Here is a 734314-nt window from a genome sequence, read left to right on the forward strand (position 1 = left end):
GGCGCGGGCCGACATAGCGCGCCGCTGCGATCGCGGCGAGGAAGAGGCCCTCCCGGCTGCCATTGAGGACGAGAATCTCGCCCTTGGGGTCGAGCGCCCGCGGCAGCTTGAAGCGCGACGACATCCAGGCGCTTGCGGCCTGGCGGAACGGGTCGGTGCCCTGGTTCATCGGGTAACGCCCGAAATCGGCGATGTGCTTGGCCAGCACCGGGCCGACGAAATCGGGTACGGGATGCTGCGGTTCGCCGACCGCGAGCGAAATCAAGGGCTTGCCAGGCTGATGTGGCGCCAGCAGCTCGTTCAGCCGCACGAAGGGCGAGCGTTCGTTGTTGGAGCTTCCACCGGCCTGCGGCGCACGGGATGAAGCGGTCATGACCATTCTGGGCGCCAGTACTCTTGGAACAGCCGGTCGCAGCACGGCGCCGGCGGGAAGCGGTTCAGTTCACCATAGATAGGGCGAGGTTAAGACGCGATTAACCATCGGTCGGCAGGTGCGTCCAGAGCTGGAATATTGAGGCCGGATAACAACGGGATGCGGGCGTGTTCGGGGGCTGCGTCATGGCCGGGCTTGTCCCGGCCATCCACGCCTTTCGGGCAGCACTCAAGAACGTGGATGCCCAGGACAAGCCCGGCATGACGAGCTTGGCAAGCCTCCCGGCCTCAGCGCCCCGGCAGTTTCTCGAACGTCTTCATGCCCGCGGGGATCGCATGGAATTCCTGGATGTCGCAGGTGTAGATCGCCATCTGCGGATGGAACTGGGTGGGGTCGTCCAGCGTGCCGACCTTCACCACCACGGCGGGCAGGCCCGGAACCTTGGTCACCAGATGGGTGCCGCATTCGGCGCAGAACTCACGCGTGACGGCGCGCTCCAGGTCCTTGCGGGTGAACTGCTTGGGCTGTCCCTTGGTGTAGCTGAAGCCGGCCACCGGCATCGCGATGAAGGTGTTGGGCGCGCCGCCCGAGATGTACTGGCACTCGCGGCAATGACACTGGGCCTGCATCATCGGGTCGCCCTCGGCCTTGTAGCGCACTTCGCCGCAATAGCATCCGCCTTCCAAACGCATGACGACCTCCCGCTTGTTGTTTCTTATGGGCGACATTTCTGCGCCGCCGGTGCGGAATGGCAATCCCTTTCTTCGCTGCGAAATCAAAAAGAGCCGCGCAAAAAGAAAGGGGCTCCAGCTTGCGCTGGAGCCCCTCAACGGTCAGGGCATTGCCGGGTATGTGCCCGGACCGTAGTTGTGGACGCGGTCTCCGGGGAGACCGCGCCCGGGAGGAGTCTTACATGTTGTAGGCGCGCTCGGTGTGCTCGGTGATGTCGAGGCCTTCACGCTCGCTCTCGACATTGGTGCGCAGACCGACGATCACGTCGACGACCTTGTATAGGATCGCCGAACCGACGCCCGACCACACCAGCGTGGTGCCGACGCCCCAGATCTGGGACATCATCTGCGCCGCGAAGTCGTAGTCGGCGACCTTCGGCGGGATCGCGGTGTAGTCGATGATGCCGGCGCCGCCGAGGGCGGGGTTGACGAGAATGCCGGTGCCGAGGGCGCCGACGATGCCGCCGACGCAGTGCACGCCGAACACATCGAGGGAGTCGTCATAGCCGAGCGCGTTCTTCACGACGGTGCAGAAGAACAGGCAGACCACGCCGACGATGAGGCCGAGGACGATCGCGCCCATCACGCCGGAGAAGCCGGCGGCGGGGGTGACAGCCACGAGACCCGCGACAGCGCCGGAGATGACGCCGAGCACCGACGGATGGCCCTTGATGATCCACTCCGCGAACATCCACGACAGCGCGGCGGCCGCGGTGGCGACGAAGGAGTTGGTCATGGCAAGCGCTGCGCCACCGTTGGCTTCGAGGTTGGAGCCGGCGTTGAAGCCGAACCAGCCGACCCAGAGCAGCGAGGCGCCGATCATCGACATGGTCAGCGAGTGCGGAGCCATCAGCTCCTTGCCGTAACCGACGCGCTTGCCGATCAGGAGAGCGCCGACGAGGCCTGCGATGCCGGCGTTGATGTGCACCACGGTGCCGCCCGCGAAGTCGATCGCGCCCTTCTTGAAGATCCAGCCGGCGTCGGCGTTGATCTCGTCGAGCTTGGCCTGCGCCGCCGTCTTCGCCGCCGCGTCAGTCGCCGCGGCAAGAGCCTTGGCAGCGTCCTGGATCATGTCCGGGCCCGGCCAGTACCAGACCATGTGCGCGATCGGGAAGTAGATCAGCGTGACCCAGAGCGGGATGAACAGCGCGATCGCCGAGAACTTCATGCGCTCGGCGAAGGCGCCGACGATGAGGGCGGGCGTGATCGCCGCGAAGGTCATCTGGAAGCACATGTAGATGAGCTCCGAGATGTTGGCGTCGACCGAGAAGGTCGCGGCCTTCGAGTCGGTGGTGACGCCCATCATGAAGGCCTTGGAGAAGCCGCCGATGAAGTCGGAGCCGCCGGTGAAGGCCAGGCTGTAGCCGTATACGGCCCAGATCACGGTGACGACGCAGACGGTGTAGAACACCTGCATCAGGACGGAGAGCATGTTCTTGGAACGGACGAGACCGCCGTAGAACAGCGCGAGGCCGGGGATCGTCATCAACAGCACGAGCACTGTCGATGTCAGCATCCAGGCGTTGTCTCCCTTGTTGACCGTTGGCTCGGCGTAGGCTGCGGTCGCAGCGAACAGGCCGACTGCGAGAGCCGCCAATCCCGCGCCATAGGGACGCTTGAACGTCATATTATTCACTCCTGATTGGATAATGGTTGAGCGCGAAATCAAAGGGCCGCGGCATCGGCCTCGCCGGTGCGGATGCGCACCGCGTGGTCGAGGTTGATGACGAAGATCTTGCCGTCGCCGATCTGTCCGGTCTTGGCGGCGGACGTGATGGCGTCGATGGTCTTGTCGACCTGGTCGGAGGCGACAGCGACCTCGATCTTGATCTTGGGCAGGAAGCTCACGGCATATTCGGCACCGCGATAGATTTCCGTATGGCCCTTCTGGCGGCCATATCCCTTGACTTCCGTCACCGTGAGACCGTGAACGCCGATGGCGGTCAGGGCGTCACGGACTTCTTCCAGCTTGAATGGCTTGATAATCGCCATAACAATTTTCATGGGTCCTATCCCCGCTTGGGCCCGGTCCGGACATGGCCGGGCGTTCTCGACTGGTTCGCCACGAGGGAGAAGTTCACTACGCGGGCACAGCCGGACCCATAGAATCAAATGCCGTGCCAGATCGGGCGCGTTGCCTAATGGACTATGAAAGCGGGAGTTTTCGCGCTTGGCGGGTATTGCAGTGCGGTGCGCTATTCCGTCGCGCTCAAAACGTGGTCATTCCTGCTCAAAAGGAGTGCACGACAGGCTGCCGACACAATGTTGCTCATGTGTCGGGCAGCAAAAAGGTAATTACGTAGCGTCAGCGTTATTGCAGGGCTTCGCCGTGCTGCGAAATATCCAGCCCTTCGAGCTCGTGCTCACGGGATACGCGCAGCGGCACGAACAGGCCGACCAGCTTGAGCAGGACGAAGCTCACGCCGGCCGACCAGACGAAGGTGACGGCGATCCCGTACAACTGGATCAGCATCTGCTGCGGATGGCCCTCGAACAGGCCGGCGGTGCCGCCGATGGCGCTGGTTGCGAACACGCCGGCGAGCAGGGTCCCGGTCAGGCCGCCGATGCCGTGGACGCCGAACACGTCGAGCGAATCGTCATAGTTGAAGCGGTGCTTCAGCCAGGTGCAGGCCCAATAGCAGACCGCACCGGCGACGATGCCGATGACGATGCCGTGCCAGGGCGCCACGAAGCCGGAAGCCGGCGTGATGGTGCCAAGCCCGGCCACCGCGCCGGAGATCATGCCGAGCACGGAGGGCTTGCGCCGCGTCGACCATTCGATCGCGCCCCAGGTCAACGCGCCTGAGCAGGCCGCAAGATGCGTGGCGATGATCGCCATCACCGCGCGTGAATTGGCCGCGCCGGCCGAGCCGCCGTTGAAGCCGAACCAGCCGACCCACAGCAGGCCGGTGCCCATCACCGCGAGCGACAGATCGAACGGCGAGAGATTTTCGGAGCCGTAGCCTTGGCGACGCCCCATCACCTTCGCCGCAATGAGGCCGGAGGTGCCGGCCGACAGGTGCACCACGAGGCCGCCGGCGAAATCCAGCACGCCCATGCTGTTGAGAAAGCCGCCGCCCCACACCCAATGCGCCAGCGGAATGTAGACGAAGATGAACCAGGCCACGGAGAACAGGAGATAGGCGGAGAACCGCATCCGGTCGGCGACCGAGCCCGCGACCAGCGCCACCGTGATGATGGCAAACGTCATCTGGTACAGCATGAACAGCGCTTCGGGGATGGTCTTCGCCGCCGGATTGACGCTGTCCATGGTCATGCCGGCGAGAAACCAGCGGTCGAGCGTGCCGATCCACGGGCCATCGCCGACGAAGCACAGCGAATAGCCGAACGCGACCCAGAGGATGGAGATCAGCGCGACCGCGGCGAGGCTCTGCGCCATGGTGGCGAGCACGTTCTTCTTGCGCACCATGCCGGAATAGAACAGGGCGAGGCCCGGGATCGTCATCATCAGCACCAGCGCGGAGGCGACGATCATCCAGGCGGTATCGGCGGCGTTGATCTCACTTGTCGCGGCTTGCGCCGGCGCGGCCATGACCAACGCAATTCCGATCGGCGCAGCCATGGCAGCTGCGCGGCGCAACAATCCCGCCATATCGTTCCCCCCGGCATCAATTGGCGTCGCACAAGCTAGCGTCGTTGCTGGTGCGATCGAAAAATGAGTTTTTGTTAGAGCGCGTCGCTGTCGGTTTCGCCGGTGCGGATGCGCAGCGCGTGGTCGATCGGCGTGACGAAGATCTTGCCGTCGCCGATCTGCCCGGTGCGGGCGGAGGCCGTGATCACACCGACGGCCTTGTCGGCGATGTCGGAGGCCACCGCGATCTCGATGCGCAGCTTGGGCAGGAAGTTCACGACATATTCGGCGCCGCGATAGATCTCGGTATGGCCCTTCTGCCGGCCATAACCCTTCACCTCGGTCACAGTCATGCCGTGGACGCCGATCGCCGTCAGGGCCTGGCGGACCTCATCGAGCTTGAAGGGTTTGATGATCGCGACGACGAGTTTCATGGTCAGGCCTATTCCCCGGGATGCGCCGCGCCGTATGTCCCCGGCGCTGCGTCAATCTGGCATCTTTCCGGGCAAATGGCACAAAAAACTTGCAGATTGAAGCGCAAAAACGTTTGGCCAAGGGCGGTCATGTGAACGGCCGCCTCTGTACAGGGCAACCGTTCATCCTTCACAATGCATTTTTGGCATGGATACGGTGAACCCGGGCCGGCCGAGCGGTACATAAGTATTTTGAGGGGACGCTTCATGGCGAGTTGGTTCTACGCATCCGAGGGCAAGCAGCAGGGGCCCTTTCCGGAAGGGCAATTCCGCGACCTCGTTGCCCAGGGTGTGGTGCGCCCGGATACGCTGGTGTGGACCCAGGGCATGGCCGGCTGGCAAAAGGCCGCCGAAATCCCCGGCCTGGTCGGGGGCGGCGGCGCGCCGCCGATGATCCCGGCCGGCGGCCCGCCGATGATGGGCTCCCGTGGTTATGCTGGTGACGCCGGCGGCGGATCGCTGGCCGTCGATTTCGGCATCCTCGAGTTCACCTGGCGCACGCTCGTCTTCGTGATCGGCTCGTGCTTCATCATCCCGGTGCCGTGGCTGTTCGTCTGGTACCTGAACTGGATCGTGCCCTGCGTGAAGGTCCCCGGACGGCCGAATCTCAGCTTCACCGGCACTGCGATGACGCTGGTGCCATGGTTCTTCGGCTTCATCGTTCTGGCGATCGCGATCGGTTTCGTCGGCAGCCAGCTGCTGAGCAATCTGCTGTTCATCGTCCAGATCGTGCTCTACTGGCTGCTGGTCAAATGGATGATCGCCAACCTCGCCTCCAACGGGCAGCCGCTGGGCTTGAGCTTCACCGGCTCGGTCTGGGCCTATATCGGCTGGAATTTGCTGTTTGCGATTTCCATCATCACCATTATCGGCTGGGCCTGGGTCGCCGCAGCCCAGATGCGCTGGTTCTGCCGCAGCATCGAGGGCACGCGGCGCGAGATCGTGTTCAAGGGCTCCGGTCTCGACATCCTCTGGCGCGGCATCGTCGCTGCGATCCTGAGCAGCCTGATCATCCCGATTCCGTGGGTGTATCGCTGGATCATGAACTGGTTCGCGTCGCAGACCGAGCTCGCTCCGCGCGGGTCTCTTGGTGCATGAGCTTAAAGACCTCGAACGCGAGACCTCGCGTTCGAGGTGATCATCCCTTCCGCTCGCGCACGGAGCCTTCCTGCGCGACGGAGGCGACCAACGTGCCGTCGGGCTTGAAGATCGAGCCGCGGGTCAAGCCGCGGCCGCCGCGCGCATTCGGCGAATCCTGGGCGTAGAGCAGCCATTCGTCGGCGCGGAACGGGCGGTGAAACCACATGGCGTGATCGAGGCTCGCCGGCATCATGCGCTTGTCGAACAGCGTGCGGCCATAGCGCGCCATGATCGCATCCAGCAGCGAGAAGTCCGAGGCATAGGCGAGCGCGCACATGTGCAGCGCCGGGTCGTCAGGCAGCTTCGCGGCGGTCTTGATCCAGACATGGATGCGGCCGTCGTCGATCTTCTGGCCGAAATAGCGGCCGAGCTCGACCGGACGCAGCTCGATCGGCCGGTCCGATTCATAATAGCGGCGGATGAACTCCGGCATCTCCTTGAACATCGGCTGCTTCGCCACCTCCTCTGCCGTGAGCTTCTCCGGCGGCGGCACGTCGGGCATCTTGTCCTGGTGATCGAAGGCGCTTTCCTCCTCGGCATGGAACGAGACCATGATCGAGAAGATGGCGTTGCCGTGCTGGATCGCGGTGACCCGGCGGGTCGAATAGCTCTTGCCGTCGCGCAGACGTTCGACCTGGTAGATGATCGGGATCTGCGGATCGCCGGGCAGGATGAAATAGCAATGCAGCGAATGCGGCAGCCGCCCCTCGACGGTGCGGCAGGCCGCGACCATCGCCTGCCCGATCACCTGGCCGCCGAACACGCGCTGCCAGCTCGTCTTCGGGCTGTTGCCGCGGAACAGGTTCACCTCGAGCTGTTCGAGGTCGAGGATCGAAATGAGGTCGATCAGGCTCTTGGACATCGGGTGCTTTCAATTGTCTCGTCATTCCGGAACATCGCGCCAGCGATGAACCCGGAATCCCGAGCTGATAACCTCGATATTCCGGGCTCGCGCATTGCGCGCCCCGGAATGACGGGAACGAAGGGCTCGCCGCCCTTGTTTCACCGCACTGTTTCGCCCAGCTCAAGTCTGCTAGCAAGACCGAGAATTGACCGGGAATTTGGGTATGTCGGTACAGGGAAGCATTGTCATTGGCGGCGGCGCGTTTGCCGGCCTAGCGCTGGCCTTGGCGTTACGCCAGGGGCTCGGCCCCGAGATCCCCGTCATCGTCGCCGATCCCGCGCTCGCGACACGTCCCAGCCGCGACCCCCGCGCGACCGCGATCGTGGCCGCCTGCCGCCGCCTGTTCGAGGTGATCGGCGCCTGGGACGACGTCAGGGCCGAGGCGCAGCCGATCCTCGACATGGTCGTCACTGATTCCAAGCTGGAGGACGCTACCCGTCCGGTCTTCCTGAACTTCGCGGGCGACGTCGCGCCGGGCGAGCCCTTTGCGCATATGGTCGAGAACCGCCGCCTGATCGATGCGCTGACGGCGCGTGCGGAAGCCGAGGGCATTGATCTCCGTGCCACCACCGTGGCGTCCTACGACGCGCGGCCCGAAGGCATCGACGTGACGCTGGGCGACGGCAGCGTGATCGCCGCCAGTCTTCTGGTCGCCGCCGATGGCGCGCGGTCAAAGCTGCGCGAGCGCGCGGGCATCGCGACCCACGGCTGGGAGTACGACCAATCCGGCATCGTCGTCACGGTCGGCCACGAGCGCGATCATGAGGGCCGCGCCGAGGAGCATTTCCTGCCGGCTGGTCCCTTCGCGATCCTGCCGCTCTCGGGCAAGCGCTCCTCGCTGGTGTGGACCGAGCGCCGGGCCGAGGCCGCGCGCATCGTTGCGCTCAGCGATGATGAATTTCACGCCGAGCTCGAGCAGCGGTTTGGCCTGCATCTCGGCGAGGTCAAGGCGCTCGACAAGCCGCGCGCGTTTCCGCTGTCCTATTTCGTCGCGCGCTCCTTCATCGCCACCCGGCTCGCGCTGGTCGGCGATGCCGCCCATGTCATCCACCCCATTGCGGGCCAGGGCCTCAACATGGGCTTGAAGGATGTCGCAGCCTTGGCCGAAGTCGTCGTCGATGCCGCGCGGCTCGGCATGGATCTCGGCGGGACCGACGTGCTCGAGCGCTACCAGCGCTGGCGCCGCTTCGACACCATGGCGATGGGCGTTGCCACCAACTCGCTGAACTTCCTGTTTTCCAACCAGTCGACGCTGCTGCGCACCGTCCGCGACATCGGCCTCGGACTCGTCGACCGCGCCCCGCCGCTGAAGAACCTCTTCATCCGCCAGGCCGCCGGGCTCACGGGCGAGGTGCCACGGCTGTTGAAGGGCGAAGCGTTGTAGGATTTTCGTAGCCCGGATGGAGCGCAGCGTAATCCGGGGTCGCTGCACCGTCAGCGCAAGGATTCCCGGATTGCGCTGCGCTCCATCCGGGCTACGAGAAACTCAATCGATCTTCCGCGCCTCTTCCGGCAGCATGATCGGGATGCCGTCGCGGATCGGATAGGCGAGCTTGGCGCCGCGCGAGATCAGCTCCTGCTTGGCGGAATCGAACTCCAGCGGGCCCTTGGTCAGCGGGCAGACGAGAATCTCCAGCAATTTGGGATCGACGCTGGCTTCGGGACGTTCGGTGGGCGTATTCATTTTGGTCTCCGGCGTTCGGCTGCCTCTAGCACAGAAATTCGCCACCGCCCATCGCGGGCTCAAGCGGAGACCATCGTCAAGACCTCGTCGAGCATGGGCTGCAGCCGTGCCGCCGGCACCGGCGCGCCCGAAAGCGCGAAGCCGAGAAACGTCCAATAGAGAATCTGTGCGCGGGCCTGCGCCGTCGCCGCCCCGAGCCCGCGTTTCGTCAGCAGCCCTTCGATATAGTCGAGCCTGCGGCGGTCGATCGCGCGCACGGCACCCTGTGCCGCCGCATCGAAGGCCGCCCAGTTGCGCACCGCGCGTTCGAGATCGAGCCGCGCGCCGAACGTCCTGCGCAGCAGCGCCTTCAACGGCTCGTCGCCGGCGGCCTCGACGTCGGCGATGATCTGCTCCGCTGCAATCTCGCGCCAGCGCTTCAGCACGGCGGCGTGGAACGCGCCGAGATCGGCGAAATGCCAGTAGAAGCTGCCGCGCGACACCCCCATGGCCTTTGCCAGGGGATCGGCCTTGAGCGCGGTGAAGCCGCTGCTGGCGAGCGCCTTGAGGCCTGCCTTGATCCAGTCGTCGGCGGAAAGCTGGTCGGTCATGTCGGGTTCCCGGGATTTGACCATACACTAGTGTATTGACAGGACGCAGACCAGCGCCTATCTCTCCATACAGCACTGTATGGACGGAGGAGGCGAGGTCTGCCGATGCGTGATCTGCTGCTGCAATGTGCCGGCGTCGCGGGGATCGTGGTCGCCCTGATCCATGGCGTGCTGGGCGAAACCAAGGTGTTCGCCAGGGCGACCATCACCCCGGAAAGCCTGCGCATGCTGATCCGCCTGGTCTGGCAGGCCGGGACGGTCGCCTGGATCGGCGGCGGCGTGCTGCTGCTTGCGGCGCCGATGTTGGGATCGGACAGCGCACGGCACTGGATCGTTGCGACCATCGTCGCCGTCTACGGCTTTGCGGCCGTCGCCAACGCGTGGTGGTCGCGCGGACGCGGCTTCGGCTGGAAGGCTCTCGCGGCCGTGGTCGCGCTGGCGGTCGCCGGATATTGAGGCTGCCGGTCCGCGCCAAAGGAGTAGCACGATGACTGATCGCGTCCGTGTGACTGTCGTGGATGACGTGGCCCACGTCCGCCTGAACCGCCCGGACAAGATGAATGCGCTCGATCCAGCGATGTTCGCGGCGCTCATCGAAGCCGGCGCAGACCTGCGCGACAGCCCGGAGATTCGGGCCGTCGTGCTCTCCGGCGAGGGACGCGCATTCTGCGCGGGCCTCGACCTGGAGCGCCTTGTCGCGACGACGCGAGGCGAGCCGCTGCTTCCGCCCGTGGACCTCACGCAGCGAACCCACGGCGTCGCGAATTATGCCCAGCACCTCGTCTGGCTGTGGCGCGAGCTGCCGGTGCCCGTGATCGCAGCGGTGCACGGCATTGCCTTCGGCGGCGGATTCCAGCTCGCGCTCGGCGCCGACCTGCGCTACCTCGCGCCCGATACGAAGCTCGCGGTGATCGAGACGAAATGGGGTCTGGTGCCGGATATGTGCGGCACGCAATTGATGCGCCATCTCGCGCGCGAGGATATTGTGCGTGAGCTGACCTATACCGGGCGCGTTTTTTCGGCCGACGAAGCGGTTACCTACGGCTTTGCAACGCGGCTCGTCGATGATCCCGTGGCCGCCGCACTGGCAACGGCGCGTGAGATTGCTGGCCGCAGCCCTGATGCGATCCGTGCCGCCAAGCGGCTGCTCAAACTGTCCGCAACTTGCCAGGTGGCAACCGGTCTCGCCGCGGAGACTGCCGAACAGGCGGCGCTGCTCGGCTCCGTCAATCATGTCGAAGCGGTCAGGAGCAACCTCGAAGGCCGCACCCCACGATGGAGCCGCGCATGAGCATGCCGCACGGATTCGACCTGCCAGCGCTTGAGGCGGTCAACGCGTCCGCGGCGTTCAACCGCGCCGCGGGCTTCGACGTTGTTGCGGCCGGCAAGGGCGAGGCGACCATTCGCATGAATTGGCGCGACGAGCTCACCCAGTATTCCGGGCATCTCCACGCCGGCCTGATCGCGGCCCTGCTCGACACGGCCTGCGGGTTCGCCGCAGCAACGCTCGTGGGCGCGGTCACCGCATCGCATTTCTCGATGAGCTGCCTGAGGCCGGCCATCGGTCGTTCCTTCCTCGCCAAGGGAACGACGCTCCGCGCAGGGCGCAGGCAGGTGTTCGCCCGCGCCGAGCTGTTCGCGGCCGATGAGCAAGATGCGTTGACCCTCGTAGCGACAGGCGAGACCGTGCTCGTCCCCACTGGCGAGCCGTCGCGCAAGATCGACGGGAGTTGAATCATGGCGCTGACGCTCGTCACCGGAGGTACAGGGCACCTCGGTCGGGATATCGTCGATCGCCTGGTTCGCGACGGACGTCGCGTCCGGGTGTTTGCACGTTCTCCCGGCCTACGGACGGACGTCGAATGGGCCACAGGCGATCTCGCCACAGGCGCGGGGTTGCGGCACGCCCTGCATGACGTCGATACGGTGATCAATGCGGCGACCTATTCGCCGATCGCACGGCGCGGCGGCGTTCGTCCGATCGATTTCTTCCGATCGCCTTCCGCCGTGGACGTCGAGGGAACGGAGCGGCTGCTGTCGCTCTGCGGGCAAACCGAGGTGCAACACGTCCTGCATGTTTCGATCGTCGGGCTCGAGCAGGCAACCCTGCCCTACGCTCGGGTCAAGCTCGCCGGCGAACAGCTGGTGCGTGCCTCGGCTTTGTCCTGGTCCGTCGTTCGCGCGATGCCGTTCTATTACCTGCTCGACAAATTGCTCTCGAGCCTCGCTTGGCTCCCGGTATGGCCGGTGCCGACCACGCTGTTCAATCCTGTCGATACATCGGATGTCGCCGATCACGTCGTGACCTGCGCGTTCGACGGGAAGCGCGGCGTACGTGCGGAGATTGGTGGCCCCGAAGCTCTCGATCTCGTTGCCTTCGCCCGCCAATACCGGGATGCAAGGCAACTGCACCGGAAAATCCTGCCAATCGGCCTGTCCGAGGCGAAGGCGCGCGACATGGGCTTCGTCGTCAGCCAGGGTGTGCGCGGACGTCTCCGTTGGACGGACTGGCTGCAGCACAATTATCCGGGAATGCGAAGCGCGGCGTAACGCGGCTGGTGAGGCCGGCCGTTTATCCGGACCGTGAGGCGTAAGGCCGCACTGGTCGGCCGAATCCGCATTCTCCTCAGAGCGCGCTCACGTTTTCGTCCATGTTAGAACCAGTCTAAACTCAACAATAGAACTTATCTAAAGCGCGGCGTGCCCGTACCGGATTGACTTCATCATCCCCTTTGCTTCCTTCACTTCCGCTTCGCACCTCGCGTAGCGCGCACGACAGAGGAGGAGATGTTCGTGAAGGTCATTCGTGTTGTTGCCATTGCACTGACGGTCGGGATCGGCATGGGGTCGGCGGCCATGGCCGATGGTTTCAAGGACTGCACCAAGCTCGACAAGGCGTCGTGGAAGCCGGCCAGCGAGGCCGAAGCCAAGGCCAAGGCGCTCGGCTATGAAGTGCGCCGCTCCAAGATCGAAGGCTCGTGCTACGAGGTCTATGGCGTCAAGGAAGGCAAGCTTTACGAGCTGTTCTACAGCCCCGAAGATCTCAGCCTGAAGCACACGATCGCCAAGTAAATAGCCAAGCAAATAGCCAAGTAAATCGGCTGCGCGAATTGATCTGCGCAAAGCAGGGCTCGAGGATGGTCTTTGCTTGATTGAAGAAGCGATGCCAGAAGCGCGCGGGGCGTCCGACAGGACCCCCGCGGATCGAACCGCTTCGCGGACGGTCGCAGTCTGGGACCTCCCACTGCGCCTCTGGCACTGGGCTTTCGCGGCCTGCGTCCTGGCCGCGTGGTTCACGCCCACCGTCTATGATCGGCTGCACCGCATCGTCGGCTATACGGTGCTCGGCCTTCTCGCCTTCCGCTTCGTCTGGGGCTTCTGGGGAAGCCGCTATTCGCGCTTCCGCATGATCAGGGCCCGGCTCCGCGCCGCGCCGGGCTATCTCTGGAATCTGCGCCGCGGCATCACCGGCCGCTATATCGGACTCAATCCCGCCGGCACGTTGATGCTGGTGGCGCTGTTGGTCTCGCTCACCGTCTCGGCGGTCACCGGCGCGATGTCGGTCACCGTCACCTTCTTCGGCGTCTGGTGGGTCGAAGACACCCACCATTATTCATCGGACGCGGCCATCGTCCTGGTCGTGCTGCATGTGCTCGGCGTGCTGCTGATGGGGATTCTCCAGCGCGAGAATCTGATCCGCGCGATGATCACGGGACGCAAGCGCATTCGCAATCGCCTCTAGATATTCGTTGCCGATTGTTGCACGCCCTTCGCCCAGTTTGGGCGGGATTGCGACAGGAGGCATAGGAATGCCAGGCAAATTCGAATCGAATCCGAAGCATTAACGTGCCGGTAAGCATGCAACCGGACATTGCACGGGATTAACGCAAAGGACGCTTAGCCGGCCCACGATCGACCATATTGACGATGGAGCGGTACTAGATGTTCCGCATTTTCTCCTGTCTTACCGTTGAGCACGATTGGCGGCTGGTCCTGCTCGCTGGTCTGGTCTGCTTCGTCGCGAGCATCGTCGCGGTCAGTATTTTCCACCGTGCGATCGCGGCGCGCGCAAGAACGCGCCTGATCTGGATCGCGATCGCCGGCGCTGCGATCGGATACGGAATCTGGGCGACGCATTTCGTCGCCATGCTCGCCTACGAGCCCGGAGTCGCGACCGGCTACGGCATCGTGCTGACATCGCTTTCGCTGGCGACCGCAATGCTGCTGACGTCGGTGGGCTTCGGCGTTGCGGCCGGCGATTCCGGCCGGTGGCGCCCGGAGACAGGCGGCGTCATCATCGGTGGCGGCATTGCCAGCATGCACTATCTCGGCATGTGGGCCCTTGAAGTGCCGGGCCGCGTCGCGTGGTCGCTGGATCTCGTGCTGGTCTCGATCACACTCGGCGTGTGCTTCGGCTATGCCGCCCTGGCCGTCGCGATCAAGTATCGGCACTACCAGGGAACGCTCGCGGCGGCAGTCCTGCTGACGCTAGCCATCATCTCGCATCATTTCACTGCGATGGGTGCCGTGCACATCACGCCGGATCCGACGCGTGCGACGGGCGCCTTGTCGTTGTCCCCGGCCGTGCTCGCGCTTTCGATCGCCGGTGTCGCGCTGTCGGTGCTCGGCATGAGCCTGATCGGCGTGCTGGCCGACCGGCGCCTGGCAAGCAGAACCGCCAAGTTCGAGGGGATCATCAGCCAGCTCTCGGACGCCCGGCAGCAGCTCGAGGATTCGCAGCACGAATTGCGGGAGCAGACGCTGAGGCTGGATACGGCGATCAACCATATGGTCGAGGGCCTTTGCATGTTCGATGCCGCGAAGCGGCTCGTGATCTGCAACGAGCGTTACGCCAATTTGTACCGTCTGCCGCCGGAGCTGCTGCGCGCGGGAACGCCGCATAGCGATATCATCAGGCATCGCATCATCAGCGGCACACTCAAGGGCGATACCAGCGCCGCCGCCGCCGAGCAGCAAATCTCGAAGCTCGATGCCCTGCCCGTCAATGCGGTGTCGAGCCGGATCGACGAGTTCGCCGATGGCCGGTTGATCTGCGTGACACGGCAGCCGATGGCCGGCGGCGGCTGGGTGGCAACCCATCTCGATGTCACGGAGCAACGCCGGTCCGAAGCCAAGATCGCCTACATGGCGCAGCACGACGCGCTGACGGAATTGCCAAATCGCGTGCTGATGAGGGCGCGTTTGGACCAGGCCTCTGCCATCACGCGCAATGGAGACCTCCATCTGGCGGTCCTCATGCTCGATCTCGACCGCTTCAAGGAGGTCAACGACACGCTTGGACATCCGGCGGGCGATTTGCTGTTGCGCGCGGTGGCGACGCGCTTGCGCCAGTGCAGCAGGGAAACGACGTTGATCGCCCGGCTCGGCGGCGACGAGTTCGCCGTCGTGGACTACGTGACCAATCCGGCCGAAGAGGCGGCCACTCTCGCCGAGAGGATCAAGACGGCGCTCTGCGAACCCTTTGACCTCGGCGACCATCAAGTCACGGTGGGAGCCAGCATCGGGATCGCCATTGCGCCCCGCGATGGCGCCGATTCCGATGTCATTCTCAAGAGCGCCGATCTCGCCCTCTACGCGGCGAAGGCCGGCGGACGCGGCGCATTCCGTTTCTTCGAGCCGGAGCTGGACCAGCTCATCCACGTCCGGCGCAACCTGGAAAAAGATATGCGGAAAGCGCTGGCGCGGGGCGAATTCGAGCTCCATTACCAGCCGTTTGTGAGCGTGGAGAGCGGACGGATCTGCGGCTATGAGGCGTTGTTGCGGTGGCATCACCCCGAGCGCGGTCTGGTCCTTCCTGGCGAGTTCATTCCGCTCGCGGAGGAAACCGGCCTGATCCTGCCTATCGGCGAATGGGTCTTGAGGGCGGCCTGCACTGAAGCCGCCAACTGGCCTTCCGATCTCACGATCGCAATCAACCTGTCTCCCGCCCAGTTCAGGAGCAAGGAGCTCGTCTCCATCATCGTCGGCGCCCTCGCGGCCTCGGGGATTGCTCCGCAAAGGCTCGAGCTCGAGATCACCGAGACGGTCATCATGCATGACAGCGAAGCGGTGTTCGCAGCCCTCGAACAGTTGCGTGAGCTCGGCGTGCGCATTGCCCTCGACGATTTCGGCACGGGCTATTCGTCGCTCAGCTTCCTGCAGAAGTTTCCGTTCGACAAGGTCAAGATCGACCGCAGCTTCGTCAGCGAGCTCGCCAGCGAGGGCGAAGAGGCGCATCGGATCGCCCGCGCCGTGGTTGCATTCGCCGTCAGCCTCGGCAAGACGACGACCGCCGAGGGCGTCGAAACCCAGGAGCAGCTGGCCATTCTGCGCGAGGAGGGCTGTGCAGAGGCGCAGGGCTATTATTTCAGCCGGCCCATGCAGGCCTTAGGGATCGCGCAACCGGCGCAGCGGGAGGCCGAAGCGGCCATCTGCGCAGCCTGAGGCGCGATGCGATCAGGCTGAATCGCCGTCTCACTGCAGCGGCGGATCGCCGCTGGTACGCTTCTTGGCGAGGTCCATCTCGGTGACCGCGATCAGGATCTCGGCGCGGGTCTTCAGGTCGGGCGCCTCCAGCATGGCCTGCTTCTCCGCGGGGCCATAGGGTGACATCATCGCCAGCGCATTGACGAGCGCCTCGTTGGGCGCGCTCTCGACGCCCTCCCAGTCGACCTTGAGATTGTTGGCCTTCAGGAAGTCCGCCAGCACTGAAAGCAGCGCCTCGCGGTCGACCTCCTCCTCGCCCATGCGCGCGGTGAAGTCATCGGCGTAGGCGAAGAAATCCACCTTGCACTGCCGGTAGGCCGTGAGCACCTCGAGCTCCTCGACCACCTTGAAGCGCGAGACGCCGGTGAGCTCGAGGATGTAGCGGCCGTCGCCGGATTCGGCGAGCTGGGTGATGCGGCCGACGCAGCCGACCCGGAACAGGGTCGGTTTGTCGGAATCCTTCGGGGAGTGCGCGACGTCGGGCTGAATCATGCCGATCAGCCGATGGCCGTCGCGGAAGCTGTCGTCGACCATCGCAAGGTAGCGCGGCTCGAAGATGTTGAGCGGCATCTGGCCGCGGGGCAGCAGCAGCGCGCCCGGCAGCGGAAACACCGGAATGATCTCCGGGAGGTCGGCGGGCCCGCGATATTCGATGTTGATCGGCATCTGCCCGGTCCCCCTGGCCTTGCCAGCGCGCCTTACGAAAACAGGATCGTCGACAAACGCTTGCGTCCCTCGACGGTTGCATCATCCGTGCCGCCCCAGGCCTCGAAGAACTGCACCAGCTGCTTGCGGGCGCCGTCGTCGTTCCATTTGCGGTCGCGCCTGACGATCTCGAGCAGCTGCGCGGTGGCAGCCGTGCGGTCGCCTTTCGCGTTGAGCGCGGTCGCCAGGTCGAATCGGGCCTGATGATCGAGCGGGTTTGCGGCGACTTTCTGTTCCAGCTCCGCGACCGGCCCGAGCGATTGCGCCTGCTCGGCGAGATCGATCGTGGTCTGCACGGCCTTCACCGCGGGGTCGTTGCGCTTGGATTCCGGCACCATGGCCAGCGTCTGCTTGGCCTGCTCCATCGCGCCGGAGGTGGCGTAGCATTTTGCGAGGCCCGCGAGCGCGGCGATGTTGGTCGAATCGTACTGGAGCACCTCGGCATAGATCTGCGCGGCAGCCGCGGCATCGCCCTCCGCGAGGACGGCTTCGGCCTCCTGCAGGATTTCGGCGATATTCGGCTCGCCCGGCGCGGTCACGCCCTTGGTCAGCTTCTCGATGAAGGCGTTGAGCTGGCTCTCGGGCACCGCGCCCATGAAGCCGTCGGCCGGCTGGCCGTTGACGAAGGCGATCACGGCCGGGATCGACTGGATGCCCATCTGGCCCGGGATCGCGGGGTGCTGGTCGATGTTCATCTTGACCAGCTTGACCTTGCCCTTGGCCGCCCTGACCGCCTTTTCCAGCACGGGGGTGAGCTGCTTGCAGGGGCCGCACCACTCCGCCCAGAAGTCGATCAGCACCGGCTGGCGCTTCGATTCCTCGATGACGTCCTTCACGAAGGTCTGGGTGGTGGTGTCCTTGATCAGATCGGCGGCGGCCGGGTTTGCGGCTCCGTTACCCTGGTCGATGATCGTCACGGGATCCCCTCGTCTGATGTCCGGAATGGCGGCTCTTTAGCACGTCGCCGCTTCCTGTGCTTTGCTGTCGGCTCCTAAATTGGGCCGAATGGGCCGAATTTCAATCCACCGCGGCCGATTCGGCGGTTCCGGGACCTTTTCGGGCCGTTTGGCCGCAGGAGGGGCCCAAATAGCGCCCTCGAATGCCAATTGATGCCGCCGGTAGCTGTTGCATTCCCCTCCCGCTTTTGGCATACGACAGCCGTTGCCGGCGCGTCACGCGACCGACACAGGATGCGGGTGTAGCTCAGTGGTAGAGCACGACCTTGCCAAGGTCGGGGTCGAGGGTTCGAGCCCCTTCGCCCGCTCCAAATTTTCCCAGAGCATCCAGCCAAACCGTACGGAACCGTGGTTCTCCACGCGGCTGGCGGCTGTCTTGGGGGCGCAATGACAATCCTGGTCACCGGCAGCGCCGGCCATCTCGGTGAAGCCATCATCCGCACCCTGCGTGGGCGCGGCTCGCCTGTGCGCGGGATCGACCTGAAGCCCTCGCCGTTCACCGATGCCGTCGGCTCGATCGTCGATCCCGGCTTCGTGTGGGCCCAGATGGACGGCGTCTCCGCCCTGATCCACACCGCGACGCTGCACAAGCCGCATGTGGCGACCCACACCAAGCGGGATTTCGTCGACACCAACGTCACGGGCACGCTCAATCTGCTCGAGGCGGCGGCTTCGGCCGGTGTGAAGAGCTTCGTCTTCACCAGCACCACCAGCGCGTTCGGCTCGCAGCTTCGGCCCGAGGCCGGACTGGCTGCGGTCTGGGTCACCGAGGATCTGCCGCCGGTCCCGAAGAACATCTACGGCACCACCAAATTGATGGCGGAGACGCTGTGCGAGCTGTTCTTTCGCGAGCGCGGCCTGCCGGTGGTCGTGTTGCGGACCTCGCGCTTCTTTCCGGAGGACGACGATGATCCCGCGATGCGGTCGGCTTACGCGCTGGACAACGCGCAGGCCAATGAGCTGCTCTATCGCCGGCTGGATATCGCGGACGCGGTAAGCGCTCATCTGCTCGCCGTCGAGCGCGCGGCAAAGATCGGGTTTGGCCGTTACATCGTCTCGGCCACCAGTCCGTTCGAGCCGCGTCATCTCGCGGCACTGGCGCGCGATGCGGCTGGTGTCGTGCGTGAGCTCTATCCGGATTGCGCGGAGCTCTATGCGGCGCGGGGCTGGAACCTGTTCCGCGAGATCGACCGTGTCTATGTCAACGAACGCGCGCGTCGCGAGCTGGGCTGGCGGCCGGAGTACGATTTCGCGCATGTGCTGCGCAGCCTGCGCGAGGGCCGCGATTTTCGCAGTAGGCTGGCGCGCGAGATCGGCGCGAAAGGCTATCACGACATGGTGTTCGACGACGGACCCTACCCCGTCGCCGGGTAAGCACAGCGATTGCTCTTTTGCCCGACGAGTCAACTGCCTGCGGGGCTCGCCCCCGCGCGGCGCGAGCTGCGCCGTTCTACTGTGCATGGGGTTGTTTTCGCGTTTTTTGTTTTCCGGCTCTCGGCCTTGATTCCGCGTTGCAGCGAGAGCGCTGTCGTCACGCCGTTCGCTTGTTGACACTCCGTCTCAATTTTTATGCGGCGCAACTGCGGTGCGTGCGCCGCGCTTCTCAGCGCTCGCAGATGTGCTAACCTTTTTGCGTCTGTCGTCCCGACGGACCCAAAACTTCGCCTCTCGACTAGCAAAATAAAATAAATCGCAGCCCTGACGGCTGCCTTAGGGGAGTGACGCGATGACATCGGTGTTCCATCGATCCGTGTTGGCGCTTGCAGCCGTGGCCCTTCTTGCCGGGACCAGTGCTGCCAGCGCGCAAGACAAGAGCAAGCCACTCAAGAAATACGAATCCGGCACCAAGGAATTCTGGACCCATCCGCCGGATGACTGGTTCCTGGGCGACGAGACCGAGGCGCAGAAGGGCCTAGCGCCGCCGTCCGGCCCGCCGACCGGCGCTTCCGACGCCGAGCTCGCCAACATCATCAAGAAGGTCAAGCTGCCGCCGGGCTTCAAGATGGAGGTCTATGCCTCCGGTGTGCTGGCTGCGCGGCAAATGGCCTGGGGTGACAAGGGCACGCTGTTCGTCGGCTCGTTCGGCCTCGGCAACGTCTATGCCATCAAGGACAATGGCGGGAAGAAAGAGGTCAAGACCATCCTCAAGGGGCTGAACATGCCCACCGGCCTCGCCGTCAAGGACGGCGCGCTCTACGTCATCGCGGTCGACAAATTGATCCGCTACGACGACATCGAGAACAAGCTCGACAATCCCGGCGAGGGCAAGGTCGTCTATGACGACATGCCGTCCTACGCCGCGCATGGCTGGAAGTACATCGCGGTCGACAAAGAAGGTTGGTTCTACATTCCGTTCGGACCGCCCTTCAACATCGGCATCCCGCCGACCAGCGTCTCGCAGATCCGGCGCGTCGATCCCAAGACCGGCAACGCGGAGATCTATGCGCTCGGCGTGCGCAACTCGGTCGGCGGCGACGTCGATCCGCGCACCGGCAAGTACTGGTTCACCGAGAATGCCCGCGACTGGATCAGCGATGATCTGCCCTCAGACAAGCTGAACATGATCAACAAGATCGGCGAGCATTTCGGCTATCCCTACTGTCACCAGGGCAATCTGCCGGACGACAAGTTCGCGATGGGCCACAAGTGCTCCGAGTTCACGCCGCCCGTGCTGAATCTCGGCGCCCATGTCGCTCCGCTCGGCATGAAGTTCTACACCGGCGACCAGTTCCCCGCCGAGTACAAGAATAACATCCTGATCGCCGAGCACGGCTCCTGGAATCGACACAAATATCAGGGCGGCCGCATCATGCGCGTGATCGTCGGGCCTGATGGCAAGAACCCCAAGCAGGAGGTGTTCGCCTCCGGCTGGATCGAGGGTGACCAGGGTTATCTCGGTCGTCCTGACGACATCATCCTTGCCAAGGATGGATCGATCCTGGTTGCCGACGACTGGGCCGGCGCGATCTATCGCATCAGCTACAGCAAGAAGTAAGCGCGACTTTGCGAAGAGGCTGCGACCGGGTGACGGCCGCAGCCTCTTTCATGACAAGGTCTTTCACTGTCGTTCCGGACCGCGCGCCAGCGCAAGCCCGGAACCCATAACCCCGACTGGTGGTTATGGATTCTCGGATGCGCAATCGCGCATCGGAGCTCGTCCTCCGCACGCTCCGGAATGACGGGCTCGATAGATCGGAATCCTCATCATGCGCCGTCAGTTTTTGTCGTACGCTATCGGTGCGCTATTGCTCGCAGCGCCGGCCTTCATCCCGGCCCAGGCCGCCGATAATTCCGCGATCAAGGAGAAGGCCTCGGTCTGCTCCGGCTGTCACGGCGAGAACGGCATTTCGCAGACCGAGAACATCCCCTCGCTGGCCGGGCAGCCCGATCAATTCATCCAGTGGCAGCTGGTGTTCTTCCGCGCCGGCTCGCGCAAGAACGACCAGATGAAGCCGATCGTCGAGGAGATCACCAACGAGGACATCCGCAGCTTCGGCGCCTATTTTTCCCAGATGACGCCGCCGAAGGCAGCGGACGACGGCGATCCGGACCTGTCGAAGAAGGGCGCGCAAGTTGCCGCCGGCCGCCGCTGCGCCTCATGTCACACCGACAGCTTCGCCGGCACCAAGGCGGTCGCGCGGCTCGCGGGTCAACGCGAGGAATATCTGGTCAAGGCGCTGCATGACTACAAGGCGGGCCAGCGCGTCGGCGGCGGCGTCGCCGCGATGGCCGATGTCGCCTATCACATGAGCGACGAGGAAATCACCGCCGTCTCGCACTATCTCGCGCATCTGAAATAGTTGCCGCAAACGCCACACCAAATGTGTGGCCGGCCACTACTCCGCCCGCTGCTTTTCGTACGCCTTCAAATGCGTATACGCGATGCGCAGCTTCGGCACCGGCACCTTGGCGGCGTCGGCGCGCGCGATGAGGTCGCCGATGACGTGATCAGCTTCGACCGGCAGGCCGGCCTTGATGTCGCGGAACATCGAGGCGGTCATCGGCGATCCCTCCGCGGTGAGATTGCCTTTCACCCGTTCGAAGAACGGCCCGCCTGGCGGATAGCCCGACGCAGTGGCGATCGCACTGGTCTCGTCCAGCATGCCGAGCAGGAAATCCCGGCCGCCGGGCGCTGCGAGGATGTTGCCGACGGAGGTCCGCATCAGGCTGGTGGACGCTGCGAGCGAGGAGAGGAATACCCACTTCTCCCACATGTCCTGCATGATGTTCTGGCTGGCGGCGGCGCCGGTGATGCCGCTCTTGAAGGCTTCATCGATCGCCTTGACGCGATCCGACAGCTTGCCGTCGCGCTCGCCGTAACTGATCGCCTGCATCGGCTGGAGCTGCACCACCTCACGCTTCTCGTTCAAGGTTGCCGCGATGGCGCAGAGGCCGCCGAGCACGCGCTCCTTGCCGAACTTGCCGTCGAGGATGTCGAGATGGCGCATGCCGTTCAGCATCGGGATGATCGCGGTGTTCGGCCCGACGGCCGCGGCAAACGATGTGATGGCGTCGTCGAGATCGAACGCCTTGCAGCTCAGGAGCACGACGTCGAACTTGTCCTTGAGCGCGTCGGCCTGCACGGTCGGCGGATTCGCCAAGGTCACATCGCCATTGGGGCTCTTGATGACGAGCCCGGCGCTCGCGAGCTCGTTGGCCCGGCGCGGCCGGACCAGGAAGGTGACGTCGCGGCCGGCCTGCAACAGCCTGCCACCAAAATAGCCACCGATGGCGCCGGCGCCGACCACGAGGATACGCATGGGATGCTCCGTTCTTTTCTTGGCGAATAGCGAATAGGGAGTAGCGAATAGCAGGCGCGATTTCCACTCGCTATTCGCTACTTGCCATTCGCGCGCTTCACTTTCCCGACACCATCTCCTCGACCTCGCGGAGCTGCTCCTTGCCGAAGAACATCTCGTTGCCGACGAAGAAAGTCGGCGAGCCGAACGCGCCGCGAGCCACGGCTTCCTCGGTATTCTTGATCAGCTTGCCCTTCACGTCGGGCTCCTGCGCGCGGGCGAACAGCTTCTGGGCATCGAGCCCCGAGGCCTCCAGCGCCTTCGCGACGACTTCAGGATCGTCCATCTTCTTCGGCTCGCGCCACATGTGGTGGAAAGCGGCCTCGACGTATTTCTCGAACACGCCCTCCGCTTGCGCCGCGATCGCCATGCGCATCAGGTTCAGCGTGTTGACGGGAAAGTGCGGATTCCAGACATAGGGCTGAACCTTGAAGCGCTTGATGAAGCGCTCGGTCTCGACCTGCAGGAATTCACGCTTGTTCTTGACGCCGGCGAGCGTTTCGGCCGGCGACTTGTTGTTGGTCGACTTGAAGATGCCGCCGAGCAGGATCGGGACATATTCGAACTTGACGCCGATGCGCTGCTCGATCGCGGGAATCGCGAGATGACTGAGATAGGCGTTCGGGCTGCCGAAATCGAACAGGAATTGCGGCTCTTTGCGGGTCAAACTCATCTCCCTGACCTAACTTTTTGATCTGGCTTTGATCCATTGTGGCGCAGGGCGGTCCACAGGTCCACCGTTTAATGATGATCATAATACTCTGGGCATCAGACCAGGCGCCGGATTGCCCGCTTGCGCCACACCAGCAAGTAATAGCCCATCTGCAAAACAAGCATGGCGCAGAACACGATGGGATAAGCGGCCCATACGCCCTGAAGGCCGATGATGCGGCTCAGGACGATCGCAGCGGGCAGCTCGATCGCAACGATCGCGAAGATCGAGAGCAGCATCGGCGTCAGCGCGACGCCGGCCGCGCGCATCGCCCCGGAAAACACCGTGGCGAGGCCGAACGGCACCGAGCTCCACAAGGCGATGTCGAGCAGGCCCTTCGCCAGTTCGAGCACGGCGGCGTCGGTGATGAAAATGCCGAGGATGGCTCGCGGCGTGAGATAGATCAGTGTCACGAGCCCGCCGGTCAGGACGAAGTTGAAAGCGAGGCCGGTTCGCACGATGCCGTCGAGCCGGTCGCTATTGCCGCTGCCGACCGCCTGTGCGCCCAGGATCGAGACCGCGATCGAAATCGACATGGCCGTGAACTGCGTGTAGCCCATCACCTGGTTGACGGCGCCATAGGCTGCGGTGGCGTCCGATCCAAAACCGTTGACGAGGCCGAGCAGAACCAACTCCGCGATCGCCATCACGACCATGCCGACGGCGCTCGGCAATCCGATGCCGAGAATGTTGCCGAGCATGGCGCGGTTGAGTCGCAGCTGGCGCAGCAGGGCCGCGTCGGGCGCAAGCGCGTGCTTCTTCCGCCGCAGATGGGCGGCCAGTGCGATCAAGGTGAGCGCGTTCGCGATCGCCGCCGCCCAGGCCGGGCTGGTGATGCCGGCCGCCGGCAGTCCGAACGATCCGCGGATCAGCATCGGGGTCAGGATCAGGCCGATCGCCGTCGACAACGCCAGGGCCAGCAGCGGCGTGAGCGCATCGCCGACGCCGCGGATCATCGCCGTCATCAGCAGGAACACGAAGCCGAGCGGCAGGGTGAACAGCATGATCCGCGCATAGGCGCTGGCTGGAGCGAGAATGTCCGCGGGCGTGGCGAGCGCCATCATCAATTGACGGCTGAAGAGCCCGCCGATCAACGCCACCGAAACGGACAGCAGCAGGCCGATCGCAAGCGTGGTGCCGACAACGCTTCTGATCTTGTCGTGCTCGCGCGCGCCGAAGGCCTGACCGATCAAGACGGTTGCGCCGGTGCTGAGGCCCATGACGAAGGCGAACAGGAAGAACATCACGGGGAAGAACACCGAGACCGCCGCCAGCGCATCGACGCCGATCATCTGGCCGAGATAGACGTTGCTGACGGTGCCGAACAGCGATTGCAGCGCGTTGCTCAGCATCAGGGGTGCGAGGAAGCGCAGGAACGTCTTCCAGAGCGGCGTGGCGGCGGACATGGCTATGCCTTTCATCAGGGCGTGCGACGCCGTTGCCGCGCAAGGCGCGGCTCGGCCGTCGATGGGGTTGTGAAGAGCGGTGCGCGGCTTACGCGCGGTCGCTGTAGGCGAGCTTGACGATGTGGTCGCGGATGTCGGTCGGCCAGTCCGCGATCAGTGCGGTGAAGCGGCGCCGGTCATCTGCGAACAGCGCGCGCGAGGCTTCCTCGAACTGCGGCAGATTGCCGGCCATGGTCGACATGAAGTGATAGGCCGCATCGCGTGCCTGCCGCTCGCGATCCTTGTCGCCGCTCGCGCGCCTGGCTTCGTCGACCAGCTTGCGCAGCGCGACCGAGGCGCCGCCTGCTTGCGCGCCGAGCCACTCCCAGTGCCGCGGCAGCAGCGTCACCTCGCGCGCGACCACGCCGAGCTTCGGCCGGCCGCGGCCGCGCGGCTCGCTCGGTGGCGTGCTCTCCTCGACCGGAGGCGGGACAAGCTTGGCCAATCGCGCCAAGACCTCGCGATCGCCGCCGCGCAGATCGAAGTCGATCGGTCGGCCCGTGGCGTCCTCGAATATGATGATCGGCTCGTCCGGCCGGGCCGCCACCCGCTTGACGACCAGTGCGACCTCGCCGGCCGGCCCGGACACCAGGCGGCGCGGCCCCTGGAAGGCGGTGAAAATCTTCTGCATTGGAATCATTGCCATATTAACGATGTTATCCGTTTTAATATCCGGGTAAATTTGCGAGGTCAATATACCCGGGTGAAAATATCTGCCTGGACGGCTCGACATTGTGTTCCCAGGCTGGCACGAACAGCGCCGCCGACCGACCACGCCTAGCCACCACGCCTAAGCCTTGGGGACCTACCGATGCTGACCGTTCACCACCTCAACAATTCCCGCTCGCAGCGCGTGCTGTGGCTGCTCGAGGAGTTGGGCGTGCCTTACGAGATCGTGCGCTACCAGCGCCAGCCGGACATGCGCGCGCCGAAGGAGCTCCGCGCCATCCATCCGCTCGGCAAGTCGCCTGTCATCACCGACAACGGCAACACCGTCGCCGAATCAGGCGCGATCATCGAATATCTCATCGCGACCTACGGCAACGGCCGGCTGATCCCGCCGCCTGATACGCCGGAGCGGCTGCGCTTCACCTATTGGCTGCATTATGCCGAGGGCTCTGCGATGCAGCCGCTGTTGCTGAAGCTTTTGTTCACGCTGATGCCGAAGCGCGCGCCCGCGCTGCTTCGTCCGCTGGTGCGCAAGGTCTCGAACCAGGCGCTGACCACGCTGGTCAATCCGCAGCTCAAGCAGCACATGGATTACTGGGAAGGCGAGCTCGGCAAAAGCGAGTGGTTCGCCGGCAACGAGTTTACCGCAGCCGACATCCAGATGAGCTTTCCGCTGGAAGCGGCGCAAGCGCGCGGCGGGCTCGAGCAGGGTCATCCTAAGGCGATGGCCTTTTTGGAGCGCATCCACGCGCGGCCGGCCTATGCGCGTGCGCTGGAGAAGGGCGGGCCGTACCAGGTGGGACGATAGTCATAGGGCCGTCATTCCGGGGCGGTGCGCAGCACCGAACCCGGAATCTCGAGGTTCTCAGGTGCGCAATTGCGCACCACAGTTCACGCTTCGCGTGCCCCGGAACGACATCTCTCCGTTAATGCGCGTGCAGCACACGTCCGCGTGTCTCCGGCAGCGCAAAGGCGGCGATGAAGAACACCGCGTAGGCCGCCACCGCGAAGATCGCGATCGCATTCGCCAGCGATGTCGTCGCGGACAGGGCGCCGACGAGGAAGGGAAACAGCGCGCCGATGCCGCGGCCGAAATTGTAGCAGAAGCCCTGGCCAGAGCCGCGCAGCCGCGTTGGATAAAGCTCGGTCAGGAACGCACCGACGCCGGAGAAATAGCCCGAGGCGAAGAAGCCGAGCGGGAAACCGAGCACCCACAGGATCTCGTTGGTGAGCGGCATCTGCGTATAAAGCAGCACCACCCCGATGGCTCCGATCGAGAAGATCAGGAACAGATTGCGCCGCCCGATCCGGTCGGCGAGCCAGGCTCCCGTGAGATAGCCGATGAAGGAGCCGATGATCAGGGTCGACAGATAACCGGTCGAGCCGACGATCGACAGGTGCCGCTCCTTGGTCAGGAATTGCGGCACCCAGAAGGTGACGGCGTAGTAGCCGCCCTGGCAGCCCGTCGCCATCAGCGAGGCCAGGATCGTGGTCTTCAGGATCGGGCCGGAGAAGATCTCCCAGAGCGCAGGGCGATCGCCGCTCGCAGCCTGCCTGGCGCGGGCCTGCGCCGAGATCTCCGGCTCGGTGACCGAGCGGCGGATGTAGAACACCAGAAGGGCCGGCAGCGCGCCGATCACGAACATCCAGCGCCATGCCGTTTCCGGCGGCAAGACCGAGAACAGGATCGCCTGCGACAGCACCGCGAGGCCCCAGCCGACCGCCCAGCCAGACTGCACCGAGCCGACCGCGCGCCCACGATATTGCGGCCGGATCGCTTCACCCATGAGCACGGCACCCGCGGCCCACTCGCCGCCGAAGCCGAGGCCGAGCACGGCACGCGCGATCAGGAGCTGGTCGAAATTCTGCACGACCGCGCAGACCAGCGAGAAGAACGAGAACCAGATGATGGTGATCTGGAGCGTTCGCACCCGCCCGATATGGTCGGAGAGATAGCCGCCGAGCCAGCCGCCGATCGCGGACGCCAGCAGCGTCACCGTGCCGGCAAGGCCGGCCGAGGCGGCATCGACCTTCCACAGCGCGATGATGGTGCCGATCACCAGCGGATAGATCATGAAATCCATGCCGTCGAGCGCCCAGCCCGCCGCGCAGGCCCAGAACGTCCGGCGCTCCGGCGCGTTCATGTCGCGATAGAACGCGAGAAGGCTGGTGTCCTCGATCTCGGCGCGCTCGATGTTCTGGAGCGGATCGGTCGTGGTCATGGCGTTTCCCCGGCAGTTTTTTTGGCTGCCCTTTGGTAGCACGCGTGGCCGCGAGAGCTAGCGGGCCGGCGCTCCCGTGCCATGCAAACGGCGTGGCTAGTGCCCGGCCGCCTCTGCGCCCCGTGTGCGGGGGTCGGGTGCGCCGAGTGGCCCGTTCGGCGTCACGAGAATCGAATTCGCCGATGTCTGCCCCATCGGCTCGACGATCGTGTGGCCCATCGCCTTCAGCCCCTGCAACACGTCCTCGGGAAAGCCGCGCTCGACGCGCACTTCGTCGGGCAGCCATTGATGATGCAGCCGTGGCGCCGCGACGGCCGCCGCAACATCCATCCTGTAATCGAGCAGGTTGACGATCACCTGCAGCACGCTGGAAATGATGCGGCTGCCACCGGGCGAGCCCGTCACCAGCACCGGCTTGCCGTCCCGGAGAACGATGGTCGGCGACATCGATGAGAGTGGACGTTTGCCGGGGCCGGGCAGATTGGCCTCGAAGCCGACGAGGCCATAGGCGTTCGAGGCGCCGACCGCGGCGGTGAAGTCGTCGAGCTCGTTGTTGAGCAGCACGCCGGTGCCTTCGGCAACCAGGCCGACACCGTAGCTGAAGTTCAGCGTATACGTATTGCTGACCGCGTTGCCGCGGGAATCCACCACGGAGAAATGCGTGGTGTTGCTGCCCTCGCGCGGCGAGGGGGCCGCGGATGCAAGCTCTTTCGACGGTGTGGCGCGATCGGCAGAGATGCCGGAGCGCAGCTTGGCGGCGTAGTCCTTCGCGGTGAGCGTCTCGATCGGCGCGTTGACGAAGGCGGGATCGCCGAGATAGTGCGCGCGGTCCGCATAAGCGCGCTTCATCGCCTCGACCAGCAGATGCAGCGATGCCGGCGATCCCTGCTTCAAATCGGCAAGCTGGAAGCCTTCGAGAATGTTGAGGGTTTCCACCAATACGATGCCGCCGGACGAAGGCAGCGGCATCGAGACGATGTCATAGCCGCGATAGCTGCCGCGAACCGGCGCGCGGATCACGGCCTGATATGCTTTCAAATCGGCCGGCGTCATGATGCCGCCCGCATCAGCCACCGCCTTGGCGAGCTTTTCCGCAACCTCGCCCTCATAGAAGCCGCGTGGCCCCTGTGCGGCAACGGCCGAGAGCGTTTCGGCGAGATCGCCCTGCACCAGCCTGTCGCCTTCACGAAGCGGCGAGCCATCGGGCCGCGAGAAGATCTTGGCCGACGAAGGCCAGCGTGCCAGTCGCCGGTACCAGGTCGGCAGCGTATCGGCCATGTCGTCGCTGATCACGAAGCCGTCGCGCGCGAGCGCAATCGCAGGCTCGAGCAATTGCGCCAGCGTGAACTGGCCGGAGCCGTATTTTTCCAGTGCCAGGGAAAGACCGGCAATCGTGCCGGGCACGCCCACGCCGAGCGCGGAATCTCGTGACTTCGCCGTATCGGGCTTGCCGTCGGCGTCGAGGAATATCTGCGGTGTGGTCGCTGCCGGCGCCGTCTCACGATAGTCGATCGTGATGTCTTCATTGCGGTCAGCGGAATGGATCACCATGAAGCCGCCGCCGCCGATATTGCCGGCGCGCGGATAGGTCACGGCCATCGCAAAGCCGGTCGCGACCGCTGCGTCGACCGCATTGCCGCCACGCCGCAGGATCTCGGCGCCAACTTGCGCGGAGATCTTCTCCTGCGCGACCACCATGCCATGCTCGGCCGCAACGGCGCGCACGGCGTCGCGAGCGGGTGGGACGTAGCCCTGCCGTGCGTCCTGGGCGGCTGCGGGTGCAAGACCAAACGTCAGAACGGCTAGGAAGGCGAAAAACGTCCGCCGGGTCGAATATGACGACATGATCAAGTTTCCGCAGGGGCTTCGGACTGGTTCACACGCCTCGCTGCAATGCTATACGGTTTGCCCCAACAGAGGCAAAACTGTTCGTGATGAGGACTGCGTGATGACGACGATCGCCCCGGATGCGCGCATGGCCGATGCGCAGCGGACCTATCCGCCACGCGCCGCCGTCGTCAGCTGGATCTTCTTCGATTGGGCCGCGCAGCCCTATTTCACGTTGATCACGACCTTCGTGTTCGCGCCGTATTTCGCAACCAGCATTGCGCCGAATCCCGCCACAGGCCAATCGCTGTGGGGATTTGCGATGGCGGCTGCGGGACTTGCGATCGCGCTGCTGTCGCCGGTGCTGGGGGCGATCGCGGATGCTTCCGGCCGAAGGAAGCCGTGGATTGCGGGATTCGGCGCGGTGCTTGTGCTGGCATCGTGCACGCTATGGATCGGCAAGCCCGGTGATCCCTCGGTCATTCCGCCCCTGCTCACCGCGGTTGCGCTCGCCAGCGTCGGCGCGGAATTCGCCACCGTCTTCAACAATGCGATGATGCCGACGCTGGTGCCGCCGGAGCGGATCGGCCGGCTTTCCGGCACCGGCTGGGCGACCGGCTATATCGGCGGCATCGTCAGCCTGATCATCGTGCTCGGCCTGCTCGCCGCCAATCCCGAGACGGGCCGCACATTACTGGGCCTGACGCCGTTGTTCGGGCTCGATCCGGTCAGCCATCAGGGCGATCGCATCGTCGGACCGCTGACCGGGCTGTGGTTCGTGATCTTCGTGACGCCGCTGTTCCTGTTCACGCCGGATTACCCGGCGAAGCGCCCGCTGCGCGAAGCGCTGCACGAAGGTTTGGCGGCGCTGAAGAAATCGATCAAGAGCCTGCCGACGCAGAAGTCGCTCGCGGCATTCCTGCTCGCCAACATGATCTACACCGACGGCCTGGTGTCGCTGTTCGCCTTCGGCGGCATCTATGCGGCCGGCACGTTCGGCTGGCACACCATCCAGATCGGCACCTTCGGAATCATGCTCGCGATAACAGGCACATTCGGCGCATGGCTCGGCGGCAAGCTCGACGATCATCTCGGGCCGAAGCGCGTCATCGCCGGAAGCTTGCTGTTGCTGCTGCTGTCGGTGGCAGCGATCCTCCTCGTCGACAAGGATAGCGTGTTGTTCGTCAAGGTCGCGCCGCCGCAAGCAGGCGCCGCCATGTTCTCGAGCGCCGCGGAACGCGCCTATCTGGTGCTGGGCTGCCTCATCGGCGCGGCCGGTGGTCCACTGCAGGCGGCGTCACGCACGCTTCTGATCCGTCTCGCGCCGAGAGATCGCATCGCGCAATATTTCGGTCTGTTCGCGCTGACCGGGAAGGTGACGTCCTTCATCGGACCGTTGCTGATCGGCATGATCACCGCTGCGACGGCGAGCCAGAAGGCCGGCATGGCGGTGCTGGTGGTGTTCTTTGTCGCGGGATTGGGGCTGTTGATGCGGGTGCGGGAGTAGCACCCCATCGTCATTCCGGGGCATCGCGGAGCGATGAACCCGGAATCCAGAAGTTGTGGCGCGAGACTCTCAGGTGCGCAATTGCGCACCAGGGTTCACGCTGCGCGCGCCCCGGAATGACGGCGAACTCAGTGCCGGAAGTGCCGCGTCCCGGTGAACACCATGGCGATGCCGTGCTCGTCGGCGGCCTTGATCACCTCGTCGTCGCGCATCGAGCCGCCGGGCTGCACCACGGCGGTGGCGCCGGCTTCGATGCAGGCGAGCATGCCGTCGGCGAACGGGAAGAACGCATCCGAGGCCACCACCGAACCCTTGGTGAGCGGCTCGGGAAGCTTCAGCTCGTTCGCCGCGTCCTGCGCCTTGCGCGCCGCGATCCGCGCTGAGTCTACCCGGCTCATCTGGCCTGCGCCGATGCCGACGGTGGCGAGATCCTTGGCGTAGATGATTGTGTTGGACTTGACGTGTTTTGCCACCCGGAACGCGAATTTGAGGTCGCGCATTTCGGCCTCTGTCGGCGCACGCTTGGTCACAACCTTGAAGGTCATGTCGTCAACCACGGCGTTGTCGCGGCTCTGCACGAGCAGGCCGCCGGCAACCGTCTTGGCGGTGAGACTGGGCGCGCGCGGGTCGGGCAGGCTGCCGGCGAGCAAGAGGCGCAGGTTCTTCTTGCCGCCGATGATGGCGATCGCTTCCTCGGTGGCGTCGGGCGCGATGATCACCTCGGTGAAGATCTTGGTGATCTCGCGTGCGGTGTCGGCGTCGAGCGCGCGGTTCATCGCGATGATGCCGCCAAAGGCCGAGGTGGAATCGCAGGCCAGCGCCTTGCGATAGGCCTCGACGAGGTTCGCGCCTTCCGCGACGCCGCAGGGATTGGCGTGCTTGACGATGACGCAGGCCGCGGTGCGCTTGGTGTCGAACTCGCCGATGCATTCATAGGCGGCATCGGTATCGTTGATGTTGTTGTAGGAGAGCTCCTTGCCCTGGAGCTGCCGCGCGGTCGAGACGCCCGGGCGCTTTTCCGGCGTCGCGTAGAACGAAGCGGTCTGATGCGGGTTTTCGCCGTAGCGCAGCGACTGGATCAGCCTGCCGCCGAAGGCACGGAAGTCCGGCGCTTCGATCTCGAGTTGGCGGTTGAACCAGTTCGAGATCGCGGCGTCATAGGCGCCGGTGCGCGCATAGGCCTTTGCGGCAAGCCGCCGGCGCAGCTTCAGCGTGGTGGCGCCCTTGTTGGCGGCAAGCTCGTCGAGCACGGCCTTGTAGTCCTCGGCTTCCACCACGACGGCGACGTCGTCATGGTTCTTGGCGGCGGCGCGGATCATCGCGGGGCCGCCGATGTCGATATTCTCGATGCAATCCTCGAAGCCCGCGCCTTTGTCGACGGTCGCTTCGAACGGATAGAGATTGACGACGAGCAGATCGATCGGCGCGATGCCGTGCGCCTTCATCGCCTCCGCATGCTCCTTGTTGTCGCGGATCGCGAGCAGCCCGCCGTGGACCTTCGGATGCAGCGTCTTGACGCGACCGTCCATCATCTCGGGGAAGCCGGTGAGGTCGGAGACGTCCTTCACCGCGAGGCCGGCCGCGGCAATCGCTTTCGCAGTGCCGCCGGTCGAGACCAGCTCGACACCATGCGCGGCCAGCGCTTTGGCGAAATCGATCAGGCCGGTCTTGTCGGAGACGGAGAGCAGAGCGCGGGTGACGCGGCGGGGGTGGTCAGTCATGAGCAAGATCCTCTGTTCAGGGAGTGTCTATGCCCAGGCGCGCGGCAGATATGTGTCGCGCTTCCCGATGGTGCTCCATCCAAGGTCGCCAGTCGCGCGAGCGAGGGCTCGATAGCAGCTTTTGGCCGTTTTCACAACGACGAGATGGGCCAAATCGTGTGCGTTTACAGCGGCAGTTCCGGCTCCCGCCGCGCGTTACGGCGGGCATTGGTCACCGCCGGCGAGGCCGTGGAGCGCACGAAGCTCCAGCGGATCGAGGGCGCCTGGCGAGCATCCTGCCGGATCACGATCTGCGCGGTGCGGCGCGGGCCGTCATTGCCGGCCAGGAACACGCTGTCCTCGAGGTCGACCTTGTCGTCCAATGCTTCGAAGGTCCAGACGTCGCGGTTCGGCAGCACCAGCATGACGCCGCGGGCATCCGACAGCCGGCTCGCCTTCACGGCCGGATGCAGATGGAAGCGCAGCGCGAAATCGGCATCCGCGCCCTTGAAGCGTCCGCCCTGCGGCGGCGACAGCGTGTCCTCGCCGTCGATGCGCGCGCCGTCATTGGCGATCATCAGCACGCGGCGATGGATCGCGCCGAACTTGGAGAGATAGCCGTCATGCGAGGCCGTGAGCAGCGTGCCGTTCTGCACGATCTCGCGGTAGCTCTCGACCTCGACGGGCCCGCTGGTGACGGGCGAGCCGTGCAGCAGCCGCTTCATCGCCGACATCTCGACGAACTGACAGGACGAGGTGTCGTGATAGGTCAGCGTCGAATGCGCCGCCGTGCCGCGTGCGAACGGCCGCCAATTGTCGCGGCCCGTGGTCGGCATGCCGCAATTGGTGACGATGCGGCTGATGCCGGAGGACAGCTCGAACGACAGGCAGCCGGCATGGGCATCGTGACTGACGCCGGCCGGCGGCGGCGGCCCCGTGTCGATGATCACGGTGGTCTGGCCGGCGTCGAGGCGCTGGAAGCCGGTATGCGGCATGTTCGCCATCGGCGCGCCGTGGGTGTCGTCATAGGCGAGCAGCGTGGCGAGCAGATCCGAGGATGTCGCGCTCATGCCGTTGAACAGCGCGAAATTGCCGTCGCCGTGCCGGAAGAAGCGCAGCATCGGCATCATGCGGTCGATCGCGTTGAGCAGCGCCGGCGGCGGCGCGATATTGCGCGCGGCGAAGGTCTGCCGCAGCGGCAAGAGGTCGATCAGGAGCTCGATCAGCGCGCCGGGGTTGCGGGAGATGTGTCCGCCATCGGGCAGGATCTGCCGCTGCAATTCGTCCGACAGCTTTTTCGATGCGCTGCGGATGTGGCGCGCCTGGTTGGCAAGGCACAGCGCCGCATAGCACAGCGCGATCAACACCTGCAGCTTCGGCACCCCATCCGGAATGTCGACCATGGCGAAGCGCAGGAAGCGGATCTCGCGTGCGAGGGCGCGCAGGTAACGGCGGTAGAATTTGTTGTCGGTCTCGTTCAGCACCAGCGGCGCCTGCGACAGCAGCGAGATCACGCGCCTCGCCAGCACGTCGGCGCGGCGCGCGACGGGACGGCGCTTGTTGGCGGGATTGGCGATCCAGTCCTCGATCAGGGCGCGCGCATTCGCGCGTGTCAGCGCGGTGTCGGCGGCGCGCAGATGGCGCAGCCAGCCGAAGCCGAGCAGCGCGACCTCCCAGTCCTCCGACGGCGGCTCGAGATCGAAGATCGAGCGGCCGTGGCAATTGACGATCTTGCCGGCGAAGACGAAGCGGCCGGCATAGATTTCGGCGGCGCGGGTCGCATCCGCGGTGCGCAGATCGTGCGGCGCGATGATCAGGCGGTCGGTGCGGCCGGGCCAGACCCGCGACAGCGCAACGGAACCGCCGCTCGCGCGCGCGAGCATGTTCCGCGCGAAGCGGTTCATGACGAGCGTCGAGATACGTCTGCGTTGAGCGACCGACACGCCTTGCCTTGAAGGGGGAGAGGGATTCCGACGAATCCCTATTAATCCCAAAATCGGACGCCTGACACCACCTTGAACGTGTGCGAATCAGCGCCGTGGTCGCAAAATCCAGTGCAAAATCAGGATTTAACGAGCCGGGCCGCGAAAAATCCGTCGAGACCGCCGAGCTTGGGATCGGCGTTCGGCAGATGGCTGGGCAGGGTGCGCAGATCGCCCTCCGGCGTGAGGATTTCGTCCAGGCCCGCGACCTCCGACGCCGTGATCGGGACGCGGCGAAGCGCAGGCTCGGCCGCCAGCAGCGTTGCCACGGCCTGCTCGCCTTCTTCGGGTTCCAGCGAGCATGTGCAGTAGATCAGCGTCCCGCCCGGCTTGAGCAGCGACACCGATTTTCGCAGCAGTTTTTGCTGGAGCGCGGTCAGAGCGGCGATGTCGGATTCCTGCCGCAGCCAGGCCACGTCGGGATGGCGGCGGATCGTGCCGGTCGAGGTGCAGGGCGCATCGATCAGGATACCGTCGAAGCCCTCGGCTGGACCGGCCCATTCGACGGCGTCAGCGACGACGGTCTCGGCCTGGAGCGACAGCCGCGCCAGGTTTTCGCGCAGTCGCGCCACCCGGGCCGGCGAGCGGTCGATCGCCGTGACATGCGCGCCTGCCAGCGCCAGTTGCGCGGTCTTGCCGCCGGGGGCGGCGCAGAGATCCGCGATGGACTTGCCCTTGACGTCGCCGAACAGCCGGGCCGGCAGCGCGGCGGCGGCGTCCTGCACCCACCATTGTCCCTCGGTGAAGCCTGGCAGCATGGTCACCGCGCCGTGCAGCAGCATCCGCACCGTCCCGGTCGGCAGCGTCTCGCCGTGCAGGCGGCTCGCCCATTGCGCGGGATCCGACTTCACGGTGAGATCGAGCGAGGGCTCGTGGCCGAGCGCCAGCGCCATCTCGCGCGCGGTCGCCTCGCCATAATGCGCGCTCCAGCGCGCGAGCAACCACGGCGGAAGGTCGAGCGATTGCGTGGCGACCTCCTCGACCAGCGCCTTGCCCTCGCGCGCGCAGCGGCGCAGCACGGCGTTGACGAGGCCGGCATAGCGCGCGGCGCGCCGGTCGGATTGCACCAGGCGAACGGAGAGGTCGACGGCCGCGTGATCCGGCACGTCCATCCAGAGGATCTGCGCCGCACCGATCAGCAGCGCGCTCTGTGCGCGCGGCGCTTCGGAGGGAATGCCCTTGTCGAGCAGGCGCGACAGCACGTGGCCGAGCGTGCCGAGCCGGCGCAGCACGGTGGCGACCAGACGCCGCATCAGTGCGCGGTCGCGGTCGGCCAGCGTCTTCAGTCCGGGATGGGCGCCGCCGCCGTCGAGCTGATCGTCGAGCGTGCGGTGCTTGTGCAGCACGCCGTCGACGATGTCGGCGGCGATCCGACGTGCCGCAAGGCCTGGCACTTCGGACGGAGGGGCAAAACGTTGAGATGGCATGCGGAAGCAAGGTTCTGAGCGAGCGGCAGTTCCGCCGCAATGGGCGCATGCCTTGAGAAAGCGATCTCTGGCACGCGAATATGCCAAATGTAAGAATCACTTCCGGCTTTTTCAGCCCTCCGGGCCTGATTTCAGGAATGCGTTATTGCACGTCGCAATGGGGCGCGTCCTGCGCTAGAAGACCGGACGATGAGTGACCAGCCTCCCGTCCCCGATCGCAAGCAGCTGTCGCCGGCCGCCCAGCGCGCGCTGGCCGAAGCCGAGGCACGCCGGCAGGCTGCCGCCGCGGAGGCCAACGGCGAGGCCAAGGCGAAGGAGCTGCAGGGACCGAAGGGACCCGAGCCGACCCGCTACGGCGACTGGGAGCGGAAGGGCATCGCCTCCGACTTCTGAGCCGTTCCGACTTCTGAGCCGTTGCCGATCCCGCCGATCGTGTCTGCCTCCGGACGCTACAGATAGTGATTGTCGCGGAGGTAACGGATGATGCGATCGCAGGCCGCCTCGGTCGACAGCTCCGAGGTGTCGATGGTGATCTCCGGCGCTTGCGGCCTCTCATAGGGATCGTCGATGCCGGTGAACGCCGGTATCTCGCCTGCCCGTGCCTTGCGATAGAGTCCCTTGGGATCGCGGCGTTCGCATTCGGCGAGCGGGGTCGCGACGTGGATCTCGATGAATTCGCCCGCCTCGACCCGCTGGCGTGCCAGCTCGCGCTCGCGGCGGAACGGCGAGATCAACGCGACCAGCGCGATCATGCCGGCGTCGACGAACAGCGCGGCGATCTCCGCGGCGCGACGGACGTTCTCCGCCCTGTCCGCGCTGGAGAAGCCGAGATCGCGGTTGATGCCGTAGCGAAGGTTGTCGCCGTCGAGCAGCGCGGCGTGGCGGCCGAGCTCGGCAAGCCTGCGGTCGACGAGATCGGCGATCGTGGATTTGCCGGCACCGCTCAGCCCCGTGAACCAGAGCACGCAGGGCCGTTGCTGCTTCAGCCGCGCCCGCACCGATTTGTCCACGGCCAGCCGCTGCCAATGAATGTTGGTGGCGCGGCGGAGCGAAAGGTCGATCATTCCCGCGGCGGCCGTGCGGTGGCTGATCGGATCGATGAGAATGAAGCTGCCCATGTCGCGGTTGTCGCGATAGGCCTCGAACACCAATGGACGGTCGAGGTTGAGATGGGCGTAGCCGATCTCGTTGGCACCGAGCGTCTCGGCGCTTTCCTGCGCCATGGTGTCGATGGCGATGCGGTGCTTGAGCGTCGTGATCACCGCGCCGGTCGAGGCCGCGCCGCATTTCAGCAAATAGCGCCGGCCCGCGACCATGGCCTCGTCGTCGAACCAGACGAGATGGGCGGCCAACTGGTCCGAGACCTGCGGAGCGGCTCCCGCCGTCAGCACGTCGCCGCGGCTGACGTCGATCTCGTCGGCCAATGTGAGCGTGACCGATTCGCCCGCCGCCGCGCGCTCGCGCTCGCCGCCGGGCGTAAGGATATGCGCGACGCGCGTCTGACGGCCCGAGGGCTGCACCGCGATCGTCTCGCCGGTCGCAATCGTTCCGCTGGCGATCCGCCCGCAGAAGCCGCGGAATTCGGCGTTCGGCCGGTTGACCCATTGCACCGGCAGCCGGAACGGCTGCCGCGAGACCGCGCCGGAAACGTCAACCGATTCCAGATAGGCCGTGACGGTCGGGCCGCTGTACCAGGGCATCCGCGCGCTCGGCGCGACGATGTTGTCGCCGTCGGGCGCGACGATCGGAATGCACTGGACCTGCGAGATTCCGAGCTGTCCGGCCATGGTGAGGTATTCGGCGGTGATGGCCGCAAAGCGATCTCCGTCGAATCCGATCAGGTCCATCTTGTTCACGGCGAGCACGACGTGACGGATGCCCAGCAGCGACAGGATGTGGCTATGGCGCCGCGTCTGCGTGATCACGCCCTTGCGGGCGTCGACCAGCACCACGGCGAGCTCGGCGTTGGATGCACCGGTGGCCATATTGCGCGTGTACTGCGCATGGCCTGGCGTGTCGGCGACGATGAAGCGGCGCAGCTTGGTGGCAAAGAAGCGGTAGGCGACGTCGATGGTGATGCCCTGCTCGCGTTCGGCCTGCAAGCCGTCGACCAGCAGCGCGAAATCGAGATCGCCGCCGGTGGTGCCGACGGTCTTGCTCTCGGAGGCCAGCGCGTCGAGCTGATCGTCCAGCAGCGTCTTGGAATCGTAGAGCAGCCGGCCGACCAGCGTGCTCTTGCCGTCGTCGACGCTGCCGCAAGTGACGAAGCGCAGCGTCGGGCGGTCGTCCTGATCCAGCCGCGGCGCATCGGAGGCGGCGATCGTGGGGGCCTCGTGATAGGACATCAGAAATAGCCTTCCGCTTTCTTGCGCTCCATCGATGCCGGGCTGTCCCGGTCGATCATGCGTCCTTGCCGCTCGGAGGTGCGTGAGGCCGTCATCTCCCGCACGATCTCGGGCAGGGTTGCCGCCGTCGAGATCGTGGCACCGCTGAGCGGATAACAGCCCAGGGTCCGAAACCGGACCGAGCGCCATTGCGGCTGTTCGCCTGCAAGCAGCGGCATCCGTTCGTCGTCCACCATGATCAACGCGCCGTCGCGCTCGACCACCGGACGCGAGGCCGCCAGATAGAGCGGAACGATCCGGATGTCTTCGAGCAGGATGTAGTCCCAGACGTCGAGCTCGGTCCAGTTCGACAGCGGAAACACCCGCATGCTCTCGCCGGGCGCAAGCATCGTGTTGTACAGGCTCCACAGCTCGGGCCGCTGGTTCTTCGGATCCCAGCGATGCGCCGCGCTCCGGTGCGAGAACACGCGCTCCTTGGCGCGCGACTTCTCCTCGTCGCGCCGTGCACCCCCGATCGCGGCGTCGAAGCCGTGAAAGTCGAGCGCCTGCCGCAACGCCTGCGTCTTCATGACGTCGGTGTAGCGGGCCGAGCCGTGGGTGAAGGGGTCGATCCCCTCCCGCAATCCGTCGTTGTTGGTATGGACGATCAGATCGACGCCGAGCTCGCGCGCGCGGCGATCGCGGAACGCGATCATCTCGCGAAACTTCCAGGTCGTGTCGACGTGCAGCAGCGGAAACGGCGGCTTGCCGGGATGAAACGCCTTCATCGCCAGATGCAGCAGCACCGACGAGTCCTTGCCGATGGAATACAGCATGACCGGCTTGTGGAACTCCGCCGCTGTCTCCCGGAGGATATGGATGCTCTCCGCCTCCAGACGGCGGAGATGGCTGGCGGCGTGACGCTGCTCGCCGCCCGTTCTTTCAGCGAAGGCGGGTTCGGCGGTCGTGGGACACTCCAGCATGCTGATCACGCGGCCTCAGCGAACCAGTCGCCGAACAGGTCCGCGGAGATTGCGGCATTGAGGCCGAGATCGCGAACGCATGCCGCGACCGAGGCTCGATAGACGTCATTGACCCCGCAGCGCTCCAGAATTTCCAGCTGAGCTTCGCTCACCGAGGCGGTCGCGCGGCGCTGATAGCGATAGGCGCTGTCGGACGTGTGCAGATTGGGCACCTTGTAGATCGTCGCTTCGCTCGGAAAGATGACGCGTGCGTTGTTCGCTTGAACGTCCCCCGGTTCCCGCCATGACGTCACGGCATTCTCGGTGAAGCTACTCGAAAGGCCGAGGCGATCGAACAAGACGCGCACCGAGGATAGAGCCTCCTTGCTCACCTCGTAGACGTAGTGGGTGACGGGAACGCCCTGTTGCCGGGCGTAGTTTGCGACGCGGGCCGCGCTGAGTGCGGCGACGACGTAGTGCCGCAGCAACGAATCTGCGGGCGCGCGCGAGATCAGCTTCTCGAGCCATGACGCCAGCGAACTCGCAGGCTCGCGATCGAGCATGATGAGATGCAGGCGGTGCCGCGGGTAACCCGCGTCGATCAGGAGCTGCAACGGATTGAACAAGCTCTCGGCGAGCACGTAGGGCCCGATCGTTTCCTTGCTGAAGATGTGCGGCTCGTCGGACGCCGAGGGGATGACCCAGGGCGTCAGCGGACGGCCGACCAGCGCCTCGCGCAGGATCGCCTTCAGCGGTTGATAATATGAGGGCATGCCAGTCATCCCGAACAGATTGCTGAGAGCAGTCGATCCGACCCTGGCCTTGCCGCATGCGAAATAGAGCATCGGAAAGTCTTGCGCGGGGCGATGCTGGAAATGTCCGGCGAGGCAGTCCGTCACTTCGCGCATCAATGTCGCGAGGGTGACGGTTCTGGTCTGGAATTCGCCCACTGGCGACAACGGCATGGTGTCGAGGGAATGATGCTGCTGCCGAACAAGATCGGCCATTCGTTCGAGCGAATCGGCTGTTGCGTCGATGTTCATGTTGGGGGACCCACACGGCTGGGAGTTCCACGAGCAATTGCTCGTTGGTTCTTATCCAACCTACAGTTGCTGATGGTGCCTAACAATTCCGGGCAATCCCGGAGGCGCGATCTTATGCGACGAGCATCGGAGATATGTTGCCGCTTTGCGGATTCATGCCGCGCGCACCGTGTTGAGGAACTTCTCCACCTCGGTCTTCAACAGGGCGCTTTCGCTGGAGAGCGAACGCGCCGATGTCAACACCTGTCCCGACGCCGCGCCGGTGGCGCTCGCGCCGTGACTGACCTGGGCGATCTTGTCTGCGACTTCCACGGTTCCCTTGGCGGCCTCGCTGACGTTTCGCGCAATCTCGGCCGTGGCCGCACCCTGCTCCTCGATCGTCGCAGCAATGGTCGTCGAAATATCGGAGATGCGGGCGATGGTCGCGCCGATCTCCTTGATTGCGCCGACGGAGTCCTCCGTAGCCGACTGCATGCCGGCGATCTGCGCGCTGATTTCCTCGGTCGCTCGCGCCGTCTGCGCCGCAAGCGCTTTGACCTCGCTCGCCACGACTGCAAAGCCGCGGCCGGATTCGCCGGCGCGCGCCGCCTCGATCGTTGCGTTCAGCGCGAGGAGATTGGTCTGCTCGGCGATCGCCGTAATCAATTTGACGACGTCACCAATTCGGCCGGCCGCCTTGAGCAGTTCATTGATCCGGATATCGGTGCGCTCGGCCTGCTTGACCGCTTCGCCGGCGATGCGGCTGGAATCGTGGACCTGGCGGCTGATCTCGACGACCGACGTGCTCATTTCTTCGGCGGCCGACGCTACGGCTCCGACATTGGTCGACGCTTCCTCCGAAGCGGCCGCGACCATCCCGGAGAGCTGCTGAGTCTCTTCCGCGGTTCCCGACAGCGTGCCGGCGGCAGCCTCGAGCTGTTGGGAGGCTGCCGACACGGAGCCGATGATGCCACCCACGGCGGCTTCGAACACGCCGGCCAGCTTGGTCATTTCTTCCTTACGCTGAGCAGCGGCCGCAGCTTCCAGATTCTTCTGCTCGGCTTCCATCTGCTCGATGCGAATCAGATTTTCCTTGAAGGTCTGAGCCGCGCGAGCGTTGTCGCCGACTTCATCGCCTCGGCGCGTGTAGGGGATCTCGACCGCCTTGTTGCCGCTGGCGAGCTGGAGGAGCACGTCGCCGATACGCCGGATCGGCCGGGCGATGTTCAACACGGAGAACACTGCGGACCCGATCAACGTCAGAACGACGAATACGCCGACGATCAATGCGAAATTGGCGACGCGATCCAGTTCGGCTAGCATCTCGCCCTTGCGGCGCGCGGCGAATTCGTTGGCAACGCCAACCAGATCGTCGATACGTTTGCCGACTTCGAGCGCTGCCGGACGCATACGCTCGGCGAGAATGCTTGCCCTCGCCGCTTCGGCTGCAGTCCTGGCGCTGCCGGCGGCGCTGATGACGGTCTTTTGCGCGACGGCCAGTTCAATGCCACTGGCCAGATACGCATCGACAAATTTCTTGGTCTCACGATAGGCGTCCTGGGTGACCTTCCGGGTCGCCCGCTCCGTCGCGGCATCGATTTCCGCACCGGCTTCGCTTGCTCGTGCGCGGAGATTCTCCAGGAGCTTGTCGACCTCTCCGGCCGTCGCAGCGGAACCGATCTCGAGAGCTGCGAGCTGCGCCCGCGCCATCGCGGTCTGCGTCGCCTGGGCATTGCCCTTGTTGAGATAGTTGATCGTGACCAGGCGATTGGATTCAGCAATCGACCGGTTCCCAAGCATCTGGTTGGTCAGCATGCCGCAGACCAGCACGATGCTCACGCCCGTCACGATGCCGAGCTTCGTTCCAATGCGAAATCTGAAAGACCTCACCGCAATCTCCCTCGCGTTACCCGTAACACGTATTCGCAACCAATGATTGAGATTTGGGTAATATTCGCGGATCTCCAGTAGAACTACGGCCGACGTAGTGGAGACCGGAACTTTCTTGCAGAGGTTGTTGCTGGTTCCGGCCTGCTGCAGCCCCGCTTGTGAGTTCCCCGACTCAGTCTTAGCGTGAGTTGATGCGTTTCCCCGATCGTCCCAGTTCCCATCGGCCACAGTTCAGCGGTTCGCCGTTCGGTCGGCACTTCTCCGGATTGTTGCCGTGGATGTTCGTGGTGGGCATCGTGTTGGCCGTCGTGCTGACGTTCCGCCATGGAACGGACTGGCTTGTTCCGCGGAGCGATGGCGACCGCACCGGGGATGCCGAGATCGTTCTCCGGCAGGCGGGCCATCCCGATGTCCGCGAGCCCGTAGACGTCGTTCGCACCATCGACGGCGATACGTTTCTGGCGCGTGTTCGTCAGCGCGACGGCCGCGATCTCGTCGTGCGCGTCCGGCTGCGCGGCATTGATGCGCCCGAGTTGAAGGCGTCCTGCCAGGAGGAGCTGGACAAGGCGGAAGCAGCGGCCCGTGCGTTGCGCGATCTGCTTGGCCAGGGCGGTGTGACCATCACCAATCTCGGCCCCGACAAATACGGCCGCGTGCTCGCCGACGTCGCGACCCGGCGGACTGCAAATGTTTCGGCGGCGCTGCTCGCCGGCGGTTTTGCGCGAAGCTACAATGGCGGACATCGCGACGGCTGGTGCGCACGCGGCTGGCGCTTCTGGTAACAAAAAGGCCGCGTCCGGAGACGCGGTCCCTTGCTGTCGCGGCTGATCGCGGGATCAGCGCGTCACGATCACCGTCGTGCCGACGGAGACGCGGCCGTAGAGATCGGTGATGTCGTCGTTGAGCATGCGGATGCAGCCATAGGACACGAAGCCGCCGATCGAACCCGGCACGTTGGTGCCATGGATGGCATATTCGCCGCCGGCCAGTGTCATCGCCGCGACGCCCATCGGGTTGCGCGGCGAGCCGCCCGGAATCATGTCGGGAATGTTGGGCTTGTCACGCTTGACCTCGGCCGGCGGTGCCCAGGCTGGGTTGCGATACTTCCCGTCGATCTTCGTCGTACCGGCCCACTGCTTGCCGGCCTTGCCAACGCCGACCGGATAACGCACGGCTTGGCCGTTACCGACGATGAGATAGAGCCGTCGCTCGCTGGTTTTGACCACAATGGTGCCGGGCGAATAGTCAGCCAGATGCGTCCCCACCATTTCCGGCCGCGCCTCTGCTGCATTCGACATCAAGACGCCAGCCCCGATGGTGGCGGCCATCGCCACCGCAATCCTCATCGACATCGATCTCCCCCTTGCCCCAAAACGGATCGTCCAGAATGACGCAGAACCCGGCAATCGCCGCCGCGCCAAGTCCTTGTGAGGGACATTCTTAACCGCGCCCGTTAACCGGATGGTTTCCACGCGCGGCCACCGAAGGCCGGTCAGCAGGGGGAACAAAGGAAATGTTCGAAATAAAGTAAATGACCTGAAAACAACACTCGGCGGGAAAGATGCGGGCGCCGTGCGGCGCGCGCTGACAAGCGCGTGAGGATGTAACGGCTGTTGTTTTGGGGAGCACGTTGGAGGGTGATGCACTCTCGTGTCCCGGACGCGCTGCAGCGCCAAGGCGGTACTGCGCGGAGCCGGGACCCAGCAGGCCGCACGTTCCCTCGTCAGATGGGCCCCGGCTCAGCAGCGCACCGCCAAAGAGGCGCTGCGCTGCATCCGGGGCACGAGAGCCTGCCTTACGCCGGCCTGCGGTTCTGCCGGTTCTTGACGAGGTCGTCGACCACGGCGGGATCGGCCAGGGTCGAGGTGTCGCCAAGGCTGCCCGGCTCGTCCTCGGCGATCTTGCGGAGGATGCGGCGCATGATCTTGCCGGAGCGGGTCTTGGGCAGGCCCGGCGCGAACTGGATCTGGTCGGGCGAGGCGATCGGGCCGATCTCCTTGCGCACCCAGGTCACGAGCTCCTTGCGCAGATCCTCGGTCGGCTCGATGCCGGCCATCAGGGTGACATAGGCGTAGATGCCCTGGCCCTTGATGTCATGCGGGAAGCCGACCACCGCGGCCTCCGAGACCTTCTCATGTGCGACCAGCGCGCTCTCGACTTCCGCGGTGCCCATGCGATGGCCGGAGACGTTGATGACGTCATCGACGCGGCCGGTGATCCAGTAATAGCCGTCGGCGTCGCGTCGGCAGCCGTCGCCCGTAAAATACTTGCCCTTGTAGGTCGAGAAATAGGTCTGCTCGAAGCGGGCATGGTCGCCATAGACGGTGCGCATCTGGCCGGGCCAGGAGCGGGTGAGGCAGAGATTGCCCGACGTTTCGCCCTCCAGCACCTGGCCGTCGGCGTCGACGATCTCGGGGACCACGCCGAAGAACGGCTGCGTCGCCGAGCCCGGCTTCAGCTTGGTCGCGCCCGGCAGCGGCGTGATCAGGATGCCGCCGGTCTCGGTCTGCCACCAGGTGTCGACGATCGGGCAGCGGTCGTCGCCGACGACGCGGTGATACCACTCCCAGGCTTCCGGGTTGATCGGCTCGCCGACCGAGCCGAGCAGGCGGAGCGAGGCGCGCGAGGTCTTCTTCACCGGCTCGTCGCCCGACTGCATCAAGGCGCGGATCGCGGTCGGCGCGGTGTAGAAGATATTGACCTTGTGCTTGTCGATGACGTTCCAGAACCTGGAATTATCAGGGTAATTCGGCACGCCTTCGAACATCAGCGTGGTCGCGCCGTTCGCGAGCGGCCCGTACAAGATGTAGCTGTGACCGGTGACCCAGCCGACATCGGCGGTACACCAGTAGATGTCGCCATCGTGATAATCGAAGACGTATTGATGCGTCATCGAGGCGAACACGAGATAGCCGGCGGAGGTGTGCAGCACGCCCTTGGGCTGGCCGGTCGAGCCTGAGGTGTAGAGGATGAACAGCGGGTCCTCGGCGTGCATGTGCTCGACGGGGCATTCCGTCGTCACCATGGCCGCCGCCTCGTGATACCAGAGGTCGCGCGTCGGGTTCATGTCGACCTTGCCGCCGGTGCGCTTGACGACGACGACCCAGTCGACGCCGTCGGCCTTGGCCAGCGCCGCGTCGACATTGGCTTTCAGCGGCACCTTCTTGCCGCCGCGCAGGCCTTCGTCCGCGGTGATGATGACCTTGGATTTACAGTCATTGATGCGCTGGGCGAGTGAGTCCGGCGAGAAGCCCGCGAACACCACGGAGTGAACAGCGCCGATGCGTGCACAGGCGAGCATCGCATAGGCCGCTTCCGGAATCATCGGCAGGTAGATGGTGACGCGGTCACCCTTCTTGACGTTACGGGTGCGCAGGATGTTGGCCATCCGGCAGACCTCGTCGTGCAGCTCCTGATAGGTGATGTGCTTGGACTGCGAGGGATCGTCGCCTTCCCAGATGATCGCGGTCTGGTTGCCGCGCTTGGCGAGATGCCGGTCGATGCAATTGTAGGCGACGTTGAGGATGCCGTCCTCGAACCATTTGATCGAGATGTTGCCGGGCGCGAACGAGACGTTCTCGATTTTCGTGGGCGCGTGCATCCAGTCGATGCGCTTGGCCTGCTCCGCCCAGAAACCGTTGGGGTCCGAGATCGAGCGAGCGTACAACTCCTGGTACTTGGCCTGGTCGACCCAGGCGCGCTTCGCCCACTCCGCGGGGACGTCGTAGATCTTCTCGGACATGCTTTCCCTCCACATACGGCAGGCCGAACGCTAGCGACTGGCGAGCCGACTTGATCATTGACTGATTATGCGTCGGGCTAACCGGACCCGACAAGGAGCACAAGCTGGACCTTCGGCGGGCCGCCGACCATGCGGAGGATCAAGGCCACCTGCTGCGATTGTCGCAGATCTGAAACAGGCCCAGGGGCGGCTTTCACTGAGTTTACTCAGACCATGGAGCAAGCCCGCGCAGAGCCTCCATGCATCCCGGGAGGTATTTAGAAACCGTATGTCACTGATTCGGGACTCGCAATACGGTTCGGAACACCCTAAATGGCCAACCCGGGTCCAAAGAGACCCCTTGGAACAAAAATCAGAACAGCGGCATTGACCGGTAACAGACAGGGCTAAGGCATAAGACTATGATGGATCAGCAGAATCTCGGGACGATACGGCCCGCTTCAGCCGATCCTGCGGCCATTGCGCTGGCCAAAGCCCTCGGACAATGGCCGAAACCCACCGGTTTCAGGCGTCCCAGTCCCAAAAAGACCTACGACACCGCGCCCACGACGGTCGAGGCGCTCGCCAAGGAGCTTGGCCTGCGGCTCGGCGACCAGAATGAGCTGACCATCCGCCGCATCAAGCGCGGCAAGGGCTATTCCTTCGTCCGCCCCAACGGCGCACACATCCGCGACGCCCGCACCATCCGCCGGCTGCATTCCATGGCGGTGCCGCCGGCCTATCGCGAGGTGCGCTACTCGGCCGATCCGAGCTCGCATCTTCAGGCCGTGGGCCGGGATGCGGCGGGCCGGCTGCAATATCGCTATCACGCCGATTGGGAAAAGGTCCGCGAGCATCGCAAGGCGCATCGCCTGGAGAAGCTCGTCGGCGCGCTGCCAAAAATCCGGCGCAAGGTCTCGGCGTTCCTGTCGGGCGACGAGCCGACGCGTGAATTCGCGCTCTCGGCCGTGATCGAGCTGATCGCGCGCACCGCGATCCGCCCCGGCAACGAATCCTACGCTCGCCTCAACGGCACGCGCGGCGCGACCACGCTCTTGAAGTCGAACGTCACGCTGGAAGACGATTGCTTCGTGCTGACCTTCAAGGCGAAGGGCGGCAAGGCGGTGCGCAAGGAGTGCGACGCGGCCAAGCTGGTGCGCGCCATCGGCATCCTGCAGGGCGTCCCCGGCAAGCGCATGTTCCAGTATCGCGATGCCTACGGCATCGTGCGCGCGGTCAGCACCACGCAGGTGAACGCGTTCTTGCGCGAGATCGCCGGCATCAAGATCTCGCTGAAGGATTTTCGCACGCTGATGGCCTCGGCCGTCGTCGTGGAATCGCTGTCGCGGATCACGCCGGCGACCAGCCAGCGCGGCCGCAAGAAGCAGGTGCTCGACGCGATCCGCGCCGCCGCCGACAAGCTCTCGAACACGCCGGCGATCTGCCGCAAGAGCTATGTCCACGACACCATCGTCACCGCCTTCGAGGACGGCATCCTCGAACGTTTTGCGGCGACCATGAAGGGCCAGCGCTCGCAGGCAAGGCGCGAGCAGCTGCTGGCGCAGGTCGTCGCGACCGCGGCGGTGTAACGGGCCAAGGCAGTGCCGGAGGATGGGCAAAGCGCTGAGCGCCGTGCCCACCTCTCCAACCGCAGGATGGTGGGCGCGCGACGCTCTGCCGACCCTACAGAGCTACGACTTGGTCGAGACGCCGTTATCGGGACCAGCATCGCCGCCCGCGGCTGCGATCGTCAGCCGACCCAGATAATGCCCCCACCCCGTCGCGTGCGCAGCGGCCTGCGCTTCGCTCGGCAGGCCGCTATGGGTCATGCGCAGCAGCGTGCCGCCATCGCGTTCGATCAGGTCGATCTCGATCAGGCTGGAGCCCGGCGGCACTTCCTGGCCACCCTCCCAGCCGAACGTGTAGGCCAGACGGTGCACCGGAACGACCTCGCGGAAGGCGCCGCGGGCGACGCCGCCGCGCGGGCCGACGCCCCTCAGCAGATAGAGCCCGCCGGGATGCGGCTCCGTGGTCGCGTCGGATCCCATCCAGCTCAAGATCTTTTCGGGGTCGGTCAGGTAAGCGAAAACGGTCGCGCGTGGCGCTGCGATCTGGGTCTCGCGTCGCACGATGAACGGTTCAGTCATGGGCCATCATCCCTTCGCTGACATCAGGACATGGCGGCGCCCGGACGGCCCGTCAAGGATTGCCCGTGACAAACCCGGCCCGCCTTCGTCATGATCGGACCATGCAGCTCTCGCCGACGCTCGCCTGGCTCGTCGATGTCGCCTCGGATAGTGCCGGGGCCGACCGCCTGCTCGCGGAACTCGGCGCTCATCTGATGGCCGACGGCGTGCCGCTCGCGGCGGGCGCCCTGACGCTGGAAGTGCCGCATCCGCTGATCGCGAAGCGAACGTGGCTGTGGCGTGCCGACAGCGGCCAGGTGATCGAAGCGCTCGGCTTCGCGCCGGGCGGGCTCGCACCGGATCCGCCGAACGATGCCGGTCGCCGCTGGTTACGCGACATCGCGCGCGGCGAGGTGCACGAGGACGCCGTCGGACGGCCCGACGGCCCGCTGCTCGGCTGGATCGGGCCGCGGCCGTTCACCGCAGATGAAATCGGGCAATTGCGTCAGGCCGCGCGTTTTGCTGCAACGCCCCTCGCCGTGCTCGCCGCGCGCGCCACGTTGCGGGCGACGCTGGATGCCTATCTCGGCAAGCGCAGCGCCGAGCGGGTGCTGGCGGCACCCCTGCGGCGCGATCTCGGCGAGACCATTCAGGCCGCGCTGCTTTATGCGGATTTGCGCAATTTCACGACGTTGTCGGACACCTCACCGCCTGGAGAGGTCATCGCCGCGCTCGACGCCTGGTTCGATCGCATCGCCGGCGCCGTTCACGCTTTCGGCGGCGAGGTGCTGAAATTCATCGGCGACGGCGTGCTGGCGATCTTTCCTGTGGTCGAGGCGTCGCCGCGACGGGCCTGCGAGGCCGCTTTGCGTGCGGCAGCCGCCGCCGAGGCCGGGATGGCCTATCTCAACGCCGAGCGCGGCGCCGAGGGCCTGCCGCCGCTGGCATTCGGTGCCGCGCTGCATCTCGGTGAGATGCTCTGGGGCAATATCGGCGCGGCCAATCGGCTCGATTTCACCGCGATCGGTCCCGCCGTCAATCTTGCCAGCCGCCTCGAGGGATTGTGCAAGTCGTTGGGAAGGACCGTGCTGGTGTCGGGCGCGCTCGCCGCCGAGACGGACATGCCGCTGGTCGCGCTCGGATCGCATTCGCTGCGCGGCATCGCCGCGCCGTGCGAGGTGTTCGCTTTGCCGTGAGGTGAGAAACTACATCCCGCCCATCTTGCAGACGAGCTTCCACTCCTCCGCCGTCACCGGCTGCACCGAGAGGCGCGAATACTTCACCAGCGCCATGTCGGCGAGCTTCTTGTCGGCCTTGATCGCGGCCATCGTCACCGGAGTCTTCAAGGGTTTGTCGGCCTTGATGTCGACGCAGACGAATTTTTCGGTCTTGTCGGTCGGATCCGGATAGGCTTCCTTGATGATCTCCGCGATGCCGACGATCTCCTTGCCTTCGTTGGAATGATAGAAGAACGCCTTGTCGCCCTTCTTCATGGCGACGAGGTGCTGGCGCGCGGTGTAATTGCGCACGCCGGTCCAGGCCTCGCCCTTGGCGCCCTTCGCCACCTGCTGGTCCCAGGACCACACCGACGGTTCGGATTTCACCAGCCAGTACGCCATATCTATTCCTCAGACTTGAAGGGGCGTGTCAGCAGCCCCGAGATCGCGGCGTCGATCGTGCTCCGGCCGCTCAGGATCGACGCGACCGCTTCTGATACCGGCATCTCGATGTTTTGCGAAGCTGCGAGTTCGACCAGGACCGGCGCGGTGAATTCGCCCTCGGCAAGCTTGCCGGCGGGCGGCTGCTCACCGCGGCCGAGTGCGAGTCCGAGGGCGAAGTTGCGTGATTGCGGGCTCGAGCAGGTCAGAATGAGATCACCGAGGCCGGACAGGCCCGTCAGCGTCTCGCCGCGCGCGCCGAGCGCGCGACCGAGACGCGTCAGCTCGGCAAAGCCACGCGTGGTCAGCGCGGCCTGGGCGGAGGCGCCGAGCTTGCGCCCGACCGCGATCCCGACCGCAATCGCCAGCACGTTCTTGGCAGCGCCGCCGATCTCGACGCCCCGAATGTCGGTGGAGTGGTAAGGACGGAATGTCGGCGAGCCCAACGCTTGCACGAGCGCGCTCGCCAACGTCTCGTCGCCTGCCGCCAACGTCACCGCCGTCGGCAGACCGCGCGCGACGTCGTCGGCAAAGCTCGGGCCCGACAGGATCGCCGGCAGCGCGCTCGGCGCGGCTTCCGCGATCACGTCGGTCATGAATTTGTGGGTGCCGTGCTCGATGCCCTTGGCGCAGGCAATGACCGGTGTCGGTCGTACCAGATGCGACGCCAGCATGTTGACGGCGCCGCGGACATGCTGCGCCGGCGCTGCGATCAGCAGCATGTCCGCGCGCGACGCCTCGGCGAGATCGCTCGTGACAATGATCTCGGGCGGGATTCGGACGCCGGGCAGCCGCGGGTTGTCGCGCGTCGAGGCGATCCGCGCGGCATGTTCGGCATTACGTGCCCACAGCGTCACGGCGCGCCCCGCCCGCGCTGCCACGGTCGCCAGCGCCGTGCCCCAGGCACCCGCGCCGATCACCGCGACGGTTTTGAACGCAGACATTCTAATATCCCGCCCGCGTCTTGCCGTAGCCTGCCGGCGCCGTTGCGTTGGCATCGAGCAGCCAGCGCGCCCGCGGTTGCGCATCCATCGTATCGGTCATGCCGAGCGCGAGGCGCTCGGCGCCAGCCCAGGCGATCATCGCGCCGTTGTCGGTGCAGAGCGCGGGCGGCGGCATGATCAATTGTGTCCCGGCCTGCTTTGCGACGTCGTCGAGGGCGCCGCGGATCGCCTGATTGGCGGCGACGCCGCCGGCGGCGACGAGGGCGCGGGGCGCGCCGAACCGCTCGCGGAAGAGTTTTAGGCCGACACTCAGCCGGTCCGCCGTCGATTCCAGCACGGCAGCCTGGAAGCTCGCGCAGAGATCGCTGATGTCCTGCGGTGTGATCTCGGGAAGCCGGCTCGCCTCGGTGCGCACCGCCGTCTTCAATCCCGACAGCGAGAAATTGGCGTCGGGTCTGCCCTGCATCGGACGCGGAAGAGCGAAGCGAGCGGCGTCGCCGCTTGCGGCCGCGCGCTCGACCTGCGGGCCGCCGGGATAAGGCAGGCCCAGCATCTTCGCGACCTTGTCGAAGGCCTCGCCGATCGCGTCGTCGACGGTAGTGCCGAGCCGCACATATTGTCCGACGCCGGTGACCGCGACGATCTGGGTGTGGCCGCCGGAGGCGAGAAACAGGCAATAGGGAAATTCGATTGCATCGGTGAGGCGCGGCGTCAGCGCATGCGCCTCCAGATGGTTCACTGCGACAAGCGGCGTGTCGTGCACCATCGCGATCGCCTTCGCGGTGGTGAGTCCGACGATGACGCCGCCGATCAGGCCCGGCCCCGCGGCGGCCGCGACACCGCCGAGCTGGCCGAAGCCGATTCCGGCCTCGCGCATGGCGCGATCGACGATACCGTCGAGCAGGTCGACATGGGCACGGGCGGCGATCTCCGGCACCACGCCGCCGAAGCGGGCGTGCTCCTCGATCTGCGACCGCACGATATTGGATAGAATCTTGCCGCTGCCGTCGGACGCGCGCTCGATCACGGCCGCGGCGGTCTCGTCGCAGGTGGTTTCGATGCCGAGTACTAGCATTGGCGAATTGTTATCCAATTTGCGCCCTTGCGCTCATCCGTAAAGCAGAGTTCTGGTACGTCCGGTAGCATTCCGGGGCCGGATAGCGCAATCGGTCATGCGTCACCGCCAATTGGTTCGGGAACACCAGCGATGTCCATTCTCGTCACACGGCCGCATCCCGACAATGAAGCGACGGCTGAAAGTCTGCGCGCGCGCGGGCACGAGGTGCTGCTTGCGCCGGCGCTCAAGTTCGAGCCGGTCGCCTTTCATGACGAAGGTGAAGCTCCCTACGGTGCCATCCTCGTCACGTCGGCCAACGCGATCCGCGCCGTCGCGCCACAATTGCGGGACCTTGGTCTCCTGGAGCTGCCGCTGTTCGCGGTCGGCGAACATACGGCCGCTGCGGCGCGCGACGCCGGCTTTGTCCGGGTGATCGTCGCCGGTGGCGATGCCGCCTCCCTGCGCGACAAGGTGATGCAGAGCGCTCGCGACAAGGTGCTGAAGAAAAAGAGCACGCTGCTGTATCTCGCGGGCGCGGATCTGTCGCGCGACCTCGGCGGCGAGCTCGACGCGGAGGGCTTTTCCGTGGTCACGCAGACGACCTATCGCATGATTCCGGTCAAGCATCTGCCCCGCGCGGTCTGCGAAGGCTTTGCCGCTCACGGGGTCGAGGCGGTGCTGCACTACTCCCGCCGCAGCGCCCGGGCGTTCCTGGATGCGGCCCGGGACGAAGGCGTCGAAATCTCGGCGCTCGCCATACCACATTGCTGCTTGTCCGCGACGGTCGCGAGCGTGCTGCGCGACGCTGGCGCGTCACAGGTCCTGGTGGCGGAGACGCCGGATGAAAACGCCCTGTTTGGCACCTTGGAGCGTGCTTTGCGCACCCGTTTGGCGTAAGAGGTCGGGTCCGAATCCGACGCAATCTGATCTACCCAGGTATGGAAGTGTGAGGAACCGTCACGATGGCCGACGACAAGCCTGAAGACGCAGGATTGGCGCCCGACAGCGGTCGTGCCAAGCGCATTCCGCCCACCATTGATCTTGAAGCCACCGAAGTTTCGACCCAGCCGCAGGAGACGGCGGTCGAGCCGGAGGCCGCGCCGGCCCCGGAACAGGCTGCGCCCGAGCAGGCAAATTCCGACAAGGTTGACGCAGAGCCGGAGCCCATCGAAGCGCAGGCTCCCGTGTCGTCGGTTTCGCCCTGGGTCATTGCGCCGCTCTCCGGCGCTGTCGCAGCGACGGTGGTCATCGCGGTCGGCTGGATGCTGGGTTGGCCCGCCGTGCAGGCGCCGCCAACCGCGCCGCAAGTCACCACGGCGACGGTCGATGCGCTGAGCGGCCGTGTTGCGGCGGTCGAAGCCAGGGCCGGCAAGCCTGTCCCCGATCCGGCCATGGCGGCGCGGATCGACGCGCTTGAGAAGTCCGCAAACAGCTTGCGCAGTGACGTCGCCAATCTACGTACGCAGTTCGACAAGACCGCGAACGCGCTGAACGACACGAAGTCGACGCCCGCCACGGCCGCGCCCGATCTTGCCGCGCTCAACGAGCGCATCGCGCAGCTCGAGCGCGCCAGCAAGACGGAGCGGGCCGAGCTCGCGCAACAGGGCGAGAAGATCGCCGATGCAAAAGCCAGGGATGACAAGCCGCTGCGTTTCGTAGTGGCCGCGGCGCTGCTCGACGTCGCCGTTCGTCATGGCGATCCCTACCAGTCGCAGCTGTCCGCGGCGCGCACGCTCGCCGCCAAGCCTGACATGCTGAAGCCGCTCGACACGTTTGCATCGTCGGGCATCCCGACGCCGGTCGCGCTGAGCCGCGAGCTGCTCACCATCGTGCCGAAACTGTCGCCGCCGGCGGAAGCCCCGGCCGCGAGTGCCGGCATCGTCGAGCGCCTTCAGGCAGGCGCGTCAAAACTGGTCCGCATCGAACGCACCGACGGCGTGGGCAACGACCGTGGCGCGATCGTGGCACGCGTCACGGCGGCCGCGCTGCGCAATGATTTCGTGGAAGCGCGGCGCGAGCTCAAGACGCTGCCCGAGGCCGATCGCGCACCGGCGCAGGCCTGGCTCGACAAGGCCGATGCCCGCGACGCCGCGCTCGCCGCCTCACGCAAATTCGCCGACGATGCGATGGCGGATCTCGCCAAATCTGCTCAATAAAGGTTCGCGCAACAATCAGCGCGTATAGGGATCGTCATGCTTCGCATCGTCCTCTTCCTCGTCCTGATTGCGCTGGCGGCGGCCGGCGCGGCCTGGGTTGCCGACCAGCCCGGCGAAGTGGTCTTGACCTGGGGCCACTGGCGAGCCTCGCCAACCATTCCAGCGTTCGTGCTCCTTCTCGGCGTCTTTGCCGTTGCGATCGTCCTGTTTTGGAGCATCCTGACGACGATCTGGCGTATGCCGGGGCGTCTGCGGCGGCGCCGCCACGACAAGCGCCACGCGAAGGGCCGGCACGCCATCACGCACGGCCTGCTCGCGATCGGCCATGGCGACAGCGCGCTCGCCCGCCGTCACGCCGAGGCGGCGCGGCGGCACGCGCCGAACGATCCGCTTGCGCTGCTGCTCCACGCGCAGTCGGCGCAGCTCGAAGGCAATCGCGATGAGGCCCAGCGCGCCTTCCGCGCCATGGCCGAGCGCGAGGACACGCGCCTGCTCGGGCTGCGCGGCCTGTTCATCGAGGCGCAGCGTGCCGACGATGCGGTCGGCGCGGTGATGATCGCGGAGGAAGCGATCAAGCTGTCGCCGTCCTCGACCTGGGCCTCGCATGCGGTGCTCGGCTTCCGCTGCGCGCGCGGCGACTGGAGCGGCGCGCTCGCGATCCTCGATTCGAATTTGTCGGCAGGCCAGATCGACAAGCCGGCCTATCGCCGCCAGCGCGGCGTGCTGCTCACGGCGCGCGCGCTGGAATTGGAAACCATGGACCGCGACGTCGCGCGCGAGAGCGTGATGGAAGCGATCAAGCTCGCGCCGACCCTGGTGCCGGCCGCGGTGCTCGCCGCGAAATTCGAGAGCGAGGCGCATCAGGTGCGCCGCGCCATGAAGCTGGTCGAGGCCGCCTGGCTCGCCAATCCGCATCCCGATCTCGCCGATGCCTATGCCCATGTGAAGCTCGGCGATTCCGCGCGCCAGCGCCTGCAGCGGGTCGAGACGCTCGCGGCCAAGACGCCCGCCGACAAGTCAGGCCATGTCGAGGGCCAGCTCGCGATCGCGCGTGCCGCGATCGACGCCTCCGAATTTGCCCGCGCACGCGAGGTGCTGGCGCCCTACGTCAATGACCCGACCCAGCGCGTGGCGCTGCTGATGGCCGAGATCGAGCGCGCCGAACACGGCGATAGCGGCCGCGCCCGCGCCTGGACCTTGCGCGCGGTGCGCGCCCGTCACGATCCCGCCTGGACTGCGGACGGTTACGTCAGCGACCGCTGGCGCCCGGTCTCCCCGGTCACCGGCCGGCTCGATGCGTTCCAGTGGCAGACGCCGGTCGCCAGCCTGCCTTCGGACAAGGGCACCACGATCGAATCCTCGGCCTTCGAGGAAGCCATGCTGGCGGCCCCGCCGCCGAAGCGCGTGACGGTGGCTCCCAGCGAAAGCCCGGCGGAACCGGCAGCAGTCGAGCCCGAGCCAGCCCCCGTGCCGGCCGCCCAGGACAATTCGCCTCCGATTGCCAAAGAAGAGCCGGCCGCTGTGGCCGCCGCCGAACCGGTCCAGCCGGCTCCCGAGCCCGCCGAATCATCGCCGCCGGCGGCGACACCGGTGTTCCGGACCCGCGCCGATCTCGGCAAACCCGCGCCAGCGCCGATTCCCGCGGTCATCCCGATCGTCCGGGCCCCCGACGATCCCGGGATCGACGACGAGGGTCCGAGCGATGAATTTACGGAACAAATCGGCACGCCCAAGGCCCAGGCCGGCGGCTGGCGCGGATTCTGGTCCCGCTGGGGCGCGTGAGCCGCATTTCGAAGCCGGCTTGTCCTTGCCAATTCGGGCCATGCCCGATATCAGGAGCGCGCGTATCGGGGCCGGCATCGCCCGGGCCCGGCAGGGTTCGCCGCAATAGCTCAGTCGGTAGAGCACGTCATTCGTAATGACGGGGTCGGGGGTTCGAATCCCTCTTGCGGCACCAGCGCCTCGGTTCATCCCGATCCTCTCAAACCAGCGCCAGCGCTTTGCTCCTTGAGGCCGGCCCGCGCGTTGCGCTCCGCCCTCGTGTCACTACGATGCGTTGCGGACGGAAATGCGCGCAACGGGGCAAGTGGTGGGTACCGAGACGACGGCCAGGACGAATTGGAGCGCATGGCTGCGGATCTTCGGCTTCGTCAGTCTCGCCGCCGGCATCACCGCCATCGTCGCATCGAGATCGCTCGATGCCTCGCAGCTGCGCGGGCGGTTGTCCGTTCCTCCGCTTTATGACGACGTCTCCTATTTCCTGGATGCCATCAGGTGGATGAATGCGGTCGGTGACCGGAGCATCGCCGCAAGTAGCTGGACACTGCTTCACGACCACGCGCCGTTTTCGACGATGGTGGCGATCACGGGATTGGCGCTGTTTCCCGGCAGCTTCATCGGGCCTTATCTCGTCCACGCCGTATTGGTCTTTGCATTTCTGCTCGGGATCGTCTGGCTGGCGTGGCGGCGGCCGGTGCTCGAGATCGCGGCGTGCCTGATCGCGGTCGCTTGCGTCCCGGTGCTGTGGCACACGGTGACCGAGGCGCGACCGGATCTGCCGTCGGGTCTTGCCATTGGCCTTGCTGCCGGGGCGATCGTTCACCGCGGCGTGCTCGATCGGAGCGCACGTGCCCTGGCCGGTCTCGGCATTGCCTGCGCACTGGCCGTCAGCATCAAGCCGACCGCGTTCTTTGCCACGCTCGCTCTGCTCGGCAGTTCATTTGCGATCCGGCTGTTCGTCGATTGCCTGGAGGCGGGCGGATTGCGCATCTCGATCCGCAAGGCGCTCGCTGCGCTGCTGTGGTTCGTGCTGCCGCTGCTTGCGACAACGGCCCTCTTGATCGGGCCTGCACTGGTCGAGACCGTCACCTACATCCTTCACGTTTTCGTCGGTCAGCGCGACCTCTGGACGACAGGCGAAAGTTTCTCGGCCGGTTTGCTGCGCTTCTCGATCGGCGGCGAAGGTCAGTTCGGCCTGCATTACTGGTTCGCCATCGGGACGGGCCTGATGCTGCTGCGTCTGGTGCTGGCGGCCATCCGCGGACGCGCCGCGCTGCGCGACGCCGTCGTTCTGCTCGCGGCTGTGCTGATCGCCTATGCCATTCCATCCGTCGCGGCGATCAAGACCTATTATTTCGGCGCGATGTTTTATGGCGTGTTCATCGTCGCGATGGTGCTCAACGGCTGCGCCAGCATGGCGCTCATTGAAGAGCTGCTCATCCGCTTCGGCCTCCGCAACGACATCCGCCACTACCTTCTCACCGCCTGCCGCGTGCTGGCGCTCGCCTTTGTTCTTCAGCTCTTTGTCAGGCACGTCGTCATCGGTCAGATCAGCACGGCGACACCGCTCAGCGCGCAGCAGCAGGAGAGCATCCGCCTCGCGACCGGGCGGCTCTGGTCGCTGCTGCGCGAGATCAAGCCGCAAGCGCCCGGCCCGCTCTATGTCGGCTTCTCCAGCCCTTATCCGGTGACGTCGGCGGCCATCCAGCTCTACGCGGCGCAGGCAAAGATGAATCTCGTCGTACGCGACGAGCTGTATTTCCGGAGCGCGCAGGAAACGGGCGATGCGTTGTTGAAGTCGGAGATTCTCGTGCTCTCGAGCTCGATCCAGCACACGCTGGTCGGGCCGCGCGTCGGCGATGAGCTCATCGCCCGCATGGACGCGGAGAAGGGCGTTTGCCTGCTCGACAGCATGAGCTTTCCGGACGTGACTCTGCGGGTCTATCGGCGCGGGTGTTGAGCGCAGCCGGCGGGTTCGAAATTGTGCCGCGATTGTGTGAGGCCAATCACGTAACCCCACGCGCATCCCCCGTAATGTCCCGGTCACGCCAACACGGGGAGACTTTCTCATGCGCAAGATCATTCTGGTTGCCGCCATGGTCCTGACCGCCGCATCCGCCCAGGCGGACGGCTCCCGCAGCCTGTCGCTGTCAGCGTCAGGCGCTCAGGCACCGGCTCCGCTGACCACGCCGACGTCGGCGACTACGGCACAAGTGAGCGAGCCAGCGCCGGCCACCGAGGCGCCGAAATATTCCGACCGTCCGCCGGCCGTGTCGCTCTCCGCGCCGCCGGCCACCACGGTCGCACCTGCGGCGGCCGCGCCTGCCACCACCGCGGCGCCGGCCACGACGGCCAAGCCCGCCACCAGGAAGACCGCAAGGGCGGACAAGCCGAAGCCCAAGCGCAGCTGGACCGAGCGCCGCATCATCAGCGAGCTGCACCGCCACGGCATCTATTGGTAAGCCGCTCGCTCAAAGCAAATGGCCGGGCAAAAGCCCGGCCATGCGCATTCCCGCCTTGGTGGTCGCGTTTACTGCGAGACCGTCTGCACCACGCTCGAGATCGGACGCGTATTCGTGCTCGCGGTCGGCACCTTCATGTCCTTCATGATCGCTTCGTCATATTCCGGCAGCGTCTGCAGCGGCGTCTTGGCTTTCATCTGCACGACCTTGTAGCCGCCGGCCTTCAGCCGCGCGAGCAGCGTCGGCAGGGCGATGCCGGTGTTCTTCTGGAAATCGTGCATCAGAACGATGCCCTTGCCGAGCTTGTCCAGCCGCGTCATCACCGTCTCGACGATCTTCTCCGGCGTGGCGCCCTTGCGGAAGTCGAAGGAGTCCACGTCGGTCGAGAACATCGCGACGTTGCGGGTGCCGAAATAGCTCACGATCGCCGGATTATGCTGCAGCTGCGGGAAGCGGAAGAACGGCGCAGGGTTGGCACCGAGCGCGAATTTCACCGCGCTGATGCCCTTCTCGACCTCGTCCTTGGCCATCTGCTCGGTCATCTTCTTGCCGTTCAGATTGACGTGCGACCAGGTGTGCGTGCCGACCGTATGGCCCTGGGCCAGCACCTGGCGCAGGATTTCCGGATGATAGGTCGCGTGCTTGCCGACCGAGAAGAACAGGCCCTTGGTGCATTCATCCGCGAGCGCCTTCAGCACATTCGGCGTGTTCACGGGCCAGGGACCGTCGTCGAAGGTCAGCACGACTTCCTTCTCGGTGAGGAAGTCGAACTGCTTGAAATGATCGAAGCCGAAGCCGGGGCCGCCGGTGGTGTCGATCTCGACAACGCGGGAGACGCCCAGCGCATTCGGATTGGCGCAGGCCTGCTTCGGCTGCACCGGCATGACGGGAGCGGGCGCAGGCGCCTGGGCCATCGCCGCCGGCTTGGCCGCAACCGTCGCAGTGGTCTCGACGTCATCCCTGGCGGCGAGCTTCGCCGGCGCCGGCAACGGATCGGCGGCACGGGCGGCAATTGTCTTGGGAGCGCCCTGATCGGCGCGCGCGGAATAATAAAACCAACCGCCGGCGGCGATCACGACCGCCGCAACTACACTGGCCAGCATCAGGCCCAACGCATTACGCATCGCTACTCTTTCCAATTACGCAACCAAACCTGCGGAATTTCCCGCGCGACGAGCCATTAATGCGAAGTAACAGTTAACGTGACACCAACACGACGGCGGTTGTGGAGGAATTTCAGGGCGGTGCGCCAATGTGACTGAGATCACAGTCGGGGTGGGGCGCGTGACTGTCATCACAGTAGAAACTGTTTTGCTGGAGCATCGTAGTTCCCATCAACAACGGGCGCCGTTGCGACGGCGCCAATGGGAGCCTCAAATGACCAAGTCTTCTAACATCAAGTCTTCTGACACCAAGTCCTTCTCTGCCAATATCCGCGACACCAGCCTGGCTCTGGGCTTTGCCGCCATCGTCTCTCTGATCTCGACGACCTCGAGCTTCGCCTTCTCGGCCGAGGCGCAGCAGATGTGCACCGGCGATGCCTTCCGCCTGTGCTCGTCGGAAATCCCCAACATCCCGAAGATCACGGCGTGCATGATGAAGCATCGCTCGGACCTGAGCGCCGGCTGCCGCGCGGTGATGGACAAGGATCTCGCCAAGGGCGCCTCGCGCAAGGTCGCTGACGCCCAGGACAGTCAGTAACAGCGCACGACCACATCGTCGTGTGATCAGCTCCCTTCGCGATGTGCCCCGGCGTCAAGCCGGGGCCACGCGGCGGCGCAGCTCCTGCTCGCAATAAAGCGTTGCAGGTGTGGGATCATCGCACTAGCTTCCCCGCACGTCCTTCCGGGCAAGAGGCATTACGCGATGACCAGATTTCTTTTCGTTATTTCTCTGCTCCTGTGCGCATCGAGCGCCTCCGCCCAACAGCAGCCCGGCCATGATGCCTGCGCGCGCGATGTCTCGCGCTTCTGCCGTGCCGTGATGAACAATGGCGATGGCGCCGTGCTCGCCTGCCTGAAGCAGAACCGCACGAAGCTGAGCAAAGGCTGCGACAAGGTGCTGACCGAGCACGGGCAGTGATGCCATTCCGGGCTCGCGCCTGACGGCGCGCCCCGGAATGACGACGTCTACGTGCTGCTTCCCGCCGCGGTCGCGACCACCGGCAGCACCTCGGCGCTGGCGCGGTCCGGCGTGTCTTCCTTCCAGCGCACCGAACCGAACGGGCGCTCCAGCATGCGGCGGATCCGCACCGGCTCGGGGCCGATGTGAAAGGCGATCGCCTCCTGGTGCAGCGCGCGTTCGCTCTGGGTCGAGCGGTTGCGCTGGCGCAGATAGTCGAACCAGGTCGGGCAGTGGTAGCGCTCCGTCCACAATTCAGGATCGGCGATGTCGCGGGCGATCGACCAGCCATAGGCGCCGTTGCGCTGGCGGGAGAGCTGCACGTCCTGCATCACGTTGTGGAAGGCGCGCGCGTTGTCCTGCGCGACGCGATATTCGATCTCGACCACCAACGGGCCGCTGCGCCCGGTCAGGGACAGCTTCACCTCGGGGTCGGCGAGCACGTCGGCATCCTCGTTGCGGGCACCGACGCGCGGCATCGTCAGCCAAAGCCCGAGCAGCGGCGAGATCAGCATCAGGCCAGCCGCGGTCAGCAGCGCGACCTCGACACCGGCATAGTCGGTGAGATGGCCCCAGCCCCAGGCGCCGATGGCGATGCCGCCGGAAATCGAGGCCTGGAACGCCGCGAGCGAGCGGCCGGCGACCCAGCGCGGCGCCGAAAGCTGCACGCCGATATTGAACAGTGTAATCGCAGCCATCCAGACCGCGCCGGCCAGCACCAGCGCAGCCGCCGTCAGCACCGGCTCCGTACTGAGGGCGAGCGCAGCCATCGCGAACGCCATCGAGATGGTGCAGGCGCGGATCGCGGCCTCGCCGCTCATGCGCTTGCGCAATTCGTGGATGTTGAGCGCGCCGATCACGGCGCCCATGCCGAAGGCGCCGAGCATGATGCCGTAGGTCTGCGCGCCGCCATGCAGCAGGTCGCGCGCGACCAGCGGCATCAGCGCCATGATGGCGCCGCCGATCAGGCCCATCACCAGTGTGCGCAACAGCACGATCTTGATCGGCGGCGAATTGGTGATGTAGCGGAAGCCCGACACCATGGCCCGGTTGAGCTTTTCGCGCGGCAGCCGGGAGGGCTCGGTGCTGCGCCGCCAGAGCAGGAGCACCACCAGCAGCGGCAGATAAAGGATCGCGTTGCAGGCGAAGGCCGCGACAGCGCCGAGGGCGGCGACGATGACGCCGCCGACCGCGGGACCGAAGCTGCGCGCGATGTTGTAGCTGATGCCGTTCAGCGCGACGGCCGAAGGCAGCGCATCGGGCGGCACCTGCTCGCTGACCGAAGATTGCCATGCCGGGCCGAACAGCGCGTTGCCGCTGCCGACCACGAAGCAGAAGGCCAGCAGCAATTCGGGGCTGATCAGGTTGAGGCCGGCCAGCACGGTGAGCGCGCTTGCGCCGATCAAAGCAATCATCAACGAGACCAGCGTGACGATGCGCCGGTCATACATGTCGGCGATGGCGCCGGCCGGCATCGAGATCAGCATGATCGGCAGCATCAGGGCGGTCTGCACCAGCGCAACCTGGTCGGCCGATGCCGCCATCTGCGTCATCGCCCAGGCCGCGCCCACGCCCTGGATCAGCAGGCCGAGATTGGAGAGCAGGCTGGCGAGCCAGATGCGCCGGAACACGGTGTAGCGCAGCGGCGCGGTGATGCCGTCGGCGGCCATTTTCTGACGGTTTGGCTGCTCGGTCATATCCCCTTCCATATGGGCTGGCAGAACGGGTTTCGGGCGATTCCGGCAATTTCTTTGATGCCTGCGAAAGTCCTTCGCTGTCCAGTGGTTAGGCCGCTATAAGCGGTGCAAAGAGGCGGTTTGCCGGGGAGGAACAGATGAAGCTGTCACGACGGACGATCTTGCTGGGGGCTGGCAGCTTGCCCTTCGCAACTGCGAGCTTGCGGACCGGGGCATTCGCCCAGGCCGCGCCGGCTACGCCGGGCAATGAGGTGCCGCCGATCCTGTTCGTGCACGGCAATGGCGACTACGACGCGCTCTGGATGACCACGCTGTGGCGGATGGAATCCAACGGCGTCGCGCGCGATCGCATGATGGCGATCAATTTCACCGATCCCAATGCGCGTACCGACGACAAGGTCGAGCAGGCGAACCGCTCCTCAACCGAGGACCAGCGTCGCGAGCTCTCGGCTGCCATCGCCGAGCTGAAGCGCCGGACCGGCGCGGCGCGTGTCGCACTGGTCGGCAGCTCGCGCGGCGGCAATGCGATCCGCAACGTCATCAAGAACGGCGGTGCCGCCGATGTCAGCCACGCCGTTTTGTGCGGCACGCCCAATCACGGCGTGTTCGCAACCGACGATCAGCAGAACAACGAGTTCAACGGCCGCGGCCCATTTCTGCGCGGCCTGAACGAGGGCGAGAGCGAGGTGACGCCGGGCGTCGCCTTCCTGACGCTGCGCAGCGACGGCATGGACAAATATGCCCAGGCCGACGGCCGTTTCATCGGCAAGCCCGGCACGCCGACCGGCGTCACCAATGAAGGGCCGGAGCTGAAGGGCGCAACCAACCTCGTGCTTGGTGCGCTCGACCATCGCGAGGTGGCGTTCCACCCGAGGGCGTTCCGCGAGATCTACAAGTTCATTGCCGGCCGCGAGCCCGCGCGCATCGCGATCCTGCCGGAAGCCAATGTGAAGTTGAGCGGCTTGGTCACGGGTACGCCCGGCGGCGTGTCGACCAACCGTCCGGTCGCGGGTGCAACCGTCGATGTCTTCCGCGTCGATCCTGATACCGGTGAGCGCAAGGACGGCGCAGTGTACAGCGCGCAGACTGGCGCCGACGGCCGATGGGGCCCCGCGCCGGTCGATCCCTCCTGGTCGCTCGAATTCGTGCTGACGTCGCCTGGCGCGCCGATCACGCACATCTATCGCTCGCCGTTCCCGCGCTCCTCCGACGTCGTCCATTTGCGCGCCGCACGGCCGCTCGGGCCGGCCGACAAGGACGCCGGCGCGGTCGTCATCATGTCGCGGCCGCGCGGCTATTTCGGCCTGCCGCGGGACGTGGTTCTATTCGACGGAAAGCAGCCGGCCGACGTCAAGCCGGGCGTGCCGACGGATTCGGCGGCAACATTGCGGCTTGCGGCCGGCGAGGTTGGACGTAACATCGTGGCTCAATTCGGCGAAGAACGGATTGTGGCGCGGGCCTGGCCCGCTTCCGAGAACAGGATTGCGATTGCCGAGCTGACTTATTAGCTGTTGCCTGCGTCACATCAGCGGGAGAGAGCCATGAATATCGCCAGCGTGCGTCGGCCCATCATCCCTCCGGCTCCCCCGCGTGCGCCCGACGACATGTCGTTCTTCGGCCGGCTTGCCGTGATCCGGCAGAACATGATCGCGACCTGGGGACAGCGCGCCTATGAGGAAGACGTCATCAAGGGCCGCTTCTTCCTCCGCAACAGCTTCATCCTGAACCAACCGGACGCGATCCGGCATGTCCTGCTGACCAACTACGAGAACTATACGCGCACGCCGGCGGGCATTCGCATGCTGCGTCCCGTGCTGGGTGATGGCCTTCTGATCGCGGAAGGCCATTCCTGGACGTTCCAGCGCCGCACCCTCGCGCCGGCCTTCACGCCGCGCGCCACCGCCAATCTCGTTCCGCACATGACGGCGGTGCTCGACGAGACCATCGCCAAGCTGGATGCGCGCACGGGCGAAGACCTCGACCTGCGCGAGATCATGCAGCGCATGACGCTGGAGATCGCCGGGCGCACGATGTTCTCGTTCGGCATGGACCGGCATGGCGCGACCTTGCGCAATTTCATCATGGAATATGCCGCGCGGTTAGGGCGCCCGTATCTCCTCGACATGGTTCTGCCGGTGTCGTGGCCGAGCCCGATGGATCTTGCCCGCGCCCGTTTCCGCAAGCGCTGGACCGAGTTCGTCGCCATGCTGATCGCCGAGCGGCGCGCGGCCGGCAAAAAGGATGGCGCGCCGCCGCGGGACCTGTTCGATCTCATGGACGCGGCGCGTGATCCTGAAACCGGCAAGGGCTTTTCCGACGAGCAGCTCGTCGACGAGGTCGCGACCATGATCCTTGCGGGTCACGAGACCACGGCGACGGCGCTGTTCTGGGCGCTCTATCTGCTCGCGCTCGATCCGGACACGCAGGAGGAGATCGCCTCCGAAGCGCGCGGCGAGCATCTCGACAGCATCGCCGACATCGACCGGCAGAAATTCACCCGCGCGGTGATCGATGAGACCATGCGGCTCTATCCGCCGGCGTTCCTGGTCGCGCGTGCCGCGCGCGAGAAGGACAATGCGGCCGGAATAGAGATCGGCAAGGGCGACATCATCATGATCGCGCCCTGGCTGCTGCACCGGCACGAGAAGCTGTGGGATCAGCCGAACGCGTTCATTCCAAAGCGCTTCATGTCGGCGGAGGCGCCCGACCGCTTCGCTTATCTGCCGTTCGGCGCGGGTCCGCGCGTCTGCATCGGCGCACCGTTCGCGCAAGCCGAATCCGTGCTGGCGCTGGCCCGGCTGATCGGTGCGTTCCGTGTCGAACTCGCCGATCAGGCCGATCCCGTGATCCCGCTCGGCGTGGTCACGACCCAGCCGGACCATTCGCCCATGTTCCGCATCACGCGTCGGTGACGGGTCTCTCGTCTGGCCGATGGCGCGGTCCACCCTAGATAGAGTCTCGCCATGAGCGACATCCAGGCCCAGTTCTCAGTTCTGAAGCAGACCGCCGACGCGAAGGTGGTCGATGCGATCGTGCGCCTCATCGAGCATGGCGAGGATCACGAGCTCAACCGCGTCAATGTCCTCGATTTCTCGACGGCGCACGGTCTCGACGAAGAGCACGCGATCTCCGCCTTCCTGCATTCGGCGCGGCTCGGGCTGTTCGATCTCGGCTGGAACGTGCTGTGCCCGGGGTGCGGCGGCGTGCTCGGCGCGCATTCGACGCTGAAGGCGCTCAAGCCCGACGACTATCATTGCGCCCTCTGCGCCTGCGGCTACAAGGCCTCCGTCGACGACCAGGTCGAGGTCTCCTTCACGGTGAACCCGCGTGTCCGCCGAATCGCGGCCCATGACCCCGATACGCTTCCGGTCTGGGACTATTTCAAGCAGGTGTTCTGGAGCTCCGGCGTCGACTTCAACAAGGAATCCTTCGCGGCGCTGGCCAACGAGGTGACGCTGGATACGATGGAGCTGCCGGCGGGCGAGAAGGCGACCATGTCGCTGCAGCTGCCCAATGACTTCGTCATCATCTTCGAGCCGGTGACGCACGCCGCTCATTTCATCGACGTGCAGGGCGAGCCGACCAGGGACCGTCAGCAGCTCGCCATCATGTACAATAAGGTGCAGGCCCCGACCGGGACCACGACCATGCGGCCCGGTCCGCTGCGGCTGTCGCTGGAGAACCAGGCCGGCGTGCGCGTGCTGCCGTCGGTGTTCATCGCGGCCGAGGCGCTTCACCACCTCATCGGCAAGCGCAAGCCGTTCCTCACCGCCAAGCGGATGCTGTCGAACCAGACCTTCCGCGATGTTTTCAAGGCGGACAATCTCAGTCTCGATCAGCGGCTCCAGATCACCTCGCTGACCTTCCTGTTCACCGATCTGAAGGGCTCGACTGCGCTCTATGAGCGGGTCGGCGATCTCGCCGCCTTCGACCTCGTGCGCGCGCATTTTCATGCGCTGCTCGAGATCATCTCCTCCGAGAAGGGCGCGGTGGTGAAGACCATCGGCGATGCCGTGATGGCGACCTTCGTCAGACCCGAGCACGCCATCGTCGCAGGCTTGCGGATGCGCGCGGCCATGGACGAGCTCAACAAGCAGCGCGGCACCGACGATCTCATCGTCAAGATCGGCATCCATGAAGGCCCGTGCCTCGCGGTGATGCTCAACGAGCGGCAGGATTATTTCGGCCAGACCGTCAATATCGCCGCCCGCGTGCAGAGCCTGTCGACCGCGCAGGAGATCCACATCACCGGCCCGGTGCTGGACGCGCCCGCGGTTGCCGAGGTGCTGAAGCAGCGCGAGATCACGCCGATCCAGAAACAGGCGGCGCTGCGCGGCATCGCCGACAAGATGGTGGTGTACGAGATTCCTTGAGCTTTGGATCGTCATTCCGGATTCGCGCTTTACGCGCCCCGGAATGGCAGCGCCCATATTGCCGAAACGTAATCCGGCGCGCGGAACTGACGCACGTTGCGCCGGTTGAGTTTGCTGCTCATATAATGCTGGTAACAGCCGCGCTCCCCGCGGCGGCATCGATTTCGGTAGGACCTTATGCTCGACGGCCTGCGCCAATTCATCGCCGACATTGTCGCTCCCCACGACCAGAGCCGCAGCTTCGGCGACAGCGATTACCGGCTGGCGGCCACGGCGCTGCTGGTCCATGTGGTCTCGCTGGACGGCCAGCCGACGGCGGCCGAGCGGCGCAAGCTGCACAGCCTGATCGAAAGCCATTTTGGGCTCGATCACGGCACAGCGGATCGCCTGATCGCGGACGCCACCGAGGTCGAGGGCGAGGCGGTGGACCTCTATCACTTCACCAGTGTGATCATGCGCTCGCTCGACGAAGAGGGTCGCAAGCGCATCGTCCGGATGATGTGGGAGCTGGTCTATGCCGACGGCCAGGTCAGCGAGTTCGAGGACAACGTCGTCTGGCGCGCCTCCGATCTGCTCGGGATTTCCCAGCGCGACCGGATCGAATTGAAGCATTTCGTTGCGGAGCGCGTCGGCGGTCAGGTGAAGAATGGCGCCGTCGGCGGCTGACCCGTCCCGCACGGCGGATGGCCTGACCTGCGAACCACATGACGAAACTTTAATGTAATCGCCGGCCGTCCCCGTTCTGGCGGATTCGCCAGCAAATCCCTGTCCTTCCTGCTCCCCTGTCGCCCGCTCAAGCCGCCATTCCGCCAACGCCGCTTGCCTGTCGCGCACGGCTTATGCTCTCGTTCAGCCATTGCGGGGCCAAAGACTTCAATTCAAGAGACTTCGATCGTGATTGAGCGGGTAACGTTGATCACCGGTGCCTCGGCGGGCATAGGCACGGAGCTGGCGCGCGTATTTGCCGCCAACGGACATCGCCTGGCATTGACGGCGCGGCGGGCGGATCGATTGGAGGCGCTCGCGAGCGAACTCGTTGCCAAGGGCGGCAAGAAGCCGATCGTGATCGCCTGCGATCTCGAGGCCCCGGATGCCGGAGAGAAGATCGCTGCAAGGCTCGCCGCCGAAGGCGTCGAGCTCGATCACCTCGTCAACAATGCCGGCTTCGGCGTGTTCGGCGATGCCATCGAGCGCGATCGCGACGAGCAGATCGGGATCGTCGATGTCAACGTGCGGGCCCTGACGGATTTGTCGCTTCGCTTTGCCGATCAGCTCATCAGGAACAAGGGTGGTCTGCTCAATGTCGGGTCGGTCGCGGGCTTCCTGCCCGGCCCCGGCATGGCCGTCTATTATGCCTCCAAGGCCTACGTAATATCTTTCACCGAAGCGCTGCGGGCGGAGCTCGCGCCGCGCGGCGTTCGCGTCACCGTGCTTTGCCCGGGCCCCGTGCCCACCGAATTCCAGGCGCGCGCCGGTGTCGGGTCGCAGCACGATACGGCCCTTCTCAATGTGTCTGCAGCCGATGTCGCGCAGGAGGCCTATCGTGGCCTGATGGCCAATAAACGGGCAGTGCTGCCCGGTCTGGGCATCAAGATCGTGCCGTTTGCGCTGCGCTTCTTCCCGCGGGGCTTCATCCTGGCCGCCACCAGTCGGTTCCAGAGGCAGAGGCGCTGAGAGCCCCCGGTGTCCGTATTGGCCCGGAGCTTGCTTCCTCTTCGGTGTGTGCGCGAACTCACACGAAATTAACGATCGCTTAGTTATGCTGGCGGTCTGAACCAATAGCTTTCGCAAGGGCAATGTCGTTCCGGACGGACAGGTTTGGTGGCGCAGAGGTGGTGCCCTTCCCGCGAAGGGCGCCTGGCGCGGCTGCCTCTGATTCGGCGAGCGGCCTGCCGGTTCTCATTATCCTGCATCAGGAATCCTCGACCCCGGGCCGGGTCGGCAATGCGCTCCGCGCGCTGGGCCATCGCCTCGACATCCGCCGTCCCCGCTTCGGCGATCCCCTGCCCGAGACGCTCGACCAACATGCCGGCGCCGTGGTTTTCGGCGGTCCGATGAGCGCCAATGATTCCGACGACTACATTCGCCGCGAGATCGACTGGATCGAAATTCCGCTGCGCGAGCAGCGGCCGTTCCTCGGCATCTGCCTTGGAGCCCAGATGCTCGCGATGCAGCTCGGGGCGCGCGTCGCGCCGCATGCCGATGGGCTGACCCAGATCGGCTATTACCCGATCCGCCCCACAGCCGCGGGCCACGCGCTCTGCCCGGCCTGGCCGGCGCAGGTCTATCACTGGCATCGCGAGGGGTTCGAGCTGCCTGTCGGCGCCGAGCTGCTGGCGGAAGGCGATGATTTTCCGGTGCAGGCGTTCCGCGCCGGCAATGCCTTCGGCGTGCAGTTTCATCCCGATGTGACCTACGCAATGATGCATCGCTGGACCACGCGGGGCTATGACGGCTTCAGCGCGCCCGGTGCGCGGCAGCGGCATCATCATTTCGCGGATCGTGCAGTGTACGATGCCGCAGAGCGCGCCTGGCTCGATCATTTCATCGACGGCTGGCTGGCGCGCCGGCCCGTGCTGGCGCAAGCCGCCGAGTAACCCGCGCCTTGCCGCGAGTTCTTCGCGCAAGTCCTTGGCGCAGGTCCTTGGCGCAAGTCGCTGCCTCCATCCTTGATATGCTAGGCTCTCCGCCAACGCGCGCGCCCCAATGCGTGCCGGCGAACAAGGGAGAGCGCCATGGCCTACGAGCACATTCTCTACGACGTCAGCGACAAGATCGCGACCATCACGCTCAACCGCCCTGATCGCATGAACGCGTGGACGCCAACCATGGAGCGCGACGTGCGTCACGCGATGGAAGCGTCAAGCGCCGACGACAATGTTCGCGTCATCATCCTCACCGGCGCGGGCCGCGCGTTTTGCGCCGGCGCGGATATGGATGCTTTGAAGGGGCTCGACCCCGACGACGTCAGGCGTGCGTCGAACCTGCCGCCCTTCGACATGAACCGCCGGCCGGACTGGCAGACGCGCTATGGCTTCTATCCGTCGATCAAGAAGCCGGTCATCGCCATGCTCAATGGCGCTACCGCCGGCATCGGCCTCGTCCACGCGCTCTATTGCGACCTGCGCTTTGCCGCCGACAACACGGTGTTCACCACGGCCTTCGCGCGGCGCGGATTGATTGCCGAGCACGGTATCAGCTGGATGCTGCCGCGCATCGTTGGTCATGCCAACGCGATGGATCTGTTGCTCTCGGCGCGGCGCGTGTCGAGCGAGGAAGCCTTTCGGATCGGGCTGGTCAACCGGCTCTGCGCGCCCGACCAACTGCGCGAGGAGACCTACGCCTATGCCCGCGATCTCGCCGATTTCGTCTCGCCGAGTGCGATGGCCGTGATCAAGCGGCAGCTCTACGAGGTGCCGTTCCAGTCGCTGGCCGAGGCAACGATCGAAGCCAACCGCGAGATGATGGTGGCGCTGGCCGGCAGCGATTTCCGGGAGGGGGTGGCGAGCTTCATGGAGAAGCGGCCGCCGCGGTTTACGGGGAGGTAAGGGGAGATCGAGAGAGCCCGGCTTCGACCTGCGGGCTACGCCGCGGCAGCTTTCGCTACGAAAGGGCTTGCCGAGCCGAAGCAGGCGCAGCCTGCGAAGGCTGGTGGAGCCAGGCGGGATCGAACCGCCGACCTCGTCATTGCGAACGACGCGCTCTCCCAGCTGAGCTATGGCCCCTTTGCTGGCCGCTCTGGTAAACGCGGCCGACAACCGGGCGCCATTTAAGTCCCCGCCAAGGTCAAGTCAAGGACGGGTGTCACCCGGTTTTAGCCATTCGGGGTGCCGACTTCCCTTGTTTGGGCGGGGGGGAACCGATATCTAGCAAAAGGCGTCACTTCCGCCCGCAGCCAGTCTTCAAAAGCCGCAGTCTTCAAAAGCCAGAGCCCTGAAAAATCATGCGTGCCGTTCTCGACATCGTCATCATCGTGCTCGACCTCTACGTCTGGCTGCTGATCGCGTCTGCGATCCTGTCCTGGCTGATCGCTTTCAACGTCGTGAACACCCGCAACCAGTTCGTGTCGGCTGTGGCGGAGTTCCTGTACCGAATCACCGAGCCGGTGCTGGCGCCGATCCGCAATTTCCTGCCCAGCCTCGGCGGCCTCGACATCTCGCCGATCATCCTGATCCTGCTCATCATGTTCATCGAGCGGGTGATCCTGTACTACATCTACCCCAATGTAATCTGAGCGGGCTGGAGCGCCTTGGTCGCGAACGAAGCTCGCAAGCAAGCTCACAAGGAACCTTGGCGCTACGGGGCCTCCGGTATCAGCATCGCGCTGCGGGTGACGCCGCGCGGCGGTCGCGACGACATCGACGGGATCGAGCAGCTGGCCGACGGCCGCAGCGTGCTCAAGGTGCGGGTGCGCGCCATCGCCGATGGCGGCGAGGCCAACAAGGCCGTTCTGGTCCTGCTGGCGAAATCGCTTGGCGTGCCCAAGGCCAGCGTGAGGCTCCTGTCGGGAGCCACCTCGCGGCTGAAGCAGATCGCGGTCGACGGCGATCCGGTGCGGCTCGGCGAAGCCCTGCGCCAGCTCGTCCAGGCCAAATCGGCTGACGCCAAATCGACAGACTGAGGAACTGACATGACCGCCAAAATCATCGATGGGAAAGTCATCGCCGCGGAGCTTCGGGCGCGCGTCGCCGAGGAGGTCGCCCGGGTCAAGCGCGAGCACAATCTGGTGCCGGGTCTCGCCGTGGTCCTGGTCGGCAGCGACCCCGCCAGCGAGGTCTATGTCCGTTCCAAGCACACCCAGACCCAGGCCGCCGGCATGGCCTCGTTCGAGCACAAGCTGCCGGCCGACGTTTCGCAGGCAGATCTGCTGGCGCTGGTCGCAAAGCTCAATAGCGACCCGGCCGTGCATGGCATCCTGGTGCAGCTGCCGCTGCCGAAGGGGCTGAACACCGAAGCCGTCATCAACGCCATCGATCCCGCCAAGGATGTCGACGGTCTGCATCCGAACAATGCCGGCCGGCTCGCCGGCGGCTTCCAGGCGCTATCGCCCTGCACGCCGCTCGGCTGCATCATCCTGACCAAGAGCGTGCATGCCTCGCTGGAAGGCATGAACGCCATCGTCATCGGCCGCTCCAATCTGGTCGGTCGCCCGCTGGTGCAATTGCTGCTGAACGAGAACGCCACGGTGACGATCGCGCATTCGCGCTCGCGCGACCTGCCCGGCCTCGTGAAGCAGGCCGATCTCGTCTATGCCGCGGTCGGCAAGGCGGAGATGGTGCGCGGCGACTGGCTGAAGCCGGGTGCGACCGTGATCGATGTCGGCATCAATCGCATCCCCAAGGAAGACGGCAAGACGCGCCTTGTCGGCGACGTCGCCTATCAGGAAGCGCTCGGGGTTGCCGGCGCCATCACGCCGGTGCCGGGCGGCGTCGGTCAGATGACGGTGGCCTGCCTGCTGGTGAACACGCTGCGCGCGGCCTGCGCGATCGCCGGGCTGCCGAAGCCGGCGGTGTAGGCGAACTCTCGTGTCCCGGACGCGGCGCGGCATGCAATGACGCGTCGCAGAGCCGGGACCCAGTTTCGTTGCGCCATGTATTGGCATTGGGTCCCGGCTCTGCGCAGCAGCGTTTCACGCTGCGGCGCGTCCGGGAAACCAAGAACTCAGCCCTTCTTCTTCTTCTCGCGATCCATGCCTTCGAGGATCAGCTTGTGCGCTTCCTCGGGGCCGCCCCAGCGTAGGATCTTCACCCATTTGCCCTTCTCGAGATCCTTGTAGTGCTCGAAGAAGTGCTGGATCTGCTGCAGCGTGATGTCGGGCAGATCGGAGTACGACTTCACCTTGTCGTAGCGCTGCGTGAGCTTCGACGACGGCACCGCCAGAATCTTCTCGTCGCCGCCGGCTTCATCCTCCATGAACAGCACGCCGACCGGGCGCACGCTCATGACGGCGCCGGGAATGATGGCGCGGGTGTTGACGATCAGGACGTCGCAGGGGTCGCCGTCATCCGACAGGGTGTGCGGGATGAAGCCGTAGTTACCGGGGTAACGCATCGGCGTGTAGAGGAAGCGGTCGACCACCAGCGTGCCGGCCTCCTTGTCCATCTCGTATTTGATCGGTTCGCCGCCCACGGGGACTTCGATGAGGACGTTGACTTCGTGCGGTACGTTCTTCCCGATCGAGATCGCATCGATACGCATTCAAGGCTCCGTTGTTGCCGAGGTAAAATCGCGCCCGGCAGCCGATTTTGGCGCTGTCATACGCGGGCTTGGCCCGCTGATCCATCGCGTTTTTGTGAAATAATGAATCCGGAAATCACCGGCGCGAAGGCGAACGGTATCGACGGAAGGGGGACGGCTGCCGCTTAGGCTTTCAGCAGCTCAATTGGTCCAAATTTGGTTGGTCCAGATCTTAATTGGTCCAGGCGAAGGCGACCTTGTCGAGCGCCTTCGGCCCGAACCGCTCCGACGAGCGCGCCACCATACGGCCGCCCAACGCCCGGTAGAACTCGGTCGCCGGGTCGTTGTCCGAGAGCGCCCACACCACCATGCTCTTCAGCCCGCTCTGCATCAGGTCGCGGCGGGCGGAGGCGAACAGGCGGCGGCCGAAGCCGAGACCCTGGAATTCCGGACGCAGATAAAGCTCGTAGATCTCGCCGTCGAAATGCAGGCTGCGGGCGCGGTTGCGACCGTAATTGGCATAGCCCGCGATCTTGTCGCCGAACACGAGCACGCTGACGCGGCTGCCCTTGCGGATCGCGCTGTCCCACCATTGCGGGCCGCGGCGGTTGATGAGCTTTTCCAGCTCAGCGCCGGGAATGATGCCCTGATAGGCGGAACGCCAGGCTTCGTCATGAGTGGACGCCACCGCAGTTGCATCTGCAGCTTTGGCCGGCCGGACCTCGATCAGGGTTGTGCTCATGGACGCAATCAAACCAAGTCGCCGCGTCGGCGGCAAGACCTATCGTTAATTATCGGTTAACGTGTGGACTTTGTGCATCAGTATCTAAGCCATGTTGTGCCGAAAAAAGACAAGACGCCAACTGAAATGGCGCCGGCACGCCGTGCGTCGGTGCAAAACTCCAGCTGCGGCAATGAATGAGCGGCAATGGCGACGCAGAAATTCCGCCCATCCTGATTCGTTCCTACTAGTGTGACTGTCGCAATTCGCCTTCGCCCTCGGCCATTCATGCGGCTCCTCAACACCATCGCGCTCCTGCTTCTGCTGGCCACGCTGACTGCGCCGCCTCTGTGCGCTCAGGTCACGTTCGGCCCATCGGGCGAGGAGGGCGAACCGCTGCGCCGACAAGAGTGGCTGGTGCCGTCGCCGGATACCGACATTGCCGCGCATGCCCTGCTGTTTCGCCCCGCCGGCACAGGTCCGTTCCCGCTTGCGGTGATCGCGCACGCCTCGACGCAGAACGTCTTGCGTCGTGTGCAGATGCCGCAGCCGGAATACCGCTCGCTTGCAGCCTTCCTGGTCGCGCGCGGCTTTGCCGTGCTGGTGCCGGAGCGGCTCGGCCATGGCGCGACCGGCGGCCGCTATGTCGAGGACCAGGGCGGATGTGACGAGGCCGATTATGCGCGTTCGGGCCGTGCAACGGCCGAGCAAATCCGGCTCGCGCTGGAGCATTTGCGAAAGCAGGATTTCATTCGCAAGGAAGCCGCCATCGTGATCGGCCATTCCGCCGGCGGCTGGGGCGCGCTGGCGCTCGCCAATGCCGATCCGAAAACCATTTCCGCGATTGCCGTATTCGCGCCGGGGCGCGGCGGCCATGCCAATGACGAGGCGACCAAAATCTGCGCGCCGCACACGCTGCTTGCCGCTGCCGCGGAGTTCGGCAAGGCTGCGCGCGTCCCCGTCACTTGGCTCGTTGCGGCCAATGACAGCTATTTCTCGCCGTCATTTTCGAAGGCGCTGGCCGATGCGTTTCGCGGCAGCGGTGGCAAGGTCGATTTTCGCACCTTGCCCGCGGTCGGCGGCGAGGGGCATTGGCTGATCGAGAGCCAGGCCGGTGTCAAAGCCGCAGGCGACGCGCTCGCGCGCGTGCTGAACCCGTCGAAGCCCGTGGCGACCAAGAAGCCATGACGCTGTATTTCCTGGTAAAATATCTGCACGTGCTCGGCGCCATCGTCATCCTTGGCACCGGAAGCGGCATCGCCTTCTTCATGCTGATGGCGCATCGCACGAACGACGTGGCGTTCATTGCGCGCACGGCGTCGGTGGTGGTGGTCGCGGATACGATCTTCACGCTCTCCGCTGTGCTCTTGCAGCCGCTGACGGGCGGGCTGCTGATGATGCTCTCTGCGACGCCGATCACCGAGCAATGGCTGCTCGCCTCGCTCGCGCTCTACGTCGTCGCAGGCCTGTTCTGGATCCCCGTCGTGTTCATGCAGATCGAGATGCGCGATCTCGCGCGCCAGGCTGCCGATCAGCGCGCCGCCTTGCCGGAGCGCTACTTCATCCTGTTCCGCCGCTGGTTCGCATTCGGCTTCCCCGGCTTCGGCGCGACCATGCTGATCCTGTGGCTGATGATCGCAAAACCGTTTTGAGAGGCGCAATGAGTGAGCGAACCATTCTGGTGCTCGGTGCCTCCGGCCTGATCGGTCGCTTCGTCACCGATGATCTGCGCGCGCGGGGATTTCGTGTCGTCGGCCTTGCACGCAGCCTGTCGCCGGCGCAAAGGATGAGCGCGCGGGACATCGAGCTGCCGATCCTCGCGCTGGATGCCGCAGCTCTGGCGCGGCTCCTGCGCGAGCGTGAAGCCGACGTCGTCGTGAATTGCCTCGGCGTGCTCCAGGACGGACCTGGCAGCGATACGGGCGCCGTGCATCGCGATTTCGTCGCGCGGCTGCTGGCGGCGATCGGCGATAGCGGTCGCGCAATCCGGCTGGTGCACATCTCGATTCCGGGAACGGCGGAGGCCGACCGCACCGCCTTCGCGACGACCAAGCGCGAGGCCGAGCGCTTGATCGCCGCCTCCGGCATTCCACATGCTGTCCTGCGGCCCGGCTTCGTCGTGGCACCGTCAGCCTATGGCGGCAGCGCCATGCTTCGCGCGCTCGCCGCCTTTCCGCTCGATCTGCCGGCCAAGGAGATGGCAACGCCGTTCCAGCCTGTCGCGGTGGAGGATATTTCGGCCACCATCGCCTGGCTCGCCACGCGCGACATTGGCGATGCCGCCGTGACCGCGGTGAGCTGGGATCTCATGCAGGCTGAGCCTGTCGCGATGGCCGCCGTCATCGGGCAATTCCGCCGCGCGTTCGGCACATCCGGCTGGCTCCGCATCGCGATGCCGGCTTTCATGCTCGATCTCGGGGCCAAAATCGGCGATCTCGCCAACACTCTCGGCTGGATTCCGCCGATGCGCTCCACGGCCATCGCCGAGCTTCGCCGCGGCGTGACGGGCCATCCCGCCGCCTGGATCGCCGCGACCGGCATCACGCCAAAGACGCTGGTTGAGACGATCGGCCGCCATCCTGCCACCGTCCAGGACAAATGGTTCGCGCGCCTGTTCCTGGTCAAGGCGTTGATCTTCGCGAGCCTGGTCGCGTTCTGGCTCGTCTCCGGCTGCATCGCGCTGTTCGTGTCCTATCGCGCCGCCGCCGGCATCCTGACGGCGCACAATTTTCCACCGGCGCTGGTCGATCCCATCACCATCGGTACCAGCCTGATGGACATGAGCATCGGCGTGCTGATCGCCTTCCGCCGCACCGCGGCAATCGGGCTCGCCGCGGGTATCATCGCGTCGCTCGGCTATATGGTCGGCGCGGCGATCCTGACGCCAGATATCTGGATCGAACCGCTCGGTGCGCTGGTGAAGACGGGACCGGCGATCGTGCTGATGCTCGTCGCACTGCTGATGCTGGATAACCGGTAGCGTCTTCGAGCGAAGTGGAATTCCGGCTTCGCGTGAAGACAACGCGTCAAAAAGAGAGTCTGATGAGTAGATGGCCCGACGATGACGTGATCCTGTTCGACGGCGTCTGCATCTTCTGCTCGCGCTGGGTGCGGTTCGTGGCGAAGCGCGATACGGCGAGGCGGTTTCGCTTCACGCCGATCCAGTCGGATTATGGCGCCCGGCTCGCGCGCACCTTCGGCATCGATCCCCATGATCCCGATACCAACGCGGTCGTTCATGGCGGGGAGGTCTTCATGAAGTCCGATGCCGCGCTGACGGTGCTGTCGCAGCTTCCAGGCTGGAGCTGGGTGCGCGCGTTGTTCGCCGTGCCGAAGCCGCTGCGGGACGCCGTCTATAGCCTCGTGGCGCGCAATCGCTATCGCATTTTTGGGAAGTACGACGCGTGCTTCGTGCCGGATGCGGACTTGCGAGCGCGGGTGATCGAGTGACGCGACAGCGGCGCCACATGATTGGTGTCGTCCCGGCGTTCCCCAGGACGACATTGGCAGGGAGGCTAGCGCTTTCCGATTGCAGCCAGCACTTCCCCAGCAGCGCGCTCCCCGCTGTCCCTCGCCCCGTGCGCAGTCGTGAAGAACTCCGGCGAGGTCGCCTCGCCGGCAAAGAACAGCCGTCCATCCACCGGCGCTGCCAGCACCGCACGATCGCCGGCGTGGCCGGGCAGCGCGTGCGAATAGGAGCCGCGCGCGAAGGGGTCGTGCGCCCAGCGCGACTCGTACAGCGGCTTCAGCTTGCGCCTGATATCATTGCCGAGAAAGCCCGCGATCTCGCTGATCGCCTGCGCGGCGATGGCGCCTTCGCCGGAATCCTCCAGCGCGCGGGCAAAGCTGCCGCCGAAAAAGCCTTCGATGCAGGGCTGGCCGAACGGGCGGATGTGATAGGTGCCCATCTCGGTGCGCATGGTGGCGCCGCGCAAATTGCCGTCCTTCGGAAAAGCTTCAGCGCCCTCGAGCGCCAGCATCACCTTGTCGTCGACGCCGAGCGGCAGGCCGGCGGCAGCATTGACCTTGGACGGCAGCGGCGGTGAGAAGCGCATCGTCTCATCGGCGATCAGATTGGTCGGCACGGTGACGATCGCCTTGTCGGCGGTCAGCGTGCCCTGCGATGTTTCGATGCGGATGCGCCTATCGGAATGATCGATCAGGGTGACGTTGCAGCTCAACGCCACCGGGCAGGGCGCGCCGTAGGCCGACACAAGCGCGCCATAGCCGCGGCGGACGCGCCAGTTGAGGCCGGTGTCCTCGTAGGCGTCCCAATCCAGCGTCGACATGTCCTTGAGCTCGCAGCCGTTGATGTAGGTCGAGATCGCGTCGATCATGGGATTCCAGCGATTGCCCACGTCGAGGCTCATGCTCGCGGGCTCGTCCTTGCCTTTGTGCGCGGCCTGCCAGAGGCGCTCATAGAACGCGTCCATCGCGCGCATGAAATCGTCGCGCTCGACTTGCGGAAACGCGTTGCCATAGGCGCGCTCGCGCCACGGCGGCAGGTCCTTGTTGAGATCGAAACCGAGCTGCTGCGCGATGGGGACGAAGGAGTTCTTGTCTGCCGAATGCAGCCAGCCGCAGCCGACGTCGAAGGTGACCTCGGGCGAGGCCTGCACCGTCCAGGCCCGCCCACCGAGCCTGTCACGCGCCTCGAGCACCATCACCGAGAGGCCGGAGCCCGCTAGCGCATGCGCCGCGCCGAGGCCGGCGGCACCGGCGCCGATGATCGCGACGTCGACGGAGGAGGGAAGCGACATGGGTGGGCTCTAGCACGTTCGCTGGGTGTGCTGAAGCCGGACGGATATGCCGATCTCGTGTCCCGGACGCGGTGCGGCGTGTAACGCCGCTCCGCAGAGCCGGGACCCAAGGTGATGTGCAGGAGGGTAGAACGTCTGGGCCCCGGCTCGGCAGCGCACCGCTATCGCGCTGCGCCGCGTCCGGGGCACGAGAGAGAGGTGGCTTACGCCACCGCTTCCTTGGCCTTTTCCGCGCGCTTGCGCTCGTTCGGGTCGAGGTGCTTCTTGCGCAGGCGGATCGACTTCGGGGTGACCTCGACGAGCTCGTCGTCCTCGATATAGGCGAGCGCCTTTTCCAGCGTCATGCGGATCGGCGGGGTCAGGCGCACGGCTTCGTCCTTCGACGTCGTGCGGATGTTGGTGAGCTGCTTGCCCTTGAGCACGTTGATCTCGAGATCGTTGTCGCGGGTGTGCTCGCCGACGATCATGCCCTTGTAGACCTTCCAGCCCGGCTCGATCATCATCGGGCCGCGATCCTCCAGCTTGAACATGGCGTAAGCCACCGCTTCGCCCTGATCGTTGGAGATCAGCACGCCGTTGCGGCGGCCCTGGATCTCACCCTTGTACGGCGCATAGCCGTGGAACAGGCGGTTCATGATCGCGGTGCCGCGGGTGTCGGTGAGCAGTTCGCCCTGGTAGCCGATCAGGCCGCGGGTCGGCGCGTAGAACACCAGGCGCTGGCGGTTGCCGCCGGAGGGCTTCATCTCGATCAGCTCGGACTTGCGCTCGCTCATCTTCTGCACGACGACGCCGGAATGCTCCTCGTCGACGTCGATCACGACTTCCTCGATCGGCTCGAGGGCGCCGCCGGTGGCTTCGTCCTTCTGGTAGACGACGCGCGGACGCGACACCGAGAGCTCGAAGCCCTCGCGGCGCATGGTCTCGATCAGGATCGCGAGCTGCAATTCGCCGCGGCCCGAGACTTCCATCGCGTCCTTGTCCGCGGCTTCCACCACGCGCAGCGCGACATTGCCTTCGGCCTCGCGCAGCAGACGGTCGCGGATCATGCGGCTCGTCACCTTGTCGCCTTCGGTGCCGGCGAGCGGGGAGTTGTTGACGATGAACGACATCGAGACGGTCGGCGGATCGATCGGCTGTGCCGGCAGCGGCACCTCGACGGTCGGGTCGCAGAAGGTGTCGGCGACGGTGCCCTTGGTCAGGCCCGCGATGGCGACGATGTCGCCGGCTTCGGCTTCATCGAGCGGCGTGCGCTCGAGGCCGCGGAAGGCCAGGATCTTGGTGATGCGCCCGGACTCGACCAGCTTGCCCTCGGCGTTCAGCACCTTGACCTGCTGGTTCGGCTTGAGCACGCCGGATGAGATGCGGCCGGTGATGATGCGGCCGAGATAGGGGTTGGCTTCCAGAATGGTGCCGATCATCTTGAACGGACCCTCCTCAACCTTCGGCGGCGCGACGTGGCGCAGGATCAGGTCGAACAGCGGCTCCATGCCCTTGTCCTTCGGACCCTCCGGGCTGTCGGCCATCCAGCCCTGCTTGGCCGACCCGTAGAGGATCGGGAAGTCGAGCTGCTCCTCGCTGGCATCGAGTGCCGCGAACAGGTCGAACACCTCGTTGATGACTTCAGTCGGGCGCGCGTCGGGCCGGTCGACCTTGTTGATGACGACGATCGGCTTGAGGCCGACCTTGAGCGCCTTGGAGACCACGAACTTGGTCTGCGGCAGCGGGCCTTCGGCGGCGTCGACCAGCACCAGGGCGCCATCCACCATGTTCAGGATGCGCTCGACCTCGCCGCCGAAATCGGCGTGGCCGGGGGTGTCGACGATGTTGATGCGGGTGTCTTTCCACTGCACCGAGGCCGCCTTGGCCAGAATGGTGATGCCGCGCTCGCGCTCCAGATCGTTGGAGTCCATGGCGCGATCCGTCACCTTCTGGTTCTCGCGGAACGTGCCGGACTGCTGGAGGAGCTTGTCGACGAGGGTCGTCTTGCCGTGGTCGACGTGGGCGATGATGGCGACGTTACGAAGATTCATGGATGAGCTTCTTTGCGGTCGAACAATGGGTTAAGCGCGATCTCGCCGGTCAGACCGGGACCTCTTCTCGAAACAACGCTGGAAGACTGGAAACGGGGCGCTTTCCGCCCAAAAAGGAAGCCCGGCCATATCAGACCGGGCGCCTTACGCGTTGCGGCGCAATATATGCAAAAACGGCCAAAAAACAATGCGTTCTTTGGGCCTTGGTTGACTGAATTTTGTCCGGGAATCCCCGGGGGTTAGCCCCCGTTGCGGGCCGGCGGGGCCTTTCGGCCCACGATGGCCGCCCAGATCATGACGACGCCTCCGATGCCGATGACCAATCCCAAAAAGACCAGCGAGGCGATGTCGGAGGGGATCTGGCCACCCTCGACCACCGACATTCCGCCGAACAGGAGCGCGCAGAGTCCCGGCAGCAGCATGAAGATCCCGGCGATCGCCATCAGCGCGGTCAGGCAGCCGCTGCGCGGTTGCTGGATCTGTGGAGGCACTGCCGGTGGGGTGGGGCTGGAATCGCTCATGGTCTCTTTCTCGCTGCCCTGATCAACATCACGCCGGCAAAGGCCACCAGCATTGCAAGCACGAGGACGGGGATGAAGCGGGTGTCGAAGTGTGACGACTGGGTCTGGTCGAAGGCAAAGATCAGGGCGCAGATGCCGGGCAGCAGCAGGATCACCCCGCACATTACCATGAACGCGGTGACACATCCGCTCCGCGACGCTGGAGGTGAAGGCGTCTCGCTCAACGCGGCATCTCCTCACGCTGCCCGGCGTCCCGATAGGTCTCGCCGGCCAACTCGGCGCGGATGCCGTCGATCTTGCCATTGCGGTAGAACAAATTGTAGGTGTCGAACGGAATGATCGCCCCCTGCTCCGTCACGAAATGGATGCAGCTACGCTTGACGTTGCCGACGCAGAAATTGAAGTGGTCGAGGAACTGCACGATGGTGACGCGGAAGACGTTCTCGTAAGACAGCCCATCCGGCACCTGGAAGCTCGGCAGGCAGCACAAGAGTTCGCAGACGCGCTCGCTCGTGTTGAGCGGGCCCGACGACAGCGAGAACAGATCGACGAATTTTTCCCGCAGCACCGGGTATTTCTCCGGGCTTATCGTGTTGGGCATCACCGCGACGAGTTGCTCCTGCGGGATCAGCGAGGTCAACGGCAGCACCTTCTCGCCATTGCGCAGGCCATAGCCGATCGAGATGCTCTCGGGATTGCACGGCAGCGGGATCATGTCCTTGTCGCCGAACACGCCGGTTTCGATCACGCGCTTGCGGATCTCCGACAGCATGATGCGGTCGGTCTTCGCGTCGAAATCGTCGTTGCGGCCGGCGTCCTGCACCGGCTGCAGCGTAACGCCGCGCACGCATGTCCAGGTGAGCGCGTGGCGAACGATGTCGCCGATCTCGGCATCGTTGACGCCGCGCTTGATGGTCGCCACCAGCGTGGTCGATACGCCAAAATGCTCGAGATTTTCCAGCGCCTGCTGGCGGATCTTGCGCAAGTCCGCGCCGCGCAGATTGATGAGCGCGTCGCGCTGCAGCGAATCGAACTGGAGATAGACCTCAAGGCCACGCTTGTTCTCGGCCAGCCGCGCCACGAAATCCTTTTCGCGGGCGATGCGCAGGCCGTTGGTGTTGATCATGGCGTGGCGGATCGGGCGGGCGCGCACGGCGTCGAGGATCGCGAAGAAGTCCGGATGCAGCGTCGGCTCGCCGCCTGAGATCTGCACGAGATCGGGCTCGCCCTCGCTCGCGACCAGCGCGTCGAGCATTTTTTCGATCGTCGCGAGCGGGGTGAATTTCGTTCGCGCCGGCGAAGATTCCGCGAAGCAGACCGGGCAGGTGAGGTTGCAGTGCTCGGTGATCTCGATCAGCGCCAGGCAGGAATGCTGCTCGTGGTCGGGGCAGAGACCGCAATCATAGGGACAGCCGAACTCCGTGCGCTGCTGGAATTGCAGCGGCCGGTCGCCGGGCTTGATGAAGTCCTTGCACAGGCGCCAATAGGCTGCGTCCGTCGAGACCAGGGTCGACTGGACACCGTGCTCCCTGCAACGCTTTTCGTACCAGATCTCGTTGTCCAGGATCTGGATCTTGGTCGGCACCAGCTTCAGGCAGGTCTCGCAGAGAGATTGGGTCTGGCCCCAGAAAATATAGGGGCGCGATCTACGCAACGGCGCGTTCATGCAAGTAACTCATTCTGCAAGGGTCTCGCTTTGGGCGTCGTCGCCAGCATGACGCCGGCGTAGAGCAGGATGGACAGCGACAGCAGGTGAAACAGGGTGAGGGGGCCGATCAGCGCGCCGTAGGGCTTGAGGAATTCCCATAGAAAGCGTTGCGCTCCATAATAGGCGAGCGCCAGGTAGAAACCATTGGTGATTACAAACGCGTTCCGGTTCAAGACTGCCAGCACATAGATGAGGGCAAACACGGCCATGGCCGCGCTCTCGTAGAGTTGCACGGGATGACGCAGAACGCCGTCGCCGAAATCATGGCCCCAGGGCAGCGATGTTGGCGTGCCATAGGTGAAGTCGTCGAGGCCCGCGAAGTAGCAGCCGAGCCGGCCGATTGCGATGCCGACGGCCAGCGGCAGCGCAAACCGCGCGCCGGTGCGCAAGGCGATGCCGGCCGTCCATTTGTAGAGCTCGATCGCCACGATGCCGCCGGCAAGCGCGCCCTCGACCGAGCGCGCAATGCCGCTCTGGCCCGACAGCCAGAGATTGGCGGAGCCGAACAGATAGGCGCCGAGGCCGGCGCCGAACACCAGCGCGGCGACATACGGCAGCTGGAAGGATTGCGCTGGAAACTGCAGGCGTTGTCGCGACAGCCACCAGACGGCGGCGGCCGCCGCCAGCCACGCCAGGATGTCGAAGATAGTGTGCAGCAAAGCCCCGCTCATGCCGGGGATACTAGCGCAGGTTCAGGCGGTGCGGGATAGTGGGAAGAAGCCGCTACCCGGCCTCCCGCTCCTCGGTCGGGTAGACGCCGCGCAGCACCTCTTCGAAGTGCATCTTCACCGCGTCGTTGCACAGGCAGGCGCGAAGCCTCAGGCCGTCGCGGTTGAGGACCAGGATCGAGCCGCGCCGCGTGTCGAGAATCCGTTCTGCCTTGAACGACTGAAGCACGCGGCTGGCATAGGAGCGGCCAACGCCGAGCAGCGTCGCAAGCTGCTCGTGGGTCAGCGGCACGCTGCTCTCGTCGCCGGTCCGCTCCATCGCCGCCAAAATCCATTTGGCGGTGCGCTGCTCGATCGAATGGATCGCGTTGCAGGCGGTCGACTGGAAGATCTGGGCCAGCATGCAATCGGCATAGCGGGCGAAGATGTTGCGCAGCGACGCCGAGCGCAGCTTGGCCGCTTCCAGCTTGGCGACATGAATGCGCGCGAACGGCCCGCCGAATTTCACGCAGATCCGGGTATAGGCCGGCAGGTATCCCTCGCTGACGATGCCGCCCACCGCGCCCTCGCGGCCGACCAGGATGGTTTCGACGTCGCGGCCGTCCTCGTTGGGAACGAGAAAGGTTGCGAGCGCCGGTCCGCAGGGGAAGTGGACGACCTGGACGTCATCGCCGGGACTGTAGAGCAATTGATTGGCCGCGGCGGTCTCGACCGTCACATGCGGCGCAAGCAGGGCGTAGTCCGCCTGGCTCAAACGCCGCAACAAATTGTTGGCCGGCCGGCTCTCGGCCTCGATTGTCTTGCCGATACGCGCATCCATCGTGAACTCCCATCCTCCTCCCTACCCTAGCGAGTTCCGTCAAGGTCCTGTGTGCACAAGTGGACAGACTAGGAAACGGCGATGTGGTGGGTTTCGTTCCGGGAACCCTCCGATGCGCTGTGCGCAGGCATCGTGTCGCGGCTGTCCTGATCCAAAACCCCCGCACCAAGATCCGATCATGACACCCGTAGTTCCCGATGGCACAGGCTGGCCGGCTGACGTTCTGATTGTCGAAGACGACCCGATCATCGCGATCGATTTCGAGGACCGGCTGCTCGGCTTCGGCGTGACGAATGTGCGGACTGTCGGCTCGGTAACGCAGGCACTGACCGCCATTGCGGAGCGTGCGCCGGACTTCGCGCTGCTCGATGTCGAGCTGATCCGTGAGACAAGCTTTGCGGTCGCCGAGCGGCTGGTCGCGCTGAAGATCCCGTTCGTCTTCGTTACCGGCTACGGTGCCGAAGCGCGCATTCCGCCCGAATTCTCCGGCCAGGCCCGGCTGCAGAAGCCCTGTTCGAGCGACGCCCTGGAGGCGGCGCTGAAGCTGCGCGCCACCGAATAGAAGCGCTTTCCAGCGACGGAAGAGGCCTCCGGCGGTCAGCTCTGCTTCGGATCGAGCGTGGTCGACCACAGCGCGACATCGGCGCGGTCGCGCAGCGTTACCGTCATCTGGCCGGAGGCGCCGTCGATCTTGACGTGACCGAAGAACTGCATGCCGGCGGACGGCGGCAGGTTCTGGCTGTCCTTGCCCGGCGCCTTGACGAAGCGCACCTCGGGTCCAAAGGTGTTGTCGAGCGCGGCCGGACCGAATGTGCCGGCATGCAGCGGGCCCGAGACGAATTCCCAGAACGGCTCGAACTCCTGGAATTGCGCCTTGTTCGGATCGTAATAATGCGCGGCGGCGTAGTGCACGTCGGCGGTCAGCCAGACCGTGTTGCTGATCGGCGCCATCTTGATGAAGCGCAGGATGTCGGCGATCTCGAATTCGCGGCCGCGCACCGGACCGTCGCCTTGCGCGATGGCTTCCGAGCCGCCTTTCGGCGTGTCCGACACGACGAGGCTCAGCGGCATGTCGGAGGCGATCACCTTCCAGGTCGCGCGCGAATTGATGAGGCCGCGCTTCAGCCAGGTGATCTGCTCCGGCCCGAGGAAATAGCTGGCGGGGCCGTATTCCGTTTCCAGATTCGGGCCGTTCGCGCCGCGATAGCTGCGCTCGTCGAGCACGAACACGTCGAGATGCGGGCCGTAGGCAATCTGGCGATAGACCCGGCCGGGCTCGTTGATGCTCTCGCGCAACGGATACATCTCGTGGAAGGCGCGGCCCGCGCGCGCGGCGAGCAGCGGGATATTGCGTTCCTTGTAGGCCGCCGGCAGCTCCTTCGACAGTGACCAGTTGTTGGTCACCTCGTGGTCGTCCCACTGCACGAAGATCGGCACCTCGGCATTGAAGGCGCGAAGATTGCCGTCGGTGAGATTGTATTTGTGCGCGGCGCGGAACTCGTCCAGCGTTTCGGCAACCTTGGCCTTCTCGGGAATGGTGAGATTCTTCCAGATCTTGCCGTCGGCGAGCTTGACCTCGGATGCGATCGGGCCGTCGGCGTAGATGGTGTCGCCGGAATGCAGGAAGAAGTCCGGCCGGTGCTTGCGCATCGCCGAGAAGGTGAACATGCCGCCGTCGTCGGGGTTGATGCCCCAGCCCTGGCCCGCAACGTCGCCGCCCCACACGAAGCTGACGTCGCGGCGGTCGGCCGGCGCGGTACGGAAACGGCCGACGACCGCCTCGCCCTCGACCGCGCTGTGCGAGAGATCGCGGAAGCGGACGCGGTAAAAGATGTCCTGTCCGCCCGGCAGGTTCTCGATCAGCATCTTTGCGGTGAAGTCGCTCTCGGGGAGCGCCGTGATCGGCGGCAGCGCCCGGGCATTCTTGAAGGACTCGGTCGTTGCCACCTCGACCAGCATCTGCGCGGGCCGGTCGGTGCGTGCCCACACCACGCCGCCATCGACCGTGACGTCGCCCGACTGGACGCCGTGCGTCACCGCCGGCCGATCGGCCGCGCGCGACAGATAGGGCATCGCGATCGTGCCGAGCGCACCGGCGCCGGTGGCGAGGAAGCGGCGGCGGGAGAATTTGATGTGCATGGAGGAGGGCTCCAAATCCGAGCTTGCAGAAGAGGCAGTCATTCCGGGGCGTGCGTAGCGCGAGCTATGGAGCGCAATTGCGCACCTGAGAATCCAAGTCTCCTCGCGAATGCGGCGCGATGGACTCCGGGTCCGATGCTTCGCATCGCCCCGGAATGACACGAGGAGCTATATTGAGGCAATGTGACGCAGCGATTACGCGCGCGAGGGCTTACGCGTTGCCGGCGGCCCGGAACTGCGCGCCCGCGCGTTGCAGGTTCTGCGGTAGGCTGAACAGCACCGTCTTGCGGTCCGCGACAGCGGCGTGGAACTGATCCAGCGCGATGTTGAAGGCAGTGAGCGAGCCCTCCTCGATCGCGCCGTGATCGAAGCAGCGCAGCGTATCGCGCAGGATCTCGTCGGCCTCGGCCTGCATCTGGTCGAGCTCCTCGGTCGTCTCGCATTTGCGCGCGGTCGCGATCATGTCCAGCAGCCGTTCGCGCAGATGGCTGTTGTTGTCGCGCTCGTCCTTCTTCAGATAGCCGGCGAACCAGGCGCCGATCGAGCCCATGGCGGAGAGCGCCATCAGGCCCCACCAGATGTAATCGCTGTATTTGTCGAGGAAGGTCTTTTCCTCGCCGTCGACGAAGGCGGCCGCGCCGGGATGTACCGGGATCACCGCATCCTTGTCGGTATCGGGCGTTTCGATCTTCGCCGCGAGCGGGAATTCCGCCACCAATTGCTGGCGCACCGCGAAGAGCTGGCGTGTGAATGCCGCGATGGTGGTTTCGGACACGCCTTTGCGCGCCACGATGTGGTGCGAGAAGCTGACGGTCTTGACCTCGTCCTCGGGGCGGGCCGGCGAGCCACCATAGGTGCCGGCGGGAATCTCGGATGCTTCGTAGACCGGATGGTTCTGCGCGATCGCGTCCGCCGAATCGATCGCGATGAAGCTGGGCGCGCCGAAATCCTTGGTGGTGGCGGCGATCGCATCCGCCGTGATCTTGCTGTTGACCGGGCCCGCCGCGAGATAGACGTCAGCCTTCTGGCCCTTGATCGCCTCGGCAACTTCGTTGGCCGGGAATTGCACGATCTCGACCTTGGCGGGATCGACGCCGTATTGCTGCAGGATCACCTTGAGCAGATTGACGTTGGCCTGGGTGCGGCCGACCACGCCGACGCGGTGGCCGGCGAGCTGCGAGATCTTGGTGATCTTCGCGCCGCGCTTCTTGCCCTTGCCGGGCACCGACCACAGCACCACGACGTTCTTGCGCAGGGTCGCGACCGCTTGCGCGTTCTTGGGAACATCGACGTCGCCGCGCACGATGGCGAGATCGACCTTGCCTTCCGCGAGCGCATTTGCGCTGGCCGTGGCGCCGTCGGTCTGGATCGGCCGCAGCCGCACCTGGCTCTTGTTCTGCGTGAAGGCCTGCGTCAGCGCCTGCACGACCTTGACGTCATCGCTGTTGGCGGGACCGACCGCGATCCTCAGCGCAAAAGGCCGCATCGCGAAGTAATAGCCGCCGGCGAGCGCGCCGACGATCGCGAGCACGAATGCGAGAGTCACCAAGGCCGTCTTCCGCGCCGTGGATCGCGGCGAAGGCGGAGGGGGCGCTTCGGCCAGGTCCAATCCCCCGGTCATCGATCTCCCAAACAGGCGCTTGAGGCTCAGTTTCATCTTGGCCGGCGATTTACGCCCACAATTGTAGCAAATTTCTTGTCCGGCGGGGTTACATCTCCGTCATGGTTAGCGGATGCCGGAAATCCCCGTATGAACCCGGGCGTCAGCACCGTGTTAGGGTAAAGTTCCCCTGAAGAACGGAGATGACCATGGCAGAACGGCTCTCGGCGGAGGCGCGCAAGCAGGCTTTGGGTGGATTGCCCGGCTGGACCGAGGTTCAAGGCCGGGATGCCATCGCCAAGACCTTTATCTTCAAGGATTTCAACGAGGCGTTCGGCTTCATGACCCGCGCCGCGCTGGTCGCCGAGAAGATGGATCACCATCCCGAATGGCGTAACGTCTACAAGACGGTGGAGGTGGTGCTGTCGACCCACGACGCCGGCGGCGTCACGGCGCTCGACGTCACGCTGGCCAAGGCGATGAACGCGATCGCAGGCTGAGACCCTACCGGCGTCTTGCAGGGACCGGCCACATCCCCATCTTGTGATCAACCAGGATGCGGCGGTCCGCCGCTTCGGGGCTGAACGGGGAGTTTATCGAACATGGCTGCCGAACACAGTGTCGGTTTCGAGCCGGCCGATCGGCTCGCGGAAGATCGCGAGAGCGTGCGCCGCCGCTTCTGGCGCAAGCTGAAGCGTGGCGCCTCGCATCTGCCATTCGCCGAAGACCTGCTTGCGGCCTACTATTGCGCGTTCGACCGGCAGACGCCGCGCCACGTCCAGGCCTCGCTGCTAGGGGCGATCGCCTATTTCATCCTGCCGTTCGACTTCGTCGCCGACGTGATGCCGATCCTCGGCTTCGCCGACGACGCCGCCGTGCTCGCCACCGCCATCCGCATGGTCGCCGGCCACATCACGACCGAGCACCGCGAAGCCGCCCGTGCCGCGCTGAAGCGTGGGGTGGAGGAAGGGGACGCGGAAGCGGCGTAACAGCTGCCGTCTCGGCCACACCCACCATTGTCATTCCCCGCGAAGGCGGGGAATCCAGTACGCCGCGGCCCTTCGTGGCGATGGCGTCGCGACACTATTCGCCACGGCATGACCTCACGGATGCAAAATCACCTTGCCCATGGCCTGGCGTCCCGCAAGCACCTTCAGCGCGTCAGCGGTCTGGGCCAGCGGGAAGGTGCGGTCGACATGCGATGAGATCTTTCCTTCCGCCGTCCACTTCACGAGCTTCTCGAGATTGGCGCGGTTCTTCTCCGGATTCTGCCGGGTCCAGGCGCCCCAGAACACGCCGCGGATGTCGCAGCCCTTCAGCAACGCGAGATTGAGCGGCATCTTCGGAATGTCGCCGGCGGCAAAGCCGATCACGAGGAAGCGGCCTTCCCAGGCGATCGAGCGCAGCGCCTGTTCGGCATACGCACCACCCACGGGATCGAAGATGATGTCGACGCCCTTGCCGCCCGTGAGCTTGCGCAGGCCTTCCTTCAGGTCCTCCTTGGCGTAATTCAGCGTCAGCTCGGCGCCGTGCGCTTTGGCGAATTCGAGCTTCTCGTCCGACGAGGCGCAGGCGATCACCTTCAATCCCATCAGCTTGCCGAGCTCGCAGGCGGCAAGGCCGGTGCCACCGGCCGCGCCCAGCACTGCGAGCGTCTCACCCGGTTTCGGGCTGGCGCGATCTTCCAGCGCATGCAGCGCGGTGCCGTAGATGATGATGATGCCGGCGGCGCGGTCGTAATCGAGATTGTCGGGGATCTTCACGATCGAGGCCGCAGGCAGCGCGATCTTCTCGCGCGCGCCGTTGTGGCCGCAGGAGGCGACGACGCGATCGCCGACTTTCAGATCGCTCACACCAGCGCCGATGCTCTCGATCACGCCGGCAACTTCAGCGGCCGGCGAGAACGGAAACGGCGGCTTGATCTGATACTTGCCCTGGATCATCAGGATGTCGAAGAAATTCAGCGCCGCGGCTTTGATCGCGATCACGGCCTCGCCGGGACCCGCCACCGGATCCGGCACCTCGGCCATCACGAGATCGTCGGGCTGGCAATATTGCGAGCAAAGGATGGCTTTCATGGCGGCACCTGAAGCGTTTCGAGTGGAATTATAGTTGGGCCGTTTCTGCCGGATTTAGCCGCGGGCGACAATCCGGATTCTTTGTCTGCGGCGACGCACCGGCTTATCCTCGTCATTGCGAGCGCAGCGAAGCAATCCAGGCTATTTCCGCGGCACGGACTCTGGATTGCTTCCCGGCGCTCGCAATGACGGAAGAAGGATTCAAACGATGTTTGAAACGGGTCTGCTCAAGAACAAGCGCATCCTCGTCACCGGCGGTGGCTCGGGCCTCGGCGCCGCGATGGGACGCCGCTTCCTCGCGCTCGGCGCCGAGCTCGTGATCTGCGGCCGCAAGCGCGACCGGCTCGAGGCCACGGCAAGCGAGATGCGCGCGCAGACCAATGGCAAGGTCACCACCATCGCCTGCGACATCCGCGACGGCGTTGCCGTCGAGACCATGATGGACCAGATCTGGCGTGAGGCGCCGCTCGATATCCTCGTCAACAACGCTGCCGCCACGTTCATCGCACAGAGCGAGCATCTGTCGCTCCGTGCGGCCGACGCGATCCTGGCGCCCACGCTGCATGGTGCGATGTATTCCACGCTCGCGGCCGGCAGGCGCTGGATCGAGGACAAGCATGGCGGCGTCGTGCTCTCGATCCTCTCGACCTCGACCATCACCGGCCGCGCCTTCACCGTGCCGTCGGCGATGGCGAAGTCGGCGCTGCTGGCGATGACCAAAAGCCTTGCCGTGGAATGGGGGCCGAAGGGCATCCGCACCATCGCCATCGCGCCGGGTCCGTTCCCGACCGCGGGCGCGTCGGGGCAGCTCCGCCCCGAAGGCCGGGACGAAGGCTGGACCGCACGCAATCCGCTGGGCCGGACCGGAGAGCACGGCGAGCTTGCCGATCTCGCCAGCTTCCTGGTCTCGGATCGCGCCGGTTACATCAATGGCGAGATGGTCGTCATTGACGGTGGTGCACATTTGCGCAGTTCAGGCGCCGAGGATTTGCTTGGCTGGACCGAGGCGCAATGGGCCGCCCAGCGTGCCGCGCGATCCAAAGGTTGAGACCGCTAACTGCCTTCCCAAATTGAACTTTCCCCGCTATCCCTGCCGCGGGGACAAAGCGCGGCCGGGCCATCTTCCAGTCACAATATTGAGGGAACCACTCCAGCATGTGGCGGGTGCTGATTTTAGCTTTGATGACTGGTGTGATGGCCGGTGGAATCGCCGATTCCGCGCGGGCGCAGACGGCGCAACCGGCGTCCAAGAGCGCTGCACCGAAGGCGGCCGCGCCTGCTCCCACGACCGCAAAATCGGCTGCAAAGCCGGAGAGCAAGCCGGCAGCACCGCCCGCTTCAGTTGCAGGTGGCGCGGAGCCGACCCTGATCGGCCAGTTCGGCACCTGGGGCGCCTATTCGGCGACGCCCAATGGCAAGAAGGTCTGCTTCGCGCTGGCCAAGCCGTCCTCGTCGAAGACCAATCCGCCGAACCGGCCGCGCGATCCCGCCTATGCCTTCGTCTCGACCCGGCCGGCCGAGAAGGTGAACAACGAAGTCTCGGTGATGATCGGCTATGCGCTGAAGCCGGGCTCTGAATCCTCGGTCGAGGTCGGCGGCGCCGCCTTCGCCATGTATACGCAGGGTGACGGCCTCTGGATCAAGAACGCGGCCGAGGAGGAGCGGATGGTCGAGGCCATGCGCAAATCCGCCGACCTCGTCGTCAAGGGTGTCTCGGCCAAGGGCACCGAGACGACCGACACGTTCTCGCTGAAGGGCCTCGCCCAGGCGCTCGACAAGATCGCGCAGGATTGCAGGCGTTAAGCCTGCCGGCGGGAAGGTCGCAATCGGCGGTTCCGGTTGCTATATAGGGGCGGTTCCAGATTTTCTTCCGTCATTCCGGGATGGTCCGAAGGACCAAACCCGGAATCTTGAGGTTCTCAGGTGCGCAATTGCGCACCATAGTTCGATTCTTCGCATCGCCCCGGAACGACAACACAATCGGGCCTATTCAATGCAACCGACGACCGAGCCGCACAACGCAATCCTGGTGGAGAAGACTCCGCTCGAAACCTATGTGCCGCCGGCAAGGCCGTCGCTGATCGGCCTGTCGCGCACCGAGTTGGCCGATCGCCTGGGCGAGATCGGCGTCGCGGCGGCGCAGCGCAAGATGCGGGTGCAGCAGCTGTGGCACTGGCTCTATTTCCGCGGCGCCCAGAGCTTCGACGACATGACGTCGATCTCGAAGGGCATTCGCGCCGAGCTCGCGCAGCATTTCACGGTCGACCGTCCCGAGGTCGTCGCCGAGCAGATCTCCAACGACGGCACCCGCAAATGGCTGCTGCGTTTGCCGAGCGGCGACAATGTTCAGAAGGCGCATGAAGTCGAGTGCGTCTACATCCCCGAGACCGATCGCGGCACGCTGTGCGTCTCCTCGCAGGTCGGCTGCACGCTGAATTGCTCGTTCTGCCACACCGGCACGCAGCGCCTGGTGCGCAACCTCACGGCGGGCGAGATCGTCGGCCAGATCATGGTCGCGCGCGATCGCCTGAACGACTGGGCCGATCGCGAGGACGGCACGCGCCGCGTCACCAACATCGTGATGATGGGCATGGGCGAGCCGCTCTACAATTTCGACGCGGTGCGCGATGCGCTGCTGATCGTCGGCGACAACGAAGGCATCGGCATCTCCCGCCGCCGCATCACGCTGTCGACCTCGGGCGTGGTGCCGAACATCGTGCGCGCTGGCGAGGAGATCGGCGTCATGCTCGCGATCTCGCTGCATGCGGTGCGCGACGAGCTGCGCAACGAGCTGGTGCCGCTCAACCGCAAATATCCGATCAAGGAGCTGCTGCAGGCCTGCCGCGACTATCCCGGCGCCTCGAACGCGCGCCGTATCACCTTCGAATATGTGATGCTCAAGGGCGTCAACGATTCGCTCGACGATGCAAAACTGCTGGTGAAATTGCTCAAGGGCATTCACGCCAAGATCAATCTGATCCCGTTCAATCCCTGGCCCGGCACGGCCTATGAATGTTCGGACTGGGACCAGATCGAAAAATTCTCCGAATACATCTTCAACGCCGGCTATTCATCCCCGGTGCGCACCCCGCGCGGCCGCGACATCCTTGCGGCCTGCGGCCAGCTCAAGTCGGAGACCGAGAAGCTCTCGGCCAGGGAACGCCAGGCGCTGCGCGCCATGGCGATGACGGATTGATGATGGCGGCGACGCTCTCGCAATGACCGCAACGGTGGCTTTCGCGTCATGTCCCTGATCGGCCGCCTCGTCGTCATCTTCATCGGCTTTCTGGCCGCCTGCTTCGTCGGCGGCATGATCGTCGTCGTCGCCCTGTTGTTTCCGGAGTTCGCCGATCTCGGTGCCGGTCCCGTCGACCAGGGCACGATCGACGTTCTGCTCGGCTTCGGCTTCATCTTCGTCTCGGGCTTTGCACTGGTGCCGGCGATGGTGATCGTCGCAATCACCGAGGCGCTCTACATTCGCAGCGCGCTCGCTTACGCCGTCGGCGGCGGCCTCGTCGGGCTCGCCTGCTATCTCGGCCTCGTCCCGTTCCACTCCGATACATTTCAGTTCGAGGGCATCGTGCGGCGTCATCTGGAGATCATGACCGGCGCGGGCATCGTCGCCGGCGTGGTCTACTGGCTGATCGCCGGCCGCAACGCCGGTGCCTGGCGCATCCCGCCGCCCCCGCGCATGCCGCCTCCGCCGTTGCCGTCGAATTCAAGACCGGATGCGCCGTAGTTTACGCCGTCAATCCGGAATGACCGCTGTAAGGGTTTCCATCTCCGCCTCACTCCGCTAAACCGCGCGCCATGAACCGTACCGGACTCTTCATCGGCCTTTCGCTGTGGCTCGTGATCGGCGTCGTTTTCGGCCTCTATCCCGAGCTCGATCTCAAGCTCGCCTCGCTGTTCTTCGACCCCCAGACGAAAACCTTTCCGCTCAAGCTGAACGATTGGGCCGGCTTCGCGCGCGACGCTGCGATGTGGGTCGCCTGGGCCTTCGTGTTGCCGTCGCTGGTGGCGCTCGTGGTCAAGATGGTCAGGCCCGACCGGCCCTTGATGGTGTCGGGGCGCGCGATCGTGTTCCTGCTGGTCACGATCATCCTGTCGGCCGGCATTCTCACCAATCTCACCTTCAAGACCTATTGGGGCCGGCCGCGCCCGGTGGTGGTGACGCAGTTCGCCGGCGACCAGCAATTCGTGCCGTGGTGGGATCCGCGCGGCGGCTGCGCGCGCAATTGCTCGTTCTTCTCGGGCGAAGGTGCGACCGCGTTCTGGACGCTGGCGCCGGCCGCGCTGGCGCCGCCGGCCTGGCGGCCGCTCGCCTATGGCGCCGCCGTGATCTTTGGCGCCGTCACGAGCGGGCTGCGCATGGCCTTCGGCGGGCACTTCTTCACCGACGTCTCAATCGCCGGCCTCGTCACCTTCGTCGTGATCTGGTTTGCCTACGCGCTGATTTACCGCTGGCCGCGGACCCGGTTTTCCGACGCGGCGGTCGATGCCGCCCTGACCCGGCTGAACATGCCTGCCTACCGGCTCCGCCAGCGCCTGTTCGGCCGCAAGACGAGTGCCGAACCGTCCGTTTAGGCCATTAAATGGGTGCCGAGCCCCGCGAAATTTGTTATTCGCGCGGTCAATCCGTCCTCACATCAGCCCCTTGAGACCCGATTGGAAGCCCCATGACCACGATCCTGAAAAGCCTGCCCAAGGGTGAGAAAGTCGGCATCGCTTTTTCGGGCGGCCTCGACACCTCCGCGGCGCTGCTCTGGATGAAGCAAAAGGGTGCGCGCTGCTACGCCTACACCGCCAATCTCGGCCAGCCCGACGAGGCCGACTACAACGAGATCCCGCGCAAGGCGATGGAGTTCGGCGCCGAGAAGGCCCGGCTCGTCGATTGCCGCACGCAGCTCGTCCATGAAGGCATCGCCGCGATCCAGTCCGGCGCCTTCCATATCTCGACCGGCGGCATCACCTATTTCAACACCACACCGCTCGGCCGTGCCGTCACCGGCACGATGCTGGTCGCGGCGATGAAGGAAGACGGCGTCAACATCTGGGGCGACGGCTCAACCTTCAAGGGCAACGACATCGAGCGCTTCTACCGTTACGGCCTGCTCACCAATCCCGGCCTGAAGATCTACAAGCCCTGGCTCGACCAGCAGTTCATCGACGAGCTCGGCGGCCGCGCCGAGATGTCGGCGTTCATGACCGCGCAGGGCTTCGCCTACAAGATGAGCGCCGAGAGGGCCTATTCGACCGACAGCAATTTGCTCGGCGCCACCCACGAGGCCAAGGATCTCGAAAGCCTCGACAGCGGCATCAAGATCGTCAACCCGATCATGGGCGTGCCGTTCTGGCGCGACGATTGCGCCGTCAAGGCCGAGAAGGTCGTGGTGCGTTTCGAGGAAGGCCAGCCGGTCGCGTTGAACGGCCAGACCTTCGCCGATCCCGTCGCGCTGTTCCTCGAAGCCAACGCGATCGGCGGCCGTCATGGTCTCGGCATGAGCGACCAGATCGAGAACCGCATCATCGAGGCCAAGAGCCGCGGCATCTATGAGGCGCCCGGCATGGCGCTTCTGCACATCGCCTATGAACGCCTCGTCACCGGCATCCACAACGAGGACACCATCGAGCAGTACCGCATCAGCGGCATGCGCCTCGGGCGTCTGCTCTATCAGGGCCGCTGGTTCGACTCGCAGGCCCTGATGCTGCGCGAGACCGCGCAGCGCTGGGTCGCGCGCGCCGTCACCGGCGAGGTCACGCTGGAGCTGCGCCGCGGCAACGACTATTCGATCCTCAACACCGAGAGTCCGAACCTCACCTATGCGCCCGAGCGGCTCAGCATGGAGAAGGTCGAGGACGCCGCCTTCACGCCAGCCGACCGCATCGGCCAGCTCACCATGCGCAATCTCGACATCAACGATACCCGCGCCAAGCTGAAGCTCTACACCGATACCGGCCTGCTCTCGGGCAGCGAAGGCTCGCAGATCTTCCGGCTCGAGAACGACAAGGGCTGAGTTTCCGGGCTACGGCCTCCAAAGGCACAAACAAAAATGGCCGGGATCGCTCCCGGCCATTTTGCATTTGTGTGTGCCGTTACCGCGGCGGCGCGGTGCCGGGCGGGGGCGGCGGCAGCGAGGCCTGGCCGCCGTTGAGCAGCGGCGTGATGTTGCGGATCGTGACGCGACGGTTGATCGCGCTCGGCCCCTGCGTCTGCTCCTTCAGATACTGCTCGCCATAGCCCTGCGACGTCAGGTTCTCCGCGGGGACACCGAACTGCTGCGTGAGCAACTCGGCCGCGGCCTGCGCACGACGATCGGACAGCGAGAGATTGTCGACCTCGTTGCCGACCGCGTCGGTGTGTCCCTCGATCAGGAAGACCTCGCGCGGATTGCGCTGGATCGCCTGGTTGAGGCCGTCAGCGATCGTCTGCAGCCGGGCCGCCTGGTCCGGCGGGATGGTCCACGATCCCGTTTCGAAGACGATCGTGTTGACGTCGATGCTCGGCATCTGCATGCGAACATTCGGGCTGTACCGGATCTCGTCGAGCGAGTAGCGCCGATCGATCCGCTGCACAGGCGGTGCCACCATGGTCTGGTAGATGACATCAGGTGACGCTTCCTGGGCGTCGACGATGTAGCGATCGTAAGGAATGTTCACGACCGGCGGCGGCACGTCGACATAGAAGCCGCCGACTGCCCGTGGATCGCGGTAGGTGTTGTCGATGATGATGAGCTCGTGTCCACGGGGATCCCTGCGGATGCGCCGCATCAGCCGGCCGTCGGCGCCGACGACGGTGATGATTTCGCTGCCGTCAGGACGAACGACGACCGTGCGGGTTTCGCCGCCGACCGTGTCCGTGCGGATGTCGCGGGCGCCGTAACGGAAACGATAGAGGTCGTTGCCGCGGACATAGGCCTGCCCGCCCGGATCGCGGATGATGATGCGGTCCGGCTCGGTGTAGACGGTGCGACCGCCTTCGATGGTCTCGCGTCGCTGATTGTGCATGTCGGCGATGGTGGCGCCGATCACGGCACCGGCCACCACACCTGCACCGACCGCGAGCGGCGTGAGGTCACGCTGCGGCGGACGCGGGGCAGGCGGCAAGGGCGCTGCGACCGTCGGGGCGGCCCGGAAGGCCGGGGCAACCGTCGGCGGAGCGTATTGCGCCCTGTTCGGCGGCGGCGCTGCGGCCGCCGAGCCGGGGACGACACTCGGTGCTGCCGCTCCGGCGGGAGGTGCCGGCGGCCGGGGCGGGGCGCCAGCCTGCGGTGAGGCGGGCGGAGTTCCGGCGGCAGGCGGCGTTGCGCCCTGCTGGCCAGGCGCTGGCGTCGCGGTCGGAGCCGGTGTCGCGCCGGGCGCCGCACCTGGGCGTCCGGGCGGCGGTGTCGGCGTGCCAGCCGGAGCCGGCGTCGCTGTCGGAGCGGCCCCGGGAGCCGGAGCCCCTGCGGCCGGAGGCGCGCCGGGACGACCGGGCGGCGGTGTACCGGGACGGCCAGCCGGCGTTGCGCCGGGCGTACTGCCAGGTGTGCTGCCAGGAGCCGGCGTTGCGGTTGGCGCTGGTGTCGGTGCGGGTGTCGCGGCCGGAGCTGGCGCGCCGGGTCGTGCCGCCGGCGCGGCCGGTGACGGAGACGGCGTTGCCGTGGGCGCAGGGCGGCCCTGAGGAGTTGCCGCGGGAGGCGGAGCCGGGGGAGTCGGAGCGGGGCGCGCGCCGGGCGGTGGCGGCGTGTGGGGCTGTGCGGCGGGCGGCGGAGTGGGCGCGTGCTGCGGCGCCGCGGCGGGCGGCGGTGCCGGGCGTGCTGCCGGCGGTGCGGGAGGCGGCGTCGGGGCATGCTGCTGCGGGGCCGCAGCCGGGGGCGGTGACGGCGGCTTCGGCGCGGCAGGCGGCGGGGGTGGCGGCGGCGGGGCCGGGCGGGCCGCCGGTGGCGGCGGAGGCGGAGGTGGCGCGGCCGGGCGAGGCGGTGCGGCCGCCGGCGGCGGCGCAGCGGGCGGATGGGGAGGTGCAGCTGCGGGCGGCGGCGCGGCGGGGCGCGCGGGCGGGGCAGGCGGCGCGGCTGCTGGCGGCCCCTTCGGCGGCTGCTTCGGTTTTCCGTCAGGGCCCGTGTCTTGCGGCTGGGCCTGCGCGACCACGAGCGGCGGCGCACTTTGCGCTTGCGATGCGAAGCTTGCGAATTGCATCGCGGTCAGAGCCGTCGTCGCAAGCAGCACGAAACGAAGATTGGTCATGGTGGTGAACTTCCCCGGAAGGTTCTTTGACGAAGTGTTGGGATGAACAGCTACGCGTTAGGCCGGATTGTGGCGGGCGAAGCGATCGCGGCCCGATTTATTTCTGCATGGAAATCACGTCACTCCAGCGACGTTCATTGCGCATTCAGACGCTGGTTGCAATTGCCTCACATGTGACGAGGCATCTCATGCGCTATCCCGCGGCGGATTCGCATCCGTCGCGGGGTTGGGGGTGAGCGGCCCGTTCGGCCCGCGCGATGGAATCTCTTCAGGCACGTTGCCCGGGAGTTCATCGGGCCGCGGGGATTCACCGGGCTCGCGCACCGGCGGCGCGATTTCAGGCTGCGGATTGCCGGGCGGAATTCCCGGCGGCGGCTCGGTCGGCGTGCCCGGTGTCGAGGGTGGAATCTCGGGCGGCTCGATCGGCATCACATCGAGACCTTGCGGTTCTCACCGATGTCCGGGCGCGTGTTCGTCACCGCCGCAGCCGCCATCTTCACATAGGAGATCACCGTGCCCGGCGAATCCCAGAACTCGGCATCGTCGGGTGCGATCTTGAGCACGCGGATGTTGGGATCCTCCGCGCTGTCCCACCACGCCTTGGCTGGCGTCGAGAACAGCTCCTTGATCTTTGCACGGTCGTTGGAGACCACGGCCGTGCCGGTCAGCGAGACATATTTCTGGCTGCCGGAATCCGCGAACGACAAATTGATCGAGGGATTGCGGGCGATTTCCTCATCCTTGTGGCGCCGTGCGTCGGTCAGGAAGTAGATCGTGTTCGCGCCGCGATCGAGATGGGCGCTCATCGGCCGCGCACGGAGCTTGTCGCCGTCGCGCGTCACCAGCATCGCGAAGCCGATCTTCTTCATCAGCTCCCAGGCGCGATCGACGTCGCGGGCATTGTCGTTGGCCATATCGTACTCCTTGCTGCAAGCAACGATAACGGCCGCCGGGATTTGAGGTTCCGGAAGGAACCGGCTATCCCGGGGTGTGGCAGACCGCCTCGATGTTGTGGCCATCGGGGTCGAGCACGAAGGCGCCATAATAGTTCGGGTGATAATGCGGGCGGATGCCGGGCGGGCCGTTATCGCGTCCGCCGGCCGCGATCGCCGCCTCGTAGAACGCGTCGACGGTAGCGCGGTTGTCGGCGCGAATGGCGATATGCACCGGCTTGTTCATGGCGCCTTCGCCGCCGAACCAGAGATCCGGCTTGCCCTCAGTGCCGAAGCCTGCGGCCGCAGCGTGGCCCGTTTGCTCCGCCGTGACCTCCATGACCAGGCCGTAGCCGAGCGGCGCCAGCGCCTTGGCGTAGAACGCTTTCGCGCGCTCGTAGTCGGAGACGGAAAAGCCCAAATGGTCGATCATCGCCAGCTCCCTAGTTCGTACTTGCAAGCCGTGACAGGAACGTATTGCTTCGTGTCTTGCGCACGATCGTAAAGCCGCGCGCGACCATGTCGGCGATACAATCCTGCTGCCATTCGTTTTGCGAGAGGTGCTCGATGACCACCGCGCGCGGCCACAGCGAGGGCGGCGCGTCGCGGAAGAAGCCGATCAGCACGCGGTCCTCAAAACCTTCGACGTCGATCTTGAGCGAATCGATCTGGGTGACGCCGGCCTCGTCGAGGATGCGCGTCAGGCGCAGCGACGGCACCTTGATCGCGTCCGCGCCGGCCGTGCCGGTGACGACATGGGTGGCGCCGAGATTGCCGCCGCCGCTCTCGATCATCAGTTCGCCGTCGGTCTCACCGGCCGCGGCCTGCACCAGGCGCACCTGCGCAGCTTTCGATGCGGCGTGATTGAAGGACAGCCGCCCAAACGTCAGCGGATGCGGCTCGATCGCGACCACCTTGCCGGTGCTGCCGACCTGTCGCGCCATCACCAGCGCAAACGTGCCGACATTGGCGCCGACATCGACGAAGGTGCCGCCGGAAGGGGTGTGCTGGCGCAGGAAGTCGAGCTCGTCGAGATTGTAATCGGGATTGAACAATGCGCCGCGCTCGGTCGCGCTGCCCTGGTGATAGAGCCGGAAGGAGGCGCCCTGATATTGCACGTCGACGGGGCCGCTCCGCAGCAGGTTCACCAGCCGCGACATCCACGGACGGAACGCGCCGCGCTTCAGCGCCGATTGCGTCGCGAGGCGGATGATCGCGGCCTGCGCCGCGTTCGGCGCAAACGCGCCGAACGGCGCGGACGAAGGGGTCTTGTCGGTCGTCAAGCAGCAGATCCTCGTTGCAAGCGGCGCATGCATAGCCGGTTTTGCGGAGGACTCCAATCTTCACGAGAAGTTCGTAATCCGGATGAAGCGCAGCGAAATCCGGGACCTTTTCCGCTTGCGGCACGAGCCCCGGATTGCGCTTCGCTCCATCCGGGCTACGGCCTCACGCCGCCTTCTTCGGCGCCTTGCGCTGCCTCAGGAATCGCCCGAGCAGCCGGCGCTTGCCCTTGCGCGGGATCAGGTCGATGTCGCTGACCAGCTTGGCGCCGCCCTTTCGGCGCTCCAGCACGATCTTGCGGCTGTGGAAGGCCTCGAGCTCCACACGATGCGCCACGCTGACGATGGTCGCCTTCGGCAACTCGTCGGTGACCATCTTCATCATCTTGTCCTGGCTCTTCTCGTCGAGCGCCGAGGTCGCCTCGTCCAGCACGACGATGTCGGGGTTGTGCAGCAGGAGCCGCGCGAAGGCGAGGCGCTGCTTCTCGCCGCCCGACAGCGTCTGGTCCCAGGGGCCTTCCTCCTCGATCTTCTCCTTGAGATGATCGAGCCCGACCTTGTGCAGGGCCTCGCCGATCTCGTCGACGGTCCAATGGTCGGCCGCGCCGGGATAGGCGACCGCGCGGCGCAACGATCCCGAGGGCACGTAAGGCCGCTGCGGCAGCATGAACAGCCGCCGGTCGGGATGGAAATTCACGCCGCCACCGCCCCAGGGCCAGAGGCCGGCGATGGCGCGCACCAGCGTGCTCTTGCCGGTGCCGGATTCGCCGGCGACCAAGAGCCGCTCGCCCGGCTCGATCACCACTTCGGTCTCGCCGACCACCGCGGTGCCGTCGTCGAGCGTGACCGAGAGGTCGTGCAGCTCCAGCATGGCGTCGTTGTGCGTCTCGCCGCGCTTGATGCGGCCGAGACCGTCGCCCTGCTCGGCGCGCTCGAGGCCGTCGAGCGACATCATCAGCGAGGCGATGCGTCGTGCGCAGGCGTTCCAGTCGGCGAGCCGCGGATAATTGTCGACCAGCCACCCGAACGCGCTCTGCACGATGGTGAAGGCGGAGGCCGCCTGCATCACCTGCCCCAGCGTCATGCTGCCGTCGAGGAATTTTGGCGCGCAGAGCAAGAGGGGGACCACGGGCGCAACGAGGCTCGAGCCTTGCGACACCAGCGTGGTGCGCATGTGCTGACCCGCCAGCCGCGCCCATTGCCGGATCACATTGGTGAAGTTGCGGTCGATGCCGCCGCGCTCCTCCTCCTCGCCGCCGAGCAGCGCGATGCTCTCGCCGTTCTCGCGCACGCGCGTCAGCGTGTAGCGGAAGTCGGCTTCGGCCTGGTTCTTGTCCTCGGACACCTGCACGAAGCGGCGGCCGATCACCAGGATCGAGCCGGAAGCTAATCCCGCATAGAGCATCGCGGCGATGACGAGGAAGCCGGGAATGGTGATGCTCGTGCCGCCAAGCGTGACGGTGAGCGCGCCGCCGATGGTCCAGAGCACGACGATGAAGGTCGCGGCCGACAACAGCGCCGAGGTGACGCCGGCGAGGAAGTCGACCGGGGAATCGGTCGCGATGCGCAGATCTTCCGCGATCCGGTATTCGGGATTCTTATGGTCGCCGCTGACGAGATTGAGCTGGTAGTAGCGCCCGTTCTTGAGCCAACGCGTCAGCACGCTCGACGTCAGCCAGGCCCGCCAGCGCCGCTGGATGCCCATGCGCGCGAACACTTGCACGACGCCGAGCACAATGCTGCCGATCGCGAGCGGAAAGAACACCGCGGTGAGATGGAAGACGCTCGCGGCCTCGCGCTTCTCGATCGCGTCGAAGATCGCCCTGTTCCAGACATTGATGCCGTACTGGAAGCCGACGGTGAGGATGATCAGCACAACGAGGCCGATCGAGAACGGCCAGGCGAGGCGGTCGCCGCTGCGTCCCCAGAAGCCGCGCGCGCTGATCCAGAACCGCGTCAGCAGATAATCCTTGCGAACCTGCTCGGCCTCCTCGGGCGAGAGCTCCGGGTCGGGCTCGAGCAACTCCGGCGGCGGAGGGGCGACCTCGTCGCCGTTCTCGCCCTCGATTCCGACGATGGGCGACTTGGAATTGTCTTGACGCTTGGGGGCGGGCTTGGTCATGCGCGGACAACGCGAGGGAAATCAACCGGTTCCCTCGGGTTCCGCTGGGGTTCCTATTCGGCGGCGCCGTCCCGGACGCGCCGGATACGGGCTGCCCGATGCAGAACGCGGGACAATTCCTCGACGGAATAGGGCTTTTGCACCAGGTCGAAGCCGGCCACGCCCTCTTGTGACAGGGCTTGGCTGTAGCCCGTGGTCAGCACGATCGGCACGTCGATGCCGCGGTCGCGGATCGCCTGCGCCAGATCGAGCCCGGTCATGCCAGGCATCACCACGTCGGAGAACACGACGTCGAAGCGATCGGCGTCCATCACCAGCTCGGCGAGGGCATCCGTCGCATTGTCGACCAGCGTGATGCTGTAGCCGAGCTCGGTGAGGCCATCGGCGGCGAAATTGGCAAGCTCGATATTGTCCTCGACCACCAGCACCGACATGCCGCTGCCGGCCACCGCCGGCGCCGTGTTGGGCGCCTGCCGCTGCGGCAGCAGCTCCGGCGGCACGCGCGGCAGATAGAGCGAGAAGGTGCTGCCGTGTCCCACTTCGCTCGTGACCGTCACCTCGCCGCCGGATTGCCGGGCGAAGCCGAACACCTGGGACAGGCCAAGGCCGGTGCCGTGGCCGACCTGCTTGGTGGTGAAGAACGGCTCGAAGATGCGCCCCAACCGGGCGGCGGGAATGCCGATGCCGGTGTCGCTGACGGTCACGCTGACGAAGCCATGGTTTGCCGGGCTCTGGTTTCCCAGACTGTGGCCGCCCAAGGGCTGATTTCCCAAGCTCTGGCTAGCCGAGGCCCCGGCCAGCGCGTCCGGAACGGCCGACGCGGTCTCGACCTTGAAAGTGATCCTGCCCTTGCCCTGCATGGCGTCCCGCGCGTTGGTCGCCATGTTGATCAGCGCCGTCTCGAACTGGCCGGCATCGGCACGGACCAGGCAGGGCTCGGTGGGCAGCCGCATGGCGATCTCGATGGCCGGCCCCAGCAGGGGCGCGAGCATGTCGTGCAGCGACTGCATCCGTTCGCCGACGTCGAACACCTCCGGCTTCAGGGTCTGGCGCCGCGCAAAGGCGAGCAGTTGCGAGGTCAGCTTGGCCGCCCGGGCCACGGCGTCCGCGATGGCGGTGATGTAGCGCTGGCGCCGCTCCTCCGTCAGCTGCGGCCGGTTCAGCAGGTCGACCGAGGCGCGGATCACCGTCAGCAGATTGTTGAAGTCGTGCGCGACGCCGCCGGTGAGCTGCCCGAGCGCCTCGAGGCGCTGGCTATGCTTGAGCGCTTCCTCGGCTTCGCGCCGCTTGGCGGCTTCGGCCTGAAGGTGCTGGGTGCGTCGCAACGCCAGCGCCAGCAGCAGAAACAGCAGCGCGGTGGCGGGAATGCCGAACACCAGATGCTGGCCGATCGTGGCGAACCAGCGCGCGCGGATCGCCGAGGTCTCGAGCCCGGCGCTGACATAGATCGGGTATTCCGCGACGCGCCGGTAGCCGATGCGGCGCTCGATCCCGTCCGACGGCCAGGCGACGGTGATGAGGCCACGCTCGGGGCGCGCCGCGATTTCCCGGCCGACCGGCCCGGTCGGATCGAGCCTGATGTCTCGGTCAAGCCGCGGGAAATGCGTGAGCATGGCGCCGTCGGTGCGGCCCATCGCGAAGAAGCTGCCGGGATCCGATCCGATGCGAGCGTAGAAGCTCTCGAAATATTCCGGCAGGACCGAGGCCTGGATCACCCCGATGAAGCGGCCGTCGTCGGAGTCGCGGCGGCGGCTCACGCCGAAGAACCGCGCGCCCTGATAGGGCGGTCGTGGCGTCAGGGCGGTGCCGATGAACGTGCCGATGCTCTGGTCGATATGGGCGTAGAAATAGTCGCGGTCGGCAAAGCTCAGCTCCGGCGGCGGTGAGGCGAGGCTGTTGACCAGTGCCTTTCCGTCCGCATCGAAGATCCAGGCCGATTTGAGCTGCGGCAGCGAATCGCTCAGCCGCTTCAGCCGCCGGTGCAGTGCCGGCTCGCGCGCACGGATGGTGTCGTCGGAAAGGCCGCGGACCACCTCGTTGAGCTCGGCAAGGCTGCGGTCGATGGTCTCGAACACCTTGAGTGCGTGCTCATGCGCGACGTCGAGCGTGCGCTCGATCTCCCGGTCGGCGATCTCCCTGGTCGAGGTGTAGGAAATCGTGGCGGCGATTGCGAACAGCGCAACCGGCAGCGCCAGGGATGCCGCCATCATCCACTGCAACAGCCTTAGCGAGTTGCGTTGCGCCCTCTGCACAGTCGCTCCGTCCCTGACGCGAGATTAACTGAATCTCGCGTGAGGAAGGAAGCAGCTTGTGCGGGAACCGCAGGTTGTGAGACGAAAACTTGCGCGTGCGGCGGGCGGGAGAAAATTCTCCTCGAATTGGCCGCGATCCCGGAACGTCCCGGCCCGTTCGGCCGGAACGCGAAGCACGAAATACGTCTTTAGATCTGGCGCTCGACCATCTTGAGCTTGAGCTCGGCGATGGCTTCGGCCGGGTTGAGGCCCTTCGGACAGGCCTTGGCGCAGTTCATGATGGTGTGGCAGCGATAGAGCCGGAACGGATCCTCGAGATTGTCGAGCCGCTCGCCGGTCGCCTCGTCGCGGGAATCGGACACCCAGCGGTTGGCCTGAAGCAGCGCGGCGGGGCCGAGATAGCGTTCGCTGTTCCACCAATAGCTCGGGCACGAGGTCGAGCAGCAGGCGCACAGGATGCACTCGTAGAGGCCGTCGAGCTTCTCGCGGTCCTCATGGGTCTGGCGCCATTCCTTCTGCGGGGTCGGCGAGGTCGTCTTCAGCCACGGCTCGACGGATGCGTATTGCGCGTAGAAATTGGTGAGATCGGGAACGAGGTCCTTCACGACGGGCTGGTGCGGCAGCGGATTGACCTTCACCGCGCCGTCCTTGACGTCGTGCATCGAGCGGGTGCAGGCCAGCGTGTTCTGGCCGTCGATGTTCATGGCGCAGGAGCCGCAGACGCCTTCGCGGCAGGAGCGGCGGAAGGTCAGCGACGGGTCGATGTGGTTCTTGATCCAGATCAGGCCGTCCAGCACCATCGGGCCGCAATCATTGGTGTCGACGTAATAGGTGTCAACGCTCGGATTCTTGCCGTCGTCCGGATTCCAGCGATAGACCCGGAACTCGCGAACCTCTGTCGCGCCCGCGGGCTTCGGCCAGGTCTTGCCGCCTGAAATCTTGGAGTTCTTCGGAAGTGCGAATTCAACCATTTCGATAAGGCCTTCGCTGTTCGCTCAATACACGCGCGCCTTCGGCGGGATGTACTGCACGTCGTTGGTCATGGTGTAGTCGTGAACCGGGCGGTACTCGATCTTGACCTTGCCGGCATCGTCCAGCCAGGCCAGCGTGTGCTTCATCCAGTTCTTGTCGTCGCGTTCGGAGAAGTCCTCGCGGGCATGGGCGCCGCGGCTCTCGGTGCGGTTGGCGGCCGAATTCATCGTCACCACCGCCTGCGAGATCAAATTGTCGAATTCCAGCGTCTCGACGAGATCGGAATTCCACACCAGCGAACGATCCGACACGGCGATGTCGGTGATGCCGCTGTGGACCTTCGCGATCAGGTTCTGGCCTTCGCTCAGCACTTCGCCGGTGCGGAACACCGCGCAATTGCTCTGCATCACGTGCTGCATGCCTTCGCGCAGTTTTGCGGTCGGCGTGCCGCCGGAGGCGTAGCGGTAATGGTCGAGCCGGCCGAGCGCGAGCTCGGCCGAGTTCGCCGGCAGCTCCGGCTGCTTGGCGTTCGGCGTCAGCTTCTCGGCGAGGCGGAGCGCGGCGGCGCGGCCGAACACGACGAGGTCGATCAGCGAATTGGAGCCGAGGCGGTTGGCGCCGTGCACGGACACGCAGGCGGCTTCGCCGATCGCCATCAGGCCGGGGATGACGGCATTGTCGTCGCCGTCCTTTTTGGTCAGCACCTCGCCATGATAGTTCGTGGGGATGCCGCCCATGTTGTAGTGCACGGTCGGCACGATCGGGATCGGCTCGCGCGTCACGTCGACATTAGCGAAGATCTTTGCGGATTCGGAGATGCCCGGCAGCCGCTCGGCGAGCACCGCGGGATCGAGATGGTCGAGATGCAGGAAGATGTGGTCCTTCTTCTTGCCGACGCCGCGTCCTTCGCGGATCTCGATGGTCATCGCGCGCGAGACGACGTCGCGCGAGGCGAGGTCCTTGGCCGACGGCGCGTAGCGCTCCATGAAGCGCTCGCCTTCGGAGTTGACGAGATAGCCGCCTTCGCCGCGCGCGCCTTCGGTGACGAGGCAGCCCGAACCGTAGATGCCGGTCGGGTGGAACTGGACGAACTCCATGTCCTGCATCGGCAGGCCGGCGCGCAGCACCATGCCGCCGCCGTCACCGGTGCAGGTATGCGCCGAGGTGCAGGAGGCATAAGCGCGGCCGTAGCCGCCGGTCGCGAGAATCACGGTCTGGGCGCGGAAGCGGTGCAGCGTGCCGTCGTCGAGCTTGAGCGCGATGACGCCGCGGCAGGTGCCCTGGTCGTCCATGATCAGGTCGATGGCGAAGAACTCGATGAAGAACTCGGCCGCGTGGCGCAGCGACTGGCCGTACATCGTGTGCAGCATGGCGTGGCCAGTGCGGTCGGCGGCGGCGCAGGTGCGCTGCGCCTGGCCCTTGCCGAAATCCATGGTCATGCCGCCGAACGGGCGCTGATAGATCTTGCCGTCCTCGGTGCGCGAGAACGGCACGCCCCAATGCTCGAGCTCGTAGACCGCGTCGGGCGCGTTGCGCACCATGTATTCGATCGCGTCCTGGTCGCCGAGCCAGTCCGACCCCTTCACGGTGTCGTACATGTGCCAGCGCCAGTCGTCCTTGTGCATGTTGCCGAGCGAAGCGGAGATGCCGCCTTGCGCAGCGACCGTGTGCGAGCGGGTCGGGAACACCTTGGTGATGCAGGCCGTGCGCAGGCCCGCCTCGCTGCAGCCGACCACGGCGCGCAGGCCCGCGCCGCCGGCACCGACCACGACGACGTCGTAGGTGTGATCTTCGATCGGATAGGCTTTGCCGTTGGTGGCGGGAGCGCCGTTGCCCGAGCCATTCGTTGTATTGGCCATGGGTTACACTCCGGAGGACAGTTTCAGGATCGCGTAGGTCGAGGCGAGCGCGACGGCGACCGAGAAGAAATTGTTGAGCATGATCGAGACGAGCTTCAGCTTCTCGTTATGGACGTAGTCCTCGATCACGACCTGCATGCCGATCTTCATGTGCCAGGCGCTGGCGAAGATGAAGAGCAGCAGGATCACCGCGATCGGCAGCGAGCCGAGGATCTGCGCGGCGCCGGCCTGATTACGGCCGAGCAGCATCATGACGATCACGATCACCGGAATCATCAGCAGTGTCATGGCGACGGCCGTGATGCGCTGGCGCCAGAAATCGGAGGTGCCGGAATGTGCCGCGCCGAGATTGCGGACGCGGCCGAGCGGCGTGCGCATGCTGCGCTTGGGCGTGTCGGCTGAGCTCATCGGCCGCCTCCGATCGCATAGGCGATGATCCAGACCAGCACGGTCAGCGCGATGCCGCCGATCAGTGCGCCCCAGGTCAGCGCTTCCCGCTCATTGGCCTTGAAGCCGTAGCCGAGGTCCCAGACGAAATGCCGGATGCCGCTCAGCATGTGGTGCATCAGCGCCCAGGTGTAGCCGAACACGATCAGACGGCCGATGATGCTGCCGGTGAAGGCCTGGACATGGGAATAGGCGGCCGGGCCGGAGGCCGCTGCGATCAGCCACCAGGCCAGCAGCAGGGTGCCGACGTAAAGGGCGATGCCGGTGGCGCGATGGACGATGGACAGCGCCATCGTCAGCGTCCAGCGGTAGACTTGCATGTGTGGCGAGAGCGGTCGTTCGATCCGTGCGGTCATGGGCTTTGATGTTGTCTTGCGGCCCAGCAGGGGGCGCGCGGGGATCGGAAAGGTCGGCTCTATTTACGGAGTCGATTTGGCCCGCGCAATCACCAAATCGCCATAAATCGAACCGTCGTTCAGCCCTAGAGCCTTGATGATGCAAGCCCAATCAGGGCCTTGGTATACCAGCATGCCTGTCCGCCAATGAAGTTCCGAATATCAATTCATTTATTGTGAGGGCTGCGAGGTTCGTTGAAATTGCTATTGGAACGCATCTAAACGGACCATGCCGTCCAAACCGGCCGAGGGGGCCCGGCGGCGGCGTCCACCCCATGTGCGCGCGCCATTCTGCGTCCTCGAGGTGGCCGGTTCGATCCGGTCTTGGATATGCACGCCCTGCATTCCACCCCAGCCGGGAAGCCCGGCGTGTCGACCGCGGGAATCAGATCGCCTAATGCTCCGTACGCAGTTCTCGGAAGCGAGCCGCTGCGACCAGTCGCCGGGGCAGGTCAGGGGTGATTGCAGGACTCGATATCAAGGACATCGTCGAGCTCGCGCTGCTGTTGATCGCAACCGGCGCGCTCTCAGGGTTTCTGGCGGGCGTGTTCGGCATCGGCGGCGGCGCGATCCTGGTGCCGGTGTTCTACGAATGCTTCCGCATCGCCGGCGTACCGCTCGAAGTGCGCATGCCGCTCTGCATCGGCACCTCGCTCGCCGTGATCATTCCGACCTCGATCCGTTCGTTCCAGGCGCATTACAAGCGCGGCGCCGTCGACATGACGATCCTGCGCGCGTGGTGGCTGCCGATCGTGGCCGGCGTCGTCGCCGGCAGTGTGATCGCGCGCTACGCGCCGGAGCGGCTGTTCAAGATCGTGTTCGTCTGTGTCGCCTATTCGGCGGCAGCGCGTCTCATCTTCGCGCGCGAGGGCTGGCGGTTCGGCGAGGATCTGCCGAAGGGTCCCTTGATGCGCGCCTACGGCTTCTGCGTCGGCATTCTCTCGACGCTGATGGGCATCGGCGGCGGCCTGTTCTCGAATCTGTTGATGACGTTCTACGGCCGGCCGATTCATCAGGCGGTGGCGACCTCGTCGGCGCTCGCCGTGCTGATCTCGATCCCCGGCGCGCTCGGCTACATCTACGCCGGCTGGCCGGCGGCGGCGAACTATCCGGCCGTCGCCGCACTGCAAGTGCCGTTCGCGCTCGGCTATGTCTCGCTGATCGGCGCCGTACTGGTGATGCCGATGAGCCTCGTCACCGCGCCGCTCGGCGTGAGAGCCGCGCATGCGATGTCCAAGCGCACGCTGGAGGTGGCGTTCGGGTGTTATCTGTTTATCGTGGGCAGCCGGTTTGTACTGAGCTTGGTGGGCGGGCTGTAGCCGCCGCATACTCCGTCGTTGCGAGCGAAACGAAGCAATCCAGAAATCTCTGCACTGCGAAAGCCTAGATTGCTTCGTCGCAAGAGCCCCTCGCAATGACGGCGAGAGAGCGTGCCCCCTCACTTCTTCGCGTAAATATCCTTGTACGTCTCGCGCAGCACGTTCTTCTGCACCTTGCCCATCGTATTGCGCGGCAGCTCGTCGACGACGAAGACGCGCTTGGGCATCTTGAATTTCGCGAGCCGTCCGTCGAGGCCCTTGAGCACGGCCGCTTCGTCGATGCTCGCGCCGGGCTGGCGCACCAGCACCGCCGTGACGCCCTCGCCGAAATCGGCGTGCGGCACGCCGATCACGGCGGACTCGATCACGCCCGGCATGGCGTCGATCTCGCTCTCGATTTCCTTGGGGTAGACGTTGAAGCCGCCGGAGATCACGAGATCCTTGCCGCGGCCGAGGATGTGGACATAGCCCTTGGCGTCGATCTTGCCGAGATCGCCGGTGATGAAGAAGCCGTCGGGCCGGAATTCAGCCTTGGTCTTCTCCGGCATGCGCCAGTATCCCTTGAAGACGTTCGGCCCCTTCACCTCGATCATGCCGATCTCGTCGCGCGGCAATTCCTTGCCCGTCTCGGGCTCGGTCACGCGCACCGAGACGCCGGGAAGCGGGAAGCCGACCGCGCCGGGCACGCGCTCGCCGTCATAGGGGTTCGACGTGTTCATGTTGGTCTCGGTCATGCCGTAGCGCTCGAGCACCGCGTGGCCCGTGCGCGCCGACCATTCGCGATGCGTCTCGGCCAGCAGCGGCGCCGAGCCCGAGATGAACAGCCGCATGTGCTTCGTGGTGTCGTGCGACAGTGCGGGGTTCTGCAGCAGCCGCGTGTAGAAGGTCGGCACGCCCATCAGCACCGTGGCGCGCGCCATCAACTTGATGATGAGGTCCGGATCGAGTTTTGGCAGGAAGATCATCGACGCTCGCGAAAACAGCGTCACGTTGGTCGCCACGAACAGGCCGTGCGTGTGATAGATCGGCAGCGCGTGGATCAGGACGTCCTTGTCGGTGAAGCGCCAATAGCCGACCAGCGAGAGCGAGTTCGAGGCGAGATTGTCGTGGCTGAGCATCGCGCCCTTGGAACGGCCGGTGGTTCCCGAGGTGTAGAGGATTGCGGCGAGATCGTCGTTTTCGCGCGGCACCGTCGTAAACTCGCTGCTCGCCTTCTCGGCGGCATCCGTCAGCGAGCCCTTGCCGTCAGGCCCGAGCGTCTCGACCTTGGCCTTCACCTTGGCGGCGATCGGGGCGAGGCCTTCGGCCTTGGCGGGATCGCAGACCACCAGCGACGGCTCGGCGTCGCCGATGAAATAATCGAGCTCGTTCAGCGTATAGGCGGTGTTGAGCGGCAGGTAGACCGCGCCGGCCCTGACCGTGCCGAGATAGAGCACGATATTGGCAACCGATTTTTCGACTTGCACCGCGACGCGGTCGCCGGGCTTCACGCCGCGCGCGACCAGCACGTTCGCCATCTGCCCGGCCCGCGCGATCAGATCGCCATAGCTGATGCGAACCCCGTCCTGCGTCTCGATCGCGAGGCGGTTGGGATCGTCCAGGCCATCGAACAGGCGGGAAAACAGATTGGCGTTGGCTGCTGGGTTCATGCAAGAATTCCTCGACCGCAAGGCTGACAAGGCCGGTCAAACCGAGGGCTGGATTAGCAAAAACCGCCCCGATGAAGCAACGGAGACAGTTTGCATGACCAAAATTGGGAAACGCGTGGCCTGGGTCACGGGCGGCGGCAGCGGGATCGGGGAGGCCGGCGCGGAGGCATTGGCGGCCGACGGCTGGATGGTGGTGGTGTCGGGCCGGCGCCAGTCGGCCCTGGATACCGTGGTGGCGAAGATCATCAAGGCGGGCGGCGCCGCCGAGGCGCTCGCGCTTGATGTCTCCAACGCGACCGAGGCCCAGAAGGCTGCCGATCAGATCGTCGCCAGGCACGGCCGCATCGATCTGCTGGTCAACAATGCCGGCATCAATGTTCCCAAGCGCAGCTGGAAGGACATGGAGCTGGAGGGCTGGGACCAGCTGGTCCAGGTCAACCTTAACGGCGTGCTCTATTGCATGCGCGCGGTGCTGCCGACGATGCGCAAGCAGCAGGACGGCGCCATCATCAACGTCTCGTCCTGGGCCGGCCGCCACGTCTCGAAGATGCCGGGCCCGGCCTACACCACGACCAAGCATGCGGTGCTGGCGCTGACCCATTCCTTCAACATGGACGAGTGCGTCAACGGCCTGCGCGCCTGCTGCCTGATGCCTGGCGAGGTCGCGACGCCGATCCTGAAGCTGCGCCCGGTGGTGCCGAGCGAAGCGGAGCAGGCGAAGATGCTGCAACCGGAAGATCTCGGCCGCACCATCGCGTTCATCGCGAGCATGCCGGCCCGCGTCTGCATCAACGAGGTGTTGATCAGCCCGACGCATAATCGCGGATTCATCCAGACGCCGAACAACAGGGATTGAGCGAGCACTGTCTCAACGGGCACCCTACGGCACCGTCTGCTTGGCGTACCCCCACGGGCACGCCGCCCCAGAGTTTCACGCATCACAAAGAATTTTTCTCCGAAACCGCACGCCAAACCCTCCCGTAGTTCGGTCCAACGACGGCACTGCTGCATCGCCCCAAATTGTCGCAGTCGCCGTTGTTGCCCCAACCCAACACCGGCCATCGCCGGTCACAATCCAATCGGGAGACTCTCCATGTCGAAGCGCATTGCCTATCTCGCTGCCGCCGCCTTCAGCGCCCTGGCCATCACCGCGACCATCGTCGCGCCGGCGAGTGCCGAAGAAAAGACCGTCATGGTCGGCGGCGCCGCGATGTTCCCCTCGAAGAACATCGTGCAGAACGCGGTCAACTCGAAGGACCACACCACGCTGGTCGCGGCGGTGAAGGCGGCTGGCCTCGTGCCGACGCTGGAGGGCAAGGGCCCGTTCACGGTGTTCGCGCCCACCAACGCCGCCTTCGGCAAGCTGCCGGCCGGCACCGTCGACAATCTGGTCAAGCCCGAGAACAAGGCCACGCTGACCAAGATCCTCACCTACCATGTCGTGCCGGGCAAGCTCGAGGCTTCCGACCTCACCGAGGGCAAGAAGCTGAAGACCGCCGAGGGCGAGGAGCTGACGGTCAAGAAGATGGACGGCAAGGTCTGGATCGTCGATGCCAAGGGCGGCACCTCGATGGTCACGATCTCCAACGTCAACCAGTCCAACGGCGTGATCCATGTGGTCGACACCGTGCTGATGCCGGCCTCGTAACCCCGCGCGATCCTGTTTCATCCCCGAACAGGAATGGCTTCAGACCGCGAGCCGGGGATACCCGGCTCGCTTTTTTGTGACCACAATAGCCTGACGGCATCGATTCCATGGCTGGCAGGGCGTAACGAAAACGAACGACCCGGCGTATAATTCCCGACACGCGATCCTCCAGGACGGAACCATCATGGCGAGCCTCACAGTCACCGATGAGCAGGTCAGGGCCATCAAGGCCAAAGTGATCCAGCCAGCCTGGGTGCGGGTCATGCATTGGATCAACGCCCTTGCCATGATCCTGATGATCTTGTCGGGCTGGCAGATCTACAACGCCTCGCCGCTGTTCGGCTTCACCTTTCCGCGCGACTACACGCTGGGCGGCTGGCTCGGCGGCGGCCTGCTCTGGCATTTCGCCGCGATGTGGCTGTTGATGCTCAATGGCCTCGCCTATCTCGTCACCGGCTTTGCCACCGGCCGCTTCGCCAAGAAGCTGTTTCCAATCACCCCGTCAGGCGTGCTCCACGACGTCAGGGCTGCCCTGACCTTCAAGCTCGGCCATGACGATCTCACCGTCTATAATTACGTGCAGCGCCTGCTCTATGCCGGCATCATATTGGTCGGCGTGCTGATCGTGCTCACGGGCCTCGGCATGTGGAAGCCGGTGCAGCTCTATTACCTCGTTGCGCTGTTCGGCGACTACCCGACCGCGCGCTACATCCATTTCTTCTGCATGGCCGCGATCTGCGCCTTCCTCGTCGTTCACGTCCTGCTCGCGCTGCTGGTGCCGAAGAGCCTGCGCGCGATGATCATCGGTCGCTAAAGCGGAGCGGAGAACACAGCCATGGCAAAGCGTTCATTCTTGATCCCCGGCGTCGACAAGCGGCTCTTGATCAAGGACTCCATCAAGACCATGCCCGACGTCACCCGCCGCCGCTTCATCGCCGGCGGCGCCAGTCTCGGCGCCCTGACATTGCTCACCGGCTGCGACGTCGTCGATTCCTCCTCGGCCGAGGAGATGCTGAAGAGTGTTTCGAAATTCAACGACGCGGTGCAGGCTTTCATCTTCAATCCCGACGCGCTGGCGCCGACCTTCCCCGAGAGCGCGATCACCAAGCCGTTTCCGTTCAACGCCTATTACGATCTCGACGACGCGCCTGATGTCTCGGCCGCAGACTGGAAGCTCGAGGTCCGTGGCCTCGTCGACAACAAGAAGTCCTGGACGCTGGACGAACTCCACAAGCTGCCGCAGGTCACGCAGATCACCCGTCACATCTGCGTCGAAGGCTGGAGCGCGATCGGCAGCTGGACCGGCACGCCCCTGCGCGATTTCCTGAAACTGATCGGCGCGGACACGCGCGCGAAATATGTCTGGTTCCAATGCGCCGACAAGGAGGGCTACAATTCGCCCTTGGATATGCGCAGCGCGCTGCATCCGCAGACCCAGATGACGTTCAAATATGCGAACGAGATATTGCCGCGCGCCTACGGCTTCCCGATGAAGATCCGCGTGCCGACCAAGCTGGGCTTCAAGAACCCGAAATACGTGGTCTCGATGGAAGTCACCAACGACTACAAGGGCGGCTATTGGGAAGACCAGGGGTATAATTCGTTCAGCGGGAGCTGATCGCGCTACGGCACCGAGTTCTTCGGCCCCACTTTCCGCTGACACAGCGCCGCCACCGCACCCAGCGCCAGCAATGCCGCCGAGACGTTGAGCGCGTAGCTCAAGCTCCCCAGCGCATCCGTGATCGCGCCGACCACGATCGGGCCGAGCGTCTGGCCGACGCCGAACGAGATCGTCATCGCGGCGATCGCGGTCGGCCACACCTGCGGCGGATAGTTGAAGCGCACGAAGGCGGTGGTCGAGCCGACCACGGCGAAGAAGGCGACGCCGAACACCACGGCCGAGACCGCAAGCCATGCCGGCGAATGCCCGAGCATCGGCAGGGCCGCGCCCGCCGCGTTGGTTCCGAGGATGATGGCGGTGGCGAGCCCGCCGCGATCGAGCGCCAGCACGCCGCGCCAGGCCCAGGGCGTGACGAAGGCGGAGAGGCCAATGAGTCCCCAAAATCCCGCCTGCGCCGCGGCCCCGCCGCCGCCGTCGCGCACATAGGCGATCATGAAGGTCATGTAGGCGATGTAGCCGGCGCCGAACAGGAAGTAGGCGGCCAGATAAATCAGCACTGGCCAAATCGCGAACGAGCCGTGACCGCCTTCCGAGAAGCGGACATCGCTCTCGATGCGGATCAGGAACAGCGGGATCGTCATCGCGACCGAGAGCAGCGTCAGTGCCCACCAGACGATCCACCACGAGCCCGGCCCGAAATATTGCAGCGTGAACGGGGCGATCAGCCCCGAGGCGAGAATGCCGATGCCGGGCCCGGCGTAGAACAGGCTGAGCAGGAAATTGGCCCGCGTGGGCTGCGACTGCGCGATGGTGGCGGCGAGCGCCCCGCCGGCGACGAAGCCGGCCGCAGCGCCGAGACCGAGCACGAGGCGCGCCAGGCTCAGTGCGACGAAATTCCCCGATAGCGCGCACGTCGCGAGCGCGGCGACGCAGGCGAGGGTTCCGCCTCGGATGGCGGCCGCCCAGCCGACGCGCTGGATCAGGCGGGACGCCAAGAGCGCGCCGACGAGATAGCCGACGGCGTTGATGGTGTTCATGAATCCGGCCGCCGAGTAGGACCAGCCGAGGGTCTCTCGCATGTCGGGCAGCACCAGCGCATAGGCAAAGCGGCCGATGCCGAGCCCGACGGTGGCGGCCAGCGACAGCGTCAGGATCAGCCGCGCGGGATGCGCGTAGGGCGGGCGGTCAGGGGCGTGCAAGGGAATCTCCGGCCCTCGCAGTGTGGCAGGCCCCGTCCGCCTTGCACAGCCGCACCCCGGCAATGGTGTCTTGCCAAGCGCGCAACGCCGCTCTAGCACTCCGGCCGAATTCGACCTGAGAGGAACGACCATGGCGACCCACAAACTGCTGCTGCTTCCCGGCGACGGTATCGGCCCCGAGGTGATGGGCGAGGTGAAGCGGCTGATCGACTGGCTCAATTCGGCCGGGATCGCCAAGTTCGAGACCGATACCGGCCTCGTCGGCGGCTCCGCCTATGACGCACACAAGGTGTCGATCTCCGAGGGCGACATGGCCAAGGCGCTGGCCGCCGACGCCATCATCTTCGGCGCGGTCGGCGGCCCGAAATGGGATGCCGTTCCCTACGAGGTGCGCCCGGAAGCCGGCCTGCTCCGCCTGCGCAAGGATCTCGCGCTGTTCGCCAACCTCCGTCCCGCCGTGTGCTACCCGGCGCTGGCCGAGGCTTCGAGCCTGAAGCGCGAGGCGGTCGAGGGCCTCGACATCATGATCGTGCGCGAGCTCACCGGCGGCGTCTATTTCGGCGAGCCCAAGACCATCACCGATCTCGGCAATGGCCAGAAGCGCGCCATCGATACCCAGGTTTACGACACCTATGAGATCGAGCGCATCGGCCGCGTCGCCTTCGAGCTTGCCAGGAAGCGCAAGAACAAGGTGACGTCGATGGAGAAGCGCAACGTCATGAAGTCCGGCGTGCTCTGGAACGAGGTCATGACAGAGGTTCACAAGCGCGAATATCCCGACGTCACGCTCGAGCATCAGCTCGCCGATTCCGGCGGCATGATGCTGGTGAAATGGCCGAAGCAGTTCGACGTCATCGTCACCGACAATCTGTTCGGCGACATGCTGTCCGACATCGCGGCGATGCTGACCGGCTCGCTCGGCATGCTGCCCTCGGCCTCGCTCGGCGAGGTCGATGTCAAGACCAAGAAGCGCCGGGCGTTGTACGAGCCCGTGCACGGCTCGGCGCCTGACATCGCAGGCCAAGGCCTCGCCAATCCCATCGCGATGATCTCGTCCTTCGGCATGGCGCTGCGCTACTCCTTCGACATGGGCGATCTCGCCGACAAGGTCGACGCCGCGATCGCCGCGGTGCTGGCGAGCGGCCTGCGCACCGCCGACATCAAGTCGGAGGGGACGACCGCTGCCTCGACCACGCAGATGGGTGAAGCGATTTTGAAGGAATTGCAGAAGCTGCACGGGTAAGGCGGGAAGAATCGGAGCCCGGATGGAGCGAAGCGAAATCCGGGTTCTCACCCCGTAGACAGACCTTTCCGGATTGCGCTTCGCTCCATCCGGGCTACGGCCTCATTGGAGACCGCCTCATGGATTCAGCCCGCCCCAAGATCGCGGAAACCATCATCCATGACACGGTGCGCCGGCGCGAAGCGCAGATCGGGCGCCGCTGCGAAATTCTCGCCAACACCCGCATCGAATACGCCTCGCTCGGCGACTATTCCTATCTTGGCGAGAATTGCGACGTCGCCGATGCCGTGATCGGCAAGTTCACGGCCATCGCCAATTCGGTGCGGATCGGCGCGCCCAATCATCCGATGGGCCGCCCCTCGCAGCACCGCTTCACTTATGTCCCCGAATATTACGAGGCGTCGGCGAGCCGCGACCGCGACTTCTTCGCGGATCGTCGCGGCGATCGCGTCATCGTCGGCAACGATGTCTGGATCGGCCACGCCGCCATCCTGCTGCCGGGCGTGAACGTCGGCGACGGCGCGGTGATCGCGGCAGGCGCGGTCGTCAGCCGTGATGTCGCGCCCTACACGATCGTCGGCGGCGTGCCGGCACGCGCCATCCGCAAGCGCTTCGACGACGCGGTCGCCGAAAGCTTGCGCCGCATTGCCTGGTGGGACTGGCCGGACGAGCTCATCTTTGAACGTCTCGCCGATTTCCGCTCCGAGGCGATCGAGGAGTTCTGTCGGCGTTATGATCCTGCGGCGAATGCGTGAGGCGCAGGCAGCTCTCCAAACAAAAAAAGCCGGGCGCGAGCCCGGCCTTTTGATTCGGTCGTGACGTCCGCTCAGTACAGCGGGAAATTCTGCGGATAGCCGCCGACATCCTGCGGCGGCGAGAGCGGCTGGCGGTCGATCGGGCGATTGAGGTTCTCGCGGGCGAAGGACGGATAGCCCACGGCCGGCGGGAAGGCGTAGTCGCTGAACTTGCGGTCGCCCGGATTGACCTCGGTGCCGCCGTCGAGCCAGGAGCGCTTGCTGACATAGATGCGGGTGCGGCCCTGCTGATAGACGGCGTTGGGGCCGGCCGGGCCGTAATAGTGCCGGCCGCGCTCGTCATAGCGCTTGGTCTTGTTGTCGGCCGAAGCCGGCGTCGCCAGAACGGAGGACATGGCAATCACGGCGCCCGCAGCAAACAAGGTCGCCAATTTGGCAGAGAATTTCGAGCTCATCACGTCCCCTTCAGGCGGCGCACCGCCAGTCGATGTCACCCCATACTAGCCCGGCCGGGGTGAGCGCAACTAGGTCTATTGGGTCACACCAGCTCGAAAATAATCGCGCGCGCCGGCGAAAGTTGCATCAATACCAGCCACTTGAGCTTGGTGCGGCTAGAGCGCCCCGCGCAATTGCGCATTCGCGGCGCCGAGCAGCCAGTCCGGCGAGCCCTGGAGGTCGCAAGCCCGGCGTTTCAGCTCGGCGCGGGCGAACAGGTCCGCCAGCTTCGGCTCGTTGCCGGAGGTGAGCAGCGTCAGCCGGTTCAGCGTGCAGGCAACGGCCGCACGCTGGGCGGGCAGGGTGTCGCCCTGGCAGGAGAAGCCGGAGATCTGCAAGGCGGGCTCCTCGCTGCGCTTGAGGTAGCCGAGGCAGGCCGGCGTCCCCGTCGTGCCCATCGGCCGGAACAGCGCCACGGGGCCGAATTTGGTGTCGATCAGGCCGGCCTGCTCGAGCGGGGCCGCCGCGTTCAGACCCATCTGGACGGCGAGGTCCATGGTTGCCGGACGGCCCAAGTCGAATTCGCCGCCCTCCCGGTAAATCTCGAGCTCGGCCAGCACCTTGTCGGCTTCGCCGGTCCAGCGCATGACGTCCCTGCGACCGCCTGCGGGATGCCGAAGGATGGTGTAAGAGGCTGTTTTCTCTGACGAATCAAGCCGGCTAAGAGCGAAGGCCGGATGCGAACGGTCGGCCACGCTCCAGCCCTTCCCCGGCGCCGGCTCATCGCCGCGCAAATCGGGCAGCTGGCCGAGCGCCGCAAGGCCGAGGATGGCAAACAGCGCCAGCGTCCCCACATAGGCGAACAGCCGCGCCAGCGTGCCGACCACCTCGTCGGCGAAGGCTGCCAATGCCAGATGGAGACTGGTCCGGGTCGAGATTGCGGCCGTGCTGGCCTCAGGCGACTGCATCCACGGCCTTCCGGCATGGTCCCACGTTGTCTTGAGGCCGGTTCTCGCATAGAAGCGCTGCTCTTCCTGTTTAAGCGCGAGCTTCAGGAACGGGCTTTTTCATCGGAGAGTGAACGATGGGTTACAAAGTCGCAGTCGTCGGCGCGACCGGCAATGTCGGACGGGAAATGCTCAACATCCTGGATGAGCGCAAATTCCCCGCGGACGAGGTCGTGGCCCTCGCCTCTCGCCGCAGCATGGGCGTCGAGGTCTCCTATGGCGACCGCACCCTGAAGGTCAAAGCGCTCGAGCACTTTGATTTCTCCGATGTCGACATCTGCCTGATGTCGGCGGGCGGCTCGGTGTCGAAGGAATGGTCGCCGAAGATCGGCGCCGCCGGCGCGGTGGTGATCGACAATTCCTCGGCCTGGCGCATGGACCCGGACGTGCCGCTGATCGTGCCCGAGGTGAATGCGGCCGCGACCGAAGGCTTCAAGAAGAAGAACATCATCGCCAATCCGAACTGCTCGACCGCGCAGCTCGTGGTCGCGCTGAAGCCTTTGCACGACAAGGCGGTCATCAAGCGCGTCGTGGTCTCGACCTATCAATCGGTGTCGGGCGCCGGCAAGGATGCGATGGACGAATTGTTCTCGCAGACCAAGGCCGTCTACACCAACAGCGAGATCGTCAATAAGAAGTTTCCTGCGCGCATCGCCTTCAACGTCATCCCCCAGATCGACGTCTTCATGGAGGACGGCTACACCAAGGAAGAGTGGAAGATGATGGCGGAGACCAAGAAGATCCTTGATCCCAGGATCAAGCTCTCCGCCACCTGCGTGCGGGTGCCGGTGTTCGTCGGCCATTCCGAGGCGGTCAACATCGAGTTCGAGAATCCGATCAGCGCCGACGAAGCCCGCGATATCCTGCGCAAGGCGCCTGGCTGTCTCGTCATCGACAAGCAGGAGCCCGGCGGCTACGCCACGCCGTATGAGGCGGCCGGCGAAGACGCCACCTATATCAGCCGCATCCGCGAGGACGCGACGGTGGAGAACGGCCTCGCGCTGTGGTGCGTGTCGGACAATCTGCGCAAGGGCGCAGCCCTCAACGCGATCCAGATCGCCGAAGTCCTGATCAACCGCAAGCTGATCAGCGCGAAGAAGAAGGCGGCCTGACGCTGCCGTAGGGCGGATTAGCCCGCGGCTGCGCGAAGCGCAGTCCGCTTGGCGTAATCCGCCACTTCCCTTCGCGATACGAACGCCGGCGGATTACGCTTCGCTAATCCGCCCTACGAGAGTGGTGGCCTACGCCACGGCCCGCGCGTTCTTGAATTCCTTGCTCGTCTTGTCCAGCACGAACAGCGATCCCTCCGCGACGCCGAAATAGGCGCCGTGGGTCTGCATCTGGCCGCTCTCCACGGCCTTGCGCACGAACGGGAACGTCATCAGGTTTTCCAGGCTGCGGAACACCGCGGCCTTCTCGATGCGCTCGACGAACTGCGCCATGGTCTCGTGGTCGCGCTGCTCGACGACCTCGCCCGGCTTGATGAACATCTGCATCCATCTGCCGATGAAGTCGCCGGGCGTCAGCGGCTCGATCTTGTCGACGAAGGCGCGGATACCGCCGCATTGGGCGTGGCCGAGGATGACGATGTGCTTCACCTTCAGCACCGTCACCGCATATTCCAGCGCCGCCGAGACGCCGTGCGCGTTGCCGTCGGGCTGATACACCGGCACCAGATTGGCGATGTTGCGGACCACGAACAATTCGCCCGGGCCGACATCGAAGATCACCTCGGGCGAGACGCGGCTGTCGCAGCAGCCGATCACCATCACTTCCGGGAACTGTCCCTTCACCGACAGTTCGCGATAGCGGGTCTGCTCGGTCGGCAGCCGCTGGGTGGCGAAGGCCTGGTAGCCTTCCAGCAAATGCTTCGGGAATGTCATCATGGCCTATGCCTAATCATATACCGCTGGGGTGAACAAGCCTTTCGAATAGGCAGGCCAAGTGCTATCCGCTCCGCCAGGACGCCGCTAGGAAACCGCCAAGACAACCGCCAAGACAACCGGAAGGAACGCCCGCATGACCCGCCCGCGCCGCAGCCATCTGTTCATGCCAGGCTCCAATCCCCGCGCGCTGGAAAAGGCGCACAATCTGGCCGCCGACGGCCTCATCCTGGATCTCGAGGATTCCGTCGCCCCCGATGCCAAAGCGGCGGCGCGTGACGGCATCGCCGCCGCGATTGCAGCCAAAGGCTTTGGCAAGCGCGAGATTCTGATCCGGACCAACGGTCTCGACACGCCCTGGTGGGCTGATGACGTCGCGATGGCCGCCAAGGCCTCGCCCGACGGCATCCTGGTTCCGAAAGTTTCAAGCATCGAAGATCTCGACACCATCGGCCTGCGTCTCACCGAGCTCGGCGCGGCGCCGACGGTGAAGGTCTGGGCCATGATCGAGACCGCGCGGGCCGTGCTGCATGCGGAGGAGCTCGCCGAGGCCGGGCGCGATAAGTCGCGGCGGCTCGAAGGCTTCGTGTTCGGCCCCAACGACATCTCGCGCGAGACGCGGATCAGGATGCTGCCCGGCCGCGCCGCGATGATCCCGATGATCACCCATTGCATCCTGGCGAGCCGCGCTCATGGCCTCGAAATCCTCGACGGCCCCTACAGCGACATCGCCAACCCCGACGGCTTCGCCACCGAATGCGCGCAGGGCCGCGATCTCGGCTTCGACGGCAAGACGCTGATCCACCCCTCGCAGATCGACGCCTGCAACGCGATCTTCACGCCCCCGGCGGAGGAAGTCGCGCGCGCGCGAAAAATCATCGCAGCATTCGAGCTGCCGGAGAATGCGTCGCGCGGCGCGATCCGCCTCGATGGTGCAATGGTGGAGCGCCTGCACGCCGACATGGCCCGCCGCACGATCGCCATCGCGGATGCGATCGCGGCGATGGGGAAGGGCTGAAGGCCTATCGCGTCGCCGCGCCATTCGCGACCAGGCGCCGCTCACGCGCAGCGAGGCGCCGCTGTCGCGTGCCTGCGTCCCTTATTGCCGTCGTCGCGAATTCTTCAGCGTCTCGGATGGCAGCTCGCCGATGGCCTGACGATATTCGGATGCGAAGCGTCCGAGATTTCGAAAGCCGCATTTGAACGCCACGGCCAGCACGCTGGTCTGCGCATCAGGCCGTCGCAACAGCTCTGCCGCGCGATGAAGCCGGACGCGCCGCGCGAACTGGCCTGGTGATCCCCGTCCGGACTCGGCGAACTCCCGGAACACCGTCCGCAAGCTCACATTGGCGACCTCGGCGATCACCTGGAGATCGAGAGGTTCGTCCCAATGGGCCTCGATATAGGACTCCACGATGTCGACCACGGATCGGTTGGTTCTCGGCGCGGAGCGCTGCAGCCGATCGGAGAAATTGTGTCGATGCGCCAGGAGAATCCGGACCATCAGCGCCCGCTCGAGTTCGGCGATGGCGATGGGCGAGTAATCCTGCCCGAACCTTTCCAGCTCCTCGGCAAATCTGAAAACGTCATGGCGCATCTGCGTCATGACCGCCGGGTCGGCGTCGCCCGAGGCGAAACGCAAGGTCATGCCGCAATCGTCGCCGAGCAGGCTGTTCAACAGGCGCGAGATGGCCGGGACATCGATCCTCAGCACCAATTGGCGGTAGCCCGGTGCGAAGTCGAGATCGAGCCTGGCGTCTCCGGAGATGATCGGACTCCAGGCCTCGAGAGGCCGGCTATTCCCCTTGGTCCTGAAGCCCGCAGCTCCCTGGATGGAGAAGAACTGGCGGAGGATCTGCGATTCAGGAAATGACAGGGATGCCGCGCCGTCATAGGCGCAGAACGCGAGGCCGATGGAATTCAGGCGGGCAAAATTGGCCTGGATGCCGAATTCATGCCCCTGCTTGCCAAACCGATCGGCACCATACGCCGAGAACAGGCGATCGCGCGCGAACTCGCTGTCACGCGATCGAAGCAAGGGATAGCGGTCAAGGTATGAGACGGCGCCCAAATCAGTTCCCCGAACGCTCAAACTACCCAATCGGAATCCGAGCGCTACCAATTGGAGATTGCAGGGAATAGCTAGCGAGCGGAACGATCCGTTGCCAAGCGAAATGCGGCCACTTGCTCGCTCCTGCGACAAATTGCCGGAGATTTTGGTGCGACGAAGATCGCTTCGTTTCGCTCGCAGACCAGCCATGTGCGGGCTTCCGAGCTGCGCATTCGATGTCTGGCGATCGACGTTTTGCCGAATACCGATAACGAATTTAGCGTGAGCTTCGCAGTTCAGCACCAGCGACGCGGCCGAGGTGGTCGTGTGTCGCAGTCAGGTTAATCGGCCTGGCAAAATGCGGCCATTGTGTCTGCGATCGGACAAATACTCTGATAATTCGATTCAGATACCTGCTTCATTCGCACGGCTTGCCCGTCGAGCGACGCTCCAACCGAGCGCGCTCCGCGGCGAGACAATGCGTGCTGATGTCCGGTTCGCGCATGTGTTGCGGACGCAACGACAATTTCGGAGCAAAAAGAATGTTTGGTCGCAAGTCCCACGGCGATGCGCAGGCGCAGATTGATGCGGTCGGTCGCTCGCAGGCCATGATCGAGTTCACCATGGACGGTACGATCGTCACGGCGAACAAGAACTTCCTGACCGCGCTCGGTTATGGTCTCGATCAGATCCAGGGCAAGCACCATTCCATGTTCGTGCCGGTCGACCAACGTGAGGGCGCGGATTATCAGGCGTTCTGGGCGGCGCTGCGGCGTGGCGAATTCCAGGCGGGCGAATTCAAGCGCCTCGCCAATGGTGGCCATGAGATCTGGATCGAGGCGTCGTACAACCCGGTGCTCGATGGTGCCGGCAGGCCGGTCAAGGTGGTCAAGATCGCAACCGAGATCACGGCGAAGAAGCTGCGCAGCATGGCCGATGCGTCCAAGCTCGCCGCCATCAATCGGGCCCAAGCCGTGATCGAGTTCAAGCTCGACGGCACCGTCGTCACCGCCAACGAGAATTTCTGCAAGGCTCTCGGCTATTCGCTGGCCGAGATCGAGGGCAAGCACCACAGCCTGTTCATGCCGCAGGCAGACCGCGATAGCGCGGCCTATCGCGAGTTCTGGGAGAAGCTCAACCGCGGTGAGTACCAGGCCGGCGAGTTCAAGCGCATCGGCAAGGGCGGCCGCGAGGTGTGGATCTTGGCGAGCTATAACCCGGTGATGGACGACACTGGCAAGCCCTTCGGCGTCGTCAAGTTCGCAACCGACGTCACGGCGCAGAAGCTGCGGAACGCCGATCTCGCCGGTCAGATCGCGGCGATCGACAAGGCCCAGGCCGTGATCGAGTTCAACATGGACGGCACGATCATCACGGCGAATGCCAATTTCCTGGGCGCAGTCGGCTATTCCCTGGCCGAGATCAAGGGCCAGCATCACAGTATGTTCGTCGAGCCCAATGAGCGCGAGAGCGGGCCCTATCGCGAGTTCTGGGCCGCGCTGAATCGCGGCGAATACCAGGCGGCCGAATACAAGCGCATCGGCAAGGGCGGCAAGGAGATCTATATCCAGGCCTCCTACAATCCGATCCTCGACCTCAACGGCAAGCCGTTCAAGGTCGTGAAATACGCCACCGACACCACCAAGCAGGTGCTGGTCCGCATGGGCAACGAGCGCGTCCGCGCCATGATGGAATCGGTCGCAGCCGGTTCGGAAGAGCTCAACGCCTCGGTGCGGGAGATTTCCGAAGCCATGACCAAGTCGCGCGAAACTGCGGTCGGCGCGGTGGACCAGGTCTCTTCGGCCGACGCGCAGGCCCAGCGCCTCACCGACGCCGCGCAGGCGATGAGCGGGATCGTCGAGATGATCAACAACATCACCGGCCAGATCAACCTGCTCGCGCTCAACGCGACGATCGAATCGGCGCGTGCCGGTGAAGCCGGCCGCGGCTTTGCAGTGGTCGCCTCCGAAGTGAAGGGCCTCGCCAACCAGGCCAAGCAGGCGACCGACAAGATCGCCCAGGAAATCGGCAGCCTCAACCAGATCTCGGGTGATGTCGTCAGTGCCCTGAGTGCGATCAAGCAGGCGATCAACAATGTCAGCGAATACGTGACGTCGACCGCCGCGGCGATCGAGGAGCAGAGCACGGTGACGAATGAGATGTCGACCAGCATGCAGCGCGCTGCGGCCGAGGCCGCTGCGATGGCCGATCGGGCTTGATCAGGCGGCCTGATGCGTCCGCGCGCGTTCCGCTACGCAAATGGAGACAGACGTCTCCGGTCGGAAAATCCGTTGCGCCGCCTCAGCGCGGTGCGACGTCGGCGCGGTCGAGCGATTCCAGCGTCGAGGCATTGGCGCAATAGCCGCGATAATTCTCCGCGGCGGTGCCGTCGGCGAGATCGCGGTCGCATTGTCCCTTGTGATTGCACAGCGTGCAGACCCGCTCCATGTCGCGGAGCAGCAGCGGCTGCGCGCGGCCGAGCCCTTCGGCGCTGATGCCGAGCTGCTGCAGCATCATCGGCAGTTCGTCGGCGGAATGCCTGCCGTGACGGACCAGCTCTTCCAGATCGTCGGGCGCGATCCGCAAATCGCTCGCGATCCGGTCGAAATCGGCGCGGTCGAGCTGCCGCATCTCGTTCATCTCGCGGCGGTGCTTCAGCCAGCTCGCAAAGGACTCGATGAGGTCCTGGACGATCGGATATGGCCTGCTTGCGGTGCTCATGGAAAGCTCCCTTCGGACAGCGGAACTGGAGCGAATTAAGCACAATGATGCAGGGGCGCGTTGCGCTGGATCAAACTGGTATGAACCCCGAGGGAGGGCCAATCTCTCTGCGATCTCCGTGGAGCGGTGCAGTCATGAGCGCCAGTGCGTCAGGAGAACCCCGGCAATGGTCTCAGCCTTCTCGACGATCTGCCAATGGCCTGCATCCGCTTCGATGTGAACCTTGCACCTTTGCTTCTCGGCAAAGCGTTCTGCGACGGAGACGGAAACGTATGGGTCACGGCCGCCCCATACCACCAAGCCCCGTTTCGGGAGGTTGCGCAGGCGATCGACCCAGTCGCCTGCGAAGCGTAGACCGTTCGCGGAGCGATACAGCGCAAGGATCGCCCGACGCATGAGCGGGCTCCAAGCCGATGCCTCATGCTGCGCCAGCTCGGCCGGTACTCCGCCGCGGCGGAAGCCACGTTCCATCGTCGAACGTGAGGGCATCGCCATGATGACTTCGCCGACCACGGGCGTATTCCAAAGTCGAGCGAGCAGGTGGCCGCGATAGGCAGGATCGATCGCCGCACCGCAGATCGTCCATGAGCGGATCAAGTCGGGACGCAGCGATGCTGCCCGCAGCGTAAGCAGTGCTCCCCAATCGTGGCCGACCAAGTCGATCGGACCCTCGCTGTTGTATCGGCTTTCCAGGAATCCAACGAGCCACTGCGCATAGGCATCCTTGGTGCAGTCGAAGCCATCGGGCGCGGGCCCGCAGAAATTGGGCAAGCAGGGCGTGGTCACAGGTTGCCCTAGCTGGTCGATCAGCGGCTGCCAAATTGCGGGGGTATTCGGTACGCCGTGAAGGAAAATCCGATTGCTCATCGGTGGATCATATCCCTAGCCAAACCGCTCCGTCGCCCAGGCATACAGGCTGCCCGGGATCGGCTTTTCGCCGCCGCGGCCCTTCGGCGAGATGTGCAGGCCGATGATCTCGGGGCTGGTGACGAGGCCGAGATAGCTCGAGGGATCGAAGAACAATTTCGGCTCGGCGTGCACCGCGTAGAACGACTGCTTCGGCAGCGCGCGTCCCAGTTCGCCGGTGCGGCGCGCCAGCGCGGTCAGGGCTGCGGGTCCGTAGATCGCGACGCGAATGTCCGAGAGGCGGTTCGAGCCGCCACGCAGGCGGCGCATCATGAAGGTGACGCGATGGCGGATCGACAGCCAGTTCGGCGTCAGCTCCTCCTGCTCCATCAGCTCTTCGAAGGCGGCGACGATGCCGTGCGCGGGCGGCAGATAGATCACGGAATTGCCGAGCTGGCGCGGCCGTTCCCAGGCGAAATAGGGTTTTGCCGGATCGATCTCGACGGGCTTCAGGAGCAGCACGTCGGCATCGAGCCAGAGGCCGAGGCCCTTCGCCATCAGCTTCATGCGGAAGAAGTCGCTGAATTGCAGAATGGTCCAGTCGCGCCAGCTGCCATCGGGCTGCGGCGGCCGCAGCCGTTCTGAGAACGCATGCGGCAGGATCGCCTCGGCATCCGCGTTGGCGACGCCGGCGGGAAGGCCGGGAATGGTGTCGAAGCTGTAGACGGTGACCTTGTGGCCGGCCGCCAACTGCGAGCGCAGACAGGTCTGGCGCAGCGCGTCCATCGGGCCATGCCAGAAGGTGACGATCTCGGGGAGCATGCGGCGAAGCTATACGGGATAACCAAGGCAAAGAAAAAGCCCCGGCGCTGACGGCACCGGGGCTCGAAGCAAAGAGCGGTCTCAGGCCCAGGCGCGTTCGCGCTTGAGCTTGTCCTCGTAAGAGTCGATCGAGGCCTTCTTCTCCATCGTCAGGCCGATGTCGTCGAGGCCGTTGATCAGGCAATGCTTGCGGAACGGGTCGATCTCGAACTTGACCTTGCCGCCGTCGGGGCCGCGGATCTCCTGGTTCGGCAGGTCGATCGTCAGCGTCGCGTTGGCGCCGCGCTCGGCGTCGTCGAACAGCTTGTCGAGGTCTTCCTGGGAGACGCGGATCGGCAGGATGCCGTTCTTGAAGCAGTTGTTGTAGAAAATGTCGCCGAACGAGGTCGAGATCACGCAGCGGATGCCGAAGTCGAGCAGCGCCCAGGGCGCGTGCTCGCGGCTCGAGCCGCAGCCGAAATTGTCACCGGCGACCAGCACCTTCGCGTTGCGATAGGCGGGTTGGTTCAGCACGAAATCCGGGTTCTCGCTGCCGTCGTCCTTGTAGCGTTGCTCGGAGAACAGCCCCTTGCCAAGGCCGGTGCGCTTGATGGTCTTCAGGTACTGCTTCGGAATGATCATGTCGGTGTCGACATTGATGATCTTCAGCGGCGCCGCGACGCCTTCCAGCGTGGTGAACTTGTCCATCTTGGGCTTCCCGGTTTGTCTCAGGGGAGGGCTGTTTAGCCCGGTTGGCACACAAATCCTAGGCCGGAATCGGCAAACTTGGTCTGTCAGCCCTGAGGGGCCATCCGGTCAGGCGCAAAGCCGGTCGGCAGACCGTCGATGCTCTTCATGTTCTTCAGGCCCCAGTACTTTCGCAAATTGTCGAGGCCCTGCTTGGTCCAGTAGCGCACGAGGCTGCCACGCTCTTGCTTGTAGTCGAACAGTGGCACGCCCATGCCGCACGACGTCTGCACGAGATCGATCGAGAGCCGTATGATCTGACGTGCCCCTGCGACGTCCTCGAACCGAGGGGCGAGGTCGGCGTAATCAGGCGTGCCTCGCATGAGCGACCGGCCTTGGCCATAGAGGCGCAGGATCATCGGGGCGCCATCGAAGGCGCAAAACATGATGGTCAGCCGCTTGTCGTCAGAAGCCATCAGGTGCGCGCGGGTCTCGCTGCCGCTGCCAGTGACGTCGAGATAGGCGACATCATTGTCTCCGAGCACCCGGAACGAGGACAGGCCCTTGGGGGACACGTTGATGCGTCCCTTGGGCGGGGCGCTGGCAACGAAGAAGATCTTCTGCCCCTCGATGAAAGTCCTGTGCTCCGGCTCGATCCGCGTGAATTGCTTGCCCATGCCCGTGCGTCCTCTGCGCAGCGACGAAATAACGACGGAAAGCTAGCACGCGGCTAATACCAGTTTAAGAACCTACATTATGCTAGTATAATTACCACTATGAAAGGACAGGATCCAACCGCTCCGGCTCTCTCGCTCAGCGCGTTCTTGCGGGCGCTCCGGGAGCGCCAGTCACCGGCAGAATTCGGCCTCGCCGGTGGATCACGACGGCGCACGCCCGGACTTCGGCGAGAAGAGGTCGCGCAGCTCTGCGGATTGAGCGTCACTTGGTACACGTGGATCGAGCAGGGGCGTGACGTGTCCGTCTCCGCGGCGGCACTTTCGCGCCTCGCGCACGGATTGCGTCTGTCACGCGCCGAGCGCAGTTACCTGTTCGAGGTTGCGGGCAAGCGCGATCCCGAACGCCCCAGCACAAGGGATGATCCGCCTGAAGAAATCCTGGCCTGTGTCGATGCGATCGATGGACCGGCCTATGTCCTCGATCGCACATGGCGTGCGCGTCGCTGGAATGCACAAGCGTCCCTCCTGTTTGCAGGATGGCTCGATGCAGACGGCGAAAAGAATCTCCTGCGCTACATCTTTCTGAGGCCTGAGGCTCGAACCCTGATCCTCGACTGGACTTCCCGAGCGCGCCGCGTCGTTGCAGAGTTCCGTGCCGCGGTGACAGCCTACTCGGATGATCCCGAGATTCGCTGGCTGGTGGAGCAACTGAGACGAGAAAGTCCCGATTTCGAGCGCTGCTGGGACATGCAGGGGGTCTTGGCTCGCGAAGGCGGCGAGCGTGCGTTCAATCATCCGACCATGGGCTACCTGCACTATCAGCAGGTGTCGCTGTCTCTCGCGGGGTGGTCCGATTATCGACTGACGATGCTTCTCTCTGCGCCGCGCCTTGGTCAGTCCGCGTCCTGCTCCGCCTGAGCCTCGATCGCTTCCATGTCGTCGTCCGAAAGACCGAAATGGTGGCCGATCTCGTGGATCAGGACGTGGCGGACGATGTGGCCGAGGCTTTCGTCGTGCTCGGCCCGGTAATCCAGGATCGGCCGGCGGTAGAGCCAGACCATGTTGGGCAGCCGCGCCACGTCGCCCAGGCTCTGCTGCGGCAGGCCGACGCCCTGGAACAGGCCGAGCAAGTCGAACTCGCTCTCGCACTCCATCTCGTCCAGGACCTCCTCGGTCGGGAAGTCGTCGACGCGGATGATCACGCCCTCGCAGAGCTTGCGGAATTCCGCCGGCAGGCCTTCGAAGATCTCGTGCGCCGTCGCTTCCATCTCGGCCAGCGAGGGCGCTTTCAATTCCGTCCACATGGGCTTCTCATAGCGTGGGTTCCGCGGCGATGCATCCCGCTTTATAGATGCGGCGAGGTTGACGGGCGGCGCCAAAACGGGGAGCGTGGCCGCTCGACGAGACGTTTCAGGTGGGCGAAAAAATGCGAGCAAAAACAGCGCTGACGCTACTGTGCATGGGGTTGTTTTCGCAATTTTGCGTTGGCGCGGAGGCGCAGACGGCGGCCCCCGGCGTCAGGCTGGCCCAGGCCGCCTCACCGGACGACATCCCGCCGCCGCGCAAACGGCACCCGGCGCGCCTGCGCGTCACGCCCTATTACAGCCCTGACGGCGTCTATCCGCGCTACAATCCCGGTCCCAATGCGGTCCGCGAATGCAACGCGACCTATGTGCAGGAATTCCGGCCGAGCGGCACGGTGATCGTGCCGCGCGTGAGCTGCTACTGGCGCCCGGGTTAGGGCGGCGCGCGGCGTTGGAGCCCGGTGGGGTGATCATGGCGAGATGGTTTGCATGGGCCGTTGCCGTCGCGCTTGCCACCGGCCTGCCTTGCGCGTCAGCGGCGCATCGGGTGGCGATTCCGGAGGCCTCGGCCGGGATCGCGGTCTTCGATATGCGACGGCCCGCGCGAACCTACGTCGTGCCGCCCCTCGTGCGTCGTGATCCCCGCTACTACGCGCGGCCCGCGCACTACCGTCCCTATCCCTACGGCGTGCCTGCACCCTTCGTGTTCGGCTACGGCCCGTTCTGGTGACGCGCTAGCCGGCGGGCGCGAAACCCTTGACGAGCAGCACGGTGGCCTCAGCGCCTGCCTTGCGGTCGCGCGAGATCTCCTCGTAGTCGGGCGAGTTCGAGAAGGCGAGGAAGGCGGCCTCGTCGGGAAACGACATCATGACGAGCTTGTCGTGCGGCCAGGTTCCTTCGAGCACGCGCGGGCGCTCGTCGGCGGCGAGCAGCCGGCCATTGTACTTCCTGAACACATCGAAGAACCGCGCCTGGTAGCGGTCATAGGCCGCGCGGTCCGTCATCTTCAATTGTGCAATCGCGTAGACCGTCATCTCACGACTTCCTCCCATCGCGGCACAGCGCCGCAGCGCGCAGCCAGCTTCGTTCATTCATGGCGCGTTCACATCGCTGTCCGCACTTTAATCCCGGGAGCGACTGCAATTGAACAGGGATGACGCGGGCTAAGGAACGAGCATCGCAACTCCGCTGTCCAGATTCAGGGAGGATTTCCATGCTGAGGATAATGGGTCTCAGGGCAAGCCCGATGCGCCTGCTCGGGATTGCGGCCGCCGCGACGCTGATGCTGTCGGCCGGAACTGCGCGTCGGGCTGAAGCGCTGAACTTGATCAATCCGGCGACGTCACCCGCGACCAAGGCGGCGGGCGACGATCTCGTCACGCAGGTTCGCCATGGCGGCGGCGGACATGGCGGGGGCGGACATTTTCACGGTGGCGGTGGCTTTCGCGGTGGCGGCGGACATATCGGCGGCTTCCGCGGCGGTGGATTCCACGGCGCTCATATCGGCGGCATCCGCGCCGCGCCGGCTTTCCACGGCGGCGGCTATCGCTATGGCGGCGTTCACCGCTATGGCGGATTTCATCGCTACGGAATCTATCGGCCGCACTATGGTCACCGCCACTTCCACCGGCGCTATTATGTCGGCGGCTATTATCCCTACTACCACCATCCGCGCCGCTGCCGGATCATCTGGACCTATTACGGCCCCCGCCGCGTCTGCCGCTGGCATCGCTGGCACCATCCGTACCGCTACTATTGGTGATGTGAGCGAGGTGACGTCAGCTCGAGATTCCGGGTCCGCCTTTCGGGCGCCCCGGAATGACGTCGGGGTTGGACGGCCTACAGCCAATCCTTCAGCTTCCACGACGAAGCCTTCCATCGCATCAAATTCTCGAGCTTCCACTGCCTGAACATCGCGGGCGGCCAGCGGCTGAGCTTCGATGTTTCCTCGACCTCCGGCTTGGCGACGATGCGCAAGGGCGTCGCGCGCCGGCGGTGCTGGCGCGTGGCTTCGCTGATCAGGTCGACATATTCAGGCTTGTTGGCCATGGCGCGCGTCCTCGCGAAAACCTCGCGAGGACGACAGTGTCAGGCGATCGTTTAACGGCGGTTTGCCGCGATCGCTACAATTGCTGGGATCGGCTTAGCGCCAGTCCCTGACGTCGACGAAGTGACCGGCGATCGCCGCCGCCGCCGCCATCGCCGGCGACACCAGATGGGTGCGGCCCTTGAAACCCTGGCGGCCCTCGAAATTGCGGTTCGAGGTCGAGGCGCAGCGCTCTTCCGGGGCCAGCTTGTCGGGGTTCATCGCGAGGCACATCGAGCAGCCCGGCTCGCGCCATTCGAAGCCGGCCTTGATGAAGATCTTGTCGAGACCTTCAGCCTCGGCCTGCTCCTTCACGAGGCCCGAGCCCGGCACGACCATGGCATTGACGTTGGCCGAGACGGTCTTGCCTTCCGCGATCTTGGCGGCGGCGCGCAGATCCTCGATGCGGCCGTTGGTGCAGGAGCCGATGAAGATGCGGTCGACCTTGATGTCGGTGATCTTCGTTCCCGCGGTGAGGCCCATGTATTTCAGCGCGCGATGCTTGGAGATGCGCTTGGCCTCGTCCGCGATCTGATCAGGATCGGGCACGAATCCGGTCACCGAGATCACGTCCTCGGGGCTGGTGCCCCAGGTCACGATCGGCGGCAGCTTGGCCGCGTCGAGGCGCAGCTCGTTGTCGAAATGCGCACCGTCGTCGGAGCGCAGCTTCTCCCAGTAGCGCATGGCCGCATCCCAGTCCGCGCCCTTCGGGGCCTTGGGGCGGCCGCGCAGGAAGTCGAACGCCTTCTGGTCGGGCGCGACGAGGCCGGCGCGGGCGCCGCCTTCGATCGACATGTTGCAGACCGTCATGCGGCCTTCCATCGACAACGCACTGATCGCGTCGCCCGCGTATTCCAGCACATAGCCGGTGCCGCCGGCGGTGCCGATCTCGCCGATGATGGCCAGGATGATGTCCTTGCCCGTCACGCCGTCAGGCAATTTGCCGTCGACGGTGACGCGCATGTTCTTCGCCTTCTTCTGGATCAGCGTCTGCGTCGCCAGAACGTGCTCGACCTCGGAGGTGCCGATGCCGTGCGCGAGCGCGCCGAAGGCGCCATGCGTCGAGGTGTGGCTGTCACCGCAGACGATGGTGGTGCCGGGCAGCGTAAAGCCCTGCTCGGGGCCGATGACGTGGACGACGCCCTGGCGCTTGTCGAACTCGTTGTAATATTCGATGCCGAATTCCTTGGCGTTCTCGGCCAGCGCCTTGATCTGCTCGATGCTCTCCGGATCGGGATTCGGCTTGGTGCGATCGGTGGTCGGCACGTTGTGGTCGACGACGGCGAGCGTCTTCTCCGGCGCGTGAACCTTGCGCCCCGTCGCACGCAGGCCTTCGAACGCCTGGGGCGAGGTCACCTCGTGCACCAGGTGGCGGTCGATGTAGAGCAGGCAGGTGCCGTCGTCGGCTTCGTGCACCAGATGGTCGTTCCAGATCTTGTCGTACAATGTGGTGGGCTTGGACATGAGCTTAAGCTCCGAAGAATGTGTGAAGCGGGTAAGCGCGCATCGCGCGGGCAACAAAATCGTCAGCGCAGCCTGTTAGGCTGCGGGACTAAGCTCTGACGTTGCCGAGGTCGCGAAGCGGCCGAAGAACCGGCCAGGCAGCCGCGAGCGATCGTCGATGACGATGCGCTGGACGGGGGCGAGGCTGGTCGGATCTGGAAACATTCCAGGAATATATAGCAGGCCGAACTGGAATCGCGAGTGGTTTGAAGCGCACGGCTGACGCAACAAAAAAGCGCGGAGCCGAGCCCCGCGCTTTCGAAAACGTGCCTGGAGAAGCGAGGCTTACTCGTTGACGGCAGCCTTGGCGTGCTCGGTCTTCTCGACGATGCGGGCCGACTTGCCGCGCAGGTTGCGGAGATAATAGAGCTTGGCGCGACGCACCTTGCCGCGGCGCACCACCTTGATCGAGTCGATCATCGGCGACATCACCGGGAACACGCGCTCCACGCCTTCGCCGTAGGAGATCTTGCGCACGGTGAAGCTCTCGTTGAGGCCACCGCCGGAACGGCCGATGCAGACGCCTTCATAGGCCTGCACGCGGGTGCGGTCGCCTTCGACGACCTTCACGTTGACGATCACGGTGTCGCCGGGACCGAATTCCGGAATGTCCTTGCCGGCGGACAGCTTGTCGAATTGCTCTTGCTCGAGCTGCTTGATCAGGTTCATGGGTAAATCTCCATCGGCGCGCCCAGCCCTGGAAACGGGGGGCTGCGCAAAATTCGTCTATCCAGCCATTGCGGATTTGGCCGCTGCTATAAGGCAAGCCGGAGCGTTTGTCACCCGTCTGTCTTGTTTTTTGGCGTTTTTTGGCGACGGGCCCGATTCGCCGGCTTGGGCGGGATCCGGGCCCATAAATCGGGCCGCCGGGCCTCGGTGAGGGCCTCGGATCGCGCCCGCCGCCAGGCCGCCACCTTGGAATGGTCCCCGGAGGTCAGGATCTCAGGGATCGGGACCCCCTCGAACAGCTGCGGGCGGGTGTATTGGGGGTATTCCAGCAGGCCATCGGAGAAGCTTTCCTCGGTTCCCGAGGCCTCCTTGCCCATCACCCCCGGCAGCAGCCGCACGCAGGCGTCGATCAGGGCTAAGGCTGCGATTTCGCCCCCCGAGAGCACGTAATCCCCGATCGAGACCTCCTCCAGGCCCCGCTTGTCGATCACCCGCTGGTCGATCCCCTCAAACCGTCCGCAGACGATCAGGGGACCGGGGCCCCGGGCAAGCTCCGTCACCCGGGCCTGGGTCAATGGCCGACCGCGTGGGCTCATCAGCAGGCGCGGCCGTGCCGGTGCGATCTCGGCGGCGTCGATCGCAGCCGCCAGCACATCCGCCCGCAGCACCATGCCCGGTCCGCCGCCGGCGGGGGTGTCGTCGACGCTGCGGTGGCGGTCAGTGGCGGAGGCCCTGATGTCCCGCGCCTCGATCTGCCAGAGTCCCGCGGCCAGCGCCCGCCCGGCAAGGCTCACGCCGAGCGGTCCCGGAAACATCTCCGGAAACAGCGTCAGCACCGTCGCGCGCCAGGGGAAGGGATTGGTCATCGGATCTCGGTTCTCGTCGTCCCGGGGCGCGCGCAGCGCGAGCCCGGGACCCATGACCACCGCACGTCATTTTGCGATGATCGGAGCTATCAGCTTAGCCAAAAAACCACGGCCTGTGGTTATGGGTCCCCGCGTTCGCGGGGACGACTCGGGGCGGGATCGTTGTCGTCGTCCCGATCGCCCTCGATCTCCTGCGGCAGCGCGATCACCACGCGCCCGGCTTTGAGGTCGACCTCCGGCACCACCGCATTCGAGAACGGCAGCAGCATCGTCGGTCCCTTCGGCGGCGCGATTTCGATGATGTCGCCGGCGCCGAAATTATGGATCGCGAGCACGCGGCCGAGCGCATCGCCGCCCGTGGTGACGGCGGCGAGCCCGATCAGATCGGTGTGGTAATATTCGTCCTCGTCCGTCGCGGGCAGTTTTTCGCGCGCGACGTAGAGCTCGATGCCGTTGAGGCGCTCGGCCTCATCGCGGGTCGTGACGCCCTTGAACGTCGCGACCAGATGATCTTTGGCCTCGCGCGCCTGCGCGACTTCGAACTGGCGCCTGCCATCCTTGGACAGCAGGGGCCCGTAGCGGCGGACGGCAAACGGATCTTCCGTAAAAGTCCAAAGCTTGACCGCACCGCGCACACCATGCGCGGCGCCGATCCGCGCGACGCAGACCAGCGCCGACATGGTCTAGCCTTAGCCCTTGGCGGCGGCTTCGGCCTGCGCCTTGCGCTCCTTGCGCGGCACGGCCTTCTCGGGGTTGTTGCGCGCTTCGCGCTTCTTGACGCCGGCGGCATCGAGGAAGCGGGACACGCGGTCCGACGGCTGCGCGCCCTTGGCGAGCCAGGCCTTCACCTTGTCCATGTCGAGCTTCAGGCGGGTCTCGTTGTCCTTCGGCAGCAGCGGGTTGAAATAGCCAAGACGCTCGATGAAGCGGCCGTCGCGCGGAAAGCGCGAATCGGCGACGACGACGTGATAGACGGGACGCTTCTTGGTGCCTGCGCGGGCGAGGCGGATAACGACGGACATCTAGTTCTCCTTCAAAATACGGTTTGTTCGGTTGATCGGTATTTGCGCGCCGCGCGAGACCGTGCGGTCCCTCGCGACGAATTCCTCATTTCTTCTTGCCGGGGAAACCGCCGAGGCCCGGCAGCGTCGGCTTGCCGCTGAGGCCCGTTAGCCCCGGCAAATTCGGCAGGCCCGAGCGAAGACCGGGCGGCAGATCCTTCGGCAGGCTGGGCAGACCCTGGCCGCCGCCGCTCTGCATCTTTTCCTGCATCGCCTTCATCTCTTCGGGCGAGGGCATCTTCATGCCGCCGCCAAAGCCCATCGCCTGCGCGATGCCGGCGAGCGGGCCGCGCTTGCCCGAGCCCATGGCCTTCATCACGTCGGCCATGTTCCGGTGCATCTTGAGCAGCTTGTTGACCTGCTCGACGCTTTGGCCGGAGCCGGCGGCGATGCGCTTCTTGCGGCTGGCCTTGAGCAGGTCGGGATGACGGCGCTCGTCGCGCGTCATGGAATCGATCACCGCCACCTGGCGCTTCAGAATCTTGTCGTCGATGCCGGCGGCCGCGATCTGGTTCTTCATCTTGGCGATGCCGGGCATCATGCCCATCAGGCCGCTGATGCCGCCCATGTTCGCCATCTGCAACAGCTGCTCGCGCATGTCGTTGAGGTCGAACTGGCCCTTGCGCATCCGCTCGGCGGTGCGCGCGGCCTTCTCGGCGTCGATATTGGCGGCGGCGCGTTCGACCAGCGAGACCACGTCGCCCATGCCGAGGATGCGGCCGGCGATACGGTCGGGGTGGAAATCTTCCAGCGCGTCGGTCTTTTCGCCGGTGCCGATCAGCTTGATCGGCTTGCCGGTGACGGCACGCATCGACAGCGCGGCACCGCCGCGGCCGTCGCCGTCCACGCGCGTCAGCACGATGCCGGTGAGGCCGACGCGCTGATCGAAGGCGCGTGCGAGGTTCACGGCGTCCTGGCCGGTGAGGCTGTCCGCGACCAGCAGCACTTCGTGCGGATTGGCGGCGGCTTTGATCGCCGCCGCTTCCGCCATCATATCTTCGTCGAGCGTGGTGCGGCCGGCGGTGTCGAGCAGCACGATGTCGTAGCCGCCGAGCTTGCCGGCCTCCAGCGCGCGCTTGGCAATTTGCGGCGGCTGCTGTCCCGCCACGATCGGCAGGGTCGGAATGTCGAGATCGCGGCCGAGCACGGCCAGCTGCTCCATCGCCGCCGGACGATAGACGTCGAGCGAAGCCATCAGCACCTTGCGCTTGTCGCGCTGGACCAGGCGGCGGGCGAGCTTTGCGGTGGTGGTCGTCTTGCCCGAGCCCTGCAGGCCGACCATCATGATCGGCACCGGCGGCACGGAATTGACGTCGATGGTCTGGCTTTCGGCGCCGAGCGTGTTGATCAGCTCGTCATGGACGATCTTGACCACCATCTGGCCGGGGGTCACCGACTTGACGACGGTGGCGCCGATCGCCTGCTCGCGGACGCGCTCGGTGAAGCTGCGGACCACCTCGAGCGCAACGTCGGCCTCCAGCAGCGCGCGGCGCACCTCGCGCATCGCGGCGTCGACGTCCTTTTCGGTCAGCGCACCGCGCCCCGTCAGACGATCGAGAATTCCGCCAAGCCGTTCCGACAGATTGTCGAACAATGAAGTTGTCCTGTTGCTGTCCCCCGCCTTCGCGGGGGATGACCACTTCCTTGGCCAAACGATCTTCCAAACACCTTTGCGCCCGAGGGCGCACAGCGCTGTCGGGCGTTGACCTCCGGCCCCAAGGGCCGGTCGGCGGGTCGAAAAGAAAGCCTTTCCGAGAAAGTGGCGGGGTTAAACGCCGCTCTCGCCCAAAAGTCAAGGAAAGTTAGGGTGCCGGGGCGCCGCGGCCAGGCCAAGGTCCTGAAAAGAGAGCAATTTTGGCGGCCGGTTCCTTTTCGCGGGGGTCCGCCCATATAGAGGCGATGACCCGCCTCCGTTACCACCCTTGAAGTTCCCATGCCGATCACCCGCCGCCGCCTGTTCGGACTGCTTGCCGGGGCCGGCGCGGTGGTCGGCGTGCCCTCGCTCTGGATGTCCTACATGAAAACCTATGACGGCCCGGTCTCCGATCATTTCGACGGCCTGACCTTCTTCGATCCGGACGGCGCACCGCCAAAGTCGCTGCGCGAGGTGCTGCGCTGGCAGCTCGGCGGCAAGCGGAATCGCGCCGAATGGCCCGACTGGGCGCCCAGCCCCCATGCCGACACGCCGCCGGCGCGGGTCGACGGCGATCGGTTGCGGCTCTCCTTCGTCGGCCATGCCAGCTGGCTGGTCCAGACCGGCGGCCTCAACATCCTCATTGACCCGGTCTGGTCGGAGCGGGTCTCGCCGGTCAGCTTCGCCGGACCGAAGCGGCACAACGATCCCGGCATCGCGTTCGAGAAGCTGCCGAAGATCGACGTCGTGCTGGTCTCGCATGGCCATTACGACCATCTCGACATCGCGACGCTGTCACGGCTCACCAAGAATTTTGCCCCGCGCGTGGTCACCCCGCTTGGCAACGACGTGACGATGCGCAGCTGGGATTCCACGATCAAGGTGGAAGCCTTCGACTGGCACGACCGCGTCGAGCTCGGCGGCGGCATCGCCGTGCATCTGGTGCCGACGCGGCACTGGAGCGCGCGCGGCATGTTCGATCGCAACAAGGCGCTGTGGGCGAGCTTTGTCCTGGAGACGCCGGCCGGGAAGATCTATGTGGTCTGCGATTCCGGTTACGGCGATGGCCGGCATTTCCGCCGCGTCGCCGAGAAGCACGGCAGGCTGCGCCTCGCCATCCTTCCCATCGGCGCCTACGAGCCGCGCTGGTTCATGCGCGACCAGCACATGAATCCGGAAGACGCCGTGAAGGCGCTGGCCGATTGCGGCGCCGAGGCCGCGCTCGGGCACCATCACGGCACGTTCCAGCTGACGGATGAAGCGATCGACGCACCGGCGAAGGCCCTGGTGGAAGCGCTGGATGCCGCGAAGATTCCGCAGGAGCGGTTCGTGGCGATGAAGCCGGGGCAGGTGGTGGAGATCTAGGTCGTGTACCCATAAGCCCGGCGGCGGGATGCGACGAAAGCAATGTCCGCTTTGCTCGCATAGCGACAAGCTCATGCGGCTCTGCGCCATTGAACCAGAAAGCCCATGACGCAACCAAACACCATGGATTCGGTCGGAAGACCTTGATTGATGGATGGAGCCGGCCTGTGGGATTTTTGCTGAGAATTGTGCTTGCAGCCGCTATCGTGAGCCTTGCTCCTGCCGTCGTCCAGGCGAAGAACGCCGTCGCTTCTCCTGCCTTGCAGAAGGAATTCGATGGCTTCATCGAGAAGTTTCGCGCAGCGCTGAAAGCAAACGATTCCGCCGCCGTCGCCGCTATGACACGATTGCCGTTCATGAACGACAACGCCATTCGCGACGCCGCGCAATTTGGCGCCAAGACCTATCGGACCTCGTTCACGGCGAAAAATCGCGGGTGTATCCAGCGCGGCAAGGCCGTCTACGATCGCGATGACTACAAGAACGACAGTTACTTCGTCTTCTGCGGCGAGCTCATCTTCGTCTTTACCAAGACGCCGACGGGGTTCCTTTTTACTGATATCAGCGCGAATGATTGATCAGGCAGGTGGTGGAGATTTAGCTCGCTGCCTCCAAACATTGAGCTGTCGTCCCGGACAAGCGAAGCGCAGATCCGGGACCCATAACCACAGAGGATGTGTGGCGAAGTTTCGGAATTACCTGCGTCGCGTCATAACCACTCCCTGTGGTCATGGGTCCCCGCGTTCGCGGGGACGACACCGTTGATGTCGCGGCGATGTGTCACCTATTAGATGACGAGAGCTATTGCTCTTTCGCCTTGATCGCCCAGCTCACATTCACCGTCACCGACAGCGTCTCCTCGCCCGGCGCGACGGCGGCGCCTGCGGCCAGGGGAGCTGCGGCCATGCGGCCCTTGAACAGCGGCACAGGCGCGCCGCCCTCGGACACGCTGAGCGGTGCGCCCAGCGTCACTCCGGTTGCCTTGGCGTAGATCTCGGCCTTGCGGCGGGCGTCCGCCACCGCCTGCTCGCGCGCGTCGTCGAGCAGTTTCGAAGCCTGCGTCACCTCGAAGGAGATGTTGCCGATGTCGTTGGCGCCGGCGGCGACCAGCGTGTCGATGATGCCGGCGACCTTGGTCACGTCGCGGATCTTCACTGTGACGCGATTGCTGGCGCGGAAGCCGACCACCGGGGATGCGCCGGTGGATTTGTTCTGGCCGTATTGCGGCTGCAGCGACAGGCGCGAGGTCTGGTAATCCTTCTCGGCGATGCCGGCGCCCTTCAGCGCCAGCAGCACCTTGCCCATCGCGGCGTTGTTGGCGTCGGAGGCTTCCTTCGCCGACTTGGCGTCGTTGGCGACCCCGGCGTCGATCTGCGCGAGATCCGGCGCCGCGGACACGCTGGCTTCGCCGCTCACCGAAATGGCGGAGACGACATCGTCGGCGAGTGCGGACGTTGCCGGCAGGGCGACGGCAAGAACGGCGGCGAGGGAGGCAGCAAGGATGGCAGGCTTCTTCATGTCTCTCATTTCAGCGGCACGAAAACGTTGATCACGAGCTTGTCTTCAGCGGTCTTCAGGGGATCGGTCAGGTATTCCTCGATGAAGGTGTCCTTGGCTTCCAGCCTCTTGTCGTCGAGGTGATTGGTGATCGCCTCGTAGGTGTTGTCCATGTTGTCGTAGGAGCCGCGGTGGACGAATTTCAGCACCTTGCCCTCCGGCGATTTGCCGACGCTCATGTCCTTGGGCAAATTCTTGGGATCCTGCTCGACCGGGATCTCGGCCAGGAAGGTGAAGCCGGTATCGTCGGTCGAGGTGTAGACGATCATCGCGTTGCCGGCGTGCTTGATGCCCTGCTTGTCCAGGAGCGTGTTCAGCGCCTTGAAGGCGTCGATCAGCGTGTCGAAGGCCGAGTCCCAGTTCGCGGTGCCCTTGACCATCACGACCTTCTTGGCCTCGAGCGTGGTCTCGAGGCCGAACGGATCGGCGGTCTGCACCGGGGCGGGGGTTGCGGCGGCCGCCGGTGGCGGGGCCGTCGGGCTCGGTGAGGCGCTGGCTGCGGGCGAGGGCGACGCCGTCGGGCTCGGCGAAGCGCTGGCCGCAGGCGACGGCGCGGGGGAGGCCGATGGGGCCGGCGAGGGACTTGCCGAGGCGGCCGGCGCCGGGCTTGGCGTTGCCGGGCTCGGCGTCTGCGCCAGAACCTCAGGCAGGCCAAGCGACAAGGCCGCGACCGGGATCAGCGCGGCCAGAGCGAGACGACGAAACCTGAACATTTTATTCTCCCCAAGGCCTCGACTACTAAGGCCTCAACTGCCAAGGCCTTAACCACCAAGGCCTAAATCCGTCTTTGCGCCCGACCGCGCCCGGTTCGCGCGAACGCGCCGTTCTAACACGCGGGCGCCAAATTCGTCCCATGACAGATGCGTCATGGCAGATCTCCCGGCAGGTCTCTTGGCGGATCTCTTGCCAGACCTCTGGCGACCGCCGGCAAAACACTGGCCAAGCCGGCAAGGATCGCCATATAAGACAGGCGAAATTCGGGAATTTTCATGAGCGCGCTGGCCAATCACGCATTTGCCAAGATGAACGGCATCGGCAACGAGATCGTCGTTGTCGACATGCGCGATTCCGCAGGCCGGGTGACGCCCGACGACGCCCGCGCGGTGGCCTCCGCGAATGGCGGCGTGGCCTATGACCAACTCATGGTGCTGCAGAAGCCGCGGCTCGACGGCACCGAGGCCTTCATCAGCATCTACAACAATGACGGCTCGGAAGCCGGCGCCTGCGGCAACGGCATGCGCTGCGTGGTGCGGCGCATCTTCGAGAAGAACGGGCAGACCAATGCGACGTTCGAGACCGCGGCCGGCTTGCTCAATGCCTGGCAGGGTCCGGCGCCCGATCTCTACACCGTCGACATGGGCTTGCCGAAGTTCGGCTGGCAGGACATCCCGCTGGCGGAAGAGTTCCGCGACACCCGGTACATCGAATTGCAGATCGGGCCGATCGACAATCCGATCCTGCATTCGCCCTCCGTGGTGAGCATGGGCAATCCGCACGCGATCTTCTGGGTCGACGATGTCAACGCCTACGATCTCGGCCGCTTCGGTCCGCTGCTGGAAAACCACCCGATCTTCCCGGAGCGCGCCAACATCACGCTCGCTCATATCGTCGATCCCGAGCACATCACGATCCGCACCTGGGAGCGCGGTGCCGGCCTGACCAGGGCGTGCGGCTCGGCGGCTTGCGCCACGGCGGTCGCCGCGGCCCGCCTGAAGCGGGCCGAGCGCAATGTCGAGATCACGCTGCCCGGCGGCAAGCTAGGCATCGAATGGCGCGAGCGCGACGACCACGTGCTGATGACGGGCACGGCGACCTTCGAATATGAGGGCCGATTCGATCCGGCGCTGTTTGCGCCGGCCGCCTGATGGCCGTCGACATCGTCACGTTCGGCTGCCGCCTCAACGCCTTCGAGGCCGAGGTGATCCGCCGCGAAGCCGAAGCTGCGGGGCTCGAAGATACCATCGTCATCAACAGCTGCGCCGTCACCAACGAGGCGGTGGCGCAGGCGCGGCAATCGATCCGCAAATTGAAGCGTGAGCGCCCCTCGGCGCGAATCGTCGTCACCGGCTGCGCGGCGCAGACGCAAAGCGGCATGTTCGCTGACATGGCCGAGGTCGATCGCATCGTCGGCAATGACGACAAGATGCGCAGCAAAGCGTGGCACGAGACCCGCAGCGCCTTTGACCTTGGCGCCAGCGAAAAAATCGCCGTCAGCGACATCATGGCCGTGAAGGAGATGGCGCCGCATCTCATCGACGGCTATGCGAGCGGCCTGCCGCGCGTGTTCGTGCAGGTGCAGAACGGCTGCGATCATCGCTGCACCTTCTGCATCATTCCTTATGGCCGCGGCAATTCACGCTCGGTGCCGATGGGCGCGGTGGTCGAGCAAGTGCGCAATCTCGTCGAGCGCGGCCATGCCGAGATCGTGTTGACCGGTGTCGACCTCACCAGCTACGGCGCTGATCTGCCCGGGGCGCCCAGGCTCGGCATGCTGACGAAGCAGATCTTGCGGCATGTGCCGGAGCTGAAGCGCCTGCGCATCTCCTCGATCGATTCGATCGAGGCGGATGCCGATCTGCTCGATGCCATCGCCGATGATGCGCGGCTGATGCCCCATCTGCACCTGTCGCTGCAATCCGGCGACGACATGATCCTGAAACGCATGAAACGGCGGCATTCGCGACAGGATGCGATCGCATTCTGCGACCAGGTCCGCCGCCTGCGCCCCGACGTCGTCTTCGGTGCCGACATCATCGCGGGCTTCCCGACCGAGACGGACGAGATGTTTTTGCGATCGCTCGACCTCGTCGAGGCGTGCGGGCTGACATTCCTGCATGTCTTCCCCTATTCGCCACGCCCCGGCACGCCGGCTGCAAGGATGCCCCAGGTTGCGGGCGGTGCGATCAAAGAGCGTGCGCGACGGCTGCGTGCGGCAGGCGAGGCGGCGCTGCGGCGAAGGCTGCAAGCGGAGATCGGCGCGACGCGTGATGTGCTGATCGAGAGCGAGGGACAGGGGCGCACCGAGCACTATTTGCCGGTGGCGATTGCGGGCGAGCGTGTGGGCAGCGTCGTGCCGCTCGTGATTGCCGGCAGCGATGGCGAGCGGCTGACGGTGTGACTGCTCCCTTCTCCCCATGCGGGAGAAGGTGGCGCGAAGCGCCGGATGAGGGGTTGCTTCAGCGAATTCCTGCGCGAGAGGTCACCCGCTGATGGAAACCCCTCAGCCGTCTCGCCGCTATCGCGGCGAGCCACCTCTCCCACAAGGGGAGAGGGAAGAAACGCGAAGCGCCGCATTCACGTCAAACGGAAGCTACGACGCCCGCACCTGCCAGAACCGCAGCGTCCGCTTTGCATTCTCCTGCGTCATCCGCGCGTAGTGTCCCTGCGCCCGCGCGAGGTCCGCCGGCTTCATCGCGCCGGTCGCAAAACGGCATTCGAGCACGGCGGTGGTGGTTTCCCAGCTCAGCTGGGCGGCCTTGCACGGCACCAGGAGGCCGTCGTCGCGCAGGCTCTGCATCAGCGGACGAATGACTTCGACGGTCGATCCGGACAGCGCCGCCAGGGCGGCTGCGGTCTCTTCATAGCGCCGCTGCCTGGCGAAGCCGAGCAACGTGGCCTCATTGAGCTGGCCGGTGGCCTTGAGCATCGCAATCGCGCGTTTGGCGCCCTCGAAATCACGGACACCGGACATCTCGCGCTCGACGCCGACGGCGATGGCCGCGATCGCGCTCTGGATCTCCTCGAACAGATGGGGCGGCGCGCGCGACAACAGGCGGGCGCGCACGGCATCGGTCGCCGAGCGCAGCAATCCGCGGCGCAGCTCCGACGGCAGGTCGACGCGGACGCCGACGCTGACGGCAAGCTCGGGATCCGCCTCGGCCTGTCCGACCAGAAGCGCGAATCCATGTCCGGAGACGCGCGCGCCGGGATTGGCGGCGAGCCTGCGGCTGACGCTCGGATAGCGGCGCGCCAGCAGTGCGTCGGTGACGATCTCCTTCAGCCACCAGCGGCCGGCGATCGCGAGCAGATGCGGCTCGCCCTTGGCCGAGGCGATCTTCACCAGCTCGCCGTCGTCGAGGCGGGCGGATTCCTGCAGCACGGGACCGGCGATGCGGATCTCGTCATTGCTGGCGAGGCGGCGAATCACGGAGGGCGGCGCTTGAGTTACCGGCGCCAGTTGCGCGCTGATCTCGGCGAGCGCGATGCGAGCGCCCATGTCGGCAATCGCGCGCAGTTCGATGGTGCCGATCAGGCGATCGAGCACCTCGTCGAACAGCGCGATCTGCTCGTCGTCGAAACTGCCGGCGGAGGAGAGGAATAGGTCGGTGACGCGTCGGGCTGTCGCAAGGCCCTTTTCCGGCGAGCCCGCGCGAATTGCGGATTCGACCTCGTCGATGATCGATAGCCCGGCCGTGGACATGACGCGTTGCTCGTCCTGAGCGGTTACAGAAGCTTGTTCTAAGCAACCGTCATCATGAGGGACGAGGACTGAAGGTTTCGTAAACCATGGGCGGGAGCGGCGAGCGTCCGCAAGATGCAGCCGCGGCGTCGGTGCGCTCCCTCCCCCGCTTGCGGGAGAGGTGCACCTTGCGGCGCCTATTCCCCATTCCAGCCGCAGGCCCTGAGCTTCTCGTGCATATGCGGCGGCGCCGGCGCCACGACGCGGACCGGCTCCTTGTTCCGGGAGATCGGCACCACGATCTCGCGGGAATGCAAATGCAGCTTCGGCTCGCCGAAGCGCGGGCCGTTGCCGTAAATGTTATCGCCGAAGATCGGCCAGCCGGTCGCGGACGAATGTACCCGCAATTGATGGGTCCGCCCCGTGACCGGTTCCATGGCGAGCCAGGTGAAACCGTCGCCGCGGCCCATCACCTTCCAGTTCGTGATCGCCTTTTGCCCTTCCGGGTCCGGCTTCTGCCACCAGCCGCGCTCGGCATTGAGCCGGCCGAGCGGCATGTCGATGGTTCCTTCGTCTTCGGTGGGGCCGCCCTCGACCACGGTCCAGTAGGTCTTGCCGATCTTGCCGTGCTTGAAGAGCAGGCCGAGCGAGGCGGTCGCCTTGCGATGGCGGCCGAGCACGAGGCAGCCGGAGGTGTCCTTGTCCAGCCTATGGGCCAGCACCGGCGGCCGCGGCAGGCCGAAACGCAGCGCGTCGAAGGAATCCTCCAGATTGGCGCCGCCCTTGGGGCCGCGATGCACGGGAAGGCCGGCCGGCTTGTCGATGATCAGCATCAGGCCGTCGCGATGGAGCACGCGGGCCATGATCTCGTCGGCGGACAATTGGGGAACATCGAGCAATTGCAGGACTTTCGGTCAAGTCTTTCGTTTGGAAGCCGGAACGGCTAACACACCGCCACCATGAACGATACCACGTCAGATCCCCCCAAGCTGAGCTGGTGGCGCCGCCTGTCCAACGGGCTGAAGCGCACCTCGTCCTCGCTCGGGACCGCGGTCGCCGACCTCGTCACCAAACGCAAGCTGGACCGCGCCATGCTCGACGACATCGAGGACGTGCTGCTGCGCGCCGACCTCGGCACGTCAGTCGCGGTGCGGATCGCGGACGCCGTCGGCACCGGTCGCTACGACAAGGCGATCTCGGCCGACGAGGTCAAGGACGTCGTCGCGACCGAGGTCGAGAAGGTGCTGTCGCCGGTGGCAAAGCCGCTCGTGATCGACGCGGGGAAGAAGCCGTTCGTCATCCTCGTGGTCGGCGTCAACGGCTCCGGCAAGACCACCACGATCGGAAAGCTCTCGCAGAAATTCGCCTCCGAAGGCCGCAAGGTGATGCTGGCCGCCGGCGACACGTTTCGCGCGGCAGCGATCGAGCAGCTCAAGGTGTGGGGCGAGCGGACGAAGACGCCCGTCATCGCGGGGGCGCAAGGCTCGGATTCGGCGAGCCTCGCCTTCAACGCGCTCACCGCGGCGAAGGAGCAGGGCATCGACGTGCTCCTGATCGACACCGCCGGGCGTCTGCAAAACAAGGCCGAGCTGATGAACGAGCTCGAAAAGGTCGTGCGCGTCATCCGCAAGGTGGACGACACTGCGCCGCATGCCGTCCTGCTGGTGCTTGATGCTACCGTCGGCCAGAACGCGCTGTCGCAGGTCGAGGCGTTCCATCGCACCGCCGGGGTCACCGGCCTCGTGATGACCAAGCTCGACGGCACCGCGCGCGGCGGCATCCTGGTGGCGCTCGCGGAGAAATTCAAACTGCCGGTGCACTTCATCGGCGTCGGCGAAGGCGTCGACGATCTCGCGCCGTTCACCGCGCGCGACTTCGCCCGCGCCATCGCCGGAATCGAAAGCTAGAGATGGACAAGACCCAGCCGCATCCGCTGTTCAAGCTGGCGACCGAGCTCGGTCCGCTGCTCGTGTTCTTCTTCGTCAATGCGAAGTTCAATCTGTTCGCGGCGACCGGCGCCTTCATGGTCGCGATCGTGGCGGCGATGGCGGCGTCCTATGTGGTGACGCGCCATATCCCGATCATGGCGATCGTCACCGGCGTGATCGTGCTGGTGTTCGGCACGCTGACCCTGGTGCTGCACGACGAGACCTTCATCAAGCTCAAGCCGACCATCATCTACGGCCTGTTCGCCGCGATCCTCGGCGGCGGCCTGCTGTTCGGCCGCTCCTTCATCGCCGTGATGTTCGACCAGATGTTCAATCTGACGCCGCAGGGCTGGCGCATCCTGACCCTGCGCTGGGCGCTGTTCTTCGCCGGCATGGCCGTGCTGAACGAGATCATCTGGCGCACGCAAAGCACCGACTTCTGGGTGAACTTCAAGGTGTTCGGGGTCACCCCGCTGACCATGATCTTCGCCGTCGCCCAGATGCCGCTGACCAAGCGCTATCACCTCGAGCCGGTGTCACTGGAGGCCAGCGAGGCCGAAGCGGGGGACGTGAGCAAGGGGTAGCGGCCGGCTCCGGCCGGGGCCTCCACCACCCTCTATTCACGCTGACGTGCACTTCACGCGCGCAACTGACCGGATCGAGCCACGCGTCCGGCGGGTTCCTTCATCGCTCTGTAACCGCAAGCTGAGATTCTTCAGCTCCGGACCTTGTCCGAACGGTCGCAGGCGATAGCCTCTGGTCGTGAAGAGAGGGTGGCACGCCGGAGGGCCCGGTGATGGGTGCAAAACAGGACCAGACCGCTGAACACCTGATTCAGTACCTCCGGCAACTCGCTCCGCAGGTCCGGCGCCGCCTGCTTGCCGAACTGGAGCGGCTGCACCTCCTCGGCGAGGACATCCCGCATTCCGAGCCGTTGATCGCGGCGCTGCGTGCCGAGTTTCGCAACACGGGCCCGAACCACTACCGCGTCGGAAATCCCTCACGTTACTTCTTCGAGCCGCTCGAGCCGGTGCTGGTGGACAGCGCGCCGGAACGGGCCAATAGCGGACAGATCGCCCGTGGATCGCTCGCACCGATCTGGAGCCTTGTGACCGAGCAATTGCTGCGCAGTATGGCCGCCGACTACATCGCCAACGCGACGAAGGCCATCTCTGCCGACAAGCAGCCCGAGGCGCGGCAGATGGCCCAGGCGTTCCAGAAGAAGGTGCTGACCTCTCTCAACGGCCAGCTTGGGTCTGCCGAGGGCGCAGCCGGCATTCGCGACGGGCTGATGGCCTATACCAGCTCCCATGCGACGTTCGATGACCTCAAGAAGATGCTGCGCTGTCTCGACCTGCAGCGGGAGCTCGACGAGTTTGCCCGTGCGCTTGCGCCGAAGATTGCCCGGCTCGAGGGCGCCAGCCTCGACAAGGTCCTTGGCCTCCTCAGCACGCTCAAGTCCAGGCGCGCCGATGCCGTGCCGTTCGCGCTCACGATCGTCGCAAGGCGCCTGGAAAGTTCGTGGGAGCTGCTGTCGCTCGCGACCGCGACATCAGACGACCGGGCTGCGGCGCGGATCGCGGCGGGCCCCTTCGCGATCGCGGTTTCGATGGTGCTCGATCAGATCGAGCAGAAGCACCACCTCCTGCTCTTCGCGCTCAGGAACAATCGCCCGGTGCGGGCCAGGGAGATCGTGAGCGAGATCTACCGGATCGAGCAGGCGCTGCGAACGCAGATCGAGCTCAAGGGGTCCGGCTGGGCCCAGCGCCTCGATGAGCTGATGACGGATGTCCAAGCCGCCGTCGACGCGGAGGTCAGCAGCATTCCCGGCGATCACCGGCACCTGACGCACATTCTGGAATCGCCGCGGCTGCGCCCGGACGATTCCTTCGGCCACAAGGTCGGCCATATCTTCGAGAAGGGCTGGGATGTCGTCGCTGGCCTGCTCGCGGGCCACACGGACCCGACCCATCGTCGCGACAACGTGCCGTGAACTCACGCCCTCGGGCAGCTTGTCCGCGCCAGGTCAGCTTCCTGCCTTGAGCGCCTTCTCCAGCTCCGGCATCAGCACCGTCTTGAGGTTTTGCGCCGTGACCGGGCCGACCAGCTTGTAGACGATGGTGCCCTCGCGGCCGACGACGAAGGTTTCCGGCACGCCGTAGACGCCCCATTCGATCGAGGCGCGGCCGTTGGCGTCCACGCCGACGCGGCCGAACGGGTTGCCGTAGCGGCCGAGGAAGCGGCGCGCATTGTCGGCCGTGTCCTTGTAATTGATGCCGACCAGCTGGAAGCGCTTGTCTTTTGCCAGTTCGGTCAGGAGCGGTGCTTCGTCATGACACGGCACGCACCAGGACGCCCAGACATTGACGAGACTGACCTTGCCCTTGAACGCGGCGGGATCGAGCCCCGGCACGTGCGCGTTGTCGGTCTGCAGTCCCTCGAGTGGCGGCAGCACGGTCTGCGGCACCGGACGACCGATCAGCGCGGAGGGGATCCGCGAGATATCGCCGCTGCCGAGCCGGAACCAGAACAGCAGCGCGAGTCCGATGAAGGCGATCAGCGGCAGCACCATCAGGAAGGTGCGGCGCTGCGGCGGCGCGGAGGCAGGTTGATCGGTCATCGCAATTCCGTCGCGCTGCGGCCGGAACGGCGCGTGATGCCGCGCTCCTCCAGCTCGCGCAGGCGCTGCGTCTGGTTGCGATGGTCGAGCGCGATCCAGCCGATCAGGATCGCGACCACGAGGGCCGCGGCGGCATAGGACGTCACGATGAAGGAGGCATAGGGACCCAGCGACATGATCATGCGGCCCCGACTTCGTTCGACGCGTTTTGTCCGCGCGCGCCGGCACCGATCTCGCTCGAGAACGCGACACGGCTCGCCTGCATCATCTGCAGCGAGCGGACGCGGCGGCGCAGGATCTCGTTGCGCATCGCGGCCAGATGCAGCGTGACGAACAGCAGCGTGAAGGCGATCGCCATCACCAGCAGCGGAATCAGGAAGGATTTGTCGAGGGCCGATCCGCCCATGCGCATCACCGAGGCGGGCTGGTGCAGCGTGTTCCACCAGTCGACGGAGAATTTGATGATCGGCAAATTGATAGCGCCGACCAGGGTCAGCACCGCGGCGGCGCGGGCCGCGCGCGAGGGATCGTCGACCGCGCGCCACAGCGCCATCAGGCCGAGATACATCAAAAATAGAATCAGCACCGAGGTGAGCCGCGCGTCCCATTCCCAATAGGTGCCCCACATCGGCCGGCCCCACAGCGAGCCCGTGAGCAGCGCGAGGAAGGTGAAGGCGGCGCCGATCGGCGCGGCCGCCTTGGCGGCGACGTCGGCGAGCGGATGACGCCACACCAGCGTGCCCAGCGAGGCGATGCTCATCACGCCCCAGACGAACATCGACAGCCAGGCATTGGGCACGTGGATGAACATGATCTTCACCGTCGCGCCCTGCTGGTAGTCGTCGGGTGCGAGCGCGGCTTGATAGAGACCGATCGCGAGCAGGACGACGGTCGCGGCCGCAAGCCACGGCAGGACCCGCGCTGTCAGCGCGAGGAACCGCGTGGGGTTGGCGAGGTCGATCAGTGTCATGGTACCCTGATAATCGTCGATGGCCGCTCAGGCAATCAGCACGAAAGCGAGGGACGAAAGTTGATCGGGGTCAAGGTCGGCCGAGCCCATCCTAATCAAGTCCATGCCGCAGGCTCGCCGCGGCTGCGAAGGGACCGACCACGAGGCTGACCAGCGACAGCGCGCACAGGATCGAGAACGGCGCGCCGAAGGTCATCGGGCCGACGATCACGGCCTGCGAGGCCGCCACGCCGAAAATCAGCACGGGAATCGACAGCGGCAGCACCAGCACCGCCATCAGCAGCCCGCCGCGGTGCAGCGTCACCGCCAGCGCCGCGCCGATCATGCCGGTAAACGTCAGCGCCGGGGTACCCGCCAGAAGCGTCAGCGCCACCGCGCCGGTCGCGACCATGTCGAGGTTGAGCAGGAGGCCGAGCACGGGGGTTGCGACAATCAGCGGCAGGCCGGCGGCCAGCCAATGCGCCAGTGCCTTGGCGGCACAGGCGAGTTCCAGCGGCGTCCGGCTCATCGTGATCAGGTCGAGCGAGCCGTCCTCGTGGTCGGCCATGAACAGCCGGTCGAGGGTGAGCAGGCTCGCCAGCAGCGCTCCGAGCCAGAGGATGGCCGGCCCCAGCCGCGACAGCAGCGCCAGATCGGGCCCCACCGCGAACGGCATCAGCACCACCACGGTCAGGAAGAACAGCACCCCGATCAGCGCCCCGCCGCCGACGCGGAGCGCGATCCGGATGTCCCGGCGGATGATGGCGGACAGGGCGGTCATGAGGTGGCCCTTCTGGCGAAGCGGCCATGGGAGTCGGGCTGGCGCTGCGGGGACGGTGCGCTCCCTCCCCCGCCTGCGGGGGAGGGGTGGGGAGAGGGTATCTCGGCAACGAAGATTCCCCCTGAGGATAGAACCCTCACCCGGCGCCATGGCCGATGCAAAGCATCGGCGTTTTCTAGGGACGGCGGCCAGGGGCCGCCTATGCCGGCCTCTCCCGCAAGCAGGGAAGGCGAGGGGACGGAGCGGCCGCCACCTGGCCGCTCGGAAAGCTGAGGGTGGGGCCGCATCACGCCACACCCCCAATCCGCAGCTCCCGCGATTCAATCCCCAACGGCGCGTGGGTCGCCGCGACGATCATGCCGCCGCGCGACAGGTGCTCGCGCATCAGGCCGCCGAACATGTCCTGTCCCGCCACATCCAGCGCGTTGGTCGGCTCGTCCAGCAGCCAGACCGGGCGGCGGACAGTCAGCAGGCGCGCCAGCGACAGGCGGCGGCGCTGGCCGGCCGACAGGAAGCCGGCGGGCAGGTGGGTGGCGTGCGCGAGGCCGACGATGGCGAGGCTCTCGGCGAAGTCAAAACGCTCGCCGCCGAGAAATTCGGCCCAAAAGGTCAGATTTTCGGCCACGCTGAGCGCCGGCTTGAGGGCATCGCGATGGCCGAGATAGTGGCACTGCTCGGGCAGCGTCAGCTCGGGATCGCCGCCCGCCAGCGCGATCTTGCCATCCGCCGGCACGAGCAGGCCGGCGATCAGCCGCAGCAGCGAGGTCTTGCCCGATCCGTTGCGGCCGACGACTGCCACGGCCTCGCCGGAGACCGCGGCGAAATCGAGCCCGGCGAACACCTGGCGGCCGCCCCGCACGCAGGCGACCCCGTGTCCGAAGAGCTGCATCTCGCCTTGTTTCAGGTCACTCAAAGCCGGGCCTCAGGAAAACTTGGGGTAGCGCATGGGAATTTTTGGCTGGCGGTTGCTGCGGCACGATTGTGGCTGTGGCGGCGCGGTTAGAAAGCTTCTATAAGCCCGGAACTACTTGATGCAGCAACTCAACCTGCCCCCGCAAGCGGCCCAGCCTAGATGTGCTGACGGTGTTAAAATACCCTGCCGGGTATAACTAACAATTGGGATTTCCTACATGACCTCGCTCGACAGCTTCAAATGCAAAAAGACCCTCAAGGTCGGCGCCAAGACCTATGTCTATTACAGCCTGCCCACGGCCGAGAAGAATGGTCTGAAGGGAATTTCCAAACTTCCCTACTCGATGAAGGTCCTGCTCGAGAACCTGCTGCGCAACGAGGACGGCCGTTCGGTCAAGAAAGAGGACATCGTCGCCGTCTCGAAATGGCTGCGCAAGAAGTCGCTGGAGCATGAAATTGCGTTCCGCCCGGCGCGCGTGCTGATGCAGGACTTCACCGGCGTGCCCGCGGTGGTCGATCTCGCCGCGATGCGCAACGCGATGCAGAAGCTCGGCGGCGACGCCGAGAAGATCAATCCGCTGGTGCCGGTCGACCTCGTCATCGACCATTCCGTGATCGTGAACTTCTTCGGCGACAACAAGGCTTTCGGCAAGAACGTCACCGAAGAGTACAAGCAGAACCAGGAGCGCTACGAGTTCCTGAAGTGGGGCCAGAAGGCGTTCTCGAACTTCTCCGTCGTGCCGCCCGGCACCGGCATCTGCCACCAGGTCAATCTCGAATATCTCTCCCAGACGGTGTGGACCAAGAAGGAGAAGATGACGGTCGGCAAGAAGACCGGCACCTTCGAGGTCGCATACCCTGACTCGCTAGTCGGCACCGACTCCCACACCACCATGGTCAACGGTCTGGCCGTGCTCGGCTGGGGCGTCGGCGGCATCGAGGCGGAAGCCTGCATGCTCGGCCAGCCGCTGTCGATGCTGCTGCCCAACGTCGTCGGCTTCAAGCTGAAGGGCGCGATGAAGGAAGGCGTCACCGCGACCGATCTCGTGCTGACAGTCACGCAGATGCTGCGCAAGCTCGGCGTGGTCGGCAAGTTCGTCGAGTTCTTCGGCCCCGGTCTCGACAATCTCTCGGTCGCCGACAAGGCGACGATCGCCAACATGGCGCCCGAATATGGCGCGACCTGCGGCTTCTTCCCGGTCGATGCCGCCGCGATCGACTACCTCAAGACGTCGGGGCGCGCCGCGCCACGCGTCGCGCTGGTGCAGGCCTATGCCAAGGCGCAAGGGCTGTTCCGCACCGCCAAGTCGCCCGATCCGGTGTTCACGGAAACGCTGACGCTCGATCTCGCCGACGTCGTGCCGTCGATGGCCGGTCCGAAGCGCCCCGAAGGCCGCATCGCGCTGCCGTCGGTCGCCGAAGGCTTTTCGCTCGCGCTCGGCACCGAATACAAGAAGGCCGAGGAGCCCAACAAGCGCTTTGCCGTCGAGGGCAAGGATTTCGAGATCGGCCATGGCGACGTCGTGATCGCCGCCATCACCTCCTGCACCAACACCTCGAACCCGAGCGTCTTGATCGGCGCCGGCCTCTTGGCCCGTAACGCCGCCGCGAAGGGCTTGAAGGCAAAACCGTGGGTGAAGACCTCGCTCGCCCCGGGTAGCCAGGTCGTCGCGGGCTATCTCGCCGATTCCGGCTTGCAGAAGGATCTCGACAAGGTCGGCTTCAACCTGGTCGGCTTCGGCTGCACCACCTGCATCGGCAATTCCGGTCCGCTGCCCGAGGAGATCTCGAAGTCGATCAACGACAACGGCATCGTCGCCGCCGCCGTGCTCTCCGGCAACCGCAACTTCGAAGGCCGCGTCTCGCCCGACGTGCAGGCGAACTATCTCGCTTCGCCCCCGCTGGTCGTCGCCCACGCGCTCGCGGGCAGCGTTACCAAAAACCTTGCCGTCGAGCCGATCGGCGAGGGCAAGGACGGCAAGCCGGTGTACCTCAAGGACATCTGGCCCACGACGAAGGAAATCAACGCCTTCATGAAGAAGTTCGTGACCTCGACGATCTTCAAGAAGAAGTATGCCGACGTGTTCAAGGGCGACGCCAACTGGCGCAAGATCAAGACGGTCGAGAGCGAGACCTATCGCTGGAACATGTCTTCGACCTACGTGCAGAACCCGCCCTATTTCGACGGCATGAAGAAGGAGCCGGAGCCGGTCACCGACATCGTCGAGGCGCGCATCCTCGCCATGTTCGGCGACAAGATCACCACCGACCACATCTCGCCGGCCGGTTCGATCAAGCTCACCTCGCCCGCTGGCAAATATCTCAGCGAGCACCAGGTGCGTCCCGCCGACTTCAACCAGTACGGCACGCGCCGCGGCAACCATGAAGTGATGATGCGCGGCACCTTCGCCAACATCCGCATCAAGAACTTCATGTTGAAGGGCGCCGACGGCAACATCCCCGAAGGCGGTCTCACCAAGCACTGGCCCGACGGCGAGCAGATGTCGATCTACGACGCCGCGATGAAGTACCAGCAGGAGCAGGTGCCGCTGGTGGTGTTCGCCGGCGCCGAATACGGCAACGGCTCCTCGCGCGACTGGGCTGCCAAGGGCACGCGTCTGCTCGGCGTGCGCGCCGTGATCTGCCAGAGCTTCGAGCGCATCCATCGCTCCAACCTGGTCGGTATGGGCGTGCTGCCGCTGACCTTCGAGGAAGGCACCTCCTGGTCGTCGCTCGGCCTGAAGGGCGACGAGAAGGTCACGTTGCGCGGCCTGCAGGGCGACCTCAAGCCGCGTCAGAAGCTGACCGCCGAGATCGTCTCCGGCGACGGCTCGTTGCAGCGCGTTTCGCTGCTCTGCCGCATCGATACGCTGGACGAGCTCGACTACTACCGCAACGGCGGTATCCTGCACTACGTGCTGCGCAAGCTCGCGGCCTAAGCGCGGATTTGTGAACGGTGGCTCACTGCGAAGTGAGTAGAAGGTTAAATGAAGGCGGCCTATCACAAGGCCGCCTTTCATGCGTTTGCGGCACGTTCGGATGGGCCCGCGCGGCGGAAAACGGTCCTTGGGCGGTTATCTGGGCGGATGAAGTATCGTGCCCCGTAAGACTACGGTGACCATCAGGCGATAAGATCCCCCTCCACGAGTGACGGTGTGTGACGTTCGACATGACAACAATGACGGCTTCTCATCTGGTTTCACGTTGGTCCGGTGCCCTCTGGTCGAGTGCTCTCGGTCTTTGTGCCATCGTCGCCGTCGTCGTTCCCGCCTCTGCCGATCCCCGCGCCGTTGTCGAATTGTTTACCTCGCAAGGCTGCTCCTCCTGTCCGCCCGCCGATCAGATCATCGGCGATCTCTCCAAGGATCCGTCGATCATCGCGCTGAGCATGCCGATCGACTATTGGGACTATCTCGGCTGGAAGGACACGCTGGCGGATTCGCGCTTCTCTGCACGACAGCGTGCCTATTCGAAGATGCGCGGCGACCGCGAGGTCTACACCCCGCAGGTCGTGGTCAACGGCTCCACCCATGTCATCGGCAGCGACCGTACCAGCATCGAGAATGCGATCGGCAAGACCGACAAAGGTGTGGGCGTGATGAGCGTGCCGGTGACGATGTCGCTCGCGGGCAAGCAGATCAACGTCTCGGTGGCCGCGAGCAAAGAGCCGGCCGTCTCGCATGGCGAGGTTTGGATCTGCTCGATCGCCAAGTCGGTCCCGATCGCAATCACCCGCGGCGAGAATCGCGGGCAGCAGGTCACCTATCACAACGTGGTGCGCAACCTGCTCAAGGTCGGTGACTGGACCGGACGTTCGGAAAGCTGGACGGTGCCGATCGAGAATTTGACGCGCGACGGCGTCGACGGCGCGGTGGTCTACGTCCAGGACGGCAGCCGCGAGCGGCCGGGCCCGATGCTCGGCGCGGCGTACACGTCGCTGCATTGAAGTAAGCACAGCATCTCGGCAATTGTTGCTCGTCATTCCGGGCGCGCGAAGCGCGAGCTAGGGTGCGCAATTGCGCAACTGAGAATCCATCTATCTATGGACGAGCTGAGAAATGGATTCTCAGATGCGCAATTGCGCATCGTAGTTCGCGCCAAGAGGCGCGCCTCGGAATGACAGCGCGCCAGCAACATCCCGACACAAACAAAAAAGGACCAACTTGCGTTGGCCCTCCTTGTCGTGCGTACAGACCCGATCCTGTTCGACCCCGGGGGGCTGGGGGCTGAGGAATCCGGAACCAAAAGGACCGGGTCAACGCACATGAATCTTTTCGCAGTGCAGGGCGGCAGTCGCTAGGCGGAAAAGCGGCGAGACTATGATTCCTTCTAACGATCCCGTGACGGTTTGCCGCGACAGAGTTCCACCTTTGCGTGTGCCCGGCATCGCACCTGATTCGATCGGTTGAATGAAGGCGGGCGAGTTCCATCAAGAGCCTTGCAGCGAGGGACGGATGGCGCAATCATACCATTGTCATGCTCCGGTTCCGGGGACGGTTCGCGGACTGGGTTCAAGTCGTGCGATGAGGAGGCTCTCCATGAGTCTGATGTCGGAGGATGCCGATCCGAGCGAGCAGCGCGCGGCGGCGCGCCCCGCCGCTGCGAATGCGCAACAACTGAGCCGGGTGACGTTCAACCGGCTCGAGCTGCACCGCATTCTCAATCTCTACGGCCGCATGGTCGCCGACGGCGAGTGGCGCGATTACGCCATCGACTTCCTGAAGGACCGCGCGGTGTTCTCGGTCTATCGCCGTGCCTCGGAAGTGCCGATCTATCGCATCGAGAAGGATCCACGGCTGGCGCGCAAGCAGGGCATGTACAGCGTGATCTCGGCGACGGGCCTGATCCTGCGCCGCGGCCACGAGCTCGAGCGCGTGCTGCTGGTGATCGACCGGAAACTGGCGGTGGTGTAGCCACTGACCCCGTTGCCCGAATGGAGCGACGCGCAATCCGGGCCGTTGTAGCAGCGGATGGACCTGTCCCGGATTGCGCTTCGCTCCCTCCGGGCTACAAGAGCTTCCTACTTCCCCGGCACCGTGCTCGCGCCCTCGCCGAGGTCGCGCTGCATCATCACCGTGTCCAGCCAGCGGCCGAATTTCAGCCCGACATTGCGATGCGTGCCGATCATCTTGAAGCCGCCCTTGGTGTGCACGCCGATCGAGCCGGCATTGGCGGAATCGCCGATCACCGCGATCATCTGGCGAAAGCCGCGCGCCTCGCATTCGGCGACCAGCCGCTCCAGCAACGCTGAGCCGACGCCGCGGCGATGGAAGGCGGGATCGAGATAGATCGAGTTCTCGACCGTGAAGCGATAGGCCGGCCGCGGCCGGTAGGCGCCGGCATAGGCATAGCCGGCAACGCGGCCGTCGAGCATGGCGACGAAATAGGGATAGCCGCCATCGACAAGCGCGCGATAGCGGCGCGTCATCTCCGAGAGGTCGGGCGGCTCCAGCTCGAACGTGGCGGTGCCCTCGCGGACGGCCTGCTGGTAGATGGCGGTGATGGCGGGAAGGTCGGCCTCGGTTGTGGGCCGGATGTCTGCTGCGGTCATGGGGCGAAGATTAAAGCGTTCCCGGGACGGCTGGAAGAGGCGAACGGCCTTTCCACGTCGTCATTGCGAGCGAAGCGAAGCAATCCAGAAATGCATCTGCGGAGGGACTCTGGATTGCTTCGCGGACTTCGTAATGAAGGGAAAGGCATCTCTTGTAGCCCGGATGGAGCGCAGCGAAATCCGGGACAGGTATATCGGCTGATGCGACGTTCCCGGATTGCGCTGCGCTTCATCCGGGCTACGGGAACGGTGCTCCCGCCCAAACAAAAACCCCGGCCTTTCGGCCGGGGTTCGTGTCGTTCGCTCTGTCCGTCGCTTAGTCGCGCTGGCCGAGCAGCTGCAGCAGCAGCGTGAACAGGTTGATGAAGTTCAGGTACAGCGACAGGGCGCCGGTGATGGCCGCACGCTCTGCGATGTCACCGCCGGCCGAGGCATAGCCGTAGATGTAGTCGTTCTTCAGCCGCTGGGTGTCCCAGGCGGTGAGGCCCGCGAACACCAGCACGCCGACCACCGACACGATGAACTGCAGCATCGAGCTCGCCAGGAACAGGTTCACCAGGCTCGCGATGATGATGCCGATCAGGCCCATGAACAGGAACGAGCCCATGCCGGTCAGGTCACGCTTGGTGGTGTAGCCGTAGAGGCTCAGCGCACCGAAGGTCGCCGCGGTGATGAAGAACACCCGCACGATCGAGGTGTGGGTGAACACCAGGAAGATCGACGACAGCGAGATGCCCATCAGCGCCGCGAACACCCAGAACAGGATCTGGGCCGTCGAGGGCGCGAGACGGTTGATGCCCGCCGAGATCACGAACACCATGGCCAGCGGCGCGAGCATGAACAGCCATTTCAGCGGGCTGACGAACATCGCGTAGCCGAACGGCGTCAGGAACAGCTTGCCGACGCGGACGGATTCCGCCGTCGGAACGTCGGTCACGGCAGCCATGTAGACGCCGAGCGCGGCCAGGCCGGTGATGGCGAGGCCGATGCTCATGTAGTTGTAGATGCGCAGCATGTAGGCGCGCAGGCCGGCATCGACCGTCGCGGCGTCAACACGCCCGGCGGCCCTGCCGAAAGGAGAAGCGTAGTTACGGTCTAGGTCCGACATGGTCGAATTCCCGTTGGTTGGTCCGGTCCGGCACTGGGGTCGCCGTGCCGCCGGTTCGTCAAACTCTATCTCGGATACCGATGCCAACCGACTAAATTTTGGCTAACAATCGGGGCTCCGAACCCACTCGATATGTGGGAAACTAACACATTCGCTGCAACCTTCCACGCGCGGCTGAATGTCGCCCTTGGCGGCAATCCTGACGCGAACCTGACGAGCAGTCGTAGTTAATCGCGGGAATCGTGCGATTCCGCATCAATGCGGCCAGCCGCTACCATTTGTCACAAATTCCGCAACACCGTGGCGGGCTTTTTGTTCAATGCCAGCAGCGTGCCTGCGAGCCCGAGCCCGACCGTAACGACGAGCGCGGCCGCGACGACTCCGGCCGCGCTGCCGGCCTGCCAGACGAAGCTCAGCGTCATCAGCCGCGTCACGATCATCCAGGCAGCCAAGCTGCCGGAGATCACGCCGAACAATGCGGTGGCGAGCCCAATCAGGAGATATTCGAGCGCATAGGCGCTCAGCAGCCGCAGCCGCGTCGCGCCCAGCGTTTTCAGGATCACGGCATCGTAGACCCGGTGGCGATGGCCGGCGGCGAGAGCCCCGCCCAGCACCAGGATCGCCGAGATCAGGGTCACCGCGCTGGCGCCGCGAATCGCCAGCGCCAGATTGGTCACCACCGCGCCGACCGTCTGCATCACCTCGCGCACGCGCACGCTGGTCACCATCGGATAGGCGTCGGCCACCTGCTTGATGATCTTGCCGTCGCCTGCCGCATTTCCGCCCGGTTCCGTCAGCGTCGCGATATGGGTGTGCGGCGCGCCCTTGAAGGCGTTCGGCGAGAACACGAGGACGAAATTGATGCCGAGTCCCTGCCAGTCGATGCTGCGCAGATTGCCGATTTTGGCCGGGATGTCGCGGCCGAGCACGTTGACCACGATCTCGTCGCCCAGCTTGAGGCCGAGGCCGTCGGCGATCTTCTTCTCCATCGACACCAGCGTCGGGCCGGAATAGTCGGCGCTCCACCATTCGCCCTCGACCACCTTGGAGCCTTTCGGCAGCTCGCCGGTGTAGGTCAGGCCGCGGTCGCTCTGCAGCACCCATTCGGAATCGGTCGACGGCTTGAGCTCCTCGGCGCGCAGCCCGCGCGCGGCGACGATGCGTCCGCGCAGCATCGGCACGTCCTCGACCGTCGCGCCGGGCGCGATCTTGCGCAGGTAAAGGTCGAACTGCTCGGCCTGCGCGCTCGGGATGTCGATGAAGAAGAAGGATGGCGCCTGGTCGGGGAGGGCCGCGAGGAACTGCCGCCGCAGATTGCCGTCGATCTGGGTGATGGTGACGAGCACGGCGAGCCCGAGGCCCAGCGACAGCACGACCGAGGGCGTCAGGGCGCCCGGTCGGTGGATGTTGGCGATCGCAAGCCGCAGCATCGGCAGCCGCGTCCGCGGCAGCCGCCGCGCGATACCCATCAGCAGCGCGGCAATGCCGCGCAGCAGGGCGAACACGACGACCGAGGAGGCCACGAACACCGCGGCGATGCGCTTGTCGAAGGAGAGCCCGATGACAACCGCGATCAGCAGCGCGATCACCACGCCCATGAACACGAGATAGCCCGCGCGTGGCCGGTGCCATTCCGAGCTGATGGTGTCGCGGAACAGCGCGGCCACCGGCACGTCGTGGACGCGTCCGAGCGGCCACAGGCCGAAGGCCAGCGCCGTCAGGAGGCCGTAGATGAAGGACAGCGCGAGCTCGTCGGCATGCACGGCCGGCACCACCGGCAGCGGCAGCAGCTTGCCGAACAGGCCGACGATGGCGAATGGCATCGCCGCGCCGAGCGCAAGGCCGATCACCGAGCCGATCGCGGCGAGCAGGAGGACCTGTGCGAGATAGATGCCGAACACGTCGCGCCCGGTGGCGCCCACGGCCTTGAGGGCCGCGATCACTTCGAGCCGGCGGTCGATATGGCTCTTCACGGCATTGGCGACGCCGACGCCGCCGACCAGCAGCGCGGCAAGTCCGACCAGCGTCAGGAACTGCGTGAAGCGGTTGATGTTGCGCTCGAGCTGCGGCGAGGCGTTGGAGCGGCTGCGGATCTCCCAGCCGGCTTGCGGCGCGGCGCTGCGCGCATCCGCGATGAAGGTTTCGGTGGCGCGCTCGTTGTTGGCGACGTCGGGCAGCTTCACCCGGTAGACCCAGCGCACCAGGCTGCCGGGCTGGATCAGGCCGGTGGCGCGCAAGGCCTCCTGGCTGATCAGGAAGCGCGGGCCGAAGCCGATGCCGCCGGCGAGCTTGTCGGGCTCGGCTTCGACGGTGGAGCGGATCTGGAAGGTCGCCGAGCCGATGGTGACGCGGTCGCCTGTCTTCAGCGACAGCCGCGCCAGCAGCGTCGGATCGGCGGCCGCACCGAACGCGCCGTCGCGCTCCGCGAGCACGTCCGACATCGGCAATTGCGGTTTCAGCGTCAGCTGGCCCAGCATCGGATAGGTGTCGTCGACCGCCTTCATCTCGACCAGTGCGAGCTGGCCGTCGGCCGCGCGCGCCATGCCGCGCAAGGTGGCGGCGGTCGACACGGCGCCGCGCGAGCGCAGGAAAGCGACCTCGTCGGGTTTCGCTTCGCGCTGAAACAGCACGAAGGAGACGTCGCCGCCGAGCAGCGTGCGGCCCTCGCGGGCCAGGCCGTCGGACAGGCTCGCCGACACCGAGCCAACGCCGGCGATCGCCATCACGCCGAGCGCGATGCAGGCGATGAAGACGTAGAAGCCGCGCAGGCCGCCGCGTAATTCGCGCAGCGCATAACGCAGCGAGAGCGCGACGCCGCCCGGCTTCGCGAAGGGTTCGGCAGCCGCGCTCATGCCGGCGCCGACTGCGTGTCGATGCGGCCCGAGCGCAGGCGGATCACGCGGTCGCAGCGATGCGCGAGCGAGGAATCGTGCGTCACCAGCACCAGGGTCATGCCGCGCTCGGCGTGCTTGCTGAACAGGAGATCGACGATCTGTTTTCCGGTGGCCTCGTCGAGATTGCCGGTCGGCTCGTCGGCAACGAGGATCGCGGGATCGGGCACCAGCGCGCGGGCCAGCGCCACGCGCTGCTGCTCGCCGCCCGAGAGCTGTGTCGGATAATGATGCAGGCGGTCGCCGAGCCCGACCGATTGCAGCTCCTGCGCCGCGCGCTTTGCCGCGTCGGGATTGCCGGCAAGCTCGAGCGGCACCGCGACATTCTCGAGCGCGGTCATGGTCGGGATCAAATGAAAGGACTGGAAGACGATGCCGACCTGGCGTCCGCGGAAGCGCGCCAGCGCGTCCTCGTCGAGGGCATTGAAAGGCGTGCCATTCACCACCACCTCTCCGCTATCAGGACGCTCCAGCCCCGCCATCACCATCAGCAGCGTGGATTTGCCCGAGCCTGACGGGCCGATCAGGCCGATCGTCTCGCTACGGCCGACTCGCAAGCTGATATCCTTGAGAATGTGAACGCGTGCCGCGCCCGTGCCCAATGAGAGATTGACGTTGGAGATGGCGATGGTGTCCGCCGTAGTGACGGCGAGCGAAGAGGGATCGATGCGAGTGTCCATGGTCCGGTCATATGGCAACTCCGATAGCGCGGTCGAGAGGCGTTACGGATTGTTCATGCAGATAGCCGTGTTGATGCTCGCCTTCATGACAATAGCGAACCCGGCCTGGGCGGACGCGACAAAACCGGTCAAGCTCGTCGTTCTCGGCGATTCCCTGAGCGCCGGTCTCGGCCTTCCGGCCCAGGAGGCATTCCCCCAGAAGCTTCAAAAAGCCTTGCAGGCCAAAGGCATAGCAGTCGACATGACCAATGCCGGGGTGTCCGGCGACACCACCTCCGGCGGCCGTGACCGGCTCGACTGGTCGGTGCCTGACGGAACCGACGGCGTCATCGTCGAGCTCGGCGCCAACGATGCACTTCGCGGCATCGATCCCGATTTGACGCGCGCCGCGCTCACCGACATCATCCAGCGGCTCAAGACGCGCAAGATTCCGGTCATGCTCTGCGGCATGCTGGCGCCGCCGAACTACGGCGCCGATTATGCCGCGCGCTTCAATTCGATTTATCCGGATCTGGCGAAAAAATTCGACGTGCCCCTCTATCCTTTCTTTCTTGAAGGAGTTGCGGCCGACGCCAAGCTCAACCAGGCCGACGGCATTCATCCGACCGCTCAAGGCGTCGACATCATCGTGGGCAACATCATGCCCACCGTCGAGGCATTCCTTGGCACGATCGCTGAGCAACGACGTTGAAAAGCATGCAGCGTCTCCTTCATACCCAGGGTTTTCCCGGGGTCAGGCGTGCGATGCTTCGCAGAGTCACACAACTGCGATAGGAATCAGGGTACCGGTGATTCGTCGCCGGCTCTAATTTGGATATGATCCTGCTCGAAGGATCGTACCCAAGCATCGGGAGTGCGAAACGATGCCGCGTTTGTTCACAGGTCTGGAAATTCCGGCCGAGATCGGCCAGTCGCTTTCCAACTTGAGGGGTGGCCTTCCCGGCGCCCGCTGGATCGATCCCGAAAATTACCACGTCACATTACGCTTCATCGGTGACATCGACGGCGTCTCTGCCAACGAGATCGCCTCGATGCTGTTTCGCGTCGATCGCAAGCCATTCGAAGTGAAGGTGCAGGGCCTGACCAGCTTCGGCGGCCGCAAGCCCCGCGCTGTCGTTGCGACCATCGCGCCGAGCAAGCCGCTGATGGAGTTGCAGGCCGAGCTCGAACGCATGATGCAGCGGATCGGTCTCAACCCGGAGGGCCGCAAGTTCATCCCGCACGTCACGCTCGCCCGGCTGCACGACGCCACCGACCGCGACGTCGCCGACTATCTCTCGCTGCGCGGCTATTTCCCGAGCAAGGCATTCATGGCCGAGCGCTTCGTGCTGTTCTCCTCGCGCGCCTCCACTGGCGGCGGACCGTATGTGGTCGAGGACGCCTACGAGCTGTGTGAGTAGCGGTCGCGCAACTCTCGTGCCCCGGACGCTGCGCAGCGCAAAGCGGTCGCAGCAGAGCCGGGGCCCATCTCTCTAAGGGCAATGACGAAACAGTGGGTCCGGCTCTGCGCAGCAGCGTTGCACGCTGCAGCGCGTCCGGGACACGAAACCGCATACCCCGTCCACCAAATGACGGCTTGCAATTTCCCCCGGTCTCTGGCGGTAAAGGGCCATGCTCTCGACCCCCAGTTCCCCATTCAGCGAAGCCTATCAGGCCCAGATCGCGTCAGGCGCGATCGAGCCGGATGCCGCGCAGGCCGAGGTTGCCGAGGCCTATGCGGCGCTCGACCTGCGGCTCGCAAGCTACAAGCCTGTCCGCAAGCAGGGGCTGCTCAGCCGCCTGTTCAGCAGCGACAAGGACGAGGCGCCGCGCGGGCTCTACATCCATGGCGAGGTCGGCCGCGGCAAGACCATGCTGATGGACCTGTTCTTCCAGCACGCGACCGTCGAGCACAAGCGGCGCGCGCATTTCCACGAATTCATGGCCGACGTGCATGAGCGCATCTATGATTATCGCCAGAGCATCGCGCGCGGCGAGATCGCCGACGGCGACGTCATCGCGCTGACCGCGAATGCGATCTTCGAGGAGAGCTGGCTGCTCTGCTTCGACGAATTCCACGTCACCGACATCGCGGACGCGATGATCCTCGGACGTCTGTTCGCAAAATTGTTCGAGCTCGGCACCGTCGTGGTCGCGACCTCCAACGTCGCGCCTGACGATCTCTACAAGGGCGGCCTGAACCGCTCGCTGTTCCTGCCTTTCATCAAGCAGATCACCGACCATATGGACGTCGCGCGGCTCGATGCGCGCACCGATTTCCGGCTGGAGAAACTTCAGGGCGTGCCGATGTGGCTGACGCCGGCGGATGCCGATGCGGACGCCGCCCTCGACCGCGCCTGGAAGCGGATGTCGGGCGGCGCCACCTGCCGCTCGCGCGACATCTCGATCAAGGGCCGCATCCTGCACGTGCCGTGCTCGGCCCATGGCGTGGCGCGGTTCTCGTTCGCCGATCTCTGCGAGAAGCCGCTGGGGGCATCTGACTACCTCAGGCTGGCGCACGACTATCACACCATCCTGGTCGACCATATTCCAGTGATGGACCTCTCCCAGCGCAATGCCGCCAAGCGCTTCATCACGCTGATCGACGCGCTCTATGACAATGCGGTGAAGCTGATGGCCTCGGCCGACGCCAACCCGATCTCGCTCTACCTCGCCAACGAGGGCGTCGAGGCCATGGAGTTCAAGCGCACCGCCTCGCGCCTGATCGAGATGAGCTCGGAATCCTATCTGGCGCTGGCTCACGGCCGCAAGGATTCCACCGCCAGCGGCTCCACCAAGGGCCTGGTGGAGACTTAAGTCCTATTTGCCAGCGCTGTCATTCCGGGGCGTCGCGAAGCGAGGGGCCCGGAATCCATTGCTCAGCGCGCTCTGCCGACCGAGGGATTCCGGGCTCGCGACTTTCGTCGCGCCCCGGAATGACAGGGCTGCGTGCCCGCGGCCGCGCCAAGCCCGACAATTGGGCATTGGGCGACTTGAACGGGGGAGGCGAAAGGGATAACCACCCGTCTCAGTTTTCCCCTCCTTACGTGTCTAAAGGACAGGCTCACATGGCGCGCGACAAGATTGCTTTGATTGGCTCCGGTCAGATCGGCGGAACGCTGGCTCACCTCATCGGCTTGAAGGAGCTGGGCGACGTCGTGATGTTCGACATCGCCGAGGGCGTGCCGCAGGGCAAGGCGCTCGACATCGCGCAGTCCTCGCCGGTCGACGGCTTTGACGCGCATTACACCGGCGCCAACTCCTACGAGGCGCTCGACAATGCCAAGGTCTGCATCGTCACCGCCGGCGTGCCGCGCAAGCCCGGCATGAGCCGCGATGACCTGCTCTCCATCAACCTCAAGGTCATGGAGCAGGTCGGCGCCGGCATCAAGAAGTATGCGCCCGACGCGTTCGTCATCTGCATCACCAACCCGCTCGATGCGATGGTGTGGGCGCTGCAGAAGGCTTCCGGCCTGCCGCACAAGAAGGTCGTCGGCATGGCCGGCGTGCTGGATTCGGCGCGCTTCCGCTACTTCCTCGCCGACGAGTTCAACGTCTCGGTCGAGGACGTCACCGCCTTCGTGCTCGGCGGCCATGGCGACACCATGGTGCCGCTGGTGAAGTATTCCACCGTTGCCGGCATCCCGCTGCCCGACCTCGTCAAGATGGGCTGGACCTCGCAGGCGCGCCTCGACGAGATCGTCGACCGCACCCGCAACGGCGGCGCCGAGATCGTCAATTTGCTCAAGACCGGCTCGGCCTTCTACGCGCCCGCCGCCTCCGCGATCGCGATGGCCGAGAGCTATCTGCGTGACAAGAAGCGCGTGCTGCCCTCGGCTGCGTATCTCAACGGCGAATACGGCGTGAAGGACATGTATGTCGGCGTGCCCGTCGTGATCGGCTCCAAGGGCGTCGAGCGCGTCGTCGAGATCGAGCTCGCCGGCAAGGACCGCGAGGCCTTCGACAAGTCGGTCGGTGCCGTGCAGGGCCTGGTCGACGCCTGCAAGAAGATCGCCCCCGATCTTCTCGGCCGCTAAGCCCAGCAATTCCCGCCGAAGCCCGAAAACCGGTCTTCGGCGGTTTCATTTCCGGGGCCCGGTTGTCGGGACAGGCTCCGGGTCGGCAGTCCAGAGATCGATGTCAAAGAATCCGGGTTGCAGTTCCTGTGGTATATGGTATGCCAGCCACAAGACTGAGGTGGGCCCTAGAGGTCACCGCCCGCGGGTTCAGGGAGCGACCATATGAATATCCATGAATATCAGGCCAAAGCGTTGCTGGGTGAGTTCGGCGTGCCGATCTCCAAGGGCGTGCCGGTCCTCAAGGCCGCCGACGCCGAAGCCGCCGCCAAGGCGCTGCCCGGTCCGGTCTATGTAGTGAAGAGCCAGATCCATGCCGGCGGTCGCGGCAAGGGCAAGTTCAAGGAAGCCTCGGCCGGAGACAAGGGCGGCGTCCGCATCGCCAAGTCGGCCGCAGAGGTCTCCGAATTCGCCAAGCAGATGCTGGGCGCGACGCTGGTGACGATCCAGACCGGCCCCGCCGGCAAGCAGGTCAACCGCCTCTACATCGAGGACGGCTCGGACATCGACAAGGAATTCTATCTCTCGCTCCTGGTCGACCGCGAGACCTCGCGCGTCTCGTTCGTCGTCTCGACCGAAGGCGGCGTCAACATCGAGGACGTCGCGCACAACAATCCCGAGAAGATCGTCACCTTCTCCGTCGATCCCGCCACCGGCATCATGGGCCATCACGGCCGCACGGTCGCCAATGCGCTCAAGCTCTCCGGTGACCTCGCCAAGCAGGCCGAGAAGCTCACCGCGCAGCTGTTCACCGCCTTCGTCGCCAAGGACATGGCGATGCTGGAGATCAATCCGCTGGTCGTGACCAAGCAGGGCCAGCTCCGCGTGCTCGACGCCAAGGTGTCGTTCGACGACAACGCGCTGTTCCGTCACCCCGAGGTGCTCGCGCTGCGCGACGAGACCGAGGAAGACGCCAAGGAGATCGAGGCGTCCAAATACGACCTCAACTACGTCACGCTCGACGGCAACATCGGCTGCATGGTCAACGGCGCCGGTCTGGCCATGGCGACGATGGACATCATCAAGCTCTACGGCATGTCGCCCGCCAACTTCCTCGACGTCGGCGGCAGCGCCAGCAAGGAGAAGGTCGCAGCCGCGTTCAAGATCATCACCGCCGATCCCAACGTGAAGGGCATCCTGGTCAACATCTTCGGCGGCATCATGAAGTGCGACGTGATCGCCGAGGGCGTCACGGCGGCGGTTCGCGAAGTCGGCCTCAGCGTGCCCTTGGTGGTCCGCCTCGAAGGCACCAATGTCGAGCTCGGCAAGAAGATCATCCGTGAATCCGGACTGAACGTGGTGCCCGCCGACAATCTCGACGACGCCGCGCAGAAGATCGTGAAGGCCGTCAAGGGAGGCTAAGGCCATGGCCCAGGACCATCTCGCCGCATCATCTCCGCTTCCCGAGCATGCGCGCCTCGCCGCGTTCGCCGGCGAATGGGATGGCGAGGAGGTGGTCTTCCCGTCGCGCTGGACGGAGGGCGGGCCGGCGACATCGCGCACCGTCGCGCGCATGGACCTCAATGGGTTCTATCTGATCCAGGACAGTGTCCAGATGCGCGACGGCAAGCAGATCTTCGCCACGCACGGCCTCTTCACCTACGACCGCGACGACCGGACCTACAAGCTGTTCTGGTACGACTCGCTCGGCTACACGCCGCCCTCGCCCGCTTCCGGCGGGTGGGTCGGCCAGACCCTGACGCTGGTGCGCGGCTCGCTCCGCGGCAATGCGCGCCATGTCTACGAAATCATCGATGAGAATTCCTACTCGTTGAAGATCCAGTTCTCGCCGGATGCGGAAGGCTGGGCCGACGTGCTCACCGGCGTCTACCGCCGCATCCACTGACCCTCTCACTCCGTTAGTTTCGCGAAAGCAGACCTCATGTCCATCCTGATCGACAAGAACACCAAGGTCATCTGCCAGGGCTTCACCGGCAAGAACGGCACCTTCCATTCGGAGGCCGCGATTGCCTATGGGACCAAGATGGTCGGCGGCACCTCGCCGGGCAAAGGCGGCTCGACGCATCTGGGCCTGCCGGTGTTCGACACCGTGCGCGATGCGCGTGAGAAGACCGGCGCCGACGCGTCGGTGATCTACGTGCCGCCGCCGGGCGCGGCCGACGCGATCTGCGAAGCCATCGACGCCGAGATCCCGCTGATCGTCTGCATCACCGAAGGCATTCCTGTCATCGACATGGTGCGGGTCAAGCGCTCGCTGATCGGCTCCAAGTCGCGCCTGATCGGGCCGAACTGCCCGGGTGTCATGACCGCCGGCGAGTGCAAGATCGGCATCATGCCCGCCAACATCTTCAAGACCGGCTCGGTCGGCATCGTCTCCCGTTCGGGCACGCTGACCTATGAAGCCGTGTTCCAGACCTCCCAGGAAGGCCTCGGCCAGACCACCGCGGTCGGCATCGGCGGCGACCCGGTCAAGGGAACCGAGTTTATCGACGTCCTCGAAATGCTCCTGGCCGATCCCAAGACCGAATCGATCATCATGATCGGCGAGATCGGCGGTTCCGCCGAAGAGGACGCCGCCCAGTTCCTCAAGGACGAGGCCAAGCGCGGCCGCAAGAAGCCGATGGTCGGCTTCATCGCCGGCGTCACGGCCCCTCCCGGCCGCCGCATGGGCCATGCCGGCGCAATCATTTCGGGCGGCAAGGGCGACGCCGGTTCCAAGACCGAAGCGATGAAATCGGCAGGGATTACAGTGTCCCCGTCGCCCGCGCGCCTCGGCCACACGCTTGCCGAAAAGTTGAAAGGCTAATTCACTTCTTCGTACTTTTCCGGGCGAAGTTTCGCAGCAAATAGGGTAAAGGGTGCCTGTCGCGCCGAGCCTCTGCCGGGGAGCTCGGTGCCAGCGCCGTTTGTTATGCGCGAACCGAAATCGCCAGGAACTCAAGTATGTCTCGCCAGGACGCGAACGCAGCCTTTGCCCTGTCATCCTTTTTGCAGGGCACCAACGCCACCTACATCGACGAAATCTACGCCCGCTACCAGAAGGACCCCTCCTCGGTCGACGCCGAGTGGCAGGAGTTCTTCAAGAGCCTGAACGACGCGCCTGCTGACATCAGCAAGAACGCGGAAGGCCCGTCCTGGGAGCGCGACAACTGGCCGCTCACCCCGCAGGATGACCTGACCTCCGCGCTCGACGGCAATTGGGCGGAGGTCGAGAAGGCTGTCGGTGCCAAGATCGCCGCCAAGGCGCAGGCAAAGGGCGGTGACAAGGGCGGCGCCGGCCTCTCCTCTGGCGACCTGCTCCAGGCGACGCGCGACTCGGTCCGCGCCCTGATGCTGATCCGCTCCTACCGCATGCGCGGCCACTTCCACGCCAAGCTCGATCCGCTCGGCATCGAAGCCCAGCGCAACCGCGAAGAGCTCGACCCGCGCACCTACGGCTTCAGTGAAGCCGATTTCGACCGCAAGATCTTCCTCGATCACGTGCTCGGCCTCGAATACGGCACGCTGCGCGAGATCACCGCGATCTGCGAGCGTACCTACTGCCAGACGCTCGGCGTCGAGTTCATGCACATCAGCAACGCCGCGCAGAAGGCCTGGATCCAGGAGCGCATCGAGGGACCCGACAAGGAGATCTCGTTCACCCGCGAAGGCCGCCGGGCGATCCTGATGAAGCTGGTCGAAGCCGAAGGCTTCGAAAAATTCTGCGACACCAAGTTTACCGGCACCAAGCGCTTCGGCCTCGACGGCGGCGAAGCGCTGATCCCCGCGCTCGAGCAGATCATCAAGCGCGGCGGCAATCTCGGCGTGAAGGAAATCGTGCTGGGCATGCCGCATCGCGGCCGCCTCAACGTGCTGACGCAGGTGATGGGCAAGGCCCACCGCGCGCTGTTCCACGAGTTCAAGGGCGGCTCGGCCAACCCCGACGCAGTCGAAGGCTCGGGCGACGTGAAGTATCACCTCGGCGCCTCCTCGGACCGCGAGTTCGACGGCAACCGCATCCATCTGTCGCTGACGGCCAACCCCTCGCATCTCGAGATCGTCGATCCCGTCGTGCTCGGCAAGGTGCGCGCGAAGCAGGACCAGCACGGCGATCCGCCCGACATGCGTATCTCGGTGATGCCGCTCTTGATGCACGGCGACGCCGCGTTCGCCGGCCAGGGCGTGGTTGCCGAGTGCTTCGGCCTGTCGGACCTGAAGGGCTACCGTACCGGCGGCTCCGTGCACTTCATCGTCAACAACCAGATCGGCTTCACCACCTATCCGCGCTATTCGCGCTCCTCGCCCTATCCGTCGGACGTCGCGAAGATGATCGACGCGCCGATCTTCCATGTGAACGGCGATGATCCCGAAGCCGTGGTGTTCGCGGCCAAGGTCGCGACCGAATTCCGGCAGAAGTTCCACAAGCCGGTCGTCATCGACATGTGGTGCTATCGCCGCTACGGCCACAACGAGGGCGACGAGCCGGCCTTCACCCAGCCGGTGATGTACAAGCGGATCGCGGCCCATCCCTCGACGCTGACGCTCTACTCCAAGCGCCTGATCGCCGAAGGCGTGGTCACCGAGGGCGAGGTCGACAAGCTCAAGGCCGACTGGCGCGCCCGGCTCGATGCCGAGTTCGAGGCCGGCACCTCCTACAAGCCGAACAAGGCCGACTGGCTCGACGGCAAGTGGTCCGGATTCAAGATCGCCGATCAGGAAGAGGACGCCCGTCGCGGCGTCACCGGTGTCGACCTGCCCGTTCTCAAGGACATCGGCCGCAAGATCACCAAGGTGCCGGACGGTTTTCGCGTCCACCGCACCATCCAGCGCTTCCTCGACAATCGCGCGAAGGCGATCGATACCGGTGCCGGCATCGACTGGGCGACCGGCGAAGCGCTGGCGTTCTGCACGCTGCTGCAGGAAAACCACCATGTCCGTCTGTCCGGGCAGGATTCCGAGCGCGGCACCTTCTCGCAGCGCCATTCGGTCCTGATCGATCAGGAGACCGAGAACCGCTACACGCCGTTCAACCATCTCGGCAACGAGCAGGGCCATTACGAGGTCATCAACTCGCTGCTGTCGGAAGAAGCCGTGCTCGGCTTCGAATACGGCTATTCGCTCGCCGAGCCGAACACGCTGACGCTGTGGGAAGCGCAGTTCGGCGACTTCGCCAACGGTGCGCAGGTCGTGTTCGACCAGTTCATCTCCTCGGGCGAACGCAAATGGCTGCGCATGTCCGGCCTCGTCTGCCTCTTGCCGCACGGCTATGAGGGTCAGGGACCGGAGCACTCCTCGGCGCGCCTCGAGCGTTTCCTGCAGATGTGCGCGGAAGACAACATGCAGGTGGTCTACCCGACCACGCCGGCGAACTACTTCCATGCGCTGCGCCGCCAGCTGCACCGCGAGATCCGCAAGCCGCTGATCATGATGACGCCGAAGTCGCTGCTGCGTCACAAGCGGGCGGTGTCGCGCCTCGAAGAGCTGGCGAAGGGAACGACCTTCCACCGCATCCTCTATGATGACGCCCAGATGCTGCCGAACGAGGCGATCAAGCTCGTTCCGGACGAGAAGGTCCGCCGCATCGTGCTGTGCTCGGGCAAGGTCTATTACGACCTCTACGAGGAGCGCGAGAAGCGCGGCATCGACGACATCTATCTGATGCGCGTCGAGCAGCTCTATCCGGTGCCGCTGAAGGCGCTGGTGGCCGAGCTGTCGCGCTTCAAGAAGGCCGAAGTGGTGTGGTGCCAGGAAGAGCCCCGCAACATGGGTGCCTGGCACTTCATCGAGCCCTATCTGGAATGGGTGCTGAATCAGGTGAACGGCGCGAGCCGGCGTCCGCGTTATGTCGGCCGCGCCGCTTCCGCCGCGACCGCGACGGGTCTGATGTCCAAGCATCAGGCTCAGCTGAAGGCGTTCCTGGACGAAGCACTGAGCTGAACTTTTTGAACTGCGTCATGCCCCGCCTCGTGCGCAACGCGCGCGAGGCGGGGCACCCGGTACGCCGTGACTGCAAACGTCGCGGCTTGCTGGATGGCTTGCTTTTCGCGGGCCATTGACGACCGACCTATGACCGCATTGGCGATCCCTTAAGGAAAAGACCATGACTGAAATTCGTGTGCCGACGCTCGGCGAATCCGTCACCGAGGCCACCATCGGCCGCTGGTTCAAGAAGGCCGGCGATCCCGTCGCTGTCGACGAGCCCTTGGTGGAGCTCGAGACCGACAAGGTCACCATCGAAGTCCCCGCGCCCTCCGCCGGCACGCTGAGCGAGATCATCGCCGCTGATGGTGCGACCGTTGCGGTCGGCGCGCTGCTTGGCCAGATCACGGATGGTGCCGGTGCTGCGAAGCCTGCAGCGGCGCCCGCCAAGCCTGCCGCGGCTGCGGCGCCCGCCGCTGCCGCACCGGCTCCGGCCGCGAAGGCCGCGCCGGCCGATGCGCCGCTCGCCCCGTCAGTGCGCAAGCTCTCGGCCGAGAGCGGCGTCGACGCTTCCACCGTTCCGGGCTCCGGCAAGGACGGCCGCGTCACCAAGGGCGACATGCTGGCTGCGATCGAGCGCGCCGCCTCCGCGCCGACGCCGGTCAACCAGCCCGCTGCCGCCGTGCAGGTTCGTGCGCCGTCGCCGGCCGACGACGCCGCCCGCGAGGAGCGCGTCAAGATGACCCGGCTGCGCCAGACCATCGCGCGCCGCCTCAAGGACGTGCAGAACACCGCGGCCATGCTCACGACCTTCAACGAAGTCGACATGACCAACGTGATGGCGCTGCGCGCCCACTACAAGGATGCGTTCGAGAAGAAGCACGGCTCCAAGCTCGGCTTCATGGGCTTCTTCACCAAGGCCGTCGTGCAGGCACTGAAGGACATCCCGGCCGTCAACGCCGAGATCGACGGCACCGATTTGATCTACAAGAACTACTACCACATCGGCGTCGCCGTCGGCACCGACAAGGGCCTCGTCGTGCCCGTGGTGCGCGACTGCGACCACAAGTCGATCGCCGACATCGAGAAGGGCATCGCCGATTTCGGGCGCCGCGCCCGTGACGGCCAGCTCAAGATCGACGAGATGCAGGGCGGCACCTTCACCATCACCAATGGCGGCATCTACGGCTCGCTGATGTCGACCCCGATCCTGAACGCGCCGCAGTCCGGCATCCTCGGCATGCACAAGATCCAGGAGCGTCCGATGGTCGTCGGCGGCAAGATCGAGGTCCGCCCGATGATGTATCTGGCGCTGTCCTACGATCACCGCGTCATCGACGGCAAGGAAGCCGTCACCTTCCTGGTGCGCGTCAAGGAGAGCCTGGAAGATCCGGCGCGCCTGGTGCTCGATCTCTGATCCCTGATGCTTTGCGAGCGCCGTCGCTAGTCGCGACGGCGCGTGTCGAACCATGGAGGCGCGCGTGACCGATAAAGTCGTTGTCATCACCGGCGGCAGCCGCGGCATTGGGCGGGCGACTGCGCTTGCGGCGGCCGCGCGCGGCTACCGCGTCGTGGTCGGGTACGCCAGCAACAAGAAGGCCGCCGACGAGGTGGTCGCTACGATCGAGGCCAGCAACGGCAAGGCCGTTGCGGTGAAATGCGATGTCGCCGAGGAGCGCGACATCATCGACCTGTTCAAGGAGGCCGACAAGTTCGGCACGCTCGGGGCGCTCGTCAACAATGGCGGCATCGTCGGCACCAGCGGCGTGCGGGTCGACGAGATGTCGGCCGAGCGCATCCAGCGCGTGCTGGCGGTCAATGTCACCGGCTCCATCCTCTGCGCACGCGAAGCCGTCAAGCGCATGTCGACCAGGCACGGCGGCCAGGGCGGCGTGATCGTCAATCTGTCGTCGGTCGCCGCCAAGCTCGGCGCGCCCAACACCTATGTCGATTACGCCGCGTCCAAGGGCGCGATCGATTCCTTCACCACCGGGCTCGGCTATGAGGTCGCTGGCGAAGGCATTCGCGTCGCGGGCATTCGCCCCGGCCTGATCGACACCGAAATCCACGCCTCCGGCGGCGAGCCCGACCGGCACCATCGCCTGGCCCATATGGTGCCGATGAAGCGCGTCGGCACCGCCGACGAGATCGCCAACGCCATCATCTGGCTGATGTCGGACGAGGCCTCCTACATCACCGCAGCCACTCTCGATGTGTCCGGCGGACGCTGAGGCGCCGCGCGGACGCTGACGCATCCTCATCACGTTAAACTCACGGGACTTTCTCTCATGGCTACCTACGATCTCGTCGTCATCGGCACCGGACCTGGCGGTTATGTCTGCGCGGTGCGCGCCAGCCAGCTCGGCATGAAAGTCGCCGTGGTCGAAAAGAACGCCACCCTCGGAGGCACCTGCCTCAATGTCGGCTGCATGCCGTCGAAGGCGCTGCTGCACGCGTCGGAAATGTTCGAGGAAGCCGGCCACTCCTTCGCCAAGATGGGCGTCAGCGTTTCCGCGCCGAAGCTCGATCTGCCCGCGATGATGAACTTCAAGCAGCAGGGCATCGACGGCAACGTCAAGGGCGTCGAGTTCCTGATGAAGAAGAACAAGATCGACGTGCTCAAGGGCACCGGCAAGATCCTGGGCACCGGCAAGGTCGAAGTCTCCGCCGACGGCAAGTCGCAGGTGGTCGAGACCAAGAACATCGTGATCGCCACCGGCTCGGACATCGCGCGCCTCAAAGGCATCGAGATCGACGAGAAGCGCATCGTGTCCTCGACCGGCGCGCTGTCGCTGGACAAGGTCCCCGGCAAGCTCCTGATCGTCGGCGCCGGCGTGATCGGCCTCGAGCTCGGCTCGGTGTGGCACCGTCTCGGCGCCGAAGTCGTCGTCGTCGAATTCTTGGACCGCATCCTGCCCGGCATGGACGGCGAGATCGCCAAGCAATTCCAGCGCATCCTCGAGAAGCAGGGCTTTGCGTTCAAGCTCGGCGCCAAGGTCACCGGCGTCGACACCTCCGGCAAGTCGCTGAAGGCGACGATCGAGCCGGCCGCCGGCGGCGCCGCCGAGACGCTGGACGCCGATGTCGTGCTCGTCTGCATCGGCCGCGTGCCCTACACCGACGCGCTCGGGCTGAAGGAAGCCGGCGTCGCGCTCGACGCGCGCGGGCGGGTGCAGATCGATCCGCATTTCGCCACCAGCCTTAAGGGCGTCTATGCCATCGGCGACGTCGTCGCTGGGCCCATGCTGGCGCACAAGGCCGAGGATGAAGGCGTTGCGGTCGCCGAGATCATCGCCGGCCAGGCCGGCCACGTGAATTACGATGTGATTCCGGGCGTCGTGTATACCACGCCGGAAGTGTCCTCCGTCGGCAAGACCGAGGAGGAGCTGAAGCAGGCGGGCACCGCCTATACCGTCGGAAAGTTTCCGTTCACCGCCAACGGCCGCTCCAAGGTGAATCAGACCACTGACGGCTTCGTGAAGATTCTCGCAGATGCGAAGACCGATCGCGTGCTCGGCGTGCACATTATCGGCCGCGAGGCCGGCGAAATGATCCACGAGGCGGCCGTTCTCATGGAGTTTGGCGGCAGCGCGGAAGATCTCGCGCGCACCTGTCACGCCCATCCGACCCGGTCGGAGGCCATCAAGGAAGCCGCGCTTGCAGTCGGCAAGCGGGCCATCCATATGTAGCAAGCGCCCAGGGCCGAATCGGGCGGGAAACACATGTTGCGCCGCCTTCTTCAACCGGTCTGGGTCCTGCTTGCGATCGTCTTCCTGATCGAAGCCTGGCTGTGGGACCATCTCGAGCCGATCGTCGCGCGCGTTGTCGCGGCGATTCCGCTGGCGCGCTTCAAGCAGTGGCTGACGGAGCGCGTCGACGCGTTGTCGCCGGCGGCGACGCTGATCATCTTCGCCGTGCCGATCATCCCCTTGTTTCCGCTCAAGCTGATCGGCCTGTGGCTGCTCACCCACGAATATTGGATGACCGGCGTATCCACGTTCCTGTTCGCAAAACTGCTCGGCGTCGGCGTCACTGCCTTCGTGTTCGATGTCACGCGCGACAAGCTGTTGGAGATGCACTGGTTCGAGCGGATCTACGATCTCGTGCTGAAGATCCGCGCCAAGGCCGCCGAGCTGGTCGATCCCATCAAGCAGCGCATCCGCGAGCTGATCGCCGGCAACGGCGAAGGGTGGTCCGCCCGCACGCTGCGTCTGATCCAGCGCTTCAGGAAGAGCGTGCACCAGGCGCGGTGAGCGCCGTCACGTTGCCGGTTTCGTAGCCCGGATGGAGCGCAACACAATCCGGGACAGCCGTTCCCGCATTGCGCTACGCTCCATGCGGGCGACAAGCGTCCCTCAGCCCTCAATGCAGATGCAGCAGATGCGGCCACCACAGGCCGAGCGCGGTCATGAAGAGGCCGGCAATCGTCAGGATGCCGCTGACATAGGCCAGCGCGAACATGCCGGTGATGATGGTGGCCGAGGCCAGCACGATGCCGATCTGGAAGGCGGCCGAGGCCAACTCGAAATGATGGTATTTCGCGGTCGCCTCGTCGCGGTCGTGCTCGGCATGCTTGGCCTTCTCGGCGAGCTGCTCGGTGCCTTCGCCGGTCTCGGGCTCGGAGCGGTAGCGCTGCGCCGTCTTGGTCCAGTCCTCGACCTGCTTCTGCACGGCGGGCTTCTGCGCCTCGTCCGCGGCGGCGAGCGTGAGCTTGCCCTGTTCGGCCGCGGTCACCACCACGGTGCGGCGGATGCTCTTGGCCTGGAAGAACGCCCAGAGGTTGGCGGCCTCGACATTCTTGCTGATCGATTCGGTCTGGGCGCCCTTGCCGAGCGTCTCCGAGACCGCCAGGAACAGCGCCAGCACCGCGATCAGGAGCGCGATCTTCTTGTTGGAGCCGGACGCGTGTTCGGCGTGCTCGGCATGCTCCATGCTTTCGTGTGCGCTCATGATTCCCCTCCGCTTCGGTTCCGCAACGATTGACCGAACCGCGCGGCCTGCGCAAGAGGCACGCGCGTTGTGACGTCGGTGTGTCAGCAGCTCTCGTGTCCCGGCTCAGCAGCGCACCGCTAAGGAGCGCTGCGCTGCGTCCGGGGCACGAGAAATCGTGAGACTTCAGCGCCGCGGATGGGCGCTGGCATAGACTTCCAGCAGGCGCTCGGAATCGATGCCGGTATAGACCTGGGTGGTCGAGAGCGAGGAATGGCCGAGCAATTCCTGGATGGCGCGCAAATCGCCGCCGCGCGAGAGCAGGTGCGTGGCGAAGGAATGACGGAGCGCGTGCGGCGTGGCGCTGTCGGGCAGCCCAAGCGCGCCGCGCAGCCGCTCCATCGCGAGCTGGATGATGCGCGGGCTCAAGGGACCGCCGCGCGCGCCGACGAAGATCGGGCCCTCTGCCGGCAGCGGATAGGGGCACATCGAGACATATTCCTGAACGAGCTCGAGCACGTTCTGCAGCACCGGCACCATGCGGGTCTTGTTGCCCTTGCCGGTGACGATCAGCACGTCGCCTTCGCCGGGGCGCGGCACCTCGCGGCGCTTCAACCCCAAGGCCTCGGAGATGCGCAGGCCCGAGCCATACAGCAGCGCCATCACGGCGGCGTCGCGCGCGAGAATCCAGGTCTCGCGATCCTCGCCGGCGCGCTCGTCGGCATCGGCAAGACGTTTGGCGGAGGCCATCGGCAGCGGCTTCGGCAGGCTCTTGGCGACCTTCGGCGCACGGATCGCGGAGAGCGCGCCGACCTTGCCCTTGCCCTCGCGCTCCAAAAACCGTCCGAACGAGCGCAGGCCCGCCAACGCGCGCATCAGGCTGCGGCCGGCGATGTCGTCGGCCCGGCGCATCGCCATGAAGGCGCGCACGTCGGTTGCTTCCAGCGCGGCGAAACGTTTCAGCGTGACGCGCTCGCCCCAATGGGCGCAGAGGAAATCAAGGCATTGCCGCAGATCGCGGCCATAGGCTTCCAGCGTCTTCGGCGACAGCCGTCGCTCGGCGCCGAGATGCGACAGCCAGCGCGTCATCTCCTGCGCGATCGAGGGATCTGCGCTGGCGAGCTCGATTTGGGGTGCGGCGGCTTTGCTCATCGCTCTGGACGGATTGATTCCGCTCAGTATATCGCATCACACCCGTTTACTGTTCGCTAAGGCCGCCCCAGGGCGCTAGCCTTGGCGCTCCAGGTTCCGATTCTCCCTGCAAAGACCGTTGATGGACCATTCGTCGCGCAGCAACGCCGCCCCCACCAACGCGACCGGCATGGTCGACGTGCTGGTGCCGGTCGCGCTCGACCAGACCTATTCCTACAAGGTGCCGCGCGGGATGGAGCTGAAGGCGGGCGATCTCGTCGGCGTGCCGCTCGGGCCGCGCGAGGTGCTCGGCGTGGTCTGGGGCGAGAACGCCAATCCCGATCCGCGCCTGCACAACCGCCTCAAGGAGGTCAGCGAGAAGCTCGACATCCCGCCGCTCAAGCCCGAGCTGCGGTCCGTGGTCGACTGGGTCGCCAATTACACGCTGAGCCCACGCGGCATGGTGCTGCGCATGTGCCTGCGGATGGGCGAGAATCTCGGCCCCGAGCGGGTGCGTCCCGGCGTGCGCCTCACCGGCGATCCGCCGAAGAGGCTGACGCCGGCACGGGCGCGCCTGCTCGAGGTGCTGTCGGACCGGCTGCTGCACGGCAAGTCGGAAGCCGCCAAGGAAGCCGGCGTCTCCTCGGGCGTGATCGACGGCCTCGTCGACGAAGGCACGCTCACGGTCGAGCCGATGCCGCCGCCTGCGCCGCCACCTAGTCCCGATCCGGAGTTCGGCAGGCCGGATTTTTCGCCGCTGCAGCGGGCCGGCGTGGATGCGATGCGCGCGCTCGCGGCCAACGGCACCTTCCATGTCGCATTGCTCGACGGCGTCACCGGCTCGGGCAAGACCGAGGTCTATTTCGAGGCCGTCGCTGAAACCATCCGCCGCGGAAAACAATCGCTGATCCTGATGCCGGAGATCGCGCTCACCGGCCAGTTCCTCGATCGCTTCGCGCAGCGCTTTGGCGTGCGCCCGATCGAGTGGCACTCCGAGCTGACCCCGCGCACCCGTGCGCGCAATTGGGCGGCGATCTCCTCAGGTACCGCGCCGGTCGTGGTCGGCGCGCGCTCGGCGCTGTTTCTCCCTTACGCCAATCTCGGCCTGATCGTGGTCGATGAAGAGCACGACCAGGCCTACAAGCAGGACGAGGGCGTGCATTACCACGCCCGCGACATGGCGGTGGTGCGCGCGCATATCGCCAGGATTCCGGTCGTGCTGGCGTCGGCGACGCCGTCGGTCGAGTCCGAGGTCAATGCGCGCAAGAACCGCTATCAGCGCGTCGCGCTGCCCTCGCGCTTCGGCGGCCAGCACATGCCGCATATCGAGGCCATCGACATGCGCCGCGAGCCGCCCGCGCGCGGCCGCTTCATCTCGCCGCGGCTTGCCGGCGAGATCAGGACCGCGATTGAAAAGCGCGAGCAGGCGCTGCTGTTCCTCAATCGCCGCGGCTATGCGCCGCTGACGCTGTGCCGGGCTTGCGGCCATCGCTTCGCCTGCACCATCTGCGATGCCTGGCTGGTCGATCACCGTTTCCGCCAGCGCCTCGTCTGTCACCATTGCGGCTTCTCGATGCCGCGGCCGCCGACCTGTCCGCATTGCGCGGCGGAGGAATCGCTGGTCGCGGTCGGGCCCGGCGTCGAGCGCCTGCAGGAGGAGGCGGCCGCGTTGTTCCCGCAGGCCCGCACCATGGTGCTGTCGAGCGATCTCATCACCTCGATCGAGACGATGCGCTCCGAACTCGCCGAAATCGCGGAGGGTCGCGTCGACATCATTATCGGCACGCAGCTCGTCGCCAAGGGCCACAATTTTCCGCGGCTCAACCTCGTCGGCGTGGTCGATGCGGATCTCGGCCTCAGCAACGGCGATCCGCGCGCGGCGGAGCGCACCTGGCAATTGCTCAACCAGGTGATCGGCCGCGCCGGTCGCGAGCAGGGCCGCGGCGTCGGTTATCTGCAGACGCACCAGCCCGACCATCCCGTGATGAAGGCGCTGATCGCCTGCGACCGCGAGGCCTTCTACGATAGCGAGATCGACCTGCGCGAGAGGACGCTCTATCCGCCGTTCGGCCGGCTCGCGAGCCTGATCATCTCCGCCGGCGACCGCCCGAGCGCCGAAGGTCTCGGCCGCCGTCTCGTCGCGCTCGCGCCGCGCGACGAGCGCGTCGTGGTGCTCGGCCCTGCGGAAGCCCCGCTCGCCGTGATCAAGGGCCGCTACCGCTTCCGCATCCTGGTGAAATCGGCCCGCGGTTTCGACCTGTCGGACTATTTGCGCAACTGGCTCGCGGTGTGCCCGAAGCCGACGGGCAATCAGAAGCTCGAAGTCGACGTCGACCCGCAGAGCTTTTTGTAGAGGCCACTGTCATTCCGGGGCGCGCCGTAAGGCGCGAGCCCGGAATCCATAGGGCGGCAGTACCTGGGGTGAAATGGATTCCGGGCTCGAGCTACGCGCGCCCCGGAATGACGGCACGTAAAAAAGCCCGCGGTCCCCCAAGACCGCGGGCTTGTTTTATTCGCGCAGCAAACTGATGGAAAACTGCGCGATCACTGAGGCGCTAACGCGCCTTAGGAGACGACTTCCGCGGTGACGCGGCCGACGCCGGCGCCGGTGAGGCCGATGGCGCGGGCCGCACCCGTGGAGAGGTCGAGAACCCGGCCGCGAATGAACGGGCCGCGGTCGTTGATGGTGACGATGACGCTCGAGCCACGGTGGGTGACGCGCAGCTTGGTGCCGAACGGCAGCGAGCGGTGCGCCGCGGTCAGGGCGTTCTGATTGAAGCGCTGGCCCGAAGCGGTGCGGCTGCCGGACTCGTTGCCGTAATAGGAGGCCATGCCGGAGAAGCTGTGGCCGCCGCCCGAGGTCGGATTCATCGACGCGTTGGCGTTGCGCCAATCGGGGGTCGCGTTGGTATCGGTCTGGGCGTGGTGGCGGTGGTGATGATGCCGGTGATGCCGGGATTTGGCGGAAGCTTCGGTGGCAGTTCCACCGATGAGGAGAGTTGCGGCAACGAAAGCGATCGCCGTACGCGGCCGGGTTACAAAGCCCAGCGTCTTCAAAGACAGCATTTACTGGTCCCTAAGCTAGTATTGCCACATATGTGGCTAGTGGAGCCCCCATCAGTTTGTGAGCGGGTTCGCGTTTCGATTCCCAATGCGGCGTGAATTGGGCAGTAAATCCGTTCCGTGTCGCCATGAAACATCTTGTTACCGGCGCAGGATATTCAGCTCGCATCTCCAAATCTTCGTTTTTAACGATTTGTTAAGCAGGTTATTACTTAGAGATACTGTAAAACGAAGTTATCGCTTTCATTGTTTAGAATTGGGTAAGTATTCGGGGCGGGGAGCAACGGACGTCGGAATCACGCCTCAGCGATTCGTGTTCATGGCCGCTATGCGCTGGAGGCAGGAACCAACGGGGGGAGTTAAGGGCGACCAGGCTCAAACCATTCCGCGACACGGTAGCCCGTCACCCAAGTCCTTGATCCCTTCGTGATCGATCCTTGGATCAGGCAGTGTTCGATGTCTCGCAGCGTGCGACGAACTGGCGACAGAACCTCGTGCCTTTAATTTGGCGTCATGTTGCACCTGCGCGCCTGCTATGTTAGCAAAGCCGCGATTTTAACGAGCCCGGCACGTCCCGTGCTGGTCGAAAATCGAAGTCCCGCTTGAATTCCAAGGGCTTGGATCGCTAGGCGCCGCTTTGTGGCGACGGTTTTTCCCTTGCGAGTTTGACAGCAAAAAGAGCGCGTCTGTGGCTGCAGAAGATACGTCCGTTTCCGGTGTGTCCGGCCGTTATGCAACGGCATTGTTCGACCTGGCCCGCGACCAGAAAGTGGTCGACGAGGTCAAGGCCGACCTCGAGAAATTCGAGGGCTTGCTGAACGAAAGCGCCGATCTCACGCGCCTCGTTCGCAGCCCGGTGTTCGCGGCCGACGCCCAGTCCAGGGCCCTGTCGGCCGTGCTGGCCAAGGCCGGCATCGCCGGCATCTCCGCCAATTTCCTCAAAGTGCTGACCGCCAACCGCCGCCTGTTCGCGGTGACGGACGTCATCCGCGCCTACCGCGCCCTCGTCGCCAAGTTCAAGGGCGAGACGACGGCCGACGTCACGGTGGCGGAAGCGCTCTCTGACAAGAATCTCGACGCCCTCAAGGTTGCCCTGAAGTCGGTGACCGGCAAGGACGTCGCGCTGAACGTGAAAGTCGATCCCGCGATCATCGGTGGCCTCGTCGTCAAGCTGGGCAGCCGCATGGTCGATGGTTCGCTTCGCACCAAACTCAATTCGATCAAGCACGCGATGAAAGAGGCAGGCTGATGGACATCCGCGCCGCGGAAATTTCCGCGATCCTCAAGGACCAGATCAAGAATTTCGGCCAGGAAGCTGAAGTCTCCGAAGTCGGACAGGTGCTGTCCGTCGGCGACGGTATCGCTCGCGTCTACGGTCTGGACAACGTCCAGGCCGGTGAAATGGTCGAGTTCGAGAACGGCACCCGCGGCATGGCGCTGAACCTCGAAACCGACAACGTCGGCGTCGTTATTTTCGGTGCCGACCGCGAGATCAAGGAAGGCCAGACCGTCAAGCGCACCCGCGCCATCGTGGACGCGCCGGTCGGCAAGGGCCTGCTCGGTCGCGTTGTCGACGGTCTCGGCAATCCGATCGACGGCAAGGGTCCGATCCAGGCCGACAAGCGCATGCGCGTCGACGTCAAGGCGCCCGGCATCATTCCGCGCAAATCGGTGAACGAGCCGATGGCGACCGGCCTCAAGGCGATCGACGCCCTGATCCCGATCGGCCGCGGCCAGCGCGAGCTGATCATCGGCGACCGTCAGACCGGCAAGACCGCGATCGCGCTCGACACCATCCTGAACCAGAAGCCGCTCAACGCGCAGCCCGACGAGAACATCAAGCTGTACTGCGTCTACGTCGCGGTCGGCCAGAAGCGTTCGACCGTCGCCCAGTTCGTGAAGGTTCTGGAAGAGCAGGGCGCGCTCGAATATTCGATCGTCGTCGCCGCCACCGCATCCGATCCGGCGCCGATGCAGTACATCGCGCCGTTCACCGGTTGCACCATGGGCGAGTACTTCCGCGACAACGGCATGCACGCCGTCATCATCTATGACGATCTGTCCAAGCAGGCCGTCGCCTATCGCCAGATGTCGCTGCTGCTGCGCCGCCCGCCGGGCCGCGAAGCCTATCCCGGCGACGTGTTCTATCTGCACTCCCGCCTGCTCGAGCGCGCGGCGAAGCTGAACAAGGACCAGGGCTCCGGCTCGCTGACCGCTCTGCCGGTCATCGAAACCCAGGCCAACGACGTGTCGGCCTACATCCCGACCAACGTCATCTCGATCACCGACGGCCAGATCTTCCTGGAAACCGACCTGTTCTTCCAGGGCATCCGTCCCGCGGTGAACGTCGGTCTGTCGGTGTCGCGCGTCGGTTCGTCGGCGCAGACCAAGGCCACCAAGAAGGTCGCCGGCAAGATCAAGGGTGAGCTCGCGCAGTACCGCGAAATGGCGGCGTTCGCGCAGTTCGGCTCCGACCTCGACGCCTCGACCCAGCGCCTGCTGAACCGCGGTTCGCGCCTGACCGAGCTCTTGAAGCAGCCGCAGTTCTCGCCGCTGAAGATGGAAGAACAGGTCTGCGTGATCTGGGCCGGCACCAACGGCTATCTCGATCCGCTCCCGGTCAACAAGGTGCGCGCGTTTGAGGATGGCCTGTTGTCGCTGCTGCGCGGCAAGAACGCCGACATCCTCAATTCGATCCGCGACACCCGCGACCTCACCGACGACACCGCTGCCAAGCTGAAGTCGGTGGTCGAAGGTTTCGCGAAGAGCTTCGCGTAAGAAGAACGCCGTCATGGCCGGGCCAAAGCGCGAAGCGCGTCTTCGCAACTGAAGTCCCGGCCATCCACGTGTTACCGCGTGGCAGACGAGAACGTGGATGCCCGGGACGAGCCCGGGCATGACGACAGAGATAGGCTAGCGGCTTGATCCGAGGGATCGAACCGTCGGGGACGAAGAATGGCGTCACTTAAAGACATGCGCGTCCGCATCGCCTCCACCAAGGCGACGCAAAAGATCACCAAGGCCATGCAGATGGTCGCGGCCTCCAAGCTGCGCCGCGCGCAGACCGCGGCGGAAGCCGCGCGTCCCTACGCCGACAAGATGAGCGCGGTGATCTCCAACATCGCCAGCGCCGCGGCGGGCTCGCCCGGCGCGCCGGTTCTGCTGGCCGGCACCGGCAAGGACCAGGTTCACCTGCTGCTGGTCTGCACCGGCGAGCGCGGCCTGTCCGGCGCTTTCAACTCGTCGATCGTGCGTCTCGCCCGCGAGCGTGCCCAGGCGCTGATGGCGCAGGGCAAGGAAGTCAAATTCTTCTGCGTCGGGCGCAAGGGTTACGAGCAGCTCCGCCGCCTGTTCGACAAGCAGATCGTCGAGCACATGGACCTGCGCAGCGTCCGCCAGCTCGGCTTCGTCAATGCCGAGGAGATCGCCAAGAAGGTGCTGGCGCGGTTCGACAACGGCGAGTTCGACGTCTGCACGCTGTTCTATTCGCGCTTCCGCTCGGTGATCGCGCAGATCCCGACCGCCCAGCAGATCATTCCGCTGGTGGTCGAGACGGCCGCTGCCGCCAACACGACGTCTTACGAATACGAGCCGGAAGAGGACGAGATTCTCACCCGTCTTCTGCCGCGCAATCTCGCGGTCCAGATCTTCCGCGCGCTGCTCGAGAACAACGCCTCGTTCTACGGCGCGCAGATGAGCGCGATGGACAATGCGACGCGCAACGCCGGTGAGATGATCCGCAAGCAGACGCTGGTCTACAACCGCACGCGTCAGGCGCAGATCACCAAGGAACTGATCGAAATCATCTCGGGCGCCGAAGCCGTCTAAGGACGCGTCGGCACCCATTCAACCCATCATCCCGGTCGTTGACCGTGGTCTAGAAGTTCGGATCGAAGGAGACATTCAATGGCAGCCCAGGTCGGTCGCGTCACCCAGGTCATCGGCGCCGTCGTCGACGTGCAGTTCGAAGGCCACCTCCCGGCCATTCTCAATTCGCTCGAGACCAAGAACGGCGGCAACCGTCTGGTGCTCGAAGTCGCCCAGCATCTCGGCGAGTCCACGGTCCGCACCATCGCGATGGACACCACCGAAGGTCTGGTCCGCGGCCAGGAAGTGACCGACACCGGCGCTCCGATCCGCGTTCCCGTCGGTGAAGGCACGCTCGGCCGCATCATCAACGTCATCGGCGAGCCGATCGACGAAGCCGGCCCCGTCAAGACCGAAGGCCTGCGCGCCATCCACCAGGAAGCACCGACCTACACCGACCAGTCGACGGAAGCTGAAATTCTCGTCACCGGCATCAAGGTCGTCGACCTTCTTGCTCCGTATGCGAAGGGCGGCAAGATCGGCCTGTTCGGCGGCGCCGGCGTCGGCAAGACCGTGCTGATTCAGGAGCTGATCAACAACGTCGCGAAGGCGCACGGTGGTTACTCCGTGTTCGCCGGCGTCGGCGAGCGCACCCGCGAGGGCAACGACCTCTATCACGAGTTCATCGAATCCAAGGTCAACGCCGATCCGAAGAATCCGGATCCGAGCGTGAAGTCGAAGTGCGCGCTGGTGTTCGGCCAGATGAACGAGCCCCCGGGCGCCCGCGCCCGCGTCGCGCTCACCGGTCTGACCATCGCGGAAGACTTCCGCGACAAGGGCCAGGACGTGCTGTTCTTCGTCGACAACATCTTCCGCTTCACGCAGGCCGGCTCGGAAGTGTCGGCGCTGCTCGGCCGTATTCCTTCGGCGGTGGGTTATCAGCCGACGCTCGCCACCGATATGGGCGCGCTGCAGGAGCGCATCACCACCACCCAGAAGGGCTCGATCACCTCGGTGCAGGCCATCTACGTTCCGGCCGACGACTTGACCGACCCGGCGCCCGCGACCTCGTTCGCGCATCTTGACGCGACCACCACGCTGTCGCGCTCGATCGCCGAAAAGGGCATCTACCCGGCGGTGGACCCGCTCGACTCGACGTCGCGCATGCTTTCCCCGCTCGTCGTCGGCGAGGAGCACTACGCGGTCGCCCGTCAGGTCCAGCAGGTGCTGCAGCGTTACAAGGCGCTGCAGGACATCATCGCCATTCTCGGCATGGACGAGCTTTCGGAAGAGGACAAGCTGACCGTGGCCCGCGCCCGCAAGGTCGAGCGCTTCATGTCGCAGCCGTTCCACGTCGCCGAAATCTTCACGGGCTCGCCGGGCAAGTTCGTCGACCTCGCCGACACCATCAAGGGCTTCAAGGGCCTGGTGGAAGGCAAGTACGACCACCTGCCGGAAGCCGCCTTCTACATGGTCGGCACCATCGAAGAAGCCGTCGAGAAGGGCAAGAAGCTGGCGGCGGAAGCCGCCTAAGCTGGCGAATAGCGAATAGGGAGTGGCGAATAGCTGCTCCCTCTTTCAACCACTCGCCACTCACCATTCGCAGGTTTCTTATGGCCACCTTCCATTTCGATCTCGTCTCTCCGGAAAAGCTCGCCTTCTCGGGCGAGGTCGATCAGGTCGACATTCCCGGCGTCGAGGGTGATTTCGGCGTGCTGGCAGGGCATGCGCCGGTCGTGGCGGCGATCCGCCCGGGCATTCTCACCATCACCACCGGCGGCAAGCACGAGAAGATCATCGTGCTCGGCGGCCTCGCCGAAGTCTCCGAAAAGGGCCTGACCGTGCTCGCCGACGTCGCGACGTCGCTCGCCGAGCTCGACCGTGCGCAGTTCGCCGAGACCATCTCGGAGATGGAAGAGAACCTGAAGGAGCATGAAGGCGGCGAGCTCGATCACGCCATCGAGCGGCTCGACCATTACAAGAGCATTCAGCATCAGCTCAACGCGACGGCTATGCACTAAGCCCCGGGGCACTGCTCCGGGGCATTGGGCCTAGGATTCCTGAACAGGTTCAGCGCTCGTCACCGGCCGGTGGCGGGCGCTGAAACTTTGTTGCACCGCGCTTGCGATAGCGGCATTCTCCCCGGTGAATTTTGTTCCCGGGGCAGGGTGCAGATGAAACGCAAGATCGCAGCGATCTTCGCAGCCGATATTGCCGGTTACTCGCGGCTGGTCGCGGAAGACGAGGAGGAGACGTTGCGGCGTCTGGCCTCCTATCGCGAGGTCGTCGACGATTTCATCGCCAAGGCCAGCGGGCGCATCTTCAACACGGCGGGCGATGCCGTGCTCGCGGAATTCCCGAGCGCAGTCGATGCGGTGCGCTGCGCGATCGACATCCAGGAATCCCTGCGGACCCGCAACATGGCCTATCCGCCGAGCCGGCAGATGTCGTTCCGCATCGGCATCACCATCGGCGACGTGGTCGAGCGCGACGGCGATCTGTTGGGCGACGGCGTCAACATCGCGGCAAGGCTGGAGGGGCTCGCCGAGGTCGGCGGCATCTGCGTCTCCCGCGCGGTACACGAGCAGGTCGCCAACAAGCTGTCGGTGCAGTTCGCCGATATCGGCGCGCAGGAGGTGAAGAATATCCCGACGCCCGTTCACGCCTACATGGTGGCGATGCGGCGCGAGGACGGGACCTATGGCAAGCCGCAGCTGAAGAAGCCGGCCGCCAAGCTGGCCGCCGCTCCGGTGTGGATGTGGCCGCTGGTGGTCGCGGTGGTCTCGATCGTCGGCATCGGCGTCACAGGCTTTCTCTACAACACCAAGCTCAAGCAGGCGGCGAATGTCGTGGCGCCGCTAGCCGCGACGCCGAACGCAGCCTCCAGCACGGCGCCAACGGCAAGTGCCGTATCGCCGAGCCCGTCACCGACCCAGCTCGCCAAGGCGCCGATGGCCCCAATGGCATCGCCGAGCGTCAGCGCCGCGATGGCGCCGACGCCGTCGGCATCAGCGATGTCAGGCAAGTTCTCCGCCGATAGCGTGCCCTTCATCAACGAGCGCGTGCGCAGCTTCCTGGCAAGCGAATATGTCGCTTCCGGCGATCACAAGGCCTTCGCGCTCAATGTCGGCGGCTTCACCGGCTCGGCGCTGAACCAGGCAAGCGAGGAGGCCGCGCGCAACACCGCGCTCGAGCAGTGCCAAAAGCGCGCCGATGCCGCGCAATCGCCGCGGCGCTGCGAGCTCTACGCGGTCGGCGACACCGTCGTCTACGCGCACGGCAAGCCGCCGATGCCGCCGTCTCCCTACTTCCGGCATGATGCGATGACGGAGCGAGCCTTCGCGTCGAAGGATTTTCCGATCGTGCGCGAGCCGCAGAAAGTCCGGCTCGAGAACATCTTCGTGCCGGCGGCGAAATCCCGCTCGGTCGCGCTCGGTCCGGGCGGGCAATATTTCATGGTGCTCGGCGCCTCATCCGCCGAGGACGCGGCGCGACGCTCGCTGGAATCCTGCGGCGCGATCGCCGGCGTCGCCTGCCTCGTCGTTGCGGTCGACGACAATTTCGTCGTGCCGATCCCGACCCTGTTCAGGATCACCGGCTTCTTCAATGCCGCCTCCAACGCCTCGATCGTGGCCGATGCGCGCGACGAGGTGGTGCGCAAGCTCGGCGACGCCATGGGTTGGAATGCGGTCGCCGTCGGCACCGCCGGCCGGCCGGGCCTCGGCCTCAAAGCCGCCGCCGAGCAGGCCGCCGTCACCTCGGCCCTCGCCGACTGCGCCAAGCGCGACAGCGACTGCCACGTCATCGCCATCGGCCCATTCACGGTGGGCCCGATCAATTAGAAACTTCCGGTGAAATTTCTTCAACGATTCCAACCCCATTCTACTGTGCATGGGGTTGTTTTCGCGATTTCAGTTTCCGAACACCGCAAACTCCCGCGCCACTGCGAGGTAAACCTCGCGCCGGAACGGCACCACGACGTCCGCGACCCGGTCGAGGCGCTCCCAGCGCCAGGCGTCGAACTCGGCGGGCTGGCCGTTGCGCGGTGTCAGCGGGTCGATCTCGTCGTCCTTGCCGGTGAAGCGCAGCGCGAACCATTTTTGCCGCTGCCCGCGAAACTTCGCGAGGCGATGGGTCTGCGGGCCGTCGTAAGGCGGGAATTCGTAGGTGAGCCAGTCGGTCTCGCCGAGATAGTGGGCGCTGACGACGCTGGTCTCCTCCCAGAGCTCGCGCATCGCCGCATCGCGGAGGTTCTCGCCCTCGTCGACGCCGCCCTGCGGCATCTGCCAGTCGAGGCCGGGCAGGATGATCTCGGGGCCGTCGCCCTTGAAACGGTGGCCGATCAGCACGCGGCCCTCGGTGTTGAAGAGGGCGATGCCGACATTGGGACGGTAGGGTTTTTCAGGCGTCACTTGCAGGTCTTTCGCCGTCATCCGGGTTCGTGCTTCGCACGCCCCGGAATGACGATGCAAATCATTCCTCCGCCAGCGCGGAAAATTCCTGCACCACGCGCTCATAGACCGGGCGCTTGAACGGGATGATCAGCCCGGTCAGGTTCTTCATCGGCTCCCAGCGCCAGCTGACGAACTCGGCCTTGTGGCCGCCGCCGCCGGGCTTTTCGACGTTGATCTCGCTGTCCTTGCCGGTGAAGCGCACCGCGTACCATTTCTGGCGCTGGCCGCGGTAGCGGCCTTTCCAGGCGCGCCCGGCGACCGTGCGCGGAATGTCGTAGGTCAGCCAGTCCGGGACCTCGCCGAGCCGCTCGACCGAGCGCACGCTGGTCTCCTCATAGAGCTCGCGCTTGGCGGCCTCCCAGGTGTCCTCGCCGGGATCGACGCCGCCTTGCGGCATCTGCCAGACATGGGTGTCGTCGACATGTTCGATGCCGCCGGCACGGCGGCCGATGAACACCAGTCCCGCTGTGTTGATCAGCATCACGCCGACACAGGTCCGGTAGGGCAGATCCTCATAACGCGCCATTCCGCCAGACCTCTCGCATGCTGCCGGTACGGCTTAACCGGCCCCCCGCCAGGACCCGTGCCGTACCAATCCGTTGATTTAGCTGGATTTTGATTTCAGCATCGCGGTTGTCAATGGCACCAGAAGAATACCCCGGTCGCCCAATGTCTTGGTCCAGGCACTGATGCGGTCGATCGAGACGGGCAGGGCGGAGGCCGTGCCGACGGCGATGCCGCGCTCGCGGGCCGTCGATTCGAGCTTGTTCAGGGCGCGGTCGATCTCGGTCGCCGTCGGCACCACGTCGATCGCGAGGTCGCCCTTGCCGAACGGCATGGCCTGGTTCGCCGCCGCCTGGGCTGCGATGCTGCGGGGCGAGGAGCCGTCGTCGAAGAAGCCGAGGCCGCGCTTGGCTGCCTCGCGGATGATCGGTTGCATCGCCGGCTCGGTCGCGACGAAGCGCGCACCCATGAAGTTGGCGATGCCGGCATAGCCCTGCATCCGGCTGAGGTGCCAGTACAGGCGGTCCATGTTCTGGTCGGCGCTGAGCGAGGTCAGCAGCGTCTGCGGTCCCGGGTCGTTGTCGGGAAAGTCGTAGGGCTCCATCGGGATCTGCAGGAAGATCTCGTGGCGCTGCGCCCGGGCCCGTTCGGCGAGCTTGCCGGGATCGGCGCCGTAAGGCGTGAAGGCCAGCGTCACCGCGGCCGGCAGCTTCATGATGGCGTCGGTTGTCTTGGCGGCGCCGACGCCGAGACCGCCGATCACGATGGCGACCACCGGCATCTTGGCCGCCTTGGCGCGATCGGCCTCCGCCGCGTAGACGTTGAACGGCTTGAGGTCGCCGGCGACCATTGGAATCATGCCGTAGCGCGATTTCTCCAGCAGCTTCTGGTCAATCCCGGCCATCACCGCCGGCGGCGCCGAAGCTGCCGCTGCCTCGCTCTTGCCCGCGGCATCGCCGCCGATCACCACGTCGTGGCGCGCGCCGGTGGAGCCGTCGATCATGGTGACGGTCTTTTGCTCGCCCGGCGGCTTCGGCGTCTCCTTGGTCTCGTGCTTGCTCTCTTGCTTGCCGTCGCCGGCATGGCTCGAGGCCGCCGGCTTCTCATCCGCGGCCTTGTCCGCCGGCTTGATCGCGATCCGCGTCAGCGGCTCGCCGCCGAGCGGATCCTTGTTGAAGATGGCGAAGCCGGCAAAGGTGAGGAGGAACAGGCCGAGCAGCACGGCGATCAGCTGCATGGCCGAGAACGGCAGCCGCAGCCGGCGTTTCCGGCGCGGCTTGTCCTGTCCGAGCGGGGCGCTCAGATCATCGGCCGTTTCAGTCATGCGCGATCCCGAATCACTGCGACGGACGATACCACGCCGAGGTCAAGCGGCGGCAGGCCGGGATAGGCCGGGGATGCCACTGTTCAATGCGAGTTCCCAAGCAAAAAGGACGGCTCCAGGAGCCGCCCCTTGCGTTGGGATCGTGTGATTCCGACTTAGTTCGCCGCTTTCGGCTTGTCGGTCGTGGCCTTGTTGTCGCCGCTAGGCGTGGGCGCGGCCGAGGCGCTGTTCTTGATGCCGTGGAGCAGGTCGCCGGCGAGCTTGAGCGCCTTGTCGTCCTTGGCGTCCGGCGGGACGTAGGACTGCGAGCCGGTCTTCTCGTCGCCGTCGTTCTTGAGATGGCCGCGCAGCGAAGCCTCGCCCTTGGTGTCGGTGCGCGACTTCAGCTCGTCCGGCACGTCCTGCAGCACTTCGATGTCGGGCACGATGCCCTTGGCCTGGATCGACTTGCCCGACGGCGTGTAATAGCGCGCCGTGGTCAGACGCAGCGCGCCGTTGCCGCTTCCGAGCGGGATGATGGTCTGCACCGAGCCCTTGCCGAACGAGCGCGTGCCGACGATGGTCGCGCGCTTGTGGTCCTGCAGCGCGCCGGCGACGATCTCCGAGGCCGAGGCCGAGCCGCCATTGACCAGCACGATGACAGGCTTGCCCTTGGTGAGGTCGCCGGAATGCGCGGTGCGGCGCTGGGTCTCCTCGGCATTGCGGCCGCGGGTCGAGACGATCTCGCCCTTCTCCAGGAAGGAGTCGGAGACGGTGACGGCTTCCTCGAGCAGGCCGCCCGGATTGTTGCGGAGGTCGATGATGTAGCCCTTGAGCTTGTCGCCGATCTGGTTCGAGAGGTTGGCGACCTCACGCTTCAGGCCTTCGGTGGTCTGCTCGTTGAAGGTGGTGATGCGGATATAGGCGATATCGTCCTGCTCGACGCGCGCGCGCACCGAGCGGACGCGGATGTTGTCGCGCACCAGGGTGACGTCGATCGGATTGTCCTGGCCCTTGCGGATGATCTTCAGCTTGATCTTGGTGTTGACCGGGCCGCGCATCTTCTCGACCGCCTGGTTCAGGGTCAGGCCCTGCACCGCCTCGTCGTCGAGGTTGGTGATGATGTCGTTGGCCATGACGCCGGCGCGCGAGGCTGGCGTGTCGTCGATCGGCGAGACCACCTTGATGAGGCCGTCTTCCATCGTGACCTCGATGCCGAGGCCGCCGAACTCACCGCGCGTCTGCACCTGCATGTCGCGGAAGCTCTTGGCGTCCATATAGCTCGAATGCGGATCGAGACCGGTGAGCATGCCGCTGATGGCGGATTCGATCAGCTTGGTGTCGTCGGGCTTCTCGACATAGTCGGAGCGCACGCGCTCGAAGACGTCACCGAACAGGTTGAGCTGGCGATAGGTGTCCGCGGTGGCGGCTCGCGCGCTGGAGCCCATGAACACCGCGCGCGGCTGGGTCACGAACAGCGTCAGCGCCGCACCGGTGGCTGCGCTGAGGAGGATTACTGAAGTCTTGCGCATCATCCGCGAACCTTCTCGCCTTCATTTGCGGCCCACCATGGGCCTGGATCGATTGGAGTGCCGTCCTTACGGAACTCGACATACAGCACAGGTTGACTCGCGTTCGTCGCGAGAATGGAGGCGACTTGAGATGTCGACCCCATGGTCGCGACCGGCTCCCCCGTGAGCACAAACTGTCCGATGTTGACCGAAATGCGCTCCATCCCGGCGATCAGGACATGATACCCGCCCCCGGCGTTGAGGATCAAGAGTTGTCCATAGCTGCGGAACGGGCCGGAATAGACCACCCAGCCGTCACACGGGGTCGTGACCTGGGAGCCGGGCTTGGTCGCCAGCGAAATGCCCTTCTGGACCCCGCCGACACCGTCGGAACCGCCAAAATCCCTGATCTTGTTACCGTTAACCGGAAGCGGCAGGAGACCCTTGGCGGAGGCAAACGCGATTGCGGGGGTGGTGCGGGACCGATCCTTGAATGCGCCCGGGCCCGACTTGGCGCTGGCGGCTGCCAGCTTGGCTTCCTTGGCCTCGGCCTGCTTTGCGGCCTCGGCGGCTTTCTCGGCGGCCTTGGCGGCGCTTTGCAGATCCTGCTCCATCTTGGTGATGAGGCCCTGGAGATCGCCGACCTGCTTTGAAAGCATGATCGCGCGCGTGTTCTCGGCGTCGAGATCCTTTTCGCGCGCCGCCTGCTGGCGCTGCCGCTCCTCGACCAGGGCGGTGAGCCGGGTCTGGTCGCTGCGGACCTTGTCGCGGTCTGCGGCGAGCTGGTCGCGCTCGGTCGCGATGGTCTTGCGCAAGGCCACGAGCTCGCCGAGCTCGCCTGCGATCTTCTCGGCGCGGCCGCGCAATTCCGGCACGACGGCGCCGAGCAGCATCGCGGTGCGCAGCGATTGCAACGCGTCTTCGGGCCGCACCAGCAGCGCCGGCGGCGTACGCCGGCCGGCGCGCTGCAAGGCGGCCAGCACCTCGACGATGTCGGCGCGGCGCGAATCCAGCGACGCGCGCATCTGCTGCTCGCGGCCGTTCAGGCTTCGCAGCCGCGCTTCGGTGTCGTCGATCTTGCTCTCGACCCCGCGCACATTGGCGGCGGTGTCGATCAGCTGCTGGTTGAGCTGGGTGCGGTCCCTGCCGAGCGAGGTGATCTCGGCCTTCAGCTTGGCCTGCGCCTCTTCGGCGCTCTTCTGCCTGGCGCGGGCGGCTTCCAGCTCCTGCTCGCGCTGCTTGATGGCATCGGGCGAGACGGCCGCGGTCTGTGGCGCCGGCGTTGCCGTTTGAGCTTGCGCGAGGCTTGTGCTTGCTTGCGCGAGGCTTGCGCCGGCAACGCCAGTGATCAGCAGCAGGTTGAGGAGCGGCGCTCGCATCGTGTCGGCAAAGATGCTCGTTATGGCGCGCATCACGCGCGGTGATAGGGGTGGCCGGCCAGAATGGTGGCGGCCCGGTAAAGCTGTTCCAGAAGCATGACGCGGACCATTTGGTGCGGCCAGGTCGCAGAGCCGAACGCGATCGCGAGCTTGGCCTTACGGCGCAATTCGGGCGAAAGTCCGTCCGCCCCTCCGATCACGAAGATAGTATGTCCGGCACCTTCATCGCGCCAGCGGCCGAGATGCCGTGCGAATACGGTAGAATCGAGATTCTGGCCGCGCTCGTCGAGCGCCACCAGGATCGATTTTTCCGGAATATGGGCCGAGATCGCCGTGGCCTCCTCGGCCATCCGCGTCGCGGTGTCGCGCGCGCGGCTCTCGGGGATTTCGTGGACGACGAGCTCGCGGAATCCGAGCTTGCGACCGGCCTCGTCGAACCGCTCGAAATAGCGGTCGGCGAGCTCCCGTTCGGGGCCCTGCTTGAGCCGGCCCACCGCAATGACAGCCACACGCATGGATTCTTCGGAGCCGTGTTTCAAGACCGCGCGCAACGAGCGCGCGCACGACGCTAGCATGCGCGTCAGCCGATTCGAAATCGGCCCGATGAGCCTAGATCGCCTTCGCCGCCCCTGGGCCCTGCGTGTACAACCGCTCGAGATTGTAGAACTCGCGGACCTCGGGTCTGAACACGTGCACGATCACATCGCCGGAATCGATCAGCACCCAGTCGCAATTGGGCAAGCCCTCGACGTGGATGTTCTTGATGCCGTTTTCCTTGAGGCCCTTGGCGACGTTCTCCGCGATCGCGCCGACGTGCCGGTTCACCCGGCCGGTGGTGACGATCATGTAGTCGGAGTAGGCCGATTTGCCGCGAAGGTCGATGGTGACCGTCTCTTCCGCCTTCATGTCGTCGAGGCGGGAGAGGATCAGGCTCAGCGTCTTGTCGGCGTCGGGTTGCGCCTTCAAGGCCGCAGCTTTGGTCGGTGTTTTACGCGCCGGTTTTGCCTTGGGTAAAACAGACTTCGTTGAAGCTGACTTCGCTGAAGTTGACTTGGACAATACAGATGTGGTCAGGGACCATTCCTTTCACTGTATCGCGAACGCCGAATCCGGCGCCCACCGGTTACACTACATCATGTGGGGTTAAGGGTTTCAATATGCCAGAGAGGCGGAGACACCCCCGTCCGCACACTCTGTCTCACTTCGTACCTTTCCAGCTCCCGTCCGGGTTCCGCAGGCCCGTGGAGGACAGATTCAGCTTCAATCCGGTCAGGAACACCCAGGCCGGCGCCGGTTCATCCGCGAGCAGCGCTGCCTTGTTCTCGGGCAGGCGGTAACGCGCTAGGGCTTTGGCGGCAGGCGAGGCGAGGGCGCGAAAACTCTGCGGCGGACGGTCGATGACCGCCATCGGCACCTGGCCGGCGATGCGCCGCCAGTCCTGCCATCGATGGAATTGAGCGAGGTTGTCGGCGCCCATGATCCAGACAAAGCGCAAGTCCGAGAGGCGGCGGCGCAAGGTGTTGATCGTGTCGATAGTATAGCGGGTGCGAATGACGGATTCGAGACAGCTCACCTCGATCCGCGGGTCGTCGGCGACGTCGCGCGCCGCCTGCATGCGCTCGCCGAGCTCATACAGCGTGCCGTTCTCCTTCAACGGATTGCCTGGCGTCACCAGCCACCACACGCGATCGAGCTGAAGCCGCTTCAGCGCGAACTGGCTGATCGCGCGATGGGCCTGGTGCGGCGGATTGAACGAACCGCCGAGCAAGCCGATACGCATGCCCGACGTGTGGGCTGGTATGGCCTGCGCGAAGAAGCGTGGCGCGACGAAATTGTTGCTCAATGCCCCGCGCCTTGCGTCGGTTACGGCCGCGTCTGCCCGGTGCCGCGAACGCGATATTTGAAGCTCGTCAATTGCTCGGCGCCGACAGGGCCGCGGGCGTGGAAGCGGCCGGTGGCGATGCCGATCTCGGCGCCAAAGCCGAACTCGCCGCCATCGGCGAACTGCGTCGAGGCATTGTGCAGCACGATTGCGGAATCGACTTCGCTCAGGAATTTGTTCGCAGCCGCCTCATCCGCGCTCACGATCGCATCGGTGTGATGCGAGCCGTGGTTCTGGATGTGCGCGATCGCGCCGTCGACGCCGTCGACCACCTTCGCCGCGATGATCGCATCGAGATATTCGGTGTCCCAATCATCTTCGCTGGCAGGTTTTACGCGCGCGTCGGCCTTCTGCACGGCGTCGTCGCCGCGCACTTCGCAGCCCGCCTCGAGCAGCATCTCGACCAGCGGCTTGAGATTCTTGCCGGCAGCGGCGCGATCGACCAGCAGCGTCTCGGCTGCGCCGCAGACACCGGTGCGGCGCATTTTAGCGTTGAGCACGATCGACTTCGCCATGGCGAGGTCGGCGCTGGCATCGACATAGACGTGATTGACGCCTTCGAGATGCGCGAAGACGGGCACGCGCGCTTCCTGCTCGACGCGCGCGACGAGGCTTTTTCCTCCGCGAGGCACGATCACGTCGACCGCGCCGTTCAGCCCCGACAGCATCATGCCGACCGCCGCGCGGTCGCGCGTCGGCACCAGCGTGATCGCAGCTTCGGGCAGGCCGGCTTCGCGCAGGCCTTGCACCAGGCATTCATGGATCGCGCGGCACGAACGAAAGCTGTCGGAGCCGCCACGCAGGATCACGGCATTGCCCGACTTCAGGCACAGCACGCCGGCGTCCGCGGCGACGTTGGGCCGGCTCTCGAAGATCACGCCGACGACGCCGAGCGGCACGCGCACGCGTTCGATGGTCATGCCGTTCGGCCGCTGCCAGCTCTCGGTGACGATGCCGACGGGATCGGCGATACCGCGCACGATGCCGATGCCCTCGGCCATGCCCTCGATGCGCGCCGGGGTCAGCGTCAGGCGGTCGATGAAGGAGGAGGTGGCATTGCCGGAGGCGCGGGCCTCCGCGACGTCCTCGGCATTGGCGGCGAGAATGGCGGCCGCGTTGCCGCGGATCGCCCGCTCCATGGCCTCCAGCGCCCGGTTCTTCTGCTCCGGCGGCGCCAGCGCCAGCACGCGCGCGGCAGCGCGGGCACGGGTTCCGAGATCGGACATCAGCGCCTGAAGATCGGCAGTGCCGTCAACGGCTTTGAGGGGGGCGGCCATGGGAGTTTCAACCTTCTGCTAAGGCGGTGTCCTAGCACGGAAATCCCGGGCCTGCGAAGGGCGGGGCGGGTATGGCAGGGCCTCGGTTCGCCGCCGTTCGGCCAATGGCCGGGTTGTGCGCCGAATGCTCGATCGATCCTTGCGAACACCCAAAATATCAACAATTATCATTATTTGATATCGGAGCCCCCAATGGCCAGCAGCTACAGCATCGGCAAGCATTTCGAGGACCTGATCGATGGTCTGGTCGAGAGCGGGCGCTATGCCAGCGCGAGCGAGGTGATGCGCGAAGGTCTTCGCTTGATTGAGGAGCGCGAAGAACAGCGCAAGCTCAAGCTGCAAGCGCTGCGGGAGGAAATCCAGAAGGGCTTTGACAGCGGGCCGATGGAGGAGGTCGGCGACATGTTCGAGCGGATCAAGTCAGAGGGTCGGAAGCGTCTGGCGGCTAAAAATGCCAAAAAGACCACTTAAGAGTCCGCAGACAGAAGTCGACCTTATGGCGATCTGGGACTACATCGCCGCGGAAAGTGTGAGAGCGGCCGATACGCTGATCGATCGCATCGATGCAACATTCGATATGCTGGCAGAGTCGCCGTTTGCCGGCCGTGATCGCAGCGAATTGCGCGCCGAGTTACGTAGCTTTCCGGTCGGCAACTACCTGGTTTTCTACGTACCCACACCCGACGGTGTTGAGGTCGTCCGGGTCATGCATGGCCGGCAGGATATCGGCGCTGACGACATGCAATAGTTGGCGACCTGTCCGCTCTTACCCGCCCACCACCAGATCGTCGCGGTGGATCATCTCGGCGCGGCCGCTGATGCCGAGGATGGCCATCACGTCGGGGGAGGAGCGACCCTTGATCCGCTCGGCCTCGTCGGCATCGTAGGCGATCAAGCCGCGGCCGATCTCGCTGGTGTCGGGGCCGCGCACGATCACGGCATCGCCGCGGGCGAACTGGCCCTCGACCTTGATCACGCCGGCCGGCAGCAGGCTGGCACCGGCGCGCAGCGCCGTCACGGCGCCGGCATCGATGGTCAGCGTGCCTTTCGGCTCCAGCGTGCCCGCGATCCAGCGTTTGCGCGACGTGATGGGATTGGCGGGCGTCAGAAACCAGGTGCAGCGGCCGCCATCGGCGATCGCCTGCAGCGGATGCTCGATCTTGCCGGAGGCGATCAGCATATGGGTGCCGCCTGTCGTGGCGATCTTCGCGGCCTCGACCTTGGTGCGCATGCCGCCGCGCGACAGCTCGGATTCGGCGTCGCCAGCCACCGCCTCGATCTCCGAGGAGATGCTCTCGACCACCGGAATGAGCTTGGCGTTCGGATTGTTCTTCGGCGGCGCGTCGTAAAGCCCGTCGATGTCGGACAGCAGCACGAGCAGGTCGGCGCTCGCCATGGTGGCGACGCGCGCAGCGAGGCGATCGTTGTCGCCGTAGCGGATCTCGTTGGTCGCCACCGTGTCGTTCTCGTTGATCACGGGAATGGCGCGCCATTCCAGGAGCTTGCCGATGGTGGAGCGCGCGTTGAGATAGCGGCGGCGCTCCTCGGTGTCCTGCAAGGTCACCAGGATCTGGCCGGCGCCGATGCCGTGCGCCCCGAGCACCTCCGACCAAATCCGCGCCAGCGCGATCTGGCCGACTGCGGCGGCGGCCTGGCTCTCTTCCAGCTTCAGCGGGCCGCGCGGCAGCTTGAGGCGGCTGCGGCCGAGCGCGATCGAGCCGGAGGAGACGACGAGGACGTCGCGGCCTTCCTTGTGCAGCTTGGCCATGTCGTCGGCCAGCGCGGCGAGCCAGGACGCCCGCACCTCGCCCTTGTCGGAATCGACCAGCAGCGCTGAGCCGACCTTGACGACGATGCGGCGGAATTGACTGAGTTCGGGGCTGGCCATGTGTCTATGTGTACTAGGGCGCCTGGACGATCTGCTCTGCATTGGCGACGGCGGAGCGAGAAAGCGGCGCCGATGGGCCTGCTTTTGCAGCAGGACGATGGCCGGCGCAAGGCGGCAAGGATGGCGACGCATGATAAACGGCGAAGGTCGGCCTTGTCCGGGGCGCGGCTCTGGTTCTAATTGATGCCAACTAAAATGGGGTCAAAAGGGGAAGCGCATGGATCGCCGCGAATTCATGGCCGGATGTGTCGCTCTGCCGCTGCTGGCGCAGGCCGGCGACGTGCACGCGCAGGCCGGGCTGAGCAAGATCATCTTCCCGTTCGCCGCGGGGGCCGGCGGCGACACGCTGTGCCGCTTGATCGCGCAGGAGATGGCGCCGGCGCTGCAGCGGACCATCGTGGTCGAAAACCGCACCGGCGGCGACGGACTGATCGGCATCAAGGCGGTGAAGGGCGCAAGCCCCGACGGCAGCATGGTGCTGGTGACGACAGGCCCCACCATGTACCTGCTGCCGATGGTGGAGACGACGCCGAGCTTCGACACGGCGAAGGATTTCATGCCGGTGTCACTGCTGGCGCGGTTCGAATTCGCGCTGGTGATCAATGCGGCGGTCGAGGCCTCCGATTTCAGGAGCTTCGTGGCCTGGCTGAAGGCGCATCCGGACAAGACCTCGTTCGGCGTGCCGAGCAACGGCACCATTCCGCACTTCATGGGCTCCAAGCTCGAAAAGGACCTCGGCATCCCCCTGACCCGCGTGCCCTATCGCGGCAGCGCGCCGATCCTCAACGATCTCGTCGGCGGCCATATCTCATTCGGCATCGTGACATTGGCCGACGCGCTGCCGCAACATCGTGCCAAGGGTGTGAAGATCATCGCGGCCTCGAGCGCGGAACGTTCGCCGTTCGCGCCTGAAGTCCCGACGCTGAAGGAGAACGGCATCGATCTCGTCGCGGACGCCTGGTACGGCATGTGGCTTCCCGCCGGCAGTCCGCCGGAGTTTGCGAGCAAGCTCGGTGCGGCCGCGAGCGCGGCGCTGACAAAGCCCGAGGTGAGGGAGAAGCTGACGGCGATCGGGCTCATTCCGGTCGGCTCCACCCCGGACGGATTGACCAAGGAGCTCGCCGCCAACACCGCGTTGTGGCAGCCAATCGTCAAGGCGACGGGCTACAAGATCGAGAATTGAGTCTCCTGCGGCGCCACACACTCAGCCGTCATGGCCGGGCTTGACGAATGGAGAGGGCCTCGTTCCGCTCGCTCACATCTTTCCGCGCTGCGCGATGCCGTCCTTGATCGCGGCGAGTTCGTTCTCATCCCAGATGCCGATCAAAACGCCGTTCTTCACCTGGAGCTGGTTGTCGGCATAGGCCGCGATCTTCTCGTGCGGCGTGGTGATGTGGTCGTTCGGATGCAGCGCCCAGTCGAACAGCTCGGCCTGCAGCCGCGCGATGATCGCCGCACACTCCGGGTCGTCGCCGCGATCCAAAAACTCTTCCGGATCGGTTTCGAGGTCGTACAGCATCGGGCGGAAGCCGGAGGCGTGGATGTATTTCCAGCGGCCGTCGAACACCAGGAACAGGCGGCAGCGTTCGATCGGCTGGTTCAGCTTCAACCTGACGTCCTGCATGGCATAGTCGTATTCGGAGAACGCGACCTTGCGCCAGTCTGACGGCTTCTCGCCGCGCAGCAGCGGCAGCAGCGAGCGCCCCTCGAGGATGTGGCCGGGCACCTTGCCGCCGAAATAATCGACGAAGGTCGGCGCGAGATCGATGCCTTCCACCAGCGCGTCGCTGCGTGTGCCGCGCGTGGCGTCGGCTTCCCTGGAGGGATCGATGATGATCAGCGGGATCTTCGCCGACTGCTCGTGGAACAGGTCCTTCTCGCCCATCCAGTGATCGCCGAGATAATCGCCATGATCCGACGTGAACACGATCATGGTGGTATCCAGCAGGCCGCGCGCCTCCAGAAACTTCATCAGCACGCCCATCTGGTCGTCGATCTGGGTGATCAGGCCCATATAGGTCGGGATCACCTTCTCGCGGGCATCGTCGCGCGCCATGTTGCGGGAGTAGCGCATGTCCATATAGGCGCCGAACACCGGATGCGGATTTTGCCGCTCGCGCTCGGAGCGGATCACCGGAATCATGTCATCCGTCGAATACATGCTGGCATAGGGCTCCGGCGCGATATAGGGCCAGTGCGGCTTGATGTAGGACAGATGCAGGCACCACGGCTTGCCGTCGGTCTCGGCTTCGCTGATGAAGTCCATCGCGCGCCGCGTCATATAGGGCGTCTCGGAATGCTCCTCCGGCACGCGCGCGGCCTTGTCGGCATGCACCAGCAGCCAGCCGTTCTGCAAGCTGCCGTCCTCCGCCGCGCCCGAATTGGCCCAGTGCTCCCAGGGATTGCTGGCTTCAAAGCCGTGCTGACGCAGATACTCGTCATATTTCGGGCGCGGCCGCCCCGTGGGATGCAGGCCGTCGTCGCGCTCATAAGGCTCGAAGCCGCATTCGGCGACGTGCACGCCGATGATCGATTCCGGGGGAATGCCGAGCGCCTTCATGCCTTCGATATCAGGAGCCATGTGGGTCTTGCCGACCAGCACGTTGCGCACGCCGATCTTGTTGAGGTGATCGCCGAGCGTGGGTTCGCCGACACGCAGCGGCCAGCCGTTCCAGTGCGAGCCGTGCGAGCGCATGTAGCGGCCGGTGTAGAACGACATCCGCGAGGGCCCGCAGATCGGTGATTGCACATAGGCCTTGCTGAACAGCACGCCACGCTTGGCCATGGCGTCGATGTTCGGCGTCTTCAGCGTGGGATGGCCGGTACAGCCGAGATAGTCATAGCGAAGCTGGTCGCACATGATCCAGAGAACGTTCTTCGCGCGCGCCATGCGTCATCCCTGCCGTTTCTTGATTGTGTGATGCTGCGATATTGGAGGCGCGAAGACAAGACAGTGAGGTGCATGCCCCAGCCGCACGCACCGCTGTCGTGCCTGCGAACGCAGGGACCGATAACCCCAGGGAGTAGTTTGGCGAAGATTCGTAGTTCGGTACTGCGATTATCCGCAATCGAGAGATCACGCGGTATGGGTCCCTGCGTTCGCAGGGACGACAATGAGACTACGCCGACCACGGCTCCGCTTCGGCCGCGCTCTTCGCCTTGGCCGACACCGGAGCCTCGCCGATCACCTCGGCCAGCGCGCGCAACGCTTCCTTCACGCCCTGGCCTGTCACGCCGGAGATCAAGAGCGGCGTCTTCTTCGCAGCGCGCTTCAGCCGGTCCTTCTGCTTCTTGAGCTCGTCCGGCTCGACCGCGTCGATCTTGTTCAGCGCGACGATCTCGATCTTGTCGGTGAGCTGCCCGGCATAGGCGTCGAGCTCCGTGCGCACGGTCTTGTAGGCCTTGCCGGCATGCTCGCAGGTCGCATCGACCAGATGCAGCAGCACGCGGCAGCGCTCGACATGGCCGAGGAAGCGGTCGCCGAGGCCGGCGCCTTCATGCGCTCCCTCGATCAGGCCGGGAATGTCGGCCAGCACGAATTCGCGGCCGTCGGCATTCACGACGCCGAGCTGCGGATGCAGCGTGGTGAATGGATAGTCGGCGATCTTGGGCTTGGCCGCGCTGACCTTGGCGAGGAAGGTCGACTTGCCGGCATTGGGCAGACCAACGAGGCCGGCATCCGCAATCAATTTCAGCCGCAGCCAGATCCAGCGCTCTTCGCCCGGCTGGCCGGGATTGGCGTTGCGCGGCGCGCGGTTGGTCGACGACTTGAAATGTGCGTTGCCGAAGCCGCCATTGCCGCCCTCGGCCAGCACGAACTTTTCGCCGACCTTGGTGAAGTCGTGGATCAGCGTCTCGCGATCCTCGTCGAAGATCTGCGTGCCCATGGGCACCTTCAGCACGATGTTCTTGCCGTTGGCGCCGTGACGGTCCGAGCCCGAGCCGTTCTCGCCCTTCTGGGCCTTGAAGTGCTGCTGATAGCGGTAGTCGATCAGCGTGTTGAGGCCGTCGGCGACCTCGATGATGACATTGCCGCCGCGCCCGCCATTGCCGCCGGAGGGGCCGCCGAATTCGATGAACTTTTCGCGGCGGAACGCCACGCAGCCGTTCCCGCCGTCACCGGAGCGGATATAGACCTTTGCTTCGTCGAGGAATTTCATGGGCCATAGGTAGGCCAGCCGGCCCCCTGCGGCAACCCGGATGGACTCGCAAATCGGCCGAAATTCCGCGAATTGCGGCCCTTGCTTAACCCGCCGGTCGCTTCCGGATCAGGAATTTCTGCGTTCCCTCCAGCACCAGCTCCTTGCGCTGGTTGAACACGGTGCTGCGCAGCGTCACCGCGCCGGTCGTGCGGCCCGGCACCAGCTCGATGACCTCGAGCGCCGGATAGATCGTGTCGTCGGCGAACACCGGCTTGAGAAACCGGCTCGACTGCTCGAGGAAGCCGACCAGGGAGTCCTCGACCATGAACGGAAACAGGCCGGCGCCGGGCGCGGTGTGGATCAGGGTCTGGAAGCCGTGGGCGAGCAGATGCGGCATGCCGCGGCTGCGGCAATATTCCACGTCATAATGCACCGGATGGGTGTCGCCGCTCGCGGTCTGGAACGCCGCGAAGATCGCCGAGGTCTGGGTGCGGCTCGGCAGCACGAAGCGTTCGCCGACGACGAAATCCTCAAACCAGCGTTGCGTGGGGATCATGCGATGCCGGGTCGGGTCGAAATCGGTCATGTCAAAGCTCGTTTTGTCGATGTGGCGTTTATCGCTACTGCGATGCGAAGAGTGCGACAATCCGTTCAATTCAGCGTGGCGGGCTTGTCCGTATTGCTCATGGCATTACAACGGCGCCAATGCCCATCTTCAAGAACCTCTCCGCCTATGACGATCGCTCCGCGCGCCTCGCCGGCATTGCGCTCATGGTGCTGTCGATCTTCATGTTCTCGTTCGGCGACGCCATGGGCAAGTTCCTGGTCGGGACTTATTCGGTGGGGCAGCTGCTGTTCCTGCGCGCCTGCGCGGCGCTGCTGCTGCTGTCGCCGCTGATCTGGACGCAGCGTCACCAGTTCCTGCATCTGGAGCGGCCCCGCCTGCAGCTGTTTCGCGTCGTGCTGTCGACGCTGGAGGTTGCCGCCTTCTTCCTTGCGACCGTCTATCTGCCGCTCGCCGACGTCATCACCTATTATCTCGCCGGCCCGATCTTCGTCACCGCGATGTCGGCGATCTTTCTGGGCGAGAAGGTCGGCTGGCGGCGCTGGACCGCGATCCTGATCGGCTTCTGCGGTGTCCTGATCGCGCTGCGGCCCTCGGCCCAGACCGTCAGCCTGCCGGCGCTGATCGCGCTCGGCGGCAGCCTGTCGTTCGCGACCTTGATGCTGATCACGCGCAGCCTGCGCAAGACGCCTGATATCGTGATGGCGTCCTCGCAATTCATCGGCACGTTATCGCTCGGCGCCGTGTTGTCGGCGTTCAACTGGGTGCCGCCGACCCCAGGCAGCCTGGTGTTCTTCGCGCTGGCGGGGGTCGTCTCGGTGACGGCATTGTTCTGCGTCAACCGCTCGCTCAAGCTGGCGCCGGCCAGCGTCGTCGTGCCCTATCAATATTCGATGATCGTCTGGGCTGTGATCTTCGGCTTCGTCGTGTTCGGCGACGTGCCCTCGGTCGCCACGCTGATCGGCGCGGCGATCATCATCGGCGCCGGGTTCTACATCTATCTGCGCGAGAGGGATCTCGGGCGCGAGAGCGCCGAAGTGAATCCGCCGGCGTGATGCCCACCCTCCCCTGGACGGGGAGGGTAAGCGCCGCCCTGCCTATCTCATCCGCCGCGCGCTGCTCCAGCTCTTCAGCGAGGCCCACACGCCGCGGGACAGGCGGAAGCAGTCGACCGGCGTCGAGGAGCCCAGCGCCAGGAAGCGATGCAGCTGCACGCCGCTCCATTGGAAGCCGCACTTCTCCAGCACCTTGCGCGAGGCCGGGTTGGTGACGCGCGCGCCGGCATAGAGATGCTCGTCCTCGAATTCCTCGAAGAAGAAGTCGATCGCGCCGCGCGCGGCCTCGGTGGCAAAGCCCTGGCCCCAATGCTCGACGCCGAGCCAATAGCCGAGCTCGGCATTGCCGGGCGTGGAGCAGTCGATGCCGACCATGCCGACCGGATTGGTATCGTGCTCGATCAGGAACACGGTCTCAGCTCCGAGCGCGGCGGTGGCGCGGATGAATGCGACGGCGTCGTCCTGCGAATAGGGATGCGGCAGGCGGCGGGTGTTTTCCGCGACGCGGCGGTCGTTGGCGAGCCGGGCGATGGTCCTGACATCGGCAAGCGTCGGCCGCCGCAAGGTCAGCCGTTCGGTGGCGACGACGCCAGGTCTCGCCTCAGCCAAGGTCACGCTCGAGAAATCCTGCAACATGTCCGGCTCCGCTAGAAAGTCACTAAGTCAAAGTGAGCAAGTCAAAAGAAAAGGGGAGGCCGGTTTCCCGCCTCCCCCTGGAGCCTTCGATCTCTGTGATCTGGACTCCGCCGGTTCAGTCGGGACCGGCGGACTCCAATTTGATCCACCGTCTATTCAGCAGCCTCTGCGATCGGGAGTACCGATACGAAGGTGCGGCCGTTGGCTTTGGCCTGGAACGCAACACGACCCTCGATCTTGGCGAACAGAGTATGGTCCGTGCCCATGCCGACATTAAGGCCGGGGTGCCAGGTGGTGCCGCGCTGACGCGCAATGATGTTGCCGGGAGTGACGACCTCCCCGCCGAACGCCTTGATACCGAGGCGCTTGCCCTTGGAATCGCGTCCGTTACGCGATGAACCGCCTGCTTTTTTGTGAGCCATGGCTCGTCTCCGAAATCCTGCGTAGTTCTAGGTCAATTCCTTGACGGAATCATTTCAAAATTTCTCACGCATCAATTCGTGAATTGGCGTGATCGATTTCAGCTATTCGGCGGCTTCCGCTGCCGGCTCCTTCGCCACTTTTTCCTTCTTCGGACGCGGGCCCTTGGTGGGCTTGGCGCCGTCGGTCAGGATCTCGCTGATGCGCAAGACAGTGATCTCGTCGCGATAGCCGCGCTTGCGGCGCGAATTCTTGCGGCGGCGCTTCTTGAACGCGATGACCTTGGGGCCGCGCTTGTGGTCGAGCACCTCGACCGCAACGGAGGCGCCTGCCACCGTCGGAACGCCCAGCACCGGCGAGTCGCCGCCGACCACCAGAACTTCATTCAGCTGCACGATCGAGCCGACTTCGCCTTCGATCTTGCCTACTTCGAGAACATCATCCGGCACGACGCGGTATTGCTTGCCGCCGGTTTTGATGACTGCGAACATCGTTTTTTTCTCCGTGTTCAATCCCGGCCTCGCGACTGCTACGTCGGGGCCGGCTTTTTGTCAGTCGCTAAGGGTTTATACGAGTTTTGTGCGGGCAGGGTTTATCCCTTTGAAAACCACGCAAAAACAAGCGGCGCGAGAAACGCCCCGCGCCGGTTGTGGGACTTATAGCCGCGATCAGCCAAGAGTCAAGCAAGAGTCAAGGAAAAGCCGGCGAAAAGCGCCCGGATTTGAAGGATTTGGCTCTCTCGCGGCCCTCAGCCGAATCTCGATTTGGCTTTGCAACAAACCGGTTCCCGCGCCGTTAGTCAGGCCGGAACAGGTCAGCGGGCAAGGGCTCTTCAATGGCAACGGACGAACTGGTCAAGACGACGACGGGCATCGCCCATCACGGCGCCGAGCGGCTGCCGTCGGTGGACATCGACAGCTTCAACATCGAGATGAAGGACGAGGACGGCTTTCTCGGCGACCGCGCCAGCAAGGGCGCGTTCCGCGACATCCTCGACCGCTGGCGCAAGCCGCTGCGCAAGACCGGCGAGGACCCGTTCGGCAAGGAGCCGTCGGAGAACATCAGCAAGAAGACGCTGGATGCGATCCTGGTCGGTGACGACACCGAGGCCTCCGCGCTGGTGCACAGCGCCATCGAGGATTTCGCCCAGGAGCTCGCTTACGTCACCCGCCGCTTCCTGAAGACAAAAGCCTGGGCCAAGACCGAGCGCATCGTGGTCGGCGGCGGTTTCCGCGATTCCCGGCTCGGCGAGCTCGCGATCGCGCGCACCGAGATCATCCTCAAATCCGAGGACTTCAAGATCGACATGATGCCGATCCGCCATCACCCGGATGAAGCCGGCCTGATCGGCGCGCTGCATCTGGCGCCGTCCTGGATCTTCGAGGCCCATGACAGCATCCTCGCCGTCGACATCGGAGGTACGAATATCCGCTGCGGCCTCGTGGAAACGGCCTGGAAGAAGGCAAAAGACCTGTCGAAGGCCAAGGTGGTGAAATCCGAGCTGTGGCGTCATGCCGACGACGAGCCGACGCGCGAAGGCGCGGTGAAGCGGCTCACCAAGATGCTGAAGGGGCTGATCACGGAGGCCGAGAAGGACGGCTTCAAGCTCGCCCCCTTCATCGGCATCGCCTGTCCCGGCGTGATCAACGCGGACGGCTCGATCGAGAAGGGCGCGCAGAATCTGCCGGGCAATTGGGAGAGCAGCAAGTTCAACCTGCCGGCGAGCCTGCTCGAAGGCATTCCGCAAGTAGGCGAGCACGACACCGCGATCCTGATGCACAATGACGGCGTGGTGCAGGGCCTCTCCGAGGTGCCGTTCATGCAGGACGTCGATCGCTGGGGCGTGCTCACCATCGGCACCGGCCTCGGCAATGCCCGCTTCACCAACCGCCGCAAGGAGAACGGCAAGGACGCGGACAACGGCAAGAAAAAGGACAAGGACAGCAAGAAGGGCGACTAGCCGCTGCTTCTCCCTGGGTGCGATCGCCGCCACGGCGGAGGTCCACTCCCTCTCCCGCCTGCGGGAGAGGGCCGGGGAGAGGGTGCCTCCGCGTTGGGACCCCTCCGGACAGAAGCGCCCGCCGCGCCGTCGGCGCCATCGCCGAACCGTCCCCCCGAGTAACCTTGACCGGTTAGGTTAAGGACCGGATTGCGTTGCGGCGCGCCCGCCGCACGCTAGGGTCGAACCGTCGCTTCCACCTGGCCGGCGAAGCCGCCCTTCCCAGCCAGAATTTCAATGAGCGGCACCGGGACCGCCAGTGTTTACCGCGTCTGGCGGTCCCACCCCGTTTTCCCGAACATGCTTCGAATCCGGCCCCGCCCCACCGGCGCTGCGCCCTCCCCCGCTTGCGGGGGAGGGCCGGGGAGAGGGTCTCTCCGCGCTGGGATTGCCAATGGCATTTTGCACCCATTGGCCAAGATCGTCCGATGCTCCCTCGCAGTTCCTGCCCCCAAGGCAGAACCGTTGTCGCGCAAGGCGGCCTCCGATTCGCCCGACAAAACGCTCAACCCGGCAATCCGCACCGCCTTTCCGGAGCGCCCGTGCCGAAAAGCCCGGGCAGCGGGCGAAACAGGCAGCGGATTTTCCCCTTTCGCGCCTTGTCTGGCCCGCCATCCTCGCCTATTAACGCCCCCAACCACAGGGGCCCTGCCTCTACATGGCGCCTTCAGGAGAGGTGGCAGAGTGGTTGAATGCACCGCACTCGAAATGCGGCATAGGTGCAAGCCTATCGGGGGTTCGAATCCCTCCCTCTCCGCCAGCCCGAATTTCCAGTCAACGGTTCAAGTGCCAGATAGCGGCTCGACCCCTATGCCGCTTAAGTCTTGGATATTGACGGCGTCGAGGTAGCCGGCCTCGAGCACGGTCGGCGCATCGGGCAGCGCGGCCATCCGCGTAGCACCAGTGGTGCCGAGCACCTTGACCTTGCCGGAGTCGATCAGCGGCCTCAGCACGGTGAGGGAGTCGAAGGAGACGTCCAGGGATGCCCGACATCATGTCGGTCATCTGGCTCGCGCCCGACTTGTGGGGCACGGGGGTCAGCTTGATGCCGGCGGTCGATGAGTTGCCTTCGGCGATAACGCCGCGCGCATCGCTTCCCCAAGATTTGCCCGACGGGACAGCAAATCTGCTCCCCGTAACCCATTGATCTCACAGCCCCCGCCTACTGTGCATGGGGTTGTTTTCGCATTTTTTATTGTCCGGGGGCATAAGACCCCAGCCGCACCACCCGCTTGAACCCACTCCCCGCCCGCACCGACCCAGCAATGCCCCGCCATCAGGCGGCCCCGAGGTAATCCACCCCGATGTTCGAGAAGACCTACCGCGACCGCCTCAATGCCGATCTTGCGCGATGGGAGGCTGACGGCGTGATTGCGCCGGCGGCGGCAGCCTCAATCCGCCATGCGCTGCCGCCGCTGCCTGCGGCCATCAACATCGCAATGGTGGTCGGCATCGTCGGCGGGCTGTTGATCGCGGCCGCGTTCCTCGCCTTCGTCGCCGCGCACTGGACGGAGATCGCGCGGCTGCTGCGGTTTGCGATCCTCATCGCCGGCATGGTCGTGACCTCTGCCCTCGGGGCCTGGTTTGCTGCGCGGGGGCGCGATGTTCTCGCCGATCTCTGCGCCAGCATCGGTGCGATCATCTTCGGCGCGGGCATCGCGCTGGTCGGCCAGATGTATCATCTCGGCGACGACTTTGCCGGCGGCATGCTGCTGTGGTCGATCGGCGCGTTGGTCGCGGCGCTGCTAGCCGGCTCGCGCGGGGCGCTGGCGGTCGGCCTCGTCGCCGCCGGCATCTGGACCTGCATGCGGATCCAAGATTCGCCCGACATCCTGCATCTTCCGTATCTGGCGGTCTGGCTGATCGCAGCTAGCCTTGCGTTCGCGTGGAATTCCCGCGTCGCGGCCCACCTCGTCGCGCTCGCGGTGCTGCCGTGGTGGATCGCCACCTCGCTGCGCTTCGATTTCGACGGGCCGCAGCCGTCCTTCGTGCTCGCGAACGGCGCGGCCCTGCTGTTCGGCGCCGGGCTCGCGATCGCCGCCAGGCCCTCGCCGCGGGCGCTGCAGCTCGGGAGCGTGCTGTCGATCTACGGGGCGTTCTCGCTCGCCGCGGCCGCGGTCCTGGAGGTGACGACGGTCGACGACATCATCCGCTTCCGGACCGGCGCGGGATCCGCCCAGCCGCTGTGGGCGATCCTGTGCGGAGCGGCCGGCGTGGTCCTCGCCCTCGTTTCCGCCACGCTCACCAGGCGCAAAGGTGAGATCCTCGCAGCCTGCGCGATCGGGCTGGTCTTGCTCGCCGCGCCGCTCTGGCCGGTCTCGACAGGCGGCGAGCCGTGGCTCGCTTATGCCGCGCTGCTGTGCGCCATGCTGTGCCTCGTCGTCTCCGGCGTGCTCGATGACGTGCGGCCGCGCATCGTGGCCGGCTGGCTCGGCATTGCCGGCGTCATCGCGGGCATCATCTGGGCGGTGAAGGGCTCGCTGCTCGCCCGCTCTGCGTTCCTTGCGGCGGCCGGCATCGTCGCCGTCGTCTTCGCAACGGCGCTCAACCGCGCGCTGCCGAGGAGTGCACGATGAACCAGCTGGTCACATCCATGCCCGCGCTCTGGCAGCGTATCCCGAAGCCCGTGCTGTTCGGCGTCGCCGTGCTGCTGCAATGCTTGCTGCTGGTGCTGATGGTCGTCGACCGCGTGCAGATCCTGCGCGAAGGCACCGAGGTCACGCTGCAGACCCAGCCGGTCGATCCGCGCGATCTCTTGCGCGGCGATTATGTCGTGCTGCGCTACGACATCTCGCAGGTCGCGGCCGGCGCGCTCGCCGGCAAGCCGGCGGAGTCGCGCAACCCCGCCGTGTTCGTCAAGCTCGCGCCCAATGCCGAGGGCGTTTACGCCGCCGTTTCCGCGCATGCCGAGCCGGTGCCAGTCACCGCGCCCGAGGTGCTGATCCGCGGCCGCGTCAGCTATTCCTGCGGCTCGAACATCCGCACCTTTTGCGACAAGCTGACGATCAAATACGGTCTCGAAAGCTATTTCGTGCCGGAAGGCGAGGGCGGCAAGCTCGAGCAGGCCCGCAACCAGCAGAAGCTGCGCATCGTCGCCGCCGTGCTGCCCTCAGGCCGCGCCGCCATCAAGCGTCTGCTGCTCGACGGACAGCCGGTGTACGAGGAGCCGCTGTATTAGGTCGCCTCGTGCGCGCCGTGACAATGCTTGAAGCGCTTTCCTGAATTGCACGGGCAAGGATCGTTGCGTCGCAAGCCTGCAAACTCCCCCGACGTCTCGGCTTCCTCGGGCATCTTCGAGAGCGAAGCCGATGAGGCGTCCGAACCCGCGGTCGCCATTGCCGGGGTCGGTGCGTTTCGGCGGTTCAACAGCCACCCGACGAATAATGCGGTCACCACAAAACCGCCCAGCATCGCTATTCCCATCTTGGTGTCGTTAGCCTGCTTGCGGTCCCGCTCCTCGGACTCTCTGGCCGCCTGCTGGCGCTGCTCTTCTCGCTCCACATACCATTTTGCGGCGGCTTGAAGGGCCGTCGTCGGAACGGTCCAGCTCACCGATGTCTTTTCCGGCCGCGAGAGCATGACCGCCCGCGACAGCAAAGCCATCTGCGACGGCGAATTGCTTTCAGAGCTGACCCGGGTTGCCGTCACGCGCGATGCGAGTCCGAGCGACACTCCACCGCATACCGATGAGACCAGCGTCATCCGACGGTTGCCCTTGGTCTCCTCGATGGTTTCCCAACGCCCAAGGCCCGGAAGTGTGTCGGGCAATTCGACGTGATCGATCTGATGAGCGTCGATCAGCCGCGTGAGTTCATAGTGGTGGAGGCTCCGCTCCTTCAGCATGTGTGCGATCGCGAAATGCCGGTAGATATTGTACATGTCGCGCCAGATCGGCTCGGCCCGGATGGTCTCCTCCATGCGGGCGGTCCAGTCGCAGGCGAACTCCCTGGCGATGGGATCTTCGCTCCCGTTCTTGGCACCTGCATCCGCGTTGGCATCGGCGTCGCTGAGGATCACCTGGGCTGATTGCAGCGACGCGACTTGATAGTCGTGTGCATATTCGAACTTGCCGGGTTCGAACCAGAACCGGCGCCGGCTGCTCCAATCGCCCGTGGACGTGCCGGCCCGCAGCATCTGCCGCGATTGATTGAGCCGGCGCGCGAAGGTGCCGGGCAGGGGCGGATCGACCGGCAATTGCAGCGTGCCCTGCGAGACCTGCTTCATGCGATAATCGGCTTCGACCAGCACCTTGGTCACGCGGGAATGCCGGGGCAGGGCGTCAACGCGAACCGCTTGCGGCTGCTGGGAGCACGCACGCAGATATTGTTGCTTGGCGGCCGCGTCGCGTCCGGCAATCTGGTCGAGACTGGGCGCCTGGCTTCTGTCCGGGTCCAGCGAGATTCCCGGCTCGATGTTGCCGTACTTTCTGTCGGCCGACCGGATCGCGACGATGAGGTCGTCGAGATAAAGATCCGGCTGGCCCTTCTCGACAACGCCGCAGAGCAGGATGTCGTAATCGTCGTCCTGGCAGACGGTATCGATCCGGGTCAATCCGGTGAGCCGCTTCGACCCGCCCGCTTTCGCCCGCTTCAAGGCTTCGCGCAGCGAGACGGCGACCTCCGCCCTTATGTCCGTTTTCGAAACCGTGGCGGGAACGCTGCAGGTCTTGTCCGCCGCCATCGCAGCCAGGGGCTTTTGCAGGACTAACGCGCTCACTCCTGACGCCAGAAAACCGCGCCGATCGACAAGCACCCTGTGCATCATGGAGCTCTGTTTCCCCCGCTCGACAAATGTTGAGGTTAAGTATCCGGCTTCCTCAAATTGAGGACCTTGCGTCTGAGCTCGCTCAGGTCGCGTTCCGTCCCCGTCGGAGCCGCTCCGATGTGCACGCCGCCGACGGGCGCCGAGGCTGACGGATGAGCTGGGCCGCCGACGTTTGCCCCGGATGGCTTCGAACCGATTCCAGGTGAATTCGAGCTCGAGCCGGCTGGCTCGCGGGCGCCGCTGACGCCCGACTCTCTGGTCGGGAAGGAATGTCCGCTCGGGGAGGAATTTGGCTTCCTGGCACTGGGAGCCACGCGCCCGCCACCGTCACCTGACACGTCCGATTCAAGCGGCGTGCGCTGATTTCGCCAGCGCTGAAACTCCTGCAACTCGCGAGCGGCGGCGGCAGCGCTGTTCAGCCGCATCCTCTCCTCCTGGGGACTTTCGTAGTCCGGCCGGGTCGTGAGATTTTCTCTCAACGAGTTCTTGTGAATGCATTCTCCTTCATCGTAGCCGGTGCGCGCGACGTACTTCCCCTCTCTGTCGCAGTCCATGCATTTCTTATACAGGCCCTGCAATTCCACGGAGATGTAACTGCAATTCCATCCGGGGCCGAATTTCTTCTGCAGGGTCTCGGCCTGGGCCGGAAAATTGCAGAGTCCGAGAACGGCAATCGCCGCGGGAATGAAGGTGCGCATGAATGTCGTTCAACTAATGATGGGACCGGACCCGTGGCCGGCTAAAAATTTGCAGTTCGCAGCTTAAACCAGCGCAACTGTGCCGCAACCTCTTTCTGTCCAATTGGCGACTATCGGTCTTTCAGTTTGCTTAATTCCGTTTCCGCGGATCAGGCGCCATTGTTCCGGGCCTGCTTTTTCAACGCCCGCCGCAGCACGTCCCACACCAGGGGATCGTTCATCTGCGCCACGTTGAAGCGCATGAAGTGCGAGGCGGTCTGCGCCACGCTGAACACGTTGCCCGGCGCCAGCACCACATCGTCCTCGAGCGCCGCGCGCGCGAGTTGTGCGGCGTCCTGCCCGCCCGTGAGGCGGCACCACAGGAAGAAGCCGCCGCGCGGCATCAGCCAGGGTTCGATGCCGATCGCCCCAAGCTTTCGCGCGACGTCACGGCGGGTGCTCGCGAGCTTTTGCCGGAGCTCGTCCATGTGCTTGCGATAGCCGCCGCCGGCCAGCACTTTTGCGATGATGTCCGTCGCCACCGGGCTGGGACCGCCAAAGCTGGTTGCGACCTGGAGGTCGACGAGATGCTCGATCCAGTCGGCCCGCGCGGCGATGTAGCCCGAGCGGACCGAGGCCGACAGCGTCTTGGAAAAGCTGCCGATGCGGATCACGCGATTGAGTCCGTCGAGCGCGGCAAGCCGTGGCGAGCGCTCCGGCTCGAGGTCGCCGAAAATGTCGTCCTCGATGATGGTGAGGTCGTGCGCGGCGGCGGCCGTCAGCAGCCGGTGCGCCGTCTGAAGCGACAGCGTCGCGCCGGTCGGATTGTGCAGGGCCGAATTGGTGATGTAGAGCCTGGGACGCTCAGTGGCGAGGATCTGCTCGAAGCGCGCGATGTCCGGGCCCGTCGGCGTCATGGGCACGCTGACGATCCTGGCCTGATGCGCCCGCAGCAGCGCACGGAAATTGAAGTAGCAGGGATCGTCGACCAGCACCGTGTCGCTGGGCCGCAGCAGGAAGCGGCAGACGAGGTCGGTGGCTTGCGTCCCCGAGCCCGTCAGCATGAGCTGATCGACGGACGCATGAATCGCATCCTCGGCGAGGCGGGCGAGCAGCAGCCGCCGCAGCACAAGTCCGCCGCGCGTGCTGCCATAGTCGGTCAACAAATCCGCATCGGTCCGCGCCAGCGCACGGATCGCGCGGCGCAAGCCAGCCTCCGGCATCCAGCTCGCCGGCAGCCAGCCGCAGCCGGGCTTTGGCACGCCAGCTTCGGCATCGAGCGATTGCCGGGAGACCCAGAACGGATCGACCTCGCGGTCGCGCCGCGGCCCGGCTTCGGCAAGCGCAAGCGGCGGCATGATCGCCGGCGCAACATAGAAGCCCGAGCCGCGACGGGCGCGGATCAGGCCTTCGGCGGCGAGGCGGTCATAGGCTTCCACCACCGTGGAGGGCGAGACGTTCATCGCTGCGGCGAAGCTGCGGATCGACGGCAGTCGGTCGCCGGCACCGAGCGCGCGGCCCGCGACCTTGGCGCGGATCGCGCTCATCACATCGATGGTCCGCGTGCCGCCGCGTCCCCTGGTTTGCGCCTCGCTGTCCAAGTGTATGACCTTCCATACCCACACAGTTTTGCCGGATTGTACTGGATTGTCGCTGGTCTCGCCACCGCCGAGGGCCCAGTGTCGCGACACAGGAGAATGGGACGGCGATGCAATCTGCGGGCAGCGGCTGGGGCAATGGACTTCTCGGCGTCATCATCTTCAGCGGCTCCCTGCCGGCGACGCGCGTCGCGGTCGGCGGCTTCTCCGCGCTGTTCCTGACCTCGGTGCGCGCGGTCATCGCGGCGCTGATCGGTCTTGCCGTGCTCGGTCTGCTCCGTCAGGCGCGGCCGCAGCGCAAGGATCTCGTCTCGCTCACGATCGTCGCCGCCGGCGTCGTGGTCGGCTTTCCCCTGCTGACCGCGCTCGCGCTCCAGCACATCACCTCCGCGCATTCGATCGTCTTCATCGGCCTGTTGCCATTGTCGACGGCGGTTTTCGCCGTCGTGCGCGGCGGCGAGCGGCCGCAGCCGCTGTTCTGGCTGTTCGCCGGTCTCGGCAGTGCCACGGTGGCCGGCTTTGCCTTGTCCGGTGACGGATCGGCTTCGTTCACCGGCGATCTCCTGATGGTGGCGGCGATCGTGTTGTGCGGCCTCGGCTATGCCGAAGGTGCGGCGCTGTCGCGCCGGCTCGGCGGCTGGCAGGTGATCTCCTGGGCGCTGCTGCTTGCGCTACCGCTGATGCTGCCGGTCGCGCTTCTCACCTGGCCGTCCGCCTGGAGCGGCATCAGCGTGCCCGCCTGGATCGGGCTCGCTTATGTCTCGATCTTCAGCATGTTCGTCGGCTTTATCTTCTGGTACCGCGGCCTCGCGCTCGGCGGCATCGCGCGGGTCGGCCAGCTGCAACAGCTCCCGCCGTTCTTCGGCCTCGCGCTCGCGGGCCTTCTGCTGCACGAGCCCGTCGCCTGGAGCATGATCGCCGCGACCATGCTCGTGGTCGCCTGCGTCTTCTTCGCGCGGCGGTTTGCCTGACGGCAACGTCAGCTCTGTCGCCTGCCCGACTGAGCCTTTTCGATTCCGGGAATTCGCGCGATCTGCTCGGCGAGGAAATCGACCAGCAGCCGTACCCGTGCGACGCCGGAGCGCTCCGGTACGATCAGTAGGCTCAGCGGGACGGGAGGCGGCGAATAGTCCGCGAGCACGCGTTCGAGCTTGCCGGCCGCGAGAAGATCGTGGACGAGCCAGAGATGCGTGGGTCCGATCCCGCGGCCGGCCGCGAACGCCTCTCGCGCGGCAAGTCCGTGATCGACACGCAATCGCCCCGTGAACGGGACCTGATGGCGTCCGCCGCGGCGGCCTTGCAGCACGAGCACATCACTGCCGGCGACGTTGGACATTCTGATTCCCTCGTGGCTTGCGAGGTCCTGCGGACGCGCGGGCCTGCCGCACCTTGCCAGATAGTCGGGCGCGGCAACAAGCAGCCGCCGCGACTGCCCCAGGGATCTGAGCTTCATCGAGCTCTCGGCGAGCGGCCCCAGGCGGAGCGCGACATCGACACCTTCCCTCACGAGGTCGACCCGTTCGTCCGTCAGGTTGAGATCCACCGACACATCGGGATAGCGGTCCTGGAAAGCGAAGATGAGACGGCTGACATGGAGCACGCCGAACGCCGCGGTGCAGGATATCCGTATCGTTCCGGCGGGCGCGCCGCGGGCGCTGCGCGCCTCGTCGCCGGCGTGCTCAACCAGGCGCAGGATCTGCACGCAATCGGCATAATAGCGGCGCCCCTCCTCCGTCATCGTCACGCTGCGCGTGGTCCGCGTGAGCAGCGGCACGCCCACGGCCTGCTCCAGTTCCCGAATGTGCCGCGTCACGCTGGACTGGCCAACCCCGAGCTCGCGCGCGACGGCCGACAGGTTGCCCCGCTCGGCGACCCTCACGAAGCTGCGCATGCGCTCGAGGCTGACCTCCGATCTATCCATTATTCGGCATGATCCTATCCATTACCGTCATCTAGCGGATTGCAGGGGGCCGCGCTAGCTGCGGGACATCCTCAACGAATGGTGCCGATCATGAAGGTATTGATAGTTTTTGCGCATCCGGAGCAGCGTTCGCTCAACGGCTCGCTGCGGGATGTTGCGGTCCGAGAGCTCGAGGCGCAGGGCCACGACGTGCGAGTGTCGGACCTTTATGCGCAGGGCTGGACCTCGGCCATCGGCCGCGCCGACTTCCCGGCGCTGCCGACGGATGCGCGGCTTGCGCCCGCTGCTGCATCCAAGCAGGCTTTCGAAAGCGGCACGCTCACCCCCGACGTCAAGAGCGAGATCGAGAAGTTGCTATGGGCAGATACGCTCATTCTGCAATTCCCGCTGTGGTGGTTCAGCATGCCTGCGATCCTCAAGGGATGGGTCGATCGCGTGTTCGCCTATGGCTTCGCATATGGCGTCGGCGAGCACAGCGACAGACGGTGGGGCGATCGCTATGGCGAAGGCAAGCTGGCGGGGAAACGGGCGATGCTGATCGTGACGACCGGCGGTTGGCAGGAGCATTACTCGGCTCGCGGAATCAACGGGCCGATCGACGACCTGCTGTTTCCGATCCATCACGGCATTCTCTACTACCCGGGATACGATGTCCTTCCGCCGTTCGTCGTCTACAAGGCCGACAAGCTCGACGAAGCCGGTTTCGACGCGATGGCCGAACGTTTGCGGGAGAGGATCAGGACGCTTGCGACGGCCTCGCCCATTCCGTATCGGCGCCAAAACGGCGGCGACTACCTGATTCCAAGCATGCAGCTGCGCGCCGGGCTCGAGCCTCCCGCGGCGAGCGGCTTTGCGATCCACCTCGCGCCCGAGGCCAGCATCTCGCCGAGAGACTCGGCGAGAGAGGCGCGTGCTCACTTGCCGGTGGATGCCTGCGCCGCGAAAGCCTGAACGCGAAGATTGCAAGGGCAGGCCGGCGAAGGCGCGCGCGATCGACAAGTCTCGCGCGCCTTCAACGACGTGAGCCGCAGGCGAGCTTACTCCATCACCGTTTTCGTCAGCGTCGAACGGGCGAACTTCTTCAGCGGCATCGGCTTGCCGAACAGGAAGCCCTGCACGAGGTCGAAGCCGAGCTCGTTGGCCACGACGAGGTCGGCGCGGCTCTCGACGCCTTGCGCCACGCTGCGCGCGCCATAGCCCTGCGCGAGCTCGACGATGTGGCGGCAGACCGTGCGCTTGAGCCGGTCATTGCCGCTGCCGGTGACGAATTGACGGTCGGCCTTCAGCTTCACGAAGGGAATTCTGTCGAGCTCCATCAGCGCCGGCCAGTTGGCGCCGAGATTGTCGACCGACAGGCCGATATTGTGCAGGCCGACCTCGCGCGCGACCTCGGTCAGGAGATCGAGGTCGCGGATCGCCTCCTCGCTGTCGATCTCGACCGTCAACCCGCCGAAGGCCGGATGCGTCGGCACGCGGCGGCAGAGATCGCGCACCGCCTGCGGCTGCCTGAGATAGGAGGCGGGAAGGTTGATCGACAGATCGACCGGGCTTTGATGCTCCAGAAGATAGTGCCAGTCCTGCATGGCGCGATCGATCACGAACTCCGACAGGTCGCGCAAATGCGGATCGTGCGGCTCCGGAATGAAATAGGCCGGCGGCACGACGCCCCAGGTCGGATGCCGCATCCGCACCAGCGCTTCGGCGCCGCTGCGGACCAGCGTGCGCGCGTCGATCTTGGGCTGATACCAGAGCTCCAGCCAGCCGGCATGCAAGGCTTCGCCGACATGCACGGCCGGGCTCGGCGCCGGCTCGTCCGGCAGCAGCATCGCGACACGCTCGCGCAGCGTCTCCGCGGCAAAGGGCGTGGTCAGCGGCGGCAGCATGGCAAGGCCATATTCCTCGCCGACCTGCCGCACGGCCTTGACGATGATGGATTCGCGCGCGCCGACCGCCAAAACTTTCCCGGCGAAGGCTTCACGCACCAATATCTCCAGAAACCGTCCCGGCTCGATGCCGTCGGTGGCGACGCCGAGCAGGATCAGATCCGGCAATTCGGTGGCGAGCACGGTCTGCAGCTCGTCCGCGCTGGCGCATTCGCTGGTGACGAAGCCGAGATCCTCCAGCACTTCGCTGAGGAAGGCGCGCAAGTGACGCTTGCTGTCGGCCACGCAGGCGCGCGGGGTCACCTTTCGCCGTCCGAAGGTCACAGGCCTTCGTCCGACGAGCTCAACCATCCCATCGTTCATCGTATACCACTCCCGTTCCGTGACGGTTTCTTAAACGGCGAGCGTGGGTCCAAATAAGGTGAGCTTCACATCGTTGTTGAATTATTTGAGTAACGTTAAACCCTGCAACTCGAGCTAATTTTTCGACAGTCTGTTCGAAAAGAATTCGCATACCGGAGCACCACACGCGAACGACTGCCAGCGCATGCGAAATTCCTCTCGGGCGATGTCGGGTGCGTCCTGCTTGCTGACGGACGCAAGGCGAGCGCCGAGCGGTGTGCCCTTTCGATGCAGCGAGCGGACCACCGGAGGATTAATGTTGGCTATCTCACAGTGCGTCAAGCATCGAGCGTTCCCCCAGTTCGACTGTAACTCGCAATGTTGTTACTCTAGTTGAATAAGATGGCGAGGTGCAAGCAGTGGTTGTTGGGGTGCTAGGGGTGGGTCCTTCAAAACAGATATTTATCAAGTGCGGCTCGCGACCTCGATCCGGGGCAGGCGCCTTGCACACCTCCTATTGATGGAGCTGCGGATTTAGCTCGTTCAACCGAGCGACTAATCGGATTTGGTCGTCGGCACAGCATTGCCGCAGGGTATGCTTGTCCGCTCCGCTACGTTGGTGCCAGGGAGCCGCGTCGCCTTCGTGGACGTCCGTCAAGCCGTTTCCAGTGCGGACTTCTTTCCTGATTTTTTCTACGATGGAAGGATTACGAGTGCCACCGGTAATCAAGGGAGCTGCCTTCGCGCGATGCGGGCATGTTCCGTTTTCGCTCGCTGCGGTGCTGCGACAACGCGGCCGCGCGTGCCGCCGCGAATGTGAAACGCATCACACGCGTATTGCTGCACTTGCGCTATTGCTCCGCGTAGCCGGTGGTGGGCTGTCGAGGATTTGCGACAATGACGACGCGGCGGTTGATGTATTGGTGGTTCAGGGTCGTGATGTCAGGGCGATTTCTCGATCGCTTCCTGTGCCTGCCTCGCGCGCATTAAGCGCGACGTGCGATATCAGCTCTGTCCGATCAATTTGCGAAACGCTGCGGCGCCGTCCTGCATCGCGTCGCGCCCCTTCCAGGCCAGATAGGTCAGCTTGCCGCCGATCGTGTCGTGGCTGCGCAGCCGGCGCGAGCCGAGAATATGGCCGACATTGGACGGGAAGCGGCTGACCTCGGCGGACACCAGGGCCGCGATCGCGTCCATCAATTGTTGAAGGCGGATGCCCCATTCGCAATTCTCGATGCCGTCGATGCGCACCTTGAGCGCATATTCGGTGTCGTAGATCTCGGCGAGCAGATCGCGCGCGACCAGCACCCGGTTGTGCCGGAGCGCGACACGAAGCGCGAGGCGCTTGTCGTCGAGCCGGTCGAGCACCATGGGGATGACGCAGGCATAGGGCGTGGCGGCGACGTCAGCGGCGCTCTTGCTCGCGGCAGCCTTGGTGGCGAGGCGCGCCAATTGCCAGGACGTCGCGAGGCGCCGCGCCACCAGCGCCAGCGCGAAGGGCAGTGCTTCCGGATGGGCCTTCTTGAAGGCGTCGAGTTGCGCGGTGATCTGGGCAACCTGGCCGTCGCCGAACTTCGCGATCTTCTCGGGCAGTTTCTCGTTGAATTTCGGCAGCGCATTGCCGGCGCGCAGCACATGCAGCATCTTCTTGACGTCGTCGAAAGCGCTGCGTGAGGCCGTGTATTGCGCGAGCTTGCCGCGAGCGAATTCGGCGCTCTCCGCCGAAGCGAACGTGCTCTCGAGAACCTTGACGACCTTGGTCTGGAAGGTCGACGCGATCTTCAGGACTTCCTTCGGGTTGTTGGCGACGACCTGGTCGCCGATCGCCTTGATGTAGTCGCGTGCCATGGTCGGCAGCAGATCGCGGCAGATCCACTCCCAGATCGGCGTGAGGGTGTTGCGCGAGATCCGCCCCATGTTGGCGTGCTCGGGCGCGCCGTCGATCAGCAGCAGCTCGAGCGGCGCGAAGAAGTAGCGCGAAGGGCTGGTGGCGCGCGCCTGGGTCGATCCGTCCTTGCGAAATTCGGCGCGCAGTCGCGACTGGATCTCCGCCGAGCCCGGCATGTCGATGCCGCACAGCTCGAGCCGCTCGAGTTCGCTGAGCAGACAGCTGCGCGACAGCGGCGTCAGCCTCTGCAGGAATTCCGACAGCCGATCGATCTCGTTCATGGCACGCAATCTTTCGCAGCGTTTCCCGCGGGCGTGCGGGCCCAATGCGTGGAGGCATTTGCGCGCTCTCAACCCCAAGAGAAGCAAGTCGCCGTTAATTATTCCGTAAAAACCGGGGGGCGCCCTCGCGGCGAAGGCCGCGGTTAAGGAGTTTTCGCCTGTCTGCCTAAGAATTAGCCAGGAACTCGGCGGGAAACTCAACCTCTGCGCGGTCGAGGGCAACATGACTCAAGCACAAATTGTGCCGCCGCCGCTGTTTTAGCGCAAAACCGTCAAAATCACCGTAGTCTTACGGAGCAAAAAGTTAACCACAGAGCGCCCCGGGTTCCGCTAAATGAGTGACATGGGGTCACAGAATGATACGGCCACCGATTCGCGGCCGTCGGAATGGTACGAAAGCAGCGCTGCTCCAACTGAAGAGCTCGATTTCGTCCGCCTGAGCGCCGCCCGGGCCAAGGCGGCCGACGAAATGGCCGCGGCCATCGCCCGCGAGCTCAACGGCCCCTTGACCGCGCTGCTGCTCTACATGGGCGAGATCAAGCATCACAGCGATCAGCTCGCGCCTGTGACCGGCGACCGTGCCTATTTGCAGCGGGTGGTCGAGAATGCGCTGGCGCAGACCGAGCGCGTCTGCGGCCTGGTCAAGCAGCTTGCCGGCCCTGGCAAGGGCGGCTTGCCGATCCCGTCCAGCGTCGAGGACGCGGACACCAAGGCGATGCGCGCACAGCCCGCCCAGCGCGTGCCGAGCGCCGAGCTGCTCGGCCTGGCGGGCCAGAAGCGCCTGACCAAGCGCGAGCGCGAGGTGCTGAGGCTGATCAGCGAAGGTTACTCGAACAAGCAGGGCGCGCTTCGGATGCAGATCAGTCCGCGCACCTTCGAGAGCCATCGGGCCGAGGCGATGCGCAAGCTCGGTGCGCGCAACACCGCGGACCTCGTCCGTGCGGCGCTGCTGCATTCAATCGACTGAGGCTGGCGTGTTGCATTGCCGGCAGGCGGCGCCGGCAAGACCCGAGATCTCTCCCCGGAAGTCCGGAAAGCCCGATCGCGCTCAGAAATAGTCCTCGGCGAAGGGACGCGCGCGCGAGGCGGGGCGCAGCGGCTTGATCTCTTCCCTCGGCCCGTTCGGGATGATCGTGATGGTCCAGCGGGGAGGTATGGTCGATTCTTGCTCCAGCACCGAACGCACGAAGCCGGTCACCGTCGACTCGCCAGCCTTCACCGTCGCCATGCGGCCGTTGAACTGAGCGATGCGGAAGCGGCGAACCTCTTTCTGGTCCGCGGTCTCGTAGGTGAACATGGAAAACCCTCCTGGTTTTCCGGGACTATCGCCACCTATGATTAGCCATCTCTAAAAATCGCACGCCGTAGAAGTACGGCGGGAATGCACGCCCGAGTGGTTAGCGCGGCGGCTCCTGTGCGCGCGCGGCGGCATAGGCGGCATCCATCAGGTCCAGCAGGTCGCGGAATTCGACATCGCCGAGCCTGTCCGCGGTCTTCTCCAGCGCGAGCGCCAGCGCCGCGAGCCTGACATAGCCGAACGTTCCGGCCGCGCTCTTCAGCGAATGCGCTTCGCGCGCGATCCTGGCGTGGTGCTGGGCGAGCGAGAGCGTGCGGAAGAGCTGCAGGCGCGCGCAGGTCTCGCTCCAGAACACGTCGCGCACTTCACTCGCACCGTCCTCGCCGATCTCGCGCACCAGTGCTTCGTAGGCGCGCGGCTCGCGTGCGGGTTCGGCATCGAGCACTTGCTGCGCGGGCGCGATGGTGACGTCAAACATGGCCTTGCCTTGATCATTGGTCGTTGTCGCGCGGCACGTCCCGGCGCGAGGGCACCTCGCCGTGTCTACGACATTCGAATTTCAGTTCCGGTAGCGGGACATCAGGTGTTTGCAGGCCGGCATTAGCCGGCGGTTCACCATGCGGGCTGCGGTCAGCGCGCGCCGAGCAGCCGGTCGTACTGGGCCTTGACGGTGGCGTAGCACTCGCACGCCGTCTGGCGCAGGCCGTCGAGGTTGACGAGCTGGATGTGTCCGCGGCTGTAATGGATGAAATTGGCCTGCTGCAAGGTATTGGCCACCAGCGACACGCTGTTGCGCCGCGCCCCGATCATCTGCGCCATGGCCTCCTGGGTCAGCAGCAGGCGGCAGTCGCCCGACAGGTCGTGCGTGTGCAACAGGCAGCGCGACAGCCGCGACTCCACCGGATGGGCCGCGTTGCAGCCCGCGGTCTGCTGGACCTGGACGTAGACCGCCAGTCCGTGGCGCGTCAGCGAGGTGCGCAGGGTGCTGCTCTGATCGGCGGCGATCCGCAGCCGGTCGAGGTCCATCACCGACGCAAGGCCCGGCACCAGCACGATGGCGGTGCTCAACGCACATGCATCGCCCATGGTCGAGAGCGCCCCGAGCAGGCTGTCGCGGCCGATCATGGCGACCTGGACATGTTCGCCCTTGGCGAGTTTCACCACCAGCGAGATGACGCCGCGGTGGGGAAAATAAGCGCGCTTCAGCGTCTCGCCGGTCTCGACCAGCACCGCTTCATGGGGCAGATCGACTGTTCGCAGATGCGGGCGGATCAATTCGTAGTCGTCTGCCGGCAGTGCGGACAGGAAACCGTTGGACGAGCGCACCATCGTTTCCAAAGCTGCCTCCCGTTTCCCGCGTGCTCGTTTCGCGACACGCGACATCACGTCCTGCACGGGTAGGTTCCATCATGTTCTCGTCGGGATATATTGGCAATTGGGACAAGATGTCCGCCCCGGCGACCGTTCCCCGGATGCTGCATTCACGCCGGCACACGATAGAGGGCTGGAGTCATCCCCACGGCACGGCTCCCACCAGGCGCAGATGTTGGGCCTTTACCGCCGCATAGCAGTCGCAGGACGTCTTCTCCAATGCCCGCAGATCGAGGATTTCGATCTGGGCCCGGCTGTAATGGATGATGCCGGCGCGCTGCAGCGCGTGCGCGACCAGTGATACGGCATTGCGCCGTACGCCCATCATCTGCGCCAGCGCCTCCTGGGTCAGCGGCAGGACTTCACTGTCGGACAGGTCGCGTGCACGCAACAGCCAGCGTGCGAGCCGCGCTTCGACCGGGTGCAACGTATTGCAGAGCAGCGACTGCTGCGCATGCGCGAGCAACGACTGCTCGTGCCGGACTATCAGCTCGCGGAACGGCGCGCTTGCGGCGGCGACCGCGCGGCAAGCCGCTATTTCAAGGGTGGAAGCCGCGCCGGGGAACAGCACGGCCGCGTCCGTCGGCGCGATGCCGTCGGCAAGCGCCGCACCGCCGCCCACGACGCTGTCGCGGCCCAGCATCGCAACCTCGATCATCTGTCCCTCGGACAGGCCCACCGTGATCGAAACCGATCCGCCATGCGGAAAGTACACATATCTCAGCGCAGTCCCGGCTTCGCCCAAGACAGACTTCCTGACCATTTCGATCGTCGCGAGATGCGGACGCAGCAGATCGAAACCCGCCACGTCGAGCAATTGCAGGAGCTGATTGGGCGGGCGCCCGCTTGCGGTCATGCAGGTCAATCCGACGGGTTCGATCGACATCGGCGCGGCGTCCGTTCGTCGTTCAGTTGCACGGCGAATAAATACTATTGTAAAGGTTGTGGTGTCGTCCATATACCCGTTAGCGGGCAGACAGCCTGTTTCATTTGCGACGGAAATAAGAATGGCGCGCTGATTCGCTCGCGACGGTGCGCGTGTCCTGCAAGGGCATGCAGGAAAGAGCGGTAAGGGGGCCTTCATGAGCCGGAAGCATTGCACCCGTGCTGGCATCGGATGCCGGTCACCCGCCCCGTCTCGTCCGCCGGACGAGCGCTTACGATCATCCGGCATTGCCTTGAACCTTGGCGCCTGACGACCGCGAATTTTATCTCCGTCGTCTCCGTCTTGCTCGTTCCGCCAATGACGTTTGCGACCATCCCTCTCTTGATCGAAAGCAAAGGAGAACGGCGTGTCCCACGGTTCAATTATTGAATCGCCGAAACCGGAAGCTCATACGGGGACCGAAAGTCTACGCCATATTCTCGTTGTCGACGACGACCCGATGGTATGCATGGCCATCGATGTCTATCTTCAGCGCAACAATTTTCGAGTGACGATTGCCGAGGGAGGCGAAGCCGGCCTGCGTGCCCTCGAACATGAACAATTCGATCTGATGATCATCGATATCTTCATGCCGCACATGCGCGGGTTCGAATCGATCCGGATCTTCCACGAGCGTGCGCCGGTCGTTCCGTTGATCGCGATGTCCGGCTACGCTTTCGCCAACCTGAATTCGCCTGCACCGGATTTTCTCCGGATGGCGCTGGAGCTCGGTGCCGCACGCTGCCTGCGCAAGCCGTTCACGCCGCATGCGCTGCTCGCCGCCATCAACGATTGTCTGGCGGAGCGTCGTCCCGATGGCGGCATGACCTCGGCCGCGCGGTTGGGTTAGCGCGGCGCAGGCCGCCATGGTGACAGGGTAACCGTTCGTTTACCGCATGTGCGGACCTCGCAGGTCGCGGCGACCACGCGAAACAGGGGGCCCGGGTGCGCTCCCGATTGCGGACGGCTCGGGCCGACGTCCCGCAGGCCGTGCCTATCGCCCTTCATGGGCAGGGCTTTCCCGCGTGCGCCGTCTCACTGTTATCGGCCCGTTTACTGCGCGCCTCCAAGCTGCGGCGGCACGAAGCCGGGTTTGCCGAAAAGCGTTGCCGCACGCCGCCGAACCGCAAACTTCTCTTCAATATCCGTATTAGCACGGAGGATGAAATTAACGGGACTGTGAAAGGGGATGTCTAACGATCCAGAGGAGGGCTTCCGTCCGTGCCAGGGGTGGTTCAGGCGTCGAGGTCCCAGGGTTCAGGTCAGTAAGGCGTAGCTCATGGATGATCTGTTGCGGGAGTTTCTGACGGAGACCAGCGAGAGCCTGGACACCGTGGACAATCAATTGGTGAAGTTCGAGCAGGAGCCGAACAACGCCAAGATCCTGGATAACATCTTCCGCCTGGTCCACACCATCAAGGGCACGTGCGGCTTCCTCGGACTGCCCCGGCTCGAAGCGCTGGCGCATGCCGGCGAGACCTTGATGGGCAAATTCCGCGACGGCATGCCGGTGACGGGCCAGGCGGTGACGGTGATCCTGTCCTCGATCGACCGCATCAAGGAGATTTTGGCAGGCCTGGAGGCAACCGAGGCCGAGCCCGAGGGGAACGACCGCGACCTCATCGACAAGCTGGAAGCGATGGTCGAGCAGGGCATGGCCGCAATGGCGGCGGGTGCTGCTCCTGTCACCGAGGCCCCGCCGCTCGCGCCGGAGGCACCTGTTGCCGCTGCCGCGCCCGCCAAAGACCTGACCACGGGCACGCTGATCGACCAGACCCTGGAGCGTCCGTTGCGTCCGGGCGAAGTCTCGCTCGACGAGCTCGAGCGCGCCTTCCGCGAGACCGCGATCGAAGCGCCCGCGCCTGTTGCCAAGGTCGAGGCTGCACCGGCGCCGGCCGCTGAAGCCCCGGCTCCTGCGCCCGCTGCGAAGGAAGCGGCCAAGCCCGCCAAGGAGAAGGCCGCCCCGAAGAAGTCGATGGCCGACGAGGGCGCCTCCGAAGGCGACCGCATCGCCAACCAGTCGATCCGCGTCAACGTGGATACGCTGGAGCATTTGATGACCATGGTCTCCGAGCTGGTCCTGACCCGCAACCAGCTTCTGGAGATCTCCCGCCGCAACGAGGACACCGAGTTCAAGGTGCCGTTGCAGCGCCTGTCCAACGTCACCGCCGAGCTGCAGGAAGGCGTCATGAAGACGCGCATGCAGCCGATCGGCAATGCCTGGCAGAAGCTGCCGCGCATCGTTCGCGACCTCTCGAGCGAACTCGGCAAGCAGATCGAACTCGAGATGCACGGCGCCGACACCGAGCTCGACCGCCAGGTGCTCGACCTGATCAAGGACCCGCTCACCCACATGGTGCGCAACTCCGCCGATCATGGCCTGGAGACCCCCGCCGAGCGCCTCGCCAGCGGCAAGGGCGAGCAGGGCACCATCCGCCTGTCCGCCTATCACGAGGGCGGCCACATCATCATCTGCATCGCCGACAACGGCCGCGGCCTCAACACCGAGAAGATCAAGGCCAAGGCGATCTCCTCAGGTCTCGTCACCGAGGCCGAGCTCGAGAAGATGAGCGAAGCCCAGATCCACAAGTTCATCTTCGCGCCGGGCTTCTCGACCGCCGCCGCCATCACCTCGGTCTCCGGCCGCGGCGTCGGCATGGACGTGGTGCGCACCAATATCGACCAGATCGGCGGCACCATCGACATCAAGTCGGTAGCCGGCGAGGGCTCTTCCGTCACCATCAAGATCCCGCTGACGCTGGCCATCGTCTCGGCCCTGATCGTGGAAGCCGCCGGCGACCGCTTTGCGATCCCGCAGCTCTCGGTGGTCGAGCTGGTCCGTGCCCGCGCCAACTCCGAGCACCGCATCGAGCGCATCAAGGACACCGCGGTCCTTCGCCTGCGCAACAAGCTCTTGCCGCTGATCCACCTGAAGAAGCTCCTGAAGATCGACGACGGCGCGGCCTCCGATCCCGAGAACGGCTTCATCGTGGTCACCCAGGTCGGCAGCCAGACTTTCGGCATCGTGGTCGATGGTGTCTTCCATACGGAAGAGATCGTCGTGAAGCCGATGTCCACAAAACTGCGTCACATCGACATGTTCTCCGGCAACACCATCCTGGGCGATGGCGCTGTGATCATGATCATCGACCCCAACGGCATTGCCAAGGCGCTCGGCGCCGCCGGCTCCTCGGCCCATGACATGGGCGACGAGAACGGCGCGCACCACATCGGCTCGGGCGAGCAGACCACCTCGCTCCTCGTCTTCCGCGCTGGCTCGGCGCAGCCCAAGGCGGTCCCGCTCGGGCTCGTCACGCGCCTCGAAGAGCTGCCCGCCGACAAGATCGAGTTCTCGAACGGCCGCTACATGGTGCAGTACCGCGAGCAGCTGATGCCGCTCGTCGCCATGGACGGCGTCACCATCGCAAGCCAGGGCGCCCAGCCGATCCTGGTGTTCGCCGATGACGGCCGCTCCATGGGCCTCGTCGTCGACGAGATCATCGACATCGTCGAGGAGCGCCTCAACATCGAGGTCGGCGGCTCCTCCTCCGGCATTCTCGGCTCGGCCGTGATCAAGGGCCAGGCCACCGAGGTGATCGACGTCGGCCACTTCCTGCCCATGGCGTTCTCCGACTGGTTCACCCGCAAGGAGATGAAGCCGTCGCTGCACTCGCAGTCGGTGCTCTTGGTCGACGACAGCGCGTTCTTCCGCAACATGCTGGCTCCCGTCCTCAAGGCCGCCGGCTACCGCGTCCGCACCGCGCCGACCGCGCAGGAGGGCCTGGCTGCCCTGCGCGCGCAGAGCTTCGACGTGGTGCTGACCGACATCGAGATGCCCGACATGAACGGGTTCGAGTTCGCCGAGGTGATCCGCTCGGACAACAATCTCGGCTCGATGCCGATCATCGGCCTCTCCGCGCTGGTGTCGCCGGCGGCGATCGAGCGCGGCCGTCAGGCCGGCTTCCACGACTATGTCGCCAAGTTCGACCGTCCCGGTCTGATCGCGGCGCTGAAGGAGCAGACCGCGGGCGCCGCCGGCGCCTCCGAGCTGAGCCGGGCGGCGGCGTAACCAACGGGACCAGGAGATACGCTTATGGCCACCAACAAGACCCAGTCCGCCGAAGGCGCCATGGTCGAATACGTCACCGCGATGATCGGCGGCCAGCTGTTCGGCCTGCCGATCTCCCGCGTCCAGGACGTGTTCATGCCGGAGCGCGTCACCCGCGTGCCGCTGTCCTCGCGCGAGATCGCGGGCGTGCTGAACTTGCGCGGCCGCATCGTCACCGTGGTCGACATGCGCGCCCGTCTCGGCCTGCCGCAGCCCGAGGACGGCAAGGTGCCGATGGCGGTCGGCGTCGACCTGCGCGGCGAATCCTATGGCCTGCTGATCGACCAGATCGGCGAGGTGCTCCGCCTGCCCGAGGCCGGCATGGAAGAGAACCCCGTCAACCTCGATCCCCGCATGGCCAAGCTCGCCGGCGGCGTCCATCGCCTCGACGGTCAGCTCATGGTCGTCCTCGACGTCGATCGCGTCCTCGACCTCGAAACCAAAGTGCAAATGGCCGCGTGAGCCAACGAAACATCGGAGCCGGAGAACCAAAATGAAAACCTGCTTGGTGGTCGACGATTCCAGCGTGGTGCGCAAGATCGCGCGTCGCATCCTGGAGGGCCTGGAATTCCAAGTGACCGAGGCCGAGGACGGCTCGAAGGCGCTCGAAATCTGCCAGCGGCAGCTGCCGGATGCGGTGCTGCTCGACTGGAACATGCCCGTGATGGACGGTTTCGAGTTCATGGGCCATATGCGCCGCCTGCCCGGCGGCGACCAGCCCAAGGTGGTGTTCTGCACGACCGAGAACAATGTGGCTCATATCGCCCAGGCGCTCAGCGGCGGCGCCAACGAGTACATCATGAAGCCTTTCGACAAAGACATCATCGCCGACAAGTTTGCTGAGGTCGGCTTGCTCCCGGTCGGACAAGCCATGGTCTGAGTGAGTCTGGCCCGCGCATTTTGGCCAGAGTGTTCCAGTACAGCTTCGAAGAGGCTACCAGTGACCCCGACCGAGTATGAGTACCTGCGTAAGTTCCTGAAGGACAATTCCGGGCTCGACCTTTCCGCAGACAAGCAATATCTGATCGAAAGCCGGCTGCTGCCGCTCGCCCGCAAGGCGGGCCTCTCCGGCATTCCCGAGCTCGTGCAGAAGCTGCAAGGCGGCGCGCGTCAGCTGATCACCGACGTGGTCGAAGCCATGACCACCAACGAGACCTTCTTCTTCCGCGACAAGGTCCCGTTCGATCATTTCCGCGACACCATCATGCCGGAGGTCATCAAGGCACGTGCCACCAGGCGCAGCGTGCGCATCTGGTGCGCCGCCGGCTCGACCGGGCAGGAGCCCTATTCGCTGGCGATGTGCCTGAAGGAGATGGGTGCGGCCCTCACCGGCTGGCGCATCGAGATCATCGCGACCGATCTGTCGCAGGAGGTGCTGGAGAAGGCCAAGGCCGGAATCTACAGCCAGTTCGAGGTGCAGCGCGGTCTGCCGATCCAGATGCTGGTCAAATATTTCAAGCAAACCGGCGAGACCTGGCAGGTCAATCCCGAATTGCGGGCGATGATCCAGCATCGCCAGCTCAATTTGCTGCACGACTTCTCGCAGCTCGGCACGTTCGACGTCATCTTCTGCCGCAACGTGCTGATCTATTTCGACCAGGACACCAAGATCAACATCTTCAACCGGCTGGCGCGCCAGATCGAGCCCGACGGCTTCCTGGTGCTGGGCGCGGCCGAAACCGTGGTCGGCCTGACCGATACGTTCCGCCCGATTCCGGAGCGGCGCGGCCTCTACAAGCCGAACGATCCGCGCACTGCTGCCGCCAAGCCGGCTCTCGCCGGCGCGGCGCCGCGCCTGGCGGTCATGGCAGGACGGTAGACATGGCCGAGGATGGCAAGGGTACGGAACGCGTGACTTTCAGTCGTGGCTATGATGTCTGCATCATGGCCATCGACGGCACCTGGCGCCGCGACTGCAAGCTCAACGCGATCTCCGACACCGACGCCGTTCTCACGGTGGAAGGCTCGATCCAGGGGTTGAACCTGAAAGAGTTCTTCCTGCTGCTGTCGTCCACGGGACTTGCCTATCGCCGCTGCGAACTGGTCCGCGTCAACGGCGCCGAAATGGACATCCAGTTCCTGCGCGGCAAGAACAGGAAGAAGCGCGGAGCGGCCGGCGGCCACGACGCCGCGGCGTGATCCGCCCGCGTCCATAGCCGTCCTTCCGATCTCTTGCTTCACATTTTCTGAAGATATCAAAACGAATTCGCGAGCGCGGCTTTACGTGGCTTAAGCGCGAACATTGTATCCATTGGCGGTCTCAATCTCAGGATACGGAAATGCCCAGAAGTTCTCTTTCGCCCATCACGTCAAACCTGGCCGACGGCACTGAGCGGCGTCCGCTTCAGCTTCTGGTGGTCGACGACGACGCCACGCAGCGCAGCCTGATCACGGTCGCCGCCAAGCAGGCCGGACACGAGGTCACCGTGGCGCCGTCCGTGGCGGATGCGATCGAGAAGCTACGCGCCGCCCGCTTCGATTGCGTGACGCTGGATCTCGTGCTGGAGGACGGCGACGGCATCGACGTGCTGCGCGAGATGGCGGCTGCGAAGTTCGGCGGTGCCGTGATCGTCATCAGCGGCATGGACGGCAAGCGCCGCAGCGCCGCCCGCAGCTTCGCCCGGTCCGTCGGGATCGAGCTGCAGAGCCTGCCGAAACCGCTCGACCTTGCGGCCCTGCGCATCAGCCTCGCCAATCTCGGCAAGACCGCGATGGGCCTTCCCGCGATCCACACCTGGGGTGGTGTCGCCACCGACGCGATCGTGGAACGGCACCGCGCCTAGGGTTTGCGGAGCTGCCATGCGATGGCATGCGGCCGGCGCGCCGCGCCGATCGCGCGCTATCCCGGCGTGCCGGATTCCGACAGACATTGCAGGGCGTGGCCAAGGCCCGCCCGACAGGCGTTGAGGGCGGCGCTTGCCGTCGCATAGCGCGGCGTGACGTCGTCGAGCACGAAAATATCGGCGGAACCGGCCGGATCGCTGCCCGTTTCCAATACGCCGGCTTCCATCATGGCTGCGTCGATCAGGCGCATGCTGCTCTCGATCCGTGTGATCAGGGCGCGAAGATCGGCGGCGATCAACTGACGGCTGTCGGTTTCAGCCATCGCGACGAGCGGGGGTGTGCCGGCGAAATTTAGCATGGATATTCTCCGTACCCCGCAATTAGGCACCCTGCCGCTACTTGTGCGTTAAGTCCATGTCCCGTACAAATACGGGTGGGCCGAATCCGCGCCGAACGCCATAAACGGTTGGGGCGGACGCGAGTCCTTCATGCCAACCGGATGTGGCACATGGCCGAACAAAGCTCTCGCGGTGAAATCTTCGTAGTCGACGACGACCCTGCCGTTCGCGACACCCTGTCGATGGTGTTGAAGGCGGCGGGCTATGAGGTGATCTGTTTTGCGGACGGCGCAGCGCTGCTCTCCGTCGCGCGAAACCGTACGCCTGCTGCGATCCTGCTCGACGTGAACATTCCCGGAAAGTCGGGCCTCGACATTCTCAAGGAGCTGCAGGGCGAGGACTATCCGGCGCCGATCTTCATGATCTCCGGACAGGGCGACATCGCGATGGCGGTGGGCGCGATCAAGAGCGGCGCGCTCGACTTCATCGAGAAGCCGTTCCGCGGCAGCGAGATCGTCGGCCGGCTCGACGAGGCGATCGGCGCTTATGCACGCAGGCAGGCGGAGAGCGCTTCGCCGAAATTCGGCTCGCTGCATTTCCCCGGACGCGAGCCGCTGACGCGCAGGGAGCGCGAGGTGCTCGAGCAGTTTGCTTCCGGCGCGTCCAACAAGGAAGCCGGCCGCACGCTCGGCATCAGCCCGCGCACCATCGAGGATCACCGCGCCAACATCATGAAGAAGCTCGGCGCGCGCAACGCCGCCGATCTGATCCGCATCGTGATGACCGCGGCGCAGCGCGCGTCGTAGCGTTAGACGATGTAGAGAGAGATCGTGGGCACGGCGCAAGTGCGCCTCCACCCTATGAGAGCTCTGTCAGCGGCCTTGCGTAGCCCGGATGGAGCGCAGCGAAATCCGGGGCTCGCGTGTGCGGCAAGATGGCCCCGGATTGCGCTGCGCTCCATCCGGGCCACGCGTTTCAGGCGCCCAGCGCCTTGCGGATGATCCGCGCCAGATCCGATTTGCGATAAGGCTTGGCCAGCAGCATCACGCCGGAATCCAGCCGGCCGTGATGGATGATCGCATTCTCGGTATAGCCTGACGTGTAGACCACCCTGAGATCCGGGCGCGTCTTCAGGAGCTCGTCGGCGAGCTGCCGTCCGTTCATCTTGCCGGGCATGATGACGTCGGTGAACAGAAGGTCGAACGGCTTTCCGGCGGCGACGATCGCGAGCGCCTCTGCGGCGTTCGCGGCCTGCAAGGTGACGTAACCCAGTGAATGCAGCTGCGCCAGCACGTAGTCGCGCACCAGCCGGTCGTCCTCGACCACCAGGATCGTCTCGTGTCCGCCCTCGATCGTCGCCGGCGTCACGCCCTCGCCGGCCGCCGTCGGCGTCTTGCCGGGGGGCAGATACATCTTGATCGTGGTGCCGTGGCCTTCCTCGCTGTAGATCTTGATGTGGCCGGCGGACTGCTTGATGAAGCCGTAGACCATCGAAAGCCCGAGCCCAGTGCCCTTGCCCGGTCCCTTCGAGGTGAAGAAGGGGTCGAACACCCTGGTCAGGATGTTCGCAGGGATTCCGCTGCCGGTATCGCTCACGGCAATCAGCACGTAATGGCCGGGGCGGATGTCGTTGACGCTGGCATAGACCTCGTCGAGATAGGCGGCGCCGGTCTCCACGATCAGCTTGCCGCCGCCGGGCATGGCGTCGCGCGCGTTGAGCGCGAGGTTGAGGATCGCGGTGGTGAGCTGGTTGGGATCGACGATCGCGACGCAATTCTCGTCCTCGAACACCGATTCGATCTGGATCTGCTCGCCCAGCGTCGGCCGCAACAGCTTAGCGGTGTCGACGACCAGCGAGTTGATGTCGATCTCGCGCGGCTGGAGCGGCTGCTTGCGCGCGAAGGCGAGCAGGTGCTGGGTCAGGTCGGCGCCGCGCGCGGCCGCCTCGTCGATCATCTTGGTGATGGCCGCGAGCTCCGGCTCCTTCTCGACGGCCTCCGCGAGGATCTCGATCGTGCCGGTGATGACGGTGAGGATGTTGTTGAAATCGTGCGCCACGCCGCCGGTGAGCTGGCCGATCGCCTCCATCTTCTCGGCATGCCGGATGCGCTCGTCGGCCGCGATCTTGTCGGTGAGATCGCGATAGAACACGTTGAACAGCAGGCCCTCGCGGCGCTTCAGCGCGGTGACGCTGACCTCGGCCCTGAATTCCTTGCCGTCGCGGCGGCGGCACATCAGCTCGCGGCGGCGGTTCAGCGTCCTGCCGTCCTCGTTCTCCAGGAACTGCTTCAGGCCGGCCCTGACCCTGTCGCGTTCGCTCTCGGCGACGATGAGGTCGATCGTGCTCTTGCCGAGCACCTCGTCGCGTCGCCAGCCGAACAGCTGCTCGGCCTGCGAGTTCCAGTTCAGGATGCTGCTGGTCTCGTCGGTCTGGATGAAGGCGTCGAGCGAGGTCTCGACGATATTGCGGGCGAGCCGCTCGCTCTCGCGCAGCGATTCCTGCGCGAGCCGCGCTTCCGTCATGTCGCGCCCGACGAAGAAGAAGCGATGCGCCTGCTCGGACCAGCTGCCCAGCCACGACAGCCAGACCTCGTGCCCATTGCGGTGGAAGCAGCGCGTGTCGCCGAGCTTGGGGCGCTCGCCGCGCCGCAGCGCGCGCATGTCCTCGCGCGATTGCTCCAGATGATCGGGATGAATGAAGTCGGCGCCGCTGCGGCCGATCATCTGATCCGGCCGGTAGCCGAGAATGGTCTCGCTGCTCGGACTGATCTGCGCGATATGGCCCCGCGCATCCATGATCATGATGAGATCCTGCGAGGTCTCGAAGATCTGCCGGCGCTCCTCGATCTGCTGCTGCAGCTGCCGCTCGGCCCGCCGCGCCTCGGTGAGGCTGTGCGCGGTCCCGGAGGCGCCGATGATCTCGCCCGAAGGCCCCTTGATCGGCGACAGGCTGAGCGAAATCTCGACCGGCGTGCCGTCCTTGCGCAGGCGCACCGTCTCGAACCGCTCGATCGGCTCGCCCCGCGCGATCCGTGCCAGATAGTCTTTGCCATGGTTACGGCGGTCGGGCGGAACGATGATCGCGGTGGATTTCCCGATCGCCTCGCTCGCCGAATAGCCATAGAGGCGTTCGGCCGCGGGATTCCAGCCCGTGATGATGGCATCGAGCGATTGCATCACGATCGCGTCGTCGGAGGATTCGACGGCGGCGCTGAACAAATGCTCGCGCGCCGCATGATGGCTTCGCGCTTCCTCGGTGCGGCGATGCTCCTCGATCTCGCGCTCGAGCGCGGCCGTTTTCGCCCGCGTCTCCTCGACCATCCGGGCGAAGGCGCGTGCCAGCACACCGGTCTCGCCGCTGGCGTCGACGGGAATGTCGGCGTGACGGCCGCGGCCGATCGCCTCCACGGCCGCGGTCAGGCGACCGATCGGCCGCGTCAGCGAACGTGACAGGAGCACCGCAAGCGAAGCTGCCGCGAGCACGGCCAGCAAGCCGACCAGCAGGGACGTCTTTTGGATCGCTGCCGGGACCACGCCAAACACAGGCGCGGGAATCGTCTCGATGATCGCGACCCATTCCTTGCCAGCCAGCAGCGCAGGGGCGATGGCCGCGCCGCTTGGCTTGCCCGACCCATCGGTCATGAGCCGCGTAGATCCTTCCCGTGTGCCCGCCAGAGCCGCGAAATAGGGAAAGTCCTTGCGCCAATCGTCGGGACGGTCACGCAATGTGCCGAATTCGCGCGCGCGATCGGGGTGGACGAGATAGTCGCCGCGCGCGTTCACGAGGTAGATGTCTCCTCCCGAACTGGCGGTCGATCGGACCTGGTCGAGCGCCGGGCGCATGTCGACATTGGTGACGATGATGCCGAACGGCTTGCCGCCCGGCGCGAAGAGCGGCATCGCCGCCCGCAGGGTCGGAACGTGAGGGGCCGTGGTTCCCCCCTGCCGCGTGGCGAGCTCGACGGCCGAAATATAGATCTCGCCAGGCCCGAGTCGGATCGCCTCCTGGAAGTAGGCTCGATCGCCCTTGCGCTCGAGCTCACTGTCGGGGACGATCCGCGCGGCTCCGTTGGGGCCGGAGCGATCGACGCGAACCAGCTCGAGCTGATCGTTATCAACGCCGATGATTCGAAACTGCCCGTAGATGGGCTTCGCGTCGATCTCGGCCGCCAATCGTGTCGCGATGCGCTCGCGCCAGGTTTGCTCCGAGACACCGTCGATAGGATCAACTCCGCCGCCGATATGAGCACGGATCAGGCCCTGGATGGCCGCGGCGGCGTGATAGCCGATCAGATCGCCGCGCACGCCGGCGACGTAAGACTCAAGATTCGTCGCGAGCAGCCGTGACTGGGCTTCGACCCGCTCCAGCACCCGCGGAATGACGGCTTGGCTGATGTTGCGATAGCCCAGCCAGCCGACCGCGGCCACGGTGACCGCCACCAGCAGGATCATGGCGATGGCCAGCCGCGTGGCGAGCGTCATGGGGATGCTCGTAGCGGCATTTCCGGGATGATCGCGGCCGATCTGGCCTGAAGCCGTGGAGCCCTCGTTATCTGCGGCCGGAGCTGACATCGGACCCCTCCGGCTCGCCCGCCTTCAGGCAGCCATCGACCGCGGCGAGCAGCGCCGCGGGCCTGAATGGCTTCTGCAGGCTTGCCACCGCGCCGAGCTTGGTCGCCATCTTCAGGAAGTCCGGCTCCGCATAGGCATCCGGCGTGATCGAGCGGCCGGAAATGACGATGATCGGAATGGCCGGAGCCAGCGCCCGGATGTGACGCATCGTCTCCAGCCCATCCATGCCAGGCATGAAGATATCGAGAAACAGCAGATCGAACCGGCTCGCCTCGAACAGCGCAAGTCCCTTGCGGCCATCGCCGGCGACGGTGACGTGATGACCGGCCCTCTCCAGGAGCAGCCGGATCGTGAGTTGAACGGCCGGGTCGTCATCCACGATCAGGATGTTGGCCACGTCTAAATTCCTCCGTGCCGGACAGGACGTTCCTACCGGCCGCAAATCAAACCATCAAAGACGAAATTGTTGCGCGGATTCCGCCCAGCCTGCAAGCACTTCGCGAAGTGCGCGCGGCCGCTGGTCCGGTCTCGGCGGGATGCCGTCATTATGCATGGTTCCGTGCACATGGCGCCGCCGCACCTTATCCCAGCCGCAGGGCGGCAAGAACCATTTTCTCGCCGTAGTTGCACGGGAGCGAGATTTCACTGAGATGAAGGCGGCCGATCAAAGTCGGCGTCAGTTCCGAAGGAATGCGGCTCAATCGCGTGCAACGATGAAACGATGGCGCGGGCTCGTTCACCTCTCCCGTAAGCGGGAGAGGGAGTGCGCCTTTCCTCGTGGCCCTAGCCCCCGTCCCATCGCTCTAATCCGTCAGATATTCCGGATAATGGCTTCGGATCTTGTCGAGCTCGCTCAGCGTGCCCGACAGGTGCTTGCGCAGATGCTGCTGCGCGGCCTCGGGGTCGCCGGCCTCGATCGCACGGGTAATCAGCTTGTGGTGGCGGACGATGTTCTGGGCCTTGCCGGGTGAGGGCAGATGCAGCCTGCGCAGCCGGTCGATATGGCCGCTGCTTCTGCGCACCAGCGTCCACAGCTCCTGCTTGCCGGCTGCGGCATAAAGCTGCGCGTGAAAATCATTGTCGGCGGCGATGAAGCTCGCGAAATCGCCGGCCTTGGCGAATTGCTGCTGAAGCACGATCGCGTGGTCGAGGCGGAGGACCAGGGCCTGGTCGTGCTGCTCGGCGAGCAGCCGGACGATTTCGAGCTCGAGTGCCTGGCGCAGGAAGTGCGCCTGCTCGGCGCGGCCGACATCGACCCGGCTGACCACGGTCGCGTGCTGCGGAAACACGTCGACCAGCCCTTCCTCTTCCAGCCGCATCAGGGCATCGCGGATCGGCGTCGAGCTGACGCCGAACTGCGCGGCGAGATCGGTGCGCGACAGCGGCGCGCCCGGGGGGAGTTCGAGCGCGAGAATGGCGTTGCGCAGCCGCTCGAACACCTGCGGTGCGGCCTGCCGCGCCCGGTCCAGCCGCGGCCCGCGGCGGGCGGTCGCGCGGGGCGCGGGATGGGCGGTTTCCATGCGAAGGGCTCCGGCGGGCTTGCCTTTGATGCACTAATGCATTAGTGCATCAGCGAGGCCGCTCGTCAATGGCGCCCGGAGGAAACGAACAATTATGATCAAGCCCTTTCAGCGTGGCGTTGCCGCCATCGCCCTGATCGTCGCGACCGTGCTGGCGGCTTCGCCGGCGCGTGCGCAGCAGAAGTCCGAGATCGCGCTGTCGCGCCAGCCCGGCATCTTCTACATGCCGAGCCACATCATGGAGAAGCTGAAGCTGATCGAGAAGCACGCGGCTTCGCTCGGTGTCTCCGGCGTCACCACCAAATGGATCACTTTCTCCGGCGGCGGTGCGCAGACCGATGCGCTGCTCGCGGGCGGCGTCGACATCCTCAACACCGGCACCGGCAATCTGCTGCTGCTGTGGGACCGCACCCGCGGCGGCGTGAAGGGCATCGTCGCCACCTCGGCGCAGCCGATGACGCTGATCAGCCGCGACGCCAACATCAAGTCGATCAAGGACTTCGGCCCCAGCGACAAGATCGCGGTGCCGACGGTGAAGGTGTCCACGCAGGCGATCGTGCTGCAGATCGCGGCCGCTGAAGCCTTCGGCGCCGATCAATGGTCCAAGCTCGACGCCAACACCGTGCAGCTCGGCCATCCCGACGCCTATGCGGCGCTGTCCAATCCCAAGCACGAGGTGCACAACCACTTCTCGATCCCGCCCTTCACCTTCCTGGAGCTGAAGAACGTGCCGGGCGCGCATATCGTGCTGTCGTCGCCCGACGTGATGGGCGGCCCGCTCAGCCAGGCACAGTTCTTCACCACCACGAAGTTCGCCGACGCCAATCCGAAGATCATCCAGGCCGTGCGCGACGCCACCAAGGAAGCGCAGGACCTGATCCGCAGCGACACCAAACAGGCGGTCGAGATCTACAAGGAGATCACCGGGGACAAGACCTCGGTCGAGGAGCTGCTCGATCTTCTGAAAGAGCCCGGCATGATGGAGTGGAATCTCGAGCCGCAGGGCACGATGAAATTCGCGGCCCATCTGTTCAAGACCGGCACGCTGAAGAACCAGCCTAAGGCCTGGACGGACTATTATCTCCCCGTCGCGCACGATCTGAAGGGCAACTGATGGCGCTGCTCGACGTCAGTGGGGTGACGCTGCGCTACAAGACCTCGAGCGCCGTCGTCACCGCCACGGAGAGGGTGAGCTTTAAGGTCGACAAGTCCGACCGCTTCGTGCTGCTCGGTCCCTCCGGCTGCGGCAAGTCCACGCTGCTCAAGGCGGTCGGCGGCTACATGACGCCGAGCGAGGGCCGCATGACGATCAATGACCGCGAGATCCACGGTCCCGGCGCCGATCGCATGATGATCTTCCAGGAGTTCGACCAGCTGCTGCCCTGGAAGAGCGTGCTCGCCAACGTGATGTTCCCGCTGCTGACCGCGCGCAAGCTCTCGCGCAAGGATGCGGAAGCGAAGGCGCGAGCCTATATCGAGAAGGTCGGGTTGACCCGCGTGGTCGATGCCTATCCGCACACGCTGTCGGGCGGCATGAAGCAGCGCGTCGCGATCGCGCGCGGCATGGCGATGGAGCCCGATATCCTCCTGATGGACGAGCCGTTCGCCGCGCTCGACGCGCTGACGCGCCGGACCTGCCAGGACGAGCTGCTCCAGCTCTGGAGCGAGACCAAGTTCACGGTGCTGTTCGTGACCCATTCGATCGCGGAAGCGATCCGCATCGGCAATCGCATCCTCTTGCTGTCGCCGCATCCCGGCCGCGTCAAGGCCGAGGTGGTCGATGTCGACAAGGTCGGAAGCGAAGACGGCAGCGCCGGCCGGCTGGAGACGGAGATCCACGATCTCCTGTTCGCCGGCGAAGCCGCCGCGCATTGAGGAGCCTCTGATGGGCGAAGCCAAGATATTGCTGCGCGCAGAGCCGGCCGCCGCTTCGGCTGCCGGCGAGGTCGAGCGCAAGCTGAGCGTGCCTGAACTGCTCTGGAACGACGGCTTCGTCCGCAAGACCGTCATCATCCTGTTCCTGGCGGCGATCTGGGAAGCCTACGGCGTCGCTCTCGACAATCCGCTGTTGTTCCCGACGCTGCATGACACCGCGATCACGCTGTTCGACCGCGTCAAGGATGGCACCATTCCGATGCGGGCCTGGACGTCGCTGAAGGTGCTGTTCATGGGCTATTCGGCCGGCATCGTGCTGGCCGCGATCTTCACCATCCTCGCCATCTCCACCCGGATCGGCACCGATTTTCTCGAGACGGTGACCGCGATGTTCAACCCGCTGCCGGCGATCGCGCTGCTGCCGCTCGCCTTGATCTGGTTCGGCCTCGGCAATGGCAGCCTGGTCTTCGTGCTGATCCACTCCGTGCTGTGGCCGGTCGCGCTCAACACCCATTCCGGTTTCAAGAGCGTGTCCAACACGCTGCGCATGGTCGGGCGCAATTACGGCCTGCGCGGCTTGCCCTATGTCGCCAAAATTCTCATCCCAGCCGCCTTCGGCTCGATCCTCACCGGCCTCAAGATCGGCTGGGCCTTCGCCTGGCGCACGCTGATCGCGGCTGAGCTGGTGTTCGGCGTGTCCTCGGGCCAGGGCGGGCTCGGCTGGTTCATCTTCGAGAACCGCAACCTGCTCGACATACCCGCAGTGTTCGCGGGCCTCTTGACGGTGATCATCATCGGGCTCTTTGTCGAGAACCTGATCTTCCGCGCCATCGAGCGGAACACCGTGCAGAAATGGGGCACCCAATCATGACCAAGAAAAAAACACCCGACCAGCTCCGCAGCGCGCGCTGGTTCGCGCCCGACGATCTCCGCTCGTTCGGCCATCGCTCCCGCACCATGCAGATGGGCTACGCGCCCGAGGAGTGGAAGGATCGCCCCATCATCGCGATCCTCAACACCTGGTCGGACGCGCAGCCCTGCCACATGCACTTCAAGTCGCGCGTCGACGACGTCAAGCGCGGCATCCTGATGGCCGGCGGCCTCCCGCTGGAGCTGCCCGCGCTGTCGCTGTCGGAATCGCTGCTCAAGCCGACCACCATGCTCTATCGCAATCTGCTGGCGATGGACGCGGAGGAGCTGCTGCGGAGCCATCCGGTCGACGGCGTCGTGCTGATGGGCGGCTGCGACAAGACCACGCCGGCGCTGCTGCTGGGCGCGACCTCGATGAACATCCCGGCGATCTACCTGCCGGCAGGCCCCATGCTGCGCGGCAATTGGAAGGGTAAGACGCTCGGCTCTGGCTCGGACGGCTGGAAATATTGGGACGAGCGCCGCGCCGGAAAGATCTCCGACAAGGACTGGCTCGACATCGAGGCCGGCATCGCCCGCAGCTACGGCACCTGCATGACCATGGGCACCGCCTCGACCATGACCGCGATCGCGGAGGCGATCGGCATGACGCTGCCCGGCGCTTCCTCGATCCCAGCCGCCGATGCCAATCACATCCGCATGGCCAGTGAATGCGGCCGCCGCATCGTCGAGATGGTGTGGGAGGATCTGACGCCGAAGACGATCCAGACCCGAAAAGCCTTCGAGAACGCGATCGCGGTGGCGATGGCGATGGGCTGCTCGACCAACGCCATCATCCACCTGATCGCCCAGGCCCGCCGCGCCGGCCAGGACATCGGCCTCGACGATTTCGAGATCGCCAGCCGCAAGGTGCCCGTGATCGCCAACGTCCGTCCCAGCGGCGATGCCTATCTGATGGAGGACTTCTTCTACGCCGGCGGCCTGTCGGCGCTGATGGGCCAGATCAAGCCGCATCTGCATCTCGACTGCATCACCGTCACAGGCAGGACGGTGGCTGAGAACATCGAAGGCGCCGAGGTGCACAATGCCGACGTGATCCGCGGCGTCGACAATCCCATCTACAAGGAGGGTGCCCTCGCGGTGCTCAAGGGCAATCTCGCGCCCGATGGCTGCGTCATCAAGCCGAGCGCATGCGCGCCGCGCTTCCTCAAGCACACGGGACCAGCGCTGGTGTTCGACGATTATCCTTCGATGAAGAAGGCGGTCGACGATCCCAACCTCGACGTCACCGAAGATCACATCCTCATCCTGCGCAATGCCGGGCCGCAGGGCGGGCCGGGCATGCCGGAATGGGGCATGCTTCCGATTCCGACAAAGCTCGTGAAGCAGGGCGTGCGCGACATGGTGCGCATCTCCGATGCGCGCATGAGCGGGACCAGCTACGGCGCCTGCATCCTGCACGTCTCGCCGGAATCCTACATCGGCGGCCCGCTGGCGCTGGTGCAGAACGGCGACCGCATCACGCTCGACGTGGCCGCGCGCACCATCAATCTCGATGTCCCCGAAGCCGAGCTCGCAAAACGACGCGCCGCCTGGAAGCAGCCCGAGCGCCGCTTCGAACGCGGCTATGGCTGGATGTTCACAAAACACATCAAGCAGGCCAATGACGGCTGCGACTTCGACTTCCTCGAGACCGATTTCGGCGGGCCGATCGGCGAGCCTTCGATCTATTGATGACCCGTCATTCCGGGTTCGCGCTACGCGCGCCCCGGAATGACGACAGAGAGAGCGTAACAATGACAAGACTCAGCGAAGCCACCCGCATCAAGCTCAAAGCTGTCTCCACCGCGACCGTCGCCACCGCCTTGTTCAAGCGCGGCCTGCGCATCCAGATGATCCAGGACGTGCATCCGGTCGGCTCCGACCAGCCGACCATGGTCGGCGAAGCCTTCACGTTGCGCTACATGCCGGCGCGCGAAGACCTCAACACGATCGAGGTCTTCAAGGACCGCTCGCATCCGCAGCGCAAAGCGGTGGAAGATTGCCCGCCGGGCGCGGTGCTGGTGATGGACAGCCGCAAGGACGCGCGCGCGGCGTCCGCCGGCGCGATCCTGGTGACGCGCCTGATGAAGCGCGGCGTCGCCGGCGTCGTCACCGACGGCGGCTTTCGCGATTCCGCGGAGATCGCCAGGCTCGGCATTCCCGCCTATCACCACCGCCCGAGCGCGCCGACCAACCTGACGCTGCACCAGGCGATCGAGATCAACGTGCCCATCGGCTGCGGCGATGCGCCGGTGTTTCCGGGCGACGTCATCCTCGGCGATGCCGACGGCGTCATCGTCATCCCCGCGCATCTCGCGGACGAGATCGCCAACGAGACCTTCGAGATGACGGCGTTCGAGGATTTCGTCACGGAAGAGGTCGGCAAGGGCCGCGGCATCTTCGGTCTCTATCCCGCCACCGACCCGCAGACGCTCACCGATTTCGCGGAATGGCGGAAGAAGAACGGCCGGTAAGGCATAACGAAATCACGTCGAGAAACGGGCCGGCCGCATCAAGCGCCGGCCTTTTGACAAGCAGGGAGGATTTCCATGAACTTCACGCGACGTAACCTCATGGCCGGCGCTGGTGCGGTGGCCGCTTCCACGTTGCTCGCCCGCGCCGCCGGCGCGCAGTCGTTCCCGTTCACGCCGAACCAGCGCTATCCCGATCCCGCGGTCCAAATCCTCGATCCGAGCTTCGCCAAATACCGGCTCTATTCCTCGACGGTGGAGCAGGTCGCGACCGGCTTCCGCTGGGCCGAAGGCCCGGCCTATTTCCCCGAAGGCGGCTACCTGCTGTTCTCGGACATTCCCAACAACCGGATCATGAAGTTCGACGAGAAGACCGGGCAGACCAGCGTGTTCCGCGCCAACGCCAACTACGCCAACGGCAATGCGCGTGACCGCCAGGGCCGCCTCGTCACCTGCGAGCATTCCGTCACCCGCCGCATCACCCGCACCGAGAAGGACGGCAAGATCACCGTGCTCGCCGACAAGTTCGACGGCAAGCGCCTGAACGCGCCGAACGACATCGTGGTGAAGTCCGACGACAGCATCTGGTTCACCGATCCGCTGTTCGGCATCAACGGCGAGTGGGAAGGCAAGAAGGAGAAGGCCGAGCAGGCCACCACCAACGTCTACCGCATCGCCAAGGACGGCAAGATCAGCGCCGTGCTCACTGACCTCGTCAATCCCAACGGCCTCGCCTTCTCGCCGGACGAGAAGAAGCTCTACATCGTGGAGTGGAAGGGCACGCCGAACCGCAGCATCTGGAGCTACAATGTCGGCGACGACGGCGCGCTCAGCGGCAAGACCAAGCTGATCGACGCCGCCGACCAGGGCTCGCTCGACGGCTTTCGCGTCGACCGCGACGGCAATCTCTGGTGCGGCTGGGGCTCCAACGGCGCGCTGGCGTCCGAGCCGAGCGACATCGGCGGCCGCAAGGTGTTTCAGCTCAAGGCGAGGCCCGAGGACCTCGACGGCGTCATGGTGTTCAATCCGGACGGCAAGCCGCTCGCCTTCATCAAGCTGCCCGAACGCTGCGCCAATCTCTGCTTCGGCGGGCCGAAGAACAACCGGCTGTACATGGCGAGCAGCCACTCGGTGTATGCGCTGTATGTGGAAGCGCACGGGGCGGTGTGAGCCTTTTGCCTCTCCCCGCTTGCGGGGAGAGGCCGTAGCCCGGATGGAGCGAAGCGTAATCCGGGAGCAGTCTTCAGTTGCGCGGACCCCGGATTTCGCTGCGCTCCATCCGGGCTACAAGATTACGCCTCCGCCATCCCCGCCGCCCATAGCGCGAACGCATAGACGATCGCGACCTCGTCGAGCCGGTCGAACCGCCCCGAGGCGCCGCCATGGCCGGCGCCCATGTTGGTGCGCAGGAGAACCGGGCCGCCGCCGCTCATGGTGGCGCGCAGGCGGGCGATCCATTTGGCAGGCTCCCAATAGGTGACGCGCGGATCGGTCAAGCCGCCCATCGCCAGGATCGCCGGATACTCTTTCGCCGCGACATTGTCGTAGGGCGAGTAGGACAGGATGGTGCGAAAATCCTTCTCGCTCTCGATCGGGTTGCCCCATTCCGGCCATTCCGGCGGCGTCAGCGGCAGCGTGTCGTCGAGCATGGTGTTGAGCACGTCGACGAACGGCACCTCGGCAACGATGCCAGCGAACAATTCGCCGGCGCGGTTGGCGACCGCGCCCATCAGCATGCCGCCGGCCGAGCCGCCATGGCCGACGATACGCTTGGCGCTGGTGTATTTCGCTGAGATCAGCGCGCGCGCGCTGGCTGCGAAATCGTCGAACGAATTCGTCTTCTTCTCGCGCTTGCCGTCGAGATACCAGCCCCAGCCCTTGTCGGCCCCGCCGCGAATATGGGCGATGGCGTAGACGAAGCCGCGGTCGACCAGCGACAGGCGGTTGGCGTTGAACGAGGCCGGCATCGCCATGCCGTAGGAGCCGTAGCCGTAGAGCAGCAGCGGCGCCGTGCCGTCGAGCTTCAGCCCGCGGCGATGGAGGATCGACACCGGCACCTCGGCGCCGTCATGCGCCTTCGCCATGATGCGCGTGGTGACGTAGTCGGCCGCGTCGTGGCCCGAGGGAATCTCCTGGCGCTTGCGCAAGGTGCGCGTGCGCGTGACCATGTCGTAGTCATAGACCTCCGACGGTGTCGTCATCGACGAATAGGCGAAACGCAGATTCGTGGTTTCGAACTCGTAGGAGCCCATCGTGTCCAGCGAATAGGCGGCCTCGTCGAAGGCGATGGCGTGCTCCTCGTTCGACGTGAGATCGCGGATCACGATCGACGGCAGCGCGCTGGCGCGCTCCAGCCGCACCAGATGACCGGCATAGAGATCGAGGTCGAGGATGTAGATGCCGGGGCGATACGGGATCAGGTCGCGCCAGTTCTTGCGCTCGGGATGGGCAAGCGGCGCCGTGACGATCTTGAAGTCGATGGCATCATCCGCATTGGTCAGGATGAACAGTTCGTCGCCGCGGTCGGCGAGCGAATATTGCACGCCCTCTTCGCGCGCCGCGACGAGGCGCGGCGGCGCCTCGGGATTGGCGAGATCGATCAGCCGCTGCTCCGACGTCTCGTGGTCGCCGCCCGCGATTACGCAGAAGCGGCCGCTGGTGCTCTCGTGCAGATGGGTGAACCAGCCGGCATCCTGTTCCTCGTAGACCAGCGTATCGTCGGCCTGCTTGGTGCCGAGCCTGTGACGCCACACCTGCATCGGGCGGTGGTTGTCGTCGAGCTTCACGTAGAAGAACGATTTGGCATCCGCGGCCCAGACCACGCCGCCGTCGGTTTCCTCGACGAGGTCGTCAAAGTCCCTGCCGCTCGCCCAGTCGCGGACACGGATGGAGAAATATTCCGAGCCGTTGGTGTCCGCACTCCAGGCCTGCATCTTGTGATCCCAGGAGTGCCGGCTGCCGCCGAACTTGAAATATTTGTGGCCCTTGGCGAGCGCATCGCCGTCGAGCACGATCTCGCCCTCGCCCTCGCTGCCATCGCGCGGCATGCGGCCGAACAGCTCGTGCTGCCCGCCCTCGCGGAACCTGCGGAAATAGGCGAACGGCCCGTCCGGCGACGGCACGCTGGAATCGTCCTCCTTGATCCGCCCGCGCATCTCGCGCACCAGCGTCTTCTGCAAGCCCGCCGTATGGCCGAGCAGGCTCTCGGTGTAGACGTTCTCTTCGTCGAGATATTTGCGGATGTCAGGATCCAGCACGGTGGGATCGCGCAGCACCTCCTGCCATTTGTCGTCCTTCAACCAGGCATAGTCGTCGGTCACGGTGATCCCGTGCCGCGTGAAGGAATGCGGCCGGCGCGGGGCGACGGGGGGCTTCGAAGGTGTTTTGGCCTGGGTCACTCGGTCCTCATTTGTGTCCGACGTCGCTGCGCTTCACCTTGCCCCACTTGCGGGGAGCGGGCTCGCGCGTTCCCTTATATCGTCCCGATTCCACGAATTGCCAGCACGTCTGCTGGAGATCGCCGGGTTGTTGATCGCTCCCTTGTATGCTTTACGAACCAATATCCCCGCCGCCGGTCCAGCCTGATGCTGTTCAATTCCTACCCGTTCATCCTGCTGTTCCTGCCGATCGTGCTGGCCGGCTATTTCTGGCTCGGGCGGCGCAGCAATCTCGCGCCGGTGATCTGGCTGGCGCTGGCCTCGCTCGCCTTCTACGCGATTGGCAACTGGCAGTTCGTGGCCCTGTTGCTGCTGTCGATCGCGTTCAACTACGGCGTCGGTCATCTCCTGATCGTGGCGAAGCTAACGTCGTCGCAACGCAAGGCGGCGCTCGTGCTTGGCGTCGCCGGCGATCTCCTCGTGCTCGGCATCTTCAAATATGCCGGCTTCGTCACCGAGAACATCAACGCGCTGCTCGGCACGCATGCCGCGATCCACATCCTGCTGCCGGTCGGCATCTCCTTCTACACCTTCACGCAGATTGCGTTCCTGGTCGATGCCTATCGCGGCCAGGTCGCGGCCTATGCGCTGCCGCATTACGCGCTGTTCGTGACCTATTTCCCGCATCTGATCGCGGGGCCCATCCTGCACCACAAGGACATGATCCCGCAATTCGAGCGGGAGGAAACGAAGCATCCGGACGGCCATCTCATGCTGTGCGGCGTCATCATCTTCGCCATCGGCCTATTCAAGAAGACCTGCCTGGCCGACGGCATCCAGCCGCTGGTCGCGCTCGCCTTCGAGGCGCGCTCGCCGAGCTTCGACCAGGCCTGGCTGGGTGCGCTCGCCTACACCTTCCAGCTCTATTTCGATTTTTCCGGCTATTCCGACATGGCGATCGGGATTTCGCTGATGTTCGGCATCTTCCTGCCCGTGAATTTCAACTCGCCCTACAAGGCAACCAGCATCGTCGAGTTCTGGCGGCGCTGGCACATGACGCTGTCGCAATTCCTGCGCGACTATCTCTATATCGCGCTCGGCGGCAACCGCAGGGGACGCGTGCTGCGTTACGTCAATCTGCTGATCACGATGCTGCTCGGTGGGCTCTGGCACGGCGCGGCCTGGACGTTTGTCGTGTGGGGCGCGTTGCACGGCATGTATCTCTGCGTCAATCACGCCTTCAATGCCTTGGTGCCCAAAGCGCCGCCGCTGCTTGCACGCCCGTCTCGCATCGCGGGCGCTGCGCTCACATTCCTCGCCGTCGTGGTCGCCTGGGTGTTCTTCCGTGCCGCGACTGTGGAATGGGCGTTGCGCGTCCTTCGCGCCATGGCCGATCCCTCGAATATCGTGTTCGGCCGCGAGGAGATCGCGGCGCTGGTGATGGTCGCCATCTACGCCGCGCTGGTCTGGCTGGCGCCGAACACGCAGAGCATCATGGGATACGACCACGCGGGCCGCAGGGTCGGCGAAGCCTTGCGGGCAGGGCGGATGCGGCCGCTGTTCCTCTATGCGGCGTCGCTGGTGCTGGCGTTCGGGATCCTGGGGATCCAGAGCCACAGCGAATTCATCTATTTCCGGTTCTGATGCAGGGTGCGTTCACACAATTGAAGCGTCTCTTGCTCGCCGGCATCGCGTGCGTGCTGGGCGCGGCCTTGCTCACCTATGCCGTCGATCCCCTGCAACTGTTCCGCCCTTCGCGCCTGGCCTTCTATTCCGACGACACGCGGGTGCAGAATGCCGGGCTGATCCGCAGCCAGTCGTTCGACACCGCCTTCATGGGCACCTCGCTCGCGATCCATTTCCGCCAGAGCGACATCGATCGCGCGCTCGGCACCCGCTCGCTCAAGCTGGCGATGACCGGCTCCAATTCGCGCCAGCAGGGCTTCGTGCTGGAGCAGGCCATCGACCGTGGCGCCAAGCGCGTGATCTGGGCGATGGACGATTTTATCTTTGTCGATGCCGCCGACATCGAGACCGATCCTTATCTCTCCGTCGATCTCTATCGCGGGACGGCAAAGGGCATCGCGTCCTATCTGTTCAGCGCCGCGATGGCGAAGGAATCGCTGTTCGCGCTGCTGCGCTCGGTTCCGCCGCTGCAGGAGCCGCTGACGCGAGCGGCGCCCTATCTGCCCGTCAAGTTCGCGCTGGCCGACGTCGACGACATCTACGCGCTGCCGCGAGATTTCGACGTTGCGCGCGACTACAACGCGAAGAAGGCGCTTGCCGCCTTTGCCTATATCACCAGCCCGGTGCGCAGCCGCTTCCTCGGCGAAGGCTACAGTTACGAGGCCATGGTCCGGCATTTCGAACACGACGCCGTCGACTTGATCGCGCGCCACCCCGACGTGACCTTCGACATCTACTTGCCGCCCTATTCGATCCTGCAATTCGTCGCGATGCGCGAGGCGTCACCGGAGACGCTGAAGATCGTCACCGATCTCACCGCGCGCATCGCCGAGCGGCTGACGCAGCTTCCCAATGTTCGCCTGCACGACTTTCGGGCGATCAAGGCGGTGACTCACGATTTGGATAATTACAGCGACGTCATCCACCATTCGCCGAAGGTAGACGCGATGGTGCTGCAATGGCTGAGAAGCAGCGAATATCGCGTCGATCCGAACGCGCCGCTTGCGTCGCTGAATGAGCTTAAGAAGCAGGTGGAAGCGTATCGCGTCGAGCGCTGATCTTTCCCTCTCCCCTTGTGGGACAGGGTGGCTCGCCGCGGAGCGGCGAGACGGGTGAGGGGTCTCTATCCGCGCGAGAAAATCCCACGATGAGATTCGCGGAGATAACCCCTCATCCGGCGCTTCGCGCCACCTTCTCCCACAAGGGGAGAAGGAAGAAAGCGCCCTACGCCGGCACCTCGTCCCCGAGATACGACACCGCCGCTTCCAGCCCGCCCTTGCCGTGCGGGATCTTCAGCGCGTTCAAGGCGATCTCAACGACCCCGAGCGTGCCGAGCAGCATCGGTGCGTTGACGTGGCCCATATGCGCGATGCGGAAGGCCTGACCGGAGAGATCGCCGATGCCGGTGCCGAGCACGACGCCGCATTTGTCCTTGCAATAGCGTTGCAGCACGGCCGGATCATGCCCGTTGCTCATGGTCACCGTGGTCACGGTGTCGGAGCGCTCGCTGGCTTCGGCCACGTTGAAGCCGAGCACCTGGCCTTCCGACCATGCGGCAACGGCGCGGCGCGCGGCTTCGCCGAGCAGGCTGTGGCGGCGGAAGGCGTTCTCGAGGCCTTCCTCATGCAGCATGTCGATCGCCTTGCGCAAGGCGAACAACAGATGCACCGGCGCGGTGCCGGCATATTTGCGATAATTCTCGGTGCCCTCGCGCTCGCTCCAGCTCCAATAGGGCGTCGACATATTGGCCTTCTTGTGCACCTCGAGCGCGCGCGCATTGGCGGCGACGAAGCCGAGGCCGGGCGGCGTCATCAGGCCCTTCTGCGAGCCGGACATCGCGACGTCGATGCCCCATTTGTCCATCTCGAACGGCATGCAGCCGAGCGAGGCCACGGTGTCGACCATGTACAGCGCGGGGTGGCCGCTCGCCTTGATCGCCCTGCCGATCGCCTCGATGTCGTTCTGCACGCCCGAGGCAGTGTCGACCTGGACCACGACGACGGCCTTGATGGTGTGCTCCTTGTCGCGGCGCAGGCGCTCCTCGACCTCGTGCGGCCGCACCGCGCGGCGCCAGTCGCCCTTGAGCACCTCGACCTCGGCGCCCATCAGCGCCGCCGCATTGCCCCAGCCGATCGCGAAACGGCCGCTCTCCAGCACCAGCACCTTGTCGCCGCGCGACAGCACGTTGCTGAGCGCCGCCTCCCAGGCGCCGTGACCGTTGGCGATGTAGATGTAGGACTTGCCCTTGGTCGCAAACAGCTTCGAGATGTCGCCGAGCAGGCTCTCGGTCAGGTCGAGCATCTCCTTGGAGTAGATGTCGATCGCCGGACGATGCATCGCCCGCAACACCTCGTCGGGCATCGTGGTGGGCCCGGGGATGGCCAGAAATTCCCGGCCCGCGCGAACGGTCATTGCTGTCAGTCCTTATTGCCAGAGATACAGATTGGTGGGTTGCTGATTCACAGTCTTACGCGGGGCGAGGGCCTCGGAAAAGCGCACAAAACGCAGGGCTGGGTTATCGCTTCGTCTCGCGGCAGCCCGCGGCCTCCGCCTCCTCGACCGAGCAGAACCAGCGGGTGCCCTTGCTGATCTTCATCCTGATCTGGGTGTACCAGCGGCTGGTCGGCTGGTGAAAGATGCATTCGCCGGCGCTGTTGACGTTGCCCTTGATGGTGCAATCCGGGGAAGGCGCGACCGGCCCCGAGGCCGAGGCGAGCAGCACCGCATGCGCTCCGTCGGGCGGCTTGGTGGCGCCCAGGATGACGGTCTTCTTGTTGCGGACGCGCCAGTCCCAGGGCGCGATGAAGGCGCCCTGCCACATCCCGGCCTTTGCCTCGCGCGCGGCCTTTTCGTCGGCTTCGTAGTCGTGGGACATGCGGGTATAGGCCAGCGCCCAGCCGGCGCGCACCAGCCATTTCTGGATGTCCTCGCCGCCGACCTCGCAGCGCGCCACGGTGCGGCCACGCCGGTCGATCGAGCGGGTGTGACAGACCCAGCTCTTGCCCTCGGAAAATTTGGCGAGCTCGTCGCGCGCGGCGACGCCGCAGGTCCAGCGCTCGGTCTTGGTGTTGAGGCAGAGCTGGTCGAGTGCGGGCGCGTCGATGCCGCCGAGCCGGATCCGCGTGTTGCCGATCACCACGGCATCGCCAGCGCGGACTTTTGCCGTGCCGGTGATGTCGGCGGCCTCGGCCAGCGAGGGGAGCGCGAGGAGAGACAGCGCAATCAGGAATTTTCGCAACATGCCGGTCCGCGTGGGATGAACATCTCGATAAGCCGCGCAATTGTGGTCGGCTTTTGGCCGCCGGGCCAGCTTATGCCTGACAGATGGGCTTTCAACTTCCCGTCATCTTGCGACGGCCTCTCGGCTCGTGTCCCGGACGCGCTGCAACGCGTAACGTTGCTGTGCAGAGCCGGGATCCAGAGATTCACAGACGCATCTCGCAGAGGCATGGGCCCCGGCTCTGCAGCGCACCGCCGAAGAGGCGCTGCGCTGCGTCCGGGGCACGGATACAATGTGCCCTCACCCCCGCGCCATCGCCCGCTTCGCCACCGCCAATCCCATCAGCACGAAAGCCGACGTCACCTCCGGCCCGCCGACCAGGATCCGCGTCGGCGTCTTCATCTTGTTCCATTCATAGGCGCGGAACGGGCCGCGGCGGCCGCCTTCGCCAAGGCTCGCGACGATGACGTTCAGCGCCGGCGCAAAGGCGCGCGGGTCGGCGCCGAGATGTCCGAGCGCGATCAGCGCCAGTGCGGCGTCGAACACGTTCATCTCCGCGGCCATCAGCTCGCCCTTGACGTAGGACAGCACGCGGTGACGGATGAAGTCGAAATCTCCGGCGGGATCGATCGCGGCCTGCGCCGAAAGCGGCAGCGCTAGGAAAGCCGCATAGCAGCGGCCGAAATAGGCGCTGTAGAGTTCCGGCAGGTAATAGATGTGCGAGCGCGGATTGGCGAAGGCACCGCTCGCGGCTAGCCGCTTCTGGAAGCCGATGATGCGATGCACGGTGGCGAGCCGCGACGGTGTCTCCAAAACCTTCCAGCGCGCCAGGTTGCGGAAGCTCACCTCGAGAATGTCGAGATTGAGCGTCGGGTCGAGATCGTTTCCGTAGGGACGCTCGCCCTTGAGGTTGTCGATCCAGGTCGCGACCCCGCCCTCATAGTCGATATTGTCGTTGAGCGGCACGGTCACGCGCGGCGCGTTGACGCCGGCATGCACCTGATAGCCGGCATAGAAGTCGAGCAGCGGCTGGTCGATGATCGCATCGCGGCAGCCGGCCTGCGTCGCCGCCGAGATCGAGCAGGCCGTGGTGTCGCAATCCGGCACGTAGATGCCGAAGCCGAGATCCTGCTTGATCTGCGCGAAGTAGCGCGAGAACCGCGGATGCGGCGCGGGCGCGAGTGCCGTGACGACGTTGAAGCGCGCGCCGTCGATGCCCGCGACCTCCTCGCGGCTGATGTTGACGCAGAAATCCACCATGTCGGCGATGGCGCGCTCCGCTGCGACCTTATCGGCCGGCGAGGCCAGCCCGGTCTCGCCATAGCTCAGCAGCGCCTCGATGAAGAATGCGTCGTAATAGGCCGAGCGGTGCCGGATCTGCACCGGCTCCCACATCGGCTCGGCGATGCCGCGCCAGGGCGGGTTGACGACGGCCCGGGCTGGCGAACGCGCGATGAAGACGCGGGCGAGGTTGAACAGCAGCGAAGAATTCTTGTAGCCGCGGGCATTGAGGCCGGTGAGCGCCATGATCAGCTCGCGGCCGCGGAAGTCGGGATCGCCGATCAGATTGAAGGCGGCATAGGTCGGCAGAAAGCCGTGCTTGCGGTAGGAGCCGAGCAGATGCTGCGCGCAGTCGCGGATCACGCCGTCGATCTGCGCCGGCGGCGGGGCGGAGCCGGTGAACATCGCCGGCGGCGGCTTGGGGTGGTCGAGCGCGATGCTGTCGACGAGATCAGCGACCGGCTGGCCGACCGCCGCCCAGTCGGGTTCGGCCTCGTCGCGGGCGCGCGCCAGCGCCTGCCGCAGCGCAGCCAGCCTGGCCTCGTCGCGCAGCTCGGGCAGGCCGGCGCGCCGCAGCAGCACCCGCAGCGCGGGATTGCCGAGCGCGGTCTTGTAGAACTTGGCGAGATGCGGATCGCCGCTGGCCGGGCCTGACAGGATGGGATCGCAGACATCGTAAAGCGAGGGGCCGTCCTTCGGCGCCAGCAGCGCCCGGCAGGCGGCGCCGGCAAAATATTGAAAGCTCATGAAATACTCGGTCGCGGGGACTTCGGCAGGGTTAGGCCAGGGGCCGGCCGGCGCGCTCCCAGCCCCGCGCCACCCCCATGCAAGTCGTTGAAAAGGCTACCCGGATTCGCAGGAAATACAAATGTGACAGAGGTCACGGAAAAGCCGGCGGAAGGGCTGCATTTTGAGGCCCCGGATGATACGGGGAAACACGGAAATGCAGAAATCTGGAAAAGGAAATTATCTAGCGTCTTCAGAAGCTTAAATCAAATTTTGGGCAATCTATTGCCGGGGCCCCTATATCCGGTTAAAGGTTTGTTTGGTGCGGCGCCGCAAATTGCGCGCAATTCGGGGGCACATCCCCGGCCGATCCCTCAAACCTAAAGACGCTATCGCGCTACTCAAACAGTGTGCGCGCGCTTGGCTGGTCTTTGGCACAGGAACCGAACCGAGATGAACGTAAAGCAGCTCGACCTTTCCCGACGCACCATCGCGGTGGCCGCAGCCCTGATCGGCTCGGTCTCGCTGGTGATCGGCGCCCATGCTGCTCTCAACATGCGTGCGATCGATGCCGCCAAGGCCGTCTCGACCGACCAGATCACCGGCTCGATCGGCCAGTCCTCGCGCCTCGCCCTCGTCATCGGCAATGGACATTATCCCGACGCCAGCGCGCCGCTGACGCAGTCGATCAACGACGCCCGCGCGCTGTCCTCGTCCCTGCGCAAGAACGGTTTTGACGTCGACATGGTGGAAGACGCGACCCGGGACGACATGGTTCGTGCCGTGAGCCGCCTGAAGTCCCGGATCAAGCGCGACACTGTCGTCATGCTGTTCTTCGGCGGCTATGGCGTGCAGGCGGGACGCGAGAGCTACATGCTGCCGGTCGATGCCGCGATCTGGAAGGAAAGCGACGTGCGCCGCCAGGGCGTCTCGATCGACGGCGTGCTCGACATGATGAAGGAGCAGGGCGCCAAGGCCAAGCTCGTCGTCGTCGACGCCTCCCGCCGTAACCCCTACGAGCGCCGCTTCCGCTCCTACAGCCACGGTCTCGCGCCGATCAGCGCGTCCGACAATGCGCTGATCCTCTCCTCGGCCTCGCCCGGCAAGGTCGTGGACGACGGCAAGGGCGAGCACAGTGTGCTGGTCAGCGAGTTCCTCAACAACCTCAATTCCAAGGGCAGCGCCGAGGCCGTCTTCAACAAGACCCGCCTCGCCATCTCCCGCGCCAGCGAAGGCGATCAGGTCCCGACCGTCTCCTCCTCGCTGCTCGAAGACGTCCAATTCGGCGAAGCCGGCGGTTAGTTTCCTTAGATCTTGAGACGTCCCGTGCCCCGGACGCGGCGCATCATGTAGTGATGCGACGCTGAGCCGGGGCCCAGTTTTTTGGACGGTCGCATGCGGCGACATGGGTTCCGGCTCTGCGCAGCAGCGTTACACGCTGCAGCGCGTCCGGGACACGAGAGTTGTCGAGAGACTACTTCGCCGCTTCTGCGGCCATCACCGGGCGCACCGGATCGCCTTCACGCAGCAGCGCGCCGGCGCGGGCGACGACGACGTCGCCTTCGTTGAGGCCGTCGCGGATCTCGATATTGCCGCCCGACATCAGGCCGACCTCGACGCGCTTGGTCTCGACACGGTTGCGGCGGATCACCTGAACCACGGTGCCGGCCGAGGAATACTGCACTGATGTCAGCGGCACCGCGACGTTGCAGCTCTGTCCGGTCTTGATCAGCGCGCGGCCGCTCGCCTTCAGCAGCAGCCGCTTCTGCGAGGAAATGCCGATATAGACCATGCCCTGCTGGATGTTGGGCTCGACGGTCGGGCCGATGCGGCGCACCTTGCCCTCGATGTCGCCGGCACCCGCGATCCGCACCGTCGCCGGCTGGTTGACGGCGAGCTTGCGCACATCGGTGGTCGCCACGAGGCCGACGAGATCGTATTCGCTGCGCGCCACGATCGTGAACAGCGCCTCGCCCTTGGCCGAGGCGAAATTGCCGATCTGGGCGGTCGACGTCGCGATCACGCCCGCCACGGGTGCGGTGACCTGCAGCGTGCCGCCCTCGGGCAGCGCCAGCCGCGCCAGCACCTGGCCGGCGGTGGTGGTGTCGCCGGCTTCCGCCAGCACGTCCGTGACCTTCAGGCCCGGGCGCTCGGGCCGCACCGAGGTTTCCTCCCGCGCGATGATCGTGCCGGTGGCTTCGACGATGTCGGAGAAGCAGGATTTTGCGACCTTCAGCACCGTGACCGCCGGCCCCTTGGGCGCCTCGTCATCGGCGGCTCTGGCCGGAGATTGACCGAGGATCAGCACGCCGGCGACGGCCGCGGGACACAGGCTTCGAACAACGGCACGGGGCAAATGACGCATCGGAAATTCCACGGGTTCTATGCCTCCCATCGATAGCAGATGGCGGGGGCGCGGACTACGGCGGCGTGGCCCCGAAAGGGAGGCCGCGCCGACGCGGGCCATCTTGGCAAGTCTTTGATTAGTCGCGGGATTGGACAACAGGTTCGCTTCTTATGAGCGATGCGCTGCGAACCGACCTACTCCCAAAGTGCGGACTATCACGGTCTTCTCATCTGCCAGAGCCGCCTATATGGAACTAAGATGGGGTGGCGCGGCATCGCGGCCGCACGGCTCATGGTCGAGAGGCGGGATGCAACGGTTCGTTTGCGAGCAGAATATCGTTCATTTCGAGCGGCTGCTCAATGAAGCGGCCGACCCGACGGTGCAGAACACCGTGCGTGCGCTGCTGGCCTCGGCGAAGCGCCAATTGGCGTTGCTGAACTCGGCGGCGTCAGGAGCCGATACGACGCCGCTTGAACAGCGCCGGCGGCAGCATGGCGACGCCGAGTTGATCCGCAGGCAATTCCAGCCCGAATTCGAAGCGTCACCGCATCCCTATATGCTGCTGGACCCAGGGCCGGGCCTGTTGATCGTCGACGTCAACGACGCCTATGCGGCCGCGACCTTGACCGGCCGGGCCGACATCGTCGGCCGGTCGCTGTTCGAGATATTTCCTGACAATCCCGACGATCCGCTCGCCGATGGCGTCAGCAACCTCTACGGCAGCCTGAGGATCGTCGGTGAAACCGGGCAGGCGCATGCCATGGCGGTCCAGCGCTACGACATCCGCGATGCCGGCGGGAGCTTCGTCGAGCGCCATTGGCAGCCGATCAACTCGCCGATCCACGACACGGCGGGCCATCTGGTCTATCTGCTGCACCACGTCGAGGACGTGACGGCGCAAGTCACTGGGCGGCCCTAGAGCCTCTCAGCCGCGGCGATCGCCCGCCAGCTTGCCGCTGGCCCGCTCGATCAAATGCAGCCGCGTGCAGGCCGGACAGGATACCGACACATGCGTGCGGTCGGTCGGCTCGTCGCCGAGCCGATGCTGCACGTTCATGCCGGTCTGCGGGCATTTGAAGACGATCTGGCGGTCCATGACCGATGATATGACCGCAAGGCGCGCCTTCCGAAATTACGGATGTTTACGTAGGTCGGTCCGGCCCCCTCACGGCAGGGTCAGGAACTCCACCCAGTTCGGCTTCTTGCCGGTGGGGTAGGATTTCAGCTTGGCCAGCGCGCCGCTGCCCTGGTCGATCGCGTAGACCGTCATGCTGTCGGAGAGCTCGCCGACCGCGGCCAGGTAGCGGCCGGAGGGATCGACGTGGAAGCCGCGCGGCTGCTTCTCGGTCGGCACGCTGCCGATCGTGGTCAGCTTGCCGCTCGCTCCGTCCACCTTGTAGGCGGTGAGCGTGCTGGTGGTGCGCTCGGAGGCGTAGAGGAAGCGGCCGTCCGGGGTGATGTGGATGTCGGCGGCCCAGGGCTTTTTATCAGAAGCTTTGCCGTTAAAACCTTCCGGCAGCGCGGTGGTGCGCTGGATCTCGTCCCAGGCGCCGCTTTTGGCTTCATAGGTGAACGCGGCGACATCGCCGTTCAGCTCGTGCAGGAGATAGACGAACTTGCCATTGGGATGAAACACGAAGTGCCGCGGCCCCGATTTCTCCGGCACCTTGTGGGCCGGCGGGTCGCTCGGCGTCAGCGTGCCCGTGGTGGCATCGAACGCGAAGGCCAGCACCTGGTCGGAGCCGAGATTGGTCGCGAACACGAAGCGGTTGTCGGGCGAGGGCAGGAAGGCGTGCGCGTTCAGCCCTGTCGGGATCACCTGCTTCGGCTCGCCGGCGACGCCGTTCGCGTTCAATGGATTCAGCGCGACCTTGTTGCCGCCATAGGAGGCGCTGAACAGGAACTTGCCGCTGTGGTCGACGGCGATATTGGCCATGCTGTCGGGAAGCGGCCCGTTGCCGGCAGGGCTGAGCTGGCCCGTCTTGGGATCGATCGCAAAGCTCACCGCCTGATAGGGCTGCGAGCGGACGCCGGCAATCAGCACGCGGCGATCCGGCGTGATCGCGAGCGGCGTCGAGGAGCCGGGCTTGTCGACGCCCTTGAAGGCGGCGGTCTGCACCGCAATCATCTCGCCGCTCTCGGTCATCTTGAACACGCTGATGTCGTTGCTGTCGGCGTTGCCGACATAGGCGAAGGTCTCGGCCATGCCGGCTTGGACTCCAGAAATGAGAGTGAGGACAGCGAACAGGGTGGTGGCGATCGCAGCGCGTGGCGATGCGCTGCGTCGGGTCGGTCTCGACATGGGCTCCTCCTGAAAACCGCGGCGCGGCATTGTCGTTTTGCCGACGAGGATAGCGGGCGGCGCACCGCCGCACCAAATTCCAATGGGGATCGATCGATGCCGAAATCGCATCGGTCGCCGCCGGCGGCTACCGCACCGCCGCGGTGCGCGAGGGCAGATGCGGGCCGGACGGATGCGCGGGCGGTCCGAGCACGGTCCAGACGACGACCGCAACCAGCGCTGAGGTCAGGATGGTCCAGGCGATGAGCCGTTTCCGCATCTGGTCGAATCCGTCGCGTCGTGAAAGTCAGGGGCATTTCGATCGTGCACTGCAAACCGCGGCAATCCTATGATCTCGTTCACAGCCGAAATTGGCCGGCGCAATGCGAACCAAAGCCGCGCCCGCGCATTGAAGGCGCATGCCCCGCGAAAACGATCTCGAAGGTAAGCCCGACATGGGAGGCAAGCATGGCGGTCAGGCCGGCCTGCCCAAGTCGCCACCGCGCCCGCAGCAGGGCGAGCGCGATGAGGACGTCGTGGCAAAGCGCCACACCGACCAAACCGATCAGGCGCCGCCACCGACCAAATCCAAATAGCCCTTGCCGCGCGGTCGTGCCGCGCCCCGCGTCGGGAACGGCAGCACCGCGTTGCCGTTACCCCCGTCCCGCGGGCGGGTGAGATGAAGATGGAGGCTGGCTCGTGTTTTGGATCTATTGGGACACCGCCTGGTCGCTGATCATCAGCGGCATTTGGGTCGCCACCATCGTCAGCCATCCCGACGCCGAGTTCGTCGAAGTGCAGGCCGCCAGACGGCAGATGTGAGCCACCCCTGCTAGCGGCCTTCGGCGCGGTTCGGATTTTTCCAAGCAGCCGAGGGCGCAAGTGACATCAGCGCGGAGAGCCAGTGATCGGCCGTCGAGGCACAGCGGATCAAGATCGCTTGTCTGCCGTCGCCGATGCTAGGTCAGGCTCACGCCATAGCAGGCCGACATCAATCCAAGTTGCGGATATTGCCGGTCGATCGCCGCCACCTCTTTTCGCATCTGCGCGATGATCCAGTCCCGGATTTCGGCGGCGATGGGCCGCATGGGCCGGTTGCGGGGAGGCAGAAACTCGCAGAGGCGGCTCGTGGTGGCCAATATATTGGAGGCCGGCACCAGCGCGCCGGTCAGAAGCCAATGCGAGGTTACCGTCAGCCAGCCGAGAGCGATGCCCTGGCCTAGCAGGGCTGCCTGCACGACCACGGCATAATCGGTGAAGCTCAGCCCCTTGGCTGCGCCGCGGCGCCCGGTCAGAAACGATGCGTAATCCGCGGCCCAGTCGCCCGGCGTCTCGGCAAGACGGATGATGGTGTTGCCCTCGGCAGGATCGGTGTCCCCGAGATAGCCGGGACTGCACATCGGCAGCATGACCTCCTTCATCACCAGCGTGCCGCCGGAGGAGGGCTCGTCGCGATCGCGAAAGCGCATGCCGAGATCGACGTTCTCGACCGGCCCGCGCAACGCGCCGGAGATGAGTTGGAAGCGCAGGTCGACTTGCGGAAACTGCTTCTGCAGCTTGTCGATGCGCGGCATCAGCCAGTGCGTGGTGAAGGCGGAGGAGACCGACAGCGTCACCGTTTCGGTGCCCTTGCGCCGCCGCTCGATCTCGACGAGCCCGCTCTCGATGCTGCGGAAGCCTTCGAGCACGCGGTGATACAGCAATTCGCCTTCCTCGGTGAGCACGGCGCGGCCCGCCTTGCGATCGAACAGGCGCACGCCGAGATGCTCCTCGAACTGGCCGAGCATCCGGCTCACCGCCGGTTGCGTCACGTTCAATTCCGCCGCCGCTGCGGTGAAGCTGCCATTGCGCGCCGCTGCGTCGAAGACGAACAGGGCGTTGCTGGATGGCAGCATGCGGCGGAGCTCGGGCATAACGTCATGTTATGAGCGCGGTGAGAATTTGGCAATTGCCGAGTTTTCGCAAGTCTGGTGTCATCGACATGACGGCCCAAAGACAGCGGCTCAGAGCGACGACGTGGTGCAGCGCACGCTTCCGCCATGATCGCAGTGAGCACTCTGTCTATAAAGCAGGCTTATGGCGCGCAGCGAGGCACGCCAGCTCGGGACATGGCGAGGTCGATCTTGGACAAGCGAGCGGAAAGCGTCGAGATCAGGTCTGCCAGCAAGGCCTATGGCGCCGTTCGCGCCCTCGATGATGTTTCGCTCACTGTCGGCGCCGGTGAATTCGTCTCCCTGCTCGGCCCCTCCGGCTCCGGCAAGACCACGCTGCTCGGTATCCTGGGTGGATTCATTCTTCCAACGTCAGGCACGATTCTCTTCGGCGGCCGCGACGTCACCTACATGCCGCCGCACAAGCGCGACATCGGCGTGGTTTTCCAGAACTACGCGTTGTTCCCGCATATGAGTGTCGGCGAGAACGTCGCCTTTCCGTTGCGCGCGCGGCGCCTGCCGAAATCCTCATGGCCGGACAAGGTGCGTGCCGCGCTCGGCATGGTTGGCCTCGCCGGCTATGAGGAGCGCGGCATCGCGCAGCTCTCCGGCGGCCAACGCCAGCGCGTCGCGCTCGCACGCGCCATGATCTTCGAGCCGCGCCTGATCCTGATGGACGAGCCGCTCTCGGCCCTCGACAAGCAGCTCCGCGAATCCATGCAGATCGAGCTGCGCTCGCTGCACAGGCGCATCCAGGCCACCATCATCTACGTCACCCATGACCAGCGCGAGGCGCTGACCATGAGCGACCGCGTCGCCGTGATGAAGGACGGCCGGCTGGTCCAGATCGACGAGCCGGCGCGGCTGCACGATCATCCCGCGGATTCCTTCGTCGCCAGCTTCATCGGTGAAGCCACCATGCTGCCCGTTCGCCGCGTCGATGCCTCCAGCATCGCGCTCGGCAATGCTTTGCTGCGCAGCGCACGCGCCATTCCCGATGGCGATGCCTTGATGCTGGCCGTGCACAGCGAGAAGCTGTTGATCGACGACGGCGCGCAGGACGCTGCTTGCAATCGGCTGACCGGCACCGTCACCGACATCGTCTACCAGGGCGAAAGCCTTCGCATTTTCCTGGCGCTCGCCGACGGCATCGCGCTCAGCCTGCGCCAGCCGAGCTACCACCAGGCCTATCACCGTATCCCGCCGCTCGGCGGCAGCCTCACCGTCACGCTCCACCCCGAGGACACGATCGTCGTGCCCAGGGCGGGGGATTGAACCTCAGATTCATCCAAGCCGAGAGAAGAAACGACATGTCGACCCAAGCCGCGTTCAGCAACTTCAAGGTTCTCACTTTCGACGTCGTCGGCACTTTGATCGACTTCGAAACCGGCGTGCTCGCCGCCGTGCGCAAGATTTCGGGCAAGACGCCGGCCGAGCTCAGCGACGACGTGATCTTCGAATCCTACAAGCGCGGCCGCGACAAGCATTACGAGCGCTCCAGCGAGGTGATGTTCCATGTCTACCGCTATCTCGCGAAAGAGCTCGGGCTGCCCGCTGACGATGCGTCCTGCGACATGTTCCAGCTCGCCGTGCTGCGCTGGGGGCCGTTCCCGGATTCGGTCGAGGCGCTCAAGCGGCTGCGCACGAAATTCCGCCTGGTCGCGATGACCAATGCCGACCGCGTCGCGCTGTCCTGCTACGCCCATGCGCTCGGCAATCCGTTCGACGACACCGTCTGCGCCGACGACACCGGTGTGGCGAAACCGAACCCGGAATTCTTCGCCTACAACAAGGGCCGCCAGTCGGCCTTCGGCTACAAGCAGTCCGACATTCTGCACGTCGCGCAGAGCCAGTATCACGACATCGGGATCGCGCGGAAGCTCGGCTACAAGGTGTGCTGGATCGAACGCCGACAGGGCATCGCCGGCTTCGGCGGCACGCCGGCGGTGGAGGCGCTGACCAAGCCGGACTTCCATTACCCGACCCTGAAGGCGCTCGCCGACGCCGCAATCGGGCCAGTGGAGTAGATGGGCACGGCCATGACACAGGGTTGGCGCGCGCTGCCATCGGTCGATTCGCTGTGGGAAACCACGGCGAATCCGGCTCGCGCCTTTCCGGTGCTGTCGGGCGAGAGCCAGGCGGACGTGGTGATCATCGGCGCAGGCTACACCGGTCTGTCCGCGGCGCATCATGTCGCCAAGAGCGGCCTGTCGCCCGTCGTGTTGGAGGCGAACCGCCCCGGCTGGGGCGCGAGCGGACGCAACGGCGGCGTGATCACCGCAAAGTTTCGCCTCTCGTTCCGCGAGATCGACGCCGCACACGGCCGCGCCATGGCGCGGCGCATGTACGAAATCGCGCATGAAGCGACCGACATGGTCGAGGAACTGGTGTCGGAGCTCGGCATCGCCGGTGCGAACCTGACGCGCACCGGCCAGGTCAAGGCCGCACATAACGAGGCGACGCTCCGGGCCGCGATCGACGAGGCCAACTGGATGACGCGCGAGATGGGCTCGGCAGCGGTCCGCATCCTCGACAAAGACGGCGTGCGCGAGGAGACCGGCTCCGACGTCTTCGTCGGCGGCGTGCTCAATCCCGGCTCGGGCGGCATCCATCCGCTGAATTATCTGCGCGGTCTCGCCGATGGCTTGGCCGGCCGCGGGGTGCCGATCTTCCAGGAATCGCCTGTGGCCAAGCTCTATCGGGACAAGGACGGCATCGTCGCCGAGACGCCGCAAGGCGCGGTGCGCGCCAAACAGGCCATCATCGCGACCAACAGCTATTCGGATCTGACCGCCGCCACCGCGCACATGCAGCGCACGCTGATTCCATTCCGCAGCGCCATGGTCGCGACGGAAAGACTGCCGCGCAATCTCGCGGGAAAACTGATGCCGACCGGGCGCACCTACACCGAGACCAAGCGCATGATGCGCTGGTTCCGCATGGTCGACAACCGCGTGATCTTCGGTGGCCGCGGCGCCTTCGGCAAGCAGGACTCGCAGGCCGCCTTCGACGCCTTGCGCAAGGCGATGGTCGGCATCTTTCCCGATCTCGCCGACATTCCGCTCGCATACAAATGGTCCGGCCTCGTCGCGATGACGCTGGACTCGGTGCCGCATATCGGCCGGCTCGACGATCGCACGCTGGTCTCGATGGGCTACAACGGCGCCGGCGTTGCGATGTCGAGCCTGATGGGGCGCTATCTCGCGGCCCTCGTGCGCGGTGAGACGCCTGACGTCGGCCTGCTCGATGTCAGGCGCATGAAATCCATTCCGTTCTATCCGCTGCGCGAGCCCGCCGTGCGCATGGTCGCCGGCTGGTACCAGTTTCTCGATGCGATCGGCCGGTAAGCCAATTTTGGCGAAGGAGGAGGCGACGATGAACACCAAACGCAATTTCGAACTTGGCTGCACGCTGCTTGGCGTGCTCGCGCTCGGGGGCACCGCGGCTGATGCCGCCGAGCAGATCACCTTCGTCTCGCAGGGCGGCGCCTATCAGCAGGCGCAGACGGTGGCGATCCTCGATCCCTCCGCCAAGAAGCTCGGCATCACCATCAACCAGGACTCCATTCCCGACGCCTGGCCCGCGATCAAGACGCAGGTCGGCAGCGGCAAGCCGATCTGGGACGTGGTCGACACGCCGACCGGCAATTGCCTGCGTGGCGGCGAGCAGGGCCTGATCGAGAAGCTCGATTTCTCCAAGATTCCGAACGGTGCGGCGATGCCGGAAGCGTATCGCAGTCCCTATTCGGTGTCCTACGAGTTCTATTCCAGCGTGCTTGCCTTTAGCGAGAAGACCTTTCCGAAGGGTGCCCCGAACAGCTGGGCCGATTTCTGGGACGTGAAGAAATTCCCCGGACGCCGCGCGCTGCGCAACCACCCGTTCGCCACGCTCGAGGCCGCGCTGATGGCCGACGGCGTCGCGCCCGACAAGCTCTATCCGCTCGACGTCGACCGCGCCTTTAGGAAGCTGGAGGAGATCAAGCCGCACATCACGGTGTGGTGGACCTCGGGCGCGCAGTCGGCGCAGCTCCTCAACGACGGCGAGGTCGACATGGAGATGGCGTGGAACGGCCGCGTCAGCGCGGTCGCCAAGGAAGGCGCCAAGGTGTCGTTCACCTATAACCAGGGCATCCTGCAGAGCACCTCGCTGTGCATCCTCAAGGGGGCGCCGAACCTCGACACGGCGGTCAAGTTCCTCAACGAGGCCGTCGATCCCGTGCACCAGGCCAATCTGCCGCTCCAGATTGATTACGGCCCGGGCAATCCCAAGGCGTTCGAGACCAACGTGATCAAGCCCGAGCGTGCCGCGCAATTGCCGAGCGAGCCGGCGAATGCGGCGAAGCAGGCCTTGATGTCCTATGCCTGGTGGTCTTCGCCGGCCGGAGAGGCCGCCGAGAAGCGCTGGGCGTCGTTCATGCAGAAGTAGGCGGAGCCGGCGTTGACGACATCAGTGCAAGATCCATCCCTGAAGCATCAGCGCCGCGAGCACGGCCTGATGCTGGCATTGGTGTCGCCGGCGCTGCTGGTGATCCTGGCGCTGATCGTGCTGCCGGTCGGCTGGCTCGCCTGGCAGTCGGTCTACCATGACGGCTTCACGCTGGAGAACTATCGCCGCGTCTTCACCGAGGATGTGTACTGGCGCAGCTTTGCGCTGACCTTCGAGATCAGCCTCGCAGTCACCGTGATCGCGCTATTGCTCGGCTATCCCGTGGCCTATCTCGCCAATTCGTTGCCGAAAGGGTGGAGCATCCTCATCCTGTCGCTGGTCGTGCTTCCGTTCTGGACCAGCGTGCTGGTGCGCGCCTATGCCTGGCTGGCCTTGCTGCAGCGTACCGGCGTGATCAACCAGTTCCTGCGCTATCTCGATGTGATCTCGGAGCCGCTCGCGCTGGTCCACAATACGTTTGGCACGGTGGTCGCGACCGTGCATATCCTGCTGCCTTTCATGGTGCTGCCGCTCTATGCCGCCATGCAGAAGATCCCGAACGACCTGATGCAGGCCGGCGCCAGCCTGGGCGCGAGCCCGTCGCTCACCTTCTTCCGCGTGTTCCTGCCGCTGTCGCTGCCGGGCGTGCTCGCCGGCTGCACCATGGTGTTTGTGCTCTGCCTCGGCTTCTACATCACGCCTGAATTGCTCGGCGGCGGTCGCACCGTGATGGTGTCGATGCTCGTCAGCCGCAACGTCGAGCTCTACAACCAGTTCGGCGCGGCGAGCGCCGTCGCGGTGGTGCTGCTCGCGAGCGTGCTCGCGATCTTCTTCGTCGTCAGCCGCTTCATCTCGCTCGATCGCGTGTTGGGGCAGAAATGATGCGCGGCTCAACTGCACGGATTGTTCTGTACGTGGTCAGCGCGCTGGTGCTGGTCTATCTGATCCTGCCGGTTCTGATCATCGTGCCGATCTCGTTCTCCAGCGCACGCTTCCTGACCTTCCCGCCGCCGTCCTTCTCGCTGCGCTGGTACCAGCTTTATTTCTCCAATCCGGCCTGGATGCAGGCGACGCGGGTGACGCTGACGGTCGCACTGCTGACCGTCGCGATCGCGACCCCTTTCGGCGTCGCCGCCGCCTATGCCATCAGCCAGTCGAAGCTGCGGATCATGCGGCTGATCCACATGACGCTGCTGCTGCCGCTGGTGGTGCCCATCATCATCACCGCTGTCGGCATCTTCTTCGTGTACGCCAAGGTCGGCCTGGTCGCGACCATGCCCGGTCTCGTGCTCGCGAACGTGATGCTGGGCCTGCCCTATGTCGTCATCTCCGTCCTGGCCGGCCTGCAGAGCTTCGATCCCGCGCAGGAGATGGTGGCGCGCAGCCTCGGCATGAACCGCCTCCGCAGCTTCTTTGCGGTGACGCTGCCGCAGATCAAGTCCAGCGTGGTCGCTGGTGGCATTTTCGCGTTCATCTCGGCAATGGACGAGACCATCGTCGCGCTGTTCATCTCCGGCGGCCAATACCAGCCGCTGACCAAGCGCATGTTCACGGCGCTTCGGGACGAGATCGATCCCACAATTGCAGCGATATCGGCGCTGATGACGGCGGGCTCCTTCCTCCTCGTGCTGCTCGCGACCACAAGACAAGGGAAGAAGACGTAGAGCGAATGGCGACTTCAGGCTGAGGCGTCGAGGAGGGCGCCGTTCCCCGCGACCATTTCGCGGAGCGGGCGTCCCGCTGAAGAGGAGGCGTCGCTAAGCTGCCGCCGCCTGCGCCGCCAGCAGCAGCTTCAGCTTCGCCGCCGGCACCGCCGGGCTGAACAGCCAGCCCTGCATCTGGCTGCAGCCGAGCTGGCGCAGCACCTCGCGCTGGGCTTCGGTCTCGACGCCTTCGGCGGTCGTCGCCATGCGGCGGGCCGCGGCCATGTGCACCACGGCCTGCACGATCGGCGAGGAATCCTCGGACTGGCCGATGTCGCTGATGAAGCTGCGGTCGATCTTGATCTTGTCGAACGGGAAGCGGTGCAGATAGCTCAGCGACGAATAGCCGGTGCCGAAATCGTCGAGCGCGATGCGCACGCCGAGCTCGCGCAGCTGCTGCAGGATCGTCAGCGCCTCCTCGTCGTCGCGGATCAGCACGGTCTCGGTGATCTCGAGCTCGAGCCGTCCGGGCGCCAGCCCCGACTCCGCGAGCGCGGCTGCGACCTTGAGCGCCAGCGTCCGCGAGCGGAACTGCACCGGAGAGACGTTGACCGCGATGTGAATCTGGCCGGGCCATGAGGCTGCCTCGCGGCAGGCCTGCCTCAAGACCCATTCGCCGATCTCGCCGATCAGCCCGGTGTCTTCCGCCACGGGAATGAAGTCTGCCGGCGAGATCATGCCGCGCTCCGGATGGCGCCAGCGCAAGAGTGCCTCGCAGCCGGTGACGACGTTGGCCGCGAGATCGACCAGCGGCTGGTAGTGCACCTCGAACTCGCCGCGAACCAGCGCCTGGCGCAGATCGAGCTCGAGCTGACGGCGCAGCCGCGCCTTGGCGTCGTATTCGGGCGCGAAGATCCGGTAGGTGCGGCGCCCCTCCGACTTCGCCGCGTACATCGCCAGATCGGCGCGCTTGAGCAGATCGTCGAGATTGTCGCCATGGTCGGGCGCGATCGCGATGCCGATGCTGGCGTCGGTCGGAATGTCCTGGCCCTTGCAATCCACCGGCGCGCGCAACGCCGTGAGGATGTTCTCCGCCAGCGCCGTCAGCTCGGCAGGATCGCTCGTGCCGGCCTTGACGATGGCAAACTCGTCGCCCCCGAGCCGCGCGACGAGATCGTTGCCGGACACGCAGGCGCGCAGGCGGTTCGCGACCTGGCGGAGCAATTCGTCGCCGACCTCGTGTCCGAGCGAATCGTTGACGCCCTTGAACTCGTCGACGTCGATATAGAGGATGGCGAACGGCTTGCCCTCGCGGAGCTCGGCAACGCGCCGCTCCAGATGCCCGCGCATCAGCACGCGGTTCGGCAGATCGGTCAGCGCGTCGTAATGCGCCATATGGGCGATGCGCTCGTCGGCGCGGATGCGGTCGGTGACGTCCTCGTGGGTCGCGAGCCAGCCGCCGGCGGCGCCGGGCTGGTTCTTGATCTCGATCAGGCGGCCGTCGGCGGTTTCCACGATGGCGGTCTGGGTACGCCCGACATTGCTCAGGATGTCGTCGCAATAGGACGAGACATCGCCGTGGAACGATCCGGTGTCGTGACGATGCTGGATGACGTCGCGGAACGCGGCGCCGGGCTTCACCACGTCAGGGGACAAGCCGTACATCTCGATGTAGCGCCGGTTGCAGACGATCAGCCGCTCGTCCTGATCGAACATCAGGAGTCCTTGCGTCATCGTGTTCATCGCGGTGTCGAGCCGCTGCTTCTCGAGCGAGAGCCGGCCCGTCATCTGACGGAAGATCAGGAATAGCGTGAGCACCAAGAGGCCGATCGACGCCACGGCGACCGTGACGAAGAATTTCGTCTGCGTGCGCCAGGTCGCGAGCGTCGCGTCGAGCGACTTGGTCGCGACCACGACCAACGGCTCGCCGGCGAGCAGACGTGAGGCGACGATGCGGTCCTTGCCGTCGATCGGGCTTGCGAGCTGCATGGAGACGAAGGTGCGATCGAACACCGCCATCTGTTCCGGGCTGCCCTTGCGGAAGTTCTGCCCGATCATGGCATCGACACGCGGCATGCGCGCGAGCAACTGGCCGTTCTGGTGGTGCATGGCGATCGAGGATTCTTCGCCCAGCCCGGTCGAGGCGAAGAACGACTCGAGCTGCTCGGGCGCGATCGCGCGCGAGACCAGCCCGAGGAACTCGCCGTGCGGGCCTGAGACGCGCCGCGCGAACACGATCGCCGGCCCGGTGCCGAACCGGCCGGGCACGACCTCGATCTCTTCCTGCGAGGCGGGATCGTTCTTGAGGCGGTTGAAATACCCGCGGTCGGCGACCGAGATATCGGGGACCGGCCAGCGCCGCGACGAGTTGATCAGCATGCCCCGGGAATCGAATAGATTGGCACCGGCAACGTCGGACCAGCCGCTGGCTTTTGCACGCAGCAGCTCGTGCATGGCCAGCGTGCCCATCTCGCTGCGGAACACATCGACGGAGGCGATGCCGCGGCTCTCGAGCTCGGCGATGATGCTCTTCTGCAGCACCGCGAAATCCTCGAACTCGCGGTCGAAATGGCGGGCCAGCAGGCGCACTGAGCTTTCGAGGTGGTCACGGCCGCTCTCGATCGCGTTCTGCCGGAAGCGGTCGACGGTGAGCGCGGTGCCGACGGCCGTCGCGGCCATCAGCACGAAGCCGCCGGCGATCAACCATGTCAGCGGCGCCCCACGCCAACGGCGGAGCAACGCGCGTCCTCGCGCGGTCCATCGTATCGATGTGCCCATGCAGCCCTCCCGTGGGTTGCAAGATGCGGCAAAACCGACAAGACCCGGTTACCAGTAAGGGTTAGCCAAATGTAAATCGGAGCGGAATCAGGAGGTTGGCTTCCTGAGCAAAGCAACCGCAGATCGAGACCCCGCATGGTGCCGCGACGAAAGCGTGTTCCCTCCTTCGCGAGGGGAGGGAACGGAGAGAGCACCGTTGCGGCATCTACCGCTTGATCTCCCAGTTCAAGGCTTGTGCGTTGCTCTTGGCGAACATCCTGGGCACGTCGAAGGTCCCGGTCTTGAGGTCGTAGCGGCAGCGCCAATTGGCGAGGCCCTTCACCGCGACGTTCTTCGGATGATTGTCCATTTCGCCCGACAGCGAGATCAGGAGATAGCGGTTGTTGGGCCAGTCGACACCGAGCCAGCGATAGGCATCCTCGGTGCCCTTCATCAGATTGGCCGAGATGTGGTAGTCGAGCTTCATGTTCTTGGTGTCGGGCCGGCTGTGGAAATAGGCCCAGGCGAGGTCGCTGAGCGACTGCTTCGTCGCGTTGACGAAGGCGCCGTTCTCGACATGGTAGAGAAACAGATCCTGCGAGCCCGAGCCGGTCTTCTGCATCCGCACCAGCCATTGCGAGTCGCTGGTGAAGCGGAAGCCGGCGCCATAGCCTTGCTCGGGCTTCAGCTCCGTCATCTGGTTGCCGCGCCGTGCCCAGACCTGCCATTTGACCTCGAAGAGGTCTTCACTGTCCTTCATGTACTGCTCGAGCCTGGTGGCGCCGTCGGGCGAGGTGAAGGCGAGGTCGGCATTGTCGGTGAGGACGTACCCCGGCGGCGGACCGGAGGCGGCGAGCGCACGGGAGGCGGCGATCATCAGGACCAGCGTCAGCCCAAATGACAGAGTTGGCGCGGCACGGGAAAATACGGTCACGGCAAAATTCCCTTGAAGAAATGCCGCGAGTGCGGCCTTGATCATTGGACACCCGCACCGTGGCGCCGGTTCATCCCTGACAGCGCCGGGACGGCGCTATCATCCCATCGACCGTCTTGCTGCCGCGGCCAAATCGGCGCAATTTGCCGGTCCCGGTCGATTTGCCAATTAAGGTTTTTCCGATGATCACCGCATCCAAGGCCTTCATTGCTTTCTGCCTGCTCGCGCTGGTCGGCACGGTGCTGGTGATCGGCCCGACCGAGCTGCGCCGCCTGCTGCCTGACGGAAGCAAGACCGTGGTCGCCGCCAAGCCGGAGGCCAGGGTCGAACCCAGAGCCGAGGCCAAGGTCGACCTCAAGCCCGAGCCGAAATCGGAACAGCCCAAAGCGGACCAGCCCAAGCTGGCCGCCGTGACGCCGCCTGCACCTGAACCTGCGCCAGCGGCGGTCCCGGCGCCCGAGTCCAAGGCGCCTCTACTGGCCGAGACCCAAAAGCTCGCCACGGCGCTGCCCGATCTCGCGCCGGTCAAGCCGCCGCCGGCGGTCGCCGACACCAGCCCCCGTTTCGACGTCGCCCGCGTCGACGATCACGGCGAGGCGGCGGTGATCGCGGGCCAGGCCGCGCCGGGTGCCAAGGTCGAGCTGCTGCGCGACGGCAAGCCGCTCGACAGTGCGATTGCCGACGCCTCGGGCCAGTTCGTGATGACCCCGCCGCAGCTTCCCGCCGGGTCCTATGAGTTGACGCTGCGGGCCAAGGCGCCGGATGGCACGGTCACGCAGTCCGGCCGGACCATGCCGGTGACCATCGCCGAGGCGGCCCCGCCGCCCGCGCGCCCGGTGCCGGTTGCGAAGCAAGAGAACAGGCAAGAGCCGAAGCAGGCCGAGAAGGCCGATGACAAATCGGACGTCGTGGCCGCCCTGCCGTCGGCCTCGCCGCGTCTGGCGTCAGCTGCCCGGCCGAAACCGGCCGGCGCGCCGAAACCCAGGGTCATGGCGCGCGCGCCCGCGGCGACAACCGTGGCCTCGGCCTCGCCGGCCGACGCGCTTCACGCCGCACCGGCGGAGGCCGGCGGCAGCCGGGTGATCTCCCGTGGCGACAGCCTGTGGACGCTCAGCCGGCTCGCCTATGGCGACGGGGCCCGCTACGCCGTGATCTTCAACGCCAACCGCGACAAGATCCACAATCCCAATCTGATCTATCCCGGCCAGACCTTCGTGATGCCGCAAAAGGCGGAGTGAGCGAGCGTCCTTGCGTCGTTCGTGCAGGGCATTTGAGAACGCCCCCGCGACGCTTTGCCCTGCATCTCCCGGGGAACAATTGGTTCCCTCGCGCGTCATTTGCCTGCGGCGCAGTGCGCGCTTGGAGGAGGCCGAATTGGTCAGGTCGGCGGTCATGTCGGGACGCATGGGACTGGCGCTGACCGGCGCGACCCTCCTGATTGCGGCTGTGCTGCTGCCCGAGAGAGCCGAGGCCCAATTCGGTTTGCGCGGCGGTCCATTCGGCGTCGCGCGTTTCGCCGTCGGCCACGTGATCGGCATGTCGCGCCTGCGCCATTCCCGCATGGCGGTGCGGGGCGGCCGCTACCGCTCCGCTGCGCTGAGATCGCAAGATCCACGTCAAGACCCGCGCGGTGCCGAGCGCGGCCAGCTTGCCAACCCCTATGTTCTGCGCGCGGCGCTGACGGCGCAAGCCGCGCTTGCGGGCTGGCAGGGCGGCCGCCGCCCGCAAGGTTGGTGGCGTCATCCCGACGGCAGTTATGGATGGGTCGGGCCGGTGTTCTGGCCGTTCGCGCATGACGATCTCACCAATGCCGTGATCCTGGGCGATGCGACCAGCCTCTCGCTCTACGGCTATGGCGACATCTATGCCGCGATCTTCGCGCCCTATGCGGCGACCGAGCTCGCGGCCTACACCGCGCCGCAGGGCAAACGCGCGCGCCGGATTCCATCGGCGCAGAACGTCTGCGATGCCAGCGAACCCGGCGGCTTTCCGGTGGATCGCATCGCCGCGGCCGTAGCGCCGAACGAATTGCAACGCACCGCGCTCGACGAGCTCGTGACGGCCTGGAGCGAAGCCCGCGACGGCATCCGTGCCGCCTGCCCATCGCAAGTGCCCGAGACCGCGGCGGAGCGCCTCGGCTTGATGCGCGAGCGGCTCGAAGCCATGATCAAGGCCCTCGACGCGGTCGCGGCGCCGCTGTCGAAATTCACCGGCCTGCTCGACGACGATCAGAAGGCCCGGCTCAATGCCATCGCCGATCAGCGCCGCGCCGCGTTTGCGTCGATGCAGCGCAAGGATCCGAACAAGGGCGCGAACAAGGATCCGAGCAAGGATGCGCAGGCGGCCGCCGCCTGCAGCGCCGACGCCGATCCCCGCTATGACGAGAAGCTGCAGCGTCAATACGAGCAGCTGGTGCAGCAGCAATGGCCCGCGGGCGACATCGCTACCACGCTGCGCCTCGACGAGACCGCCCGCGCCCGCCTCGAGGTGCTGCAGGACACCACCCTGCGCACCATGGAAACGCTGAGCGCGTGCCCTGCGGAGGCAGCCGCAACGCCGCAGGCCCGTCTCACCGCCGCGAAAGCGCGGCTGCAGACGATGCTTGCGGCCGTGAACGCCGTCACCGATGCGCTCGATGATTTCGAGGCTGATCTGAGCGACGAGCAGAAGGCGGGGTTCGAGGCGATCGGGCCGAAGCGCGGGGCGTGATCAGCCGCACGCCCAGTCGAACTTCATGTCCTTGAAGTCGAGCTGCGCGTTGCCGCCGCCGAAATTGTAGCCGCCGAAATATTCCTCGAACTCGATGTAGAACGGGCTCATCTCCGGCACCTGCTGGCAGGGCCGCATGGTGCCGCCGAGATGGTCGCGGGCGTAATCCTTGGCCCAATCATGCAGGCGGTAGTTCTCGGTGGTCGGGACGCCGCCGGCAAAATAATAGTAGGACTGATAGTCGCTCGGCGGGTTGCGCGGGATATGCGGATCTTGTGGGGCCTTGCCGGCGTTGGGATCGGTCGCGCGCGGCATCAGGCCGATTGCGAGGGTCTCGGCCAGATCGGCACGCGGAGGGCGGGCGAACATCTTCTGCGCGAAGGGCGGAGCGGCCTCGAAGAAGGCGCAGGCGCCGCCGACATCGAGCCAGCGCGGCCGATCGGCCGTCGCCAGCGCAAGCGGCGCCGGCGGTGTCGCGAACGGGCCTTCGTATTCGGCTTTGGTCAGCAGCAGGGCGGCATATTCGTAGTCTAGAATGTCGGTCATGCGCGACAGGCGTGGATGCGAGGGCCGCGCCATGACCGCGTTCCGGACTTCAGGATCATCAGGCGCGCCGCCGTCATTGTGATCGGGCGGGGTGGCGAAGAACGACACTGCGATGATGTCCTCGCCATGCACGCGATAATCCTCCGGCAGCTTCAGCGTGAAGCCGTGCATCAGCGGATAGCCGGTGACGGGATCGAGCGGCCATTGCTCGCTCGAGATGCCCGGCGGCAACCCATAGACCCAGCCCTGGTCGCTTACCCGGTCAGCGGGCCGGTCCAGCATCTGCAGATCATAAGCACGCGAAGGCAAGGCAAACGCCACGGACCGTCTCCATCCAGGTTCGAGCCTCGCCGTTGAGGCGAGGGTTAGTCGCGGGGAAGGTGGATGTGGTTCGGAGGATGACGGGATGATGCAGCTCTGCCGATGTTTTGGCCGACGTGTCAAAGAGCCTTGCAATCCGGCGTCTGGGCAATCCCCTAACTCATTGATCTTGCAGACCCCGCCTACTGTGCATGGGGTTGTTTTTCGCATTTTGCTTGAGGCCGTAGCCCGGATGGAGCGACGCGCAATCCGGGACTGCTGTCGATTGTGGCACGCCCCCGGATTTCGCTTCGCTCCATCCGGGCTGCGATGCCGCTGCAGCCGCTATCCCCGCATCCGCACCGCCGCCGCATCCACCACGTTGTCCGCCTCCTCGTGCCAGCTCAGGATCTCCATCGCCAGCACGGGGTGGTTGAAGCCCTTGAGCTGGAGATCGTCGAGCGGCTGCGCTTCGACCCAGGGCTCGACCATGCCGTAGACGCGGCGGCTCACCACGATCTGGTTGGGCTTGGCCTCGCCGCACAGGCGCGAGGCGAGGTTGGTGACGCTGCCGATCGCGGCATATTCCAGCCGCTGCTCGAAGCCGACCTGGCCGAGCGTGGCATAGCCGAGCGCGATGCCGATGCCGAAGCCGAGGCTGTGTCCGCGGTTGCGCCAACGCTCGGTGAGGGGGCCGATGGTGTCGCGCATCTCCACCGCCATCTTCACGGCGCGCCTGGTGTGGTCCTCGAACTGGATCGGCGCGTTGAACAGGATCATCACGCCGTCGCCGGCATATTTGTCGAGCGTGCCCTCGTATTTGAAGATCAGCTCGCCGAGCGCGGCGTGATATTCGCGCAGCACGTTCATCGCCTCTTCCGGCTCGGTCGCCTCCGTGAACGCGGTGAAGCCGCGCAGATCGCAGAACACCACCGTCACTTCGCGGCGCTGGCTGGTGAGCAGTCCTTCGGGGCTGTCGGAGGAGGCGATCAGCTGCGCCACCTGCGGCGCCAGGAAGCGCTCGAGCTTGCGGATGCGCTCGATCTCGCCGAGCTGGGTCTGGACCCGCTCCTCCAGCGACTTGTTCCAGTCCTTGAGCTGCTCGGTCTGCCTCCGCAGCTGGTCGGCCTGGGCGCGCACGGTCTCGTTCGCCGCCCCGAGCTCGCGGCCCTTGTGATCGACCTCGGTGAACAGGCGCGCATTGCGCATCGCCAGCACGGCCTGGTTGGCGAAGGTGCGCATCAGGCCGATGATGCTAGGTGCGAACTCGCCGCCGGCGCGGCGCAGCACCACAAGCGAGCCGAGCGTGCCCTGCTGGTCGACCAGAGGCACCACAAGCACCGAGTGGAAGCCGGCCGCGAGCGCGACCTCGCGCAGCGGCTGCTCGGCGGCCTGTTCGAGATCGGCCAGCGCGATCGGCTCGCCGCTCCCAGCGGCATCGCTCAGGATGTTCTCGCCGTCGTCGATGGTGACATGCGCGCCGTCGGCGGATTTGTCGATGCCGCCGGCCTCGACCAGGTTGAAGCGGCGCCGCTCGGCATCGAAGCCGTAGATCAGCACGGCATCGGCATGGGTGATCTCGATCGCGCGCGCGGCGATCGTCGACAGCACGGCGTTGAGATCGAGCGAGGCGGCGAGCGCGCGGCCGACCTCCTCCAGCACCTTCAGTTCGTTGATGGACTGCGCGAGGTCGCGCGTGCGCTCCTCGACCTTGGTCTCCAGGTTCGAATAGGTCTCCTGGATCTGGCCGGCCATCCGGTTGAACTGACCGGCGAGGTCCTCCAGCTCGTCCGAGGTGTGCACGTCGATGCGGTGACTGAAATCGCCTTCACCGAGCAGTTGCGCACCGTCACGCAGCGCCGTGATCGGGATGATCATGCGGCGGGCGAGCAGCGTGCCGGCGAGGATCGCGACCATCAGGCCGATGCCGATCAGCAGCGCGATGCGCACCAGCTGGTCGCGGATCGGCATCAGGGCCTGCGTGGTCGGTTGCTCGAACAGCACGCTCCAGCCGAGCTTCGGCACGGTGCTCGCGGCGCTCATCACCGAGTGGCCGTTGAAGTCGGTGCCCGTGCTGTCGCCCTCGTGGCCGGGCGCGATCGCGGCCGCGACCTGCGGCAGCTTCGACAGATCCTTGCCGACCTCGGGGCCTTTCGACGACGTCGCCAGCACGCGGCCGCGCGGATCGACCACATAGGCAAAGGCGGCCTTGCCGACCTGCGCGTCGGACAGGAAGTCCGAGAGAAAGCCGAGATCGATCTCAGCCACGGTGACGCCGGCATTGAAGCCGGAATGCGCCACCGAGATCGACATCAACGGCGTGCCGCCGGCGAACCAGGCCGGCGCATAGCTGACGCCGCGGGCAACGGTCTCGGTAAAGCGGATGTCGCGGGAAAGGTCCGCGTTGCTGCCGGTCGTGGTCGACTGGCGCGAGACGCGCAGCACCTCGCGGCCTTCGCCGTTGAGCTGGAACAGCTGGTTGACGACCGAGACCTGGTGCAGCAGCGACGCATAGTCGGCGCGGCGCTTCTCGAGCGTGTCCTGGCTCGCCCGCGTCACCCAGCTGATCTGGCGATCGAGCTCGGAGATCGACTGCTCGATGCGCCGGGCGGCGCTCTGCGCCTTGTCCTCCAGGCCGTCGGTCAGCTGGGTCTTGGTGGCGCGGTAGGAGATCCAGGTCTCCATCGCACCGTTGACGGCGAGGACGAACACGACGAGGCCGACGAGGGAGACGACGTATTTGGCGAACAGGCCCCCGCGCAGAGATCGTGTCTTGTCGTTCGCTCCTGCCATCCCGATCCTCTCGCGCCGCCATCGACGCCGGCGCTACGGGCCGTAGGCCCTGCGGGGCCGTTCTATCACAATTTGGGCCAAAGGACCGCCGCGCGGCCGGGCCGACCGGCCGGATTGGTTACCCGCTGTGGACGCCGGGGGCAGACGGAAGGGGCTGAATTGTCGCAGCCTCATCCGTTCGGAGGAAGCCGGGGGCGGGCAGGCTGATGTAAGGGGATTGCCGTGGAGCCCAGCCCGCCCATCCGCCCATCACCGGTTAAAGAGTTGCCGCAGCACGTCGTTCATTGGCTGACTGTCCTGCTGCGCGACCGGCGGGTCGTCCATAGCGGGGGGCGCGGGCGAGGCCTGCGGCGCCGGTGTGGAGGGGGTCGCCGGCAGGCTGCGGCTGCGGCCACTGCCACTGCCTGGCGCGGCGCCGGTGCTGCTTCCCGCGCCACTCGACAAGCCCTGCTGAATCAAATTGCCGATCGCCGCCCCCAGCGGGCCGCCGAGCATATCATTCTGCCCCGGCTGCTGGGCCTGCGGATTGGCAGTGCCGGCCGCATTGCTGCCGCCCGGCACGGCGGCTCCGCCAAGACCAAGATTGCTACCGAGGCTGCCCAGGATGTTGCCGAGCCCGGCGCCGTCGGGGCCGAACAGGCCCTTGCCCATCTCGCGCAGCTTGGCATAGGCGGCGTCCGGATTGTCCAGCATGCCGGCCATATCGGGGTAGATCCGCGGCTGCGACCAGGAGCCCTGGATCATCACGGGAATGCCGAAGCCGACCGGTTCGTTGGCGCGGCCCTGGCCCTCGGTCGTCATCACCAGCTTCGGCTCGACGCGAAAACCCATCATCTTGGTGTCGAGCGCGATGGTGCCGGCGCCGGTGACGCGCACCAGCGGACCGATCAGGTTGAGATCGGTCGTGACCGCCTGACCCTTGTCGATGCGGAACGAGGCCGAGAGCTGCGACAGGTCCGTGCTCTGCTCTTGACTGGCGCTCTGGTTGTCTTGCCAGCCGGACAGCGTGCCCGATGTCAGCGAGCGGATCATCTGCGCGACATTGATGCCGCGGATGGCGCCGTCCTGGAAATTGACGAAGGCGGTGCCCTGCATGTTCGCCATCAGCGCGCGCTGGCTGGTGCCGGCGCTGCGCAGCGCGAGCTTGGCCTGCAGCTTGCCGTCGATGCGATCGAATTCGGCAAGGCCCTGCAGCAGCGGCAGCGCGCGCACGCCGACGAGGTCGGAGTGCATGGCAAAGCTCGGCGCGCCCGTGGTCGCATCCAGGATCACTTCACCCGAGACCTGGCCGCCATAGGCGCCGAGATTGGCGGTGCCGGCCTTCAGCACGCCGCCGGCGAGTTTGGCATCGAGCGCCAGCGGCGCGATGCGGGCATCGCCGATCACGGCCTCGTTCGCGGAGATCCTGATCTGGGCGTCGACATAATTGAGCCCGGACACATCGATCGGCGCATTGCTCCAGGGCTGCCCGGACGTCCCCTGCGGCGATTTCGCCAGCGGAACCGACAGCCGCTGGAAGTCGAGATCGACCTTCACCAGCGGCTTGCTCGCAATGTCGACCGACGCCCAGCCGTTGAAGGCGCCGTCGCCGAGCCTGCCATTCACGCCGTTGATCATCACGAGATCGCCGTTCAGCCGCATCTCGGCGTGGCCTGTGAGCTGGGACTTGAGCACATCGGGCATGTCGATGGCGAAATCCACCGGGATCGTCGGCCGGTCGGCCGGCGGCGCCGGCGTCGTCGCCTTGATGTCGAACTTGGTCGGGTGCTCGCCGACGCGCGCGGTGCCGGTGATGTTGACCTTGCGGTCGCGGCCCACGACCGCGTCGGCGTTGATGGCGCTGATGCGGCCCTCGACACGATCACGCATGCGCGCGAACGCGACTTCGCCGTCGGTGACCTTGACGCGGGCGATCGAGGCGCCGTTGGCATCGATCGCGAGCGGCTTCGACGCGCCTCCCGCATTCGGCAGGCGCTCACGCAGCAGCGGCTGGTAGAGCACGGGATGGGTGACGATGAGCTCGCTGATGTCGGGGCGGCCCGACCACACGCTGGAGAGCGACATGTCGGCCTGCACGCTGTCGATCGTCAGGCGCGTGATGCCGCTGCGATCCCGGGGGTCGGCAAGCGTGAGGTCGTTCAGGGTGACGTTCAGCGTCGGCCACAGGCTGATCTTCGTCGTGCCGTCGATCGACAGCCGATAGCCGGTCGCACTCTCGACGCGCGAGGCGATCGTCGAGCTCAGGAAGCCCGATGGGATCCCGATCACCAGCAGGAGCACGATCACGATGATGACGGCGGCCAAAGCCGCGCCGGCGAATTTCACTACTCTCATCTCGACTTTCCAGCGACGGACAATCGGCGTCGAATCCCGCGGATGACCGTCCTTTGCACCCGTCCTTTGCGCCGGAGTTTATCCCCGGACGGGAAGCGGCTCCAAGCGCGTAAAAATAGTCAGGGGGTGCTGCAAAGTTATGTGACTTATGACACACTTCCCCGGCGCGGTTTTACGCGATCCTGACGGTGATGATTTCAAGCGATTTGCCGAGACCACTGACAAGACACCTGACCTGGACGTTCACAAGGACATTGAAATGAGCAAGCAGGCCGAATTTGCGGTCATTCTGAAGATGAACGCGATGTTCGCGGATCTCGGTACAGACGAGCTCCAGCGGCTGTCGAATCTCTGCCACACCCAGCATCTGGGCAATGGCGAGGTGCTGTTCCAGAAGGGCGATCCCGGGGACGCGCTGTTCGGCGTGCGCCGCGGCCAGGTCCGCATCGAGACCGGCGCCTCCGACGGCAGCCGGCTCACGCTCAATTTCATGGGACCGGGCGACCTGTTCGGCGAAGTGGCGGTGCTCGACGGCCAGAATCGCACCGCGGATGCGACCGCGGGCGAGGCCAGCGAATTGTTCGTGCTGCGGCGCGAAGATTTTCTCGCCTTCCTCGAGCGTGAACCGAAGGTCGCGATCAAGATCATCGCACTGCTGTGCCAGCGCATCCGCTGGCAGAGCGAGCGCATGGAAGAATCCATGCTGCAGCCGCTGCCGGTGCGCCTGGCTCGACGGCTTTGCGCGCTCGCCGCCGATTTCGGCTCCGAGGTGCACATCTCGCAGGAACAGCTCGGCGTCTTCGTCGGCGCCGCCCGCGAGAGCGTCAACCGTCAGCTCCAGGCCTGGCGCAAGGAAGCGATCCTCGATCTCCAGCGCGGCCGGATATTGCTGAGGAACATGACCAAGCTGACGGCGATCGCGCGGAACGAGTAGGGCTTTAACCGCTCGCCTTCCTCCAGTGCACGAGCGTGGACTCTTGAATCCTATTCCGCCGCAGGATGCACGATGGTCTTCGGCGCCGGCCCCGCTTCTGCAGGGGCCGCTCCGGGATGCCCGGTGACCTCGGCGTCCTCGCTGTGCACGATCAGCCGCTTGGCGAAGCGCCAGATCAGGGCGCCGAAATCGTCCATCACCATGAACATCGCGGGCACGAACACCAGCGACAGGATGGTGGAGAAGATCAGGCCGCCGATCACCGCGAGCGCCATCGGTGAGCGGAACTCACCGCCGGCGCCGACCGCGAGCGCGCTCGGCATCATGCCTGCGGCCATCGCGATCGTGGTCATCACGATCGGGCGGGCGCGCTTCATGCCGGCGTCGATCATGGCCTCGTCGCGCGGCTTGCCGGCGTGAATGGCTTCGATCGCGAACTCCACCAGCATGATCGCGTTCTTGGTGACGATGCCCATCAGCATCAGGATGCCGATCCACACCGGCGTGGTGAGCTGCTTGCCGGTGAGGAGCAGAGCCGCGATGGCGCCGCCGATCGAGAGCGGCAGCGAGAACAGGATGGTGATCGGCTGCAGGAAGGTGCCGAACAGCAGCACCAGCACCGCGTAGACCATCATCAGGCCGGCCGTGATGGCAGTGGCGAAGCCGTCTGACAGCTCGTTCAAGCTCTCGGCGTCGCCGGAGGGTGAGACCTTCACGCCCTTTGGCCGGCTCTTCATCACTGGCAGGTCGTAGATCTTCTTGGTGGCGTCGCCGAGCGCGGCCGAGCCGACGAGATCGGCGGCGACCGTCGCCTGCCGCTCGCGGTCGTAGCGGTTGATGCTGGTCGGACCCTGGTCGAGCTTGACGTCGGCGATGACCGAGAGCGGCACGCCGCCCTTCTCGCCGTGCTCGCCGAGCGGCACGCGGAGCTGCTCCAGCGTCTTCAGATTGCCGCGGGCGGCGTCCTCGAGCTGCACGCGGATCGGCACCAGTCGGTCGCCGACGTCGAATTTGGCGAGCGCGGGTCCGACATCGCCGATGGTGGCGACGCGGATGGTCTGCGACAGGCTTTCGGTCGAGACACCGAGCCGCGCGGCGAGATCGGCGCGCGGTTCGACGCGCAGCTCGGGCCGCTCCAGCGTGGTTTCCGAGATCACGTTGGAGATGGTCGGAATCCGCTTCATCTGCGTCGCGAGCTCGCTCGCGAAATTGTTGACGATGTTGGCGTCGACGCCGGTCACGACCAGCGAGATGGCGCGCAGGCCGTTCTCGTCGAGGAACCAGAAGCGGATGTCGGGAATGTTCTCCAGTTCCTGGCTGATCGAGAACTCCAGCTCGCGCTGGGTGATGTCGCGGGCATCCTTGGGCGTGTAGTTGATGATCAGTGCGGCGCGCCGGACTTCCTGCGTACCCGGCGGGACGCGCCCGCCGTCGACGAAGATGCTCTTCACCTCGGGCCGTTTGCGCAGGCGCGCGACGATGTCCTCGGTGACCTTTTCGGTGTAGGCGAGCTGGGTACCCGGCGGCAATTCGAGGGCCATCAGCGAACGCGCGCTGTCCTGCGCCGGCAGGAAGCCCTGCGGCAGCAGCGTGATGCTCCAGATCGAGGCGGCAAACACGCCGAAACCGATCAGCACCGTGATGAAATAGTGTCGCACCGACCAGGCGACGATGCGGTGATAGGACCGCAGGATGCGCCCGGGCGGCGGCTCCTCGTGATGGCCATGCTTGAGGAAGTAGGCGGCCAGCACCGGCGTGACGAAGCGCGCGGCGAGCAGCGAGAAGAACACCTGCACCGAGACGGTGATGCCGAACTGCTTGAAGAACTGTCCGGCGATGCCCGACATGAAGCTCGCGGGCGCGAAGATCGCGATGATGGTCAGCGAGATCGCGATCACGGCGAGGCCGATCTCGTCGGCGGCCTCGAGCGCGGCGCGATAGGGCGATTTGCCCATGTTCATGTGCCGGACGATGTTCTCGATCTCGACGATGGCGTCGTCGACCAGGATACCCGTCGACAGCGTGATGGCGAGGAAGCTGACGAGGTTCAGCGAGAAGCCGAGCAGGTCCATCGCCCAGAATGCCGGGAAGATCGACAGCGGCAGCGAGATCGCGGCGATGATGGTGGCGCGCAGGTCCCGCAGGAACAAGAGCACGATGACGACGGCGAGGATGGCGCCCTCGAACAGGGTCGAGATCGCGGCGTGGTAATTGCCGTTGGTGTATTCGACCGAGGTGTCGATCACCTTGAGGTCGACGTCGGGATAGGCGGCCTTGAGCGCGTCGACGCGCTTCTGCACGGCCTCGGCCACCTTGACGTCGCTGGCGCCCTTGGAGCGCTTGATGCCGAGCGCGACGATCGGCTCGCCGTTGAAGCGGGCGAAGGTGCGGCGATCCGCGATGGTGTCGGTGACGGTGCCGAGATCGTCGAGCCGGACCTCGCCGCCGCCGAACAGCGGGATCATGGTGCCGGCGAGGTCGCTCAGCGTCTTGGCGCCCGCGAGCGTGCGGATCGCCTGGTCGTTCTTGCCGATCTCGGCGCGGCCGCCGGCGACGTCGACATTGGTGCCGCGCAGGCTCTGGCTGACATTGACCGCGGTCAGCCCCATCGCCTGCAGGCGATCAGGGTCGAGCGAGACGAGAATCTCGCGCTCGACACCGCCGATGCGCTCGACCTGCGCGACGCCGCGTACGCCCTGCAGCGCGCGCTTGACCACGTCGTCGACGAAATAGGAGAGCTGCTCCGGCGTCTTGCCGGGCGAGATCGCGGCGTAGGTGACGATCGGCAGGCCGATCACGTCGACGCGCTGGATCAGCGGCTCGGTGACGTTTTGCGGCAGGTTGGAGCGCACGCGCGTCACCGCGTCCTTGACGTCGTTCAGGGCGCGGTCGGTGTTGGTCTCCAGTGCGAACTGGATCGTGGTGACCGACACGCCGTCCGTGATCTGCGAGGTGATGTGCCGCACGCCCTCGACGCCGGAGACCGCGTCTTCGACCGTCTTGGTGACCTGGGATTCAAGCTCGGCTGGTGCCGCGCCGAATTGCGAGACCACGACCGAGATCACGGGAATGTCGGCCGACGGCAGCCGCGTCACCGCGAGCTTGGTGAAGGAGACCCAGCCGAGGATCAGGAGGATGATCGAGAAGACGACCGACGGCAGCGGATTGCGGATCGACCAAGCCGAGATATTGAGAGCCATCAGCGTACCCGCGTGCGATCGAGTTCATCGGCGAACATGGTCTTGATCTGGTCGCCGTCGTGGAGGGACGAACCGGCGTCGGCCACGACGATTTCGCCGACGTCGAGGCCTTCCAGAATTTCCGTTGCGCTGTCGGACGACAGTCCGACGCGCACCTTGCGCGTCTCGATCGTGTTGCCCTTGACGACCTGAATGGTGAGATGGTCGATCGCGGTCTTGGGGATCGAGACGCCGCAGCTTCGCTTGGCGTCGATCGAGGCGCGCGCGAACACGCCGACCTTCAGCGAGGGATTGTTGGTGACGCTGATGCGGACGCGGCCGAGCTGCGTGGCGCGGTCGATCTCGGGCGCGACCAGCCGGACCCGGCCGATCAGGTCGGGCGCGTCGTCGCGGCTGATGCGCACGGTGGCGCCGGAATTGAGCTTGGGCATGTGCACCGCCGGGACCTGGGCATCGAGCTCGATCTCGTTGTTGACGGCGATGCGGAACATCGGGCCGGCCTGCGGCGAGGCCGGCGCGCCGACGATGGTGCGGACTTCGGTGACGAGGCCCGGCGCAGGCGCCTTCAGCGAAATCGGACCTTGCGGGCCCGGTCGCTGCGGCTGGCCCGGGATCTGCGGCGGCGCGGTGAGGCGCGCCAGCTCCTGATTGTCGGCGACGATTGCGCCCTCGGTGACGAGGAGGTCGGTGACCTTGGAGCCTTCCTGGTCGGCGATGACCACGGCCTCGCGGCGCGGCACGAAGAAGCCGGTCACGCGCACGAGGTCGGAGAAGCAGGCATTGGTCGACTTCGTCACGATGACGAGCGCCTCGCTTTGCGTCTCCTTCGGCTCGGGGCGCTTGCGATGCTCGAACAGGTAATAGCCGACGCCGAGCGCGACCACGAACACCACGGTTCCGGCGGGCTTGAGATATTGGGAGAGATTCATCGCCGGATCATCCTGGCCGGGCTCACGGCCGTCCGCACGAGGCCCATGAAAAGCGTTTCCCTGAAACGAAGCGGCGTCCCGCAAGGCTGCGGGACGCGCGTTGGAAGCGAGACGTTACACCACATCACGACTTGTCACTGCAAAAGGATTACGTCGTGCTCACTTCGATGCGGTGGTCTTGTTTTCCATATTGACGACCTGCACGCGGCGGTTGGCCTCCGCCATCGGCTGGCTCGGGTCCTTCAGCTTGCTCTTGCCGTAGCCGACGGTGACGAGGTCGGTCGCGGAGATGCTGTACTTGTCGACGAGGTAGCGCTTGATCGCATCCGCGCGACGTTCCGACAGGTCCTGGTTGTAGGCTTCGCCGCCGGCGGCGTCGGTGTGGCCGGCAACCACGAAGGTCGAGCCCTTGAGGTCGGGGCTGGTCAGCGCGCGGCCGAGCGCCTGCACTGAAGGCATCGACTTGGCGCTGATATTGGCCGAGTTGTAGTCGAAGGTGATTTCGAGATCGATGTTCGGCTTGTCCTTGGCGACCGAGGCGATCTCCTCGCGCTCGGTCGACGACAGCGAACGCGTCGAGCGGCCGCGCACGGACTGGATCAGCTTGGTCTCCGCCGCGTTCGGTGCCGGGTCGGCCTGCGGGGCGATCGAGAGGCCGCGGGTCAGGGGCTTCTTCTGCGCCGGCGCCAGTGCGCGGACGATGTCGTCTTCGGTGACGTTCTTGCTGTTGCTTTCCTCGCCCGCATAGGCGGACGAGGCCTGCAGCGACAGGGCGGCGCCAAGAGTTGCAGCAAGAGTGATGACGGACAGGATCGCGGTAAGTCCCTTTGCAACCGATTTCATAACCAGTCCCTCCTGCGCGGCCAGTTCGCGCGGTTCGAAAATTTCAGCAATGAGCCCTCCTGAGAAGGCCGCCTGCGGCATCCGTTGGTTAGTCTTCCCTGGGCTACCAAGGGTTCGAGGCGAGGCCTGCCGCAATTCAAAAAAATACTAGCGCACTCCGTAGCTTGCGAATTCCTGAACGATGTTCGGATCCATCGCCTTGGCATTGGCGATATCGAGCGCCCCTTCCTGGGCGGAGCCGTTGCGCTGCTTGGCGAGGCCGCGTCCGTAGAGCGAGGAGGTCAGGCGCGGATTGATCTTCAGGGCCGCGTCGAAATCGGCGATGGCGTTCTTGACCGCGCCCGACTTGAGATTGACGAGCCCCCGGCTGTCCAGCGCATCGACGAAGTTCGGCCGCAACCGCAGCGCCTCGTTGCAATCCTTCAGCGCGCCCTGGAGATCGCCAACCACGGTGCGGGTCCAGCAGCGGTTGTTCAGCGCCTCGACATCCTTCGAATTGATCCGGAGGGTGTCGTCGAAATCCTTGATGGCGAGATTGTAGGCGCCCTTGCTGGCATAGACCTGGCCGCGCCGGTACAGCGCGTTCACGTCATCCGGATTGGTCGCAATCTTGGTGGTCAGGCTCTTGATCGTGGGATCGTCGGCCAGGGCCGCGGCACTCGGCCCGCTGTCCGTGCTCGGCGCCGGAGCGGTATCGATCGGTTTGACCGGCGGGGGCGGTGGCGGCGGGGGCAATGCAGCCTCGACCTGCGGCTTCGGCGTGGGGGCCGGCGGAGCTGGAGGTGCGGGGGCCGCGGCGGTGTCGGCCGGCTTCGGCGGCGGAGGCGGTGTCGGCGGGGCGGGCGGCGGGTTGTTGGCGACAACCGGCGGCGGAGCGGGCGGCGCAGGCGACGCGCTCGGTGCCGGACGCGATCCGCCGGCTCCCGGACTGAACGAGAAATCCTCGGCCAATGAAGAGGATATCCACGGCACCTGCTCCCCGCGCGACGCCCTGGTGACGCCCATCTTGGTGCGGTTCAGCGTCTCCTCGGCCATCAGGTCGGGAACGCGGATTTCCTTCAGCAGCTCCTGGACGAACAGGCTGTGATCGCCGCCGGCGTCCGAGACCACCGAGGCCAGCGCCGCCGAATACATCACCAGCGTGCCGTTCGGCGCGATGACCGGGGTCAGGCCGGCCGAGAAGCTGCGGAACCGGCGCTCGAACGGATTGCGCCGGGAGGCGTCAATCAGCGCGATCTTGACGCCGGCGCCGCGGGTGTTGAGTTCGCCGAGGACGGTCTCGAGGCTGAACCCGTCGCGGCGCACGTCGGATTCGGTCCAGATCTGCGCGTCGATCGGCAGCATGTAGCTCTGGCGCGCCGACTGGATGCCGAAGCCGCTGAAGAACACCAGCGCCACCGAACCCGGCTTGACCTTGGCGTAGAGCTTGTCGAAGGCGCGGCGCATGCCGTCGCCGGTCAGATTCTCGCCGATCTCGACCGCAAAGCCGTCGCGCTTGAGCTCGTCGGCGACGTCGCGCGCATCGTTGATCGGTTCCTTCAGCGGGGCATCCGCGTCCGGATATTTGGCATTGCCGATGACCAGCGCAAAACGGTCACCGGCCGCGAGCGAGGGGGCAGTCGGGACGAGCGAGACGAGCAAGGGCAGAAGAAAAAAGAAGCGAATTTTCATAATCAGCGCGGTCCAGCCAAAAAGGCGCCGTTCCAGCTTGCGCCGCGGCGACCTTAACTTACGCTTCAGGCATTATCAAACCAGGGACGGGGGGCGTCAACCGCTTGGAGATACGGCGTTATCGCGACGATTGACCGCAACGCAAGGGTGCGCCGCAAGGGAATAAAAGGGTTTGTCATGGGCTGTGCTCGACGCGATCCTGTTGGCAGCACGTTAGGGCAACCAAGCCGATGAAAATGTGAGGGGTCTCACATTGAAGGGGCGCCTGCCGTTGCGCCGCGCAAGGTTTGACCTTTGCTGCGGACAATGGCTTGCTGCGCAGCATCGTCCCGTAAAGACGCCCTCAGAAAAGCAAAGCAAGAACCATGGGAAACGCCTACGAGATCTACGCCCTGCGTTATGCGACCATGTCGCCGCGCACCCCCAGCATGAACTTCCTGGCGCCCGATCCGCATGACAGCGCGGCGCAGGACCTCGACTATTTCGTCTGGCTGATCCGCGGGGGCGGCCGCGACATCCTGGTCGACACCGGCTTCAATGCCGAGGAGGCGAGCGCGCGGGCGCGCAAGCTGACGCTCAATCCGGTCGATGCGCTGGAGCGCTTTGGCGTCGCGGCGTCAAACATCCGCGACGTCATCGTGACGCATCTGCATTACGACCATGCCGGCAATCTCGATCGCTTTGCGAATGCGCGCTTCCATCTGCAGGAGCGCGAGATGGCCTATGCGACGGGACGCTGCATGTGCAACGGCCTGCTGCGACATCCCTTCTCGGTCGAGCACGTCACGCAGATGGTGCGCCATGTCTATGGCGAGCGCGTCACTTTCTATTCGGGCGACGGCGAGGTCGCGCCCGGCGTCACCGTGCACCGTGTCGGCGGCCATTCCGACGGCCTGCAGGTGGTCAAGGTCGAAACCGCGCGCGGACCGGTGGTGCTGGCGTCCGATGCCGCGCATTACTACGCCAATCTGCAGCGCCGGAGCCCATTCCCGATCGTCTACAATGTCGGCGACATGGCGGTGGGTTGGGAGACGATCGAGCGCCTCGCCGGCCATCCGGATCGATTCATTCCCGGCCACGACCCGATCGTGACCGAGATCTATCCGCGGGCCAGCGACAAGGTCGATGCCTGGGCGCTGCACCTGCCGCCGTCGCGGTCGTTTGCGACATAGGAATTGTCATTCCGGGGCGCGCGTAGCGCGAACCCGGAATGACGAAAGAAGCTAATACGCCTGCTTCGCATCCGCCTCTTCGCTGGTCTGGATCAAATCGAGGCTCTGCTCGATCTTGCCGAGCAGCATCGACAGCTGTCTGCGCTCCTGCGCCGAGAGGCAGGCGAGGATCTCGTCCTCACGCCGCAGCAATTGCGGGAACAGCTTCTCGTAGAGCGCGCGGCCCTTCGTCGTCAGTTGCAGGCGGAATTCGCGGCGGTCGGCTTCGTTCTCGACCCGCTCGATCAGATCCTCATTGAGCAGCGTGGTCACCGCGCGGCTGATGGTGGATTTATGCGTGCGGGTGCATTGCGCGATGTACTGCGCGCTGCAGGCATCGTTGCGGAACCCGAGTGTGGCGATCACACGCCAGGCCGGGATGTCGAGGCCATGCCGTTCCTGATATTCGACCGAGAGCGCGGAACTGACTTCGGCTGCGAGCCGGTTGAGGCGAAACGGCACGAACTTGAACAGATCGAGCCGGGCCTTTCGCCGCCCTGAGGCCTCATCGGCCTCGCGCGCCTTCACTGCAATATCGCCAGATGTCCTCGCCAAGGAGAGCGCTCCGAATTCCAGTTGACGGCCGGCCGGCTCCGGTCCAAAATAGTTGCACGTGAGACTATCTAGCAGATCGCTGCTCTCCTGACCATAGCCGAGGTTCGCGTATGGCGCAGGCCAATCCGCATCAAGCCAAAGCCCAGTTCGGCTATCGCCGCCATCCCGACCAGGACCGCGACGGCCAAGGCACCGCCGAGCATCCGGTCGTCATTGTCGGCGCTGGCCCGGTCGGGCTGTCGCTGGCGATCGATCTCGCCCAGCGCGGCCAACGCGTCGTCCTTCTGGATGACGCCGACCGCATCGGCGAGGGCTCCCGCGCGATCTGCTTCTCGAAGCGGTCGCTGGATTATTGGGACCGGCTCGGCGTCGGTGACCGCATGGTCGCCAAGGGCGTGGTGTGGAGCGTCGGCCGCATCTTTCACGGCGACTCGCAGCTCTATCAGTTCAACCTGCTGCCCGAAGACGGCCACAAGCGGCCTGCCTTCATCAACCTCCAGCAATATTACGCCGAGGCCTATCTGGTCGATCGCGTCAGCGATCTTCCGGAGATCGACCTGCGCTGGCGCAACAAGGTGACGGCGCTGGAGCAGCGCAACGATTCGGTGGCGCTGACGATCGAAACGCCGGAGGGCGCCTATCGTCTGCACGCGCAATATGTCGTCGCCTGCGACGGCGCGCGGTCCTCGCTGCGGCAGATGGTCGGCGCCGAGTTCGCGGGACAGGTGTTCGAGGACCAGTTCCTGATCGCCGACGTCAAGATGACGGCGGAATTCCCGACCGAGCGCTGGTTCTGGTTCGATCCGCCGTTCCATGCCGGCCGCTCCGCGCTGCTGCACCGGCAGCCCGACGATGTCTGGCGCATTGACCTCCAGCTCAATCGTTACGCTGATCCCGTGGTCGAGAAGAAGCCTGAGAACGTGCGGCCGCGGATCGCGCGCATGCTCGGTCACGACAAGTTCGAGTTCGAATGGATCTCGCTCTATAAATTCCAGTGCCGGCGGATGGATCGCTTCATCCATGGCCGCGTGCTCTTCGCCGGAGATTCCGCGCATCAGGTTTCGCCGTTCGGTGCCCGCGGCGCCAATTCCGGGCTCGAGGACGCCGAAAATCTGTCCTGGAAGCTCGACCGTGTGCTGCGCGGCACCTCGCCGGCGCGCCTGCTCGAAAGCTACCATGCCGAGCGCAGCATGGCGGCTGACGAGAACATCCGCGAATCCACCCGTTCGACCGATTTCATGGCGCCGAACTCGCATCAGGAAGCGCGGCTGCGCAAGGCGGTGCTGTCGCTCGCCAAGGAGACCGAATTCGGCAAGCGCATGGTCAATGGCGGACGGCTGTCGGTGCCGTGCAGCTACGACTCGCAATTGTCGTCGCCGGATGCCGATGTGTGGGGCGGTGGGCCGCCTCCCGGCTGCTCCATGCTCGACGCGCCGGTTGCCGAGCAGACCTACCTCACGGATGCCTTCCGCAAGGGCGGAACGGATTTCACCTTGCTCTCGTTCAGCAATGGCAGAGCGATTGATGTGCCCGATGGCGTCAAGACCATTCGCATCGGCGGCGAAGGCGGGCTTGCCGATCCCTCGGGCCTTGTTGCAAAGCGCTATGACGCCGCGCCGGGCGCAGCCTATCTGCTCAGGCCCGACGGCTATGTCGCCGCGCGCTTCCGTCATCCGACACGCGAGGCGATTGCGGCGGCGTTGTCGCAGGCCCAAGGTCTGAATTGAGGTTTCGCATGCCGTTGTCCACCAGTTCCAACTTCGCGCGCCCCGACGATGCCTTCCGCGCCATCGTCGAAGCGCACCGCGGCCTCAGCGACGAGCAGAGCGCCGATTTCGATGCGGCGCTGGTGCTGATCCTTGCCAATCATATCGGCGAGATCGACGTGCTGCGCGAAGCGATCGGGCTCGCCAAGCGCCGCATGCTCGACGGCCAGCAGCAACAACAGCAGCAGCAATAACGCTGAGAACTCCAAGAACTCAAAGCAAAGCTCAAAGGACTGATGATGGCGAAGAACTTCGCATCCACCGGCGATCTCGCCGAAAAGAAGATCACCTTCTCCGAGATCGGCACCGATCTCTATGCTTTCACCGCCGAGGGCGATCCGAACACGGCTGTCATCGTCGGCGAGGACGGCTGCCTGGTGTTCGACGCGCAGGCGACGCCGGCGATGGCGAACAAGGTGATCGAGCGTGTTCGCGCCGTCACCGACAAACCGATCAAATATGTCGTGCTGTCGCATTATCACGCCGTCCGCGTGCTCGGGGCCTCCGCCTATCACGCGCAAGGCATCGTCGCCTCGCAGGAGACCTATCGGCTGATCGAGGAGCGCGGCAAGCAGGATTGGGATTCCGAATATGGCCGCTTCCCGCGCCTGTTCCAGGATGCGCAGAGCATCCCCGGCCTGACCTGGCCGACGCTGACCTTCGAAGGCGAGATGTCGATCTATCTCGGCAAGCGCGAGGTGCGGCTGATGCAGTTGGGGGCCGGCCACACCTCCGGCGACATCGTCGCCTGGGTGCCGGATGCCGAAGTCATGTTCTCCGGCGACCTCATCGAATATCACTCGGCCTGCTATTGCGGCGATGCGCATCTGCGCGAATGGCCGCTGACGCTGAACGAGATCCGCAATTTCAATCCCAAGGCGATCGCGCCGGGGCGCGGCGACGCGCTGAAGGGCACCGCGACGGTACGCGAGGCCATTGCGATGACGCGCGACTTCGTCACCTCGCTCTATGGCGCCGCCGAAATCTCGGTCGCCAAGGGCCGCAGCTTGAAGGAATCGATGGCGGCGACGCGTGAGGTGATGGATCCAAAGTTTTCCAGCTTCGCCATCTATGAGCACTGCCTGCCGTTCAACGTGTCGCGCGCCTATGACGAGGCCTCGGGGATCGACGATCCCGTGATCTGGACCGACAAGCGCGACCAGGAGATGTGGGCCGCCCTGCAAGGAGGAGGATAGCCATGAACATCAACACCTCGCCTGATCAGATCATCCGCAGCTCGGCCCAGGTGACGCCGGGCTACATGTCCGGCTTCGGCAACAGCTTCGAGACCGAGGCGCTGCCCGGCGCGCTGCCGATCGGGCGCAACTCGCCGCAGCGCTGCGCCTACGGGCTCTATGCCGAGCAGCTCTCCGGCTCACCCTTCACCGCGCCGCGCGGCACCAATGAGCGCTCCTGGCTCTACCGTATCCGCCCGTCGGTGAAACATTCCGGCCGCTTCGAGAAGATCGATGCCGGCCTGTGGCGCTCGGCGCCGTGCCATGAATATGATCTGCCGATCGCGCAGATGCGCTGGGATCCGACGCCGTTGCCGAAGGATGAGGTGACCTTCGTCCAGGGCGTGCAGACCATGACGACGGCGGGCGACGTCAACACGCAGGCCGGCATGGCCGCGCATGTCTATCTCATTACCAAATCGATGGTGGACCAGCACTTCTACAATGCCGACGGCGAGCTGATGTTCGTGCTGCAGCAGGGCAATCTTCGCCTCGTCACCGAGTTCGGCCGCATCGACGCCGAGCCCGGCGAGATCGTGGTGATCCCGCGCGGCGTCAAGTTCCGCGTCGAGATTCCGAGCGGGCCGGCGCGCGGCTATCTCTGCGAGAATTACGGCGGCGCCTTCACGCTGCCGGAGCGTGGGCCGATCGGCGCCAATTGCCTCGCCAATGCGCGCGACTTCCTCACGCCCGTCGCGCATTACGAGGACAAGGACACGCCGACCGAGCTCTACGTGAAATGGGGCGGCGCGCTGTTCAAGACGCAGCTGGCGCATTCGCCGATCGACGTGGTCGCCTGGCACGGCAATTACGCGCCGTACAAATACGATCTGCGCACTTTCTCCCCTGTCGGCGCGATCGGCTTCGACCATCCCGATCCCTCGATCTTCACGGTGCTGACCTCGCCCTCGGAGACCGCGGGCACCGCGAATATCGACTTCGTCATCTTCCCCGAGCGCTGGATGGTGGCCGACAACACCTTCCGTCCGCCCTGGTATCACATGAACATCATGAGCGAGTTCATGGGCCTGATCTACGGCGTCTATGATGCCAAGCCGCAAGGCTTCGTGCCCGGTGGCATGAGCCTGCACAATTGCATGCTGCCGCACGGCCCCGATCGCGACGCCTTCGAGCATGCCAGCAATGGCGAGCTGAAACCGGTGAAGCTGACGGGGACCATGGCCTTCATGTTCGAGACGCGATATCCGCAACGCGTCACCGCGCATGCGGCGAATGCCTCGACGCTGCAGGACGACTACGCGGATTGCTGGAAGGGCCTGGAGAAGAAGTTCGATCCGAGCAAGCCGTAGCTTTCCTCCCCTCTCCCCTTGTGGGAGAGGTTGGCTCGCCGCCTGGCGGCGAGACGGGTGAGGGGTTTCTCTCCGCGAGTGAACCTCTCACTTTTGAATACGCGGATAGAACCCCTCATCCGGCGCTTCGCGCCACCTTCTCCTGCAACGGGAGAAGGAAACAAAGAATCGGGCCAAACGTGACAACCCACCCCAACGACCCCAGCCTCCGCTCCTTCATCGAGGTCGATCCGTCCTCCGACTTCCCGATCCAGAACCTTCCCTATGGCGTGTTCTCGACCTCCGCCAATCCGACGCCGCGCGTCGGCGTCGCGATCGGAAACTACGTGCTCGATCTCTGGGAGCTCGAGCAGGATTCCCGGCTCGACGTCGGCCCGCTCGGCGTGTTCTCCGGAGGCTCGCTCAATCCCTTCATGGCGCTGGGACCGCAAGTCTGGGGCAAGACCCGAGAGCGGATCAGCGAATTGCTGCGTCACGATCATCCGGAGCTGCGCGACAATGAGGAGCTGCGCAAGCAGGCTCTGGTGCCGATGCGCGATGCCAAGCTCCACATGCCTTTCGCCGTCTCCGGTTACACCGACTTCTATTCCTCAAAGGAGCACGCCACCAATGTCGGCGTGATGTTCCGCGGCAAGGACAATGCGCTGCAGCCGAACTGGCTGCATATGCCGATCGCCTATAACGGCCGCGCCTCCACCGTCGTGGTGTCAGGCACCAAGGTGAAGCGCCCGCGCGGGCAGCTGAAGCCGCCGAATGTGGACGTGCCGAGCTTCGGTCCCTGCAAGCGGCTCGATTTCGAGCTGGAGATGGGCGTCGTGATCGGCCAGCCCTCGCCGATGGGCGGCATGCTCAGCGAGCAACAGGCCGAGGAGATGATCTTCGGCTTCGTGCTGCTCAACGACTGGAGCGCGCGCGACATCCAGCAATGGGAATATGTGCCGCTCGGCCCGTTCCTGGCCAAAGCGTTCGCGACCTCGATCAGCCCGTGGGTGGTGACGCGCGAGGCGCTGGAGCCGTTCCGGCTAAAGGGGCCGGCGCAGGAGCCGGTGCCGCTCGATTATCTCAAACAGGCAAAACCGCAGAACTACGATGTCGAGCTCGACGTTGCCTTGCGCGCCGCCGGCGCCAACGCGCCCGCCGGCATCAGCCGCACCAATTTCAAATACATGTACTGGTCCTCGGTGCAGCAGCTGATGCACCACGCCTCCTCGGGCTGCGCCATGAATGTCGGCGATCTCCTCGGCAGCGGCACCATCTCCGGCCCGGAGAAGAACCAGCGCGGCAGCCTGCTCGAGATCAGCTGGAACGGCACCGAGCCGGTCGAGCTCCCCGGCGGCGCCAAGCGCTCGTTCCTGGAAGACGGCGACAGCCTCGTCATGCGCGGCTGGTGCCAGGGCAACGGCTACCGCATCGGCTTCGGTGAGGTCGAGGGGACGATTCTGGCAGCGGAGTGAGTTGCCCGTCCTACGAGACCTATCGCTTCTCCGGCGGCACGTCCCGTATCCGCGCGCAATGCGTGGCGACATCCTCCACGCTGTACTTCAAATGCACGCGCTTGTCGGACGGTGCCTGCTTGCTCGTGCAGACGCCCGGTCGCCATTCCTGCATGGGCCGGATCGGACGTGGCGCAAAGCCGCCGCCGCAGTTCGGGCAGACGTTGGACAGTTTGGTCTCGACGCAGTCCGCGCAGAAGGTGCATTCGTAGGAGCAGATCCGCGCGTCCGTTGCGTTTGGCGGCAGGTCGCGGTCGCAATATTCGCAGTTCGGCCGAAGCTGGAGGGCCATGGCAAGTTCTCCCGGATCGACGGAGATCATTGCAGATCGCGCGCGCGGAGCGAATGACGTAGTTCCCTCGATTTCAGCCGGGCTCTGGCGATGACCCAGCGCCGCTAGCCGCCGGCCTTCCACGCCTTCGTCACCGCGCCGATCTCCGCGCCTTCCGGCTCGCGCACCGCCGACGGCGTGCGCGAGAACCGCGGCGCCGGTGCCGGCTGCTTCACGCCATGGCGCTCGACGAAGACGTTGCGGGCGACCATGTGCGGATGCTTTGTCGCCTCCGACATGGTCAGTACCGGAGCGAAGCAGATGTCGGTGCCTTCCATGATCTTGCACCAGTCCTCGCGTGTCTTGCTCTTGAACACCGCCTTGAGCTTCTCCTTCAGCGCCGGCCAGGCCTTGCGGTCCATCTGCGCGTCGAAATCGGCGTCCGTCAGGCCCGCGTGCTCGCGCAGCAGGGCGTAGAACTGCGGCTCGATCGAGCCGATCGAGACGAAATGGCCGCAGGCGCATTCATAGACGCCGTAGAAATGCGCGCCGCCATCCAGAAAATTCTGGTTGCGGCCTTCGGTCCAGCGGCCGAGCGTCGTCATGTCGAAGAAGAACGACATCAGCGATGCTGCACCGTCGCACATCGCGGCGTCGACGACCTGGCCCTTGCCGGACTTTTGCGCCTCCAGCAGCGCGGCGAGCACGCCGACGACGAGATAGAGCGCGCCGCCGCCGAAATCGCCGACCAGGTTGAGCGGCGGCACCGGCGCTTCCTTCGTGCCGATCGCGGCAAGCGCGCCGGTGATGGAGATGTAGTTGATGTCGTGGCCGGCGGCATTCGCCAGCGGGCCTTCCTGGCCCCAGCCGGTCATGCGGCCGTAGACCAGCTTGGGATTGCGCGCGAGAACGACATCAGGCCCGAGGCCGAGCCGTTCCATCACGCCGGGGCGAAAGCCTTCGACCAGTGCATCGGCACTCGCGAGCAGGTCGAGCACCTGCGCGATCGCCGCCTTGTCCTTGAGATCGAGCTCGATCACCTTGCGGCCGCGGCCCGCCACCGACTTCATGCTTTTCTTGGCGCCGACCCGGTCGAGCGTGACGACGTCGGCGCCCATGTCCGCCAGCATCATGCAGGCAAACGGGCCGGGTCCGATGCCGGCGAATTCGACGATGCGGAAGCCCGAGAGCGGGCCGGAGGCGCGGACGGACGAGGTGGGGGCTGATTTGTCGAGCACGTTGTTGTTTCCTCGGGTCGCGGGCGAATGCCGGTGATCCGGCAATCGTCTCCGACATTTCTTCTGTGGAGCGAGTTAATCGACCGATTAACTTTTCTCGCCTTCGCGCCGGCGAGGCAAGCGGTTTTCATGCCGCATGACCAAAATAAAACGGCGCGCACCGAAGTGCGCGCCGCGGAAAATTTGTGTCGAGACGCTGGCTGCGGGATCAGCCCGCAGCAGAAACCGCGCGCTGCGCCATCACCTTGATGAGATTGGCGCGGTACTCCGCCGTGCCGTGGATGTCGGCCAGCAATCCGTTCGCCGAAATGCTGACGCTATCGATCGCCGACGGTGACCAGTTCGATTTCAGCGCCGCTTCGATCGCTGGCACGCGCATCACGCCGCTCTGCGAGGCGCCTGTGGCGGCCACCCGAACCTCGCCCGACTTGGTCTGCGCGACGAACACCCCTGTCAGCGCGAAGCGTGAGGCCGGATGCCGCATCTTCTCGTAGCCCGCCTTCGCCGGCACCGGGAACGACACGGCCGTGATGATCTCGCCGTCTTCGAGCGCCGTCGAGAACAGGCCCTGGAAGAAATCCTCCGCCGCGATCGACCGCTTGTTGGTCTTCACGGTGGCGCCGAGCGCGAGCAGCGCGGCGGGGAAGTCCGCGGCCGGATCGTTGTTGGCGATCGAGCCGCCGATCGTGCCACGATAGCGCACGGCAGGGTCGCCCAGCACCGAAGTGAGATGGGCGATCGCAGGGATAGCCTTCTTCACATCGGCGTTCGTCATGATGTCGTAATAGGTCGTGGCGGCCTTGATGGTCAAAGTGTCGCCCGACAATTCGACGCCCTGCAGCTCCTTGATCTTGCCGAGGTCGATGACGTCGGAGGGGCTGGCGAGGCGCTGCTTCATCACAGGCAGCAGCGTCTGGCCGCCGGCGAGGAATTTTGCTTCGCTGCTCTTGCCGAACAGGCTGACGGCCTCGTCGACCGAGGAGGCGCGATGATAGGTGGTCTGGTACATCTTTGATGCTCCCTCTTAAGCCGCGTGGATCGTGCGCCACACCCGGTCAGGGGTCGCGGGCATTTCCAGATTGTTCTTGCCGATCGCATCCGTGATCGCGTTGATCACGGCCGCTGACGCCCCGATCGCGCCGGCCTCACCGCAACCCTTGATGCCCAGGGGATTGCCCGGGCACAGCGTCGTGGTGTGGGAGAGGTTGAAGGAGGGCACGTCGTCGGCGCGCGGCATGGCGTAGTCCATGAACGAGGCCGTGACCGGCTGGCCGCTGGCATCGTAGATCGCATGCTCGAGCAAGGCCTGCCCGATGCCTTGAACGAGGCCGCCATGGACCTGGCCCTCGACGATCATCGGGTTGATCAGCCGGCCGAAATCGTCGGCCGCGACGAAGTTGACGAAGGAGGTCTTGCCGGTGCCGGGATCGACCTCGAGCTCGCAGATATAGGTGCCGGCCGGGAAGGTGAAGTTGGTCGGGTCGTAGAAGGCGCTTTCCTTCAGGCCCGGCTCCATCCCGTCAGGCAGATTGTGCGCAGTGTAGGCGGCGAGCGCGACCATCGGCAGGGCAATCGCCTTGTCGGTGCCTGTCACCTTGAACTCGCCGTTCTCGATGACGATGTCGGCCTCGGAAGCTTCCAGCGCATGCGCTGCAATCTTCTTGGCCTTCGATTCCATCTTCTCCATCGCCTTCAGGATCGCGGTGAGGCCGACGGCCGCCGAGCGCGAGCCATAGGTGCCCATGCCAAACTGCACCTTGTCGGTGTCGCCATGGACGATCGAGACCTGGCTGATGGGAACGCCGAGGCGCTCGGCGACGAGCTGGCAGAACGTGGTCTCGTGACCCTGGCCGTGGCTGTGCGAGCCCGTGAGGATCTCGATGGTGCCGACCGGATTGACGCGCACCTCGGCCGATTCCCACAGGCCGACGCCAGCGCCCAGGCTGCCGACCGCCTTCGACGGCGCGATGCCGCAGGCCTCGATGTAGCAGGACACGCCGATGCCGCGCAGCTTGCCTTGCGACTTGGCTTGCGCCTTGCGCGCGGCAAATCCTGCGTAGTCGATCGCCTTCATCGCGGCATCGAGCGAGGCGTTGAAGTCGCCGGTGTCATAGGCCATGATCACGGGCGTCTGGTGCGGGAACTGGGTGATGAAGTTGGTCCGCCGCAGCTCGGCCGGATCGACCTTGAGCTGCCGCGCCGCCGTCTCCATGAGACGTTCGACCAGGTAGCTCGCCTCGGGACGGCCGGCGCCACGATAGGCATCGACCGGCGTGGTATTGGTGTAGACCCCGATCACCTCGGCATGGATCGCCGGGATGTTGTACTGGCCCGACAGCAGCGTCGCGTAGAGATAGGTCGGCACCGACGACGAGAACAGCGACATGTAGGCGCCGAAATTGGCGTAGGTCTTCACCTTGAAGCCGGTGATCTTGTTGTTGGCGTCGAACGCCATCTCGGCATGGGTCACATGGTCGCGGCCATGCGCGTCGGTGAGGAAGGCCTCGGTGCGGTCGCCGGTCCATTTCACGGGACGGCCGACCTTCTTGGAGGCCCACAGCGCCACCATCTCCTCGGGATAGATGAAGATCTTGGAGCCGAAGCCGCCGCCGACGTCAGGGGCGATCACCCGCAGCTTGTGCTCGGGTGCGATGTTGTAGAATGCCGACAGCACGAGGCGGGCGACGTGCGGGTTCTGCGACGTCGTATAGAGCGTGAAGTGCTCCTCCGCGGCGTCGTAATCGGCGATCGCCGCCCGCGGCTCCATCGCGTTGGGGGCGAGGCGGTTGTTGGTGACGTCGAGCTTGACCACATTGGCGGCCTTGGCGAAGGCGGCGTCGGTGGCGCCCTCGTCGCCGATCACCCAGTCATAAACCTGGTTGCCGGGCGCTTCGGGATGAAGCTGCGGTGCGCCCGACTTGATCGCGGCCTGGACGTCGGCGACAGCAGGGAGCTCTTCATAATCGACAACGACCGCTTCCGCGGCATCGCGCGCCTGATTCTTGCTCTCGGCGATCACGACCGCGACGGCCTGTCCGACGAAGCGCACCGTCTCCGGTGCCATCGCCGGCCAGGCGCCCATCTTCATCGGGCTGCCGTCCTTGGAGGTGATGGCCCAGCCGCAGATGAGATTGCCGACCTTGTCGTCGACGATCTGCTGTCCGGTGAGCACTGCGACCACGCCCGGCATCTTCAGCGCGGCGGACGAATCGATCTTCTTCACCTTGGCGTGGGCGTGCGGGCTGCGGATGAAATGGGCATGGGTCATGCCCGTCAGCTTGATGTCGTCGACGTAGCGGCCCTTGCCGGTGATGAAACGCTTGTCTTCCTTGCGCACGACGCGCGCGCCGATACCTTCAACACCCATGTCTGGTCCTCCCGACCGGAAAATTTATGGCTGCGCTTTCCTTCGAGAGCGGCAGCAGTGATTTTTTTCGAGGCGTGCCGCTTTACTCGGCCGCCTGCGAGACCTTCATGCGACCGGCTGCATCCAGCACGGCCTTGACGATGTTGTGGTAGCCGGTGCAGCGGCAGATATTGCCTTCCAGCTCGCTGCGGACGGTGGCCTCGTCGAGCTGGCCACCATGGCGCTGCACGATGTCGATCGCCGACATGATCATTCCCGGGGTGCAATAGCCGCACTGCAGGCCATGATTGTCGCGGAAGGCGGCCTGCATCGGGTGCAGCTCGTCGCCCTTGGCGATGCCTTCGATGGTGGTGATGCTGGCGCCGTCGGCCTGGCCCGCCAGCATGGTGCAGGATTTCACGGCGCGGCCGTCCAAATGCACCACGCAGGCGCCGCACTGGCTGGTGTCGCAGCCGACATGGGTCCCCGTGAGGTTGAGGTGATCGCGCAGCAGTTGGACCAGCACCGTGCGGTCCTCGACGTCGACAGCAACGGCCTTGCCGTTCACCGTCAGTTTGACTGTAGACACGTGACGTCCTCCCAAAGTGATTTTGATTGGTTCTAATTAGAGACAGCGCAACGGAACTTTGCAACTGGCATTTTGGTGACCTCGCGTCATGGAAAGGTCATCGTGGCGGCCGTCGCGCGTTGCGCGATTCGATCAAGCTGCTCCGGGCCGTCGCCAACATGGGGCGCAGCCGCAAGGGAAGGTCTGGAAAGTTCGGTGTCGCGCCTGCAGGCAACGTCGCAGCATCGACGCCGTGTATCGCCGCCGCTCGCGCGCGAGTTCAGCCCTGCCGCACGTTATTCTCCCCTTGGATGTCTTGTTCCTTGGGCTGAATAGGAGCACGCGCCCGCGGCTTTGTAATCGCGATCTTGGTAGTACGTGATTGAGAGCTAAGTCATTGATTTTGCTGCGGGCGGGCCGGAGCCGTTGCCGGCGCTCCCCCTCCTGCTTCCTTGGCGATCGATCGACGGCGGGTGCCGCCTCAGTCCGCGCTCAACGATCCCGAGATTCTGAAGTGCTGCATTCCCGGCTGCCAATCGCTCGAGATGGCCTCGCCCACGGCGATGACGGCAATTGTTTTGCTGAATGCCGGCCCGGTGAAGGCGACGTTCAGCGGCAAGGTGACGCTGAACGATATCGATGCGCCGAGCGGCTACCACATCGTTGGCGAGGGCGCCGCCGATTTTGCCACGGGCGGTGCGAAGGTCGCCTTCGCGGAAGAAACACGGGACGTCACCATCCTCCATGACGAAGCCGAGGCGCAGATCGGCAGCACGCTCGCACAGCTCGGCGCGCGATTGATCGGTTCGACGTCACGCAAACTTGCCGCGAACGTCTTCGAAAACTTTGCGGCGGTGGTAGCGCCATCATCGTGACCCCCGCGCGATTGCGGCACGATGCTGCCTGAATTCGATGACGCGTTTCGAGCTGTAAAACAAGGGCAAGACGCGAGGCAGGACAACGAGATGGACGACGAAACTCGCCAATGATTTGCACTACTACCTTCCGCCTATACTAAGCGCGAAACGTCGATGCTGTAATTTCGAACGATGGCTCGCAGACGAACTGCGCATCACGAGCGCAATGCGCTCAGGCGTCCAACGTGGCGTGCACAACAACATCGTGGAGGGAATACATGACCTTTGGAACGAAGGGATTCTTGGCTGGCATCTCGATGGTTGCGATGCTCGCCGCCGTGACATCAGGCGTTCGCGCCAACGACTCGCTGATCAAGGCGCAGTCCGACCAGAACCAGTGGGCCGTTGCCGGCCACGACTACGGCAATACGCGCTACAGCCCGCTCAAGCAGATCAACACGGAGAACGCCGGCAAGCTGACGCTGGCCTATTCGTTCTCGCTGGCATCGCTGCGCTCCAACGAATCCTCGCCGATCGTCGTCGGCAACACGCTGTACGTGTCGAGCTCGTGGGGCCCGAAATACGTTTACGCGCTCGATGCGGCGACCGGCGCGCGCAAGTGGACCTGGGAGCCGGAAATTCCCGAGGACGTGCTGCAATATGCCTGCTGCGACGTGAACAATCGCGGCGTTTCCTATGCGGATGGAAAGATCTTCGTCGGCCGTCTCGACGGCAAGCTGACGGCGCTCGATGCCGCGACCGGCAAGTCGCTGTGGACCACGAAGGTCGTCGACTACAAGCAGGGCTCGGTCATCACCTCGCCTCCGCTGGTCGTGCGCGACAAGGTCATCACCGGCTTCGGCGGCGGCGAGTATGGCGTGCGCGGCTCGCTGCAGGCCTTCGACATCAACACCGGCAAGCAGCTGTGGCAGACCTTCACGGTTCCCAGCCCGGACGAGCCCGGCGGCGACACCTGGAAGGGCGATTCCGCCCAGCACGGCGGCGGTGCGGCCTGGCTGGTCGGCTCCTACGATCCCAAGACCGACACCGTCTATTGGGGCACCAGCAATCCCGGTCCGTGGAACACCGGCGTCCGCTCCACCGGCGACGGCAATTTCGGCAAGCTGACCAACCTCTACACGGCGTCGACGCTCGCGCTCGATCCCAACACGGGCAAGATCAAGTGGCACATCCAGACCACGCCGGCCGATGCCTGGGACTATGACGGCGTCAACGAGGCCGTGCTCGCGGATCTGAAGATCGGCGGCAGCACCGTTCCGGCACTGATGAAGGCGGATCGCAACGGCTACTTCTTCGTCGCCAACCGTGAGACCGGCAAGGTGCTCTCGGCCGAGAAATACGTCTTCTCCAACTGGGCCAAGAAGTGGGACGTCGCCACGATGCGCGCGGTCGAGGATCCCGACAAGCGTCCCGGCCCGAACCATCCCGCCAAGGACATCTGCCCGAACCTGATCGGCGGCAAGAACTGGCAGCCGATGTCCTTCAATCCGCAGACCGGGCTCGTCTACATCCCCTCGAACAATGTCTGCATGGACTGGTCGGTCTCCGACGTCGCCTACAAGCGCGGCGTGTTCTATCTCGGCGCCGAATTCCCGACCAAGGAAGGTCCCGGCGGCTTCCTCGGCGAGCTCGTGGCCTGGGATCCGATCGCCCAGAAGAAGGTCTGGTCGATCAAGGAAGACCTGCCGTTCAACGGCGGCACGCTGACCACCGGCGGCGGCCTCGTATTCGCCGGCAACATTCATGGCGACTTCCGCGCCATCGATGCCAAGTCCGGCAAGGTGCTGTGGAGCAAGAATCTCGGCTCCGGCATCGGCGCAGGTCCGGTGACCTACAGTGTCGACGGCAAGCAATACGTCGCCATCGTCGTCGGCCGCACGGCAGCATTGCCCGCGTTCCTGGGCGAGGTTGGAAAGAAGATGACGGCCGCAGCCCCCGAGGGCGGTTCGCTCTTCGTGTTCTCCGTCCAGTGACCACTCGCGCGCGTATCCCGAAGGAGACGGGATACGCGCGCGCTTTTCTCGACATCGCGCGGCGACGGCACCAGTCAGATCCTGTGCCGCAACGCCTGGTCCATCAATTCCCAACTGCCGGAGATGAGGATGCGTCCGATCAATCCAGCTAACGGCAAGAGCCGACATCACACCATCGCGGGACGGCTCGCATGGCTCGCCGCGTCTGCGGTGATCGCATCGACCGCATTGGCACATGCCGACGACACAAAACCGTTCCGCCTGTGCGCCGATCCGACCAATCTGCCGTTCTCGAGCGATAATCCGTCGCAGCCCGGCTTCTATGTCGAGATCGGCCAGGCACTGGCGCAGGCGCTCGGCCAGCCCATCACTTACGACTGGTACAAATCCTATTTCGGCAAGCGCACCGTGCGGGTCACGTTGCTCGGCAAGCAATGCGACGCCATGATCGGCCTGCCGCGCTCCGAGGATTTCATGGGGCCCGCCGTCATCTTCTCCAATAGCTTCGCGAAGGAGGGCTATGCCCTGGTTGCCGCGAAGGGCCAGGCGATCGGCGGCGTGGACGACCTCAAAGGCAAGCGTGTCGCCGTCCAATACGCCAGCACGCCGCAAAACCTTCTCGCGACACGTGACGACGTCCAGAAGGTGACCGTGCTGTCGCCCGAGGAGGCCATGCAGGCGCTCGACCAGGGCAGGGCGGACGTCGCCTTCATCTGGGGGCCGGTCGCCGGCTGGCTGAACATGACGACCTACGGGGATCGCTATCAGATCCGGCTCACCGAAGGCGAAGGCCTGTCCTGGGATGCCGCGATCGGTTTTGCGAAGGGATCGACCGAGCTGCGCGACCGCGTCGACGCGATCCTGCCGACACTTCAGAAGACGATCGCGGATCTCGCCGTGAAATACGGCCTGCCGGCCGGACAGCCGGTCCGCTTCGGAACGGCCGAGGCCGTGCCGGCGGGGACCACGACCGGGACCGGTCCGGGGCCCGCTTTGGCGCAGGTCGCAAATGTGGTGGCGACCGAGGCCAAGGGCGATGCGACGGCACCGAATGCGGAGATCGCCGGTGCGGGCAAGGAGATCTTCAACGGAACCTGCGCGCATTGCCACGGCCCCGACGCCATTCAGAGCGAGCGGAAGATCGATCTGCGGCTGTTGCGTCACCGCTACGGGGACGACATGCGCGACACCTTCTGGAAGACCGTGCATGACGGGCGCCCCGCCAAGGGCATGCCGGCGTGGAAGGAGGTCTTCACCGACGCCCAGTTCGACAGCATCTATTCCTTCCTGATGACGGTCCAGGTCGAATCGAACGACTGAACGCCCTTGACCGCACGCGATCGGGAAGATGTGGTAGCATCCACCTTGCATCTTCCCGGCGCCGGACCGGTCCAGGAGGGTTGCGCTGCTGCCGCTCGCGCGGTGGATCCTTTGGAAGGCGCCATGGCCAGCTTCCTGATCATCGACGATCATCCGCTGTTTCGCGAAGCGCTGGGCAATGCCGTGCGGCTGGCCTTGCCCGAGGCCCGCATCCTGGAGGCGATGTCGATCGAGGACGCGCTGGACATCCTGTCGGCCGAGCAGGGGATCGACCTCGCTCTGCTCGACCTGTCGCTGCCGGATGCGACCGGCTTCTCCGGTTTCCTCCGCTTGCGCGAAACTCACCCGCGCCTGCCGGTTGCCATCGTCTCGAGCGAGGAGGACCAGCACGTGGTCCGCGAAGCGCTGGCGCTCGGCGCGGCCGGCTATCTGCCGAAGTCGACGTCGAAGCGCGAGCTGGCCCAGTCGATCGAGGGCGTGCTCTCCGGATCCGTCTCGGTGCCGCGGGATTTCGTGGCGACGCCGCAGCGGCGAAAAGCCGAGACCAGCAAGGCGCTCGAGGTCAAGCTGCGCGAGCTCACGCCGCAGCAAATTCGGGTCCTGGACCTGCTTCGGCGCGGCTATCCGAACCGGCAGATCGCACAGGAGCTGCAGCTCGCCGAATCCACGGTCAAGGCGCACATCACCGAGATCCTGCGCAAGCTCGGGCTGTTCAGCCGCAACAAGGCGATCATCGAGATCGGCAAGATGGAGCTGCCCGACCCCAGGAACCGGCCCTATGCGCGGGCCGATCGCGGCAGGCCGCAATGATCCGCCCCGCCATTGTTGACTTCGATCAAGCCGGCGCGCGCCGGCTGATACATTCTCAAAAGAGTTCGACATCCGGCAGATATTTGGAAATGGCTGACGCGTGATGCGATTTCTGATTGTCGAAGACCATCCGCTGTTCCGCGAGGCGCTCGAAGGCGCGCTGCAAATGGTGGCGCCCGAGGCCGAGATCCTGCAGGCGATGTCAGTCGACGGCGCGCTCGAGCAGCTGTCCGCGGGCGCCGAGCTCGATCTCCTCCTGCTCGATCTGTCGATGCCGGGCACGACCGGCCTCTCGGGCATCGTGCGCATCCGCAAGGCCTTCCCGAAGGTCCCCGTCGTCGTCGTGTCGGGACATCAGGATCCCAGAATCATCTCCGGCGCCTTGTCGCTCGGCGTCGCCGGTTACATCTTCAAATCCTCGTCCAAGCAGGAACTCGCCCAGTCGATCGGCGAGGCGCTGAAGGGGCTGGTCTGTCTTCCCGATGCCTATCGCGCCCTCCGGCCGCAGCGCGCCCCAGGTCCCGCTCATGATCTGCTGAAGCGGCTGCATGATCTGACACCGCAGCAATTGCGGGTCCTCGAAATGCTCAAGCGCGGCCTTCAGAACAAGCAGATCGCCTATGAGCTGAAGATTTCCGAGACCACCGTGAAGGTCCATGTCTCGGACATCCTGCGCAAGCTGAACGTCGTGAGCCGCACCAAGGCGATCGTCGAAATGTCCAGAATCGATTTTGCGACGCTGGCGAGCGACGGGGGTCGTGCCAAGCACGATCGTGCCCAACCGGATCAGCCGTGACGCGAATGTCTCCGGTCCTGTCGCGCCGATCGACGGCCGCTAGATCGGCAAGTAAGTCATGCCATTGGCGGGTTGTAATTTAGTACCGCTACTGTGCATGGGGTTGTTTTTCGATATTTGGTTGGGCCGCCCCGGCGCAGGGAGCTAGCTCAGCAGGAACGACAGCAGCGCGCGCATCTCGGCGGGCTTGACCGGCTTCTTCAACACTTCGAGGCCGGAGAGGCTCGCCTGCTTGGCAGCCTTCTCGGAATAGTCGGCGGTGATGATCATCGCGGGCACGTCGAGCTTCAGGTGCTCTCGGATGTCGACGATCGCCGACAATCCGCTTTTGCCGTGATCGAGATGAAGGTCGGCGATGACCGCGTCGGGAGCTCCGCCCAGTTCGCTGAGGCGCAGCAGCGCGTCCGCCGCCGATGGCGTGGTCGCGACGTCGCAGCCCCACCCTTCCAGCAGGGCGGCCATGGCTTCGGAGCCGGATGGATCGTTCTCGACCAGCAGGATCTTGGCGCCTTCGAGGCCGCCATATTGCCGTTCACTGAGCTTGGTCTCGTGCACCTCGTCGCTGACCTCGGCGAGATCGGCCGGCTCGAGCTCGAGGACGAACGTCGAGCCCTTGCCGACCTGCGACGACAGCCGCACCTCGTGTCCGAGCACGGTCGCGAAGCGGCGGACGATGGACAGACCAAGCCCGAACCCGGCCTGGTCGGTCGCACTGGCTTCACCGCGCTGGAATTCGCGAAAGATGGCCTCCTGTTGCGTCTGCGCAATTCCCGGTCCGGTATCGGAGACCTGGACGCAGATGCGGCCGTCTCGCCGCCTGCAACCCATCACGACGCCGCCGCTGCGGGTGTAGCGGATGGCATTGGCGAGCAGATTTTGCAGGATGCGCCGGAGCATCATCGCGTCCGACGACACCGCGAGCTGCGGGTTGCGGATGCGCAAGGACAGGCCCTGCCGCGCAGCGAGCGGCGCGAATTCGTTGCGAAGCTGCTCGAACAGCGGCGCCAGCGCGAGCGGACGCACGTCGGGTCTGAGCGCGCCGGCGTCGAGCTTGGCGATCTCCAGCAACGACCGTAACAGATCTTCCAGCGTCACCAGCGAGCGGTCGACCTGGTCGATCAGAAGGCCAGCCTGCTGTGCCTCCATCATCTCGGCTAGCGCCGAGAGCGTCAGCCGCGCCGCATTCAGCGGCTGCAGCAGATCGTGGGTGACGGAGATCAGGACGGACGATTTGAGCGAGCTTGCGGCCTCGGCCTGCTGCTTGGCGCGATACAGGCCCTCATTGGCGCGTTCGATCGAATGCAGCGCCTCGCGCAACTGGGTGGTCCGGTCCCGGACCTGGCGGTCGAGCGCGATGGCCGTCTCAAACAGCGAGAAGGCGTTGAGCTGCTGGTCCATCGAGCGCTCGACGCGGGACATCAGCGCGGCGTTGATCTTCCTCAGCTTCGCGGTTTCCCGCTGCAGCTGCTCGACCGTGTCTGGCTCCTGCAATAGCTCGGTCACGAGGGACGCCTGCCGATGGCGACGCCGGTGAACGTCTGGTTCACGTGCATCGATCCGAACTGCTCGCCATAGGTATGAAAACCGACGACGCGATTCTGGCGGTAGAGCTCGGACATGTCGCGGGCGAGCTGGTGCTGTTCGGCGTCGAGCCGGCGCAGCAGGCATTCGAAGCCGATATAGAGCGAGACCTCGCCGATCTGGTCGCGCGTTTCCGCAAAGGCCTCGCGCGTCGTGCCGACCAGGCTGCGCGATGTCGCGGCGGTCAGCACCATGCCTTCGTCGATCGCGCAGAAGAAGTGCAGCGACCCGTCGGGTTCGACGCGCTGGATCGACCGGGCGTAGTAGGAGCCGCCGACGCGGACCAGGACGGGATGCGAGGCGAACGAGAACGGGTCGAGCTTGGCATCCATGATCCCGACGACGCGGGAATATTCCTGCGCCGCGGGCTCGGCGTTCAGCTCCCTGACGGTTCGATTCTCGATGTCGGCCTCGGTGACAACCATCTTCTGAGGTCGCGGTTCGAAATTATCGCATTTGAAGACCCGGAACGGCAGCGACGTGCTCAAGAGGATCAGGAGGGCGGCGTTGGTGTGCGCCTTGCCGTCGAGAAATACAAAGGTCCGCTCGAAGCGCATGCCGTCGCCGGCAGATCCCCCGACGATGGGAATGTCGTCCAGCGAGGCATAGATCGCGGACATCACCGCTTCTTCCCGGCCGCACAGGCCGTCGATCAGGACCAGGCCGAACGAATTTCCGCGCTCGACCTCGGGGGACGCCCGCAGCAACTCCTGCCGGGCCTCGGCGCTGATCCTGCGGCCGTCCTCGACGTGAAAACCATCGAGATTGAGAATGGGCCGCACCACGGCCGCGAAATCGGTGCGACTGAAGGCGAGCGCGACGACGCTGTTCTCGTCCCAGCCGTCGGGCGCCAGCTCGCCGGCGGTGGTGCAACCGCAGACCGGGATCCCGTCAAATTGCCGGCTGATCTCCGCGATGAATTGGTGCGGATCGTAGCTCGGGGAGACGAAGAGCAGGAGCAGCGCCAGCTCATCGGATGGGAGCTGAGCGGCGAGGTCGGCAACGGCTTGCTCGACGCTCGCGGCCTTCGACTTCGCGACGGCAACGCCAGACGCACCGCCAAACCGAAAGTCGGTTTGCCCCACTCCGTTTCTCCCTCAAGGACCCGCTCGGTCTGATGCCGTGCCTGACAAGTGCCCAGAGAGTATGGCCTTTTTCGCCTGGTCGCAACATGGCGGCGAGAATCGCGGAACGTGCGTTCCGCGCGCCAGGCGGCCCTCGGTCACGAATTTACCGCCCCTTGACGATTGTGCCCTAATTTTCATCGCCGGTCCGGGAGGGGCTGCTCCCGGGCGGCGTTGCACGTGCAAGAACTGATCTTTGGGGGTGGGAATGTCCAGGCGTACCGCGTCGTCGTCTAAGCGCACACTGTTTCCCACCCTGAGGTTCCGCGCCAAGATCATCCTGGGCTTTGCGGTCGTGCTCGCCATCTCGGCGGTGAGCCTCGCCTTCGCCTATTTCGGCTTCGAGCGTGTGTCGGAAGGCGTAGGATCCTACCGTAGCAGCGTCTCGGAGGCCGATCTCGCCCGCAATATCGATCGCGAGCTGCTCGGCTATCGTTCGGCCGCGCGTTATTTCGTGGTGACCGGCAAGGAAGACGACGCCAAGGCGGCACTGGACGCCGAGGCCAGCCTGAAGAGCGCGATCGATCAGGCGATCCAGAATGCCAAGAAGCCGGCCCGGCTGGAGGGCCTCAACAAGCTGGCGAAGGAATTTTCCAATTTCTCGGCGACCTTCGCCAAGATCTTGCAGGCCAAGCGCGACAGCGCGCTGCTGGTCCAGAATCAGCTTCAGCGCAACGCCAATTTGCTGAAATACAAGCTCGACGACATCGGTAACAACGCCTCTGACTCCGAGGCGCAGGCCATCGAATTCGGCACCAAGCAGGTCAACGCCCAATTCCAGACCGCGAGCGGGGCCGCCAGCAACTTCATCCTCAACTCGGACCAGGCCGTCGGGGCAAGTGCGATGGCGCGTCTGAAATTCGTCGAGAACTCGCTCGGCGCAGTCTATTCCATGGACGATAAGATCGTCGCCGGCCTGAAAGAGGCCAAGGCGCTGCTCGGCGCCTATCGCGATGCGCTGGAAAAGCTGATCGCGAAAGCCAAATTGGTCGACGAGCTCGTCACCGAGATGAGCGGCTCGGCCGGTGCGATTCTGCAGGGCGCGACCGCCATGAAGGCGGATCTCGTCGCCGAACAGCAACGGCTGGACCAGGAGTCGGAAGCGACCATCGGACGGACCGAGCATCTGGTCCTGATCCTCGCCATCGGCGGTACGCTGCTCGGCGCGGTTCTCGCCTTCCTGCTCGGCACCGGCATCTCGCGCCCGATGATCGCGATGTGCAAGGCGATGCGCGAGCTCGCCTCGGGCAATTTCGACGTGGTGCTGCCGGGTCTCGGCCGCAAGGACGAGATCGGCGAGATGGCCGGCGCGGTCGAGGAGTTCAAGGTTCAGGCTGTCGCCAAAGCCGAGCGCGATGCCGCGGCCAGCGAAGTGCAGAACCGCGAGCAGGCCGCAAGCCGCCGTGCCGAGCTGATCCGCTTTGCCGACGATTTCGAGAGCGCGGTCGGCGCCATCGTGTCCAACGTCTCGGCCTCGGCCGTGCAGCTGGAATCGGCGGCCTCCACGCTGACCCGCACCGCCGAGACCACCCAGAGCCTGTCGAGCCAGGTCGCGGACGTCTCCGAGCAGGCCTCCTCCAACATGCAGTCGGTCGCCACCGCGACGGAAGAGCTGTCGGCTTCGGTCGAGGAGATCGGCCGCCAGGTCCGCGATTCCAGCCGAATTGCCGAGGCTGCCGTGGTGCAGGCCAAGGAGACCGACGGGCGCATCGGAAAACTCTCGCATGCGGCCCAGCAGATCGGCGAGGTCGTCAAGCTGATCACGGCGATTGCCGAGCAGACCAACCTGCTGGCGCTCAATGCCACCATCGAGGCGGCGCGCGCGGGTGAGGCCGGCCGCGGCTTTGCGGTGGTCGCGAGCGAAGTGAAATCGCTGGCGAGCCAAACCGCGAAGGCAACGGACGAGATTTCCTCGCACATCGCGGGCATGCAGGGCGCGACCGCCGAATCGGTTGCCGCGATCAAGGAGATCGGAGCGACCATCGGCCAGATCTCGTCGATCTCGACCTCGATCGCCAGTGCCGTCGAGCAGCAGGGCGCGGCGACGCAGGAGATCGCGCGCAGCGTCCAGACCGTGGCGCAGGGCACCCAGACCGCGGCCACCGATATCGGCCAGGTCAACCGCGGCGCCGCCGAGACCGGCTCGGCCTCGGAGGAGGTGCTGCACTCGGCCAAGACGCTGTCATCCGAAAGCACCCGTCTGCGCGCCGAGCTCGATCGCTTCATGGGGAATATCCGCGCGGCGTAAGGCGCTGCGCCTGAAGCCGCTTCCGCTTCATCACCGCTTGTCCGGGACGACAGCGGACCGAGGATCGCCACTTAAATTTGCGACGCTGCCAGGTGACGCACCTTAACAACTCCCCTGCGTCACCTAACCGCCAGCCAGGCGTCGCAAATTTACCACAGCTTATCCTTTGCCGATTACCGTGCGGACGAGTCGGAGAGCGGGCTGCTCTTTCGGCTGCGCCTGGTTTTCCGCGAATGGAATGGGGTGGGGGAATGTCGGTCAAGTCGAAGTCGAACCAATCGAAGCTGCCAACTTTGCGGTTTCGCGCAAAAATCATCCTCGGCTTCGTGGCGGTGCTGGCCATTCTGGCCGTGAGCATGGCCTTCGCCTATTTCGGCTTCGAGCGGATTGCCGGCGCCGTGGCCTCCTATCGCACCAGCGTGTCGGAAGCCGACCTCGCGCGGACGGTCGACCGCGAACTGATCGCCTATCAAGGACTGGCCCGAGCCTATACCCTGACGGGGGCGGCGGATGACGAGACCGCAGCCAAGGCTGCCGAGGAAAATCTGAAGAGTGCGATCGCCAAGTCGATGTCCGCCACGACCGGCGCCGCCCGACGCGAGGAGGTCGGCAAGCTCGAGGCCGAGTTCCAGCGCTTCACCAAGGTGTTCGGAGAAATCATCACGCTGACGCGTGAGAACAACAAGATCGCGGCCGATGAGCTCAACAGCGTCGGCAACAAGATTCGGTTCAAGTTCGACGATCTCGCCGATACGGCCGCGCTGGCGGGGCTGGCCTCAGTCCAGACCACGGCCAAGGACATCACCTCGCAATATCTGGCGGTCTCCACCTCGGTCAGCGCCTTCGTCGCCAAGCCGGAGCCGAAGACCGCCGATGGCGTGATCGCCCGCGTCAAATTCCTGGAGACCCTGCTGGTCTCGATCTATGCCAACGACCAGAAGATCACCGACCGCGTTACCGAGATCGGTAATCTGCTGAAGCAGTACCGTTCCTCCTTCACGAAGCTGTCGGAGAATGTGAAGATCATCGTCAAGCTGAACGGCGAGATGACCAAGACGGCGGCGGGCATCCTCAAGCTCTCCGGCGAGCTACGGTCGGAGCTGACCGCCGATCAGCAGCGCATCGAAGCGAGCGCGAATGCGACGATCGTGGATACCGAGCGGCTGATGGTGATGCTGGCGCTCGGCGGCCTCGCCATCGGCGCGGTGCTTGCCCTGATGCTCGGCAACGGCATCTCGCGCCCGATGATCGCGATGTGCAAGGCGATGCGCGAGCTGGCCTCGGGCAATTTCGACGTGGTGCTGCCGGGTCTCGGCCGCAAGGACGAGATCGGCGAGATGGCCGGTGCGGTCGAGGAGTTCAAGGTTCAAGCTGTCGCCAAAGCCGAGCGCGATGCCGCGGCCAGCGAAGTGCAGAACCGCGAGCAGGCCGCAAGCCGCCGTGCCGAGCTGATCCGCTTTGCCGATGATTTCGAGAGCGCGGTCGGCGCCATCGTGTCCAACGTCTCGGCCTCGGCCGTGCAGCTGGAATCGGCCGCGTCAACGCTGACCCGTACCGCCGAGACCACCCAGAGCCTGTCGAGCCAGGTCGCCGGCGTCTCCGAGCAGGCCTCCTCCAACATGCAGTCGGTCGCCACCGCGACGGAAGAGCTGTCGGCCTCGGTCGAGGAGATCGGCCGCCAGGTCCGCGATTCCAGCCGCATTGCGGAAGCTGCCGTAGTCCAGGCCAAGGAGACCGACGGTCGCATTGGAAAACTCTCGCATGCCGCGCAGCAGATCGGCGAGGTCGTCAAGCTGATCACGGCGATCGCCGAGCAGACCAACCTTCTGGCGCTCAATGCCACCATCGAGGCGGCGCGCGCGGGTGAAGCCGGCCGCGGTTTTGCGGTGGTCGCGAGCGAAGTGAAATCGCTGGCGAGCCAGACCGCGAAGGCGACGGACGAGATTTCCTCGCACATCGCGGGCATGCAGGGCGCCACCGCCGAATCGGTTGCCGCGATCAAGGAGATCGGAGCGACCATCGGCCAGATCTCGTCGATTTCGACCTCGATCGCCAGCGCTGTCGAGCAGCAGGGCGCGGCGACGCAGGAGATCGCGCGCAGCGTCCAGACCGTGGCGCAGGGCACCCAGACCGCGGCCACCGATATCGGCCAGGTCAATCGCGGTGCCGCCGAGACCGGCTCGGCCTCGGAGGAGGTGCTGCACTCGGCCAAGACGCTGTCATCCGAAAGCACCCGCCTGCGCGCAGAGCTCGATCGCTTCATGGGGAATATCCGCGCGGCGTAAGGCGCCGCGGCGTCATACTCCGCTGTCATCCCGGAGCTGCGCTGCACACCTGATAGCGCCGCGCGCTGCCAGGTGCTCCGCCTGTCCGGGACGACAGCGAAGTCAAGATCGCGCTCTGAGGGCCTTACCTCTCATCCTCACTCCCGCCCGAACGCCCGCTTCAGCTCGACCTTCGCCTTTTCTAGCCGCGTGCGCTGCGTTTTCGGCAAGGTCTTGCCGGCGCGGTTGATGTAGAAGGTCAGCATCGACAGCGCCGAACGATAGGCGCCGGTCTTGCGTCGTGAGCTGTGCTCGGCCGATCGCTTCAGTGACGTCGCGATCTTCTTCGGGCTGGTCAGCTTGAACACGCCCTGCTTGAGGTCGAGTGCGTCGCTCTCTTTGGTCACACGCTGCGACCAGCGCTTTGGCGCTGCGCGTTTGGCGCTCTTGCGCGTGGTCGTGCTGCGCCGCGTGCTTGTCTTCTTCCGGCGGCTGGATTTGCGGGTGCCGCTGTTTCGAGAATGTGTCGTCTTTCTGACATGAGCCATGCGTCAACTCCTTGCGGCTCCATCGGAAACGGGCGGTGCTGGCGGCCGTTCCTGCGGGAACCCGGCCTCGCCGCGGACGTTGTCGCAGGTGGCAGGCGGAATGCCGCACCCCAATGATCGGATCGACCCCGTTCACGTCCTGTGAATCGGGGCCGCTTCCAATGATCGAACGCAACAGCCCGATGGAATTGCAGCAAAGCCCAGCGCGGAACTATGCATCTGGGATCTCGGCGGCCGCGACCGACCGCATCGTCGAGACCAGTATTCCGGCGCGGCTCGACGCGCTGCCCTGGAGCGGCTTTCACACCCGCGTCGTGCTCGCGCTCGGCATCACCTGGATCCTTGACGGGCTCGAGGTGACGCTGGCCGGCGCGCTCTCCGGTGCGCTGAAGCAGAGCCCGTCGCTGCACTTCTCCAATCTCGATCTCGGCATTGCCAATTCCGCCTATCTCGCCGGCGCCGTGCTCGGTGCGCTCGGCTTCGGCTGGCTCACCGACCGCATCGGCCGCAAGAAGCTGTTCTTCATCACGCTGGCGCTCTACCTCTCGGCGACGGCCGCGACCGCTCTGTCGTGGGATGTCGCGAGCTACGCAGCGTTTCGTTTCCTCACCGGTGCCGGCATCGGCGGCGAATACACCGCGATCAACTCGACCATCCAGGAGCTGGTGCCGGCGCGCTATCGTGGCTGGACCGATCTCGTCATCAACGGCAGTTTCTGGATCGGCGCCGCGATGGGCGCGGTCGCGGCCATCGTGCTGCTCGATCCCGCCGTGATCGCGCCCGATCTCGGCTGGCGTCTCGCTTATTTGATCGGCGCCAGCATCGGTCTCGTCGTGCTGTTGATGCGAATGTGGATTCCGGAAAGTCCGCGCTGGCTGATGATCCATGGCCGTCCCGACCAGGCGCATGCGATCGTCGACGAGATCGAGCGTTCCGTGATCGGGCATGACCAGGATACGAGCGAGGCGCGCTTCACCAAGATGCGGCTGAAGATGCGCGATCACACGCCGATCCGCGAGGTCGTGCACACGCTGTTCTCGGCGTACCGCCAGCGCGCGCTGGTCGGCCTCGTGCTGATGAGCGCGCAGGCGTTCTTCTACAACGCGATCTTCTTCACCTTCGCGCTGGTGCTGACCGATTTCTACGGCATCCGCGCCGACCACGTCGGCTGGTACCTGCTGCCCTTTGCCGCCGGCAATTTCCTGGGACCCCTCTTGCTCGGCCGGCTGTTCGATACGCTGGGACGCCGCACCATGATCATGTTCACCTATGGCATGTCCGGCGTGCTCCTCGCGGTCTCGGGCTATCTGTTCTCCATCGGCGTGCTCTCTGCGCAGGGGCAGACCATCGCCTGGATGGTGATCTTCTTCTTTGCATCGCCGGCCGCCAGTGCGGCCTATCTCACCGTCAGCGAGACCTTTCCGCTCGAAGTTCGCGCGCTGGCGATCGCGGTGTTCTACGCGGTCGGCACCGGCATCGGCGGCGTGATCGGGCCGGCGCTGTTCGGTGCGCTGATCGACACGGGATCACGCACCAGCGTGTTCGCCGGCTATCTGCTGGGGGCAGTCCTGATGATCGCGGCCGCGATCGTGGCGTGGCGCTATGCCGTCTCGGCGGAGCGCAAATCGCTCGAACAAATCGCGCGACCGCTCGCCTTTATGGAGTAGACTGATGAAATCGGAACTTGCAGAAATGGCGTTGGACCAGAAGCCCACCACACGCGACGACGACACGCCGGAAACGGTGCCGGTGCCGCATGCGCTGGTGCCGCATCTCGACGAGACCGCAATTCTGCTCGACATCGACGGGACCCTGCTCGACCTGATGCCGACGCCGCGTGAGGTGTGGGTGCCGCCGGGCCTCTCGGACACGCTGAACCGGTTGACCGAGCTGACCTCCGGCGCGCTGGCGCTGGTCAGCGGCCGCTCGCTCAACGACATCGACCTGATCTTCGCGCCCGACGTGTTTCGCGCCGTCGCCGGCCACGGCGCCGAGATGCGGCTATCGGTCGACAATGAGGCCGATGCCGTGCACGCGCCGCCGCTGGACAAGGAGCTGAAGCGGCGGCTGGCGGCCATCGCCAAGCTTTCGCCCGGCATTCTGCTCGAGGACAAGGGCTATTCGCTGGCGCTGCATTACCGTCTCGCGCCGCATGCGGAGAAGGCCATCTACGAATCCGTCTCGGTGATCCGCGCCGATCTGCCCAACGCGCCGATCGAGGTGCTGCCCGGCAAGTTCGTCTGCGAGATCAAGCATTCCGGATTCACCAAGGCGACCGGCGTGCGCGAACTGATGAAGCGGGAGCCGTTCAAAGGGCGGCGTCCGATCTTCATCGGCGACGACGTCACCGACGAAACCGTTTTCGCGATCATGCCCGACATGAACGGGCTCGCCTTCTCGGTCGGACGTCGTGCCATGGGCGTGAATGGCCATTTCGACGCGCCGAACGACGTGCGTGCATTCCTCGCCCGCCTGCTTGATCCCAGGTGAAACGAGGGCAGCGCCCTCTCGCAGACATAATGTCGGTCGTCTCGGCGTCTTGGCGCGCCGCGCTATTTGGTGTGCAACACAATCGCACACACTGTCTTTGCAGCGGAATTTCCCGGGTTCCGCAAGCGAAACCAGTTCCAACGCGCACGCCCGATTTTGGTTTCAATTGGTTGAAACGATGATCAGGAACCATATTGATGAACGGCAGTTAAACGGGGTGGAATGAAACAGGAGGGGACGACCTGTGAACTTAGTCGTCGTTTCGAATCGCGTCGCGCGCGGTAAGCCTAATGAGCCCATGACGGGCGGCCTCGCGGCGGCCTTGTTGCCGGTGGTGGAACATTCGGGCGCGATCTGGGTGGGATCTTCGGGCCGGGTCCGGGACGGCCATCAAAAAGAACCTTTTGCCGAGATCGAAGCGCTCGGCACCGGCGCGATCGCGACGTTGGATCTGCCCGCGGCGCATTACGGCGGCTATTACGAGGGCTTTGCCAATTCCGCGCTGTGGCCGGCGCTGCATTCGCGCAGCGACCTGATCCGCGTCTCGCGCGAGGATTACGTCAGCTATCGCGAGGTCAACGCCTTCATGGCGCGCGCCTTGATGCGTTTCCGAAAAGCCAAGACCGCGTTCTGGGTGCAGGATTATCACTTCCTTGCGCTCGGTGCGGAGCTGCGCGATCTCGGCGTCGACGACCCGATCGGCTTCTTCCTGCATACGCCGTGGCCCGTCGCCGCGGTGATGCAGGGCGTGCCCAATCATCGCGAGCTGATCACGGCGATGCTGGCCTACGATCTGCTCGGCTTCCAGACCAATGAGGACTGCCAGAACTTCCTCGGTTATGCCGGCGGCGAGCTCGGTCTCACCGTCGAAGACGGCGTCGTGCTCTCGCAGCACGGCCGCACCCGTTGCGAGGTGTTTCCGATCGGCATCGATGCGGAGAAGTTCGCAGCTTACGCCGCAAAATCGGCCTCGCATCCCGACGTGTCTCGGCTGCGCCGCAGCCTCAATGGCGAACGGCTCGCGATCGGCGTGGACCGGCTCGACTATTCCAAGGGCTTGATCAACCGCATCAGCGCGTTCGACCGGCTCTGGACTGAGCAGCCGCAGTTTGCGCGCAGCATTTCGCTGCTCCAGATCGCCAACCCTTCGCGCGGCGCGATCGAGGCTTACGGCAATCTCCAGAACGACGTCGCGCGCCTCGTCACCGACGTCAACGGCCGGCACGGCGAGGTCGACTGGACGCCGATCCGCTATCTGAACAAGGGCTTCAGCCAGGCGGTGCTGGCGGGCCTCTATCGCACCGCGCAGGTCGGTGTGGTGACGCCGCTGCATGACGGCATGAACCTCGTCGCCAAGGAATATGTCGCTGCGCAAAACCCGGCCGACCCCGGCGTGCTGGTGCTGTCGAAGTTCGCGGGCGCTGCCAATGAGCTCGAGACTGCCTTGCTCGTCAATCCGCACGACATCGACGGCATGGCGCGCGCGATCGCGGTCGCGGCCGCGATGCCGCTCACCGAGCGCAAGATGCGCTGGGACGCGATGATGAAGAAGCTGCGCGGTCACACCATCCAGCAATGGTCGGCCGATTTCGTCGCCGAGCTGGAGAAGTGCCGGACCGAGAAGGCCGCCGTCGCCCCGCTCGCCGCGCAACCGCCGCAAGCGCTGCGCTGGCTGAAGTCGGCGATCTCGGGCGTAAGGCTGATCTGAGTTTTTCTCAGTCCTATCAACTCGTCATGGCCGGGCTTGACCCGGCCATCCACGTTTTGCCAATGGCGTACGAGAACGTGGATGCCCGGGACGAGCCCGGGCATGACCGCAAACAGCGAATAGCGCCCTCAATAACAATACGAGACCCCATCCAGGATCGCGCATTGCCGCTTGTTCGGCGCGTTGGGATCGTCCATCGGCACCATGCCCTTGCCCTGGCCGACGAACACGCCGGGGCCGACATGCACAGAGCTCTTGTTGCCGATGATCACGCTCGGATGCGGCGTCGAGCTCGATCGTGTGCCGTCCGGCCAGATGATGGCATCGCCCGACAGCACCCCGCGCCGGCCGTCGTTGCAGCTGACGTCGACGCCTTGCCGGGTGCAGACCTGGGCAGCAGCGGGGACCGCGAGGGCGGAGCCGAGGCCTGATGCCAAGCCAAGGGCGAGGATGGTCTTGCGGATGGTCATGGTATCCCCCGTAGGCGTGTTGGCCGCTCCTGCGTGAATCGTCGCGCCAAACCCGCCGCGGGTTCAGCCGGCAGGCCGATCGGTGGACCCGTTACATCAGATATTGTCTTGCAACTACAACAAGTTGCGGAAAATTCACCCGATTGAGCCGCGATCCCTTGCAAAATCGGCGGCGCCCCTTCAAGAGAGGGCGCTCCGGAGAGATGGCCGAGTGGCTTAAGGCGCACGCTTGGAAAGCGTGTGTGCGGGAAACCGTACCGTGGGTTCGAATCCCACTCTCTCCGCCACCCCATCAATATCATGTCGTACTTGCAGCTGTAGACAGGCCAGAAACTCGGCCGTTTTCCTGCATTTCGGCGGGCGGAGAACGCCCAGCAGTCATCCAACAAGGGCCTGAACGAAGCCGGAGAACCGAATTTTCTCCGAATCTTTGAACCCACAAAATTGGTCCAGTACGGCATTTCTCACAAAATCAATGGCTTGGCTCCGCAGCGGTTTGGATCCCTCTCGCTCAACCGATGAGAACGAAGGACTCCCGATTCTATGCCAATCGACTTCGGAATTTGCGGGTCCGATCGGCCTTTGCGTTCCGACGGGGCGGGTGCGCGTAGGGGCACTCAACCGGCCTAGTTAAAACAGCGTCTCGCGCTTAGCGGGACTCTGGTGGAATTAGAAGCGTCCCATTGAAACTTAGCAGCTTGGTGAAAGGACTCGTACCCTTAGCCCTCGAAGTAGAATTTCGATGCTCTATCCCGTTGAGCTACGCAGCGCGATTTTGGGGGGGGGGCGACTTACGGCGCCCAGGGCAAAAGTGGGTTTATGGCCTAGGCCCACCCAAATCGCGCGCCGACCGTGGCATCCGGTCGATCTTTCACGTACAAATTGTGAAATGGGAGGGAGTGATGGGCGAACACGATCCGGAGAAGCTTAAAGCTTTTTGGGAATACTGCGAAGCCTGGAAAGGGCTCGCTAAACTGCAGATGGCAGGCAATGCCGCGGGTCTCGCCTACTGTCTGACAGCTCTGAATTCCGCATCACCTCGATACAACACGGGGGCCTTCATTACTCTCTTCGGGATCGGGTTGCTGCTTGGGGCTTTGTTCTTTTTCATCATCACTATCGTCAAAGCAGGAATGACCACGGCGATCGTTGCGCGCGAGCCACCTGGGGGCGGATTCGCCGATAAGGCAAGTCACTTCTTCGGGCTCCTTGGTCTGTGGGGATCAAGTGCCGCCTTCGTCGCGGCGATCCTGCTTTTCATCTACCGATTTTCGATAACCTAATGAACCGGTGGGCACGGCCCCAAGGTAGGTGTCTGCTTCAGCCCGTATCTGTTCGGAGAGCCCGGAGCCGAGGCTCAAGCCATCAGGGTCCTTGGAGGCGGAAGTGGTAGCCAGACGATGGTTCGATGACGAGCCTGACTTGTCGCCCTGGCTGAAGGCGCTGGAGGACGTGCGCCGCAAGCCCACTCGGGAAGGGGTGGCGCTATACCCAAGTGCAGGTCCTCATTGTCGCCATCGACCAATACGCTGCAATCGCGAGTATTTCCTGAACAAGCCGGTTTCTATCTCAGGAGCTGCAAGGGCGAAGTACCGTGAAAACCTTCGGCCCCAAAAATTGCAGTGGCAAAAGGAAAGGAACATATTGACCTGCGTCTCCAGAAAGGAGCTTCTCGCAGGTCACCTAATACAAACTCCGAAAACTCGCTCAGCGCGCGGGTCACCTGCTCCCGAGGTCAAATCCAGCGGTGGAAGGCACCGTTTCATGGCGCCGTGGTGTATAGCCGAAAGGTCAAAAGGTGTTCTCTCGTAAGACTGGGGCGTGGTCACCGGCCTTATCCGGCAGCGTTTAAGCCATGTGGACAGTTGCTTTCCAAGCTGAGCCATACAGTCGTCCTTAAGGTGCAAAGGGCCTCCGGCATAACGGAGGCCCTTCGTCATTTTGAGCATGATTCAATTGGTGGTAGTAGAAAAGGAAATGTTACGTTAGGGGGCTGGATGTTCGAGGAATGGTGGTTTGAGAGGAAGCTCGGCTCTCTTCAAAGAACCCGAGACAAGATCGAGAAGTCCTACGCCAAAAAAATGCATCAGGCGTTCAAGGGCCGTTCCTCGGTCGAGGAGAAGGACAAACTCATCGTTAGCAAGCATATGGATTTAGAGGAGTGTGACGACGACATAAACCGTCACACAACAACGTACTTACTCTCTCAAGCCCGCAAGCTGTTTGTCGAGGTGCCAGACTACGAGAGCGAGACGTTTTGGTTTGAATCCACGACGTTTGGAGGCCGATATCTCTCCCCTGCCGGCGTGACCAAGCTGAGAAACGATATCCGCGCCGAACGCAAGGCGCGGTGGGAGTTGATCCAGCCTCGCATCGCCTTGCTTGTTACGTTTGTCACGTCACTGACAGGTGTTTTGGGCGCCGTGATTGGCGTGCTTTCATTTTTGAAGAGTGCTCCTAAGCCTCCCGCTTAACATTACTCTTCAGTTTCGTGTTCGTCTTTTCCGCCAGTGACAATCGCACTGGAGGACGGTGAGCAAGCCGCGCAACAGCCGGTGCTGATGAGCGGCTTGGCCGATCTTCACGTCGCCAGCTAAATTCGTCATTCTCACATGCTGTTTTGATCTGCATCCGGGGAGGAATTCTTGGCTTTTGAACCTACGGGAGGAGATTCTGAAAATCCCTTTGGAAACGGAGATGTGCTGCGATTGCCTATTCAGATCGGCATTCCAAGGCGCCGTCCACTTACAACTAGGATGTGGGAAAAGCTATTTAGAGAAATGAATGAGGCCGCGCTCGTGACAGACCTGCGGCTCTACGAACAAGCCACCAGCTTCGATTTCGCCTTTGAGCAGGGTCGGGAGATATTACTTCGACAGACAAACCGCTTCGTTGTGACCTCTGCTCTATCGAGATTGTGGGAGGAATCCTTTTAGCAGCCGGTTGGGCCTTCAAGAAGTTCATTGAGCCAGGATGGGAAAAATCCGGTTCCAAGAAAGCCTGGGACGATGGGGTGTCAGGTATGATTGATAAGGCTGTCCCGATCTTAAAAGAACAGATCGATTATAGGATAGTGCACAAGTTGAAGCAGCTCAAGATTTCCCGGGTCTCTCTTCGTTCGCCGAATAGCGATAGAGGCTTACGCTTGTCCGATAATGTTGCTGCGGATACTGAACTAATCTACGATAAGGCGAAACAGATTGCCCATCATCCAAAAAAGGAATCTCCGCACTAGGGGGATGTTCTCAACGATTGGCGCCAGGATCTTCAACCGTGCCGCGATGAAGGGCCCTGACCGGGCGATTTGCTTTGGAGGAAGCCGTGGTCGCCAAAATAACCATCTCTGGTCTTCCAGAAGGATCGATCAAAGTCGCCAGCATGGAAGAGGCCATGGAGATCGTTCAGTCCGAGGAATTCTTCAGGGCGATAGGCGCGTTCATCTTTCGGTTTTCACAGCTCGAATACCTGATCAAGTCGACTCTAGCGTCGTATCTCAAATTAAGAGATGACCAATTCGACGTGATTGTCGGTCCGTACGACTTCGCCATGCTCTGCACTGTGGCGGAGAAGACCATCAAGCTGGACTTCGATGCCAAATATCATCCGGCCCTGAAATCATTCTTCAATCGCTGCAAGAAGCTGAATCAGGAGGTTCGGCTCGTAGTGGCCCATGGAAGTTGGACCACCGAGGGAGCCCGTTACGCAAGTAGGCAGTCTCTTGAGGCGAAAATGCATTTCGAGAAGCCGGACAAGCTTTTGAAGGCTGCTGACGAGGCAATAAAACTGATGGATGAGTGGGGCCAAATGGGTGCTGTGGCTAACACCTAGGCGGCGATCGAGAAGGCTGGCCAGAAAGCCGGATTCACGATGTAGAGCGTCTTATCCTTCCCGCGCTCTGCCCGAACCTGCAGAACCTTGATGTCGTAGTTGACGTCAAAAATGAAGTACTCGGCTTCGCCGACTTGGATGCCAAGAACGCCGTAATAAAGCAGGAATGAGGTGACCTTCTCGTGGTCGGCCGCGTCGACTTTCGCGGTCGTGAGCAGCGCATCAAGCTCGTTCCGCGGGAATGCGCGTTTGGAATCCATGAAGTGATAGAGCAGGTCCCGAGCGTTCGGAAATACCTGGGTAAGTTCTGCATCCAGCTCGGCGAGAAGGTCGGATGAATAGGCCTTCAGGCCTTTCTCTATATCGACGTCCTCGATCATCTGCCGGTTAAAGTTTGTCGCAAAGCCGCGGCAGTGGTTGAAAATCTTGAGCAGGTTGCGCGGCCGCATCAGCGACCGTTGAATGAGGTACGAGGAGGTGTCTTCGCCCTTGTAATGCGAAACACACAGCTCGTGCCAAACCGCGTGGAAATCGACTTTATTCAGATCCGCATGCATCCCGGAAACAAGCCGTAGCCGAAGCATCTCGCGCAACATATCTGGATCATTCCAATCCAGGGTGGCACGCATCTCCTTGCCGAAGTCAGGCGTGTTCCTCATCAGATGATCGTAGACATCATTGCGGACGAACACGATGCAGTGGACGACATGACCAGCTTTGCGCATCTCGCGCTCAACTTTGCGGCCGGCGTCGACAAGGCAGCGGAGGACGGTCGCATCGATGACGTCGACACCCTGGGTGCTCCAGCCCTTGTCCAGGTTGTCGAACATGACCCAGACAGCTTCCTTGCGGTGCATGTAGTTTGAGATCAGTTCCCGGAGTTGCTTGATGTCGTGCATGTAGACCAGTTCGGTGACTTCGCTGGCCGTAAGCCGTCGCGCATCTTGCGTGCCATATTGGTCCTGGTAGCGTCGCGCAAGCCGCTCCGACAAGCCGGCGAGGCGCTCCGAAAAATCCCCTTCGGGCGAGAAATTCGCCGCGTTGTAGACCCCACTGAGTTCCAGATAGGCATCGTGGATGTCTTGATTGTAGCGATGAGCCTTCTGGTCCTTTTCGAGGAGCTTGTAGGCAATCTCCAGATAGATCAGGTATTCCCAGAAGGCGATGATCAAATGCTGGCGGGCGCCTTCAGACAAAAACTCCAGGATGTCCTCTTTCATTCTGATGAGCTGGTAACCCTCAGGCTTGAGGTCGAGAACGATATTGCGCCGGTCGCCTCGCATCTTATCGCGCAGCCGGATGAATAGCGCGGTCTTTCCTGATCCTTTGCGACCTACGACGAGATTGACCTCACCACTCAAGGTGCGGTCAAACTGGTCGATCTTGAGGTAGTATTGATCCAGCGTGTTCATCTCATTCTCAGCGCGGGGATCGCCGATGCTGAGAGACTGGAGAAGGGTGGTTCGGTCGATGCCAGACGGCTCAACCTGACCGGCATACTCAACGATCTGCGGCGAAAACTCCGCGACGATCGTGTGGATGTCGGAGAGCTGGTGCCATTGCTTGACATCATCGCGGATATCGAGCGGCGCATCGAATCCAGGCGGGGTCAGGAGAAGCTTTGGCTTGCCCATTCCATCGCACAGCCCAGCAATGAACATGCACCGAATATTGTGGACTTCTGCCTCCGGTTCCGCGGTCTGCTGGAAGGGGATGAACACGCCTGATGAGGCTGCGACTTGTCGGATAGCGTCCGTTGCCGAAAGGCGGGTATCTTCCTCAGGTGTAAAGCTGCGGTAACGTCCGTAACCTGCCTTCTTGATGCGCGATACCATCACGCCGACGTCGGGCCCGCGCTTGGGCGGCTCGATCAGGTAAATCGGCGACTTGCGATCCAACGCGGTCGAGAAGGGCAGATGCGCGGTGTCGATGTGGGCCTCAAGCCGCGCTTGAAGTTCATCGAAGGTCTCGTATTCGAAGTAACCCAACGTGTCGAAGATACCGACAAGCTTGGCGATGTCGCGGTCGCCTTTTGCGCTCTTATGGCGGATCAGAAAGGCCCGCTTGCCGCGGCCAATCGCGAACCCGATTTCATAGACGACGTTGAGATTGAGATAGGTGGTGTCCGCGACGAGGAGGGGGGACTCATCGATCTTTTCGAGGATCGGCGATACGAGTGGAGAGCCCGCAACGTCGTTGAATGGCCAAGGTTCGAACGTAATCGGGATGGGGCGCGCGTTTGCCTTCCGGACAGCGCCCATTATTCCCGCCGCAAGAGCGGGATCGCGACCCGGATAGGCAACGAAAACCTGTTCACGCGCTGTCATTGGCTCCTCAGCCAAGTAAAATCAAACGGTCAATTTGGACCACGATTCGCAGGTTAACAAGCAGGTGGTTGTCGGGATTCACCTTGTTGTGTGCATAATACGGGTTGGCCAAGAAAGCATCTCGACGGGGTCGGGATAAGGAATGGCCCGACCGCCGTAGGTCGGCCTCGGACGGAGCACGAGACCTTCATCCTAGTTGGCGGGACATCATGGAGGTTATGTGCAAAGGGGGCGCATCGGACGCTGACGTGAAGGTAGCCTTGGCCATTCCTCCGGCACAGATGATGATCAATGAACATGCAGGTGCGCTACCGGGGATTTCGGAGCAGACGCCTGGAGGATAAGGCAGGGCAGGCGGGCGTTGTTCTTGCCTGAGTGAGTGAAGTTCAACTCGCCGACCTACATCTTCGCGATGCCCAACAGGTTTCAGGGTTACCGGCGCAATCCCGCTTCGCCTGTTTCACCGCGAACACAGTCAACCGAGACCCGAGAACAAGGTCCAAATCTACATGCTCGACAACCGGCGTTGATCGTTGGACGCTGTGAGTACCAACGGAAGGATAAATATTTGAAGCTATAGATCATCTTCAAACGGAGTGAGGCTGCGAGCTCGACGGATAGTAAAATTTACACCAATGGTGTCGGTTGGCTAACTGATAAGCTTTGGTCGCAAAGCTTATCAGTCGGCAAAATTCCATAACATTCGATGTGCGAATCCGAGCGCGCGCAAACCGCTTCCAGCTTGGAATGGGGTTTAGCGGCTTCCCGCGTTCCGGGCCGCTGACCTGATCAGAACTTGCTGCTCATCCCATTCCGCGGGGATGGATTTCAACAACTGCGCCAGCTCAAGCCCGCCAGGCTGCAGGCCGTTCAGGATGGCTTCGGTGATGGCCGGCGATAGCAACGTCAGCCGAAGCACGCGGCAAAGATAGGACTCGTTGATCTTCTCAGCTTTGGCGAGGTCGCGCACCGAGCTAAAGAGGTTCGATTCGAGCATAGAGCGCCAACGATGGGCCCGCACCACGGCTTTGATCAGCGTGTTGTCGACCTGCGGCTTCGCAGGCGCCCAAGCTTCCACATTTGCGGGCGTGACCACGCGCTTGCGCCCACCCGATCGCCGGAATGAGATCGGGATGCTCACGACCATAGATCGGCCGTCCCGGCTGAGCTTCGGTCGACCAACAGGTCCAAGGGTAAGGGTGGTCGGTCGGTTCATTCGGCAGCCTGCTGGATGGGAGGCTGCAATTCGGAGGAGAGCGAAGTCAGGCCCTGGACCTTCAATGTGATGTCCATCCGCTCGGCATGCATGTCGATGCGCTCGACGAGTAGTGCGACGATCCGTGCTTGTTCGGCCGGAAACAGCTCGTCCCAGATCTCATCAAAGCCGAGCAGGGCGCTCCGCACCTCCGCTTCGCTAACATCCGCGGATTGTTTGCGGAGAGCTCGCCAGGTCTGAACGATGACTTCAGGTGTTTGCAGCAACTGTCGAACTTGATCGATGATGATGCGCTCTAATTCGGCGGCGGGCACCAACTTGACGGGACAGTCTGATCTGCCCTGCTTCATCGCGGTCTGGCTGATGTAGTAGCGATAAAGCCGGCCAGACTTCCGGGTGTGAGTTGGCGACATTGCCGCGCCGTCGGGCCCGAACAACAGACCTTTCAGCAGGGCGGGGGTTTGCGCCCTGCTATTGTTGGCACGCTTCCGCGGGCTTTCCTTGAGGATAGCGTGGACCTGATCCCAGAGCTTGCGATCGATGATCGCTTCGTGCTCGCCTGGATACGCGGTGCCCTTATGAACGGCCTCGCCAAGATAGACCCGGTTGTGAAGGATCTTGTACAGCACTCCCTTGTCCAGGAGGTGTCCGTATCGCGTTCGTTCGTTGGCCGCGACGAGCTCGCGAGCCAGCAGGGTTGCAGACTTAAGCTGCACGAAGCGACGGAAAATGGCCCTAACCCGCTCGGCATCGACCTCGTGAATGAGCAATTTGCGGTCGCGAACTTCATAACCGAGCGGCGTCCAGCCGCCCATCCATTTGCCACGCTTGCGAGAGGCCGCGACTTTGTCACGGATTCGCTCGCCGATCAGCTCGCGCTCGAACTGAGCGAACGTCACTAGGATGTTCAGCGCCATGCGGCCCATCGCATCCTTGGTGTTGAAGGATTGCGTGACTGAGACGAATGTCACGCCATGACGTTCGAACAGTTCTACGAGATTAAGGAAGTCGAGCATTGACCGCGAAAGTCGGTCAATCTTGTAGACGACAATGACATCTACCTTGCCGGCCTGGACAGCAGCAACGAGCCGCTTCAAGGCAGGCCGTTCGAGGGTGCCACCCGAGAAGCCGCCATCATCGTAGCGATCGGAAACAGCGGTCCAGCCCTCCGCCCGTTGGCTCACGATGTAAGCCTCACAGGACTCCCTTTGGGCGTCGAGAGAGTTGAAGTCCATGTCCAGGCCTTCTTCGCTCGACTTGCGGGTATACACCGCACAGCGGACTTTACGGACGCCTGGGCGGCCTTGGGCTGCGCTCTCGAAGGAGTTGGCGAATAAGGAGGCTCGGCCCTTTTGCGACTTGCGGGAGCTCATTTGCCAATCGAATTTTTCAAGCCGAAGAAAACCCAGCCATTCCAATTCGTGCCGGTGATCTGACGGGCGACCGAGGACAGGGACTTGTAGGGGCGGCCGAGATACTCAAAGTCGTCATGCCGGACGGTGACGCAGTGCTCCACGCCCTCCCATTCGCGAATCAGCTTGGTCCCGGCGACCGGGCGCAGAGGCGGCCGGGCCTTGCGGTCTGCCGGCTTCTGGTCGGCATATTGCTTGGCCATGGCCTTAAGCCGCTCGGTGGTCTCCCGGCTCAGGCCGCCATAGGCCAATTCCTGAATGCGGTAGGCGAGCCGGCTCTCCAGAAAACGGCGGTTATAGGCAGGGGGCTCTGTATCGAAAAGCTCGCGCCAGCGGGCCTTTAGAACGGGGGCGGAGGCGCCCTTCAGGGCCGCCAACTGCGACAAAACGCTCTCTTTCACGGGCTAACATCCTGGGCTTTGCGAGCGACATCACCCCCAGATCGTCCGCCACAGTCGAGCAGAGATTTTGCGTCACCGCTCAATTTATGACTGGACTTCCGCTCCAAAAGACGCAGGAGGCCCGCGGCGAGGAGGGCAGCCAGCTCTGGTAGGGTGTCATCGTCTTGAGTAGTCATGCGCCGTTACTGGGCGCAGTCCTCTCGACGGTCCAACGGTTTCATATGAAACGGTAGAAGCCGGCATTGCATCGCAATTGGGCGTATTCGAAGAGGCGTGCTTCTCTGGGGAATAGCCCTTGGCCCGATCTTTCGCTCGATCCTTGGTGGGTCAAAACTGATTGACTGATTCGGAGCCTGCCAATGCTGTTCGAAAAACCAGATGCTCGAAAACGTGAGCAAACGGAAGCCCAAGGTACGTCAAACTCTCTGAATGGGCTGACACTTGCCGAGGGATTTCGCAAGCACGTGCTGGAGGACGAAGAAGTCGCCGACCTTGGTCGGAAGGTCTGGCGGACCAATTCGGCGGTGTTTTCAGAAGGGCAGTTTCCAGGCCCCTTCGTTGACTTCCACTGGCCTCTGCAAGCCACCGCGGAAACCATCGCCCACGCTTTCGTTCGTCAACCCATCGTCTTCTTGGGTGACCCGTTGCCGAGCCCTTCCGATCAAGAGGTTGCCGCTTCCCGCAGGCTCGCTGAACGAATCGATTCGTTTACATGCCTCCTTGCGCGCCGCGATCTCATCGCCATCGGCACGGTGGCAGCTACTGGCTTGGAGGCTCCAATCGGGAGGGGCCAGTGGACGCGATCGGACCTCCTGATAGACGTTCAGAATAGCGCCGTTTGCGAGATGCGGAATCATCGTCCTGTGCCTGTATGGACAGGAGTCTGGCTTCAGCTCCCAGACCAGCAGGCAGTGATCAGTGAAAGGGCCGTCGCGGAACTAAGTCCCGAGCCGACGAGGGCACGAAAGCAGATCCAGACCAAAGAGAGATCCCGTCGCGAATGCCTAGATTGGCTGTCCGCCATAATGTCCGATCGAACAATCGAGCCGATGTCCAATGATCAGCTCTGGAGCGAGGCCGAAATCAGGTGGCGAGGAACGCTCAGCGCGCGAGAGTTTGTAAGATGCCGGGCGAACGCTCTGAGTAGCTTGAGCGAAGAGCAGCGATACCTATGGGAACGTCCAGGGCCCCGGCGTAAGCGATCGTAGTTCGATTCACCGCACTTCGAGATCGCGTCGGCTATTTTCAGGGCTCCAACGTAGCCAGTCTTACTGCATCGGAAACAATGCGGTATCGACATGGCCCTCGAGAATACACGAAAAGACCTTGACGCCCTACTGAGAGAACAGGAGGCGGCAGACCTCCTGTGTTTGTCCATCCGCACGCTCCAGTCTTGGCGTATTCGCGCTGCCGGCCCACCGTTCGTTCAAGTCGGGCGAGCTATTCGCTATCGGAGGCGTGATCTCCTCGCTTGGATTGATGCCAACACTTGCGGCGGTTCGGTGGAGGCTAGGCTGTGAAGAGCGAACGCCAAACGCCGCCTGACGCAGCCGAAGAGCCGCGAGAATATTCCGTTTACTTTGGTCGAGAGCGACTCGGTCGATATATCCAAGTAGACAAGATAATCGAGGCATTCGATAGAGATGACCGCCTTCTAGGGACCTTTCGAAAGGAGTCGGAAGCGCGTGAGGCCATTTACGCGGAAGCGGATGATTGCTCATGAGTTGGCAGGCTACAGCTTGGGCGATCAAACAATTTACCGGCTCTACAAGGCGTAAAGCCCTGCTTTTGGCTCTGGCCAACTACGCTGATCCGAATGGAGTATGCTGGCCTTCTCAAGAGCGTCTCGCCAAGGATACGGAACAGTCTATTGATTCGATTCAGCGGCATTCAATCGCGCTCGAGAAAGCCAACCTGATCGAGCGTGTCATTATGCCCAAACGTCGCGGTCACTACGCTGGGTACCGCTACCGGCTCGCTCTCACAAATCTCGGTTCGGCCGGCGAACATGAGACCAGCAAGCTGCGGCCCGGCCATGCCGCAAAACAACGGCGAACCGCACCGCACGGCTTGCGGTATAAACCTTCATTAGAACCTTTATACGAACCTTCAGATGCAAGGGCTCCGGCCGAGGCCAGACTAAGGGCTTTCCAGGCGCAATTGGAGCCGCTGGAGGTTGTTCAGAATCGCATTGCTCAGCGGATCGGCTCTGATGGCTGGCTTATTCTTGGCGATATGAACGATCACCAGCGGTCCTACCTCTCGAAGCTAGAGCGTCAGGGCTTGTTGGACGATAAGACGCTTGGCGAGGCGGTGCTTGCTGCCCGCTGCGTTGCCCGCAAGTGAATTCACGGTCCGCGGTGGGGGGTGGTCAAAAGCTTAGGAGCTCCGATGCAGGACCGGTCTTCCTGGTTCGCACGCAAAAAGTTCAGAAATAAATACAAAAAGCCACTGGGATCTAAAGTCGGAGTCATTTCCCGCAAGCGGACGCTTTTTAGGCGGGTAGATGGGCGTAGCATTTGACCGAGGCGCCGATTAAGGCCGTTGAGGTGCAAAGATTGCGGCTTTCAGGCCTGGGAGCTGCGGGAACCAAAAACTCTCGGCCGAACTTAAACGAACACAGGACACGATCCTGCGATTTGAAGCATTACAACCCTATCGCCCAGGCAGCTATTTGGAAGGACGGCGGCCTTGGCAATTTGGAACGACGTTAGAGCGCCAGGTGCGCGAAGGTCGGGTGTACGCCAGCCTTCTCCCCGCAGGCGGGATAGACAAGCTCTTCAAACCAAGAGAGTCTAGTGTTTGGGTTTCTGAAGGCTAGCAGGCAGCGAAAGAAGATCCGCCAGGACCGGATTTATCTTGAGGCAAGAGCACGACGTTTTCTCAAGGCCTACTTGGCCGCAGATTCCGTGCGAAAGCAGCGCTTCTACGAAGCAGTCGAAGGCGCATCAGCCGCTTGTCATCCGGGGATCGCAGACTCGACAGCTGAAGATGCCCAGATCGCTGAGTCGACCGCCGCGGCTGCACTCAAGGTGGTCGTAACGCGGGACGAGCGTGGAGCCGACGCGGGCGATAGTACTGCCGGCTTTATTACGGATGCCTATGCCACCGTCGCCATTGCATATCGTCGCGCCGCCGGGGCTTACGTCATGGAGACAGATTTGCAAAAGCTGGGGACCGCAGCGGTACACTTGCTCACGATGGCAACGTCATATCTGACGGCCAATCCTCCAGAGGGAGAACAACAGCCTCACCGATGAGGTGAGCCTCGGCTGCTCTCTGAATGTGGAGCAAAAGGGGGTGGGGGGTGATCGAATCCTCCGAAGCCCGTACTCCGGTGTTCACGCCGCGGCCCACGTCATGTCGGTTCGCTAGTAGCGAAGTGCTTGTCTCTCGGGTCGTAACCGACTTGATGGCAGGGACGGATCTCAAGTTCTCCGAGCGCGGATTCTACGAACCGAAGGGCCTGCCTGGCAGTTTGCGGACAGCAGATGATTTGACTGGCCTCCAAATTAGCGAAAGTCGAAGCGCACATTGCAGCGGTTCCATTTTGGACCATTGCAGACCTGCCCCAACTGCGCCTAGTCTAGGCAAGTTTTTGACGGGCAATCGGCTGCCCTCACCATTCGAACAATTGTTTGATCACTGACGTAACTGAGGATTATCCGTGGTAGACGTTCAGGTGGAGCGCCGGCTAGCGGCAATTTTGGCGGCTGACGTCGCCGGCTATTCACGGCTGATGGGCGAAGATGAGGAAGGCACGCTTGCTGGATTGAAAGCGCATCGCCGAGAGCTCGTTGATCACAAACTCAAATCCCATCGAGGGCGCCTGATCAAGACAACCGGCGACGGCATGTTGGTCGAGTTTTCAAGCGCCGTCGAAGCTGTGAAATGTGCGGTCGAAGTTCAACGCGGAATGGTCGACAGGAACGCAAACGTACCTCAGGCCCGGCGTATTGAATTCCGGGTTGGGATCAACGTCGGCGACATCATTGAGGACGAGGGTGACATATTTGGGGATGGCGTCAACGTAGCTGCCCGACTTGAAGGCATCGCGATGCGCGGTGGAATATGCATCTCTCGCCAAGTCCTTGACCAGATCGATGGCAAGCTTAACTTCCCTTTGCGCGAGTTAGGCCGGCAGAATCTAAAGAACATCGCGCGGCCAATCGAAGTCTATGCGATTGACCTGAACGAGGAAGGATCGCCCGCAACGCGAGTTCTGTCGGCAGCCAACCTCAAACAGGAAATTCGCTATTGCAGAGCCACGGATGGTGTGCGGTTAGCCTATGCTAAAGTGGGTACAGGACCTGGTCTGTTGAAATCGGCGCATTGGCTTGGCCATCTCGAATATGACTGGGATTTTCCGCTCCAGCGCGATTTCCTACTTGGACTTGCTTCGTCATTTACCCTCGTAAGGTACGATGCGCGTGGCAACGGTCTGTCTGACTGGGATGTCGGAGAGCTCTCCCTTGATGCCTGGGTCAAGGACATGGAGAGCGTAGCCGACGCGGCCGGTCTCGACAGGTTTCCGCTGCTCGGGTTTTCGCAGGGCTGCGCGGTTTCGATCGCATTTGCAGCGCGGCATCCCGAACGCGTCTCGCACCTAGTTCTTTACGGTGGATTCGCCGTTGGTGCGAACAAAAACCCTAACTTCTCGGCCGCTGATCGAGAACGGTTTGCTGCAATGAAAACTCTGATGAAGCTAGGGTGGGGCTCGGATGACCCGACCTTCCGACAACTGTTCACCGCCTCCATGTTGCCGGATGCCACGAGGGAGCAGGTAGACGCCTTCAATGAGCTTCAACGTCTCAGCGCCTCAGCCGAATGCGCAGTGCGATATCTTGAAACGGTATCCGACTTTGATGTTCGTCCTCTGCTCAAGCATGTGAAGGCCCCAACCCTTGTCATGCATGTCCGCGATGACCGCAGAGTACCCATCGCATCCGGGCGCGACTTGGCCGCGGAAATTCCCGGCGCGAGGTTTGTCGCACTCCCGGGGAAAAACCACATGCTGCTATCGCAGGACCCTGGCGCGCCAATGTTTCAGGACGAATTGCGTCGATTTCTCCTTTAACGTCCGATGTGTCCGCTGTAACGCTTAATCCTGCGCAACGAACCGCACCTCGATTGAGCCAGATGAACGGAAGGGGCAACTGGTCGTATTGCTTCTCATTGCTACTCGGCTCGATCGGGCACTGGCCGAGTTCTTCCATAACCTATCATTTGCGAATGATGCCCGCTGCTCGGGCCAGAGCAGACTTGCCTGCGCTAACAGTCGATGCCCGCTTCTGACCGAAGCAGACCAGGACCATGCTTCAGCCCAACCTGATCCAAGTTATGCTAAGCTAATCTCGCTTCCGATCCAAAATTTCGCGGACCTTCAGTGCCAATCTGGCCTGGGTGACGGGCTTTTCCAGAAGATCGACGCCCTCATCAAGCCGTCCATGGTGCACGACTGCGTTGCGCGAATAGCCAGTCATGTAAAGAACCCTGAGATGTGGTCTAATCTCCTGTGCGCGTCTTCCCAACTCACGTCCGTTGATGCCGGGCATGACGACGTCGGTTAGCAGGAGATCAACTTGCTGATTTTCTTGCAACATAATCGTCAAAGCTGCCTGTGCGCTGTCGGCGGACAGAACTCGATAATTCAGATCTCGTAGCACGTCCGAAACGTACCCCCTAAGATCGGCATCATCTTCAACGACGAGTATGGCCTCTACCGAAGCACCTTCCGATATGAATTCGTTATCATCGTCGGGAGCGGGCTGCGGATTATTTCCGGCATAGCGAGGGAAATACATCCTGATGCTAGTGCCTTCTCCCACTTCGCTGTAAATCTTAACATGGCCGCCTGACTGTTTCACGAAGCCATAAACTTGGCTCAGTCCAAGGCCGGTCCCCTGGCCGGCTTCCTTGGTTGTGAAAAATGGCTCGAATGCGTGCTCTAGAATTTCCGGCGTCATACCAAATCCCGTATCACTCACAGAGATGGCGACATACTGTCCGACGACGAGCTCGGGGTTGGCGCGCGAGTAGTCTTCATCGGCAGAGACGTTTGTTGCCTCTATGGTCAGCTTTCCGCCGTTTGGCATCGCATCACGCGCATTGATCGCCAGATTGACTATAGTCGATTCCAGATGGTTGAGGTCAGCTTCAATCTGCCAAAGACCGGCGCCACCAACGGTCTGCACTTCAATGCGTTCGCCCAACGTGCGCTGCAGAAAGTCCTGCAGGCCACCAACGAAGCTATTGAGGTTGATCGGTTTCGGGTCGAGCGCCTGGCGGCGGGAGAAGGCGAGCAATCGACTGGTCAGCGCCGCGGCCCTTTGAGCGCCACGCTTCGCGTTCGCCAGCGCGCGTTGGAGGTTCGGCCCTCCGAGATTGCGGCTGCTTCGCTCCGCGTTCTCGAGATTGCCGAGGACGATCATGAGCAGATTGTTAAAGTCGTGAGCGATGCCGCCGCTCAGCTGTCCGATCGCTTCGAGCTTTTGCGAGGCGGCCAACTGGTCCTGGACACGCTGAAGCTCATCCTGAGACTGCTTTCGCTCGGTGAGATCGCGCGTCACCTTTGCAAAGCCGATAATAGCACCGCTGTCGTCCGTGATCCGGTCGATAACAACCGACGCCCAGAAGCGCGTGCCGTCCTTTCGTAGGCGCCAGCCCTCAGCTTCGAAACGGCCTTTCTCGGCGGCTTCGGCCAACGCCCTTTTCGGCAATTCGCTTTCAAGATCCTCGGGTGTGTAGAATGTGCTGAAATGACGACCAATGATCTCCTCCGGCCGATATCCTTTGATGCGCTCGGCACCGGGGTTCCAGGTCGCGACATGACCTGAGGGGTCCAGCTGGAAAATGGCGTAATCGACGACGGCTTCGACGAGCCGGCGATAACGTCGTTCGCTTTCCAGGAGGTCGTTATGGGCTTGCTGTCGCTCCGTGATGTCGCGCGTGACCTTCGCAAACCCGATCAGCCCGCCGTCTTCAGCACGTATGGCGTCAAGGACGACGAGAGCCCAGAAGCGACTGCCGTCTTTCCTGATCCGCCACCCCTCGGAAGCAAAGCGCCCAGTCGCTGCAGCCGTTTCCAAGGCCTTTCGCGGCAAGTCCTTTGCTCGATCTTCAGGCGTGTAAAAGGCCGAGAAAGACTTCCCTATGATCTCATCGGCGACATAACCCTTGAGGCGCTCCGCACCCTTGTTCCACCTTCTGACCACGCCATCGGCGTCGAGCATGAAGATGGCATAGTCGATGATGGCATTGATTAGCAGGTCGAGGCTCGGGGAGCTCGGGGCAGCAACTGTTTTCATGTCAAATGGAACTCGGAAGACGGGTCAACTCAATTGTTGGCCGTTGGAAATGTTCCTAGAACATTTCCAATGCCCGTTTTCGAGCCGTTTTAAACGAATTCGCGCGCCCACCGATGATCCAAGCACACTCCACAGGCGTATCTCGGGTGGAGGCTTTCAATGGAACCTGACAATATTCTCCGATTTCCGTATCCGGTCCACGACTTGTCGCCAGAGGAGTTCGCCTCCCATCTGGAAAGCCTCACTGCGGATCTGGAGGCTGAACTTTCAAGTGGGGGAGACGGGTATTGCGAGCATCTGGAACGTATTGAGAAAGCAAGCATGCTGCTGAAAAATATCTGCCTTCTTGTGTCTAGGGGGAGCGACAGGAAGCGTGCCATCGAGACGTTCGAGCGGGTCATGCTTTCAACAGCCGAATTGCGCTCAAATCTTCGGAATGCACGTAGTCAGGACCCAGTCCTGTAGGTGTTCATTTGGGGGACATCGTGGTTCTCCGAAGGAGAACACGTGTCGCATGTTATTGTTGGCTGCGCGATTTACGGGCATCGAACTCCATCACCTGCAACGATTAATCAGGGGTGGGTGGCTGAGAGACGAGCGCTCCCGCCTGTCAATGAGGACACGGACAATGGAAGTGGCAGAGCACACGATTTCCGATCGCGTTCCTCGGTGCGACGATTGCCGGATACCGACAAGGCTTCGGGCGAGCATCTTTGACCCGCGCAAAGACAGCTACGTCAAAGTCTACGATTGCTCGACTTTGCAAACGACTCTACTGGAAAGAGTGAGACGGTCTCAGTTGACGGCCTCATTCATGAGCCTGCGGTGACTTCTGCTGCTGGCCCTTTACCGACACCTCGCGAACGCTCTCGCTGAGGGCCGCCTATGACCCATTGCGGATCCGCCGCCACGTTCGATCACGCGCTCATCGCGAGGACTTCTTCACGTGATCGCGCTCGCGCTCGACCTCTTCGGCGTCCTTCTCGTCGACATTCATTAGCGAGTCCTTTGCGCCCTCATGGACCTTCAGGAGTTCGTCGAGCTTGGCGTGAAGGGCCTGGGTGTCGCGATGCTCGGCGCGCTGGATGAACAGCGTCATCGCCCATGTCGCCAGCGTCGCCACCGAATGCCAGTCGAGGTGGCCGAACGCCATCCAGGCGATCACGTAAGCGAGGAAGACGAGGAAGGCGGCCGGCCGCGCGGTTGCAGTTCCGAGCCAGGTTAGCCATTCGCGTGGGGCGGCATAGGACATGGCGGCCTAACGCCGGCTGGTCCGCGGTGTTCCTGGCGGCCGGCAGCCAACGAAGCTGAGCGGCCTCTCACCAGTCTCGACTGACTACGCTCGGGGCGTTTGATATCGGCTGTTGGGCCCGTCTGCGAAGTTGCGGCCGCGCCGGTCGCAGGCTCATCGCAGTAGAACGGACCAAATATGCTCGACCTGAGTTTTTGGCATTTTGACCCGTAGCAGAACCAGCCGCTCGCCTCAGCGCCTTACGACGGGCAATGTGACCTCGAACGTCGAGCCCCGAGGCCCTGATTGGGCAAGAATCAGGCGGCCCTCATACCTCTCGATGATGGTACGGCAGATCGCTAACCCCAATCCCATTCCTGTCGGCTTGGTGGTGAAGAATGGATCAAAGACTCGGTCCTGGTCCTGCGGAGCAACTCCGGCGCCGGTATCCTGGATGGACAGCACGATGGCCCCGTTTCGCGCGACCCGCGTACCGATGTTCAATCGGCGGCCGTCGCGTGGCGTGGATGCCATCGCGTCGATGGCGTTCTTGAGCAAGTTCAGAATGACCTGCTGCAACTGGATCGGATCGGCATTGACCAAGGGCGGTTCGACCAGAAACTCCGTCTCGACGGCCACCTCGTTGAACTGCAATTCGTGCCGCAAAAGCCGCAGCACCTGTCCTGTAACGCTCTCGATGCTGATCATCGCAGGCTTGTCGGTCGCATCCTTGAACAGCCTGCGAATGCTTACGATGGTCTCCTTGACCTTGAGCCCGGCCTCTCCGATGTCTCTCACGATCGCACGGACCTCTTCCAGCCGGGGACGTTGCGCTTCCAGCTCCCGCTCAGCGGTTTCTACATTTAGCGTGATGGATCCCAACGGCGAATTGATCTCATGAGCAATCGCGGCCGTTGCTGCATCGATGCTCACGAAGCGGTTCGCGCGCTCGCGGCGCTGCATCACCAGGGCACTCGCCAGCCGCGAATAGAGCACCGTCATTTCCGTGACCAACACGGATAGCAGCAGACAGCTTGCGACCAGGGCAAATCCACGAGCGGTGTACCACCCTACGGAAAATCGAGCCGAACCTACGTAGGCCGCCACCAAAAAGTTGGGAATTGCCGCGAACAATGTCACCATCAGCCAGAGATCGAGCACCGTGCGCCGGCGGAAGAAAAGCACCAGGAGGACGGTACACCCCAATATTGTGAGGCCGATGTTGAACTGATTGCTGAGTCGCGTCTGCAGCATGAGACCGGTGGTAAAGAACTGCGGCAGATGCTCGACCTGATCTATCACCAGCCATGACAACAGTGCGATCGTCCCCATCACACATACAAGCGTGATCGCGATGCTGGCCGTTCTCGCGTCTGGCGATGGGTTGCCTTTGTCTTTGAGCAGCGCATAACCGAGAATGCTCAGGGGAAACATGGTGTACCAAAGCACGAAAAACCAGGCCGGTGTGTTGTAGACGTCACCGATAAGCCCGTTGGGTGCATAGCTGCCTGGAAAACTCAATGTCTGCAGAAAGGCAAACGAGCCGGCGAATATGTATCCGCTCGCCATGAGCAACAAGGCGCGATGCGGCTGCACCCAATATTGAGCGAACAGGAGGGTTGCAGTCAGCAGATCGGCTACGCTCATGACCGTTTGAACGACGGGGAGAAAACTGTCGATCCGACCAACTTGTACGCTCGCGGAGGGCGCGACAAACACCCAGACCATCAGCATGGCGGCCACGACACTAACAGCCACCGCTCGGTGTCGCGGCGTATAAGGCATCAAAGCGACCACCAGCGGCAGCTCGTGGTCTGCAGCAATGGCAAGTTGGTGTGGCTTTGCGTTCACGTCCGGCCTCTCCTGACGGAGGTTCGCAGCATATCGGGCGCTTTGATAGGTGACCAAATGTCTAAGAACGCCAGGAAGTACCGGTCCGCGCCGTCTTCCGACGCGGGCGTTTCTCAAGCCGCCACGTTTGCAATGAAGCGATCAACGGAGGCGCGGAGCTGCGCGGCCTGATGGGAGAGGTCGTGCGCGGTGGAGAGGACGAGGTCAGCCGAGCGATTGGCGTTATCCGTTGCCTCCGCCGTCCCGGCGATGCTGCGCGCAACCAAGGCTGTGCCGGTCGCGGCTTGGCCGATGTTTCGCGAGATCTCGCCGGCAGCAGCATTCTGCTGATCGACAGCGGCCGCGATGCGGCCGGTGAACCTATCGATGTCCCCAATGATGTTCGCGATTGCGCCGACATTGTCGACGGCCTGGCGCGTGGCCGACTGGACGTCAGTGATCTGCGAGGAAATCTCCTCGGTCGCTCGCGCCGTCTGGGTCGCGAGGGCCTTCACCTCGGAGGCTACCACGGCAAAGCCCCGGCCCGCTTCGCCGGCCCGTGCCGCCTCGATCGTGGCGTTGAGGGCAAGTAGATTGGTCTGCCCCGCGATGGTGCGAATGAACCCGACGACTTCGTCGATCTGTTGGGCAGCACTAGCCAATCTGCCGATGGTCTGATTGGCGGCTTCCGCCATGGAAGAAGCGCGCTGTACAATGGCCGTCGCGTCCGACAATTGCGAGGTGATCGCCTGAACGGACTCGCCGAGCTGGGTAGCTGCGCTGGCGACCGTTTGCACGCTGGTCGAGGTCTCCTGCGCAGTGGAGGCGGCCTGGCTTGATTGTGTTCCGGCAGTGCGCGCGGTTGAGGCGAGGTTCTGGGCCGTATCTGTCAGCTCTCCCGTCATGCGATCGGTGTTGCTCAGCACCATCCCAAAGGCGGAGCGGAAAGCATCGATCTCGGATTCGAGGCGCTGACGGCGGCTCGTCTGTTGGGCACTGCTTTGGTCCTTGGCTGCAAGCAACGCGAGATCATCGTCGGCGCGAGCCTTGAGACTGGTTTGCATGACAGCAAGGGACTTCAAGAGGCGGCCGAGTTCGTCGCGACGGCGCACCGAGATGTCGTCCGTGAGATTGCCGGCCGCGACGCGCTCGGCGACGCGCACAGCGGCCGAAATCGGCCGGCTCATCGAATAGGAGAATGCCAGTGCGATGATCAGCCCGACTGCCACGGTGCCCAACGCGACCGAAAGCATCGTCGTGCGGGCCTGCTCTACCGCGGCCTCTGCGGCCGTGCGATAATCATAGCCGTAAGCGGCGACAAGTTCGACCAGATCGTCGATCGACGCAATCAATCTGTCGCCCTTTTGAGCGAGCAGAAAGCTGGTCGGGATTTCGTTTACCCCTCCGGGAGACGGCTTGAGGATCTTCAGCGCGGCATTCGACCAGTCCTTGAGCTCGCTCTCGACTTTCTCGCGCGCGGCCGCGACGGAAGGCGACGGGGCTCGCTCGCGCACCACGCCGAGATCGTCGAAGCTGCTGCGCACCAGCTTCTCGAACTTGTCAACCATGGCGCTCGAGGCGCCTGCAACGAGGCTCCGTTGCAGTGTCAGGCGCGCCTCGTGCAACGCGGCATGTGCCGAACGAGCGTGATTGATGCCCATGAGGGGGCCGTCATAGAGCCGCACCACCGTATCGCCGGCGCTGCCGATGGCCCGAATCCCGTAGAACGCGATTGCGCAGGCAAGCAGGACCACGACACTAAAAGCACCGAATATCTTGTAGCGAATCGACATCATGAATCTCCGGTGCCGGGCCGTGCCTAGTCGTTCACCTTGACCATCATCTTCATGCGCGGGTGTATTGCGCAGATGACCTGCACATCGCCGGCTTCCTTGAAGGTGACATCGGTCGACGTTCCCGGCGTTTGCGAGCCGAGGTTGAATTCGTTGCCTTTGCTGGCCGACATGATGTTGTGCGGCACGGTATCGTCATTGAAGAACGTGACGGCACTGCCCTTCTTCACCGAAATGGTTTCGGACGAGAAGACGCGACCTCGCTGATGGATCACTTCGGTTGCTGCATAGGCGCCCACCGAGAGACCGCAGACGATGACTCCAGTGAACAGGGCGAGCGTGCGCATGGGATATCCTTGTGTGATTTGTTAGCGAGGAAGGACGGGCACGGCCGTGGGGCCGAGTTCGCTGGTCAATGTCCTGAGGAATGCGACAAGGTCTGCCTTTTCCTGGGCCGTCAGATCGAGCGGCCGCATCAGATCCGACCGGCTCGGCCGATCGACCCCGCCATGATCGTAGTGATCGATGACCTGCTCGAGCGTCGCCAGGGAGCCGTCATGCATATAGGGGCTTCGCCGGCTGATCTCGCGCAGGCCTGGAGTCTTGAAGGCGTGCTGCATCTTGATGACGCCGGGCACGAATTCGCCGCGGCCGACATCCTTGCTGGGCAGGCCAATGTCCTGGAAGCCCTCGTTGGTGAAGTTCCAGCCTTCGTGACAGGCGGCGCATTGCGCCTTGCCATTGAACACCTCGAAGCCACGCTTGGCTTCTGCAGAGATCGCCTTCTCGTCGCCCTCGATCCAGGCATCAAACGGTGCGCGCTCGGAGACCACCGTGCGCTCGTAAGTGGCGATCGCCTTGGCCAGCGTCGTGGCCTTCATGCCTTCGCCGGGGAACGCCGTCTCGAACATGGGCTTGTATTCGGGTATTGTTCCCAGGCGCTCCATCAGCTGGTCGAGCTTCATGTTCATCTCGCCAGGTGACTGGATAGGTCCCAGCGCCTGCTCTTCGAGGGTCGGCAGTCGCCCGTCCCACATGAAGATCGCGCTCCAGGCGGCATTGATGATGGTCGGCGAATGACGGCCGAGATTCGCCATGCCATGCCCCACGCCGACGGCAAGACCATCGCCCCAGCCGAAGCCGGGGCTATGGCAGCTCGCACAGGACTGCGCGGACGTGACCGAAAGGCGCGTGTCGAAATAGAGCTTCTTGCCCAGCGCTGCCTTCTCGGGCGTGTAGGAGTTTTCCTTCGGAAACGGAATCGTCGAAGGTCGGCGATATTGCGCCTTCAACGCGTCCAAACCGCTAGGAGCGTTTTGGGTGATTTCGACCTTGCGGCTCTCGCCGACGACGGCAGCGCCGAAGCCGATCGTGCTGAAACCCAGGAGACATGAACCTGCGGATGCGATCGCCGCTGCGAGGAGCGCCGCAGAGTAGAAGCCGGACTTCGACATGCAATATCCCTGGAGATGCCATTTGCGACATCGAAAAAGCTTCGGCGTGATGAACACTTGATCACGATGCTTAAATTGCGGGCAAATCGTTAAATTATGTTTTCTCAACCACTGTCCATCTCAAAACTATTCGGAAGATCAGCAATCTGGGCGTGCGGGAAAAATTGGCAACAACCATAGAAGTGCCCTCCCACTGTGGCAGCCTCGATCTGTTCCCGAGCGCTCATTTAAAGTGAGCTATCCTACATTCAGATGCTACGTCCGCTTATGATGCTGTGGACGGCACCCCCACTGGCACGAGAGTGCCACGGTATGGGCGCCGCTTTTGAGGCTCCCACGATTCGGAGGAGCAGCCTATGCAGTCAATTTCGACGATCGGTCTGGATATTGCGAAGTCGGTCTTTCAAGTGCACGGCGTTCGATGCAGCCGGGCAAGTGGTCATACGGCGTCAGCTCAAGCGCCGTTTCGTGCTTTCCTTCTTTGCGAAGTTGCCGCCGTGCCTGGTGGGGATCGAGGCTTGCGCATCATCCCATTATTGGTCCCGTGAGTTGCAGGCGTTGGGACATACGGTGCGGTTGATGCCTCCGGCCTATGTGAAGCCGTACGTCAAGCGGCAAAAGAACGACAGCACCGGAGGCCATTTGTGAAGCGGTCACGAGACCCAACATGCGGTTCGTGCCGACCAAGACGGTCAAGCAACAGAGCTGTCTGATGCTTCATCGAGCGCGCCAACTCTTCATCCGCCAGCAGACTGCCGTCATCAATTCAATCCGCGCCTATCTTGCCGAGCTCGGGATTGTCGCCCCGGCCGGGCGCCGGGGCGTCGAGCAGTTGCTGGAAGTAGTCGCCGGTACAGCTGACCGCCGGCTCCCGGTGAAGGCCCGCGCGTGTCTTGAGGCTCTCGGCAGTCAGTTGCGGGCGCTGAAGGCCCAAATCCTGGAGTTCGACAGGCGCATTGTCGCCTGGCATCGATCGAGCGCGACGAGCAAACGGCTGGACGCGATCCCTGGTGTCGGTCCGGCGCTGGCAACGGCGCTGGTCGCGAGCGTTGCTGATGCCAGGGCGTTCCGATAGGTCGGGACTTCTCGGCCTGGGTTGGCCTCGTGCCGAAGCAGAACTCAAGCGGAGGCAAGGACAAGCTTGGCAGTATCAGCAAGCAGGGCGATCGCTATTTGCGCAGCCTGTTCACGGCCGGCGCACTCGGCGTGATCCGCTATGCCAAGATCCATGGAACGGGGCATCGGCCTTGGCTCACCGCATTGCTGGCGCGGCGAGCTACCAAGGTCGCTGCCATCGCGCTCGCCAACAAACTCGCCAGGATAGCCTGGGCGATGATGGCGAGGAACGAACGCTACAAGGAACCCGCCGCTCTCATGGCGTAAACGAGATTACGCCGGACATGCCGTCGGCGTGACCTAACGGTTGGAAGGGCGAACAGCACTTAATGCAGCGCCGGTCGATCCGGCGATCAGGACAACCCACACGGGCCACGGCATCTTCGAATGCGTGCTTTTGATCGGGACCTGATCCGCGGAGGGCATTATGGCCGGCGGTCACGTGAACCGCGCAAACTGGCCGAACACATGGCCGCTCCGACCAACGCCGCAAAGTGAAGATTCTCCTTGCCAACCCGGAGCCGTCCACACATGGCCCATCTCAGAGCCCGCATTGAATTTGCGAATGGCTCCGTTTGAGTAAGTTACTCAAAGAATAATTACTTCGCGCTTCGTATCAAAAGATACAGAACCCAACTCGGGGATGTATCATTATTCCTTCATCACGGACCGGACCTTGGCTTTTATCCGTGACGAGAACGCCGATTGCGCTCCCGCCTTCCTCCGATGGAAAGGAGCGCGTTATGACGATCATTCGTCGGCGTCGTTTCAAACAAACAAAGTCACTTAAAGAACGGCTTCTCGAAGAGGCTCACAAGCTTTTGGAGGAGGCTAGGTTGCTGCCACACGGATCGGTGCGCGACGAGGCATTAAGAAGAGCGAGGCAAGCAGAGACAGCCGCTCACATGGACGATTGGCTTAGCTCGCCCGGCCTACAGCCGCCGAAAAAGGACGATTTCCCGGGGGCGAGGTAAGGCCGCCTTAGTTCGCCGCCTCTTCATTTATTATGCCCTTACCTCCGCGTGTGGCCGATGGCTGCCTCGCGGCTAGCCGACAGGCGGGAGCACAAAACTCTCAGTTCCCGACGCCCAGGTATCGCAGTCGGCAATAACACTAACTAATCATATTTCGAATTCGCGGTCTGCTATTGGGAGACCCCGCAACGTAAAATTCCTCTATCTGTCGGGAGCCGACATGCCGCCCTTGGAGCATTCGTTGCTGAGGAAGGGCGCTCCGGCTTGGCGACCGAAAGTGCGTTGTAAGTCTCATCAGCATTGTCGGGCGGCCGGCATCGCGCGGCCTCCGTACCAGGTCCAGCTCGCTCTCTTGGGTTTCTTGTCACCTCCTGGTCGACCGATATTCCAAGGCGAGGAATTGTGCGCTGCGACGTCAGTCCGAATTCGGTGGAACTGCTATCGCGCCTGGCGTCCCCTTCATTGTCGTGCATACTCAAGAAGCCCGGCCGAGAAGCGTTAAACAAGAGCCGGACGTTTTGGGAGGACAAGGATGCGTAGTGATTACGTGAAGTTCGCTTGTTCGGTCGCCATCGCGGCGGCAACTCTTTTGACTCTCTCTGCCGCTGCCAATGCGCAGAAAAAGTACGATCCCGGAGCAAATGATACGGAGATCAAAGTCGGCAACATCATGCCGTACTCAGGTCCAGCGTCGGCTTACGCCACCATCGGCAAAACAGAGTCGGCTTACTTCAACAAAATCAACTCTGAAGGCGGTATCAACGGCCGGAAGATCAACTTCATCTCTTATGACGACACCTACAGCCCACCGAAGACGGTGGAACAGGCTCGCAAGTTAGTAGAGAGCGATGAGGTGTTGCTGATCTTTAACCCCCTTGGAACGCCAGGCAACACAGCAATTCAGAAGTACATGAATTCGAAGAAGGTCCCTCAGCTATTCGTCTCGACAGGCGCTGCCAAGTGGAATGATCCTAAGAACTTTCCTTGGACGATGGGGTGGCAACCAAGTTATCAAGTCGAGGCTCGCATATATGGCAAATACATCCTCCAAAACTACCCGGGGAAGACGATTGGGGTTCTCTACCAGAACGACGACTTCGGGAAGGATTACGTCGTTGGGTTGAAGGATGGGCTCGGTGATCAAGCGGGAAAGCTCATCGTCGTGGAGGCGCCCTACGAAACGAGTTCGCCAACGGTCGATTCTCAGATCGTTCAAATCAAAGGCTCAAACCCGGATATCTTCGTAAACATCGCAACTCCGAAGTTTGCTGCTCAGGCCATTAAGAAAGTCGCCGAACTAAACTGGCATCCAGTGCAGTTCTTGACCAACGTTTCTGGCTCTATTGGAGGTGTCATCAAGCCAGCCGGCTACGAGGCAAGCCAGGGGATTCTTTCGACAGCTTACTTGAAGGATCCGAAGGACGCCGAGTGGAAAACGGACCCTGCGATGAACGAGTGGCGAGCGTTCATGACCAAGTGGTATCCTGAAGGTGATCTTGACGACTCAGCTACCGTATTTGGCTATGGGGTCGCAAAGGGGTTAGAACAGGTACTACGGCAGTGCGGCGACAACCTCACTCGTGAGAATGTAATGAAGCAGGCCGCCAGCCTCGATTTTGAGATTGGGATCTATCTACCTGGCACTCGGATCAAGACCGGGCCCAACGACTTCGCTCCCATCGAACAGCTTCAAATGATGCGCTTCAAAGGTGAGAGCTGGGAGCGATTCGGTCCCATCATGAGCGGAGAGCGCGGCTCTTAAAACAGTGCAACGTGGCTCGCATCCGCTCCAAGCCGTGGATGCGAGCCATTAAGTTCTGTGCCCATTCGAAATGTGGAACCCATTTCCTTGATAGATCTAGGTTTGCCGGACAGACTCTCGGCGCAGCGGTTGGAACCAAAAACACACTGGCATCGGCAAGAAAACATGACTAAGGAGATATTTTGAAGTCTGCGGCTACTGGAGAGGCCTATTAAGCGATGAAGCAGCGGAAAGATGCAGCCCTCCGATGGCTGTGGTTTTCGCTGGCGGCCTCAATCATTGCTCCGGCTCTCGTGTTCGCATATGCGGCTTACTCCGCTTACCACGATGCGTTTGAACTGGCAGACGAGCGTATCGAACGCAGTTTGGAGGTATCAGCGGAGCAGGCTCTTCGCGTGTTTCGCTCGATCAACGTAACGCTGGACAGTATTGACCAGATCACTCGCGGCAAGACTGACTCGACGATCAAGGATTCTGGCGCTGAGCTAAGTGAGCGCCTGAAGCAGTTCGCGCATACCTTTCCAGACATCAGTTCAATTTGGGTGCTCGACCGAGATGGCGATGCATTACTCTCGTCTCTATTTTTTCCAGTCCCGCCTGCCTTCAACGCGCCAGAGCGAGCTCACCTAAAAGCAGAGCTGGCTCAAAGCGACGAAGCATACATTGGACGCGTGGTCAGTATCTCTCTGACGGGTGCAATCCTATTTCCGGTTAGCAAACGACGGCACGATAGCTCAGGTACTTTCAACGGCTACACGCTGATCTCTGTCTTACCGTCGGCTTTTGAAAATCTCTATGCAACGCTGCGCGGCAAATCGAGCGCAAGTTTTGCCCTGATTCGAGACGACGGTGCTGTTCTCGCCCGTCACCCCCTCGCGGCTCGTCCTGGCATCGTATTGGATCCGTCGAGCGGATTTGGCCAGCTGATCAAGAGTAGTCCGGAGGGGGGAAGATATACGACGGTATCGAACGTAGACGGACTAGAACGCCGCTTTGCAGTTAGAAAGCTTGTGGGACTGCCGGTGTATGTTTCTTCCAGCATGGAGACGTCCGAGATAAGAAGCGCCTGGCTCCGGCAAGTAGGTGGGTATCTGGCCATCGGCGCACCCGCCCTCGCACTGGTCTGCTTCTTCATCTTTCTCACCGCCCGTAGCACAGCCGCGTTTTATGCAGAGGTAGAACGTCGTGAAACTCTGGAGCAGGAGATGCGTCGCTCGCAGCGGATTGAAGCCGTCGGTCAGCTCACCGGCGGCATCGCGCATGACTTCAACAATTTGCTGACGATCATCATTGGCAATTTGCAGATGGCGATCCGCAGGGTTCCCGACGAAAAGCCTAGAGCGTTGCTCGAGAACGCTCAAAGGGGCGCGTTGAGAGCAGCCGAGCTCACTAAGCGTCTTTTGGCGTTCTCTCGGAAGCAAGCTCTCGACCCAAAGCCGGTCGATCTGAACAGACTTGTTCGAAATATGACGGACATGCTGGCTCGAACGCTTGGCGAGACGATCTCAATTGAAACAAACCTCACGCCTGATCTGTGGGAGGCGCAGGCTGACCTAACTGAGCTTGAATCTGCCGTGTTGAATTTGGCGCTCAACGCCCGAGACGCGATGCCGAATGGAGGCACACTCACACTCAAAACGGCAAACGCGTCCTTGGACGAGCGATTCTCCGCATCTTCTGATCAACTGAACTCCACGCAATACGTGGCCGTTTCAATCAAAGACACAGGAATAGGTATGGCCCCGGAAGTGGCAGACAAAGCTTTCGAGCCGTTCTTTACAACCAAACCGCCCGGAATGGGGACCGGCCTCGGTTTGAGCCAGGTCTACGGCTTCGTCAAGCAGAGCGATGGTGACGTTAGAATAAACTCAGCACCGGGTGCAGGCACGACAGTCACGATCTATCTCCCGCGACGAAAGGATGTCAGTGAACCAGCGCGCAAAGAGCGGGCAATCGGGGGCGTTCCCCGCGGGCATGGTGAACGTGTGCTGGTCACAGAGGACGATGAAGGCGTGCGGCAGTTTGTGGCAGGCACACTGGTCGAGCTAGGCTATGAAGTCATGCAGGCGCAAAATGGTGACGCAGCACTTAATGTGCTTGCCACAAGCTCGGTGGACCTACTCCTGACCGACGTCGTGATGCCGGGCATGAACGGGCGCACTCTAGCTGACGAAGCGCAGCGTCGGCGGCCTGGTCTGAAGGTGCTTTACATGACTGGCTACTCTCGCGACGCCATCGTTCATCAGGGTAGGCTCGATCGTGGCGTTTCTCTCATCCAAAAGCCGTTTACGCAAAGCGACCTCGCCGAGAGGGTGCGGAGCGTTTTGACGGCAGTTGAAACAGGAGAGGGAAGGCCGACCTAGGTCCGTTCACCTTGGGACACAATGGCGAATTGTGGGTCTACGAACTTGGGATGGGTGCTTAGTAAGCCAGCCTCGCTGAGGCTACTCAAGCCAGAAGTGGGTCTTTGGCCTGCTTCTTCCATAACTATGAATACGCGAATCGCCGCCGCGATTCGATGTTCAAACCGCTCCTTTGTTCGCATTATGTGACGCGGTGGCTCATTGAACAGCCCGTTCCTCGCTCGTTTGTCCGCCCATCCATTGAGGTGCCAAAAGAGCGGCGCAGCCCAACGCCATAGTATCGACCCGATGTCAGTTGACGAGGAAACGCGGCCTGGCGCGATCATTCGTCGAGCTAGGCATCGATCTTCGATTTGAGAACAGCGCAAGTGAATACGAGCTCCGCTGCAAAAATAAACGTAGCCGACAGAGGTATCATCGCGGTCACCGACGGGCTGCCTTGGTTAATCCTGACGGAGTTCGGATCGTTCATATTGAGCCGGAATGGCTTAACGCCCGCGCCGATGTTTTCAAAATCGCCTGACGTCGTCCGCATACTCCCCAGGTTCTGCGTCGTCCTTATCGCCGGTTGCAATGATCTGCAGGACCCCATCCGCAAGCGGCCTCTGTAGAGACTTAGCTTCCGCCCAAGGCTTCGGGGCCATGGGCCGTTCCTGGCTGAATCAGGCCAAGTCGTACGACGGCCAATAGCCATCCTCCTCATGGCGATAAGCGACGAACTCGTGAAGGAATAACTTCATAACAAGCACCGTGCAGTGACCACTCTGATTGAGAGATCGTTCGCGAACTTCACCGCGCGGGTTCTACCGGACAAATTGTCGGCGAGGGGCCGGTCGGTCCTCAAGTGTTTCTGCAGGGATCCGCCGGCTAAAGACGCCCAGGGGTGTGAGCGTAAATTCGCTCTGAGTGGCTGAAGATCTCGAACGCCTCTCCGCGCGCGATACCGACGACCGCGATGCCGGTTGCTTCCGCCGTCCGGATGGCAAGCGCGGTCGGCGCTGACATGCCGACGACGATTCCCGCGCCGATCGCTGCGGCCTTCTGCACCATCTCTACCGATATCCGACTAGTGAGGATGATGGCGCCAGCGCACCCGGCTATTCCCTCGACGGCGAGTGCGCCAGCGAGCTTGTCGAGCGCGTTATGCCGACCGACGTCCTCGCGAACCACCATGGACCTGCTGCCCGGCTGGAAAAAACCCGCCGCATGGGTGGCGTGGGTCGCGTGGTTGAGGGTTTGTAGCTCCGTGAGAGCTGCGATCGCTGCACCGATCTGTTGAGGCGCGAGGCAGGCGAGGTGCTCGACGGGCCGAACGATCCGGCCGGCTTCGCGCAAACTGTCGATGCCGCAAAGGCCGCAGCCGGTGGGTCCCACGAGCAGCCGCCGTCGCTCCTTCAGGCGCCGTCCGGCGTCCGGTCGCAGCCATAGCCGAAGTTCGATGCCGTCGGGACCCGGGACGACGGAGAGTTCCTCGATCTCGCCAATGTCCCCGATAATTCCTTCCGTAAGGCTGAAGCCTCGGGCCAAATCCGTCAAATCGGCGGGAGTCGCCATCAGCACTGCCGCGGTGGTCCCGTCATAGACGAGTGCTACCGGGCACTCCTCCGCTACGATGCGCGCATCCTGCGCACCGCTCGACGTCAGCCTTGGCATCGCGACCGAGGCGGGGGGCGTAGACGCGCTATCGCATACGTCGAGTTGAGAGCCGTGCATGGATGCGTCCTAGGATCGAGTCATGACGCGCGAGCCAAGGCAAGGTTCCGAACGCTTAGGAACTTGCGATGACATCTCGGGTTTTTGGGTGCAGGGCGCTAGGTGTGGTTTGCGATCGAAGGATGCGTCATGCGGCAAAAGGCAAAAGTCGAGAAAAACGATTCTCCCGCCGGTGGCTGGGGCTCTCTCAACGCCGTGGCTCACATCCTAACGCAGGAAGAGGTCGCGATCCTCGGCAGCGAGATCCTGCTGAAACAGAACAAGCCAGATGGGTTCATGTGCGTGAGCTGCTCCTGGGCCAAGCCGGCCAAGCCGCGGCCGTTCGAGTTCTGCGAGAACGGCGCCAAGGCGACTGCCTGGGAAGTGACCAACAAGACTGTGACGCCGGAGTTCTTTGCGCAACATTCGCTGGTTGAACTGCGAACCTGGTCGGATCATCAACTGGAGGAGCAGGGCCGCCTGACCACGCCGATGCGTTACGATAGGGCCAGCGACAAATACCTGTCGGTCGCTTGGGACGAGGCCTTCCGGGATATCGGCGCCGAGTTGAACCGACTCGATCCACGCTCGGTCGTCATGTACACGTCCGGACGCGCGTCGCTCGAAACGAGCTACATGTATCAATTGTTCGGCCGCATGTACGGGACCAACAATTTTCCCGACAGCTCCAACATGTGTCACGAGAGTACCTCGGTGGCGTTGCCCGAGGTGATCGGAGTTCCGGTCGGCACGGTGCTGCTGGAGGATTTCGACGTGACCGATTGCATCTTCTTTTTCGGGCACAACACCACCACCAATGCGCCGCGCATGCTGCATCCGTTGCAGGAGGCGGCGCAGCGCGGCGTGCCGATCGTGACCTTCAATCCCCTGCGCGAGCGTGGCCTGGAGCGCTTCGTCAACCCGCAAAATCCGCTGCAGATGATCGCCGGCGGCACGCGCATCAGCTCGCAATATTATCAGGTGCGGGTTGGCGGCGACGCCGCCGCCATCACTGGGATTTGCAAATGGGTGATCGAGACTGACGACCTCGCCCGCGACAATGGAACTGCGCGGGTCCTCGATGTCGCGTTCATTCAGGACCACACGGTGGGCTTCGAGGAGTTCGCTGCGTTCTGCCGGGCACAGGATTGGGATGAAATCGAGCGCGCCTCAGGGCTTTCGCGCATGGCGCTGCGCGAGGCCGCAAACACCTACATGGCGGCCAACGCCGTGATCGCCAATTACGGCATGGGCATCACCCAGCACAAGCACGGCGTCGAGACGGCGAAGATGATCATCAACCTGCTGCTGCTCCGCGGCAATATCGGCAAGCCCGGCGCGGGGATTTCGCCGATCCGCGGGCACTCCAACGTCCAGGGCCAGCGCACGGTCGGCATCTCCGAGAAGACCAAGCTGGTGCCGCTCGACAAGCTCGCCGAGCTCTATGATTTCGAGCCTCCGCGGTGGGAAGGGGTGTCCACCGTCGATGCATGCGAAGGAATCCTGAAAGGCAGCATTCGCGGCTTCGTCGGTCTCGGTGGCAATTTTCTGCGCGCTGTCCCGGAGCGGTCATTGATGGAGCCCGCATGGTCCGGCCTGCGCCTCTCCGTGCAGATCGCGACCAAGCTCAACCGCACCCACCTCGTGCCGGGCGAGGTCAGCTATCTCCTGCCATGCCTGGGCCGGATCGAGATCGACCGGCAGGATAGCGGCGAGCAGGCCGTGTCGATGGAGGATTCCACCGCCTGCATCCACGGCTCCCGCGGCCAGCGCAAGCCTGTGGCCGAACACCTTCTGTCCGAGCCGGCGATCGTCGCCGCGCTCGCGAAGGCGACGTTGAAGCCAAATCCGAAGGTCGATTGGGATGCATGGGTCGGCGATTATTCGAAAGTTCGGGACGCAATCGAGCGCACCTATCCCGACCAGTTCAAGGACTTCAACAAGCGCATGTTCGAGCCCGGCGGATTTCCGCGGCCGCTTGCGGCCCGCGAACGGAAGTGGAAGACGCCGAATGGCAAGGCGAACTTCACCGTGCCAAAATCGGCCTTTGCGCCGCCGCGCGAGAGCGACGGCATCTACGAGCTGATGACGATGCGTGCCGACGGACAGTTCAACACCACGATCTACAGTGAGGACGATCGCTTCCGCGGCATCAAGGGCGGCCGTTACGTTGTTTTCATGAATCCTGTCGACATGGAGGATGACGGGCTGAAATTGGGAGATACTGTCACCCTGGTGACGGAGGCGGGAGATGGCGTCGAGCGCAGCTTGAGCGAACTTCAGGTCGTTCCCTATGGCATCCCGCGCAGGAGCATCGCGGGCTATTACCCGGAGTGCAACGTGCTCATTCCGCTCTGGCATTACGCGGAGGGCAGCAAGGTGCCGGCGGCGAAATCCGTTCCGGTGCGTCTGTTCAAGGACGTTCCTCCCGAGATGATCGACGGGGAAGAGGCTGTGATTTCGGCGTCGTGACACGCCATTTGTAGCGACTACGTGGTCAGGGTTGGAGGACGATGAGAGACAGCGCCTCGGGAATTGCGCAAATCAGGGACGCCGTTCACTTGTGCATCGACATGCAGAACATTTTCGCTCCCGGGGGGCTGTGGGCGACGCCTTGGATGGAGCTTGTCCTGCCGACAATCATCTCGATTGTCGAGCGATGCCAGGCGAGAACCATCTTCACGCGTTTCGTCACGCCGGAGAAGCCTGAGGATCGGCCCGGACAATGGCAGAGCTACTTCCGGCGTTGGCATCAGGCGACCCGCAGGCATCTTACGCCATCCGCTCTCGAACTCGTGCCGGTCCTGAGCCGGTTCGTGCCGCCGGCTGCCGTCATCGACAAGCCGGCCTATTCCGCATTCAGCAATCCCGGCCTTGCGCGCCTGCTGGTCGAGAAGAACGTCGGCACCATCGTGGTTTCGGGCGCCGAGACGGACGTCTGCGTTCTGTCGACGGTCATGAGCGCGGTCGATCTCGGATTCCGTATCGTGATCGTGGAAGACGCATTGTGCAGTTCTTCCGATGTCGGTCACGACGCGCTCATGACGATGTATCGCACTCGCTTTCATGGCCAGGTGGATCTGGTGACCGCGGAAGAGCTGACGGAGTTTTGGCGGGAGTAGGATGGGATGCGCGGGCGCCACTGGCTGATATTGGCAATCCTCGCCGGCTGCGCCGCAATGGCTGCCGCGTGGTTGGTGAGCGCCCCGCAGCGCGTGACCGCGGCGGAAGCGCAGATCGTATCCGAGACGGAAGGCGATCCCGAGCGCGGCAAGCTCGTGTTTGCGGCCGGAGATTGCGCCTCCTGCCACGCCTCGCCGGGCCAGTCCGATCGCTTGCGTCTCGGGGGCGGAATAGCTCTGGCATCGCCCTACGGAACGTTTCGCGCGCCGAATATCTCGCCCGACCGGATTGACGGCATCGGAAACTGGACCGCCGAGGATCTCGCCAACGCCCTGCTGCGCGGCGTGTCTCCCGACGGGAGGCACTATTACCCTGTCTTTCCCTACGTCAGCTTCACGCATATGCGCCCTGAGGAGGTGCGGGATCTCTTGGCCTATCTGCGCACGCTGCCGGCGGTGAAGGGGCGTCCGCCAGACCATGAGATCAATCCGATATTCCGCATTCGGCGCTTCGTGGGGTTCTGGAAGATGCTGTACTTCAAGCCGGGCCCCATCGTGCCAGACCCGGCGGGGGATGAGAAATGGAATCGCGGCCGCTATCTGGTCGAGGCGTTAGCCCATTGCGCGGAATGCCATTCCTCGCGCGACATGCTGGGCGGGATCAGGCCGAGCACGCGGTATGCCGGTGGCCAGGATCCTGTTGGCACCGGTTTCTATCCCAACATTACGGCTGCGCGCCTCGGCAACTGGTCGGAGGCGCAATTGGCGGCGATGCTGAAAACGGGAATCACGCCAAATCACGGCCGCGTCGGCTCGTCCATGGCCGACGTCGTCACCAATCTGGCCATGCTGCCGGACAGCGACCGAGAAGCGATTGCCGCCTTCGTCAAATCATTGCCGTCGCGACCGACGCCGAGTCCTTAAGCAGGCTTCATTGCGCGTAAAGATAGGCCGCGACGTCGCGCGCCTCGGCTTCCGTGATGCCGGTTGCCGGCATCGCGGAGCGGGGCGAGAATGCCTGTGGCTTCACTATCCATTGAACCAGATTGTCCGGCGTGTTGCTCGCAACGCCGGCAACGTAGACCCGGCCGCGGAGGCCGTCGAGCGAGCCACCGACCTTTCCGTCGCCTCCGGGAATGCCTGAGATGGTGTGGCAGCCCGCACAGCCATAGCGGCGGATCAAGTCCGGGGCGCGGGCCGGATCGCCCCCGGACATGGCGCGGGCGATCGCTTCATTTTGCTGGCGTTCGCTGCGCGCGAAGCCTGTCACGACGGCCGCGGCGACCAGGAGGCTCGCGGTCGCCACGGCGAGGGACGCCCACCTAGAGTGCGTGAAGCGCATCCGCTCGCTCCCTGGATTGACCCGCCCTCCGGATCCACAGCGCGATCAGCGCGAGCGCGGCGCCCGCATAGATCGTTCCGGCCGGGACCCACATGATGATGCCGGCCAATTGCTGGTCCTCGAGTGGAGTCAAACCCCAGGCCGCCGCAGCGTCGGCGTGTTGCTGATAGAGGAGGCGAGGGGCCAGTGCCATCAACGCCCCGAGGATACTGGTGTGGAGCATGGTGACGAACACATGCCAGGCGGCGCTGCCAGTGTCGCTGCGGCGGAAAACCGCCCACCAGAACAGGATGGCGGTCAGGAAGAAGCTCAGATGCTGCAGCCGGTGCAGGAGGATGTTATCGACAGCCGCATCGAACAGCGACGGCGCGTGCCAGGCCCAGATCGCGATCCCATGCAGCAGAGTCGCGGTGCGGCCCGCGCTCAGCAGGGACCACAGCCGCGTCGAGAGCGGATGCCGCATCGCGCTGCCAACCGCCAGCCTCAGCCGTCGCGGCAGGCTCCAAAGCAGAGCTCCCACCGGACGTGCAATCACCAGCAGGGGCGCTGCCACGGCCATCAGAATCTCGTGCTCGATCATGTGGAAGGAGAGGAGGCGCTCCCCCAGCCAGTGCAGCGGCGACACCAGCGCGCCAGCCAACGTCAGCCAGCCTGCAGCGCAAACGACATAATGCCATAGGCGTTTGCGGCCCTTCGCCGCCAGCACCAGCCCGCCGATGCCGTACATGAGGGCAAACGCCGCCAGCGGCACGACGATCCACGGATCGAACGTCCAGCTCGGTGCCGCAGCCTCGGGCGCTACCCCATGCGCATGGATCGCAGGCGGCACCGACCAGGCAATGATGGCGAGGGCTATTTTTCGCATCCGGTCAACACCAATGCCGCGACGCCCTGCATCAGCATGGCGAAGGTGAAGATGCCGGCGGAGAGCGCACTGACAATCCCGCCGAAATGGGCATTGCTCTGCTCGGCGGCTCCGCCACCGACGCGGCGTGGAGACCACCAGGAATTGAGGCCCGACGCCGACGTGAACACCGCACCGACGAACGAGATGATGGCGGAGGAGTGCAGCTGCGAGCGGCAGTCAGCATAGGGCAGGATCTGCCCGAGCTGCATGTTCACGGCCCAGATCAACGGGGCGAACCACAGACCCGCCCAGACCGAGAGATGGGTGAAGCGGTTTGACGTGTTCATAGCCGTGCCAGCCAATAGATGCAGCCATAGATCGGAAGCCAGGTCGCGACGACAAAGTTCCAATACATGGCGTTGTCCTGGACGTCGCCAAATCTCCGCCGGTTCGGGCCGTGACGCGTGAACATCAGCACTGCCAGCACCAGCGTGTCGACGAGATCGGTGATGATGTGGGTGGTATGGAGGCCGAGCAGTATCCACACCACGGAGCCGTAGGCATTGCTGTCCCAGCTGACCTTGAGAGCCGGGAATTCGAAGATGCGAATGATCAGGGGGACGATGCCAAAAATTGACATGACCACCATCCCGATCTGCACTTTGCGCAAATCCTGCTGCTCGGCCCAGCGCGAGATCAGGAGGTTCGGCACGAGGCTGATCCCGAGGATCAATGTCACCAGCGTGCCGGGAAGCAGGTCTGGAGGCGGCGCGTTGATCGGCCAGACCGTGGCCAGGCTCATGAGATAGAGATAGACGGCGATGGTGAGGGCGAAGCCGGTGCCTTCGATCAGCATGAAGGCCGCCGTCCCCCACCAGGTGACGCTCGCGGTGCCCATGCCGTGCAGCGGCAATCGGCCGAGGTCGAGCACGATCTTCTCTCTCATGACTCGTCCTCCGGGGTGCCCTTGGGCCAGAACCAGCCGATCAGCGCGACAGCGATCGGAATGGAGCCCCAGACGACGGCCCAGGGCGAGAAGATCGACCAAATCAGCATGACCGTGGTCGCGACCGCCGCCAGCAGCGGCCAGATCGAGTTCCGCGGCGAGGCCTCGCGCGCCTGCGGCGAGGCGGCCGCGAGACTGGTCACGATCAGCTCGCGACGATCGGTGCGCAATCCGTCGGCGACGGGCAGGGTGTCGCGGTCGACCCACAATGGATGCAGACTCCCGACGACCGGGATCATCGGGAAATTGTAGCTGGGGGGCGGGGACGTCGTTGCCCATTCCAGCGTCGGCGCATCCCAGGGATTGTCCGGCGCAACCTCGCCAAAGCGTGCGCTCCGGAGGACATTGATGAAGAACAGCAGGAAGCCGATCGTGAGGACGACAGAGCTCAGGCTGACGAACACGTTGAGGCCGTGCCAGGGCACGTCGGGCTGGTAGGTGTAAACCCGGCGCGGCATGCCTTCGAGCCCGAGGATGTGCATTGGAAAGAAGGTGGCATTGAAGCCGACAATGATGAGCCAGAACGACCAGTGCCCAAGAGTTTCGCTCATCATGCGTCCGGTCAGCTTTGGAAACCAGTAGTGGATGGCGCCGAGCAAGGGAAACACCGCGCCACCGATCAGCACGTAATGGAAATGGGCGACGACGAAATAGGTATCGTGCACCTGAGTATCGAATGGGACCGACGCGACCATCACTCCAGTCAACCCGCCGATGACGAAGGTCACGATGAAGCCGATGATGAACAGCAGGGGCGTCTTGAACACCGGCCTGCCGTCCCACAGCGTGGCCAGCCAGCAGAACATCTGGATGCCGGCAGGGATCGCGATTGCCATGCTGGATGCCGTGAAGAAGCTGTCGCCGAGCCGCGGCAGCCCCGCCACGAACATGTGGTGCACCCACAGCCCAAAGGCGAGGATGCCGGTCGCGATCAGCGCCATCACCAGCCCAAGATAGCCGAAGGCGGGCCGTCGCGCGAATGGCTCGATCATGGTCGAGACCATGCCGGCAGCGGGCAGGAAGATGATGTAGACCTCGGGATGGCCGAAGAACCAGAACAGATGCTGCCAGAGCAACACGTCGCCGCCTTCGGCCGGATTGTAGAAATGCGTGCCGACGAGACGGTCGAGAATAAGCCCGGTGCTAGCGATCATGATGGCCGGCATGGCCATGATCACCAGGAACGACGTCACCAGCATAGCCCAGACGAACAGCGGGATGCGGTCAAGCGTCATGCCGGGTGCCCGCTGCTTGAAGATGGTGACCACCAGCTCCACCGCGATGGCGAGGGCCGAGAGCTCGGTGAAGGTGATCATCTGCGCCCAGATGTCGGCGCGCTTGCCGGCGCCGTATTGTGGGCCTGACAGCGGCACATAGGCAAACCAGCCGACGTCGGGCCCCATGTCGAGCGCGAACGCGGTCCACAGCAGCGCGCCGCCGGCGAGATAGATCCAGAAGGAGAAGGCGTTCAGGCGCGGGAACGCGATGTTGCGGGTGCCGACCATCAGCGGCACTAGATAGATCGCCACGGCCTCCATCACGGGCACGGCGAACAGGAACATCATGTTCGCGCCGTGCATCGTGAAGATCTGGTTGTAGCGGTCGGGACCGATCAGCCGTGCCTCCGGCTGGGCGAGCTGGAGGCGCATCAGAGCTGCCAGCACACCGCCGAGCGCCAGAAACACGAAGGCCGTGAAGATGTAGCGGCGGCCGATGATCTTGTGGTCGACGGTCGTGAGCGCGCCCCAGAATCCGGAGGGGGTCTTCCAGGTTTCCGCCAACGCGCTGGTCAGCCGCGTGGCCTTGATGTCGGTGTCGCGCGTATCGGGCGCCGTCGCGGGGCGGTTCATTTCAGGCTCGCCAGATAGGCGGACACCGCGCGCAGCTCGTCGGGCGTCAGCGGCACCAAAGGCATGTTGTTGCCCGGCTTGATGGTCTGCGGGTCGGCGATCCAGGCCGCGAGCGAGCCGCGTGTGGTCTCGAACAGGCCCGATGCGATGGTGTGGCGGCTGCCGACATGGGTGAGATCGGGTCCCGTGGTGCCGGCCGCCGCAGTGCCTCGAACGGTATGGCAGGCTGCGCACGGCTTGGTCAGGAACGTCTGCAATCCGGCCGCGGCTTCCTCGTCAGCGGGTGTCGTCGCCGCCTGCCGCTGGGCTGCTGCCCATCGATCGAAATCCTCTTGCGGTTCGGCGATCACCAGCAGCGCCATATGAGCATGCTGCATGCCGCAGAACTCGGCGCATTGGCCGCGATAGACGCCGGCGCGTTCGGCGCGGATGGTGAGCTCGTTCGGTCGGCCAGGAACGAGATCCTGCTTTCCGGCGAGACTCGGGACCCAGAACGAGTGGATCACGTCGAGACCTTCGAGCTGGAGGCGTACGTTGCGGCCGACAGGAACGTGAATCTCATTGGCGGTCTCGAACCGCCGGGACGGATCGGGGCCGACATATTCGAGGCCCCACCACCACTGCAGGCCCCGCACCCGGATCGTGAGGTCGTCCTGACCGGCCACATTGAGCGCGCGGGTCGCAATGAAGCTCAACACGGTGAAGGTGCTGATGATCAGAATGGTGGCGACAACGGCGCCAGTGACCGCCATGGTCATGCGTCGCTCGCGCGCCGGTTCGGGAGAGGTCGAGTGCCCTTCGCGATTGCGCCACAACGCCGCGATCAGCGCGACCATCACCAACATCCAGACCACTGAGCAGACCGTGACGATCAGGATGATCAGATGTTTCAGGCTGATCGCCGCGCTGCCATGGACATCGAGCGCGGATTGCCAATTGCCGCCGCAGCCGGCCAGGGGGACGGCGAGCATGGCGCTCAAACCGGCTTTGCTGGCGGCGCGGATCACGGTGTCGGTCCCTGGTCCGGATGCACGGGCGAGGGGCCCTCGTCGAACCGCAGCTTGGCCGGCGCGCGATTTTCGGCAGGCCGCGTCTGCTTCTCGTCGTTGCGGCTCGGTGCGGCGGTCTTGCCTTCGTAGGAGCCGATGGTCTGGACATAGCCGGCGAGCTGCCAGATCTGATCCGTCGTCATCTTGTCGGCGAACGCGGGCATGCCATGCGGCCGCCCGTCCCGGATCGAGGCGAAGATGGAGACCAACTCGGGGCCGTAATACCACCAGCCGTCGAGAAAGGCGGGGCCGCTGCCTCCTTGGCCGTCGCCGTGGCAGCTCTTGCAGCCGAACCAGCTATAGAGCCGCTTGCCCTGGCTCAGATTGTACGCATTGGTCTCGTAGGGTTTGCCGAGCTTGAGATAGACCTCCGGCGGCGCGCCGCCGATGCGGTTCGGCATCAGAGCGATCTTGTCGAGCGCATCGGCAACGGGCGGGTCGAGCCGCAACTGCCGCTCTTCCCGCTGGCATCCCGCCAAAGCGGCTGCAAGACCAAGGAGAACGCCGGCCATCCGTTGCATCTGTTCGCGTGAATTGAGGGACTGGAAGCGTAAATCGACTCGCCGAACCATGGTTCCTAGTTCGCTAATTGGCGTTGTCGCCGAGCACGTTGCGGACGGGGATGACGACCGCCGAAAACGCCGCTCGCGTCGTGCATCTCGCCTGCTGGGCATGGCGAATGGCAGGCGCCATGAAGGGCAGGCGCGCGTCTCCGTGACTACGCCCCATCTGGTCGACCATGCTGACCGCACCGGCATGGTGGTGCTTACCCATCGCCTCGACGGACGCCGCGTCGCCGCTAACCCCGGCGCCACAAGGGGCTGTGAGCGCCGGGATCGCGTCTTCATGCAGTCTGCCTCCGGCCGGGGATGGTTGCTGTCGTCACCGCGCCTCAAGCGCGATGATCACGCTTCGTTGCCGCGCAGCAGGATTGACGCGCCCGGCGAGGGCTTGGGCCCGCGGTCAAAATGCTGCGACATCAGCAGATCGGTGCGACGTCGCCAGTGCCGTTTGCGAGGATCGGCGGCGTCGTTTGTTCGACTGTCCTCCGGTATCAGCGGACCATTTAAAATGCGCGGACCGGCACGTGGTCACCGGAGCCCCCATGAGCCCCAACTCGGGCTCGGGGCCACTGTATGGGCCTCTCGCGCAGCTTTCGGGGAACCTCCACTCTGGTCCCGGTATCGGTAACGAGTTGGCCGTTGTAGGGATCAGCCCGTGCAGAGCGTCCGCGATGAACCCGTGGTCGGCTCTGGCCAATTCCCCTGGCGGAGAAGCTGCCGGTGCTGGTCTTCTTACCTCCCGAGAGAACCTAAGGGGTAGCGCTGGAGCAATTTTCTTTCAAGATTCTCTCCCTCCGCCATTGGCCCTCATCCCCCATCATCCGCGCCATGTCACGCTCCGTCAGCGCGGACTGCGCGTGCGCATCAGCACCAGTTCGATTTAACGTCGGCACAGATGCGAAAGACGGCGATGCAGAATCACGCCTGTACAGGGACGCGGGCCGTCCCTAACTTCTCGCGCGCAATTGTGGGAGATGGGGCGTGGCGAAGAAGGCGACCAAGAACAAGACTGCGAAGAAGGCGGCAACGCGAGCTGCAGCGAAGAGCGGCGCCCGCAAAGGGACTGTCGCGAAGCCGGTCCGAAAAACCGCCACCGGCAAATCAGTGAAGCCGCCCCGCCCACGCGGACCGGCCTGGCAATGGTCGGCGGTCGAGACCGCAGCCGCGATCCGCTCCGGCGCGATCTCCGCGGTCGAGACCGTCGAGGCGCATCTCGAACGGATGCGCGCGGTCAATCCGAAGCTCAACGCCGTCGTCGTCGATCTCTCGGAAGAGGCCCTGAGGGCTGCGCACACCGCGGACAAGCAGCGCGCCAAGGGTGGCGCGCTCGGCGCGCTGCATGGGGTGCCGATCACGATCAAGGAAAACGTCGATTACGAAGGCCGGCCGAATTTCAACGGCGTGCCCGCCAACAAGGACCTTATCGCGCCGTCGGACGCGCCGGTCGTGCGCAACCTGAAGAAGGCCGGCGCGATCGTCATCGGTCTCACCAACACGCCGGAATTCTCCTTTCGCGGCTTCACCGACAATCCCCTGCATGGGTTGACGCTCAATCCCTGGGATCCTGATATCACCTGCGGCGGCTCGTCGGGTGGCGCGGGTTCGGCGGTCGCTGCCGGCATCGGCACCATCGCCCACGGCAACGACATCGGCGGCTCGCTGCGCTGGCCGGCGCATTGCAACGGCGTTGCCACCATCAAGCCGACGCAGGGACGCATCCCCGCGTTCAACGCGAGCGCAACGGCCGAGCGGCCGATGCTGGCGCATCTGATGTCGGCGCAGGGGCCGCTCGCGCGCCACGTCGCCGACGTTCGCCTTGCGCTCGAGGTGATGAGCCAGCGCGATCCGCGCGATCCCTGGTGGGTGCCGGCGCCGCTGGTCGGCGAGAAGCCGAAGGGGCCGATCAAGGTGGCCCTGGCCAAGATCCCCGCCGACATGGATGTCGATCCGTCCGTCAGCGCGGCGTTGCGGCAGGCCGCCGACCATCTCGAACGGTCCGGCTACCGCGTCAGCGAGGTCGAGGTGCCCGACATCAGCGGCGTCTGGCAGACCTGGTGCGACATCATCACCAACGAGACCGTGGTGATGCAGGAAGCGTCCATGCTGAAGGTCACCTCCGAGGATTTCCACAAGGCCTGGGGCGGCATGAAGGCGAAGGCCAATGTGCTCGATCTCAAGGCCTGGATGCAGGCGACGGCCGCGCGCAACGGCCATATCCGCGCCTGGCAATTGTTCTTCGAGGACTATCCAATCGTGCTGGCGCCGACCACGGTGAAGCCGACGCCGGGCCCGCGCGAGGACACCGTCAGCGCCGAGCGCGTGCGCGAGATCTTCTGGGGCGAGATCCGCTTCATCTCCGCGATCAACGTGCTGGGCCTGCCCGGCGCGGTGGTGCCGGTGGCGCTCCACGACGGCAAGCCGATCGGCGTGCAGCTGATCGCCGGGCGCTATCGCGAGGATCTCGCGCTCGATGCGGCGGCCGCGATCGAGAAGCGGGCCGGCGTGCTCACGCGCCAACTGTGGGAGAGGATGGGGTAGGGCGATAATCTTACCCTATCTCCGTGCGGGAGAGGGCGGCTCGCGGGCGGCGTCTCGGCAAGCTGACGCTCTGCTGCGCTGAAGAGCAAGATCGAGACAGTCGCATATGTCGGTTTAGCCGCGTCCGAACCACGTGGGTAGAACGCGGGTCGATAAGCGCCCACATGCAGCCGCTCCAGGCGTTAGGCGTCCATTATCCTCTTCATCGTGGCCCTTTGCATTGATCGCGGCGTCAAACGATTTGAAAAGGCAGCCATCTTGTTCGACAGGCCTGCGATCACGGTGGGCTTTCCTTGCATGAGCGCCCGAATGCCGCTCGTGGCGACCGGACGCGGCTTCATGGTGAGGAGCCGCAGCAAGCTTGAAGCGGTTGCGCCGGCTGCCGCATCAAAGCCTGTCGCCGTGTGTCCCGGGCAAAGACTGGTCACGACCACACCATGTGGGCGGAGTTCATCATGCAGGGCCTCGCCAAAGGCCAGCACGTAAGCCTTGGTCGCTGCATAGGCCGCATAGCTGGGAACGGCCTGGAAGGCCAGGAGGCTGGCGATCAGAAGGATATGTCCGGATCGCCGCTGAGCCATGTCGCGGCCGAATAGATAGGTCAGCTCTGTGAGCGTGGTGATGTTGAGCTGGATCATGTTCGCGGTCTGCTCGATCGGCGTGTCCAAGAAATCGCCGTGCAAGCCGAAGCCGGCATTGTTCACCAAAATGTCGATCGTCACGGACCTCGCGTCGAGACTGCTTTTCAGGCGGCTGGCCGCGTCCGGCGCGGCAAGATTGATCGCTTCGACCAGCACATCCACCCCGTATTTGCTGCGGAGATCGGAGGCAAGCTTGTCCATCGGCTCCCGCCGTCGAGCCGCCAAGACGAGATTGACCTTCTGCGCTGCCAGGAGATCTGCGAATTCGAGGCCGAGGCCACTCGACGCCCCCGTGACCAGCGCCCATTTTCCGGCGAAGCTATCCGTTGCTTCTTTCGACATCGTTCTCTTCTCGTCTATCTGGAGTCAGCAAATGGGCTCGCACCCATTCAATCGGAACACCGGCCCATCCATTCAAGCGGCTGCGGTGTCGCGAACCTGCTCGGCCGCGGCATCCAACAGCGCCTGAGCCAGGTCGGGGTCGTTGACGACGCGCGACAGCGTCACCGCGCCGATCATCGTCGCGAGGATGGCCATGGCCTTGCCGCGCGAGGCCTCCTCGCCGGCTCCGGCTAGGAAGCCGCTGAGCACGTCGAGATGCGCCTTGATCCCCGCTTCGAATTCCGCCTTCACCTCGGGGCCTTGTCGGGCGGCATCTGCGCCGAGCGCCACGATCGGGCAGCCGTCCATCCTTTCTCCGCGATGGTCGCCACTGAGGTAGAACGAGATTACCGCGCCGAGCGGATCATCGGGATGTGCCGTGGCCGCGTCTGACCATCGGCCGGACGCGCTTTCCAATGCGCGCCTGGACGCCTCGACCGCCAGATCCTCTTTCGAAGCGAATTGCTTGTAGAAGGCGCCTTGGGTGAGCCCGGCCCCCTTCATCAGATCTTTGAGGCCGATGCCATCAAAGCCGCGCTCCCTAAAGAGGCGACTGGCCACATTGATCACGGTTTGGCGGTTCTCGGCCGCCTGGGTGCGACTCACTCGCATCGTGGACCTCCATTTGGATTTCGTTTGACCTCTATAACAAATATAGAGTTCAACTGCAATCTATCAGCTCCCAGGAATTTGGCCGCCGCCCGAGGAAAACCTCCGATCGAGGGATCACGCTCCCGTTATCCGTCGCAATTTAGATTGCGAGCGAAATCTAATTCTGTATAGAGTTCGTGCGTAATCTAACTCTCAATGGAGACGGCCATGAAAAGGGGTATTGCGGTGCTCGCCGGTATTTTGGTCCCGGCGGGGGTGGCGACTTTCGTTGCTCTTGCGATTCCCGCCCAAGAAGCTTCTGCAGTTAGCGACCCCAGGCAGGAGCCACCGATGGTCCGTCTGGTGACCCCCAACCGGGTCGGAGGATCTGAACGCGGTTTTACCGCGACCATCGGCGCCCGCGTGGAAAGCAATCTCGGCTTTCGCGTCGCCGGAAAGATCGTCGAACGACTCGTGAATGTCGGTGAGCAGGTCAAATCCGGCCAGCCGCTGATGCGGATCGACGAAACCGATCTCCGTCTCGCGCTCACCGCGAAGCGCAACGCCGTTGCCGCTGCGCGCGCAATTGTCGTGCAGACCGATGCCGACGAGCGGCGCTACGCCAATCTGATGAACGACGGATGGACGTCAAAGCAACGCTACGAGCAGGCGAAGGCCGCATCGGACACCGCCAAAGCGCAGCTTGCCGCTGCGGAAGCCGATGCCGGGGTTGCCGAGAACCAGGCGACCTACTCCGTCCTGGTTGCCGATGCCGACGGGACGGTCACGCAGACGCTTGGTGAGCCCGGACAAGTCGTCTCCGCCGGCCAAGCTGTCGTTCGGCTGGCACAGTCCGGTCCTCGCGAAGCCGTGGTGGCGCTTCCGGAGACGATCCGGCCGGCTATCGGCTCGCTCGCGGAGGCGAGTCTGTATGGAAGCGACGGACGCCGCCATACCGCACATCTTCGTCAGCTGTCGGATTCCGCCGATCCGCAGACCCGGACCTATGAGGCCCGCTACGTGCTCGATGGTGAGGCCGCGGCGGCGCCGCTTGGCGCGACGGTCACCATTCGGCTTGCAAGCCAGGACAGTCAACCGGAAGTCCAGGTGCCGCTGGGAGCCGTGCTCGACGACGGCAGAACGACCGGCATCTGGGTCTTCGACGGTGCGACCTCGACCGTACGCCTGCAGCCCGTCAAGCTTCTGCGTGTGACCAGCGAGACGGCCGTTATCTCCGGATCGAGGTCCGGTGACCAGATCGTTTCACTCGGCGCTCATCTCCTGCACGAAGGTGCCCACGTCAGGACTGCCGCGGACAGCAGGAGCAACTGATGAGCTTCAATCTTTCCGCGCTCGCCGTTCGCGAGCGGGCCGTCACCCTGTTCTTCATCCTCCTGCTGGCGGCCGCGGGCGCCTACGCCTTCTTCAAGCTCGGACGGGCCGAGGACCCGTCCTTCACCATCAAGACCCTGACGGTCACCACCGTTTGGCCCGGCGCCACCGCACGCGAGATGCAGGACCAGGTCGCCGAACCCCTGGAGAAGCGGATTCAGGAGCTGACCTGGTACGATCGGGTGGAGACGACGACGCGGCCCGGCTATGCCTACATGACGGTGACGCTGAAGGACAGCACGCCGCCATCGAGCGTGCAGGAGGAGTTCTATCAGGCCCGCAAGAAGCTGGGCGATGAAGCGCGCAAGCTGCCCTCTGGCGTGCTCGGCCCCTTCGTCAACGACGAATATTCGGACGTCAGCTTCGCGCTTTATGCCCTCAAGGCCAAGGGCATGCCGATGCGCGAGCTCGCCAGGCAGGCCGAGACCATTCGCCAGGACCTGCTGCACGTGCCCGGCGTCAAGAAGATCAACATTCTCGGCGAGCGTCCCGAACAGATCTTCGTCGAGTTTTCCTTTGCCAAACTGGCAACTCTCGGTGTGTCGGCAACGGATATCGTTGCTGCCTTGCAGCGGCAGAACACGGTGACACCGGCAGGCTCGATCGACACCAAGGGCCCGCAGGTCTTCATCCGGGTCGACGGCGCTTATGACAGCGTCCAGGGGATCGCAGACACGCCGATCGTCGCTGCCGGGCGGACGCTGAAGCTGTCCGACATCGCCGAGGTCCGCCGCGGCTACGAGGATCCTCCCACCTACATCATCAGGCACCAGGGTGAGCCCACGATCATGCTCGCGGCGGTGATGCAGGAGGGCTGGAACGGCCTGGCGCTCGGCAAGGCGCTGGAGGAGAGGTCCGCGGCGATCGCCCGGACGCTGCCGCTCGGGATGACCCTGGCCAAGGTCAGCGACCAAGCCGTCAACATCACCTCGGCGGTCGACGAATTCATGATGAAGTTCGCGATGGCGCTCGGCGTGGTGCTGCTGGTGAGCCTGCTCAGCCTTGGCTGGCGCGTCGGCATCGTCGTGGCAGCTGCCGTGCCCCTAACGCTCGCCGTCGTGTTCCTGATCATGCTGGAGACAGGCCGGTTCTTCGACCGCATCACGCTCGGCGCCTTGATTCTGGCGCTCGGTCTCCTCGTCGACGACGCCATCATCGCGATTGAAGTGATGGTCGTGAAGATGGAAGAGGGCATGGACCGCATCTCGGCGGCCGCCTATGCGTGGAGCCACACCGCGGCGCCGATGCTGTCCGGAACGCTGGTGACGATCGCGGGCTTCCTGCCGGTGGGTTTTGCCCGCTCGACCGCCGGCGAATACGCCGGCAACATCTTCTGGGTCGTGGGGTTCGCCCTCATCGTCTCCTGGATCGTCGCCGTGATCTTCACGCCGTATCTTGGCGTCAAGATGCTGCCCGCGATCAAGCCGGTCGAAGGCGGTCACCACGCGATCTACGGCACGCCCAACTATCAGCGCCTGCGAGGCGTGATCACCCTAGCCGTCCGCCACAAATTCCTGACCTGCAGCATCGTCGCCGTCGCCTTCGCGCTCTCCGTCGTCGGCATGAGTGGTGTCAAGCAGCAGTTCTTTCCGACCTCTGACCGCCCGGAAGTGCTGGTGGAGGTTCGTCTGCCTGAGGGCACCAGCATCGAGACGACGACGGCCACTGTCGAGAAGCTCGAGGGTTGGCTGCACGATCAACCCGAGGCCAAGATTATCACCAGCTATGTCGGCCAGGGTGCGCCGCGCTTCTTCTTCGCGATGGCGCCCGAGCTGCCCGATCCGGCCTTCGCAAAGATCGTCGTCCTGACGCCTGACGCGGAAGCGCGCGAGGCTTTGAAGCACCGGCTCCGACAAACCGTGTCGCAGGGCCTTGCACCCGAGGCCAATGTGCGCGTCACCCAACTCGTGTTCGGACCTTATACGCCGTTCCCGGTCGAGTTTCGTGTGATGGGGCCGGATCCCGCGCAATTGTACGCCATCTCGCAAAAGGCTCTCGAAGTGATGCGCGGTGTTCATGACGCGCGGCAGGCAAATCGGGATTGGGGCGATCGCACGCCCGTGCTTCGCTTCGTGCCGGATCAGGATCGACTGAACCTGATCGGCCTTTCGCCGGCCGAGGTCGGTCGCCAACTCCAGTTCCTGCTCACCGGCATCGCCGTGACGCAGGTCCGCGAGGACATCCGCAATGTGCCCATCGTGGCACGCAGCGCGGGTGGCGAGCGGCTCGATCCGGCGCGCCTGGCGGATTTCTCATTGATGAGCCGCGACGGCCGCGCGATTCCGCTCGACCAGGTCGGTCATTCGGAAATCCGCCTCGAAGAGCCGATCATGAAGCGGCGCGATCGCACCCCCGTCGTCACCATACGCTCCGACATCAATGAGGCGTCCCAACCCCCGGAAGTCTCCAAGGAGATCAAGACAGCCCTGCAGCCCCTGATCGCATCCCTTCCGGCCGGCTATCGTATCGAGCTGGGCGGATCGATCGAGGAAGCGACCAAGGCCAACGACGCGCTGGCGACGATCTTCCCGGCCATGATCGCCGCGATGCTGATCGTTGTCATGCTGCAGGTGCGGTCCTTCTCGACGATGGCGATGGTCGTCCTGACAGGACCGCTCGGCCTGGTCGGTGTCGTGCCGGCACTGCTCATCTTCAACCAGCCGTTCGGATTCAACGCGATCCTGGGCCTGATCGGACTGGCGGGCATCCTGATGCGCAACACGTTGATTCTGACCGAACAGATCAAGGACAACCTTGCCGCCGGCCTTGACGACTATCACGCCGTCATCGAAGCCACGGTGCAACGCACGAGGCCCGTGATCCTGACCGCCTTGGCTGCCGTGCTGGCCTTCATCCCGCTCACTCATTCCGTGTTCTGGGGATCGATGGCCTACACGCTGATCGGCGGCACCGCGCTCGGAACGGTTCTGATCTTGCTGTTCCTTCCTGCGCTCTATGCCGCGTGGTTCCGCATCAAGCCGACCGCAGACGATATGCATGAGGCTTGGCCCGAGAAGCCGGACCTGCAAGCGGCATTGGCTGCCGAGTAAGGCTCGGTTGATCCCATGGAGGATCGGTGGCCGACATCGCCGCCGCTGATTGATTAATGCAATTTAACCCGAATTCCGGCCAATTCGCCAATAACGGTTAGGGTTACTTCCTCGATCTCTAAGCGAATTATTGTCCGCTTTACCACCCGCCTCTAACACGGACGTGGCGGAAAACGCACATGCCTCATTCCAGGCCAATGAGTGCGGCCCGCCCCACGCGGAGGTGGCACGATGCGCAACGAGACGATCGCTATTCACGCCGGCTACGAGCCCGAAGCCACCACGCACGCGGTTGCCGTGCCGATCTACCAGACCGCGGCCTATGCCTTCGACAGCGCCGATCACGGCGCAGCCCTCTTCAATCTCGAAGCCGAAGGTTTTCGCTACAGCCGCATTGCCAATCCGACCAGCGCGGTGCTGGAGAAGCGCATCGCGCAGCTCGAAGGCGGCGTCGGCGCGCTGGCGGTTGCGACCGGGCAAGCGGCGCTGCATTTCGCCTTCGTCAACGTCGCCGATCACGGCGGCAACATCGTTTCCGTGCCGCAGCTCTACGGCACAACGCACACGCTGCTCTCGCACATTCTGCCGCGGCAGGGCATCACCGGCCGCTTCGCCGAGAGCGACACGCCGGATGCGGTCGAGAGGCTGATCGACGAGAACACCCGCGCGGTGTTCGCCGAGACCATCGGCAATCCCGCCGGCAATGTCTGCGACATCGAGGCCCTGGCCAAGGTTGCGCATGCCCATGGCGTGCCGCTGATCGTCGACAACACGGTCGCAACCCCGATCCTGCTCAAGCCGTTCGACTACGGCGCCGACATCGCCGTGCATTCGCTGACCAAGTTCTTGGGCGGCCACGGCACAACGCTCGGCGGCGCCATCGTCGATTCCGGAAATTTTCCCTGGGCGAAGCACGCGGATCGTTTCCCCGCCTACAACAAGCCGGATGCCTCCTATCACGGCCTCGTCTATGCCGAACGGTTCGGCCGCACCGCCTATATCGAGCGTGCGCGCAGCGTCTATCAGCGCACCATGGGTTCGGTGCTGTCGCCGTTCAACGCCTTCCTGCTGCTCCAGGGCATCGAGACCGTCGCGCTGCGCATGGAGCGCCATGTCGAGAACGCCCGCAAGGTCGCCGAATTCCTGCGCAAGGATTCGCGCGTCGCCTGGGTCAATTACACCGGCTTTCCCGACAGCCCCTATTATCCGCTGGTGCAGAAATATCTCGACGGCAACGCTTCCTCGCTGTTCACCTTCGGCATCAAGGGCGGCATGGAGGCCGGCAAGACCTTTTATGACGCGCTGAAGCTGATCACGCGTCTCGTCAATATCGGCGATGCCAAGTCGCTGGCCTGCCATCCGGCCTCCACCACCCACCGCCAGATGTCGGCCGAGCAGCAGCGCGTTGCCGGCGTGCTGCCGGAAACCATCCGGCTCTCGATCGGCATCGAGCACGTCTCCGACATCATCGAGGACATCGACCAGGCGCTGGACAAGGCCTGCCGGTCGGCGCGCCTCGAGGCCGCGGAGTAGGCGGCACCGCCAATGACGATCCTGATCGACAGGGATCAAGTCATCTCGAGCCCGGCGCTGGTGCCGACCGAGCGCGATCTCGCGCGCGATCCCGGCGCCGAGCTTACCATCGGGCTCGTCAACAACATGCCGGATCCCGCGCTGAAGGCGACCGAGCGGCAGTTCATGAAGCTGCTCCAGGCCGCAGCAGGCCCGTGCCGCATCCGTTTCCACTGCTTCTCGCTTCCCACCGTGAAGCGGTCGCCGGAAGCAAAATGGCGCGTCGAGAGCGAGTATTCCGACCTCTCCGATCTCAAGCGCCTGAAATTCGACGGGCTGATCGTGACAGGCGCAGAGCCCGTCGCGCCCGAGCTCGACCAGGAGCCGTACTGGCGCGATCTCACCGAGCTCATCGACTGGGCCAAGGCCAATACGCGCTCGACGATCTGGTCGTGCCTTGCCGCGCACGCGGCGGTGCTGCATCTCGACGGCATCGCACGGCGACGGCTGCCGGCCAAGTGCCACGGCATCTTCGATTGCGACCTGATGACGAGCGATGCACTGACGCGCGCCGCGCCCGCGCCGCTGAAGGTCTCGCATTCGCGGCTGAACGAGATCGCGGAGAGCGACCTGGTTCAGGCCGGTTATCAGGTGCTGACCCGTTCGCCAGAGGCCGGCGTCGACGTCTTCGTTCGCCAATATGCCAGCCGCTTCGTGTTCTTCCAGGGGCATCCCGAATACGACGCGCTGTCGCTCCAGCGCGAATATCTGCGCGACATCGGCCGCTATCTCGCGCGGGAGCGCGAGACCTATCCGCGCCTGCCCGTGAGCTATTTTGACGCAGCGACGGAAGAGAAATTGCTCCGCTTCGAGAAGAAGGCGGCGCACCAGCGTCATCCGGCACTCGCGAACGAGCTGCCCGGGCTGACCTTGCGCGCTGATATCGGTGCCGGCAGCGCGGCGGCCGTGCTTTTTCGCAACTGGTTGCGATATCTCAGCGCGGCAGCCGAGGCGCCGATCCTCGCGCGTCCGTCCAGGGATGTTGGTTCCGCGTTAGGATTACCCAAGCGTTAGGCTTGCCTCACCCGGCGCGCGAATGTTTCAGTACAGAAATACGCAAATCACGGGAAGCTTAGGTCGTGTGGTCGGCACTCCAGGGACGCGTGAGCAATCGGCTGGCCCGGCATTTCCGTGCCGCGCCGCATCGGCTGCCCACCTCGCATGCGCCGATCGTGAGCTTCACTTTCGATGACGCCCCCGACAGCGCAGCAGGGCAGGGCGCCGAACTTCTCGAACAGCATGGCGGCCGGGGCACGTTCTATCTCGCCGGCAGCCTGATCGGCCAGCCATCGGATCATTGGCATGGCTTGTCGCATGACGCGATCGTCCGGCTTCACCGCACCGGTCACGAGATTGCCTGCCATACCTTCTCACACCAGAGCTCGGCCAATCTCGACGAGGGCGCCATGGCGCGCGAGATCGAGCGGAATCGCGCCTATTTTCGTGCGATCGATTCCTCGATCACGCTGGAGAATTTCGCCTATCCCTATGGCATCGCCTCGGTCTGGCGCAAGCCGCAGCTTGCCAAGGTGTTCCGTTCGGCACGTGGCATCCTTCCCGGCGTCAATAGCGACGTCATCGATCTCCAATTCCTGCGTGCCTCGCCCCTGATCGATCGCGAGATCGATCGCGCGGGCGTCGATCGCTATTTCGACGAGGCCGTCGCGAGCGGCGGCTGGCTGATCTTCTATGGGCACGACGTTGCCGAGAAGCCGAGCCCGTATGGCTGCACGCCGGACCTGATGCGTCACGCGCTGAAAGCGGCCGGCAAGCGCAACATGCCGATCGTGACGGTCGCAGAGGCGCTGCGCAGGATCGGGGCGTAGTGTCGTCTTCCCTTCTCCCCCTGTAGGGCGAGAGGGAGAGAGCCACGCCTCGGGAGCAAACGCCCTTGCCACGCCCGCGCCAGCATGCGACTGGCCTTGTGACGAATCTCAAGGCCTGGTTCCATCCCGCTCATGCCCGCTCCCTCCACCGCCCCGCTGCCTGCGCCGGCCAACGGCCGCGATGCGCTCTCGGTGCTGCATTCGGTGTTCGGCCTGCCGGGTTTTCGCGGCGCGCAGGGAGAGATCGTCCGGCATGTCACCGAGGGCGGCAATTGCCTGGTGCTGATGCCGACCGGCGGCGGCAAGTCGCTGTGCTATCAACTCCCTTCCCTGCTGCGCGAAGGCTGCGGCATCGTGGTGTCGCCGCTGATCGCGTTGATGCGCGATCAGGTCGCCGGCCTGATCGAGGCGGGCGTCAATGCCGCCGCGCTGAATTCGTCACTGTCGTTCCAGGAAGCCTCCGACATCGAGCGCCGCCTGCTCGCGGGGGATCTCGATCTGCTCTATGTCGCGCCGGAACGCCTGGTCACGCCGCGCTGCCTGTCGCTGCTGGCGCAGGCGAAAGTGGCGCTGTTCGCGATCGACGAAGCGCATTGCGTTTCGCAATGGGGCCATGACTTCCGTCCCGAATATGTCGGCCTCTCCATCATCGCCGAGCGCTTTCCCGACGTGCCGCGCATCGCGCTGACCGCGACCGCCGACGATCTGACGCGCAAGGAGATCGTCGCGCGACTTCAGCTGACGGATGCGCCGCAATTCGTCTCGAGCTTCGACCGGCCCAACATCCGCTACGAAATTGTCGACAAGCGCAACGCGGTGTCGCAGCTGAAGGAGTTCATCCGGGAGGGTCATGAGGGCGATGCCGGCGTGGTCTATTGCCTGTCCCGTAACCGGGTCGAGGAGGTCGCCGCCGCGCTTCAAGACGCCGGCATTGCAGCGCTGCCCTACCACGCCGGGCTCGACGGAGCGTTGCGCTCACGCAACCAGGACCGCTTTCTCAACGAGGACGGCATCGTCATCGTCGCGACCGTCGCGTTCGGCATGGGCATCGACAAGCCCGACGTGCGCTTCGTTGCCCATCTCGACCTGCCCAAGAGCATTGAGGCCTACTACCAGGAGACGGGCCGCGCCGGCCGCGACGGCAAGCCGTCGGCGGCCTGGATGGCCTATGGGCTCTCCGACATCGTGCAGCAGCGCCGCATGATCGACGAATCCAGCGCCTCCGACGAGTTCAAGCGGGTCTCGATCGGCAAGCTCGACGCACTGGTCGGCCTTGCCGAAACGCCGCACTGCCGGCGCCGGCGGCTGCTCGCCTATTTCGGCGAGGTCGTGATGGGCGAGAGCTGCGGCAATTGCGACAATTGCCTGACGCCGCCGAAAATGCGCGATGGCAAGGTGCTGGCGCAGAAGCTGTTGTCCTGCGTCTATCGCACGGGGCAGCGTTTTGGCGCGATGCATCTGATCGACGTGCTGATCGGACGCCTGACCGAGAAGGTGACGCAGTTCGGCCACGACAAATTGTCGGTGTTCGGCATCGGACGCGAGCTCAACGAAAAGCAGTGGCGCACCGTGCTGCGGCAGCTTGTGGCGATGGGCCATTTGCAGAGCGACAGCGAAGCCTATGGCGCGCTGAAGCTGACCGAGAGCGCGCGCGGCGTGCTGCGCGGCGAGACCGAAGTATGGCTGCGCGAGGAAGCGCCCGGCACCCGCGTTCGCGCAAGCCGCGGCAAATCCCGCCGCGGCGACCTTGCGCCTGCCGCCAATGCCCCGCAAGGCGATGTCGATCCCGAACTGCGCGCGCGGCTGCGCTCGTGGCGCTCGGAGATCGCCCGTGAGCGCGGCGTGCCGGCCTATGTCGTGCTGCACGATGCCACCATCGACGGCATCGTCCGGGCCTGGCCGACCACGCTGGATGAGCTGCGGAATGTGCCGGGGATCGGCGACAAGAAGCTTGAGCATTACGGCGACGAGCTGCTGCAGATCGTCAAGACGCGGTAGGGCGCTATCGCAGATGCCGTAGCCCGGATGGAGCGAAGCGCAATCCGGGATCTCGCGCATCAACGGCACCGTCCCGGATTACGCTACGCTCCATCCGGGCTACGAAGGTGCAGGAGGCGGCTATCGCCTCCCTTATGCCTCAGCCGTTGCGGAAGGCATACGCATAGCCGTTCAGCGCCGGTGCTCCGCCGAGATGGGCGTACAGGATCTTTGCGCCCTTCTCGAAATAGCCCTTCTGCGCGAGGTCGATCAGGCCCTGCATCGACTTGCCCTCGTAAACCGGGTCGGTGATCATGCCTTCGAGGCGCGCGCTGAGGCGGATGGCTTCCTTGGTCTCTTCCGACGGCACGCCATAGGCGGGATAGGCGTAGTCCTCGATCAGCATGACGTCGTCAGCCACGAGGTCCTTGCCGAGCTCGACGAGTTCAGCCGTGTTCTTCGCGATCTCGAGCACCTGCGACTTGGTCTGTGCAGGCGTGAACGACGCATCGATGCCGATCACCTTGCGGGCGCGGCCGTCGGCGGCGAAGCCGACCAGCATGCCGGCATGGGTGGAGCCGGTCACCGTGCAGACGATGATGTAATCGAACTTGAAGCCGAGTTCGGCTTCCTGCTGGCGCACCTCCTCGGCGAAGCCGACATAGCCGAGCCCGCCATATTTGTGCACGGAGGCGCCGGCGGGAATCGCATAGGGCTTGCCGCCCGCGGCCTTCACTTCCTCGATCGCCTGCTCCCAGCTCTTGCGGATGCCGATGTCGAAGCCGTCGTCGACCAGGCGCACGTCGGCGCCCATGATGCGCGACAGCATGATGTTGCCGACGCGGTCATAGACGGCGTCCTCGTGCGGCACCCAGGCTTCCTGCACCAGGCGGCACTTCATGCCGATCTTGGCGGCGACCGCGGCGATCATGCGGGTGTGGTTCGACTGCACGCCGCCGATCGAGACCAGCGTGTCGGCGTTGGAGGCGATCGCATCGGGGATGATGTATTCGAGCTTGCGCAGCTTGTTGCCGCCATAGGCAAGGCCGGAATTGCAGTCCTCGCGCTTGGCATAGATCTCGACCTGGCCGCCGAGATGCTTTGACAGCCGCTCCAGCTTCTCGATGGGGGTCGGGCCGAAGGTCAGCTTGTAGCGCGGAAATTTGTCGAGCTTCATGGGTCATCCCGATTGGCGTTGGTGCTGGGGGCTCCCTAGCATCGCCCCGGGAAAAGGTGCTCTCGAATTTTGCGTCCATACTGCGGCTATTCTTGCGCCCAGGATGAGATTGGCTAATAATTCTTCCATAATGATACTCTTCTGCGGAAGCTTCTTTCATGGCCGCCCGGCTCGATCGAACCGACCTTAAGATCCTGAGATTGCTGCAGAATAACGGTCGGCTCAGCAATGCCGAGCTGGCCGTCTCAGTCGCGATCAGCCCCGCCACCTGCCATCGCCGGACCCAGCGGCTGTTCGAGGACGGCTTCATCGCCGCCGTCCGCGCCATGGTTGCGCCGAAGAAGGTGGCCAAGGGCACGCTGGTGATGGTCGGCGTCGTGCTCGACCGCTCGACACCGGAGAGCTTCGCCACCTTCGAGCAGGCGATCGCCAGGCTGAAATTCGTGCTCGACTGCCACCTCGTCGCCGGCGACTTCGACTATTTCCTGAAGATCCGCGTCGGCGACATGGAGGATTTCAACCGCATCCACGGCGAGCAGCTCATCGCGCTGCCCGGCGTGCGGCAGACCCGCACCTTCTTCGTGATGAAGGAAGTCGTCGACAACGCGCCGCTGGAATTTTGAGCGGCGTGCACGAAGCGCCTCGTGCTAGATGGACGACAGTTTTCGAGGAATCGCCTGGTCATGCCGATGGAGCCGCTCCCCTTCCGCCACCACGATCCGGCCGGGCCGGCCTATCGCCGCGGCTGGGTCGATGAGGCCGTGGCCGCGATCGAGGCCGACCAATGCCGCACCGCCGATACGCATCTGATCCGGCTGATCGTGCCGGCGCTGTCAGGCATCGACATCTATCTGAAGGACGAGTCCACCCATCCGACCGGCAGCCTGAAGCATCGCCTTGCGCGCTCGCTGTTTCTCTACGCGCTCTGCAACGGCCACATCCGAGAAGGCACGCCCGTGGTCGAGGCCTCGTCGGGATCGACTGCGGTGTCGGAGGCCTATTTCGCGCAGATGATCGGCGTCCCCTTCTACGCCGTGATGCCGCGCACGACGTCGGCGGAGAAGATCGCCGCGATCGAGCATTATGGCGGCAATTGCCATCTGATCGACGATGGCCGCGCGCTGTATGCGGAAGCCGCCGCACTCGCCTCGCGCCTGAACGGCCATTACATGGACCAGTTCACCTTCGCCGAGCGGGCGACCGACTGGCGCGGCAACAACAACATCGCCGAGTCGATCTTCACGCAGTTGCAGGGCGAGCGGCGCCCGCTGCCGGACTGGATCGTGATGGGCGCGGGCACCGGCGGCACCTCGGCCACCATCGGACGCTATTTGCGCTATCGGCAATATCCGACACGTCTGTGCGTTGCCGATGTCGAGCATTCCGCCTTCTTCGACTGCTTCCGCTCGCAGGACCGCACCCATGTCTGCGACCGCCCGTCGCTGATCGAAGGGGTCGGCCGTCCCCGTTGCGAGCCGTCCTTCGTGCCCGGCGTGGTCGACCGCATGATGAAGATCCCGGATGCGGCCACGATCGCGGCGATGAACGTGCTGTCGCGCCGGCTGCGCCGCCCGGTGGGCGGCTCCACCGGCACCAATTTCCTGGCGCTGTGCCGGCTCGCCTCGGAGATGCGTCAGGCCAACGTTGTGGGATCGCTGGTGACGCTGATCTGCGATTCCGGCGAGCGCTATCGGCAGACCTATTACGAGCCCGAATGGCTGAAGGCCCGCGGCCTCGATCCGGCGCCGTTCGAGGCCAAATTGTCGTCATTCCTCGCGACGGGCGAGTCGCTCGCGCTTGATCTCGACCACGTCGTCAATCCGCAGAGCGCGTTCGACGCTCCGGTGCCGCCGCAATAGTGTCGATTACTCCGCCGCCTTGCTTGCGGGCGCTGGTGGCACAAAGGCGATGCAGCGGTTGCGGCCCTCGGCCTTGGCCTGGTAGAGCGCCTGATCGGCCGCGCTCATCAGCGCGTCGATGCCGGACATGCTGACGGTTGCCTCCGCGATGCCCACACTCACGGTGACGCCGAATTGAATCTCGCCGGCGATGATCTGCGCGCTCATCACGCGTTTACGGATGCGATCGGCGACAGTCCTCGCACGTGACAGGCTGGTCTCGGGCAGCAGCACGGCGAACTCCTCACCGCCGAGGCGGCCGACGAGGTCTGATTTGCGTTTGCCGTCGAGACACGCGGCCGCAACCGCTCTGATCGCGGCGTCGCCCACGGCATGGCCGTAGCGGTCGTTGACCGACTTGAAGTGGTCGATGTCGAGCATCAGCACCGAGACGGAGCGATAATAGCGCTGGAACCGGCTCCACTCCGCATCGAGGGATTCGAGGAAGTGGCGGCGATTGTAGAGGCCGGTAAGAGAGTCGGTGGTCGCGAGCGTCTCGAGCATCGCGGCCTTTTGCGTGAGGTCGGTGATGTCGACATAGGTCAGCATGCGGCCGCCGTTCGACATCGTGGTGCAATGGGCCCTGATGCGCCTTCCGTCCGGCGTCTGCAGGTCGCGCACATGGTCGCCGGCCTTGACCTCCGCGACCCGCCTGGCGGGAAATTTTGTCAGCTCGTTCGCCGGAAGGTCCGGCGCGCTCGCGCGATGGACCCGGCTCACCAGTGATGCATAGGTCGGTCGGCTCGCCGCCTCCGGTTCGCTCACATCCCAGAACCGGCGCATCCGCCTGTTCATGAAGCTTGCGTTGAGATCGCGATCGAGCAGCAGCACGCCGTCCTCGACATTCTCGAGCGCGTCGCGCAGCAACTTCAGCTCGTCGGAATAGCGCACGATGTCGGTGACGGGCGTATAGGTCAGCATTCGCCCGCCGTCGGGCAGTGGCGTGCACTGCATCCGCACGACGTCACCCTTGGTGCGGCGCAGATCGAGCGGCGAGGCGTCACCCGCCTGGACGTGACGGACCCGCTCCGCGACGTAAGCTTCAAGTTCAGCCGGCGGAATCTCGTAAGCAACTGTATCGCGGCCGTGATGCATCAGGGTCACGAATGACGGATTGCTGTTGGCGACCTCGTCCGGCAATAGCCACATCTCACGGAATGCGCGGTTGATTAACTTCGCACGGAGATTGGCATCCAGCAGAACGATGCCGAGCGGGACGAAATCAAGTGCTGCGCGAAGTGCGAGCATCTGCCCGCGCATCAGCGCATCGGACGAGCGCCTTCGCTCCTCGCCGGCGAGAGACTCGACATTGTTCGGCTCCTCGAAAGCGACCCCGACCTGACGGTCCGATCGCCAGACCACGCGACAGGTCAGGACCTCGCGCCCCGCCAGCCGAAGCTGGAAGCGCTCGGGCACGCCGAGGCCGCTCTCCATCTCGAGCGTCGCCGCCTCGTCGGTCAGCCGTCGCACGACGCAATCGATCGTCGACTGGCCGAAATTGAAGAAGATCTTCCCAGCAAGTAGCGTCCGTTCCGGGACCAGATGGGACATTCGCAGCCTCCCGCGTGACTCCGGCCCAGTCTGTCGCAAGCATATTGCCGAGAGGTAACCGGATGGGCGCGGCGGCCAAAAGACCGACCGGCAGTCCTTGGCCGGGAGAAGCCACCACGGGGGTCCGAAAGCCCTGCGAAAGTCCCTCATCGTCAAGGCCGGCCCAGTGCGACCGCCCTGCGATGCCGGAACAAGCGGTAGATTGGCTTTACCAGCTGTCCACCATGATCGCAGTCAATTGCGCACGGCGTAAAGCGGCGTTCGCAAGGTCACCTGGTAGGCCGGCTTCGGCGTCCAGGCGATCTGCGCGGTGACGCCGAACAGGCGGTTGTCATTGTCATCCATGCGGTCGAGGTCGAGGCGCAGGATGGGCTGCGTGAAGGACTCGGCCAGCGTTCGGCCGCCAAGCTGCGCGCCGCCGAACGACTGCACGCCGAGGCGGCCGGTGAACTTCCAGTTGCTCGGCCATTGGTAATAGCCGCCGGCATAGACGATCGTGTTCGGCCGGATGCTGGCGAACGGGCTGGCGATGGTGGTGTAGGTATGTTGCATGCCGGCCAGCCAGCCCCGCGTCTCGTCTTCGTCCAGCGCGTAGTCGAATTCCAGAATGTTGTTGAGCGAATTCGTCATGCCCTGATCGTTCGGCACCGATTGGGTCAGGGTCGATTGCAGCGTGATGGTCGGAATCGATCCGCCGTCCTGCCGGTGGAGGTCGGCCTGCACGCCGATGTTCCAGCTCGTGACGTCGAACGTCGACCAGCCGCCGCCGATGTCGGTCGTCGAGCCCGACACGCCGCCGTAGAGCGAGACGCGGTCGTTGACGTCGACGGTCAGCGGCAGGTCGACGGCAATGGACTTCGCGGCCGGCAGACCGTTCGGCAGCGTCGCGCCTCGGCGCACCGCCAGGGCTTCGAGCGCGGTCGACAGCGACGTGGCGCCGAAACCGAGCCCGAGCGTGCCCGCCGGAATCGACGCATAGGTCGTGCGCAAATCGAGATAGATGTTCGGGATCGCAGGTTTCGCCGGTTCGTCGTCCTCATCTTCGGCAGAGAAGGCGGCGCTGGCCGACAGCATCACGCAGGCCAGTCCCATCGCGACGGCGCGCAAGGTCGGACGACGCGATGGGCGGTGAGGGGACACGTGACAATCCGACGCGTGGAAGGCGGTGGCGAAAATCGCGTGCTAGATGGAACGTGATCGTTCGTGTGGTCAAGCGATATCGGCGAGCGATGGACGGCACGGACGTCCGCGGCTACTCTGTGAGGATTGCACGACAGGTTCGCCCGCCAGACTGCAGGCCGGACAATGGAGGACGACAGCCATGACCACGTCACGCCGCATCCTGCTCGCCGGAATGGCCGGGCTTGCCGTCGCTCCGGCCGCAAGGGCAGCCACCCCCGTGCCGATGCGCGATGACACGACGGTTGCCGAAGAACGGTTTGCGCGCATGATTGCCGCAGCGCATGCGCCCGACGTGACTTGCGCCAGGCAGGCGGAGCGTTATGCGGACATGCATTGGCCTGACTATGTCACGGCAGCCAGAGCCGTGCTCGACGCGCGCGTGTGATTCGCGCTACTTCTCCACCGCTCGGCGCACCTGCTCGCCGATCTGCGACAGCACGAGCTGCGCCTGCGGCAGGATCGCGCCCATCGCGTGGAAATTATGAACCATGCCGTCGTGGCAGACATGCTCGACGGCGACGCCGGCAGTGAGCAGCTTGCGGGCATAGGCATTGCCCTCGTCGCGCATCGGGTCGTACTCGGCCGTGTGGATGATCGCGGTCGGCAGGCCCGTGAGCCGTGTGGCGCGCAGGGGCGACACGCGCGGGTCGGCCGCGTCGATACCGTCAGGCAGGTAGTCGGACAGATCGGCTTCGATCGTGACCCGATCGATCAGATGGCCCTCGGCGAAGGCCTCACGTGAGGGCGAGGTCTCCTCGAAGTCCAGCACCGGGCAGATCAGGCATTGCGCCGCGATGGCAAGGCCGGCGGTTTGCGCCGCCTCCTGGCATACGATCGCAGCCAGCGTTGCACCGGCGGAATCGCCGCCGACCACCAGGCGGTCCGCATCGATGCCGAGCGATGCCGCCTCGCGCGCGATCCATTCGGTGGCGGCGATGGCGTCGTCGACCGCGGCAGGAAATCTGTGCTCCGGCGCGAGCCGGTAATCGACGGAAACCAGGCGGCAGCCGGTGGCATGCGCCAGCGCGGCCGCGATGCGATCATGCGTGGCGATGCTGCCGGCGACGAGGCCGCCGCCATGGAAGAATACGAAGCCGGGTGCAAGTTCGCTGGCATTTGCAGGCGTGTAGAGACGATAGGGCAGCTCGCCGGCGCGGCCGGGCAGCACGCCGTCGCGTGTCGTCACGTCAGGCGCATCAGCGCGCGCGAACTGCATCAGCTTGGCCAGCGATTGCCGCCGCGCCTCCACGCTCGGCCGGCTTCGCGCTGGCGGCGCAGCCGCAGCCATCATGGTCAACAAGCGCTTTGCGAGCGGATCGAGCGGCATGGCGAACTCCGTATCATTGCCCGCATTATAGCCTGTTTGGCTTGTCTGCCCTCCAGCAGAGGGTGCCAATCAGGCAGCAAATCGTTTAGAAATTGGGACAATAGTGGCCGGATATTCCAAGGGAGGCCGGATATGGCCGAAATCAAGAAGCCGATCGAATATTCGCCGAGCTGGACCTTCTTCGAGGGCAAATGGCACGACGGCAACGTGCCGATCATGGGCCCGCGCACGCATGCGGCCTGGCTCGGCTCGGTGGTGTTCGACGGTGCCCGCGCCTTCGAGGGCGTCGCGCCCGATCTCGACCGTCACGTCGCGCGCGCCAATCAATCCGCGATCAATTTCGGCCTGAAGCCGGTGGTCGATACCGGCACCTGGCTGACGCTGGCAAATGAAGGCATTGCTCGCTTTGCGGCGAATGCCGAGCTCTATGTCCGTCCGATGTATTGGGCGCAGAACGGCGCGGGCGGCGGCGTGCTGTTCGACCCCGAGACCACCAATTGGTGCCTGTGCATCTACGAGGCGCCGATGCCAAAGCCGGTCGGCAACGCCATCACCCTGTCGCCGTTCCGCAGGCCGACTGCCGAATGCGCGCCGGTCGAGGCGAAAGCGGCCTGCCTCTATCCGAACAATTCGCGCGCGCTCGCGGAAGCTGCCTCGCGCGGCTTCCAGAACGCGCTGATGCTCGACATGCTCGGCAACGTCGCGGAATTCGGCAATTCAAACGTGTTCATGGCGAGGGACGGCGTGGTCTATACGCCGGTGCCCAACGGCACCTTCCTCAACGGCATCACGCGCCAGCGCGTCATCAGCCTGCTGCGCAGCGACGGCGTCAATGTGGTCGAGAAGACGTTGCGCTATGCCGACTTCCTGGCCGCAGACGAGATCTTCTCCACCGGCAATTTCGCCAAGGTCGCCCCGGTGATCCGCATCGACGAGCGCGAGCTGAAGCCGGGCCCGTTCTACGCCAAGGCGCGAAAGCTCTATTGGGACTTTGCCCATGCGGTGAAGCTGGCGGCGTGATCTGGACTCTCAGTCGTCATGCCCGGGCTTGTCCCGGGCATCCACGGTTTCCTCGCACGTCGTCATGCGTGGATGGCCGGGACAAGCCCGGCCATGACGGGATCTATCCGCGTCGCCGAAACCGGCTGAACTGGAACGCCTGCGTCGAATCCCAGGGCGTATGATGCGTCTCGCGGCGCGTCTCGATCAGCGCGAAGTCCGGCCCGAGCTCTGCGAGAAGGCTGGCGCTGTCATGGCGCTGCACCGGCAGGCCGCTGCACTTCTCCGGACCATCGGGTGCGAACGTCGCGATGATGACATGGCCGCCGGGGGCAACCGCGGACCGCAGGCGCTCGACATAAGCCGTCCTGTCGCGCGGATCGGTCAGAAAGTGAAATGCGGCGCGGTCGTGCCAGACTTGGTAGGTCTTCGGCGGCCGCCACGTCGTGGCGTCGGCGACGATCCAATCGACACGTGATGCGGCGTCGCCGAGCCGTTTCTTTGCCGCGTCAAGCGCGTGGGCAGAGAGATCCAGGACGGCGACGTCGCGATATCCGTCCTGCAATAGCGCATCGACCAGACGCGAGGCGCCGCCGCCGATATCGATGATGGCAGTCTCGCGATCGGGATCGGCTGCCCTGATCATCGCGAGCGAGGTCGAGGGGCTGGTCTGAAACCAGCTGACCTCGGTCTCGCCCTTGGTGGCGTAGACTTTGTCCCAATGGGAGCTTCGGTCGGACATGGCGCATCTCCGGCTCACCTGGGGCGCCGGGGCATAGAAAGGACTATTCGTCCTTCTTCGACATCCGCTCCAGGCGTTCCTGCATTTCCTTCATCTGCTGGCGCAAATCGTCGATGTTGCTGTCCTTCGGCGCTTCTGCGGTCGCATCGGTCTCCGTCTCTGCAGTGGCCCCCGGGCGCGGCGGGACGAAGGGCTTGAACATCGAGAAGGTCTGCTGGAACAGCTCCATGTTGCGACGGACTTGTTCCTCCAAAGGAGCAAAAGGAGTGCCGGACAGGGTATTGGCGATCTGCTTGCGGAACTTCTCCTGCTCCTGGGTCAAGGTCGCGATCGACTGCTCCAGATATTTCGGCACCACCATCTGCATGCTGTCTCCGTAGAAGCGGATCAGCTGCCGCAGGAAGGTGGTCGGGAGCAGGTTCTGGCCGGCCTTGTTCTCCTGCTCGAAGATGATCTGGGCGAGCACCGAGCGGGTGATGTCGTCGCCGGTCTTGGCGTCATAGACCAGGAAATCCTCACCATCCTTGACCATCGCGGCGAGGTCTTCCAGCGTCACATAGGTGCTCGTCCCGGTGTTATAGAGCCGGCGGTTCGCGTATTTCTTGATGGTGGTGGGTTGGTCTGATTTCGCCATGGGCTCTCACTTGCAAGCGCGGAGAACGGGAACCCGACGGGCCATGCCGCAGGGCGGGAAGAGTACGCAACGCAACAAAATAAGCATTTTCAAAGGGGTCACGCTACCGTTTTGTGCGGCACGGTTAATCGCGGAGCAAAATCTTGCTTGCGAAAGCGCCAAGAACGCTATTTTGAATGCGCTGCGGCATGAATTCGGTCGCCGGCCGATTGACATGCCTCAACGACGTTAACAGGATGGCTGACGAGACTGGCGAGCCGTTTCCCTAAAGCCCCGCCTGCCCCTTTCAAAGAAACCTCAAGCCTCAGGAGATGCCCATGTCAGACGATGTCGTCATCGTCAGCGCCGCCCGCACCCCGGTCGGAAGCTTCAACGGCGCGTTCGCGACCCTTCCCGCCCACGATCTTGGCGCCATCGCCATCAAGGCCGCGCTGGAGCGCGGTGGCATCGAGCCCGGCCGGGTCTCCGAGGTCATCATGGGGCAGATCCTCACCGCCGCTCAGGGCCAGAACCCGGCCCGTCAGGCCTCGATCGGCGCCGGCATCCCCGTGGAGAGCCCGGCCTGGGGCGTGAACCAGCTTTGCGGTTCGGGCCTGCGCACGGTCGCACTCGGCTACCAGGCGCTGCTCAACGGCGATTCCGAAATCGTGGTTGCCGGCGGCCAGGAATCCATGAGCATGGCCCCGCACGCCCAATATCTGCGTGGCGGCGTCAAGATGGGACCCGTCGAGTTCGTCGACACCATGATCAAGGACGGTCTGTGGGATGCCTTCAACGGCTACCACATGGGCAACACCGCCGAGAACGTCGCGCGGCAGTGGCAGATCACCCGCGCCCAGCAGGACGAGTTCGCGGTCGCCTCGCAGCAGAAAGCCGAGGCGGCGCAGAAGGCCGGCAAGTTCAACGACGAGATCGTCCCCGTCACCATCAAGACCCGCAAGGGCGACGTCGTCGTCAATGCCGATGAATATCCGCGTCATGGCGCAACGCTCGAGGCGATGGCCAAGCTCCGTCCCGCCTTCGAGAAGGAAGGCACTGTTACCGCGGGCTCTGCGTCCGGCATCAATGACGGCGCTGCCGCCGTGGTGCTGATGACCGCCAAGCAGGCGGCCAAGGAAGGCAAGAAGCCGCTCGCGCGTATCGTGTCCTGGGCGCAGGCCGGTGTCGATCCGAAGATCATGGGCTCGGGCCCGATCCCGGCGTCGCGCGCCGCGCTGAAGAAGGCCGGCTGGAATGTCGGCGATCTCGATCTGATCGAGGCCAACGAAGCCTTCGCGGCCCAGGCCTGTGCCGTCAACAAGGACCTCGGCTGGGACACCTCCAAGGTCAACGTCAATGGCGGCGCGATCGCGATCGGCCATCCGGTCGGCGCGTCCGGCGCGCGCGTGCTGGTGACGCTGCTGCACGAAATGCAGAAGCGCGATTCCAAGAAGGGCCTCGCCACGCTGTGCATCGGCGGCGGCATGGGCATCGCGATGTGCATCGCGCGCGACTGACGATAGCTGACGTGCAGCTTACGCGCGGCGTGCGCGTGCGCTGCACACGTCGGTGAGTGCGTTGCACGCGACTAAAAAGGCAGCGGTTGCAAATCAAATATTCTTCGCAATCGCGCAGGCCTCGACTAAATCAAACGCCCGGCTCAACGCCGGGCGTTTTGTTCTTGATGTCCGTCAAACCAACCGCATAATCCCACGTTAAAAAGCGATCACTCCAGAAACGTCCGAAGAGTCCAAGGAAGAGTCCAAGGGAAGGAATACGACATGGCACGTGTTGCATTGGTCACGGGTGGTACGCGGGGCATTGGTGCTGCGATCAGCAAGGCACTGAAGGGAGCTGGCTACAAGGTCGCGGCGAGCTACGCCGGCAACGACGCGGCGGCGGAGAAGTTCAAGGCCGAGACCGGCATCGCCGTCTACAAATGGGACGTCAGCAGCTTCGATGCCTGTGCCGAAGGCGTGAAGAAGGTCGAGGCCGATCTCGGGCCGATCGAGGTGCTCGTCAACAATGCCGGCATCACCCGCGACACCGCCTTCCACAAGATGACGCTCGAGCAGTGGAACGCCGTCATCAACACCAATCTCGGTTCGCTGTTCAACATGACGCGCCAGGTCATCGAGGGCATGCGTTCGCGCAAGTTCGGCCGCATCATCTCGATCTCGTCGATCAACGGACAGAAGGGACAGTTCGGCCAGGTCAACTATTCCGCGGCGAAGGCCGGCGATATCGGCTTCACCAAGGCGCTCGCGCTGGAGAATGCCAAGGGTGGCATTACCGTGAACGCGATCTGCCCCGGCTACATCAACACCGAAATGGTGCAGGCGGTGCCGAAGGACGTTCTGGAGAAGAACGTGATCCCGCAGATCCCGGCCAACCGGCTCGGCGAACCCGAAGAGATCGCGCGCGCGGTCGTGTTCCTCGCGGCCGACGAGTCCGGTTTCATCACCGGCTCGACGCTCACGGTCAACGGCGGCCAATACATGGTGTGATGCGATCGCATCACGCCGGCTGATATTTTGCACATCGGCGTGCCCGGGCTTGTCCCGGGCATCATGCCCTGTCATTCCGAGGCGCCGCGAGAGCGGCGAACCCGGAAACTCGAGATTCCGGGTCTGGCGCTACGCGCCATCCCGGAATGACGAGGCCTTCCAAGATGACTCCCCGCACCGCCACGCTGATCGGATTGACCGCGATCCTGATGTGGTCGCTGCTCTCGGTGATGACGGTGGCGACCGGAACGATCCCGGCGTTTCAGCTTGCGGCCATGACCTTCGCGATCGGCGGCCTCGTCGGCCTGCTCACCTGGATCGGCCGCGGCGATGCGGCGAAAAGCCTGCGTCAACCGCTCGTCGTCTGGGTCGTCGGCGTCGGCGGCCTGTTCGGCTATCACGCGCTGTATTTTCTCGCGCTCCGCTTCGCGCCGCCGGCCGAAGCCGGTCTTCTGAACTACATGTGGCCGCTCTTGATCGTGCTGTTCTCCTCGTTCCTGCCCGGCGAGCGGCTCGCTTTGCATCACATCATCGGCGCCGTGCTCGGCCTCGTCGGCACCGTGATGCTGTTCGCCGGCAACACCAGCGGATTTGCACCGGGGGCGGTGCCGGGACTGATCGCAGCCTTCATTGCCGCGTTCGTCTGGGCGGCCTATTCGGTGTTGTCGCGCCGATTGAAAGCGGTGCCGACGGATGCCGTCGCGGGCTTCTGCCTTGCCACCGCAGCGCTGGCCGCGCTGATGCACGGTTTGCTTGAAACCACGGTGTGGCCGGAGACCATTTTGCAATGGCTCTCCGTGATCGCCCTCGGCATCGGTCCCGTCGGTGCGGCCTTCTACGCCTGGGACATCGGCATGAAGCGTGGCGACATCCGCGTGCTCGGCGCCGCCTCCTACGCGACGCCGCTGCTTTCGACCGGCTTCCTCATCGCTGCCGGCTTCGCCAAGGCCAGCGCCAACATCGCGATTGCCGCGATTCTGATTGCCGGCGGCGGCCTGATCGCGGCGAAGGACATGGTGCTCCGGAAACGATGATCAGAGTGCCGGTTGCCAGCCCGGCGGGCGGTACATCGCTTCCGGAATCTGCCCGAGCTCGGAGCGCTGCAAGCGCTGCGGTGTCAGACCATAGAACTCCTGGAAGCTGAGAATCAGCGGCCGCCATTTGTCGGGATCGATCCGGTTGGGGGCACCCTCCATCATGATGTCAGGGTACGCATGCACGCGCGTGATGCGGACCTCGATCGCTGCGAGGTTGCCGCGCCAGACCGCATCGTCCTGCGCCATCTCATGGACATATGCGACCTTGGCCTCCATCTGCACCGGGCATTCGGCTGCACGTGGCGCGTTGACCGTTTCGCCCGGCAGCGCCGTCAGACCGCTGAGATTGAACTTGTCGTTCTCGTGCCGATAGCCGCGATAGAGTTTTCCCGGCGGTACGGGATCCGAGCCCGTCGTGCGGGCAAGGCGATCGACGGCGGCAACGAGGTTCGCCGCCGGCAGATTTAGCACGCATTCGCCAGTGCGGATCATGTTCTCGGTGGTCTTGGAATTGCGGGCGAGCCCGAGCATGCAGCGCCATCCGACCCACCACGCCGACTACATCGGCGCGAGATTGTGCGAGCCGTCGTCGTTGGTCGATCCGATCAGGACGACGGGCGTTCCGAAATAGAGAATGGCCGGGTCGATCTGAATGGTCGGGGGATCGAATGTACCGTGCATCTGGCGCTCCTGTTCGCTGTGAGCGTCGTCCTACGATGCGCGAGGGATCGATCCCACCCGATTCCAGATAGCGCTACGGCTCCCAGCCCTTCGGTGCGAGCTCGAAGCCCGCGAACTCGAACGCGGGCGCCACGGTGCAGCCGACCAGGGTCCACTCGCCCGTGGTCTCAGCCATCTGCCAGGCCTGCTCCGGCACGATCGCCTGCGGCCGCTCGCCGCCGGCGAGGTCGGTGCCGAGCCGCACCTCGTGCCGCAAGCAGCCGTCATGGGCGACGCGCAGCATCAGGGGGCTGCCCGCATAGTAATGCCAGGTCTCGACCGCATCGACGCGATGCCAGTGCGAGCGCTCGCCGCGTGCGAGCAGGAAGTAGATCAGGGTCGAGCGCGACCGGCCGTTGGCGTCCGTGGCCTGGTCGCGAAACGTCTCGCGATAATGGCCGCCCTCGGGATGTGGCCGCAGTTCAAGGCGAGCGATGATCTCGGCTGCGGTCGGCATCGATCCCCGTCAGGTCTGTGCTTCAGGATTTGTGCGTCAGGATTTGTTCTTGCGCTCGCGCAGCTCGCCGAACACTGCGGCGGCATCCGCGCCCTTCATGTGCAGCCTGGCCGCGACCGACGGTTCGTCGGCGCGCAGGAACACATTGGCCCGCTTCTCCTCGCCAAGCAGCGTGGGAATGGTCGGCTTGTTCTCGGCCCGGAGCTTCGCCACCTCCGCCGCGCGCGCCTGCAGCGCCGCATTGTCGGGATCGACGGTGAGCGCGAACTTGACGTTGGAGGCCGTGTATTCGTGGCCGCAATAGAGCTTGAAGTCGTCGGGCAGGGCGCGCAGCTTCAGGAGCGAATCCCACATCATCGGGTAGGTGCCCTCGAACACGCGTCCGCAGCCGATCGAGAACAGCGTGTCGGCGGCGAACACCGTCTTCTCGGTGTCGAACACGTAGGAGATGTGGTCGAGCGTGTGGCCGGGCGTCTCCAGAACGCGCGCCAGCAGATTGCCGATCTTGACCACGTCGGCGTTGGCGACGCGCAGGTCGACATTGGCGATAGCGGTGGTCTTGTCGTGCGGCGCGACGACGCGGCAATTGTATTTCCGCTTGAGTTCGGCGACTCCGCCGACATGATCGCCGTGATGATGGGTGATCAGGATGTCGGTGAGCTGCCAACCCTCGCGTTCCAGCGCCTGGACGATCGGGCCAGCCTCGGGCGCGTCGATCGACGCCGTCGCCTTGGTTTCCACATCGTGGATCAGATAACCGAAATTGTCATTTAAACAGGTGAAAGTACGAATTTCGGCGGCCATGTCATCTCCATCGCGCTCAGCCCCGCCAGACAAATATGGCGTTAACGTTGCGCAGGCAATGCAATATTCCGCGCGCAGGCGCGGCCTTACGCATGTTACATTGCCGTCATGACCATCGACGTCGTCGACCTTCGCGAGTTCTATTCCCGTCGCCTCGGCATTGTGGCGCGGCAAATGATCAATCGCGGCATCAGGGAGCGCTGGCCGGGCGCGGAGGGCCAGCGCGTGCTCGGCCTCGGCTATCCCACGCCCTATCTGGGGTTGTTCCGCGAAGACGCTGAGCGCTGCATCGCCTTCATGCCGGCGGCCCAGGGCGTCCTGAAATGGCCGACGGGGCGGCCGGCGCTGGCCTCGCTGGTCGACGAATTCTCGCTGCCGCTGCCCGACGCCGCGGTCGACCGCATCCTGCTGATCCACGCGCTGGAGATGTCGGACGATCCGGCCGCGCTGCTGCGCGAGGTGTGGCGCGTGCTGTCGCCCTCGGGCCGCGTGATCGCGGTGATCCCGAACCGGCGTGGGGTGTGGACCCGCACCGACAGCACGCCGTTCGGTCACGGCCGGCCCTATTCGCGCTCGCAGATCACCGACCTGTTGCGCCAGACCTGGTTCACGCCGACAGCCTGGGGCGAGGCGTTGTTCATGCCGCCCTATGCCGGTGGCTGGGTGCTGAAATCGGCACAGATGTGGGAGCGCGCCGGTGCGGCGCTGTCGCTGCCCTTTGCCGGCGTGCACATCGTCGAGGCCACCAAGCAGGTCTATCGTGCGATCCCCGCCAAGCGCGAGCGGGCGCGGCTGATTCCCTCGCTCGCCAAGCCCGTGCTGGTGCCATCCTCGACGGTGACGCGCAGCTGAAAAAAATCGTCCCGGCGAGGCCGGGACGATTGCAGTTCACAAACTCAGAACAGGCTTATTCGCCGGGCGCGACTTCGTCGCTCGAGGCGGCCGGAGCTGCCTCGCGCTCGGGGCGCGGGCCATGCGGCCGGCGCCGCCGGCGCGGAAAGCGTTCGCCACCGCCGCCACCGCCCTCGAAGCCGGGTTGGCCGCCATTGGCGCCGACATTCACTTGCGGCTGCGGGCCGGTGATGAAGGACGGCAGGCGATCGACGCTGCCGGCATCGGCGATGACGGGCTGCGGTTGGTTCGCGGGCAGCGGCTGCGGCTGATATTGCGGCTGCGGACGATGATCGCGTTCGCGGTGCTCGCGCGGCTGCTGGTCGCGCTGATAAGGCTGTTGCTGGTCGCGTTGCTGATGATCACGCTGGTGATGATCGCGCTGGCCGTCGCGGTCGCGCGTGAAAGGCTGCTGCTGTGGCTGCGGGACGAAGCCCGGCTCCTGGCCGAAATTCGAGAAATTCTCGCCGTCGTCCTCGCCGTCGTCGCTATGGCTGCTGACGGGCTCGTCACCGCGCGGCTGCTGGTTCTGGCGGAACTGCTCCTGGGCCGCCGCGATCAGGCGGAAATAATGCTCGGCATGCTGGTAGTAGTTCTCCGCCGCAACGGGATCGCCGGACGAGCGCGCGTCGCGCGCAAGCTGGAGATACTTTTCGGCGATGTGCGAAGCGGTGCCGCGGATCTTGATGTCGGGTCCGTTGGACTCGTAGACCCGGGTCATCGGGTTCTGGCTGCGCCGGTTGTTGTTGTTGTTATTGTTGTTGCGGTTGCGCATCCGCTGCTTGTTCTGACCGTTTCTCATGTCCTGCCTTTAATTCCAGCCCTAAAGGTTGCACGCATTACTGATTGCTAGGAGTGACCTGGCGACAGCGGTTCACATTGCCCACGCGCAACCGCGCGCATGAGCGGATTGATCCCTGCCGATGTTCGTCGACCGTCGCGTTCAACAAGGACGCGTTCCCCACCCGCCAGCATTGATCGCCAGCGAACCCATTCATTTTGCCTGCCGAAACAAGCCCAGCTTTGTTGCGTAAGTCTTCAAGCGCAATATCAGGCTTTCGTTCACTTTGCGGTCGGAGAGCAGCGCAGCTCCACTGGCTATCGCGCTTCACAGGACCTGCGGCTTGGAACCTTTATCAGTAAAGCTCTCGCCCGAGAGCCCGGCTTTCGCCCGTAGGTCTACGGGGCCGGCACCGATGTGTTGATCGGAACGTAGTCGTTCCCAAGGGATATTCCAAGAGCTTTTTGCAGGCCAATCCGGCTTTTATGGGGGCATTTTTCGGGCCGAAACGGCCCGCGGAATGCCCGCCAGGTCCGCCTTGGGCGGCCTGTCCAACGTTAACCCAGCAGCCGCCATCAGGGTTTCAATGTTTCTCGCCTGGCCCTGTCCGGCCTCGACGATCAGGGCGCCGCCGGGCGCGAGGCGCTCGGCCGCCTGCGGGATCAGGGCGCGGTACGCATCATATCCGTCGTTGCCGCCATCGAGCGCCAGATGCGGATCGTGCTCGCGCACCTCGATGCTCAATGTCGGAATTTCGGCCGAGGGGATATAGGGCGGGTTCGACACGATGAGGTCGAACGGGCCGCGCAGCGCCGACGCATAGGAGCAAGCGACGAAAGCCGCCCGGCCGCCGAGGCCGTGAGAGGCGGCATTGTCGCGCGCCGTGTCGAGCGCCGCCAGGCTGACATCGGTGCCGATGCCAAACGCATCGGGAATTTCGTGCAACAGCGCCAGCAGGATCGCGCCCGATCCGACGCCGATATCGGCGATGCGCGGAGGCACTGCCGCTTTCCGCTCGCGGAGGATCTCGAGCGCTAGCTCGACCACGGTCTCGGTATCGGGGCGCGGGACCAGGGTTGCTTCCGACAGACGAAACGGCAAGCCCCAGAATTCACGTGTGCCGAGAATGCGCGCCACGGGCTCGCCGGCGATGCGGCGCTGTGCATGCGCGATAAGACGCGACGCCTCGGCTTCCGTGAGCGGCCGGGCAGCCTGCGCGATTAGGCCAGTGAGGTCGAGCCCGAGCGCAGCACCGAGCAGGATGCGGGCATCGAGCTCGGCTTCGTCGCTCTGCACCGATCTCAGCTGCCCAGCCAGCGCGCGCCGCGCGCTTTCGATGGATTGTCCTGTGAAAGGATTACTCACGCCTCACGCCGCGACGCCTTGGGCGGCGAGCTGCGCGGCCTGGTGCTCGGTGGTCAGCGCGTCGGTCAATTCGCCGAGCGCTTCGCCCGCGATCACCTGCGGCAGCTTGTAGAGCGTCAGGTTGATGCGGTGGTCGGTGACGCGTCCTTGCGGGAAATTGTAGGTGCGGATGCGCTCTGAGCGGTCGCCGGAGCCGACCTTCTCCTTGCGCTCGGCCGAGCGCGCGGCGTCGACGCGCTGCCGCTCGGCGTCGTAGATGCGCGAGCGCAGGATGTTCATGGCGGAGGCGCGGTTCTTATGCTGCGAGCGCGAGTCCTGCATCATCACGACGATGCCGGTCGGAATATGGGTGATGCGGATCGCCGATTCGGTCTTGTTGACGTGCTGGCCGCCCGCGCCTTGCGCGCGCATGGTCTCGATGCGGAGGTCGTCGTTCTTGATCTCGACGTCGACGTCCTCGACCTCGGGCAGCACGGCAACGGTCGCCGCAGAGGTGTGAATGCGCCCCTGCGTCTCCGTGTCGGGCACGCGCTGCACGCGATGCACGCCGGATTCGAACTTCAGCTTGGAGAACGCGCCGCGGCCCTGCACCTCCGCGATGATTTCCTTGTAGCCGCCGACGGTGCCTTCGCTGGCCGAGATCACCTCGACCTTCCAGCCCTGCAGGGCAGCGAAGCGCTCGTACATCCGGAACAGGTCTCCGGCGAACAGCGAGGCCTCGTCGCCGCCGGTGCCGGCGCGAATTTCCAGCACCACGTTGCGATCGTCCATGGCGTCCTTGGGCAGCAGCGCCACGCGGATCTTCTGGACCAGCTCCTCGATCTTCGGTGCGAGCTCGTCGCGTTCGGCTTCCGCCATGCCGCGCATCTCGGCATCGGTTGCGGGATCGGCGATCAGCGCCTCGGTGTCGGCGAGCTCCTTCACGGCGGAGCGGTAGGCTTTCACCGCTTCGATCAGCGGCGTGATCTCGGCCAGCTCGCGCGTGACCTGCACGTAACGTTCGGAGGAGAGCTGCCCCAGCGATTCGGCCTCGAGAGAGGCATGATGTGCAAGGAGCACGTCCAGTTTGGCTTCGGGGAGTGACGACATCGGTTCAGTCTCAAATGGCGGAAAGAGGCGAGGCGGCGGGAGGCGGCGACAGGCCCGCTACAAGGCCAGGCCTTCGGCCTCGGCAAACTCCGTCAGCTTCTGCCGGATCGAGACGCTGCCCGCCGGCGCGTCCAGGAGCGGGCCGAGCATGGCTTCGGCCTTCTTCGCATCGAGGTCGATCACCATGGCCTTGACCGGGCCGAGTGCGGTCGCCGACAGCGACAGCGAGCGATAGCCCAGCCCGATCAGCGCCAGCGCGCCGATCGGCTTGGAGGCCATCTCGCCGCAGAGCGAGAGCGACTTGTTCGCCGCATGGCACTTGCGCGCAATTTCGCGCAGGGCGCGCAGGATCGGCGCCGACATCGTGTCGAAGCGCTCGGAGACTTTCGCGTTGCCGCGATCGACGGCGAACAGGAACTGGAACAGGTCGTTGGAGCCGACCGAGATGAAGTCGACTTTCCGCAACAGCTCGTCGAGCTGATAGAGCAGCGCGGGCACCTCGACCATGGTGCCGATGTCGATCCGTTCAGGCAGCGTGTGGCCGTGCTGGCGTAAATAAGTGAGCTCGCGCTCGACCAGCGCCTTCGCCGAATCGAATTCGGCGACCTCCGAGATCATCGGGAACATGATGCGCAGCGCGCGGCCGCCGCCGGCGCGCAGCAGCGCGCGAATCTGGCCGCGCAACAGGCCGGGGCGATCGAGCCCGAGCCGGATCGCGCGCCAGCCGAGCGCGGGATTTTCCTCGATCACGGCTTCCATATAGGGCAGCGCCTTGTCGCCCCCGATGTCGAGGGTGCGGAAGGTGACGGGCTTGGGGCCGGCGGCATCCAGCACGGTGCGATAGAGCGCGAGCTGGTCGCTGGTGCGCGGCAGGCTCTGGCCTACCATGAATTGCAGCTCGGTGCGGAACAGGCCGATGCCGGCGCTGCCGGTATCTTCGATATGCGGCAGGTCGATCGCAAGGCCTGCATTGATCATCAGCTCGACCTTCTGGCCGTCACTGGTGACGCAGGGCCGGTCGCGCAACGCCAGATATTGCGCCTGGCGGCGGGCGCGGAAGCGCACACGCTCGGCGAAGGCGGCTTCGACTTCCTGCGAGGGGCGCACATAGATCGAGCCCGAGGTGCCGTCGACGATGATGGCGTCGCCGGGATCGGCGATGCCGGGCGCGTTCGGCACTTCGCCGACCGCGGGAATGCCGAGCGCGCGCGCCACGATCGAGACGTGGGAGTTGGCGGTGCCCTCCTCCAGCACGATGCCGCGCAGGCGCTTGCGATCGTAGTCGAGCAGCGCCGCCGGGCCCATCGCGCGCGCGATGACGATCGCGTTGTCGGGCAGCTGCTCGCGCGAGGGCGCGTGGTCCTGGCCGACCAGCTGCCGCATCAGGCGGTAGCCGAGATCCTCGAGATCGTGCAGCCGGTCGCGCAAGTAAGGGTCGGTCGAGCGCAGCATGCGCGCGCGGGTGTCGGACTGCACGCGCTCGACCGCGGCTTCCGCGGTGAGGCCCGTGGCGACCGCCTCGTGCAGCTTGTGCGACCAGCCCTGATCGTTGGCGAACATGCGATAGGCTTCCAGCACCTCGCGATGCTCGCCGCCCTCGGCGACGTCGCCGCGCTCCAGCATACGGTCGAGATCGGCGCGCAGCTTGGCGAGCGCGGTGTCGAGCCGCTTGATTTCCTTCGGCAGGTCCTCGGCGATGTAGTCCTTGATGACGACGCGCGGCTCGTGCAGCACGACGTGGCCGAGCGCGATGCCCTCCGACAGGATGGCGCCGACCTTCTGCGCGGAATGGCGCGCCGCCGGCTCCTGGCCCGGCTGGGCCAGCGCGGAGAGCTCGCCCGAGGCGATCAGCTCCGCCAGCACCATCGCAGTGGTCTGCAGCGCCTCGAGCTCTTCCTCGACGTAATTGCGCTTGGCGCGGTTCTGCACCACCAGCACGCCGAGCGTGTTGCCGGCCCGCAGGATCGGCACGCCGAGGAAGGAGTGGTAGATTTCTTCGCCGGTCTCGGGGCGGAACGAGAAGGCCGGATGGCTCTGCGCATCGTTTAAGTTGAGCGGCGTCGCCTCGCTGGCGACGAGACCGACCAGGCCCTCATGCGCGCTCAGCACCGTGTGGTGCACCGCCTCGCGGTTGAGGCCTTCGGTGGCGTAGAGCTCCAGCGTGTTGTCGATGCGCAGCACATAGACCGAGCACACCTCGGCCACCATGTTGGCGGCGATCAGCACCACGATCTTGTCCAGCCGCTCCTGGGCCGAGACCTGCTCCGCCATGGTTTCGCGGAGCCGTCTCAACAAGACGCGGGGACCTCCCGACGCGCTCCGCATGAACCGTCAATCTCCTCCGTCTGCCGGGCCCGGCGGTATCGGCCGGCGGCTGGCCCAAAATTCCAGAAAAACAACCAAATTGTTTGTCCGGCGCAGGCGCAAACCCAAATCTTCTTGAGATTTCGTGCTTTGCACCGAATCAGCGGCCTGAACTGGGACACAGTTTGCGGCAGCCCACCCTGTTCGCCGTATAGCGAATTGGGGCTTGTTTTGCCAAGCAAAACGCCTGCCAAACGCGAAAGTGTGGACACCTCGGCGTTTGCTGCGACCGCTAAGAGAAAATTAGCCTAAGCGCGGTCTGGAACGTACGAAGCGGTTTTCCGGAAAGACCATGCTTAGACAACAACGGGAAGCGCGACCGTGGTCGCGCTTCAGGCCTGATCGAGACCGTAGAGCGTGTGCAGGGTGCGCACCGCGAGCTCGGTATAGGCGGTGTCGATCAATACCGAGAATTTGATCTCGGAGGTTGTAATGGCCCGGATGTTGATATTCCGCCCGGCGAGGGCCGAGAACGCCTGGGCCGCGACGCCCGCGTGGCTGCGCATGCCGCTGCCGATCACCGAGATCTTGGCGACGTCCGTGGCGGTATCGAGCCTGGCGTAACCGATCTTGGCCTTGGCGGCGGTAATCGTGTCCTTGGCGCGGGTATAATCGGCCGCCGGCACCGTGAAAGTGAGATCGGTGGTCTTGCCGTCCTCGGAGACGTTCTGCACGATCATGTCGACGTTGATGTTGGCATCCGCGAGCGGGCCGAAGATCGAGGCCGCAACGCCCGGCTTGTCCTCGATCTGGCGCACCGAGATCTGGGCCTCGTCCTTGGAGAAGGCGATACCGGTGACGACGTGGCTTTCCATGATCTCCTCCTCGCTGCAGATCAGCGTGCCGGGCGGCTGGTTGGCATGCGGGTCGATATCCTCGGGCTTGTCGAAGCTCGAGCGGACGAAGATCGGCATGTTGTGGACCATGCCGAGTTCCACTGAGCGGACCTGGAGCACCTTGGCGCCCTGGGAGGCCAGTTCCAGCATGTCTTCGAACGCAATCTTGTCGAGCCTCTTGGCCTTCGGCACGATTCGCGGGTCGGTGGTGTAGACGCCGTCGACGTCGGTATAGATGTCGCAGCGGTCGGCCTTGACGGCGGCGGCAACGGCCACGGCCGAGGTATCGGAGCCGCCGCGGCCGAGCGTGGTGATGCGGTTGGTCTTGGGCTCGATGCCCTGGAAGCCGGCGATGACCGCGACCTCCTTGCGCTCTTTGAAGCGCTTGATGATCTCGCTGCCGTCGATGTCCTCGATCCGGGCCGAGGCATGGGCGTCGCTGGTCTTGATCGGGATCTGCCAGCCCTGCCAGGAACGGGCCTGGATGCCCATGCCCTGGAGCGTGATGGCCAGCAGGCCGGAGGTCACCTGCTCGCCCGAGGCGACCACGGCGTCGTATTCGCGCGCGTCGTGCATCGGCGAGGCCTCGGTGCACCAGGCCACCAATTCGTTGGTCTTGCCGGACATCGCCGAGACGACCACGGCCACCTCGTGGCCGGCGTCGACCTCACGCTTCACATGGCGTGCGACGTTGCGGATACGTTCGATATTGGCGACGGATGTGCCGCCGAATTTCATCACGAGGCGGCTCATGACGACGCGTGCATTCCTTCAAAGGGATCAGTATGGTGGCCCGCACCGGACGGTCCTGGCGGACACCGACCGCGCGTATACATAGCGGCGGGGCCGGGGGCAAGCGGGTTCCTGCGGGGCCGGGTGCGGGCAATGGGTTAACTGAGGTCATGGCGCGCTATATCGACGAGATTCTGCAGCCCGGCGAGAAGGTGCTGTATTCGACCAATGCGCACTGGATCTTCTATTTTCCGGCGATCCTGGCCTGGATCGTGACGCTGGCCCTGCTGATCCTGTCGCGCCAGGTGGTCATCGACTGGCTCGTTCTGCTCTGCCTGGCGGCCGCAGCCGTCGCGGCGCTGGCTGCCCTGTACTGGACCATCAAGGGCTGGTTCCACCGCTTCACCACCGAGACCGACGTCACCAATCTCAGGGTCGTGCACAAGACCGGCTTCATCAAGCGCCGCACTTTTGAAATGGCGCTGGACAAGGTCGAGAGCGTCGACGTCGACCAGACCATTCTTGGACGTATTCTCAACTACGGCGACGTGACGATTCGCGGCGTCGGCGAGGGGATCGAGACGATCAAGACCATCGCCTCGCCGCTCGCCTTCCGTAGTTCGATCACCACGCGGTAGGACCGCGCGTAACCATGAGCATGCAGCAAAATACTTCCGTTTCCGCGCAGCCCGGCTCGACCGTCGACGCAGCCGAGATCGCCAAGTTCTCAAAACTCTCCGCGGAGTGGTGGGACCCCAACGGCAAGATGGCGCCGCTGCACCGGATCAATCCGCTGCGGCTCGGCTATATCCGCGATGCCGCCTGCCGCAAGTTCGAGCGCAACGTGCGCAGCCTCAACTGCCTCGCCGGCTTGCGCGTGCTCGACATCGGCTGCGGCGCCGGCCTTCTTTGCGAGCCGCTGTCACGCTTGGGAGCGCAGGTCATCGGCGTCGACCCCTCGCAGAGCAACATCGCCGCGGCGAAGCTGCATGCCGACAAGGGCCATCTTGCGATCGACTACCGCTGCACCACGGTCGAGGAGATCGACCCGCGCGAGCGCTTCGACATCGTGCTGGCGATGGAAGTGGTCGAGCATGTCGTCGATGTCGGCGTCTTCCTGAAGCGTTGCGCCGCGATGCTGAAGCCGAATGGCCTCATGGTGGTCTCGACGCTGAACCGCAACTGGAAGAGCTTTGCGCTCGCCATCGTCGGCGCCGAATATGTCCTGCGCTGGCTGCCGCGCGGCACCCACGAGTGGAACAAGTTCGTCACCCCCGACGAGCTGACGAAATACCTGCTCGACAACCGCCTCGTCATCACCGAGCAGACCGGCGTGGTCTACTCGCCCTTCGCCGACAAATGGTCGCTCTCATCGGACATGGACGTGAACTACATGATGGTGGCGGAAGCGATGGTGTGAGGGTGTATGAGTGAGATGCGATCTCTAACTCCCCGGGCGGTGTCGTCCCTGCGAACGCAGGGACCCATAACCACAGGCCCATCGAGTTAGCCAAGACGGGCGCCCCGAGCATGTACTACGTCTACATCCTCGCCAGCCGCCATCACGGAACGCTCTACATCGGCGTCACCAACTCACTGCAGAAGCGGATGGAGCAGCACCGCGCCGGCAAGGGCTCCGAGTTCGTCAAGCGCTACGGCGTGCATCGGCTGGTCCACACCGAAGTCTATGAACGCGTCGAGGAGGCGATTGCCCGGGAAAAGCAGCTCAAGCGCTGGAAGCGCGACTGGAAGATCGAGCTGATCGAGCGAGACAATCCGGACCGGCGAGCTCTGAGTGATCTGTTGGTTTGACAGTGTGATGCCGCCCAGCAAATGTCGTCGTCCCTGCGAACGCAGGGACCCATACCGCGTGATCTCTCGTGGGGTTCGGTGTGATATGCGCGGGTTGGCAGCCTTCGCCAAACTGCTCCCTGGAGTTATGGGTCCCTGCGTTCGCAGGGACGACAGTGTGCTTGTTGCAAGAGCATCGCACCCATGACGCTCGTGTGGTTGACCAGCGAGGATGTTCCCGTCACGCTAATAAACCCACCTTCCTAAGCACTTTAGCCCCCTCCCATGCTCACCGTCGCCAGCCTCTGGATTCCCTTCACCGTCGTCGCCGCGCTGGGCCAGGTCGCGCGCAATGCGATGCAGCGGTCGCTCACGAAGCCGCTGGGGACCTGGGGCGCGACCAATATCCGTTTTCTGTTCGGCTTCCCGTTCTCACTGGTGTTCCTCGGCGTGGTGCTGATCGCGACCGGCGATCATCTCGGCATGCCGCCGACCGCGTTCTGGCCATGGCTGCTGCTCGGCGCGCTGAGCCAGATCGTCGCGACAGGCCTGATGCTGCTCGCCATGAACGACCGCTCCTTCGTGGTGACGACGGCGTACCTCAAGACCGAGGCGATCCAGACCGCGATCTTCGGCTTCGTCTTCCTCGGCGATCACCTGACCTGGCTGAAGGTGCTGGCGATCGTGATCGCCACGATCGGCGTCGTCATCACCGCGCTGCGGCCCGGCGGCGAGAAGAGCTTTGCCGAATTGAGGCCGACCATCACCGGCCTCGTTGCGGCCGCGGCCTTCGCGCTCTCCGCGGTCGGCTTTCGCGGCGCCATCATCAACGTGCCCGGCGTCTCGTTCGTGACCTCGGCATCGTTCACCCTGGTGCTCGGCCTGTTCGTGCAGACGCTGGTGCTGACGATCTATCTGCTCTGGCGCGCGCCAAAGATATTGCAGGCGATCCTGGGCTTGTGGAAGCCGTCGATGCTGGCGGGCTTCATGGGCGCCTTCGCCTCGCAGTTCTGGTTCCTGGCCTTCGCCCTGACGGCCGCAGCCAATGTCCGCACGCTCGCTCTGATCGAGGTGCTGTTCGCGCAAGCCGTGGCCTATTACTCGTTCAAGCAGCCGATCGCGCCGCGCGAGATTTTTGGCATCGCGCTGATCGTCGTCGGCGTGGCGGTGCTGGTGGGGGCTTAGTTCCGGTCTTCCGGCAGCGTCGGCAGCGGCGAGACCTCGATGCCCTCGTCGATCAGCGACTTCGCCTCTTCCGGCGAGGCCTCGCCATAGATCGGGCGATGCTCCTTGTCGCCGTAATGCATCGCGCGCGCTTCGTTCGCAAAGCGCTCGCCGACATTGTCGGCGTTCTTGACGATATGGTCGCGCAGCTCCTTGAGCTTGGTGCGCAGCTCTTTCTCCTGCGCCATCAGCAGCGAGGTCGGCCCTGACGGCGCGGCCTCGGGCGCGGCGGCAGTCGTGACCGGCTCCGGCGGCGGCGTCGCACGGCCGCGGCCCTTCTTGCCGACAATGCGCGGGGCCATGATCGCCTTGTCGACCTTGGCCGAGCCGCAGATCGGGCAGGTCACGAGCTTGCGCTTGACCTGCTGGTCATAGGCCGTCGAACTTTGAAACCAGCTCTCGAATTCGTGGTCCCGGTCGCAGCGAAGTGCGTAGCGGATCATGCCGATCCCCGTACGAGGTGCAGATGGTCCGGCCCCGCCTTGGGGTCGGACACGCCGAAGCGGCGGCCGTGCTGGAGCGAGGGAATGGCGCGGCGCGCGGTCTCGACCTTGGCCGGATCGATCTTGGCCATGATAATGCCGGGCTCGACGTCGCCCTCGGCGAGGATCTCGCCCCAGGGGTCGATGATCAGCGAATGGCCGTAGGTCTCGCGCTTGTTCTCGTGGGTGCCGGCCTGGGCCGCTGCGAAGATGAAGCAGCCGGTCTCGATCGCGCGCGCACGCAGCAGCACGTGCCAATGCGCTTCGCCGGTCTTGCGGGTGAAGGCCGAGGGCACGGTGATGAAGTAGGCGCCGCTCTCGGCGAGTGCGCGATAGAGCGCGGGGAAGCGCACGTCGTAGCAGATCGTCAGGCCCACCCGGCCCCAGGGCAGGTCGGAGATCACCGCGGTCTCGCCCGGCTGGTAATTGGCGGATTCGCGATAGCTCTCGCCGTCCGGCAGCTCGATGTCGAACATGTGGATCTTGTCGTAGCTCGCGAGCACATTGCCCTCGGGCCCGATCAGGAAGGAGCGGTTGACCGCCTTTTCGGCGGAGAAGCGCAGCGCCAGCGAGCCGACATGGAGATGGATCTTCAGCTCCGCCGCGAGCGCCCGGTAGGCTTTCAGGGAGCTGTCGTCCTCTTCGCTCTGCAGATGCTCGAACAGCGCCTTGCGGTTCAGCTGCATCATGTTGCTGACTTCGGGCGTCTGCACGTAGTCGGCGCCGTTGGCGGCGGCCTGCCGGATCAGCTTGGTGGCCTGTTCGAGGCTGGGCCCCGGCATCAGGCCGGTGCGCATCTGCACCATCGCGGCGGTGAACGTGCGGTTTTCGCTCATGAGGTTGCCTTCACGCTTTCGAGCATGCCGTCGAGCTTGCCTTCGCGGTCGAGCGCGTAGAGATCGTCGCAGCCGCCGACATGCGTTCCGCCGATCCAGATCTGCGGGAAGGTCGAGCCCTCGCCGGCGCGGTCGTACATCTCGTTGCGCCATGACGGGTTCTTGGCGACGTCGAATTCCGTGAACGCCGCCTTCTTGCGGCTCAGCAGCGACTTGGCGGCGGAACAGTAGCCGCAGCCCGGCCTGGTGTAGATCTCGACAGCAGCAGTCATCTCGTCTGGCGCTCTCTTGTCATGAATCCATTGAATTATATGGGACTTTACCTGACCTCCACAACCCGGGCGAAGACCAGGACGTCGACCTGGGCCGCCTTGGCGCGCAGCAGGGCCCGTGCGCAGGCATCCAGCGTCGCACCCGAGGTCAGGACATCGTCGATCAGGACAATGCGGCGGCCCTGGATTTCAGCCTGGCGGTCCGGGGATACTTGGAATGCGCCCTGCACATTGGTGGCGCGCTGGGCCCGCGACAGGCCGATCTGCTGCTCGGTGGCCCGCACCCGGCGCAGCACCTCGGCCTTCGTCTTGACCCCGCTCTGCCGCTCGATGATCTGCGCCAGCGCCCCGGACTGGTTGTAGCGGCGCCGCCAGGCCCGCCGCCAGTGCAGCGGCACCGGCACCAGCATATCGGCCCCGGCCAGCAGTTCGCCGCCCGCCCGCGCCATCCAGCGCCCCATGGCGGGCGCGAGATCCGTGCGGTCCTGGTATTTCAGCGCATGCACCAGCGTGCGCGCGACGTCGTCATAGCGCACCGCGGCGCGGGCGCGCTGATAGGCTGGCGGGCTCGCGATCGCCTCCATCGACAGCATGTCGGGGCCGGGGTCGTAGACGAAGGGGATCCCGAGCCGCGGGCAATAGGGCCGCTCGATGAACGACAGCCGCGCCCAGCACGAGGCGCAGACGCCCTCGCCATCGACCGGCTCGCGGCAGGACACGCACAGCGTCGGCAGCGCAATGTCGAGCGCGAGCCGCGCCGCCCGCGCCAGCACGTGGCGGCCGGTCGTCCATGCTGCACGCAGCGGTGCGGCGATCGAGCGGGTGGGGGCGGCGTCGGCGTCCATGCGGAGAGGCTAGCGGTCTGCGCTTCCGGGCTCAAGCCACGCTCTCATGCCCCGGTCGCAGCGCAGCGTCTCTTCGACGGTGCGCTGCAGAGCCGGGACACGAGAGAGAAGATTGCATTGGCCAGCGTGATCGGCGTAACCAGCGGCATGGCCCAGCCCCCGCAAACCCCGCCCGCTTTGTTCGATCGCGCCTTGCTGCACGCGCGGCAGCGGCGCGCGCAGGCGCAAGGCGCAGTGAGCTTCCTGCTCGATCGTGTCGCCGAGGACATGGCGGAGCGGCTCGCCGCGGTGATGCGCGAGTTTCACGTCCCGGTCGATCTCTGGACGCCGGGCGATGGTCTGGCGCCCCTCCGCACGCGCCTTCCCTCCATCGAACACATCGCCCTGGATGCGGCCGGCGCGGAAAAACTTCCCTTCTCGCCGGACAGTCTCGACCTCGTCGCCTCGGCGCTGGCGCTGCAATTCGTCAACGATCTGCCGGGCGTGTTCGCACAAATCCGGCGCGCGCTGAAACCGGACGGGCTGCTGCTGGCCGCGATGATCGGCGGCGACAGCCTGACCGAGCTGCGGCAGGCCTTTGCCGCGGCGGAGGCCGAATGCGAGGGCGGCGTGTCGCCGCGTGTCGCGCCGTTTGCGGATTTGCGCGATGTCGGCGCGCTGCTGCAGCGGGCAGGCTTCGCGCTGCCAGTGACCGACGTCGACCGCGTCGTGGTGCGCTATGGCAATGCGTTCGCCTTGATGCAGGATCTGCGCCGCATGGGCGCGGCCAATGTGCTGATCGAACGCCGCCGCACGCCGAGCCGGCGCGCGACGCTGCTGCGGATGGCGGAAATCTATGCCGAGCGCTTTGCCGATGCCGACGGCCGCATCCGCGCGACGTTCGACATCATCTGGCTCTCCGGCTGGGCCCCGCATGCGAGCCAGCAGCAGCCGCTGAAGCCGGGATCGGCGAAGGCGAGCCTGGCGGAGGCGGTGAAGAAGGCGGGGAAAGAGTGAGCCGTGTCCCGGACGCGCTGCGGCGTTCTTACGCTGCTGCGCAGAGCCGGGACCTGGTCTGCGGCAAGCATGGGCCCCGGACGCAGCGCACCGCAAGGGCGCTGCGCTGCGTCCGGGGCACGGCAACTCACATCAACAGATCAATCAAATGCGGGATCAGCGGAATATCCGCGGGCGGCATCGGATAGTCGCGCAGCTTGTTGGCGCGCACCCAGGCGAGGTTCTGGCCTTCACGCGCCGTCACAATCCCTTCCCAGCGCCGGCAGATATAGAGCGGCATCAACAGGTGGAAGCTCTCATAACCGTAGCTCGCGAAGGTCAGCGGCGCGAGGCACGGCTCGGCGACGGTGATGCCGAGCTCCTCGTGCAGCTCGCGGATCAGGCTCTGCTCCGGCCGCTCGCCGGGCTCACACTTGCCGCCGGGAAATTCCCAGAGGCCGGCGAGCGTCTTGCCCTCGGGGCGCTGCGCGATCAGGACGCGCTTGTCGGCATCGACCAGCGCGCAGGCCACCACCAGTGTCAGTTTGAGATCGGCCATGTCCGGGCTGTCGCTCGCTGGGGTCGTTCGCAAGGATTCGTTAATCGTACTGAGGGGCCACGATTCCAGGGGCCTCATAAGTCATATTTAATCAAGGGTTCCTAGAGTGGAAACATATTTAAACCATTCCGGGCTCCATCCATGCGCGCCGTGCTTTGCTCCCTTATCGGCCGGTTCGCAACCGACCGGCGCGGCAATATCGCGGTGATTTTCGCGCTCGCCTGCGTCCCCCTGATCACGGTGGTTGGCTGCGCGGTCGATTACTCCCGCGCCACGCAGATGCGGGCCAAGCTGCAGGCGGCGGCCGACGCGGCCAGCGTCGGCGCGGTCGCCAAGGCATCGCCGGCCTTCGCCGCCGCGGGCACGATGACCTCGGACGGTTCGATTCCCGTGGGCGTCACCGACGCCAGGAACATCTTCAATGCCAACGTCGCCAATCTGACCGGCTACACGCTCGACAGTCTCACGCCGACGGTGGTCAAGAACGGCTCGACGGTCACCTCGACCGTTGCGTTCAAAGGCACCATCAACACCATGTTCCTCGGCGTGATCGGCAAGACCTCGCTGACGACGAGCGGCACGTCGACGGCGACGGCAAGCATGCCGCTCTATGTCGACTTCTACCTCCTGCTGGACAATTCGCCGTCGATGGGCGTGGCGGCGACGCCGGCGGACGTCACCAAGCTGGTCAACGCGACCACCGGCAACAGCTTCAAGCCGAACGACCAGTGCGCGTTCGCCTGTCACGACTACAACGATGCCGACAATTACTACAATCTCGCCAAGTCCATCGGCGTGACCACGCGGATCGACGTGCTGCGCAGCGCGACGCAATCGCTGATGGACACGGCTGCCGCGAGCCAGACCTATTCGAACCAGTTCCGCATGGCGATCTACGATTTCGGCGCGGCGTCAAAGACCATCGGCTTGCGGGCGCTTTTTCCGTTGTCCTCGAACTTGTCGAGCGCGAAGACGGCGGCCGGCAACATCGACCTGATGGGCGTCTACGGCAACAACGACAGCTACACCAAGGATCAGGACACGCAGTTCAGCACCATCTTTCCGGCGATCAACAACGAAATCCCCAATCCCGGAAGCGGAAAATCCAACGCTCCCCTGAAGTATCTCTTTTTCGTCTCCGACGGTGTCGCCGACGAAAGCAATACGGGCTGCCTGAAGCCGCTCTCGGGTTCCTCACGGTGCCAATCGCCGCTCAATGCGTCGCTCTGCAAGACGATGAAGGATCGGGGCGTCAAGGTCGCGGTGCTGTACACGACCTATCTCGCGCTGCCCACCAACGCCTGGTACATGAAATGGGTCGATCCGTTCAATGCCGGCCCCTATGGTCCCTCGCCGAACAGCGAGATCGCGCAGAACATGCAGAGTTGCGCTTCGCCGGGGCTGTATTTCGAGGTGAGCCCGACCCAGGGCATCTCGGACGCGATGAATGCACTGTTCAAGAAAGCAGTCGCGGACGCCCGAATCTCGGGGTGACTGTTCCCCTCTCCCCGTAAGAACGCGGCGAGGGAGAAGACTCAGGACCTGTAATCCCCGTTGATCGCCACATATTCCTTGGTGAGGTCGCAAGTCAGCACGCGGTCGCGGCCCTTGCCGAGACCGAGCGAGACCTTGATTGCGATCTCCGGCGCCTTCATCGCTTCCGACACCTGGGCCTCGTCATAATCGGGATCGCGCGCGCCGCTCTTGGCGACGCGGATGCCGTTGAACGAGATCGAGAGTTTGTCGCGATCGGCCGGCTCGCCGGCCTTGCCGACCGCCATCACCACGCGGCCCCAATTGGCGTCCTCGCCGGCGATCGCGGTCTTGACCAGCGGCGAATTGGCGATCGACATCGCGATCTTGCGGGCCGAGGCCTTGGTCTTGGCGCCCTCGACCGTGATCTCGACCAGCTTTCGCGCACCCTCGCCGTCGCGAGCGACCTGCTCGGAAAGATTTGCCAGGATCTGATTGAAGGCCTTGGTGAAAGCCTTCAGGCGCGGATCGCTGGCGCGGCTGATCTTGGGTGCGCCATGCGCGGCGGCAGCCCCGGTCGCGAACGCCAGCAGCGTGTCCGAGGTCGAGGTGTCGCCGTCGATCGTCACGGCGTTGAAGGTGTCCTCGACGCCGGTCTTGAGCAGCGCCTGCAGCGCAGCGGGCGCGATCGGCGCGTCGGTGAAGATGAAGGACAGCATCGTCGCCATGTCGGGCGCGATCATGCCGGCGCCCTTGGCCATGCCGTTGATCGTGACCTTGGCCTTGCCGAGCTTGACGGTCGCGGTCGCGACCTTCGGGAAGGTGTCGGTGGTCATGATCGCCTTGGCCGCGGCGAGATAGTCGCCCGCTTCCGCGGTCTCGGCGAGGCGGCCGAGCACGCCGTCGAATTTGGTAGCGTCCAGCGGCTCGCCGATCACGCCGGTCGAGGCCAGGAAGATCTCGCTTTCGCTGCAGCCGACCGCCTTGGCCGCGATCTTGGCGGTCAGCGCGGTGGAGGCGCGGCCGGTTTTGCCGGTGAAGGCATTGGCATTGCCGGAATTGACGACGAGGGCGCGCGCCAATCCTTTTTTAGAAGATCCGCCGCCCTTCAGCTTGGCGCGGCACCATTCCACCGGCGCGGACGGGCATTTCGACTTGGTGAAGACGCCGGCGACCGCCGTGCCCTTGTCCATCACCGCCAGCAGCACGTCGGTGCGGTTCTTGTAGCGGATGCCGGCCTCGGCCGTCGCAAGGCGGACGCCCGCGATCACGGGCATATCGGGAACGTGCTTGGGGGCGAGCGGGGAGACGGTTGAGGACATCGCGGGGCGCCTTGGTGGGATCTGGATATGCAGATGCCCGGCACGGGGGCCGGGCATCACGAAGGCTTAGATACTCTTGGCGTCAGCGAAGTGACAGCAAATTCTTACTTCTTCGCGGGCGGCGCCATCTTGCTGTCGGAGGGCTTTGCGTCAGAAGGCTTGGCCGCATCCGCCGGCTTCGCATCGGGCTTGGCATCCGCGGCCGGCTGGTCGAGCCGCTCGACCTTGGCTTCGGCGCGCAGCTTGGCGACGTATTCGGCCTGGGCCTTGCGGGTGACGTAGCTCTCGATCTGGGTCTTGACCTGCTCGAAATCGGGCGCCTTGCGGCTGCGCTTTTCCTCGACCTTGATGATGTGCCAGCCGAACTGCGACTTCACGGGGTCGGAGATCTTGCCCGGCTCCAGCGTGAAGGCAACCGTGGAGAATTCCGGCACCATCTGTTCCTTGGTGAAGAAGCCGAGGTCGCCGCCATCGGCCGAGCCCGGATCCTTGGACTTCTTCTTGGCCAGCTCGGCGAAATCGGCGCCCTTGTCCAGTTCGGCCTTCACCGCCTTGGCCTCGTCCTCGGTCTCGACCAGGATGTGGCGGGCGCGCACCTCCTGCTCGCCGGTGATCTGCTTGGAGGCCTCCTCATAGACCTTCTTCATGGCATCCGGGGTGGTGGCGGCCTTGCCCTCATTGGCGAGCAGGCTGTCCATCAGCAGCCGGTTGCGGGCGAACGCCAGGCGCTTCTTGAACTCCTCGCTGTCGGCGACCTTCTTGTCCTCGGCAGCCTTGCTGACGATTTTCATGTCGATCAGGAAGGACAGGACGTTCTCGTCCTTGCTCGCCGGGTCCATCTGGGCGAGGCTCGGTCCGAGCTCCTCTTCGGCCATGGCGACGTCGCTCTTCTTGATTTCCGCGCCATTGACCTTCGCCAGCACTGGATCGTCGGCGGCCCGGAGCGGGCCCGCGAACGCCAGGGACAGCGCCAAAGCGAGCCTGCCAGCCAGGGCGGACGCATGGCGGAAACGCTGGCCGGTGGATGCCGGGAACGAGGTGGTCATGGAAAATCCTTATGTTGAAGCAGGGGGCTGCTCGAAGCGGGGCGGACACTCGCCCAATTCAGGGGGGCTTGGCAACGCGAAAAGTCTGTCAAAATGATGAATTAGCCGCAATGCGCCCGCCGTTGACAAGGCCCTGACCGGGCCATATCTCTGCCCGGTCGCGACCATGGCGATGGCGTTTATTTTGCTGCGTTTTTGGCCGTTGAACCCAGACTAGCCCAATTCCCACCCATATGGCGGACGACCCCCCGCAGTCCGGGCTCTGACGCCACCAGGCGTCACGGTGAGTTGATAGGCAGGCGGGGGGCAACTTCTTAGGCCAACGCGGTTAAATCGCGAACACAGGAACCAGGCATGATCGGCGCGCTCGCCCGCAAGTTTTTCGGCTCCGCCAACGACCGGCGGGTGAAGGGATATCAGTCCCGCGTCAACGCGATCAACGCGCTGGAGCCCGAAGTTTCCAAACTTTCCGACGAGGCGCTCAAGGCCCGCACCGCCGAGTTCAAGAAGCAGCTTGCCGAGGGCAAGACGCTGGACGATCTCCTGGTGCCCGCCTTCGCCACCGTGCGCGAGGCCGCCAAGCGCACGCTCGGCCAGCGCCATTTCGACGTCCAGCTGATCGGCGGCATGGTGCTGCATGAGGGCGACATCGCCGAGATGAAGACCGGCGAAGGCAAGACGCTGGTCGCGACGCTGGCGGTCTATCTCAACGCGCTCGCCGGCAAGGGCGTCCATGTCGTCACCGTCAACGACTACCTCGCCCGCCGCGACTCCGGCTGGATGGGCCAGATCTACGGCTTCCTTGGCCTGACCACCGGCGTGATCGTGCACGGCCTCGACGATGCCGAGCGCAAGGCGGCCTATGCCTGCGACATCACCTACGGCACCAACAACGAATACGGCTTCGACTATCTGCGCGACAACATGAAGTACCGGCTCGAGGACATGGTCCAGCGGCCGCACTTCTATGCCATCGTCGACGAGGTCGACTCGATCCTGATCGACGAAGCGCGGACGCCGCTGATCATCTCCGGTCCGCTCGACGACCGCTCCGACTTCTACAACACCATCGACAGCTTCCTGCCCAAGCTCGACAAGTCCGACTACGACGTCGACGAGAAGCAGCGCACGGTGACCCTTACCGAAGCGGGCATGGAGAAGATCGAGGGGCTGCTGCGCGATGCCGGCCAGCTCAAGGGCGAGTCGCTCTACGACGTCGAGAACGTCTCCGTCGTGCACCATATCAACCAGGCCCTGCGCGCCCACACGCTGTTCACCCGCGACAAGGACTACATCGTCCGCGACGACGAGGTCGTGATCATCGACGAGTTCACCGGCCGCATGATGGCCGGTCGGCGCTATTCCGAAGGCCTGCACCAGGCGCTGGAAGCCAAGGAGCACGTTACGGTCCAGCCCGAGAACCAGACGCTGGCCTCGATCACCTTCCAGAATTACTTCCGCATGTACGAAAAGCTCGCCGGCATGACCGGCACGGCGCTGACGGAAGCCGACGAGCTGTTCGACATCTACAAGCTCGAAGTCGTGGAAATCCCGACCAACCTGCCGGTCGCGCGTCTCGACGAGGACGACGAGGTCTACCGCACCCAGAACGAGAAGTACGCCGCGATCCTGACCGAGATCGAGCGCGCCAATGCGCGGCTCCAGCCCGTGCTGGTCGGTACCGCCTCGATCGAGAAGTCGGAAGTGATCGCCGAATACCTCAAGAAGCACGGCTACCGGCAGATCGATTTCGGAAACGAAAATTCGATGCAGAAGCTGTACGCGGCGGCCCGCGCCGGCAAGCCGGCAAAGCTGTTCGCCGTGCTGAACGCACGTTTCCACGAGCAGGAAGCCTACATCGTGGCGGAAGCCGGCGTGCCCGGCGCGATCACAATCGCGACCAACATGGCCGGCCGCGGTACCGACATCAAGCTCGGCGGCTCGCTCGAGATGCGCATCCAGCAGGAGACCGCAGGCATCGAGGACGAGGCCGAGAAGGCCAGGAAGGTCGAGCAGATCAAGGCCGACATCGCCCATTTCCGCGACATCGTGCTGAAGGCCGAGGAGACGGTCGAGATCGAGCCGGCGAAGGGCTCCAAGCCCGCCAAGACCGTGAAGAAGCCCGGCGGCCTCTACATCATCGGCTCCGAGCGCCACGAATCCCGCCGCATCGACAACCAGCTGCGCGGCCGCTCCGGTCGTCAGGGCGACCCCGGCCGCTCGAAGTTCTTCCTGTCGCTGGAAGACGATCTGATGCGCATCTTCGGCTCGGATCGCCTCGACAGCATGTTGCAGCGTCTCGGCCTGCAAGAGGGCGAGGCCATCATCCATCCCTGGATCAACAAGGCACTCGAGAAGGCGCAGCAGAAGGTCGAGGCGCGCAACTTCGACATCCGCAAGAACCTGCTCAAGTTCGACAACGTCCAGAACGACCAGCGCAAGGTGATCTTCGACCAGCGCGTCGACCTGATGAAGGACGATAGCGTCGCCGAAACCGTCACCGACATGCGCCACGCCTTCATCGACGATCTCGTCGCCAAGCACGTGCCCGAGCATGCCTATGCCGAGCAGTGGGACGTGGCCGGCCTGAAGGACGAGCTGAAGCGCGTGCTCGATCTCGACCTGCCGGTCGACGAATGGGCCAAGGAAGAGGGCATCGCGGACGAGGAGCTGCTCAACCGCATCGAGACCAAGGCCGACGAGCACATGGCGGCCAAGGTGGCGCAATGGGGTCCCGACGTGATGCGTTACGTCGAGAAGACCATTCTCCTGCAGACGCTCGACCATCTCTGGCGCGAGCATCTGATCATGCTCGACCATCTGCGCCAGGTCATCGGCCTGCGCGGCTACGGCCAGCGCGATCCCTTGCAGGAGTACAAGACCGAGGCCTTCAATCTCTTCCAGGAGATGAGCGCTCACTTACGCGAGGCGGTCACGGCGCAGCTGATGCGCGTCGAGATCGTTCCGCCGGAGCAGGAAGCCCCCGTCCTGCCGCCGATGGAGGCGCACAAGTTCGACCCGAACACCGGCGAGGACGAGATGGCGCTCGCCAGCGTCACGCTTGGTGCGCAGGCCACCGACGCCGCGCTGCGCGATCCGAAGAACCCCACCAGCTGGGGCAAGGTCGGCCGCAACGAGGATTGCCCCTGCGGTAGCGGCAAGAAGTACAAGCACTGCCACGGGCGCTATGCCTGATCGGAGAACCCGCCGGCCCGCGCCGGCGGTTCGATCAAGTCCCTGTCCGTGCTCGGCACGGATGGAACCCTCTTTCACACATGTTGTTATCCCGGCATGACCTTGCGGGCGTGCGCTCGCTTCGCAAGGGGACAACGCTGTCCGCGCGCCTGACCTCGTGACCATAGGAATGCAAGTCGGGACGGCTTAACGTGGAGGCGCCATCATGCCGGGCGGCATCGCTCGATGACGGCGCAGGCACCGGGGTTAAGGCCGCTTGATGAGTTCCACAGACTATTTCCCGCCATCCAGAACCGAAATCCTCGACGCTCTCGAGCTCGAAGGCCTTGCCGATGAAGCGGGCTTCGGCGAGCTGACGCGCTTCACCGCGGCGCTGTGCGAAGCTCCGATATGTCTTGTCAGTGTGGTCGGCGAAACGATGCAGCGCTTCGTGGCCAAGCATGGTCTCGACGTGTCCGAGACGCCGCGCGAATCCTCCTTCTGCGCGCACGCCATGCTTGGGTCGGACCTGATGGTCGTGCCCGATGCCACCCGGGATCCGAGGTTCGCGGGCAATCCCCTGGTCACGGGCGACCCGTTCATCCGGTTTTACGCCGGTGCGCCGCTCCAGACGCAGGACGGTTTTCCGCTCGGCTCGCTCTGCGTCATCGATCGCGTGCCCAGACCTGGCATGACGCCGCTGCAGGAGCAGGGCCTGCGTGTTATGGCCGCCCAGGTGGTGGGTGCGATGGGGTATCGCAAGACCACGAAAAGGCAGCAGGCCAGCGAAGCGATCGCGAAGCAGGCGCTTTCTGAAACCGAGCAGAAGTTCCGCATTCTGGCCGACACCATGCCCCAGATGGTGTGGTCGACGCTGCCGGACGGTCATCACGACTACTACAATGCCAGATGGTACGAGTTTACGGGCGTGCCGGAAGGCTCGACCGACGGCGAGGGCTGGAACGGCATGTTTCATCCGGACGACCAGGACAAGGCTTGGGAGCGCTGGCGGCATTCGCTGCGGACCGGCGAGCCCTACGAGATCGAATATCGCTTGAGGAACGCCGAGGGTAATTATCGCTGGACTCTCGGACGCGCTTTGCCGATCCGCGATGCCGACGGCAATATCACCCGCTGGTTCGGAACCTGTACCGACATCCACGAGCAGAAGCTCCTGATGGAGCAGCGCGAGATGATCAGCCAGGAGCTGAGCCACCGCATCAAGAACATCTTCTCCGTGATCAATGGGCTGATCGGCCTTTCGACACGCACACATCCGGAGCTGAAGGGTCTGGCGGACGAGTTGCGTTCGCGCATCATGTCGCTCGGCAAGGCGCATGATTTCGTGCGTCCGCACAGCGCCCGCTCTCAACCGACCTCGAACCAGGCGACGCTCAAGGGGCTTCTGGAGCAGCTTCTGTCGGCCTATCAGTCGGAGGCGAAGCGGATCCTGATCACCGGCGATGACTTCCGCATCGACGATCGCTCCGCCACCCCCCTGGCGCTGTCGTTCCACGAGCTCGCGACCAACGCGGCGAAGTACGGCGCGCTCTCGACGCTGGACGGACGCGTCGCGGTGGACGTCAGCGAAGCGGGCGATGATGTCGTCGTCGCGTGGACGGAAAGCGGTGGTCCGCAGATCAAGTCGGCGCCTGCGGTGGAAGGCTTCGGCTCGAGGCTGATCACCTTGAGCATGTCCAGTCAGCTCGGCGGGAAGATGTCCTACGACTGGAATCCCGAAGGGCTCCGGGCCATAGCTATGATTCCAAAGACCTCGATGAGCCGTCCGGCGCCGCAAAGAACGTGACGTCCGGAGAACGTGGTTGAGGCGCCTCGCCGGCGGCGTGATGGACCGCGGTCAGGATCGCATCATCGCTGAAGGGCTTGCGGATGAAGCCGATCGCCGTCTCCGCACGGGGCGCAATCTGCGCGGGATTGGCGGTGACGTAGACGATCTTTGTGCCGTATTCGCGCGACAAATCGAGCGCGATCTGCGGCCCGGTCGAGCCGTCGCGCAGATTGATATCGACCAGCGCGATTTGCGCCTGGGGGCCCGCTTCCAGGGCCTCCTTGCGATCCGCCGCGATCGCGGCAACGCGATAGCCCGCATCCTCCAGGATACGAGCGATGTCGCTGGCGACAAAGATTTCATCTTCGACGATCAACACTGCGGGTGTCATTCGCGACCCATAATTGGCCTCAACAGACGGCGGCTCAACGGACTGTTCCCCGCATGGACGGAGAACAGGCTTCAACCCGCTGTTCCGCCTTTTGTTCCACATGCCTGCCGCACCCGATCGGCCGATCGCCGGCCGCAGGGGGACCGTCAATTCGAGCTGTCGATCAGGCTCTCCAGCAGTCGCTTGAGCTCGCTCGTCGGCGGCGGTCGCGCGGATCCCAGGCGATAGAGCAACGTGTCGGAGACCCCATCTTTGCCGCTGCTCTTTGTGAACTGGATCACCGCAACAAAACTCGATCCGTGTTTTGATTGAGGCGCATCACGCGGCCCGACAAAATGGAGCCCAGATCCAAACGCGCCCTGCCAACGGCCATTTGTGTTCTTGCCCTGAGTTTTTACGCGTGCGGTCCCGCCGCTGCGAGCCAGGTGGGCGGATGGTGGGGGGGAACATGGTCGTGCAACATCGACGGCCGCCCGGCGCGGATGAATTGGGCCGCCGTCGATGACAGTCAGACGACCTGCGACGGCGGCACTTGCACCAGCACGTCGGGAGCACGCTGGTCTGGCAGGTTCTCGGACAATGGCTCGCGATGGGTGAAGCTGACAAATGCACGCAGCGGAGCGCAGGGCGGCGTCTACTTCAACCATGCCGATGGCAATCAATGGTACTTGGCCAAGCCGGTCAGCAACAAGGCCGTGGGCTGGACGACATGGAACGGCCAACGCTACCGCCTCTCGTGTTGGCGATGATGTGCGAATGCATTGCATTGAACGGCAAATGAGCGTTTGCGCTCGGCAAAGCGCCACGCATCGATTCACGAAGCCTAATTCGAATTATCGATCAAACTCTCCAGCAGTCAGGAAGATCGCGACGAACGACGTTAGCGCCCACATCGCTCGATGCTGCCGCGCCAGCCCGGTGCGTCGATCCTCGGAAGCTGATAGCTCGCGGTCTTGCTCGAAATCGTCAACGGCGACGCTCCCTCCATCAGGTCGAGCAGTTGCTTCTCCACGCGCTTCCAGCGCTTTCCGAACAGCTCGGGGTCCTGCCGCGAGAAGCCCAGATCCCATTGCACGAAATTGGTCAAATCATCGTCCTCCCCCTCGATCTCGCCGACCAGCTTCATGGTCTTGCGGCCGTCGCCGATCATCAGAACGGCCTTGCCGGCGCGTGCTGCCTGGCCCGGATATTTTGCGTGCAGGCCGAAGGCGCGGCCGCATCCGAGGACGAAGGTCAGCTTTCCGTTTTCCGAGTAGCTCAGGGAGGGAAGCTCCCGGTTGTCGAATTCGAGCTTCCACGACCCTGCCGCAGCAAGAGCGGGGCCGGCAACGAGGCAAAGGACGATCGTCAGGATAGATGGTCTGGACATATGCCTCACCACTCCTCCTCCGTTTCAGCTTGATCGAGCGCCCGCGCGATCGTGAAGCGGCCGCTGTCCCTCGCTTCGATCTTGCCGCGATGGAAGGCCACGATGTCCGCGAAGGGGTACCCGAGGTCCTCGGTGGCCAGTTGCGATGCCAAACCCTCGGCAGCTTCCCAGCGTTGCGCCCGCCGGAGCACGTCGAGCAGCAGCAGACGCGTGTCGATCGACTTGATCGTGCGCCCTTCGAGATGCGCGGCCGCCCGCAGGCGCAACGTGAGTGCTTCGGACGCTTGCTCTTTGTTGTCATCGGCGACCCAGGCCGCGCAGAGCGTGTTCAGGAAGGCGGATCTCCTGTCGCCGTAATAGGCGTCCTGCGCCGCGCGAACCAGAAAGCGGCGCGAAGCCGGGTCGGCCAGGGGATCGAGGCAGGCGGCCCGGAATTCCGGTGTGGCGACGAAGCTGCGTGCCTTGGCGTCGCCCTTGTCGATGATCGGAGCGACGTAACCGCAAAAGGGGCATTCCTGCAGCCAGTCCTCGACGGTAGCGCGGAACATTCCCGGCGGGCGCTGGTCGAGATCTGGTGAGCCCCAGGAGTTCGAACTCATGAGCTCGCAATGCTCCGACTTCTTGCCGCAGCAATAGCATTTCCGAACGCGGGTGTCGTAGCTCGTCATGTGAGATCCGGCGCGACTACGCTCCCCATCGCTTGCTCAAATTGCGGCGAAACATCTCCGACGCCTGGACCAGTCTTTCCAGCACGCCTTCGCCATAGAGCACGGACTTGTTGCCTGCATAGTCCATGATCGCGTTGCGAAAGATCGGCTTCCTCGCGCCGAGGAAATTCTGCAGCAGTTCGAAGCCCCGCTCCAGCATGGGCTCGGTGGCCTCCGATCCCGCATCCGCATATCCCACGGCCAACTCGGCGAGAATCCAGAGCAGGGCAGCCGCATCCTCGCCATAGGCCAGCTCGCTTATCGAAAGCAGACGTTTCAACAGAGGCTCGGCCGTCCGGAATTGCCGGCAGTCCACATAGGTCCGTATCATCTCTTCGAGGGCGACCTGCACCTCGACACTATCAGGTCCAAATCGCTTCTCCAGCATGCCCAGGCCGAGCTTGAAAGCGGCGACTGCCTCCTCGATGCTTCGTCGGCTGCTTCCGGGCCTTTGCCGCGTGCTGGCATTGGCGTGGACAATCGCGGAGGCGAGCAGGCACCTTGCGACTTCCTCGCTGCGCTTTCCGAAGACTTTCTGTTTGAGGCTGAGGCTGCGTTCGAGATCCGCCTTGGCGTCCGTCCACTTCTTCACGTGCGTGCTCGTCTCGGCCAGCAGATCGACGGCGGCAGCGACCTCGGCGCTGTGCGCGCCATGAAGCTTTTCCTTGATGGAGATGCTTCGCTCCAGCAGCACCCTGGCCTTCGCATACCCCCCGCTCGATGCGTAGCCCCTGCCGAGCGCTTCGCATTCCTCGGCAACCGCTTCACTGTCTTCGCCGAAGATTTCGGTCTTGATCGCCAGCCGCCGCAGCTGAAACGGCTCGATATGCTCGAAGTCGGCGCGACTTGCGTGACCGATCCATTTATCGAGGTCGGGAAGGACTGACCTCGGCCCATGCAGGCTTTCGGCGATCGTGATGCCGCGCTCGAGAAAGGGAGCCGCGTCCACGGGATCCTCATAATCGCAGATCACCCGGACCAGCGATCTCAGGGCCGTTGCCACCTCGTCGCTGACTGGTCCGAAGCGCTTTTCGAGCCCGGCAATGTGCTCGAGATGCCGGGGTGCGTAGAAAGACGTCATGGCCGGCCTCAACCTCCGTCCCAATGAGGCGCCTTGGCCAATATGCCCAATGCCGCGCTCCCCCGGTTGCTGTGTCGCTCCAGCATGGACGGCATGCGCCAAAACGCAAGAGCTGCGGGCGCGTTTGAGCGCAACTAGGCGCCGGGCAGGGCGACAGGCGGTGAGGTCGCTCGGCGAAGCCGGCGCCTAATTCGAGCTGTCGATCAGGCTCTCCAGCAGCCGCTTGAGCTCGCTCGTCGGCTTGTCGCCGTAGCTCTCCAGGATGTGCTCCTCCTGGTCCACCGCGAGCGAGTTGAGCTTCTTGCTCAGCACCTTGCCGCGGTCGGAGATGAACATCAGCACCTTGCGGCGGTCGTTCGGATCCTGCACGCGATAGACCAGCGTGTCCGAGACCATGCGGTCGATCATCTTGGTCAGGGTCGGATGGTTGAGCAGCACGGCCTCCGCAAGCTCGCCCATCGAATGGCCGTTGCCATCCGACAGCACTTTCAGGATGCGCCATTGCTCGACGGGAACCCCTTCCTTGCTCAACCGCAGTTCGAGCTGCCGGTTGATCTCCCGGTTGGCTTGCGCGAGCAGGTAGGCGAGGTGTTCGGTGATCGGGATGTTTGCTTTGGTCGGTTTTGCCACGGCTAAGACTTCGTCTTGACCCAAATGAGTGAATGTCTTGCAATCAATGCTGCATCTATATGCACTTCAATTGTTGAAGTTTCAATATTTTCAAAATAGGATGATTGCCCAACAATAGGGCGGGTGCCGCGGCCGCCCGCAGAATGTGCTTTCAGGTCTGGTCCCAGACAGGAGTTGGCGTGCGCGCGACGGTGAACTTCCCGGCTCACGGCGGCCCGGCGTTGCCGCCGTCTTTGCTGTTCAGGAATCTGTCGTCGTCGGCAGCCGGCGGCGCGTTGTCGCCGAGCGACCACGCCTTGTTCAAACGGCGCGGTGCCAACAGGCTGCGCATCGGCGGCTTCATCTGCTGCACCGGATCGCCGGGCGTCTGGGGGCCCTGCGCCACCAACAGCGCGCAGCTCGCCGTCGCCGAGATCAACAAACGCGGCGGCATCCTTGGCCGCGAGATCGAGCTGTCGATCTACGACGCCGGCGGGCCGCTGGATGAGGTTCTGGACCGTGCCGAGCAGGCGATCGCGTTCGACGAGGTCGATCTGATCGTCGGCTTGCACACCAGCGCGGTCCGCGTGGCCTTGCGCGACGTCACCACGCGCCATCGCATCCCCTACATCTACACGCCGGTCTACGAGGGCGGCGAGCGCACGCCCGGCGTGATGGCGATCGGCGAGACGCCGCGCTGGCAGAGCCGCCCCGCCATCCACTGGCTTGCCGACGTCAAGAAGGCCCAGCGCTGGTATCTGATCGGCAGCGACTATGTCTGGCCGTGGCAATCGCACCGTGCGGTCAAGAACTACATCAGGGAAACCGGCGGCCAGGTCGTCGGCGAAGAGTTCGTTCCCCTCGGCGAGGACAATCACGAGCCGCATCTGGCGCGCATCCGCGCCGCCAAGCCCGATGTCGTGCTGATCTCGCTGATCGGCACCGACAGCATCACCTTCAACCGGGCCTTCGGCGAATGGGGTCTTGGCGCCACGACGCTGCGCCTTGCCGGGGCGATGGACGATACCGTGCTGCTCGGCATCGGCGCCGACAACAGCGAGAACATGTTCTGCGCCTCGGGCTATTTCACCGGCACCGGCACGCGCGCCAATGACGACTTCCAGAGCCGCTATCGCGCGATGTTCGGGCCGAATGCGCCGCCGATCGGCTCGGTCGGACAGTCGAGCTACGAGGGCTTGCGCTTCCTCGAGGCTGTCGCGAACAAGGCCGGCTCGTTGTCGATGGGCCCGATGCTGGTGGCCGGCCGCAACATCGTCTACAGCGGCGCCCGCGGTCCGGTCACCGTCCGCGACGGACGCGCGCGGATGCCGATGCATCTTGCCGAGGCCGACGGTCTCGACTTCAAGCTGATCAAGCCGATCTGACCGCGCCGCGGCAATCGGCGGGGCCCGACTTGCAAAATAATACTTGAAAAGGAAAATATTTCCGTTTTGAATGTTTGGGCGAGGCCGCCGGTGCGTGCATCGCGCCGGGGCGGCCACGCTCCAGTTCGCCAAAGAAACTTCAGGAGAGCGCCGTGACAGTTGCCCTTCCCACGCCAGCCCAACTTCGCAGTGTCGCCGAGCAATGCGGCCTATCGCTCACCGACGAGGACGTCACCTCGTTCCGCGGCCTGATGCAGGGCTCGATCGAGGCCTACAATCTCGTGGCCGCGATGCCGGACGAGCTGCCGGAGGTGAAGTACCCGCGCACGCCGGGCTATCGGCCCTCGATCGAGGAGAACCCGCGCAACGCCTGGTATCGCAAGTCGATCGTGAAGGGCGCCGCCAGCGGCAAGCTCAAGGGCAAGACCGTCGCGCTGAAGGACAACATCATGTTGGCCGGCGTGCCCATGACCAACGGCTCGTCGACGCTGGAAGGCTATGTGCCCGATTTCGACGCCACCATCGTCACGCGCATGCTGGATGCCGGCGCCGAGATCAAGGGCAAGGTGCATTGCGAGCACTTCTGCCTGTCCGGCGGCAGCCACACCGGCTCCTACGGGCCGGTGCATAATCCGCACAAGATGGGCTACTCGGCCGGCGGCTCGTCGTCGGGCTCCGGCGTCGTGGTCGCGCTCGGCGAGGTCGACATGGCGATCGGCGGCGACCAGGGCGGCTCGATCCGCATGCCGGCCTCGTTCTGCGGCATCTACGGCATGAAGCCGACCTGGGGCCTCGTGCCCTATACCGGCATCATGCCGATCGAGATCTATGTCGACCACACCGGGCCGATGACTGCGACGGTCGCCGACAACGCGCTGCTGCTCGAAGTGCTCGCCGGCGACGATGGCTACGATCCGCGCATCAAGGCGCCCAAGGTCGAGGAGTACACCAAGGCGCTTGGCCAGGGCGTCAAGGGCATGAAGATCGGCATCGTCAAGGAAGGCTTTGAGCAGCCGGTCGCGGAGGCCGCGGTGAACGAAAGCGTGCGCGAGGCGGCCAAGCGCTTCAAGGATTTGGGCGCCACCGTCGAGACCGTCTCGATCCCGATGCATCTCTTGGGCGGCGCGATCTGGACCCCGATCGGCACCGAGGGCCTGACCCAGACCATGATGTTCGGCGATGGCTACGGCCTGTCCCGCGGCGATCTCTATTCGACCTCGCTGATGGACTTTCATCGCGGCTGGCGCCGGCAGGCCGATTCGCTGTCCGAGACCACGAAGCTGTTCATGATGCTCGGCACCTACATCAACAACAATTTCGGTCCGCGCTTCTACGGCAAGGCGCTCAACATCTCGCGCCGGCTGACCGCAGCCTACGACAAGGCGTTCGCGGACTACGACCTCCTGCTGATGCCGACCACGCCGATGAAGGCGACCAAGCTGCCGGAGCCCAATGCCAGCCGCGAGGATTACGTCGCCCGCGCGCTGGAGATGATCTCCAACACCGCGCCGTTCGACATCACTCATCATCCCGCGATGTCGCTGCCTTGCGGCATGGTCGACGGCCTGCCGGTCGGCCTGATGCTGGTCGGCCGCATGTTCGAGGAATCCACCATCTACCGCGCCGCCCACGCCTTCGAGCAGATCGGCGACTGGAAGAAGATGTGAGGAAGGCTTCGATGCCGACGGACGGGACAGCAACGCATGGCTAACGCGTTCGTCGCAGCGTTCGAGATCCTGAGCTTCGGCGCGATCATCGTCCTGATCGTGCTGGGGCTCGGGATCATCGCCAGCATGATGGGCATCTTCAACTTCGCGCAGGGCGAGTTCGTCCTGCTCGGGGCCTACGTCACCTATCTCGCCTACGCCAAGGGCCTGCCGATCTGGGCCGGCATGGTCGCCGCACCGTTCGTGGTCGGCGGGCTCGGCTTCGTGCTGGAGGCGCTGATCATCCGCCGCTTCTATGCCGCGCCGATCGTCGCCATGCTCGGCACCTACGCGCTCGGCCTGATCATCCGCGAATCCGTTCGCGGGCTGATCGGCGGCTTCTATCTGACCGTGCCCGAGCCGATCGGCGGCTCGATCGACATCGGCGCGATGCACATCTCGGCCTGGCGCTTCACCATCATCGTCATCACGCTCCTGGTGATGGGGGGCTGCTATCTGCTGCTGTCGCGCACCAGCTTCGGCTTGCGCGTGCGGGCCACGCTGGAGAATCCGTCGCTGGCGCGCGCCTCCGGCATCTCCACGCCGCTGATCTACGGCGCCACCTTTGCCTTCGGCGCGGCGCTGGCCGGACTTGCCGGCGCGCTGATCGTGCCTGTCTTCAGCCTGTTCGCCGATCTCGGCCTGCGCTTCCTGATCCAGGGCTTTGTCGCGGTCATGGTTGGCGGCGTCGGCTCCTTCATCGGCCCGGTCGCGGGCGCCGGCGTCATCGGCACGCTCAGCGCGGCGCTGCCCTGGGTGATGGCGCCCGTCGTCGCCGACGTCCTCGTCTTCGTGCTCGCCATTGTCTTCATCAAATTCCGCCCGCAGGGCCTCATCGCTGGAAAAGGGGTTTAGTCATGTTCGATCGCACGCAGCTCTCCCGCCGCCGCTTTCTCTCCAATTTTGCCTTTGCGTCCGGTGCGGTTGCGACCGGCGTCGGCAGCTGGGTGATCCCCGCGCCCTGGGCCAATGCGGCCGAGGCGCCGATCAAGGTCGGCATCGCCACCGACCTCACCGGTCCCATCGCCTATGCCGGCAATGCCGACGCCAATGTCGCCAAGATGGTGATCAAGGAGATCAACGCCGCCGGCGGCCTGCTCGGCCGTCCGCTCGAGCTCTATATCGAGGACACCGCCTCCAACGAATCCGTCGCCGTCGGCAACGTGCGAAAGCTGATCCAGCGCGACAAGGTCGACATGGTCTTGGGCGGCATCACCTCCTCGATGCGCAACGCGATCAAGGATCCGATCGTGGCGCGTGGCAAGACGCTCTACATCTATCCGCAGCTCTACGAGGGCAAGGAGTGCACGCCCTATCTGTTCTGCACCGGGCCGACGCCGGCGCAGCAATGCGACGAGTTCATCCCCTGGCTGATCAAGAACGGCGGCAAGAAGTTCGCGCTGCCGAGCGCCAATTACGTCTGGCCGCACACGCTCAACGTCTATGCCCGCAAGGTGATCGAAGCGAACGGCGGCGAGGTCGTGTTCGAGGAATACTACCCGCTGGACCAGGTCGACTTTTCCGCGACCGTCAACCGCATCGTCTCCAACAAGGTCGACGTCGTCTTCAACACCGTCATTCCGCCGGGTGTCGGCCCGTTCTTCAAGCAGCTCTATGAAGCCGGCTTCCTCAAGAACGGCGGACGGCTCGCCTGCGTCTACTATGACGAGAACACGCTCAACATCAATCAGGCTGCGGAGATCGAGGGGCTGGCCAGCTGCCTCGACTATTTCAAGGTGCTGACCAAGGAGAACCCGTTCGACGCAAAAATCCAGGCGGCCTATGAAAAGGATTTTCCGGGCAACTTCCTGTTCGCCGCCGGCAGCGCCGCGACCGGCACCTATCGCGGCCTCAAGCTGTGGGAAGCCGCGGTGAAGGAAGCCGGCAAGATCGACCGCGAGTCGGTTGCCGCCGCGCTCGACCACGCCAAGATCGCCGAAGGTCCGGGCGGGCCTGCCGAGATGGTCCCCGGCAAGCGCCATTGCAAGATGAAGATGTACACCGCGGTCGCCAAGGCCGGCAATTACGAGATCGTCGCCCGCAGCGAAGGCCTCGTCGATCCCAAAGAATGCTAAGGCGGAATGCTGAGGTGGAATGCTGAAGCCGATGAGTGTGGTAAGAGAGGCCATCGCCGACGACGAAGCGGGCGACGGGATGGCTGAACGCGGGGCGGCGGAACAGGCCGGGGACCGGGTCAGGGCCGGACGAAAAGTCCTGCCGATCGTGGAGGGCGTCGTGCTGGTCGCGGCGCTGGTCGCGCCGCTGGTGCTGCAGGACTATCTCACGGTGTTCGCGACGCGCGTGATCATCCTCGCGCTGTTCGCGCTGTCGTTCGACCTGGTCTGGGGCTATGCCGGCATCATGAGTTTCGGCCAGGCCCTGTTCTTCGGCTCGGCCGGCTATGGCGTCGCACTGCTCGCGCGCGACCTCGACATCACCAACATCCTGCTGGTGCTGCCGGCGGGAACGCTGATCGGCCTCACCTTCGCGCTGCTGCTCGGCGGCTTCCTGCTGCTGGGCCGGCATCCCTCCAGCGTGATCTTCGTTTCGCTGGGCACGCTGACCGGCTCCTACGCCGCCGATCGGCTCGCGCGCGGCTGGTATTATCTCGGCGGCCAGAACGGCATCCCCTCGATCGCGCCGATGACGCTCGGCGGCCACGAGTTCACGGAAGGGCCGGCGTTCTATTATCTCGTGCTCGGCATTCTCGTCACCGTCTATCTGCTCTGCCGTTTCCTGGTGCGCTCGCAATTCGGCCTCGCGCTCGCGGGGCTCCGGGAGAACGAACAGCGCATCGCCTTCTTCGGCTACAAGGCGCAGCACCTGAAGGCGATCATCTTCACCATCGGCGGCGGCGTCGCCGGGCTCGCCGGCAGCCTCTATGCCTTCCACGAAGGCTTCGTCTGGCCCAACATGGTCGGTGTCGTCGTCTCGACGCAAGTGGTGCTCTACGTGCTGTTCGGCGGCTCCGGCACGCTGATCGGGGCCGTCATCGGTGCCGTGATCGTCGAAGGCGTCAGCTTCTGGCTGTCGGACAATTACCGCGACGTCTGGCCGATCATTCTGGGCTTGTTGCTGCTGCTCGTGATCCTGTTCCGTCCCCTCGGCCTGATCAGCTTTGTCCTCGGCGAGCGCGAGCGCGTCGGCAGCTTCGGTGCCAAAGCAAAAGAGAAGCGCCATGCTCCTTGAAGCCGCCGGCATCAAGAAGATCTTCGGCAAGCTCACCGCGCTCGATGGCGCGGCGCTCAGCGTCGGCGAGAACGAATTCCACGGCCTGATCGGCCCGAACGGCTCCGGCAAGAGCACCTTGATGAAGTGCATCGCCGGCGCAGAAGTGCCGACCACAGGCAAGGTCTCCTTCGTCAACACCGACATCACCGCATTCACGCCGACCGAGCGCGCGCGGGCCGGCATGAGCCTGAAGTTCCAGATCACATCCGTGCTGCCCTCGCTCACGCTGTACGACAACATCCTGCTCGCGTTGCAGGCGCATTGCTCGCTGTTCGACCTGGTGTTCTCGCGCACGCGCGGCGCGCTGCACGACCAGGTGATGTCCATGCTGACGCAGTTCCGCCTGGCCGATCGCGCCTTCGATGCGGCGGCGGCGCTGTCGCACGGTCAGCAGCAATGGCTGGAGATCGCGATGGCGCTCGCGGGCAAGCCGAAGCTGCTGCTGCTCGACGAGCCGACCGGCGGCATGAGCCTGGAGGAGCGCCGCGTCACCGGCGAGCTGCTCCAGCCGATCAAGCAGCATTGCTCCATCGTCATCGTCGAGCACGACCTCGATTTCATTCGCGACATCTGCGATCGCCTCACCGTGCTCGACCAGGGCAGGGTACTGGCGTCGGGCACCGTGTCCGAGATCCAGGCCAACACATCCGTCCAGGAGATTTATCTGCGCCGTGCCTGAGCAACAATTTCTCAACATCAGCCATCTCGACGCCGGCTATGGCCGCAGCCAGGTGCTGTTCGACGTCAACCTCGGCATTCCCTGGCGCGGCGGCGTCGCCGTGCTCGGGCGCAACGGCGCCGGCAAGACCACGCTGATGAAGACCATCGTCGGCGAGCTGCCGGCGTGGAACGGCGAGGTCGCCTTCGACGGCCGCGACATCAGCCGCCGTGCCACCCAGGAACGCGTGCGCGCCGGCATCGGCTATGTGCCGCAGGAGCATTCGGTGTTCGCGCGCCTGTCGGTGCGCGACAATCTCGCGGTCGGCTCGCTCGCGAACAAGGACGCCTCTGCCGTCGACCGCGTACTGACGATCTTCCCAAAACTCGGCCAGCGCCTCGATCAGCCCGCCGGCACGCTGTCGGGCGGCGAGCGCAAAATGCTCGCCATCGGCCGCGCCATGTTGGGGGATCCCAAGCTGCTGCTGCTGGACGAGCCGACCGAAGGCGTCTGGATCGGCGTCATCGAGGAGATCACCGAGCGCCTGATCGAGCTGGCGAAGACGATCGCCGTCATCATCGTCGAGCAGCACCTCGATTTGGCGCTCCGGGTCGCCGAGTATGCTTATGTGCTGGACCGCGGCAGGGTCGCGTTGCAAGGCGAGGCCGGCGAGGTGAGGGGCAATCCGGAGCTGATGCGGTATCTGGCGCCGTAGCTCGAACCGCCGGGACCTGGGATCATCTGCTCGTCTTCTGAAGAGCCGCGATGCGTTTTTGCACGTGGGCCGCCAGGTCTGAAAAGGGCAGGCATGAATTCGGGTACGGAGTCATCGCGCCCGATGTCTTGTCCTCATTCTCCCCGATGAGTTCCTTGAGCTGATTGATGTCGGTGGAGTTGAGCCGATCCATGCAGGCCGAGGCTTTTATCGCGCGTGTGACGATCTCGATATCGTTCGTCAGGCGAAGGATCTGGTACTTGACGATCGACCGTTCGAATACCTCGAGAGCCTTCTTGTAGTCTCCGGCCTTGTAGAGCTCGTTGCCTTCTCTCCATATGGCGGCTCCGTCATTGTGGATCTGCTTTTGCTTCGCAGGGTCGGTCACGGGTGCGTAATTCTTCGGCTCCCAGTAATCGCCCGCCCAGGCGGCCGACAGGATCGAAACCGCGGCGAGAAAGAGGGTGCCGACCGAAACCGAAAGGCGAATGGTGCGAGAGGACCGAATCAAGGGGAGCTCCTTTTAGGGTCGCGAATCAATTCAACGGAAAGCGGCTTTCATGGTCACGTCTTCCGCGGGCTCGGAATGATCTGGATGTGCCGTGCGATGGCTTTGATCAGCTCGGGGTCCGCGACCGAGGTCGCGACCGGCGGCGCAGGCTTCCCCTCGAGCGCCTGGCCGATCGTGTATCGCGCGTCATCCCTGGCCGCGATCTTGTCGCGATGGAAGGCGACGATTTCGGCAAAGGGATATTCCAGCTCTTCGGCCGTCAATTCGGCGATCAGTGCCTCGGCGGCCTCCCAGCTCGATGCGCGCCGCAGGACGTCGAGCAGGAGCAATCTGGTGTCGAGCGAGGTGATACGCGAGCCTTCCAGATGACGTGCGGCTTTGAGGCGGAGTGCCGCCGCCTCGGACGGCCGGTTGGCGTCGTCGCAGACCCAGGCCGCGGACAGCGTGCTCAGGAACGCCGATCTCCGTTCGCCGTCATGGGCATGCTGCGCGGCGCGCACCAGGAAGCGGCGCGATGCCGGGTCGGACGATGGGTCGCGTGAGGCGGTGAGGAATTCGGCCGTATCAAGGAAGCTGCGCGCCTTCGCATCGCCCTTGTCGATGCTCGGGGCCACGTAGCCGCAATAGGGGCACTCCTGCAGCCAGCTTCCAATGGTCCAGCGGTACATTTTCGGCGGCCGCTGGTCGAGGTCGGGTGAGCCGCGCGTGTTCGAGCTCATGAGCACGGAATGCTCGGAGGACTTGCCGCAGCAATGGCATTGCAGTCTCTCGGTTCTGTAATCTGTCATCGGAGGTCGGGTCCTACGCTCCCCATCGCTTTCGAAGGTTGCGGCGATGCATCTCCGAGGCCTCGACCAGCGTCTCCAGCACGCCGCCGTGGGGCCCCGCCTTGTTGCCTGCCAGATCTGCCGTTCTGTACCGAGAGGCCGGCTTTGCGGGGTCGAGGAATGCCCGCAGCACCGAGAAGCCCCGCTCCAGGGTCGGCTCGGCGGCTTGCGAGCCTTCGCGCGCATAGCCGGCGGCGAGCTCGGCGAGAATCCAGAGCAGGGCCGCAGCGTCCTCTCCATAGGTCTGCTCGCTCATCGCGAGGAGCCGCTTGAGCAGAGGTTCGGCCTCCCAGAACTCTCCACAATCCACATAGGCCGAAATCATCGCGGCGAGAGCTTTCCGGACCTCGAAGCTGTCTGCTCCAAATCGCTCCTCCATGATGCCGAGGCCCTGCGCGAAGGCGGTCACGGCCTTGCGCGCACGCTCGCTCCTGAGCCTGCGGTCCTGCAGATTGCTGGAATTTGCGTGGGTGATCGCAGCGGTCAGCAATGTCCGTGCCGCTTCCTCGCTGCGCTCGCCGAATATCTTTTGCTTCAGATGCAAGCTGCGTTGCAGGTTCGCCTCAGTGGCCTCCCATTTCTTCAGCCGCGCCCCGATCTCGGCGAGCGTGTCGACGGCGGCTGCCATCTCGACGCTGACGGCGCCGTGGATCGTCTCGAGGATCGAGATGCTTCGCTCCAGGAGAGCTGCGGCGCGCGCGTAGTCACCAAGAAGGGCCCATCTTCGCGCGATGGCCTCGCATTCCCCGGCGGTCTGCCGGCTGTTCTCACCAAAGAGCGCGGACTTGATCGCCAGCCGCTTCAACTGAAATGGCTCGACGAGCTTGAAGTCGACGCCGCCTGCCTTGCTGATCCAGGAGTTGAGGTCGCCCAGGATGGATTGCGGCCCGTGCAGGCTTTCCTGGATCGAGATGCAACGGTCGAGAAAGGGTATGGCTTCGACGGGATCCTCACTCCGGCAGATCAGTCCGATCAGCGTTCGCAGGGCCGTGACGACCTCGTCGCTGATTGGGCCGTGGCGCTTTTCCAGCCCGGCGATATGTCGAAGGTGGTTCTCTGCATAGCAAGATGCCATGGACCGTCTCGCTTACCCCCAGCCGCTCAAAGCCGCATCCTGGCCAGTTTCTCGTCGTGTGCCCGGCGCGGACGCGAGCCGAATGTCTTCTTGCACATTGGCCCGAAGGCTTCGGCAGACGCCAGCGCGCTGGCCCCGACATCTGCGGGTCGTGCCTCGAATCTCTTCACCCGACCGGTCTGCCCAACGACGGCGGTCACGTCGCAGAAGAAATCCTCGTGCCGCCCGGCCTCGTCGGGTCCTTCGAAGGAGGCGGTCGTCTTCAACCGCCAGCGATAGGCCCGGTCCTGATCCCTGCGGCCGGACGCGACGATCTGGTCAGGGTGGCCGTATTTCTGCATCAGCGCGACGATGCTCATTCCCTTGAAATCGTCGCGCGGTCTGCCCTCGGCGGCCTGGACCGGAATTGCGACAGTCGCGAGCAGGAAAAGAAGTGTCGCGTGAGGAGGGAAAGTGGGTTGCAGCATGCCTTTGGCTCGATGGGACGGAGCAGAAAGAATTCTGATTACGTCCTCGCAACGCGGCTTGCACGTGCAATCTTCAGCCGAGCATGCGGGCATTGGCTGGCACGTGTGGACATTCGGGAGCCGAGCTTGCGAAGCGCCGTTTCGAGTGCTCTGTGAAGGACCCTGCTCCAGTTGCTAGCCACCACGCGCCGAACTATCACCACCCTCCGTGATCGAAGCCGGCTCCGTCAGCGTGACGCGCCGCCGCAAGCCGAATCCCGCGCATAACAGTGTCACCGGCAGCAGGACGGCCGCCCAGAGATAGAGCTGATTGATCTCTTTCTCCATCCGCTGAATCTGGACGTTGGTCTGGTAAATCGTGTCCTTGGTGGCAAAGAGCTGCAGCTGATTGATCTCTGCCTTTCGGCTCGCCACGATCGTGCCGAACGTCGCCAGCTCGACCAGGAAGATCACGACGAAGACCCAGCCCCATTTGCGCCTGGGCCCGACTTCGATCGTTTCATGCGACGCTAGCTGCACAGCTTGTCCCGACAGACGCAAGTGTGGCCCCCATTCGCCGATTGTAGCCTCACGCCGCTGATCGATGGAATGAGGAAGGTCTGCGGAGCCCGCACGACGAACGATTTGGACGGGCAGACCAATTGGGGCTGCCCCGTGGACGGCGGCGCGCCGCTTGCGGATGCGTCGGTGAATTGCACCGATATGTTGTAGGCGCCAGTGCAGGAGGAGCTGACCTTGTAGCTCGGCGCTCCCGTCTGATCGAACTGTCCGGTCGGCAGGACGGTGATGCAGCGGCAGGCCGCGGCGTCGGGCGGGGTATCGGACAGCGTGCAAGGCCCGCCGCGCCCGAGATAAGCCTCCACCCAGCCCCGGCACTGGCGCAGCAGCCTCTGGACCGGCGGATTATGAGCTTGTGCGCTCACCGCCGCATCGAAGGGAGATTCACCGAGTTGCTTGTGCGATTCGAAGGTCCCTCTCGCGCCGCGATCGGCGAGGATCCAGTCGACATTGATCTTCGCTTCGGCTTCGAGCTGCGCGCTGCAGGACCCGCCGGCCCCGGAGCAGCGGTTGGTCGCCGTGTTGCAGGCGCAATCGCGGACGGCGGCCTGACGGCAGTCGAGCGCCGCATCGAGGCCACGCTTCTGGACGCACAGTCCCGCTGCACGCGTGATGTCGTCCCCGCAGCTTTGGGCCCGTACCGCCTGGCTCCCGAGCATGCAGAAGGCGAGCAGCACGAAGACAAGCCTGATCCAGGCGGAGACGTTGCAACGGACGATGAATCGCATGCCTATCGACCTGAAATGCCGCTCTCGCGAGAGCGCTGAACCGTCCCGCTGCCTTTCGCATAGGGAGCGCAGCGGGCTGCCTCGCCGTAGCCGGGAATCCAGCGGTATTCGCCGGGACCGCATTTGAGGCCCTGCGCCTGATCAGGAGGCTGTTCCGAGCCGGCCGTGTCGGGCTGACATGGCGCGGCTTCAGCGGCAGCGCGGCAGGAGACCGCCTTGTCCAGATCCCCTGCCATGCACGCGATGACCCGCTTCATGACTTGATCGCCGCAGGAAGCCGCGCTCGCCGGGGCATTGCCAATGAGGATGGCAATGACGGCGAGAAGCGCGGCTCTCATCACCAGCAGCCCGCCGCCACCCCGGCCTTGTAATAGGCGTCCATGCAATCCTTGAAGGCGCCGGCCTGGCCGGAGCTTCCGCCGCCGATGTTCTGCCAGCTGGTCTTGCACTGGTTGTAGGCCTGCCGGATTTGCTGACATGCCGGAGACGCCTGGGCCACCTGGATGTTCGAGCGCGGGTAGCTCGCCGTCTGTTCCGCGGCAAACGCCTGCGTGGACAGCAGCAGAAGAATGGTCAGCATTCCGGCCTTCATGAATCCCCCCGGGGTTGTTGAGTCTGTGGCTCAGCCGGTGGGAATCCTAGGATGCCCGCCATTCCTCCATCATGACCCAAACGGGTCAGGCCGCGCGAATTCGCGCGCAGCAATCGGTTGGCGTGGAAGAATGGCCTTCTTGCGCACGTGCGGCTTTATCGGAAGGCGAGGGCCCCAGAGGCGGCGGCGGCCGCTTACTTCATCGCCGAAAATCGGCTGTCGAACGAGTTCGACGACACCACCGGTGCTGCGCCGGAGAGTTGGCCGCCGCTGCTCGGCGGAGGCGGCGCGCTGTCGAACGCCGACGACTTTTGCGCCGGACGCGTCTGGGCGAGGCGCGTGTCGGGCTTTGCCGGCTCCGCCGGCTTGGCCGTCGCAACGGCCGGCTTCGGCGCGTCCTTCGCAGTGTCCTTGGACTTGTCGTGTCCCGGCACAAAGCGGGTCACGGCAGCCTTGAGCCGCGACGCTGCGGTCGTGGGTGTCGTGGTCGTGGCGGCGGGCGCCACCGATGCGGTTGCCTGCGGCGGCGGCGTGGTGGCCGTAGTGTCGGATGAGCCCATGCCCATCTTGCGGCCGAGATTCGAGAAGAAGCCGGATTTCTCTTGAGCCTTTTCGGCAGGCTGAGCCGTGGCGACGCGGGTGCCGGTCGCGGGCGTGCTGACGGCGGCCACCGGCTCTTCCTGCGGCGTGGGCGCCGACGCGACCGCGTCGAGATTCGGCTTGGGCGGATTGACGTGGCCGGGGATGGTGCCCGGCGCCTTGGCCATCGCCAGCATCTGCAGCGTGGTGCCTTCGGCGCCTTCGGACAGGCCCGTGGAGCCTTCCGGAATCTTCGCGGCGAAGATCTTGTTCATGCCGCCGTCGATGCCGGTGTTCATGCGCGCCACCGGCGTGCCCTTGGCGACGAGCCTGGCGTATTCCGCTTCGTCCTTGGCTTGCTTGCCGCGCACGGCGGCGACGACGTCCTCGGGGATCACATAGGCCGGGCACTTCGCGGAGGCGTCGAACACGGGATCGCGCTTCGCATCGGGCGCGCGGGTCGCATCGAACACGTACTTCTTCTCGCAGAAATCGACCTTCGGCTCCTGCCGCGTTACCTCGAAATGATCATAGCCTTCCTTGATCATCTTCCAGAACGGCATGTTCGGATTGTTCCGGTGCTTGGCCATGTTCACCGGCGTCATCTTGAACGGATAGGCCTGCAGCTGGAACGCCTTCTGGCCGCCGAAGAAGGATTCGCGGCCGAGCGAATAGATCTCCGCGATCTGCTCGTCCGTCATCGCGTAACAGCCGCGCGAAGAACAGTCGCCATGCACCATCAGCTGCGAGCCGGTGCGGCCCAGCGCCTTGTCGAACGCGTTCGGATAGCCGGTGTTGAACGAGAGATAATACGCCGATTGCGGATTCATCTGGCTCGGATTGATCGAGTAGAATCCCTCCGGCGCCTGACGGTCGCCTTCGCGCACCTTGGGGCCGAGGTCACCCGACCAGCGGCAGATCGGATAGGTCTTGAGCAGCGCGAACTGGCCGCTCCGGGTCTGCTTCCAGACCTCGAGCTCGGCCTCCTGCTTGAACAGGCGCACCAGGATCGGCGATTGCAAATCCATGTCCTTCTCGACCATCGCGGCGAGAAGCTTCGGCGGCACCGGCTGGTTGGCCTTGGCGTTGGTCGCGAGCGAGACCTGGTCGGTGTCGCAGCCGGCCAGCAGCACGCTGGCCGTCATCAGCGCAACCGAAGCCAAGAGCGCGCGAGCAAGCGAACGAGAAATCAAGATGGACCCCACACCGTGCCGGGCAGAAAGCGCGAACCCCAATTCGTTTGGCGCGTGATCCGACCGGACAACCGGACCCGTCATGACGGGTTCTTTCAGCTCACGCCCCAGCGCTTATGCCCTGAAGCCATTGATTAAAATTCTAACCTCTGGGTCATGTGGTCGCAACCCGAGCGGGGATCACGAGCCCGTTGGCCCGTCGGCATGGTCAACGAAGACTGAATGGACGCGACTTGAGACGGAACTTTGGCCTTTCGGCCCCATCAGGACTCAGATCGCCGATTTGGGCAAAAAAAGGGTTAACGCGGGGTTACTGGGCTGTTCCGGGGGCGGTCTCTCGTGCCGCACCGCGTCCGGGACACGGAAATCGGCCCGAATCAGCCCAGTTTCCGGCCGATATCGAGGAATTTCTGCCGGCGCTGCTTGCGGATGGCGTCGCCGTCGAGGCCCCGGAGCTCGTCGAAGGCCTTGGCGATGGCCTCACCCGTGGTGGCGATCATGGCGGCGGGGTCGCGATGGGCGCCGCCGACCGGCTCCTTCAGGATGCTGTCGATCACCCCGAAGCGGAGCATGTCCTGGGCGGTGATCTTCATGTTGTTGGCGGCTTCCTGCGCCTTGGTGCCGTCGCGCCAGAGGATCGAGGACGCCGCTTCCGGCGAGATCACGCTGTAGATCGCGTGCTCCAGCATCAAGACCTTGTTGGCGGTGGTGATGGCGATGGCGCCGCCCGACATGCCCTCGCCGGTGATGATGGCAACGTTCGGCACGGTCAGCGCGAGGCAGGCGTCCGTCGAACGCGCGATGGCTTCGGCCTGGCCGCGCTCCTCGGCGCCGATGCCGGGATAGGCGCCGGCGGAATCGGCGAGCGACAGCACCGGCAGGCCGAACCGCTCGGCCATCTCCATCAGCCGCACGCATTTGCGATAGCCCTCGGGCCGCGCCATGCCGAAATTGTGCCGGATGCGGCTCTCGGTGGAATCGCCCTTTTCCTGGCCCATCACGCAGATCGGCTCGCCGCGGAAGCGGCCGAAGCCGGCGACCAGCGCCTCGTCCTCGCCGAACTTGCGGTCGCCGGCGAGCGGGGTGAATTCGGTGATCAGGCCCTTGATGAAGTCGTTGAAATGCGGCCGCTGCGGATGCCGCGCCACCAGCGTCTTCTGCCACGGCGTCAGGTTCTGATAGAGGTCGGCCAGCGCCTGCGCCGCCTTGTCCTCGATCCGCCCGATCTCGTCGGAGATGTCCGTGCCGGAGGCAGCCAGCGTCTTGAGTTCGTCGAGCTTGGAGTCGAGCTCGGCGACGGGCTTTTCAAAGTCGAGATAGCTGCGCATCTGGTCTTGCATCAACTCAATATAGGGGGACGGGGCTCGAGAGCGAAGCGAGGTCGGGGCCGCGATAAGAAGTAGAGCGTTTTCAACGGTTTGGCCTGTGCGCTCCTGGCAGGGGCCAAATCATGCGTGAGGCCCCGGCTCTTTCTGCGGAGATGTGGCCGAAGTCAAGGCGGTTTCCTTCACCTCTCGCGCTCCTACTTCTCCGCCAGCGGGTGCAGGTCGCGCACCAGGCTCTTCAGCCGCTCCTCGACCACATGGGTGTAGATCTGGGTCGTGGAAATATCGGTGTGGCCGAGCAGGGTCTGCACGATGCGCAGATCGGCACCATTGTGCAGGAGGTGGCTGGCGAAGGCGTGGCGCAGCACATGCGGGGAGACCAGCCGGGCCTGCAGCCCCGCTGCGACCGCGAGCTCCTTGAGGTCGCGGGCGAAATGCTGCCGCGTCAGATGTCCGCTCTCGCCGAACGAGGGGAAGAGCCATTTCGAGGCGGCCACGCTGTTCTTCTTGTCGGCGTTGGCCGCTTCGGTCGCGGCGAGATGATCCGCCATCGCCTGCCGCGAGGCCTCGTTGAGCGGCACCAGCCGTTCCTTGTTGCCCTTGCCGCGCACCACGATCATGCGGGCATCGCGCTTGGCCGCCGAGCGCGGCAGCGCCATCAGCTCGGAGACGCGCAGGCCCGTGGCGTAGAGCACCTCGAGCAGGCAATAGAGCCTGAGCGCGCGCAGCCGTTTCGACGGCGAGGCATCTTCCGCCTCGCTCAATTCCTTGGCGCGGCGAAGCATGCGGTCGACATCTGATATCGACAGCACTTTCGGCAGGCCGCGGCCGCGCTTGGGTCCGGACAGGATCGCGGCGGGATCCTCGGCTCGGATACGCTCGTTCAGCAGGAAGCGGTAGAGATGCCGCATCGCCGACAGCCGCCGCGCCACGCTGGTGGATTTGAAGCCGCGGCTGTCGAGATCGGCGAGATAGTCGCGCAGCGTTTGCGTCTCGGCATCTACAAAGCTGTGGCCGGCGCGGCCGAGAAACTCCGAGAAATCGGTGAGGTCGCGGCGATAGGCGTCGAGCGTGTTGGGGCCGGCGCCCTGTTCCGCCGCGAGCATGTCGAGGAACAGGCCGGTGAGCTTGGCGTCTGAGGGCGGATTGCGCATGCCCGGGAGCCTAGCTCCTATTTCTTGAGGAACTTATCCGGCGGAATCGTTACCGTCATTTCCCGCGACTTGGGACTGACGAAATTGGCAAGTGCGAAGACCATGCCATAGACGATGCCGGCGATCACGGCGACGACCGTCAGGAAGCGGAACAGGCTGGGCATCGTTGCAGGGTCTCGGTCGAGGGACTTTCGGTCAAGCCCTTGGCGGGCAAATTAACCAATGAAATCATCCAACATGTTCGCCGTTTCGGTGCAAGAGTCCTCTGGCGAGGCCCCCTCCGGGGTCGTATAGGTGGCCAAAGCGTGCCGCCTTTGGCGGCAGATCGAGCGAGATCCACCGAGCGAGACAATGTCCGACGCCGCGTTGCCGATACCAGCTTCGCCCGAGGCCGACATCCTGTCGGCGCTGGGCGCGCGCTCGATCGTGCTCGTCGGCATGATGGGGGTGGGCAAATCCACCATCGGCCGTCGCATGGCGCTCAGGCTCAAGCTGCCCTTCGTCGATGCCGATACCGAGATCGAGACGTCGGCCCAGATGACCATCCCGGAGATCTTCGAGCGCCACGGCGAGCCGTATTTCCGTGACGGCGAGGCGCGGGTGATTGCGCGGCTGCTCGACAGCGGGCCGGTGGTGCTGGCGACCGGCGGCGGTGCCTTCATGCGCGAGGAGACGCGCGCGCGCATCGCGGCAAAAGCGGTGTCGATCTGGCTCAGGGCGGACCATGACGTCATCATGCGCCGCGTGCGCCGCCGCGCCGACCGTCCGCTTCTGCAGACCACCGATCCGGAAGGCACCGTCTTGCGTCTCCTCACCGAGCGTGAGCCGGTCTATGGCCATGCCGACCTCACCATCGCCTCGCGCGACGTGCCGCACGACAGGATCGTCGAGGAATGCATCGCGGCGCTGCATGCGCATCTTTGCGGCGAACAGGCCGCCCCACCACCTGCCGACGTCGCGAGTGCCGCACGATGACCGCCCCCTTGAAACATTCCGATCCCGTCAAAGTCGAGGTCGCGCTGGCGGATCGCGCCTATGACATCGTCATCGGCCGCGGCGTGCTGGCCTCGCTCGGCGAGCGCGTGGCGCGTCTGCGGCCGGGCGTGCGCACCGCCATCGTGACCGATCGCACCGTGGCAAAGCACTGGCTCGAGCCCGCCGAGGCTTCGCTCGCGGCCGCCGGCATTCCGACCTCGCGCATCGTCGTCGAGGAAGGCGAGATCTCCAAGACCTATGCCGGCCTGGAGAAGGTCAGCGAGGCCTTGATCGCCGCGAAGATCGAACGCAACGATCTCGTCATCGCGCTCGGCGGCGGCGTGGTCGGCGATCTCGCCGGCTTTGCCGCAGCGATCCTGCGCCGCGGCGTCGATTTCGTGCAGGTGCCGACCTCGCTGCTGGCGCAGGTCGATTCCTCCGTCGGCGGCAAGACCGGCATCAACTCGCCGCAGGGCAAGAATTTGCTCGGGGCCTTCCACCAGCCGGTGCTTGTGATCGCCGACACCGCCGTGCTCGACACGCTGTCGCCGCGCCAGTTCCGCGCCGGCTATGCGGAGGTCGCCAAATATGGCGTGCTCGGAGATGAGGCCTTCTTCTCCTGGCTGGAAAAGAACCATTCCGACATCGTCAAGGGCGGCTCGGCGCGCGAGCACGCGATCGCGACCTCCTGCCGGGCCAAGGCCGGCGTCGTCTCCCGCGACGAGCGCGAGACCGGCGAGCGCGCGCTGCTCAATCTCGGCCACACTTTTGGTCACGCGCTGGAGGCGGCGACCGGCTTCTCCGACCGCCTGTTCCACGGCGAGGGCGTCGCGATCGGCATGACGCTGGCGGCGCAGTTTTCGGCGAAGCTCGGCATGATCGGCGAGCAGGACGCGGCGCGCGTCGAACGGCACCTCATCGAGGTCGGCCTGCCGACCCGCTTGCAGGATATCGCCGGCTTCGCGCAGGAAGGGCTTGCCGACGCCGACGCGCTGATGGCGCTGATGGCGCAGGACAAGAAGGTCACGCGCGGCAAGCTCACCTTCATCCTGCTCGAAGCCGTCGGGCGCGCGGTGATCGCCAGGGATGTCGACCCGGCCCCGGTGCGCGACTTCCTCAAGGAGAAGCTCGCGCAGAAGGTCTGATGCGCGGCTGATTATCGCCAAGCGTCTTCGCGCGAATTGGATACCGGTTCGCGTTGAGTAAACGCGTCAAGAGAAACTAGAGTGGTGCATGGATTGGCTCGGATTCACCATCGTCGTCCTCTGCCTCCTGGTCTCCGCGTTCTTCGCGGCCAGCGAGACCGCGCTGACCGGCGCCTCGCGCGCCAGCATGCTTCGCCTCTCCAAGCAGGGTAATCGCGACGCCGATGTCGTCTCCGATCTGCTCGACATGCGCGAGCGCCTGATCGGGGCGCTGCTGCTCGGCAACAACATCGCCAATATCGGCTCCTCGGCGATCGCCACCGCCATCTTCACGGCCTGGTTCGGCGATGTCGGCGTGCTCTATGCGACCGGCGTGATGACGGCGCTGGTCGTGATCTTCGCCGAGGTGCTGCCCAAGACCATCGCGATCAACGCGCCCGATCGGGTCGCACTCGCGGTCGCGCGCCCGATGCGGCTCACCATGTACGTGCTGGGGCCGCTGCTGCGCATCGTCGAGGTCATCGTGCGCCTGTTGCTGCGCCTGTTCGGCCTCGCCGGCGAGCACCAGGCGATCCTGTCACCGACCGAGCGCCTGCGCGGTGCGGTCGACCTCCTGCATCACGAGGGCAAGTTCGAGAAGCAGGACCGCGACATGCTCGGCGGCCTGCTCGACCTGCGCGAGCTCCAGGTCTCCGACGTCATGATCCATCGCACCGAGATGATGATGATCAACGCCGATTTGCCGCCGGAGGAGCTGGTGCGCGAGGTGCTGGCGACCGAGTACACCCGCATTCCGCTGTGGCGCGAGAAGCCGGAGAACATCATCGGCGTGCTCCACGCCAAGGATCTCCTGCGCGCGATCCGCGCCGCAGATGGCGACACCTCGCGCATCGACGTCTCAACCATCGCGCTGCCGCCCTGGTTCGTGCCGGAGATGCGGCCCGTGTCCGAGCAGCTCAAGGCCTTCCGCCGGCGCAAGACCCATTTCGCGCTCGTCGTCGACGAGTATGGCGAAGTCGAAGGTCTCGTGACGCTGGAAGACATTCTGGAGGAGATCGTCGGTGACATCTCCGACGAGCACGACGTCGTGGTCGCCGGCGTGCGCGCCCAGCCGGACGGCTCGGTCGTGGTCGACGGCTCGGTGCCGATCCGCGACCTCAACCGCGCCATGGACTGGCATCTGCCCGATGAAGAGGCAACGACGGTCGCCGGCCTCGTCATTCACGAGGCGCGCTCGATCCCCGACCGCGGCCAGAGTTTCACCTTCCACGGCTTCCGCTTCCGCGTTCTCCGCCGCGAGCGCAACCGCATCACCGCGCTCCGTATTTCACCGGTGCCGCGCGAGGCGGAGCTGGAAGAGGCCAAGCCGAGACGCGCCGGGACGTCGTTTTGATTCTCCTACCCTCCAGAGAGGGTAAGCAATCAAGCTTCCCCGGGTGCCTTGGCCTGGATCGCCAATGCGTGCACGCTGGCAGCGAGTTCCGCGGCCAGCGCCGAATTTATCATGCGATGGCGATCGACCCGGCTCTTCCCTTTGAAGGCATCAGATACAATATAGACCCGAAAGTGCGTCTCACCGCCCGGCCGATGCCCGGCGTGGCCCTCATGCAAATGTGACTCATCGACGACTTGCAGGCTTTCCGGCGTGAAAGCTTCCTGCAACTTGTTGCTGATAGTGTCGACCATAGCCATGTTGTGCCATTCGGGTGCAGAGATCACGCCCCGTTAATTGCCGGGTTTGCGGCGAATTGCAATGTCAAGACTTGAAGGTTTTTGCATTGCGTAGTCAAAGTCAGCCATGCCGATCGATTCATCAAAATTCTTCGACTCCATCCGCGTCAAGCCGCGGGGCAAGCAGCCGGAAGTGAAGCCGCGCGACACCGCGGTCGGCTGCGAGTGGGCCGGATGCCAGAACAAGGGCGCACACCGTGCCCCGAAGGGCCGCGAGAACCAGCGCGAGTACTGGCACTTCTGCCTGAACCATGTGCGCGAGTACAACCAGAACTACAATTTCTTCTCGGGCATGAACGCCGATGCCGTTGCGCGCTACCAGAAGGACGCGCTGACCGGCCACCGCCCGACCTGGAAGATGGGCGCCAATGGCGGCAAGAAGGGTGCGGAAGCCGAGATCGATATGGCGTCCGATCCGTTCAGCATGTTCTCGGAGATCAACGGCCGCGCGAGCTGGCGCAAGGGCCCCGAGGCCGCGCCCCAGGCCGAGACGCGCAAGGTGATGAATGCCGAGCGCAAGGCGCTCCAGGTGATGGGCCTCGGCCCCAATTCCACGCTCGCCGACGTCAAGACCAAGTACAAGGCGCTGGTGAAGCAGCACCATCCCGACGCCAATGGCGGCGACCGCTCCACCGAAGACCGCCTGATCGAGATCATCAAGGCGTATAATTATCTGAAGACGGTGGTGCGCGAGGCCTAAGGCTACGCTCCTTTCTTCCTTCTCCGCTTGCGGCAGAAGGTGGCGCGAAGCGCCGGATGAGGCGTATCTCTCCGCGGTTTCACCGCAAGAGATTCGCGCACGGAGACAACCCTCACCCATCTCGCCGCCGCGCGGCGATCCACCCTCTCCCGCAATGGGGAGAGGGAAAGCACGTCGGACGACCTCACTCCGGCATCGCCCCGACATAGGACGAGCTCGGCCTGATCAACCGCCCCGTGCGCTGCTGCTCGCGCGCATGCGCGGTCCAGCCTGCGGCGCGCGCCACCGCGAAGATCGGCGTGAACGCCTGGCGTGGAATCGCCAGCGCATCGAGTAGGATCGCGGTGAAGAACTCCACATTCGTCTCCAGCGGCCGCTCCGGATTCTTCTTGCGCAGCGCGCCGCGGATATAAGCTTCGACCTCGCCGGCGAACGGCAGATCGGTTCCGTTCGACGCCAGCGCCTCGACCGCGGTCTTGAGCACGTCGGCGCGCGGATCGCGCACGCGATAGACGCGGTGGCCGAAACCCATCATGCGCTCGCCGCGCGCCAGCGCAGCGTCGACCCAGGGCTGGATGCGCTCGCGCGAGCCGATTGCGTCCAGCATTTCCAGCACCGGCTCCGGCGCGCCGCCATGCAGCGGACCGGTCAGCGCGCAATAGCCTGCGGTCACCGCGGCGAACAGATCGGCCTGTGTCGAGGCCACCACCCGCGCGGTGAAGGTCGAGGCATTCATGCCGTGATCGCTGGCGGTGACGAGATAGGCGTCGAGCGCGGTGACTTCGCGTGCGGCGGGCGCGCGTCCGTGCAGCATGCGCAGCGTGTCTGCGGCATGACTCAGCGTTGGATCGGGGGCGACCGGCTCGAGCCCTTTGGCGCGCCGGACCAACGCGCCTGCGATCACCGGAAACGCGCCGACGATCGTCGCCTCGTGCTCCAGTCCCGGCTCGGCGCGAAGGCCGGCGACAGCCGCACGAAATCCGTCGATGACCCCCATGCCGCGCGTTGCCGGCAACAGGTCCGGCAGGCGCGCAAAGGCGCGCTCGCGCCCCGCGCCCAGGCTTGCCCGCACATTGGCTTCGCTCAAGGTCGTCTTGCTGGCGCCGTTCCAGAGCCGGGCGGTGACGCCCTCGAAGCTCGACTGGCTCGCCAGCCGGCCGACCTGCTCCCCGGCAATGATCAGCTCGCCGCGCTCGCCATCGACATGGCTTAGCACGGTCTCGGCCGCGGGAACGCCGTCCAGCCCGATCTGACTTTTGGTGAGGTGGATATTCATGGCCCAATCTCCCTTTTGCACTGCACGGGCGGAAAGGTCGGGCCTCTCGACAGATTGATCAATCTTGATTACATAAATCAATATGAATAATTCCGACGGCCTCTATCTCTCCGCCCGGGAAGCCGCGGCCGAACTCGCGATCTCGCCGGCCACGCTCTACGCCTATGTCAGCCGCGGCCTGATCCGCTCCGAGCCGACGCCGGACTCGCGGAAGAACCGCTACCGCGCCGAGGACGTCCGGGCCCTGAAGGAGCGCCGGGTGCCGTCGCCTGAGCCGCGGGGTCTGCGCAGCTTCGATGCCGACCTGCCGGTGATGGACACGGAGATCTCGACCATCACCGAGGAGGGCGCGATCTATCGCGGCGTCAATTGCGTCGATCTTTCCGAGAACGACACGCTGGAGCACACCGCGACGCTGCTTTGGGATGTCTCCGACGTCGATCCGTTCGCGCCCGACAATCAGCCTGCGCTTTCCGAGGAGATGCGAACCATCGCGCAGGCCGCGCGCCGGGCGGCGCCGATCGATCGCGCCATCGCCGTGCTCGCGCTGGCCGCGAGCGTCGATCCCCGCGCCTTTACCCGGGCGCCCGACGGCCGCGCGATGGTCGGCGGGCGCATCGTCCGGCTGCTGGTCGCGACCATGCTCAATGCCGAAGCCTCGGCCGAGCCGTTGCACCAGCAGATCGCAACAGCCTGGGCGGCGGACAACAAGCACGCGCCCGATTTGATCCGCCGCGCGCTGGTGCTGCTCGCCGATCACGAGCTGAACGCCTCGACCTTCACCGCGCGCTGCGCGGCCTCGACCGGCCTCAACCTGTACGATGCCGTCATCGCCGGCCTCGCCGCGCTGAAGGGCCCGAAGCATGGCGGCGCCGGCGTGCTGGCTTCGCAACTCGTCAAGACGCTGATCGACCGCGACGTCGCCCCTGTTGTGCGCGAGCGCGTCGCGCTCGGCGAGCGTTTTGCCGGTTTCGGCCACGGCGTCTACAAGCGCGGCGATCCCCGCGCGCAGTCGCTGCTCAACGCGCTGTCCCGCGCCGGCGCGCCGCGAAAGTTCACCCGCGAGGTGCCGGAGCGGATCGCGGAAGCCACCGGCGAATTCGTCAACATCGATTATGCGCTCGCCGTGCTCGTGCACGCGCTGCGCCTGCCCGCCGGCAGCGAGCTCGCTCTGTTCGCGATGGCCCGCAGCGTCGGCTGGATTGCGCATGCGAGCGAGCAATTGCAGTTCGGGAAGTTGATCAGGCCAAGGGCAAGGTATGTGGGGCCGGCGCCGGGGCGGAGGGTGGGGGCTGGTTCTTGACCTCTTCAGGCAACGGAGCTGGTCAGGCCCGCGGCTTTGCCGCCACGACACCGCCGCCATTCCGCCGCCGATAGATCCACACCGCCACGCTCCCCACGATCGCAACGCCCACCACGGTCAGCATCCAGATGTGCTTGCCGACATGGCCGTGATGATGCAGCCCGGCATATTCATGCAAGGCCGACACCGCGAGCACGCCCGGCAGCACATGGGCGGGGGCCCAGACCAGGATCGCAGGGATGTTGACCGCGTAGAATTTTGCCGGCGCCATGCCCAGCGCGCCCGCCGTCACCGGGACGAAGGCGCGGATCGGCGGCACGAAACGGGCGAAGAACACGGCCCAGGTGCCGAAGCGGTTGAAGAAGCTTTCGCTCTGCTCGACCACGCGCGGATAGTTGGTCAGCGGCCAGGTGGTGAGGATTTTGCGCTGCTGCCGGTACCCGATGAAGTAGGCCGAGCCGTCGCCCAGCACGGCGCCCGCGGCCGCGGCGAGCAGCACCCAAGGCAGCGCCAGCTCGCCGCCCGGCACCAGGGCGCTGAGCGCCAGGATGATGGTCGAGCCGGGGATCACCGATCCCACCACCGGCACGGCTTCAAGCAGCGCCGCCAGGAACAGGGTCAGATAGGCCAGCCACGGATGGGCCGAAACGAAGGATATCAGGGGATCGAGAAAGGACGTCACGTCGTCTCTTGCGGGGCTGGAGCATGGGGGCTTCGGACCCTACATAAGTAACCGCATACGGCCAAAGTGCCATTCGCAGGAAACGGCGCGGCCCCGCCCGAATTTGGGCGTGATTCGCAAGGCAGCCCTCCAAAAACTGCGTTCCTTGCCTATCTAAATGAAAAGACAACGGAACTTTGATTGAGGGGCGGGCTTCTGCCGGCACGTTGTCTCTGATAGGTTGAGTTTCAGCACCCAGCCGCAGCCAACGTGCGAATAACCGGTTTCGGGACCGCCCGGGACCTCGGAGGATTGATGACGACCGCCGCCATGTCCAAAGTTGAGGAAGTTTCCGGTCTGCCCGACATGAAGGTGTCGGTGCGCCAGGTGTTCGGGATCGACAGCGATCTCGAAGTCCCCGCCTATTCCGAAGTCGATCCTCATGTGCCCGAAGTCGATTCCGACTACCGCTTCGACCGCGCCACCACGCTCGCCATTCTCGCGGGCTTTGCCCGTAACCGCCGCGTGATGGTGACCGGCTATCACGGCACCGGCAAATCCACCCATATCGAGCAGGTCGCGGCACGCCTGAACTGGCCCTGCGTGCGCGTCAACCTCGACAGCCACATCAGCCGTATCGATCTCGTCGGCAAGGACTCCATCGTGGTCCGCGACGGCAAGCAGGTCACCGAATTCCGCGACGGCATTTTGCCCTGGGCGCTGCAGCACAACGTCGCGCTGGTGTTCGACGAATACGACGCCGGTCGCCCGGACGTGATGTTCGTGATCCAGCGCGTGCTCGAAGTCTCGGGCCGGCTGACGCTGCTCGACCAGAACAAGGTGATCAAGCCGCATCCGGCGTTCCGGCTGTTTGCGACCGCCAACACCGTCGGCCTCGGCGACACCTCGGGCCTCTATCACGGCACCCAGCAGATCAACCAGGGCCAGATGGACCGCTGGTCGATCGTCACCACGCTGAACTATCTCAGCCATGACGAGGAAGTGGAGATCGTGCTGGCCAAGGCCAAGCACTATCGCACCAGCGAAGGCCGCGACATCGTCAACAAGATGGTGCGCCTCGCCGATCTCACCCGCAACGCCTTCGCCAACGGCGATCTGTCGACGGTGATGAGCCCGCGCACGGTGATCACTTGGGCTGAGAACGCCGACATCTTCGGCGATATCGGCTTTGCCTTCCGCGTCACCTTCCTCAACAAGTGCGACGAGCTCGAGCGTCCCCTGGTCGCCGAGTTCTACCAGCGCTGCTTCAACGCCGAGCTGCCGGAATCGGCAGTCAACGTGGCGCTGAGCTGATTTCTCCCGGGGTGTCGTCCCGGCTCTCACCGGGACGACGGATCAAGGTGACATGACCACCTCCAACTCCAAATTCCGCAGCACCAAGGAAGCGCCGACCGAGCCGTTCAAGCGCTCGGTCGCCTCCTGCCTGAAGGCGATCGCCAAGACGCCCGAGCTCGACGTCTCCTTCGCCGCCGAGCGTCCGGGCCTCGCGCCCGGCAAGGCGCGGCTGCCCGAGCCCGCGCGAAAGATGACCAAGCGCGATGCCGCGATCGTGCGCGGCCACGCCGATTCCATCGCGCTCAAGATCGCCTGTCACGACGCCAAGCTGCATCGCAAGCTGATGCCGGGCAACCCGCAGGCGCGCGGCGTGTTCGAGGCGGTGGAGCAGGCGCGGGTCGAGGCGATCGGCGCGCGCCGCATGGCGGGCGTTGCGAAAAACCTCACCGCGATGCTCGACGACCATTTCCATCGCGGCAAGTTCGACGAGATCACCGACCGCGCCGACGCGCCGCTGGCCGACGCGCTGGCGATGCTGGTGCGCGAGCGTCTCACCGGCATGGCGCCGCCGACCGCCGCGAAGAAGATGGTCGATCTCTGGCGTCCGATTCTCGAAGACAAGATCGGCAAGCGGCTCGACCGGCTCGACACCCTGGTCGAGGACCAGACCCGGTTCGGCGATGCCGTGCACGACCTGCTGACCGCGCTCGAGCTCGGCGACGAGCGCAACGCCGACAGCGAGGACGACGACAACGACGACGAGAACCAGGACGGCGACAACGACCAGTCCGGCGCCGAGGGCTCGCCCGATTCCGACGCCGCGCAGGAGATGAGCGCCGACCAGGCGCAGGCCTCATCGGAAGAGATGAGCGAGAGCGCGATGGAAAGCGCGCAGGCCTCGACCTCCGACACTTTCGACGACGGCGAGCTCGGCGACGACGAGACGCCGGGCGAGGCGACGCGTCCGAATTCGCACGGCAAGAACGAGCCGCGCGGGCCGGAATACCACGCCTTCGCGCCCAAGTTCGACGAGGTCATCGCCGCCGAAGACCTCTGCGACCATGACGAGCTGGAGCGCCTGCGCGCCTATCTCGACAAGCAGCTCGCGCATCTGCAGGGCATCGTCGCCCGCCTTGCCAACCGCCTGCAGCGCAAGCTGATGGCGCAGCAGAACCGCGCCTGGGAGTTCGATCTCGAAGAGGGCATTCTCGACCCCGCGCGGCTGTCGCGCGTCGTCACCGATCCCTATCATCCGCTGTCCTTCATGCACGAGAAGGAGGCGACGTTCCGCGACACCGTGGTGACGCTGCTGCTCGACAATTCCGGCTCGATGCGCGGACGGCCCATCACGGTCGCCGCGACCTGCGCCGACATCCTCGCGCGCACGCTGGAGCGTTGCGGCGTCAAGGTCGAGATTTTGGGCTTCACCACGCGCGCCTGGAAGGGCGGGCAATCGCGTGAGGCGTGGCTGGCCGCCGGCAAGCCGGCCAATCCCGGCCGCCTCAACGATCTCCGCCACATCATCTACAAATCCGCGGATGCCCCCTGGCGCCGTGCGCGAAAGAATCTCGGGCTGATGATGCGCGAGGGGCTGCTGAAGGAGAACATCGACGGCGAGGCGCTGGACTGGGCGCACAAGCGCCTGCTCGGCCGGCCCGAGCAGCGCAAGATCCTGATGATGATCTCGGACGGTGCGCCGGTCGACGATTCCACGCTGTCGGTCAATCCCGGCAATTATCTCGAGCGGCATCTGCGCCACATCATCGAGGAGATCGAGACCCGCTCGCCGGTCGAGCTGATCGCGATCGGCATCGGCCACGACGTGACGCGTTACTATCGCCGCGCAGTGACGATCGTGGACGCCGAAGAGCTCGGCGGCGCCATCACCGAGAAGCTCGCCGAGCTCTTCAGCGAGACCAACACCGCGCCAACCCAGCCGGCCGGTCGCCCGCGACGCAAATTGCATTCGTGAGCACGCATTCATCCCGCCGCAGCTTTCTCAAATACGCTGCGGCGGGATTTTCCACCATCGCAGCCTCTCGAGTCGCGCTGGCGCAAGCCACGGTCGAGCCTTCGCCGCACGCGCTTGCGAACGAGCGCGCCGTCACCGACCCCGTCAATGTCGAGGTCAACGCACGCGCCATTCCCAATTTCGAGCCGCGTGACCGCACGCGTACCCGGTTCGGCTCGCTGAACTATCGCAGCGGCCTGGTGCTGACCTCGCCCTATCGCGGCTTCGGCGGATTGTCCGGCATCCGGCTGGATGCCAAGGGCGAGCGCTTCCTCGCCGTCTCCGACCAGGGCGGCTGGTTCACCGGGGCCATCCGCTACGCCAATGGCAAGATGGCCGGTCTCGACGACGTCGAGGCCGCGCCGCTGTTAGGGGCCGAGGGTCGGCCGATCACGGAGAAGCGGGGGTGGTGGGATTCGGAATCGATCGCGCGCGACGGCAATCTCGTCTATGTCGGGCTCGAGCGCGTCAACCAGATCCTGCGCTATGATTTTGCCAAGGGCGGCACGCGCGCGCGCGGCGAGGTGGTGCCGGTGCCGGCGGGCGTGCGCAAGCTGCCCTCCAACAAGGGGCTGGAGGCGCTGGTCGTCGTGCCCAAAGGCCAAGCGCTCGCGGGCACGCTGATCGCCTTCTCCGAGCGCGGGCTCGACGCCGACGGCAATCTCACGGCCTTCCTGATCGGCGGCCCCACGCCCGGCCAGTTCAGCGTGCGCCGCATCGAGAAATACGACATCAGCGATGCCGTGCTGCTGCCTTCGGGCGAGCTCCTGATCCTCGAGCGCAAATTCTCCTGGTTCACCGGCGTCAACATCCGCATCCGCGCGATCCCGCTGAAGTCCTTCATGCCGGGTGCGCTGGTCGACGGCCCCGCGCTGTTCGTCGCCGATCTCGGCCAGGAGATCGACAACATGGAAGGCATCGACGCCCACGTCACGCCCGAGGGCGAGACCGTGCTGACGCTGATCTCCGACGACAATTTCTCGATGCTGCAGCGGACGCTGTTGCTGCAATTCACGCTGGCGGAGTAGGGGCGCCGTCTCGCGTCAAGCCGCGGGCGCAATGCATGGCGCCACCACCCGCCATTCGTTCGCGCCGCTGGCAATCCGCCGCCCGCCCACTAAACTCTCTCCACAATCCCGCCCCCATCCCGGAACTCCCCCGCATGTCCGTCCTGTTTTCCCCGATCAAGCTGCGCGGCCTGACCTTGAAGAACCGCGTCGTGGTGTCGCCGATGTGCCAATATTCGGCCGACGACGGCGTCGCCAACGACTGGCACTTCACCCACATCAACAATCTCAGCCTGTCGGGCGCTTCGATGTTCTGCATCGAGGCGACGCATGTCGAGGCGATCGGCCGCATCACGCCGGGCTGTCTCGGGCTCTACAGCGATGCCGGCGAAGCCGCGATGCATCAGATCCTCAGCTCGGTGCGCAAGCATTCCTCCACGGCGATCGCGATGCAGCTCGCCCATGCGGGCCGCAAAGCATCGAGCGCGCGGCCCTGGGACGGCGGCCAGTTGATTCCGGTCAGCGAAGGCGGCTGGCAGACGGTGGCGCCGTCGGCCGTGCCGCACAAGGAGGGCGAGGCCGCGCCGCTCGCGCTCGATGCCGCGGGCCTCAAGCGCATCCGCGAGGCCTTCGTCGATAGCGCAAAGCGCGCCGACCGGCTCGGCATCGATGCCATCGAGCTGCACGGCGCGCACGGCTATCTCCTGCATCAGTTCCTGTCGCCGATCTCCAACCGGCGCACGGACGAATATGGCGGCAGCCTGGAAAACCGCATGCGCTTCCCGCTCGAGATCTACGACGCCGTGCGCGCCGTCTTCCCGCACGACAAGCCCGTGGGCATGCGCGTGTCCTCGACCGACTGGGTCGAGGGCGGCTGGGATCTGGCGCAGACGATTGAATTCGCCAGGGCGTTGAAGGTGCGCGGCGTCGACTGGATCGATGCCTCCTCCGGCGGCGTCTCGCCGCTGCAGAAGATCCCGCTCGGTCCCGGCTATCAGGTGCAGTTCGCGGATAGCATCAAGCGCGAGACCGGCCTGCCCACCATCGCCGTCGGCCTGATCACGGAGCCGAAGCAGGCGGAAGAGATCGTCGCATCCGGCAAGGCCGACATGGTCGCGCTCGCCCGCGGCATGCTCTACGACCCGCGCTGGGCCTGGCACGCCGCCGCCGAGCTCGGCGGCGAAGTCGAAGCCCCGCCGCAATACTGGCGCTCGCAGCCGTCCACGCAAAAGGCGTTGTTCGGCAAGACCACCTTCGGGGCGAGGTAGGGGAGTGCATGTGAGGCGCGACGGCGGCGCCACAACACCGCTGTCGTCCCTGCCTAGTGCGCAATTGCGCACGGACCCATACCGCGTGATCTCACGATGATCCGCGGTCTGCGTTGACAACTTAACTGACAGCCGTCGCCAAACTACTCCCTGTGGTTATGAGTCCCAGCGTTCGCAGGGACGACGGCGGGATGTGAGGTGAGCGCTTTCGCCTCACCATCCCTCACGCCTCCGTAACTCTCCTCACCTTCCACCCCCCGCAAAACTGGCCTAACCTCCGACTCCTTAACACCGCAACGGAGGCCCGCCATGCGGTTTCGTGTTCGCAAAACGGCTCACATCTTCGAGCGCGTCGGACTTGCGATGGCGGGGGCGGCATGCGGGCTGTTCGTCGGCGCTTACGTGGGCTCGGCGATATCGGCGCTGACCACGCAGGGTTTCCTGCTGCTGATGATGCTGCTCGGCTTCGTCGGCTTCTATCTCGGCATCGACACGCCGCAATTGCCGTTCGACGACGCGCATAGCGAGATCGACGCCGCCGAATTCCTCAGCGCCGCCGGCACGCTTTGCGCCACGCTCACCGCGCTCGCCTCCGTCGCCGTCATCGTGCTCCGCCTCGATCCGCACATGGCCTGGACCTGGCTCGCTCTGTTCGGCTGGATCGCCGGCGTCGCCATGCAGATCGTCGGCGGCGCGAAAGCGCGGATGCGGAAGTAGGCGGGGCATTTGTTGGAGAACAAGCGTGCTCCGGGCTCGGTCACCTCTCCCGCTTGCGGGAGAGGTCGCGCCGAAGGCGCGGGTGAGGGCTCTCTCCTCTCGGGGGCTCTCGCTTGCGGAGACACCCTCTCCCCAACCCTCTCAGCGCGAGCGAAGCTCGTCGCGCCCCGCAAGCGGGGGAGGGAGCGCACCTCCAGCGCAGCGGCGCTTGTGACTCCAGCGTCCCCCTAAAACACCACGCCCACGCGCGTGCCGCGCTTCCACGCGATGCGGCAGCGCTTCTTGGTGTTGACGTGCAACAGCTCGAAGCGATCTGGGATGTTCACCTGGCCGCCGAGATCGACGCAGGCGCCGCCGGGCGAATAGTCGATCAGCGTGCAGTTGATGACCGGCGCGCGCGCGTCGGTGATGATCTTGGCCTGGCGCGACACCAGCCCTGCGGGCTTCACGCGGGCGTATTTGCGAGGGAATTGCGGCACGTCTCCTCCAGCTCCGCAAGGTTTCGCAGCGGGTTCGAGGCCATGATGGAACGGCAGATGATGCGATCCGGCTAAGGCGTGCGGGAGAATTTTAATGAAAAGTGTCGGCGACGGAAGAAAGCGAAGGTAGCGGGGTGGGGTGGGGTCCTCCAAACTCCGCTGTCGTCCCTGCGAACGCAGGGACCCATACCGCGTAATCTCTCGGGTTGTCCGCGGCAGGAGTACCGAACAACGTGTCTTCGCCAAACCACTCCCTGTGGTTATGGGTCCCTGCGTTCGCAGGGACGACAGCGGTGGTGTGGCGCGAGCCTACCTCCACCACCGTCATTGCGAGGAGCGCAGCGACGAAGCAATCCAGAAATGCATTCGCGGAGACAGTCTGGATTGCTTCCGACTTCGCCGAAGGCTTCGGCGGACAAGTCACTGCGCTCGCAATGACGGCTGCGAGACGCCCGCGCTCGCCATGACGAGCGGCGAGAGCCATGCCCGCCGCCGCATCATCCCGTCGCACCCTCCGTCCCCGCCACCAGCTCCACCCCCGGCGGCACCGGCATCGGCACCGTCACATACTCCTTCGGCATGTTCACCGGCCGGTACTCCGGCTCCACCGCCATCCGCTTCAACACGCTCTCATGCACATGCGCGCCTTCGGGGATCGGGCGCGGCTCGCAATCGGGGATGTAGAAGCCGAGAAACACCTTGCGCTCCGGCCACTCCTTGTACTTCGCGCTCTTGGGCACGTATTCCAGCAGCCGCCAGCCCGCCGTCATGGAATCGTGCAGCACGCCGGTCTTGCCGGTGTAGGCCGGCGCGACATATTGAAACGGCGAGTTCTTGCGCTGGATGCCCCAGGCGAGCTGCTTGATGGTGGCCGGGTTGAAGTTCAGCCCCGCCTTCTCGGCCTCCGCGATCATCCAGATCAGCGGATATTTGGAATCCCCGCTCTCGGCTTCCGGATAGCCGCCGCCGACGTCGCTGTGCACGCCGGCGAACCACACCTGCAGAATGTCCTGCGGCACCTTCTTCTCGTCGGGCACGTAGCGGTTGCTCCAGAAATCCTGCGGCTCCCAGTACTTCTTGAGGCGGAACATGCAGCGCCGCTCGTCGATCGCGATCGCCTGCCGGAAGATCTTGACGCTGGGGTTGCGCAGCGTGAAGGCGAGCTCCTCGAGGCTCGGCCAGAACAGCCGGTCGGCGCGCGGCACGATCACGCTCGCCACGGTGTCCCACACGCCGATGAAGTGGATGGTCGGCCAGCGCGTCGAGGTGATGCGCGCGAACTGCGCGGCGAGGTCGAACGCGTCCTTCGGCAGCGGTCCGCTCTCGTCGGTCGCGATATTCTCGAGGTCCTCGATGTCGTTGCCGCGCCCGGTGCCGGAATATTGCTTGTAGGCGACGAGGCCCGAGCCTGCGAGGTTCGCCTGCTCCGGCCTGATCAGGCCGATCTTGTGGATCAGCCCCGCCAGCACGCGCACCGTGTAGGCGCCGCGCGAAAAGCCGAACAGATAGATGCGGTCGCCCGGCGCGTAATGCTGAACCAGGAAGCAATAGGCCGAGAGCACGTTGTCATCGAGCCCGTAGCCGGTGGCGAGCCCCAGCACCAGATTCACGTTGGCCTTGAGCCGATGCCACGTCGTCGGCTCCGTCACCGTGCCGACCCCCGGATCGTAAAACACCATCTGCCGCGGCTGCGTCCTGTCGGTCTTGCGCAAGCAGCGATACAGCTTCAGGACGTTGGAGATGTTCTCCGAGATCTCGTTGCCGGTGCCGTCACAGCAGATGACGAGGTTCTTGGCGGAGGGGTTGTGGTCGGGGTCGCGCGCGGAGTCCATGGGATGCGCCTCGGGGGGATGCTACCGGGGCGAGTATAGCGGAATTGAATGAATAGCCAAAGTATTGGCGCAGCATCACCCGCGCTCACTGTCCGATCTCATGAGGCGTTGCTGAACCACTTCTTTCACCCGCGCTAGAATGGCGTGTCTATTCTCAAAAAACTTGATTGCCGACTCCGCCCCGAGCTCGCTACTTGGGTGCCTGAACCGAGTAAGTTCGACTGCAATGGCACGAGCAGCCTGTTCGATTGCCTTCTCAATTTCCTCTGCAATCGCGGGTGGTACGAATATTTGCTTACGCAGGAAGTTTCTAGTCTCACCAATCGTGTTGTGAGCGATAGCGATGTACTTCCATCTCACAATCTGTCCAAATGTACGAACTTTATCGCCTGATCCTTTAACTTGATCGATTTGTTCCTTCGAGAAGGCCTGCGTTGATAGAAAGGAGGTCAACTCGTCGTCGCTAAAGCTGTCGAGGTCAGGTATCTCCGTATATTGTACGATCGCGGCCTCGGCTCGATCGAAGCAATCGACAAACTTCTCCCAAACTTTGGTTATGGAATCATATTCTCGTTCATTAGAGCGCTTAGCTCGGTCTCCAATATGAGCCAATCTCTCGTTGATCTTCGCAAGTTCTTGGGCACTCACCGCCTTTAGATTTTCAAGCTCGCGAGCATAGTCCGACTTCGCGGCCTCAATCGACTTATCAAATCTGTACTTAAAGATAATCTCGCCGAGCTTGGTAGGAAGCAGCATAGCCGCCCCAATGAACCCGCCGATGGCTGAAATGATCCAAGGGCTCACTTGTTGCCAAAGCTCGGACATAGCTTGCGCCCCTCAGTAGAATTCTGTTTCCTATGATGTTTGGTGAGTGCGCGCTCAAATATAGTACTTAAAGGCCAGCTTAGGCTCGCTCGTCTGAGGCGCCGCTAGGATCACTTCACCTACTGCATCTGCAAATCTTATTGTCACAGGCAGGCGGTCGTTGTGAAGGCACGAGTTAAAATTGATCTTTGTCAGGCTCATCACGTCTTCAAGAATTGTCCTGAGCTCGCAATTCCCTCGCTGACGTCTCACGAGCAAGGGATTAGGTGTTTCGGGCCCGAGATATGTATCGAGCCGCGGGGCATATCCAGACGTCCAAAGATAAGCGTCGCTTTCGGAAAGCAGTAGCGCCGTTCCACGCAAAACTGGATACTTGCCAGGCCTAAATAGTTTTAGTGCGTCTTGCGCATCAGAGATTTGCACGCCAACGATATTGGTTTCGGGAGGGGCGCCACTAGCGAAACCGGACCATTCCTCGTCGGAGAAGTTGGATTTGGCGTGAAGGAATAATTCTTTTGGCGGGTTGTTGTCGTGCTGATCGCGATATTCTTGAACAACCATTTCGATCAAGCGTTTTGCGGCAGGCGCGTCAATATGGAACTGCTTTGTATCGGAATTGTACCAAGGGCCAAGCGCGCCTCTGAAGACAACTCCCTCGCCGCTTGAGAGAAACATCTGCGCGGCACAGCAAGCAAAGCCATCATCTGTTGTCGCTTCTCGCCTCTTGTAAGCCAAACCAACGTAGCATACGCCCTCCCTAACCCCGGCTAGTTGCCAAGGTTCAAGGTTCCCATTAATCAACCTCTTCCTCTTCCTCGTCATCGTCTTGATCGCCCTCGTAGTCAGTGAGTGCATCATCGTCCTGATCGTCTTGAAGCGTCGGACGGAGAGCTTATTCCGAAGGACGCTGTGAAGACGTGGAGGGGAAGGTTTAGCCGCATGGCGTTGCCTTCGCCGAGTGCAATGTCTACGAATTCTGCTCCGTCGCTGATCCAATGCCAGAACGCGAGAAGCAGATCTCGCCACTTGTCGTTTCGCCATCCCTTGCAGAATGTGCGGCGCATCCGGTGGAGGCGACGGGTATCGCCGATGAGATCATGGCCATTTGAGGTGAATACGACTCGCCCGGTAACGCGAACATGACGCAACGGGTTGGATCGCACTAGGCAATTGACGGCATAATGCCAGTAAAAGCCTCGTTTCTCAGAGCGGCCAACAAGCTGCCGCCTTCCCCTCAGCGAAGTCCACGCGAAGGTGTGTTGATCTAGTGTCGCGTGACGTGCGGTTGCCCACCATGCCAGTCGACCGCTAGCGTACTCAAATGACCTTAGTCCCTTAGAATCGAAGTAAGCGTCGAGCGCTCGGCGGACAATGTCGGTAAATTTGGGACGGCAATCTTTGGGCGCGAGATGCTGCGAGCGCCATCCTTTAGAGAGAAACGTGTCTATGTCACAGGTATCTATAATTTCGATGGGAAGGTTGGGGCCAAAGTACTCTTGCAATTGGTGCAGCGGTGCAAAGCTGAGAAAGCCACGATTGTGAACCGCAATAGGAATGGGACAATCTGCTCGGGCCTTTTGCGCTGCTCCTATAGAAATCCCGCTCTTGAAATCGAAGAATGCAATCGAAGTCGGCAGGGACGCCACGTCTAGACGGCCCCCAAGCCAAAGAGTGAAAGCGTTATCTTCGGGAGTAGCGTGACTAATGAATACGGAGTCACGGAGCGCCACCATCTGACGTCCTTTCGACTACAAGCAATCTAAGTACTCTTGTGCGATTCGCGGGCCGCGATCGACACCTTAGGTTGTTGCTCCACAAAAACAAAAACGGCCGGATCTTCCGATCCGGCCGCAACGCAAACTCTTACTTGGCTAAGCCTACGCCACGCGACGCAACCTAGCCCCCGCCCAATCTCTGAAAAACTTAGCTCGCCTTCTTCGCCGGCGCGGTCGAGGGGCCGACCTTCTTCTGGATGGCGCGCTTCAGCTCGAGGGCGCGCGGGGAGAGTACGTCGGCGTTGGCCTTGAGCAGGAAGGCATCGAGGCCGCCATTGTGGTCGACGCTCTTCACCGCGTTGGTGGAGACGCGCAGGCGCACGTTGCGCTCCAGGGCTTCCGAGATGAACGTCACGTTGACGAGGTTCGGCAGGAAGCGGCGCTTGGTCTTGATGTTGGAGTGGCTGACCTTGTGGCCGACGAGGGGGCCCTTGGCCGTCAGTTCGCAGCGGCGAGACATGGCATAAATCCTTGAGTTCGAACCCCCAACGAGTGCGGCCGCCATTTTGGGCGCCACGGGGGCAAATTCTTTTGTCCTTGCAGGGAGCGGGCGGACGTATAGGGGGGATGGCGCCCTGCGTCAAGGTTTTGGGCGGTCTTTTGAGGCCGCCCGGGTCGTGCGCTCCCTCCCCCGCCTGCGGGGGAGCTTTCGAAGCCCCCGGCACCCGCCCGATCACCAAAACGGCAATGTTTGTCGCGCCTTACCATCACATAAAGGGCGTAATCGCCGCCGAAGAGTCCAGTGGAGTTCCCGGCCCGACACACCCGGACACATTGTTTGCCGCGGTTTTTGGCTTAAGTAACAGCCGTCGCGTGCTCCCATGGATTGTATTGTGCTGATCATGCCCTTTTCTGCGCCCAAATCGCGCTTCGCCCGGCCGCGCCTGACCGGCTGGCTGGCGGCGGTTTGCGGGCTCGCCGTGCTGTGGGGCGCGATGCCCGCGGCGGCGCAGGGCAAGCTCGAGGCGCAATATGAGGCCTCGCTGGCGGGCATCCCGGTCGGCAAGGGCGGCTGGAACATCGATATCCAGGACGACGTGTTCGCGGCAGCCGCCGCCGGCGGCACCTCGGGCCTGCTGAAATCCTTCACCGGCGGCTCCGGCACCGGCGCCAGCCAGGGCCGCGTCGTCAATGGCGCGCTGGTTGCGACCGGCTACCAGGCCTCCACCACCACCTCGAAGAAGACCGAAGAGATCCGCATCACGCTCGACAAGGGCAATGTGAAGGATTTTGCGATCCTGCCCGAGCCGCCGGTCGATCCTGACCGCATCGTCGTCACCGACGCCCATCGCCGCGGCGTCTGGGACCCCATGACGGCCTCGCTGCTGCGCGTGCCCGGCAACGGCGACCCTGTTACGCCGGAGGCCTGCCACAACTCGGCGCCCGTGTTCGACGGCCGCATGCGCTACGACCTCAAGCTCGATTTCAAGCGCATGGAGACGGTGAAGGCGGAAAAGGGCTATCACGGCCCGGTCGTGGTCTGCTCGCTGTATTTCGTGCCGGTCGCGGGCTACATCCCTGACCGCCCCGTGATCAAATACCTCGCCGCCCAGCGCAACATCGAGATCGCCTTCGCCCCTGTGGCAGGCACCCGCATCCTGGTCCCGTTCTGGCTGAAAGTGCCGACGCCGCTCGGGCCCGCCATGCTGGAAGCGACCAGCTTCATCACCACAGCCCAGCCGCCGCGCGTGGCCAAGACCCAGTAGGGGCGCGCCGCCGCAGCGGCGGTCGCGTTTACCCTCCCCTGGAGGGGGAGGGGCGGCTCGCAGCGCGTCCTCCCTCCGCCGTCATTCCGGGCGCGCCCCTTGGCGCGAACCCGGAATCCATCGGGCCGCGGAGACTGTCTCACGATGGATTCCGGGTTCGCGACTGCGCCGCGCCCCGGAATGACGAGCGGAATTTTTGGCTCACAAAAGATCCAGCAATTTCAATGGCCCTCCTACTGTGCATGGGGTTGTTTTCGCGAAAATGAGTTTGGAGGGGCCCTCCCGGGAATCCATTTGACTCCTCCCCGATTCTGATTCGACTCCGCGCCGTCCCCAACTTAAGGCTTTCCGCCCTCCAAACGCCGCTTGTGCGGCGGCCTAAAACTCCATCTAGTTGCGGCCGGCAAGACTCCCGCGACATGTTGCGTGAACGGAACGGGACTCAATCTGGAGTCAGCGATTCGGCCGCGATTCGTTCTAGAGTCGTTCCGAAGCTTAAGACGGGCAGGAAAAGCGTCGCAAAGTGAGACAGTTGCGGGAGGTTTGGGGAGCAGCTCCCACGCACGCGGTGTCGTCGCCCGGCCAGTGCGCAATGGCGCATCAGGACTGGGGGCATGACAGCGACGGGTGCGGATAGCGCCATGCACCCGACCGCCCCAATCCAGCACTGACATTCGCCCAAATCGCCACTACCTAATCCCCCAGATGCCCTTTTCCTCCTCCCCCTTCGCTTCCGAGCGCGCCGCGTCCGATCGTGTGCCTGGCGCCGGCGTCACCGCGGTGCTCGGGCCGACCAACACCGGCAAGACCCATCTCGCCATCGAGCGGATGCTCGCGCACCCTTCCGGCATGATCGGCCTGCCGCTGCGCCTGCTCGCGCGCGAGGTCTACAACAAGATCGCCGCAAGGGTCGGCAGCGAGGCCGTCGCGCTCGTCACGGGCGAAGAGAAGATCAAGCCGAAGAGCCCGCGCTATTGGGTCTCGACCGTCGAGGCGATGCCGCGCGACCTCGATGTCTCCTTCCTCGCCGTCGACGAGGTGCAGATCGCAAGCGATCTCGAACGCGGCCACGTCTTCACCGATCGCATCCTCAACCGCCGCGGCCGCGACGAGACGCTGCTGCTGGGCGCTGCGACCATGCGCCCGATCATCGAGCGGCTGTTGCCGGGCGTCTCCATGATCACGCGGCCGCGCCTGTCGCAGCTGGAATTTGCCGGCGACCGCAAGATCACGCGCCAGCCGCGCCGCACCGCCATCGTCGCGTTCTCGGCCGATGAAGTCTACGCCATCGCCGAACTGATCCGCCGCCAGCACGGCGGCGCCGCTGTCGTATTGGGCTCGCTGAGCCCGCGCACGCGCAATGCGCAGGTCGAGATGTTCCAGAACGGCGACGTCGATTATCTCGTCGCCACCGACGCCGTCGGCATGGGCCTCAATCTCGACGTCGACCACGTCGCCTTTGCCTCCGACCGCAAGTTCGACGGCTATCAGTTCCGCCGCCTGACGCCGTCCGAATTCGCGCAGATCGCCGGCCGCGCCGGCCGCGCCACCCGCAACGGCACCTTCGGCACCACCGGGCGCTGCGCGCCATTCGAGCCCGAACTCGTCAACGCGCTGCAGAACCACACTTTCGATCCCGTGAAGATGCTGCAATGGCGCAATTCCAAGCTGGACTTTGCCTCGCTCGGTGCGCTGCAGGTCTCGCTGAACCTCGCCCCCGGCCACGAGGCGCTGACGCGCGCGCCCATCGCCGAGGACATGCGCGTGCTCGACCATGCCGCCCGCGACGCCGAGGTGCGCGATATCGCGCATGGCAAGGCGGCGGTGGAACGGCTGTGGGAGGCCTGCCAGGTCCCCGATTACCGGAAACTGTCGCCAGCGGCCCATGCCGAGCTGGTGACCACGCTGTACGGCTTCCTGATGCAGAAGGGATGCATCCCCGATTCCTGGTACGAAGCCCAGGTCACCCAGGCCGACCGCATCGACGGCGACATCGACACGCTGTCGGCCCGGATCGCGCAGATCCGCACCTGGACCTTCGTGGCCAACCGCCCGGATTGGCTGAGAGACCCCGATCGGTGGCAGGGAATTACGCGGGACGTCGAAAATAAATTATCGGATGCGCTCCATGAACGCTTGACTGAGCGTTTCGTTGATCGCCGGACCAGTGTATTGATGCGCCGCCTGCGGGAGAACACGAGCTTGAATACTGAAATCGGCAAGACCGGCGAAGTCATCGTCGAAGGCCATGTCATCGGCCGCCTCGACGGCTTCACCTTTGCACCGGATGCGGCGGAAGCGGGCTCCGATGCGAAAGCCTTGCAGGCTGCAGCGCAAGCGGTGCTCGCCGGCGAGATCAACACGCGCGCCGAACGATTGGGCAATGCGCCGGACGATCAGTTCGTGCTGACCTCGGAAGGCATCATCCGCTGGACCGGCGATGCCGTGGCGCGGCTGTCTGCCGCAGAGGACGCGCTGCATCCGCGCATCCGCATCATCTCCGACGAGCGCCTCACCGGCGGCCCCCGGGAGAAGGTGCAGGCGCGGCTCGAGCTCTGGCTCAAGACCCATATCGAGAAGCTGCTCGGGCCGATGTTCGAGCTCTCCAAGGCCGAGGACGTCACCGGCATTGCCCGCGGCATCGCCTATCAGCTCGTCGAGGCGCTCGGCGTGCTCGAACGCCCGAAGATCGCCAACGAGCTGAAGGATCTCGACCAGCCCTCGCGTGCCGTGCTGCGGAAGTACGGCGTCCGCTTCGGCGCCTATCACATCTATTTCCCCGGCCTGCTCAAGCCCGCCGCGCGCGCGCTCGCCGCGCTGCTCTGGGCCTTGAAGCAGGACAATGTCGATCTGTCCTCGCTCTCGGGCGCGCAGCATCTGGCCTCCTCGGGCCGGACCTCGTTCCCGGTCGACAAGGCGCTGCCGCGCGATGCCTATCGCGTGCTCGGCTACAAGCAGGCGGGCGAGCGCGCCGTGCGCGTCGACATCCTGGAGCGCCTTGCCGATCTGATCCGCCCGGCGCTGGCCTGGCGCGAGAACGCCTCCGGCGAGAAGCCGGCCGGCGCCTTCGACGGCCGCAGCTTCGTTGTCACGCAGGCGATGACTTCGCTCACGGGATCCGCAGGCGAGGATTTCGCCTCGGTGCTGCGTGCCCTCGGCTATCGCATGGAGAAGCGCCCGCCGCTGCCGCAAAAGCCCGTCGCGACTGAGCAGGCCCTGACTGAAACGGTCGCAGCGGAGACGCCGCCGGTTGAAGGCAGCGCCGAGACCTCGAGCGAGACCGCGGCTGAGGCCGTTGCCGGCCTGCCCGAGACGCCGGCCGCAGAGGCAGCCGCTGAGCCGGTCACCGTCGAAGATGCACCCGGCATGGAGCCGCAGGACGAGCAGGCGCACGACGCCGAGCCTGCGCTGGAAGCTTCGGCGCCCGTCACGCCTGAAGACGCCCCCGGCATCGCGCCGCCGGCCGAAGAGCCTGCTGCGCAGGCCGAATCCGATGGTCTTGCGGCCGCGCCCGCCGAGGCCGCCGCGACGGAAGCCGCGGCAATGCCCGACGCTGCCGCGCCTGAGGCCGCGGCCACGCCGGCCGAGCCCGAGCTGGTCGAGGTCTGGCGTCCCGGTGGCCGTCACGAGGACCGCAAGCCGCGCCACGAGCGTCATCGCCACCAGCGTCATCACCATCAGCGCCCGCAGGGCGCCGAAGCAGGCGCCGCGCCCGCGGAGGGCGGGGCCGCGCAAGCCGCCGACGGCGAGAAGCGCAACGAGCGCCATCGCGGCCCTCGCAGGGATGGCGGAAGAGACTTCCGCAAGCCGCGCGAAGGTGGCGGCGAAGGCGCGCCGCGTCCCGAGGGGCGCGACGACAAGAGCCGCCGTTTCGAGGGCAAGGATCGCGACAACAAGGGTCGCGACAACAAGGACCGCAATCGCGACAACAAGGGCAAGTTCGGCGGCGATCGCGACAAGGGCCGCGACAACCGTGGCCGCGACCGCGACAAGGGCCGCGACCGCCAGGGCGGTCCGTCGCTGCGTCCCTACGCTTCCAGCGCGAACCCGCGCGAGCGCGATCGCCCCGCTGATCCGAACTCGCCGTTCGCAAAACTCGCTGCGCTGAAAGAGCAGCTGTCGGGCCGCAAGGAGTAACCCACGACGACCGAGCGGCAGCGCCTCGACAAATGGCTGTGGCATGCGCGGGTGGTCAAGGCGCGCACCTCGGCCGCTGAGCTCGTCGAGACCGGCCACGTTCGGGTCAACGGTGAGCGGGAAAAGTCGCCCGGTCAAGCGATCAAGCTCGGCGACGTCATCACCGTCGCGCTCGATCGCACCGTGCGGGTGTTGAAGGTCACCGGCTTCAGCGAACGCCGCGGCGATGCCGCCTCGGCGCGCGTGCTCTACGAGGAGCTCGGGACACGCAATTAATTGCGCTTCGCATTCATTTCTTGGTCGATCAAACACACAAAGCCGTCATGATCGGGCCTTCCCGACCTTGCGGCGCCGGGCCATCCGCGCTACGCAAGCCGCGACTTTTAAAAGAGCTTTTCGGAGCGTTGGATGACTTACGTCGTCACTGAAAACTGCATCAAGTGCAAGTACACCGACTGCGTCGAGGTCTGCCCGGTCGACTGCTTCTACGAGGGTGACAACATGCTGGTCATCCACCCCGACGAGTGCATCGATTGCGGCGTGTGCGAGCCGGAATGCCCCGCCGACGCCATCAAGCCGGACACGGAACCGGGCCTCGAGAAGTGGCTGGAAGTGAACACCCAGTACGCCAAGAGCTGGCCGAACATCACCCAGAAGAAAGAATCACCTGCCGACGCCAAGGAATTCGACGGCATGGAAGGCAAGTTCGAGAAATATTTTTCTCCGAACCCCGGCTCCGGCGACTAATTCAGGCCCAAACTTAACCCTAATAGCGGCGCTGCGGCCGAAATCCAGCCCTGAAGACCCCTAAATCATTGATTTTTGCGGGAAATGTGCTATATTGGGCACATTAAGCCGAACCCCGTCAGCCCCGTTGGCCCCTCTGGGTTCCCGTGAAACCAAATGTCGAACAGGGGCGTGGCAGTTTCCGCGCGCAGGCTGTGTCACAGAAAACGCGTAAAAAGAGTACTTCAGCGAGGGCTTCCCATAAGGAGGCCAAAAAAGTCGCCGCGGCCAGCCGTAGCGCATCCAAGGGTCGGACCGCGACGAAGGCGCCGGCTGCAAAGTCCTCGAAGAACAAAAGAAGCGCAATGCCTAACAAGACTGCCAAACCGGCCGCGAAAGCGACCGCTGCTAAGCCTGCTGCCAAGCCTGTGACTGCCAAGGCTCCCGCTGCTAAGGCTCCCGCTGCCAAGCCCGCCGCGCCGAAGGCTCCTGTTGCTGCTGCTCCTGCCAAGGCTCCTGTCGTTGCCGCCAAGCCGGTCGCGAAGCCCGCTGCTGCCCCGAAGGTCGAGGAAAAGAAGGTCGTGACCCAGCGTCAGGGCTTCAAGGCCAACGAATTCGTGGTCTATCCCGCTCACGGCGTCGGCCAGATCCTGGCCATCGAGGAGCAGGAGATCGCCGGTGCGAAGCTCGAGCTGTTCGTCATCAACTTCATCAAGGACAAGATGACGCTGCGCGTGCCGACCGCCAAGGTCGCCAATGTCGGCATGCGCAAGCTGTCCGATCCGACGCTGGTGAAGAAGGCGCTGGAGACGCTCAAGGGCCGCGCCCGCGTCAAGCGCACCATGTGGTCGCGCCGCGCCCAGGAATACGAAGCGAAGATCAATTCGGGCGACATCGTCGCGATCGCGGAAGTCGTGCGCGACCTCTATCGCTCGGAGTCGCAGCCGGAGCAGTCCTACTCAGAACGCCAGCTCTACGAAGCGGCGCTCGATCGCCTCTCCCGCGAGATCGCGGTGGTGCAGCACTCGACCGAGACCGAAGCGGTCAAGGAGATCGAAGCCCAGCTCGCCAAGAGCCCGCGCCGCAACGCCAAGGCGGAAGCCGCCGAAGGCGAAGCCGATGCGGATGCCGAGGGCGATACCGACGATAGCGATGGCGACGACACCACCGTCGCCGACGAGGCCGCGTAAGCGTCCCCTCGCTCGATCGCAACAGATCAAAGCCCGGCCGTTCGGCCGGGCTTTTTGTTTGGGGTTGGAGGGGGCAGCCGTGTGACACAGCCGTCATTCCGGGGCTCGCGAAGCGAGAGCCCGGAATCCATTCGTCCACCGTCTCTGTCGCCCGATGGATTCCGGGCTCGTGCTTCGCACGCCCCGGAATGACGGCGGTGAGAATTGCGGACGGCCTACTTCACCGGCCGCTTCTCGAGCTTCCGCGCCAGCGTACGCCTATGCATGCCCAATCGCCGGGCCGCTTCCGAGATGTTGAAGTCGGTCTCGATCAGGGTCTGGTGGATGCGCTCCCATTCCAGCGTCTTGATCGAGGTCGGCCGTGCGTCGAGCGCGACCTCGGTATTGCCAACGGCCTTGGTGAAGGCGGCTTCGATGTCGTCGGTGTTCGAGGGCTTTGCGAGATAGTGGCAGGCCCCCAGCTTGATCGCCTCCACGGCTGTGGAGATGCTGGCGAAGCCTGTGAGCACCACGATCAGCATGTCGGGGTCGTGCGTGTGCAGCAGCTCGACGCAGGCAAGGCCGGAGGCGCCGCCGAGCTTGAGGTCGACCACGGCGTGGCCGAAGGAGCGCTCCTCCAGCACCTGGCGCACCTCCTCGATGGAGGCCGCCAGCACGACGTCATAGCCGCGGCGCTCGAACGAGCGCTTCAGCGTGCGGGCGAAGCCGGCATCGTCCTCGACGACGATGAGCGAACGGTCAGGCGTCAAAATTCCCCTCCGATCGCCAGCGTTGCCAGCGGCAGCGTCAGGCGCACCGTGGCGCCGCGCTTCCTGTGGTTCTCGGCCGTGACGCTGCCGCCCAGCTTGCGCACCACGTTCACCACCAGGAACAGGCCGAGCCCGCCGCCGGCGCGGCCCTTGCTCGAGTGGTAGGGCTTGCCGAGCTGGGCCAGCATCTCCGGTGCGAAGCCCGGGCCGCGGTCGCTGATCGCCAGCACGAGATTGTCGCCCTCGCGCTCGGCCACGAGCTCGACCCAGTCGCGCGACACCTCATAGGCATTGTCGAGCACGTTGAAGATCACCTGCTTCAACGCGATGTCGGAGACGATCGCAACATCCGCGCCGAAGGTGTTGACGAAATAGAGCGTCCGCGCCGAGCGCGCGTCGCGCCACTCGTCGACCAGGGCGGTCACGAAGGCCGTCACTGTCGTCGGCGAGGAGCCTTCGCCGCGCGCTTCGCCGGCCGAGACCAGGATGCCCGTCACGATCGACTTGCAGCGTTGCAGCGAGGTTTCCATCTCCGCGAGGTCCTCGGCGAGCTCCTGGTCTGTGGCGAGATCCGGCATGCGGCGCCAGTCGCTGAGGATGACGGAGAGCGAAGCCAGCGGCGTGCCGAGCTCATGGGCCGCGCCGGAGGCGAGCAGGCCCATACGCACGATGTGGTCCTGCTCGGCGGCATGCTGGCGCAGCGCCGCCAGATGCGCGTCGCGTTCGCGCAGGTTTCGGTTGATGCGGGTGACGAACACGACGAGCAGCACGGCGTTGAGCACGAAGCCCAGAAGCATGCCGAGCACGGTGAGAGAATAAGTCTCGCTCAACGGGTTCGGCGGCAGGTCAAGCGGCCGGTACGCCAAGGTCAGCCAGACAAAACTTGCGCAGGTCAGCGCGACCAGCGACCAGGTCGAGCGGGCATCGAGCAGCACCGCGCCGAGCGTCACCTGGAGCAGGAAGAGGGAAGTGAAGGGGTTGGTGGCGCCGCCGGAAAGGTAAAGCTGCGCGGTCAACGCGGCGACATCGAGCATCAAGGCGACCAGCAGCTCGTTGTTGGTGATCGCGGCGCGGTGGCGCACCCAGATCAGGCTGGAGACGTTGAGCAGCACGAGGGCGCCGATCACCGCGCCCATCCGCTCCAGCGGCAGGGGGATGCCGAGGCCGAAGTGCACGGCGCCGATGGTCACGATCTGGCCGACCACCGCGGTCCAGCGCAGCTGGATCAGCAGCGCCATGTTCTTGCGGTTGGTCTCGTTGTCGGTCGGCGCGGCACCGATCAGCTCGCTGCGTGCGTCCGCCTGCGATTGCAGCGTGACGGCTAGCCCGCCATCAGCAAGCGCGTGGGGAAGCGTCTTCCCGTCGTCAGGCCTGTTCGACGATCGTTCCAGCATCTGATCCCGTCCTGCGCGCGGCGACATCTGGGCCGCCGGCCGGTTCGTGGACGAAGCCATCCAAGGCTGTCTTGCGGCGGAACAGCCCGCCGCCGAATGTGACGAAAAGCTTAGCCGCCAGCATGAAGGCCAGGGCAAACCACGTCAGCGCGTAGATCAGGTGGTTATTGGGAAAGCGCACCACGGTCAATCCGCCGATGGGACCGCCAGCGGATTGTGATCCGGCGTCGGCATCGACGAAGAAAGGTGCGACATCGTGCAGACCGCGGGCCGCCGCGATCGCGGCGACATCCCGCGAGTACCAGCGGTTGTGCTGCGGCACGTTGTTGCGGAGGAACCCGCCTTTGGGTTCGGTGATGCGGAGCAGGCCGGTGATCTCGACCTGGCCGTCCGGATTGCCGTCCTGGCGCGTCGATGCGGCACGTCGCCCCGACGGAACGAAGCCGCGGTTGATCAGGACCTGCGTGCCGTCGCTGCGCTGGAGCGGCGTCAGCACCCAATAGCCCGGGCCTTCCTCGGTGACGGCCTGGACCAGTGTCTCGCGGTCATGCAGGAAGCGGCCGGTGACGCTGACATGCCTGTATTCGTCGTTGGTGGCGCTGACCGCGGGCCATGAGGCGGGTGAGGGGATCGGCTGGGCTGTCGCATGGACGCGCTGCTCGACACGGTCGATGAGCGCCAGCTTCCAGGCCCGGCGCTCGATCTGCCAGATGCCGAGTGCGATCAGAACGACGAAGACGATCAGCGCGAGGACCGTGAGCCACAGGGACGGGGCGCGCGCAGCCTTGCCGCGCGGCGCACCGTCCCTGTCTGTCACGGTCCCGATTTCGTTCACTTCATCCCGCTCATCTGGTGCATCGGCATCATGTTGCTGTTGAGGTGGCTCATCACCCACAGCGAACCCGACAGCGCAATCACCACCATGACGATGGTGAAGATCAGGGCCATCATGCTCCAGCCGTTCTCGGACGTCGTGTTCATGTGCAGGAAGTAGATCATGTGCACGACGATCTGCACGACCGCGAAAGCCATGATGACGAGGGCGGTGATCTGCTTGCTCGGCAGGACGCCGCTCATCACCAGCCAGAACGGAATGGCGGTGAGCACCACCGAGAGCACGAAGCCGAGCATGTAGCCCGAGAATGTGCTGTGGGCGTGGCCGCCCTCGTGGTGATGATCGTCCGCATGGGCGGCGTGGGTATCGGTGCTCATCGCAGAACTCCCAGGAGATAGACGAAGGTGAAGACGCCGATCCAGACCACGTCGAGGAAGTGCCAGAACATCGACAGGCACATCAGGCGGCGGCGGTTGGCCTCGATCAGGCCGAACTTGCCGACCTGGACCATCAAGGTCACCAGCCAGATCAGGCCGCAGGACACGTGCAGGCCGTGGGTGCCGACCAGGGTGAAGAACGCCGACAGGAAGGCGCTGCGCTGGGGCGTGGCACCTTCATGGATCATGTGGGCGAACTCGGTGAGCTCGATGCCGATGAAGGCGAGGCCGAACAGGCCGGTGATCGCCAGCCAGATTTGCGTCTGCGCCACCTTGTTCTGCTGCATCGTCAGCATGGCGAAGCCGTAGGTGATCGACGACAGCAGCAGCATCGAAGTGTTCACCGCGACCAGGTTGAGGTCGAACAGGTCCTTCGGCGCCGGGCCGGCGGCGTAATTGCCGCCGAGCACGCCGAAGGTGGCGAACAGGATCGCGAAGATGAGGCAGTCGCTCATCAGGTAGATCCAGAAGCCGAGCGAGGTGCTCCAGCCTTCCGGATGCGGATGCTCCTCGGCGACGTAGAAGACCGGCTCGCCGGTTTGTGAAGGATTGACAGCGACGGTCATTTACTTGGCTCCGGCGAGCAGTTTGGTGCGCGCGTCCTCGGTCCGGATGACGTCTTCAGCCGGAATGTCGAAGTCGCGGTGATAGTTGAAGGTGTGGCCGATGCCGACGGCGAGCATCGCAATGAAGCTCAACGCCGCCAGCCACCAGATGTACCAGATCAGGCCGAAACCCATCGCGGTGGCGAGGCCGGCGAGGATGATGCCGGTGCCGGTGCTGCTGGGCATGTGGATCGGCCTGAAGCCGGTGAGCGGGCGCTGGTAGCCGCGGCGCTTCATGTCCCACCACGCGTCATTGTCGTGAACGACGGGGGTGAAGGCGAAGTTGTAGTCCGGCGGCGGCGAGGAGGTCGCCCATTCCAGCGTACGCGCGTCCCAGGGATCGCCGGTGACGTCCTTGAGCTGCTCGCGCCTGAGGAAGCTCACCGCGAACTGCATCAGCATGCACATGATGCCGAGCAGGACGAGGCCCGCGCCGATCGCGGCGATGACGAACCAAATCTGCAAGCTGGGATCGTCGAACACGCGCAGGCGGCGGGTCACGCCCATCAGGCCGAGCACATAGAGCGGCATGAAGGCGAGATAGAAGCCGGTGACCCAGAACCAGAACGACAGCTTGCCCCAGAACGGATCGAGCTTGAAGCCGAACGCCTTCGGGAACCAGTAGGAGATGCCGGCGAACGCGCCGAACACAACGCCGCCGATGATCACGTTGTGGAAATGCGCGATCAGGAACAGGCTGTTGTGCAGGACGAAGTCGGCCGGCGGCACCGCCAGCAGCACGCCGGTCATGCCGCCGATCACGAAGGTCAGCATGAAGGCGATCGTCCACATCATCGGCAGCTCGTAGCGGATGCGGCCGCGATACATCGTGAACAGCCAGTTGAACATCTTCGCGCCCGTCGGGATCGAGATGATCATCGTGGTGATGCCGAAGAACGAGTTGACACTGGCGCCCGAGCCCATCGTGAAGAAGTGGTGCAGCCAGACCAGATACGACAGGATGGTGATGACGACAGTGGCGTAGACCATCGAGGTGTAGCCGAACAGCCGTTTGCCGGAGAAGGTCGAGGTCACCTCGGAGAAGATGCCGAACGCCGGGAGAACCAGGATGTAGACCTCGGGGTGGCCCCAGATCCAGATCAGGTTCACGTACATCATCGGGCTGCCGCCGAAATCGTTCGTGAAGAAGTTGGTGCCGACATAGCGGTCGAGCGAGAGCAGCGCGAGCACGACGGTCAGAACGGGGAAGGAGGCGACGATCAGCACGTTGGTGCAGAGCGAGGTCCAGGTGAACACCGGCATCTTCATCATGGTCATGCCGGGGCAGCGCAGCTTGACGATGGTGCAGATCAGGTTGATGCCTGACAGTGTCGTGCCGACGCCGGCGACCTGCAGTGCCCAGATGTAGTAATCGACGCCGACATCGGGACTGTAGCCGATGTTCGACAGCGGCGGATAAGCCAGCCAGCCGGTGCGGGCGAATTCGCCGATGAACAGCGAGGCCATAACCAGCACCGCGCCGCCGACCGTCATCCAGAAGCTGAAATTGTTCAGGAACGGAAACGACACGTCGCGCGCGCCGATCTGCAGCGGCACGACATAGTTCATCAGGCCGGTGACCAGCGGCATCGCCACGAAGAAGATCATGATCACGCCGTGGGCGGTGAAGACCTGGTCGTAGTGATGGGCGTTGAGATAGCCTTCGGAGCCGCCGAAGGCCAGCATCTGCTGGCCGCGCATCATCAGCGCGTCGGCAAAGCCGCGCAGCAGCATCACGATGCCGAGGATCATGTACATGATGCCGATGCGCTTGTGGTCCACGGTGGTGAACCATTCGCGCCAGAGATAGCCCCAGAGGCGGAAATAGGTGAGGCCGCCGAGCAGCGCGGCGCCGCCGAGCGCGACCACCACGAAAGTGCCGACTACGATCGGCTCGTGCAGCGGCAGCGATTCGAAGCCGAGCCGGCCGAAGATGAGCTTGAGAAGATCAGGAGACATGCGAACTCTCTTTAGGAGTCTGACTTCAAGAGTCGGACTTGGGACGTTGTCCGAGGAAGAACGACGAGGACTTCAGCGGCGTGAAGGTCGGCCGCTTCAGGCCGGCGCCGGTGAGCGGCGCGATGTCGAGGGGAGCCGTGATGGACGCCGTGGTTCTGCCCTGCGGCGCATCGGGCGTGCAGGTGCCGGCGACGAAGGCCGGCTCGGGCCCGAGCGGGGCGCCGCGGCGGGCATATTTGTCGTAGGCCAGCGGCAGGGTGTTGTTCAGGCCCTGATGGCCGGCGCCGCCCTTGGCGTCGATTGCCATCATCTCGCTCTGGCACATCTTGCCGGTCTCGACGCACATGTTGAGGATCAGGCGATAGAGATCGGCATCGACGGTGCCGTAGCGCCGCACCGGCTCGTTCTGGCTCGGCTTCTCGAGCTGGAGATATTCGGCGCGGCCAAGCGAGCCGCCGGCAGATTTGGCCTTGGCGACCCAGTCGTCAAAGCCCTTGTCGTCGAGACCCCAAAAACTGAAGTGCATGCCGGAGAAGCCGGCGCCGCTGTAGTTCGCCGAGAAGCCCTTATAGGTGCCGGCGTGGTTCACCACCGCATGGAGCTTCGTCTCCATGCCCGGCATCGCGTAAATCTGGCCGGCGAGCGCGGGGATGTAGAACGAGTTCATCACCGAGGACGCGGTGATGCGGAAGTTGATCGGACGATCGACGGGAGCTGCGAGCTCGTTGACGGTGGCGATGCCGTAGTCCGGGTAAATGAAGAGCCACTTCCAGTCGAGCGCGACGACGTCGACCTCGAGCGGGGCCTTGGACTGGTCCACGGCGCGGTCGGCATGGATGCGGCCGAGCGTGCGATAGGGGTCGAGCAGGTGCGTGCCCATCCAGGTCAGCGCGCCAAGGCAGACGATGATCAGGAGCGGAGCGGACCAGATCACGAGCTCGAGGGCGGTCGAATGATCCCAGTCCGGCTCGTAACGGGCCTCGGTGTTGGACTGGCGATAGCGCCAGGCGAACAGCACCGTCAGCGCCATCACGGGGACGACGATCAGGAGCATCAGGACGGTAGAGATGATGACGAGGTCGCGCTGTTGGGCTGCGATATCGCCGGCTGGCGCCAGCACGACGTAGTCGCAGCCGGTTAGCGCAGCAGCCAGAGGTAGTAGCGCCAGGATCTTGAGACGAGACACGGGCCGAGCCTTTGAGAATGAGTTTCCTTTGCGGGCCCAAGGGGTAGCTGCGGCGCAGCAATCCGGACATTGGACAATTTGTCCAATGTTGCAGTGCGGAATGTTGGGTCAGACAGGCCCAGTCTGCCTGGCGCCCCGCCGGGCGGTCGGCTTTGGTTTTCAGGACGTTAAGGGCGCACGCATGGCGACGGCACAGACCCCCGCAATGGCAGACCTCCACTCGGGCGAGCATGGCCACGACCAGGCCAGTCCCGGCGAGATCGCCATCGGCGTCATCATCGGCCGCACTTCCGAATTCTTCGATTTCTTCGTCTTCGCGATCGCCTCGGTGATCGTGTTCCCGCGCCTGGTGTTCCCGTTCGCGAGCGAGCTGACCGGCACGCTCTATTCCTTCATGGTCTTCGCGCTGGCCTTCATGGCTCGCCCGATCGGCACCGTCATTTTCATGACGGTCGACCGTGCCTACGGCAAGACGGCCAAGCTGATCTCGGCGCTGTTCCTGCTCGGCACCGCCACCGTGGCGCTGGCGTTCCTGCCCGGCTATCACGAGATCGGCGTTGCCGCGATTTGGCTATTGGCGCTGGCGCGTATCGCGCAGGGTCTGGCCTGGGGCGGCGCCTGGGACGGCATGGCCTCGCTGCTGGCGCTGAATGCGCCGCCCTCCAAGCGCGGCTGGTACGCGATGGTGCCGCAACTCGGGGCTCCGCTCGGGCTGATCGTGGCAAGCGCGCTGTTCGCCTATTTCGCCGGCAATCTTTCGGCCGACGATTTCTTCGACTGGGGCTGGCGCTATCCGTTCTTCGTCGCGTTCGCCATCAACGTCGTGGCGCTGTTCGCGCGCCTGCGCATGGTGACGACGGAGGAATATGCCTCGCTGTTCGAGACCCGCGAATTGCAGCCCGCGCGCATCTCCGAGACCGTCGCGCGCGAAGGCCAGAACATCATGCTGGGCGCGTTCGCGCCGCTGGCGAGCTTTGCGCTGTTTCACATGGTCACGGTGTTTCCGCTGTCCTGGGTGTTCCTGTTCACCCGCGAGAGCCCGGTGCGCTTCCTGATCATCGAGATCGTCGCCGCCGTGTTCGGCGTCGGTGCGATCGTGGTCTCCGGCATCATTGCCGACCGTGTGGGGCGCAAATCGCTGCTGATGGGATCGGCGATCGCGATTGCGATCTATAGCGGCTTTGCCCCGCAGCTGCTCGACGCCGGCGCGTTCGGCGAGACCATCTACATGGTGATCGGCTTCATCCTGCTCGGCCTGTCGTTCGGCCAGTCCTCCGGTGCGATCGCCTCGAACTTCAAGCAGGCCTATCGCTACACCGCCTCGGCGCTGACCTCGGACATGGCCTGGCTGTTCGGCGCCGGCTTCGCGCCGCTGGTCGCGCTGCTGCTCGCCACCAATCTGGGCGTCATCGCATCGGGTGCGTATCTGCTGTCGGGCGCGTTCTGGACGTTGCTCGCGCTCTGGCTCAGCGGCCAGCGCGAGGCGGGCGACATGGACGCGGGCGCTTAAATCGCGCCCCGCGGGCCGGAATAAAATTCAGATCGGACGATCCTGTTTGCGGTGAAGCAAGCAGGAGATTCCATGAACGTCCGGTCCACCCCCGCCCGCCCGCGAAGTTTTGCAAGCCTGGCCTTAGCTACCGTCGCGGTCGTCTGCTCAACCGGGCTTGCCCACGCCACCGGCAATGCCGCGCGCGGCCAGACGCTCTACAAGGGCTGTGCGGATTGTCATTCAATCAACGAGAACGCGGTCGGTCCGATGCACAAGGGCGTGGTCGGCCGCAAGGCGGGCAGCGTGCCCGGCTACGACTACTCGGCCGATCTGAAGAACTCAGGGATTGTCTGGACCGAGGACAATCTCGACAAATGGCTGGTCGGACCGCAGGCCATGGTGCCGGAAACCAAGATGTTTTTCGACGTGCCGGACGCGCAGGATCGCGCTGACATCATCGCGTATTTGAAGGAGAAAGCGCGGTAGTCTGTAGCCCGGATGGAGCGAAGCGTAATCCGGGGCAGAGTTACCGCCTGCACAATCCCCGGATTGCGCTGCGCTCCATCCGGGCTACGCCGACGGTCTGCCGTGTCAATCCGCCACGATCTTCACGCGATCGCGCACCTTGACCTGCGCGGTGCGATCGAGCCCGTTCAGCACGCGAAAACGCTCGGCGGGATGATCGACGCCGGCCATGCGGTGGGACAGCGACTCCACGGTGTCGCCGGGCTGCACGGTGATGACCTTGATGCGCAAGGGGCGGGCGGCCTGGATCTCGTCGAGCGTCAGGCGGCGGAACGAATTGACGGTCTCGCGCGCGTTGCGCTCGCTCTCGGTCGATTTCTGCCTCGTCGCGAAGATGAAGCGATAGACGTCGCTGCCGAAGCGCAGCGCATAGACCTTGAACTGCCACTGGTCGCCCTTGGCGGTGGCGGACGCGGCCGGGAAGCCGTTGATGGTGATGTCTTCGGTGGACGCCTTCTCGACGCCCTCCATCCAGCCGGAATTCAGGTAGTCGCCGAGCGACTGCTCGGCCGGCACGCGCACCACGTCGAAACGCATCGCCTGCGCGCCGCCCTCGCGCACGCCGATCACGGCTTGGGCGGTGTTGTCGAGCGTGAAATTATCCGGCGCCTGGAAGGTGAAGCCAAGCTTCGGATGCAGGAAACGGCGGCCGCGCACGAAACCTTCGCTGGGGTCTTCGCCGTAGACGAGGTTGTCGATCGCGGCGAGATAGGTCTCGCGGTCGCGCTCGGCGCCTTCGGGGGCCGTGTATTGCCGCGCGATGTTCTGGGCGTTCTGCACACGCTCCGGGGTTGCCGGATGCGAGGAGGTGAAATCCTGCGCGCGCGGATCGAGCGAGGACTTGCCGGCCTTCAGCTCGGCATTGCGCTCCATCGCCGAAAGGAAGCGTGCCGCACCATAGGGGTCGAAATGCGCCTTGGCGGAAATGCCGACGCCGATGCCGTCGGCCTCGAACTCCTGCTTGCGCGAGAAGCTCGCCATGGTGAGCTTGGTCTTGGCGAGCGCGAGCGCGGTGAGGTCAGGATCGTTGCTCATGTCGGTGACGACGCGGGTGACGATCGCGGCCTGGCGCGCCTGGTCCTCGCGCATCGCGGCGTGCTTGGACAGCACATGCGCCATCTCGTGGCTCAGCACGGAGGACAGTTCCGAGGTGTCGCTCGCGAGCGCCAGCAGGCCGCGCGTGACATAGAGCTGGCCGTTCGGCAGCGCGAAGGCGTTCACCGCGCCGGAATTGAGGATGGTGACCTTGTAGCCCTGGTCGGGACGGTCCGAGGCCGCGACCAGCCGGTCGACGGTCTTGCTGACGAGCGATTCGAGCCTGGGATCGTCATAGGTCCCGCCATAGCTCGCCAGGATGCGTTCGTGCTCCTTCTCGGTCGCGGGGGTCTGCGCGACGGCCGGCTTCGGTTTCGGCATCGCGACGGCCGGAGGGGTCGCGGCAGCCTGGAACCGGCCCATGTCGCCGCAGCCCGCCAGCGCCGTGCTGAGGGCAAGGCACAGCGCAGCCGGCGCAGCCCGCAGGCGGCGGCATTCATGCCGTACGTGCCGTTCTAGCACCCCATTCACGTCGTTTAACCCGTGCCCGGCCTGCTCTAAGGCCTTACCCCTGTCGGCTCGTTTGCGCCCAGCAACTCGACCTGTCCTACGAGGCGTATATCGATACGCGGCCCCGTAGTCCCCTCAACCCAGCCCCGAACTCGAATACGTTTACTCTCCAAGGACTTAAGGGAAATTCCGGCGTTTTCAAACGCCGGCAGCGCGCGTTTTGAAATAGTCGCGGCAAAGCCCCGTGTCCAGTTTCGTCCGAAGTTGAGGTAGGTCATTGCCCCAGCTTGCCGGACGGACAGGACTTTACCCTCGACCACCACAAAGCGCCCGATCCCCGCCAAAATATCGTCCGGACTTTCCGCGTTTTTTATGGCCGACGGGTCAGCCCAGCTGCCCTTTTTTTGGCGCCGCGCCGCTGCTTCCGACGCCATCAGGGCGGCCGCGCAGTCCTTGTCCGTGATTTCGGCGGAGACCATGGCGTCGCCCTCGGCGAGCAGCATGGCCTGCACCGAGGTGTCGTTTTCGCCGAGGAAGACCAGCGCGCCCTGGCGGCCAAAACGATCCGGCGTGTCGTCGCTGCCGCGGAGCGCGACGTCGCGGCCGGCGAGCAGCGAGGCCAGCGCGTGTTTCGTGGTCGCCGTGGGCTCGATCCCGATCAGGCGGATTTCGCGGCCGTCGTCGAGGCGGACGCTGCGCGCATCGACGATGGCGGCGACGCGGCCTTCGCCCTGGGACTCGAACTGACACGGCGCGGCGAACGCGGCGTCAGCCGCGACGAGAAGGAATGCGACGATGAGGAAACGTCGTTGCGCCACGTGGCCCGGAGAGGTTGCGTTGCGGACCGATCATAGCCCATGCGTAGTGGGTCGCGAAGATGTTTCCTCACGTTCCGTCATTGCGAGCGCAGCGACTTGTCCGCCGAAGCCTTCGGCGAAGGCGGAAGCCATCCAGACCATTTCCGCGGGAAGACTCTGGATTGCTTCGTCGCAAGAGCTCCCGCAATGACGATGCGGAGACACCTTGCGTCTTCTCATCATTCCGCTTTGCGGAAAGCGTGCAATTCATCATTCATCTGCATGGCGCCTCGCGCTTGCTGCGCTGTTGCGCATGCGGCATGATTGCGGCAACACCAATAACCAAGCCGCCATCAGAGACAGGCGATAAAGGGAGGTCTTTTCCATGAAGCATATTATGTCGGGCATTTTTGCCGCCGCGCTGGCCCTCAGCGCGAACGCCGCGCAGGCCCAGGACAAGCCGCCTCTCAAGATCGGCGGCATCCTGGACATGTCGAGCCTCTATGCCGACATCACCGGTCCCGGCAGCGAGACCGCGGCCAAGATGGCCGTGGAGGATTTCGGCGGCGAAGTGCTGGGGCGCAAGATCCAGGTGCTCGCGGCCGACCATCAGAACAAGGCCGATCTCTCCGGCAACATCGCCCGCGACATGCTCGACAACCAGGGCGTCGAGATGATCTACGACGTCGCGGCGTCCGCGACGGCGCTTGCGGCCGGCGAGATCGCCAAAGCGCGCAACAAGATCATCATGTTCAACGGCCCGGGCTCGATCCGTCTCAGCAACGAGGCCTGCGGCCCCTACACCATCCACTATGTGTTCGACACCTACGGCCAGGCCAACGTGACCGGCCTTGCCGCGGTGAAGTCGGGCCTCGACAGCTGGTACTTCCTCACGGCCGATTACGCCTTCGGCCAGGATCTGGAAAAGGACACCAGTGCCGTCGTCACCAAGACCGGCGGCAAGGTGCTCGGCAGCGTGCGCCATCCGCTCAACACCTCGGACTTTTCGTCGTTCCTGCTGCAGGCCCAGGCTTCCAAGGCCAAGGTGATCGGCCTCGCCAATGCCGGCGGTGACACCGTCAACGCCATCAAGCAGGCGGCGGAGTTCGGGATCATGAAAGGCGGCCAGAAGGTCTCGCCGCTGCTCGTCTTCGTCACCGACATCGACTCGATCGGCCTCGAGACCGCGCAGGGGCTGCTGCTGGCGGAAGCGTTCTACTGGGACATGAACGACGAGACGCGCGCGTTCTCGAAGCGCTTCATGGAGCGGGTGAAGCGGCCGCCGACTTCGGCGCAGGCCGGCGTCTACTCCTCCGTCACGCATTACCTGAAGGCGGTGAAGGCGGCCGGCACGACCGACGCGGCCGCTGTCATGAAGGTGATGAAGGAAACGCCGATCAACGACTTCTTCGCCAAGAACGGCAAGATCCGCGAGGACGGCCGCATGATCCACGACATGTATCTGTTCGAGGTGAAGAAGCCGTCGGAATCGAAGGGCCGCTGGGACGATTACAAGCTGCTCGCCACCGTGCCCGGCAACGAGGCGTTCCAGTCGCTGGAGCAGTCGCGCTGTCCGCTGGTGAAGAAGTGACGGCGTGAATCGTTGTGACGACGAGCGCGTCCCAACATAGGTCGTCATCCCGGGGCTCGCGAAGCGAGAGCCCGGGATCCATCGGGCGGCAGTGACGGTCGAGAAATGGATTCTCAGGTGCGCAATTGCGCACCATAGTTCACGCCACGGCGCGCCCCGGAATGACGGAGCAAACAACGAGGAAGGCGTCCCCATGAACGACATGGTCCTGCAGAAGCTCGAAGGCGGGCTGCTCACCATCACGATGAACCGCCCGGAGCGGAAGAACGCGCTCAACCCGGAGATGGTGACCGGGCTGGTCGAGGCGGCGCGGCGCGCGGCTGACGATCCCGAGGTGCGCGCTGTGCTGTTCAAGGGCGCCGGCGGCTCGTTCTGCGTCGGCGGCGACGTCAAGTCGATGGCGGCCGGCCGCGCGCCGCTGCCGTTCGAGGTGAAGATGGCGAACCTTCGCCGCGGCATGGAGGTCTCGCGCATCCTGCATCAGATGCCCAAGCCTGTGGTCGCGCAGCTCGACGGTGCCGCGGCCGGTGCGGGCCTGTCGATGGCGCTGTCCTGCGACCTCCGCATCGCATCCGAATCTTGCAAGATCACCACCGCCTTCGCCAAGGTCGGCTTCTCCGGCGATTACGGCGGCACCTATTTCCTCACCCAGCTGCTCGGCAGCGCGCGGGCGCGCGAGCTCTATCTGATGTCGCCGGTGCTGACCGCGAGGGAAGCCCATGCGATCGGCATGGTGACCAAGGTCGTGCCCGACGCCGAGATCGACGCCGCAGCCCACGAGCTCGCGCTGTCGCTGGCGCAGGGGCCCTCGATCGCGCTCGGCTTCATCAAGCGCAACATCAACAATGCCGAACATCTGGCGCTGGAGGATTGCTTCGACGGCGAGGCGATCCATCACACCCGCTGCGGCGACACCGAGGACCACAAGGAGGCCGCAAAAGCCTTCGTGGAGAAGCGCAAGCCGACCTTCAGGGGTGCATGACCGTGGCGCCCTATATGCGTCTGCGGCAGATCTGCCTCGTCGCGCCGCAGCTCGCGCCCGTGATCTCCGACATCGCGGAGATCATGGGCCTTGCCGTCTGCTACCGCGACGGCAATGTCGCGAAATACGGCCTGGAGAACGCGCTGCTCCCGGTCGACACGATCCTGCTGGAGGTTGTCGCGCCCTTCAAGGACGGCACCACGGCCGGCCGCTTCATTGAGAAGACCGGCGGTCGCGGCGGCTATATGGCGATCTTCTGCTGCAACGATCCCGACGAGCGCGGCCGCAACGCCAATGCGCTTGGCGTGCGCACCGCCAACGTCATCGACCACGCGCCCTATCACGGCGTGCAGCTCCATCCCCGCGACTGCCGCGCCGCCTTCATCGAGTTCAATCACACCGAAGGCAGCGACGACATTCTGGGCCCGTATCCGCCCGCGGGGCCGGATTGGCAGAAGTTCATCCGCAAGGACGTGACGCAGGCGCTGGTCGCGGTGGAGATGCAAAGCCCGGATCCGCAGGGGCTGGCCGAGCATTGGGGCAAGATCATCGGAATTGCGGTTGATGGCCCCGAGCTGAAGCTGCCCAACGCGACCTTCCGTTTCGTGAAAGGCGTCAGCGAGATCATGAGCGCGCTGGAGTTTCGGGTGACCGACGTGGCTCAGGTGCTGCATGCCGCCAAGGCCAGGGGGCTCGCGGTGGCCGGCAACGAGTTTCTGCTGGGTGGGGTGACGTTCCGGCTTGCCGGTTGAGGTCTTGCCTTCCCAGCTCTCAATCCGTCATCCTTCGAGGCCCCCCGCTGCGCTCCGGCGCCTCAGGATGACGGATAGCCACAAGAGCAGGACCTCAACATGCCGCATCCGCTCGACAGCTTCTTCGTTCCCGCCAGCATCGCGCTGATCGGCGCTTCGCGCGATCACGAGAAGATCCCGAGCCGGCTGCTGTCGATGCTGCGCAAGAACGAGTATCCCGGCAAGATCTACCCGGTGAATCCGAACTATGCCGACATCGACGGGCTCGCCTGCCACAAATCGATCGGCGAGATCGGCGCGCCCATCGATCTTGCCGTCATCATCATCCCCGCCCGCGCGGTGCTCCCTGCGCTGGAGCAATGCGCCGCCGCCGGCGTCAGGAATGCCGTGATCATTTCCTCGGGCTTTGCCGAGGAGGGCGGCGACAGCGCGGCGATGCAGGATGCGATCGGGGCGCTGGCGAGGCGCACCGGCATGCGGATCTCAGGTCCGAACGCCGAGGGTTTCTTCAGCCAGGTGCAGCGCGTGGCGGCGACGTTCAGTCCGGCCGTGGATGTGAAGCCCGAGGTTGTGCCGCTCGTTGCCACCACGAAGCGGATCGGCATCGTCGCGCAGAGCGGCGGCATCGGCTTTGCCTATTATCACCGCGCGCGGGCGCTCGGCGTCGCCGTCAGCTATGTCGTCAGCTCCGGCAACGAATCCGATCTCGGCGCCGGCGAGTTCCTGGATTACATGGTGCGGGATGCTTCGACCGACGTGATCCTGCTATTCATCGAAGGCATCCGCGACGTCGACAAATTTCTTGCCGCGGCCCGGCGCGCCGCAGAGGTGAAGAAACCGATCATCGTCACGAAAGTCGGCCGCTCCGGTGCGGGCCAGCGCGCGGCGGCCTCGCATACCGCGAGCATGGCCGGCTGGTCGGCGGCCTATGACGCGGTGTTTGCGAAATACGGCTTGATCGTCTCCAACGATCTCGACGAGGCGCTGACCATCGCGGCGATGCTTGCCAGCAATCCCCTGCCGAGGGGCGACCGCGTCGCAGTGGTGACGGTGTCGGGCGGGGCCGGCATCTGGGGCGCGGATGCCGTGGCACTGCAAGGCTTGCGGGTGCCGGAGCTCTCCGAGCCCATCCAGGCGGGGATCAAGGCGTTGATGCCGTCCTATGGCACGGCGCGCAACCCGATCGACGTCACCGCGCAGGGTGTCACCTCGGGCGGCCTGCAGAAGAGCGTCGATTTGCTCACCGTGTCCGACGAGGTCGATGCGATCCTGGTCGTGCTGTCGCTGTCGAGCGAAGTGCGCAAGCCGTTCAAGGACGAGGAGTTGGAGCCGGTGCTGTCCGCGCAGCACAAGCCGGTGGTGTTCTACTCCTACACGGTGCCATCCGACTTCGCGCGGCGCGAGCTCGCGAAATCCGGCGTGGTGGTGCTCTCCGGCCTCACTTTTGTCGGCACCGCGATGCGGCAGCTGGTCGATTACGCGAGGTTCAACCTTCCGAAGACTGCGGACGCGACGCGGCTGCCGCCGCGCGATCTCTCCGCACATCTGAAGGCGCCGGTTCTATCCGAGGCCGACAGCAAGGCGTTGCTCCGCGCCGCCGGCATCGTGCTGCCGGATGAGGTGCTGGTGCGGGACAAGAGCGAGATCGACCAGGCGGTCGGCCGCGTCGGCTTGCCCCTGGCGATGAAGATCCAGTCGCGCGATATCGCTCACAAGAGCGAGGTCGGCGGCGTGCGCCTCAACATCGCCACCAAGGGTGAGGCGTTTCTCGCGTTCGAGGCCTTGCTCGACGCTGCGCGCAAGCATCGACCGGAGGCGGATATCCAGGGCGTGCTGGTCGGCCCGATGGCGAAGCGCGGCGTCGAGATCATCGTCGGCACGATGCTGGATGAGACGTTCGGTCCCCTCGTGATGGTGGGTCTCGGCGGCATCACCACAGAATTGTTCCGCGATGTCGTCTATCGGCCCGCGCCGGTGAGTGCCGAGGAGGCGGGCGCGATGCTGGCGAGCCTGAAGGCCGCGCCGTTGCTGAATGGATTTCGGGGAGCGGCAAAGGCGGATGTGGCGGCTCTGTCGCAACTGATCGCCGATATCTCCGTGCTCGCCGCGCGGCACGCAAAAGAAATCGCGGAGATCGAGCTCAACCCGGTGCTGGTGCACGCCGAAGGGCAGAGCGTGACGATCGTCGATGCGTTGGTGGTGGGAAGCGTTGAACCCTCCCCCCTTGTGGGAGAGGGCGGCTCGCCGCCATAGCGGCGAGACGGGCGAGGGGTCTCTCTCGGCGTGCACATCGCGAGAGAATCGAACGCGGAGAGAGACCCCTCATCCGGCGCTTCGCGCCACCTTCTTCCACAAGGGGAGAAGGAAGAAGCTATCGCCCCTTAAAATTGGCCGCGCGCCGTTCTTCCGTGGCCTTGACGCCTTCCTTGAAATCCTCCGTCGCACGCAACCTGGTCTGTTCGGCGAGCTCGTGATTGGTGGCGGCCATGACGCGGTCGGCGAGCCCGTTGCGCATGGTGGCGCGGGTGGAGAGCAGGCCGAGCGGGGAGCATTCGGCGATCTCGCCGGCGAGCTTCATGGCGGCCGCCTTGACCTGGTCCTGCGGCACCAGCTCGTTAGCGAGGCCCCATTTGTATGCCTCTTCGCCGGTGACGCGGCGGCTGGTGTAGAACATCAGCTCGGCGTTGTTCTTGCCGATCAGTTCCGGCAGCGTCGTCGTCAGGCCGAAGCCGGGATGAAAGCCGAGCTTGGTGAAATTCGCGGAGAAGCGCGCCTCGGGACAGGTGACGCGGAAATCGGCCGACACCGCGAGGCCCAATCCGCCGCCGATGGCGGCGCCCTGCACGGCGGCGACGATCGGCTTCTTGGCGCGGAAGATGCGTACGGCCTGGATGTAGAGATGGTTGATCGAGCCGAGGTTGTCGGCGGGATCGCCCTTCTTCTCGGCCTCGCGCGCCTCCTGGGCCTGCCGCGCCGGATCCTGGAAGTTGGCGCCGGCGCAGAACGCCTTGCCTTGCGCCGAGAGAACGGAGGCGCGGATCTCGATGTTGCGATCGAACTCGTCGAGCGCGTCCGCGATCTGGTTGATCAGCGAGATGTCGAAGAAGTTCAGCGGTGGGCGGCGGATCTCGATGGTACCGACATGTCCGACCTTCTCGACGCCGATGTCTTTATATGTGCTCATGATGTCCTCGAAGGTTTAGCGCAAGCCCAAGCCGCGCGCGATGATGCCGCGCAGCACCTCGGTGGTGCCGCCCTGGATGGTGAGTTTCGGCGCGGTCTTGATCGCGAAATCGAGCTGCCGTTCCAGGGTCTCGCGGTTGGTCGCGGTCTCCTCGACGAAGGCGGCGAGATCGCGGACGCGGTGCGGAAGCTGCTGCTCCCAGACCGTGCCGATGTCCTTGACGATGGACGCCTCGACCACCGGCTCCTTGCCGGCTTCCAACATGCCGGCAACGGAGACCGACATGCGCCGCATGGTGTGGAGCTGCGCGACGAGACGGCCGATGCCTTCGGCGCTGCGCGTGTCCGGATTGGGGCCGACCGCGCGGACCAGCTCGGTCAGCACGTAATAGGTTTCGAGGAAGCGCTCGGGGCCCGAGCGCTCATAGGCAAGCTCGCTCGTTGCCTGCTTCCAGGCGCCGTCGACCTCGCCGAGCACGTGATCATCGGGCACGAAGAAGTCTGTGAAGACGACCTCGTTGAACTCGTACTGGCCGGTGATCTGGCCGATCGGATTCACCTTGATGCCCGGCTGCTTCATCTTGACCAGGAACTGGGTCAGGCCGTGGCGGCGGTTCTCCTTGGTCGGCGGCGAGGTCCGGAAGATCGCGATCATGTAGTCGGCGATGTGCGCCGACGAGGTCCAGATCTTGGTGCCGTTGATGAGATAGCCGCCGTCGGTCTTGGTCGCGCGCGTCTTCGCGGCGAACAGGTCGGAGCCGGAGTTCGGCTCGCTCATGCCGATGGCAAAGCAGATCTCGCCGCGGCAGATCCGCGGCAGGATCTCCATCTTGATATGTTCAGGGGCATATTTCAGCAGCACCGGCCCGCTCTGGCGGTCGGCGACGAAGAAGCGCCGCGTCGGCGCATTGGCGACACGCATCTCCTCGGTCACCACGTAACGTTCGAGGAAGGAGCGCTCCTGGCCGCCATATTTCTTCGGCCAGGTCATTCCCAGCCAGCCCTTGGCGCCGACCCGGCGGGAGAATTCCGGCGCGTCGGTGTCCTCGCGGTTGGGCTTGTGCGGATCGAAGGTGCCGGCGGCGATTTCCTCGGCGAGGAAGGCGCGCACCTCCTTGCGGAGTTGCTCGCACTTCTCGGGCAGGCGGATCGGATCGAAACGAAGGGCAGCAGTCATGTGTTTCTCTCCCTGATCAGCGCGACGCCACGAGCGGCCACAATTCGTCGGCGCCTCTGGTGGCGACCAGCTTGCCGAGCTCGACGGCCCAGTGGCTTTCCGAACCGAAATCGTCGCGCCAGGCCAGCGCCCGCAGCGAATAGCGGTGCAGGATGTGCTCCAGGGTGAAGCCGATCGCGCCGTGCACCTGATGGGCGATGGCTCCGCCCTTTTCCGCAGCTTCCGCGCAGCGGATCTTTGCGGCGGCGGCTTCGAGATAAACCTCGTCGTCAAAACTTCCGGCATTCGCGATGGCGTCGGCCGCCGAGGTCGCCGCCGCGAGCGCGGCGGCGGATTCGCCGGCGAGGCGGGCGAGGTTGTGCTGCACCGCCTGGAATTTCGAGATCTTCTTCTCGAAGGCGACACGCTCGTTGGAATAGCGCACGGAGATGTCGAGCATCGATTCCAGCGCGCCCGCGATCTGCAGGCTGCGCGCAACGCCGCCCATCAGCATCATCGTGGTCTGGTCAAAGCCCTTCGGCGCAGGCTTGAGCGCGACGGGCTGCACCTTGTCGAAGGTCACGGTGTCGCTGTGGTCGTAGCCGACATTGAGGCCGGATTCGATCCGGCCTTTGCCGGCATCGACCAGCGCGATCGAAATGCCGTCCTTGCCATGCGCCAGCACCGCAAAATGCTTGGCCGCCTTGGCAAAAGGCACGCCGCGCGCACGGCCGGAGAGCGAGCCGTCGGCATCGAGGGTGATGCGATCCCGAGGGGAAGCCGGCAGCACCGTCATCTCGCCCTCGGGTGAGGCGATCTTCGCCTGCGCCAGCAGCCAGCCCGCCAGCATGGTCTCGGCGAGGGGAACTGCGACCGCGAAGCGCCCGGCGGCGTTCAGCAGCGCAAAACCGTCGGCCAGGCTTGTGCCGGAGCCGCCGAGATCATCAGGCACCCAGGACAAGGGCAGGCCGGCTTCACTCAGCGCCTGCCACAGCGGCGCCTGCCATGAATTCTTCTTGTCGTTGTTGATGGTTTGCGGATCGGCGAGATCGGCGAAGATCTTCTCCGCGGTCTCGACGACGATGTTGTCACTCTCCGCCACAGCGTTCCCCGTGTTTTGCCGTTGGCGCGTCCGCCTGATCGAGCGACCCGCGCAGGTCTTCTTGCGCCCGATGATCCGAAAAAGCCATGGCCCTGACAAGCGTTGATCGCAGGTCAACCTGCGGCGCGGGCATGGGCACCAAGCTAATTCCGCTTAGCGGAGTTTGCTCGATTTGCAGGGCGCCGCAAACTCGCTAAACAGGACGCGAAAGATCAGAGCCACGGGGAAGGACATCAAGATGGCCAAGGACAATCTGTGCGCAATCGTGACGGGGTCGGCCTCCGGCCTTGGCGCGGCGACCGCCGAAATTCTCGCGCGCAGCGGCGCGCGGCTCGTCATCAATTATTCGTCGAGCAAGACCGAGGCCGAGGCCACGGCTGAGCTCTGCCGCAAGGCCGGCGCGGCGGAGGTGCTGGTCGCCCAGGGCGACGTCTCGAAGGACGAGGATTGCCGCAGGATCGTCGCGGCCGCCAGCGGATGGGGCCGCCTCGATATCCTCGTCAACAATGCCGGCACCACCAAACACGTGGCGCATGCCGACCTCGACGGATTATCGGCCGAAGATTTCCAGCGGGTTTATGGCGTCAATACCATCGGCCCGTTCCAGATGGTGCGCGCGGCGCGCAGCCTGCTCGAGGCCGGCGCGAAGGCCTCGGAGCGGCCCTCCGCCGTGGTCAACGTGTCCTCGGTCGCCGGCATCAGCGGCGTCGGCTCGTCGATCGCCTATGCCGCGAGCAAGGGCGCGCTCAACACCATGACGCTGTCGCTGTCACGCGCGCTGGCGCCGCTGATCCGCGTCAACACGGTGTGTCCCGGCTATATCGATACGCCCTGGTTCACCAAGGGCCGCGGCGAGGCCGGCGCCAAGCAGGTGCGCGACAGCGTCGTGGCGAAGGTGCCGCTCAAGGTCGCCTCGTCAGCGGAGGATATCGCGCAGCTCGTCTGCTTCCTGGCGATGCCGGCGTCCAGCAACATGACCGGCGAGGTCGTGCGCATGGATGCGGGGATGCATTTGATTACGTGAGGTGAAGCAACGTCATTCCGGGCTCGCGCGTCGCGCGCCCCGGAATGACGACAAGCTACCCCTTGATCACCCCGCTTGCCACCAGCCGGTGCCAGATGAACAGCACCACCACCGCGCCGATCGTGGCCATGATGAAGCCGGCGCCCTGGTCGGGGCTGTAATGGCCGATGGCCTGGCCGACGAAGGTCGCCAGGAACGCGCCGGCGATGCCGAGGATGGTGGTGAGGATGAAGCCGCTCGGATTGTTCGGCCCGGGCGCCAGCCAGCGCGCGATGAGGCCGGCAATGAAGCCGACGACGATGATCCACAACAGGCCGCCCATGCTCATGAGTGTGCTCCCCTTCCCGAGAACGCGTCGATCGAGTTTGGATTAAAGTCTGCCCGAGAGCTCGTTCTCGGTCGGCAGCCGCCCGTCCGGCGTCAGATGGTCGATCACCTGCGGCAGATACTGGCTGAGGCCGTTGAGCAGCTCCTCGCGCGAGAGGCCGCTCTGGGCGGACAGGCTCTCGATCTGGTCGGCGCCGAGTGCGCTGGCGAGATCGCCCGGCGCGATCGGCTTGTTCTGGCCCTTGCCGACCCAGGAATTCGCGGCGTCGCCGTGGCCGCCCTGCTGCAACTGGTTGAGGAGGTCGCCGAGGCCGCCGCTGAGCACCGTGCCGGCCGCGCCGCCTGCGAGCAGGCCGCCGAGGCCGCCCTTGAGCAGGCCTCCGAGACCGCCAAGACCGCCGTTATCGGCGGTGACGGGCGGAGGGGCCGGCGTCGGAGAGGGTTGCGGCGCCGTACCGGACTGGTTTGCGGTCATGTGCTTGAACGCCTTCCAGGCGAGCAGGCCGAGCAGCGCCATGGTCATCGGCGACATGCCGCCGGAGGACTTTTCGGAGCTCGGCGTGGAGGGGCCCCGCGGGCCGTTCTGCATGCCGTTGAGGACGTCGAGTAGACCCATGGTGCTCTCCTTTGGCGTCTCGTTCGGCGATCGCGCGCCGCTGACTGCCCCCGGGGCGAAAACATATGGGGCTGTCATGACCGTTACAAGTCGGATGCGACGCGATTGGTTGCCGGCCTCGCCTCTGCTATCGAAGGCCGTCTCGTTCAGGGAGCAAGCTAAGTGGTTGCGGATCGACCGATCGTGGTGGCCGGCGCCGGCGCCATCGGCTGTTTCGTCGGCGGCATGCTGGCTGCGGCGGGACGCCGCGTCGCGCTGCTGGCGCGGCCGCGGGTGAAGACCGAGATCGAGCGGTTCGGCCTGCTTCTGACCGATTTCGACGGCTCCGAGAAGAAGCTCAGCGCAGGCCAGCTCGCGCTGTCGGATGATCCCGCGATCCTGCACAGCGCCGGCATCGTGCTGGTGACCGTCAAGAGCGCCGACAGCGCCGATGTCGCGGATCAGATCGCGCGGCATGCGCCCGAGGATGCCGTCATCGTCTCGCTTCAGAACGGTGTCGGCAATGTCGCGGTGCTGCGCGAGCGCCTCGGTGGCCGTCGCGTGCTCGCCGGGATGGTGCCGTTCAACGTGATCGCAATGGGCGAGGGCCGTTTCCATCGCTCGACCTCCGGCGACATCCATATCGGCGAGGACGCCGCGAACACGGCAGCTGCGCTTTCGGTGCCGGGCCTCAGTGTGCGTGCGAGCCGTGACATCACCGGCGTGCAATGGGGCAAGCTGATCATCAATCTGAACAACGCGCTCAGCGCGCTGTCGGATATGCCGCTCGCCGCTCAACTGGCGAGCCGCGACTGGCGAAGATTGTTCGCCGACCAGATGGCGGAGGGGCTTGCCGCGCTGAAGGCCGCGGGCATCGCGCCGGTCTCGGCGACGCCGATCCCGATGAACTGGTCTCCGGCCTTGCTGCGGCTGCCCGATGCGATCTTCAAAGCGATCCTGGGGCGGACCATGAAGATCGATCCCGAGGCGCGCTCCTCGATGTGGCAGGACCTGAAACACGGCCGCAAGACCGAGATCGACTATCTCCAGGGCGCCGTGATCGCGCTCGCCGAGCAGAACCACGTCGAGGTGCCGCTGATGCGCCGTATTGTTGCGCTGATCAGGGAAGCCGAGACGGCCGGCAACGGACCGCCGCGTCTGACGCCGCAGCAGATCCGCGGGTAGAGCTTGACGGTGATGGAGCATGCCATGAGGCATTGTCTGAAGATCGGGTTCGCGCTCGCCGCGCTCTGCGGCATCTCGACGCTTGCTCACGCAAGGCCCCCGACGGTCGTGACCTCGCCCGGCTATGACAGGCGCCTGCAGGAGAGCAGGTCGCAATTGGGTGGTCCGCCGACAGCGACAGCGCCGGTGGTCAAGCCGAAGCGCAGCAAGAAGAAGCACACGAACTGAGGCCACACACTCCACTGTCGTCCCGGACCTGCGCTGACGCTTCTCCGGGACGACAGCCGAGTTTGCGGCGGCAGCGGAATGAAGCCGAGGAGCTCAGCTCTTCTTCGCCGGCTTGCTCGGCGCCGGGTTGAACAGCTTCTTCAAGTCGTTCAAGCTCTCCGACAGCCGCGGCCATTCGCAGGAGAAAGAGCCCTTGGTGCAGGGCGCGCCCTTTCGCTGGCCGACGGTCTGCTGCACCTTCGGCCGCTCGATCGGGACCGGCACGCGGACGCGTTCGGTTTCGGTCTGCAGCGCCACCTGCTGGAGTTGCCGCGCCTGTTGCTCCTGCTGCTCGCGCTGTTGGCGCGCGGTCGCCTGGGCGGCCTCGTTGTTGCGACGCTCCCTGGCGAGATAAGCGGTGTAGGCTTCGTCGATCTTCTTCTGTTCCTCCGGCGTCGGGTTGGGCCCGGCGATGTCGAAGGTGCGATCCTGCAGGAAGTCGTAATAGGAATAGCCGCCGCCCGGCTTGCGGCGGCCGGCGAACTTGGCGTTGCAATTGGCGAGCGCGGAGGTCTTCTCGGCCTTGGTCGCGGCCTTCTCTGCGGCGTCGGCGCATTCCTCGAAGTCGACCGGCGCGCGCTTCCACCATTGCGCCTGGGCATGCGGCAGCGTCAGCAGAAGAACTCCTGCTGCGGCAGTGAGAAACAGCGCCGCACGACGCAATGCAATCACGGACGACATTCTACGAGAGCATTCCCTGGCAAACTCAACCCGAACTGAGTCGAGCCAGATTTTTGCCTCTTTATCGCCGGCTTGTCACCCGTGGAACCCGGGAATTTCATGTCTGGGATGCTGACATTTTGGGCTTGACGTGGCGCAGGAGTCACAGCGTCGTGTCGTCGGGCTGCTACACTTCGCCTCGCAAGCGCCGCACCTGAGGCGATGCCAGAACACGAAGAACACGAAATAAGAACAAGACCCAAGAAACGAAATGGAAACGCCCGATGCTGCTGCCCTTGTCCGACGTGCCGCGCTGGTACGCTGAACGCAAGCCACATGGCACGATCGCCGTCCGTCATGGGCAGGACACGCTGACATGGGACGAGCTCGAGCGCGGCGCCAACCGGCGCGCGCGGGCGTTCGCGGCCAAGGGCGTCAAGCCCGGCGATTTCGTCGCGATCGGATTGCCGAACGGCAATGCGTTCTTCGAGACCTCGTTCGCGGTGTGGAAGTGCGGGGCGACGCCGACCTCGCTGTCATGGCGGTTGCCGCGCGGCGAAGCCGCCGCCGTGCTCGACATTCTCAAGCCCGCGCTGGTGGTCGGCGGCGAAGCCGACTGGAACGCGCCAAACCGTCTGCCGGCGGATTTCGTGCCGGACGGATTTTCGGATGAGCCGCTCAATCCCCCGGTGGCACGCTACTGGAAAGCCATGACCTCAGGCGGCTCGACCGGCCGCCCCAAGGTGATCCTCGATCATCAACCGGCGGTGACCGATACCGTCGCCACGCCGCCGCTCAACATCCCCTTTGGAGTTTCGCTGCTCAATCCGGGGCCGCTCTATCACAATGCGCCGTTCATCGTGTCGCATTACGCGCTGTTCACTGGTGGCAAGCTCACCGGCCTCGTCAAGTTCGACGCCGAGGAGACGCTGCGCCAGATCGAGCGCGAACGCGTGCAATGGGTCAATTTCGTGCCGACCATGATGCACCGGATCTGGGCGCTGCCGGAGCACGTGCGGAGCGCCTACGATTTGTCGAGCCTCCAGACCGTCTTCCACATGGCAGCTCCTATGCCGCCCTGGCTGAAGGAGAACTGGATCGCCTGGCTCGGCCCGGAGCGGATCTGGGAGCTTTATGGCGGCACCGAGCGGCAGGGCGCCTGCATCATCTCGGGCACGGAATGGCTGACGCACAAGGGCTCGGTCGGCAAGATCGGCGACATGGCGCGCTTGCGCATCATCGGCGAGGACGGCAACGACGTCGCGCCGGGCGAGACCGGCGAGATCTATTTCCTCAACAATGATGGTGCGGACGCGACCTATCACTATCTCGGCGCCGAGCCGAAGCGGCGCAGCGACGGCTGGGAATCGCTCGGCGATATCGGCAGGCTGGATGAGGACGGCTATCTCTATCTCGGCGATCGCCTCGCCGACATGGTGCTGCGCGGCGGTGCCAACATCTATCCGGCCGAGGTCGAGGCCGCCGTCTCCGAGGCGCCCGGCGTGCGCTCCTGCGTGGTGGTGGGATTGCCCGATCCGGAATTGGGTCAGCGCGTGCATGTCATCATCGAGGCGGACGGCGGCGCCGACGGTCAGGCCATCGCCGACGGCATGGCGGACTTCCTCAAAGAGCGGCTCAGCCGCTACAAGCACCCCGAGAGCTTCGAGATCGTCAGCGCACCGCCGCGCGATGATTCCGGCAAAGTCCGCCGCACCCTGTTGCGCGATGAGCGCGCAGCGTGGTTGAAAGAGGGGCGCGCCTTCCGGATCTGGCCGGCGAAGGCGCGGGCGCACGCCGAGTAAGACAAACGCGGAAGGACCGACATGACGATCACCATCGCAGCGAACAGCGTGCCGAAGCCGCCGGCCGAGATCATCGAGGGTTTTCGCGGTGCGCCGACCTCGGTCATTTCGGACAATCTCGCCCGGCTGCCCGGCGCAGTGGGTCTCAAGCCCTATCATCGCGGCGGCGCACTGGTGGGCACGGCCTTCACCGTGCGCACCCGTCCCGGTGACAATCTCGCCATCCACCGCGCACTGGAACTGGTCGGCCCCGGTGACGTCATCGTGGTCGATGGCGGCGGCGACGAGACGCGGGCGCTGGTCGGCGAAATCATGAAGAACATCGCGCAATGGCGCAAAGCGGAAGGCTACGTCATCGACGGCGCGATCCGCGACGTCGCCGCGTTCGCGGCCGACGACTTCCCCTGCTACGCCCGCGCGGTGATCCATCGCGGTCCCTACAAGAACGGCCCCGGCGAGATCAACGTGCCTGTCACGATCGGCGGCAGCGTGATCTCGCCCGGCGACATCGTCGTCGGCGACGAGGACGGCGTGGTGTCGTTTCCCGCCGCAGGTGCCGCAGCGCTATTGGAGGCCGTGCGGGCACAGGTCGCGCGCGAGGAGGAGACATTGAAGGCGATCCGCGAGGGCCGCTATCAGGGTTCGTATGGGAAATCCTGATCAAGGAAAAAGAAAGGGGAGGGCAGCGTGAGCCAGAAGGACGAATTCCACAACATCGACAATCCCGATGACGGCCTGTTCCGCGAGCTCGCCGCGGGAGTGACCACGCGCATCTTCTCCGGCGAGCAGGCAATGCTGTCGGTGGTGACGCTGGCGCCGCATGCGCAGGGCACGCTGCATCATCATCCCGAGGAGCAATGGGGCGTGCTGCTCGACGGCTCCGCCATCCGCGTCCAGGGCGATGAGGAGATTGCCGTCAAGAAGGGCGATTTCTGGCGCACGCCGGGCAACGTGCCGCACACCATGCGGGCCGGTCCTGATGGCGCCCGCGTGCTGGACATCTTCAGTCCGCCTCGTCCAGAATACAAGAAAGCGGGGTCGGGCTTCGGGACCACGTAAGAAGCGCCAAAGAGCAAAAAGCCGGGCGCGAACCAAAAACGGGAGGGGACCATGACGATCACACGACGGGCGCTGCTCGCTGCGCCGGCCATTCTCGCAATCACGCCGGCCATGGCGCAGGCCGGCAAGATCACCCTGGTGGTGCCGTTTCCGCCGGGCGGCTCGACCGACGCAATGGCGCGGCTGCTGCAGGCCAGCCTGCAAACCAAGCTCAATCGCATCGTCGTGGTCGAGAACAAGTCCGGCGCCGCCGGCGCGCTCGGTGCGGCGCAGGTCGCCAAGAGCCCGGCGGACGGCACCTCGTTTTTGGTCACCTTCGATTCCCACGCGGTGATTCCGTCGATCCTCGACAAGCCGCCGGTGGACGTCGAGCGCGAGCTGATGCCGGTGCTGCTGATCGGCACAGCACCTTATGTGATCGCGGCGGGTGCCGACCGCCCCTACAAGAGCTTTGCCGACGTGGTGGCGGCCTGCAAGGCGAGCCCGGGCGCGGTGAAATATGCTTCCGTCGGCATCGGCACGCTCGGCCATCTCGCCATGACCGTGCTCGGCAGCAAGGCCGGCGTCGAGATCATGCACGTGCCTTATCGCGGCGGCGGCCCGGCGATGAACGACGTGCTTGGCGGCCATGTCGATCTCATCGCGGGATCGGCGGCGCTGGTCGCCGCCCAGCTCGGCACCAACATGCTGCGTCCGATCCTGCAGCTCGGCCGCGAGCGGCTGCCGGCCCTGCCTGAAACGCAGACCGCGATCGAAGCCGGCTTTCCCGATTTCGAGACGCTGGCCTGGTGGGGCATCTTCGCGCCCGCGGGCACGCCGCCTGACGTCGTCGCAGCCTTCGCGGCAGCGTCCAAGGAGATCCTGAGCGAGCCCGCGACCGCCGCCCAGCTGAAGGAGACGCAGCACATGACGCTGCTGCTGCAGGACGGCGCTGCCTTCAAGACCTTCTTCGACAAGCAGGTCGCCACTTGGGGCAAGGTGGTGAAGGATAATAATATCAGGGCGTAGGTGGCCGGCGGCGGTCCTTGCGCATTGGGCGCGGCGAGGGCTTCCGATCCTGTCGCCGCTTTGATATGTACACCCCAGGCAACCCGCCTGATGCGGGTTCCGCGGTCCCGTAGCTCAGCCGGATAGAGCGACGGTTTCCTAAACCGTAGGTCGGAAGTTCGAGTCTTCCCGGGATCGCCATTCTTTCTCGTCCCTTGCCAGCCATTAGCTATCAGAATGAAGCGGATTCGCTCTGCCGGCACCGGATGGGCGACGCTATTGCAGGCATGCGGTCGCGGCTGCAATTGAGTCGGGCCCGCGACGTCATGGCCGTGTGGCTAACGACCCCAGGGCGGTGGCCCCGACTGGTGCGCGCAGTACGCCGCTGATGATTGGCGAAGCGAGGGCCGGCGACGTGAGGTCGCACCAAATATTAGTATGGACAGACATCACAACAGGTCGCCGCTCATTTAAATAACGCGCTCGATCGAGAATTTAATCCTGATCATTAGTTTTCAGTTCGGCGATAATATTAATTTGGGCGACGGCAGGAATTGCGGCTGCGAGATTAAAAAACTCCATGCTCGGGTCAATGAATCGTCCCAAAAAAGGCGCGTGCGAATTCGAACACGCGGCTGATGGGGCGGCAAAGGACCAACTCAAGTTGGACTGAGCCGCGACGTATCGATCAGTATGCGCATGAAACTCAGTCTGCGCTGCATTGCTCAGGGGATGAACAAACATGGCAATTGCTGGATTTCCAGACGCGAATAGCACCGGTCTTCCTGATGGCGTTATCCTGACTCCATCGGGCGACGTAACTATCACTCAACCAGGTACCGTAATCGACGCTCTCGATGTCAAAGGCACCATTACGGTCCTGGCCGATAACGTCACGATTCAGAATACGCGCATCACGTCCAGCGATTGGACCGGAATCTGGATCAAGGATGGCATTACAGGAACTGTCGTCAAGGACAGCGAGATTTTAAACGTTGGAAGTAGCCCAGATGGCGCGAACGGCATCGTCGGGTCCGGCACATTCCTGCGCAACGACATCCATGACGTGGAGAACGGTATTATCGTCACCGGTTCGAGCCTCGTCCAAGACAATTATATCCATGATATGAATGCGCCGGATGTGCGTCTCGGCACGTCCTTGGGCGGTCCGCACTACGATGGCATTGAGATCGACGGCGGCGTTTCAGACGTCGTCATTCGGCACAACACGGTCATCAACGAGAACAGCTACGTCTCGGCCGTGATGATCAATAATGACTTCGGTCCGGTTTCCAACATTCAGGTGGACGGCAACTATCTTGCGGGGGGCGGCTATACCCTTTACTCCGATGGCAGCTTCAGCAGCACCGACAAGATTTCCGGCGTCTCGTTCACCAACAACGAGCTCGGGCAGGGCAAGTGGGGTTACTATTACTTCAGGGACAACACGCCCGTCCTGACGAACAACGACGAACTCGGCACGGGATGGCAGACGTCGTCTCCGACGACGCCCCCCTCAACGCCCGAAGTCCCGGCAGCGCCGACCATCGCATCCTGGTCACCCGATACGGGCAAGACGGGCGACGGCATCACCGACGCCGATCAGATCACTCTGCACGGCACCGCCACGGCTGGCAGCACCGTGAAAGTCTATGACGGTTCGACGCAGATCGGTACGGCGACCGCGACCTCGACCGGGAGCTGGGACTATATCACCAAGGTCTTGACCGATGCTAAGCACACGCTGACGGCGACCGCGACCAACTCGTCGGGTCAAACCAGCGCGGCATCGGCTGCGGTGGCGGTCACCGTCGACACCAAGGCGCCAGCTGCACCGACGATCGCGAGCGACACCGTCAACGCTGCCAACCAAGTCGTTCTGTCGGGGGCCGCTGAGGCTAACAGCGCGATCAAGGTGTTTGACGGAACGACCCAGGTCGGGACGGCGACAACCAACTCGAGCGGTGCGTGGAGCGTCACGACGTCTGCATTGTCGGCCGGTTCGCACGCCCTGACGGCGAAGGCGACCGACGTTGCCGGCAACGTCAGTGCCGCGTCGACGGCCGTGGATGCGGTCATTGGTTCTGGGACGACGGGCTCCACCGGCTCGGGCACGTCGGGCACGGGCACCACAGCGCCCGCCGCGCCGAAAATCGCCTCGTTCTCAAACGATACCGGCACTGCCGGTGATCACATCACGAGCGACAAGACGCTGACCCTGGCCGGGACTGCGGTTGCCAACAGCACGGTCAAGGTGCTCGACGGCGCCACCCAGCTCGGCACGGCCACGGCGGATGCGAATGGAGCGTGGCACTACACCACCGCCGCGCTGCCGGACGGCAAGCACAGCTTCACTGCGACCGACACGGTCTCTGGCGTCACCAGCAAGGCATCGACTGCGCTGGACGTGACGGTGGATACCGCTGCCCCCGATGCCCCGGTGCTGTTGAGCGATCCGACCACGCATAACCGCGCCACGGTCTCCGGGACGGCGGAAGCCGGCAGCTTGATCAAGCTCTACGAGGGCGCGACCCTGCTTGGTACGACGACCGTTGCAAGTGACGGTGACTGGAGCGTGACGACCCCGAATCTCAAGCACGGGTCACACACCTTCACCGCGACAGCGACCGACGCAGCCGGCAACACCAGCGCCTTGTCGCAGCCGATCGATCCGCCGATCGGCTCGCACAGCGGTGGCGGCACCTCGACGGTGGAAGTCACCAATGTACGCCAGCACTCGGATCACACGGCAACGATCAAGGGCACGGCCGATTCCAACAGCGAGATCAAGCTGTATGACGGCACGACCTCGGTCGGTTCGTCCACGACGGACGCCGACGGCAAGTGGAGCTTCCAGACCTCCGACCTGTCGGGTAAGTCCCACGCCTTTACCGCGGAGCAGGTCGACACCGCAGACCACGTGGTCGGAACCAGCTCGGGCGCGGCGATGATCGGCTCGGGCCGCAGCGACACGCTGACTGGCACCACCGGCAACGACGTCATGGTTGGCAAAGCGGGAGCGGATACGTTCCAGTTTGCGTCGAACTTCGGCCAGGACGTTATCAAGGACTTCGCTGCCCGTGGACCTGCTCACGACACGATCGAGTTCAGCAAAAGCGTGTTCGACAGCTTTGCGAGCGTTCTCTCCCACGCGGCCCAGTCAGGCCACGACGTCGTTATCGCGACGGGGAGCGACACTCTCACATTGAAGAACGCGCAACTCGACAAGCTGAACAGCCACGACTTCCACTTCGCGTAGGGGACGGCTCGCCAGACAAACTAATACTTAACAGCTGTGTCGGGGGATCTCTTGGGGGATCCCCCGACATAGGCATGACTAGAGTTGGACGGCGGGTGATAATCCCTCCGCCAACGGCTTTCCAGAACGCATGTCGGAAGTTCGAGCCTTCCGGATCCCATTTTTCATAGGCAAGAGTTATGGTTTGCCGCGCCATTCGGCGCGAAAATTGCTAGAAACGAATGGCTTCCTTCCTCGCTGGCGGGGCTGCCATGCCGCAGCACCGCGCTGCCTCATCCGGAGACGACGATGCCCTTTGACCTGATCCTGCGCGGGGGCCGCGTGATCGACCCCTCGCAGAAACTCGATGCCGTGACCGATGTCGCCTTTGCCGGCGGCAAGGTGGCGGCGGTCGGCAGCGCGCTGAAGGCCGATCCGGCGACCGAGGTACGCGACGTCTCGCAGTTCATCGTCACGCCGGGGCTGATCGATCTGCACACCCATGTCTATTGGGGCGGCACCTCGCTCGGCATCGACGCCGAGGAGTTCTGCCGGCTCTCCGGCGTCACCACGGCGGTGGATACCGGCAGCGCCGGGCCGGGCAATTTCGCCGGCTTCCGCAAGCACGTGATCGAGCCGAGCCAGGTCCGCATCCTCGCCTATTTGCACGTCTCGCATGCCGGTATCTTCGGCTTCTCGCACCGGATCATGGTCGGCGAGAGCGAGGAGCTCAGGCTGATGAATCCGATCGAGGCCGCGAAGGTCGCCGATGCCAACCGCGATCTCATCGTCGGCATCAAGGTGCGCGTCGGACTGCATTCGTCGGGCACGTCAGGCGCTGTGCCGCTCGACATTGCGCTGCAGGTTGCCGACGAGGTCGGCATGCCCCTGATGGCGCATATCGATCATCCGCCGCCGAGCTATGAAGAGGTGCTGGCACGTCTGCGTCCCGGCGACGTGCTGACCCACGCGTTCCGCCCGTTCCCGAACACGCCGGCAACCGCGCAGGGCACGGTGAAGAAGGCGGTGCTGGATGCGCGCGAGCGCGGCGTGCTGTTCGACATCGGCCACGGCAAGGGCTCGTTCGCCTTCAAGACCGCGCGCGCCATGCTCGCCAACGGCTTCTATCCCGACACCATCTCATCCGACATCCATCAGCTCTGCATCGACGGCCCGGCCTTCGACCAGGTCACGACCCTGTCGAAATTCCTGTGCATGGGCATGGAGCTGTCGGACGTGATCGCGGCGTCGACGGTGAACGCGGCGATGGCGCTGCGGCGCCCCGAGCTCGGCAGCCTCAAGCCCGGCAGCGCCGGCGACGCTACGCTGATCTCCGTGCGCCAAGGCCAGTTCGACTACGAGGACGTGGTCGGCGAGCACCTGATCGGTGATCGCAAGATCGTGTCCGAAGGCGTCGTCATCGGCGGCCGCTGGTGGCATCCGAACTAGAGCTTGGTGAGGCCGCGAGCCTACTCGTTCTTTTCCACATTCCAGAACATCGGCGTTGCCGGGCCGTCGATCACGCCGGTCAGTGATTTGCGCCATGCGCTCGGCGCCTGGAACTGGCCGAGCGGGATGTAGATCACCTGATCGTAGGCTTCCTTCTGCACGTCGAGGGCGATCTTCTTCTGCTCTTCAGGTGAAGTGGCGCGGGCAAAGGCGTCCCGCATCTCCTCGAGCTTGGGGTCCTCGGACCAGCCGTACCAGCCGCCACTCGTGCCCTTGCCGCCCATCGGGACGTTGACCAGCGGGTTCAAGGAGTCGGCGGCGCCCTGGTAGGTGAAGAACATGTTCCAGCCGCCTTCCTTCGGCGACTTCTGGCTGGCGCGGCGGGTGACCAAGGTCTGCCAGTCCATGGCCTGAAGGTCGACCTTGAATCCGGCCTCGCGCAGCAGCTGCGCAACCACGATCGGCTGTGCCTTCAGCAGGATCTGGTCGCCTGGCGCCAAGATCACCACGGGCGTGCCGTCATAGCCGGACGCTGCCAACGCCTTCTTCGCGTCCGCCATTCCGTTTCCCTTCATCAGGGTCTCGCCGCCGGCATCGCTGGCCAGCGGCGTATCGCAGATGAAGAATGCGCCGCAGAACTTGTAGTATTTGGGATTGCCGATCTGGGCGTCGAGCACGTCCTTCTGGTTGATCGCGAGCAGCGCGGCGCGGCGGATCTTCACATTGTCGAACGGCGGATGCAGGAAGTTCATCCGGCCGAACGACTGGAAGCCGAACTTGTTCAAGATGGAAACAGTGATGTCCGGATTGGACTCGAGCGCGGGCAGCATGTCGAACGGCGGCGTTTCAACGAAATCGACATCGCCGGACTGCAGCGCGTTGAGCGCGGTCTGCGAGTCCGGCATCGTGATCCACTCGACACGGTCGACCTTGACCACCTTGCCGCCCGATGTCCATTCGGCCGGCTCCTTGCGCGGCACATAGTCGGTGTTCTTTTCGTAGATGGCTTTCACGCCAGGCTGGAATTCGCTCGCGACGAACTTGAATGGGCCGGAGCCGATCTGCTCCGGAATCTGCTTGGTGATCGGGGTCTCGGCCAACCGCTTCGGCATCATGAAGGCGACAACGGCCGACGGCTTGGCGATCGTCTCCAGCACCAGGCCATAGGGCTCCTTCAGCTTGAGCACGATGGTCTTGGCGTCCGTTGCCTCGATACCCGAAATGAAGTCCATCAGCTTGCGCGCCATGCCGTCGACGCTCGTGAACCAGCGCTTCAGCGAGGCGACGCAGTCCTCCGCCGTCACCGGCGCGCCGTCATGCCACTTCAGGCCGTCGCGCAGGGTGAAGGTGTAGGTCAGCTTGTCCGCGGACACCGTCCAGTCGGCCATCTGCGGCCGCACCTTGAAGCTGGAATCGATGCCCAGCAGCGTATCGTAGACCATGTAGCCATGGTCGCGGGTGATGATGGCCGTCGTGAAGCCGGGATCGGTGACGCGAAGGTCCGACTGCATCACCGCAGTCAGGATTTTCTTTCCGGTCGCGGCGGATGCAACCGACGTCCAAGCGGCAGTAAGCGCCGATGGTGCAATAACCGCAAGCTGAAGAAGTTTCCGTCGCGAGACGTGAACCATTCGCAATTCTCCCGATGCAAACGAGACCGACGCCGGCTGCCGATGACGGGCAGCGTATGGTCTGTCGGCGCACCTTGCAATGACGGGTTGTGTCGTAGAATCTCATTCCTTTGCGATCGGGCAAGGGCCGTCGGAACCGGCGGCGTGACGGCAGACCGCTTCGTCCTAGGCCTGCTCGCGATAGAATTGCAGCAGCCGCGCGCCGGCGGGCGAGAGCCAGTCGGGTGCGCCCGCGATATAGCCCTCGACGTGATTGCTCGTTCCGACCAGATAGGTGACGGGCATGCCGACAAGCCTGAAATTCCCGACCGAAGATTCCGCAATTGCGTCGTACGCGTCGACGTAGCAGGCAAGGTTTGGCACGGCCAGGCCGCCAAGGAATGCGCGAATCTTTCGCAAGTCCTTCGTATCGGTGCAGATCGCGAGGACGTCGAGCCGGTCCGGCCGCGATCCCACCAGGCTTGCGAGCGCGGGCAGATCGAGCCGGCAGGCCGCGCACCACGTCGCCCAGAAATTGACCAGCGTGATGCGTCCCGGCTTTGCCGTCGCAACGATGTCCCTGCCATTGAGGTCCTGAAGCCGGAGCGGAGCCATCGGCGCACGAGGCCGCACGACCGTGAACTGGTTGCGGCCGGTCTCGAACACCGGCGGCCAGGACGGGTCGCCGCCTCGCGCACGGCCCGCGCGCAGCGAGGCAATGAGCGCGGGCGCGGCCATCAGGAGCGATCGTCTGGACGGCGCCGTGCCGGGCACGCGAGGCCTCTCACGCATGGATATAGGCCCAGCCCTTGAGTTGCAGATCGACCACGCGTCCGATTCCGAACGGGACGAGGCTCGCGCCCGATATCATCGGAATGGAGATCTGCTCCTTGGTCTCCGCGATCGCTTTTGACGACGCGCACATGCTGTAGGCGAGGTTGGGCAGCGACTGCCGCAGCGTCGCGAGCGGCTCGACGAGCGGACTCTTGTCCGCCCGGAACACGTCGATGCCCTTGCCGTTGGCGACCACCTCGATCAGCAATCTCGCACCCGTGTCGGCAAAATGCCTGGAGAGGTTGGCAGAGTAGCTGATCGCATGACCCATGACATAGGGCTCGTTGCTGTCGATCAGGATCACGACGCCCTCGGCGTGACGATCCTCCTTGGCCGCGGCGGTGCCGCCCGCAGTGAGGATCGACGCGCCTGCGAGCACGCCCCTGCGCGACCATCCGTTGGCTGGGATCATGGCTGCGGCGTCCAGCTGCTCAAGATTGCCGAGCAGCAATCGGCGCCTTGCGGCCGCGTCCCCACAGCACGAACAGGCTGAGCGCGAGCAGGACGACATTGAGCGGCGTCACAGGCGCTTCGCCGCGCGAGATGTGGAAGACGAGCGCGAACACCTGCAACACGGAACAGCCGAGTGCGGCCAGCACCGTCAGCCGCGGCAGAATCCGCGTCAGTGCCGGCAGCAGAATGCCGATCCCGCCGGCGAGATCGACCAGTCCGATAAAGCGGACGAACGTCGCGGAATACTGGCCGGCCCAGGGCATCATCGGGGCAAGGTCGGGGATCGGCGTCAGCAGCTTGACCAGCCCGGCCGCGGTGAAAGCGAAGAAGATCAGGCCCTGTGCGGCCCAAAGGCCGACACGCAGGGCGCGGCCGGGTGTGGTGGTCTCATAGGTGGTAGTGGACACGGTGGTTCTCCAAAACGTGAGGGTCGCCACCATTTGATAGTTTCCTGATATTTGATCATTACGTGTACTGGGATTAGTTCATTTCTCAGGTGTTGATGATCTCATGGATTCTCTGGTCAGTATGAGGGTGTTTTGCCTGGTCGCCGAGCTGAAGAGCTTCGCGACCGCGGCGCAGCGCCTGCGCATCTCGCCCGCGATGGCGAGCAAGCACGTGATGCAGCTCGAGAAGCGGCTGGGCACGCGGCTGCTCAACCGCACCAGCCGGCGCGTCAGCCTGAGCGGAAGCGGCGCGCTCTATTTCGAGCAGGCGCGGCAGATGCTGGACTCGCTCGACGAGGTCGAAGCCGCCGTCAGCAACGCGACGGTCGTTCCGCGCGGCACGCTGCGGCTGACCGCGCCGGTGTGGATGGCGAACACGATCTTCGCGGGCGTGCTGGCGGATTACCAGGCGCGCTATCCGGAGGTCCGCCTCGACGTCGATCTCAGCGGACGGATGGTCAATCTGGTCGAGGAGGGATTCGATCTCGCCCTGCGCGCGACCGGCGCGCCCGACGAGGCGCTGATCGCGCGTCCCATCACCAAGGTCGCGTTCCATATGGTCGGCGCGCCCGCTTATCTCGATCGTGCGGGGCGCCCGACTAAATTGGCCGATCTCGCCGGCCAGGCGTTGCTGCACTACGCGCTGTACCCGGGTGAAAGCTTCTCCTTTGCGGGCGAGCACGGCACCGAGACCGTCAAGCTCAATCCGGTGCTGCGCAGCGGCAACGAAACGCTGCTGCACATGGCCGCGCTGGAAGGCATGGGTCTCGCTTTTCTGCCGAAATGGCTGGTCGCCGAGGACATCGCCGCTGGCCGCCTCGAGCACGTCATGCCCGGGCAGGTCATCTTCGAAGGAAAGCTGTTCGCGGTTTATCCGAGCCGCAAATATCTCTCCGCGAAGGTGCGGACCTTCATCGACTTCGTCGTGGCCGACCAGCGGATGAAGTAGCCGCTCACGGCGACCTGATTGCAGCGACCTGACGCGATCACAGCGACCTGGCGATCAGCAGCTTCATGATCTCGTTGGTCCCGCCATAGATCTTCTGGATGCGGGAATCGATGAAGATGCGCGAGATCGGGTATTCCTGCATGTAGCCGTAGCCGCCGAACAGCTGCAGGCATTCGTCGGCGGTCTCGACCTGTTTCTCCGAGCACCAGTATTTCGCCATCGACGCCGTGACCGTGTCGAGATCCCCGGCGACCAGGCGCTCGATGCACCAATCGACGAAGACGCGCGCGATCATCGCCTCGGTCTTGCGCTCGGCCAGCTTGAAGGCGGTGTTCTGGAAATCCATCAGCGGCTTGCCGAAGGCTTTGCGCTCCTTGGTGTAATCGACGGTGAGCTTGACCGCGCGCTCCATCGCGGCGACGGCGCCGACCGCGAGCGCGAGGCGCTCCTGCGGCAATTGCTGCATCAGCTGAACGAAGCCCTGGCCCTCCTCCTTGCCGAGCAGGTTTTCCGGCGGCACCGTCACATTGTCGAAGAAAAGCTCCGACGTGTCGGAGGCGTGCAGGCCGATCTTGTCGAGGTTGCGGCCGCGCTTGTAGCCGTCCGCGCCTGCGGTCTCGACCACGATCAGCGAGATGCCTTTGGCGCCCGCTTCGCCCGTGCGCGCGACGACGATGACGAGGTCGGCCGCCTGCCCGTTGGTGATGAAAGTCTTCTGGCCGTTGATGACGTAGGAATTGCCCTGCTTCTTCGCCGTGGTCTTGACGGCTTGCAGATCCGAGCCGGTGCCGGGCTCGGTCATGGCGATGGCGCCGACCATCTCGCCGGAGGCCATCTTCGGCAGCCAGCGCTTCTTCTGCTCCTCCGAGCCGTAATTGAGGATGTAATGCGCGACGATGGCGCTGTGCACGGAGACGCCGGTGGTCAGCTCCGGCACGGTGCTTTCGAGGTCGTCCAGCACCGCGGCGTCATAGGCGAAGGTGGCGCCCAAGCCGCCATATTCCTCCGGCACGCTCGCCAATAGCGCGCCCATCTCGCCGAGCCCGCGCCAGGCGAAGCGGTCGACCATCTTCTGCTCGCGCCATTTTTCGGCATGCGGCGCCAGATCCTTGGCGAGATATTTCCGGAACTGGTCGCGGAAGACGTCGAGCTCTTCAGTCATCCAGGAGGAGCGATAGGCCATGATACCCTCGGTTGGTGCGGCTTGCCTGCTTGGTAGGCCAGCGGGCGGCGGCAATTATTGTGTTTTCAGGCTGCGCCGGGGACGCTACCAAGGCGACCGTAACAGCTTCTGTCGGGATGGTTGATTGTGGCTGTCAAAACAAAAGAGCTCAAGCTCGACATCGAGCGCGTCGGCACGGTCTCGGCGATCCTGACGCAGCCTGACAAGGCGCGCGCCTGCTACGTGCTGGCGCATGGGGCAGGTGCGGATATGCGGCATGCCTTCATGGCGAAGACCGCCCAAGGACTCGCTGACCGCGGCATCGCGACATTCCGCTTCAATTTCCCCTACATGGAAGAGAAGAAGGGACGTCCCGACCAGCCGGCCGTTGCGCACGCGGCCATCCGCGCGGCTGTCGCGGAGGCAGCCAAGCTTTGCCCCGGCGTGTCGCTTATCGCGGGCGGCAAATCGTTCGGCGGGCGCATGACCTCGCAGGCGCAGTCCAAGGCGCCGCTGCCCGATGTGAAGGGGCTCGCTTTCCTGGCCTTTCCTCTGCACGCCGCCAAGAAACCGTCATCCGAGCGCGCCGAGCACCTCGCCGGTATCGCCATCCCCATGCTGTTCCTGCAAGGCACCCGCGATGAGCTGGCCGACCTCGGTCATCTCAGGCCTGTCATCGCATCGCTCGGGGCGAAGGCGACGCTGCACGAGGTCGAAGGCGGCGATCACTCCTTCGCGGTGCTGAAGAAGTCCGGCAGGACCAATGATGAGGCGATGAGCGAGGTGCTGGACACGCTGGCGGCCTGGATCGACGGGCTCGTCTGAGTCTCAGGCTGAGTAAAGCCCCTTGTCGCGTGCCTTCTGGATCGCGAGTGCCGCGATCAAATCGAGCGTCGGCGTCGACAGGCCGGCGGCGCGCGCGAACGCGGCAGGCGCCCTAACCAGCACGTCGATCTCCATGGCGCGGCCGAGTTCGTAATCCTGCAGCAGCGAAGGCTTGTGGTTGGGTGCGGGGCCGCTGCGCGTCACACGCTTCACCTCGGGGATGAAATGCTGGGCGATGTCGTTGGCCTCGTTCAGCATGCGCGGAATAACCTCGGTGAAAGCAGGATCGTCGCGCACGCCGCGCGCGGTCTGGCCGGTGAGCAGGCACAGCACCGACAGCGACATGTTGGTCAGCAGCTTTGACCAGATCGCCTCGCGGATCTCGGCCACTGGCGGCGATTCCAGCCGCGCGTCGTTGAAGACGTTGCGGAGCCTGGTGATCCGCTCGCAATTGCGGTCGTCGCATTCGCCGATCAGCAGACGGTTACGGTCGGGCGTGAGGTTATGCACCACGCCGGGCGCGATCACCTCGTTGGAGGAGAAGACGACACCGCCGATGATCCTTTCCTTCGGAATGCACGCACGCAGGCGCCCGCCGGGGTCGAGGAAGGATATGTCCGGCGGGGTCGGATGCCGCGGCGGCAGGCCGATCCCGTACCACCAGGGAATGCCGTTCTGCGCGAACACGATGGCGGTATCGTCCTGCAGCAGCGGCTTGATGCTGGCGACCAGCCCCGGCAGCGCGGTTGCCTTCAGCGTGGAGATCACGACATCCTGCGGCCCGAGCTGGGCCGCATCGCCTGACGCGTTCACCTTGGCGGAGACCTCGGAATCGCCGACCCGCAGCTTGAGGCCGCCCGCGCGCGCCGCCTCCAGATGCGCACCCCGCATCACGCATGAAACCTCATGGCCGGCCCGCGCCAGCCGGACCGCAATGTGGCTGCCGACGGCGCCCGCGCCGAAAATGCAGATGCGCATGATGATTCCGTCCTGTCCCTTGGTGCCGTCAGGCGGCAGCATGACACAAGCCGCCATGCGATGGGCGCGACCGCCCCACGCTGGAAAGATATGGATCGGGATGCGCCAGCTCGGCCATAGTGCAGGCCAATCAAAGATGCGGAGGATCGCCGATGACTGCCAGCCCCGTCCTGTGGACCCTTGATGAGCGTGGGGTTGCGATCGTCACGTTGAACCGGCCGGAGGTCAACAATGCCTATGACGGCGCGCTGATCGCAGGCGTGCTCGCGGCCATGGACGAGCTCGGCAAGAAGCCTAATTTGCGTGTCGTCGTGCTGAGGGGTAACGGCAAGCACTTCCAGGCCGGCGCCGATTTGAAATGGATCAACGGCGTGCGGCCGCAATCGGCGGAGGCGAACGAAGCGGCATCCCGTGCGACGTTCGAGGCCGTGCAGCGGCTCAACACGCTGCCGATTCCGACCGTCGCCCTGGTGCAGGGCGGCTGCTTCGGCGGCGGCACCGGCGTGATTGCGGCTTGCGACGTCGTGATCGCCGCGGACAATGCGCTGTTCTCGATCACCGAGGTGCGCTGGGGCCTGACGGCCGCGATCATCATCCCGCAGCTCTGCGATGCCATCGGCGTGCGGCAGGTCCGCCGCTACGCGCTGACCGGCGAACGTTTTGGCGCCGAGGATGCGCGCCGCATCGGCCTCGTGCACGAGGTGGTGCCGCTCGCCGAGCTCGAATCTGCAGGCAGCAAGGTGGTCGAGCAATTGCTCGCCAACGGGCCGGAAGCGATGGCCGAGACCAAGCGGCTTGCGCTGGAGAGCTCGTTCGGCGGCATGGCGGTGGACGATGCCGCTTACACCCGGCTGGTGCAGCTGCACTCGCTCAAGCGCCAGAGCGCGGAGGCCGCGGAAGGGCTCGCGTCGTTCGCCGAGAAGCGGGCCGGGAATTGGGGCGGCGGGAAGGGCTGAAGTCAGCAGCCGCGGCAGATGTTGTTGATGCTGCGATAGACGGCGTCGTCGTCCTGCCGCATCTGGCGCAGCGTTTCGAGCGTCTTGCTCTCGTCGGTCGCGGGCGCGGGCGCGGGCTTGCGCTTGGCCGCGAGCTCGTCCTCCTGCCGCTTGTAGCAGGCTTCGCGCTCGAGCTTGGCCTGGATGAAGCGGCAGTTCTGCTCGATGGCCGCCGCGGGAGGGGCGGAGATCGCCAGGATGAGCAGGGCGAGTTTCACGAATGTCGAATCCATGGCGGCCTTCTCTCAGGTCCGCCGGGTAAGAGCAACCCGTCTTGTGGCAGGCCTGTAGCCCGGATGGAGCGAAGCGCAATCCGGGACCAGGTCCCCGCATTCCGCTGCGCTGCATGCGGGCTACGGCACCGCCATCTACAGCGACGGCGTGAGTGACGTTTTCAGCAGTGTCAGCAGCGCCTGCACCGCGGCGGCGTTGCGCCGCCGCTCCGGGATCGCCGCCTTCACCCACAATTCCGGAATCGGAAAATCGCGCAGCACCGGCTTCAACGTCCCGTCGCGCAGGGCGTCGGCGACGAGATAATGCGAGAGCAGCGCGATGCCGTTGCCAGCGACGGCACTGCGCGCCAGCACGTGTCCCTCGTTGGAGGAGAGCAGCGGGCTGACCTGGATGCTGATGCGGCCGCGCGGTCCGTCGAAGACCCATTCCGGGCCGGTCGGCAGGAAGCTGAGGCAGCGATGCTCGACCAGATCGCGCGGATGCTTCGGCGTGCCGTGTTTCTTCAGATAGGCCGGCGAGGCGCAGAGCAGCCGCTTCAGCGCGCACAGCGGCTCATCGACCACGCCGCCAAAGGAATGCGGGAACGCGCCGATGGCGATGTCGAAGCCTTCGGTGACCGGATCGACCGGGCGATCGATCAGCACGATATCGAGCTTGAGCTTCGGGTTCTGGGTCTGGAACGCGCTGAAGGCATCGGCGAGGCGCGCCACCGTCAGCGAGGTCGGCGCCTTGATGCGGAGGTGATCGACGAGATCGTGGCCCTTCTCGCCCATGCGCGAGAGCAGGTCGGTCGCATCGGTGACGACGCCCCGCGCGCGATGCACGTAGCGCTGTCCGGCTTCGGTCAGCCGCAATTGCCGGGTCGAGCGGTGAAACAGCGGCGTGCCGATCCGCGCCTCCAGTTGCGTGACGCGCTTTGCGACCACCGAGGTCGAGACCCCCAGCTTTCGCGCGGCGGCGGAGAAGCCGACGGCATCCGCAGTGGCGAGGAAGGCCTGCAGGTTCACGAGGATGTCCATCTCGACCTTTCTCGATTCGCGTAAGCTGATCGCGTATTTTGGTGGATTGTAGCTCGCCGCGCGTTAATTCATAGTCGCCCCAAGCAAAGGAAATTCGGGAAGGGACGCGCCATGCGGGCCACGACGATCCAAGAACCGGCACGCCAGGTGCCGCTCTATGGCGAATATGAAGTCGTCGTGCTCGGCGGCGGTCCCGCCGGCATCGTCGCGGCGGCCTCAGCTGCGCGGGCCGGGCGGAAGACGCTGCTGATCGAGCGGTACGGCTTTCTCGGCGGCATGGGAACGGCGGCCGGCGTCACCAATTTCTGCGGCTTGCATGGCAATGTCCATGGCGAGCACCGGCGGCTGGTGCAGGGCATGGCGTCCGAGCTGCTGGCGCGGATCGATCGGCTGGGTGGCCTCAACACGCCGCATCTGATTCTCGGCAAGGTCTTCGCCCAGGCCTACGACACCGCCGCCTACAAGATCGCGGCCGACGAGCTGCTCGCCAGCCACAAGGTGCACATCCTCTTCCATGCGCTCGGCGCCGGTGTCGTGATGAGCGATGACAGCCGTATCGACGCGCTGATGGTCGAGACCAAGGCCGGCCGCCAAGCGGTGCGATCTGAGATCTTCATCGATTGCTCCGGCGACGGCGACCTCGCGGTGTGGGCCGGCGCGCCCTTCGAGATCGGCGACGCGGACGGTCATCCGCTCTATCCCTCGATGATGCTGCGTCTCAACGGCATCGATCCCGAAAGGGCGGGCGACGCCTGGCGCACCATCCCGCAATTGATGGAGAAGGCGACCGCGGCCGGCACGCACAAATTCCCTCGGAAAAGCGCGATCGTGCGGCCGCAGAAATCCGGCATCGAATGGCGGGTGAATTTCACGCAAGTGGCGCGCGAGGACGGTCACGCCATCAACGGCGTCGAGCCCGACGATCTCACCCGCGGCGAGATCGAGGGCCGCAAGCAGGCGCTCGCCGCATACGAGTTTTTGCGCAGCACCGTCCCGGGCTTTGAAAAGTCCTACATCGTCGATTTGCCGCCGCAGCTCGGCATCCGCGAGACCCGCCGCGTCACGGGCGGCTACCAGCTCAGCGGCGAGGACGTGCTCGGCTGTGCCTCGTTTACGGATTCCATCGGCGTCAATGACTGGCCGATCGAGGCCCATGTTCCCGGCGATGTCGTCTTCACCTTCCCGCCGATCCCGGAATCGCGTGGCTATAACGAGTTGCCCTACCGGATGCTGGTCCCCGAGGGCGTCGACAATCTGCTCGTCGCCGGCCGCTGCGCCTCCATGACCCATGAGGGCCAGTCGGCGGCGCGAGTCTCCGGTGCCTGTTTCGTGATGGGGGAGGCTGCCGGTTCCGCCGCCGCGCTGGCGCTCTCCGGAAACCGGATCCCGCGCGAAATCCCCATTGAAAAGTTGCAGGAAACGTTGAAACAACAGGGCGCCTTCATCGGCCGGGACCAGGCGGTGCCTGAAGGTTTGTGACGGGCTTGCAATAGAACGACCAAGACAACGACGGCGGAGGAGACGGGATGATCGGGATGGTGCGGCTCGCGCTTGCGGGCCTTCTGGCGATCACGGCGATTGGCACGGCGCGGGCCGAGGACGCGTTGAAGGCCAGGATCGGCGTGCTGCGCCTGTCCTCTTCCGCGCCGGTCTTCATCGCGCAGGACAAGGGCTATTTTCGCGAGGCCGGCCTCGACGTCGAGCTGAAATTCTTCGATGCGGCCCAGCCGATCGCGGTCGCGACGACCTCGGGCGACGTCGATTTCGGCATCACCGCCTTCACCGCGGGTCTCTATAATCTTGCCGGCAAGGGCACGCTGAAGGTGATCGGCGGCATGAGCCGCGAGAAAGCCGGCTATCCCCTGATCGGCTATTTCGCCAGCAACAACGCTTACGCCGCCGGGCTGAAGACGCCGAAGGACCTCGCGGGAAAACGCGTGGCGATGACGCAGGTCGGATCGAGCTTTCACTATTCGCTCGGCCTGCTCGCCGACAAATACGGCTTCAAGCTCGCGGACGTGAAGATCGTGCCGCTGCAATCGCTGTCGAATGCGGCCGCCGCGCTGAAGGGCGAGACCGTCGATGCCGCGCTGCTGCCGATCTCCACCGCGCGAAAGCTGATGGACGAGGGCGGCGCGAAGTTCTTGGGCTGGGTCGGCGACGAGACGCCGTGGCAGCTGGGCGCGGTGTTCGCCTCGCCGAAAACGCTGACCAACAAGGCGCTGGTGACCAAGCTGCTCGGCGCGCTCGCCAAGGCCGACCGTGAATATCACGACGTCATCCTCGCCGCGATGAAGGACGGCGTCGCGCCCATCAACGACAAGACGAAACCGCTCCTGGAGATCATCGCCAAGTACACCAACCTGCCGGTCGAGCAGGTGGTCGGCAATTGCGCCTATATCGACCCCGACGGCAAGCTGGATGTGAAGAACGTCGACAACCAGATCAAATGGCTGCAGGAGCAGGGTTTTGCCGACAAGGGTTTTGACGCGGAGGCGATCATCGCCAAGGACTATGTGAAGGCGGATTGAGAGCAGAAACCAGTTCATGGACCTGATCGCCAGCCACATCACCCACCGCTTCGGCGATCTCGCCGTGCTCGACGATGTCTCCTTCACCGTCGGCGCCGGCGAGGTGGTGGCGATCGTGGGGCCTTCCGGCTGCGGCAAGAGCACGCTGCTGTCGATCCTCGGCGGACTGTTGCAGCCGACCTCCGGCGCGCCCGAGCTCCGGGGCTCGCCGCCAGCGGACAGCCTCAATCCGCTGACATTCGTGTTCCAGGACTTTGCGCTGCTGCCCTGGGCGACGGTCGAGGAGAATGTCGAATTCCCGCTGCTGCACACCCAGCTTTCGGCCGTGCAGCGACGCGCGCTGGTCGAGGACGCCTTGCGCCGCACGACGCTGACTGATTTCCGCAAAGCCTATCCGAAACAGCTTTCCGGCGGCATGCGCCAGCGCGTCGGCATTTCGCGCGCGCTCGCGGTCAAGCCGGCCATTCTGCTGATGGACGAGCCGCTGTCGGCGCTGGATTCGCAGACCCGCGAGCTCTTGATGGAAGACTTCGTCCGCCTGCTCGCCGATGGCGGCATGGGCGCGGTTTACGTCACCCACAATCTCGAAGAGGCGGCGCGGCTCGCCGACCGCATCGTGGTGCTGTCGCGCAGGCCCGGCCGCATCCGCGAGGTCGTGACCGTGCCGATGACGCGCGCGGCGCGCGGGGAGGCTGAAGCGCGCGAAAAACTGCTGGCGCTGCAGAACCAGATCTGGTCGCTGATCCGCAACGAGGCGATCGATGCCGAGCGCGAGGTCCAGCATGCTTGATCGCGCGCCGGCCGAAATTGCGAAAGACGCTGCAACCCGGCGCGTCCGCTTCCGCGGCGCCGGCTTCGTGCCGGCCTCGAGCCGCTACGGCGGCTGGATCGCGCTCGCGATCGTCATCGCGATCTGGCAGGCCGCGGGCAGTGCCGGCCTCGTCAATGCGCTGTTTCTGCCGACACCCGCCGCAATTGTCCGTGCGATCTATCAGCTCGCGATCTCCGGCGCGCTCTGGCAGCATCTGTCGGCCTCGCTGCTGCGCATCGGCGTCGGCTGGCTGCTCGGCACGGCGGCGGGCGTCGCCGTCGGCTTCGCCATCGGCCTGTCCAGGCTGGCGCGCAGCGTCGGCATCACCTTCATCTCGGCGCTGTTCCCGATCCCGAAGATCGCGCTGCTGCCGCTGCTCATTCTCTGGCTCGGCATCGGCGAAGAGCCGAAGATCGCGACGATTGCGCTCGGGGTGTTCTTCTCGACCGCGATCTCGGTCTATAGCGGCGTCGATGCGGTGCCGCGAAATCTCATCCGCATGGCGCAGAGCTTCAACGTCCCCTTCGCGACCATCGTGCGCAAGGTGATCTGGCCGGGCGCGCTGCCCGCGATCCTCGCCGGCTTCCGCATCACGGCCTCTGTCGCGCTGCTCCTCGTCGTCAGCGCCGAGATGATCGGCGCCCAATACGGCATCGGCGCCTTCGTGCTGCAGGCCGGCAATCTGATGCAGACCGATCAACTGCTCGCGGGCGTCGTGATCCTGTCGGTGTTCGGGCTCGCGGTCGGCAAGCTGATCGGCTGGCTGGAGGTGCGGTTGCTGCACTGGCGGTAGCGGCAATCCGCGCTGCCACCTCTTCTGTTTCCGCGTGTGCCGAACGAAGAGGGTGGATTACGCCTTCGGCTAATCCACCCTACGAGAGTCTCACGAATTGCCGCGATCTTCCCTGAACAGATCCAGCTTCTGCTGCACCGGCCGGTCCGAGAAGCTGAACAGCACGGCATCCTCATCCGCCTCATGCGTGACCCAGTGCCAGCTCGGCACCACGAACAGATCGCGCGGGCCCCATTCGAAGACAGTGTCGCCGATGCGGCTGCGGCCCTTACCCTCGATCGGGCAGAACACCGTCGCATCCGTCGAACGATAGCGCGCGGTCTTGAAGCCCTTCGGCAGCAGCTGGATGAAGGTGCCGATGGTCGGCATCGCGAAATCGCCGGTCTCGGGGTTGCTGAACTTCAGCTTCAGCCCGTGGCAGGCGTCCCACTCCTGGCTCGTTCGAGCCTTCTCCAGTGCCTCACGCGTGTAGGCATAGGGATAGCTGAAGATCGGCGAGGTCTTCGAGCTCCGCTTCACATCGACCGGCAGCAGATTGTGGCCGTAGCGCGCAAAGCTGTCGCCCGCGGGTTTTGTGATCTTCTGCTGGTCCTCTTTCGATCCCTCGGCGAAGGAGCAGTCGAAGAACTGCACCAGCGGAATGTCGAGGCCGTCGAGCCAGAACATCGGCTCGTTGGTTTCGTTGGAATGATCGTGCCAGGTCATCGACGGCGTGATGATGAAATCGCCCGGCTCCATCGCGGTGCGCTCACCGTCGACCGCGGTGTGGGCGCCCCTGCCTTCGAGCACGAAGCGCAGCGCCGACTGGCTGTGCCGGTGCGCCGGTGCGACGTCGCCGGGCACCACCATCTGCACGCCGGCATAGAGCGAGGTCGTGATCTTGGACTGGCCGCGCAGGCCGGGATTCTCCAGCACCAGCACGCGGCGCTCGGCTTCCTTGGCGGTGATCAGCTTGCCGGCTTCGATCATGTAGTCGCGGATGACGTCGAATTGCCAGAGATGCGGCCGGCAGGCGCTCTTCGGCTCCGGCGTGATCAGATCGCTCATCACCGTCCACAGCGCGGTGAGGTTCTCGCCGTCGATCTTCTTGTAGAAGGCCTCGCGCTCCGGCGTCTTGGTCACGGCTTCCATGGCGGCGCTCCCGTTCGTTTTGTTGATTGACAGTATACTGACGATCTAGGTAGCGTCAATGCGAGGGACGGCGTACAAGGCCCTAAAATGACAGAGGATAGAGGGAGGTCCTAATGAAGCTGCACGGCTATTTCCGCTCCAGCGCCGCCTACCGGGTGCGGATCGCGTTGAACCTCAAGGGCCTCAAGGCCGCGCACTTGCCGCATCATTTGCGCAAGGGCGAGCAATGTGCGCCCGCTTATCTCGCCATCAACCCGCAAGGCCTCGTGCCGGCGCTGGAGAACGATGGCGGTGCTGTGCTGACACAATCGGTCGCGATCATCGAATGGCTCGACGAGACGCACCCCAATCCGCCGCTGCTGCCGAAAGATGCACTGCAGCGCGCCAAGGTGCGGGCGTTCGCCCTGGCGATCGCCTGCGACACCCATCCGGTGCAGAACCTGAAAGTGCTGGCGCGGCTGCGCGAACTCGGTCTGGCCGAAGAGAAGGTCCAGGAGTGGGCCGCCTGGGTCAACCGCGAAGGGCTGTCGGCCTGCGAGACGCTGATCAAGGACGAGCCGGGGCCGTTCTGCTTCGGCAATGCGCCGACGCTGGCCGACCTCTGCCTGGTGCCGCAGCTCGCCAATGCGCGCCGTTTCGGCGTCGATGTCTCCGCCTATCCGCGCCTGCTCAAGGCGGAGGCCGCCGCCAAGGCGCTGGCGGCGTTCGCCGAGGCCGCACCGGAGAAGCAGCCCGATGCCGAGTAAGCCGCCTCCTCCGATCACGATCGATGCGGTCTATGCCGCGCCGGGCTATCTGTTCCGGCGCATGCAGCAGATCGCGGTTTCGATCTTCATGGAGGAGTGCAAGGCGTTCGACCTGACCCCGGTGCAATATGCCGCGCTGATCGCGATCCACACCCATCCCGGCATCGACGCCACACGGCTGTCGGCGGTGATCGCCTTCGACCGCTCCACGCTCGGCAGCGTGATCGAGCGGCTGCAGGCCAAGGATTTTGTCGAGCGCAAGCCGGCGCCCGAGGACAAGCGGATCAAGCTGCTCTACCTGACCAAATCAGGCGCCGCGATTCTGCGCGAGATCATCCCCGCCGTCGAGCGCGCCCAGGCGCGCATGCTGGAGCCGCTCAAGCCAGCCGACCGCAAGACGCTGATGGCTTTGATGTCGCAACTCGTCGATCTCAACAACGAGGCCTCGCGCGTGCCGTTGCGGGCGGAAGATGCGCTGGAGCATTTGGGCAAGGCGGGGTGAGGGGATGTGAGTGAGGCGATGTTCGTGCCCCATATTCAGTGTCGTCCCGGACAAGCGAAGCGCAGATCCGGGACCCATACGCCGCAGCAAAAGTTTGGCGAAGACAGGCAATGACCATCTCGCGCAACAACGAGTGCTGCGGCGTATGGGTCCCCGCCCCCGTGCGCAATTGCGCACTAGGCGGGGACGACACCGAGAATATAGCAGTGGCTACATCCTCAACAACGCCTGCCGATCGATCTTCCCCGTGCCGGTCTTCGGCAGCTCGTCGGTGAAGATCACTTCGCGCGGATATTTGTAGGGCAGCAGCTTGCCCTTCACATAGTCCTGCAGCCGCCGCGTCGCGTCGCCCTGGTTGACCGTGCGGTTGTTCATCACCACCACGGCCTTCAGCGTCATCCGGCGGTCCGGCAGCTCGGCGGCGAACACCGCGCATTCGCGGATCTCGGGGTGGTCGGCGAGGCACAGCTCGACCTCGAGCGGATAGACCCATTGGCCGGAGATCTTGATGAGATCATCGGCGCGGCCGCGGAAGAAGTGGAAGCCGTCGGCATCCCTGACGAAACGGTCGCCGGTGTAGATCCAGCCACCCTCGCGGATGGTCTCGGCGGATTTGTCCGGCCGGTTCCAGTACAGCGGCGTGTTGGAATCGCCGCGCACCCACAAAATGCCTTCCTCGTTGTCGGCGACGTCGCGGCCGTTCTTGTCGCGCAGCGCGACCTCGTAGCCGGGCACGCGCAGGCCTGCGGCACCGAGCTTCTTCTGCTCCGGCCGGTTGGAGAGATAGATGTGCAGCACCTCGGTGGAGCCGAGGCCTTCGACGATCTCGAGGCCGGTGAGCGTCTTCCAGCCGTTGAAGACCTCGGCCGAGAGCACCTCGGCGGCGGACAGCGCCATGCGCAATGACGAGAAGTCGGTCTTGTCCGCGTCGTCAGCCTTGGTCAGCGACGTATAGAGCGTCGGCAGGCCGAAGAAGACCGTCGGCCTGTACTGCGCGATCGCCGCGAAGATCGACGCGGGCTTCGGCTGGCCCGGCAGCAGCAGCGTCGCCGCGCCCGCCGAGAACGGGAAGGTGACGGAGTTGCCGAAGCCATAAGCGAAGAAGATCTTCGGCACGGAGAAGCAGATGTCGTCAGGCGTCAGCTTCAGCACGCTCTGCGCGAAGGCGGCCTCGCTATAGGCCATGTCGTGCTGGAGATGCACGATGCCCTTGGGCCGTCCGGTGGACCCCGAGGAATACATCCAGAACGCCATCTCGTCGCGATGCGTGGGGGCTTCGGCCAACTCGGCCGGGAATTGTGCGAGCCAGTCTGCCGCCGCTACCGCTTTCGGCGCCGCATGGTCGCGCACCTCGCCATTGACGACGATCAGCGTATCCAGCTTCGTGTCCTTGCAAGCCTCCGCATTGAAGCGCGAGCAGAACTCGGACTCCGCCACCGCAACTTCAGCCCCGGAATCGGCGAGATAGAATTGCAAGAGGTCCGGCGGCGTCAGCGTGTTGATCAGAAGCGGCACGAAGCCGGCGCGCACCGCGCCGAAGAACGCGGCCGGATAGGCCGGGGTGTCGTCGAGGAACAGCAGCACGCGGTCGCCGCGCTTCATGCCGAGCGAAGCCAGGCCGTTGCCCCAGCGGCAGGCGTCCGCGCAGAGCTCGCCATAGGTCCGCGTGCCCGCGGGGCCCAACAGCGCGAGCTTGTCGCCACGGCCCTTGCCGAGATTGTCGAACAGGACGCGGCTGGCGTTGTAAAGTTCCGGAACGGCAAAGCCGATCTCGCGTGCCCCCGCGCTGTCGGCGGGCACCTGGTCGAAAATCTCGTTGCTCATGCCTCGTCTCCGCCGTTCTTGGCGGCCTCGTAGCGGGCCATGAAGGCCGGGGACATGTGGCGCAGGCGTGCATCGTCGATGCGGCCGGAGCGCGTGATGTAGCTGTAGGCGAAGTCCATCAGGTCGAGCTGCATGTGCTGGGCAAAATGCTCGTACCAGAAGGCGCTGGTGCGCGCGGCGTTGACGAGCTTCTGCACCACCGGTTTTCGCGCGGCCTGATAACGATGCAACGCGGTCGACAGGTGCGCGTCCGATTCCAGCGCCTTGACCAGAGCAATGGCGTCCTCGATGGCGAGTCGCGTGCCCGAGCCGATCGAGAAATGCGCGGAGTGCAGGGCATCGCCGAGCAGAACCATGTTCTTGAACGACCAGTGCTCGTTCCAGACCCAGGGGAAGTTGCGCCAGACCGATTTGTTGGAGACCAGCGAGCGGCCGCCGAGCGTGTCGGCGAACACCTCCTCGCAGACGCCCTTGGACTGCTCGACGTCCTTGTAGGCGAAGCCATAGGCCTGCCACGTCGCGTGATCGCACTCGACCAGGAAGGTGCTCATGGTCGGCGAGTAGCGGTAGTGATGGGCGTTGAAGGCGCCGCGGTCGGTCTTCACGAAGGTCTGCGACAGCGTGTCGAAGCGCTTCGAGGTGCCGTACCAGACGAACTTGTTGGAGGAATAGGACAGCGAGGTGCCGAAATCGCCTTCGAAGGCGCGGCGCACCAGTGAGTTCAAGCCGTCGGCGGCGACGATCAAATCGTGGCCATTGAGCTGGTCGATGCTGTGGATCTGCGTGTCGAAGCGCGGCGTGACGCCGACGCCGAGCGCGCGCTGCTGCAGGAATCGCAGCAGTTCCAGCCGTCCGATCGAGGAGAAGCCGACGCCGTCGATGGCGACGCTGTCGCCGCCGAGGTTCAGCGTGATGTTCTCCCAGCTCTCCATATGCGGCGCGATCGCGTCGACCGTCTCGGGGTCGTCGGCGCGCAGGAATTCCAGCGCCTGGTCGGAGAAAACGACGCCAAAGCCCCAGGTCGCGTCGGCCGGGTTCTGTTCGAACAGGTCGACTTGATCCTCGGGGTGGCGCTTCTTCCAGAGATAGGCGAAGTAGAGCCCGCCGGGCCCCCCGCCAATCACGGCGATCCGCAACGTCTGCCTCCCTAATTGACAGTATACTTACTATCTAGGGGTAGACTAATGTGCTCCGACGTCCGGCGCCAGCGGAATTATCCGCCGGCGCCGGCGCGCCGAAACTCATCGTCCGGACACACGTTTTGCGTGCATCCGAACCGTCAGGCCGGAATCATAGCCAAACCGCGCCGGCTTGGCTATTCGCGCATCAGACGCAGCGCTTCACATAGACCCCGTTCACCAGCACCCTGGTGCAGCGGACCACCGGAACCGGCTTGCGCACCACGACGGCCGCGTTCGGCCCGGCGCAGCCGGCGCGATAGACCCCGCGGGCGCACACCACCGCATTGGCGTCGGTGGCATCAAAGGTCATGGTCGCTCCGAAGGCGAGCAGCGCAGAAGCAACGAGCAGCAATGTACGCATGTTGTCCTCCCGGTCTTGTCGTGATCGAAATCGGACGTCTGAAAATGATTTGTCGTTGCAGGCGTGCGGCGAATTCATCCGCCGCACGCCGCTGATCGTCGCGTGCCGCCTTATCGCGCGGCGAAGGGGGCCAGCACGTCCCTGCACGCCGGCGAAAGCGATGCGGCATTGCTGGCGAGGCATTGCATGATGCGACCGGCGCCGACCTCGACGCCGGCGCAAATCGTGCGGATGTCGGCGCCGCAGGCGGATCGAGCCACGAACAGTTCTTCGCGCGGCCGCATTGGGCGCAGCACCAGCACGGTAGGGGCTGCGGCAGGCGCTGCCGCCGCACCCGCCGCCGGCGCAGCGGTGGTCGCTGCGCCGCCGCCGGTTGCGGCGCTCACGGCCTTCTCGCAGGCCGGCGAGACCTTGGCCTTGTTCTTCTCCAGGCATTCGAGCGCCGGCGCGCCGCCCGGCGGCACGCTGGCGCAGACCTTAGGATAATCGCCGCGGCATGAGCTTTTGATCGCAGCAAGTTGCGCGCTGCTCGGCTGCTTGGGTGCCGCGGTCTTCGGCGCCGGCGGTGCAGCGGCCGGCTTTGCAGCGGGCGCCGATTCAGCCTTCGGCGCGGCAGGTGTCGGCGCCGGCTCCGCTTTGGGAGCCGCTTCGGTCTTCGGCGCAGCGGCGGGAGCGGCTTCGGGCTTCGCAGCCGCGGGCGGCGCGATCGCGCGAACCGCGGTCTGGCATCCACCCGAGAGGCTCGACATGTTCTTCTGCAGACATTGAAACGCTTCGGTGCCGCCGGGCGTCACGCTCGAACAGTGCGCCATGAAGTCGGAGCGGCACGCGGACCGGATGGCGCTCTTCTGAGCCTCGGTCGGTGCCTGCGCGAATGCGCCTGCTGCAGTTGCGAACAGTGTCGCCGCCAGCAACGCCGTGCGCGTTGAGACATGTTTCAACGTGTTGAACATTGGGATGAATTCCTGCCCTGTCGATATCGTTCGACGCTTAATCAAAGTCGCGCAATCGCAATCGTCGCGAGTGATGCCTCGCGAACGATATCATTGGCCGCTTCGGCCTCTACCGCAAGTAGATTGTGCCGGCGCGAATGCGATGAGCCGACGCCGTCAGAGTTTGACCATGCGCTTGCCGCGGTTCTCGCCCGCGAGCAGTCCGATCAGCGCCTTCGGCGTGTTCTGCAATCCGTCGATGATGTCTTCCTGCACCTTCAGCTTGCCGGATTTGACCCAGCCCTGGAGATCGGCGAGCGCGCGGGGGCTCTCCTTCATGTAGTCCATCACGATGAAGCCCTGCATGACCAGCCGCTTCACCACGATCAGGCCCGGCACGCCGCGCGGGCCGTGCGCTGCGGGCGCGCCGTCATATTGCGAGATCGCGCCGCAGCAGGCGATGCGGCCGTAATTGTTCATTTGCGGCAGGCAGGCTTCCAGAATGTCGCCACCGACATTGTCGAAATAGACGTCGATGCCCTTGGGCGCCGCCGCGCGCAGCGCCTTGAACACCGCGCCGTCCTTGTAGTCCACGGCGGCGTCGAAGCCGAGCTCGGAGGTCAGCCAGTTGCACTTGTCCGCGCCGCCGGCGATGCCGACCACGCGGCATCCCCTGATCTTGGCGATCTGTCCGACGATCGAGCCGACCGAGCCTGCGGCCGCGGAAACCACGACGGTCTCGCCCTCCCTGGGCTTGCCGATCTCGAGCAGGCCGAAATAGGCGGTGAGGCCGGCGATGCCGAATACGCTGAGCAGATGCGTCATCGGTTCGAGCTTCGGCATCTTGGTGAGGTGCTTCGCCGGCACCGCGGCAAACTCCTGCCAGCCGGTGTCGCCGAACACGATGTCGCCGGCAGCCAGGCCCTCGGCCTTCGAGCTGACCACCTCGGCAATGGCGCCGCCGGCCATCACGCTGTTGGCCTCGACCGCGGAGCGGTAGGTCGCGCCGTGCATCCAGGCACGGTTGGCGGCGTCGAGTGAAATGTATCGCACGCGCAGCAAGGCCTCGCCGTCTTTCGGTTCCGGCACGGCACCGTCCACAATCTTGAAATGTTCGGGGCCGAGCTTGCCGCTGGGTTTTTCGACCAGCAGAATTTGGCGATTGGTGCTGCCGCTCATGGCGTTTCCCTCTTCGATCGTCTTGACGATTATTGATGCAGCCGCCGCAAACAAAACGAGCAGGCCGCATGCGTTGTGCGCTGCATGAAGGCTAGATCGCGGCGTGCGATTTCACAACGGGAACATCGTGAAAACGCGATCACACGCAAAGCGTGTTGCGTCGCTCAAATATCTGCGACATCATGAAGCGCCGGTGTACGTGGGGGTAAGCGATGTCGAACAGGTTCACGCAATACATTCTGGCCGCGATGGTGCTCGGCATCGTCATGGGGGCAGCGATCTACAACTTCCTGCCCGACACGCGCGCCGAGTGGGCCTCCGCCATCAACCTGATCGCCATGATGTTCCTGCGCCTGATCAAGATGATCATCGCGCCCCTGGTGTTCGCGACCCTGGTCGGCGGCATCGCCCATATGGGATCGGGCTCCAAGCTCGGCCGCATCCTCGCCAAGACCATGGGCTGGTTCATCAGCGCCTCCTTCATCTCGCTGCTGCTCGGCCTCATCATGGTCAATCTGCTGCAGCCCGGCGCCAACTTCCCGGGCACGCTGCCCCAGGCCGGGCAATCGACCGGCCTGCCGGTGTCGGCCTTCTCGATCGAGAAATTCCTCACCCATCTGATCCCGACCTCGATCGCGGATGCGATGGCGCAGAACGAGATCCTGCAGATCGTGATCTTCGCGGTGTTCTTCTCGGTTGCGATGGGCTCCATGCCCGAACGTTCGAAGCCGATCCTCGCGATGATCGACGACGTCGGCCATATCATGCTCAAGGTCACGAGCTACGTGATGCTGTTCGCGCCGCTCGCGGTGTGGGCCGCCATCACCGCGACAGTCGCCAAGAACGGCCTCGCCGTGCTCTGGAAGCTCATCGTCTTCATGGGCGGCTTCTATCTCTCGCTGATGATCCTGTGGGCGATCCTGGTCGTGGTCGGCTTCATCGTGATCGGGCCGCGCTACAGCCATCTGTTGAAGCTGGTTCGCGAGCCGCTGATGATCGCGTTCTCGACCGCGAGCTCGGAGGCGGCCTATCCGAAGACGCTCGAGGCGCTCAACCGCTTCGGCGCCTCCTCGCGCATCTCCAGCTTCGTGCTGCCGCTCGGCTATTCCTTCAATCTCGACGGCACGATGATGTACTGCACCTTCGCGGCCGTCTTCATCGCGCAGAGCTATCATATCGACATGTCGCTCGGCACCCAGCTCGCGATGCTGGCGACGCTGATGATCACCTCCAAAGGCGTCGCCGGCGTGCCGCGCGCCTCGCTCGTCGTGATCGCCTCGACCCTGGCGCAGTTCAACATCCCCGAGGCGGGCCTGTTGATGATCATGGGCATCGACACCTTCCTCGACATGGGCCGCAGCGCCACCAACGTGATCGGCAACACGCTGGCGACCTCGGTCGTGGCCAAATGGGAAGGCGGGCTTGGGCCTGAGCACGCGATGGGACCCGGCGATGCCGTGCCTGATGACATGATTCCCGGCGAGGTGCCCGCGATGGCCGGCCATGGGTAGGAGCGAACCATGGGCCAGATCCTGGCGAGGTCGTTGACCTCAGGCCGCTTGAGGCTCGCGGCATCGTTGCTCGCGACCTCCTTGTTGGCCGCGTCGTTGTTCGCGACCCCGGCGCTCGCGCAGACCGGCGAAGGGCTGAGCCCGACGCTGTCGGCCATCAAAACGGCGCACACCGTGCGGCTCGGCTATCGCGAGAGCTCGCCGCCGTTTTCCTTCCTCGACCAGTCGGGCCGCCCGATCGGCTACAGCCTCGAGCTCTGCGAGGCCATCGTCGAGGAGATCGGCGTCGAGGTCGACGACCCCAATCTCAAGATCGACTACGTCAAGGTCACCTCGGACGACCGCATCGACGCCGTGCTCCAGAACAAGATCGACCTGGAATGCGGCTCGACCACGGCCAATGCCGAGCGCGGCAAGCGCGTGGCCTTCTCGCCGCTGATGTTCGTCGCCGGCACCAAGCTGATGGTGGCGAAGGCATCCACCGTGCAGTCGCTGGTTGATCTGAAGGGCAAGACCATCGTGGTGACCAAGGGCACCACCAACGAGCAGGCGATCCAGGCGGCGGACAAGAAGTCCGCATTGGGGCTGAATATCGTCACCGGTACCGATCACGAGCAATCCTACCAGATGCTCGCCGACGGCAAGGCCGACGCGTTCGCGACCGACGACATCCTGCTCTTCGGCCTGATCGCGCGCCACAAGGCGCAGGACAAATTCCGCGTCTCCGGCGATTACCTGTCCTACGATCCCTACGGCATCATGTTCAGGAAAGGCGAGCCGCAATTGTCCGCCGTCGTCGAGCGCGCCTTCCGCAAGCTCGGCTCCAACCGCGACCTCGTCCCGCTCTACAACAAATGGTTCACCGCGCGGCTTCCGACCGGCGAACGCCTGAACGTGCCGATCTCGTTGCAGCTGGAAGAGGCGTTCAAGGCGATGGACGATTCGGCGAGCGCGAATAATTAGTCCACGCTCGCGCCGCGATCTCGCTGCCTTCCCTTCTCCCCTTGTGGGAGAAGGTGGCGCGAAGCGCCGGATGAGGGGTATCTCTCCGCTCATTCGGATGAGAGTTGGACTCGCGGAGAGAACCCCTCACCCGTCTCACCGCTTCGCGGTGAGCCACCCTCTCCTACAAGAAGGAGAGAGGCGGCAGCGAGTTCTCTGCTAATTTTCGCCAAACACCCGATCCAGCGCCGCGTCATAGGTCGCCTGCACCAGCTCCGGGTGCAGCTTGCCTAACGCTTCCATCATCACGCCTGAATTGATCTCGAGCACGCGCCATTCGCCGTCGACGCGCACCACGTCGATCGACGCAAACACAATGCCGATGGCGCGCGCGGCCTCGGTCGCGAGCTTCACGCAGGCCGTACGAGTCTCGCCATCCGCCAGCAGCACCGGCTTTGCGCCGGCATCGAGATTGTGCCGCCAATCCGTGCCACGCTGCTTGCTGTAGACGACAAGGGGCACATCGCTGAGCAGCACCACACGGACCTCGTCCTCGATCGCGACATAGGGCGAGATCACGAGCCCGGTGCACATCGAGAAAACCTCGCCCGTCGCGTGGTCGAGCTCCGCCTCATTCGTCACCTTGAAAACCGAGCGTCCCGATGTTCCCTCGTTCGGCTTGATCACCACGCCTTGCGGATTTTCGTGGAGCAACTCGAGCATCGCGTCCCGCCAGCCGGCGCCAACGACGTTCCCGCCCAGCTTCGGATTGAGGAAGAGGTGATGCGCGATGCAGGACACGCCCGTGAGTGCCAGCACCTCTGATGTCGCCGATTTGTCATTGGCGAGACGATGCGCGATGGCGCTGTTGAGGCCGATGTCGTAGCCGAAGGCGAAGCGCCGCTCGTTGCCCCGGCGCATCGCGATCAGCCAGCCGCCGGCGCGGACATCGACGGCGATGCCGTGGTCGGCACTATAGCGCCGGATTGCCTGAACGAAGATTCGCTCGCCGCCTGCCATCTGCCTCAGCCGTTCGTTTCGATCAGTCCTGGCGCGAAAAGCCGCAAAAACGCGGGCATCGGCGCCAAGCGGGGTGGAAATCAGAGCTATTCTTAATGAAATTCTCGCGAGCGCGACGGAAATTAAGTGCTGCAATCGAGCCCCGGAGGGAAAAGAAATTGCCCTTCCTGCAAGCCGGGCAGGAGATTCGTTAATCCTGCGACCAATTCAGCCGCAAATGCCGGTTTGATCGGCATCAATTGCACCCGAAACGAGGTTGATTATTGGTCTCAATGGCGTAGATCACACACGCGAAATCCTCCGCCATGGCAATGGTGTCCGCCCCGTTTTCAGGGCCGGGCAACGCTTTTGCCCTAAAACCGCAATTATTCGGAATATCGAAAATCATGAGCGCGTTTTACCGAGAGAAGGTTCTGTCCGTTCAGCACTGGACCGACACGTTGTTCAGCTTCCGCGCCACGCGCGATACCGGTTTCCGCTTCCAGAACGGCCAGTTCGCCATGATCGGCCTCGAAGTCGACGGCCGTCCGCTGCTGCGCGCCTACAGCATGGCGAGCGCCAACCACGAGGAAGAGCTCGAGTTCTTCTCGATCAAGGTTCAGGACGGTCCGCTGACCTCGCGCCTGCAGAAGATCAAGGAAGGCGACACCATCCTGGTCGGCCGCAAGGCGACCGGTACGCTGATCACCGACAACCTCATCCCCGGCAAGCGGCTGATGCTGCTCTCGACCGGCACGGGCCTCGCGCCGTTCGCGAGCCTGATCAAGGACCCCGACGTCTACGAGCAGTTCGAGTCCATCGTGCTGGTGCACGGCTGCCGTCAGGTCTCCGAGCTCGCTTATGGCGAGAAGCTGGTCGCGAATTTGCGCGAGGATGAGCTGTTCGGCGAGCTGCTCGCCGACAAGCTCGTGTACTATCCGACCGTGACCCGCGAGCCGTTCAAGAACCGCGGCCGCATTACCGACCTCATCAACTCCGGGCAGATCTTCACCGACATCGGGCAGTCGCCCCTCGACATCGAAACCGACCGCATCATGATGTGCGGCAGCCCGGCGATGCTGGAAGAGCTGAAGGTGATGTTCGAAGGCCGCGACTTCATCGAGGGAAGCGGCAACAAGCCTGGCCATTTCGTGATCGAGAAGGCGTTCGTCGAGCGGTAAGCGCCGCTCGCAGCCATCAATTCAGCTGCCGTCCCGGGTCTGCGCTGGTGCTTGCCCGGGACGACACCGTCGTTTGTGGCGGCTCCCGCGGGCTTGCTTTCCATCGCCCCGCCTGTACCGGCCCCGCCGTCCGAACATCCCCCTTTGCTGCACCGCACCCCGCCCATCGGGCTGATTGATTTGTCTCGGCCAAATTCGCTAGCCTGAAACAAGGGCCGCGTCATATCCGTATGACAGGCGAGGGCGTATCGTACCGCCTCATGCTGGCGAGAGGATCGGAATCGTGGCCAACGACACCAAGACGCAGGAATCCTCCCAACACTCAGCCCCCCCGCACGCATCCCCCAAGCGCCTGCCGCTGGCGGAAGAGGGGATCATGGAAACCCTGCTGCTGCCATTCTCGCCGCGCTTCATCGTGCTGACGATCTGCGCGGTCGTCACCGCGCTGTTGATCGGCATCGGCATCGCCGACCGCAAGATCTTCGACATCCTCTTGGTGCCGATCCTGATTTTCGGCGCGCTGACGCTGCTCGGTGTCCGCGATCTCCTGCAGAAGAGCCACGCGGTGCTGCGCAACTATCCGATTTCGGCGCATATCCGCTTCCTGCTCGAAGAGATCCGCCCCGAGATGCGGCAATATTTCTTCGAGAGCGAGAAGGACGGCATGCCGTTCTCGCGCGACACCCGCGCCGTGGTCTATCAGCGTGCCAAGATGGAGCTCGACAAGCGTCCGTTCGGCACCCAGGAGGACGTCTACCGCGAGGGTTATGAGTGGATGCATCACTCGGTCGCGCCGAAGACGCACGCCCAGGAAAAATTCCGCATCACCATCGGCGGCCCCGACTGCAAGAAGCCGTATTCGGCCTCGGTGTTCAACATCTCCGCGATGAGCTTCGGCGCGCTCAGTCCGAACGCGGTGCGGGCGCTCAATGCCGGCGCCAAGAAAGGCGGCTTCGCGCATGACACCGGCGAGGGTGGCGTCAGCCCCTATCATCGCGAGATGGGCGGCGACATCATCTGGGAAATCGGCTCCGGCTATTTCGGCTGCCGACGTCTGGACGGCGCCTTCGACCCCGAGGCGTTCGCGCGCGTCGCCGGCGACGACCAGATCAAGATGGTCGAGCTCAAGGTCAGCCAGGGCGCCAAGCCCGGCCATGGCGGCGTGCTGCCGGCGGCAAAAGTCTCGGAGGAGATTTCCAAGATCCGCGGCGTCGCGATGGGCGAGGACTGCATCTCGCCGGCCTCGCACCGCGCGTTCTCCACGCCGACCGGCATGATGCAGTTCATCGCCGAGATGCGCCGCCTCTCGGGCGGCAAGCCGGCCGGCTTCAAGCTCTGCATCGGTCATCCCTGGGAATTCCTGGCGATCTGCAAGGCGATGCTCGAGACCGGCATCTATCCTGACTTCATCGTCGTGGACGGCAATGAAGGCGGCACCGGCGCGGCGCCGCTGGAGTTCATGGATCATCTGGGCATGCCGATGCGCGAGGGCGTCAATTTCGTCCACAACGCGCTGATCGGCATCAATGCGCGCGACCGCATCAGGATCGGCGCGTCCGGCAAGATCGCCACCGCTTTCGACATGGCGCGGGCGATGGCGATCGGCGCCGACTATTGCAACTCGGCGCGCGGCTTCATGTTCTCGCTCGGCTGCATCCAGTCACTGAGCTGCCACACCGACCGCTGTCCGACCGGGGTGGCGACGCAGGATCCGACGCGGGCGCGCGCGCTCTACGTGCCGCTCAAGATCGATCGCGTGCACAACTATCACCACGCGACGCTGCATTCGCTGACCGAGCTGATCGCCGCCGCGGGCCTCGAGCATCCGCAGCAGCTGCGTCCGATCCATTTCAGCCAACGGACGTCGACGACGCAGGTGCAATCCTTCGCCCAGCTCTATCCGGCGCTGCGTCCGGGCGAGCTGATCGACGGCACCGAGGACCCGCGCTTCAGCGATGCCTGGCGGATGGCGCGGGCGGACACGTTCCAGCCGGTGCTGTAGCGGCACCGCTTCGCCCCACCGCGATACCGGTCCGCACAATCACGCCGAGAGCGGGGCGGGCTTTTAACGGTTGGTTCAACTTTGGGTGTAAATTGTGCCCATGGACGAACGGCGCGACAAGGCGAGACATCGTGTGCTGAAGGCCGGAACGATCGAGTTCGGCGGCGGCGCGATCGACTGCACCGTCCGCAACCTGTCCGACACCGGCGCTGCGCTCGACGTCACCAGCCCGGTCGGCATCCCCGAACATTTCACGCTGTTTGTCCCGGCCGACGGAGCCCATCTGTCCTGCACCGTGGTCTGGCGCAAGGAGAAGCGGATCGGCGTGCGGTTCGGGTGAGGGGGAGCTGGAGCGCTATTCGCGACGCCGCTTGCCTCATCCCGTCTCGACCTCGCTCAATCGGCTCGCCAGGATCTTGTCGATCCTCCGTCCGTCGAGATCGATCACCTCGATATGCCAGCCGCCGAAGTCGAAGGCATCGCCGGTGTCGGGCAGCGCGCTGAACTGTTGCAGCACGAGGCCCGCCACGGTGTTGTAGCGGTGCGGCGGCAATTCGACGCCGAGCAACTCGCCGAATTCGTCGACCGGCATCCAGCCAGAGATCAGGAATGAATCGTCTGCGCGCTTGACATAGGCCGGCTCCGGCGGTCCCGCTTCCGAATGGAAGGCGCCGACGATCGACTCGAGGATGTCGGCGGCCGTCACCATGCCTTCGAAGCCACCATATTCGTCGTAGACGAAGCCGACATGAACCGGAGCGGTCTTCAGGATGGTCAGCACGTCGCGCGCGTCTGCCGACGCCGGGATGCCGGGCGCCTCGCGCACCAGCGCGCGCAGATCGGGCTCGCGTTCGTTCATAAAGGCGACCAGGAGGTCCTTGGCCTGGAGCACGCCGATCGGCTTGTCGCGGTCGCCGTCGGAGACGGGAAAGCGCGAGTGCGGGCTCTTGGCGATGATCGCCTGGATGGCGGCGAAATCGTCGTTCAGGTCGATCTCGTCGACCTCCGTGCGCGGCGTCATGACCGCGCCCACCGGCCGGTCGCCGAGCCGCATCACGCCGGCGATCATCTCCTTCTCGCCGGGCTCGAGCACGCCTGCGCTCTCGGCCTCGCTGACGAGATGATGGATCTCGTCCTCCGACACCTTCTCCTCGGACTTGCCGCCGCGGCCGAGCAAAGTGAGGATCAGCTTGCCGGAGAGGTCGAGCAGGAAGACGAGCGGCAGCGAGACCTTCGCGAGAATGTGCATCGCCGGCGCAACCTTCACCGCGATGCTTTCGGGATCGCGCAGCGCCACCTGCTTCGGCACGAGTTCGCCGACGATCAGGGTGGCGTAGGTGATCAGCGTGACGACGAGGCCGACGCCGACGATGTCGGCAACGCCGGGGGACAGGCCGAGCTCGAGCAGCCATTGCGTCAGCCGCTGTCCGAGCGTCGCGCCCGAGAACGCGCCGGAGAGCACCCCGACCAGCGTGATGCCGATCTGCACCGTCGAGAGGAACTTGCCGGGATCGGCCGCCAGCGTCAGCGCCCGCTCGGCGCCGCGCACGCCCTTGGCGGCGAGCAGCGACAGTCGGGCCGGACGGGACGAGACCACGGCCAGCTCGGACATGGACAAGAGGCCGTTGATGACGATCAGGACGACGACGATGACGAGTTCGACGGAGAGCATCGGGGTTCCGAGGTAAGGGAGTGTGGCCGGATCAACGGCACACGCCTTGATATAGGTATTCGGCAAGGAAATGCCGTCAATTTTGCCGCATCCGAACGCCCAGGGAACCCACGCGCGACAATGGTCCCGGGGGCCCGCGACCACCTGACACTCCGCGGAACTACGGAGCGATGCTTAACGGCCCCTTAGTGGCCCGCCGCTAGGTTTTCGAGATTGCAGAAATGTATTCGGGGGGACCCAAAGATGCGGATCGGGAAGCTTTTCGCGCTGTCGATGCTGACGGTGACGGTTTTTGCGGTCATCCTCGGCGCCGAGGTGCTGATACCCCAGACGCGCATCTTCACGAACCGCTCCGACGCGATCAAGACGGTCGATGCCTTTGGTGCGATGCTGACGGTCAGCCAGCATGTCGCCGGACTTCGTGCCCCCTACATCTCGCCGATCTTCCAGGAAGGCGTTGCGACGCAGGCGCAGAGCGAAGCGGCCGGGAAGGCTGCGAAAGCGGCCGACGCCGGATTCGAGGCTGCAAGGCGCGCCATCCTTGTGCTCGATGACAGCGCAGCGATGATCGAAACCCTGGATCGCACCGCCCGACGGCTGAACGACATCTATACTGCGGCAGACCGCGCGATGAGCGTTCCCCTGGCGGCACGCGACAGTGCCGTGGTCAAGGGCTTCCTGCCCGCCGTTGCCGAGGTCATCAGCAACATCGAGCCCATCATGAACCGGCTCGAAGGGCAGGTCGTCAATGCCGATTCCTCGCTCGCGGCGCTCTTGAGCCTGGCGCGGACCGCACAGGATCTGCGTGTCTCGGCCGGCAGCCGCGCCGCCACGCTGTCGCCGGCGCTGTCCGCACGCCGTCCGATGGTGGCGGCCGAATTCTCGCTGATGGACCGCATGCAGGGGCGTGTCGAAGCCGATCGCGAGCGCATCGAAGCCGGCATGCAGCAGCTCGGCAATCCGCCCCGCATCGCCTCCGCGCTGAAGGCTGCGACGGAATCCTATTTTGGCAAAGCAGCTCCGATCGTGGACAAGGAGATGCCCGCGGCAAGAGGCGATGGCAAGTATGGCACCAACGCCGAGGAGCTGGCGAACGTCATCGTCCCCGCCATCCAGATGTTCTACGGCGTGCGCGACGCCGCGCTGGCCGAAGCGGCCGAGCGTGCCATTGCTGCGCGCAATGGCGCCCTGGCGATGCTGGCGCTGGCCGGCGTTGCCGTGCTTGCCCTGCTCGGAACGCTCGGTGGCGTGACCATGATGCTGCGCAGCCGCGTGGTGACGCCGCTCGGCCGGATCGCGGACGTGATCGGAACGCTCGCCGCCGGACAGCACGACGTCGAGATTCCCGCGACCGGCCGCAATGACGAGATCGGCCAGGTGGCGGGCTCGCTGCAGCACTTCAAGAATTCCTTGCTCACCAAGAAGCAAGCCGACGAGGCGGCCGCGGTCGAGGCCGAGGCGAAGCTGCGGCGCAGCCAGCGCATGGACCAGATCGCGCGCGAATTCGAAGCCATGATCGGCGACGTCATTAACACGGTGTCGTCGGCCTCGTCCGAGCTGGAAGTATCCGCGGGCACGCTGACCAGCACGGCCGATCAATCGGAGAAGGTCACCGCGACCGTCGCGGCCGCCTCCGAACAGGCTTCCACCAACGTGCAGACCGTGGCCGCGGCGGCCGAGGAGATGGCCTCGTCGGTCGACGAGATCAGCCGGCAGGTGCAGGACTCCGCGCGCATCGCCGGTGAGGCGGTGCAGCAGGCCGGGCGGACCAACGACCATGTCGGCGAGCTCGCCAGGGCCGCGGGGCGGATCGGGGACGTCGTCGAGCTCATCAGCCAGATCGCGGGCCAGACCAATCTTCTCGCCCTCAACGCCACCATCGAGGCGGCGCGCGCCGGCGAGGCCGGGCGCGGCTTCGCGGTCGTCGCCTCCGAGGTCAAGGCGCTCGCCGAGCAGACCGCCAAGGCCACCGGCGAGATCAGCCAGCAGATCTCGGGAATTCAGGCCGCGACGGACGAATCCGTCGGCGCCATCAAGGCGATCGGCGACACCATCACCCGCATGTCGGAGATCGCGTCCGCGATCGCCTCGGCGGTCGAGGAGCAGGGCGCGGCCACGCGGGAGATTTCCCGCAACGTGCAGCAGGCCGCGCGCGGCACCCAGCAGGTCTCGGCCAGCATCGTCGACGTCCAGCGCGGCGCCAGCCAGACCGGCTCGGCGTCCGCCAACGTGCTCAACTCCGCGAGATCGCTGTCCGGCGAAAGCACACGCCTCAAGGTCGAGGTCGGCAAATTCCTCGACGCGATCCGCGCGGCGTAGACGGCGTGGTGGGATCGGAGACCGCTGCTACAACGCAGGTGCGCTCCCTCTCCCGCAAGCGGGAGAGGTGAAACGGCCACCACCTGATTTCATCGCACTTGCGCCGCTGCTCAGAACTCGCCGTGCAGCCGTCCTGAGAATACCGACACCGGCCCGCGGTCGGCATTGTAGGCGGGGTTGACGATCAGCTGGTAGTCGGCGGTGAGCGTGAGATTCTTGTTCAGCGCATAGGCGTAGTAGGTTTCGAGGATGCGCTCCTTGCGGTAGTTGAGCGCACCGTCGCCGATCAGCACGCCGAGGCCGCCGGCGGCGAGGAAATCGCGGTAGTCCTGCGAGATCGCGTTGATCGCGCCGCCGACGCCGATCACGTCGTCGGGCCGGCCCCATTTCGTGCCCTTGATCGAAAGTCCGCCCGACAGGCTGCGGTTGATGTCGGTGAAGGCGAGCGTTTCGCTCTTGCCGTCGTTCCAGCTCCAGCGGCCGAACAGTCCGACATCCTCGGTGATCGCCTGTTCGAGATTGACGACATAGCCGACCTTGATGCGGCCGCGCCGGGTCTGCGCGATGTCGAGGTTGAGCGCGGGATTGTTCAGCGTCTCGCGGAAGCTGCCCATGTTGGCGCTGTCGAGCCAGCCCATGGTCCTGAGCTTGCCGGGCTGGCCAAACAGCGAGAAGCGCGTCTCCAGCTCGAGCACGTATTGGCCCCGCTCCCCGACCCTGGTGTCGAAATGGTTTGCATTGGGCTCGGAAACCATCAGGAAATAGCCGCCGCGCAGCGCCCATTGCTTCTGGTTGAGCTCGGCGGTGACGCCATAGGTGAGGCCGACCTTGTCGGCGGAATAGTCGAAGGCGCCCGGTGCCCACAGCGACCAGTTCATGAAGTCCTTGCGGGTGTCCTTGGCATAGGCATTGCCGTCGAACACGTCGACCACCGCGAACTTGCCGGCCTGCACGGTGAGGCGGGAGACGTCGACCTTCTGCCCCAGCTGCAGCTGACCGCTCGCGAGCTCTTCCTGCTCGCCGCCGAAGCCGAAGGTCTGGCGCACGAACAGGCGCGAGGTGTTGTAATGCGGATAGGGGAAGTTCGACTTCTGCGCTTCGCCGTTTGGGAAGCCGGCCGCGCCCACCGTGTCGCTCAGTCCAAAGCCCTGCAGCAGTTCGGGATTGTAATAGACCTCGCCGCCGTCCCACAGCCGTGCGTTCAGGAACAGGCTGTTGCTCCACGTCGCCTTGGCTTGCCGCGACGGCGTGAGCGAGTTCGGCCCGGTGTAGAGCGCGGGGAACGACGGATAACCTTGCGGCAGATAGGTGCTCTGGCCGTGGATCTCCCAGCGATCCGATTCCGTGTCGATCAGCGAGCTCTTCGGATCATAGCTCGGCATCCCCGGCCAATCGACCTTGCGGTTGAGGCCGAGCCTGACCTGCTGGAAGTCGAGCGACGAGGAGGTGTATTGGGCCCCCGTCGAGAAAGCGACGTTGGCGCCGTCGAACCGGCTGTAGAGATATTCGAGCCGCGCGCTCCAATGCGGCGCGAAGCCGTACTCGACGCCAGCGCCTGCGATCCAGCCGGGCCGCGTGTTCAGGATTTTCGGGATTTCGGCGCCCGAGGCCGGCGCGTCGAAATAGCGCTCGCCCATCCAAGCAAAGCCGCCGGTGGCGTAGAGCAGCCATGGCCCGCTGGCGTAGCCGACGCGGCCGCGCAGGCTCGCGGTGTAGTCCCATTGCTGCGCGACGGTGTTGCCGGGTGTCGTCAGGAACGAGACGATCGAGTTCGAGGTGATGTAGTTGGGAAACGTGAAATCGCCTTCGACACCGACCAGCCAGCCCGAGTTGAGCCGGTAATTGTAGCCGGCCTGCACGCCGCCGATCATGCCGCTGAAGACGCCGCTGTCGTTGATCGCCGTGCCGTCGTTGAGCGCAAAGTGCGACGAGCCGCGGCCATAGCCGGCATGCGCACCGATATAGAGGCCGGTCCAGTCGTAGACCGCTTTCAGGGCCGGAGCTTTCAGCGGCAGATCGGCCGCGCGGCCGGTGGCGGGAAAAGCCAGCACGCCCGCGGCAATCGCCGCGGCCGTTCGCAAGCACCGGTGTCTGTGATCTCTCAACGCCAAAACGCACGCCCCCAAACGCGAATGAATCCCATCCGCCGCGATATCCCTGCCGATTCGCGGCGCCCCTGTCATCAGGACTTAAAGTGCCTGCGCACCGCCGAGATGATCTCGGCTCGACGCGGGTTCTTCCCAGCCCCTCAGCTTGACCGAGACCTTATTGCGATTAATTCGCAATAGCAACTGGTACGCATTGCCGCAGAGGATGGTTCGCACCGCTGTGTGACGGGGCTGCAACGATTCCGGCAGGTGCCACAAATGAATGACCCCGCCCGGGGGGACAGCCGGGCGGGGTCGGGGGCACGACACGGGGTGGATGAGGCGCCCGTGTCGGACGCAGGATCCACGAGAGATCGGCCTCAGGTACTCAAATCAGTAGCAGGTACGAACGCGGCCGACGTACTGGCCGAAGGCGTTGTACTGGGCGACCCAGCCGCAGCGGTGATAGCCGTAGTAATAGGGGTCGTTGCTGGCGGCGATCGCGGAGCCGACGACGGCGGCAGTGGCGATGCCGGCACCGACACCCCAGACCCAACCGGGCTGCTTGGCTTCGGCCGAGGAGGTGGTGGACACGATGCTGCCGGTGACGGCGAGGGCAGCGAGAGCGACGGCGGCAATCTTGGTCTTGATCGACATGTGAAACTCCATCCGAGGTTGAGGCGGTCCGTTGTGGCCCGCGTGCCCAGTTTGACGGAGGCTCCTCGCGTCCGGTTCGAATGCGGCAAATCCGCTGCTGGATCTGTGAACTTTCTCGAATGATTTCAACAGGATATGGGCTAGCCGAGAGGCCCCTTGGCGAGCCTGTTCACGTCGAAGTTATCGACCTCGCTCAGCAATTCGCAAAAGGCCCTCGCGCCCTGGTCGAGCAGCCGCTCGCCTTTCGCAGGCTCAGCCAATGTCGCGTTGCCGATTGCGCCGCTGGCGTTGAGATCCTGCGCCTGCCAGGCAAACGGCGCGGGCCGCTGCGTCGACAGCCAGCGATATTGCTTCGCCATCGCGACGCTGCTCGCGGGAAAATCCGCGATCGCATCCTTCCGCACCTGATCGGGATAGCGCGCCAGCATGATCGAGGTCTCGATCGCGCCGCCGTGGATGCCGTGACGCACTTCATCGGCCGGGAACAATTGATCCGCGCCCGACAGCCGTGACCACGATGTCGTAACCACGAACAGCTTGTGATGCGCGCGGAGATCCTGCGCGACCAGCATCATCGCCGCGCTGTTGCCGCCATGGCTGGTGATGATGACGAGCTTCTTCACGCCGCGCCGCGCGATGTCCTCGCCGATCCCGGTCCATCGCTTCAGCGCCGCTTCGGTCGGCAGCGTCTGCGTGCCCGGATAGTCGATATGCTCGGTGGAGATCCCGACCGGTTCAACCGGCAGGAACGTCGCTGGAACGCTTCCCGGCAACAGCTCGCGCACGCGCGCCAGATAGGCGTCAGCGATCAGCACGTCCGTCGTGAGCGGCAGATGGGGGCCATGCTGTTCGGTCGCCGCCAGCGGCAGCACCGCGATCCAGCGTGCCGTCTCCGCGGCGGGCGCATCGGCCCAGCGGATTGCGGTCCAGTCGCGGGACGGCGTCATCAAGGTTTCTTTGCCCGAATTTGTCACGTAATTTGCGCTATCAGGGGATGCGGACCCGGCTGGTTCGCGTCCCCTGATGTCATGCGGTTCTATCGCGTTGCGTTCATATGAGCCAGATGCGATTGGGTTTTAAGCGATCGACGGAGTGCCATTATGCCCCCCATTCACATGCGGCGAACGCTCATTGCGGGCCTCTTGGCCGCTTTCGCCTGCAGCATCCCGGCGCGCGCGGAGACGCTGGACAAGGTCACCTTCGGCACCAATTGGGTCGCCGAGGCCGAGCACGGCGGCTTCTTCCAGGCGGTGGCCGACGGCACCTACAAGAAATACGGGCTCGACGTCACCATCGTTCCCGGCGGCCCCAACGAGAACAACCGGATGCTGCTGATCGCCGGCAAGATCGATTTCTTCATGGCCGCGAACACGCTGATGTCGTTCGATGCGGTCGCCAACAACGTTCCCGTCGTGACCATCGCCGCGATCTTCCAGAAGGATCCGCAGGTGATGCTGACGCAGCCGGATGCCAAGGTTGCCAAGCTCGAGGACCTCAAGCCGCTGACGCTGTTCGTCTCCAAGGAGGGCATGGGCAGCTATTTCCAGTGGCTGAAGTCCGAATACGGCTTCAGCGAGAAGAACGTCCGCCCCTATAATTTCAATCCGCAGCCCTTCATCGCCAATCCCAAGAGCGCCATGCAGGGCTATGTCACCTCCGAGCCGTTCGCGGTGGAAAAGGCGGCGGGCTTCAAGCCCAACGTGCTGCTGCTGGCCGACTATGGCTTCAACACCTATTCGACCCTGATCGAGACGCGCCGCGACATCGTCGAGAAGAAGCCCGATCTCGTCCAGCGCTTCGTCGATGCCTCCATGGTCGGCTGGTACAACTACATCTATCGCGACAATTCCGCCGGCAACGCCATGATCAAGAAGCTCAATCCGGAGATGACCGACGATCTGCTGGCCTATTCCGTCGCCAAGATGAAGGAGCACGGCATCGTCGATTCCGGCGACAGCTTGAAGAACGGCATCGGTGCGATGAGCGACGAGCGCTACTCCTCCTTCTTCAACAAGATGGTCAAGGCCGGCGTCGTGAAGGCGGATCTCGACTTCCGCAAGTCCTACACGCTGCGCTTCGTCAACAAGGGCGTCGGCGTCGAGCTGCGTCCGAACAAGCCGTAGCGCAAGGTCGATGTCTTCAGTCAAGACTTCGTCCGCCGTCGAGACCGGCCTGTCGCATCTCGCCGTCAGCCTGCGCGGCGTGACGAAGACCTATGACAACGGCATCACGGCGCTCGGCCCGTTCGACCTCACGGTCCGCAAGGGCGAGTTCATCTCGCTGCTGGGCCCGTCCGGTTGCGGCAAGTCGACGGTGCTGCGGCTGATCGCGGAGCTCAGCGCGCCGTCCTCCGGGATCGTGCGGGTGGCGCGCCACGAGGGCGAGGCGCAGCCGGGGCACGGCATCGGCTTCGTGTTTCAGGAGCCGACCCTGATGCCCTGGGCCAGCGTGCGCGAGAACGTGCGGCTGCCGCTGAGGCTTGGCGGTGTGCCGAAGTCCGAGGGACGCGCGCGTGCGGACGCTGCGCTGGCCAGCGTCGGGCTCGCCGATTTCGCAGATAGCTTTCCGCGCGAGCTCTCCGGCGGCATGAAGATGCGGGTGTCGCTGGCGCGCGCGCTCGTCACCGATCCCGACATCCTGCTGATGGACGAGCCGTTCGCCGCGCTCGACGAGATCACGCGCTTCCGCCTCAACAACGACCTGCTCGCGCTGTGGCGAGCCCTCGGCAAGACTGTCATCTTCGTCACCCATTCGGTGTTCGAATCCGTCTACCTGTCGCAGCGCGTGGTGGTGATGACGGCGCGGCCGGGCCGCATCCAGGCCGACATCCGCATCGAGACGGTCGAGCCGCGGGGCGAAGAGTTTCGCACGTCGACCGCTTACGGCGACTACTGCCGCAAGGTCTCGGGCGCGCTGGCGCCGTCCTATTCGGGGCAGTCGCTGCTATGAGCGCGCAAGCCCCCGTCACCGCGAAGCCGCAAGGCGCGCTGCGCCTGATGCTTCCCGTCATCGTGTTCGCCGCCGGCCTCATCGCCTGGGAACTGGTGGTCCGCGTCAAGGAGATCCCGCCTTACGTACTGCCGGCGCCCTCGATCATCGTCCTGACGCTGTTCAAGGACTGGGCCGTGCTCTCGCAATCGCTCGTCACCACGCTGTTGACCACACTCGAAGGCTTTATCGCGGCCAGCATCGGCGGCATCGCGCTGGCGCTGTTGTTCAACCAGTCGAAATGGGTGGAATATTCTCTCTTTCCCTACGCGATCGTCCTTCAGGTCACCCCGGTGATCGCAATTGCGCCGCTCCTGCTGATCTATTTGGAACAGCAGACCGCGGTCGTGGTCTGTGCCTTCATCGTCGCCTTTTTCCCGGTGCTGTCCAACACCACGCTCGGGCTCAATTCGGTCGATCGCAACCTCACCGGCCTGTTCCAGCTCTATGGCGCATCAAAGCCGCAAACCTTGCGGTTTCTCAAGCTGCCCGCCGCACTGCCCTACATTCTCGGCGGCCTGCGCATCGCCGGCGGCCTGTCGCTGATCGGCGCGGTCGTGGCCGAGATCGCTGCGGGAACGGCGGGCGCCGGCTCCGGGCTCGCCTACAGGATCGCGGAATCAGGCTATCGATTGAACATACCCCGCATGTTCGCAGCGCTGCTTTTGTTGTCGCTCGCCGGGATTGTCATCTATGGGGTGCTGGCGCTAGTTTCGCACCTCGTTTTACGGCGCTGGCACGAAAGCGCGCTTGGAAAGGAAAACTGATGGCTGCCGGTTCGATTTCGTCCGAAAAGATCGACCTTCTGATCTATGGGCCGGTGCGGCCGATCCTCGAGAACGGGTTCTCCGATCATTTCGTCGTGCACAAGGCCGAGACGCGCGGCGACCTCGAGCGGCTGACGCCGGCGATCCGCGAGAAGATTCGCGGCGTCGCCGTGACCTATCACACGGTGCGCGCCGACAAGGACTCGCTGTCGCAACTGCCCAAGATCGAGATGGTGGCGAGCTTCGGCGTCGGCTACGACCATATCGACGCCAAATATGCCGCCGAGCACAACATCATCGTCACCAACACGCCCGACGTGCTGACCGAGGAGGTCGCCGACGTCGCGATGGGCCTGCTGATCTCCACGCTGCGCGAGTTCATCAAGGCCGACCGCTATGTGCGCTCCGGGCTCTGGCAGACCCAGAACTATCCGCTCAGCGTCGGCTCGCTGCGCGACCGCAAGGTCGGCATCGTCGGCATGGGCCGGATCGGCCAGGCCATCGCGCGCCGGCTCGATGCCTCGCTGGTGCCCGTGGTCTATCACTCGCGCAATCCGTCCAAGGACGTCTCCTACAAGCACTATCCTGACCTGATCGAGATGGCGAAGGCGGTGGACACGCTGATGGTGATCGTGCCCGGCGGTGCCTCGACCAACAAGATGATCAATGCCGAGGTCTTCAAGGCCCTCGGCCCGCGCGGCGTCTTGATCAACGTGGCGCGCGGCTCGGTGGTCGACGAGCCGGCGCTGGTGCAGGCGCTGAAATCCGGCACGATCCTCGCCGCCGGCCTCGACGTGTTCGCGGCCGAGCCGACGGTGCCGGACGAGCTCAAGACCATGCAGAACGTCGTGCTGCTGCCGCATATCGGCTCGGCCTCGGTGGTGACGCGCAACGCGATGGACCAGCTCGTGGTCGACAACCTCAAATCATGGTTCTCAGGCAAGGCGCCGTTGACGCCGGTTGCCGAAACGCCGTTTAGGGGGCGCTGATGAGAAGCCTTCAGGTCGTTGCATTCGCCGTCGCGGCCTCGTTGGCCGCGATCGGCGCTACGCATGCGCAGGATGCGACGAGCCTGAAGAAGTCGATGCCCGGCCAGTGGGAGCTCTCGACCACCGAACGCAGCAAGACCTGCGTCGTCACGATGAAGGCCGACGCCGCAGGCCAGGCTTTCAAGCTGGAGCTGGAGCCGGCCTGCAAGACGGCGCTGCCCTTCACCAAGGATATCGTCGCCTGGAGCGTCAGGGGCCTCGATATCGTTCGTCTGCAGGACGCGACCGGTGAAGCCGTGATCGACTTCACCGAGGTCGAGGCCGGCATCTTCGAAGGCCTGCGCCAGGGTGAGGGCGTCTACATCCTGCAGGATCTCGCCGCCGCCCGCTCGATGGCGAAGTCGATGGACCAGATGATCGGCGACTGGTCGATGGTCCGCGGCAACGGCCAGCCGGTGTGCGCGCTGACGCTGACCAACACCGAGGCGAGCCCCGACAATTTCCAGGTCTTCCTCAAGCCGAAATGCGACGCGACCATCGCGCAGTTCAACCCGACGCAATGGCGGCTCGAACGCGGCCAGATCGTCCTGATGTCGAAGTCAGGCGCGGCCTGGCAGTTCGAGGCCGACGACAACGCGCAGTGGCGGCGCGTCCCCGACACCGCCGATGCCCTGATCATGCTGCGTCAATAGGCATCCGCGCAGTCACCGCGGCCGAACGGCGACGCTCCCAGGCGGAACCCGCCGACAGGGCATTCCGTTGACGGATGAGGTGATTCTGGAGGTCCGGCATGGCCAAGCGCATCCTCGCGATCGGCATCGAGCCCGGCAATGCCGATTACAGCGCGTTCCCGCAGCTCACGCCCGAACATGTGCGCAGCTACATCGAAGCCCAGCTGCTGCGTCTGCGCGGTCTCGGCTTCGAGGTCACGAGCTGCCTGATCGATCTCGATGCGACGGCCGAGGCCGCCGTCACCGCGGCCTTCCACGACGAGCACTTCGACTGCATCGTGATCGGCGCCGGCCTGCGCGAGCCGAAGGAGCGCCTGCTGCTGTTCGAGAAGGTGCTCAACCTCGTCCACCGCCTGGCGCCGGATGCAGCGATCTGCTTCAACACCACGCCCGCCGACACCGCCGAAGCGGTGCAGCGCTGGGTGGAGCCGTAACCGCGCTCGATCGGCGGCTGGACGCCGTCACGTATTTTCTCTGGCATGCATGAATTGTTGCATGATAATGTTGCCACAATCCAACGTAGAGCATGAATTTCGTTTGAGTCCTTCGATGTTCAGAGCGGTCGTCATTATCGTCCTCGCCTTTGCCCTGTCCGGCTGCGATGCCTTTGGCGCGTTAAGAGACGGAATGCAGTACGCACGGGCCGTGGAGGGCGATCTCGAGCAGTCGACCGGTGTAAGACCCCAGGTCGGTTTCAACTGGCGCAATGGCCGTCTCGCATCGGTCACGGTCGTGTTTCCCGGCCTTTATCAAACGAAGCCTTTGGGCGATCTTGCCGGCCTCGTGCGCGAGACGGTGACCCGGGACTTCAAGCAGTCGCCGGATGCGATCGTGCTTTCCTTTGCTCTGCCGAAGAGTCCCTCGGTCTGAGGGCGATGCAAGCGTGCTGTCGCGACGTACCCGCCCTTTGGCGCAACAGGCCCGAAGAGGGCGTACGCGGATCCGGTCTCGCCTGTGCCGGTGGCTGACCGCTGCGGTCGTCGCCGGCTCGTTCCTCGCCGCCGGCTCTGCGTCGGCGCAGCAGATTCCGGCCGACGAGCCTGCGTTCACCGCCTTCGTGGCGGCGCGGATACAGGCCGCGGTTCGCAACGCGCCAGTCGCGATCAAGGGCCCTCTGACGCTCTCGATCGGCTCCTTGCAAGCCAACCTCGATCGCATCTACGCCTTCTGCAAGGCGAACACGAGCGGCTGCGCCAAGGAGATCGAGACCTATGTCGGCGGGGTCGTCGCAATGACCGGCAATGTCAAGGACCTGCCGACCAAAGCGGCTCTCCGAATGGTGGTGCGCTCGACCGATTATATGCGGCAAGCGCTTCGCGAGCTCGAGTCTGCCGGTACCATCCCAACGCGGCCACTCGCGGAGGGGCTGGTGATCGTTCCGGTGCTCGACTCGCCGCGTACGGTGAAAATCTTTAATGATAAGCACCGTGCTGCACTCGGCTTGACGACGGACCAAGTCTTCGACATCGCCACCGCCAATGTGCGCAACAGCTTGAAGCCGCTGATGTCTGTTGCAAAGCCGGCCGTACCGGGACAGTTCCGCACATTGAAGGGAGATTATTACGCGACCAGCCGGCTTGCGCTGATCGACGGCTGGGCGCCGCTCGCGCAAGCCCAGGGTGGCGTTCTGATCGTGGCGGCTCCGACGCCCGATCTCGTGCTCTATTCGGGCGAGGACAGCAGCGCCGCGCTCGACGCACTGCGCACGCTCGCCCGGAACATCGCGGCCCGTGCGCCGAAACCGCTTTCGGGCGCGCTACTCCGCTGGACTCCGAAGGGATGGGAATCCGTTCGGTGACTGCCGGTCATCACGCTCTAGCCGCATCCCGCGCAGGCTGGCGTGTCCCGCCTCGCCCGACCCTGATTTGACGATCCTTCGCTATCTTGAGCGCGCCAGCGCGATTTTCTCCTTCAATCCCGCCGCACCCATAGCGCCGGGAATGATGGCGTCGCCGATGACATAGCTCGGCGTACCACTGATGCCGAGGGCCTTGGCCAATGTGCGGCCTTCCTCCAGGGTCTGGCGCACCTCGTCGCTGGAGAGATCCTGCTCCAGCCGTGCCATGTCGAGCCCGACGTCGCGGGCGGCGGCGAGCGCGGTCGCCTTGTCCACCCGACCATTGCTGCCGAGCAGGCGACGATGGAACGCGAGGTATTTCTCCCCCGTCGGATCCTGGATGCGCACGGCGATGGACACGCCTGCCGCTTCAACGGAGGCGGGGCCGAGGACCGGAAATTCCTTGAGCACGACGCGCAAATTGCCGTCCCCCTGCAGCAGGCTCAGCATGTCGGCCAAGGCGCGTCGGCAGTACCCGCAATTGTAATCGAAGTACTCCACCAGAGTGACATTGCCGCGGGGATTGCCGAGCACAACCTGATGCGCCGAATCAAACAGGGCCTGCGCGTTGCTCCGGATGGCCGCTTTCTGCTCCGCACTGTCGGGCGCGATTCGCGCCGGCTTCGCCGCCGCCTGCTTCTTGATCAGTTCGCCCAGCGCATCCCGCAGGATCTCGGGATTTTTCAGCAGATAGTCCTTGACGATCGCCTGCACGTCTTCCGGATGTGAGGCAAGATACTCCCTGACGACGGGCTCGATTTCCGAGCGCTGCGTTTCGGCCGTTGCGGATCCGACAAACGATATTGCGCTGATTGCAAGGAATGCAGGAAGCAGGTGCCTCAACGGCGTCATGTCAGGTCTCCAGGGCAAACTCGAATCTCGGATTTCTCGGTCACTGCGCCGGTCGCCTGGGTGGAACGACTTTCGGAAGCTGCTTCGGCATTGTGCGGTCGATGGGCGGTCTTGCCAAAGCTGGCGGTGGGGCAACCCTTTGCAAGCCGGGCCGGCGAATGCAGGCCCTCCCGGTGGCGTTTGGCGCCATGCCGGGCGGACATTGGAGCACGGGCCTGACAGCTTGTCCCGCGGGGGGCAGTACGACAACCGGTGCTGCGGGCCGACCAAGAGGCACGCAAGCATCGCGATCCGCGTTGGCAATTCGGCCCGTTGGGCAGCGCAAGCAGGCAGCCGGAGTCTTGGGGTTGTTGATGTAGTTCGGCCCGAGCGTCGAGCAGTCCTTGGGGGCCGTAACCAACGGAGCGCCGGACAGCGAAGCCGAGACGCACTTGTCGCCGTCGAGATGTTGCCCCGTCGGACACAGGCATGCGTTCTTCGCCGCATCGATGTTCGCGCCCACAGCACACACACAGGTGGAGGTCGCCGCATCGAAATGCGCTCCGGCTGGGCAGGCGCAGGCGAACAACGACCCGCCGAACTGCGGCAAGTTGATCTTGGTAGCGCCTTTTGCGCACACGCAGGCGCCTCCCTGCAGCACCTGGTTGTCGCCGCAGCCGCAATGACCCGCTACGACCTGTGCGCTGGTCTGGCCCGTTGCCGGATTGGTTACGATCGATTTTTCGGCGGGAATGTAAATTTGCGTTGGCGGGCAGCTCTTGCACGCGTGCGGATCGTTCGGGTCCGGATAGGAGCCGGGGCCGCAGCTGAGGGCCAGGCACTTCGTCGCGCCTGCCTTTGCAGAGGTGCCGTCTGCACATGGCAGACAGATGCCTTTGCTGCTGCCGGCAGCCTCATAGCTCGCATAGGTGTTGTCCGGGCAGGTCTGACACTGATACGCGCCTGGGTCGGCCGCCTGGTCCTTGCCGAGCATCAGACCTCCCATGATTTGACCGGGCGCGCAGGCTGCAACGCAGGATTTGTGGTCAGTGGAGACCTTCTGGCCATATGCGCAGGCTTCGCAATGTCCGTAGGTTCCTAGGTCGTGGACCGTCTTCTGCCCCGGCGGACAGAGCACGCATTTCTTCGTTGCCATGTCCATGATTTCGTTGGGATTGTCGCACAGGCTGACGCAACTGAGACGATCGGCGCCCAGCCTCGTGCCAAGCGGGCAGGGCTCGCACCTTCCTTCGTGAAAAACGCCTCCCACGACGGTGAACGGTACATATTTCTGCGTGTTGGAACACGGCGTGCAGCCGCCGCCATAATCCGATTGCGATCCAAACGGACACTGACAGAAGCCGCCGGTGTAGACGAACGGGGCGTTGCAGGAGAAATTGCAGGACTGGAGTATTTTGAACTTCGAGGTGGTCTGGCCGATGTAAAGCCAGAACGCATTCTCGGAATAGCCGGACTTGCAGGCGCACTCGCCGTTGTTGCCAGTAACGGCATTGGCAATGCTTTCGCACGGAACGCAATTGCCGCTGCGATCGGATTGCTGCCCCGAGGGACAGACATGGTAGTTTGCCTCGACGTAATCATCTTCGTCACAGCCGAAATCCAGGTGCTTGCAGGCCCAGCTCTCAGCCGCATCGAGTGCTTGTGCAAGGGGATGCCCCGGCGCGCAGTCGTAAGTGATGGTAAAGCCGGCGATGACGATCGGGGCGCAACCGATCGCGCTCGCCGCCTTGTCGACGCACACGCCGAAGCTGGACTCGTTGTCGATATGGAGATCCTTGGTTTCGCAGGCGCATTTCACGAAGGCCAGGGCATCGGAAATATAGCTGGTATATTGAGATAGATCGACCATGTCCTGCTGCGAAAGAAACGGCGTCAGCTTGGCCATGAGGTCTTCGACCTTGGCCGGCGCATCCACGCAGATCGGACTGACGTCGACCCCCTGCTTGGCGTCGAAGGTGAGCGCTGCGGCAAGGACGGCTACGGCATAGCATTCGTATGTGTTCTCGCAGACCGGCTCGCAATCCGCCGTCGTCGTCACCGCCTGCTTGAAGGCGTCGACCATGTCCTCGAGGTTGCACCCTGCCTGCGCTGGAGCGGTCGGCAGCAGCGCCGGCATCAGCGCGAGCAGGATGGCCAGGATCCACGACCGGATCCGGGATCGCCGGCCTATCGCGGCCAGCAGGCAAAAGCCGTAAGTCCGGGACGTGCGAGTTTCGGTGCTCACCGCGGGCACTCGCCTTTGTAATGACCTTCCGTTGTCGAGACGACCGTCAAGGTCTTGTTCCCGAGGGTGATGCTGGTCTTGGTGACGGCCACGTAATGACGGGGGCTGTCGACGCGGGCGCTAAACTCTTTGGTCAGGCTCGGGCTGCCCGTGCATTGCAACCGCCACGTCAGCACGTCTTTGCCGCTCTTCGCCTCGGTCAGCTTGCAGGCGTCCCTCCCCGAAGAGGCGCCCAGGGTCGCGCTGAGACCGGAATTGACGTCAAGATCGGTCATGGAACGCGTCGCGTTGGCTCTTTCCGCGGTGACGCACCTGACGCGCACCGGACGCGTCGAGCCGACGCCATCGCGATTGATCCTGCTTGTAAGCTCCCAAAATCCCGGCTGCATCTCTACGGCCGTCGCCGGCAAGATGCACAATGCTTCAATCAATGCACTCGTGGCGGTGAGCAAGAAGCCCCTGCACATGATACCGTCCCCCACTTGCTACGTATCGATCGACAGGTTCGCGAACAGCAGTCGTGCGTCTTGTTAGTGCATCTGGCGCTACCGACCTTGCGGGGGATCAAAAGCCGGCGCGGTGTTGCGCTGCAGTGGCGCTCTTCCGCCGGCGAGACATCAGGCACGTGCGACCGGCGAACTTGCCAACGTCATCGGCTGTCCGACGTGCGGAAGAACAGGACACATCTTCCGCTGTGGCCTTGGCGAGCTACGGTTCGGTCAAATCAACCGCATCCCGCGCAGGCTCGCATGTCCGCCTTTGCCCACGATAATGTGGTCGTGCACCGCAATCCCGAGCGGTTTTGCGATGTCGATGATGGCCTTCGTCATCTGGATGTCGGCCTGCGAGGGCGAGGGATCGCCGGAGGGGTGGTTGTGCACCAGGATCAACGCGGTCGCCGATAATTCCAGCGCGCGCTTGATCACCTCGCGCGGATAGACCGGGGTGTGGTCGACCGTGCCGGTCTGCTGCACCTCGTCGGCGATGAGCTGGTTGCGCTTGTCCAGGAAGAGCAGGCGAAATTGCTCCTTGTCGGCGAACGCCATGCTGGAGCGGCAATAGTCGATCACCTCGTTCCAGGACGACAGCGCGTTGCGGCTGTTGACCTCGCCCCTGGTCACGCGGCTCGCGGCGGCCGCGATCAGCTTGAGCTGGTTGATCGCGGCTTCGCCGATGCCGTCGACCTCGCGCAGCCGCGCCACCGGCGCATGCACCACCTCGGCGAACGAGCCGAAAATCTTGATCAGCGTCTTCGCCAGCGGCTTGGTGTCGCGCCGCGGCAGTGCCGGAAACAGCGCCATCTCCAGCAGCTCGTAGTCGCTCAGCGCATCCGCTCCGGCATTGTAGAAGCGCTCGCGCAATCGCTCGCGATGGCCGTGATAGTGCGGCGCGTCCTCGGGCTTGCTCTTGTCGGGGTCTTGCTTGGTGGGCATCGGTCGCCAGCATCGCCGGGGACCTGCGTATTTGCAACCGTCAATTGAGATAACGCGCCCGGTCAGTGCCTCGCAGGCAAACCCTAAGAGCTCACCCGATCTGCTTCTCGCCGTGCCGCGCCGACAGCGTGAAGATCTCGACACCCGTGGCGGTGACGCCGACGGAGTGCTCGAACTGTGCCGAGAGCGAGCGGTCGCGGGTGACGGCGGTCCAGCCGTCGGAGAGGATCTTCACGTGCGGCTTGCCGAGATTGATCATCGGCTCGATGGTGAAGAACATGCCGGGCTTGAGCTGCACGCCTTCGCCGGGGCGGCCGATATGGATGATGTTCGGCTCGTCGTGGAACATGCGGCCCAACCCATGGCCGCAGAAATCGCGTACCACGCTCATGCCCTGCGGCTCGACGAAGCTCTGGATCGCATGACCGATGTCGCCGGTGGTGGCACCGGGCTTCACCGCGGCGATGCCGCGCATCATCGCTTCATACGTCACCTCGATCAGCCGCTCGGCCTTGCGGGCGATCGGGCCGATCGCATACATCCGGCTGGAATCGCCGTACCAGCCGTCGACGATGAAGGTGACGTCGATATTGACGATGTCGCCTTCCTTCAGCGGACGGTCGCCGGGCATGCCGTGGCAGACCACGTGGTTGAGCGAGGTGCAGGTCGAATAGCGATAGCCGCGATACATCAGCGTCGCCGGGTAGGCGCCATGGCTGAAGGCGAAGTCGCGGACGAACTGGTCGATGCGCTCGGTCGGCACGCCCGGTCCGACGATGTCGGTGAGCTCGTCCAGGCACTTCGCCACCAGCGCGCCCGCCTTGCGCATGCCGGCGAAGGCGGCCGGCCCATGCAGCTTGATCTGTCCGGTCTTGCGCAGCGAGGTATCGGTGGCTTCGACGTAGCTCATGCTTGTGCAGTCTTTTCGGGGCTGATCGCGATTGTCGGCGGAAAGGCTTGATTTCAGGCCCTAATTTAATGATTGCCGGCATTCATGCAAGCCGAGCCTTCCGTCCCTCGTGTCCGAAAGCGGCCTAATTCGGGACTTCTACGGTGGTTTCCACCGGCAGTGCGCCGCCGCGGATGCGGATTTCGCGGACGGGGTAGGGAACCCGGATGCCCTCCCGCTTGAAGGCGTCCCACAGCGCCAGCATCACGTCGCTCTTGACCTTGTCCATGCCATCGGGGTCGGCGATCCAGAAGGTCAGCGAGAACTTCATGCCGGCTTCGGCGAACTCGGTCAGGATGCAGGTCGGCGGCTTGCCCTTCTGCGCGCGCGGATGGGCTTCCGCGGTCTCGGCCGCGAGCTTGCAGACCAGTTTCGGGTCGGCGTCGTAATTGGTGCCGAAGGCGATCTTCACCAGCGTGTTCTTGTCGGTATAGGTCCAGTTGACGACCTTCTGCGTCACCAGATCCTCGTTTGGCACCAGGAACTCGCGGCCGTCGCCGGCGGCGACGGAAATATAGCGCGTCTTCATCGCGCTGATGCGGCCGGTATTGTCGCCGATGGTGACGAGGTCGCCGGGCTTCACCGACTTGTCGGCGAGCAGGATGATGCCCGAGATGAAATTGGCGACGATCTTCTGCAGGCCGATACCGATGCCGACGCCGACCGCGCCGGAGAACACCGCGAGCGCCGACAGGTCGATGCCGACCGCGCCGAGCGCGATCACGATGGCGACGGCGAGAAGCCCGATGCGGATGATCTTGACCAGCAGCACCTGCACCGACGGCGTCAGGTCGCTGGTCGCGTTGATCCGGCTCTCGGCGAAATTGCTGGCGATGTTGGTCGCCCAGAGCGCGATGAGGAGGAGCGCACCGGCCTTGAGCGCCAGCAGCGGGGTCAGGCGGAGGCCGCCGAGCACGATCGCGTAGGCATCGAGCAGGTCGACGGTCGCGTCGAGCTGGCCGAGAATGGACAGCGCGGCGACGAACCACGCCGTGATCGACACCAGCTTGACGATGAAGGCATTACGCAGCACCGAGGTCACGAGCCGGATCGCGAGCCAGGCCAGCCCGAGCTTGGCGGCGACCATCAGCAGGTAGGAGCGGCTCGGCCAGGTCGCGTGGTACATCACCACGCGCGAGAGGATCACGGACAGCGTGAACACCGCCGTCGAGGCGCTGGAGACCATCACCCGGGCGAAGTGCCGGAGCGGCAGCGGCCAGCGCATCGCCAGGGAGGTCATGTCGACCCGGTTGCGGACGGCGGCCTCCGCCGCATAGGCGATGCCGGCCGCGGCCAGAATGAGGCCGAATTGCAGATAGAACCAGGGCGAGGAGATTTCCGCCCCGACGCTGCGCGCGGTGGTCTGCACGAACTCCATGAAGTCCTTGAGGTCCATGTCCATCGGTCTCGTCGGCAAGCGGGGAGGAATTGATTCGAGGGAGCCGCAGAATCCCACAAGGGACGCGGCCGGGCCATCGATACACCGCTAAGTGATGGAGGTTAAGGCCGTATAATACGGGCAGATTGCCGCGAGAGGCGAAAATGGGTTGGCGCGCGAGTCTGCCGACGATAAGGATGCCTTTCCCGCTGCTTTGACCCGGAAGGTGGATGGCCTCTCTCGACTCCGTCAGCCTCGCCATATTGCTCGGCGCCGTCCTCGTCATGGCCGGCATCCTGTCGAGCCTGCTTGCGCTCCGCTTCGGTGCGCCCCTGCTGCTCGTCTTCCTTGCGGTCGGCATGCTCGCCGGCGATTCCGGTCCCGGCCAGCTCCAGTTCGACGACGTCCGCACCACCTATCTGGTCGGCTCGGTGGCGCTGGCCCTGATCCTGTTCGATGGCGGCCTCAGGACACGCTTTGCCAGCATCCGCACCGTGCTTGCGCCGTCCGTGGTGCTGGCGACCGCCGGCGTGCTCTTGACCGCGCTGATCACGGCGCCGTTCGCCAAATATGCGCTCGACCTCAATTGGACGGAATCGCTGCTGGTTGGCGCAGTGGTGGCCTCGACCGATGCGGCCGCCGTATTCCTCTTGGTGCACACCCAGGGCCTGCGCCTGCGCCCGCGCGTCGGCGCGACGCTGGAGGCGGAATCCGGCACCAACGACCCCTTCGCGATCTTCCTCACCTTGATGCTGGTCGAGTACATCTCGATCGGCTCGAGTTCGCCCGGCCACGTGCTGATGGAGTTCGTGCAGGAATCGGTGCTGGGCGCCATCGTCGGCGTCATCGGCGGACGTCTCGTCGTCATGGCGCTCAACAAGGTGGCGCTGCCGCAGGGCCTGCACGCGCCGTTCGTGACCACGGCCGCGCTGGTGATTTTCGGCGGCTCGCAGATGATGCACGCCTCCGGCTTCCTCGCGGTCTATCTCGCCGGCATCATCATCGGCAACCGGCCGACGCGCGCGCATAACCAGGTGGTGGCCTTCCTCGATGCCGCGACCTGGCTGGCGCAGATCGTGATGTTCGTGCTGCTCGGCCTCCTGGTCTCGCCGAGCCGGCTCGGCACCAGCGTGCTGCCGGCCGTTGGCGTTGCCTTCGTGCTGATGCTGGTGGCACGGCCGATCGCCGTCTTCGTGTGCCTGGCGCCGTTCCGCTTCAACTGGCGTGAGAAGATCTTCATCGCCTGGACCGGCCTGCGCGGCGCGGTCGCGATCTTCCTGGCGTCGATCCCGATGCTGGTCGGCCTGTCCAAGGCCTATCTCTATTTCGATGTCGCCTTCGTCGTCGTCATCATCTCCCTGCTGCTGCAGGGCTGGACCCTGGCGCCGGCCGCGCGAAAACTGCACGTAGCGCTGCCGCGCGCCGAGCGCGGCCCGCGGCGTGTCGAGCTGGATCTGCCCGGCCAGCTCGAGCAGCAGCTGGTCGGTTATCCGGTGCGGCCCAAGAGCCTTTATTTTCGCCGCGGGCTGATCCCGTCCTGGTCCAAGCCGACGCTGGTGATCCGCAACGAGAACATCCTGACGCCGCTGGAGGCCGATCCGATCGCGCCCGGCGACTACATCTATCTGCTGGCGCCGCCGGAAAAGGCCGAATCGCTCGACCGCTTCTTCGTCGACATGCAGCCGAGCTCGGCGCCGGATCCGCATCTGCTCGGCGATTTCATGGTCTCCGGCGAGCACACGCTCGCCGAGCTCGCCGAGATCTACGGCGTCAAGGTCGGCGAGGACGAGAGCAAGCTGACGCTCGCCGATTATTTCGACGTCCATCTCGACCGCGCGCCGAAGGAGGGCGCCGAGCTCGCCCTCGACGAGATCGTGCTGGTCGCGCGCAGCATCTCCGGCGGACGCGTCAACGTCGTCGGCCTGCGCCTGCCGGAAGACGACGAGACGCCGCCGCCGCTGACCCGCGCCCAGGCGCTGCGCAAGAAGTTTTCGGATGTGTGGGCCTCGGTGGCGGGGGTTTAGTGCTTCCTCGTCATTGCGAGGAGCTCTTGCGACGAAGCTATCCAGATTGCCACTGCGGAGGCAGTCTGGATTGCTTCGCTACGCTCGCAATGACGGCGGAGAGAGCTGTGCGGGTCCCTCACGCCAGCACCTTCACCCCACCAAAACTCGTCACGCGGCCCTGCTTCAGCATCACGATCTGCGTGGCGAGCTGGCGCAGCTCGGCGGCGTCGTGGCTGACATAGACCATGGGGACATTGGCTTCGTCGCGCAGCCGCACCAGATAGGGCAGGATCTCGAGCTTGCGGCCCTCGTCGAGCGCGCCGAGCGGCTCGTCGAGCAGCAACAGGCGCGGCCGTGACAGCAGCGCGCGTCCGAGCGCGACGCGCTGACGCTCGCCGCCAGAGAGCTTTCCGGGTCGGCGGTCGAGCAGGGCGCCGATATCGAGCAGATCGATGACGCGCTTGTGCTGCGCCGGATCGGGCGCAAGGCTGTTCATCCGCCGTCCATAGTCCAGGTTCTGCGCGACATTGAAATGCGGGAACAGCCGCGCGTCCTGGAACACATAGCCGATGCGGCGGCGATACGTCGGCACGTGAATGCCGGCCGCAATGTCGTCGACGGTCTCGCCGTCGATCACGATGGTGCCGCGGTCGGGCCGCAACAGGCCTGCGATCATGTTGACCAGCGACGTCTTGCCGGCGCCCGACGCGCCGAACAGGCCGATGACGCGACCCTCGCTGGCGAAGGACGCGGACAGCGAGAACTCGCCGAGCTGCTTTTCGATGTCGACCCGCAGCATGGTCAGTTCCCGTGCAGGCGCTGCGTGGCGCGGCGGGCAAACCATTCGGCGGCGATCAGCGCGCCCAGCGCCAGCACGATCGAGACGATCACGAGCCGGCCGGCCGCGGCATCGCCATCCGGCGTCTGGATCAGCGAGTAAATCGCCGACGAAATCGTCTGGGTCTCGCCGGGAATGTTGGAGACGAAGGTGATGGTCGCGCCGAACTCGCCGATCGCCTTGGCAAAGCCCAGCACCATGCCGGCGAGCACGCCGGGCAGCGCCAGCGGCAGCGTCACCGTGAAGAACACTTTCCACGGTGCCGCGCCAAGCGTCTCGGCGGCCTGCTCGAGCCGGCGGTCGATCGCCTCGATCGACAGCCGCATCGGCCGCACCAGGAGCGGAAACGCCATCACCCCGCAGGCGAGCGCCGCGCCGGTCCAGCGGAACGAGAACACGATGCCGAGATAATCGGCGAGAAATCCTCCGACGAGGCCGCGCCGGCCGAAGCTGAGGAGCAGCAGATAGCCGGTGACGACCGGCGGCAGCACCAGCGGCAGATGCACGACGGCATCCAGCACCGACTTGCCCCAGAAATCGCGCCGCGCCAGCAGCCAAGCCAGCGCGATGCCGAACGGCGTCGCCACCAGCGTTGCGATGATCGCGACCCTGAGCGAGAGCAGGATCGCCGTCCATTCGGCGGGAGAGATATCGAACATCAAGTCGTCAATATCAGATTGTCGGGCTGACCAGGAACTTGAAGCCGTATTTTTCAAAGATGGTCTTGGCGGCCGAGGAGCGCAGGAAGGCGAGATAGTCGCTGGTCCCGGCCTTGGCGGTCGTAGTCGCCGCAACCGGATAGATGATCGCGGGATGCGAGTCCGCCGGGAAGGTGCCGACGATCTTGACGGAGGGATCGACCTTGGCGTCGGTGGAATAGACGATGCCGAGCGTGGCCTCGCCGCGGGCGACCAGCGTCAGCGCGGCGCGCACGCTCTCGGCCATGGCGAATTTCGGCTCCGCTGCCTGCCAGGCGCCGAGCTTCTCCAGCGCCGCCTTGGCGTATTTGCCGACGGGGACCGATTTGACGTCACCGGTCGCGACCCTGCCGTCGCCGGCGAGCTTGGCGAGGTCAAAACCTTGCGCGATGGTGACGTTGTCGACCTTGGAATCCTTCGGCGCGATCAGCACGATGCTGTTGCCGAGCAGGTTGACCCTGGACGCCTCGTCGATGGCCTTCTTGGAAATCGCGTAGTCCATCCAGTCGGTGTCGGCCGAGACGAACACGTCGGCCGGCGCGCCCTGCTCGATCTGCCTCGCCAGCACCGAGCTCGCGGCATAGCTGACCGAGAACCCGATACCGGTCTTGGCGGTGTAGGCCGCGTCGACCTCGTCGAGCGCGTTCTTCATCGAGGCGGCGGCGAACACGGTGATGGTCTTGTCCTCGGCGGCGGCCGGCGAAAGGCTTGCGCCCGCGAGGATCACGAAGGCGGCGAAAAGTCCTGAAATGCGTAACATGGGCAGCGCTCCCTGCGAATCCGCGCGCGCAGGATGCGCGCACAGGACTGGCGTTGGTGGGGTCGTTAGCGACGGGTGGAAGCGCTGCTCCACGGGACCCGGCGGCGGCTTACGGCCGGCTGGGATATCGCAATTGCGAAGATAGCAGGCTGACGCCGGAGGTCAAAGGGCGGCGTGCTGACCAAGGCTTACGGCTTCGCATCCACCGCATGCAGCACGGCCTTGCAGGCCGCCGGCATCTGCGCCAGCGTCATGGGCGGCTTCGGCTTAGGCGGCTCCGGCGGCGGCTTGGGGTGGAGCACCGCGTCGGAGAACCAATAGGCGAGATCGGCGGGCTTGCAGCCTTCGTCCTCGGACTGCGACGGCTGGCCCTCGCACTCGCCGGCACCCGCCGGGCAGCGCATGCGGATGTGAAAATGGTAGTCGTGGCCCCACCAGGGGCGGATCTTCGAGAGCCAGGCGCGGTCGCCCTTGGCCTCGCGGCACAGCGCCTTCTTGATCGCGGCGTTGACGAAGATGCGCTGCACCGCCGGCTCCCGCGCCGCATCGCGCAGCACCAGCACATGGCCGGGCGTGAACACGCGGGGGTCGATGTCGAGCCGGTCCTGGCGCACCATCATCACCGCCGACATGTCTTCGCGCTCCTCGCGCGAAAGGCGGCGGTCCGGCATCGGCGTCAGCCAGATGTCGGCATCGAGACCGATCTGGTGGCTGGCATGGCCCGACAGCGCCGGGCCGCCGCGCGGCTGGGCGATGTCTCCGACCAGGATGCCCGGCCATCCCGCGTCCTTGTGCGCCCTGGCCGCGAGCCGCTTGATCAGCGCGATCATGTCGGGGTGGCCATAGCTGCGATTGCGCGACAGCCGCATCACCTGCCAATGATCGCCGTTGACCGGCATCTGATCCGCGCCGCCGATGCAGCCCTTGGTGTAGGAGCCGATGACATGCGCCGGTCCCTTCGACGGCAGCAGTTTTCGCGCGAATAGTTCCTTCGCGGCGAGGTCCGGGTCGTTCGGGTTGGCGAGCGGCGGCAGCGGCTTCGGATTCACGCTGCCCTTGTCCTGGGCCAGCGCGTCGCCGGCGGACAGGAACGTCATGACAAGCAGGAGGAGGACAATGCAGCGGCGACTCATGCAGACGTCCTTATAGACCAATGCTGCATCAGGGTTAAGAACGAGGCCTGGGCCCGGCCACCGGCTCACCGCGGCTCGCCAAATCGTGTCTCGAACGGCGTTTCTTAAGGGGGCAATAACCGTATCCTGCATTGACCAAAATTCGTGCGCGGGGTGAGAAAAATCCGCGGGTCGCATGCAATCGCGCGAGATTTCGGAACGGATTCAAGCGTGCGCGTAATTTTGCGGCAAGTCGATCATCGATTGCGGCGCTGGACCCGGTCTGACGGCGCCCGTCGCCGCAACGGCGCCACGCAAACAGGCAGCAAGCTCCGCCGGGCGCGGACCGCGGCCGCCCAAGATTACTTTTCTTTCAGACACTTGCCTCAAGACTTGCGCCGCGGGGCGCGATTGGGACGAGTGAAGTTGGGTTTGAAGTCTCGAAAAGCAACAAAGCGAAACAGAGGCGTGCGTGTCCGGACCGGCCAATCGCCGCGCAAGCTGCGCTTCGCGCGCACGCAGCGGGCTCTCTCCGGACGCGACGAAGTCCTGCGCAGTCGCGCCGAGGCGGAAGCCGCGATCGCGGACGCGCGCAAATCCCATGAGCGCCTGCGCCAGGCCGTCGACATCCTGCCGCAGGGCATCGTGTTTCTCGATGCCGAAGGCCGCTACGTGCTCTGGAACAAGAAATACGCCGAGATCTACAGCAAGACCGCCGATCTGTTCGAAGAGGGCGCGCGCCTCGAAGACACGCTGCGCATCGGTGTTGCCCGCGGCGACTACCCGGAGGCGGCGGGCCACGAGGACGAGTGGATCGCGGAGCGTCTGCGACGGCTCTATCAGCCCGGCGCGCGCCACGAGCAGAAGCTGTCGGACGGCCGCGTCATCCTGATCGACGAGCGCCTGACCGATGACGGCGGCGTGGTTGGCCTCCGCGTCGACATCACCGAGTTGAAGCAGCGCGAGGCCTCGTTCCGCCTGCTGTTCGACGGCAATCCCGTTCCCATGATCGTCTGCGCGCTGGACGACGAGCGCATCCTCGGCGTCAACGATGCCGCGGTCGCACATTACGGTTACAGCCGCGCCGAGTTCGAGCGGCTGACAATCCGCGCCCTGCAGGCCTTCGACAGCGAGCCGCCCTGGATCGCCGACCGTTCGAGCGAGGAACAGGCCGGCCGCACCTGGAAGCACGTCAAGGCCGACGGCGCGCTGATCGACCTTGCGATCTATTTCCGCGAACTGACCTATGCAGAGCGGCCCGCGGTGCTGCTTGCGCTGATGGACATCACCGAACGCAAGCGCGCCGAAGCGCGGCTCGCCTTCATGGCCCAGCATGACGCCCTGACCGGCCTGCCCAACCGCACCCTGCTGCGGCAGCAGATGGACGAAATGCTGCTGCACACGCGGCGCAGCGCCGAGAAGGTCGCGCTCTTGATGCTGGGGCTCGACAATTTCAAGGCGGTCAACGACACGCTGGGGCACGCGGTCGGCGACAAGCTGCTGCGCGGCGTCGCCAAGCGGCTGCGCTCGACGCTGCGCGAGGAAGACGCGCTGGCGCGGCTCAACTCCGACGAATTCGCGATCCTGCAGAGCGGCTTGACGCGGCCCGAGGACGCGGTGGGCCTGGCAAAACGCCTGCTCGAGGCCATCGCCGATCCCTATCTGCTCGACGGTCATTCCGTGGTGATCGGTGCCTCGATCGGCATCGCCATGGCGCCGGGCGAGGGCGATGAGTCCGAGAAGCTGCTCAAGAGCGCCGACATGGCGTTGTCGCGCGCCAAGCAGGACGCGCGCGGCAGCTTCGCGTTCTTCGAGGCCGCGCTCGACGCCAAGGCGCAGAGCCGCCGCAAGATCGAGGTCGAGCTGCGCGATGCGATCCAGCACGACGTGCTGCGCCCGTATTACCAGCCGCTGATCGATCTCCAGAGCGGCCGCATTACCGGCTTCGAGGCGCTGGTGCGCTGGCCGCACGCCGAGCGCGGGATGGTCTCGCCGGCCGAGTTCATTCCGGTGGCCGAGGACACCGGCCTGATCAATCCGCTCGGTCGGCTGATGCTGCGCCGGGCCTGCCTCGATGCCGCGACCTGGCCGGACGACGTCCGCGTCGCCGTCAATTTGTCGCCGCTGCAGTTTCGCAGCGGCAATCTGCTCTCGATGGTGACGGAGGCGCTTAAAGCTTCCGGCCTGCCGCCGCGCCGGCTCGAGCTCGAGATCACCGAGACGCTGCTGCTGGAGAAGAGCGCGCAGGTGCTGGCGACGCTGCATGCCTTGCGCGCGCTGGGTGTGCGCATCTCGATGGACGATTTCGGCACCGGCTATTCCAGCCTCAGCTATTTGCGCAGCTTCCCCTTCGACAAGATCAAGATCGACCAGTCCTTCGTCCGCGATCTCGGCGCCAACCGCGAGGCGCAGGCGATCATTCGCTCCATCGTCAGCCTCGGGAAGGGCTTGGGGGTCACCATCACCGCCGAAGGCGTCGAGACCGAAGCCGAGCTGAGCTGCCTCAGGGCCGAAGGCTGCGACGAAGGCCAGGGCTTTCTGTTCAGCAAGGCCCGGCCCAATATCGAGATCGTCAACCTGCTCGCCGCCCAGCGCGGCATCGACGGCGGCGAGGCTGCGCTGGTGGCGTAGGCGCTGCCGCGGGGCAATCGAACCTGCCGCGCGCTGCCGGCGTCTCATGATTGGATCGATCGAACGGATGCGGCCCCATGATCTCTGATGCGCCTCCGCTGCCGCTGCCTAGCCCGCGCTATGCCCGCTTCTCGCGCCGGTTCAAGGCCGTCCTGCTGGACTGGATGGTGGCGACGGCCCTGCTGTTCGGCGCCCTGGCGGTTGCCAGCAATGTCGCGAGCGATGGACTCAGCCGCAGTCTCGGCGTCGCGGTCGTCGTCATCCTGCTGCTCTACGAGCCGGTGCTGGTCTGGCGCGCCGGCGGCACGCTCGGGCATATCTGGACCAATTTGCGCGTCGTCGACGACCACGGCGGCAATCTGAGCTTCGCCAAGGCGTTGGCGCGCTTTGCCGTCAAGAGCATTCTGGGCTGGTATTCGTTCGTGATCCTGGCTGCCACGCGCCGTAACCAGGCGGTGCACGATCTGTTGACGCATTCGACCGTCCAGATCCGCGATCCCGCCAAGGCGAAGCCCGGCCAGTTCATCACGGAGCGGCGCGAGGACGATCCAACCATGCCCTCGCGCCTGCGGCGTGCGCTCGTGACAATGGTGTATCTGGCGCTCGGTGTCTTCCTCTATCTCGGTGTGCTCGCGGTCCTGGTCCGCGCCGGCGTCCTGTCGCGCGCGTGCCTCTACCAGGACCTTTGCAACGGAAGCGACCACATCGTCGACTCCGCCGCCGCTGTGGCCCTCCTGCTGATGATTGCCCTGGTTATCGTCATGGGCTGGCGCGGCCGGCTGCTCGGCGCTCGCAAGGCGTAGGCGAATTCAGCCCTTGGCGCCGGAGCCCTCCGCCAGGATCGTCTTGCCCACGTCCTCATAATGGCTATCCCGCGCCTGGATCTGCTGCGCGATGGCGTGCATGTCGCGAAACCGTCGCTCGAACGGATGCTTTCGGAACACCGCGGTCGCGCCGGCCATGTGATAGGCGGCGTCGACCACGCGTCCCGATTGATGGATGGTCCAGGTCGCCGCCAAGCGGACCGCGCTGCGATGGGCCGCGCTGAATTCGCCCGTGACGCAGAGATCGTGCCACATCGCATGCGCGGTGGCGTACAGATAGGCGCGGGCCGCGCGCAAATCGCCTTCGGTGCGGCCGATCAGCCCCTGGACGGCCTGATTGTCGCGCAGGGCGCTGCCTGCCAGTGAGGGGTGCTTTGCGCGCGCCAGCGCGATGGCGGCATCCAGCGTGGCGCGTGCGACGCCGAGCGAGACCGCGGCAAAGCCGAGGCTGAAGGCAGAGCCGGTGCCGATTTTGTAGAGCGGGCCCGTCTCGCGCAGCGCCGAGGCCACGTCGCGAAACGCCGTGAAGCGCTCGGGGATGAAGAGGTCGGCCACCTCGTAGGAATCCGTGCCGGTGCCGGCAAGGCCGATCGCCTGCCACACGTCGTGCAACACCGCGCTCGCGGCGGGGAACAGGATGGTGCGCACCTCCGGCGAGCCATCGGCATTCTTCCGCGGGCTGCCGTCGGCCCCGAGGATGCGCACATGGGCCCCGAGCCAGCTCGCCTGCCGCGAGCCCGAGGCGAAATCCCACCGCGCCGTGACGCGATAGCCGCCCTCGACACTGCGCGCCTCATGCGCGATCGCACCCCAGGCCAGGATGCCGGGCGGTGTATTGAAGATCTCCTGCGCGGTGTCGGGGTCGAGCGACGCCGCGATCATCGCGCAGACGCTGCACTGGCCGAGACACCAGGCGGTCGAGGCGTCAGCCTTCGCGATCTCCTCCAGCATCTGCATGAAGATCTCGATCGGGGCCTCGGTGCCGCCGAGACTTTGCGGGAGGAGGGCGCGATAGAGCCCGTTCTCGATCAGCGCGGCGACGACCGCCGGCGTCAACCGCCGCGTCCGCTCGATCTCGTCCGCCTCGCGCGCGATCAGCGGCGCGATCGCGCGGGCCCGTTCGACGAGGTCGATGGTCGAGGCCTTTGTCATGTCTCTTCCCGTGCCCCTCTTGATTGCTGTTCGGTGGGCGGGCGGATGGTGACCCATTCGTCGGGTCCGATCAAGAATTCCGCGCCCGCGGCGAAAATCAGCCGCGTGCAGGATGCGAGCGCCATCGCGGCATCCGGCCTCACCGTCGCAAACACCTTCCGGTTGCATTATCATCCGTTCTGAACTTTACTGACGGTTTTCAGCACGGGGAGATTTTCATGGTCAGTTTGCGCGAGCCGGGACTGGGACCGATTGTCGGTCACACCACTGATACGACGGCCAGGATTTGGGTCCGCGCCTCGGATCCCGCGGATGACAGGGCGCAGCTCGACGAAAATCGCCGCACCATTGGCGTGATCGGGATCCTGGAAGACGGCAAGATCAATTTCGCTTGGTACTTCCGGCTCAACCGGGAATTTGACCGCACGGGGACCTTCGTCCTCGGCTCGGACGTCCAGCTCGGATACTATGACTCGATCGACCTCGACAGCGTGGAAGAAGTCGCAGTCGCGGTAAACCTGAACAAGAACGTGCCGGCAAAGCCGCTCACGCCGAATACGGCATACACCGTTCGGGTCGGCGTGCTTACGGTCGACGATCCCACGCCGAACACGTCCCGGACGTCGGATCTGAATCTCATCGCGATCCTGCCTGACATCAACATCATCAAGAACGATCTGTTGGGGCTCGATCCATCGAAATGCGAAGCGACGTTCCGCACCTTCCCGCCTGCGGGGCAGATCGCCGACACTCTCGCATTCCTGCTCGGATCGTGCCGCTATCCGGGGCTGCTTTGGAAGATCAAGGAGGCCGACCAGATCTTCGGGCCGATGTCCCAGCACTTCAAGGACAGTCCGATCGGCCCGGCGGCTTCCTTCACCATGATGTGCGGCGATCAGATCTACGCCGACATGCTCAATCGCTTCGTTCCGATCCTGCGGGCCGAGCGGTACGACGAATTTCAGGAGCGCTATACGACGGCCTATTCGGCGCAGAACCTGCGCAATCTGCTGCAGCGATCGAGCACCTACATGATCCTCGACGACCACGAGATCGAGGATAACTGGACCCAGGACCGGCTGAGGGGCGATCCCGGCAAGCACATGGTGTTCAACTACGCGGTCACCGCTTACATGAACTACCAATGGAGCCACAGTCCGCGCACCTGGGGCCGTCTGCTGTACTACACGTTCGATTGCGGCGGCTATCCGTTCTTCGTTCTCGACACCCGCACGCAGCGTTACAAGAACAACAACGACCGCGCGCGGGATAACGGACTGCGCGACAATTACATGCTTGGCTATCCCACCATCGACGAGCATCATCCCGGACAAATGCGCAGGCTGAAAGACTGGCTTTCGCAGATGCAGAAGGATCGCAACAACGTCCCGAAGTTCATCGTCTCATCCAGCGTGTTCGTTCCGAATGCGATGGACGAACGGATCGACGACCGGACGAAGAAAGGTCTCGATACCCTGCTGTTCGACGTCAACGGAAACAATCGCGACGACAGCGACAGCTGGCCGGCATTTCCGCAGACGCGTAAGGAACTGCTCGACCACATCGTCGACGAAGCCATCCAGAATGTCGTCTTCCTCTCCGGCGACATTCACTGCTCGAATGTCGCCGAAATCTCCTTCGAGCGGGATCAGGGTCAGAGGAAGAGAGTCCTGCCTCTCAGGGCATTCGCGGTCACGTCATCGGCGTTCTATTGGCCATTTCCGTTCGCCGATGGAGACCCGAATGGGTATGTGCACGATTCCCGATTGCCCGAGCAATGGGACGCCTTTCCGCTCAAGGACGGCAAGACGCGCATGCATTACAAGTCATGGGGCTTTACCCAGGACGACAATTTCGCGCGCCTCGAGATCGACAGGACGAAATCGCAGCTCAAGGTTCGCGTGTTCGATCGCAACGGCAAACCGGTCGTGAACACCGAGGTTGCGTCGGGCAAGAACGTTCCGCTGGAGACCGACTTGCAACTGGAGCCCTGGACTTAGCCACGGAAATCTCACCGTGCGACGGCCGCGCCGCGGCCGAGATCCATGGGCTCGCGTCGTTTGGTTGGAAAGCTCAGTGCCACCGCGACGGCGGCGAGGCCGATCGCGAAGGAGCCGGCGTGCAGCCAGGTGTATTGCTGGAAATTGTCGAACACGAGCCCGCCGGCCCACGGCCCGAGTGCCATGCCGAGGCTGGCGAAGGCCGACACCGCGCCGAACACGGTGCCCATGATGCGCGCGCCGAAGAACTCGCGGACCAGCACCGCATAGAGCGGCATCACGCCGCCATAGGCGAGGCCGAACACGACCGAGAGCGCGTAGAACTCGCCGAGCTGGGCGACCGCAAGATAGGTCGCGATGCACATCGCCTGCACGAACAGGCCGCCGACCAGCACGGGTTTTGCACCGATACGGTCGGCGAGCGCGCCGAGCAGCAGGCGGCCGCCGAGGCCCGAAACGCCGGCAACGCTGTAGACCGTCACCGCCGTGAGCGGGGCGATGCCGCACACCATGGCATAGGACACCATGTGGAAGATCGGGCCGGAATGCGCGGCGCAGCAGGCGAAATGCGCCGCCGCCAGCGCGACGAATTGCGGCGTGCGCAACGCCTGCGCCGCGGTCAGCTCGACATCAGGCGGAGCGTCTGCATTCGTGGCGCCTGCCGCCGCCGGCGCCGGGCGCACCAGGAAGCAGGCGGGTATCAGGAGCACCCAGGCAGCACAGCCGATCACCAGCATCGCGGTGCGCCAGTCATAGGCGGTGATTAGCCAGCTCGCGGTCGGCGCGATCGTCACCGGCGAGACGCCCATGCCGGCCGAGACCAGCGCCACCGCGAGGCTGCGGTTCTTTTCGATCCACGCGCTCGCCAGCGCCATCATCGGTGCGTAGAAACTGCCGGCGGCAATGCCGATCAGCACGCCGAAGCAAAGCTGGAATTGCCACAGGCTCGTCGCCTGGCTCGCGGTGACCAGGCCGAGGCCCAGCAAGAGGCTTCCCGCGAGCACCACGATGCGGGTGCCGAACCGGTCCGACAGCGCGCCCCAGAGGAACGCGGCAAATCCCATGCAGAGGAAATCCAGTGTCGCCGCCGCCGACACGCCGGCGCGCGACCAGCCCATCGCATCCGAGATCGGCTGCAGGAACACCGCCAGCGACAGCATCGTGCCGAACCCGACACAGGTCATCAGCGCTCCCGCTGCGACGACGACCCAGCCATAGTCGAAGCGTGATGGCTTGCTCATTGCGTTTCCTCGGCGCTCTTGGTTTTGTTGATGCTGCGCGCGGCGATGGTGGCCCATTGGGCGGTGAAGGGCAAGGCAGGCTGCGACCGCACGCTGACACCGTCTGCCCGTCATGATAGCATGACGCTCGTCACTGGCCCGCGTTCGCAAGCGCACACACAGGAACGTGTGAGGAGGCAAGTTCAATGACATGGGGAGCACTCTGCAGGCCGCGCGGTTGCCGCTGGCTTGTCTTGCCCATCATTTTTGCTGCCGCGGTCGCGGCACCTCCAGCATACGCACAGGACGGCAAAAGCTCCTCCGGCGATCCGGGGCCGGTCTTTTCCGAGACCGGCCCCGATGCCGAGCTCTACGGCGCGGCTCAGGGTTACCCGGTCGGCACGCGGGGAGGCGCCCCCCAGATCGACAAGCTGGTCGGGGTCTACAGCCATTTCGACGAGCTCTACCGCTCGCGCGCGATCGGTCGCGCGGCGGCGCCATGGCAATTCAAGCGCGCGCCGGAGCCGTCGATTGCCTACAGTTTCGGTAACGAGCGACTGAGCATCGCGGACTACCTCAAGCGCAACCCGGCGACGGGACTTCTGATCGCCAGGGACGACACCATCCTGTACGAGCACTATCAATATGCGCGGACCGACCGCGATCGCTTTGTCTCGCAATCCATGGCGAAGACGCTGGTGGCCATGCTGGTCGGCATCGCGGTCTCGGAGGGACGGATCAAGTCGATCGACGACCTCGTCTCGACCTACGTCCCCGGTCTTGCAGGGACGGAATATGGAAACACGTCCATCCGCGCCTTGCTGAACATGTCGTCGGGCGTCGAATTCTCGGAAGTCTACGATGGCAACGACGACATCGCCCGGCTTGGGCGGGCGCTGTTCGTCGATGAGCCGAAGGACCCCGCGGCAATCGTCGCGCAATTCAACACCCGAAGCGCGCCGCCGGGCACCAAATGGCACTATGCAAGCGTTGAAACCGAGATCCTCGGGATGGTCCTGCGCGCCGCCACGGGCACGCCGGTTGCCGACTATCTTCACGACCGGATCTGGGACCCCATCGGCGCAGAGGCCGATGCGTCTTGGGCGATCGACGGCAGCGGGCAGGAGATTGCCTTTTGCTGCTTCAACGCGACCTTGCGCGATTATGCGCGCCTGGCCCGGTTGCTCGCACATGACGGCGCCTGGGAAGGCCGCCAATTGATCCCCCGGCAATGGCTGCTCGATGCCACGACCGTCAGACCAGGCGATGGCCATCTCGGTCCGGGCGTGGCCACATCCTATTTCGGCTACGGCTATCAGGTGTGGCTCCTGCCGGGCGAGCCGCGCAGATTTGCGCTGCTCGGCATCCGCGGTCAGGTCATCTTGGTCGATCCAGCCTCCAAGCTCGTCATGGTGCACACCGCCGTTCGCCAGAAGCCGTCCGAGCCGGGCGCCCTCAGGGAGCCGCTCGCATTGTGGTTCGCCGTGCTTCAGCAGCTCGGACAATGAGGGCCTGACGTCGCCGTAAAATATTTGCGAGGACCATGTCGGCTCGGACGGGGGGCGATCGTCCTTGGGTCACAGATCCCGGAAACTGCCTCGGATGGCCCGGCACGCGGGATGTGATGTCGCACCTCGACCGCAAGACTTGAACTGGAGCAATGCCCATGAGGATCACCGTCGAAACCAGCGTCGCCGCCCCAATCGACCAGGTCTGGCAGGCCTATACGACGCCCGCCGACATCGTGAAGTGGAATGCGGCGTCCGACGACTGGCACACGACCAAGGCGACGGTCGATTTGCGCGAAGGCGGCGCCTTCTCGTCGCGGATGGAAGCCAAGGACGGCAGCATGGGTTTTGACTTCGCCGGCACCTACACCAAGATCATCGAGCACAAGCGGATCGAATACGCGTTCGGCGATCGCAAGGCCGAGGTGGAGTTCGTGCCCGGTCCGAACGGCGTTGTCGTCCGCGTCGCGTTCGATGGCGAAACCACGCACTCGGAGGAGCAGCAGCGCGGCGGCTGGCAGGCGATTCTCGACAATTTCGCACGGTACGTCGCGGCGAAGCGGAAGGCGTGATCAGTCAGGGATCGGACGTGATCGCTTGCATCACGCACCCCGCGATGCTCTCACGGTAGCCCTGTTTTGCCCGACGGAGCAAACCGGCTTCGCAAGCTCCAAAAAACCCAATGCCGCCAAGGGGCGGCTACTGTGCATGGGGTTGTTTTCGCGTTTTTTGTTTGGCCGGATACTGAGGTCGAGCCGGCGCGTCGCCAGCCCCCCGTCCTCAGCTATCCACCTTCAGCGCGGCAATGAAAGCTTCCTGCGGGATGTCGACCTTGCCGAACTGCCGCATCTTCTTCTTGCCTTCCTTCTGCTTCTCCAGAAGCTTGCGCTTGCGCGTGATGTCGCCGCCGTAGCATTTCGCGGTGACGTCCTTGCGCAGCGCGCGCACCGTCTCGCGCGCGATCACCTTGCCGCCGATCGCCGCCTGGATCGGGATCTGGAACATGTGCGGCGGGATCAGCTCCTTCATCTTCTCGACCATCGCGCGGCCGCGCCCTTCCGCGCGGGTGCGATGCACGAGCATGGAGAGCGCGTCGACCGGCTCGGCATTGACGAGGATCTGCATCTTGACGAGATCGGCCGGCTTGTAGTCGGTCAGATGATAGTCGAACGAGGCGTAGCCCTTGGAGACCGATTTCAGGCGGTCGTAGAAGTCGAACACGACCTCGTTGAGCGGCAGATCGTATTTCACCATCGCGCGGGAGCCGACATAAGTGAGCTCCTTCTGCGAGCCGCGGCGGTCCTGGCACAGCTTCAACACGCTGCCGAGATATTCGTCCGGCGTCATGATCGTCGCCTCGATCCAGGGCTCCTGGATCTCCTCGATCTTGACCACGTCAGGCATGTCGACGGGATTGTGGATCTCGAGCTCGGTGCCGTCGGTGAGCTTCATCTTGTAGATGACGCTCGGCGCGGTCGCGATCAGGTTGAGGTCGAACTCGCGCGACAGCCGCTCCTGGATGATCTCGAGGTGCAGAAGTCCGAGGAAGCCGCAGCGGAAGCCGAAGCCGAGCGCGGCCGAGGTCTCCATCTCGAAGGAGAAGCTGGCGTCGTTGAGCCGCAGCTTGCCCATTGCGGCGCGCAGCGTCTCGAAGTCGTCGGCGTCGACCGGGAACAGGCCGCAGAACACCACGGGGATCGCCGGCTTGAAGCCCGGCAGCATTTCGGTGACCGGCTTCCTGTCGTCGGTGATGGTGTCGCCGACGCGGGTGTCGGCGACTTCCTTGATCGCGGCGGTGATGAAGCCGATCTCGCCGGGACCGAGCTCGTCGACCTGCTGCATCTTCGGCGTGAAGAAGCCGACGCGCTCGACGTCGTAGGCAGCGCCCGTGCCCATCATGCGCACGCGGCTGCCCTTCTTCATGACGCCGTCGACGACGCGGATGAGAACGACGACGCCGAGATAGACGTCGTACCAGCTGTCGACCAGCAGCGCCTTCAAGGTCGCGTCGCGGTCGCCCTTCGGCGGCGGCAGGCGGGTGACGATGGCTTCCAGCACGTCGGGGATGCCGAGGCCGGTCTTGGCCGAGATCATCACCGCGTCGGAGGCGTCGATACCGATGACGTCCTCGATCTGCTGCCTGATCTTCTCGGGCTCGGCCGCGGGCAGGTCGACCTTGTTCAGGACCGGGACGATCTCGTGATTGTTGTCGAGCGCCTGGTAGACGTTGGCGAGCGTCTGCGCCTCGACGCCCTGGCTGGCGTCGACCACCAGCAGGGAACCCTCGCAGGCCGCCAGCGACCGCGAGACTTCGTAGGCGAAGTCGACATGGCCGGGCGTGTCCATCAGGTTGAAGATGTAGTCCTTGCCGTCCTTGGCGCGGTAGGCGAGGCGCACCGTCTGCGCCTTGATCGTGATGCCGCGCTCGCGCTCGATGTCCATGGAATCGAGCACCTGCTCCTTGCCCGCCATTTCGCGGTCGGAGAGGCCGCCGGTCATCTGGATCAGGCGGTCGGCCAGCGTCGATTTGCCATGGTCGATATGGGCGACGATGGAGAAATTGCGGATGTTCGAAATGGGGACGGTCGTCATGGGCGCGGGATACCACTCACATCCCCGTGCGGCAACCATTCACTTGGTCTTCCCGCGTCCGCACGGAGGCGCCTCTGGAGGGGTTTAGCCGCCCGGGCTTGCGGCGGTCCGGGAAGGGGCGGAGATCGATCCGCCATGCCGCTGCAATCCGGCCTGCAGCCATCGATTTCAGGGGCCGGCTCTGCTAGCTTTCCGGCTTTCTGTCACGGAAATGGGCAATGTGTTGGAAGTTTCTTTTCGCCTTGCTGTTTGCAGTGTGTTTTGCCCACCCGGCCGCTGCTGAAAAGCGCGTCGCCCTCGTCATCGGCAATTCCGCCTACCAGAGCGTGTCGCGGCTGGAAAATCCCCGGAACGACGCGGTGCTGGTGGCCGATACGTTGCAGAAGCTCGGCTTCACCCTGGTCGGCGGCGGTGCCCAGGTCGAGCTGGACAAGCCCAGCTTCGACGCAGCGGTCCAGCGCTTCGGTAACCAGTTGATTGGCGCGGACGTCGCCCTGTTCTATTACGCTGGCCACGGCATCCAGGTCCGCGGGACCAATTACCTCGTGCCGATTTCCGCCAATCCGACGCGCGAGACCGACGTCGATTTCCAGATGGTCGACGCCGCATTGGTACTTCGGCAGATGGACGGCGCAGGAACCAAGCTGAACATCGTCATTCTCGATGCGTGCAGGAACAATCCGTTTGGCGGACGCGGCCTGCGTGGCTCCGACAGCGGTCTCGCGCAGATCCGGGCGCCGGAGGGAACGCTGCTCTCCTATGCGACGCAACCCGGCAACGTCGCGCTCGACGGATCCGACGGACACAGCCCTTACACGCGCGCGCTGGTCGAGACGATGCAGCGTCCGGGCCTCGACGTGCTTCAGACGTTCAATCAGGTGGGACTTCTCGTCAAGCGCGCCACCGGCAGCAACCAGCAGCCCTGGGTCTCCTCCTCGCCGATCGACGGATCATTTTACTTTTCGGGCACGCCGGCCGGCCAGGTCGCCGCGGTCAACGTACCGGCGCCGATCACAACGCCTCCTGCGAATTCCACGCCGTCCGCGGCTGCGGCCGCTCGAACCCAATCGGATCTTCTGTTTCCGGATTCCGACAGCCGGCTTCTTGCCGATGGCGATTTGAGGACGCTGAGCAAGGATGAGCTGCGCCTCGCGCGCAACGAAATCTTTGCGCGGCGAGGCCGCTACTTCAACTCGCCCGATCTGACGGAGCGGTTCAGCAGGTTCGCCTGGTACGTGCCCCACACCTGGGATCCGCAGTTGAACGCCGTTGAGAAGGCGAATGTCGCCCTGATCGATCGTTATGAATCCGGCGGCGCGGCGCCAGGCGGCTTCATCTTTCCCGATTCGGATCGACGGCTGCTCACGGTCGCAGAGGTGCGCGGGCTGTCCCAAGACGAGCTCCGTATCGCGCGCAACGAGATCTTTGCGCGGCGGGGACGATATTTCGAAGCGGCGGACCTCAAGGCCCGCTTCGAACGTTTCCCGTGGTATTCGCCGAGCACATGGAATCCAAAACTCAATGCGATCGAGGAAGCGAATGTCGCGCTGCTCGATCAGGCTGGCAAGCGTCGATGACGGCTGCGTTTCGGGCGATGCAAATCCTTGCCGCGCTCGTGGCTGCGTCCGTGCCGGCAGGCGCCCAAACCAGGACCGAGCTTCTCGACCGGCTGGTGCGTGCCTATCCCGACTTCCTCGCCAGTCATGACGGCAAGCAGATCCTGTGGCGCGACGGCACTGCGATGCCGGTGGACGATGGCGTCGATGACAAGACGTTCGATCAGCGCCTGCGCGATGCCTCGATCCTGGACCAGCTCCGATTGCCGTATCCTGTCGGCGCGTCCGGGCCGCCCGCGGTGAACGCCGACCCCGGACGGTTCCGGAACGAACCGTTCTTCACGAAGATGTATGGCGACTGCCGCAACGGAGCGGTGCAGCGCAATCTCGTCACCATCACCTGGCTGCCGCGTTCGTGGGGGAAGGCGGTCCGGGTGACGCGGGTCAATGGTGTGGCCGACCGGCTCAAGGAGGTGTCCGCGGAGATCGACAAGCTCGAACCGGAGCTGAAGGCTGCGGCCTATCCGATTGCCGGAGTGCTGTCGTGCCGGCCGGTCGCGGACACCGGCAAGATGAGCATGCATGGCTATGCCGTCGCGATCGATCTGAACCTGAAATATTCCGACTATTGGCTGTGGGCGGGCCGCGGAAAGTCCATTCCCTACAAGAACAGGATGCCGCGGGAGATCGTCGATATCTTCGAGCGTCACGGCTTCATCTGGGGCGGCAAATGGTATCATTACGACACGATGCATTTTGAGTATCGCCCCGAATTGCTGGCGCGGTGATCTCGCATCGTTTTTGCGCGCCGGGCGGTCATGCATTCACGTCAAGCTGATTTCACTCGGGCGCAAAACGCGCTACGCAGGCGCCCATGTCCACGACGTCGATCTCGTCCGCCCAACCACGCGCGAAAACCCGCCTGAGCTTCGACCGCTTCCGGGCCTGGCTGGTCGCCTGCGCAATCCGCCCCGAGGCGAGATTGTGGCTGGTGATTGAGCTCGCCATCCTGCATGCGGTGCTCTGGACCTTCATCCTGATCAATCTCAAGGCCGCGCAGGACGTTCACATGGACGTCGCGGAAGCCTGGGGCTGGGGCCAGAAATTCCTCTGGGGTTACGGCAAGCATCCGCCGCTGTCGGGCTGGGTCGCCGGCCTCTGGTTCACGGCGTTCCCGGCGATGGATTGGGCGACCTACGCGCTGGCGATGGCGACCGTCGGCCTCGGCATGGTGATCTGCTGGCTGGTGGCCTTGCGCGTCGTGGATGCGCGGCGCGCGTTCCTGGCCGTGGTGATGGTCGCGCTCTATCCGATCTTCAACTTCAAGGGCTTCAAGTACAATCCGGACCTGCTGCAGCTCGTCACGCTGCCGCTGCTCGTGCTCGCCTATCTCAACGCGTTCGAGAAGCGCAGCTGGCAATCGGGCCTCTGGCTCGGCCTTGCCGGCGCGCTGGCGCTGATGACCAAATATTGGGTGCTGACCATGATCGGCGCCATCGGCCTTGCCGCGCTGATCCATCCGGAGCGGCTGAAATTCCTCGCCTCGCCGGCGCCGTGGGTGGCGATCGCGACGATGGTCGCGGCGATGATCCCGCACATCGTCTGGCTGGCGGAGGCGCATTTCGTGCCGCTGACCTATGCCGGCGACACCTACAGTCTCCATGACGACCGTCTTCTGCATCAGCTCGTGGCCGGCTATGCCCTGCATAACATTGCGCTGCTGGCGTTGCCGGTGGCGCTCGCCGCGCTGGCGATGGCGTGGGTGCCGCCGTGGTTCAAGCTGCTGCTGCGCGCGCCCTCGCGCATCGTCACGCGCGCCTGGGCGCGCGGCGCCAATCCGGGCGTCAACCTTTCGCAGGCGCTGAATGTCTGGATCGTGCAGGTCATCGTTGCGGTCGGCCCGCCGCTCGGTGCACTCGCCTTCAGCATCTACATGAAGACGGATTGGGGCATCTCGCTGTTCTTCCTGGTGCCCTTGGCGCTGGTCGCGATCCCCACCCTGCGGGTGCAGAGCGCAGTGTTGTTCAACATCACCGCGATCTGGCTCGTGCTCAGCGTCGCGACGCTCGCCGCCTCGCCCTGGATCGCCGCGCGCGAGATGGCGGCCAATGCCGGCAACGCGCAGATCTACGGCGCGCGCTCGGAGCTCGCGCGCGAATTGACGCAAGCCTGGCACAGCCGCTTCGCCTCGCGCTGGGCCGTCGTTGCCGGCACGATGGAGCAGATTCAGCCGCTGGTCTTCTACAGTCCTGATCATCCCTCGGCATTGCTGCCGCTGGAGGCTTGGGATTCCGGATTGACCTCGCGCGACGATGCCAAGAAGTACGGTTTCATCGGCGTGTTCGATCCGACCGACGGCCGTCTGCCTGCGTTCGAGAAATGGGTGTCGGAGACCGCGCCCAACGCCGAACGCATCGTGATGACGACCCGCCGCTTCACCCACGGCAAGGCCGGCCCGTCGATGAGCTGGAACATCTACATCGCGCCGCCGGGGAAGTGAGGTTGTCGTCGTTCCGGGGCACGCCAAGCGTGAACGGGTTCGATGCTGCGCATCGACCCGGAATGACAACGGGCAGCTAAATCCCTTCCTCGTTGAACTTGCTTTCAACGAGCTCGGTGATCGCCGCGAGCGCGGCCTCGGCGTCGGTGCCGGCGGCGGCGACGGTGATGGTGGTGCCAGGTCCCGCGGCGAGCATCATCAAGCCCATGATCGAGGTGCCGCCCACGGTCTCGCCGCCGCGCGTCACCCAGACTTGCGCGTCGAAGCGCTCGACGGCCTGGACGAACTTCGCCGAGGCGCGCGCATGCAGGCCGCGCTTGTTGATGATCAGGAGATCCTTGGAGATCGCGCCCGCGGGCACGCCTGTCCCCGCTTGTGGCGCGTCGTCGCTCATTTGCCGGCGAGCACCCGGCTGGCGATGGTGACGTATTTGCGGCCCGCTTCCTGGGCCATCGCGATCGCGTCCGGCAGCGGACGCTCCTCGCGGACCTTGGCGAGCTTCACCAGCATGGGAAGGTTGATGCCTGCGAGCACTTCGACCTTGGGCCGGCTCATGCAGGATATTGCAAGGTTCGACGGTGTGCCGCCGAACATGTCGGTGAGGATCGCAACGCCATCGCCGGAATCGACGCGGTTAACCGCCTCGATGATGTCGCTTCGACAGAGATCGGAATCATCTTCGGCGCCGATCGTGATCGCTTCGATTTGCTTTTGTGGGCCCATGACATGTTCAAGCGCTGCCTTGAATTCGTCGGCAAGGCGCCCGTGGGTCACAAGTACTAGACCAATCATCGGAAAACTCCTCGCGGGCGCTTTTGGTGCACCGCACGAACGCGCCACTTTGACCATCCAGAGCCCCTGCGCAAGAGGGGATGTTGCGTATCTCCCTGAATCTAGACGGATGGATGAGGGGAGCTGCGCCGGTCTATTCGGTCGCGATAGTGGGGTTCATATGGTTACCATTTCCCTTCAAACAATCGCCTGAAGGGTTAACGGAAGATGAACTCTTGGTAGTGGTCAAGGCCGCAACAACCAGGGGGAGGGGTAAAGTGTCGCGGCCGACGGGGATTCGCGGTATTTCGACACCGGAAATGCTGGTTTTCAGGTATTCCGGCGGCGGCAGGCGCTCGGCGTCCGCGGCGTCAAGATCGACCACGAGACCGACGGTCGCATGCTCCACGAAGTCGCAGCGGCGGATCCCGAGACCCCGGATCTCGATCAGGCCCTCAAGACGGGGCGCGGGGCGGACCTCAATTTCATCGCCGACTGTCGCCAGATGGACACGGTCATCCCCGACCAGAACGGCCCTGTCGACCACGCCCGAACGTCCCGCCATGATCAAATCAAAGGCAAGGCGCGACTTGCCGGAGCCCGAGGGCCCGCGGATCAGCACCGCCAGAGGCCCGACCTTGACCGCGGTGGCGTGCACGCTGGGCGAGCCATCGTTCAAGCTGCCTTCGTTCAAGCTACCTTGGCTCATAGCGCCGGCAGTCTCACCACGAAGCGCGCGCCGGCAACTGTGGGCACGCCCTCGTCATCAGGCGGGCCTGCGCGGTTCTCGGCCCAGATCCGTCCGCCATGGGCGTCGATGATCTGCTTGGAGATCGACAGGCCGAGGCCGGAGTTCTGGCCAAAGCCCTGATGCGGACGATCGGTGTAGAAGCGCTCGAAAATGCGCTCCAGCGCGTCATCGCGAATGCCGGGGCCGTCATCGTCGACCACGATCTCGATCTCTCCGCGCACACGGCGGCAGGTGAGGCGCACCTTGTTGCCGCGCTCGGAAAACGACTGCGCGTTGGAGAGCAGGTTGGAGACCACCTGCCCGAGCCGTGAATCGTGGCCGGTCACCGCGAAGATGTCGGTCGGGCTGCGGCCTTCGAAGCGGGTCTCGACCGCGACGTCGTGACCGAGCTTGGTTTCATTGGCAACGGACACCAGCGTCGTCAGCAGGCGGCGCAGATCGACCGGGATCGCATCCTGGCGCTGCAATTCGGCATCGAGGCGGCTGGCGTCGGAGATGTCGGAGATCAGGCGGTCGAGCCGCTTGACGTCGTGCTCGATAACCTCGAGCAGGCGGGCGCGGCTGTTTTCGTTGCGCGCCAGCGGCAGCGTCTCGACCGCCGAGCGCAGCGAGGTCAGCGGGTTCTTCAGCTCATGCGCAACGTCGGCGGCGAACATCTCGATCGCCTCGATGCGGCTGTAGAGCGCGCTCGTCATGTCGCGCAATGCGCCCGAGAGATGGCCGATCTCGTCGCGGCGGCGGGTGAAATCGGGAATCTCGATGCGGGCCTTGATGCGGCGGCGGACGCGCTCGGCGCTGTCGGCGAGCCGGCGCACGGGCCCGGCGATCGTGCTCGCGAGCAGCAGCGACAGCATGATCATGACGGTGGCGGCGACGCCGCCGACCTTCAGGATGGCGAGGCGCTCGGCGGTGACCATCTGGTCGATGTCGTCGCCTTGCGTCGACAGCATCAAGGCGCCATGGATCGCGCGCGAGCGCAGCACAGGGACCGCGACCGAGACGATCACCTCGCCGCGCACATTGACCCGGACCATCGAGCGCTTCTGGCCCTGCAGCGCATCGCTCACCTCCGCATAGCCGTTGCCGTTCTCGGGCCCGAGCTCGCGATAGAGCGGCAGGTCGCCGCGGTTCAGCCAGGTGCGCACCGCGACCATGCCGCGTTCGACGATGCCGGGCTTTTCGGCCGGCGGCGGCAGATTGTAGCGCAGCACGTTTTCGAGGTTGCGGCTGTCCACCAGCAGGCTGCCGTTCGGATCGTAGATGCGGGCGCGCGTCTTGGTCGGCGAGATCAGCGTGCGCAGCACCGGCGCGACCCGCTCCGGATTGATCGGGAAGTCCAGCGGCGAATATTCGTCCGAGCCGCCATAGGTCTCGCCCGGCTTGAGGTCGAGCAGCCGGTCGGGATCGATGGTGATGGCGTTGGTCTGCACCGTGGCGGAGGCCGCGATCGCGCCGGCGATGATCTCGGCCTGCACCAACAGGCTCTGCGCCCGCGCGTCGATCAGGCCGGCGCGGAATTGCGACAGATAGAGGATGCTGGCGACCAGCGCGACGAGGCCGGCAAGGTTGAGCGAGACGATACGGCGGGTCAGGCTGGAGAAGGACAGCGCGAAGAAGAACTGACCGGCGCGCTTCAGCCAGTTCAGCGGCCGGAAGCCCTGCGGCTTGTCTTCGGCAAATTGCTGCTGAACGCCGTCGGATGTGACATCCCCGGCGCTCCGGTTTGGATCAGGCTGCGTTCGGTCCAGCAATTCTTACGCCTGCGTTAGGACAGCTCGTTGAGGGTCCCTGCATCCTAGAGCATGATCCGGAAAAGTGTGCAGCGGTTTTCCGAAGGATCATGCTCAAGAAATAATCCAACGCGCGATGATCTCATCGCGCTTGGAGCAATCCCGGTCCCGATGGAACGAGAACCGGAGATGCTCGTAAGTGTTTTGCGAAGGCGCCCGCCGCCTCAGGCTTCCTTGAAACGGTAGCCGACGCCGTAGAGCGTCTCGATCATCTCGAACTCGTTGTCGACCACCTTGAACTTCTTGCGCAGCCGCTTGATGTGGCTGTCGATGGTGCGGTCGTCGACATAGACCTGGTCGTCATAGGCGGCGTCCATCAGCGCGTTGCGGCTCTTCACCACGCCGGGACGGGTCGCCAGCGCCTGCAGGATCAGGAATTCGGTGACGGTCAGCGTCACCGGCTCGTTCTTCCAGGTGCAGGTATGCCGTTCCGGATCCATGCGCAGCAGGCCGCGGTCGAGCGCCTTGGCGTCGTTCTCCTTCGGCGCGACGGTCGGGTCCTTCGGTGCCGAGCGGCGCAGCACCGCCTTGACGCGCTCGACCAAAAGGCGCTGTGAGAACGGTTTGCGGATGAAGTCGTCGGCGCCCATCTTGAGGCCGAACAGCTCGTCGATCTCCTCGTCCTTGGAGGTCAGGAAGATCACCGGCAGGTCGGACTTCTGCCTGAGGCGGCGCAGCGTCTCCATGCCGTCCATGCGCGGCATCTTGATGTCGAGGATGGCGAGGTCGGGCTGGGTGGTACGGAAACCGTCAAGCGCGCTGGCGCCGTCGGTGTAAGTCATGATGCGGTAGCCTTCGGCTTCCAGCGCGATCGAGACGGATGTGAGAATGTTGCGGTCGTCGTCGACCAAAGCGATTGTGGGCATGAGCCTCTGCTTTCTGCTGTCCGTTTGGGTCGTGGCTTGAAACGGCGAGCAATCCACTGATGCGCCGCATACATGGGTGCCGAAGTCGGCGTTCGAACCTTGTCACCGAGCAATGCAAGCTGGGCTGAAGTGTGACCAAGTTCCACGAAATGCAGCAGATTCGCCGCATGTCGACCCATAACCAGGCCCCCGTTTACCCGAAAAAAGGCCCCCCTTGCAACCACCTGAGCCGAGAAAGCCGATGCAACCGACCCCTGATTTCGACCCCTCAAAGCTCGCCAAATCCCTGCTGCGGCGATCGCGGCAGGGGGCGCTGGCAACCCTCATGGCCGGCAGCGGCGACCCCTATTGTTCCCTGGTCAATCTGGCCAGCCACCCCGACGGCTCGCCCATTTTGCTGATCTCGGCCCTCGCCGTGCACACCAGGAACATTCTGGCGGACAGCCGGGTCTCGCTGATGCTGGATGAGCGGGCGGCAGGCGATCCGCTGGAAGGCGCGCGGATCATGCTGTCCGGCCGGGCGGAGCAGGCGGATTCCGAAAGGGAACTGCTGCAGCGGCGGTATCTCAATGCCCATCCGTCTGCGGAAGGCTTTGTTTCTTTTAAGGATTTCTCCTTTTTCCGGATCCGCCCCACGGGAACCCATCTGGTCGCCGGCTTCGGCCGGATCGTCGACCTCAAGCCCGAGCGATTCCTCACGGACCTCACCGGCGCCGAGGATCTGCTGGCGGCGGAGGAGGGCGCTGTCGACCACATGAATGCCGACCATCGCGAGGCCATGGGCCTCTACGCGACGAAGCTGCTGGGAGCGGCCGCGGGCGACTGGCGCTGCACCGGCTGCGATCCGGATGGTCTCGACATGCAGGACGGCCAGATCGCGCTGCGGCTGGACTTTCCGGAGCGGGTCACGGACGGCACCTCGCTGCGCAAGATGCTGGTGCGTCTCGCTGGCGAAGCGCGCAGCAAGGTGGGCGACTAGGGCGTGTACTCCCGAAATCGAGGTCGGCTCTGAGCGCCGAGCGGAAGTTTTCTGATTGGGTGGAGCAGTACTGCTGATGACCCGGACCGGAAGTCGCAGCGCTCGCAACATGTGACGCCGTCACTCGCCATGTGGACGGGACTGCGCGAGAGCGCCGTTAAACGCGCGACCGTTCCTGTCATCCGCTCCGCCGGAGCCGCGCTGCAATTGTCTGCGACAGGCGGCAAACTGACGTGCCAACGTTAGCGCGTATCCGCTGATGCGGACTGAACGGACCCGGCGCCCACAAGATCTCGTTTGGCTCGCTTATGGTCCGCAGCTCTCGGCGCTTGTTATCCAGGAGAATGTTTCTTGGCAGGCAATTATCTCAGCCACAGCTTGAGCGGAACCGCCTGACGATCGGGGCATTTCATGGTGCCCGTATAGGAGCCTGACAGTCGTCCACTGTAGGTGCATTCGACGCCGGCAACCGAGAATGTCGCGTTCAATTGGGATGATGAGTCCGATACCTGAAAACGCATTTCACCGGTCTTCTCCTCCGGGCCATCCTGAGTGCACACCCCGATGTGCTTCATCGTTAATGGCCCGGAGTATTCCTTCGTGTGGCCGGAAACCGTTTCGGTGACGGTGGCGGTCAACTCCCACTCGCCCAAATGGCCAGAATATCCTACGACCTGAAGCGATTGAGCGCTGGCCGGGCTCGCAAGGATGCCCAGAACGATCGGCAGAAGGGCTGCTCTCACGGTGTGTTTCATGGCTTTCGCCGGCTTCTCAGCGCTTCGTCAGGAACGCACGCGCCTCGGCAAGCTCGATCCGGGTGCTATCGGCAGCATCGGCGATCGCAACGACCTGGCCGTAGTAGTCCCGAGCCTTGGCGGAGTCACCGGACTTTTCTGCGGCCTTGGCCGCGCCCACATAGGCGCCGAGTCGGTTTGGCTCCTTCCTCAGGGTTGCCTCAAAGGCGGCAAGTGCTTCATTGGCATTGCCGCTCTCGAGCAGCATGGCTCCATAGAGTTCGCGCGCCGGTCTGAGCACGCCTGGCGTCACTGGATGCTTCTCGGTCTTGTCCTCGGCATCAGCAGCGGCACTCATCGCCTTCAGCGCATCGTCGCGGTTGCCTTCGGCGTAGAGCAGCCAGGCGGTGGCGACCTGCCGCTGAATGTCGACTTGTTGCGACCAATATGCGTCCTTGGCATCGCGCAACTTATCGCGCAGCTCAGCGAGCTTTGCGATGTCAGCCTTGGCGGCTTCAGGATTGCCCGACCGGGCTGCGCCTAGCGCTCGCGCGAAATGAGTGATCGCCTGGACGTGAGCCAGCGGACTAGGGCGAACCTGAAGCGCCGCCGCAGCCTTCCAATCGCCGCGCTCCACTGCGTAGCGTGCCGGCGAAGCTGCCAGCGCGTATGGCCCGGCGATGAAAGTCTCGGTGAAGCCGGTGACCGCGTTCATGTCGTCGATAATGGCTGCGGCTTTCTCATCCTGCCCAAGTTGTAGATAGGCGTAGACCAAATAATCCATAGCGTGCAGCTGATCATGGCCCTCGTTGTCCGCGCTGGCGACACGCGATGATTCGACGTTGGAGGCAATCGACTCCTTCCAGTAACCGACGCGCGTAAAGATGTGTGATGGCATGTGCTGGGCATGAGCTGACGCTGGCGCGACCTTGGCGTAGCGTCGGGCGGCATCAAGGCCTTTCTCGGCGATCGGCGGATAGTCGTAAAGGTGAATCAAGTAATGCGCCACGCCAGGATGTTGCGGCTGGCGTATTGCGATCGGCTCCAGGATTGCCGCGCCCTTGAGCTGGTTGGCGTAGGTTTTGTCGGCCGGCGAAGCCGAGGTGTTTAGGGCAAGCGCATAGTAGATCTGCGCTTCGTCATCATTGGGGTAGCGCTGTGCAAATTGCTCCATGGCCTTGGCGTAAGCTTGCATGCGCGTACGGTGATCGACCTTGTCGTAGTCGGCATACATAACGCCCAGCGCATCGAGGTAGTCGCGCTCGCGCTGAGTCTTGGCGCCGACACTCTTTCCTTTCGCGATTATGGCCCCGCCCTCGGCGAGGTTCTTCGCAGGCGTCGGCACATGCGGATTCCACAACAGGCTGAGCGCGATGCCCCAATAGGCAATGCCGCATTCGGGATCGGCCTTAAGTGCATCTTCGAAAACCTTTTGCGAGGCGCGGTACCAGAACGAGTGCTGGTACAACATTCCCTGGCTAAAAAGCTTCTGCGCTTCCGGTTTGCACGATGTTTCGAAATTCACCGTACCGAGCTTGTCGTCCGATTGTCCCATTGTTGGTTGCGGGAGCGAAAGTCCAGCCGCCGCTATGGCGGCAACCGCGAATGATTTGTTTTTCATGATCCAGCTCCATGGCAGCATTCGAATTCCAACAGAGCGAACTGAAAGGTTATGCCGATTTCATGAGGCCAGCTACCCTTTTCTACCTGGCACTCTCCATGTCTACTTGGACTCCAAGGCATGTCAGCGAGATTTACGCTTGTTGTCCTCAGAAGCCGAGACGATCAAGACCGATATTAGCGCCTCCGCCGCGCCACGTCCGAAGGTGGCCCATCAGCGAAGTCGCGCCTCATCTAATGGAGGTCCGCTCATTGGTGCTCGGCGGACTAGATTTGCTCAATCTGAGTTCTTCGCATTCTGACCCGAAGCCGACATCGAGCTGTGGAGAACCACTATCCCCCTTTCGGCACGCCAGCTAGGCGCAGACCCTCATAGATTCGCTCCCGTTGGGCCAAAAATGTTGGGTTCTGGCTGCGTCGCTCGTTGCGGAATCGGGCCACAGTGAAGTTCGGATCGAGTTGGAGGCCGGCTTCCCGCGCAGCGCTCGCCTCGTCGGTAAGCCCGCTCAGACTGGATGCGGCGGCCAAGAAAAAATGCACCATGGCCACGTTCGGGTTCATTTCGACCGACTTACGCAATCGGTCTAACGCCTGTTCTAGTCGCCCCAAAAACAGGTCCGCAATCCCGAGCAGGGCGTGCCAACGATCCAGACCGGGATCACGCGGGCTAAGCCGGATCGCGTTCATGAGATCGGCTTCCGCTTCCTCCGCACGCCCCAGCAATACCTTCGCGAAGCCTGCATTGGCGTGGGCCCAAGCCAGGTTACGATCGAGCATGATAGCAAATTCGAATTCGCGCAGTGATCGCTCCGTTGCTCCAGAGACATGCAGGACATTGCCGTAGACAAAATGGGCGGAGGCGTTTCGTGGAGCGAAATGCAAGGCCTTGGTGATTGCCGTCTCGGCGATACGTAGCTGTTCATCCCGATTGGTCGAAGCAAACGTACGAAGCTCATCAGAATGATAAGTGGCAAGGCCGATCAACGCCTCGACATTGCGATCGTCCCGCCGGAGAGCGTTTTCAAAAAGATCGCATGCCGCACGATGGCCGCGCAACGATAGGGGCTGGTTCAGAATTGCCCAGCCCCTCATGGCGAGATCGACGGCGTCCATGCTCTCTGGCCGCTCGCGCTCCGCCCGTCGGCTTTCAGCAGCGACCAGCTCGACACCGACGATGCGGGCAAGCCGCGTGGTGATCTCATCCTGCATGTCGAATATGTCAGCGCGCAGCTTGTCGAAACGCTCGGCCCAGAGGTGCGCGCCGGTTGTCGCATCGATGAGCTGAGCGTTCACGCGGATGCGGTCGCCGCTGCTCTGTACGCTGCCTTCCATCACATACCGCACGCCAAGCTCGCGGCCGACTACACGAGCGTCCGCTGGCTTATTCTTGAAAGTGAACGCGGTATTGCGTGCGATAACGAAGGAGCCGGGGATGCGTGACAGATCGGTGGTCAGGCCTTCGGTGATACCGTCGACAAAATAGTCCTGCTCGGGATTGCCACCGAAGTTAGCAAAAGGAAGCACGACGATGGACAGGCGCGGGGCGGTGGGAAGATACGACGTTGAGCCGTGCCCGATCAAGTCGGGCGCTTTGCGTTTGACGGAATAGGCGCGTACCGGCCGTGCAATGTTCTTGAGGCTATGTTCGCCCAGATCCAAAAATTCGACATCTATCTTCCCGCTGACCTGATCATGGGCTGACGCGGAAATGCAAATACCGCCTGGATCGGCGATCCCCTCAAGCCGGGCAGCGATATTGACGCCGTCGCCGAAAATGTCGTTCGCTTCGACGATGACGTCGCCGATATTGATACCAACGCGGAAGATAATGCGCTTTTCTGCCGGCACTTCGATTGCGAGGTCTCCAACGCAATTCTGAAAGTGCTCAGCTGCTCTAACCGCTTCGACCGCGCTCGGGAACTCCGCGAGGAAGCCGTCGCCGGTGTACTTGACAATCCGGCCTCCGTGTTCCGCAACGGCCGGCTCGATAACATCTGTCAGAAGCGCGATCAGGCGAGCATGCGTAGCCTCTTCGTCGTTGTGCATGAGCCGCGAATAGCCGGCCACGTCGGCAACCAAGATCGCCGCCAATCTGCGTCCTCGGCCCGGCCCTTCTTGCGCCATGATCGCTCCGCGTGTCGGCCAAGTGTAGAAGGGATCGGACGGCAATTCCAGCGGTCGCCAAAAAAGGATAGCTGTGAGCTCACGGCCAAGGGCCGTGATGACAAACTCTGTCGGGTTTGATGTCCGGTATTGGCCCATTTGCGAAGTTGCGCCGCATCCGACTGAGGTCCGCTCACCGGGCTCAAGCGGACCAGATTTGCCCAACCTGAGTTCTTCGGATTTTGACCCGTTGCGGACCTCAGGGCTGCTGCGGGTCGATTGTTATCTCTACGTCATGGAGTATCCTGCTCCCTCGGCACTGTGAAGGAGCATACCCGCGTGTTTAGGCTCGGCGATTTTGTCCGCCACAAAAGCGGTGGCCCCATCATGGTAGTAGACCGCGAGGTTTCCCGGTCTCCTATCGAGCCGACGATCAGTTGCGTTTGGACTGAGGCGGGAGAACGGCATTACGCTTCATTCAAAGAAGCCGAACTTCAGCCGGTATATGGTGACGGAACGCCGAGGGATTGTAGGCCAGACGAGTAAGCCGCCGTTAGTTATTCGAATGTCGTCTGTTGGCCCATCTGCGACGATGCGCCGTGTCTGCCGCCCGTCCGTTCACCGCGCCAGAGCGGACCAGATCTGCTCAATCTGAGTTCTTCGCATTTTGATCCAAAGCCGACCATCGCTCCCGTACGGGAACGTCGCAAGACTTTACGAAAGCTTCCGATTGCTTTGAAATGCTGAACTGGCAATTTACAACCATGCGCTACTGTGGGGCCTCTCGCGAGGCAGGAAATGAAAACGGCGGTCTTCATTCTTGTTCTTCTCTTAAGCATAGCTCCCACTCGTGCGGATGAGCGCCTTTGGTGCTTGGACGAGGGATCGGCGGGCTACGGCTTCGATCGGAACAGGGCAGTATTCGACGACAAGTCAAAGCCTCAGGCCTTTATGCGCGACCACACAGCCCTGAGGCTGACCGAACAGAACGCCTACCTAAATTTCCAAGGGCTGGGCGAAAAGGAGTTTTCATGCTCAGCAGTTAATGACGATGTCATTCAGTGTGTCCGCCCGTTTCAGCTCTTTGTTTTCGACAAGAAGCTATATCGCTTCAATTTGGCTGAGCTGGGTGGTTACGTAGCCGATGATCCTCGCTCGATCGTACTAAGGTTCGGGACCTGCGTGCCACCATCCCGTTAATGCAGTTGCGCCTCCCGTCCACGCGCATGTCTGCTTATGGCCGGCCCCAAGCCGCCTGTGAGGGCAAAGCAGAACTCGTCTGCTTTGCCACCGAGATCAGACGTCAACTTGTTCTGCTATCGCGAGGGCATCGTCGACCTCGATGCCGAGATACCGGACGGTACTTTCGATCTTGGTGTGCCCCAGTAGAAGCTGCACGGCTCGCAGGTTGCCGGTTCGGCGGTAGATCAAGGTCGCTTTAGTTCGACGAAGAGAATGCGTCCCGAACAGATGCGGGTCCAGCCCGATGTCGATGAGCCAGTGGGAAAGGAGGCGGGCATACTGGCGGGTCGTCATATGTCCACCCAATCGCCGGCCTGTGAACAGATATTCTCCTGGCTTCTTGCCGGTGATACGCAGGTAATCGTCAATTGCCTGCCGGGTCGATTCCGTCAGCTCAAATTTTACCGGCCGGCCGGTCTTCCTTTGTCGGACCGTCGCGCGGTCGGCCGAATATCCGCCCGGCGCAACATCATCAACTTTCAAGGCTACGACGTCGCAGCCGCGCAGTTTGCTATCGATGGCGACGTTGAACATTGCCAAATCGCGCGTTCGGCCCTCGACCTGGAGCTTCGTTCGGATTGACCAAACGTGCTTGGGACGGAGCGGCGGCTTTGCGCCGATGATCTTGCCCTTGTTCCAAGGAGCGTGTTTCGAAACGGCAGGGATGGTTGGGACATCGGTCATGGCGGACCTCCTCAGGTAGTGAGGCGGTCATTTTCAGTCCGCAGGCCTTCAAAACCCGCGTCCGCTTTGGGACGATTGAAGACGTACTTAGGTCCAATTTGAGCGAAGCGAGGGCAGCCTTTGACCCGAAGCGGACTTCCTCGGTTCATGGAAAATTGAGCATTCTCTGCGGCATGGGTTGACGCAATGCTTAGGCACCACCAAAACGTGTGATGTTGGTGTCGCCGGTCAGAAACCGAGGTCAGCGTGATCCCTCGCCGCAAAGCCGCAGTCTTAGCTCTACTTGTCGCTGCCAGCTTATCTGTCGCTTGTTCTCCCAAGGAGACCGAGTGTGAGATTGCAATCGAGTTTGACGATGGCGATAGAACCCGTTTGTTTGTCAACCGCGATCCTGCTGGATTAGACATTTCCGTTACTTGAAGGCGTAGCCTTGTCCGGTTGTGGCCCGTGGCTGACCTCCACCCGGCGCGCCACGATGGCCGCTTCCGAAAGGTGAGCCGACCAAGGTCATGCTGGCTTTCGAAGGCAGCCTTTGACCCTTAGCTGACCCAGCGGCGGGTTTGAATTTGCCTCAATCCGATGTCCCTCTATCGTCGGTATTCGAGAGTAGAAGAGCAAGGCTCGCGCCTTCAGCGTAAGTCAGTGTGGGATCGATGCTACGGGCGTAATTCCTGACTTCGTCAATCATGTCGCGCATGCGAGCTTCATCTTCACAACCGATAGTCGCGCGAAATTTGTTCATTAGAGTGGCGTTTGCTGCAACTTGCTTGGCAAGCGGCTGGAGTTCCAGGTTGCCGCGCATCGGCTCGCGGGCAATCGCCGGTGGCGGGTCTCGCAGAACGTCAGGTTTCAAATTGGGAATTTTAAGAACTCCCATCGGCTTCTCGTCACACATTTGTATCTCGGTCCAAGCTACCAACAGTCAACTATCATACCGGAGTTGATGCACGAAATGGGAGCGTCCGCTATTGGCCCATAGCTGACCTTCGCGGTGATGCCTACTGAGGGCCGCTTCTGACCCGAAGCGGACTTTTGTATTGCATCTGACTTGTCATGGACGCGTTTTGCGTTCGTTGGCTTGATCTTTTAGCCTTTGGTGAAAGGCGCGAGCCTCGCCAGTGAAGTCGTAATAGGTTCCTACTTGCGTCATCTTCAATGCACCATCGGCGGCTTGGTCAGCGTTGTAGGAGGGCGGGACAGGATTTAGTATCCGGTGGACGGTTTCTATGAGCTTGGGTCTGACGCTGAGGCGCAAATCGGCGCACGCTTCCTGAACGATAAGTTGAGCTTGCTCCTTAGACGTCGCCTTGGCGACCTCCGCCTTGAGGCATTCCCTGTAAGGCTTGAGCTGCTCGGTCATCGCTTTGCCGACTTCGAGGGCCTCTTGTTGAGCCAGTGCCGTCCCGTTCAGGACAGCAAGGAACACGACGGACAAGAGCTTCATACCAGCCTCCTCGTGACAACCCAATCTGGAGCAGCGTTCTCACGGACGAACGTTATTGCCCGGTTGCACGTCGTAGTTGTGCCGTACTAAGCCCTAACCTCGGGTAAACTGACCCCGCACAAAGTCGGCAGTTGGCCCATCAGCGACGTCCGGCGATGGCCGGTTTTATACCGCTGTTGAGGGGGAAGCGGACACCCGAGAGCGCTCAAACCCAGCGCCGGATTATGAGTACGCCCTAGAACGCAACGTTTGAACGTAGCGACCCGTCGCTGCGACCCAAGACGATAGGTCTGTAAGGCTCGCAGCGAGAGGGTTTATGACGCGTCGTCGTTTGGCATTGGCTGCGGGTCTGGCACTCGCGATCACCACGTCGCTTGCCACGCCCGGCCTTGCCCAGAAGGGCGATCTGTCAGCACAAAGCGCGCGCATCAATGCGCTCCGCAGCGCCGGCAAATATGCGGAGGCGCTGCCGCTGGCGCAGGCCATGGTGGCCTCTCTCGAGAACACCAGCAACAACCGCGATCTCGCCGCCGCGCTCAACAATCTCGGGCAGATCCACGCCGACCAGGGCCACGACGATCAGGCCGAGCCGCTCTACAAGCGCGCCATTGCGCTGATGGAGAAGGGCAGCGGTCAGGGGACCGTCGAGATCGCGCCACTCCTGAACAATCTGGCGGCGCTCTATCAGCGGCAGGGCCGCTTCGCCGAAGCCGAGCCGCTGTTCAAGCGCGCGCTGGCCGTCAGCGAAAAGAGCCTGTCGCGCGAGCATCCCGATGTCGGCCGTGCCCTGAACAACCTCGCCACGCTCTACGTGAAGCAGGAGCACTTTGCCGACGCCGAGCCGCTGTTCCAGCGGGCGCTGGCGATCTATCAGAAGGTCGCCGGGCCCGAGCATCCCGCGGTCGCCACCGTCCTCAACAATATCGGCCAGGTCGATCGCGACCTCAACCGCGATGCCGATGCCGAGGCGCCGATCAAGCGCTCGCTCGCAATCCGCGAAAAGGTGCTGGGACCGGATCATCCCGACGTGGCGCGTTCGCTGAACAATCTCGCCGGGCTCTACGAGCACCAGCAGCGCTATGCCGAGGCCGAGCCGCTCTATCGCCGCGCGCTGTCGATCCGCGAGCGCGCGCTCGGAACCGACCATCCCGATGTCGCGACCTCGACCAGCAATCTCGCCAACTTCCTTCAGATGTCGGGCCGGACCGCCGACGCCTTGCCGTTCGCGGAGAAGACGCTTGCCGGCAATCGCGCGCAGCTGCGAGTCGTGCTGCCTGTTCTGTTCGCGGCGCGGCAGCAGGCGCTGCTGGCGAGCGACAAGGCGCTCGATGACGCGCTCGCCGCGATCCAGCGCGGTACGCAATCGTCCGCCGCCTCCGCCGTGAACAAGCTCGCGGTGCGGATGGCCGCCGGCAGCGACCGGCTCGCCGAGCTGGTGCGCCGGGACCAGGATCTTGCCGCCGAGGCCGAGGCGCTCGACAAGGCGATCATCGCCGCGGTGTCGAAGCCGTCGGCGCAGCGGGATGCCACCGCCGAGCAGCGCAGCCGCGCGCGGATCGCTGCGATTGCGAGCGAGCGTGCGGGCTTGCAGAAGACGCTCGCGCGCGAATTTCCCGACTACGCCTCGCTCTCCAACCCGCTGCCGCTGGCGGTGAAGGACATCCAGCCGCTGCTGTCGGCGGACGAAGCGATGGTGATCTATGCCGTCGTCGACAAGCAGAGCTATGTCGTCGCGATCACGCGCGATGGCGCTGAGTGGAAGGAGATCCCGCTCGGCGCGGATGCGATGGCGCGGAAGGTGGCGGCTTTCCGCAAGGGACTGGATGTCGGCAAGGCGCGCGATGCCTCCGGCAAATCGGGACTGTTCGACCTCGCGCTCGCGAACGAGCTCTATGTCGCGCTGCTCGGCCCGGTCGAGGCGTTGACGAAGGACAAGCGCAATTTGCTGGTGGTGCCATCGGCGGCGCTGACGGCATTGCCGTTTCATCTCCTGGTGACGGAGACGCCGCGGGCTGCGATCCCGGACAAGATCGAAGGTTATCGCAATGCTGCCTGGCTGCTGCGGCGTCAGGCCGTCTCGGTGCTGCCGTCGGTGATCTCCCTGAAATCGCTGCGTGCCTTCGCGCGCAGGGATCAGGGCGCAAAGCCGATGACCGGATTCGGCGATCCTGTCTTCAATCCCGCAGCCGAAGGACCGGCCGACCGACGGGCTGCAAGCGACAAGGTCGCCGCGCGCAGCATCGCGACGATCGCCTATACCGATTTCTGGCGCGGCGCCGGCGTCGACCGCGCGCGGCTGGCACAGGCGCTGCCGCAACTGCCCGACACCGCCGACGAGCTGAACGCCGTGGCGAGGGACGTCGGCGCCACTGACGCCGACATCCATCTCGGGCGCGATGCCAGCGAAACGACGCTGAAGCGTGCAGCGCTTGCTCAATACGGCATCATCTACTTTGCCACCCATGGTCTCGTTGCCGGTGACGTCAAGGGACTGGGTGAGCCCTCGCTCGCGTTGTCCATTCCCGATCAGCCGTCGGAGCTCGACGACGGTCTTCTGACCGCGAGCGAAGTGGCGCAGCTCAAGCTCAACGCAGATTGGGTGGTGCTGTCGGCCTGCAACACCATTGCCGGCGACAAGCCCGGCGCCGAGGCCCTGTCGGGGCTCGCGCGCTCGTTCTTCTACGCAGGGGCCCGTGCGCTCCTGGTCTCGCATTGGGCCGTGGATTCGGAAGCCGCCACCCGCTTGACCACATCGACGTTCGAGCTGCTCAAGAACGAACCAAAGATCGGTCGTGCCGAAGCCCTGCGCCGCGCGATGTTAACGTTTGTTGACGACGCCTCGTCGCCACGCAACGCCTACCCAGCGATGTGGGGCCCGTTCGCGCTGATCGGCGAAGGTGAGGTAAGATAAGAAGACGACACAGGGATTGTGCGTCGCAATAACCCGATGTAACGCGCAAACACGCATTTGGTTGCGCGATCATTTGCGTTTTCTCGTCGCGCCGGTTCAGAGCTGACATGCGCGACGTTTGGCGCGGTCCTTGAATAAACCAAATCCTGCGGGATCGGCTTGGCAACGCCAGCGTTCATGATTATTAGGTCGTTCAGCCGAGGCCGAATGGCCCATTCATCACGGTGACTGCGACGGCGCCAGGCTTGGTCCGCTAAATGTCGCGGGTTCTAGGAGGATTTTTTCGTGCAAGAGACGGGCGTGCGCAACGGTGCCTTCGGCGCCGACAAATTCGGCTTAAAGAATCTCAAGCAGGTTCACTGGAACCTGGGTGCGCCGCAACTCTATCAATATTCGCTCGCGGCGGGCGAGGCGGTGCTGTCCGCTGACGGTGCGCTCTGCGCCGACACCGGCGAGTTCACCGGGCGCAGCCCGAAGGACAAGTTCACGGTGCGTGACGCCACCACCGACAAGAAGATGTGGTGGGCCGGCAACCAGTCGATCACCGCAGAGCAGTTCGAGACGCTCTACCAGGACTTCCTCAAGCACGCCGAAGGCAAGAAGCTGTTCGCGCAGGACCTCTATGGCGGCGCCGACCCGGCCTACCGGATCAAGACGCGCGTCTTCACCGAACTCGCCTGGCACTCGCTGTTCATCCGCACGCTGCTGATCCGTCCCGAGGCGATCGAGCTGTCGACCTTCGTGCCGGAGCTCACCATCATCGACATGCCGAGCTTCCGCGCCGATCCCAAACGTCACGGCTGCCGCTCGGAGAACGTCGTCGCGATCGATTTCGCCCGCAAGATCGTCCTGATCGGCGGGTCTTATTATGCCGGCGAGATGAAGAAGTCGGTCTTCACCACGCTGAACTATTACCTGCCCGAGCGCGGCGTGATGCCGATGCACTGCTCGGCCAATGTCGGCGCCAAGGGCGACACCGCGATCTTCTTCGGGCTGTCAGGCACCGGCAAGACCACGCTGTCGGCCGATCCGAACCGCACGCTGATCGGTGACGACGAGCACGGCTGGGGCCCGAACGGCGTCTTCAATTTCGAAGGCGGCTGCTACGCCAAGTGCATCAAGCTGTCGCAGGAAGCCGAGCCCGAGATCTTCGCGGCCTCGACCCGCTTCGGCGCAGTGCTGGAGAATTGCGTGCTCGACGAAGACACCCGCGTGGTGGATTTCGACGACGGCTCCAAGACCGAGAACACGCGTTCGGCCTATCCGCTCGACTTCATCCCGAACGCTTCGCGAACCGGCCGCGCGCCGCAGCCGAAGAACGTGGTGATGCTCGCCGCCGACGCGTTCGGCGTGCTGCCACCGATCGCAAAGCTCTCGCCCGCGCAGGCGATGTATCACTTCCTGTCCGGCTACACCGCCAAGGTCGCCGGCACCGAGCGTGGCCTCGGCAACGAGCCGCAGCCGGAATTCTCGACCTGCTTCGGCTCGCCCTTCCTGCCGCTCGACCCATCCGTCTACGGCAACATGCTGCGCGACCTCATCGCCCAGCACAATGTCGATTGCTGGCTGGTCAACACCGGCTGGACCGGCGGCAAGTACGGCGTCGGCTCGCGCATGCCGATCAAGGTGACGCGCGCGCTGCTCACCGCGGCGCTCGACGGCAGCTTGCGCAACGTCGAATTCCGCACCGACAAATATTTCGGCTTCGCGGTCCCGACCGCGCTGCCGGGCGTCCCGGCCGAGATCCTCAACCCGGTCAACACCTGGAAGGACAAGGACGAGTTCGACAAGACCGCCCGCGCGCTGGTCGGCATGTTCCAGAAGAACTTCGCCAAGTTCGAAGCCCAGGTCGACGCCGACGTCCGCGCCGCCGCGCCGGACGTGAAGCTGGCGGCGGAGTAACCTCTCGCATCGTCATCAATGCAAAAGGGCGGCCGCGAGGCCGCCCTTTTTGTTTGCAGGTTCTTTCCTTCTCCCACAAGGGGAGAGGGGAAGAAGCAGCTACGCCTTGAAATACGCGATCTGCGTGCTCGTCGCGAGCAGCCGCCCGTTCGGCGACCACAGCTCGGCATTCTGGTCGGCGTAGCTCTTGTGCATGATCTTCGAATCCGCCGTCGCCAGGACGCGCGTGATGTCTTCGGCCGCGAGCTCTTCGCTGTCCGTGTGAAAATAGGTCGTCAGCGACACCGTGCCGAACGGCACCAGCTCGCGCCGCGCGTGGAAGATGCGGCCGAAGAAGGCGTCCGACATCGACATCAGCGACAGCATGTCGAGCTTGCGCGGCGTGCGGTCGCTGATCCAGATCTTCGAATAGGTGCTGGCAAGCTCGGCTTGGGGCGGGCCGATCCGCATCTCGCCCTCGACGAAGCGGAATTCGTACTGGTTGGCCCAGGACGCCGCGATCTTCGGGAACGGCATCGTCTCTTCGAACGACTTTGTTTCAGGATATTGCGCCACCCGATGCTCCCAGGACGGCCGGCGCTCGGCGAACACGGCGGTCGCGAGCGTTGCGACTTCGCCGCCGCCCTGGCTGAGCTCGACGCTCCAGTGCTGGCTGGAGCGGTTGGCCTTCACCAGGCGCACATCGAGATCGAACGGGCCCTTGGCGATCGGCGCGCAGTAATTGACGGTCAGCGCCAGCGGATCGCCGGCGGCTTGCGGATGCTCGATCAGCGCGCGGAGGATCGTCGCGGCGGTGGCGCCGCCGAACGGGCCGACAAAGGCCCAGTAATCGTCGCTGGTGTGCCCCTGCCAGCTGCTGTCACCCGCGGTGATGCGGGTGGCGTCGTCGAAGGGATGCGGGAGCTTGGCGTGCATTGTTTGATCCGGCTTTCAATGTCGAACGTCATATCACGTCCGACGCCGGCTGATGCAATTACCTCTGACGTAGCCGCTTCCATGCCGCGGAAAATCAGCCCGCGACGTCGCGCAGATCAGGCAGCAGCGGCGTGGTCGGGTTGACCGGCACGTTCCAGATCTCCTCGGCGTATTCGCGGATGGTGCGGTCCGAGGAGAACCACGCCATGCGCGCGACGTTGAGGATGGAGGCGCGGGTCCAGGCCGGCGTCACCTGCCAGCGTGCGTCGACCGCGCGCTGCGCTTCGTAATAGGAATCGAAATCGGCGCTGACCATGTAATGGTCGAGATAGCGCAGCGCATGCGCGATGGATTCGAAGCGGCCGGGATCGCCGGGCGAGAATTCGCCGGTGCCGATCGCGTTGATGGCGCGCTGCAGCTTCGGCGAATTGAGGATCACGTCGGAGGCGTCGAGCCCCTGCTTGCGCCGGATCATCACGTCGCCGGCCTCCATGCCGAAGATCGCGATGTTCTCAGCTCCGACATGGTCGCGGATCTCGATATTGGCGCCGTCGAGCGTGCCGATGGTGATGGCGCCGTTGAGCGCCAGCTTCATGTTGCCGGTGCCGGAGGCTTCCATGCCCGCGGTCGAGATCTGCTCGGAGAGATCGGCCGCCGGAATGATCACTTCGGCGAGGCTGACATTGTAGTCGGGCAGGAACACGACCTTGAGCTTGCCGCCGATCGCGGGATCGTTGTTGACGACCTCCGCGACGTCGTTGATCAGCTTGATGATCAGCTTGGCGTAGCGGTAGCTCGCCGCCGCCTTGCCGGCGAAGATCTTCACCCGCGGCACCCAATTGCCGTCGGGATTGTCCTTGATCGCCTGGTAAAGCGCGACCGTCTCGATGACGTTGAGCAACTGGCGCTTGTATTCGTGAATGCGCTTGATCTGCACGTCGAACAGAGCGGTCGGGTCGACCTTGATGCCGAGCCGCTCGCCGATCAGGCGCGCCAGCGCGGTCTTGTTGTGCAGCTTGACGGTGCGGAATTTCTTCTGGAATTCGACGTCGCTGGCGCGGGCCTCGATCAGCGAAAGCTGCGAGGGATCGTCGAGCACGGCCTCGCCGCAGGTCTCGCGCAACAGATCCGTCAGCTTCGGGTTCGCCAGCATCAGCCAGCGGCGGAAGGTGATGCCGTTGGTCTTGTTGGTGATGCGGCCGGGATAGAGATGGTTGAGGTCGTGGAACACGGTCTCGCGCATCAGGTCCGAATGCATCCCCGAGACGCCGTTGATACGGTGCGAACCGACGAAGGCGAGCTGGCCCATGCGCACGCGGCGCCCGCTCTTCTCGTCGATCAGCGAGACCGAGGCGCGGAAGTCGATGTCGCCGGGGCAGCGCGCCTCGGCCAGCGCCAGATGCTGCACGTTGATGCGGTAGATGATCTCGAGATGCCGCGGCAGCAGCCGCTCGAACAGCTCGACCGGCCAGGTCTCCAGCGCCTCGGGCAGCAGCGTGTGGTTGGTGTAGGACAGCGTGGCGACCGTGATCTTCCAGGCCTCGTCCCAGCGGAAATTGTGGAGGTCGACGAGGATGCGCATCAGCTCGGTGACGGCAAGGCTCGGATGGGTGTCGTTGAGCTGCACCGCGACCTTGGACGACAGGCTGCGGAGCTGGCCGTCGGAGGCGAGGTGCCGCTTCACCAGGTCCTGCAGCGAAGCCGAGACGAAGAAATATTCCTGGCGCAGCCGCAGCTCGCGGCCCGCCGGGCTCTCGTCATTCGGATAGAGGAATTTGCAGATCGCCTCCGCGCGCGACTGCTCGGCGCTGGCGCTGACATAATCGCCTTTGTTGAAGGCATCGAGCTTCAGCGGATCGGGCGAGCGCGCCGACCACAGTCGCAGCGCATTGACGTGCTGGCCGCGCCAGCCGACGATCGGCGTGTCATAGGCGATCGCCTGCACCGTCTCGCCGGGATGCCAGATCGCGCGGTCGCGGCCCTTGTCGTCGATATGCTCGACGGCGCCGCCGAAATTGATGTCGTAGATCACCTCGGGCCGCTGCAATTCCCAGGGGTTGCCGAAGCTCAGCCATTCGTCCGGATATTCCTGCTGCCAGCCCTGATTGATGATCTGGCGGAACAGGCCGTAATCGTAGCGGATGCCGTAGCCGATCGCGGGGATCGACAGCGTCGCCATGCTCTCCATGAAGCAGGCGGCGAGCCGCCCCAGGCCGCCATTGCCGAGCGCGGCGTCCGGCTCGCATTTGCGCAGCTCGGGCAGCGAGACGCCGAGATCGCCGAGCGCGACCTCGAAGATCTTGAGGAGGCCCATGTTGTTGAGCGCGTCGCTGAACAGCCGGCCGATCAAAAATTCCAGCGAGAGATAATAGACGCGCTTGCGGCCGGCGTCGTAGCTGTGCTTCTCCGCGGTGAGCCAGCGATGCACGATGCGGTCGCGCAGCGCGAGCGCCGCGGCCTGGTACCAGTCGTGCTTGGTCGCCATGCCGGCATCCTTGCCGATGGCAAGCCGCAGCTTCGCCAGGATCACGCCCTTGATCTCGGCCAGCGCGAGCTCGTCGATGGGCTGCGTGGCAGCGGAAGAACTGGGCTGGAACGATGAATCTTGCAAAGCTGTCATTTCCTGGTCGACGAAGCGCTACTCACTCTACGCACCCTGCTCCTGCACCGGAACCATCGCTGGCGCGGCCGTGTCCTGCACGGAGGTAAAATTATGCAAGGAACGGGCCGATTTGGGAACCCGGACGAGCACGGAGAAACCTAAGTTTCCGTGCTAGATTGCCGATCAATTCAGCATCAGTGTGGAGGAATATTCCCATGAAACTGCTGAAGCGACTGCTGATTGAAATCGCCGCCGCGGCCCTGCTCGTCATCTGCATCAGCGCCTCCGGTGCCGCATTTGCCGCCGGCAAGCCCGGCCGCAGCGCGGATGGCCTGAGCTGCGGCTTCACCGTCCCGCAGAATGCCTCGCCCGCGGCGCGCTGCGCCGCCATCAAGCGCCAATGCGGTGGCAAATTTTACGCGAATGCGTGCGGCGACAGGCTGATGTCCGCGGTGAATTGAGAGCCGGGCGGCAATCGTCGCGGCTCAGGCTGCCTTCAAGCCGCCTTGGCCTGCACCGCATCGCAAAATTCGGCAAGACGGTCCGCAAGCCGCAGCGTGGCCGGGCTGGCATCGGGCGAAGCCATCAGTGCGACCTCGGTCTTGTCGATCGGCGCAAAACCTTCCTTCACCGTCAGCACGCGGTGGTCAGACTGGATCGACATCTCCGAGAGGATGCTGAGGCCCATGCCGGCGGCGACCGCGGCCTGGATGCCTGACAGGCTCGAGGAGGAATAGGCCATGTGCCAGGCGCGGCCGATGCTTTCCAGCGCGTGGATGGCGCCGGCGCGGTAGAGGCAGCCAGCCGGGAAGCCGATCAGGGGCACGGATGCGGCGTGGACGTCGACCGGATGGCTCTTGCTGGTCACCCAGTGCACCCGCTCCGGCCACACCGCGATGGCGCCCTTCTCGCCGGCGGCGCGCTTGAACAGCGCAAGGTCGAGCTCGCCGCGCTCGAGATCGCGCGCGAGGTGCTTGCTCTGGTCGGCGCGCACGTCGAGCCGCAGGCCGGGATGCGAGCGCGCGAACGCGCCGAGCAGCTTGGTCAGCCGGTACGCCGCGAAATCCTCGGGGATGCCGAGCCGGATCGCGCCCTCGCCCTCCGGCTGGCGCAGCACGTCGCGCGCCTCCTCGGCCAGCGAGAGCAGCCGGCGCGCATAGGACAGCAGCCGCTCGCCGGCCTCGGTCGGGCGCACGTTCTTGCCGTCGCGATGCAGCAGAACCTGGCCGACATCGTCCTCCAGCCGCTTGATCTGCTGGCTGACCGTCGACTGCGTGCGGTGGACGCGCGCACTGGCGCGGGTGAAGCCGCCGGCCTCGACCACCGAGACGAAGCTGCGCAGCAGCTCAAGATCGAGCATGGCTGCCTCCATTCGAAAATCAACTGATTGGAAGTTAATCATTTAATTTCCAAATGACAAGCGGCCTCCCTAGATCGAGGGTTCAGGAGAATGCCCCTCATGTCGCTCGCCCCCTCGATTTCCGTCCCTCACAGCCGCTTCAACACGCTGCCGCTCGCCATCGGCCTGTTCTGCCTGCTCTGGAGCTATGCCTTCGTCGCCGGCAAGATCGGCGTCACCCATTGCCCGCCGCTGGTCCTGCTCGCCGCGCGCTTCTCGCTCGCCGGCATCTTGATCCTGGGTGCAACGCTGATCCGCGGCGAGGCCTGGTCGCTGTCCTGGCGCGATGCGGCAATCTTCGCCGTGCTCGGCATCGCCAACAACGCGCTCTATCTCGGCCTCGGCTACACCGGCCTGCAATCGGTGTCCGCCGGCCTCGGCGGCCTGATCGTCTCGGCCAATCCGGTCTTCACCGCGGCGCTCGCAGCCCTGCTGCTCGGCGAAGGCATGACCTGGCGCAAGGCAAGTGGCCTGCTGCTCGGCATCGCCGGCGTGACGCTGATTGTCTGGCATCGGCTGTCGGTCGGCACGGATTCCCTGCACGGCATCGTGTTCACGCTGGCCTCGCTCGCCTCGATCGTCGCGGGCACCATCCTGTTCAAGCTGCTGGCGCCGAAGGGGTCCCTGTGGATCGGCAACGGCGTGCAGAACCTCGTCGCCGGCCTCGTGCTGACGCCGGTCGCTCTCACCTTCGCCGATGTCCACGCGATCGATGTCACGCCGGGCCTGATCGGGGCCTTCGCATTCCTCGTGCTCGGCGGCTCGATCCTCGCCTACTGGCTCTGGTTCCATCTCCTGAAAGTGTGCGGCGCGACCGCCGCCAGCGCCTATCATTTCCTGATGCCGCCGCTCGGCATGCTGTTCGCGTATCTTGTCCTTGGTGAGCATGTCGAAGCGCGCGATCTGCTCGGCATCATTCCGGTCGCGCTCGGCATCTATCTGGTGACGCGGCCGGCGAAGACCGTCGCATAAGAGGAGTTTGTCCCATGCCCATTTCCATCACCCTGATCGGCGGCCCCACTGCGCTGATCGAGATCGACGGCTTTCGCCTGCTGACCGATCCGACCTTCGATGCGCCCGGCGCCTACCAGCTGCCGCATGTGAAGCTGGAGAAGACCATCGGCCCCGCGTTGAAGCCCGAAGCGATCGGACCGGTCGATGCCGTGCTGCTCAGCCATGACCAGCATTCGGACAATCTCGACAATTCCGGCCGCGACTATCTCCATAAGGTCAAGCGCGTGCTGACGACGGAAGCGGGCGCAAAGCGCCTCGGCGGCCATGTCGAGGGCCTAGCGCCCTGGGCGACTTCGCATCTGAAGGATCGCGACGGCAACACGCTGACCATCACCGCAACGCCGGCGCGCCATGGCCCCGCCGGCATCGAGCCGCTGTCGGGCGACGTGATCGGCTTCGTGGTGTCCACGAGCCGCAAGGACACGACTTCGGTCTATATCAGCGGCGACACCACCTGGTTCGACGGCGTCGCCGAAGTCGCGCGCCGCTTCAAATGCGGCGTGGTGCTGCCCTTCGCCGGCGCTGCGCAGACGCGCGGGCCGTTCCATCTCACCATGGATACCAACGACACCATCGAGACCGCGCGCGCCTTTCCTAATGCGATGATCGTGCCCGTGCATACCGAAGGCTGGGCGCATTTCCGCCAGAACAGCGAGGATCTGCGCAAGACGTTCGACGCGCTCGGTTTCGGACCACGGCTGCGCCTGCTGGAGCCGGGCGTGCCGACGGTGGTGGAAGCGCCGTAGCTGCCGCGGCCGTCATTGCGGCCATTCATGCACGAACGCAGGTCTCGTGCCCCGGACGCAGCGCAGCGCCTTTTCGGCGGTGCGCTGCTGAGCCGGGGCCCATGCCTCCGCATTCCATCACGGGCTTTCTGGTTCCCGGCTCGCACCGCAACGCAAGAGCGTTGCGCCGCGTCCGGGACACGAGAGGAAGGAACGCGATAAACACAACCTCCCTCATTGCAATGACAGCGATCGTCAATCCTTCCTGAACACGATCGACGCCATCCACCCCGTCATCAGCGCCATCGCCGCCGTGACGAGGCCGTAGATCAACCCGTTCTGCCGGGCGGTGGTGGCGACGAACTGTTCGAAGCCGACCTTGACGATCTCGAACGCGGTCTCGGTCTTGCCGATGAACGCGCCGTTCGCGAACAGCTTGATCTCGACTTCATAGGTGCCGATCGGCACTTCCGCCGGCAGCGGGATGCCGGTGCGGAACAGGGTCGGCGTCAGGAATGTCACTGCGCTCGGATCCTCGCGATAGAGCCCGTGCTGGGTGCGCAGGCGGATGAAGGCCGAACGGAACGCGTCGTTCGGCACCACGTCGGCATAATCGCCGCCGACCCGCTGCGTCAGCAACACGTTGTTGAGCCCGATCTGCTGCCGCCGCGCGATCTCGGGCGAGGTGATGGCGTCGAAGGGGCGGTTGGCGAACAGCGCGAGATAGCTCGGCACCTGCAGGAACTGCCGATAGTCGGTGTTGATCCAGATCCCGAAGGTGCGTTCCTTGCGACGCGTCACCATGTCGGCGCGCGGGCCCATCACGGTGACGACGAGATCGTAGGACGTGCGATCGGCGGGTGTGGTGGCGTCCTTCTCCACCGAGCCGAACAGCACCAGCTCCTCGCCGGAATAGTTCGGCGTCACCGTGACGCGGTGGTTGGAGACCGACACGATCAGCCGCTCGGCGCGGGCGACCGAGCCGAGCAGCAGGACGAGCAGGAGTGCGAGCGCCGTGTGCCTCATCCGCTCGCTCCGAGGTCACGGATGGTGAAGAGGTCCGCAGGCTGGATCGCCAGCTCGATCGCGAAACGAAGTCCGACCGAGAGGATGAGCAGGCCGAGCAGCAGCCGCAGCTGCTCGCCGCGGATCTTCTGGCCGGCGCGGACGCCGAACTGCGCGCCGGTGACGCCGCCAACCATCAGGATCAGCGCCAGCACGGCGTCGACGAGGTGATTGGTCACCGCGTGCAGCATGGTCGCGAACAGCATGGTGACGAGGGTGAGGACCATCGAGGTCCCGATCACCGTCGAGGTCGGCACCCGCAAGAGATAGATCATGATCGGCACCAGGATGAAGCCGCCGCCGATGCCCATGATTGCGCCGATGAAACCGATCATGATGCCGACGACCACCACGGGGATCACCGATAGATAGATCTTCGAGCGCTTGAACCGCATCTTCAGCGGCAGGCCGTGGATCCAGTTGTGCGTGCGGCGCGGCGGCAGTGCGCCGCGGCGGGTCCGCATCAGCGCGCGCAGGCCTTCCGAGAACATCAGGCTGCCGACGGTGGTGAGCAGCACGACGTAAGACAGCGCGATCATCAGATCGAGCTGGCCGAGCGCGCGAAGCTGCGTAAAGGTCCACACGCCGAGCGCCGTACCCGTCACGCCGCCGCATAACAGGACGCTCGCCAACGCTGGATCGATCGCGCGCCGCCGCCAATAGGACAGCGCGCCGGAAAACGAGGACGCTGCGATGTGGCTGGTGACCGAGGCGACCGCGACCGCGGGCGTGATGCCGATGAAGATCAGCAGCGGCGTCATCAGGAAGCCGCCGCCGATCCCGAACATGCCCGAGACGAAGCCGACCGCAGCGCCCATCGCCAGCACCAGGAAGACGTTGACGGGAAGATCGGCGATCGGAAGATAGAGCTGCATCGAAGGACCACGCTCCGGCGAGACGGATCGACTATCGCGGAATGCCCGCCGGACGGTCGGAACGATTGCCGCGCCCCTCAATAGCGGAATTTGCTGGCGGGAGGGACCCTAGAAATTCTGGCGTGGTGAATGACGCGATTGATGCACGATGATGTCCGTGATCGTGGCCACAACCAAGGTGCGCTCCCTCCCCCGCTTGCGGGGGAGGGTTGGGGAGAGGGTACCTCGGCGGTGGGACTCCCCAAGAGGAGAGAACCCCCACCCGCCGCGCTTCGCGCGTCGACCTCCCCCGCAAGCGGGAGAGGTGCACACCGAGCGCGTGGCTCGTACTGTCCGTCTAAAGCTGTTCGCGTCTAATGCGCAGCCGAGGCCGACTTCTTCGCCGCGACCGGCTTCGGTGCGGGCTTGGCGCTCGCCTGCGGGGCGCTGTCCCAGCCACCGGCGGGGGCTGCGACATTGACCGCATCATCCGGCTGCGGCTCGGCCGCAAAAGTCTGGATCGCGAGCTTGGCGGCGGCGAGCGATTGCGGGTCGAGGCGCTTGGCGACGTCGTCGCGCTTGCCGGACGCATCCGCGTCGCCCTGGGCAGCGGCGAGGCTGAACCACTTGTAGGATTCGGCGAGGTTCTGCTCGACGCCGATGCCGCGGGCATAGAGGATGCCGAGGTTGAACTGGCTGTCGGCGACGCCGCGATCTGCGGCCTTGCGGAACCATTGCGCCGCGCTCTTGTAATTCGCGCCGCGTCCGCCGCCATCGGCGTCGAGCACCGCGAGATTGTGCATCGCCTTGGCGTTGCCGCGCTCGGCGGCCTGGGTGTAGTAGCGGCGCGCGATGTCGGCGTCCTTCTTCACCCCCAGGCCCTTCTCGTAGAGCGTGCCGAGGCGGAAGGTCGCGGGGATCACGCCGGCCTGTGAGGCGCGGTCGTACCATTTGGCGGCTTCGTCGTAATTCGTCGCAACGCCCTTGCCCTCGGCAAAGCGCAGACCGATCTCGTAGGCCGCGGTCGCATCGCCCTTCATCGCGGCGCTGCGCAGGCCGGGGCCGCCGATACCGTCAGGCAGCTTTTCGCTCGGCGGCACCTGGATGAAGCCGAGCTTGGCGCGGCTCGTGCCCGACAGCGCGCCGGTGACGTCGCTGCTCGGCGCAACTGCGGGCGGCACCGTGGCCGGCGCCGCCGGAATCTCAACCGAGGCCGAGTTGCCGGCGGGAGCCGGCGCGGAATTGTTCTGGGATTGCCGTCCGATCGGCGTCGGCGAGGTCATCGATGGCGTGACCTGCTCGGGCGTGGCGGGCTTGTTCTCGATCACCGGCGGCGGCGGAGGGGCCTGCGGCGCGGGCTGGCTGGACGTGTCCATCGCCTGCGGCGCCGGCGACGGGCTGCCTTCGAGCAGGTTCATCGCCATCTTGAAGGTGCCGAGCACGATCACGACCACGCTTGCGCCGACCAGCAGCGAGCGGATCTTCGAGGTGATGGTCGAAGCGCCGTCCTTGCCCTTGTCCTTGCCGCGATCGGCGCTGGCCTTTGCACCACCCTTGGCGCCACGCGCCGGCTTTTCCGGCTGCGCGGCGGCTGCCTGTGCGGCGCGGCGGGCGGCCGCGATGAAGCTCGACGACGAGACCGGCTCTTTCGCAGCAGCGGGAATGTCGCTGATCGCGCTCTCGGAGGCGGCGATGCGCTCCGACGGCGTGGCGGCGCGTCCACCCGGCCGTGTGCCTGGCTCGAGCGGATGATCCGGCGGCAGTTCGGGTGCGAGCGCTGCGCGGGCGGGCGCCGTATGCGGCTCCAGGATCTCGCTGATCGCGCGCGGCGGAATCGGCGGTGCCGACGGCACCGGCGGCGGCGCGGCGGGGGCAGCGGCATGGAATTCACGCGGCGCGGCGGCGAAGGCGGCGTGTGCCTGCTGCTGCGCGGCGGGATTGGGAAGCTCGGGCTTCGGATCGTATTTCGGCTGCTGGGCCTGCGGCCGCGGCTCGCGCGCGACAGGCGCGGGCTCCATGGGAGCAGCCATGGGAGCCGCCATGGGAGCCGCCATCGGCATCGGCTGCGGCGCGGCGGCCGGCGGCGCCGTGCGCACCGTGCGCAGGTCGCCTTCGATCATGGACAGGCGATCGACGACATGGCCGAGCGCGCTGTGGACGGCGTCGAGCGAGTCCTGCGTGCTGCGGTTGGTCTCGGCTTGGCTGAAGCGGATGTCGGACAGCTCGCGCTTGACGAGATCGACAACGCCGGAATCGGCAGGTGCCGAACTGCGGCTCTCGGCCAACGCGGAATAGGTCGCCTGCTGCCGCTCCAGGTGCCGGAGGATGTCGTGCAGCCCGTCCTCGACGCGGCTCAAATTGCCGTTGCGCGGGTCGGAGGCGGCTTCGATCCGCTCCAGCAGGTATGAGACGCGCTGTTCGAGATGGGCGAAGGTCGAGGCGGAATCGTTGCCGACCTGCATGCGGTCGAAGCGGTCCGACAGCGCGCGGATCGCGGATTCGAGATGCTCGGTGCTTTCGGACGGCTGCGGCCGCTCGCGGGTTTCCAGCGCCGCGGTGAGCGCGGCAATGCGCTGCTCCAGCACCGCAAAGCTGTCGCCCTGGCCGGAGGCGCGGGTGACCTGGTCGACCTTGGAGGACAGCAGCTGCACGTCTTCGGACAGGCGTGCCAGCGCTTCGTTGGAGGCGACGTTGGAAACGATGCCGCGCAGCGCCGAGATCGCGCTTTCGAGCTGATGCACGGTCGAGGGGTCGTCGTTGGCGCGCAGGATCAAATCGAGCTTGGCGCCGAGATTGCGGATCGCCTCGTCATAGCCGGTGAGCTGCTCGGCCGGCGTCAGCGTGCGCAGCACCTGCTTGATGTCGGACAGCGCGTGCTCGATGCCGGACAGCACCTGGCCGTCGGTGCCGTTGGACCGCGTCTCGTCGATGCGCCGATGCAGCGAGCGGATCTCGTTCTCGATCGATTCGATCGCGCGCCGCGGCATCGCCTCGGTGATGGCGGTGCGGATCTCGGCAAGCTCGCTGCGGAAGGCGTTGATCGCCTGCTCGGTATTGTCCGGCCGCTGCAGCGATTCGATCTGGCTCGTGATCTTGAGCAGATGGCGCTCGAGCGAGGAGAAATCCGGCCCTGCTTGCGGCGGCGGCGCATAGGCAGGCGCGGGCGGCGCCGCCATTGGTGTCATGGGCGGCGCGTAAGGAGCAGCCGAAGGCGCAATCGATGGCGCGGCGCGCGGCGGCATTTGCCGCGGCGTAAAGCCGTCGAGCTCGCTCTGCCGCGCGGTGATCTCGGCCACGGCGACGTCGAACGACGCGGGGCTCAGGGGAGGGGAGTTGCGATAGACCTGCGCGGCCGCGCGCTCGACCATGTCGGCCTGGCGCTGGCGTGTTTCAACGGGCGAGGGCGCAGCTGCCGGGCGCGGCGCTTGCGGCGACTGGGGCTGCTGCGGCTTGGAAATCTGCGACAGCCGCGCATCGAGCCGCGAGATCGCGTCGTTGAGCTGGCGCGCGACGCCCTGCTCGCGCGAGACCTCCCTTGAGGAATCCTGGCGCGGCGCGGGCTTTGAAATTCTTTCGATCTGCTGGGTGATCGCGTCGAGCCGCTGATGGATGTCGGCGACCTCGCGACTTTCCTGGCTCGGTCCTTGATTCGGTCCCTGGCTCGGTCCTTGGCTCGGAACGTGCGCGGCTTGCGGACGCTGGTCGTAAGATCCGCGAAAGTTTGGCGGGGCAGTTTCGCCGAGCGTGGAGTTCAGCCAATCGTTGAGGGACATGCCGGCTCTGCGCGCAGCAGCTTCGGCCCGCTCCCTGACGGATGGGTCGATGCCGTCAACACTCCACGATACGCGCGAATTCATGACTCTGTCCGGTTCCGACTCCGGCGCCCCACCCGGCGCCTCCAGTCTCCCCACGCGTGCCGGTTGCAAAGACAATCGAATTTGGCGCGGGTCGTCTGCCTCGAAAACCGACTTTTGTCCGTTACGGTAAATAACGGGTTAAGGAATGCCTTGCCGGTGTCTTAAAGTTGGGCGGGAGAACACCAGCCCCGGAACCGGTGCGCTCCCTCCCCCGCTTGCGGGGAGGGCTGGGGAGAGGGTGCCTCCGCGCTGCGACAGCCCCCAAGAGGAGAAAGCCCTCACCCGCGCCTTCGGCGCGACCTCTCCCGCAAGCGGGAGAGGTTTTGGCGCCGCCGTCGCTGATCGAGCTCTCAGCCCTTCTCCCGCTTGCCCTCGTCCAGCGGCACCACCGTGGCCTTGCCGCTCATCGCCGACAGCGCGGCGAGGGTCTCCTCGCAGAAGTCGGCCACCATCTGCTCGTGACGGGCCCCCAGGCGGAGCAGCAGCAGATTGCCGAGGTCGAGCCGGCCCTCCGCGGTGCCGTCGGGAAAGCGCTTCTTCAGGATGCGCTCGTAATTGGCGTGGCGGTCGCGGTGGTGCTCCAGGCGGGCCATCAGGTCGGCGCGCAGCGGCTCGATGTCGATGCTGTCGAGGGCGTGGAGGCGGACCAGCAAATCGTCCTTGGTCGAGGCCGGCGTGCTTGGTCGCGCGGCCCAGTGCCGCAGCGCTGTTCGCCCCTCCGGAGTGAGCGTATAAACCAGCTTGTTGGGCTTGCCTGTCTGCACGACCTCGCGGCCCTGGATGTGGCCGCGGTCGCGCAGCTTGGAGAGCTCGCGGTAGATCTGCTGATGGTCGGCCTTCCAGAAGAAGCCGATCGAGGAATCGAACGTCTTGGCGAGCTCGTAGCCCGTCATCGGACGTTCCGTCAGACATGCGAGGATCGCGTCGCCCAGGGCCATGCCCGGCCTCCTTGTTTCAACCTCGACCATCGTGCTTGACTTTATGCGCATTGGCGCATATGCGTCAATGTGCATATCGCGGCATCGCGGGGCGGGCGAAAGATCCGACCCGAAAAGCCCAGCGAAATCAATCACCACGCTACTGCGCATGGGGTTGTTTTCGCACTTTTTAGTCCAGGCCTTTAGGGAGGCAGCTGAGAATGACCGGCCTCGATTCCTGGTACGCCTACATGAAGTCCCATGACCGCGCCGCGCTCTGGGACCTCCTGCATCCCGATGCCGTGTTCGAAAGCCCCGTCGTCCACACGCCGCAGCGCGGGCGCGACATCACCTTCAAATACCTTTCCAGCGCCGAGCAGGTGCTCGGCGGCCCGACCTTCACCTATGTCGGCGAATGGCGCAGCGACAACGGCGCCGTGCTCGAATTCAAGACCGAGATCGACGGCATCGAGATCAACGGCGTCGACATCATCAGCTTCGATGCCGAGGGACGCATCACGCACTTCAAGGTGATGGTGCGTCCGCTCAAGGCGATCAACATGCTGCACCGCCTGATGGCGGAGCGGCTGGCCGCCCAATCATGACCCTGCCCTGAGGTTGCAGAACCCGCTAAGCTCGCGGGCCAGGCTGCGCCGCAGGAACGACTGACATCACTTTCGAAGGCCCATTGCCGGGAGACCCCCATGCCGATCTACAAAGCCCCCGTCGAAGACGTGAACTTCCTGCTCAACGACGTCTTCCAGATCGACCGCTACGACAATCTCGCCGGCTTCTCCGATGCGTCGAGCGACGTGCGCGAAGCCATTTTGGGCGAAGCTGCCAAGCTCGCCGAAGAGGTGCTGCAGCCGCTCAATCGCGTCGGCGATCTCGAAGGCTGCAAGCGCGCCGATGACGGCAGCGTCACCACCCCGAAGGGCTTCAAGGACGCCTTCAAGCAGGTCGCCGAAGGCGGCTGGCTCGGCCTGTCGGCGCCGACCGAGTTCGGCGGCCAGGGCCTGCCGGTGACGCTCTCCCAGGCCGTCAACGAATTCCAGATCTCCGCCAACATGGCGTTCTCGATGTATGGCGGCCTCACCATGGGCGCGACCGCGGCGCTGATCGTTCACGGCTCGCCCGAGCAGAAGCAGACCTATGTGCCGAAGATGGTGGCGGGCGAATGGACCGGCACCATGAACCTGACCGAGCCGCATTGCGGCACCGATCTCGGCATGCTCCGCACCAAGGCGGTGCGCCAGGCGGACGGCAGCTTCAAGATCACGGGGACCAAGATCTTCATCTCGGCCGGCGAGCATGATCTGGCCTCCAACATCATCCACCTCGTGCTGGCCCGCATCGAAGGCGCACCCGCCGGCATCAAGGGCGTGTCGCTGTTTGTGGTGCCGAAATTCCTGGTCAATGCCGACGGTTCGGTGGGCGCGCGTAACGGCGTCGTCTGCGGCTCGATCGAGCACAAGATGGGCATCCACGGCAACTCGACCTGCGTGATGAACTACGACAACGCCACCGGCTGGCTGATCGGCGAAGAGAACAAGGGCATGCAGGGCATGTTCGTGATGATGAACGAGGCCCGCCTCGGCGTCGCCGTGCAGGGCCTCGCGCAGTCGGAAGTCGCCTATCAGAACGCGGTCGCCTACGCCCGCGAGCGCATCCAGGGCCGTTCGCTGACCGGTGCCAAGGCGCCGGACAAGCAGGCCGACCCGATCATCGTGCACCCCGACGTGCGCCGCACGCTGCTCTCGATCCGCGCGTTCAACGAGGCCGCCCGCGCCTTCGTGATGTGGACCGCGCTGAAGAGCGACGTCGCGCATCGCTCGGAGGACCCGAAGGACCGCCAGGCCGCCGACGACCACATGGGCCTGATGACGCCGGTGCTGAAGGGCTTCCTCACCGATTACGGCTTTGCCAACGCGGTGCAGGCGCAGCAGATGTATGGCGGCCACGGCTACATCGCCGAGCAGGGCATGGAGCAGTTCGTGCGCGATGCACGCATCGCCATGATCTACGAAGGCGCCAACGGCATCCAGGCGCTCGACCTCGTCGGCCGCAAGCTGCCGCGCGACGGCGGCCGCGCCATCATGGCGTTCTTCGGCGAGGTCATGGCCTTCGCCAAGGAGAACGGCGGCGACGAGGCGCTGAAGCCGTTCATCGCCCCGCTGTCGGCTTCGCTCGGCCATCTGCAGCAGGCCACCACCTGGCTGATGCAGAACGCGATGGCAAAGCCCGACAATGCCGGTGCTGCCGCAACCGATTACCTGCATCTCTTCGGCTTCGTCGCGCTCGGCTATATGTGGGCGAAGATGGCGAAGGTGACGAACGCCAAGATTGCCGAGAGCGGGGCGACCCCCTATCTCTCGACCAAGCTGGTCACCGGCCGTTTCTTCATGGAGCGGATGCTGCCGGAGACGGCGGCCAATCTCGCGCGCATCCAGGCCGGCTGCGCCACCATCATGGAATTGCCGGCGGAAGCGTTCTGACGCTTTCCGCTTCACTGGAGATCGCGACCGCGCAGCGGTCGCCGCAACAATAACTGCAATCAGGAGGCTCCCCATGGCAGATGCCTATATCTACGATCACGTCCGCACCCCCCGCGGCCGCGGCAAGGCCGACGGCGCGCTGCACGAAGTCACCGCGCTCGCGCTTGCGACCGTGCCGCTGAAGGCGCTGAAGGACCGCAACAATCTGCCTGAGGATTCCGTCGACGACGTCGTGCTCGGCGTGGTCGATCCGGTCGGCGAAGCCGGCAGCGACATCGCGCGCTTCGCCGCGCTCAAGGCCGGCCTCGGCGAAGCCGTCCCCGGCGTGCAGATCAGCCGCTTCTGCGCCTCCGGCCTCGATGCCGTGAATTTTGCCGCAGCCCAGATCATGAGCGGCCAGCATGAGCTCGTGATCGGCGGCGGTGCCGAGTCGATGAGCCGCGTCGGCATCGGTGCCTCCGGCGGTGCCTGGCCGATGGATCCGTCGATGGCGGTGCCGGCCTATTTCATGCCGCAGGGCGTTTCGGCCGATCTGATCGCCACCAAATACGGTTTCTCCCGCGACGACGTCGATGCCTATGCGGTGCAGAGCCAGCAGCGCGCGGCGAAGTCCTGGGAAGAGGGCCGCTTCGACAAGTCGATCGTGCCGGTGAAGGACATCAACGGCCTCACCATCCTCGCCAAGGACGAGCACATGCGTCCCTCGACGACGATGCAGTCGCTGGCGCAGCTGCAGCCCTCGTTCACGATGATGGCGCAGATGGGCGGCTTCGACGGTGTCGCGATCCAGTCGCACCCGGAGATCGAGCGCGTCAACTACGTGCACCATGCCGGCAATTCCTCCGGTATCGTCGACGGTGCCGGCGCCGTGCTGCTCGGCAGCAAGGAGGCGGGTGCAAAGTACGGGATGAAGCCGCGTGCGAAGATTCGCGCCTTCGCCAATATCGGCTCGGAACCGGCGATGATGCTGACCGGTCCGGTCGACGTCACCGAAAAACTGTTCGCGCGCTCCGGCATGAAGAAGTCGGATATCGACCTGTTCGAGCTCAACGAGGCCTTTGCTTCGGTCGTGCTGCGCTACATCCAGGCCTTCGACATCGACAATGCCAAGATCAACGTCAATGGCGGCGCCATCGCGCTCGGCCATCCGCTCGGCGCGACCGGCGCGATGATTTTGGGCACCGTGCTCGACGAGCTCGAGCGCACCAACAAGTCCACCGCCCTCGTCACGCTGTGCATCGGCGGCGGCATGGGCACCGCGACCATCATCGAGCGCGTCTAAGGCTAGGGAGCAACCAACATGGCTTACAAGAACTTCAGGGTTGAGACCGATTCCGACGGCATCGCGCTCGTCACCTGGGACATCCCGGGCCGTTCGATGAACGTGCTCGATGAGACCTCGACCAACGAGCTCGATGCCATCGTCAAGGCGACCACGGCCGATGCCGCGGTGAAGGGCGTCGTCATCACCTCGGCGAAAGAAGCATTCTGCGCCGGCGCCGACCTCTCCATGCTCGAAGGCATGAACCAGGCCTATGCTAAGGTCTTCAAGGAGCAGGGCGAGACCGCCGCGAACCAGATGCTGTTCGACCAGAGCCGGCGCTTCTCGCTGGTGCTGCGTTCGATCGAGACCTCGGGCAAGCCGTGGGCGGCCGCGATCAATGGCCTGGCGCTCGGCGGTGGTTTCGAGATCACGCTGTGCTGCCATTACCGCGTGGCGGCGGAGAATCCCAAGACCCGCCTCGGCCTGCCCGAGGTCAAGGTCGGCCTGTTCCCCGGCGCCGGCGGCACGCAGCGCGTGCCGCGCCTGGTGCCGCCGCAGGACGCCATGACGATCCTGCTCAAGGGCGATCCTGTGACGGTCGAGAAGGCCAAGGCGCTGAATTTGATTCACGCCATCGTTCCCGCAGCCGACCTCGTCAAGGCGGCGAAGGACTGGATCAAGGGCGGCGGCAAGGCGGTCGCGCCGTGGGACGAGAAGGGTTTCAAGCTGCCGGGCGGTCCGGTGTTCTCCAAGGCCGGCATGATGATGTTCCCGGCCGGCAATGCGATCTATCGCCGCGAGACCTACGACAATTATCCGGCCGCGCGCGCCATCATGAGCTGCGTCTATGAGGGCCTGCAGCTGCCGATCGACGCAGCTCTTCGCGTGGAGTCGCGCTACTTCACCTCGGTGTTGCGCTCGAAGGAAGCGGCCGCGATGATCCGCAGCCTGTTCCTGTCGATGCAGGAGCTCAACAAGGGCGCCCGCCGTCCGAAGGACGTGCCCGCCACCAAGGTCAAGAAGATCGCCGTGATCGGCGCCGGCTTCATGGGCGCGAGCGTCGGCTACGTCTCGGCCCGTGCCGGCCTCGACGTCGTCCTGATCGACCGCGACCAGGAAAGCGCCGACAAGGGCAAGGCGCATGCGCAGAAGGTGATCGAGGACCAGATCAAGAAGGGCCGCGCCAAGCCTGCGGACGCCGAAGCGCTGCTCGCGCGGATCACGCCGACCGCGGACTACGCCGCGCTGAAGGACGTTGACCTCGTCATCGAGGCCGTGTTCGAGGATCGCAAGGTCAAGGCCGATACCTTCGCCAAGGCGCAGGAGCACATGAAGCCGGACGTGATCTTCGCGTCCAACACCTCGACGCTGCCGATCACCTCGCTGGCCGAGAGCTTCAAGGACCAGGGCAAGTTCGTCGGCATCCATTTCTTCTCGCCGGTCGAGAAGATGATGCTGGTCGAGATCATCAAGGGCAAGAACACCGGCGATCTCGCGCTTGCGACGGCGCTCGACTACGTCCGGCAGATCGCCAAGACGCCGATCGTCGTCAACGACTCCAGAGGCTTCTTCGCCAACCGCTGCGTCGGCCGCTACGTCGCCGAGGGCAACGAGATGTTCCTCGAGGGCGTGCCGCCGGCGATGATCGAGAACTGCGCCAAGATGGCCGGCATGCCGGTCGGCCCGCTCTCGCTCTCGGACGAGGTCGCGCTCGACCTCGGCCTGAAGATCATGAAGGCGACGGAGGCCGATCTCGGCCCCAACGCCATCAATCCCGATCAGAAGAAGCTGATGGTGGAGATGGTCGAGAAGCAGGGCCGTCTCGGCCGCAAGAACAGCAAGGGCTTCTACGACTATCCCGAGAAGGGCAAGGGCTCGAAGAGCCTGTGGCCGGGCCTCTCGGCCTTGCAGCCGAAGCAGCTCGACCCCGATACGCTCGACATCGAGGAGCTGAAGCAGCGCTTCCTGGTGGTGCAGGCGGTGGAAGCCGCACGCACGGTCGAGGACCACGTCATCACCGATCCGCGCGAGGCGGATGTCGGCTCGATCCTCGGCTTCGGCTTCGCGCCGTTCACCGGCGGCACGCTGTCCTACATCGACTTCATGGGCACGAAGAAGTTCGTCGAGCTCTGCCACAAGCTCGAGGCGAAATACGGCTCGCGTTTCACCCCGCCGAAATTGCTCGAGGAGATGGCGGCGAAGGGCGAAACCTTCTACGGCCGCTTCGCGCCGAAGAAGGCGGCGGCCTGACGAGAAGCCTGTAGCTGCGCAGAATCAAAAAAGGCCGGATCCATCGATCCGGCCTTTTCACTATTTCGGGAGGGCTCTGCCTTACTTCGCCTGCGCGAGGCCTTCCTTCTTCAGCGCTTCCTGGACCTGCGGCCGCGCCGCGACGCGGGCCTTGTAGGCGGCCAGGTTCGGCATCGCCGTGAGGTCGAACTTCATCCGGTCGGCCCAAACCAGCATCGTGAACAGATAGCCGTCGGCCACCGTGAACTGCCTGCCCATCAGGTAGTCGCGGCCGGCGAGCTGGCTGTCGATATATTTCAGCTTGCCCATGACGCGGTCCTTGAAGAAGGCCTTGGCCTCGTCGTTCAGCGCCGGCGCGAACAGCGGGCCGAAGCTCTTGTGCACCTCGGAGGTGAGGAAGTTCAGCCACTCCAGCAGCTTGTAGCGCTCGGAACTGCCGTGGGCCGGCGCCAGCGCCTTGGCCGCTGCCTGATCGGCGATCATCTGGACAATGACCGGGCCTTCGGTCACGATCTCGCCGCTGTCGAGGCCCAGCGCAGGGACCTGGCCCTTGGGGTTCAGCTTCAGATAATCCTCACCATTTTCGAGCTTCTTGGCCCGGATATCGACCTTGACCAGCTCATAGGGCAGGCCGGCTTCCAGGAGCGCGATGTGGGGGGACAGCGAACAGGCACCGGGCGAATAATACAGTTTCATGGAATTTCCTTCTCCTGATGCTTGGTTCGGCCGAAAGAACGATTACATGCAGTTGCTTGGAATAGTCAAGATTGATGCAGCTGCATCAAATGAGGTAAGAGACGGGCGACGAGCTTGAGCGGGACCATGAAACGCAAACCATCGACCGAGGCGACTTCCGCCTGGATCCGCCTGATGCGGGTGCAGAGCCGCGTGCTCGATTGCGTCGAGCAGGATTTGAAGAAGGCCGGCTTCCCGCCGCTCGCCTGGTACGATGCGCTGCTCGAATTGTCACGGGCGCCGAGCGGCGAGCTGCGGCCGGTGGAGCTCGAACGGCAGATGCTGATTCCGCAATATTCCACCTCGCGCCTGATCGACCGCCTGGTCGACGAGGGCCTCGCCTCACGGCGCGAATGCAAGATCGACAAGCGCGGCCAGTTCGTCGAGATCACCGAAGCCGGCCGCGAGCTGCAGAAGCGGATGTGGGGCGCCTATTCGGCGGCGATCGAGAAATATGTCGGTTCGAAACTGTCCGATGCCGATGCCGTCAAGCTCAGCGGTCTGCTCGACCGGCTGGGCTGCTCCTGCGGCGAGATGAAGCTGCCGCCCGTCGCCAACGTCAACGAAACCGCGCCGTCGCGATGATCGCGCGGCACACCAGCTCGTCCGTGCGCCCGGTGGGTTCGCGGACCATCCCCGTCACCCGCGCGCATTCGGTCGAAGCGCCTTTGATTAGAGTTTGATATGGCGCGAGACCAGATCGATATGACGCCGCTGCAATCGCGCGACGAGCTCGTGGCGTGGTTCGAGGCCGGCTGCAAGCCGGCGTCCGAGTGGCGCATGGGCACCGAGCACGAGAAGACGCCGTTCACGCTCGAAGGCCATCGTCCGGTGCCCTATGAGGGCGCGCGCGGCATCGGCGCGCTGCTCGAAGGCATGAAGCTCCTGCTCGGCTGGGAGCCGATCATGGAGAAGGGCAACATCATCGGCCTCTACGACGTCACCGGCGGCGGCGCGATCTCGCTCGAGCCCGGCGGACAGTTCGAGCTCTCCGGCGCCCCGGTCGAGAATGTGCATCAGACCCAGAGCGAGTTGATGGCGCATCTGGCGCAGGTGCGCGAGATCGCAACGCCGCTCGGCATCGGCTTCCTCGGGCTCGGCATGACGCCATCCTGGTCGCGCGCCGACATCCCGATGATGCCCAAGGGCCGCTACAAGATCATGACCAACTACATGCCGAAGGTCGGCCAGTACGGCCTTGACATGATGTACCGGACCTGCACGGTGCAGACCAATCTCGACTTCTCCTCCGAAGCCGACATGGTCAAGAAGCTGCGCGTGTCGCTCGCGCTGCAGCCGGTCGCAACCGCCCTGTTCGCCAACTCGCCGTTCACCGAAGGCAAGCCGAACGGCTTCCTCTCCTTCCGCTCCGAGATCTGGCGCGACACCGACAACGCGCGGTCGGGCATGATGCCGTGGGCGTTCGAGGACGGCATGGGCTTCGAGCGCTATGTCGACTATGCGCTCGACGTGCCCATGTATTTCGTCAAGCGCGACGAGGACTACATCGACGTGTCGGGCTCCTCGTTCCGCGCGTTCTTCGAGGGCCGCAACAACAATCTTCCGGGCGAGCGTCCGACGCTGTCGGACTGGGCCAATCATTTGTCGACCATCTTCCCGGAAGTGCGGCTCAAGCGCTATCTGGAGATGCGCGGTTCCGACGGCGGTCCATGGGGCCGGTTGCCGGCGCTGCCGGCGTTCTGGGTCGGGCTGCTCTATGACGATGTCGCGCTCGATGCGGCCTGGGAGATCGTCAAGCACTGGACCGCGCCCGAGCGTCAGGCCCTGCGCGACGACGTGCCGCGCTTCGGCTTCAAAGCGCGGATCAAGAACCGTTACCTGTTCGAGATCGCCAAGGAATGCCTCGTTCTGGCCCATGCCGGCCTGCGCCGTCGCGGCCGGATCGACCAGCTCGGCCGCGACGAAACCCGGCATCTGGAGCCGCTCGACCGCATCATCGATTCCGGCCGGACGCCGGCCGAGGAAATGTTGGACAAGTTCAACGGTCCCTGGAAGGGCTCGGTGGAACCGGCCTACGCGGAATACGCGTTCTAGGGACCCGATCGGGAGTTCAGCCGTTCATCGCCCATACAGGTTTGCGGCGATCAAATGACCGGCTGAAAAAACCTGAGCGTCCTCAATAACTCGAAAGCTGTTCCGATGGGGAAGGGCCGCCTGTCCGGCGCCGTCATGGCAAAGGTCTTGGCAAAGGTCGTGGCCTGTGCCGCGCTGCTGTCGCTCGCATTTGCGAGCGTGCCGGCGCGCGCCCAGACGGCGTTCGACCGGCCCGGCGGCGACTATTTCAGCTCGCCGGTCGCGTCGGGCGATCCGGAGGATTGCGCGCTGCTGTGCGAGCGCGACCGCCGCTGCCGCTCCTGGAGCTTCAGCTATCCCGACGTCGAAGGCGGCTCGGCGGTGTGCTGGCTCAAGAACACCGTGCCGGCGCGCGTGCCGGGAAGCTGCTGTATCTCCGGCGTGCGCGGCGCCGGCGTGATCGAGCCGCGGGTCGAGGGCGTGGAGACGTCAATCGACCGCCCCGGCGGGGACCTGCGCAATTTCGAGCTCAAGGACGGCGAGAGCGTGGAGGCCTGCAAGGCCGCGTGCACCGCCGACAACAAGTGCCGCGCCTTCACCTATGCCCGCCCCGGCTACACCGGGCGCGAGGCGCGCTGCTTCCTGAAAAAGGAAATCAAGCCGCCGCGCCGCAAGGCAGGGTTCACGTCGGGCGTGGTTCGGTAGGGGCCGGTCTCACTGCAGGCGCAGGTGCCGTTGGTTGGGCGAAGGTGCCCCTGCGCCGTGTCCACGAACTGTCCAATACGGCGACGGATCCGTGGGGACGCTTCGCTTTGCCCCCCACGAGATACTCAGTCCGCTGCAATCACTGTGAGCTCCGGCCACAGGGTCTTCCATCGCGCGGTCTTCACCGCGTAATTCGCTGCGGAAAAATTTGGTCCCGGATTGGGCCGCGCGATCAATCCCGCAACGTCGTCAAAGCCGTGCGGCGCGTAGACCTCGTAGCCATCTCCTGCGCGCCTCACGCCGACCTGCGTATTCTGCGTGAGGAAGCGGTCGAGGCCGTCGGTCGAACGCGTCAACGGCGGATAGGGCAGGCCGTGCTTGTCGGGGTACCATAGATGCACACGCGCCTGGTTGCGGATCTCGATCTTGGCGCCGAGATGCGTGAGCCGCGCATCTAGCTTGCGGATCACAGCATCCTCCGCCTCCCACGAAATATCGGGATCGAAATAGAACACGTCGTAATCGGCAATGCCGTGATCGACCGCGCGGCCCGTGAGCGCGTTCCACACCGTCTGCACCAGGCAACCAGAGACGAGCCACGCGTCCGGCAGGGCGAGGCGGTGCAGTTCATCGATGATCGCGACGTTGACGGGATTTCTCAGCGCGAGCGCGAGGAATTCGTCGCGGTTCATCGTGAGATGAGGAGGGTCAATGCACGGCGGTAAAGAACCGTGCGGGCCGGAAGCCGGACAGCCAGGTCCATACCGGCTGGCTGCGCATGCCGAGATCCCAGGAGCCGAGCACCGCATCCGCGCGGCCGATCAGATTGTCGATCGGCAACAGGCCGACGCCGCCGGAGCGCACCGACACGCGGCTGTCGGAGGAGTTGTCGCGGTTGTCGCCGAGCACGAAAAGATGACCGGCCGGCACCGTCACCTCCGGCGTGTTGTCGAGCCGGCCGTTGTCGCGCATCTTGAAGATCAGGTGCGAGACGCCGTTCGGCAGCGTCTCGACATAGCGGTAGGCGGGCTCGCTGCCGCCATTGTCGTCCTCGGCAGCTCCGACGCCGTCCGGCTTGAGCTCGGCGGGGCGGTCGTTGATGAAGAGCTGGCCCTGCCGCATCTGGATGCGATCACCGGGCAGACCCACCACGCGCTTGACCCAGGCCTGCGAACGATCGCCCGGCCAGCGAAACACCACGACGTCGCCCTGCTTCGGCGTCTCCGCGAACACGCGGCCGGTCTCGGGCAGGCTGATCTGGATCGGCAGGGAGGAGCTGCCGTAGCCATAGGGGAATTTCGAGGCGAGCAGCGCGTCTCCGATCAGCAGCGTCGGCTCCATCGAGCCCGACGGCACGTAGAACGGTTCGGCGAGCGCGCCCTTGGCGATGAACACGGCGACGACGATGCCGGCGAGCTGAACGATCTGCCCGCCCCAGCCGCTGCTCTTCCGCTTGGAGGCGACAGTTACTTTTTCAACGCTCATGCGCCCGTTCCACCCACCGTAATGCGTTCCATCAGCAGCGACGGCTGGCCGACGCCGACAGGCACGCCCTGACCGTTCTTGCCGCAGGTGCCGATGCCGGTATCGAGCGCGAGATCGTTGCCGATCATGCGGATGCGATGCAGGTCGGTCGGCCCGTTGCCGATCAGCATGGCGCCCTTGAGCGGCGCGCCCAGCTTGCCGTTCTCGATCTTGTAGGCCTCGGTGCACTGGAACACGTACTTGCCCGAAGTGATGTCCACCTGGCCGCCGCCGAAATTCGCGGCAAAGACGCCGTTCTTCACCGAGGCGAGGATCTCGGCCGGGTCGCGGTCGCCCGCGAGCATGTAGGTATTGGTCATGCGCGGCATCGGCACGTGGGCATAGCCCTGGCGGCGGCCGTTGCCGGTCGGCTTCATGTTCATCAACCGCGCGTTCTGGCGGTCCTGCATGTAGCCGACCAGGATGCCGTCCTCGATCAGCACGGTGCGATTGGTCGGCGTGCCCTCGTCGTCGATCGACAGCGAGCCGCGACGCGAGGCAATGGTGCCGTCGTCGACCACGGTGACGCCCTTGGCCGCGACCTGCTGGCCCATCAGGCCCGCAAAAGCAGACGTCTTCTTGCGGTTGAAATCGCCTTCGAGTCCATGGCCGACCGCTTCATGCAGCATCACGCCGGGCCAGCCGGCCCCGAGCACGACGTCCATCTCGCCGGCGGGGGCGGGGATCGATTCCAGATTGACCAAGGCCTCGCGCAGCGCGCCATCGGCGGCCTCGCGCCAGCTCCGGCTCTCGATGAATTCGGCATAGCCGGCGCGGCCGCCATAACCTTTGCTGCCGCTCTCCTGGCGGTCACCCTGGCCGGCGACGACGGAGACGTTGACGCGCACGAGCGGGCGGATGTCGCGATAGCTCTCGCCGTCCGGGCGCAGGATCTCGACCACCTGCCAGGTCGCGCCCAGGCTGACGCTGACCTGCCGCACCCGCGGATCCTTGTCGCGCAAATAAGCGTCGATCTCGGCGAGCAGCTTGACCTTGGTCTCGAAGCCCGGCGCGTCGAGCGGGTTGTCGTCGCCATAGAGCCGCACATTGGTGCGGGGAGGCGGCGCGGCAAAGCTGCCGGAATAGCCGCCGCGCACGGCCGCGACCGCGTCCGCCGCGCGCATCAGCGCCGGCAGCGAGACGTCGGAGGAGTGGGCATAGCCCACGGCGTCATCCTTGACCGCGCGCAGGCCAAAACCCTGCGAGGTGTCGTAGGTCGCCTGCTTCAGCCGCCCATTGTCGAACATCAGCGCTTCGGTCTGGCTGTACTCCAAGAACAGCTCGCCATCGTCGGCGCCGGAAAGCCCGCGCGCGACCTCGTGGCGAACCTGGTCGCGATCGAGATTGGCGCGGTCGAGCAGGGAGGTTGTGGCAGGATTTGTCATGCGTCCGTCCATTAGCGGAAGATCTGGGGCAAGATAATGGTTTCGGACCGGTTCCGCGAGGGGGCGGGGCGTCACATTACCGAAACGATAGGTGTGGCAGGACGTTCGCCAAAACGTGCCGCAAGCATGAGTCCATCCCCGTCATCCTTCGAGGCTCGCACAGCACCGCGATCGCGCTGCCGAACTCGCGCCTCAGGATGACGGGATTGGAGCGCAGGCGATCGCGTGCCGCCCTACGGCAGCTTGTCGTAGCCCTCGCCGAGGCCGTTCAGGCTGAGCGGGAAGCCGATGCCTTCTTCCGGGGTCTCGAAGATGATGAAGGTGGCGGTCTTGGCGGTGCGGAGCTGGCCGAGCAGCTTGTCGTCCATGACGACCTCGGCGACGCAGCCATTGGGCAGGCAGCGGACGAAGCCGGCGCGGCCGACGTCCTGGTTGTCGAGCTTGAGGCCGAGGCCGGAGGGCAGCAGGACGCCCAGCGGCGCGACCACGCGCATCAGGCGGCTCTTCTGGTCGGCGGTCTTCAGCACGATGACGGTCAGGCCGGCATTGGAGCGGTCTTCCGCGACCACGCTCTGGATCAGAGCGCATTGCTCGGTCTGAGCGCCCGGCGGCGTGTCGCAGCGAATCTGCCAGTCGCCATGGACGGAGCGTACTGCGCCCTGCGCATAGGCGAGGCCAGGAAGCGCCAGCAGGGCGAGCGTAACCAGCATGGCGGCCAGCGCCGGGAGGTGGTTAAGCTGCCTTGTCGCCGGCCTAGCCATCGCTTTCGAAAGCCCCATCGGCTCGGTCCCTCTGCTCGCCTTCCTCGCTCGCGCTTGGCGGACTAATCTGGCGGACTGATACGGGAATGACGGCGTCTTGAAGGCAATTCCCAAGCAAATTCCACGCCGCCTCACGCCGCCGCCGCCCGCACGAATCAGGTTCCTGCGCGGCCATCCGCCAGTGCCTAACGCGGGCAATTCCGCTGTCAAGCGGCAGCATCCCGGCGAACGGTATTTTTGTCTGATCTTACTAGGAAATATCTTGCGGGTGATCGCTGGCAGACAGGGCTCAAGACTGCATTGCGATAGATCAAAAACTATGGTTTGAGAGGCTTGATTTCGGCGTTCTAGCGATCTGGCCCCAATTCCTCTTAGAGGTATTCTTGCGCGGCGGTTTGTCAGGCGGGCGGATCGAATAAGCGTTTCCACACAGGGGAGCGCACTTGGGGTGACTTCGTAAGGGGAGCGCGAACGGCATGAGGATGTCGATGGGCCGGATAGGCCGGCACTTGCTGGGATTGGCCGTGGCGGGTCTGACGCTGGCGACAGGCCGTGCGGCATTTGCCGAGCTCGGACAGCCGAAGCCCTGGGAATGGACGCTTCAGGAGTCCGGTTCCCCGGTGATGGACAACATCGTCTGGTTCCACAATTTTCTGTTCGTGCTGATCACGCTGATCACGCTGTTCGTTCTGGCGCTGCTGGTGATCGTGGTCATCAAGTTCAACGCGCGGGCCAATCCGGTGCCGTCGCGGACCACCCACAACACGCTGATCGAGGTCGCCTGGACGCTCGTTCCGGTGCTGATCCTGGTCGGCATTTCGGTGCCGTCGTTCCGGCTTCTGTTCCTCGAGCTCGACGTGCCGAAGGCGGATCTGACCATCAAGGCGACCGGCAAGCAGTGGTACTGGTCCTACGCCTATCCGGATAACGGCAAGTTCGAGTTCGACTCGCTGATGGCGCAGGACAAGCAGCCCCGTCTGCTCGGCGTCGACAACGAGATGGTGGTTCCGGTCAACAAGGTGATTCGCGTCCAGGTCACCGGCGCGGACGTCATCCACGCCTTTGCGTTGCCGGCTTTCGGCGTCAAGATCGACGCCATTCCGGGCCGCCTGAACGAGACCTGGTTCAAGGCCACCAAGACCGGCATGTTCTACGGCCAGTGCTCGGAGCTGTGCGGCAAGGACCACGCCTTCATGCCGATCGCGATTCGCGTCGTGGAGGACCAGGAATTCGCCTCCTGGGTCGAGACCGCGAAGAAGAAATTTGCGAGCGGCGGCACCAGCACCTACGCCTCCGCGGCCGGCCCGACGCAGTAAGCGTCGGGTGACGGCGTGAGGGACTGAAAGCGATAGAAGGGCGGGACCTCCTGGAGGTCCGAACGGGACGCAAGGCAGGATTTGAAAATGGCAACGAGCGCAGCGGCACACGGCGATCACGCCCACGGACATGACGAGCACGCCCATCCGACCGGATGGCGCCGTTACGTCTATTCGACCAACCACAAGGACATCGGCACGATGTACCTCATCTTCGCGGTCATCGCCGGCGTCATCGGCGCCGCGATGTCGATCGCGATCCGTGCCGAGCTGATGTATCCGGGCGTGCAGATCTTCCACGAGACGCACACCTATAACGTGTTCGTGACCTCTCACGGTCTGATCATGATCTTCTTCATGGTCATGCCCGCGATGATCGGCGGCTTCGGCAACTGGTTCGTCCCGCTGATGATCGGCGCGCCGGACATGGCGTTCCCGCGCATGAACAACATCTCCTTCTGGCTGCTGCCGGCCTCGTTCGCGCTGCTGTTGATGTCGACCTTCGTCGAGGGCGAGCCGGGCGCCAACGGCGTCGGCGCGGGCTGGACCATGTACGTGCCGCTGTCGGCCTCCGGCCATCCGGGCCCGGCCGTCGACTTCGCGATCCTGTCGCTCCATCTGGCAGGCGCTTCGTCGATCCTCGGCGCCATCAACTTCATCACCACGATCTTCAACATGCGCGCGCCGGGCATGACCCTGCACAAGATGCCGCTGTTCGTGTGGTCGATCCTGGTGACGGTGTTCCTGCTGCTGCTGTCGCTGCCGGTGCTTGCCGGTGCGATCACCATGCTGCTCACCGACCGCAACTTCCACACGACGTTCTTCAACCCCGAAGGCGGCGGCGACCCCGTGCTGTTCCAGCATCTGTTCTGGTTCTTCGGCCACCCCGAAGTGTACATCCTGATCCTGCCCGCCTTCGGCATGATCAGCCAGATCGTCTCGACCTTCTCGCGCAAGCCCGTGTTCGGCTATCTCGGCATGGCCTACGCCATGGTCGCGATCGGCGGCATCGGCTTCGTGGTGTGGGCGCACCACATGTACACGGTCGGCATGTCCTCGGCGACACAGGCCTATTTCGTCGCCGCGACCATGGTCATCGCGGTTCCGACCGGCGTGAAGATCTTCTCCTGGATCGCCACGATGTGGGGCGGTTCGATCGAATTCCGGGCGCCGATGATCTGGGCGGTGGGCTTCATCTTCCTGTTCACCGTCGGTGGCGTCACCGGCGTCGTGCTGGCGAATGCCGGCGTCGACCGCGTGCTGCAGGAGACCTACTACGTCGTCGCGCACTTCCACTACGTGCTGTCGCTGGGTGCGGTGTTCGGAATCTTCGCCGGCTGGTACTACTGGTTCCCGAAGATGTCGGGCTACATGTACAACGAAACGCTCGCGAAGGCGCACTTCTGGGTCACCTTCATCGGCGTCAACCTGGTGTTCTTCCCGCAGCACTTCCTCGGCCTGTCGGGCATGCCGCGCCGCTATGTCGACTATCCCGATGCGTTCGCGGGCTGGAATCTGGTCTCGTCGGTCGGCTCCTACATCTCCGGCTTCGGCGTGCTGATCTTCCTCTACTGCGTGTTCGACGCCTTCATGAAGAAGGTGCCGGCGGGCGACAATCCGTGGGGTGCCGGTGCGACCACGCTGGAATGGACGCTGCCCTCGCCGCCGCCCTTCCACCAGTTCGAAGTGCTGCCCCGCGTGCAGTAACGATCTCCCGCGGCGCCCGTCACGGGCGCCGCGGCTCTTCTAACGAAGCGAGTTGAATTCGTGTCCGTCCTCGACCAGAACGCCATCGACATCAATCCCCGCATCTCCGAGGCGGAGGTCGGCGACTACATCGCGCTGTTGAAGCCGCGGGTGATGTCGCTGGTGATCTTCACCGCGCTGGTCGGGATGGCGATGGCGCCCGGACACTTCCACCCCGTGCTGGCGTTCACCTCGCTGCTCTGCATCGCCGTCGGTGCCGGCGCCTCCGGCGCGCTCAACATGGCGCTCGAAGGCGACATCGACTCCAAGATGTCGCGCACGGCGAACCGGCCGATCCCGCGCGGCCGCATCACCCGCCCCGAGGCAATGGCGTTCGGCCTGACGCTGTCCTTCTTCTCGGTGATGACGCTCGGCATCCTCGTCAACTGGATCGCGGGCAGCCTGCTCGCCTTCACCATCTTCTTCTACGTCGTGATCTACACGATGGGCCTAAAGCGCTGGACCGCGCAGAACATCGTGATCGGCGGCGCCGCCGGTGCGCTGCCGCCGGTTGTGGCCTGGGCTGCCGTCACGGGCACGGTCGACGTCGAGCCGCTGCTGCTGTTCGCCATCATCTTCTTCTGGACCCCGCCGCATTTCTGGGCGCTGGCGCTGTTCCGCTCCGACGACTACGCGCGCGCCGGCATTCCGATGCTGCCCAACGTCGCCGGTCCCGACGCGACGCGCCTGCAGATCCTGCTCTACACCATCGTGCTGATCGCGGTCGCCGCGGCGCCCTGGGCGCTCGGCTATTTCGACGCCGTCTACGGCATCGTTTCGCTGATGCTGGGGGCCGGCATGCTGGTGCTCGCGATCAACGTCTATATGCGCCGCGAGCGGGCTGCGTCGCTGCGCGCGACCCGCAAGCTGTTTGCCTTCTCGATCCTCTATCTCTTCGTGCTGTTCGCGACCCTGCTGGCCGAGGTCGTGTTCCGGGCACTGGCTCCGATGGTTGGGGGCGCATGATCACCGCGATGGCCGACAAACCCGAGACAGACGGAATCGTCCTCACCGAGGCGCAGAAGAAGAGCCGTCGTCAGCGCTCGATCGCGATCGCACTCGCGCTCGGCGTGCTGGTGGTGCTGTTCTTCGCCGTCACCATGGTCAAGGGACCGGCCGTTCTCGTGCGGCCGATGTAGGACAGATGAATCACGAGCCGACCATATCGCAGGATGTCAGCGCCAAGCCGGGCGATCGTAAGCCGGCCAAGCGCCGCGGACTGGGCCGCGATGCGGTGGTTGCTTCCATCTGCGGCGGCGTGGTCGCGCTGATGGTCGGTGCGTCCTACGCGGCGGTGCCGTTCTACAATTGGTTCTGCCGCGCCACCGGTTTCAACGGAACGACGCAAGTGGCGACCTCCGCGCCGGCCACGGGGCCGATCGCGCGGAAGATCTCCGTGCGTTTCGATTCCAACGTCGCGCCCGGCCTGCCCTGGAAGTTCGAGCCGGAGCAGAACGAGATCGAGGTCAAGATCGGAGAGGTCGTGACCGTCTTCTACACCGTGACCAACCAGGCCGCGCGCACCACGGCCGCCCAGGCCGCCTACAATGTCGCGCCGCTGACGGTCGGATCCTACTTCCAGAAGATCAACTGCTTCTGCTTCACCGAACAGACCATGGCGCCCGGCGAGAAGCGGGAGATGCCCGTTGTGTTCTACGTCGACCCGTCGATCACTGAGGATCACGAGAACGACGGGCTCAACACGATCACGCTGTCCTACACCTTCTATCCGGTGAAGGATCCCGTGGTGAAGCCGCTGGCATCGGGCGAAGGCGACAAGCGCAAGGGAAATCTCTGACCGCCGGGCCCGCGCTCGTAAGGTTGGAACCAAGGGGATAAGTGCCTGACAGGCACGGGATTGAGGAGAGAGACCGCAAATGGCAACGGCGCACACCAAGCATCACGACTATCACCTGGTCGATCCCTCTCCGTGGCCGGCCGTCGGTTCGCTCTCGGCCTTCATCATGGCGGTCGGCGCGATCTCCTGGATGCATCACATGTACTCGGCCGCGCCGATCGTGTTCGGCGTCGGCACCGTGGGCGTGCTCTACACGATGGTGAGCTGGTGGGGCGACGTGATCAAGGAAGCCCAGTACAAGGGCGACCACACCCGCGTCGTGCAGCTGCATCACCGCTACGGCATGATCCTGTTCATCGCCTCCGAGGTGATGTTCTTCGTCGCCTGGTTCTGGGCTTATTTCAACGCGGCGCTGTTTCCGGCCGACGCGGTCCACGCCACCCGTGACGCCGTGTTCGGCTGCGGCCTCGGCACCCAGGCCGGCGCCTGCGCGGTCCCCGGCACCTGGCCGCCGAAGGGCATCGAGACTTTCGATCCCTGGCACCTGCCGCTCCTGAACACGCTGATCCTGCTGACCTCGGGCACCACCGTGACCTGGGCGCACCATGCGCTGCTCGAGAACGACCGCCAGGGCCTGAAATACGGCCTGATCCTCACCGTCGTGCTCGGCGCGCTCTTCACCTGCGTGCAGGCCTATGAGTACGGCCATGCGGCGTTCTCGTTCGGCGGCAACGTCTACGGCGCGACCTTCTTCATGGCGACCGGCTTCCACGGCTTCCACGTGCTGGTCGGCACCATCTTCCTGCTCGTGTGTCTGTTCCGCGCCTATGCCGGCCACTTCACGCCGAAGCAGCACCTCGGCTTCGAGTTCGCCGCCTGGTACTGGCACTTCGTCGACGTGGTCTGGCTGTTCCTGTTCCTCTGCATCTACGTCTGGGGACACGGCGCCGAGACCATGGCCCACGGCGCGCACTGAGCCGCGAGGCAGATGATCACAAAGGGCGGCCACAGGGCCGCCCTTTCGCATTTGGGACGCCGCAAGTTTCGGCGAGAACTGTGATAGAGTCCGCCATCATGAACGACACCGCCGGCAAATCCGAGCCCGAGACCACCGTCCTGCAGAGCGCGCTGCGCGGGCTTGCCTGCAGATGTCCGCGTTGCGGCCAGGGCAAGCTCTATGCGGGCTTCCTCAACCTCGCGCCCGCCTGCGAGCGCTGCGGTCTCGACTACGCCTTCATCGATACCGGCGACGGTCCGGCGATCTTCATCATCATGCTGGCCGGCGGGATCGTCGTTGCGGCGGCGCTCATCGTCGAGGTCAAATACCAGCCGCCATACTGGCTGCATGCGGTGCTGTGGTTGCCGCTGATCCTGGCCACCACGCTGTTGCCGCTGCGTGCGATGAAGTCGCTGCTGATCGCGCTGCAATTCCACCACAAGGCGGCGCCGGGCCGACTGGTCGACCGCACGAAATGAACCAGCCCGCGCGCAAGCCTCGCGTGGCCGGCTTCGCGCTGTTCACGCTGTTCCTGACGGCTGTTCTGCTGGCGCTCGGCCTTTGGCAATTGCAGCGGCGGACCGCCAAGCACGAGCTGATCGCGGCGCTCACCGAGCGGCTTGCCGCGGCGCCCATCGCGCTGCCGTCACCGGCCCAATGGGCTGCGCTCAATCCCGCACGCGACGAATTCCGCCGCGTCAGCTTCACGGCGACCTACGCGGCCCTGCCCGATGCGATGGTCTATTCCTCCGGCTCGGCGGTGCGCAAGGATGCCTCCGGCCCCGGCACGTGGGCGTTCCTGCCGGCGCGGCTTCCGAGCGGCGAGACGGTCGTGATCGATGCGGGCTTCGTCGAGAACACCATGCAGGACCGCGGCGTCGAGGATCGCGCGGTGAAGAAGCTCCTGACCGGGCAGCCGGTCGCGTTCACCGGCTATCTGCGCTTTCCCGAGGCGGCCGGCTGGCTGACGCCGACGGAGAACCGCGACAAGCGGCTCTGGTTCGTGCGCGATCATCCGGCCATCGCAAGCGCGCTCGGCTGGGGCGCGGTGGCGCCGTTCTATGTGGATCTCGAGCAGCCGGCGCCCGAGAACGGCATTCCCCGTCCGGGGCCGCTCGACGTGCATCTGAAGGATGACCACCTGCAATATGCCCTCACCTGGTTCTTGCTCGCAGGCGCCGTGCTGATCGCCTTTGCGGTGTGGGCCAGAGGCCGGCGGCAGAGCTGAGCCGCCGAAGGTCTCCGCGCGGGAACCCGGTATCGCCCGGGGTTTATTATTCAGCGCACATTCACGAGTGTGGTCCTAAGCCGCCAGTGGTTTTCCGCGGCAGACAGGATTGCGGCGTGAGCGATTTCGATCAGATGGGAATTGTCGTCGACTGGCTGGACGCCTGCCGGAAGGGCGACCTCACGACGTTGCTCGACCTCTATGCGGACGACGCCCAGGTCGAATGCACGTGCAACGGCGCGCGGCGCTATCGCGGCCGGAGCGAACTCGAGGCCTATTGGCAGCCGCGGCTCAGCGCGTTCTCGCTGGCGGGCTTCGGGTTGGAGGAAATCCGCCCGGCGCCACATGGCGTCGATCTCGAATATTCCGTCGCCGGCGCGCTGCGCATTCACGCCTCCTTTCGCTTCAGTCCGGAAGGCAAGATCCGCAGCACGCTGTGCGAGCCGGCGCGGCAGAACGCGCATGACGGCTGTTGCGCCTGCTGAAGCATGATCCGGAAAAGTGCGCAGCGGTTTTTCGGAGAGATCATGCTTGAAGAACAACCTGGAGCGCGATGACGCTTCTTCCTCATCGCGTCGTGCTTTAGCCGCTGGCCGGCGCCTCGCGTGTCGTCTCGGCCGGAAGGCGGCAACGGACATAGGTTCGCTCGTCCACGCGCAGCAGGGACAGCGATCCGCTGAGCGCGCGCACGCGCTCATGCATGCCGGTCAGGCCGCGGCCGAAGGCATTGTCGGCGGGGAAGCCGGCTCCGTCGTCGGAGATCTCGACGATCAATGTTTCGCCGGCGATGGTCGCCTGGACATGGGCGCTGCCGGCCTTGGCGTGGCGCAGCACGTTGGTCAGTGACTCCTGGATCACGCGATAGACGGTCCGCGCCAACGGCCCGTCGACCACGTCGAGATCCGGATCGATCGTATCCGTCAGGATGATATGAGGCGCCTGCTTGCGAAAGTTTCGGAGCAGCGTCTGCACGCTGGTCGCAAGGCCCAGCTCCTCGATGTAGAGCGGCCGCAGCCGATCGAGGATGCGGCGGTTGGTCTGCTGCAGCGCTTCGACCGATTGCAGCACCTCTTCCGCCGAGTTGCCGAGATTTCCCGCCTGGGGCGAGGCGTCGATCAGCGCAATCGTGCCGGCGCGGATGCTGAACAGTAGCGGTCCGAGTTCGTCGTGCAATTCGCGGGCGAGATCGCGCCGCTCGTCATCCTGGAGCGATACCAGGCGATGCATTAGATCGCGATTGTCCTGGCTCAATTGCGCGAGCGTTGCAGCCAGCGCGTTTGCCTCCGCACAGCTCTGCCGAATCTCGGGCGGCCCTCCGACCGGGATCGGCGTCGCGTAATCGCCACGCCGCATCCGCGTCAGGCCTTTGCCGAGATGCTGCAGGGGGCGCAGAGCCGATCCAGTGAAGGCGTAGGCGATGATTCCAGTGAGCACCATCAGCATGGCGACGAGACTTGCCAAAGCGAGAAAGCCGATCCACTTCTCGAACAGGTCGGCTGACAGGTCCGGCAAAAACACGATATCGCCGATGTGCTTGCCATCAATGATCACAGCAGACGCGGTATCCATGTCCGGTATGGTCAGAAGATTGATGAACCACCCTGGAACCAGCTTCAGGTTGCGCGTGTCATCTCTCGGGGAGGGAGAAGGACCCTCTTCGACCCGACGGAATTGAATATCGGAGGAGGTGTCCAGCGACTGGACGAAGGCATCCAGCGTCTTCTGCGGATTGTCCGAGGCGCGCAGCGTGTTGTTGAGCGCGGTGGCAAGAATCCTGGTCGAGCGCCGGGCCGGCTCGTTCTCATCGGCAAGCTGCCCGGTTGCAAATATCTGCAGCAATATGCCGCCCAGGATCAGCGCGGCGAGAAAACTCGCGCCGAGCGGAAGAAACAGTTGTGTTCTGAACGAGAGTTGGTGCCACATTAGGTCAATTCTAACGCGCATCGGCGGGATTTGCTCTTTCCATTTGTTCCCGGCGGTCTATGAGTCAAGAAAACAAGAGAGCGCGCGATGCAAGATACTGCCAAGCCGGGGACCCGGGTCCTGATCGTCGACGACCATCCCGTGGTGCTGTCCGGTTGCCGCACCCTGTTCGCGTCCGACCATTCGATCCGTATCGAGGAGGCGACGGACGCCAAATCCGGGCATCGCGCCTATGTCAGCAAGCGGCCCGACGTCGCCGTGATCGACATCAGCCTGCCCGACGTCTCCGGCTTCGAACTGATGCGACGGATCCGCAAGGACGATCCCGACGCCAAGATCATCATGTTCAGCATGAACGACGATCCGGCCTTCGTGGTGCGGGCAGTCGAGCTTGGGGCGCAGGGTTATGTTTCCAAGGGCGACGATCCCAGGATCCTGCTGAAAGCGGTGCGCAAGGTGGTCGCCGGCGACAATTTCATCTCACCGCAACTCGCGGAAGCCGTGACGTTTTCCGGCGCGGCGATCAAGGCCAACCCGGCCTCGCAGATGACGCCGCGGGAGCTCGAGATTCTCCGCCTGCTCGGACGCGGCGACAAGATCGTGGAAGTCGCGGAAGCGCTCGGCATCTCCTACAAGACGGTCGCCAACACCACGTCCCTGCTCAAGCAGAAGTTGGGGGCCAGGAACCACTCCGACCTGATCAGGATCGCAGTGGAAATCGGGATGAATTGACGTCCCGGGTGCTCGCGGCCCGGGCACTGGCGGCCCGGGCACCACCGGCCCGGAAGCGCCGAACCGGCCGCTCCAGCCGGCTCGGCGGGACGGATCGCTGTCAGCGCGCAGCCGGGCAATGCATGGACACCGCCGACACCCATCCGCCGAGCCCAATGGGCGGAGGCAGGGTTCGTTCCCAACGAATCCCATCATTCGGGAAAGAGCGGCAATGCGCGACGTGCTGCTGCACGGGGGGCGTTTGCCGGGGCCGGATTTCGATCGGGAAAAATAGGAACATTTTCTTGCCCTCATCGTTTTCGCCCTTGACGGTTTCGTGACAGGCGACGAAAGAGTTGCGCGAACAGTTTTGAGGGGGCGACGACCCCGAGAGGCAAACCGGTCTGCACACATCAACGACAGACCTTCCAAGAAAGGGGCTGCGGCATCGCCGCAGCCCCTTTTCGTTGAGCGGGGGAGAGGCGGGAAGCGGTTTCCCGATGCCGCAAAACACTTTATGGTGGCCCAAAGCCTCTGGCCGCTAACAAGTAATTTCGTGAAATCAAAGGCTTAACGAGCGGCGCAGGCCGCTCGGCCTTTGGAGGGCAGTTTGACTCGTTATATCTCGACCCGGGGCGAGGCCCCCGAACTCGGCTTCTGCGACGTGATGCTGACCGGGCTTGCCCGCGACGGCGGCCTGTATGTGCCAACCATCTGGCCACAGCTCTCCAGCGAGACCATCGCCGGTTTCTTCGGCCGTCCCTATTGGGAGGTCGCGGTCGATGTGATTCGTCCCTTCACCGGCGGCGAGATCACCGATGCCGAGCTCGGCCGCATGGCGAACGAGGCCTACGCGACCTTCCGCCATCCGGCGGTGGTGCCGCTGCGCCAGATGGCGCCGCACCAGTTCGTGCTGGAGCTGTTCCACGGTCCGACGCTCGCCTTCAAGGACGTGGCGATGCAGCTCATCTCGCGGCTGATGGACCATGTGCTCGCCAAGCGCGGCCAGCGCACCACCATCGTGGTCGCGACGTCGGGCGATACCGGCGGCGCCGCGGTGGAGGCTTTCGCCGGCCTCGAGAACGTGGATCTGATCGTGCTGTTTCCGCACGGCCGCATCTCCGAGGTGCAGCGGCGAATGATGACGACGACGGGCGCGGCCAATGTCCATGCGCTCGCCATCGAAGGCAATTTCGACGACTGCCAGGCGCTCGTGAAGGGGATGTTCAACAACCATCGCTTCCGCGATGCGACCTCGCTCTCCGGCGTCAATTCCATCAACTGGGCGCGCATCGTCGCCCAGGTGGTCTACTACTTCACGTCAGCCGTTGCCGTCGGTGCGCCGGCGCGCGCGGTGGATTTCGTCGTGCCGACCGGCAATTTCGGCGACATCTTTGCCGGCTACGTCGCCAAGCGCATGGGATTGCCGGTGCGGACCCTGCGCATTGCCGCCAACGTCAACGACATTCTCGCGCGCACGCTGAAGACGGGAATCTACGAAGTGCGCGAGGTGCACGCGACGGCGTCGCCGTCGATGGACATCCAGATCTCGTCGAATTTCGAGCGGCTGCTGTTCGAGGCTGGCCGGCGCGATGCGGCGGGTGTGCGTCGTCTGATGGATTCGCTGAAGCAGTCCGGACGTTTCGTGCTGCCCGATGCGACGCTGGCCGCCATCCGCGAGGAGTTCGACGCCGGTCGCGCCGACGAGACCGAGACCGCGGCCGCGATCCGCGCCGGCTGGCGCGAGGCGGGCGAGCTGGTCGATCCCCATACGGCGGTGGCGCTCGCCGTCGCAGATCGCGACACCACGGACACTGGGGTGCCGAGCATCGTGCTTTCCACCGCCCATCCGGCCAAATTCCCCGACGCCGTCGAAGCGGCCTGCGGCCAGCGGCCGCAACTGCCGGCCTGGCTCGACGGATTGATGACCAAATCCGAACACATGAAGGTGATGAAGAACGATCAGGCCGAGGTCGAGCGGTTCGTGCTGTCGGTCAGCCGCGCCGCAAAGCAGGGAGTTGCCGGATGAGTGTCGAGATTTCCAAGCTTGCCTCCGGCCTGACCGTCGTCACTGACGAGATGCCCCATCTCGAGACCGCAGCGCTCGGCGTCTGGGCCGGCGTCGGCGGCCGCGACGAGAAGCCGAACGAGCACGGCATTTCGCATCTGCTCGAACACATGGCGTTCAAGGGCACCACCAAGCGCTCCTCGCGCGAGATCGTCGAGGAGATCGAGGCGGTCGGCGGCGACCTCAATGCCGGCACCTCGACCGAGACCACGTCCTATTATGCGCGGGTGCTGAAGGCCGACGTGCCGCTCGCGCTCGACGTGCTCGCCGACATCCTCGCCAATCCCGCCTTCGAGCCCGACGAGCTGGAGCGCGAGAAGAACGTCATCGTGCAGGAGATCGGTGCCGCGCAGGATACGCCCGACGACGTCGTCTTCGAGCATCTCAACGAGCTCTGCTATCCGGACCAGCCGATGGGCCGCTCGCTGCTCGGCACGGCCAAGACGCTGCGCGCCTTCAACCGCGACATGCTGCGCGGCTATCTCTCGACGCATTATCGCGGACCCGACATGGTGGTGGCGGCGGCCGGCGCGGTCGATCACAGCCAAGTGGTCGCCGAGGCCGAGAAGCGCTTCGCGAATTTCGAGGGGACGCCGGGTCCGAAGCCGCAGACCGCCCAGTTCGGCAAGGGCGGCGCCAAGGTGGTGCATCGCGAGCTGGAGCAGGCGCATCTGACGCTGGCGCTGGAAGGCGTGCCGCAGAGCGATCTGTCGCTGTTCTCGCTCCAGGTCTTCACCAACATCCTCGGCGGCGGAATGTCCTCGCGCCTGTTCCAGGAGGTGCGCGAGAAGCGCGGCCTCTGCTATTCGATCTACTCGTTCCACGCGCCCTATACCGACACCGGTTTCTTCGGCCTCTACACCGGTACCGATCCGGCCGACGCGCCGGAGATGATGGAGGTCGTGGTCGACATCATGAATGATTCGGTGGAGACGCTGACCGAGGCCGAGATCGCGCGGGCCAAGGCGCAGATGAAGGCAGGCCTCCTGATGGCGCTGGAAAGCTGCTCGTCCCGCGCCGAGCAGCTTGCCCGTCATGTCCTTGCCTATGGGCGGCCGCAGACGGTGGAGGAGCTGGTGGCCCGGATCGACGCCGTCAGCGTCGAATCGACCCGGGACGCGGCGCGGGCGCTGTTGTCGCGGAGCCGGCCCGCCGTTGTCGCATTGGGCAGTGGCAGGGGTCTGGACACGGCGGTGTCTTTTGCGGAAGGATTGACCCGGGCACGTGCCAAGGCGCGGCTGCATTAGGAGCCGCGCGCGGGTCGATCTGCCCCGGGAAGCATCACCATGGCCCTCTTTCGCCTGCCGTCCAGTGGACCCGCCGCCCTCGCGCCGCGCGGCAACGGGCTGTTGCTGCGCGCGCCGCAGATGTCGGACTTCCTGCAATGGGCACATCTGCGTGAGTCCAGCCGCGACTACCTGACACCCTGGGAGCCGATCTGGCCGTCGGACGATCTCACCCGCTCAGGCTTCCGCCGCCGTCTGCGCCGCTATTCCGAGGACATCGCGGCGGACCGCTCTTATCCCTTTCTGATCTTCCGCGAGCTCGACGGCGCCATGGTCGGCGGCATCACGCTGGCCAATGTCCGCCGCGGCATCGTGCAGGCCGGCACCATCGGCTATTGGGTCGGGCAGCCCCATGCCCATCGCGGCTACATGACGGCGGCGCTGCGGGTGCTGCTGCCGACACTGTTCGGCGAGCTCAATTTGCACCGGGTCGAGGCGGCCTGCATCCCCACCAATGCGCCGTCGATCCGGGTGCTGGAAAAGTGCGGTTTCTCACGCGAGGGGCTCGCCCGCCGCTACCTCTGCATCAACGGGGTCTGGCAGGATCATCTGCTGTTCGGCCTGCTGCATGAGGATTTCCGCGGCTGAGCCGCCCGATTCGCGTGGCCAAATCCCCCATTTTGCTGCCTTGGGTTCGCCGATTTTGGCGATATAACCCGCGGGGCCTGCCGGCGATCGGCCGGGTTTTGTCATGGAGTAGGGGCTTTGATGGGGAAGCAGCTTCGGTCGTCGCGGAATGTCCTGCGGCAGGTGCCTGCGATCGCGCTTGTTGTGTCGGTGTCGCTCGCCGCTGTCTCGCCGGTGGCGGCCCAGTCACTGACCGACCGTTTCAAGAGCCTGTTCGGCGGCAAGTCCGACGAGCCGGCCCAGCCCAAGCCGCCGCCGGCGCCCGGCCAGCCGGCCGAGGACGACCTCGATTGCCCCCAGGTGACGGTGCGTGCGGGGGCCTCGACCTACGCGGTCGGCGCCAGCGGCAAGCCGGCTGTCGGCAATGAGATTCGCTTCCAGGCCTCGATCACCAAGATGGCGCGCGAATGTGCCCGCAGCAGCGGCGGCATCACGGCCCGGATCGGTATCCAGGGCCGCGTGATCGCCGGTCCCGCCGGCGCGCCTGCCTCCGTCGAGGTGCCCTTGCGCATCGCCGTCGTGCAGGGCGGCGTCGGCGAGAAGGTGATCGCCTCGAAGGCCTACCGCACCACGGTCGACATGACCGAGGGCGGCAGCGTGCCCTTTACCTTCGTGATCGAGGACATGACCTATCCGGTGCCGGCACCCGCGGTCGCCGACAACTACATTTTCTATGTCGGCTTCGACCCGCAGGCGCTCTCGCCCGAGCCGAAGGGGCGGAAGAAGAAGTAGGGCGGGTAGTGCCCCGGACGCAGCGCAGCGCTTCTTCAGCGGTGCTCTGCGTCGCGTCATTGCATGCCGCGCCGCGTCTGGGACACGAAACCCTTCAGCCAACAAAAAAGCCGGCGCTCATCGCGCCGGCTTTTGATTGGTGAAGGCAATTGCCTCAGTTCAGCTTCTGCCGGACTTCGTTGATGCCCTTGGCGAGCAGATCGTCGGCGACCTGGCCCTTGACCGACTGCGACAGGATCGTCGAGGCGGCCTGGACGGCGGCCTCCGCGGCGGCGGCGCGGACATCGGCCACCGCCTGGGCCTCGGCGAGTGCGATCTTGCTCTCGGCGGTCTTGGTACGGCGGGCGACGAAGTCTTCCATCTTCGCCTTGGCCTCGGTCGCGATGCGCTCGGCTTCGCTTCTGGCGTTGGCGATGATCTCGGCGGCCTCGCGTTCGGCCGAGGCGGTGCGCGCCTTGTAGTCGGCGAGCACCTTGGCGGCTTCCTGCTTGAGGCGCTGGGCGTCGTCGAGTTCGGCCTTGATGCGCTCGGCACGATGATCGAGCGCGGTCATCGCCGACTTGAAGACCCCGAGATAGCCGAACACGACCATCAGGATCACGAAGGCGATGGCGACCCAGGTTTCAGGATCGAAGAACATCTGTAGCTAACCTTTCAGCGACGCATCGACCGCGGCATTGACTGACGCGGCATCGGGGACGACGCCGGTGAGCTGCTGCACGATCTGACCTGCCGCATCGGCCGCGATGCCGCGGACGTTGCTCATGGCGGCGGCGCGGGTCGAGGCGATGGTCTTTTCCGCCCCTGCGAGCTTGGCCGCCAGTTGCTCTTCCACGGCCTTGCGCTCGGCGTCCGCCTGCGCATTCGCCTTGTCGCGGGATTCGTTGCCGATCGCCTGCGCCCGCGAACGCGCCGAGGCGAGCTCGCTTTCATAGGCCTTCAGCGCCGCGTCGGACTGGTCCTTCAGCTTCTGCGCTTCGGCGAGGTCGCCCTCGATCTTGTTCTGACGCGCCTCGATCGCCCCGCCGACCTTGGGCAGAGCGAGCTTGGACACGATCACATAAAGCACGACGAAGAAGATCGCGAGCGACACCAGCTGCGAAGCATAGTTGCTGCTCTCGAACGGCGGAAAGCCGCCACCGTGGTGACCACCGTCAGCCTCGGTGTGTGCGCCCGCCGCCGGACCCTTCGCCCCGCCATGACTCTCAGCCATGGAGTACTCCTGTTGCTGTCAAGCGCGCCGCTTCGGTTGAAGCGGCGCGAAGAACGTCGTCCTCAGAGCGGAACGAACAGCAGCAGCAGCGCGATCAGCAGCGAGAAAATGCCGAGCGCTTCGGTCACGGCGAAGCCGAAGATCAGGTTGCCGAACTGGCCCTGAGCGGCCGACGGGTTGCGAACCGCCGCGGCGAGGTAGTTGCCGAAGATCACGCCGACGCCGACGCCCGCGCCGCCCATGCCGATGCATGCGATGCCCGCGCCGATAAGTTTTGCTGCTGCCGGATCCATTTTAGACTCCTTGGAAGAAAGATTGGGTTGTGGGTGGAAATTCCCCGGACCGCTCAGTGTCCCGGATGAATGGCGTCGTTGAGGTAGATGCAGGTCAGGATCGCAAACACATAGGCCTGCAGGAACGCGACCAGGATCTCGAGGGCGTACAGCGCGACCGTGAGCGCCAGCGGCAGCACGCCGCCGACCCAGCCGAGTGCGCCGAGCGAGAAGCCGAGCATGGCGACGAAGCCCGCGAACACCTTCAGCGCGATGTGGCCGGCCAGCATGTTGGCGAACAGACGGACGCTGTGGGAGACCGGCCGCAGGAAGAACGACAGGATCTCGATGAACATCACCAGCGGCAGGATGTAGCCGGGGACACCGTGGGGCACGAAGATCGAGAAGAACTTCAGGCCGTTCTTGGCGACGCCGTAGATCAGCACGGTGAAGAACACCAGAAGCGCGAGCGCTGCCGTCACGATCAAATGGCTCGAGATCGTGAAGGTATAGGGGATGATGCCGACCAGGTTCGAGACGCAGATGAACATGAACAGCGAGAAGATCAGCGGGAAGAACTTCATGCCTTCCGCGCCGGCCGTCGAACGGATGGTGCTGGCTACGAATTCGTAGGAGATCTCGGCGACCGACTGCAGGCGCCCGGGAACCAGCTGCGTGCCGCTGGCAAGCATCAGGATCGAGATGATCGCCACCGCCACCAGCATATAGAGCGACGAATTGGTGAAGGCGATCGTGTGATTGCCGATATGGCCCAGGGTGAAGAGAGGCTCGATGTTGAACTGGTGGATCGGATCGATTTTCATCAGCGCGGCATCTCTTGGTCTGCCGGGCTATGCCGGCGGGTCTCGGTCTGCCGGCCGGGCCGGCCCGTACCGGCAAGACCGGCACGATCAATCTCATGGTGCGGATCGGCTATGATCCACCGCGCCTGTTCTGACCCGCGCCTGCCGTTCTCACCACATTCACTACGCCGGCGACGAAGCCCAGCAACAGGAACACGATAAACCCGAAAGGCGAGGTCGACAGCAAGCGGTCGAAACCCCAGCCAATCCCCGCTCCGACCACGACGCCGGCGATCAACTCCGAGGATAGTCGGAAACCTAGCGCCATCGCCGAGGCTCTGGCCGCTCCGTCTCCACCGTCACCTGCGGGTTGCTCGGTCTTGATCCGGCGGTCGCGAAATTCGGACAACCTCTGATCAAGACTTCCGAGCCGTTCGGAAAGCGCAGCTTCCTCGGACGATTTATCGCGATCCCCATTCTCGCCGTGTCCCGTGCCCTGTGTCATGCAACGAAGACCCGAAACGCCGCGGCTGAATGGAAATTGCGCCCGCCACCCTCAAAAGCCGCGCGGACCATACTGATGGCCTATAATCAAGTCAAGCCAAGTCACGATTGCGTCGCTTTCGCTTATGTATCTGATTTATTTGGGGATATTGGCGTGCACGGCAGCGCTGCACACAGCGTGACGCCGCACCGCAGCAGCTCGCCTCGGGATCGGCGGACGCGACCGGCCTTTCGCCGCGCTGCCGGGATCGAAGACGCCGCTGGGATCGTTGATGCCGGTGTGCGTTTTGGGCGGCGGATCGCCACGCCGGGGTGTAGAATTTGCCGGATTGCCACCTCCACGTCGTGGCGGAGAGCGCGATGAGACCCGTGAAATCATCCACAACATCCTGCACAAGATCCTGCACCGCATCCTGGCTTGCGGCGGCGGCGTTTGCCGCGGCGATGGCGATCGGCGGCGGCCTCAAGGCTGCGCCAGCCGCACCCGACAGCGAAAACGGTCGCTACAGCATGACGCCCATTCCCGAGGGCGTGCTGCGGCTCGACACCCGCACCGGCACGGTCTCGACCTGCAGCAAGAACGGCGCCGGCTGGGCCTGCTATGTCGTGCCCGACGAACGGACCGCGCTCGATGCCGAGATCGGCCGGCTGCAGGCCGAGGTCGAGAAGCTGAAGGGACAGCTCGCGGCGGGGCCGACGGTGTCGGGCAAGGTCGACGAGGCGCTGCCGAAATCCGACCCGCTGAAGAAAGCCGAGCCGAGGAGCGGAGAGGGCGAGCGCAAGATCGAGATCCCGCTGCCGAGCGACCAGGACGTCGATCGCGTGATGTCGTTCCTGGAAAAGGCCTGGCGGCGGCTGATCGACATGGCCAACCGGGTGCAAAAGGACGTGTCGGGAAAGATCTAGCTCATAGCGAGATGCCGTAGGGTCGGCAAAGCAAAGCGTGCCCGCCAATTCCAATGATCGGGAAAGATCTTGGGTACGGCGGCTTTCCGAGTTGAGAGACCTTCCATGACATCGATCAAATCCGTCACCCGCTCGGCGCCATCGACGGTGCAGGCCGCCACCGTCTCATCGTCACTGCTGACGGTGCAGACATCGGGCCATGGCTTCACCGATCTCACCGGCGAAGCTGCAAAATTCATCAACGAGGTTCGCGCGCGCGACGGTGCGTTGACGCTGTTCATCCGCCACACCTCGGCCTCGCTGACGATCCAGGAGAACGCTGATCCTTCCGTGCTCGTCGACCTCACGACCGCGCTGTCCCGGCTCGCGCCGGAGAATGCCGGGTGGACCCACGACACCGAAGGCCCGGACGACATGCCGGCACACGTCAAGACGATGTTGACCGGGGCCTCGCTTCAGGTCCCGGTGCTGAACGGCAGGCTCGCACTCGGCACCTGGCAGGCGATCTATCTGATCGAGCATCGCAGGCGCCCGCACCGGCGCGAGGTGGTGCTGCAATTCGTCGGCTCAGCAATCCCATAAAACAAAACCGGCCGCGGAAACCGCGGCCGGTTGATGCTGGTTGAGATCGGTGCTTTCGATCAGGTCGCCTTGATGTCGACGTCCTTGGTCTCCGGCAGGAAGAGCAAGCCGATCACGACGGTAATCGAAGCGAAGATGATCGGGTACCAGAGGCCGGCATAGATGTCGCCGGTCGAGGCCACGATGGCAAAGGCGGTCGCCGGCAACAGGCCGCCGAACCAGCCGTTACCAATGTGGTAGGGCAGCGACATCGAAGTGTAGCGGATGCGGGTCGGGAACAGTTCGACCAGCATCGCGGCGATCGGGCCGTACACCATGGTGACGAACAGCACCAGGACGAACAGCAGCCCGATGATCGCGGCCACCTGCGGGCGGAAGATGTCGAACGGATGCGCCATCTTCACGATGCCGGCATCGCCGGCCTTCGGATAGCCGGCTGCCTGCACGGCGGCGAGGACTGCCGGGTTGCCGTCCTTGGCGTTGGCGTAGGCGACTTCCTTGCCATTGACCATCACCTTCACGCCCGAGCCGGCGGCTCCCGGCGCGGTCGAGTACTTGACCGACGACTGCGACAGGAACGCGCGCGCGGTGTCGCAAGGTGCCGTGAAGACGCGGGTGCCGACCGGGTTGAACAGGTCGCCGCAGCCCGCGGGATCGGCCACAACCTCGACCTTGGTCTGCTCGATGGCCTTCTCCAGCGCCGGGTTGGCGTTGGTGGTGATCATCTTGAAGATCGGGAAGAAGGTCAGTGCCGCGATCAGGCAGCCGCCGAGGATGATCGGCTTGCGGCCGATCTTGTCGGACAGCATGCCGAACACGATGAAGAAGCCGGTGCCGAGCAGCAGCGACCAGGCGATCAGCAGGTTGGCGGTGTAACCGTCGACCTTCAGGATCGATTGCAGGAAGAACAGCGCGTAGAACTGGCCGGTGTACCAGACCACGCCCTGGCCCATCACGCCGCCGAGCAGCGCGAGCAGCACGAGCTTGCCGTTCTGCCAGTTGCCGAAGGCTTCCGTCAGCGGCGCCTTCGAGCTCTTCCCCTCGTCCTTCATCTTCTGGAAGATCGGGGATTCATTGAGGCGGAGCCGGATCCAGACCGAGACGCCGAGCAGCAGCACCGAGACCAGGAACGGGATGCGCCAGCCCCAGGCGGCGAAGTCGGGTTCGCCAAGGGCGCTGCGGGTGAACAGGATCACCAGCAGCGACAGGAACAGGCCGAGCGTCGCGGTGGTCTGAATGAAGGAGGTGTAATAGCCGCGCTTGCCGTTCGGAGCGTGCTCCGCGACATAGGTCGCCGCACCGCCATACTCACCGCCGAGCGCCAGGCCCTGGGCGAGGCGGAGCGCGATCAGGATGATCGGGGCCGCGATGCCGATGGTCGCCGCGTTCGGCAGCAGGCCGACGATGAAGGTCGACAGACCCATGATCAAGATGGTGACGAGGAAGGTGTATTTGCGGCCGACGATGTCGCCGACGCGGCCGAACACGATTGCGCCGAACGGGCGGACCAGGAAGCCGGCTGCGAACGCCAGTAGCGCGAAGATGTCGCGGGTTGCCGGCGGATAGGCCGAGAAGAACTGCGCGCCGATGATGCCGGCGAGTGAACCGTAGAGGTAGAAGTCGTACCACTCGAAGACGGTACCGAGCGAGGAAGCGAGGATGACGAACCGTTCGTCCTTTGTCATCCCTCCCGCGCGTGCTTGAGACACAGCCATCGTCGACATATTGAATCGCTCCCCGAAATGCGTTTCCTCGCGCCCCGGATGTCCGGACATGCCGGATCAACCCAGGTCTTGCCCGCAAGGTAACATCGGCGTGAAAGCCGCCCCAATACGACTTTCGGCCTTGCGCACTGACGTGCAGCTGACGTCCGGTATCGGGCAACGGCGTGCCGCCACGGAGATTCCAAGATTAACCCCTTTGCAGCAAAGGGATAATGTGCACTTGCATGCCACGTCCGCTCGGGGAAGAATTGGTTCATCCGGGATCGGTCTGCCGGCCCGCGAACGACAGCAAGAGAACGATGAACGCTCCCTCGACCCATCTCGTCATCGCCGATGACCATCCCCTGTTCCGCGACGCGCTGCGACAGGCGGTGGCCGGCGTCCTGACCTCGGCCCAAATCGACGAGGCCGGGTCGTTCGAGGATCTGACCAAGCTCCTGGAACAGGCCTCGGACGTCGACCTGATTCTGCTCGACCTCTCGATGCCCGGGATCTCGGGCTTTTCCGGCCTGATCTACCTGCGGGCGCAATATCCGGCGATCCCGGTGGTGATCGTCTCGGCGTCCGACGACGGTGCCACGATCCGCCGCTCGCTCGATTTCGGCGCCTCCGGCTTCATTCCGAAGCGGTTCGGCGTCGAGACCTTGCGCGACGCCATTCTCAAGGTGATGGAGGGCGACGTCTGGGTTCCCGCCGACACCGACCTGTCCGCAGCCAGCGATCCCGACATGACGCGCCTGCGCGACCGCCTGGTGACGCTGACGCCGCAGCAGGTCCGGGTCCTGATGATGTTGTCGGAGGGACTGCTCAACAAGCAGATCGCCTATGAGCTCGGGGTATCGGAGGCCACCATCAAGGCGCATGTCTCGGCGATCCTGCAAAAGCTCGGCGTCGAGAGCCGCACCCAGGCGGTGATCGCCGCCGCCAAGATCGCCGGCGGCCAGTGGAAGCAGGGCACCCCGACGGGGTGAGCCTCGCTACAATATCTTCAGAAGCGCATCGGCAGCCCGGATATCCGCCGTCTCCGAACCTTCGGCAAAGCCTTCAAGCGACGATTGTAGCAATCCCTTCGCTTCCTCGCGCCGGCCGCGTTCGCCGATGAGCCCGGCGAGATCGACCGCGGTCCGCAGTTCCCAGGCTTTCGCGCCTTGGGCGCGGCTGAGCTCCAGCGCCTGCATCAGGCAGGCCTCGGCGTCCTGCATCCGCGGCGCCGGCTGGTGTGACAGGACCTTGCCTTTCATCCGCAGCAGCTCGGGCATGTAGAGGTGGTCGCCGCTCCGCTCGACCAGGCGGATCGCATCGTCGATGAGGTGCGCGCTCTGCTCGAACTGTCCGAGCGCCAGCAGGCCCTGGACCAGCGCGATGTTGAAGGTCGTGGTCAGCAGCTCGTAGCCGGCATCGTGGAGCTCGCGCAGGCAAGCCCCGATCGTCTCGACGCCACCGGCGGCATCGCCGCGCCGGATCGCCAGCTCGCCTTTGACGCCGCGGCCGACCGCAAGATAGGGCCCCATCGAGCGCGAATTGGCGTGCGCGATGAAGCGGTCGATGTCCTCCTCCGCGCCGTCGAGGTCGCCGCTCCAGAGCTCGATCGCGACCGCCCAGATCAGCGCGATGCAGAGCGTGATCGGATGATCCATCTGCGCAGCCTCGCTGACCGTCTGCCGCGCCAGTTGCAGCGCATCCGCGGGCCGGCCCTGCAGCCAGAGTTCCCGGGCCAGCGTGATGCCGGCCCGGTTGCGATGATCGAAGCCGTAGACCGTGCTGATTCGTTCCGTGCCCGGTCCCCGCCAGGCCATCTCCAGCATCTTCAGCGCGTCGCGGTGCCTGCCTGCCAGATGCAGCGAGACGCCGAGGAGGGAATGGGCGAGGGCGATCGAGGCCGCATCGCCCAGCGACCTTGCGACGGCGAGGCTCTGTTGCGCGTAGCCAAGCGCGGCGTCGAATTCTCCCATCCGCTCGTGAAAGATATGCATCCGGCCGAGCAGCTGGAGCTGGTTGATTTGGTCGCCGCGCGCCTCGGCGATCGCAAGGCTCCGGCTCAGGGCGCTGCGCGCCGCTTCGCTGCCGCCGCGGGTGAACATCAAGGTCAGTCCGAGCGCGGCCTGGATGTGCATTTCCTCGGCGCTGGCGCGCGCGGAGGGGACCATCGCCAGCAGCGCGCGTTCCGACCAGCGCCGGCATTCGATCAACAGGGACATCGCCAGGAAGATCGGCGCGGCGGCGGCGGCGAGCGCGATACCGGTGCCGAGATCGCCGCCCGCGCCGAAGCACCAGTCGAGCGCGGCGCGCACGTTGTGAAGCGCCGAGAAGTGAGCCGCCCGTTCGTCCGCGCTCGGCACATTGGCCCAGCTCATGCCGGCCTGTTCCAGCCATCGCCGGTAGTAGGTCGCGTGGCGGACGGCGAGCCCCGCGTCATCAGGCTCGATCTCGCGCAGATAGGCGCGCGTGGTGTCGAGCAGGCGATAGCGCATCATGGCGCCGATCGGACGCGGGGCGACCATCGATTTGGCAACGAGACTGTCGACGGCATCGAACAAATGGGCGTGGTCGACGCGCTCGTCCGGCACGACCTCGATCGCCGCGTCGAGGGTGAAATGGCCGGCGAAGACCGCGAGCCTGCGCAGCACCAGGCGCTCGCGATCCGACAATAGCCCGTAGCTCCAGTCGAGCGTCGCCTGCAATGTCTTCTGCCGGGGTGGCGCCGTCCGCTGGCCTTGCCAGAGCAGGTTGAGACGCTCGTCGAGCAGTGCGGCCGTCTGCGCGAGGCCATAGGCTTCGACCCGGCCCGCGGCGAGCTCGATCGCCAGCGCCATGCCGTCGAGCTTGCGGCAGATCCTCGCGATGACTGCGGCATTTGCATCGTCGAGTGTGATCTGCGCGCCGCCGGCTGTGGCACGTTCGAAGAATAGTTGAAGTGCGGGATAGGTCTGTGCTGCGGCGGCGGTCAGTCCGGAATTGTCGGGCGGGACGGCGAACGGCGCCAATCGATAGACCTGCTCGCCCTCGACGCGCAGGGCTTCGCGGCTGGTCGCGAGTATATGGACGTGCGGCGCCGCATGGAAGATCTCCGCGGCCAGCGGTGCGGCCGCTGCGATGACGTGCTCGCAATTGTCGAGGATCAGCAGCATCCGCTTGTCCCTGATATGCGCGAGCAGCGCGGGCAGGGGATCGTCGGTCTCCGCCGGCAAGCCAAGCATCAGCAGGATCGAAGTGATCACGAGATCGGGATCGCTGAGCGAGGCAAGGTCCACGAAGTGCGCGGCATCGGAGAATGATTCGAGCAGGTCGTGCGCGATCGCCACGGCGACCGCGGTCTTGCCGACGCCGCCGGGGCCGACGATCGTGACGAAGCGCGAGGCGAGGAGCTTGCCGGAGACGGCGGCGATCGCATCGTCGCGCCCGACCATCCGCTGCAGCCGGTTCGGCAGTTTCACGGGCGGCAATTCCAGCCGCGGCGCGAGGCGCTGCACCGGGGCGATATTTGTTTGCGAGATCGACGCCACGAAGCAATAGCCGCGACCGGAGAGCGTCGTGATGTAGCGGGCGCCATCCTTGCCGTCGCCGAGCGCCTTGCGAAGCGCTGCGACGTGAAAGCGCAGATTGGTCTCCTCGACGGTGATGCCGGGCCACACCAGCGCCATCAGGTCCCATTTGCTGACGACTTCATTCGGCCGCGACATCAGCGCCATCAGCGTGTCGAAGGCTTTCGCGCCGAGCGGCAACGCGACGCCGTCGCGCATCACGAGCCTTTCATGCGGCGTCACGGAAAATGGCCCGAACGACAATGTTCCCGTCGCGGTGACGGCCGGCTCTGTCATGGCGAAATCTTGGTCCCTTCGGAAGGACCCGATAGCCAGATGATCGCGATCCGGCAAGGCCGCTCCTGCATCGGCATCAGACCGCGGATGCAGGCCTTTGTGAGGCGCCAGGCGAGACCTCACAACTTCTCACAAGTCCAAACGGGTGTGCCGTCGCAGCCGCTGCTAGTCAGTGGCGTGACGACGAGGAGACCATGATGACGCAGGCGGCGAAGTTACTCTACACGGCCAGGACCCACACCAGCGGCGGGCGGCACGACGGCATATCGCGCAGCTCTGACGGCCGCCTGGACGTCAAGCTGTCGCCGCCTGATGGCACCGGCATCGGTACCAATCCCGAGCAATTGTTCGCCGCCGGCTGGTCGGCCTGCTTCGAGGGCGCGATGGAGATCGCCGCCCGCAAGCGCAAGCTCGAGCTTCCCAGGAAATGCGCCGTCGATGCGGAGATCGATCTCGTGCTCGACGACGGCGCCTATTCGCTCCGGGCACGCCTCAATGTCAGCCTGCCGGGCCTCGACCCCGAGATCGCGCGCGGCATCGTCGATGATGCGCATCAGACCTGTCCCTATTCCAGGGCCGTTCGCGGCAACATCGACGTCACGGTCACGCTGATCTGACGCAACGATCACCAAGCACCACGAGGTACGACCATGAAGCCACCAATCATCGACCAGCATCGTCGCAAGTTTTTCGGCGTGGCCGCCGGAACCATCGCCGTCGGCCTCGGCGTGATCGACCTCGCACGCGCCGAAACGGAAGCGCCGCGATCATCCGGATCGACTGCGTCCTTCGGCGCGATCAAGCAGATCGATGCCGGGGTCCTCAATGTCGGGTATGCCGAGGCCGGACCTTCGAACGGTCCCGTGGCGATCCTGCTGCATGGCTGGCCTTACGACATCCACGCCTTCATCGACGTCGCGCCGATCCTGGTGAAGGCCGGCTATCGCGTGATCATCCCTCATCTGCGCGGCTACGGCACGACGCACTTCCTCTCCGGCGAGACGCCGCGCAACGGTGAGCCCGCGGCGATGGCCGCCGACATCATCGCGCTGATGGACAAGCTCGATATCAAGAAGGCGGTCGTTGCCGGCTTCGACTGGGGCGCTCGCACCGCCGACATCATCGCCGCGTTGTGGCCGGAGCGCTGTCGCGCGCTGGTGTCGGTCAGCGGCTATCTGATCTCCAGCCAGGCTGCCGGCAACATGCCGCTGCCGCCGCAGGCCGAGCTGCAATGGTGGTACCAGTTCTATTTCGCGACCGAGCGCGGCCGCGCCGGATACGAGAAGTACACGCACGATTTCGCCAAGCTGATCTGGAAGCTCGCCTCGCCGCAGTGGAAGTTCGACGACGCCACCTTCGCCCGCAGCGCGGCGGCGCTGGACAACAAGGATCATGTCGCGATCACGATCCACAATTACCGCTGGCGGCTCGGGCTCGCCCAGGGCGAAGCGAAATACGAGCACCTCGAAAAGAAGCTGGCGGCTGCTCCCGTCATCGAGGTGCCGACCATCACCATGGAAGGCGACGCCAATGGCGCACCGCATCCCGATCCCAGCGCCTATGCCAAGAAGTTCTCGGGCCGGTACGAGTTTCGCCTGATCACCGGCGGCGTCGGCCATAATCTGCCGCAGGAAGCGCCAGAAGCCTTCGCCAAGGCCGTCATCGACGCCGACGGCATCTGATCATTGATGCGATCCTCGGTCCAGCATGGCTGGACCGAGGATGTGCCGCCCCCAACCTGCAGAAATGACATGACGTCCAGCGAACCTGAAATGCAGAAGCGCTCCTATGCCACGGCGATCACGCTGGCGGCGCTTGTTCTCGTCCTTCTCCTGACCTTTGTGCCTTACCTGATTTCGATCGCCCTTGCCGAGGCGCCCGCGCAGAGTTCGGCGGAAGCCTCGCCGATCTTCGGCGTCACCATTCCGCCCGGCTACAGGCAATGGGAGTTGATCGCTCCGGCCGAGGAGGCCGCTCCGCTCGACGAGCTTCGCGCCGTCGTCGGCAACCAGATCGCAGTCGACGCCTATCAGGGCGGTAAGCTTCCGTTCCCGGACGGCAGCATCCTGGTCAAGCGCGCCTGGAAACGGAAACAGTCGCCCGAGTTTGCATCAGCGACGATTCCCGGCGCCGCCACCACGGTCCAGGTGATGGTCAAGGATTCCAGGAAGTACGCCGCGACCGGCGGGTGGGGCTTTGGCCGCTTCGTCAACGGCAAGCCGGTTGACGAAGCCCAGCATCGTACCTGCTGGGGCTGCCACGAAGCCCGCGCCAAGAGCCGCGATTACGTCTTCACGCGGCTGGCGCCCTGAAGCGGGCCTCTGCCGGCGGGAGAGCAAAGCGGAATCATCCGGCGCTCGGAGCTTTGCCGGTTTTGACCCGGGGAAGCTGACCGAGGCGATGTATGAACCATTTGAATTCTGACCCCGACCAAGGGTCGGAAGAGTGTTTCTCCAAAAAGCGCGGGCGGATCATGACGCGGCTTCCAAACTTGATCCGCGGGATCCCGACGCGCCAGAAGCGATCCGGCGAGCGAAGAAAGCCTTGAGCAGAGAATGATGAGCAGTTGAGCCATGCGGAAGCGCTCAATCTCCAATGTGAGACGATTCGGAGCTGATGGTCGAAAGACGCTCCTCCTGCTGCTTCTCCTTTTCGCGATCCCCGCGGACGACTGCTTCGCGCAGGCACCACCGCCGCCAGTCGACGGACATGCGTTGGAGCGCGTTTCGCCGACGATCAAGAAGAGATTGGCGACCCGCTTTTCGTTAGGCGCGTTCGCCGGCCGCTTCGAGGAGACGCCGCTCGGCGCGGTCCGCGAAGCCGTGGGCGAAGGGACCATCCAACATCGAGGCGATGCTGGAGACAGCATCTATTGGCTGTGTTATCGGCGCGCGCAGCATCGATTATGGGTCGTGTCCAGCGGAGAGATGGGCGGCCCGGACCATCGCGTCACGGAGATTGTCGAAGAGCTCGCCGAGAAGGACACCGAGGCTTCGACCGATTGCGCCATCGTCCCGGAAAAGTTCGGGCCGCTCGTCTTCGACGGCAAGCTGCATTTAGGGATGTCGCGTTTGGAGGTGGTCAGGGCGCTGGGACCGCCGTCGAAGTCGGACGCTGCCCGGATGGTGTATTCTCATGCCGGAAAGCTCGCAGACGGTTTCGATGAAACCGCATGGCTCTTTCTCCGATTTCGTGAGGAAAAACTCGTGTCCATGCGCGGCGGCAAGACCACGACGAATTGAAGTGGCGGCCAGGCGACTTCCCGGAAGCTGAAGCAGACAAAGGGGCTATCGTACGTCGTCGCGAGGCGCGGGCCTCATTCGATGCAGTTACCGCTGTTGACAGGCCGCGCCCCTCACTCCGCCGCCACCATCTGCTGCGTGCGCCACTGGCCAAGGAGCGCGCGCAGCGAGGCCGGCTTCACCGGCTTGTTCAGCACCGCGACGTTTTCGTCCCGCGCCGCGACCTGCACGGCGGGGCTGCGGTCGGCGGTGATCAGGATCGCGGGAATGCCGTCGCCGAAACGCCGGCGGATCTCGCGGATCGCGGCGATGCCGTTGCCGCGGTCGAGATGATAATCGACCAAAAGGCCGGTGACGCGGCGGCCGGCGGTCTCGATCGCGGCGATCGCGCCTTCGGGATCGGCGACCGCGATCACCTCGGCATCCCATGCTTTCAGCAGCGTGCGCATGCCGTCGAGGATCGCCGCGTCATTCTCGATGCAGACGATCAGGGCGCCCGAGATCGGTGTGCGCGCCAGCGGCGTCGCGCTGGTCACGGCGGCGGTGTGGGTGATCGCCTTGGCGGTCGGCACCGTCACGGAGAACACCGAGCCGCCGCTTTTGTTGCCGTCGATGGCGATGCCGTGCTTGAGCACCCGCGCGAGCCGTTCGACGATGGAGAGGCCAAGCCCCAGCCCGCGCGCGATCCGCGCGCCCTGCTCGAGGCGATGGAATTCCTTGAAGATCTCGCCGCGCTTGACCTGGGGGATGCCGACGCCGGTGTCGTAGACGCAGATCTTGAGCGACGGGCCCTGGCGGCGACAGCCGACCAGCACGCGGCCGCGCGGGGTGTATTTGATCGCATTCGAGATCAAATTCTGCAGCAGGCGGCGCAGCAGCAGCCGATCCGACTCGACCGGCAGCGAGCAGGGTACGAAGGCGAGCTCCAGGCCCTTGGCGCGCGCGATCGGCGCGAACTCGATCTCCAGCGAGCGCATCAGATCGGCCATCTTGAAGCTCGAGATCGAGGTCGTCATCGCGCCGGCGTCGAGCCGGGAGATGTCGAGCAGCGCGCCGAGGATCTCTTCGATCGCCTGCAGCGATTCGTCGATGTTCTCGACCAGCCGCGTCTCCTCGCCGCTGTGCTGGCGCTCGACCAGGCTCGTGACATAGAGCCGCGCGGCGTTCAGCGGCTGCAGAATGTCGTGGCTGGCGGCGGCGAGGAAGCGGGTCTTGGAGATGCTGGCGTCCTCCGCCGTGCTCTTGGCCAGGGCCAGCTCGGAGTTCAGCCGGGTCAGCTCCTCGGTGCGGTCGCGCACGCGTTTTTCCAGCGTCGCGTTGGCGCGCTCCAGCGCTTCCGCCGCTTCGAAGCTGGGCGTGACGTCGGTGAAGGTGATGACGAAGCCGCCGCCGGGCATGCGGTTGGTGAGCACCTCGATCACCATGTGGCGTTCCGGCAGGCGTTCGAGATACGGCTCGCTGTCGGTGGTGTAGGCGATGAGCCGCTGCTCGATCATCGCCTCACGGTCGGCCTGATGGTCCGGATCGCTCACCCCCATGAATTCCAGGATCTCGCGCAAGGGCGTGCCGAACTGGACGATGTGCGGGGGCACGTTGAGGAGATCGCCGAACTGCCGGTTGGAGCAGATCAGCTGCAAATCGGCATCGAACACGGCGATGCCCTGGCGCACGTGGTTGAGCGCGGTCTGGAGGATCTCGCGGTTGAAATGCAGCGCCGCGTGCGAATCGTCGAGCAGTTTTAGCGCGGCTTTTGCCGACACCGTCCGCTTGCGCAGCAGCAGCGACATCACGAGGCGGGAGGAGGCCGCTCCAATCGAGGAGGCGATCAGGTGCTCGGCGTGCTGCAACAGCTCGAAATCAGCGGGGGCGCCGGGCTCCAGCCGGACGTTGCGCCGCGCGGAGAAGGCCTCGAAGGAGTGCCGCGCGCGGTCGGGGCCGAGATATTGCGCCACCGTAGTCTGGATGTCCTGCACGGTGACGGTGGTGCGCCAGCGGCGGAAACCCGGGGAGATCGGCGCGAGCGTGTTGGGGACGAACAGATCGGCCTGCAACAGCTCGATCGACGAGGGCCTTCGCGCCAGCGACAGCAGCACATAGGTCAGGATGTTGAGCGACAGCGACCAGATCACGCCGTGCATCAGCGGGGGCAGATCGGCGCCGAACAGCGCCTGCGGCCGCAGCGCCTCGATGCCGAACGGGCCGTGCTGGAGCAGCAGGATGCCCGACGTCGAGGAATCCATGAAGCTCGGCATGAACAGCGTGTAGAGCCACACCGCGAAGCCGACCAGCATACCGCCGATCGCGCCGCGCGCGGTGGCGCGCCGCCAGAGCAGTCCGCCGAAGAAGCTCGGGGCCAGCTGGGCGATGGCCGCAAAGGAGAGCAGGCCGATCGCGGCGAGCTGGGTATTGCCGAGCGCGCGATAGTAGAAATAGGCCATCACCATGATGGCGAAGATCGCGAGCCGCCGCGAGCGCAGCAGGAAGTCGCTGAAATCCGCGCCGCCGGTGCGCCCCTCGGGCCGTCGTTGCAGCACCAGGGGCACCACGAGGTCGTTCGAGACCATGATGGACAGCGCGACGCATTCCACGATCACCATCGCGGTGGCCGCCGAGAGGCCGCCGACGAAGACCGCGACGCTGAGCAGGCCCGCACCGCCCTCCATCGGCAGCGCCAGCACGTACATGTCCGGATCGACCGCGCCAAAGGGGAAGCTGACGAGACCGGCGAGCGCAATCGGGATCACGAACAGATTGATGGCGACGAGGTAGAGCGGGAACAGCCAGCGCGCGCGGCTGACCTCGGCATCCGAGGAATTCTCGACCACGCTGACGTGGAACTGGCGCGGCAGCAGCATGATCGCGCACAGCGACAACAGCGTCATGGTCAGGAAGTTGCCAATCGACGGGGTGTAATCGATGGCGCGCACCGCCTCCGGCGTCTTCATCGCACGCTCGATCAATTCGTGCGGCGAGAACATCCAGAAGGTGACGAAGATGCCGACGGTGAGGAAGGCGACCAGCTTGATGGTGGATTCGGTGGCGACCGCCAGCATCAGGCCGTGCTGATGCTCGGTCGCGTCGGTCTGCCGGGTGCCGAACAGCACGGCAAAGGCTGCCATTGCCAGCGTCACCATCAGCGCCATGTCGCCGACGATCGGGATGTGGGAGAAGGCCTGGTCTTCGCTCAGGATCGTCTGCAGCGAGGACGCCACCGCCTTGAGCTGAAGCGCGATGTAGGGCACCGAGCCGATGATCGCGATCAGCGCGACGGTCGCGGCCACCGCCTGGCTCTTGCCGTAGCGCGCGCCGATGAAGTCGGCGATCGAGGTGATGTTGTGGGCCTTCGCGAGCTGGATCACGCGGCGCAGGACGCCTGCGCCGAGGCCGATCATCAGGATCGGGCCGACATAGATGGCGAGGAAGTCGGTCGAGGTGCGGGTGGCAAAGCCGACCGAGCCGAAGAAGGTCCAGGAGGTGCAGTAGATCGCCAGCGACAGCGGATAGATCCACCCGGAGGCACGGCCGGGCCCGGCCGGCGAGCGGCGGTCGCCATGGCTCGCTACCAGAAACAGAAAGCCGATATAGCCGAAGGCGGCGGCGATCACGCCCCAGTCGTGTAGCATGGGAAACGCGCTTCTCGAAAGGGCACCGGCGGCGCCCAAGCTCATTTTCCCTGTAAATCTAGCGCGTTGGGCGGGGCGAGGCGACAGCGAAATGCCGGGTGAGGGCGGGAACTGGGGATGTCGTTAAGGTCCGGAGCGCGGACGCCGGGACTTACCCTCCCCTGGAGGGGGAGGGTCGATCGCGCGAAGCGCGAGCGGGGTGGGGTGATCTATCCACTCGGGCACTGTTGGATGAGGAAACGCCGTCACCCCACCCCGTCTCACATTTTCGCTGCGCTCAATGTGAGCCGACCCACGGGCGAGCTACGCTCGTCCCGGACCTCCAGGGGAGGGTAAGAAAGAGCCTACTCCGCCGCCAGCGACTTCGCGCGCAGCGGCAGGCCGAGACGGTCCCACACCTGCAGCAGGGCCTCGGCGAGCTGATCGATCAGGCCGTCGTCGTGATAGGGCGAGGGCGTGATGCGCAGCCGCTCGCTGCCCTTGGCAACGGTCGGATAGTTGATCGGCTGGATGTAGATGCCGTGCTCCTCGAGCAGCAGGTCGGACGCCTGCTTGCACTTCTCGGGATCGCCGACGAACAGCGGCACGATGTGGGTGTCGCTCGACATCACCGGCAGGCCGGCGGCGTTGAGGATCGCCTTGACGCGGGCGGCGCGGTCCTGGTGGCGCTCGCGCTCCCAGTTCGAGGTCTTCAGATGCTTGATCGCGGCGGTCGCGGCCGAGCAGATCGCCGGCGGCAGCGCGGTGGTGAAGATGAAGCCCGGCGCATAGGAGCGCACGGCATCGATGATCTGGCCGTTGGCGGCGATGTAGCCGCCGAGGCAGCCGAATGCCTTGGCGAGGGTCCCTTCGAGAACGTCGATGCGGTGCATGACGCCGTCACGCTCGGCGATGCCGCCGCCGCGCGGGCCGTACATGCCGACCGCGTGGACCTCGTCGACATAGGTCATCGCTTTGTACTTCTCGGCGAGATCGCAGATCTTGGCGAGCGGGGCGACGTCGCCGTCCATGGAATAGAGGCTCTCGCAGACGATCAGCTTCGGCCGGTTCGGATCGGCCGCCTTCAGCAGCTCCTCGAGATGCGCCAGATCGTTGTGGCGGAACACGACCCGCTCGCAGCCCGACTGGCGGATGCCCTCGATCATGGAATTGTGGTTGAGCTCGTCCGAGAGGATGAGACAGTTCGGAATGAGCTTTGCGATGGTCGGGATGCCGGTCTGGTTCGAGACATAGCCCGAGGTGAACAGCAGCGCGGCTTCCTTGCCGTGGAGATCGGCGAGCTCGGCCTCGAGCTGGACCAGCGGATGATGCGTGCCGGCGATGTTGCGGGTGCCGCCGGCACCGGTGCCGACGCGCGTCGCGGTCTCGACCATGGCACCGACCACCTTGGGGTGCTGGCCCATGCCGAGATAGTCGTTGGAGCACCAGATCACGACGTCGCGCTTGCCCTTGGGCGAGTGCCAGACCGCGTGCGGGAATCGGCCGGCCGTGCGCTCGAGGTCTGCGAACACGCGGTAACGCCGCTCGGCGTGGAGACGATCGAGGGCGGAATCGAAGAACTGATTGTAATCCATCGGCAAAACCTGCAACGGAACCCGGCCACGGCGGCCACTCGTTTTTAGAGCTTTTCCAGCTCTCATGTCTATGCGCCAGCACACATTTGGTGCGAGGCGCGCGGGTATATTGATAGCGCCGTCTGGCGGGCGATAGTTGATGTGGATCAAACGCCTAACAGTCGCCCGCCGGCGCGGACCAGGGCTCCCGGGACAGTACGGGACCGTTGCATCCGGCTTGGACATTTTGTCCATGGACCGCGCTCCGTCCATGACGGCCGAGCCGGTCGCGCCCGCAAGCGGGGCGAGGTGAAGACAGTGCTCACGTCGTCCGGAATTGCAGCACGCCGTCCTTCGTCTCGGCCGTCAGCCGGCCCTCGACGATCATGTAATTGACGTGGGCGACGAGCTCGCCGGCGGCAAAGCCCATCTGGTGTTCGTCGAGTACGTGCTTGTTGAACACCACGGGCACCAGGGCGCGCGAAGTCTGCGGCACCTCGCGGCAGGCTTCCGCGATCAGGCGGCAGCGCTCCTCATGGTGGTCGGCGAGCTGCTTGATGCGGGTCTTCAATCCGTAGAACGGCACGCCGTGGCCGGGCAGCACCAGCACGTCATAGGGCAGCGTCGTGGTGAGGCTGGCGAGCGAGGCCAGGTATTCGCCGAGCGAGTTCTGGTCGGGTTCGACCGCCCAGACGCTGACATTGGGCGAGATCTTGCTCAGCACCTGGTCGGCGGAAAGGAACAGCTTGTCGTCGGCGCAATACAGCATCACCTGGTCGAGCGCGTGGCCGCCGCCGGTGATCACCCTGAAGCGGCGCGTGCCGATCACGACGTCCTCGCCATGGGAGATGCGGCGGTAGGAGGGCGGCAGCACCGAGACGCGCTTGAGATAATCCTGGCCGCGGCCCAGCAGCTTTTCGGTGAGCGACTCGTCCATGCCGTGGCGGCGGAAGAACAGCCGCTGTGCCTCGCGCCGCTCCTCTGTGCCGCGGTTCTGGTGATAGACCGATTGCAGATATTCGACCTGCGACATCACCAGCGGGCAGTTGAACCGCTCGACGATCCAGCCGGCGAGGCCGACATGATCGGGATGCGAGTGGGTGACGATCAGGCGCGTGATGGTGACGCCCTTCAGCGGCCCCTCGAACAGCTTGGTCCAGGCCTCGATGGTCTCCTCGTTGCCGAAGCCGGCATCGATCATCGCATAGCCGTCGCCGTCGGCGAGCAGGTAGATGTTCACGTGGTTGAGGCGGAACGGCAGCTTGAGCCGCGCCCACAACACGCCGGGCCGGACCTCGACGATCTCGTCGTGGCCGGGGTGCTGGTCCCAGGGATAGCGCAGGGCCTCGGCCGAGGACTGTGCCGAGGACTGCGCAATGTCGGTTTTTGCGTTCATGCTACCGGCTTAAACCCGCCGCGGGCGCCGCGCCAGCCGAAAAAGGGCGGGCCGTGGTCTCCGCATGGCGGTCATACCGGAGCATTTTTCCGTAGCCCGGATGGAGCGCAGCGCCATCCTGGCTACGGAAATGCCGGCGGCTTACGCCGCCCGCATGTTGTTGAGGAATGCGTCGATCTCACCGCGCAGCATGTCGGCCTCGCGGCGCAGCGCATCGGAGGCGCCCAGCACTTCGTTCGCGGCGGCGCCGGCCTCGGCCGAGGCGGTGGAGACGCCGACGATGTTGCTGGAGACCTCGCTGGTGCCGCCGGCCGCATGCTGGATGTTGCGGGCGATCTCGCGCGTGGCCGCGCCCTGCTCCTCGACGGCGGCCGCGATCGTCGTGGTCACATTGTCGATCTCGCCGATGATCCGGCCGATGCCCTGGATGGCGCCGACCGCCGACGTCGTGATGTTCTGCATGCTGGCGATCTGGCTGCGGATTTCCTCCGTCGCCTTGGCGGTCTGGCTCGCGAGGCTCTTCACCTCGGAGGCAACCACCGCGAAGCCGCGGCCGGCCTCGCCCGCGCGCGCCGCCTCGATGGTGGCGTTGAGCGCGAGCAGATTGGTCTGCGAGGCGATGGTCTGGATCAGATCGACCACGACGCTGATGCGGCTCGCGCTGTCGGCGAGGCTCTGCACCGTGGCGTCGGTCGCGCCGGCTTCGTCGACCGCCTTCTTGGCGATCGCGGCCGAGGTCACGACCTGCTTGCTGATCTCCTCGATCGAGGACGACAGCTGCTCGGTGCCCGACGACACGGTCTGCACGTTGACCGAGGTCTCCTCGGCGGCGGAGGCGACGGCGTTGACCAGCGCGTTGGACTGGTCGGCGGTGGTCGACATGCTCTGTGCGGTCGACTGCATCGAATTGGCCGACTGCGCCAGATTGTCGAGCGCGGAGCGTACCGTGTTCTCGAACTCGGCGATCTTCGCTTCCATGCGCGCGGCACGCTCGGCCTTGGCGATACGGTCCTTTTCCTGCTCGCCGGCGAGCGCCCGGGCTTCGATCATGCTGTCACGGAACACGGTCAGCGTTTCCTTCATCACGCCGATCTCGTCGTTCTGCCGGGAACGCACGATCTCGGTATCGAGGTCGCCGGCCGACAGCAGCTGCATGGCGCGCTGAAGCTCGCGGATGCGGCGCAGGATGTTGCGGCCGACATAGAGCCAGACGAACAGCGCCGAGCCGACCAGCATCAAGGCGCCGAGCGCCAGCATCACGGTCGTCGCGAGCGAGGTCTCCTGCTGCGCCTGGGAGGTCGAGGCGTTGGTCTCCTTCTGCACGCCGTCGACGAGCTGCTGCACGCTGATGCCGAGGCCGACATTGAGCTTGCGGGTCTCGTCCAGGATGGTCTGGCCGTAATCGGCGGCGTCGAGCTCCTTCTCGCGCAGATTGAACACGCCTGTCTTGCCGGTGCCGAGCGCCAGCAGCTTCTCCGCGGTGTCGCGCAGCATCTTGTTGCCCTGATTGTCAGGCAACAGATCGAGGTTGGATCGCAGGCGGCCCTGGGCCGTCTTGAATTCCTTCTGGATGTCGTCGAGCTTGTCGCTGGTGTTCGCCGACAGCGCCGCGCTCATGTTGGCGGCAGCGAGATTGCCGCTGGCGACCACGTTGCCGAGCTGACCGACGGTCTGCGCCGCGTCGGAAGCATCCGCGGCGGACAGGTCGGCCGAGCCGAGAATGGCGTTGACCCGGGTCTGAGCGTCGAGCATTGCCGGGCTGGCCGCGCCGACGAAGGCGCCCTGCGCGGTGCGCAGCGCGTCATATTGCTTGTCATGCAGGGCGGCGATGTCCAGCCGTTCGCGGGCGGCCTTGGCCAGGCTCTGCGCCGCCTCGTTGATGCTCTTCATCGTCTCGCTGAGGCCGGACACGACGGTCTTGTCGCCGCCGAGCTGGATGATCTCGGTGAGCTTCTGCTGCGTCTGCTCCTGCAGCTCCTTCAGCTTCTTGGTACGCTCGTTGAGCGCGTCCTCGCTTTGCGCCGCGAGCAGCGCCGGTCCCTGGGCCGCGAGGCTCGCGCTCAGCGTCGACAATTGCAGGCTGGCGGCAAGGCGCGGAATGTCCCGTCCGCTCAGCTCCGTCATGCGAGTTCCAAGATTCTGCAGCGCAAGGCCAGCGCCGGCTGCGATCACGAGGCCCATGCCCGCGATTACCGCGAAGGCCGTAAACAGGCTGCCGCGCACGCCCCATGTCGGCATTTTGAATCGCGGCTTGAATCGGCCAAGCAAACGGCCAACGCCCAGACGGATAGCCATCGAAAATTCCCCCAGCATTCTTGCTTCTCTTTGTGGCCGGCAGTATCGGCGCGGCCGGTTAAAAAATCGCAATCTCCGCAAACGGTTGTGCGCGTTCCGCAGAGCGAAAAAAGAAGGGCCGGCGAGATCGCCGGCCCTGTGTCATGGTAAAGTTGCGGTAACCGATCAGTAGCGCGCGCCGCCCGTGCTGGCCCAGTTGAAGCGGTAGTTGATGCCCGCCTTGATGGTGTGGTCGTCGGTGGTGAACTTGCCGGTGCCCACCAGCGGACCGCCGGTGAAGCTCGCGTCGCCGAAATTGTAGTACTGGTACTCGGCCTTGGCCGACCAGTTCGGGGCGAACATGTATTCGAGGCCGGCACCGACGGTGTAGCCGTTGCGGTGATCGCCCGTGATGACGAAGGCGGTCGGCACGCCGCCGACGGTCACCTTCTCGTTGTTGTCGGAATAGGCGTAACCGCCCTTCACGTAGACGAGGCCGGGACCCCAGGTGTAGCCGACGCGGCCAGTGATCGAGCCGAGACCGCGCTGGTCGTTGGTGTAGGCGATACCGCCCGGAAACACCGCGCCGACGCTGCCGGAGAGCCAGGAATACTGGCCCTCGACGCCGACCAGGAAATTCGGATGGAACTGCCAGTCCCCGCCGACCTGCACGCCGCCGAGGAAACGGCCGTTGCCGTTGTTGCCGGTGGAGAGGCCGTTGAAATTGTTGTCGCTGGAGAACGCGCCGCCGACATGGCCACCGATGTAGAAACCGGTCCAGTTGTAGATCGGCGCGGCATAGGCCGGCGCGGGCGCCTTGTAATAGTTGCGGTTGCCGAGATCGGCACCGACGGCCGGTGCAGCCACGCCCACCACGAGCAGCGCAACCGTCGCAAACAGAATCTTCTTCATCGTCTTGAACTCCAGCACTCAATGTCCCCGGCAGGCGCGCTTTCCGCGCCGCGTTGGTTTTGCAGATAGCTCGCTTTTGACGAAAATGCTGTCACATGCATGGCACAGCGAGGCCCAACCTAACTTATTGGGCTGCAAATGGTTTTCGTGCTTAATGCCAGCTTAAGAAATGCTGAAGGAAGGCTTAAATTCATAGCGTTCCGGTAAGCTGCGTGCGTCCTTCGTTAACCAAGACGCCGGCGGGCCTCATCCCGCATCTGCGCGCGGAACGCCGCGCGCTTTGCGGGACGGTCTTCCTCGCGCACGTCATGGCGATCGAAGATGTCGAACTTCTCGAGGATCGGATAGCGCTCGCTCGCCATCGCGAGCACGCGCAGCACCTTGGTCGCGGATGGCGAGGGTCCGCTGACTTCCCAGCGCCGGATGGTGTCGGCGCCGCCCTTCTCCGGCAATCCGCAGAGCTTTGCCATGTCGGCCGCGGTGAGCTGTCGCTCGAGGGCATCGGAGAGGTCGACACGGAGCTGCTTCAGTTCGGGACCAGTCATGTCGCCTCAATGCGCGAAGTCGATGAGGCAATGCACTAGCGCTGATTCGGGTCCATCCGAAGGCGGGCCGTTCGCGCTGCGGCACCTTCGTCCGCGCACGGAGTTATGAACGGGCGCCTCTGGACATCGCCCGCCGAATGAACACATGGCGACAAGGGCGCCAGATTCGGAAGGGATCAGCCATGACAGGCATCAGATTCACCATCGCCGCACTCATCTCTGCCGGACTGCTCCTCACGCCCTTCACGGCTGAGGCGAAGAAGCAGCGATCGAGCCGACATTACAGCGCCGGCGTGGTTGCCCCGAACTATGGCGGCGCGGCATCGCCGGCGGCGCAGCCGAGGGCGTCCTATGGCTCGTCGGGGCCGTCAGTTGGCACGGTCACGGCGCCCTCGGTCGGATCATACAATTGGCCCTCGGTCGGCGTGACCAATTCCGTTCCGACCTGGAGCAACACCACCCGCTAGGGCGATGCCGGCCAGTGTGTGCCGGCAAGGCGCGATACAAGGCGTGATAGTTAGATTCCCCTGCGAGCCTGGTTTCCGATCACGCAGCGCCAGGCTGCCAGTCGCTCGGCCGGATGCTGGCTCATCCAGTCGGCGAGTTGCGGCGCGCCCATCAGGCAGGACTGCACCGAGACCTCGGCGAAATCCGAGGTGGTGACGATCTGCTCGTGACAATTGGTCGGAGAGGCGAGACTGCAAAGCACCGCGATGATCTTGATCACGACCGGGTGCTCCCGTCGCCGACGAACGCCCGGCCAAGCGGCGTCTTATCCTGACCTTCGCCGGAGGGATCAGCCGAAGGGAAGATGCTGTCGTAGATGGCGCGCGCTTCTTGGATGAGACGCATCCGCTCGCGCTCGGACTTCGAGACAAATCGAATGATTTCGCCCATGTTGGCTCCGTATCAATTGGCATCCGTCATCAGATGACGTGGATCATTCCATGATGACTTATGACCGCCACCCCGCTCTTGAAACGGGGTGACCGATCACGTCACTATAAAAAACGCGTGAGCGCACCCGGACGTCTCAACTTTATCCGACGCCCTCGTGCGCCGAGTTGAGAAGCCGCTCACCACTTCATATTCGTTGCAAGGCGCGGAGCCGGGCGACGAACGCTGGTGTCAGCTTTACTCCATGCCGTCATCAGCAAGGGATCATTCCGGAAAGCAAATGCCGCTGAACCGAATATGTTTCACGTCTTGGGACATCCAAGTTTTTGGAACCATCGCGAAGTTTGGTGATCGACGCGGGCGCCGGCTCACGCCGCCGGCGCGCGTTCCTTTCGTCCCGGTACGGCGGCCAGCAGCTCGCGCGTATAGGCGTGCTCCGGCGCGGCAAAGAGCTGTGCCGTCGGCTTCAATTCGACAATAGCGCCGCGCTGCATCACCGCGATCCGATCGCAGATTTGGGCGGCGACGCGCAAGTCGTGGGTGATGAACAGCATCGAGAGGCCGAGGCGTGCCTTGAGGTCTTCGAGCAGCCGCAAGACCTGCGCCTGCACGGAGACGTCGAGCGCGGAGACGGCTTCGTCCGCGACGATGATCTCCGGCTCGAGCGCCAGCGCGCGCGCAATGCCGATCCGCTGGCGCTGGCCGCCGGAGAATTCGTGCGGATAGCGTTCGAGTGAACCGGCATCGAGGCCGACCATCTTGAGGAGATCACGGGCACGATCGAAGGCGACCTTCGGATCGACACCGGCCGCGATCGGGCCGGCGGCGATGATGTGACCGATCTTGCGGCGCGGATTGAGCGAGGCGAACGGATCCTGGAAGATCATCTGGATGCGATGGCGCTCGGCGCGCAACGCCTTGCCAGCGAGCGAGGTGAGATCGGTCTCGCCGATCCGCACCGTGCCGCGGTCGGCCTCGATCAGCCGCATCACGAGGCGTGCCACCGATGATTTCCCGGAGCCGGATTCGCCGACAAGGCCGAGCGTCTCGCCCTTGAGGATGCTGAAATTGACCGCGCGCGCGGCATCGACGCGGCGGTCCTCGCGAAACCAGCCGCCCGATGTCACATAGGTCTTGTCCAGCCCGATCACCTCGACCGCCCTGGCCTGGTTGTCGAGGGGGCTGCGCGCCGGCGGATCCATCGAGGGGACAGCTGCGAGCAGCGCCTTGGTGTAGTCGTGCTGCGGCTCGCTGAACACGGTCGCGGCCGGGCCTTCCTCCACCACTTTGCCGTGGCGGAGCACCACGACCTGGTCGGCGATGTCGGCGACCACGCCAAAATCATGGGTGATGAACATCACCGCCATGTTGCGGTTACGCTGGAGGTTGCGGATCAGCTTGAGGATCTGCGCCTGCGTGGTGACGTCGAGCGCGGTGGTCGGCTCGTCCGCAACCAGCACCGCGGGCTCGAGCGCGAGCGCCATCGCGATCATGGCGCGCTGGCGTTGGCCGCCGGAGAGCTGGTGCGGATAGGCGCGCACGATCCTTTCAGGGTCGGGCAGGCCGACCTCCCGTGCCAGCGCCAGCGCCTTGGCGCGCCGCTCCTTCGGCGTCAACAGGCCGTGCGCCTCGAACATCTCCGCCATCTGGTCGCCGATCCGCATCAACGGATTGAGCGCGGTCATCGGCTCCTGAAAAATCATCGCGAGCCGGCGGCCGCGCAGATCGCGCCAGCCGTCGTCATCGAGCTTGAGCAGGTCGCGGCCTTCGAACGGGATCTCGCCGGAGGCGACAGCCACCGTATCGGGCAACAGGCCCATCAGCGCATGGGCGCACATCGACTTGCCGGAGCCGGACTCGCCGACGACGCAAACGATCTTGCCGGGATGCAAGTCCAGCGAGACGCCGTCGACGGCGAAGGGACGTTCGGCACCCTTGGGCAGCGCGATCCTGAGGTTCTTGATGGAGACGGCGGGCGGGGCGGTCGTCATCTAGCGGCCCTCCCGCGACAGGCGCGGATTGAGCGCGTCGTTGAGGCCTTCGCCGATCAGGTTCAACCCGAGCACGGAGATCAGGATGGCGACGCCTGGAAACACCGTGATCCACCAGGCCTGGCGGATCACGGTGCGGCCGGCGCCGACCATGTAGCCCCAGGAGATCAGATTGGGATCGCCGAGGCCGAGGAAGGACAGCGAGGATTCCAGCAGGATCGCGGTCGCCACCATCAGCGAGGCCAGCACGATCACCGGCGACAGCGCGTTGGGCAGGATCTCGCGCAGGATGATCCAGCTGTTGCTTTGCCCGGTGACGATTGCGGCCTGGACGTATTCGCGCGTGCGCAGCGACAGCACCTCGCCGCGCACGAGGCGGGCGACCGGCGGCCAGCTCACCAGCGCGATCGACGTCACGATCGAATAGATCGAGGGCTGCAGGATCGCGACCAGAACGATCGCGAGCGCGAAGCTCGGGATGGTCTGGAAGAATTCGGTGAAGCGCATCAGGGCATCGTCGACCCTGCCGCCGAAATAGCCGGCCATGGCGCCAATGGGGATGCCGACGACCAAAGCGACCAGTGTCGAGACGAGGCCGACCAGGAGCGAGACGCGGGCGCCGAAGATCATGCCGGCGAACACGTCGCGGCCGAGCGCGTCGGTGCCGAGCGGCACGGTCGACAGTGTGAACGGCGGCAGGAACGGCCGCTGCACCATGCGCCAGGGCGAGTTCGGGAACAGCATCGGCCCGAATACCGCGACCGAGATGGCAAGCAGCAGGATGATGAGCCCGATCACGCCGCTCGGGCTCTTGAGTATCGATGTCCAGAACTGTTTCATGAGGCGAATTCGATGCGCGGATCGACCAGGCGATAGACGAGGTCGGTGATGAGATTGAAGATCAGCACCATGGCGGAGCAGATCACGAAGACGCCGAGCAGCAAATTGTAGTCCCGCTGCAAGAGCGCGTCGTACATCAGCCGTCCGATGCCGGGCCAGGCGAACACGGTCTCGGTGATGACGGCGCCGCCGATCAGCGTGCCGGAATGCACGCCGGCCAGCGTCACGACCGGCAGCAGCGCGTTGCGCAGCACGTGGCGGCGCTGGATCACGGCGTCGGAGAGGCCCTTTGCGCGCGCGGTCTTGACGAAGTCGAGCCGCTTCACCTCCAGCATCGAGGCGCGCGTCATGCGGGTGTAGGTCGCCATGAAGAACAGGCCGAGCGTCATCGCCGGCATGATCAGGTGCTTTGCGACGTCGACGACGTGGGAAAGGCCGGTAAGGTTGGCGCCGACCGTCTCGTAGCCGAAGCTCGGCAGCCAATCCATGGTGACCGAGAACAGCAAAATGCCCATCAACGCCACCCAGAACAGCGGCATGGCGTAGAAGATCAGCGCAAAGACCGTGATGGCGGTGTCGAGAAAGGTCCCGGCGAAGCGCGCGGCGAAGGTGCCGAAGAGAATGCCGAGCATCAGCGAGATCGCGAACGCGGTCAGCGTCAGCAGCAGCGTTGCCGGCAGCCGTTCGCCGATCAGCTTGGCGACCGGTGCCTGCTGGCGGAAGGAGAAGCCGAGGTCGAGGGTGACCACGCCCTTGACGTAAATGAAGAGCTGCTCCGGCAGCGGCTTGTCGAGACCGAACTTTTCCCGGAGCTGCTGGACGAAGACCTGATCGCTGGCGCCGGCCTCGCCCGCCATCACCACCGCAGGATCGCCGGGCGCAAGCCGGATCAGGAAGAAGTTGAGGACGACGATCGCGAGCAGGACGATCACGCCCTTCACGATTCGTTGGGAGATGAAGGAGAGCATTTTAGACAGTCATCTTGGTAAGGTGACCTTTAGCCACGGAGACGGTGCGCTCCCTCGCCCCGCTCTTGCGGGGAGAGAGTCGAGGGGAGGGGGACTCTCCGCGAGCGTATCAGCAGTTGGATTCGCGCGGACTCCCCCTCACCCGAATGTGCGCCATGCGCACATTCGACCTCTCCCCGCAAACGGGGAGAGGTGAAGGAAGAGGCCCTCACTTGTCGAGCCATGCGTCCTTGAAGCCGTCATTGACCCCGATCCCCGTGGTGATCAGGTTCTTGACCTTGCAGCGCGTGATGGTCGGAAATTGCAGCTCGAGCATCCAGGCCACCGGCACGTCCTCGACCAGGATCTTCTGCGCCTGCTCGTAGATATCCTTGCGCTTGGAGTCCGGTGTGGCGACCGCGCCGTCGGCGAACAGCTTGTCGATCTCCGGGTTCGAGTAGCCCTCGACGTTGTTGAACACCTGCCCCTTGGCGATGGCGCTGGAGACGTAGTTGCGTCCAACCCCGAGCGCGGGATCGCCGTACTGGTAGAGATAGGTGAAGGCGATGTCGTAGTCCCAATCGCCGATCTTCTGGTTGCCGCCGGCGACGTCGGTGGCGATGGTCTCGATGGTCATGCCGACGTCCTGGAGGTTCTGCTTCACGGCTTCACCCCAGCGCTGCCAAGTCTCGCCATAGGCGAGCGGCAATAGACGGATCTTCTCGCCCTTGTAGCCGGCTTCCTTCAGCAGCGCCTTGGCCTTGGCCGGGTCGTACGGATATTTCTTCACGTCGTCGGTGTAATATTTGATGGTCGAGGCGGACGGCCCGGTCGCGACCTTGCCGAGCCCGTTCCAGATCACGTCCCTGGCGAAGTCGCGGTCGATCGCGTACATGATCGCCTGCCGCACCCGCTTGTCGGCGAGCGGACCCTGGCGGTTGTTGAGCCACAGCCAGGCCAGCGGCGAGAAGAACTCCCAGCCGGCGCCGGTGACGCAGGTGTCCTTCAGCTTGGACAGCCGCGGCACGTCGAAATTCTCGACCGAGCCGCCGGGCAGCACGTCGACCTTGCCGGTTTCATACGCCACCGAGCGCGCCGCGGCGTCGGGAATGATCTGCCAGTAGATCTCGTCGAGATAGGGCTTGCCCTTCTCGTAATAGTTCGGGTTTTTCGCCAGGCGGATGAACGAGCCCTTCTGCCATTCCTTGAACATGAAGGGGCCGGTGCCCACAGGGGCGTTGTTGTAGGGATTGGTCTTCCAGTCGGTGCCTTCATAGAGATGCTTCGGCACCATCGGCATCGAGCCGACCTCGAAGATGCCGAGGAACGGGCCGAACGGCTGCTTCAGCGTGAACACCACGGTGTAATCGTCGGGTGCTTCGACCTTGTCGACCTGGGCGAGGTTGTTGCGGGCGCGCGCATGGGTCTGCTTCAGCATCTCGATGGAGAACAAGACGTCCGCAGCGGTGAAAGGCTTGCCGTCGTGCCAGGTCACGCCCTTCCTGAGCTTGAAGGTGTAGGTCTTGGCGTCCTCGCTGACGCTCCAGCTCTCGGCAAGCTCCGGCTGGGGTTCGAGCTTGGGGCTGTAGCGCAGCAGCCCCTCGAAGATGTTGCCCGACACCATCTGGGTCGGGCCGTTCTGCACCAGTGCCAGCATGAGGCCGGGCGGCTCGGGCTGGATCACGGCATTGACCGTTCCCCCCGTTTTCGGCTCTTGCGCAAGAACTGGCTCAAATGCCGGGGCCGCAAGGCCGCAAGCCAGGAGGAGACCAAGCAACACTCGTTTCGGCATGTCGTATCTTTCTCAAGCGCGGCCAGCCGAAAACGCTTCGCAACGTCCTCGCGCGCAAAGCTGTGGCCAGCCCATCCCAGTCCCCATCCGATAGCGAGGCTCACATAGTCTCGTTCAGCGCCGCAAGATGAAAGTCGCGACAGTATCAGCACAAAAAATGTACAGCGCGTCCTGTTTCTTCGCCGTGCAATCGCACGGCAGATGGGCCCGCTCCGAGCGATCGGGGCGCTCGGTCGTGTCGAGAGCATGCCGAGGCGGTGCACAAGTCCGCGCCTGCGACCAAAAGCGTTAGACTGTCATTTTGCGCCAAGCGCCCGTCGCAATTCGTCGAGCGCCTCTGCGAGCTGCTCGCGGTGCGCGATGTCGTCCTTGGGGATGCCGGCGACGCTTCCGGCGAGCTCACGCAGGATGCCGGCGAGCAGGCCGAAATTGATGTGCAGGTGCACCGATTTGCGTTCGTCGGCTGCTCCCGGATGCTGCAGCACCAGCGCAACGCCGCTGCCGTCGAGCCGCGCCTCGAACCGCGACGAATGCTCGAAAGTGCCGACATAGAATTTGTCGGGATATTCGAGCGCGACCTCTGCCTTGTCGGGAACCGGTCTGGACATGTGAGCCTCGTTGATACCGGTCGATTCTGGCCGGGAATAGAACGGGCCGCCTTGCGATAGGTCAGAGGCGGCATGCGGATTTGATCCGGATCAAAGTGAGGCCGCCGCTTTTGCGATCCAATGGCAACTGGCGGGGCCCGGCACTCCGCGTCGCGTTCCCTCGAGCCGGTGAGACGATCGATGGACATGCAGGCCACGAATATCCCGGCGGTTGACGACAACGGACCTGATGTCGCCGGCCTCGAGCCACCGCCGGATGCGGGCGTGCAGCACTGCCTGCAATTGCTCGGCAATGCCGGCCTGCGCCCGACGCGCCAGCGTCTCGCGCTCGGCCAATTGCTGTTCCTGAACGGCCATCGTCATGTCACCGCCGAGAGCCTCTATGAAGAGGCGATGGCGGCGAACGCCTATCTGTCGCTGGCGACCGTCTACAACACGCTGAACCAGTTCACCGAGGCCGGCCTGCTCCGCCGGATCGCCGCCGACGGCTTCAAGTCGTTCTTCGATACCGACACCTCGGTGCATCCGCACTTTTATCTCGAAGGCGAGGACATGCTGGTCGACGTTGCCGAAGGCCTCGCCTTCACTGGGATGCCCGAGGCGCTTCCCGGCCACGAGATCGCCCGGCTCGACGTCATCGTCCATCTGCGCCGCAAGCGGACGTAGCGCCACACTTCACCGCAACCCGGCGCGCCTGAATCCTTCGAGATAGTGCGCGCGATCGGCGTCGTTGGCCCAGGGCAGCTGCGTCGCGATCCAGTGCAGCGAGATGCCCGGCTGGGCGCGGCGCAGCTCGCCCAGCGCCGTCTCCGCGAGCATGCCGTCGCCCGTCATGCCGGCCGAGACCGCGAGCACGCGGTAGGCGCCGGTGAGATCGCCGCGATGGCGGATCGCCTCGCGCGCGAGCGCGATGGCCTCGTCGTAATGGCGTTCGGTGAAGCGCGCATAGCCGGCGACGCCCTGATAAATCGCCAGCGAGGGATCGCGTGGCGACAGCCGGATCGCCCTCTGCGCGGCCTCGAACGCCTCCCTCGGCCGTCCGGCATAGGACAGCGCCAGCGCGTAATAGCCTTGGGCCAGCGAGAAGTTCGGATTGAGCGCGAGCGCCCGCTCGAATTCGGACAGCGCGTCCGTAAGCCTGCGCGTCGAGAAATAGACGCTGCCGAGCGCGACATGCGCCCAGGCATCCTCATGGTCGCAGCGCACCGCGGCCAGTGCGGCGGCTTCCGCCACTGGGGCCACCGCTGTGAGCTCGGACCAGCCGAGATGCGCTCCGAACATGTCATTGGCCGCCAGCAGCGACAGCGCCTGCCCGTAGTTCGGATCGATCGCGATCGCGCGTTCGAGCAGCGTCCGCGCGGCCTCGTGATCGCACCTCGTCACCTTCCAAAAATGCGACAGCGCCCGCATCAGGAGATCCCACGCGTCCAGGCTCGCGGGCCCCTTGCAGTGGGCGCGAAAACTCTCGGCCGCGTGAATCTGCGGCTCGATCGCCGCGGCAATCGCGTTTGTGATCTCGTCCTGGACGGCGAAGACGTCGACCAGCTCGCGGTCATAGCGCTCGGCCCACAGATGGCTGCCCGAATTGGCATCGTTGAGCTGCGCGGTGATGCGGACACGGCTGCCCACCTTGCGCACGCTGCCTTCGACCACGTAGCGGACGCCGAGCTCCTCCGCGATCTGCCGGATGTGGACTGCGCGTCCCTTGTAGGTGAAGGACGAGTTGCGCGCGATCACCATGAACCAGCGCTGCTTCGACAGCGCGGTGAGGATGTCCTCGCTGATGCCGTCGCCGAAATAATCCTGTGCGGGATCGCCGCTCATGTTCTCGAAGGCGAGCACCGCGACCGCCGGGCGATCCGCCGCGCGCGGCAGAGCGAGCCTGGCTTCAGCCGGCACGATCGAGGCTGCCGCTTCTTCCCGGACTTCGCCGACGAAGCGAAAGCCCTTGCGCGGAATGGTCTTGATCAGCCGCTGTGTCGCGCCGTCGTCGCTGATCGCCTTGCGTGCGGCGTTGATCCGGCTGTTCAGCGCCGAATCGGAGATGATCCGGTCGCTCCAGATCTGGCTGATCAGGTCATCCTTGCTGACGACACGCGCACGTTGTGCGACGAGATAGAGCAAGAGATCGAATACTTGTGGCTGCAACGGCACGGCCGCCCCGCCGCAGGTGAGCTCCCGCAGGTCGGCGTCGAGCACGTTGTTTTCAAAGCGAAATCGCACGGCTTCATCATCTCAAGCAAAAATCAAAGTCGTCTCAGGCGAAAATCAATGGTCCGCGAAAGCCCCAGGCCCGTCCGGGGTGCATGGTGAAGCAACCAACGAAGTGCCGGCGTTCTGGCACAACGGAGCTGTTTCATGACCCAACTCGATCATCAGGTTCATTCGATTGGCCCGGGGGTTGCGGGCTTGCGTAGTTTCAAAATCATCGCCTTTTTGTACGGAATTGCGGCGTATCTCGTTTTTTTCGTCACCATTCTCTACGCCATCGGCTTCGTCACGGGTCTGGTGGTGCCCAAGACGATCGACAAGTCCATCGACACTGGAACCCAGAGTTCGACGACCGAGGCCGTCATCATCAACCTGCTCCTGATGTCGATCTTCGCCGTTCAGCACAGCGTGATGGCGCGGCAGCAATTCAAGGCGTGGTGGACGCAGTTCGTCCCCAAGCCGGTCGAGCGAAGCACCTATGTGCTGCTGGCGAGCCTGTCATTGCTTCTCCTGTTCTGGCAGTGGCGTCCGTTGCCTGCGGTCATATGGAACGTCGAGAACCAGAATCTTGCCGTGACTCTGGTCACGCTGTCCTTCGCGGGTTGGGTCCTGGTGTTCACCAGCACCTACCTGATCAATCATTTCGAATTGTTCGGATTGCATCAGGTGACCAACCACCTGATCGGCAAGGAGACGCCGCCGCCGCGCTTCAAGACGCCACTGCTCTACAATTTCGTCCGCCATCCGATCTATCTCGGTTTCATCATTGCGTTCTGGGCGGCGCCGACCATGACCGCGGGCCATCTGCTGTTCGCGGCCGTCACCACGCTCTACATCTTCGTCGGCATTGCTCTGGAGGAGCACGACCTCGTCGCGGTCTTCGGCGACGAGTACCGGCAGTACAAACAACGGGTGGCGATGCTTATTCCCTGGCGCCGGTCACACTAACGCAAGCGCGGCGCCGCGCGTCCCCCGAACGGAGGACGTCCAGTCGCGTCGTGTGAGTTACGCAAGCCTCGCACGCGTCCGTCCCCTCAAAGTCCCCCGGGGTGATCTCCTCCTTCACCCCGACACCCTCTCCCCGCATCCCGTCTTCCCGAGCTATCGTGGAACAGGGGCGGGGAGAGGATTTCTCCCCTTCATCAAACGGAGACGACCCAATGAAACATGTCGGAAACTGCTTTTGTGGCGCCGTGACGATCGAGGTCACGGGTGCCCCGGAGGCGATGGGCTATTGCCATTGCCGCTCCTGCCGGTCGTGGTCGGGTGGCCCGGTCAACGCCTTCAGCCTGTGGAAGCCCGAGGCGGTCCGCGTCAGCGAAGGCGCCGAGAATGTCGAGACCTTTGCCAAGACTCCGTTGAGCCAGCGCCAATTTTGCAAGAAGTGCGGCGGTCATCTCATGACCAACCACCCGCCGCTCGGCCTCATCGACGTTTTCACCGCCACCATCCCGACGCTCGCTTTCGCGCCCGGCGTTCACGTCAACTATGCCGAGACCGTGCTGCCGATGCGCGACGGCCTGCCCAAGCTGAAGGATTTTCCGGCCGAGTTCGGCGGCAGCGGCGAGATGATGCAGGAATAGCGGCGTCGGAATCGTGAGGGCGGCGGTGCGCCGCCCTCATATTCTTCAAGGCAGAACGACGACGGCCTAGCCGCCGCGCGATTCGACGACCTTGCGGCAGCTCTCCGAGAGCTTCGACTTGTTCTCGCGCAGGCAGGCATTCATCTGCGGCGGCTTGCCGATATGTTCGGCGCAGAACTTGCTGGCATCGCCGCGGCAGGCCATTTGCTCCTGAACCGATGGCCCGGATTGCGCGGACGCGGGCAGGGCGGCAGTGGCGAGCAGCAGCGCGGCAAGAACCGAAATCTTCATAAAGCACCTCTTTGGGATTGTCGTTGGTCCCGCCTGGGATCAAGCGGCCGGACGATCCCGCAAAGGCCGGGCGCCGGTCCATGCCATGTTCATGGCACCGGCCGGTCCTTGCGGCCGCGGTACCCCCATCTTCATGGCATGTATCCGCGCCCCGTCTTTTGTCATTCAGGCTGCACCTCGGCTGCGAAATCCGGTGATTGCATCGGGACGCCGAACGGGAAGCAGGAGAGCAAGAATGTCGAAGAGAGCTGGAGCGCTGAGCGCAAGGCTGACGGTCCTGGCACTGACGGTCACGGCGCTCGCGGGCGCGGCGATGGTGTTGCTGGGCACGAGCCCGGCGCATGCGGTGGTCTATTGCAAGACCGTCGGCGTGCCCAAGGGTTGCGTGGTGCGGCCGACGGCGGCGGTGGTGGTCGCCCCGGGAGCGCCGGTCGCCGCGGCGGCGGTCGCAACGCCCGGCGTCGGCGCGCCCGGTGTCGGCGTCCGCGCGGGAACGCCGATGAATCGCGGCGGCCCGGTCAACCGCGTCGGCAGGCGCTGATATTTCCTTTGGATTGATTGCATTGCTTCGGGCCAACGGGGCCTGCGGATGAACACCCCCCGTCTTCCGCAGGCGGATTTACCCGGCCCGTCCCCTCTCTCCGTGCGCCCCACACGTTCGGGGAGGGGGCTTTTCAGCCCGCGGCTGCGTCGCTGTCGGGGAAACGCTGCGGCAATTGCAGCCGCACGCGCGTGCCGGAGGCATCCGAACTCAGATCGAGCGCCGCACCGCAGCGCGCGGCGCGGCTTCTCATGTTGCGCAGGCCGCGCGCGGTCTGGCCGTTGCGTCCGGCCTCGTTAATTTCGTTCGGTGCAAAGCCCTGGCCGTCGTCGGTCACGCTGATTACGCCGTACGGCCCCTGGCCTGCGTCAAGCGTGTCGATGGTGACCGCGATGCGGCGCGCCTGCGCGTGCTTGACCGCATTGGTCACGGCCTCGTCGAGGATGCGTACGATCTGGATGACGTGCCATGGCCGCAGTTCCGGATGCAGCGGCAGTCCCTGCGGCGTCGCCACGCGCCAGTCCAGCGTAATGTCGTGCGGCCGCAATTGCGCGCTCGCGCGTTCGCGCCAGGAGCCGAGGGCGAGCATCAGGTCGCCGCCGATGTCGTCCATGGAATCGATGACGAGACGCAGATCCTTCAACGCGGCACGGGCAGCGTCGGTGATGGTCGCGCCCTCATGGCCACGCTCGGAGAGCGCGACGATGCTGACGAGCTGGCCGCCGAGGCCGTCATGCAGGTCGCGCATCAGGCGCGTGCGCTCGTTGGCAAGGGCGGCGGCGCGTGCGCGCTCCTCCTCGCGGGCAAAGCTCGCCTTCAGCCGCTCCTCGGCCTCCCGCACGCGCGTCACGAGCTGGCCGGCAAAGCTGTCGACCTGGTTCAAGGCGCGGGCGAAGCGCCAGGTCAGCCCGGCGCCGATCGCGACCAGCATCGCCGAATAGGACAAGCGCGAGACGAAGATGCGTTCGTTGCTCACGATCTCGAAGACCGTGAGCATGTCCTTGATCCAGCAGACCAGCACGATGGTCACGGCGCAGCCGATCATGAAGCTTGCCGCATCCTGCCGCCGCACCACGGCGGTCGCGGTGACGCAAGCCATCAGGAACAGGCAAAGCCCGACCGTTGGGATGCCGAGCACCAGAAACAGGATGCGCGGCAGCGGCGGGCCGCCGATCAGACCGACCACGAACACGACGATTCCCGGCGCGAACACCAGCGTGCCGTAGCGAGGCCAGCGCCAGCCGAAGAACAGCACGCCGAACATCACGACCAGCGCGCTCTCGATCGGCGCGGACGCCAGCAGCACGGCGGCGAGCCGCGACGTGGCGGCCGGCGGCACCGGCGGAGGCGCGAACGCCTGCACCACGCCGAGCACCATCGCGGTCGCCAGCACGCCATAAACCGGCTCGCGGCGCCGCATCAGCCACATGATCGCGAGGATGACGGCCAGGATCGACTGCCATGCCGAGAACACCACCGGCAGGGTGACGAACAGCAGGGTGCGCGTCTCATAGGCCGGGCGCAAGGCGACATCCGGCCCGACATAGACGGTGTCGAGAAAGCCCTTGAGCGGTCCCCACACGAACAGCCGCACCGTGATCTCGTTGCTGCCATCGCGCAGCAGCGAGGCGGGGATGGCTGCGATCTCAGGCGTGTTGCGATCGGGCCGGTTGGCATTGGCATCGCGCCGGGAATCGAGCACGACGACGCCGTTGACGGCGACCTCCACTGCGTTGCTGAAGCGCGGCAGGTACACCGACCAGCCCGCGGCCGCATCGTCGCGCCGGAACGTGAAGGCGCCGGCGTAGAATGGCGGGTCGGCCAGGGAGTAGCGCGACGACGTGAAATGCGGCAGCGTCACAGGGCGGGTCAGGCCGTCTTCGCGCGCCGAAAAATCGCTCACCGCGAAATCGTCAGGGTCGCTCGGCTGCAGCAGCCGCAGCCCGAGGATGGTGACGATCACGATCAGGACCTGGAGCAGCAGATAGGGCACGAGGCGCGAGGCGATCAGCTGGCGCCGCGGTCGCGCCGGTGCCGTCGTCGTTGCCTTGGTAGTTGCCTTTGTAATTGCCTTGGCCGGGATCTCGCTCACAGCTTGATCAGGCCCTGCTGCACCGCCTCGAACACCGCTTCGCTGCGCGTGTGCACCTCGAGCTTGCGGTAGATGTTCTTGATATGGCCGGGCACGGTCTGCTTGGACAGGCCGAGATGGCTCGCGATCTCGGCATAGCTGAAGCCTTTTGCGATGCCCCAGAGGATGTCGATCTCGCGCGGCGTCAGCTTCGCGGTGTTGAGCACGGGCCCGGGCGGCGGCTCTGCCGAGTTCTGCGTGGCGCCTTGCGTTCTGCGCACGATGAAGCGGGCGATCGAGGCCGAGATCGGCGAATGGCCGGCGACCAGATCGCGCACGGTGGTGGCGATGTCGGTTGGGAAGGCGTCCTTGAGCAGATAGCCGGTGGCGCCGACGGTGATCGCGGAGATCACGCTTTCCTCGTCTCCGAGCGCCGAGATCACCATGATCTCGGTGTCGGGGAAGCGCTGCCTCATCTCGCGGATCAGCTCGATGCCGTGGCCGTCGGGCAGCCGCAGATCGGTCAGCAGCACGCGGGGCGCGCCGCCGGCGAGCGCGGCACGGGCTTCGCCGAGCGTGCCGGCGCTGCGCACCTCGTAGCCGGCCTTGACCAGCGCGTCCTGGAGCCGCCAGCAGGTCGGTGCGTCGTCCTCGACGAGGAGGATGGTGATGATTTCACCCGTCTCGCCCTGTTCGGTCATGATCATGGTCCCGCACCCGCGTGTCCCCCGCGGCGCAAGGACAAGTTTAGCCGGTGAGGGGATGCCGTGACACCCATAATCATGGGGGCGGGAGCGACGGTCCCCGGGTCAGCGCGGGTCGAAATGAGAGAACGTATCCTTGCTCAGGAGGACATCGACACGGTGCACGCTGGCCGCTTCGGCCAGGATGGCGTTCATTCGCGTCACGTCGCGAAAGATGTCGCCGCCGCCGCCCTCCACGTGGGCCTGGCGTCCCGCCAGATCGGGAAACGCTTCGAAGATGCCAAAGCTCGTCTGTGAAAAGCGAACGGCGAACCATGGTCCGGTTGCGGGTTCGTCTTCGACGCATGCGCGAATGTCGCGCAACATCTGCACGACGGCCTCCTCCTGGCCAGGGCGGGCTTCGATCTGAATGAAGAACGCCTTGCGGCCTTCAGGGCCTTGCTCTCCCAGCACCTGCACGCCCTTGTGGGGAGCGGGCGAGCCGGTCGAGGTCTGCGATGAGGGCAATTGGGTCATGGGCGCGGCTCCTAGTGTTGATGCGCCCTCTGTAGGATATCGCCTGCCGCGCGAGGTGCCGGAACGTCGGCATTCCTTGCCTAATCGTCCAGGTCGGCTTTCAGGTCAGCTTTACTTCGCGGGTCGTCATGGCCAGAATTGTTGCCATGTCGCACGATCTGAAGCAGGCCATCCTGCGCTACACCGGAGAGCACAAGCGAGCGGAGGGCGTCACCGTCACGCCTGTCCACGGCCTGTACCTGGTCAGGCACACGGCACCGAGCGAATTGGAGTACGCCTTGGCGCACCCATTGGTGTGCCTGGTCCTGCAGGGTTGCAAGCGAGTGACCACGGGCAGGGGCGTGTCATCCTATGCTGCGGGGTCGACGATGATCGTCACGAGCAGCCGGCCGGAGGCGACTCGAATCAGCAAGGCGAGTCCCGCCGTTCCCTACCTGGCGATCGCGCTGGACCTCGATCCCACCGTGATCACGGATCTGATCACGAGGGCACCCGAATTCCATTCATCGCGAGCCGCGCCTGAGACAAGCGAGGAGCTGCGCGATGCCTTCCGTCGGCTGGTGCTGCTGCTGGATCGGCCACAACCACTCGCGATGCTGAAGGATGGTCTGATCCGGGAAATTCACTATTGGCTGCTGCTTGGCCGCCAGGGCGCCGCCATCCGCAACCTGGGTCTGTCCGACAGCCACGCGCAACGCATCGCACGCGCCGTGGCGATGCTGCGCGCCGACCACGCCCGGCCCGTGCAAGTCGAGCGCCTGGCGGCTGCGGCTGGCATGAGCCGCTCGGCGTTTCACCAGCATTTTCGTGCCATCACGTCGCTGTCGCCGCTGCAGTTTCAGAAACATCTCAGGTTGATCGAGGCGAGACGCTTGATTTTGGAGGGGAAGACCTTGAGCCAGGTGGCCTTCAAGGTGGGCTACGTCAGCCCCTCGCAGTTCAGCCGCGAATACGCCCGCATGTACGGGCAGCCGCCCAGCCTGGACAAGAAGGCCGCATCTGACCAGTGGAGAAAAGACGACGCTGGCGAGGCGGTCGCGGCGCGATTGGGCTGACCGCCCAATCTTGCAAAGCCGTGGATTCACACCCCGGCCGGCTCACGACAGATCCACCCGCGGCGGCGGATAGCGGCGCGCCAGCATCGACAGCGACAGACGCCGTTCGTCCTCCGGCAGCTCCAGATAGGCCAGCACGAGCGGCCGCTTCCAGTCGCCGATACCGAAATCCATCGCCCTCCATTTCTGCGGCTCGGGGCCTTCGAGACCCCGGACCCAGACGAAATAGCGGGGAAGGTCGTCGGCGTCCGTCGTGCGTGTCCTGGCCATCAAACTGTCCGCGGCATCGGGTCGGTTGCTACAGGATATAGGGATTGGCGTGGCGAAGTCGAAGCCTCGGGAGAGCGTAATCTCTCCTCCTCGTCATTGCGAGGAGCCCTTGCGGCGAAGCAAACCAGACTGTCTCCGCAGACGCATTCCTGGATTGCTTCGCTGCGCTCGCAATGAAGATGTGGAGGCAGGCGGGCCAAGAACATGGTTCTCGGCCGGAGCGCGGCCAGCCCGAACGCGCCGTTGCAGGATCGAAAAATTCTGCCTGACCGAAATTCGGAAATATCGTATGTCGCGTTCATCCTGGCCCATGGACAAGCGGCGTTTCGCGATCAGGCCCGTCCGCTGCTTCTGCCGATCAGCGCCACAAGTCGCAGGTCGCCACGCGATTGATGTCGGCGAGGCGCCGCGCGGCATCTCCGTTCAGATCGAGGCTTTCGACCAGCGTCAGCAGGCGACGATAGGCGCCGTCGGCGACCTCGACCGGGAGCGGCGCCTCGTCAAAGGCCTCGACATAGCTGCCGACGATACCGCTGAGCAGGCGGCACAGGCCGCGCTGCGCGGGATCGCGCCGGCCGAGCGTCTCGAGCTTGTGCTGGAAGGTCTGAAAAGTCCGCAAACCGTGGTGCTGTTGCGAAAGCCACGCGTGCAGGTCGTTCATATGAGCTCCTTCGAGTAACGGAAGAAGCTACCGGTTTATACAGGTGGGATGTGACGATGGGAAGGGGAGCTGTGTCGAGACAGTCCGTCTTTGCCAAGAGGCTACGCCGGACACGCTGCGCCCTTCACCTCCAGCGTGGCTGCGCCACGCGTAGCCCGAAGGGCGAAGCGTGGTGCCCCTGGCCGGAATCGAACCAGCACTCCTTGCGGAACTCGATTTTGAGTCGAGCGCGTCTACCAGTTCCGCCACAGGGGCCCTCGGTCGGCCCTGGAAGGGAGCGTCGCGAAGCCGGCGGACTATAGCCATGGACAAAGCGGGGTCAACCCGCGCCAAAGTGATGTCCGCCGTTCTCGACAGCCGCATGGACCGGAGCTAGAGGCTAAAGGGCGCGACCCCCAGGAAAGAGGCTGCCGTGACGACCCAGAGTGCCGCCATACCTGCATTCAAGCCGGCTGCCGGCGGCCCCGCGCTGACGGCCTCGCTGCTCGTCACGCTGATCGCGGCCGTGACCATCGCGGGCGCCTGGTTCTTCCAGCTCGTGCTGGAGATCCTGCCCTGTCCGCTCTGCCTGGAGCAGCGCTATGCCTATTACCTCGCGATTCCCCTCGGTGCGCTCGCGGCGCTTGCCGCGCGAAGCGGCGCGCCGCGGCCGCTGCTGCTGGCGGGGCTCGCAATCCTCGCGATCGCGACGCTCGCCAATGCCGGGCTAGGCACCTACCATTCCGGCGTCGAATGGGGATTCTGGAAGGGGCCGACCGATTGCACGGGTCCCGTCGTCAACCTCGGCAACGCCGGCGATCTCTTTTCGCGGCTCGATACCGTGAAGGTGGTGCGCTGCGACGAGGTGCAGTGGCGCTTCCTCGGCCTCTCGCTCGCCGGCTACAACGTGCTGATCTCGCTGCTGATGGCCGCGATCGCCGTGTGGGGATTTGTGCGGACGGCGCAGCGCTGAAGCTCAATCGTCCACGTCGTCCTGGGTGCGTCCGAACAGGTGCACGATGCCTGGCGTTGCGATCGTCACGAACACGAAGCGCGACAAATGGTGGGCGCCGACGAAGATCGGGTCGATGTGCAAGGTCAGCGCCAGCGCCAGCATGGCATCCATCGCGCCCGGCGCGAAGGCGACCACGACGTCGGAGAATTTGACCTGCGTGGTAAGCGCAATGATGCCGACGAAAATGGCGGAGACGCCGATCGCGACCGTGAATGAGCCCAGCGCCGCGCTGAGGTGACCGGCGAGCGTCTTGATCCGCATCCGCGCGAAACGGCTGCCGATCAGGGCGCCGATCCCGACCAGCGCCACGCCGCGCACCCAGTCCGGCAGGCCGCCCTCGACCCAGCCCGCGCCATGCAGCACGCTGGAGGCGATCATGGCGCCGAACATCCAGCTCGCCGGAAACTTGATCAGCCGCAGGACCAGCGCCATTACAAGTGAGGCCGCGGCCAGCTCCACGAGGTCGAGCGGCGAGGCAATGGTCGTCGTCGTCAGCGACGGCGCGGCGGAGGGGGCGACGCCCGCGAGCGCGAGCACGATCGGCAGCGCGGCGGTAAGAATGATGACGCGCATGGTCTGCACCACCGCGATGCCCGGCAGGTCGGCACCCCGCTCGACCGCCAGGATCGTGATCTGCGACAGGGCGCCGGGGCTGCCGGCCAGGAAGGCCGAGGTGCGGTCCCAGCCATGGATGCGCTGGAGGTAATAGCTCGAGCCGAAGGTCGAGCAGAAGGTCGCGAGCGCAAGCAGCCCGATTGTGAGGGGATAGGCACTGAGCTGCTGCAGCAGATGGCGCGAGACCACCGAGCCCAGCGAAATCCCGAGCAGCACCAGCACGGTCTGGGTCAGGAGCGGCGGCAACGACAATTGGCGGCCGGCGATGGCAGCGATGCCGACCGCGATCATCGAGCCCGAGATCAGCCCGCCCGGCAGGCCGGCGAAGAGAAACACCAGGCCTCCGGCGGTGCCGATGACGAGCGTCTCCGCCGTGCTCAAGAGCTTGGCGCGGCTCGGCCATTCGAACGGCAGGGAGGCGGTGATCTGCTTCACGCCGCCTTATCGCAAATCGGCGGGAGGCGCACAATTGCAGGCTCGTCATGCCGCAATGCGTGCGCCTCGCGCCGGCGCGCGTGGAGGGTCGCGAGGGTTACTTCTTGTCGGCGGCAGGGGCAGCGGGCGCGGCGGTGCCGGACCTCGCTTCCTTCTTGCACTCGCGACGGAATTTCTTGCGCTCCTTGCCCTTCAGGCCCTTGGCGTCCGCCTGCTTGGAGCACTCGATCGACTCGGCCGTGCGCTCCTTCGTCGCCTTCGCGGCCTCGGTCTTCACATCAGTCTTCACATCGGTCTTGGCCGCCGGCGCGGTGGTCTGTGCGAAGGCGGTGCCGGTGACGAGCAGGGAAGCGAGGGTGACGGCGGCGAGGCGGGAGGCGAGGGTCATGGTGTTGCACTCTATCTTGCGAGAATTGCGAGGGATCGCGAACGTCGGCTCGGATTGCTGAACGCGACATGAATAATCTGAACGAGGCCGTCACTATATTTTGGCGGCAGAAGCCGTCGCATCCTTGTCGCAAGCAGCCGACACGCTAGGATAGCAAGTGTTATTTCACTTCCCCGTCGGGAGAAGACCAAGGAGGAGACCCAGGGATGACCATTCAATCAAAATGGCTGTGCGCGGTTGCGTTGTCGGGATTTGCGGCGCTCGCGCTGTCGGCACCGGCGCAGGCGCTGACCTCGCAGGAATGCAGCGCGAAATATCAGGCTGCCAAGAAGGACGGCTCGCTCGGCACGATGAAGTGGAATGACTTCCGCAAGGCCCAGTGCGGTGCGGATGCGACGCCGGCCGCCGCGCCGACTGCGGCTGCGCCCGCTGCTCCGGCCGCTCCCACTGAACCGAAGCAGGCGAAGAAGGAGGCGGCCCCCGCCGCCGCGCCGACCCTGCCCGCCGGTCCCGCGATCTATCCGAACGCGGTCGATCCGAAATACGCCAAGGAGACCCCCGGCAAGGCACGGATGCACACCTGCGTCGACCAGTACAATGCTAACAAGACCACCAACGGCAATGGCGGCTTGAAGTGGATCCAGAAGGGCGGCGGCTATTACAGCGAATGCACCAAGAAGCTGAAGGGCGCCGCCTGAGTTTCGACATGACGCGATGGCCGGAGCAAAGCTCCGGCCATCTTGCTTAGTCCAGCAGCTTCTCGGCCGATTTCGCCACCAGCTGCGATCGCTTGCGCGGGCCGCGCTCGACGAACAACAGGCTCTGGCCGAAGATGAAGCAGTAGAACAGGAAGGCCTGTGCCTCGGCCGCCTCGGCGTCGAGCCCGGTCGCGCGATAGAGCTCGGCCACGTGCTTGAGCCGCGCGGCATCGACGCTTGCCACGGCCGCCGCGGCGGTCTCGTCCGAGCGGGCCCATTGCCGGATCGCGAGCTCGATCGCCATGGCTTCCGGATTGAGCCGCTCCGAATAGAGCTGAATCACCGCCTTCAGCCGTTCGCGGGGCTCCTCGCCGTCGAGGCGCGTCTGCTGCGCGATCGACGCGGCGCGGCCCTCGCGCCAGCGCTGCAGCATGGCCTCGAGCAGCGCTGCGCGGTCGGCGAAGCGGCGGTAGAAGCCGCCCTTGGTGACGCCGAGATTCTTGGCGAGCACCTCGACCCTGACACCCTCGACCCCCGAGCGGGCGAGCTCAGCAAACCCAGCCTCGACCCAGACGTCGCCCCTGCCGTCGCTCATGAAGTAGGCCTCTCGGATTCTTGATACGGTGCCGTATTGCTAACCCGCCGCCACCCTGATACGCTACCGTATCAAAATCAAAAGACGCACGAGGGCAGGGAATGGCGATGGAGCAGGAGGCAACCTATCGCGGCACGGTCTATCCGTGGCAGTGCGATCACGTCGGCCACATGAACATCATGTGGTATGTCGGCAAGTTCGACGAGGCCAACTGGAATCTGTTCACGCGCCTAGGACTGACGCCGAGCTACCTGCGGTCCTCCGGCCGCGGCATGGCCGCCGTGCAGCAGAACATCACCTACCGGCGCGAGCTGCTCGCCGGCGACATCGTCGAGATCCGCAGCCATCTGCTCGAGGTTTGCGACAAGTCGATCCGCTTCCGGCACGACATGACGAACGCCGAGACCGGCGAGATCGCCGCGATTTGCGAGATCACTGGCGTGCACATGGACCGGAGCCAGCGCAAATCGGCACCGTTCACCGATGCCGTCCGCGAGACCGCCTTGCGGCATCTCGCCGAGCCGGCCGAGGCCTGAACCATGGCCGCGTTCGAGCCGAAGAACCCGGGCTATCGGGCAGCGGCCATCGCCATGTTCGATGCCCAGCCGGCGATGCACACCCTCGGCATCGTGATTGTCCGCCTTGCACCGGGCGAGATCGAGCTGGCGATGCTGCATTCGCCTGCATTCACCCAGCAGAACGGTTTTGTTCACGCCGGCATCATCACCGCCGGGCTGGACAATGCCTGCGGCGTTGCCGCCTTCACCCTGATGCCGCGCGAGGCGGATATCCTCACCGTCGAGTTCAAGACCACGCTGCTGGCGCCGGCCCGGGGCGGGCGCTTCGTCTTCAAGGCCGAGGTCGTCAAGCCCGGCCGCACGCTGACCTTCTGCGAGGCCAGGGCGTTCGCCGAGCATGACGGCAAGACCACGCCGATCGCCACGATGACAGCGACGTTGATGGCGATGCTTCCGCGCATTGCTGCCTCGCCCGCGCCGGCCCCGTCCGGCGCATAGCCGCGATTGACAAGCCTGCCGGCCCATCCCTTCATGCGGCGGTCATGCTTGCAAGTCTCGGCCTCATCCTGCTGTGCCAATTGATCGGCGAAGCCGTCGTGCGCGGCCTCGGCCTGCCCCTGCCGGGCCCCGTGCTCGGCCTGCTGCTGCTCCTGGTCCTGCTGCTCGTGCGCGACCGGGTTGCGTTGATCGCGCGCGGGCCGCTCGGCGGCGACGGCGTGGAGACGGCAAGCAAGGGCCTGCTTGCCCATCTCTCGCTGCTGTTCGTGCCGGCCGGCGTCGGCGTGGTGCAGAAGCTCGATCTCCTCGCGGCCCACGGCATCGCCATCGTTCTGGTGCTCGCCCTCTCCGTGGTCGTCACGCTGCTTGCGACCGTGCTGACCTTTCGACTGGTCAGCCGCCTGTTGAAGCAGCAGGACGCGCCATGAGCGACAATCCGTTCTCGCTGTGGGTCTATCTCTCGCAGTCGCCGCTGCTCTGGCTGACCGTGACGCTGCTGGTCTATGCGGCCACGGACGCGGTGTCGCTGGCGACGCGACGCCATCCGCTAGCCAATCCCGTGCTGCATGCGATGTGGATCATCGGCGCGTTCCTGCTGCTGACCGGCACCTCCTACACGACCTATTTTGCCGGCGCGCAATTCGTGCATTTCCTGCTCGGGCCTGCGACCGTCGCGCTCGCCGTGCCGCTCTACGAGAACCGCAAGCGCGTGGTCGCCTCCATCGTGCCGATGCTGGTGGCGCTGGTCGCGGGCTCGGTCACCGCCGTGGTGTCGGTGGTGCTGCTGGCCGAGCTTGCCGGCCTTCCCCGCGAGGTGGTGCTGTCGCTTGCGCCGAAATCGGTCACCGCCGGCGTTGCGATGGGCATCGCCGAATCCCTGCATGCCGATCCCTCGCTGGCGGCCGTCGCGGTGATCCTCACAGGCATCATGGGCGCCATCATCGTGACGCCGCTGATGAACCGCACCGGCGTCACCGATTACCGTGCCCGCGGATTCGCGGCCGGCCTTGCGGCCCATGGCATCGGGACCGCGAGGGCGTTCCAGGTCGACGAGATCGCGGGCGTGTTTTCGGGTATCGCCATGAGCCTGAACGCCTTGGTGACCTCGTTCCTGGTGCCCCTGGCCGTCACGCTGCTGGTGCGATGACATCGCCGCCGCGACACTCTATATGACCTGTAACAATTCCCAGTCCCGAACCGTATCGACGGAGATGGGACCGAAACGGGACGAGATATGGCCGGATTCAAGAACAAGGCATTTGAGCCGACGCGGCGCACGGCTCTGACGCTGATCGGGGCAAGCGCCCTTGCGGCGGGCGGGATCAACTCTGCGCTGGCAGCCGCTGGTGACGACGAGGTGCTGACCGAAGCCAAGGTGCTGCGCGATCCCGATACGCCCGTCGCCGGCAATCCCGATGGCAACATCACCATCGTCGAATGGTCTGATTATAATTGCCCCTATTGCCGCAAGCTCGAGCCCGAGCTGCGCCAGGTCGTTCAGGACGACGGCAAGGTGCGACTTGTGATGAAGGATTGGCCGATCCTCGGGCCGGTCTCGGTCACGGCGGCGCGGTCCGCGCTCGCGGCGAAATTCCAGGACAAGTATCATAAGGCCCATGACGCCATGATGGGCGTCAGCTCGCGCCTGACCGAGTCGCGCATCAACGAGCTGCTGGCGGCGGCCGGCGTCGACATGGACCGCCTGAAACGCGATCTTGCCGGTCGTGGCAGCGACATCGATGCGCTGCTCAAGCGCAACAACGAGCAGGCCGAGGCCTTCGGCTTCAACGGCACCCCGTCTTTCATCGTCGGCAAGTACCGTGTGCCCGGTGTGCTCAGCATGGCCGAGTTCGAGCAAGTCATCGCCGATGCCCGCAAGGCCAAGATGAACTGACGCGCACGGCGTCGATCGGCGCCGACACGTCGACCGCAGCCAACACAAAGGCGCCGCCGCGGTGCTCGCGACGGCGCCTTGTTCATGATACGGCGTCGTTACTTCGACGAGATCCGGACCCAGTCCTTGTGCGCGCGATCGCGCAGCGCATCCCAATCCGCCTTCGCCACGTCCCAGTTCACGATGGTGCGATTGGTGGTCGCGACCTGGCCGTTGGCGACGGACGACGTCTGCATGGAATCATAGACGTAGACGCCGCCCGCGAGCAGCAACGCGCCCAAAATCATTCCTAAAAACGTCTGCATTTGCGAACCTCCGGTGACGGGCGATAACGTCGGTGGGGCTGGACAGTTCCGTGCTGGTCCTGGGGGAGTTCGGCCCGGATCGGCCCTACGGGGCGTGGATTAACGGAAGCAGGTTGGCTATATTTGAAATCAATGACGAACGATGCATCCGCAAGCCTGATCGACAAGCTCGGTCGCAAGTACCTCTGGTGGCGACCGGTCGACGGATTGCCAATCTCCGAGGATCGCGTCGTCGCGCAGATCATGAACTTCGGCACATACGACGATATTCTCCAGCTGGAGGCCGCGCTGGGTACCGCCCGTCTCTCAGACATCATGCTTCACGCTGAGCCGGGTTGGTTCAGCGATCGCTCCTGGGAATTTTGGCGCGGGCGCCTTTCCCTCGCAACGGGGACCGAGCTGCCGGACAAGGCGCCACGAAGAGCCTTCGATGCAGCAACGTTTTGAGCCGAAACTGTCGATCTTGCCTGCCGCTCAACGCGAAATTTGGCCCCTGCTTGTCCCTTCACGGAAGTTGCAGCTTGTCCTCTACGGCGGAACTGCCGTTGCCCTTCAATTGGGGCACCGAGAGTCACTCGATTTCGACTTCTTCTGCTCTGCTCCATTGGATAAGGACGAAGTCCGTGCGCAATTCGACTTCGTCAAGGGTGCGGCCATCCTTCATGATGCGCCCAATACACTGGTTGTCTCGACCACCATGCCCTCAGGCTCAGTGAAAGTCTCATTCTTCGGACGCATCGGCTTCGGTCGCATCAACGACCCGATGCAAGTGGCTGATGGCACCATGTTTGTAGCATCGCTTGAGGACTTGCTGGCCACCAAGCTCAAGGCGACGCTCGACCGCGCCGAAGCCAAGGACTATCGGGACATTGCTGAAATGATCTCCGCGGGTGTGTCGTTGCCGCGCGGAATCTCGGCATTCCGGGAGATGTTTGGCGGCGAACCAGCGCAAGTGCTGCGCGCAATAGGTTTCTTCGAAGATGGAGATCTTCGAGCTCTGAGCGCGAGCGATCGCCGGATCCTGCGGGAGGCCCGAGATCGCGTAGGGGCGTTACCCGATGTATCTCTCAAGCAGGGCTTATTGTGATGACTGCTAAGCGGCATTCAGCCACTGCATCAGCGCCGCGTTGATCTCGCGCGGATAGGTGTGGCTGAGATCGTCGATCTCGCGATAGGTGACATCGGCGCCGGCGGCTGCGAGCGCCGCCTGCGTCTGGCGCGCTGTTTGCACGGGAAACATCCAGTCGAGCTTGCCGTGGGTGATGAAGATCGGCAGCCTCTGCAGGCGCGTGGCGTCCGCCATCTCCGCCATCAGCGGATGGAAGGTTGCCGAGACCGGGGCGAGATGGGTGAAGGGCGAAGCGGCCTCAAGCCCGTTCACGTAACAGAAGGTGCCGCCATCGCTCATTCCGGTCAGCAGCATGCGCGAGGCATCGACGGTCCAGCGGCTGCGCACGGCTTCGAGGATGCGCATGAGATTGGGCGTATCGGCATCATCGCCCATCAGCGCCCAGGTCGGGCCCATCGCGGTCGGCGCCACCAGGATCGCGCCGAGGCTGCGCGCATCGCGCAGCCAGCTCCACAGAAAAGCGCGTCCGTTGCCGCTGCCGCCATGTAGCGCCATCACCAGCGGCATGGCGCGATCCTGCGTGTAATATTCGGGCACATAGACCGAGAAGCCGCCGCGGCTGCCGGGCTCGTTGTGATCGTGCAAGATGCCGGTGTCTTCGCGCGTGCCGGCTTCGAGCCGGGATAACAGGTCCGCATCGTCGCGATGGGCGGCGTTGAGGAAGAAGCTGCTTACCGGCGGAAACTGCGCCGAAAGCGGATAGAGCGCCTCCTGCGCGCGCGGCAGATGGCGCAGCGCGCGGAACACCGCGACGAGATCGCCATGGCCGCGCTCGACCTCACGGATGCCGGCAAAGGCGGCGAGCGTCTCGTCGCAGGCGTGATTCAGTTGCGCCCGCAAGCCGGCGAACTGCTCCGGCCAATCCCCGATCGCAGCGCGTGCCGCGTGCAGAGCCTCGTCCGGCGTGCCGATTGCGTTCATGACGGAGGCAAACGCCGGCGGATGCAGATGCCGGGCAAAGAAGCCGAGCGCCTCCAACGCGTTCAGCAGCGGCGGAAGCACGGCCACGATGTCGTCGATCACGGCCTCGCTCATTGCATCCTTGGCGGCGTCCTTCAGCGGGGAGTCAATGCAGCTTCGGTGCCTTCAACAGCTTGAAGCGATCGGTCGAGGTCACCGTGACGTCGAAGGTGACGCCTTCGTGGTGCACGGTCAGCGGCACGTCGACACCGGCGGCGCCGAGCGACCACATCTTCTTGTAGAATTCGGTCTGGCTCGTGACCTTGTCGCCGTCGACGGCGAGGATGACGTCGCCGGTCTTGAGCTCGGCGCGCGCGGCCGGGCCGTTGGCGGAGATTCCGATCACCACCACGCGGTTGTCGATCTCGGTCGAGAACAGCCCGAGCCAGGGCCGCGCCGGCTTGTTGACGCGGCCGAACTTGCGCAGATCTTCCAGGATCGGCTGCAACAGGTCGATCGGCACGATCATGTTGACGTGCTCGGCCTTGCCGTCGCGTTCGCGATCCAGCTGAAGCGAGCCGATGCCGATCAACTCGCCGCGCTCGTTGAGCAGCGCGGTGCCACCCCAGTTCGGATGCGCGGGATAGGTGAAGATGGCTTCGTCCAGCAGATATTCCCAATAGCCGGCGAATTCCTGCTTGGCCACGATCTGGCTCGCGACGGAGCGCGTGCGGCCGCCGGTGCCGCCGACCACGACGCGGTCGCCGATCCGGGTTGCTGCCGAGTTGCCGAGCGGCAAGGGCTCGACGTCGAGCGCACCGAGCGCCTGCACGAGGCCGAAGCCGGTGACGGAATCGAAGCCGAGCGCATGCCCTTCGACCACCCGTCCGTCGGCGAGATGCAGCCACACCGATTCCGCCTCGGTGATGAGATAGCCGATGGTGAGCACGAGGCCGTCATCAATCACGACGCCGTTGCCGGCGCGTTCGGTGCCCAGCGTCTCGGCGCTGAAGGCGTCCGGCGGGATGATGGCATGCAGGCCGACGACGGATGCGAGCGCGCGGTCGAGATCGAAACCGTAGTCGCTCGCACGCGGCTGATTGGCCGGCGGCACTCTCCATTCGGTCAGGGTGGTCATGGAGTTCTCCTGGCTGAGTGCATCGCTCCGGGATTGCTGCAGAGCGGCGCGCGACGCACGCATAATTTAGGCCGGAGGAGGCCGTCTTGAAAGCCTCGTTCCCCAACAATTCGTGAGAACGCCGCGTGAAATCTTCGAAAGGCGCGGGGAAGTCGCACGGCGACAGGCGTCCCCTCGATCCGGCATGTGCCGCATGGCTGCTGTCCGGCGAGGTGCTAGGCGCCGTGCGGTGAAGCTGCTAACCATTGCCGCTTCGTTTGACCAAGGGATCACGGATCGAAGCATGGACAACCGCAGCGACATCTGGCGTGGCATCGACACGATCAAGGCGCGTTTCATCGACCTCAGCGACAAGGTCTGGGGCATGCCCGAGGTGTGCTACACCGAGGCGCGGTCCGCCGCCGAGCATCTCGCCGAGCTGCGCCATCAAGGTTTCCGCATCACCGAGAAGGTCGCGGGCATTCCGACCGCGGTGATGGGCGAGTGGGGCGAGGGCGGTCCGGTCATCGCTTTCATGGGGGAATATGACGCGCTGCCTGGTCTCAGCCAGGAAGCGGGTATCGCCGAGCATCGCCCGATCGAAGCCGGCGGGCACGGCCATGGCTGCGGCCATAATCTGCTCGGTTCCGCCGCGCTGCTCGCCGCGACCGCGGTGAAGGACTGGCTCGCCGAGAACAAGGTGCCCGGTCGCGTGCGCTATTATGGCTGCCCGGCTGAAGAAGGCGGCGCGGCGAAGGCCTTCATGGTGCGCTCCGGCGCATTCGAGGACGCCGACATCGCGATCACCTGGCATCCGCACAGCTTCTGGGAGGTCGCGGTGACGCCGTCGCTCGCCAACACGCGTGCGGACTTCATCTTCACCGGCCGCACCTCGCATGCCGCGGCCTCGCCGCATCTCGGCCGTTCCGCGCTCGATGCGGTGGAACTGATGAATGTCGGCGTGAACTACATGCGCGAACACATGCCGAGCGATGCGCGCGTGCATTATGCGTTGCTCGACACCGGCGGCATCGCACCCAACGTGGTGCAGGCCCATGCGCGGGTGCGCTATTCGATCCGCGCACGTGATCTTCCCGGCATGAACGAGCTGGTCGAGCGCGTGTCCAAGATCGCGCAGGGCGCGGCGCTGATGACGGAAACCAAGGTGGAGATGAAGATCATCTCCGCGGTCTCCAATATCCTGCCGAACGCGCCGCTGGAGCAGGCGCTGCACCGGGTCATGGAAGAGCTCGGACCGCCGCATTTCGATGATGCCGACAAGAGCTTTGCCGGCCAGATCCGCGCGACGCTGAGCGACAAGGACATCGCGTCCGTCTATTACGCGATCGGCATGGAGCCGACCGATCGGCCGCTGGCCGACTTCCTGGTGCCGCTCGATGCCAAACGCAACCCGCTGGTCGGCTCGACCGACGTCGGCGACGTCAGCTGGGTGGTGCCGACCGTGCAGGTTCACGCACCGACGGTTGCAATTGGCACGCCCTTCCACACCTGGCAGGTGGTGGCGCAGGGCAAGAGCCCGCATGCCCACAAGGCCATGGTGCAGGCGGCCAAGGCGATGGCCGGTCTCGGCATCAAGGCGCTGTCGGATCCGGAGCTGATCAAGGCGGCGAAGGCCGATTTGAAGAAGCGGACGGCCAAGACACCTTATGTCTGTCCGCTGCCGGACCACGTTGAGCCGCCGCTCGACATGTCCGTGGCGTAGAATTTCGCCTCGATATTTCGTCTGATCCGGCGAACAAATTTTTCGCAGTGCAGCGTGCAATCCAGCATGTTTTGATGCTGGATTGCCGAACGGATGGGCTGCAGAACGCAGTTTTGCCCAACGGACAGCCAGAAGACCGTTTGCATACACACGGTCCCAGTTGACGCGCCCCCCATTCGGTGTGCCATCTACTGCCAGCTAATTGGGCGGCTCCTTATCACGGCCGTCTTCATCACGATGGGAACCAGACGGGGGATAACCATGCTGGATAAAGAACTGCGTTCGATGATCGGCCAGGTGAAGGACGGGCGAATGGATCGCCGCGCCTTCATCAAGCACATGGCCGCGGTCGGCCTCACCGCCCCCCTGGCCAACCAGATCCTCGCGCTTGGCGGCGTCGCCATGGCGGAGGGCGCCTCGACCTACAAGCCGACCAAGCGCGGCGGCGGCGGTGCGCTGAAGCTGTTGTGGTGGCAGGGTCCGACCTTGCTCAATCCGCATTTCGCCACCGGCACCAAGGACCAGGACGGTGCGCGCCTGTTCTATGAACCCCTCGCCTGCTGGGATCCCGACGGCAACATGAAGCTGGTGCTGGCGGCGGAGATTCCGTCGATCCAGAACGGCCTGCTCGCCGCCGACGGCAAGTCGGTGACCTGGAAGCTGAAGCCCGGCGTGAAGTGGCACGATGGCCAGCCGTTCACGGCTGATGACGTCGTGTTCAACTGGGAATACGCCAAGGATCCGGCGACCTCCGCGCTGACGATCGCGACCCTCCGCGACATCACGGTCGAGAAGGTGGATGAGCTCACGGTGCGCATTGTCTTCAACAAGCCGACGCCGTTCTGGGCCGACGCCTTCGTCGGGGCGCCCAACACCATCATCCCGAAACATCTATTCAAGGACTACACGGGGTCCAAGTCGCGCGAGGCGCCGACCAACCTCTCGCCGGTCGGCACCGGCCCCTACAAGTTCGTCGAGTTCAAGCCGGGCGATCTCGTTCGCGGCGTGCTCAACCCCGATTATCACATGCCGAACCGTCCCTATTTCGATTCGGTCGAGATGAAGGGTGGCGGCGATGCCGTCTCGGCCGCGCGTGCGGTGATCCAGACCGGCGAGTATGATTTCGGCTGGAACATCCAGGTCGAGGACGACGTGCTGTTGCGCCTGGAGAAGGGCGGCAAGGGAAAGACCGTCTATGCCGTCGGCGGCGACACCGAATTCATCGCACTGAACTTCACCGATCCCAACACCGAGGTCGACGGCGAACGCTCGTCGATCAAGACCAAGCACCCGCTGTTTTCCGATCCGGCGGTGCGCAAGGCGCTCTCGCTGCTGATCGATCGCGAGTCGGTCAAGAAGGCGATCTACGGCCGCGCCGGCCGCACCACCGCGAACTTCCTCAATGGGCCCGAAAAATTCGTGTCCAAGAACACCTCGTGGGAATTCAGCATCGAGAAGGCCTCGAAGATGCTCGACGATGCCGGCTGGAAGCCGGGCGCCGACGGCATCCGCGAGAAGGACGGCAAGAAGCTCAAGCTCGTCTACCAGACCTCGATCAATGGCCCGCGCCAGAAGACCCAGGCGATCGTCAAGCAGGCCTGCCAGAAGGCCGGCATCGACGTCGAGCTGAAATCGGTCGTCGCCTCGGTGTTCTTCTCCTCCGACGTCGGCAATCCCGACACCTACTCCAAGTTCTACGCCGACATGGAGATGTTCCAGATCCCGCTGAGCCAGCCGGATCCGTCGCAGCACATGCGCCGCTATCTCTCGACCCTGGTCGCCACCAAGGAGAACAAGTGGCAGGGCACCAACTTCCCGCGCTGGATCAACAAGGAGTACGACGCGACCATCCAGGCCGCGGACGGCGAGATGGATCCAGTCAAGCGCGCTGCGCTCTACATCAAGGCCAACGACCTCATGTACCAGGACACGGTGTTCATCCCGGTGCAGCATCGCCTGAAGGTCGAGGCGGCCGCCAACAACCTGCGGCCGGTCGTTTCCGGCTGGGCCAACGAGACCGACAATCTGTTCGACTGGTACCGCGAGGAATGATCCCCCAGCGCTAGACGGGGACTTTCCCTCATGAGTCAATATGTCCTACGTCGCCTGCTGATCGCGATTCCGAGCCTGCTCGGAATCTCGGCCGTGCTGTTCTTCGTGCTGGCGCTTGCGCCCGGCGATCCCTTCTCCGAATTGGCGACGAATCCGAACGTTCCGCCCGAAGTGCAGGCCGCACTTCGGGCCAAGTTCGGCCTCGACGATCCGATCCACCTTCGCTACCTGCATTGGCTCAGCGCCATGCTGCACGGCGACTGGGGCTTCTCCTTCGTCAGCCGGATGAACGTCGACACGCTCATCCTGCAGCGCCTGCCGGCCACGCTCTACGTGATCGGCTCGGCGCAGATCCTGGCCCTGCTGATCGCGATCCCGGTCGGCGTCTATGCCGCGACCAAGCCCTATTCGCTGTTCGACCAGATCGCCAACACGCTCGCCTTCGTCGGTTTCTCGCTGCCGACCTTCTTCACCGGCATCCTGTTCATCCTGATCTTCTCGGTCACGCTGGACTGGCTGCCGTTCGTCTATACCACCGACATCAAAGCCACCGGCATCCACTGGGTGCTGGAGATGATCCGCCAGGCGATCATGCCGGTGGCGGTGCTCGGCCTGTTCCAGGCGGCGTCGATGACGCGGTTCGTGCGTTCGGCGATGCTGGACGTGATCCGGCTCGACTACGTCACCACCGCCCGCGCCAAGGGGCTCGGGCAGGCCAAGGTCATCGTCAAGCACGTGATGCGCAACGCCATGATCCCGGTCGTGACGTTGATCGCGCTGCAGATGCCCGCGGTGTTCGGCGGCGCCATCGTCACCGAGCAGATCTTCCGCATTCCCGGCATCGGCTCGCTGCTGATCTCCTCCATCCTCTCCAACGACACGCCGGTGGTGATGGCCGTCACCTTCGTCTTCGCGTGTCTCGTCGTGCTGTTCAATCTCATCGCGGACGTGCTTTATGGCTGGCTTGACCCTCGCATCTCCCTCCGCTGAGCGGCGCGTCTACTCGCCCTGGCGCGAGACGTGGCGGCGTTACAGCCGCCACAAGCTCGCCGTCGTCAGCGCCTTCCTGCTCCTCATTCTGGTTCTCGCCGTCGTGGCCGGGCCCTTCGTGTGGCGTGTGAAGATCAACGACATCGACATCGTCGCGGGCATGCAGGGGCCGTCGCTCGCCCATCCGTTCGGGACCGACGATCTCGGGCAGGACATCCTGGCGCGCATGATCTATGGCGGCCGCATCTCGCTCGCGGTCGGACTCGCCGCGATGCTGGTCTCGGTCTTCATCGGCACGCTGATCGGCGCGCTCGCCGGCATGTCGCGCGGTGCGCTCGGGCACGGCCTGATGTGGCTGACCGACCTCTTCCTGTCGCTGCCGCAACTGCCGCTGCTGCTCCTGCTCATCTACCTGTTCCGCGACGGGTTGAAGCAGGTGTTCGGCCCCGAGGGCGGCATCTTCATCCTGATCGTGCTCGTGATCGGGGGGCTGCGCTGGATGCCGGTGGCGCGGCTCGTGCGCGCGCAATTCCTGTCGATCCGCGAGAAGGAGTTTGTCGAGGCTGCACGCGCGCTCGGGGCCAGCCCGGTGCGGCAGGTGGTGCGGCATATTCTGCCCAATGCGCTCGGCCCGGTGATCATCGCCGGCACCATCGACGTTGCCGCAGCGATCATCGCGGAATCGACGCTGTCCTTCCTCGGCCTCGGTTTCCCGCCGGATACGCCGACCTGGGGCCGGCTGCTGTATGACGCCAAGGACTTTCTCGACATCGGCCCGCACTGGGCGCTGTTCCCGGGCGGCGCGATCTTCATCGCGGTGGTGGCCATCAACTTCATCGGCGACGGTCTGCGTGACGCGCTCGATGCGCGACGGGTGATCTGATGGCGCCGCTGCTCGAGATCAAGGGACTGAAGACCCACTTCTCCACCGATGACGGCATCCTGCAGGCCGTCGACGGCGTCGACATCTCCATCAACCGGGGCGAGACGCTTTGCGTCGTCGGCGAGTCCGGCTGCGGCAAGACCGTCACCGCGATGTCGATCCTGAAGCTGATCGCGATGCCCCCGGGCCGGATCGCGGCGGGCCAGATCATCTTCGAGGGCCGCGACCTGGTGCCGCTGACCAGCAACCAGCTCGACGAGATCAGGGCCAAGGAGATCGGCTTCATCTTCCAGGAGCCGATGACCTCGCTCAACCCGGTGCTGACCATCGGCGAGCAGATCGCCGAGAGCCTGCGCCGCCACGAGGCCGTGACCAGAAAGCAGGCGCTCGATCGCACCATCGAGATGCTGAAGCTGGTGCAGATCCCCAACGCCGAAGGCCGCGTGCACAACTATCCGCACCAGTTCTCCGGCGGCATGCGCCAGCGCGTGATGATCGCGATGGCGCTGGCCTGCAAGCCGAAGCTGATCATCGCCGACGAGCCCACCACCGCGCTCGACGTCACCATCCAGGCCCAGATCCTCGATCTGCTCCAGGACATGAAGGAGCGCTTCGGCATGGCGGTGATGCTGATCACCCATGCCATGGGCGTCGTCGCCGAAACCGCGCAACGCGTCGTCGTGATGTATGCCGGCAAGGTCGTGGAGGAGGCGCCCGTCGACGACCTCTTCGACCATCCCGGCCATCCCTATACGCAAGGCCTGATCCGCTCGATCCCGCGCATCGATCTCGACAGCGAGCACAAGACGCGGCTCGAGGCGATCGGCGGCTCGGTGCCGATCCTGATCAATCCGCCGGTCGGCTGTCGCTTCGCACCACGCTGCAAGTTCGCCATGAATGTCTGCACCGAGAAGGAGCCGCTGCTGCGCGAGATTGCGCCCGGTCACCGCATGGCCTGTCATCTCGGGGATCCGAACCTGGGAGCCGCGTCATGAGCGAACCCTTGCTCCGCGTCAGCGGCCTGAAGAAACATTTCCCCGTGCTCGGCGGGCTGTTGTCGCGCCAGGTCGGCACCGTCTATGCGGTCGACGGCGTGTCGTTCTCGGTCAACCGGGGCGAAACGCTCGGTCTCGTCGGCGAATCCGGCTGCGGCAAGTCGACGACGGGACGTTGCGTGCTGCGCCTGATCGAGCCGACCGACGGCGAGGTCGTCTTCGATGGCCAGGACGTGCGTCAGCTCGGCGGCAATGATCTGCGCGCGATGCGGCGGAACATGCAGCTGGTGTTCCAGGATCCCTTCGCCTCGCTCAATCCGCGCATGACGGTCGGCGCCATCCTCGGCGAGGCCTTCACCATCCACAATCTCGCATCGTCCGCGAAAGAGCGCGAGGAACGTGTCGCGGGACTCCTGGTCAAGGTCGGGCTCAAGGCCGAGCATATGCGGCGCTATCCGCATGAATTCTCGGGCGGCCAGCGCCAGCGCATCGTGATCGCGCGCGCGCTCGCGGTCGAGCCGAAGCTGATCGTCTGTGACGAGCCGGTCTCGGCGCTCGACGTGTCGATCCAGGCCCAGGTCATCAACCTGCTGGAAGACCTCCAGGCCGAGCTGAACCTCACCTATCTCTTCGTCGCGCACGACCTCTCGGTGGTCGAGCACATCTCCGACCGCGTCGCGGTGATGTATCTCGGACGCATCGTCGAGCTGGCGAAAGCGAGCGACCTCTACCGCAACCCGCAGCACCCCTACACCAGGGCGCTGCTGTCGGCCGTGCCGGTGCCCGATCCCAAGCTGAAGCGTGAGCGCATCCGCCTCAAGGGCGACGTGCCGAGCCCGATGAAGCCGCCGTCGGGCTGTCACTTCCACACCCGCTGCCCGATTGCCCAGCCGCGCTGCGCCGAGAGCGCGCCCGTGCTGAAGGAGGGCGCTGGAGGGCATTTCGTGGCGTGTCATCTGGCCTGACGCCGGCAGGCGATTGCGACGGATTGGTGCGGGGAGGGGAACGTGAGTCAGATCCATGATACCGGTCTCATCATGACTGAAGCGGAGCTGCTTTCGACTCGAGCCACAAAAATTGGCGCCGATGCGCGCCGGGCGTTGTGGGGATCTGCGCTGGGTTACGGCATGGATGGGTTCGATCTGCTCATCCTCGGCTTCATGCTGACGGCGATCTCTAGGGATCTTCATCTGACGCAGCCGCAGGCTGCCTCGCTGGTGACCGCGACACTGGTCGGGGCGGTGCTCGGTGGCTTCGTCTTCGGCCTGCTGTCCGACCGGCTCGGGCGGGTCCGCGTCCTGACCTGGAGCATTGTCCTGTTTGCGGTCTTCACGGGACTATGCGCCTTGGCCCAGGGTTATTGGGATCTCATGATCTACCGGGCCATCGCAGGCATCGGGCTCGGCGGCGAATTCGGCATAGGCATGGCGCTGGTCGCCGAGGCCTGGCCGTCGGACAAGCGGGCGCGGGCGACCTCCTATGTCGGTCTCGGCTGGCAATTCGGCGTGCTCTGTGCGGCGCTGGTGACGCCGATCCTCCTGCCTCTCATCGGCTGGCGCGGCATGTTCGCGGTCGGGCTGTTTCCGGCTCTGGCTGCCTATGTGATCCGGCGCAGGCTGCACGAGCCCGACATCTTCCTGGCTCGTCGGGCCACGACGACGGATGCCGTCGCCTCGCTTCGCGCGCTCGTCGCCGACAGAGAGACGGCAAAGATCAGCCTTGCCATGGTCATCCTCTGCTCGGTGCAGAATTTCGGCTATTACGGCATCATGATCTGGCTGCCGAACTATCTCTCGACGCGGTTCGGCTATGGCCTCACCCAATCGGCAGTCTGGACCTCCGTCACCATTGCCGGCATGGCGCTTGGCATCTTTCTGTTCGGCCATGCGGCCGATCGCTTCGGTCGCCGACCTGCGTTCCTCACTTACATGCTGGGCGCAGCCGTCATGGTGCTGGTCTATTCGCAATTGACTGCCGCCACCGCGCTGTTGGTCGGCGGAGCCGTGATGGGCTTCTTCGTCAACGGCATGCTCGGCGGCTACGGCGCGCTGATGAGCGAGCTCTATCCGACCGCTTCGCGGGCGACTGCACAAAACGTGTTCTTCAATATCGGCCGCGCGGTCGCAGGGTTCGGTCCGCTGGTGGTCGGCCTGATCAGCGCGTCCTACGGCTTTCCGACGGCGATCGGTGCGCTGGCGCTGCTCTATTTGCTCGATGTCGTGGCGCTACTCGCGCTGGTTCCGGAGCGGCGCGGCGCGGAGCTTGCCTGATCCGGCTCTGCTCACGACGCCGCGAGCAGGCCGTGCATCGCGAGCGCCTGCCTCAGAGCCTCCGGCGTGGTGTGATGATGCGCCAGGAGACCGGCTTCCTTCGCTCCGGCGACATTCTGCGCGAGGTCGTCGATGAAGAGAACGGTCGCGGGCGCCACCTGCAGCTCGGACAGGCAGAGACGGTAGCAGCGCGGGTCCGGCTTCGCGGTCTTGAACTGGGCCGAGGTGTAGATGTTCGCGCCGAACAGCGGACGCAGCTCCGGCAGCAGCGTGTCGATGTGGTCCGCGACCAGCGTGGTGTTGTTGGTCAGCACGGCGATATCGACGGTTTTGCGCAAGCGCGCGGCAATTTCCAGCATCGCGCGATCCGCCTGCATCGAGCGGCGCCGCGCCTCGACCCATTCGTCGAGCGATAGCGGATAGCCGATGCGTTCGCCAAAGCCGCGCAGATAGTCGGCGGCGTCGAGCGCGCCGGAATCGCCGAGCAGCTCGAATCCACTGTCCCAGATCGCCTTGTAGACGGCGTCGCTGGTCGATCCCGCAAGCTCCGCGAGACACGCGACACGCTTGCCCCTGTCGTAGCCGCAGAGGACGTTGTCCATGTCGAACAGGACGAGCTTGATGGTATCGGTCACGGCAGCACTCTCGGGTCGGCCGGCGCCCGGCTGGGTCCGGAGTCATATCCCGTCAGGCCGCAGGCGACAAACGGATGCGAGAAGGCGAAGGCGGATCCGCGTCACGCAGTCTTGGCGGGCCAGGGGACGACCTGTCCTGACATCACCAGGCGGTCACGGCCGCTGTCCTTGGCAGCGTAGAGCGCGCGGTCGGCGGCGGCGACCAGCGTGCTGCAATCCGTCGTGGCCTGGGCCGGACGAGCGGTTGCAGCGCCGACGCTGGCGGTGACCAGCCGGCTGGGCGGATTTTGCACGTGCAGCAGCGCAAGATCGTGCAGCGCCCGGCGGATCCCTTCGCCGACCTCGGCGCAGCCGGCGGGATCGGTATTGGGCAACAGGACGGCGAATTCCTCGCCGCCGTAGCGCGCCGCGAGGTCGGCCGGACGCTTGGCATGGGCAGACAGAATCCGACCGATGGCACGCAGGCAACCATCGCCCGCCACGTGCCCGTAATGGTCGTTAAACTTCTTGAAATGATCGACGTCGATCAGGAGCAGCGAAAGCTGTGTGTCGTCGCGCCGCGCGCGCGCCCATTCGTCGGCGAGACGTTCGTCGAAGGCGCGCCGGTTGGCGAGGCCGGTGAGGCCGTCGGTCGTTGCAAGCGAGGCGAGCTTGTCCTGCAGGTCCTTCTGCTCGGTGATGTCGCGCACGACTGCGACGACACCGTCGATCTCGCCGCTGTCCGACGCCAGCGTCACGTGCAGTGCAGCCTCGGCCCAGATCTCGCCCTTGTTGCGATGACGCTGGCGATAGACGAACCGCGCTTCCTCCGCTTCGCCGTTCTTCAGCGCGGTGACGGCCTGCTCGACCCGTTCCGTGTCGTCGGAGTGAATGCCGGCGAGCGACGAGGTGCCCAGGAGTTCCTCGGGTGACCAGCCGGTGATGCGCACGCATGAGGGAGACACGTAGAGCAACTGGTTGTCCAGTCCGATCCGGGTCACCATGTCGCTGGACTGCTCGGCCAGCAGGCGGAAGTTCGCTTCCTGGGCGACCAGCGCCTGTGCCGTCCGCTGCCGCTGCAGCAACTGACGGACCAGGAGGAAGCCGATCACCGCGATCAACAGGACGAGGCCGAGGACGAAGGTCATGCGTGCGGCGGCCGCTCTTCGCCACGGAGCCAGCACGTCGTCCTGCGACTTGCTCGCGAGCACCATCAGGGGGTAGCGGTTGCTGCGCTGATAGTAGCTCAGCCGCCTCACGCCATCGAGCGGCGACGTGAAATAGTAGATCGCCGCCGCGGGTCGGCTTCCCCACTCCCTGAACAGCGGCGTGTTGGACAGGTCGCGTCCGACGAAGGTGTCGCCTTCGTCGCGGCTGCGCGCCAGCAGGATGCCGCTGGTGTTGAGCAGCGATGCCGAGCCGTTCGGCCCGAAGTCGAACCGTTGGTAGAATTTCGCGAAATAGCTGACGTCGATCGTGAGCAGGGCAACGCCGGCGAAGCCGCCGTCGGCATCGTTGACCCGGCGCGAGGCCGTGATGATCCACTGGCCCCCGGCGCGGCTCTTGACGGGCCGCCCGATCAGCGTGCCCGTCTCCGGGGAGTCGCGATGGCGCTGGAAATATTCGCGGTCGCTGTTGTTGAGCTTGGAGAAGTCGAGGCGCTCCGTCGTGGCAAGCCAGCGGCCGGTGGCGTCGTAGACGAAGATGCCGCGGATACGGTCCGATGATTTGCGTGTCGGCAGATAGGCCTGGAGCTTGGTGATCGTGTCCGGACCCGTCCCGTCGATTTCGAGCCGGTGGACCAGGCCGACCAGCAATGTGTCTGCCAGCTCGAACGTGTCGTCCGCATGCTGGATCAGGGAGTGGGCGAGGTTGGCGACGTCGATCTCGGCATTCCTGAGCTCGGCATTGCGTGCCTCCCATTCGCGCCAGATGCTCATGCCGAGGATCGCCACGCAGATGAGCACGACGAACCCAGCCGCCCAGAGCGGAAGGCGCGTCTTGCCGAGTTCGCGACTCGTCACCATCGGGCTGCTCCAAATCGGAGCAAACCTCTCACTTTGACCTTAACGGCCTGTTGCAATATTTGCGATGATTGCGCAGGGTCCGTACTCTACCGGAGACCGTCGTGGATATCTCTCGATCGCCTCGCGGCCGGTGGATGTTCACGCGGACGGCGCGAGATGGTTCCCGTCGAAATCAGCCGCGTCATTCCTCCAGCGTGAAGCCGACGCGCAGCGTCACCTGATAGTGGCGGACGGCGCCGTTCTCGATGTGGCCGCGGGTCTGCACAACCTCGAACCACTTCATCTCCCGAATGGTCTTCGACGCGCGGCTGACCGCATTTTTGATCGCGTCCTCGATCGAGGTCTCGGACGATCCGACCAGGTCCAGGATCTTGTAGACATGGTCCTTCTCGGCTGCAGGCATGATGGTCTCCCTCGGTTGCGCTGCGGCACGCGCCCGCGCGCCGTGCTCTCATCTGAACGGGCGCCGGGCGGTCCAGTTCCGTTCTGCGCGATGGCTTGCATGCGCCGGCCGAGGTGGAGCGGCCGGTAGCCGCCTGCTATGCGCTATCCATGGATCCCGCACGACGCGACAGGATGATCGGCTCTCTCTGCCTCGGTGTCACGGCCTTCGGCTGGGCGTTGAACTGGCCGCTGATGAAGCTGCTGCTGCAGCAATGGCCGCCTTTGTTCGCGCGCGGGCTTGCGGGTGTTTGCGCCTCGCTCATCCTTGGTGCCCTGGTGTTGAGCCGGAAGGAATCGTTCGTCGTTCCGCGCGAGGCGATCCCGCGGCTGGTGTTCGCCACCTTCACCAATGTCTTTGCCTGGATGGGGCTCGGCACGGTTGCGATGAAGTACGTGACGGTGAGCGAGGGCGCCCTGCTCGCCTACACCATGCCGATCTGGGCGATGCTGTTCGCCTGGCCGGCGCTGCATGCACGGCCGGCCCCGCGGGATATCTTCGGGCTCGTCCTCGGTATCGCCGGCGTCACGCTGCTCCTCAGCGGCAACGGTCTTGCGTTCGGCGCCGACAAGCTGCTGGGTATTGTGCTGGCGCTGTCTTGCGCTATCCTGTTCGCGCTCGGCAACGTGCTCAACCGCAAGCCGCTGCCGATGCCGCCGCTGGTCGTCGTCGCCTGGCAGGTCGGGCTCGGATGCGCCACGATGCTGATCCTCGGCGTCACGTTCGAGCGTCCCGACGTCACCGCGATCACCCCGCTGGGGCTCGGCTGCTTCGTCTACATGACGCTGGTGCCGATGGGGATCTGCTACGTCACCTGGTTCGAGACGCTGCGCCGTCTGCCACCGACCACGGCCTCGACCGGCATGTTGATCGTACCCGTGATCGGCGTCGTCTCCGCCGCCATCATTCTCGGCGAGCCGCTGGGCTATCGCGAATGGACGGCGATGGCGCTCACGCTCGGCGGCGTGACGCTCGCCCTGCAGCGGGGGTGAGGGCGCCGGCGCCTCCTACGGATCCAGCTCCGTATCCCAGTAGAGATAGTCCAGCCAGCTGTCGTGCAGATAGTTCGGCGGAAACAGGCGGCCGTTGCGGTGGAGCTGGTGCACGGTCGGCGCAAACGCGCTCTGGCGCGGAAACATTCTTGCTTGCGCCGGCGTCAGATTGCCCTTGCGCAGGTTACACGGCGAGCATGCCGCGACCACGTTCTCCCAAGTGGTCTGGCCGCCTTTGCTGCGCGGGATGATGTGATCGAAGGTGAGGTCTTCGGGCGAGCCGCAATATTGGCAGGCGAAACGATCGCGCAGGAAGACGTTGAAACGGGTGAAGGCGGGGTGGGTGGTCGGCTTGACGAAGGACTTGAGCGAGACGACGCTCGGCAGCTGCATTTGCAGCGTCGGACTGTGGACCGCCTGATCGTAGTGAGCGACGATGTTGACGCGGTCGAGGAACACCGCCTTGATCGCGTCCTGCCACGACCAAAGAGACAGCGGGTAGTAACTCAGCGGCCGGAAGTCCGCATTCAGCACCAACACCGGCCAACTGCCTTGCGAGACATGTGCGTTCAAGTAACGCTCCCGGCCTCCAATATACGCTGCGAAGCAGCATGTGTTGACATACTACATGCAGCGTGACGGGATTGTGAAGCCCGTTGAGCGACTTATTCAGGCGCAAGCAATGCGGCGCCGGGGTGGCGAAGGCGCACAAAAAGCCGCGATCTGGCGGAGGCATGCGGCGGACGCGGAACTGCCTGCCTCTGCGCGTCATGACGTGCCGTGGCAGCTACTCCCGTACCCGCTCCAGCTTCTGCAGGCATCGCGTGGCGCGCACCGTTGCCGGCATCTCCTCGTCCGGAAAGCTGGTCTTCCAGTCGGTGACGCCGACCTCGCCGACATAGATGTCGCCCTTCGAATCCAGCGCGATGCCGTGCGGCGCCAGGAATTTGCCGCTGGCAATGCCCGGGCCGTCCTCACCGCCGAGCCGTGCGATGCGCTGGCCCTTGGCGTCCACGATCGACAGTCGCGGGCCGAGATTGGGCACCTTGCGGTTGACGGCCATGCCGGGGCCGAGCTCGCCGATCACGAAGGTCGGGCTCTTCGCTCCGCCGCAGCAGCACAGCGCACAGGGGCGGTGCAAATTGTTCCACTGCGTCTCGTATTTGCCTTCGCCGTTGAACACCTGCACGCGATGGTTCTCGCGGTCGGCGACATAGACCCAGCCGTCGGCATCGGTGGCAATATTGTGCACGATGTTGAACTGGCCAGGATCGGTGCCCGGCTCGCCCCAGCTCGTCATCAGCTTGCCGTCCGGCGTGAATTTATGCACGCGCGCATTGCCATAGCCGTCGGAGACGTAGATTTCGCCCTTCGGCGACAGCGCAGTGTGGGTGCAGCGGTGGAACGGCTCGCCGCTCATGAACGGCGACGGTTTTGCGGGGATGCCGATGGTCAGCAGCACCTTGCCGTCGGTGGTGCATTTGCGCACGGTGTGGTCGCCGTCATCGGTGCAATAGAGATTGTCGTCGGCATCGATGTGCAGGCCGTGCGCGCGCGAGAACAACCCTTCGCCAAAACTGCGCAGGAAATTGCCCTCGCGGTCCAGGACGACCATCGGATGAGCGCCGCGGTTGAAAACGTAGACGCGGTCCTTGCTGTCGACCGCGACCGAGGCGACGTCGGTGAGCTGCCAGCCGTCCGGCAGCTTTGCGAAATTGTCGACGACGCGATAGCGGTGCTCGCCGCTGCCGAGAATGGCTGGCACTGATCTCTCCTCTTGTCATTCCGGGGCGCGACGAAGTCGCGAGCCCGGAATCCATTGGGCCGCGGGTCCCGGAGTTTCCATGGATTCCGGGTTCGCGCTACGCGCGTCCCGGAATGACGATTGTGATTACGTCCGCCCCAAAAGTCCCTCCTCGATCGCCTTGATCTGCAGCGCGAGAAATTTCGAGTTGATGCGGCATTGCGCCAGGCTGCCGGCGATGAACCAGAGGCCGGGCTGCCGAGTGCGCGCATACATGTTGCGCAGCTCGAAGCCGTCGCCAAAGCCCCAGATCGGGCCGACGCGGTCGGCGACGGCATCGCCGAACAGCTTTCGCACGAGGTATTCCTGCGGCTTGTAGCCGGTGGAGAGCACGATGAGATCGGCCGCAAGGGTCGAGCCGTCCTTCATCCGTGCGCCGTCGGTGACGAAGCTCTCGATGTCGGCAAATTGCCTGAGCCTGATCTTGCCCTCGACGATCAAATTGGAGCAGCCGACGTTGAAATAATAGCCGCCGCCGCGGGTGAGGTATTTGAATTGCCACCCCGTTCCGGCCTCGCCGAAATCGAGCTTGAAGCCGACGCGGGCAAGGCCGCCGAGCAGCTCCTTGTCGAGCTGTTTCGACTGCTCGGTCAGCATGACGTGCGTCTTCTGCGCAAGCGGCGTCGGCATCGAGGCCGCGATCAAATCGTTGTCCTCGAGCGTGCCCTCATTGTAGGTGGCATAAGCAAGCTGCGCCGACGGTTCGATATTGGTGACGAGGGTGGGCGAGCGCTGCACCAGCGTCACCTCGGCGCCGCTGGAATAGAGATCCTGCGCGATGTCGTGGCCGCTGTTGCCGGTGCCGATGACGATCGCGCGCTTGCCGGTCCAGCTCTCGCCGTCCTCGTAGCGGCTGGAATGCAGCAGCGTCCCCTTGAAATTGTCGAGGGTCGGAATAGCAGGAACGTTGGCAATGCCGCTGACGCCGGTCGCCATGATGACATGGCGCGGATGCATGGTGCGCTTGCCCCCGTCGGCGCGCCGCAATGTCACCGTCCAGCATGCCTTCGCCTCGTCATAGGCGCCGCCCTCGAATTCGGTGCCGGTCCAGAAGTTCAGCTCCATCGCGTCGACGTAAGCTTCGAACCAGTTGGCGAGCTTGTCCTTGGGGATATAGGTCGGCCAGCTCGGCGGAAACGGCATGTAGGGCAAATGATTGACCTGCACCTGGTTGTGCAGGGTCAGCGCATGATAGCGCTTGCGCCAATTGTCGCCGATCCGCGTCTCGCGATCGACGATCAGCGTGTCGACCTGCAATTGCTTCAGCCGCGCTGCGATCGCAAGCCCGGCTTGGCCGCCGCCGACCACCAGCACGGCCGGATCGCGGTCGGCATAGTCGCGCGAGGCGTTGCGCAGATCGAGCCAGTTCGGCCCGCGGAAATCGCGCGAATAGGCCTGGCCGCGTGGTCGCGAGGTGCCGAGCCGCTCCTCGAATCCCCTGAGCTCCTCGAGCGCGGTCAGCAGCGTCCACGCTTTCAGACGGTCGCCGTCAGCGGTATCCGGAATGAGCCGGATGATGCCGCTGCCGCGCCCGATCGCGGTTTCGAACTTGAAGATCGCCTCGATGGTATTGGTGCCGGCGCGCGTCACCCAGCGCGGCGGTGCGCGGTCGGGCGCGATCTTGAAATCGGTTGGTGACGCCCTGGGCGCGAGCGCGGCCAGCGCTTGCGCAATCGTGTCGCGGCCGGAGAGCGTTTGCAGGTTCCAGCTCAGCGCCAGCGCGTCGCGCCAGAAGCTGTCGGCGAGGAAGAGGTGGCCGAACGCATCGGGCTCGGGGTTGCCCAGCGTGCGCTCGAATGCATCGAGCCAGGCCTGCGCGGATGCGGCGATATCCTTCGTCCTGTCCAGCATGCGACCTCGTGGCCGTCTTCGCGGCGTTTCCTCGGGTCGAAGCTATCCTGTTTCGCGGGCCGCCAAAAGCCGGCGACCCCGGCGATGCCGGCATATGGCACTGCTCGGACGGAATGTGCCGGCGATGCCCTGGCCGGGCTTCGGCGGTGAACTAAGGCCCGCCCGCCTTGTGGTCAGCCCAATAGGGGTCGCGCAGCTTGCGTTTGAAGATCTTTCCGGTCGCCTCGCGGGGCAGCGCATCCAGGAACTGAACGTCCTTCGGCACCTTGAAGTTGGCCAGCCGGTCGCGCAGCCAGCCTTGTACGGCGCTGGCGGAGAGCCGTGCGCCGCTGTCGGGCTCGATGCAGGCGCATAACCGCTCGCCATATTCCGCGTCAGGGATGCCGAAGACGGCGCAATCGCGCACGCCGGGCATTCCGATCAGCACGCTCTCGATCTCGGCGGGATAGATGTTGACGCCGCCCGAGATCACCATGTCGCGCTTGCGGTCGCACAGGAACAGATAGCCGTCTTCGTCGAGATAGCCGACATCGCCGACGCTGACGAGACCCTCGCGCCCCGCCTCGGCCCTGGCCTGCGCCTTGCCGTGATAGTCGAAATCCGGCACCGCCGTCTGCCGCATGAAGATCTCGCCGACCTCGCCGGCGCCGCAGCGGCTGCCGTCATCGCGAAAAATTTTGACGATGCCGCCCTCGATGGCTCGGCCGACCGTCCCGGGCTTCTTCAGGGCTTCCTCGGCCGAATGCCACACCGGAATTCCGGTCTCGGTCGAGCCGAAATATTCGTTGATGACCGGTCCCCACCATTCGATCATGGCTCGCTTGACCTCGGGCGGGCAGGGCGCGGCGCCATGCACGACGAACCGCAGTGACGACAGGTCGTAGCGATGGCGCACCGCCTCGGGCAGGCGGAGCAGGCGCACGAACATGGTCGGCACCATGTGGATGTGCGTCACGCGGTGCCGCTCGATCAGCGCCAAGAGTTCCTCGGCGTCGAACCGCGCCTGCAGCACGATGGTGCAGCCATTGCGGAACGCCATCATGCCGTAGGAATGCGGCGCCGAATGATACATCGGGCCGTTGATCAGCACGATCTGGCCCTCGCGCGGCTTGATGCCATAGGCGATGGCGCCGACGCGCTCGGAGGCGGCGGCCTGCTCGGGAGGCATCGGCATGCGCCGCACGCCCTTCGGCATGCCCGTGGTGCCCGACGTATAGATCATCGCGGCGGCGCGGCGCGGCGGCTCCTGGGTTTCGGTGTGGCCGTCGCGCCAGCGGTCCCAATCGGACAGTCCGGCGGGAACCTCGGTCAGCCCTGGAGGAATGGCGAACGTCGCCGCGAGCTCCGGCGGACTTGCGACGACGAGCAGGCGGACGTCGTCGGGGATCCCGGCGCGGATCTGCGGCAGCAGGTCGGCATGGCAAACCAGGATCTTCGCGCCGCTGTCGGTCAGGATGTAGCGGACTTCCTCGGCCTTGAGATGCCAGTTGATCGGCACCACCGGACTGCCGAGCGCGGCCGAGGCCGCAACCACTTCGAACAGCGCGAAATCGTTGCGCAGCATCATGGCGACTGGCGCGCCTTCGGCAAGATCCATCTCGCGAAGCCCGCTCGCCGCGCGTTTGATGCGCGCCTGGATCTCGTCATAGCCGATCCGGCGTTTGCCGCTGATGATCATGGCCTGTCCTTGTTCCGCCCTCATCATCGATCGTCCAGCACGTCGCCGAACCCGACCCAGCTCTTGCCGTTGAAGCGGCGGAGCTGCAGCTGCTGGAACGGCAGATAGTCGTCGGGGCCTGTCGTGACGGACATGCCCGGCAGCAGCAGCGGCAGCTTGACGTCCTTCAGCGACGCGGCCTGGCGCATGATGTTGTCGCGGCTGAAATCATCCTTGCAGGCCTTGAGGACCGTCATCAGCAGCGTCGCGTAATGGTAGCCGGCCGCGTAGTTGGAATTGGAGAGATCTGCGGTCGGCATGTATTGCTTCATGAAGGCGAAATACTCCTTCACGCCGGGATCGCTGGCCCATTGCGGGTCCATCGTGTCCTTCTGGTTGCTCGACGAGATCAGCCCGACCGCATTGTCGAGCCCGGCCGGCTCGAGGAACGAGATCGACGAGGCTGATGTCGGCACGAAGAACAGCTCGGGCTTCCAGCCGATCTCGGCGACGCCCTTGATCATCTGCGAGGTGAACTTGCCGAGCACGACGCCGAACAGCACGTCGGCGCCCGATGCCTTCAACGTCGAAAGCTGCGAGCTGATCGTCGGCGCGCTGGTCTCGTAGGTCTGCTCCGCGATGATCATGCTCGCGGCCTTGTCACCGAGCGCGCGCTTGAAGCCGGCGACATAGTCGCGGCCGAAATCATCGTTCTGGGACAGGATGGCGATCTTGGCGGCCGGCCTGGTCCGCAGCACGTGCTTGGCATAGACCACGCCCTCGGATTCGTAGGCGGCCATGCCCGGCATGGTCCATTGATATTTCTGCGGATCGGCCCATTTGGTCGCGCCGGAGAGCACGAAAAGCTGCGGCACCTTCTTGCCGTTGAGGTAGCGCTGCACGGCGCTGTTGGTGGCGGTGCCGAGCGAGCCGAACATCATCAGCACCTCGTCCTGCTCCACCAGCTTGCGGGTCTGCTCGACCGTCTTCGGCGGCGAATAGGCATCGTCCAGCGTGATGAACTTGACCTTGCGGCCGTTGATGCCGCCCTCGGCATTCACCTTCTCGAAGAACGCCTCCTGCGTCCGTCCGATCGCGCCGAAGCCGGAGGCGGGGCCGCTATAGGGCAGGGTCTGCCCGATCCGGATCTCATCGCTGCCTTCGGCATGGGCCTTGCCGGCGGCGAGCGCCAGCAACGACAGGCCGATCAATGCGGCTGCCAGCTTCATGGTGTCCTCCCGTTTTTCGTTCTGTCAGTCCGAACCATCAGGCGCTGGCGCGCATCAGAAAATCCTGTCTTGCCTGGTCGAATTCGCCCTTCATCCGGTCCACGAGCTCGGCGACCGGCGGCGCATCCACGATCTGGCCGATGCCCTGGCCCGATCCCCAGATGTCGCGCCACGCCTTTGATTTCATATTGCCGCCGGAGCCGAAATTCATCCTCGACTTGTCGGCGGCCGGAAGATTGTCCGGATCGAGTCCCGCGGCGGCGATCGAAGGGCCGAGATAATTGCCGTGCACGCCGGTGAACAAATTGGTGTAGACGATGTCATGCGCGGCGTGCTGCGTCAGCGCGGATTTGTAGGCCTCGTCGGCATTGGCTTCCTTCGTCGCGATGAAGCGCGTGCCCATATAGGCGAGGTCGGCGCCCAGCGTCAGCGCCGAGGCGATGCCGAACCCGTCGCTGATCGCGCCCGACAGCAGGATGGCGCCGCCGAACCATTGCTTGACCTCGCGCACCAAAGCGAAGGGCGACAGCGTGCCGGCGTGCCCGCCGGCGCCGGCGCAGACCAGGATCAGGCCGTCGACGCCCTGCTCGGCGGCTTTGCGCGCATGCTTGACGTTGATGACGTCGTGGAACACGAGGCCGCCATAGGAATGCGCGGCCTCGACGATCTCCGCGGGCGGCCGCAGCGAGGTGATGATGATGGGCGCCTTGTGCTTCACACAGGTCTCCATGTCCTTCATCAGCCGGTCGTTGGAGGCGTGGCAGATCTGGTTGACGGCGTAGGGTGCGACCTTCTTGCCGGGATTGCGCGATTTGTATTCGCCGAGTTCGTCCTCGATGCGGCTCAGCCACTCGTCGAGCTTCTCGACCGGACGGGCATTGAGCGCGGGAAACGAGCCGACGATTCCGGCCTTGCATTGCGCGATCACCAGCTCCGGGCCGGACACGATGAAGAGGGGTGAGCCGACGACGGGCAGCTCGAGATTGTTCTTGAGCAGGACGGGCAGTGCCATCCGATCCTCCTGACGGCGCGCGTCGGCGGCCTGCCGGCCGCTGGTCGAGCGCTTCCATGTCGATTGTCGCGCCGGCGGGGTGTCCGCTAGCGCCTTTGGCCTCACTATAGGGTTGGACGGCAGCCGGGGGATCGTTCAATATTGAACATATGCCTATCCAAGTTTGAACGGAAGCGCCTGTGGATTGGGATCTCTGCAAGACCTTCGTCGCGGTCGCCGATACCGGCAGCTTCACCGCGGCGGCGCGGCGGCTGCATGTCAGCCATCCGACCGTGAGCCGCAAGATCACGGCGCTGGAAGCGCAGCTCGGCACCAAGCTGCTGGCGCGCGCCGCGGAGGGGTTCGTGCTCACCGCCGACGGTCGCACTTTGCGCGAGCATGCGGAGGCGATGGCCGCTGCCGCGCTGCGGGCCGAGGCGGCCGTTGGCGCCGGCGGCCGCAAGGCGCGCGGCACCGTCAAGCTGTCGATCGGCGCGACGCTGGCCTCGCACTGGCTGATGCCGCGGCTGCGATCCTTCCTCGGCGCGCATGATCACATCCGGCTCGAGATCATCACGCATCCATTTCCGGCCAGCGTGCGGCGCCGCGAAGCCGACGTGGTGCTGCGTCCGGTCGACAGCGGCGAGGAAAATCTGGTCGGCCGCAAGATCGGCCGTCTCGGCACAGGTTTTTATGCCTCGCGTGACTATGCGGCGGGCCGGTCCCTGCCGGAGCGCAGCGGCGAGTGGAAGGGGCACAGCGTCATCGGCTTTGCCGATCAAGACTCCAACGCCCAGCTGGCGCGCTGGAGCGATGCGATCACGCGGCAGGGCACGATGGTGATGCGCTGCTCCTCGCAGGGCGACATGCTGGCGGCGGTGCGCGCGGGAATCGGGATCTCCGCGTTGTCCTGCTTCGTCGCGGAGAGCTATCCGGACCTGGTGCGTGTCGCGCCGCAGAAGCTCGCCAGCGTCGCCGATCTCTGGCTGCTCGCTCACCCTGATCTGGTCGAACTGTCCGCGGTGCGGGCCGTGGTCGATTTCGTGGCCGAATGCGCCCGCGCCGATCGCGAGCGGCTGCGCGGCTAGTTCGATCCTGCCAGCACGCCCTCGCGCTTCTTCATCGCACGGTAATAGCTCCACCACAAATGCGCCGCCGCGCCGCGCAGGGGACGCCAGGGCTCGGCGAGCGGCGCCATCTGCTTCTCGGTAGGCCGCGCCTTCAGGCCGAGACCGATCTTGATGGCTTCCTGCACGGCGAGGTCACCGGCCGGCCAGGCATCGCCATGGCCGAGGCAGAACAGCAGATAGACGTCCGCGGTCCAGGGGCCGATGCCGGGCAGCGCGATCAGCGTGTGATGCGCGGCATCGGCGTCTTCCTCGGCCAGCACGTCGAGGTTCAGCCGCTGCGCGCGGATCTCGCGCGCCAGGTGCTTCAGCGTCTTGATCTTGGCGGCCGAGAGCCCGAGCCGCCCCAGCCGGTCGGTGCGGGCGCGCCCCACCGCCTCATGGTCGAACGGGTCGAAGGCCGCCGACAGCCGTCCCCAGATCGCCGCGGCGCTCGCGGTCGACAACTGCTGCCCGCAGACGATGTGGGCGAGCCCCGCAAAGCCCGGCTCGCGCCGCCGCAGCGCCGGCATGCCCGCGATTTCGAGCACCGGTTTCAGGCGCGGATCGCGCTTGATCAGCGCGTGAACGGCCTCTTCGAGATCGGATTGGGTTTCGAGGTGGATGGTCATGTGTTTGGCAGGCTCTCTCCGACGTCATGCGCGGGCTTGACCACGCATCTATTATCCTACTCCGTCATTCCGGGGCGATGCGACGGGATCGCGCGAAGCGCGACCCGGACATCGAACCCGGAATCTCGAGATTCCGGGTTCGATCCTTTCGGACCGCCCCGGAATGACAGCCGTGGCGGCCACGCCCGGCCATGACGAGATCTATCAGATGGTGCCACCCGTTTTCCGTTTTGCCCCCAGCCCCAACGGCTTCCTGCATCTCGGCCACGCCTATTCCGCGCTGCTGAATTTCGACCGCGCGCGCGAGAGTGGCGGGCGGCTGCTGTTGCGGATCGAGGACATCGACGGCACGCGCTGCCGGCCGGAATTCGAGGCGGCGATCGACGAGGATCTTGCCTGGCTCGGGATTGAGTGGGAGACGCCGGTGCGGCGGCAGTCGGAGCATCTCGCCGATTATCGCGCTGCGCTGGACAAGCTGTCGGCGCTTGGTCTCGTCTATCCCGCCTTCGAAAGCCGCGCCGAGATCGCGAAGCTCGTTGCCGCGCGCGAGGCGGATGGCCCGTGGCCGCGCGATCCCGACGGTGCGCCGCTTTATCCTGGTGATGCCAAATCGCTGTCGGCTCCCGAGCGCGATCGTCTCATCGCATCGGGCATGCCCTACGCGCTGCGGCTCGACATGGCGGCCGCCTGTCAGCGGATTGCCGGCCTGACCTGGCATGAGCTCGGCGAGGGGAGCGATGGCGAGCGCGGCGCCATCCCGGCGCGACCGGAGGCCTGGGGCGACGTGATCCTGGCCCGCAAGGAGACGCCCACCAGCTACCATCTGTCCGTGGTCGTCGACGACGCGCTGCAGGGTGTCAGCGAGATCGTTCGCGGCCAGGATTTGTTTCACGCGACTTCCGTCCATCGCCTGCTCCAGGCCCTGCTCGGCCTGGGCGAACCCGCCTACCGCCATCACCGGCTGATTTGCGACGGTGACGGGCGGAAGCTGTCGAAATCGAGCGGCTCGACCGGTCTGCGCGCCTTGCGCGCGGTCGGCATCACGCCTGCCGGTATCCGCCAGCTGGTGGGATTAGGTTAAGTTTCTCTGGGGGTTAGCGAAACGTCGCCGTGACTCCGGGTGTTTCGCCGTGCCATGCTCGGTAAACAACCCGGGCCCGAAAGGGAGACTTCGAAGGGAATTCATGGCGGCGAAGAAGCGCCCAGCGCGCACCACGCGGACGTCCAGCCGACCGCCTCGGAAACGGTCCGGGGCGACTGCACAGGTGCGCAAGCGCAGCACGAAGGTGGTTGCGCCTGACGTGGTCCAGGCGGCGCTCGCCGCCTTTGCCCATGAGGTCCGCACCCCCCTGACCGGCATTCTGGCGATCAGCGACCTGCTCGCGACCTCCGATCTCGGCGAGCGGGAGCGGCGCTGGGCCGACACCATCAAGGCCGGGGCCGAGCATCTGGCGAGCCTTGCCACGCTGTTCGTGGATGCCGCCAGAAGCGGCAAGGGGGCCGGCAGGGGCAGCGCGCTGCGGCAGGACCTGTTCGATCTGCGCACGCTCGCCCGCAGCGCCGGCGATTCGCTTGCGGGGCGCGCCGCAGCCAAGGGGCTCCAGGCCGAGGTCAGTATCTCCGACAAGCTCCCCGGCCTCGTGGTCGGCGATCCCGTCCGCCTGCGCGCGGCGCTCGAGAACCTGATCGACAATGCCGTGAAATTCACGGACCAGGGCGGCGTGGCGCTGGCGGTCGAGCCGTGGCGTCCTGCCAAAGGCAAGGCCAAAACCAAAGGCAGGGTCGGCGTTGCTTTCGCGGTGTCCGACAGCGGCATCGGCCTCACCATGGCCGAGATCAAGCGGCTGTTCCGCCCGTTCACCCAGGCCAACGTCACCATTGCCTCGCGCTTCGGCGGCGCCGGCCTCGGCCTGTCCTCGGTCAAGCAATTGGCGCGGGCGATGGGCGGCGACATCAGCGTCGCACCACGACGCGGCGGCGGCGCCACCTTCACCCTGACGGTGTCACTGGATGCCACGGGACCGGGCAAATCCAGCAAGACAAAGGGCGGGGCCGAGGTCGATACGGTCGCCGCGCTGCGCGTCCTCAGCGTCGAGGATAACCCGTTCGGCCGTGTCGTGCTCAACACGATTCTGACCGAGCTCGGCCATCATGCCGAGTTCATCGGGCGTGGCGAGGACGCCGTCGGCCGGCTCGCGCAAGGCGCGTTCGATGCGGTGCTGATGGACATGGTGCTGCCGGGCATCGACGGCGTCGAGGCCATCCGGCGGATCCGTACCATGGACGCGCCGTTGGCTCAGATCCCGATCATCGGGGTGTCCGGTCGCGGCGAGGACGAGGCAGCCTCGCGCGAGGCCGGCGCCGACGCCTTCCTGGTCAAGCCTGTGTCTCCGCGGGCGCTAGCGACTGCGCTGCTTGAAGCGACACGCCGTGAGGAAGCCGCGACTTGATGATCGCGGCGTTGAGTTCGCCGCCGTAAACGAAGATCGCGGCGATGAAGTACAGGAACACCAGCGCGATGATGACCGAGGCGAGCCCCGCATACATCGTCACGTAATTGTTGGCGAAGCGCGCCAGATATTGGCCGAACACGATGCCTGATATCAGCGACGCCACGATGGTGAAGATGATGCCGGGCAGGATCTGGACAAATCTGCGCCGTCCCGCCGGCAGCCACACGTGGAGGATGATCAGAGCCACCACCAGCGCACCGATGGTGATGCCGTAGCGCAGCCAGGTGAGGATGCTCTCGTTGGACTCGACGAACAGCGGGATATGGCGCCGCGCCGCTTCGATCAGGAGCGGGCCGAGCACGATCAGGAACGCCATGGCGAGCGCGGTGAAAGCCGCAATCAGCGTGTAGAGGATGGATTCCAGCCGCAGCCAGTACCAGCGCCGCATCTCCACCACCGCATAGGCGCGGTTGAGCGCGACCCGCAGCGCCTCGACGCCGTTGGAGGCGAAATAGACCGACAGCGCCGCGCCGATGGTCAGAATGCCGGTGCGGGTCGTGGTCAGGACGTCATGGACCTCGCCCGAGATCGAATCGGCGACTTGCTTGGGCCAGATCTGCAGCATCAGGCTGGCAGCCTGGTCGGCGAGTTCCTTGGAGCCGAAGAAGCCGGCGAGCGAGGTCAGCACGATCAGGAACGGGAATAGCGCCATCAGTGTCGACAGGGCGATGTGGCTTGCGATCGCCCAGCCGTCATCGGCGAGGAACGTGTAGAACGCATCCTCCAGAACGCAGTAGATGTAGCGGACGGCTTTCACGTGGCACCTACGCCGCTGCTCTCTCCCCCTGGACGCAGGGAGAGGCGAGGAGGGCGGGCAATCGGCACAAATCGGAAATCATCACGCTACCATCTGACATTATTGGCCCAAAAGCCAGTTCGCGAAACGCCCCGCTGTCATTCCGGGACGCGCGTAGAATGGCGCTGGCGGCTGCCGCTGCACCATGGCGGACCGGCGCACATGGTGTTATCACCCCCGAATGGCATCTATCCTGAGTACTTTTATCCTGCCGATCGCAGTCGGTGCCGTGGCGTTGGTGCTGCTGCTCGGTCTCGTCAACATGATGCGTGGCGGCTCGCCCGACACCTCGCAGAAGCTGATGCGCTGGCGCGTGCTGCTTCAGTTCGTGGCGATCGTCATCGCGATGGCCGCGGTCTGGGCCATGGGGCGCTAGGGCATGATCCGGAAAAGTGTGAAGCGGTTTTCCGACAGGATCATGCCTCAACTCAAGAGGGCCCCATGGTCACGTTGAACCGCATCTACACCAAGACCGGTGACGACGGCACGACGGCGCTTGGAACCGGCGAGCGGCGTCCGAAATACGATCTGCGCGTCGAAGCCTATGGCACTGTCGACGAGACCAACGCCGCGATCGGAATCGTCAGGCTCCATACCGGGGGCATGGCCGAACTCGACGCAATGCTCGGCCGCATCCAGAACGATCTGTTCGATCTCGGTGCTGATCTCGCGGTGCCCGAGCGTGAAGGCAAGGCGGAACGGCTGCGGGTGGTGGCGAGCCAGGTCGAACGGCTCGAGCGCGACATCGACGCGCTCAACGACAAGCTTGCCCCGCTGACCTCCTTCGTGCTTCCCGGCGGCACGCCGGCCGCCGCTTATCTCCATGTGGCGCGCACGATATGCCGCAGGGCGGAACGGGTGATCGTGGAACTGGCGGCCCGGCCGGGCGAGCCGGTCAGCGCGGCTGGCATCCAATATATGAACCGCCTGTCGGACCTCCTGTTCGTGGCCAGCCGAGCCGCCAACGGTAACGGCGCCGGCGACGTGCTCTGGGTTCCAGGCCAGAACCGCTGACCCATCGAGACCGCTGCATTTCAGAAGGCCAAAATTAGGCCCGTTCGCGCGTTGACCGGGGCAGATCAGGCCTTTAGGTTCCGCGCCAGTTGATAACCCCCCTCCCAAATTGAGTGAAAGAGGATCGATGAAGGTCTTAGTGCCGGTAAAGCGGGTGGTCGATTACAACGTCAAGGTCCGCGTCAAGGGCGATGGATCGGGCGTTGAACTCGCCAACGTCAAGATGTCGATGAACCCGTTCGACGAAATCGCGGTCGAGGAAGCGCTGCGTCTGAAGGAAGCCGGCAAGGCGACCGAGGTCGTGGTGGTCTCCATTGGACCGGCGCAGGCGTCGGAGACGATCCGCACTGGTCTTGCCATGGGCGCCGACCGCGGCATCCTGGTGAAGGCGGAAGGTGCGGTCGAGCCGCTCGCGGTCGCCAAGATCCTGAAGAAGGTCGCCGAAGAAGAGCAGCCGGGCCTCATCATCCTCGGCAAGCAGGCGATCGACGACGACAGCAATCAGACCGGCCAGATGCTGGCTGCACTGCTCGGCTGGTCGCAGGCGACGTTCGCTTCGAAGCTCGAGGTCGAAGGTTCTGACTTCAAGGTCACCCGCGAAGTCGACGGCGGTCTGCAGACCGTGAAGCTGAAGGGACCGGCGATCGTCACCACCGATCTCCGTCTCAACGAGCCGCGCTACGCCTCGCTGCCGAACATCATGAAGGCGAAGAAGAAGCCGATCGCGGAGAAGGCCGTCGCCGATTACGGCGTCGACGTCGCCGCGCGCCTCGAGGTTCTCAAGACGACTGAACCGGCGGGCCGCAAGGCTGGCGTCAAGGTCAAGGACGTCGCCGAGCTGGTGTCGAAACTCAAGAACGAAGCCGGGGTGCTCTGATGACGACGCTTCTGATTGCCGAACACGACAACGCGTCGCTCAAGGATGCGACCAACAAGGCCCTGACCGCGGCCGCCGCGCTCGGCGCGGATGTCGAAGTCCTGGTCGCCGGCCAGAACGCCAAGGCCGCGGCCGATGCCGCGACCAAGCTCGCCGGCGTGAAGAAGGTGCTGCTCGTCGATGGCGACCTCTACGCGCACGATCTGGCCGAGCCGCTGGCCGCGCTGATCGTCTCGCTGGCATCCGGCTATGACGCGATCGTCGCGCCCGCGACCTCGCGCTTCAAGAACGTGATGCCGCGTGTTGCCGCCCTGCTCGACGTCATGCAGGTCTCGGAGATCATCAAGGTGGTCGCCCCCGACACCTATGAGCGCCCGATCTATGCCGGTAACGCCATTCAGACCGTGAAGTCGAAGGACGCCAAGAAGGTCATCACGGTGCGGACCTCGACCTTCGCCGCTGCGGGCGAGGGTGGCAGCGCGCCGCTCGAGACCGTTCAGGGTGCGGCCGATCCGGGCCTGTCGACCTTCGTCGGCGAGGAAGTTGCCAAGAGCGACCGTCCCGAGCTGACCTCGGCCAAGATCATCGTCTCCGGTGGCCGCGCCATGCAAAGCCGTGAGAATTTTGCCAAGTACATCGAGCCGCTCGCCGACAAGCTTGGGGCCGGTGTCGGTGCCTCGCGCGCGGCGGTCGATGCCGGCTATGCGCCGAACGACTGGCAGGTCGGCCAGACCGGCAAGGTCGTGGCGCCCGAGCTCTATGTCGCCGTCGGCATTTCCGGCGCCATTCAGCATCTGGCCGGCATGAAGGACTCCAAGGTGATCGTCGCGATCAACAAGGACGAGGACGCGCCGATCTTCCAGGTTGCCGATTACGGCCTGGTCGCCGACCTCTATCAGGCGGTTCCGGAGCTGACGACCGAACTCGGCAAGCTCGGCAAGTAAAAGACGTCGTAAACACCGGCCGGAGGTATAAACTCCGGCCGGTGTTTCATTTCTGAAGCGTTTTCTTTGGCGGGGGGCACGCCGGGGAAGCGATCCAATCTAGGTTTCGAGCCCGGGTTCTGATTAAATCAGCTCCTGATCAAATCAGACCTCCCGGCTCGGGGGATAGACAGGCGCGATATGCGCGCCGTTCCGGTGGATGACATTATGGCGGCAGTGATCAAGAAGGTCGGCGTGATCGGCGCGGGGCAGATGGGCAATGGCATCGCGCATGTCGCGGCGCTCGCCGGCTTCGACGTGGTGCTCAACGACATCTCGGCGGACCGCCTCAAATCGGGCATGGCCACCATCAACGGCAATCTGGCGCGCCAGGTGTCCAAGAAGGCCGTCTCCGAGGACGACAAGGCCAAGGCGATGGCGCGCATCACGCCCGCCGAAAAGCTTGACGACCTCGCCGATTGCGATCTCGTGATCGAGACCGCGGTCGAGAAGGAAGAGGTCAAGCGCAAGATCTTCCATGAGCTCTGCGCGGTGTTGAAGCCGGAGGCCATCGTCGCCTCCGATACCTCCTCGATCTCGATCACACGGCTTGCGGCCGCCACCGACCGGCCCGAGCGCTTCATCGGCATTCACTTCATGAATCCGGTGCCGCTGATGGAGCTGGTGGAGCTGATCCGCGGCATCGCCACCGATGATTCGACCTTCGAGGCGTCCAAGGAATTCGTCTCCAAGCTCGGCAAGCAGGTCGCGGTCTCCGAGGATTTCCCGGCCTTCATCGTCAACCGCATTCTGCTGCCGATGATCAACGAGGCGATCTACACGCTGTACGAAGGCGTCGGCAACGTCGAGGCGATTGACGCGGCGATGAAGCTCGGCGCGCACCATCCGATGGGCCCGCTCGAGCTTGCCGATTTCATCGGCCTCGATACCTGCCTCTCCATCATGCAGGTGCTGCACGAGGGCCTCGCCGATTCCAAGTACCGCCCGTGCCCGCTGCTGGTGAAATACGTCGAGGCCGGCTGGCTCGGCCGCAAGACCCAGCGTGGCTTCTACGACTACCGCGGCGCCAAGCCGGTTCCGACGCGATAAGCGTGGTCTCGTGCCCCCCGACGCAGCGCAGCGCGTCAGCGATGCGCTGGAGGGCTGGAATACGGCCACTTCACAAGCCTCTGTGACATTTCATGTCGCGTTAACCTCTCGCGCCTAGGTTACGGCGAGTACGAGGGTTCGCGTAATGGACATGATGGCAATGGTCAGCACCATGCTGGCCGCTCAGCAAGGTGCGCTGCAGTCGAATATTGCGGCGACGCTCAGCAAGCAGAACGCGGATATGGAGAAATCTACTGTCCTGACGCTGCTCGGTGCCGGTCAGCCATCGCTCGCCAATGTCGGCCCTGGCGTCGGCGGCAATCTCAACGTCACCGCCTGACTTTCTAAAGCGCCGCCGCGGCCTTGCCGGTTGCCGCGCGGATCAGCTTGAGCGCGTCCTCGCTCGCCCATTCCGCCGGCCCCGCGATCGTCGCGATCTCGCAGCCCTGCGGGTCGACCAACACCGAGGTCGGCATGCCCAGGGCCCGGCCGATCGCCTTAAGATCCTGAAACACTTTGGCTTTCTGGTCGCTGAAATAGCTCAGCTTTGAAAGATTGGCCTCTTTCAGGAAGTTTTTCGGCTTTTCGGGGTCGCGGGTGTCGATATTGATCGCCACCACCTCGAAATTCGGGCCCGACAGCTTGCCCTGCAGCTCGTCCAGCGCCGGCATTTCCTTCCGGCACGGCACGCACCAGGTGGCCCAGAGATTCACCAGCAGCGTCTTGCCGCGGAAATCCGACAGCTTCTTCGGCTTGCCATCGGCATCCTCGAAGGCGAGGTCCGGCAGCTTCAGGGGGGCGCTCGCCATGGTCAGCGCCGCCAGCTCGCCATGGGCGAGGGGAGCGATCTTTTGCGCCGTCGCGACCGCCGGCTTGCAGGTCGGATCGCCCGAGGGCGCCCGGCTCAGGCCCAGCCCGTACAGCGCGGCGAAGCCGGCCAGGCCCCCGACCGCCACGGTGGCGATCACGAGGGGGACCCGGCGCGTGGCGGAGGGCTTCTTGTCGAGCATATCGTTTGTCATCCGGTCGCAGATATGGCTATCAGAGGCCTCTTAATACGGCTGGCGGCGGCCAGCAAACGTGCGGCAAATCAAGGCGTGAGCAGGGGATCATGAGCAACAAGATGTGGGGCGGCCGGTTCTCGGAACGTCCCGATGAGATCATGGAAGAGATCAACGTCTCCATCGACGTCGATCGTCACCTCTTCGCCCAGGACATTGCCGCGTCCAAGGCCCACGCCGCGATGCTCGCCAACCAAGGCATCATCACGGGTTCTGATGCGAAAAATATCGGCAAGGGTCTAGACACGATTTTGTCAGAGATCGGCAAGGGCGGCTTCGAATTCAAGCGCGCGCTCGAGGACATTCATATGAATGTCGAGAGCCGCCTGTCCGAGCTGATCGGCCCCGCCGCCGGCCGCCTGCACACGGCGCGCTCGCGCAACGACCAGGTCGCGACCGACTTCCGTCTCTATGTCCGTGACATCGTCGACGAAACGGATGCGGCGCTGGCGGCGTTCCAACAGGCGCTGGTCGAGCGCGCGCTGGAGCACGCGGGCACCGTGATGCCCGGCTTCACGCATCTGCAGACCGCGCAGCCCGTGACCTTCGGCCACCATCTGCTCGCCTATGTCGAGATGGCCGCGCGCGACCGCGGCCGGTTCCAGGATGCGCGCAAGCGGCTCAACGAATCCCCGCTCGGCGCCGCCGCGCTGGCCGGCACCTCGTTCCCGATCGATCGCCACGCCACCGCGAAGGCGCTTGCCTTCGATCGCCCGATGGCGAACTCGCTCGATGCCGTCTCCGACCGCGACTTCGTGCTGGAGACGCTGTCGGCGGCCTCGATCTGCGCCGTGCACATGTCGCGCTTTGCCGAGGAGATCGTGATCTGGACCTCACCGCTGGTCGGCATGATCCGGCTCAGCGACAAGTTCACCACCGGCTCGTCGATCATGCCGCAGAAGCGCAATCCGGATGCCGCTGAGCTGGTGCGCGCCAAGACCGGCCGCGTCATCGGCGCGCTCAACGGCCTGTTGATCGTGATGAAGGGCCTGCCGCTCGCCTATCAAAAGGACATGCAGGAGGACAAGCAGGGCGCGATGGAGGGCTTTGCCGCGCTGTCGCTCGCGATCCGCGCCATGACCGGCATGGTCCGCGACCTCGTGCCCGACGAAGCCAGGATGAAGGCCGCTGCGGGCGAGGGCTACGCCACCGCGACGGATCTGGCCGACTGGCTGGTGCGGACGCTGAAAATGCCGTTCCGCCACGCCCATCACGTCACCGGCCGCATCGTCGCCAAGGCCGCCGAGGGCGGCGTGGCGCTGCACGAGCTGCCGCTCAAGGAGATGCAGGCGATCGAGCCGAAAATCACCAAGGACGTGTTCGGCGTGCTCTCGGTCGAATCGTCGGTGAAGAGCCGCACCAGCTTCGGCGGTACCGCGCCGAAGAACGTGACGGCCCAGGCCAAAGCGTGGGCGAAGCGGCTGGAAAAAGAGCGGAAATTGGGCTGAAGGCAAAATTTCGCTGATGTTTCATGGTCATCCGGGCTCTCGCCAGAGCGCGCCAATCTCTGTATGGTGCGGCCCGCGTATTGGGGATTTCGTCGTGACGTCAAAGTTTCGCCCGGCCGGCTCGGGGTGGGCCATCATTGTCTTGAGTCTGACGGCGCTTGCGCTTGCCGGTTGCGGCCGCAAGGGTCCGCTGGATCTGCCGCCGACGGCCACCAACGCGCCCGCGCCCAACGGCGCAGCTTCGACCAACACCGACACCGCAGCCCAGAAGACGTCGAGCATGTTCAATCCCAGCTCAGGCGCGGATGCCGAGCCGGCGGCGGCCAAGGGCCGGAAGAAACCGTTTATTCTCGACCCGCTCCTGGACGAACCTCCCGGCAGAAAATAAGCCGGGACAACCGAGCCTAAGCCATGAACCATTTCGACTACCGCAACGGCGTGCTGCACGCCGAGGCGGTGAACCTGTCCGAGCTGGCCACGACCGTCGGCACGCCGTTCTATTGCTATTCGACCGCGACATTGGAGCGGCACTATCGCGTCTTCACCGACGCCTTCGCCGGCGAGAAGGTGCTGGTCTGCTACGCCATGAAGGCGAACTCCAACCAGTCGGTGCTGCGCACGCTGGCCAAGCTCGGCGCCGGCGCCGACGTGGTCTCGGGCGGTGAATTGAAGCGTGCGCTGGCAGCCGGCATTCCGCCAAACAAGATCCTCTTCTCCGGTGTCGGCAAGACCGAAACCGAGCTGCGCGCCGCGCTTGCCGCCGACATTCTCTGCCTCAACGTGGAATCCGAGCCCGAGCTCGAGCTGCTGTCGCGGATTGCGATCGAGATGGGCAAGACCGCGCGCGTCTCGCTGCGCGTCAACCCGGATGTCGATGCCGGCACCCACGCCAAGATCTCCACCGGCAAGTCCGAGAACAAGTTCGGCATCCCGATCGTGCATGCCCGCGAGGTCTATGCGCGCGCCGCGAAGCTGCCGGGCATCGAGGTGACCGGCACCGACGTGCATATCGGCAGCCAGATCACCGACCTCTCGGGTATGGAGACCGCGTTCCGCATCCTCTCCGAATTCGTGCAGACGCTGCGCGCCGACGGCCACAACATCAGCCACGTCGATTTCGGCGGCGGCCTCGGCATTCCCTATTACATGGACCGCGAGGCGCCGCCGGCGCCGGCCGCCTATGCCGCCATGGTCAAGCGCGTCAGCCACAATCTCGGCTGCACGCTGATGTTCGAGCCGGGCCGCATGATCGTCGGCAATGCCGGCATCCTGGTCGCCAAGGTGATCTATGTGAAGCATGGCGACGGCAAGAATTTCGTCATCATCGACGCTGCGATGAACGACCTCATCCGCCCGACACTGTACGAGGCGCATCACGACATCCTGCCGGTGACGCAAGCCCCAAAGGGCGCGGCGACCATCATGGCCGATGTCGTCGGCCCGGTCTGCGAGACCGGCGATTATCTCGCGCTCGACCGCACGCTGCCGACGCCGAAGCCCGGCGATCTCCTCGCCATCATGACCGCCGGCGCCTATGGCGCGGTGCAGGCCGGCACCTACAACACAAGGCCGCTGGTGCCGGAAGTGCTGGTGAAGGACGACCAATACGCCGTGGTGCGCCCGCGCATCGAGGTCGAGCAGCTGATCGCGATGGATAAGCCGGCGCCGTGGCTGTGAGTGTGTCGTAGTCTGACCGTGAGGGTCCCGGATCTGCACGCGCTTCAGGCGCGCTTGTCCGGGACGACAGTGGAGATGGGGAGGGCTACTTCCCCGCCAATCCGCCTTTCGCTCCACCGACCACGACTCCCGCCTTCTTCTCGATCGGCTTGATCGCCGCGGTGAAATCGGACTCGGCACCTTCCGCGGCGATCACGGTCTCCCATAACCTACCGACCGCGTCGGCGACCTCCATCGACAGGCCGAGCTGCTTCATCTCCTCCAGCGCCAGCCGGACGTCCTTCACCATCAGCCCCGTGGCAAAGCCGAAGTCGAAGCTGCGCGGCAGCACCGCGCGCGGAAACTTGTCGCGGCTCGCCGTGTTCATGCCGGAGCCGGCATTGATGACGTCGATCATCACGGCGGGATCGAGCCCGGCTTTCACGCCCATCACGACCGCTTCCGACGTCGCCACGATCGCGGTGGCCGACAGGAAATTGTTGGCGAGCTTCATGGTCTGCGCCGCGCCGGGCTTCTCGCCGATGAAGAACACCTTTCCGATCACGTCGAGCGCGGGCTTGAGCAGCTCGAACTCGGTCCTGGGTCCGGAGACCATCACCGCCAGCGTGCCCTTCTCGGCGCCGCCGACGCCGCCGGAGACCGGGCAGTCGATCTGCACGATGTTGCGCTTGGCGAGCAGGCCGTGAATCGTCACGGCCATCGCCGAGCCGACGGTGGAGAGATCGATGAAGCGTTTGGCGCGGCTGCCCTCGATGACGCCGTTCGCTCCCGTTGCGACCTGGAGCGAAGCCTGCAGCGAAGGCAGGCTCGCCATCACGGTCTCGACCTGATCGGCGACGTCCTTCGGCGATGTTGCGGCGGTCGCGCCGAGCGCCGTGAGCTTGCCCATAACGTCCTTGCGCGTGTCGAACACGACGAGCCTGTGCCCTGCCTCGATCAGCCGCCGCGCCATCGGAAAACCCATGTTTCCGAGGCCGATGAATCCGATGTCCATGGTGTTTCCTTGTCTTGCTTCTTCGTTGTTGTGTAAGTGCTCGCTCCATCCCCGCTGTCGTCTCGGATCTGCGCTCCGCTCGGGACGACGCTACGCGTTTTCCCGAGCTCGCTTGTCCCGGACGACAGCGGAGATTGGCGCTGCATCTCACGCCTTGCCGTCGATCTCCGCGAACACCTCGCGCGCGATGCGGAAGCTGTCGACCGCGGCGGGCATGCCGCCATAGATCGCGACCTGCATCAGGATCTCGCGGATCTCCTCGCGACTGACGCCGTTGGTCAGCGCGCCCTTCAGATGCGCGCGGAATTCGTGCTGGCGGTTGAGGATCGCGATCATCGCGATGTTGAGCATGCTGCGGGTCTTGCGCGGCAGCTCCTCGCGGCCCCACACCGTCCCCCAGCAATATTCGTTCAGCATCTCCTGGAACGGACGGTTGAAGTCGTCGACGTTCTTCAGGGCGTTGTTGACATAGGCCTCGCCCAGCACCGCTTTGCGGACTTCCAGGCCCTTGTCGTGCATCTTCTTGTCCATGGCGTTTCCTCTCGTTTCCCTCGGATCACGCGCGGAAATTACGGGGTTGGGGCGAGCCAGTCACGTCCTCGTGTTATGCGGGAAAAGGGGTGTCTCCCGTACCGGAACGGATGCCTCAGTGCTGCCGTTGTGATAGGCTTCGCTCCACCGGGCAACCTGGAGAGTTGATTGAACGGCGTCACCCCCGACCCGTCAGACCCGATCCGCAACAGTGACGCTCTGTCGCGGTTGAAGCTGGCGCAGGCCCTGGATCGGGCCCTCTATGCCATCGCATGGGAGCGTGCCTGGCCACATCTGGCGCGGCTTCTGACCGTCGTCGGCCTGTTCCTGGCGGTGTCCTGGGCCGGCCTTTGGCTGGCGCTGCCTTTCCTGGCCCGTGCCATCGGTCTCGTCGTTTTCGCCGGCATCGCCATTGCGGCCCTGTTGCCCCTGATTCGCTTCCGCTGGCCGAGCCGCGAGGAGGCACTTGGCCGGCTCGATCGGGGCTCCGGCATCCGTCACCGCCCGGCCACGACGCTGACGGACACGCTGTCCTCGCAGGATCCGGTCGCGCAGGCGCTGTGGCAGGCGCAGCGCGAACGCACGCTGGCCTCGCTCAAGCGTATCCGCGCCGGTCTGCCGCATCCGCGGCTTGCGCTCCACGACCCCTGGGCGCTGCGCGCACTGATCATGGTGATGCTGGTTGCAACCTTCTTCGCCGCCGGCGACGAGCGCGCGATGCGGCTCGGCGCCGCCTTCGACTGGAACGGCGTGTTGGCGCCCGCGAATGTTCGCGTCGACGCCTGGGTGACGCCGCCGCTCTATACCGGCAAGCCGCCGGTCATCCTGTCGGCCGCCAACAAGGAGGCCGCGGCGCTGCCCGCCTCCGGCCCGCTTGCCGTTCCCGCCGGCTCCACCCTGATCGTGCGCTCCTCCGGCGGCAGCCTGGATGTCGTCGTCTCTGGCGGCCTCAAGGAGGTCGCCCCCACGGAAGCCGCACCCAAGGGCACCAACGAGAAGCATTTCACCATCACCACCGACGGCACCGCGCATGTCCGCGCGCCCTCCGGCCAGCCGCAATGGGCGTTTGCCGCAACGCCGGACCATGCGCCGACGATCGCGCTCGCCAAGGATCCCGAACGCCAGGCGCGCGGCGGGCTCCAGCTCTCCTACAAGATCGAGGATGATTACGGCGTCACCGGCGCGGACGCGCACATCGCCTTGCGCCCCGCCGACGCCAAAGACGGAGCCAAGGATTCCGACGGCAAGGCCGCGCCGCGGCCGCTGTTCCAGCCGCCGCAATTCCCGCTCGTGCTGCCGAACGCGCGCACCCGCAACGGCGTCGGCCAGACCGTGAAGGACCTCAGCGAGGATCCCTATGCCGGTGCCGATGTCACGCTGACGCTCACCGCCAAGGACGAAGCCGGCAACGAGGCGCGAAGCGAGCCCTTCAACATGCGCCTGCCGGAACGTCTCTTCACCAACTCGCTGGCGCGCGCGCTGATCGAGCAGCGCCGCATCCTCGCGCTCGACGCCAACAGGAATTCGGACGTCTACACCGCGCTCGATGCGCTGATGATCGCACCCGAATTGTTCACCCCGGACGCCGGCTGCTATCTCGGCCTCCGCAGCCTCGCGAGCCAGCTCGAGGCGGCCCGCACCGACGATGCGCTGCGCAATGTTGTGGCGAGCATGTGGGCCTTCGCGACCACCATCGAGGATGATGGTGTCGCCGGCAGCGTCAACGCCGCGTTGCGCTCGGCGCAGGACGCGCTCAAGGCGGCGCTCGACCGCGGCGCCAGCGAGGACGAGCTGAGAGTGTTGACGCAGAAACTCCGCGAGGCCATGGCCGGCAAGGTGCGCGATCTCGCCCGCCGCGCCGAACAGAATCCGCTCGGTGCCCGGCAGCCGTTCCCGGCGGAGGTCCAGCTCATTCTCGACAAGGCGATCGAGCTGCGACAGAAGACCCAGCATGCGACGCCCGAGCAGCTCGCCGAGCTGGCGCAGCAGCAGGACGCGTTGCGCGAGCAGCTTCAGGCCTATCGGAAGTCGGCGAACAACCGTGCCAACAAGGCGGGGGACGACAAGACCAACCAGTTTACGCGGGACCGGAAATGCGGAAGCTAGCGCGCGTGCCAGTCTTGAAGGCGATGTCGATCGCCTGCCTCGCCTTCCTGTTGGGAAGCGTTACCCCGGTTGCGGCCCAGCTGGACCAGGATCCTGACGCGCTGCTCGACAGCGCCGAAAAGGCGATGCAGGAGTCCGGCGACAGCCTCAGGCAGAAGGAATCCGGCAAGAGCCTGGGCAACCAGTCCGACGCGATCCAGAAGCTCGAGGAGTACAAGCGGGCGACGGAACGGAGCCAATCCTCCAGCCGTGACCGCAACGTCATCACGCAACGCGATCTGGACGACCTCTTGCGGCAGATCGAGAAGGCGGCGCGCGAAGGCAATAAAGAGGCCGCCCAGCGCCTGCTCGAGCAGCTCGCGCAGATCATGGAAAACCTCCAGATGGCGCAGCCCGGGCAATCCGGCGAAAGCGAGATGGAGCAGGCGCTCAACGAGCTCAGCGACATGATCCGCAAGCAGCAGCAATTGCGCGACAAGACGTTCAAGCAGGGCCAGGATTCCCGGCGTGACCGCTCGCGCGGCAAGCAGCAGGGCGACCAGTCGATGTCGGATCTGCAGCAGGATCAGCAGTCGCTGCGCGACCGCCTGAAGAAGCTGCAGGACGAGCTTGCCAAGCGCGGTCTCGCGCAGAAGGGACAAAAGGGTCAGAAAGGGCAGCAGGGACAGAAAGGCCAGCAGGGGGACCAGGGCCAGAACGGCGATCAGGACGGTGACGACGGTGACGATGGCAGCCTCGACACCGCGGACGGCGCCATGGGTGATGCCGGCTCGAAGCTCGGCGAGGGCAATGCCGACGGCGCCGTGGATTCGCAGGGCAAGGCGCTCGATGCGATGCGCAAGGGTGCGCAGAAGATGGCCGAAGCGATGCAGCAGGGCGATGGCGACGGGCAGAACGATGGTCCCGGCAATCGGGCCGGCCGTCAGCAGAGCGGCGGCAATCAGACCGATCCGCTGGGACGCCCGCTGCACGGCCGCGATCTCAGCGACGACTACACCGTCAAGATCCCCGGTGAGATCGACGCCCAGCGTGTACGTCGCATCCTCGAAGAGCTTCGCCGCCGCTTGGGGGACAGCTCGCGCCCGCAGATCGAGCTCGATTACATCGAGCGGCTGCTGAAGGATTTTTGACGTCACACTCGGTGTCATCGCCCGGCTTGACCGGGCGATCCAGTATTCCGAGAAGCTAGTGAGTCATCCGAGGGGCCGCGACGTACTGGATGCCCCGGTCAAGCCGGGGCATGACAGCGGAATCCTTGGCGGCCGTCGGGCTACCCCTTCTTCGCCGCCAGCGCGTCCGCCACTGCGGTGCGGATATCCGCGACCGAGAACGGTTTTGTCACGACGTCGTGCACGAGCGCATTGAGGTTCGATGCGCGCTCGCGCTGGTCGGCAAAGCCGGTCATCAAGAGGATGGTCAGATCAGGGAAATCGCGCGCGGCGGAGAGCGCCAGTGCAATGCCGTCCATGACGGGCATCTGGATGTCGGTGAGCAGCAGGTCGAAGGCGCCGTCCTCTCGGCTCAGGATCTCCAGCGCCTCGGCGCCGTCTTGCGCGGTGACGGTCTCGTGGCCGTCCATGGCGATGGCGCGCGCCACGAGCGTGCGCATCGAATCCTCGTCGTCGGCGATCAGGATTTTCGGCATCAGATCAACCTCTGGGACAAACCTTCCCGTGCGGGACCCTACAAGCTGATTATACGCTGCCGCCGGCAATGTCGCGCCGGTTGAAGAAGCGCACGTCGATATTGCGGCCCTCCGGTGGCGGCGAGGCGAGACGCGAGCGGAAGAAGGCGCGCTCGCCGGGCCGCAGCACGGTCTGCTCCAGCACCGTATTCCAAGCGTAGATCTCCGCGCCTTGCGCGTCGCGCACGGCAAAGCGCAGCCGCGGGATGTCGAGCGGCTTCTTGCCCTCGCCGACGATCACGCCCTCGATGACCAACACCTGCTTACCGTCCACGGTCTCGCTGGACAGCTTCACGTCCTTGAAGGCGAGGCCCCGCAGGTTCACCTCGAGCCCGACCATCTTGTAGAACGCTGCCGTCTGCGGCAGCAGGCGCACCATGTCGCCGCGCCAGATCACCAGCGCCAGCACCAGCGCGCCCATGGCGGCGCAGGCGGTCGGCAGCCCAAAATAGGATTTTCGTGGAGCGGCGGTGGCGGCGGGACGGCTGACCCGCGCCCCGCGACGGCTGAACAGGCTGCGGAACCAGGATTGGTGCTGCACGCCAGCGACCTCCTCCTCGACCTCCCGGGCCGCCGCTGACCACTCGTCCTCGGTTTCCTTGGCCTCTTCCTCGGGCCAGTCGCTGGCGATCGACGGGCTGTCGACAACGGGCGTGTTAGTAGCGCTGTCGTCCTTGGCGTAGGAGTTCCACTGCTCGGCGAGGTCGGATTGGTCGTCGGCCTGGCTAGCTGCGGCCATGGCCGGAACGGACGCCTCCTCGATGGCGTCCTCGGCATGGGCGATCCAGGTCTCCTTGCAGCGGGAACAGCGGACCGCCCGCCCGTTCGCCCCAAGGCTTGCAAGCTTGATGGCGTAGGATGTCATACAATGGGGGCAGACGATATGCATGGACGAGCCTTGATGCATGAACCAGGACTTGAACGAGGTCCTGACCATAACCCCGTCAGGAAGAACCGGGCGGCCAGGATGCGACCAATATGCTACAGGGCGACCGTTAACGAACCGGAAACCATAACGGCGGCAAAACCCGTGGATCGCGCATGGCGGAGCGCGGCCATGTGTCCCGCGCCCCCTCTCGAACGGAGCTGAGCTTGGTTCGGTTCGAAAATGTCGGATTGCGTTACGGTCTGGGGCCGGAGATCCTCCGCGACCTCAGCTTCCAGATCCCGGCGCATTCGTTCCAGTTCCTTACCGGCCCGTCGGGCGCCGGCAAGACCTCATTGCTGCGCCTGTTGTTCCTGTCGCATCGGCCGACGCGGGGCCTCGTCAATCTGTTCGGTCACGACATCTCGCAGCTCGGCAAGGACGAGATCGCCGATCTGCGCAAGCGCATCGGCATCGTGCTCCAGGATTTCCGCCTGCTCGATCACATGACGACGTATGAGAACGTCGCGCTGCCGTTCCGCGTCATGGGCCGCAGCGAGTCGAGCTACCGCAAGGAGGTGATTGATCTGTTGCGCTGGGTCGGGCTCGGCGACCGCATGGACGCGCTGCCGCCGATCCTGTCGGGCGGCGAGAAGCAGCGCGCTGCGATCGCGCGCGCCGTGATCTCGCGGCCGCAGCTGCTGCTTGCGGACGAGCCGACCGGCAGCGTCGATCCGACGCTCGGACGCCGCCTGCTGCGGCTGTTCATCGAGCTCAACAAATCGGGCACCGCCGTCATCATCGCGACCCACGACATCGGCCTGATGGACCAGTATGAGGCCCGGCGGCTGGTGCTGCACCAGGGACGGTTGCACGTCTATGAGTAGGACAGACGAGCGCGGCGTGCTGGTCGACCTCGGACAGGAGCGTCCGCAGCTGCCGGCCAAGGCGCGCAACATGTCGCCGATCGTGCCGCGCGCCTCGATCCAGGGCCGGGCGCTGGTCGCCGTCGTCGCCATCATGACGTTCCTCGCGTCGATGACCACGGGCACCGTGCTGCTGGTGAGTGCTTCCGCCGCGGAATGGCAGTCCGACGTCGCGAGCGAGATCACCATCCAGGTTCGTCCGCAAACGGGGCGCGATCTCGATCGCGACACCGCCGCGGTGACGGAGGCGATGCGCGCGCAAGCCGGAATCGTCGAGGTCAAGCCGTTCAGCAAGGAGGAGAGCGGCAAGCTGCTCGAGCCCTGGCTCGGCACCGGGCTGGCGATGGACGACCTGCCGGTGCCGCGCATGATCATCGCGCGCGTGCAGCCCGGCACGCTGCTCGATCTCGGCGCCTTGCGCGCGCGGGTGACCCAGGTGGCGCCGAGCGCCAGCGTCGACGATCATCGTGCCTGGATCGAGCGGATGCGCTCGATGACCAACGCCACCGTGCTCGCCGGCCTCGGCATCCTCGCGCTCGTCATCGTCGCCACCATCATCTCCGTCTCGTTCGCGACCCGCGGCGCCATGGCGGCGAACCGCCCGATCGTCGAGGTGCTGCATTTCGTCGGCGCCGGCGACCGCTACATCGCCAATCACTTCCTGCGCCATTTCCTCCGCCTGGGCCTCGAGGGCGGCGTGATCGGCGGCGGCGCTGCCATGCTGGTGTTCGGGTTCTCCGAGTCGATCGCCGGCTGGTTTTCCGGTACCCCCGTCGGCGACCAGTTCGCGGCCCTGCTCGGCACCTTCTCGCTGCGGCCGTCGGGCTACATCGTGCTCGCGGTCCAGGCCGTGCTGATCGGCGCCATCACCGCAGTGGCCTCGCGCCAGACGCTGTTTGCGACGCTGAATGACGTGGATTGAGATCCTTTCTTCCCTTCTCCCCTTGTGGGAGAAGGTGGCGCGAAGCGCCGGATGAGGGGTATATCTCGGCGCAAAAGAACTGTGCGAATTCGCGGAGAGAGACCCCTCACCCGTCTCGCCGCTTCGCGTCGAGCCACCCTCTCCCACAAGGGGAGAGGGTGCAGAAACGAGACTCCACTTCGCCTCAAAACGTCCTAAAATCACTTCAGGGAAGGGATTACCGACATCACATGGCCTCGCCGACCGACGATCGATCGCCGAAACTGCCGCGCGGCTGGCTGCGCGCGGCATTGGTGTCGACGATTGCGCTCGCCTTCGTCGCCGCTGCGGCGGGGTTCATCGCGTTCCTGTCGCAATTGCGTGGCGCCGAGGTCGCGCCGGGTCGCAAGGCCGACGGCATCGTGGTCCTGACCGGCGGCTCCTCGCGGGTCTCGGACGCGATGGAGCTGCTCGCTGCCGGCTACGGCAGGCGGCTCTTGATCTCCGGCGTGCATCCGACCTCGACGGCGAGCGACATCTCCAGGACGTTGCCGGAGAACCAGTCCTTCATGACCTGTTGCGTCGATCTCGACCGCACCGCGCTCTCGACCCGCGGCAATGCGGCGGAGGCGCGGCGCTGGGCCGAGGGACGCCGCTTCAAGTCGCTGATCGTGGTCACGTCGAACTACCACATGCCGCGCGCGCTGGTGGAATTCTCGCATGCGATGCCGCAAACGACGCTGATCCCGTTCGCGGTGGTCGGCGACAAATGGCGCGAGGAGCCGTGGTGGACCTCGGCCTCCACCTTGCGGCTGCTGCTGTCGGAATATGTCAAGTACATCGCGGCCGAGATCAGGGTGCGGCTGGAGGATTTCGGGATTGACCTTTCGCCCGAGATGTCGGAGCAGCCTGCAGGTCACCAGCTCAAGCGGCCCGCCACCGCCCAGGCGAACTGACACGCCAATTGACCGGCAAATAATCGGATCGTCGATGTTCCTGATTTTCCTGCGCTCGCTCGTGTTCAACGTGCTGTTCTACGCCGTGCTGGTGTGCCTCGCGATCGTGGCGCTGCCGACCTTCGCATTGCCGCCGCGCGCGATGCTGACGGTCGCCGAATGGTGGGCCAAGGCGACGCTGGTCCTGATGCGCGTAGTCTGCAACATCAAGGTGGAATTCCGGGGCACGGAGAAGATTCCGCAGGGACCGCTCGTGATCGTGGCGAAGCACCAGTCGTTCTGGGAGACGTTCGTGCTGCCGGGCTTCTTCGATCGGCCGATCTTCATCCTCAAGCGTCAGCTGATGCAGATCCCGGTGTTCGGTCAGTTCCTGGTCAAGACCGGGATGATCGCGATCGATCGCAATGCCGGCGTGAAGGCGCTGCTCGACATGACGCGCCGCGCGCGCGACGCGGTGCGCAGCGGCCGGCAACTCGTCATCTTTCCGGAAGGTACGCGCCGCGCGCCCGGCGCTGAGCCCGACTACAAGACCGGCTTTGCGCAGATCTATTCGTCCTGCGGTGTGCCGTGCCTGCCGGTCGCGCTCAACTCCGGCCTGTTCTGGCCCCGCCGCACCTTCATGCGCTATCCCGGCACGCTGGTGGTGGAGTTCCTCGATCCGTTGCCGCCGGGCCTGCCGAAGGACGAATTTCTCTCCCGCGTGCAAACCGCCATCGAAGAAGCAACCGGCCGCCTCGTCGAGGCCGGCCGCAAGGAGCAGGAGCAGTTGATCGGCTCGGCGCCGAGCTATACTCCGGCGGAGCGCTAGCGACTCTCGCGGTCTTGCCCTGGTACAGGCGCGTGCAGGGAATGCGCATCACCATGCAGCATCAATGCAAGCTGATGCAGCTGCGCGTCGCGAAAGCCTTCGGCCTCGATCGCCTTCACCGTTGCGGTGACATAGTCGCGGTTGGCGCCGGACTGGCCGTGGCCCTGGATGACATGGCGGTGCTGCTCGGCGAGCGACAGCCGGCCGGCATATTGCACGTGGCCGCGATCGACGACGTAAGCGAGCGCGGAGACGCGCTGGCGCGCGTCGTTCTCCAGCCAGACCGAGCGCATCACCTCGCGATAGACCGAGGTGACCTGCTCGCGCGCGCGCAAGTACGCGACGACCGCGGCACGGTTCTTCTCGGCCACGCGGAAGGCAATGCCGCGGCATGCGCCGCCGCGGTCGAGCCCGAGCACGAGGCCCGGCTTCTCCGGCGTGCCGCGATGCACGAAGGAATAGACGCAGAGCGCGCGGTGCTCGCCGACCAGCCGCGCCGGAACGCGCTCCTCGAAGTCGAAGCCCGGCCGCCACATCAGCGAACCGTAGCCGAACACCCAGAGGTCGCCGGTGGCTGTCGTGACGGAGGGAAGGGTGATTTCGGACATTTCGCGCACGGCTACCAGAACGAAGGCCCCAAGCGAAGTAAATTCTCCGCCTTTCGTCGCAGGCCTGCCTCGCTTACATTTGCCAAAATCTGGGATCAAAGGGTCGCCGCATGTCCAATATGACCGTTGCCGCCGGCCGCCGCTCCCGCTGGGGCCTTTTCATCGCACCCGTTATCGTCCTGATCCTTGCCGTCGCATGGAGCTGCTTCTGGTTCTATGCGGCCTCACAGGCCGAAGTGGCCGCAGACGCCTGGCGGGCGCAAGAGGCCAAGTCCGGCCGCATCTATGATTGCGCCAAGCGCTCGATCGCCGGCTTCCCGTTCCGCTTCGAGGTCCAGTGCTCCGGCGCCAGCGTCGCCCTGGTCTCGCAGAATGCGAGCAAGACGCCATTCACGGCCAAGCTGGACAACATCTTGGTCGTCGCCCAAGTGTACGATCCCAAGCTCGTCATCGCCGAATTCTCCGCACCCGCGACGCTGACCGACAGCGTCACGCAGAACACCTTCGTGGTGAACTGGAGCAAGGGCCGCAGCAGCGTGGTCGGCCTGCCGGCGGTGCCGGACCGCGCCTCCCTCGTGTTCGACGATCCCTCGCTCAACCGCCTCGACGGCAGCGTGCAGGTGCCGCTGGCGCGCGCCAAGCAGATCGAGCTGCACGGCCGCCTCGCAGACGGCTCGCCGGCCGATCATCCCGTGATCGAGACCGTGCTCCACGTCGCGCAGGGCAGCATCCAGGGCGTTCATCCCCTGCTTGCCGAGCCGTTCGAGGCGGACACCCGCGCCAAGGTCACCGGCCTCTCCGACCTCACGCCAAAGCCCTGGCCGCAGCGCTTCCGCGAGATCCAGGCCGCCGGCGGTCATATCGAGATCGTGCAGTCGCGGATCCAGCAGGGTGAGATGATCGCGATCGCGGCCGGCACGCTCGGCCTCTCCGCCAACGGCCGGCTCGACGGTGAATTGCAGATGACCGTGACGGGCCTCGAGCGCGTGATCCCGGCGCTCGGCATCGAGAAGATGCTGGAGGAGGGCGTGCCGCAGGCAACGCTCGACCGCGTGGCGCCCGGCGTGAAGTCGCAGGACCTCAACAATCTGTTCGGTGCGCTTGATCGTGCCGTGCCCGGTCTCGGCAAGGTCATCAAGCAGAACGCCAATGCCGGCGTTGCCGCCGGCATCAACTCGATCGGCACCGAGAGCACGCTGGAAGGCAAGAAGGCGCGCAGCTTCCCGCTGAAGTTCGTCGACGGCGCCGTGCTGCTCGGCCCGGTCAAGGTCGGCCAGATCCCGCCGTTGTATTGATTGGTTCGCGCGTCATTCCGGGTTCGACGCCGCGCGTGGCCCCGGAATGACGGAAGACGAGGAGACGTCGCTACGGCTTCTTGCCGAGCTGTCCGTGCTGGCGGCCGAAGTCGGGCGCCGCCGAATCCTGGCCGATCTCGACGATGCCGCGGCGGATGGCGCGGGTACGGGTGAAGTGGTCGAACAGCGCCTCGCCGTCGCCGCGGCGGATCGCGCGCGTGAGCTTGGCGAGATCCTCGGTGAAGGTGCCGAGCATCTCCAGCACGGCCTCCTTGTTGGCGAGGAAGACGTCGCGCCACATCGTCGGGTCGGAGGCCGCGATGCGGGTGAAATCGCGGAAGCCGCCGGCGGAGAACTTGATCACCTCTGACTCTGTCACCTGCGCCAGCTCGTCGGCGGTGCCGACGATGGTGTAGGCGATCAGATGCGGCAGATGGCTGGTGATGGCGAGCACGAGATCGTGGTGATCCGGCGTCATGACCTCGACCTTGGCGCCCATCGCCGCCCAGAACGCGCGCAGGCGATCGGTGGCCGCGGCATCGACGCCTTCGGGCGGAGTGAGAATGCACCAGCGGTTGATGAAGAGCTCGGGGAAACCTGAATCCGGGCCGGAATGCTCGGTGCCCGCAACGGGGTGCGCCGGCACGAAATGAACGGTCTTCGGCAGATGCGGCGCCATGTCCCTGACGATCGCGCCCTTCACCGAGCCGACGTCCGACACGATCGCGCCGGGCTTCAGATGCGCGGCAATCTCCTGCGCCACCGGTCCGCAGGCGCCGACGGGAATGCAGAGGATGACGAGATCGGCATCCTTCACGGCTTCCGCATTGGTCGCGACGACCTGATCGACGATGCCGAGCTCCATCACCCGCGCGCGGGTCTTCTCGGAGCGCGCGGTGGTGACGATCTCGCCCGCCAGCCCCTGGAGCTTCGCAGCGCGCGCGATCGAGCCGCCGATCAGGCCGAAGCCGATCAGCGCGACGCGCTGGAAGTGCGTCTGCTCGCTCATTTGCCGGCCATGAAGTCGCGCAAGGCGTCGACCACGAGGCGATTGGCCTCCTCGGTGCCGATGGTCATGCGCAGCGAATGCGGCAGGCCGTAGTTCTTCAACGCGCGCAGCACGAGGCCGCGCTTGGTGAGGAAGGCGTCGGCGTCGTCGGCGGTCCTGCCCTTCTCGGTCGGGAAGTGGATCAGCACGAAATTGGCGACGCTCGGCGTCACCTTCAGGCCGAGCTTGCCGATCTCCTCGGTCAGCCAATTGCGCCAGGTCTCGGTGAACTGCTTCGACATCGCCTGATGCGCAGTGTCCTCGATCGCGGCGACCGCGGCATACATCGCCGGCGTCGACACGTTGAAGGGACCGCGGATGCGGTTGACGGCGTCGATGATGTGCTCGGGACCGAACATCCAGCCGATGCGCAGCGCGGCGAGGCCGTGGATCTTGGAGAAGGTGTGCGTCACCACGGTGTTCTCGGTGGTGGCGACCAGCTCGATCCCCATTTCATAGTCGTTACGAGAAACGTAGTCGCAATAGGCGGCGTCCAGCACCAGCAGCACGTGCGAGGGCAGGCCGGCGCGCAGCCGCTTGACCTCGTCGAACGGCACATAGGTGCCGGTCGGATTGTTGGGGTTGGCGAGCCAGACCAGTTTCGTGCGGGGCGTCACCGCCTTGAGGATGGCGTCGACGTCACAGGTGAGGTTGGTCTCCTGCGCGACCACGTTCTTGGCGCCGACCGCCATGGTCGCGATCGGGTAGACCAGGAAGCCGTGGGTGGTCGAGATCGCCTCGTCGCCGTGGCTGAGATAGGTGTGGGCCAGCAAATTGAGGATCTCGTCCGAGCCGGCGCCGCAGATGATGCGGTTGGGATCGAGCCCGAACGAGCGGCCGATCGCCTCGCGCAGCACGCGGGAGGTTCCTTCCGGATAGTCTTCCAGGTGATCCGCGACGCGCTTGAAGGCTTCGATCGCCTTGGGCGAGGGCCCGAACGGCGTCTCGTTGGCGGAGAGCTTGAACACCTTGCGGCCCGGCTCGGCGACCGGGCTCTTGCCGGGCGTGTAGGGCGCAATATCGAGAATGCCTGGATTCGGCACGGGGCGGGACATCTTGAACTCCGAAAATGGCGGGGCGGGCGCGCGGTTTACGATTTCGCCCCGGTCGGGGGCACCGTATAGCGCGTTGCGTGGCTGCCGACGAGGGCCACAGAGCGCACCGAGGCCCCCGCCTCGATCAGGGCAGCCCTGATTTTGTCGATGCTGGTCGCGCTCGTGACCGAGACCAGGAGCGCCGCGCCGTCGAAGGCGGTGTCGGGCACCGCCACGATCTCGGCGAGCGGCGAGAGCGCGCGCGCGACCTCCGCGTTCCAGCCGGACACGCGGACACTGAAGGTCTCGACCTCGGTCACCAGGGCGCTGTCGGCGACGCGCGAGATCGCGAAGACCGGCAATGCGGCCGGATGGTCGGCACGCTCGATGAAGGGCATCCGCGCGATGATCTTCGGCGCGCCGTCCGCTTCCAGCTCCAGCCACCACGGCGTGCGGCTCGAGGTTGCCGAGACCATTGCCAAATCGCCCTTGGATTTCGCCACCGCCTCGACCGCGGCCTGCGCGCTGAAATGGGCGACGTAAGGCACCGTGAAGCCGAAATTGAAGCGCACGGAATCGCGCATCGCCGCCTCGCTGGCCGAGATGTCGGCATGCACGGAGAACGGCGCCTGCACATAGGTGAAGGTCGAGATGATGACGCGCCAGATGCTCTCGACCGTGTCGAGCGGCAGGATGCCGCGATGGCGCTGCACGAGCTCGCGCATCATGGATGCCTCGCGCGCCGGGCGGAACGCCGAGCCGACCTCCTGGGTCTGCTTGACCTGGATCAGGCGGTCGATGATGTCGCCGCGCTGCATCAGCAGGCGGTGCATGCCCTCGTCGATCGCGTCGATCTCCTTGCGCAGTTCCTGCAGCGATGGTGGCGCGGGCGGACGTTGGGACATGTCTGGCTGTCGATCGTTCCGATGGGGGAATGCCCTGATTAGGCAGTCGGAGCGGCGAAAGCAAAGAGAAATGACGTCCTTTTCGTCCCGCGCGACAGAGGCGAATTGAACCGATCCGGGCCGCGACTTGACGAAAACCGCCCAAGACGGTAGTTTTTATCCGTTCCGTGGTCATTTGAGCCGGCCGGCTTGCAGCCACGTTAAAAAACTCGCTAAACAGGCCGGGGACGCTTCCGATCCCGGCCGAACCTATCGTTCAGGCCGGGTTTTTCATGGCCTGATGCAAGTGGCGATCAAGGTTTGATCGCGAACGAGGTCGATGGTCAGATGGGTGGCGTCAAGTCGATACCGAGTCCTGCGATCAGCGCCGACGAGCGGTCGCACGAGGTGGATCATCCGAGCTCGCAGATCGCGCATTTCGGCGCCGAGCAGCCGCTGCGGCTCGATTGCGGCGTCGATCTCTCCCCGTTCCAGATCGCCTATCAGACCTATGGCGAGCTCAACGCCGATCGCTCCAACGCAATTCTGATCTGCCATGCGCTGACCGGCGATCAGCATGTCGCCAATGTGCATCCCGTCACCGGCAAGTCCGGCTGGTGGGAGACGCTGGTCGGCCCCGGCCGCCCGATCGATCCCAAGCACTACTTCATCATCTGCTCCAACGTGATCGGCGGCTGCATGGGCTCGACCGGGCCGGCGTCGATCAATCCCGCCACCGGCAAGGTCTGGGGTCTCGAGTTTCCCGTCATCACGATTCCGGACATGGTGCGCGCGCAGGCGATGCTGATCGACCGGCTCGGCATCGACACGCTGTTCGCGGTGGTCGGCGGCTCGATGGGCGGCATGCAGGTGCTGCAATGGACCGCGGCGTATCCGGCCCGCGTGTTCTCCGCGCTGGCGATCGCCTGCGCGACGCGGCACTCGGCGCAGAACATCGCCTTCCACGAACTCGGCCGCCAGGCCGTGATGGCCGATCCCGATTGGCACGGCGGCAGCTATGCCGATCACGGCATCCATCCGCATCGCGGGCTCGCGGTGGCGCGCATGGCGGCGCACATCACCTATCTCTCGGACGCGGCGCTGCATCGCAAGTTCGGCCGGCGCATGCAGGACCGCGAGCTGCCGACCTTCTCGTTCGACGCCGACTTCCAGGTCGAGTCGTACCTGCGCTACCAGGGCTCTTCTTTCGTCGAACGCTTCGATGCCAATGCCTATCTCTATCTGACCCGCGCGATGGACTATTTCGACATCGCCGCCGACCATGGCGGCGTGCTCGCAAAGGCGTTCGCGGATATCAAGACCCGCTTCTGCGTCGTCTCCTTCACCAGCGACTGGCTGTTTCCGACCTCGGAATCGCGCGCGCTGGTGCATGCCCTGAACGCGTCGAGCGCGCGGGTGTCGTTCGCCGAGATCGAGACCGATCGCGGCCATGATGCCTTCCTGCTTGACGTTCCCGAATTCTTCGACATCTCCCGCGCCTTCCTGCAATCGGCAGGCAAGGCCCGCGGGCTGAAGGATAGCTAGCATGTCTGCGCAGGACGTATTGCCGCTGGGCGGCGTTACGACCGGACGGTCCGGTGATTTTCGCGCCGATCATCGGCTGGTGGCCGAAATGGTCAAGCCGGGCTCGAAGGTGCTCGACGTCGGCTGCGGCGAGGGCGACCTGCTTCAGCTCCTGGAGACCCGCGGCATCGACGGCCGCGGCATCGAGCTGTCGCGCGAGGGCGTCAATCGCTGCGTCGCCAAGGGCCTTGCGGTGGTGCAGGGCGATGCCGACACCGATCTCGTCAATTATCCCGATGACGCCTTCGACTACGTGATCCTGTCGCAGACGCTGCAGGCGACGCGGCAGCCGCGGGTGGTGCTGGAGAATCTGCTGCGCATCGGCCGCCGCGCAATCGTGTCGTTCCCGAATTTCGGCTTCTGGAAGATGCGGCTCCAGCTCCTGATCGGCGGCCACATGCCGCGCACCGAGAATTTGCCGGCGACCTGGTACGACACCGCCAACATCCATTTCTGCACCATCAAGGATTTCGTCGAGCTCTGCGACGAGATCAACGTCAAGATGGAGCGTTCGGTGGCGCTCGATCTCTACGGCCGTCCGGTGCCCTTGAACCTGCCCTGGTGGGTGTGGAACATGTTCGGCGAGCAGGGCGTGTTTCTGCTGAGCCGCGGCGGGGGGAAGTAGTCTCTCTCCGTCATTCCGGGGCGCGCGAAGCGCGAGCTCGGATGCGCAATTGCGCATCCGAGAATTCATCGTGCAACAGTGCCCCGCAGCCCGATGGAGTCCGGGCCTGCGCCTCCGGCGCATCCCGGAACGACAGCTAGTGTGGGGCCAGCGACCTCGGGTCGCGTACTGGCCAGCGTCCCGCTTCCACCAGCGTCACGAACCGTGCCACCGTCTCGTTGAACAGCGCGGGCTCTTCGAGATTGAGCACGTGGCCGGACTTCGGAAACATCGCGAGCCCCGCCGCGGGAAGGTGCTTCTTCAGGAACAGGCTCGCGCCGACGCAGGGATCGTCCTCATCACCGCAGATGATCAGTGCCGGCGTCGCGGCGGCGCGGATCGCGTCCGTCATCGTAAAGATCGAGGGGCGGCCGCCCTGGAAGCCGCGCATCGTGCGCGCCGAGCCTTTGGCGTCGTGCCGCGCCAGCGCGGCGTAGAAATCGGCGTGGCCGCGCGGATCCTTCACCAGGAAGGGGATCCGGCTCGGCGCCTCGCGCGTGACCTTTGCGACTTCCACCGAGCCCAGCGTCTCGAACTGCTCGGCATTGGCGCGACACTGCTTGCGCCAAGCCTCCAAATTCTCGATCTCCGAGCCGGAGCCGACGCCGGCCAGCGTCATCGACAGCGCGCGCTGCGGCGCGTTCAATCCGATCTGGAGCGAGGAATAGGCGCCCATCGAGAGGCCGACGAGATGCGCGCGTTCGATTCCGAGATGGTCGAGCACCGCGAGCGCATCGGTGTAGAAATGCGTGAAGCTGTAGACCTCGCCGGCAGGCACGTCCGACGGCGTGTAGCCGCGCGCCGAATAGGTGATGCAGCGATGGCCCCGCGAGAAGTAACGCATCTGCGGCTCCCAATTGGTATGGTCGGCCGCGAACTCGTGCAGAAAAATGATCGGCGTTCCCTGACCCGCTTCCTCGAAATAGATGCGGACATCGTCCTTGGTCGTGGCGTGGGGCATTAACCGTTTCCCTCTCTTCAAGCCGCCTTTGCAGGATCGCAGTTAATGCTGTTGTCCGCAATGCGGCAGCATTGGGCCAGTGCCAGCGCAAAATCATCGCAGCTATTCGCAGGCTATTGGCGTCTTTTTCTCGCCACATCCGGCGGCTTAACGGCCGGACGGATGTCGGCTCTTGCACGGGCCGATGGGAAGCGGGGTGTCAACGAAGGATGAAGAATGTTTGAGTTGCTTGCGTCTCGCCTGTCGCGTTGTGTTGTCGCGCTGGCGATCTTCTCCGCGGCATTTGCCGCATTCGCTTCTCCGGCCTCAGCGCGGCCGCATCATCGTCATAGCGCAGAGCGGCACGCTTACGTGCACCACGCCAGACATCATCATTACCGCCACCATGCACGCAGCTCGCGCTTCGAGCGCAGCGCGGCGCAGTTGCAGGCGAGCGGGTTCGGCGGCACTTTTGCCAGCTATGATCCGAACACCAATAGCCCCGGCGTTGCCATGACCGGCAATGGAGGAACGATCATCACCGGCGGCGGTCGAATGATCACGCGCGCAAGCCGTCGCGCGGCGATGAGCGCGAACGGCGGCATCGCGAATGACGCCACGAGCAACGGTGGCTTTGGCGGCGGATCGGGCCTCGTCTCCGAGGCGCGCCGCTACATCGGCGGCAATCCGACCGGGCGCGGCAGGCTGTGGTGTGCGCGCTTCATGAATATGGTGCTGGAGCATACCGGCCATAAGGGCTCAGGCTCCGACATGGCGAGCTCGTTCGCCCGCTATGGCACGCGCGTCTCCGGTCCGCAGGTCGGCGCCATCGCGGTGATGTCGCGCGGCGGCCGTGGCGGCCATGTCGGCATCATCACCGGCGTCGACGCGCAGGGCAATCCGATCATGATCTCCGGCAACAACGGCAACCGCGTCCGCGAGGCGCCGGTCGCGCGCGGCAAGATCTATGCGTATGTGATGCCGAATTGAGAAGGTGCCGTCGGGTGGATTACGGTAGGCGACTGCACTTCGCGCAGCCGCTCAGCTAATCCACCCTACGGCCGCGGCGTTAGCTCACAGCAGCTTCGGCTCTTCCACCGCGACGGCGTCGCCGATACCGATCTCGCCGCCTTCGACCACCTCGGCATAGATGCCGCAGTCCATGTGGCCGAGATGGCGCGAGAGCGTGGGCGGGATCTCGAGATCGCGCTTGGCCGTCACCGGATCCACATTGGTGGCGGGGCAGCGGACGATGCGCTTGACCACCTTCAGCCGCGCCTGTCCGATCGCAAGCGTCTGGCCGACCAGGTCGAGCTCCGACCAGGCCGGCCAGCCCTTGACGTAGAGATTGGCGCGGAAGCGCAAGGGATGCACGGCGGTACCGCCCAGCATGGTCTCGATGGCGCGGACGCTGCCGAGATTGATGATGGAGACCACCTTGCGGGCGACGTCGGAGAAGCTGTGGTCGCGGCCGGACAGCAGTTTCGGCGGGCCCTTCAGCTCCGGCTGAAAATTCTCGGCGAAATAGCGCTCGATCGCGGCACGCCCGGCGGCCGTCTCGAGGTCCCCGCTCGCGACGATCTGGCCGTCCTTGCGGATCGTCAGCACATTGGTGGCGTCGTCGAAGCGGCTGTCGAGCTGCGCCAGCCGCTCATTGCGAGCGAGCATCAGGAATTGGATCTTCGGCTTCCACTCGGGCTGCTCGGGATTAAAGCCGCTCGGGCCGTTCTCGATGGCGTAGCGCCGGTCGGCGGGCAGGGTCTGGCCTGTCCGCAAGGGGGCGCGGCGCAGGGGCTCCGGCGTCAGGCCCTTGATGGGGTAGCGGTAGAGGCCGGTGATCTCGGCGGTCTGGCTGGCCGACTTTGCGACAGGGGTCATGCCGTTACTTAAAAGATTCGCCCTGTCCCCGCCAAGCCGCCGCTCCAGCGCACGAAATTGTGAAGGCACCTCTTTCGCACCCGCAACCTGCTTCCCACATCTGCCTCAGGCCGGCGGCAACGTCGGTCAATGACGACCGTTACCGGTTGAGAAACGTCAATGCGGTAATCGGAAACCCAATGAAGATGCCGTTTGGGGTGCCTTAGAGGGCCCCGAGGGCAGGCCGAGGGACAGAAAAGATGAATATTGAGAAATATACCGAACGCTCCAGGGGCTTCATCCAGTCCGCGCAGTCGCTCGCGATGCGCGAGGGGCACCAGCAGTTCTCCACCCTGCATGTGCTGAAGGTCCTCTTGGACGACAATGAAGGGCTGGCTTCCGGCCTGATCGACCGCGCCGGCGGCAATTCCCGTGCAATTCTCAAGGCGACCGAGGAGGCCCTCGGCAAGGTGCCGAGGGTCTCCGGCGGCGGCGCCGGCCAGATCTACCTGGCGCCCGAGCTCGCTCGCACCTTCGACGCGGCCGAGAAGGCCGGCGAGAAGGCCGGCGACAGCTTCGTCACCGTCGAGCGGCTGCTGCTCGGGCTCACGCTGGAGAAGACCAGCGAGGCCGGCACGATCCTGAACAAGGGCGGCGTCACCCCGCAAAACCTCAACGCCGCGATCGAGGCGCTGCGCAAGGGCCGCACCGCGGACTCGGCGACTGCCGAGAACGCCTATGATGCCTTGAAGAAATATGCCCGCGACCTGACCCAGGCGGCGCGCGACGGCAAGCTCGATCCGGTCATCGGCCGTGACGAGGAGATCCGTCGCACGATTCAAGTGCTCTCGCGCCGGACCAAGAACAATCCCGTCCTGATCGGCGAGCCCGGCGTCGGCAAGACGGCCATCGCGGAAGGCCTTGCGCTGCGCATCGTCAATGGCGACGTGCCGGAGAGCCTGAAGGACAAGAAGCTGCTGTCGCTCGATCTCGGCTCGCTGATTGCCGGCGCGAAGTATCGCGGCGAGTTCGAGGAACGGCTGAAGGCCGTGCTCCAGGAGGTCACCGGCAGCGAGGGCAACTTTATCCTGTTCATCGACGAGATGCACACGCTGATCGGCGCGGGCAAGGGCGACGGCGCGATGGACGCCTCCAACCTGCTCAAGCCGGCGCTCGCCCGCGGCGAGCTGCACTGCATCGGCGCGACCACGCTCGACGAATACCAGAAGCACGTCGAGAAGGACGCCGCGCTGGCGCGGCGCTTCCAGCCGATCTTCGTCAGCGAGCCCTCGGTCGAGGACACCATCTCGATCCTGCGTGGCCTCAAGGACAAGTACGAGCAGCATCACGGCGTGCGGATCACCGATTCCGCGCTCGTGGCGGCGACGACGCTGTCCAACCGCTACATCACCGACCGCTTCCTGCCCGACAAGGCGATCGACCTGATGGACGAGGCTGCGGCGCGGCTGAAGATGCAGGTCGATTCCAAGCCGGAAGAGCTGGATTCGCTCGACCGCGAGATCATCCGGCTCAAGATCGAGCAGGAGGCGTTGAAGAAGGAAAGCGATCTCGGCTCCAAGTCCCGGCTCCAGACGCTGGAGAAGGACCTTGCCGAGCTCGAGGAGAAGTCGGCGGCGCTGACGGCGCGCTGGAGCGCGGAGAAGAACAAGCTCTCCGATGCCCAGAAGCTGAAGGCGGAGCTCGACGGTTTGCGGGTCGAGCTCGCCAATGCGCAGCGGCGCGGCGAATTTCAGAAGGCCGGCGAGCTCGCCTATGGCCGGATCCCGCAGCTCGAGAAGCAGCTGGCCGATATCGAGGCGAAAGAGAACTCAGGCGAGATGATGGAGGAGGCGGTCACCGCCAACCACATCGCGCAGGTGGTCTCGCGCTGGACCGGCGTGCCCGTCGACAAGATGCTGGAAGGCGAGAAGGAGAAGCTCCTGAAGATGGAGGAGCAGCTGGGACAACGTGTCGTCGGCCAGGCCGAGGCCGTGCGTGCGGTCGCAACCGCCGTGCGCCGTTCGCGCGCCGGCCTGCAGGACCCGAATCGTCCCACCGGCTCGTTCATGTTCCTGGGGCCGACCGGCGTCGGCAAGACCGAGCTGACCAAGGCCTTGGCGGAGTACCTGTTCAACGACGAGACCGCGATGGTTCGCCTCGACATGTCCGAATACATGGAGAAGCACTCGGTCTCGCGGCTGATCGGCGCACCTCCGGGCTATGTCGGCTATGACGAGGGTGGCGCGCTCACCGAGGCGGTGCGGCGCCGGCCTTACCAGGTCGTGCTGTTCGACGAGATCGAGAAGGCGCATCCTGACGTCTTCAACGTCCTGTTGCAGGTGCTCGACGACGGCCGCCTGACCGACGGCCAGGGCCGCACCGTCGACTTCCGCAACACGCTGATCATCATGACCTCGAACCTCGGTTCGGAATTCCTGGTGAACCAGCCGGAGGGCGAGGACACTTCGGCCGTGCGCGAGCAGGTGATGGGAATGGTGCGCGGGCATTTCCGCCCCGAATTCCTCAACCGCGTCGACGAGATCATCCTGTTCCATCGCCTGCAGCGCAGCGAGATGGGCCGGATCGTCGAGATCCAGTTCGCGCGGCTGCAGAAGCTCCTGACCGATCGCAAGATCGTGCTGACCCTCGACGCTGCCGGCCGCGACTGGCTCGCCGCCAAGGGCTGGGATCCCGCCTACGGCGCAAGGCCGCTGAAGCGCGTGATCCAGCGTCACCTCCAGGACCCGCTCGCCGAGATGATCCTGGCCGGCGACGTCAGGGACGGCGATGCCGTTGCAATCTCCTCCGAAGGCAACGTGCTGACCTTCAACGGCAAGGCACCGCAGACCGCCGAGATTGCGCAGTTCGAGGCGCCGGTGGCAAAACGCAAGTTGAACTGAACGCGGGTGTTCGAAGTCTAAAACGACAAACCGCCCCGGAGAGGTCAGCCTCTCCGGGGCGATTTTTTTGCAGGGCCGTTCGCAGGCTCACTGCACGTGCCGGAGCCCGCGCAGCGCGTGCTGTCGCCCGCATGGGGTGTTGACGTTGACCTCGCGCCACAAGTCGGTAGCTGGTTTACCCGTGTACACGATACGCCTCCGCTGGCCCGAGGCACCTTCGCGGACCTGCGGTTGCTCGGCCTTGTAGCGCGCCACGACGCGCGGCCCCGCCGGCAGGCGGGAACGCGCCGAGGCCTATTTCTTGGTCACCTTGTAGATCGCGTTCTCAACGTCCGACGAGAAGTAGACCACCCCCGTCGCCCCGACGGCCACGCCCGTCGGAATGTTCGTCGGCAATCCGCCCGGCGCGCCCGGCAGCCCGATCGGCAGATTGGCCGCGATCTCCGTCACCTTGCCGCTCTCCGGCGCGATCGCGATCAGTCGTTTGGCGCCGGCTTCCGCGACGATCAGCGTGCCGTCGCTGCCGCGCGCGATTCCTTCGGGCATCTTCAGCTCCTTGGCGAGCACTGTCTTTTCGCCGTTGCCGTCGATCCGGGACACGGTGCCTGCAAAGGCCTCGGTGACGTAGACCTCGTCGGTCTTGCCACGGACGAGCCCGACCGGGCCTTCGAGGTCGCCAATCAGCGTGGTGCGGTCCTTGCCGTGCTCGCCGCTCACCTTGACCAGCGATTTGGTGCCGAGCTCGGCGACCAGGATGCTGCCGTCGGCGAGCACGATCGCGTCGTGCGGCGCCTTGAAGCCGTGCAGCATGTCGCGCGTCGCGCCGGTCTTGCCGTCGATCACCTGCACGGTGCCGGTGAACCAGCTCGACAGCACCACGTCGTTGCCCTGCGCCGTCGCGCTCATCGGATATTCGAGCGTGGTGCCGGCGGCGTGCATGCGCGCTTTCTCGGTGACCTCGCCGGTCGCGCCGTCCACCGTGCGGTAGGCGAACACGTCGGCGACGTGGATCGTATCCTTGCCGTTCTCGCTAGTGACGCCGATGCCGCCGGGCAGCGCGAGCTTGCCGATGATGATCTGCTTGGCCTGGCCGGTCGCGGGATCGACCTCCTGAATGCCGTTGTCGGCCATGTTGGAGACGTAGATGCGGTCCTTGTCGTCGATCGCGAGATTGTCCAGCGACGGCTTGAGCTGCGCGACCATGGTCTTGGCGCCCGATTTGGGATCGACCCGGACGAGCTGGCCGAGCGCGGTGTCGACGACCCAGAGATTGCCCTTGGAATCGAAATTCACTGCGGCCGGGACCTTGAAGCCGTCGGCAACGACGGTCAGCTCGGCCTTGTCGACGTCGACCTTGGCGACCTGGCCCTTGAACCAGAGCGGACCGTAGAGCTTGTCGTCGGGACCGAACTCGAAGCCGTTGAGGCCGCCCATCTTCTCCATGATCTGGCGCGGCGGCTTGGTGCCCTCGACGTCGATCTCGTGGAGCGTGTCGCCCAGGAAGACGGTGGTGGCGTAGAGCCTGCCGTCCTTGCGGAAAGCGAGCGAGTTGATGCCGGGAAGGCCGCTCGCGAGCTTCTTGATCGGGCCGTCGCCCTTGCGCGAATAGAGATCGCCGGTCAAAAATCCGGTCCAGGCCATGGTGCCGTCAGGCGCGAACGCGATGTCGTCGGCCATGCCCACCGGGGAAGGGATTGCAACCTTGGCGGTACCGCCGAAGATGTCGACCTCGTAGAGCGCCGCGCCGGCGACGCTGCCGGCAAACAGATGGCCGGCCTTGTCGACACCGAGCCCGTGCACGCCATGGAATGCCGAGCCGGGAACGAGTTTTGTCACTTCCCAACCGTCGGCTGACGCGCTCGACGCGGTGAAAAACGTAGCGACGAAGGCTGCGCAGGCGAGCCTGTTCTTCATGGCGAGACCTCCCGTTTTTTGGAAAGTATTCGCTCCTCACGGCGCTTTGGCAAACAAAACTTGACGTTGTGACGTCGCGTAGTAGCCTTGCGCGATCAACGCAGAGTCGTGTCGTGTTTGGAGATGTCCGGCCGATGTCGGCGGGCTGCCGGCTTACCGGTTAGCGGCTTACCGGTTAGTGACTTGCAGCGGGCCGCCGGTGGCGTCCGACATGCGGGCGATGGCCCCGCCGCGGCCGCTCATCATGCCCTCGAGCCGGTCGCGCTCCTTCTCGAAGCTTGCGAGCATCGGGCCTTCGAGCGACCGGCCGCGTGGCAGCTTCACACGCATCGGATCGACGAAGCGGTTGTTGACCAGGATCTCGTAGTGGACGTGCGGGCCGGTCGACTGGCCGGTCGAGCCGACGAAGCCGATCACCTGGCCCTGACGCACCTTCTTGCCGGCTTCCATGCCCTTGGCGAAGGCCGACATGTGACCGTAGGCGGTCTCGTAGCCGTTGGAATGCTTGATGCGGATATACTTGCCGTAGCCGCCCTCGGGGCCGGCCTTCTCGATCACGCCGTTGCCGGAGGCGAAGATCGGCGTGCCGTAGGCGGTGGCCCAGTCGACGCCGGTGTGCATCTTCACATAGCCGAGGATCGGGTGGCGGCGGCCGCCGAAGCCGGAGCGCATGATGGCGTTGTTGACCGGCTTTCTGACCAGGAACTTCTTCGCGCTCTTGCCGGTCTCGTCATAGTAGTCGACGACGCCGTCGTCGGGGCTCTGGTAGCGGTAGTATTTCTTGGTCTCGCCGCCGACGGTGAGGGAGGCGAACAGCACGTCGTTCTTTTCGCTCGACGCCACGCCCTCGTCTTCGCCGGCATAGAACACGTCGAAGGAATCGCCCGGCTGCACCTTGCGCTGGAAATCGACGTCGTAGGAGTAGATCTTGATCATGTCCTCGATGACAGGCATCGGGACCTTGTTGCGCATCGCGGTCTCGTAGATGCTCTGGTACAGCCGCACGCCGGAGCCGTCATCGTCGTCATCGTCGTCGCTGTTGGCGCTGGCCGCGGCGTCCGCGACGGTGTTCATGCTGGAGACGTCGACCGCGACGTATTTGCCGAGATCGGACAGCGCCGCGATCGCCTCGACCATGGTCTCGTTTGCAACCACGACGCGATAGGGCTGCAGGCGGGCGCCGGGGCTTGCGGGCGCCATCAGGATGCGGAGCTTCTCGCCTTCCTTGAGGCCGCCGTCGCGGCCGCGGGGCCCGAGCGTCGCGGTGATCGCCTTGATCTCGTCGGCGGTCGCGCCGAGATCGCGCAGCACGCCAGCGACGCTGTCGCCCTTCTTGACCAGATGGACGCGTTCGCCGTTGGGATTGCCGCCGGTGATCTGCTCCTTGGTCTTGGGCAGCAGCGTGACGTTTTCCGGCACTACGCGCGTCTCGAAGCCGGCATAGGGATCGGACGGCGAGGCCTCGGCGGCGTAGGCAGTCCTGATGTCGGAGGGGCCGGTCGCGCCGGAGATGTCGGCGGCGGCGTTGGCGAGCGATGCGTAGCGCACCCCGCCATTGCCGCGCCAATTGGCGGCGTCGCGCACCCGCATCAGGATGTCGTCGAGCGCCACCACGGCGGAAATCTTCGCCTTCGGCAGCACCGGCGACAGGTCCTTGGTGACGAAGGAGACCTCCGCGTCGGGCTCGACGGCTTCCGGATTGTTGGGGTCTTCCGCGGCCGTCTTCGGATCGGAGCCGACATCGGTGAGCAGGCGCTGGGCGTTGAACGGCGGAATTTTCGCCGACAGATCGCTCGTCGTCATCGACAGATTGCCGGCGATCCGGACGAAGGGGCGCACCCGCATCACGTCGCGGTTGCCGACGCGGGCGACCGTGGAGACGCGCACGATGTTGCGCGACGCCGTGGATTCGCTCGGCGGCGGCAGGCGGTCGCTCTTGTGCAGCGTGGCGGCGCGATCGGCTGCGCCGAAGGCCCCGCGCAGCGCGCCTTCGACCCGCTCCGGCACCTTGGCGAAGGTCATCTCGCCGTCGAGCGATGCGAAAACGGCGCCGCCGATCAGGGCTGCGCCGCAGAGTCCGGTCAGAATCGTGCCGCTAAACCATTGCACCGAGACGCGGCGGCGGTCGATCACGGCGGCTTCAGAACCGTCGACGGACAGCGGCGGCTCGTGGCCGAGATCGATGATCCCGGTCTCACGCCCGTAAGCGCCGCGTGACGTCCTGTGGTTCACTCAAGTCCCCCAATCAACGACCCAAGAAGCCCGATCCGAACCTTGTCCGTGTCGCCCTCTTGAAGGGGCATCGCCGGAAAAAGGCAAGCCGCACAGACGTTCGCGCTCAGAAGACCCCGCGAGGGGCCCGGCCGAAATTACGAACAGCTGGACGGAAAAAGCGCTCTCGATGTCTCTCGAATGTCCGGGGAAGGCCGCGTCATCTGCAAGATCGCCTTCCTCTGACCCCATGAAAACCGCCGGCAGCCCCCACTGGCACCCCCGCGATTCAAGCTTGTCTCTTATCAGAACGCCGCGGGATTGTGGCTCAAGTACGGCGCCTATCATGGAAAAAGTTTCCTGAATGACGGGCCGTAAAAGCCCGGTCTGAGGGGGGAGCAAAGCTCGGCCCGGGCCGAGCGGCTGATCCGGCCGGGTCTCTGGCCGGGCATTGCCGGGCCGCTCCTGGATCCGCCGCGTCAGGTAAGGGGGACGCCGGGAGAGGGGGAGGCGAAGGGCCCGGGAAGGGGGCCCTGGAGCGCCCTCCGGAGCCCGCCGGCGCGCGAACTTTTTTTCAGATTTTTTCCGGCGCGGGCGCCGACGCCGCGTCCCGCGCCTCGCTAATAGGCTGGAATTGCTGGAATTTTCGCGACGATCCACTGTGCGACGTTTTGTTGACGATTGGCGTTGACAGCCCGGAAGGTGGGGCCTATAACCCCAACCACTGAGCGCGGCGCCGCCGGGTCACTGACCAAGGCGAGCGAACGCGCCACTGATGCTCCTCACTTTGTTGAGTGACACAACAGCCGACACAAGTCGGTTGGAGTTCATTCATCGTCGGTAAGGGTGTCGGTACCCTTCCTGAGGGAAGGTTGAGGCCTCCACGGTCTCGGGCTGTTTGACAAGTGAAGATGAAGAAAGAGAAACGTGGACGGCGGAGTCCTTGCGGGTCTCGCATTTAGAAAGCTTCGGCTTTTTGGATCGGGACCGGACGAAAGACTTCGGCGGTACACGTTTTAAAGGAAACACCATCGTTGCCAGCGATGTGAATCGCGGGCAGCTCGGCGGCTTCGGTCGTCGGAAAAATGGTGGGACCTCGTCAAACGTTGTGATCAGCCGGTTCAAAGTTCAAGTCCAACTTGAGAGTTTGATCCTGGCTCAGAGCGAACGCTGGCGGCAGGCTTAACACATGCAAGTCGAGCGGGCGTAGCAATACGTCAGCGGCAGACGGGTGAGTAACGCGTGGGAACGTACCTTTTGGTTCGGAACAACACAGGGAAACTTGTGCTAATACCGGATAAGCCCTTACGGGGAAAGATTTATCGCCGAAAGATCGGCCCGCGTCTGATTAGCTAGTTGGTAGGGTAATGGCCTACCAAGGCGACGATCAGTAGCTGGTCTGAGAGGATGATCAGCCACATTGGGACTGAGACACGGCCCAAACTCCTACGGGAGGCAGCAGTGGGGAATATTGGACAATGGGGGCAACCCTGATCCAGCCATGCCGCGTGAGTGATGAAGGCCCTAGGGTTGTAAAGCTCTTTTGTGCGGGAAGATAATGACGGTACCGCAAGAATAAGCCCCGGCTAACTTCGTGCCAGCAGCCGCGGTAATACGAAGGGGGCTAGCGTTGCTCGGAATCACTGGGCGTAAAGGGTGCGTAGGCGGGTCTTTAAGTCAGGGGTGAAATCCTGGAGCTCAACTCCAGAACTGCCTTTGATACTGAAGATCTTGAGTTCGGGAGAGGTGAGTGGAACTGCGAGTGTAGAGGTGAAATTCGTAGATATTCGCAAGAACACCAGTGGCGAAGGCGGCTCACTGGCCCGATACTGACGCTGAGGCACGAAAGCGTGGGGAGCAAACAGGATTAGATACCCTGGTAGTCCACGCCGTAAACGATGAATGCCAGCCGTTAGTGGGTTTACTCACTAGTGGCGCAGCTAACGCTTTAAGCATTCCGCCTGGGGAGTACGGTCGCAAGATTAAAACTCAAAGGAATTGACGGGGGCCCGCACAAGCGGTGGAGCATGTGGTTTAATTCGACGCAACGCGCAGAACCTTACCAGCCCTTGACATGTCCAGGACCGGTCGCAGAGATGTGACCTTCTCTTCGGAGCCTGGAGCACAGGTGCTGCATGGCTGTCGTCAGCTCGTGTCGTGAGATGTTGGGTTAAGTCCCGCAACGAGCGCAACCCCCGTCCTTAGTTGCTACCATTTAGTTGAGCACTCTAAGGAGACTGCCGGTGATAAGCCGCGAGGAAGGTGGGGATGACGTCAAGTCCTCATGGCCCTTACGGGCTGGGCTACACACGTGCTACAATGGCGGTGACAATGGGATGCTAAGGGGCGACCCTTCGCAAATCTCAAAAAGCCGTCTCAGTTCGGATTGGGCTCTGCAACTCGAGCCCATGAAGTTGGAATCGCTAGTAATCGTGGATCAGCACGCCACGGTGAATACGTTCCCGGGCCTTGTACACACCGCCCGTCACACCATGGGAGTTGGTTTTACCTGAAGACGGTGCGCTAACCCGCAAGGGAGGCAGCCGGCCACGGTAGGGTCAGCGACTGGGGTGAAGTCGTAACAAGGTAGCCGTAGGGGAACCTGCGGCTGGATCACCTCCTTTCTAAGGATGGTTCTTCAGAAGCTTGCTTCTATCGAACCGTTTTAGAAACATCAGTGGCCAACAGATCGCCAGATCGTTGAGCTGCATTGGCGGGATTTCGCCGTCTTCGTTTCTCTTTCTTCGCGGACGAA

682 protein-coding genes, 7 tRNA genes, 1 rRNA gene, 2 pseudogenes and 2 riboswitches (1 of these 694 only partly in view) are annotated in these 734314 nt (G+C 64.7%); of the genes and pseudogenes, 344 read left to right on the forward strand and 348 right to left on the reverse strand.

The features are described 5' to 3' along the window. From ML401_RS01090 to ML401_RS01115, 6 genes are all read right to left on the reverse strand, one after another. Window positions 1-379, reverse strand: partial view of an aminotransferase class I/II-fold pyridoxal phosphate-dependent enzyme gene (locus ML401_RS01090; RefSeq protein WP_212064703.1) — the 5' end (the start) only. It extends 836 nt beyond the left edge of the window; 379 of the gene's 1215 nt are visible here — the first part of the coding sequence; it begins with the start codon at window positions 377-379; the stop codon falls past the left edge of the window. 281 nt (window positions 380-660) lie between these two features. Then, window positions 661-1065, reverse strand: coding sequence for a GFA family protein (locus tag ML401_RS01095; protein ID WP_285809181.1), 405 nt, complete (start codon window positions 1063-1065; stop codon window positions 661-663). Window positions 1066-1282: 217 nt separating this feature from the next. Continuing rightward, on the reverse strand, window positions 1283-2731 hold the full coding sequence (locus tag ML401_RS01100; RefSeq protein WP_194405289.1) for an ammonium transporter: 1449 nt from the start codon (window positions 2729-2731) through the stop codon (window positions 1283-1285). 38 nt (window positions 2732-2769) lie between these two features. Continuing rightward, window positions 2770-3108, reverse strand: a complete 339-nt coding sequence (locus ML401_RS01105; RefSeq protein WP_008142813.1) for a P-II family nitrogen regulator — start codon at window positions 3106-3108, stop codon at window positions 2770-2772. Window positions 3109-3415: 307 nt separating this feature from the next. Further along, on the reverse strand, window positions 3416-4717 hold the full coding sequence (locus tag ML401_RS01110; RefSeq protein WP_285809201.1) for an ammonium transporter: 1302 nt from the start codon (window positions 4715-4717) through the stop codon (window positions 3416-3418). Between the two features lie 74 nt (window positions 4718-4791). Continuing rightward, on the reverse strand, window positions 4792-5130 hold the full coding sequence (locus ML401_RS01115) for a P-II family nitrogen regulator (RefSeq protein ID WP_027535359.1): 339 nt from the start codon (window positions 5128-5130) through the stop codon (window positions 4792-4794). A gap of 246 nt (window positions 5131-5376) precedes the next feature. Between ML401_RS01115 and ML401_RS01120 the strand changes: the two genes are divergently transcribed. After that, window positions 5377-6267: a DUF4339 domain-containing protein gene (locus ML401_RS01120; RefSeq protein WP_285809206.1), complete on the forward strand. Its 891-nt coding sequence runs from the start codon at window positions 5377-5379 to the stop codon at window positions 6265-6267. Between the two features lie 40 nt (window positions 6268-6307). On the opposite strand, the gene tesB is transcribed toward ML401_RS01120, so the two are convergent. Further along, complete coding sequence (tesB, locus tag ML401_RS01125) at window positions 6308-7171, reverse strand: acyl-CoA thioesterase II (protein WP_194405292.1); 864 nt, start codon at window positions 7169-7171, stop codon at window positions 6308-6310. Between the two features lie 205 nt (window positions 7172-7376). Between tesB and ML401_RS01130 the strand changes: the two genes are divergently transcribed. Then, window positions 7377-8597: a ubiquinone biosynthesis hydroxylase gene (locus ML401_RS01130; protein ID WP_285809208.1), complete on the forward strand. Its 1221-nt coding sequence runs from the start codon at window positions 7377-7379 to the stop codon at window positions 8595-8597. Window positions 8598-8699: 102 nt separating this feature from the next. On the opposite strand, the gene ML401_RS01135 is transcribed toward ML401_RS01130, so the two are convergent. Both ML401_RS01135 and ML401_RS01140 read right to left on the reverse strand, forming a co-directional pair. Further along, complete coding sequence (locus tag ML401_RS01135; protein ID WP_211415184.1) at window positions 8700-8897, reverse strand: Trm112 family protein; 198 nt, start codon at window positions 8895-8897, stop codon at window positions 8700-8702. A gap of 59 nt (window positions 8898-8956) precedes the next feature. Continuing rightward, a complete protein-coding gene (locus ML401_RS01140) occupies window positions 8957-9487 on the reverse strand; it encodes a TetR/AcrR family transcriptional regulator (RefSeq protein WP_285809210.1) in 531 nt (176 codons plus the stop codon). A 105-nt stretch (window positions 9488-9592) separates the two neighbouring features. On the opposite strand from ML401_RS01140, the gene ML401_RS01145 reads away from it, so the two are divergent. The 7 genes from ML401_RS01145 to ML401_RS01175 all read left to right on the forward strand — a co-directional run bounded on the left by ML401_RS01145 (window position 9593) and on the right by ML401_RS01175 (window position 15931). Further along, window positions 9593-9943, forward strand: a complete 351-nt coding sequence (locus ML401_RS01145) for a hypothetical protein (protein WP_063198691.1) — start codon at window positions 9593-9595, stop codon at window positions 9941-9943. Between the two features lie 31 nt (window positions 9944-9974). Further along, on the forward strand, window positions 9975-10778 hold the full coding sequence (locus ML401_RS01150) for a crotonase/enoyl-CoA hydratase family protein (protein WP_285809213.1): 804 nt from the start codon (window positions 9975-9977) through the stop codon (window positions 10776-10778). Further along, complete coding sequence (locus ML401_RS01155) at window positions 10775-11221, forward strand: PaaI family thioesterase (protein WP_212064696.1); 447 nt, start codon at window positions 10775-10777, stop codon at window positions 11219-11221. The genes ML401_RS01150 and ML401_RS01155 overlap by 4 nt, the downstream gene beginning before the upstream one ends. A gap of 3 nt (window positions 11222-11224) precedes the next feature. Next, window positions 11225-12037, forward strand: coding sequence for an SDR family oxidoreductase (locus ML401_RS01160; protein ID WP_285809217.1), 813 nt, complete (start codon window positions 11225-11227; stop codon window positions 12035-12037). Window positions 12038-12280: 243 nt separating this feature from the next. Continuing rightward, window positions 12281-12559 carry a PepSY domain-containing protein gene (locus ML401_RS01165; RefSeq protein WP_063198686.1) on the forward strand — a complete coding sequence of 93 codons (279 nt, stop codon included), beginning with the start codon at window positions 12281-12283 and terminating at the stop codon, window positions 12557-12559. A 76-nt stretch (window positions 12560-12635) separates the two neighbouring features. Further along, on the forward strand, window positions 12636-13229 hold the full coding sequence (locus ML401_RS01170; RefSeq protein ID WP_376717336.1) for a cytochrome b/b6 domain-containing protein: 594 nt from the start codon (window positions 12636-12638) through the stop codon (window positions 13227-13229). A 200-nt stretch (window positions 13230-13429) separates the two neighbouring features. Beyond that, window positions 13430-15931 (forward strand): EAL domain-containing protein, encoded by a 2502-nt coding sequence (locus ML401_RS01175; RefSeq protein ID WP_285809223.1) that lies wholly within the window; start codon window positions 13430-13432, stop codon window positions 15929-15931. A gap of 30 nt (window positions 15932-15961) precedes the next feature. Here the strand turns inward: ML401_RS01175 and ML401_RS01180 are convergent, their stop codons facing one another. Beyond that, complete coding sequence (locus ML401_RS01180) at window positions 15962-16639, reverse strand: LON peptidase substrate-binding domain-containing protein (protein ID WP_285809225.1); 678 nt, start codon at window positions 16637-16639, stop codon at window positions 15962-15964. A 32-nt stretch (window positions 16640-16671) separates the two neighbouring features. Continuing rightward, window positions 16672-17595 (reverse strand): thioredoxin, encoded by a 924-nt coding sequence (gene trxA / locus ML401_RS01185; protein WP_194405303.1) that lies wholly within the window; start codon window positions 17593-17595, stop codon window positions 16672-16674. Between the two features lie 275 nt (window positions 17596-17870). On the opposite strand from trxA, the gene ML401_RS01190 reads away from it, so the two are divergent. From ML401_RS01190 to ML401_RS01205, 4 genes are all read left to right on the forward strand, one after another. Continuing rightward, window positions 17871-17945: transfer RNA gene (locus tag ML401_RS01190), tRNA-Gly, on the forward strand. A gap of 76 nt (window positions 17946-18021) precedes the next feature. After that, on the forward strand, window positions 18022-19008 hold the full coding sequence (locus ML401_RS01195; RefSeq protein WP_285809227.1) for an NAD(P)-dependent oxidoreductase: 987 nt from the start codon (window positions 18022-18024) through the stop codon (window positions 19006-19008). Window positions 19009-19360: 352 nt separating this feature from the next. Next, the gene (locus tag ML401_RS01200) at window positions 19361-20629 is read left to right on the forward strand and encodes a sorbosone dehydrogenase family protein (RefSeq protein ID WP_194405305.1); all 1269 of its coding nucleotides are present in this window, start codon (window positions 19361-19363) and stop codon (window positions 20627-20629) included. A gap of 211 nt (window positions 20630-20840) precedes the next feature. Then, window positions 20841-21434 (forward strand): c-type cytochrome, encoded by a 594-nt coding sequence (locus ML401_RS01205; protein ID WP_285809228.1) that lies wholly within the window; start codon window positions 20841-20843, stop codon window positions 21432-21434. A 36-nt stretch (window positions 21435-21470) separates the two neighbouring features. Here the strand turns inward: ML401_RS01205 and panE are convergent, their stop codons facing one another. The 4 genes from panE to ML401_RS01225 form a co-directional block, all read right to left on the reverse strand. After that, on the reverse strand, window positions 21471-22394 hold the full coding sequence (gene panE / locus ML401_RS01210; protein ID WP_285809229.1) for a 2-dehydropantoate 2-reductase: 924 nt from the start codon (window positions 22392-22394) through the stop codon (window positions 21471-21473). 97 nt (window positions 22395-22491) lie between these two features. Continuing rightward, window positions 22492-23106 carry a 2-hydroxychromene-2-carboxylate isomerase gene (locus ML401_RS01215; protein ID WP_285809231.1) on the reverse strand — a complete coding sequence of 205 codons (615 nt, stop codon included), beginning with the start codon at window positions 23104-23106 and terminating at the stop codon, window positions 22492-22494. A 95-nt stretch (window positions 23107-23201) separates the two neighbouring features. After that, window positions 23202-24551 carry an MATE family efflux transporter gene (locus tag ML401_RS01220; protein ID WP_285809234.1) on the reverse strand — a complete coding sequence of 450 codons (1350 nt, stop codon included), beginning with the start codon at window positions 24549-24551 and terminating at the stop codon, window positions 23202-23204. An 88-nt stretch (window positions 24552-24639) separates the two neighbouring features. After that, window positions 24640-25236: a DUF2239 family protein gene (locus ML401_RS01225; RefSeq protein WP_211415171.1), complete on the reverse strand. Its 597-nt coding sequence runs from the start codon at window positions 25234-25236 to the stop codon at window positions 24640-24642. 165 nt (window positions 25237-25401) lie between these two features. On the opposite strand from ML401_RS01225, the gene ML401_RS01230 reads away from it, so the two are divergent. Then, window positions 25402-26067: a glutathione S-transferase family protein gene (locus tag ML401_RS01230; protein ID WP_285809237.1), complete on the forward strand. Its 666-nt coding sequence runs from the start codon at window positions 25402-25404 to the stop codon at window positions 26065-26067. A gap of 118 nt (window positions 26068-26185) precedes the next feature. Here the strand turns inward: ML401_RS01230 and ML401_RS01235 are convergent, their stop codons facing one another. Both ML401_RS01235 and ggt read right to left on the reverse strand, forming a co-directional pair. Beyond that, window positions 26186-27481: an MFS transporter gene (locus ML401_RS01235; RefSeq protein ID WP_285809240.1), complete on the reverse strand. Its 1296-nt coding sequence runs from the start codon at window positions 27479-27481 to the stop codon at window positions 26186-26188. 96 nt (window positions 27482-27577) lie between these two features. Then, complete coding sequence (gene ggt / locus ML401_RS01240; protein WP_285809241.1) at window positions 27578-29326, reverse strand: gamma-glutamyltransferase; 1749 nt, start codon at window positions 29324-29326, stop codon at window positions 27578-27580. Window positions 29327-29429: 103 nt separating this feature from the next. On the opposite strand from ggt, the gene ML401_RS01245 reads away from it, so the two are divergent. Then, entirely contained in the window at window positions 29430-30815 is a 1386-nt protein-coding gene (locus ML401_RS01245) for an MFS transporter (protein ID WP_259218354.1), read from the forward strand. 128 nt (window positions 30816-30943) lie between these two features. Here the strand turns inward: ML401_RS01245 and purH are convergent, their stop codons facing one another. The 3 genes from purH to ML401_RS01260 form a co-directional block, all read right to left on the reverse strand. Then, window positions 30944-32536 carry a bifunctional phosphoribosylaminoimidazolecarboxamide formyltransferase/IMP cyclohydrolase gene (gene purH, locus ML401_RS01250; RefSeq protein WP_285809242.1) on the reverse strand — a complete coding sequence of 531 codons (1593 nt, stop codon included), beginning with the start codon at window positions 32534-32536 and terminating at the stop codon, window positions 30944-30946. 24 nt (window positions 32537-32560) lie between these two features. Beyond that, window positions 32561-32642, reverse strand: a riboswitch (ZMP/ZTP riboswitch). Between the two features lie 58 nt (window positions 32643-32700). After that, window positions 32701-34419, reverse strand: coding sequence for a heparinase II/III family protein (locus ML401_RS01255; protein ID WP_211415166.1), 1719 nt, complete (start codon window positions 34417-34419; stop codon window positions 32701-32703). A gap of 158 nt (window positions 34420-34577) precedes the next feature. After that, window positions 34578-35924, reverse strand: a complete 1347-nt coding sequence (locus tag ML401_RS01260) for an RsmB/NOP family class I SAM-dependent RNA methyltransferase (protein WP_211415165.1) — start codon at window positions 35922-35924, stop codon at window positions 34578-34580. Between the two features lie 189 nt (window positions 35925-36113). On the opposite strand from ML401_RS01260, the gene ML401_RS01265 reads away from it, so the two are divergent. After that, complete coding sequence (locus tag ML401_RS01265; RefSeq protein WP_194405318.1) at window positions 36114-36317, forward strand: DUF1674 domain-containing protein; 204 nt, start codon at window positions 36114-36116, stop codon at window positions 36315-36317. A 56-nt stretch (window positions 36318-36373) separates the two neighbouring features. Here ML401_RS01265 and cysN read toward each other — a convergent pair whose 3' ends face one another. The 4 genes from cysN to ML401_RS01285 form a co-directional block, all read right to left on the reverse strand. Then, window positions 36374-38269 (reverse strand): sulfate adenylyltransferase subunit CysN, encoded by a 1896-nt coding sequence (gene cysN / locus ML401_RS01270; protein WP_285809246.1) that lies wholly within the window; start codon window positions 38267-38269, stop codon window positions 36374-36376. Beyond that, window positions 38269-39231 (reverse strand): sulfate adenylyltransferase subunit CysD, encoded by a 963-nt coding sequence (cysD, locus tag ML401_RS01275; RefSeq protein ID WP_285809248.1) that lies wholly within the window; start codon window positions 39229-39231, stop codon window positions 38269-38271. Before cysD ends, cysN begins: the two co-directional genes overlap by 1 nt. 5 nt (window positions 39232-39236) lie before the next feature. Continuing rightward, entirely contained in the window at window positions 39237-40253 is a 1017-nt protein-coding gene (locus ML401_RS01280) for a sulfotransferase family protein (RefSeq protein ID WP_285809250.1), read from the reverse strand. A 153-nt stretch (window positions 40254-40406) separates the two neighbouring features. Beyond that, complete coding sequence (locus ML401_RS01285) at window positions 40407-42047, reverse strand: methyl-accepting chemotaxis protein (protein ID WP_376717401.1); 1641 nt, start codon at window positions 42045-42047, stop codon at window positions 40407-40409. Window positions 42048-42313: 266 nt separating this feature from the next. Between ML401_RS01285 and ML401_RS01290 the strand changes: the two genes are divergently transcribed. After that, window positions 42314-42904 (forward strand): thermonuclease family protein, encoded by a 591-nt coding sequence (locus tag ML401_RS01290; protein WP_285809251.1) that lies wholly within the window; start codon window positions 42314-42316, stop codon window positions 42902-42904. A gap of 54 nt (window positions 42905-42958) precedes the next feature. On the opposite strand, the gene ML401_RS01295 is transcribed toward ML401_RS01290, so the two are convergent. Next, entirely contained in the window at window positions 42959-43474 is a 516-nt protein-coding gene (locus ML401_RS01295) for a L,D-transpeptidase (RefSeq protein WP_194405324.1), read from the reverse strand. A 443-nt stretch (window positions 43475-43917) separates the two neighbouring features. Next, window positions 43918-45864 (reverse strand): acetate--CoA ligase, encoded by a 1947-nt coding sequence (gene acs, locus ML401_RS01300; protein WP_285809252.1) that lies wholly within the window; start codon window positions 45862-45864, stop codon window positions 43918-43920. Window positions 45865-46265: 401 nt separating this feature from the next. Here acs and ML401_RS01305 point away from each other — a divergent pair, with 401 nt between their 5' ends. After that, the gene (locus ML401_RS01305) at window positions 46266-47432 is read left to right on the forward strand and encodes a DNA topoisomerase IB (protein WP_285809254.1); all 1167 of its coding nucleotides are present in this window, start codon (window positions 46266-46268) and stop codon (window positions 47430-47432) included. A 102-nt stretch (window positions 47433-47534) separates the two neighbouring features. Here ML401_RS01305 and ML401_RS01310 read toward each other — a convergent pair whose 3' ends face one another. After that, complete coding sequence (locus tag ML401_RS01310) at window positions 47535-47990, reverse strand: SRPBCC domain-containing protein (RefSeq protein WP_211415157.1); 456 nt, start codon at window positions 47988-47990, stop codon at window positions 47535-47537. Window positions 47991-48091: 101 nt separating this feature from the next. Here ML401_RS01310 and ML401_RS01315 point away from each other — a divergent pair, with 101 nt between their 5' ends. Further along, window positions 48092-49165 (forward strand): adenylate/guanylate cyclase domain-containing protein, encoded by a 1074-nt coding sequence (locus ML401_RS01315; protein ID WP_285809256.1) that lies wholly within the window; start codon window positions 48092-48094, stop codon window positions 49163-49165. Window positions 49166-49174: 9 nt separating this feature from the next. On the opposite strand, the gene ML401_RS01320 is transcribed toward ML401_RS01315, so the two are convergent. From ML401_RS01320 to tsaD, 3 genes are read right to left on the reverse strand one after another with little or no spacing between them, the layout of a single operon-like run. Then, the gene (locus tag ML401_RS01320) at window positions 49175-49588 is read right to left on the reverse strand and encodes an EVE domain-containing protein (RefSeq protein WP_194405329.1); all 414 of its coding nucleotides are present in this window, start codon (window positions 49586-49588) and stop codon (window positions 49175-49177) included. 2 nt (window positions 49589-49590) lie between these two features. Further along, window positions 49591-50571 carry an NAD(P)H-dependent glycerol-3-phosphate dehydrogenase gene (locus ML401_RS01325; protein WP_211415155.1) on the reverse strand — a complete coding sequence of 327 codons (981 nt, stop codon included), beginning with the start codon at window positions 50569-50571 and terminating at the stop codon, window positions 49591-49593. A gap of 1 nt (window position 50572) precedes the next feature. Next, window positions 50573-51646, reverse strand: coding sequence for a tRNA (adenosine(37)-N6)-threonylcarbamoyltransferase complex transferase subunit TsaD (gene tsaD / locus ML401_RS01330; protein WP_285809258.1), 1074 nt, complete (start codon window positions 51644-51646; stop codon window positions 50573-50575). A gap of 132 nt (window positions 51647-51778) precedes the next feature. Between tsaD and ML401_RS01335 the strand changes: the two genes are divergently transcribed. The 6 genes from ML401_RS01335 to ML401_RS01360 all read left to right on the forward strand — a co-directional run bounded on the left by ML401_RS01335 (window position 51779) and on the right by ML401_RS01360 (window position 58025). Next, window positions 51779-52525, forward strand: a complete 747-nt coding sequence (locus tag ML401_RS01335; protein ID WP_211415153.1) for a uroporphyrinogen-III synthase — start codon at window positions 51779-51781, stop codon at window positions 52523-52525. A gap of 65 nt (window positions 52526-52590) precedes the next feature. After that, window positions 52591-53784, forward strand: a complete 1194-nt coding sequence (locus ML401_RS01340; protein WP_285809261.1) for a COG4223 family protein — start codon at window positions 52591-52593, stop codon at window positions 53782-53784. Window positions 53785-53820: 36 nt separating this feature from the next. Further along, window positions 53821-55566, forward strand: coding sequence for a heme biosynthesis protein HemY (locus ML401_RS01345; RefSeq protein WP_285809263.1), 1746 nt, complete (start codon window positions 53821-53823; stop codon window positions 55564-55566). 99 nt (window positions 55567-55665) lie between these two features. Then, window positions 55666-55741, forward strand: a tRNA-Thr gene (locus tag ML401_RS01350). A 132-nt stretch (window positions 55742-55873) separates the two neighbouring features. Further along, window positions 55874-57523 (forward strand): hypothetical protein, encoded by a 1650-nt coding sequence (locus ML401_RS01355; RefSeq protein WP_285809264.1) that lies wholly within the window; start codon window positions 55874-55876, stop codon window positions 57521-57523. A gap of 109 nt (window positions 57524-57632) precedes the next feature. Continuing rightward, window positions 57633-58025, forward strand: coding sequence for a hypothetical protein (locus ML401_RS01360; RefSeq protein ID WP_259218387.1), 393 nt, complete (start codon window positions 57633-57635; stop codon window positions 58023-58025). A gap of 68 nt (window positions 58026-58093) precedes the next feature. Here ML401_RS01360 and ML401_RS01365 read toward each other — a convergent pair whose 3' ends face one another. Next, on the reverse strand, window positions 58094-59149 hold the full coding sequence (locus tag ML401_RS01365; protein ID WP_211415148.1) for a polysaccharide deacetylase family protein: 1056 nt from the start codon (window positions 59147-59149) through the stop codon (window positions 58094-58096). A gap of 253 nt (window positions 59150-59402) precedes the next feature. Here ML401_RS01365 and ML401_RS01370 point away from each other — a divergent pair, with 253 nt between their 5' ends. Then, entirely contained in the window at window positions 59403-59726 is a 324-nt protein-coding gene (locus ML401_RS01370) for a hypothetical protein (RefSeq protein WP_285809269.1), read from the forward strand. 165 nt (window positions 59727-59891) lie between these two features. Then, window positions 59892-60107, forward strand: a complete 216-nt coding sequence (locus ML401_RS01375) for a cysteine rich repeat-containing protein (RefSeq protein WP_194405339.1) — start codon at window positions 59892-59894, stop codon at window positions 60105-60107. Between the two features lie 47 nt (window positions 60108-60154). Here ML401_RS01375 and ML401_RS01380 read toward each other — a convergent pair whose 3' ends face one another. Further along, complete coding sequence (locus ML401_RS01380) at window positions 60155-61843, reverse strand: MFS transporter (protein WP_285809270.1); 1689 nt, start codon at window positions 61841-61843, stop codon at window positions 60155-60157. A gap of 137 nt (window positions 61844-61980) precedes the next feature. Between ML401_RS01380 and ML401_RS01385 the strand changes: the two genes are divergently transcribed. The 7 genes from ML401_RS01385 to ML401_RS01415 all read left to right on the forward strand — a co-directional run bounded on the left by ML401_RS01385 (window position 61981) and on the right by ML401_RS01415 (window position 69764). Continuing rightward, window positions 61981-63351, forward strand: a complete 1371-nt coding sequence (locus ML401_RS01385) for a hydrolase (protein ID WP_285809272.1) — start codon at window positions 61981-61983, stop codon at window positions 63349-63351. A 33-nt stretch (window positions 63352-63384) separates the two neighbouring features. Beyond that, entirely contained in the window at window positions 63385-64755 is a 1371-nt protein-coding gene (locus tag ML401_RS01390) for a cytochrome P450 (RefSeq protein WP_211415144.1), read from the forward strand. Window positions 64756-64806: 51 nt separating this feature from the next. After that, window positions 64807-66216 carry an adenylate/guanylate cyclase domain-containing protein gene (locus ML401_RS01395; protein ID WP_211415143.1) on the forward strand — a complete coding sequence of 470 codons (1410 nt, stop codon included), beginning with the start codon at window positions 64807-64809 and terminating at the stop codon, window positions 66214-66216. A 177-nt stretch (window positions 66217-66393) separates the two neighbouring features. Continuing rightward, window positions 66394-66882, forward strand: coding sequence for a TerB family tellurite resistance protein (locus ML401_RS01400; protein WP_285809275.1), 489 nt, complete (start codon window positions 66394-66396; stop codon window positions 66880-66882). Window positions 66883-67110: 228 nt separating this feature from the next. Next, entirely contained in the window at window positions 67111-67890 is a 780-nt protein-coding gene (locus tag ML401_RS01405) for an SDR family oxidoreductase (RefSeq protein ID WP_285809277.1), read from the forward strand. Window positions 67891-68012: 122 nt separating this feature from the next. Continuing rightward, entirely contained in the window at window positions 68013-68813 is an 801-nt protein-coding gene (locus ML401_RS01410) for a glutamine amidotransferase (protein ID WP_285809279.1), read from the forward strand. Window positions 68814-68951: 138 nt separating this feature from the next. Then, window positions 68952-69764: an enoyl-CoA hydratase gene (locus tag ML401_RS01415; protein WP_285809281.1), complete on the forward strand. Its 813-nt coding sequence runs from the start codon at window positions 68952-68954 to the stop codon at window positions 69762-69764. A gap of 101 nt (window positions 69765-69865) precedes the next feature. Here ML401_RS01415 and ML401_RS01420 read toward each other — a convergent pair. Next, a tRNA-Ala gene (locus ML401_RS01420) sits at window positions 69866-69941 on the reverse strand. 218 nt (window positions 69942-70159) lie between these two features. Here ML401_RS01420 and ML401_RS01425 point away from each other — a divergent pair. Genes ML401_RS01425 through folD form a run of 3 tightly spaced genes read left to right on the forward strand, consistent with a single transcriptional unit; the run spans window position 70160 to window position 71731 of the window. Continuing rightward, window positions 70160-70450 carry a YggT family protein gene (locus ML401_RS01425; protein WP_007598721.1) on the forward strand — a complete coding sequence of 97 codons (291 nt, stop codon included), beginning with the start codon at window positions 70160-70162 and terminating at the stop codon, window positions 70448-70450. Between the two features lie 15 nt (window positions 70451-70465). After that, window positions 70466-70837, forward strand: coding sequence for a DUF167 domain-containing protein (locus tag ML401_RS01430; protein WP_194405347.1), 372 nt, complete (start codon window positions 70466-70468; stop codon window positions 70835-70837). A 9-nt stretch (window positions 70838-70846) separates the two neighbouring features. Then, on the forward strand, window positions 70847-71731 hold the full coding sequence (folD, locus tag ML401_RS01435; RefSeq protein WP_212064644.1) for a bifunctional methylenetetrahydrofolate dehydrogenase/methenyltetrahydrofolate cyclohydrolase FolD: 885 nt from the start codon (window positions 70847-70849) through the stop codon (window positions 71729-71731). Between the two features lie 146 nt (window positions 71732-71877). On the opposite strand, the gene ppa is transcribed toward folD, so the two are convergent. Together ppa and ML401_RS01445 are read right to left on the reverse strand one after the other, a co-directional pair. Continuing rightward, window positions 71878-72414 carry an inorganic diphosphatase gene (gene ppa / locus ML401_RS01440; protein ID WP_194405349.1) on the reverse strand — a complete coding sequence of 179 codons (537 nt, stop codon included), beginning with the start codon at window positions 72412-72414 and terminating at the stop codon, window positions 71878-71880. Between the two features lie 211 nt (window positions 72415-72625). Then, on the reverse strand, window positions 72626-73135 hold the full coding sequence (locus ML401_RS01445) for a GNAT family N-acetyltransferase (protein ID WP_194405350.1): 510 nt from the start codon (window positions 73133-73135) through the stop codon (window positions 72626-72628). A gap of 267 nt (window positions 73136-73402) precedes the next feature. Here ML401_RS01445 and ML401_RS01450 point away from each other — a divergent pair, with 267 nt between their 5' ends. The 4 genes from ML401_RS01450 (at window position 73403) to ML401_RS01465 (ending at window position 76564) form a co-directional block, all read left to right on the forward strand. Next, window positions 73403-74302 carry a dienelactone hydrolase family protein gene (locus tag ML401_RS01450; RefSeq protein WP_285809306.1) on the forward strand — a complete coding sequence of 300 codons (900 nt, stop codon included), beginning with the start codon at window positions 73403-73405 and terminating at the stop codon, window positions 74300-74302. Then, window positions 74299-74766, forward strand: a complete 468-nt coding sequence (locus tag ML401_RS01455; RefSeq protein ID WP_285809308.1) for a DUF2269 domain-containing protein — start codon at window positions 74299-74301, stop codon at window positions 74764-74766. Before ML401_RS01450 ends, ML401_RS01455 begins: the two co-directional genes overlap by 4 nt. Window positions 74767-74774: 8 nt before the next feature. Continuing rightward, the gene (locus ML401_RS01460) at window positions 74775-76094 is read left to right on the forward strand and encodes an SDR family oxidoreductase (RefSeq protein ID WP_285809310.1); all 1320 of its coding nucleotides are present in this window, start codon (window positions 74775-74777) and stop codon (window positions 76092-76094) included. Between the two features lie 62 nt (window positions 76095-76156). Continuing rightward, entirely contained in the window at window positions 76157-76564 is a 408-nt protein-coding gene (locus ML401_RS01465) for a thiol-disulfide oxidoreductase DCC family protein (protein WP_211415135.1), read from the forward strand. Between the two features lie 65 nt (window positions 76565-76629). Here the strand turns inward: ML401_RS01465 and ML401_RS01470 are convergent, their stop codons facing one another. The 7 genes from ML401_RS01470 to ML401_RS01500 all read right to left on the reverse strand — a co-directional run bounded on the left by ML401_RS01470 (window position 76630) and on the right by ML401_RS01500 (window position 83621). Then, window positions 76630-77874: an NAD(P)/FAD-dependent oxidoreductase gene (locus ML401_RS01470; RefSeq protein WP_285809311.1), complete on the reverse strand. Its 1245-nt coding sequence runs from the start codon at window positions 77872-77874 to the stop codon at window positions 76630-76632. Between the two features lie 203 nt (window positions 77875-78077). Next, window positions 78078-79904, reverse strand: coding sequence for a translational GTPase TypA (typA, locus tag ML401_RS01475; protein WP_194405356.1), 1827 nt, complete (start codon window positions 79902-79904; stop codon window positions 78078-78080). 239 nt (window positions 79905-80143) lie between these two features. Next, on the reverse strand, window positions 80144-80425 hold the full coding sequence (locus ML401_RS01480) for a hypothetical protein (RefSeq protein ID WP_212064633.1): 282 nt from the start codon (window positions 80423-80425) through the stop codon (window positions 80144-80146). Further along, on the reverse strand, window positions 80422-80649 hold the full coding sequence (locus tag ML401_RS01485) for a hypothetical protein (RefSeq protein WP_194405358.1): 228 nt from the start codon (window positions 80647-80649) through the stop codon (window positions 80422-80424). The genes ML401_RS01480 and ML401_RS01485 overlap by 4 nt, the downstream gene beginning before the upstream one ends. After that, window positions 80646-82091: a radical SAM protein gene (locus tag ML401_RS01490; RefSeq protein WP_285809313.1), complete on the reverse strand. Its 1446-nt coding sequence runs from the start codon at window positions 82089-82091 to the stop codon at window positions 80646-80648. Before ML401_RS01490 ends, ML401_RS01485 begins: the two co-directional genes overlap by 4 nt. After that, on the reverse strand, window positions 82088-82804 hold the full coding sequence (locus ML401_RS01495) for a prolipoprotein diacylglyceryl transferase (protein WP_285809314.1): 717 nt from the start codon (window positions 82802-82804) through the stop codon (window positions 82088-82090). Before ML401_RS01495 ends, ML401_RS01490 begins: the two co-directional genes overlap by 4 nt. Window positions 82805-82856: 52 nt before the next feature. Next, complete coding sequence (locus ML401_RS01500) at window positions 82857-83621, reverse strand: Crp/Fnr family transcriptional regulator (protein WP_194405361.1); 765 nt, start codon at window positions 83619-83621, stop codon at window positions 82857-82859. 178 nt (window positions 83622-83799) lie between these two features. Between ML401_RS01500 and ML401_RS01505 the strand changes: the two genes are divergently transcribed. Further along, on the forward strand, window positions 83800-84183 hold the full coding sequence (locus ML401_RS01505; protein ID WP_249156530.1) for a response regulator: 384 nt from the start codon (window positions 83800-83802) through the stop codon (window positions 84181-84183). Between the two features lie 35 nt (window positions 84184-84218). Here ML401_RS01505 and ML401_RS01510 read toward each other — a convergent pair whose 3' ends face one another. Together ML401_RS01510 and ML401_RS01515 are read right to left on the reverse strand one after the other, a co-directional pair. After that, entirely contained in the window at window positions 84219-85760 is a 1542-nt protein-coding gene (locus ML401_RS01510; RefSeq protein ID WP_285809315.1) for an alkaline phosphatase, read from the reverse strand. Window positions 85761-85971: 211 nt separating this feature from the next. Further along, on the reverse strand, window positions 85972-87417 hold the full coding sequence (locus tag ML401_RS01515; protein ID WP_211415129.1) for a TAXI family TRAP transporter solute-binding subunit: 1446 nt from the start codon (window positions 87415-87417) through the stop codon (window positions 85972-85974). 152 nt (window positions 87418-87569) lie between these two features. On the opposite strand from ML401_RS01515, the gene ML401_RS01520 reads away from it, so the two are divergent. Beyond that, on the forward strand, window positions 87570-87860 hold the full coding sequence (locus tag ML401_RS01520; RefSeq protein WP_194405365.1) for a 4a-hydroxytetrahydrobiopterin dehydratase: 291 nt from the start codon (window positions 87570-87572) through the stop codon (window positions 87858-87860). Between the two features lie 102 nt (window positions 87861-87962). Next, window positions 87963-88349, forward strand: a complete 387-nt coding sequence (locus tag ML401_RS01525) for a YkvA family protein (protein ID WP_259218423.1) — start codon at window positions 87963-87965, stop codon at window positions 88347-88349. A gap of 114 nt (window positions 88350-88463) precedes the next feature. Here the strand turns inward: ML401_RS01525 and ML401_RS01530 are convergent, their stop codons facing one another. Further along, a complete protein-coding gene (locus ML401_RS01530; protein ID WP_212064620.1) occupies window positions 88464-89438 on the reverse strand; it encodes an NADPH:quinone oxidoreductase family protein in 975 nt (324 codons plus the stop codon). Window positions 89439-89646: 208 nt separating this feature from the next. Here ML401_RS01530 and ML401_RS01535 point away from each other — a divergent pair, with 208 nt between their 5' ends. From ML401_RS01535 to argG, 6 genes are all read left to right on the forward strand, one after another. Next, complete coding sequence (locus ML401_RS01535) at window positions 89647-90486, forward strand: SDR family oxidoreductase (protein WP_285809318.1); 840 nt, start codon at window positions 89647-89649, stop codon at window positions 90484-90486. A 107-nt stretch (window positions 90487-90593) separates the two neighbouring features. After that, window positions 90594-91241, forward strand: coding sequence for an invasion associated locus B family protein (locus ML401_RS01540; RefSeq protein WP_285809320.1), 648 nt, complete (start codon window positions 90594-90596; stop codon window positions 91239-91241). A 190-nt stretch (window positions 91242-91431) separates the two neighbouring features. Continuing rightward, window positions 91432-92634 carry a 23S rRNA (adenine(2503)-C(2))-methyltransferase RlmN gene (gene rlmN / locus ML401_RS01545; protein WP_285809322.1) on the forward strand — a complete coding sequence of 401 codons (1203 nt, stop codon included), beginning with the start codon at window positions 91432-91434 and terminating at the stop codon, window positions 92632-92634. 48 nt (window positions 92635-92682) lie between these two features. Then, window positions 92683-93177 (forward strand): hypothetical protein, encoded by a 495-nt coding sequence (locus ML401_RS01550; protein ID WP_194405371.1) that lies wholly within the window; start codon window positions 92683-92685, stop codon window positions 93175-93177. A gap of 71 nt (window positions 93178-93248) precedes the next feature. Continuing rightward, a complete protein-coding gene (locus tag ML401_RS01555) occupies window positions 93249-94025 on the forward strand; it encodes a phosphatase PAP2 family protein (RefSeq protein ID WP_285809323.1) in 777 nt (258 codons plus the stop codon). A gap of 92 nt (window positions 94026-94117) precedes the next feature. Continuing rightward, window positions 94118-95455 carry an argininosuccinate synthase gene (gene argG / locus ML401_RS01560; protein WP_285809324.1) on the forward strand — a complete coding sequence of 446 codons (1338 nt, stop codon included), beginning with the start codon at window positions 94118-94120 and terminating at the stop codon, window positions 95453-95455. A gap of 79 nt (window positions 95456-95534) precedes the next feature. Here argG and ML401_RS01565 read toward each other — a convergent pair whose 3' ends face one another. The 11 genes from ML401_RS01565 to sdhC all read right to left on the reverse strand — a co-directional run bounded on the left by ML401_RS01565 (window position 95535) and on the right by sdhC (window position 107884). After that, window positions 95535-97664 (reverse strand): OmpA family protein, encoded by a 2130-nt coding sequence (locus tag ML401_RS01565; protein WP_285809326.1) that lies wholly within the window; start codon window positions 97662-97664, stop codon window positions 95535-95537. A 186-nt stretch (window positions 97665-97850) separates the two neighbouring features. Continuing rightward, the gene (locus ML401_RS01570; RefSeq protein WP_285809327.1) at window positions 97851-98093 is read right to left on the reverse strand and encodes a hypothetical protein; all 243 of its coding nucleotides are present in this window, start codon (window positions 98091-98093) and stop codon (window positions 97851-97853) included. Beyond that, on the reverse strand, window positions 98093-98578 hold the full coding sequence (locus tag ML401_RS01575) for a pyridoxamine 5'-phosphate oxidase family protein (RefSeq protein ID WP_285809328.1): 486 nt from the start codon (window positions 98576-98578) through the stop codon (window positions 98093-98095). Before ML401_RS01575 ends, ML401_RS01570 begins: the two co-directional genes overlap by 1 nt. Window positions 98579-98642: 64 nt before the next feature. Then, window positions 98643-99029, reverse strand: coding sequence for a VOC family protein (locus tag ML401_RS01580; protein ID WP_285809329.1), 387 nt, complete (start codon window positions 99027-99029; stop codon window positions 98643-98645). Window positions 99030-99039: 10 nt separating this feature from the next. Next, complete coding sequence (locus ML401_RS01585; RefSeq protein ID WP_285809331.1) at window positions 99040-99879, reverse strand: FkbM family methyltransferase; 840 nt, start codon at window positions 99877-99879, stop codon at window positions 99040-99042. A gap of 163 nt (window positions 99880-100042) precedes the next feature. Next, a complete protein-coding gene (locus ML401_RS01590) occupies window positions 100043-101998 on the reverse strand; it encodes an ABC transporter ATP-binding protein/permease (protein WP_285809333.1) in 1956 nt (651 codons plus the stop codon). Between the two features lie 53 nt (window positions 101999-102051). Next, window positions 102052-104250, reverse strand: coding sequence for a hybrid sensor histidine kinase/response regulator (locus tag ML401_RS01595; protein ID WP_285809334.1), 2199 nt, complete (start codon window positions 104248-104250; stop codon window positions 102052-102054). 188 nt (window positions 104251-104438) lie between these two features. Next, window positions 104439-105221 carry a succinate dehydrogenase iron-sulfur subunit gene (locus ML401_RS01600; protein ID WP_194405381.1) on the reverse strand — a complete coding sequence of 261 codons (783 nt, stop codon included), beginning with the start codon at window positions 105219-105221 and terminating at the stop codon, window positions 104439-104441. A 24-nt stretch (window positions 105222-105245) separates the two neighbouring features. Next, entirely contained in the window at window positions 105246-107081 is a 1836-nt protein-coding gene (gene sdhA / locus ML401_RS01605; protein WP_211415118.1) for a succinate dehydrogenase flavoprotein subunit, read from the reverse strand. 3 nt (window positions 107082-107084) lie between these two features. Continuing rightward, a complete protein-coding gene (gene sdhD / locus ML401_RS01610) occupies window positions 107085-107489 on the reverse strand; it encodes a succinate dehydrogenase, hydrophobic membrane anchor protein (RefSeq protein WP_194405383.1) in 405 nt (134 codons plus the stop codon). Further along, on the reverse strand, window positions 107486-107884 hold the full coding sequence (gene sdhC / locus ML401_RS01615) for a succinate dehydrogenase, cytochrome b556 subunit (protein ID WP_194405384.1): 399 nt from the start codon (window positions 107882-107884) through the stop codon (window positions 107486-107488). The genes sdhD and sdhC overlap by 4 nt, the downstream gene beginning before the upstream one ends. A 497-nt stretch (window positions 107885-108381) precedes the next feature. Here sdhC and ML401_RS01620 point away from each other — a divergent pair, with 497 nt between their 5' ends. Beyond that, the gene (locus tag ML401_RS01620) at window positions 108382-109242 is read left to right on the forward strand and encodes a sulfite exporter TauE/SafE family protein (protein WP_285809338.1); all 861 of its coding nucleotides are present in this window, start codon (window positions 108382-108384) and stop codon (window positions 109240-109242) included. Window positions 109243-109361: 119 nt separating this feature from the next. On the opposite strand, the gene ML401_RS01625 is transcribed toward ML401_RS01620, so the two are convergent. Beyond that, entirely contained in the window at window positions 109362-110891 is a 1530-nt protein-coding gene (locus ML401_RS01625) for a malonyl-CoA synthase (RefSeq protein WP_285809339.1), read from the reverse strand. Window positions 110892-110985: 94 nt separating this feature from the next. On the opposite strand from ML401_RS01625, the gene ML401_RS01630 reads away from it, so the two are divergent. The 4 genes from ML401_RS01630 (at window position 110986) to ML401_RS01645 (ending at window position 114157) form a co-directional block, all read left to right on the forward strand. Next, window positions 110986-111747, forward strand: coding sequence for an SDR family oxidoreductase (locus ML401_RS01630; RefSeq protein WP_211415115.1), 762 nt, complete (start codon window positions 110986-110988; stop codon window positions 111745-111747). A gap of 237 nt (window positions 111748-111984) precedes the next feature. Beyond that, window positions 111985-112539, forward strand: a complete 555-nt coding sequence (locus ML401_RS01635) for a fasciclin domain-containing protein (RefSeq protein ID WP_063198540.1) — start codon at window positions 111985-111987, stop codon at window positions 112537-112539. Between the two features lie 184 nt (window positions 112540-112723). Next, a complete protein-coding gene (locus ML401_RS01640; protein ID WP_194405389.1) occupies window positions 112724-113353 on the forward strand; it encodes a cytochrome b/b6 domain-containing protein in 630 nt (209 codons plus the stop codon). 21 nt (window positions 113354-113374) lie between these two features. Next, window positions 113375-114157, forward strand: a complete 783-nt coding sequence (locus ML401_RS01645; protein ID WP_285809345.1) for a molybdopterin-binding protein — start codon at window positions 113375-113377, stop codon at window positions 114155-114157. Between the two features lie 5 nt (window positions 114158-114162). Here ML401_RS01645 and ML401_RS01650 read toward each other — a convergent pair whose 3' ends face one another. Further along, window positions 114163-115359: a YbfB/YjiJ family MFS transporter gene (locus ML401_RS01650; RefSeq protein ID WP_211415113.1), complete on the reverse strand. Its 1197-nt coding sequence runs from the start codon at window positions 115357-115359 to the stop codon at window positions 114163-114165. 130 nt (window positions 115360-115489) lie between these two features. Here ML401_RS01650 and leuB point away from each other — a divergent pair, with 130 nt between their 5' ends. Continuing rightward, window positions 115490-116602 (forward strand): 3-isopropylmalate dehydrogenase, encoded by a 1113-nt coding sequence (gene leuB / locus ML401_RS01655; protein WP_211415112.1) that lies wholly within the window; start codon window positions 115490-115492, stop codon window positions 116600-116602. A 119-nt stretch (window positions 116603-116721) separates the two neighbouring features. Then, on the forward strand, window positions 116722-117357 hold the full coding sequence (locus tag ML401_RS01660; RefSeq protein WP_259218477.1) for a DapH/DapD/GlmU-related protein: 636 nt from the start codon (window positions 116722-116724) through the stop codon (window positions 117355-117357). Between the two features lie 71 nt (window positions 117358-117428). Here ML401_RS01660 and ML401_RS01665 read toward each other — a convergent pair whose 3' ends face one another. Both ML401_RS01665 and ML401_RS01670 read right to left on the reverse strand, forming a co-directional pair. After that, complete coding sequence (locus ML401_RS01665) at window positions 117429-117812, reverse strand: hypothetical protein (RefSeq protein ID WP_211415110.1); 384 nt, start codon at window positions 117810-117812, stop codon at window positions 117429-117431. A gap of 156 nt (window positions 117813-117968) precedes the next feature. Next, on the reverse strand, window positions 117969-118760 hold the full coding sequence (locus ML401_RS01670) for a hypothetical protein (protein WP_285809349.1): 792 nt from the start codon (window positions 118758-118760) through the stop codon (window positions 117969-117971). 116 nt (window positions 118761-118876) lie between these two features. On the opposite strand from ML401_RS01670, the gene ML401_RS01675 reads away from it, so the two are divergent. Next, window positions 118877-119911, forward strand: coding sequence for an aspartate-semialdehyde dehydrogenase (locus tag ML401_RS01675; RefSeq protein WP_211415108.1), 1035 nt, complete (start codon window positions 118877-118879; stop codon window positions 119909-119911). A 129-nt stretch (window positions 119912-120040) separates the two neighbouring features. Here ML401_RS01675 and ML401_RS01680 read toward each other — a convergent pair whose 3' ends face one another. Further along, window positions 120041-120685 (reverse strand): carbonic anhydrase, encoded by a 645-nt coding sequence (locus ML401_RS01680; RefSeq protein ID WP_211415107.1) that lies wholly within the window; start codon window positions 120683-120685, stop codon window positions 120041-120043. 133 nt (window positions 120686-120818) lie between these two features. Here ML401_RS01680 and ML401_RS01685 point away from each other — a divergent pair, with 133 nt between their 5' ends. After that, window positions 120819-121700 carry a CoA ester lyase gene (locus ML401_RS01685; RefSeq protein WP_285809351.1) on the forward strand — a complete coding sequence of 294 codons (882 nt, stop codon included), beginning with the start codon at window positions 120819-120821 and terminating at the stop codon, window positions 121698-121700. Window positions 121701-121781: 81 nt separating this feature from the next. Here ML401_RS01685 and ML401_RS01690 read toward each other — a convergent pair whose 3' ends face one another. Continuing rightward, on the reverse strand, window positions 121782-122753 hold the full coding sequence (locus ML401_RS01690; RefSeq protein ID WP_194405399.1) for an AraC family transcriptional regulator: 972 nt from the start codon (window positions 122751-122753) through the stop codon (window positions 121782-121784). Between the two features lie 521 nt (window positions 122754-123274). Between ML401_RS01690 and ML401_RS01695 the strand changes: the two genes are divergently transcribed. After that, window positions 123275-124951, forward strand: a complete 1677-nt coding sequence (locus tag ML401_RS01695) for a PAS domain-containing methyl-accepting chemotaxis protein (protein WP_285809353.1) — start codon at window positions 123275-123277, stop codon at window positions 124949-124951. A gap of 82 nt (window positions 124952-125033) precedes the next feature. On the opposite strand, the gene ML401_RS01700 is transcribed toward ML401_RS01695, so the two are convergent. From ML401_RS01700 to ML401_RS01720, 5 genes are all read right to left on the reverse strand, one after another. Next, on the reverse strand, window positions 125034-125453 hold the full coding sequence (locus ML401_RS01700) for a hypothetical protein (RefSeq protein WP_212068930.1): 420 nt from the start codon (window positions 125451-125453) through the stop codon (window positions 125034-125036). Between the two features lie 132 nt (window positions 125454-125585). Then, the gene (locus ML401_RS01705; RefSeq protein WP_212068931.1) at window positions 125586-126320 is read right to left on the reverse strand and encodes an alpha/beta fold hydrolase; all 735 of its coding nucleotides are present in this window, start codon (window positions 126318-126320) and stop codon (window positions 125586-125588) included. A gap of 15 nt (window positions 126321-126335) precedes the next feature. Beyond that, window positions 126336-127121, reverse strand: coding sequence for a hypothetical protein (locus ML401_RS01710; protein ID WP_211415104.1), 786 nt, complete (start codon window positions 127119-127121; stop codon window positions 126336-126338). A gap of 81 nt (window positions 127122-127202) precedes the next feature. Continuing rightward, window positions 127203-127808: a 3-isopropylmalate dehydratase small subunit gene (gene leuD, locus ML401_RS01715; RefSeq protein WP_027573022.1), complete on the reverse strand. Its 606-nt coding sequence runs from the start codon at window positions 127806-127808 to the stop codon at window positions 127203-127205. A gap of 86 nt (window positions 127809-127894) precedes the next feature. Beyond that, window positions 127895-128464, reverse strand: a complete 570-nt coding sequence (locus ML401_RS01720; RefSeq protein ID WP_212068932.1) for a pyridoxamine 5'-phosphate oxidase family protein — start codon at window positions 128462-128464, stop codon at window positions 127895-127897. Between the two features lie 99 nt (window positions 128465-128563). On the opposite strand from ML401_RS01720, the gene ML401_RS01725 reads away from it, so the two are divergent. Next, window positions 128564-129382, forward strand: a complete 819-nt coding sequence (locus ML401_RS01725) for a helix-turn-helix transcriptional regulator (protein ID WP_259218498.1) — start codon at window positions 128564-128566, stop codon at window positions 129380-129382. Here ML401_RS01725 and ML401_RS01730 read toward each other — a convergent pair. Beyond that, window positions 129358-129768 carry a metallopeptidase family protein gene (locus tag ML401_RS01730; RefSeq protein ID WP_285809356.1) on the reverse strand — a complete coding sequence of 137 codons (411 nt, stop codon included), beginning with the start codon at window positions 129766-129768 and terminating at the stop codon, window positions 129358-129360. The two genes, ML401_RS01725 and ML401_RS01730, sit on opposite strands and share 25 nt — an antisense overlap. Before the next feature lie 155 nt (window positions 129769-129923). On the opposite strand from ML401_RS01730, the gene ML401_RS01735 reads away from it, so the two are divergent. Continuing rightward, entirely contained in the window at window positions 129924-130205 is a 282-nt protein-coding gene (locus ML401_RS01735; RefSeq protein ID WP_194408127.1) for a hypothetical protein, read from the forward strand. 35 nt (window positions 130206-130240) lie between these two features. Beyond that, window positions 130241-130498 carry a hypothetical protein gene (locus tag ML401_RS01740; RefSeq protein WP_211415100.1) on the forward strand — a complete coding sequence of 86 codons (258 nt, stop codon included), beginning with the start codon at window positions 130241-130243 and terminating at the stop codon, window positions 130496-130498. Window positions 130499-130502: 4 nt separating this feature from the next. Here the strand turns inward: ML401_RS01740 and ML401_RS01745 are convergent, their stop codons facing one another. Further along, complete coding sequence (locus tag ML401_RS01745; RefSeq protein ID WP_211415099.1) at window positions 130503-130802, reverse strand: DUF1330 domain-containing protein; 300 nt, start codon at window positions 130800-130802, stop codon at window positions 130503-130505. A gap of 179 nt (window positions 130803-130981) precedes the next feature. On the opposite strand from ML401_RS01745, the gene ML401_RS01750 reads away from it, so the two are divergent. Continuing rightward, window positions 130982-131530, forward strand: coding sequence for a hypothetical protein (locus tag ML401_RS01750; protein ID WP_285809357.1), 549 nt, complete (start codon window positions 130982-130984; stop codon window positions 131528-131530). Between the two features lie 77 nt (window positions 131531-131607). On the opposite strand, the gene ML401_RS01755 is transcribed toward ML401_RS01750, so the two are convergent. From ML401_RS01755 to ffh, 7 genes are all read right to left on the reverse strand, one after another. After that, window positions 131608-131817, reverse strand: coding sequence for a hypothetical protein (locus tag ML401_RS01755; protein ID WP_194405409.1), 210 nt, complete (start codon window positions 131815-131817; stop codon window positions 131608-131610). A gap of 94 nt (window positions 131818-131911) precedes the next feature. Then, complete coding sequence (gene leuC / locus ML401_RS01760; RefSeq protein ID WP_194405410.1) at window positions 131912-133318, reverse strand: 3-isopropylmalate dehydratase large subunit; 1407 nt, start codon at window positions 133316-133318, stop codon at window positions 131912-131914. 324 nt (window positions 133319-133642) lie between these two features. Then, window positions 133643-134026: a 50S ribosomal protein L19 gene (gene rplS / locus ML401_RS01765; protein ID WP_028133304.1), complete on the reverse strand. Its 384-nt coding sequence runs from the start codon at window positions 134024-134026 to the stop codon at window positions 133643-133645. Between the two features lie 110 nt (window positions 134027-134136). After that, a complete protein-coding gene (gene trmD / locus ML401_RS01770) occupies window positions 134137-134892 on the reverse strand; it encodes a tRNA (guanosine(37)-N1)-methyltransferase TrmD (protein ID WP_285809358.1) in 756 nt (251 codons plus the stop codon). Between the two features lie 119 nt (window positions 134893-135011). Beyond that, a complete protein-coding gene (rimM, locus tag ML401_RS01775) occupies window positions 135012-135572 on the reverse strand; it encodes a ribosome maturation factor RimM (protein ID WP_285809359.1) in 561 nt (186 codons plus the stop codon). 9 nt (window positions 135573-135581) lie between these two features. Then, complete coding sequence (gene rpsP, locus ML401_RS01780; protein ID WP_014438992.1) at window positions 135582-135914, reverse strand: 30S ribosomal protein S16; 333 nt, start codon at window positions 135912-135914, stop codon at window positions 135582-135584. 85 nt (window positions 135915-135999) lie between these two features. Further along, window positions 136000-137547 carry a signal recognition particle protein gene (ffh, locus tag ML401_RS01785; protein ID WP_014490648.1) on the reverse strand — a complete coding sequence of 516 codons (1548 nt, stop codon included), beginning with the start codon at window positions 137545-137547 and terminating at the stop codon, window positions 136000-136002. Between the two features lie 339 nt (window positions 137548-137886). On the opposite strand from ffh, the gene ML401_RS01790 reads away from it, so the two are divergent. Then, the gene (locus ML401_RS01790) at window positions 137887-138951 is read left to right on the forward strand and encodes an MBL fold metallo-hydrolase (protein WP_212068939.1); all 1065 of its coding nucleotides are present in this window, start codon (window positions 137887-137889) and stop codon (window positions 138949-138951) included. A 167-nt stretch (window positions 138952-139118) separates the two neighbouring features. Then, window positions 139119-139529 (forward strand): hypothetical protein, encoded by a 411-nt coding sequence (locus ML401_RS01795; RefSeq protein WP_285809363.1) that lies wholly within the window; start codon window positions 139119-139121, stop codon window positions 139527-139529. A gap of 223 nt (window positions 139530-139752) precedes the next feature. Here ML401_RS01795 and ML401_RS01800 read toward each other — a convergent pair whose 3' ends face one another. Together ML401_RS01800 and ML401_RS01805 are read right to left on the reverse strand one after the other, a co-directional pair. Beyond that, a complete protein-coding gene (locus ML401_RS01800; protein WP_285809365.1) occupies window positions 139753-140469 on the reverse strand; it encodes an SIMPL domain-containing protein in 717 nt (238 codons plus the stop codon). A 5-nt stretch (window positions 140470-140474) separates the two neighbouring features. Then, window positions 140475-141221 (reverse strand): GyrI-like domain-containing protein, encoded by a 747-nt coding sequence (locus tag ML401_RS01805; RefSeq protein WP_285809367.1) that lies wholly within the window; start codon window positions 141219-141221, stop codon window positions 140475-140477. Between the two features lie 276 nt (window positions 141222-141497). Here ML401_RS01805 and dapF point away from each other — a divergent pair, with 276 nt between their 5' ends. After that, window positions 141498-142373, forward strand: a complete 876-nt coding sequence (gene dapF, locus ML401_RS01810) for a diaminopimelate epimerase (RefSeq protein ID WP_285809369.1) — start codon at window positions 141498-141500, stop codon at window positions 142371-142373. After that, window positions 142373-143626: a tRNA (N(6)-L-threonylcarbamoyladenosine(37)-C(2))-methylthiotransferase MtaB gene (mtaB, locus tag ML401_RS01815; protein ID WP_285809371.1), complete on the forward strand. Its 1254-nt coding sequence runs from the start codon at window positions 142373-142375 to the stop codon at window positions 143624-143626. The genes dapF and mtaB overlap by 1 nt, the downstream gene beginning before the upstream one ends. A gap of 192 nt (window positions 143627-143818) precedes the next feature. Here the strand turns inward: mtaB and ML401_RS01820 are convergent, their stop codons facing one another. Then, window positions 143819-144928: a DUF2336 domain-containing protein gene (locus tag ML401_RS01820; protein ID WP_211415089.1), complete on the reverse strand. Its 1110-nt coding sequence runs from the start codon at window positions 144926-144928 to the stop codon at window positions 143819-143821. Window positions 144929-145104: 176 nt separating this feature from the next. Beyond that, entirely contained in the window at window positions 145105-145806 is a 702-nt protein-coding gene (locus ML401_RS01825; protein WP_249132412.1) for an RluA family pseudouridine synthase, read from the reverse strand. Window positions 145807-145866: 60 nt separating this feature from the next. On the opposite strand from ML401_RS01825, the gene ftsY reads away from it, so the two are divergent. The 3 genes from ftsY to ML401_RS01840 all read left to right on the forward strand — a co-directional run bounded on the left by ftsY (window position 145867) and on the right by ML401_RS01840 (window position 148828). Beyond that, window positions 145867-146814 carry a signal recognition particle-docking protein FtsY gene (gene ftsY / locus ML401_RS01830; protein ID WP_285809374.1) on the forward strand — a complete coding sequence of 316 codons (948 nt, stop codon included), beginning with the start codon at window positions 145867-145869 and terminating at the stop codon, window positions 146812-146814. Between the two features lie 2 nt (window positions 146815-146816). After that, window positions 146817-147419 carry a septation protein A gene (locus tag ML401_RS01835; RefSeq protein ID WP_194405420.1) on the forward strand — a complete coding sequence of 201 codons (603 nt, stop codon included), beginning with the start codon at window positions 146817-146819 and terminating at the stop codon, window positions 147417-147419. A gap of 212 nt (window positions 147420-147631) precedes the next feature. After that, the gene (locus ML401_RS01840; RefSeq protein ID WP_285809377.1) at window positions 147632-148828 is read left to right on the forward strand and encodes a hypothetical protein; all 1197 of its coding nucleotides are present in this window, start codon (window positions 147632-147634) and stop codon (window positions 148826-148828) included. A 33-nt stretch (window positions 148829-148861) separates the two neighbouring features. Here the strand turns inward: ML401_RS01840 and ML401_RS01845 are convergent, their stop codons facing one another. The 5 genes from ML401_RS01845 to ccmA all read right to left on the reverse strand — a co-directional run bounded on the left by ML401_RS01845 (window position 148862) and on the right by ccmA (window position 152074). Then, window positions 148862-149455, reverse strand: coding sequence for a DsbE family thiol:disulfide interchange protein (locus ML401_RS01845; RefSeq protein WP_285809379.1), 594 nt, complete (start codon window positions 149453-149455; stop codon window positions 148862-148864). After that, entirely contained in the window at window positions 149452-149637 is a 186-nt protein-coding gene (ccmD, locus tag ML401_RS01850; RefSeq protein ID WP_194405423.1) for a heme exporter protein CcmD, read from the reverse strand. The genes ML401_RS01845 and ccmD overlap by 4 nt, the downstream gene beginning before the upstream one ends. Next, window positions 149634-150425 (reverse strand): heme ABC transporter permease, encoded by a 792-nt coding sequence (locus ML401_RS01855; protein ID WP_194405424.1) that lies wholly within the window; start codon window positions 150423-150425, stop codon window positions 149634-149636. Before ML401_RS01855 ends, ccmD begins: the two co-directional genes overlap by 4 nt. 91 nt (window positions 150426-150516) lie before the next feature. Beyond that, window positions 150517-151185: a heme exporter protein CcmB gene (gene ccmB, locus ML401_RS01860; RefSeq protein ID WP_285809381.1), complete on the reverse strand. Its 669-nt coding sequence runs from the start codon at window positions 151183-151185 to the stop codon at window positions 150517-150519. Between the two features lie 286 nt (window positions 151186-151471). Further along, the gene (gene ccmA, locus ML401_RS01865) at window positions 151472-152074 is read right to left on the reverse strand and encodes a heme ABC exporter ATP-binding protein CcmA (protein WP_285812791.1); all 603 of its coding nucleotides are present in this window, start codon (window positions 152072-152074) and stop codon (window positions 151472-151474) included. Between the two features lie 241 nt (window positions 152075-152315). Between ccmA and acnA the strand changes: the two genes are divergently transcribed. From acnA to ML401_RS01880, 3 genes are all read left to right on the forward strand, one after another. Next, window positions 152316-155036, forward strand: a complete 2721-nt coding sequence (gene acnA, locus ML401_RS01870; protein WP_212068947.1) for an aconitate hydratase AcnA — start codon at window positions 152316-152318, stop codon at window positions 155034-155036. A 230-nt stretch (window positions 155037-155266) separates the two neighbouring features. After that, window positions 155267-156043: a thioredoxin family protein gene (locus ML401_RS01875; RefSeq protein WP_194405427.1), complete on the forward strand. Its 777-nt coding sequence runs from the start codon at window positions 155267-155269 to the stop codon at window positions 156041-156043. Window positions 156044-156635: 592 nt separating this feature from the next. Further along, the gene (locus ML401_RS01880) at window positions 156636-157010 is read left to right on the forward strand and encodes a DUF2794 domain-containing protein (protein WP_194405428.1); all 375 of its coding nucleotides are present in this window, start codon (window positions 156636-156638) and stop codon (window positions 157008-157010) included. A 107-nt stretch (window positions 157011-157117) separates the two neighbouring features. Here the strand turns inward: ML401_RS01880 and ML401_RS01885 are convergent, their stop codons facing one another. The 4 genes from ML401_RS01885 to ML401_RS01900 all read right to left on the reverse strand — a co-directional run bounded on the left by ML401_RS01885 (window position 157118) and on the right by ML401_RS01900 (window position 162327). Beyond that, entirely contained in the window at window positions 157118-157648 is a 531-nt protein-coding gene (locus tag ML401_RS01885; RefSeq protein WP_211415081.1) for a GNAT family N-acetyltransferase, read from the reverse strand. Window positions 157649-157964: 316 nt separating this feature from the next. Continuing rightward, window positions 157965-158756 carry a Bax inhibitor-1/YccA family protein gene (locus ML401_RS01890; RefSeq protein ID WP_018318880.1) on the reverse strand — a complete coding sequence of 264 codons (792 nt, stop codon included), beginning with the start codon at window positions 158754-158756 and terminating at the stop codon, window positions 157965-157967. Between the two features lie 281 nt (window positions 158757-159037). Continuing rightward, window positions 159038-161608 (reverse strand): ABC transporter permease, encoded by a 2571-nt coding sequence (locus ML401_RS01895; protein WP_285809389.1) that lies wholly within the window; start codon window positions 161606-161608, stop codon window positions 159038-159040. Continuing rightward, window positions 161605-162327 carry an ABC transporter ATP-binding protein gene (locus ML401_RS01900; protein WP_285809390.1) on the reverse strand — a complete coding sequence of 241 codons (723 nt, stop codon included), beginning with the start codon at window positions 162325-162327 and terminating at the stop codon, window positions 161605-161607. The genes ML401_RS01895 and ML401_RS01900 overlap by 4 nt, the downstream gene beginning before the upstream one ends. Window positions 162328-162382: 55 nt before the next feature. On the opposite strand from ML401_RS01900, the gene ML401_RS01905 reads away from it, so the two are divergent. The 12 genes from ML401_RS01905 to ML401_RS01960 all read left to right on the forward strand — a co-directional run bounded on the left by ML401_RS01905 (window position 162383) and on the right by ML401_RS01960 (window position 176494). Then, complete coding sequence (locus tag ML401_RS01905) at window positions 162383-163018, forward strand: arylesterase (RefSeq protein ID WP_285812792.1); 636 nt, start codon at window positions 162383-162385, stop codon at window positions 163016-163018. A gap of 172 nt (window positions 163019-163190) precedes the next feature. Continuing rightward, the gene (gene thpR / locus ML401_RS01910) at window positions 163191-163727 is read left to right on the forward strand and encodes an RNA 2',3'-cyclic phosphodiesterase (RefSeq protein WP_194405433.1); all 537 of its coding nucleotides are present in this window, start codon (window positions 163191-163193) and stop codon (window positions 163725-163727) included. A gap of 211 nt (window positions 163728-163938) precedes the next feature. Continuing rightward, the gene (gene zapE, locus ML401_RS01915) at window positions 163939-165123 is read left to right on the forward strand and encodes a cell division protein ZapE (RefSeq protein ID WP_212068950.1); all 1185 of its coding nucleotides are present in this window, start codon (window positions 163939-163941) and stop codon (window positions 165121-165123) included. Window positions 165124-165374: 251 nt separating this feature from the next. Continuing rightward, on the forward strand, window positions 165375-166343 hold the full coding sequence (gene mdh, locus ML401_RS01920) for a malate dehydrogenase (RefSeq protein ID WP_008145224.1): 969 nt from the start codon (window positions 165375-165377) through the stop codon (window positions 166341-166343). Window positions 166344-166547: 204 nt separating this feature from the next. Beyond that, on the forward strand, window positions 166548-167744 hold the full coding sequence (sucC, locus tag ML401_RS01925; protein ID WP_211415078.1) for an ADP-forming succinate--CoA ligase subunit beta: 1197 nt from the start codon (window positions 166548-166550) through the stop codon (window positions 167742-167744). 4 nt (window positions 167745-167748) lie between these two features. Beyond that, a complete protein-coding gene (locus tag ML401_RS01930) occupies window positions 167749-168228 on the forward strand; it encodes a DUF1579 family protein (protein ID WP_285809415.1) in 480 nt (159 codons plus the stop codon). 36 nt (window positions 168229-168264) lie between these two features. Next, a complete protein-coding gene (gene sucD / locus ML401_RS01935) occupies window positions 168265-169149 on the forward strand; it encodes a succinate--CoA ligase subunit alpha (RefSeq protein WP_183249402.1) in 885 nt (294 codons plus the stop codon). A gap of 137 nt (window positions 169150-169286) precedes the next feature. Next, entirely contained in the window at window positions 169287-172259 is a 2973-nt protein-coding gene (locus ML401_RS01940; RefSeq protein ID WP_194405438.1) for a 2-oxoglutarate dehydrogenase E1 component, read from the forward strand. A 163-nt stretch (window positions 172260-172422) separates the two neighbouring features. Then, the gene (gene odhB, locus ML401_RS01945; RefSeq protein ID WP_211415077.1) at window positions 172423-173658 is read left to right on the forward strand and encodes a 2-oxoglutarate dehydrogenase complex dihydrolipoyllysine-residue succinyltransferase; all 1236 of its coding nucleotides are present in this window, start codon (window positions 172423-172425) and stop codon (window positions 173656-173658) included. 52 nt (window positions 173659-173710) lie between these two features. Continuing rightward, complete coding sequence (locus ML401_RS01950) at window positions 173711-174472, forward strand: SDR family oxidoreductase (protein WP_194405440.1); 762 nt, start codon at window positions 173711-173713, stop codon at window positions 174470-174472. Between the two features lie 57 nt (window positions 174473-174529). Next, window positions 174530-175930: a dihydrolipoyl dehydrogenase gene (lpdA, locus tag ML401_RS01955; protein WP_285809421.1), complete on the forward strand. Its 1401-nt coding sequence runs from the start codon at window positions 174530-174532 to the stop codon at window positions 175928-175930. A 33-nt stretch (window positions 175931-175963) separates the two neighbouring features. Further along, complete coding sequence (locus ML401_RS01960) at window positions 175964-176494, forward strand: hypothetical protein (protein WP_212068953.1); 531 nt, start codon at window positions 175964-175966, stop codon at window positions 176492-176494. 109 nt (window positions 176495-176603) lie between these two features. Here the strand turns inward: ML401_RS01960 and ML401_RS01965 are convergent, their stop codons facing one another. Both ML401_RS01965 and ML401_RS01970 read right to left on the reverse strand, forming a co-directional pair. Beyond that, entirely contained in the window at window positions 176604-177191 is a 588-nt protein-coding gene (locus ML401_RS01965; RefSeq protein WP_211415075.1) for a DUF4337 domain-containing protein, read from the reverse strand. A 165-nt stretch (window positions 177192-177356) separates the two neighbouring features. Further along, window positions 177357-178322 carry a tyrosine recombinase XerC gene (locus tag ML401_RS01970; RefSeq protein ID WP_285809423.1) on the reverse strand — a complete coding sequence of 322 codons (966 nt, stop codon included), beginning with the start codon at window positions 178320-178322 and terminating at the stop codon, window positions 177357-177359. Window positions 178323-178443: 121 nt separating this feature from the next. Here ML401_RS01970 and ML401_RS01975 point away from each other — a divergent pair, with 121 nt between their 5' ends. After that, entirely contained in the window at window positions 178444-180654 is a 2211-nt protein-coding gene (locus ML401_RS01975) for a primosomal protein N' (RefSeq protein WP_285809425.1), read from the forward strand. Window positions 180655-180866: 212 nt separating this feature from the next. Here the strand turns inward: ML401_RS01975 and ML401_RS01980 are convergent, their stop codons facing one another. Beyond that, entirely contained in the window at window positions 180867-181367 is a 501-nt protein-coding gene (locus ML401_RS01980) for a septal ring lytic transglycosylase RlpA family protein (protein ID WP_211415072.1), read from the reverse strand. Between the two features lie 685 nt (window positions 181368-182052). On the opposite strand from ML401_RS01980, the gene ML401_RS01985 reads away from it, so the two are divergent. The 6 genes from ML401_RS01985 (at window position 182053) to ML401_RS02010 (ending at window position 189013) form a co-directional block, all read left to right on the forward strand. After that, window positions 182053-182613, forward strand: a complete 561-nt coding sequence (locus ML401_RS01985) for a F0F1 ATP synthase subunit delta (protein WP_211415071.1) — start codon at window positions 182053-182055, stop codon at window positions 182611-182613. Then, a complete protein-coding gene (atpA, locus tag ML401_RS01990; RefSeq protein WP_194405448.1) occupies window positions 182613-184142 on the forward strand; it encodes a F0F1 ATP synthase subunit alpha in 1530 nt (509 codons plus the stop codon). Before ML401_RS01985 ends, atpA begins: the two co-directional genes overlap by 1 nt. A 177-nt stretch (window positions 184143-184319) precedes the next feature. Next, the gene (locus ML401_RS01995; protein WP_194405449.1) at window positions 184320-185192 is read left to right on the forward strand and encodes a F0F1 ATP synthase subunit gamma; all 873 of its coding nucleotides are present in this window, start codon (window positions 184320-184322) and stop codon (window positions 185190-185192) included. Window positions 185193-185270: 78 nt separating this feature from the next. Further along, window positions 185271-186704: a F0F1 ATP synthase subunit beta gene (gene atpD, locus ML401_RS02000; protein WP_025032831.1), complete on the forward strand. Its 1434-nt coding sequence runs from the start codon at window positions 185271-185273 to the stop codon at window positions 186702-186704. 80 nt (window positions 186705-186784) lie between these two features. Beyond that, window positions 186785-187192: a F0F1 ATP synthase subunit epsilon gene (locus ML401_RS02005; RefSeq protein WP_194405450.1), complete on the forward strand. Its 408-nt coding sequence runs from the start codon at window positions 186785-186787 to the stop codon at window positions 187190-187192. Between the two features lie 153 nt (window positions 187193-187345). Beyond that, window positions 187346-189013 (forward strand): adenylate/guanylate cyclase domain-containing protein, encoded by a 1668-nt coding sequence (locus tag ML401_RS02010; RefSeq protein WP_212068959.1) that lies wholly within the window; start codon window positions 187346-187348, stop codon window positions 189011-189013. 69 nt (window positions 189014-189082) lie between these two features. Here the strand turns inward: ML401_RS02010 and ML401_RS02015 are convergent, their stop codons facing one another. The 9 genes from ML401_RS02015 to ML401_RS02055 all read right to left on the reverse strand — a co-directional run bounded on the left by ML401_RS02015 (window position 189083) and on the right by ML401_RS02055 (window position 197481). Further along, window positions 189083-189583 carry an RNA pyrophosphohydrolase gene (locus ML401_RS02015; RefSeq protein WP_285812793.1) on the reverse strand — a complete coding sequence of 167 codons (501 nt, stop codon included), beginning with the start codon at window positions 189581-189583 and terminating at the stop codon, window positions 189083-189085. Window positions 189584-189644: 61 nt separating this feature from the next. After that, the gene (locus ML401_RS02020) at window positions 189645-190151 is read right to left on the reverse strand and encodes an RNA pyrophosphohydrolase (RefSeq protein WP_194405452.1); all 507 of its coding nucleotides are present in this window, start codon (window positions 190149-190151) and stop codon (window positions 189645-189647) included. A gap of 78 nt (window positions 190152-190229) precedes the next feature. Next, on the reverse strand, window positions 190230-191453 hold the full coding sequence (locus tag ML401_RS02025; protein ID WP_285809438.1) for a divergent polysaccharide deacetylase family protein: 1224 nt from the start codon (window positions 191451-191453) through the stop codon (window positions 190230-190232). A gap of 155 nt (window positions 191454-191608) precedes the next feature. Further along, entirely contained in the window at window positions 191609-192967 is a 1359-nt protein-coding gene (locus ML401_RS02030) for a S41 family peptidase (protein ID WP_194405454.1), read from the reverse strand. Then, the gene (locus ML401_RS02035) at window positions 192964-194322 is read right to left on the reverse strand and encodes a murein hydrolase activator EnvC (protein ID WP_285809440.1); all 1359 of its coding nucleotides are present in this window, start codon (window positions 194320-194322) and stop codon (window positions 192964-192966) included. The genes ML401_RS02030 and ML401_RS02035 overlap by 4 nt, the downstream gene beginning before the upstream one ends. Window positions 194323-194354: 32 nt before the next feature. Next, entirely contained in the window at window positions 194355-194837 is a 483-nt protein-coding gene (gene rlmH, locus ML401_RS02040) for a 23S rRNA (pseudouridine(1915)-N(3))-methyltransferase RlmH (RefSeq protein ID WP_194405456.1), read from the reverse strand. 94 nt (window positions 194838-194931) lie between these two features. Continuing rightward, window positions 194932-195288, reverse strand: a complete 357-nt coding sequence (rsfS, locus tag ML401_RS02045; RefSeq protein WP_027515020.1) for a ribosome silencing factor — start codon at window positions 195286-195288, stop codon at window positions 194932-194934. Between the two features lie 232 nt (window positions 195289-195520). Next, window positions 195521-196165, reverse strand: a complete 645-nt coding sequence (locus ML401_RS02050; RefSeq protein ID WP_212068962.1) for a nicotinate-nucleotide adenylyltransferase — start codon at window positions 196163-196165, stop codon at window positions 195521-195523. A 20-nt stretch (window positions 196166-196185) separates the two neighbouring features. After that, a complete protein-coding gene (locus ML401_RS02055; protein WP_211415063.1) occupies window positions 196186-197481 on the reverse strand; it encodes a glutamate-5-semialdehyde dehydrogenase in 1296 nt (431 codons plus the stop codon). Between the two features lie 192 nt (window positions 197482-197673). On the opposite strand from ML401_RS02055, the gene ML401_RS02060 reads away from it, so the two are divergent. Beyond that, window positions 197674-197952, forward strand: coding sequence for a type II toxin-antitoxin system ParD family antitoxin (locus ML401_RS02060; protein WP_211415062.1), 279 nt, complete (start codon window positions 197674-197676; stop codon window positions 197950-197952). Between the two features lie 25 nt (window positions 197953-197977). Beyond that, complete coding sequence (locus tag ML401_RS02065) at window positions 197978-198229, forward strand: type II toxin-antitoxin system RelE/ParE family toxin (RefSeq protein ID WP_249156527.1); 252 nt, start codon at window positions 197978-197980, stop codon at window positions 198227-198229. 18 nt (window positions 198230-198247) lie between these two features. Here ML401_RS02065 and proB read toward each other — a convergent pair whose 3' ends face one another. Further along, window positions 198248-199369, reverse strand: coding sequence for a glutamate 5-kinase (gene proB / locus ML401_RS02070; protein WP_285809447.1), 1122 nt, complete (start codon window positions 199367-199369; stop codon window positions 198248-198250). A 217-nt stretch (window positions 199370-199586) separates the two neighbouring features. Between proB and ML401_RS02075 the strand changes: the two genes are divergently transcribed. Then, on the forward strand, window positions 199587-200552 hold the full coding sequence (locus ML401_RS02075; protein WP_285809449.1) for a Bug family tripartite tricarboxylate transporter substrate binding protein: 966 nt from the start codon (window positions 199587-199589) through the stop codon (window positions 200550-200552). A 72-nt stretch (window positions 200553-200624) separates the two neighbouring features. Here ML401_RS02075 and ML401_RS02080 read toward each other — a convergent pair whose 3' ends face one another. From ML401_RS02080 to ML401_RS02090, 3 genes are all read right to left on the reverse strand, one after another. Next, window positions 200625-202259, reverse strand: coding sequence for an alkaline phosphatase family protein (locus tag ML401_RS02080; RefSeq protein WP_285809451.1), 1635 nt, complete (start codon window positions 202257-202259; stop codon window positions 200625-200627). A gap of 229 nt (window positions 202260-202488) precedes the next feature. Further along, complete coding sequence (gene obgE, locus ML401_RS02085) at window positions 202489-203529, reverse strand: GTPase ObgE (protein WP_285809452.1); 1041 nt, start codon at window positions 203527-203529, stop codon at window positions 202489-202491. An 85-nt stretch (window positions 203530-203614) separates the two neighbouring features. Further along, window positions 203615-204097: a MaoC family dehydratase gene (locus ML401_RS02090; protein WP_212068968.1), complete on the reverse strand. Its 483-nt coding sequence runs from the start codon at window positions 204095-204097 to the stop codon at window positions 203615-203617. A 119-nt stretch (window positions 204098-204216) separates the two neighbouring features. On the opposite strand from ML401_RS02090, the gene ML401_RS02095 reads away from it, so the two are divergent. Then, window positions 204217-205131, forward strand: coding sequence for a DMT family transporter (locus tag ML401_RS02095; RefSeq protein ID WP_259218591.1), 915 nt, complete (start codon window positions 204217-204219; stop codon window positions 205129-205131). Between the two features lie 42 nt (window positions 205132-205173). On the opposite strand, the gene ML401_RS02100 is transcribed toward ML401_RS02095, so the two are convergent. The 3 genes from ML401_RS02100 to rplU all read right to left on the reverse strand — a co-directional run bounded on the left by ML401_RS02100 (window position 205174) and on the right by rplU (window position 206678). After that, window positions 205174-205767, reverse strand: coding sequence for a GNAT family N-acetyltransferase (locus ML401_RS02100; RefSeq protein WP_211415054.1), 594 nt, complete (start codon window positions 205765-205767; stop codon window positions 205174-205176). Window positions 205768-205919: 152 nt separating this feature from the next. Beyond that, window positions 205920-206189: a 50S ribosomal protein L27 gene (gene rpmA, locus ML401_RS02105; protein WP_024338898.1), complete on the reverse strand. Its 270-nt coding sequence runs from the start codon at window positions 206187-206189 to the stop codon at window positions 205920-205922. Window positions 206190-206291: 102 nt separating this feature from the next. After that, on the reverse strand, window positions 206292-206678 hold the full coding sequence (rplU, locus tag ML401_RS02110; RefSeq protein WP_194405467.1) for a 50S ribosomal protein L21: 387 nt from the start codon (window positions 206676-206678) through the stop codon (window positions 206292-206294). Between the two features lie 344 nt (window positions 206679-207022). Here rplU and ML401_RS02115 point away from each other — a divergent pair, with 344 nt between their 5' ends. Both ML401_RS02115 and ML401_RS02120 read left to right on the forward strand, forming a co-directional pair. Continuing rightward, on the forward strand, window positions 207023-208147 hold the full coding sequence (locus tag ML401_RS02115) for an ROK family protein (protein WP_285809463.1): 1125 nt from the start codon (window positions 207023-207025) through the stop codon (window positions 208145-208147). Between the two features lie 709 nt (window positions 208148-208856). Beyond that, window positions 208857-208946: transfer RNA gene (locus ML401_RS02120), tRNA-Ser, on the forward strand. Window positions 208947-208968: 22 nt separating this feature from the next. On the opposite strand, the gene ML401_RS02125 is transcribed toward ML401_RS02120, so the two are convergent. Then, window positions 208969-209139, reverse strand: coding sequence for a tripartite tricarboxylate transporter substrate-binding protein (locus tag ML401_RS02125; RefSeq protein WP_285809465.1), 171 nt, complete (start codon window positions 209137-209139; stop codon window positions 208969-208971). A gap of 29 nt (window positions 209140-209168) precedes the next feature. Here ML401_RS02125 and ML401_RS02130 point away from each other — a divergent pair, with 29 nt between their 5' ends. From ML401_RS02130 to ML401_RS02140, 3 genes are all read left to right on the forward strand, one after another. Further along, complete coding sequence (locus ML401_RS02130) at window positions 209169-209333, forward strand: hypothetical protein (protein ID WP_285809467.1); 165 nt, start codon at window positions 209169-209171, stop codon at window positions 209331-209333. A 157-nt stretch (window positions 209334-209490) separates the two neighbouring features. Beyond that, window positions 209491-210762, forward strand: a complete 1272-nt coding sequence (locus ML401_RS02135; protein ID WP_285809469.1) for a DUF2157 domain-containing protein — start codon at window positions 209491-209493, stop codon at window positions 210760-210762. Further along, window positions 210759-211364, forward strand: a complete 606-nt coding sequence (locus ML401_RS02140; protein WP_285809471.1) for a GDYXXLXY domain-containing protein — start codon at window positions 210759-210761, stop codon at window positions 211362-211364. Before ML401_RS02135 ends, ML401_RS02140 begins: the two co-directional genes overlap by 4 nt. Here the strand turns inward: ML401_RS02140 and ML401_RS02145 are convergent. The 3 genes from ML401_RS02145 to ML401_RS02155 form a co-directional block, all read right to left on the reverse strand. Next, complete coding sequence (locus ML401_RS02145) at window positions 211361-212938, reverse strand: SEC-C metal-binding domain-containing protein (protein ID WP_285809473.1); 1578 nt, start codon at window positions 212936-212938, stop codon at window positions 211361-211363. The two genes, ML401_RS02140 and ML401_RS02145, sit on opposite strands and share 4 nt — an antisense overlap. Before the next feature lie 47 nt (window positions 212939-212985). After that, window positions 212986-213648 (reverse strand): hypothetical protein, encoded by a 663-nt coding sequence (locus ML401_RS02150; RefSeq protein WP_285809475.1) that lies wholly within the window; start codon window positions 213646-213648, stop codon window positions 212986-212988. A gap of 149 nt (window positions 213649-213797) precedes the next feature. Beyond that, on the reverse strand, window positions 213798-215174 hold the full coding sequence (locus ML401_RS02155) for a PLP-dependent aminotransferase family protein (protein WP_376717402.1): 1377 nt from the start codon (window positions 215172-215174) through the stop codon (window positions 213798-213800). A gap of 161 nt (window positions 215175-215335) precedes the next feature. Here ML401_RS02155 and ML401_RS02160 point away from each other — a divergent pair, with 161 nt between their 5' ends. Then, window positions 215336-216196, forward strand: a complete 861-nt coding sequence (locus tag ML401_RS02160; RefSeq protein WP_285809479.1) for a DMT family transporter — start codon at window positions 215336-215338, stop codon at window positions 216194-216196. 8 nt (window positions 216197-216204) lie between these two features. Here the strand turns inward: ML401_RS02160 and ML401_RS02165 are convergent, their stop codons facing one another. After that, window positions 216205-217146 carry a LysR family transcriptional regulator gene (locus ML401_RS02165; RefSeq protein ID WP_285809481.1) on the reverse strand — a complete coding sequence of 314 codons (942 nt, stop codon included), beginning with the start codon at window positions 217144-217146 and terminating at the stop codon, window positions 216205-216207. 90 nt (window positions 217147-217236) lie between these two features. Between ML401_RS02165 and ML401_RS02170 the strand changes: the two genes are divergently transcribed. Continuing rightward, the gene (locus tag ML401_RS02170; RefSeq protein ID WP_285809483.1) at window positions 217237-218097 is read left to right on the forward strand and encodes an NAD(P)H-dependent oxidoreductase; all 861 of its coding nucleotides are present in this window, start codon (window positions 217237-217239) and stop codon (window positions 218095-218097) included. An 86-nt stretch (window positions 218098-218183) separates the two neighbouring features. On the opposite strand, the gene ML401_RS02175 is transcribed toward ML401_RS02170, so the two are convergent. Next, entirely contained in the window at window positions 218184-219392 is a 1209-nt protein-coding gene (locus tag ML401_RS02175) for an EAL domain-containing protein (RefSeq protein WP_285809485.1), read from the reverse strand. A gap of 984 nt (window positions 219393-220376) precedes the next feature. Then, window positions 220377-221540: a hypothetical protein gene (locus tag ML401_RS02180; RefSeq protein ID WP_211415045.1), complete on the reverse strand. Its 1164-nt coding sequence runs from the start codon at window positions 221538-221540 to the stop codon at window positions 220377-220379. A gap of 343 nt (window positions 221541-221883) precedes the next feature. On the opposite strand from ML401_RS02180, the gene ML401_RS02185 reads away from it, so the two are divergent. Next, window positions 221884-222507 carry a helix-turn-helix transcriptional regulator gene (locus ML401_RS02185; protein ID WP_211415044.1) on the forward strand — a complete coding sequence of 208 codons (624 nt, stop codon included), beginning with the start codon at window positions 221884-221886 and terminating at the stop codon, window positions 222505-222507. Between the two features lie 81 nt (window positions 222508-222588). Here the strand turns inward: ML401_RS02185 and ML401_RS02190 are convergent, their stop codons facing one another. The 4 genes from ML401_RS02190 to ML401_RS02205 all read right to left on the reverse strand — a co-directional run bounded on the left by ML401_RS02190 (window position 222589) and on the right by ML401_RS02205 (window position 225064). After that, window positions 222589-222837 carry a hypothetical protein gene (locus tag ML401_RS02190; protein WP_285809489.1) on the reverse strand — a complete coding sequence of 83 codons (249 nt, stop codon included), beginning with the start codon at window positions 222835-222837 and terminating at the stop codon, window positions 222589-222591. Between the two features lie 100 nt (window positions 222838-222937). Further along, the gene (locus tag ML401_RS02195) at window positions 222938-223315 is read right to left on the reverse strand and encodes an Hpt domain-containing protein (RefSeq protein WP_259218619.1); all 378 of its coding nucleotides are present in this window, start codon (window positions 223313-223315) and stop codon (window positions 222938-222940) included. A 152-nt stretch (window positions 223316-223467) separates the two neighbouring features. Then, window positions 223468-224166, reverse strand: coding sequence for a Crp/Fnr family transcriptional regulator (locus ML401_RS02200; protein WP_285812794.1), 699 nt, complete (start codon window positions 224164-224166; stop codon window positions 223468-223470). A 181-nt stretch (window positions 224167-224347) separates the two neighbouring features. Then, window positions 224348-225064, reverse strand: coding sequence for a Crp/Fnr family transcriptional regulator (locus tag ML401_RS02205; RefSeq protein WP_285812795.1), 717 nt, complete (start codon window positions 225062-225064; stop codon window positions 224348-224350). 436 nt (window positions 225065-225500) lie between these two features. Between ML401_RS02205 and ML401_RS02210 the strand changes: the two genes are divergently transcribed. The 7 genes from ML401_RS02210 (at window position 225501) to ML401_RS02240 (ending at window position 232024) form a co-directional block, all read left to right on the forward strand. Next, window positions 225501-225983: a response regulator gene (locus ML401_RS02210; RefSeq protein ID WP_211415042.1), complete on the forward strand. Its 483-nt coding sequence runs from the start codon at window positions 225501-225503 to the stop codon at window positions 225981-225983. Between the two features lie 429 nt (window positions 225984-226412). Continuing rightward, window positions 226413-229202, forward strand: coding sequence for a hybrid sensor histidine kinase/response regulator (locus ML401_RS02215; RefSeq protein ID WP_285809491.1), 2790 nt, complete (start codon window positions 226413-226415; stop codon window positions 229200-229202). A gap of 24 nt (window positions 229203-229226) precedes the next feature. After that, entirely contained in the window at window positions 229227-229703 is a 477-nt protein-coding gene (locus ML401_RS02220) for a chemotaxis protein CheW (RefSeq protein ID WP_194405485.1), read from the forward strand. A 31-nt stretch (window positions 229704-229734) separates the two neighbouring features. Next, complete coding sequence (locus tag ML401_RS02225; RefSeq protein ID WP_194405486.1) at window positions 229735-230121, forward strand: response regulator; 387 nt, start codon at window positions 229735-229737, stop codon at window positions 230119-230121. A 60-nt stretch (window positions 230122-230181) separates the two neighbouring features. Further along, complete coding sequence (locus tag ML401_RS02230) at window positions 230182-231060, forward strand: protein-glutamate O-methyltransferase CheR (RefSeq protein WP_285809494.1); 879 nt, start codon at window positions 230182-230184, stop codon at window positions 231058-231060. A 2-nt stretch (window positions 231061-231062) separates the two neighbouring features. Next, the gene (locus ML401_RS02235; protein ID WP_211420063.1) at window positions 231063-231380 is read left to right on the forward strand and encodes a PilZ domain-containing protein; all 318 of its coding nucleotides are present in this window, start codon (window positions 231063-231065) and stop codon (window positions 231378-231380) included. Between the two features lie 140 nt (window positions 231381-231520). Continuing rightward, window positions 231521-232024, forward strand: a complete 504-nt coding sequence (locus tag ML401_RS02240; RefSeq protein ID WP_194405489.1) for a response regulator — start codon at window positions 231521-231523, stop codon at window positions 232022-232024. Window positions 232025-232080: 56 nt separating this feature from the next. Here ML401_RS02240 and ML401_RS02245 read toward each other — a convergent pair whose 3' ends face one another. Next, entirely contained in the window at window positions 232081-232383 is a 303-nt protein-coding gene (locus tag ML401_RS02245; RefSeq protein WP_285809497.1) for a hypothetical protein, read from the reverse strand. A gap of 150 nt (window positions 232384-232533) precedes the next feature. Here ML401_RS02245 and ML401_RS02250 point away from each other — a divergent pair, with 150 nt between their 5' ends. Then, entirely contained in the window at window positions 232534-233169 is a 636-nt protein-coding gene (locus ML401_RS02250; protein WP_211420065.1) for a response regulator transcription factor, read from the forward strand. 169 nt (window positions 233170-233338) lie between these two features. Here ML401_RS02250 and ML401_RS02255 read toward each other — a convergent pair whose 3' ends face one another. The 3 genes from ML401_RS02255 to ML401_RS02265 form a co-directional block, all read right to left on the reverse strand. Continuing rightward, a complete protein-coding gene (locus tag ML401_RS02255; protein ID WP_285809498.1) occupies window positions 233339-236935 on the reverse strand; it encodes a PAS domain S-box protein in 3597 nt (1198 codons plus the stop codon). Next, a complete protein-coding gene (locus tag ML401_RS02260) occupies window positions 236913-237332 on the reverse strand; it encodes a response regulator (protein ID WP_194405493.1) in 420 nt (139 codons plus the stop codon). The genes ML401_RS02255 and ML401_RS02260 overlap by 23 nt, the downstream gene beginning before the upstream one ends. Window positions 237333-237738: 406 nt before the next feature. Continuing rightward, a complete protein-coding gene (locus ML401_RS02265) occupies window positions 237739-238455 on the reverse strand; it encodes a GntR family transcriptional regulator (protein WP_285809500.1) in 717 nt (238 codons plus the stop codon). A gap of 94 nt (window positions 238456-238549) precedes the next feature. On the opposite strand from ML401_RS02265, the gene ML401_RS02270 reads away from it, so the two are divergent. From ML401_RS02270 to ML401_RS02295, 6 genes are all read left to right on the forward strand, one after another. Beyond that, window positions 238550-239569, forward strand: a complete 1020-nt coding sequence (locus tag ML401_RS02270; RefSeq protein WP_211420069.1) for an ABC transporter substrate-binding protein — start codon at window positions 238550-238552, stop codon at window positions 239567-239569. Further along, window positions 239569-240330, forward strand: a complete 762-nt coding sequence (locus ML401_RS02275; RefSeq protein ID WP_285809502.1) for an ABC transporter ATP-binding protein — start codon at window positions 239569-239571, stop codon at window positions 240328-240330. The genes ML401_RS02270 and ML401_RS02275 overlap by 1 nt, the downstream gene beginning before the upstream one ends. A 10-nt stretch (window positions 240331-240340) precedes the next feature. Beyond that, entirely contained in the window at window positions 240341-241201 is an 861-nt protein-coding gene (locus ML401_RS02280; protein WP_285809504.1) for an ABC transporter permease, read from the forward strand. Further along, on the forward strand, window positions 241198-242934 hold the full coding sequence (gene araD / locus ML401_RS02285) for an L-arabinonate dehydratase (RefSeq protein ID WP_285809505.1): 1737 nt from the start codon (window positions 241198-241200) through the stop codon (window positions 242932-242934). Before ML401_RS02280 ends, araD begins: the two co-directional genes overlap by 4 nt. A 62-nt stretch (window positions 242935-242996) precedes the next feature. Next, window positions 242997-243716 carry a ribonuclease activity regulator RraA gene (locus tag ML401_RS02290; protein ID WP_285809507.1) on the forward strand — a complete coding sequence of 240 codons (720 nt, stop codon included), beginning with the start codon at window positions 242997-242999 and terminating at the stop codon, window positions 243714-243716. A 75-nt stretch (window positions 243717-243791) separates the two neighbouring features. After that, window positions 243792-244883, forward strand: a complete 1092-nt coding sequence (locus ML401_RS02295) for an SMP-30/gluconolactonase/LRE family protein (protein ID WP_285809508.1) — start codon at window positions 243792-243794, stop codon at window positions 244881-244883. Window positions 244884-245005: 122 nt separating this feature from the next. On the opposite strand, the gene ML401_RS02300 is transcribed toward ML401_RS02295, so the two are convergent. After that, entirely contained in the window at window positions 245006-247111 is a 2106-nt protein-coding gene (locus ML401_RS02300) for a S9 family peptidase (protein WP_285809510.1), read from the reverse strand. A gap of 186 nt (window positions 247112-247297) precedes the next feature. Here ML401_RS02300 and ML401_RS02305 point away from each other — a divergent pair, with 186 nt between their 5' ends. Both ML401_RS02305 and ML401_RS02310 read left to right on the forward strand, forming a co-directional pair. Beyond that, window positions 247298-248734, forward strand: coding sequence for an MBOAT family protein (locus tag ML401_RS02305; protein ID WP_285809512.1), 1437 nt, complete (start codon window positions 247298-247300; stop codon window positions 248732-248734). After that, complete coding sequence (locus ML401_RS02310) at window positions 248734-249834, forward strand: hypothetical protein (protein ID WP_285809513.1); 1101 nt, start codon at window positions 248734-248736, stop codon at window positions 249832-249834. Before ML401_RS02305 ends, ML401_RS02310 begins: the two co-directional genes overlap by 1 nt. Window positions 249835-250000: 166 nt before the next feature. Here the strand turns inward: ML401_RS02310 and ML401_RS02315 are convergent, their stop codons facing one another. The 3 genes from ML401_RS02315 to ML401_RS02325 form a co-directional block, all read right to left on the reverse strand. Then, the gene (locus ML401_RS02315) at window positions 250001-251188 is read right to left on the reverse strand and encodes an alanine--glyoxylate aminotransferase family protein (RefSeq protein WP_285809514.1); all 1188 of its coding nucleotides are present in this window, start codon (window positions 251186-251188) and stop codon (window positions 250001-250003) included. A gap of 103 nt (window positions 251189-251291) precedes the next feature. Continuing rightward, window positions 251292-252017 carry a thermonuclease family protein gene (locus ML401_RS02320; RefSeq protein ID WP_285809516.1) on the reverse strand — a complete coding sequence of 242 codons (726 nt, stop codon included), beginning with the start codon at window positions 252015-252017 and terminating at the stop codon, window positions 251292-251294. Window positions 252018-252296: 279 nt separating this feature from the next. Continuing rightward, entirely contained in the window at window positions 252297-254024 is a 1728-nt protein-coding gene (locus tag ML401_RS02325; protein ID WP_285809518.1) for a hypothetical protein, read from the reverse strand. A 123-nt stretch (window positions 254025-254147) separates the two neighbouring features. Between ML401_RS02325 and ML401_RS02330 the strand changes: the two genes are divergently transcribed. Both ML401_RS02330 and ML401_RS02335 read left to right on the forward strand, forming a co-directional pair. After that, window positions 254148-254387 carry a hypothetical protein gene (locus ML401_RS02330; RefSeq protein ID WP_285809520.1) on the forward strand — a complete coding sequence of 80 codons (240 nt, stop codon included), beginning with the start codon at window positions 254148-254150 and terminating at the stop codon, window positions 254385-254387. A 69-nt stretch (window positions 254388-254456) separates the two neighbouring features. Then, on the forward strand, window positions 254457-255305 hold the full coding sequence (locus tag ML401_RS02335) for a caspase family protein (RefSeq protein ID WP_285809521.1): 849 nt from the start codon (window positions 254457-254459) through the stop codon (window positions 255303-255305). A 172-nt stretch (window positions 255306-255477) separates the two neighbouring features. On the opposite strand, the gene ML401_RS02340 is transcribed toward ML401_RS02335, so the two are convergent. Then, window positions 255478-256368, reverse strand: coding sequence for an efflux RND transporter periplasmic adaptor subunit (locus ML401_RS02340; RefSeq protein WP_285809522.1), 891 nt, complete (start codon window positions 256366-256368; stop codon window positions 255478-255480). 289 nt (window positions 256369-256657) lie between these two features. Here ML401_RS02340 and ML401_RS02345 point away from each other — a divergent pair, with 289 nt between their 5' ends. Further along, window positions 256658-257269 carry a PAS domain-containing protein gene (locus ML401_RS02345; RefSeq protein WP_285809524.1) on the forward strand — a complete coding sequence of 204 codons (612 nt, stop codon included), beginning with the start codon at window positions 256658-256660 and terminating at the stop codon, window positions 257267-257269. A gap of 6 nt (window positions 257270-257275) precedes the next feature. Here ML401_RS02345 and ML401_RS02350 read toward each other — a convergent pair whose 3' ends face one another. The 3 genes from ML401_RS02350 to ML401_RS02360 form a co-directional block, all read right to left on the reverse strand. Further along, the gene (locus ML401_RS02350; protein WP_211420082.1) at window positions 257276-257446 is read right to left on the reverse strand and encodes a hypothetical protein; all 171 of its coding nucleotides are present in this window, start codon (window positions 257444-257446) and stop codon (window positions 257276-257278) included. A 69-nt stretch (window positions 257447-257515) separates the two neighbouring features. Continuing rightward, the gene (locus tag ML401_RS02355; RefSeq protein ID WP_285809526.1) at window positions 257516-258652 is read right to left on the reverse strand and encodes a beta-propeller fold lactonase family protein; all 1137 of its coding nucleotides are present in this window, start codon (window positions 258650-258652) and stop codon (window positions 257516-257518) included. A gap of 127 nt (window positions 258653-258779) precedes the next feature. Then, a complete protein-coding gene (locus ML401_RS02360; protein WP_285809528.1) occupies window positions 258780-258911 on the reverse strand; it encodes a hypothetical protein in 132 nt (43 codons plus the stop codon). 139 nt (window positions 258912-259050) lie between these two features. Here ML401_RS02360 and ML401_RS02365 point away from each other — a divergent pair, with 139 nt between their 5' ends. Together ML401_RS02365 and ML401_RS02370 are read left to right on the forward strand one after the other, a co-directional pair. Next, window positions 259051-259227 carry a hypothetical protein gene (locus ML401_RS02365; RefSeq protein WP_285809530.1) on the forward strand — a complete coding sequence of 59 codons (177 nt, stop codon included), beginning with the start codon at window positions 259051-259053 and terminating at the stop codon, window positions 259225-259227. 103 nt (window positions 259228-259330) lie between these two features. Beyond that, on the forward strand, window positions 259331-259453 hold the full coding sequence (locus ML401_RS02370; protein WP_256438880.1) for a hypothetical protein: 123 nt from the start codon (window positions 259331-259333) through the stop codon (window positions 259451-259453). A 137-nt stretch (window positions 259454-259590) separates the two neighbouring features. Here ML401_RS02370 and ML401_RS02375 read toward each other — a convergent pair whose 3' ends face one another. Next, a complete protein-coding gene (locus ML401_RS02375) occupies window positions 259591-260544 on the reverse strand; it encodes a LysR family transcriptional regulator (RefSeq protein ID WP_285809533.1) in 954 nt (317 codons plus the stop codon). A gap of 210 nt (window positions 260545-260754) precedes the next feature. On the opposite strand from ML401_RS02375, the gene ML401_RS02380 reads away from it, so the two are divergent. From ML401_RS02380 to ML401_RS02405, 6 genes are all read left to right on the forward strand, one after another. Further along, on the forward strand, window positions 260755-261837 hold the full coding sequence (locus ML401_RS02380) for an ABC transporter ATP-binding protein (protein ID WP_285809534.1): 1083 nt from the start codon (window positions 260755-260757) through the stop codon (window positions 261835-261837). A 35-nt stretch (window positions 261838-261872) separates the two neighbouring features. Beyond that, entirely contained in the window at window positions 261873-262589 is a 717-nt protein-coding gene (locus ML401_RS02385) for an HAD family hydrolase (RefSeq protein ID WP_285809536.1), read from the forward strand. A gap of 12 nt (window positions 262590-262601) precedes the next feature. Then, complete coding sequence (locus ML401_RS02390) at window positions 262602-263909, forward strand: FAD-binding oxidoreductase (protein WP_285809537.1); 1308 nt, start codon at window positions 262602-262604, stop codon at window positions 263907-263909. Window positions 263910-263937: 28 nt separating this feature from the next. Continuing rightward, window positions 263938-264987, forward strand: coding sequence for an ABC transporter substrate-binding protein (locus tag ML401_RS02395; RefSeq protein ID WP_211420087.1), 1050 nt, complete (start codon window positions 263938-263940; stop codon window positions 264985-264987). Between the two features lie 69 nt (window positions 264988-265056). Then, the gene (locus ML401_RS02400) at window positions 265057-265869 is read left to right on the forward strand and encodes an ABC transporter permease (RefSeq protein ID WP_285812796.1); all 813 of its coding nucleotides are present in this window, start codon (window positions 265057-265059) and stop codon (window positions 265867-265869) included. Continuing rightward, window positions 265866-266651: an ABC transporter permease gene (locus ML401_RS02405; protein WP_259215169.1), complete on the forward strand. Its 786-nt coding sequence runs from the start codon at window positions 265866-265868 to the stop codon at window positions 266649-266651. The genes ML401_RS02400 and ML401_RS02405 overlap by 4 nt, the downstream gene beginning before the upstream one ends. Window positions 266652-266744: 93 nt before the next feature. Here ML401_RS02405 and ML401_RS02410 read toward each other — a convergent pair whose 3' ends face one another. Together ML401_RS02410 and ML401_RS02415 are read right to left on the reverse strand one after the other, a co-directional pair. Continuing rightward, a complete protein-coding gene (locus ML401_RS02410; protein WP_285809541.1) occupies window positions 266745-269408 on the reverse strand; it encodes an EAL domain-containing protein in 2664 nt (887 codons plus the stop codon). Window positions 269409-269613: 205 nt separating this feature from the next. Further along, the gene (locus ML401_RS02415) at window positions 269614-270264 is read right to left on the reverse strand and encodes a hypothetical protein (protein ID WP_285812797.1); all 651 of its coding nucleotides are present in this window, start codon (window positions 270262-270264) and stop codon (window positions 269614-269616) included. Between the two features lie 239 nt (window positions 270265-270503). Between ML401_RS02415 and ML401_RS02420 the strand changes: the two genes are divergently transcribed. Both ML401_RS02420 and ML401_RS02425 read left to right on the forward strand, forming a co-directional pair. After that, complete coding sequence (locus ML401_RS02420; RefSeq protein ID WP_285809543.1) at window positions 270504-271559, forward strand: LysM peptidoglycan-binding domain-containing protein; 1056 nt, start codon at window positions 270504-270506, stop codon at window positions 271557-271559. A 154-nt stretch (window positions 271560-271713) separates the two neighbouring features. Further along, on the forward strand, window positions 271714-273030 hold the full coding sequence (locus ML401_RS02425; protein WP_285809544.1) for a Spy/CpxP family protein refolding chaperone: 1317 nt from the start codon (window positions 271714-271716) through the stop codon (window positions 273028-273030). Here the strand turns inward: ML401_RS02425 and ML401_RS02430 are convergent, their stop codons facing one another. From ML401_RS02430 to ML401_RS02440, 3 genes are all read right to left on the reverse strand, one after another. Next, on the reverse strand, window positions 273031-273897 hold the full coding sequence (locus ML401_RS02430; protein ID WP_212069070.1) for a hypothetical protein: 867 nt from the start codon (window positions 273895-273897) through the stop codon (window positions 273031-273033). It lies immediately after the preceding gene. A 324-nt stretch (window positions 273898-274221) separates the two neighbouring features. Continuing rightward, entirely contained in the window at window positions 274222-276669 is a 2448-nt protein-coding gene (locus ML401_RS02435) for an adenylate/guanylate cyclase domain-containing protein (protein ID WP_194405522.1), read from the reverse strand. Between the two features lie 249 nt (window positions 276670-276918). Beyond that, on the reverse strand, window positions 276919-279003 hold the full coding sequence (locus ML401_RS02440) for an AsmA family protein (RefSeq protein ID WP_285809548.1): 2085 nt from the start codon (window positions 279001-279003) through the stop codon (window positions 276919-276921). A 259-nt stretch (window positions 279004-279262) separates the two neighbouring features. Here ML401_RS02440 and ML401_RS02445 point away from each other — a divergent pair, with 259 nt between their 5' ends. Further along, window positions 279263-279937: a Crp/Fnr family transcriptional regulator gene (locus ML401_RS02445; protein ID WP_063198283.1), complete on the forward strand. Its 675-nt coding sequence runs from the start codon at window positions 279263-279265 to the stop codon at window positions 279935-279937. A gap of 50 nt (window positions 279938-279987) precedes the next feature. On the opposite strand, the gene ML401_RS02450 is transcribed toward ML401_RS02445, so the two are convergent. From ML401_RS02450 to ML401_RS02465, 4 genes are all read right to left on the reverse strand, one after another. Continuing rightward, window positions 279988-283137, reverse strand: a complete 3150-nt coding sequence (locus ML401_RS02450) for an efflux RND transporter permease subunit (protein WP_285809552.1) — start codon at window positions 283135-283137, stop codon at window positions 279988-279990. Then, on the reverse strand, window positions 283137-284066 hold the full coding sequence (locus ML401_RS02455; protein WP_194405525.1) for an efflux RND transporter periplasmic adaptor subunit: 930 nt from the start codon (window positions 284064-284066) through the stop codon (window positions 283137-283139). The genes ML401_RS02450 and ML401_RS02455 overlap by 1 nt, the downstream gene beginning before the upstream one ends. Before the next feature lie 159 nt (window positions 284067-284225). Further along, window positions 284226-284909: an OmpA family protein gene (locus ML401_RS02460; protein WP_211420096.1), complete on the reverse strand. Its 684-nt coding sequence runs from the start codon at window positions 284907-284909 to the stop codon at window positions 284226-284228. Window positions 284910-285056: 147 nt separating this feature from the next. After that, window positions 285057-286580: a caspase family protein gene (locus tag ML401_RS02465; protein WP_285809553.1), complete on the reverse strand. Its 1524-nt coding sequence runs from the start codon at window positions 286578-286580 to the stop codon at window positions 285057-285059. Between the two features lie 365 nt (window positions 286581-286945). Here ML401_RS02465 and ML401_RS02470 point away from each other — a divergent pair, with 365 nt between their 5' ends. Continuing rightward, window positions 286946-287752: an N-acyl homoserine lactonase family protein gene (locus ML401_RS02470; protein WP_212069065.1), complete on the forward strand. Its 807-nt coding sequence runs from the start codon at window positions 286946-286948 to the stop codon at window positions 287750-287752. Between the two features lie 51 nt (window positions 287753-287803). On the opposite strand, the gene ML401_RS02475 is transcribed toward ML401_RS02470, so the two are convergent. Next, window positions 287804-288346: a MarR family winged helix-turn-helix transcriptional regulator gene (locus tag ML401_RS02475; RefSeq protein ID WP_212069064.1), complete on the reverse strand. Its 543-nt coding sequence runs from the start codon at window positions 288344-288346 to the stop codon at window positions 287804-287806. Window positions 288347-288456: 110 nt separating this feature from the next. Here ML401_RS02475 and ML401_RS02480 point away from each other — a divergent pair, with 110 nt between their 5' ends. The 5 genes from ML401_RS02480 to fahA all read left to right on the forward strand — a co-directional run bounded on the left by ML401_RS02480 (window position 288457) and on the right by fahA (window position 294111). Then, on the forward strand, window positions 288457-290073 hold the full coding sequence (locus tag ML401_RS02480; RefSeq protein WP_285809556.1) for an FAD-dependent oxidoreductase: 1617 nt from the start codon (window positions 288457-288459) through the stop codon (window positions 290071-290073). Window positions 290074-290081: 8 nt separating this feature from the next. Continuing rightward, window positions 290082-290306, forward strand: coding sequence for a DUF2783 domain-containing protein (locus ML401_RS02485; RefSeq protein WP_285809557.1), 225 nt, complete (start codon window positions 290082-290084; stop codon window positions 290304-290306). A gap of 45 nt (window positions 290307-290351) precedes the next feature. Then, a complete protein-coding gene (locus ML401_RS02490; protein ID WP_285812798.1) occupies window positions 290352-291308 on the forward strand; it encodes an MBL fold metallo-hydrolase in 957 nt (318 codons plus the stop codon). A 2-nt stretch (window positions 291309-291310) separates the two neighbouring features. Continuing rightward, window positions 291311-292657, forward strand: a complete 1347-nt coding sequence (gene hmgA, locus ML401_RS02495) for a homogentisate 1,2-dioxygenase (RefSeq protein WP_194405533.1) — start codon at window positions 291311-291313, stop codon at window positions 292655-292657. A gap of 179 nt (window positions 292658-292836) precedes the next feature. Beyond that, window positions 292837-294111, forward strand: coding sequence for a fumarylacetoacetase (gene fahA, locus ML401_RS02500; RefSeq protein ID WP_285809558.1), 1275 nt, complete (start codon window positions 292837-292839; stop codon window positions 294109-294111). A gap of 19 nt (window positions 294112-294130) precedes the next feature. Here fahA and ML401_RS02505 read toward each other — a convergent pair whose 3' ends face one another. The 5 genes from ML401_RS02505 to ML401_RS02525 form a co-directional block, all read right to left on the reverse strand. Beyond that, window positions 294131-294442, reverse strand: coding sequence for a DUF1272 domain-containing protein (locus ML401_RS02505; RefSeq protein ID WP_285809559.1), 312 nt, complete (start codon window positions 294440-294442; stop codon window positions 294131-294133). A gap of 104 nt (window positions 294443-294546) precedes the next feature. Next, complete coding sequence (locus ML401_RS02510; RefSeq protein WP_285809561.1) at window positions 294547-295659, reverse strand: CaiB/BaiF CoA-transferase family protein; 1113 nt, start codon at window positions 295657-295659, stop codon at window positions 294547-294549. A 208-nt stretch (window positions 295660-295867) separates the two neighbouring features. After that, window positions 295868-296668 carry a xanthine dehydrogenase family protein subunit M gene (locus ML401_RS02515; protein ID WP_194405537.1) on the reverse strand — a complete coding sequence of 267 codons (801 nt, stop codon included), beginning with the start codon at window positions 296666-296668 and terminating at the stop codon, window positions 295868-295870. Window positions 296669-296683: 15 nt separating this feature from the next. Beyond that, window positions 296684-299026: a xanthine dehydrogenase family protein molybdopterin-binding subunit gene (locus tag ML401_RS02520; RefSeq protein ID WP_211420106.1), complete on the reverse strand. Its 2343-nt coding sequence runs from the start codon at window positions 299024-299026 to the stop codon at window positions 296684-296686. An 82-nt stretch (window positions 299027-299108) separates the two neighbouring features. Next, the gene (locus ML401_RS02525) at window positions 299109-299594 is read right to left on the reverse strand and encodes a (2Fe-2S)-binding protein (protein ID WP_285809565.1); all 486 of its coding nucleotides are present in this window, start codon (window positions 299592-299594) and stop codon (window positions 299109-299111) included. Between the two features lie 524 nt (window positions 299595-300118). Here ML401_RS02525 and ML401_RS02530 point away from each other — a divergent pair. The 5 genes from ML401_RS02530 to ML401_RS02550 all read left to right on the forward strand — a co-directional run bounded on the left by ML401_RS02530 (window position 300119) and on the right by ML401_RS02550 (window position 305350). Continuing rightward, window positions 300119-300448, forward strand: a complete 330-nt coding sequence (locus tag ML401_RS02530; protein ID WP_376717337.1) for an SRPBCC domain-containing protein — start codon at window positions 300119-300121, stop codon at window positions 300446-300448. A 260-nt stretch (window positions 300449-300708) separates the two neighbouring features. After that, entirely contained in the window at window positions 300709-302424 is a 1716-nt protein-coding gene (locus ML401_RS02535; protein ID WP_249157584.1) for a PQQ-dependent methanol/ethanol family dehydrogenase, read from the forward strand. A 129-nt stretch (window positions 302425-302553) separates the two neighbouring features. After that, the gene (locus tag ML401_RS02540; protein ID WP_376717338.1) at window positions 302554-303744 is read left to right on the forward strand and encodes a c-type cytochrome; all 1191 of its coding nucleotides are present in this window, start codon (window positions 302554-302556) and stop codon (window positions 303742-303744) included. A 123-nt stretch (window positions 303745-303867) separates the two neighbouring features. Beyond that, a complete protein-coding gene (locus tag ML401_RS02545) occupies window positions 303868-304554 on the forward strand; it encodes a response regulator transcription factor (RefSeq protein ID WP_194405540.1) in 687 nt (228 codons plus the stop codon). Window positions 304555-304657: 103 nt separating this feature from the next. Then, entirely contained in the window at window positions 304658-305350 is a 693-nt protein-coding gene (locus ML401_RS02550) for a response regulator transcription factor (protein WP_211420111.1), read from the forward strand. Between the two features lie 144 nt (window positions 305351-305494). Here the strand turns inward: ML401_RS02550 and ML401_RS02555 are convergent, their stop codons facing one another. Both ML401_RS02555 and ML401_RS02560 read right to left on the reverse strand, forming a co-directional pair. Beyond that, window positions 305495-306853 carry a hybrid sensor histidine kinase/response regulator gene (locus ML401_RS02555; RefSeq protein WP_259215194.1) on the reverse strand — a complete coding sequence of 453 codons (1359 nt, stop codon included), beginning with the start codon at window positions 306851-306853 and terminating at the stop codon, window positions 305495-305497. Beyond that, on the reverse strand, window positions 306850-308016 hold the full coding sequence (locus tag ML401_RS02560; RefSeq protein WP_285809574.1) for an FIST N-terminal domain-containing protein: 1167 nt from the start codon (window positions 308014-308016) through the stop codon (window positions 306850-306852). Before ML401_RS02560 ends, ML401_RS02555 begins: the two co-directional genes overlap by 4 nt. Before the next feature lie 247 nt (window positions 308017-308263). On the opposite strand from ML401_RS02560, the gene ML401_RS02565 reads away from it, so the two are divergent. Both ML401_RS02565 and ML401_RS02570 read left to right on the forward strand, forming a co-directional pair. Further along, the gene (locus ML401_RS02565) at window positions 308264-310303 is read left to right on the forward strand and encodes a methyl-accepting chemotaxis protein (RefSeq protein WP_259215199.1); all 2040 of its coding nucleotides are present in this window, start codon (window positions 308264-308266) and stop codon (window positions 310301-310303) included. Between the two features lie 251 nt (window positions 310304-310554). After that, on the forward strand, window positions 310555-312588 hold the full coding sequence (locus ML401_RS02570) for a methyl-accepting chemotaxis protein (RefSeq protein ID WP_285809577.1): 2034 nt from the start codon (window positions 310555-310557) through the stop codon (window positions 312586-312588). Between the two features lie 137 nt (window positions 312589-312725). On the opposite strand, the gene ML401_RS02575 is transcribed toward ML401_RS02570, so the two are convergent. Then, window positions 312726-313115, reverse strand: coding sequence for a DUF3175 domain-containing protein (locus ML401_RS02575; RefSeq protein WP_211420119.1), 390 nt, complete (start codon window positions 313113-313115; stop codon window positions 312726-312728). Between the two features lie 182 nt (window positions 313116-313297). On the opposite strand from ML401_RS02575, the gene ML401_RS02580 reads away from it, so the two are divergent. The 3 genes from ML401_RS02580 (at window position 313298) to ML401_RS02590 (ending at window position 317313) form a co-directional block, all read left to right on the forward strand. Then, window positions 313298-314782 carry an MFS transporter gene (locus tag ML401_RS02580; RefSeq protein WP_285812799.1) on the forward strand — a complete coding sequence of 495 codons (1485 nt, stop codon included), beginning with the start codon at window positions 313298-313300 and terminating at the stop codon, window positions 314780-314782. A 4-nt stretch (window positions 314783-314786) separates the two neighbouring features. Next, window positions 314787-315605 carry a trehalose-phosphatase gene (gene otsB, locus ML401_RS02585; protein ID WP_285809580.1) on the forward strand — a complete coding sequence of 273 codons (819 nt, stop codon included), beginning with the start codon at window positions 314787-314789 and terminating at the stop codon, window positions 315603-315605. Window positions 315606-315849: 244 nt separating this feature from the next. After that, window positions 315850-317313 (forward strand): trehalose-6-phosphate synthase, encoded by a 1464-nt coding sequence (locus ML401_RS02590; RefSeq protein ID WP_212069051.1) that lies wholly within the window; start codon window positions 315850-315852, stop codon window positions 317311-317313. 128 nt (window positions 317314-317441) lie between these two features. Here ML401_RS02590 and ML401_RS02595 read toward each other — a convergent pair whose 3' ends face one another. Then, window positions 317442-317783, reverse strand: a complete 342-nt coding sequence (locus ML401_RS02595) for a hypothetical protein (RefSeq protein ID WP_194405549.1) — start codon at window positions 317781-317783, stop codon at window positions 317442-317444. Window positions 317784-317980: 197 nt separating this feature from the next. On the opposite strand from ML401_RS02595, the gene ML401_RS02600 reads away from it, so the two are divergent. The 5 genes from ML401_RS02600 (at window position 317981) to ML401_RS02620 (ending at window position 321611) form a co-directional block, all read left to right on the forward strand. Then, window positions 317981-318070 (forward strand) — tRNA-Ser (locus tag ML401_RS02600). Between the two features lie 615 nt (window positions 318071-318685). Further along, window positions 318686-319066: a hypothetical protein gene (locus ML401_RS02605; protein ID WP_285809583.1), complete on the forward strand. Its 381-nt coding sequence runs from the start codon at window positions 318686-318688 to the stop codon at window positions 319064-319066. 714 nt (window positions 319067-319780) lie between these two features. After that, window positions 319781-320257 carry a hypothetical protein gene (locus ML401_RS02610; protein WP_285809585.1) on the forward strand — a complete coding sequence of 159 codons (477 nt, stop codon included), beginning with the start codon at window positions 319781-319783 and terminating at the stop codon, window positions 320255-320257. A 171-nt stretch (window positions 320258-320428) separates the two neighbouring features. Continuing rightward, window positions 320429-320719: a hypothetical protein gene (locus ML401_RS02615; RefSeq protein ID WP_285809587.1), complete on the forward strand. Its 291-nt coding sequence runs from the start codon at window positions 320429-320431 to the stop codon at window positions 320717-320719. Window positions 320720-321104: 385 nt separating this feature from the next. Further along, window positions 321105-321611 carry a hypothetical protein gene (locus ML401_RS02620; RefSeq protein WP_285809589.1) on the forward strand — a complete coding sequence of 169 codons (507 nt, stop codon included), beginning with the start codon at window positions 321105-321107 and terminating at the stop codon, window positions 321609-321611. On the opposite strand, the gene ML401_RS02625 is transcribed toward ML401_RS02620, so the two are convergent. The 5 genes from ML401_RS02625 to ML401_RS02645 form a co-directional block, all read right to left on the reverse strand. Beyond that, the gene (locus tag ML401_RS02625) at window positions 321608-323938 is read right to left on the reverse strand and encodes a P-loop ATPase, Sll1717 family (protein WP_285809591.1); all 2331 of its coding nucleotides are present in this window, start codon (window positions 323936-323938) and stop codon (window positions 321608-321610) included. The two genes, ML401_RS02620 and ML401_RS02625, sit on opposite strands and share 4 nt — an antisense overlap. Window positions 323939-324692: 754 nt before the next feature. Continuing rightward, window positions 324693-325085, reverse strand: a complete 393-nt coding sequence (locus tag ML401_RS02630) for a hypothetical protein (protein ID WP_285809593.1) — start codon at window positions 325083-325085, stop codon at window positions 324693-324695. A 65-nt stretch (window positions 325086-325150) separates the two neighbouring features. Further along, window positions 325151-326389 (reverse strand): recombinase family protein, encoded by a 1239-nt coding sequence (locus ML401_RS02635; RefSeq protein WP_376717403.1) that lies wholly within the window; start codon window positions 326387-326389, stop codon window positions 325151-325153. Between the two features lie 134 nt (window positions 326390-326523). Then, the gene (locus tag ML401_RS02640) at window positions 326524-326967 is read right to left on the reverse strand and encodes a DUF2924 domain-containing protein (RefSeq protein WP_285809598.1); all 444 of its coding nucleotides are present in this window, start codon (window positions 326965-326967) and stop codon (window positions 326524-326526) included. 530 nt (window positions 326968-327497) lie between these two features. After that, window positions 327498-327824: a hypothetical protein gene (locus ML401_RS02645; protein WP_285809600.1), complete on the reverse strand. Its 327-nt coding sequence runs from the start codon at window positions 327822-327824 to the stop codon at window positions 327498-327500. 441 nt (window positions 327825-328265) lie between these two features. Here ML401_RS02645 and ML401_RS02650 point away from each other — a divergent pair, with 441 nt between their 5' ends. From ML401_RS02650 to ML401_RS02665, 4 genes are all read left to right on the forward strand, one after another. Continuing rightward, on the forward strand, window positions 328266-328487 hold the full coding sequence (locus ML401_RS02650) for an AlpA family transcriptional regulator (RefSeq protein ID WP_135167161.1): 222 nt from the start codon (window positions 328266-328268) through the stop codon (window positions 328485-328487). Between the two features lie 199 nt (window positions 328488-328686). After that, window positions 328687-329313 carry a helix-turn-helix domain-containing protein gene (locus ML401_RS02655; protein WP_285809610.1) on the forward strand — a complete coding sequence of 209 codons (627 nt, stop codon included), beginning with the start codon at window positions 328687-328689 and terminating at the stop codon, window positions 329311-329313. Between the two features lie 452 nt (window positions 329314-329765). Next, complete coding sequence (locus ML401_RS02660; RefSeq protein WP_285809612.1) at window positions 329766-330227, forward strand: hypothetical protein; 462 nt, start codon at window positions 329766-329768, stop codon at window positions 330225-330227. A 407-nt stretch (window positions 330228-330634) separates the two neighbouring features. Further along, on the forward strand, window positions 330635-332044 hold the full coding sequence (locus ML401_RS02665; RefSeq protein WP_285809614.1) for an alpha/beta fold hydrolase: 1410 nt from the start codon (window positions 330635-330637) through the stop codon (window positions 332042-332044). A gap of 271 nt (window positions 332045-332315) precedes the next feature. On the opposite strand, the gene ML401_RS02670 is transcribed toward ML401_RS02665, so the two are convergent. Then, window positions 332316-334274 (reverse strand): PAS domain-containing sensor histidine kinase, encoded by a 1959-nt coding sequence (locus ML401_RS02670; RefSeq protein ID WP_285809616.1) that lies wholly within the window; start codon window positions 334272-334274, stop codon window positions 332316-332318. A 159-nt stretch (window positions 334275-334433) separates the two neighbouring features. Here ML401_RS02670 and ML401_RS02675 point away from each other — a divergent pair, with 159 nt between their 5' ends. Continuing rightward, on the forward strand, window positions 334434-334739 hold the full coding sequence (locus tag ML401_RS02675; protein ID WP_285809618.1) for a hypothetical protein: 306 nt from the start codon (window positions 334434-334436) through the stop codon (window positions 334737-334739). Between the two features lie 460 nt (window positions 334740-335199). Here ML401_RS02675 and ML401_RS02680 read toward each other — a convergent pair whose 3' ends face one another. From ML401_RS02680 to ML401_RS02700, 5 genes are all read right to left on the reverse strand, one after another. Then, the gene (locus ML401_RS02680) at window positions 335200-335526 is read right to left on the reverse strand and encodes a low affinity iron permease family protein (RefSeq protein WP_285807216.1); all 327 of its coding nucleotides are present in this window, start codon (window positions 335524-335526) and stop codon (window positions 335200-335202) included. Window positions 335527-335757: 231 nt separating this feature from the next. Next, window positions 335758-337356 carry an MASE4 domain-containing protein gene (locus ML401_RS02685; RefSeq protein ID WP_285809620.1) on the reverse strand — a complete coding sequence of 533 codons (1599 nt, stop codon included), beginning with the start codon at window positions 337354-337356 and terminating at the stop codon, window positions 335758-335760. Window positions 337357-337469: 113 nt separating this feature from the next. Next, window positions 337470-339131 carry a methyl-accepting chemotaxis protein gene (locus ML401_RS02690; RefSeq protein ID WP_285809622.1) on the reverse strand — a complete coding sequence of 554 codons (1662 nt, stop codon included), beginning with the start codon at window positions 339129-339131 and terminating at the stop codon, window positions 337470-337472. A gap of 23 nt (window positions 339132-339154) precedes the next feature. Beyond that, window positions 339155-339475 (reverse strand): plastocyanin/azurin family copper-binding protein, encoded by a 321-nt coding sequence (locus tag ML401_RS02695; protein WP_259204752.1) that lies wholly within the window; start codon window positions 339473-339475, stop codon window positions 339155-339157. Window positions 339476-339496: 21 nt separating this feature from the next. Then, window positions 339497-340582 (reverse strand): cytochrome-c peroxidase, encoded by a 1086-nt coding sequence (locus tag ML401_RS02700; RefSeq protein WP_285809624.1) that lies wholly within the window; start codon window positions 340580-340582, stop codon window positions 339497-339499. Window positions 340583-340938: 356 nt separating this feature from the next. Here ML401_RS02700 and ML401_RS02705 point away from each other — a divergent pair. The 3 genes and pseudogenes from ML401_RS02705 to ML401_RS02715 all read left to right on the forward strand — a co-directional run bounded on the left by ML401_RS02705 (window position 340939) and on the right by ML401_RS02715 (window position 346797). After that, a pseudogene (locus ML401_RS02705) lies at window positions 340939-341965 on the forward strand (IS110 family transposase). 1239 nt (window positions 341966-343204) lie between these two features. Further along, window positions 343205-344434, forward strand: coding sequence for an ABC transporter substrate-binding protein (locus ML401_RS02710; RefSeq protein WP_285809625.1), 1230 nt, complete (start codon window positions 343205-343207; stop codon window positions 344432-344434). A gap of 218 nt (window positions 344435-344652) precedes the next feature. Next, a complete protein-coding gene (locus tag ML401_RS02715) occupies window positions 344653-346797 on the forward strand; it encodes a hybrid sensor histidine kinase/response regulator (protein WP_285809627.1) in 2145 nt (714 codons plus the stop codon). Window positions 346798-347664: 867 nt separating this feature from the next. Here the strand turns inward: ML401_RS02715 and fdhD are convergent. After that, a complete protein-coding gene (fdhD, locus tag ML401_RS02720; RefSeq protein ID WP_285812801.1) occupies window positions 347665-348450 on the reverse strand; it encodes a formate dehydrogenase accessory sulfurtransferase FdhD in 786 nt (261 codons plus the stop codon). A gap of 189 nt (window positions 348451-348639) precedes the next feature. On the opposite strand from fdhD, the gene ML401_RS02725 reads away from it, so the two are divergent. Genes ML401_RS02725 through ML401_RS02735 form a run of 3 tightly spaced genes read left to right on the forward strand, consistent with a single transcriptional unit; the run spans window position 348640 to window position 352535 of the window. Next, window positions 348640-350961 carry an FdhF/YdeP family oxidoreductase gene (locus ML401_RS02725; RefSeq protein ID WP_285809629.1) on the forward strand — a complete coding sequence of 774 codons (2322 nt, stop codon included), beginning with the start codon at window positions 348640-348642 and terminating at the stop codon, window positions 350959-350961. A 41-nt stretch (window positions 350962-351002) separates the two neighbouring features. Next, complete coding sequence (locus ML401_RS02730) at window positions 351003-351611, forward strand: cysteine hydrolase family protein (protein WP_285809631.1); 609 nt, start codon at window positions 351003-351005, stop codon at window positions 351609-351611. A gap of 6 nt (window positions 351612-351617) precedes the next feature. Further along, a complete protein-coding gene (locus ML401_RS02735) occupies window positions 351618-352535 on the forward strand; it encodes a cytochrome c (RefSeq protein ID WP_285809634.1) in 918 nt (305 codons plus the stop codon). A 7-nt stretch (window positions 352536-352542) separates the two neighbouring features. Here ML401_RS02735 and ML401_RS02740 read toward each other — a convergent pair whose 3' ends face one another. The 8 genes from ML401_RS02740 to ML401_RS02775 form a co-directional block, all read right to left on the reverse strand. Next, window positions 352543-352953, reverse strand: a complete 411-nt coding sequence (locus ML401_RS02740) for a c-type cytochrome (RefSeq protein ID WP_376717339.1) — start codon at window positions 352951-352953, stop codon at window positions 352543-352545. Further along, entirely contained in the window at window positions 352934-353818 is an 885-nt protein-coding gene (locus ML401_RS02745; protein WP_285809637.1) for a cytochrome c oxidase assembly protein, read from the reverse strand. Before ML401_RS02745 ends, ML401_RS02740 begins: the two co-directional genes overlap by 20 nt. Next, window positions 353806-354147, reverse strand: coding sequence for a hypothetical protein (locus tag ML401_RS02750; RefSeq protein WP_285809639.1), 342 nt, complete (start codon window positions 354145-354147; stop codon window positions 353806-353808). The genes ML401_RS02745 and ML401_RS02750 overlap by 13 nt, the downstream gene beginning before the upstream one ends. After that, window positions 354144-354746, reverse strand: coding sequence for a cytochrome c oxidase subunit 3 (locus tag ML401_RS02755; RefSeq protein ID WP_285809640.1), 603 nt, complete (start codon window positions 354744-354746; stop codon window positions 354144-354146). Before ML401_RS02755 ends, ML401_RS02750 begins: the two co-directional genes overlap by 4 nt. Next, window positions 354743-356656 carry a cytochrome c oxidase subunit I gene (ctaD, locus tag ML401_RS02760; RefSeq protein ID WP_285809642.1) on the reverse strand — a complete coding sequence of 638 codons (1914 nt, stop codon included), beginning with the start codon at window positions 356654-356656 and terminating at the stop codon, window positions 354743-354745. The genes ML401_RS02755 and ctaD (ML401_RS02760) overlap by 4 nt, the downstream gene beginning before the upstream one ends. Further along, window positions 356653-357627 (reverse strand): cytochrome c oxidase subunit II, encoded by a 975-nt coding sequence (coxB, locus tag ML401_RS02765; RefSeq protein ID WP_285809644.1) that lies wholly within the window; start codon window positions 357625-357627, stop codon window positions 356653-356655. The genes ctaD (ML401_RS02760) and coxB (ML401_RS02765) overlap by 4 nt, the downstream gene beginning before the upstream one ends. 32 nt (window positions 357628-357659) lie before the next feature. Then, window positions 357660-358217 (reverse strand): cytochrome c, encoded by a 558-nt coding sequence (locus ML401_RS02770; RefSeq protein WP_285809645.1) that lies wholly within the window; start codon window positions 358215-358217, stop codon window positions 357660-357662. A gap of 73 nt (window positions 358218-358290) precedes the next feature. Next, window positions 358291-358479, reverse strand: a complete 189-nt coding sequence (locus ML401_RS02775; protein ID WP_285809647.1) for a hypothetical protein — start codon at window positions 358477-358479, stop codon at window positions 358291-358293. A gap of 770 nt (window positions 358480-359249) precedes the next feature. Between ML401_RS02775 and ML401_RS02780 the strand changes: the two genes are divergently transcribed. Further along, window positions 359250-360806, forward strand: coding sequence for an amidase family protein (locus ML401_RS02780; RefSeq protein WP_285809649.1), 1557 nt, complete (start codon window positions 359250-359252; stop codon window positions 360804-360806). Window positions 360807-360988: 182 nt separating this feature from the next. On the opposite strand, the gene ML401_RS02785 is transcribed toward ML401_RS02780, so the two are convergent. Together ML401_RS02785 and ML401_RS02790 are read right to left on the reverse strand one after the other, a co-directional pair. Then, window positions 360989-361789 (reverse strand): SDR family oxidoreductase, encoded by an 801-nt coding sequence (locus tag ML401_RS02785; protein WP_285809651.1) that lies wholly within the window; start codon window positions 361787-361789, stop codon window positions 360989-360991. A 72-nt stretch (window positions 361790-361861) separates the two neighbouring features. Beyond that, window positions 361862-362440 carry a TetR/AcrR family transcriptional regulator gene (locus ML401_RS02790; RefSeq protein ID WP_259215206.1) on the reverse strand — a complete coding sequence of 193 codons (579 nt, stop codon included), beginning with the start codon at window positions 362438-362440 and terminating at the stop codon, window positions 361862-361864. 207 nt (window positions 362441-362647) lie between these two features. Between ML401_RS02790 and ML401_RS02795 the strand changes: the two genes are divergently transcribed. The 6 genes from ML401_RS02795 (at window position 362648) to recQ (ending at window position 372257) form a co-directional block, all read left to right on the forward strand. After that, the gene (locus ML401_RS02795; protein ID WP_259215207.1) at window positions 362648-363751 is read left to right on the forward strand and encodes an efflux RND transporter periplasmic adaptor subunit; all 1104 of its coding nucleotides are present in this window, start codon (window positions 362648-362650) and stop codon (window positions 363749-363751) included. Next, a complete protein-coding gene (locus ML401_RS02800) occupies window positions 363751-366861 on the forward strand; it encodes an efflux RND transporter permease subunit (RefSeq protein ID WP_285809655.1) in 3111 nt (1036 codons plus the stop codon). The genes ML401_RS02795 and ML401_RS02800 overlap by 1 nt, the downstream gene beginning before the upstream one ends. A gap of 231 nt (window positions 366862-367092) precedes the next feature. Beyond that, the gene (locus tag ML401_RS02805; protein WP_259215209.1) at window positions 367093-368394 is read left to right on the forward strand and encodes an O-acetylhomoserine aminocarboxypropyltransferase/cysteine synthase family protein; all 1302 of its coding nucleotides are present in this window, start codon (window positions 367093-367095) and stop codon (window positions 368392-368394) included. Window positions 368395-368406: 12 nt separating this feature from the next. Beyond that, entirely contained in the window at window positions 368407-369447 is a 1041-nt protein-coding gene (locus ML401_RS02810; RefSeq protein WP_259215210.1) for a homoserine O-succinyltransferase, read from the forward strand. A gap of 65 nt (window positions 369448-369512) precedes the next feature. Next, window positions 369513-370259: a polysaccharide deacetylase family protein gene (locus ML401_RS02815; protein WP_310473239.1), complete on the forward strand. Its 747-nt coding sequence runs from the start codon at window positions 369513-369515 to the stop codon at window positions 370257-370259. A 132-nt stretch (window positions 370260-370391) separates the two neighbouring features. Then, window positions 370392-372257: a DNA helicase RecQ gene (recQ, locus tag ML401_RS02820; protein ID WP_285809657.1), complete on the forward strand. Its 1866-nt coding sequence runs from the start codon at window positions 370392-370394 to the stop codon at window positions 372255-372257. Window positions 372258-372396: 139 nt separating this feature from the next. On the opposite strand, the gene ML401_RS02825 is transcribed toward recQ, so the two are convergent. Further along, on the reverse strand, window positions 372397-373413 hold the full coding sequence (locus ML401_RS02825) for a 1-aminocyclopropane-1-carboxylate deaminase (RefSeq protein WP_285809659.1): 1017 nt from the start codon (window positions 373411-373413) through the stop codon (window positions 372397-372399). Between the two features lie 158 nt (window positions 373414-373571). Here ML401_RS02825 and ML401_RS02830 point away from each other — a divergent pair, with 158 nt between their 5' ends. Both ML401_RS02830 and ML401_RS02835 read left to right on the forward strand, forming a co-directional pair. Beyond that, entirely contained in the window at window positions 373572-374036 is a 465-nt protein-coding gene (locus tag ML401_RS02830) for an Lrp/AsnC family transcriptional regulator (protein ID WP_194405560.1), read from the forward strand. 66 nt (window positions 374037-374102) lie between these two features. Then, complete coding sequence (locus ML401_RS02835) at window positions 374103-375272, forward strand: PLP-dependent cysteine synthase family protein (protein WP_285812802.1); 1170 nt, start codon at window positions 374103-374105, stop codon at window positions 375270-375272. Between the two features lie 6 nt (window positions 375273-375278). Here the strand turns inward: ML401_RS02835 and ML401_RS02840 are convergent, their stop codons facing one another. Both ML401_RS02840 and ML401_RS02845 read right to left on the reverse strand, forming a co-directional pair. Beyond that, window positions 375279-376862, reverse strand: a complete 1584-nt coding sequence (locus tag ML401_RS02840; RefSeq protein WP_211419974.1) for a sensor domain-containing diguanylate cyclase — start codon at window positions 376860-376862, stop codon at window positions 375279-375281. 234 nt (window positions 376863-377096) lie between these two features. Next, window positions 377097-377969: a hypothetical protein gene (locus ML401_RS02845; protein WP_285812803.1), complete on the reverse strand. Its 873-nt coding sequence runs from the start codon at window positions 377967-377969 to the stop codon at window positions 377097-377099. 214 nt (window positions 377970-378183) lie between these two features. Here ML401_RS02845 and ML401_RS02850 point away from each other — a divergent pair, with 214 nt between their 5' ends. Next, window positions 378184-378429 carry a hypothetical protein gene (locus tag ML401_RS02850; RefSeq protein ID WP_211419975.1) on the forward strand — a complete coding sequence of 82 codons (246 nt, stop codon included), beginning with the start codon at window positions 378184-378186 and terminating at the stop codon, window positions 378427-378429. A 6-nt stretch (window positions 378430-378435) separates the two neighbouring features. Here the strand turns inward: ML401_RS02850 and ML401_RS02855 are convergent, their stop codons facing one another. Then, the gene (locus ML401_RS02855) at window positions 378436-379371 is read right to left on the reverse strand and encodes an alpha/beta hydrolase (RefSeq protein WP_285809662.1); all 936 of its coding nucleotides are present in this window, start codon (window positions 379369-379371) and stop codon (window positions 378436-378438) included. A gap of 132 nt (window positions 379372-379503) precedes the next feature. Between ML401_RS02855 and ML401_RS02860 the strand changes: the two genes are divergently transcribed. Continuing rightward, window positions 379504-380391 carry a branched-chain amino acid aminotransferase gene (locus tag ML401_RS02860; RefSeq protein WP_259215216.1) on the forward strand — a complete coding sequence of 296 codons (888 nt, stop codon included), beginning with the start codon at window positions 379504-379506 and terminating at the stop codon, window positions 380389-380391. A 103-nt stretch (window positions 380392-380494) separates the two neighbouring features. On the opposite strand, the gene ML401_RS02865 is transcribed toward ML401_RS02860, so the two are convergent. Both ML401_RS02865 and phaR read right to left on the reverse strand, forming a co-directional pair. Beyond that, window positions 380495-381112 (reverse strand): trans-aconitate 2-methyltransferase, encoded by a 618-nt coding sequence (locus ML401_RS02865; RefSeq protein ID WP_285809664.1) that lies wholly within the window; start codon window positions 381110-381112, stop codon window positions 380495-380497. Between the two features lie 43 nt (window positions 381113-381155). Then, the gene (gene phaR, locus ML401_RS02870) at window positions 381156-381746 is read right to left on the reverse strand and encodes a polyhydroxyalkanoate synthesis repressor PhaR (RefSeq protein ID WP_194405566.1); all 591 of its coding nucleotides are present in this window, start codon (window positions 381744-381746) and stop codon (window positions 381156-381158) included. Between the two features lie 317 nt (window positions 381747-382063). Between phaR and ML401_RS02875 the strand changes: the two genes are divergently transcribed. The 3 genes from ML401_RS02875 to ML401_RS02885 all read left to right on the forward strand — a co-directional run bounded on the left by ML401_RS02875 (window position 382064) and on the right by ML401_RS02885 (window position 385266). Then, window positions 382064-383242 (forward strand): acetyl-CoA C-acetyltransferase, encoded by a 1179-nt coding sequence (locus ML401_RS02875; RefSeq protein ID WP_285809665.1) that lies wholly within the window; start codon window positions 382064-382066, stop codon window positions 383240-383242. A gap of 264 nt (window positions 383243-383506) precedes the next feature. Next, window positions 383507-384232 (forward strand): acetoacetyl-CoA reductase, encoded by a 726-nt coding sequence (gene phbB, locus ML401_RS02880; protein ID WP_285809666.1) that lies wholly within the window; start codon window positions 383507-383509, stop codon window positions 384230-384232. A 164-nt stretch (window positions 384233-384396) separates the two neighbouring features. Then, the gene (locus tag ML401_RS02885) at window positions 384397-385266 is read left to right on the forward strand and encodes a DMT family transporter (protein ID WP_212065729.1); all 870 of its coding nucleotides are present in this window, start codon (window positions 384397-384399) and stop codon (window positions 385264-385266) included. On the opposite strand, the pseudogene ML401_RS02890 reads toward ML401_RS02885, so the two are convergent. From ML401_RS02890 to gloB, 3 genes and pseudogenes are all read right to left on the reverse strand, one after another. Beyond that, window positions 385267-385950 (reverse strand): annotated as a pseudogene (locus ML401_RS02890) (flavin reductase family protein). 73 nt (window positions 385951-386023) lie between these two features. Beyond that, window positions 386024-386446 carry a cupin domain-containing protein gene (locus ML401_RS02895; RefSeq protein WP_285809667.1) on the reverse strand — a complete coding sequence of 141 codons (423 nt, stop codon included), beginning with the start codon at window positions 386444-386446 and terminating at the stop codon, window positions 386024-386026. Window positions 386447-386482: 36 nt separating this feature from the next. After that, window positions 386483-387250: a hydroxyacylglutathione hydrolase gene (gene gloB / locus ML401_RS02900; RefSeq protein ID WP_285809668.1), complete on the reverse strand. Its 768-nt coding sequence runs from the start codon at window positions 387248-387250 to the stop codon at window positions 386483-386485. Between the two features lie 108 nt (window positions 387251-387358). Between gloB and ML401_RS02905 the strand changes: the two genes are divergently transcribed. Next, complete coding sequence (locus ML401_RS02905; protein ID WP_194405571.1) at window positions 387359-388102, forward strand: methyltransferase domain-containing protein; 744 nt, start codon at window positions 387359-387361, stop codon at window positions 388100-388102. Window positions 388103-388157: 55 nt separating this feature from the next. On the opposite strand, the gene ML401_RS02910 is transcribed toward ML401_RS02905, so the two are convergent. The 5 genes from ML401_RS02910 to ML401_RS02930 all read right to left on the reverse strand — a co-directional run bounded on the left by ML401_RS02910 (window position 388158) and on the right by ML401_RS02930 (window position 395329). After that, complete coding sequence (locus tag ML401_RS02910; protein WP_285809670.1) at window positions 388158-388943, reverse strand: DUF4167 domain-containing protein; 786 nt, start codon at window positions 388941-388943, stop codon at window positions 388158-388160. Window positions 388944-389405: 462 nt separating this feature from the next. Beyond that, window positions 389406-390287 carry a peptide chain release factor N(5)-glutamine methyltransferase gene (gene prmC / locus ML401_RS02915; RefSeq protein ID WP_285809672.1) on the reverse strand — a complete coding sequence of 294 codons (882 nt, stop codon included), beginning with the start codon at window positions 390285-390287 and terminating at the stop codon, window positions 389406-389408. 3 nt (window positions 390288-390290) lie between these two features. After that, the gene (gene prfA / locus ML401_RS02920) at window positions 390291-391376 is read right to left on the reverse strand and encodes a peptide chain release factor 1 (RefSeq protein WP_211419988.1); all 1086 of its coding nucleotides are present in this window, start codon (window positions 391374-391376) and stop codon (window positions 390291-390293) included. 57 nt (window positions 391377-391433) lie between these two features. Next, window positions 391434-393701, reverse strand: coding sequence for a phosphoenolpyruvate--protein phosphotransferase (gene ptsP / locus ML401_RS02925; protein ID WP_285809673.1), 2268 nt, complete (start codon window positions 393699-393701; stop codon window positions 391434-391436). 371 nt (window positions 393702-394072) lie between these two features. Beyond that, window positions 394073-395329 (reverse strand): aspartate kinase, encoded by a 1257-nt coding sequence (locus tag ML401_RS02930; RefSeq protein WP_194405583.1) that lies wholly within the window; start codon window positions 395327-395329, stop codon window positions 394073-394075. Between the two features lie 149 nt (window positions 395330-395478). On the opposite strand from ML401_RS02930, the gene ML401_RS02935 reads away from it, so the two are divergent. The 4 genes from ML401_RS02935 to ML401_RS02950 all read left to right on the forward strand — a co-directional run bounded on the left by ML401_RS02935 (window position 395479) and on the right by ML401_RS02950 (window position 398284). Further along, entirely contained in the window at window positions 395479-395946 is a 468-nt protein-coding gene (locus ML401_RS02935) for a PH domain-containing protein (RefSeq protein WP_212065738.1), read from the forward strand. Between the two features lie 14 nt (window positions 395947-395960). Beyond that, window positions 395961-396728, forward strand: a complete 768-nt coding sequence (ubiG, locus tag ML401_RS02940; protein WP_194405585.1) for a bifunctional 2-polyprenyl-6-hydroxyphenol methylase/3-demethylubiquinol 3-O-methyltransferase UbiG — start codon at window positions 395961-395963, stop codon at window positions 396726-396728. Window positions 396729-396838: 110 nt separating this feature from the next. After that, window positions 396839-397120 carry a GIY-YIG nuclease family protein gene (locus tag ML401_RS02945; RefSeq protein ID WP_285809678.1) on the forward strand — a complete coding sequence of 94 codons (282 nt, stop codon included), beginning with the start codon at window positions 396839-396841 and terminating at the stop codon, window positions 397118-397120. A gap of 264 nt (window positions 397121-397384) precedes the next feature. Continuing rightward, window positions 397385-398284: an EamA family transporter gene (locus tag ML401_RS02950; RefSeq protein WP_259215228.1), complete on the forward strand. Its 900-nt coding sequence runs from the start codon at window positions 397385-397387 to the stop codon at window positions 398282-398284. Here the strand turns inward: ML401_RS02950 and ML401_RS02955 are convergent. The 4 genes from ML401_RS02955 to ML401_RS02970 are packed head-to-tail and all read right to left on the reverse strand — an operon-like array spanning window position 398281 to window position 400758. After that, complete coding sequence (locus ML401_RS02955) at window positions 398281-398766, reverse strand: DUF1178 family protein (protein WP_211419992.1); 486 nt, start codon at window positions 398764-398766, stop codon at window positions 398281-398283. The two genes, ML401_RS02950 and ML401_RS02955, sit on opposite strands and share 4 nt — an antisense overlap. Then, a complete protein-coding gene (locus tag ML401_RS02960; protein WP_285809680.1) occupies window positions 398763-399641 on the reverse strand; it encodes a carbon-nitrogen hydrolase family protein in 879 nt (292 codons plus the stop codon). The genes ML401_RS02955 and ML401_RS02960 overlap by 4 nt, the downstream gene beginning before the upstream one ends. Then, entirely contained in the window at window positions 399638-399913 is a 276-nt protein-coding gene (grxC, locus tag ML401_RS02965; RefSeq protein WP_211419994.1) for a glutaredoxin 3, read from the reverse strand. Before grxC ends, ML401_RS02960 begins: the two co-directional genes overlap by 4 nt. A 47-nt stretch (window positions 399914-399960) precedes the next feature. Continuing rightward, window positions 399961-400758 (reverse strand): ComF family protein, encoded by a 798-nt coding sequence (locus ML401_RS02970; protein WP_285809682.1) that lies wholly within the window; start codon window positions 400756-400758, stop codon window positions 399961-399963. 147 nt (window positions 400759-400905) lie between these two features. Here ML401_RS02970 and ML401_RS02975 point away from each other — a divergent pair, with 147 nt between their 5' ends. Next, window positions 400906-401754, forward strand: a complete 849-nt coding sequence (locus ML401_RS02975; RefSeq protein WP_285812804.1) for a methyltransferase domain-containing protein — start codon at window positions 400906-400908, stop codon at window positions 401752-401754. A gap of 127 nt (window positions 401755-401881) precedes the next feature. Here ML401_RS02975 and ML401_RS02980 read toward each other — a convergent pair whose 3' ends face one another. Beyond that, window positions 401882-402292 carry a (deoxy)nucleoside triphosphate pyrophosphohydrolase gene (locus tag ML401_RS02980; protein ID WP_285809683.1) on the reverse strand — a complete coding sequence of 137 codons (411 nt, stop codon included), beginning with the start codon at window positions 402290-402292 and terminating at the stop codon, window positions 401882-401884. 141 nt (window positions 402293-402433) lie between these two features. Between ML401_RS02980 and ML401_RS02985 the strand changes: the two genes are divergently transcribed. Continuing rightward, window positions 402434-403786: a TadE/TadG family type IV pilus assembly protein gene (locus tag ML401_RS02985; protein ID WP_285809685.1), complete on the forward strand. Its 1353-nt coding sequence runs from the start codon at window positions 402434-402436 to the stop codon at window positions 403784-403786. A 41-nt stretch (window positions 403787-403827) separates the two neighbouring features. Here the strand turns inward: ML401_RS02985 and argJ are convergent, their stop codons facing one another. Beyond that, entirely contained in the window at window positions 403828-405087 is a 1260-nt protein-coding gene (gene argJ / locus ML401_RS02990) for a bifunctional glutamate N-acetyltransferase/amino-acid acetyltransferase ArgJ (RefSeq protein ID WP_285809687.1), read from the reverse strand. Window positions 405088-405191: 104 nt separating this feature from the next. Next, complete coding sequence (locus tag ML401_RS02995) at window positions 405192-406133, reverse strand: peptidylprolyl isomerase (RefSeq protein ID WP_285809688.1); 942 nt, start codon at window positions 406131-406133, stop codon at window positions 405192-405194. Window positions 406134-406487: 354 nt separating this feature from the next. On the opposite strand from ML401_RS02995, the gene secA reads away from it, so the two are divergent. Beyond that, window positions 406488-409328, forward strand: coding sequence for a preprotein translocase subunit SecA (secA, locus tag ML401_RS03000; protein ID WP_285809689.1), 2841 nt, complete (start codon window positions 406488-406490; stop codon window positions 409326-409328). A gap of 259 nt (window positions 409329-409587) precedes the next feature. Next, a complete protein-coding gene (locus tag ML401_RS03005) occupies window positions 409588-411114 on the forward strand; it encodes a sensor histidine kinase (protein ID WP_285809690.1) in 1527 nt (508 codons plus the stop codon). Here the strand turns inward: ML401_RS03005 and ML401_RS03010 are convergent. After that, window positions 411065-411562 carry a response regulator gene (locus tag ML401_RS03010; RefSeq protein WP_285809691.1) on the reverse strand — a complete coding sequence of 166 codons (498 nt, stop codon included), beginning with the start codon at window positions 411560-411562 and terminating at the stop codon, window positions 411065-411067. The two genes, ML401_RS03005 and ML401_RS03010, sit on opposite strands and share 50 nt — an antisense overlap. Before the next feature lie 260 nt (window positions 411563-411822). On the opposite strand from ML401_RS03010, the gene ML401_RS03015 reads away from it, so the two are divergent. Then, on the forward strand, window positions 411823-412236 hold the full coding sequence (locus ML401_RS03015) for a DUF6006 family protein (protein ID WP_376717404.1): 414 nt from the start codon (window positions 411823-411825) through the stop codon (window positions 412234-412236). 131 nt (window positions 412237-412367) lie between these two features. Here ML401_RS03015 and ML401_RS03020 read toward each other — a convergent pair whose 3' ends face one another. The 4 genes from ML401_RS03020 to ML401_RS03035 form a co-directional block, all read right to left on the reverse strand. Continuing rightward, window positions 412368-412856, reverse strand: a complete 489-nt coding sequence (locus tag ML401_RS03020) for a hypothetical protein (RefSeq protein WP_285809692.1) — start codon at window positions 412854-412856, stop codon at window positions 412368-412370. A 5-nt stretch (window positions 412857-412861) separates the two neighbouring features. Then, on the reverse strand, window positions 412862-413455 hold the full coding sequence (locus ML401_RS03025; protein ID WP_285809693.1) for a hypothetical protein: 594 nt from the start codon (window positions 413453-413455) through the stop codon (window positions 412862-412864). An 85-nt stretch (window positions 413456-413540) separates the two neighbouring features. Then, on the reverse strand, window positions 413541-414746 hold the full coding sequence (locus ML401_RS03030) for a tetratricopeptide repeat protein (RefSeq protein WP_285809695.1): 1206 nt from the start codon (window positions 414744-414746) through the stop codon (window positions 413541-413543). 84 nt (window positions 414747-414830) lie between these two features. After that, window positions 414831-415274 (reverse strand): MarR family winged helix-turn-helix transcriptional regulator, encoded by a 444-nt coding sequence (locus ML401_RS03035; RefSeq protein ID WP_194405604.1) that lies wholly within the window; start codon window positions 415272-415274, stop codon window positions 414831-414833. Between the two features lie 179 nt (window positions 415275-415453). Between ML401_RS03035 and ML401_RS03040 the strand changes: the two genes are divergently transcribed. The 7 genes from ML401_RS03040 (at window position 415454) to ML401_RS03070 (ending at window position 422948) form a co-directional block, all read left to right on the forward strand. Next, window positions 415454-416638 carry a substrate-binding domain-containing protein gene (locus tag ML401_RS03040; RefSeq protein ID WP_212065754.1) on the forward strand — a complete coding sequence of 395 codons (1185 nt, stop codon included), beginning with the start codon at window positions 415454-415456 and terminating at the stop codon, window positions 416636-416638. Window positions 416639-416790: 152 nt separating this feature from the next. Further along, window positions 416791-418305: an amidase gene (locus ML401_RS03045; protein ID WP_285809697.1), complete on the forward strand. Its 1515-nt coding sequence runs from the start codon at window positions 416791-416793 to the stop codon at window positions 418303-418305. 36 nt (window positions 418306-418341) lie between these two features. After that, the gene (locus ML401_RS03050) at window positions 418342-419199 is read left to right on the forward strand and encodes a branched-chain amino acid ABC transporter permease (RefSeq protein WP_285809699.1); all 858 of its coding nucleotides are present in this window, start codon (window positions 418342-418344) and stop codon (window positions 419197-419199) included. 2 nt (window positions 419200-419201) lie between these two features. Beyond that, window positions 419202-420419: a substrate-binding protein gene (locus tag ML401_RS03055; protein ID WP_211420009.1), complete on the forward strand. Its 1218-nt coding sequence runs from the start codon at window positions 419202-419204 to the stop codon at window positions 420417-420419. Window positions 420420-420438: 19 nt separating this feature from the next. Beyond that, window positions 420439-421533 carry a branched-chain amino acid ABC transporter permease gene (locus tag ML401_RS03060; protein ID WP_285809701.1) on the forward strand — a complete coding sequence of 365 codons (1095 nt, stop codon included), beginning with the start codon at window positions 420439-420441 and terminating at the stop codon, window positions 421531-421533. Then, a complete protein-coding gene (locus tag ML401_RS03065) occupies window positions 421523-422254 on the forward strand; it encodes an ABC transporter ATP-binding protein (protein ID WP_285809703.1) in 732 nt (243 codons plus the stop codon). Before ML401_RS03060 ends, ML401_RS03065 begins: the two co-directional genes overlap by 11 nt. Then, on the forward strand, window positions 422247-422948 hold the full coding sequence (locus ML401_RS03070) for an ABC transporter ATP-binding protein (RefSeq protein WP_211420011.1): 702 nt from the start codon (window positions 422247-422249) through the stop codon (window positions 422946-422948). Before ML401_RS03065 ends, ML401_RS03070 begins: the two co-directional genes overlap by 8 nt. Before the next feature lie 22 nt (window positions 422949-422970). Here ML401_RS03070 and ML401_RS03075 read toward each other — a convergent pair whose 3' ends face one another. The 12 genes from ML401_RS03075 to ML401_RS03130 form a co-directional block, all read right to left on the reverse strand. After that, a complete protein-coding gene (locus tag ML401_RS03075) occupies window positions 422971-423459 on the reverse strand; it encodes a hypothetical protein (RefSeq protein WP_285809707.1) in 489 nt (162 codons plus the stop codon). Between the two features lie 53 nt (window positions 423460-423512). Further along, window positions 423513-424247, reverse strand: a complete 735-nt coding sequence (locus ML401_RS03080) for a hypothetical protein (protein WP_285809709.1) — start codon at window positions 424245-424247, stop codon at window positions 423513-423515. Between the two features lie 13 nt (window positions 424248-424260). Next, the gene (locus ML401_RS03085) at window positions 424261-425361 is read right to left on the reverse strand and encodes a tetratricopeptide repeat protein (RefSeq protein ID WP_285809711.1); all 1101 of its coding nucleotides are present in this window, start codon (window positions 425359-425361) and stop codon (window positions 424261-424263) included. A gap of 26 nt (window positions 425362-425387) precedes the next feature. Beyond that, window positions 425388-425720 carry a hypothetical protein gene (locus tag ML401_RS03090; RefSeq protein ID WP_194405614.1) on the reverse strand — a complete coding sequence of 111 codons (333 nt, stop codon included), beginning with the start codon at window positions 425718-425720 and terminating at the stop codon, window positions 425388-425390. A gap of 282 nt (window positions 425721-426002) precedes the next feature. Then, complete coding sequence (locus tag ML401_RS03095; protein ID WP_285809713.1) at window positions 426003-426347, reverse strand: hypothetical protein; 345 nt, start codon at window positions 426345-426347, stop codon at window positions 426003-426005. Next, entirely contained in the window at window positions 426338-427114 is a 777-nt protein-coding gene (locus ML401_RS03100) for a hypothetical protein (protein WP_285809715.1), read from the reverse strand. Before ML401_RS03100 ends, ML401_RS03095 begins: the two co-directional genes overlap by 10 nt. Window positions 427115-427116: 2 nt before the next feature. Beyond that, window positions 427117-427452, reverse strand: coding sequence for a hypothetical protein (locus ML401_RS03105; protein WP_211420017.1), 336 nt, complete (start codon window positions 427450-427452; stop codon window positions 427117-427119). Next, a complete protein-coding gene (locus ML401_RS03110) occupies window positions 427452-427694 on the reverse strand; it encodes a hypothetical protein (RefSeq protein ID WP_194405618.1) in 243 nt (80 codons plus the stop codon). Before ML401_RS03110 ends, ML401_RS03105 begins: the two co-directional genes overlap by 1 nt. A 206-nt stretch (window positions 427695-427900) precedes the next feature. Then, complete coding sequence (locus tag ML401_RS03115; protein WP_285809720.1) at window positions 427901-429478, reverse strand: murein L,D-transpeptidase family protein; 1578 nt, start codon at window positions 429476-429478, stop codon at window positions 427901-427903. 377 nt (window positions 429479-429855) lie between these two features. Next, the gene (locus tag ML401_RS03120) at window positions 429856-430818 is read right to left on the reverse strand and encodes an acetyl-CoA carboxylase carboxyltransferase subunit alpha (RefSeq protein ID WP_285809722.1); all 963 of its coding nucleotides are present in this window, start codon (window positions 430816-430818) and stop codon (window positions 429856-429858) included. A 182-nt stretch (window positions 430819-431000) separates the two neighbouring features. Further along, entirely contained in the window at window positions 431001-431957 is a 957-nt protein-coding gene (gene xerD, locus ML401_RS03125) for a site-specific tyrosine recombinase XerD (protein ID WP_285809724.1), read from the reverse strand. Between the two features lie 17 nt (window positions 431958-431974). Further along, window positions 431975-432121, reverse strand: coding sequence for a hypothetical protein (locus ML401_RS03130; RefSeq protein ID WP_207888881.1), 147 nt, complete (start codon window positions 432119-432121; stop codon window positions 431975-431977). A 187-nt stretch (window positions 432122-432308) separates the two neighbouring features. On the opposite strand from ML401_RS03130, the gene ML401_RS03135 reads away from it, so the two are divergent. The 3 genes from ML401_RS03135 (at window position 432309) to ML401_RS03145 (ending at window position 435470) form a co-directional block, all read left to right on the forward strand. After that, the gene (locus tag ML401_RS03135) at window positions 432309-432932 is read left to right on the forward strand and encodes a shikimate kinase (RefSeq protein ID WP_194405621.1); all 624 of its coding nucleotides are present in this window, start codon (window positions 432309-432311) and stop codon (window positions 432930-432932) included. Further along, a complete protein-coding gene (gene aroB, locus ML401_RS03140) occupies window positions 432929-434077 on the forward strand; it encodes a 3-dehydroquinate synthase (RefSeq protein ID WP_212065763.1) in 1149 nt (382 codons plus the stop codon). Before ML401_RS03135 ends, aroB begins: the two co-directional genes overlap by 4 nt. A gap of 88 nt (window positions 434078-434165) precedes the next feature. Next, window positions 434166-435470: an HlyC/CorC family transporter gene (locus ML401_RS03145; protein ID WP_194405623.1), complete on the forward strand. Its 1305-nt coding sequence runs from the start codon at window positions 434166-434168 to the stop codon at window positions 435468-435470. A gap of 29 nt (window positions 435471-435499) precedes the next feature. Here ML401_RS03145 and ML401_RS03150 read toward each other — a convergent pair whose 3' ends face one another. Further along, on the reverse strand, window positions 435500-435769 hold the full coding sequence (locus ML401_RS03150) for a BolA family transcriptional regulator (protein WP_194405624.1): 270 nt from the start codon (window positions 435767-435769) through the stop codon (window positions 435500-435502). A 106-nt stretch (window positions 435770-435875) separates the two neighbouring features. On the opposite strand from ML401_RS03150, the gene ML401_RS03155 reads away from it, so the two are divergent. Then, a complete protein-coding gene (locus ML401_RS03155) occupies window positions 435876-436508 on the forward strand; it encodes a J domain-containing protein (RefSeq protein WP_194405625.1) in 633 nt (210 codons plus the stop codon). A 184-nt stretch (window positions 436509-436692) separates the two neighbouring features. Here ML401_RS03155 and ML401_RS03160 read toward each other — a convergent pair whose 3' ends face one another. Then, a complete protein-coding gene (locus ML401_RS03160; protein WP_285809731.1) occupies window positions 436693-437784 on the reverse strand; it encodes a citrate synthase/methylcitrate synthase in 1092 nt (363 codons plus the stop codon). A gap of 82 nt (window positions 437785-437866) precedes the next feature. On the opposite strand from ML401_RS03160, the gene ML401_RS03165 reads away from it, so the two are divergent. Next, window positions 437867-439087: a citrate synthase family protein gene (locus tag ML401_RS03165; RefSeq protein WP_285809733.1), complete on the forward strand. Its 1221-nt coding sequence runs from the start codon at window positions 437867-437869 to the stop codon at window positions 439085-439087. 22 nt (window positions 439088-439109) lie between these two features. Here ML401_RS03165 and ML401_RS03170 read toward each other — a convergent pair whose 3' ends face one another. After that, complete coding sequence (locus tag ML401_RS03170) at window positions 439110-439769, reverse strand: DedA family protein (protein ID WP_285809734.1); 660 nt, start codon at window positions 439767-439769, stop codon at window positions 439110-439112. Window positions 439770-440063: 294 nt separating this feature from the next. Between ML401_RS03170 and cobS the strand changes: the two genes are divergently transcribed. The 5 genes from cobS to ML401_RS03195 all read left to right on the forward strand — a co-directional run bounded on the left by cobS (window position 440064) and on the right by ML401_RS03195 (window position 446047). Next, a complete protein-coding gene (gene cobS, locus ML401_RS03175) occupies window positions 440064-441062 on the forward strand; it encodes a cobaltochelatase subunit CobS (protein ID WP_028139017.1) in 999 nt (332 codons plus the stop codon). 52 nt (window positions 441063-441114) lie between these two features. After that, entirely contained in the window at window positions 441115-443016 is a 1902-nt protein-coding gene (gene cobT, locus ML401_RS03180; protein WP_194405630.1) for a cobaltochelatase subunit CobT, read from the forward strand. After that, on the forward strand, window positions 443013-444083 hold the full coding sequence (locus ML401_RS03185) for an esterase-like activity of phytase family protein (protein WP_285809740.1): 1071 nt from the start codon (window positions 443013-443015) through the stop codon (window positions 444081-444083). Before cobT ends, ML401_RS03185 begins: the two co-directional genes overlap by 4 nt. 134 nt (window positions 444084-444217) lie before the next feature. Then, a complete protein-coding gene (locus tag ML401_RS03190; protein ID WP_285809742.1) occupies window positions 444218-445330 on the forward strand; it encodes an NADH:flavin oxidoreductase/NADH oxidase in 1113 nt (370 codons plus the stop codon). Window positions 445331-445639: 309 nt separating this feature from the next. Next, window positions 445640-446047: a hypothetical protein gene (locus ML401_RS03195; protein WP_212065771.1), complete on the forward strand. Its 408-nt coding sequence runs from the start codon at window positions 445640-445642 to the stop codon at window positions 446045-446047. Between the two features lie 227 nt (window positions 446048-446274). Here ML401_RS03195 and ML401_RS03200 read toward each other — a convergent pair whose 3' ends face one another. The 5 genes from ML401_RS03200 to rpmB all read right to left on the reverse strand — a co-directional run bounded on the left by ML401_RS03200 (window position 446275) and on the right by rpmB (window position 451418). Then, entirely contained in the window at window positions 446275-446526 is a 252-nt protein-coding gene (locus ML401_RS03200) for a PilZ domain-containing protein (RefSeq protein ID WP_259215273.1), read from the reverse strand. 497 nt (window positions 446527-447023) lie between these two features. After that, complete coding sequence (locus ML401_RS03205; RefSeq protein ID WP_285809745.1) at window positions 447024-448358, reverse strand: DUF2235 domain-containing protein; 1335 nt, start codon at window positions 448356-448358, stop codon at window positions 447024-447026. Between the two features lie 75 nt (window positions 448359-448433). Further along, complete coding sequence (locus tag ML401_RS03210; protein WP_285809748.1) at window positions 448434-449183, reverse strand: hypothetical protein; 750 nt, start codon at window positions 449181-449183, stop codon at window positions 448434-448436. A gap of 54 nt (window positions 449184-449237) precedes the next feature. After that, window positions 449238-450041 (reverse strand): hypothetical protein, encoded by an 804-nt coding sequence (locus ML401_RS03215; protein WP_285809750.1) that lies wholly within the window; start codon window positions 450039-450041, stop codon window positions 449238-449240. A gap of 1065 nt (window positions 450042-451106) precedes the next feature. Then, window positions 451107-451418: a 50S ribosomal protein L28 gene (gene rpmB / locus ML401_RS03220; protein WP_211420031.1), complete on the reverse strand. Its 312-nt coding sequence runs from the start codon at window positions 451416-451418 to the stop codon at window positions 451107-451109. 475 nt (window positions 451419-451893) lie between these two features. Between rpmB and ML401_RS03225 the strand changes: the two genes are divergently transcribed. From ML401_RS03225 to ML401_RS03245, 5 genes are all read left to right on the forward strand, one after another. Next, window positions 451894-452664, forward strand: a complete 771-nt coding sequence (locus ML401_RS03225; protein WP_376717405.1) for a DUF3108 domain-containing protein — start codon at window positions 451894-451896, stop codon at window positions 452662-452664. A gap of 705 nt (window positions 452665-453369) precedes the next feature. Next, window positions 453370-456801, forward strand: a complete 3432-nt coding sequence (locus ML401_RS03230) for a helicase-related protein (protein WP_285809756.1) — start codon at window positions 453370-453372, stop codon at window positions 456799-456801. A 51-nt stretch (window positions 456802-456852) separates the two neighbouring features. Next, window positions 456853-457077 (forward strand): S4 domain-containing protein, encoded by a 225-nt coding sequence (locus ML401_RS03235; RefSeq protein WP_376717340.1) that lies wholly within the window; start codon window positions 456853-456855, stop codon window positions 457075-457077. A 132-nt stretch (window positions 457078-457209) separates the two neighbouring features. After that, entirely contained in the window at window positions 457210-457548 is a 339-nt protein-coding gene (gene fdxA, locus ML401_RS03240) for a ferredoxin FdxA (RefSeq protein ID WP_063198086.1), read from the forward strand. 344 nt (window positions 457549-457892) lie between these two features. Continuing rightward, the gene (locus tag ML401_RS03245; protein ID WP_211420033.1) at window positions 457893-458717 is read left to right on the forward strand and encodes a CarD family transcriptional regulator; all 825 of its coding nucleotides are present in this window, start codon (window positions 457893-457895) and stop codon (window positions 458715-458717) included. A gap of 215 nt (window positions 458718-458932) precedes the next feature. Here the strand turns inward: ML401_RS03245 and ML401_RS03250 are convergent, their stop codons facing one another. The 7 genes from ML401_RS03250 to cyoA are packed head-to-tail and all read right to left on the reverse strand — an operon-like array spanning window position 458933 to window position 465882. Then, entirely contained in the window at window positions 458933-459466 is a 534-nt protein-coding gene (locus ML401_RS03250) for a response regulator transcription factor (protein ID WP_247311041.1), read from the reverse strand. Beyond that, on the reverse strand, window positions 459463-460860 hold the full coding sequence (locus ML401_RS03255) for an ATP-binding protein (RefSeq protein WP_211420035.1): 1398 nt from the start codon (window positions 460858-460860) through the stop codon (window positions 459463-459465). Before ML401_RS03255 ends, ML401_RS03250 begins: the two co-directional genes overlap by 4 nt. Next, window positions 460832-461695: an SURF1 family protein gene (locus ML401_RS03260; protein WP_285809763.1), complete on the reverse strand. Its 864-nt coding sequence runs from the start codon at window positions 461693-461695 to the stop codon at window positions 460832-460834. Before ML401_RS03260 ends, ML401_RS03255 begins: the two co-directional genes overlap by 29 nt. Beyond that, on the reverse strand, window positions 461692-462072 hold the full coding sequence (gene cyoD, locus ML401_RS03265; protein ID WP_194405648.1) for a cytochrome o ubiquinol oxidase subunit IV: 381 nt from the start codon (window positions 462070-462072) through the stop codon (window positions 461692-461694). Before cyoD ends, ML401_RS03260 begins: the two co-directional genes overlap by 4 nt. Next, on the reverse strand, window positions 462069-462698 hold the full coding sequence (gene cyoC, locus ML401_RS03270; protein WP_211420037.1) for a cytochrome o ubiquinol oxidase subunit III: 630 nt from the start codon (window positions 462696-462698) through the stop codon (window positions 462069-462071). Before cyoC ends, cyoD begins: the two co-directional genes overlap by 4 nt. After that, the gene (gene cyoB, locus ML401_RS03275; RefSeq protein ID WP_285809764.1) at window positions 462699-464696 is read right to left on the reverse strand and encodes a cytochrome o ubiquinol oxidase subunit I; all 1998 of its coding nucleotides are present in this window, start codon (window positions 464694-464696) and stop codon (window positions 462699-462701) included. 25 nt (window positions 464697-464721) lie between these two features. Further along, a complete protein-coding gene (cyoA, locus tag ML401_RS03280; RefSeq protein ID WP_211420039.1) occupies window positions 464722-465882 on the reverse strand; it encodes a ubiquinol oxidase subunit II in 1161 nt (386 codons plus the stop codon). A 181-nt stretch (window positions 465883-466063) separates the two neighbouring features. Here cyoA and ML401_RS03285 point away from each other — a divergent pair, with 181 nt between their 5' ends. Continuing rightward, entirely contained in the window at window positions 466064-467392 is a 1329-nt protein-coding gene (locus ML401_RS03285) for an MFS transporter (protein WP_212065780.1), read from the forward strand. 72 nt (window positions 467393-467464) lie between these two features. Next, a complete protein-coding gene (locus ML401_RS03290; protein WP_285809767.1) occupies window positions 467465-467860 on the forward strand; it encodes a cytochrome c family protein in 396 nt (131 codons plus the stop codon). A 105-nt stretch (window positions 467861-467965) separates the two neighbouring features. On the opposite strand, the gene ML401_RS03295 is transcribed toward ML401_RS03290, so the two are convergent. Together ML401_RS03295 and ML401_RS03300 are read right to left on the reverse strand one after the other, a co-directional pair. Then, window positions 467966-469357, reverse strand: a complete 1392-nt coding sequence (locus ML401_RS03295; protein WP_285812805.1) for a M48 family metalloprotease — start codon at window positions 469355-469357, stop codon at window positions 467966-467968. 134 nt (window positions 469358-469491) lie between these two features. Next, the gene (locus tag ML401_RS03300; protein WP_376717341.1) at window positions 469492-470262 is read right to left on the reverse strand and encodes a thermonuclease family protein; all 771 of its coding nucleotides are present in this window, start codon (window positions 470260-470262) and stop codon (window positions 469492-469494) included. A 364-nt stretch (window positions 470263-470626) separates the two neighbouring features. On the opposite strand from ML401_RS03300, the gene ML401_RS03305 reads away from it, so the two are divergent. The 4 genes from ML401_RS03305 (at window position 470627) to ML401_RS03320 (ending at window position 475819) form a co-directional block, all read left to right on the forward strand. Next, window positions 470627-471832, forward strand: a complete 1206-nt coding sequence (locus ML401_RS03305; RefSeq protein ID WP_194405654.1) for an ABC transporter substrate-binding protein — start codon at window positions 470627-470629, stop codon at window positions 471830-471832. 193 nt (window positions 471833-472025) lie between these two features. Then, the gene (locus tag ML401_RS03310; protein ID WP_285809770.1) at window positions 472026-472814 is read left to right on the forward strand and encodes an enoyl-CoA hydratase; all 789 of its coding nucleotides are present in this window, start codon (window positions 472026-472028) and stop codon (window positions 472812-472814) included. A 2-nt stretch (window positions 472815-472816) separates the two neighbouring features. Beyond that, complete coding sequence (locus ML401_RS03315) at window positions 472817-473566, forward strand: hypothetical protein (RefSeq protein ID WP_285812807.1); 750 nt, start codon at window positions 472817-472819, stop codon at window positions 473564-473566. Window positions 473567-473665: 99 nt separating this feature from the next. Continuing rightward, complete coding sequence (locus ML401_RS03320) at window positions 473666-475819, forward strand: acetate--CoA ligase family protein (RefSeq protein ID WP_285809771.1); 2154 nt, start codon at window positions 473666-473668, stop codon at window positions 475817-475819. Between the two features lie 118 nt (window positions 475820-475937). On the opposite strand, the gene ML401_RS03325 is transcribed toward ML401_RS03320, so the two are convergent. Genes ML401_RS03325 through ML401_RS03335 form a run of 3 tightly spaced genes read right to left on the reverse strand, consistent with a single transcriptional unit; the run spans window position 475938 to window position 479007 of the window. Next, complete coding sequence (locus tag ML401_RS03325; protein WP_285809773.1) at window positions 475938-476750, reverse strand: enoyl-CoA hydratase/isomerase family protein; 813 nt, start codon at window positions 476748-476750, stop codon at window positions 475938-475940. 15 nt (window positions 476751-476765) lie between these two features. Beyond that, window positions 476766-477926 (reverse strand): acyl-CoA dehydrogenase family protein, encoded by a 1161-nt coding sequence (locus tag ML401_RS03330; protein ID WP_194405659.1) that lies wholly within the window; start codon window positions 477924-477926, stop codon window positions 476766-476768. 16 nt (window positions 477927-477942) lie between these two features. Continuing rightward, the gene (locus ML401_RS03335) at window positions 477943-479007 is read right to left on the reverse strand and encodes an acyl-CoA dehydrogenase family protein (protein ID WP_285809776.1); all 1065 of its coding nucleotides are present in this window, start codon (window positions 479005-479007) and stop codon (window positions 477943-477945) included. 238 nt (window positions 479008-479245) lie between these two features. On the opposite strand from ML401_RS03335, the gene ML401_RS03340 reads away from it, so the two are divergent. After that, window positions 479246-480031, forward strand: coding sequence for an SDR family NAD(P)-dependent oxidoreductase (locus ML401_RS03340; protein WP_194405661.1), 786 nt, complete (start codon window positions 479246-479248; stop codon window positions 480029-480031). A 55-nt stretch (window positions 480032-480086) separates the two neighbouring features. Here ML401_RS03340 and ML401_RS03345 read toward each other — a convergent pair whose 3' ends face one another. Both ML401_RS03345 and ML401_RS03350 read right to left on the reverse strand, forming a co-directional pair. Continuing rightward, window positions 480087-480359, reverse strand: coding sequence for a GlsB/YeaQ/YmgE family stress response membrane protein (locus ML401_RS03345; protein ID WP_083636342.1), 273 nt, complete (start codon window positions 480357-480359; stop codon window positions 480087-480089). A gap of 42 nt (window positions 480360-480401) precedes the next feature. Continuing rightward, window positions 480402-480974, reverse strand: a complete 573-nt coding sequence (locus ML401_RS03350; RefSeq protein ID WP_211420047.1) for a YidB family protein — start codon at window positions 480972-480974, stop codon at window positions 480402-480404. Between the two features lie 162 nt (window positions 480975-481136). Between ML401_RS03350 and ML401_RS03355 the strand changes: the two genes are divergently transcribed. Continuing rightward, entirely contained in the window at window positions 481137-482138 is a 1002-nt protein-coding gene (locus ML401_RS03355) for a 2-dehydropantoate 2-reductase (RefSeq protein WP_285809781.1), read from the forward strand. A gap of 24 nt (window positions 482139-482162) precedes the next feature. Next, window positions 482163-482366, forward strand: a complete 204-nt coding sequence (locus ML401_RS03360) for a hypothetical protein (protein WP_211420049.1) — start codon at window positions 482163-482165, stop codon at window positions 482364-482366. Between the two features lie 93 nt (window positions 482367-482459). On the opposite strand, the gene ML401_RS03365 is transcribed toward ML401_RS03360, so the two are convergent. Continuing rightward, window positions 482460-483086, reverse strand: a complete 627-nt coding sequence (locus tag ML401_RS03365; RefSeq protein ID WP_285809782.1) for a hypothetical protein — start codon at window positions 483084-483086, stop codon at window positions 482460-482462. Window positions 483087-483349: 263 nt separating this feature from the next. Between ML401_RS03365 and ML401_RS03370 the strand changes: the two genes are divergently transcribed. From ML401_RS03370 to ML401_RS03400, 7 genes are all read left to right on the forward strand, one after another. Further along, entirely contained in the window at window positions 483350-484867 is a 1518-nt protein-coding gene (locus ML401_RS03370) for an AMP-binding protein (protein WP_285809784.1), read from the forward strand. A 21-nt stretch (window positions 484868-484888) separates the two neighbouring features. Continuing rightward, a complete protein-coding gene (locus tag ML401_RS03375; protein WP_211420052.1) occupies window positions 484889-485527 on the forward strand; it encodes an RraA family protein in 639 nt (212 codons plus the stop codon). 27 nt (window positions 485528-485554) lie between these two features. Further along, the gene (locus tag ML401_RS03380; protein WP_128923132.1) at window positions 485555-485926 is read left to right on the forward strand and encodes a cupin domain-containing protein; all 372 of its coding nucleotides are present in this window, start codon (window positions 485555-485557) and stop codon (window positions 485924-485926) included. Window positions 485927-485977: 51 nt separating this feature from the next. After that, window positions 485978-486934, forward strand: a complete 957-nt coding sequence (locus ML401_RS03385) for a tripartite tricarboxylate transporter substrate-binding protein (protein WP_285809790.1) — start codon at window positions 485978-485980, stop codon at window positions 486932-486934. Window positions 486935-487037: 103 nt separating this feature from the next. Next, window positions 487038-487114, forward strand: a tRNA-Arg gene (locus ML401_RS03390). 541 nt (window positions 487115-487655) lie between these two features. Further along, window positions 487656-490172 (forward strand): Ig-like domain-containing protein, encoded by a 2517-nt coding sequence (locus tag ML401_RS03395; protein WP_285809792.1) that lies wholly within the window; start codon window positions 487656-487658, stop codon window positions 490170-490172. Window positions 490173-490460: 288 nt separating this feature from the next. Then, window positions 490461-491600 (forward strand): amidohydrolase/deacetylase family metallohydrolase, encoded by a 1140-nt coding sequence (locus tag ML401_RS03400; protein WP_285809794.1) that lies wholly within the window; start codon window positions 490461-490463, stop codon window positions 491598-491600. Window positions 491601-491620: 20 nt separating this feature from the next. Here the strand turns inward: ML401_RS03400 and ML401_RS03405 are convergent, their stop codons facing one another. The 4 genes from ML401_RS03405 to ML401_RS03420 all read right to left on the reverse strand — a co-directional run bounded on the left by ML401_RS03405 (window position 491621) and on the right by ML401_RS03420 (window position 494904). Beyond that, complete coding sequence (locus ML401_RS03405) at window positions 491621-493231, reverse strand: ABC transporter substrate-binding protein (protein WP_285809795.1); 1611 nt, start codon at window positions 493229-493231, stop codon at window positions 491621-491623. Window positions 493232-493396: 165 nt separating this feature from the next. Continuing rightward, window positions 493397-494002 carry a TlpA family protein disulfide reductase gene (locus ML401_RS03410; protein ID WP_194405673.1) on the reverse strand — a complete coding sequence of 202 codons (606 nt, stop codon included), beginning with the start codon at window positions 494000-494002 and terminating at the stop codon, window positions 493397-493399. Beyond that, window positions 493995-494456, reverse strand: a complete 462-nt coding sequence (locus tag ML401_RS03415) for a DsrE family protein (protein WP_285809797.1) — start codon at window positions 494454-494456, stop codon at window positions 493995-493997. The genes ML401_RS03410 and ML401_RS03415 overlap by 8 nt, the downstream gene beginning before the upstream one ends. Window positions 494457-494475: 19 nt before the next feature. Then, on the reverse strand, window positions 494476-494904 hold the full coding sequence (locus tag ML401_RS03420) for a DoxX family protein (RefSeq protein WP_285809799.1): 429 nt from the start codon (window positions 494902-494904) through the stop codon (window positions 494476-494478). A gap of 103 nt (window positions 494905-495007) precedes the next feature. Between ML401_RS03420 and ML401_RS03425 the strand changes: the two genes are divergently transcribed. After that, complete coding sequence (locus ML401_RS03425) at window positions 495008-495892, forward strand: LysR family transcriptional regulator (protein WP_285809801.1); 885 nt, start codon at window positions 495008-495010, stop codon at window positions 495890-495892. Between the two features lie 37 nt (window positions 495893-495929). Here the strand turns inward: ML401_RS03425 and ML401_RS03430 are convergent, their stop codons facing one another. Next, complete coding sequence (locus ML401_RS03430; protein ID WP_211418831.1) at window positions 495930-497075, reverse strand: acyl-CoA dehydrogenase family protein; 1146 nt, start codon at window positions 497073-497075, stop codon at window positions 495930-495932. A 126-nt stretch (window positions 497076-497201) separates the two neighbouring features. Between ML401_RS03430 and ML401_RS03435 the strand changes: the two genes are divergently transcribed. Next, the gene (locus ML401_RS03435; protein WP_285809803.1) at window positions 497202-497879 is read left to right on the forward strand and encodes an alpha/beta family hydrolase; all 678 of its coding nucleotides are present in this window, start codon (window positions 497202-497204) and stop codon (window positions 497877-497879) included. Window positions 497880-497882: 3 nt separating this feature from the next. Here ML401_RS03435 and ML401_RS03440 read toward each other — a convergent pair whose 3' ends face one another. Next, window positions 497883-498857, reverse strand: a complete 975-nt coding sequence (locus ML401_RS03440) for a ketopantoate reductase family protein (RefSeq protein ID WP_376717406.1) — start codon at window positions 498855-498857, stop codon at window positions 497883-497885. 152 nt (window positions 498858-499009) lie between these two features. Here ML401_RS03440 and ML401_RS03445 point away from each other — a divergent pair, with 152 nt between their 5' ends. Beyond that, entirely contained in the window at window positions 499010-499813 is an 804-nt protein-coding gene (locus ML401_RS03445) for an enoyl-CoA hydratase-related protein (protein WP_285809805.1), read from the forward strand. A gap of 2 nt (window positions 499814-499815) precedes the next feature. On the opposite strand, the gene ML401_RS03450 is transcribed toward ML401_RS03445, so the two are convergent. Both ML401_RS03450 and ML401_RS03455 read right to left on the reverse strand, forming a co-directional pair. Further along, window positions 499816-500085: a hypothetical protein gene (locus ML401_RS03450; protein ID WP_285809807.1), complete on the reverse strand. Its 270-nt coding sequence runs from the start codon at window positions 500083-500085 to the stop codon at window positions 499816-499818. Window positions 500086-500220: 135 nt separating this feature from the next. Next, complete coding sequence (locus ML401_RS03455; RefSeq protein WP_285809808.1) at window positions 500221-501105, reverse strand: LysR family transcriptional regulator; 885 nt, start codon at window positions 501103-501105, stop codon at window positions 500221-500223. Between the two features lie 111 nt (window positions 501106-501216). Between ML401_RS03455 and ML401_RS03460 the strand changes: the two genes are divergently transcribed. Genes ML401_RS03460 through ML401_RS03475 form a run of 4 tightly spaced genes read left to right on the forward strand, consistent with a single transcriptional unit; the run spans window position 501217 to window position 505240 of the window. Beyond that, the gene (locus tag ML401_RS03460; RefSeq protein WP_285809810.1) at window positions 501217-502584 is read left to right on the forward strand and encodes an FAD-dependent oxidoreductase; all 1368 of its coding nucleotides are present in this window, start codon (window positions 501217-501219) and stop codon (window positions 502582-502584) included. 47 nt (window positions 502585-502631) lie between these two features. Beyond that, window positions 502632-503636 carry an ABC transporter substrate-binding protein gene (locus tag ML401_RS03465; protein WP_212065801.1) on the forward strand — a complete coding sequence of 335 codons (1005 nt, stop codon included), beginning with the start codon at window positions 502632-502634 and terminating at the stop codon, window positions 503634-503636. A 16-nt stretch (window positions 503637-503652) separates the two neighbouring features. Beyond that, window positions 503653-504426 (forward strand): ABC transporter ATP-binding protein, encoded by a 774-nt coding sequence (locus ML401_RS03470; RefSeq protein ID WP_063198014.1) that lies wholly within the window; start codon window positions 503653-503655, stop codon window positions 504424-504426. Further along, window positions 504419-505240, forward strand: coding sequence for an ABC transporter permease (locus tag ML401_RS03475; protein ID WP_063198012.1), 822 nt, complete (start codon window positions 504419-504421; stop codon window positions 505238-505240). Before ML401_RS03470 ends, ML401_RS03475 begins: the two co-directional genes overlap by 8 nt. Before the next feature lie 90 nt (window positions 505241-505330). Here ML401_RS03475 and gtdA read toward each other — a convergent pair whose 3' ends face one another. After that, window positions 505331-506371 carry a gentisate 1,2-dioxygenase gene (gene gtdA, locus ML401_RS03480; RefSeq protein ID WP_212065802.1) on the reverse strand — a complete coding sequence of 347 codons (1041 nt, stop codon included), beginning with the start codon at window positions 506369-506371 and terminating at the stop codon, window positions 505331-505333. Between the two features lie 113 nt (window positions 506372-506484). On the opposite strand from gtdA, the gene maiA reads away from it, so the two are divergent. Beyond that, window positions 506485-507117: a maleylacetoacetate isomerase gene (maiA, locus tag ML401_RS03485; RefSeq protein ID WP_211418822.1), complete on the forward strand. Its 633-nt coding sequence runs from the start codon at window positions 506485-506487 to the stop codon at window positions 507115-507117. Further along, window positions 507107-507619, forward strand: coding sequence for a MarR family winged helix-turn-helix transcriptional regulator (locus tag ML401_RS03490; protein ID WP_211418821.1), 513 nt, complete (start codon window positions 507107-507109; stop codon window positions 507617-507619). Before maiA ends, ML401_RS03490 begins: the two co-directional genes overlap by 11 nt. 210 nt (window positions 507620-507829) lie before the next feature. Here ML401_RS03490 and ML401_RS03495 read toward each other — a convergent pair whose 3' ends face one another. From ML401_RS03495 to ML401_RS03515, 5 genes are all read right to left on the reverse strand, one after another. Continuing rightward, window positions 507830-509443 carry a benzoate-CoA ligase family protein gene (locus tag ML401_RS03495; protein WP_285809819.1) on the reverse strand — a complete coding sequence of 538 codons (1614 nt, stop codon included), beginning with the start codon at window positions 509441-509443 and terminating at the stop codon, window positions 507830-507832. After that, entirely contained in the window at window positions 509440-510579 is a 1140-nt protein-coding gene (locus ML401_RS03500) for an FAD-dependent monooxygenase (protein ID WP_211418819.1), read from the reverse strand. Before ML401_RS03500 ends, ML401_RS03495 begins: the two co-directional genes overlap by 4 nt. Window positions 510580-510769: 190 nt before the next feature. Continuing rightward, window positions 510770-510985 (reverse strand): hypothetical protein, encoded by a 216-nt coding sequence (locus ML401_RS03505; RefSeq protein ID WP_194405690.1) that lies wholly within the window; start codon window positions 510983-510985, stop codon window positions 510770-510772. 110 nt (window positions 510986-511095) lie between these two features. Next, window positions 511096-511938, reverse strand: coding sequence for a cysteine rich repeat-containing protein (locus tag ML401_RS03510; protein WP_285809822.1), 843 nt, complete (start codon window positions 511936-511938; stop codon window positions 511096-511098). 156 nt (window positions 511939-512094) lie between these two features. Further along, entirely contained in the window at window positions 512095-513096 is a 1002-nt protein-coding gene (locus tag ML401_RS03515) for an NADP-dependent oxidoreductase (protein WP_285809824.1), read from the reverse strand. Between the two features lie 212 nt (window positions 513097-513308). Between ML401_RS03515 and ML401_RS03520 the strand changes: the two genes are divergently transcribed. Further along, complete coding sequence (locus ML401_RS03520; protein WP_285809826.1) at window positions 513309-514607, forward strand: dicarboxylate/amino acid:cation symporter; 1299 nt, start codon at window positions 513309-513311, stop codon at window positions 514605-514607. 9 nt (window positions 514608-514616) lie between these two features. Then, window positions 514617-515570 carry an amino acid ABC transporter substrate-binding protein gene (locus ML401_RS03525; RefSeq protein WP_285809827.1) on the forward strand — a complete coding sequence of 318 codons (954 nt, stop codon included), beginning with the start codon at window positions 514617-514619 and terminating at the stop codon, window positions 515568-515570. Between the two features lie 198 nt (window positions 515571-515768). On the opposite strand, the gene ML401_RS03530 is transcribed toward ML401_RS03525, so the two are convergent. After that, complete coding sequence (locus tag ML401_RS03530) at window positions 515769-516569, reverse strand: RimK family alpha-L-glutamate ligase (protein WP_285809828.1); 801 nt, start codon at window positions 516567-516569, stop codon at window positions 515769-515771. A gap of 386 nt (window positions 516570-516955) precedes the next feature. Here ML401_RS03530 and ML401_RS03535 point away from each other — a divergent pair, with 386 nt between their 5' ends. The 3 genes from ML401_RS03535 (at window position 516956) to ML401_RS03545 (ending at window position 520071) form a co-directional block, all read left to right on the forward strand. Then, window positions 516956-517729 (forward strand): ferredoxin--NADP reductase, encoded by a 774-nt coding sequence (locus ML401_RS03535; protein ID WP_194405696.1) that lies wholly within the window; start codon window positions 516956-516958, stop codon window positions 517727-517729. Window positions 517730-518105: 376 nt separating this feature from the next. Then, window positions 518106-519731 (forward strand): FMN-binding glutamate synthase family protein, encoded by a 1626-nt coding sequence (locus tag ML401_RS03540; RefSeq protein WP_246776537.1) that lies wholly within the window; start codon window positions 518106-518108, stop codon window positions 519729-519731. Window positions 519732-519831: 100 nt separating this feature from the next. Continuing rightward, the gene (locus ML401_RS03545; RefSeq protein ID WP_194405698.1) at window positions 519832-520071 is read left to right on the forward strand and encodes a PilZ domain-containing protein; all 240 of its coding nucleotides are present in this window, start codon (window positions 519832-519834) and stop codon (window positions 520069-520071) included. A 36-nt stretch (window positions 520072-520107) separates the two neighbouring features. Here the strand turns inward: ML401_RS03545 and ML401_RS03550 are convergent, their stop codons facing one another. Then, window positions 520108-521403 (reverse strand): hemolysin family protein, encoded by a 1296-nt coding sequence (locus ML401_RS03550; RefSeq protein ID WP_285809835.1) that lies wholly within the window; start codon window positions 521401-521403, stop codon window positions 520108-520110. 243 nt (window positions 521404-521646) lie between these two features. On the opposite strand from ML401_RS03550, the gene ML401_RS03555 reads away from it, so the two are divergent. Further along, window positions 521647-523722, forward strand: coding sequence for a methyl-accepting chemotaxis protein (locus ML401_RS03555; RefSeq protein ID WP_285809837.1), 2076 nt, complete (start codon window positions 521647-521649; stop codon window positions 523720-523722). 110 nt (window positions 523723-523832) lie between these two features. On the opposite strand, the gene ML401_RS03560 is transcribed toward ML401_RS03555, so the two are convergent. From ML401_RS03560 to ML401_RS03570, 3 genes are all read right to left on the reverse strand, one after another. Next, window positions 523833-525803, reverse strand: coding sequence for a carbohydrate porin (locus tag ML401_RS03560; protein ID WP_259215378.1), 1971 nt, complete (start codon window positions 525801-525803; stop codon window positions 523833-523835). A gap of 399 nt (window positions 525804-526202) precedes the next feature. Beyond that, entirely contained in the window at window positions 526203-526466 is a 264-nt protein-coding gene (locus ML401_RS03565; RefSeq protein WP_194405702.1) for a hypothetical protein, read from the reverse strand. A 140-nt stretch (window positions 526467-526606) separates the two neighbouring features. Beyond that, window positions 526607-527413 carry a creatininase family protein gene (locus tag ML401_RS03570; RefSeq protein WP_259215380.1) on the reverse strand — a complete coding sequence of 269 codons (807 nt, stop codon included), beginning with the start codon at window positions 527411-527413 and terminating at the stop codon, window positions 526607-526609. 153 nt (window positions 527414-527566) lie between these two features. Between ML401_RS03570 and ML401_RS03575 the strand changes: the two genes are divergently transcribed. From ML401_RS03575 to ML401_RS03610, 8 genes are all read left to right on the forward strand, one after another. Continuing rightward, on the forward strand, window positions 527567-528589 hold the full coding sequence (locus tag ML401_RS03575; RefSeq protein WP_211418807.1) for an ABC transporter substrate-binding protein: 1023 nt from the start codon (window positions 527567-527569) through the stop codon (window positions 528587-528589). Window positions 528590-528599: 10 nt separating this feature from the next. Beyond that, on the forward strand, window positions 528600-529415 hold the full coding sequence (locus ML401_RS03580) for an ABC transporter ATP-binding protein (protein WP_212065814.1): 816 nt from the start codon (window positions 528600-528602) through the stop codon (window positions 529413-529415). Beyond that, window positions 529412-530221 carry an ABC transporter permease gene (locus tag ML401_RS03585; RefSeq protein WP_211418805.1) on the forward strand — a complete coding sequence of 270 codons (810 nt, stop codon included), beginning with the start codon at window positions 529412-529414 and terminating at the stop codon, window positions 530219-530221. The genes ML401_RS03580 and ML401_RS03585 overlap by 4 nt, the downstream gene beginning before the upstream one ends. Next, window positions 530221-531210 carry a 2-hydroxyacid dehydrogenase gene (locus ML401_RS03590; RefSeq protein WP_194405707.1) on the forward strand — a complete coding sequence of 330 codons (990 nt, stop codon included), beginning with the start codon at window positions 530221-530223 and terminating at the stop codon, window positions 531208-531210. Before ML401_RS03585 ends, ML401_RS03590 begins: the two co-directional genes overlap by 1 nt. Continuing rightward, on the forward strand, window positions 531210-531902 hold the full coding sequence (locus ML401_RS03595) for an AprI/Inh family metalloprotease inhibitor (RefSeq protein ID WP_285809840.1): 693 nt from the start codon (window positions 531210-531212) through the stop codon (window positions 531900-531902). The genes ML401_RS03590 and ML401_RS03595 overlap by 1 nt, the downstream gene beginning before the upstream one ends. 98 nt (window positions 531903-532000) lie before the next feature. Next, window positions 532001-532375 (forward strand): hypothetical protein, encoded by a 375-nt coding sequence (locus ML401_RS03600; RefSeq protein WP_285809841.1) that lies wholly within the window; start codon window positions 532001-532003, stop codon window positions 532373-532375. A gap of 115 nt (window positions 532376-532490) precedes the next feature. Next, complete coding sequence (locus tag ML401_RS03605) at window positions 532491-532811, forward strand: hypothetical protein (protein WP_211418801.1); 321 nt, start codon at window positions 532491-532493, stop codon at window positions 532809-532811. A 13-nt stretch (window positions 532812-532824) separates the two neighbouring features. After that, the gene (locus tag ML401_RS03610; RefSeq protein WP_285809843.1) at window positions 532825-533739 is read left to right on the forward strand and encodes a hypothetical protein; all 915 of its coding nucleotides are present in this window, start codon (window positions 532825-532827) and stop codon (window positions 533737-533739) included. 81 nt (window positions 533740-533820) lie between these two features. Here ML401_RS03610 and ML401_RS03615 read toward each other — a convergent pair whose 3' ends face one another. From ML401_RS03615 to ML401_RS03640, 6 genes are all read right to left on the reverse strand, one after another. After that, window positions 533821-534630, reverse strand: coding sequence for a DsbA family protein (locus ML401_RS03615; RefSeq protein ID WP_285809845.1), 810 nt, complete (start codon window positions 534628-534630; stop codon window positions 533821-533823). 40 nt (window positions 534631-534670) lie between these two features. After that, a complete protein-coding gene (locus tag ML401_RS03620) occupies window positions 534671-536854 on the reverse strand; it encodes a hypothetical protein (RefSeq protein WP_285809846.1) in 2184 nt (727 codons plus the stop codon). Continuing rightward, entirely contained in the window at window positions 536851-537306 is a 456-nt protein-coding gene (locus ML401_RS03625) for a DUF3617 family protein (protein WP_285809847.1), read from the reverse strand. The genes ML401_RS03620 and ML401_RS03625 overlap by 4 nt, the downstream gene beginning before the upstream one ends. Before the next feature lie 267 nt (window positions 537307-537573). Further along, window positions 537574-538287: a DNA repair protein RadC gene (radC, locus tag ML401_RS03630; protein WP_285809849.1), complete on the reverse strand. Its 714-nt coding sequence runs from the start codon at window positions 538285-538287 to the stop codon at window positions 537574-537576. Between the two features lie 91 nt (window positions 538288-538378). After that, window positions 538379-539197, reverse strand: a complete 819-nt coding sequence (gene map / locus ML401_RS03635; protein ID WP_211418794.1) for a type I methionyl aminopeptidase — start codon at window positions 539195-539197, stop codon at window positions 538379-538381. A gap of 124 nt (window positions 539198-539321) precedes the next feature. Further along, window positions 539322-540638 (reverse strand): mechanosensitive ion channel family protein, encoded by a 1317-nt coding sequence (locus ML401_RS03640; RefSeq protein WP_211418793.1) that lies wholly within the window; start codon window positions 540636-540638, stop codon window positions 539322-539324. A 206-nt stretch (window positions 540639-540844) separates the two neighbouring features. Between ML401_RS03640 and ML401_RS03645 the strand changes: the two genes are divergently transcribed. After that, complete coding sequence (locus tag ML401_RS03645; RefSeq protein ID WP_211418792.1) at window positions 540845-542638, forward strand: potassium/proton antiporter; 1794 nt, start codon at window positions 540845-540847, stop codon at window positions 542636-542638. A 118-nt stretch (window positions 542639-542756) separates the two neighbouring features. Here the strand turns inward: ML401_RS03645 and modC are convergent, their stop codons facing one another. From modC to mepA, 4 genes are all read right to left on the reverse strand, one after another. After that, window positions 542757-543419 (reverse strand): molybdenum ABC transporter ATP-binding protein, encoded by a 663-nt coding sequence (modC, locus tag ML401_RS03650; protein ID WP_194405715.1) that lies wholly within the window; start codon window positions 543417-543419, stop codon window positions 542757-542759. Between the two features lie 2 nt (window positions 543420-543421). Then, on the reverse strand, window positions 543422-544117 hold the full coding sequence (gene modB / locus ML401_RS03655) for a molybdate ABC transporter permease subunit (protein WP_212065821.1): 696 nt from the start codon (window positions 544115-544117) through the stop codon (window positions 543422-543424). A gap of 13 nt (window positions 544118-544130) precedes the next feature. After that, entirely contained in the window at window positions 544131-544916 is a 786-nt protein-coding gene (gene modA, locus ML401_RS03660) for a molybdate ABC transporter substrate-binding protein (protein ID WP_211418789.1), read from the reverse strand. A gap of 188 nt (window positions 544917-545104) precedes the next feature. Then, window positions 545105-546049 (reverse strand): penicillin-insensitive murein endopeptidase, encoded by a 945-nt coding sequence (gene mepA / locus ML401_RS03665; protein WP_285809853.1) that lies wholly within the window; start codon window positions 546047-546049, stop codon window positions 545105-545107. Between the two features lie 447 nt (window positions 546050-546496). Here mepA and ML401_RS03670 point away from each other — a divergent pair, with 447 nt between their 5' ends. Next, complete coding sequence (locus ML401_RS03670) at window positions 546497-548659, forward strand: bifunctional diguanylate cyclase/phosphodiesterase (protein WP_285809855.1); 2163 nt, start codon at window positions 546497-546499, stop codon at window positions 548657-548659. Between the two features lie 77 nt (window positions 548660-548736). After that, a complete protein-coding gene (locus ML401_RS03675) occupies window positions 548737-549462 on the forward strand; it encodes an RDD family protein (protein WP_285809857.1) in 726 nt (241 codons plus the stop codon). 6 nt (window positions 549463-549468) lie between these two features. On the opposite strand, the gene ML401_RS03680 is transcribed toward ML401_RS03675, so the two are convergent. Beyond that, on the reverse strand, window positions 549469-550635 hold the full coding sequence (locus tag ML401_RS03680) for an acyl-CoA dehydrogenase family protein (protein ID WP_285809859.1): 1167 nt from the start codon (window positions 550633-550635) through the stop codon (window positions 549469-549471). Window positions 550636-550680: 45 nt separating this feature from the next. Here ML401_RS03680 and ML401_RS03685 point away from each other — a divergent pair, with 45 nt between their 5' ends. Both ML401_RS03685 and ML401_RS03690 read left to right on the forward strand, forming a co-directional pair. Next, entirely contained in the window at window positions 550681-550818 is a 138-nt protein-coding gene (locus ML401_RS03685; RefSeq protein ID WP_194405722.1) for a hypothetical protein, read from the forward strand. Between the two features lie 35 nt (window positions 550819-550853). Beyond that, entirely contained in the window at window positions 550854-552635 is a 1782-nt protein-coding gene (locus ML401_RS03690) for an alkaline phosphatase D family protein (RefSeq protein ID WP_285809862.1), read from the forward strand. Window positions 552636-552646: 11 nt separating this feature from the next. On the opposite strand, the gene ML401_RS03695 is transcribed toward ML401_RS03690, so the two are convergent. After that, a complete protein-coding gene (locus tag ML401_RS03695; RefSeq protein WP_211418784.1) occupies window positions 552647-553876 on the reverse strand; it encodes an MFS transporter in 1230 nt (409 codons plus the stop codon). Window positions 553877-554109: 233 nt separating this feature from the next. Here ML401_RS03695 and ML401_RS03700 point away from each other — a divergent pair, with 233 nt between their 5' ends. After that, window positions 554110-555363: a serine hydrolase gene (locus tag ML401_RS03700; protein ID WP_249157190.1), complete on the forward strand. Its 1254-nt coding sequence runs from the start codon at window positions 554110-554112 to the stop codon at window positions 555361-555363. 158 nt (window positions 555364-555521) lie between these two features. Next, complete coding sequence (locus tag ML401_RS03705) at window positions 555522-555935, forward strand: SRPBCC family protein (protein ID WP_285809868.1); 414 nt, start codon at window positions 555522-555524, stop codon at window positions 555933-555935. 208 nt (window positions 555936-556143) lie between these two features. Here the strand turns inward: ML401_RS03705 and lepA are convergent, their stop codons facing one another. After that, window positions 556144-557955, reverse strand: coding sequence for a translation elongation factor 4 (gene lepA, locus ML401_RS03710; RefSeq protein ID WP_194405732.1), 1812 nt, complete (start codon window positions 557953-557955; stop codon window positions 556144-556146). 218 nt (window positions 557956-558173) lie between these two features. On the opposite strand from lepA, the gene ML401_RS03715 reads away from it, so the two are divergent. The 3 genes from ML401_RS03715 to ML401_RS03725 all read left to right on the forward strand — a co-directional run bounded on the left by ML401_RS03715 (window position 558174) and on the right by ML401_RS03725 (window position 562011). Continuing rightward, window positions 558174-559532, forward strand: coding sequence for a YARHG domain-containing protein (locus ML401_RS03715; RefSeq protein ID WP_285809871.1), 1359 nt, complete (start codon window positions 558174-558176; stop codon window positions 559530-559532). After that, on the forward strand, window positions 559529-560299 hold the full coding sequence (locus tag ML401_RS03720) for a M15 family metallopeptidase (RefSeq protein ID WP_285809873.1): 771 nt from the start codon (window positions 559529-559531) through the stop codon (window positions 560297-560299). The genes ML401_RS03715 and ML401_RS03720 overlap by 4 nt, the downstream gene beginning before the upstream one ends. An 86-nt stretch (window positions 560300-560385) precedes the next feature. After that, the gene (locus tag ML401_RS03725) at window positions 560386-562011 is read left to right on the forward strand and encodes a glycosyltransferase family 39 protein (protein WP_285809875.1); all 1626 of its coding nucleotides are present in this window, start codon (window positions 560386-560388) and stop codon (window positions 562009-562011) included. A gap of 76 nt (window positions 562012-562087) precedes the next feature. On the opposite strand, the gene ML401_RS03730 is transcribed toward ML401_RS03725, so the two are convergent. The 5 genes from ML401_RS03730 to ML401_RS03750 all read right to left on the reverse strand — a co-directional run bounded on the left by ML401_RS03730 (window position 562088) and on the right by ML401_RS03750 (window position 566189). Continuing rightward, window positions 562088-562405 (reverse strand): HPr family phosphocarrier protein, encoded by a 318-nt coding sequence (locus ML401_RS03730; RefSeq protein WP_097657200.1) that lies wholly within the window; start codon window positions 562403-562405, stop codon window positions 562088-562090. Continuing rightward, window positions 562402-562803 (reverse strand): PTS sugar transporter subunit IIA, encoded by a 402-nt coding sequence (locus tag ML401_RS03735; protein WP_007597752.1) that lies wholly within the window; start codon window positions 562801-562803, stop codon window positions 562402-562404. The genes ML401_RS03730 and ML401_RS03735 overlap by 4 nt, the downstream gene beginning before the upstream one ends. 133 nt (window positions 562804-562936) lie before the next feature. Continuing rightward, window positions 562937-563461: an HPr kinase/phosphorylase gene (locus ML401_RS03740; protein WP_285812808.1), complete on the reverse strand. Its 525-nt coding sequence runs from the start codon at window positions 563459-563461 to the stop codon at window positions 562937-562939. Between the two features lie 26 nt (window positions 563462-563487). Beyond that, entirely contained in the window at window positions 563488-565284 is a 1797-nt protein-coding gene (locus ML401_RS03745; RefSeq protein ID WP_259215422.1) for a sensor histidine kinase, read from the reverse strand. A 203-nt stretch (window positions 565285-565487) separates the two neighbouring features. Beyond that, entirely contained in the window at window positions 565488-566189 is a 702-nt protein-coding gene (locus tag ML401_RS03750; RefSeq protein ID WP_008542552.1) for a response regulator transcription factor, read from the reverse strand. A gap of 241 nt (window positions 566190-566430) precedes the next feature. On the opposite strand from ML401_RS03750, the gene ML401_RS03755 reads away from it, so the two are divergent. Then, window positions 566431-567168: a HugZ family protein gene (locus ML401_RS03755; RefSeq protein ID WP_259215423.1), complete on the forward strand. Its 738-nt coding sequence runs from the start codon at window positions 566431-566433 to the stop codon at window positions 567166-567168. 362 nt (window positions 567169-567530) lie between these two features. Here ML401_RS03755 and ML401_RS03760 read toward each other — a convergent pair whose 3' ends face one another. The 3 genes from ML401_RS03760 to ML401_RS03770 all read right to left on the reverse strand — a co-directional run bounded on the left by ML401_RS03760 (window position 567531) and on the right by ML401_RS03770 (window position 571613). After that, a complete protein-coding gene (locus ML401_RS03760) occupies window positions 567531-567923 on the reverse strand; it encodes a hypothetical protein (RefSeq protein ID WP_212065837.1) in 393 nt (130 codons plus the stop codon). A 16-nt stretch (window positions 567924-567939) separates the two neighbouring features. Next, on the reverse strand, window positions 567940-569523 hold the full coding sequence (locus ML401_RS03765) for a hypothetical protein (RefSeq protein ID WP_259215426.1): 1584 nt from the start codon (window positions 569521-569523) through the stop codon (window positions 567940-567942). Between the two features lie 332 nt (window positions 569524-569855). After that, window positions 569856-571613: an adenylate/guanylate cyclase domain-containing protein gene (locus ML401_RS03770; RefSeq protein ID WP_376717342.1), complete on the reverse strand. Its 1758-nt coding sequence runs from the start codon at window positions 571611-571613 to the stop codon at window positions 569856-569858. An 810-nt stretch (window positions 571614-572423) separates the two neighbouring features. On the opposite strand from ML401_RS03770, the gene ML401_RS03775 reads away from it, so the two are divergent. Next, complete coding sequence (locus ML401_RS03775; protein WP_285809934.1) at window positions 572424-572825, forward strand: hypothetical protein; 402 nt, start codon at window positions 572424-572426, stop codon at window positions 572823-572825. 96 nt (window positions 572826-572921) lie between these two features. On the opposite strand, the gene ML401_RS03780 is transcribed toward ML401_RS03775, so the two are convergent. The 3 genes from ML401_RS03780 to ML401_RS03790 form a co-directional block, all read right to left on the reverse strand. Then, window positions 572922-573551: a tyrosine-type recombinase/integrase gene (locus ML401_RS03780; protein ID WP_285809936.1), complete on the reverse strand. Its 630-nt coding sequence runs from the start codon at window positions 573549-573551 to the stop codon at window positions 572922-572924. A gap of 571 nt (window positions 573552-574122) precedes the next feature. After that, window positions 574123-574446: a hypothetical protein gene (locus ML401_RS03785; RefSeq protein ID WP_285809938.1), complete on the reverse strand. Its 324-nt coding sequence runs from the start codon at window positions 574444-574446 to the stop codon at window positions 574123-574125. A gap of 156 nt (window positions 574447-574602) precedes the next feature. Then, the gene (locus ML401_RS03790; RefSeq protein WP_285809940.1) at window positions 574603-574995 is read right to left on the reverse strand and encodes a hypothetical protein; all 393 of its coding nucleotides are present in this window, start codon (window positions 574993-574995) and stop codon (window positions 574603-574605) included. A gap of 316 nt (window positions 574996-575311) precedes the next feature. Between ML401_RS03790 and ML401_RS03795 the strand changes: the two genes are divergently transcribed. Then, entirely contained in the window at window positions 575312-577906 is a 2595-nt protein-coding gene (locus ML401_RS03795; protein ID WP_285809941.1) for a CHAT domain-containing tetratricopeptide repeat protein, read from the forward strand. Window positions 577907-578191: 285 nt separating this feature from the next. After that, window positions 578192-579808, forward strand: coding sequence for a phosphoenolpyruvate carboxykinase (locus tag ML401_RS03800; RefSeq protein ID WP_194405741.1), 1617 nt, complete (start codon window positions 578192-578194; stop codon window positions 579806-579808). A 99-nt stretch (window positions 579809-579907) separates the two neighbouring features. Here ML401_RS03800 and ML401_RS03805 read toward each other — a convergent pair whose 3' ends face one another. Next, window positions 579908-580723, reverse strand: coding sequence for an acyl-CoA thioesterase II (locus ML401_RS03805; RefSeq protein WP_285809943.1), 816 nt, complete (start codon window positions 580721-580723; stop codon window positions 579908-579910). A gap of 94 nt (window positions 580724-580817) precedes the next feature. After that, a complete protein-coding gene (locus tag ML401_RS03810) occupies window positions 580818-583343 on the reverse strand; it encodes a glycogen/starch/alpha-glucan phosphorylase (RefSeq protein ID WP_285809945.1) in 2526 nt (841 codons plus the stop codon). 197 nt (window positions 583344-583540) lie between these two features. Between ML401_RS03810 and ML401_RS03815 the strand changes: the two genes are divergently transcribed. Further along, window positions 583541-583786, forward strand: a complete 246-nt coding sequence (locus ML401_RS03815; protein WP_285809948.1) for a hypothetical protein — start codon at window positions 583541-583543, stop codon at window positions 583784-583786. Between the two features lie 35 nt (window positions 583787-583821). Here the strand turns inward: ML401_RS03815 and ML401_RS03820 are convergent, their stop codons facing one another. After that, on the reverse strand, window positions 583822-584685 hold the full coding sequence (locus ML401_RS03820) for a LysR family transcriptional regulator (protein ID WP_285809951.1): 864 nt from the start codon (window positions 584683-584685) through the stop codon (window positions 583822-583824). A 99-nt stretch (window positions 584686-584784) separates the two neighbouring features. On the opposite strand from ML401_RS03820, the gene ML401_RS03825 reads away from it, so the two are divergent. Continuing rightward, a complete protein-coding gene (locus ML401_RS03825; protein WP_285809953.1) occupies window positions 584785-585696 on the forward strand; it encodes a DMT family transporter in 912 nt (303 codons plus the stop codon). A 14-nt stretch (window positions 585697-585710) separates the two neighbouring features. Beyond that, window positions 585711-586484 carry an MBL fold metallo-hydrolase gene (locus ML401_RS03830; RefSeq protein ID WP_285809955.1) on the forward strand — a complete coding sequence of 258 codons (774 nt, stop codon included), beginning with the start codon at window positions 585711-585713 and terminating at the stop codon, window positions 586482-586484. Window positions 586485-586718: 234 nt separating this feature from the next. Here the strand turns inward: ML401_RS03830 and ML401_RS03835 are convergent, their stop codons facing one another. From ML401_RS03835 to ML401_RS03850, 4 genes are all read right to left on the reverse strand, one after another. Next, a complete protein-coding gene (locus ML401_RS03835) occupies window positions 586719-587489 on the reverse strand; it encodes a TIGR02186 family protein (protein ID WP_285809956.1) in 771 nt (256 codons plus the stop codon). Continuing rightward, window positions 587486-588403 (reverse strand): sulfite exporter TauE/SafE family protein, encoded by a 918-nt coding sequence (locus ML401_RS03840; RefSeq protein WP_259215438.1) that lies wholly within the window; start codon window positions 588401-588403, stop codon window positions 587486-587488. Before ML401_RS03840 ends, ML401_RS03835 begins: the two co-directional genes overlap by 4 nt. A 353-nt stretch (window positions 588404-588756) precedes the next feature. After that, window positions 588757-592239: a hypothetical protein gene (locus ML401_RS03845; RefSeq protein WP_285809959.1), complete on the reverse strand. Its 3483-nt coding sequence runs from the start codon at window positions 592237-592239 to the stop codon at window positions 588757-588759. A gap of 350 nt (window positions 592240-592589) precedes the next feature. Continuing rightward, the gene (locus ML401_RS03850; protein ID WP_194405751.1) at window positions 592590-593177 is read right to left on the reverse strand and encodes a PadR family transcriptional regulator; all 588 of its coding nucleotides are present in this window, start codon (window positions 593175-593177) and stop codon (window positions 592590-592592) included. Window positions 593178-593377: 200 nt separating this feature from the next. On the opposite strand from ML401_RS03850, the gene ML401_RS03855 reads away from it, so the two are divergent. From ML401_RS03855 to ML401_RS03870, 4 genes are all read left to right on the forward strand, one after another. Then, window positions 593378-593761 carry a nuclear transport factor 2 family protein gene (locus ML401_RS03855; protein WP_207938505.1) on the forward strand — a complete coding sequence of 128 codons (384 nt, stop codon included), beginning with the start codon at window positions 593378-593380 and terminating at the stop codon, window positions 593759-593761. 99 nt (window positions 593762-593860) lie between these two features. Beyond that, window positions 593861-595651: an acyl-CoA dehydrogenase C-terminal domain-containing protein gene (locus ML401_RS03860; protein WP_211418757.1), complete on the forward strand. Its 1791-nt coding sequence runs from the start codon at window positions 593861-593863 to the stop codon at window positions 595649-595651. A 73-nt stretch (window positions 595652-595724) separates the two neighbouring features. Beyond that, window positions 595725-596933 carry an acetyl-CoA C-acetyltransferase gene (locus tag ML401_RS03865; protein WP_194405754.1) on the forward strand — a complete coding sequence of 403 codons (1209 nt, stop codon included), beginning with the start codon at window positions 595725-595727 and terminating at the stop codon, window positions 596931-596933. Between the two features lie 18 nt (window positions 596934-596951). After that, the gene (locus ML401_RS03870; RefSeq protein WP_285809963.1) at window positions 596952-599165 is read left to right on the forward strand and encodes an FAD-dependent oxidoreductase; all 2214 of its coding nucleotides are present in this window, start codon (window positions 596952-596954) and stop codon (window positions 599163-599165) included. 81 nt (window positions 599166-599246) lie between these two features. Here the strand turns inward: ML401_RS03870 and gstA are convergent, their stop codons facing one another. Next, a complete protein-coding gene (gene gstA, locus ML401_RS03875) occupies window positions 599247-599861 on the reverse strand; it encodes a glutathione transferase GstA (protein WP_285809965.1) in 615 nt (204 codons plus the stop codon). A gap of 126 nt (window positions 599862-599987) precedes the next feature. On the opposite strand from gstA, the gene ML401_RS03880 reads away from it, so the two are divergent. From ML401_RS03880 to ML401_RS03890, 3 genes are all read left to right on the forward strand, one after another. Continuing rightward, entirely contained in the window at window positions 599988-600485 is a 498-nt protein-coding gene (locus ML401_RS03880; RefSeq protein ID WP_194405757.1) for a MarR family winged helix-turn-helix transcriptional regulator, read from the forward strand. Window positions 600486-600584: 99 nt separating this feature from the next. Beyond that, complete coding sequence (locus ML401_RS03885; RefSeq protein WP_194405758.1) at window positions 600585-601955, forward strand: glutamate--cysteine ligase; 1371 nt, start codon at window positions 600585-600587, stop codon at window positions 601953-601955. Between the two features lie 105 nt (window positions 601956-602060). Then, the gene (locus tag ML401_RS03890; RefSeq protein WP_211418754.1) at window positions 602061-602639 is read left to right on the forward strand and encodes a PAN domain-containing protein; all 579 of its coding nucleotides are present in this window, start codon (window positions 602061-602063) and stop codon (window positions 602637-602639) included. A 125-nt stretch (window positions 602640-602764) separates the two neighbouring features. Here the strand turns inward: ML401_RS03890 and ML401_RS03895 are convergent, their stop codons facing one another. The 4 genes from ML401_RS03895 to ML401_RS03910 all read right to left on the reverse strand — a co-directional run bounded on the left by ML401_RS03895 (window position 602765) and on the right by ML401_RS03910 (window position 606327). Further along, on the reverse strand, window positions 602765-603331 hold the full coding sequence (locus ML401_RS03895; RefSeq protein ID WP_285809970.1) for a nucleotidyltransferase family protein: 567 nt from the start codon (window positions 603329-603331) through the stop codon (window positions 602765-602767). 16 nt (window positions 603332-603347) lie between these two features. Next, on the reverse strand, window positions 603348-604124 hold the full coding sequence (gene lepB / locus ML401_RS03900) for a signal peptidase I (RefSeq protein ID WP_194405761.1): 777 nt from the start codon (window positions 604122-604124) through the stop codon (window positions 603348-603350). Further along, entirely contained in the window at window positions 604121-605548 is a 1428-nt protein-coding gene (gene tldD / locus ML401_RS03905; protein WP_211418752.1) for a metalloprotease TldD, read from the reverse strand. Before tldD ends, lepB begins: the two co-directional genes overlap by 4 nt. Before the next feature lie 233 nt (window positions 605549-605781). Next, window positions 605782-606327, reverse strand: coding sequence for an invasion associated locus B family protein (locus ML401_RS03910; protein WP_211418751.1), 546 nt, complete (start codon window positions 606325-606327; stop codon window positions 605782-605784). A gap of 458 nt (window positions 606328-606785) precedes the next feature. Between ML401_RS03910 and coxB (ML401_RS03915) the strand changes: the two genes are divergently transcribed. The 9 genes from coxB (ML401_RS03915) (at window position 606786) to ML401_RS03955 (ending at window position 613879) form a co-directional block, all read left to right on the forward strand. Beyond that, window positions 606786-607625, forward strand: coding sequence for a cytochrome c oxidase subunit II (coxB, locus tag ML401_RS03915; RefSeq protein WP_285809973.1), 840 nt, complete (start codon window positions 606786-606788; stop codon window positions 607623-607625). Between the two features lie 87 nt (window positions 607626-607712). Further along, window positions 607713-609332 carry a cytochrome c oxidase subunit I gene (ctaD, locus tag ML401_RS03920; RefSeq protein ID WP_194405765.1) on the forward strand — a complete coding sequence of 540 codons (1620 nt, stop codon included), beginning with the start codon at window positions 607713-607715 and terminating at the stop codon, window positions 609330-609332. 60 nt (window positions 609333-609392) lie between these two features. Beyond that, on the forward strand, window positions 609393-610337 hold the full coding sequence (locus ML401_RS03925; protein ID WP_285809975.1) for a heme o synthase: 945 nt from the start codon (window positions 609393-609395) through the stop codon (window positions 610335-610337). Beyond that, window positions 610334-610510: a hypothetical protein gene (locus ML401_RS03930; RefSeq protein ID WP_063197888.1), complete on the forward strand. Its 177-nt coding sequence runs from the start codon at window positions 610334-610336 to the stop codon at window positions 610508-610510. The genes ML401_RS03925 and ML401_RS03930 overlap by 4 nt, the downstream gene beginning before the upstream one ends. Window positions 610511-610515: 5 nt before the next feature. Next, window positions 610516-611169: a cytochrome c oxidase assembly protein gene (locus ML401_RS03935; protein WP_194405767.1), complete on the forward strand. Its 654-nt coding sequence runs from the start codon at window positions 610516-610518 to the stop codon at window positions 611167-611169. A gap of 79 nt (window positions 611170-611248) precedes the next feature. Beyond that, the gene (locus ML401_RS03940; protein ID WP_194405768.1) at window positions 611249-612145 is read left to right on the forward strand and encodes a cytochrome c oxidase subunit 3; all 897 of its coding nucleotides are present in this window, start codon (window positions 611249-611251) and stop codon (window positions 612143-612145) included. A gap of 98 nt (window positions 612146-612243) precedes the next feature. Beyond that, the gene (locus ML401_RS03945; RefSeq protein ID WP_194405769.1) at window positions 612244-612645 is read left to right on the forward strand and encodes a DUF983 domain-containing protein; all 402 of its coding nucleotides are present in this window, start codon (window positions 612244-612246) and stop codon (window positions 612643-612645) included. Further along, on the forward strand, window positions 612642-613394 hold the full coding sequence (locus tag ML401_RS03950) for an SURF1 family protein (protein ID WP_285809980.1): 753 nt from the start codon (window positions 612642-612644) through the stop codon (window positions 613392-613394). Before ML401_RS03945 ends, ML401_RS03950 begins: the two co-directional genes overlap by 4 nt. Window positions 613395-613510: 116 nt before the next feature. Further along, window positions 613511-613879: a nuclear transport factor 2 family protein gene (locus ML401_RS03955; RefSeq protein ID WP_194405771.1), complete on the forward strand. Its 369-nt coding sequence runs from the start codon at window positions 613511-613513 to the stop codon at window positions 613877-613879. Between the two features lie 97 nt (window positions 613880-613976). Here the strand turns inward: ML401_RS03955 and ML401_RS03960 are convergent, their stop codons facing one another. Beyond that, the gene (locus ML401_RS03960) at window positions 613977-615317 is read right to left on the reverse strand and encodes a histidine kinase (protein WP_285809984.1); all 1341 of its coding nucleotides are present in this window, start codon (window positions 615315-615317) and stop codon (window positions 613977-613979) included. 87 nt (window positions 615318-615404) lie between these two features. Between ML401_RS03960 and ML401_RS03965 the strand changes: the two genes are divergently transcribed. From ML401_RS03965 to ML401_RS03985, 5 genes are all read left to right on the forward strand, one after another. Then, window positions 615405-616049, forward strand: a complete 645-nt coding sequence (locus tag ML401_RS03965; RefSeq protein ID WP_211418747.1) for a response regulator transcription factor — start codon at window positions 615405-615407, stop codon at window positions 616047-616049. 589 nt (window positions 616050-616638) lie between these two features. After that, the gene (gene thrC, locus ML401_RS03970; RefSeq protein ID WP_259215454.1) at window positions 616639-618057 is read left to right on the forward strand and encodes a threonine synthase; all 1419 of its coding nucleotides are present in this window, start codon (window positions 616639-616641) and stop codon (window positions 618055-618057) included. After that, complete coding sequence (locus ML401_RS03975) at window positions 618054-619343, forward strand: pitrilysin family protein (protein WP_285809988.1); 1290 nt, start codon at window positions 618054-618056, stop codon at window positions 619341-619343. Before thrC ends, ML401_RS03975 begins: the two co-directional genes overlap by 4 nt. Before the next feature lie 39 nt (window positions 619344-619382). Then, on the forward strand, window positions 619383-619970 hold the full coding sequence (locus ML401_RS03980) for a GNAT family N-acetyltransferase (RefSeq protein ID WP_011084002.1): 588 nt from the start codon (window positions 619383-619385) through the stop codon (window positions 619968-619970). A gap of 120 nt (window positions 619971-620090) precedes the next feature. Further along, window positions 620091-620741, forward strand: coding sequence for a hypothetical protein (locus ML401_RS03985; protein WP_211418744.1), 651 nt, complete (start codon window positions 620091-620093; stop codon window positions 620739-620741). 154 nt (window positions 620742-620895) lie between these two features. On the opposite strand, the gene ML401_RS03990 is transcribed toward ML401_RS03985, so the two are convergent. From ML401_RS03990 to ML401_RS04010, 5 genes are all read right to left on the reverse strand, one after another. Further along, on the reverse strand, window positions 620896-621381 hold the full coding sequence (locus ML401_RS03990) for an ATP F0F1 synthase subunit B (RefSeq protein WP_194405777.1): 486 nt from the start codon (window positions 621379-621381) through the stop codon (window positions 620896-620898). 6 nt (window positions 621382-621387) lie between these two features. Then, the gene (locus ML401_RS03995; protein ID WP_194405778.1) at window positions 621388-621954 is read right to left on the reverse strand and encodes a F0F1 ATP synthase subunit B; all 567 of its coding nucleotides are present in this window, start codon (window positions 621952-621954) and stop codon (window positions 621388-621390) included. Window positions 621955-622016: 62 nt separating this feature from the next. Continuing rightward, entirely contained in the window at window positions 622017-622247 is a 231-nt protein-coding gene (locus ML401_RS04000) for a F0F1 ATP synthase subunit C (RefSeq protein WP_007599451.1), read from the reverse strand. A 53-nt stretch (window positions 622248-622300) separates the two neighbouring features. Next, window positions 622301-623050: a F0F1 ATP synthase subunit A gene (locus tag ML401_RS04005; protein WP_007605089.1), complete on the reverse strand. Its 750-nt coding sequence runs from the start codon at window positions 623048-623050 to the stop codon at window positions 622301-622303. A gap of 109 nt (window positions 623051-623159) precedes the next feature. Continuing rightward, window positions 623160-623534, reverse strand: a complete 375-nt coding sequence (locus ML401_RS04010; protein WP_063197865.1) for an AtpZ/AtpI family protein — start codon at window positions 623532-623534, stop codon at window positions 623160-623162. A gap of 359 nt (window positions 623535-623893) precedes the next feature. On the opposite strand from ML401_RS04010, the gene ML401_RS04015 reads away from it, so the two are divergent. Next, complete coding sequence (locus ML401_RS04015) at window positions 623894-624439, forward strand: hypothetical protein (RefSeq protein ID WP_374762336.1); 546 nt, start codon at window positions 623894-623896, stop codon at window positions 624437-624439. A gap of 105 nt (window positions 624440-624544) precedes the next feature. Continuing rightward, on the forward strand, window positions 624545-625021 hold the full coding sequence (locus ML401_RS04020; RefSeq protein WP_285810041.1) for a secondary thiamine-phosphate synthase enzyme YjbQ: 477 nt from the start codon (window positions 624545-624547) through the stop codon (window positions 625019-625021). 59 nt (window positions 625022-625080) lie between these two features. Here ML401_RS04020 and ML401_RS04025 read toward each other — a convergent pair whose 3' ends face one another. After that, window positions 625081-626706, reverse strand: coding sequence for an MFS transporter (locus ML401_RS04025; protein ID WP_211418742.1), 1626 nt, complete (start codon window positions 626704-626706; stop codon window positions 625081-625083). A gap of 338 nt (window positions 626707-627044) precedes the next feature. On the opposite strand from ML401_RS04025, the gene ML401_RS04030 reads away from it, so the two are divergent. Then, window positions 627045-627716, forward strand: coding sequence for a response regulator transcription factor (locus ML401_RS04030; protein WP_211418741.1), 672 nt, complete (start codon window positions 627045-627047; stop codon window positions 627714-627716). A 6-nt stretch (window positions 627717-627722) separates the two neighbouring features. Here ML401_RS04030 and ML401_RS04035 read toward each other — a convergent pair whose 3' ends face one another. Continuing rightward, window positions 627723-630563 carry a tetratricopeptide repeat protein gene (locus tag ML401_RS04035; RefSeq protein ID WP_285810046.1) on the reverse strand — a complete coding sequence of 947 codons (2841 nt, stop codon included), beginning with the start codon at window positions 630561-630563 and terminating at the stop codon, window positions 627723-627725. A 197-nt stretch (window positions 630564-630760) separates the two neighbouring features. Between ML401_RS04035 and ML401_RS04040 the strand changes: the two genes are divergently transcribed. From ML401_RS04040 to ML401_RS04055, 4 genes are all read left to right on the forward strand, one after another. Continuing rightward, on the forward strand, window positions 630761-631180 hold the full coding sequence (locus tag ML401_RS04040) for an organic hydroperoxide resistance protein (RefSeq protein WP_211418862.1): 420 nt from the start codon (window positions 630761-630763) through the stop codon (window positions 631178-631180). Between the two features lie 33 nt (window positions 631181-631213). Beyond that, window positions 631214-632245 carry an alpha/beta fold hydrolase gene (locus ML401_RS04045; RefSeq protein WP_285810047.1) on the forward strand — a complete coding sequence of 344 codons (1032 nt, stop codon included), beginning with the start codon at window positions 631214-631216 and terminating at the stop codon, window positions 632243-632245. Window positions 632246-632314: 69 nt separating this feature from the next. Next, on the forward strand, window positions 632315-632875 hold the full coding sequence (locus ML401_RS04050) for a cytochrome P460 family protein (RefSeq protein WP_285810048.1): 561 nt from the start codon (window positions 632315-632317) through the stop codon (window positions 632873-632875). A 261-nt stretch (window positions 632876-633136) separates the two neighbouring features. Beyond that, a complete protein-coding gene (locus ML401_RS04055; protein ID WP_285810049.1) occupies window positions 633137-633805 on the forward strand; it encodes a hypothetical protein in 669 nt (222 codons plus the stop codon). 113 nt (window positions 633806-633918) lie between these two features. Here the strand turns inward: ML401_RS04055 and ML401_RS04060 are convergent, their stop codons facing one another. The 6 genes from ML401_RS04060 to ML401_RS04085 form a co-directional block, all read right to left on the reverse strand. Next, the gene (locus ML401_RS04060; protein ID WP_194405786.1) at window positions 633919-637428 is read right to left on the reverse strand and encodes a PAS domain-containing hybrid sensor histidine kinase/response regulator; all 3510 of its coding nucleotides are present in this window, start codon (window positions 637426-637428) and stop codon (window positions 633919-633921) included. A 344-nt stretch (window positions 637429-637772) separates the two neighbouring features. After that, entirely contained in the window at window positions 637773-639002 is a 1230-nt protein-coding gene (gene hemA, locus ML401_RS04065; protein WP_194405787.1) for a 5-aminolevulinate synthase, read from the reverse strand. 301 nt (window positions 639003-639303) lie between these two features. Continuing rightward, window positions 639304-640377 (reverse strand): MBL fold metallo-hydrolase, encoded by a 1074-nt coding sequence (locus ML401_RS04070; RefSeq protein ID WP_211418734.1) that lies wholly within the window; start codon window positions 640375-640377, stop codon window positions 639304-639306. 141 nt (window positions 640378-640518) lie between these two features. Continuing rightward, window positions 640519-642672, reverse strand: coding sequence for a methyl-accepting chemotaxis protein (locus ML401_RS04075; RefSeq protein ID WP_285810054.1), 2154 nt, complete (start codon window positions 642670-642672; stop codon window positions 640519-640521). Window positions 642673-642837: 165 nt separating this feature from the next. Next, window positions 642838-643563, reverse strand: a complete 726-nt coding sequence (locus ML401_RS04080; RefSeq protein ID WP_211418732.1) for an outer membrane protein — start codon at window positions 643561-643563, stop codon at window positions 642838-642840. Between the two features lie 224 nt (window positions 643564-643787). Further along, window positions 643788-644108 carry a hypothetical protein gene (locus ML401_RS04085; RefSeq protein WP_194405791.1) on the reverse strand — a complete coding sequence of 107 codons (321 nt, stop codon included), beginning with the start codon at window positions 644106-644108 and terminating at the stop codon, window positions 643788-643790. 182 nt (window positions 644109-644290) lie between these two features. On the opposite strand from ML401_RS04085, the gene ML401_RS04090 reads away from it, so the two are divergent. Further along, the gene (locus ML401_RS04090; RefSeq protein ID WP_211418731.1) at window positions 644291-644575 is read left to right on the forward strand and encodes a hypothetical protein; all 285 of its coding nucleotides are present in this window, start codon (window positions 644291-644293) and stop codon (window positions 644573-644575) included. A 50-nt stretch (window positions 644576-644625) separates the two neighbouring features. Here the strand turns inward: ML401_RS04090 and ML401_RS04095 are convergent, their stop codons facing one another. The 7 genes from ML401_RS04095 to ML401_RS04125 all read right to left on the reverse strand — a co-directional run bounded on the left by ML401_RS04095 (window position 644626) and on the right by ML401_RS04125 (window position 651183). Next, window positions 644626-644835: a hypothetical protein gene (locus ML401_RS04095; RefSeq protein ID WP_194405795.1), complete on the reverse strand. Its 210-nt coding sequence runs from the start codon at window positions 644833-644835 to the stop codon at window positions 644626-644628. After that, window positions 644832-645005 carry a hypothetical protein gene (locus tag ML401_RS04100; RefSeq protein WP_194405796.1) on the reverse strand — a complete coding sequence of 58 codons (174 nt, stop codon included), beginning with the start codon at window positions 645003-645005 and terminating at the stop codon, window positions 644832-644834. The genes ML401_RS04095 and ML401_RS04100 overlap by 4 nt, the downstream gene beginning before the upstream one ends. A gap of 368 nt (window positions 645006-645373) precedes the next feature. Then, window positions 645374-646996: an ABC transporter ATP-binding protein gene (locus ML401_RS04105; protein WP_211418730.1), complete on the reverse strand. Its 1623-nt coding sequence runs from the start codon at window positions 646994-646996 to the stop codon at window positions 645374-645376. Further along, window positions 646997-647836, reverse strand: coding sequence for an ABC transporter permease (locus ML401_RS04110; RefSeq protein ID WP_211418729.1), 840 nt, complete (start codon window positions 647834-647836; stop codon window positions 646997-646999). Continuing rightward, entirely contained in the window at window positions 647833-648804 is a 972-nt protein-coding gene (locus tag ML401_RS04115) for an ABC transporter permease (RefSeq protein ID WP_194405799.1), read from the reverse strand. The genes ML401_RS04110 and ML401_RS04115 overlap by 4 nt, the downstream gene beginning before the upstream one ends. A 208-nt stretch (window positions 648805-649012) precedes the next feature. Then, window positions 649013-650575 carry an ABC transporter substrate-binding protein gene (locus ML401_RS04120; RefSeq protein WP_285810067.1) on the reverse strand — a complete coding sequence of 521 codons (1563 nt, stop codon included), beginning with the start codon at window positions 650573-650575 and terminating at the stop codon, window positions 649013-649015. A 296-nt stretch (window positions 650576-650871) separates the two neighbouring features. Continuing rightward, complete coding sequence (locus ML401_RS04125) at window positions 650872-651183, reverse strand: hypothetical protein (RefSeq protein ID WP_212065869.1); 312 nt, start codon at window positions 651181-651183, stop codon at window positions 650872-650874. Window positions 651184-651363: 180 nt separating this feature from the next. Here ML401_RS04125 and irr point away from each other — a divergent pair, with 180 nt between their 5' ends. After that, a complete protein-coding gene (irr, locus tag ML401_RS04130) occupies window positions 651364-651849 on the forward strand; it encodes a Fur family transcriptional regulator Irr (protein WP_249131572.1) in 486 nt (161 codons plus the stop codon). A 9-nt stretch (window positions 651850-651858) separates the two neighbouring features. Here the strand turns inward: irr and ML401_RS04135 are convergent, their stop codons facing one another. Continuing rightward, window positions 651859-653406, reverse strand: a complete 1548-nt coding sequence (locus tag ML401_RS04135; RefSeq protein WP_285810073.1) for a winged helix-turn-helix domain-containing tetratricopeptide repeat protein — start codon at window positions 653404-653406, stop codon at window positions 651859-651861. A gap of 135 nt (window positions 653407-653541) precedes the next feature. On the opposite strand from ML401_RS04135, the gene mddA reads away from it, so the two are divergent. Together mddA and ML401_RS04145 are read left to right on the forward strand one after the other, a co-directional pair. After that, window positions 653542-654342, forward strand: coding sequence for a methanethiol S-methyltransferase (gene mddA / locus ML401_RS04140; RefSeq protein ID WP_212065871.1), 801 nt, complete (start codon window positions 653542-653544; stop codon window positions 654340-654342). A gap of 212 nt (window positions 654343-654554) precedes the next feature. Then, window positions 654555-654977 carry a GFA family protein gene (locus tag ML401_RS04145; protein ID WP_211418721.1) on the forward strand — a complete coding sequence of 141 codons (423 nt, stop codon included), beginning with the start codon at window positions 654555-654557 and terminating at the stop codon, window positions 654975-654977. Between the two features lie 66 nt (window positions 654978-655043). Here the strand turns inward: ML401_RS04145 and ML401_RS04150 are convergent, their stop codons facing one another. Beyond that, window positions 655044-655268 carry a hypothetical protein gene (locus ML401_RS04150; RefSeq protein ID WP_194405809.1) on the reverse strand — a complete coding sequence of 75 codons (225 nt, stop codon included), beginning with the start codon at window positions 655266-655268 and terminating at the stop codon, window positions 655044-655046. 235 nt (window positions 655269-655503) lie between these two features. Between ML401_RS04150 and ML401_RS04155 the strand changes: the two genes are divergently transcribed. Continuing rightward, on the forward strand, window positions 655504-655809 hold the full coding sequence (locus tag ML401_RS04155) for a hypothetical protein (protein ID WP_259215475.1): 306 nt from the start codon (window positions 655504-655506) through the stop codon (window positions 655807-655809). Between the two features lie 133 nt (window positions 655810-655942). Here ML401_RS04155 and ML401_RS04160 read toward each other — a convergent pair whose 3' ends face one another. The 3 genes from ML401_RS04160 to ML401_RS04170 form a co-directional block, all read right to left on the reverse strand. Further along, a complete protein-coding gene (locus tag ML401_RS04160) occupies window positions 655943-657901 on the reverse strand; it encodes an ATP-binding protein (RefSeq protein ID WP_285810079.1) in 1959 nt (652 codons plus the stop codon). Beyond that, complete coding sequence (locus ML401_RS04165) at window positions 657898-658581, reverse strand: response regulator transcription factor (RefSeq protein WP_285812810.1); 684 nt, start codon at window positions 658579-658581, stop codon at window positions 657898-657900. The genes ML401_RS04160 and ML401_RS04165 overlap by 4 nt, the downstream gene beginning before the upstream one ends. 108 nt (window positions 658582-658689) lie before the next feature. Then, window positions 658690-659100 carry a putative quinol monooxygenase gene (locus ML401_RS04170; RefSeq protein ID WP_211418719.1) on the reverse strand — a complete coding sequence of 137 codons (411 nt, stop codon included), beginning with the start codon at window positions 659098-659100 and terminating at the stop codon, window positions 658690-658692. A 146-nt stretch (window positions 659101-659246) separates the two neighbouring features. Between ML401_RS04170 and ML401_RS04175 the strand changes: the two genes are divergently transcribed. After that, window positions 659247-660155: an AraC family transcriptional regulator gene (locus tag ML401_RS04175; protein ID WP_259215480.1), complete on the forward strand. Its 909-nt coding sequence runs from the start codon at window positions 659247-659249 to the stop codon at window positions 660153-660155. A 42-nt stretch (window positions 660156-660197) separates the two neighbouring features. Here the strand turns inward: ML401_RS04175 and ML401_RS04180 are convergent, their stop codons facing one another. The 3 genes from ML401_RS04180 to ML401_RS04190 form a co-directional block, all read right to left on the reverse strand. After that, window positions 660198-660425 carry a hypothetical protein gene (locus ML401_RS04180; RefSeq protein ID WP_194405812.1) on the reverse strand — a complete coding sequence of 76 codons (228 nt, stop codon included), beginning with the start codon at window positions 660423-660425 and terminating at the stop codon, window positions 660198-660200. 358 nt (window positions 660426-660783) lie between these two features. Then, a complete protein-coding gene (locus tag ML401_RS04185; RefSeq protein WP_285810083.1) occupies window positions 660784-661086 on the reverse strand; it encodes a hypothetical protein in 303 nt (100 codons plus the stop codon). A 170-nt stretch (window positions 661087-661256) separates the two neighbouring features. Continuing rightward, window positions 661257-661341, reverse strand: a tRNA-Leu gene (locus tag ML401_RS04190). A gap of 157 nt (window positions 661342-661498) precedes the next feature. Here ML401_RS04190 and ML401_RS04195 point away from each other — a divergent pair. Next, on the forward strand, window positions 661499-662038 hold the full coding sequence (locus ML401_RS04195; RefSeq protein WP_259215483.1) for a disulfide bond formation protein B: 540 nt from the start codon (window positions 661499-661501) through the stop codon (window positions 662036-662038). A gap of 3 nt (window positions 662039-662041) precedes the next feature. On the opposite strand, the gene ML401_RS04200 is transcribed toward ML401_RS04195, so the two are convergent. Both ML401_RS04200 and ML401_RS04205 read right to left on the reverse strand, forming a co-directional pair. Beyond that, entirely contained in the window at window positions 662042-663130 is a 1089-nt protein-coding gene (locus ML401_RS04200) for an AbrB family transcriptional regulator (protein ID WP_285810085.1), read from the reverse strand. A 97-nt stretch (window positions 663131-663227) separates the two neighbouring features. Continuing rightward, entirely contained in the window at window positions 663228-663518 is a 291-nt protein-coding gene (locus ML401_RS04205; protein WP_211418714.1) for a PsiF family protein, read from the reverse strand. Window positions 663519-663724: 206 nt separating this feature from the next. On the opposite strand from ML401_RS04205, the gene ML401_RS04210 reads away from it, so the two are divergent. After that, complete coding sequence (locus tag ML401_RS04210; protein WP_211418713.1) at window positions 663725-664216, forward strand: hypothetical protein; 492 nt, start codon at window positions 663725-663727, stop codon at window positions 664214-664216. 46 nt (window positions 664217-664262) lie between these two features. On the opposite strand, the gene ML401_RS04215 is transcribed toward ML401_RS04210, so the two are convergent. Further along, window positions 664263-664811, reverse strand: a complete 549-nt coding sequence (locus tag ML401_RS04215) for a TetR/AcrR family transcriptional regulator (RefSeq protein WP_211418712.1) — start codon at window positions 664809-664811, stop codon at window positions 664263-664265. Window positions 664812-664918: 107 nt separating this feature from the next. On the opposite strand from ML401_RS04215, the gene ML401_RS04220 reads away from it, so the two are divergent. The 5 genes from ML401_RS04220 (at window position 664919) to ML401_RS04240 (ending at window position 667721) form a co-directional block, all read left to right on the forward strand. Beyond that, on the forward strand, window positions 664919-665347 hold the full coding sequence (locus ML401_RS04220; protein WP_211418858.1) for a thioesterase family protein: 429 nt from the start codon (window positions 664919-664921) through the stop codon (window positions 665345-665347). A 3-nt stretch (window positions 665348-665350) separates the two neighbouring features. After that, a complete protein-coding gene (locus ML401_RS04225) occupies window positions 665351-665827 on the forward strand; it encodes a PaaI family thioesterase (protein ID WP_285810090.1) in 477 nt (158 codons plus the stop codon). A gap of 44 nt (window positions 665828-665871) precedes the next feature. Beyond that, window positions 665872-666255, forward strand: coding sequence for a CidA/LrgA family protein (locus ML401_RS04230; protein ID WP_212065879.1), 384 nt, complete (start codon window positions 665872-665874; stop codon window positions 666253-666255). After that, complete coding sequence (locus ML401_RS04235) at window positions 666252-666974, forward strand: LrgB family protein (protein ID WP_211418709.1); 723 nt, start codon at window positions 666252-666254, stop codon at window positions 666972-666974. Before ML401_RS04230 ends, ML401_RS04235 begins: the two co-directional genes overlap by 4 nt. A gap of 87 nt (window positions 666975-667061) precedes the next feature. Further along, entirely contained in the window at window positions 667062-667721 is a 660-nt protein-coding gene (locus tag ML401_RS04240) for a DsbA family protein (RefSeq protein WP_194405822.1), read from the forward strand. A 98-nt stretch (window positions 667722-667819) separates the two neighbouring features. Here ML401_RS04240 and ML401_RS04245 read toward each other — a convergent pair whose 3' ends face one another. Continuing rightward, entirely contained in the window at window positions 667820-668026 is a 207-nt protein-coding gene (locus ML401_RS04245; protein ID WP_194405823.1) for a hypothetical protein, read from the reverse strand. Between the two features lie 132 nt (window positions 668027-668158). Between ML401_RS04245 and ML401_RS04250 the strand changes: the two genes are divergently transcribed. Both ML401_RS04250 and ML401_RS04255 read left to right on the forward strand, forming a co-directional pair. Further along, window positions 668159-668473: a hypothetical protein gene (locus ML401_RS04250; RefSeq protein ID WP_285810096.1), complete on the forward strand. Its 315-nt coding sequence runs from the start codon at window positions 668159-668161 to the stop codon at window positions 668471-668473. Next, window positions 668457-669113, forward strand: a complete 657-nt coding sequence (locus ML401_RS04255; protein WP_285810097.1) for a nucleotidyl transferase AbiEii/AbiGii toxin family protein — start codon at window positions 668457-668459, stop codon at window positions 669111-669113. Before ML401_RS04250 ends, ML401_RS04255 begins: the two co-directional genes overlap by 17 nt. Window positions 669114-669119: 6 nt before the next feature. On the opposite strand, the gene ML401_RS04260 is transcribed toward ML401_RS04255, so the two are convergent. Next, complete coding sequence (locus ML401_RS04260) at window positions 669120-670190, reverse strand: dienelactone hydrolase family protein (protein ID WP_285810099.1); 1071 nt, start codon at window positions 670188-670190, stop codon at window positions 669120-669122. 31 nt (window positions 670191-670221) lie between these two features. Further along, the gene (locus ML401_RS04265; RefSeq protein ID WP_285810102.1) at window positions 670222-671193 is read right to left on the reverse strand and encodes a S1C family serine protease; all 972 of its coding nucleotides are present in this window, start codon (window positions 671191-671193) and stop codon (window positions 670222-670224) included. Window positions 671194-671476: 283 nt separating this feature from the next. On the opposite strand from ML401_RS04265, the gene ML401_RS04270 reads away from it, so the two are divergent. The 7 genes from ML401_RS04270 (at window position 671477) to ML401_RS04300 (ending at window position 680085) form a co-directional block, all read left to right on the forward strand. After that, entirely contained in the window at window positions 671477-672895 is a 1419-nt protein-coding gene (locus ML401_RS04270) for a M20 family metallopeptidase (protein ID WP_285810104.1), read from the forward strand. Window positions 672896-673156: 261 nt separating this feature from the next. Continuing rightward, a complete protein-coding gene (locus ML401_RS04275; protein WP_211418705.1) occupies window positions 673157-674947 on the forward strand; it encodes a peptide ABC transporter substrate-binding protein in 1791 nt (596 codons plus the stop codon). Between the two features lie 30 nt (window positions 674948-674977). After that, window positions 674978-675937 carry an ABC transporter permease gene (locus ML401_RS04280; protein ID WP_194405829.1) on the forward strand — a complete coding sequence of 320 codons (960 nt, stop codon included), beginning with the start codon at window positions 674978-674980 and terminating at the stop codon, window positions 675935-675937. Next, window positions 675903-676820, forward strand: coding sequence for an ABC transporter permease (locus ML401_RS04285; protein WP_194405830.1), 918 nt, complete (start codon window positions 675903-675905; stop codon window positions 676818-676820). Before ML401_RS04280 ends, ML401_RS04285 begins: the two co-directional genes overlap by 35 nt. Next, on the forward strand, window positions 676820-677815 hold the full coding sequence (locus tag ML401_RS04290; protein WP_194405831.1) for an ABC transporter ATP-binding protein: 996 nt from the start codon (window positions 676820-676822) through the stop codon (window positions 677813-677815). The genes ML401_RS04285 and ML401_RS04290 overlap by 1 nt, the downstream gene beginning before the upstream one ends. Then, complete coding sequence (locus ML401_RS04295; RefSeq protein WP_194405832.1) at window positions 677812-678780, forward strand: ABC transporter ATP-binding protein; 969 nt, start codon at window positions 677812-677814, stop codon at window positions 678778-678780. Before ML401_RS04290 ends, ML401_RS04295 begins: the two co-directional genes overlap by 4 nt. Window positions 678781-678822: 42 nt before the next feature. Next, window positions 678823-680085, forward strand: coding sequence for an MFS transporter (locus ML401_RS04300; RefSeq protein WP_259215492.1), 1263 nt, complete (start codon window positions 678823-678825; stop codon window positions 680083-680085). Between the two features lie 11 nt (window positions 680086-680096). On the opposite strand, the gene ML401_RS04305 is transcribed toward ML401_RS04300, so the two are convergent. From ML401_RS04305 to ML401_RS04315, 3 genes are all read right to left on the reverse strand, one after another. Beyond that, window positions 680097-680687, reverse strand: coding sequence for an HAD family hydrolase (locus tag ML401_RS04305; protein WP_376717407.1), 591 nt, complete (start codon window positions 680685-680687; stop codon window positions 680097-680099). A 134-nt stretch (window positions 680688-680821) separates the two neighbouring features. Continuing rightward, window positions 680822-682726 carry a diguanylate cyclase domain-containing protein gene (locus ML401_RS04310; RefSeq protein ID WP_285810111.1) on the reverse strand — a complete coding sequence of 635 codons (1905 nt, stop codon included), beginning with the start codon at window positions 682724-682726 and terminating at the stop codon, window positions 680822-680824. Between the two features lie 181 nt (window positions 682727-682907). After that, the gene (locus ML401_RS04315; RefSeq protein ID WP_194405834.1) at window positions 682908-683129 is read right to left on the reverse strand and encodes a dodecin; all 222 of its coding nucleotides are present in this window, start codon (window positions 683127-683129) and stop codon (window positions 682908-682910) included. Window positions 683130-683278: 149 nt separating this feature from the next. Between ML401_RS04315 and ML401_RS04320 the strand changes: the two genes are divergently transcribed. Next, a complete protein-coding gene (locus tag ML401_RS04320; protein WP_211418701.1) occupies window positions 683279-684160 on the forward strand; it encodes a DMT family transporter in 882 nt (293 codons plus the stop codon). 15 nt (window positions 684161-684175) lie between these two features. Here the strand turns inward: ML401_RS04320 and ML401_RS04325 are convergent, their stop codons facing one another. From ML401_RS04325 to ML401_RS04350, 6 genes are all read right to left on the reverse strand, one after another. Further along, window positions 684176-684733, reverse strand: a complete 558-nt coding sequence (locus tag ML401_RS04325; protein ID WP_194405835.1) for an HNH endonuclease — start codon at window positions 684731-684733, stop codon at window positions 684176-684178. Window positions 684734-684947: 214 nt separating this feature from the next. Continuing rightward, the gene (locus tag ML401_RS04330) at window positions 684948-685925 is read right to left on the reverse strand and encodes a peptidyl-alpha-hydroxyglycine alpha-amidating lyase family protein (protein ID WP_212065886.1); all 978 of its coding nucleotides are present in this window, start codon (window positions 685923-685925) and stop codon (window positions 684948-684950) included. 126 nt (window positions 685926-686051) lie between these two features. Next, complete coding sequence (locus ML401_RS04335; protein WP_285810120.1) at window positions 686052-687815, reverse strand: NAD(P)/FAD-dependent oxidoreductase; 1764 nt, start codon at window positions 687813-687815, stop codon at window positions 686052-686054. A 151-nt stretch (window positions 687816-687966) separates the two neighbouring features. After that, window positions 687967-689493 (reverse strand): acyl-CoA synthetase, encoded by a 1527-nt coding sequence (locus tag ML401_RS04340; protein WP_285810122.1) that lies wholly within the window; start codon window positions 689491-689493, stop codon window positions 687967-687969. Window positions 689494-689516: 23 nt separating this feature from the next. Further along, window positions 689517-690701: an ABC transporter substrate-binding protein gene (locus tag ML401_RS04345; protein ID WP_285810124.1), complete on the reverse strand. Its 1185-nt coding sequence runs from the start codon at window positions 690699-690701 to the stop codon at window positions 689517-689519. Between the two features lie 37 nt (window positions 690702-690738). Further along, window positions 690739-691713 (reverse strand): nitronate monooxygenase family protein, encoded by a 975-nt coding sequence (locus tag ML401_RS04350; protein WP_285810126.1) that lies wholly within the window; start codon window positions 691711-691713, stop codon window positions 690739-690741. Between the two features lie 179 nt (window positions 691714-691892). Between ML401_RS04350 and ML401_RS04355 the strand changes: the two genes are divergently transcribed. Continuing rightward, a complete protein-coding gene (locus tag ML401_RS04355; protein WP_212065891.1) occupies window positions 691893-692780 on the forward strand; it encodes a LysR family transcriptional regulator in 888 nt (295 codons plus the stop codon). On the opposite strand, the gene ML401_RS04360 is transcribed toward ML401_RS04355, so the two are convergent. Then, a complete protein-coding gene (locus tag ML401_RS04360; RefSeq protein WP_285810132.1) occupies window positions 692777-693430 on the reverse strand; it encodes a DNA-3-methyladenine glycosylase in 654 nt (217 codons plus the stop codon). The genes ML401_RS04355 and ML401_RS04360 overlap by 4 nt on opposite strands. 208 nt (window positions 693431-693638) lie before the next feature. Between ML401_RS04360 and gluQRS the strand changes: the two genes are divergently transcribed. Together gluQRS and ML401_RS04370 are read left to right on the forward strand one after the other, a co-directional pair. Continuing rightward, window positions 693639-694511 (forward strand): tRNA glutamyl-Q(34) synthetase GluQRS, encoded by an 873-nt coding sequence (gene gluQRS / locus ML401_RS04365; RefSeq protein WP_285812811.1) that lies wholly within the window; start codon window positions 693639-693641, stop codon window positions 694509-694511. A gap of 103 nt (window positions 694512-694614) precedes the next feature. Continuing rightward, window positions 694615-695880 carry an ATP-binding protein gene (locus tag ML401_RS04370; protein ID WP_285810134.1) on the forward strand — a complete coding sequence of 422 codons (1266 nt, stop codon included), beginning with the start codon at window positions 694615-694617 and terminating at the stop codon, window positions 695878-695880. Here ML401_RS04370 and ML401_RS04375 read toward each other — a convergent pair. After that, window positions 695807-696700, reverse strand: coding sequence for a YihY/virulence factor BrkB family protein (locus ML401_RS04375; protein WP_194405844.1), 894 nt, complete (start codon window positions 696698-696700; stop codon window positions 695807-695809). The genes ML401_RS04370 and ML401_RS04375 overlap by 74 nt on opposite strands. Window positions 696701-696920: 220 nt before the next feature. On the opposite strand from ML401_RS04375, the gene ML401_RS04380 reads away from it, so the two are divergent. The 6 genes from ML401_RS04380 (at window position 696921) to ML401_RS04405 (ending at window position 701003) form a co-directional block, all read left to right on the forward strand. Further along, the gene (locus tag ML401_RS04380) at window positions 696921-697115 is read left to right on the forward strand and encodes a twin transmembrane helix small protein (RefSeq protein WP_183246976.1); all 195 of its coding nucleotides are present in this window, start codon (window positions 696921-696923) and stop codon (window positions 697113-697115) included. A 65-nt stretch (window positions 697116-697180) separates the two neighbouring features. Continuing rightward, window positions 697181-697753: a cob(I)yrinic acid a,c-diamide adenosyltransferase gene (locus ML401_RS04385; protein WP_285810140.1), complete on the forward strand. Its 573-nt coding sequence runs from the start codon at window positions 697181-697183 to the stop codon at window positions 697751-697753. 127 nt (window positions 697754-697880) lie between these two features. After that, a complete protein-coding gene (locus ML401_RS04390) occupies window positions 697881-698630 on the forward strand; it encodes an electron transfer flavoprotein subunit beta/FixA family protein (protein WP_194405846.1) in 750 nt (249 codons plus the stop codon). Beyond that, a complete protein-coding gene (locus ML401_RS04395; RefSeq protein ID WP_194405847.1) occupies window positions 698630-699574 on the forward strand; it encodes an electron transfer flavoprotein subunit alpha/FixB family protein in 945 nt (314 codons plus the stop codon). The genes ML401_RS04390 and ML401_RS04395 overlap by 1 nt, the downstream gene beginning before the upstream one ends. A gap of 207 nt (window positions 699575-699781) precedes the next feature. Then, on the forward strand, window positions 699782-700663 hold the full coding sequence (locus ML401_RS04400) for a 3-hydroxybutyryl-CoA dehydrogenase (RefSeq protein ID WP_194405848.1): 882 nt from the start codon (window positions 699782-699784) through the stop codon (window positions 700661-700663). A gap of 145 nt (window positions 700664-700808) precedes the next feature. Then, entirely contained in the window at window positions 700809-701003 is a 195-nt protein-coding gene (locus ML401_RS04405) for a hypothetical protein (protein ID WP_142250949.1), read from the forward strand. Between the two features lie 4 nt (window positions 701004-701007). Here the strand turns inward: ML401_RS04405 and ML401_RS04410 are convergent, their stop codons facing one another. Then, the gene (locus tag ML401_RS04410) at window positions 701008-701673 is read right to left on the reverse strand and encodes a TlpA disulfide reductase family protein (protein ID WP_194405849.1); all 666 of its coding nucleotides are present in this window, start codon (window positions 701671-701673) and stop codon (window positions 701008-701010) included. Window positions 701674-701774: 101 nt separating this feature from the next. Here ML401_RS04410 and argH point away from each other — a divergent pair, with 101 nt between their 5' ends. The 3 genes from argH to lysA all read left to right on the forward strand — a co-directional run bounded on the left by argH (window position 701775) and on the right by lysA (window position 704849). After that, complete coding sequence (gene argH / locus ML401_RS04415; protein ID WP_285810149.1) at window positions 701775-703172, forward strand: argininosuccinate lyase; 1398 nt, start codon at window positions 701775-701777, stop codon at window positions 703170-703172. Window positions 703173-703266: 94 nt separating this feature from the next. Then, window positions 703267-703560 carry a lipoprotein gene (locus ML401_RS04420; protein ID WP_194408166.1) on the forward strand — a complete coding sequence of 98 codons (294 nt, stop codon included), beginning with the start codon at window positions 703267-703269 and terminating at the stop codon, window positions 703558-703560. 23 nt (window positions 703561-703583) lie between these two features. Further along, on the forward strand, window positions 703584-704849 hold the full coding sequence (gene lysA / locus ML401_RS04425; protein WP_285810152.1) for a diaminopimelate decarboxylase: 1266 nt from the start codon (window positions 703584-703586) through the stop codon (window positions 704847-704849). An 85-nt stretch (window positions 704850-704934) separates the two neighbouring features. Here lysA and ML401_RS04430 read toward each other — a convergent pair whose 3' ends face one another. Further along, window positions 704935-705843 carry an NAD(P)-dependent oxidoreductase gene (locus ML401_RS04430; RefSeq protein WP_211418687.1) on the reverse strand — a complete coding sequence of 303 codons (909 nt, stop codon included), beginning with the start codon at window positions 705841-705843 and terminating at the stop codon, window positions 704935-704937. A gap of 147 nt (window positions 705844-705990) precedes the next feature. Then, complete coding sequence (locus ML401_RS04435; protein WP_018316258.1) at window positions 705991-706374, reverse strand: carboxymuconolactone decarboxylase family protein; 384 nt, start codon at window positions 706372-706374, stop codon at window positions 705991-705993. A 168-nt stretch (window positions 706375-706542) separates the two neighbouring features. On the opposite strand from ML401_RS04435, the gene ML401_RS04440 reads away from it, so the two are divergent. Both ML401_RS04440 and ML401_RS04445 read left to right on the forward strand, forming a co-directional pair. Further along, window positions 706543-708480, forward strand: coding sequence for a TIGR02302 family protein (locus ML401_RS04440; RefSeq protein WP_285810161.1), 1938 nt, complete (start codon window positions 706543-706545; stop codon window positions 708478-708480). Continuing rightward, window positions 708468-709610 carry a DUF4175 family protein gene (locus ML401_RS04445; protein WP_194405854.1) on the forward strand — a complete coding sequence of 381 codons (1143 nt, stop codon included), beginning with the start codon at window positions 708468-708470 and terminating at the stop codon, window positions 709608-709610. Before ML401_RS04440 ends, ML401_RS04445 begins: the two co-directional genes overlap by 13 nt. 140 nt (window positions 709611-709750) lie before the next feature. On the opposite strand, the gene ML401_RS04450 is transcribed toward ML401_RS04445, so the two are convergent. After that, on the reverse strand, window positions 709751-710125 hold the full coding sequence (locus ML401_RS04450; protein WP_194405855.1) for a response regulator: 375 nt from the start codon (window positions 710123-710125) through the stop codon (window positions 709751-709753). Between the two features lie 49 nt (window positions 710126-710174). Beyond that, entirely contained in the window at window positions 710175-711053 is an 879-nt protein-coding gene (locus ML401_RS04455) for an MJ0042-type zinc finger domain-containing protein (protein WP_259215510.1), read from the reverse strand. A 203-nt stretch (window positions 711054-711256) separates the two neighbouring features. Here ML401_RS04455 and ftsE point away from each other — a divergent pair, with 203 nt between their 5' ends. The 4 genes from ftsE to ML401_RS04475 all read left to right on the forward strand — a co-directional run bounded on the left by ftsE (window position 711257) and on the right by ML401_RS04475 (window position 714620). Beyond that, entirely contained in the window at window positions 711257-711916 is a 660-nt protein-coding gene (gene ftsE, locus ML401_RS04460; RefSeq protein WP_018646542.1) for a cell division ATP-binding protein FtsE, read from the forward strand. Continuing rightward, on the forward strand, window positions 711909-712877 hold the full coding sequence (locus ML401_RS04465; RefSeq protein ID WP_285810183.1) for an ABC transporter permease: 969 nt from the start codon (window positions 711909-711911) through the stop codon (window positions 712875-712877). The genes ftsE and ML401_RS04465 overlap by 8 nt, the downstream gene beginning before the upstream one ends. A 230-nt stretch (window positions 712878-713107) precedes the next feature. Beyond that, on the forward strand, window positions 713108-713812 hold the full coding sequence (locus ML401_RS04470; RefSeq protein WP_211418682.1) for a YdcF family protein: 705 nt from the start codon (window positions 713108-713110) through the stop codon (window positions 713810-713812). Between the two features lie 34 nt (window positions 713813-713846). Continuing rightward, the gene (locus ML401_RS04475; protein WP_285810185.1) at window positions 713847-714620 is read left to right on the forward strand and encodes a 1-acyl-sn-glycerol-3-phosphate acyltransferase; all 774 of its coding nucleotides are present in this window, start codon (window positions 713847-713849) and stop codon (window positions 714618-714620) included. Here ML401_RS04475 and ML401_RS04480 read toward each other — a convergent pair. Further along, window positions 714617-715228 (reverse strand): gamma-glutamylcyclotransferase, encoded by a 612-nt coding sequence (locus tag ML401_RS04480; RefSeq protein ID WP_285810187.1) that lies wholly within the window; start codon window positions 715226-715228, stop codon window positions 714617-714619. The genes ML401_RS04475 and ML401_RS04480 overlap by 4 nt on opposite strands. A 110-nt stretch (window positions 715229-715338) precedes the next feature. On the opposite strand from ML401_RS04480, the gene ML401_RS04485 reads away from it, so the two are divergent. After that, the gene (locus tag ML401_RS04485; protein WP_212065903.1) at window positions 715339-716523 is read left to right on the forward strand and encodes a DUF2125 domain-containing protein; all 1185 of its coding nucleotides are present in this window, start codon (window positions 715339-715341) and stop codon (window positions 716521-716523) included. 70 nt (window positions 716524-716593) lie between these two features. On the opposite strand, the gene ML401_RS04490 is transcribed toward ML401_RS04485, so the two are convergent. From ML401_RS04490 to ML401_RS04500, 3 genes are read right to left on the reverse strand one after another with little or no spacing between them, the layout of a single operon-like run. Next, window positions 716594-717532 carry a prephenate/arogenate dehydrogenase family protein gene (locus ML401_RS04490; RefSeq protein ID WP_285810190.1) on the reverse strand — a complete coding sequence of 313 codons (939 nt, stop codon included), beginning with the start codon at window positions 717530-717532 and terminating at the stop codon, window positions 716594-716596. Further along, window positions 717529-718626 carry a histidinol-phosphate transaminase gene (gene hisC, locus ML401_RS04495; RefSeq protein ID WP_285810192.1) on the reverse strand — a complete coding sequence of 366 codons (1098 nt, stop codon included), beginning with the start codon at window positions 718624-718626 and terminating at the stop codon, window positions 717529-717531. Before hisC ends, ML401_RS04490 begins: the two co-directional genes overlap by 4 nt. 35 nt (window positions 718627-718661) lie before the next feature. Continuing rightward, window positions 718662-719510: a chorismate mutase gene (locus ML401_RS04500; protein ID WP_194405863.1), complete on the reverse strand. Its 849-nt coding sequence runs from the start codon at window positions 719508-719510 to the stop codon at window positions 718662-718664. A 157-nt stretch (window positions 719511-719667) separates the two neighbouring features. Next, a riboswitch (SAM riboswitch) is annotated at window positions 719668-719747 on the forward strand. A gap of 90 nt (window positions 719748-719837) precedes the next feature. Between ML401_RS04500 and ML401_RS04505 the strand changes: the two genes are divergently transcribed. Next, the gene (locus ML401_RS04505) at window positions 719838-721034 is read left to right on the forward strand and encodes a homoserine O-acetyltransferase (RefSeq protein WP_285810195.1); all 1197 of its coding nucleotides are present in this window, start codon (window positions 719838-719840) and stop codon (window positions 721032-721034) included. A gap of 1 nt (window position 721035) precedes the next feature. Continuing rightward, the gene (gene metW / locus ML401_RS04510) at window positions 721036-721698 is read left to right on the forward strand and encodes a methionine biosynthesis protein MetW (RefSeq protein ID WP_285810197.1); all 663 of its coding nucleotides are present in this window, start codon (window positions 721036-721038) and stop codon (window positions 721696-721698) included. A 136-nt stretch (window positions 721699-721834) separates the two neighbouring features. Here the strand turns inward: metW and ML401_RS04515 are convergent, their stop codons facing one another. Beyond that, window positions 721835-722698, reverse strand: a complete 864-nt coding sequence (locus ML401_RS04515) for an alpha/beta fold hydrolase (RefSeq protein WP_285810198.1) — start codon at window positions 722696-722698, stop codon at window positions 721835-721837. 216 nt (window positions 722699-722914) lie between these two features. Here ML401_RS04515 and ML401_RS04520 point away from each other — a divergent pair, with 216 nt between their 5' ends. Next, the gene (locus tag ML401_RS04520) at window positions 722915-723667 is read left to right on the forward strand and encodes a TIGR02594 family protein (RefSeq protein ID WP_285810200.1); all 753 of its coding nucleotides are present in this window, start codon (window positions 722915-722917) and stop codon (window positions 723665-723667) included. An 84-nt stretch (window positions 723668-723751) separates the two neighbouring features. Here ML401_RS04520 and ML401_RS04525 read toward each other — a convergent pair whose 3' ends face one another. Further along, window positions 723752-724555, reverse strand: a complete 804-nt coding sequence (locus ML401_RS04525) for an MOSC domain-containing protein (protein WP_194405868.1) — start codon at window positions 724553-724555, stop codon at window positions 723752-723754. A gap of 239 nt (window positions 724556-724794) precedes the next feature. Between ML401_RS04525 and clpB the strand changes: the two genes are divergently transcribed. After that, entirely contained in the window at window positions 724795-727434 is a 2640-nt protein-coding gene (gene clpB / locus ML401_RS04530; protein ID WP_285810203.1) for an ATP-dependent chaperone ClpB, read from the forward strand. A 294-nt stretch (window positions 727435-727728) separates the two neighbouring features. Here clpB and ML401_RS04535 read toward each other — a convergent pair whose 3' ends face one another. Next, window positions 727729-729348: a hypothetical protein gene (locus ML401_RS04535; RefSeq protein ID WP_285810205.1), complete on the reverse strand. Its 1620-nt coding sequence runs from the start codon at window positions 729346-729348 to the stop codon at window positions 727729-727731. A 168-nt stretch (window positions 729349-729516) separates the two neighbouring features. Then, a complete protein-coding gene (locus ML401_RS04540) occupies window positions 729517-731580 on the reverse strand; it encodes a M23 family metallopeptidase (protein ID WP_194405871.1) in 2064 nt (687 codons plus the stop codon). A gap of 1114 nt (window positions 731581-732694) precedes the next feature. On the opposite strand from ML401_RS04540, the gene ML401_RS04545 reads away from it, so the two are divergent. Beyond that, window positions 732695-734183, forward strand: a 16S ribosomal RNA gene (locus ML401_RS04545). The last annotated feature ends 131 nt before the right edge of the window (window positions 734184-734314 follow it).

The organism is Bradyrhizobium sp. 62B (assembly GCF_030272265.2).
Lineage (GTDB): Bacteria > Pseudomonadota > Alphaproteobacteria > Rhizobiales > Xanthobacteraceae > Bradyrhizobium.

Coding starts and splice junctions, on each gene's coding strand:
- ML401_RS02730 (WP_285809631.1), top strand. CDS start 351,003: ATGAGAGACAGCGCCTCGGGAATTGCGCAAATCAGGGACGCCGTTCAC.
- ML401_RS01305 (WP_285809254.1), top strand. CDS start 46,266: ATGATGGATCAGCAGAATCTCGGGACGATACGGCCCGCTTCAGCCGAT.
- ML401_RS02195 (WP_259218619.1), bottom strand. CDS start 223,315: ATGTTTGACGTCACCATCGCGCCCGCGCAGCAAGTGCTCGATGCCGAA.
- ML401_RS02345 (WP_285809524.1), top strand. CDS start 256,658: ATGCAACGGTTCGTTTGCGAGCAGAATATCGTTCATTTCGAGCGGCTG.
- ML401_RS02520 (WP_211420106.1), bottom strand. CDS start 299,026: ATGGGTGTTGAAGGTATCGGCGCGCGCGTCGTGCGCAAGGAAGACAAG.
- ML401_RS01455 (WP_285809308.1), top strand. CDS start 74,299: ATGACGCTGTATTTCCTGGTAAAATATCTGCACGTGCTCGGCGCCATC.
- ML401_RS04175 (WP_259215480.1), top strand. CDS start 659,247: ATGTCGCACGATCTGAAGCAGGCCATCCTGCGCTACACCGGAGAGCAC.
- ML401_RS01100 (WP_194405289.1), bottom strand. CDS start 2,731: ATGACGTTCAAGCGTCCCTATGGCGCGGGATTGGCGGCTCTCGCAGTC.
- ML401_RS02955 (WP_211419992.1), bottom strand. CDS start 398,766: ATGATCCGCTACGCACTTCGCTGCGACCGGGACCACGAATTCGAGAGC.
- ML401_RS03715 (WP_285809871.1), top strand. CDS start 558,174: ATGTGTTGGAAGTTTCTTTTCGCCTTGCTGTTTGCAGTGTGTTTTGCC.
- ML401_RS02420 (WP_285809543.1), top strand. CDS start 270,504: ATGATCACCGCATCCAAGGCCTTCATTGCTTTCTGCCTGCTCGCGCTG.
- ML401_RS01800 (WP_285809365.1), bottom strand. CDS start 140,469: ATGAAGAAGCCTGCCATCCTTGCTGCCTCCCTCGCCGCCGTTCTTGCC.
- ML401_RS04230 (WP_212065879.1), top strand. CDS start 665,872: ATGCTTGCAAGTCTCGGCCTCATCCTGCTGTGCCAATTGATCGGCGAA.
- ML401_RS03090 (WP_194405614.1), bottom strand. CDS start 425,720: ATGAGCATCGTCGCGCTGATGCAGAAATACGGCCACCCTGACCAGATC.
- ML401_RS02075 (WP_285809449.1), top strand. CDS start 199,587: ATGGATCGCCGCGAATTCATGGCCGGATGTGTCGCTCTGCCGCTGCTG.
- ML401_RS02440 (WP_285809548.1), bottom strand. CDS start 279,003: ATGAGAGTAGTGAAATTCGCCGGCGCGGCTTTGGCCGCCGTCATCATC.
- ML401_RS01660 (WP_259218477.1), top strand. CDS start 116,722: ATGGATTCAGCCCGCCCCAAGATCGCGGAAACCATCATCCATGACACG.
- ML401_RS01900 (WP_285809390.1), bottom strand. CDS start 162,327: ATGGACACTCGCATCGATCCCTCTTCGCTCGCCGTCACTACGGCGGAC.
- sdhC (WP_194405384.1), bottom strand. CDS start 107,884: ATGACCGCACGGATCGAACGACCGCTCTCGCCACACATGCAAGTCTAC.
- ML401_RS03210 (WP_285809748.1), bottom strand. CDS start 449,183: ATGTCCGAGCTTTGGCAACAAGTGAGCCCTTGGATCATTTCAGCCATC.
- leuC (WP_194405410.1), bottom strand. CDS start 133,318: ATGTCCAAGCCCACCACATTGTACGACAAGATCTGGAACGACCATCTG.
- ML401_RS01345 (WP_285809263.1), top strand. CDS start 53,821: ATGCTTCGCATCGTCCTCTTCCTCGTCCTGATTGCGCTGGCGGCGGCC.
- dapF (WP_285809369.1), top strand. CDS start 141,498: ATGAGCGCGCTGGCCAATCACGCATTTGCCAAGATGAACGGCATCGGC.
- cyoC (WP_211420037.1), bottom strand. CDS start 462,698: ATGACCGTCGCTGTCAATCCTTCACAAACCGGCGAGCCGGTCTTCTAC.
- ML401_RS02535 (WP_249157584.1), top strand. CDS start 300,709: ATGACCTTTGGAACGAAGGGATTCTTGGCTGGCATCTCGATGGTTGCG.
- leuD (WP_027573022.1), bottom strand. CDS start 127,808: ATGGACAAGTTCACCACGCTGGAAGGCGTCGCGGCGCCGCTGAAGATC.
- ML401_RS01325 (WP_211415155.1), bottom strand. CDS start 50,571: ATGTCTGCGTTCAAAACCGTCGCGGTGATCGGCGCGGGTGCCTGGGGC.
- ML401_RS01960 (WP_212068953.1), top strand. CDS start 175,964: ATGTTGCGCCGCCTTCTTCAACCGGTCTGGGTCCTGCTTGCGATCGTC.
- ML401_RS02950 (WP_259215228.1), top strand. CDS start 397,385: ATGCTCACCGTCGCCAGCCTCTGGATTCCCTTCACCGTCGTCGCCGCG.
- ML401_RS01740 (WP_211415100.1), top strand. CDS start 130,241: ATGGCGAGATGGTTTGCATGGGCCGTTGCCGTCGCGCTTGCCACCGGC.
- trmD (WP_285809358.1), bottom strand. CDS start 134,892: ATGACCAATCCCTTCCCCTGGCGCGCGACGGTGCTGACGCTGTTTCCG.
- metW (WP_285810197.1), top strand. CDS start 721,036: ATGTCTGCGCAGGACGTATTGCCGCTGGGCGGCGTTACGACCGGACGG.
- ML401_RS03385 (WP_285809790.1), top strand. CDS start 485,978: ATGACGATCACACGACGGGCGCTGCTCGCTGCGCCGGCCATTCTCGCA.
- ML401_RS03570 (WP_259215380.1), bottom strand. CDS start 527,413: ATGACGCCGTCCCGCGACTGGACCGCAATCCGCTGGGCCGATGCGCCC.
- ML401_RS04475 (WP_285810185.1), top strand. CDS start 713,847: ATGTTCCTGATTTTCCTGCGCTCGCTCGTGTTCAACGTGCTGTTCTAC.
- ML401_RS02395 (WP_211420087.1), top strand. CDS start 263,938: ATGAACACCAAACGCAATTTCGAACTTGGCTGCACGCTGCTTGGCGTG.
- ML401_RS02975 (WP_285812804.1), top strand. CDS start 400,906: ATGGCCCAGCCCCCGCAAACCCCGCCCGCTTTGTTCGATCGCGCCTTG.
- ML401_RS01755 (WP_194405409.1), bottom strand. CDS start 131,817: ATGGCCAACAAGCCTGAATATGTCGACCTGATCAGCGAAGCCACGCGC.
- ML401_RS03870 (WP_285809963.1), top strand. CDS start 596,952: ATGGCTTACAAGAACTTCAGGGTTGAGACCGATTCCGACGGCATCGCG.
- ML401_RS03585 (WP_211418805.1), top strand. CDS start 529,412: ATGAGCGCGCAAGCCCCCGTCACCGCGAAGCCGCAAGGCGCGCTGCGC.
- ML401_RS01280 (WP_285809250.1), bottom strand. CDS start 40,253: ATGAACATCGACGCAACAGCCGATTCGCTCGAACGAATGGCCGATCTT.
- ML401_RS03725 (WP_285809875.1), top strand. CDS start 560,386: ATGTCCACGACGTCGATCTCGTCCGCCCAACCACGCGCGAAAACCCGC.
- ML401_RS02225 (WP_194405486.1), top strand. CDS start 229,735: ATGAAAACCTGCTTGGTGGTCGACGATTCCAGCGTGGTGCGCAAGATC.
- ML401_RS03860 (WP_211418757.1), top strand. CDS start 593,861: ATGCCGATCTACAAAGCCCCCGTCGAAGACGTGAACTTCCTGCTCAAC.
- ML401_RS03050 (WP_285809699.1), top strand. CDS start 418,342: ATGGCTAACGCGTTCGTCGCAGCGTTCGAGATCCTGAGCTTCGGCGCG.
- ML401_RS01645 (WP_285809345.1), top strand. CDS start 113,375: ATGGCAAAGCGTTCATTCTTGATCCCCGGCGTCGACAAGCGGCTCTTG.
- grxC (WP_211419994.1), bottom strand. CDS start 399,913: ATGACTGCTGCTGTCGAGATCTACACCAGGCCGGGCTGCGGCTACTGT.
- ML401_RS04050 (WP_285810048.1), top strand. CDS start 632,315: ATGACGTCCAGCGAACCTGAAATGCAGAAGCGCTCCTATGCCACGGCG.
- ML401_RS03965 (WP_211418747.1), top strand. CDS start 615,405: ATGCAAGATACTGCCAAGCCGGGGACCCGGGTCCTGATCGTCGACGAC.
- ML401_RS01110 (WP_285809201.1), bottom strand. CDS start 4,717: ATGGCGGGATTGTTGCGCCGCGCAGCTGCCATGGCTGCGCCGATCGGA.
- ML401_RS04045 (WP_285810047.1), top strand. CDS start 631,214: ATGAAGCCACCAATCATCGACCAGCATCGTCGCAAGTTTTTCGGCGTG.
- ML401_RS02675 (WP_285809618.1), top strand. CDS start 334,434: ATGGAACCTGACAATATTCTCCGATTTCCGTATCCGGTCCACGACTTG.
- ML401_RS01640 (WP_194405389.1), top strand. CDS start 112,724: ATGGCGAGCCTCACAGTCACCGATGAGCAGGTCAGGGCCATCAAGGCC.
- radC (WP_285809849.1), bottom strand. CDS start 538,287: ATGCCCACCAAGCAAGACCCCGACAAGAGCAAGCCCGAGGACGCGCCG.
- ML401_RS04035 (WP_285810046.1), bottom strand. CDS start 630,563: ATGACAGAGCCGGCCGTCACCGCGACGGGAACATTGTCGTTCGGGCCA.
- ML401_RS04380 (WP_183246976.1), top strand. CDS start 696,921: ATGGCATCTATCCTGAGTACTTTTATCCTGCCGATCGCAGTCGGTGCC.
- ML401_RS03760 (WP_212065837.1), bottom strand. CDS start 567,923: ATGAAACACACCGTGAGAGCAGCCCTTCTGCCGATCGTTCTGGGCATC.
- ML401_RS03675 (WP_285809857.1), top strand. CDS start 548,737: ATGATCTCTGATGCGCCTCCGCTGCCGCTGCCTAGCCCGCGCTATGCC.
- ML401_RS02350 (WP_211420082.1), bottom strand. CDS start 257,446: ATGGACCGCCAGATCGTCTTCAAATGCCCGCAGACCGGCATGAACGTG.
- ML401_RS02740 (WP_376717339.1), bottom strand. CDS start 352,953: ATGCGCTTCACGCACTCTAGGTGGGCGTCCCTCGCCGTGGCGACCGCG.
- ML401_RS01710 (WP_211415104.1), bottom strand. CDS start 127,121: ATGCTCCCCGAGATCGTCACCTTCTGGCATGGCCCGATGGACGCGCTG.
- ML401_RS01375 (WP_194405339.1), top strand. CDS start 59,892: ATGACCAGATTTCTTTTCGTTATTTCTCTGCTCCTGTGCGCATCGAGC.
- ML401_RS04390 (WP_194405846.1), top strand. CDS start 697,881: ATGAAGGTCTTAGTGCCGGTAAAGCGGGTGGTCGATTACAACGTCAAG.
- ML401_RS02290 (WP_285809507.1), top strand. CDS start 242,997: ATGACAAGACTCAGCGAAGCCACCCGCATCAAGCTCAAAGCTGTCTCC.
- ML401_RS01360 (WP_259218387.1), top strand. CDS start 57,633: ATGCGCAAGATCATTCTGGTTGCCGCCATGGTCCTGACCGCCGCATCC.
- ML401_RS02690 (WP_285809622.1), bottom strand. CDS start 339,131: ATGATGTCGATTCGCTACAAGATATTCGGTGCTTTTAGTGTCGTGGTC.
- ML401_RS02325 (WP_285809518.1), bottom strand. CDS start 254,024: ATGAGCTTTCAATATTTTGCCGGCGCCGCCTGCCGGGCGCTGCTGGCG.
- ML401_RS01370 (WP_285809269.1), top strand. CDS start 59,403: ATGACCAAGTCTTCTAACATCAAGTCTTCTGACACCAAGTCCTTCTCT.
- ML401_RS04070 (WP_211418734.1), bottom strand. CDS start 640,377: ATGAACGCAAAAACCGACATTGCGCAGTCCTCGGCACAGTCCTCGGCC.
- ML401_RS04290 (WP_194405831.1), top strand. CDS start 676,820: ATGGCGCCGCTGCTCGAGATCAAGGGACTGAAGACCCACTTCTCCACC.
- ML401_RS03945 (WP_194405769.1), top strand. CDS start 612,244: ATGAACGACACCGCCGGCAAATCCGAGCCCGAGACCACCGTCCTGCAG.
- ML401_RS01600 (WP_194405381.1), bottom strand. CDS start 105,221: ATGGTTGAATTCGCACTTCCGAAGAACTCCAAGATTTCAGGCGGCAAG.
- ML401_RS03880 (WP_194405757.1), top strand. CDS start 599,988: ATGAAACGCAAACCATCGACCGAGGCGACTTCCGCCTGGATCCGCCTG.
- ML401_RS04445 (WP_194405854.1), top strand. CDS start 708,468: ATGCGGAAGCTAGCGCGCGTGCCAGTCTTGAAGGCGATGTCGATCGCC.
- ML401_RS04185 (WP_285810083.1), bottom strand. CDS start 661,086: ATGAACGACCTGCACGCGTGGCTTTCGCAACAGCACCACGGTTTGCGG.
- ML401_RS03440 (WP_376717406.1), bottom strand. CDS start 498,857: ATGCGCATCTGCATTTTCGGCGCGGGCGCCGTCGGCAGCCACATTGCG.
- ML401_RS01500 (WP_194405361.1), bottom strand. CDS start 83,621: ATGGATGCGCGTATCGGCAAGACAATCGAGGCCGAGAGCCGGCCGGCC.
- cyoD (WP_194405648.1), bottom strand. CDS start 462,072: ATGAGCACCGATACCCACGCCGCCCATGCGGACGATCATCACCACGAG.
- ML401_RS04020 (WP_285810041.1), top strand. CDS start 624,545: ATGACATCGATCAAATCCGTCACCCGCTCGGCGCCATCGACGGTGCAG.
- ML401_RS03820 (WP_285809951.1), bottom strand. CDS start 584,685: ATGCTCGATCTTGAGCTGCTGCGCAGCTTCGTCTCGGTGGTCGAGGCC.
- ML401_RS02750 (WP_285809639.1), bottom strand. CDS start 354,147: ATGAACACGTCAAACCGCTTCACCCATCTCTCGGTCTGGGCGGGTCTG.
- ML401_RS01590 (WP_285809333.1), bottom strand. CDS start 101,998: ATGACCAAGCCCGCCCCCAAGCGTCAAGACAATTCCAAGTCGCCCATC.
- ggt (WP_285809241.1), bottom strand. CDS start 29,326: ATGTCGTCATATTCGACCCGGCGGACGTTTTTCGCCTTCCTAGCCGTT.
- ML401_RS02095 (WP_259218591.1), top strand. CDS start 204,217: ATGCCCATCTTCAAGAACCTCTCCGCCTATGACGATCGCTCCGCGCGC.
- cyoB (WP_285809764.1), bottom strand. CDS start 464,696: ATGTCTCCTGATCTTCTCAAGCTCATCTTCGGCCGGCTCGGCTTCGAA.
- ML401_RS02255 (WP_285809498.1), bottom strand. CDS start 236,935: ATGTCAGCTCCGGCCGCAGATAACGAGGGCTCCACGGCTTCAGGCCAG.
- ML401_RS02280 (WP_285809504.1), top strand. CDS start 240,341: ATGGGCGAAGCCAAGATATTGCTGCGCGCAGAGCCGGCCGCCGCTTCG.
- ML401_RS04255 (WP_285810097.1), top strand. CDS start 668,457: ATGCAGCAACGTTTTGAGCCGAAACTGTCGATCTTGCCTGCCGCTCAA.
- ML401_RS02785 (WP_285809651.1), bottom strand. CDS start 361,789: ATGTCGAAAGAAGCAACGGATAGCTTCGCCGGAAAATGGGCGCTGGTC.
- ML401_RS02090 (WP_212068968.1), bottom strand. CDS start 204,097: ATGACCGATTTCGACCCGACCCGGCATCGCATGATCCCCACGCAACGC.
- ML401_RS03450 (WP_285809807.1), bottom strand. CDS start 500,085: ATGGATTCGACATTCGTGAAACTCGCCCTGCTCATCCTGGCGATCTCC.
- ML401_RS03790 (WP_285809940.1), bottom strand. CDS start 574,995: ATGAAGCTCTTGTCCGTCGTGTTCCTTGCTGTCCTGAACGGGACGGCA.
- cobS (WP_028139017.1), top strand. CDS start 440,064: ATGACGACCGCCGCCATGTCCAAAGTTGAGGAAGTTTCCGGTCTGCCC.
- ML401_RS02715 (WP_285809627.1), top strand. CDS start 344,653: ATGAAGCAGCGGAAAGATGCAGCCCTCCGATGGCTGTGGTTTTCGCTG.
- ML401_RS03135 (WP_194405621.1), top strand. CDS start 432,309: ATGTCCGACGCCGCGTTGCCGATACCAGCTTCGCCCGAGGCCGACATC.
- ML401_RS02530 (WP_376717337.1), top strand. CDS start 300,119: ATGGCCTCGCCCACGGCGATGACGGCAATTGTTTTGCTGAATGCCGGC.
- ML401_RS03515 (WP_285809824.1), bottom strand. CDS start 513,096: ATGAGCGGCAGCACCAATCGCCAAATTCTGCTGGTCGAAAAACCCAGC.
- ML401_RS04250 (WP_285810096.1), top strand. CDS start 668,159: ATGACGAACGATGCATCCGCAAGCCTGATCGACAAGCTCGGTCGCAAG.
- ML401_RS03495 (WP_285809819.1), bottom strand. CDS start 509,443: ATGAGCAACGAGATTTTCGACCAGGTGCCCGCCGACAGCGCGGGGGCA.
- ML401_RS03695 (WP_211418784.1), bottom strand. CDS start 553,876: ATGAGCAAGCCATCACGCTTCGACTATGGCTGGGTCGTCGTCGCAGCG.
- ML401_RS01175 (WP_285809223.1), top strand. CDS start 13,430: ATGTTCCGCATTTTCTCCTGTCTTACCGTTGAGCACGATTGGCGGCTG.
- rpmA (WP_024338898.1), bottom strand. CDS start 206,189: ATGGCTCACAAAAAAGCAGGCGGTTCATCGCGTAACGGACGCGATTCC.
- ML401_RS03370 (WP_285809784.1), top strand. CDS start 483,350: ATGCTGCTGCCCTTGTCCGACGTGCCGCGCTGGTACGCTGAACGCAAG.
- ML401_RS02205 (WP_285812795.1), bottom strand. CDS start 225,064: ATGACCGCAAGCGGGCGCCCGCCCAATCAGCTCCTGCAATTGCTCGAC.
- ML401_RS03470 (WP_063198014.1), top strand. CDS start 503,653: ATGGACCTGATCGCCAGCCACATCACCCACCGCTTCGGCGATCTCGCC.
- zapE (WP_212068950.1), top strand. CDS start 163,939: ATGCTCTCGACCCCCAGTTCCCCATTCAGCGAAGCCTATCAGGCCCAG.
- ML401_RS04315 (WP_194405834.1), bottom strand. CDS start 683,129: ATGCCTGCAGCCGAGAAGGACCATGTCTACAAGATCCTGGACCTGGTC.
- ML401_RS03645 (WP_211418792.1), top strand. CDS start 540,845: ATGGCCTCTCTCGACTCCGTCAGCCTCGCCATATTGCTCGGCGCCGTC.
- otsB (WP_285809580.1), top strand. CDS start 314,787: ATGAAATCGGAACTTGCAGAAATGGCGTTGGACCAGAAGCCCACCACA.
- ML401_RS04180 (WP_194405812.1), bottom strand. CDS start 660,425: ATGGCCAGGACACGCACGACGGACGCCGACGACCTTCCCCGCTATTTC.
- ML401_RS04205 (WP_211418714.1), bottom strand. CDS start 663,518: ATGACCCTCGCCTCCCGCCTCGCCGCCGTCACCCTCGCTTCCCTGCTC.
- ML401_RS02655 (WP_285809610.1), top strand. CDS start 328,687: ATGAGTTGGCAGGCTACAGCTTGGGCGATCAAACAATTTACCGGCTCT.
- ML401_RS03325 (WP_285809773.1), bottom strand. CDS start 476,750: ATGAGCACATATAAAGACATCGGCGTCGAGAAGGTCGGACATGTCGGT.
- ML401_RS04215 (WP_211418712.1), bottom strand. CDS start 664,811: ATGAGCGACGGCAGGGGCGACGTCTGGGTCGAGGCTGGGTTTGCTGAG.
- ML401_RS03815 (WP_285809948.1), top strand. CDS start 583,541: ATGAAACTGCTGAAGCGACTGCTGATTGAAATCGCCGCCGCGGCCCTG.
- ML401_RS01290 (WP_285809251.1), top strand. CDS start 42,314: ATGCGTTTCCCCGATCGTCCCAGTTCCCATCGGCCACAGTTCAGCGGT.
- ML401_RS01695 (WP_285809353.1), top strand. CDS start 123,275: ATGTTTGGTCGCAAGTCCCACGGCGATGCGCAGGCGCAGATTGATGCG.
- ML401_RS03085 (WP_285809711.1), bottom strand. CDS start 425,361: ATGGCATCTTGCTATGCAGAGAACCACCTTCGACATATCGCCGGGCTG.
- ML401_RS01575 (WP_285809328.1), bottom strand. CDS start 98,578: ATGGCCAACGACAATGCCCGCGACGTCGATCGCGCCTGGGAGCTGATG.
- ML401_RS03025 (WP_285809693.1), bottom strand. CDS start 413,455: ATGAGTTCGAACTCCTGGGGCTCACCAGATCTCGACCAGCGCCCGCCG.
- lepA (WP_194405732.1), bottom strand. CDS start 557,955: ATGACGACCGTCCCCATTTCGAACATCCGCAATTTCTCCATCGTCGCC.
- ML401_RS01235 (WP_285809240.1), bottom strand. CDS start 27,481: ATGACCACGACCGATCCGCTCCAGAACATCGAGCGCGCCGAGATCGAG.
- ML401_RS04225 (WP_285810090.1), top strand. CDS start 665,351: ATGGCCGCGTTCGAGCCGAAGAACCCGGGCTATCGGGCAGCGGCCATC.
- ML401_RS04370 (WP_285810134.1), top strand. CDS start 694,615: ATGGCGGCGAAGAAGCGCCCAGCGCGCACCACGCGGACGTCCAGCCGA.
- fdxA (WP_063198086.1), top strand. CDS start 457,210: ATGACTTACGTCGTCACTGAAAACTGCATCAAGTGCAAGTACACCGAC.
- ML401_RS04305 (WP_376717407.1), bottom strand. CDS start 680,687: ATGGACAACGTCCTCTGCGGCTACGACAGGGGCAAGCGTGTCGCGTGT.
- ML401_RS04015 (WP_374762336.1), top strand. CDS start 623,894: ATGAGACCCGTGAAATCATCCACAACATCCTGCACAAGATCCTGCACC.
- ML401_RS02465 (WP_285809553.1), bottom strand. CDS start 286,580: ATGAAAATTCGCTTCTTTTTTCTTCTGCCCTTGCTCGTCTCGCTCGTC.
- cysN (WP_285809246.1), bottom strand. CDS start 38,269: ATGTCCTATCACGAGGCCCCCACGATCGCCGCCTCCGATGCGCCGCGG.
- ML401_RS03720 (WP_285809873.1), top strand. CDS start 559,529: ATGACGGCTGCGTTTCGGGCGATGCAAATCCTTGCCGCGCTCGTGGCT.
- ML401_RS01950 (WP_194405440.1), top strand. CDS start 173,711: ATGGAGGCGCGCGTGACCGATAAAGTCGTTGTCATCACCGGCGGCAGC.
- ML401_RS04485 (WP_212065903.1), top strand. CDS start 715,339: ATGTCCAATATGACCGTTGCCGCCGGCCGCCGCTCCCGCTGGGGCCTT.
- phbB (WP_285809666.1), top strand. CDS start 383,507: ATGGCACGTGTTGCATTGGTCACGGGTGGTACGCGGGGCATTGGTGCT.
- ML401_RS01400 (WP_285809275.1), top strand. CDS start 66,394: ATGCTCGACGGCCTGCGCCAATTCATCGCCGACATTGTCGCTCCCCAC.
- gtdA (WP_212065802.1), bottom strand. CDS start 506,371: ATGGAAGCCGTGACCAAGACGCCGGAGCGCGAGGCCTTCTACAAGAAG.
- xerD (WP_285809724.1), bottom strand. CDS start 431,957: ATGCGCAATCCGCCCTCAGACGCCAAGCTCACCGGCCTGTTCCTCGAC.
- ML401_RS04285 (WP_194405830.1), top strand. CDS start 675,903: ATGGCTGGCTTGACCCTCGCATCTCCCTCCGCTGAGCGGCGCGTCTAC.
- clpB (WP_285810203.1), top strand. CDS start 724,795: ATGAATATTGAGAAATATACCGAACGCTCCAGGGGCTTCATCCAGTCC.
- ML401_RS03730 (WP_097657200.1), bottom strand. CDS start 562,405: ATGAGCGACGACGCGCCACAAGCGGGGACAGGCGTGCCCGCGGGCGCG.
- ML401_RS01855 (WP_194405424.1), bottom strand. CDS start 150,425: ATGACACTGATCGACCTCGCCAACCCCACGCGGTTCCTCGCGCTGACA.
- ML401_RS02275 (WP_285809502.1), top strand. CDS start 239,569: ATGGCGCTGCTCGACGTCAGTGGGGTGACGCTGCGCTACAAGACCTCG.
- ML401_RS02005 (WP_194405450.1), top strand. CDS start 186,785: ATGGCCACCTTCCATTTCGATCTCGTCTCTCCGGAAAAGCTCGCCTTC.
- lepB (WP_194405761.1), bottom strand. CDS start 604,124: ATGAGCGTTGAAAAAGTAACTGTCGCCTCCAAGCGGAAGAGCAGCGGC.
- secA (WP_285809689.1), top strand. CDS start 406,488: ATGATCGGCGCGCTCGCCCGCAAGTTTTTCGGCTCCGCCAACGACCGG.
- ML401_RS01220 (WP_285809234.1), bottom strand. CDS start 24,551: ATGTCCGCCGCCACGCCGCTCTGGAAGACGTTCCTGCGCTTCCTCGCA.
- coxB (WP_285809973.1), top strand. CDS start 606,786: ATGAGGATGTCGATGGGCCGGATAGGCCGGCACTTGCTGGGATTGGCC.
- ML401_RS01735 (WP_194408127.1), top strand. CDS start 129,924: ATGGGGTTGTTTTCGCAATTTTGCGTTGGCGCGGAGGCGCAGACGGCG.
- ML401_RS01745 (WP_211415099.1), bottom strand. CDS start 130,802: ATGACGGTCTACGCGATTGCACAATTGAAGATGACGGACCGCGCGGCC.
- ML401_RS03780 (WP_285809936.1), bottom strand. CDS start 573,551: ATGACCGATGTCCCAACCATCCCTGCCGTTTCGAAACACGCTCCTTGG.
- ML401_RS03295 (WP_285812805.1), bottom strand. CDS start 469,357: ATGGGCCGGTTCCAGGCTGCCGCGACCCCTCCGGCCGTCGCGATGCCG.
- ML401_RS04335 (WP_285810120.1), bottom strand. CDS start 687,815: ATGCTGGACAGGACGAAGGATATCGCCGCATCCGCGCAGGCCTGGCTC.
- ML401_RS01505 (WP_249156530.1), top strand. CDS start 83,800: ATGACACCCGTAGTTCCCGATGGCACAGGCTGGCCGGCTGACGTTCTG.
- ML401_RS01380 (WP_285809270.1), bottom strand. CDS start 61,843: ATGACCGAGCAGCCAAACCGTCAGAAAATGGCCGCCGACGGCATCACC.
- ML401_RS02355 (WP_285809526.1), bottom strand. CDS start 258,652: ATGTCGAGACCGACCCGACGCAGCGCATCGCCACGCGCTGCGATCGCC.
- ML401_RS01570 (WP_285809327.1), bottom strand. CDS start 98,093: ATGCCGATCGAGCCGCCCGAGATTCCACCCTCGACACCGGGCACGCCG.
- ML401_RS01495 (WP_285809314.1), bottom strand. CDS start 82,804: ATGAGCGGGGCTTTGCTGCACACTATCTTCGACATCCTGGCGTGGCTG.
- ML401_RS03910 (WP_211418751.1), bottom strand. CDS start 606,327: ATGGGGCTTTCGAAAGCGATGGCTAGGCCGGCGACAAGGCAGCTTAAC.
- ML401_RS03195 (WP_212065771.1), top strand. CDS start 445,640: ATGCGGTTTCGTGTTCGCAAAACGGCTCACATCTTCGAGCGCGTCGGA.
- ML401_RS04395 (WP_194405847.1), top strand. CDS start 698,630: ATGACGACGCTTCTGATTGCCGAACACGACAACGCGTCGCTCAAGGAT.
- ML401_RS04295 (WP_194405832.1), top strand. CDS start 677,812: ATGAGCGAACCCTTGCTCCGCGTCAGCGGCCTGAAGAAACATTTCCCC.
- ML401_RS01340 (WP_285809261.1), top strand. CDS start 52,591: ATGGCCGACGACAAGCCTGAAGACGCAGGATTGGCGCCCGACAGCGGT.
- ML401_RS03935 (WP_194405767.1), top strand. CDS start 610,516: ATGAATCACGAGCCGACCATATCGCAGGATGTCAGCGCCAAGCCGGGC.
- ML401_RS04115 (WP_194405799.1), bottom strand. CDS start 648,804: ATGCTCTCCTTCATCTCCCAACGAATCGTGAAGGGCGTGATCGTCCTG.
- ML401_RS02340 (WP_285809522.1), bottom strand. CDS start 256,368: ATGCGTCATTTGCCCCGTGCCGTTGTTCGAAGCCTGTGTCCCGCGGCC.
- ML401_RS02565 (WP_259215199.1), top strand. CDS start 308,264: ATGTCCAGGCGTACCGCGTCGTCGTCTAAGCGCACACTGTTTCCCACC.
- ML401_RS02130 (WP_285809467.1), top strand. CDS start 209,169: ATGCCCGACATCATGTCGGTCATCTGGCTCGCGCCCGACTTGTGGGGC.
- ML401_RS01155 (WP_212064696.1), top strand. CDS start 10,775: ATGAGCATGCCGCACGGATTCGACCTGCCAGCGCTTGAGGCGGTCAAC.
- ML401_RS03530 (WP_285809828.1), bottom strand. CDS start 516,569: ATGGCAGGCGGCGAGCGAATCTTCGTTCAGGCAATCCGGCGCTATAGT.
- ML401_RS01940 (WP_194405438.1), top strand. CDS start 169,287: ATGTCTCGCCAGGACGCGAACGCAGCCTTTGCCCTGTCATCCTTTTTG.
- ML401_RS02335 (WP_285809521.1), top strand. CDS start 254,457: ATGAACGTAAAGCAGCTCGACCTTTCCCGACGCACCATCGCGGTGGCC.
- ML401_RS02680 (WP_285807216.1), bottom strand. CDS start 335,526: ATGTCCTATGCCGCCCCACGCGAATGGCTAACCTGGCTCGGAACTGCA.
- ML401_RS01880 (WP_194405428.1), top strand. CDS start 156,636: ATGAGTCTGATGTCGGAGGATGCCGATCCGAGCGAGCAGCGCGCGGCG.
- ftsY (WP_285809374.1), top strand. CDS start 145,867: ATGAACGATACCACGTCAGATCCCCCCAAGCTGAGCTGGTGGCGCCGC.
- ML401_RS01905 (WP_285812792.1), top strand. CDS start 162,383: ATGCAGATAGCCGTGTTGATGCTCGCCTTCATGACAATAGCGAACCCG.
- tldD (WP_211418752.1), bottom strand. CDS start 605,548: ATGACAAATCCTGCCACAACCTCCCTGCTCGACCGCGCCAATCTCGAT.
- ML401_RS03705 (WP_285809868.1), top strand. CDS start 555,522: ATGAGGATCACCGTCGAAACCAGCGTCGCCGCCCCAATCGACCAGGTC.
- ML401_RS03360 (WP_211420049.1), top strand. CDS start 482,163: ATGAGGCATTGTCTGAAGATCGGGTTCGCGCTCGCCGCGCTCTGCGGC.
- hisC (WP_285810192.1), bottom strand. CDS start 718,626: ATGTCCCGCCCCGTGCCGAATCCAGGCATTCTCGATATTGCGCCCTAC.
- ML401_RS01580 (WP_285809329.1), bottom strand. CDS start 99,029: ATGATCGACCATTTGGGCTTTTCCGTCTCCGACTACGAGCGCGCGAAA.
- ML401_RS01665 (WP_211415110.1), bottom strand. CDS start 117,812: ATGAGCTCGAAATTCTCTGCCAAATTGGCGACCTTGTTTGCTGCGGGC.
- ML401_RS02980 (WP_285809683.1), bottom strand. CDS start 402,292: ATGGCCGATCTCAAACTGACACTGGTGGTGGCCTGCGCGCTGGTCGAT.
- ML401_RS01335 (WP_211415153.1), top strand. CDS start 51,779: ATGTCCATTCTCGTCACACGGCCGCATCCCGACAATGAAGCGACGGCT.
- ML401_RS01670 (WP_285809349.1), bottom strand. CDS start 118,760: ATGCAGTCGCCTGAGGCCAGCACGGCCGCAATCTCGACCCGGACCAGT.
- ML401_RS01395 (WP_211415143.1), top strand. CDS start 64,807: ATGAGCGACATCCAGGCCCAGTTCTCAGTTCTGAAGCAGACCGCCGAC.
- ML401_RS03685 (WP_194405722.1), top strand. CDS start 550,681: ATGGTGACCCATTCGTCGGGTCCGATCAAGAATTCCGCGCCCGCGGCG.
- ML401_RS02670 (WP_285809616.1), bottom strand. CDS start 334,274: ATGAAAACAGTTGCTGCCCCGAGCTCCCCGAGCCTCGACCTGCTAATC.
- ML401_RS02410 (WP_285809541.1), bottom strand. CDS start 269,408: ATGGGCACATCGATACGATGGACCGCGCGAGGACGCGCGTTGCTCCGC.
- ML401_RS02460 (WP_211420096.1), bottom strand. CDS start 284,909: ATGAAATCGGTTGCAAAGGGACTTACCGCGATCCTGTCCGTCATCACT.
- ML401_RS02080 (WP_285809451.1), bottom strand. CDS start 202,259: ATGGCGCGCGCGAAGAACGTTCTCTGGATCATGTGCGACCAGCTTCGC.
- ML401_RS04090 (WP_211418731.1), top strand. CDS start 644,291: ATGACAGGCATCAGATTCACCATCGCCGCACTCATCTCTGCCGGACTG.
- ML401_RS03445 (WP_285809805.1), top strand. CDS start 499,010: ATGACTGCCAGCCCCGTCCTGTGGACCCTTGATGAGCGTGGGGTTGCG.
- ML401_RS01255 (WP_211415166.1), bottom strand. CDS start 34,419: ATGAACCGCTTCGCGCGGAACATGCTCGCGCGCGCGAGCGGCGGTTCC.
- ML401_RS01790 (WP_212068939.1), top strand. CDS start 137,887: ATGCCGATCACCCGCCGCCGCCTGTTCGGACTGCTTGCCGGGGCCGGC.
- leuB (WP_211415112.1), top strand. CDS start 115,490: ATGGCGACCCACAAACTGCTGCTGCTTCCCGGCGACGGTATCGGCCCC.
- ML401_RS03205 (WP_285809745.1), bottom strand. CDS start 448,358: ATGGACTCCGCGCGCGACCCCGACCACAACCCCTCCGCCAAGAACCTC.
- ML401_RS03345 (WP_083636342.1), bottom strand. CDS start 480,359: ATGAGCATGGGCGGCCTGTTGTGGATCATCGTCGTCGGCTTCATTGCC.
- ML401_RS02180 (WP_211415045.1), bottom strand. CDS start 221,540: ATGAACGAGATCGATCGGCTGTCGGAATTCCTGCAGAGGCTGACGCCG.
- ML401_RS03960 (WP_285809984.1), bottom strand. CDS start 615,317: ATGTGGCACCAACTCTCGTTCAGAACACAACTGTTTCTTCCGCTCGGC.
- ccmD (WP_194405423.1), bottom strand. CDS start 149,637: ATGATCATGTCGCTGGGTCCCTATGCCTCCTTCATCGTGACGTCCTAT.
- lpdA (WP_285809421.1), top strand. CDS start 174,530: ATGGCTACCTACGATCTCGTCGTCATCGGCACCGGACCTGGCGGTTAT.
- ML401_RS03680 (WP_285809859.1), bottom strand. CDS start 550,635: ATGACAAAGGCCTCGACCATCGACCTCGTCGAACGGGCCCGCGCGATC.
- ML401_RS02575 (WP_211420119.1), bottom strand. CDS start 313,115: ATGGCTCATGTCAGAAAGACGACACATTCTCGAAACAGCGGCACCCGC.
- ML401_RS01120 (WP_285809206.1), top strand. CDS start 5,377: ATGGCGAGTTGGTTCTACGCATCCGAGGGCAAGCAGCAGGGGCCCTTT.
- sdhD (WP_194405383.1), bottom strand. CDS start 107,489: ATGAGCTCAGCCGACACGCCCAAGCGCAGCATGCGCACGCCGCTCGGC.
- cobT (WP_194405630.1), top strand. CDS start 441,115: ATGACCACCTCCAACTCCAAATTCCGCAGCACCAAGGAAGCGCCGACC.
- ML401_RS01540 (WP_285809320.1), top strand. CDS start 90,594: ATGTGGCGGGTGCTGATTTTAGCTTTGATGACTGGTGTGATGGCCGGT.
- ML401_RS02060 (WP_211415062.1), top strand. CDS start 197,674: ATGGCCAGCAGCTACAGCATCGGCAAGCATTTCGAGGACCTGATCGAT.
- ML401_RS02170 (WP_285809483.1), top strand. CDS start 217,237: ATGAAGGTATTGATAGTTTTTGCGCATCCGGAGCAGCGTTCGCTCAAC.
- thpR (WP_194405433.1), top strand. CDS start 163,191: ATGCCGCGTTTGTTCACAGGTCTGGAAATTCCGGCCGAGATCGGCCAG.
- ML401_RS01140 (WP_285809210.1), bottom strand. CDS start 9,487: ATGACCGACCAGCTTTCCGCCGACGACTGGATCAAGGCAGGCCTCAAG.
- ML401_RS03405 (WP_285809795.1), bottom strand. CDS start 493,231: ATGGTTCACGTCTCGCGACGGAAACTTCTTCAGCTTGCGGTTATTGCA.
- tsaD (WP_285809258.1), bottom strand. CDS start 51,646: ATGCTAGTACTCGGCATCGAAACCACCTGCGACGAGACCGCCGCGGCC.
- ML401_RS03755 (WP_259215423.1), top strand. CDS start 566,431: ATGCAACCGACCCCTGATTTCGACCCCTCAAAGCTCGCCAAATCCCTG.
- ctaD (WP_194405765.1), top strand. CDS start 607,713: ATGGCAACGAGCGCAGCGGCACACGGCGATCACGCCCACGGACATGAC.
- ML401_RS04480 (WP_285810187.1), bottom strand. CDS start 715,228: ATGTCCGAAATCACCCTTCCCTCCGTCACGACAGCCACCGGCGACCTC.
- ML401_RS04155 (WP_259215475.1), top strand. CDS start 655,504: ATGTCGAAGAGAGCTGGAGCGCTGAGCGCAAGGCTGACGGTCCTGGCA.
- ML401_RS03775 (WP_285809934.1), top strand. CDS start 572,424: ATGAAAACGGCGGTCTTCATTCTTGTTCTTCTCTTAAGCATAGCTCCC.
- ML401_RS03150 (WP_194405624.1), bottom strand. CDS start 435,769: ATGGCTATGGTCGACACTATCAGCAACAAGTTGCAGGAAGCTTTCACG.
- ML401_RS02970 (WP_285809682.1), bottom strand. CDS start 400,758: ATGGACGCCGACGCCGCCCCCACCCGCTCGATCGCCGCACCGCTGCGT.
- ML401_RS04525 (WP_194405868.1), bottom strand. CDS start 724,555: ATGACCCCTGTCGCAAAGTCGGCCAGCCAGACCGCCGAGATCACCGGC.
- ML401_RS01160 (WP_285809217.1), top strand. CDS start 11,225: ATGGCGCTGACGCTCGTCACCGGAGGTACAGGGCACCTCGGTCGGGAT.
- ML401_RS03465 (WP_212065801.1), top strand. CDS start 502,632: ATGATCGGGATGGTGCGGCTCGCGCTTGCGGGCCTTCTGGCGATCACG.
- araD (WP_285809505.1), top strand. CDS start 241,198: ATGACCAAGAAAAAAACACCCGACCAGCTCCGCAGCGCGCGCTGGTTC.
- ML401_RS02360 (WP_285809528.1), bottom strand. CDS start 258,911: ATGCGGAAACGGCTCATCGCCTGGACCATCCTGACCTCAGCGCTGGTT.
- ML401_RS02025 (WP_285809438.1), bottom strand. CDS start 191,453: ATGACTGAAACGGCCGATGATCTGAGCGCCCCGCTCGGACAGGACAAG.
- ML401_RS02860 (WP_259215216.1), top strand. CDS start 379,504: ATGGCCGAAATCAAGAAGCCGATCGAATATTCGCCGAGCTGGACCTTC.
- atpD (WP_025032831.1), top strand. CDS start 185,271: ATGGCAGCCCAGGTCGGTCGCGTCACCCAGGTCATCGGCGCCGTCGTC.
- ML401_RS01410 (WP_285809279.1), top strand. CDS start 68,013: ATGTCGTTCCGGACGGACAGGTTTGGTGGCGCAGAGGTGGTGCCCTTC.
- ML401_RS01680 (WP_211415107.1), bottom strand. CDS start 120,685: ATGATGACATTCCCGAAGCATTTGCTGGAAGGCTACCAGGCCTTCGCC.
- ML401_RS02545 (WP_194405540.1), top strand. CDS start 303,868: ATGGCCAGCTTCCTGATCATCGACGATCATCCGCTGTTTCGCGAAGCG.
- ML401_RS02175 (WP_285809485.1), bottom strand. CDS start 219,392: ATGAACGATGGGATGGTTGAGCTCGTCGGACGAAGGCCTGTGACCTTC.
- ML401_RS04450 (WP_194405855.1), bottom strand. CDS start 710,125: ATGCCGAAAATCCTGATCGCCGACGACGAGGATTCGATGCGCACGCTC.
- ML401_RS01365 (WP_211415148.1), bottom strand. CDS start 59,149: ATGCGTAATGCGTTGGGCCTGATGCTGGCCAGTGTAGTTGCGGCGGTC.
- ML401_RS01245 (WP_259218354.1), top strand. CDS start 29,430: ATGACGACGATCGCCCCGGATGCGCGCATGGCCGATGCGCAGCGGACC.
- ML401_RS01525 (WP_259218423.1), top strand. CDS start 87,963: ATGGCTGCCGAACACAGTGTCGGTTTCGAGCCGGCCGATCGGCTCGCG.
- ML401_RS01315 (WP_285809256.1), top strand. CDS start 48,092: ATGCAGCTCTCGCCGACGCTCGCCTGGCTCGTCGATGTCGCCTCGGAT.
- recQ (WP_285809657.1), top strand. CDS start 370,392: ATGCCCGCTCCCTCCACCGCCCCGCTGCCTGCGCCGGCCAACGGCCGC.
- ML401_RS04410 (WP_194405849.1), bottom strand. CDS start 701,673: ATGCTCGACAAGAAGCCCTCCGCCACGCGCCGGGTCCCCCTCGTGATC.
- ML401_RS03985 (WP_211418744.1), top strand. CDS start 620,091: ATGGGGAAGCAGCTTCGGTCGTCGCGGAATGTCCTGCGGCAGGTGCCT.
- ML401_RS04270 (WP_285810104.1), top strand. CDS start 671,477: ATGGACAACCGCAGCGACATCTGGCGTGGCATCGACACGATCAAGGCG.
- ML401_RS03455 (WP_285809808.1), bottom strand. CDS start 501,105: ATGGACATCCTCGTGAACCTGCAGGCCTTCCTCGCCACTGCGGATGCC.
- ML401_RS02805 (WP_259215209.1), top strand. CDS start 367,093: ATGCGCAACGAGACGATCGCTATTCACGCCGGCTACGAGCCCGAAGCC.
- cysD (WP_285809248.1), bottom strand. CDS start 39,231: ATGCTGGAGTGTCCCACGACCGCCGAACCCGCCTTCGCTGAAAGAACG.
- ML401_RS01730 (WP_285809356.1), bottom strand. CDS start 129,768: ATGTGGACGGAATTGAAAGCGCCCTCGCTGGCCGAGATGGAAGCGACG.
- ML401_RS02610 (WP_285809585.1), top strand. CDS start 319,781: ATGTTCGAGGAATGGTGGTTTGAGAGGAAGCTCGGCTCTCTTCAAAGA.
- tesB (WP_194405292.1), bottom strand. CDS start 7,171: ATGTCCAAGAGCCTGATCGACCTCATTTCGATCCTCGACCTCGAACAG.
- ML401_RS01490 (WP_285809313.1), bottom strand. CDS start 82,091: ATGAACGCGCCGTTGCGTAGATCGCGCCCCTATATTTTCTGGGGCCAG.
- ML401_RS03130 (WP_207888881.1), bottom strand. CDS start 432,121: ATGCCCAGCCTGTTCCGCTTCCTGACGGTCGTCGCCGTGATCGCCGGC.
- ML401_RS04210 (WP_211418713.1), top strand. CDS start 663,725: ATGACCATTCAATCAAAATGGCTGTGCGCGGTTGCGTTGTCGGGATTT.
- ML401_RS01285 (WP_376717401.1), bottom strand. CDS start 42,047: ATGCTGACCAACCAGATGCTTGGGAACCGGTCGATTGCTGAATCCAAT.
- fdhD (WP_285812801.1), bottom strand. CDS start 348,450: ATGCCAAGGCTGACGTCGAGCGGTGCGCAGGATGCGCGCATCGTAGCG.
- hmgA (WP_194405533.1), top strand. CDS start 291,311: ATGAACATCAACACCTCGCCTGATCAGATCATCCGCAGCTCGGCCCAG.
- rplU (WP_194405467.1), bottom strand. CDS start 206,678: ATGTTCGCAGTCATCAAAACCGGCGGCAAGCAATACCGCGTCGTGCCG.
- ML401_RS04310 (WP_285810111.1), bottom strand. CDS start 682,726: ATGGTGACGAGTCGCGAACTCGGCAAGACGCGCCTTCCGCTCTGGGCG.
- ML401_RS02220 (WP_194405485.1), top strand. CDS start 229,227: ATGGCCACCAACAAGACCCAGTCCGCCGAAGGCGCCATGGTCGAATAC.
- ML401_RS01820 (WP_211415089.1), bottom strand. CDS start 144,928: ATGTCCACGGCCGGGCTATCGATCATCGACGAGGTCGAATCCGCAATT.
- ML401_RS01515 (WP_211415129.1), bottom strand. CDS start 87,417: ATGAAACTGAGCCTCAAGCGCCTGTTTGGGAGATCGATGACCGGGGGA.
- ML401_RS02480 (WP_285809556.1), top strand. CDS start 288,457: ATGGCGCAGGCCAATCCGCATCAAGCCAAAGCCCAGTTCGGCTATCGC.
- ML401_RS02385 (WP_285809536.1), top strand. CDS start 261,873: ATGTCGACCCAAGCCGCGTTCAGCAACTTCAAGGTTCTCACTTTCGAC.
- ML401_RS02795 (WP_259215207.1), top strand. CDS start 362,648: ATGAAAAGGGGTATTGCGGTGCTCGCCGGTATTTTGGTCCCGGCGGGG.
- ML401_RS04075 (WP_285810054.1), bottom strand. CDS start 642,672: ATGGCTATCCGTCTGGGCGTTGGCCGTTTGCTTGGCCGATTCAAGCCG.
- ML401_RS02745 (WP_285809637.1), bottom strand. CDS start 353,818: ATGCGAAAAATAGCCCTCGCCATCATTGCCTGGTCGGTGCCGCCTGCG.
- mdh (WP_008145224.1), top strand. CDS start 165,375: ATGGCGCGCGACAAGATTGCTTTGATTGGCTCCGGTCAGATCGGCGGA.
- acnA (WP_212068947.1), top strand. CDS start 152,316: ATGACCTCGCTCGACAGCTTCAAATGCAAAAAGACCCTCAAGGTCGGC.
- ML401_RS04100 (WP_194405796.1), bottom strand. CDS start 645,005: ATGGGCGAAATCATTCGATTTGTCTCGAAGTCCGAGCGCGAGCGGATG.
- ML401_RS04405 (WP_142250949.1), top strand. CDS start 700,809: ATGGACATGATGGCAATGGTCAGCACCATGCTGGCCGCTCAGCAAGGT.
- argH (WP_285810149.1), top strand. CDS start 701,775: ATGAGCAACAAGATGTGGGGCGGCCGGTTCTCGGAACGTCCCGATGAG.
- ML401_RS02595 (WP_194405549.1), bottom strand. CDS start 317,783: ATGACCATCCGCAAGACCATCCTCGCCCTTGGCTTGGCATCAGGCCTC.
- ML401_RS03190 (WP_285809742.1), top strand. CDS start 444,218: ATGTCCGTCCTGTTTTCCCCGATCAAGCTGCGCGGCCTGACCTTGAAG.
- ML401_RS01510 (WP_285809315.1), bottom strand. CDS start 85,760: ATGCACATCAAATTCTCCCGCCGCCGCTTCCTCGCCACCGGCGCCGGT.
- ML401_RS01700 (WP_212068930.1), bottom strand. CDS start 125,453: ATGAGCACCGCAAGCAGGCCATATCCGATCGTCCAGGACCTCATCGAG.
- phaR (WP_194405566.1), bottom strand. CDS start 381,746: ATGGCGAAATCAGACCAACCCACCACCATCAAGAAATACGCGAACCGC.
- ML401_RS01465 (WP_211415135.1), top strand. CDS start 76,157: ATGAGTAGATGGCCCGACGATGACGTGATCCTGTTCGACGGCGTCTGC.
- gloB (WP_285809668.1), bottom strand. CDS start 387,250: ATGGCCGCCGAAATTCGTACTTTCACCTGTTTAAATGACAATTTCGGT.
- ML401_RS02190 (WP_285809489.1), bottom strand. CDS start 222,837: ATGTTCACCTACGAGACCGCGGACCAGAAAGAGGTTCGCCGCTTCCGC.
- ML401_RS02855 (WP_285809662.1), bottom strand. CDS start 379,371: ATGCCGCTCGATCCGCTCGCAAAGCGCTTGTTGACCATGATGGCTGCG.
- ML401_RS03940 (WP_194405768.1), top strand. CDS start 611,249: ATGGCAACGGCGCACACCAAGCATCACGACTATCACCTGGTCGATCCC.
- ML401_RS02435 (WP_194405522.1), bottom strand. CDS start 276,669: ATGGCAGGAGCGAACGACAAGACACGATCTCTGCGCGGGGGCCTGTTC.
- ML401_RS01470 (WP_285809311.1), bottom strand. CDS start 77,874: ATGTCGCTTCCCTCCTCCGTCGACGTCGCGATCATCGGCGCCGGTGCC.
- ML401_RS02100 (WP_211415054.1), bottom strand. CDS start 205,767: ATGTTGCAGGATTTCTCGAGCGTGACCTTGGCTGAGGCGAGACCTGGC.
- ML401_RS01875 (WP_194405427.1), top strand. CDS start 155,267: ATGACAACAATGACGGCTTCTCATCTGGTTTCACGTTGGTCCGGTGCC.
- ML401_RS02630 (WP_285809593.1), bottom strand. CDS start 325,085: ATGGTCGTGAGCATCCCGATCTCATTCCGGCGATCGGGTGGGCGCAAG.
- ML401_RS03490 (WP_211418821.1), top strand. CDS start 507,107: ATGCCGAGTAAGCCGCCTCCTCCGATCACGATCGATGCGGTCTATGCC.
- ML401_RS02540 (WP_376717338.1), top strand. CDS start 302,554: ATGCGTCCGATCAATCCAGCTAACGGCAAGAGCCGACATCACACCATC.
- ML401_RS01930 (WP_285809415.1), top strand. CDS start 167,749: ATGGCCCAGGACCATCTCGCCGCATCATCTCCGCTTCCCGAGCATGCG.
- irr (WP_249131572.1), top strand. CDS start 651,364: ATGGACATGCAGGCCACGAATATCCCGGCGGTTGACGACAACGGACCT.
- ML401_RS01835 (WP_194405420.1), top strand. CDS start 146,817: ATGGACAAGACCCAGCCGCATCCGCTGTTCAAGCTGGCGACCGAGCTC.
- ML401_RS03225 (WP_376717405.1), top strand. CDS start 451,894: ATGCCCGCGGCGGCGCAGGGCAAGCTCGAGGCGCAATATGAGGCCTCG.
- ML401_RS03285 (WP_212065780.1), top strand. CDS start 466,064: ATGGCGACGGCACAGACCCCCGCAATGGCAGACCTCCACTCGGGCGAG.
- ML401_RS02985 (WP_285809685.1), top strand. CDS start 402,434: ATGCGCGCCGTGCTTTGCTCCCTTATCGGCCGGTTCGCAACCGACCGG.
- ML401_RS01385 (WP_285809272.1), top strand. CDS start 61,981: ATGAAGCTGTCACGACGGACGATCTTGCTGGGGGCTGGCAGCTTGCCC.
- coxB (WP_285809644.1), bottom strand. CDS start 357,627: ATGCTCGCCGTCCCCCTGGCCGGCTGCGGCGGCAATTGGCAATCCGCG.
- ML401_RS01530 (WP_212064620.1), bottom strand. CDS start 89,438: ATGAAAGCCATCCTTTGCTCGCAATATTGCCAGCCCGACGATCTCGTG.
- ML401_RS03830 (WP_285809955.1), top strand. CDS start 585,711: ATGCCCATTTCCATCACCCTGATCGGCGGCCCCACTGCGCTGATCGAG.
- ML401_RS03430 (WP_211418831.1), bottom strand. CDS start 497,075: ATGGCCTATCGCTCCTCCTGGATGACTGAAGAGCTCGACGTCTTCCGC.
- ML401_RS02415 (WP_285812797.1), bottom strand. CDS start 270,264: ATGATCGCCGCCTCCCGTGCGCTCGCCGCCTCCGGTCCGCCGCCGGGG.
- ML401_RS01845 (WP_285809379.1), bottom strand. CDS start 149,455: ATGACCGATCAACCTGCCTCCGCGCCGCCGCAGCGCCGCACCTTCCTG.
- ML401_RS03290 (WP_285809767.1), top strand. CDS start 467,465: ATGAACGTCCGGTCCACCCCCGCCCGCCCGCGAAGTTTTGCAAGCCTG.
- mepA (WP_285809853.1), bottom strand. CDS start 546,049: ATGAGTCGCCGCTGCATTGTCCTCCTCCTGCTTGTCATGACGTTCCTG.
- ML401_RS04060 (WP_194405786.1), bottom strand. CDS start 637,428: ATGCTACACGACTGGGGCGTGATCGCCGCCGCCTTCGGCTATATCGGC.
- ML401_RS01565 (WP_285809326.1), bottom strand. CDS start 97,664: ATGACCAATCTTCGTTTCGTGCTGCTTGCGACGACGGCTCTGACCGCG.
- ML401_RS02155 (WP_376717402.1), bottom strand. CDS start 215,174: ATGAGCGCGATCCGCGCCAAGGTCGCGGGCCGCGCGCTCGGTGCCGGC.
- ML401_RS02405 (WP_259215169.1), top strand. CDS start 265,866: ATGATGCGCGGCTCAACTGCACGGATTGTTCTGTACGTGGTCAGCGCG.
- ML401_RS04085 (WP_194405791.1), bottom strand. CDS start 644,108: ATGACTGGTCCCGAACTGAAGCAGCTCCGTGTCGACCTCTCCGATGCC.
- ML401_RS03475 (WP_063198012.1), top strand. CDS start 504,419: ATGCTTGATCGCGCGCCGGCCGAAATTGCGAAAGACGCTGCAACCCGG.
- ML401_RS04400 (WP_194405848.1), top strand. CDS start 699,782: ATGGCGGCAGTGATCAAGAAGGTCGGCGTGATCGGCGCGGGGCAGATG.
- ML401_RS02695 (WP_259204752.1), bottom strand. CDS start 339,475: ATGCGCACGCTCGCCCTGTTCACTGGAGTCATCGTCTGCGGTCTCTCG.
- ML401_RS02135 (WP_285809469.1), top strand. CDS start 209,491: ATGTTCGAGAAGACCTACCGCGACCGCCTCAATGCCGATCTTGCGCGA.
- maiA (WP_211418822.1), top strand. CDS start 506,485: ATGAAGCTGCACGGCTATTTCCGCTCCAGCGCCGCCTACCGGGTGCGG.
- ML401_RS01215 (WP_285809231.1), bottom strand. CDS start 23,106: ATGAGTTTGACCCGCAAAGAGCCGCAATTCCTGTTCGATTTCGGCAGC.
- ML401_RS03930 (WP_063197888.1), top strand. CDS start 610,334: ATGATCACCGCGATGGCCGACAAACCCGAGACAGACGGAATCGTCCTC.
- ML401_RS02010 (WP_212068959.1), top strand. CDS start 187,346: ATGAAACGCAAGATCGCAGCGATCTTCGCAGCCGATATTGCCGGTTAC.
- ML401_RS02835 (WP_285812802.1), top strand. CDS start 374,103: ATGGAGCCGCTCCCCTTCCGCCACCACGATCCGGCCGGGCCGGCCTAT.
- ML401_RS03640 (WP_211418793.1), bottom strand. CDS start 540,638: ATGGACATGGACCTCAAGGACTTCATGGAGTTCGTGCAGACCACCGCG.
- ML401_RS01520 (WP_194405365.1), top strand. CDS start 87,570: ATGGCAGAACGGCTCTCGGCGGAGGCGCGCAAGCAGGCTTTGGGTGGA.
- ML401_RS02035 (WP_285809440.1), bottom strand. CDS start 194,322: ATGCGAGCGCCGCTCCTCAACCTGCTGCTGATCACTGGCGTTGCCGGC.
- ML401_RS02270 (WP_211420069.1), top strand. CDS start 238,550: ATGATCAAGCCCTTTCAGCGTGGCGTTGCCGCCATCGCCCTGATCGTC.
- ML401_RS02055 (WP_211415063.1), bottom strand. CDS start 197,481: ATGGCCGCCCCCCTCAAAGCCGTTGACGGCACTGCCGATCTTCAGGCG.
- ML401_RS03160 (WP_285809731.1), bottom strand. CDS start 437,784: ATGAATATCCACCTCACCAAAAGTCAGATCGGGCTGGACGGCGTTCCC.
- ML401_RS03215 (WP_285809750.1), bottom strand. CDS start 450,041: ATGATGCACTCACTGACTACGAGGGCGATCAAGACGATGACGAGGAAG.
- ML401_RS02250 (WP_211420065.1), top strand. CDS start 232,534: ATGGCCGAACAAAGCTCTCGCGGTGAAATCTTCGTAGTCGACGACGAC.
- ML401_RS03795 (WP_285809941.1), top strand. CDS start 575,312: ATGACGCGTCGTCGTTTGGCATTGGCTGCGGGTCTGGCACTCGCGATC.
- ML401_RS01840 (WP_285809377.1), top strand. CDS start 147,632: ATGGGTGCAAAACAGGACCAGACCGCTGAACACCTGATTCAGTACCTC.
- ML401_RS01890 (WP_018318880.1), bottom strand. CDS start 158,756: ATGTCGGACCTAGACCGTAACTACGCTTCTCCTTTCGGCAGGGCCGCC.
- ML401_RS03690 (WP_285809862.1), top strand. CDS start 550,854: ATGGTCAGTTTGCGCGAGCCGGGACTGGGACCGATTGTCGGTCACACC.
- ML401_RS01390 (WP_211415144.1), top strand. CDS start 63,385: ATGAATATCGCCAGCGTGCGTCGGCCCATCATCCCTCCGGCTCCCCCG.
- ML401_RS03110 (WP_194405618.1), bottom strand. CDS start 427,694: ATGCTGACCATTCTTCTGCTGCTGTCCACGCAGGCGTTTGCCGCGGAA.
- ML401_RS02875 (WP_285809665.1), top strand. CDS start 382,064: ATGTCAGACGATGTCGTCATCGTCAGCGCCGCCCGCACCCCGGTCGGA.
- ML401_RS01675 (WP_211415108.1), top strand. CDS start 118,877: ATGGGTTACAAAGTCGCAGTCGTCGGCGCGACCGGCAATGTCGGACGG.
- ML401_RS02305 (WP_285809512.1), top strand. CDS start 247,298: ATGCTGTTCAATTCCTACCCGTTCATCCTGCTGTTCCTGCCGATCGTG.
- ML401_RS03810 (WP_285809945.1), bottom strand. CDS start 583,343: ATGACAGCTTTGCAAGATTCATCGTTCCAGCCCAGTTCTTCCGCTGCC.
- ML401_RS03990 (WP_194405777.1), bottom strand. CDS start 621,381: ATGTTCTTCGATCCTGAAACCTGGGTCGCCATCGCCTTCGTGATCCTG.
- ML401_RS02030 (WP_194405454.1), bottom strand. CDS start 192,967: ATGATGCGCAAGACTTCAGTAATCCTCCTCAGCGCAGCCACCGGTGCG.
- ML401_RS02200 (WP_285812794.1), bottom strand. CDS start 224,166: ATGGTGCGCTCGTCCAACGGTTTCCTGTCCGCACTGCCGGCAGACGAC.
- ML401_RS03505 (WP_194405690.1), bottom strand. CDS start 510,985: ATGCGTACATTGCTGCTCGTTGCTTCTGCGCTGCTCGCCTTCGGAGCG.
- mtaB (WP_285809371.1), top strand. CDS start 142,373: ATGGCCGTCGACATCGTCACGTTCGGCTGCCGCCTCAACGCCTTCGAG.
- acs (WP_285809252.1), bottom strand. CDS start 45,864: ATGTCCGAGAAGATCTACGACGTCCCCGCGGAGTGGGCGAAGCGCGCC.
- ML401_RS03850 (WP_194405751.1), bottom strand. CDS start 593,177: ATGGCCCTGGGCGACGCGATCCTCGCATGTCTGACGGAACGTCCGATG.
- ML401_RS01720 (WP_212068932.1), bottom strand. CDS start 128,464: ATGGGCAAGCAATTCACGCGGATCGAGCCGGAGCACAGGACTTTCATC.
- sucD (WP_183249402.1), top strand. CDS start 168,265: ATGTCCATCCTGATCGACAAGAACACCAAGGTCATCTGCCAGGGCTTC.
- ptsP (WP_285809673.1), bottom strand. CDS start 393,701: ATGCGGAGCGCGTCGGGAGGTCCCCGCGTCTTGTTGAGACGGCTCCGC.
- ML401_RS03350 (WP_211420047.1), bottom strand. CDS start 480,974: ATGGGTCTACTCGACGTCCTCAACGGCATGCAGAACGGCCCGCGGGGC.
- ML401_RS03615 (WP_285809845.1), bottom strand. CDS start 534,630: ATGACGCCGTTGAGGCACCTGCTTCCTGCATTCCTTGCAATCAGCGCA.
- ML401_RS02800 (WP_285809655.1), top strand. CDS start 363,751: ATGAGCTTCAATCTTTCCGCGCTCGCCGTTCGCGAGCGGGCCGTCACC.
- ML401_RS02550 (WP_211420111.1), top strand. CDS start 304,658: ATGCGATTTCTGATTGTCGAAGACCATCCGCTGTTCCGCGAGGCGCTC.
- ML401_RS03165 (WP_285809733.1), top strand. CDS start 437,867: ATGAATAATTCCGACGGCCTCTATCTCTCCGCCCGGGAAGCCGCGGCC.
- ML401_RS01750 (WP_285809357.1), top strand. CDS start 130,982: ATGCTGAGGATAATGGGTCTCAGGGCAAGCCCGATGCGCCTGCTCGGG.
- ML401_RS02960 (WP_285809680.1), bottom strand. CDS start 399,641: ATGAGCGAAAACCGCACGTTCACCGCCGCGATGGTGCAGATGCGCACC.
- ML401_RS03805 (WP_285809943.1), bottom strand. CDS start 580,723: ATGCACGCCAAGCTCCCGCATCCCTTCGACGACGCCACCCGCATCACC.
- ML401_RS02700 (WP_285809624.1), bottom strand. CDS start 340,582: ATGTCGAAGTCCGGCTTCTACTCTGCGGCGCTCCTCGCAGCGGCGATC.
- ML401_RS02840 (WP_211419974.1), bottom strand. CDS start 376,862: ATGTCCCATCTGGTCCCGGAACGGACGCTACTTGCTGGGAAGATCTTC.
- ML401_RS01450 (WP_285809306.1), top strand. CDS start 73,403: ATGCGGCTCCTCAACACCATCGCGCTCCTGCTTCTGCTGGCCACGCTG.
- ML401_RS03245 (WP_211420033.1), top strand. CDS start 457,893: ATGCCTAACAAGACTGCCAAACCGGCCGCGAAAGCGACCGCTGCTAAG.
- ML401_RS04240 (WP_194405822.1), top strand. CDS start 667,062: ATGGCCGGATTCAAGAACAAGGCATTTGAGCCGACGCGGCGCACGGCT.
- ML401_RS03605 (WP_211418801.1), top strand. CDS start 532,491: ATGTTCAGAGCGGTCGTCATTATCGTCCTCGCCTTTGCCCTGTCCGGC.
- atpA (WP_194405448.1), top strand. CDS start 182,613: ATGGACATCCGCGCCGCGGAAATTTCCGCGATCCTCAAGGACCAGATC.
- ML401_RS03415 (WP_285809797.1), bottom strand. CDS start 494,456: ATGATCCCAGCCAACGGATGGTCGCGCAGGGGCGTGCTCGCAGGCGCG.
- ML401_RS04430 (WP_211418687.1), bottom strand. CDS start 705,843: ATGGACATCGGATTCATCGGCCTCGGAAACATGGGTTTTCCGATGGCG.
- gstA (WP_285809965.1), bottom strand. CDS start 599,861: ATGAAACTGTATTATTCGCCCGGTGCCTGTTCGCTGTCCCCCCACATC.
- typA (WP_194405356.1), bottom strand. CDS start 79,904: ATGAATCTTCGTAACGTCGCCATCATCGCCCACGTCGACCACGGCAAG.
- ML401_RS02490 (WP_285812798.1), top strand. CDS start 290,352: ATGGCGAAGAACTTCGCATCCACCGGCGATCTCGCCGAAAAGAAGATC.
- ML401_RS04145 (WP_211418721.1), top strand. CDS start 654,555: ATGAAACATGTCGGAAACTGCTTTTGTGGCGCCGTGACGATCGAGGTC.
- ML401_RS04080 (WP_211418732.1), bottom strand. CDS start 643,563: ATGAAGAAGATTCTGTTTGCGACGGTTGCGCTGCTCGTGGTGGGCGTG.
- ML401_RS03845 (WP_285809959.1), bottom strand. CDS start 592,239: ATGAATTCGCGCGTATCGTGGAGTGTTGACGGCATCGACCCATCCGTC.
- argG (WP_285809324.1), top strand. CDS start 94,118: ATGACCACGATCCTGAAAAGCCTGCCCAAGGGTGAGAAAGTCGGCATC.
- folD (WP_212064644.1), top strand. CDS start 70,847: ATGACCGCCAAAATCATCGATGGGAAAGTCATCGCCGCGGAGCTTCGG.
- ML401_RS03410 (WP_194405673.1), bottom strand. CDS start 494,002: ATGCGTGAGAGGCCTCGCGTGCCCGGCACGGCGCCGTCCAGACGATCG.
- ML401_RS03555 (WP_285809837.1), top strand. CDS start 521,647: ATGCGGATCGGGAAGCTTTTCGCGCTGTCGATGCTGACGGTGACGGTT.
- ML401_RS02635 (WP_376717403.1), bottom strand. CDS start 326,389: ATGGACTTCAACTCTCTCGACGCCCAAAGGGAGTCCTGTGAGGCTTAC.
- odhB (WP_211415077.1), top strand. CDS start 172,423: ATGACTGAAATTCGTGTGCCGACGCTCGGCGAATCCGTCACCGAGGCC.
- ML401_RS04465 (WP_285810183.1), top strand. CDS start 711,909: ATGAGTAGGACAGACGAGCGCGGCGTGCTGGTCGACCTCGGACAGGAG.
- ML401_RS03100 (WP_285809715.1), bottom strand. CDS start 427,114: ATGCGATTCATCGTCCGTTGCAACGTCTCCGCCTGGATCAGGCTTGTC.
- mddA (WP_212065871.1), top strand. CDS start 653,542: ATGACCCAACTCGATCATCAGGTTCATTCGATTGGCCCGGGGGTTGCG.
- ML401_RS03980 (WP_011084002.1), top strand. CDS start 619,383: ATGGCCCTCTTTCGCCTGCCGTCCAGTGGACCCGCCGCCCTCGCGCCG.
- ML401_RS04040 (WP_211418862.1), top strand. CDS start 630,761: ATGACGCAGGCGGCGAAGTTACTCTACACGGCCAGGACCCACACCAGC.
- ML401_RS03825 (WP_285809953.1), top strand. CDS start 584,785: ATGTCGCTCGCCCCCTCGATTTCCGTCCCTCACAGCCGCTTCAACACG.
- ML401_RS01295 (WP_194405324.1), bottom strand. CDS start 43,474: ATGTCGATGAGGATTGCGGTGGCGATGGCCGCCACCATCGGGGCTGGC.
- map (WP_211418794.1), bottom strand. CDS start 539,197: ATGAGCTACGTCGAAGCCACCGATACCTCGCTGCGCAAGACCGGACAG.
- ML401_RS04455 (WP_259215510.1), bottom strand. CDS start 711,053: ATGCATATCGTCTGCCCCCATTGTATGACATCCTACGCCATCAAGCTT.
- ML401_RS03395 (WP_285809792.1), top strand. CDS start 487,656: ATGGCAATTGCTGGATTTCCAGACGCGAATAGCACCGGTCTTCCTGAT.
- ML401_RS03510 (WP_285809822.1), bottom strand. CDS start 511,938: ATGTTCAACACGTTGAAACATGTCTCAACGCGCACGGCGTTGCTGGCG.
- ML401_RS04535 (WP_285810205.1), bottom strand. CDS start 729,348: ATGAAGAACAGGCTCGCCTGCGCAGCCTTCGTCGCTACGTTTTTCACC.
- ML401_RS01885 (WP_211415081.1), bottom strand. CDS start 157,648: ATGACCGCAGCAGACATCCGGCCCACAACCGAGGCCGACCTTCCCGCC.
- ML401_RS02755 (WP_285809640.1), bottom strand. CDS start 354,746: ATGAGAGAGAAGATCGTGCTCGACCTCGGCCGATTGCCGCTGCACGGC.
- ML401_RS03540 (WP_246776537.1), top strand. CDS start 518,106: ATGGAAACCCTGCTGCTGCCATTCTCGCCGCGCTTCATCGTGCTGACG.
- ML401_RS03330 (WP_194405659.1), bottom strand. CDS start 477,926: ATGACTGCTGCCCTTCGTTTCGATCCGATCCGCCTGCCCGAGAAGTGC.
- ML401_RS03080 (WP_285809709.1), bottom strand. CDS start 424,247: ATGACAGATTACAGAACCGAGAGACTGCAATGCCATTGCTGCGGCAAG.
- ML401_RS01195 (WP_285809227.1), top strand. CDS start 18,022: ATGACAATCCTGGTCACCGGCAGCGCCGGCCATCTCGGTGAAGCCATC.
- ML401_RS02505 (WP_285809559.1), bottom strand. CDS start 294,442: ATGGCCCTCCAGCTTCGGCCGAACTGCGAATATTGCGACCGCGACCTG.
- ML401_RS03020 (WP_285809692.1), bottom strand. CDS start 412,856: ATGTCCAGACCATCTATCCTGACGATCGTCCTTTGCCTCGTTGCCGGC.
- ML401_RS03975 (WP_285809988.1), top strand. CDS start 618,054: ATGAGTGTCGAGATTTCCAAGCTTGCCTCCGGCCTGACCGTCGTCACT.
- ML401_RS04275 (WP_211418705.1), top strand. CDS start 673,157: ATGCTGGATAAAGAACTGCGTTCGATGATCGGCCAGGTGAAGGACGGG.
- ML401_RS01115 (WP_027535359.1), bottom strand. CDS start 5,130: ATGAAACTCGTCGTCGCGATCATCAAACCCTTCAAGCTCGATGAGGTC.
- ML401_RS04030 (WP_211418741.1), top strand. CDS start 627,045: ATGAACGCTCCCTCGACCCATCTCGTCATCGCCGATGACCATCCCCTG.
- ML401_RS03855 (WP_207938505.1), top strand. CDS start 593,378: ATGACCGGCCTCGATTCCTGGTACGCCTACATGAAGTCCCATGACCGC.
- ML401_RS03545 (WP_194405698.1), top strand. CDS start 519,832: ATGGACGAACGGCGCGACAAGGCGAGACATCGTGTGCTGAAGGCCGGA.
- ML401_RS03865 (WP_194405754.1), top strand. CDS start 595,725: ATGGCAGATGCCTATATCTACGATCACGTCCGCACCCCCCGCGGCCGC.
- purH (WP_285809242.1), bottom strand. CDS start 32,536: ATGACTGACCACCCCCGCCGCGTCACCCGCGCTCTGCTCTCCGTCTCC.
- ML401_RS01105 (WP_008142813.1), bottom strand. CDS start 3,108: ATGAAAATTGTTATGGCGATTATCAAGCCATTCAAGCTGGAAGAAGTC.
- ML401_RS02810 (WP_259215210.1), top strand. CDS start 368,407: ATGACGATCCTGATCGACAGGGATCAAGTCATCTCGAGCCCGGCGCTG.
- ML401_RS01685 (WP_285809351.1), top strand. CDS start 120,819: ATGACCCGCCCGCGCCGCAGCCATCTGTTCATGCCAGGCTCCAATCCC.
- ML401_RS04385 (WP_285810140.1), top strand. CDS start 697,181: ATGGTCACGTTGAACCGCATCTACACCAAGACCGGTGACGACGGCACG.
- ML401_RS04165 (WP_285812810.1), bottom strand. CDS start 658,581: ATGACCGAACAGGGCGAGACGGGTGAAATCATCACCATCCTCCTCGTC.
- ML401_RS01635 (WP_063198540.1), top strand. CDS start 111,985: ATGTCGAAGCGCATTGCCTATCTCGCTGCCGCCGCCTTCAGCGCCCTG.
- ML401_RS04265 (WP_285810102.1), bottom strand. CDS start 671,193: ATGACCACCCTGACCGAATGGAGAGTGCCGCCGGCCAATCAGCCGCGT.
- ML401_RS01725 (WP_259218498.1), top strand. CDS start 128,564: ATGAAAGGACAGGATCCAACCGCTCCGGCTCTCTCGCTCAGCGCGTTC.
- ML401_RS03460 (WP_285809810.1), top strand. CDS start 501,217: ATGCGGGCCACGACGATCCAAGAACCGGCACGCCAGGTGCCGCTCTAT.
- ML401_RS02725 (WP_285809629.1), top strand. CDS start 348,640: ATGCGGCAAAAGGCAAAAGTCGAGAAAAACGATTCTCCCGCCGGTGGC.
- ML401_RS03425 (WP_285809801.1), top strand. CDS start 495,008: ATGGATTCTCTGGTCAGTATGAGGGTGTTTTGCCTGGTCGCCGAGCTG.
- ccmA (WP_285812791.1), bottom strand. CDS start 152,074: ATGCAGCTCTTCGGACACGGGGTCGCCTGCGTGCGGGGCGGCCGCCAG.
- ML401_RS03565 (WP_194405702.1), bottom strand. CDS start 526,466: ATGTCGATCAAGACCAAGATTGCCGCCGTCGCTCTCGCTGCCCTCGCC.
- proB (WP_285809447.1), bottom strand. CDS start 199,369: ATGGCCAGCCCCGAACTCAGTCAATTCCGCCGCATCGTCGTCAAGGTC.
- modA (WP_211418789.1), bottom strand. CDS start 544,916: ATGTTACGCATTTCAGGACTTTTCGCCGCCTTCGTGATCCTCGCGGGC.
- ML401_RS02375 (WP_285809533.1), bottom strand. CDS start 260,544: ATGCCCGAGCTCCGCCGCATGCTGCCATCCAGCAACGCCCTGTTCGTC.
- ML401_RS01180 (WP_285809225.1), bottom strand. CDS start 16,639: ATGCCGATCAACATCGAATATCGCGGGCCCGCCGACCTCCCGGAGATC.
- ML401_RS02885 (WP_212065729.1), top strand. CDS start 384,397: ATGACTCCCCGCACCGCCACGCTGATCGGATTGACCGCGATCCTGATG.
- ML401_RS01320 (WP_194405329.1), bottom strand. CDS start 49,588: ATGGCGTACTGGCTGGTGAAATCCGAACCGTCGGTGTGGTCCTGGGAC.
- ML401_RS03750 (WP_008542552.1), bottom strand. CDS start 566,189: ATGCCCACAATCGCTTTGGTCGACGACGACCGCAACATTCTCACATCC.
- ML401_RS03060 (WP_285809701.1), top strand. CDS start 420,439: ATGCTGAAGCCGATGAGTGTGGTAAGAGAGGCCATCGCCGACGACGAA.
- ML401_RS01895 (WP_285809389.1), bottom strand. CDS start 161,608: ATGAGCGCGGCTGCCGAACCCTTCGCGAAGCCGGGCGGCGTCGCGCTC.
- ML401_RS03590 (WP_194405707.1), top strand. CDS start 530,221: ATGGCTGCCGGTTCGATTTCGTCCGAAAAGATCGACCTTCTGATCTAT.
- ML401_RS02215 (WP_285809491.1), top strand. CDS start 226,413: ATGGATGATCTGTTGCGGGAGTTTCTGACGGAGACCAGCGAGAGCCTG.
- ML401_RS01095 (WP_285809181.1), bottom strand. CDS start 1,065: ATGCGTTTGGAAGGCGGATGCTATTGCGGCGAAGTGCGCTACAAGGCC.
- ML401_RS04345 (WP_285810124.1), bottom strand. CDS start 690,701: ATGAAGCTGGCAGCCGCATTGATCGGCCTGTCGTTGCTGGCGCTCGCC.
- ML401_RS02650 (WP_135167161.1), top strand. CDS start 328,266: ATGGCCCTCGAGAATACACGAAAAGACCTTGACGCCCTACTGAGAGAA.
- ML401_RS02470 (WP_212069065.1), top strand. CDS start 286,946: ATGGGAAACGCCTACGAGATCTACGCCCTGCGTTATGCGACCATGTCG.
- rpsP (WP_014438992.1), bottom strand. CDS start 135,914: ATGTCCGTCGTTATCCGCCTCGCCCGCGCAGGCACCAAGAAGCGTCCC.
- ML401_RS03255 (WP_211420035.1), bottom strand. CDS start 460,860: ATGCTGGAACGATCGTCGAACAGGCCTGACGACGGGAAGACGCTTCCC.
- ML401_RS02770 (WP_285809645.1), bottom strand. CDS start 358,217: ATGGCCGGCGTTCTCCTTGGTCTTGCAGCCGCTTTGGCGGGATGCCAG.
- ML401_RS02400 (WP_285812796.1), top strand. CDS start 265,057: ATGCTGGCATTGGTGTCGCCGGCGCTGCTGGTGATCCTGGCGCTGATC.
- ML401_RS01150 (WP_285809213.1), top strand. CDS start 9,975: ATGACTGATCGCGTCCGTGTGACTGTCGTGGATGACGTGGCCCACGTC.
- ML401_RS03600 (WP_285809841.1), top strand. CDS start 532,001: ATGGCCAAGCGCATCCTCGCGATCGGCATCGAGCCCGGCAATGCCGAT.
- ML401_RS02515 (WP_194405537.1), bottom strand. CDS start 296,668: ATGTACCAGACCACCTATCATCGCGCCTCCTCGGTCGACGAGGCCGTC.
- ML401_RS02775 (WP_285809647.1), bottom strand. CDS start 358,479: ATGGGTAAGCACCACCATGCCGGTGCGGTCAGCATGGTCGACCAGATG.
- ML401_RS03885 (WP_194405758.1), top strand. CDS start 600,585: ATGGCGCGAGACCAGATCGATATGACGCCGCTGCAATCGCGCGACGAG.
- ML401_RS02645 (WP_285809600.1), bottom strand. CDS start 327,824: ATGATTCCGCATCTCGCAAACGGCGCTATTCTGAACGTCTATCAGGAG.
- ML401_RS02235 (WP_211420063.1), top strand. CDS start 231,063: ATGGCCGAGGATGGCAAGGGTACGGAACGCGTGACTTTCAGTCGTGGC.
- ML401_RS04125 (WP_212065869.1), bottom strand. CDS start 651,183: ATGTCCAGACCGGTTCCCGACAAGGCAGAGGTCGCGCTCGAATATCCC.
- aroB (WP_212065763.1), top strand. CDS start 432,929: ATGACCGCCCCCTTGAAACATTCCGATCCCGTCAAAGTCGAGGTCGCG.
- ML401_RS02570 (WP_285809577.1), top strand. CDS start 310,555: ATGTCGGTCAAGTCGAAGTCGAACCAATCGAAGCTGCCAACTTTGCGG.
- rimM (WP_285809359.1), bottom strand. CDS start 135,572: ATGTCGGCGCTGGTCTGCGTCGCGCGGATCGGCGCCGCGCATGGTGTG.
- ML401_RS03785 (WP_285809938.1), bottom strand. CDS start 574,446: ATGTGTGACGAGAAGCCGATGGGAGTTCTTAAAATTCCCAATTTGAAA.
- modC (WP_194405715.1), bottom strand. CDS start 543,419: ATGCTGCGGGTCGACATCGAAAAGCAGCTCGGCGAGTTCTCGCTGTCC.
- ML401_RS02390 (WP_285809537.1), top strand. CDS start 262,602: ATGACACAGGGTTGGCGCGCGCTGCCATCGGTCGATTCGCTGTGGGAA.
- ML401_RS01265 (WP_194405318.1), top strand. CDS start 36,114: ATGAGTGACCAGCCTCCCGTCCCCGATCGCAAGCAGCTGTCGCCGGCC.
- ML401_RS03340 (WP_194405661.1), top strand. CDS start 479,246: ATGGCCAAGGACAATCTGTGCGCAATCGTGACGGGGTCGGCCTCCGGC.
- ML401_RS01995 (WP_194405449.1), top strand. CDS start 184,320: ATGGCGTCACTTAAAGACATGCGCGTCCGCATCGCCTCCACCAAGGCG.
- ML401_RS02930 (WP_194405583.1), bottom strand. CDS start 395,329: ATGAGCCGCCTCGTGATGAAATTCGGCGGCACATCCGTCGCCAATATC.
- ML401_RS04360 (WP_285810132.1), bottom strand. CDS start 693,430: ATGACCATCCACCTCGAAACCCAATCCGATCTCGAAGAGGCCGTTCAC.
- ML401_RS03950 (WP_285809980.1), top strand. CDS start 612,642: ATGAACCAGCCCGCGCGCAAGCCTCGCGTGGCCGGCTTCGCGCTGTTC.
- prfA (WP_211419988.1), bottom strand. CDS start 391,376: ATGTCGTCACTCCCCGAAGCCAAACTGGACGTGCTCCTTGCACATCAT.
- ML401_RS01555 (WP_285809323.1), top strand. CDS start 93,249: ATGAACCGTACCGGACTCTTCATCGGCCTTTCGCTGTGGCTCGTGATC.
- ML401_RS04520 (WP_285810200.1), top strand. CDS start 722,915: ATGTTTGAGTTGCTTGCGTCTCGCCTGTCGCGTTGTGTTGTCGCGCTG.
- sucC (WP_211415078.1), top strand. CDS start 166,548: ATGAATATCCATGAATATCAGGCCAAAGCGTTGCTGGGTGAGTTCGGC.
- ML401_RS01145 (WP_063198691.1), top strand. CDS start 9,593: ATGCGTGATCTGCTGCTGCAATGTGCCGGCGTCGCGGGGATCGTGGTC.
- ML401_RS03015 (WP_376717404.1), top strand. CDS start 411,823: ATGGAGCCCAGATCCAAACGCGCCCTGCCAACGGCCATTTGTGTTCTT.
- ML401_RS03765 (WP_259215426.1), bottom strand. CDS start 569,523: ATGAAAAACAAATCATTCGCGGTTGCCGCCATAGCGGCGGCTGGACTT.
- ML401_RS03310 (WP_285809770.1), top strand. CDS start 472,026: ATGAACGACATGGTCCTGCAGAAGCTCGAAGGCGGGCTGCTCACCATC.
- ppa (WP_194405349.1), bottom strand. CDS start 72,414: ATGCGTATCGATGCGATCTCGATCGGGAAGAACGTACCGCACGAAGTC.
- ML401_RS01965 (WP_211415075.1), bottom strand. CDS start 177,191: ATGAGCGCACACGAAAGCATGGAGCATGCCGAGCACGCCGAACACGCG.
- ML401_RS03005 (WP_285809690.1), top strand. CDS start 409,588: ATGAGTTCCACAGACTATTTCCCGCCATCCAGAACCGAAATCCTCGAC.
- ML401_RS03580 (WP_212065814.1), top strand. CDS start 528,600: ATGTCTTCAGTCAAGACTTCGTCCGCCGTCGAGACCGGCCTGTCGCAT.
- ML401_RS02580 (WP_285812799.1), top strand. CDS start 313,298: ATGGAATTGCAGCAAAGCCCAGCGCGGAACTATGCATCTGGGATCTCG.
- ubiG (WP_194405585.1), top strand. CDS start 395,961: ATGAGCATGCAGCAAAATACTTCCGTTTCCGCGCAGCCCGGCTCGACC.
- ML401_RS03120 (WP_285809722.1), bottom strand. CDS start 430,818: ATGCAAGACCAGATGCGCAGCTATCTCGACTTTGAAAAGCCCGTCGCC.
- ML401_RS02315 (WP_285809514.1), bottom strand. CDS start 251,188: ATGACCGTTCGCGCGGGCCGGGAATTTCTGGCCATCCCCGGGCCCACC.
- ML401_RS03305 (WP_194405654.1), top strand. CDS start 470,627: ATGAAGCATATTATGTCGGGCATTTTTGCCGCCGCGCTGGCCCTCAGC.
- ML401_RS01630 (WP_211415115.1), top strand. CDS start 110,986: ATGACCAAAATTGGGAAACGCGTGGCCTGGGTCACGGGCGGCGGCAGC.
- gluQRS (WP_285812811.1), top strand. CDS start 693,639: ATGGTGCCACCCGTTTTCCGTTTTGCCCCCAGCCCCAACGGCTTCCTG.
- ML401_RS01805 (WP_285809367.1), bottom strand. CDS start 141,221: ATGTTCAGGTTTCGTCGTCTCGCTCTGGCCGCGCTGATCCCGGTCGCG.
- ML401_RS03535 (WP_194405696.1), top strand. CDS start 516,956: ATGAGCGCGTTTTACCGAGAGAAGGTTCTGTCCGTTCAGCACTGGACC.
- ML401_RS02365 (WP_285809530.1), top strand. CDS start 259,051: ATGCCCCGCGAAAACGATCTCGAAGGTAAGCCCGACATGGGAGGCAAG.
- ML401_RS04435 (WP_018316258.1), bottom strand. CDS start 706,374: ATGGACAAGAAGATGCACGACAAGGGCCTGGAAGTCCGCAAAGCGGTG.
- ML401_RS02830 (WP_194405560.1), top strand. CDS start 373,572: ATGGCCGCCCGGCTCGATCGAACCGACCTTAAGATCCTGAGATTGCTG.
- ML401_RS04500 (WP_194405863.1), bottom strand. CDS start 719,510: ATGTCCCAACGTCCGCCCGCGCCACCATCGCTGCAGGAACTGCGCAAG.
- ML401_RS04025 (WP_211418742.1), bottom strand. CDS start 626,706: ATGACAAAGGACGAACGGTTCGTCATCCTCGCTTCCTCGCTCGGTACC.
- ML401_RS01230 (WP_285809237.1), top strand. CDS start 25,402: ATGCTGACCGTTCACCACCTCAACAATTCCCGCTCGCAGCGCGTGCTG.
- ML401_RS02065 (WP_249156527.1), top strand. CDS start 197,978: ATGGCGATCTGGGACTACATCGCCGCGGAAAGTGTGAGAGCGGCCGAT.
- ML401_RS03065 (WP_285809703.1), top strand. CDS start 421,523: ATGCTCCTTGAAGCCGCCGGCATCAAGAAGATCTTCGGCAAGCTCACC.
- ML401_RS02455 (WP_194405525.1), bottom strand. CDS start 284,066: ATGAATCTCTCCCAATATCTCAAGCCCGCCGGAACCGTGGTGTTCGTG.
- ML401_RS02165 (WP_285809481.1), bottom strand. CDS start 217,146: ATGGATAGATCGGAGGTCAGCCTCGAGCGCATGCGCAGCTTCGTGAGG.
- ML401_RS01135 (WP_211415184.1), bottom strand. CDS start 8,897: ATGAATACGCCCACCGAACGTCCCGAAGCCAGCGTCGATCCCAAATTG.
- ML401_RS03105 (WP_211420017.1), bottom strand. CDS start 427,452: ATGAGAGCCGCGCTTCTCGCCGTCATTGCCATCCTCATTGGCAATGCC.
- ML401_RS02450 (WP_285809552.1), bottom strand. CDS start 283,137: ATGGCTCTCAATATCTCGGCTTGGTCGATCCGCAATCCGCTGCCGTCG.
- ML401_RS01200 (WP_194405305.1), top strand. CDS start 19,361: ATGACATCGGTGTTCCATCGATCCGTGTTGGCGCTTGCAGCCGTGGCC.
- ML401_RS02150 (WP_285809475.1), bottom strand. CDS start 213,648: ATGCGCACCTTCATTCCCGCGGCGATTGCCGTTCTCGGACTCTGCAAT.
- ML401_RS04120 (WP_285810067.1), bottom strand. CDS start 650,575: ATGCCGAAACGAGTGTTGCTTGGTCTCCTCCTGGCTTGCGGCCTTGCG.
- ML401_RS01705 (WP_212068931.1), bottom strand. CDS start 126,320: ATGAGCAATCGGATTTTCCTTCACGGCGTACCGAATACCCCCGCAATT.
- ML401_RS04350 (WP_285810126.1), bottom strand. CDS start 691,713: ATGGCACTGCCCGTCCTGCTCAAGAACAATCTCGAGCTGCCCGTCGTC.
- ML401_RS01975 (WP_285809425.1), top strand. CDS start 178,444: ATGGACCATTCGTCGCGCAGCAACGCCGCCCCCACCAACGCGACCGGC.
- ML401_RS04470 (WP_211418682.1), top strand. CDS start 713,108: ATGGCCTCGCCGACCGACGATCGATCGCCGAAACTGCCGCGCGGCTGG.
- ML401_RS02710 (WP_285809625.1), top strand. CDS start 343,205: ATGCGTAGTGATTACGTGAAGTTCGCTTGTTCGGTCGCCATCGCGGCG.
- ML401_RS02850 (WP_211419975.1), top strand. CDS start 378,184: ATGACCACGTCACGCCGCATCCTGCTCGCCGGAATGGCCGGGCTTGCC.
- ML401_RS04000 (WP_007599451.1), bottom strand. CDS start 622,247: ATGGATCCGGCAGCAGCAAAACTTATCGGCGCGGGCATCGCATGCATC.
- ML401_RS03145 (WP_194405623.1), top strand. CDS start 434,166: ATGGATTGGCTCGGATTCACCATCGTCGTCCTCTGCCTCCTGGTCTCC.
- ML401_RS04340 (WP_285810122.1), bottom strand. CDS start 689,493: ATGATCATCAGCGGCAAACGCCGGATCGGCTATGACGAGATCCAGGCG.
- obgE (WP_285809452.1), bottom strand. CDS start 203,529: ATGAAATTCCTCGACGAAGCAAAGGTCTATATCCGCTCCGGTGACGGC.
- ML401_RS02245 (WP_285809497.1), bottom strand. CDS start 232,383: ATGCTAAATTTCGCCGGCACACCCCCGCTCGTCGCGATGGCTGAAACC.
- ML401_RS04515 (WP_285810198.1), bottom strand. CDS start 722,698: ATGCCCCACGCCACGACCAAGGACGATGTCCGCATCTATTTCGAGGAA.
- ML401_RS01480 (WP_212064633.1), bottom strand. CDS start 80,425: ATGAGCGATTCCAGCCCCACCCCACCGGCAGTGCCTCCACAGATCCAG.
- ML401_RS02485 (WP_285809557.1), top strand. CDS start 290,082: ATGCCGTTGTCCACCAGTTCCAACTTCGCGCGCCCCGACGATGCCTTC.
- ML401_RS02895 (WP_285809667.1), bottom strand. CDS start 386,446: ATGCCGACCGCAGCCGAGATCATCGCTCGCCTTGAACTGCGGCCACAT.
- ML401_RS03230 (WP_285809756.1), top strand. CDS start 453,370: ATGCCCTTTTCCTCCTCCCCCTTCGCTTCCGAGCGCGCCGCGTCCGAT.
- ML401_RS04010 (WP_063197865.1), bottom strand. CDS start 623,534: ATGACACAGGGCACGGGACACGGCGAGAATGGGGATCGCGATAAATCG.
- argJ (WP_285809687.1), bottom strand. CDS start 405,087: ATGTCCTCAACCGTCTCCCCGCTCGCCCCCAAGCACGTTCCCGATATG.
- ML401_RS03995 (WP_194405778.1), bottom strand. CDS start 621,954: ATGGCTGAGAGTCATGGCGGGGCGAAGGGTCCGGCGGCGGGCGCACAC.
- ML401_RS04490 (WP_285810190.1), bottom strand. CDS start 717,532: ATGAGCGAGCAGACGCACTTCCAGCGCGTCGCGCTGATCGGCTTCGGC.
- ML401_RS04150 (WP_194405809.1), bottom strand. CDS start 655,268: ATGAAGATTTCGGTTCTTGCCGCGCTGCTGCTCGCCACTGCCGCCCTG.
- ML401_RS03055 (WP_211420009.1), top strand. CDS start 419,202: ATGTTCGATCGCACGCAGCTCTCCCGCCGCCGCTTTCTCTCCAATTTT.
- ML401_RS04055 (WP_285810049.1), top strand. CDS start 633,137: ATGCGGAAGCGCTCAATCTCCAATGTGAGACGATTCGGAGCTGATGGT.
- ML401_RS02425 (WP_285809544.1), top strand. CDS start 271,714: ATGTCGGGACGCATGGGACTGGCGCTGACCGGCGCGACCCTCCTGATT.
- ML401_RS02625 (WP_285809591.1), bottom strand. CDS start 323,938: ATGACAGCGCGTGAACAGGTTTTCGTTGCCTATCCGGGTCGCGATCCC.
- ML401_RS04320 (WP_211418701.1), top strand. CDS start 683,279: ATGGATCCCGCACGACGCGACAGGATGATCGGCTCTCTCTGCCTCGGT.
- ML401_RS02735 (WP_285809634.1), top strand. CDS start 351,618: ATGCGCGGGCGCCACTGGCTGATATTGGCAATCCTCGCCGGCTGCGCC.
- ML401_RS03890 (WP_211418754.1), top strand. CDS start 602,061: ATGGGGAAGGGCCGCCTGTCCGGCGCCGTCATGGCAAAGGTCTTGGCA.
- ML401_RS03840 (WP_259215438.1), bottom strand. CDS start 588,403: ATGCAGCTCTATCTTCCGATCGCCGATCTTCCCGTCAACGTCTTCCTG.
- ML401_RS04505 (WP_285810195.1), top strand. CDS start 719,838: ATGGGTGGCGTCAAGTCGATACCGAGTCCTGCGATCAGCGCCGACGAG.
- ML401_RS01550 (WP_194405371.1), top strand. CDS start 92,683: ATGTCCCTGATCGGCCGCCTCGTCGTCATCTTCATCGGCTTTCTGGCC.
- ML401_RS02865 (WP_285809664.1), bottom strand. CDS start 381,112: ATGTCCGACCGAAGCTCCCATTGGGACAAAGTCTACGCCACCAAGGGC.
- ML401_RS04280 (WP_194405829.1), top strand. CDS start 674,978: ATGAGTCAATATGTCCTACGTCGCCTGCTGATCGCGATTCCGAGCCTG.
- rplS (WP_028133304.1), bottom strand. CDS start 134,026: ATGAACCTGATCAAGCAGCTCGAGCAAGAGCAATTCGACAAGCTGTCC.
- ML401_RS02945 (WP_285809678.1), top strand. CDS start 396,839: ATGTACTACGTCTACATCCTCGCCAGCCGCCATCACGGAACGCTCTAC.
- lysA (WP_285810152.1), top strand. CDS start 703,584: ATGAACCATTTCGACTACCGCAACGGCGTGCTGCACGCCGAGGCGGTG.
- rpmB (WP_211420031.1), bottom strand. CDS start 451,418: ATGTCTCGCCGCTGCGAACTGACGGCCAAGGGCCCCCTCGTCGGCCAC.
- ML401_RS02310 (WP_285809513.1), top strand. CDS start 248,734: ATGCAGGGTGCGTTCACACAATTGAAGCGTCTCTTGCTCGCCGGCATC.
- ML401_RS04235 (WP_211418709.1), top strand. CDS start 666,252: ATGAGCGACAATCCGTTCTCGCTGTGGGTCTATCTCTCGCAGTCGCCG.
- ML401_RS04245 (WP_194405823.1), bottom strand. CDS start 668,026: ATGCAGACGTTTTTAGGAATGATTTTGGGCGCGTTGCTGCTCGCGGGC.
- rlmH (WP_194405456.1), bottom strand. CDS start 194,837: ATGCGTGTGGCTGTCATTGCGGTGGGCCGGCTCAAGCAGGGCCCCGAA.
- ML401_RS01535 (WP_285809318.1), top strand. CDS start 89,647: ATGTTTGAAACGGGTCTGCTCAAGAACAAGCGCATCCTCGTCACCGGC.
- panE (WP_285809229.1), bottom strand. CDS start 22,394: ATGCGTATCCTCGTGGTCGGCGCCGGCGCCATCGGTGGCTATTTTGGT.
- ML401_RS03375 (WP_211420052.1), top strand. CDS start 484,889: ATGACGATCACCATCGCAGCGAACAGCGTGCCGAAGCCGCCGGCCGAG.
- ML401_RS01425 (WP_007598721.1), top strand. CDS start 70,160: ATGCGTGCCGTTCTCGACATCGTCATCATCGTGCTCGACCTCTACGTC.
- ML401_RS01225 (WP_211415171.1), bottom strand. CDS start 25,236: ATGGCAATGATTCCAATGCAGAAGATTTTCACCGCCTTCCAGGGGCCG.
- sdhA (WP_211415118.1), bottom strand. CDS start 107,081: ATGGCCAATACAACGAATGGCTCGGGCAACGGCGCTCCCGCCACCAAC.
- ML401_RS01415 (WP_285809281.1), top strand. CDS start 68,952: ATGGCCTACGAGCACATTCTCTACGACGTCAGCGACAAGATCGCGACC.
- ML401_RS03320 (WP_285809771.1), top strand. CDS start 473,666: ATGCCGCATCCGCTCGACAGCTTCTTCGTTCCCGCCAGCATCGCGCTG.
- modB (WP_212065821.1), bottom strand. CDS start 544,117: ATGTTCGATATCTCTCCCGCCGAATGGACGGCGATCCTGCTCTCGCTC.
- ccmB (WP_285809381.1), bottom strand. CDS start 151,185: ATGACCGCCCTGTCCGCCATCATCCGCCGGGACATCCGGATCGCGCTC.
- ML401_RS02935 (WP_212065738.1), top strand. CDS start 395,479: ATGGCGCGCTATATCGACGAGATTCTGCAGCCCGGCGAGAAGGTGCTG.
- ML401_RS01205 (WP_285809228.1), top strand. CDS start 20,841: ATGCGCCGTCAGTTTTTGTCGTACGCTATCGGTGCGCTATTGCTCGCA.
- ML401_RS01980 (WP_211415072.1), bottom strand. CDS start 181,367: ATGCTGTCTTTGAAGACGCTGGGCTTTGTAACCCGGCCGCGTACGGCG.
- ML401_RS03595 (WP_285809840.1), top strand. CDS start 531,210: ATGAGAAGCCTTCAGGTCGTTGCATTCGCCGTCGCGGCCTCGTTGGCC.
- ML401_RS03365 (WP_285809782.1), bottom strand. CDS start 483,086: ATGTCGTCCGTGATTGCATTGCGTCGTGCGGCGCTGTTTCTCACTGCC.
- ML401_RS02185 (WP_211415044.1), top strand. CDS start 221,884: ATGGGGTCACAGAATGATACGGCCACCGATTCGCGGCCGTCGGAATGG.
- ML401_RS02140 (WP_285809471.1), top strand. CDS start 210,759: ATGAACCAGCTGGTCACATCCATGCCCGCGCTCTGGCAGCGTATCCCG.
- ML401_RS03400 (WP_285809794.1), top strand. CDS start 490,461: ATGCCCTTTGACCTGATCCTGCGCGGGGGCCGCGTGATCGACCCCTCG.
- ML401_RS03550 (WP_285809835.1), bottom strand. CDS start 521,403: ATGCTCTCCGTCGAACTCGTCATCGTCGTCGTCCTGATCGTCATCAAC.
- ML401_RS02240 (WP_194405489.1), top strand. CDS start 231,521: ATGCCCAGAAGTTCTCTTTCGCCCATCACGTCAAACCTGGCCGACGGC.
- ML401_RS04005 (WP_007605089.1), bottom strand. CDS start 623,050: ATGAAAATCGATCCGATCCACCAGTTCAACATCGAGCCTCTCTTCACC.
- ML401_RS02995 (WP_285809688.1), bottom strand. CDS start 406,133: ATGACCACCTCGTTCCCGGCATCCACCGGCCAGCGTTTCCGCCATGCG.
- ML401_RS03155 (WP_194405625.1), top strand. CDS start 435,876: ATGCCGATCGATTCATCAAAATTCTTCGACTCCATCCGCGTCAAGCCG.
- ML401_RS03735 (WP_007597752.1), bottom strand. CDS start 562,803: ATGATTGGTCTAGTACTTGTGACCCACGGGCGCCTTGCCGACGAATTC.
- ML401_RS03895 (WP_285809970.1), bottom strand. CDS start 603,331: ATGAACCGCGACGAATTCCTCGCGCTCGCGCTGAGAAATCCCGTCAAC.
- ML401_RS03525 (WP_285809827.1), top strand. CDS start 514,617: ATGGGCCAGATCCTGGCGAGGTCGTTGACCTCAGGCCGCTTGAGGCTC.
- ML401_RS02905 (WP_194405571.1), top strand. CDS start 387,359: ATGACCATCGACGTCGTCGACCTTCGCGAGTTCTATTCCCGTCGCCTC.
- ML401_RS02320 (WP_285809516.1), bottom strand. CDS start 252,017: ATGTTGCGAAAATTCCTGATTGCGCTGTCTCTCCTCGCGCTCCCCTCG.
- ML401_RS02020 (WP_194405452.1), bottom strand. CDS start 190,151: ATGGCGCGTTATGAGGATCTGCCCTACCGGACCTGTGTCGGCGTGATG.
- ML401_RS01260 (WP_211415165.1), bottom strand. CDS start 35,924: ATGCCATCTCAACGTTTTGCCCCTCCGTCCGAAGTGCCAGGCCTTGCG.
- ML401_RS02910 (WP_285809670.1), bottom strand. CDS start 388,943: ATGAGAAACGGTCAGAACAAGCAGCGGATGCGCAACCGCAACAACAAT.
- ML401_RS02790 (WP_259215206.1), bottom strand. CDS start 362,440: ATGCGAGTGAGTCGCACCCAGGCGGCCGAGAACCGCCAAACCGTGATC.
- ML401_RS01460 (WP_285809310.1), top strand. CDS start 74,775: ATGAGTGAGCGAACCATTCTGGTGCTCGGTGCCTCCGGCCTGATCGGT.
- ML401_RS02445 (WP_063198283.1), top strand. CDS start 279,263: ATGAGCAAGCAGGCCGAATTTGCGGTCATTCTGAAGATGAACGCGATG.
- hemA (WP_194405787.1), bottom strand. CDS start 639,002: ATGGATTACAATCAGTTCTTCGATTCCGCCCTCGATCGTCTCCACGCC.
- ML401_RS04110 (WP_211418729.1), bottom strand. CDS start 647,836: ATGAAACAGTTCTGGACATCGATACTCAAGAGCCCGAGCGGCGTGATC.
- ML401_RS01130 (WP_285809208.1), top strand. CDS start 7,377: ATGTCGGTACAGGGAAGCATTGTCATTGGCGGCGGCGCGTTTGCCGGC.
- ML401_RS02605 (WP_285809583.1), top strand. CDS start 318,686: ATGGGCGAACACGATCCGGAGAAGCTTAAAGCTTTTTGGGAATACTGC.
- ctaD (WP_285809642.1), bottom strand. CDS start 356,656: ATGAACCGCCCCGCGACGGCGCCCGATACGCGCGACACCGACATCAAG.
- ML401_RS01445 (WP_194405350.1), bottom strand. CDS start 73,135: ATGAGCACAACCCTGATCGAGGTCCGGCCGGCCAAAGCTGCAGATGCA.
- ML401_RS03835 (WP_285809956.1), bottom strand. CDS start 587,489: ATGAGGCACACGGCGCTCGCACTCCTGCTCGTCCTGCTGCTCGGCTCG.
- ML401_RS02160 (WP_285809479.1), top strand. CDS start 215,336: ATGCAATCTGCGGGCAGCGGCTGGGGCAATGGACTTCTCGGCGTCATC.
- ML401_RS01310 (WP_211415157.1), bottom strand. CDS start 47,990: ATGACTGAACCGTTCATCGTGCGACGCGAGACCCAGATCGCAGCGCCA.
- ML401_RS02295 (WP_285809508.1), top strand. CDS start 243,792: ATGAACTTCACGCGACGTAACCTCATGGCCGGCGCTGGTGCGGTGGCC.
- ML401_RS04220 (WP_211418858.1), top strand. CDS start 664,919: ATGGAGCAGGAGGCAACCTATCGCGGCACGGTCTATCCGTGGCAGTGC.
- ML401_RS03575 (WP_211418807.1), top strand. CDS start 527,567: ATGCCCCCCATTCACATGCGGCGAACGCTCATTGCGGGCCTCTTGGCC.
- ML401_RS03520 (WP_285809826.1), top strand. CDS start 513,309: ATGTCGAACAGGTTCACGCAATACATTCTGGCCGCGATGGTGCTCGGC.
- ML401_RS04260 (WP_285810099.1), bottom strand. CDS start 670,190: ATGAGCGAGGCCGTGATCGACGACATCGTGGCCGTGCTTCCGCCGCTG.
- ML401_RS02265 (WP_285809500.1), bottom strand. CDS start 238,455: ATGGAAACCGCCCATCCCGCGCCCCGCGCGACCGCCCGCCGCGGGCCG.
- ML401_RS02115 (WP_285809463.1), top strand. CDS start 207,023: ATGGCAACGGACGAACTGGTCAAGACGACGACGGGCATCGCCCATCAC.
- ML401_RS04105 (WP_211418730.1), bottom strand. CDS start 646,996: ATGACGACCGCCCCGCCCGCCGTCTCCATCAAGAACCTCAGGATCGCG.
- rlmN (WP_285809322.1), top strand. CDS start 91,432: ATGCAACCGACGACCGAGCCGCACAACGCAATCCTGGTGGAGAAGACT.
- ML401_RS04170 (WP_211418719.1), bottom strand. CDS start 659,100: ATGACCCAATTGCCCTCATCGCAGACCTCGACCGGCTCGCCCGCTCCC.
- ML401_RS01970 (WP_285809423.1), bottom strand. CDS start 178,322: ATGAGCAAAGCCGCCGCACCCCAAATCGAGCTCGCCAGCGCAGATCCC.
- ML401_RS02825 (WP_285809659.1), bottom strand. CDS start 373,413: ATGAAGCTCGACAAATTTCCGCGCTACAAGCTGACCTTCGGCCCGACC.
- ML401_RS01625 (WP_285809339.1), bottom strand. CDS start 110,891: ATGAACCCAGCAGCCAACGCCAATCTGTTTTCCCGCCTGTTCGATGGC.